Below are 922,746 nucleotides of genomic sequence, written 5' to 3' on the forward strand. Positions count from 1 at the left end.
GAAATCAGGAAAAATTATTGATGTAATTTCTGCCAAGGATCTTGAAGCTAGAAAAGGTCAAACGATTGCTCAAGTATTAAATCAAGTAGCGGGTTTAGAGGTTAACGGAAGTAATAGTGGTTATGGAAAAAATTTAGAATATTACATTAGAGGAGGAAGAAGTCGTCAGGTATTGATTATTATTGATGGTAATCCTGTAAATGATGCAACAAGTATTGCTTCTACTTATGATTTACGTTTGTTACCTGTTGAGCAAATTGAAAAAGTGGAAATTCTAAAAGGTTCTTCAAGTGTGTTGTATGGTTCTGGAGCAGCTACTGGTGTAATTAGTATTACGACTAAGAAATCTAAAAAAGATAAGTTGTCAGGAAATGCCTATTTTAATGTGGGTACACAAAATACAACTGAAAAAACTAATTTAAACGGTCAAGAGTTTAATCAAGGTTTTGGTGTTAATGGTAATATTGGGAAGTTTAATTTTAATACTACATTAAATAGTACAGAAGTAGATGGTATTAGTGAAGCTAAGGGTGAGAATTTTGAACGAGATCATTTTTCAAGAATTAATTTAAATCAACAATTAGGATATAAGTATTCTGAAAAATTAAATTTAGATGCTTTTGTAAACTATGATAAGTTTATTTCAGATAACGACCTAGGTGCTTTTCAAGATTCTGATGTTAATCAATATAGAGCAGAACAAGTAAGAGTTGGTTTTAGACCTAATTATAAATACAATAAAGGCGAAGTCTATTTGAATGTTGCTTTTGCTAATTTAGAGCGCGATTATGATTCCTATAATTCATGGGCAATGACAATAGATGAAACATATTATAAATCAAGAACTCTTAATGCAGATTTAGTGAATAAACTTGATTTATTCAAAGGTTTTCATTTGATTACAGGTATTCAGTCTCAATTTATGGATATGTTTCAAACAGGTGTGTGGGGAGAAGTAAGCAATAAAACAACAAAGTTTAGTGTTGTAGATCCATATGTTACTGCGGTATATAATAGCGATTTTGGATTAAACGTAAATGCAGGTGCACGTTTAAATATTCATAGTGAGTATGGTAATAATTTGGTTTATAATGTGAATCCTTCATTCTATTTAGAAAAGTTTAAGCTTAGAGTTTTGTCATCATTTAGTACGGCATATATTACCCCAACATTATACCAACTTTATTCTGTTTATGGAAATTTAGAATTAAAGCCAGAAGAAAACGCAACAGCAGAATTTGGTTTTGAAAAAAGTTTCTTGAATAATAAAATAGTTATTAACGCAGTGGGTTTTTATAGAGTTGAAAAAAATAAAATGAATTTTATTTCTTTATCTGCAGCTCCTTGGGGTCAATATCAAAATGTAGAGGATAATATTAATGCAAAAGGTATTGAAACCAACATCACTTATTCTCCAATTGAGAAAATTAAAGTAACTGCAAATTATACATTTACAGAAGTTGAAAATGATAATAAATTATTACAGTTAATACCAAAGCATAAAATCAATGCAGGTGTAGATGTGGCTATAACTAATGCATTGAATTGGTCAGCACAATATCAATATACAAATCAAAGGATAGATTTGTTTTATAATCCTGTTATTGGAGGAACAGATAGTGTTGATTTAAGTTCATTCCAAACAATTAATTCAAACCTTTCTTACAAATTGAATGCTAGAACTTCATTTTTTGTTAGTGTTGCCAATTTATTCGATACTGATTTTGTTGAAAAATTGGGTTATTCAACAAGAGGAAGAAACTTTAAAATTGGTATGAATCTTCAATTTTAATAAAGGCAATAAACATTACAAACAAATATTAAGCATTCGCTTTAAACAACAAATAAATGAACAAAGAAAACGCTCCTTTTTGGAGCGTTTTCAGTTTATAAATGTTTAGAGACTATTTGGGAATATTCTCCAAATACATTTCACTACCAAAAGGGTTTATTGATTTTACATCTTCAAAATGCCTGAAATTTTGTCCTGGTTGTTTAGCGGAAAAACGGCCATTAGAATCAACATAATTTAAGGCTGTATTAAGTAATGGGTCGCTGGTTTCACCTAAAACACCAAGATTGTTTAAGTCTTCTAATTGTGGGATATTTGGTTGTAACCCGTTAGTGTAGTCGCTAAAATTATTTTTATTAGCGATTTTTAATACAATGGGTTGCATGGCATAATTATGATTTGGGTTCACGTTTTGTTTTCTAAAATTAGGTGAATCATAAAGCGTAATAGAACCAACATTTTTTCCTGTTGTAGCATCACCAATTTGGGTGACGTTTATATAAGGAGTCAGCCCATTAATGACCAATTCACTTGCAGAAGCCGTTTTTTTAGAGGTTAATACATAGAGTTTGCTTAGGTTAAGGCTTTGAATATTAGCTCCATTTCCTAAAGTTGTTGTGAATCGGTTTAATAAATCTTCGGAATTGCTACCGTAGATAGATTCTATTTTGTAATTCCATTTTTGCTTTCCAAAAATTTGATTGTTAAATTGTCCTGTAATCATGCTTGCAAGACGAGTTGCAGTAGCTACAGAACCACCAGAATTATAACGTAAATCTAAAATTAAATGTGTAATGCCTTCAGATGCAAAATAAATGAAAGCATCGTTCAATTCAGATTCATATTGAGAATAAAATCCGTTATACATTAAATAACCAATTTTTTTGCTACCAATTGTGAAGGTTTTTTTTAAGTGAACAGGGTTTTCTGTAAAAGTGGTTTTTGTTAAAGAAACAGAATTACCGTTTGGCGTAATGTTTCCACCATCATAATCTGCTAAATTTAATGTGTAGTTTTCATTTGCTAAAAGTGATTTATAATTGCTTACTGTTAACGGGGTATTGTTTATGGCATAGAAAAAATCACCTCTATTGATGTTTTTCGAGGCAGCATCAGAACCTGGAAGAATATAACGAACCCAGCCGAAGAGTTCTGTAGTGCTTCCATTTTTATAGCGAAGCTCAAAATCCACACCATTATTTTTTTGAGTTCCAGATAATGCTTGTTCCAAGGCATTATAATCGGAATAAATAACACTAAATCGGTCAACTTGCCTATCTATTATTAAATGTTCAAATAAATCCTCTGGTGGAGAATAGGAATTTAAAAATATTTCGTAGTCATTGTTGTTATTGAATCTGTCGTCTGCTAAATCGGGAGAATCTTGAAGCCAATAATAGTATTGATTTAATCCTTTCCAAATGAAATCATTTACACTGGTTCGTTGCGGATTATCATCAAAATCATCACTACAGCCAATAGCGAAAAGCGTTAGCAGGAATAAACTTGATAAAACATAAATTTTCTTTTTCATAATTATAAGCGATCTTTTTTTAGTTGTTTTATATATTCAATGTTTGTTGGTATTCAGTTATTTAAGATGGTTTTTGAAAGCCAATAAGATAATGGTTGGAATATATAAAATAAAAATAGGCTTATTTTTTAATGTAACAAAATTAATTTACATTCGTCTAGATAATAAACCAACTAATTAAAATGAAACAACAGGAGTTTATAAGAATGATTTCTCCTTTTAAAGATAAAATTTTTAGAGTTGCAAAGCGATTATTGACAAGTGTTGAGGAAGCAGAAGATGCAACTCAAGAAGTTTTGGTCCGGTTGTGGAATAAAAATGATAATCTTTTAAGGTATAATAGTGTAGAGGCATTGGCAATGACAATAACGAAAAATTATTGTTTGGATCAATTGAAATCAAAAAGGGCATCAAATTTGCAATTAGTGCATAGTAATTATGGCGATAGTGCGGCAGGAGTAGATAAGCAAATAGAAGATAAAGACAGTTGGAATTGGGTAGAAAAAATAATAAATGATTTACCCGAACAACAAAAAATTATTGTTCAAATGCGAGAAGTAGAAGAATATGAATTTAGCGAAATTGCCGCAATATTAGATATGAATGAAACAGCAGTTAGAGTAGCGTTGTCAAGAGCAAGAAAAGTAATAAGAGAAAAATTGTTAGAAAAACACAGTTATGGAATTAAAGTCAATTGAAATATTAATCGATAAATACTTAGAAGGGAATTCTAGTATTGCCGAAGAAAAAAAGTTAAAAGCTTATTTTTCTTCAAATGAAGTAGCGGAACATTTGGTTCAGTACAAACCATTGTTTGGTTATTTTGAAAAACAAAAAGAGCAACAGTTTACAAAAGCCTTACCATTGCAACCTAGAAAACAAATAAATGTAAAATGGATAAGTGTTGCTGCTGCGGTTGTAGTTCTTTTTGGAACCATGTATTTTTATATAGATGCAAATCAGTCGGAAGATTTAGGGACCTATTCCGATCCTGAAGAAGCCTATGTGGAAACACAAAAAGCACTCGAAATGCTTTCTAAAGAAGTTAATCAAGGAGTAGAGAGTGTTGCGATTTTAAATGAGTATGAAAAAACAAAAAAAACAATTTTTAAATAATTAAGAAAATGAAAAAAATAATAGTAAGTATAGTATTTGTAATGATTGCCTCTTTAGGTTTCTCACAATCGGTTTTTGATAAATATGAAGACAGTGAAGTAGTGAAAACTATCATTGTTAATAAAAAGATGTTTGAGCTAATGGGTAAAATAGATGTTGACGCTAAGGGAAGCGAAAAACAATTTATTGATTTAGTTAAGAAATTAGATAATTTAAAAGTTTTTATTACAGATAATGTGAAAGTAGCAGGCGATATGAAAAATACCGTAAGTAGCTACTTAAAGTCAAATCCGTTAGAAGAGCTAATGCGTATTAACGATGGAGGAAAGAAAGTGACTATCTATGTTAAATCGGGAGCATCTGCAAATGTTGTAAAAGAGCTATTAATGTATATTGAGTCGCCATCTGATAAAGAAAATCAAGCTATTGTTTTGTCTTTAACAGGGAATTTTAATCTCGATGAAATATCGGCTTTAACAGAAAAAATGAGTTTGCCAGGAGGAAATGAATTGAAAAAAGCTTCAAAAAAATAAACATAATGAAAAAAATAGTAATTATAATTTTAGCCACTTTGGCTATAAGTTGCAATAATGAACCAAGTTTGCAAAAGTATTTTGTAGAAAATTCTGAATCATCAAATTTTATAACGTTAGATGTTACATCTTCTATCATTAATACTGAAAAAATGACGTTGACACAATCTGATAAAGACGCGTTGAAGGCATTCGAAAAAATGAATATATTAGCCTTTAAGAAAGACTCTTTAAATGATGAAGCTTATTCAATTGAGCAGAAAAAAGTAAAATCAATATTAAAAGAGAAAACTTATCAGGAATTAATGAGAATGGGGTCAGGTAATGAAGGTGGTGCCTTGTATTATGTAGGAGAAGATGATAATATTGATGAATTTGTACTGTTTGCTAATAAAAAAGAAAATGGTTTTGCTGTAGTGCGAATTTTAGGGGATAATATGAATCCTAGTCAAATAATGAAATTAATCAATCTAATTAGTAGATCCGATTTAAACTTGAAAGAATTAGAACCGTTAAGAAAAATGATTCAATAGCGTTTGAATTTATCTAATATTTCTAAAATGTAAATTTAGATTATGAAACAGAAAAGTCCCGGAATAAGGGACTTTTTTTGGATTATAGTGACCTGGCTGGGGCTCGAACCCAGGACCCCATCATTAAAAGTGATGTGCTCTACCAACTGAGCTACCAAGTCGTTTAATTTTATCAAGATGTTGTAGTGACCTGGCTGGGGCTCGAACCCAGGACCCCATCATTAAAAGTGATGTGCTCTACCAACTGAGCTACCAAGTCGTTTAATTTTATCAAGATGTTGTAGTGACCTGGCTGGGGCTCGAACCCAGGACCCCATCATTAAAAGTGATGTGCTCTACCAACTGAGCTACCAAGTCTGCTTTTTATATTTATTATTCTGTGACCAAAATGGGATTCGAACCCATACGTCTTGCGACACCACCCCCTCAAGATGGCGAGTCTACCAATTCCTCCACATGGCCTTAAATAAAAAAAGTTAAGCTGTGGCTTAACTTTTATAGTGACCTGGCTGGGGCTCGAACCCAGGACCCCATCATTAAAAGTGATGTGCTCTACCAACTGAGCTACCAAGTCAATGCTTGAAGGAAAAAAACTGTTTTTTTTGTGACCTGGCTGGGGCTCGAACCCAGGACCCCATCATTAAAAGTGATGTGCTCTACCAACTGAGCTACCAAGTCATTTATTTCCTTCAATGCGGGTGCAAATATACGGGGTAAAATTTAGAATCCAAGGGATTTTTTATATAAATTTACACTTTTTTAAAAAATATTTTTTAACTGCTTAGTTTTTAAGTAATTATTTTAAGTATGAAAATAGTTCTAGTTGGATACATGGGGTCGGGAAAATCGACTATAGGAAAGGAAGTTGCTAAAATTGTAGGAATTCCCTTTTATGATTTAGATAAAATAATAGAAGACACTGAAAAAAGTTCTATTAAAAATATATTTTCGTCAAAAGGAGAAATCTATTTTAGGAAGATTGAAAGTGAAATTTTTAAGACCTTTATGGAAAATAATGACGATTTTATATTGGCTTTAGGAGGAGGAACTCCTTGTTATGCAAATAACGAGCAAATTTTGAAATTAGAGGGTGTTTCTTCGTTTTACCTAAAAGGGTCTATTGACACGCTTTCTAATAGGTTAGAAAACGAAAAAAGCAATAGACCCTTATTAGCTGATCTTTCTAAAGAAGAATTAGATGATTATATTAGGAAACATTTATTTGATAGAGGGTATTATTATCTGCAATCAAAAAATACTATTTCCATAGATGATAAATCGGTAGAGGAAATTAGTAAAGAAATAGTGTCGTTTCTTTAACTTAAATAAACATAGCTGTTGTTATCTTCAAAAACGACTTGAATGTGTTCTTGTAAAGAGGTGGAAAGGGATAATCCTTTAAAATCTGCCTTTACAGGATATTTTTTGTGATTTCTATCTACTAATACTGCTGTTTTAAATTTTCTTAGAGGAACTTCTAAAAAATGTTTTACACCATATATTAAAGTAGTTCCAGAATTCAAGACATCATCAACAAGGATTAAGCCTTTGTTTGCATATGCTTCGCTAGGGATAGAAGTTGTGATTTTCTCTTGAGGATTTTGTTTGTTGATGTTTACTTCGCAAAGTGTAATATTCAGATCTGAAATTTTTTTTAATTCTTCACATATTTTTTCTGCCAAAATATAACCGCTTTTTGAAACACCTGCAATTATGATTTCTTTTTCATCAACAAAAGTTTCATAGATTTGAAAACTGATGCGTTTGATTTTGTGTTGAATTTCTTGATGGTTTAAAATAATATTTTGCATAGGGTTGTGTTATTTTTTTTCAAATATAAAGAACAGTTCTTTTTCTGAACGGGGTTTTATTGAATTATATGATTTTTCTAATGTTTTTATTTTAAAAAAGGGTGAAAATAAAGTTTTATATTCTGTTTTGTCTCCTCCAAATGGTGGACCATCTTTTGTTAAGGGAAAATTAAATAATAGTCCTGCTATTTTTCCTTTAGGGTGTAGTAAATGATGTGTTTTTTGTGCATATTTCTCTCTTAAAAACGGATCTAATGCACAGAAAAAAGTTTGCTCAAGAATAAGGTCAAAAGTCATTTCTAATTCAAAAAAATCACCTTCAATAAGTTGTTCTTTTAAATTAGGTTTTCTTTTTTTGATGTTCTCTATTGGATGTTTTGCTATGTCAATAACAAAAGTGTTTAAAAAACCTTTGCTTATTAAATAATCAAATTCATAGCAGTTGCCAGCTCCAGGTATTAGAATTTTAATTTCTTTGTCCTCAATTTGATCAATATATTCTTTTAATGGTGTTGTAATTGAGCCAACGTCCCAAGCAGTTTCATTGTTGTCATATCTTTTTTCCCAATACTCTTTATTCATTTTCATCTGAAAAATCTATATCTGTGGTGTATTCATCAATGTCTCTTCTGTCTTTTTTTGTAGGTCTTCCTTCTCCTTTAGCTCTGTAGTATTCTTTACTAAGTTTTAAGAGCTCTAAATGCGCAAATGCTTCATTTGGGGTAGTGTCTTTTCGATAAATATCAACAAGTTTTGCTCCAACACGACTTTGTGGAATGTCTAAAACCGTCATTTGATAGTTAATCTGGTCTTTTCTTAGTACAATTTTATCGGTTGCAAATACTTCTCTAGACGGTTTGGCTACTTGTCCATTTACAGTTACATGTCCTTTTTTTATTGATTCAGAGGCAATATTTCGAGTTTTGAAATATCGAACGCACCATAAAAATTTATCTACTCTCATTTTTAATCAAAAATCAATGTTAATTTTTATACAAAAATAAAGTAAAATTGTATCTTGCAGCACAAAATTTATGAAAATGAAGAATATTTTTAAGATTAGTTTTTTTTTAACGTTTATTATTTTAGTCACATCCTGCAACAAAGATAACAACAGTATTCCTCCAGTTGAATTGAGAGATAGACAGGTTGTTTATGATGAAAATATAATTGATATAAAGGCATATTTGCAGTCTAATTATCTTTCGTTAGATGCAGATTTGAATGCTACAATTCTTCCAATTGATGCTGGGCAAACATCTATCTGGGATCAATATAAAGATAATGATCCGAATGGGGAGTTTCAAGGAGAAGTTCCTTTTATGATTGTTAAAAACGATGCTAGAACTACAAATTTTGTTAATGGAAGATTTGCTGACGATGTAAATTATAAATTATATTATATCATTTTGAATGATGGTGGAGGAGAATATCCTAAGAGTGTAGATTCTACTTTTGTTGGTTATAAAGGATGGAATCTTCAAAATGAAAGTTTTGATCAAAATAATCAAGGAACTTGGTTTACATTTCCACAAGTAGGTCAGTTTGATCCAGTGGCTATTTCAGGATTTAGACAAGTTTTATCAAAAATAAAAACGAGTTCATCTGCTACTCCTACTGTAAATCCTGATGGGACATTGTCTTGGCCAGACCATGGGAATGTATTGGTATTTATTCCTTCTGGATTGGCTTATTTTAGTGTTCCGAGGACAAATATAGAGGCTTATAAGCCAATTGTTTTTCAATCAAGATTATATGCTTTGAAAAAAAATGATCACGATAAGGATAGAGTACCAACTCAATATGAGGATATAGATAATGATGGTGATTTCTTTAATGATGATACAGATGGAGATAATATACCAAATTTTCTAGATATTGATGATGATGGAGATGGTTTTACAACTAAAACAGAAATTAAGAAACCTGAAGGAGAGGCAGGTTTGTCTTTGTATTATCCTTTTAATCCAATTGTAGATAATCCTTTAACACCTGAAGATGAAACTGAATTAAAAGGAATTCCAAGAAAATTTACAGGGCCAAATAATTCGTCAAATTTGCCAACACCTTTACCTTCTGATTATACGGAAGTAGGTCGATTAAGAAGGCATTTAGATCCAACATGCAAACCACCTTATCAATAATAGAAAAGATAGCATAAAAAAAACCAGTTTTCAAAACTGGTTTTTTTTATGCTTAAAATATATTTGCTGTTATTTTCTTTTGATAACCTTTTCTGCGGCATTAATTATTGCGTCTGCATTTAGACCGTATTTTTCCATTAATTGAGCAGGTGTTCCACTTTCTCCAAAGCTATCATTAACAGCTACAAATTCCTGTGGTACTGGGTTATTTGTGACTAAGGTTCTAGAAACGCTTTCTCCTAACCCTCCTAAGATATTGTGTTCTTCTGCAGTAACAATGCAACCTGTTTTTGAAACCGATTTTAAAATAGCTTCTTCATCAAGGGGTTTTATAGTGTGGATGTTTATTACTTCAGCAGAAATTCCTTTTTCTTCAAGTTTTTCAGCAGCAATCAATGCTTCCCAAACTAAATGTCCTGTTGCAACAATCGTTACATCTGTTCCTTCGTTTAGCATTATTGCTTTACCAATAATAAATTCTCCATTTTCTGGAGTGAAATTAGCAACGCTCGGTCTTCCAAAACGTAAATAAACTGGGCCATGGTGTTCAGCAATTGCAATAGTAGCAGCTTTTGTCTGGTTGTAGTCGCAAGGGTTTATTACAACCATTCCTGGTAGCATTTTCATTAGACCAATATCTTCTAAAATTTGGTGTGTTGCTCCATCTTCTCCTAAAGTTAATCCAGCATGAGAAGCACAGATTTTTACATTTTTGTCTGAGTATGCAATAGATTGACGTATTTGGTCATAAACTCTACCAGTTGAGAAATTTGCAAATGTACCTGTAAATGGTATTTTTCCACCAATTGTCATACCAGCAGCAATCCCCATCATGTTAGCTTCAGCAATTCCTACTTGAAAAAAGCGCTCAGGATGATTCGCTTTGAAATCGTCCATTTTTAGCGAACCAATTAAATCTGCGCAAAGTGCAACAACATTTTCATTTTTTTGACCAAGTTCAGTAAGTCCAGCTCCAAATCCTGAACGAGTATCTTTATTTCCTGTATTTGTATATTTTTTCATTTTTAATTTCAGTTGAAGAATTAATAATCCCCTAAGGTTTCTGGGTTTTGAGCTAAAGCATTAGCTAATTGGTCATCATTTGGTGCTTTACCATGCCAAGCATGCGTGTGCATCATAAAATCTACACCATTTCCCATTTCTGTATAAAGTAAAACACAAACTGGTTTTCCTTTTCCGGTTTTTGCTTTAGCTTCTGTCATTCCAGAAATAATTGCATCAATAGAATTTCCTTCTTTAATTTCTAAAACATCCCAACCAAAAGCTTCAAATTTTGCTTTAAGGCTTCCCATTGCTAAAACTTCATCTGTAGTTCCATCAATTTGTTTTCCATTAACGTCAATAGTAGCAATTAAATTGTCAACTTTTTTAGCAGAAGCATACATGATTGCTTCCCAGTTTTGTCCTTCTTGAAGTTCTCCATCTCCATGAAGGGTATAAACTATATTAGTGTCATTATTAAGTTTTTTAACTTGTGCAGTACCTAAAGCAACACTTAGACCTTGCCCTAATGATCCAGAAGCCATTCTTACTCCAGGAAGTCCTTCGTGTGTTGTTGGGTGACCTTGTAATCTTGAATTTAGTAACCTGAAAGTTGCTAATTCATTTACAGGGAAATAACCACTTCTAGCAAGAACACTATAGAAAACAGGAGAAATATGTCCGTTAGATAAGAAGAAAACATCTTCATTAATTCCGTCCATATCAAAACCATCTTTTCTTGTCATTAAGTTTTGGTAAAGGGTTACTAAAAATTCAGTACAGCCTAGAGAGCCACCTGGATGACCTGAGTTTACAGCGTGCACCATTCGTAGAATGTCTCTTCTTACTTGAACAGTTAATTCTTGTAGTTGTTGTGTGTTTGATTTCATTTATGTAAAAAAATTTATACTGGTGCAAAGATAGTCAGTAGAATGGATTTTTAAAGAATATGAACTAAAAAAACAAGGAATTCTATCTGAGAATGAAGCCTTTTTTAAAAGAATAGTATTAAAGACACTAATTAAGTTGTCATTCTTATATGTTTTTATAAGTCTATTTTAAAGAGGATTTAATATTTTTTTTGATTTAGTAAATAATCAAAATAGACGACTTTTGGTCGTTAAAAAAGAAAAAATTCTCGAATAAAATTTTAAGTAAAAAATTGCCAGTGTGCTTTAAGTGAGTTAATTAAAAGTGAGTTGTTAAATGGATGTTTTGATTGTTTTTTGATGTTTTTTGATGTTTTTTTCTAGCGAAGATTATACCGATAGAACAATGTTTTTATTAAATCTGTTTTGCTTTGATAATAAGTTTTGTATTCAATAGAAAATAAAAAATAGATTAAAAAATCATAAAACAATTTTAAAATTTGATTAGTTGTTGTACTCAGGTTATCTAATTGATTTATATTTGCCAAGTAAATTTGTAATATGAAGTTTGATTTAATAAAAAAAGATCCAAAAAGCCAAGCAAGAGCAGGTAAGATAACTACAGATCATGGTGTAATTGAAACACCAATTTTTATGCCTGTAGGAACAGTAGCGTCCGTAAAAGGAGTGCATCAAAGAGAGTTGAAGAATGATATTAATCCAGATATTATTTTAGGAAATACTTATCATTTGTATTTAAGACCACAGACAGATATTTTAGAAAAAGCAGGTGGTTTACATAAATTCATGAACTGGGATAGGAATATTTTAACCGATTCGGGAGGGTATCAAGTATATTCTTTGTCTTCTAACAGAAAGATAAAAGAAGAAGGTGTGAAATTTAAGAGTCATATAGATGGGTCATATCATTTTTTCTCACCAGAAAGCGTAATGGAAATTCAAAGAACAATTGGTGCAGATATTATTATGGCATTTGATGAATGTACTCCATATCCATGTGATTATAGATATGCAAAACGATCAATGCACATGACGCATCGATGGTTAGATAGGTGTATTTCTCATTTAGACAAATTACCTTTTAAATATGGCTATGAGCAGACTTTTTTTCCAATTGTACAAGGAAGTACCTATAAAGATTTGCGTCAACAATCCGCAGAATATATAGCTAATGCTGGAGCACAAGGAAATGCAATTGGGGGATTATCTGTGGGAGAACCAGCAGAAGAAATGTATGCAATGACAGAAGTGGTAACTGCAATTTTACCAGAAGACAAACCAAGATACTTAATGGGGGTTGGTACTCCAATAAATATATTAGAAAATATTGCACTTGGAATAGACATGTTTGATTGTGTAATGCCAACGCGTAATGCAAGAAATGGTATGTTATTTACAGCTCATGGTTCTATAAATATTAAGAATAAAAAATGGGAAGACGATTTTTCTCCAATTGATGAAATGGGGCATACTTTTGTAGATTTAGAATATTCTAAGGCTTATTTAAGACATTTATTTGCGGCCAATGAATTTTTAGGAAAACAAATTGCAACTATTCATAATTTAGGTTTCTATATGTGGTTAGTTAGAGAGGCTAGAAAACAAATTATAGCTGGCACATTTAGAGAATGGAAAGACAAAATGGTTGTTCAAATGGCACAACGTTTATAGTTGTTTTTGTTAAGTTAGTATCAATAACTTGTTAGTTTAAGTAAATGAAAATTCACTGAACTCATTTAAAAATAATATTTTTTGTGAAGTAAATACCCTATGAAAAAAAAGCAATGCCATATGTTCCCGCCTAAAAATAAATTTTAAACATATGAAATTAATTGATAAATATATTTTAAAACGATATTTAGCTACATTCAGTGTAATGTTACTTTTGTTTATTCCAATTGGGATAGTAATTGACGTTTCTGAAAAAGTAAATAGAATGATTGAAAGGAAAGCTCCTTTTAATGAAATAGTTATTTATTATGGCGATTTTATTGTTTATTTTGCCAATTTATTATTTCCGATATTTTTGTTTCTTTCAGTTATTTGGTTCACCTCAAAACTGGCTAATAATACCGAGATTATTGCTATTTTAAGTTCAGGTATTTCTTTTAAACGTTTTTTGAGACCATTTCTTATTGGTGCAACAATTATTTGTGTTTTTGCATTAATGATGGGCTTTTTCTTGGTGCCAAAAGCTAGTAAAGGTTTCTTAGATTTTAGGAATGCCTATTTGAGTTCTAGTGGAAATAAAACAATGGAAACGACAGATATTTTTAGGCAAATTGGTGATGGAGAATATATTTACATTAGTAATTATAATTTGATGTCTAAAACAGGTTTTAATTTTACTTATGAAAAATTTGAAGAAAATGTTTTAGTTGAAAAAATAACATCGAATAGAATTAAATATAATGAAGAGACAAAAAAATATTCATTATATAATTATATAAAAAGGAGTGTTGGAAAAAATAACGACATTTTAGAAGCAGTCGATAAAAAAATGGTAGATTTTAGTTTTGATCCAGAAGAACTAACTCCAGTTTTTTATATTGCAGAAACAATGACAATTGGAGAACTTTTTACCTTCATTAATAAAGAAAAAAAGAAAGGAAACACAAGAATTAATGCATATTTGGTAATACTTTATAAAAAATTTAGTTTGCCAATTTCAGCATTTATCTTAACGATTATTGCTGTAGCAGTATCTTCAATGAAAAGAAGAGGAGGAATGGGAGTTAACTTAGCAATTGGAATTATTATTGCTTTTACATTTATCTTTTTTGATAAAGTGTTTGGGACAATTGCTGAAAATTCAAGTTTTTCTCCATTATTAGCTGTTTGGATACCAAATATCTTTTTTGGGATACTAGCTTTTTACTTACTAAGAAATGCAAAGCGATAATATATATATTAAGAATTACTTACACCTTCATTTAATTGTTTTTATTTGGGGTTTTACGGCTGTTTTAGGAAAACTGATTTCTCTTGATGCATTAGATTTGGTGTGGTATAGAATGTCTTTCGCATCTCTTTTTATTTTAGGTTTTCTTCTTCTAAAGAAAAAAAGTTTAAGGATAGATAAAAGAGGGTTTCTTCTTTTTGCTATAGCAGGGCTAATAATTGCAGCGCATTGGTACACTTTTTATGAGGCTATCAAGGTGTCTAATATTTCAGTAACTTTGACCTGTTTGTCAACAGGAGCATTTTTCACATCAATCTTAGAGCCAATTCTATATAAGCGAAAAATAATATGGTATGAAATGCTATTTGGATTAATTACTGTTTTTGGACTGGGTGTAATTTTTAAAGTTGAAACTCAATATCAAACAGGGATTTATTTAGCCATAACATCGGCCTTTTTATCAGCGTTATTTTCAGTTTTAAACGGGAAATTTGTAAAAGAATATGACTCAAACGTAATTTCCTTTTATGAACTTTTAATTGGGGTAATAGGAATCACTATATTTATGTTGTTTACAGATGGTTTTACTTCCTCATTTTTTCAAATTTCTCTAGAAGATTTATTTTGGATTTTAATATTATCATCAATCTGTACAGCCTATGCGTTTTCGGCTTCAGTAAAAGTAATGAAGATTTTGAGTCCATTTACAATAATGTTAACTATTAACTTAGAACCAATATATGGAATAGTCCTTGCATTATTAGTTTTCGGAAGTTCCGAACACATGAATTCATTATTCTATTTAGGTGCATTACTAATTTTAGCTACGGTTTTAGCTAACGGAATTGTAAAGAATTATAAAAAAAGAAAGCTAAAATTGATGTAATTTTATATTTAATTAATTGAAAATTTTATCTTTGCCATAACAAAACAAACCAAAATTTAGTCCCATGGAATATTTAGATTTTGAATTGCCTATAAAAGAGCTTGAAGATCAGTTAGATAAATGCGTAATTATAGGTCAAGAATCTGATGTAGATGTAACCAATACATGCAAACAGATAGAGAAAAAATTAGAAGAAACTAAGAAAAATATATATAAAAATTTAACTGCTTGGCAAAGAGTACAATTATCCCGTCATCCAAGCAGACCTTATACAATGGACTATATAAAAGCATTGTGCGGGGATACATTCTTAGAATTATTTGGAGATAGAGGTGTAAAAGATGATAAAGCCATGGTTGGTGGCTTGGGTAAAATTGATGGACAATCTTTTATGATTGTAGGTCAACAAAAAGGATATAATACCAAAACACGTCAATATAGAAATTTCGGAATGGCTAATCCAGAAGGATATAGAAAAGCGCTTCGATTGATGAAAATGGCTGAAAAATTTGGTATCCCTGTTATTACCCTTGTGGATACTCCTGGAGCATATCCTGGTTTAGAAGCTGAAGAAAGAGGACAAGGAGAAGCAATCGCAAGAAATATATTTGAAATGTTTCGTCTTAAAGTGCCAATTATAACAATAATAGTTGGAGAAGGAGCTTCTGGAGGTGCGTTAGGAATTGGTGTTGGAGACAGGGTTTTTATGTTAGAAAATACTTGGTATTCTGTAATATCACCAGAATCTTGTTCTTCTATTTTATGGAGAAGTTGGGAATATAAAGAACAAGCAGCAGAAGCTTTGAAATTAACTCCTACCGACATGAAAAAGCAAAAGTTGATAGATGATATAATAATGGAACCATTAGGTGGAGCGCATTATGATAGAGAAACGACTTTTAAGAATGTTCAAAAAGTAATTACTGAAACATTTAATGAACTGAAAAAATTATCAACAGAAGATTTGATAATGCAAAGAATGGATAAGTATAGTAAAATGGGTGAATTCAAAGAATAATTCATTTTTAATTTAATATGAAGTCCGAAACCTTATAGTTTCGGATTTTTTTTGTGTTGTTAACAAAATAAATTATGTTTTCAACAAGTTTTTAACACTGTTCTATTGATAAAAACCAATAGAATTCATTAAAATTTGGTTACCTTCGCACTATGGAAAATGTAAAAAATAATAGCTATAAAAAAGAAAATAATGGAGCTATTATTAATTTAGAAAAAGGAAAGTTGCCTCCTCAAGCTGTTGATTTAGAAGAAGCAGTTTTAGGGGCAATGATGATTGATAAAAAAGGAGTAGATGAAGTTATTGATATTCTTCAACCTGATGCATTTTATAAAGAATCACATAAAAATATTTTTGAAGCAATCGTTGAATTGTTTAATGATACACAACCAATAGATTTACTAACTGTTTCTGCTCAACTTAAAAAGAATGGTAAGTTAGAATCGGCTGGAGGTGATTTCTATTTAATTCAACTAACACAAAAAATTTCGTCTTCTGCACATATTGAATTTCATTCAAGAATTATACTACAGAAATTTATTCAAAGAAGTTTGATTAAAATATCTAACGAAATTATTGAAGAATCATACGATGAAACAGCAGATGTATTTGATTTATTAGATAAAGCAGAGTCTAAACTATATGAAGTTACTCAAGGTAATATAAAAAGAAGTTCTGAATCGGCTCAAAGTTTAGTAATTCAAGCGAAAAAGCGAATTGAAGAAATTGCAGGTAAAGAAGGATTGAGTGGTATTCCTACAGGATTTCACGATTTAGACAAACTAACTTCGGGTTGGCAACCATCCGATTTAATTATTGTTGCTGCTCGTCCTGGTATGGGTAAAACTGCATTTACGTTATCTATGGCTCGAAATATGGCTATAGATTTTGGAGCACCAGTAGCCTTTTTCTCCTTAGAGATGTCCTCGGTTCAGCTTATTACTCGTTTAATTTCCTCAGAAACAGGTCTTTCATCTGAAAAGTTAAGAACTGGAAAATTAGAGAAACATGAATGGGAACAATTATCTATTAAAGTGAAAAACCTTGAAAAAGCTCCTCTATATATTGATGATACACCTTCTCTTTCAATTTTTGACCTACGTGCTAAAGCAAGACGTTTAGCCTCTCAGTACGGAATCAAAATGATTGTAATTGATTATCTTCAGTTAATGACTGCTGGAGGAAATGGTAAAGGAGGAGGAAATCGTGAGCAAGAAATTTCTACTATTTCTAGAAACTTAAAGGCACTTGCAAAAGAGTTGAACGTACCAGTTATTGCACTTTCTCAGCTTTCTCGTGCTGTTGAAACTCGTGGTTCTAGTAAGAGACCTTTACTTTCCGATTTGAGGGAATCTGGAGCAATTGAGCAAGATGCCGATATTGTATCATTTATTTACAGACCTGAATATTATAAAATTGACGAGTGGGATGATGAGGAACGTTCTCCAACTCAGGGGCAAGCAGAATTCATTGTTGCAAAACATCGTAATGGTGGTCTAGAAAATATTCGTTTAAAGTTTCTAGGACATTTAGGTAAATTTGACAATTTAGATGATTTTAGCTCTCCTTTCGATGAGTTACCTTCAAAAATGAATTTAGATGAACAAAATCCTTTTATTACACAAAATCTTCCTTCTGCAAATGAAGCTTTTGGCAGTAATTTTAATAATGATGATGATGATGATTCAGATGTTCCATTTTAATAGCATAAAAAAAGAGGTCAAAATTTTTTGACCTCTTTTTTTATGCTATTAAAAGTTTAGTTTTTAACTAGGTGAAAATTGAATGTTGATAAGGTTGTGTTTCCCTTATTTATGTTCACAGGGCAATTTTCAACTCTGAAATTAGGGTTATAGTTCCATTCTTCACTATGAATATCACAACCTTTGGTAGATAAATAAATAGTGTTTTTGTATGTTTTATAACCGTCAGCTTTTATTTCGATATTAACCTTTTCATTCATTTTGTTTTTATTTGATGAAAAACCAGATTGAATTTGATAAGTACCATCATTAGAAATAACACTTTCATTTAAAGTAAAAAAACGATTCTTAGTTACTTTTGCAACCATCTTTACATTTTTAATAGGTTGTAAAGTTATTGCATCAATAAAGCTTCCTTTTAAAAGAAAAGAATCAGTTGAAGATGATGGAGTTAAGTTAATTGTTGCGTTTTGGATTTCATTTTGTGTTTCAGAAGCATACAAATTAGAACCAGATAAAGCAATTGTTCCTGTTGTAAAGACACTCAGTCTTTTTACAAAATTTCTTCTTTTCATAATATTTTGGTTAATAGGTGAGTAAAGAAAACTTAGTGTAAACACTAAGAAATAAAGGTTGCTGTAAATTTTACAGCAACCTTTATTGTTAATCAAGAGCTCTTATTTTTTAATTATTAATCTTTTAGAGCTTGTATTTAAGCCATTAGTACCTTTAATAAAATAGATACCATCAGCTAAATTTTCTACATTTATAATATTCGTAATTGTAGAACTAACATTAAAAATTTTAACTGTTTGTCCTAACTGATTTACAATTATAAATTGTCCATCTAAATCTGTGTTAATATTTAATAAACCATTTGTTGGATTTGGATAAATTACAAATTTAATATCATTATTAAACCCTTCGTTGTCTAATGTAGTTACTGTATAACAAGCTGATTCCACTACACATGTTCCAACTGTAATTTGTACTTTGTAATTTCCTAGAGCAGTTGGTTCAAAATTTTGATTGGTTTCACCTGTTAATAGCGTATTTGGACATTCGTACCATTGGTAAGTTGCACTTGCTTCATTAGCTGTCAAAATTCCTGTTGTTGATTCTGATATAGTATTGTCGATAGCAGTTGGTTCAGTAACAGTAATAGAAGCTGTATCAGTACATCCATTCGCATCTGTGATTGTTACATTGTATGTTCCAGCAGCAATACCAGTTATAGAAGCAGTTGTAGCTCCATTACTCCATGCATAAGTATAAGGAGCGGTTCCTCCAGTTATTGAAGCAGTTCCTGCACCATCAGTATCTCCATTACACGAAACATTGTTGTCTATAACAGCACTAGCTACTAAAGCAGTTGGTTCAGTAACAGTAATAGAAGCCGTGTCAGTACATCCATTTGCATCCGTGATTGTTACATTATAAGTTCCTGCGGTAACCCCAGTTATAGAAGCCGTTGTAGCTCCATTATTCCATACATAAGTATAAGGAGCAGTTCCTCCAGTTATAGATGCAGTTCCTGCACCATCAGTAGCTCCATTACATGAAACATTGTTGTCTATAACAGCACTAGCTACTAAAGCAGTTGGTTCAGTAATTGTAATAGAAGCGGTATCAGTACATCCATTCGCATCCGTGATTGTTACATTGTATGTCCCTGGAGCAATATCAGATATAACTGCGGTAGTAGCTCCATTATTCCATACATAAGTATAAGGAGCAGTTCCTCCAGTTGCAAAAGCTGTAGCGCTACCATCAGCAGCACCATTACATGAAATTTGTGAACCATTATAATTAGATGTAACTGCGGCATTTGCTACTAAAACAGTTGGTTGGGTAATTGTCATAGAAGTGTTGCTTGTGCAACCGTTAGCATCTGTAATTATTACATTATAAGTTCCAGCTGCAAGACCATTTATAGTAGCTGTTGTAGTTCCATCATTCCATATATAAGTATAAGGAGGGGTCCCACCAGTTACAGAAACTGTTCCTGAACCATTTGATTCTCCATTACATAAAACATTAGATTGCGCACTAATCGTAGCGGTAATTGCTGTAGGTTGCGTTATTGTTACCGATTGCGTTTTTGTACACCCATTTGCATCGGTAATTGTTACGTTATAAGTTCCAGCTGCAAGACCATTTATAGAAGCTGTTGTAGCTCCATTGCTCCATAGGTAAGTATAAGGAGTAGTTCCCCCAGATGCGCTTACAGTTGCAGCTCCATTAGTACCGCCATTACAAGAAACATTAGTTTGTGAACTAATTGAAGAAGTAATTGCAGTTGGTTGTGTTAGAGTTACAGATTGTGTTTTTGTACAACCATTTGCATCTGTAATAGTACAAGTGTAAGTTCCAGCTGATAAACCAGTCGCTGTAGCAGCAGTTCCTCCAGATGGAGCCCAAGAATAAGTATATCCAGGAGTTCCTCCAAATGCAACTACAGTTGCAGCACCAGTTGCAGCACCGTTACAAGCTATATTTGTTTGCGAGCTTACTGAAGAATTAAGTGTTGAAGGTTGAGTTATAGTGAAATTTTGAGTAGCCGTACAACCATTCATATCTGTAACTGTACAAGTGTAAGTTCCAGCAGATAATCCAGAAATAGATGCCGTTCCATCACCTGATGGATTTCCAGGTGTCCAGTCATATGAATAAGGAGCAGTTCCACCAGTAGGAGTATTTATCGATGCAGCACCATTAGCCCCTCCAAAGCAAGACACATTCGTTTGTGACGCTGGTGTTATTGTAATAGTATTTACATTCACAGTCAAAGTTCCGCAACTACCAGGAGTAACGCATCCTCCTTCACCACGCACATAGTAAGTTGTGCTAGGTCCAGTTGGTGTAACCATAAAAGAAGAAGACGTAGTAGTTCCAACAAGACTTCCTCCACAAGAACCTGTGTAGATAGCCCATTGTGTAGCATCATTTAAAGTACCAGCTATGTTTAATGTTGTTGAGCCACCTGAACAAACTGGGTTTGCAGTAGCTGTTACAGTAGGAACTGTTGGGTCTGTACAAGGAGCATCAATACCTTTTAATATAATATTATCAAAAGCAAATTCTTCATGAGAGTCAGGCATATTAATACGTACTCTTATCTCTATAGTGTTTCCAGTAACGGTAAAACCAGCAATTGTATTTAAATCTACACTAAAGTTAGTCATGGCACTAGTAACATCTGTAGTTTCACCAGCATCTTTTATTCCATTAAGATTGGTGTCTCTAAATAGTCCTATTCCTGAAGCATTTCCATAAAAGGCAAGTGCCTGTGTGTAAGCTCCTGCTCCATCAAGTCTGTATTCAACAATTAGAAACCTTGTTGGTTCATAACGATTAATAGTATTGTTAGGAAAAGCTACGTCAATATCAATTGTTAAATTTGTTTTCCCAGTTATGGTAATAGGATTTAGTCTTAGGTAAGAATGACCATCAAATACAGGGGCAGTAGTAAAATCAAGATCTTCTCCTGCAATCATATTGGTAGTATTACCAGTTACTGGTGTTCCAAAAGGAAAACTACTTGCAAGACCTCTTCTGAAAAAGTCGTTGTTATCACTCGATGTAGCAAATGCTTGATTAGCATAATCAGTATTTGTATTTCCATTCCCAATAGCGTATCCAATTAGATCAGCCCCTTCAAAATTTTCACTATGAATTATTGTTTGTGAAAAGGATATTTGGATAAAACATGTAAATAGAAATATAAATAAATGGGTATTTTTTTTCATAAAATTTGTGTTAAATATTTATATGGCATAAAAGTACAAATTCAGATAATTATATTGCTGAATTATCTGAATTTGTTTGTGAGAAATAACAATTATTTAATTTCGTGATGGGAAAACTCCCACTAGAGCGATAATATAATTAATTGCTAAATACGGTTGCATATTATTGTGAGCTTGATTTCCTCCTTGGTTTAACACTGTAGTAGCTGTTGAAACGGATTGAGGATTGAGCTCTGTATTTGGGGGAGTACTAGTATTGTAAATCTCTGCCCCACTTGCCAAACTAGCACCTGGAGCTACAATATTATCATCTCCATTTGTATTTAGTGCATGAAGTTTGGAAACTGAACTAGCTGCGTGGTTATGAGATGGCATTTCTAATACATTAAGAGTATGAACTTCTTGTCCTCCTCTTTGTCCTAACTGACGAGTAGTTAGTCCAGGTCCAGTTCCTGGAGCAATTGGAGCTCTTCCTCGTAAATCTGGTAAAGCAAATGTTGTTCTTCCGTCTCCTCCATAGGTTGTTCCTAAAATAGAGAATAACGCAGTGTATTGTGAAATGGCTAATAATTGCCCTTCACAGAACGCCCAACCTCTTGGAGGGAAATTTCCTGCAAAAATTGTGATTTGTCCTAATAATGGATCCATAAGCTTAATTTTTAATGGTTTATTATGAAGTTAATAATAAAAAAGGTTAATAATTGTTTTTTTTTGTTATTAATGTTGTTTGAAATGTACTTTTTTTGTAAATGTAATAGAAATTATTCTTTTTCCTAATATTTAATTTATTCCAAAGGCTAATATATAAATTTTGATTTGCCTACTACCCCGTAAAAATACCTGTTTTTTTGTTTTGATGGCAATGGAATGAATTTTAATGTTAAATTTGCTATAAAATAATTAACAAAATAAAACTAATAATTATGAAAAATGACAACGCAATTCCGTTAACAACAGCACAAGAATGGGCAACTAAGTGGGTAGAATCTCAACCAGCAGGGACAGTAAAAGCTCATTTAATTCCAATGGAAGATTTTACAGCTTTAAGTAAAGAAGACGGAGTAGTAAATATTCGCGCATATATTGGAATCGATGGCGACGGTGTAAATAAATTAATGCTTGTTGGTGTTGATGCAAATGGAAAAGATATGATAAGTGATACAGATTTGATTTATGATTTTACTAAACCTTGTCCAACAACTTGTGATACAGATAGTCCATTGTTTATTAAAAAAGGTTAATGAATGATATATTTGCAGATATAGGTTATTTGCTGCTATTTATTAATATGGTATCGTTTTATCTTAAAGGTTTTTCCAAAAATGGAAGAGCCTTTAAGAGTTTTGTTTACTATTTAATTGTTATTTTTATAATTCAAATTGTATCAAGTGTTTATCAATATTTTGGAGTTAATAATTTATTCTTATCCCATTTTTATTTTTTATTACAATTTTTATTTCTTAGTCTTTTTTATAATTATTTGATAAAAGTTAGAATACAAAAAAAAATACTCAAAGTTACTTTTGCTTTATGTGTCATTTCATTATTCGTTCAATATGCTGTAAATCCGTCTATCTTTTTTGAATTCAACTTATATGAAGTATTTATCACATCTTTTCTATTGATTATTTATTCTACTTTTCATTTATATAATCAATTGGATAGTGAAAAAAAGTACTATTTCATCAATTTAGGGATTTTGATTTACCTTTTTGGGAGCACTATTCTTTTTTTAGTTGGTAATTTAATGTTGAAGTTCGATTCTAAATACAATAAAATCCCTTGGATTTTAAATTCATTACTATACATAGTGTATCAATTGTTTATTTTATACGAATGGAAAGTTAGTTTTTCAAAAAATAAAAAGAAGTTATTATGAATTCAGAAGTAATACATCAGGAAGAAATAATAAGTGCTATTATCTACACCTTCACAGCTTTTCTTTTAATGGCATTGGTACTTGTTTTATTTTTCTATTTTTCAAGGAAGAAAATTGTACAAAAAGAAGTAGAAAAGAAAAATTTAGAATTGAGTCATCAAAGAAAATTATTGCACGCCATACTTGTTACACAAGAAGAGGAAAGAAAAAGAATTGCTCAAGACCTACATGATGATATAAGCTCTAAATTGAATATTGTTTCCATTAATAGCCATTTATTAAAAACACCTGGACTCACTTTTGAGGAGTCTTCTGAAATTTCTACAAATATTTTTAATCTTACCAAAAAAGCATTAGATAATTCTCGCAGAATTGCACATGATTTATTGCCACCTGTTTTAGAAAAATTTGGTCTTCATGCAGGGATTGAAGAGATGTGTGTTGAATTTAATAGCACTAAAAATATTAAAGCTAGTTTTAGTAGTTCGGCGGAATTGGATAAATTAAATTCAGATGTGCAGTTAAATGTGTTTCGAATTTTACAGGAGTTAATGAATAATTCATTAAAACACAGCAATGCTTCAAGGATAAATATTATCTTTGAAAGTGTAAATGGAAAAGTAATTTGTAAATATACAGATGATGGTTCTGGTTTCGATATGCAAAAAGAAGAGAATCAAAGAGGATTAGGAATGAAAAGTATTGAAAGTAGAATCAGTTTTTTAAATGGAAAAATTTCAGTGAATTCTAGTTTAGGAAACGGAATTGATGTGTTATTTAGTTTTTAAAATATGGAAAAAATAAAAATAATATTAGCAGACGATGAAGTACTTTTTCGTAAAGGAATAGCTTTTTTATTACAAAGAGAGCCAAATGTTGAAATTCTTTTCGAAGCTTCTGATGGCTCTGAGCTAATTGAATTCTTGAAAAATAGTACAAATCATCCGGATATTATTTTAATGGATTTGAAGATGCCTTTATTGAATGGAGTAGAAGCAACCAAAATAATTCATGAAGCCCATCCAGATATAAAAATTATTGCCCTAACAAGTTATAATACAAGATCATTTGTAGCCAATATGATTCATGTTGGTGCCGCTTCCTATTTGGTTAAAAGTGCTACACCTGCAGAAATGTTGTTAACAATAAACGAGGTTTATAATAAAGGATTTTATTATAATGATTGCGTGCTAGAAGTAATTAGAGAGGGAATTGCTATAAAGGATTATAGAATTAAGAGCCATTTTGATGATGATTATCTAACTACTAGGGAAAAAGAAATTTTAGAATTAATATGTCAGCAATTTAGTACCATAGAAATAGCTGAAAGGTTGTTTATTAGTCCAAGAACTGTAGATGGACATAGAAATAATTTATTACTCAAAACAGACTCTAAAAATATTGCGGGCTTGGTTGTCTATGCAATACAAAATAAAGTAATTCCTATAGAAGAAATTTTCAAAAGGATTTAAAAAAATGTTAGAATTTAAAAGAATGTTTTTTTTGAAGTCAATTCCTTATCTTTGAAAAAACTATCAATACTTTGAAAAAACACCTATATCTATTTTTTTTATTGACTACAATCACAAGTCAAGCATCTTTTATTTTGTTGCCCATGGAAGCAGAAGGACAACAGAATCATTTGAAGGCATACGGAATTACCTATTGGGCATTAGAAAAAAACTATAAAGTAAGTTGGCTTCTTAATTATAGAGGAGGTGCATTTTTGTTTCCAGATGATGAATCAATTAGAAGAGAATGTCAAATTAGAGGGGTTACGTTTGAAATTTTGTCTGATGCAGCTACCAATTCTATTTTAGAGGAGATTAGTAGCCCTTCACAAAATATGGAAACGGTTGTTTTAGAAAAAGCACCTAAAATTGCAGTATATACCCCAAAAGGGAAACAACCATGGGACGATGCGGTAACTATGGTATTAACTTATGCAGAGATTCCTTATACAGAAATTTACGATGAAGAGGTCTTAACAGATCAGTTAGTACTCTACGATTGGTTGCATTTGCATCATGAAGATTTTACAGGACAATATGGAAAGTTTTTTGGTACCTATAGAAATGCACCTTGGTATATTGAACAAAAAAAAGAGGCTGAGGATTTGGCTAAAAAACTGGGATATAACAAAGTATCTGAAGAGAAATTAGCTGTAGCATTAAAAATAAGAGATTATGTAATTGGTGGAGGTTTTATGTTTGCAATGTGTTCCGCAACAGATAGTTTTGATATTGCTTTAGCTGCAGAAGGGATTGATATTTGTGAGCCCATGTTCGATGGAGATAATAGTGAACCTAATTATCAATCTAAAATTAATTTTAATAATTCTTTTGCCTTTAAAGATTTTATATTAGAAAGAAAACCAGAAACTTATGAGTTTTCCGATATTGATACGACAGAAGATAGGCCTAAAAAAAGAGTTCCTTTTCAACAAGATTATTTTACTTTAATGGACTTTTCTGCAAAATGGGATCCTATACCTACAATGCTTTGTCAAAATCATACTCAATTAGTTAAAGGTTTTATGGGACAAACTACTGCTTTTTCTGGTAATAGAATTAAAAGTAATGTATTAAGATTAGGAGAAAATAAATTAAACGGCGAATCAAGATACATTCATGGAACAAAGGGAAAAGGTATGTTCACGTTCTATGGTGGGCATGATCCAGAAGATTATCAACACTTTGTAGGAGATCCACCAACAGTGTTAGATTTACATCCTAATTCTCCTGGGTATCGTTTAATTTTGAATAATGTTCTTTTTCCAGCTGCAAGAAAGAAAAAACTTAAAACATAGTTTTTAATAAAAAAAGATAGTATTGTTTAATGTTTAGAGTTATTTTGATGAATGTTAAAAAAAAGTTAACTAATGTCATTTTATGAGTAAAGTGTTGATTAATCTAAATTGTTTCGTTTGGCTGTAGAGTTAGATTTCCAGATAGTTTCAAAATAACTTATAAATTAAACTTAAAAACGGAGACGAATAAGACTTGACAGAACAGAAAATGATAAAAAAAAAATATACAAAAAAGCTTTGAATTTTTCAAAGCTTTTTTGTTATCCCCAATTGATAACTGCCCAATTTTCCCTTTGTTGTTCATTTAAAAATGACCACGCAATAACACGGCTGATTTTGTTTCCTTGTTCCATGGCTATTGTTTTTATATCAATGGCACCTACTTTTTTCAAGTGATTATAAAAAGGTTTTAAATTTTCTTTTTTAGAAACTAAAGCGGTAAACCACATTGATTGTTTCTTGAAATGAGCACTTTCATAGATCATATTGGTTATAAAAGCCAATTCACCACCTTCACACCATAGTTCATTGTTTTGCCCACTAAAGTTTAATATAGGTTTTCCTTCCTTAGCTTTTCCAATATTTCTAAGTTTACGTTGAGTTCCTTTAGTAGCTTCCTCTCTTGAAGTGTGAAATGGAGGATTGCAAATAACGAAATCAAATCGATCATTATCAATAATGCAATTTTTAAAAACATTACGTTTGTTTTGTTGAAGGCGTAAAATTACTGAGTTTTTTAATGCTTCATTATTCTCAACAATCTTTGCACAAGTTTTTAGTGAAGGTATGTCAATTTCTGTGCCAACAAACGTCCAGTTATATTCGCTATTTCCTATAATTGGGTAAATACAGTTTGCTCCGACACCAATATCTAAACCTTTTATGTAGTTTTCATTTGGAATTTTTTCATTATAAGATTCTGATAATAAGTCTGCTATATAATGAATGTAATCTGCTCTACCAGGAATTGGTGGGCACAAATTAGTTTTAGGAATATCCCAAAATGTAATGCCGTAAAAATGGAGTAGGAGTGTTTTGTTTAATGTTTTTACAGCTTCAGGGTTTGAAAAATCAATGGTTTTTGTATTGTATTTATTAATAAACACAAATTCTGCAAGAATTGGGTTCGTTTCAATTAGTTCATCAAAATTATAGCCACTTAAGTGCTTGTTTCTTGGATGAAGATTTTTTTTTGTTTTATTTTCCTGTTCTTTTTTCAAAATGATATTTTAAGATTTTAAAATTATGATTTTTAATTGCAATATACATAAATAAAAATTCCCAATCTTTCGACTGGGAATTTCTATATAAGTAAGATATAAATTGGTTTGACGTTTTATTTAATTTTGTTAACAATAGCAGCAAAAGCTTCTGGATGATTCATTGCTAAATCAGCAAGTACCTTACGGTTTAACTCAATGCTGTTTGCTTTAATTTTACCCATAAATTGAGAATAACTCATTCCGTGTAATCTTGCACCAGCGTTAATACGCATAATCCATAAAGCACGGAAGTTTCTCTTTTTTTGCTTTCTATCGCGGTATGCATAAGCCATTGCTTTTTCAACCGCATTTTTAGCTACTGTCCAAACGTTTTTACGTCTACCAAAGAAACCTTTGGCTTGTTTTAATATTCTTTTTCTTCTAGCTCTACTAGCTACTCTGTTTTTTGCTCTTGGCATAATTTTAAATGTTTTTTGTAGTAAGGCGGTCTTTCAACACTTTTGAATTTTCTAAATTGTATTTTTCAATTCGCCCACTCCAGGGTTATTAATTGATTTTAACCAAACAACAAATTAAATAATATTTAATTGTTGTTTAATGCTTTTCTCGTCTGTTTTGTGAACCAAACCAGAGTGAGTTAAAGCTAATTTACGCTTCTTAGATTTTTTAGTCAAAATATGACTCTTAAAAGCGTGTTTTCTTTTAATCTTTCCAGAACCAGTAACTTTGAAACGTTTCTTAGCGCTAGATTTTGTTTTCATTTTAGGCATTTTCTTCCTGTATTTAATTTAATCTTACTTATTATCTTACAAAAAGCCTTGTGTAAAGCTTTTTTATTTTGCTTTTTTCTTCGAAGCTAGATACATAATCATTCGCTTACCTTCTAAGACTGGTAATTGTTCTACTTTTCCATATTCTTCTAGCTCCTGAGCTAATCTTAATAAAAGAATTTGTCCTTGTTCTTTGTAGATTATCGAACGGCCTTTGAAGAACACAAAAGCTTTTAATTTCGCTCCATCTTGAAGGAATTTTATTGCGTTTTTCTTCTTGAACTCATAATCATGTTCGTCAGTTTGAGGTCCAAAACGAATTTCTTTAATAACTACTTGAGACGATTTTGCTTTAAGCATCTTTTCTCGTTTCTTTTGTTCATAAAGAAACTTACCATAATCCATTAATTTACAAACAGGTGGCTCTGCATTTGGAGATATTTCTACCAAGTCTACCTCTTGCTCTTCTGCAAGACGTAATGCCTCACCAATTTTATAAATACCTGGTTCAATGTTTTCACCTACTAAACGTACTTCAGGCACACGAATTAAGTTGTTAATCCTGTGAGCTGCTTTTTTTTCTTCGCGAGGCTTATAACCTCTGTTGTTTCTAATTGCTATGGCTTTAAAAATTTAAGTTAAACTTAGAATTGTTTCAATGTTTTGTTTATTTCTTCTTGTACTAAATCAGCAAAGGCTTCAATAGTCATTGTTTGGTTTGATTTTCCATCATCACCATGTTTCCTAACAGAAATTGTTCCATTTTTTTCCTCATCCTCACCTATGATTAACATAAATGGATATTTCTGAGTTTCTGCATCACGAATTTTTTTACCTATAGTTTCGTTTCTATTATCTATTTGGGCGCGAATTTCGTGATTTTCTAGCAAAGAAAAAACTTTTTGGGCATAATTTTCATATTTCTCACTCAAAGACAAGATAATAGCCTGTTCTGGCATTAACCAAATTGGGAAATTTCCTGCAGTGTGCTCCAGTAAGATGGCGATAAAACGTTCCATACTCCCAAATGGTGCTCTATGAATCATTACAGGTCGGTGTAATTCGTTGTCGCTACCTTTGTATGTTAATTCAAAACGTTCTGGTAAATTATAGTCAACTTGTATTGTTCCAAGTTGCCAACTTCTTCCAAGTGCATCTTTGACCATGAAATCCAATTTGGGGCCATAGAACGCTGCTTCACCTGATTCAACAATATAATTCAATCCTTTGTCTTTTGCAGCACTAATAATTGCGTTTTCAGCCTTTTCCCAGTTTTCAATGTTTCCAATGTATTTTTCTGGCTTTTCTAGGTCTCTAACAGAAACTTGTGCTGTAAAATTTTCAAATCCTAAAGAGCCAAAAACATATAATACTAAATCGATTACATTTTTGAATTCTTGATCTAATTGGTCAGGAGTACAGAAAATATGTGCGTCATCTTGAGTAAAACCACGAACTCGTGTTAAACCATGTAGTTCTCCGCTTTGTTCGTATCTATATACAGTCCCAAATTCAGCATACCTTTTGGGAAGGTCTTTATAAGACCAAGGTCTTGCATTGTATATTTCACAGTGATGCGGGCAATTCATTGGTTTTAATAAAAACTCTTCTCCGTCTGCTGGAGTGTTTATTGGTTGAAAACTATCTGCTCCATATTTTGCATAGTGTCCAGAAGTGACATATAGTTCTTTTTGTCCTATATGTGGTGTTACAACTTGTTCATAACCTGCTTTTTTTTGTGCTTTTTTTAGGAATTGTTCAAGTCTATCTCTTAATGCAGCTCCCTTAGGAAGCCAAAGTGGTAATCCTTGTCCTACTCTTTGTGAAAAATGAAATAGTTCTAGTTCTTTGCCTAGTTTTCTATGATCACGTTTTTTAGCTTCTTCTAATAAAAGTAAGTATTCAGTTAATTCTTTTTGCTTAGGAAAAGAAATTCCATAGACACGAGTTAATTGCTTGTTTTTTTCGTTTCCTCTCCAATAAGCACCTGCAACAGATAGGATTTTCATTGCTTTGATTATTCCGGTATTAGGAATATGTCCGCCGCGACATAAATCTGTAAAAGTAGAATGGTCGCAAAATGTTATTGTGCCATCTTCTAAGTTTTGTATTAGTTCTGTTTTAAACTCATTGTTTTTATATAGTTCAAGTGCTTCAGCTTTCGTAACAGATCGCATTTTGAACTCATGTTTTTCTCTGGAAATCTCTAAAACTCTGTCTTCAATTTTTTTAAAGTCTGCTTCTGTAATTTTTTCTTCTCCAAAATCAATATCATAATAGAATCCGTTGCTAATAGCAGGTCCAATAGTAAGTTTTGCATTCGGGTATGTTTCCTCAATTGCCTGAGCCATTACGTGAGAAGTAGAGTGCCAAAATGCTTTTTTACCTTCTTCGTTGTTCCACGTATATAATATTAGAGAACCGTCACAGGTTAGTGGGGTAGTGGTTTCAATTGTTGTACCATTAAAGGAAGCTGAAATCACATTCCTAGCTAAACCTTCACTAATGCTTAAAGCCACATCCATAGGAGAAATGCCTTTAGCAAATTCCTTAACTGAACCGTCAGGTAAAGTAATATTTATCATCTCTTAAATTTTATTAAGTTGCAAATATACTACAATAGCTAAATACATACAATATATATAAGGATTCATATTTAACATTTTTTTTCTTTTTTAATATTAATGCTTTTTGAGATTTATGTGGAATTAGTTTGTCTATATATTTATTGTAGAACAGGAAAAAGTAAATGTAAGGTATCTGTTGTGTTTTTTTTGAAGTTTTTTTATAAATAAAATGAGCTTTGTAGAAGGGTGTAAAAGCGTAAAGGGTATTATAGAGGGATATGGAATTAGGCAAGTAAAAAAGTTTTGATTATAAGTAATTGAAAATTAAAGTACTAAAAAATATATTTAAAAATAGTTTCAAAAACATTAGGAAACTAATAAAAAGTGACTACTTTTGCACCCGCATTACCGCAGAGGTTCTTTGGTAGATTAATGAAGATAAAACGAGAGTTTTGGGTTTTTAAGAAAAGAAAAAAAATATTTTCAAAAAAGCTTGTCGGAATTAAAAAACTAATTATCTTTGCACCCCGCAAAACAGGCGAAGTTCAGATACATATTGAGTGAGATTTAAGATAAAAAAATATCAAATAAATCTTGCGAGATTAAAAAGAAGGTTGTAGTTTTGCAGCCGCTAACACAGAGACGCAAGTTTTGGAGTTAGGGGTTTAAAATACGAAAGACACGTTCATAGACATATTGAATTGACAGCATAATTTAGAGTGATTTAAATTATAAAAATAAGAGAGTAGAGGCGAATTAAACACACTAGTTTTTATCGTACAATATAAAAAATATACGATGAAGAGTTTGATCCTGGCTCAGGATGAACGCTAGCGGCAGGCCTAACACATGCAAGTCGAGGGGTAGAGGAAGCTTGCTTCCTTGAGACCGGCGCACGGGTGCGTAACGCGTATGCAATCTACCTTGTACAGGGGGATAGCCCAGAGAAATTTGGATTAATACCTCATAGTATTATTGGAAGGCATCTTCTGATTATTAAAGTTCCAACGGTACAAGATGAGCATGCGTCCCATTAGTTAGTTGGTAAGGTAACGGCTTACCAAGACGATGATGGGTAGGGGTCCTGAGAGGGAGATCCCCCACACTGGTACTGAGACACGGACCAGACTCCTACGGGAGGCAGCAGTGAGGAATATTGGACAATGGGCGCAAGCCTGATCCAGCCATGCCGCGTGCAGGATGACTGCCCTATGGGTTGTAAACTGCTTTTATACAGGAAGAAACACCTCTACGAGTAGAGGCTTGACGGTACTGTAGGAATAAGGATCGGCTAACTCCGTGCCAGCAGCCGCGGTAATACGGAGGATCCAAGCGTTATCCGGAATCATTGGGTTTAAAGGGTCCGTAGGCGGCCTTATAAGTCAGTGGTGAAATCTCCTAGCTCAACTAGGAAACTGCCATTGATACTGTAGGGCTTGAATTTTTAGGAAGTAACTAGAATATGTAGTGTAGCGGTGAAATGCTTAGATATTACATGGAATACCAATTGCGAAGGCAGGTTACTACTAATGGATTGACGCTGATGGACGAAAGCGTGGGTAGCGAACAGGATTAGATACCCTGGTAGTCCACGCCGTAAACGATGGATACTAGCTGTTCGGATTTTATCTGAGTGGCTAAGCGAAAGTGATAAGTATCCCACCTGGGGAGTACGCACGCAAGTGTGAAACTCAAAGGAATTGACGGGGGCCCGCACAAGCGGTGGAGCATGTGGTTTAATTCGATGATACGCGAGGAACCTTACCAGGGCTTAAATGGGAGACGACGTTATTGGAAACAGTAATTTCTTCGGACGTCTTTCAAGGTGCTGCATGGTTGTCGTCAGCTCGTGCCGTGAGGTGTCAGGTTAAGTCCTATAACGAGCGCAACCCCTGTCGTTAGTTGCCAGCGAGTAAAGTCGGGAACTCTAACGAGACTGCCGGTGCAAACCGTGAGGAAGGTGGGGATGACGTCAAATCATCACGGCCCTTACGTCCTGGGCCACACACGTGCTACAATGGCCGGTACAGAGAGCAGCTACATGGTGACATGATGCGAATCTTCAAAACCGGTCTCAGTTCGGATCGGAGTCTGCAACTCGACTCCGTGAAGCTGGAATCGCTAGTAATCGGATATCAGCCATGATCCGGTGAATACGTTCCCGGGCCTTGTACACACCGCCCGTCAAGCCATGGAAGCTGGGGGTACCTGAAGTCGGTGACCGTAAGGAGCTGCCTAGGGTAAAACTAGTAACTGGGGCTAAGTCGTAACAAGGTAGCCGTACCGGAAGGTGCGGCTGGAACACCTCCTTTCTAGAGAAAGATATAGATTAGTGTTTTATATAGCATTTACTCTCGCTGTTGGTTCAAATAATACAATAAAACTTAAAGAAACAGAGTCTCGTAGCTCAGCTGGTTAGAGTACTACACTGATAATGTAGGGGTCGGCAGTTCGAGTCTGCCCGGGACTACTATTTTAAAGTTTTAAGAGGAAATTCTAGAGGTTTGCTAACCGTTTTAAGTAGTGTTAACTAAAAACTGTTAACTGATCACTAAAGAAACGGGGGATTAGCTCAGCTGGCTAGAGCGCCTGCCTTGCACGCAGGAGGTCATCGGTTCGACTCCGATATTCTCCACTATTCGAGTGAATAGTGAATAGTGAAAAGTATTAGTGAAAACTAGTTACTAATTACTAAGGACTAATTATTAGAAAACCGTTCATTGACATATTGAGAAAAGAAAAAATAAAAATATAATAGAAAGCACAAATTTCGGGTGTTGTATAGTATATAACACTTGATAAAACAAGTACAATAAGCAAAATAAGGGCGTATGGGGAATGCCTAGGCTCTCAGAGGCGAAGAAGGACGTGATAAGCTGCGAAAAGCTACGGGGATTGGCACACACGAATTGATCCGTAGATATCCGAATGGGGCAACCCACTATGTTGAAGACATAGTATCCGATAGGAGGCAAACCCGCTGAACTGAAACATCTAAGTAGGCGGAGGAGAAGAAAACAAAAGTGATTCCGTAAGTAGTGGCGAGCGAACGCGGATTAGCCCAAACCAGAGTTGTTACGGCAATTTTGGGGTTGTAGGACCACGAGATTTCTTTTGGATTGAATTAGAATAACCTGGAAAGGTTAACCAAAGAGGGTGATAGTCCCGTATAAGTAAGAGAAGATAAGGATAGTGGTATCCTGAGTAGCGCGGGGCACGTGAAACCCTGTGTGAAACTGGCGGGACCATCCGCTAAGGCTAAATACTCCTGAGAGACCGATAGTGAACCAGTACCGTGAGGGAAAGGTGAAAAGAACCGTGAATAACGGAGTGAAAAAGATCCTGAAACCATACGCTTACAAGCGGTCGGAGCCCTTTCGTGGGGTGACGGCGTGCCTTTTGCATAATGAGCCTACGAGTTACCGTTGCTGGCAAGGATAAGTACTTCAGGTATGGATCCGTAGCGAAAGCGAGTCTGAATAGGGCGCCTGAGTCAGTAATGGTAGACGCGAAACCGTGTGATCTACCCATGGGCAGGATGAAGCTTTGTTAACCCAAAGTGGAGGTCCGAACCCGTTGACGTTGAAAAGTCTTGGGATGACCTGTGGGTAGGGGTGAAAGGCCAATCAAACTCGGAAATAGCTCGTACTCCCCGAAATGCATTTAGGTGCAGCGCTAAATTAGTTATATAGAGGTAGAGCTACTGATTGGATGCGGGGGTTTCACCACCTACCAATTCCTGACAAACTCCGAATGCTATATAATGATTTTTAGCAGTGAGGGCATGGGTGCTAAGGTCCATGTCCGAGAGGGAAAGAACCCAGACCATCGGCTAAGGTCCCCAAATGTATACTAAGTTGAAAAAACGCGGTTTGTCTGCCCAGACAGCTAGGATGTTGGCTTGGAAGCAGCCATTCATTTAAAGAGTGCGTAACAGCTCACTAGTCGAGCGGACGAGCATGGATAATAATCGGGCATAAGTATACTACCGAAGCTATGGACTCTACGGAGTGGTAGGGGAGCATTCTAAATTGGGTTGAAGGTGATATGTGAGTATTGCTGGACTATTTAGAAAAGAAAATGTAGGCATAAGTAACGATAATGCGGGCGAGAAACCCGCACACCGAAAAACTAAGGTTTCCACAGCTATGCTAATCAGCTGTGGGTTAGTCGGGTCCTAAGGCGCATCCGAAAGGAGAAGTCGATGGCCAACGGGTTAATATTCCCGTACTACTTATAATTGTGATGGAATGACGGAGTGATGAAAGCACCGCGAACTGACGGAATAGTTCGTTGAAGTATTTAGCTATAAGATCTATAGGCAAATCCGTAGATTTTGGTGATATACGATAGTACTCGGCGTCTTCGGACAAAGGGATAGTGTGCCTAAGGGCTTCCAAGAAAAGTTTCTAAACTTAGATTATAAGTACCCGTACCGTAAACCGACACAGGTAGTTGAGGAGAGAATCCTAAGGTGCTCGAGAGATTCATGGCTAAGGAATTAGGCAAAATAGACCTGTAACTTCGGGAGAAAGGTCGCCAGCAGTAATGCTGGCCGCAGTGAAAAGGTCCAGGCGACTGTTTATCAAAAACACAGGGCTCTGCAAAATCGTAAGATGAAGTATAGGGCCTGACACCTGCCCGGTGCTGGAAGGTTAAGAGGAGATGTTATCTTCGGAGAAGCATTGAATTGAAGCCCCAGTAAACGGCGGCCGTAACTATAACGGTCCTAAGGTAGCGAAATTCCTTGTCGGGTAAGTTCCGACCTGCACGAATGGTGTAACGATCTGGACACTGTCTCAGCCATGAGCTCGGTGAAATTGTAGTATCGGTGAAGATGCCGATTACCCGCAGTGGGACGAAAAGACCCTGTGCACCTTTACTATAGCTTAATATTGACCTTGGACACGTGATGTGTAGGATAGGTGGGAGACTATGAAGTGGCGTCGCTAGGCGTTGTGGAGTCATTGTTGAAATACCACCCTTTGCTTGTCTGAGGCCTAACCCCGCAAAAGTGGGGGACATTGTTTGGTGGGTAGTTTGACTGGGGTGGTCGCCTCCAAAAGAGTAACGGAGGCTTCTAAAGGTTCCCTCAGCACGCTTGGTAACCGTGCGTAGAGTGCAATGGTATAAGGGAGCTTGACTGAGAGACATACAGGTCGATCAGGTACGAAAGTAGAGCATAGTGATCCGGTGGTTCCGTATGGAAGGGCCATCGCTCAAAGGATAAAAGGTACGCCGGGGATAACAGGCTGATCTCCCCCAAGAGCTCATATCGACGGGGGGGTTTGGCACCTCGATGTCGGCTCGTCACATCCTGGGGCTGGAGAAGGTCCCAAGGGTTGGGCTGTTCGCCCATTAAAGTGGCACGCGAGCTGGGTTCAGAACGTCGTGAGACAGTTCGGTCTCTATCTACTGTGGGCGTTAGAAATTTGAATGGATCTGATTCTAGTACGAGAGGACCGAATTGGACAAACCTCTGGTGTATCTGTTGTTCCGCCAGGAGCACTGCAGAGTAGCTACGTTTGGAAGGGATAAGCGCTGAAAGCATATAAGCGCGAAACCCACCATAAGATGAGATTTCTTTTAAGGGTCGTGGAAGATGACCACGTTGATAGGCTATAGATGTAAAGGCAGTAATGTCATAGTCGAGTAGTACTAATAACCCATAAGCTTATGTACGTATTCCTGCACCGCAAGGTGCAGGGAGTCACTTTCTAAAAAAAATAAATTTTCTTGTCTCAATATGTTAAGATATTGTTCTAATTATTCAATGTTGAAAAATATTTATTAATTAGAAATATTGCTCAAAGCAATGAAACCTCTTAAGGTGATTATTGCGTCGGGGCTCACCTCTTCCCATTCCGAACAGAGAAGTTAAGCCCGACAGCGCAGATGGTACTGCAATTTTGTGGGAGAGTATGTCGTCGCCTTTCTTTTGAAAACCCTAATCATAACTGATTAGGGTTTTTTGTTTTTATTAATTTGATGATTTTTTAGTATGAATTAAAAAAAGGGATCAAGTCCAAAACTTGTAGATTTGATAAATTACGCATATAAATTTCTAAGTCTAAAAAGAAAGTAATAATCTTTTGAATGTTAATTTCTATATTCACTAAAAAAGATTACTTTTGCACAAAATTAAAATAATTAAACGTTATGGCAACGAATAGAACTTTTACAATGATTAAACCAGATGCAGTTGAAAATGGGCATATTGGTGGGATTTTAAATATGATCACCGAGGGTGGTTTTAAAATTGTTTCAATGAAATTAACTCAATTAACTGTAGCTGATGCTCAAAAATTTTATGCTGTTCATGCAGAGAGACCTTTTTACGGTGAATTGGTTGAATTCATGTCTAGAGGGCCAATTGTAGCGGCAATTTTAGAAAAAGATAATGCTGTTGAAGATTTTAGAGCTTTAATAGGGGCAACTAATCCAGCTGAAGCGGCTGACGGTACAATTCGTAAAAAATATGCTACCTCAATTGGTGAAAATGCTGTCCATGGTTCTGATTCTGATGAGAATGCTGCTATTGAAAGTGCTTTTCATTTTGCAGGTAGAGAGCAATTCTAATTTGAATACAGAAAAAAATAGAAAAAATCCCGTATTTTAAAACGGGATTTTCCTTTTTTATAAATTATCAGGTAATATTTTACCTGGATTCATTATGTTATTTGGGTCAAAAAGTTTTTTTATTCCTTTCATTAATTTTATTTCAATTTCGTTAAATGCAATCGGCATATATTCTTTTTGAACATATCCTATGCCGTGTTCACCAGATAATGTTCCTTTCAAAGCTACTGTAAGTTTGAAGATTTCTGTTATACCTTTAGGTACTTGTGTTTTCCAATTTTCATCGGTCATGTTGTCTTTAACGATGTTGATGTGTAAGTTTCCATCACCAGCATGTCCATAACAAACTGTTTTAAAGCCGTATTTGTTTCCAATTTCTTTTATTCCTTTTAGTAGTTTGGGTAATTCGTATCTAGGAACGACTGTGTCTTCTTCTTTGTAAATAGAATTTGATTTAACGGCTTCTCCTACGGCTCTTCTTAATTTCCATAGACTATTTTTTTGTTCTTCAGTATCAGCAAATAATACATCGTCAATTTCAAATTTATCAAGAACTTTCATTATTTTCTCAGCTTCTTGAAATAATATTTCAGGGTAATTACCGTCAACTTCAATTAATAAATGTGCTTTTACATCTGGTTTTATGGATATGTTAATATTGTCAATATATTTCATTGTCCAGTCTATTGCATCTCGTTCCATAAATTCTAGAGCGCTTGGGATGATTCCTGCTCTAAAAATTGATGAGACAGCTTCACAAGCTTGTGAGGTTTTGTAAAAAGGTACTAACATTAATATGTTATGTGAATTTATAGGTAGTAATTTGAGAACAATTTTGGTTACAATTCCAAGGGTACCTTCACTGCCAACCATCAACTGTGTTAGGTTATAGCCTGTTGAGTTTTTTAAAGTGTTTGCTCCTGTCCAGATTATTTCTCCTGTTGGTAGTACAACTTCTAAATTTAGGACATAGTCTTTAGTTACCCCATATTTTACAGCTCTTGCACCACCTGAATTTTCAGCGATATTTCCTCCAATAAAGCAACTTCCCATACTACTTGGATCTACTGGATAAAATAATCCTTTTTCAGCTACTTTGTTTTTTAAATCTTGTGTTATTACTCCTGGTTCAGTTGTGATTTGAAGATTTTTTTCGTCTATGTTTATAATAGCGTTAAAACGCTCCATTGATAATCCAATTCCGCCATAAATGCTGAGTGCTCCACCACTAAGGCCGGTTTTTGCTCCAATCGGTGTTACGGGGATTTTGTGAAAATTAGCTAATTTTACAACTGCTGCTACTTCTTGTGTTGTTTTTGGTTTGATTACTATATTCGGTGGGAAATTATAATCTTCTGTTTCATCATGACCATAATTTTGTCTTGTTTCTAGGTCTGTGAAAACATTTTTTTGACCTACTATGTTTTGTAGTTCGATCAGTATTTCAGTGTTAATTTGCATTTTAATGAGGAATTATAATGTAAAAATAGAAAAAAAATGATGATTTTTATATAGTATTTTGATTTTACGTTGTTTAAAAAAAAAAAAAATAGAGACTTGTTTTTAATAGGGTTGTTGTGGTTTTATTTTGTTGGTTTTCAGTTGTTTATTATAATCAAAATAAAAAAATAAGTTTTGACAAATTGACAGTTCAAAAAAAAATGTATGTCAATATTGATTTTTTTTTCAACACTCATTGGTTCATATGTTTTTTTTATTAAATTTGGATAACCCAAAAAATAACCTATTATGTCAAGTACAATGATCAATCGTACAAAATTAGCTTTAGAAAAAGTTAGTTTTGATCCTGTTTTATTTAACAGAGAATTATTAAAAGCAATTAAGTTTTTATTAGTTAAAGAACTAGAAGAATTAGCAATTTGGTTTGTGAATTTTGTTAAAGGTAAACCTCAATTGCAAAACTTTAAATTTTCTGCTGGTGAATAATAAAATTACTATAAATACTTTTAATAAATAGAAAATAAAATAACAATTTAAAATTCTGAAAGCATAATAAGATTTTTTTCTTATTATGCTCTTTTATTTTATTAACCAATACCAGAAAGCTAAAGTTAAAAACGATATTGGAATTCCAATTCCAACCATCATGCTACTTAGCTTTGGTTTAAGGCCATAGCTAGAAGCAAGTATAGTGCCTGTAATCATAGGTGCCATAGCTGCTTCCATGATAGAGACATTAATCATTAAGTTAGATGTATTTAGTATTTTTTTGTAAAATAAATAGAAAAAAAGGGGAGTTAAAATTAATTTAAAAAAAAGGCCTAAAGCAAGAAAATTCCAGTGCTTGCTTTTTTTTTCAATTTTTAATTGTAAACCAACAGCGACAAGTGCAACAGGCGTTACAGTATTTCCAATTCTTTGAAATACGTTTTGAAATAATTGATTGAAATCGGATTCGAAAATATTTAGTAGTAGTGCAATAAAAAAGGCTACAAAAGGCGGAAAAAAAAATATTTTGAATAGCATTGCTTTCGGATTGAGTTCATCCCTAGAAAAAAATGTTGCCGTTATGATTCCTAATGTTGCCATTACTACAAATGACCCTGGTTGATCTACTATAATTGCAGTTTCTAATCCTTCGTTTCCATATAATGCTTCAATTACTGGAAAACCTACAAAAGAAGTGTTTCCTAATCCTGCGGTTATAATTAAACAACCAGTTAATTTCTTTGACCAACGCATGTACTTTCCAAGTAAATAGAAAAAAATGAAAGATAACCCAAAACCGATCCAAGCTATTCCGAGTGGGAAAAAAAGGTTAGTTGTAATTTTAATTTTTGGTATATAATAAAGTGCCAATGCAGGCAAAGAAACATAAATCACGAATTGATTTAGGGCAATGTACATATTTTTAGGAAGTGTTTTTATAAATTGAAGAAAAACACCAACCAAAAGGCATAGAAATAGAAGTATAATGTTGTCCATATAGAATAGGTTAGTTGCAAATTTAAAAAGCTTCCTTTGAATATTACTTGCCTTGTGGGTTTTTTTCAAAAAAATCGTACTTTTACGGTAAAGACTTAATGCATTTGGAATCTAAAGAAAATAAATCTGCTTTATCAGAAATCAATGGAATTAACCAACCTGATTCGGTTAGTCATGTAGTGGCTAAAAATATTCTACAATTTAGAAGGAAACAACCTTCAGCAATAGAATTAATAAATGCTATTATTCAAGGTGATACAATTGCATTAAGCAGAGCTATAACGTTGATTGAAAGTACCAATATTGAGCATTTAGAGAAGGCTAATGAAGTTATTCAAGGTTGTTTGTCAAAAGCTAATAAATCTATTCGAATTGGAATTACAGGAGTTCCCGGTGTGGGGAAAAGTACGTTTATAGAGTCTTTTGGTAAACATTTAACAGCTTTAGGGAAGAAAGTCGCTGTTTTAGCAGTTGACCCTAGTTCCTCGATAAGTCATGGTAGTATTTTAGGTGACAAAACAAGAATGGAAGAGTTAGTAAAAGATGAAAATGCTTTTATTCGTCCAAGTGCTTCTGGAGATAGTTTAGGAGGAGTTGCTAGAAAAACAAGAGAATCTATTATTCTTTGTGAGGCTTGTGGTTTTGATATTATAATTATTGAAACTGTTGGTGTAGGTCAAAGTGAAACTGCTGTTCATAGTATGGTAGATTTCTTTTTATTACTTAAAATTGCGGGAGCAGGTGATGAATTGCAAGGAATTAAACGTGGCATTATGGAAATGGCTGATACTATTGTTATTAACAAAGCAGATGGAGATAATATTGCTAAGGCAAAGTTAGCTAAAACAGAATTTAACAGAGCATTACATTTGTTTCCTGCTAAAAAAAGTGGTTGGACTCCTAAAGTAACTACGTGTAGTGCTATTTCTAAGGCGGGAATAGATGCAGTTTGGAAAATTATTTCTGACTATTTTGAATTGACTAAAACAAATAATTATTTTCAACAGAAGAGACAAGAGCAAAACCAGTTTTGGATGATGGAAACGATTAATGAACAATTAAAGTCTAATTTCTATAATCATTCAGATATTAGTAAACAGTTAGAAATTAATAAAAAAGCGGTGCAAAATAATGAGATTTCTCCTTTTGCTGCCGCTCAAGTATTATTGGAAATGTTTTTTAAAAAATAATTCTATTTAGTCATTTCTTTTAAAATCTTCAAGGTTTATTTCTTCTGCTATAAGTAGTCGAATGTCATTAATAGGGAGATTTGTTTTCAATTTAATTCCACCAGCTTTTAATTGATCGTTAGCAAAAATGAATTGCCATATTGTATTTACGAATGATTCAAATGGTTGATTATCGTCATATATAATCACATTCATTTCGCTAACAATTAGTAGTAATTGTCTAATTAATTCTCTGGATTCTTCTGTTTTAATCTCGTAAGGTTTTAAAACTTGTAGCGTAGTTTTTTGTAAATCATATAAAACTTCAGACGCAACTTTAAGGGTCATTTTTTTCTTAGAGACACCGTTGCATTCATTGAAACGTTCAGCAATTATTCTACTTCTCAAACCTGCTATTTCAGAAACTTCACTAATATTATGTGTAGCCATAATATCTTCTATTGTTTTCATCCATTGGAAAAGTTTAGAAAGAAATGATACCTCTTTCCTTTCTAGATTATTGACTAATTCTGGAAATTCTAATAATTGGCTTTGTAGCACTTTAATGAGGTGTAATACTGATTTTTTCATGGTTTATTTTTTTATTCAGGTATTAGCTTTGAGACTATTTCACCTTTACTATTCTCTGCATAATTCCATTCCATTCCGTCTTCCGAAATTTTCATTTTAATATAGATTAAACTTTCAGGGGCTAATTCTCTTAACTGATTCGCTTCAACAATAACATTTAAATTTTCCAAAACGCTTGCTTCATTATTGATGATTACTTTTGAAATAATGTTTTTTTCTATATTTTGGGCAAGAATTGTTGGTGTAATTTGAATTTTTACTGTTTTCTTAATGAGATTATGCTCTTTTGCAATGCCAAAACATATTTCTCCTAATGCTTTACTGTATTTTAGTATTAGTTCTTTATAATTTTGAGTTGTTATATTTTTGATTAAAGCATTACATTTTTCATTAATCTCGTTCTGAAAAAGACTTGCTACATTAGCTGTTAGCCTAGAAATTCTTAATGTGGCTAGAATGTCATTATAGATTGTACTAGTTAATTCGTTATAATCTATAGGTTCTATTGTTTGTGTTTCTTCGTTTTTAATTCGATTCATACCTATAGGGATTGTCATTTCAATATCATCAATACGCATTCTGGGTATTGAAAAATGCTTTAATAAATTATGATTAGCATATTGTTCTGCAATTTTTACAGTTTGTAAATCGGATAATACTCTAGCGTTACTAATACTAGACACAATACTTCCTAAATATTCGTTTAAGTTTGGCATGTTTACATTTTTTAATAGATAGGTTGAATGAACAACCTATCTATAAATTAATTAAATAGTTTATCCGTTAACACTAGCAATACTATCTTCAAGCATTGTTAATACTCTATCGAGTCCTGCTGGAATTTCATCATTCACCGCTTTTACATGTACTCCCATATTGTATGTTTTCTCTACAGTTGACCCACTGTTTGAAGTTCTTTTATAAGATGCCGAAGCTTTAAAATTGACAACTTTGTAATCGATACCTAATTCTGCTGAAGCTGCAAATTCACTCGAAAGACTTGATGTTTCTGTAGAAGTTAATTTGGCGTTAAAATCTATTGTGACTTCTTCAATTCGAAGCGCAGGAATGGATAAAGTTGTTAAAAAAGGAACAGCGATTGTTACTTCACTATCAATGAATTTTTGATTTGTTGGACTAACGGGGTCGTTTGAATCATAATCTGGATTGGGCACTGATTTTTTATAGTTAAAATCCACATATCGCAATTTTTTTGGTAATGGAGTGCTTGGCGTTGATGCAGGATTGTCTTCAAAACCTACAGATTGAATGAAATTAACTTGAGCCATAGAGGCTGCATTTTGTGCTTGAACAGCTGCTTGTAATGGACCTCCAATGTAAACACTAAAGTCTAGACTGTTTAATTCTGCTACTAAATTTGACATAATATTGTTTTTTATAGTTTACCTACTCTTTGCTACAGTTTTCGGTTTCCCTGTTTTGATGTTTACAAAATTGAGCAACAACTGATAATGAATTGATGTGTGTTTAACTTAAAGTAACAGAGGGAATGCAATGATATTTTTAGGGTTATTTAACCCTGTTAGAAAACGTTTTTCAACTTTTGATAAAAAAAGTAAAGAGTTGTTTCTTTGTAATAAATAAAAAAAGTAATTTCATAAACTAAAAAATAAATAATATGACAACTGGACTTTTAATTGCCGTAGTAATTGCCTTTGGAGCTTATATCTATAAGTTTCCTCCTAAAAAACCAACTTTAACACCAATACCTAATCCTAATAAAATATGTATGGATTATAGTGCTAATCCTATGAGTGAATTGGCTGTAGATTTAGTTCATACGATGGTAAAAGGATATCAAGAAAAACAATTAAGATGTATAAATACACATCCTAACACACTAACTAATAATGATGCTCATTCAATTTGGTTTGATTTAGAGACAGTAAAGAGGTTTGTTTACCACATTGAAAGAACGACGAAAAAAACAGCAGCACTTCATGGAAAAATAATTGATAGTAAAGATTTAGGTATACGAATTTATTACGCTACCTATCCTGAAGCTAAAACTTGGGAGAGTCAGTTTAATGATTTAGTTCTTTTTCTGAAAGATCCATTGCAAAAACAGTATGGGAATTTGCATACATTAGTAATGATTCCTACTATAAAAGTCGAAAATAGAATGGTTGATTTTAACCCATTAGATTATACAACTTATGCACATGGACTTTTTGATATGCCAGGATATGTTGTTACAAATACTATTTCTACAACACAACGAACGGCAGCATTAACTGGAAAGTCTGCGGATAGTGATCCAAATAATCCAAGTAATTTATCTGGAGCACAAAATCATGGTACACTTATCCCACCAGCAACAAATGGAAATCAAGAAGGTTTTGGTATTTAATTTATTATGTTAAAATTTCATCCAGAAATTATTGATTTGTTATTGTGGTGCGAATTTATTTGTGCCACAACAGCAATTTTTAAATTTAAAGAAATTAAAAATACATATTGGAAGTGGTTTACTATTTTTATTATTTACATTTTTATTATTGAGAAGTTTGGAGTTTATTTATTCGATTTATTTTTAATTAAGAAAGATGTTTTTTTTGCTTTTATAGGAATTCCGATACAGTATGTGTTTTTTTTCTGGCTCTATTCAATTAAGTCTTTGAAAAATAAAAAACTATTTTTCATTTTTACTTCCTTATATTTATTGTCATTTATTCCAATTGAGCTCTATTTTAAATCATTTGATATAGTTTACTCATTTAATATGACAACTGGTACATTTTTACTAATGATATTGGTTTTTTTAGAGTTTAAGAAACAAATTCAAAATGATGATATTTTGCAGTTTTGGACTAATAAAATGTTCTATATAAATATTGGGATAATGCTTTTTTATGTAGGAACTTTACCTTTCTTTGGCTTGTACAATTTATTATTAAAAGAACCGACTATTTGGAATGCTTATTATCTTTACTTTTTAATCTCTAATTGTTTAATGTATTTATTTTTTACTGCTTCTTTTATATGGGGAAAACCGAAATTATAGTTACGATTATTCTTTTTAACTTGTTTTTTATTTTATTTATTGTTGGTATCATAGCTTTTATCAAACAATATAAAGTAAAAAAGAAAGAACATGAAGTGAATCTAATAAATAAGGAAAGGGAACATCAAAGGGAATTGTTGGCTACGCAATTAGAGATTCAAACCCAAACTATGCAATATATTGGTAGAGAAATTCACGATAATATTGGTCAGAAGTTAACTTTAGCGAGTTTATATACGCAACAATTAGCCTATGAAAACAAAGCTCCTCAAGTGAATGAAAGTATTGAAAATATTAGCGCAATTATTAATGATTCGTTATCTGAATTAAGGCAACTGTCTAAGTCTTTAACAGATGATAGTATTGAAAAAAATAGCATTAGAGAGTTATTAGAAAAAGAATGTCAGAAAGTACAAGAACTCAAAAAATGTAATGTTTTTTTCATTTGTAATACTACAATCAATATTGCTTCATATCAATCTAAAAGTATATTATTACGTATTACACAGGAGTTCATACAAAATAGTATTAAACATGCTAAATGTGATACTATAACGGTTACATTAGAAAAAAATGAAAACGAATATGTATTAGTTTTACTAGATGATGGTAAAGGTTTTAATATACATGAAACAAAATCAAACGGTATTGGTTTACTTAATATGAAAAAAAGAGCAGAAATGATTGGAGGAAAATATTACTTGGAAAGTAACCCAACATCAGGAACAAAATTAACGATAGAAATACCTTTATAAAATGAAAAACTCCATTGTGATTGTAGATGATCATGTTTTAATAGCTAATGCTTTAAGTAGTATTATAAGTAATTTTGAACCATTTGAAGTTTTATATGTATGTGAAAATGGATTAGAACTGCAAAAGAAATTCAAACAAGGTGAAGGAATACCAGATATTGTTTTGCTTGATATTAGTATGCCTGTAATGGACGGATTTGAAACGGCAACTTGGTTAAAAAGTGATTATCCGAAGGTGTTGGTTATGGCTTTAAGTATGCAAGATGATGAACAAAGTTTAATCAAAATGATAAAAAACGGTGCAAAAGGTTATATGTTAAAGAATGTGCACCCAAAAGAACTTGAGAATGCCTTGCTCAAAATTGTAAAAAATGGGCAGTTTTTCCCAGAATGGGCAACCAGTAAAGTACTTTCTACATTGAATGATGATTATACTGGGCTTTCCAATGGAGTTAAAATTTCTGATAGAGAAAAAGAGTTTTTGAAATATACGGTTACTGAAATGAATTATAAAGAGATTAGTGAGAAAATGTTTTGTAGCCCGAGAACAGTAGAAAATTACAGAGATAGTTTGTTTGAAAAACTGGAATTAAAAACAAGAGTAGGACTTGCAGTTTATGCTATTAAAAACGGATATGATGTGTAAAAAATGGAGTAATACTATAAAAAAACACCGTTTAAAATAGTTCTAAACGGTGTTTTTTTTATTCTTCATAACGTTCCATTTCTCTGTCATAGAATTCGCCTGCAAGCGTGATTAAATGTTCCATTTCAGACTCTAATTCTTTTTCGTCTTCATCTTCAATGTCTTCTAAAAATTCAACTTCATCATCTTTTAAATTGATGATAAACTGAGGAAAATCTAAATGAATGATAAAAATATCATCAGGGAAATCGGAATTGTCAGCAATGACAAATTTTGGTAAAGTCATATCGTTGTTTTTTTATGTGTTTCTTTTGAACGCTGTAAAAATAATATTTTTTGACTGGTTTATTGGTTATTATTCGCAATTAACTTTTTTGTTAAATAATTAAAACGAAGGAAAAGTAAAATAGCAGCAGCAGACAAGCCTGCTAATAAACCAATCCAAATTCCTGTAGCAGCATAGGAAGTATATAGTCCTAGATATATAGAAATTGGAAAACCAATTACCCAATAGGAAACAAATGTCATATACATTGGAATTTTAACATCTTGTAAACCGCGCAATGCACCCAAAACAACCACTTGAATACCATCGGAAATTTGAAATACAGCAGCTACTAATAATAATTGTGCAGCAATTTTAACCACTTCAATATTTTCTAAAATTGGATTTCCTAAGTCATCAACAGTTTTAATAAAATGTAAAGGGAAATATTCATGGAAAACCACAAAAATTAAAGCGAAAAATATTTCTAAAAAAATAGCCAATAAGAAAATTGAAAAAGCAACTAAACGTAATTTTTTGAAATCGTTTAATCCTTTTTGATTTCCTACACGAATCATTGCTGCAACGCTTAATCCCATGGCAAACATGAAGGTAAAAGAGGCTAAACTTAAAGCAATTTGATTGGCAGCTTGACTCGTTGTTCCTAAACGCCCAGATAACCAAATTGCACCCGTAAACAAAGCAACTTCAAAAAACATTTGCATGGCAGAAGGAGTGCCTAATTTGATGATTTTTAAATTGACTTCACGTTTTATTTCTTTAAGAGAAAAGTCCTTGAAATAAGGATGGAATTTCTTTTTTAAATTCATCATATAGTGCATATAACCTAGCATTACAAATCGAGAAGCAATTGTTCCAATCGCGGCTCCAACAATACCCAACTCTGGAAATATCCAAATTCCATAAATTAATAGATAGTTTAAAACAACATTTACTACGTTTGCTAAAATAGTTGCCCACATAGAATATTTAGTTTCACTCATTCCGTCAGCAAACTGTTTGTAGGCCTGAAACATGATTAACGGAATTAATGAAAAAGCTACAATATCTAAATAGGGTTTTGCTAATTCTACTACATTTTCAGGTTGACCCATAAAGGCTATTAAAGGTTTAGAAAAGTAGATAATACCAAACAAAAGGATTCCAAAAATGGTACATAAATACAAACCATGATGGAAAGCACTTCTTCCTTCAGCAACATTGCTTTTTCCATCTGCTTCTGCTACTAAAGGAGTAATTGCAGTTGAAAACCCAATACCTAAAGACATGGCAATGAAAACAAAACTATTTCCTAAAGAAACAGCCGCTAATTCGGTAGAACCCAATCGGGCCACCATGATATTATCAACAATACCCACTATGGTATGACCTAGCATACCAAGTATTATGGGGTAAGCCAATTTTAAATTATACGTAAATTCCTTAGTATAGGTTGATAGTGTCATTTTTTCGTTAATTTGAGTACAAAGATAGAATATTGAAGTTAGAAAAAAGGAACTAAAAGTTCTAAGTCGAAAGTTTTGCAAAAATAACAATACAAAAGTTAGCTAGTTCTTATTAAAGCGAAATACCCTTTTACAGAGTTTAAAATTTTGTAAAAGGGTATTGTAGCGAAAAGCAGGAAAATGGATAGCAAGAAAACTAGAACCATTAGCTAAAATAAAATTATTGCTCAGAAGCTAATTTATCATAATACATTTTGATGTTGTCCTTCACTTCTTGTTCTAATTCAGGTTCTTTAATATCGGTATATTTTTGTAGTTCTTCTAAAATAGTTTTTGCAACCAGATAACGACATGTTTCTTTGTTATCTGCAGGAACAATATACCATGGAGCCTGTTCTTTAGATGTTTTGTTAATGGCTTCTTCATAGTATTTTTGATACTCGTCCCACAATTCTCGCTCTTTCAAATCACCAGGGGAAAATTTCCAATTGTGTTTCTCGGTTTCTAATCTTCGCAATAAGCGTTGTCTTTGTTCTTCTTTGCTTAAATGTAAATAGAATTTTAATACAATTATCCCATTTGAAGTAATGTGTTTTTCAAAAGCGTTGATACTTTCAAATCGGTTTTCCCAAAATGCTGGAGTTATATCTTCTACCGAATTGATACTTGGAATATTCTCATTTAGAATATAATTAGGGTGAACACGTGTAACCAACACGTTTTCGTAGTGTGTTCTATTAAAAACAGAAAATTTTCCTTTTTCGGGTAACGCTAAATAGTGTCTCCAAAGATAATCATGTTCCAATTCTGTTGAATTTGGAGTTTTAAAACTATGAACCACAACACCACGAGCATTGAACTCTTTAAATACTTCTCTTATTAAACTGTCCTTTCCAGCAGTATCCATTCCTTGCAGACATATTAAGACACCATATTTGTTATGTGCATACAATTTATCTTGTAATTTGCTAAGTTTTTCTCTCGTTTTTTGGAGCTCTTTTTCTTTCTTTTTTTCAGAAGTAGCAACATCAATAAGGGTTGGGATATTTTTTAATTGAATAGGCTTAGTAACTTTAAGAATGGAAGTATCTATATTTTTCATTTTTTTAATTTTATTCATAAAGATAAATGTATTTTTACAACCAAAAAAATTATCAAGCAAAATGGAAAGATTTTAGCTTCAATTGTTCCTTAATATTATGGGTATTGGTTCAGCATCGGGTTTATTATTTAACGAGAACTCTCTATTCTTAATTTCAGATAATAGTACCTAATTTGTATGAATTTCAAATAGAAAAAGTAATTTGAGAAAAAACATGCTTTGGTTGACAATTTGGCAGAAACATTCCTAAAAAACAAAATGATAATTTTTTAAACGAATAAAATTGAAAGGATTATGTTGTTTAAAGAATCCGAAAACAAAATTGATTTTCTACTTTGAGAAGATAATAAAACAGAAGAATTAAAAACTGAAATATATAAATTAACAATAAATAAATGAATTCGATTTTATCTAGAAACGTTTTCTTAGTAAAAGAAAAAGTAGGCATCTTCAAAGCAGCCAATAGTTATGATATTTTTAATCCAGAGAATGGCTCGTTAATGATGTCTTGTACAGAACCTAATTTAGGTTTTTTTACCAAACTTTTTCGTTTTACAGATTATAAACGTATGACACCTTTCCATGTTGTCGTTAGCGATACCCAAGGGAAACCAATAGTGAGTGTAAAAAGAGGTATTGCACTTTTTAAATCAGACGTTGAAGTTTTTGATGCAAACGATCGTTTGATTGGGATTTTCAAGCAAAAAGTATTCTCTTTTGGTGGAAAATTTGAAATTCATGATGCAAATGACCGTCATTTATGTACTTTGCAAGGGAAATGGACAGGTTGGGATTTTAAATTCCTACAACATAATAAAGAAATCGCAACCGTTTCTAAGAAATGGGCAGGAATTGGTAAAGAGTTTTTTACTAGCGCAGATAATTATGTTTTAAATATAGATAATTCGGTTGCTGCGGAAGATCCAATACGACAATTAATTCTAGCAGCAATCATGTGTATTGATATGGTTTTTAAAGAATAATAATAGAATAATGAAAATATAAAGGCATAAGTGATCAAAAACGTATGCCTTTTTTTATTTTTAAAGAAAAAATTTCAATGTTTTCCCAACCTTTTTCTAAGATTTATACTCTATATAAAAAGCAAACCAATTGTGATGGATGAAAAAATAATAAAAGCCTGTAAAAAACAAAACCGAGAAGCACAACGGAAGCTCTATGAATATATGGCTCCAAAGCTCTATAGTTTATGCAAGCGCTACTTGAAAAAAGAGGAAGAAATAGAAGAAGTTTTAGCAGATGGATTTTTTATCATCTTCACAAAACTGAATCAGTTAAAGGAGAATTATGCATTCGAAGCTTGGGCACGAAAAATTGTGGTAAATCAATGTTTACTACAGTTAAAGAAAAACATTAACTTCAATTTGTATTTAGAAGATGTAAATTATAAATCGCAACCTTTAGCCGACGAGGTTACCGATTTGGAAGAAGCCGATTTACTAAATTTGCTGAATTACATTCCAGAAGGTTGTAGTACTATCTTTAATTTGTTTGTTATTGAAGGGTTTTCGCATAAAGAAATTGCGACACAATTAGGTATCTCAGAAGGTACTTCAAAATCACAATTAAATGCTTCAAAAACAAAGTTAAAAGAGTTAGTGAATACATTTTACTATCAAAAAGCAAGATAAGGCAATGGAAATCGAAAATAAATTACATAAAAAAATTCAACAAGCTGCTAAAAACGCAGAGTCGAATGCATTTCCTGGAATGGAAAAAGTATGGTCGAGAGTTGAAGATAAGTTAGATACCAATGTTTTAAAGCAAGAAAAAAACAGTTGGAAAAAAATTAGCGTTGCAGCTTCAGTCGTTATTGTGGCAACAATCGCATATCATTTTTACACTAATACTACTCCTGCTCAAATAGAAGAGCATACCATTGTAGTTTCTGATACTATTAAAAAGAAAATGATACTTGTAGCACCTTTAGTAGAACTAAATAACGACACAACTTTATCGCTTGAAAAAAACGATAAAGAATTGATAAATAATCAACCTGAGATTATTTTTGATAAGATGTCAATTGTTCAAAAAGAAACAGTGCAATTAGAAGAAAAAAAAGAAGCGATTTTGCCTAGATCAGAAAATGTGTCTGGATTTTTTTCAATGTCAGATTCTATTGTAGCGAAACCTAAAAGTATTGTTCCAACAGACAATGCAATAGAATCTATTATAACATCAAAAAAAGAAATACCTCGAAATAGTTTCTTGCCCAATGGAAATGTTGCAACGCAAAAATCAAAAAATACTGTAAAACCAAATCCTTTGGTGGTTATTGATGGAGAAGTTGAAAGCATGCAAAAAATAGAAATGATGCTAGATAAGGAAGAAATTGATACTATGGTTGTTTTAAAAAATCCGTTGTATATTATTAATGGTGTTGAGTATTCCGAAGAATCTTTGTTTGGAAAAAATCCAACAAGCCCATATTATCCTTTAGATAAACAAAAAATTACATCAACAACCATTTATTATAAAGACGAAGCACAAAAAAGATATGGTGAAAAAGGAAAAGATGGCGTAGTTATTATTAGTACGAAAAATGGAAAGCCACTAAAAAAGAAATAATTTGAAAAATATGAAATCGCTACCAATAACTAGTTTGTTGCAAACAAACACCAATGAAGATAAGGCGATACCGTGTGACCTAATAAAACAATAAATAAATATCTACATATGAAAAGTAAATTAATCCTATCATTTGTTTTTTTTTCAATTGCTATTGTGTTTGCTCAAGATTCAATACAAAAGCAAAAAGGATGGAGTATTACTACAAAATCGAAAGTAAATATAGCTAATAAAGCTTTGTGCGTTGTTAATTCTAACTATGTATCAGAAGATATTTTAAAGGCTATAAAGCTTAATGATATTGATAAACATAATGTATTGAATAGTCAGACAGCAACTGCAATCTATGGAGAAAAAGCACAGAATGGAGCAATCGTAATCACAACCAAAAACATTCCTAAAAAAGAATTAGAAAAAATGTATAAACTATATGCTTATGAATATAGTGAAAACAAAGGAAAAGAATTTCTTCTGACAGGATTGATATTAGATTGTGAAGAGAATCCTCTTTCTGGTACCACTATTAAAAATCTGAATAATAAAGAGCAGTGCATTACTGATTTTGAAGGTAAATTTAAGATAAAAATAAGAAAAAATGACGTCTTGCAAATTGATAAAGCGAACTATGAATCGCAAAAAATAATAATTGGAAAACAAAAAACAATTACCATTTCTTTAAAAGCCCTTCTTGTTTCAAATGATAAACAAATTTTACTAAAAAAACCAGTAATTTATCTCTATCCAACAAAAGAAACAGAAATTACATTACAATTCGATTTTAAAGGAAAATTACTAACCACTTTTCCTAAATATGAAGAATATTGGAAAGTAATTGCTTCTCCAAACGGACAACTTTTTGACACCAAAACCCAACGTATTTATAGTTCTTTATTTTGGGATGGTGAAATAGATTTACCAAGTGAACATTATCAATACACAGATGGCTTTGTTGTAGCAAAAGAAGATTTGACCACTTTTTTAATTGAAAAAATGGAACATATTGGATTGAATAATCAAGAAACAAATGAGTTTGTACAGTTTTGGTTGCCAATTTTAGAACGAAATGAGTTCAACTTCATCCATTTTTTAGTGAATGAGAATTGCAATGAAATTTCAATTAATAATGTAAAACCCAAACCAGAAACAACCATAAGGGTATATATGGAATTTTATGGTTTAGACCAATTTGAAACCATTAAAGAACAACAACTACCAAAAACAAATCGTAAAGGTTTTACGCTAGTAGAATGGGGCGGAGCCGATATAACGAATAAAATGCAAAAAAATGAACTATAAAATTTTGACAATACTATTTTTCTTTTGTTTGCAAATACAAGCACAAGAAAAAGAAGAAGAAAAACAAGCAAGCGTAACAACTACAATAATTAAAGTAAAAGGTCAGGAAACTAAAATTGAAGTAAATTCAAAAACGCAAACTATTTACATCATTGGAGGTATTGCGTCAACAATTACCAAAGAAGATCTTGATTTTGCTAAAAAATACAACATTCAATACTATGATTTTGGTTGTTTGCCACCAGTGAACTTTAAAGAATATGAAGCCAAAAATGCAATAGTGTTTGAAATATTGAATAAAGAATACGGTAAACAATGGCAGAAAGAAATCAAAAGTTCCGCTATGGGTTTTGATAAATGGAGTAAAAAATAATATTTAGTTAATGATAATGGTATAATTATTGTAATTCATTTCTTAAAATATAATTATGAAAAAAGTGATTATTCTTTTATTTGTCTTATTAATTTCTTGTAAAAAAGAAGGAAAAGTTATTTCTAATCCAATTATTCCTGAAGTAAAGAAAGAGAAATCCCATGATGAAAAAAAAATAGAAAATCCTTACTTCTTTTTAAGTTTAAAAGATTCAATAGATGTTAAAACTTTAGAATTACCTTTTGAACTTAGACGAAATGACATTTGTATCACGGTTTCAATTAGTTATGGTTGGAATGCTTTTGATGATAGAATCCATTATGTATTTTCTGCTGACAGTACAATAAACGCATTTAAAGAAAAAATTCCGAAAAGTTATTTTAAAGGAGAAAAATATAAAAAGACCGTTGAAACAATTAAATTAAATGATAAAAAAAGAGAAGAATTATTTAACGCTTTGACATCTAAACAAACAATTAATTTTCAAAAATACAAACAAACAGATTTTAAAATTGATTCAAATAAAATTAGTGTGTGTACTGTAACAGATGATAATGGGTACAGCATCCGTTTTTTACAAAACAACACATATAATTCTTTTTTCTATTACGCTCCAATATTTGCTTTAAACAAATGTGATGATGAAATCATAAATAAATCTGTATTGAAAGAATTTATTGAACTTTTAAAAATTTGGAAAGTTGAATTATAAAAAAACTGAAAGCTCCATTTGGAGCTTTTTAATATCTGTAAAAATTGAAAAATCAATGTTTATTATTTCTCAATTTCCTTTAAAGAATCCATTTTCTTAATTTCTAAGAAACCTTTCAAATCTTCAAAATGTTCTTTCACTCTTTTGTTACCAAATTCAAATACTTTCGTAGCCAAACCATCTAAGAAATCACGGTCGTGAGAAACTAGAATTAAGGTCCCGTCAAAATCGCGCAAAGCATCTTTAATAATATCTTTAGTTTTCATATCTAAGTGATTTGAAGGCTCATCTAAGATTAGTAAATTAACAGGTTCTAATAATAATTTAATCATGGCCAAGCGTGTCTTTTCTCCTCCAGAAAGCACTTTAACTTTCTTTTGAATATCATCACCTTGAAACATAAAAGCACCTAAAATATTTTTAATCTGCGTACGAATGTCTCCTACAGCAATACGATCAATGGTTTCAAAAATAGTCGCTTCACCATCTAACAAAGCGGCTTGATTTTGAGCAAAATAACCAATTTGAGCATTATGACCAATTTCAACACTACCACTATCAATACCAATTTCTTTCATTATAGCTTTTATCATGGTCGATTTTCCTTCTCCATTTTTACCCACAAAAGCTACTTTTTGCCCTCTTTCAATAACAATATTAGCATCTTTAAAAATTACTTTATCACCATAACTTTTATGTAAATCTTTAACAATAACCGGATATTGACCCGAACGAACAGAAGGTGGAAATTTCAACTTTAAAGCCGAATTATCTACTTCATCTACTTCAATAGGAACTAATTTTTCTAACATCCTAACCCGAGATTGAACTGCATCTGTTTTAGAAAAAGTACCACGGAAACGATCAATAAATGCTTGGTTGTCTGCGATGAATTTTTGTTGTTCATCATAGGCTTTTTGTTGGTGTACTCTTCTGTCTTTTCTTAATTCTAAATAATGTGAATATTTAGCTTTGTAGTCATAAATACGCCCCATAGTAACTTCAATGGTACGATTCGTGATATTATCTACAAAGGCTCTATCGTGAGAAATTACCATTACTGCTTTGGCTTGGTTTACCAAAAAGTCTTCCAGCCATTGAATACTATCCATATCCAAATGATTTGTAGGCTCATCTAGTAAAATTAAATCAGGTTTTCTTAATAGAATTTTAGCCAATTCAATACGCATTCTCCAACCCCCAGAAAATTCACTTGTAGGACGGTCAAAGTCTTCTCTAGAAAAACCTAACCCTTTTAATACTTTTTCAACTTCGGCATCATAATTCACTTCTTCAATAGCATAAAACTTCTCAGAAAGTTCAGAAACTTTCTCGATTAATTTCATGTAAGCATCACTTTCATAATCGGTTCTAATTGTTAACTGCTCATTGATGTCATCAATCTCTGCTTTCATTTTAAAAATTTCAGCAAATGCTTTAGAGGTTTCTTCTCTAACCGTAGATTGATCATCTGTTAATAAATGCTGTGGTAAATAGGCAATAACTGTTTCCTTCGGAGCAGAAATAGCACCTCTAGTAGGCTTGTTTTCCCCAGCTACAATTTTTAATAAAGTAGATTTTCCCGCTCCATTTTTACCCATAAGGGCAATCTTATCGGTTTCATTAATAGCAAAAGTAACTTCGCTAAAAAGAGTGGTTCCTCCAAATTCTACGGCAATATCGTTTACTGTAATCATTATAAAAAAGTTAAGAGTCGAAAGTTAAAAGTCAAAAAGTTAAAAGTGACACATTGGTTGGTAATTAACTTCTTTTTTAAAGGTGCAAATATAGAGTAATTGTAGAATTATTTAATATTTGATTTTTTAATTATTTCAATAAGTTCATATTGTTTTTCAGAAAGCACATTGTAACCACAATAAATAGGCATTTTGCTTAGGTGTGAATTATATTTAGAATACAAATCTTTATAAAGTTGATATTTTATATAATTGATTACTATCGTTTGATCTAATGCATCTAATTTTTCCTTATCTAATTGTCTTATTTTGTATTCAGAATTTAAAAAGTTAATTTCTTCTATCTTTTGTTTTTGCAAAGCAATCATCTCTTTTTTATCTTTAGTTTTAATCACTTTATAGAGATTCTCTATTTTTCCTTTAATAAGGATTAAAGTGTCAAATTTTCCTGATTTTGTTCCATTATCATCATATTTAGATCTAATTGATTCTTCAATTTTATTACATTCACTTTGATAAAAATTAGATGATTCTATAAGAGTTTCTACTAAAAGGATTGAAACTTTATGTTCTTTTTTTTTACATGAATAAAAAGCAAAAATGATAAAAAGTAATACTATATTTTTCATATAAATTATTTTAAAAAGCACACTGATTATAAAAAGGCTAGAAAATTAGAACACTATAGTTGCTGAAACTTTGAAGGTGCAAATATAAATGAAATATGCTGTTTGAAAACACCTTAATTGTTATTTATTCATCAAGTAAATTATTATTTTCCTGTAAATGCTATTTACTGTAAGTATTCCAATTATGTTTTCATTATATTCAATTGTAATTTTATTTACTAGGAAATACCTTTGCAGAAAATAATTTTAAATAATTAATAAATTTACTAATCTTTAACGTTTGTATTTGGTTGGAGGTTTAAAATCTTAGTATCTTTGGTTGAACATAAAAAAAAACAAAAATGAAAAAAATAGCAGTATTTGCATTTGCTGTAGCTTTGTTTGCTACAAGCTGTAAAAAAGAAGAAAAACAAGAAACTCCAGTTGAAGAAGTGAAAACGGAAGATGTTAGTAGTTTAAAGATAATTACAGATTCTACAAAAGTAAATTGGATTGCATACAAAACTACAGATAAAGTAGCTGTAGGAGGTAGTTTTAAAGAAATAGAATTGAAAAATACACAGACAGGAGAAACACCAGAAGCGGTTTTAGAAGGGGCTACTTTTTCAATTCCTGTGAGTAGTTTGTTTACCAATAATGAAGATAGAGATACTAAATTAAAGACAATTTTTTTCGGTGCATTAAAAAATACTGAATTAATTGGAGGTGTTTTTAATTTTAGAGATGGAAAATGTTTTCTTACGTTAACATTGAACGATGTTACGAAACAATTAGAAGTGCCTTTTGCTTATGAAAATAAAAAATTCAGTATTGATAGCACTATTAATTTAGAAGATTTTGGAGCTCAAACTGCAATACAAGCTATTAATAAAGCTTGTTTTGAATTGCATAAAGGACCAGACGGAGTTAGTAAAACTTGGAGTGAAGTAGCAATTAATGGTTCTGTTCAATTTGAATAATGGTATTAAGACATAAAAAAAAACGTCTCAATTAGAGACGTTTTTTTTATATTTTAATACCTGGAGGAAGCATTTCTTGATACCTTCTGTTTTTTCTAAAAAACTTAATAAGTTTAATATGAGTTGGAACAACCTTCAATTTTCTTTCTTCTGCTAGAGCTAAAACATTTCTAATAAATTTGTCTTGTAACTCCTCATCTTCATTTTCATTTTCACAGAATTTTGTTAAAAAAAGCTTTCTTTCTTGTAAAGAATATTCAATTGATACTAGTCCAGAATCTGTAGTAATTTCAAATTGTCGAAGCAATTCATTATCTTTAATTTCCATTGGTTAATACTTTGAATTAAATTGTAATGTGAAGTTCTTAAAAACACAAACATCAACAAATATAATGTATTAAATTACAGTTTCAAAGAATTTTAACTTTTTGTTAATTTGTTTAAAAAAATGTAAAACTAAATTATTAAATAAAGTAATTGTAATATTTTTATGCAAAATTATTACTTTTAATATTAAAATAAAATGTCTAAAATACCAGTATATTTCATGCCAGGCTTGGCAGCAAGTCCAGTGATTTTTGAAAATATAAAATTACCTGAAGAATTTGAAATTCATTTCTTGGAATGGTTTATTCCAGAAAATAAAGAAACACTTAGTGAGTATGCTTTGCGAATGACAAAAAAAATTCAACATGAAAATCCTGTTTTAGTGGGGGTATCTTTCGGTGGAATATTAGTGCAAGAAATGGCAACACACATTTCTACTAGAAAAACAATTATTATATCGAGTGTGAAAACAAATAAGGAAATGCCAACCCGAATGAAAATTGCAAAAAAAACACTAGCCTATAAATTGATACCTACAAGTTTGTTAGCCAATGTTGAAACACTTGTTAAATATGCTTTTGGAGAAAATATAATTTCTAGTAGATTAAAACTTTATGAGAAATATTTATCTGTTAGAGATAAAAAATATTTGGATTGGGCAATAGAAAGCGTAATTTTATGGTCAAGAACACAACCATCCAAAGATGTGGTTCATATTCATGGAGATGCAGATGAGGTTTTTCCAATACAAAATATTAAAAATGCAATCCAAATTAAAGGAGGAACTCATATAATGATTATCAACAAGTATAAGTGGATTAATGAAAATTTACCTAAAATTATTTTAAATAACGAAAAGAACTAATATTATGAAGAACGGAATTTTAAAAAGAGTTGTTTTGGTAAGCTCTGTAGTAACAATAAGTGCATTTTTTATTCATGCAACTACAAAAACGAACGCAAACTCGGAAACAAAAGAAGATGCAATCCATGTTGACTATCCTCTTCAAATGAATTTTGCAAATGAAGAAGTGCCAACCTATATGGCAGATGTTGAAGAGCGATTAGATAGGGAAATGATTACCAATATGAACTATCATACGAACACAATATTAGTTATAAAAAGAGCCAATAAAGTTTTTCCTGTCATTGAGCCTATTTTAGCTAAAAACGGAATTCCAGACGATTTCAAATATTTGGCAGTTATAGAAAGTAGTTTAGTGAATGCGGTTTCGCCCGCTGGAGCAAGAGGTGTTTGGCAATTTATGCCTGCTACTGCGAAAGAAAAAGGAATGGAAGTGAACGAATATGTAGATGAGCGATATCATTTGGAAAAATCAACAGAGGCAGCTTGTGATTATTTAAAAAGTGCTTATGCAAAATTTGGAAACTGGACGTTAGCAGCTGCTTCCTATAACGGAGGTATGGCAGGTGTTTCTCGACAGCTAGAATCCCAAAAAGTGAATAGTTATTATGATGTGTTGTTAACAGAAGAAACAGCACGCTATGTTTATCGTATCTTGGCTTTAAAAGAGATTATGTTGAATCCAAAAAAGTATGGCTTTGATATTCCGCAAAATGCATTGTATAAAGAAGTACCAGTGAAAAAAATAGAAGTAGATACGACAATTAATGATTTGGCAGATTTTGCAATTTCGCAAGGAATTAATTATAAAATTTTAAAAATCCATAACCAATGGTTAAGAGATAGAAAATTACCCAATAAATCAGGAAAGAAATATGAAATTGAAATTCCAACAGCTGGATACTCGAAATAATGAAAAAAATGACAATACAAACAATTTTAGCGCTTATATTAATTGGTTTACTAGCTGGTTTGTTGAGTGGGTTAGTGGGTGTAGGAGGTGGAGTAGTAATGGTTCCTTTGTTAATCCTTTTTCTTGGATTAAATCAACATCAAGCACAAGGAACAAGTTTGGCAGTGTTAGCAGTTCCTGTTACATTGTTGGCGGCATATAATTATCATAAAGAAGGTTATTTAGATTGGAGATATGCTGGAATAATAGCTTTGTTTTTTGTTATTGGTGGAGTAGTTGGGAGTAAAATTGCTATTTCCTTAGATCAAAAAATGTTAAAAAAAGTTTTTGGAGTGATACTTTTAGTAATTGCAGGAAAAATGCTATTAAGTAAATAAGATTAAAATCTGAGGTAATGAAAAAGCCCCAATTTGAGAGAATTGGGGCTTTTTTACCTTTGCTTTTAAGAATTTGCCTACTTACAGGCAAAGGTGTATAGTTGAATAATTTTAAAGTTATATCAAATATATAAAAGTGAATAATCAATAAAAAAAATAGCCGATAACTAGCCTACAAATTCGTTAAAATTAAGAGTCATTACAAGTAATCTATGAAATTTTAACTTTAATCGATGTGTTAGATTTTCTTCATTTGATCCTTCATCATTTTGATTTGATCTTTAAGCATTCCGTGTTTATCTAATTTTTTAGCTTCAGTTAATAACTTGTTAGCTTCGATTTTTCTTCTTCTTGTCATCGCAATACCTGCCAGTTGTAGTTTAGCTAATGCTAAATCTTGATCCATAGACAATCCTAATTCAATGGCTCTTTTGAAAAATTTCTCTGCTTGAGTTAAATTGGTTTGAGATAACATAATACCATTTAAATAATTATAGTATCCTTGTTGTTTTCGAACCAAAGCTGTTTCTGGATTAGTAATTTTGTCTAACCATTTTTTGGCTCCATCCATATCTTGTTTTCTTAGCTTTAAAAAAGCTAATAAAATCATTTCATTTTTAAAATATAAGAAAATGAAAATAGTTGAAAATAACAATAAAAAAATACCATTCCCTATATTATTCTCTGTAAATTGGTATATTGCAAAAGCAACTATTAAACCTGTTAACCCTAACTTAATATTTTTGTTGAACATAATTATTTTTTTAAGTGATGCAAAGGTAATAAAATCAATTAAAAATATTTTTAAAAAAGTACTTGTAATTGAAAAAAGACTTTGTATATTTGCACTCGGTTTTCAAGAAGCGAAAATCAATTGAGATAAAAAAGAGATTTTAAATTATAGATTTTAAAAATACAAGTAATGAGCAAAAGAACGTTTCAACCATCGAAAAGAAAAAGAAGAAATAAGCACGGATTTATGGACAGAATGTCTTCTCCGAATGGAAGAAAAGTCCTTGCACGTAGAAGAGCTAAAGGAAGACATAAATTGACTGTTTCTAGCGAACCAAGACATAAAAAATAATGATTAGTTTTTAATCATAATAGAGCCGTTACTTTTATTAGTAGCGGCTTTTTTTTAAACTTGTTCACAAAATTTAATAAATAAGTAGTTCACAAAGTTTAAAAATTAAAACAAACGAACTACTTTTGAAGATACAACTACAACAATCACAACTACTTATATAAAATGCCAAAAGACAATTCAATTAAATCGGTTTTAATTATAGGTTCAGGTCCAATCGTAATTGGACAAGCCTGTGAATTTGATTATGCAGGATCTCAATCTGCACGCTCTCTTAGAGAAGAAGGAATAGAAGTTATTTTGATTAACTCTAATCCTGCTACTATCATGACAGATCCAACAATGGCAGATCATGTATATTTAAAACCGCTTACGACAAAATCACTAATTGAAATTTTAAAAGAACATCCTCAAATTGATGCGGTACTTCCAACTATGGGAGGACAAACTGCTTTGAATTTATGTTTAGAAGCAGATGAAAAAGGAATTTGGGAAGACTTTAATGTTAAAATGATTGGTGTCGATGTAAACGCAATCAATATTACAGAAGATAGAGAACAATTCAAACAACTTCTAGTAAAATTAGGAGTGGGTGCAGCACCTGCAAAAACTGCCAATTCTTTCTTGAAAGGGAAAGAAATTGCACAAGAATTTGGTTTTCCTTTAGTAATTCGTCCATCTTTCACACTTGGAGGAACTGGGGCTGCTTTTGTGCATACTGCAGAAGAGTTTGATGAAAAACTATCGTATGGTTTAGAAATGTCTCCAATTCACGAAGTACTAATTGATAAAGCGCTTTTGGGTTGGAAAGAATATGAATTAGAATTATTAAGAGATAAAAACGATAACGTAGTTATTATATGTACTATTGAAAATATGGATCCAATGGGAATTCATACAGGAGATAGTATTACTGTGGCTCCAGCCATGACACTTTCTGATACTACTTTTCAAAGAATGAGAGATATGGCGATCTTAATGATGCGTTCTATCGGAAACTTTGCAGGTGGTTGTAACGTGCAGTTTGCTGTGTCTCCAGATGAAAAAGAAGATATTGTTGCCATAGAAATTAACCCTCGTGTGTCTCGTTCTTCTGCACTAGCGTCTAAAGCTACAGGTTATCCAATTGCTAAGATTGCTAGTAAATTAGCATTAGGTTATACGCTTGATGAACTCCAAAATCAAATTACAAAATCTACTTCGGCTTTGTTTGAACCAACACTAGATTATGTAATCGTAAAAATACCACGTTGGAATTTTGATAAATTTGAAGGTGCTGATAGAACATTAGGACTTCAAATGAAATCCGTAGGGGAAGTAATGGGAATTGGTCGTTCGTTCCAGGAAGCATTGCATAAAGCAACACAGTCCTTAGAAATTAAGCGTAACGGTTTAGGAGCTGATGGAAAAGGGTTTAAAAATTATGATCAAATTATTGAAAAATTAACCAATGCAAGTTGGGACAGAGTTTTTGTAATTTATGATGCTATTGCCATGGGAATTCCATTGAGCCGTATTCATGAAATTACAAAAATTGACATGTGGTTCTTAAAACAATATGAAGAGCTATTTGCTTTAGAAAAGGAGATTTCAAATTATAAGGTTGACACATTACCTAGAGAATTGCTTCTTGAAGCCAAACAAAAAGGCTATGGTGACCGACAAATTGCTCACATGATGGGGTGTTTGGAAAGTCAAGTATATAAATTAAGAGAAGAACAAAATATTAACAGAGTTTATAAATTGGTAGATACTTGTGCGGCAGAATTTAAAGCACAAACACCTTATTATTACTCTACTTTTGAAGCTGAAATTGAAAAAACAGACGGAACAAGATATGTGCACAACGAAAGTATTGTTACCGATAGAAAGAAAATTATTGTTTTAGGTTCTGGACCTAATAGAATTGGACAAGGAATTGAATTCGATTATTCTTGTGTGCATGGTGTTTTAGCAGCCAAAGAATGTGGCTATGAAACAATCATGATTAACTGTAATCCTGAAACGGTTTCAACCGATTTTGATACGGCTGATAAGTTATATTTCGAACCTGTTTTTTGGGAACACATTTACGATATCATTCGTCATGAAAAACCAGAAGGAGTAATTGTACAATTGGGAGGACAAACGGCTTTAAAATTAGCGGAAAAATTATCGAAACATGGTGTGAAAATTATTGGAACTTCTTTTGAAGCTTTAGATTTAGCAGAAGATAGAGGACGTTTCTCTGATTTGTTGACCGAACTAGAAATTCCTTTCCCTAAGTTTGGAATTGCTGAAAGTGCAGAGGAAGCTTCAATTTTGGCAGACTCATTAGATTTTCCTTTATTAGTGCGTCCTTCTTATGTGTTAGGAGGTCAAGGAATGAAAATTGTAATTAATAAACAAGAGTTAGAAGAACATGTAATTGATTTATTAAAATCGATTCCTGGAAATAAATTATTATTAGATCATTATTTAGACGGTGCTATCGAAGCTGAAGCAGATGCCATTTGCGATGCCGATGGAAATGTTTATATTATAGGGATCATGGAGCATATTGAACCTTGTGGTGTGCACTCAGGAGATAGTAATGCAACATTACCACCATTTAATTTGGGTGAGTTTGTAATGCACCAAATCAAAGAGCATACACATAAAATTGCACGCGCTCTTAAAACCGTTGGATTAATCAATATCCAGTTTGCAATTAAAGACGATACAGTATATATCATTGAAGCCAACCCGAGAGCGTCTCGTACGGTTCCTTTTATTGCGAAAGCCTACGGAGAGCCTTATGTAAATTATGCTACGAAAGTAATGTTAGGACACAACAAAGTAACCGACTTTACTTTTAACCCACAATTAAAAGGATATGCAATTAAGCAACCAGTTTTCTCTTTTAGTAAGTTCAAAAACGTAAACAAAGCCTTAGGACCAGAAATGAAATCGACTGGAGAAAGCATCTTGTTTATAGACGATTTAAAAGACGATCAGTTTTACGAGTTGTATTCTAGAAGAAAAATGTATTTGAGTAAATAGAAATAGGAATCCCAATCGAAAGATTGGGATTTTTTAGTTAACAAAATTTTGATTATATTCTAAATTTAATCTATTTGTTTTATTAATTCCATTGTTTCTTCTAATGTAGATGCTTTAGTACTATTCTCAACTTCATCAATTATAAAATTTTTAGGTAAATTTTTAGAATATAAAATTTTTACTTTACTTCCTTTTTCAGGTAGTTGTATTAAGCCTAAATTTGAGTTGTGCTCTGAAATAATTTTTTCACCATTTACTATATATTCAACTTTAACTTTAGTGAATACATCCTTTTTAATTTTTAATTTTTGTTCTAATTGGTATTTATCTAAAATAATTCCATCAGTTTTTTTAGAGTTGTATTTTAGATCGTTTTCGACTCTATCTTTTTCATTCATTGTAAAATAAAAAGTGAATCCGATAATAGAAAAAGTAGTTATGAAAATTAATAAAACAACTCCCGCTATGTTTTCAGAGGAATTTATAATTTTTTTTATTCGACTTATACTATATATGTTTGTTAATGTACATATTGACAAAATTGAAATAATTATTGAAAAGAAAAAAGAAAGTATAATTGGAGATTTTTCATAAAACTTTAAGGGAATTAGATATTTAAAGATTATGAAAAATGCTATTGTTATAATTGAAGCAATTATTCTTTTTGTATTCATGATTTTTTTCACTAAGTTAAATAAATTAAAATTATTTGATTTTTAAGCCATATAAATATTTAGGATTACATAAAGAAGTTTTGTTTATTTTAATTGTATAGAATTTATTATTTCATACTCTAAAAACTTCTTTTTTGTTTTCAGTTATTTCGTTTTTATTTTAAAAGAGCAAAAATATTACCTTTTTTTTAAAAAAAAACAATTATGAATGATGAATTCTGCGTTTTCTTTAAAGTATTTTTCTTTGATGTAACTCCTTTTTGTTTTGAAAAAAGCTTCCTGTTTTCGTTCGTTTCTTCATTTATAAATAATTATATTCTATTAATTTTTTTTCACCATTAATGCATTAAGTTTTAGTAAGGGTTTTGCTTAATTACCTTAATCTCTCTAATGGTTTATTTTTATTATTAAAAATCTTGTCTGCCAATTATAGTAATAATTTCAATTGTATCGGCTTTGATGTTGTAGTAGATAGTGTCAACTCCGCAAACACAATAACGTTCTACATTTTTATAAGTTGTTACAATAGGAAAAAGAAAAGGATTAGATGCAATTTTGTTAAAACAGTCGAATAGCATCTCATAATATTTGTTTGCTTGTTGCAAGCCAAATCTTCCTAAACCATATTCAAAAATTCTGAGAATATCATCTTCTGCTTCAAAAGATAGTTTGTAATTAAACATTTAAACGACTTTTTATCTCGGCTAAAAGTTCTTCTTTTGTTTTTGTACTGAAACCACTTTTTAAACCTTTGTTAATTTTTGCTTGCACAAATTCGTGATACGCTTCTCGTTCACGTGCTTGTTTAATCAAATAATTTACGGCTTCACTTTTGCTTGTAAATTCTTCTTTAGCTACTTGTTCTTTTAACCATTCATCATTTTGATTGGCTAATGTGATACTTTGTCTTGACATAAGAAAATTATTTAGTGGTGCAAATTTACACCATATAAAATTAATGAAAAAATTTGCTTTTCTAATGCATTTAGAGCAAAATTTTTTCTTCAAAAATTAAATAGAACGCTCCGAAGTCAATAAAATTCTTAGCTTGAGAATTTATGTAGCTATTTTAATTAGCTGGTTTACCTTAAAGTTTATAAGTCTAAAAATCCTAAAACTCCATTCAATTCCATAATTTTGTAGTGCATTACGTAATTAAGCTTCCAAATCACATATTATGAGTAATACATTTTCTAAAAGCAGTCAAATTGGAATGGTATCGAGTTTCGAGGAACTGGTACAAACCAATTTTGTGGGTGAAATGAATGCTTTGTGTTGGCACAGAAACTTGGAAGGCGATTTTAAAGAAATTGTTGCTCAATTGCAATTAAAAGAAAATATAACAGTAGTTCATCCTAAAGATCTTTTAGCACTTCAACTATCAGAAAAAGGAAATATAGCGAGAAGCATTATTCTCAATGACTTTCAATTATTAGCAAATTATGGAGCTTCACCAACGCTTAATTTACTAAAATGCTATGAGCGTGATGATGAATTTGATTTCATAGCCACGGATGTGTATTCGTATCACGTGGATCGTTCTCCCATTGCTACAGATACTTTTTTGTGTACCTACTATGGAGCAACAAGTGATATTATTTCTAATGCAGAAGTGCGTCAAAAAATTCTAATTCCAGAAATTCGAGAAAAACTCAACCAATTATATGATGGCCCTGAGGAGGAATTTGACAATTTTTTAAGTGAAAATTATTTTGATTTGCATTATGAAGCGCAACCTAATGCATTGCCCATTCCTTTAGGGCTTGGACATCTTTGTCGTTTAGCTGTTGACCATCCAGAACAGCAAGTGCTACCTTGCGTTCACAGAGCACCCATGGAAAACGAGGGTGAATATCGGTTGTTATTGATTTGCTAAAAATAGCTTATGATTGGTAGTGAACGTTAATTTGGGTCTAATGTTTCGTTTATTTTAAAATTATAAACTCAAGCAAAACACGCGATTCCTTTCCCTATTTAGATTGCTTTATGGCAAGTTGTTAAATAACAAGGTGCTTTTTGTATATTTGAGATTGTAAAACAAATAACATGAAAATTAAATTCTTAGTGATACTTGTGTGCAATGTACTTATTGGTTACAGTCAGAGCAAAATTGCATCAATAATTCCAAAGCCGCTTCATCAAGAAATAACAAATGAATATTTCACTTTAAATAATAAAACCAACCTATATAGTACAGCCAAAACAACTTTTGAAAGCGATTTTTTGAAAGAATCATTACTAAAACAAACAGGGATTTCAGTAATTCCAAAATCAAAAAATAAAAACAACAATGCGATTATTTTGAATTTAATTGATTCAAACGATCAATTTGAAACAGAGGAAGCTTATTCCTTAGAAATTAATCAGAGTAAAATAGTCATAACAGCCATAAGTAATAAAGGGATTTTTTATGGAATACAAAGTTTGTTACAATTAATCCCATTTGAGTCAAGAAAAGAAATACAATTACAAGGAGTAAAAATAAAAGATACACCAAAGTTTCCTTGGAGAGGAATGCATTTAGATGTTTGCAGGCATTTTTTCTCAACTGATTTTGTGAAAAAATATATAGATTATTTGGCTTTCTTAAAGTTGAACACTTTTCATTGGCATTTAACAGAAGATCAAGGATGGCGAATTGAAATAAAAAAATATCCAAAATTAACAGAGATTGGTGCTTGGAGAAAAGGGACAATGATTGGAGCTTATAGTGAACAAAAATTTGATACTATACGATATGGAGGATTTTATACACAAGAAGAGATAAAAGAAGTAGTAGCTTATGCAAAGCAACGACATATTACTGTTATTCCAGAAATAGAAATGCCAGGTCATGCTTTGGCAGCATTAGCGGCTTATCCTGAATTATCGTGTACTAGTAGTCCTTTTGAAGTTGCACAAAAATGGGGTGTTTTTGATGATGTGTACTGTCCAAAAGAAGAAACATTTGTTTTCTTGCAAAACGTTTTGGATGAAGTACTAGAACTTTTTCCCTCTGAATACATTCATATTGGAGGAGATGAATGTCCAAAGACAAGATGGAAAACATGTAATCATTGTCAAAATCTAATGAAGAAAGAAGGACTAAAAGATGAAAATGAATTGCAACGCTATTTTATAACCCGAATTGAAAAATACTTAAATAGTAAAGGACGACAAATTATTGGTTGGGATGAAATTTTAGAAGGAGGATTAGCACCTAATGCAGCGGTTATGAGTTGGAGAGGCACAGAAGGAGGAATTGAAGCAGCAAAACAGAAACATAATGTTGTGATGTCTCCAGGTGGGTATTGTTATTTTGATCATTATCAAGGAAATCCCAAAAACGAACCTTTAGCAATTGGTGGGCATACCACATTAGAAAAAGTATATAGCTTTAATCCCATACCAGAAGAATTATCAAAAGGAGATGAAAAATATATTTTAGGAGCTCAAGCAAATGTGTGGACAGAATATATATTAAATGAAAAACATGTAGAATATATGGTTTTTCCCAGAATTTTAGCCTTATCAGAAGTAGTTTGGGGTACATCCGACAAGGGGAAATATGATCAATTTGCAGAGCGAGTGATTGCTTTTTTTCCAAGATTGGAAAAAATGGGAATAAACTATAGCAAAGCACTCTATGAAGTAATTGCTGAAACAAATATCCAAGAGCAAAAATTGTTTGTAACATTACAATCGAGCAAAATAGATAATATAAGATATACACTTGATGGTTCAGAACCTAATGCTTTTAGTGAATTGTATCAAAAACCGATAGAGATTAAAAAAAATTGTACAGTAAAAGCAGCTTATTTTGAAGAGGCGGAACAGAAAAGTGTAACGTTTGTACAAGATTTTTATGTTTCAAAAGCTACAGCAAAAACAATTAAACTATCAGAAGAACCTAGTACAAGCTATTATGAACAAGGAGCAAAGACATTAGTTAATGGTATCATTGGTGATCCATTGAAATATAAAAATGATTGGTTAGGGTTTTCAGGAAAAGACGTAAATGCCATTATTGATTTGAACAAACAAGAGAACATAGGAAAAGTTACAATTCAATTTTTTGAGAGCAGACCAAATTGGATTTATTACCCTGAGAGCGTTACTGTGTACTTATCGGATGATGGAGAAAATTTTAGAGAAAGTAGAAATTGTACTATAGATTATATTCGTCAAACTGAAGGTAAATTAGCGTTAGAATTTGAAACATCTAAAGCTAGATTTGTAAAAGTCATAGCTAAAAATTTTGGAAAAATACCTGTTGGTGAAGCCGGAGAAGGTAAAAATTCTTGGTTGTTTGTAGATGAAATAAGAATAGATTAATATTAAAAATGTAAATAAAAGTTCTGTTTATAAAGAGAGTGAAATATTAAAGTCTTATAAAATGGAATTTTAACTGTCATAATTTCAATTTTTGTACGGATGAAAAACAATAGAAGAAGTTTTTTAAAAAAATCTGCACTAGCTATGGCTGGGCTAAGCATGAGTTCTTTTCAACATAATGAAGAGAAAATGATGGTTACCAATAAGAATAAAAAAACTAAAAAACCAGTTGTCTTGTCCACTTGGCAATTTGGAATTCAAGCCAATGAAGCCGCTTGGCAAGTTCTAAGTAAAAAAGGAAATGCTTTAGACGCAGTAGAAGCAGGTGTTAAAATACCTGAAGGAGATCCTAGTGAAAGAAGTGTTGGTTATGGAGGAAGACCCGATAGAGATGGAAGAATAACGCTGGATGCTTGTATTATGGATGCATTCTCAAATATAGGTTCTGTTGCGTGTTTAGAGCATATAAAACATCCTATATCCGTTGCACGAGCTGTTATGGAAAAAACACCACATGTAATGTTAGTTGGTGAGGGAGCATTGCAGTTTGCCTTAAGCCAAGGTTTTGAAAAAGAAAATTTGATGGTTGAAGCTTCTGAAAATGAATGGAAAGAATGGCTAAAAAGTAGTAAATATCAACCAATAGTAAATATTGAAAATCACGATACCATAGGGATGATTGCCTTAGATGAACACGGAAATTTATCAGGAGCATGCACAACAAGTGGAATGGCTTATAAAATGCATGGACGAGTTGGAGATTCGCCCATTATTGGTGCAGGATTGTATGTAGATAATGAAATAGGAGCAGCTACAGCCACAGGTCATGGAGAAGAAGTCATTCGTATTGCAGGTTGTCATTTAGTTGTAGAATTAATGCGTCAAGGGCGTTCACCGCAAAAAGCGTGTGAAGAAGCAGTAATGCGAATAGTGAAATTGACTCAAAATAGAAATAAAAGTCTAAAAGACATTCAAGTAGGGTTTATTGCTTTAAATAAGAGAGGTGAACATGGCTCCTATTGTATCCAAGGAGGTTTTAATTATGCTATTCATGATCATTCTGGAAACCGATTGATTGATGCTGATTTTTATTTGAAGTAGAATATCATAAAATAAATGAAAAAAATAGAAATAGCTTGTTTCAACGAAGCATCTGCCCTAATTGCATCAAAAGCAGGAGCAGATAGAATTGAATTGTGTGAAGGATATAAAATTGGTGGAATTACACCTCAATTAGATCTTGTTAAAAGAGTAAGAGGAGTAATTAAAAACGAACTTAATGTAATGATTAGACCAACGCATGAAAGTTTCAATTACTCAAGTATAGATTTTTTATTGATGCAAGAATCTATAAAAGAGATGAAGAAAATTGGAGTAGACGGTTTTGTTTTTGGTGTTTTAACAAATGAAAACAAGATAGATGTTGAGCGAAACAAAATTTTAATTGAGTTAGCCAGTCCTTTACCGTGCACTTTTCATAGAGCTTTTGATAGTATTGAAAATAAAAGAGAAGCATTACAGATACTAAAAGAAATAGGTTTTGCAACGGTGCTTACTTCTGGTGAAACAACTAATGCAATAGAAGGAAAAGAAATATTGAAAGATCTAGTTCATTGGGCAACTAATGACATAATTGTTATGCCTGGTGGAGGTATTCGTTCCACTAATATTCAATTTTTAGACAACCAAATAAAAGCAAAATATTATCATAGTGCTGCATTAAAAGATGGAAAGGAAACAGTTGATTTTGATGAGGTTATTCGTCTTAAAGAATATTTGACATTAGCATAAGAGTTCAAAGTGAAAATTGAAATACTTATTGAAAATAAAAAATCGTACTATTTTAAATATAACGGTCTCGGCTATGAATAGTTGGGGATTAATCCTCAACCAGTTCTTAACTATATTTGAAAAAAGGGTTCAACTTTAATTAAAAAGTCAAACCCCATTATTATAACTTATACACTTTTTAGGATAGTATCCCAAAGGAAAGTGAAGTTTAAATATGTTTTTAATATTTTTAGTGTTTGATATGGTACCCGTCAAATTATCCCCAAAAAAAAAGTAAACCCCGTTTTCAAGGTTTTTTACTCAAAAAAAAGGGGTTAAATTCAGAAGTAAGGAAGCTTTAAGCTTTTATTTTATTGATAAATTTTATTCGTGAATGTGCCTCCTAACTCTTCAGTTTAATATTGAACTTTCTTTTATGTTAATAGTTTCGTTTTATTACTTTCGACCCCAATTGTATTTGGCTGTGGTGTTTTTTATTCCAATTTTTTTTGTTCACCTATGTAAGTAGAATCAGATTGCTTTTTAATTGATTTAAGCATATCCGTTTTGTTTAATATTTCTAATTGTTGTCTTGCTATTCTATGCATATTATTGAACCTAATTCTCTTTTCAATACCACTTTTAATTAATTCAGAGTTTATAGATTCAAGGTTTGATAATACTGCAAGTTCATTAATACTTGCAAAGTCTCTCATATTTTTTCCATCTAATGCGTGTTGTGGATTTACTTCTTTCCATTGTTTTGCAGTACAACCAAATAGAGCTACATTTAGTAAATCAGCTTCTTCGGCATATTCAAGCCATTGTTTGTCTGGTGAAAATTTTGATTTTGGAATAATATGATTTTTTACTGCATCTGTGTGGATATGGTAATTTACTTTGCTTAAAACTCTTTTTACATCCCACTCTAAATTATATTGATTTGACTCAATTTCTTTTAGCCTTTGGAATTCTCTGATTAAGAGTAACTTGAACATTGGGCTAATCCAAGCTCCAAATTCAAACGCTATATCTCTGTGAGCATAAGTTCCCCCATTTCTGCCACTTTTAGATATTATGCCTATTGCGTCGGTAGTTTCAACCCATTTTTTTGGTGTCAAATTAAATGAGTTTAATCCAGCCTCTTTTTTAAAGGTGTCGAATTCGACACCTTTAAAATTTGGATTGTTTAATTGTTCCCAAATTCCAAGAAATTCGACTGTATTTCTATTTCTCATCCAGTTTCTAATGTGGTCATTTCCTTCCTCTCCACGAACCATATCAGTCAAACATATATAATCATCGTCTTTATGTGAAGTTATAGAGATTATTTTTTCCTCGACTTCTATTTGTTTTATTTTCGCAGTCATATTTTAAATATCATTATCTTTGGTAAAGATACAAATTTTCGTGTTTCGCAATTTATAGCCAACTATTGAATACTAATGAAATTGACTCTTTTAAAAATAGGTTTCTTATGCTTCATACTACACTTTTCTTGGGCTCAAAATAAAATTAAGAATCTAGCCAATGAAAAATGGTATTTTAAGAATGTAAAGGAAAATAAAAAATATAAAGCAACAATACCAGGAACAATTCATACTGATTTATTAGCTAATAATTTAATTCCTGATCCGTTTTTAGAATCTAATGAGAAAAAAGTACAATGGGTTGAAGATGAAGATTGGATATATGATTCTGAATTCTATATTACAGAAGAAGAGATAGCACACGAAAACATAGAAATTGAATGTTTCGGACTAGACACTTATGCTACATTATATATTAATGGAGAAGCAATAAGTAAAACGAATAACCAATTTAGAAAATGGATTTTTCCAGTACAAAAATATTTGCAAATAGGTAAAAATACTATTGCAATTCGTTTTCATTCAGCAGTTAAAGAAGGGAAAAAAGAGGCTTCAAAAATAAAATACACATTGCCTGGTGACGAAAAAGTTTTTACCAGAAAAGCACAATATCAATACGGCTGGGATTGGGGACCAAGATTGGTAACCTGTGGTATAATTGATACCATCCAATTGCGATTTTGGAATAAAGCAAAAATTAAAAAGCTTCAATATGAACAAAAAAAATTAAATGATGAAATAGCTGAGATAGAATGGACAACGATTATTAATTGTACAGATCCAAACAACTATATTTTTAAATGGAACAGCAAAGTTTTCGAAAGATATTTGGTTCAAGGAGAAAATAAAATTACTTGGTCAGATACTATTTACAAGCCTAAAAAATGGTGGTGCAATGGTTTAGGAGCGGCAAATTTATATTCTTTTAGATTGTCGCTACTTCAAAATGAAACGATACTAGACAATAAAGACTTGAAAATAGGACTTCGCACTATAGAATTAATACAAGAAAAAGACAGTATTGGTACTTCTTTTCAATTTAAACTTAATGGCGTTCCTGTCTTTATAAAAGGCGCTAATTATATTCCGCCTGATAGTTTTGTGCCTAGAGCAACAGATAGTGTGTATAATAATGTTGTGTCTAATGCCAAAAAAGCAAACATGAATATGCTGCGTGTTTGGGGAGGTGGTGTTTATGCTTCAGACCATTTTTATGAAGCTTGCGATGAAAGTGGGATTTTGGTTTGGCAAGATTTTATGTTTGCTTGTGCCATGTATCCGGGAGATTCTGAATTTTTAACCAATGTAGCATACGAAGTAAAACATCAGGTAAATAGATTACAGCATCATCCTAGTATCGCATTATGGTGCGGTAATAATGAAATAGATGAAGGCTGGCACAATTGGGGTTGGCAAAAACAATTTAAATATTCCAAAGCAGAAGAGGAAATAATTTGGAAAGACTATAAAACGTTATTTCATGAAATAATTCCAAATGCTATTAAGGAAGTAACAAGTAATGAGCAAATTTTGTATTGGCCATCCTCACCTGCTATAGGGTGGGGAAAGAAAGAAAGTTTAACACAAGGAGATGCTCACTATTGGGGCGTTTGGTGGGGCAAAGAACCCTTTGAGGTATATGAAAAAAAAGTAGGACGATTTATGAGTGAATATGGATTTCAAGGAATGCCTTCCATGAGTACCATGAAACAGTTTACCAATAATCTTTCATGGGAAAACGAAGCTATAAAAACACATCAAAAACACCCAATTGGCTATGAAACTATTAGAGAATATATGCAACGTGACTATAATGTACCTAAAGATTTTGCAGTTTTTAATTATGTTTCGCAGGTATTACAAGCCAGAGGGATGCAAATTGCGATAGAAGCTCATAGAAGAGCAAAACCCTATTGTATGGGTACATTGTATTGGCAGTTAAACGATTGCTGGCCAGTAACCTCTTGGAGTTCTGTTGACTATTATGGTCATTGGAAAGCCTTTCATTATCAAGCGAAAAGAAGTTATGAAACCTTGCTTTTATCTGTACAGAAGAATGAAGATGAATATGCTATTTATGGAATAAACGATACACTTGAAAACAAAAAAGGGATGCTAAAAATAGAGATAATAGATTTTGAAGGAAAAAAGATATGGGATAAAATTAGCAACGTTACGTTAGAGGCAAATCATAGTAAAATAATAGATAAACTAGCAATCTCAGAAATCTCAAAATACAATCTCAATAAAATAATTTTGTCAGTTGTTTTTGAAACAGAAAACGAAAAAATAGTGACCAATTATTATTTTGTAAAACCAAAACAATTAAAACTAAAAAGACCTAAAATAAACATAAAAAAGATAAATGATAACACTATAGAAATAACTACAGACATACTTGCCAAAGACATTTATCTATACTCTGAAGGAGTTCATTTTGAAGAAAATTATTTTGATCTTTTACCCCATGAAAAAAGAATCATAAAATTATCGAAACCAGCTGAAAACATAGCTATAAAAACGCTTTTTGATGTTAAATAATTTATGAGAGAAACAAACTGTTGTGCGCTATGTTCCTATCGGGTTAAAAGAAATATTCTTAGTGAGAAGAATTTCTAAAAAAATATGTAATAAATGAAAAGAACCTATTTTAACGTGAGTTCGATGTAAATTAATCGGTTTTCTTCCGTCACATCGAGTGTTTTCAATGTAGCTTGCGAAATTGAAAATGTATCGAGCTGTTATAAATATCCTAATTAATTAGTTTTCGATACCTTTTTTACTCCATTATATTATGTAAAAACACTCAAACTGACGAAAAACCTTTGTTTATTTATACTTCTTTAAAATTTTTATATCGAACTCACATTAATTTAGATAAAATTCCACCTTTTGAGCTTGAAAATCCACCTTCCGAAGCTCAATTTTGAGGTTATTTGCTTCAAATTCCACCTTTTGAGCTTGAAAATCCACCTTCCGAAGCTCAATTTTGAGGTTATTTACATGAAATTTCACCTTCCGAGCTTGAAAATTCACCTTCCGAAGCTCAATTTTGTGGTTATTTACTTCAAATTTCACCTTCCGAGCTTGAAAATCCACCTTCCGAAGCTCAATTTTGAGGTTATTTACTTCAAATTCCACCTTTTGAGCTTGAAAATCCACCTTCTGAGGTTCAATTTTGAGGTTATTTGCTTCAAATTCCACCTTCCAAGCTTGAAAATTCACCTTCTGAGGCTCAATTTTGAGGTTATTTACTTGAAAATCCACCTTCTGAGACTCAATTTTGAGGGTAACATGCAATTACTATGAGATTGTTCAAAACGGTGTAAAGACATTGTAATGTACTCCGAAATTAAACCCAAATTAAGCATTTGAATTCTATTACAAAAAATAACTGCTTTATATTTGCTTTAGTACTCAGTTTTACGTCCTCAATGTAGCATTAACTACATTTGTGGGTCAAAACTTTCGTGCTTCGCAACTATTTTGCATCTATTTCCCTCATAACAAAGTCAAATGCGTAATTTGGGTTAAAATTGTGAATATCTATTTCTAAAAAAAGAACAAATTAGTTTCATTAAAAATTATCTTTGGCATCCTATAAAAAATGAAACAATTATGAGTACAACTTGGTATGAATGTAAAGTAAAATATAGAAAAATTGATGAAAATGGTGTGCAAAAAGTTACAACCGAACCTTATCTAGTTGATGCTTTGTCTTACACAGAAGCAGAAAAAAGAATCAATGAAGAAATGACTGCTTATGTGAGTGAAGAATTTAAAATAACCAATATAAAGGTAGCTAATTTCTCAGAAATTCATCCCTTTGAAAACGCAGACAGATGGTTTAGATCAAAAGTGGCTTTGGTAGCCTATGATGAAGAAAGCGGGAAAGAACGCAAAACCAATATCTATTTACTAGTACAAGCAAATGATGTAAAAGAAGCCTATGACAACACCATACATGCTATGAAAAACACAATGGGTGACTATACCATTCCAGCTATTTCGGAATCACCAATTGTAGATGTTTTTCCTTATTTTAGTGGAGAAGAAGGAGATGCAGAAGCCTTAGAAAGATTTAATGCGATTAAAGCTTCAAAACCAGCAATTGTGGTTATGGATGATCCTTTGGAATTAGAGGAAGCAGAAGAAGAGTTTGCTATTGAAGAAGATGTTGAGTAAGAGTATCACAATAAAAAAAGCCTGATTTTAATTTGATGAATCAGGCTTTTTTTGTGTTACTTAATTGTTTTTGTTAATTCTTTTAAATCTTTAGAATTAATATTATAAGAAACAGGAGAATATGAAGAGTAAATCATTTCACCAGTTTTAGAATTTATTACAGAAATATATTTATCAGTACTACTCTTTACGTAAATTAGATAATAGAAAGGCTCTGATGAATTAAGAATTTTATCATTTAATTCGTCTTTTGTAATAATTTCATATTTATAATTGTAATCTTTAAAAAGATCTTTCGCATCATGTTTCTCACTTTCATCTCCTGTAAATTTATTAAATTTAATTAGAGTATAATCAGGAATATATAAGGTTAAAGTTTTTAAGTGCTCTAATTCAGACCTTTTTGGCTCTAAATAAAACATTCCCTTTTTTTCTTTTTTTTCTAATGATTCCATTAGATATTGAATATAGTTTTTTAAAATTCCTTTTCCCCAATTTCTAATATGACCACCAGCATTATAATCTTTTTTAGATATAAGACTTGGTGACATTAAAGCATAGAAATCGGTAAAAAGTTCTATCCTTGAAATTACTTTTTTATCTTTAAGCTTTACAGTCTTTTCTTTCTTGTTTTTAAGAAATTTTTCAGTAAACGTCCATAATTCAAGATAAATATGAATATTTGACCCGCCAGTAGATCCTGTTAAATGTGTTTCATAACCACCAATAGAAAAGAAAAAATTATTAGGTTCTATGTAGTTTTTTATTTCAGATTTAGTTATGAATTCAATCTTTGAGAAAGTCCAATTTTCTTTGTATATCTGCATATAATCTTTAGAAACGTCAGATTCTAAATCATTCATTACTATGTAGGTAGTATAGTTTTTTATATTGTCTATTTCGTCAATATTATCAATAGAAAACTGACTGTAAGATTTTGATAAAAAAAAGAGCATTAAGGCACAAAATAGGGTAATTGGTTTATTCATTTTTTTATTTTTTAGTTTTGCAAAACTATTGTTTTTTTGTAAAACAATTCTGTTTTTTTAGATTAATTATATTCTGACAAAGTGTTTGTGAATATTTAAAATAGTCATCAATAAAGTAATGTTTTTATTTTACTTCATATTATCTTCAATTAAAAAATCAAGTTTGTTCATTTTGGTTTTAATTTCTTCTGCTTTTGAGCAAATTCCATCTGAAGTGAAATACAAACCTGAAAACAAAGTAGGATCTGGTTTTATATGAATTTTTGTCCAGTTAGTTTCACTTTCAAAAGTTTCTATATTTTTTAATTTTAATTCACCTTTTTCAAATCTGAAAAAACCTTTTTGGTTTTCAGAAACCGTAGTAAGTTCACAATACTCTGAAGCGAAATTGATAGTAGCTAATCCTAAATGGCAAAATGTTTCCCCAATTGATAAGTGCTTTTTTAAATTGGAACAAGCCATGATCTTGGTCATGATTAGTTCAGCATAGGAGATGTTTTCATATTTATTGTTTTTAAGTGACATTCCAGCATTATATTCAGTGGTAAAAGAGTCTCTACAAAAACTTAGTTTTATTTGAGAGCAACTACCATCTAAATATTCATCAAAAGCATGACAAAGTACTTCAAAAGCAATTGAGTTGAGCGATTCTTCAGCATAACATTTTTCAAAATACATTTTAGGTCTCATTCTTACATGAGTTCCCTCATCTAAAGATTTTATATCATCTGTTTTATATTTTTCTTTCATGCTTTTTAGTTTGCTTTGAAAATTTGATTATTTCTTTGAAATCGAAATATAAAAAATAAATGGCTATTAGAGCATAATTAATTTACTATAGTTTCATTTATAGCAGTGTTTTTAAATGAAATTTTGCTACATTTTTTTATTTATTTTTTTATTTATTTTTTTTATCAGGATTTTTTGAGGTATGAAAAACGGCAACGATAATTATTTTATTATCCATAATTTCATAAGCAATGACATAAGGGAATTTTTTTAAGGGCAATTCTCTAAAAGAGTCAAATTTTAGTTGAAATAAGTAAGGGTTTTTAGATAATAAAACTACACTTTTTAGAACATTGTCGTAAAAACGTTTAGGAAGCGAATCATTTATTTCACCATACCATTCTAATGCGTTTTCAATGTCTATTAATGCTTTTTTAGACCATAGAATATTAAAAACCATATTTTGCTTTTATGGTATTTTTAAATTCTTCTAAAGAAAGTAATTCTTCAGGATTTTTTAAATACGTTGCCCTACGTTCTCTAACAACGTTTTGTTGAGTATCAGTTAAAAGAGAATCTTCGTTAGTAAGTAATGCTTTGATTTGATCTAAAATAGCTTCATTTTGAAGTTCTTTAATTTTAGCAATTACTTTTTCTTTTTCTTCAATAAAACTCATAATATTTCTTTTAGGTAAATTTAATAAAAAAGAAAATAAAGTTATTTATTGCTAGTGTTATTTTTATGGACTATTCCTCCGTCACAATTTTCTTTCCATTTCTAGACCATTCACTCCATGAGCCCACATACAAGTTTGGAATTTTCAAACCAGTACTAGCAATGGCTAAAAGCGTATGACAAGCCGTAACTCCAGAACCGCAATGCACAATACAATTTTCGACAGGAATATTTTGAAAAACCGTTTCGTACTTTTCTTTCAATAGGGAAGGAGACAAAAATAACCCTTTTTCATCTAAATTTGTAGAAAAAGGCACATTCACAGCATTCGGAATATGACCTGCAATTAAATCCAAAGGTTCTATGTGACCTTTGTAACGAGCCGTTTCTCGAACATCAATAATGATGACATCGGGATTTGTAGTTGCTTTTTCAACTTCGTCTATTGTAACTTGTGGTAATTGCCAATTCATGACAGGATAAAGTGCTGCTTTTTTCGCTTTTTCAATGCCTTGTGCTAATGGAAAACCAACCGCTTCGGTAGTACTTTTTCCACCGTTTAAAACCTGTACTTTTTCATGACCAACTGCTTTCATCATCCACCAAAAACGAGCCGCTGCATTCGCTCCATTTTTATCATCATAAACCACCACATGACTTTCAGGAGTAATGCCTAAACTAGAAAGTACTTTTGAAAATTGTTCTAAAGTGGGCAAGGGATGACGACCACCTACAGCAACATTTTCTTTGATGTCTGCCAATTGTGTATTCAAATCGACAAACAAAGCCCCTTGTAAATGACTTTCTAAATAATTGTCATAAGCATTTTTACCGTTACTAGCATCTATTAAGATGATAGATGCCGTTTGGTGCAGAGTTAGAAGTTCGATTGCGGTTATGAGGGGTGAGAGTTGTTGGTTCATGTTGTGAAATTATAAAATGATTGGATTAGATTTTTGCTTAAAAGATTTTAATTAGATTAGAATATTAAAACTATTAGAGAGAATTTTAGATTTAATTAAGTTTAGCAATAACTGAAAAAGATTGTTATAAGAGTTTTTTCTTACTTACAACCCTCACTTTCAAATACTTTTTCTCCTTTTTCAACTTGTTCACTTACAAAATGGATATGCTTTATTTCTTCGGAATGTGATTTTGGTTCAATCACATGTAAAACTAAATCGAATGCGATATATTTTTCATCTAAAAGTGTTAGTATTGAATCATTTTCTTTTGAATTAAGGAGAACTGACAAATTAACATTTTTCACTGTTTTATTTAAATCGAAATCAATTTTAAAATTATTGTTTTTAATTTCTCTGATGTATCCTTCCATAGGCTCGTATTCGGTTAATCTTAAGGAAATAATACAATAATTATCTGAAAGTACTTTTATGCTTTTATTGATGTTATCAAACTCAATTTTTTCATGATATGAGCAATCTAAAAAACAACTTTGAAGTAATAAAGCTAATACACTAAAAATAAGTGTATAAAATTTTATATTATTTTCTTTTTTTCTCATGTTTTTTTTGACGACTTCCCAATGCTATTTTATGCATAATTAGTTTTCTTCTTTAAGGGATTTATAAAAATATAAATAAAATTTGCAAAGATTTTAGGATATAGATTTGGACTTGTGTTTTTTAGATATTAAGTGTGATTTTCATTAAAATCGATATAAATTTTTTCCTTCCAATTGTCCAAGAATTTATAAAAAGCATAAAAGCTTTGACCAAAATCAGTTTCAAAATCGTCTATTTTAAGAGTCATTCCTCCACTAATAAAAAAGCCAATTGTTTTTCCGCTATGATTAAATAAAATCTCTTGTCTTTGACAATCTTCCATAAAACTTTTATCAATTTTATTATATCCAAACTCTAACTTTTCAAGTTGATTAATTTTTTTAAGAAAATTAAATACTTCATTTGGAAGCTTAACAGTATGGTTTTCATATCTAAAATCTCCATAATTGTTCCCTTTTTTAAAAGATCTTAAATAAATTTCTACTTCATAAAATTTAGTTATGAAAATATCAACACCCAACAGTCTTTCGGTAAATCCGTCAGAATGCAAAAATACCATTAAATGATTATCATTTATTTTATAGAATCCTGAATCGTCAAACTTTGGGTGATGTTCTATACTCATATGTTTATTTAATAAAAACTAATATAGGAAATTTATTCTCACAAAACCACCACACTAAATTCCTGCTCCAAAGGTTGTAATTTTTCCAAAAGCTTTTTAATTAAAGTAGCTCCAAATTCAGCATAAAACACAGCAAAATTAATTTTACGTTCTTGCAAACTTTTTCCAGGAAACAATTCATTTTGTAAAACCGTTATTCGTTCCAATTGATCGGCTAAAATCCGTTTTTCAGCTTTTAGTAAGCGTTTTTCCAAATTTTCTAAGCCTTTCAATTGTTTTTTCTCTTGTGCTTCCACAGCTCCTATAAACGATTTGTCGGTTTGCTTTGCTATCTCTTTTAAAGCAATAAACTGTTGCTGTAAATGTTCTTTTTGTTCTGAAAAATCAATAGTAAATTGAGATAATGCTTTGGTTTTATTGGTCAATAAATCATTTTGAGTGCTAAATAAATCTGCCCAAGTTAATTGTAATTTATCTGCTTTTTGCGCTTGTTTTTCGGTAGCCAATAAAACCGAATTACGTAATAAAAGCATAGGGAAAGGAACTTTATTCACTTCAAAATTAGATTTTAATTCTAACCAATACGCCAATTCTCCACCACCACCAATATAACATAAATTAGGCAAAATCACTTCTTGATACAAAGGTCTTAAAATGACATTCGGACTGAATTTTTCGGGATGATTTTCTAATTCAGTCAAAATTTCTTCTTCTGAAAAATTTATTTTGGTATTCAATACACTGTATTGGTTCTTTTCGAAGATGATTCTTTCTCTCAAATCATCTTCAATATAAAACAAGTTAATTTCTCTTGGATTTACTTGGATTTTATAATCGGTTAAATGCACATTGGTTTTTAAAACTTCTTCACTCGAAGTTTGATGCAATAGCTCTTTTTTTACAAAAGGAATGAAGAGTTGTTTCAAATTTTTATCATCGCCATCTATAATCACCAAACCTTCTTCTTTAAATAATTCGTTTGCCAAAAAACGAGTGGCAGCCGCTAAATTGGAATGGTTTAAATACGCATTTTGGAATAACTCTTTTAAAAAAAATGCATTGTTGCCTAGACCAATTTCTTTAGAAAATTCTTCAAAAACGGTTTCTAAGCCTTCGGTTGATAATCGTCCAACAGGTCCAAAACTGTCTCTTTTCCATTGAATTTTGTTGTTTTTTAGATTGAAATAATTAATTTCTTCAAAATCATGATCTTCTGTCGCCATCCAATACATAGGAACAAAGTTGTTCTCGGGATAGTTTTTTTTCAATTCTTTACAAAGATTTATGGCAGAAATGATTTTATATAGAAAATACAATGGTCCTGTAAATAAATTCAATTGGTGACCAGTTGTAATTGTAAATGTTTTTGAATCGTTTAAAAGTTTAATATTGTTTAAAGTTGTTTCAGAAACTTCAAAATCTTCATATTGTTTTTCTAAAGCAGTAACCAAAATCTTTCTGTTTTCAACAGGGAAATTAGCTTCTTTTTCTAAAATTTGGGAAGGGAAATTTTCCAATTTTGGAAAGTGATTGTACAGCTGTTTTAGTGCTTCTTTTTCATTTAAATAATCAATCATTAGGTTAGAAAAATATCCTGAATTTTGATAGCTGATACAGTCGGTTGGCATAAAATATTTTTTTTTGTAAAAATAAAGAAATTAAAGTTAAGATTGTAAATGCTTTAACATTCACTTAATATACTTTATTATAGAAAAAAAACTTTTTTTAAAATAAATTTGGAATTGTCAAAAATAATTACAAAAATTTGCAACGTAATAATAACCAATAAAAACGAAGAAAAAATGACATTATTCAATTCATACTTCCAAAGCAATACATCAGTAGGTACTGGTCACGCTTTTCTTCGTGGTTTATTTCATTCGTAAATTCAGAATTAAAGATATGAAAAAGCCCGAAGCAATTTAGATTCGGGCTTTTTTAATTCTAGACCCTTCAAAAAATCCCGTTAGACGAACTTTTACATTATCAGTTTGATGATGCAGTGATTAGCCATTACGCTATAATTTTTTTAAATGAATTTTTTCAAATGGGAAATTTCACAGAGAATGACTATGCTTTTGCTAGTCGTTTTAAAAGTGTAAGACGTAAAAAAAGGTTAGTAAAAAAAGATTTTGAAAAACAATTGCACGCTGTTTATGCTCGGGAACGAGAATTGTTTAATGCTAGAAAAGAATTACCATTAGTTCCACTAGAAATGCCATACCAACAAGGTTGGGTGCGTTTTTTTGTATTGCGAGAAGATGTATTGCGATCACCACAAGCTGAATTTTTTCAGCACTTGTTAACGAAGATCAATACCTACAAGTATTCCAATGCAAAATCATTTTCAAAAAAAGTGAGAAAAAAAGGTAAACGGATTGTAGTTGAAGAACATCAAGAATTGTGTCGCGTTTATCCACAGCAATGGAATTGTGAAAAATTGGGTTTGACAGATAAAGAGAAGACCTATTTCACATATGTTGAAAAATGGTGTCAAAACTTCGATAGAATGCTACGCTATTATGAATTTAATGAATCATGGCGCTATGTTTTGCGAGTGAAACCACATTTTGTTACACATAGAAAAGCTATTGATGCAGAGATAGAAAGCGAGTTAGATTGTATTGAAAACCGAATTACGAACTATCATTTACGCAATAAAATAAATAAATTAAAAAGTGGTCGAGGAAAGTATAAGGGATATTATGATGAAGACGAAAAACCGAAATACATTGACCCCTATAAAAATAAAAGTTTACAAGAATTCTATGAAGATTATGTAAACGAAAGAATACAGGATTATGGGAAATAAACTATCAGGAAAAGAACTAGTAAAGCTAGGCTTTCCAAAAAATAATGCAATAAACGTAGCGCTAGGGCAGATTAATAGATATAGAAAAAGAGAGAAAAAAGAAAATATACTATTAGAAGCCCAAGAAGTTTTGTTGCATCCAGAAAATTTCAAAACACATGCCACATGGAGTAAAATAGTTGAAGGACTATTAGATCCAATTCAAATACAAAAGAAACTCAATCAATTGAGGACATCGAAAGTTCCTTTTTCCATATTTGGAGAAAATGAAATTGACGAGCAAGCCAAGTTTCAATTGTATGATGCTTTAAAGTTACCTGTGGCTGTTAGAGGAGCCTTAATGCCCGACGCACATTCAGGTTACGGATTACCAATAGGGGGTGTTTTGGCAACAGAAAATGCAGTCATTCCTTATGGAGTAGGAGTAGATATAGGTTGCAGAATGAGTTTATCGATTTTCGATTTACCTGCTTCTTTTTTAAAAGGAAAAGATCATCTGCTGCAAGCCATTTTGAAAGACAACACCAAATTTGGAATGACTGAAACGCACGATATAAAAGCAGACCATGACGTGTTTTATCGCGATGAGTTTAACGATATTCCTTTGTTGAAAAAACTAAAAGCGAAAGCTTACAAGCAGTTAGGATCATCTGGTGGAGGAAATCATTTTGTAGAATTTGGTATTGTAAAGTTAGATAATCCTTTGCCAGAATGGAAACTAGAGCCTAAAGAATATTTAGCTGTTCTTTCCCATAGTGGTTCAAGAGGCTTAGGAGCAAATATTGCTCAGCACTATACCGATTTGGCTATCAAAAATTGCTTCTTACCCAAGAATGTGCAACATTTGGCTTGGCTCGATCTAAACACGCAAGAAGGACAAGAATATTGGTTAGCTATGAACTTAGCAGGTGATTATGCAAAAGCTTGTCATGACGATATTCATAGAAGAATAGCCAAAGCATTAGGTAAAAAAGTAGTAGTAACTATAGAGAATCATCACAATTTTGCTTGGAAAGAAATAGTTGATGGCAAAGAATGCATTGTGCATAGAAAAGGAGCTACTCCAGCACAAAAAGGTGTTTTAGGAATTATTCCGGGTTCCATGACAGCACCTGGTTTTATTGTTATGGGTAAAGGAAATGATGCGAGTTTGCAATCAGCCTCTCATGGAGCAGGACGCTTGTTTTCAAGAGCCAAATGCAAAGCAAATTTTACACAGAGCCAGATTAAAAAAGAATTGGCAACACACGATGTGAAATTAATTGGAGGGAATATAGATGAAGCACCAATGGCTTACAAAGACATTAATACAATAATGGCTTTGCAAACGGAATTAGTGGATGTTTTGGGTACGTTCACTCCTAAAATAGTACGAATGGATCGATAATGAAAAAGAAAAATTGTTTTTCTAGGAGCGAATGGCTTGGGCATTTTCAGCCGTCCATTTTCCCGCTTTACGAAGTAGTCCCGATAAAAATCGGGAGCTACTTTCTACAATCGGGGCTAGCTAGGAAACAATTAAAATTTTTGTAATTAAAATTAAAGATAAATTAAGTCAAAACAAGCTCCAGAGGAGAGACATGTTTATAATGGAAAAAATAATACAAATAACCTCAGGAAGAGGACCAGCAGAATGTACTTGGGTTGTGGCTCAAGTACTAAAAAAAGTGTTAGAAGAAGCCAATGCGTTGCAATTGGAAGCAACCGTATTGCAAAGAGAAGCAGGTAGCGAAAACGGAACTGTTGAAACAGCTATTCTTCATATAGAAGGTAAAAAAGTGAATGAGTTTGTAACATCTTGGTTAGGCACGATTCAATGGATAGGAAAAAGTACGTTTCGAAAGTTTCACCAACGTAAAAATTGGTACATCGGAATTTTTGAGATAGAACAATCAAAAGAAACAAAATTTCATAAAAAAGATGTGCAATACCAAGCGATGCGGAGTTCGGGAGCTGGTGGTCAACACGTGAATAAAGTAAGTTCGGCTATTAGAGCCACTCATATACCAACAGGAATTGCAGTGGTTTCGATGGATTCGCGTTCACAACATCAAAACAAGAAATTAGCAACCGAACGCTTAAAGCAGAAAATTGAAGAAAATAATTGGAATCAGGTTAAAAATCAAGAACAGAATACTTGGACAAACCAAATGCAAATTGAAAGAGGGAATCCAGTTCGTGTTTTTGAAGGAACAGATTTTAAAAAACAAAAAGTGGATAAAAGTTATAAAAAAGAACGTTTAAAATTAAAGAAGCAGGATTATAATGAATAGCACTTTTTTGCGTGAAGGATTGTAACGGAAAGCCCACAGTGAGGAACGAACGAGGACTTGTAGTGAAAAGCCTGACCTGAAAGGGCACGCCCAAGAACTAGAGAAAAGAGAAAAGATTTAATACAGGTAGTGACTAATTACTATTCACTAACAACTAATTATTAAAAAATGAAATCAATAGATAAATACCTCTTTCAAGCCATGGATAGTTATCCGTATTGCTTGGAAGAAACCATAGAATCGTTAGAGTATGCCTTGTCTTATGACAGCAGAAATACTACAGCTTTGTGTTTGTATGCCAGAATTCAGGCAGAGCAATTGTTTAATTATGAAGAAGCAAAAAGATATTTTCAAGAAGCATTAAGCATTAATATTTATGCCATTGAAATATATCCTTTTTATATACAAACATTGTTGTGGAATGAAGATTTTGAAGAGGCTTCAAAATTAATAGACTTTGCATTGACTATTAAAGGAATAAATAAAGCAGAGATTTTAATGAAGAAAATTCAATTTTTAGAAATAAAAAGAGAATTTAAGAAACTAAAAAAAATCATAAAAAAATTGAAGCTAAATGTTGCAAGTAATGATTATCATTATGCTATAGCGGAAATCGAGAAAAGAATTAAAGACAAAACAGAAATTTTGAAGCCAAAGAAAGATAAGAAAGTGAAGGAAAAGAAGAAAACAAAGAAGAAAAAGGAGGTTAAATAGCTTCCTTTTTCTATTTTTGATGCACTAATATTAGTGAAATGAAATTGGATTTAATTGAGAATTTTTGGAATAGAATTAATGATTCAAATACTTTAATTGAATCTTCTTGGGATAATGAAGTAGCTTGCTTGAATGGATTAGGTATTGGAATGGAGGAAACCTTACATTATTTTTATAATGAGAAACCAGATAGTATTGCCTTTAAAAAATGGATTGCAGGGAAAACGAAAAAACAGGAAGAAGAAACAGGTTTAGTAGAAGATGTTTTAACGAATGAAGATTTGCTTTTTTGGGAAACGAATGGTTATTTGGTTTTAAAAAACGTTATTCCTATAGAAGATTGTTTGGCTACACAAGCGGCAATTTGGAATTTTTTAGATAAAAAGCCAGAAGATGTTGCTTCATGGTATACAATTCATGAAGCACAAAGAGGTATGATGGTTAATTTTTTTCACCATAGTACTTTAGAGAAAAACAGAGCGTCTTTAAAAATTAGAAAAGCGTATGAGCAGTTGTATAAAACGAGTGCTATTTGTAAAACGATTGATAAGGTTAGTTTTAATCCTCCAATAACCGATAATTACACTTTTTCTGGAAGTGGATTGCATTGGGATGTGAGTTTGAAACTTCCTATTCCTTTTTGTTTGCAAGGGTTATTATATTTATCGAATTGTAATGAAAAGGAAGGTGCTTTTCATTGTGTGCCAGGATTTCACTTGAAGATTGAAGATTGGCTGAAATCGATTGCTGTAAATGAAAACCCAAGAGAGGTGGCATTACAAACGTTAACACCTAAAGCAATAATTGGAGAAGTGGGTGATTTTGTTATTTGGAATCAAGCGCTACCTCATTGCGCTACACCTAATTATGGTCTGAAACCACGATTAGTACAATATTTAACATATTTTCCTGAAGATTATAAGGAGACTGATGAATGGATTTGATATAATATTGTTTTGGAGCATTTTGATTTCTAGACTTTGAAGTATAGTATTTTTGAATAGAGAGTAAGAAATAAAAAACAGCCCAAAAGTTTTTGAACTGTTTTTTATAATGAGACAAAAGCTAGAAAGTTTATCGTTTCAAGGTAAAATGACCTTTAAATTCTTTTCCGTTTTCTCTCGTTACTACAAACCAATAATCTGTAGAAGGTAATTGTTTCCCTAAATAGTTTCCGTCCCAACCTTGAGAACTAGAACCAAATTGTTTAATGAATTTCCCTTGTCTATCAAAAATAGAAATAAGCATGTTGGGTTCATTGTCAGAAAATTTAATTTGCCAAAAATCATTATAACCATCACCGTTTGGAGTGAAAAATTTTGGATACATTAATAAATAGATTTCTCCAGATACTTCACCACATTCATTTTTATCTCTAACATAGATAGTGAACTCTCCAGTTTCTAAATCATAAAAAGTATTACTGTCCTGATATACAATTCCGTCTAAAGAATATTCATAGTTTCCTAAGCCTGTAACATTAACCGAAATAATATTGTTTTCAACTGTCCAATCTTCTGTATTGAATGAAGTAATTGTAGCAGGATTAGACAGAACAACTTCAAGTGTTTTAGTAGAAGAACAAGTTAAAGCACCATGATCTTCTGTAACTGTTAAAGTATAACTTCCTGCTTGATCAACAATAATAGATGTTGTAGTTTCGCCTGTTGACCATAAATAACTATCAAAACCACTTTCTGCATTTATTGTAACCGTGCTATTTTCGCAAAGAATATAGCTGTCATTCATGGTGATGACGGGTGAGTCAATAAAAGTAAAAGAGAGTTTAATCACTGTTGAACAATTTTGTGAAGAGGTTACTCTAACATAGACAGTATTATTTGTATTACTTAAATTGTGTGCGTTTGAATTCGTAATTAAAGCACTACTAGTTTGATTAATTGCACCCAAATAAGTAGTATAATATGTAAAGTTAAAGTCTGTTGCATTAGTAATTAAATTGTCATTATAAATTGATAAATTTATATTTTCACTACCATCATTTAAATTATCACAAGTTGTAACATGATAATCATGAGCGTCTGGTAAAGGTAAATAAGTACTGTTAATATAAACCGATTTTGTATAAGTTACACAGCCGGAATTCATTTTTGCTTTAATATAATAGGTTTGACCGCCTAATAAATTTGTAATAGTATTATTGGTAGTCCAAGTATTTCCACCATCAAAACTATATAAATCAGCAGGAGTAGTTATGGTTATTGTAGCATAGGTATCGCAACCTGCGTTTGTAAAGGTGTGTTCTGGGTATATGGAATTGAAATCGAGCAAGTTTACATATGTGTAATAAGATTCACAAGTAGGAGAGTTTCTAACTTTTATAATATAATAACCAGGACTAAGATTAGTAGCTATAGGGTTTGTTGTCCAAGTAGTACCATTATCAAAGCTATATTCATTAGCAACTGTTGTGATTGTGATTGTTCCGTTTGCTCCACAGATTGAGTTAGAAACAGTATAAAGTGGTTCAGGAAGATTAAAATAATTTAGATTGACATAGTATGAATTTGAAATACAATTTAAATCATTTTTGATTATAATATTATAAGTTCCAGAATTTAAATTTGTAGCAACAGGGTTCGTAGTCCAAGTGTTTCCACCATCAAAACTATACTCAGCTGCTATTGTTGTAATTGTGATGCTTCCTTCCGTATCGCAATCTGGTTGAACTACCGTATATTCAGGATTTGGTAGGTAAAAATTTCTCAAAAACACATTAACGGGGTAAGAAGTACAATTAACATTGTTTCGAATTAATATTTCATAATATCCTGGAGATAAATTGCTTTCTGCATTTGAAGTAGTCCAAGTGTTTCCACCATCAAAACTATATTCTGTTGCAATATTATGTATTGTAATTGTACCACCCAAACCACAACTAGGATCGATTATCGTATAATCAATACTTTCGTTTAAATAGAAAGGCTGTAAGTTTACAAATTGAGAATAGGATTCGCAACCATTATTGTTTCTGATTTTAACATAATATGAACCAGCAGGTAGGTTTGATAATGTTGGACTATTTGACCATGTATTACCATCATCAAAACTATACTCATCAGCAGTAGTAGTAATTGTAATTTCACCACTATTATCGCAGCTAGGTTGAATAATAGTAACCGTAGGTTGTGATAAAAAAACTCTATTTATGGTTATAAATTGATTAGCAGATTGGCAACCATTCTGATCTTTTATTAACACAATATAATTTCCAGGTTGTAAATTATTTGCTACAGAATTTGTTGTCCAAGTTATTCCACCATCAAAGCTATATTCAGAAGCAATAGAAGAGTTAATTGTAATAGTTCCAGTTTCGTCACAACTAGAAGGTTGAGTAACTGATAAATTTGCAGATGAGATTAGTTGCGGTTGTTGAATGGTAACTCCAGTTCCAGAAGAAATACAGCCATTTGGAGTTTTTATCTTTATAAAATAATTTCCAACAGGAAGTGAATTTTTTATTGGTGAGCTTTGCCAAGTTATTCCATTGTCAAAACTATACTCTAACGCTGGAGTAGTTATGGTAATTGTTCCCGAAGGTATTAAACAGTTGGGTTGAACAACTTGATAATCTGGGGAAGATAAAATTCTATTTATAATTGCTTCGCTACTAATATAGCAAGTTGAGCCATCTGTAATTTTAACGGAGTAATGCCCTAAGTTACTTGTAAATGACGGAATATTGAATGTGTTAGATGTTGCTCCAACAATAGCAATTCCTTCATGATACCATTGGTAGGTTACAGCCGAACTAATATTAGCTGTTATATTTGCAGTTAAAATTAAATTGTTTTCACAAAAACTACCCGATTGACTAATATTAACTCCGAATTCAGAAGCTTCATTTAGTAAAAGATTGTCAAAAACAAAATAAGGAAATATTGATTGGTTTACGGTATAAGAATTGGGCAATACAGTTGGTGAACCAATCATTATAGCATTAATATCTATGGTAGGAGTAAAAGTCATTGTTACTTGTTCCCAATCGGTTAATGGAGAATAAGTAACATGTCCAATTATTTTCCAAGTTGGATCTGAAATATTTGGACTAAATACAGTATTTAAAGGTAAATTACTTCCATCAGTACATCCATATAAAGTTATATTAATAGGTTCGTAATTTGAAATTACACCAGGCAAATACCCTCCAGTTGGATTAATAGCTAAAGAAGCTATATTGAAAGTAAGTTGGTAATTAGTACCACTTAACATAGGAGAAAGTAGAGGAGTTCCTATGTATTCTTTCCAATCACTTAAAAAGCCAGCACCAACAATAGCGTTTCCATCTGGAAAAATATTTAATCCAGAACTAATTATACCAGGTAGGATATAACCACAAGTGTTAAAATAATCAGAAGTAGCAGAGGTAGCTTGAATCCAAGGAGTAGCTAAACTTAATTGATCATTACCTGGAATAGAAAAGTTCGTAGGACATGAGCTGTGTACCTCAAAAGAAGGATTTGGAATAATAGAATTAACAGCTGTTGTAGCACATTGGCACTCATCATCATTCAAATCAATCAATCCATCACCGTCATCATCAATCCCATTATCACAAATTTCTTGCGCTGAAAGTATCGAACTAATTAATATAAATAAGAAAAGTAATTTTGTCTTCATAAGATTTTGTAATATAATACTGTAAAAGTACTATTTATTTAAATAAGAAGCATTAGCAAAAATAAAAATGTATGTTAAATTATTTAACATAGAAATTCAAAGACTAGAAGATACTTTATGAATTATTTAAATCAACGCTTCAAAGTAAAATGTCCTTTAAATTTTTTTCCGTTTTCTCTTGTTACAACAAACCAATAATCAGATGAAGGGAGTGGTTTTCCTAAATAATTACCATCCCAACCTTGAGAATTAGAACCAAATTGTTGAATTAATTTTCCATAACGGTCATAAACGGTAACTATTAAGTGAGGTTCGTTTTCAGAGAATTTAATTTTCCAAAAATCATTATAACCATCACCGTTTGGAGTGAAAAATTTTGGATACATTAATAAATATATATCTTCTCTAGCTTCACCACAACCATTTTTATCATTTACATAAACAGTATATTCTCCATTTGGTAAACCATTAAAAACAGGATTATCTTGATAGGTAATACCGTCTAATGAATACTCGTAGTCACCATCACTTTCGGTGCTTAATAAAACACTAATTGTATTTTTATTTTCTGTCCAATCGGAAGAAATAATTTGAGAGATAGTGGCTATGTTAGAATTAATGACGGTAAAGTTTTTGGTATTAGAGCAAACTAATGAACCATGATTTTCAGAAACGGTTATGGAATATGCTCCAGATTGATTAATAGTAATAGATGAAGAAGTTTCTCCTGTGGACCAAAGATAAGCATCAAATCCATTCCCAGCCGAAATTATAATTGATTCATCTTTGCATAAAGGTACAATATTATCAATATTTATTGCTGGCTTTTTTTGTAAGCTCAACTCCAGTTTAACAATCGCAAAACATCCTGAAGAAGAATTAATTCTTACATAGATTGTATGATTACCTAAAGTTAAATTATATACATTATAATTTGTAATTCTGTCATTAAAATCTTGATTTTGTGCACCAATTAAAGTATTATAATAACTGAAACTATTTCCTAAATTAGCAGTCAAATATTGGTTGTAACTTTCTAAATTAATAATTTTACTGCCATTATCTAAATCGTCACACATTGTTTCTAAGTAATCATTTGAAGGTAATGTAGCGGTTAATGAAACTAATATTTCTAATCTATTAGGGCTCTCACAACCATTAACGGTTTGAGTTGCAAAATAAGAAGTGTTATTTGTTAATAGGGTTGAATTTGGGAGTGCAATTGTTGAAGTTTCATTGGCATACCAAGTAATATTCTGGCCATTTATAATAATATCATTAAGTGTAGCATTTTGAGAAGTGCAGAAAAACTGATGATGATTTCCTGAAGGAGGATTGTGATTTTCTGTAAAACTTATTAGACTTACAGGAAAAGGTATAGAGACACAGCCGTTATTATTTTTAATAAGAATAGTATAATTCCCAGGTGGAATATTAAAGAAAGAATTATTTGTGGACCATGTAGTACCATTATCTATACTATACTCATCAGATAAAGTAGTAATGATTATACTGCCAAGGTCATCACAAGAATTTGGTTGATTAATGATAAAATTAGGACGAGGTAAATTATTTTGAAAAGGTAAAATTACAATGGTCTTAGCTGGTGAAATACAGCCATAAACTTTTGTTTTTACGTTATAGAAACCATCCGATAATAAATCAAAAAAAGGATTGGTACTCCATGTAACACCATCATCAATACTATATTCATGTGCAGCGTCTAAAACTAAAATAGTACCTGTTGTTGTATCGCAAAAAGGGGAAGTGACATCAACATCAGGAATAGGTAACGATTGACTTACATAGGATAGTGGGGAAGTAAAACATTGATTGTCATCTGCAATTTTAACGGAGTAATAACCAATTTGAGTATTACTAAAGGATACACCATATGTTGAAGCAGTGGCATTAGGTATTGGATTTCCATTATAATACCATTGATATACTACATTACCAGTTGTAGTAGCTGAAATTGAAGCTGATAAGACCAAATCGAGTGAACAAAGATGCCCAGTTTGCGAGATATTAACTCCAAAATCGGAAGTTTTAAGAAGTTGAATATCGTCAAAGACGAAATAGGGTTTGGAAAAAAGAGAATGTTCATAAGTAGGAGGTAATATTGTTGGAGCACCAATCATAATTGCATTAATATCAGTAGATGGGCTAAATTCAAATAGTAATTCTTTCCAACTAGATTCAGGGTCATATGTAACATGACCTAATTCAATCCAAGTAGGATCAACAGTATCAGGACTTAAATAGGTGTTTACAGGTAAATTACTAGCATTGTTGCACCCGTAAATGGTTATGTTTAAAGAGTTTAAAGAGGCAGTAGGAATATTAGCATCATTAGACATAAAATCAGTAATTAAGGCACCAACTTTCATAGATATTGAATACTGAGTTCCGCTAAGTAGTGTAGTATTTAATCTTGTTGCTATATATTCTTTATAGTTATCATTTATAATGATGCCTGCTATTCCATCTCCCGATGGAAAATTTAACAAGTTAGGATAAGAATATAAAGCATTTAAAATAAAATTACAGTTATTCATATAATCAGAGGAACCATTACTTGTGCCTTTAACCCAATGTAGAGCCTCTTCAATTTGCGATACAGAAAAAGGGCAAATATTATATAATTCAAAATCGTGATTCGCAATTAAAGAGCTATTGGTTGTTGAGGAACAAGAACATTCATCATCAATCAAATCAATAAAACCATCATTATCATCATCTATTCCGTTATTGCATATTTCTTGTGAAAAACAAAAAGCTGTAAATAGGAATACAATATTTAAAAAGAAAGATCTCATTCTTTAGTATTGAAAATTTAATATAGTTTTTTTGCACTTTATAAAATGGCTCAAAACAAATATAATATTAATTAATGTTGTTGAAATCATCCTTTTTGGGTGAATTCAAACTGTCAATAAAGGTAAGGTAAAACATATGATTTTTTTAAAAAGATTTAAACCCAAATTAAATATTTTAATTCTATTAGTAAAATAGCACTTTATATTTGCTTCAGTACGCTGTTTTACATTCTCAATGTAGCTAATGCTACATTTTCGGGTCTAAACCTTCGTACTTTGTATTTTGCACTTGTGTTTCCCTCATAATAAAGTCTAATGGGTAATTGGGGTAAATGAAACTATTTGAAAAGATTATTATGTTATAACTAAAAAAGAACTGGAAGCAGAGTTTGTTTATAAAATAACTGTTATGCTAACAGATAAAATTCAACAAATTCATAATATTCTAAAAGAGATGGAGTAATTTTGTACTCATTTTAATTTTACTATGCAATGAGCCATATCAAATCTTGATGCCCACCGAGATGAAAATTGGCGAATTCTATCTGACTGATAAAAAAATAAAAATAAACGGATGAAAGACATTCTATTAATTACTCCTCCTTTTACTCAACTGAATACTCCTTATCCAGCTACAGCCTATATTAAAGGTTTTTTGAATACAAAAAGTGTTTCTGCTTTTCAAATGGATTTAGGTATTGAAGTAATTTTAGAACTATTTTCAAAAATAGGGCTACAAAATATTTTTGAAAAAGCAAGAATACAATTCGAAGCGAATAATGATATTTCTGAAAATTCTGAACGAATTTATGTTCTTAAGAGCGAATATATTAAAACCATAGATGCTGTTGTGGCTTTTCTTCAGGGGAAAAATCCTTCATTGGCAAGGCAAATATGTAGTGGTAACTTTTTGCCAGAAGCTTCACGTTTTAGTCAGTTAGACGATATGGAATGGGCCTTTGGAAACATGGGAATGCAAGACAAAGCGAAACATTTAGCGACATTGTATTTGGAGGATTTATCCGATTTTATTGTAGAGTGTATCGATGAAAATTTTGGATTTAGTCGGTATGCAGAACGTCTAGGTAGAAGTGCAAACTCATTTGATGAACTGTATAATGAACTGCAAAATGAGCCAACCTATATAGATTTGATTACTTTAGCTATTTTAAAGGATAGATTAACAAGTATTCAACCAAAATTGGTTCTAATTTCCATACCCTTTCCTGGTAATTTATACAGTGGTTTTCGTTGTGCTCAATTCCTAAAAAGCAATTTTCCCGAAATTAAGATTTCTATGGGGGGTGGTTTTCCAAACACAGAACTTCGTGAAATAAAAGATAAGCGTGTTTTTAAGTTTTTCGATTTTATCACTTTAGACGATGGAGAATTACCAGTTGAATTATTATGTAATTATGTCTTGAATTTCCCTACTTTGGAGGCGTCTTCGAAGGACGGGATGGTTATAGAAAATCAATTTAAACGCACATTTCTCCTTGAGAATAACGAAGTAATCTATAAAAACAATACGCTAAAACAGGACTACAAACAAAGTGAAGTAGGTACACCAGATTATTCCGATTTATGGTTGGATAAATACATTTCTGTAATAGAAATAGCGAATCCAATGCATAGTTTATGGTCAGATGGGCGTTGGAACAAGTTGACAATGGCTCATGGATGTTATTGGGGTAAATGCACTTTTTGTGATATTTCTTTAGATTATATTAAAATCTATGAACCTGTAGCTGCCAAATTACTGGTTGATAGAATGGAAACGTTAATGTTGCAAACTGGAGAAAATGGATTTCATTTTGTAGATGAAGCTGCACCGCCAGCATTAATGCGAGAAGTAGCACTAGAAATTCTTAGAAGAGACTTGGTTGTAACTTGGTGGACGAATATTCGGTTTGAGAAAAGCTTTACTTATGACTTGTGTTTGTTGTTGAAAAATTCAGGTTGTATTGCTGTTTCTGGTGGTCTAGAGGTGGCATCAGACAGGTTATTACAATTAATTAAGAAAGGAGTAACGGTAGAACAAGTAGCAAAAGTTACTCGTAATTTTACTGAAAGTGGTATAATGGTTCATGCCTATTTAATGTATGGTTATCCTACACAAACTATTCAGGAAACTATTGATAGTCTCGAAATGGTGCGACAATTATTTGAGTTAGGCGTTTTGCAGTCAGGGTTTTGGCATCAATTCGCTATGACAGCACATAGTCCAGTTGGATTAGATCCTGAGGCTTTTGGAGTTGTGCCAGAAAAAAAAGAAATTACATTTGCTAATAATGATGTTATTTTCAAAGATAAAACAGGAATTAATCATGATAAATTTAGTTTTGGACTAAAGAAATCATTATTCAACTATATGCATGGTATTTGTTTTGATTATGATTTGCAAGATTGGTTTGATTTTAAAATTCCAAAAACAAAAATAGCTCCTAATTATATTTCAGATTGTTTAGTACAAGAGCAAGACTATACTTTAAAGCCGAATGCTAAAGTGATTTGGATTGGTGTAGAACCTTTAGTTGAAAATTTTACAAAATCTAAAAAGGGAAACTCATGGCAAATAATGAAATTCTTTTTCCATGATAAAAGAAGTGCATTTGAAATAATATTAGAAAAAGACAAAGGGGATTGGCTAATAGAAAAATTGCCATTATTAAATGTAAAAAATCAAAAAGTTCAAACACTAGGAACATTAAAAAATGATTACGAAAAATATTTTGAAGATTTTGAATTGTTTTGGTATTCAAAACCCATAGAAATAATGAAAGAAAATGGCTTGTTATTAATTTAAAAGCATCGTTTTTGTTATAAAAATATTTTTTGTTATTAGTCTGTTTTTTTTAATTATTTTTATAAAATAAATTCAGACACTATGTCCTTTACATTGGCCAAAAAACATCTTCAAGTAACGACTTATCATAAAGTGGTTTTCTTATTATTGCTAGTGTCGGGTGGCTTTTTATTATTGTTGTCATCACTCTATTATTACAACCAAAAACAACAACAAGAATTTCAAGAAATAGCATCTCGTGATTTAGAAAGAGAAGTTAATGGGTTGTTAGATATAAATTCAGATTCCTATGTTTCACTAATAAATGAAATAACCTACTGGGACGATTTTGTAAAATTTGTTCAGGAAAAAAATATTGAATGGTTTGATAACTCTGTAGTTTATTTAATAGATACCTATAAAGCCGATTATATAGATGTCTATACCATGAAAGAAGAGTTTATTACAAAGGCTTCAACATTAAAAGTAAGATCGGAAAACTTCATTCCAAAATCGGTATTTCCAAAGTTAGAGAAAGAAAGAATTATAAAGTTCTACACAAAAATTCCAGAAGGCATAGTTGTGGTCTATGGAGCCACAATTCACTCTTCCACAGATCCTTTCAAAAACAAAACAGCACCCAAAGGCTATTTTTTTATCGCGAAACTTTTAGACGATACTTTTTTCATTAATATAAAAAAAACAAGCAACGCTTCGATAGATTATTACAAAGGAAAAGAAAGCATTAAAGAGGGTAATATTTATTATCTTAAAGATTTAAAAGATACTGATGGTAAAAAGATAGATACTTTATTGTTTCAAAGAAAATCGAAGGTTGATTTTTCAACAACTAGAAGAATTTTATACATAACGTTAATTGGTTTTTTGTTAGCAATAGGTATCTTTTTTTATTTTGCTAGAAGATGGGCAAAAAAACCAATGTCATTAATTAAAAAAGTTTTAGAGCAGGGAGATTTGAATGCAATAGAAGAATTAAAAGTAATTAAAGGAGAATTTAGACATATAGCAACATTATTTGAACAAAATCACCATCAAAAAATTAGACTGCAGCAAACAAAATTAAAAGCAGAAGAAAGCGATAAATTGAAATCGGCATTTTTGATGAATTTGTCACACGAAATTAGAACACCTATGAATGCAATAATGGGTTTTTCTGATTTATTGTCAAAAAAAGATTTAGGAGAAGATGAAAAAGAAAAATATATAGAAATTATTAAGAAAAGCGGCTCCAATCTAATCGCAATAATAGATGATTTAGTCGAAATGTCTAAAATTGACTCCGATTTAATAAAACCAAAATACAGCAGCTTCAATCTCAATACTATGCTTCAAGCCACTTTTGATGCCGTTAAAATAACAATGGATAAGAAAAAAAATATAACATTTAAATTTATAGCACCAAAAGACCTACTCACAAAAAATATTATTTCAGACGTAGTAAAATTAAATCAAATTGTTACCAACTTACTTTCTAATGCAATTAAATTTACAGACGAAGGCTTTATCATTTTAGATTATGAAATTAATTATGAAAACGAAACAATAGATTTTTTAGTAAAAGATTCAGGAATAGGTATTGCAGATGAGCAACAAGAGAAAATTTTCATAAGATTTAGTAAAATAGATTTCAATGAAAATGAAGATAATAATGGGCTAGGGCTAGGTTTGGCAATATCTAAAGCTTATGTGGAAATGTTAGGAGGAACAATAGCATTAAAATCGGAAATAGGAGTAGGATCTACCTTTTTGTTTTCAATACCCTTGAAGATAGACGAGAGAACCTGTATTACCAATGAAGGAAAATCAATAAATGACCTGCCACTAAATTTAGGAGATAAAGAACTAATTCTTGTTGCAGAAGACGACAATATAAACTTCATTTTAATTGAAAAATTACTAACCATATTGAATTTTAGTATTATTAGAGCAAAGAATGGAGAAGAAGCAGTTTTACTTTGTAAAGAAAATAAAGAAATTGACCTTGTTTTAATGGATATTAAAATGCCAATTTTAGATGGATATCAGGCATTTTTAAAAATAAGAGAATTTAATACGAAGTTGCCAATAATAGCGCAAACGTCCTATTCTTTTCCAGAAGAAATTGAAAAAATAAAAGAAATTGGATTCAATGATTATATAACAAAACCAATTGAAAAAGAAGAGTTCTTTATGTTAATCAAAAAATACATGAAAAAAAAAAATCTTAACTTCTGATAGTAAGGAACATAAAATAAAAGCCAAATAAGTTAATAGATTGGTGCAAGTAAGTATAAAAAAGAATAAAAAAAATCCAATAATATTTCAATTTTTACGTTGTGACAAATTATATTTGTAAAATTAACCTTAGACTATTCATCAAAATGACAAAATATAAAATAATCGTTTTCCTTTTGCTATTTGTAAATAGTATTGCTGTAGGGCAAAGTAACACCCATAGGGTTAAAAAAGGAGAAACTATATTTTCAATTGCAAAAAAATACAAACTCTCAGAAGCAGCACTTTATAAGCTGAATCCAAGTATTAAAGGTAAAACGTTACACATAAATACAATTTTAAAACTTCAAGAGGATAAAAAAGAAAGTACTGTTGAAATAGTTGCTAATGAAGGTTTTCACAAAGTAAAAAGAGGAGAGTCATTTTTTATCATTTCTAAACAATACAATATAACTGTAGAACAATTATCGGAACTTAATCCTAAAGTGAAGCCGAAAAAATTAAAAGCAGGAACACTTTTAAAAATTCTTCCTCTTCAAAGCGAAGAAGCAATTCAAGAAACAACACTTGCTTTAGAAACAGCACCAAACCAGAATGAAGGAAGTAAAAGGTTAGAACACATTATACAACCAAAAGAAACAAAATATGGTGTTTCAAAGATGTATGGCATTTCAATAGAAACCTTAGAGAGTTTAAATCCAGAGATAAAATCTAATTTTCCCGTTGGTCAAAAATTGATTATTCAAACTGGAGAAAATGCACCACAAAATCCTGCGATTGATCAAGAGGAAACAAAGTTAGCAACAATACCTGTTAATCTATTAGAAAAAGCAGATTTTCTAATTGAAAAAGCATCAGAACACATCGGTACACGATACAGAAGTGGTGGCACAACACCAAATGGTTTTGATTGCTCTGGTTTAATGTTTTCAACATTCCAAGCAATAGATTTAACCTTGCCAAGAACCTCTAGTGATCAGGCAAATTACGGATATATTATTGATAGAAATCAGGCACAAAAAGGAGACCTAATATTTTTTGCAACAGGAAGAAAAAAAAGCAGAATAAGTCATGTTGGAATGATAACCGAAGTTTCAGGAGATGAAATAAAGTTCATTCATTCGTCAACATCATCAGGTGTAATTGTATCATCTTTAAATGAGTCTTATTATGCAACTCGATTTAAACAAATTAATAGAGTGCTAAACTAAAAAGCAATACAAAACAGCATTTTTACATAAAAATGTACTTTTTTATAAACCATATTTTTCGGGGTTATTACTAACGAAAACGATTTCTTTTTTCTATTTTTACACCACATAAAAGTAAAAATATGAGTAATAATTATCGACTAAACGTAAACAATACTTTTCAATTTGATGTTGAAAGTGATATTGTTTCTCAATTAGATGCTGTTAGTGTTGAAAAGGACAAATTTCACATTCTAAAAAGCTACACACCCTACCAAGCAGAAATTATTGCAACCGATTTTATCAATAAAACCTATACTGTTAAAGTAAATAATTCAGTTTATACAGTAACTATTGCTAATGCATTAGACCAATTGATAAAAGAAATGGGCTTCGAAGTTGGAGCCTCTAAACAAGTGAACGCAATTAAAGCTCCAATGCCAGGATTGATTCTAGAAATTGCAGTAGAAGCAGGTCAAGAAGTAAAAGAGAACGATCCTTTATTGATATTAGAAGCCATGAAAATGGAAAATAGTATTTTATCACCTCGTGATGGAGTAATAAAATCGGTTGCTATGACAAAAGGAGCAGCGGTAGAAAAAGGAGCTTTATTAATTGAATTTGAGTAAAATGAAAAAGATTTTAGTAGCAAATCGTGGTGAAATTGCCATTAGAGTAATGCAAACAGCAAAGAAAATGGGAATTAAAACCGTTGCTGTTTATTCGGTTGCCGATAGAAACGCACCACACGTTAAATTTGCAGACGAAGCCGTTTGCATTGGAGAAGCACCATCAAGTCAATCTTATTTGAGGGGAGATAAAATAATTGAAGTTTGCAAACTGCTTAATGTTGATGGAATTCACCCTGGATACGGATTTTTAAGTGAGAATGCAGATTTTGCAGACTTAGTAGAAAAAAATAACATTACATTCATAGGACCAAAGTCTAAAGCCATGCACATGATGGGGAATAAATTAGCAGCGAAAGACGCTGTTAAAGATTATGATATTCCTATGGTTCCTGGTGTAGATGAAGCCATTACAGATATTCCAAAAGCTAAAGAAGTTGCGGTTAATATTGGTTTTCCAATTTTAATTAAAGCGGCTGCTGGTGGTGGTGGTAAAGGAATGCGTGTGGTGAATAATGAAGCCGAATTTGAATCGCAAATGAATCGTGCTGTTTCCGAAGCGGTTTCTGCTTTTGGAGATGGAGCCGTTTTTATCGAGAAATATGTTGGTTCACCTCGTCATATAGAAATTCAAGTCATGGCAGATGGTTTCGGAAATATCCTTTATCTCTTCGAAAGAGAATGTTCGGTACAGCGACGTCATCAAAAAGTAGTGGAAGAAGCACCATCTTCTGTGTTAACTCCAGAAATTCGTAAAGCCATGGGCGAAGCGGCTGTGAAAGTGGCTAAAGCGTGTGATTATATAGGTGCAGGAACTGTTGAATTTTTATTAGACGAAAATAAAAATTTCTATTTCTTAGAAATGAATACACGTTTGCAAGTAGAACATCCTGTTACAGAGTTAATCACGGGAATGGATTTGGTAGAAATGCAAATTCGTGTGGCTCGTGGTGAAGCATTAACTGTGAAACAAGAAGATTTAGAGATTAAAGGCCATGCAATGGAATTGCGTGTTTATGCAGAAGATCCTTTAAACGACTTTTTACCAAGTGTTGGAAATTTGGAAGTATATGAACTTCCAGTTGGTGAAGGAATTCGTGTAGATAACGGTTTCGAGCAAGGAATGGATGTGCCTATTTATTATGATCCAATGTTGGCAAAATTGATTACCTACGGAAAAACACGTGAAGAATCTATTGAGTTAATGATTGAAGCAATCGCAAAATACAAAATAGAAGGAATTAGTACAACATTGCCTTTTGGAACTTTTGTGATGGAACATGAAGCTTTCCGTTCGGGAGATTTTGATACGCATTTCGTGAAAAAATATTATGATGCAGCAGTATTGAAAGCACAAGCTGAAAAAGAAGCCGAAATTGCTGCCTTAGTAGCTTTGAAAAAATATTTGGAAGACCAAAAGATAGTTCGATTACCAAATTAGAAGAAATTTTAAGACGGATAGATAAAAGACAAATAGATGATTGACATTTTTATAATTAATTGTAAAATGTAAATTGAGTTCTTTTTTTAGTCTATAATCTATTTGTCTATCATCTTTTATCTCAAAAAACATGCAAGACAAAATAAAAACATTAGAAGATAAATTAGCCCAAGCCTATTTAGGTGGTGGTGAAAAAAGAATAGCCAAACAACACGAAAAGAAAAAATTAACAGCTCGTGAGCGTATTCATTATTTAATGGATGAAGGTTCGTTTGAAGAAATTGGTGCTTTAGTTACACACAGAACTACCGATTTTGGAATGCAAAACGAAATCTATTATGGAGATGGTGTGATTACAGGCTATGGAACTATTAACGGAAGACCAGTATATATCTTTGCACAAGATTTTACTGTTTTTGGTGGTGCGCTTTCGGAAACACATGCCGAAAAAATTTGTAAAGTAATGGACATGGCTCTTAAAGCAAATGTTCCTATGATTGGTCTTAATGATTCTGGTGGTGCTCGAATTCAAGAAGGAGTGCGCTCTTTAGGTGGTTATGCCGATATTTTTTATAAAAACGTACAAGCTTCTGGCGTAATTCCGCAAATTTCGGCAATTATGGGGCCATGTGCTGGAGGAGCAGTATATTCTCCTGCTATGACCGATTTTACCATGATGGTGGAAGGTAGCAGTTATATGTTTGTGACGGGGCCAAGTGTTGTGAAAACGGTAACAAACGAAGAGGTAACTTCTGAAGAATTGGGAGGAGCGAGTACGCATTCAACAAAATCTGGGGTAGCGCATATTACGTCTGCAAACGATATTGAATGTTTAGAAGATTTAAAACGATTATTGAGCTATCTGCCTCAAAGTAATAAAGAATTACCATCGAAATTACCCTATGAGTTAAACGATGAGGTGCGTGAGCAATTGGCAACTCTTATTCCTGATAATGCGAACAAACCATACGATATGCACGATGTTATTAAAGGTATTATAGATGAGGAATCGTTCTATGAGATTCATAAAAACTATGCCGAAAATATCATTGTTGGTTTTGCACGCATTGGTGGTAGAAGTGTTGGAGTTGTTGCAAACCAGCCTATGTTTTTGGCAGGATGTTTAGATGTGAATTCGTCTATAAAAGCAGCTCGTTTTACGCGTTTTTGCGATGCCTTTAATATTCCGTTATTAGTATTGGTAGATGTGCCTGGTTTCTTGCCTGGTACAGACCAAGAATGGAACGGTATTATTGTGCATGGAGCAAAATTATTATATGCATTGAGTGAAGCAACTGTGCCAAAAGTAACGGTTATTACACGTAAGGCCTATGGTGGTGCTTATGATGTGATGAACTCGAAACACATTGGTGCCGATTTTAACTTTGCTTGGCCAAGTGCAGAAATTGCAGTAATGGGAGCAAAAGGAGCATCGGAAATTATTTTTAAGAAAGAGATTGCTGAAGCAACAGACCATAACGCTAAGCTATTAGAGAAAGAAGCAGAATATGCAGAGAAATTTGCAAATCCTTATAGTGCAGCACAACGTGGTTTTATAGATGAGGTTATTTTGCCACAAGACACTCGTAGAAAATTACTTAAAGCATTTAGTATGCTAGAACACAAAGTAGTTGATACTCCAAAACGCAAACACGGAAATATTCCTTTATAATAATAAAAAACCACCGCAAGGTGGTTTTTTTATGCTTTTAAACTATTGAATTGGTACCCAAACTTCTTCTTCTGTTTCGGGGTTTTCATGTCCTAAATATTTATCGCCCATTACTGCAAAATGAGGACGATCATCTATAGTATATTCCGAATTGGGTAACCATTCGGCATAAATATAGTGCGTGGTTTTTGGGAAATCGGCACTAGTACCTTTATGAAGAAAAACAGCATATTTACCAGCAGGTAAATCAAATTGTTCAAACCCATCTGGAACAGAATCATAGTTTTTGACGGCTACCAAAGCAAATTTTGTAAACACTGTTGTTGGTGTAAATTCTTCAAAAGTTTCACCGTTGTAAATTTGTAATGAAAATAAATCGGCACTTACTGCATTTTTAATTTCTTTTAATCGAGGCATCAATTGTTGCCAAATTTTTACTGTTTGATCATTAGCCATAGTGGTTTTAATGGAAAAACCAATCATTTTCTTTGCGCTAATAGTTTCTGTTTTTAAGAACATAATTATTTATATATTACGATAGAACCCGATGCGAAATCATGTAGTGTTCTTTTGTTATTAGATGTGAAAAATGTAATGAAAGAAACCCAACCCAATACTATTTTAATGGCATATCGAAACAAAGCACTTATGAAATTGATTTTTTGAGACTCATTATTTGCTTTTCTAACTTTAATACCAGCATAGTTCTGACCAATTGTTGCTCCTTTTATAGTGACTAATAATGGTTCATATAAAATGAAATAGAGTACAAATAGGAAAGCTTTCATTATTTCGGGAGTGTTTTCAAACGAATTTAGAACATCTCCTGTAATAATAATTAAGGCAATAAGAATGATAGCATCAATAGTGAGACCTTTAATTCTGTCTAGTAGGTTCGGATACATGTTTTTTTTTAATGAATGTCTAGAAAAATAAACGGGTTAAATATTGGCAGAAAACTTTTCAAAGTCAAATATAAACAAATTATAGCATGATGGGCATGAGGCAATACTATAAAATGGTTTCAATAATAAAAAAGATAGGCTGCTTTATAAAGGTTATTTTTGGTTTAGTATTGTAGTTATTTAGCAAAATAAGGCATTTTAGAAAAAAGCAATAAAAAAGAAATTAGAAAGCAGATAATCTGAGTAGCTCAAGACACTGTCAGAGTAGGTAACTAGACCTCCAGAGTAAGAAAAACACCGACAGAGTAGGTAACAAGACCATCAGAGTAAGAAAAATGCCATCAGAGTAGGTGACTAGACTTCCAGAGTAGGTAACAAGACCTCCAGAGTAAGAAAAATGCCGTCAGAGTAAGTAACTAGACCATCAGAGTAAGAAGTTGTCTGTTGTCTGTTGTACGTTGTAGGTTGTATGTTGTAGGTTGTATGTTGTATGTTGTAGGTTATAGGTTATAGGTTGTCTGTTGTAGGTTGTAAGTAAACCGACAACAAAAAAATAGATAAACAAGAAACCTATGTTTCTATGTGGTTGAAAAAAATAAGTTCAAAGTTGTGAACCGAGAACTTACAACCTACAACCGACAACAAAAATATAGATAAACAAAAAACCTATGTTTCTATGTGGTTAAAAAAAAATAAGTTCAAAGTTGTAAACCGAGAACCTACAACGGACAACAAAAAAATCAACAACAAAAAACCTATGTTCCTATGTGGTTAAAAAAAATAAGTTCAAAGTTATAAACCAAGAACCTACAACCTACAACGGACAACAAAAAAACAACAAAAAAAACCTATGTTCCTATGTGGTTAAAAAAAATAAGTTCAAAGTTGTGAACCAAGAACCTAGTATAAAAAAACTATGTTCCTATGTGGTTAAAAAAAAAATAAGTTCAAAGTTGTGAACCAAGAACCTAGTATAAAAAAACTATGTTCCTATGTGGTTAAAAAAAAATAAGTTCAAAGTTGTGAACCCACAACCTACAACCTACAACCTACAACAAAAAAATCAACAACAAAAAACCTATGTTCCTATGTGGTTAAAAAAAAAATAAGTTCAAAGTTGTGAACCCACAACCTACAACCTACAACGGACAACAAAAAAATGATAACAAAAAAAACAAGAAACCCTTTGCATATAGCGACAAATAGTATAAATTTATCCCACTGCAAAAGCCAAAGCAAACAATAGCAAAAAGCAAACAACCAATGGATATTACACTAACCGATGAACAACGCATAAAAATCCTCAATTCTGACGATATTTATGGCATTATGCAGCAAATACTCTTGCGAGAAAACAAAATAGACCAAGACAAAGAACATTTTTGGGTAGTGGGGCTTGCGAATAATAATAGAGTATTGTTTATAGAGTTAGTGAGTTTGGGCACGGTAAACAGAACATTGGTGGAACCGATGGAAGTTTATAGTTTGGCATTGCAAAAAAGAGCTGTAAAAATTATACTTTGCCACAACCACCCTAGTGGCGAATTGAAACCTTCGGAAAACGACAAAGACGTTACCGACCGCTTGATACAAGTGGGTATTATTGTGGATGTGTTGGTGATTGACCATTTGATTATTTCTACTAGAAGCTACCTTAGCTTTAAAGACATTGGCCTACTCGACGAGCTGGAAAAAAGCACCAAATATGTGCCAAAATATGTTTTGGAAGAAAGAATGCGAAAAGAAGTAATGGCGATTGCAAAGCGTGATGAAAAAGTTGAAATTGCCAAACAACTCAAACGAAAAGGCGTTGCCAACGAAACTATAGTTGAAGCCACAGGATTGTCTTTGGAAGAAGTGGAGCAACTGAGAGTGAAAAGAGCAAGCAATATAGAATAGTATTCTTAAAAAAATATTTTTTTTACTCGTTTACGGATTACCGCACAAAACAGAAAAATTACTGCATTACTTTTGAAAAAGCAACCGAATTGTCTTTCGTACGTATTTCCACGTATAAAAAACACCCAAAATTACGTATTTATACGTATTGTGGGTTTAGAAAGAATGGTTTAGGTTTGTGAAAAGGAAATATGACGGTTGTTATACATATTTACCTCATTTTGGGTGTATGTGTATGAGAGAGTTATATATATAAAAGGGTTGTAGAAACTATATTCAAATATTATGCATAAATGAAGTTACATTTTTCATAGAAAAACTGTAATAAAATTATCTAACGTTTTTATATATTAGGACATTTTCAGATGCACATTTCATTAAACATGTTTTTATTGAAATTAAAATATTATTTGGCCAGTAATGGAGAGATTTGTATGTTACTCAAAGAAAAAAACATTCACAAATAAGTTAATAACTAAATTCATTAAACAAATGAACAAAATTAAATCACTATTATTTGGAGGAGTTTTAGCATCTGCTTTATTTTTCTCAACACCTTCTGAAGCAAAAATAATTGCTCAATGGGTTCACGTTTTCGAAAATGGTTGTATTGGTACACATACAATACATTCAACTCTTTTCGGTTTATATACTTGGGAAACATATGAAGTTGTAGCTTGTCCTTAATTAATAACAGACTGTCCATAAAGGACAGTCTACTTTTCAATAATAAACTTATGCGCATATTCCTTTTTTTAATATTAATAATTAATTGTAACATAGTTTTAAGCCAAAATTTAGAAGGTTTTATTAAAGATAGTATAACAGGTGAAAAGCTTCCTCTTTCAAATTTAGTTTTTTTGAATAAGAATCGAGGAACAAATTCTGATTTAGAAGGTTATTATAAACTTGAAATATCCGAATTTATAAACGACACATTAAAAATTTCATATATTGGATACAAACCATTATTAATTCCTTTAAAGAAATATAAAGGCAATAAAGATATAAATCATGATTTTTTGTTAGTTCAAAATGAGAACAAATTAGAAGAAGTAGTTATTTCTCAAAAACGATTTTCTTATTCAAAAAAAGTAAAAATAAATGAAAATAAAGAAGGTGATATTTCTATGTTTTCTTTAATAGGTCATGAAACTACATGTTTAATTGAAAACGCAAAGAATGAACTTGGTAGAATAGAATCATTAAAAATTTATATCAGAAAAAATAAGCAAGCTAATTTTATTGCAAAATTCAGAATAAAATTCTATTCATATGATAAAGATAAAAATTTACCTGGTGACTATTTATTAAATGAAGATATAATTATTGAGCCTAAAAACAAAACTTATAAACTAAATTTGAATTTAGAAAAATATAAAATTCCTTTTTTAGAAAATGGTGTTTGTATAGGTATTGAGATGGTAGATGAAAACAATAATACTAAAATTGGTGATAAAATTGGACCTGGTTTAAGATTTACTTATGGTGAAAAAAAGCAATTAACTTGGTATAATTATAGAGATAAAGGTTGGGGGAAAAATGATTTACACAATAGAAAAAATAATAATATTAGTAACTTAATGTTAGGTTTAACTGTTCTCTATAAAAAATAATCATGAAAAAAATATTGATTTATACTACTGTATTTATATTATTTTTATCCATCTTGGCAATATTAACTTATAAAGAAGAAAAAAAGTTTGATAAATATGCAGATATTAGAATTTTAAATAATCCTTGTAATATTGGAGAAATTACTCTTAAAGACACTGTTAATCACAAATTTTTATTGAAAAATATGTCTAATAATTTGTTTGTAATAAATAAAGTTTTTCCAAGTTGCACTTGTACAAATGTGAATTATTCAAAAAATAAAGCCAATTTTGATGAAACAATAGAAGTAAACGTGAAATACATCCCTAAAATTGAACAAATAGGCAATATAAAGGTAGTTGTCTTTTTAGAATGTAATGCTAATAAAGGAATTGTTAAATTAGAGCTAATAGGCAAATTAAAAAAATAAAATATGAAAAAAATAATTTTACTTACATTAATATCATTTAGTGCATTTTCACAAGAGAAAATAGATATTTCAAATTTATATAAAGAATGGGAACTTGTATCATTAGAGAAAAATGGAAAAACAAGAAATGCTGACGAATTTGATAAAAATGAAACAATTATTTTTTATAAAAATCAAAAATTTAAAATGAAAGATTCCGAGCAAACAATAAATGGAATTTGGAAGTTTAATACTTTGACCAATAATCTTGAATTAACTCTAGTTGAGTTTGGAAAAAAAATAATTGTTAATTTAATTAGTTTAAGCTATAATGAATTAAAATATATTTCTCCAGAAATAGACGAAAAAATGATATTTAACTTCAAGGCAAAGCTAAAACCATAATGGCTTTATACAACACTGTATATATTTAATAGCGGTTTTTGGTTGAAAAATCAAAGACTGCTAATGTTTTTAAATAAAATCTGAGGAATTTGTTTAGGTGAGTGAAAAGAGCAAGCAATATAGAATAGTATTCCTAAAAAATATTTTTTTTACTCGTTTACGGATTACCGCACAAAACAGAAAAATTACTGCATTACCTTTGAAAAAGTAACCGAATTGTCTTTCGTACGTATTTCTACGCATAAAAAACACCCAAAATTACGTATTTATACGTATTGTGGGTTTAGAAAGAATGGTTTAGGTTTGTGAAAAGGAAATATGACGGTTGTTATACATATAAAAGAGTTACCAGCAATAATAAAAAAAATAACAGCAGATTAAAAGTCCTTTTGATGATTTGTAATAGATAATTATTATTTTTGGATAAGAAAAAAGTCTGACTGTTTTCAGACCTATCTAACAAATGGTTGTTGTATAGGTCTGACGAAGTCAGACATATAAACAAGTTGTGTAGAATTTACAAAAACCCGATGAAAAGACTAATCATAATATTATTACTTATTTCAACAAATGTTGAGGCACAACAGAAACAAGACTCAACTCAAATTAAATTATTGACAAAAACTGTATTAGAGTTAAATTATTCTAATCACAAAATTGACTCACTTAACTCTGCATTCAATGAACTTAATTCCAAATATGAATATCAAACAAAACTAAATGAACAAACTCTAAATAGTATATCAAATCAAATAGGAGCTGCATCATATAATCTAACAATATTTGGGATTCTATTTGGAATAGCGGCATTAGGACTAGGAGTATACGTGACATATATAGAAAGAAAAATCGTGAATTTACGTGAAGAAAATGAATCTCTTTTATCACAAACTCTTGAAGTAAAAGATGAAGTTGTTTCTATAAATGAAAAAATCCAAAATGATATATATAGTCTTTTCTTAAAAATAAAAAGAGAAGAAACTGTCCATATTTTAAAAAGACTTGAGAAAATTCCAAAAGACATAACGAATTTATCAAATGAACTTTTATCTCGTGAATTACAAATAGAAGATTTTAATACGTTAAAAAGAGCATATCTAAAACTAGATGACAAAGGAGATTACAAAAGTCATTATGAGCTATTGTTTTTTCAACATTTCCTAGACCTATCATTAAAAGATGAAATTCTTTCAAAAAAACTAAAAGGTTCATTTTCTTTTGCAATAGAATGTGCATTTGAAAATGACATTATTAAATCGACAGAAGATTTTATGAAAGCTATTATAGATTTAGGTTATCAAAAAAAGAGTGAAGAGATTAATGAATTTATAAAAGGTTTATCCCAATCTGAACATAGCAGACTGAATAAAGTTTACGAAATTATGATTCGTTCATTGGTTAACAGAGACGACCAGTTTAAGTTTTTTATACTTATAAATGATGACGAACAAAATAGAGTTGGAAAATCCGAATATGGCAAGTTACTTCTAAAACAATATAATAACTCTGAATTGAGTGATTCCGAAAATCTAGTTAAAGTAAAAACAGAAGAAATAATACTTGAACTCGAAAAGTTGGAAAAAGCGAAAAAAGAAGCAGAAGAAAAACGAAAAGCACAAATTGAAGAGACAATTCGTAAAAAAGAAGAAGCGGAAGCAAAGAAAAATGAACAAACAAAATAAAAACTCTACACAACATTGGCTATAAGTAATTGCTTGTTCTCGCCTACTTCTGAAAATTCTCGCAGATTTTCAGCTTGGTGTGTACTTGTAAAGTTAAGTGCTAACCCACGCAACTACTCATAGCCGAGACCGTTAGGCTGCATTTGAGAAAAATATGATAAAATCAATAGAAATAGAATCTTGGAGGCAATTTGAAAAAGTCAAAATTGATTTCCATAATAAGCTTACCATTTTAACAGGTGCAAATGGAGCTGGAAAAACAACAATACTTGATATAATAAATCAGCATTTTGGATGGGAATCACAATTAGTTGCAACAGCTAAACGCGATAAAAAAACAGGAGGTTTGACTTATTTCAACGGATTATGGAAAAAAATAATTGATAAAGCTTTAACACCTAATCCGCATCAAAATCCACCTGAAAAAATAGGAAGTTTGATTTATTCAAATGGAACTCAAACTAATCTTATGATTCCTACTCAAACTGGTATTGCATACAACGTGCAAATCCAAAGAATGCAAGCCTTAAAAGGTTTTAATATTCCATCTCATCGACCAATTTATAAATACCAGTCAGTACCAACCATTGCTACTTCACCAATTACTAAAAATCAAGCTTTTAATAATTATAGAAACACGCAACGACAAAGATATTCTAATCAAAGGAGAGATAAGACAGAAACATATTTTATAAAAGAAACTCTTATTTCACTTGCAGCATTGGGTTATGGAAATCAAATCGTACACGCTAACGAAGGAGCAATAAGAATTTATGAAGGTTTCATTGAGATATTAAAAACTGTTTTGCCACCTAAATTAGGCTTTCAATCACTTTCAATAAGAATTCCAGAAGTTATTTTAGAGACAAACTCAGGAGAGTTTAGTATTGATGCCGTTTCAGGAGGAATAGCATCAATAATCGACTTAGCTTGGCAAATTTATATGTTTGACGAATCAAGTGTCCCTTTTGTGGTATGCTTTGATGAGCCAGAAAATCATCTGCATCCCGAAATGCAAAAGACTTTATTACCTAACTTTTTAAAAGCCTTTCCGAATGTTCAATTCATAGTAGCTTCTCATAATCCATTTATAATATCGTCAGTAAAAGACTCTAATGTCTATGCCCTTATTTATAATGACAATAATAAAGTTCAATCAGAGCTATTGGAGAACGTTGAAAAATCAGGAACTGCAAATGAAATATTACGCCAAGTTTTAGGTATTGAGACAACAACACCTGATTGGGTTGACGATAGAATAGAAGATTTATTGGAGAAATATTCTAAAACAGGTATTACAGCTGAGAATATCCAATCTTTTAAAAATGATTTAGCATCAATAGGCTTGGACAATTATATTAATCAAGCTGTAGTAGAACTAATTTCAAGAAAAAAATGATTGAGCTTACAAAAAAAGATAAGCCTCAATTATTAATTGATAATAGTGATAATTGGACGGCAGATTTAATGAAAGAGTTTTACCAAACTGGAGTAATTAATAAAACTAAACAGAATAGATACAGTCGAACTGAAATCAAAGATGTTTTAATTGATGAAACAAATGGAAAGTGTGCTTATTGCGAGAGTAAAGTAACACACATTTACCCTGGAGACATTGAACACATAATACCAAAATCTAAATTCCCAAGACTTACATTCACTTGGAATAATCTTACGTTTGGTTGCTATTGGTGTAATAATAAAAAAAGAAATTTTTTAGATAGAGCCAATATGATGTTGAATCCCTATAAAGACAAAACAAGTGAGCATATTAGAGCGTTTGGCCCTATTATTTGCCACATAAATTCAAGTCAAAGAGGAGAAATTACTTGGCGTGTATTAGAACTTAATAGACCTGAACTAAGAGACAAAAGACAGGAAAAAATTGAAGAGTTACAGGTACTAATCGACAAATATAATTTGACCGTTAACCAATCATTAAAAGACTTAATCGAGGTAGAGATTTTAGATTTTATTGAACGAACAGAATTTTCTTTTACACTCAAACAATATTTTCAGGATAATAAAAACGCAGCCTAACAACGTATATAAAAAATAGCGGTTTAATCGCTTAATCGAAAGAAAATGAATAAATTAAGAGTCAGTTGTAAACCGAAAAGTCAGTACATAAAATCCGCTACTTTTCATATACAAGACCGTTAGCAATAATTGTAAAAAAAACCGAACTTGAAAAGAAATTATATTTTAATAATTGCCTCTTTTTTGTTATTTATAACATTAGTTTCATGTTCGAAAAAAATAGTTGTTGGAAAATACAGAACTAACTTTAATAGTTACGGAATGTTTAGCAAAACTTTGACTTTAGAATGTAACGGAAATGCTGTTCTGAATTTTCAAGGTGATATGCAAAATAACAATTCGTTTGGTACTTGGAAAACCGAAAAAGACACTTTAATTATATTTTTTGATTCAATAAAAAATCAGCACAACAAATTTAAAGGAGAATTAAAATTTGTAATTAAAAGAAACAAACTTGAAAATATGCCTTTTCCAAAATCTGTTTATAACAAAATAGTAGAAAATGCAAAAAAGACCGAAAACGATACTTTGAAAATCCCATCTTACAGAAAATTAAATAGAATGACAAATCAAGGTTTGAAGAATTTCTATGGAAAAACTGGCAAGCAATACTTTAAAAAAATTGAAATTATAAATTGTGAATAAAACAACTATTGCTAACAGCTAAGGTTTCGTTGCGTGCGAAGCACGAACAATGAAACCGTGGTTGAACGGAACCTATTATATTCCACCACTATGGGGTTTTCGTTATGTTTTTAGAAGGAATTTCAAGAGGCATGTGAGCCTCTTTTTTTTGGAGTAAAATTAAGTTGGTTTTTCCGTGTTTTTCCATCACTTTTGAGTATAAACTCCCCCGATTACTATCGCGAGCATCTTGCTCGTGCCTACAAACAGAATCAAACAAAATCAGGCTAAAAAGGTTTCAATAGTTTTGTTATTTTTACAAAATGAGTAGAAAGTATAAATTTGGAGAGCAATCAGGAGCCTATTTTATTAGCTTTATTCACGGTTTGTTATTTTTATAAAGGAGTTCATGCATCTGCTTTGCTTAAGTGCAACAGTTAATTGGATAGACGTATTTACGAGAATAGCATATTTTGATTTAATTATAGCATCTTTAGACTATTGTAGAAAAAACAAAGGTATGGAGATTTATGGCTATTGTATCATGCCAAGTCACATCCATTTAATTTTTCGTTCATCACATGCTGACTCTTCTGGATTAATTTGAGATTTTAAAGGTTTTACTTCTAGAAAAATAATGAAAGCGATAGTTGAAAATGAACAAGAAAGCAGAAAAGAATGGATGCTTTGAATATTTGAAAGAGCAGGGAAAAAAGAGTAGTAATGTGAAACAAAGACCCTTTTGGCAACAAAACAATAAACCAATAGCGATTTGGTCTTTAAAAGTTTTCGAACAGCAATTAAATTATGTTCATTATAATCCTGTACAAACAGCGTTTGTAACAGATCCGATAGATTGGAAGTATAGTAGTGCTAGAAACTATGGCAACAACGATCAAACAGTTTTAGAGATTGATATAAATTGATTTTCTTTGTGGGCACGAGCAAGATGCTCGCGCTAGCGTGGAGAAACTGAGAGTGAAAAGAGCAAATAATTTAGAATAGTATTCCTAAAAAAAATACTCATTTACGGATTACCAGACGAAACAGAAAAATTACTGTATTGTCTTTGAAAAAGCAACCGAATTGTCTTTCGTACGTATTTCTACGTACAAAAAATATTTGAAATTACGTATAAATACGTATTGTGGGTTTAGAAAGAATGGTTTAGGTTTGTGGAAAGTAAAAATAAAAAGAAACCAGTTAATTTATTCAAGTTCATCTTGTAGTAGTTTTTTTAGTAAGCTTAAAAGATATTCTTCAAGAAATATTTTTAATAGATTAAACTCAAATGTAGAAAATCCTCATGAATTACGGGATGCATTAATAAATGCTTATCCTGCTCAAGAAACTCCAATAAGAAATTTATTCAATAGTTATGGTTACTAAATTATTAAAAATTACAGGATTATTTCTCCTATTGGCAACCCTTACGGGTTGTCCTGGAGGAAATGAAGATTGTTTTGATATGGGAAGTACAGCAAGAGTTGATGACTTAATAAAGATAGAGCCATTACAAACCATCTATAATCAGGGCGATATTATCACTTTCAAAACTGAAATACCAGCTCAAAACAATTATTTTGGAGAATCAATAAATTTGTTTGAAAAAACTAATGATTATGAGGCATTTCTTCTAACATCTTACAGTACTTTATTTACAGGTAATGAATTAACATTTATAAAAGGAAGTCAAGGAAGTGAAATTAACTGGTTTAAAGTACCTTACAATAATATTACAAATATGTATGAATTTGAAGTAAATATAAAACTAAATAGAATTGGCTCATATGTTTTATACACTAATGATTATTTAACATTTCAAGGTTCAACAAAGTGCAATAGATATAGACTTGACACCAATATTGAAGGTTGGAATAGCGAAGGTAAAATTGAGTTTACAGTGCAATAAAATATGACATTCAAAAAAATAATATTTTGTATAATCATGTTTTTTACTATAATTTTTTATAGTCAAGAACAATCTAATGATAAATTCAAATCGATTATAACTTTAAGTGTTTTGTCTCCTATAAGCAGTTATGCTCCAAGATGGAACGTAGGGTATATTAAAAAACTTAATGAAAGATATTGGTTTGGAATTGATTTTGGTTATGGCAATCAAAATATATCGGTAAATTTTTCAAAAGAAAGTGGTTTGATTAATAAAAGTTATACCCTTTATGAAATTCGCCCAGAAGTGTACTATGATTTTAGTCTCAAAAAGAAGTTTAAACATTTATTATCTGCCGAATTATTTTATATAAATCATTCAGACAAGTTCAAAAATAGTTGGTTTTACGATTTGGATGACAAAACATATTATAATTTTGATTTTGCAAATTATAAAAGAGTTAAATATGGTATTAATCTTAATTATAATTTAGTTTATAGGCTAACTAAAAAAATTGCCTTAATGCAAAAAGTAGGGTTTGGTTTTAGACAAAGAAATGTAGAATATTCTAATATTGGAAATAAAGTTAATAACGAATATTTTGAAGAACCTGAAGGTTTTGTTATACCTGTTAGTAATGGGTTTTTAAGGGATAATGGAATAAAAAATGGTTTTAATCTTAATTTAGATTTAAAGATAATCTATAAGTTTTAAAAAATAGTAAATCAAAAGCTGATTCATTAATTTATAATTAACCCCGATTAGCGAGGAAACTAAGAGTGAAAAAAGCAAACAATTTAGAATAGTATTCCTAAAAAAAAATACTCATTTACGGATTACCACACAAAACAGAAAAATTACTGCATTACCTTTGAAAAAGTAATCGAATTGTCTTTCGTACGTATTTCTACGTACAAAAAATATCTGAAATTACGTATAAATACGTATTGTGGATTTAGAAAGAAAGGTTTAGGTTTGTGGAAAGGAAATATGATGTTGGTTATATATATAAATGAGTTACCAGCAATAATAAAAGAAAATAACAGCAGATTAAAAGTCCTTTTGATGATTTGTAATAGATAATTATTATTTTTGGATAAGAAAAAAGTCTGACTGTTTTCAGACCTATCTAACAAATGGTTGTTGTATATGTCTGACGAAGTCAGACATATAAACAAGTTAGCCACAAGTTAAAAAAACAAAAAAATGGGAATATTTGATAACTTCTTTGGAAAAAAAGAAAATTGGAATGAAATAAGAAAAACAGATGAAGTCTATATTAAAGATTCAGCTATTTCAATACTAATGCTACAGACAGAAAGTGGCGAAAATGGTACAGGTTGGGTAGATAAAGGATATGAAAACTATAAATTTAAAAAATATTGCCCTTATAACTTCTTAATAATGGTGGACTTCACAGACGAAATAGCCGATAAAAATCCAGATTTGGACATGGGAACTGTAGAAGACTTTTTTGTCGAGGAATTAAGAAAAATTGGAATTGCACATATTGTAGCTCGTGTTGTGACAGACAAAGGTATGAACATTGAAATGTACATTGAGAAGATGGAAGATAGTATGAAAAGATTAAAAGAAATTAGTGAAGACAAAAATAGATTAGTATCATTCAGTTGTGAAGTAAATAAAGACCCTAAATGGGAAGCTGTTAGTGGTCTTATGAATTTATAACCAGTGGCTAACAGCGGTTACAAGTAATGGCTAGTTCTGTGTTATTCCGAAAATTCTCCGAATTTTCTAAAATAAGTTTATATTTGTTATGGCTTGGTAATGGTTTACGCCACTACTTGTAGCCGCAAAACGTTAGCAAACATATTACCCGAAACCGTAAAATATTAAAATCCTAACAATGAGCTTTAAAATAAATGACTTAATAGACTTGAACAAAGTTCCAATGAAAATAATAATTTTATTGGCAGTTGTAAGCGGAATATTTGTGTTTTCTTCAAACAGTTTTTTGAAAGTATTAAAAATGCAAGAGTTTCATAATGATTTTGGTAAGTTTTTTGGACCTGTTTTTATATTTACCATTGCATTTATAGCATTATCAATAATTTATTACTTCAAAGAAAAAATTGAAGAAAAACTAAATGTTAATAGTAGCAATAAATTTATTTTAGGCGTTTTAGAATCTTTAGATAGTTTTGAACAATCAGTATTGAGAGAGTTTAGTATTCAACAAAAAAATTCTGTAAATATGCCTATTGATAATTCTACAGTTGCAGGATTAATTAATAAAAGAATATTAAAAAGAGTTTCAAATATTGGAGATGGCTTATACTTTCCTCTTTCTCTAACTAAAATTGCTGAAGATAAATTGAAGGAAATTCATTTGGGAATTCAAAAAGGAATGACTGAGGACGAATTAAAAGAGTTAGTATATGACAGACCTAAATGGGCTACAGATTACTTTTACCAACAAGATAACAAATAAATACGTTTGCTAACAGCTAAGGTTTCGTTGCGTGCGAAGCACGAACAATGAAACCGTGGTTGAACGGAACCTATTATATTCCACCACTATGGGGTTTTCGTTATGTTTTTAGAAGGAATTTCAAGAGGCATGTGAGCCTCTTTTTTTTGGAGTAAAATTAAGTTGGTTTTTCCGTGTTTTTCCATCACTTTTGAGTATAAACTCCCCCGATTACTATCGCGAGCATCTTGCTCGTGCCTACAAACAGAATCAAACAAAATCAGGCTAAAAAGGTTTCAATAGTTTTGTTATTTTTACAAAATGAGTAGAAAGTATAAATTTGGAGAGCAATCAGGAGCCTATTTTATTAGCTTTATTCATAATTTGTTATTTTTATAAAGGAGTTCATGCATCTGCTTTGCTCAAGTGTAACAGTTAATTGGATAGACGTATTTACGAGAATAGCATATTTTAATTTAATTATAGCATCTTTAGACTATTGTAGAAAAACAAAGGGATGGAGATTTATGGCTATTGTATCATGCCAAGTCACATCCATTTAATTTTTCGTTCATCACATGCTGACTCTTCTGGATTAATTTGAGATTTTAAAGGTTTTACTTCTAGAAAAATAATGAAAGCGATAGTTGAAAATGAACAAGAAAGCAGAAAAGAATGGATGCTTTGGATGTTTGAAAGAGCAGGGAAAAAGAATAGTAATGTGAAACAAAGACCCTTTTGGCAACAAAACAAAAACCAATAGCGATTTGGTCTTTAAAAGTTTTTGAACAGCAATTAAATTATGTTCATTATAACCCTGTACAAACAGGATTTGTAACAGATCCAATAGATTGGAAGTATAGTAGTGCTAGAAACTATGGCAACAACGATCAAACGGTGTTAGAGATTGATATAAATTGATTTTCTTTGTGGGCACGAGCAAGATGCTCGCGCTAGCGTGAAGAAACTGAGAGTGAAAAAAGCAAACAATTTAGAATAGTATTCCTAAAAAAAATACTCGTTTACGGATTACCAGACAAAACAGAAAAATTACTGTATTGCCTTTGAAAAAGTAATCGAATTGTCTTTCGTACGTATTTCTACGTACAAAAAATACCTGAAATTACGTATAAATACGTATTGTGGATTTAGAAAGAATGGTTTAGGTTTGTGGAAAGGAAATATGACGTTTGTTATATATAATTTACCCCATTTTTGGTGGTATATGTATGAGAGAGTCATAGGTGTAAACGAGTTGTGTGTCAGATTAAACCAAAATATAACTAATAAAAACAAATAAATGAGACAAATTTTAACGATTATCTTTGTCATTGGTTTTATTCCAATAATTTATGGACAAACCATATCTTCTATTAATTCAGGAGCAGTTTCAAACAATAATTTTATTTATTCAGTTGGAGATGTCTATGTAATACCTACCAATCAAAATGAAACAAGTTCAGGATTAATTGGTGCAATCACAAAAATTGAATTTACAACATTAAGCATTGATGAAATCGAGTTAGTTCATGATTTAAAGTTTTACCCTAATCCAACATCAAATACTGTGTTTCTTGAAATTAATAATGAAGCAATTAATAGCATTTACATTTTTGATTTAGGTGGAAAATTAGTTGATACTAAATTAAATATCAATAATCAAATTGATTTATCTAATCTACAATCAGGAACTTATAGTATTAAAACAGATAATCAAAATATAAAATCTTTTAAAATCATTAAACGTTAAACTTATGAAGAAATCATTATTATTACTAACTTTTTTAGTTACATTTTTATGTTATTCTCAAGTTCCTCAAGGAATAAGTTATCAAGCAGTAGCATTTAACACAGGAGGAAATCCAGTTGTAAATGGAAATGTAGGAGTGAAAATTAGTATATTAGATAATTCTATTTCGGGAACAGTTGTTTATTCGGAAACACACACAAAAACAACTAATGCACAAGGATTGTTTAATCTAAATATTGGACAAGGTACAGCAACAGTTGGTACATTCTCATCAATAAATTGGGGAACAAACTCTAAATTTTTAAAAGTAGAAGTTGATCCAGCTGGTGGAACAAATTATACAAATATTGGAACAAATCAATTAATGAGCGTGCCTTATGCTCTGTTTGCAGGAAATCTTTCAAATGTATCTAATACAAATACGGTATCACTAAAAAACAATAGTGGAAATGGCTGTATTGTTATCTATTCAGATACAGAAGCTAAAGCATATTATTTAAATCCTAATGGAACTAATAGCGGTAGTTGGAACGGTTCTAATGTAACTTTTTCATCACCTATTAAAGGAACAATATCTTCAAACAATACAATTGTTGTCTATTCGGATACAGAAGCAAAAGGATATTACTTAAATCCAAATGGAACTAGTAGTGGAAGTTGGAGTGGTTCTAATGTGACTTTCTCATCACCTATTATTGGTGCAATTGCTTCCAATAATTGCATAGTGATATACTCTTCAACAGAAGCTAAAGCTTATTATTTAAATCCAAACTCAACAAATAGCGCTAGTTGGAATGGTTCTAATGTAACTTTCTCATCACCTATTAAAGGAGCAATATCTTCAAACAATACAATTGTTGTCTATTCAGATACAGAAGCAAAAGGATATTACTTAAATCCAAATGGAACTAATAGTGGAAGTTGGAGTGGTTCTAATGTGACTTTTTCTTTTCCAATTAGAGGAGGGTTCGCTTCTGGAGGCAGTATTGTAATTTATTCGGAAACAGAAGCAAAGGCATATTACTTAAATCCAAACACAACTAATAGCGCTAGTTGGAATGGTTCTAATGTAACTTTCTCTTCGCCTATTATAGGAGGTATTTCAACAGGTCAAAATTAAAAGCCGAACGCACAACATTATATTTATGAAATGACGGGTTTAGTGCTAAAAAGAAATTTATTGCATCAAAGAAAGTAAATTGATAAACAGAAGCATCGGTTTTCAAAATCTCCCGTTCTGCTCCGCATTCTATCATAAAAAAACATAATTTAGAAATGAAAAAATGTTTGACCATAATTTTTTTTAATTTAAGCGTTACTTTTTTTTGACAAAATTGTTCGATGTTGGAAAATGGGACATATGAAATGCAATATGATTCAGAAGATATGAATTCTAGTTCATTTGAAATATTTGGGAATAGATATTATACCTATGAAGATAATGGCAAAAAAGAATATGAAATTAAAATGTTGAGCAATTGTAGTTTTCAATTATTAAATAAAGAAATAGTTGACGAAACAAAACTCACGGAATTTCAGAAAATAATATCAGAGCAAAAAACCTATTTTGAAATAACTAAAATTGAAGGGAATATTTACTATTTTGTATGTAGAATAGATTTGCATGTTCAATGTGGAACTGGAAAATTTATCAGAAAAGAAATATAAAATCGCAGCTTTCAACAGCTTAGCTTATAAAAGTAAACGAAAGTTTTTAGAGAAACTAACTTTGGCAGTAACCTGTGGCAAAATTTCGCATAAAAATATGATAATTACAAATAAAGACTTAAAGTTAGTTATTCCCTTTATTCTTTTTGTTATAGCTGGCATATATGGGATTTATTCAGTTGATTTTATATCTGTAGATCAAACTATTGAAACGACTTTTAAATGGTGTATTTTACCAACTGTATTTTTTGCTTTGTATTATGCATATCGCTCAAGTTTTGGCTATAATAAAGCAATAGCAATTTGGAAAAATACCTTAACATTTATTATAATGACAATTATGATTGGAATGGTAATTTTTGTTTCATTTCGAGGCGTACTAATGCTAATTAATAGCAATATTGGAGAACAAAAAGACTACAATCTTCGTGGAAAAATTATAAAGTTAAATTATCCTGAAAAGAAAAAAACTGGAAATAAATATTCAATTTTTATTAAACGAGAATTAGAAAAAGACACTATTGAATTAAATGTTCCTAAAAATATATATATTGATAACCAGAATTTTGAAAAGAAAATGAAGATTGGTTCTTTAAAATTTATATATTCGAAAGAATAAAAGGTTACTGCTAACAGCTAAGGTTTATACATCAATCTTTATTTTTTTATCATAGTATGTGCAGATGTTCGAAAAGTTTTTTAGTATTGTTTAAAACAGTTATTTTTACTTTTAAATTTAATCTAATAATATAAAACAGTGGTTTTTAGAGGAACTAATGTTATGGGCTATGTGATTTAAAAACCGTGTGTTAAAAACAAACTAAACAAAGAATGGAAAAAATAATTGTAAAAACAACAATTTTAGCTGAGAAACAAAAAGTATGGGACTGCTACACGCTACCCAAACACATTACAAAATGGAATTTTGCAGACCCAAGTTGGCATTGTCCCACTGTAACAAACGATATAAAAGTTGGTGGACAGTATGTAGCAAGAATGGAAGCTAAAGACGGAAGTTATGGTTTTGACTTTGCTGCTGTTTATACTGAAATCAATTTTGGAAAAAGTTTTACTTACGAGTTTGGTGGACGATTGGCAACAGTAGAATTTAAGGAAACAAGCGGGCAAACCGAGGTATGTGTAACATTTGATCCTGAAACTGAAAATTCAATTGAGCTACAGAAAAATGGTTGGCAGGCAATTTTGGACAACTTCAAAAAATATACTGAAAGCAATTAAAAAATGCAGATAACACCCGAACACAACGAACGAATGGCAAAAATGACCTTTGCCTCTGTATATCCTCACTATGTTGCAAAAGTGGAGCGAAAAGGCAGAACAAAAGAAGAATTGCACCAAGTTATTACATGGTTGACTGGCTTTGACGATAGAGAGATACAAAAGCGCATAGATGAAAATGTAACCTTTGAAACGTTTTTTAATAAAGCAACTTTGAATTCAAACGCTCACTTAATAAAAGGAGTAATTTGTGGTTACAGAATTGAAGAAATTGAAAACCCTTTAACTCGACAGGTTCGGTATCTTGACAAATTGGTGGACGAATTAGCAAAAGGTAAAAAAATGGACAAAATTATAAGAACGGTATAGAATTCAATGAGAAACTACACGACAGAAAGTAAGACAGCCGAGCTAAGGTTTATTCATTAGTTTTTATTGTTTAATAAAGGTATTTATGATCTTAGAAGAACTGATGTTGGCGGTAATTTAATAGACCTCAAAACAACATAAGAATTTAGACATTTGGAACAAAAGACCCAACGCATAAAGCAATTGATTGATTATTTTTTGAAGAAATATGGTTCAACTGAAATTGTCGTGATAGATTATTGGGATGCAGATCATACTGCAATTGGACTTGCCGACAAAACAAAAAAATATACAGTTTATATTACCGATAATGGAAGAATTGATAATAAGTTTTTTGTTTCGCTAGAAAATCCTCCAACTACGGATGACTTTCTATATACCTCTGGAGGTGATTATGAGAATCTATCTATTAATGAAGTTGAAGAAATTCTCATTAAGCATTTAAAAATTACTACATGAAAATAGACAAAATGAAAGTGCTAATAAATAAAGAGTTAATGATTTAACTTGATGTTAAAAATGTATTTAGACTTGACTTGACAAAATGTTTAATGGTGCTGAGAATAGAAATATAAAAAGCACCAATGATTGGACAAACACATAAGACTTTTGGACTGTGCTAGAAGAAAATGAATACAAAAGCGGCAGCATGTTTAAAATAAAATAAAATATATGGGACATTCAATAACAGCAATTATTTTAAAAGGGAACTTCGATAATGAAAAAGCAAAGGCTTTCGATTTGTTTCCTACTATTTTAGACTTTGGCTTGTCTTTATTTCATATTGACTATTATTATTCTGCATGTTGGCAACATAAATTAAAAACTTTTGGACAACTCGATATTTCAAATATGGACTGTGTTATCTTTCCCAGTGAGATTGTCATTTCAGAAATCATTAAAAAAATATCAAACTCGAAAGACCCAGAATTCGCAATTATTTTGACCGATTATTTTGGTGGAGTAGGAAAGCAATATGCAAATGTGTTTAGAAATTCTAACAACGCAGACAAAAATATTACAACAATAAACCTAGCATTACGATATTTGGGTGTGCTTGCTAAAAACGGACTTGATGAGTTTGATACTATTGGATTAGACAAAATACGAAGCCAGCCAGACTATTTAGAAAAATATGTTGAACTAGCTGATGAATATGGAGTGTGAAAAAACAGCAGTGCTAACATTCTTTGGAAGCCTTAGATGCTGTATAATAGTTTTTGAACTTGAGCTATAATAAATATAGAACAATACTCATAGTGCGGTTAGTATATTATTGTAGCGTCTTGCTAGATTCGTGATTATTCTTTGAGCAGCTAAATGCTACGTGCTTTCACCTTCAAAAAAAATGAGAAATGGAAAAAACATTAAAATTTTTAATACTATTCTTCTTGGCAAGTAATGTTTATGGTCAAGATGTAGTTTTGGATTCGTTATTAGTAGATAAAATAACAACATTAAAAAGTTCAAAAATAGATACAATTGGAATTATTGAAAGAAAATGTGAGAGTATGATTTCATCGAAATGTGGAGATGTGACCTTCTATATTCTATGGAAAAATAAAGGACAAACCTTTATTCAAAAAATAAATAAATGCGAAACTGAAAATATTAAAATTGACTCCTCAAATTATTTTTTTTCATTCTATTATGAGAATAAACAGAAAATAGAATCAGAAGTAGTAAAAATGTTTGAAACAGAAAATGGTGGATTTTCAATGCGAAACCACTATTGTGAAAGTATAATTACTATTGTTGAAAATGAAAGAGAAATAAAAAAAACAATAAGCAGTTACCAATTAGAAATTGGAGAAGAGAATAGTAAGAATATAAACTTCGAGTTTAATAACAGTCTAAAAATTGTTGAACTTGATAAAAATACAAGAAAATTACTTAAGAGTTTATTCAATTGATTTGAGAAATGCTAGAGCAAAGATTTGTTTATTACTGAAGACCAATGAAAAGATAAATTAAATCCAGATTACCAATTCTACATTCATTACTACGAAGTTTACGAAAAGTTTTTTAGTGTAGCTTGAATAAGCTATTTTTACTTTGAAATTGTACAAACGGATGTTTTTTAGAAGAACTGATGTTGGTGGTAATTTGAAAAGAAAAATTAAAACGTTGTTAGATTAATATGTTTGACTTTTTTAATAAGAAAAAAAATATTCCTGTATTTGATTTTATTGAGTCGTACTCTGAAAGGGAAAAATATTTTGTGAGAACAAAGCAATGGACTTGGATAAACTCGGAACAAATTTCTCTAATAGAAAAAGATGGTGATGGAAAAATCAAAATGATTACTATGGATTATTGGTTGCAAGAAATGTTTTTAGATGCTGATGGACAAAAAACAATAGCAGAGTATCTGCATGTTTTAATCGATCAATTTCGAAAAAGTAAAATGAAAATTCCGTCTGATTTGGATCGTTTTATGGTGGAAACACTTTTGAGTTTAAAAACTGACCTAAATGCCATTGAATTTGTTGATGTACCAACTGAAATTCAGTTAGAATACAAAAAATCAATAACTGAATAGATAAGCTATTTAAAACATTAAATAAAATTAATTTTTTGGGTAAGTCTATTTACTAAAAGAGCAGTTTAAATTAGAGAATTAGAATCAAACATTTACATGTTAGGCAACGGGTTTTAATGAAATGCGTATTAAAATTGGGTATTTGTCCTTATTGTATGCTAGTAATTTATAATAAAAACGGTAAAGATGTTTCACTTTGAGAAGGACTTCGGATTATTTATGGGAAAACTATCCGATAATAAATTCCATAAGCATTATGCTATTCAGATAAGTATTGCACTACAACCCGAAATGCAACTTACTATTGCAAACGAAAAAGAGGTTATTGGTAATGCTTTTTTATTGCTACCTAAACAGCAACATAAATTAATAAGTCACACGAATCAAATAACCATACTCATAAACCCATTGAGCGCTATTGGGTATCGATTGCAAGTAGCGTTTGGAAGCTCCAAAAATGCAATTCTAGAAAATGAACTCAGCATAAGTTGTATTGCTGCACTAGAGCGTTTTGAAAAGAAAGCAATTAGCTTTGAAAAGCTATGTTGTTTAATTTCGAAAACCTTAACAAAATACAGAAGCACTCATGAACAAGAGAAACTACTAGAAGAAGATAGAATTAGTAATGCCATTGATTTTTTAGATGCTAATTTTGATAGAGTAGTGCCTTTAGAAGAAGTGGCAGCTTACTGTTTTTTATCTCCTTCACGATTTTTGCACCTTTTTAAGGAAAAAACAAGCCTAAATTTCAGACGATATCAGCTCTGGAATAGAGTGGTCAAATCATTACCCTATTTGCAAAAGAATTCCATTACAGCAACTGCTCATGCCTTTGGTTTTTCTGATAGTTCGCATTATACACGCACATTTATAGAAACATTTGGCGTTACACCTAAATTTTTTATACCTAAAGAATAGCCAGTTTATACAATTTTAAGAGCGTGCAACTTTGCAACTTTGTAGTATAATAGAATTTAAAAAAATATGCACAATTATTTAAAAGAAACAGCGCTACTAAATTATTCTGATGCTTCGATACAATCTTTAGTAGAAAGGAGAAAATGGGCAATGATGGAGATTGTTGAAAGAGTACAATCTATTTATAATTTTGTTAGAGATGAAATTAAGTTTGGATATAATAGTGCTGACGATATTACTGCCTCGCAAGTATTGCAAGAGGGTTATGGGCAATGCAATACTAAGGCAACTTTATTAATGGCTTTGTTGCGCGCAGCGGGTGTGCCTAACAGAATTCATGGTTTTACCATTGATAAAGCACTACAGAAAGGAGCTATTACGGGCATTTGGTATTGGCTTTCGCCCAAAAATATTTTGCATAGTTGGGTAGAAGTATATGTGAATAACCATTGGTATTTTCTAGAAGGGGTTATTTTAGATAGCGATTATTTAGCGCAATTGCAGGAAATGAATAAAGAATGCAAGACAACTTTTTGCGGTTATGGTGTGGCAACTAATACTTTTGAAAATCCACCCATAGACTGGAATGAAAATCATACTTATATTCAAGATAAAGGAATAAATCAGGATTTTGGGTTGTTTGATACTCCCGATGATTTCTATGCAAAACACCAACAAGAATTGGGAAGCTTGAAGCGGTTTGTTTATCGTACTGTTATTAGACATTCAATGAATAGGAATGTGGATCGCATTAGAAATAATAAAGTTTCGAAGTAAGTTTTCACTCTGCAATTGGTCTTCTATTAGTATTTTTATACTTCTGAGGGTTATGACTATTTTTTTGATGGTCTTTAGAAGATGATTTTTTTTACCAAGAAATAGTCATATTGAGTTAATCAGTTATATTGTATATTGCACAATTAATTTAGAAAGAAGAGTATATAATTAAGTTTGCAAAAATTATGAAAGCATTATCCAAATATTTTATTGTTATTTTAATAATATTGATTTCTTGTAAAGGAAATTCTGAAAAATCAGAATGGATAGATTATAAATCAGAAGATGGTTCGATTTCATTTAAATATCCAGAAAATTGGAGTATTGATGTTTCAAAAAGTTTAGGAGCACATATTTATCTATTTAGCGGAAATACAGAAAATATTAATTTAATAATTCAGGATATTGGAAATGATTATAATCTCGACTCATATACTCAATTGTCTGAAAATCAAATTAGGAGTATTGAAGGTTCTAAGCTTTATCAAAGTGAAAGAATAGAAATTAACGGAAATGAAGTTCATTTTGTTGAATATCAAGCTGATATAAGGAAAAGAAGAGAACTGAGATTTATGCAATATTATATTTTAAAACATCAAAAAGCCTATGTAATAACCTATACTTGTGAATTGGATAGGTTTGAAAAAACGAAACATTTGGCATTAAAGATTATGCAATCGTTTAATATTCAGTAAAGAGATACTCCATAAAGTTGTCAAAAAAAGCGTAGAGCCTTTTAAGAAGAGTATCTGTTCTTTTTTATTAAACTGAGCTATTTGTAAAACGATATGGCTTTATCAAATAGACAGCATATGTATATGAAGCGTATTTCAATTAGTGAAAACAATGTTGAGGTATTGAAAGTTTTTTTATATATTTGAGAAGCATCAAATTAGTGCTATTTGTTGCGAAGTTGTTAACCGTTTTCTAATTTAAGTTCAATTTTTAATGTGTTTTTTGCGTTGATAATTGATTAATAATAGTCATTAGCCTTATGAGTCAGAAGATTAGCCTTTCTATAGAAAAACCATGTTCTGAAAAATTCGATAATTTCCACCCCACAGAAAAAGGAGGTTTTTGTAATTCCTGTCGGAAAGAAGTTGTCAATTTTACTGAGATGACAGACAGTCAAATTATAGATTATTTTAAAAATAATACTAAAAAAACATGTGGTTATTTTCGTGAGGAGCAGTTAAAAAACTACCAAAGTCAAACTGCTATTTCGCAACCAAAAGGAAAGTTTTGGAACGCAAGTATCATGGGGTTTTCATTACTTTCATTATTATCTTTTACTAATGGATTTGCACAGGAAGACACTTCAAATAGGACTACACATCAAGTGCAAACGGATAAAAAGAAAGTTAAAGATGTGACTTCAAATAATCAAGACCTTCAAGGCCTTACTTCTGGAGTTGTTTATGATGAAAGAGGATTGCCACTTCCTGGAGCGAGTATCACTTTGAAAGGAACTAATATTGGAGTTGCTACAGATTTTAATGGTGAGTTTACTTTTCCAAAACCATTAGAAAAAGAAGCCATACTAATAATAAGTTATCTTGGTTATAAAACTAAAGAAGTGAAGATTTCAAATAGGGAAAAAAATGTATTCACAATGGATGCTCTTGAACTTCAGTTAATGGGTGAAGTTGCAGTAGCAAAAGTATATCAATCTAAACCAACATTTTTTCAGCGAATAGGCAACTTGTTTAAAAAATGATAAAGTTTTTTTATTTACTAATTCTTTTTTTTGGAAGTACTAGTTTACAAGCGCAATTATCAGATTTTAAGGGTGTCAATTTCACCAAAGCAGATGCAAAAGCACTTCAGTATAAGGGCGAAAGTTTAGAAAACATGCCTAAATTGGCATATGACTTAACAAATAGTTTGGCTACAGATGTTGAAAAATTTAGAGCGATTTTTGTTTGGGTAAGCACAAATATTAAGTATGATTATGGTTCCTACTTGAAAAATGCAAGAGCGCGAAAAAAGTTTAAAAACGATACTATACAACTAGCGGAATGGAACAAAGCGTTTAGTTTGAAAGTTTTTAAAAAGCTATTGAAAGAACAAAAAACAGTTTGCACGGGTTATGCCTATCTTATTAAAGAACTTTCCAACTTTGCCAATATTGAGTGTGAGATAATTGATGGTTATGGTCGGACAGCAAATAATGAAACATTACAACTTACAACACCAAATCATTCATGGAATGCTGTGCAACTTAATGATAAATGGTATTTGTGCGATGCAACTTGGTCAAGTGGTTATTATAATGCTAATGAATACAAGTTTGAACATGAATTTAATGATGGTTATTTTTTAACCGATCCCAATTGGTTTGTAAAAAATCATTTTCCTTTAGATTCGAAATGGTTGTTAACAGCTAGAGAAACACAGTTTTCAGCCTTCGAAAAAATGCCAATTATGTATAATGAAGCATTTAAATATAAGCTTTTTCCAATGCATTCTTTAGAATTTAGGAACGAAGTGGTTAAAAACAAAGAAGTAGTGTTTTTTATAAAAGCATTAAATTCATTAGAAAAAAAAACGATAAGAATAGAAATTGGTTCCGGTAAAAATAGTAGTCTTGTGCAACCGATTGTTAATGAAGTTAGTGATAATGTTTTCGAAATTAAACACACATTTACTACTAGAGGAGTTTATGATGTGCATTTAAAAATGAATGAGGATTATATTTTTACTTATATTGTTAGAGTGAAAAAATAATAAAAGTTGTTTCATAAGATTGATATAATTCTTAGACTAGAATTGGGTTGAATTGCAATAAACAAAGAAGAGAATTCTGTAGATGTGATTATCATAAATTATAAGGAGATTTGCAATAATTTAAAATTGCACTATTAGACACGCTCGGTCTAACAATTGCAGATAATTGTTTTGTGTTTTTTTGAGATAGTATAATTGATATAAGTAGGGTAGTGATGACTACCAACCACCGCCACCGCCTCCGCCACCGCCACCACCAGAACTACCACTTCCAGAGCTTCCGCTACTCCAGCTTCCAGAACTACCACTTCCCGATGAGGAGTTAGAGGAAGGATTTATAGCCGAACGGGTAACAGCGCTACTAAAACCAGAGACGAAATGAGAAGGTCTTCTATAGAAATCATCATTATTTGTACACCAATCGGGGTGATATTGAGCTAATTCTAATACTTTTTCAAAGTTTTTGCCCCATGCTACATCAACATCTAATGCAATAGCATAGGGTAATAATTCTTCAAATAACTCAGGAGTCAATTCGGGAGCGTTAAGTAGATTAATGCGTTCTTTTTCTGCGGTTTCTAAATATCGTTTAAAACCTTCAATTCTTTGGCGCACTTGAGCACCTTCTGTTGTGTATTTACCTAAATGGTAAGCATAAAAAGCATAGACTAGAAAAATGATTCCTAGAGCAATAAGTTGGATAGGCGTTAAAAAAACAAGTGTAAAGAAAAAAATAATAATGGCAGGAAATCCAGCAAAAAAGAAAAGTATAAACCTTAGAATAATGAGTCCTGTTTTTTCTATTTTTTTTGTGAACCAATAGGTGAAAATTGCCAATATGATTGTAAATACGATATAAGCAATACTATTTATTTGGGTTTTAGAACTAGAAAGTACAATATATGTTAAACCTGCAATAATAAAAATTAGAAAACCAATGAATTTTTTTCTAGTGTTGTCTATATAGTATTTTTTTAGATCAATTTGAGAAGTTATACTTTTTATCCATGCGCTATATGCTTTACTAAAAAGAGCATGGTTCTTGTTGTTTACTTTAATGTTTTTTTTGCTTGATAAACAATCGAAATAGGCTCTTTCTTCTTCGCTTAATGAGGTGGTAAATTTATTCTTTATCTCAATTTCATAGGCTGTAGTGTTAGTAAAAATACCGCTTTCAATTGCCGATGTTATTTTTATACCGCCTTTTATAGCTGTATTTATTATGGAAGCCATATATGATTTTGTACTTTCACTTCTTTGATGAACATAGCCTAAAATGGCAGGAGACCAATTAAAGGGTGGTCTGAATTCTGGAATAATTGACTTTTCAGCAGGATCTTTTCCGTGTTTTTTCCAGTCTAAAAAATAGAAAAAGAACATACCTAACCCAAAAAAGGTAGTCCAGATATACATTTTAATTTGGCTGTAAAAAGAAGAGGCTTTTTGAAGTGAGCTAGGAGGATTTATAGTTCCTTTTGGGAAAGAAGCAGCAATTGTAAAGCCTTCATAAGCATTAAGTTGTAAGGTAGTAAAAGTGATTGCTGTTCTATTTTGACTTAGTGTGCTAAGACAATTAGAAGCTGTTGAACCCGTAACACCAGTATAGCAACTCACATTTCCGAAAGTAGTATTTTCTGAAGGTAGAAATAATTGACATGTTGCTTTTGCTATAGGAATTGTCCAACCATTCCCAGTAACATTCCAATAGAGTTCGTCATATTCATCAAAATAACCAACTTGATATGGGGTGCTATAATTAATTTGATATTGATAGGTGTTATTTTCTAATTCAACATCTTTATCGCCAATGTATATTTTCCATTCGTCTCCACTTTCTTCTGTGAAATATTCTTCATTGATGCCATTCTTTTTAATGGAGTTAATGGTATATTCAACATTAATTGCAGTATTGTTTTTATCTTTTCGTTGTAACGGAAGTGTTCTAAGCAAACCATGTTTGAAAATGTTTCCTTCTGCTTTTATTGTTATGTTTTCAATAACTTGGATTGTTCCCGATTTTTCAATTTGGATACTAACATTAAAGTCGGTTATTTGTTCTTGACAATAAGAAAGACAGAAAGTAAATAGGAATATAATTGAAAGTCTTTTTTTTATTGGCATACCTTTTAGTATTAAAACTGAACTTTAGGCGTTTCTCTTTGTGCTATATTATCGAGTTCTAGGAAATTCTTTTTAGGAAATCCAAAAGCGGATGCTACTAGGTTGTTTGGGAACGATTGTATGCTAATATTATAATCTCTAACGGTTCCGTTATAGTATCTTTTTGAGCGTTCAATATCCGTTTCTAGCAGGCTTAATTCGTTTTGAAGACTTAAAAAATTGGTGTTAGATTTTAAATCGGGATAGTTTTCGGCCAATGCAAAAAGCTTCGTTACAGATTGGCTAATTGTGGCGTCGAGTTGCATTTTTTGATCGCTATCGTTTGTGTTTAACGCTTTATTGCGAAGATTTACAATTTCAGTAAGTGTTTCTCTTTCATGATTGGTATAGCCCTTGATGGTTTCTACAAGATTTGGAATGAGATCGTATCTTTTCTTTAAAATCACATCAATACCGCTAAATGCTTCTTCTACTAAAGTGCGTTTTGCAACAAAGTTATTGTAGCTAAATATTAGAAATAGAACAATCAATACAGGTATTGCTACATAAATTATAATTGAAATCATTGTTTGTTATTTATTTTGAACAAATATATTAGAAATAGTAGTAAAAATAATACCTAGTATGAGATATTAATTAACGAGTAACTTAAAAAAAAAGTGTTTTTTGTTAACCGAATTCAAGAACCTAGTTTTTTATGTAAAGAGTTTTTTATAGTTTTATTAATACACAAGCTTTGGATTTGTTCATATTGCAAAAGACATTTAGCTTTTATTTTTTGTACAGAAACCGTGTGCATTATTTGAAAATAAGTGCACACAGTTCCTGTTTTAAATTTTATTGACCTTGACCTAAAGAATAAGAAGGAATTCCATCAAATTCATATAGGTTTTCTGTTTTTATGATGTCAATTTTAGCATCTATAGCTTTTGATAGGAGTGTAATTATTTGATTTTTAAACATTAAATTACCATTAGTTGGTTTAAATCTGCATCGCCAGTGATCTGTACAGAATGTTTCCTCAAAACCGTTTGGCCAAACTTTAATTCCTCTATTTGTAATCATTGTTAAATGCTTGTTTTCTGTATTAATACTTTGCATAATTGTCGCTAATTCATTAGGGTCTGTTCCTTTCCAATCCACAAACAAATCTACACCGACAAGTATCTTGTTTTGAGGTGCTTTTCTGATGTATTTTGGTAGATTTAAAGTATTTTCTTTTAGATAATTAACTGCTTTAAGTATTGAAGGTTTTTTCCCTAGATTGGCAATGACTGCTTGTGCAAATTCTTTTGTGCCTACTTTTTTTGTGCTTATATTTTCTTTATAAATGTCATAGGTATGAATACCATCTTCTATGGTTTTTAACCAAGCGTTTTGAATTTTTTCAGCAATTTCAGTTTGACCAATGTGTGACAACATCATTACGGCCCCTTGAAGTAATCCAGACGGATTTGCTATGTTTTGTCCAGCTCTTCTTGGAGCAGAGCCATGAATAGCTTCAAACATTGCACATTCTTCGCCAATATTCGCAGAACCAGCTAATCCGACAGAACCAGCAATTTGAGCTGCTATATCTGAAAGAACATCGCCATATAGATTTAGCGTAACAATTACATCGAAAATTTCTGGTGTGTCGGCCATTTTTGCAGCACCTATGTCAATAATCCAGTGTTCGTTTTCAATTTCAGGATATTCTAGTGCTATTTCGTCAAATATTTTATGAAATAAACCATCAGTTTGTTTCATGATGTTGTCTTTTGTGAAGCATGTAACTTTTTTTCGCCCATATACCTTTGCATATTCAAATGCATATCGAATGATTTTTTCGCAACCTGGTCTACTTATTAATTTTAAGCATTGCACAACTTCATTTGTTTGTTGATGTTCTATTCCCGCATATAGGTCTTCTTCATTCTCTCTTACTATAACAATATCCATATTTGGATGTTTTGTTTCTACAAAAGGATGTAAGCTCACATTGGGTCTAATGTTAGCGTATAGACCTAAAAATTTTCGAGTGGTTACATTCAAACTTTTATAGCCACCTCCCTGTGGGGTTGTAATTGGAGCTTTTAATAGAATTTTATTTTTTCTAATTATATCCCAGGATTCGTTTGAAATTCCAGAATTATTTCCGCTTAAATATACTTTTTCGCCCACTTCAATTTCATCAATTTCTAATTGAGCACCAGCAGATTTTAGGATTTCTAATGTAGCGTCCATAATTTCCGGACCAATTCCGTCTCCTTTTGCAACTGTAATTCGTGTCATAATTGTTTTGTTTAAAATTAGTAGTGCAAACTTCTAAATAATTAATTATTAATTTTTATTTATGTTAATGATGATTATTATTAAAAATTTTTATAATTAATTCTGAAAGTTAACAATTATAAGCTTTTCATCTCTTTAAAAAGGAGTGTAATTGCAAGTGATTTATTATTTTGATTTTTTATGCTGTGTAAATAATTACATCATTAGTTGCTGTTTTGTAGGTCTTTTGGCTAATTATTAATTAAGAGAGAAATTTTACTTTTTATTGACTAAATTTCTTTTGTTGCCAATGAATTGATTAATTCCAAATTATGCATTAAAATTCTATTGCGTGAAATGGCAACTTTGTAGTTGTTTCAGTATTTTGTTCTACTTTCTTAATGCAGCATTAGCTACATTTGTGGGATATAACTTCTGTATTTTGCATTTATTTATTTTTTTTTTTTTTCATAACAAAGTTTAATGTGTAATCTTGGTTAAAATATAATAATTTAAAACTATTTGTGTTGTAAGGTTTTGATATTGTTTGTGAGTTGAATTGCTAATATGGTGCTTGTTTTTCCTTATTTTGAGAAGGAATTTTATGAATGGAGTTTGGTCTTAAATATGGTTTGTAGTTTAATTCAAAAAAAGTTGAAAGAAATCTAACTGAAAGTACCATTAATGGGAAAAGATAATAATGAAACTGTTGTTTGAATATTAGTTTAAAATGAATTGGTAGTCGTTTAAAAGTATATTTTTTTAAAAAAGGTATTCAATTTTTCTTTAAATGGATTTTCTGTTTTTATGATGTCAATTTTAAGTCGTAGAATATAAATTATTTATGGCTTCAGTGAGGAGTCTGTCTTTTTCTGTGACAATATTACCTTCATCATGAGTTGTTAATACAATTTCTACTTTATTATAAACGTTTTTCCATTCAGGATGATGATTCATTTTTTCGGCAATCATTGCTACTTTAGTCATAAATGAAAAAGCATCAATAAAATTTTTAAATTCAAAAGATCTTGTTAGTGAATTGTTTTCTTCTTTCCACATAGTAATGTTGTTTTTTTTCAAAGATAATAAAATGATTATTGGTAATATAATGGCATGAAAATTGAAAGCTTCTTACTATTTTTATTGAAACATAATATTATTTAAAAATGAAGCAAAATATTGTTATTATAATACTTTTCAATGTTTTATGTTCATTTAATAAAACAGAATTCGAAATCCCATCATTTTTGTTTCAAAATTGGGTTTATGATGGTTATCAAAATGGAGAACAAAAATTTATTAGTAAAAATAGGTTTCAAAAAGATAAACCAGGAATTAGATTTAATGAAAAGGGTACTATTGTAAAAAGGCAAAGTTCAGGCTGGTGTGGTACCCCACCAATACATTATGTAAACGTTAAAGGAACTTGGAAAGAAATTTCAACTTCATTATTAGCAATTCAATATGAGAGTTGGAATGGAATGAACATTGATACGTTACAGATAGTTGAAATTTCAAAAAAAAAATTGGTTTTAAAACGTGTTCATTTAGTTAACAATAAAAAATAATAGTTTCAAATACTTAATTATAGTCTCAAAAAAAATCCATTTCATATAATTTTGAAATGGATTTGGTTGTTTTATAAATAGACTCTTTAATTGTTCGATAAATAGGCGTAAATTTCATCTTTAATGCGAACTCTTTCAACTCTTAATGTGTTAAGGGTGTCATCAGATGCTGGTTCAGCGTCAGATTCAATTCTATAAATTTCATGGTCTAAAGTATCGTATTCGTCAAACAGTTTCTTAAAATGATTATCCGAAACTTTTAAATCATGAATTTTTGTTTCAAATTCAGGAAAATCAACAGTCAATTGGTGTTTTGTAATCATGCTTCTTGTTTTATAATTATCTATTTCAAAGGTAGTACAGTAGAGAAGATAATAACATGATATTTGTCATTCCTAAATAAAAAAGAATGTCGTAACTTTATTAGTAACGATTGTGTATTTTTTAATTTCCTTTCAATCGTTTTACTAATCGCTTGAAGAGTTTAGCAAAATCATCGGGTTCTTTTTTGTTAATTTTATAACTACCATCTTTATGAAATTCAAGTGGGAAAAAGAAATGCGCTTTTTGGTTTTCAATCATTATTGGACCAAATTTTGTTCCATAAATAACCATTTTATCGCCTTCTTTTCTAGCTAACTCATAGCCTTCAGTAAAGTTAAAAAAGGGCTCTAATTCTTTAATTTTCTTTTTTTCTTTAATGAACTCTAAATCATTTTCTTCATAATGAAAAACAGCAGTAGTGTTTGTGTCTAATAAACTATAATCAGAATAATAAAGTCCGTTTTTTGTTTTAACAATTGCTTGCCAAAGTATAGTATTAAAAGGAGTCGGTACAATTTTTATCTTTTCATAGTTTATATGTTGGCGTTCCAATTCTTTTTCGAAGTGATTGGTTACCAAATAATGAATGCATAATCCATAAATTAAATAAGCAGTAGAAAAGGTTAATGACCATTTAATTATACTTTGTCTTTTGGTATTGTTTTTCTTCATAAAAAGTAGAACAATACAACCTATTAATAACCAAATAGTATATAGCGGATCAACAACAAAAACATTGTCTAAGCTATAATAGGAATTGCTTAGTGGGTAGAATATTCGAGTACCATAGGTTGTGCATAAGTCTAATAAAGGATGTGTGAATAAGGCGAGAAAGCTAGCCCAAAACCATGATTTATAGGATGTTTTGTATATCCAACTGAACCAACTTGCAGCCAATAAACTTAAAAGTAGTGCGAAAAATATGGAATGAGAAAAAGCCCTATGAATGGCTAATTGTTCAATCGAATTAAAAAACGGATTAATTAACACATCTAAATCGGGTATTGTGCCAAGAATAGCCCCATAAAGCAATGCTTTTTTCCCAATTTCTTTGTCTTTTACTAAAGCAAAAGTAGCAGCACCAAGAACAATTTGTGATAATGAATCCATGTTTTTATTTTTTTATCGCAACCAAAAATGAAATTCTCTCTCAATTTCTTGTTTGAAATTTTTAACACTTGCTTTCAACTCAAAAAAAACTATAACAATCATGAAGCAAGCGTGAAAAAATAACATTGGTAATAAAAAAAACGGAAATGAGGAGTTGCTTAATGATGCAAAACTTATGATTAGAATAAATAATAGGTAAAAGCAAGTTATAACTCCAAAAAAGAATTTTATTTTTGGAGTTATTGCATTAATTTCAAGTTCTATTTTTATATTATTTATACCTTCAATTATTTTACCATTTGCAACAGCACTTTGTTTTTTATTATTAAAAAGCTGCTGCTTCTTTTGAATTTTAAAAGTTGAATTTTGAATGTTTCCTTTATATAATTTTGAACCGCTTGAAAAAACTTCAAAAAAACTAAAAGATAAATCAGATAATTCTACATTTTGATGAAATTTTTCAACAAATGTCGCCTTATCACAATTTAAGGTTAAGCTCAAAGACTCAATAAGTTTTTGTTTTTTAAAGAATGAGTTCATAAAAATATTATCTTTTACTGATCACTAATTAACAGGTTCAGCATACAAGTCAAATTCAGTAGCGTCTGTAATTCTTAGCATTACAAAATCTCCTGTTTTTAAGTAATATTTAGAAGCATCAATTAAAACTTCATTATCCACATCTGGACTGTCAAACTCTGTGCGTCCTACAAAATGTTCGCCTTCTTTTCTGTCAATTACACATTTGAATATTTTACCTATTTTTTCTTGGTTCAAATCCCATGAAATTTGCGCTTGAATGTCCATGATTTCCATAGCACGTTGTTGTTTCACTTCAGAAGGGACATCATCTTCAAGATTATAAGCATGAGTGTTTTCTTCATGAGAATAAGCAAAACATCCCAAACGCTCAAAACGCATTTCTTGAACCCAATTCTTTAAAATCTCAAAATCTTCTTCTGTTTCACCAGGATATCCCACAATTAGAGTGGTGCGAATAGCCATTTCTGGAACTGCTTTTCTAAAATCTTTTAGAAGATTAGTTGTTTTTTCATAGGTGGTTCCTCTTCGCATTGATTTCAGGATATTGTCTGAAATATGTTGCAGAGGAATATCAATATAATTACAAATTTTAGGCTCCTTTTTCATTAAATCCAAAACTTCCATTGGGAAACCTGTAGGGAAAGCATAATGCAAACGAATCCATTCAATACCTTCTACTTTTACTAAGTTTTCTAATAATTCGGCAAGATTTCTTTTTTTGTAAAGATCTAATCCGTAATAGGTTAAGTCCTGAGCAATTAAAATTAATTCTTTAACACCGCTTTTTGCTAATTTTTCGGCTTCGATAACTAAATTTTCTATAGGTGTAGAAACATGTTTTCCACGCATTAAAGGGATAGCACAAAAGCTACAGGGTCTATCACAACCTTCAGCAATTTTTAAATAAGCATAGTTTTTTGGAGTAGTCGTTAAACGTTCACCAATTAGTTCGTGTTTATAATCGGCACCTAAAGCTTTTAATAATAATGGTAATTCAGTAGTGCCAAAAAATTGGTCAACATTAGGTATTTCTTTTTCTAAATCAGGTCTGTAACGTTCCGATAAACAGCCTGTAACAAAAACTTTATCTACTAAACCTTGTTCTTTTTTATCCGCATATTCTAAAATTGTGTTTACCGATTCTTCCTTAGCATTGTCAATAAAACCACAAGTATTAATTACAATAATATTGCCTTCGTCCTTAGTCGCTTCGTGAGTTACTTCTTTTCCATTGGCTTTTAGTTGTCCCATCAAAACTTCACTATCGTAAACATTTTTAGAACATCCAAGCGTAATTACATTGATTTTATTTTTCTTTAACGATTTGGTTCTCATATACTTAAAATTGAGGTGCAAAATTACATAAAATAATTCATTAGAAGCGCTAGGGGTTGCGAGTTTTTTAAAAGTTTCTACCTGCTGTTCGTTTTAGCTTTTCTTTTTTTTCTCTTTGGGTATATTAGAAGTGGAAAAAGAAAAGGATGTCATTTCCATCAGGGCTAATAGCAAAAAAATGGAGCCAAAAAAAACCTTTCAAGACGAAAGGCTTTTATAAGTATTTATATTTTATTAATTAGAAATTAATAGTATAAGTCAGTGTAACATTATTTTGTATTGTTCGTATTCTTGCAGTATCGTTCATTCCAGAAGAAACGAAACGTTGGTTGTAATTTCTGTGGCTATTCGAATACGCCAAATCTAATCGACTAATGCCAAAATTATATCCAATACCGCCTGAATATCCTGTTAAGTCACCCATTGCATAGTCAATTTTGTAAGGGCTTTGTTCAAAACGATACCCTGCTCTAAGACTAACTTGTTTAATTTTATATTCTCCACCAATTCTAACTTCATAAGCCTCGGTTAAATCTTCGCTCATGGTTCTATTTATGCCTTGGTAATCTCGAATAGGTTTAAATTGTGTTTTTGAATAGTCTTTTCTTGAAACATCAGCACTAATTAACCCTGTTTTGTTAATAATATATGCACCGCTAACTGTCCATTTCCCTGGGGTTTTTAACTTGTAAGCTGGATATATATTTGTAACATTTGGATCAATTATGCTTTGGTAATCAGTTATTCCATCAGTTGTATTAGTGCTTAGGCTTTGTATTAGTTCATCATTTAGATTGTACCAGGTGGAAGATTCATGTGCTAAACCAATTCTAAGCTCTTTTGAAACTTGAAAAATTGCACCAATATCAAATGAAAATCCACCTCCGTAAGTATACAGTTCATTGTTGAATTGGATTCTTTCGACTGTTAAGCCAGAGTCATACAACGGATTACTATTTCTTTCTGTAACTCGACTTGTTCTAACATAATCAGTAAAATGAGCATTTAGATTAAGGCCTAAAAAAAGTTTATTTTTGTATGAGGTAGCAAAATTACCAGTAAATTTTCCGTTGTAACCATTTGATCTAATACTGTTTTCTTGATAAAAGTTACCCCCTGTTGGAATGTTTGTGTAATAACTTGTGTTGTTTAAATCATTTGGATCATCTGCCTCAAATAATAATCCAGAAGGATGCGATCCATTTAAAAACTGACTTCCATAACCTAATAACGCTTGTTGGGCTTCAAAACCTAAACCACTTGTTTCTCCTAAATAAGTATATAAATCTGTTATTGTTTCTCCATTTTGAAGTTGTAAATACTCTAGAGGGAGTCCTTGTGCAAAATCTAAAAAATAATATCCTATTGAATTGTTTGGATTTGTCCCTAAGGAAAAAATATTATTATCCAAATTTTTAGTATTTTCATAATTTAGAGCAATTGTGAATTTACTCCAATTATTATTAGAATTATTATCTGTAAATACAAATACCGCACCTAATTGATTTAGATTAAGACTACTTTGAGTTTTATTAGTTTTTGAATTAAAGTAATTCGATTTGTTTTTAGTGTTAAAATTACTACCAGAAACACTAAAGATATTATGATTAAAAATAGCAGACCCTGCAGGGTTAATATTGATAGCTGAAAGATCACCTCCAACTGCTCCAAAAGCTCCACTCATACTTCTAAAACGAGCTGTTCCTGTTATGTCGTCTATTGCATAGCGCAATGCGTCTTGTGTTGTTATTTCCTGACTCACCCCTGCAAAGAAGCATAAGAGTATAGAAAGTATATAAATTTTTTTCATAGCAATTATATTCGATATTCTAATTTTTTATTAATTATCCTGTTAACCTCTACCGCCTCTGCCACCACTAGAGCGACCACCACCTCCAGAAGATCTTCCTCCAGAAGAGCTACTTCTTGTAGATGAACTACTGCCTGATGAGCTTCTAGGAGTAGAATAGGTGTTTGATCTTGTTCCACTGTTTCTAGGAGATGAACTATTGCTTCTTGGAGTTGAGTAACTTTCGGATCTTGTTCCGCTATTTCTAGGAGTAGAGTAGGTGCTTCTAGGAGTAGAATAATTATTGGTTCTTGTTCCAGAAGTTCTAGTTCTGCTAATGGTGCCATTTCTTGTTCCAGTAGCATAGCTCGTTCTTCCGTGGGAGTATCTCGAACCATTTCTGTTGTTGTAATAGCTGTTGCCTCCTCTAGTTCCTGAGTTATAGGCTAAGTTTCTACCATTTCTTCCGTAGTAACCACCATAATAATAAGGATTGTTGTAATAACCACCCCAACCCCAAGTGTTACCATAGTAGATTCCCCAATTTGGACCATACCAGTTGTTCCATCCCCAGTTGTTCCATCCCCAGTTCGGACCATACCAGCTATTCCATCCCCAATTTGATCCATACCAGTTATTGCCCCAATCCATTCCCCAATATGGAGAATACCAATTGTTCCAGCCTGTGTTATAGTAGTTAATGCTCACATCGCTACTATTGCTACCCCAACTAGCATATCTTTCATTGTTGTCGGAATAATTATTTCTGTAAACCGTTACAACAGTGTCGTTTGTTTCTGAGGTATATTCTTCAACATCTGTAAAATAGGTGTAATCATCTTGCATATTTTTAAATTGTTGAGCATATCTGTTAGATTGTTCCATATTCTGTTCAGAATATTTGTTTTCGTTTGCTTGTTCATTTCTTTCTGAAGCACCATAAATGCCATCATTATCATAATATGAAGTATTTTGGTACGAACCACAAGAAACAATAAATGCACTTGCAATTCCAATGAAGGAAAATAAGTGAATTTTTCTTAAAATGGATAGATTAGTTTTCATAAAGCTTTTTTTTATTGTTGGACATTACAAAAATAGTTAGTTTTGTGGAACTATTAAGTTAAAATAAATATAAACAATTTTTGTGCCAAAACCTTAAAAATGAGCAAAAACTTAACAAAAAGAGAAGAAGATTACTCGAAATGGTATAATGAATTGGTTGTAAAAGCCGATTTAGCTGAGAATTCGGGAGTAAGAGGGTGCATGGTTATAAAACCATACGGTTATGCAATTTGGGAGAAAATGCAAGCTGAATTAGATAGAATGTTCAAAGAAACAGGGCATAGTAATGCTTATTTTCCGCTTTTTGTACCGAAAAGTATGTTTGAAGCAGAAGAAAAAAATGCGGAAGGCTTTGCAAAAGAATGTGCTATCGTAACTCATTATAGATTAACAAATGATCCTGATAATAAAGGGAAATTAATAGTTGATCCCAAAGCAAAACTTGAAGAAGAATTAATTGTGCGTCCAACAAGTGAAGCAATAATTTGGAGTACCTACAAAGGATGGGTTCAATCGTACAGGGATTTACCATTGTTGATTAATCAATGGGCGAATGTTGTGCGATGGGAAATGAGAACGCGTTTGTTTTTAAGGACTGCTGAGTTTTTATGGCAAGAAGGGCATACTGCTCATGCTACGAGAACCGAAGCAATTGAAGAATCTGAAAGAATGATGAATGTATATGCAGATTTTGTTCAAAATTTCATGGCTATCCCGGTTGTAAAAGGGTTAAAAACGGAATCGGAACGATTTGCAGGTGCAGAAGAAACTTATTGTATTGAGGCGTTAATGCAAGATGGTAAGGCATTACAAGCTGGGACGTCTCATTTTCTCGGTCAAAATTTTGCTAAAGCGTTTGATGTTAAGTTTGCAAATCAAGAAGGGAAGCAGGAGTACGTTTGGGGGACATCATGGGGTGTTTCTACTCGATTAATGGGGGCTTTGGTAATGACACATTCAGATGATAATGGTTTAGTATTGCCTCCAAATTTGGCACCTATACAGGTTGTTGTTGTTCCTATATATAAAACCGATGAGCAATTAGATGCAATTACAAATCAAGTGAATGAATTAATTGTGGGATTGCGAAAAATGGGAATTTCTGTTAAGTATGATGATAGAACTACACACAAACCAGGGTTTAAATTTGCAGAATGGGAATTAAAAGGAGTTCCTTTAAGAATTGCTGTTGGACCAAAAGATTTGGAAAATGGTACTTATGAAGTGGCAAGAAGAGATAATTTAACGAAGGAAGTAGTTTCGAAAGATGGAATTGAAAGTTTTATAAAAAATAAATTAGAACAAATTCAAGAAGAGCTTTTTACTAAAGCGGTAGATTATAGAACAGAGCATACAACTAAAGTAGATGACTTTGAGGAATTTAAGTTGATTTTGGAAGGGAAAGGAGGCTTTGTTTCAGCACATTGGGATGGAACAATTGAGACAGAAGAAAAGATAAAAGAACTTACAAAAGCGACTATTAGATGTATTCCTTTAGACAGAGAAGAAGAGTCGGGAAGCTGCGTTTTTACTGGAAAACCTTCAGTTGGGAGAGTGCTTTTTGCTAAGGCATATTAAAAAAAATAAAAAAAAGTTTGCCAAGCTATTGCAGGAATAATAAATAGATGTATCTTTGCACCGCATTAGAGAAATAACAAATGCAATTAGTGAAACAGACGGTCCGTTCGTCTAGGGGTTAGGACGCCAGGTTTTCATCCTGGTAACACGGGTTCGATTCCCGTACGGACTACAAAAGTAAGCTTAGGCCCGTTCGTCTATCGGTTAGGACGCCAGGTTTTCATCCTGGTAAGAGGGGTTCGATTCCCCTACGGGCTACTTTTTAAAATTATTTCTCAGGCCCGTTCGTCTATCGGTTAGGACGCCAGGTTTTCATCCTGGTAAGAGGGGTTCGATTCCCCTACGGGCTACGAAGTTTTATAAAATTAAAATTCAGTGTCTCGAATTTTAATTTTATTAGTTAAAACCAAAGTGATTGTATTGTGCAATTGTGGGAGGTTTTTCTTTTTTAACTAGTAGTTTATAATAATTATTAAAATTAAAAAGAAACAATAAAATGGCAAATCATAAGTCAGCATTAAAAAGAATTAGAAGTAACGAGAAAAAAAGAGTTTTAAATAGATATCAACACAAAACTACTCGTAACGCAATTAAAGCATTACGTTTAGCTACTGAGAAGTCTGTTGCAGTTGAAAAATTACCAATTGTAATCTCAATGATTGACAAATTAGCAAAGAAGAATGTAATTCATTCTAATAAAGCTTCTAACTTAAAATCTAAATTAACAAGATTTGTAGCTTCATTATAATAGCTATTCCTGAAATAAAATATCAAAAGCTCTCAATATGAGAGCTTTTTTTATGATATAAAAAACGTAAATAACGATTTAGTAAACTATTATATAGTGTTTTATCAAAAATAAAGTTTACTTTTGCACCTTGAAAAAAATATAGCATGACGCCAATTAGAAACATTGCAATTATTGCACACGTTGACCACGGAAAGACAACTTTGGTTGACAAAATTATGTATCACTGTCGGTTATTTCGTGAAAACGAAAACACAGGAGACTTGATATTGGATAATAATGATTTAGAACGTGAGAGAGGAATTACTATTACTTCTAAAAATGTATCGGTTACTTATAAAGGAACTAAGATTAACATTATTGACACTCCAGGTCACGCGGATTTCGGTGGTGAGGTAGAGAGAGTATTAAATATGGCCGATGGAGTGTGTTTACTTGTTGACGCTTTTGAAGGACCTATGCCTCAAACTCGTTTTGTACTTCAAAAAGCAATCGACTTAGGGTTGAAACCTTGTGTAGTTATCAATAAAGTTGATAAGGAAAATTGTACACCAGAAGAAGTTCATGAAAAAGTTTTTGACTTGATGTTTGAATTGGGTGCACAAGAATGGCAATTGGATTTCCCAACTGTTTATGGTTCTGCAAAAAACAATTGGATGTCGGATGATTGGAAAAATCAAACAGATAATATTGAGCCATTGTTGGATATGGTAATAGAAAACGTACCTGCTCCTAAGGTTTCTGAAGGAACTCCTCAAATGTTAATTACTTCTTTAGACTTCTCTAGTTTTACAGGACGTATTGCTATTGGACGTTTGGAAAGAGGTGTTTTAAGAGAGGGAATGCCAATTTCATTAGTGAAAAGAGATGGTAAGATAATAAAATCTAGAATAAAAGAATTGCACACTTTCGAAGGTTTAGGTCGTAGAAAAGTAGAAGAAGTTATTGCTGGAGATATTTGTGCTATTGTTGGTGTTGAAGGATTCGAAATTGGAGATACGATAGCTGATTTTGAAAATCCAGAAGCATTACAAACTATTGCTATTGATGAGCCAACGATGAGTATGTTATTTACAATTAATGATTCTCCTTTCTTTGGTAAAGAGGGTAAGTTTGTAACTTCAAGACATATTAAAGATAGGTTAACGAAAGAGTTAGAAAAAAACCTTGCTTTGAAAGTTGGTGAAACTGATTCGGCAGATAAGTTTATGGTATTTGGACGAGGAGTACTCCATTTATCGGTTCTTATTGAGACAATGAGAAGAGAAGGGTATGAGTTGCAAATTGGACAGCCTCAAGTTATTATTAAGGAGATTGATGGAGTTAAATGTGAACCAATTGAAGAGTTAACAATTGATTTACCAGAGAATTTATCAGGTAGAGCTGTAGAATTTGTTTCTATTCGTAAAGGTGAAATGCTTTCTATGGAAGGTAAAGGAGAACGTATGATTGTGAAATTTAATATTCCTTCTCGTGGAATTATTGGATTACGTAATCAATTATTAACCGCTACTGCTGGGGAAGCGATTATGGCTCACCGTTTTATTGGATATGAACCATACAAAGGAGAAATTCCAGGAAGAAATAACGGTTCATTAATTTCTATGGAAAACGGAAAAGCAATTCCTTATTCAATAGATAAATTACAAGATAGAGGTAAATTCTTTGTTGATCCTAACGAAGATATTTATGAAGGTCAGGTAATTGGAGAAAATACTCGTAGTGATGATATGACTGTGAATGTTACTAAGACTAAGAAATTATCTAACGTACGTTCTTCTGGAGCAGATGATAAAGCAAGAATTATTCCTGCTATAAAATTCTCATTAGAAGAAGCATTAGAATATATTCAAAAAGACGAGTATGTTGAAGTAACACCTAAATCTTTACGTTTACGTAAGATTTATTTAAATGAAAATGATAGAAAACGTTTTAAAATGTAATTTGTTTTTTTAACGGTCTATTATATATATAAATTAGGGCTATTTCTTTGTAGTGAAGAAATGGCCTTTTTTTAAAAAAATAAATTAAAATTGAGTATGAGAAAAATCGTATTGTTATTTATTTCGTTTTTATTTATTAACTTTTCTTTTGCACAAAAGATAAAAGTTAAAAAAACGGAAATTATATTTAATGAAACTACAATTGGTAAAGCAATTGTATTGAAAAAGATGGAAAAATATGACTTTCAAGATGTTGATGGAAATCATTTGTTTTTTGGAGATTACTATACTAAACAAATTAAGGGTTCTGATGATAAAGTTAATTATATTGAAATAAGGATTAATGAAAATGACGAGCCAACATCATTTAATGTAGAAAATGAATTAAGTTTATCAGCTATATCATTTGATAATTCTAAAACTATTGTTTTTCAATTATACAAAAAAGGATTTGTTAGTGAAGAGTCTGGATTTGATATGGAGAAAATTATAGAATTTACCCATTCAAAAGAAAAAGCAGATCTTGCAAAATCATCAGTTATAAAAAGATTGCCAACAGATATTGGAACAAACTCAAAAAGTGATGGAACTGGAACTAGTATTGAAATTCTAGAAAATTTAATCGAGGAACCAGCTGTCTTTACTATTGAAGGAGTGCAGTATAATGGATTAGCGACCATAATTTTCAGTAAATTAACAATGGATGATGAGCTGAAACTAGACAATGCTGATTATAGGATTAAAAATTATGTTAAAGATCTCAAAGAAGAGGAATATGGTGCTAGAGCTATCCTAAATTATTTCGAGACTGATAGAGATAATAAGAAAAACGAAAAATTGGTTAAAGTAAAATCAAGAGGTGGTTTTTCTATTAATGTAATGAAAAAAAGTGGAGTTAGATTGAATTTTGAAAGTTATGAGTTTGTTGATAATAACCTTATTAATGAAGGTGTGTATTTATTAGGTGCTCTTACTAAAGATAAGAATGATACTAATACTGCGTCTACTTTAGATACAAAAAGTAGAGATGAAATAGTGTTTTTTAATGTTGTTTCTGATTTTGATGGAATCAAGATTTTGCAAGATCCTGTTACAAATACTATAGCTGTTAAAATACCAAATAGTAAAGTGGTTATGTCTATAAATGATATGTTTGTTGGGTCATATTTACCTAAAAATCTTAAGAAATATTTAAAATGTAAAGTTTTAGATAATGATATTGAAAATTTAAAATCAATTTCAGACTTAGAAAGTTTACTGAAAAAATATCAACAAGAATGTAAATAAATGTCTCTTTTAATGATTTAAAAGCTTTAATTTATTAACTAGTTTGTCAATATTAATAAAAACCATCATACATTTGTGTGATGGTTTTTAATTTTAAATACTAAAAAAAAATGAAAATTAAATTAAAATTTGGAATTGGAGAATTGCTTTTTGGAATGAAGCAAAAAGATGTTGAAGCTATTTATGGAAAGCCTAGTAAACAATATACAGATGAAGAAGATAATATTGTATATGTTTATAATGACTATAAAATGAGATTGACTTTCTATGATGAAGAAGCTTTACAATTGGGTTATATTACCTCTATCAACGAAAATTTAGAATTATTTGGTGAAAAGATAATTGGTAAAGATTGGAATGAAATTAAGAAAATATTAGAAAATAATAAATTAAACCAATTTGAAAATGAAGTTGTAGATGGAACAGAGAATTATTTTTTTGAAGATAATTGGCTTTTTGTAAATGTAGATTATGATAAAGTTTTCAAGATCGAAATCGGGGCAGTTTTTAATAATAATGATGAATTCGACTGGAAATTTAAAAGTAAGTTTTAAAAAACGTCATGTCATATTAATAAAAAAAAAGCTCCAATTGGAGCTTTTTTAAAATTATTATTGTTTGTCTAGTAATTCTATTTCGAAAATTAGATTTGCATTAGGAGGAATAACTCCACCAGCACCAGCTTCTCCATATCCTAAAGATGAAGGGATAAATACAATTGCTTTATCTCCAATATTCATATTGTTGATTCCTTCTAGAAAACCGGCAATTAAACCACCTTTATTACCATATTTAAAAGGGAATGGTGAATATCCTTTTTGGTTAGCTCTGTTTTGGTCAAATTTTCCAAATTCTTTACTAACATCTTCATAGCTACTGTCAAATAATTTTCCGTCTTCAAAGAAACCTGCATAATGAATGAATACTTGTGCTCCTTCTGCGGGTTTAACTCCAGTACCTTTTTTGGTTATAATGTATTGCAAGCCAGAAGGTAGTTGTAATGATTGTGTTTTTTGATTGGCAAAATAAGTAGCCTTCTCTTTGTATGTAGTGGCTAATTTAGCTTCTAGCTCTTTTCTTTTTTGAGCTTCTATTTCGGCTTGTTTTTTTCTGTTTGCTTCTTGAATTTCGGCAATTTTCTTTTTGTTTTCAATATTTAAAGCAGTAATTCTTTTGTCTTCTGCTTCTTTGTTGTCCATATAACTTTTGAAAACTTTGTCTGCTTTAAATTTTTTTGCAGCTTTACCAATTCTAATAATAGTTACTTTTTCTATTTTGTCATTTTGTGCAATAGCATCAACTATATTTTGGCCTTCAACTACATGGCCGAAGACAGTGTGTTTTCCGTCTAACCAAGGGGTTTCTTTGTGTGTTATGAAGAATTGACTTCCGTTGGTTGCTTCGCCAGAATTTGCCATAGATAGAATTCCTGCTTTATCATGAATTAAATCGGATACTTCATCAATGAATTTATATCCAGGATCCCCTGAACCAGTTCCTAAAGGATCTCCACCTTGAATCATGAAGTCGGCGATTACTCTATGGAAAATTAAACCATCATAAAAAGGTTTGTCTTGTAATTCTTTTTTAACTGATTTGTTTTTTCCTTCTGCTAATGAAACAAAATTTGCAACTGTAATAGGCGCTTTTTCGAATTCTAATTGTAAAATAATCTTACCTTTTGAAGTTTGTAATTCTGCAAAAAGGCCATCGGTTTTTTGAGCAAAACCTGTAAAGACTGTTGTTAAAAGTAGAACGAATAAAAATCTCATTTTTTTAGTATTCATTTATAAAAGTATTATTTAATTGGATTTTCTAGTATTTCAATTTCAAAAATTAAATCGGTATTAGGTGGAATCATTTGAAAACCTTGTGTTCCATAGGCTAAATTCGAAGGGAGATAAGCTATTAATTTATCTCCATAATGCAGAAGATCTAAACATTCAATAAAACCTGTAATAAGACCTTGTTTTTGCCCATATGGAAAGGGAAATGGAGTGTAACCTTTTTGTTCTGCTCTCATTGGATCAAATTTCCCGAAAGTTAAAGAAATTTCTTCTCTATTGCTGTCAAATAATTCTCCGTTTTGAAGCCAACCTGCATAATTTACTAAAATTTGAGTTCCTTGTTTTGGTTTTTTACCATCTCCCTTGGTTATAATTTTATAGATTAAGCCCGATTTTGTTTTTGTTCCTTCACTTTTTAGTAAATTTATTTCTACAGCTTTTTCTGCTTTAATAACTTCTACTTTTTCTGCTAATTTTCGTTGGTTTTCTTCTTCAATTTTTTGTTCTTGTAGAGCAGAAGGGTAGTAGTTTTTGAAAATTTTGGCTGCATCAAATTTTTTTGCTTCTGTTCCTTTTTTAACAATGGTAACATTTTTGATTACATCTCCAATTGCAATTGAATCTACAATTTCTATACCAGTCACTACTTCTCCAAAAACACTGTGTTTGTCGTCTAACCAAGGTGTTTCTTTGTGTGTAATAAAAAATTGGCTTCCGTTTGTGTTTGGTCCAGAATTTGCCATAGATAGGATTCCCTTTTTATTATGTCTTAAATCAGGGTGAAATTCATCTTTAAATCTATAATCTGGTCCACCTGAGCCATCACCTGCAGGATCACCACCTTGAATCATGAATTGTGGAATTACTCTGTGAAAAGTTAATCCGTCATAGAAAGGCTTTCCTTTAAAACGTTCGTTTACATATGGGTTTTTCCCTTCGGCTAATGAAACAAAATTGGCAACCGTAATTGGAGTTTTTTTAAACTCTAATTTTACAATTATTGAACCTTTGTTCGTAGCGATGTCAGCATACATTCCATCTTCTAATTTTGAATAAGGATTGGAGCATGAGCTAAAAATGACTAATAAGCCTAAAATGAATTGTGTTAAGTGTTTCATGTAAGTATTAATTATTTATTTGTTTTTTCTTGTTGAATATCTGTTAAATTGACGGTGCAAATTAAGGGCTCGTTTGGATTTATTTCATTATCATCTCCATGATAACCAAAAGCCATATGAGAAGGAAAAAGAAAAGTAATTGTTTCTCCTTTTTTCATCAATTTAATTCCATCTCTTAATCCCATCATTATATTTTGTTTATCAACAATATACTTTTGCGGTTTTAACTCTTCTTTTGAATAAATAATTTTATTAGTGATGTCGTTTATTTGGTAATTAAAATAGGCAATATCTCCTTTTTTTGGGAAAGCTGATTCTTCCTCAATTTTAATTTCATATTTATACCAATATCCTTTGCTCGATGCAATATACTCTTTTAAGGTATCCTGTTTTATAATTGAATCGATGAGTTTTTCTTCGTCGGCAATCAACTCTTTATTTCTTTTAATAGATTCCTTTATGAAGCTTCCATTGGTTTGTGAAATTGGCTTTCTAGCTTTTTGCTGTGAACAGCTAGATAATAATATACAAGCGATTAATAATTGAAATAATATTTTCATTTGGATTAATTTTCTTCTGCTAAAATAGTAATAAATTGTTTTGCAGTTTCTTCTAGATTAGAAAAAGATTTTCCACCAGCAGCATTTATATGTCCTCCACCATTGAAATGATTTCGAGCAAATTCATTAACATCAAAATTGCCTTGTGAACGGAACGATATTTTTATGATTCCTTCTTCCTTATTTTCAATAAAAATTGCAGTAACAACTATTCCTTCTATACTTAGTCCATAATTTACAATGCCTTCTGTGTCTCCTTTTTTATAATTAAAAGAATCTAACTCTTCTTGGCTAAGTGTAATGTAGGATGCTTTTAATTCTGGAAAGACTTTTAAATTTTGTAATGCTTTTCCAAGTAATTGCAGTCGTGTATAGCTAGAATTATCAAATAGAGAACTATGAATTTGGCTATTGTTTGCTCCTTTGTCTATTAAATCTGCTACACAAATATGTGTTTTTGAGGTTGTTTTTGGAAAACGAAAACTTCCAGAATCGGTAACAATTCCAGTATATAAGCAAGTTGCTATTTCTTGATTAATTAGTTGGTTATATCCTAAAGTGTTTATGAAATCATAAATCATTTGACATGTTGAGCCATAGTTGACATCTGAAAAAGTATATTTTGCATAATCATCAGGTAATTGATGATGGTCTATCATTATCATTAGATTTGTAAGCGTTTCTAATGTTTTTTGCATAGCATCTCCAGTTCTGTGAAGTGCATTAAAATCTAATGTAAAAATGATATCGCTATTTTGTAATATTGGCAATGCTTTGTCATATTCTCTTTCAAAAATGATAACTTTATTAGCATTCGGCAACCAAGCTAAGAAATCTGGAAATTCATTTGGTGATATATATTCTACTTCGTGATTTAATTGTTTTAAAAAATGTAATAAACCTAATGATGATCCCATAGCATCTCCATCTGGATTTCGGTGTGAAATAATTGTGATTTTTTTTGGGACGCTTAATAATTCTTTTATTTCTGTAATTTCTTTTTCTAGTAACATTTTGTTTTAGTATTGCTTACCATTTTTTAGGTTTTGCCTCTTTCCAGCAAGGGATTATTCACTTTTTTCTTTATCGTTTTAATGAAAAATGATTTTTTATCGTTTTTCCATTAGATAATTCTAACACAAACCAATAGTCTCCTGAAGGTAAAGGTGTTTCATTAAAAGTTCCATTCCAGCCATTTCCATCTGGGCTCATTTGTTTTAAGAGTTTTCCATATCGATCAAAAATATATATATTACTATTTTGAAGACCTTTTTTTTCAAGATTTTTAATTTTCCAAGTGTCATTAATGCCATCTCCGTTTGGAGTGAAAAATTTAGGAAAATCTATGATATAGAAAAGTTCTGAGCTTATTCCACAACCGTTTTTATCTTTTACAAAAACAGTGTATTCTCCGGCAGTTAGATTTTCGAAAATATTTGATTCTTGATAATTAATTTCATCTAGTGAATACAAATAAGTACTAGGGCCTGTTGCGATAATTGTTGCAGTGTTATTTTCTGCGATATCCACAATTTCAATGTTGTCGATTGCAGCTACGTCAGATTGTAAAACGGTTATTGTTTTTGTTTTTAAGCAGCCATCTGTGTTTTTTAGAATTACTTCATAAGTATTTTCCGAATCTATCGTAATGGTTTGAGTGGTTTGAACAGGTGATGTGTTCCAAGTATAAGAAGCAAAACCTGCTCCTGCATCTAATACTTTTGTTGTACCTGCACAAAGATGTATTGTTTCATCCACTACAATTTCACTAAATATGTTTACCTTTAACGTAAGAGGGATATTACCAAAACAAGCAATGTTTGTAGTTCTAGCGTAGATAGTTTGCTCGAACGGAATTGTGTTTGTAAAATTTAAAGGTAAAGGAGTCGTTGAAGTTGTGCTATCAAAAAAATTAATTGTATATTCAGTTGGTAGGTTTGGGAATAGTTGTGGAATAATTGCAGCTAAATCAAAAGTACGAATTCCGTCTTGTTCTCCTTCTGTATCACATTCTGTAGACTCATCCAGTCCAATAGTTAATTCAGGAACAAATTCTAGGTCGATTTCAGTTCTAGGTGCACAAATTGCATTGTAAAATAGTTCTACAGCATATTTTCCATTTTCACTAATTGTATGAGGTGGGTTTAAGACTAAAGTAGCGTTAGTCTCTCCTGCAATTGGATTTCCTTCATAGAACCATTGGTAAGATGTCACTCCATCGGTTGTTGCATCAAGTGTAAGTGTTTCGTCTGGGCAAACTGGGTTTCCTGAGGCTATAGATCTAGGGTCTCCAAGATTCGGACCTAAATTAAAACTACCTCCTTTTAGGAAAATGGCAGAATCGTAGCTGGAATCATTTTCATCTGCAATTACAAGTTTAATATGATATTGAGTACCTGGAATAACAGTTGCTTGTGCGGTTAAAACAACAGTTTGACCGTCATATACTGTTGGGTGTTCTGTTCCGTTAAAAGCATCAAAATATTGTTCGTTTTGTGCGGGACAACCACCAGGAGCAGTAATGGTTGGATGGACAGTAGTTACTTTTACAGGAATATTCGTATTAGGGATTAATGCTAAGTTTTGATAATTGGTTGCACCAACTTCTTTCAATAAAAACGCAAATCCATCTGAAAATCGACAAGGATAATTATTGTTTTCATCATATTCTTCTGAGGAAAAGATATAATCAAAACTAATTCTGTCTCCTGTTGGTATAAAATCAAATTCTAGAACAGTAGCGTTACTAGAAGCTACAGATAAGGTTTGATCAAGGTCACTATCTCCATCCCAACTCATTCCGCTACCACTGTCGGCTAAAGGAGTTGTTGGTCCTGGTGCATCTGAGACCTTACCGGTGCTTAGGATAATTCCATTTTCAAAAGAAAAGGTTGTACCCACGCCACTAAAATAACCAAACGATCCTTCTCCAGAGCCAAAATTTGCTCCAGAAACCGTTACGTTAGAGACTTGAGCGCAAGGACTATTAATAAGTACTTCTTCAACTAAACGTTGAGGCGTATAGGTTTCATCTATTGTAATGTATTGTGCAAAGTTTTTTTGTAGTATAAAAAACGTAAAAAAAGTTAAAAAATATTTCATTTTGATAGTTATAATACCCGCAAAGATAATATAATCTACTTTTTAAATACTTAATTTAACTAATAAATACTTGTAATTTTATCTAAAGGGAATTAATCTATTTTTAGAATTAGCATTAACGTACTTTTCATTAAGAGTTGTAATTTACCTTTTAAGACTAAAATGATTTTTTATCGTTTTTCCATTAGATAATTCTAGAACAAACCAATAATCTTCTGAAGGGAGTTGTTTACTGTTGTATGTTCCGTTCCAACCTTCATCTTGTGTATTCATTTGTTTTAAAAGCTTTCCATAACGATCAAAGATGTATATTTTGCTATTTTCTAAGCCTCTTTTGTCTAAATTTTTAATTTGCCAATTGTCATTGAATCCATCACCGTTTGGTGTGAAAAATTTAGGGTAATCTAATATATAGAAAGATTCAGAAACTATTCCACATCCATTTTTATCTTTAATATAAACAGTATATTCGCCAGCAGAAAGATTATTGAAAATATTACTACTTTGATAATTTATTTCATCTAGTGAGAATTCATAAGTGCTATTTCCAGTATAGTAAACTGTTGCTGTATTATTTTCTTCAAAATCATTAATTCCAATAGAATTAATTGTGGCTATTTGTGAATCTATGACGGTAAAAGTTTTAACTTTTTCGCAATCTAAAGCATTAGTAATTGTCACAGAATAAATGCCAGGGGTATTTACTGTAATACTTTGAGTGTTTTGTACAGGTGTTGTGTCCCATGTGTAAGATGTAAAACCATTGTCTGCTGTTAAAACTATATTTGTGTTTTCGCAGATGCTTTTAGATTCATCTGAAATTGTGTTATTAAATGTATTTACTTTTAATGTAATTGGTGTGTTTATCGTGTTATAACAATTTAGAATATTTGTTATTCTGGCATATATTGTTTGTTGGTAAGGTGTTGTGTTTTGATAGGAGAGCGGTAAAGGAACTGTTGCTGTTGTACTTTCAAATAATTCTACCTGGTAGTTTGATGGTAAATTTAAATAGATTTCAGGTATAATTAGAGATAAATCAAAAGTATGTATTCCGTCTTGAACACTATCTCCGTCACACTCCACAAAAGGTGTAGTATTGGTGATTAAATCTGGGGCAAATTCAATAGTTATTGCATCGGTTGCATTCGGTGTACAACCAGGAATGGTTATTTCTACTGAATATTCACCATCTTGAGGAGAGGTTATTGTTAATGTTGAGTTTGTTTCGCCAATCAATTCATTACCATTTAAAAACCATTTATGAGTTCCATTTGCATTGGTGCTCAAAGTATATGGGAGTTCACCAGTGCAAACAGGATTATTACCAGCTAATGTTCTGTCGTTTCCTAAGGTTATATTGGTGTTAAAACTTCCACCTTTTAAGAATATTGCAGAATCGTATCGATAATTACCTTCGTCTGCAATGACAAGTTTTATATGGTATTGATTTCCAGGAATAACATCAGATTGCGCAGTTAAAACTTTTGTTTGTCCATTAAAATTGGTTGGATAATTAGTTCCATTAAAAGCATCAAAGTATTGTTCATTCGCTGCTGGGCAAATAGTCCCTGACCCACGTACTGTGTTTACTTTGATAGGAGTTGTTGTTCCAGGAACTAGCGCTAAATTTTGATAGTTGGTTGCTCCGACTTCTTTTAGAAGGAAAGCAAAACCGTCTGTAAAATTACATTGGTTACTACTTGGGTTTGTTAAATACTGTTCAGACGATAAAAGAAATTCGAAGCTTATTTTAGAGCCTAGTGGTACAAAATCAAATTCTAAAACGGTAGCATTATAGCTATTAGATAAATTTAAAGCTGCGTTTAAATCATTGTCCCCAGGCCAAGTAATATCACCACCATCATCTAATAAACTATTGTTTGGACCTGGAGCATTAATAACTTTTCCTGTGCTTAAAATGACTCCTTCATTCATTGGAAAAAAAGAACCGTTACTATTAAAATAACCATACGATTTCTCACCAGAAGTATAATTTCCTCCAGAGACCATTACATTAGTAACATTAGCACAACCGCTGTTTATTAAAATATCTTCAACGAGTTGTTGTGCTGTGTATGTTTGATCTACTATTATGTTTTGTGCAAAATCATTTTGGATTGAAAAAAATATAATAAAGATTAAAAAGTGTCTCATTTTCTTTGTTTAATAGCTTTGGCAAAGATACTATAAATCTCTTTTTTTAACGATCCATAATGATAAATAAATAAAGATCAATGTCCATGCTAAAACGATAATTATTTCTCCTGTATGCACACCAAAGTCTCTTACGATTTCTTCTCCAGAAATTGTTGTTTCAATATTTTTAATAGCAGATAGTCGAGTAAATGGTGCTTTAATAAGATTACTCATTGATTCTAATGGGAAAAATTGATTAATTAAAGAATAAGTATTCGAATTTGGAAAAATTTTCCATCTCAAAATTCCACTACTAATATTTTCAATAATGTACCAAACCAATAAAAAACCTAAAGCAAAAGCGCTTCGTTTGATTAAAATGCCTAAAAATAAGCAGAATGAGAAAAAAGCAGTAAGTTTAACAAAAAAAGCTAAGAGATAGTTTAGTTCTGAGAATACTATGGACAGTTCGGTATAAGAGGAGAATGAAAAACCTAGAATTAATGATAAAATAAAAATGAAAAGCGTCGATGCAAATGCGAAAACAATTACCATTAAAAATTTAGACATTACAAATTCTTTCTTACTTAACCCATCAATTAAATTTTGTTTCAAGGTTCCATAGCTATATTCGTTGGAAACCATCGAAACTATAACTATGGCTAAAAAGAATTTTAAGATAGAAGCGATATAAGTATTAAAATGCCAAATAAATGGGAAATTAAAAATGCCTTGTTCTGCTATATGAAGACGAAATGTTCCAAATTCAAATTTTATTGAAGCGATTAGGGCAATAAAAGAGAGTAAAATGAAATAGGATAATATTAAAAACTTACTAGCGTTGTTTTTATATAGTTTTTGAAATTCTATGGAGAGTAATCGTTTCATGGTTATTTGTTTTTTGTTAGTTCAAGGAATTGTTCTTCTAGGCTGTTTTTTCGTTTAACAAGATGTTGCAAAATGATTCCGTTTTTAAATAAGTATTCATTTAGATCTTTTGCGTCAAAATTCTCTTTTAAGTGTACAATCAATTTATCGTCTTCTTCAATTATGTTTCCTATAGCTTTGTTTTCTTGCAGTTTGTTCTTTAATAAGCTAAGGTTTTCAGCTTTTAACTCAAAAAAACCGTCATTTGAAAGCATTCCATCAACTGGACCTTGATAGAGCATTTCACCATGTCTTAAAACGACAACATGACTGCAAACTTTTTCTACTTCGTCTAATAGATGTGATGCTAACAATATTGTGGTTCCTTGTGAAGCAATTATTTTTATAAGGTCTCTAATTTGTCTAATTCCTTGTGGATCTAAACCGTTTGTTGGTTCGTCTAAAATTAGAATTTCTGGGTCATTTAGCAAGGCAGATGCTATGGCTAAACGTTGCTTCATTCCTAATGAAAAAGTTCTAAATTTGCTATCTTTTCTATCTAATAGGCCTACTAATTCTAGTTTTTCATTTACTTTGGAGTGTGGTATGTTTTTAATTTTACAAACCAATTTTAAATTTTCCTCAGCCGTCATATAAGGATAAAAATTTGGTCGCTCAATGATTGCACCAACTTTTTTTAGTGCTTCGTGAGTTTCTAGATTTCCATTAAACCATTGGTATTCACCAGATGTTTTATTCACAACATTCAGTACAATTCCTAAAGTTGTAGATTTTCCAGATCCGTTGGGTCCTAAAATTCCATATACATTTCCTTTGTGAATTTCGAAAGAGACATTCTTTACAGCGTGGACTTTTTTATTGTAAACTTTGTCTAAATTTTTAATTGTAAGTATAGTTTCCAAAATCGTTTGTTTTTATAATAACTAGACGAGGAAAGGAATTATTTGTTACAAAATTTAAATGTTTTATAGAATGTTTGTATTTTAAATGATAAAATTTGAAAGTGTCTTTTTTAAAATTTTTCAAAAACGCCCAATCCAAATAAAGCAAAATCATATTTTACAGGGTCATTTGCGTCTAGTAATCGTAAATTAGTATCTAATTCTAAAAGTGCTTTAGCATCATTTTGTTTGCGAGAAAGGAGTTCTAGTTTTCTTGCCATATTTCCAGAATGAACGTCTAAAGGGCAAGATAGAGCAGAAGTTGGGATAGATTTCCAAATACCAAAATCTACTCCTTTTTTGTCATTACGAACCATCCAACGAAGGTACATGTTGATGCGTTTGGCAGCAGAATTATTTAAGGGGTCAGAAACATGTTTTGTTGTCCTTTGTTGATGTGGTATTTCAAAAAATATTTTTTTAAATTCTGAAATGCTTTTCTGTGTTGATTTATTTTCTGTATTTTTTGCAAACACGTTTTCTAAACCATTATGTTTTTTGTAAATATTCTGTAATGATTTAATAAAAGTAACTGCATCAATACCATTGAAAGTTCTATGAACAAAATTTTTTAATTTTTCTAAATCGTTGTCTGAATGCGACATAACAAAATCATAAGGGGAATTTCCCATGATTTCCATTAATTTTTTCGCATTATTGATAATCATTTTTCTATTTCCCCAAGCAATTGTTGCAGCTAAAAAACCAGATATTTCAATGTCTTCTTTTACAGAATATTGATGTGGTATTTGAATAGGGTCTGAAGATATGAAATCAGGATTGTTGTATAGTGCAACCTTTTCGTCTAGAAAATCTTTTAGTTCTGTTTGATTCATTTCAATTATTCATTTCCTGAAACAATTTTTCCATCAATCATAACGAGTTTCCTGTCGGCCATGTTAGCCAAATCTTCATTATGAGTTACAATTACAAAGGTTTGCCCAAATTCATCTCTCAATTTAAAGAATAATTGATGTAGGTTTTCAGCAGTGGTTTTGTCTAAGTTTCCAGAGGGTTCGTCAGCAAAAATTACAGCAGGTTTGTTTATTAACGCTCTTGCTACAGCTACTCGTTGTTGTTCACCTCCAGAAAGTTCACCTGGTTTATGATGTTTTCTATGAGACAATCCTAAATATTCAAGTAGTCTTGTCGCTTCTTCTTCTAACTCTTTTTTGTTTCTTTTTGCAATTAAACCAGGAATACAAACATTTTCTAAAGCCGTGAATTCAGGTAATAATTGATGAAATTGAAAAATAAACCCTAAATGATTGTTTCTAAAGTTAGACAAACTTTTGTCATTCAGCTCAGTAACATTGATATTGTTAATTTCTAACGATGTGTTTTCTGTTTTAGATAATTTATCAAGTGTTCCTAAAATTTGTAAAAGAGTTGTTTTTCCAGCCCCCGAAGCACCAACAATAGAAACTATTTCTCCTTTTTTAATATGTAAATCTACACCTTTTAAAACGTGTAGCGCGTCGTAGTATTTGTGTAAATTAGTTGCTTTTATCATTAAAAATCATTTGTACAAAGAAACTATTTTTTTTCTATTTATTAATTCTAATCGTCTTTGAATTTTTGTTAATGAATAATAAACAAAAGTTAAAATCTATTTTTGTTTAATTAATTCACTATATTTGTTAAACAAAATAAAGGTAAGATTATTTTAGTTTAGGAAAAAGGGAATAGGTTTAAATATAAATTTAGGAATAGAGTATTATTATGAAAACAGCTATTGAAAAAGAAATATTTGATATTATAGGAGATAATCATCAGATGACTTCTGCAGAAACTCCGCTGAGAGAAGATGCTTTTGAAAAAACAGACGATGAAAAAATGGTTGTGATTGAAGAGCATTTTGAAATTATAATGAAAGCTTTGGGCTTAGATCTTACAGATGACAGTTTAAAAGGAACACCGCATAGAGTTGCGAAAATGTTTGTGAAAGAAATTTTCTCAGGTCTAAACCCTGCAAATAAGCCAAAAATATCTGTTTTTGATAATTCTTATCATTATGATAAAATGCTTGTTGAAGCAAATATTAGTTTTAATTCTACCTGTGAGCATCATTTTTTACCAATTGTGGGCAAGGCACACATCGGATATGTTTCTTCGGGTAAAGTTATAGGGCTTTCTAAACTAAATAGGATTGTAGATTATTATGCAAGAAGACCACAGGTTCAGGAACGCATGATTATGCAAATTTTTAATGAACTGAAAACAGTTTTAGAAACAGAAAACGTGATGATTGTTGTTGAAGCAACACATCTTTGTGTTTCGAGTAGGGGAATTAAAGACGAAACGAGCTATACATCTACTTTGCAATATGGAGGCGTTTTTAATCAAAAAGAATTTAGAGATGATTTTTATGAGTTAATTAAAAAAGATTAGTTATTTTGGTATGCATTTTGTTTAGATATAGGTAATTAACTTTTAAAGAAAACTAAAATGGCAGAAGAAGTAGAAATTATTCAACCACAAAAAAAATCGAGTAGAAAGTCAAAATTAATTTTGAGTGTTATTTTTGATCTAATTGGAATGTTGTCTTATATTGTTCCTGGTTATGCAGAATCTATAGATTTTATCTGGGCACCAATTTCTTTTCTGTTATTACGAAAAATGTACAAAGGAAAAATTGGAGAAGTTGCGAGTATTATAGGGTTTATAGAAGAAGCTTTTCCTTTTATAGATATTATACCAACTTTTACAATCACATGGTTTTATACATATATAATTAAGAAAGAAGAATAAAGAATAGAATCCCGAGAAAATCGGGATTTTTATTTTAATCTCTGATCAACATAATCTGCAATAAAGCCTAGTTTCATTCTGTAAAGCATTTTCTTTTCAAATTCCCAAAAGAATCTAAATTGTCCAAAAAGCGCTCCAATAATAACGAGCATTATTTGGTAAATAGGAAATAGTATTATAATTCTTAGTGGCCAATACAGTGACCAATGTAAATTTTCTTTTGTAATCCCTAATAATGAAGTTACTGGTTTAGATAGATAAGCAGCTGTTGAACCTGTAATGGCAAAAACTATAAAAATTAGGGTCAGTTGGAAATTACTTGTAATGTTCCAACGTTCTTTTAATTTATTCATTTGAGTATAAATTTTTGAGAAAAATCGATTTTTTCTCCTTTAAAAGGGTAAAGTACGCTATCTTTTTTTGAAAAATAAAATTTGTCATAAACAAAATCATTTTTTTTAATGTTTGTAGTTACAATTATTGAATCTAATATAGTATAATTGCCATAGTAATAATGACCTTCAACATCAGAGTAATCATAAATGATGCAAGTTCTGTCTTTTTTTAAATCAATTTTTGTACCATTAGCATTATTAATGCATTCGTAAGTTAATAAAGATTCTTTGTTTAAGTTGTGATCTAAATTTAGATAAAAAAGAGAAAGGGAACCCATTGAAAATAGCCCTAAAAACGTTGCAGAAAAGCATAATAGCTTTTTTGTTTTTTGAAATGCTTTAAAGTCTGTTATAAAGTTTGCAGTAAAAACAGTAAAAAAGAAAATATAAATGGAAGTAAGAATGATTAAGTTATATATTGGAAAATCTTCTAAATAACAAATGCGAAGGTTATATCCAAAATATAAGGCAAGTATGATAATGAGTAAATGTTTCAAAATTAATTATAATCTAGCAGAAAAAACACCTAATTTTTGATTGAATTTCTGTTGAAAATAGACGAGATAATTATAGAGCATATAGTTTACTTCATAACCATAATCAGTATAACTGTTGTAATCAATTTGCATTTCATAGAGATTATTATTATTATAATTCATTGGAGAGTTTGCTCTAACGTTCCATTCTAAAACCCAAACTCTGTTTCGTGCTTCTAAGTAGGTTTGAGAATAAAAATCTCTCGGTCTTGCATTGGTGTTGAACCAAGAAGCAAAGCCACCATCAATAATCGTTATTTCATATTCAATTTCATCATTTGCAATTGTTATGGTGTCGCTAGTAAGTTTAGGTTCTTCGTTTTTAGAAAAGTTTTTTGTTGAATTACAAGAGATTGTAATTCCGATGACGAATAATAGTATGGAAACATATTGCTTCATTTTAATTTCTTTTCTGATATAAAGATAAAAAAAAGCATCAACAAAGTTGATGCTTTTAACATATTATAACAATAGTCTAGTTATTTTTTTCCGAAAAGACCTCCCAAAAGACCTCCAAGTCCTCCTTTTTTCTTTCCACTTAATGCAGACATAGCATCACTAACATCTAGTTTTCCATCTCCATTTTGATCTAAAACAGAGGTTAAAATAGAGCTTCCGCCACTTCCACCAAGTAATCCACCAAGAAGTCCACCTAACCCAGCACTGTCAGAAACGCCATTACTTTTAGTTTGTTTTCCTAAATACCCCATTATAATTGGAGCAAGCATTGGTAAAATTTTTGAAATAATCCCTGAATCTACACCAGTATTTTGGCTTAGATTACTTACTACCGTATCTTGTTTGTTTCCTAGAACATGTCCTAAGATTTTAGATCCATCGGTGAAATCTCCGCCATTTAAAAAACCTCCTAGGTTGTCAAGTATACTACCATCGTGTTTTCCTCCTGTTAGTGCTCCCAAAAGACCTGCTGCACCGTCTGCAGAAACATTGTCTTTCATAGCCCCTAAAATTGCAGGAAGACCTGAAGAAACTACACTTGTTGCTTGTGAAGCGTCTATTCCTGTTTTTTCTGTAATACTTCCAATGAGTTGTTTACCCATATCACTGTTTAATAAATCTAAAATTCCAGACATGATTATAAAAATTAAAGTTTGATGTTTAAAGTTACTAATTTTTTTTAATTGTTTTTCAATAAACTTATAATCTGTTCTGCAAGTTCTGTGCCAATTCTATCTTGGGCTTCATTAGTTGCAGCTCCAATATGTGGTGTCAACGATACTTTAGGGTGCATTAATACTTTCATCGCAGGTGTTGGTTCATCTTCAAAAACATCTAAGCCGGCAAATAAAATTTTATCTTCATCTAGTGCTTCAATAAGCGCAACTTCATCTATAACGCCACCACGGGCTGCATTTACAATTCCTACATTGTCTTTCATTGATTTCAATTCATCACGACCAATAATATATCCTGTTTGTGAAGGAACATGTAGAGTGATAAAATCAGAATGTTTTAAAAGGTCTTCCATAGGTTCTGTTTTGATATCTACATTGATGAATTGTCCATTGTAGAAATCAACACGAATAACTGCTTCACCAACATATTTGTCTGATGCTATTACTTTCATTCCTAGTCCTAAAGCTATTTTCGCAACAGCTTGACCAATTCTTCCAAAACCAATAATACCTAATGTTTTTCCCTTTAATTCAATACCGTTTGCATAGGCTTTTTTTAAGCCATTAAAATTGGTATCTCCTTCAAGCGGCATCACACGATTAGAATCATAAAGGAATCTAACTCCAGAAAATAAATGTGCAAAAACAAGTTCTGCAACACTTTCGCTAGAAGCGGCTGGAGTGTTGATTACATGTATGCCCTGTTGGCGAGCATAATCAACATCTATATTGTCCATTCCAACACCACCACGTCCAATGATTTTTAATCCTGGACAAGCATCTATAATATCTTTTTTTACTTTTGTTGCGCTTCTTACTAAAATAACTTTCACATCGTTAGTATTAATGAAACTAGCAACTTGCTCTTGTGCAACTTTTGTTGTTATGACTTCAAAACCAGCTTTTTCTAGAGCTTTTATACCTTTTTTAGAAATACCGTCATTTGCTAATACTTTCATGTTTATTTTGTTGTGAGGAAAGAATAACTCTTTTCCTAATATTATTAATTATTTTAAATTTTGTTTTCTAAATTTCTCATAACATCTACTAAAACTTGAACACTCTCTAAAGGTAGTGCGTTATACATAGATGCTCTATATCCTCCCACAGAACGATGTCCGTTAATTCCTGAAATTCCTGCATCTTTCCACATTTTATCAAATATTTCTTGGTGTTCTGGGTTTACAAGAGTAAAAGTTGCATTCATACTACTTCTGTCTTCTTTTGCAGCAACACCTTTAAATAAAGGGTTTCTGTCAATTTCTGAATAAATTAATGCTGCTTTAGCTTCATTTACTTTTTCGATAGCTGAAATGCCACCAAGATTTTTTAACCATTGTAGTGTTAGTAAAGAAGTATAGACCGAAAATACAGGAGGAGTATTATACATACTTTCCTTTGCGATATGCTGCTCATAATTTAGTATATTAGGTATTGTTCTTCCTGTTTTTCCTAAAATTGCTTCTTTAATAACAACTAAAGTTGTTCCTGCTGGTCCCATATTCTTTTGTGCACCGGCATAAATAATGTCAAATTTAGAAAAATCTAATGATCTGGAAAAAATATCAGAACTCATATCGCACACTACAGGAATATTGGTTTTTGGAAAATCTTTAATTTGTGTTCCAAAAATAGTATTGTTAGAAGTACAGTGAAAATAACTAGCCTCTGATGGAATACTATATTCTTTAGGGATATGATTGTAGTTTTCCTCTTTTGAGGAAGCAACAACAATTGTTTCTCCAAATGCTTTTGCTTCTTTAATTGCTCCATTTGCCCAAGTTCCAGTGTCTAAATAGGCAGCTTTCCCATCTACCTTCATTAAGTTATAAGGAACTCTTAAAAACTCTAAACTTGCTCCTCCTTGCAAAAAGAGAGCCTGATAGCCTTTGCCTTCTAAACCTAATAGTTCAAGCACTAATGCTCTAGCTTCATCCATTACAGCAACAAAGTCTTTACTTCTGTGGGATATTTCTAGTATGGAAAGTCCTGAATCGTTAAAATTTAAGACAGCTTTAGCTGCTTTTTCAAAAACTTCCTGTGGTAAAATACAAGGGCCTGCACTGTAATTGTGTTTTTTCATTTTGATATATTATAGCGGTTGTTATGCTACAAATTTCGGAAATAGACTCTATACAAACTATTAAAATGTGTAAGAATTATTCAATGTTATTAACAATAACGTTGTAGTAAATGCTTATAAATTCATTAAAAACTGCAAAGTGTCTAAATTATCTGCATAGTCCCAAAGATTTGGTTTTTGTGTTTCTCCAAAAGAAACACTGTTTTGTATTTTATTTTTAGAAACGATACATTGAATGTTTTCTTTATCATTATCCAGTTTTTTTGTTAACGAATCAATCGAGGAGTAATATTCATAAAACACTGATGAGATAGGTGAGGAGTAACTTGTATCTTCTTTAAGGGTTAAAAAACCATTGTCTAATAATTTAAAATTACTCATTAAATATACGGCTTTATTATAGTCATAATTATTCGCATATTTTTCATATTTAATAATCTCTTGGTGTTCAAAAACAGCATTGAAAAAGGAGTCAAAATTATAACCTTCAGGAACAAAAATTTTAGAAACATTGCGACACCCAAGTCCGAAATATCTAAAAATATCATCTCCTAGTGCAATTAATTCTTCTTTAGTTTCTTCACCAGTAAGAACTGCAACAGAGTTTCTGTTTTTTCTAATGATATTAGGTTTGTTTTTAAAATAATATTCAAAATAACGAGCCGTATTATTACTTCCTGTCGCTATTACTGCATCAAAATTTTCTAACTTCCCTTCAACAAATGAAACTCTGTCACTGATTCTATGATCTAGTGCAATTAAATATTTTATCAAAAATTTAATGAGATACTGATCATTAGAGGAAGTTTTAATTAAAGCCTTGTTTCCTGAAATTAATACGGATAAAAAATCATGAAAACCAACGAGAGGAATATTTCCAGCAAGCACTAAGCCAATTGTTTTTGGCTTGCTTTTTTCAAAATTATAGTTTGATAGCCATTTGTTTAGGTTTTCTTCTCGAAGTGCTTTTGCCCAAGATTGAATGGCAAAATGGACATTGTCTGGAGTAAACCAACCATTGTGAGATTGTGATAGTTCAATTAATTTTTGAAATTCAATTTGAAATAAATCATTGTTTTTTACAACAGTATTTTCTTGAAAACCATCGAGATGAAATTGACTTAAAAATAGACCTAAATCGGCAAAACTTTTTTTTATTTCATTTTGTAACATTTGTTTTTTGTTTTTAAATGGTTTACGTTGTATTTTTGCACAAAAATAAGTAATAAGTTAGAAAAAATTGGAGAAATAGAAGTAATTCTTCAACCTAGCAAACATCAAAAGTTTAAACTTAAAGAGATGGCAATAAAGATAACTGACGAATGTATTAATTGTGGTGCATGTGAACCAGAGTGCCCAAATACAGCAATTTATGAAGGTGCAGATGATTGGAGATATAAAGATGGGACAAAATTACTGGGTAAAATAATTTTGCCAGATGGTACCGAGGTAGATTCGGAGGCAGCTCAAACACCTTTGTCTGATGATGTATATTATATTGTGCCTGGAAAGTGTACAGAATGTAAAGGTTTTCATGAAGAACCTCAGTGTGCTGCAGTTTGCCCTGTAGATTGCTGTGTGCCAGATGATGACTATGTAGAATCAGAAGAAACATTGCTTAATAGGCAATCTTTTCTACACAACGAATAAATTTATTCCCTTCTTCGTGAAGGGTTTTTTTTATATGAAAAAGAGAATTCCTATAAATATTCTTTTTGCATTTTTATTTTTAGCTTGTTTATTAATAAATTTTGGAAGTAAACTCTATACCTATATTGTTTCAGAAAAATATGTAGGTAAAATTATTGGATTTAGTACCAAACCTCCAATTTATCCCAAAATAGAATTTGTTAATAAAGATAATAGAGTTCAAATTCTAGAAAATGAAGAATGGTTTTATGCCTTTGCAGACGATCAAATTAAATCCTATGAAAGCGATTTGAATAAAGAAGTTATGCTATTATATGATGAATCTAGTAATTCTTATGAATATGTAACTTTTTATAATTATTGGCTATCTGTGGCTGCTATCTTAATTTCGTTTTGTATTCTTTTTTTTGGAGTTATTATTTTAGAACTTATTCAAAATGCTATTTTTAAAAGATAAAATAAACAAAAAAATAAAAAAGTAGTACTTTATATTGAATCTTTTTGACTTCGTAAGCTTACACTTTATCGGTAATATTTGGTTTTTTAGCTTAATATTTGTTAAATTCGTTAAAATTGTTAATTAAAATGAGAAAAATATTTTTCCTTTTTTTAGTTTTTTATTCATCACTTTGTTTTTCTCAAAATAAGGAAATTACAATCTTATTTTTAGATACAGACACGCAATTACCTGTAGAAGAGGTAACTGTTACTTCTTTAAGAACCAAAGAAAATTTTGTTTCGAATGCAGATGGAATTGTAAAAATAGTATTAGATAGATCTGTCTATTTAGAAGTAAATCATTCATCCTATAAAAAACTTCTTTTAAAGTCGATTACTCTAAAAGATGAGATAAATACCATATATTTAGAAGGAACAATAAACAAGTTACCTGAAATTATTTTAACTAAAAAACATCCTCAGGATATTTTGAAATCTATAGTAGATAATTCTAAGGAAAAACTAACAATTCCTGCTACTCTAAGGATTTATATTAGAGAATTTTTTAAGAAAAATGGTGCGAATCTTCTTTATAATGATGGATTAGTAAATTTTCAGATAGAAAAAAACAAAGCAACAGTTAAAACGGATATTTTAATAGAACAAAATAGAGTTTTAGGTATTCTTGATGAAAAATCGGATAACGATATTTATGGCTACAACTTAAATGATTTAATGGAAAACTATTATCAGTTTAAATATTTAGAAGAAATTTTAACTTCTAAAGTACAGGATAAATATAATTTTCAAATCAATTCATATCCAGAAAATGACAATTATTATAAATTAACCGTTAGTCCAAAAGAAGAAGAAAAAGGTTTTTTATTCAATTATTCAATTTTGTACGATCATAATAAGAGAATAATTATTGAAATAGATAATTTTATTTCACCCCAAAGAGCTGAAGAAAATAGCAATTATTCTGTTTCTAATAGAAAAAATATATATAAATCAGCATTTAAGACTACTTATAGAGTGAAAGGGAATGATTATTATTTGGTTTATGCTAAAGAGGAAATTGGTTACCTTTCTAAAAAGAAAGATGAAATTATTAGAACCGAAATTAGGAATTATTTTGTAACATCTAAATTTACTACACGTATGTTTACTTATGATACAAAAGATGTTTTCAAAAATAAAACGTTGTTAAATAGACAAAATACTATTCTAACCGATTTTTGGAATATTGATTCTGGACTAGTGCTAACACAAGAAGAACAAGATTTTATTGATAGTTTGACTCCATCACCAACTACTGTTGAAGTTGAAGAAAATCAAGAAGAAGAAAATCAAGAGGAATAAAATAAATTGATTACAGTTTAATTTGCAATGTTTTCTCGTAGTTATAATTGTTTTGGTCTTCTAAAATAATTTTAGAAATTGTTTTTGCTTTTTCTCGATCTTCTAATTTTAAATAGATTAAAAATTCATACCATAGACCTTTAGATTTCTCCTCAAAAGTATTTAACTTGCTTACTTGTTGAAAAACTTGTATTGCTTTTTGATTTTCATTCAATTGTTCATAACTAGCACCAATATATAATAAACTGTAGGGATAAAATTGATCATTTTTGTCTATTTTAATAAACTGAGTAATGGCTTCGTTGTATTTTTTTTCGTGAAATAAATTTTCGCCTAATGTAAATTGATTTATAGTTGCATTGTCGCTTTTTTCTGTAAATGAAGGCAAAGTGTTCCAGTTGTTATACTCTTCATAATAAGAGTATAGGTTGTTACTATTTTGAAAATAGAAAAGACTTGCGAAAATTATGGTTATAGAAGCCGCTACTAAATATCTTAAGAAATTATTTTGTTTCGGTTTCTTTTTTTGTTGTTCTTGTGAATATGAAACACCAATTTCTTTTATTTTTTTGGAAAGATTTTGCAATTCAGGAGAATTTATGTGTTGGTTTATTTTGTGCAATTCACCTTCATTAAACCCGAAATTACAATCAATATTTTTATTTCCAAATGTGGCAAACAAATGCTTTTGAATCATTACTTCTTCTCGTAATTTTTCATTAATAGCCATCTTTTCTTCGAAATCATTTTTTTCTTTTATCGATAATTTGTTGTTCAAATAATCATCAATTTGTTCAAATAACTCTAAATCATTTACATTCCCCATCTTTTTAAAATATCAAATTGTTTGTCGGTTTTTATAAGCTCAATGAGTTTTGTCCTGCATTTAAAAATTCGTTGTCTAACTGTGTTTACTGTTGCATAAGAATGTTCTTCTAAAATAGTTTCATAGCTATCTCCGTTAAAGTAACTTGTTAGTAATTCCTTGCAATTTGGAGACAAAAGATCAAATTTTTCTAAATAAAAATCAAAACACTTTTGTTCCAATACAAATTCATTCAAATTAGTATCATTTACAGTAAGTGTAGGTTCATCTATTTTTATTACCTTGTTTTTTAAAGTTTTTTTCCATAAATTTTTGCAAACCACAAATAAATAGGCTTCAAAAGACTGGATATTTGTCCTTTTTTCCTTTTGAGTAGTTATTATATACATTAATGCATCGTGAAAAACATCGAGAGCATCACTATCATTTCCTTTGTTAGAATGAATGAAGGAATTTACTTTAGGGTATATCTTGGAGTAGATTTCTTTAATAATAATATCGTCTCCATTAAGTAAGGCAATAATATACCTGTCTGAATTTTCCATTTTTTAGGAGTAAATATTTAAAAAAATATAACGTTGGTGAATGGATTTTCTTGTCTAATTGAAAGAAAAAACAAAGATAATAGAATAAAAATGAATAATATATACTTTTAATAATAAAAAAGTGGGTAATAAAATTAATAAATTAGCACTATGAAGTAAATCATTTTAATTTTTTACAATATGAAAAAACTAGTTAACCTTTTAATATTATTTCTTTTAATGTTAATGATGGGTTCTTGTTCTGAAGAAGAGTTAATAGAAAGTTCTACTCAGAAAAATATAGAAAATAGGTCAGCTCCCGTTTCAATGCCATTCAGAATGAACAGACCAATTTATTCAAACAATAAATTAATTGTTCAATATGCAGCAGGAACACAAGAAATTGTAAAAAGGCAATTAAGATTGCAATATCAAGTACAAAGTTTTGAAGTTTGCCAACAATGTAATGATCATTTGATAGAATTGTGGATTTTCGATCAAGGTATAGATATTGAACCTAAAAAAACAGCAATTGAACAAGGAGGTATTGGACCACCTAAATCTGCAACTGGAGCAGGAACGGTTATTGTTGCTGTAGATTATGAGTTCTCTTTTGGTTCAGATACTGCAAGTACAACAATTGGAACAAGTTTTGATACGTCCTACTTACCCTATATTAAAACAGTAAACAATGGAGTGACAATCGCTGTCTTCGATACCGGGATTGCACCCACAATTTCAAACGGAGTAGCTGCATTCACCGAACCTTTTCTATATAATGCTGCTTTTGATGGTGAGCCAAGTACTATTTCGGGATGGGATTTTGTAAATAATGATGCAAACTGTTTTGATGATGAATCTGGACGACATGGAACAATAGTTTCTTCTATAATTAATAGAACCTTAAAACAAAACAGCCCAGCTATTCCACATCAAATATTACCAATAAAAATAAGTAATAACTATGGGAAAGCGAGTTATTTTCATTTTTTGTGTGGTTCACTTTTTGCATTTAAAAGAGCAGATATTTTACAAATGAGCCTAGGATGGTATGATGATGGAGCGGGTAATTTCTTCGAATCTATTTTCTCAAACCTATTAGACATGTATCCTAATGTAATTGTCGTTGCATCTGCTGGGAATTGTAATAATAATAACGATAGTAATTCTCATTATCCTTCTGGATTTTCTAATGATAATATTGTGGCTGTTGCAGCGACTAATGGTTATGTTTATGACGCTACAATTGTTCCTAATTGGGCAGGGTTTTCAAATCATGGAAGTAACACAGTCGATTATTTTGCAACGGGTCAAAATATTCCTTTTCTAGGCTATTCTGTTCAAGGAACTTCATTTGCGGCTCCATTTGTAGCAGCAAAAATTGCAAAAATAAAATACCAAAATCCAACAATGACAAGGGATCAAATTTTGGATTATTTACAAAGCACGGCATTAACTTTGCCAACCACTTTTGAAAATATTAAGCAAGTGAAATATAACAAAGTTATTATGCCATAAATTATAAAAAGGATTAAAATGTATCTTTAAAAAGACTATATTTTAATCCTTTTTTCATAAATTTCACGGATAATTGTTGAATCCCGTGAAAAAAAATCTTTTATTTCTATTATTCTGTTTTACCATTTCATTTGCTCAAAATGGAGTATTGGTAAAAATAGGAGCTATTACAAAATTAGAGTTTGCAAGTGACAGTATAGGAAATGCCAAAAAACTTAGCATGTTATTAGACTTGTTGTCACAGCAGAATAGTTCCACTTCAACAATTGAATTAGGTAAACTCTATTCTAAAATTGGAATATATTACTACAAAACTAAAGATTATAAGAAGGCAGTAAATTATTTAAATAAAGGGATTAAAATATTAAATCAATTTAAAAACAACAAGAACTTAGAGTCTATAAATGAAGTTAGAAACTATTTGGCTTGGACTTATTTTTATTTAGATGATACCGAAAAACAATATGCTGTTTTTAAACAAATTATTGAAGACGATGGTGCAGATAAATATACTATGTCGGCTTATATTGATTATGCTAATTACGAAGCAAGAAAAGGTGATTTTCACCAAGCTATAAACAGATTAGAAACATATTTGTTAAAGAAAAGATCGATAGATGATGAAGTTAGAGTTCGAGCAGTAATAATTGGAATCTATGGAAGGATGTATGAAAATGTTTTCGATAAATCAATTTCTAAAGAGCTACAAATTGTAAAATACCAACAAGAAAGAATCGAAGCAAATTTCTCAAAGACAACATTAGATGAAAGCATTTTATATACTATGTATAATAATTTAGCGAATGTTTATGATGCTTTTGGAGAAACAAAACTGGCTCTAACCATGTATTTAAAAGTTAAAAAATATTATGAGAAAGAGGGAGATTTAGATAATTTAATGAGTGTTCAAAACAATATAGGTTATTTATATGCAAAGCAGCATAAATTTAATGAAGCGATTTCATGCTTTAAAAATGTAATAAAAGAAGCAAAAGATGTATCTCAAAAAGCTACAGCCTATGACAATATGGGTTATTATTTGCAAAGTGTATCTGCAAAGGAAAAGCTAAAATATTTTGAAAGCGCAATTCAGATTGTATTGCAAAAAAAGGATAAAAAATATACGTTACCTTTAATGGTAGAAATTAAAAATTCAGATTATCAGCAAGACATACTTGTATATCTAATGGATTTATCATATCATTATGTGTTAGCATATAAGGAAACCAAACAGGAAAAATATCTATTAGAAGCTAAAAAAGCCTTTTATCGTATTGATGAATTAGTTTCTTTAATTCGATATGAAAGCAATGAAGAAAAATCAAAATTATTTTGGATCGAAAAAGGAGTAGATACCTATATGTTGGCGGTAGAAACCTGTTATTATTTAAATAAACCAGAAGAAGCTTTTTATTTCATGGAAAAAAATAAAGCACTACTTCTACAGGAGAACATAAGAACTTTTAGAGCAAAATTAGAATCAGAAGTTCCTAAAAAACTTGTAGAAAGAGAAAATAGTTTGTTCTATGAGAAAAATATATGGGAAACCAAACTTTGGGAAAGTCCCAATAATGAGGTAGTAAAGAAAAAATATCAATCAAAGCTTGTCGTTTTTAATCGTTTTATGGATTCGCTTCAACAACACTATCCAAAATATGTTAAGATTAAAACGGAAGTTGAAATTATAAAATTAGAAGATGCAATAAAAGGACATGCCTCAAAGGAGCAATGTTTGGTGAGTTATATTGTTAATGAGGAAGAAGGATATGGTATTTTTTGTTTAGAAAAGAAAATATACTTCTTTAAAATTAATGATATTAAAACCTTAAATAAAGATGTTCAAAGACTCAAAAAAAGCATGATTAATCCGCTATTGAATAAAAAAGAAAGAAGTGAATATCAATATTTAGGGAGGCAAATTTTTAAGCAATTATTTCCTTTTGAAAATGCCGAAGAATTAGTCAAGAATAAAAAAATGACGGTTGTTGCAGATGATTTTTTAATAAACTTTCCTTTTGAGGCATTAACAACAACAATTGATAAAAATTTAATAGATAGTTATTTAATTAATAATTGCGAGATTTCATATTTACAATCTTTTTCACTTTTTGAACAGATAAAAAAGAAAAAAAATAAACCCATAAAGAAAATACTTGTCTTTGCACCAACTGAATTTAAAGAACAAAAATTAAATCCATTATTTCGTTCGGAACAGTCTTTAAGAATTTTTGATTCTTTTAATGAAACCACTGTTTTTACTAAAAAGGAAGCAACAAAAGAAAATTTTAAAAAGTTTTCAAAAGATTATGAAATTTTGCATTTTAATACACATGCTGGGATTGATAGTATTTCAAGTGTGCCATGGTTATCCTTTCAAAACGGGAAAATGGTTTTGGAAGAACTTTACGGGTTAGAAAATAATTCGGAGTTAGTAGTGTTAGATGCATGTAAGACAAATCAGGGGAAATTGGCTTCTGGTGAAGGTGTTTTAAATCTTTCAAGAGGTTTTTTTTATAACGGTACTCAAAGTGTGTTAGCTTCTTTGTGGAATGTAAATGAAAAATCGGGAAATGAAATAATTGCTAAATTTTATGAAGAATTAGCTAATGGTAACACTAAATCAAGAGCTTTGCAACTGGCAAAAATAGAATATATAAAAAAGCATCAATTATCTGAAACTACTCCATATTATTGGGCTTCATTTACACTAACAGGAAGTACAAAGACAATGGTGTTTTCTGAAAAAGAGAATAAGATATACGTTATTTTATGTGTAATATTTTTCACAGCATTAATCTGTTTGTTTATTTATAAACGAAGGAAACTACATAAGAAATAAAAGTTAGTTTCTCTCAGTTTTATTTGTAATTCGAATTTAACTGGTTAAAAAACAGCCAACAAGAGATTGTTGGTTTTTTTATTGATTTTTTTGGGTAATGAAAATAAAATATTGATACATAATCATAGATCGATCAAAATGGTGCAACCCGAAAAACCAATAGAACAGAGTAGGGAATAAAAAAGATAAACAAATGAATAAAAAATTATTAAGTATACTTTTTGTGATAATGGGAATTATTACAAATGTAAAGGCAGAGGAAAGTTCTATTATTTTGTCTACTAATTTAAGTTTAGATACTTCATTGGGAAGCAATGTAACTGCCTATCCAAATAGTGTAACTTATCCAGATTACTACGAAGTGAATTTAAGAGTTAGAGCATTAGTAAATACGGGTGAATATGGACGATTTAGTTTTAGCTGTGAAAGGCGAGTAAAAGGGACAATAACATGGGGGATGTTTACTCCAAATACTCCTTTCCCTTTTGCAGGACCTTTATCTACTCCAACATCAACCTATAACCAAAGAGCAATAGTATTGCAAGTAGAAGGAACAGAATATGAGTATAGGGTTAAAGTTACCTTTAATAGCCTAAGCAATGGTTCTAAAGTTGTCTATACTCCTATAAGGACTGCTAAAGTATTGGGAGTTCCAGAACCTTGTTTTACAATGTATAATGTTTTATCTACACAAAACGAGCCTTCTTTTTATGGACCAATGCCTGTTATGACGATTTGTCAAAATGCAGTTACAATAAACGGAAGTTGCAGTAAATTTGAACAAGGCTATCATATTCGTATTGCTGAGTTTAATTTAGCAACATGGTCTTTTGAATCTGATTATTATAATAATTGGGCAGGTACTGGAGAAGCTCCTGCATTTATTAGTTTAAACGCTCTTGCTGCTGGAAATAATAAATATTTTCAAACGGGAAAATTATACGCAGTAGGTTTTTCAATTGGTCCCGTTTGGAAATCAGCTCCAGTTCAGTTTTTTAGAGTTGTTGCTTGTAAAAATTCGGGAGAAGATCAAGAAGGAATTGGTGAAGTACAGTATAATGGTCATTTAACGACTTATCCTAATCCAGTAAATGATATTTTGACAGTTTCAGTTGATTCTTCTGAAAAAATAATTTCATTTGAGATTTATAATATTCTAGGGGCAATTATTAGAAAAGAAGAGCTAATTGCTAAAGATAGTGAATTGAAAATTGATTTTAGTGATTATGATAAAGGTCTTTATTTAGTAACTATTACTACAGATAAAAAGCAGTATCAAGAAAAAATTATTAAACAATAAAGTTAGATTTTTTTGTTAATAAATAAGCTGTCTAAAATATATTCTAAAATTTTTTTTGATTAATTAGAATATATTTTGGACAGCTTTATTGTTATAATCTATTCAACAACTAATTTGGCAGTAAATAGTTTTCTTGAATGTATTTTTATTATATAGATGCCTTTTGGTAAATCTTGTGTTAATAAGGAATATTTATTATTGTTTACATTTTTAGTTGCATATAATAATTGTCCTTCTGTGTTGAATAGTTCAATTTCATCAATAGGATAATCACATTGAATGAAAGTTTGTTTGTTGTTTTTAGAAGGATTAGGGTATAAACGAATACCATTATCGATTTCAAATTCTTTAGTTTTTAATGCTGGTAGAATTTCAAATGAAACTCTATTTGAAACCTCATTATATGAATCATTAGTAAACATTACAATATAGTAATTCCCAGGTTGATTTGGCATGTTTTGAGTTTCAATTTGTGTGTTTCCATTTGCTAAGCCTTGAAAATATTGATAACTGATTAACGGTTGAATATTTGGATTATCTCCTTCATGGTAAATACCTAGCCAATCTTTAACTATCCCTGGTGCATCTGTCCAAGATGCAGTTATTTGTTCTCCTAATTCGTAAACGGGTTTGTTAATCCAAAGATCTGTTACGATATCTCCTACTTTAAAAAATGTTTTATTCCCAATATTATTATAGCTATTTTGTAGAAAATATGAAGCATAATAATATCCTTTTGGTAAATTGCTAAATGTTAATGATCCGTTTGAATTTCTAACATATTGCCAAGCTGTAGATTGAGCATCACCTGCATTTACACCCATTTTATATATACCTATCCAATCATTCGTTAAATTTGGACCATTAGTAAAAGACACAATTACATCGTTACCTAATGAATATTCCGTTTGATCTGTGTTTAACAGTGGAATTGGACCTACATAAAAATAAATTCTATCAGCTACTTCCGTGTAGCCATTGTTTTTAAAAAGAGCTACAAAATATCTGCCACTATTGGTTAAACCAGAGGAAAAATTAATTGTTCCGCTTGAAGAACCGTTTGAATATTGCCATAGTTGAGAGGAAACTAACCCTGGAGTTTGTCCATCCTTATAAATACCAATCCATGTATTGTTTCCTATTGGAGCATTGATGTAATTAACCTTTATTGTTTGATTTGTTGCGTAAGTATTTGTAGAACTGTCTAAGGATAGAGAAGTCAAACCTGTATTACTATTAACTATATCAAACGTAATAACATCACTCCAATCTGACCATTCTAAGTTTCTATCTCTATAGCGTAATTTTGCATAGTACCTTCCGTTATCTAGCGTGTTGGAAAGAATTTCTATTTTTGTTATATCAACACCTAGATTGACATCTACTGTTGAATCTCTTTGCGTTGCATATTTACCAAATAAATTTTCATAATCTCTATAAACTTCCTTTTCAATGACATTGAAATCTTGAAATTTTGAGATAACAAATTGAGAAGTATTTAATAATTCTGATTCATTTGAAGAAAAAGAGCTTCCAGTTAGTGTAATTGGCAACTGAGTCGGAGCAGTAAATATATTCGTGATTGATGGCTTGTTAGGTTTTGTTTTGTTTTTATATCTATGAAATTCATCCATCAATTGATTGTTCTTCCATTTATAGATGCTTCCTATTGAATAGCTTTCTACATCCATTTTTCCGTTGATAACATCTATATCAATAATTTGATACATCCAGTTGCTAATTGTTTTTTGCACGTCTTCAAAATCTTTTTCCGTTGACATAGACCAGTATTGATCCCAAGCTGTACCTCCAGAAATAATATTGTATGTTGGAGTGTTTTTTAATTGACCTCTATGGTATAAATGATGATGGGCACCAATATGCATAATATATTTGTCGGTTGTTGTTAAAAGTGGTACAGCAGTTTCTCTTACCCAATTAGAAATATCACCTACATATTGTTCTGCTTGATAAGGACGATGACTAAGAGAAAATATCCAGTCTATTGTTGAATCATTTTTGGCTGTTGTTAAAACCTGTCGAAGCCAATTGTATTGAGCTGTTCCAGTATGTTCAGAACTAAGACTGATGAAAAGAACATTTCCTGCTTGTTGTGCATAATAGTTTTCAGAGTTAGAAACAATTCCTTGATATGATAATTCACTCATATAGAAATGACTATAGTATGAATTCATGCCTAAAGTGCCATAAGTTTCATGATTTCCTACAGTTGTCTGTATTGGTAAATAACCAGATAAGGCTCTGTTTTTTTTGAAATGCACATTTTCATAATGGTCTAATGTTCCTACATCTACTTGATCACCTACCATAAAAGTCATTGAAATATTATCGTCAGGAGATAAAGTTGAACCCCATTTTTCTTTAATTTTTCTTTTAGCTGCAGAAACTAAAGAATCATATCTTGGTTCATTTTTCAATTGATTATCTCCCATGATTAAAAAACGAATATGCCCATCTGCTGTTGCTGCTTCTCCAGGGTTTGGAAGTGTTTTAAATGAAAAAACATTTGAGACTTCACTACCTGTTTTTATGCGGTAATAATATTTAGTGTTTGGAGAAAGATTTGTGAGTTTAGCTGAATGGTAGTAATAGTTTCCAGGATATCCAACATCGGTTAAAATATTAGTGTTTCCTGTTACAGTAACGTTTAAATTAGTGTCAATACTTCCATATTCAACAATGGTTTCGCTGTTGCTACTCGTTTTCCAATTAATGTAGATTGAGTTTGGTGTGACATTTTGTAAATAAGGATGTAAAGTTTGTGAGATACCAAAATTTAGCAATAAAAAACAAACAAAAGATAGTAGTTTTTTCATTTTTAGATGTTTAATGTTTAGAAAGTCAAAATTACTTTATACATAAAATCTAAAATTGTTGTAAAAGTTATGAATGGATCACTGTTATTTAAATTAACGTTATTTAGTTTAAAAAAAGTTTAATTTTACGGAAATATATTAAGTATATATTAAAAAAAAGAGTGTCTAAAAAACAATAAAAATTTTTTAGACACTCTTTTTTATATGGATATATTAACTTTTTTAGAAGTTAAACCCAATTCTTGCATAATAATATGCACCACTAAAGCCCATTTGAACAGAGTCCCAATATCCACCAGCTTCTGTGTCTCCAATTTCATCTTGTTTATCAGGATATACATTCAATAAGTTATTACTTCCTAATGTCAATTTTAAGCTTTTTGTAAATTGATAACCAACAGTTAAATCAGTTACTGTTTTTGCGTCATAAACATCATCTTGATCAGAATAATCTACTAAAACTACTTTACTAAAACGAGTTAAAGCAAGTCCAGCATCAAACTTGTTTCTATTATAAGCAACGTTTAGCCCAAATTTATTAGCCGGTGCTGAGGCTAAAAGGAATGCTTTTTCTCTTTTACCAAAGAAAGTTTCTTCAGGAAGCAATGCACTACTTTTTACTTTGTCAATTTTCATATCGTTAATATTTCCTACTAAAGTTGCAGAATATGTTGCATTGCCTATATTTTTTTTCCAAGCTAAAACTAAATCTAGTCCTAATGTTTTGGTATCTACACCATTTGCAAAAAATTGTGCTTCAGAAACACCAATGTTTAAAGCAGAAGCGTTAAAATAACCTGTCAAAATAATACGGTCTTTAACATTGATAAGGTATCCATCAAGAGTAGTTGTAAAATCGCCAAAAGATGCTGTGAACCCTAAAGATGAATTTATCGCTTTTTCTTGATTTAATTTTTCTATTCCAAATGCTCTAGTAACAGGACTGTTATTAGGAGATAATAAAACTTCGGTTGCACCACCAGAGTTGAAATTTGTAAAGCGCAAATTATAATAAATTTGAGCCAATGAAGGAGCTCTAAATCCAGAACTTATAGAGCCTCTTAGGTTTATTTTATCGGTTATTTTAAATCGAGTTGCTAATTTACCATTAAGTGCAGATCCAAAATCGCTATAATTTTCAAAGCGAAGTGCTGTGCTTATTAAAAAAGATTCGGTAACATCTAATTCAGTATCAGCATACAAAGATAGGTTGCTTCTGTTTTTGGTAAGCTCGTTAGCTAAACTATAACCAGGAAAACCTTGTGACCCACCAGGTCTTGGGTTTCCAGAGATTGGGTCAGTTGGTATGGTTTGGTTTGCAGGATCGGTAACAACTTGTCCGTTAATGTCGTAAGTAGCATATGAGCCTTCTTCTCCAGCAAAAATACTAAACTGTTCTGTTCTAAACTCTGCACCCAAAGCCAAGTTAAAACCCTTTAAAAAGGTTTCGTAATTTTTGGAAAAGTCAAAATTTAAGGTATTTTGGCTTAAACTATGTCCACCAGCATCAAATTCCGTTGGTGAAGCAGCTTCTAGCGATGCATTGAGAGTACCTTTGATTGTATAATGAAATAAGTTTTTTCCAAAAGTATTACTAATATCAATATTCCATCCGTTTTCTGTTTTTGTGCGTATTCCAGCAGCTATAGAACTGTCAAATATTACTGATGTAATTCTCGGAGTATAACCACCTGGATAAATACTTTCAACCACTCTTTCTCCGTCATTTCTAGTAAAAGCATAGGCGTCAGTATTACGATAATTTCTTCCTCCAAATAAATAAAATTCTGTTTTATCTGAGATTTTAGTTTTTACATTTCCAAAGAAATTAAATCCGTTTATAGCTGCTTCTCCAAAACCTTTTCTAAAATCATAACCTGGGCGTAATGTTTTGTTTTTATCCAAATATTCAAGTGTGAAATTAGCAAATCCTTCTTTTCCTAATTTTACACCATAATTTGTTGCGATTTTTAAAGATCCACCATCAAAATTTTGATCTTTTCCAAAGGTGTTTCCATTTCCATTTTGATCTAAACGAAACCCTTTTGTATTTGGAGTACCTGGTAAAAAATCACCTTCTGCATTTGCATTATAGGCTCCATAAGTTATGTTCCCAGAAATCCCTTCATTATTATCATTTAGAACAATATTAATTACACCCGCTATAGCATCAGAACCATATTGGGCAGAAGCACCATCTCTTAAAATTTCGATTCTTTTAATTGAACTAGAAGGAATTGCATTTAAATCTGTTCCTGTATTTCCACGTCCTCTTGTTCCAAATAGATTAATTAATGAAGATTGATGTCTTCTTTTTCCGTTAATTAAAACTAAAGTTTGGTCTGGACCTAAACCTCTAAGCGAAGCTGGGTCAACGTGATCAGCACCATCAGATCCAGATTGTTTATTGGCATTGAAAGAAGGAGCAACATATTGAAGTAGTTGATTAATTTCAATTTTACCACTCTGAGTACTAATGTCTTTTACGTCAATAACATCTACAGCAACAGGAGATTCTGTAACAGTTCTTTTCGGACTTCTTGAACCAACCACTTGAATTTCATCTAGTTCTTGTCCTTCAATTAAAATTACATTTAATTCTTTTCCATTAACAATTTTTTCTACACTATTAAAGCCGATATAGCTAAAAATAAGTGTAGATCCTTGATTTACATTGATTTGAAACTTACCGTTAAAATCGGTTGTCACTCCGTTTTTAGTGTTTTTTTCAATGACATTTACCCCTACAAGTGGTTCTCCAAATTCATCAGAGACGGTTCCTGTGACTTGTTTCTGTGAGAAAATTAAGTTAAATGCGGAAAACAGTAGTAATAATGTTAGTTTTTTCATAAAAAAATATTTATTTGTTTGATATATCAAATATAAGTTAAAAAAAACATAATTTTATTTTTAAGTATAATTAATCAATAACTAAAGTTACTGGAGCTTTGAGACTTTGTAACTTTTAAAGTATATTTGCAAACTTTAAAATGAACTACTTGTAAAAAAAATATACTATGAAAGCAGGAATTGTAGGATTACCAAATGTTGGAAAATCAACACTATTTAATTGTTTGTCAAATGCAAAAGCACAAAGTGCCAATTTTCCATTCTGTACGATTGAACCCAATATTGGTGTGGTAAATGTACCAGATCCTAGAATAGTAAGACTTGAAGAACTTGTAAAGCCAGAGAGGGTACAAATGGCGACAGTAGATATTGTAGATATTGCAGGATTAGTAAAAGGAGCAAGTAAAGGAGAAGGTTTAGGAAATCAATTTTTAGGAAATATTAGAGAATGTAATGCTATTATTCATGTATTGCGTTGTTTTGATAACGACAATATTGTGCATGTTGATGGCAATGTTAATCCTATTCGTGATAAAGAAACAATCGATATAGAATTGCAATTAAAGGATTTGGAAACGGTTGAAAAACGTTTAGAAAAAACAAATCGTGCTGCTAAAACAGGAAATAAAGAAGCGCAAGCTGAAAAAGCGTTACTTGATAGAATTCGTGAAACATTATTGCAAGGAAAATCTGCACGTGTAGTGGTTCCGCAAAATCAAGATGAAGAAGAATTAATGGAAGAATTCCAATTGATTACTTTAAAACCTGTTTTATATGTATGTAATGTAGATGAAAGTTCTGCTGTTTCTGGGAATAAATATGTAGAACAAGTAAAAGAATTAGTTAAGGATGAAAATGCTGAGGTTATTATTCTTTCAGTAGGTGCAGAAGCGGATATAACTGAATTAGAAAGTTATGAAGAACGTCAGATGTTTTTGCAAGATATGGGATTAACAGAACCAGGTTCGGCAGTTTTAATTCGAGCAGCTTATAAGTTGTTAAATCTACAGACATATTTTACTGCTGGAGTTAAAGAAGTAAGAGCTTGGACAATTAAAATAGGAGATACTGCACCAAAAGCTGCTGGAGTTATTCATACTGATTTTGAAAAAGGCTTTATTAGAGCGGAAGTAATTTCTTTTGAGGATTATTCAAATTATGGTTCAGAAAGTAAAGTGAAAGAAGCTGGAAAATTGAGAGTAGAGGGTAAAGAATATATTGTTAAAGATGGTGATGTAATGCATTTTAGATTTAACGTATAATAAAAAAATAAAAATATTTTAAAGAGAAGACCGTAAAAGCTATTTTGCGGTTTTTTTTGATTTTTAAAAATGAATTGATAGTAAATGAAAAAAATAGCAGTTTTCTTTTTTATTGTATTGTTCACTTCTTGTAAAGAAGTAAGAGCCGTTCCAGAGGGAAACACTTTTTATTTTGAAACTCCACAGCCAATAAATGATTCAGAACTGAAATCATTTCCAAAGAAATTTCAAGGGTTGTATATGGATTTAGATTCTGTGTATTTAAAAATTAGCCATGATATTATTACAGATGAATATTTCCGCAGGTTTAAAATGGGGTTACAATCTTTTGATTCTCTAAAAAGAGATTTTATTATATCGGAAAATGATATTATTTCAAAAGAGTTTAAAGATTTAAAATATACCTATAGAAAATTAAAAGATTCGATTGAAATTACAGATTATAGAATTGATACTATTTTTCAGTTTTCAGATTTTCAAAAAGCAAAACGTATTAATGGAAATATTGTTATTAGTGAAAAAGATGGTGTTTATTGGAACGTGAAAATGTTAGTGTTTGAAAAAAATAAACTAACTCTGAAGCAATTATATTCTGATTCCGACTTGAATAATATGAATTCTATTACAGTAACAAAATCTAGAAAAATTGACTCTACGACATTTATTATTTCTCCAAAAAGAAGCGAATTTAAGCAGTTTTTTAAATTGAAAAACTTTGGATATGATTCGAATTATAAGAAAATTAAATAAAGGTAATACAATTCATCATTTGAATTTACTGGAATAAAACGTTCTTTTTTTCTCTCTATTTCAAGACATAAAATTATAAAAAAACACCTTCAATTTTTTTTGAAGGTGTTTTCATTTCTATTCGTCTATTTTTTTTGTCAATCTAGGGTTTATTAATATGCAATCAACACATTCGAGTGCATTTACATTAAAATCATCTCCAGGTTTGTCAGTACAATAAGTGGTAACGTTCCAATTTAAGAAATAATTGTAGGTGTTACTAAGTGTAGAGGTGTCATTATTATCAATTCCTCCATTTACAATTAGGGCGTTTCCGATACTGAATGGAAAATCTTCATAATTAACTGTATTTGGTGTCGCAATTGATGAAGGACTTAATAGTAATCCTGTCATTGGATTATCAGGATCAATACTTTCAATAACAAGATTGAAGTTACCAGAACCAATATACCAGTTTGTAAATGTAACGGTTAATGTGCCACCATTTGCTACTGTTAAAGTCCCTGTTTCATATAGTTTTGTTTGTGTTCCTGCATGATATAAGACTAATTTAAAGCCAGTTGTAGTTGATGCATCATTAGTGTCATCATAAAGTATTACACTATTTAATTTAGTATATTCTGTGGTTGTGAAATTCATTCCTGTTTGTTCCATTAATGATGTAGATTGATTATCTACATCCGCAGCAAGACTAGCATGTAAATAACCGCCAGTAGAAATGTTGTTTTTTAATAAACCAACAGTAGCATTCCATGTTCCAGTGGCAGCAATTGCATTTGGATTAACGGTAACGTTTCCAGATACTGAGCTTGTTGTACCAGCAGAATAATATGCTTTACCTATTGCATCTTGAATAAAATAATAACGTGTACCGACTGAAGCAATATTATCATTCGTAATAGGGATTGTAGAATTTTTTTGTACACAAATTCTCTGAGTAGTTATGTCAGAAGTAACTGTTGGGCAACCTATTGTTGTTAGATAAATATATGGACTTTCATACCCTGTAGCGGAACTTCCACTACAAGCAGGAACAATTCTAATGTATACATTACTTGTATGTGAACCAATAGTATAATCATATTCAGGATCTGAAATAGCAACAGAACTTAGTAAAGGAGAGAAAGTGTTACTAGCAGAGCTTTGGAAAATATAACCTTCTTGATGTTCATATTTCTCTCCAGTTGAGACATAATTAAAGAAACTCTTAATTTTTACAGTAGTGTTTGGACAAATAATTTTTGCAGTTGCATTATTTGTGTTAGCTGTAGTTCTTGTCTCATCTGTACTATTATAAGTATATTTATTTAGTTCATTAGGAGCCAAAATTTGGAAGTTATTAGAAGCTGTTAATGTAGCAGGGCTTCCTCCATCTAGTTCAGGTGTATGTAATGTATTAGAATTTCCTCCACTAGTATATAAATCCACATTGTTTATGCAATAGGGAAGAGTAGTACCAGTAACAACATAATATTGAGTGCTATTATAAGAGCCATCATCTGTAGCAATAATAAAGTATTCTATGGTTAAAGGAGGGGTTAATGTACCATTTAGCAAAGAGAAATCGAAGACAAAAGTATAGTCATCTCCGCTTATTGTTGAAGGATTCACCCATTTCCACCCATTAAAGCTACTGTTATTTTGTGTAGCATTTGGAACTTGATTAGTATTGGTTGAAAGTTTATAATATAATCGAGGTGCGTCAGAACCTGTGCCCACACTTACAGTACTAACATTCTTAATAATTGTAGCCGTTAATGAAACATTAGACATACAAATAGTATTTTTTACGTCATCAAATACAATTGATAATGTTTTTGAATATTGAGCATTTCCAGTCGTTTGGTAAGCTCCAGCAGTAGCATTTGTGGCAGGTCTAGATCCTACTGTAACATAATCGTCATTGATGGTAACAGCTCCAGTTGTTGCTTTTATGGGACTAAACACATAAGAAGTACTACCTGTTGTAATATATCGCTTACCAGGATTGCTTGTGCCCCCAACAAAAGGTTGCGGAATTGATTGGTTTAGTCCTGCGTTTAAATCAGATGTAGTTGTATATTCTGCTCCAGCCATATATTTTTCATATTCAGAACAGGGTAGGTTAAAATCTGTATTTACAATTAAATTTTGTGTTGTATTTGCTGTTGCAGCACTTATAGCAAAGCAATTTCTCAGTCCTCCAGTTGTGTTAGCTATGGTTCCTTGTCCGTATAAATAATTCCAGGTTCCAGGGTTGACATAATATGAGTTACCGTTTGTTTTTGAGGTCATATCACCTGGATATTTTTTTGCTGTTCCAACAAGTACTTGTCGCATAGCGATGGACGCTCCTGTTCCTTTATTTGTTGATTCAATAGCTATAATGTTATTCCTAAAGGTATATTTTTCATAAGCACTACTTTGATTTCTTGTTCCATTAGATATACTATACGGTGCATATAAAATTCCTGATGCTCCAAAAATCCCAGCACTAGTAACATTTGAAGTTACTGGTGTTGAAGTTACAGGATCTCCAAGAGTAACTGTATTATGATCCATGTAAAAATCACCATATTTATTAATAAATATCCCAGTAATGGCACTTGGAGCATTCATTGAAGGAGCGTAGAGATCATATATAAAATTATTATTTATGGCATAGATATTTTTCTGATATGTGGTTGATGTAGATCCAATCACTCCAATGCCTAGATTTCCATCTAGATAAGTTGAAGCTGTTGTTGAAGTGTTAATATAGCCAAGACTGGTAAGAGTTGAATTGTTATAAATTAGATTTTTTGTTACATCTGCTCTTTTAACAGCTTCAACGGTTATTCCTCGCATTGAAAAGATGTTGTAATCTACACCAGTGTGAGCATTTGCTACGGTTAAGGCGGTTTTTAATTTATCTCCTTTGATTCCTGTTATAGTATTGTTGTTAATGGTTGTGGTAATATTTGTGATTTTACCTTTTACTCTAATTCCAGATACAACAGCATAGGTTGATGGAGTTGCTCCTGATGCTAATAATAGTTCCAGACCATTAATGTGATTGTTTTCAATGAATTGGTTTTGAGCATTGGTTGTGTTAATTGCATAAATTCCATTTAGATAGGAATAACTTCCCCCTCTCATTCCTCTTCTAATATTGTTGTTTAGAACATTGTCTTTTATGTTTAAAGTACTTGTTCCAGAAGAAGGTAGAGCTTGCACCTCAATTATAGAAGAATGATTTGAAGGATTTTGGTATGAATTATCCTTAGCATACGTAAAATCATTATTCTCTATAGTATTGTTATTAATATCAGTCATAGTTCCGCCTTTAGTAATTTGTAGCATTCTACAAAGAATTTGAGTTGCTGTTCCTGTATTTGAACGTGCTATATTATTACTAATAATATTGGAATTGACACTAACCGAAGCTCTTGTGGCCGCAGAATTGTTTGTGTTAAAAACTATTCCTGATAGTTTACTGCCAGCTGCTGGATTTGCGGTTCCATCACCTAATCCTAAAGTTGTAATACTATTAGTATTGATTGATGTTGTACTATAATTAGCTCCCCAATATATTCCAACAACTCCTTCAACAGCACTAGTTGTAATTCCTGTTGAGTTTAAATTGGTAATTGTGTTTCCATCTATAGTAGCAGTCATACCATTTCCATCAATAACTGAAAAGTAGTTAACGGTGTCATAACCTGCATCATTATATACAGGTCCAGTAGTAATTCCATATGCTTTGCCTAATTTGGTATAGAGTCCATTAATGGTATTGTTGCTGATAGAAAGGTTATCTAGAGCTATTTGTTTTCTAGCCCATACTGTGCCAGGAGCATACATGATTCCTATTGCATCACTAGCATTTGTTGCTGGAGCAGCCGTGTTTCCATATAGATTAGTAATGTTGTTATTGTTAATCATTACTTTTCCAATATTTTTTAAGCCGTTGTTCCCTCTTTCAAAAGTTCCAAATTCAATTCCTATTACCCTGTAATGATTGGCATATCCGTTACTTATAGTGTTACCTTCAATCACAGCATCTTTTAATGCTCCAAAAAATATTCCTTTTGGAACTTTGATAGAATGGGTGGGCCATGTAACTGCTCCTCCGGTATAGGCAATGCCTAAATAAGCTCCGAAATTAGTGATTGTGTTTCCTTCGGAAACTTTTCCGAAAATATTGCCAGTACCAGCAATTGTAGTTCCTTTATAGCGATCATTTGCCCAGAATCCATAATAACATTCGTTTATTGTATTTGAATAAAATTCGTTATATGAATTTACATCGTTTGAAGAAATAATGCCAGTCGAGTTACAATCGGCATTGATGTTTTCTGTTGTATTTGCTCCGTTTAATAAAGCGTCCCAATAAACCATAGCTATACCTTTTGTGTAAAGTGGAAGTACTTGTATGTAGCCATTAGAGGATACGTTTATTGTTCCATTTTGCCTTCTATCTAAAGTTATACTACAATTTTTTACAATATTATGTTGCGAACCGTTTGCTCCTAGTGAAGTTGTTCCTTTTTGTTTTTTGAAAAAGACAATCCCGAGTTCTGTCCACTTATTGTTATTTGGAGTAGTTGCATTGTTTGGATTTTCAATGAGTGAAAGTCCTTCAAATGTAGTATAATCAGATCCTGCAATTCCTATGATATAATCATTTAATGAAACTCCAGTTGCCGCTGTAAAGACTGGTTTAGCACCACTATTGTTCCATTTAAACTTAATAGGGTCTGCACTTGTTCCTGAAGCAGTTAATAAGAAACCAGAATATTTTGCATATGTCGTTCCTGCTGGTACAGTAGGGTATCCCATTGGAGCTGTTTCAGTATAATTTCCTGGAATAGTAACGGTATAACCACCAGCATTGGGAGTCGAAGCCCAGTTAGCAGCTCCCATAGCATTATCCAATGTTTTAAAGTCAGTTAATATTGTTGCTGTTAAAGGTAAATCTGTAGGGGTAAAACTGTAAATACTCCCACTACCAGGCCATAGAGTTACAAAGTCATTAGGTGACATATTTGAATAAGTAGTGTTACTTAATGTAGCATTAGGAGTAACTGAATAAAATTCTTTTGTCTGTGCAGTTGTCCCTATTGCCATTCCTATAGATGCATTTGTCGTATTATTTATGCCTTGATCGTATAGATATTCTATTTTGTTAGTTCCTTCATGAAGTGCTATTTGGAACACTAAAGCAGTATTTCCTATTGCATTTGAAATGCTATTTCTCCATTCAACGATCAATTTTCGGTTAGGTGCACTACCTGTTATTGTCCTAGTAACTCCTCCGTTTGTAGCAGCATTTCCTGTGGCAATATAGTCCCAATAGGCAAATAATGTTGGAGTATTCGTTGGAGAAACAATATTGTTTACATATTCATTGGTTACAACTGTATTACCTAATCTTAATAGACCATTGGAATTTACAGAGTAAGTTGTATAATCTGTTCCTTTGAAATTAAATGTAAACCCAATATTTTCAATTGCAGATACAGTATTAGTAACCGCTGGATTAATTAGTTTTTTACTGGAATTTGTTCCCACACCAATTTTAAATTCAGAGACAATTAGTGCAATACTGTTTGATCGCACTCTAATATAACGTGCTGAGGTTGAACTAAAAGTAAAAGTATTTAATTGGCTGGCTACCATACCTGAAATAGAGGGTACTAATGTTGTCCAAGTTAAAAAATCATTACTAGATTCAATCACGGCTCCATTTAAATTGGCAATTGATGTAGTAGCAATTTCAATTTGAGAAAAAGTTTTAGAACTTCCCAAATTAAGACCAATATAAGCGGGATTTGATCCTGTAGCTGTTGCTGTTTGCGCTCCTATAACATTATAGATTCCGTCATAAAATTTTGTTGAGGAAGCATAATTAGTCCCTGATGATTGATACAAATCAGGTGAGATTTTAAATTCACTGACAGCAACTATTCCTGTTGCTGCTCTAAATACTCTTATAAATCGGGCTGTAGTATTTGAAAAGCTGAAAATATCTGGATATGTAGTGCTAGAACCTGTAATTGTAGCAGCTGTTGTTCCTGTTCGATTGTTTTTAACAGTTAATGTCGTCCAAGTTATTGCATCTGTGCTTACTTGCAAAGTAGCCCCATCTAAATTAGCTACTGCTCCACTTGTTGCTAATTGTACCATATTGATAGTTTGAGAAGTCCCTAAATCTATCATTACCCATTGGTTAGTTCCTGAACTGGTAACAGCAGCAGCAGCTGTTGAGTTATTGCTTAAATTAATTGGAGTTCCAAGTGATGTTCCTGAGGATTGAGATACTACAGATCCGACTCTAAATTCGCTTATGCCAATTGCTGAACCATCTAATTTGATGAGTCTTGCATATTGGGCTGTCTGCGCACTAAAAGTATAGGTACGTAGTGTGTTTAATACAGAACCTTCTACGGTTGAATTACTTATTTCCGTGGTTGTGTTGGTTAATGTAGGGACTGTTGTCCATGAATAACCATCATTACTAACTTGAAATGTACTACCATCTAAGTTGGTTGTTGCAGTAAGAGGTGCTAAGACTATGGTATTAAAAGTCTTTGGAGAACCGAAATTTATGCCAGCATATTGATTTACACCTACTACGGTAGTGCTTAATGCTCCTGTTGTATAAGTTCCTTCAGAAAATTGAGTAGCAATAGCATTGTTTGCTAGTGAAGTTGCACTAGATTGAAATATTGCTGGAGCAACTCTAAATTCACCTAAACTTACAATGCCTGAACCACTTCTAAATACTCTTATGTAGCGAGCATTCTGATTGCTAAATGTATAGGTAATGGGATAGACAATGCTAGAACCTGAAAAAGTTGTGCCAGTAACACCCGTTGCATCATTTGTAAAGGTCAAGTTTGTCCAGTTTATGGCATCTGTACTGATTTGTAATTCAGCCCCATCTAAATTTCCAACAGCTGTTCCTGCGGCTATTTGTACATGTGAGAAATTTTTATTGCTACCAAAATCAAGCATCACATATTGGTTTGTTCCCGTTCCTGTTGTGGTTGTTGCAGCAATAGCATTGTCATATAGATTCCCAAAGTTTGTAGCTACAGGTTTAGTCCCAGAGGATAAAGTTATTGCTGGAGAAACTATAAATTCACTGATTGCTAGTGTGCTGGCTGCTGTTCCTTTAAGAACTCTTACATATTGAGCTGTTACTGGAGTTGAAAAATAGTAAGGCACCAATTGAGTAGTACTAGATCCTGTTATAGAGGCAACTTGCGTGGTCCAAGTTATAGCGTCATTACTGGTTTGAATGGATGAACCATCAAGGTTTGCAACCGATGTGATTGTAGCTAGTTGCACATGTGAAAACGTTACAGGTTTTCCAAGGTTAATTACTGCCCATTGTGTTATTCCAGCCGTAGCAGCAGTGGTAATCCCTGTTGTAAAAGAACCGTCGTTTAATGTGGTTTTATTTCCTGATAAAGCTAGTGTTGTTGCTGAAGAGGTTCTCACTTCAGGTGCTACTTGAAACTCTGAAGTTTCTACTATAGATGCAGTTGATTTATAAACTCTTATATATCTTGCATTTTGAAGAGGAAAATTAAAAGTTATAGGATAAGTTGCGCTTATACCAGCAATTGTCGCCCCAGAAACGCCAGTTGCACTATTGGTGGTAGTAAGTGTTGTCCATGTAGATCCATTTGTACTTACTTGAAGTTCTGCTCCATTTAAATTAGCAACAGTAACGGCACAAAGTTTTACAGCTGAAAAATTTCGATTACACCCAAGATCTTGCATAATCCATTGTCCTGCTGATGTTGCAAGTGTTGTGGCAGCAGCAGAAACTACGTTGTCATAAAGATTAATTGGTGTTCCTAAAACAGTTCCAGAAGATTGACTAACGGAAGGGAGTAGTCTAAATTCGCTCAAATCTAACTTTGAATCATATTTGGTAAGTCTAACATAACGAGCGGTTACGCTGGCAAAACTAAATAATGTTAAGCTAGTATTTGTTGCTCCACTTATACTTGTAAGTGGTAATCCATTGGCGTTAGAAACAACGGTTGTCCATGTTGTACCATCTGGACTTGTTTGTAATGTAGCACCATTTAAATTAGCGGCAGTAATAGCGGCTAGTTGTATACCAGAAAAGGTGGTTGATTGTCCAAGGTCAATAGTTATAGTTTGTAACCCACCATTACCAGTTGTTCTAGCTCCAGTTGTATAATTTAAATCGTATAAATCTTCAAGAGTAGCTAAATAATTTGTTCCTCCATTAGTTTCATAAACATCAGTTGATGATTGAGATACTGCACTAGGTGAAAATGTGTTTAGAAAAATGCCTTGAGGACGAATTGAAATTGGTAATAATTGATTTTGCATATTTCCAGACAGTGATACTCCTTCTGGATAATAGTATGTTGAAACACCAGAATTAGAGTTATATATACTTCCTGTTGAGGTTTCGAATTTTAGGTATTTATTTTGAGACAAACCCAAAACAGAAAAAAGAACTCCAACACAAGTCATGATTAATTTAAATAGCTTTTTCATCTGTTTTTTTATTAATTGTTTATAATTAAGCGAGTAATAAATACTAAACACTTTTATCTCTGCTAAAAAGATAAAATGTGCTATTTAATTACAAAAACAACATTGATGAAAGAACAAGTAGTAGCAGTAGCAGAAATAACATCGTAAGTCATTAATCCATTTGCATCAATTGAAATATTATCAAATATATTGGTATCATAATCTGTTACATAATAATACAGGTCAGTAGCTAAATAAACAGGAATTGTTGTTGGTGCCCCAACACTTTTTACAGCAGGAGTTTGTAGATTGTTTAAATAATCAGCATATAAATCATGTGTAAACCCAGTTCCTGTTGCAGAAACAGAAAGAGAAACTGTCGGAGCGTAGAAAAATTTGCTTTCTGCTCTATCAAAGCGAATCCATTTTGTACCATCATTTACATAATATCCAGGAGTTACATCACCAGCAGTAGCTGTATTGTACACTGTCATACCAGCAATATGAGAAGATAAAGGAGAGGCATCTGAGGCAGTCATTAAATTTAATCTAGGCATTAGAAGTCCTTTGTTAGTTGCATTTACTTCCAAAATAGCATCAGAAGATGCGGTGTTTGTACCTATTCCTACATTACTATTATCTCCATTAACTACTAAGGTGTTCCCTCCAATATTTAAATCACTACCTGTACCTAAACTTACTGATCTAGAAGTAGCATCAGGGATTGTTCCGTCTGCAGTATATAAATTCTCGGTAACACCAGAATTGCTTGAGACTTTTTCCCATTTTGTAGTTCCACTATCAAAGTAATAAAAACCTGGGGTCACATCATCAGGAGTTGTTCCAGCAGTAGCAGTGTTATAAATTATCATCCCTGCTTGAGGGCTAGTAATTGTTGAAACATCATCTTTGCCAGTTAATGCAATTCTGTTTAAAAGTAGAGCTTTATTTGTAGATCCAAGGGTTAAATCGGAACCAGGATGTGGGGAGGTTGTTGCTATTCCTACTTGTGCATTGCTAAGTGGACTAAATAATAGTATTATTAATCCATAAAAAAAGTATTTTTTGTTCATAGTTTATTAAGTGTTAGTTGTTTGGAGACGTTATTTAGTGTTAAATTTACAAAAAAAAATGTTAAATTTAATATGTAAAATGTATTTTTTTTGTTAATTTAATGTTTTTTTTTATCAAATTTGATTGAGATTATTTTTTTAACAAAAACGGTGTAATTTTGGTGTGTTTTATATGATTGTCTAAAATAGGGTTATGGTAAAGGTTTTGAAAATTTTTTTAAGATTTGTTCTTGGGTTTTTTATTTTTTTGTTGGTTTACGGATTGGTTATATTCGTAACATCTATTATTGCTGTTAATAATAATGAGAAAGTTGAAAATAATATGATCTCTATATATATTCTCTCTAATGGAGTTCATACTGATATTGTGGTGCCTCTAAAAAACGATATAAAAGACTGGTCTAAAGAAATTTCATATTTGCAAACAAAAGCAAAAGATTCAACCCTGCAAAACTTAGCTTTTGGCTGGGGAGATAAAGGGTTTTATTTAGATACGCCTACTTGGGCAGATTTGAAAACTTCTACAGCATTAAAAGCAATTACAGGTTTTAGTTCATCTGCAATGCATGTTACTTTCTATGGTAATTTGAAAGAAAGTGAAACCTGTAAGAAAATTGAAATATCTCTATCACAATATGAAAAATTAACTACCTATTTCGAAAATAGTTTTCTATTAGACGACTACAATAGAATACAACAAATAGGAACGCATTCTTACGGTAAATATGATTTGTTTTATGAAGCAAAAGGAAGTTATAATTTGTTCTATACATGCAACACTTGGGCTAATCAAGCATTAAAAGCAGCTAATCAAAAAGCTGCTCTTTGGACTGTTTTAGATAAAGGTATTTTTTATCATTATGAATAAATATTAGTCTTTTCTGTATTCTAAAATATCAGCAGGCTGACAATCTAAAACTTCACAAATTAATTCTAATGTGCTAAAACGTATTGCTTTAGCTTTTCCAGTTTTTAAAATAGATAAATTTGCCAATGTTAATCCTACTTTTTCAGAGAGTTCATTGAGCGACATTTTTCGCTTTGCCATCATAACATCTAAGTTGACTATTATTGCCATAAATTACACTGTTAAATCGTTTTCTTCTTGAATTTCTGTTCCTCTTTGCATAATTACAGCAATAATATAAATTAATCCAGCAAAAAATAATATTTCATTGCCATTAAAATCAATTGGAATTTCTTGGATAGATTTGCTTACCCATTTAGCATTTGATTTAGCTACAATTGCAAAAATCCCAATAACCAGTGTCCAATAGCTAATATCGAATACAAATTTTGTAGTTTCTTTAGTAAATGGATGCTCTAATTTTAACAAAGTAAACAATTTTATGACTTTATAAGCAACATAAGATTTTAAACCACTCATAATTATATAGGATAACATAATAATATGATATTGATAAATGTCTCTATTGTAGAGTTCATTTAAATTGAGTGTCTTGTATAATTTGAAAGTTGCATTTTCATTTACAAATAGACTAAATAAATAATTAAATAATAGTGCTCCAGTTTCTATACATAAACCAATAAATACAATCCAAAATAGTACGTTCATGATTATTAAAACTGTTTTTGTTGTTGTTGATTTCATATCGAATAAGTTTTAAAATTTATTCAAAAAAATAAAATTTTTATTGAAAAACAATAAATTTTTATTTTTATTTTAAAAATTGAACTATTGGTTAAAACTAAAAGACACTTGCAAGTGCTTTTGCAAATGTCTTTGTTGTATTTTTAATTTGACGTATTACCGTTTTATGTTAAATTGTTTACGTTTAGCATTTATCTATTTCAAACGTTACGACACCTTTTTCTGCTTTAATGATAATAGGAATTTTTTCTAAAGTACATCGGGGTTCAATTGTGAATCGAATAAAGCCACTAACCACAAAGTCTTTTTTGGTAGTAATTTCAAGTTGCTGATTATAGGTTGTGTTTACTCTAACCCAATTTGTCAACCCATCAGTATTATTTGAGAGAGGTGTTTCAATAAGGTTGTTTTTTACGATAAATGAATTGTTTGTATCTAAATGAAAAGTAAATTTGCCTTTTAAATCTACTTTAGTATTTGGAGACGCATAATAGGCATTGTTGAATAATAACATCTGTATTTCTAAATCATAAATATTATTTTTTAATTGATGTATGTTGAGTTTTAGTTCATAAGGTTCAGTGGGTAAATTTGGACCATAAAGGAGTTGTTTATTCGTTGTTGAATTCGTGTTTGCAATTAAAGAATTATCTACAATAGGTTCACTTTTTGAAGGATCTATTTTGCAACCTAAGAAACATAATAGAGAAAAGAAAAGAAGTACATTTTTCATTTTATTGTTTTTTATAAATTACTATTCAGTGAAATTTGGTCGTATATGTTGTTATTATGTAATAACAGTGTAAAACTACTATTCGCTTTGTTTCAGCTTGTCAAAAAAATGTCAAAAAAGTGTCAACAGTTGTAAAATGTCATAAAATTGTATGTTATTTGCAGACAATTATGAATACCAATATCAAAAACTTCATTAGCACTTTAGCTATTTTCGGATTGTTTTGTTGTATGGTTTCTTGTTCGATGAAATCTAACGAAGATGCTTCAGCAATAGTAAAACTTGCATTACGTAATGTGGGACATGAATTGCTTTTAAGAAATCAAGATACAATATCAGTAGTTAAACCTGTAATCAATTTAGATGCTTTTCAATATCAATTGTCTTTTGAAGAACATCTAATAATACATCCAGATACTTTGGTCACTTTAATAAAAAATAATTTTCAAAAAGCTAGTTTGCCAAAAGATTATTTAGTTGAAGTACTTCAATGTAAAGATAGAGAAGTTGCCTACAGTTATCAGATGAAGCAAAATATAGAGAAAAGTATTATTCCATGTGGAGGAAGACAACTGAAAAAAGGGTGCTATCATATAAATGTTCGATTTACCAAAATGATGGAGACAAATAGTAGTTATTCATATACTTGGATTGTTGCAATTTTGTTATTGGTTGTTTTTGGTATTATAGTACTCATTTATTTTAAGAAAAAAAATAAAGCTTCTGTCAAAGAAAATTCTGAAAGTTTTATTTCTATTGGTACATATAGGTTCTATTCAGAACAAAATAAACTGGTGAAAGAAACTGTAGAGATTAGCCTTTCTAAAAAAGAATGTGAATTATTAACCATTTTTATTGCTCAACCCAACCAAATTATAAAGCGTGAAGAATTAACAAAAAAAGTTTGGGAAGACAAAGGTGTGTTTGTTGGAAGGAGTTTGGATACCTATGTTTCAAAACTTAGAAATAAATTAAAAGAGGATACTTCGGTTAGATTGATTAATATTCACGGAGTTGGATATAAGTTGGAGCTAGATTAAATAGACAAAGCCTTCATTTTAAATTTATCTTCTTTCAATTCATGCTTATAACATAGAACCTCATTACTCTTTTGTCAATAACTTATAAAGGCTGTTCTTTTATTTTTTAGGGAGAAATAGTATATTGCACAAAATCCGAAATCTGTTTATGTTAGAACAAAATCAATATACCGAAGACAATATACGTTCCCTCGATTGGAAAGAACATATCCGTATGCGTCCCGGAATGTACATTGGAAAACTAGGAGATGGTTCCTCTCCCGATGATGGTATCTATATACTTCTTAAAGAAGTTATGGATAACTGTATCGATGAATTTGTTATGGGAGCAGGGAAAACCATAGAAGTAACCATAAAAGATAAATTGGTAACCGTTCGCGATTACGGACGCGGAATTCCACTTGGAAAAGTGATAGATGTAGTTTCCAAGATGAATACAGGAGGAAAGTATGATTCTAAGGCCTTCAAAAAATCAGTAGGGTTAAATGGTGTTGGAACAAAAGCAGTAAATGCGTTGTCAAATTTCTTCAGGGTAGAATCTGTGCGAGATAGCCAGCAAAAAGCAGCTGAGTTCTCTGCTGGAAATCTAGTCAATGAAGAAGAAATCATAGAAACAACTAAGCGAAAAGGAACAAAAGTATCTTTTATCGCTGATGATACTATCTTTAAAAACTATAAGTATCGTAATGAGTATATCATTAAAATGCTTAAAAATTACTGTTACTTAAATCGTGGTTTAACCATCATTTATAACGGAGAAAAATATGTTTCGGAGCATGGTTTAAAAGATTTATTAGACGAAAATATTGCAGAGGAAGACATGGTTTATCCAATCATTCACCTTGAAGGTGATGATATTGAAGTTGCCATAACACATAGTAAAACCCAATATTCAGAAGAATATCATTCTTTTGTAAACGGACAAAATACAACGCAAGGAGGAACACATTTAAGTGCTTTCAGAGAAGCAATTGTAAAAGCAATTAAGGAATTCTATAATAAAAATTTTGAAGCATCCGATATTCGAAAATCAATAGTATCAGCAGTTGCAGTAAAAGTAGAAGAACCCGTTTTTGAGTCACAAACAAAGACAAAATTAGGCTCTACAGATGTTGGCCCAGATGGACCAACGGTTCGTACTTTTGTTAATGATTTTATTAAAACTAAGCTAGACAATTTTCTACATAAAAATCCTGAAATTGCAGATGCTTTGTTGCGTAAAATATTGCAAGCAGAACGTGAAAGAAAAGAACTTTCAGGAATTCGAAAACTAGCAAAAGACAGAGCTAAAAAAGCTAATTTACACAATAAAAAACTACGTGACTGTCGTGTGCATTTAGCCGATGTTAAAAATCCAAGAAGTTTAGAAAGTACGCTTTTTATTACCGAGGGAGATTCGGCTTCGGGGTCAATTACCAAATCACGCGATGTAAATACACAAGCCGTATTTAGTTTGCGTGGAAAGCCTCTGAATTCTTATGGAATGAGTAAGAAAATTGTCTATGAAAACGAAGAATTCAACTTATTGCAAGCGGCTTTAAATATAGAAGAAGATATGGGCGATTTGCGTTACAATAACATTGTAATTGCAACCGATGCCGATGTCGATGGAATGCACATCCGTTTGTTATTAATCACCTTCTTTTTGCAATTTTTTCCAGAATTAATAAAAGACGGACATCTTTATATTCTGCAAACACCTTTGTTCCGTGTGAGAAATAAAAAAGAAACGATATATTGCTATACAGAAGAAGAGAGAGTGAATGCCATCGAAAAATTAAAACCAAAACCAGAAATCACCCGATTCAAAGGATTAGGAGAGATTTCTCCCGATGAGTTCAAGTTTTTTATTGGAGAAGACATTCGATTAGATCCTGTAATGCTAGACAAGGGAACTACTATTGAAAAATTATTAGAATTCTACATGGGGAAAAACACTCCAGACAGGCAAGAGTTTATTATCAATAATTTGAAGGTAGAATTAGATGTGGTTGAGAAAGAGTAATGATAAGAACACTTCAAAATAAAGAGTTATTCCAACAAGTAGTTGATTTGTTACAAAATGCAAGACAACAAGTTTTGCGTACCGTAAATTCAACAATGGTGTATACTTATTTTGAAATAGGAAGAATCATTGTAGAAGAAGAACAAAATGGTAAAGAAAGAGCCGAATATGGTAAGCAACTTTTAAAAGGGCTTTCTGAAGAATTGAAGAAACAGTTTGGTAAAGGTTTTTCGGTAGATAATTTAGAAAACATGAGAAAGTTTTATTTGACTTACTCAATTTCCGAGTTTTTGACTCGGATTTTACAAATTCAAAATTCCGAGACACTGACTCGGATTTCTGAAAATGCAATTTCTCAGTCTGTTAACGGAGAATTAGAAAATCAAAAAACACAGACACTGATTTCGTTTTTCAAATTAACTTGGACGTATTATGTTTTCTTAATGAGAATTGATGATGAAAAAGAAAGAAACTTCTATGAAATCGAATCTATAAAAAACAATTGGAGCGTTAGAGAATTAAAAAGACAATATGATTCGGCATTGTATACTCGATTAAGTTTAAGTAGAGACAAAGAAGGTGTTTTAAAACTGTCAGAAGTAGTGGGATTTATTTTAATAGAAAACAACAAACAAATTTTTGCGAGTAAGTACAAAACAGTTTTACCAACTAAAGAAGAATTTAAACGATTGATAGGGAATTAACTCATGAAGAAAAGGAATCTGTTTTTGTCCATTTTAATTATACTAATAAGTTTGATTTTTAACGGATGTAATGAAGTAAAAAGACAAGAAGTTAAAGCGGAAGAAAGAATAATAAAAAAAGATTTTTCAAAATCAATTTCATTTAAATATGATGATATAAGCGAAGTTATGTTGTATTCTTTTCCTGATAAGGAATTTATAAAACAAATTGATGGTAATTTAAGAAAAGACATAAATTATAATTCAGATGTTCAATTGTCAAATGATTTTATAAAAGAAAGAATAGCTTTAAGTGAAATTCAAAAAAGAGAATTATTAAATCTAATATCTAAAGATTCATGCAATTCCAAACAGATAATAGCAGATTGTTATAATCCTAGACATCAAATAGTTTTTAAAGATATAAAGGATAATGTTATAGGAAATATTGAAATATGTTTTTCATGTGGTGAAATAAAAAGTTCAAAAAGTATTGGAGAGGCAAAATATTATTGTTTAGAAGACATGAGAATGTTCTTTTGGAAAGTTGGAATAAGATATTTTATTAACGACGATCATTCTGGAATACAAACAGAAGAAGAGCAAAAAGAAATTGAAAGAATATACAGGACATTACCCCAAAAGGTAAATAAATAAGTTTTTAAAAACATACTGAAATAAATTCAGCAATATGAACGAAGACGAAGAAAACATAAACCCAAACGAGGAAAACGATTCGTTAAACGAGTCTAATGAAACAGAAGGTTTTGATGATATAAAAACATCAGGACATAATTTTTATGAAAACAATGAAAATCCAGAAGATACTATTACGAAAGTAACAGGTATGTATAAGGATTGGTTTTTAGATTATGCTTCCTATGTAATTCTAGAACGTGCAGTTCCAGCGATTGAAGACGGTTTTAAACCTGTACAACGTAGGATTATGCATTCCATGAAAGAGCTAGACGACGGACGTTACAATAAAGTAGCAAATATCGTTGGTCACACCATGCAGTATCATCCACACGGGGACGCGAGTATTGGAGATGCAATGGTGCAAATTGGTCAAAAAGACTTGCTTATTGACATGCAAGGAAACTGGGGAAATATCTTAACAGGTGATTCTGCTGCAGCTTCTCGTTATATAGAAGCACGTATTTCTAAATTTGGTCATGATGTTTTATATTCGCCAAAAATTACCGAATGGGGTGTTTCCTATGACGGTCGTCGCGCAGAACCCATAAATCTTCCAGTTAAATTCCCTTTGTTATTAGCTCAAGGAGCAGAAGGAATTGCTGTAGGTTTATCAACTAAAGTTTTACCACACAATTTTAATGAACTTATTGATAGTTCTATTAAAATATTAAAAGGAAAACCTTTCACATTATATCCCGATTTTCCAACGGCAGGTATTGCAGATGTATCTAATTATAATGATGGATTAAGAGGTGGTCGTGTGCGAGTGCGTGCTAAAATTTCCCAATTAGATAAATCTACTTTAGTTATTACCCAAATTCCGTTCTCAACAAACACATCTACTTTAATTGATAGTATTTTGAAAGCCAATGAGAAAGGGAAAATTAAAGTTAAAAAAATTGAAGACAATACAGCTGCAGAAGTTGAGATTTTAATTCATCTTCCTTCAGGAGTGTCTCCAGATAAAACAATAGATGCTTTATATGCTTTTACTGCTTGTGAAACCTCTATTGCACCATTAGGCTGTGTAATTCAAAACAACAAACCTTTGTTTATTGGTGTTTCTGATATGTTGAAAATTTCAACAAACAGAACAGTTGATTTATTGAAGAGAGAATTAGAAATTCAATTAGATGAATTAGAAAATAAATGGCACTTCTCCACTTTAGAAAAAATATTTATTCGAGAAGAAATGTATATTGATTTTAAACTCTATGCAGATAGAGAGTCTTTGTATCAATATCTTTATAAAAAATTTGAACCTTTTAAATCATTATTAGTTCGAGATATTCACGATGATGACTTACAAAAGCTAACTCAAATTCCAATGATTCGTATTACGCGTTTCGATTCTGACAAGGCAGATGAAGCTATTGCAAAATTAGAATCTGAAATGGAGCGTATTAAATATGATTTGGCTCATATTATAGATTTCACAATTGCATTTTTTACTACATTGAAAGAGAAATATGGAAAAGGAAGAGAACGCCAAACAGAATTAAGAAATTTTGATACTATAGAAGCTACAAAAGTAGCCTTAAGAAACACAAAACTCTATGTGAATAGAGCGGAAGGATTTTTAGGAACTGGACTTAAAAAAGATGAATATGTAGCAGATTGTTCCGATATTGATGATGTAATTGTTTTCCTTCGTGATGGAAGAATGGTGGTAACCAAAGTAGATGATAAAAAGTTTATAGGTAAAGATATTATTCATATTGCTATTTTCGACAAAAACGATAAACGTACTATTTATAATGTAATTTATCGCGATGGAAAATCGGGAGCATCTTTTGTGAAACGTTTTAATGTATCTGCAATAACAAGGGACAAAGAGTACCACATTTCACAAGAAAAACCAGGATCGCAAGTGCTCTATTTTTCAGCGAATCCAAATGGAGAAGCAGAAGTTGTTACGATTTTATTGAGACAAGTAGGAAGTGTGAAAAAATTGAAATGGGATTTAGATTTTTCCGATATTTTAATCAAAGGAAGAAGTTCAAAAGGAAACACTGTTGCTAAATATCCTATTAAAAAAATTGAACTGAAAGAGAAAGGAATTTCAACACTTCGACCACGTAAAATTTGGTTTGATGACACTGTTCAACGATTAAATACAGATGCTCGTGGGGAACTTTTAGGTGAATTTAAACCTAATGATAGATTATTAATTATTAATCAATCAGGAAAATTAAAAACTATAATTCCAGAATTAACAACGCATTTTGATGAAGATATGATTATATTAGAGAAATGGAAACCTTCAAAACCAATTTCTGCAATATATTATGATGGAGAAAAAGAACGTTATTATGTGAAAAGATTCCTTGTTGAAAATGAAAGTAAAGAAGAAACGTTTATTACAGAACATGAAAAATCGCAACTAGAAATTGTTTCAACAGATTGGAGACCAATGGTAGAAGTAGTGTTCTCAAAAGTAAAAGGAGTTCAAAAGGAAACAATAGAAGTGAATTTGGAAGAATTTATTGCTGTAAAAGGGATAAAAGCTTTAGGTAATCAATTAACTACAGACAAAGTAAAGCAAGTTAATTTATTAGAACCTTTACCATTTGAAGAGCCTGTTGAACCAGAACCAGAAAAAATGGAAGTGAAAGGTGAAAATAACATTTCTGAAGCAATCAACACAGAACTAGATGAAGATGGACAAATTACATTGAGTTTAGAGTAGCTTTAATATAGTAAGAAAAAAATAGAGTAATAGAATGCGTTTCTTTTTTGAAGCGCATTTTTTGTATTTAATAAAGAAAATATTTTGTGACATTAGTATTACTAGTTATTTTTGCAAAAAAAAAGAGTTGAGAGTTTTCTTTTCAATATTTCTTTCCTTTATAATTTTACTAACAACATTTAGTAATGCTATTGTTTTTTTTGTTTTTAAAACCAATCAGGAACAAATAGCCAAAACAATGTGTGAATTAAAAGAGGTTAAAAATAATACCTGTAATGGTCATTGTGTACTAAAAAAAGAATTGAAAAAACTTGAAGATACAGAAAGAAAGATTGAAAATTCTATAAAAGAAAAAGCCGAACTTGTTTTTGTATTATTTCAATTGAATATTAATACTCTTTCTACATTTTTAAATATAAGAAAGAAAGAAAATTTTTTTCACAATGGGAAAACAAAAACTGTTGTGCTTCCTTTTTTTCATCCACCCACACTATAATCTTCTTTTTTAGTTTGTATTCAATATAAAACATAGTAATTATGGTATTTCAAAGTTATTTGAATGATATTTTTATAGGTTACTTATAAAAGTATAGGATAAATTTAAATAATCTCAGTTTATGTATTAGATTTTGTTGCAAGAGAAATGACAGCAAATATAAAGTAATCATTTTTCGTGATAGAATCCGAATTATGATTTTGGAGATTATCCTACCAGATAAATATTCACAAATTTTACCGTCAAAAAACTATAGTTAGAATTCAAATTATTCATTCGTTTGATGAAATGTCATAACGATTACGTCTGTTTATGCTTTAATGATACATATTGGGCTCTAATATAATTTAGGAGGACATGTATATTCTCATAAAAAGACACGAACAGACAACAATAACAATAGACTTTTATTAAAAAAAAATCCCAAAATGAGGATGCAAATTGGCATTGGTCAATACTATTACAATAATTACCTTAAAATGAGAAAAATAATATTCTTCCTATTAGTACTAGGAAATAGCTGTTTTGCACAAGAAAATACTGTTAATGACACTACAAAAATAGCACAACTACAAGAGATTATCGTAACTGCAAATAGAGGAGCAACACTAAAATCTGAAATACCCGTAGCAGTTAGTAAATTGTCAGAAAAAACAATAGAAGAAACCAAACCCACCAGTTTATTTGAAGTAGTGAACAAAGCACCTGGAGTTTTAATGGTTAATTTAGGAAACGAACAACATGCAATGGCTATTCGTCAACCAATTTCCTATACAGGATATTTTTTATATCTCGAAGATGGCTTGCCAATTCGCCCTTTGGGAGTTTTCAATCACAATGCTTTATTAGAGATTAATCAATTTTCTTTAAATTCGATAGAAGTGGTTAAAGGACCAGTTTCTTCAATATATGGTCCAGAAGCAGTAGGGGGAACGGTCAATTTTATAACAAAAAAACCTACTTATGATACAACTTTTAAAATAGGTCTTCAAGCCGATCAATTTGGCTATAAAAGAATGCAGGTTGGAGCAGGTTCAACAATTGGAAAAGTTGGATTTTATGTTTCTGGATTAACGAGTGAGCAAAATAATTCTTGGTTGGCATCCTCAGACTATAGAAAAGACAATATAAATGTGCGTTTAGATTATGCCATTTCAACCAATACAAAATTAATTACTACACTAATGAAAGGGGTTTATGACTCACAAACAAGTGGACGTGTCAACGAGGAAGCATTTAATTCTAGAGAATATTCTAGCACAACCAATTTTACTTATAGAAAGTCAGATGTTTTAAGAACAAGAATGACATTAGATCAGAAATGGAACTCAAACTCAAGCACATTTGTTACGCTTTTTCACAGAGATAATAAATTAGGACAAAATCCATCCTATGGTATTCGTTGGAATCCTACTCCAAGTCCATCAAATGATCCTAATAGAGCAAGAGGAGAGATTAACAGTAATAATTTTAAAAGTTATGGAATTATTGCACAGCATACTCAAAAATTAAATTTTTTGAAATCGAATGTTGTAGCTGGGTTATTATATGATTATTCACCAAACAATTATAATGCCTATCAAATAGATTTAATTGCCAATTTAAACCCAGACGGATTGTCGGTAAATAATTATCAAATCCTAACAGAAAGACCAGACATTCCATTGGCAAATTATGAAGCAAAAATAAAAAATAGTGCTGCCTACATACAATTCAGCCTTAACCCGATCGAAAAAATGAAAGTGACGATTGGCACTCGATTTGATCAAATGAATTTGAGTTATAAAAATAATATAGATGTTTCCAAAGGTGAAAAAATGTATAGTCAATTTACAAGCAAGATAGGAATAAACTATAATCCGTTTAGAAATATTGGATTCTATGCTAATTATGCACAAGGATTTTCTCCACCTGGTTTAACGTCTATTTTTAGAAAAAAAACTGGAACAGGAACAGCTTCAACACCAGCAGAATTTTATTATAATTTAGAACCAGCATTATTTAATAATTATGAAATAGGGGGATTTTTTAGTCTTTTAGATAATAGATTATTCATTGATTATTCATTCTATTATCTGCAAGGTAAAAATGAACTATTAAGTATTAGGCAACCAGATAATTCAAATGATTTTCAATCGGCTGGAGAAACACAACATAAAGGCATTGAATTTGGAATTAATTATAAACCATCAAAACAATGGAATTTTAGATTTGGAGGAACAATTGCTCAGCATAGATTTATTGATTTTAGAATTAGTGATAAACCAACAGATCCTATTCAAAAATTAGATGGATTTGATATGCCTTCTGCTCCAAAATGGATAACAAATTCTGAGGTTTCTTATTACCCGAAATGGTTGCCTAATTTTAGAACGGCAATTGAGTGGCAATTCATTTCGAGTTATTATCAAAATCAAATTAATACGGTGGACTATGAAGGATATAATCTTTTTAACGCAAGAATAGGATATACATATAAAGGAGTGGAGTTTTTTACAAATGTGATGAATGTGTCAAATAGTTTGTTTGCTTACAATGTTTCCAGAGGAAACAACACAACCGATACGTCTAGTTATACGCCCGCAGCTCCAAGAACATTTATGTTTGGAATTGAGTATAATATTAATTTTTCTAAATAATCTATTTGTAGTTCAAAAAAGTAGCATAATTAAATAGATTTAAGACTGAAAGATATGACACAAAGCACACAAAGCAGCAACAAGAGAAAGAAAGACTCTAAAGGAGTTAGGAAAATGAAACAAAACATGTATAAGTGGCATCGTATTCTTGGTATCATTACACTTATACCCATTATTTTTTGGACATTGTCGGGAATAATGCATCCTTTTATGGCTCATTTTTTTAAGCCAACTATAGCAAAAGAGCGTATTGAAAAAAAGGGAATAGATACATCGCAGATAAAATACTCCTTACAAGAAGTACTTGAAAAGGATAATATAAGTTCATTTAAAAATTTTAGAATTATTGACTTTGAAGGGATTACTTATTATCAGGTTAAAACGGTAGATAATAAATTGAATTATTATGATGCATCTTCAGCAAATTTATTAACAGAGGGTGATAAAAAATATGCAGTATATCTATCTCGGTATTTTCTTCAAGATCAAAAAAGTAAAATTAAAGATGTTACAGTTGTTACCCATTTTACGACACAATATAAATTTATTAATCGCTATTTGCCTGTCTATAAAGTTACTTTTGATAGAAGCGATGCAATGCAGGTCTATGTAGAAACAAGTTCGAGTAAGTTAGCGACATACAATCCAAGGTCAAGACAAGTTTTTTTATGGATATTTGATACGTTTCATAATTGGGCTTTTCTAAGCGCTATATCAAATAATTATTTGCGTATTATCTTAATGACTTTGTTTTTGTCTATTATAGTTCTCTCAACAGCAAGTGGATTGATTATTTATGGTTTTATGTGGAAAAATTTCAAAAAGAGTAAGCCTACAGAGGAAATAGATTTTCTAAAAAGACACCATAGAAAAATAGGGTTTTTAGTTTCTTTAGTAGCATTAACTTTTAGTTTTAGTGGAGCTTTTCATGCAATAAAAAAATGGAATGCTATTCCAATAGAAGAAATGGTTTATGAGCCAATCATAAACGTAAAGGACATAAAGGTTAATTGTATCACTTTCTTAGATAAGAATAGTATAAATGTTTCAGTGGTTAAATTTTATAATTCGGTATATTATCAATGTGATTATTTGAAAGGAAAAGATGTGGATAAAAAATTCATTAACGCTTTTTATGGTCATATTGATGATAATGTAGCATTAAACTACTCTTTATTTTTAGTTAATTTTTTTAATGAGAAATTAAAAATAAATGACCCAACAGCAACTTTTAAAACAAAGTCAACGTTAGAAAATTTTGATAGAAAGGAATATGGTTTTGTGAATAAAAGATTACCAGTAGTAAAAATGGAGTATAACTCTAAAGAAAATAGGAATTATTATTTAGACCTCTCTACGTCTCGTTTGGCAGCATTGGTGCGTAATGAAGATAGAGTAGAAGGATATTCGTTTGCCATTTTGCATAAGTTTTCATTATTGGAAAGGGCAGGCAAGAATATTCGAGATCTATTTACGGTTATTTCGGCATTAGGAGTTTTTGTTGTTAGTATAGCAGGTTTAATGCTGTTTTTTAAAAAATAAAGAATAGGACTTAATAATTATCTCAGTTGTTATTTTATTTCAATAATTCAGGATTATTAGTCATCATCAAAAGAGGTTTTTCATTTGAAAGACCTTTTTTTGATGGTATTTACATTAAACTAATAATAATTTAAGATAGTAACTTTTTGTTAAAATTCTAGTAGTATAAAGGTAATATGCTCTTTACTTTTTCATTACACAAGTAGTGTAGTTTTGGGCTATCAAAAAAACAACCAATTTACATACTATGAAGACAAATTTTAAGACTTTATTATTATTTAGCATGTCTGCAATGATTATTTCATGTAATCAAGATGATGACTCAAATACTACAATAGAAGAAAATGTTGCTTTAAAAAATCATTCACAAACACCTGCTTATTTATCTAAAAAATCAGGTTTTGAAAATTTAGAAATCTATTCCATATTAAGTTCAGCAGATCAATTACCAGAATCACCAAGTTTTGTATATGGTTCAATGGCAGACGGAATGGGTTTAATGAAAAATGAAAATGGTACTTTCTCTTTAATAAATAATATTGAAGCAGATTATTCCATTGCAAGAATCACTTTCGATAAAACATTCAAACCAGTAAAAGGAGAATATATTTTAAACGCTGCTGCAACAGCTTCGACTGCACAATGTTCAGGAACATTAATTACTCCACAAGAGCATGGTTTTGGTCCGTTGTACTTATCTGGAGGAGAGTGGGGAGGAGCTTCAAAAGGGGTTTTTGCTACAGATCCTTTTAAAAGTGCAGAAAATGCAGAATTAGCAACTATGTTGCCAGCTCTAGGGCAATGGTCAACTGAGAATGCTATAGTTTTAGGAAAAGATGCTTATCCTTCTAAGACAGTTGCCTTAATTGGTGATGACACAAGCGATAATACTACACCTTCAGGTCAATTAGCAATGTATGTGGCTAATAGAGGTGATTTGGCTGGAGGAAATCTTTACGGATTAAAAGTAACACAAGCTGGGATTAATTATGAAATGGACATGCAAGAAGGGGTTTCCTATCCAGCACAATTTGTAGAATATTCAGAAAAAACACTAGATGCTTTAGAGCAAGAATCAAGAAATAAAGGTATTATGGGGTTCTCTAGAGTAGAAGATATAGATTACAGAAAAGGTTCTGCTACAAAAAATAGAGAAATTTATTTTGCAGTTACAGGAAGAAAGAAAACCGCTTTAACAGGTAAAGGCTCATTTTACGGAAGAATATATAAAGTAGTCCTAGATGCTAACGATCCAACATTAGCAACAATAACATGCGTACTAGATGGGGATAAGCTATCAGGAGTTGCAAGACAGTTCCATAGTCCAGATAATATTGTTGTAACAAAAGATTATGCCTATATAATGGAAGATCCAAATGGGTACCCTGACACAGCAGATAAATCACATTTTGCATACTTGTATCAATACAATTTGAATACAGGTGCCTTAAAAGTAGTTTTAGAATGCGATCAAAATGCAGCACAAGCAGCAGGTATTGGGTTAGCTTCAGATTTGTGGGAATTAACAGGAATGATAGACGTATCAGATGTTATTGGAGTTGAAGGAAGTTTTTTAATAATCACTCAAAATCACGGTTGGGAAAATAATGCTTTTACAGATCCTAAAGCAAATGGAACACCAGCAAGTAATGAAGGAAGCCAATTGTACCTTATTAAAGGTTTAGAAAGATAATATGATTAAAGTGTTGAAATTCAGTAATTCAAAGGCTATATTTTTATATAGCCTTTTGGCTTTTTTTGCATTTAGTTGCAAAAAAGAATCCTCATATAAAGCACTTTCACCTTTAGAAACGCTTGAAAAAAGCTTTAAGGAAGATATAAATAAAGCTGCACTTGCTCTAGAAGCGTTAAATGAAGCATCTGCTCTCGAAGAGAAAAAAGAAAAATACTTAGAAGCAAGAATGTATTTTAAATCTATAGAACCGATTCTAGCTTTTGTAGATTCCGAAAATTTTGGTTATTTAAACCAACCTAATATTTTAAAAATAGAAGAGGAAGATTTTACAGATATAAAGATTAAAGAGCCCACAGGTTTTCAGGTGATTGAAGAACTGCTTTTTGATGAGGTTGTTGACACTTTAGCCTTAAAGCAAAATGTAACAACCACTGCAATACGTTTAAAATTTTTACATAAGAACCAAACCTTACAATATTTAAAGAAACACCATATTTTATGGATTTTAAGGGATGCTATTAATAGAGTGGCTTTAACGGGAATTACAGGTTTTGATTCACCTGTTTTGGAAAATTCATTAGAAGAAAGTAAAACAGTATATATCTCATTACAAAAAATACTCTCCATATACGAAAATGAGTTTAAAAATAAAGTGCTATTTACAAGTTGGATGCAGCAAATAGAAAATAGTATCGCATTTTTGGGTTCAGCCAATTTTGAAAATTTTGACAGGTTCATTTTCATAAAAGACTATACCCATAAAACACTAAGTTTATGGCAACAAACAGTAACCGATTGGTCAGTAGTATTTCCTTTTAAGCAAGCCATAAATTATGAAGCAAGCACTTTATTCTCAAATCAAACGTTTAATATTAATTATTTTACAGATCAAAAAGGAAATCCTGTAGAAGAAGATAAAGTAGCTTTAGGAAAATTATTGTTTGAAGATACTTCACTGTCAAAAGAAAAAACAATTAGCTGTGCTACTTGTCATAAAAAAGAATTGTATTTTACAGACGGAGTAGCAAAATCTCCTGGTACAACTCGAAATTCTCCTACATTGTTTTATGCTGCATTACAAAAAGGATTTTTTCATGATAGGCGAGCTGGTAGCTTAGAAGGACAAATAATAGATGTGGTAAACAATCCTAACGAATTTCATTTGTCATTAAATGATTTAGAAAAACGAGTTATAGAGAAGAAAGAATATCAAGAAGCTTTCAAGAAAGTATATGCAAAAGATATTGATAATCATGTAATAAGAAATGCAATTGCTTCCTATATTATGTCTTTAACACCTTTCAATTCCAAATTCGATTTGAACATGCAAGAGAAAGAAAAAACACTAACTGAAAAAGAGATTAATGGGTTCAATCTTTTCATGGGAAAAGCAAAGTGTGCTACTTGTCATTTTGCACCTTTGTTCAATGGATTAGTACCAACTGCTTTTAAAGAGTCTGAAATAGAATTAATTGGAGTGCCAAAAACGAAAGACACTATAAATGCCGAGGTAGATAATGATTTAGGACGCTATGGAGTATATCAGACAGAACAGCGTAAATTTTTCTTTAAAACACCAACCGTTCGTAATATAGAAAAAACAGCACCCTATATGCATAATGGTGTTTACACTACTTTAGAGGAAATTATAGATTTTTATAATAAAGGAGGAGCTTCTGGATTAGGAATTAGTTTAGAATATCAAACATTGCCTCCAGACAAGCTAAATCTATCAACCAAAGAAAAAGAAGATTTAGTCCTTTTTTTAAAGACACTTACAGACAAGTATTAAAAAAAATAACCGATCATTTCTATTTATGGTCGGTTATTTTTATAATATAAACAAGGTCTAGTTGTTTTTTTACGTTTTTCTTTGGGTAATTTACTCGTTACAATTAATATGAAAATTAGGTTGTCTATACCGAGGAGTATAATCTTTAAAAAAAAGAATACACGCACCTTTATTCATTAAAACTACCAAAGTTATAATGAGTTAACTAGTAATATGTTTTTAAGAATATGGCTTTTAAATAAAAGTTGTTATTTTTTTGTGACAAAACCACGTTGTTTTTTTGATTCACCAACATAAGAATATTCAAAAGTATAACCTTCGTCGTTAGTTGTTAGTATTTTAATATGTACCGATTTTTTTTCTGCCATGTTCTTCGGACGAATGTTTTTGCCAATATATTCACAATCATTAATCCAACGAATGGCAAGCGTGTCTGTTTGACCTCTAAAAGTTTCAATTTGTAAGGAATCGTTTCTTTCAAAAAAAGAGGTTTCGTTTTTCCCGTCTATTTCTTGAGTAAATTCAAAAGAACCTGTTTTAAAATCCTTGCAATTGCGTTCCTGATTATAGCATGAGGCTAAAACAAAAGGAAGAAGGAGTACTAATTTTTTACTCATATTTTTTTTTTTTTAAGGAGCTATTTCCAGCTATTCGCTCTATCTGTTTTTGCGAAGAACAAAACAATTTGAATGAGACGCTATTGTTTCTCGCAAAAACAGGATGCCGCTTCTATCTGGGCTATTATAATTTTTTCAATTCATCATCAGTAAAATGCTTCACACTTTTTTCTTTGGAAAATTTATCAGCATTATAAGCATTCGATTTGTTTTTAGGAATAGACAAACTATTCCAGTTACTTTGCTTTAGCATTTTGGCATAAAACACTATTTGTCCAATATGATAAGGATAGTGGGCTAGTTGTCTATTAATAGCATCTAAAGCCGTTTGTCCTTCATTTCTAATATAAATAATTTTTGATAAATCGTCTGCTTGTAGTGCATTTATAGCTTTAAAAAAACAATCCCACCCTTCATTCCAAAGGTGCAATAATTCTGTTTTAGAATGGTTTGTGTTTTCAAATTCAGCATCACGTTCTCTCCACTCTTTTTCTCCGTCTGTAGTAAGAAAATCAGTCCAACGAGAAAGCATATTGCCATGCATGTGCTTAATTATAGTCGCAATAGAATTTGTATCGTCATTTACAGTAGTAAATAATTGAATCTCTTCTAACTGTTCTATCGCTTTTTCGGCAATAGTTTTGTAATAAAGCATTTGCTTTTTTACACTGGCTAAGTAAATGTTATTTATTTCCATCGAATAAGCTTTTCATAATTGTATTTAAACCTTTAAAACCAAGAAAAATAGCAAAACCGCAAATGAGGATTCCTAAAATTAAAATATATAAAAATAAAGGACTCTCTTCATTTTTAAAGGAACTATTAATCACAATTGGACCAATAAATAATAAAGGTAAACATCCAGATAAGTATTTAATGCCTTTGGCTAAGATTTTCCGATTAGTTGCCATTTTTTAATTGTTTTTTGGTGGAGGTGGTGGAGGCAGTGGTTCAAAAATCCTATTTCCAACACCTAGATAAATACTTGATTTTTTTATTTTTATTTCTTCAGTTTCTTTTTTGTTTAGTTCACAAATCTGTTTGCTAAATTGTTGAAGAGCCATTTCTTCATAATACAATTGGTATCCTTTTTTGACGTTTAAAAACACGTTTTCAATAGTTTTTTTTTGACTGGGCTTGTCCCAATAAAACATGAAATTTACGTTGTCGCTTAAATCTTCATTTTTTAAACAATCATAAATATTTAATGACAATGAGTCTAAAGTGATTGGTCTATCTTCAAAGAGCAATTGATTGTCCTTGTTTAATAAAATACGATAATAAAAAAGATTATTAATACAAATTGCACAATTTTTGCATTTATTATGTAGTTTCACATTTATTGCTTCATTGTTTTCTAGTTGCAATAGAAACTCATTAGTTTGGCAGCAAGTTTCTTTTTTTAGCTTTATAGAAATTTCTTCCAATAACTCATTGCGAAACTGATTGTAATTAATTGAAATACTTGGTAGCGAATCATGAATGCCTAACAGATAATTTTCAGTATTACAATATTTAAATGCTTTGTTAGAAAATAAAAAATAAGAGCAAACTAAAAAAACTGTAATAAAAACAATTACTACAGTCGCGCTATTGTTACTATATTTTATTTTCTTTCTCAATGTTAGAAAGTCATATTGAAACCAATACCGTTTTGATTGGTGATTACCTTCAAGTCAAAGTTAAAACCTAATGAAGGACTATTTCCTTTAACACTTTCATTATAGGTATCAATACTTTTGTTTAAGATTTTTGTACGTCCAGAAAGAACAGGAATAGAAACTGCAATTAGTCCAGCACCCACATAAGTGAAACCCGATGGGTAATCAACATCAGAAACTAGGCCTTTAACCACGTCTCCAACAATAAACCCTGCACCAGCACCAAGAAGTAAGCCTCCAATAGATTCTTTGCGTTTCGATTTTTTATAGAGCTGAAGTGCTTCTGGGTTTGCAGCTAAGGTTTCAGTAATTTTGTGCTTATAAATGTGTTCCCCATCAATATAAAATTTCTTATCTCTTAGTTCAATTTGTTGCGAAAAAACCAAACTTGTAATCGATAAACTTAAAAGTAAAAGTATTGTTTTCATTGTATCTGTTTTTTATTTATAATTGTCAACAGCATTTCGAACACTGCCATATTTTTTTAATAATTCTCCAGCTTGTTTATAATCTACAGGAATTTCTTCCATAATCATTTTGGTACCTCTGTCCACTAATTTATCATTACTCAATTGCATATCTACCATTTTGTTTCCTTTCACTTTCCCTAATTGAATCATGGTTGTTGTAGAAATCATGTTGAGCACTAATTTTTGAGCTGTGCCGGCTTTCATCCTACTACTTCCTGTAACAAATTCAGGTCCAACGACCACTTCAATAGGAAACTGAGCTGTTTTTGCTAACGGGCTACCCGCATTACACGTAATACAACCAGTAATAATGTTGTTTTCGTTGCATTTTTCTAGACCACTAATAACATAGGGTGTTGTTCCAGAAGCTGCAATTCCAATAACCACATCTTTTGAAGTTATATTATGTGCTTCTAAATCTTTCCAAGCTTGTGTAGTATTGTCTTCTGCATTTTCAACGGCTCTACGGATGGCAGTATCTCCACCAGCAATAATTCCTAAAACCAAATCGAAAGGCACACCAAAAGTTGGCGGACATTCAGATGCGTCAACAATTCCTAATCGTCCAGAAGTTCCAGCTCCAATATAAAAAAGTCGTCCTCCTTCTTTCATTTTGGTCACAATTTCTGTAACTAAATGTTCAATTTGTGGTAATGCTTTTTCTACAGCAAGCGGAACGGTTTTGTCTTCATTATTAATGTTTTTTAATAAATCTGTAACCGACATTTGTTCTAAATGGTCATATTTGGATGCTTGTTCTGTTGTTTTAGTAAAACTCATTGTTTGCATGATAATTAGCTAATTTACAAAGATTTTTTTTGATTTGGAGTTTTAGCGTTAGAAATTCTTATTTACATAAAATAAGCCAAAATAATTCCCAATATAATAACCGATAATTTTGCTAAATTGAATTTATGTCCTTCACTACTTTCGAAAATTATGGTAGAGGATATATGAAATAGGATACCAATAACAATTCCAGATATTTGCGTATAATAATCGGCTAAGAAGTGGAGATTATCGGCTAAGAATGTTCCAAGTGGCGTCATGAAAGCAAATATTATCATAAAGAAAAAAATGGCTTTTTTATTTAACCGTGCATTAATAAAAAAAGTAGTCAGAATAATAGCAATAGGGAAGTGATGAATAGCAATTCCGTAGGCAAGATGATTATGATTACTAATAGGCATGCCTTCTAATAACGCATGCAAGCACAAGCTAAAAAAAAGTAACCAAGGAATTTGTTCCATGGTTTGATGTCCGTGCACATGACCGTGTTCTGCACCTTTTGAAAAATATTCCAAAATGATTTGAAATACAATTCCAATCATAATAAAAATTCCTATTGCATTACGATGGTCATGATGATGTCCTTCATGGTGATGTAGTCCTGCTTCATATACTTCGGGTAATAAATGCATGACTGTTAGCGATAATAGAAAAGCACCACTAAAGGCAAGTAGCAGTTTTAAATTTTTCTTACTTTTTGGTGTAAAATATAGCGCAATGAAGTAACCAAGTAAAACTGAAATTAAAGGGAATATATAGATACTGAATGCCATTATTTAAATATCATGATTAATCTTTCCGATTGGTTTTTGAAGAATTTTTGCAATTTATAATTACCAAAAACATCGAGTAAATAAATGCCTGCCTCTTCCATCATTTTTTCAAAATCTGCTAAACGAAGTGCTTGTACTTTCTCTGTGAATTGGAAATCTTCACCATCGGCATTAAATTTAATTTCTTTATAAATATGGTTGTCTTTTACATATCGTTTAATATGAAAATCGATGTTTTCTACGGTTTTAATTTCTTCTGGAACAAGATTATCAATTACATAGTTCACATTCATAAAGTCAATACAAGCAAAACCTGTTTCGTCTAAGCTGTTATGTATGGCTTTTAATGTTTTTAAATTATCTGCATCGTCATCAAAATAGCCAAAACTTGTGAATAAATTAAAAATTGCATCATATTTGTTTTCACAAACTTCTCGCATGTCGTGCACTTTGAATTTTAATGTTGCATTGGCATATTTTGATGCTTCATTTATACTGTTTTCTGATAAATCTGCACCTGTAACTTGATAGCCTAACGAATTTAAATAGATAGAATGTCTTCCTTTACCACACGCTAAGTCTAAAATTTTAGCTTCTTCGGGTAGATTTAAATAATCTGTTAGGTTGTCCATGAATTGTTGTGCTTCTGTATAGTCTCTATCCTTGTATAAAATGTGATAGTAGGGTGTATCAAACCAAGAAGCAAACCATTTATTTGACGTAGTTTCTGTATTTTCTATCATTATTCTTTTTCTCACTAATTAATCTTGCAAATTTAGTGTATTTTTGCACTTTAATTCTAATTTTTGGAAAGATAGATTTCTAATTGGAGTTTTTTTAAGGAATATACAAAGCAAATTTGTAGTTGATATTAAAAGTAAGTGATGGAAAATTATAAAATGGTAGCCAAAACCTTATTTGGTTTTGAAGAACTATTAGCAAAAGAGTTAACTCAATTAGGAGCTCAAAAAGTAGAACAAGGCACACGTGTGGTTAATTTTGTTGGAGATAAAGGGTTTATGTATAAAGCAAACTTAGCATTAAGAACAGCTTTAAAGATATTAAAACCTATAAAAACGTTTAAAGCCTATAATGATAAAAGTTTGTATGATGGCATTCAAAAAATAGACTGGTCTAACTATTTGAACGAGTATAAAACATTTGTTGTGGAAACAACCTTACATTCTGAGCACTTCAATCATAGTCAGTTTGTTGCTTTAAAAACAAAAGATGCCATTGTAGATCAGTTTAGAGACACTACGGGTAAAAGACCAAATATTGATAAAGATTTTCCAGATTTACGCATTCACGTGCATATAGATAGAGATTTAGTAACAGTTTCTTTGGACAGTTCAGGAGAATCATTGCATAGAAGAGGCTATAAAACTGCGACTAATATTGCACCCATTAATGAAGTTTTAGCAGCAGGAATGTTGTTGCTTTCGGGTTGGGATGGTACAAGTCATTTTATAGACCCTATGTGTGGTAGTGGAACGATTTTAGCAGAAGCAGCAATGATTGCATGTAATATTCCAGCAAATATTAACCGAAAGGAATTTGCTTTTGAAAAATGGCAAGATTGGGACAGCGAATTGTTTGACAAGGTGTTAGAATCGTTATTAAAGAAAACAAGAGAGTTTCATTATACAATTACAGGATATGATAAAGCTCCAAGTGCTGTTTCTAAAGCAAAAGATAATATTTATAATGCTAATTTGGATGAATATGTATCTATTCGTCAGGCGAATTTCTTTGAAACAGAAAAAATGACTGATGGGCCATTACATATGGTTTTTAATCCACCTTATGGTGAACGTTTGGATATTGAAATGGAACGTTTTTATAGAGAAATTGGAGATACTATGAAGCAAAAATATCCAAATACAAACGCATGGTTTATTACTGCTAATTTAGATGCATTAAAATTTGTTGGTTTAAGACCAAGTAGAAAAATTAAATTATTTAACGGGAAATTAGAAGCACGATTTGTTAAATATGAAATGTATGCGGGCAGTAAACGAACTAAATTTCAAACAGACAATAACGATTAAAAAAAAAGTACTATGAGTAAAAAAACGAAAGCATTTTTATATAATTTTTTAAGCTTTGTTGCTCTTTATATTCCTGCATTATTTTTAGTAAAATCTATTGCAAATTCAGAAAGTTTTATGGTTTCTATCTCTGCCTTTGTTATTTCGTTGGTTCTTGGGCCTAAGTTTCAATATGTGAAAACTAATGATGGAGAAAAAATATTTATGAAATGGATTTTTGTTAAAGGAATTAAAGAAGTGAAGTAATAAGTGAAAAACACAATTAGAAAGTCTTGACGTTGTTGTTGAGACTTTTTTTATGCTCTATGATTACTCATGGAATGAGATTATTACAAATGGTGATTTTTGGAATAGTATTGTTCTTTTTAGCAGCGAAAAGAAAATTATTTTAAAAGAATAGGATTATAAAGGCAATTTGAAAGAAGCTAAAGTTCCTTTGTTTGGCTTGCTTTTAAGGCTGAGTGTGCCATTGTTTTGTTTTATCATTCTATAGCAAAAGCTAAGTCCGTAACCTTGCCCTTTTTCGTTTAGAGTGCCAAAAGCAGGTGTTGTTTTTTCATTGGCAACTATTTTTTTAATTGTTTCTTTACTCATTCCCGTGCCAAAATCTTGAATTGATATATTTAGAGTATTATTCTTTATGGTATATGTGATAATTATTTTGGAATGATTATGAGAAAATTTGATACTGTTTGTTAAAAAGTTTCGTAAAACAGTTTCAATTAATGTTTCATTGTGATAAACTTTTGTTTTGTCATCATTTTTGTTTTCAATTATGATATTTTTTTTGGAAAGGTTTAATTTGTTTTGCAATATGACATTTTCAACTAGATGATACAAATTGAATTCTTTTTTAGAGTGGAGTTCATTATTTAGGTTTTGACTCCAATGTACTAATCCTTCTATTATAGTAATGCCATTAGTAGCTGCTTCTTTCATTAAAATATTGAATTGCTTTTTTTCTTCTTGATTTTTGGTTTTTTCCAGAAGGTCTGTAAGCATTATTAATTGCGAGAAAGGTGTTTTTATATCATGTCCAATAATTTTAATTAACTCATTTTTAGAATGAATTAGTTGCTCTAATTCCAAATTTTTATAATGTATGATCTCTTTTTTTTCTTCAATTTTCTTTTGAAGGTTAATAAAATAATTATGCACTTTATAACCTGCATAACTTGTTCCTAAAGTAAGAGAAGTATAAAAAAGATATTTTTCTATTGGGTAGCCTTCGTTATTTACAATATAGGAGCTAATAATGAAGATAAAATTGAGAGCAATACAAATGAGCATGTGTATTGGTTTAATGAGGGCACCTGTGGCAAATGTTATTATTAAAAAAATTAATTCTGTTTTTAGAAAATAGCTCTCAAAATGATGATGACTTTCAATTCTATAGGGTAGGGAAACTGTTATGCTTAGTAGTATAGAATAAAATGCTAATACTAGTAATGTGGTGTTTTTAATATAATTGAAATAGCATAGTGCTAATGAAAGTAGAATGAAAACTAAATTTATAATGTCTTTATAAAAGAAAAATGAATTGTGATTTGTTTTGTATTCATTAGCAGTATCAATTATTATTGTGATAATTATAACGGATAGAATAATTTTAAGAAGACTTTTATAAGTCTGGCTTTCATTATCAAAAAGTTCCTTCATGGAGATGTCTCTTTAGTACTTAAAGATATGAAAATATAATAAAATGGTGTTGAAATGTTATATTTTTATTTTTTTGGAAAGATTATTTTTTGTATAAAGGAATAAAATAACTTAATGTATAGTTAAATCCGGCTCCAAATTTACCGTCATAGGTTCTATTAAAACCAGGAATATAAAGGTTGTCAAAAGTTTCTGGTTTCTTTTGTGATAATAAATAATTTAAACGTAGCGAAAAGCCTAAATAAAAATTATTGAAAATTTTAGTTTTTACACCTCCCACGACTTCAATCCAACTAGCATTTAACCCGCTAAATTTTTCGTTGACTAGGACTGTGTTTTCGCCATAGAAATTAGTTGGATCATAAATTTTATATGCGTTTAGGTTTTGACTAAAAGTACTCATGCCGTAACGAAGTCCAATATTAATATTGTTTTCCATATCCAGCCAGTTTTCATAGGAATTATAGTCGAATCCTACTTTAAAATAGGAACCTTTGGTGGTGAAGTTTACTCTATCATCAATAACTGTTTTTTCTTCATTTCCAATTTCTGCTGCGATATAGTGCTTTTTGGTAAGACGATAATCACCAACAATTTCTAGTCCTTGGTAGTTTTTGTCATAAAAAGATTTTGTTAACCGATGCAGGTCGATGCCTACTCGCAAACCATAACGTTCAGGATATAATGGTTTTTTTGTGTTCAAACTATCCTGAGAAAACCCTTGCCATGAAAGCAAGAATAGTACAAGACTAAAAATATATTTTAATATGTGTTTCATCTTCGTTTTCAATTTTTACGTTTTCTACGGTTATGCTTTGAATCCAGTTTGTGGTATTAGTAATATTTGTTGGGTTTGTAATTTCAAATGTGGTTTTGTATCCACAAGCTCTTGAAATATAGGTGTCTTTTTTGGTATAGGTAAAAGTTAATTCTTCTGTTGCTTCACCAGTGCCACCGTTATTTAGTATAAAGTTAAATTTTGTTTCTGAAGCATTGGTTCGCAGTGGGACTAAAATGGTACTGGTGTTAAATAGATAACGATTTATATTATTTCTATCTGTTATAGAAGCATTAGCAATTAAAGTATCGTTACTAATTAACTCTTTAATCATTAAGTTTGTAACCGATTTAAGCTCTGTAGGAAGTGCATTATTATAGAATTTAAGTACAACACGTGGAGTAGTGGGTGTGGTTTCCGCACATAAATCATCTTTTTCGCAGTTCCAAAATGAAACTGCAAAAAGAACCATTAAAGTAATGATGCTGTATTTTTTCATACGATACTGTTTTTAAATCTGTACTTGTTGAAGAAGTTTTTTTGTTATTCTTTCTTCAACAAGTTTCTTTTTTTATCTTTTTTCTAAAAGTACTACATTTTCTACGTGATGTGTTTGTGGAAACATGTCCACAGGACGCACGCGTATTACTTTATACATTTCGTCTAGTAGTGCTAAATCTCTTGCTTGCGTTGCAGAGTTACAGCTTACATATACTACTCTTTTAGGTGCAATTTTTAAAATTTGGGCTACTACATCTTTATGCATTCCATCTCTTGGAGGGTCGGTAATGATTACATCTGGATGACCATGTGTCTTGATGAAATCGTCATTGAAAACATTTTTCATGTCGCCAACAAAGAACTCACAATTGGTAATATTATTGCGTTTTGCATTTTCTTTTGCATCGGCAATGGCTTCTGGAACAGCTTCCACACCAATTACTTTTTTGGCTTGTCTTGAGACAAATTGCGCAATAGTTCCTGTTCCTGTATATAAATCGTAAACTAATTCTTCTCCTGTTAATCCTGCAAACTCACGTGTGATTTTATACAATTCATAAGCTTGTTCCGAATTGGTTTGGTAGAACGATTTGGCATTGATACTAAAATGTAATCCTTCCATTTCTTCTAGAATGTAGTCTCTCCCTTTATATAATTTAATATCTTGGTCATAAATGGTGTCGTTTGGTTTGCCATTAATAACATATAATAAGGACGTAATTTCTGGGAAACGCGTTGCAAGAAAATCTAACATTAATTCTCTTTGTGCTTTGTCTTCTTTGAAAAACTGAATTAAAACCATGATTTCGCCAGTAGAAGCAGTACGAATCATTAGTGTTCGCAATAAACCTTCATGGGCACGAGGATTAAAGAATTCTAATCCGTTTGCAACAGCAAATTCTTTTACTTCATTGCGAATGGCATTGGAAGGGTCTTGTTGCAAATGGCATTTTTCAATGTCTAGAATTTTATCCCACATTCTAGGGATATGAAAACCTAATGCATTCTTATGTTCAAATTCTTTTCCACTTTTGATTTCTTCATCGGTCATCCAACGGGCATTGGAAAAACCAAATTCCATTTTATTGCGGTAGAAAAATTGTTTTTCAGAGCCTAAGATTGGTTCAAAATCGGGCATTTCGATTTTTCCAATTCTTTTTAGGTTGTTATACACTTCTTGGTTTTTATAAAACAATTGCTTGTCGTAGTGCATGTTTTGCCATTTGCAGCCACCGCAGGCTCCAAAATGATCGCACACTACTTCTACACGATCGGTTGAAAATTCATGAATAGTAGTAGCTTTTCCTTCATAGTAGGCCTTTCTTTTCTTCATGGTTTGCACATCTACCACATCTCCGGGTACTACATTTGGAATAAAAATCACCTTACCATCTGGTGCTTTTGCTACCGATACGCCTTTTGCTCCTGCATCAAGGACTTTTACGTTTTCGAATACGATTTTTTCTGTTCTCTTTCTTCCCATAGCGCAAAAATAAAGTATTGATTAGATTTATAGATATAGTTTAAGAAAAAAATATCGTTTTTATATTTTTTTCTTGAAAGTTGTATTGATTTGTGTCTGTTTTTATAGGATGTAATGACTGTGCTTATGATGTATTTCTATTTTCATTACTATGCTATTCAGAATACTCGTTGCAGTGACTCGAATCTTTGTTGCAGTCGATAATATCTTCGTTGCAGTAATAAATATCTTTGTTACAGTTGCAAATATCTTTGTTTCAGTCGATAAAATCTTTGTTGCAGTGGTAAGAATCTTCGTTGCAGTTGATAAAATCTTCGTTGCAGTCAGTAATATCTTCGTTGCAGTTGCAAATATCTTTATTGCAGTTAGTAATATTTTTGTTGCAGTCGATAAAATCTTTGTTGCAGTGACAAAATTTGACACTTTCCTAAAATTGTGATTTAAGCTCTTTTAATTTCTTTTTAATAGGTTTGTTATAATTTAATACCCAATAAAAAAGGTTCTGTTATTGGAACAGAACCTTTTTTTGGGTTTTATAAACAATGTTTATTCGCTTCTTCTGGAGCGTTTTGCTTTTTCAAAGAATTTTGGGCCATCGTTAGAACGTCTATCGTTTCTATCGCCACCTCTGTCATTTCTTCCTTCAAATCTTCTTTCTCCTCCGCTATTTCTACCGCCGCTACGTCTTTCTCCTCCGTTGCTGTTTCTTCTATCTCCACCACCGTTTCTTCCACTGCTGCGTCTTTCTCCTCCACGACCGTTATGGTCTCTTCTTCTGCTGCTGCTTCCGCCTTCGTTTTTAGAAATTTCTACATTAATTCTTCTTCCTTCTAGGTTGAAAGAGTTTAATACTTCCATTACTTTTGGTGCAAGAGCTGCATCGGTATTAAAGAAAGAGAATCCTTCTTTTACATCTACTTTGAAAACATCGTCACGACCTAGGTCTAAAGTGTCTTTTAGGAAGTCTTTTAAAGTCATCCAATCAAAATTATCTCTAGCTCCAATGTTGATAAAGAAACGAACTGCTCCGTCTGTAGGGATAGTTCCTGCTTCTCTTCTTGTTCCTCCGTCTGAAGCTAAGTCTCTCGACTTTTTATAGTAGTTGATGAATCTGTTGAATTCTACAGATACCATTTTCTTAATCAACTCTTCTTTTGGAAGGTCTTTTAATACTTCGTAGATGGCAGGTAAGTAGGTGTCTATTTCGTGATCTACTTCTACGTCTTTAATTTTATTTGCTAGGTGAAATAATTGAATTTCGCAGATTTCAATTCCAGAAGGGATTGGTTTTTCTTCGAATTTCATTTTTATGATGCGTTCAATTGATGAAATTTTACGCAATTCACTTTTGGTAATAATGACTAATGATGTTCCCGATTTTCCAGCACGTCCTGTTCTTCCTGAACGGTGTGTATATGTTTCTACTTCGTCTGGTAGTTGGTAGTTGATTACGTGAGTAATATCGTCAACGTCAATTCCACGAGCTGCAACATCTGTTGCAACAAGCATTTGAATTTGTCTTCCACGGAAAGATTTCATAACGCCATCACGTTGTGCTTGCGATAAATCTCCGTGTAATGCTGCTGCACTATAACCGTCTTCGATTAGTTTTTCTGCAACGGCTTGAGTGTCGCGTTTTGTTCTACAAAAAACTACTGAAAATATGTCTGGATTAGCATCTGCTAAACGTTTAAGTGCAGCATAGCGGTCGCGTGCACTTACTAAGTAGAACTCGTGCGATACGTTTTCGTTACCTGAGTTTTTGTGTCCAACTGTAATTTCAAGAGGTTTTCTCATGAATTCTTTTGCAATTCGTGCTACTTCTTGTGGCATTGTTGCAGAGAATAACCATGTGCTTTTTTCTTTAGGTGTGTCAGATAATATAGCAGTTATGTCTTCATAGAAACCCATGTTTAACATTTCATCTGCTTCATCTAGTACGCAATAGTTAAGGTTTTTAATGTTAACCATATTACGGTTAATCATGTCTTGCATTCTTCCTGGAGTAGCCACAATAATTTGCGCTCCTCTTCTAATGTGACTAGCTTGTTCTGTAATACTTGCTCCACCATAGATGGCAACAGTATTTAATCCTTTTATGTACTTAGAGTATAGTTTGATTTCATTTGTAATTTGAAGACATAACTCTCTTGTAGGCGATAAAATTAATGCTTGTGTTTCCTTGTTTTCGGCATCAATTTTTTGGATAAGTGGAAACCCAAACGCTGCAGTCTTACCCGTTCCGGTTTGAGCTAACGCTACAATGTCTGTGTCTTTTTCCAATAATAGGGGAATCGCTTTTTCCTGTACTTCCGATGGATTCTCAAATCCAAGGTCTTTAATCGCGAGCAGTAGCGATTCGTTTAGACCTAATTGTTCAAATTTATTCATGTATGTATTTAAAATTGGGTGCAAAAGTACTGTTTATTAATGAGATATGCTAATTTTTTTTAACTTGTTCACTTTCAATGTTTTGATTTGTAAAATAAATGTAAAGAAAGACTGTATTTTTATGTTTGTAAGCCTTATTTTTGCAAAAAATGGAGGATTATGTTTCAGCTTTTGGATTTTATTGGAACTTTTGTGTTTGCGGTTTCGGGTGTTTTGACGGGTTTGAATAAAAAGTTAGATCTGTTTGGTGTTTTTATTATTGCGTTTGTAACTGCTTTAGGTGGTGGAACGCTTCGAGATGTTTTGATTGGGAGAACACCTGTGGGATGGATGATGAATTTGCAGTATGTTTATTTGATTGTTCTAGGGTTTGTTGTTGCAGTTGTTTTTCGAAAAAAGCTTGATAGGTTACGCATTTCAATGTTTCTTTTTGATACTATTGGATTGGGTATTTTTACTTTGATTGGTCTTGAAAAAGGGATTGAAAAAGGTTTGCATCCTGTGGTGTGTGTGGCTTTGGGTACTATTACAGCTACTTTTGGTGGTGTGATTCGAGATATTTTGTGTAATGAGATACCTGTTATTTTTAGAAGAGAAATCTATGCTACCGTTTGTCTTTTGGGAGGGATTTTGTTTTTTGTTTTACAGAATTGTAATGTTACCGACGATTTTTTGTATTTATCAACGTCACTTTTTATGATTGTTTTGAGGCTTTTAGCGGTTAAGTATAAATGGTATTTGCCAACATTAAATTATAAGGTGTAATTTTTTATAAAGGATATAAGTTGTGCTGTGGCTTTACCTCGATGGCTTAAAAGGGCTTTTTCTTTTTGTTCTATTTCAGCAAATGTTTTATCGTGGTTCTCGGGGAGGAAAATAGGGTCGTATCCGAAGCCTTTATCGCCTTTTTTTTCTTCTGTTATGGTTCCGTTAGCAATACCTGTAAATAAATATTGTTCGTTATTTAGGTTTAGTGCAATAACAGTTTTGAAATTTGCCTTTCTGTTTTCTTTGTTTTTGAGAGCAATGAGCAATTTGTTCATGTTGTCATTATCGTTTTTTTGTTCGCCAGCATATCTAGCGGAATATACGCCAGGTGCTCCGTTTAGGGTTTCTACCTCTAATCCTGTGTCGTCTGCAAAACAGTTGTAACCATATTTTTGGCTCACATAGTTTGCTTTTATTATGGCATTTCCTTCTATTGTGGTTGCTGTTTCTGGAATATCGTCGAAACATCCAATATCTTCAAGGCTTAGTATTTCTATTTCTTTGGGAAGCATTTGTTGGATTTCGGCAATCTTGTTTTTGTTGTTTGAGGCAAATACTAGTTTCATGGTTTAATTTGTTTGGTTTTCTCTTTTGTGTTTCCATCTTTTGTGCGTCCATAAGTAGAACTCTGGTGCTTCATAAATTTGTTCTTCAACTTTCTTTATGAAAGCTTCAGAAATGTCGAAATTAGGAACAGTTTTTGCGTTTTCGGTCATTATTTCTAAAGTGGCTTCATAGTAGCCTCTTTTTATTTTTTTGGTTTTTAAAAATACTACGGATAGATCTAGTCTTTTGGCTAGTAATTCCGCTCCAACATGTATGGGGGTTTCAATGCCCATGAATGTTGCCCAATGTGATTTTGTTGATGATTTTGGCGATTGGTCGCTTGCAAAGCCGTAGATGCCTAAAATGCCTTCTCTTTGATTTTGTTCAATCGTTGAAATGGTGTCTTTTGTTGTGATTAAAGTGGCTTTGAATTTGGAACGAATGTGGTGTACAAGTTTGTCAAAGTATTTATTTGAAATCTTTTTGTAGATTCCGTATCCTTTGAATTTGATGTAGTAATTCATTGAGATTACCCATTCGTAGCTTGCATAATGTGCGCAGAGTAATGCAATGCTTTTTTGTTTTTTTTCTAAATCTTTATAGGTATCTAGGTTGGTGAATTTATAGCGTTTTTCTATTTCTTTTCTAGAAATTGTCATTGTTTTAATCATTTCTAAAAACATGTCGCACATGTGTGAATAGGATTTTTTTTCAATGTTCTTTCTTTCTTTGTTGCTTAGGTGTGGTAAAGCTATAGCTAGGTTTTCTTGAACAACTTTTTTACGGTATCCGATAATTCTGTAAACGATGAAGCATACAAAATCGGAAAATAGATAAAGTAATGGAAATGGTAATACTGAAATTAGAAAAATTATGGGGTATAGAAGGATATATACTATTAATTGCATTCTTGCTGTTTTTTTTTACAAATATACTTTTTTAAAATAATAAGGAAATGTATAAAGTATTATTAAATTTACAAAAAAAAAAGTTTGTATGGATTTACTTTTAATTGTAATTATAGCGGTAACTGTTTTGGTGAGTTATAAAGGGTTTAATGATTTTAATTTTTTTAGGAAATATGAGTTTCATATTGGTAGTATTCGAAGTGGTGAGCAAATCAGGATGATTACGTCTGGGTTTCTTCATGCAGATATGATGCATTTGGCTTTTAATATGATTACTTTTTATTTTTTTGCACCTTATGTTTTGAGTTATTTGGGGTCTATTTATTTTTTGTATGTGTATTTTGGGAGTATGATTGCGGGGAGTATGCTTACTTTGTATATGCACAAGAATGATTATTCTTATAGGGCAATTGGAGCATCAGGAGCAGTAACGGGTGTAATATATAGTTCGGTTCTATTGTATCCGGAAATGGATTTGTATTTGTTCTTTATTCCAATACCAATTCCTGGTTATGTTTTTGGTATAGGGTATTTGTTGTATTCTATCTATGGAATGAAGGCCAAGAGGGATAATATTGGTCATACTGCTCATTTTGGAGGTGCTATTGGAGGATATTTAATTACATTGATGAAAGAACCTTCTTTGTTGCAAACGAATACTCGAATGGTTGTTTTGTTGACTATTCCTATTATTATATTGTTTTATATGCATAAAACGAATAAGTTATAATTTGGCATGAGAATTGAATAATACTAACAAATAATTAAATATAAACAGATATGAAAAAAGTAATTTTAGTTTTAACATTTATTTCAACAATAATGCAAGCACAGGAAAGTAAGTTGGTTCCGCAGATTTCAGTTTCGGGAGAAGGGAAGGTAAAGGTGGTGCCAGATCAGGCAGTAATTACAGTAGGGGTAGAGAATAAAGGGAAAGATGCTACTGAGGTGAAAAAGAAAAACGATGAAACAGTCGATTTGGTAATTAAAACAATAAAAAAGTTAGGGATTCCTGCTTCAGATTTTCAAACGCAAAGAGTTTCGTTGTATAAAAATTTTGATTACGAAACGAAAAAAGAGTATTTTGTTGCAAATCAAACAATTAAAATTGAATTGAAAGATTTATCAAAATATGATGCTGTAATGATGGATTTGTTAGGAAGCGGTATTAATCAAATTCAAGGAGTGGAGTTTAAATCTTCTAAAATGGCTCAATATGAAAGTGAGGCTAGAAAGAAAGCAGTATTAGATGCTAAAAAGAAGGCTGAAGATTATGCTTCTGTATTGAACCAGAAGGTTGGTAAGGCAATTGTGATTTCGGATAACACACAAGCAGCTTTTCCGCAACCAATGTATAGAAATGTAATGGTGAAAGAAATGGCAATGGGTGGAGACAATGAAACCTTAGCTGTTGGAGAGATTGAGATAGATGCTAATGTGACTATTAGTTTTGTGTTGGATTAAGTTTTGATCATATTACTATAAAAAAAAACACTTAAGATTTCTTAAGTGTTTTTTTATTTAGTGGGGAGAGCAGGATTCGAACCTGCGAAGGTTTCCCAACGGATTTACAGTCCGTCCTCGTTGGCCGCTTGAGTATCTCCCCAACGCTATCTTTGTTTCAGTAAAGCGATGCAAATATAGGGCGGTTTTTGAAATAAACAAATGTTTTTTTGATTATTTTTTAAAGTATTTTGTAAGTAATTGTGAATGAAAAGTATAAAAAAAACTTCCATCGGAAGTTTTTTAAAAAATATTGTTTTTTAGGTGGATTTTTAGTCTAAAAGCTCTTTGACTTTTGCTTCTAATTCTTCTCCACGAAGGTCTTTTGCAATTATAATTCCTTTTTCATCTAGAATATAGGTGGCAGGAATTGATTTGATATTGTATAATTCTGCAATTGGGTCTTGCCAAAATTTTAAATTAGAAACGTGAGCCCAAGTTAAATTGTCTTTTTTTATAGCTTCTTTCCATTTTGTACCATCACGGTCTAAAGAAACACCAATCATGTTTAAGCCTTTTGAATGGTATTTGTTATACATTGCTACAACATTAGGGTTTTCGGCTCTACAAGGGCCACACCAAGAAGCCCAAAAATCGATTATTGTGATTTTTCCAAGAGACTCTTTTAAAGAAATCATTTTTCCGTCTGGTGATGGTGCAGAAAATTCTGGTGCTTTTTTGCCAATGCTAAGATTGTTCATTGATTTTAAAGTTTTTTCAATGTTTTTAGCATAGGATGTTTCTAAAGACTCTTTTCCAAGCGTATTGTAGAACTCCTCTGTTTCTTCTTTGGTAATTGATTTGTTTGCCATTAGGTTTTCAAGTAATAATACCGAAATAAAGGCTTTTGGATTGTTTTTGATGAAGTTTGTAGATACCGCTTTCATCTCATTTTGGATTACTGTATAGTCTTCCATTATTTTGTTAATAGTCGCAGTGTCTTTTGTTTGCTGAGCTGTTTGCATTTTGCTCATGTTTTCTTGTTGAAAACGTTGCATTTTTTTGTTTACAGCTCCAATTTTGTCGCTAAACTCTTGAAATTTTATATTGTTTTGTGTGCCTCCAACTTTAGATTTGTTTAGACTGTCTTTGTCGAATGTTATTGCAATTTTTCCTTTCTCTAAAATAAAGGGTAGCCCTTGTTTCTCTTTTTCGAGCTTTAAAAATGCAATGTCTAAAGTTTCTATAGAACCTTTAAATTCAAATGTTCCATTTTGAATAATTGTACTGTCTTTTAAGATTGGAGCATTGTTTTTTATTTCTTCAATAAAAATTTTAGAATTATTTAATGAAGTATTAATTGTGCCAGAAACAGTAAATTGTTTTTGTGCATTTGCATAGAAGACACAAAAAAATAAAAGTAGTGTAAAGTGTGTATTTTTCATTTTTTAAAAATATAAAAAAATCTCCGAAGTGGAGATTTTTTTGATAAGTATTGTATTGTTTTTTTGAGATTATTCTCCTAAAAGTTCTTTTACTTTTGCTTTTAATTCTTCGCCTCTTAAATCTCTTGCCACAATGTTTCCTTTTTCATCTAAAATAAATGTAGCAGGTATTGATTTAACGTTATATTGTTCTGCAATTGGATCTTGCCATCCTTTTAAGTTAGAAACATGATTCCAAGTTAGACCATCTTTTGTGATAGCTTCTTTCCATTTTTCACCGTCTTTGTCTAAAGAAACACCAATAATGTTTAATCCTTTTGCGTGATATTCGTTATATAGAGCCACTACAGCAGGGTTTTCCATTCTACATGGTTGGCACCAAGAAGCCCAAAAATCAATGATAGTAACTTTACCCATAGACTCTTTTAAACTAATTGTTTTTCCTTCTGGTGATGGAGTAGAAAAGTCTGGAGCAGTTTTGCCAACTTCTACACTTGTTGCAGCAGTAACAATTTTTAAAATATTTTTTCCGCTTTTGGTTTCGTTATATTTTCCTTTAGATTTATCTAAATGTGTTTTTGCTTCTTGTGGTGTTAGTATTTGATTTAATAAAAGATTTTCGATTAACAATATACTAATAAAAGAATCTGGATTGTCTTTTAAGAAGGCTAAAGGTACTGTTTTACTAATCTTTTCTTGTAGCGCTTCATATTCTTTTTGAATATTTTTTACAGTTACAGAGTCTTGATTTTGTTGTGCTGTTTGCATTTTAATCATATTTTCTGCCTGAAACTTTTGCATTTTTTTGCTTACAGCAAATGATTTTTGATTGAACTCATGAAATTTATCATTGTTAAGAGTTCCTCCAATTGTTGATTTGTTTAAACTGTCTTTGTCAAATGTTACTGTAATTTTTCCTTCTTCTAATACAAAAGGTAGCATTTTTTGATCGCCTTCAATTTTAAAGAAAGCGATGTCTAAGTCTTTAATTTCTCCAGCAGAACCTTTAAATTCGAACTTACCATCTTTAATAACCGCAGTATCTTTAGTTATTGGTTCTCCATCTGAACGTAATTCAATAAAAACTTTCTTTCCGTTTTCTACTACACCAACTATAGTTCCGTTGATATTGTATTGATTTTTTAACGCTTTTTCGCAAGAGATTAAAGCGAAAGTTGCAGCTAGTACTACTAAAAATTTTTTCATTTATTATTTATATCGTTTTGTTTGATGGCAAATGTATTTATTTTTCAAGCGAAAATTAAAAATTTTTGCCTAATTTTTTCATAAAAAAAAGAGAGTCAAGGAATTCCTTGACTCTTTGATTGTTTTATTTTAAAGTTGAAGGACAAACCTCTTGTGTTAAAGGAATCGACGTGTTTTTTATACCAGACATTCCTTTTTCTACATTAATCATATTGTGGTATCCTCTCGATTTCATGATTGAGGACCAAATTACGGAACGATAACCACCAGCACAATGAATATAGAATTGTTCTTCTTTGGGTATTTCTGCTAGATGATCGTTAAGAAAGTCTAGTGGAATGTTTTTTGCTTTGTTTATGCGTACAGAAGTATATTCCGCGGGTCTTCTACAATCTATAACTGGTTTGTTTTCGTAGTGTTTTTCAAACTCTTCTGGTGAGATAGATGTGATAGAATCAATTTCTTTGTTCTCCTTAATCCAAGCTGCCATGCCACCATTTAAATAGCCCAAAGTGTTGTCGAATCCTACTCTAGATAATCGCATTACGGTTTCTTCTTCTTTTCCTTCTGGTGTGATTAGTAGGATGGGTTGTTTTACATCTCTAATTAAAGCACCAACCCATGGTGCAAACTGTCCATGAAGTCCTATGAAAATAGAATTTGGAATATGTGCTTTAACAAAATCGGCTTCATTGCGAACGTCTAATATTACTGCTTCTGTTGTGTTTGCTATTGCTTCAAACTCATTTGGGGTTAAAGGGTTGTTTGCTTTTTCTTTAACAGTGTCTAGGCTTTCGTAACCTTGAATGTTCATTAGCACATTTTGAGGGAAATAGGCAGGAGGAGGTGTTAGACCATTGAGTAATTCTTTTTTAAATTCTTCAATTGTCATGTTGGCTCTTAATGCATAATTTGTCTTTTTTTGATTGCCTAATGTGTCTGTGGTTTCTTTACTCATGTTTTTTCCACAAGCACTTCCTGCACCATGATTTGGATATACGATTAAATCATCACTTAAAGGCATTATTTTGTTTCGAAGCGAATGAAATAAGTATTCTGCTAATTTTTCTTGGGTTAATTCTGCTATTAATTTTTGGGCTAAATCTGGTCTGCCAACATCTCCAATAAACAAAGTATCACCAGTAATTATACCGTGTTGTTTTCCGTTTTCATCAATCAATAAATAGCAAGTACTTTCTAAAGTATGTCCTGGGGTATGAATGGCTTTGATGGTATAGTTGCCAATTTTAAATTCTTGGTTGTCTTCTGCAATAATTGCTTCAAAGTTTGGGTTGGCTGTGGGACCGTATACAATATTAGCGTCTGTCTTATTTGCTAAATCTAAATGTCCAGAAACAAAATCGGCATGAAAGTGAGTTTCAAAAATGTATTTAATTTTAGCATTGTCTTTTGCTGCTCTGTTAATATAGGGTTCAACTTCTCTAAGAGGGTCGAATATAGCTGCTTCACCGTTATTTTCAATATAATAGGCAGCGTGTGCAATGCAACCTGTATAGATTTGTTCTATTTTCATTTGTGCTTTATTTATTAGTTTATATATATGAGCTACATTTATAAGAAGAGTAGCGTTATTACTGAATATCTGAGAACAAAGCTACGAATAAATAATTTTTAAAGAAGTAACAAAGGTTACTTTACAACAATTCTTTAACTAAAATTAGTGTTGCCATTACAAATACGAAGTAGGTAAAACCTTTTTTTAAGTATTTTTCATTTATAAACTTATTTAAATACATTCCAATGAATACACCTAAGATGGATAATGCTGTAAAAGAGAGTAGAAACAACCAGTCTATAGTATGGTTTTGCAAATCTCCAACGAAACCAATAGAGGAATTAATCGCAATAATAAATAATGAAGTGCCAATTGCTTTTTTCATGGGTAATTGAGCAAAAAGGACTAATGAAGGGATTATTAAGAAACCACCACCAGCTCCTATGAGTCCAATAATTATTCCGATGCAGAATGTTTGAATTATTAATACTTTAATGGATGTTTTTTTACCTTTATTTTGTTCTTCTCTTTTTTTAAGCATTGCAAAAGCTGAAAAATACATAATAATTGCAAAGAATAGCATTAAAAATGTTTCTTTGGTTAAAGTGTGATTTTCAAATGAAAAAAAAGTATCGGGCAGTCTTGGGATGATGAAGCGTCGGGTTAAATATACTGCAATAAATGAAGGAATAGCAAATAATATTCCCTTTTTGAAATCGACAAGTTTGTTTCTATAGTTTTGAAAAGCTCCAACCATGGATGTTGCACCAACAATAAATAATGAATATGCTGTGGCAATTATAGGGTTTATGGATAGCATATAGACTAAAATTGGAACAGTAAGCAAAGAGCCACCACCGCCAGTTAGGCCTAATATTATTCCAATGAATACTGCTCCTATATAGGCAATGATTTCCATTAAAACTCTAAGATTTCAATTTTATTTCGATGTAGTTTTATTTTTCCTTGTAATTCTAAACTTTTTAAAAGTCTAGAAACGACAACTCTTGAAGTGTGCATGTCGTAGGCTATTTGTTGGTGTGTGTTGAGAATTTCTGTTTTGCCTATTACTTTAGCCTTGTCTGTTAGATATTTATATAATCTTTCATCTAAATTCATAAAAGCTAAAGTGTCTATTGCTTCTAACATTTCGTTTAAACGAATATTATAGCTTTCAAAGACAAAATTTCTCCATGTTTTAAACTGGGTTAACCATTCTTCCATTTTTTCTATTGGAATCATAAGCATAGCACCGTTGTTTTCTGCAACTGCTCTAATTTTACTTTTTGATTTGCCCATACAACATGTTAAAGTCATTGCGCAAGTGTCGCCTCTTTCTAAAAAATAGAGTAATAATTCGTCTCCATTTTCATCTTCTCTTAGAATTTTTATTGCACCATGTAGTAATAATGGCATCGATTTTATGTAATCTCCAATTTCAATTAAATTATCATCGGCTTTAAATTCTTTATATATAGCTATGTTTTCAATTTCATTGAGTAATTCTTCTTCAAAAATATATCCGTAGGCTTCTTTTAGTATTTCGTTCATTATAGTTGTGGTTGTATAATTTTATAATCAAAGATACTCTATTCTTTATAATTCTTTCTGTTACTTTTGTTACACAAGCAAATATGTTGTTTCGAACGAATATATTTGCTTGTGAATTATATTCTATAGAGAGTTATCAATTTTGTATGCAATACTAATGTTTAGTACATATTGTATTCCAACTTCCGATTGTGCCATGTTGATTATTTTGTCAAAACTGTTGGTGTTTATTCCCTCATAATAATGGGTTGTGTTTTTTCTTGCTAGTTTTTTTATGAAATTTTGATTGCGGTTTCTATAATAGGTTTCAATTTCAGAGTTTTCAAAGGCTTCATATTTTTTATACTGAGTATTTGGAAAGATAGTCGAAAAATCTTCCGTAGCATTTGGCGTACCAATTATTCTTTTTTTAAACGCTTTAATGTAGGTTTCTTTTTTATGTTCTGCAATTTTTATAGCTTCTTCAAGTAGTTTATTGTGTATTGATAGTATATCATTATTGGAGTAATCTACTTTTATTACATCATAGATTTCATATTTTGATGCCAGTGTAATTATATTTTCAATTTCAGAGAGAGTATTACTTGAAATTATTATGTTTTTCTTTATTTCATATCCTTTTTGGAATTGTTCTGCGGTGTCATTTTCAACACTATAATCATATACTTTGGTTTGCGAAATGAAATCAACGTATATAGCATCTTTTTCGATACCATTTTTGAATAAATCTTTAATAAAACCATTTATTCGTTGGTTAATTTTTGAGTTGCATTGTGCTACAGTTTTGGCTTCTTCGTTTGTGCCTAAAATAATTGTGAAAAAGTCAGCTTTGTTATTAAGTAGTATTTTTACATTAATTGTTAGATGACTGTCGTTAATTGTTGTTGTGCTATTTTTTACAGGATTATTGTCATAACTAGTTCTACTATAAACTTGGTTGCCTCCAATTTGTGATTGGACATTGATGATAATGAATACAAAGAAAAGGGATAAATAATTTTTCATTTTTTAGTTTTTTAAAAGTTTAACATGGCAAACGTACTTTATAGGATGAAAATTAGTTTGGTAAGTATACAGTAAATACATTGTAATGAATTTTCAGTACTTTTACAGTGGTTTTACAGTGAAGGAAAAAAGGGTAACCGTATTTTTGAAAGTATTTTTTATATGACAGATTTAGCAGTGTTTTATGAATTGAAAAAAAGTGTTTTAGAACGCTACAAAACACGCTATTCTTATTTTGAGGAAAGTTGGAAGAAATTTAGTTCTCAGGATATTTTAAATTTGATAGATGATATTCAGGAAACTACAAAGAATTCGGTTAGTGAAAAATGGATTTATACGCATTTAAAGTCCGAAAATAATGAGAAATTACCTCGAAAAGACATGTTGGATATTTTGTCTGTGTATGTTGGAAAAACAAATTGGAATGATTTTAAAAATACATTTGTGGTAGTACAAAGTATTGAGCATAAGAAAGAAAAAGCGTTTTTGCAAACGAATATAAAAATACTAGTGTTTGCTTTCTTTTTAATATTATTGTTTGTGTTTTGGAAATTTGTTTTTTTAAGGAATGAGAGTCGCTCCATTGAGTTACATGAAAAATATAGTAATGATTCTATCTCTTCAAAAAAAGTTAAAGCTTTTACCGTTCAAGATTCCGTTCTAACCGAAATTGAAATTAAAAACTCTAGGATTGCAATTCAAAAAGATGAAAAAATAGTAGTAAAAAGCCCTTTTTATAAGGAAAAAACAATCGATTTACAAAAAACACCAAATGTAGAGAAGGTAGCATTAGAACCAGATGATTATGTGAATATTTTGCAAGGTTTTATTAAAAGTGATATTAAAGATTGGAAGACTAGGAAAGAACAGTTGAATAGAATTTTAGACGAGAATTTGGAAGTTATTGTTATGCTTCAGAATAATTTAGGAGCAGAATATTTTAATAAAGAAGAGTTTTCACAAAAAGTAATTATTCCAACACCTTCCTTAAAAAGTTTGCAGATTGTTGCAGTAGAAAAAAATAAAGAGAACAAAATTATATTTATTCGATTAATAAAAAAATAATGAAAAAAAGAGGCTACATAATTGTATTCATTTTGATGTCTTTATTTGGGTATTCTCAAAGTACTGCTAGGATTTCCGAAAATAAAAATAGCATTGTTTCTAATTTTTCGGAGGCTTCAATTTTGGCATATCAAGATTTGGCTGTAGATAAAATTAACGATTTTTATGGTTATTTAAATTTGTATAAGGAAGAAAATTCGGTTGCGTTACAACAAGAAATAGAGGAGAATATAAGAACTGTTTTTTTAAATGAAGATGTAAGCGTTTTAAATTTTATTGAAAATAAAAATGAAGTTGTTCCTTTGAGTGTTTTGTTAAATGAATGTGAGAAGAGAAGCGCTATTTATGAGGTTTCCAATTTTAAAAAAGAGATGGCTTCTAATGCTAATTTTTTCTTGATAGCTTATGATTTAGAAATTAAAAATGAAAGCATAAAAAAGTATAAATTGATTCAAAAAGTTTATTTTTTTCCGAGTGTTAAAAGTTTCGGATCAGAGAAAAAAAATGTTTGGCAACTTAAATTAGGAGAATTTAATGCAGTACAATAAATATAATTTTCATAAATATACCTTTTGTGTTTTTAATGAAGTAGAAAAAGAAGCTATTGATGGTTTAAAGTTAAGTTATCAAAGTAAATCGGGCAGCAGTTATTATTTTACAAATGAGGGTGTTTTTAGAGTTTCAAATCATTGGGGGAGAGCTGCAAATTGCAGATGGAGATTGCAGACTAATGCAAAAAACACAAATCAGGTTAGTAGAATTGGATATGCTAATTGGTCTGATTTTTATTCAAATAATGAGCAAGGGAAACTTTTTTATATTACAGTAAATAAAGAAAGTGGAGCGGTTGAATTTCAGCATAAAGATAATCCAGAATATACTTCAAATGAAATTCTTAGAAATGCAGTAGCAACTGCAAAAAGGATTCAAACAATTAGAGAGGTTCTTTTAGAAGAAAATTGGTCAAAATATCTTATTTTTGACGATTTAGAAATGCTTCGTAATGAGATTATTGATTTGTTACTTTATACGGATGAAACATTTATAAAAATAAAGCAAAGATTTAACTAAATATGGGAAGGAGAAATGAAAGTAATAGGTTGGCTCATAAAAAGAAAGTTGATGCTAAAAAGAATAGAGAAAATGCTGCAAAAATCAGTTTAAGAGAAAAGCGAAAAGCAATTCTTAATCAATTTAACCAAGATAAAAATGAATCAGGAAAAACTAACCTATCTGCATAACGAAATTCAAAAGATTATTGATGCAATGGCTGTCAAAGAGTTTCGAACAGCCAATAATAAATTAGTCGCTATAAGTGATGAGTTAGACGATTTGTTAGACATGACAGAAGACGATGATATTCTAGTAGAATTAAGTAAATATCAAGTTCTTTTAAATCATTTACAGATCAAATTGAATGCCGCAGAATAGATTATAATTCATAAACAACCAAACCACTTCTAAATTTTGGTTCAATATAAGTGCTTTTTGGAGGCATAATTAAATGGTTATCAGCAAGTGCTTTGATTTCTGAAATATCGGAAGGATATAACATGAAGCCAACTTTAAACCCGCCTTCATCTACTACTTCTTTGATTGTTGTTATTGATTTGTTTCCAGGAATATATTCAATTCTTTCATCGTTACGTAAATCTTCAATTCCTAAAATAGGATTTAAAATTTTATCATATAAGATTTGTGCGTCTAAATTATCTAAAATTGATTTGTTTTCACTTTCAGTATTTTCATGTTTATAATATAAAGCATAAAAATCTCCATCTAAATACATACCAAATTCAAATTTGTTTTGTGGCTTCCACAATTCTTGATCTTTAGATTTAATAATGAAATGAAGAGCAATTTTTTTCAAAAAATCTTCTTTTGAATGATTATTTAAATCACGAATTATTCTATTAAATTCATATATTTTCACATTGCTTTCTGCAATTAAAAAACTCATAAAATAATCCAAATTTGGATTGTTTAATTCTTTATCATCATCATAAAGCTTTTCAGCAGAAGCAGAACGATGATGTCCATCTGCTATATATAAATTAGGGATGTTGTCAAAATGTTCCTGAAGCCAATCAATATCACTTTGTGTGTCTATTTTCCATAAAGTGTGTTTTTCTTTATTGGTTGTAGAAAATTGATTTGTAGGCTGACCTTGCTTCTTTAATAATATCCAAGTGTTTAGTTCTACACTATCTGGATAGGTTATTAAAACAGGCTCCGTATTAAAACGAGTCTGATGCAAGTAATTTTTGAACATTTCAACTCGATACTCTAAAGTGTCTTCATGCTTTTTAATATGATTATTTTTGTAATCAAGAACAGAAGTTCCAGCAATAATTCCAGTGAAATTTTGCTTTTTTGTATTGATTTCGTAAAGGTAGAATACTGGTTTTTCTTCTTGAATGAAGATGTCTTCTGCTTTAAAATCTTTATATTTTAACGCAACTCCTTTAAAACGTTTTTTTAACCCAATGCTTTGCACATTGGCATAGGCAGGACTAATTACATGTAGAAAAGAATAAGGATTGAAATTTAGCCAAGCAGCAAGCTCGGCAGCACTATAATCTTCATAGTTTCTGCAAGAAACTAAACCTATTTTGTCTGGAGCAGGACGAACCGCTCGAAAAGGAACTATTTTTGCCATTATAGATGTTTGTAAAATAGTGATTAGTAATGAGTAATCTCAAATTACTAATCACTATTTGCAAGGAACTATTTACTAAATTGTTTTGCTACTTTTTCTGCTTTTTTACTTTCTGCATAATCATAGAAACCTTCACCCGATTTTGCACCAAGTTTTCCTGCCATTACCATGTTTACTAATAACGGACATGGAGCGTATTTTGGGTTTTTAAATCCGTCATACATTACATTTAAGATAGATAAGCAAACATCTAATCCAATAAAATCGGCTAATTGTAATGGTCCCATTGGGTGTGCCATTCCTAACTTCATTACGGTATCAATTTCTGCAACACCTGCTACTCCGTTATATAATGTTTCAATTGCTTCATTTATCATTGGCATTAAAATTCTGTTTGCAACAAAACCAGGGTAATCGTTAACTTCTGTAGGTGTTTTTCCTAGTTTAACAGATAAGTCCATGATAATTTTTGTTACTTCATTGGATGTTGAATATCCACGAATAATTTCTACTAATTTCATGATTGGCACAGGGTTCATGAAATGCATTCCAATGACTCTTTCAGGATGAACTACTTGTGCTGCTATTTGCGTAATGGAAATTGAAGAAGTGTTTGAAGCTAAAATTACATTATGGTTGCAAACATCACTTAGTTGTTTGAAAATTTTCATTTTTAGGTCAACATTCTCTGTGGCTGCCTCAACTACTAAATCGCACCCCACAACACCATCGTTAATGTCTGTATAGGTTATTATGTTTGCAATAGTCTTGTGTTTGTCATCTTCTGAAATAACACCTTTGGCAACCATACGATCAAGGTTGTTTGCAATAGTAGCCATTCCTTTTTCCAATGATTTTTCAGAAATGTCAATTAGTTTTACAGTGAATCCAGATTGAGCAAAAGTATGAGCAATTCCATTTCCCATAGTTCCAGCTCCAATTACAGCTATTTGTTTCATTTTGTAAGTTTTGGTTTTTTTGTATAAATTAAAAATAGAGTTATACTTAAAGTTAGTATAAATTCTAATGTTCTCTTTTCTTTTAAAGCATTTATTAGTATAATGATTAGAAATATTCCGCTAATTATTTCGGTAATATTTGAAATCTTTTCAAAAAACAGTTTTACTTTTTCTGGTATTTTTTGGGTTAAATAATTAACTACAAAATGTAGTATTGCAAGTAATATGAGAATAGCTATAGTAAAAATGACAAAAATAAATAAGCTTCTTTCATCACTTTTGTTGTCTATTATAACTTGAATTAAAAAATAAATGGAGTATAGCATAATACTTAGATATACTAATGGTTTAATTTTTTTATTTAAAGCAATAATTATGAATTCTTTTCTTGTCATTTATTAGTTCCTGCTATTTGATACGCTCTTTTGTGTTGATTGTCAATGTGTAATAGGATTTGGTAATGTGTTCAATTCAATTGCGAACACAGTGAATCCAGATTGAGCAAAAGTATGAGTAATTCCATTTCTCATAGTTCTCGCTCCAATTACAGTTGTTTGTTTCATTTTATCTAGATTAATTTTTAGTAAAAACAAAAAAGTGCTACTAATTATAGTTATAAAACCAACTAAAAACATGGCGTCAGGAACAATGTTATCGATTGATAAAAATGAAACTATAAGTATATAAATAATTACACTTATGATATTGTGAATAATTTTTCTTTTTGTTTTATCCATCTATTATCTCTCCATAGATTCTATAATCTGATAGGCAACACGCAATGCATCTGTGCCATCTTCTAAAGTTACAATTGGAGTTGTATTATTATTAATAGCATCTGCGAAAGTTTCTAGTTCGTCAAGAATTGCATTGTTTGCGTTTACTTGTGGATTGTTGAAATAAATTTGTTTTTTAACACCTTCTGCATTTTGAAGAATCATATCAAAATCTCCAGGTACTTCTGGAGCATCTTTCATTTTTACAACCTCACAAATTTTATCTAAATAATCAACAGAAATATAAGCGTCTTTTTGAAAGAAACGTGATTTTCTCATGTTTTTCATTGAAATTCGACTAGAAGTAATGTTTGCAACACAACCGTTTTCGAATTCTATTCTTGCATTTGCAATATCTGGAGAATCTGAAATTACAGCAACACCACTTGCGTTAACACTTTTAACTTTCGATTTTACAACGCTTAAAATGGCGTCAATATCATGAATCATTAAGTCTAAAACTACAGGAACATCTGTACCTCTAGGGTTAAATTCTGCCAAACGATGTGTTTCAATAAACATCGGGTTTTGAATTTGATCTTTTACAGCAATAAATGCAGGATTAAATCGTTCAACATGCCCCACTTGTCCTTTTACTTTGTGTTTTTTTGCTAGCGCAATAATTTCTTCGGCTTCTGCAACGGTATTAGAAATTGGCTTTTCTAAGAAAACATGTTTTCCAGCCCTTATTGCTTCTAGAGCACAATCATAATGAGAAAGAGTAGGGGTAACAATATCAACAACATCTACAGCATTAATTAATGCAGCGATGGAATCAAACTTTTTATATCCAAATTCATTAGCAATTTTTATCGCATTTTCTTCAAAAGGATCATAAAATCCAACTAATTCATATTTTGAAGATTGATTTAATAAACGTAAATGTATTTTTCCTAAATGTCCAGCACCTAGAACACCAACTTTTAGCATAATAGAGTATTTTCAACAAAAATAGCAATAAATTGAGAATTTATAATTGATATTTGAGAATTAGTTTTCTATTTTTACCGAAAACTAATCCCTACCACTTTGAAAGATACTCCCAAACATCAAGGACTTAGAAATCAATTAGCTAAACTATTAGAAGAAAAAGGAATAATTGATAAAAATGTGTTGGATGCAATTAAAAAAATCCCACGTCATTTGTTTTTGAATTCTAGTTTTGAAGATTTCGCATATCAAGATAAGGCTTTCCCTATAGCAGCAGGACAAACAATTTCGCAACCTTATACTGTTGCTTTTCAGAGTCAATTGTTAGAAGTGCAAAAGGAACATAAAATATTAGAAATAGGAACAGGCAGTGGTTATCAAACTGCTGTATTATGCTTGTTAGGAGCAAAAGTTTATACTGTGGAAAGGCAGAATGAACTTTTTAAAAAGACCTCTTTATTGTTGCCTAAATTAGGGATTCGACCTAAACATATCTCATTTGGTGATGGGTATAAAGGGTTGCCTCAATATGCTCCATTTGATAGTATCATTGTAACTGCTGGTGCACCATTTATTCCGCAACCGCTTATGGCTCAGTTAAAAATTGGTGGAAAGTTAGTAATTCCATTAGGAGAAGATAGTCAGGTAATGACAATGTTGATTCGTAAAAATGAATCGCAATTTGAAAAGCATGAGTTTGGAGAGTTCCGTTTTGTGCCTTTATTGGAAGATAAAAACTAAATAATATTGTTTAAAAAAACCTAGAAAGATTTTTTAATTCTATCTAGGTCTCTTTTCGTATCTTTTTCTTTTAAAGATTCTCGTTTGTCATAGTTTTTCTTTCCACGTGCAAGCGCAATGTCTAATTTTGCCAATCCTTTTTCATTAGTAAATAGACGTAAAGGAACAATCGTTAGTCCTTTATTGTCACTATCTTTAAACAACTTTTTTAGTTCTTTTTTGTTGAGTAATAGCTTTCTTTCGCTTTTTGCTCTATGGTTATAATGTGTACCATATAGGTATTCCTCTATTGTGGCATTAATAATAAAGAGTTCTTCATTATGAAACTCGCAAAAGCTTTCTGCAATAGAGGCTTTTCCTAAACGTATAGATTTTATCTCGGTACCTGTTAAAACAATTCCAGCAGTATATCTATCAATTAATTCATAATCGAATTTCGCTCTTTTATTTAATATGTTAATCGTTTTTTGCATAGGGATACAAAAGTAGTTAGAAAAATGAGATATTAAAATTTCTTGTTTGTTTTTTATTTCTTGATTTTTTTGGAATTATTATATTTTTATAATTGTATTTAAAAAAGTAAATAGTCTTTATAATTTGGTTTAAAATTTTTATATATTCGTAACAACAAACCATAAAACTATAATAATATGAAAAAAAATCTTTTAAAAATTTGCACTATTGCATTTTTAGGACTTATGATTTCTTGTTCAGAAGAAAATTATGAAAAGGAAAATCCAGTAGATGCTGAAAATTTTAATCAGGAATTGCTATCTACCAAGCAAATAAATGATGAAATTAAAAAGACATTACAACAAACGGGGAAATTTTATTGGAAAGATGCTTCTTTACAAATGTTGTGGAGCGCAACGCAACATGGTTCTAATTTGGTAACAATCGGATATGGTCAAAATCTGAATGATTTAGAAAAAACAGCAGGAAAAGCTTCTGCAGTTGAAACGGAAATTTTAAACATAATTAGAGCGAATGAAACAGATTCACCAGAAAAAGTAGTAATTTATAATGATCCAGTTCTAAATATTATGGATGTTATCATTAAGGATCAAAAAACATTATTTTTATTAAGAAAAAATAAAGGAGTTAGATATATTGAACCAGGAGATTATAAATTTTTCGCATTCGAAGCAGAAAATGGTACTAATAAAAGTTCTAGTTCAGGTTCTTCTGGATGCGGATATGACGCTGCAACTTTGAGTAGTTCAGATTACACAACTATAACTCCAAATGCAAAAGTGCCTTGGAATTTTTACAAACACAATATTCCTGATGCGTGGGCTAAAAGTACTGGATCAGGAATTACTGTTGGTGTAATCGATTCTGGTGTTTCTCCAAATCAGTCATTACTAGGAAGTAATTTTAATAATGGCGATTCTTCGGGAAGAACTGTTCAAAAATATGGAACCTACGTAGATTCGTTTTGGCCTTGGTCTTCTAGTACAGATGGTCCAAATGATCAATGTGGTCATGGAACAAGTATGACGGCTACTGCAACTGCTCCAAGAAATAATAAAGGGTTGCCTGTTGGGGTTGCTTATAATGCTAATTTAATTTCTTATAGAGCAGCTGCTAATGTTGTTCTAGATGGTTATCATGAACAAAAAGGAGTTCAAAATGCTTTTGTTGGATTAGGGAATAATTCTTCTGTTAAAATTATTTCAATGTCAATGGGGCATATTTTTTCAGTAGGGAGAATTGAAGATGGTGTAAGATATGCTTATAATAAAGGAAAATTGATTTTTTGTGCTGGAGGGACATCTACTAGCTTTACGAATTTTGTTGGTGTAATTTTTCCAGCTTGGATGAATGAAACGGTTGCGGTTACTGGTATTAAAGAAGGATCTGGTTATAATAAATGCTCTAACTGTCATTCAGGGGGTAAAATAGAGTTTACTGTTGTTATGGAAAGATCTGCATCTGGAAATACTGCACCAGTTTTAAGTTATTATGAAAACCAAACAGATTATGTTGGTGGTTCTTCTGTGGCTACAGCAACAACTGCTGGAATTGCTGCTTTAGTTTGGTCTAAGAATCCTTCATGGAATAAAGATCAAGTTTTAAACAAGTTAAGGCAATCTTCATCACTTTATCCTAACAGAAATTCAGAATATGGATATGGTAATATAAATGCAGCTTTGGCAGTTCAATAAAATATAATTAGTTATTAATTCGTAAAAAGCAGATTGATTTTTTATCAATCTGTTTTTTTTTAACTTAATTTTTGTGATTTGTTTTGATTTTTTAATTACTTTTATGTTAATTAACCTACTTACTTAACTACTATGACTTTAGATTATCAAACTATTAACAAAGAAGCGATAGCATCTTTGCATTTTCCTAATTCAGAAGTATTGACTGAAAAAGAAGCTGTTTCACAAAGAAAAATTGATTTGGACAGAGCATTAACCCTTGGGAATTTGGAACATTTGAAGATTAAAATTTATTTTGAAGACGATGCTTCAATGAAAATGACTGAAACAACCGTTTGGGGAGTAACCGATAATAGGGTCATTCTTAAACAAGGTGTTGTAATTCCGCTTAACCGTATTCATAAAGTAATTTAAAATACTAAAAACAAAGGGGCTGTCCGAAAAGGACAGCTTTTTTTATGTAGCTATTTTTAAGCTATTTTGTTTTGAAGAAAAAATAATAGCAAAATAACTTTGAGTTACTTTAACAAGGCAAATTTTAGTTTTAAAATAGGCTAGATAAGTGTGAATTTTGGTTTTGAAAACAAATTTTGGCAAGTCTGTCTTGAATGCATTCATTTTTCTAAAGTTGTGTCCAAGGGCCATTAGTAAAAACTCTAATGTTACTTTTTTTAAACCCTTCATTGTGAATCGATTGAATTTATTATTGCTTTTAAGTTGACCAAAAACTGCTTCTACCTCTATTGGACGTTTACTTCGATGTTTTAGTCCTTTTTCACTCATTAGTAGCTTTCTTGCTTTTTCTTTTAATTCATTTAATCGATGATTGACTGATAAAATTCTATTACCTTTTGCTTGATGACATTGACTTCGTAAAGGACATCCTTGGCATCTTTTGGCTTGATAATATGTAATTTGTGATTCATATCCAGTACTGGTTTCACGTTTTCCTACTCCTGTTTTTTGCATAATTTGCCCCATTGGACAAACATAAAAATCGTGTTCTTCGTTGTAGAATAAGTTTTGAACAAGAAAAGGATTGTTTTTTATCTTTCTTTTTTGTTCTTGATGAAAATAGTTGTATTTAACATAAGCATCAGCCTTTTTTTCTTCAAGCATTTGATAATTTTCTTCACTGCCATAACCTGCATCTGCAACGATTTCCTTGCTCTGTTTTTGATAGGCTTTTTCAAAACCTTCAAGATGAGAACTTAAGGTTGTAGTGTCATTTGTTGTTTGATGAATAGAAACATGTGTAATAAATTGGTTTTCAGTAGATATTTGTGGATTGTAAGCAGGTTTTAATTGACCGTTTTTCATATGATCTTCTTTCATTCTCATAAAGGTAGCTTCGGGATCTGTTTTACTATAGGAGTTCCTGTTTCCCATTGTAACCAAGTCTTTTTCATATTTTTCAAGCTTTGGAAGATGTTCCTCTTGAAGTTTTTGCAATTCTCTTGCCTGTTTTTTGGTAGGTTCTTTGAGTTTTTTATTAAGAATCGAAAGCTTTTCTTTTAAACTTTCTGAATCAATCGATTTTGGTAATTCTTCTATATTTAGTTCTTGATTATCAGATTGAATACTGTTTTCAATAGTTGATAGAATATGATTAATTTTAATTTCTAGTTTTTCTTTATATTTCTCAACGGAACCTCTCCATACAAAAGTATATTTATTAGCTTTGGATTCTATTTTTGTACCATCAATATACTGAATGTCTAAGCTAACATATCCCATTTTTACAAGCATTTTTACTACTTCTGCAAAAAGAGTTTGGATATGATTTTTTAAAACTTTACCCCTAAAATCGTTTATCGTTCTAAAATCAGGAGTCGAGTTGCCCGAAATATACATAAAATGAATGTTCTCCTGAAGTGCTTTTGCAATTTTTCTGCAAGAATATACATTAGATAAATAACTGTAAAACAAAACCTTAATCATCATTCTTGGATGGTAAGCTGAAGTACCACCTCCTTTATATTTTTTCAATATTTCACTTATATCTAACTGATTAACAACTTGTTCCACTAAGTGAACTGGATGGTTTTGCGGTATTCTATCGAAAATATTGATAGGAAATAACTCTGGAGAATTGCCTGTTTGATTTTTAAAAACTATCTTAGCCATTGTGTATTTTTGTCTCAACTCTAAGATACTAATTTTAGAGAAAAAATACAAATAAAAAAGGCTGTCCTTACTTTTTGGACAGCCTCTTTGTTTTTAATAAATATTTGTATTTATCAATGTCTTTATAATTAAACCCAATAGTATTTTTCTATAACTATTGGGTTTGTTGGTAAAAAGAGAGATAAAAAGCGATTAGAATATAATTTTACTAGACAGTATAACACCGTTTTGTGATATTACTTTAATGAGTAATAATTGATTGTTTTGTTGAATTGTGGTGATAGTTGTTGATTTTTGGTTTAAATCTTCTTCACGAGCTAGAAGTTTCCCGCTAATATCATAAATTTCAATACTTTTTATATTCTCTGGATAGGAAACAGTAAAACCGTCATTCTGTCTTGTTACTTTTAGCTCTGGATTAACACTTAATGTGTTTTTAGAAAGAGTGTTGTTGCAGGCATAAGTATAATTGACGATTAATTTAGCCGATTTAGTTGAACCTCCTTCAAAAGAATCTGCAACTCTTTTTGCAGATGTGCTTGTTAAGCTTACACCTGTTCCTTTTATTCTAAAGGCTACCGCATTTCCGTTTTGCCAAGTAGGTTTGTTAATTACACTTTGCAATTGAGTTACTAAAGAAGGAGTTTGTTGACTTGTGCCACTTTGATTGGTTGTTGACCATGTATTGGGTGACCAATTTACGAAACTTGAATTGTAATTCCTTGAGCTCACCCCGAACGGAAGTGCTTCTACATATTCTGCAGCATCATCGGTATTTTCAATTGCAATTTGTAACTGGCAACTCGCAGTGTTTGATTCATCTGAGGTAAATTGAATATAGGCACTGTTAATTGTAGCTCCATGAGGAATTTTGATATTACTAAAACGCAATCCAATGGTTTGATATTTTAAGTTATTATAACTATCATAAACCATCTCTAAATCTGAACTATCTGTATATAGTCTGCCATCTTGTGCTTCTTCAACATCATCATCGCCAGTTAAAATAGAAAAACTTTCTGTTTTTGTAAATTGTTCTACGAAAATATAACGTTCTGTAGATGCTGTTCTTCCATTAACATCGGTTGCTACAACATTTATGGTTTGAATACCAGATGGAAAATTATAATTAAAGGAAAAAGGAGCAGAAGAGTCTGTACTAATATATGTGCCATTAATGTATAATTTTGCGTTTTGAATTCCGCCTCCATTTTCTAAAATGTTTACAGCAATATTGATGTTGTTTCCATTATCAAAACATTGACCGTTTGTTATATTGGCTAATTGAATTTGTGGAGCAGCTTCTATAGTGTTTTTAAAAATTTCAACAACTGCACCATTGCTAGGTGTCCAGACATCTAAATTACTAGGAAGCGTAAACGGATTTGAATTAGAAACACTACCGACTGAGTCTGCATTGTCCACTTTTATTGTTCTTGCTTCAATTTTGTTTTGGTCAATGAAAATTAGTTTGAATTGATTGAATGAACCTGAATTCCTTGTCCAAGTTTTATCATCGTTATTGGCACGCAAGGGAGCACCCCAACAACCTTCACCTAAATATACTGTACCGTTAGTGTCATCTCTAATGAAACCTTCATCGTTTCCTGGTTGTGTAGAGGGTTTTAATGGCCAAGTAGATTTTACAGTGTGTGAATCACAATCTACCACCATTCTCACTTGGTTATTATAGAATGTTTCAGCCCAAGCATTATAAACATGAGTTCCTTCAGATTTTGCAGCATTATGTGGACGCATTGGTTTGTGGTATTGAGCTCCTTTCCAGATTACATTGGAATTAGCTTGCAAATCATTATTTAACCATGTATTTTGGTTCCCTGTTACCGAAATTTCAGAATTTAAGGAATACATTCTCACTAAATTTGCACCAAATGTAATAGCATAATAAGAATCTGAATTAGGAGTGTCAAATAAATTATATATCGTAGAAGCTCCTTCATGATTTCCTCTCACAGGAATAATTGGAAACATTCTTCCATCTGATGCAGTTGTTAATTGCCAATCATCAAACCATTCTTGCCATTGACTATCATTATCACTGTCTGTCATGTCTCCACCAAAAAAAACAGCATGTGGTTTTAATTTTGCTACCAATTTGTTTGCTTTTTGCCTAGGAATTCTATTGTTTCTAGAATCTCCACCTGCAATAAAGGACAAACGGCTCAAATCATTTGGTGCTGTTTTAAACCAAAAACGTTGGCTTGTACCTTGGCTATCTTTTATGACAAAATAATAGGCAGTATTAGCGATAAGACCGTTAATTCTTGCGAAATGGTTATTCATTCCTCTGTAAGCAGACGTTCTACTTACCGTTTTACTGTTTGGATAGGAACTCCAATTTGTTCCATGATCTGTTGTTCCGTAATAAACAGTTGGATTGCTTCCAGAAATTTGATTCCAAGCAATAGTAATTGTTGTGCTTGGATCGTCTAAAAGAATGATGCGAAATTTGTCGCTGTTACTAAATACTGATAGGTAAGTGAGTAACAAAATAAAGATTAAATTTTTTTTCATTTTGTTTATTTGTTTGTTTTGCGTCGTAAATTTATCAGTATTTTGTTTTAGTTGTTTGCTGTTTTTTAAGAATTAACAATTTAGGAATATTCATTGTAATTTTTTAACATTGAGGTAGTTGTGAATTAACATTTAGAAAATTGTAAAAATTGTAATATTGTATTTCAAAATGAAACAATATGAAATCTAAAAGTATTTTAATACTTAAAATAGCAGTTTTTACAATTTTTATTGCTAGAGCTTATCAACACATTTTTTGGGATGTACCCTACAGAGCAATCCTTTGGTATGAAAGGGTAATGAGTCCAATATTAAATGTTTTTAATATAAAATGGAGCGATTTTGTTAATGATAGTACAGTAGATTCAAAAATTCAGTATATTATTAAAGGAATAGGTGTTTTATATTTAATTGCTGCATTCTTAGTTTTGAATTTTAATGAAACGTCCAAAAAAGGGCAAAAATTCTTTATAAAGAGTATTGCTTTTTGGCAATTTTTTGTAGTTTTTCTTGTAACTAAAGAATCTTTCTTTCAAATTGGGCAGTATTTTGAGCATGCATTACAGTTAGGTTTGCCATTAATTTTACTATATGTATATTCTAAGTCATATATTAAAGAAAAAGCAATTGTAATTTTGAAACTTTTGATAGGAATAACTTTTTTTTCTCACGGATTGTATGCTTTTGGTTTTTATCCTGTTCCAGGGAATTTTATAGACATGACTATTTCAATTTTTGGAATTTCTGAAGCAGGAGCTCGTACCTTTTTATGGGTTGCAGGAATTATAGATATTTTAATTTTGCCTTTACTATTTGTGGATAGGGTAGTGAAAATAGTTGTTGTGTATTCTGTTTTTTGGGGTTTTTTAACAGCTTTTGCCCGAGTTTATGCAAATTTTTCTATAGATTTTCCTTTACAAGCTTTACATCAATATGGGTTTGAAACGATTGTTCGTTTGTGTCATGGTTTAGGACCTTTGTTGCTTCTAATTTTGCTTAGAGAAAAAGTCAAGTTTTTAAAATAAATTTAAATGAAACATTACATATCTATATCCTTGGTTTTAAAATTGTATTTTTGAAATCTATTTTAAATAAAGAATAAGTTATGAAAACCCATTTGGCACTTTTGAGAGGTATTAATGTTTCGGGACATAATATGATAAAAATGGATGCTTTGAAGAAAGCATTAGAAAATATAGGATTTAAAAATGTTCAAACTTATATTCAAACAGGAAATGTGTTTATTGTTTCCGAAGAAGAAAATGAAGCTGCCATTGGTTTTCAAATAAAGCAAGAAATCTTTAAAACATTTGGTCACGAAGTACCCGTAATTGTATTAAAAAAAACAGATTTAGAAGCATGTTTTACCAATAATTTATTTTTAAAATCGGAAGAATGTGATACTAAAAAATTATATGTTGCCTTTATTTCTAAAGAACTAGCTCCAACAGCAATTAATGATTTGAAAATGAGTCAAGTGAAACCAGATGAAGCACAGATAGATGGTAATAGAATATTCATTAAATATGCGGTAGGAGCGGGGAAAACAAAGTTTGATCAAAAATATATTGAAAAAAAATTGAACGTTACTGCAACTATTAGAAATTGGAATACAGTTACAAAATTACTAGAGATGTATTCTGAATAGGTAGCAACTTACTCATTATTTTATTGATGTTTTATAGTTAATATGGATTGAATGAATTTTTTCATGATATTCCTCTTTTTTAATGCTAATTTAAGTAAAGAAAAATGACTCTAGTAAAATACTAAAAATAGCTTTATAACAAGCTTATTCTTTTTTATTAGGAATAATGCAACGCTAGGTAAAATTGGAAAATATGCTATAAATGCATAAAATATTTAGTTTAAAGAATATTTATTATTAATTTTGAAGACTTGAGGATGATTTCTCTCCTATTTTAAGAAGGAATTGAAGATTTAATAATCTAATAAATTTATCATGTCAGTTTTAGAAAAAATGAGCTCGGCAGAAGCTATTGCACTAGAAGATAAATTCGGTGCGCACAATTACCATCCACTTCCAGTTGTTTTAAGTAAAGGAGACGGTGTCTTTGTTTGGGATGTTGAAGGGAAGAAATATTATGATTTTCTTTCTGCATATTCAGCAGTAAATCAAGGTCATTGTCATCCAAAAATTATTGGAGCTATGATGGAACAAGCAAAAACTTTAACATTAACATCTAGAGCATTTTATAATGACAAATTAGGTCCTTATGAAAAATATATAACTGAGTTTTTCGGTTTTGACAAAGTGCTTCCAATGAATACTGGTGCAGAAGCGGTAGAAACAGCTTTGAAAATTTGCAGAAAATGGGCCTATGAAAAGAAAGGAATAAATGAAAATGAAGCGCAAATAATTGTTTGTGAAAATAATTTTCACGGAAGAACTACCACAATTATTTCTTTTTCTAATGATGAAAACGCACGCAAGAATTTTGGACCTTATACAGCTGGATTTGTTAAAATTCCATATAATGATATAGATGCTTTGGAAAAAGCAATTACATCTTCTAAAAATATTGCTGGTTTTCTAGTTGAACCAATTCAAGGTGAAGCAGGGGTTTATGTTCCAAATGATGGCTATTTGTCAAAGGCAAAAGCACTTTGTGAAGCAAATAATGTTTTGTTTATTGCCGATGAGGTTCAGACCGGAGTAGCAAGAACGGGGCAATTATTAGCTGTTAATCATGAAAATGTACAACCTGATATTTTGATTTTAGGGAAAGCTTTATCTGGTGGGGTTTATCCTGTTTCTGCTGTTTTAGCTAATGATTCAATTATGGGGGTAATTAAGCCAGGTCAACACGGCTCAACCTTTGGTGGAAATCCTATTGCAGCTGCTGTTGCAGTGGCAGCTTTAGAAGTTGTTAGAGAAGAAAAATTAGCAGAAAACGCAGAAATTCTAGGGCAACTATTTCGATCAGAGTTAGATAAATATATTCAAAATAGCTCAATCTGTTCTTTAGTAAGAGGAAAAGGATTATTGAATGCTATAGTAATTAATGATAGTGAAGAAGGTGAAACTGCTTGGAATATTTGTATGGCTTTGCGTGACAACGGATTATTAGCTAAGCCAACCCATGGTAATATTATTCGATTTGCACCTCCTTTAGTAATGAATAAGGAACAATTATTAGATTGTGTTCGTATTATTACAGAAACATTGAAAGCTTTTGAAAAATAATTTATAATAAATGGAAGATAATAAATCAATGTTTGATTCTTTTGAATCTGGTTTAACAAGTATCGCAATAGAATATCTAAGAGAAAGTGCTAAATGGTCTAAGTTTTTATCAATATTAGGTTTTATAGGTGTTGGTTTTATGGTTATTGCATCTCTTTTTGTAGCTGCAATGGGAAGTTCTTTAGGGAATGGAGTTGCTTTTTCCCCTATATTAATTGCTTTGTTATATTTATTTATGGCTGGGCTATACGTAATGCCTGTTTATTATTTATATAAATATTCTGTTGATATAACCAATGGATTGAAGAATAGAAATCAAGAATTGTTGACTAAAGGTTTTGGTTTTTTAAAATCTCATCATAAGTTTTTAGGTATTTCAGCAATAATAGTTATTTCTATGTATTTCTTAATTTTTATTGTAGCTCTTTTTGCGGGCTTATCTTCTTCTTTTTAATAAAAGGTTTTTGAAATATTAAAGAGGCTGTCCAAAAAGTAAGGACAGCCTTTTTTATTTGTATTTTTTCTCTAAAATTAGTATCTTAGAGTTGAGACAAAAATACACAATGGCTAAGATAGTTTTTAAAAATCAAACAGGCAATTCTCCAGAGTTATTTCCTATCAATATTTTCGATAGAATACCGCAAAACCATCCAGTTCACTTAGTGGAACAAGTTGTTAATCAGTTAGATATAAGTGAAATATTGAAAAAATATAAAGGAGGTGGTACTTCAGCTTACCATCCAAGAATGATGATTAAGGTTTTGTTTTACAGTTATTTATCTAATGTATATTCTTGCAGAAAAATTGCAAAAGCACTTCAGGAGAACATTCATTTTATGTATATTTCGGGCAACTCGACTCCTGATTTTAGAACGATAAACGATTTTAGGGGTAAAGTTTTAAAAAATCATATCCAAACTCTTTTTGCAGAAGTAGTAAAAATGCTTGTAAAAATGGGATATGTTAGCTTAGACATTCAGTATATTGATGGTACAAAAATAGAATCCAAAGCTAATAAATATACTTTTGTATGGAGAGGTTCCGTTGAGAAATATAAAGAAAAACTAGAAATTAAAATTAATCATATTCTATCAACTATTGAAAACAGTATTCAATCTGATAATCAAGAACTAAATATAGAAGAATTACCAAAATCGATTGATTCAGAAAGTTTAAAAGAAAAGCTTTCGATTCTTAATAAAAAACTCAAAGAACCTACCAAAAAACAGGCAAGAGAATTGCAAAAACTTCAAGAGGAACATCTTCCAAAGCTTGAAAAATATGAAAAAGACTTGGTTACAATGGGAAACAGGAACTCCTATAGTAAAACAGATCCCGAAGCTACCTTTATGAGAATGAAAGAAGATCATATGAAAAACGGTCAATTAAAACCTGCTTACAATCCACAAATATCTACTGAAAACCAATTTATTACACATGTTTCTATTCATCAAACAACAAATGACACTACAACCTTAAGTTCTCATCTTGAAGGTTTTGAAAAAGCCTATCAAAAACAGAGCAAGGAAATCGTTGCAGATGCAGGTTATGGCAGTGAAGAAAATTATCAAATGCTTGAAGAAAAAAAGGCTGATGCTTATGTTAAATACAACTATTTTCATCAAGAACAAAAAAGAAAGATAAAAAACAATCCTTTTCTTGTTCAAAACTTATTCTACAACGAAGAACACGATTTTTATGTTTGTCCAATGGGGCAAATTATGCAAAAAACAGGAGTAGGAAAACGTGAAACCAGTACTGGATATGAATCACAAATTACATATTATCAAGCCAAAAGATGCCAAGGATGTCCTTTACGAAGTCAATGTCATCAAGCAAAAGGTAATAGAATTTTATCAGTCAATCATCGATTAAATGAATTAAAAGAAAAAGCAAGAAAGCTACTAATGAGTGAAAAAGGACTAAAACATCGAAGTAAACGTCCAATAGAGGTAGAAGCAGTTTTTGGTCAACTTAAAAGCAATAATAAATTCAATCGATTCACAATGAAGGGTTTAAAAAAAGTAACATTAGAGTTTTTACTAATGGCCCTTGGACACAACTTTAGAAAAATGAATGCATTCAAGACAGACTTGCCAAAATTTGTTTTCAAAACCAAAATTCACACTTATCTAGCCTATTTTAAAACTAAAATTTGCCTTGTTAAAGTAACTCAAAGTTATTTTGCTATTATTTTTTCTTCAAAACAAAATAGCTTAAAAATAGCTACATAAAAAAAGCTGTCCTTTTCGGACAGCCCCTTTTTGTCTAATATTGGTTCTCTTTTTGATTGATTTTGGGTTAAATATTTTTACTTACTTTTTAAAATAATTACCTTATTTAATATTGGAGCTAAAATTATAAAACCCGTAAAAAAAAGAATGTAAAAGAAAAAAATCCGCTATTGCGGATTTGAAGTGGTTGATAAATTATCATATTTTTTCGAAACTATAGACCAGTTTATTAATTCAAAAACTGCTTCAATATAAGACTTTCTACTATTTTTATACTTTAAATAATAAGCATGTTCCCATAAATCCATACACAAGATTGGTGTTCCTTTTATTAAAGCATCAGACATTAGTGGGTTGTTTTGGTTGTCTGTAGTAGTAATTTCTAATTTACCATTTTTAGTAACAATTAGCCAAGCCCAACCAGAGCCAATATGTTTGTTTGCCTCATTTATGAATTTATTTTTAAATATTGAAAATGAAACAAAATTTTCATCAATTGCTTTTGATAGTTTTTCAGTAGGTTTTTTAACTCCTTTTGGAGTTAAAATTTCAAAATATAAGGAATGGTTGTAATGCCCTCCAGCATTATTCTTTAGGTCAATTTCCTTTAGACTAACTTTTTCGAGTATTTCTAATATGGATTTACCTTCCCACTCTGTATTGTTTTCTACTAACCTGTTTAGTGTGTTTGAATAGTTTAAATAATGTTTTGCATAATGCAATTCCATCGTTTCTCCATCTATAACAGGTTCTAATGCATCATAAGGGTAGCTAATTTTGAATAAATTAAACTTTCCACCAATAGTTTTAACGCTATTAGGGTTTCCAAAAGTAGTAGAGGTTTGTATTTCTGGTTCAGGGAGCTGTACTTCAACTAAATTGTTTTCGTTTTTGCAAGAAAATAATAGGAAAATAAAGAATAGTAATATGTAATTCTTTTTCATAGACCTCTTTCTTTCATAAGTTGATTAATAATATCTATATATTGTTGCTTTGCTTCTTTAATTGAAAGGTTTTTAACTTGCATCCAGGCATTTAATTTGAAAGCATTTCTTATGTCTTGAGCGTTTTGAAAATATAGATTTGTGTTGTCGCTTGTAGCTTGCTTATATAATCCATATAATACAAGTTGCGTGTCTTGAGGAACTGAATCTTGTGGGATCTTATTGGCATTCTCAAAAGCCTCATCAAATAATATGTCTATACTTTTATTACTCATTTATTTTTTTGAAATGATTGTTTTTGCACCAATTGCTTTTTCTCCTAGTTTAACATTTACCTCTGTTCCAAGTGGTAAATAGATATCTACTCTCGAACCAAATTTGATGAAACCTGCATCTTTTCCTTGAACAACTCGCATTCCTTCTTCTGCATAGTTAACGATTCTTCGAGCTAAAGCTCCAGCAATTTGGCGATACATTATTTCGCCAAAGATTCTATTGTTGATAACAACTGTTGTGCGTTCGTTTTCTTCACTTGCTTTTGGATGCCAAGCTACTAAGTATTTTCCAGGATGATACTTACTATATTTCACAACTCCATTTACAGCATATCGAGTAACATGTACATTTATTGGAGACATAAAAATAGAGACCATTAATCTTTTTTCTTTAAAGTATTCAGGTTCATATACTTCTTCAATAACAACTACTTTGCCATCGACAGGAGCAAGTATGTGGTTGTCACTATTATCTGCTACTCTTTTAGGGTTCCTGAAAAATTGAAGTACTAAAATGAGTATTGCAATTGCTAAAATAATGATTGCGCTTTTTAACCAATCGATTGAAATAAAAGCATCACTAATAAAAATTAAACTTACAACTAACAGTAGCGTAATAAAAATGATTTTTGCACCTTCTTTATGAAACATAATATAAAATTAAATAAAACAAATTAATGAATGGAACTACAAATATAATGCTGTCTAATCGATCTAGAATACCACCATGACCTGGCATAATTTTTCCAGTATCTTTAACTCCAGCAACTCTTTTTAATTTAGACTCTATCAAATCGCCTAGAGTACTAAAAATACTAATTATTATTGCAATTATCGCCCAAATGTATAAATTTTTTGTACCAATGTAGTATTTTGAAAGTAATATACTAAAAAGGACCGTGAATACTATTCCTCCCGCAAAGCCTTCAATAGTTTTTTTTGGAGAAACACTTGGAAATAATTTATGCTTGCCTAAATTTTTACCAACTAAATAAGCAAAAGTATCGTTTGTCCATATTAAAATCAATATGGTTATTAAAATTTTTTCATTGTATTTGTTCCCTTTACCAATACATATATGATTGGTTAAAAGAAATGGAATTATGATATATCCAATTAGAATAATATATCTTGTGAAAGTTTTAAAATTAGTTTTTTTTGCATTGAAGAGATAAAACAATAATTTTAAGGATATTACGATAGAAAATATTGAGAGTAAAGTCCAAATTTTAATGCTTATTAAGTTTTTATCCCATAGGAAATAATACATTAAAGCAGCAGCAGGTAAAGAAAAATAGTAATTTAATGAAGCTAATTTGCAAAATTCATACACACCAATAAGTAAAAAAGCACCAAAAAGAATCGCAAAACTCTCTTTTGAATATAGGATACTGCCTAATAATAAAAATATATAAACAGCACCAGATAATGCTCTTTTTAAAGTTTCATTCATCTTAAAGATCTTCAAATAAAAGCAAATATAGGTTTTTATGACAACTTCCATACTGTAAAAAGTCCTCTTCTTTGGCTTTTTCAAAGTATTTAATGGTAGTAATGTTAGTTGGATACTCTTTGTCGTACTTCTTTTTTATCATTCTTAACCCATCTCCTTTGTTACCAACAAGCTGACTTGTGGTTGCTAATATGATCATATTGGTAGGTAAATCATTAGGTTTTAAATGTCTAAATTGTTTAGACGAAAAAAGAATTGAACCTTCGTCTGCAATGAGATTTTCACATGTAGAAAAATAGAAAACAGGATTTTTAGGATTGTTTTTATAATCTAATTTGTTTTCATTTAATATGTGAAATAATTGGGGTTCATGGCACAATGCTTCGCACTCAAACCAATCGTTTTCTTCTAAAATGTTTAAGAAATTCTCAGAAACTTCATTTAAGTTTTCACAATAGATAAACTTTCCACCATTCTTTTTGAAATTGAGCGTAAACATTTCATCGATTGGTTGGTGTACATCTGGAGCGTAAGGATTGTCAATATCCTTATTTTCTTTAGAAGAATTCCCTGTGTTTCCAAAAATTTTTTTGAAAAGATTCATTTAAAATTTGTAGGTATCATTGTTAATTGCGCGACTTCAAAGATAAAAAAAAACTTAGCTCTTTACTATAAAGAACTAAGTTTTTTTATTATTTGTATGGGAAGTTTTATTCCTGTGTTTCTTCCTTAGTTATTTCAATAACTTTTTCATGAGGTCTTTTTCCAAAAATGGCTTCTAAATCGTCTTTGAATATCACTTCTTTTTCTATTAGAATATCAGCAAGTTGAATTAATTTGTCTTTGTTTTTTTCTAATAATTCAATTGCTCTGTCATATTGATCTTCTATTAGTTTTGATATTTCAAAATCAATTATTCTTGCAGTATCTTCCGAGTATGGTTTTGAAAAATTATATTCACTTTGACCAGATGAATCATAATAAGTAATATTTCCAAGCTTATCATTTAATCCATAAATGGTTACCATTGCTCTAGCTTGTTTTGTTACTTTTTCTAAGTCACTTAAAGCTCCTGTCGAAATTTTATCAAAAATAACTTTTTCAGCTGCTCTTCCTCCCATGGTTGCACACATTTCATCTAGCATTTGTTCCGGACGAACAATTAGACGTTCTTCTGGTAAATACCAAGCAGCTCCTAAACTTTGTCCTCTAGGTACAATTGTTACTTTTACTAATGGTGCAGCATGTTCAAGCATCCAACTTACAGTCGCGTGTCCTGCTTCATGGATCGCAATTGCTCGTTTTTCATCTGGTGTAACTATTTTGTTTTTCTTTTCAAGGCCACCAACAATTCTATCAACAGCATCTAAGAAATCTTGTTTGTCAACTGCTTTTTTCTCTTTTCTTGCAGCTATTAAAGCAGCCTCGTTACAAACATTGGCAATGTCTGCTCCAGAAAAACCAGGAGTTTGTTTTGCTAAAAATTCGGTGTCTAGCTCTTCTGATTTTTTTATTGGTTTCAAATGTACTTCGAAAATTTCTTTTCGTTCTCTAATATCTGGAAGATCAACATATATTTGCCTGTCAAAACGTCCAGCTCTCATAAGGGCTTTGTCTAATACGTCTGCTCTGTTAGTTGCAGCTAAAACAATAACATTGGTATTGGTTCCAAAACCATCCATTTCTGTAAGTAGTTGATTGAGTGTATTTTCTCTTTCGTCATTTCCGCCAGACATATTGCTTTTCCCACGTGCACGACCAACCGCATCAATCTCGTCAATGAAGATAATTGCAGGTGATTTTTCTTTTGCTTGTTTAAAAAGGTCTCGAACTCTTGATGCTCCCACACCCACAAACATTTCAACAAAATCTGAACCCGATAAAGAAAAGAAAGGCACTTTTGCTTCTCCAGCTACCGCTTTTGCTAATAAGGTTTTACCTGTTCCAGGAGGCCCTACTAATAAGGCTCCTTTTGGTATTTTACCACCAATAGAAGTGTATTTTTCTGGATTTTTTAAGAACTCTACAATTTCTTCTATTTCTTCTTTTGCTCCTTCTAGTCCTGCAACGTTTTCAAAGGTTATTTTAACATCATTTTTTTCGTCAAAAAGTTTTGCTTTAGATTTTCCAATATTGAAGATTTGACCACCTCCACCAGAGCCACCAGACATTCTTTTCATCATGAAAAACCATAATGCTACAATAACTATTATTGGTAGGAATATTGAAAGCCATTCGCCTAAATTGCTTTCAGGTTCTTTAGCATAATCTTCGATTAGCTTTTTCTCCCTTGCTTCTTCTAATGTTTTTTGAAATAACTCTAAGTTACCAATTTCCACAAAGTAATGCGGTCCTTTTTCGTTGAGTTTCCCAAATACATTGTCTTTGGCATTTTTGTGTTCCTTGTTGCCTAAAGCTTCTTTTTTTAGAAAAATTTGTGCTTTTGTATTTGTAAAAAGCACCTTGTCAACCTGGTTTGAATCTAAAAATTCATGAAATTTAGATAAGGTTGTTGGTTTTGGATTACTTAAATCGATTCCATTACCAAAAACATTTATTAATAACAATACTCCAACAATTAGTCCATATATTACCCATGGACTTATTTTGAATTTTGGATTTTTATTTTCAGACATAATTTTTTTAATATTTACTTTCTATTGAAGTTATTTTAGCATCTCCCCAAAGATTTTCAATGTTGTAATACTCTCTAATGTGTGTTTGAAAAACATGCACAACAATGTTTACAAAGTCCATTAAAACCCATTCTGCATTTTCCATTCCTTCAACATGCCATGGTTTTTCTTTAAGTTCTTTAGATACTACTTTTTGAATTGAATTTGCGATTGCTACAACTTGGGTGTTCGAGTTTCCATTACAAACAATGAAATAATCGCATACAGTATTGTCTATTTCTCTAAGATCTAAAATGTTTATATCAGCACCTTTAACATCTTCAATCCCTTTAATGATATTTGCTAATAAATCGTCGTTATTATTATTTCCCATTTAAATTTTTTAAGTTTATGCAAAGTTATCACTTTTTGTCTTTATTTTTGAACCTTAACATAAGATTAAAAATAAAACTTTACAATTTTTGTAAATGAACATTATCAAACTCAATGCCATAGCTTCTACAAATGATTTTTTAAAAGAATTGTCAGCAAAGCAAATGGTGCAAAATTTAACAACTGTTGTTGCAGAAAATCAAGAAAAAGGAAAAGGTCAACGGGGTGCGGTTTGGATTTCTGAAAATGGTAAAAACCTAACATTCAGTGTTTATCTTAATTATAAACATGCAAAAACAACGTCACTTTTCTTGATTAATATTATAGTGCCTATTAGCATTCAAGAAGTCCTAAAAAAATATAATTTTAACAGTATTGCCATAAAATGGCCAAACGACATTTTGTCAGATAATAAAAAAATTGGCGGAATTTTGATTGAAAATGCTATAAAGTCAGACGGAAATGTTCAAACTATAATTGGAATAGGATTAAATGTAAATCAAATGTTTTTTGAAAATTTACCGCAAGCAGCTTCTTTAGCCATGATAAAAGGAAAAGAGTTTGATAAAGATGTTCTTTTGAAGGAAATAATAAATCGATTAGCAGAAAATCTTGAAAGAATTAACGAGGTGTCTTTTTTTTGGGAAAAATACAATAGTTTGCTTTTTAAAAAAGATGTTCCTATGGTGTTTTCTGATGCTACGGGTTTGAAGTTTATGGGAATTATAAAAGGAGTATCTGAAAACGGAAAGCTGTTGTTGCTTTTAGAAGATGACTCAATCAAAGAATATAATATTAAAGAAATAAAAATGCATTATTAATTTACAAATCTTAAAACTTAATAAAGACTTGTTAAACTTATCTAAAAAGTTTTTGTTTTTAAGTACTTTTGCAATCATTTAAATTTTACTTCGTCTAAAAATGGATAAAAAAATATTTTCGTTCTTATTTTCAACTCGATTAATGGCAGTCTTATTTATCATTATGATAATTTCAATGGCTGCTGGAACCTTTATTGAAGATGCTTATAATACTGATACTGCTCGTATTATTGTTTATAATGCTTGGTGGTTTGAGGTTATAATGGTCTTTTTTGTAATAAATTTTATTGGTAATATTAAACGTTACCAACTTTATAAAAGAGAAAAATGGGCAACGCTTTTAATTCACTTATCTTTTATATTTATCATTTTGGGTGCTTTTGTTACTAGATATATTAGTTTTGAAGGAATGATGTTGATTAGAGAAGGGGAGACAGAGAATCATATGTATTCTGATAAAACATATATTTCTGGTTTTGTTGACGGAGAATATAAAGGAGAAATGAAACGTCGTTCATTTGAGCTAACTAGGTATTTTGCACCAGAAATTGAAGATACATGGTTTTTAAAGCCTTTCTTTTCCAATGATTTTACTATTAAAGGAGAATTTAATTCAATTCCGTATGTTATTGAATATGATGATTTTTTAATGAATGTTTCCGAGACTATTGAAGCAGATGCTAACGGAGTGCAATATTTAAAGATGGTAGAATCTGGTGATGGTTCTAGACATGAACATTTTTTGAAAGAAGGAGAAGTGCAAAACATACATAATGTTTTATATGCTTTTAATAATTTCACCCAAGGAGCAATAAATATTTCAAATCAAAAAGGGGAACTTTCCATTCAAACGCCATTTGAAGGTAGCTATATGAGAATGGCAGATAAAGAACAAGGTCGTGTTGTGAAAGATTCAGTACAGCCTTTACAAATGCGTTCATTATATAATTTAGCAGGAACTCAATTTGTGTTTCCAGAAGCTCCAATTAAAGGTAAAAAGACCTATAAATCAAATAGAGATTATACTGACAAACAAACTGACGATGCGTTATCTGTAACAATCAAATGTCAGGGAAAAGAAGAAAAACTACTTTTAATAGGCTCTAAAGGGAAACAAGGAATTCCTCAAAATGTAAAAGTAGGAGATTTAGATTTTACATTGTTTTTTGGAAGCAAGGTTTATGAATTGCCATTCAAAATAAAGTTAGAAGATTTTATTGCAGATAAATATCCAGGAACAGAAAAAAGTTATTCTGCGTTTAAAAGTAAAATTGAGATTCAAGACGGTGAAATGAATAAAACATTTAGAGATAGTGTTTTTATGAATAATATTCTAGATTATAGAGGGTTTCGTTTTTTTCAAGCCGGATTTGATCCTGATGAAAAAGGGACGCATCTGTCTGTTAACCACGATCAATGGGGAACTTGGATTACTTATTTAGGATATTTCTTGTTGTATTTTGCATTAATGGCAATCTTGTTTGATAAGAATACTCGTTTTGGAGATTTAAAAAGAAAAATTGATAAAATTAATGAGAAGAAAAAAATGATGACAACCGTTTTATTGTTTTTCTTTTCTTTATTAGGAATCTCTCAAGAACATAAACATCAAGAGTCAGATTTAAAAAAAGTATTAGAACATATTCAGAAGTATAAAGTTTCTGAAGAACATGCAGTAGAATTTGGTAAGGTAGTAATTCAAGATCAGAGCGGTAGGATGAAACCTATTAATACTTTTTCTTCTGAGTTATTGAGAAAAGTTTCAAAAAAAGACTCCTATGAGGGATTGAGCTCTGATCAGGTGTTTATTTCTATGACACAATTTCCTCAATATTGGTATAATGTGCCAATTATTTATTTGAATACAAAGAATGATAGTATTCGAAAAATTGCGGGGATAGATTCGTCGGTAAAATATGCTCCATTAATAAGCTTCTTTGACGAGGAGGGTGGTTATAAATTGGCTCCCTATTTAGAGGGAGCATATTCGGCTGCTGTTCCAAATAGTTTTCAAAAAGATTTTATAGAAACAGATAAAAAAATCAACTTACTATATGATGCTTTAAGTGGTCAGATAATGAGGGTATATCCGATACCTAATGATAAGAATAATAAATGGGTGTCCTACTTAGAAATAAGTGAAACTACAGGAACTGCATTAGATTCTATAAAAACAGTGTTGCCTTTCTATTTAGATGCTGTTTCCAAAGCTTCTCAAACAAATGATTACAAATTAGCAAGTTCACTTTTGGTAGGACTAAAAAATTATCAAAAGAAGTACGGAGAGCAAGTAATGTTGTCTGATGAGAAAATTAATTCTGAAATTTTATATAATAAATATGATGTTTTTAAACGCTTGTATTATTTATATATGTTAGCAGGTGTTTTTATGCTCACATTTGTTCTTATTAAGATGTTTTCAGAAGCTAAATGGGTTAGATATACTGTTAATTTTTTTCATGGTTTAGTAATATTCTTTTTTGCTATTCATACTTTAGGATTAATCGCTAGATGGTATATTTCTGGACACGCACCTTGGAGTAATGCTTATGAAAGTATGATTTATGTGGCTTGGGCAACCATGTTTTTTGGTGTTGCGTTTGGAAGAAAATCTCAGCTTACATTAGCGGCAACAACATTTGTGGGGTCCATGATTTTAATGGTGGCTCACATGAACTGGATGGATCCTGAAATAGGTAATTTACAACCAGTTTTAAACTCTTATTGGTTAATGATTCATGTGGCTGTAATTGTAGCTAGTTATGGACCGTTTACTTTGGCGATGGTGCTAGGTTTGGTTGCTTTATTTTTAATGATTTTTACTAATAGTAATAATGTTAAAAAGATGAAGCTAGCTATTGATGAGCTGAGTTATATTAATGAAATGTCTGTAACAGTAGGTTTAGTGATGTTGACTATTGGAAATTTCTTAGGGGGTCAATGGGCAAATGAAAGTTGGGGACGTTATTGGGGTTGGGACCCAAAAGAAACATGGGCTTTAATTAGTATTTTTGTTTATGCGTTTGTGATTCATGCTAGGTTAGTTCCTGGTTTACGTAGTAAATGGGTGTATAATTTTATGAGTGTTTTAGCATTTGCTTCTGTTGTTATGACTTATGTTGGAGTGAACTTTCACTTGAGCGGATTACACTCTTATGCATCTGGTGAAAGACAAAATGTAGTATATTATCTTTATATCTTCTTGGGGGTAGTGGTAATTGGAATTTTGGCCTATTTGAAGTTTAAAAAATATTATAAAAAATAAGCAGTACTATTTTTACAAAATAGGAAAGGACTTTGCTAGATTTAGTAAAGTCCTTTTTTTTGCGTTGTGTTTTTGTGTACTTATTTTTTAACCCTAATTACAGCTATATTGAGGATGTAAACTGAGTACTAAAGCAAATATAAAGCAGCTATTTTTCGAAATAGAATTCAAATGTTTAATTGGGTTAAAGAATTGCTATCGAAAAATGACATTCAAAAAGTGCGTTTGGATTTATTTTTTGAATTCCTTTTTTATCTTCTAATTGTCCGTTTGTTGATGATTCATCAGCATGACCATACCAAGGTTCAATGCATAAAAACGGAGCATTTACTTTTGTCCAAATTCCTAAATCTGGGAAGCCTTTAAAGTTTACTTTTAGTATTGGATTGTCTTTGTGAGCAATTGTCAATTCTTCCGATTTTAAGTTTTTAAAAACTAAAGCATCTTTTTCAAATAGTGAATAATTAAGAGCTATTATTCCGTTTTTGGAAGGTATAGGAATCGTTTCACCTGAAAATAATTCATTGTCTAATAAATGACTTTCAAATGTTTCTGTTTCATTACTAAAAATTAAGCTATGATGGTTAAAATCTCCATGAATAGCAAATGCAGGATGTGCACCAATTGAAAAGGGCATAATCTCATCATTATTGTTTTGTACAGCATAATTAATTTTTAAGCCTGAAGTAGATAATGTATAATGAATTTGTAATTCGAAAGAAAACGGATAGATTTTTAGTGTATCATGGTTTTCTTTTAAAGAAAAAACAACTTCATTTTCAGTTTGATGACTAATTTCAAAATCATAATTCCTTGCAAAACCATGTCTAGGCAAAGTGTATTCTTTGTTTTGCAAGGTATAAGTATCGTTTTTTAATTTTCCAACAATAGGAAACAAAACGGGTGACGTTTTGTTCCAATAGTTCTCATCTATTGTCCAAATATAGTTGGTTTCCTCTTTTTTTAAAGTAACCAATTCAGCACCCATAGAAGTTATAGTTGCCGAAAGGGTATTGTTTTTTAGTGTAATTATCATATTTTTAGTTTTCTGGTAAACCTTTCCAAGTACGTATGGATCTTGAAAATAGGAATAATGCTATTATTGTATAAAATTTCGTTTTAATAAAGAGTAAATAACGCTGTCAATAAATTTACCATTATAATATTCATTTTCTACTAAATGCGCTTCTTTAACAAAACCATTCTTTAGTAGCACATGTTCTGAGGCTATGTTTCTTGGGTCTATAATAGCTTCAACAGAATGCATTTGCATGTCGTTGAAGGCATATTTAAGAATTGTTTTGATGGCTTCCGTTGCATATCCTTTTCCGTGATAACCAGGTAGAAAAGCATAACCAATTTCACAACGAAAATGTTCTGGTTTTATTCTATAGTGTCCTATTATTGCGATGAGTTTGTCATTTCCTTTTTCTGTAACGACCCAGTTAATGCCTTCATTTGTTTCAATTTTTTCTTGAATCATTTTGATATGAGCTAAAGCTTCTTCGGTTGTTGTTACTAAAGGTCTTGGAATATATTTCATGTTTTCAATGTTTCCTCTTAGTGCAATTACTTCATTTGTATCTTTTTCAGTAATTGCACGATATAGCAAACGATCGCTTTCTAAGGTTGGAAAAGGAGTAAAGGTAAAAGACATATTATGTGTGTTTTGAGTTGTAAATTATTAGAGCTTTATCTTGAGCTTTGTTAAAGAAAAGTAGCATACAAATGGCTCCAATTGTTGCTACAAGCATGTCGGATTGTGTGTCCCAAATATACCCTTGTGTTCCTAAAAAGGCATCTCCGCCTTCTCCTGTACTTATTGAAACCCACCATTCGATCCATTCGTAGGCAGCACTAATAGCTAAACAAATAGAAACAATTATAAAATTAAAATAACTTTTGTTTGCAATAACATTTTTTCTAAGGAATAATTCTCGAATAATCATTGCAGGAACAAAACCTTGTGCAAAATGGCCTACTTTATCATAATTGTTTCTTGAATGATGAAATGTTTCTTTTATCCAATCGAAAAAAGGGACTTCTGCATAGGTATAATGACCACCAAGAAACAGGATGTAACAGTGGATGAGTATAAAAAGGTAGGTGAAGTTGGTAAATTGAAAATTTTTATAGGTAAATACCAAAATAAATAACCCAATAATTGCTGGTAATACTTCTAAAAACCAAGTAAAATATTCTTTCGGTTGTATGCCTGAAAGAACGAATCCGATAAAGAAGAGCAATATAAAAATTTGTTTCGTTTTCATTTGTAAGAATGTTACTTCATTCAAAAATAGTCAAAACAAATTGTTTTTTTAGAAATTTGGTGTTTAATATGTTATGTAGGATAAAAAAAGAGCCTCTAAATTAAAAAATAATTAAGAGACTCTTTTTTTATAGTTAGAACTATTTACTATTTTTTATTGTTGTATTTTCTAGTAAACAATTTTAGATTTTCTGTGTTAACGTTTCCTTCAAAATCAACTACACCGTCAAGGAAAAATAGTTGAATTATTTTTTCAAAGTTTTTGTCAATTAATGTAGTTGAAAGAATCGTAGTTTCGTTTTGAGGAAAAACAATTCTAACATAATCATCATTTAAATAGGACAAAGTATTATTGTTGCTTACTTCGATATATATTAGTTCTGTTTTAGAATCTATTTTAAAGATAGAGATTTCGCTTCCTAAATTTCGTTTGTCATAATCAAAAACCTTTTGGTCATTGGCTATTACTTTGCCTTTTTTTAAATCTATTTTTTGAGCTTGTAAATTAAAACCTATTATAAAAAGCAATAATAATAAAGAGTACTTTTTTTTCATTAGTGTTGTTGTTGGTTAATAAGTAATTCGGGTTGCGAAATTAATACTTTTTTAATTAATAATAAACATAAATAGAGCTGATTTTTAGTCTAATAGATGTTTTTTTGTTGTAATTAATCAAGAACTATGCCAGAATTGTTTTTTGTGTAAAAAAAATAATTATCAAAAAGGTTTGTAGTGAAAAATATTTTTTTGTTTTTAATATGTTAAATAATTGCTTTGTTGTTAATTATGTTAACAAATTGTTGTGTAATTGTTATTTAAAATCATTATAGTTTATTCTTATTTCTCCATTTTTAAATTCAAAATATTTTTCTAAAAAAGAATCTCTTAAGCTATTAGCATAGACTTCTTCAACCCATTTTTTGTTTAAAAAGATGAAATTGATATAACAATCACTATTTTTTTGATCTATTATGGATAAAAAATCTCTTTCAATGGGGGTATAATCAAAATCAAAAAGTGTGGTTTTATTTATAATTTGTGCAATTGTTTTTAATGTTTGATCTTGACAATCTGAAGAAGACGGGAAAACGTGATAGCATATATCGCCAAGATCTATTTTAGACTGAAAATGTTCTAATTTCCAGGTATATATTTTTAAACCTTTATTTTTTCTAGAATTTTTATTTGGAATAATTTCTAGATTCTCTTTTGCTATTAAACGTAATGTGTTCATCATTTAACAACCTACACTTGTGTGTATGCCTACAGGTTTTATGATTTTATTTTCTGTTGAAGCAGGCTTAGATAAATATAATGTTGGGCTAGAAGTGTTATAATGATTAGAGTTATCTAGTATTAAATCTAACTTTTCATCTCCATCTATATCTCCAGCAAATAAAATTCTAATCATAGCATCATCAAATCGGGGACTTGCAACGAGCAGTTCTGTTACTTCAATACCATTTACTGTTGTGGTTAAATAGAGTTTATAATTCCAAACAATATACCAATCAGAACTTTCGGTTTCTTTTCTTTTTCCGCCAGTTGCAAACAGTTTGTAGTTTCTGTTCTGGTAACTAAATGAAATGGTATCTTGTGGGTAGATGTATTCTGGTAGATTATAGTTTTGAATTTTTCTTTCTGAAAGATAAGATTGTTCTTCTATTAAAAGAAGCGTTGTGTCTTTTGAAGCGGTTGTTATTTCCCAGCCTGTTTTATCATTTTCGCTTTCGTCTAAAATAGCATCATGAATTCGTTTGGCAATTAATTTTGTTTTGGTGAGCTGGTATTCCTTTTTGTTTTTTACAAGTGCAAACCATTTTTGGTTTAAATAGGATTCGTCTATTTCATCTTCGTGAAAAGTGCTTTCAAGAAGTATTTCGGTTGTTAATAATGTATCAATAGGATAGTAGTCTGTATTGTAGGTAATAGTGTCTATTTCTACAAAGACTTCTTCAATACTATTGGTTGTATCAATTGGAGTTATGTTGACTTCTTGTTTTTGTACAACTTTAGTGTCATTACAACTAAAAAAAGATATGAAGAGTAGGAGAAAAATGAAGTTATTAACTGCTTTTGTCATCTGTATTATTTTGAGAGTTCATCTAACCTTTTGCGCTCGTTTGAAGACAAACCGTTAATACCTTTTTTACTTATTTTTTCTAATAATTTATCAAGTTCTTTTTGTTTTCTTACTTTTTCAGCATTGTATTTATCATCTATAGTGTAGTATTTATTATCATTATCTAAAGATGATTTTGTTTTCGTTGAAGAAGAAAATAGGTTTGTTTTTTGAATTATCCAATAACCAAAAATGAGTGTAATTAGGATAATTAAAACGTAAGCATCAGAAAAGGCTAAATTGTGTAGTACAAGAGCAAAAGTATTCATTATTATTTTCTTCGATTTGAAGTTGTATTTTTTTTACGAAGATAAAAAAAAGTATTTTATTTTCTTTCTATTTCTTTTCTAGGAATAAATAGATGCATAAAGAAAAGGCTTCGAAATTTTTCGAAGCCTTTTTTCTATAAATTGAGAATATTATTCTTCAATAGTTTTTGTTTTCAATCTTCTGTTTTGTAGTCTAATTTTAAATAGGTTAACTAAATAAAACAAGACTGGAACAACAATTAAGGTTAAGAATGTTGCAAAGATTAATCCGAAGATTACTGTCCATGCTAATGGTCCCCAGAAGATAACGTTATCTCCACCCATATAGATATTTGGATTACCATTTGCAAACAAACTGAAGAAATCAATATTAAAACCAATTGCTAAAGGAATTAATCCTAAAACAGTAGTAATTGCAGTTAATAGTACAGGTCTTAAACGCGCTTTCCCTCCAATAACAATAGCATTGAAAATGTCTTCTTTACCTAATTGTGTCTTTGCAGGAAGATTTAACTCTTCTGTTCTACGAGCAATTAATAAATCGGTATAATCGAGGAGTACCACACCATTGTTTACTACAATTCCCGCTAGAGATATGATTCCCATCATGGTCATCATAATAACGAATGGCCAACCTGTCAACATTAAGCCTAAGAATACTCCAATGAAACTTAAGAATACAGCTACCATGATGATTCCAGGTCTTGAAACAGAGTTAAATTGGAAAATTAGGATTAAGAAAATCAAGAACAATCCTGTTGCTAATGCTCCCATTAAGAATTTCATTTGCTTTGCTTGTTCTTCTAATTGTCCAGTATATGATATTTTAACTGTTTTTGGTTGTTTGAAAGCCCCCATTTCTGCCTCAATTTGTTTCACAACAGCCCCAGCATCTGTAAAGCCAGGTGATAAAGCAGAATACAAAACAACAACTCGTTCGTATTGTTTGTGTTTAATGGCACTAAACGCAGAGGTGTTCTTTTGTGAAGCTACTGTTGAAACTGGAATTTCTTTAATTTGTCCAGTTGCCATGTCTCTAAAAGTGATGTTTTGATTAAAAATAGCACTTTTGTTATATCTGTTATCTTCATTAAAACGGACATAGATGTCATAATCTTCTCCGTCATTTTTATAGATACCTGCTTTTTCACCGAAAATAGAACGACGTAATTGGTTTCCTACTTGACCTGCAGAAACGCCCATTTCACCAGCTTTTGCACGATCAACAACTACTTTCATTGCTGGCTTTCCTTTGTTCACATCTACTTTTAGTTCGTCAACACCCGGGATGTTTTTAGACGATAAAAAGTCTTTCATGCTTTCCGCTGTATTAATCAGTTCTGTGTAATCATTACCTTTAATTTCAATATTAATAGGATAACCCGCTGGAGGCCCAACAGCATCTTTTTCTACAGAAATTGTTACACCAGGATAAATGTCTTTTACAGATTCTTGTACTTTTTTGCGAAGGTCTTCAGAATCTAAACCATTTCTAAATTTAAACTCTCTCATAGAGATAGTAATTTTTCCTTTGTGTGGCATTTCTGCACTAGAACCACCATCTGTCTGAGGATTACCAGCTCCTTCACCTACTTGTGAAACAGCGCTTTCTACTAAATAATTTGTTTTGTCTTTTGGATTGATGATTTCTTCATCACCAATTTTTTGGTTTAAGACAGCATAAACTCTTTTTTCAATAGCTGTAGTAATTTCGTTAGTTTTGGCAATGTCTGTTCCTTGAGGATATTCTACATAAACAATGATTTGGTTTGGGGTATTGTCTGGGAAAAACTCCACTTTTGTGCGACCACTTCCAACGCTCCATCCAAAATACAGTCCTAAGATTACAAAGAACATTAGTGTCATACCAATTACCGTAATATGAGGTTTCTTTCCAGATAAAAAGAATCTCAATCCGCTTTCATACCAATTTTCCCATTTTGTTAAAATTCTATTTTGAAAGGCAACTGTCCATCCTTTAATGACATATTTATATAGCCAGAACATAATGGCTGTAAAAATCATTACAGAACCTAACGCTCTCATGGCTCCACCAAATATTAAAATGAAAAGACCTAATCCTACCAATATAATAGATAATCTAATTAAGGATTTTTTACTTAATATCTTTTCATTAATGTCCATGAATTGGGATACCATTACCGAGTTGAAAAAGATAGCCACAAATAAAGAAGAACCTAATACAACCGATAATGTAATTGGGAAATAGATCATAAACTGTCCCATTACTCCAGGCCACATTCCCAGTGGAACGAAGGCTGCAACGGTTGTTGCTGTAGAAATAATGATTGGTAAAGCAATCTCACCTATACCTTTTTTGGCAGCTTCAACTCTATCCATACCTTCATCTTCCATGAGTCGATAGACGTTTTCAACCACCACAATTCCGTTATCTACAAGCATACCGAGTCCCATGATTAATCCGAATAAAATCATGGTGTTCATAGTATAGCCCATTGCATTTAGAATCATGAACGACATGAACATGGACATAGGAATTGCGAAACCAACAAATAGGGCATTTCTAAATCCTAAGAAAAACATTAACACGCCAACCACTAGGATAATACCAAAAATGATATTGTTTACTAAGTCATCTACTTGATTTAAAGTTCTTGAAGATTGGTCGTTTGATAATGTGATTTTTAAATCTTTAGGAAAAATATTTTCCTCCGCATCTTTAACAATGGTTCTTATTTTCTCTGTTGCTTCGATCATGTTTTTACCAGCACGTTTTTTAACGTCTAGCATTACCACGCTTTTTCCAAACTCTCTAGCATAGGTTGTTTTGTCAACATCTTTAAAAGTAACTTTTGCAATGTCTTTTAAATATACAGCACCTCCTTGGGTTTTTACAACGAAATTTTCTAACTCACTTGGTTTTTCTACTTCACCAAGAATTCGAATTGTTCTTCTTTGTCCGTTCGATATAAGATTACCTGCAGACATCGTTACGTTTCCGTTTCTAATGGCATTAATAACATCGTCAAAACTAACTCTTGAAGCCATCATTTTATAAATATCTACGGCAACTTCAACTTCTTTTTCTTGTGCCCCGCGAATATCTACTTGTTTAATCTCTTCTAAAGCTTCAATTTCATCTTCTAAATATTCTCCAAATACTTTTAATTTTTCAACAGGATAGTCTCCTTGAATATTGATGTTTAAGATAGGAACTTCTTCAGAAATGTTTAGATCAAATACATTAGGTTCTACTTTTGCTCCATTAAATGTTGGCCAATCTTCACCACCTGTTTTAGTGTCTATTTTGTCTTTTATTTTTTGTTTGGCAGCTTCAACGGTTATTTTCTCATCAAATTCTACTGTTATAATACCATAGTCTTCTTGCGAAGTAGATAATATTTTAACAACGTTACTCACGTTTCTAATTTCATCTTCTAATGGGTCAACAATTAAACGTTCAATGTCTTCTGCTGTATTCCCAGGATAAACAGTACTGATGTATATTTTAGTCTCTTTAATTTCTGGGAAATCTTCTCTTGGCATACTGTAGTATGCAGACAATCCTAGAATTAAAAACATTATCATCTTAACATAGATTGTCATCTTGTTTTCGATAGCCCACGATGATAATTTAAATTCTTTATCTGTTGTATTAGTACTCATTCTTTAACTTATTTAATTATGGATACTTTCTGACCATCTTTAACACTACGAGCACCTTCACTAATAATGTTGTCGCCATGTTTAATACCTTCTAAAATTTCTATATAATTGTTTTGTGATTGTCCTGTTTTAACAATTACTTTTTTCGCTACAGCTTCTCCTTTTTCAGAAACATTTTGAGCAATATAAAGGTATTGTTCTCCTTCTGCATTTTCAGAAATAATACTTACAGGTACAGTAACTACTTTAGGGTTAGTGTAATCGTTAATTAGAATTTTAGCAGAAAGATTTGGTTTAATTTTTCCATTTTTGTTTGGAACAGCTATTTGAATGTCGAACGAACGATTTTCTGGAGTAATGTAGTTGCTTGCTTGAGTAATTTTTGTATTCATCTTTTCGCCAAGTATTGGGAAGTCAACAATTACATCTGTTCCTTTTTTAACTGTAGAAATGTTTTTTTCAGGAACAGAAGCCTCTAGATACATGTTTCCAAGGCTAACAATTCTTAAGATTGGCGATCCAGGACCAACAACGCTACCTTTTTCAGAAATGATATCATCTATTGTTCCAGAAAAAGGTGCTTTAACTAATGTTTTTGCAACCTGACTTCTCATTTGTGCTACTGCTTTGGTTTGAGCTTCATATGAAGATTTAGCTTGTAAGAATTGAATTTCTGAGCCAATTTTTTGATCCCATAAATTCTTTTGTCTTTCAAAAGTTGTTTTTGCTAAGTTGGCTTGAATTTCTAATTGTGCTAATTGTTGCCCTAAACCGCCATCATCAATTTTAGCTAAGGTTTGTCCTTTAGAAACTTTTTGTCCTTCGGTAACATATACTTGTTGTAATGTTCCACCAAATTCTGAGTTTAAGACTATGTTTTCTTTTGTTTGCACAGTAGCTTGTAGTTCTAAATAGTGATTGAAAACAGTGTCTTTTGCAACTAGTGTAGTTATTAAAGCAAGTTTGTGGTCTTGGTCTTTAAGACCTATTGCTTCATCAATTAATGCTAATTCTTTTAATAGTGCATCAGATTGATTTACTAATTCAGTTCTTTTGGCTCTTAATTGCTCTAGAGTACCGTTTTCTATAACAGAAGCAGTTGAGTTTTTTTTATCACCTCCACAAGAGATTAATAGGATAGAGGATGCTATGATTAAATATATTTGTTTCATTTTTTTAATTATTGTTTTGTTGTTATTTTGTCTAAAGCTGTTTTCTTGTTAATCACGTCTATCATTGATTGTAATAAACTTTGTTGAGAACTGTATAATTGTCTTTGAGCTTCTGTATATTCAAAACTACTAGATAGTCCTTCTTTGAATTTTACTTGTTGCTTTTTCTCAATTCTTTCTGCTAATTTTAAGTTCGATTTTGATGTAGCATATTGTTCAATACTATAGTCATAATCACTTTGAGCTTGTTGAAATTGTAGTTTTAGTCGTTGTTCTGTATCTTTTAGCTCGTTTCTGGCTTGTTCAAGTGCAATCTTGGCTTGTTGTTTTCTAGAATGATCTCTAAAGCTACTAAAAATAGGCATGTTTATACTAACACCTAAATTAGAGTTACTATACCATTTTTGATCTTGGTTGAAGAAATCAAAACGATTAGCAAAGGAATTGTATCCAAAATTTAATTGTGCTCCAATGGTTGGTAAACCTCTATAGCGTTCTAATTTTAATAGCAATTGTTTCGATTTTTCGTTGTTTTCTCCCATCCTATAGTCGATAGAATTTTTAACTTCATATTCTTCTGTAGCAGAAGTTAAAATTACATTCTTAGCAGTAAGTTCATCAAGATTTTCTTTTAACTCTAAATTATTGTTGACGTCTATTCCTAATGCAATCTTTAGAAAATTTAAAGCTATTTCACTTCTTTTATTGGCATTGGAAAGTGAGCTATTAATTTGTGCTAAGGTTATTTGTAATTGCTCTACGTTTTCTTCTTCAATTAATCCATTTTTGAATATTTCTTGTGTTTCAAAAAGGGTTTTTTCTAAAGAAGTTTTATTATTTTCTAGGATGGAAATACTTTCTCTAGCCAAAAGCACATTCCCATAGGCATTAGTTACCATTTCTTTTATTTCTAAATCGGTTTTGATTTTAGCATTTTTAGAAATTTGAAGATATACTTTAGCCGATTGAAGTCCAACGATATAGGAACCGTCAAAAATTAATTGACTTAGAGTTGCTTTAGCATCCATACTGTGTTTTGTTCCGAATGTTATTGTGGTTACATCATTTGGATCACCACCAGGATTAAAAGCATTACCTGTAACTCCTTGCTCTGTAAAGTTTAGATTGTTTAAATAGACTAGATTGGCATTAATTTGGGGAAGTCCGCTTGCTGTTGTTTCCCATTTTTTTTGTTTTGCGGCTTCTATATCTTTACTAGCGTTTATCGCTGTATAATTGTTTTTAATAGCATATTCAATGGCTTCGTCAAGAGAGAAAGAATAATTTGTTTTTTCTTCTTGAGCATTGATTAAACTAGCAAAAAACAAAAAGATAATAATAAATCTATGTTTCATTTGTTGTTAATTAATTTAATTTAGATAATTGATATTCTAATTCTTTTAAACCTTCTGCTGTTGCAATAGATCTTGTGTGATATTTTAGAGCTCCTAATTCGTTTTTGTTGACTTCATTTTCAGATTCGAAATGCTCGTTTATTCCAAAAATGAGCAAATAATAGAACAATACGGTTTGGTTTATATTGATGTCTTCACGGTACAGTCCTTGTTTGATTCCCTTTTCTAAATTTTGATGAAAAAAACTTTTGCATTGGTGCGATTCCCTTTCTCTAATCTTATCATAAATAAAAGGGTAATGTTTTTTTAATTGAAACAAAGGAGCATCACCATCGGTTTTGAACATTTCGTCAAACATTTCTCTAACTATAAAGTTTTCTTCAATGGCATTTTTTCCTAGTTGTATAATATCTTCAAATCTTTGATGAATTACAATGTGAATGTAATCACATCCAGCTTCGATTAGTTCTTCCTTATTAGAGAAGTATTTATAAAGTGTCTTTTTAGATATTCCAAGTTTGGCAGAAATATCGTCCATAGTAACACTCTTAAAACCTAATTTAAAGAACATTTCCGTAGCTTTTATAATTATTTTCTCTTTCAAGTGTATTGGGATTGTTAAGTTTTTTCGGGTGCAAATGTATGAAGGAAACTTTTAATACAAAAATAGTTTCCAATGTTTTTACTAAAAATTAACATAGATTTAAGTTTAAGTTTTTTTTTATAATTTGGGATAGTTCATTTAAAAAGTTTTTAATTATTTTAAATCTCCCTTTTTTTAGCGTTTGATGTTAGTTTGTTACCTTATTTAAAGAATGATTTTTATAAAAAAAGAGGCTATTCTAAAAGTCAGTAATCTAGTCATTTCTATCAAAGGGAGGTATCTCATAGTGTAGATATTGTGATTTCTCCTGATGTTGAAATGGAAAACTAGTCGTTGAGCTCTGACTTTTTGGACAGCCTCTTAATTTGAGTTAAAGAAATTGCTTTTATTTCAATGCATTTATAATTTTTTTAAGACATCGGTTTCATCAATTTTTAATAAAAAATGAAATAAATCAAATCCTGGAGTTTCGGGTTGAAGACCAATCGTATAAGATGATAAGTTTACAGGAAGACCTGTGTTAAGAAGATTAATAAGATCGAATAATTCTTTGCTGTCTTCAATAATTATTTCATGTCCTCTTGCGAATACGGAAGATTGTTGTTTTTTTAAAGGGAGTAATTCAAGAGAAAAAGGTTTTTTTAATTGATACGTTCCTTGCAAATCTATTGAAGCATATTGTTTGATTGAAGGTTTCATGAAGCCACCATTACTCTTAAGTCGTAACATTAATCTTTTAACAGCTTGTTCGCTTTCATTTTGGAAATTTAGAGTTTGTAATAATTCTGAAGGAGAAATATGATTCAGTAAAGTATTGTTGTCTGGATTTACTTGTGATAGTTCGTTGATTAGTAGTTCTTTTACTTTTCCTTGTGATGCTCTCCTGTAATCGAGTACTAGGCTCACAGAAAACGCTTCGGTGTTTGCAACATGATACATGTCATCTGGAAAAGAAATGGCATCTCCAGGTTCTAGGACATAAGCAGTAGCTGCGTGAAGAATTTCTTCTACATTTTTATAGGAAGTAGCATGATTGGTTAGCCGATTATACTCCTCTGTTTCCCAAATATAAAATGTTTTAGTAGCTGGCCCAAGATGAAATAGAACGCCATCTTCACCAGCACTTCCACGGTGCACTCCAAAGGGAGTATAGCCATAATCACCCATAAAAAAAAGTAAGGACAAACCAGCAAATGGATACCCTAATGCATTAATTAATGGAGCTACTTTATCGCTCATTTTTTCTACAATTTCATTGTTGTAATTTTCAATAAAATTCATAATTAACCCAAAAGGCTCTCCTTGATAAGTGCGTTTTGCCCAATCTTTCAATGACTCATTTGCTAAAGGAGGTTGTGCAATGAATAATTCATTTTGTGCATTATCTTGTTCTCCTTTCAAGAAAATTTTTAACCCATTATAGGGCTTGTTTTCTTTTGCATATTGTTGCGTGCTTTTTGCAATTAAATCTAAAAATAATGCACATTCTTGAGGATTAAGAATTCCTTTTTGCATTGCTGGAGTAGTAAGTCTATTGGTGTTGCTTATTAATGCATTCCATTTTTCAAGGCTCATTGTATAATGTTGGTGTTAAGTTTTATTAGGTAATGATGATATGTGTAAAAAAATAAGTATATCCCAATCAAATATAGAATAAACTTTTAGCTTTTAAAAATGAGAAGAAGTTAAATAATGATAGTTTAATCTTATTAGATTAGAGAGGATTGTTTAATAAACAAGCAATTAGCACTGCTCATTACCAGTAAATTACTATTCTCCTTGGTGTTTGTAAATGTACTTAAGTGTAAAGAATAAGGTAGTTATTGCAATTAGTATCCAAATAATTCCTATGAGTTGACTTGAAAAGCCTGTTATTTCTGCAATTTGATCTGCATCACTACCAATATTTGTTCTATCAATTAAATCATCTTTAATATCTAATATAACATAAAAACAAGAAGTTATACCTATAAACTTTAACCACAAATCATGAAAAACGGGGCTAAAATATTTATAGGCAACCAACATGAAAATTCCTAATCCAGCAGTCATTGCTGTACCGAAAAATTCACCCGATTTCAATACAAAATATGACAGCCATAACAATACAAAACCAATAATTAATGAAATATAATGATCTTTCTTGGTTTTTACTGCTAAAACTAGAATTAATGTTCCCCAAAGCAAACTTCCTAAATAGCCCGCACTAGCAGTCATGATGCTACTCCAAAAACTGGGTTCTAAACGATATTGGCAATAGCCACCAATTCGTGGATCTATCTGTATTTGTAGAATTGTTCCACCAAATAGCATTGCCATTAAACCGTGACTCATTTCATGCAGCATGACCACAAATAATTTAATTGGATAAATGAAGATAGTATTCCAAAAAAGGCCAGCTATAGCAATCATAATTGCTAAGTATAAAATTTGGAATTTTCCATTCGTTACGTTCATGGTTGGGTTTCATTATAGATGCAAAACAAATATAAATAAACTTTGAATATCCTAACTCATTTTTGGAAGTAAAGCAAAACAAGTTGTGATACTTTTTTTAGGTTTAAAAAAAATATCACGTTTTTGTGATAATTATTTTTTAAATTATTTTTTTATCACAAAAACGTGATTAAAAAACATAATTCAAAAAAATAATCACAGCTTTTTGATTTGTTTTTGGTCTAGATTTAGCAATTGTAAATTATGTTAATAAGAGGTTACTTATTGAAGTTATTGCAAAAAAATGAAATATATTAGATAGTATAAAAATAAATTAATCGAGTATAATTAAAATAGGTTCAAAAAAAGAGTTGTAAAGGTAGGGTTTTAAAAAAGGAAACTTTGTTAATCTAGTATTGGTTACAAATAAAAAACTTATTTTTGCATAAAGCTATTACTAGTAAGAAATGCATGCAATAAGTCAATACCAAGAAATAATTAAAACTCATTTTGAAGAGTTACATACAATAAAAGAACCTAAAAATTTATACGAACCTATTCAATATATTCTGTCACTTGGAGGAAAAAGAATGCGTCCTGTATTAACATTAATGACAAGTGAGATTTTTGATGTTTCCTATGAAAAAGCGCTTCATGCGGCTACAGCAATAGAGGTTTTTCATAATTTTTCATTAATTCACGATGATATTATGGACGATGCTCCACTGCGAAGAGGAAATCAAACAGTCCATGAAAAATGGGATTTGAATACTGGAATCCTTTCTGGTGATGCGATGCTTATTTTGGCATATCAGTTTTTTGAAAACTATGAGCCTGCTATTTTTCAAAAACTAGCAAAATTGTTTAGTAAAACAGCATTAGAAGTTTGTGAAGGACAGCAATATGATGTTGATTTTGAAACGAGAGACGACGTTACTATTCCTGAGTATTTAAAAATGATAGAATATAAAACAGCTGTATTGGTTGGAGCAGCAATGAAAATGGGAGCAATAGTAGCAGAAACTTCTGAGGAAAACGCTAATTTAATCTATGATTTTGGTTTGAATTTGGGAATTGCATTTCAATTGCAAGACGATTATTTAGATGCTTTTGGAGATCCTAAAACGTTTGGAAAGCAAGTAGGAGGAGATATTATTGAAAACAAAAAAACGTACCTTTATTTAAAAGCACTGGCTTTTAGCAATCAAGATGAGAAAGTACAATTGCAGCATTTGTTTTCAATACAACCCAATGATAATACAGATAAAATTGCATCGGTAAAAGCAATTTTCAATTCCTCTGGTGCCTCTAAAGCAACACAAGACGCAATAAAAGAATATACTATGAAAGCATTTGAAACATTGGAGATAATGAATATTTCAGATGATAAAAAGATGATATTAAGAATGTTTGGTGAAAAATTGATGAATAGAAATGTGTAATTTTGATAGCATTGCTATAAAATTGAATTGAAAATGTATGAATCTCCAGTAAGTATAGAGGATTTAATAAATCAAGCAGAAGAAAATCATTTGTATTTTAAGTTAATTGAGCAAACCAATAAAGATTTTGCCTTAGCCAATGAAGCAATAGATATTCCTTTGTCAATTTTTCCGTTTCAGTTCAAAGAGCTTGTGCATGAAAAAATAATCAAACTTATTAATTATAAGTTTGCAGAATACCTTAACTTACTCTATATTATAGATGTTTCAGAAGAACAAATAAAAAAACTAGACGGTTCCGATATTGTTCAATTAGCCGAACAAGTAACTTTTCTCATTTTAAAAAGAGAATGGCAAAAAGTGTGGTTTAGAAACAAATACTAAATAGAAAATGATATTCTATAAATTGCTTCGTTATTTTATAAACGACCGTTTTTGAGATTAATGGATGGCATCTAACAAATCAAAAATTACTGCATCAATTTCCATGTCGAATTTTCTAGCAAAGATTTTGTTACTAGGAAGGTTTGTTATTAATTGAACATCATTTTGGGTAAATGTTACAGGCAAAGGAACATTTTTGCGTGACCAATCCACGAAAGTAAGGCTGTTTTGAATAGTAATCTCAGGGTTAGATTTTTTGAGATGCACTAATAGCGTTTGGAAGAATAGTTCATCTGGTGAGAATGAATATTCATAATAGGCAATATACTCTGGGTTCTCATAACAATAATCTAAAATTATTTTAGAAGTTTTAGCCGTAAATGACCACCATTGACTTCCTGCAAATGGTTCTAAGCTGGTATTGCGTTGGGTTATTAAATTTTTCCTAAATTCTTTTTTTAGGAAAAGTGAAGGTTTTCTAATGCCTATTTTTGCTAGATATTTTAAGGTTCTTAATGTGTAAAACGCTTTAACATTAATTGGTGGAATTAGGACATAGTTGCCTCTTTTGTTTGATAAATTATATTTGTAATGATATAATCGGTTTTTCCATTCTGTTGGGAAAACAGTTTTAATTGGAGCTATATCGATAAAATCAATGTGTGAATTTTGTGAAAAGAATTGATTAGTATAGGCATTGGTTTTTATAGGATAATCTTGACCACTTAATAGAACCATTCTTCCTTCGGGATTAATTTTTAATGCTTTCTCCATTAAAGAAAGAGTTGCTTTTACTATAGCTAAGTCTCCCCAAGCACAATCAAATTGGTCTTCACAAAAATAGACATTCAAATTTTTGAAAGAAGAACTAAAAGAAGCAATATCCTTTTTTTTGTCTAAATGAATATAAAAAAATGCCCCATCATGATGCAATCGATTTATCAATCGGTTTAATTGTTCAGGGTTTTTGTGAGCTAGAATTAAGAAGTTAATTTTTTTTGTCATTATATTTTTTTACTCTCATTTTAACAAAATACAGAGGAATATTGAATACTATTCTATAGTAATTACTGTAATAGTCTCAATATTAGATGAGTAGTTGTTTTAGCTAGCTCAGTAACAGGAGCTTTCATTTTGTTTTTTTATAGAATAATTATATTTTTTTGGAGCTAATTACAAAATACCTCTTGCTTTAATTTCTAGATATTTATTAATGGTATCTAATGTTAAATTCTCAGGTTGTGTAAGTACCGAATAAATTCCGTATTTACGTAGTTCGTTTACAATCAATCGTTTTTCGAAAGCAAATTTTTCGGCAATTACTTTGTCGTATATTTCTTGTACGGTTTCTGCTTTTTTATTAATCAAATCGTTCAATTCTGTGTTGTTGAAGAAAACAATGACTAACAAATGATTTTTTGCAATTCCTTTTAAATAGGGTAGTTGTCTGTGCAAACCGTCTAGTGTTTCAAAATTGGTATAGAGCATGATTAAGCTTCTATGATTAACGTGTTTCTTGATATCAACATACAATCGGCTAAAATCACTTTCAAAATAATCGGTTTTAATGTTGTATAAACCCTCCATGATTTGTTGCATCTGACTTTGTCTTTTTTCTGCAACAACACGATTTTCTACTTTCTTTGAAAAGGTAAACATGCCTGCTTTGTCTTGTTTTTTAATAATTACATTAGACAAAACTAGGGTAGCATTTATGGCATAGTCTAGTAAACTTAATCCGTTAAATGGCATTTTCATAACACGACCTTTGTCTATTGCCATATAAACGTTTTGCGATTTTTCGTCTTGAAATTGGTTCACCATTAATTGGTTGCGCTTAGCAGTGGCTTTCCAGTTAATGGTGCGAATATCATCGCCTTGCACATATTCTTTAATTTGTTCAAACTCCATGGTGTGTCCAATTCTTCTTATCTTCTTTAATCCATATTGAAATAGGTTATTTGAAAAAGCCATTAAATCATACTTACGTAATTGTATATAAGAAGGATAGGTGGGCACCATTTGGTCTTTATTGAACGTATATCTTTTTGCAATTAAACGTAAAGGAGAAACCGCATAAAAATTGAGGTTGCCAAAAAAATATTCTCCACGTTCTGTTGGGCGAAGAAAGTATTGATATTCGTCGTTTGATGAGGCTTTTACTTTTCTTTTTACTTCAAAATTGCGTTCTTGAAATTGAAATGGAATTTCATCTATAATTTTGGCAAGAATTGGAAAGGTATATTTGTTTTTTATTTTAATTATAATCGGATTTTCATCTCCATTAGATAGCTTTTCGGGCGTTATTCTAATTGCTTCTATTTTGTTGCCAAATCCAAAGAGTAAAAAAATATCGATAGCTGTGAAAACTAGTAAAACATACAACAAATACCAAGTTGCATTATAAAAAACAGGGAAAAAATAAGCAACTAAAAATAGAAAAATGATTCCCATTAGGCAATAAAAAAAGAAATTATTAAGGAAGAGTTGTTTTATAAATTGCTTCATTCTTATATTTTTAACTAGCGATATTTAGTGTCTTTTTAAGGAGTTGATTTTTTATCTTGGAATTTCTACAGAATCAATAATTTGTTTGATGATTTCTGTGCTCGTAATACCTTCCATTTCGCGCTCTGGAGTAACAACAACTCTGTGTTGAAGTACAGGAATAGCCGCTTCTTTAATATCTTCTGGAGTTACAAAATCACGATTTTTTAGTGCCGCAAATCCTTTTGCAGCATTTAAAATAGCAATAGAAGCCCTTGGAGATGCTCCAAGATATAAAAATTGATTTTCACGTGTGTTTAATACAATTTTAGCAATATATTCTACCAAATGAGGTTCAATTAGAATTTGTTTTACTAATGATTGAAATTCGAGGATATTACTCTTAGCCACTACTTGTGCAATGGTTGCCAATTTATCATTGTTTTGTAACTCATTTTCTTTTTGGAGTATAGCAATTTCCTCTGATAAATTAGGATAATCGATGTTTATTTTGAATAAGAAACGGTCTAATTGTGCTTCTGGAAGACGATAGGTTCCTTCTTGTTCTATTGGGTTCTGTGTTGCAATTACTAAGAAAGGTAAATCTAATTTATAAGTATGTCCGTCAGCAGTAATTTGACGTTCTTCCATTACTTCAAACAAAGCGGCTTGTGTTTTTGCTGGAGCACGGTTAATTTCGTCAATTAATACAAAATTAGAAAATATTGGTCCTTTTTTAAATTCAAAACTCGATTTTGATAAATCAAATACAGAAGTTCCTATAATATCCGATGGCATTAAATCGGGAGTGAATTGAATGCGATTGAAATCTAAACTTAAAGTTTTTGACAATAATTTTGCGGTTATTGTTTTTGCTACTCCAGGAACACCTTCTAGAAGCACGTGTCCATTTGAAAGTATAGCTACTAATAATTGATCGACCATTCGAGATTGTCCCACGATTACTTTTGCAATTTCTTTTCTAATATTACTTACACTTTCTTGAAGCGGTGTTAAATTTATTCTGGATTGAAAATTTACATTTTCGTTTGTGTTTTCAAACGTGTTTGTATTTAGTTCTTCGTTGTTTTCGAAATTATTTTCCATATGTTTCTATTTCTGATGCTTTTATTTTTTAACTAACAAGCAATTTATTCTTTTATATATTTAATTTTTCAATTGCAGTATTAAATTCGACTAAATCTTTTTCTGTGCTATTGGTTTGGTTGCGGTATTTTTTTATTAGTCGAACAATATTTTCGATGTCGGTTTTATTTTTTCCGGTTTTTTGTTGTAGTCTATTAATGAAACTTTCATTTAAATCGAAAGTGTCTATTAAATATTCGTTTCTAATTCTTTCAAGGAGAAATTTAATCTTTTTATCAATAAGATCTTGATGGTTTCCTTCTTGGTAATAGAGGTTTCCAATGGTTTTAGTAAAATCGACAGTAGTATTTTTTAAGGGTTCAATTATCGGGATTACACGTTGTTTTCTTTTGGCATTGAAAAACATGAATACAAAGAGACTAATTAGGGCTATTTTCCATGCCCAATTTAATGCGGGTTGGCTAAAAATATAGCCCATTGGGTGATCTATTTTATTGTGTGTTTCTGCCAGGTACCAATAGGTTACAGCTGTGTTAATATGCGACAATACTTGTTCTGCATATTTGTAGTTTCCTTTATTGAGCAAATAATAATTAGTGAATATTGCTGGTTGCGTATGAAAATAAAACATTCCATTTTTATATGGAATTCGCACAAAGTTAGGATAAGAATCGTTATTGGTGTTTTTTTGATGTCCTAGAATAGTTGTTTTTGTGCTATCGAAATCTTTAATATAAACATCATTAATTCCTTTTAGATAATTATAACTTTCTTTGTTTTTTATGGAAAACTGAAGAGTATCTGAAAAATTACTAGTATAACCGTAATCAAAGTTCAAAGAGTCTCTTAGTGTTTGAGGGAAACTGCTTGCGCAAATAAAAACTGAATTCCCATGAGCAGCAAAATATAAAAGTTCTTGTGTAGATTCTTCATCGATGGTATAATTTTCATTAATAAACAGTACAGAGCCCTTAATGCTGTAACTACTATCGCTGTATGAATATTTATAATCTAGAAACTCATAGGGGGTTTTACCAAATTTTTCTACTTTTTTATTCTTAAAGAAACCGTTTATTTCTTGGTCTAAAACATAGAGTCCATATGGGATTTTATCTTTAATACTATAGGTTGGTTTCCAATCTATAGGTTTGGGTCTGTTAGCATCTATAGTGACTATTCCAACGAGAATAAGCACTAATATGAAGATGTATATTTTGATACTTTTTGACATTCTATTTTTCTTGTATTGCTTTTAAAAAGGCAGCTTCTGCTTTTGAGAAATCTGTTTCATTAATATCAAATTCACCATACCAACTATAGTCATAAATATAAGAAAGGTATTGAAAGTGCTCTTTTAATTGAGCAGATTTTATTTCATAGAGATAGTCGGAATTGGTTTTTTCAATATCCCATTCAATGATTTCTTTATCCGTGAGCGATTTTAATAGCCATAAATAGTAATAACGAATGGTTAATCGATAATCTTTTTCTTGTTTTGATTTTTTGATAATCTCTTTAAAGTCTATGGAATGAATGTTTTCTTCAACCATTTCAGAAACGGTAATTTTCTTTTTGTTTTTACCAAAAATCCATTGTCCTTCTTTTTTGATAATTAATCTAACAATCAGATATATAACAAAACCAATAATTCCATAGGCTATAATTCTCATTAGAATTTGTAATCCAGTCATTGAGCCATGAGCATTTCCAAAATCAAAAATTCTAGAAAAAAAATCGCGCACAGCTTTCCAAAATCGTTCCCAAGAAGACATTTTTTTGGTATCTATAACCGTTTCATAGACAAAATCATCGCTTTTATATTTTTCTTGAAAATTAGGTTCAAAAAATTTTGGTTCTACAGTCACGTTCGGCTTACTATAGGAAACAGTGTCAACTATATCTTGGCTTTCTACTACTGTTTCAGTTGCATTGAATAGTGAATCTGATTGTGAAAAAACAATAGATGCAATGAGTAGAAAAAGTAGTGCTAGTTTATTCTTCATTTTGTCCAATTAAATCAATGTCACTTTTAATACTATAATTCTCTTCTTCATCTTTAACACTGTAGTAGATAATTCCTTGATTTACAAAAATTAGATTTTGAAGCGTAAAACTAGAAATAGTGTAAACAATCATAAGAATGGTCATTGCGATAGCAAGTCCAGAATAAGGATCAGTATTTTGAGATTCTGTGTCAATAGAAATCATAAAACCAGCAAAAGTAAGAATATAGGGCACGAATGAAAAAATACCAACAATCATTTGTACTATAATATACATTATTACTGTGGAACCAATTATTGGCCAAAATTTTCTTTTTAATAGTTCAAAACCATTGCCTAAGGATTGAAAATAACCATTTTCGGTTGTGATATAGTCATAATAGCTTAAAGTCATCCAACTCATTAAAGCTGGGGCAACAATGAAAACTAAAGGAATACCAATTACAATCATCATTAATAGCATCATGATTCCCATTATGATGAATGCAAGGGGAATCATTATGATTAATGATGCTAAAAAAAATACAATTGTTCTTCCTACTTTCTTTTTTATTATGCCAATAATACTTTCGGTAGTGATTGTTTTTTTTTCGGCTACTAGTTTTAAGTAGGCAATAGGATAGGTATAGTTTATTAAACTAGCAAACATGATGATTATAAAAAGAAAAATTCCAAGCCCTATAAAAACTCCTAAATTATCATTCAGAAACAATGCCATCCCACTCGAATTATTTCTGTTTGCATTAGAAAACATTCCTTCGAAAAAAATGCTCGTAAAGAAATATAAAGTGGCAACAAGAAGTAACAGAACAATTCCATTGATAATGAAATAATTCTTAAAATAGCTTTTACCTTCAACCTTTAAAAAATCAAAAGTGTCTCCAACAAATTCGCTAAAACCTCTTTTTTTATATAATTGAAACATTTTTTGCTTTTATTTTTTTATTGACAATGAATGGATATATTAGGTAATAAAAACTAATGATTCCGAGAGTTGTTAGAATAATTCCAATACTTAATACCTTAGGCATGTCTATAGAATATCGGGTAATGAACCCTTCAAGAAAACCTGCTGCGAAAGTGAAAGGCATTGTGCTTAAGAATATTTTAAAAGTATTTTTAAAGCCAATTTTAAAAGAGTTAAATCGTGAAAATGTTTTTGGGAATAATATACTTGCTCCCAAAGCGAAACCAGCCCCAGCTTCAATTACCATGGCAAAAATTTCCATAGAACCATGAATCCAAATACCTCGAACACTTTCCCAAAACACTCCTTGTTGATGGAAGAACGTTTGAAAAGACCCCAGCATAATACAGTTTTGAAGAAAAACCCAAAAAGTTCCTATTCCAAGAAAAATCCCTAAAAAATAGGACAGGGCTCCCACTCTTAAATTATTGAGTGTTATGCCAATGAAACTTCCCCAATTGCTTCCGCTCTTGTAAACCGCTACAGGATTCCCATCTTTAATGTTTTCTAAGGTCATGTTTACATAATGATCTCCTAATATTAATCGAACAAAAGAATCATCATTCTTTGCAGAAACAACACCAATAGAAGTTAGTAAAGCAAAGATTATGAAAGCATATAGAATGTATCGTCTGTATTCATAAACAAGAAGCGGTACTTCGGTTTTAAAGAAATAAACCAAACGATTCGTATCTTGTCTTTTTGTTTTGTAAATTTTTTGATAGGTCTGCGAAGCTAAATGATTTAGGTATACAACTGTCTTACTTTTAGCGTAATAGGTTTGTGCATAGGCTAGATCATTTACCAAAAGAATATATAAATTGGCTAATTCATCAGGATTTTTCTTAGATTTACCGAAAATTGCTTGCTCAAATTCAAGCCATTTTTCTTTATTTTGCTTTATAAATGCTACTTCTCTCATGAGGTGCTAAAATAGAAAATTATGTCAGAATTAACTATAACTACAACACAAAATGTTTCAATAAATTTTACAGCTGCGTCTGTAGGTGAAAGAATGTTAGCCCAAATAATTGATTTATTGGTTATTATTGCCTATAGTTTAGTGGCTAATTATATTGTTGATGCCTCTGGATTAGGGAGCTATATTTCTTCTTTAGATTATTGGTCTATCTTGGCCATATATAGTATTATTTATCTGCCTGTTATGTTTTACAGTATTGTTCAGGAAAGTATTTTTGAAGGGCAAACAATTGGAAAGCGAATCATGAAGACTAAAGTGATCAAAATTGATGGTTATCAGGCGGGTTTTGGCGACTTTTTGGTGCGATGGTTATTTCGATTAGTAGAAATAGTACCTCCATTAACTATTGTGGGGTTGTTTTCTGTAATTTTTAGTGGTAAAAATCAAAGATTGGGAGATTTGGTTTCTGGAACAGCAATAATTTCTTTAAAAGACAAGATAAATATTAATCATACTATTTTGGAAGAAGTCAATGATGATTATGTGCCCACATATCCTTTGGTGATTAAATTATCTGATAATGATGTGCGTATTATTAAAGAAGCTTTCGAAACAGCAGTTAAAAATAGAGATTATGCTACTTTGATTAAACTGAGAGAAAAAATAATTTCGGTTACTGGAATAAAAAACCAGTCGGGCAATGATCAGGATTTTATTAGAACATTACTGAAAGATTATAATTTTTACACACAGCACATGTAGTTTACCTTGTTAAATATAAATACCCATTTAAAGGTTCTGGAAAGCTAGGATCGTTTAAGTATAGAATATAAAAATATGTACCGTCTGGTGCTTGTTTAGAGCCAATGCCTTCTTCTACCCATCCATTCCAATCTGGTTTGCTATTATCGCCTGTCCAAATTAGTTTTCCCCAACGATTATAGATTTCAAGTTTAAAATCAATAAAAATATCTCTTAAACCTTCAATAAAAAAAGAATCATTCAAGCCATCATTATTATCAGAAACAGCATTGTAAATAATTGGAGGACAATTTTCAGTTAACAAAGTGAATGAGGTAATAGCAAAACAATTGTTATCTTCAATTCGTATGAAAATTTCTTTCGGAGTAGTTAAGGCTTCATAATTTGAAGTATTAAAAATGGGGTTAATTGCATTTAATGCATCGTCCTGACTTTCATAAAAAGTAGCCGAATGAGAAACATCTGTTTTTACTTCATTTTCATAGGCTGAAAAATCAAATATACCTCTAGTTAAACCTAAATTACAACTTAATAAAGGATTTAAAACATTAAAATCGGGTGCAACTATTAGTTCAATGCTTATTGTATTGGTATTGTTGTTTTCTGCTAATTCAGTTACAATTCCAGTTCCATTTCCGATGTCGTCAACTACAGCTAAAACAGTGAAATTAAGAGGAGTTGTTGAAGGAACGGTAATCACTGCACTTCCAGTTTCGTTCCCACCAATCGGAATTATATTTTGTGTTTGACTATTGCCCACCAAAACACCATCAACATAGAAAGCAATTGGAGTATTGGCTTGTAAATCGTTAGTACTATTTAGGTTTGATACGGTATAAGCAATGGTAACTTCTCTAGAATCGCAAGTCACATTATAATCATTAAGCACAATAGTAGCATCGGGCAATTGACTATTTAGTTTTGTAACTATGGCATTAATCATTATAAAATCTTGATTGGAAGAAAGCGTAATTGTAGCATTTGTATTTCCGATTTGGATATAATCTTCGATTTCATAAATGTCCAAATCCATATTATAAAGATTAGTAGCACCAGTTACTGAATTGGTACTATTAAAAACATTATTTGCAGGATTTAATGTATTACTTAAAACAGAACCATTTACACTAAATGTTTCTGTAGGTAATGAAACATCCCCTTCCCAAGCGATAAAACCTGCAGTTGCACCACTATTATCTATTACAAATAAGTTTGTTAAATTGATTGTTAAATTGCTAGGGACACCTTGTAAACCATCATAAATATTTAGTTGATTTAATGGTAAAGTACTATTTTCATAAACGATTAAAATTGCCCAACCAGCAAAATTTGTAGAAACTTGTTTATGATGCAATTCAAAAGGTGAGATGTCTAAATCAGATAAAGTATAATCTCCATTTCCATTAGTTTGAATATAAGTAGTAATGTCTTTAAAAGCACTAAAATAAGTAAATGTTTGTTGTTGTGGAAATCCTGAAAGTCTAGAATGACTAAAAGTTCTATCTGGCGTCATTATAGTTCCATTTAAATCTACACTGAAGTCACCATCACCACTTCCAGCCCAATACAAATATGCTCTAATAACTGTATCTCCAGGATTTAAATTTAAGTTTGCTGTTGAAGAAGTTTGAGTAACTAAACCAGGACTTGGATTATTCTCTGCGGTATTCATAGTATTTCCAACAAAAGTAAAATCATATCTTCCATTAATTTGTGTGTATAATGAAATATCTTGACCTATAGCAAGTAAAGGAAAAAAAAATAAAAATAAGTAACCCCAGAAAGTACTTTTTTGCTTCATTATAAAGAAGTTGGAATCGAATTTGAGTACCAATATAATAATTTATTTAATAATAATTAAGAGATAAGCAGTTGAAGAATTAAAAAATTAGTAATTTTCGGCAATAATTCAACTACTTTTGAAAACATATCACGTAAAAAAATATACAAAAGAATATTATAGCTTATGGAATGACTTTGTTGCCCATGCAAAAAACGCAACATTTTTGTTTCATAGAGATTTTATGGAATATCATAGTGATCGTTTTGAAGATTATTCTTTGTTGGTTTTTGATGAAAAAGAAAATTTAAAAGCAATTTTGCCAGCAAATAGAGTAGGAGAAACCGTATATTCTCATCAAGGGTTAACCTATGGAGGATTGGTTCTTTCATCGGAGACTTTTTTATCGGAAGTGATATTTATAGTCAGAGCATTATTGTTGTTTGTAAATGAGAATGGAATTAATAAAATAGATTTAAAAATTTTACCTTCTATTTATTCAATTATTCCATCAGATGAAATGGAATACGTTCTATTTTTACTAGGTGCTAATTTGTATAGAAGGGATAGTATTGCAGTGTTGGATTTGGAAAATAAATTAAAAATATCGAGAGTTAGAAAACGAGGAATTAATAAAGGAATTGCAAATGAAATTGTGGTTAAAGAAACCAATTCTTTTGAATCTTTTTGGAATGAGATATTAATTCCTAATTTAAAATCAAGATACAATGTTCTTCCTGTTCATACTTTGGAAGAAATAACTTATTTAAAATCGAAATTTCCTTCAAAAATTAGACAGTTTAATGCTTATTATAAAGATCAAATAGTCGCTGGTGTTACTGTTTTTGAAAAAGGAAGGGTTGCACATCCTCAATATATTTCTGGAAATAAAGAAATTAATAATACTTTAGGTAGTTTAGACTATTTGTATCATTTTTTGATTGAACATATTTATGCAGAAAAAAAATATTTTGATTTTGGTATTTCTAATGAAAATGGAGGAATGAATTTAAATGAGAAATTGCATTATTGGAAAGAATCTTTTGGAGCAAGGACAATTGTTCAGAATTTTTATGAAGTTGAAACTAAGAATTTTGTTAAATTAAATGATGTGCTACTATGATAAAGTTTTTTGATCTACATAAATTAAATAAATCTTTTGAAGCTGATTTTCAGTTGAGAATGAAACAGTTTCTTGATAAAGGGTGGTATATACTTGGGGAAGAAGTAAAAGCATTCGAAAATAATTTTGCTGCATATTGTGGAACAAAGTATTGTATTGGTGTTGGTAATGGTCTAGATGCTTTAGTTCTTATTTTTAAAGCCTATATTCAGTTAGGAAAGCTAAAAAAAGGTGATGAAGTTATTGTGCCAGCCAATACCTATATTGCGAGTATTTTGGCCATTCTTCAAGCCGATTTAGTCCCTGTTTTAGTTGAACCAAAACTAGAAACCTATAATTTAGACACAAATTTAATAGAAGGCAATATATCGAGTAAAACAAAAGCAATTTTAGCAGTGCATCTTTATGGACAATTAGCAGACATGAATGCTATAAATAGAATTGCAAAAGCACATAATTTATTAGTAATTGAAGATGCGGCACAGGCTCATGGAGCTACTGTATCAGCTATAAATGATGAATTTGTTGGTAAAAAAGCAGGAAATCTAGCAAATGCTGCAGGATTTAGTTTTTATCCAGGGAAAAATTTAGGAGCATTGGGCGATGCTGGAGCAATTACTACGAACGATGAGGAGCTAGCCGAAGTCCTTTTTTCAATGCGAAACTATGGTTCTAAAGTAAAATACCATAATGAAATGGTAGGTGTAAATTCTCGTTTAGATGAATTACAAGCTTCTTTTTTGAATGTGAAATTACCTTATTTAGATGAAGAAAACACAGCAAGAAGGACCATTGCGAAACGTTATTTAACTGAAATTGAAAATGATAAAATAATATTACCCACAGAGTCATTGCGAGGAACGGAGCAATCTCAAAATCATGTTTTTCACCTGTTTGTTATTCGAACAGAAAACAGAAAACAGCTAGCGAACTATTTAAAAGAAAACGGAATTGAAACGATGATTCATTATCCAATAGCACCACATCATCAAGAAGCTTTAAAAGACATGAAATCGATGTATTTTCCAATCACTGAAAAAATTCATGATGAGGTGTTAAGTATTCCTTTGAATTCTAGTTTAACCAATGGAGAGGTGAATAAAATAATAAAAGTAATAAATGAATATTAAATGTACATTATAAATAAAATAATTAAACGAATATTTATAAAGTTAAAGATTTATAAATATAAAATGTTGTCTTCTTGTATTAATGTTAAAGGTAGTCCATTAACGCATCAGGCTATATTGTACAATGGAGAAGGAAAGATTTTTTTTGGTAATAATGTGAATATAGGTTTTGAAAAATCAAAAAATTTTTACTCTCATTACGCTTATTTTGAAGCACGCGGGAGTAATAGCGAAATTAGTATAGGGAGCAATGTTTATATAAATAATGCATTCTCAGTTGAGAGTGTTTCAAAAATAATAATTGAAGATAATGTTTTGATTGGTGTTAATTGTTCAATTTTTGATAGTGATGGACACCATTTAGATGTTGACAAAAGACATGTAGGTATCCCAAACTCTAAGCCAATTAAGATTTGTAAAAATGTATTTATTGGAGACGATGTTACAATCTTAAAAGGAGTAACAATTGGAGAAAATTCAATTATTGGATGTAAATCATTAGTGAGTAAGAGTATACCTAAGAACTGTGTTTATGCAGGAAACCCAGTTAAATTCATAAGAGAAATAAATTAATGGATATTTTAATTAAATCGTTTAATAGACCATACTACTTGGATAGATGTTTATTTAGTATTCAAAAATTTGGCATTAATTTTACAGGTAGTATATATGTATTAGATGATGGAACACCGCAGAAATTTTTGGATAAAATAGTTTTAAAATATCCATATATAAAAATTGTTAAAACTGAGTTTTATGATAAAAAATCAAAATTAATTCAATCAAACTCAATAAAGGAAATTTTAGAGATACCTATTAAAACTTGGATTACTTGTGCAGGAAACACATCAGAATATTTTTTATTGATTGAAGATGATTTTTGGTTCATTAGATACTTCAATTTTGGATTTTTTAATGGAATAGTAAAAGATAATGATTTAGCAATTTTAAAATTAATTTGGTTAGGAAATAAAAGGGTTATTTCAGGAATTACTCAGAGAGAGGAAAAAAAATATTTAATATACAAACCTAATTTAGATAGTTTTAACCCTTTTTATTTTAAACTTTTCTTTTGTACAAATAGATTTAAAATTAGAAAAATATTTAAACAATTAAATGTGTTTTCTGATAAGAAATGTTTAAATTATTATTCGATTTATTCAGTTGCTGGTGCCGTCTTTAATAAAGAATACTTTCTTAATTTATGGAAAAATAATAATGGGAAAGTTGATGAAAGGCTACAAATTTATAACGCATTAAAATTTTTAGGAAAAAAAAATCATTTTAAATTTGCAAGAACAAATGTAGAATATTTCAAAACTGGATTTATTTCTTCTGCTACAAATAAAAAAGATAACAATATTCAGATTGACATGTTTCAGTTTAATAATGTTTTAAACGAATCTTGGTTAAAGGGAGAGTTTCTAACTACACAAGATTTGAAAAATGATATTTGTGAGGAAAAGATAATGAGAGTTTTAGAAAATCATAAAGAAGAAAATCATATAAAAGGAGAATTGTGGAAGAGTTGGGTTTTAAGTTTTAAAAATCAATTTAGAGCTATTGGTTGTAAAATTGATTAAAATGGATGATAAAGAAGAAGGTTTTCATAAGTCAATTGTAAGGGCTACAGGAATATTTGGCTTTGTACAAGTCATTAAATTATTTGTAAAAGTAATTGTTGGGAAATTTACAGCTATTTTTTTAGGACCAGAAGGTGTTGGTCTTGTTGGTTTACTTACTAATTCGTTAGACTTAATAGGTTCTTTTACTGGGTTAGGTTTTAATATTACAGGTTCTAGAGCAATTGCAATAGCTGATTCTGACTCTGATGATGTAAAAGTTTCAGAAACTATTGTAGTCTTGAATAAATGGGCATTAATAATAGGAGTTTCTGGAGCAATTCTTTCTTCTGTTTTTTCTAAATGGTTAAGTGTTTTAACATTTGGAACAAGTGATTATTATTATTGGTTTATTTTTTTATCATTATATTTTGTTTTTTCAAGTTTTACAGCAGCATATGGTGCAATTCTGCAAGGGAAAAGATTATTGAAATATATTGCTTTATCTTCAATTATTAGTACTTTCATAATTGCATTAACAACTTTTTTACTGTATTATTTTTTTAGAAAAGAAGGAATAGTTATTGTCATAATTGTTACCTCTCTAATTACTGCAATAGTAAATTTTTATTTTGTAAATAAAATTAAAACTGCCAATGTTATTATTTCTTTTAAGGAAATAATAAAAAAAGGAATACCAATTATTAAGACTGGTTTTTTACTATCGATTAATGTTATTTTTGGAAGGATTTGTTTTTACATTATTAGGTTATTTCTTAATCAAGGTGGTGCGAGTGCAGAAATATTAGGTTTCTATGAAGTAAGTCTTGTAATTTTTGTTTCCTATTTAGGTATTGTTTTTACTGCAATGAGCACGGATTATTTTCCTCAATTAACCTCTTTTAAAGATGATAAGTTAAAGTTTTTAAAATTAGTAAATCATCAAATAGAGATTAGTGTGTTAATAATTACACCATCGATATTATTTATTTATTTAACGGGACCCTATCTTTTAGAGTTTTTATATACTAAAGACTTTAAAGCGGTATATTTAATATTAAAATTAGGATTGTTAGCAATGCTTTTTAAAGCAATTATTTGGCCATTAGGTTTTATGATTTTAGCAAAAGGTGATAACAGACAGTATTTTAAACAAGAAATTGTTTCAGATTTTATGAATATAAGTTTTACAATATTTTTTTATAATTATTTTGGATTACTCGGAATTGGGATTGCGATGTTAATGAATTATGTACTATATGGTATATATATATATTATTATTTGAATAAAAAATATGATTTTGTTTTTTTTAAAGAGGCAAAAATCATGGTATCGGTCTCTTTTATTCTGTTGTTTATAGCGTCATTATTAGTGTTGTTTTTTGATTTTTGTAATATTATTTTCTATTTAATTTTGATTCTTTTAATATCAGTTATTTACTCATTATCAATTTTAAATAGAAAAATTGATTTAATGAAAATATATAAAAAAACAAAAAATAATTTTAATAGATAATTTATTACATTTTCAAGATATAACTTTTATAATAGTAAAAAGATGAAAAGTAAAATATTATTCTTAGGAGGTCTGTTATTCTCAATTATTGCCAGCCGATGTAAACACAACTGATAATAAGTATCGCGAAGGAGGTTTATCTTTGGTTTATAGTTCATTACCTTCTTTTGCAAATAGTTATAAGTTTAATGTTCTTGTTGGATCTATTTTTGATGGAAGAATTAATATTGTGAATAGTGATAATGATACAAATAAAAATAGTTTAATAATTTTGGGGTCTAATAATCAAAATGCACAGACTCAACTATCAATCGCTGTTGCACCATGTGATGGTTGCTATTCACAAATCTCAAGAAAGGGAGATGCTATTTTAAGAAGTATTACTCCAGGAAGTTTGATTGTAAGTAATGATAATAATGGAGATATTAAATTTGTTACAAGAGAGACAACTACTGATCAAGTAAGAATGTTAATTGATAAATACGGGAAAGTTGGTATAGGGACTAATACTCCTTTAGCTAATTTAGAAGTTGCTGGTTTACCTAATGGGACTTATAATTTTGTAGATTGGGATGATATATGGAAAAAAACATTACAACTTAATATAGGATCATTAGTAAACGCAAAGTCTACATCAAGTGAAGGGAATAGATTGTTAACATTTGCAGATTATCCTGCTTCGAACTTAAATTCAAAAGCAGTATCATGGTTCAGTATTGAAGATAGAAATGATAATAAAAGACTTGGGCATCGTTCAGAAACAGACGGAACCAGTTCCTATAATATTAATGATAAAACACAGTCAAGCGTTTTTTCTATTTATGAAGATGGAACAAATGCTTTTATCGATTTAGCAAAACCAGGTTCCTATCTTACAGTTGGTGGTAAAGCTGTGTGGCCTGTTGAACATAATTTTTGGGTTAAAACGGGTTCTTCAAAATTTGAAGGAGATGTTATAGCAGCTACAAATATTGGTATAGGAACCTCTACATTTGTTGACGGTACAGATGCTTATAGATTATCGGTAAAAGGAAAAGTGAGAGCTGAAGAAGTAAAAGTTTATGTGGGATGGGCAGATTATGTTTTTGCAAAAGACTACGAATTGCCTTCACTAGAAGAAGTAGAAAAAGATATCAAAGAAAAAGGATATTTAATCAACATGCTCTCTGGTAAAGAAATTGAAGACAACGGACTTTTTGTTGGAGAAATCACAAAAATTCAACAAGAAAAAATAGAAGAGTTAACCTTGTATTTAATTGAGCAAAAGAAAGAAATTGAAGCGTTAAAAGCGCAAATGAAATTATTATTAGAGAAAAATAAATAATTAGATTTTAGGTAATTCAAAAGAAACCTAGGGTAGATTGTTCTTTATTACTAATGAATGATTCAATTGAAACCTGTTTTTTTATACAGATGGAGAAAAGGTTATGATAAAAGGTTATGATAAAACGTTTGTCAAGATGCTAAGTAAATATTTAGCTTATTGAGTTAACTATTTGTAAATTTAATTTCCAATAATCAAATAAAACTTTTAGATTTATAAAGTCAAATTAAGTTTAAATTGAATTACAATAAAGGTCTAAAATTAATTGTTTTAGACCTTTATGCTATTATTAATTGTGTTAGATTTTGTATTCGTTTTTTTAAATAATAAATTTGTTCAATGAATAAAACAAAAATTATACAACTACCCAAAATAGAAGATAGACGTGGTAATTTATCTGTTATAGAAAATGATGTTATCCCTTTTCCTATAAAAAGAGTATATTATTTATATGATGTTCCAGCTGGTGCAGAAAGAGGAGGACATTCTCATAAAGAACAGCAAGAGTTTTTAGTGGCGCTTTCCGGTAGCTTTGAAGTTATTTTAGATAATGGAACAGACAAAAAGTGTATAAAGCTCAATAGACCCTATGAAGGCTTATTGATAGGTAGTGGTGTTTGGAGAGAACTGAAAGACTTTTCATCTGGGGCTGTATGTTTAGTTATTGCATCTGATGTTTTTGATGAAGAAGATTATATTAGAGATTATAATGAATTTTTGAAAAATAGCTAGGCTAATTAATCAAGCGAATTTTATATTCTGTTTTTATTTTTAAAAGGAATAGTTTAACAACTAAAGAAAAATTTTTAAGTTTTAGATTATGAATAATTTCATAATGTAATCGTTTTAAAAGGGCTTTAAATTCATTTTTAGATGTGTTCATATAATAAGCTTTAGTTAAAATGATATAGGTGCTTTTATTCATTTTTTTTGAAAACTCATTTTTTTTATAAAAGGATGCTAACAAGGAGTTGCTTAGAAATCTTTTTTGTACTAAGGGTTCATCAATATAAATGAATGGATATTTCTTTGAAAGACGTAACCAATAATCTAAGTCTTCATAGACAAGGTTTTCGTCATAGCCGTTTAATTCAAGGAAAGGAGCTCTTTTATACATACCACTCACAGAACACATACATTTTCCTCCTTTAAGGATGCTTTCATAATTTGTTTTAAGAATGGTTGTATCTAAAACCTTTAAATTGCTGTCAACAGGAAAATGATAATATAAAAAAGTGTCATTCTCGTCTATAATTTCAGCATTGCCAAAAACTAAAGCAGCATTTGGGTTGTTTAAAAAACAATTAATTTGAGTTTGTATTGTATGTTTTAGTAGTACATCATCAGCTGCCAAATCAATGAGGTAGTCACCTTTAGAGACATTTATTGCAGCATTAAAAGATTTATTATTACCAATATTTTCTTTATTTTGAATAAAAGTAACGTTTGGGTAGTTTGTTATCCATTCTTTAATCACTGCTACAGAATTATCTATACTACCATTGTCAACAACTATTAATTCAATATTTTTGTAATCTTGGTTAATAACAGAGTTTAAACTTCTTTCAATATACGGTTCGTGATTGTAACTTGTGCAAACTACAGTTACTAAAGGAATGTTGGGCATAATTTTTATCCAAAAGTAAATATAAGAAATGAAATTACAAAATAAGTATAAAATCGCTTTAGTGGGATATCGTTTATCTGGAGGGGGCGCTCCGAAGGTTATGGCAAATTTGTCGTGTTTTTTATATGATATTGGGGTTGATGTCCATATTATAACTGTGATAGATGAATATGGTTATCCTTATAAAGGTAAGGTTATTGCGACTGAAAAATTGAAAGTGGGTAGCGGAGTTTTTAATAGAGTTTCCAGATTTATTGCTTTGAAAAGACTATTTCAAAAAGAAAAATATGACTATATTATTGATTTTAGATTTAAAAACAAGAAAGTTCAAGAGTACTTTATTGCGAATTTTTTGTACAATAGTCCAACTATTTTCACAGTACATAGCTCGGCATTAGAACAATATATTCCTAAAAGTAAATTTTGGGCTAAAATAATTCATGAAAAAAGTTTTGCAATTGTTTCGGTTTCAAATTATATAGTTAAAAGTATAAAAGAACAATATAATTTTAAAAATGTGTTAACAATTTATAATACAATCGACATAGAAAAGATTAATGATTTAAAAAATGAAATAACCGACAATAATTTTCCTGACGGATATGTTTTAGGGGTTGGTCAGATAGAAACCAATGTTAAACAATTTGATCATTTGATAAAGGCTTACAGTAAAAGTAAATTAGATATTCCATTGTTAATTTGTGGAGAAGGAGTTTTACAAGAACAATTAGTAAAACTTTCAGAAGAATTAGGTGTTTCGGAAAAAGTATTCTTTTTAGGATTTCAAGAAAATCCTTTTAAATTCATGAAAAATGCTAAATTTTTAGTAGTAAGTAGTGCTTTTGAAGGGTTTTCGAATGTTTTGATAGAAGCATTATCTTGCGATACTCCCGTAATTTCTTATGATTGTGTTTGTGGTCCAAATGAAATTATAAACCATGAGTATAATGGTCTTTTGGTTAAAAACCAAGATATAGATGCGCTGTCAGAAGCGATGATTCGTTTTTCTAATGAAAATGAATTATATACTATTTGTAAGTCTAATGCTAGAAAATCTGTTGAGAAGTTCTTTTTAAGTGAAATTGGAAGACAGTGGATTAAATTGATGAAATTGGAATGAATTGTTAAAATAAAGTATTATTTTGTAAAAAAAATAACACACAAAACAATGAACAAAACAATGAACAAAACAATGAACAAAACAATGAACAAAACAATTTTATCTTTAGTAGCAATTTTTATTGTAAATCTATCTTTTTCACAACTTTTACCTGTAGGAACAAATACAGATGATAATAAATACCGCGTTGGTGGAGTAGCATTTGGTTATTCTTCAGCCCCTAGTTTTGGAACTAATAAATTTATGGTAAATGGAAATTCTTCATTTAATGGAGTTTCTAATTATGTTGGATCAATGTTTTTAACAGCAACACCAGGAGTTTTAGATTCTGGTAATTTTGAGATAAGAGGTGCAGGAACTTACAGCAGGCTTCAAATGGCAGTAGCAACGTGTAATGGTTGTTATTCCCGTAATGCTATAAAGGGAGATATAGTTATTCGTTCTAATGCGAGATCTAATGCTTTAATGATTGTAAGTGAAGGGACTGGTGGAATTAAAATTGAAACACAAGAACTCCCAATTCCAGACCCTAATGGAATTACTAAGGTTCAAATGACAATTGATAAATATGGAAAAGTAGGAATTGGTACAGAAATTGTTCCAGCAGATTATAAACTAGCCGTTGCTGGAAAGATAATTGCAGAAGAACTCAAAGTACAATTACAAACAGCATGGCCAGATTATGTTTTTGCGGATGACTACAAATTACCTTCTTTACAAGAAGTTGAGCAACACATAAAAGAAAAAGGACATTTAGAAAACATACCTTCTGCTTGTGAAGTGAAAGATAATGGTTTTGAAGTAGGGCAAATGAATGCATTATTATTAGAGAAAGTAGAAGAACTTACACTTTATACTATTGACCAACAAAAACAATTAGATAAGCAATCTGAGTTATTAAATAAACAAACTCAAGAAATTGAAGAACTAAAAACTCTAGTAAATACATTGATTCAAAAAAATAAGTAATCATTTAATTTTAAAAGAATAAATATAATGAGAAGCTTATATATTTTTCTGCTCCTTATAATGGGAGTAGGTGTTTTTGGGCAGAAAACAAAGTCTCTTACACCTTTTACACCACCCTGTGCCACTGATGAGGCATACCAAGAATTAGTCAAAAAAGATCCTAGTCTATCTAGAAGGATGGATGAAATGAATGAACAAATTAGGAATTTTGCCAATGAATTTAAAAAATCTTCAAACAGTAAAACTACACAAACTAACTTCACAATTCCAGTTATTGTATATGTTGTTCATAGTAATCAATCACTAGGGACTGGTTCAAATATTTCTGATTCACAAGTACAAACACAAATCGATGCTTTAAATGATTATTTTAGCGGAACAGGATTCAATTTTTGTCTCGCTACTAAAGCTGGGAATCAAACGCTTTTACAAGCAGCAGGAAGTCTATCTACTGCAAGTTCAACAACTCCAGGTATTATTCATGTTAGCGATGCTACTATAGCAAATCATCAAATCACTTCTAATTCTCAGCAAGCTCTAGTTGCAGGAACAAGTGGAAATTATATTTTAAATCAAAATAGATTTTTGAGGATTTGGGTGGTAGAGAGTATTAATGATAGTACTACTTCAGGCATTCAAGGTTATTCTCATTTTCCAAATACCTCTACAATCTTAGATGGTATTGTAATGAGTTATACAGTTTTTGGAGACATTAGTAATACTTCTTGTAATTGTAATTTAACTATAAATTATCAACAAGGTAAAGTTTTAGCTCATGAAGTAGGGCATTACCTAGGATTAAGACACACTTTTCAAGGAGGTTGCCATGATACATCGGGTACAAATAGTCATTTTTTAGGAGATTTAGTAGTCGATACACCACCAGTTAACGCAGCTAATTTTGGCTGCCCCTCAAATGTAGATAGTTGTACTAACGATACAGAAGGCGATGATATAAGTAATTATATGGATTATACCTATGATGCTTGTAAAAATCATTTTACAACTGGACAAAATGAAAGAATGCTATTTCAATTAATGAATTATAGAAGTAATTTGTATGATACAGATAATTTAATTTTCACAGGTGTTTGTGGTTCTAATAATTTAGTTTCTTCTAGTTTTACAGGTAGCTTAAGTAATACTGGAAACAGTTATATCTATAATATATGTGCTGGTAGTACACTGTATTTTAGACCAAATACTCAAAGCTCAAATTATCCAATAGGAACAGTAAATTATTTATGGGATTTTGGGAATGGTATTACTTCTACCTTAGAAAATCCTTCAACAATTTACAATTTAAGTTCAAATACTTTTTATATAGTAACACTTACAGTTAATTATAACGGAAATACTTCTACTTCTTCTAAAAATATTTACGTAAACAATTGTTCACCAATTGTAAATGATGAATCTACATGGTATTGTTACCAAAAAAATATACTTAAATTTAATACTGGTATACCTAGAATTAATGGTACAATTTCTTTTCCAGGAATAGGTGATGCAATTGGAATTGACAGTGGTGACAATATTTTCAAAGGCATAAATATCCAGAACGACAATAGTGGTAATGTTTTATTTTTTACAGATGGAAAAGATATTTATAATGGAGCTAATCCGGCTACTAGAATTAATAATATTAGATTAATAGGAAATGGTTCTAATGGTCAAGAAACCCTAATATTAAAATCTCCTGTAAATAATAATGACTATTATATTATTCATAATTTATCAAAAGGTTCAGGAGGGAATAATTTTTTTAACGTGTTAACACATGTTGGAATTCGATATTCTATTATAAATATAAATGGAGGAATACCAACAATGTCTAATTCAGTAAATATTCCAATATTACCAACGTCTAATCAGACAGGTTTTAGAACTTCTTCTCATGATGGTGCATTTTTTGGTACAAACTCTATTCAAGCAATTGAAAAAAACAATGGGGGTTATTGGATTTTTGCAGTAATATATAGAATAGATGGTACAGCATGTATTGGAGTATTTGATTTTGCGATAGATGGATCTATTGTTTTGAAAAACACTTATACATTGCCTTCATATATTACACCTGTTTTTTATAATACTATGGGTACTATTGATTCAAGAGAAAGTACTCTTTTAAGTATTTCACCAAATGGAGATAAAATAATTTACAATACTTATTCCTTAAAGCCTTTAATATTTGATTTTGATAAGTTTGAAGGTGTAATATCACAAACAACAGAGTTTGATAACATTTTTTTTAACGGTTATTGTTATGCGTTTAGTCCAAATTCAAAATTAATTTATTCAAGTCAAGGACAAATTGATATAGACACCCCACTTATAGTTAATAACCCTACTAGTGAAATGATAAATTATATGAGCAATTATGCTTATGGTCCTGATGATAAAATTTATTATTTAGCAGGTGGAAATGCTAATGGTAAAATAGGTGTTATTCACAACCCAAATATTAAAGTTACAAATTTTAATCCTAATGCTTTTCTTAGTCAACAAGACATATTAAAAACTGAATTTGTGAATTATGGGAATAAATTTCTGCCCAATTTTCTTCACTCGAAAAAATCTACTGCTTATGACGTAAACCAAATAAGTGCCTATAAAGCGGGTTGTAATGCTTATAAATTTTTTCCAGATGTAAATATCAACACTGCTACACCAAGTTTTGTATGGGATTTTGGAGACCCTAATTCTGGCCCTAATAATACTTCTACATTAAATACGCCCACACATGAGTTTACTGCAAGTGGTACATATACTGTTAGTTTAACCTATAATGTTTCCACCACAATTACAACTCAAGTAACCATAACTACATTTACACCACCTGCTATTCAAGGAACAAGTGAGGTGTGTTTTTCAAATGGAATAGCTACTACATTTAATTCTGTAGTGTTACAAAATGGACAAACAGTAGTTTGGTCAATCTTAAGTGGAACAGGTACGATACTTCAAAATAATCAAACAGAGGTTCAAATCACTTGGACACAATTAGGAACTATCAGTGCATTAATAACAGATCCTACTGGTTGTAGTGGAACAGTTACTAAAACAATAACAATATTACCAAATATTACTCCAACTTTTAGTGGTATAAACACTAGTATTTGTAGTGGTAGCACAGCTCCTGTACTTCCAAGTACTTCAAACAATGGAATTACTGGCTCTTGGTCACCTTCAACAGTAAGTAATACAAATTCCAGTAACTATGTGTTTACTCCAAATTCAAATTATTGCGCATCTTCTGTTACTTTACCAATCGAAGTTTTACCTGCAAATGACCCAAACTGCAACGGTAATCCTTGTCCTACTGATTTAACCTTATCTACGCCAGAAAGTAATCCTACAATAGTTTATAAAACTCAAAATTGGATAGAAGCTAATGCAAACTATGTTGTGGACGTTAATAAAAATGTAACCATGAAAGCAGGAGATTTTATTGTTTTTAATACAGATTCTCATTTGAAAGCAGATTCCGAAGTGACTGTAAAAATAGAAATTTGTACTCCAACAAGTAAAATGAGTACTACTAAAGTTTTAGAAAAGACTGTTTTTGACGAAAAAAATCAAAATGAGTCAATACTGCTGTTTCCAAATCCAGCAAACGATAGGTTAATCATTGCTTCAGATAATGCAGCTATGAATAGCGTGATTATTACAGCTATGGATGGAAAAATTATTTATAGTAATCAAAAAGTAAAAGCATCTAAACTAGAATTAGATACTTCTAGTTATCAAGGCGGTATTTATATGGTTAATATAACTACTACAAATGGTGTTAGTTTTATAAAGAAACTAGTTAAGAATTAAAATAGAAAAGCCATCTTTAGTAAATTAACTAAGACGGCTTTTTTATTAACTTTAAATAGATATCAATTTGTTTGTTAAAATGATTTTTAAAATTTCTTTTTTCTGCAAAATCTAAACCATTATTCGCAAGTTCTCTTCTTAAGTTAATATCAATAAGTAATAATTCTATCGATTCTGTTAGTTTTTCGATGTTTCTGAAGGGAAAAACTAAACCACTATTATTTTCTATAACATCTTTGGTAATACCTAATAAATTGCTCACAATAACGGTTTTTTTGAATGCAAAAGATTCTAAAACTACATTACAATAAGATTCTAAGAATTCACTAGGAATAATTACAAATTTAGAGTTTTGATATATAGAAGTTAACTCTTTGCGCTTTTTTTTACCAATAAAGGTTACATTGTGTAAATTATTATTGTTTTTGAATGCTAATAATTCTTCCATTTGGTTTCCTTCTCCAACAATCAAGAGTTTTTCATTTGGAAATTTTGACAAAATATTTTTATATGCTTTTAATAATGTCATAACTCCCTTTTCTATGTCTAATCTACCAACATATAATAAATACTCACCATCAAGCAATTCATTATCCAAAACTTCTAGCATTGTAGGGTTGGGTAAAGTTTCTCCAGATAAATTGAAATGATTTTTTATTGATTTGGTTAGATCGTTAGAAGGAGTCAAGAAATAATTGACATATTTTTTTATAAATTTTTTGTGATAACTTTGTTTAAAGTGTAGTAAAGTATCATATAAAAAATTTCTTTTGGGGTGATGATTCATTATGCATGACAACCCATTTTTATGTTTCGAAATAATGTCACCTTTAGTGGTCAACATGTAATTTTTCGGACATATATAATAATAGTCTCTAAATGAGTAGAGAATTGGAATGTTTTTTGTTTTAGCATGTTTCATAAAATGAGGTGTCACAGGAGCTCCAATGCTAAAGCAATGTATTAAATCGGGATTGAATTTATCAATTAGTTGATTTATTTCTTTTGTTGATTTATAATTGTAAAATTTTTGAATCCAGTTTGTTTTTTTTTGGGAAGAGCCATACCATTCATATGTGATTTTAGATTCGTTATTTTCTGAATATTTTTTTAATTCTAATAGGTAATTTTCTACACCACCAATAATTAGTTTGTTATTAAAATTATTTATTATTAGAACTTTCATTGTATTTAATTTTTAGTGTACAAAAGTAACCTAACCTAAAAACATTGAAAATAAACAATTTTGGATTATTTCCTATTAAGTTATTTTTGATTGGTTTTTCAAAAAAAATATAAAAAAATACTATTGGAATAATCAGATAGTATTTTTTTAATTTTTCAACCAATTTTATCATTTTACTATGACTTGATTCTATCATTTTGTTAGAAGATAAAAAATATAAATTTTCTAATGAACATTTTGTTTTGTTATAAAATATTAAATTAGAATCAATATCATCATGTTGAACGGGGTTTTCTATGTGTTTTATTTTTGCATTAATTTTTTGTAATTCGAATGAAAAAAGTGTGTCATCATGTCCGTATTTTTTGAAACTACTATCAAATTTGATTTTATTAAAGACGCTTTTTTTTATAAATGTATTATTAAATAAAAAAGAACTATATGGATGTTTTTCCCGTTCAGTAATTGTTTTGTCTTCCATGAATTTTCCATATTTCCATCTTAACATTTTATTATTTGATGGATAAGTGCTAGAATGAACCCTCCCTCCATATGCACCATCATAATAATTTAATACAGTTAAGTAATTTTTAATGAAATCTTTTTTTATTATTAAACAATCTCCATCTAAAATTATTAAGTTTTCAAATTTAGATTTTTGAACTAAAATATTTTTATTCTCCCTATAACCAACATTTTTATCTAATATGAAAAATTGACAGTTTGAAAGTGAATCAATTTTTCTGTTTTCAATGTTATGTATAGATTGAGAAGCGTCATCTTGTGTCAAAATTTCAAACTCAATGTTACAATCTATACATTGCTTATGTAATTCTTGAACTAATGGAAACAGGTTGTAATTATAAATAGTTATTAAAATAGATAACATAAAAAGTTTGTAAAATGATTAATTTTGAAAAAAATAAAAAGAGAATAGAAATCAGTTAGCAGATTTAATTTTTTCAAAAATAGAAAAAAATAAAGATATTTTAATTAAACAATTTCAAGATTCTAAATCAAAAATTGGTTTTTTCTATTTAGACAATTTATTACCCGATGAAATTGCATTAAACATATTTAACTTGTTTCCCAAGCCAGAGAATATGGTTTTAAAGAAAAGCTTGAGAGAAAATAAGTATGTTGCGGCTCAAATGAATCAATATGATTCTTTGTTAGAGGAAATTATTTATGCTTTTCAAGACACTCGGATAGTTGTACTAATTGCTGAAATTTGCGATATAAAAGATTGTTTTCCAGATGAAAAATTATATGCAGGTGGTATTTCATTAATGGAGGAAAAACAATTTTTAAATCCTCATTTAGATAATTCTCATGATAAGGAAAGAGAACGTTGGAGGGTTTTGAATTTATTGTATTATGTAACACCAAATTGGAAATTAGAATATGGTGGCAACTTAGAATTATGGCCAAATGGTTTAAAAAATAAACAAATCACTATTGAAAGCAAGTTCAACCGTTTAGCAGTTATGGCTACGCATAACAAATCACTGCACTCGGTATCCCCAGTTGAGGTTAATAATAAAAGATGTTGTGTGTCTAATTATTATTTTTCGAATTCACCATTACATACTACAGATTCTTTTCATGTAACATCATTTAGAGGCAGACCAGAAAATAAAATAACAGATATTATATTACAAACCGATACATGGTTGCGAAATGGCATTCGAAAAATTTTCAAAAAAGGGATAAAAGAAAATCCCCATTATTATAATAAAGAAGAATAATTACACTGTTCTTTGCACCACTTCAAACACTTTTCCTCCATCAAATTTTAGTGTTTTTGCTGGATATTTTAAAAGTAAAGCATAGTCATGAGTAGCCATTAGAATAGTCTTTCCTGTACTATTAATCTTTTTCAAAAGCTCCATGACTTCTACACTTGTTTGTGGGTCAAGGTTACCAGTTGGTTCATCCGCTAAAATCAGTTCAGGGTCGTTTAATAAAGCTCTTGCTATAGCAATTCTTTGTTGTTCTCCTCCAGAAAGTTGATGTGGCATTTTGGAAATGTAGTTTTTCATTCCCACTTTGTCTAAAACTTCTTCAATCTTAGTATTCATTGCTTCTTCTTCTGTCCAGCCGGTTGCTTTCAAAACAAATAGTAGATTTTGTTTCACGTTTCTATCGGGAAGCAATTTAAAATCTTGAAAAACAATTCCTAATTTTCTTCTCAAATAGGGAATGTCTTTTTCTTTTAAATCTCTTAAATCATATCCAACAACAGTACCTTCTCCTTCAGTTAAAAATAAATCGGCATATAGTGTTTTTAAAAAACTACTTTTTCCAGCACCAGTTTTTCCAATTAAATAAATAAAATCACCATTGTTTACATCTAAACTTACATTAGTTAAAATTGGATTTTTCTCTTGAAATACGGTAATATCATTTAATGAAAGAATTGTTTCAGACATGTTTTTAAAAAGTTTAATGATGTAAAAGTAATAACTTACAGCACTCTTTCAAAATTTTAGATCAAAATCATTAAAAATATTATTACACCCCAAAAAACTTGTTATAATTTGTTACAATAATTTATTAAGAATCTTCGTTTATAGTGGTAATAAACTTTATATTTGAAGTCAATAAAATATATGCGAAAAATGATAAAAATACTGAAATTAGCCTTACTTATACTATTTATTAGTCCACTAATGGTTTCAGCACAACAATCATCTATTTATACTCATCAATTAAAAGAGTATGATAAAGCAGTTGCGTTGTATAAGGACAAGCAATACCAATCTGCTCAAATTTTATTTGAAAAGGTTAAAAATGAAAATACTAATCTAGAAATTCAATCAGATTGTTCCTATTATATTGCTAATTGTGCTATTCGTTTAAACCAAATTGGTGCCGATGATTTAATTGAAAGGTTTGTAGAGGATTATCCAACGAGCACAAAACAAAATCAAGCCTATATTGAAGTTGCTCATTATTATTTTGATCAAGGTAGTTACGCAAAATCTTTAGAATGGTTCGATAAAGCAAATGAAAGTGCAATGTCTTATGAAGATAAAGAAAAGTTTAATTTTCAAAAAGGATATGCCTATTTTACGGTTAAAAAAGTAAATGAAGCCACAAAGCACTTTAACAAGGTGATGAATTCTAAAGTCTATGGTAGTCAGGCAAAATACTATTTAGGATATATGTCCTATGAAACAGACGATTATACTAGTGCAAATGAGTATTTTGACCAAGTTCAAGATAAAGACAAGTATAAAGAAAAAATGGGTTACTTTCAAGCCGATATGAATTTTAAATTAGGAAATTTTCAAAAAGCAATTGATTTAGGCTTGGAACAAATGGATAAATCCAATGCTATTGAAAAAAGTGAACTGTCTAAAATTATTGGAGAAAGTTATTTTAATTTAAAACAATACGATAAAGCACTTCCTTATTTGATTGAATATAAAGGAAAAAAAGGAAAATGGAATAACACAGATTTTTATCAATTAGGCTATGCTTATTATCAACAAAAAGATTATGAAAACGCAATAGCACAATTCAATAAAATTATTAATGGTAAAGATCATGTAGCTCAAAATGCCTATTATCATTTAGCAGAAAGTTATTTAGAAACAGATAAAAAACAAGAAGCATTAAATGCATTTAAGACAGCTTCTGAAATGGAATTTGAACCAAAAATTCAAGAAGATGCATCTTTGAATTATGCAAAACTGAGTTATGAAATTGGTAATCCTTATCAATCTGTTCCTGAAATTTTGAATGCATATTTGGAGAAATATCCTAATAATCCAAATAAAGCAGAAATCAATAATCTACTAATAAGCTCTTATATTACTTCTAAAAATTATACTGAAGCATTAGTTCTTTTAGAAAAAAATAAATCTCCGGAAAACAGATTAGCCTATCAAAAAGTGACTTTCTATAGAGGCTTAGAACTTTATACAGACAGTAATTATCAAGAAGCCTATAATTTGTTTAAAAAATCAATTTCAGAAAATAAGGATGCTAAGTTTACTGCTCGTGCAACATTCTGGAAAGCTGAAACAGAGTATAATTTGGATCAATATAAAGAAGCATTGTTAAGTTTTAAACAATTTGTTAATTATAAAGAGGCCGCTTCAACACCAGAAATCAAAAATGTGAATTATAATTTGGCATATTCATATTTTAAACTAAAAGAATATGAAAATGCAATAAAACATTTTACAGATTTCTCAAATGAAGTAATGAATGATAATATTAGAAAAACTGATGCCTTTCTTCGTTTAGGAGACTGTAATTTTATTTCTGCAAAATATTGGCCTGCAATGGACGCTTATAATAAAGCTATTGAAATGAAAAGTGTGAATGCAGATTATGCTGCTTTTCAAAAAGGAATTAGCTACGGATTTGTAAATAAAAATGAAATAAAAATTGAAGATTTAGAAAAATTTGTAAAAACCTATCCGAATTCGCAATATACAGATGATGCTTATTATGAGTTGGGAAATACCTATGTAAATGAAAATAATGAAACTAAAGCAGTAGCAACCTATGACAAATTGATTGCCAATCATAATACAAGTTCCTATGTGGCAAAAGCAATATTAAAACAAGGGTTAATTTATTATAACAATAACAAAACAGAGTCTGCATTAGTAAAGTTTAAAAAAGTAGCAGCAGAATTCCCAGGGAGTTCAGAATCTCTAGAAGCTGTTGCAACGGCTCGTTTAATTTATGTAGATAATGGAAAAGTAGAAGAATATTCGGATTGGGTAAAAACCTTAAGCTTTATAGAAGTTTCTAATGCAGATTTAGATAACACAACCTATGAGTCTGCTGAAAAGCAATATTTAATGAATAATGCAAAACAAGCAATATCTGGATTTAGTGGCTATGTTGCTAAATTTCCAAACGGACTTCATGCGTTAAAAGCAAATTTTTATCTGGCTCAATTGTATTTTGCAGATAAATTAGAATCGAATTCAGTGAAACATTATGATTATGTTGTTAATCAATCACGAAATGAGTTTACAGAACAGGCACTGGCTAGGTTATGTCAAGTTCATTTGAAAGCGAATGATTACGATAAAGCAATTCCTGTTTTAAAACGATTAGAAAATGAAGCCGATTTTCCTCAAAACAAAACCTATGCACAATCTAATTTGATGAAGTCTTATTATGAAAAATCAAATTATTCTAGCGCAGTTATCTATGCAGAAAAAGTATTAGCAAATGACAAAATTGATGATAGAATTAAAAGTGATGCTCAAATAATTATAGCGCGTTCCGCAATTAAAACAAATGATGAAACTAAAGCTAAAAATGCCTATGCAGATTTATTGAAAATTGCAAAAGGAGAATTAGCCGCAGAAGCTTTATATTATGACGCTTATTTCAAAAATAAAGAAGGAAAATTTGATGCTTCTAATAAAATTGTACAAAAAATAGCTAAAGATTATTCTGGGTATAAATATTATGGAGCAAAAGGATTGGTAATCATGGCCAAGAATTTTTATGGATTAAAAGATAGCTTTCAAGCTACTTATATTTTAGAAAGTGTTATTAAGAATTTTAAAGATTTTCAAGATGTAATTGAAGAAGCAAAAGCAGAATTAGATATGATTAAATCTGAAGAAGCAAAAACCAATTCATCAATTACAAATTAAGTTTCTGTGTAACTTAAAGTTTTTTTATAAAAACCTTCGCAACAATTAAAAATATGAGAAAAATAAAAAATATAACATTCCTAATTATAGTATTGTCCATTCAGTTCACTATCTCACAAGTAAAAGATGAAAATATAGGCTCTGAGGTAGTAAATATTGTAAAACCATATACACCAACAATTTCAGATGCTTTTAAAGTAAAAGAAACACCAGTTATGGAAGATGATGATAACACAAAAAAAGAAACAATTCAATATAATATTTTTTCATTTCCTGTAGCCTCAACTTTCACACCAGCAAAAGGAAAAGCAGCAGGAGTTGACAAAACGGAAAGAGAAAAAATATACCGAAATTATGCTACTTTAGGGTTTGGTAACTATCCAACTGTAAATGCAGAATTATTCATCACAGAAAATTTCGGAAGGAATAGTTATGTGGGCGGAATGCTACGTCATTTATCATCTCAAGGAGGAATTAAAGAAGTGGTTTTAGATGATAAATATTATAATACAAGTTTAGATGTAACCTACGGAAGTAGAGAAAGAGATTTAAGTTGGAATGTGGACTTAGGAGTTAAAAATCAAATTTATAATTGGTATGGCTTGCCAATAAAAAATATCTTTTTTGATGAAACAATAATAAAAGCAATCGACCCAAAACAGTCTTATAATACGATTGCACTTGGAGGAAAGCTAAATTTAGAAAAAAGCTTCTTTAATGAAGCAAGTTTATTATTTAAACGTTTTTCAGACGGATTTGGTTCAGGAGAAAATCGTTTCTATTTAAAACCGAATTTCAATTTTGACGTAATGGATCAAAAAGTAAAAGCGAACTTTATAATAGATTATGTTGGTGGAAAATTTGAAAAAAACTATGCAACATTAGAAGAAATAAAATACAGTCATGTAATTTTTGGTACAAAACCAAGTATATTGTATCAACAAGATGATCTTTCAGTGCAGTTAGGAGCTGGAATATTCTATACAACAGGAAAAATAAACGACTTTAGTGATAGTAAGTTGTTTGTATATCCAAATATAAAAGCTTCATACAGAATAGTAGGTGATATTTTAGTAGGATATGCCGGAGCAGAAGGTGGATTAAACCAAAATTCCTATGCAGACTTTGTAGAGCAAAATCCTTTTGTATCTCCAACATTAATAGTTGCACCAACAGATAATAAATATGATATTTACGTAGGTTTAAAGGGGAAATTAGCAAATGCAGTAGCCTTTAATGTGCGAGGATCTTATAATAATGACGACAATAAAGCATTATTTGTAAGTAATCAATACTTGTTAGGAAACCAAAATACCGAAAGCTATACTAATGGTAACTCCTTTAATGTTGTTTATGATAATGTGAAGACAGCAAGTTTCTTTGGAGAAATAAAAGCAGATTTTTCAAAAAATGTAGCATTAGGAATCAATGCAACCTATAATAACTTTACCACTACAACGCAAGCAGAAGCTTGGAATTTACCACAGCTTAATGTTGGAACGACTCTAGATTTTGATATCAATGATAAGTGGTATGCAGGAACAAATATTTTCTTTGTAGGAGAGCGAAAGGATATTATTACTGTTCAAGATGATTTAACAATTAATCCAGGTTCTTTTACACAAAAAGAAGTTAGTTTAGATAGTTATTTTGATTTGAATGCTCATGTTGGTTTTAAGTATAACGACAGATTAACTGCGTTTTTGAGAGGTAATAATTTAGCAAACCAACAATATAATAGATGGTCAAATTTTCCTGTGCAAGGAATTCAAGTGCTATTAGGAGCAAATTATAAATTTGATTTTTAAAAATAAAATCGCATTATACTTAAAAGTTCATTGAGACTATTTTCTTGATGAACTTTTCTCATCTCATATAAATTAAGTTAATGACCTTAAAGAAAAAAATATACCATTATTATTATAATCTTCTCGAAGATAAGATAAAAGGACTTCGTAATAAAATAGAAGAGCTAACTCAAGATGCTCAAAATGATGCTAAAGGTTCAGCAGGAGATAAACATGAAACTGCCTTGGCAATGATGCATTTAGAACAAGAAAAATTAAGTACACAATTAAAAGAAACAATTGCTCAAAAAAACATTTTAGAAAGTATCGATGTTACCGTAACGAATAGTAAAGTTGCTTTAGGAAGTCTCGTTTATACAGATAAATTCATTTTCTTTATAAGTTTAGCATTGCATAAAACAGTAATAGAGAATAACGAAATTATAGCACTTTCCCTTCATTCTCCCTTGGGAAATGAAATGAAAGGTAAAAATTGCAATGATGAATTCTCTTTTAATAAAATAGAATATAAAATTTTAAACATAGAATAATTATAACCACTCTTCTTTTGAGTGGTTTTTTCTTTGTGCAACTATTTGTTTTTTGGTGTTTTTTCTCCTTTTTTTTTATAATGATGAATAATCTGCGTTTTTTTGAATTTAAAGTAGGTTTTTTCTTATTTTGAAACCTGTGGTTTTTGTAGCTAATTTTTTTAAAAATATAATAATTAATATGATTAATATTTTGCTTATTGTTGTATATGTTTAATGGTTGTTGGAGATTTGTTTGATAATTAACTTTTTGACTTAAAAATAAATATTTGTTAAAAAAAATCAATTGCTGTTATATTTTTTCTGTATTTCTTGTTAAAAGTTATGAATTTTTAAAAAACTATTTTTTTGGTTTTTAGTTAATTACTGAAATTGAAATAGCTTGAAATTCGAAGTCATAAAAAAGCTGTTTTATTCTTGAAAAATTGAAAGTAGCTTTGAGTAATAACTTTTAAAATTTTAGAAATATGAAAAAAATCTTTACTCTAATTATGGCTGTCTTTTTAATCATGTCTTGTCAAGATGAAAATAATTCATCTGATTTTATTGATAGAAACAATAAGTATTTAATTACGCAATTACAGGCCGAAAGCATTGCAAAAAAAATCATTCAAGGAGAAACAAATAGTTCAGAAACAATATTGAATCTGAATACTATTTATGGTCAAAATCAAGCGCCAGCTATTTATGTTTTCAATGCTAAAAAACAGAATAAAGACTATTTTGTTTTAATATCAGGAGACAAACGTACAGAAGATGTTGTTTTAGGATTTGGAAAAGATAAAATTGATTTGGAAGAAGCTCCTGAACAATTAAAATTTTGGTTGTCTAAATATGAAAAATTAATTAATCATTTTCGTAAAACTTCAATAGAAGATGTTAAAAAGCTAAATACATTTGAAAAAAAGGTTGCTCAAATTGTTTCAAAATATAACTTATTAGAGAATACAACAGAATTTAAGAAACACCAAAAATCCTCTTATGTTTATACAATGCCATTTGTAACAACAAGATGGAATCAAGGTTGTGTATATAACACCTATTCACCAGAACAAAATTCTTCACCATCATTGTCAAACTGTGAAAAAACACTTCCATGTGGTAAAGCATATACAGGTTGTGTTAGTACATGTTTGTCTCAAGTAGTCAATTATTATGAATCAATGTCAGGTTATAATTATTCATTATTGTATGATACTTACGATGATAGTTACTTAGGTACGCCAGCAGGAAATGAAGTAGGTAAATTGATGAAAAGGGTGGCAGATATTATGAGAATGAACTATACATGCACGGGTTCGGGAGCCTATGCTAGTTATTATTTACCAAGATTTTCCACTTCAAGTGCTTTAGGTTTTAAGGAAATCTTAAAAAGGTACTATTTCAATGGTACAAATAACCAACTTTTCTCAGCAATAAAAAATGAAATTGAAACTAACAATATAGTAGTTTTCTCAGGGCAAGATACTGTTGCAAGAGCAGGGCATTTGTGGTTAGCAGATGGAGGTTATTTTACAGATTCATTAACTGGAGGAACATCCTATCTACACTTCAATTGGGGATGGGGAGGTAAAGCAGATGGTTGGTTTGCTTATGCTGACTTTAATAGCGGTAAATATAATTTTAACAGCGGAACAACAGCTTTCTATAATTTTAGAAAATAAAATTTTAAAGTAAACAATTTCGATTTTTGTTTTTTAGTTTTTGCTCCGACCCCTAAAAGTAGTTTCTAATTTTAGGGGTCTTTTTGGCTTAATATCTTTTGTGTTATGAATTCGAACCTGTAAAATACATTTTCAACATTGTTTAAGTTAAATATACAATTTAAATCTGCTTTAATCTAGATTTTGATTGAGGTTTATTTACTAAATATAACTAAAATGTTACTTTCTATATTGTTTTAGTTACATATTTGTTGTTTTTTATTGTTTTTTATTTATGTTTTAAATTAAAAACAAAATTAAGGTTTATATTGTAAATCTAAATGCTCAATTTTGCTTTATCAATGAAACAAAAAATGATATTAAAATTTAAATTATAAAGTTATGTGTGGAATTTTAGCCATTATAGGAAAGGGAAAAGAAGAAGCTTTGGTGCAACAATTATCTAAAAGAATGAGTCATAGAGGTCCAGATGAAAGTGATATTCATGTTACAGAATGTGGACATATTTTATCACATGAAAGATTGTCAATTGTAGATTTGCACACAGGTAAGCAACCAATTCAAGGAACATCATCTGCTTGGATGGTTCATAATGGCGAAATCTATAACCATGAAACTCTTCGAGAGACTGTTTTAAAGCATCATACTTTTAGAACTACCTCTGATTCGGAAGTAATTGTACATTTATATGAAGAATTTGGATATGATTTTTGTGATTATTTAGACGGAATGTTTGCTTTTGTTGTTGTAGATGGTGATGATTTTATAGCAGGAAGAGATCCTTTAGGTATAAAACCATTATATTATGGAATAGATGAAAGAGGAAGATATTATTTTGCAAGTGAAATGAAATCAATTGCAGACCAATGTAAAACATTTTCAACTTTTCCACCAGGACATTATTATACATCCAAAACAGGATTTGTAAAATATTATAAACCAGAGTGGGAGAATGAAAAAAAAGCAATTGAAGAATTAGACTATGTTGCTATAAGAGAAACACTTACAGAAGCAGTACGTAAGAGGTTAATGTCTGATGTTCCATTCGGAGTGTTATTATCTGGAGGATTAGATTCTTCTCTAACATCTTCAATTGCAAAACGTTTATTAGGAGATTCTCAAACGTTGCATTCATTCTCAATTGGTTTGGATGAAAATGCACCAGATTTAATCGCTGCACGAAAAGTAGCAGAAGTCTTAGGAACTGAGCATCATGAAGTATATTTTACGGTTGAAGAAGGAATTAAAAATATTGAAAAGTTAATTTGGCACTTAGAAACCTATGATGTAACATCAATTAGAGCAAGTACTCCAATGTTTTTTATGTCTAAAAAGATAACAGATTTAGGAATTAAGATGGTTTTATCAGGAGAAGGTGCCGATGAAATTTTTGGAGGATATTTGTATTTTAGAAACGCTCCATCTGTAGATGATTTTCAAAAGGAAACCATTGAAAGAGTTCAAAAGTTATTCACAGCCGATTTATTAAGAGCTGATAAATCTACAATGGCTCATGGGCTTGAAGCAAGAGTTCCTTTTTTAGATAAAGAATTTTTAGAATTAGCAATAAAAATTAAACCAGAAGAGAAGCAACCTAAAACATATAAAGGTATAGAGAAATATATCCTTAGAAAAGCTTTTGATACCCCAGAACAACCTTATTTACCAGATGAAGTGTTGTGGAGACAAAAAGAACAATTTTCAGATGGAGTTGGATATAACTGGATAGATCAACTTATAGAATATTGTGCATCTCAAGTAACTGATGAAGAATTTGCTAAGGCAAAAGAACTATTCCCATATAATACACCAACAAGTAAAGAAGCTTTTTATTATAGAACAATTTTTTATAAACATTTCCCTCAAGATAGTGCAGCACAAACAGTTAGAAAATGGATTCCAAAATGGCAAGAAAATGAGGATCCAAGTGGAAGAGCCAATGCAGCACACATTAAGGCTGATGTTTCTATCGCAAAAGAAAAAGAAACGGTATAAATTTTGTTTTTGATTTGTTTTTAAAACGTTAACTATGTTTGTTGACGTTTTTTTGTTTTTAATGGCTTAAAAGTAGTTTAAAATGAAAATTTTCAACATTTGTTGATAACTTATCACTAAAAACAATTCTTAAAGAACCAATTTTTTAACAGAATAGTTATATTTGTCTGTTAAATAATAATGTGGCTATTATAAGAATTAAAATATGAGTGAAGAAGTAAAGAAAAACAATTATTCAGCAGACAGTATTCAAGCCTTAGAAGGAATGGAGCATGTGAGAATGCGTCCTTCGATGTATATTGGTGATACTGGTGTTAGAGGTTTGCATCATTTAGTGTATGAAGTTGTTGATAATTCAATTGATGAGGCTTTAGCTGGACATTGTGATACTATATCTGTATTTATTAATGAGGACAATTCAATTTCTGTTGAAGATAATGGACGAGGTATTCCTGTAGATATTCACAAAAAAGAAGGAATTTCTGCACTAGAGGTTGTAATGACTAAAATTGGTGCTGGTGGAAAATTTGATAAAGATTCATACAAAGTTTCTGGTGGACTTCATGGTGTAGGGGTGTCTTGTGTGAATGCATTGTCAGATCATTTAAAAGCAACAGTTTTTAGAGATGGTAAAATTTGGGAACAGGAGTATGAAAGAGGTAAGTCTCTCTATCCTGTTAAACAAGTTGGTTCAACAGATAAAAGAGGAACTAGCGTTACATTCAAACCAGATGGAACCATTTTTACTCAAACATTAGAGTATTCCTATGATACTTTAGCAGCTCGTATGCGAGAGTTATCCTTTTTAAATAAAGGGATAACCATTACCCTTACAGATAAAAGAAATGTTGATAAAGATGGGAATCATATTTCTGAAGTATTTCATTCTAAAGAAGGGTTAAAAGAATTTGTTAAGTTCCTAGATGGTAATCGTGTGCCAATTATTGGTCATGTTATCAGTATGGAAAATGACAAAGGTGAAATTCCTGTAGAGGTAGCCTTGATCTATAATGAGAGTTATAATGAAAATATTTTTTCCTATGTAAATAATATTAACACACATGAAGGAGGAACACATCTGCAAGGATTCCGTATGGGGTTAACCCGTACTTTAAAAAAGTATGCAGATGCTTCTGGGTTACTCGATAAATTAAAATTTGAAATTTCAGGTGATGATTTTCGTGAAGGTTTAACAGCAATTATATCTGTTAAGGTTGCTGAACCTCAATTTGAAGGTCAAACAAAAACAAAATTAGGAAATAGGGAGGTTGTTTCTCCAGTTTCTCAAGCAGTTGCTGAGATGTTAGAGAATTATTTGGAAGAAAATCCAAATGATGCCAAAATTATTGTTCAAAAAGTTATTTTAGCTGCGCAAGCAAGACACGCTGCAAAAAAAGCTAGAGAAATGGTACAACGCAAGACCGTTATGGGCGGTGGTGGTTTGCCAGGTAAACTATCAGATTGTTCTGAACAAGATCCAGCAAAATGCGAAATTTTTCTTGTCGAGGGAGATTCTGCAGGCGGAACTGCAAAACAAGGAAGAGATAGGATGTTTCAAGCTATTTTGCCATTAAGAGGTAAAATTTTGAACGTTGAGAAGGCAATGCAACACAAGGTCTTTGAAAATGAAGAAATCCGTAATATATTTACCGCTTTAGGAGTTACTGTAGGAACAGAAGACGATAGTAAAGCTTTAAATCTTTCGAAATTACGTTATCACAAGGTAGTGATTATGTGTGATGCCGATGTTGATGGTTCTCACATTTCCACTCTTATTTTAACATTCTTCTTTAGATTTATGAAAGAACTAATTGAAGGCGGACATGTTTATATTGCAGCTCCTCCTCTATATTTAGTTAAGAAAGGAAATAAAAAAGAATATGCATGGAATGATGATCAACGCGATAAAATTGCGATGCAAATGGGAGGAAGTGTAAATATTCAACGCTATAAAGGTCTTGGAGAAATGAATGCAGAACAATTATGGGATACAACATTAAATCCAGACTATAGAACATTACGTCAAGTAACAATTGATAGTTTGTCAGAAGCGGATAGAGTTTTCTCAATGTTAATGGGAGATGAGGTGCCACCTCGTAGAGAGTTTATTGAAAAGAACGCAGCTTACGCTAAAATCGACGTATAAATGAAGAAAATCATAACGTGTTTTGTTTTTTTGTTAGCTGTTTTGAAAGCTAATGCACAAGCACCAAATGATTTTGATAAAATAGGGTATCTGCTATCAGATGCCCTTTTGTATTCTGAACAGTATATAATCCCTATCACAGATGCAGCTGTTTATCAATCTTCATCAGGATGGGTGTTGTCTCCAAAGAAGAAAAAACTTTGGGATATTTCTATTGGTTTGCATACAAATATCTTTTTTGTTCCTAAAAAAGATAGAAAATTTACAATTAATAATACTGATTTTCAGTTTTTTGAAATTGAAGGGAATACCACTGCAACGGTGCCTAGCGCTTTAGGAGATGATAATCAAGTTTATTTAGTTGGTGAAATAGGAGGCGAGCAAGTTCGTTTTAAAACACCAGAGGGGGTTAATCAAGAAACAATAGTGTATCCTTATTTGCAAGCAAGTTTAGAATTACCATTGGGATTTGAGTTTACAGGAAGATATGCAACAAAAACAAAGTTAAAAAAAGGATATTATCAGGTATTCGGAGGAGGATTAAAGTATAACATAAGCCAACATTTTTCAAGATTGGAAAATAAAAAAATAAATGTAGCTGTTGCAACAATCTTTACTAAAGAAGATATTGGGTTTGATTTTTTAGATATTGATACACCCTATGGTAATTTAGGAATAAATCAAATAAATGGTAAAGTGGATACTTGGCATTTTAACCTTGTTGCATCAAAAGAATTTAAAAATTTTGAGTTAATAGGAAATTTTATCGTAAATAATAGTAAATTTGAATACTTAGTAAGCGGCCCCAAAGGAACGATAGAGGGTTTTATACCTGTTCAAGATATTATTAATGATTTGTTAACAAGAATAGAAAAGGATAAAGTTAACTATATATGTGAAATTTCAGGTATTTATCATATTAATAGATTGGCTTTGCAAAGTTCGTTTGCTTTTGGTAAATTTGCTAATCTCAATATTGGAGTACAATATAAATTTTAAAAAAAATAAATAAATATAATAAAATGAAAGTAACTATAGTAGGTGCTGGAAACGTAGGAGCAACATGTGCGGATGTAATTTCATATAGAGGAATTGCAAGTGAAGTTGTATTGTTAGATATTAAAGAAGGTTTTGCAGAAGGTAAGGCCATGGATATTATGCAATGTGCAACAACTACGGTTTTTAACACGAAAGTATCAGGAAGTACAAATGATTATTCAAAAACAGCAGGAAGTGATGTTGTTGTTATAACTTCGGGGATTCCAAGGAAACCAGGAATGACACGTGAGGAATTAATTGGAATTAATGCTGGAATTGTGAAATCTGTTGCAGATAATGTATTAACGCATTCTCCTAATGCAATTATAGTTGTAGTTTCTAATCCAATGGATACAATGACTTATTTAACATTGAAAGCTACTGGATTACCTAAAAATAGAGTTATTGGAATGGGTGGAGCTTTAGATAGTTCTCGTTTTAAATATTTCTTGTCTCAAGCATTGCAAAAACCAGGAAATGATATCCAAGGTATGGTAATAGGAGGTCATGGAGATACAACGATGATTCCATTAACAAGATTGGCGTCTTATAATGGTTCACCTGTATCTAATTTCCTTTCTCAAGAAGAATTAGATAAAGTTGCAGCTTCAACTATGGTAGGTGGTGCAACTTTAACAGGTTTGTTAGGTACTTCTGCTTGGTATGCTCCAGGAGCTTCTGTGGCTTATTTAGTAGATAGTATTTTGAACGATCAAAAAAGAATGATACCTTGCTCGGTAATGTTGGAAGGAGAATATGGACAAAATGATATTTGTATCGGTGTGCCATGTATAATTGGTAAAAACGGTATCGAAGAGATTGTAGATGTACAATTGAATGATGCAGAAAAAGCATTATTTGCTAAAAGTGCAGAAGCAGTTCGTAATATGAATGCTGATTTGAAATCAGTTTTGTAATACAATAAGGAGAAAGCACAAAAAACTGTCATAATGTTTGACAGTTTTTTTTATATGGTCTATAATAAGAGATAATTGTAAAAAACCAATTTTATTAAGAAATAAAATTGGTTAATCTTATTGTAAATTATATATTTGTCCGTTTTTATAAAATAGAATAAATTAATTTATAGTAATAATGCAGAATAAAGGACTAATTAAATTTTTCGCAATTCTTTTCGCGGTAGTTTGTATTTACCAACTTTCTTTCACTTTTGTAGCCAATAGTATTGCAAAAGATGCTAAAGCACATGCTAAAGGTGATTTCACAAAAGAATTAAGTTATTTAGATTCAATTGGGAAAAAAGAAGTTTTCTTAGGGAAGACTTACAATGAAGTTAGAGATAATCAATTACAGAAAGGTCTTGACCTTGAAGGTGGATTAAACGTAATCCTTCAAATTTCGGTTAAAGATATTTTGAGTGGTTTGGCTAATGAATCTAAAAATGCTGGTTTTCTTAAAGCGTTGCAAGATGCAAAAGATAATCAAGAAGGAAATGAAGATTATATAGATGCTTTCTTTAAAGCGGCTAACGCTGCAAAATTAAATTTAGCAAGTGTTGATATTTTCGGAAATAGAAGTTTAGATAATGATATTAAATTTGATATGACAAATGATCAAGTTGAACCAATCATTAAAAAGAAAGTAAACGAATCTGTAGAAAGTGCTTTTGGAGTACTTAGAAAACGTATTGACCAATTTGGTGTAACACAACCAAATATTCAAATGTTAGGTAGCTCAGGAAGAATTTTAGTTGAGTTACCTGGAGCAAAAGATGTTGATCGTATTAAAACTTTATTGCAAGGTACAGCAAAATTAGAATTTTGGGAAACCTATAAGATTGATGAAGTAGCTAATTATTTAGTTGCTGCAAACGAAGCTTTAAAAGCTACTGAAAAACAAACTACAAAAGTAGAAACTAAAAAAACAGAAAAAGATTCAACTTCAAAAGATTTATCTGAATTATTAACAGATAATGCAGATACAACCAAAGTAGTTTTTAACCCACTATTTGAAAAATTACAAATTACTCAACAACAAGGTTTTTCTGTATTAGGATATGCGAGAGTTGCAGATACAGCTATAATTGGTGGATATTTAAGAAGAAATGACATCAAAGCTAACCTATCAAACAATATTGCAAATATTAAATTTGTATGGGGTAAAATTGATGCTAAAAACCCTGAAATTGTTGAACTATATGGATTAAAAAGAGATAGAGATGGTAAAGCACCTATTAGTGGTGGGGTTATTGATGATGCAAGAGATACTTTTGATCAACAAGGAAGGCCAGCTGTTTCAATGCAAATGAATGGTGCAGGTGCTCAACAATGGGAAAAGTTAACAGGAAAAGTTTCTCAACAAGGTAATGCCATTGCAATTGTTTTAGATAATATTGTCTATTCTGCTCCTGGAGTTAGTAGAGGTGCTATTTCTGGTGGACAATCAGAAATTTCAGGTAACTTTACTGTAAATGAAACAAAAGATTTAGCAAACGTTCTAAGAGCAGGTAAATTACCAGCAGAAGCAAAAATTGTTCAATCAGAAGTTGTTGGACCATCATTAGGTAAAGAATCAATTAGAAGTGGTATGTTATCATTTATTATTGGTTTCTCTTTAGTATTATTATGGATGGTTGTTTATTATGGAAAAGCAGGTTTCTATGCAAACTTAGCGTTGTTAGTAAATATTTTATTCATATTTGGAGCATTAGCTAGTTTTGGTGCAGTATTAACATTGCCAGGTATTGCAGGTATTGTTTTAACTATTGGTATGGCAGTAGATGCTAACGTAATTATTTATGAAAGAGCGAAAGAAGAATTAGATTCTGGAAAAACTGTAGAAGAAGCTGTAAACTATGCCTATACTTGGAAAGGAGCAATGTCTTCTATCGTTGATGCAAACGTAACTACCTTTATTACAGCCTTAATATTATTTGTATTAGGAACAGGACCAATCAAAGGGTTTGCTACTACTTTGTTAATCGGTATTTTAACGTCATTAGTAACTGCAATTTTTATTACAAGAATTTTCCTTGACTGGAGTTTGAGTAGAAATGAGAAAATCGAATTTTCAACATCAATCACTAAAAATTGGTTTAAAAACTTAAATTTTGATTTCTTAGGAAAACGTAAAATTGCTTACATGATTTCTGGAATATTAATCGTATTGAGTTTAATTTCATTATTCACTAAAGGATTAAACCAAGGTGTTGATTTTGTTGGAGGTAGAACATATCAAGTACGTTTTGATAAAGTTGTTTCAGCTCCAGAAGTTACTAAAGATTTAGTTGCTGTTTTTGGAAGTGCAGAAGCGAAAATTTTTGGTAATGACAAGCAATTGAAAATTACTACAAAATATAAAGTAGATGAAGAAGGAACTGGTGTTGATGCTGAAGTGAATAAAATGTTATTTGAAGCGCTTAAGAAAAACTTACCAGCAGATATGACTGCTGATAAATTTGTAAATTCTTACGAAGGTAAAAATACAGGTATTATGCAATCTTCAAAAGTGTCTGGGACAATCTCTAAAGATATCAAAACGAACTCTATTTGGGCAGTTTTAGGTTCTTTATTTGTTGTTTTCCTTTACCTAATGATGTCGTTTAGAAAATGGCAGTTTGGACTTGGTGCAGTAGTTGCAGTAGCCCATGATGTTATTATTGTATTGGGGATTTTCTCTTTCTTTTATACTATTTTACCATTCAACATGGAAATAGATCAAGCGTTTATTGCTGCAATTTTAACGGTAATTGGATATTCGTTAAATGATACTGTAATTGTGTTTGACCGTGTGAGAGAATATTTAGATTATAATTCTTCGCCAGATTTCAAAGGTTTAGTAAACAAAGCATTAAATACTACATTGAGTAGAACAATAAATACTTCTGCAACTACTTTGGTTGTATTATTAGCAATTTTCTTCTTTGGAGGAGATTCTGTAAAAGGATTTGTATTTGCTATCTTAGTGGGTATCTTAGTTGGAACTTATTCATCGTTATTTGTTGCAACTCCAGTAATGAATGATACAATGAGTGATAAAGAAGCTAAAAAAATGGCAGAATTTAAAAAGGAGGAATAATAATCTTCAAAGAAAAATATATAAAAGACCTGATTTTGTCAGGTCTTTTTTTTATATTTATGTTTCAAAATAAAATTTAAATGAATATTTTTCGTTGTTTAATACTTATAATTGTTTTTTTGGGCTTATCATGTAATCAGAAAAACGTTTTTAGTGAGTTTGATAAAGATTTCAAGAATAACAGATGGTCCACTTCAGAAGGTAAATCTTTCAATATAACTCTAGATAAGGATATAGATAACGCAAATCTTCAATTGCATTTTAGCCATGTCTATGATTTTCAATTTCAGTACGTACCTTTTGAAATCGATATCTTTTACCCAGATAAGACTAAAGAAGTTATTCCAGTTAATGCCAAAATAAAAGATGATAACGGAAAGGATATAGCAGATTGTACAGGAGACTTATGTGATTTATATATTACTATTAAAGAAAATGCCAATTTTAAAAATGGAGACTATAAATTTGTAATAAAAAATAAATTTAATGGTTCCTATTTGCCAAATGTTTTGGGTGTTGGTATTAATTTGAGCCAGAATTAGTTTTTTTACTAATGTTTTAGATTTTGTGATAAATTAATAATACCCCTGTAATTAGGGGGTACTATGCTCTGATTATTAATTAGTTTTGATTGTTTAACATACGTTAATCAGATAATTAATTAAATAACAGTTTATAATGAAAACAAAATTTACCTTATTTCTATGCTTTCTGTCTTTTTATACCTTTAGTCAATACACTTTTCCTCCATGCTTTTCTAATCATGTAGTTGGTGGCGTTTATGTACAAGGAAATAAAGTTTCTAAAGACAATAATAATTATGAAGCTAAGTATTGGACAAATACAACACCTCCTAGTGGCGATTGGAATTTTTTAGGCAAATGTGGAGCTGTAGATGATGTATTAGGAAATGCATATTCTTCCCAGAAAAGGATTATTGGCTATATGCCAACTTGGAATACTACTTATAATTTTAATGATTATGATCCAACTAAAGTAACTAATGTTATTGTTTCTTTTTTAGAATTTAAAACAAATAATAACGACTTTTCGTCAAATAATTTTGCATCTGTAGAGTTTACAGCTCAAAGTAATACAGATGTAGATAATGTTTTGTTCACACAGAATTTGTTAGCGACTTCACATAATAATAATGTTCAAGTTTCTGTTGCAATTGGAGGTGCTATTGATTATGGTTTTTTATGGTTGATGAATAAATATCATGATGACGATGTTAAACTGCAAGAAATAGCTCAATATATTGTTGACTATGCTGTTGCGAAAGGAATTGATGGAGTTGATTTGGATATGGAATGTTGGTGGGCAGATCCAGCAATTTCTGGAACTTCAGATCAGGGAGGCAGAGTTAGAGGGGATAAATGGGGTGGTCCTGATAACGGACCGCATGTGGCAGGAATTGGTTTGAGAAAATTAGCTGAAAAAATCAAAATTCTGAACCCGAACTTGTTGTTGTCTGCTGCTGTTTTTGGAACTTCTTGGTATGGGAATAATTATGATGATACAATGGCTAGTTCTTTAGATTGGATTGGATTAATGACCTATGATTTTACAGGCTCTTGGTCTGCTACTCCTTATGGTCCTCATACAGCTTTGTTTAAAGTGCCTTTAGATAGTTATACTAATCAATCAAATGATAATCCAATTTATTCTGCTCAAGATGCTTTAGAGTATTGGCAGGGACTTGCACTACCTGCTTGGAATCACGATGGAGGTTTCAATGTGCCTAGAGCTAAACTGTGTATTGGTGCCCCTTTTTACGGATATGATTTCTCTACTCCAAAACCGAATGGAGGCAACGGATTTATTACACTAGCATATAAAGATATAGTGAACCAATACCCTAATGCTCCTACGAGTTATGATCCTGTTGATAGTCAGAACTATAGTGGTTTTATAAATACCAACGGAAAATCAATTTATTATGAAACACCTCAAAGCATTAAAAACAAATTTGATTATATAGATAATTATGGTCATCAAGGGATTATAATTTGGGAATTGACTAATGATTTACATCCTTCTGATCCAAATTCTTTATTGAATGCATTAAATTCTCAGGCAACACTTCAGTCTGATAATTTTGCTGAACTTGTGAAAGATGATGTTTATGTTTTCGAAAATCAACTTTTTTATAATTTTGAAGAAATGACGTCACCTGCTAAGGAAATTAGTGTTTATAATGTATTGTCGCAACGTGTTTTCAATAAAACAATAGAAAATAATAAAGGAAATTTTAATTTGAATCTATCTAGCGGAATTTATATTGTAAAATATGGTAATTTTTCAAAGAAAATTTACTTAAATACGAAATAAAAAACATTAATTTTAAAGTTGTTAAAACAGGTGATTGTGTATTTTACAATCACTTGTTTTTTTATTCTATGTTGACAATTTTATTTTTAATAGCATATAGTACTAAACCAATTCTTGTTCTAATTTCTAATTTTGCAAAAAGATTTTCTCTATAACCATCAATTGTTTTAGGACTCAGACACATTTCATCTGCGATTTCTTTATAGGTTTTCTCTGTGCAAGCATGTTTAATGAAGATTATTTCTTTCTCTTTAAGCTCTAATTTTATATTTTTATCTTGATCCAATCTATTAATTAAAAGACCAGAAACTAACTCTGTGAAGAAAAAACCCTTGTCTGAAACTGTTTTTAATGCTTCTTCAAAAATTTGTGGAGAAGTATCTTTTAGTAAGTATCCTTTCGCACCATTTTTCATCATTTTAATGATTGTTTCTTCATCGTCATTTACAGAAAGCGCAATTACTTTTAATTCTTCTTTGTTATTTTTTACCCATTCCATTGTTTTTAAACCATCAAGAATAGGCATATTTACATCAAGTAAAACAATGTCAATTTTGTCTAAGTCAATTTTATTGGCTACCACAGAATCAATAAAATCTTTACCGTTCTCAAAACTATCAACCACATTAAAATCATCGAAACTATTAATCAAAAATTTTAGCGATTGTGAAAACAATAAATGATCATCTATAATTATTACTTTGTTTTTAGCTTTCATTTTTTTTGTTTAAGAGTATATTCTAAAATTATAGCAGTTCCATTTTCATTAGAATCTATTATAGTTTTTGCCCCAATAAGTTTAGCCCTAAAGCGAATGTTGTTTAGACCTAATCCTTTGCTTCCTTTGTTAACATCAAAACCAACACCATAATCTTTTAATTTTATGATAAGCTTTTTACTCTCACAAATCACATCCATTTCTAACTTTTTACTTAACGAATGTTTTAAACTATTATGTATTGCTTCTTGAAAAATACGATATAATATTAATTCATGTTCTACATTAATTTTTGGAAAACTATCGTCGTGATTAAAAATACACTCAATATTCTTCAACTTTTGAATTCGATCAAAATCATTTTTAATAGATTCTATAAAATTAGTATTAATTAAATTGTCTTTGTTAATTAATCTCGATAAAATTCTAATTTCATCTAAAGATTTCGCTAAGACTTCTTTATGTTCATTCAAGTCTTCAATAGTTATTTTTTCTTTGTCCTTTAAATATAAATTAACCTGCATTATGGCTACTGAAATAATTTGTCCAATATTATCGTGTAATTCTTTACTTATTTCTGATAGTGTTTGGTCTTTAATTTCAACTCTTGTTTTAATGAGTTCTGACTGAAAATGAATTTCGGATTCCATTTTATCAATAAGAAACTGAGTTTTTTTCTTCTGAAAATAGAAAAATAATGCAAATAATAATATTAATAATGTAAAGAATACAATACTAAGGGAAATGACTAATAATTGTATCTCTTCTCTGTCCATATGAATCCGATTATGAAGCAACTATGCATTAGTAAATTTAAAATAAATAAGACGAAACTATATATAGATTCTACTCTTTCAATCAAAAACCAGTCAATAGCTAACATAAATGGTAAAAACGGAAGGTGAAATAATAATACTCCAAGAATAAACCAAAAATAAATGGAACGTTTAAAATTTAATATTTTTTCCGAATTTGAGATTTCAATTAAATAAAGACAAGATAAAATCAATACAAAAAACACACCTAAAGTAAAACTATTTGTAAATGTTTTGTCGAAGTTATGTTGAATTAGAAAGAAATTTATAATGTAAAAGATAACAAATAAAATTAAAAAAATAGTAGCAATTATCTTATTGTTTATTCTATTTAGTAACAGTTTTAGTAGGTATATATAATAGAAAAAGCTTATTAAAATGTAAAAATTAAAAATGAAATAGTTAATTTTACCTGTCCATTTACTAAAATTTATTCCTAAAAATTCAATAAGAACAGATAACCATATCATGATTAAAATTGATTTAGCTTTGTTATTTGGTAGCTTATGATAAAAAAATAAGCCTACAATTCCAGATAACAAAGCTAAATAAATAGTATAAAATCTTATATTTTCTAACATTTTTTAATTTGATGGATAAACCATTTTTGGAGGATTTCCCATTGAACCATAGTTCAGTGGACTAATTTCTGTAATATCATCACTTTGACTTGAAGCATCTTTTGTAACAAAATTTATTGTTTTATTATTTTCTGCTCCTGATTTCTGCCCTGTTGGACTTAAAAATATTGTTGTCATCCCAGCTTTTTCTCCATGTTTTTCACTATTAGGATAGGTTCCAAAATAGAATCGAATGCCATCTACTTCATATCCTTTATTATTTCCTTCTTTTTTAATAAAATTGATATAATTTTCTAATTCTTCCAAAGAATACCATACTGCATTTGCGTCATTGTCATTCATTTTTTTAGCACTATGATTAGAACAAAGCTGTTTTGCAAATTCATGTGTAATCAACTGTTTCGGTTCACAGGTGTTATTATCTAAATCATTTAATTGAAGATCTATAGTTTGAAGATCATCTGCCATTAATTTTTTCATAATTGTATTGATTTTAAATTGATATGATACAAAAGTATCTTTAACTGAAGCGCTAAACAAGGGGGAAAACACCCTTTTTTTTAAAGTGATTTCTGCCTTTTTTAAGTTAAATACATATAATTTATTCCTTGTTATTATCCTGAAATAAACCTCGAAAATCCTTGGTAAAAAAGGGGTAAAGTGCTCTTTTTTAAGCTTCTATGTTTTTGCAATTTTACAAAATCAAAATTGAGCTCAAAAAATGATAGGTGAATCTGAAAAACCTTAAAAGAGTAGGGAAAATTAATTAAAACTAAATATTATGAGTTTATATCATGAAGTTTTTGAAGGAGAATCTTTCAGTGAACAAGATTATTTCGAAGCAGTAAGATATGTTTTAGGTCCAGAATATTCGGATTTAAGTGAAAGTGAATTAGAAAATGAATTACTTTCTAGAGTAGATTTAATGTCAGAAAGTGAAGAAGAAGGCTTTTGGTCTAGTCTAGGTAATGTTGCTAAAAATATCGGATCAGGTGTTTTAAGAGGAGTTTCGGCTATTGCTCCTATAGCAGGAACAGCAGTGGGAACCTATTTTGGTGCCCCTCAAATTGGAGGAGCTGTAGGTGGCTTAGTTGGAAATTTAGCGGGATCAGCAAGTACAGCACTTTCAAATGTAAATATTCCAAATAGAGGACCAAGAAGGCAGCCAAGAAGGAATCCATCTCCAAGACGTCCACAGCCGCAAAGACCAAATCATGGGAGTCAACAACTTGGGCAAACATGGCGAGACACAACAAGATACCTTGCAAATGCAGGTAGAGCAGTTCTTCCAGCAGTAAAGCAGTATGTACAAGATAATCCAGTACAATTAAACCCGAGAACAGCAAGAGATATAGGAAGAGTGCAAGGGCTTTATAATCAATTAGGTGGGATTATCAATAACCCGCAATTTCAAGCAGGACAAGTGCAACAAAATTTAGGAACAGCTAGTCCAAATGCACCCATTGAAAGCCATTCATTTGCAGAGTTAGTAGAGTCGATTAATTATTTAACTGAGAATATTTTGTATGAATATTATAATGACGGACTAATTCCAACGGAAGATTATTATGTAGATGATTATGGGCAATTCATTGGGACATATTCTCCAAATAGAATAGATAGAATTGAAAATGCAATAGCATCTCTTTAATACTTTAAAAATGATATAGTTATGGAAGCTTATATTAAATTATTAAAAGAACAAAACCCAGAAATGGCAAAGTATTTCGAGTTGATGCAGCCCATGATGGAACAAAAGGAAATTGAGGTTGAAGCCATCGTAGAAAACTCAAAAGTTGATCCAGAACTTGAAAATCAAATAAATAAACTCAAAAAAATTAACCGAAAATTATTCACAATAGTTGAAGGTTTGAAAGCTCAATTGGAACTAGAATTAAATCAGAATGACGATTTAGCAAAAGCAATTGGAGCTTGTGTGGAGTGTTTTGGAGAAAATACTAATTGTACAGAATGCTTTGGTTCAGGCAAACCAGGAACAAATGTTCCAGATTTCATTTTATTTAATAAATATATTAATCCAGCTATAGAAAAATATAACAAACACTATTTCAACAAAAATTAACAATTAAAAATTAAAATTATGTACGAATTTGAAGATTATTTAGACGAAGATTTATTGAGTGAAGACTTATTAAACGAAGATTTATTAGAAAGTTTTGATGAAGATTTTGATGAAGCCAAGAGAAGGGGAAGAAGACGATTTGGTAGAATTAGACCAACAGTAAGGCCACGTGTTAATCAACAATCAAATTTTGGAAAATCATTAAGTGGAAGTGCAAGAGATTTTGCCACAAAAAGTGATTTGAAAAAAGCTTTAGACACAATTTCAGGCGATGTAAATGAGTTGAAAAAAACATCCATCTCAACCAATAAAGCACTTTCTGCTTTAGACTCTAAACACACAGAATTAGCAAAATTAGACGCTAGAAAAAATGAAAATCAAACCAAAGTACTTCGTAATATGCAAATGATGAGTATGATGGGATCATTATTGAATCAACCGAAATTAAAAACGGAAAATTTAGAAATTGTTCAAACAAAAAATAGCGAAGGACAAGTCATTTCTGAAAAAATCCAAGAAGTTAATGGTAAAAAAGCCATTGAAGTAGATCAAACTATGTCGTTAATATTACCAATGATGACCACAATGGGTGATTCATCAACTGGAAAATCAGACAATAACATGATGTTGCCATTGGTGTTATTAATGAGTCAAAACAAAGAGAATAGTAGTGATAATAACATGACTTTACCTTTAATTGTTATGATGATGATGCAAAATCAAAAATAATAAATAAAAGTACTTATGCTAATAGTAAATAGTAAAGAAACACTTTTGAAACTACTTGAAAAGAAGTATAAAAAGGTTTCAATTAAATTGAGTTCATTTTCAAGTCTAGAAAATGAAGAGTTAGAAGAACAAATCAACTTTCTAATCAATGATTGTGGTTGTAATAGTGGAAGATCACTTCTCTTAATATTATTACCTGTTTCATTAGTCATAAGTACTTTATTTTATGTTTTTGTGCAACAATTAAGTTCTTTAATTATTTTCTTTTTTATTATTCATTTAATAATAGGAATAATAGGAAAATTGTCTCAAAAAAGAAAAAATAATAAAAAACTAAAGCAAATTGTTACTAAAGCGTTTAATAAACTAAAAAATATAGAAAAATGCCAGTAAGAACAATAGTAGAAGAAAGATATTGGTGCCCAGGAGGGTGGCCATGGGAATGGTTTAGAACTTGTGTGAGAACAGTTGAAAAATGGTGTTATGACTTTAATTGGGTAAAAGAGTATAGGTTTTTATTTTTTTGCTATTTAGAAGGATGTGAAAATGGAGTAAAATCGACTTGGTTTGCAGGTTGTTTTAATCTGTTAGGGTCTGAAACATTTTTTGGAGTTCGAAAATGTTTTACAAATAGACTAAACGAGAATGGACAATGTGGTTAAATAAACAGTAATAATTTGAGCCAATGACTTTAGTATTACTGGAAGTTATTGGCTTTTAAAAAAAATAATTATGAATTCAATAAATATGATATTGAACTATCTAATTGCAGAGAGTAGGGCAAAATACTATAATGTAACAGATAAACAAAAAGTTCAAACAACAGCACTATTAATGGGAGCTATTTCTCAAAACACTATGGTTGATTATTTGGTTATTGAAAACCAAGCAAAGAATCTTCAACCAAAATATGATGTTAAATCTGTTGAAATAATAGATACTTCAAGTGAAATTGGGAACTCAAATACAAATAATTCAGCGGAGAATGCAATAAAAATTAAGGTATTAACAGAAAAAGTTGAAAAAATTGCACTAATGCTAGAGCAGAACGCAAAGGAAATGACTTTAATAAACACTTATTTAGAAAAGATTAAAAGTGAATTACTGAACTTGTTGGAAAAAAACAGGGTTAACGAAAATAAAATAGAAGAAATATTAGTAAAAATTTCTAAGAGCGATTATCCTGAAGAAACTGCATTACCAGAAGAAAAAGCGAAACAAAAAAGAAAATAATATGCAAACAGAAAACATAAACCTTGAAGATATTACGAAGCAAAATGATAAAATCTTAAAAAAATTAAATGAAGTATATCCAGTGCTCAAATTGTCAGCCAAAGCAAAAAAAGAAAGGATAAAATTTTTTGATTACTTCTTCTCAAAGTATATAGATATTCAAAAAATCAAAGAAGACATAAAGTTCATTTTAGATTATAAAAATAAAGAAGACTATTTAACAAAAGAAGAAATTAAGGAGGTTGAATATATAGCAGCTTTCTTTGAAAGTGATTTTTATGCAGAGCTCACAAGAAAATCAGTAAACTTTTTTATGCACAAAGAATTCATGTTGATTCCAATTATTACAGGGAATTTAGCGAATATAAAATATAAATTAAAAGTTTAAATAATGGATCCAAGACTCAAAATAATACTTTACGGAAATCCAGAAGAAGAATTGTCGTTATTAATGAGGTTGGAAAATAAGCAGTTTAGGCCTCAAAATTGTAGGATAGTTACTCAATTTGGAGATATTGTTAGTTGTAGAATTAAAAGAAAGCATTTAGATGAAGTATATAATTGTAAAGAAGTAAAAAGTTTAAAAGCACCAAATGTTGTTCCTGCCGATGATTATTGTAATCATAATCAGATGAATTATCGCTATTGTGCAGTTACTACAAGAAAAAAAAAGAAGTCTAATGTTGTTTTTGGAGTAATAGATTTTGGATTCGATTTTACACATGAAGATTTTATAGATGATGGAAAAACTCGTATAGAAAAAATTTGGGTACAAACAGGCAAATACTCAGAACCCAATAAGTATGGATATGGCAAATACCTTCATTCCAATCAATTAAATGATGCTTTAAAAGAAGCCAAACCCTTTCAAAAAGTTGACTATCATCCAGGAGGAACAGATTTATTTGGAACAGGAACACACGGAACACATGTTTTGGGAATTGCTTGTAGTAATGGAAAAGTAGCAAAAAAAGGATTTGCATCTAATTCTCCAATAATCGCCGTAGATATGGGAACAAACCTAGTTAATGGTTCCAATTTGTCTTTAGGAGATTCTGTAAAATTAGTAGAAGGATTAGACTTTATATTGACAGAAGCGGGGAATAGACCTGTCGTTATAAATATGAGCCTCGGTGGTCATGGTGATGCTCATACAGGAAAAACATTGGTTGAGCAAGCAATAGACACTATTCTTCTTAAAAGAAATGGAACTGCAATTGTGCAAAGTACAGGAAATTATCATCAAGCAAGAGCACATACTTTTGGAGATATTAAGCAAAATGAAATCATAAAGATTCCTTGGCTGTTTAAAAAAAGAGACCAAACACCCAATGAGTTAGAAATTTGGTATGAAGGTAAGGATATAATGGCTGTGAATATTATAGACGATAGAGGAGAAGTACTTCTAGAATCTGTTCCTTTTGAAGACGAAATTATTGTAAGTAATAATGATGAAGTAGGCATATGTTTGCATCGAGAAAACGAACCCAATACGGGTAAAAACCATATTAATATTTTAATTAATGGCAAACAAAAATCAAAATTTTGGACAATTGAATTAGTAGGTAAAAAAATAATTAATGGAAGATATCATTGCTACATTGAAAGAGACGATAAAGGTCAATCTATTTTTTTACCAAATATTGCACAACGAACCCATACAACCAATTCCATTTGTAATTCAAAATATAGTATAGTTGTTGGAGCCTATAATCAGTTAGAAAAAGAAAGACCTATATTGCCTTTTAGTAGTTCTGGCCCAACTGTAGATGGAAGAATGAAACCCGAAGTTATTGCTCCAGGGTATAAAATTAAATCCTCTTGTTCTGCTTCTTCAAGAGATTCAAGAGCAAATAATAAATTAACATCTAAAAGTGGAAGTAGTATGGCAGCACCTTATGTTGCTTCACTGATCGTTAAAATTTTAGAAAAAGAACCACACTTAAATATTCTACAAATTAGAAAAAAAATAGTTCATTCTTGCGATCCTTTTCAATTAAGTGAAAATCAATTAGAAATATATAGAGCAGGAAATGGATATATTAACCCTAATAAAATAATATAATAAACAAATTCAAACATGGAAAATTATATAACCCAACCAGCCGAACAAAGAAGAAATACTATTTCTAGACCAAGAACAACTACAATTGCAAATAGTGTTGGAATTAATGCCGTTAATAATCCAAATGATGTAGCAATTATTCAAAGACTATTAATAGGTAAAGGTTATCCTATTAGAGAAAATGGGATTATTCAACCCATACATTCAGATGATACAGTGGTTTCAATTTTAAATTTTCAATCGATTAATAGTCTAAAAATTACAGGTAATATTTATCCAGATGATGACACTTTTAGACGGCTAAAAGAAATAATTGAGTCTAGAAATAGTACAGAAAGTGATGATGAGTCGGTACACCAACCATTTGTGACAAACGCTTTTTTCTTCAGAAGAAAAGCAAACGATGCGAATACTTTGAATGTCATTTTTGAAGGCGATTCGTGGTTAGATTATCCAGTGCCAAGAGTATTAGATTTATATGATACTATAAGTGATAGGAACCAACAGTTAAATTTAAACGCACTTCATTTAGCTAAATTTGGAGAAACCACGTCCGACATGTACAGAGACCGGGCCAATTTTATTCAATACATTTCTAATTATAGAATTGATAGAATTTATTTTAGTGGTGGTGGTAATGATGTTTTTCCAAAATTAGATCGAATTGTTAAAAGTACGCATACTATTTTTCAAGATAATTTTTTTACAGATGCATCTAAATTAGCAGAATTAAGAACCCTTTCTGGTGATGCTCTGAAAAGAAAATGCATAGCATATAGAAGGTATTTAAATACAACAGCTTTTGATAATGCAATTTTTAATAAAGCAAACTTAAATTCAATTTTTGGAAGTGTGTACCAAAATTATATGTCTTTTGGAGCAATTGTTAACTCCCATACAAGTGAAAGATCACGTTTTTACATGCACACTTATGATTATCCAATGTTTAAGCTAGGAGTAAAGCCTTCTCTAGCTGGTGTTAGTCTTCCATTAGGACCTTGGGTACAACCTGTTTTTGATCAATATCGAATTACAGATGATATTTTAAAAGCTTATATTATTATTCGATTGTTAGATAAATTCTATTATTTATTACGATATATTAAAAATAAATTTAATGAAAGGTATCGTTTTCAGACAGAAATTATAGATTTTAGAGGGGTTTTAAATGATTCCCGTTATTGGAGAGATGAAATTCATCCAAATTCTGATGGAGCTAGGAGGTTAGCAACACGTGTTAATTTTTAAAACAATTTAGAAATACCAATTAGTACTTTTATTAATTGGTGTTTTTTATTGTGATGAATTTTAGTAACTGAATTCGTATTAATAATTTAATTTCATGTTTTTTTCAATTATATTTGTTCTTAGTAAAAAAATAAATAAAATATGGAGAATAAGATTAATGAAAAAATTGATAAAGGGTATAGTTTAGACTTAGGAAAAGTGATAGATGATAGTTTTGAAATATTTAAAAAAACGTTTCTGATTTCTGGATTAGGTTATTTGCTTGTTGGGATAGTAATGGCTGTTTTATATTTTTTTCTATTCATTGTTGTTTTTGGTGTTGCAGACATGGCGAATTTTGCAGTTGAGTTAGAAGGAATGAAGACTACTTCTGTCTATATTATAGGAATGCTTGCTTTTACAGTTGTTTACACAGCATTAATTGCACCATTAAATGCAGGTTTTCTTAAGTTATGTTATTTAGCAAAAAAGAATAAATCATTAGAAATAGGTACAATTTTCGAATATTATAAAGGAAAATATGTTAAAGATATAATTGCAGGTTCAATAATAATATCAATTGCATCGGTCGGTTTATCTACTTTGTTAGATTTAGTTAGTTTGTCTTTTTTAGGATTTATTATTCAAATAATTTTAACTTGGTTTACAATATTATTTCTACCTCTAGTAATTTTTGGAAATCAAAATTTTGGTGAAGCTATTGAAAAAAGTGTTAAATTAGTAGCGAAACAACCCATCTATATTTTTGCTGCATTAGTAATTGCGGTTATTGGTGTTCTATTGGGACTTATAGCATTATGTATTGGGATTTTGTTTACCATTCCGTATTGGCCAGCAATGACTTTTGCTTTATATGACAATATAATTGGTATTAAAGAGGAAAGTATTATTGACGAAATTGGAACCTCAGAATTTAAACTTTAAAAAAGATATAATTTATGAAATGGCAAGGAAGAAGACAAAGTGATAATGTAGAAGACAGAAGAGGAATGTCTTCAAAAGGTAAAATAGTTGCAGGTGGTGGAATTATTGGGATTATTGTACTTTTATTGCAAGTTTTTGGAGGCGATACAGGAAAAATGGTTGCTCCTATGTTAGAACAAATGAATCAAGGACAAGCAACAGAACAGACTACTGAACAACGAGCACTAACTCCAGAAGAAATTGCTTTGGGAGATTTTGCTAAAACTGTTTTAGCGGATACAGAAGATATTTGGACAAAAATTTTTAGAGATAATCAAATAGGCACCTATGAAAAACCAAAAATGGTATTGTTTACAGATGCTGTTCAAACCGCTTGTGGTAGCGCAACAGCTGCTTCAGGACCTTTTTACTGTCCAGCTGATAAAAAAGTGTATATGGATTTACGCTTTTTTGAAGAATTACGCACACGTTTTGGAGCAAAAGGAGGTGATTTTGCCATTGCCTATGTTATTGCGCATGAAGTAGGGCATCACGTTCAAACATTATTAGGAACGTCTCAAAAAGTAAGACAGCAGCAGCAGAACCTAAGTAAAGTTGATGGAAATAGATTGTCAGTATGTTTAGAATTACAAGCCGATTTTTATGCTGGTCTTTGGGCACATTTTAATAGAAAATACTTAGAAGAAGGAGATATTGAAGAAGCATTAAGTGCAGCACATGCAGTGGGAGATGATGCCATTCAAAGTAAAATGCAAGGACATGTTGTTCCCGATTCTTTTACTCATGGAACTTCTGAACAACGTATGAAATGGTTTATGAAAGGGTATAACTCAGGAGACATTAATTTACACGATACTTTCAAAGAAGAATTATAAAATATAAAGAATTATATAAAATACCCCAAAAAGTGAAATACTGTTTTGGGGTATTTTTTTGGTAAAAATATAAAAGACTAAAATAATATTTTTACCATATATTAAATGTAGTTTCAATATTAGTAGCTTTTATAAAGCTAAATATGATTATTTCTTTTTATTAAAAAACCTTTTCAACTCACTAGTAATAAGGTTCGCTTTTATTTTCTTTCCTTTGTAAGTTCCTTTAGAGATATTAATAGGCTCGTAGTTTTGATACTTTATACCAAAATTTTCATTCCAATAGCCATATTTTAAAGTCTCTTCAGAATCAATTTTTGGAAATTTGAAAGATGAATTTGTAATTGCGTTTATCGCTTCCTCATGAGATTTAGGTATGTAAAAGCAGTTTAAATTCTCGTAAGCAGCTCTTCCTAATAGAATGACATTTTTGCCAGCAAAAGCAGCTTCTGCCCCAACTGTAGAGCCAAATACAACAATGATATCACTTTTATTGATTAGGGCATAAGTATCGACACTATCCTCCGCTCCAATAATTTCAATACTATCAATTGTTTTTAATTCTTCATCTATAAATTTATTTTGAGCGTTATTTAATCCTTTCAAATTAGGATGTATTCTTAAATATAATTTTATATTTTCATGTGATGAAAGCGCTTGGGCAATCTGTTTGATTCCTAAATTGTCGTTTTTATAAAAATAAGGTCCAAACCCTTCCAAACCTTCATATTCATCTAAAGAAGAATTGAATATAGTGATGACTTTTTTTTCCTCATTATGTTTAAAACTTTCTGGTAATCTTCCTTCTTGTTGCTCTTTTGTGAAAGAATACCAAGCGTCTTCAACACGTTGAATTCTATTTGTATAAAAGCGTTTTCCTACTTCATTTTTATCATCTTTGGCATTTTTCCATAAAGATTCCATTTCCTGACTCACTGTTTCAATAGAATGTGGTATAGAGTTGACTCTAAATAAAAAGGTGTCTAATTTACCACCTCTTTCATGAGTCGCATATTTTATATTGTTTTGTTGGCATGTTCGCAATAACGGACGATTTTCAACAAAACGTCCATTAAAAAAGATTACTAAATCTGGATTAATATTTTTTGTTATTGTATTAAAAACTTCAAACAAATAAGCTCCTGTTTTAATTCCATCAACAATAAATTTTTGATGATTATCTAATTGAGGCTCATGATCTCTAGTAAAAGAAACCAAAGAAGAGGCAGTTGCCATACCTAAATCATAACCATTATAAGAATATTTCTTTAACTCTTGAATAGAATTAAAATCAAATTTTAAATTTTGTTTAGCTATATATTCTTCAAATTTTAAATAATTCGAATAATCTATAACTACTAATTTTTCTGGATTTTTAGTATTTTTTTTTACTTCTTGAATTCCTTTTTTTACTCTAGAAATGCACACATTACAAATCCATTTATCATGTGTAGGATTGTTGAAACAGACTTTGAAATCTTTTTTGCAAACTAGCCAATAAATGGTGTTATTTTGTTCTAATAAACGTTCTACTATTTCCATTTCCGTTTCTAAATGCGGAATAGGATGATAGGAGCTTTGTATTAGTATGGTTTGATTGTGTATCGTATCAAGTGAATTCATTTACGAGATATTAGTGTATGTTCTAGTGTACTCTTGTGTTATTTTTTTATATTCTGGAAGAATAAGGCTTTCATTTATTGCAGGATAAGTTTGACCAAACAAGCTATTGGTATACTGTATTTGAAATAGAAGTCTTTTTCCTTCAATGAGTTCTTTCCCTTTATGGAAGCCACGAGTGTCAACAGCAATTATACTTCCCTTTTTTCCATTTATTTCTATTAAATTCTCTTTTCCATAAATTTTTTCTATTTCAAAATCTTCAAATCTTCCATCTCGGTTAATTTGCTTAGGTAACTTGCCATGCGATCCTTTAACATAGCAATGCGGTCCTGTGTTTGTATTTACATCGGTGATATAAAAGAAAAATTTCATAAATTTTATTCTATCTAGATCAAAATGATACATTTGTGCTGCAGCATTTTTAGCTTTACCTCCAAAAGGTGCACTCCACCAAAATGCGACTAGATCTAAAATTGGCTTGCAACCTAAATATTCTTGAGCAAAATTTAGAAAAGATGAATCAAATATTAATTTTTGTAAAGCATTACATTTTAATATTTCGTTTTGAGTAAATTCATACCTTGGAGATATTGGATTAGTAGAATCAAAAAGTATTTTTTCTGAAGAGTATTCTTGATTATCATTGCTAGTATTCATATAGGATACTGGAGTGGTTGCTGCATACTGATAAATTTCATTTAAAGTCTCAGTATCCAATTCTATATCAAAAATATGATAACCATTTTGTCTCATTTCATCAATGGCATTTTTTATTTGTTCACTTGTGTAGTTTTCAAGTATTCCTTTTTTATCAATAGTTTTATATTTTCCAATAGAATTGTTAATTTCATTCGAAAGTGAATCATTAGATTTCCCATGTGTAAAAACAAATAGTTTTCTAAAAGCAATATATCCTTTTTGAGAATTACTTTTTCCTTGTAAATAATCGTTATATTCTTTTTTAAAAATTTTTGAATATTTTCTGTATTTAAATAAATTTGAAATAGTTTTTAACATATAGATTCTATTTTAGAAATTGGAAACAAATAATTTTCATTACTATTTGATGTATATAAAATTTGTGCAAAGATACTGTTTTAGGATCTCGGGTATTATGATTTTGAGTGTGTTTTTTTATGCCTAATCTTACTGTCTTTTAAAAAATCTTAGAATTTTTTATATAATATTTATTCTTATTGTATAAAGTCTAAAGACATTGGTGTTCCTTTTTCTAACTTTTGATTGGCCTTTTTCCCTATAATTTCATTAAAATACTTAGGGTGCAAACCAAAACCAGGTCTTACAGAGCGTAAATTACTTTCTGTAAATACTTCTCCTTCAGTAATATTTTCTGCAATATATAAAGAACGGCTAAAGTCTTTTCCTTTAGCTTGTTTTTCAGTTAAAGTATAATCAACATTTCCTATAGCTTTTTCTGCTTCTCTAACTGCTTTAACCATTGCAGTAAATTCTTCTTCATTCATTGAGAAAGAAGCATCTGGTCCACCAATACTTCTATCCAGAATAAAATGTTTTTCAATAATTTTGGCACCTAAAGCAGTTGCCACAATTGGAACAGTTGCTCCCATAGTATGATCAGACAGTCCAGAAATAACGTTAAATCTTTCTGCTAAATCCTTTACCATACACATATTGGCTTCTTCAATAGGTGCTGGATAACTTGATGTGCATTTCAATAAAGCAATATTGTGGTTTCCAACACGTTTACATGCCTCAACCGCTAATTCAATATCAATTAATTCGGCTATTCCTGTCGAAATAATAATAGGTTTCATTTTTGAAGCTACATATTCAATCAAAGGAATATCAGTTATCTCGAAAGATGCAATTTTATAAGCTGGAGTATTTAAGTTTTCTAAATAGTCAACGGCTGTTTTATCAAATGGAGATGAAAAACAAATTAGACCTTCTGCTTCAGCTGCTTTATAAATTTGCTCGTGCCATTCCCAAGGGGTATAGGCTTCTTTATATAAATCATGTAATTTTCTTCCATCCCAAATGGTTCCTTTTATCACAAAATCTGGTTTTTCAGAATCCAATGTGATGGTATCTGCTGTGTAGGTTTGTAATTTAATACAGTTGGCACCTGCTCTTTTTGCTGCTTTTACAGTTTCCAAAGCAGTTTCTAAACTTCCGTTATGATTGGCTGATAATTCTGCAATAATGAATACTGGAGAATTTTTATGTATTTCGAAATTTGCTATTTTCATTTTTTAAATATATAATGGTAACTAGTATGATTTTGGTATTCCAAAACAACATCTAATTGATAACCTGCTTTTTGAAAGGCTTTTTCAGACGCTCTATTTTCTACTTTAATATAAGCGCTAATGGTATAACTTGGATTTTCTGCTATAAATTGTTTTGAAGCGATTGCTAACATTTCACTCGCATATCCTTTTCCACGATGATCTTTATCGTTTGAAATTCCAATTATAGCAATTTCATCGTTTTGTTTTTGAATACGAACTTGACCAATTGGTTGTTTCAAATGATTTTCAAATACATACATAGCACAAGAATCGTCTTTTATTTTAGCTAAAAACCAATTGCTATGATTTTCTAATGAAATAGCTTCTGATTGATAAGAATTTTCTCTAACAGAAGCATCGTTTGTCCAATTAAAATACAACATTAAATCATCTGTATTCGCTTTTCGAAAGCTAATATTACGATTCATTTTAGCATGATACACAACATCTAAATGTTTTCCATTAAAAAAACAATGTTCCTTTAATCGCGCTTCTTCTGTAAATCCGCAACTTTCTAAAGCTTCATATAAATGAGGTCGTAAATCAAATGCATACGTAAAAATTTTATGGAAATTTAAAGCTTCAAACGCTACTTTTTCAAGTAAATTAAGGAAATTCGACCAATATTTAGCAAAATGATCTCTCTCCAATTCGGTTTTCATTACAAATGAAATTTCTGCATTTTTATCAATCCAATTCATATGTACTAAACCTCCATAGCCTATAAATTCATTGTTTTCAAAAAATGAGAACAATAATTGATTTGGTTTTTCAACTTCAAATAAAGCTGAAATAACAGTAGAAAAATAAAACTCTTGTTTCTCTTTGGTTAAAGGTTCAGATTGTCTTAAATGATATAATTGACTATTACGAATGTCTAAAATAGCATATTTATCTTCATCACGAATGGGTTCGATATGAAAATCATCCGATTTAAAAATATTATTTGTTAGACATTTATAATTTCTCATTTTACAATAACTTTCTGAAAACAGCTTTTGCTGGACTTCCTTTTAATAAACCTTCGTATCCTTCTTTTAAAGCTTGTTGATATACTTTAATACTTTCGCTAAATGCTTTTGCAAAATAATAAATATCTTCTTCTGTATGAGAAAAACAAGGTACAAAAACACCTTGGAATAATATACCACGACGAATCATTTCTTGTAAGAACAATGTTCTAAAACCTTGGCAAGCTTGTTTGTTTTGATCTTTGAATACGAAAACAGGCATCCATACAGAAGGCATAATATTGATATAATCTGTAAGGTTATTTTCCTGAATTAATTGGCTACATAAATCAATTAATTTTTTACCTAAAGCGTGATTGTGTTCGATTACATTATTGTTTTTAAACACATCAATTGTAGCAATTGCAGCAGAGAGTCCGTGCGTTTCTCCACCATGAGTAGTTGAGATTAAAAATACTTTTTCTTCACCTTCACGTGTAATTCCACCTAATTCCATGATTTCTTTTTTACCCGTTAAGGCACAAAATGAAAATCCGTTGGCAATTCCTTTTCCCCATGTTGCCATATCTGGTGTAATACCATATTTTGTTATTGTTCCAGGAAATTCAGTTTTGAATCCTGTTACCATTTCATCAGCAATAAATAAAGCTCCATTGGCATGACACAGTTCAATAGCTTGTTTTAAGAACTCTTCATTAGTATTCTCACAAGTACAATTCGCACATTGATTCTTTTCTGGTTCAGTAATTACACAAGCAATTTGGTCTGGATATTTTTCAAATAGCTCTTTTAATGATTGAATACTACAACCTTTAAAAGTTACTGATAATTCTGAAATTTCATCTGGAACTCCTTTATTACAAGCCGTTTTACCAATAAACCAATCGTCATAGCTATAAAAAGGATGATCTCCTGGAAAAGCGACTAGTTTTTTTCCTGTATATGCTCTTGCTAATTTAACCGCAGCAGTTGTTACGATAGACCCGTTTTTAGAAAACTTAATCATATCGTGACCAGGAACTAAATCTAAGAATTTTTCTGCAATTTCTTTTTCTAAATGAGAAGGTCTTTGAAAATTGACACCATTATCTAATTCACTTTTTACAGCTTCTACAACAGGATCATATGCGTGACCTAAACTCACACTTGTTAATCCCATAGAACAATCTAAAAACTGATTACCATCTACATCCCAAACGTAAGCTCCTTTTCCTTTTACGATAGCGGCTGGAGAAAGAATTGGGAATTGATCATCCCCTTTTGAGTAGGTATGACAACCACCAGGAATTAATTGGTGAATTGAATTTCTATATTCGTCTGAAGCAACAAAATTGGTGATGTTGCGTAATTTAATTTCTTCAAATTTACTTTTCATATAACCTTGATTTCTAATTATAGAACCGTTTATTTCTTTTATTTTTGGATTGTCTAAAATATAATCTGCATATATTTTCCATGATTGATTTGTCCCTAAAGTATCTATTAAATGCTCAATCACATTGAAATCTAAAACTTCATCAACTGTAATTCTAATTTTTGAATATTTTGCATCAATGGAATCGTTTGCATACTGTGATAAATCTATTTTTCTTCTTATGTATGGTGTAACATGCTCTCTATCTGCTTTTAAAACTGCATTTTCCCAAGCTTCTTCAAGCATTTTATAAGAGAAAACTTCTACATCTAATCCGTCTGGATATTTGTCTTCAAAAACATTAGAAAAATAATCTAATTTATTGGAAATACAAAACTGAACCGTTTCATCAATTAATTCAGCATCGATCAAAGGACAATCGGAAGTTACTCGTACTACATAATCTGCGTTTTCATCTTTTACAGCTTTATAAAAACGATCTAAAACATCGTTTAGATTTCCTTTATAAGATTTTAAATTAAGATGTGTTGCAATATCACAAATAGCATCAGATTCTGCTTCATTTGTTGTAGCAACTATCCAGTCATTAACAATTTTAGATTGCTTAATACGCTCTAAATGATACTCTAGAAGTGTTTTGTCTTTAATTTTAAGTAACACTTTTTTAGGTAATCTTGATGAACCTATTCTTGCTTGTGTTATGCCAACTATTTTTACCAATTTGCAGGATTTAATAATTCTTTATGTGTAACCTTAATAGTATTTATTGCTTCAAAAATGGAATTATCTAGATTCCAATGATTAACAGCATTAATATTGTCTGTTAATTGTTTTTCATTTTCAACACCTATTACTACTTTGTCTATATTTTTATTCAAACAGGCAAAGTTCAACGCTAAATCGGCTATACTTATTTTATACTGATTTGCAATTTCTTTTAACTGATTTAATTCTGTTTTTAAAGGTATTAATTTTTCGGGTAACGATTCTGTATTTAAAAAATATAATCCTTGCAAAAAGACAGAACGACAATGTATTTCTACATTTTTATTTTTTAACTCCTCAAAATATGGAGTAAACTTTTGATCTAATAGACTAAAAGGAATTTGAATAATATCTGGAGTTAAATCCAATTGCAATAATTTTTCCAATTGCTCTGGAGTATATAAAGAATAACCTATTTTCTGGATTTTACTCTTTGTTTTTAAATCTACTAAAACATCCCATAATTTCGGATTTTCAATTAGGAAATCACCATTATGCGCCATAAAACCATATAAACGATCTTGTTTTAATCTTATGATGGAACGTTCTATATTTTCTTTTAATTCTGAATTTGAACTATATTTTGGGAATTTAGAAATAATTTGAGCTTCATTAGGTAAAAAACTACCAATTCGTTCTTCTGCATTACCATAAGCAATTGCAGTATCGAAAGTGTATATATCGTTTTTTAAAGCGGTTTCAAATATTTGAGCCAAATCTAAATTTGAAGGAATTCCTTTTGTATTAGAAATTCCATATTGTAAGCCAAATTGTACGGTTCCTAAGGCAAGTTTCAAATTATTTATAAAAATTAAGAATGGTTGCTATTACAAAATCTTGTTCTGCTTCTGTTAAAGTTGGATACATTGGTAAACTAATACAATTTTTATAATAGTTTTCCGCAATGGGTTGATCTCCTTCTTTATTACCTTGTGCTTTATAAAAAGGCATTAAATGACATGGAATATAATGAATTTGGGCGAAAATTTTGTTTTCACGTAAATGATTATACAATCCTAATCTATTTTCCACTTCAATAATATAAAGATGATAAGCATGTCCTTCAATTACACCAGACTGTCCTTTAATAAAGGATGAATTTTGAAAGGAGTCATTATATTTTTTAGCAATACTTCTTCTTTTTTCAATGCCAATTTCCGCCTTATCTAATTGACTGATTCCTAAAGCTGCTTGAAAATCGGTAAAACGATAATTATATCCTAAAGTTTGCATTTCCATGTACCAACCAGGATAATTTTTATTGTGATTAGCAGTTCCATTAGCTAGTTCTAAAGAATTCTCGAATACATTAGGTTCTCTTGTAATACCATGCGTACGAAGCATTAATAACTTTTTATATAACTCTTCATTGTTTGTCGTTATCATTCCTCCTTCTCCTGTAGCAATGTGCTTTACAGGATGAAAAGAAAAAATAGCTAAATCGGCAAAATTACCATTTCCACAATTTTGCTGAACACCTTTACTATCGATAAAATAACCTCCTGGAGAATGACAAGAGTCTTCAATAATCCAAAGATTATATTCATCGGCGATTTTTCTAAGCTCTTCAAGGTTTACCGCTCTTCCTGTAAAATCGACAGGAACAATTCCGGAAAATGTACCTTTTGGTTGACTTTCCAATAATTGTTTAATTTTTGGAATATCAATCAAATAGGTTTCTTTATCTATATCTGAAAAAACAACTTCACCACCACAATATTTAATACAATTTGCAGAAGCTGCAAATGTAATGGGGGTTGTAATTACTTTTGAATTTTCATTTACATCTAGTGCTAAAGCGCACAAATGCAAAGCAGCAGTACCGTTTGCAACAGCTACACTATATTTACAACCAATATATTTAGAAAATTTTTGTTCAAACTCTAAAATTGTTGGTCCTTGAGTAAGAAAATCACCTTTAAGGGCGTTTGTTACCGCTAAAATATCGTCTTCTGTTATATTTTGTTTTCCGTATGGTATCATTTAATTAAGCTTCAAAATCAGGGTACAAATGTTCTTTTATTAAACTTCTCAAAGTATCAACAGTTTCCCATTCTTCATTATCTCCAGAATTGTAACTGAATCCTACAGGTACTTTTTTGGCATTAAAAGCTTTAATGTATTCTTCTATATTCCAGTTGGTTACTTGTGGTAGAATTACATAATATTTACCCAAATCATAAGTGGTAAAAGAATCTGATGAGGTAATCATTTCTTCATGAATTTTTTCACCTGGACGAATTCCCACAATTTCTTGCTTACAGTTTGGACCAATTGCTTCTGCTACATCTGTAATTTTATAGGATGGTATTTTTGGTACATATAATTCACCTCCCCAAGCCTCGTCTAAAGCATGTAATACCATATCTACTCCACCTTTAAGTGAAATGTTAAAACGTGTCATATTTGGATCTGTTATTGGTAACACTCCATCAGACTTTTTATTCATAAAAAAAGGAATTACCGAACCATTAGACCCCATTACATTTCCATAACGAACTACTGAAAACTTAATATCTTGTTTCCCTCTAATATTATTTGCAGCAATAAACAATTTATCTGATGTTAATTTTGTAGCACCATATAAATTAATAGGTGCACATGCCTTATCTGTAGAAAGTGCTACAACTCTAGATACATTTGAAGATAAACAAGCTTTTATTACATTTTCTGCACCACCAATATTGGTTTTCACACATTCATCTGGGTTATATTCTGCAATATGAACATGTTTCATAGCTGCTGCATGAATAACATAGTCAATATCTGTGAAGGCTCTTTTTAATCTTTCTAAATCTCTAACATCACCAATAAAATAACGGATTGCAGGATATTTGGATTCGGGAAATTCTTGAGCCATTTGAAATTGCTTTTGTTCATCTCTTGAATAGATGACTAATCTTTTCACATTTGGCCATTTTTCTAAAATAATTTTAGTTAATTCTTTTCCTAAAGAACCAGTTCCCCCTGTAATTAAAATTGATTTATTGTTCAGCATGTCTTATTTTTTCTAACTGCAAATATATGAAGTCTAATTTTATTTTCTTTTTATTATTATAATATCTTTGTCAAATAATTTAGAAATGATGGATGTAAACAAAGAAATTCATAATGCTTTTGAAGTTATAGCGAATGGAGGTATCATTCTTTATCCTACCGATACCGTTTGGGGTATTGGTTGTGATGCTACGAATGAAGAAGCGATTAAGAAGATTTATGCTTTAAAACAAAGAGAAGAAAGTAAAAGTATGATTGTTTTGGTTAACGGAGAAAGAATGATGCATCAGGTATTTAATGAAATTCCTGAAGTAGCTTGGCAAATTCTTGATTTTGCCGAAAAACCCACTACCTTAATTTTAGATAAACCAAAAAATGTTGCTAAAAATATCATTGCAGAAGACAACTCTTTGGCGGTTAGGATAGTGAATGAACCATTTTGTTATAAATTAATGGAGCGCATGAAAAAACCTTTAGTTTCTACTTCTGCCAATATTTCTGGAATGTTTACTCCTAAAACTTTTAAAGAAATAAGTCCAGAAATTTTAAAAGGTGTTGACTATGTAGTAAATTTACATCGTGAAAAAATTTGTAAAAACCCTTCTAGTATTATAAAATTAGGATTAGATAGTCAGGTTAAGATAATTAGAAAGTAAAATTGTTCCTAAGTTTATTGTTTATGGTTATTGTTTTTTTTAAAAACTTTAAGCTTAAAACTTTAAACCTTAAACAAAAAATATGAATTATAAAATACATTTAGAACATAAAATATTTGAAATTGTTTCTCAAGCAGCCAAAGAATTAAACTTAGAATGTTATGTTATTGGTGGTTTTGTTAGAGATATATTATTAGATAGAAATCATAAAAAAGATATTGATATTGTTGCTGTAGGTAGTGGTATCGAGTTGGCAGAAAAAGTTGCTAGATTAATTCCAAATCAGCCAAAAGTGCAAGTTTTTAAAAACTATGGCACAGCGATGTTGCGCTATAACGACATGGATATTGAGTTTGTTGGTGCAAGAAAAGAGTCCTACACAAGAGATAGTCGTAATCCAATTGTTGAAAATGGGACATTGAAAGACGATCAAGATCGTCGTGACTTTACAATTAACGCATTAGCATTTTCTTTGAATGAATTTAATTTTGGAGACTTAGTAGATCCTTTTAATGGGGTTGAAGATTTGAAAAACAAGATAATTCGTACGCCTTTAGATTCAGATATTACCTATTCTGATGATCCATTGCGAATGCTAAGAGCAATTCGTTTTGCGAGTCAATTGCATTTTGAAATTGAAATAAAATCACTTCAAGCTATAGTTAGAAATAAAGATCGAATTAAAATAATTTCAGGTGAACGTATTGTTGATGAATTAAATAAAATTCTTTTGTCTGAAAAACCTTCTATTGGTTTTTTGTTGCTATATGAAACTGGACTTTTAGATATTATTTTACCAGAGTTAACAGCATTAAATCAAGTAGAAGAAATTGAAGGACATACACATAAAAATAATTTTTATCATTCATTAGAAGTTGTTGATAATATTTGTCCAAATACAGATGACGTTTGGTTGCGTTGGGCTGCACTTTTGCATGATATTGGAAAAGCACCAACAAAAAAATTCAATAAAAAACAAGGCTGGACTTTCCACGGACATGAATTTCTAGGAGGAAAAATGGTAAAAAAAATATTCGAACGTTTGCACATGCCATTAAACCAAAAAATGAAATTTGTTCAAAAAATGGTTGCCATGAGTTCACGACCAATTGTTTTGGCTCAAGATATTGTTACAGATTCTGCAGTTCGTCGTCTTGTATTTGATGCTGGAGAAGATGTAGAAAATTTAATGACGCTTTGTGAAGCAGATATTACTACCAAAAATCCTAAAAAATTCAATAAATATCATCATAATTTTAAAATAGTTCGTCAAAAAATTGTAGAAGTTGAAGAGCGTGATCATGTCCGTAATTTTCAGCCACCAATTTCAGGAGAAGAGATTATGGAGTTATTTGGATTAAAACCTTGTAGAGAGATTGGAACACTTAAGGAAGCTGTTAAAGAAGCAATCTTAGAAGGTGAAATTCCAAACGAATATGAAGCAGCATTAAAGTTTGTTTTAAACAGAGCTGAAAAAATGGGATTACAAAAAGTTTAACTATTGTTATTGATCATTCCGTTTTACAAAACTTATTTTTGCAATTTGAAAAAGAAATCAAAATGAAGAACAACAAATCAGTAGTATATTGGCTTTTATCGGGCTGTGTTTTACTTTTCGTTATGGTTATGGTTGGTGGTATTACTCGTCTAACAAATTCTGGATTATCAATGACCGATTGGCATTTGGTTACAGATACTTTTCCGCCTTTAAGTGAAGAAAAATGGGTAGATGCATTTGAGGAATATAAGAAGTTTCCAGAATATCAAAAAATTAATATTCATAACGATTTTACTCTTTCAGATTATAAATTTATTTATTTTTGGGAATGGTTTCACCGTTTTATAGGAAGAATAATTGGAATCGTTTTCATTATTCCTTTTGTTTATTTTTTAATAAAAAAGAAATTAAGTAGTAATACTATAAAAAAATGTTGTGTTTTACTTTTAATGGGTGGTTTTCAGGGCTTTTTGGGTTGGTATATGGTTAAAAGTGGATTGATAGATAATCCAGATGTGAGCCATTTTCGTTTAGCATTGCATTTAACTTTTGCTTTTATCACTTTTGCATATACACTTTGGGTCGCTTTAGATATTATTTATCCAGAAAGAAAACCAGCAGTAAAATCTTTACAGCGAATAGCTCAATTTGCTCTTATAGTATTGATTATTCAAATTATTTATGGTGGTTTTGTTGCGGGACTAAATGCTGGATTAGTACATAATCATTGGCCATTAATGAGCGATGGTCAGTTTTTTCATGAAAGTATAACCATTGAACAGTCAACACTTTTAAAATCGTTTACAGAAGGTAAAAGTGGTGTTCAGTTTATTCACAGAACTTTTGCTTATGTAGTTGTTTTTATGATGGTTTTGTTGTACTTTAAGAGTAAAAAGCACACTTTAAATAGCCTTCAAACAAAAGGGATTAAAAGTTTGATTTTAATTGTTTTTGTTCAATTTGTGTTAGGTGTTTTTACAATTTTATTTCATGTCCCTTTGTGGCTTGGATTGGCACATCAATTAGTAGCTTTTGTGTTGTTAACAGCAATGGTGTTTACATTACACAGACTTTCGAAATAAAGTTTATACAGTTGGTAGAGAATATAAGGATTATAATATCTTTTCTAATTGAAATTTTACTTCTATCACAGTATTGTTTCTTTCAACACTCATTTTGATAATTTTTCCTTCTTCCGATTGAAATAAATTTGTTATTTTCTGTATGGTATAATTATATGCTTTTTTGCCGTTAATTGAAAGAATCATATCACCCTTTTTTAATCCAGCTAGTTGTGCAGGAGAGTTTTCTCTTACAGCATATATTTCAAAAACGGGTTTCAGAGAAAATTTATAATTAAAATCGTGTTCCTTGTCATAAACAAACGTCTTTGAATTTGTATTAGTAAATGTATTAAAAGTTAATTTTTCGGTTACTAATGTTGTACCAGCATGTTGTACTTCAATTCCTGACATGTTGTAATGAAAAGGTTCATCATAAAGTTTGTTTTTTTTAAAATAAAAGTTTTGTTTTTTATAATCCAAAATCCAATTAAAACGCTTGATTATTTCGCCTCCTAATGAACCATTTCTTCCTTCAACAAGATCTAATTGGTTAAATGATATAGTGTCAGGATAAGAAACTAAAGCCTCTTCAAGGATGAAGTTGTTTAATTCTAATTTTTTTACCCTAGATTTTTTTCCTCTAATATCACCACCTAAACCTTTACCTAAAAGATCTCTAAAAAAATGTTGACTACATTTAATGCTATCATTTTCAAAAAGCCACAAACCATCTCCCAAACCGGTATCCATTAAAAGCTTTATATTCATTTTTTTTGAATCATTAATATCTGTAACCATTTTTAGATAGGGTTTGCTATCAATAATCTCAACTTTTTTTTCAGTGTGTTTTTTTATTTTTTTTGCAATAGATTTATTATAATCTTTATGTAGAATTACTTTTTTCCTTTGATAGTTTATTTCAACTATATAGTCTTTAAAAAATGATGCTCCAATTATTCCATTAATAGGAACACCTAGTTTGTTTATTAAACTAATTTCTCGATCTGTTATTAAAAGAACTTCAAAATTTTCATCAAAATAATCTTTAACTTTTAATTTGTTATTGCTTGAAATAATAGCTTCTAAAGATTCACCATTTCCAAGACCGTTTACTTTTATTTTTCTAGTATTATAAAATAAAATACTATCATTTTCAGGAAAACTAAAGAGTAGATTTTTGTCAGATCCAGTATCTAGGAGCATGCTTATTTCTACATTATTTACTTCGGCTTCAATAATAATAAGATTATGTGTTAGTTCAAAAGGAATAACAATTTTGTCCTTTTTAGATAGCCACGTAACTTGACTAAAAATTGAGGTACACACAAATAAAAAAGAAAGGATAGCAGGTATTTTTCTATTCATCGAGGTAGTATTTACCTTAAAAATAAGAAAATTATTTGATATCTGTAACAAACTTTACCATTTTAGAAAGAAAACTGTATAAAAATTTCAGAAAAAATGTGCAATTTTGCAATTCAAAAACAAACAACAATGCCAAGAATATCTCAAAAAGGCTTACAAATGCCTGAATCACCAATTAGAAAATTAGTTCCTTATGCAGAAATTGCAAAAAAGAAAGGACATAATGTTTACCATTTAAATATTGGTCAACCGGATATAAAAACACCTCAAGTAGCTTTAGATGCAGTAAAAAATGCAAATATTGAAGTGCTAGAATACAGTCACTCGGCTGGGTTTGATAGTTATAGAGAAAAATTGTCTGGTTATTATAAAAATCAAAACCTTCCAATTGATAAACAAGATATTATTATTACTACAGGTGGTTCTGAAGCATTACTTTTTGCTTTAGGTAGTGTAATGGATTCAGATGATGAGGTAATTATTCCAGAACCTTTTTATGCTAACTATAATGGTTTTGCAGTTGCTTCTGGTGTTAAAGTAGTGCCTGTGATTTCAAGTATTGAAACAGGGTTTGCTTTGCCTCCAATTGAAGATTTTGAAAAACTGATTACTTCAAAAACTAAAGCGATTTTGATTTGTAATCCTGGAAACCCAACTGGATATTTGTATTCTGAGGAGGAAATTAATCAATTAGCTCAAATAGTTAAAAAGCATGATCTGTTTTTAATTGCAGATGAAGTGTATAGAGAGTTTACCTATGATGGGTACAAACATAACTCAATAATGACAGTTTCTGGTTTAGAAAATCATGCTATTATGATTGATTCTGTGTCTAAACGTTTTAGTATGTGTGGAGCAAGAATTGGTTGTATTGTTTCTAAAAACAAGGAAGTGATGGCAGCTGCAATGAAATTTGCACAAGCAAGATTAAGCCCACCAACATATGCTCAAATCGCTAGTGAAGCAGCCTTAGACACACCACAAAGTTATTTTGATGAAGTAATTACAGAATATAAAGAAAGAAGAGATATTCTTATAGCTGAATTGAATAAGATTGAAGGAGTTCAAGTAGCTACACCAAAAGGAGCTTTTTATTGTATTGCAAAATTGCCAATTAAAGACGCTAATGATTTTGCTCAATGGCTTTTAGAAACCTATGATTTGAATGGGGAAACTGTTATGGTGGCACCGGCAGCAGGATTTTATTCTTCACCAAACGTAGGTTTAGATGAGGTAAGAATTGCTTATGTATTGAAGAAAGAAGCATTAGTTCGTTCTGTAGAAATTCTAAAAGAAGCTCTAAATACTTATAATAAATTATAAAATTCTACATAGTAAATGAAAAGGTTGTCTATATTTGGCAACCTTTTTTTATGCTTTAATTTGGAGATCATTTAGAATTGACTTTTAAAATAAAGTACAATTTTGTCAAGAAAACCAATCTTATTATAGTAACCTGAATCATTTTTTATATATTTATAAAAAGTACGATTGTATTCTTCAGCGTTACGTATTGTTCTAATGATCATTTTGTCAATATGGTTGCAGAAAATATTTTGATTGTACACTTTTAATGTTTCGTTTTTTTGTTTTAAAACCTTAGAAGATTCAATGGTTTTGATGATATCCTCAGCACTTTGTTTTCTCTTTAAGGATACAGCATTAACATAAAAAATACTATTTTCATCTTTAGAATCTATTTCTAAACGTTCTAATTGTCTTTTTTTAATTAGAATAGCAGCAATTTTAAGATTTTCAACTTTTGTCTGGCTAATATTATTAGGATGCCAACGATAGCGAACTAATGACTCAGGGATATTATAAAAATCACATTTATTAATTAATTCACTCCATAATCCATAATCTTCAGCGGGTACATATTGATGTTCAAAACGTAAATCACCAATTATAGACTTTCTAAACATAACAGTGGAATTGCCTACACCACAGCTATGTAAAAATTGCACTTTTAAATCATTATGTTTTTCAGAATGAGTAATGATTTTTTCTTTTTTGTCTCCAAAAATTGTAAATCCTGTACCACATAGTCCAATATTCGGGTTTGCATCTAGAATTTTAATTTGTTTTTCAAAGCGAGTAGGCATGGCAATGTCATCTGCATCTAGGAGGGCAACATATTCTGTTTTTGCCATTTCAATTCCTTCATTTCTCAAGTTTGCAGGGCCTTCGTTCTTTGTTTTATTAATTAAAATAATTCGGTTATCTTTTGCTTTTATTTTTTCTATAATTGAAACAGTAGCATCAGAAGAATTGTCATTCAAAATGATTAAATCAAAATCAGTAAAAGTTTGATTAAGTAAACTATTTATAGCCTCTTCAATATATAGTTCACCATTGTAAACGGGCATTATTACAGATAATTTCCTCATTTTAATTGTCTTTTTTTATTTAAAGAAGCAAATATAGGACTTTATTTAAACTGAATTTAATTCTATATTTGTAAAAAAAAGACATGAGTAAGATTCAGGTAGGTTTTTTAGTATCCTATGACTATGAATTAATGAAAAATGCGTTGCCCTGTGTTTACAGTGAATCTGATACTATTTTTTTGGCAATAGATAAACAACGAAAAACTTGGAATGGTTCAGATTTTGTAATTGATTCTTCATTTTTTGATTGGATTTCAGAAGTAGATGTCGATAATAAAATAGAAATTTATTATGATGATTTTTACGTTCCAAATTTGACCACTATGGAATGTGAAGTAAGAGAAAGAAAAATGCTTTCTGAAAAGATGGGAATTGGGAATTGGTTAATTCAATTAGATGCAGACGAATACTTTTTAGATTTTAAAAGTTTTGTATCTTGTTTGAGACAACATGAAAGTTATTTAATAAACCCAAGTAAAAATCAAATACAAATAGCGGCATATTTAGTAAATATATATAAGTTTGTTGAGGATGGTTTTTTATATGTAGATGAACCAACACGTTGTTTGACCGCTACAAATTTTCCTGATTATAAAGTAGGACGAAATTCTAGACGCAGAATTAAATATACCAATAATTTAATTTTGCATGAAACCTTGTCTAGATCTGAAAAAGAACTAGAAATTAAGTTCAAGAATTGGGGACACAAAAATGAATTGAACCCTCATTTTATGCAGAAATGGAGAGATGCTAACAAATCTAATTATAAAGAAATTCAAAATGTTTTTTACATTGAACCAGAGAAATGGAAGAAATTAGAATTTGTTTCGGGTAAGACAATTGCAGAAGTTTCAGATAATATGAAAACGAAGGCATTTTTACCATCAAATTTTTATATTTGGAAAAAGAATTTTGGTCAATGGTTTAAGTTTCTATTCAAATAGATATATTAAAGAGGGGGTTTAAGTAATTGGGCATCCTCTTCAAAATCATAAACTATATAATTTTAAATATTCTTTAGCTGCCTTTTCCCAAGAAAAGAAATCGGCACGTTCTTTAATTTTTGTAACGTAAAAAGTTTTATTTTTATCAAAATCTTCAAGTTTAGATAAAACAAAATCTTTCATATATTTCGGTTCAAAATTATCCCAATAAAAAGCTGCATCACCGCCAATTTCTGGAAGAGACGTTAAATTTGAAAGAAATACTGGTTTTTCAAATTTCATCGCTTCAATTGGAGGTAGGCCAAAGCCTTCTCTAATGGAAGGAAATAAAAATGCAGTACAGTTTTTTAAATAATATTGTTTGGCTTCATCACTCACTTTTCCTGTCAAAAATACACGGTCTTGTAAGTTATTCTCTGTAATATATTTTTTAATTTCATGACCATATTCCTTGTTGTCATTCCCTGAAATAATAAGGATATAATCTTCTATATTTTCCATCATTTTTACAATGGAAAGGAAATTTTTTCTAGGAATAAAATCACCAATAGAGTAGAAGAAGGGCTTTTTTAATTTGAAAGGAGGTTGAAAAGTATTATTTTCTATTTTCTTCTCAGATGGATTACCATTATATATAATATATTCAGGAACATTAGGAACATTAAAATAGCGATGCGTTTGTTCTTTAGCAAATTTAGATATGTAGGTAATAATATCTGCCCGATTTAATTTTTCAATGAATTTTGTATTCACTCTATGCTCCATGTTAGATGAAATTTCTTCAACAAAATTGACATCGTGAATAGTTAAAATATATTTTTTAGGTTTGAAAAAAGGTTCAACTTTAGTATTTTGATTTAAACTATGCCAAACATCATATTTCTTCTTTTTTCGAAATAAAAAATGACGCTCTAAGCTAGTATATTTTGAATATTTAAAAATAGTTCCAAATTCATTTTCTAATTTTTCAGGATGTTTGGCATTTAAAGTAATTGCCTTATTTGGTGTTTTTAACTTAGAAAGCGCTTTAATGAGTTGATAATTAAAGGTTCCAAGTCCTCCTGCTTTATTGTTAATATTATGAGATTCTAGAAAAATATTCATGAAATAAATTTTAGTAAAAATAAGATATGTTTCTAAATAATTAAACGGATATCCTTATTTTTGAAAAAAAAAGATGTTAAGCATTTTTCCTACTTATACGAACATTAAAACCATAATAGCTTCAAGTATAGAAAATTTTCATTCTACAGGAGAACTTTTTGTGGCAGGTAGAAGAAACACGATAAAATTATTTAAAGTAGATGAGTCATTAACTTTAAACATTAAATCGTTTAGAAAACCAATATTGATTAATAGAATTATATATAAATATTTCAGAAAATCTAAAGCAAGAAGGTCCTATGAATATGCTAGTGTTTTATTAAAAAACGATATTGGAACACCCAAACCAATTGCTTTTAAAGAAAACTCAAATTTCGTTGGTTTGCAAGATAGTTATTATGTTTGTGAGCATATTTTTTGCGATTTAACCTATAGAGAATTAGTAGAAACAGATTATCCAGATGGCGAAAATATACTGCGTCAGTTTGTCCATTTTACTTATAAAATGCATAAGAATGGTATTGAATTTAAAGATCATTCTCCAGGGAACACTTTAATTAGTAATAATAATGACGGAACTTATTCTTTTTATTTAGTCGATTTGAATAGGATGAATTTTCATTTAACGATGCCTTTTGAAACTAGAATGAAAAATCTCTCTAAAATTACACCTAAAAAGGAAATGGTAGCAATTATGAGCAATGAGTATGCAAAAATATCCGGAGAAGACGAAACACTTGTATTTAATACAATGTGGCAGTTTACGCAAGACTTTCAATTTAGATTTCACAGAAAAAAAAGACTTAAAAAGAAATTAAAGTTTTGGAAAAAGTAGTAAATTCATTTGTTTATACTATTTTTGTCAGAATTGCTATTAGATGCTTGTAACTAAACTATCAAATGTCTATGGATATAGTAGCAAAAAGACATTTTACCCTTTTATTTTTGAATGAAATTATCTGTAATAATTACTACTTACAATTCTGAAGAATGGCTTAAAAAAGTTCTCGTAGGTTATAAAAACCAAACAGAGGATGATTTCCAAGTCGTTATTGCCGATGATGGTTCTAGTAATGCTACTAAAGAATTGATTGAGAAATTTACGGATAAGTTCAAGTATCCAATTGTGCATGTCTGGCAAAAAGATAATGGTTTTCAAAAATGTAAAATCTTAAATAAAGCCATACTGCAATCTAGCTCAGATTACATTTTATTTACAGATGGAGATTGCATACCTAGGGAAGATTTTGTTGCCGCTCATTTGAAATATAAAGAAAAAGGATATTTCCTTTCAGGAGGTTATTTTAAGCTACCTTTAAAAACATCACTATCAATTTCTGAATCCGATATCTTATCAAAAGATTGTTTTAATCCTATTTGGCTATCAAAAAATAGAGTGAAAAAGAATTTTAAATTGGCAAAATTAATAAGATTTAAACCTTTTACGTTATTCATGAATTGGTTTACACCTACAAAAAAATCTTTTAATGGACATAATACATCTTGTTTTAAAGAGGATCTAATAGCTGTAAATGGTTTCAATGAAGATATGCAATATGGTGGTTTAGATAGAGAAATTGGGGAAAGAATGTTTAATAATGGTGTTTTATCTAAACAAATACGTTATTCAGCAATCTGTTTGCATTTAGATCATGAAAGAGGTTATTTCGATCAAGAAGAATGGGATAAAAATTTAAAAATTAGAGCTTATAATATTAAGAACAGGATAATTAGAACAAAGAATGGAATTGTTAAACTTTAGTGTCTAAAAATAATTTGAGGTTGTTTAGTAATAAATTTGGTTCAAATAATTGATAATATTCTAAGGCTTTTTCCTTCAATTCTTTTTCGGTTTTTCTTTCAAATAATTCAGGTTTAAAATCTTTTAAGTGTACAGAAGTATGGTTTATCCCGTCTTCAAAAGTTGCCCAAATTTTCTTTTCAATCCAAGGAGAAAAAATAATAAAAGACGATTTGCCTAGAGCTTTTGCCATGTTTATTGCTCCACCATCATTACCAACAATTAACTCGCAATTATTCATTATACCCATATAATCTCTCAAACTATCTCCAAAAAGCTCAAAGTATATTTTAGATTGTGTTGTTGCTGAGCAATTGTTATAGACCTCTTTGGCTTGTTCTAATTGTTTTGGAAAATAATTGAATAGTATATTAACATTATAGTTAGCTCCAATAAAATCAACAATTTGTGACATGAATTTTAATGGGTATGTTTTTATTTCTTCACTTCCCAAAAGGCTAATCATAATTGATTTTCTGGTAGGATCTATTTTATGTTTAGTAAAATCATTATTTGCTTTTTCAATTTCATCAGACGAAAGATATAATTTAGGAGCTACTTCTTTCTCAACGGTTAAATGTAGAGGATTAAGAAGTGACAAACGTCTTTCAATGGCCAACCCTAAATTAGTTTCAGGAAATTCTGCAAAAGGTACAGTATCTGTATAAATAAATTCTCTTCCTTTTTTTCTATAGGATATTTTTTGTTTGGCTCCACACAAAAAAGAAACTACCCAGCTTTGTAGTTTTGAATAGGCATCAATTACTAAATCATAATTGTTTTTTCTAATTTTTAATGCAAATTTTAGAAGTGCCCATCCACTTTTTTGTTTGTCAGCGTCAAAGGCAATGATGTTGTTTATTGATGGATTTCCTTTTAAAATAGCTACTGTATTTGTGTTAACTAAATAGTCAATTTGCGCATTAGGATAATTTTTTCTAAGGTTATCACAAATGATACTGCTTATTAAAACATCACCAATCATTTTATGTTGAATAACTAAAATTTTCATACTATAAAACTAACTTATTATTAATTACGCGTGTGTTAAAGGATTGGATATAGGCTTTAATAAAACGTTCCATTCTGTTTGATATTTCTTTTTCAGATTGTAAAAGATTATTTTTTAACAATTCATCCTTTTTGAAATGATATAATCCAATAGCTTTTTTCCCATCGAATGCCATGTAATAATCGCCATCAATATAATGATAAATATTATCTAAATAATAAACAACAAAATCTTTTTCAGATTTATATGGCTTTCCAAAAGTAACCATTTTTGTTTTTATATTTAACAAATCGATGATTGAAGGTGTAATGTCAATTTGTTGCATATTCCTGAAGCTAATTCCCCCAAAAGTTTTGTCGCCTGGATTGAAAAACAAAATAGGAATTCTAAATTTACCCACATTGGTTTTGAATTTGTCTTCAATTTGTTCAGAAGAAGTATGGTCTGCTGTTAAGACAAATAGAGTGTTGTTGTACCATTCTTCTTTTTTTGCGCTTTCAAAAAAATGCTTTAAGGCATAGTCAGCATAGGCAATACTTTCATCAATTTTAGTGCGTCCTTTTGGAAATTTGCCTTTATATTTTTTTGGAATAGTATAGGGATTATGAGAAGAAATACTAAAAATGGTTGAAAAAAAAGGTTTTTTGAATGTTCCCATTTTTTTGCAGAAAAATTGAAAAAAATCTTCATCAAACACGCCCCAAGTTCCATCGAAAGATTCTGGACCGTCATATTCATTTTTTCCAAAATAGTTATCAAATCCAGCTACCTTACAATATTGGTCAAAATTCTGACTACCATTAAAAGCACCATGAAAAAAAGATGTAGAATAGCCATTATCTTTTAAAATTTTGGGTAATCCATATACATCATTAATTGAATAACTGGATGTAATTAATGAATGGTTCATTAAACTAGGAATACTAGAAAGAGTTGATGGTACTGCATCAATAGATAATTTTCCATTAGCAAAACCATTTTCAAAAAAAAGAGATTTTGTTATTAAGGAGTCTAAAAATGGAGTTTGTCCGCGTTGAATATTTTCTCTTCCGAAACTTTCAAGAATAATAATAACTACATTTTTTTTAATTACTTCTTTGTTTGGTTTGTTTTCAAAAACAGGATTGAAGTGATTGTTTAATTCATCTTCTGTATAAAAATTTGGATTTTCTAATGTTTCTTTTTTTCCAATAGTTTTTAAGATGCAAAATGGAGTATTTAAGACAAAGGCAGATTGATTTATTGAACCGTAATTTACAGCATCTACAATTTTTATTGGTTTTTTTTGAAAGCCACCTCTTCCGCAAAGAAAAATTACCGCCATTAAAAGGAGGAAAACTCCAGATTGTTTTACTATCTGGAGTTTGGTATTACTTTGTTTTGTTGTATTTTTTAAATCGGGTATAACTTTCCAAAATAAAAAAGCTAATAAAATGGCTATCAAGGGTAAGTGCCAAAATTCAGCTAGAAAAGAAAAAATTAAACCACCAATTTCATTTTCCATTCCGCTAGCAGTAATCATTCCGAAGGTACTTCTTCTGCCTGTAAATTTGTAGTATTCAAAATCTACAAAATTTGTAAGTATGAAAATTAGGTTAATAATAAAAAAACTAATTTTTAATACTTTTTGATACCTTGGTTTGCTTTTAAAATTACCAGGAATAAAATGAAAAAGGGCAAATAACAGATTAATATAAGCAATGGCAGATAAATCAAAATGTATGCCTCCTAAAATACTTTTCAGACTAATATGATTAAAATTATTTCGATTAAAGAAGAGAAAAAGGCCTCTACAAATTTGATAAATAACTAAAAGAATAAGGAAACGTTTAAAAAAAAGTTTTACACTTTGTAAGTAATTATGCATGCTTTTGCTCAGGGATTAATATTTTTTAAACAGCTACGTTATATTCGCGTAATGCGTCGTTTAATGATGTTTTTAAATCTGTTGAAGGTTTTCTTTTTCCAATGATTAATGCACATGGAACTTGGTAGTCTCCTGCAGGGAATTTTTTAGTATAACTTCCAGGAATAACAACAGAACGTGCTGGAACAATGCCTTTATATTCAATAGGTTCATCTCCTGTAACATCAATAATTTTCGTAGAACCTGTTAATACAACATTTGCCCCTAAAACAGCTTCTTGTTCTACACGAACACCTTCCACAACAATACAACGTGAACCAACAAAAGCACCATCTTCAATAATAACTGGAGCAGCCTGTAATGGTTCCAATACACCACCAATTCCAACACCACCAGATAAATGAACGTTTTTGCCAATTTGCGCACAGCTACCAACAGTTGCCCAAGTGTCAACCATTGTACCTTCATCTACATAAGCGCCTATGTTAACATAACTTGGCATCAAAATTACTCCCTTAGATATGTAAGCGCCATGACGAGCAACGGCATTAGGAACTACACGTATCCCTTTTTCCGCATAACCTCTTTTCAAAGGCATTTTATCGTGATATTCAAAAATACCAGCCTCTAATGTTTCCATTTTTTGAATTGGAAAATACATTACCACAGCTTTTTTTACCCATTCGTTAACTTGCCAACCACCTTCAATTGGTTCTGCTACTCTTAATTTTCCAGAATCTATAAGTTCAATAACTTCTCTTATTGAGTTTTGTGTTGTTTCTTCTTGTAACAAAGCCCTGTTTTCCCAAGCTTCTTCTATTGTAGATTGTAAATGTGTCATTATAAAAAAATTTGATGCAAAGATAATTCGATTTTTTTTAAATAGACTTTGTTTTTAGTTACATATTTATTGTTTCAAATAATTAATGTTTGTTTTTTTGACTCAAAAATGTGTTAAAGTTTTATAGTTTAAATGTAAAGTTTTTCTTCATATAACAAATATTTGCTTTATTAAAACTGATTTTTATCAGGTTTTTAAAATCAATGTTTATATAGTTTTGCGGCAAGATTAAAGCTGTTAGCAACCAGAATTAATTAGTAATAAAATAGTAAAAAAACAAATGAATTTAGACAATCAAACTTCAAACAGACCTGTGTTAATCGATAAAGAAGTTTCTTGGGATAAGACTCAAATAATTATGAGTAAAACTAATCCGAGGGGTATAATAGAATATGCAAATGAAGTTTTTGTAGATGTTTGCGGATATGAAGATTATGAATTAATGGGGCAACCTCACAACATAATTCGTCATCCAGATATGCCAAAAGTTATTTTTAAAGTACTTTGGGAGAAACTTAAAAAAGGGGAGAATTTTCATGCGATTGTTAAAAATTTAGCGAAGTCAGGAAGATATTACTGGGTAATTACTGATTTTGAAATTGCTAAAGATGAAAATGGAGAGATAGTAAATTATTTTGCACGAAGAAGAGCTATTCCGCAAGAGGTAATTACTAATCATATTGAACCTTTATATAAAAAACTGTTACAAATTGAAGCTGCTAGTGGTATAGAATATAGCGAAAAGTATCTAAATGGTTTTTTAGAAGAAAAAAATAAAACCTATGTTCAATATATTATGGAGTTAATATATGAACAAGAAAAAATAAACAATAAATCGACCAAAGTTGAAGAGGAAAAAGGATTTTTCAGTAGATTCTTTGGGAAATAATAATTGTTTTTGTTTTTATAGTTATGGTTGGAAGCACACTTGTTTTTAAATAAAAGGTGTGCTTTATTTTTTTGTAATTTTTCCATAATTATTGGTCTAACTAGTTTTTTCTTTAATTAATGTTTTGTTTTTGGATAGATTATTATAAAGTATACATTTTCAAAAATAAATTGCTGTTAATTGTGTAACAAAATAGTCTCTATTTAAAGCTTTTTTGCTCTTTCAAAATTTCTAATGAGTCAATGTTATAGCTATCTTTGTACCACAAACTAGGTATAGAGTTTAGTGAATTAAAAGAAGTTTTGAAATGGAAGAACCAGATGTTATTTTAATTGGAGCAGGTATAATGAGTGCTACATTAGGAATTTTAATGAAAGAATTAGATCCAAATTGTAAAATTGAAATTTATGAACGAATGTCTGAAGCAGCATCAGAGAGTAGCGATGCATGGAATAATGCAGGAACAGGACATGCTGCGTTTTGTGAGTTAAATTATACACCTGAAAAAGAAGATGGAACAATTGATATAAGTAAAGCTTTAAAAATATCTGAAGCCTACGAAGTTTCAAGACAGTTTTGGAGTTATTTGGTGAAAAAAGAAATCATTAAAAACCCTGAAGATTTTATTCATTCAATACCACATGTAAGTTTTGTTTGGGGAGAAGAAAATGTTAATTTTTTAAAGAAAAGACACCAAGCATTAACAACAAAAAGTTTGTTCAAAAGAATGCTCTTCAGTACCGATAAAGATGTTTTGAATAACTGGATTCCTTTAGTGGTTAAAGATAGAGATCCAAACACACCTGTTGCGGCTACCTATATGCCAATTGGCACCGATGTGAATTTTGGTTCGCTCACACGTTTACTTTTCGAATATTTAAAAAATCAAGACGGAGTTTCATTATATTTTCAAACTGAAGTTGAAAAACTAAAAAAGCAAAACGACGGGAAATGGAAGGTAAAAGTTAGAGATTTAGTTACAAAAAAATCTAGAAAGACCAATACGCCCTTTGTTTTCATTGGAGCAGGAGGAGGCTCTTTGCGATTATTAGAAAAAGCAAATATTGAAGCAGGAGAAGGATATGGAGGATTTCCAATTAGCGGACAATGGTTGCGCTGTATGAATCCAGAAGTGATTAAACAACATAATGCAAAAGTATATGGCAAAGCCTCAGTTGGTTCACCACCAATGTCTGTTCCTCATATCGATACGAGAATGATAGATGGAAAACAAGAATTACTTTTCGGACCCTATGCTGGTTTTACCACAAAGTTCCTAAAAAATGGTTCTTACCTTGATCTGATAAAATCCATTCAGACCGATAATATTCGTCCGATGCTTTCTGCTGGAGTTCACAATATTCCTTTAACAAAATATTTGATAGAACAAGTAATGCAATCGCAAGAAGATAGAATGGAAGCTTTAAAAAATTACTTTCCTAATGCGAAAAGTGAAGATTGGGTGCTAGAAACAGCTGGAAAAAGAGTACAGGTTATTAAGAAAGATAAAAACGGGAAAGGTGTTTTAGAATTCGGAACAGAAGTAGTAAATGATTCTGACGGCTCTTTAGCGGTTCTATTAGGAGCTTCACCAGGTGCATCTACATCGGTTTCAATTATGATTGAAGTGATTAGCAGATGCTTTTCTAATAAATACAATTCAGAACAGTGGCAAGCAAAATTGAAAGAAATGATTCCAGCATTTGGTGAAACATTAAATGATAATGAGGAATTGTGTACTCAAATTAGAGCCATGACAAGCAAGACTTTGAAGTTAGTAAATTAAAAATGTAGCACTAATTTTACGAATTTTGACCAATCAATTAGTGTTAATTCATGAAATTAGTGTTTTCTTCTAAAGTTCAATTCAAGTTTACTTTCCTTATCTTTGCTTCATAAAACAAAATTATGTCTAGAATACTTTCTATTGATTATGGTTTAAAACGAACAGGAATTGCAGTAACTGATGAAATGCAAATTATTGCTTCTGGTTTAACTACAATTCCATCTGAAACTCTAATTCCTTTTTTAAAAGAATACTTTTCTAAAGAAAAAGTTGGAAAGGTAATTATTGGTGAGCCCAAGCAAATGGACGGAACACCTTCTGAAAGTGCTGCAATAATTGAAAAATTTATCAAAATATTTCAAAAAGAGTTTCCAGAAATGACCTTGGATAGAGTTGATGAACGATTTACTTCTAAAATGGCTTTTCAAACTATGATTGACAGTGGTTTGAAGAAAAACCAACGTAAAAATAAGGCATTAATTGATGAAATTGCTGCTACAATCATGCTTCAAGATTATTTGCAATATAAAAAATAATACAAAAAATGAAAGACCAATTAGACACTAAAGATCAATTAATATTAGAAATTTTACAAAATGATTCCACTATTTCTGTGAAAGATATTGGTGAAAAAATCGGACTTTCGTTTACACCTACTTATGAGCGTATCAAGAATTTAGAACGGAACGGTGTTATAAAAAAATACGTTGCTTTGGTTGACCGATTTAAAATTGGTGTTGAAATTGTAGTGTATTGTAATATAACCTTAAAAGAACAATCTAAAGAAGCCTTAGATGAATTTGAGCAAATGATAATTGCTATTCCACAAGTTTTAGACGTTATTAGCTTGTCTGGAAATTATGATTATATGCTAAAAATTGTAGCACAAGATATTAGAAGTTATAATGAATTTGTAGTGAATGTCATTTCAAATATTCCAAATATTGGACAATATCATAGTAGTATTGTAATGAATGAATGTAAAAAAGAAACAGCTTATCCGTTAGGAGTTGTAAAAGAATAATGAAATAGCTTTTCATTGCCTTAATAATGAAAACTTAGTTTTTTTATTAGAATTTATTTATCACAGTCCTAAATTTTTCATCAATCATTATTACAAATACTTTGTAGTTAATACAGTTCCAAATATTTGTAATATAATAGAGTATAGATAGGGTCGAGTTTGAAAAATTAATAGTCTATCTTTTAGGTTGAAAGGAATAAAATAACGGTTTTTAATTTTATTAATGCTGAAAACTATTGTTTTTTATTGAATAGACGAATAATTTCTTTAAAATTTTCTTTAATAAAACATTTAGAGGGTTTTTATGTCACCCATTTTGGGTGATTTTTCGTGTTTTTATAATACTTAGTTTTGTTTAAACAATTTTGTATAACTAAAATAAACAAAAAATGAAAAACAATTTATTATTTAAGAAATTTATTCTTTCTAAAGAAAAACAAAAAAATGTTCTTGCAGGTTTAAAAGAAGTGATTGATCCTAATTCTACTAGATTTAAATGTGTTGTAGCAGGTAGAGTTTTATGTGATCAAACACTTGTTAGTTTTGGTTATACTGAAAGGAAATGTAAAAGTGAATGTGATGATAGAAATGGTACTTGGTACACTAGTTAATATCTAATAAGTATTAACATTTACCTGTTTTTTAACCTTTGTCAAAATTCAAAACTTTGACAAAGGTTTTAACTATCTTATTTAAACCTACTCATCACTTCCTTAAAATTTTCCACAATCAAATCATTTCTTAGATTGCCAATGCTTCCTTCATGAGAATGTGCTACTTTGTAATTAGGTTCAAAAGTATTGTTTTCAATAGCTAAACCGATGTTTTTATACGCATCTCTAAACGCAATTCCTTCTAACACTTGTTGGTTCACGTTTTCCACACTAAACATGTATTTGTATTTCCTATCTTCCACAATATTGGGTTTTATTTGAATATGAGCCAACATAAAGTCTAACATTTCCAAACATTCTTTCATGGAAGAGATAGCTGGAAACAAAATTTCTTTCGTTACTTGAACATCTCTATGATAACCTGAAGGTAAATTATTGGTAACCAATATCAATTCGTTTGGAACCGCTTGAATCCTGTTGCATTTGGCTCTCATAATTTCAAAAACATCTGGATTTTTTTTGTGTGGCATAATACTACTTCCTGTGGTTAAGGAATCTGGAAAGGAAATGAATCCAAAATTTTGATTTAAATACAAACACATATCAAAAGCAAATTTACTCAAGGTTCCTGCCATGGTTGCCAAAGCCATTCCAAACACTTTTTCCGATTTTCCTCTAGTCATTTGAGCATAAACGGAATTCACATTTAAGGTTTTAAAACCTAATAATTGAGTAGTTAATGTTCTATTTAAAGGAAATGAAGTACCATAACCAGCTCCTGAACCTAATGGGTTTTTGTTTACTACATGATAAGCTGCTAGAAACACTTCTAAGTCATCTATTAAACTTTCTGCATAAGCTCCAAACCAAAGTCCGAAAGAAGAAGGCATCGCAATTTGTAAATGGGTGTAACCTGGTAAAAGAATATCTTTATGTTGGTTACTTAATTGAATTAATGTGCCGAAAAGCTTTTCTGTTAGGGAAACAATTTCGTTAATTTCTGCTTTGAAATATAATTTTAAATCGGTTAACACTTGATCGTTTCTAGAACGTCCACTGTGGATTTTTTTACCAATGTCACCAATGCGTTGAATCAACAAATGTTCTACTTGCGAATGTACATCTTCAATTCCTGCTTCAATTTCGAAATTTCCGTTTTCAATTTCAACAGCAATATTTTTTAATTCTTTTTCAATAGCATTCCATTCATCATTGGTCAACAAACCTATAGAATTTAGCATTTCACAATGCGCTAACGAACCTAATACATCATATTTTGCTAATTTATAATCAAAAAGCACATCATTACCAACAGTAAATTTTTCTACTATTGAAGCATGTTCTTGATTGGAATTTTCTTTCTTTTGCCAAATTTTAGTTGCCATTTTATAGTATTTGGGTTAAAATTGAAATATGAATTTGGATAGCTTCCTTAATTTCATCTAAATAAATATATTCGTCACTACTATGCGAACGAGTAGATAAACCTGGGCCTATTTTTAAAGACGGACAAGGAATGACAGCTTGATCTGATGAGGTTGGTGATCCATAATAGGTTCTACCCAGTTTTAAACCTGCTTTTACATAAGGATGATCCATTGGAATAGAAGAGGAGTTCAATCGTAATGAACGAGCGGTTACTTTCGATTTTACATTTTCTTGAACCAAATTGTACACTTCTTCATTGGAATACAGTTCATTCGTACGCACATCAACTGTAAACGAACACGAATTTGGAACTACATTATGTTGGGAACCGCTGTTAATAATCGTTGGTGTCATTTTAACTTCTCCTAGAATAGGTGAAATTTTATCAAATTTATATTGGGTAAACCAATGAATATCTTGAATGGCATTTAAAATAGCATTATCATCATTTGGATGAGCTGCATGAGAAGAGGTTCCAGAAGCTTCGCAATCTAAAACTAATAATCCTTTTTCAGCTATAGCCAAATTCATTTCTGTAGGTTCGCCCACAATGGCAAAATCAATATCACCTAATTCTTTATATATCGATTCTACACCGTTTACACCAGAAATTTCTTCTTCTGCTGTAGCAGTTATAATAATATTATAGTTCAAATTTTCTTTTTCGTAGAAATATAAAAACGTACTTATTAAACTTACCAAAGGTCCACCCGCATCGTTACTGCCTAAACCAAAAAGTTTTCCGTCTTTTTCTATTGGTGTGAAAGGATCTAAAGTATAACCTGAATTTGGTTTAACCGTATCATGATGTGAATTTAAAAGGATTGTAGGTTTTGATGCATCATAATATTTATTGTAAGCCCAAACATTATTCATACTTCTATGGGTTGGGATATCGTGAGATTTGAAAAAATCTTCAATAATTGCTGCTGTTTTATCTTCGCTTTTACTGAAAGAAGGTGTGGCTATTAATTTTTTCAGCAGTGAAAGTGCTGTTTCATATAATGATGTAACTGTATTATTGGATAATTCTTGTGTATTCATGATTTGTGTTGTTTAAAAAGCCTAAAATATTAGTGGCTTTTAAGATTCCTATTGCTGAAACTCCGTTTTGTAAGGCATTGAAACAATTATCTAATTTGGGTAGCATTCCTTTTGAAATTATACCATCGTTTTTCAATTGTTTGTATTGTTGATGATTCAAAAATTTAATTACTGAATCATCATTACTGGGTTCAGATAATACACCCTTTTTTTCAAAACAGTACAATAAAGACACATCATATTTTGAAGCTAAACTAGTTGCTAAAGTACTTGCAATGGAATCCGCATTTGTGTTTAATAATTGCCCATTTCCATCGTGTGTGATGGCATTTACAACAGGTGTTAAGCCGAAATTGATTAGGTTTTCAATAAAAGCAGTATTTACACTATTTTCATTCAAATCACCTACAAATCCGTAATCTATGGTTAGATGGATTCTTTTTGTGGTTTTAATCAAATTAGCATCTGCACCCGATAATCCAATGCTATTTTTATTGTTTTTTTGTAATGATGCGACAATATTTTTATTAATGTAGCCCGCATAAACCATCGTTGCAATTTTAATAGTCTCTGTATCTGTTATTCGTCGTCCATCGATTAATTGTTGTGGTATGTTTAGTTTTTCGGCTAAATCGGTTGCTAATTTTCCACCACCATGAACGAGAATAAAAGGTGTATTGATGGTGGCAATAGTCTCTAGAAATTGTGCTAATTCAAACTTATTGTCGATACTATTACCACCTATTTTAATAATTAATAACTTTTGGTTATTCATTGTTTTCTAATATTTTTTGAAGAATTATTTGAGCTGCAAAAGTCCTATTGTTAGCTTGTTTGTAAACTAACGAATTTTCACTATCTAATACTTCGTCACTTATTTCAACATTTCTTCTCACTGGCAAACAATGCATTATTTTAGCATTATTACTTCCTTTTAACTTGTCATTGGTTAGCAACCAATCTTCCTCAACAGGAATTACTTTTCCATATTCTTTGAATGAAGACCAATTTTTCACATACACAAAATCGGCATTTTCTAATGCTTTTTCCTGATTGTATTCTAGGGTTGCATTTTTTGTAAATTCAGTATCTAATTCGTACCCTTTGGGATGTGTAATTACAAACTCATAATCACTCGCATTCATCCATTGTGCAAATGAATTTCCTACTGCATGTGGAATAGGTTTAATATGTGGTGCCCAAGTTAAGACCACTTTTGGTTTTTTATTTTTTGGTAAATGTTCTTCAATTGTAATGCAATCGGCTAAACTTTGAAGAGGGTGCAAAGTGGCAGATTCTAAGGAAACTACAGGAACTTTTGCATGTTTTTCAAACAATTTATACACTTTTTCGGAGACATCTTCTTCTTTATTGGTCAAACCAGCAAAACAACGAATACCAATAATATCGCAATATTGACTCAAAACATTGGCTGCATCTTTTACATGTTCGACTGTGTTGCCATTCATAACAGCTCCATCTTCAAATTCCCAAGTCCAAGCTTCTTGATTTGCGTTTAATATAATGGTATGTAACCCCAAATTTTGAGCTGCTTTTTGAGTACTTAATCTTGTTCGTAAACTCGAATTTAAAAATACCAATCCTATTGTTTTTCCTTTTCCAAGGTGATTGTTTTGTTGTGGTGCTTTTTTTAAAGCAATAGCCTCTTTAATTGTTGTTTGTAAATCTGTTATATCGTTAACAGAGAAGAATCTTTTCATCTCTTTTTTGTCTTGTTTATTATATTAATTTTGCACTAATCACTAATTATGTTAGCACCGCTTTTTTACTTTGGTTTATTTCTTCTTTTTTATAATGTAACCTTGAAAGAGTTTTAAAAGCGCTAATAAAAACATCTAATTCTTTTTTAGAGATGTTTAAAGCAGGTAAAATTCGTAAAGTGTTAGGGCAAGAAGCATTTCCAGTTAAAATTCTAAAATCTTGTAACAATTGATTTCTAAAAGGAGCACAAGCTGTTTTTAATTCAATTCCAAACATTAAACCTTTGTATCTTATTTCTTTAACTATTGGATTATCTTTAAGTTGTTGGTTTAAATAATCCCCCATTTCTGTTGCATTTTGCATCAATTTTTCAGACTGGATAACTTCTAAAACCGCTTTTGAAGCTGCACAAGCTAAATAATTGCCACCAAAAGTAGTTCCTAATAAGCCGTGTTTTGCTTCGATTTCGGGTGAAATAAGCACACCACCAACGGGGAATCCATTACCCATTCCTTTGGCAACGGTTATAATATCTGCTTGAACATTGGCATGTTGATGTGCAAAGAATTTACCTGTTCTTCCATAACCTGATTGAATTTCGTCAGCAATAAATAAGGCTTCATAACGGTCGCATAACACTCTTATTTTTTGTAAAAAAGCAGTGGTTGGAATTTGAACACCACCTACACCTTGAATACCTTCAATTATAACAGCAGCAATTTCATTTGTTTTAAAGGCTTCGTCTAATGCTTCAATATCGTTAAACGATAAGAAAATAAAATTATCGGTTTCATTTATTGGAGCAATTATTTTTTTATTATCGGTAGCAGCAACGGCAGCAGCAGTTCTTCCGTGAAATGCTTTACTAAAACAAATTACTTTTTTCTTATTGGTATGAAATGAAGCTAATTTTAACGCATTTTCATTGGCTTCCGCTCCAGAATTACACATAAAGAATTCATAATTATCATAACCACTGGCTTTTCCTAATAATTTAGCCACTTCTTCTTGAATAGGAATTCGAACGGAATTAGAATAAAAACCTATATTGTGTAATTGTCTTGTTAACATTTTTACATAAGTAGGATGACTATGACCTATAGAAATAACGGCATGACCACCATATAAATCTAAATACTTTTCATTTCTATCATTCCATAAATAAGAGCCTTCTGCTTCAACGAAGTTTAAATCGAATAACGGATATACATCAAATAATTTCATATGTTTAAAATTTATTTTTTAGTGGTAACATATGGTATCACCTTTTTAATCATTGGTGTTTATCTCACAATTATTATATTTTTCATCGGTATTCGATGATTTTTCAATTGTTTGCAACAAACTTGTTGTTAGTGGTGATTTCATATATGTAAGTTTTAAAATGCGGATGCTTTTAATTTCAAGCCTAATGTAGGTTCCCAACCTAGCATTAAATTCATATTTTGAATCGCTTGACCCGAAGCTCCTTTTACTAAATTGTCTATTACAGAATGAACTACAACTTGTTCATTTTGTTTTTCTATGTGAATCAAACACTTGTTGGTGTTGACTACTTGTTTTAAATCGATAGTATTTCTAGAAACAAAAACAAAAGGGTTGCCTTTGTAAAATGTTTCATATATTTTGTATAATTCTTCCAATGGTAAATTGCTTTCCAAAGTTGAACTTGTAAAAATTCCTCTGGTAAAATCACCTCTCCATGGTACAAATTCTAATTGGACTTTTTCTTTATTTAAGTGTTCCAATGTTTGGCAAATTTCAGGCACGTGCTGATGATTCAATGTTTTATAAGCCGAAATATTATTGGTTCTCCAACTAAAATGAGACGTTGGTTGCAATTGTTGTCCAGCTCCTGTTGCTCCAGTGATTCCTGTAGTATATACTTTATTTAATAATTTTTCTTTTGCCAATGGAAGCAAAGCCAATTGAATAGCTGTTGCAAAACAACCTGGATTTGCAACATAATTTGCTTTCTTAATCGCTTCTTCATTGGTTTCTGATAAACCATAAATGAATTCACCTTGACTGAAATTTCCGTTTAATCTGAAATCATTTCCTAAATCAATAATTTTTATTTGGTTGGCAACCGAATTATTTTCGATCCAACCTTTACTTTCTTTGTGAGGCAAACACAAGAATAAAACGTCTATTGTATTTGTATATTCATTGGTAAACGTTAAATTCGTTTCTCCAAACAAATCGGTATGAATCTCATAAACTGGTTTATTGGCATTACTTCTGCTTAAAGCAAAAACAATTTCAACATTAGGATGATTCAATAACAAACGAATTAATTCACCACCAGTATAACCTGCAGCACCAATAATTCCTACTTTAATTTTAGTTTGCATCTACTTCTGTTTGATTAGCATTTACTTTGTGATAAATCGAAAGTGAATTACTAATAATTTTTGAATATCCTTTTACGTCATTACCAGACCAACCCAAATTCATTTCTCCATAGCTACCAAATTTAGCATTCATCAAATCATTCTCAGATTCAATTCCGTTTAAAATATAACGATAAGGAAGCAGTGTAATAAAAACTTTTCCATTTACTTTATCTTGTGTGCTTTCAAAAAAAGCTTCAATATCTCTCATGGCTGGATCTAAAAACAAACCTTCGTGTAACCAACTGCCATACCAATCAGCAAGTTGAGATTTCAGGTTTAATTGGAATTTTGAAAGCGTGTGTTTTTCCAACAAATGATGTGCTTTTAAAATTAAAATGGCAGCTGCCGCTTCAAACCCAACTCTTCCTTTAATCCCAACAATAGTGTCACCCACATGAATGTCTCTCCCAATTGCAAATTGAGAAGCTATGCTTTCTAGGTATTGAATGGCTTCAATAGGTTGTGAAAAAGTATCATTATTAATACCAACGAATTCTCCTTTTGAGAAATGAAGCGTTATAGATAATTTATCTGCTTCAGTTTTGTTTAATTGTGAAGGAAATGCTGTTTCGGGTAAGTAACCATGAGAAGTCAAGGTTTCCTTACCACCTACAGAAGTTCCCCAAAGTCCTTTATTAATAGAATATAACGCTTTTTCAAAGTTAATTTCGAAACCGTTTTCAGCTAAAAAAGAGATTTCAGCTTCTCTAGATAATTTTAAATCTCTAATAGGTGTAATGATTTCTACATTTGGACATAAAATATTAAAAATAACATCAAAACGAACTTGATCATTACCAGCACCAGTACTGCCATGCGCTACCGCTTTGGCTTGAATTTGAAGAGCATAATCGGCAATGGTTTTTGCTTGAATGGTTCTTTCTGCACTTACTGAAAGGGGATAAGTATTGTTTTTTAAAACATTCCCATAGATTAAGTATTTTAAGCAAGAAGTGTAATAAGCTTCTGTTGCATCGATACATGTGTAAGAGTAAACACCCAATTCATAAGCTCGTTTTTCTATTGCTATTATTTCATCATTGGAAAATCCACCTGTATTAACAGTAACTGCATGCACCTCATAATTTAATTTTTTAGAGAGATAAACAGCACAAAATGAGGTGTCTAATCCGCCACTGTATGCTAAAACTATTTTCTTTTTCATTTTTTAATTGTTTTTAAAAAAGTTTTACTTTTTCTTTTGAGTTTTAACGATATGATTTTAAGTAAGGAATGTTTCTTTTTCATCCGATTTAATCGTTCTTTAATTAGGATTTTTTCTTCTTTTTGCCTTTTTTGTAACACATCGTTATTCTTGTCATACATCATTGCTGTACACAAACAATTTTTTCTATTTTTAGAGATTAAAATGTCATAGTTAACACAACTTTTACATCCTTCCCAAAATTTCTCATCTTGTGTAATTTCTGAGTAAGGTATAGGTTCGTAACCCAATTCACTGTTTATTTTCATCACAGCCAAACCTGTTGTTAACCCAAAAATTTTTGCTTCTGGAAATTTTCTTCGTGATAATTTGAAAATTTCTTTTTTTATTTTCCTTGCTAGTCCTAACTCTCTGAATTGTGGAGCCACAATTAATCCAGAGTTGACAACAAATTTTTCCTCGCTCCAAGTTTCAATATAGCAGAAACCAGCCCATTCATTTTGCTCAGTAAGTGCAATAATAGCGTTGCCTTCTGTTATTTTTTTATTTAGATATTCTATGGAACGCTTAGCAATTCCAGTACCTCTCACTTTAGCAGAGCTTTCCATTTCTGTAATAATTGCTTCACAAAAAATAGAATGCTCAATGCTAGTTTGTTCAATTTTGATCGTCATTACACCAAATTTTTTGCAAATGTAAATTAAATATTTATTTAAAAACAAATAAAAAGATAAAATAACTTAAAAATAAATAATAATAGATAAAATATCTTTTGATGTTTTGTTTATTAACCTTGATATTTTATATTGTTTTGTTTTTAAGTTATTTTTAAGAAATATTTTGCTTAATTTTGCGTTCTAAATTTTTGAAAATGATTTTACCTATATACGGCTATGGTGAGCCGGTTTTGAGAAAAGTAAGTGAAGAAATTACAAAAGAGTACCCTAATCTAAAAGAAACCATTGCAGATATGTTTGAAACAATGTATCAGGCTTATGGACTTGGTTTAGCCGCTCCTCAAGTAGGATTGCCAATTCGCTTATTTGTAATAGATACAGAGCCTTTAGCAGATAGTGATGAAGTTTCAAAAGAAGAAGCAGAAGAGTTAAAAACATTTAAAAAAGTGTTTATTAATGCTAAGATATTGAAGGAAGAAGGTGATGTTTGGGGATTTAATGAAGGTTGTTTAAGCATTCCAGATGTGAGAGAAGATGTTTTTCGTCATGAAACTATCACAATAGAATATTATGATGAAGATTTTAATAAAAAAACAGAAGTTATTTCTGGTTTGAGAGCTCGTGTAATTCAACATGAGTATGATCATATTGAAGGTATATTGTTTACAGATCATTTATCTATGTTAAAGAAAAAAATTATAGGTAAAAAACTAATGAACATTATGGAAGGTAAAGCAAAACCTGATTATAGAATGAAATTTGCTAATAAAAAAGGAAGATAAGTAAAGTATTTATTAAAGAGTTGTTAATGAAAAGTAACGCGTGGTACTTTGAACTTTCAATTTTTTAATTTTTTAACTTTAAACTAAAATTATATATTTGCCAACCTTAAAATAAAAAAGAAAAATGAGCATTCAAAAAATATTAGCTATAGCTGGGAAACCAGGTTTATATGAATTAAAGATTCAAACACGTACTGGTTTTGTTGCGGAAGCATTGTTAGACGGTAAAAGAATTACTGTAGGAATGAGAAGTAACGTAAGTTTACTATCTGAAATCGCTGTATATACTTATTCAGAAGAAATTCGCTTAGCAGAAGTTTTTAAAGCGATTGCAACAAAAGAGAATGATGGAGCAGCAATTTCTCACAAAGAAGACGACGCAAAATTGAAAGCATATTTTAGAGAAGTGTTACCAGAATTCGATGAAGATAGAGTATATACTTCAGATATTAAGAAGATTTTAAATTGGTATAATATCTTACAACCAAAAGGATTTGTATCAGTTGAAGCTTTATCAAAAGAAGAAAAAGAAGAAACTGCAGAATAATTGTAGCATGTAAAACAAAAAAGTCCTCAAATTTGAGGACTTTTTTGTTTTTGAAAATGTTGTTTGAATTCAAAAATGTATCATTCTCCAAATGTATTTCAATACCAAGGCACATTCACAATTAAATAAATACTTGCTTATCAGTTATTTAATTTGTATTTTAGAAGAAACAAACCCCGAGAATGCTCAAAAAGAGTCAAAAACGGGGTTTTCTTTTAAATATGTATGTCAAAAATAATACGAATAAGTGAATTTCAGCACAAATTGCCTTTAAATATTATCAATGAAGATTTTAATGTTTTTTATGAGCAATTTCTAAAGTCTGATTTAGGTAAAATTCATCTAGCTACACCTTTTTCAGAACTTTCTCAAAGTTTTAAATTGAAAGCGTGCAAAAAAGGTCCAGATTGCATTTTTAGTACTAAAGGTAAGATTGCCTTGATGATGCTAAAAAACTATTATGGTTGTTCTGATGCTAAACTAATCGAGTTGTTAAACGGAAATGTTTACATGCAATACTTTTGTGATATTGTATTACCTCTAGATTCCCCGCTTACAAATTTTAAAATAGTTAGCCAAATAAGAATGGAATTAGCCAAAAAATTAGATGTTCGAAAAGTTCAAGAAACATTAGCTAAAAGCTGGCTACCTTATATGAATGATTTAGACAAAGTCTTGATAGATGCCACTTGTTATGAGAGTGAGTTGCGTTTTCCTACCAATGAGAAACTACTTTGGGAATGTATTGTGTGGAATTACAATCAAATGAAATCATTATGTGGAATTTTAAAAATAAAACTTCCAAGAACCAAATATATTGATTGGTGTAAACGCTACAATGAGTATTCTAGAAAAAGAAAAAAAACAGCAAAGCAACGAACAAAAATGACTCGTGGTCTTCTGAAATTATTATATAAACTTAATGGAGAATTGAGTAAAATTGAAAATCAATATTCCTTTGAGCCAACCACAAAATACAGCAAACAACGCAGAATAATCCGTCTTATTTACCAACAACAATCAAAAATTTTTGCAACAGGAAAAAGCGTTCCCGATAGAATTGTTAGCATAAATAAAAGTTATATTCGCCCAATTGTGCGTGGTAAAGAAGTAAAACAAGTAGAATTTGGAGCAAAAGTAAATAAAATTCAAATTGATGGAATCAATTTTATAGAACATATAGAATACCGTGCCTTTAACGAAGGAACTCGATTTCAAAACAGTATATTTTGCGCACAAAATCTAACTAAAACTAAAGTAAGAATTACTGGAGCTGATGCTATTTATGCCACAAATAAAAACAGAACTTTTTCGTCCACAAATAACATACAAACAGACTTTGTTAGAAAAGGAAAAGCTGGAAAACACGAAGAGCATAGAAAGAAGCTAGCCTCAGAAATTAAAAAAGAAAGAGCTACTCGATTAGAAGGTAGTTTTGGCAAAGAAAAAGAGCACTATAATTTACGAAAGATAAAAGCTAGAACCAAGAAAAGTGAAATGCTTTGGATTTTTTTCGGAATACATACAGCTAATGCTAAAGAAATAGGAAGAAGAATTTACAAAAATCAAACACAACTAGCAGCGTAAAGTATTCAAAAAAATACTTTATAGGAAAAGTGCGTCTTGTTGAGAAATATCAAATTTAAAAATCATAAAAACATATAATTTTTACTACAAAATAAAAAACCTCAATTATATTAATATGAATTGAGGTTTTTATTTAAAGTATTTTTCAAAAAATCTTGTTACTTCTGAATTTGCCTACCAAAATGTACATTTTTTTCTATAGTTATCTTTTGTAATAAAAAATTAATTAAATGCTGTTGGATGGTTTCGAATATAAGTTACAATTAGAGTTACGATATCTTCTTCTTGTTCATCGTTAAAAAATAACTCATCTAAATCTTCCCAACCAGAAATGGCTTTATCGTCTAATTTTTTAATAGTATTTTGTCTTTTGATAGTATCTTCTGAATAGTTATTTACGCCGAAAAGTCCAATTGCTTTGGCTATAATGTTAGCCGTTTTGGGTGCTCCAATATTTTTATAGGCTTCCAGTATTTCTTTTGCAAAGCTTCCAGTTTCTCCATTGAAAAAATAGTAAAATCCTCCTTCATTCATTGCTCCTTCAAAAATATCGATAAGCACAAATGTAGTTTCTTGAGCAGTAAGGTTGTCTGTTTCCTGTTTTTTGTTCCAAACGTTTGTACCAATAGCTTCAATGATTGCAATTTCGTCTGTCAGTTCTAGTATTTCAGTGATGTTTTTCATTAGTTTTCTTATTTATATCTTTTCTTGTAAAGCTTTGATTTCGTCTCTCAATTTGGCAGCTTGCATAAAATCTAGTTCTTTGGCAGCTTTTTCCATGGCTTTACGTTTTTCACGTATTTTCTTTTCAATCTCTGGTTTGGATAAGTATTCACTTTCGGGTTCTGCTGCTTTATATTCTAGATTGTCATAATATTGTGTGGAAACCGAATTACCGCTAAGTGCATTTCCTAAACTTTTGTTTAATGCCTTTGGTTCAAGTCCGTGTTTGATGTTGTATGCCATTTGTTTCTCTCTTCTGTAAGTAGTCTCATCTATGGTTTTTTGCATACTTTTGGTAATCTTATCCGCATACATTATGGCTTTCCCGTTTACATTTCTAGCTGCACGCCCTACAGTTTGTGTTAAGGAACGATGACTTCTCAAAAATCCTTCTTTATCAGCATCTAAAATGGCAACGAGTGAAACTTCGGGTAAATCCAAACCTTCACGAAGCAGGTTAACGCCAATTAATACATCAAAAAGCCCTTTTCTAAGATCTTGCATAATTTCTACACGCTCTAAGGTATCCACATCAGAATGTACATAGCGACAACGAATCGCTACTTTGGTTAGGTATTTAGTGAGTTCTTCTGCCATTCTTTTAGTAAGCGTGGTAATTAATACTCGCTCATCGGCTTCGCAACGCAACTGAATTTCTTCGATTAAATCGTCTATTTGATTTTCGCTTGGACGTATTTCTATAATAGGGTCTAGTAATCCTGTTGGTCGAATTATTTGTTCTACATAAATTCCTTCCGATTTTTCAAGTTCATAATCGGCAGGAGTTGCAGAAACATAAACAACCTGATTTTGCAAAGCTTCAAATTCTTCAAATTTTAAAGGTCTATTATCCATTGCAGCTGGTAGTCGAAATCCATATTCAACAAGGTTTTCTTTTCTACTTCTATCTCCTCCATACATGGCGTGTACTTGTGAAATGGTTACGTGACTTTCATCAACAACCATTAAGAAATCATCTGGGAAGTAATCGAGCAAACAGAAAGGTCTTGTGCCTGCTTCTCGACCATCAAGATAGCGAGAATAATTTTCGATACCTGAACAATACCCAAGCTCACGTATCATTTCTAAATCAAAATTGGTTCGCTCTTCTAAGCGTTTTGCTTCTAAATGTTTGCCTATTTCTTTAAAATAGTCAACTTGTTTCACCATATCTTGTTGAATTTCCCAAATAGCTTTTTGCAATACGTCTGGAGAAGTTACAAACATGTTGGCAGGATAAATGTTTAATTTTTCATATTTTTCAATCACCTGAGCTGTTCTTGGATCGAATGCTTCTATTTCTTCAATCTCATCTCCAAAAAAATGTATTCTAAACGGATCGTCTGCATAGCTTGGAAAAACTTCTACAGTATCTCCTTTTATTCTAAAAGTTCCTGGAGTAAATTCTGCTTCAGTTCTTGCGTAGAGACTTTGGACTAATTTATGAAGTAATTTGGTTCTAGAGATGACTTGGTCTCGTTCAATGGAAATTACATTTTTCTGAAATTCAACAGGATTTCCTATACCATAAAGACACGACACAGAGGAAATAACGACTATGTCTCTTCGTCCTGAAAGTAGAGCAGAAGTAGTACTTAATCGTAATTTTTCGAGTTCATCGTTTATGGAAAGGTCTTTTTCTATATAGGTTCCTGTTACAGGAATGAAGGCTTCTGGTTGATAATAATCATAATAGGAAACAAAATATTGAACAGAGTTGTTGGGGAAAAATTGCTTGAACTCAGAATATAATTGTGCAGCTAATGTTTTATTATGTGCGAGTATTAAAGTAGGCTTTTGTACTTCTTGAATCATGTTTGCAACGGTAAAGGTTTTCCCAGAACCCGTTACTCCTAATAATGTTTGGTATTTTTCTCCATTGATTATTCCTTTAGATAATTTTTCAATGGCTTGTGGTTGATCTCCTGTTGGAACGTATTCCGAAACTACTTGGAACTTCATTTAGTATGGTTACTTTTTTTATATCTGTAAAGTTACAAAGTTAATTTAAGATTTTTTCATTGCAGAATAAATTATATATTTGTTATTACTGTTTTAGCCCTAACACTTTACAAATCAAATTACAAATGAAAAACAAATTACACTTAACTACGCTATTGCTATTATTTATAAACGGTTTGTTTGGACAAACTTTTATTCAGGCTTACGCAGATATTGCAAATCAGGTTTCTCAATCAAATGTTACTAATAACTTAACAGAATTTGAAGCTTTAGGAGTAAAAAGAAGAGGAACACAACCATTGGAAGATACCTATGTTTGGTTGCGCAACAAATATCTTGGGTTTGGCTATACAAACGCTCAATTGCAAGAAGACACTTTTTTGAATGGTGGCTATACCTGTAAAAATTTAATTGTAACAAAGGTGGGAACAACATATCCCAATACTTTTGTAATTATCTGCGGACATTATGATTCTTTAAACGGAACAGGTACCAATGACAATGGAAGTGGAGTAAATACAATTCTTGAAGTCGCAAGATTATTGCAAAATGTTCCTACAGAATATTCTATTAAATTTATTAATTTTAGTGGTGAAGAAGATGGATTAATAGGGAGTCAACACTACGTCACAAATGTAGTAAACGGAACAGTACCTAAAATGGATATTAAATTAGTTTTTAATATTGACCAAGTAGGTGGTGTTGCAGGAATGACAAATAATACTATTACTTGCGAACGCGATACAGGAACACCAACAACCAATAATGCAGCATCAAACACTATAACAAATGAATTAATCACCTGTGTGGGACTTTATTCTCCATTAAACACTAATCTTTCCTATGCGTATTCTTCAGATTATATGCCTTTTGAAGACAATAATGAAGTGATTACTGGTTTTTATGAAACGAATGAAACCACACACGGTCATTCGGCTTCCGATTTATTAGTGAATATGGATCCAGTATATAATTATAATGTAGCCAAAGCAGCTACAGGAGCCATGTTGCATTTTGCAGTTGCGGCAACTAATTTAAATGATGCTAATTTTACTAATTCAAATGAAATTGGTTTTTATCCTAATCCTGTTAAAGATTATTTAACGATTAATTTAGGGACAAACCCTGAGTCTAATTATTTATTGAAATTAAGCGATATTCAAGGAAAAGAAGTTTTTTCAAATACTTTTTCTGGAACACAACAGTTAGTATCTCTAAATTTAGATACTTTATCCAAAGGAATGTATGTTGCTACTTTAAGTTCGGATAAAACTATTGTGAGAAAGAAAATTATTGTGGAGTAAATATGATATAATATATTATAAAACACCTCTTTTAAACTGTTTTAAAAGAGGTGTTTTTTTAATTACTTTGAAAAGTGATTACAAAAAGTGTTATTCAACAGCTATTTGATGACTTTCTATTTGATCATTAATATAGATTTTAAGTATATAGATCCCTTTATTAAGATTTCTAACCGAAAAGGCAAATTCAGAAGTAACAAGATTTTTTGAAAAATACTTTAAATAAAAACCTCAATTCATATTAATATAATTGAGGTTTTTTATTTTGTAGTAAAAATTATATGTTTTTATGATTTTTAAATTTGATATTTCTCAACAAGACGCACTTTTCCTATAAAGTATTTTTTTGAATACTTTACGCTGCTAGTTGTGTTTGATTTTTGTAAATTCTTCTTCCTATTTCTTTAGCATTAGCTGTATGTATTCCGAAAAAAATCCAAAGCATTTCACTTTTCTTGGTTCTAGCTTTTATCTTTCGTAAATTATAGTGCTCTTTTTCTTTGCCAAAACTACCTTCTAATCGAGTAGCTCTTTCTTTTTTAATTTCTGAGGCTAGCTTCTTTCTATGCTCTTCGTGTTTTCCAGCTTTTCCTTTTCTAACAAAGTCTGTTTGTATGTTATTTGTGGACGAAAAAGTTCTGTTTTTATTTGTGGCATAAATAGCATCAGCTCCAGTAATTCTTACTTTAGTTTTAGTTAGATTTTGTGCGCAAAATATACTGTTTTGAAATCGAGTTCCTTCGTTAAAGGCACGGTATTCTATATGTTCTATAAAATTGATTCCATCAATTTGAATTTTATTTACTTTTGCTCCAAATTCTACTTGTTTTACTTCTTTACCACGCACAATTGGGCGAATATAACTTTTATTTATGCTAACAATTCTATCGGGAACGCTTTTTCCTGTTGCAAAAATTTTTGATTGTTGTTGGTAAATAAGACGGATTATTCTGCGTTGTTTGCTGTATTTTGTGGTTGGCTCAAAGGAATATTGATTTTCAATTTTACTCAATTCTCCATTAAGTTTATATAATAATTTCAGAAGACCACGAGTCATTTTTGTTCGTTGCTTTGCTGTTTTTTTTCTTTTTCTAGAATACTCATTGTAGCGTTTACACCAATCAATATATTTGGTTCTTGGAAGTTTTATTTTTAAAATGCCACATAATGATTTCATTTGATTGTAATTCCACACAATACATTCCCAAAGTAGTTTCTCATTGGTAGGAAAACGCAACTCACTCTCATAACAAGTGGCATCTATCAAGACTTTGTCTAAATCATTCATATAAGGTAGCCAGCTTTTAGCTAATGTTTCTTGAACTTTTCGAACATCTAATTTTTTGGCTAATTCCATTCTTATTTGGCTAACTATTTTAAAATTTGTAAGCGGGGAATCTAGAGGTAATACAATATCACAAAAGTATTGCATGTAAACATTTCCGTTTAACAACTCGATTAGTTTAGCATCAGAACAACCATAATAGTTTTTTAGCATCATCAAGGCAATCTTACCTTTAGTACTAAAAATGCAATCTGGACCTTTTTTGCACGCTTTCAATTTAAAACTTTGAGAAAGTTCTGAAAAAGGTGTAGCTAGATGAATTTTACCTAAATCAGACTTTAGAAATTGCTCATAAAAAACATTAAAATCTTCATTGATAATATTTAAAGGCAATTTGTGCTGAAATTCACTTATTCGTATTATTTTTGACATACATATTTAAAAGAAAACCCCGTTTTTGACTCTTTTTGAGCATTCTCGGGGTTTATTTCTTCTAAAATACAAATTAAATAACTGATAAGCAAGTATTTATTTAATTGTGAATGTGCCTAAAAAATTCACAAATACAACTCCAACGGAATTTAGAAAAAAAAATAGTATAGAAAAACCGTCCTAATTTATCCAAAATTGTCCTAAATCATTCATTATAGAGAATTTAGGACATTTATTTTTTTATGATTTATACTTTTGAAGAGTCAATTTTTTTAATTACAGAAAATCATGAAAAAATTTATTCTAATAACATTGGGATTAGCGAATTATTTAACCCTAAACGCTCAAGAAAATAAAATACAGCTCCATACTGTTGAGATTGGATTTGGAGGGTTTTATAGTAAACAAAATCCTTTTGGTGATGAAATTGGGGGAGCTACTTTTGTTGCTGATATAACAACATCTATTGGCAAAAATCTAATTTCTACTTCATTTTTAACAGGTGCAGAAATTGGCATCGTTGGAAATTCCACCTATAATTTCAATGAATTTAGGATACAATATGGAAGAGAATTAAAAGTTAAAAAATGGCTTCGATTTGAATTATTTACAGGTATAGGTCATTACAAAGTAAGTAGTTTAAATATTGAAAATAACACTATTTCATTTCCGTTAAAGTTTAATACTAAATTTTATTTTAACGAGAAGTTTGGTTTAGGAATAAATACAAATTACAGTATAAATAGTATTAGTAATAATTTTTCCACAAATTTAATTTTCCAATATAAATTTAATTAATTCACTAACAAATAAATTTTACAAAAATGAAAACCAAAATTTTAAGCTTAATAACTTGCGTTTTTTTTGTAAGTTGCTCAAATGACGACAAGATAAACAGTTCTTGCCAAGATTTACTCCCACAAGCAACCACAGTTGGTGCCAATAAATTTGGCTGTTGCATAAATGGCAACCTACTTATCCCTAGAGATGGAACAGGTACTGTTGGAGGTAGTGATAGTGCTTACAGTTATTTAGGAGGCTACCCCAATGTTACAGATTATTACGAATTAGACGTTAGGGATTTTAAAAGTGAAAGAACGGCTAAAATTCTTATTCACATGCACCAAGTACATTTATATGGCATTGGGGAATATATAATTAATGAATCCAATGGCTATAATGCTATTGATGGATTAAATCATACCTATTTACATTGTAGAGTCTTTAATGAAAGTACCAATACTTACCAATATTACCGTTCTTTTGAAAATTCTGGTCTTTTAAAAATTACAAGATATGATTATTTAAATGGAATTATATCAGGAACATTTACCTGCAAAGTTAAAAGCTCAACTAATACTACTGATATTATAGAAATAAAAGATGGGAGATTTGATATAAATGGTTATACCCTTCCAAATGTATCATTTCCATAAAAAAACAAAGTAAGTCTTCAATAATTACATCATAAAAATCATACATTTTTTCTACTTTTGATAAACATTAAAACAAACTATGAAAGCTATGATTATTTCATCCGTTCGCTTTACAAGCTCGGGGAACAAACACCAAAGAAAGAATATACTAAATAGATGTAAAAAAATAGTTTTATTACTACTTGCAACTTTCACTTTAAGTTGTTGCAACAAAGACGACAACCCTTTTTCTGGAAACGACCAATTACCTCCTGAAACCCAAACAGGGGCTAACACAGTGGGCTGTTTGGTTAATGGTAAAGTTTATTTACCTTCTCAAAGAGGGTTAAATTCACCTGTAAATTGTTTCTATCAATTAGAAAATGGAGAATTTTTCTTTTCAATAGCATTTGCTGACGATAAGAATCAAGGTCCAGATGTAAGTGTAGGAACTAGTAAAATTAATTTAATGGATGGACAAACTTATATTTTAAATAAAAACCCAATAGATAATGGTGATTATACTGGAGGTGGAGGAGCTTATAGATTAAGCTCATTAAATAAATATTACACAAATACAATAAAAACAGGCGAGCTCAAAATCACTAGATTAGATTTATCAAATTCTATTATCTCAGGAACATTTTGGTTTGATGCAGTAAATGCCGCAGGTGAAACTGTAGAAATTAGAAGTGGGCGTTTCGATTGGGACTATTAGAAAAAAGAATTTATGAAATAGACAGACGTAACAAAAAGAAGGACTTCTATCAGATAGAAATCCTTCGCAGCTAAATTAAAAAAATCTTCGAAAATCTTATTAATTTAAAAAACACACAATAAAACAGATGAAAAACCTATTTTCAATACTATTCGTAACATTTGCTTTAAATAGCTGTTGCAAAAATGACGATGCTCCACAACCAATTGCTGAAATAGACAAACTACCACCAGCCACACAAACCGGAGCTAATACTTTTGGTTGTTTGCTAGATGGTAAAGCTTTTTTGCCGGATAATTTTCCAAATGCTACTAATTGTTTTTACCAATTGGTAAATGGAGAGTATTATTTTTACTTAAGTTTTGGTAATCATGTTGAAAATGAAATTCTTGTATCAATTGATTTAGGAACAAACGCATTAGAAATTTCAGAAGGCAATACATACGCATTAAATGGCAATATACCATTTAATGCATACGCTACATATGCATTAAATGGTATATTTACGACAACAGACGGTAGTTCATATACAGGAGAATTACACATAACTAAATTAGACTCTGTTAATCATATAGTTTCAGGAACGTTTTGGTTTGATATTTTAGACTTTCAAGGCAATGTTCATCAAATTCGAGAAGGTCGATTTGATATGCAATACACAAATTAAAAAAAATTAAACAACAATAAACTATGAGAACAATTTTTAAAATAATATTACTTTTTACTGTAATGTTTACAGTTACTAGTTGCTGTAAAGAAGATGTTAAAACTAAAGCAGTTGCAGAAATAGATAAACTACCACCAGCCACACAAACCGGAGCTAATACTTTTGGTTGTTTGTTAAATGGTAAAGCTTTTTTGCCAGGGAATTATAATAATGCAACAAACTGTTTTTATCAGTATGTTAATGGGGAATATTATTTTTCAGTAAATGTAAATAATATAAATCAAGATGATTATTTAATAAGTGTAGGTGTTGGTACATATGATAAAGAAATTGCTCAAAATAATACATACGTATTAGAAGAAATGATTCCTTCTAATGCATATGGAACATATGCATTAGAAGGAATACCTACTAGAACCAATAACACCTACACAGGTGAATTAAAAATTACAAAATTAGATTCTGTTAACCATATTGTTTCAGGAACGTTTTGGTTTGATATTTTAGACTTTCAAGGCAATGTTCATCAAATTCGAGAAGGTCGTTTCGATATGCAATACACAAATTAGTAACTATTAAACACAATTATATTATGAACAAATTACTCTTTCTAGGCAAAGGGTTGCTACTGCTTTGTCTTTTTGCAACTCTTTTTGCACAGTCTCAAACCGTTAATACAACCTACAAAACACAAATTAACGCCAAGTTTGCAGGTCTTGATAAAAACAAAATTCCTACCAAGTTACTTATTAACCAAGCAATGGAGTTTGCAGAACTTACAGATTATGCGGGAGCATTGTCTTCTACTAATCACACTACAAAAGGAAAATTTACTAATATATACAACACCCTCTTAATGGCAAGGGTGCAACAAGGTGTGTCTGGATTACTAAGCCCTACTACCTTTAAAACAAATTGGGACAATTTACGAGCACCTAATAAAATTATACTAAGTGGGTTGTTTTTCAAATACAACAAGTTTAAGGCTGATGCTTATCCTAATTTTTTGGTCAACAACAATGATGTAATTACAGATAAATATGTTAATGGTGTTTGGCAAAACCCCTATACAGAACAAAATGTATTTGCCATTGCTTCGCCTATACTACTCTATAAAAGTTTATCGTTTCAGGTAAGCCTTCCTGCTTCTTTGTGGTACACTAACAATGCAACAGCTGTTCAAAACATTGCAATAGACTTTAATGAAGGTTCGGGCTATCAAACCATGGCTTTAGGGCAAGTTCGTTCTATTAATTACACAACAGCGGGTACCTATGAATGGAAGTATAAACTAACTCTTACAAACGGACAGGTTTTATACAGCCATAGTAAAATAGTAATTGATGCCGAAGTTCCACCTACAAACAATACAACATTAAAAAGAACAATAAACCAACCTTGTAGTCAAGATGCGTTTGGTATAGACAAAGTAGAATTTAACGGTACAAAGCCCTATCTAGGGGCTACCAACCAAGCCATTCTAGAGATTGATTATGCTTTTGATGATTGTATTATTCGCAAACCGTTGTTTGTAGTAGAAGGTTTTGATAGTGGGCTATTAGGAATAGAAAATGAGTTGGGTGAAGTTCAATATAGAAATTTTAGAAATAGTACTTCTATAGAACCTAGCAATCTACCTTCACAACTTTCTACCTACGACATCATCTATATCAATTTTAAAAATGGGAAAGACTATTTGCAGCGCAATGCCTATTTGGTGGAAGATGTTATTAAATGGGTAAACAGTGTAAAACAAGGTACACAACCCAATGTAGTTTTAGGACAAAGTATGGGAGGTGTTATTGCACGCTATGCCTTGCGTGATATGGAAGTTAACAACGAAAATCATCAAACCAATTTATACATCAGTCATGATGCTCCACATCAAGGAGCCAATATTCCTGTGGGTGTTCAATATTTTGCACGTCATTTAGCCGATCAATTCATAGATACACCAGCTGGTGATTATCAAATAAGTTTAGAAGGAGATAATAGTGTGAGTATTGCAGATATTCAAAATCTTTTTAATGCCGTTGGAACCAAACAATTGTTGGCAAATTATATTAACTCAGGTTTTGTTTTAGACAATTCAGCATTCAATGATTTTCAAACAGAATTACGCAGTTTAGGATATCCACAACAAACAAGAAACATTGCTTTAAGCAATGGTAATCATTGTGCAAATCCTCAATCGTTTAATCCAAGTGCAAACTTATTTAGCTTAAATGGTGGAGCCAGTACAACGGCACTAACAGCATTACTAACTGTTTTGATTGAGCCAATAATGGGTATCAGTGTACCTGCTATAGCTTTTGAATTCAACGAACCAGGATTGCTATTAGGATTGCTCCCTGGTAGTAGTAGTTTTGATATGAATTTTAGTGCAAATGCACTTCCTGTTGCCGGAACAAGCAATCAAGTTTATCATGGAAGTATTTCATATACTAAAAAAATATTTAGTCTTTTTGGTTGGTCTCCTAAAATAACAGCCAGCCTGACAGATCGAAGCTACAATAATCCAGTAACTTTATCATATGACTATTATCCTGGAGGTAACTATCAATTACCATTTAATTTTTCTACCTCAACAATTAATAATCATTTTATTAACCTTGGAATTTCAGCCTATTTAGCACCTTCCTTTAACTTTATTCCTACTCCAAGCGCTTTAGATGTTGGGAATGGAAATGCAATACTAAATAACTCCGATTATTTCTTTAAATATAATGCAGCTACTCCACCAACAGGCTCAAGAACAATACCATTTAATAACTTTACAACTTCACACAATACTTCATCCGTAAACGAAGAACACATATCGTTCAATACACGTAATGGAAATTGGTTAGCTCTAGAATTAGACAATATTGCAAATAATGAAGATATTTTTAACTGTGCCTATATATGTTCTTCTGATAAGATTGAAGGTAACAATATAATATGCACAACTGCAAACTATTCAGCTCCAAACGGAGTTCCGTTTTATAACTGGACAATAACACAAGGTTCAAATCTAGTAACTTTAACTGGGAACGAAACTCCAAATATTACTTTAACTGCAATACCCAACCAATCTGGGCAAGTATTACTTTCTTTATCTATGGGAGACGGCGGAGCTAAATGTGGTAACAAAACCCTTACCAAATCTATTTGGGTTGGCAAACCAATTTTATCTTATGAAACAGATTGTTTTAATGCTGAAATTGGAGATTCAAATTGTTTCTCTATGTGTAGAACTAATTACTTTGAAACACAAAACTACAGAAAAGTTATTGCGAATGGTTTAAATTTAACCACTAATAATTCGGATTGGGAATGGCAAAAAATAACAACTAATTTTGCTTGGAATACTAACAATAATACAGCATATTTGCAACCGCATCAAACTGGTTATATTGCTTTTAAAGTTAGGGTTAAAAATATTTGTGGATGGTCTGATTGGTTACCATATCAAATAAATGTCACTAATTGTTCGAACAATGGTGGTACTTTTGAAGCATTCAAACAAGCAGATAACACATTTATAGTCTATCCAAATCCTTCAAAAGATAATGTGAATATTGAATTAAGAGATCGAAATAATTTACCTGAAAAAAACGCAAAAGTATCAGGAGAACTTTTTGATTTATTAGGCTTCTCAAAAACAAAAGTTGAGATTCAAAATAATAAAGCTATTTTTTCGGGCACATTCACAATTAAATAAATACTTGCTTATCAGTTATTTAATTTGTATTTTAGAAGAAATAAACCCCGAGAATGCTCAAAAAGAGTCAAAAACGGGGTTTTCTTTTAAATATGTATGTCAAAAATAATACGAATAAGTGAATTTCAGCACAAATTGCCTTTAAATATTATCAATGAAGATTTTAATGTTTTTTATGAGCAATTTCTAAAGTCTGATTTAGGTAAAATTCATCTAGCTACACCTTTTTCAGAACTTTCTCAAAGTTTTAAATTGAAAGCGTGCAAAAAAGGTCCAGATTGCATTTTTAGTACTAAAGGTAAGATTGCCTTGATGATGCTAAAAAACTATTATGGTTGTTCTGATGCTAAACTAATCGAGTTGTTAAACGGAAATGTTTACATGCAATACTTTTGTGATATTGTATTACCTCTAGATTCCCCGCTTACAAATTTTAAAATAGTTAGCCAAATAAGAATGGAATTAGCCAAAAAATTAGATGTTCGAAAAGTTCAAGAAACATTAGCTAAAAGCTGGCTACCTTATATGAATGATTTAGACAAAGTCTTGATAGATGCCACTTGTTATGAGAGTGAGTTGCGTTTTCCTACCAATGAGAAACTACTTTGGGAATGTATTGTGTGGAATTACAATCAAATGAAATCATTATGTGGAATTTTAAAAATAAAACTTCCAAGAACCAAATATATTGATTGGTGTAAACGCTACAATGAGTATTCTAGAAAAAGAAAAAAAACAGCAAAGCAACGAACAAAAATGACTCGTGGTCTTCTGAAATTATTATATAAACTTAATGGAGAATTGAGTAAAATTGAAAATCAATATTCCTTTGAGCCAACCACAAAATACAGCAAACAACGCAGAATAATCCGTCTTATTTACCAACAACAATCAAAAATTTTTGCAACAGGAAAAAGCGTTCCCGATAGAATTGTTAGCATAAATAAAAGTTATATTCGCCCAATTGTGCGTGGTAAAGAAGTAAAACAAGTAGAATTTGGAGCAAAAGTAAATAAAATTCAAATTGATGGAATCAATTTTATAGAACATATAGAATACCGTGCCTTTAACGAAGGAACTCGATTTCAAAACAGTATATTTTGCGCACAAAATCTAACTAAAACTAAAGTAAGAATTACTGGAGCTGATGCTATTTATGCCACAAATAAAAACAGAACTTTTTCGTCCACAAATAACATACAAACAGACTTTGTTAGAAAAGGAAAAGCTGGAAAACACGAAGAGCATAGAAAGAAGCTAGCCTCAGAAATTAAAAAAGAAAGAGCTACTCGATTAGAAGGTAGTTTTGGCAAAGAAAAAGAGCACTATAATTTACGAAAGATAAAAGCTAGAACCAAGAAAAGTGAAATGCTTTGGATTTTTTTCGGAATACATACAGCTAATGCTAAAGAAATAGGAAGAAGAATTTACAAAAATCAAACACAACTAGCAGCGTAAAGTATTCAAAAAAATACTTTATAGGAAAAGTGCGTCTTGTTGAGAAATATCAAATTTAAAAATCATAAAAACATATAATTTTTACTACAAAATAAAAAACCTCAATTATATTAATATGAATTGAGGTTTTTATTTAAAGTATTTTTCAAAAAATCTTGTTACTTCTGAATTTGCCTTTTTAAATGCTAAATAAAATGTTGATTTTGATTTGAATCCGCATTCTAGACCTATAGAAATAATTGTATAATGATTAAATTCTGGAGATGCTAATAATTCTTTTGCTTTTTTTATACGTAATCTATTTATGTAATCTGAAAAATTATTTTCATTTTCTGAATTTATTATTTGTGACAATAAGCTAATACTCATTTTTAATTCTGAGGATAATTTTTCTAGACTATAATTGGGATTAAGATAACTTAGATTGTTATTAATATGATTGTCAATTTTTTGAAATTTTTCACTTTTTGGTTTTTCACTATTTTGTATTACCCTCGTTTTATTAGAATTGTCTTTTACAATTTCTTCTCTTAATTTGATTCTTTCTGTTAAAATGGAATAATTTGATAGTCCATAATAGCCTAACCAAAAAACCAAAATGGAACAAGAAAAACGTAATGGATAAAAAATAGAAACTTCGGGGTTAATTACTTTGCTAAGATTAAATAACACCGCTAAAAGCCAAGAAGCCATAATGAATGTACTAATTAGCATGAATTTTTTAAGCCATTTTAAATTATCAAATGTTAAAATGTATTGATATATTTTTTGTCTTTTAAACAATATGACAAATGCTTTAACAAATAAGAATAATGAAAATAAGATATTAATAATTTCTTCTATTTGTCTGTATTTTGCAACGACATAACACTCATTTTCATGATAATGATTCTGAAATAGAATAATTCGAATAATTATTTCAATTGAAAAAAGGGATAATGAAATAAAAACATACGATTTTATTTTTGTTTCAATTCCTAAATAATAAGTTACAAATGTATAATAAGCGGGTAGAATTAAAGCATAAAATGGAATCCTTAACATTTTTATGAAATAATTAGCCTGTGTAAAAACATTATCTAATAAAACTATTTGCAGATAATTGAGTACCAAAAATAAGATAATTAAATTCAAATATAGCATAGATTTGTCTTTGCCCTTTTTTGAAAATAATGATGCAAGAATAAATATAAAACCAACAAGAATACTTGTCATTAAAAAGTAATTCATGATGTTCGTAATCATGCAAAAATTGATTTAAGTTTTTTAATATTAATTTCAGTAACAAGCCAATATATAAATGATTAGCTTAGAATTCATCATGCTTACTTTGTTCTTTTATTCTGTTTTTTGCTACTCGAATTGTTTATTTTGCTGCTTTAACCCAAATTAAGTATTTGAATTCTATTACGAAAAATAGCTGCTTTATATTTGCTTCAGTACTCCGTTTTACGTCCTCAATGTGGCTAATGCTGCATTTGTGGGGCAAAACTTCCGTGCTTCGCAACTATTTTGCATCTATTTCTCTCATAACAAAGTCTAATGCTTAATTTGGGGTTAATTTTGTTTTTACACACTAGACAATAGTAATTTATTACCTATTCAGTTTTTTTATTGAAAAATTGAAATCTATAAAAAGCAAAAGGTCATTTTACAAAAGTAAAACGACCTTTTTTACATAACAGGCTTAACAATCTTAATGATTTTTTAAAGTAGTCATCAGCTACTCATAACAGTAAAATGAATAATAACATTTCTGGTACAAACTTATGCTTTGTATTCTTGATGAGTTGATAGTTTATTACCCAAAACTTGTATTTTATTAGCCTGTTTTATTTTATTAATAAAAATAGTACTAGTCCCAACATTCCATAAGTAGTAAATCTCCAGATTCATGTGTTATAGTTACTATACCATCTTGTGTAACGTGGTTACTATTTCCTGTTCGGTAACCAATTGTTAAAGTATCATTTGCTAAGGAATAGTATAAATTCTTGGAATGAATTCCAGAAACTTCTCCAATTGGAATTAAGGATAGAGGGGTTGCTTTTGGATACCATTTTTCAAATCTCTTGGGTAATAGAAATATCTTTGAATGATCATCAAACAACACAATCTTAAGTTGCTCTCTATAGCGCACAATATTTGTGATGTTACTAATGGTATGGTCTGCTCTTTTTCCTGTTGCCCATATTACATTTGCAGCAGGAATATTTCTTTCTATTAAATAGTCAAATGCCTTTTCTAAATCGGTTTTGTCTTGATTTGGTGTGTGAACAATTTCAATTGGGTATTGACTGTTTCTATAATATTCGGCATCAAAACCATGATCAAAATCACCAAGTAATACATCTACTTTTATGCCTAATTTTAAAACGCGTTCAATAGCAGCATCCAATACAAGAACCAAAGGAGACCATTCTAATAGTTGTCCTAATAGTTCTTCATTACAAGCTAATCCGTTGGCAATAATTAAAGCTGGTTCTTGGTCGTCTCGAACAATGTGGTGTGAAGACATAGTTATTAATCGAATTAATTTTTTGTAGCACGAATGTATTGTTTTTAAATAGAAATAGCAATTTCAAAGTTGAAATTGCTATTTCTATTTTAGTATATCTGTTGTTTATTGCACGATATAATTCTCTGTATCAATTTCTCCCAAGCTAAAATATCCAAAAGGGAAATTATCTGTATTCGTTTGGTTTGTAATATTACCTCTTAAAGTTGCAGGTGGAGACGAGAATGGATTGCCACCATCATTGCCTGCAATATTTAATAACTTTTCCATATAGTTAAAGTAGCGTACAGAAATTCCTTGAACAGAAAGTTCTAAAACATCATTGACTTCTAATTCATCATCTATATAAAGACCAAACATTTGGTTTCCTTGAAAGAATTCATCGTCTGATGCACCAAATTCAGGAAAGGCATTATTACTGTTTTTAACTCCTAACAAGTAATAGTTGTCTTCCAATCCGTTATCTTGAAAAAAATATTTAATTTCAATAGCTTCTTGATTGCCCAGACCAGAAATTACAGATTGTGTGACAGTTTCTATTTCGGGCGTAGGGTATAATGTATCTGTTGCAGTATATACTTCTCCTTTATAGATAACAGTTAGTGTATATGTTCCATTGATAACAGGGTTAAAATTAGTACAAATATAATTTCCAGTCCCAACATCTTCAATAAAATCATAGGTAGTTGTTCCATCAAATACAGTAACTGTTGCTCCAGTAGCATTGGGTATTGTACTGTCATAAAAATTAGTAGTGGTGGTTAGCCTAATAATTTGCTCGTTTCCACTTGTCCCTTTTTGCCATTTAATAGACGCATCTATTACTAATTTAGGATTTGCAGTATCTAAATCGATATCTACAACATCTTCGCATGAAGATAGCGTTATTAATGTAAAAATAGCTATTGTTATTCTAATTATAATTTTCATCATTGCTTTTAAAATTTAAAATTATAGGTTACACTTGGAACTATTCCAAAAATTGATAATCGAACCGCTTCGTTGTTACCAGAGTCGGCATTTTGTCTAAAACTTATTGACGCTGCGTTTTTACGACTATATACATTATAAATACCAAAAACCCATTCTCCTTTAATTCTCTTGTCTTTGCTATTTCTAGGTGTTAGTGTAGCTGAAATATCCAAACGATGATATGCGGGTAAATTGTTTGCATTTCTTTCTCCATAACTAGGAACAGAAAGTCCTTGATATACATATTGACCGTTAGGATAGGTCACTGGTTGTCCTGTTTGTAATGAGAAAATACTACCAAAACTCCATTTGTCATTCAATTCATAAATACCAGTAACTGATAAATTATGTGTCTTGTCCCAACCTGTTTTGTACCAATTTCCGTTATTAATTCCAATTTCGGTAGCTGTTCTTCCAGCGGTTTGTTGTTCCGATCGCGATAAAGTATAAGAAATCCAACCGTTCAATTTCCCATCGTTTTTTCTAGCTAAAATCTCAAGTCCATAGGCTCTCGATTTTCCTGCTAAAACAACTTGTTCTATTGCATTATTAGCAATTAAATCGGCTCCATCTATATAATCCAAACGGTTTTGTACATCTTTGTAAAACGATTCTATTTCGAATGAGTATTTCCCATTTTTGCTGTTTTTTTGGTATCCAATTGCGTATTGATCCAATATTTGCGGTTTCAAGAAATGATCACTTGGTGCCCAAACATCTAAAGGAGTAGGGGATTGTGTGTTTGAAATAAGGTGTAAATATTGCGACATTCTATTATAACTTGCTTTTACCGATTGCTTTTCATCAATAATATAAGCAATAGAAAAACGAGGTTCTAAGTTATCAAAACTAGCAATGGTTTCGTTTTTACCATATTTACGTGTGCCAATTGGAGTAGCTTTTTCATAAATTTTTAAATCTTCATCATAGGTAACCGCTTGGTCGTTTTCATACACATTAATTTCTTGTGCCCCTAAACGATAAAACATACTGTAACGCAAACCGTAGTTGATAGAGATTTTGTCTGATAGTTTTTGTTCAGCATCAATATATATGGCTGGTTCAAAAGCATATTTTTTATCTAATTGTTTTGGATTAATTTGAGAATCTGGACCGTTAGGTTTAATTTTCCCAGGATTAAAATCGTAATAAACCGTATTTATACCATAGGTAAGTTTTGTTTTTTCAGACAAATAGTGTTTGAAATCATATTTAAGGTTGTAATTTTTTATGCCACTATCCCAATTGAAACCTATGAAATCGAGTTCTAAACCATAATAATAATCACTATATATTAAAGATAAGTTAGAGAAGAGTTTGTCATTAAATAAATGATTCCATCTCAAGTTCAGGACAGAATTTCCATAGGTATTAATAAAAAGTTTATTTAAACTAAAAACATCTCTACCAAAATAACCTGAAATATAAAGATTATTATTATCATTCAATTTATAACTTAATTTGGTGTTTAAATCATAGAAATATGCAGCGTTTTCATTATTTGAAAGTTTTAAGAAAAGATGAGCATAGGAGCTTCTTCCGGCAACTAAAAACGAACCTCTGTCTTTAACAATAGGTCCTTCGGCTAATAATCGACTAGAAATTAGCCCAATTCCTCCATTCATGTGAAATTTATTACTATTTCCATCTTTTTGATAAATATCCAAAACAGAGGCTACTCTTCCTCCAAAACGAGCAGGGACACCACCTTTATAGAGTTTTAAATCTTTAATGGCATCGGCATTAAAAACAGAAAAAAAACCAAATAGGTGAGAAGAGTTATAAATTGTGGCTTCATCTAAAAGAATCAAATTTTGATCGGCAGCACCTCCACGCACATTAAAACCAGATTGTCCTTCACCTGCATTGGTAACACCTGGTAATGTTAATATGGATTTTAGAATATCTGCTTCTCCTAGAACAACAGGCATTTTTTTAATGGTATTCACCGATATTTTGTTAACACTCATTTCTGGTTTTTGAATGTTGGGTTTGTATTGATTTTCAGTAACGATTATTTCATTCAATTGAACGTTACTTTCTTTTAGACTTATATTTTTTCGACTATTTTCTTGAAGATTAATTTTTTCAATAATGTCTTCAAAACCGATATAAGTATATCTAACAGTATAAATGCCTTTAGGTAAGGTAATAGAATAATAACCATATTCATTGGTTGTTGTTCCTGTTTTTAATTCTTCAATAATTATTGTTACACCTATTAATGTTTCATTAGTGTTTTCGTCTGAAATAGTTCCACTGAGCGAAAATTTTTCTTGAGAAAAACTAGCAAATGAAAATACTAACGATAGTAAGAGTAAAATTTTCTTTTTGACGTACATAGTTTTTAATTGATTTTAATTATATTTTTTATGCTTATTTCCTACAAAAGTCTATTAAATTGATGTGTTTTTTGTTCAAATTTATAAATCGGAACTCATTTTTTTATATTCTGAGGGTGTTTTATGTGTTAATTTTTTAAAAGTTGTGTTAAATGTAGTTTTTGAGTTAAAACCAACAGCAAAACCAATTCCTAATAAACTTAAATCGGTAGCGTTTTTAATAAGTTTTTTAGCTTCTTCAATACGATACCTATTTATGAATTGATAAAAGTTTTCATTAAAACCAGTATTAATTATGTATGATAGTATATGTGTTGAGGTATTCATTTCTAATGCCAATTTTTCTAAATTTAATTCACCATCTAAAAAAGGTTTTTTATCATTCATAATTTGTAATAACTTTTCTTTGAAATCTTGTAGATCATTATCTTCAATAAGTTTTTTCTTTTTTTCTTCAGAAGCATTAAGTTCATTAATTATTTCATCTATATTAATTGTAGTGTTAAATGGATAAATTTCTGTTTGTTTTAACCAATTATGTGTAATGAAAAAAATACCAGATAAATAAATGGTTTCATTGATATATGGAATTATTTGAATTTTTATACTAACAGCATCTAAAATAATCTCTATAATCCAAAAGAAAATCATTATTACTATAGATATTGATAGGTATTGTAACCATTTAAGATCAATTTTTTCAGTGTTAGATGAAAAAAAGTGAATGTTTTTTTTATGCTTTACTAGTTTAATATACGAAAGTATAGGATATAACAACAACTGAATAATTAAAATAGTAATTAATGTGATTTCTATGCTTTTGGCAAGGAATAAATTCATATCGTTATCTTCTGAACTGTTTAGAAATGTAGTAAAAACAGTTATTAGTACAGGGATAAGGAAATGAAAATAATTTTTGTTATTCCATGAAGCATTGGGATTTGTAAAATATGAAATACTAAAATAAAACAAAGGACCAATTGAAAAGCAAGTTAATATTGATATTATTGCTAATAAAAAATGATCTTCTGCTCTATTCCAATCGTCTAATACCGTTAGAAATGCGATTAAAAAAACAGAAAAGATGAACCCTGAAAACCATTTATTTGCTTTTATATTAATTTTTTGAGTATTCGTAAAAATTAAAAAAGCAAGTAAGAGAGAAGTTCCAGCAAAAAGAGCATGTAACATTTCAATCATTTTCTATTTGATATTAAATAGGGTAAACACATGATTTTGATTTTTTTTTGTTTTAATAGACTAATTTGTGTTCTAATTTTAATAATTATAAAATTACTAGTTTATAAACTCAAATATTGAGAACAAATTGTATAATTTTGTTAATGGTATAATTATTGCATTACAAAAATGACAATTTTTTTTACAATTTCAGCGCTAAAACTGTTAATGTATGGTTAATTGTTGTGGTTATTTATATACTTAATTTTAGGTTTGTTGATATGATACATATGAAAAAAAATAGGTTAATAATTGTTTTGTTTTTCTTTAGTTTCAGTTTGTTAGCACAAGTTGAAACGAAGAAGAAAAAGTTTACAACACAAATAACTAATCCTTTTGAAAAAGAAAATATTTCAACAACACCAGAATCTTCAACTTCTTTACCTTCTTTAGAATATAAAAGTGTTTTAAATGAAGATAAAAGTTACTTAAAGAAATATTCTACTTTAAACAAAAAAGAACAATCAAAAAGCATACTTGAAGAAAATAAAAAGTTTGTGAATCGTGGCGATGAGATTAGAGATAATTTGAATAAAAAACTACATGATAAACCCATTGAAGAAAGCTTCAAGAGCAATCAATTCTTAGGACAGTTTAGCACAAAATCTAAATATATTAAAATTGTTTGTAGGGATCATGAGTATCCTGACGGAGATAGGGTGCGTATTTTAGTTAACGATGGTGTATTGGTTCCAGATATTGTTTTAGAATCGGCATCAAAAGAATTTTATTTGGACTTAGCTAGTGGTTTCAATAAAATTGAATTTCTAGCATTAAATCAAGGTACATCAGGTCCAAACACAGCCGCTTTTTCTGTTTACGACGATAAAGGGAATTTAATTACTAAAAATGAATGGAATTTGACCACTGGTGTAATGGCTAAAATTGTAGTCCTTCAAGATAAAGAAGATGGAACTGTAACAAAAACAGTGGAAGAGAAAAAAGAATAATTCTTTCGGAGAGATGTATTAAAAGAGGCTGTCCAAAAAGTAAGGACAGCCTTTTTTATTTGTATTTTTTCTCTAAAATTAGTATCTTAGAGTTGAGACAAAAATACACAATGGCTAAGATAGTTTTTAAAAATCAAACAGGCAATTCTCCAGAGTTATTTCCTATCAATATTTTCGATAGAATACCGCAAAACCATCCAGTTCACTTAGTGGAACAAGTTGTTAATCAGTTAGATATAAGTGAAATATTGAAAAAATATAAAGGAGGTGGTACTTCAGCTTACCATCCAAGAATGATGATTAAGGTTTTGTTTTACAGTTATTTATCTAATGTATATTCTTGCAGAAAAATTGCAAAAGCACTTCAGGAGAACATTCATTTTATGTATATTTCGGGCAACTCGACTCCTGATTTTAGAACGATAAACGATTTTAGGGGTAAAGTTTTAAAAAATCATATCCAAACTCTTTTTGCAGAAGTAGTAAAAATGCTTGTAAAAATGGGATATGTTAGCTTAGACATTCAGTATATTGATGGTACAAAAATAGAATCCAAAGCTAATAAATATACTTTTGTATGGAGAGGCTCCATTGAGAAATATAAAGAAAAACTAGAAATTAAAATTAGTCATATTTTATCAACTATTGAAAACAGTATTCAATCTGATAATCAAGAACTAAATATAGAAGAATTACCAAAATCGATTGATTCAGAAAGTTTAAAAGAAAAGCTTTCGATTCTTAATAAAAAACTCAAAGAACCTACCAAAAAACAGGCAAGAGAATTGCAAAAACTTCAAGAGGAACATCTTCCAAAGCTTGAAAAATATGAAAAAGACTTGGTTACAATGGGAAACAGGAACTCCTATAGTAAAACAGATCCCGAAGCTACCTTTATGAGAATGAAAGAAGATCATATGAAAAACGGTCAATTAAAACCTGCTTACAATCCACAAATATCTACTGAAAACCAATTTATTACACATGTTTCTATTCATCAAACAACAAATGACACTACAACCTTAAGTTCTCATCTTGAAGGTTTTGAAAAAGCCTATCAAAAACAGAGCAAAGAAATCGTTACTGATGCAGGTTATGGAAGTGAAGAAAACTATGAAATGCTGGAAGAAAAACAAGCTGATGCTTATGTGAAATATAACTATTTTCATCAAGAACAAAAAAGAAAGATAAAAAACAATCCTTTTCTTGTTCAAAATTTATTTTACAACAAAGAACACGATTTTTATGTTTGTCCAATGGGTCAAATCATGCAAAAAACAGGAGTAGGAAAACGTGAAACGAGTACTGGTTATGAATCGCAAATTACTTATTATCAATCTAAAAGATGCAAAGGATGTCCTCTGAGAAGTCAATGCCATCAAGCAAAAGAGAACAGAATAATATCCGCGAATCATCGATTAAATGAATTAAAAGAAAAAGCAAGAAACCTACTAACGAGCGAAAAAGGATTAGAACATAGAAGTAAACGTCCTATAGAAGTAGAAGCCGTTTTTGGTCAACTTAAAAGCAATAATAAGTTTAATCGATTCACAATGAAGGGTTTAAAAAAAGTAACATTAGAGTTTTTACTAATGGCACTTGGACACAACTTTAGAAAAATGAATGCATTCAAGACAGACTTGCCAAAATTTGTTTTCAAAACCAAAATTCACACTTATCTAGCCTATTTTAAAACTAAAATTTGCCTTGTTAAAGTAACTCAAAGTTATTTTGCTATTATTTTTTCTTCAAAACAAAATAGCTTAAAAATAGCTACATAAAAAAAGCTGTCCTTTTCGGACAGCCCCTTTTATTGAATTCTATTGTTTTAATTTTAGTTCAATTTATCTAAAATAGTATTTAAAGTTACACTTGGACGCATTGCTTTGTCTGTAGCTTTAAAATTTGGATGATAATAGCCACCAATAGCTTGTGGTTTTCCTTGCGCAGCAATTAATTCTTCATTAATTTTTGCTTCGTTTGCATTTAATTCTGTAGCAATTGGTGTAAATTTAGCTTTCAATTCTGCATCTTTATTTTGGTTTGCCAATGCATTTGCCCAATATAAAGCCAAATAAAAATGAGAACCTCTATTATCTAAACCTCCTAATTTCCTTGCAGGAGATTTGTCTGTTTCTAGGAATTTTTCAGTAGCTTCATCTAAAGTTTCAGATAAAACCAATGCTTTAGGATTATTGAAAACATTTCCTAAGTGCTCATAAGATACACCTAATGCTAAAAATTCACCTAGAGAATCCCAACGTAGATAACCTTCTTCAATGAACTGTTCAATATGTTTTGGAGCAGAACCACCAGCACCAGTTTCAAATAATCCACCACCATTCATTAATGGAACGATAGATAACATTTTTGCAGATGTGCCCACTTCTAAAATAGGGAATAAATCAGTTAAGTAGTCACGTAACACGTTTCCTGTTACAGAAACAGTATCCAAACCTTTAACAATTCTTTCTAGAGAGAATTTAGTAGCATCTACTGGATTCATAATACGGATGTCTAAACCATCAGTATCATGATCTTTTAAATATAAGTTTACTTTTTCAATAATTTGTCTGTCGTGCGCTCTTTTTTCATCTAACCAAAAAACAGTTGCTACACCAGTAGCTCTTGCTCTGTTTACTGCTAGTTTTACCCAATCTTGGATTGGAGCATCTTTAACCTGACACATTCTAAAAATGTCTCCAGATTCAACCGCTTGTTCCATTAAAACATTCCCATTAGCGTCTTTAACAGTAACAGCACCATTGGCAGTCATTTGGAAAGTTTTGTCATGAGAACCATATTCTTCTGCTTTTTGTGCCATTAAACCAACATTAGGTACGCTTCCCATTGTTTTTGGGTCTAAAGCTCCATTTTCTTTACAGAAATCTATTGTTGCTTGGTATATACCAGCATAACACCTGTCTGGAATAATTGCTTTAGTATCTTGTGATTTTCCTTCCGCATTCCACATTTGTCCAGAATTACGAATCATAGCAGGCATAGAAGCATCAATAATAACATCAGAAGGAACGTGAAGGTTGGTTATTCCTTTGTCAGAATTAACCATTGCCAAAGCAGGTCCGTTTTCTATAGCTGTAGCTAAAGCAGCTTCAACCTCTGCTTGTTGAGCATGACCTTGAATTTTTGCATAGACATCTCCTAAACCATTACGAGTGTCAACTCCAATTTCTTCAAATAAAGTAGCATATTTTTCAAAAACATCTTTAAAATAAACTTCCACAAAAGCACCAAAAAGAAGAGGGTCAGAAATTTTCATCATTGTTGCTTTTAAGTGTACTGAAAATAATACACCTTTAGCTTTTGCATCGGCAAATTGTTCCGCTATGAAAGCTTTAAGTTTTGCCATGTTCATTACAGAACTGTCAATAATTTCACCTGCTTTTAAAGGTGCATTTTCTTTTAATACTTTCACATTTCCATTAGTATCTGTGAAAATGATAGAAAATGTTCCAGCGTCTTTAATAGTAACCGATTTCTCTGTGCCGTAAAAATCGCCATCATTCATGTGTGATACATGCGATTTTGATTCTGCTGACCAAGCTCCCATTGAATGTGGGTGTGCTTTAGCATAATTTTTAACAGCTTTAGGTGCTCTTCTGTCGGAATTTCCTTCACGGAGCACTGGGTTTACAGCAGAACCTAACACTTTAGCATATTTTGCTTTGATTGTTTTTTCTTCTTCTGTTTGTGCTTCTTCTGGAAAACTAGGAATTGCATAACCTTGTGATTGTAATTCTGCAATAGCTTCTTTTAATTGTGGAACTGAAGCCGAAATATTTGGTAATTTTATAATATTAGCCTCTGGAGTAGTCGCTAATTGACCAAGTTCTGTTAATGCATCTCCAATTTTTTGATCATCTTTTAAAAATTCTGGAAAGTTTGCCAAAATTCTACCTGCTAAGGAAATATCTCTAGTTTCAATTGCAATGTTTGCAGGTTTTGAGAAAGCTTTTACTATTGGTAAAAACGAATGTGTCGCTAACATTGGAGCTTCATCCGTAATAGTATAAATAATCTTTGGTTGATTTGACATGTATGATATGTATTATAGTTTATTAAAAATTTTTAAGCCTCGCAAAGATAGTAAATTATACTCTTTTTTAATCAGTTTTACATCCTAATCCGATTGTTTTTCTAATTTAATAATATAATTTGTTTATTTTTTGAATTTCATAATTTGTATAGTTATTTGATAAAAAAAATCATTTTCGATTGTTTAATGAATATGGAAATTGGTTAAAATTGAGTTTTAATACGTCTTGAAAAGAAATGCTTTGTTTTTTTAATTTGATTACCTTGCATACCATTTTACGATAGACTAATTTTGTGATTTTACGAACTACCCTTGAGAACATCTATACACAAACATATTGAAAACGTTAGCGAGTTTAAAAATAAACTTTTGCATTGGTCTAACCAATTTGATGAAGTTGTTTTTTTAGATTCTAATAATTATAAACAGGCCTATTCTAATTTTGATTGCGTAGTTGCAATAGCTGCTTTTACAGCGGTGAAAACAGATTATTATAATGCATTTGAAGATTTATACCAATATCAATCACGTAGTAAAGATTGGCTTTTTGGTTATCTTTCTTATGACCTAAAGAACGATACAGAAACGCTTCAATCAACAAATAGCGATAATTTAGAGTTTCCAGATTTATACTTTTTTCAACCTAAAAAGATATTTTTTTTAAAGAATAATAGTTTGGAAATTAAATATTTAAATATGTGTGATGATGAAGTAGAAGAAGATTTTCAAGCTATTAACGCTGTATCAATAACAAAAACACATTCACAACCTAAAATTACTATTGAGCAAAGAATTGATAAAGAAAATTATTTGATTAAAGTAGAAAAAATGCTAGATTATATTCATAGAGGCGATATTTATGAAGCTAATTTTTGTATGGAATTTTTTTCGAAAGGTGCAACGATTGAACCTGTAAATACCTACAGAAAGTTAAATCAAATTTCAGAACCGCCTTTTGCTGTTTTTTTAAAAAATAAAGAGAATTATTTAATTTCAGCATCTCCAGAAAGATATTTGAAAAAGGAAGGAGAAAAAGTAATTTCTCAACCCATAAAAGGAACTGCAAGAAGAAGCTTTGATATTGAACAAGATGAATATTTAAAAAATGAACTAGCCATTAATGAAAAAGAGCGTTCAGAAAATATTATGATTGTCGATTTGGTTCGTAACGATTTGTCACATACTGCAAAAAAAGGGACAGTAAAAGTAGAAGAGTTATGCAAGGTTTATACGTTTAAACAAGTACATCAAATGATTTCTACAGTAGTTTCCGAAGTAGAAAGTGGAACTTCTCCAATAGAAATTATAAAATCGACATTTCCAATGGGTAGCATGACAGGAGCTCCTAAAATTTCGGCAATGAAAATTATTGAAGAACTTGAAGAAACGAAACGCGGACTATACAGTGGAGCAGTTGGCTATTTCTCCCCAACAGGAGATTTCGATTTCAATGTTGTTATTCGTAGCATATTGTTTAATGCAAAAAATAAATATCTTTCTTTTTCTGTGGGAAGTGCCATAACATCTCAATCTATTGCTGAAAAAGAATATGAAGAATGTTTGTTAAAAGCAAAAGCAATTTTTGAGGTTTTAGAAGACAAATAATTCCTTATTTTTGAAAATGCTTAAAAAATTTAAACAACATTTAGTAACTCATTTCCCATTCTTAAAAGGAAAGTCAATTTTCTTAGCAGTGAGCGGTGGCTTGGATAGTATGGTAATGCTCCATTTGTTTCAACAATTAGAATATGATATTGCAGTTTTGCATTGCAATTTTCAGTTGAGAGGTAAAGAAAGTGATGGAGATACAGATTTTGTAGTCGATTATGCAGAACAGTTTAATATCCCTTGGTCTGTAGGGCATTTTAATACAAAAGCCTTTGCGAAAGATAACAAACTATCTACTCAAGTTGCAGCAAGAGAATTACGATATGATTGGTTTTTAGAACAATTGCAGGAAAAAGAATTCGATTTTGTTGCAACCGCACACCATGCAGATGATGATTTAGAAACGTTTCTAATCAATTTAAGTCGTGGAACAGGTATAGAAGGCTTAGTTGGAATTCCAGAAACGAATGAAGCTATAATTCGTCCACTTTTACCATTTTCTAGACTTGAAATTGAAGACTATGCTAAACAAAATAATATTAAATGGCGAGAAGATTCTAGTAATGCTTCAGATCATTATTTAAGAAATAAAATCAGGCATCATGTAGTCCCACAACTCAAAGAACTAAGTCCCACATTCTTGCAAAGTTTTATAAAAACACAAGACTATTTAAGTCAAGCCAATTCCATGATGGAAGATGCAGCAATGATTGTTTATCAAGATGTTGCAACTCATGTTGGTAAAGATATTTATTTCGATATTGAGATAATGAAAAATATACCAAGACTAGAAGGTTATTTGCATTTTTGGTTCAAAAATTATGGCTTCACAGCTTGGAAAGATATTTTAGCACTTTTAAAATCGCAAACCGGCAAACAAATTTTTTCTGAGACACATGTTTTATTAAAAAACAGAAACACATTGGTTTTGTCAAAAATTAATGTGAATGCCCAAAAAACACAAATTTTTCAAGTTAATAAAGATCAGGCAAGTCTTAAAATTCCCTTAAATATTTCCTTTTGTAACATAAGTTACATTTCTAAATCAGATAACAATATTATATTTGTTGATACTGAAAAATTAAAATATCCATTAGAGATAAGAAAAAAGAAGGAAGGCGATGTTTTTCAACCTTCTGGAATGAAAGGGAAAAAGAAATTAAGTAAGTATTTTAAAGACGAAAAATATTCGCTTTTAGAAAAAGAAGAACAATGGTTACTCACTTCAAACAATGAAATTGTTTGGGTAATAGGAAAAAGAGCCGATCAGCGTTTTTTAGCAAATGAAAAAACTATAAATATTTTAAAAATAGAACTTAAACAATGAGAAAATTTCTAACCTTTTTTATCCTCTTAGTTTCCTTTATTGGGAATACGCAGATTTTAGATCCAGTAAAATGGACTACGAAAGTTGTGCAACTATCAAATGATGAATTTGAATTGGTAATGAATGCCAAAATAGATAATGAATGGCACATGTATTCGCAATTCACTCCAGATGGAGGAGCATTACCAGCTGTATTTGAATATAAAAATGCAAAAGGTAACTATAGTTTGGTAGGAAAAACTAAAGAGAGTCCATATAAAAAGGTTTTTAATGATATTTTTGAAGTAGATGAATATTATTTTGCAAATACTGCACAATTTAAGCAAAAAATAAAAGTTACAAATACTAAGCTAAAAGAAGTAAAAGTATATTTAGAATATCAAGCATGTAAAGAACAATGCATTCAACAAGATAAAACTTTTATCTTTAAACTACCCGAAATAAAAGAGGTAATACAAGAAGTAAAAACAACTGAATCTCCAGAGATTAAAGAAGAAAAAAAAACTGAAGAAGTTGCTGCTGTTACAGAAGCAGACGTAAAAAAAGACACTTCAGAAACTAAAGTCAATAAAAACAACGAAGGGGTTAAACAAGCTGATAAAGCAACTAGCGAGGTTAGTACCAAAAAAGAAAATCCTGAGGAAGAAAAAAAAGGACTTTTAACAATTTTTTTATTAGCTTTTTTTAGTGGTTTTGCAGCGCTATTAACACCATGTGTGTTTCCAATGATACCAATGACGGTTAGTTTTTTTACAAAGCAAAGTAAAACAAAAGCAGAAGGAAAGAAAAATGCTATTTTATATGGAATTTCAATTATTGTAATCTATGTAATTTTAGGCTCTTTAGTAACAGCTATTTTTGGTTCAGATGCATTAAATGCATTATCAACCAATGTTTGGTTTAATATTGTATTCTTTGCCTTGTTAGTGTTTTTTGCAGCTTCATTTTTAGGTGCATTTGAAATTGTTTTACCTAATTCTTGGGCAAATAAAATTGACAGACAAGCAGATAGAGGAGGTATTATTGGTATTTTATTCATGGCGTTGGCATTAGCAATAGTTTCTTTTTCTTGTACTGGACCAATAGTGGGAACATTACTTGTTGAAGCTGCATCAAAAGGTGGTTTTGCTCCTGTTATTGGAATGTTAGGATTTTCTTTAGCATTAGCACTACCGTTCATGTTGTTTGCAATGTTTCCAGGTTGGATGAACACACTTCCAAAATCGGGGGGGTGGTTAAATACAGTAAAGGTTTCTTTAGGATTTTTAGAATTAGCTTTAGCGTTTAAATTTCTTTCGAAAGCAGATTTAGTAACACAATCTCATTTATTACCTAGGGAAGTATTTCTTGCTGTTTGGATTGCAGTTTTTGGAGCTTGGGCTTTGTATCTTTTTGGAAAAATCACTTTGCCACATGATAGCGTTGTTTCTCATATTTCTGTTGGGAGATTATTTTTAGCTTTATTAGTAACGTCATTTACATTTTATTTGATACCTGGTCTTTGGGGTGCACCTTTAAAGATAATTTCTGGGTTTCCACCTCCATTATATTATAGTGAAAGTCCAAATGGAGTGGGTGGTTCTAATAGCGGAGCTACACTTAATATTGGTGAGGATATTGAAGGAACAAAAGTTATTTCTCATGGATTAAGAACTTTTCTTGACTATGAAAAAGGTATGAAATATGCTAAAGAGCAAAACAAACCAGTTTTATTAGATTTTACGGGGCATGGATGTGAAAATTGTAGAAAAATGGAAGATTTTGTATGGTCAGATCCTGAAGTTTTGAAACTGCTTAAAGACGACTTAGTTTTAATATCGTTATATGTAGATGAAAAAACAGAATTGCCCGAAAATGAAAAATTTGTTTCTAAAACTGGAAAAGAAATAAATACTATCGGTAATAAATGGAGTGATTTTCAGATTCAAAAATACCAGACTAACACACAGCCTCAATATATTATATTAAATCATGAAGGAGTAACAATTTCAAATGGCTCTACAAGTTATGATCCAGATATTAAAAAATACAAAGTTTGGCTTGAAGAAGGAATAGCTAATTTTAAAAAATAAGTAAAAAAATCCCATTCGTAAGAATGGGATTTTTTGTTATTGCACTATTTTTTCAATATAATCAGAATTTAAGAGATATAATGCACCCATATATTGTAGTTTAAAAGAAATCACATCTCCTACTTTATAAGGTTGCTCAGAATTAGTAATATCAATTACCATCATGTCAGAACTAGCATCAACAATCGTAATGTTTGGATTGTCAGGTTCTAAATATTGCGGTTGCATATCCAATAACCCAACATCTAAAATAGCACGTAATGAAGTAGCACCTAAATCGGTTTCATTGGTTATTTCATAGGTGTTTCCTGCTACATTTTCACCCAATTCTCCAATAGGGTTATCTGGTTTTTCGGTAATTTCAATAATCTCAGCATATAATTTAAAAACATCGTTGTGCATTCCTTCTATAGTTTCTCCAGTAAATAGATCTTTTGCAAAAAACAAGGCTTCACCAATTCTAAAGTGATTCACAGCCATGGGTCTCGCATTTTTAAGCATTAATGGAATAGCTACAGAAGTTCCTCCAGAAACCCAAGGTATTTTTACATTGAATTTAGCTTCTATCAATTGTTTGTATAAGCTTAACTGTATTAATTTATCTTGTGTGGGCATCACACCACTTAAACAATTCAAATTTGTTCCAATTCCTCTAATCTCTATATTGGGAAAACTAAATACTTGTTCATAGAAGTGTAATAATTCTTCTCCCAAAACACCTTCACGTAAATCGCCCATTTCTATCATAATGATGATTTTATGGACTTTATTTTGACGTTTGGCTTCCTCTGAAAGCATTTGAATTGTATAAATTTCTGTGTTGAAACTTACATCGGCATAGTGTACTATTTTTTCAATATTTCTTTTAGATGGTGGTTTTATATATACCGTTTGAATGTTTGCATCTAGTTTTTTAATTTTCCTTAAATTACTAATCCTAGAATCGTGTAGTTCTCTTGCTCCTAAACTAATGACTTCTTTAATGAAAATGGTATTACCACAAAGTAATTTGGTTACAACACCCCATTCAATACCTCTTTCTCTGAATATTGTATTTAAAAAAGTATAATTTTCTCGTAATTTTTGTCGGTATAATTTTATGAATGCCATTATATAATTTGTCTTGGAATTGTTTTTGATATTCTTGTTAATAATTCATAATTCAATTGATTACTCAAATCACTGAATGAAGCCACACTCAAAGATAGTGCATCTTGTTTGCCAATTAATACTACTTCATCACCTTTTTTCACATGTTCAATTTCTGTTACATCTATTGTTAGCATATTCATGTTTACAGTACCTATAACCATACAACGTTGCCCATTAATGAGCACACGACCTTGATTACTCAAGGATCGGCTGTAACCATGGGAATATCCTAACGGAATCGTTGCAATTTTCATGTTTTCTCTTGCCATAAAACTTGTTCCATAGCCTATAAATTCACCCGATTTGACTCTCTTAACGCTCATTACTTCCGATTTCCATGAAATAACACGCTCCAATGGGTCAATTTTTTTCTTTTTAGTGTTCAAATAGCTCACTAATACTTCTGGACTTGGCCATAGACCATATTGTAAAATGCCCACGCGTACTAAATCCATTCTTGTTTCTGGAAACATCATCGATGCTGCGGAACAAGCAGAATGTCTAATTTCTGGTGCTATTCCGTGTGATTTAATAATTTGGTCAGCTTTGTTGAAAATTTCTATTTGTTTGGAAACTCTATAATAATTAGCAATACTTTCTGCACCCGCATAATGTGTACAAAGTCCTTTGAAATAGATGTTTTCCTGTTCTTTAATAATATATTGGGCAACTTTAGAAATGTTTTTTAAACTAAAACCAGTTCTATTCATACCTGTTTCAACTTCAATATGAATGATTGCTTTTTGTTTTAATTTTTTGGCTGTTTTTGTGGCTTTCGCTAATCGGTAACGTTCAAAAACAAAGAATTCAATGTTATTTTGTATCACCCATTTTAAATCATCATCTGCCACAAAACCCATAATTAGAATGGTTACTTTTTTTCCTAAAGTATCAAATACAATTTTAGCTTCTTCTACATCGAAAACAGAAAAATGTGCAACGCCATTACTATGTGCCATTTTAGAAAATTCTGCTAAACCGTGACCGTACGCATTTCCTTTAACAACAGATGAAAGTATTACTTTGTTACCAAATGTTTTTTTGATGAAATCGATATTCTTTTTATGTGCTTCTTTGTTTATTGTAATTGTTGAATTTTTATGCATCTAAAATCTCTTTGGTAATTTGATGAAATAATGCTACGCCAGTTGCTATAATTTCATCTGGAAAATCATAATCGGGATTGTGAAGTGATGGAGTGTTTTCTCCAGAACCTATGCCTAGCATGCCTCCTTTGAAATGTTGGGTAAACAAACCGAAATCTTCCCCAAACGTAAAAGGAAGTTCTTTTTCTAAAATAGCATACTCTTTTTTTTGCGCAGCTTTTTTAATAAAAGCAACAGCCTCGACATTGTTTTCATTGGCTTGAAAACGCTGTGTCCAAGCTATTTTTACTTTTAAATGGAATTTAGATGCAATTTCTTTTGCGTTTTCTTCTAAATTAGACTCAATTATTCTCATTTGTGCATTGCTATTGCTTCTCACTGTAAAATGAACTTCTCCATAACCCGCAGAAACACCATATGCTTTTTCTCCCATAGTAATATGAATAGGAGTAATCAAACAATATTGATTAGATGCAACGTCGTTATTAATTTTAGCATTAAATACTTGCGTAATTTCGGCGATAGCCAATGCAGGGTTTGTTCCATTTTCGGGTTCACCAGCATGTGCAGTTTTTCCTTCTAGTTGAATAATCATACTGTTAACAGCACAAGTAAAAGTGGCTTCTTTGATGATTATTTGATGTTTTTTATAGCCAGGAAGGTTGTGCAATGCAAATGCAAAATCGGGTTTAATCGTATTGAATTTTGCATCATTTAAAACGCGCTTGGCTCCATTTCCGTCTTCTTCGGCAGGTTGAAACAAAAGCATGACGGTACCTTTTTCTAATGGATTTTCATGTAACGTTTTTGCCATTCCGCATAAAATAGCCATATGACCGTCGTGTCCGCATTTGTGTGAAACGCCATCGAATTTAGATTTATAATCAAACGTATTGATTTCTTGAATGGGTAAAGCATCTAATTCACATCGAAATAAAACAGATTTTCCGTCTTGCTTTCCGTTATAAATGGCTAAAATACCTTCACCACCAAGATTTGTAATCATTTTATTAGGAGGATAATTGGATAGCAATGCTAAAACACGTTTTGCTGTCTCTTTTTCTTCTCCAGAAACTTCTGGATATTGGTGTAATTCTTGTCGGAATTGTATCAGTTCTCTCAAAACTTTTTGTTTTACTAGTATTTACCTAATAGTGAATAATAATTGAATGGTTATCCTGAATATGCTCTAGGATTCCATCAATAGGCTTTTAAAACTGAAATAAATTCAGTAAAAAGTGAGCATTTTCTATTTCGTTAAACGCATTTCTAAATACTTGTTTGTAAAGCCTAGTTTTTCATACAAACCTTTTGCAGGATTATCTGGCTCAACATGTAATGCGATATTTCCTTCTGCGGTGTCAATTGCTTTTTGCATTAATTTTTTACCAAAACCTTTCCCACGTTGACTATTATCTACAGCAATATATACCAGAATATTTTCAGGAATAAAACCTTTCATTCCTGTATTGTTAAGAATAACAACACCAACAATTTTCTCATCTTCTAAACCAACAATAATATTTCCTCCTTTTACAGGATTCATAGCATAGTCGATGCACTTAAGAATGTCTTCAATTTGATCACCATATTGTTCTAGATGCGTATATAAAAATTGCGCTATGATTTGATGTGTATAAGTCTTGTTTTCTCCAGTTTCTGGATTAATTATTTTGAATTCCATTTGTTGTTTTTTTATAATAATAATTTGAGATTGATATAAATAGTATTAAAGAGACACTTATCCCGAAGATATTAGCATCTAAATTTTTAGGCAAGCTTATATTAAATGGTAATTTATTTTCAGAAAGAATGAGGTAGATTGTTGTTCCTCCACCAAACAGCATACTCCAAAAAGCAGCAGTTGGGTTGCTCTTTTTCCAAAACAAAGCTCCTAAAACGGGAACAAAAAGCCCAGAAACCATAAAAGCGTAGGAGTAGAGCATTAACTCTAATACGTTTTGCATTTGCGAGGCTAACAGAATTGCAAATACACCTACAGAAAGAGTAACAATTTGAGAAAGTTGTAGCATTTTCTTTTCAGACCATTCTTTTTTGGAGAATTTAGAGATAATATCGGTTACAATATTTCCAGAAGCAGCCATTAAACAACTGTCGGCAGTGGAAAGAATAGCAGAAAAATAGGAAGACAACATTAATCCCATTAGACCAACAGGGAGAATGGTACTTAATAAAATGGGTAATCCCATTTCGCTATCCATGGAAGCTGCATCGGTAATGCCTTCAAACATACCTTGAGTAGCAGCAACCTTAGCTAACATTCCAAGGATAACACCCATAAATGCCATTATTGGCCATTCGAAGAAACCAGCAATAAACCATGCTTTTTTAGCTTCTTTTTCGTCTTTACAAGCATAAATTCTTTGGTATAATGTCATTCCAATAAACCATATAGGAATAATGGTAACCGACCAATTTAAAAGTTGGTGCCATGATACATTGGTTAACGATAAATATTCAGGAGCAGGTGTTACTTTAATAACATCATAACCACCAACAGCATTGTAAGCAATTGGAATTCCGATGAAAACCAATCCTGCAATTAAAATGATCCATTGAATAGTATCGGTATAAATAACGGCTTTTAATCCTCCGATAGCCGTATAAACCACAGCAATTATTCCCATAATAATTAATGCTGTTTGAAGGCTCAATCCGTCAATGGTTGCAGAAGCTAATTTGGCACCTGCTAAAACTTGTGAGCTTGTAAAACCAATATAACCAATGGCGGAAATAATACCTGCTAACAAGGCTACTCTTGCATTATAATAATGATTAAAAATTTGTGGAAATGTAAAGAATTTATGCATGTGTCCCAATTTACTCACTTTAGGAATTAAAAATACAGCACTCAACCAAGCACCAATTAAGCCTGTAAAAAGCATCCAAGATCCTGAAATTCCCATAGTAAAGCCAAGACCACCAAGACCAATTGAAAAACCACCACCAACATCGGTAGCCACTACTGAAAGACCAATATGCCAACTGTTCATGTTTCTTCCACTAACGTAAAAATCTTCTGAAGAGGTATTTTTCTTGTAAAAATAAAAGCCTACACCAAGCATTGCTAGCATGTAAACCACAAAGATTATATAATCTACTGTGTGCATTTTTTTTCTTTAAAATTATGTTTTGCCCGATATGGAATTTTTCCAAAGGCAAGATGTAGCGAACTACAAATCGGATGATTAAAATGAAAGATTTTAAAATGTAAAATCTTATATACAATAGTTAGATTAACTATTTATGAAACCAAATATCGAGCACAAAGATAATAAAAAGGAATGGAAATGCCTAATTGGGGGTTTTTGTTGACTGTTTTCTGTTGTCTGTTTTCTGAAGTAGGTTGTAGGTTGTAGGTTGTAGGTTGTAGGTTGTCTGTTCTCGGTTTACGACTTTGAACTTAGTTTTTTTAACCACATAGGAACATAGGTTTTTCGTTGTGTGTTTTTTTTTGTTGTCGGTTCTGGGTTTTCGGTTGTTTGTTATCTGTTGTAGGTTGTATGTTTGTAGGTTTGTGGGTTTGAACTTAGTTTTTAAACCACATAGGAACATAGGTTTTTCGTTGTGTTTTTTTTTTTTTTTGTTGTCGGTTCTAGGTTGTCGGTTCTCGGTTTACAACTTTGAACTTAGTTTTTTAACCACATAGGAACATAGGCTTTTGTTGTGTGTTTTTTTTTGTTGTCGGTTCTAGGTTGTCGGTTCTCGGTTTACAACTTTGAACATACAACCTACAACTTACAACCTACTTCAGAGAACAGACAACAGACAACAGTTTAAAGCTTAATATTTCTCTTTTTGAAAGCCCCAGTCTCTTAATTCTTGTTTGTAGGTATCTGGATAATTGGCTTTTATCGTATAAATAATGGCATTTAACCCTTTGTTTAGATTTTTCTTTAGGATGTTTTTATCTCCCACTTTAACCGAAACTTGTCCATCTGTTGTTGAGGCTTCTTTTACTAAAACACTATATTCTTGTTGTAAGGAAGTCCAGAAAGCCAATCCGAATTCTTTGTCTTCAAACCCGTGGGCTGTTAGTGCGCTAAGCATTAATTTCAACGCTTCCACTCTTTTGTTTTTATCTGTTGGTAACAGGTAGCGATTGCCTTTGTGTTCAATACCAAAAGCTGCAAAATAGCTGGTACTGTTTTCTTTTTTATATTTATCTGTAATGTAACCTTTTACATAAGATAAATGCGCATCCATTGTTTTTTCTAAGGTATCTAAGGTTTGTGTAATTTGTGGTCGCGTAGCACCTTTAGATAACCTAGTAGATAGCGTGTCGTTATAATTTGTTACATCTGCCTGAAATTCCGCAACGGTTAACCATTTTAATGTTAGCCAACTCGATGCTGCCCATTTTTCGCTTACTGTTTTAATGACATTACCGAAGTTAATATCGGCTACTGGAACATTTCTAGTCTTAGTAGATTTTTCATTCTTTGAATTGTTTGCATTTGTTTCCATAAGTAGTGTTTTTAATTTTAAATTAACGTAATACTGAGTTATAATTTGAAATATTAACAATAATAATGCCAAAAAAACATATAAAATACCGAAAAATTTTAGAGTAGGACAGAAGGAAATAGTTACGCTACTTGTTTATATAAAATTCAAAAAAAGCAGGTGTAGTAGCTCCTAAAACAGAGCGTTTAGTGCAGGTAGCAGGTGTAGTTGCTCCTAAAACATTGTGTTTGGTAGCGGTAACAGCTGTAGTTTGTACTAAAACACTGTGTTTTGCATTGGTAGCAGGTGTAGTGGGTAGTAAAACACTGCGTTTGGAGTAGGTTGCAGGTGTGCACTGTGTTGTTAGATTTTGTTTAGGCTTTGGTAGCTTATTATATTGTTTAAAGTGAGGATAATTTGTAGGTTAGTGTAAGAAAAGAGAATGGAAATGCTTGATTGGTGTAATTAGTATTCTTAGTTTAAAATTTATAACTAGCTGTAAAAATGCAAAATCTAGGTAAAAGAAAAATATTTTTATTGCTTATAATGTATGAGGAAAAAGTATTTTGATTTTTAATTTTATTATCAAAAATGTTACTGAAAGTTAATTCAAATAAAAAGGGGAAGTTTTTTTTCTGATATCTAACTGATGTATTTGCAATATCAAAATAATTTGCATGACCAAAAGGATTTGTGTTTTTAATGTTTTCGTAATCAATCTTAAAAATATAGTTTTTCAGAAAAGTAATTTCTAAATCACAATTGAAAATATCCGATTTAAAATGATTTGTATTATCATTTTTAAATTGACTGAATTTTTTAGTATATCCAACATTTATAACAGGCCAATATTTAGAAATTGTTTTTATAGAAAAACTTAAATCTTGAGAATTGATATTGTTTTTGGTTAAAATAGTGTTAGTTTTTTGATAAAAATTATACCAATCTAAATTAGTATTAAAGTAAATATTGAAACGATATATTTTTTTAGTAATTGTTCCGTGAAAATTAATATTTGTTTCAGGGTTATTAGTTAAAATAGGAGTGTTAAATTGCTCAATTCCATTTAAGATAGTTTCGTTCTGTATATTCTTATTTTTTTTACTTAAACTTAAACTTGAGTTCATAGTTATTCGTCTCAGTAAATTATTTTTTGAATAAAAGAAGTCAATGTAATGATATCTTTCATTTTCTAATATTGCATTTCCTTTAAAAATTACATTATAGTTTTCTAACGTGAAAAAATTCACATATTTATGGACATTTGGGAAAACATTACTTAATTTGTAATTAAAAGTAAGCGATTCAGAGTTACTAAAATTATATTTGCTTTCCCACTTAGGTTCAAACTGAATTTTTGTGATATTATTTTCTGATAAATTCTGATTTATGTCTAATTGATATAAATGTATATACAATTCAGGTTTATTAATCCATTTTCCTAAACTGAGTTTATATTCTATACCTAAAAACAAATCATTCAAGGAGTAATTTATATTGTTACCAAAACCATTATTAGAAAAATCATTAATTATACCATTTGATAAAATTTGTTTTTCACTAGTTATGAGGTTAGATTTGGTATAACTATACCCAATATTTGTATATAATATTTTTTTGTTATTTATAGACCAGTAGTGAATAAACTGCATGTCAATTGCATTGTTTTCTGTTTTTTTTACTTGTTCTATGGTGTAAAAATTATCTGTTTGAAGAGGTAGATAATTTTCAAGAAATTGTTCATTAGTAATCCACATATTTTGTGGTTTGCTTAAATCATAAACTTGATTTAATACAAAAGTTGAAGTGTTCTTACTATTTATTTTTTTATGCCATTCAAAATATTGCTTAATAGATATATTGTCAAATTTATTTTTAGATTGAAAAATGTTTACATCAGAATTTGTTATTGATGTTAAATAGTTATTAGTTTTATTATTATTAATTTGAAATTGATTATTATAATATATTTTTTCATTGTTTCTAGGTGAATAATCTAATTTTAAATTTACTATTCCTAGAATATTTTTATCACTTCTTGTTGAGTTTTTATTTTCTTGCTCTCCTATTGAATTTTGTAAATAAATAGTTTGAACTTCACTTTTGTTAATTGTTAATGATTTTGAAAAAATTGTATACCCAGATATATTTAGCTTTGGAGAAACATCTAAGTTAAAATTCAAAGCAGAAAATTGCGATTTACTACTGAATACATCTTTATTTGAATTTGCAAATTGAAATAAGTTTGTTAGAGTTTTTCTGTTTGAAACGTAATTACTAACTCCTCCATTAAATCTAAAATAATCTTCAATAGAAAAAGTACTTTTTCCTATATTGTTTGAATCTCCAATAAAACTAAAATTTCTTCCTTTTGTAAAATAAAATAAATTGGAATGACCTAAAAAAGTTTTTTTACTTCCAAGACCCAATTGAAAATCTCCAAAAGCAAACTTCTTTTTGTCTTCTTTTAATTTTACATTCATTGCTAAGTCTCTGTTATCAGAAACATGTTTCATAAAAGTAATATCGTTATAATTATCTATAACTTCAATTTTATCTAAAGCATTCGCTGGAATATTTTCTACCGCCAATTTTGTACCACCTTCAAAGAAGAGTTTTCCTTCTACTAACATTTTTGTTACTTTCTTTCCATTAACAGTAACATTACCATAATTATCAACTTCAACACCTGGTAGTTTTTCTAAAACTTCTTTCATTTTTTGCTCGTTTCCATTAACGAAGCTTTTAATATCGTATGTAAGCGTATCTTTTTTAATATCAATGGGTTTGTATTCATAGTCTAATATGATTTCTGAAAGGTTTATATTTGAACTTTTCAAAATGAAATCATAATTTGTATCATCTTTTAACTCTATTGAGATAATTTCATCTAAAAAACCAATATATGAAGCTGTAATTTCATATTTTATACTTTTTTCGAGCTCTAATATAAATTTTCCTTTTGTATCTGATATAGAAAATTTTAATTGTTTTTTTTTGTCTTGTGGAGTAGCTATAATATTTGCATCCTCAAGCGGTATGCCCAAAGAGTCTTTAACAATTCCTGAAAATGTGACAGTTTGTGAATAAGATTTGCTAGAAAATATAAACAAAATAGTGAATATTGTGTTTATTGTATAGTTTTTAAAATTCAAAGTAGAACTTTTATAATTTGTTATTTCAATAAAATTAGCCTTTCATCATTTCCTCATAATAATCATCGATTAATTTTTTATATTGTAAAGGTGTAATTATATTTCCTTTAAAAGGAGGAGTAAAATCTAGTTTCTCTTTTGGATTTAAATTTAAATTTGAAATTTTAATTGTAGTTCCTCTCTCTGTTACTTCGAAAATTAATCCAGGTAACCCGCTATATCTTTTTGGGCCAAGTTTTATAGGTACTTTTGGACAATACCAAACTATAATTTCGGAGTTAGGTGAATTAACATAGTTATAATCAGTAATGATACAAGTTGCTTTAAAACATTTATAACCATCAATTATTTTTGATTCGTTTTCTAATTTCCAATCAAGCTTAGCTTCATATTGAATAACCATATTTCCAAAATCACTGTCGCTTTTATACCAGTTATAAAGTGTATCATTTTTTTTCTTACTATAAAAGCCTTTAATATCAGATGAAGTTAAGGCACTATAAAAATTTTCATCTGAGCAGTTTGTCGGTTTTATAGCTGTAAAACTACACTCTTTATCATCGAATTTTAATTCTAAAGTCATTTCATTTACAACTTTTTTAATATCATCAGGATAAAGAAAACTTGTTTTTTCATCTTCAAATAAACTATTATTGACTATTTTATACTGTATTATACCTGTTTTAATTTGGGTAAAACTTATTAATGGTAATAAAAAAGTAAAGGCAACTAGTATTTTTGCTTTCATCTTTGTTGTTTTTTTGTTATTGAAAATTCATCTCTAAAATTATTTTTAGAGATGAATTTAAATAAAAATTATTCAGCAGTAAGTTTTGGTTTTTGTTGTTCTTGAGTACAAGCTTTTGTAACTGCAATTCTTGCTTCTTTTGCTTTATCATGACTTCCTGTTGAGTTCACAACATAAATATAAGCAGCTCTTCCAGCGGCAAGACATTCAGGAGAATCTTCAACTATTAATTTTGATACTTTAATTTCTTTACCATCATTTATTTCATTATTAGCAAAGCTAAATGTAGAAAAGGCAATTAATAAAATTGCTGAAAACATTAATTTTTTCATTTGTTATTTTTTAAGTTAATAAATCAATAACACAAAAGTATATATATTTATTGTATAACTATTCTTATTTTTTTATTTTTATATGAAATTATATTATATATGTAATTATATAAGTTAATTAAAAGTACAAGCTATGTTAGTTAAAGTATTTGGAAGTGCCGTTTTTGGGGTCGAAGCGATGACCTTTACCTTTAAACTGATAAAAATTTTGTTGTTGCCTCAATAATTAACATATTTATGTTTATAAGTCTTTGATATTTACGAGTTTTTATATTATTCATATTGATATTTAAGTTTTAAATTTGTGTATACTTAATTAAATATGAAAGATATTACTGGTTTAGATGGAATGTTTAGAAATTTGGAATATATAAATGAAATGCAAAGAGTAAATAGTTTGGCATTTAATATAACAAATCTAGCAAACACAAATTTTCTTAAAAATACAATTCCTAATTTTAGCTATGATAAGTCATTTTTGAATGCATTTGATATAATTAAAAGTATTAGTTATAATTCAGTTGCTAATAATAAAAATCCATTACTGAATTCAATAACGAATATTTCAACTAGTATTGATAAATTAATGTTAGGTAAGGAAAAATTTTATTTTGATAATTCAATTTTAAATAATTCTATTGAGATATTCAAAAATAAACTAATTGATACTAAATTTTTTGATAATCTCCAAGAAACAAATAAAATAATTGAAACACTTACAAAATCAATAAATTATAACTTGTTAGAAAATATTGAAAGTGAAGATGAAATATTGTTAGTTTTGGAAGAAGCTAATGTGTATTTTGATATATTAAATATTAATTCAAATTTAATTATTTCCTATTTTAATAAACTTTATATTTATTTATTAAATAGCAAAAACTTAGTTGGAATTAAATTTATTATTGGGACAATAATACTGAATTTAATTAGCAGTCAAATTTCTATAAGTCTAAATCAATCTGATGATAAAAAAGTCATAGAAAATAAAGTCATTAATAATTATACAGTTACAAATAATTTCTTTGGAAAAGCCTTGAACATTGATGAAATAAAAATTGGAGAGAATTATATAAGTAGTATAGTAAAGGAATTGAAAAATAATAAAGATAAAAGGTTAAAAACTATTGTATCTATTCCAGTTGGTGTTGAATTTACCATACTTAAAAAAGATAAAAAATGGATTTATGTTTCTGTTTTATTAAATAAAAAATTAGAAACTGGTTTTATACAAGCTAATGAATTGTATTCTCTAAATTAACTTATTTCAAATAAACAATTATTTCTCCTAAAAGCACATCTAAATCTTGACTGAAATTCACTTGGGTTGCATTTGGTAAGCTTTCATTTTTTCTAATGTGTGAATGAAGAATACCATCACTAATACTTCTCATAGAATTGTTTAGATGAGTTAAGTTTTTTTTGACGCTTTTAGAGCCAAGATTGTTTGCTACTTCATTAAATGAAGTTGATCCAAATATAGGGGGTATATGGTCAATTATAGCTCTACCAATCATTGCAACGCTAAAATAATTTTGATTTTGAAAATTAGAATTTAATTCTTTACATAGAACTATAAGCTTACTTAAATCGAAATTAGACTTTAATTTTTCTAATTCTTTAATTCTCTCTGGGTCTATATAAAATGATTCGACCCTTTGAACTTCTTTGTTTTGCTCTTTTTCAGAGCCAAATGCTGAATTTTTCAAGAATTTATGGGTAACATTATTTCCGAATTTTTCTAGCATTTCAATGGCAACATATTCACCATATCCATTTTCCTTATAAGAATTATATTTTTTTGCTATTAAAATAATTTTATCTTTTGAAAATTTTTCATTGTTTTCAAAAATTTGAAAATTATTTACTCTATTTAAATGATATTTTTTTCCAGAAATAGTAAATTCTCCAACCCCTTTCTTATAACTATCAATTATGTAATTCAAAGTGTCTAAGTCTATATCTAGTATTGAATTTATAGAAAGTAGTCCGGTATAATAAATATTATAATTCATGTTTTTATTAATAATAAACGTTTTTTAATTTGTAGATATCAATGGATATTTTTAGTAAAAATATGAAAATTATATATGAAAACATTTATATTTTCCTTTATTGATTATTTCACATTCAAAATATTTTTTATCATTGTCTTTAATTTCATCAACATAAGAAGTATAAAGTGATCTAGAAATATTTATAATTTGTTATGGCTTGGTATTCTTTTGCTTCAAATTAAAATATTTTAATACATTTGTATTCATATAAGCCAAAATTTAAAAGTACAAGCCATGTTAGTAAAAGTATTCGGAAGTGCCGTTTTCGGTGTGGAAGCTACGACCATTACCGTAGAAGTCAATATAGATAAAGGAATAGGCTACCACTTGGTAGGATTACCAGATTCCGCGATTAAAGAAAGCAGTTATCGCATAGCTGCAGCACTCAAAAACAACAACTATTCGTTACCTGGAAAAAAGATTACCATAAATATGGCACCTGCCGATTTGCGTAAGGAAGGTTCTGCCTACGATTTAACGCTTGCAGTGGGTATTCTTGCGGCGTCTTCACAAATTAAAACCGATAAAGTAACGGAGTATATCATCATGGGTGAATTGTCGCTCGATGGTGGTTTGCAACCTATAAAAGGAGCGTTGTCTATTGCCATAAAAGCCAAAGAAGAAGGTTTTAAAGGGGTCATTTTACCCATTCAGAACGTAAAAGAAGCCGCTGTTGTTGATGGAATTGATGTGTATGGTGCTGAAAATGTTTTGCAAGTAATCGATTTTTTTGATGGCAAAGATGGTTTAGTCCCTACAGTTATTGATTGTCAAGAAGAATTTAATAAAACCTTAGATTTTCCAGAATTCGATTTTTCCGATGTGAAAGGACAAGAAAGCATCAAGCGTTGTATGGAGATTGCCGCTGCGGGTGGTCATAATATTATCTTAATTGGTCCACCTGGATCGGGAAAAACGATGTTAGCCAAACGTTTGCCGAGTATTTTGCCACCGATGACAATGCAAGAGGCTTTAGAAACGACAAAAATACATTCGGTAGCTGGGAAAGTAAAAGAAACGGGTTTGTTAACACAACGCCCATTTCGTAGCCCACACCATTCTGCTAGTTCAGTCTCACTGGTAGGAGGAGGGAGTTATCCGCAACCTGGTGAAATTTCTTTGGCTCATAATGGGGTGTTGTTTTTGGATGAATTACCAGAATTTAAAAGGGAAGTTTTGGAAGTAATGCGTCAACCTTTAGAAGATCGAGAAGTGACTATTTCTAGAGCCAAATTTACCATTACCTATCCTTCTTCATTTATGTTGGTTGCCAGTATGAATCCTAGTCCTGGGGGCTATTTTAATGATCCAAACGCACCAGTCTCTAGCTCACCAATGGAGATGCAACGGTATTTGAGTAAAATTTCTGGACCATTATTGGATCGAATTGATATTCATATTGAGGTGACACCCGTTCCTTTTGAAAAATTATCCGATACTCGAAAAGCAGAAAGTAGTGCAGCAATAAGAAAAAGAGTTACGCATGCAAGAGAAATTCAGTCTGTTCGTTTTCAAAATTTTAAAAATATTCATTATAACGCACAATTGAGTAGTAAATTGATTCGTGAATATTGTGTTTTAGATGATGAATCGTTACAGTTGTTAAAGACAGCTATGGAACGATTAAATTTATCGGCGAGAGCCTATGATAGAATTTTAAAAGTAGCGAGAACGATTGCCGATTTGGAGGGGTCTAGCGCTATTCAGTCCTTTCATATCGCAGAAGCAATACAGTATAGAAGTTTAGACAGAGAAGGTTGGTTGAAATAGCTTCATTTTTTGAACAAGAAATTGTTCTACCGCTTCATTTTTTATATTGGTGTAAAATAAGGAAGTTATTGGTTACTAGTACCTTTTTACAGCTTGTTAGAGGAACTGTAGGACTAGATTAAAGCACTTTGTTTACAATCCAGATTTTAGGCTAATTGACGTTTGTGTCTTTTAATGTAAAAATTCATTACGGTTGTATTAGCATCTTTTAGCTCTGGAGTTAAGATACTTTTTACTCCTTTATGATTGTTTGTAAGCTCAAGATTGCAGCAGGTACATTTATATTCCTTGATGTGCTTTGTAATATCTTTTGTAATGACTAATTTATGACCAAAGAAGAAGCATAATATTTTTTTGAGTAGTGTTATTTTCATAAATTTTTGTTTTATATAAGGATAAATATAAACAAAAAAACCGATAAATGACATTTAAAACCGATAAAAAGTTGTTTTAAACTGTAAAAAAGGCATTTTTTTATGAAATTTTTATCTTTTTATTCAAATTGAATAATTGTTTTCTTACATTGTTTTTGTTTTTGAGAAAGTTTTTGTTTTTGTAATCAACCAACCTGATAATCAAAGCAATAAAGATTTTAGGTTGGTTGAAGACATTTTATGTTTTTTTTTAATGAAAATTACTATCTGATAAATCTGTTTTTTTGATTGATTTCGATTATATTTTCGGGTTGAACATACCATTCTGCAAACTTGTTATAGGTCGATTCGTTATTGTTTTTCCATTCATCAAATTCTGAAGGAGAGCCAACTTGGAATAGATAGAAATTATAGGCTTCTAATAGTTTATTATTCAGTAATTTGTTATGGTATTCAAAAAGTAGGTTTGGATGTTTTTCGTAATCTTTTTTGAAATAACTGTTTATGAAAAATAATCGCATTTCAGATAAGGACTTGAGATTAACTTCTTTTTGCTCTATTGTTGCAAGTATAAAATTACTACCAAATATAGCACAAAAAGGCATTTCTAATTTTCCATTTTTTATGTCTTTTGGGTCAATTGTAATCTCACAAAAATGAATTGAAGTATTGTCACCATCAATTTTTATTATTTCAGTGTAGGTGTCATATAAGAGTTTGCTCATTTCTGTTGTTCGTTTTGTTGTTCTTTCTATATTCATAAAAAGTTCGCCATAAATTAAACCTGAAAGTTTGTCCTTCGATGCCAAGAATAATTTTGCTAATCTATAATAGTTTGATGGGTACATTGGATCTACTTTTATACCATCTTCATAACATTGAATTGCTTCATTGTATTTTTCTTGAAACAAATAAATATTTCCTTTTTCTAGATAAAGATTTCCCGAATTAGGAAATTTTTTCATGCCTTCTTCATACTCTTTAATTGCTTTTTCTGGTTCACCCGAATAGCTGTAACAATTTCCAAGTAATTGATAGACTTGATTGGTTATGCTATTATATTTTTTTGTCTTTTTAAGAATTTTTATAGCCGTTTTATAATCCTTTTTGAGAATGTACGCATAAGCCATCTCATAGGGATATGTATAGTCTTTATTGTCTATTTTTTCGCATTCCTTGAGTATATCGATACTTTCATCAATTTTGCCTTCATCCATTAATTTTATGGCTTCTTTGGCTTTATTCCAAGCTTCTTCATTACGTTCTTGAGCCAGAGAATGAATTGAAGTAAAGATGAGTAATAGTAAAATTAAGTTTTTCATATTTGTAAGTTTATTTAATAGATCCATTTAATGAAGTTAATCTCCCTAAAATATCGAAATTAGCTGTTATTGTGCTTTCATTTTTCATGCCTTCAACAGTGTTTGGAGTAATTGCAATTTGAAATTCTTTATCTATAAGATAGTTAATGAAAGCATTTTTATGATTTACATCGATACTACTAATAACTTGTGGGAAATGGGTTAGTACTTTTTCGGCTTTATTGATGTCAATTTCAGGAATTAAGTCACTATCAATGGTAACAACTAATGTTCCTTGACCGTAATTGGCACAATAATAACATTTAGAATTGAACAAACCACACGCAATCATTCCAATTTTATGTTCAAAACCTTCAGTAACTTGGAAATGTGCATCTGTTAACTCAGCTATGTTTTTATCGGTTCCAATATTTTTTAGTTGATTGGATTGTATTAGTAGATTTTCTGGAATACCACTTTGCGTATTTGCCCAACCCCACATCCAAGAATTATTATTAAATGATAAAGAACCAATTATTTGTATTGGAAACGTAAGCTCTTCAAATGAAATAGTGCCAAGAGACATGTCTAGTTGCCAAGGTTTAGATTCAATAATGTCTCCAAAAAGAAATTGTTTTTCTAATGATGATGCTGCGTTTTGATCGAGTAATTCTAAAAAAGTATTAAAATCTGGTTTCGTTTCATTTTGAAAGCTCATAGTTTATGATTAAATTAATGTAGTAACAAATGTAATTAATTGAAGTAAAATCTTATGTTTTTTAATTTAAAAGTATAAAAAAAACTCCGAGTAATTCCTCGGAGTTTGGTATAAAGATTAAGAATGCATGCATTATTCTTCGTTTTCAGATTCTTGCATGGTATGATATACATTCATCACATCATCATCTTCTTCTATTTTTTCTAGTAGTTTTTCAACATCTGCTACTTGTTCTGGAGTAAGCTCTTTTGTTACTTGAGGAATTCTTTCAAATCCAGAAGATAAAATTTCGATTCCTCTATTCTCTAATTCTTTTTGAATGGCTCCAAAACTTTCAAAAGGAGCATACATTAAAATTCCGTCTTCGTCTGCGAAAATTTCTTCCACACCAAAATCGATCATTTCTAATTCTAGTTCTTCAACATCTTGTCCTTCAGCTGGAATTCTAAAATTACAAGTATGATCAAACATAAATTCAACAGAACCTTGTGTTCCTAAAGTTCCATTACATTTGTTGAAATAACTTCTAATATTAGCAACGGTTCTATTATTGTTATCTGTTGCTGTTTCTATAAGTATTGCAATTCCATGAGGAGCATAACCTTCGAAAAGCACTTCTTTAAAATCGGCAGTATCTTTATCAGAAGCTTTTTTAATTGCACGCTCTACATTGTCTTTTGGCATGTTTGCCGACTTTGCATTTTGTATAACAGCTCTTAAACGAGAATTGGTTTCTGGATTTGGTCCGCCTTCTTTAACAGCCATAACAATATCTTTACCAATTCTTGTAAACGTTTTAGCCATTGCTGACCAACGTTTCATTTTACGTGCTTTTCTAAACTCGAATGCTCTTCCCATTTCTTATTTTTTAATCTGTGCAAATTTAATGATTTCAAGTTCAATTTCAAAAAATCAAAATTAAAAACAAGAACAAATTTGAAAATTGATCTTGAAATTAACTTTGGAGATTACTATTCGGTACTCGAAATCTTAATTATTAGTTTTGTTTTATTTAAAATGCGTACCCAACAGATACTCCTGCTCTAAACTTTAAGCCTTTTACATTATCATCATTTAAATTTGGAGTAGCATTACTAAAATAATTAGATAAACCCAGGTTTAAATCTAAAATAAATCCATTTGTTTTATTTCCTTGAAAAATCCATTGTCGTCCTAATAAAAATCCAATTCCTGCAATAGTAACTTTTTCCTTTTCATTGGTGTCTATTCTGGTTCTTTTTGCAGAACCATAACTTCCATTGGGTGCAAGGTATAAACCTTCAAATGAAGTTCTATCTTTTTTAAAGAAAAACTTATATCTCGCTTCAACAATACTTGATTTTAAATCACCTTTATTATCTTCCATATCGAAAGGAATATAACCATAAATAAGTTCAAAACTATTGTTTTTACCTGCCTTGTTTTCATAACTTAATTCAAAACCTTTAAAAGCAAAAGCTATTGGATTGACTTTAAAAGCATGGTTTTGAGCGCTCATTTTAAAACAGAAAGTAATTAAAAAGAGGTAAATTATATTTTTCATTAACAATGATTATTTAATTTGATTTCAATTTTAAAACTTGATTAGACTTGCCCTTGAATTTAAAACTTGTTCTTGATCTTGGTTTAGTTTTATCCTTCCTATTTTTTATAAAAAGGTAATTTCACCACTTTTGCAGCTACATCTTTATTTCTAATTCTAATGAATATTTCAGAATCTACTTTTGATAATTCTGTTGGAACATATCCTAATCCAATGGCAATTCCTAATGATGGCGATTGCGTTCCTGAAGTTACAATTCCAACAACATTGCCATTTGCATCTGCAATTTCATAGTCATGACGAGGAATTCCTCTTTCAACCATTTCAAAAGCTATTAATTTGCGTGTTACACCTTCTTCTTTTTGCTTTTTAAGATTTTCAGAATTAGTGAATTCTTTTGTGAATTTAGTAATCCAGCCTAATCCAGCTTCAAGTGGTGAAGTAGTATCGTTAATATCGTTTCCATATAGACAGAAGCCCATTTCTAAACGCAATGTATCTCTTGCTGCTAAACCGATTGGTTTGATGCCAAAACTTGCACCAGCTTCAAAAACTTTGTTCCAGATTTGTTCTACGTCTGCATTTTTACAATAAATTTCGAACCCACCAGAACCAGTATAACCAGTAGCAGAAACGATAACGTCATCGATTCCTGCAAAATTAGCAATCTCGAAGTGATAGTATTTAATTTCAGCTAAATTTATAGTTGTTAAAGATTGCATTGCTTCAACCGCTTTTGGTCCTTGGATCGCTAAAAGTGAATAATCTTCAGAAAGATCTTTCATATCTACTCCTAAATCATTGTGTTTAGAAATCCAATTCCAATCTTTTTCAATATTTGAAGCATTCACAACTAATAAATATTGATCTTCTTTAAGTTTATATATGATTAAATCATCAACAATTCCTCCATCATTATTTGGCAAGCAAGAATATTGAGCACGACCAATTTCCAAAACAGAAGCGTCATTTGAAGTTACTTTTTGTATTAAAGCTAATGCGTTTTCTCCTGTTAAAAGAAATTCTCCCATGTGAGAAACATCAAAAACTCCAACACCATTTCTAACGGTTTCGTGTTCTACATTTACACCTTCATATTGAACAGGCATATTGTAACCTGCAAAAGGAACCATTTTTGCACCTAAAGTTTCATGAACATGTGATAAAGCTGTATTTTTCATTGTTTGTAGTTATAAAATTTTAAAGCGGCTAATTTATTCAAAAAATGTTAATCTATAAGGGATAAAGCGTATAAATATCACTATGTTTTTAACAAATTTGATTTATTTTGTAAGGATTATATTTTTCAATTCATTATAGCTTGAAATCTTAATGCTCGATTTTTCTTTATTTAAAATTGCTTTAATTTGAATAGGCACCGTTAGTGATGTATTTAAAGTTGGCTCAACAATATCTAGAAATTTAATGGGATGAGCTGTTTCTAGGAAAAAACCAATACTTTCAGGGTAATTGCTCAACTCTTTTTTTAATCCTAAATAGCCTACTGCTCCATGCGGATCTGCAATATATTTTGATTGTTCATATATGGTTTTCATTGCCTTTTTTGTTTCTTCATCTGTATAGGAATAGGATGAAAAATCTTTTTTAAACTCAATTAAATCATTATTATACATTTCTTGGATTCGTATAAAATTACTTGGATTGCCAACATCCATAGCATTTGAAATAGTTGCAACCGATGCTTTTGGTGCATATTTCCCATTTTCTAAAAATCGTGGGACAGTGTCGTTTGCATTAGTAGTTGCTACAAAATGTTGAAGTGGTAAACCTAGTTTTTTTGCTAAAATTCCTGCGCAAATATTTCCAAAATTGCCACTTGGGCACGATACTACTAAAGGTTTATTGTGTTTTTTTAGTTCTTTGTAGGCAAAGAAAAAGTAGAACATTTGTGGTAACCAGCGTGCAACGTTAATGGAGTTGGCAGAAGTGAGGTTTTTCATTTGTAGTTCTTCATCTAAAAATGCTTTTTTTACCATATCCTGACAATCATCGAAAACGCCATTTACTTCTAAAGCAGTTATATTTTTTCCTAGCGTGGTTAGTTGTTTTTCTTGAATATCGCTAACTTTTCCAGAAGGATAGAGTATAATTACTTCCACATCTTTAACATCTAGAAAACCACTTGCGACGGCTCCGCCTGTATCTCCTGAAGTGGCAACTAGAACAATGTTTTTTTGGTTTTTATCTTTGTTGAAATATCCCAGACAGCGCGACATGAAACGTGCTCCCACATCTTTAAAAGCCATGGTTGGTCCGTGAAATAATTCTAATGAAAAAACATTGTCTTCAACTTGTACTAGTGGGAAATTGAAAGACAAAGTTTCTACTAGTATTTTCTTTAATGCATCTTTTGGAATTTCGTTCCCTATAAATTGCTCAATGACTTGAAAGGCAATTTCTTCATTGGGTAGTGACTCTATTCTATCAAAAAAAGCGCTGGATAAAGGTTGGAGTTCTTTTGGAAAATACAACCCTTTGTCAGGAGCAAGTCCGTTTATAACAGCTTCTTGAAAAGAAACTTCATGTTGTTTATTGTTTAAGCTATAGTATTTCATTTTGATGTTGTTTTGTTAGATAGTTTTTACACCTTGAGGGTTTACTTTTGATACGTGAATATCGAATGGTATTTTTGTTTCCAAATAGGCTTTTTGCATGGCATCGGCTACATTTTTAGCTACATTTTCTCCTTTGCAAAGCGCAAAAATGGAAGGGCCTGCACCCGATATTCCTGCTCCTAAGGCTCCTGTATTTAAAGCTACATTTTTTACATTGTCAAAGTTTGGAATTAAGCTTTTTCGGAGTGGTTCAACTACTACGTCATTGAGTGAGCGACCAATTAATTCGTAATCTTTAGTGTATAGTCCTGCAATTAGACCTCCAACATTTCCCCACTGTGTTATAGCCGATTTTAGTGGTATCATTGGTTCTAATACCGCTCTTGCGTCTGAAGTTTTTATTTCTATGTCTGGATGTAAAACGACTGCATAAAGCTCGGATGGACTTTCGATTTGGATTATATCTAACGGATTGTAGCCACGCACTAAAGTGAAGCCTCCAAGCATGCAAGGTGCTACATTGTCTGCATGTTCTGAACCACTTGCAATTGCTTCTCCTTTCATAGCAAATTGAACTAATTCTTTCCTGGTATAGGGCTTACCGAGTAATTCATTGATACCATATACTGCTCCAGCAGCACTTGCTGCTGAACTACCAATGCCACTTCCTGCTTTTATTTTTTTATGTATTTCCATTTCGAAACCATGTTCCAAATTTAAGCTTTCGATAATAGCTAATGCTGCAACTCCTGCAACGTTTTTATTGGTTTCATATGGGATATCTGCACCTGTTATTTTTGTGATTTTGATTCCTTTTTGTGGTGATTTTCTAAAGATCATTTCATCACCTATATTGTCTATGCAAAGTCCCAGCACATCAAACCCGCAATTGAGATTTGCTATTGTTGCTGGGCAAAATATTTTTATTTCGTTCATAATTATTGTGAAGTTATCCTTCTTTTTTATCTATTCAAATTTTAAAATGGTTAATTTAATAACCCTGATTGCAGTGGAAATCCTATTATTGAAAGCGATATTCTATATTGTTTTTTACTGTTTTTTTGTTGCTTTCAATGATAGATTGGAACGAAAAGCAGGAATTGCATTTACAGATAAAACCTAAGCTTTTCGTTACTGATTTTTATACATTTCCAATTCTAACAACATCTGCGAAAATACCTGAAGCTGTTACGGCTGCTCCTGCACCAGCTCCTTTAATGAGTAGTGGTTGTTCTACATATCTATCGGTATAAAATTGAACGATGTTGTCTTTACCTTCTAAGTTGTAAAAAGGACTGTCTTGTGGAATAAATTCAAGACCGACACTTGCTTTTCCTTTCTCGAAAGTTGCAACATATTTAAGTTTGCAGTTTTTTGATTTTGCTTCTTTGAGAAGTTTTTCAAAATGAGGAGCATGTTTAATGAGTGAAGCAAAAAAAGCTTCATTATTTGTTGTTTGCATGCATTCTACAGGTAAAAAGGACTTGTTTTCGATATTCTCAATTTCCATTTTATAACCACTTTCTCTAATAAGGATTAGTATTTTTCGAGCCACATCGATTCCGCTTAAATCTATTTTTGGATCGGGTTCTGTGAAACCTTGTATACCGGCTTCTTTTACTACATCATGGAAAGAGTTGTTTTCATCGAAATTATTGAAAATGAAATTTAAACTTCCTGATAATACGGCTTGAATTTTGTTCACTTTGTCGCCCGAAGCAATAAGATGTTTCAGAGTGTCAATTATTGGTAAGCCCGCTCCAACATTGGTTTCAAAAAGAAAAGGAGCGTTGTATTTTCGGGATAAGTTCTTGAGGTTTTGATAATTTTCAAACTTTGAAGAACAAGCTATTTTATTGCAAGTAACTACTGCAATACTTTGTGCTAAAAATTGGTTGTAAATGTTTGCAATATCACTATTGGCGGTGATGTCAACAAAGATACTGTTGCGTAAATTGAGTTTTTGTACTTCTGATATGAATTTTTTTGTATTTGCTTCTTCGGAGTCATTCAATTGTGATTTCCAGTTGACAAGATCTAATCCTTCTTCGTTGAAGATCATTTTTCGAGAATTAGACAATGCAATAACACGTACATTCATTTTGAGATTTTCTTTTAGGAATTTTTTTTGCTGGTGAATTTGATCTATGAATTTTTCTCCAACATTGCCTACACCCATAACAAACAGGTTGAGTTGTTTGGTGTTGTCTTCGAAAAAGCGTTCGTGCAATGCATTCAATGCTTTTTTAATGTCGTTTTTGTTAATTACTGCCGAGATGTTTCTTTCTGATGCTCCTTGTGCTATGGCTCTAATATTAACATTGTTTTTTCCTAATGTGCTAAACATTTTACCACTTAATCCTTGGTGATTTTTCATGTTCTCACCAACCAAAGCAATAATGCAAAGATCTTTTTCTAGACTACAAGCGTCTATTTTTTTTTGAGAAATTTCTATTTCGAATGTAGTATCTATTGCTGCTTTTGCTTTTTCAGCATCACTATTTGATATACCGATACATATTGAATGTTCTGATGATGCTTGTGTTATAAAAATTACATTTATATTATGTTGTGATAATGTTTCAAATAAGCGTTTTGATGATCCAGTAATACCGATCATTCCAGATCCTTCCAATGTTAATAATGTAATTGCTTCAATATGAGATATTCCTTTTACTGGATTTCCATTTGAAGTGCTTTGATCGGAAATATAGGTGCCTTCTTCGTTTGGTTCAAACGTGTTTTTAATTAAAATTGGAATTTTAACGTTTAACACAGGTTGAATAGTTGGAGGATAAAGTACTTTTGCACCAAAATGAGACAGTTCCATGGCTTCTTGATACGATAAATTATCAATTGGTTTCGCTTGTTTTACTAATTTTGGATTAGCAGTAAACATTCCGTTTACATCGGTCCAAATTTCTAAAGCGCTTGCATTGCTGCAATAGGCTAGGATAGAGGCTGTATAATCTGAGCCACCACGTCCCAGTGTTGTTGTTTCGTCATTATTTGTTGAAGCAACAAAACCTGGAAATAATAGGATAGTTTCTTTTTGTTTTTCTAAAACAGATGTAAATAGTTCTTTCGTTTTATTAAAGTTGACAACAGCTTTTCCAAAATTATCATTTGTTTTGATTATTTCCCTACTGTCAATATAACAACAATTATTTCCCTTGTTTTTTAATGCATAACTAATGATTTGTGAAGATAATAATTCTCCAAAGCTTAAAATTCGGTCTAAGGTTTTTGGTGTTAATTCATTTAGTAAATAGCAACCATCTAATAATGTTTTGAGTTGTTGGATTTCGTTATTTACAATTTTTTTTAATTCTTCTTGATTTTTTGAAACTATTAATTCTTCTATTACTTCATGATGTTTTGAAGCAATTTTTGTGATTAATTGCGTATATTCTGCTTGTTTATTTGCTGCTGTACTAGCTGTTAGTTGTAGCAAATCTGTTATACCACTAAGTGCAGAGACTACAACTATAAGGTTATTTTCTTGAGATTTGTTTGCAACAATGTTTATTACTTTTGAAATATTTTGGGCGTTGGCTACAGATGTGCCACCAAATTTTAATACAATCATTTTATTTGTTTGTTTTTTGAAAAAAAAATATGCTAAGAAATATACTTTTCGAAAGAAAAATATATAATACTGGATTATATGTAATGAATATACCCCTTATGGGGTAATAGTAATGATTGTAGATGTTGTGGTTATAACAAAAGACACAACCAAAGTTTTGGTTGTATTTATAGAAGAATATGTTCTTTTGTTATTAAACATAGGGCAAATATAGAACAAAATTATTAATATAAAAGCGTATATGTTAGTAATTGAATAAAAAATTGTGATTTTGTTTAATTATTTTTTTTGTTGGTTGGTTTTCTATTATTATTTAACTCAAATTAAGCATTTGAATTCTATTAGGAAAAATAGCTACTTTATATTTGCTTCAGTACTTCGTTTTACGTCCTCTATGTAGCTAATGCAACATTTGTGGGTGAAAACTTCTGTACCTCGCAACTATTTTGCATCTATTTCTCTCATAACATAGTCTAATGCGTAATTTGGGTTTAACTAAAAATAGTAGTTAAAAATGTTGTTTCTTAACAATTGTTTACGGAATTTTGGCATTAAATTTTTTTAAGAAATGGAAACAGTACATTATATAAGTTCAGATTTAGTATCAATAGAAAAGATTAATGAAATTATTTCTAAAGGTCTAAAGTTAGAACTATCAGAGGAAGCAAGAGCAAATATTGTTAAATGTAGAACCTATTTAGATGAGAAATTACAATCTAATGAAAGACCAATTTATGGAATAAATACTGGTTTTGGTTCGCTTTGTAATGTTAAGATTTCTAATGAGAATTTATCAAAGCTGCAAGATAATTTAGTGAAATCTCATGCTTGTGGTACTGGAGAAGAAGTGCCTTTAGAAATTGTTAAAATAATGCTTTTACTAAAGATACAATCTTTAAGTTATGGTCACTCTGGAGTTCAATTAGAAACTGTAGAAAGGCTGATTGCATTTTACAATAATGATATATTACCAGTTATTTATACTCAAGGTTCTTTAGGAGCAAGTGGAGATTTAGCTCCTTTAGCGCATTTAGCACTACCTTTAATTGGTGAAGGAGAAGTGTATAAAGATGGATTTAGACAACCTGCTTCTAAAATGTTAGAAGCTATGGGGTGGAATACAATTTCATTGCAATCTAAAGAAGGTTTGGCTTTGTTAAACGGAACTCAATTTATGAGTGCCTATGGAGTTTATGTATTAATTAAATCGAATAAGTTGTCCTATTTAGCAGATGTTATTGGAGCAATTTCTTTAGAAGGTTTTGATGGAAGATTAGAACCATTCACAGATTTGATTCATTTAATTCGCCCACATAAAGGTCAAGTAGAAACGGCACAGAGAATGAATGAAATCTTGGATGGTAGTGAAATTATTGAACAAGAGAAAAAACATGTTCAAGATCCCTATTCGTTCAGATGTATACCACAGGTACATGGTGCAAGTAAAGATACAATTGGATATGTGAAAAAAGTCTTTAAGACAGAAATTAATTCGGTTACTGATAATCCTAATATTTTTGTAGGGGAAGATAAGATCATTTCAGGAGGTAATTTTCATGGACAGCCACTTGCCCTTGCATTAGATTTCTTAGGTATTGCTTTAGCAGAATTAGGAAGTATTTCAGAAAGAAGAACGTATCAATTAATTTCTGGATTGAGAGAGTTGCCAGCTTTCCTAGTAAGTGATCCAGGTCTGAATTCTGGGTTTATGATTCCGCAATATACAGCAGCAAGTATTGTGAGTCAAAACAAACAATTAGCTACTCCTTCAAGTATAGACAGTATAGTGTCAAGTAATGGTCAAGAAGATCATGTGAGTATGGGAGCAAATGCAGCAACAAAAACATTGAGAATTGTAGATAATTTGGAACGAATTTTAGCAATAGAATTGTTAAACGCTTCCCAGGCTTTAGAGTTTAGAAGACCTTTGAAATCAAGTGACTTTATAGAAATGTTTATAAAATCGTATCGCGATGAAGTGTCATTTGTTAGTGAAGATAGAATTTTACACTATGATATTGAAAAATCTATTGATTTTTTAAGGAGCTTCCAAATTGATGAGGAAGTTTTTGGGTAATACTATGAGGATTTAATAAAAAAGACAAAAGTGGTTTTACCTGCTTTTGTCTTTTTTGTGTCTAATTAGGCACATTCACAATTAAATAAATACTTGCTTATCAGTTATTTAATTTGTATTTTAGAAGAAATAAACCCCGAGAATGCTCAAAAAGAGTCAAAAACGGGGTTTTCTTTTAAATATGTATGTCAAAAATAATACGAATAAGTGAATTTCAGCACAAATTGCCTTTAAATATTATCAATGAAGATTTTAATGTTTTTTATGAGCAATTTCTAAAGTCTGATTTAGGTAAAATTCATCTAGCTACACCTTTTTCAGAACTTTCTCAAAGTTTTAAATTGAAAGCGTGCAAAAAAGGTCCAGATTGCATTTTTAGTACTAAAGGTAAGATTGCCTTGATGATGCTAAAAAACTATTATGGTTGTTCTGATGCTAAACTAATCGAGTTGTTAAACGGAAATGTTTACATGCAATACTTTTGTGATATTGTATTACCTCTAGATTCCCCGCTTACAAATTTTAAAATAGTTAGCCAAATAAGAATGGAATTAGCCAAAAAATTAGATGTTCGAAAAGTTCAAGAAACATTAGCTAAAAGCTGGCTACCTTATATGAATGATTTAGACAAAGTCTTGATAGATGCCACTTGTTATGAGAGTGAGTTGCGTTTTCCTACCAATGAGAAACTACTTTGGGAATGTATTGTGTGGAATTATAATCAAATGAAATCATTATGTGGCATTTTAAAAATAAAACTTCCAAGAACCAAATATATTGATTGGTGTAAACGCTACAATGAGTATTCTAGAAAAAGAAAAAAAACAGCAAAGCAACGAACAAAAATGACTCGTGGTCTTCTGAAATTATTATATAAACTTAATGGAGAATTGAGTAAAATTGAAAATCAATATTCCTTTGAGCCAACCACAAAATACAGCAAACAACGCAGAATAATCCGTCTTATTTACCAACAACAATCAAAAATTTTTGCAACAGGAAAAAGCGTTCCCGATAGAATTGTTAGCATAAATAAAAGTTATATTCGCCCAATTGTGCGTGGTAAAGAAGTAAAACAAGTAGAATTTGGAGCAAAAGTAAATAAAATTCAAATTGATGGAATCAATTTTATAGAACATATAGAATACCGTGCCTTTAACGAAGGAACTCGATTTCAAAACAGTATATTTTGCGCACAAAATCTAACTAAAACTAAAGTAAGAATTACTGGAGCTGATGCTATTTATGCCACAAATAAAAACAGAACTTTTTCGTCCACAAATAACATACAAACAGACTTTGTTAGAAAAGGAAAAGCTGGAAAACACGAAGAGCATAGAAAGAAGCTAGCCTCAGAAATTAAAAAAGAAAGAGCTACTCGATTAGAAGGTAGTTTTGGCAAAGAAAAAGAGCACTATAATTTACGAAAGATAAAAGCTAGAACCAAGAAAAGTGAAATGCTTTGGATTTTTTTCGGAATACATACAGCTAATGCTAAAGAAATAGGAAGAAGAATTTACAAAAATCAAACACAACTAGCAGCGTAAAGTATTCAAAAAAATACTTTATAGGAAAAGTGCGTCTTGTTGAGAAATATCAAATTTAAAAATCATAAAAACATATAATTTTTACTACAAAATAAAAAACCTCAATTATATTAATATGAATTGAGGTTTTTATTTAAAGTATTTTTCAAAAAATCTTGTTACTTCTGAATTTGCCTAATTATTTTTGATTTTGAAGCGCATTTCATTTGTGTTTTTTTTCAAGAAGCAGTTATTCTTAAAAGTAATAGCAAACCTATAAACGCAGGTAAACCTTGAATGAAAAATATTTTTTTAGAAACAGTTAATGCACCATATATTCCAGCTATTAAAACACAACTTAGAAAGAAAACTGCTATTTTATGACTCCAAGCAGGGTTTCTAATGGTTAACGACCAGAGTAAGCCAGCTGCTAAAAAACCATTATATAGCCCTTGATTGGCAGCCATTGTTTTAGTTTTAGGGAAAAGTTCTTTTGGAAAATTTTTAAAAACTTTAGGGGCTTTTGTGGTCCAAGCAAACATTTCTAACCAAAGAAAATAAAGATGTAGTATTGCTACAAAAATGATAATGGTTTGTGTAAAAATTGGAAGTGTCATAATTCAAGTTGTTTAATCAATTTGTTCAACAATAGTTGTTAATTTGGTGGATGGATCATTTTTCATATGCATTTCTAATTCTAAAAAAACTCCATTAATTTTTTTAATCTCTACTACTAATTCATAATCTATTTTTAAAAACTTAGCAGTTCTTTTTGTTGTTTTTAATTTATAAGTGCATTCGTCAATCCATTTTACCTCAAAATCAAGAGTAAAATTTTCTCCTATTTTTCTTTCTGTTTGAATATTTCCTTTTCTTTCAATTATGTAAGTGACACCTAGTTGATTGTCCTGAAGTTTAAATTTACCATTTCTGAAATCTTTACAGTGTTGAGATAGGCTAATATTGATAAAACTGAAGAAGAAAATAATTATGGTTATAATTTTGTTCACATTTATTTCCATTTAAAGTTTTTTTCAATCGCTTTAATCATTTCTCCCGCAATGTCCTTTTGAGTTGCTCCTTCAATACCTTCAAGACCAGGTGAGGAGTTGACTTCTAATAATAATGGTCCTTTACTTGAGCGAATAATATCTACTCCTGCTACTTTTAAGTCCATGGCTTTTGCAGCTCTAATGGCAATTTTTTTCTCTTCTGGTGTTACTTTTACAACTGAAGCAGAACCGCCCATATGTATGTTTGCTCTAAACTCTCCAGGAGCAGCTTCTCTTTGCATAGCTGCAACTACTTTTCCATCAACAACAAAAAGACGTAAATCTTTTCCATTTGCTTCTTTGATGAATTCTTGTACTAATATGTTTGCATTTAGGCTTTTGAAAGCATTAATTACTGATTCTGCTGCTTTCTTAGTTTCTGCTAATACAACTCCTTTTCCTTGTGTTCCTTCTAATAGTTTCACAATTAATGGTGAACCACCAACCATTTTAATTAGGTCGTCTGTGTCTAAAGGTGAATTTGCAAATCCTGTAGTAGGAATATCTACACCATTATTTAATAATAATTGAAGTGAAAACAGTTTATCTCTGGATTGTGTAATAGCAGAAGCATTGTTTAAAGCGAATACTTTTAGAGCTTCAAATTGTCGTGTTAATGCACAACCATAATAAGTCATACTTGGTCGTATCCTTGGAATTACTGCATCAAAATCATTTAAAATTTTACCACCACGATAATGTATTTCAGGAGTATCAGCATCAAGCTTCATGTAGCAATATTTTAAATTTAAAAAATGCATTTCATGGCCTCTTAATTCTCCTGCTTCAATAATTCTTTTATTGCTATACAAATCTGGATTGCTTGCGAGAAGTCCTATTCTTAATCCTTTTTTTACATTAGAATTGTCATAATAAAATTCCTTTAACTTTTCATTACTTGGTTGTCCTAGTAAGAATTTTTTTTCTGGATCAACTAATACTCTTCCAGACATTGCTTCCCTACCTAAAAGCATTCGAAACCCCATAGAGTCTCTATTAGTAAGTGTTAATTCTACGTCCCATTTTTTGCCTCCAATTTCAAGGTGTGTTTTAATAACAAATCTTTTTTCTCGAAAACCACTAGAACTTTTTACAATTCTTTGATCTACTAATTTTGCTTCACAATGAATAACAGTTTTAGCATTATTCTGAATGGGGTTTATATCGAACTTCACCCAGTCATCACCATCTTTTTGAAACGGTTTTATATTTGTTGCATGTAAAGCAGATGTTTTAGCTCCTGAGTCAACACGTGCTTTAATTGTTGGAATCCCTAGTGTAGGGAAAGAACACCATTCTTCACTACCAACTATTACTTTGTCTTGCATCTTTTTATATTTTATATTTTTTGAATGTGCTTTAAAGAAAAGAAAACCTACTAATTAGTAGGTTTTTCAGATTTTATTATTTCTATTGTTAATTCGTTGGAGGCTTCATTAAGATCCATAAAAATTTGATCTCCCTCTTGTATTTTTGAAGTAATTATTTCTTCAGCAAGAGCGTCTTCTACATATTTTTGAATGGCCCTTTTTAGTGGTCTAGCACCAAACTGTTTATCGAACCCTTTGTCAGCAATATAATCTTTTGCTTTTTCAGAAAGCTTCAAATTATAGCCTAAATCTTTAACACGAAGGTATAATTTATCCATTTCAATATCAATGATTAAATCAATATCTTCTTTCTCAAGAGTGTTGAACACGATAACGTCATCAATTCTGTTTAGAAATTCAGGAGCGAATGCTTTTTTTAGTGCGTTTTCAATCACACCTTTAGAGTGTTCGTCTACTTGGTTTGCTCTTGCAGTAGTTCCAAAACCTACTCCTTGACCAAAATCTTTCAATTGTCTTGCTCCAACATTAGATGTCATTATGATAATAGTGTTTCTAAAATCAATTTTTCTCCCTAAGCTATCCGTTAGGTGTCCATCATCTAAAACTTGAAGCATCATGTTGAAAACATCTGGATGTGCTTTTTCAATTTCATCTAGTAAAACTACACAATATGGTTTTCTTCTTACTTTTTCAGTTAATTGTCCACCTTCTTCATACCCAACATATCCAGGAGGTGCACCAACTAGTCTTGAAATAGCGAATTTTTCCATATATTCACTCATGTCAATACGTACTAAAGCATCTTCTGAGTCAAAAAGTTCTCTTGCCAATACTTTTGCTAATTGTGTTTTACCAACTCCCGTTTGACCTAAAAAGATAAATGAACCAATTGGTTTGTTTGGGTCTTTTAAGCCAGCTCTATTCCTTTGAATTGCTTTTGCAATTTTTTCAACAGCAGTATTTTGACCAATTACTTTTCCTTTAATGAGTTCTGGTAATTTTGCTAATTTATTACTTTCAGTTTGTGCAATCCTATTTACGGGAATTCCTGTCATCATTGAAACAACATCTGCCACATTGTCTTCTGTTACAGTAACACGATTATTTTTAGCATCTTCTTCCCATTGTTCTTGAGCTATAGCTAAGTCTTTTTCAATGCGTTTTTCATCGTCCCTTAGTTTAGCGGCTTCTTCATATTTCTGTTTTTTTACTACAGTATTTTTGTTTTCACGTACTTCTTCTAATTGACGTTCAAGTTCTAATATTTGTTTTGGAACATCAATATTTGTTATATGTACTCTAGATCCTGCTTCGTCTAAAGCATCAATAGCTTTGTCTGGAAGGAATCTTTCAGTCATATATCTATTGGTAAGCTTTACACAGGCTTCTATTGCTTCATCTGTATAGGTAACATTATGATGATCTTCATATTTACCTTTAATGTTGTTTAATATTGTAATTGTTTCATCTACAGATGTTGGTTCAATTATTACTTTTTGAAAACGTCTTTCCAAGGCTCCATCTTTCTCAATATATTGACGATATTCATCTAAAGTTGTCGCACCAACACATTGAATTTCTCCTCTTGCTAATGCAGGTTTAAACATGTTCGATGCGTCTAAGGAACCTGTAGCTCCACCAGCACCGACTATAGTGTGAATTTCGTCTATAAAAAGAATAATATCGTCATTCTTTTCAAGTTCGTTCATCACTGCTTTCATTCTTTCTTCAAATTGTCCACGGTATTTAGTTCCAGCAACCAAGCTTGCTAAATCTAAGGTAACAACGCGTTTATTGAATAAAATTCGAGATACCTTTTTCTTTACTATTCGCAGAGCTAGTCCTTCAGCAATAGCAGATTTTCCAACACCAGGTTCTCCAATTAATAATGGATTATTTTTCTTTCTCCTACTTAAAATTTGAGAAACTCTTTCAATTTCTTTTTCGCGACCTACAACGGGGTCTAATTTACCTTCTTCGGCCATTTCAGTTAAGTCACGACCAAAATTGTCTAAAACAGGTGTTTTAGACTTTTTATTTGTTTTGTTTCCAGGAGGAGGAGTACTAAAACCACCATCTCTAGCACTTTCTTCATGACTAGCATCATCATTAAATTCTGCTTTTGGAAGATTTTCTATATAATCGTTTTCGTTTGTAATCATAGCTGTATATTGATCTTTTACAGATTCATAATCTATTTTTAGTTTGTTTAATAATTTTGTTGTAGGGTCATTTTCATTTCTTAAAATACATAATAATAAATGAGCCGTACTGATAGAAGAACTATTGTATAATTTTGCTTCTAGGAATGTAGTCTTTAAGGCTCTTTCTGCCTGACGAGTTAAGTGTAAGTTCTTTTTTTCGTTATTTTGAGTTCCTACAGGGCTAGCAGGGCTTAAAATTTCTACTTTTCTTCTTAAATGGTCGAAATCAATGGTTAAATTATTAAGTATAGCCATAGCTCTGCCTTGACCTTCTCTAAGAAGCCCCAACATTAAGTGCTCTGTACCTATATAGTCATGTCCTAATCGTAAAGCTTCTTCTTTGCTGTAAGAAATAACATCTTTTACTCTTGGTGAAAAATTATCGTCCATTTTATTCTAAATTGTAGGTGTAAATATACTAAGATATGAGAGAATAAGCAAAAAATATGCCCTTTTCAGATTCTATATGCTAATTGACAAAAAAAAAATGAAAAAAAAAAATCTAGGGAGAAAAGTTTATAATGATTTTTTTAATATTAAATTGTTAATAAATCTTTCAAATTTATCTATAAAAGTTAAAATCAAAACTATAAAAAACCGTATCTTGGCACGTTTAATAAAAAGAATATAATTTTAATTTAAATACTTATGTCTGAAGGAGAAAAATTAATTCCTATTAACATTGAAGATGAAATGAAATCTGCCTACATTGATTATTCAATGTCGGTAATTGTATCAAGGGCGCTTCCAGATGTTAGAGACGGATTAAAACCAGTACATCGAAGAGTATTATTTGGAATGCATGAGTTAGGTATTAAATCTAATAGTGCTTATAAGAAGTCTGCAAGGATTGTTGGAGAAGTATTGGGAAAATACCATCCGCATGGAGACACATCAGTATATGACGCAATGGTGCGTATGGCTCAAGAATGGAGTTTGCGTTACTTAATGGTTGACGGACAAGGTAACTTTGGATCTGTAGATGGAGATAGTCCTGCTGCAATGCGTTATACAGAGGCAAGAATGCGTAAGATATCAGAAGATATGTTAGCAGATATAGAAAAAGAAACAGTTGATTTTCAATTGAATTTCGATGACTCTCTTGAAGAACCTAAGGTATTACCAACTAAAGTGCCAACATTATTAATAAATGGGGCTTCTGGTATTGCAGTAGGTATGGCAACTAATATGCCTCCTCATAATATTTCTGAAGTTATTGATGGAACTTTAGCATATATCGATAATAATGAAATTGAGATCGATGAATTGATGCAATATGTGAAAGCTCCTGATTTTCCTACTGGTGGTATTATATATGGATATGATGGGGTTAGAGAAGCTTTTAAAACAGGAAGAGGACGTATCGTTATGCGTGCAAAAGCTGGTTTCGAAGAGTCTAATGGAAGGGAAGCTATTATTGTAACTGAAATCCCTTATCAGGTTAACAAAGCCGATATGATTAAGAAAACGGCTGATTTAGTTAATGATAAGAAAATAGAAGGTATTGCTACTATTCGTGATGAATCGGATAGAAATGGTATGCGTATCGTTTATGAATTAAAAAGAGATGCTGTTCCTAATGTAGTTTTGAATACCTTATATAAATATACTCAATTACAATCTTCATTTAGTGTAAATAATATTGCCTTAGTGAAAGGTAGACCTGAAATGTTAAATTTAAAAGATTTAATTTATCATTTTGTGGAACACCGTCACGAAGTAGTTATTAGAAGAGCGCAATATGAATTAAGAAAAGCAGAAGAAAGAGCTCATATTTTAGAAGGATTAATTATTGCATCAGATAATATTGATGAAGTAATTGCGTTAATCCGTTCTTCTAAAGATGGTGAAGAAGCTAGAGCGAAGTTGATTGAAAGATTTGAATTATCTGAAATTCAGGCTAGAGCTATCGTTGAAATGCGTTTACGTCAACTAACAGGTCTTGAACAGGATAAATTAAGAGCAGAGTATGATGAAATAATGAAAATAATTCAAGGATTAAAAGATTTATTAGCAAGCAAAGAATTGCGAATGGAGCTTATAAAAACTGAATTATCTGAAATTAAAGAAAAATACGGAGACGAAAGACGTTCTAAAATAGAATATGCAGGAGGAGATGTTAGTATTGAAGATTTAATTGCCGATGAACAAGTTGTAGTAACGATATCTCACGCAGGTTATATTAAGCGTACTTCATTAACGGAATACAAAACTCAAAATAGAGGAGGAGTAGGACAGAAAAGCGCTGCAACTAGAGATCAAGATTTCTTAGAACATTTATTTGTAGCTACAAATCATCAATATTTAATGTATTTTACTCAAAAAGGAAAATGCTATTGGATGAGGGTTTTTGAAATTCCGGAAGGAACAAAAGCTAGTAAAGGAAGAGCGATACAGAATTTGATTAATATTGAGTCTGATGATAAGGTTAAAGCTTTTATTTGTACGCAAGATTTGAAGAATGAGGAATATATTAATAATCATTATGTGATTATGGCTACTAAAAAAGGTCAAGTTAAGAAGACTCCTTTAGAGCAATATTCTCGACCACGTCAAAATGGAATTAATGCAATTACAATTAAAGAAGATGACGAATTATTAGAAGCTAAACTAACAAATGGTAATAGTCAAGTATTAATTGCTGTTAAATCTGGTAAATTAGTCCGTTTCGAAGAAAGTAAAACTCGACCAATGGGTAGAACAGCCTCTGGTGTTCGAGGTATTACACTTGCAAATGAAAATGACGAAGTTATTGGTATGGTTTCAATTGATGAAAAACATGTTAATGAATCTCAAATTCTTGTTGTTACTGAAAATGGTTATGGAAAACGAACTAAGTTAGTAGATGATGATGGAGAAGATGTGTATCGTGTTACAAACCGTGGTGGAAAAGGAGTTAAAACTTTAAATATTACTGAAAAAACAGGTCAATTAATCTCAGTCAATGCTGTCACTGACGAAGATGATTTAATGATTATAAACAAATCTGGATTAACGATACGAATGGAAATTTCAGACTTGAGGGTTATGGGAAGAGCAACTCAAGGTGTTCGTTTGATTAATCTAAAAGGTAAAGATTCAATTGCTGCTGTAGCAAAGGTGTTAAGAGAGGAGGAATCTGATGTTGATGATGAAAGAGAAATCAATGGCACGGAATTTGATTCCACTGATACTGTAGGAACTAATGAATAAATTAAATAAAGCCCAAAATTAGTTTTGGGCTTTATTTTGAAACAACAAATAAAAATAATTTAACAAAATGAGATCAATTTTTTTAGGAGTAGCATTGCTATTAACATTAGCTACTTTTGCACAAAAAGACGAATTAAAAACACTGAAGAAAATTTATTCTAAAGATAAAATTTCAGAGAGAGATTTAGAGAAGTATAATGTAGCGATGATATCATTAGAATATTTAGCTAAAGAAAAATCAGATAAAATATATTCAGATTTTTATAAAACTGCATATCCATTTGTAGAATTTGTGTCTAAAGGAGAAGCAGCTACAATGAATGATAAAATAAAATTATTTTCACCAGAATATATTGAAAAGTATGGAAGTTTATTAGACGAGATAATTGTACTTGAACAAAAATCTGAAGATAAAGATTTTCATGAGTTGTTAACTATTCAAAAGAGAATTGCGGCAAGTAATATTACGGATATTGCCTATAAATATAATGAGCAAAATGATTATAAGAAAGCAAGCGAAATGTTTTATACTTTATACCGTTTTGATAAAGTAAATAAGGGAAGAGCTTTAGAAAATGCAGCAATTACTGCTTTTCAATCTGAAGATTATAAATTAGCTGAGAAAAGGTATAAAGAATTTTTGGACAGTGATTACTTGAATAAAGGAGTTGAGTATTATGCTAAAAGTGTAGGAAATGATCAAGAATATTTTTTTGAGACTAATGAGGAGAGATTGAAGTCTTTAGGAACAAAGCTTTATGATAGACCTAGAGATGTAAAGATGTCTTCCAAAAAACCTTCGGTTTATAAAACATATGCGGCTTTAGTTCAAGAAAATGGTGATGTTGAAAAAACTAAAAAAGTATATGCAGAGGCAAGAAATTTGTTTCCAGATGATGCAGATTTAAAAAATGATGAGGTTAAATTTTATTTTAATTTAGGGTATAAAGCTTTAGCAGATGATAAGGCAATTGTAGATGAAATCAATGCTAACTTAGATGATAAAAATAAATATGATTTGTTAATGTTGAAAAGAAAAGGAATATTTAAAAATGCTTTACCATTTTTTGAAAAAGCATATCAAATTTTACCGACAGATGTAGATTCTAAAAAATTAATGAATATGTGTTATGATGTTTTAGGTATGAAAGAAAAAATTGTTAAATAATTTTAAGACATTGAATATAGGCAAATTCAGAAGTAACAAGATTTTTTGAAAAATACTTTAAATAAAAACCTCAATTCATATTAATATAATTGAGGTTTTTTATTTTGTAGTAAAAATTATATGTTTTTATGATTTTTAAATTTGATATTTCTCAACAAGACGCACTTTTCCTATAAAGTATTTTTTTGAATACTTTACGCTGCTAGTTGTGTTTGATTTTTGTAAATTCTTCTTCCTATTTCTTTAGCATTAGCTGTATGTATTCCGAAAAAAATCCAAAGCATTTCACTTTTCTTGGTTCTAGCTTTTATCTTTCGTAAATTATAGTGCTCTTTTTCTTTGCCAAAACTACCTTCTAATCGAGTAGCTCTTTCTTTTTTAATTTCTGAGGCTAGCTTCTTTCTATGCTCTTCGTGTTTTCCAGCTTTTCCTTTTCTAACAAAGTCTGTTTGTATGTTATTTGTGGACGAAAAAGTTCTGTTTTTATTTGTGGCATAAATAGCATCAGCTCCAGTAATTCTTACTTTAGTTTTAGTTAGATTTTGTGCGCAAAATATACTGTTTTGAAATCGAGTTCCTTCGTTAAAGGCACGGTATTCTATATGTTCTATAAAATTGATTCCATCAATTTGAATTTTATTTACTTTTGCTCCAAATTCTACTTGTTTTACTTCTTTACCACGCACAATTGGGCGAATATAACTTTTATTTATGCTAACAATTCTATCGGGAACGCTTTTTCCTGTTGCAAAAATTTTTGATTGTTGTTGGTAAATAAGACGGATTATTCTGCGTTGTTTGCTGTATTTTGTGGTTGGCTCAAAGGAATATTGATTTTCAATTTTACTCAATTCTCCATTAAGTTTATATAATAATTTCAGAAGACCACGAGTCATTTTTGTTCGTTGCTTTGCTGTTTTTTTTCTTTTTCTAGAATACTCATTGTAGCGTTTACACCAATCAATATATTTGGTTCTTGGAAGTTTTATTTTTAAAATTCCACATAATGATTTCATTTGATTGTAATTCCACACAATACATTCCCAAAGTAGTTTCTCATTGGTAGGAAAACGCAACTCACTCTCATAACAAGTGGCATCTATCAAGACTTTGTCTAAATCATTCATATAAGGTAGCCAGCTTTTAGCTAATGTTTCTTGAACTTTTCGAACATCTAATTTTTTGGCTAATTCCATTCTTATTTGGCTAACTATTTTAAAATTTGTAAGCGGGGAATCTAGAGGTAATACAATATCACAAAAGTATTGCATGTAAACATTTCCGTTTAACAACTCGATTAGTTTAGCATCAGAACAACCATAATAGTTTTTTAGCATCATCAAGGCAATCTTACCTTTAGTACTAAAAATGCAATCTGGACCTTTTTTGCACGCTTTCAATTTAAAACTTTGAGAAAGTTCTGAAAAAGGTGTAGCTAGATGAATTTTACCTAAATCAGACTTTAGAAATTGCTCATAAAAAACATTAAAATCTTCATTGATAATATTTAAAGGCAATTTGTGCTGAAATTCACTTATTCGTATTATTTTTGACATACATATTTAAAAGAAAACCCCGTTTTTGACTCTTTTTGAGCATTCTCGGGGTTTGTTTCTTCTAAAATACAAATTAAATAACTGATAAGCAAGTATTTATTTAATTGTGAATGTGCCAATATAAAAAAAAGCTCCAATTGGAGCTTTTTTTTATATGATTTTTTTAATAACTCTTAACTTATGAGTATGACGATTTGTCTCTGCATTAAAAATACCTAAATGATCTAGCCGGTCTATTCTTACTTTTCCAGAGGCATGAATAATATAATTATTTTCCATCATGATGCCTACATGGATAATGTTTCCTTCATCATTATCAAAAAAAGCTAAATCACCAGGTTCACTCTCTTCAATAAAGCTTAATGCTTCTCCTTGAGAGGATTGCTGTGAAGCATCTCTCAAGATTTTATAGCCATTAAGTTTGTAAACCATTTGTGTAAAACCTGAGCAGTCAATTCCGAATGGAGTTTTTCCACCCCATAAATAAGGTGTGTTAAGATACATTAACGCTGTGATGATAATATTTGATTTGTTTTTTTTGCCGGATAATTTTAATCCGTCAAAAACACCAATTTTATCTACTATTTTGTTTTCAATAAAAGTAACACAGCTTCCTAGTGGTATGGGGATTAATTGATTGTTTGTAGTTGTTACATATTCAATTAAGTCACCATTAAGAATAGTTTCATCTTTTTCTAAAGTAAGAAATTGTTCTTCATTTATGTTAATATATTGTTTGTTGTTAATCCATCCTTCGTAATTGTCAAACGCTGTTTCAATCTTGGTCCATTTATTATCCAATTGTTCTAAAATTTTAAAATGGTCACCAAATAGTAATTGCGACACTTGTTCACTTCTATCTGATGGCTCAAGACGAATTGGTACAATTGCTAAGTTAGAAATTCCAAACATTTAATAGTAGTTGCGTTAATAATAGATTTATTTATGCTTTTTCAATGACTATAGCAGAAGCACCACCACCGCCATTGCAAATTGCAGCCGCACCAAGCTTGGCGTTGTTTTGTGAAAGAACATTTAATAGAGTAACAATGATTCTAGCTCCTGAACAACCTAATGGATGTCCTAATGAAACTGCACCTCCATTAATGTTTATTTTATTGGTGTCTATATTTAATATTTTAGCATTTGCTAAGCCTACAACAGAAAAAGCTTCATTAAATTCGAAATAATCTATATCTGAAATTGAAAGATTTGCTTTAGCTAATGCTATAGGTAAAGCCTTTGCGGGTGCTGTAGTAAACCATTTTGGTTCATGAGCAGCATCTGCATAAGATTTTATATAAGCTAAAGGTTTTAAACCTAATGCATTTGCTTTTTCTTCACTCATTAAAATTAATGCGGCAGCACCATCATTAATTGTAGAAGCATTAGCAGCCGTTACAGTTCCTTCTTTGGTGAAAACGGCAGATAATGTTGGTATTTTTTCTAGTTTTACGTTAGTATATTCTTCGTCTTTTGAAACTATAATAGCATCTCCACGTCTTTGTGGAACTTCAACAGGAACTATTTCAGCATCGAATTTGCCGGCATCCCATGCTGATGCTGATCTTTTGTATGATTGAATAGCAAAGTTGTCTTGTTCTTCTCTTGTTATTTTGTGTTCTGAAGCACACAAATCGGCACAAGTTCCCATAGCTTGATTGTCATATGCGTCAACTAAACCGTCTTTTTGCATGCCATCTACTAAGGAAGTTGGTCCAAATTTAACACCATTTCTCATGTGTACATAATGCGGTATTAAACTCATGTTTTCCATTCCACCCGCTACAACAACATCGGCATCTCCGCACATAATGGCTTGTGCACCTTGCATAACTGCTTTCATACCACTTGCACAAACTTTATTGATTGTTGTACATGCTACAGTGTCTGGAATACCTGCGTAGATAGCAGCTTGTCTTGCAGGAGCCTGTCCGTTTCCAGCTTGAACAACATTACCCATTAGTACTTCGTTTACTTCCTTAGGATCTAGATTAATTTTATCTAGGGCTCCTTTTATTGCAGTTGCTCCTAATTTAGTAGCTGGTACAGTCGATAACGCTCCCATGAAACTTCCAATTGGTGTTCTTACAGCAGAAACTATTACAACTTTTTTATTCATTACATTATGTTTTTAAGATTGAATTGCGAATTTACTATTTTTATTGGTAATTATGAACGAATTTTAATTTTAGGATTAAAAATATACAATATCACTATGTACTTTGTTATTTTATAAAAAAAAAGTTTTTATGTATGTAGTTGATTAGTAGAAATATATAAAAAATAGAAGAAAATTATTAAATAAATGTTGTGTAAAGTAATAAAATGTTATACATTTGCAATCGCAAAAAAGGATAAGTTCTTTGCTGATTATTGGAGAGGTGCCGGAGTGGTAACGGAGCAGATTGCTAATCTGTCGACGGGTAACCGTCGCCAGGGTTCGAGTCCCTGTCTCTCCGCTTAATCTTCGGGGTGTAGCGTAGCCCGGTTATCGCGCCTGCTTTGGGAGCAGGAGGTCGCAGGTTCGAATCCTGCCACCCCGACATAATGAATTATGGTTGCGTAGCTCAGCTGGATAGAGCAACTCACTTCTAATGAGTAGGTCCCAGGTTCGAATCCTGGCGCGATCACAAAAAAACCTTGTTATTGCAAGGTTTTTCTGTTTTATATAGATTTTTTATCTTATATATTTGCATTGTTTAGTTGTAAAAAGTAATAAAATGTTATACATTTGCAATCGCAAAAAAGGATAAGTTCTTTGCTGATTATTGGAGAGGTGCCGGAGTGGTAACGGAGCAGATTGCTAATCTGTCGACGGGTAACCGTCGCCAGGGTTCGAGTCCCTGTCTCTCCGCTTAATCTTCGGGGTGTAGCGTAGCCCGGTTATCGCGCCTGCTTTGGGAGCAGGAGGTCGCAGGTTCGAATCCTGCCACCCCGACATAATGAATTATGGTTGCGTAGCTCAGCTGGATAGAGCAACTCACTTCTAATGAGTAGGTCCCAGGTTCGAATCCTGGCGCGATCACTAAAAAAAGCCTTGTATTTGCAAGGCTTTTTTAGTTTTATGAATGTATTTTTATAAAAATTTTGATTTCAATTCAGGTGTTGGAATCATGCAAGCTTCTTTCTTTCCATACCATTTATACCTGTTTTTTGCTATATAATCGTAGATGGTGTTTTTGAATCCTTTAGGTAAGAAATTTAAATAACCTATTATTTGATATATTCCTTTTAAGTTGCGTGCAATTATTAAGGCTGCTTCTGCTTTAACATAATAGGCAATTCCAGGTTCATATAATATAATAGAATCTATTAGTTTAATGTCTAAATTTATGTGTTTAATGATTGCTTGACCTATTTCAGACTGAATCGCTGCAAATCGAAATGTGTCTTTAGAGTCATTTTTTATAATGAATTGCACGGAAGAATCGCAAAGATTGCAAACACCATCAAATAGTATTATCTTTTTATTTTTTGGTAAATTATCTAAACTCATATTTTTTATATTGGTTGAATATATTCTAATTGATCTAAACTTACTTTAGAGGTAAAAATACCATAATTAACAAAGGCTTTGTTTTTTTCAATTTTTTCGATTGATCCAATTGCTTTTCCATCACTCATTCTGACGCGATCGCCAACTTTTAAATTGACTTTTGGTTTGTTTTCTTCAGATTTTTGTGCTTTTATTTTCTTTTCTTTTTTCTCAATTCTGATTTCCTCTACTTTTTCATGTACTTCTGCAATAATTTTCTTTTCAACTTTTTCTTTTTCTTTTTTCTCTTTGACTGTGATTTTTTTTCTTTTTGAGTTTTCAATTTCAACCATTTTTAGAAAATCACCAATTAAAGTTTTTTTGTCTTTGTTGTTGAAATACCTTTCCGAAATATCATCTAAACGCTGTCCTAAATGAATTAAGCGTTGATTGGAATCATATAGTTCTTGATAGCGTTCTAATTTATCCTGAATTTTGGCGTTAATGTTTTCCATTTTTTTGCCTTCTTCACGCGCTCTAATTTCTTCTTCTTTTAAGGTTTGAGATGTTTTTTCTAGCTTTGAACGTTCTTTTTGAAGTGTGGCAATTGTTTTGTCAAAGCGCACTTTGCTACGTTCAATTTTCTTTTTAGCACGATTAATTAAACCAAACGGAATTCCGTTTTTTTGAGCAACTTCAAATGTAAATGAGCTACCTGCCTGACCTAGATGCAATTTATACATGGGTTCTAGTGTTTTTTCATCAAAAAGCATGTTAGCGTTAATAGCATAAGGAAGTTCGTTGGCTAATATTTTTAAATTTGTATAGTGTGTTGTTATTATTCCAAATGCTTCACGAGCATAAAACTCTTCTAAGAATGTTTCTGCTAATGCTCCTCCTAATTCTGGATCTGAACCTGTTCCAAATTCATCAATTAAAAATAAAGTTTTCGCATTACATTTTTTTAAGAAATAATTCATGTTTTTTAATCGATAGCTATATGTACTTAAATGGTTTTCAATAGATTGATTATCTCCAATGTCAGTTAGTATTCTGTCGAATAAAAAAGTTTCACTTCTTTCGTGTACAGGGATTAATATTCCTGATTGAAGCATTAATTGGAGTAATCCTATTGTTTTTAATGAAATTGTCTTACCTCCAGCATTTGGACCAGATATTACAATAATTCTACTTTCGTTATCTAACTCAATTGTTTGTGGGTGAACAATTTCATTTTTGGCTTTATTGTTTAGGTATAAAATTGGGTGATATGCTTCTCTAAAATAGAGGTGTTTTTCATTTGTTATAGTAGGTAAGATTCCATTTATGGTATTTGCATATTTGGCTTTTGCAGCAATTACATCAATATCACTTAGAAAATCTTGGTATTTTGCTAAAAGTGTTTTAAATGGCCTAATTGTATTTGTTAATTGTTTTAATATGCGAATGATTTCTTCTCTTTCATCTTGCTCAAGATTGCTCAATTCTCTCGAATATCTTAGAGTTGCTTCAGGTTCTATATAAGCAATACTGCCTGTTTTAGAGGTGCCAAGTACAGAACCTTTTACTTTTTTTCTGTTCATGGCTAAAACAGCTAAAACTCTTCTGTTTTCTACTACGGTTTCTTTAATGTCATCTAAATAACCAGATGAATTATATTGTGATAGTGCAAAACCAAAACTTTGATTTATTTTTCCTCGTACTAATTGCATACTTCTTCGGATATTTACTAAATCTGGAGAGGCACTGTCTTTAATTTCTCCGTATTTGTCGAAAACAAAATCGATTGCTTTATTGATTTCTTTTGTGCATTCAATTTCTAATCCTTTTTTGTTTAAGTTAGGATAATAATCGTTGAACTTTCTTAAAAAATGTAATAAAGTATTTGCTGTTTCTGCAACATGAGCAATTTTTTTGAAGCTATTAGCATCAAGAAAACTATCTTCAATCCCTAGAAATTTTATTTCTTTAGTTATTGTTTCAAAACTATGATTAGGTAATGCATTATTATTTGAAAACGAAGCAGTATATTCTGATGTTTGATACAAAGCTTCTTTTAAGCTTTTTTCATCTTTAAATGGCTGTATTTGATTGGCTTTTTCTTGACCAATTTCTGTATTGCATTTACTTGAAATAGTTTCTAATATAGTATAGAATTCTAAATCTTGTAATGTTTTATTTGTTACTGAAATCATTCGTTATTATATCAATTTTACTTGCAAATTTACGTTCTATTGTGCTATAAATGTATAATTTTGGTAAAATTTTATAGTATGTTGATAAAGTTAGAAAGTTCTTGGCAGAATATTTTGAAAAAAGAAATAGAAAGTGACTATTTTAATGTTTTATTAAAAAATTTAGAAGAAGAATATTTGCATAATACCTGTTTTCCTTCTAAGGATTTGATTTTTAATGCTTTTAATCAATGTTCTTTTGAAAACATTAAAGTTGTTATTATAGGTCAAGACCCTTATCATGGAGTTGGAGAAGCTAACGGATTAGCGTTTTCGGTAAATGATGATGTTAAGATACCTCCTTCTTTACGTAATATTTATAGAGAAATAAATTCAGATTTTGATATGATTTTTGAGCCTACTTCTGGTAATTTAGAACGTTGGGCAAAGCAAGGTGTTTTGTTGTTGAATGCTACTTTATCGGTTAGAAAAGATACTCCTAATAGTCATAAGCATTTAAAATGGCAACAATTTACAGACGCTGTTATTCAAAAGTTATCCAGTGAAAAAGAGTATTTAGTTTTTTTACTTTGGGGTGCTTTTGCGCAAAAAAAAGCTCAATTTATTGATGAAAATAAACATTTAATTCTAATATCTGGACATCCATCTCCAATGAGTGCAAACCAAGGAAAATGGTTTGGGAATAAACATTTTAGTAAAACAAATCAGTATTTAGAAGATAATGGTAGACAAAAGATAGTATGGTAGTTTTTTACTCTTAAGGATTAAAAGGTTGTGGATTAATTAAAAGTCAATTCACCTAAAATTTCTTCTTTCATAAAAGGACCACCAGGATATTTTGCAGTATAATCTAAATTCATCCAAATTTGACCTCTCTCGTCAATATGATAATGAATTTGTTGGTTTTTACTTTCGTCTTTAAATAATACTTCCTTAATTAAATATACGGCAGATTCTAAATTGTTTTTGTCTCCAATCAGCATTTCAGGATATAAATGCCCACCTGTATGAATAATTCTTGGCGTACCACCAATAGCTTTTATTGAAGCTGACATTAAAATGGCATGATCATCACAATCTCCAGAAAAATGTTGAAGACTTTCAGAGGCATAAGCTATATATTCTCTGCCTTTGGGGTCGCTAACATAGTTCCAATTGTTTTTGATTTCTTTGAAAATAGCAAAACATTGAATTAATGTTCTGTTTTTGTTGGTTTTTTTAATTTCTTTAAAATGTTTTGTTGTGGCATATAGAGCAAAATTTCTAACTTTTGGATTGCTAAAATCTACTGCATCTATTGTTTTTGATTTATTAGGGAATGGAAGAAGTTTTGATATGATTAAATCTTGTGGTTTCGGATTATCACTCATTGCATATATCATATAACGATAATCTTCATATACCCTTTGAAAACCATAACTGCCAAAAAGGGTACCATATATTAATGAAACTAAGTAAACAAAAATGCATAATATAATGATTGTCTTTAATAATTGAAGAATAATTTGAATTATTGCTAAAATTAAAATAAAAAGCAATACTCTATCTAGGTTATAAACCCAATGCAACTCTATAAAATTTTGATGAGCTATCAGAAAAACGGGAATTGCAATCAAAATATTTAGTAAAAAAATGATAACAATATCCCAAGGCTTTGGTAGTGAAAGCTTTTCTTTAAGTTCATTAAAAGATAGAGTAGGGATTGTCATTTCTATTTTAAAGCGATAAATTTAAATATTTATTTAATGATCATTTCAAATGGTAGAATATTTTCAATTATTTTTAACGTATATAATTGATTTTGTATTTTTTCTAACGTTTGTTTATCTATTTGTTTTTGAGACCAATTAGTCATTGAAAGCCATTCTTGTATGTCTGTTAACTTCTGATTATATTTTGATGCGAGTGTTCTATCTATACTCGGGATTTGTTTAAATTCTTCTGTAGTAGTGTTTATTATGTTGAGTATTTGTTCTATAATATAAGGATCATTTTCTAAAATTTCGTTTCGTACAGCTATAACAAAACAAGGCCACGGTGTTGGGCAATCATCTATTTTTCTAAAGGTGCCATTATCTACTAATGGTTTTGTCATGAAGCGTTCCCACATAAAGTAATCTGCATCTCCTTTCTTTAATGCTTCTACAGCTCCATCAATTGTGTTTACAATTTCAAACTGTAACTTCTCTGTGTCCCAACGATTGTTTTGTGCATTAACATAGCTCATTAAATGAGATCCAGAGCCAAAACGAGATATAGCAGCTTTGGTATTTTCTAAATCATTTATGCTAATATATTTTGAATTGGATGCTACATGAATTCCCCAAATTAAAGGTGATTTAACATATACTTGAACAATTTTACTGGGGTTTCCTGCCGTAATATCTTTAATAATCCCTTCGGTAAGGATAACAGCAACGTCTGTTTCACCATCGCGAAGCATTTGACACATTTTTCCAGTTCCTTCAGGAACGTCTGTCCACTGAAGATCAATTCCTGCTTCTTCAAATTCACCATCATCAATACACAAATGCCAAGGTAGATTGAAATGTTCTGGAACTCCTGCAATTTTTATAGTTTTCATAGTTAAGTAGCTGCTATTTATATTGCATAATTAAGTTTATGCTTTTGATATTAAAAATTATGAATAATTGAGTATTTATTTTTTAGAATATTTTCCAAAAATAAAACATATTTCATTTTTTTTAGCTCATTTTTAGTATAATTTTCTTAAAAAAAATATGAAGAATGAGTAATGCATTTTTATTTTAAAAACTTTTAATCGATAAAAAAATCATCTTGTCGAAATTTTCTTCAAAAAAAATAAAAACTGATTTACTTAAGAATAATTATTTTTAGTTTTGATTGTATTAAAAATCTTTTTTTAGAAAAAAAACGCTATATAGACTGCTTAACCATGATTATAAAAAAAAATAAAACTTTAGCATTTGCTATTGCCTTTTCTGTTGTTTCTATTTTTATGACTGTATTTTTACTATCTGAATCTTCAGATAATAGTAGTTATTTCAGTTTTTTTAGCAAGAAAACAGAATTAGAAACTTCCTATGAGAAAATTGATAAACTAATTCAAGAAAATGATTCACTAATGCAACAATTAAAGTTAGAATTAGAACATACTGAGGAATTAGAATATGAGAATAATTTGATGTTGAATGAATTGGATTTTAAAAATAAGCAAATCGATTCTTTGGAGAGAAATGTTCGTAGTTTAGAAAATTTAAAAAATGAACTTAAACTTGCAATTCGAAAACAAAAGGGAATTATTAGCTCGTTCAACTCTTCTACTATAGCTGAAAATGGAGATCAATTGAAGAGTAATATCAAATCTGCTGATAAAGAGTTATTAAAAAAGGATACTTTGAAAAATAATAAAAGTATTAAGAAAACATCTCAAATTGAAAGCTCTCCAATACAAGAAATTGTTAGGGATGAATATGATGAAGTTAGATTGTTAAATTTAGATATTAAAACATTGTTTACTAAGGGTAATAATATCAAAAAGGAAACTACTAATGCTAATAAAGTAAATACCATCGAAGTGAATTATACTTTATACAGAGATAAAGATAGTAATGAATCTACAAATAAATTTTACATTCAAATTTTTGATACAAATAATAGAAACCTTGTAAATACATATATTGCAAATATAAATGGAAAAGAACTTGTTTATAGCTATATCTCCGAAGTAGAATCTGATAAATTAGTCAATACTGTTAAAGGGGAATATTCGCTTCAGGGATTAAATTTGCATGAAGGAATTTATTTTTTCAATATTTTTAATAGTGATGGTAGATTACTTTCTTCAAGAAGTTTTAGATTGGATTAATTTTTTATTAGAGCTTGTCTTTTAAAATCTATTTCGAAAAATTATTTCTTTAGATTAATTTCAGTAATTATTTTTTGGATAAAAATCTTAAGCTTGACTTGAATTATATATAAGTAAAATTTCATTCGTCGATATATAATTGTTTTTTAACGTTATTTATAGATTAACTATCGAATTAATATTTTTTTCAAAAGAATTGAAGCTACTTTTACAGTGTTGATTTGAGGTTCTATTAATTTCTAGTTTGTAACTTTACACTTTTAAAATTTGTAAAATATGAAAGATTTAGGAAGTTATAGAAAATCATATGAGAAAAGTGAACTATTAGAAACGAATATACCAGAAGATCCTATAAACCTTTTTAACAGATGGTTTCATGAAGTAGAAGATTTTGGTGGAGTTGATGAAGTAAACGCAATGACGGTGTCAACTATTGGTTTAGATGGTTTTCCTAAGAGTAGAGTAGTTTTACTTAAAAAGTTTAATGAAGAAGGATTTATATTCTTTACGAATTATAATTCTGAGAAAGGAAAAGCCATTTTAAACAATTCTAATATTTGTCTATCTTTTTTTTGGCATTCCATGGAAAGACAGATAATTATTAAAGGAATAGCAGAAAAAACGTCAGAAAATGTTTCAGACAACTATTTTGCTTCACGTCCTGTTGGCAGCCAATTGGGAGCAATTGTTTCTAATCAAAGTGAAGTTATTCCAGATAGACGTTATTTGGAAGATAAATTGAAAAAATTGGAAAATGATTTTGAAGGGGAAAATGAAATTCCGAGACCCAATTTTTGGGGCGGTTTTTTAGTGAGACCAATTGAAGTTGAATTTTGGCAAGGTCGTCCAAATCGATTACACGATCGAATAAGATATAAATTGTCAGAAAATACTTGTTGGAATGTTGATAGATTATCCCCGTAAACTCTTAAAATGCTAAAAAATGTTAAAATTTGATGTATTTTATCGATTTTCCTTGCTAGTAAACGATTTTTGTGTACATTTGTAGTGTTAAAACATTGATTTAATTTCATTTGATTTTTGCTATTTAGATGTACATCTAAAAAGAATAATTGAAAGATATAGATTTTCATGTTTGTTTATTTGTTTGTAAATAGGCATTACTTATCCCAAGGTAATGCCTTTTTTATTGAAGTAAATCGAAGGCTAAGTTTTTTATAAACAATACTATATTATTCTATTTTAGTAATTATAAATTCACTTCTTCTATTTTTTTGATGCGCTTCTTCTGAACAGTAAACACCATCTGCACATTCATTTACTAATTCATTTTCACCAAATCCTTGCGCAGTCAATCTTTCTTTTTCTATTCCATTAAGCACCATAAACTGTAATGTAGATTTTGCACGTCGGTCTGAAAGTAATTCATTATAAGCATGTGTTTGTCTGCTATCTGTGTGAGAACGAATACTAATCCGCATTTTAGGATACTCTTTCATGACTTCAATAACCTTTTGAATATCTTTTGCAGCATCTGGACGAATATTCCATTTGTCTAAATCAAAAAAGATAATGCTAATGTCAAAAACTTTTGCTAGATCTGTTCCCTCAGTAATTGGAAAAATAGTCCTATTGAGTTTAAGATCCAAAACAATTTTACTATTATCTTTTGGGGTTATAATAGTTTCAATAGTTTCATAATTTTCTTTTTTAACTCTAATGTAATATTTTTCTTTACAGTTTAACTCAAGAGTATAATTTCCATTTTCATCTGTAGTCGTTTCTGTAATTATATTTTCATTTTTATCTAAAAGGAGAATAGTACTATTGGGAAGAATCTCTTTTGTAGCAAAATCTGTAATTTGGCCACTTGTTTTTGCATAGCAACTTTTTAATCTGTATATGTCATCCAAACCTTTTCCTCCTTTTCTGTTTGACGTAAAATACCCTTCCCTTTTTTGATTGATAATAAAACCAAAATCATCAAAGGAGCTATTTATGGGTTTTCCAATATTCTTAGGCTCTTGAAATTCATTGTTCGCAATTTCGGATTCAAAAATATCTAAGCCTCCAAGTCCTAAATGGCCATCTGAAGCAAAATAAAGGGTATTGTTTGAACCAATGAAAGGAAAAGACTCTCTACCTTTAGTATTAATTTTAGTACCTAAATTTATTGGTTCACCATATTGATCTCCATTAATAGTTACTCTAAAGATATCTGCTCCTCCAATTGTTCCTGGCATATCTGATGAAAAATATAATGTTTTTTCATCAGGACTCAATGCAGGATGAGCTGTGCTATACAAATCGCTGTTAAAGGGTAATTCCTTAATATTTGTCCATTCCTCATTAATTAATTCTGCTCTGTAAATCTTTATGAGTGTGGTTCTTTCATTATCCATTCCCTTGTCTTTTCCTTTTTTACCAATTAAATAATTGTTTCGAGTAAAATACATGGTTTTGCCATCTTTGGTAAAAACAGGTGAAGCTTCGTTAAATTTTGAATTTATCGTGTTAGAAAAGTTTTCGGGTGCAGAAAGTATAGTATCATTATTGATTTTAGATATGTATAAATCAGTAAAATTTTGGTTAGTCCATTTGTGTTTTTTTTTCACAACAGCAATATCAGGCCTTGAAGAGGTAAAAACAATATTTTCATTATAGAAAGCAGTTCCAAAATCGTAATATTCAGTGTTTATGTTTGTAGTGTCTATTAAAAAACGATCCGAATTTTGATTGATGATGGTTAAGTAGTCTTGCTTTTTATCAAAAAAATTAGAATCACTACTGTTTGTTTTTTCGTAGTAGATTGCTAAGAGTTTATTAGCTTCTTCATAATTTTGAATCGTTTTTAAAGCTTGTGCATATCGAAAATAATATTCAGGTTCAATATCTTCTTCTAATTCAAATAATTTCTGATACCATTCAGTTGTTTTTGCGAGTTCTCCATTATAATAGTAACTATTTGCTAATTTTTTAAAGAGTTCTGAGGACTGATAACCTTTATTTGCTACTTTTTCATATATTTTTATAGCATCAACATAGAAAAATTTGTCATATTTTTTATTAGCTATTGCTAGTTTGGCTTCTTGTGCATATCCTGAGAAATAAAGTATAATGAGTGAGATCTGTATAATTTTTTTCATAATAATTTTGCTTTAGAAGAATCTAGGTGAAGTAATTCTGTTAGTTGTAGCAATTTCAAAACGTAGGAATAATTCATGAGAACCAGAATTATAATTAGATAATTTTGTTGTTTCGGCATCATAGCCATAGCCAATAAACCATGATTTTGAAATTTGAAAACCTACCAAAGCACTAAGCGCAGAATCCCATCGGTAAGCTGTTCCTAAAGTAAGTTTATCATGGATTAAAAAATTTGCTGTTATATCTGCTTGCAATGGAGCACCTTCAACAATCTTAGTGAGTAAAGCGGGTTTAAATTTTATATTTTGGTTAATAGTAAAAACATGTCCAGCAATAAAATAGTAATGCATTTTTTCTTTTTGAACTTTAATTTCGTTATCATTATAATTAGAAGTTTCAAAGAAATTAGGAACAGATAGTCCAAAATAGGTGTTTTCAGAATAAAAATAAATGCCCGTTCCAAAATTAGGAGTAAAACTTCCATTAGTGTTTTGAAAATGTGGGTCATTTTGATTATAAATGTTCAGTTTGTTTACATCTAGATTAAAAAAATTACCAGAAGTTTTTAGACCAAATGCTAAAGTATATAAATTAGACAGCGGAAACGAATAGGAAGCATCTATTGATATTATGTTTTCAACAGTTGGACCAATTCTATCATTAACAAATGATAACCCTATTCCAAAATTTGATTCGCTTATTGGTGAATGAATAGAAAAATTATTAGTTATGGGTGCACCGTCTAGACCCACCCATTGATTACGGTGTAAAATAAAGGTGCTAAGAATATTTCTACTGCCAGCATAAGCTGGATTAATATTGATGGTGTTATACATGTATTGTGTATATTGAGAATCTTGCTGTGCAAAAAATGCAAAGGAGGTTAAAAAAAGTAGAATAATTTTTATTTTCATGTGCTCAATATTAGATAGAAACCAGATTCTAAATTTACACTATTTCAATCAAAATTAGAAATTTTCTCTAATTGGATGAAAAATTATGTTTTTTTTTATAGTTTTTTTAGAAAAAATATAGTTACTTTATATAGATAAAATTTACTATTATGAAGAACTTAATTCTTATCAGACATTCAAAATCAAGTTGGCAAACACCATTAAATGATATTGACAGACCATTATCTAAACGAGGAATTAATGATGCACATTTAATCTCTTCAAATATAGCTGAATTTTTGCCCAAGACTTATATCGTTTGGAGTAGTCCATCAAAAAGAACTAAAGAATCTGCAATGATATTTTCTGAACATTTAATGTTTTCATTTGATAATATAATTTTTAAAGAAGAATTATACACTTTTGATGGACAGAAGTTAGAAGAAATCATAAAAAAATGTGAAAATAGATATGATAACCTAATTCTTTTTGGACATAATGAAGCTATTACAAATTTTGTTAATAAATTTGGGAACCTTTTAATAGAAAACGTACCCACATCTGGTGTTGTTTCGATGCAATTTAATATAGATGATTGGCAAAGTTTAAAAAAAGGACAAACGATTAATACCCTTTTTCCAAGTCATTATAAAGATGAACAATACAATAAACAAAAAATACATAGATAGAGAAAAGAGTTGGTTAACATTTAACGCTAGAGTATTACAAGAAGCCGCAGACGAATCAGTACCTTTATTAGATAGATTACGTTTCTTAGGAATTTTTTCAAACAATTTGGATGAATTCTTTAGGGTGCGCTATGCTGCTATACGTAGAATGCGATTTGAAAATATAGATGATGAAAAAGTTTTAGGAGGCATTTCTGCCGACAAGCTTCTTAAAGAGATAACAGAGATTGTTATTGAACACCAATCAGAAAGTCTTAGGATTTTAAGCGAAATAGAACAAAAACTTGAGAAAGAAAATATTTTTATTGTTAATGAAAAACAAATCTCCAGTGAACAAGAAAAGTTTATAAAAGATTTTTTTATACGAACAGTAAGTCCAGCTGTTGTAACTATCATGTTGAATGATTTAGATAGTTTTCCAATATTAAAAGATACTTCGGGCTATTTGGCAGTTAAATTAGTAATGAATAATGGAGAAGATAATGATAAATCAAAAGGAAAAACAACTCGATATGCCATAGTAGAAATTCCCAACACTATAAATAGATTTGTAGTATTACCTTCTAATTCGGAAAAACAATATATTATCATGTTAGACGATGTAATTCGTTTAAATCTGAATTATATTTTTAATATATTCGATTATAAAAGCATGTCTGCTCACATGATTAAAATTACTAGAGATGCTCAGTTAGAATTTGATAGTGATTTAAGTAAAAGTTTCATTGAAAAAATATCAGATAGTGTTAAAGAAAGAAGGGTAGGAGAACCAGTTCGCTTTGTATATGATCAAGCAATTGAAAAAGATACTTTAGCATTCTTTCTAGATAGAATGGAAATTGACAGTTCCGATAGTATAATTCCTGGAGGAAGATATCATAATAGAAGAGATTATATGAGTTTTCCAAATCTTGGTCGATATGATTTATTGTATAAGCAAAATCCACCTTTATCTATACCAGGGTTAGATATTGAAGGAAGTATTTTAGAAAAAATTAGACAAAAAGATTATTTGTTAAATGCTCCCTATCAATCATTTTCATATATCATTAAATTTTTGCGTGAAGCCGCATTAGACCCGAAAGTTGTATCTATAAAGATCACGTTATATCGTTTAGCTAAAAATTCTCAAATTGTTAGTTCATTAATAAATGCGGCAAAAAACGGTAAAAAAGTAATTGTTCAAATAGAATTGCAAGCACGTTTTGATGAAGCAAGTAATATTTTCTATGCAGAGCAAATGCAAACCGAAGGAATTGAGCTTATTTTTGGAATGAAAGGATTAAAAGTGCATAGTAAAATATGTATCATTGAACGATTAGAGGATAAAAAGGTGAAACGCTATGGGTTTATTTCTACAGGTAATTTTAATGAAAACTCTGCAAAAGTATATACAGATATAACTCTTTTTACAGCGAATACTCCAATTTTAAAAGATGTATCAAAAGTATTTGATTTCTTTGAGATTAATTATAAAATACATCGCTACAAGCATTTATTTGTTTCTCCACATTATACTCGTTCAAAGTTTACAAAATTAATAGACAAAGAAATTTTAAATGCTCAATTAGGGAAAGAAGCCTATATAAAATTAAAAATGAACAGTCTTTCAGATTTTAAAATGATAGACAAGTTATATGAAGCTAGTAATGCGGGAGTTAAAATTCAATTAATAATTAGAGGTATTTGTTGTTTAATACCAGGAGTTAAAGGAATGAGCGAAAATATAGAAGCAATTAGCATTGTAGATAATTATTTAGAACACTCCCGACTTTATATTTTTTGTAACCAAAATAAACCCGAAGTTTATATTTCTTCAGCAGATTTTATGACTAGAAATATAGAGGCAAGGGTAGAGGTTACTTGCCCAATATATGACGAAGATATTAAAAATGAATTAATTGAAACATTTGAGATTGGTTGGAATGCCAATGTAAAAGCAAGAATTCATTCTGAAAATTTAAAAAATGAATATCGAAGAAAAGGAGATGAAAAACCATTTAGAGCACAATTAGAAATGTATAATTATTATAAAAAGAAGTTAGAAAACGCTCAATAATAAAGGTTTACTTATAAAATTATATCATGATTACAATAAAAAAATATGCAGCAATAGACATAGGTTCCAATGCAATGCGATTATTAATAACCAATATTGTAGAGCAAAAAGGTAAACCTACACAATTTAATAAAAGTTCATTAGTTCGTGTTCCAATTCGTTTAGGGCAAGATGCTTTTACTGTTGGAGAAATATCAGAAGAAAATATTCTAAGAATGATAGATGCAATGAAAGCATTTAGTTTACTAATGAAAGTACATAAAGTAGAAAAATATAAAGCCTGTGCCACTTCGGCCATGAGGGAAGCCTATAACGGTAATGAAATCTCAGCGCTAATAAAGAAAAAAACAGATATAAAAATTGAATTAATAGATGGCAAAAAAGAAGCATCTATTATTGCAGGTTCAGATTTAAAACAGTTTATTAACACAGAGAAGACATTCTTATATGTCGATGTAGGCGGTGGTAGTACTGAGTTTTCAATTTTTTCAGAAGGGAAAATGGTAAATTCAAAATCATTTAAAAATGGGACAGTTCGTTTATTAAACAATATGGTAAATGAAATAGTTTGGGTGGAGATTGAAAAATGGATTAAAACCAATACAGCTGCTTTTGATGAAATTATATTGATTGGTTCTGGAGGGAATATAAACAAGTTGTTTAAAATGTCTGAAAAACACCAAGAAAAACCACTTTCCTATGTGTATTTAAGCTCTCAATATCAAAAATTAAATGCAATGACCTATGAGGAGCGCATTGCAGAACTTGGATTAAACCCAGATAGAGCAGATGTAATTATTCCTGCAACAAGAATTTATTTGAATGCTATGAAATGGAGTGGTGCAAGACAAATTTATGTGCCAAAAATTGGTTTGTCTGATGGAATTGTAAAAGCGATGTATTATGGTAAAATTTAGTATTTGTTCTAACATTTTGTTGTTTTTCAATCTTATAATCTTTTTCTTTTCTTGCACAAAGGAAAGAAAAAATGAAGATTCTTTAAATTTTAACAAAGTGGAACATTATCATAAAGAAATTTCAGAAGAAGAAGTTTTTCAATTATATGATAGTCAAAATAAAAATGATTCTCTATATTTTCAATTGATAACGGGCAATAATCCAGATAAATTGAATGGTAACTACAAACAACAGCTAAAACAATTTGGATATAAAAAGAAAAATTTATCTCAAACAAATTTGGATAGTATAAATATTGTGCTTAACCAAACAAAATGTAAAGGTAAAATTGCTCACGGTTGTTTACCAATTTACAGAGATGTTTTATTTTTATATAATAATGAAGAATTGGTTGGAATATCAAAAATAGCACTAGAGTGTCACCAAACATATATTGTATCCACTGATATTAGAAATGATAATCTAGGGTTATGTACAAAAGATTATGATTTTTTGAATAGGGTATTACGATAAATTATCAAATAAGTAGTTAGCTTAAATCGCATTCAAAATAAAAAAAATACGAATTATTTTTTTGTAAGTAAAATTTTGGTTAAATATTTTAAAATTTTGACTTCGTATTCGTAATTTTTTTATTTTTATTTCTAATTATGTAATAATATTATTATTATTGTAGCTATAAAAAATTTAAACTATGGCAATTAATTTACAAAAAGGACAAAAAATTGATATTGGTTTATCAAAAATTACTGTTGGATTAGGATGGGATCCAAATGAAGGAACTGGGCACGATTTCGATTTGGATGCCTCAGCAATTATGATCGATGAAAACAGAAAACTATTAGGTGAAGAGTATTTTGTTTTTTATAACAATTTAAAATCACCTGATGGATCTTTAGAGCATACAGGCGATGACCCAACAGGAGGGAATAGCGATGGGGACGATGATGAAGCAATTAAGATAGATTTAAAGTTAGTAAACGAAAAAGTAAATGAGATTTTGTTTGTAGTTACTATCGAAGATTTTGAAAGAAGAAAACAAAATTTTGGTCAGGTTAGAAATTCATATATTCGTATTGTTGATGAATTAAACAATGAAGAAATTGCAAAATATGAATTAGATGAAGATTTTTCGATTGAAACAGGTGTAGAGTTTGGAAGATTATATAAAAGAAATGGAGAATGGAAATTTGAAGCTTCTGGAATTGGTTATAAAGCAGATTTAGGTTTTTTCTTAGAAAAGTATTATTCAGGTCAAATTATTAAATAAATGGCTATAAACTTGCAAAAAGGTCAAACTATAGATCTTAGAAAAAATGATAAAGGCGAATCTTTTGATTTATCATTAGTTACCATTGGTTTAGGCTGGGATGTTAGAAAAAAAGAGTCAGGTTTTTTTGGTAAATTATTTGGAGGAAATGATGAACCAGAGTACGATTTAGATGCAATAGCTTTTCTGTTAGACAATAATGGAAAAGTCGCAAATTTAGGTAGGACAGTAAAAAATACAAATGGAGGAGAAGTAGGTCTTTATGAAAGTGATATAGTTTTTTTTAACTCTATGAAACACCCTTCTGGGAATATTTGGTTAACTGGAGATAATAGAACAGGTGCAGGAGATGGAGACGATGAACAAATTATTGTAAAACTAGATGCTTTAGATAAAAAGTATGAAAAAATAGTGTTTTTAGTAACTATTTATCAAGGAAAAAGAAGAGAACAGCATTTTGGACTACTTGAAAACGCCTATATTAGAGCAGTAGATGCTAAAGGGAAAGAAATTGCAAAATTTAACCTTTCGGGAAATAATAGTTTAAATGGAACAAGAGCCATGATTTTTTCAGAAGCTTATAGAGAAGGTAACGAGTGGAAATTTAAAGCAATTGGAGAACCAAGAAGTACGGATAACTTTGTTGATATTTTAAAAGAATTTACTTGAATTTAAATTATAAAAACGTTGATCATATTTCTTTTGATTTGTGGCTAACATTAATAAAATCCAATCCAGAATTTAAAAAACAAAGAAATCAATTATTTAAAGATTTTTTTAGAATTGAAAATTCAATTGAAGAAGTATCTCAAAAAATTAGATACTTTGATGTGTTATGTAATAAAATTAATGAAAACACAGGTTTAAATATAGATACTTTTGAAATTTATTACTTAATTCTAAGTTCTTTAGAGGTAGATATAACTAAGATAAATACAGCTGTTTTAGAGGATTTTTATTTAAAAACAGAAGAATTATTTTTAGAATACAAACCACAATTATTATTTGAAAACATAAAAGATATTTTCAAAGAAATTAAAAATAATGGAAAAACAATGAATATTTTAAGTAATACAGCCTTCATTAAAGGAAAAACTTTACGAAAAATAGTAAAACATTATGAAATAGAAGATTATTTTTTATTCCAAATTTATTCTGATGAATGTGAATATTCGAAACCAAATGAGAAAATTTTTAATTTAGTCTATCAAGAAGTTAATAAATATAAAAAGATAGAAAAATTTAAAATATTGCATGTTGGCGATAACAGAATAGCCGATTTTGACGGAGCAAAAAAATTTGGGTTTGATGCATACTTAATACAATAAAAAATTGAATAATAGTTACAGTTTACATAAGATTCTTGAAGAAAAAGAATATCCATTCCAACCAGAAGAATATAGTTGGTTTAAATTTGGAGATAAATATTACGCAAAAAAATTTGCAGAAGAATTGTCTTCAAGTTTCATTAGAGAATATGGTGAAACCTTATTAAAACAAGAAGAAATAGTAATTCTTCCAAGCCCTTATTTATCAATACCTACTGCTTCCAATTTTTTATGTCAATATTTTAAAGAAAAAATTAATGTTTTTCTTTTTAATAATGATAAAAAATCTTGTTTAGAATCGAAAATTTATCGAAATCAAACCTATGTAACAGATTATGGTAATTTAGATTTTGAAGAACGTGTAAAATTAATATCTAATGATACTTATTATATTGATAGAGAATTTATTAGAAATAAATTTTGCATTTTTGTAGACGACATTAAAATTACAGGGAGTCATGAGCATACTGTTAATAAAATTTTAAAACAATATGACGTTTCTGGAGAATTTATATTTGTATATTTTGCAGAGCTAATTAACAAAGATATTCATCCAAGTATAGAAAATTTTTATAACTATTTCGCTGTAAAAGGAATTAATGAAATAATTGAAGTTGTAAATAGAGATACATTTCAATTTAATACAAGAATTGTGAAATTTATTTTAAATTTGAGTTTTTCAGAATTTAATCATTTCATTAAAAAAATCTCAAAGCAAAGAAGTGACGAACTTTTTAACTTGGCCATAAGCAATAACTATCATCAAATACTAGAATATAAAGGAAATTTAAAAAGCATTAATATAAACTAATTATGGCAATTAATTTACAAAAAGGACAACGCGAGAATATAAACGCTCCAAAGTTCACAATAGGTTTAGGGTGGGATACTAATCAATCATCAACAGGATCAGGCTTTGATTTAGATGCTTCAGTATTTGTTTTAGGAGAAAATAAAAAAATACTATCAGATAGTCATTTTATTTTCTATAATAATCTAAAAACACCAGATGGCTCTGTAGAACATACTGGCGATAATTTAACAGGTGATGGAGATGGAGATGATGAGCAAATTTTAGTTGATTTATCAAAAATTGCAGATAATGTAGCAGAAATTTGTGTTGTAGTTACTATTCATGATGCAGAAGCTAGAAAGCAAAATTTTGGGCAAGTTAGAAATTCATTCATTAGAATTTTCGATTCTAACTCAAATGAAGAAATTTTAAAGTATGAACTAGATGAAGATTTTTCAATAGAAACTGCTGTAGAATTTGGTCGTATCTATAAACGCAATAACGAATGGAAATTTGAAGCAATTGGTATGGGAATGAAAGGTGGATTGGAAGATTATTTGAATAAGTATAATTAAAAATAAACTATAAAAAATGGCAATTAATTTAACAAAAGGACAAAAAATCGATTTAAGAAAGTCTTCAGGAGAGACTTTAACAAATTTTTGTGTAGGAGTAAACTGGGGAGCAATTGAAAAGAAAACATTATTTGGGCTTTCAAAATCTGTTACAGATATAGATTTAGACTTAAGTTGTATACTTGTAGATGACCAAGGTAATGTTTGTGATCACTTATATTCACCATTATATAGAGTTGAGGTTTTGCAACAATTTGGTTTACCAAAAGGGAAACTATTAACAAGTGATGGAGCTATGAAACATACTGGTGATGATTTAGAAGGAGATAAAGGAGGAGATGACGGATTAGATAATGAAATTATTACAGTAGATTTATCTAAAATAAATTCAAATGTTTCACAAATTTTCTTTTTCTTGAACAACGCAGGAAATGAAGATTTTGCTCAAATTCCTTATGCAAAAATTAGAATGTATGAAGGAACATCAACAAGAGTACAGTCTGTTTTTGCAGATTATAATGTTTCTGCTGAAGCTCAGTATGCTGGAAAAAAATCTATAATAATGGGTAAATTGTATAAGAGAAATGGTGAGTGGAAATTTAGCGCAATTGGAGATCCTACAGAAGATGTATTTTTAGGACAGACTATTCATAGAATTATTAAATCTTACCTATAATAGATGCAAATTAAAAATATAGAAGGCTTAAAGGTTTCTCAAATAAAACAATTAGTTGGTCAAGGGGGTAGGTTTGTTATTTTTCCTTATACAATTTCAATACTAGTAATGACTTTTCAAAGAAATTCTAGTATTTATTTTATTTTACCTGGAGAAAATTCAATCAAATATTCCTACGGGCATGTAGGGCTAAATCTTTTAATGGGATGGTGGGGAATTCCATGGGGACCTATTTATACACTTGGAGCACTGTTCAAACATATTGGAGGAGGAAAAGATGTTACACAATTAGTTTTGAGTAATTTAATTCAAAATGATCCAGAAGCAGATACAACCACTTATGGTATAAATAATATGAATACTCAAAACAACTCAGATAATCAAACCTATAATATCCCAAGATAAAATTATGAGAAGACTTCCAGTATATTTACTTTTAGATACATCTGGCTCAATGAGTGGAGAACCTATTGAGGCTGTAAAAAATGGTGTTCAAGTAATGATTAGCTCGTTAAGACAAAATCCTCAAGCTATAGAAACTGCATTTCTGAGTGTAATAACGTTCGATACAACCGCTCAGCAAATAATACCATTAACAGATTTGGCTTCTTTTCAGATGGTAGATATTAAAGCAACAGGTGTTACAGCTTTAGGAGATGCTTTAAAACTAGTTTCAAATAGAATTGACAACGAAGTAGCAAAAACTACAACAGAGCAAAAAGGCGATTGGAAGCCGTTAGTTTTTATAATGACAGACGGAATCCCTACAGATAATTGGCAAGCTGGACTTAATGAGTTTAAACAAAGAAAAACAGCTTTTACAGTTGCTTGTGCAGCAGGAAGTGGAGCTGATACTAATATATTAAAACAAATTACAGAAAATGTAGTGAGTCTTGATACAGCAGATAGTGCTAGTATTAGTAAGTTTTTCTTATGGGTAACTGCTTCTATTGGAGTTTCTTCTACAAGGGTGGAAGATAGTGGTAAAGAAGTAACAGGCTTAAACGAATTACCTCCACCTCCAGATGAATTAAATATAGTAGTTTAATTAATGATTTTTCTCTTCATTTTAATATTTCATAGATTAAATGAAGAGAAATTTAATCTTTATTTTTTAATAAAAACGCATTAAAATTAATGTTTTAATATAGTTTTAGTAATTAAATAGTTATGAGAAGATTACCCGTTTATTTTTTATTAGACACATCAGGATCAATGTATGGAGAACCTATTCAAGCCTTAAATAATGCCCTAAGTGGTATGATTAATACGCTTCGTCAAGATGCTCAAGCACTGGATTCTTTATGGATAAGTATAATAACTTTTGATAGAGAAGTTAGAGAAATTTGTCCGTTAACAGAACTAGCAATGTTTCAATTGCCCGAAATTACTTGTCCTCAAAGTGGTCCAACACATACAGGTAAGGCATTAGAAATGTTATATCATAAAGTACAATCAGATATTATTAAAAGTACTGAAACACAAAAAGGTGATTGGAAACCGTTATTGTTTTTATTTACGGATGGTAAACCATCAGATATTCAATTATATAATGAGATAGCACCAAAAGTTAAAACTTTAAACTTTGGGACTATTGTAGCGTGTGCAGCAGGAAATTTAGCAGATGACTCTAAATTAAAAATATTAACTGACGATGTTGTTCATTTAGATAATGCAGACAGTGCTACATTAAAGCAGTTCTTTAAATGGGTTTCTGAAACTATCGAACAAGGAAATAAAAGCCAAGGAACAGGTGAGAACATTGCATTGCCACCACCACCAAGCGAAATAACATTAGTAATCTAATTTTTGAATATGTTTCATCTTATAAAAATTTTTATATACATTTTAATTGTTGGCTTATTTTTATACTCAAAATTATTACCGTATAAAGACAAATTAGATTCGCGTTACAGTAGGGTTTTTAATTTTTTTAATTCAATTTTCACACCAATTCTTGACTTTTTTAAGACATTTATGCAACCTTTTAGAGTTGGACAAGGATTATCGGTAGATATGACACAAATACTCTTATTGCTACTATTACTATTAATTTCAAATTCATTATAAAACTATGCGAAGGCTTCCTATATATTTTTTAATAGATGTTTCAGAATCAATGGTTGGAGATCAAATTCAACTAGTTGAAGAGGGAATGGCAACAATAATAAAAGCAATTAAGCAAGATCCCTATGCAATTGAAACAGTTTGGGTGTCAATTATAGTCTTTGCGGGTCAAGCAAAAACGTTAGTGCCTCTTCAAGAAATTGTTAGTTTTTATCCTCCAAAATTTCCAATAGGAGGAGGAACTTCATTAAGCAATGGTTTAGGTCACTTAATGCATGAGTTAAGAAAAAATATAGTAAAAACTACTTATGAACAAAAAGGAGATTGGAAACCTATAGTTTTTTTATTTACAGACGGTGTTCCAACAGATGATACAAGCAGTGCCATTACAGAATGGAAACAAAATTGGTCTAGAACAGCAAATATGGTGGCTATTTCTTTTGGTGATGAAACCGATACTTCTATTTTGACTAATTTAACCGATAATGTACTTCATTTTAAAAATTCAACAGAGGAAGATTATAAAAAATTCTTTAAATGGATTACAGATTCTATAAAAACAAGTAGTATTAGTGTCGAGAATAATTCATCTGGCATTGAATTGGCTTCAATAGATGGTGAAACAATTACAAAAATTGATAATACCAAAATACCACCTCCAAATTTATACGTCGATCCAAATTATGTGGTTTTGGCAGCCAAATGTCAAAATACAAAACGACCATATTTAATGAAATATCGTAAGTTTATTCAACCCTCTGGATTTGCTGGTTTGCAAACAAAAGCTTATCGCTTGATTGGAGGTTTTCAAGTAGATAACACTTATTATGAACTATCCGATGAAAAACAACTAAACAATAAGATTAATAGCGACGAATTAATTGGAGCACCAGCTTGCCCATCTTGTGGAAATCAATTTGGTTTAGCAATGTGTATGTGTGGTAAAATTCATTGTATTGGTGAAGAGGAAATTAGTACTTGTCCACATTGTGGTAATCAAGGTCGTTACGGTTCTGGTGATGGTGGTTTTGATATAAATAGAACATTAGGATAATATGCCAAATGTAAAAACTTATTTTGAAAAATTATTTTCAGCACATGGAATAGAAATTCCTTCTAAAAGGGAAGAAATGTTCAGAAATTTCATTGAAAATAGTGAGAACAGAAAAAAAATAGAAACCATACTTGCATATCAAAATAGTATTATGAAGAACTGGAAATTGGATACAAGAATAAGAGATATTATTGAACAACAGATACAAATTCCTAATGGTACAGTTGGAAAAAAATATGAAGCAAAATTAGACTTTATAAAACTTGGGTTAGACGATATTGTTTTTTCTGATTTTGTGGGATTAGAAGAGTATGGGTTAAAATATGATAACGAAAGTGAAGTGATTACAGGTACTCCTATAAAAAATGGAGATTTTAAAGTAACATTAAATTTTAGAATTAGAGAAGAAGAAAAAGATTCCGTTTTAAATGAGAAAACATTTAATTTGATAATTAATGCTGACCCAAAATCATTATGGAAAGATATAGAAAGTAATAGAGAAGATCTTTTTTGGAAAAAGGATAATGTAGCAGAGTTTCAATCAATAGGAGATAAAAATATAGTTGTTGCTTCAAGAAGAGGGCGTTCACATGCTAATGTTGGTTCTTTTCGAGATGATGATTATGCTTTTAAACATTTTGAGGAAACAGGTTGGAGTGTTGTGAGCGTTTCAGATGGAGCAGGAAGTGCGAAATTATCTAGAAAAGGTTCTGAAATTGCTTGTAGAGAAGTAATTCATTATTTTGAAACTAAATTAACAAAAGAACTTTCATTACAATTTGATGCTCTAGTTACAGATTTAAATCTTGAAAAAAGTGGTTTTGTGGAAGAAAATGAAGTTACAGACAATAAAAAAGATTCGAATGAAGCTTCAACCGAAATTAAATCAGAAACAACAAAAAGTAAAATAGGCAAATTTATCTATAACAATCTTGGAGGTTGTGCTAAATGGGTACATAATAAGTTGGAAGAATTTGCTAATTTAAATGAAACCTATATAAAAGATTTTCATAGTACTTTGATTTTTACACTGTTTAAAAAGTATGATTTTGGTTATGTAATATTAACTTTTGGAGTTGGAGATTGTCCAATTGGTGTTTTAAATGAAGATCTTACAGATTTTAAACTAATGAATTGGCTAGATGTTGGAGAATTTGGAGGAGGAACACGATTCATTACAATGCCTGAAATTTTTACTAGCGATAAATTTGCAACCCGTTTTGGGTTTAAAATTATTGAAGATTTTTCATATTTGATATTAATGACAGATGGTATATATGATGCTAAGTTTGTTGTTGAAGCCAATTTAGAAAAATTAGAAAAATGGAAAGACTTTATAGCCGATTTGAAAGGAGATAATGAAGATAATATAGCTGTAGAATTTGATGCTAAAAATGAAAATATTGCAAATCAATTGGCTACATGGATGGATTTCTGGAGTCCAGGAAATCATGATGACAGAACTTTAGCAATTGTATTTTAATAAAAGCCAACTATGCCAATAATAACAGTAAAATCAATCATTAGTGGAGCTACCTATCAATATATTGATGATGGCGAACCAAAAAGCGGTACAGCTAAAAATGTTTATTTTAGTCCAGATAAAAAATATGTAGTCGCAATTTTTAAAGAAAAACAAGATTTTAATCAAAAAGAGCGTTTAAAGAAAATAACATCCGATTATTTACAGCGAATAAAAAATAATGAAGGTGGAGATTATTATCTAGATGAAATTTATAGATGGCCAACAGATATTATAGAGTTGAATGGAAAAACAGGTATAATTATTCCAATATATAATTCTAAATTCTTCTTTTCTAAAGGATATGCAACTCAAGATTTAATAAAAGGAGAGGAGAAAAATGGGAAATGGTTTGCTGGAGCAAAATTTAGAAATAAACAATTTCCATTGAGTTTAGATCCATCAGAATTAGGAAAATGGCTAAACTATTTTCAAATTGGCGTCAATCTTTCAAGAGGTGTAAAAAAGATGCATCAAATGGGGCTGTCTCATTCTGATTTGTCCTATAATAATGTATTGGTTGATCCACAAACTGGTTCGGCTTGTATGATTGATCTAGACGGCTTAGTAGTTCCTGGACTATATCCTGCAGAAGTAATTGGTACTGCCGATTTTATCGCTCCAGAAGTTTTAGCAACCAAACATTTAAGTAAAACAGATCCAAATAGGAAGTTTCCAAATAGATTAACAGATTTACACGCTTTAGCATGTCTAATTTATATGTATTTATTGCATAGACATCCTTTAAAAGGTGGAAAAGTACACGATTTAGACACTGAAAAAGATGATTTATTGTCTATGGGGGAAAAAGCACTTTTTATTGAACATCCAATAGACAAAACCAATAGACCCAAATTGAATCAGGTATCTAAATGGGATCAATATTGGTCAAATATTGATACACTGCCTTATACAATAACAGGTCCATACTTAAAGCCTTTGTTCGATAGAGCTTTTATTGATGGTTTGCATAACCCAATGCAAAGACCTACAGCGGAAGAGTGGGAAATAGCATTGTTAAAAACAACAGATTTAATTCAAACCTGTTCTAACATAAATTGTGATCAAAAGTGGTATGTTTTCGATAATACAAATACACCAAAATGTCCTTTTTGCGGTACTTCACATAAAGGAACATTACCTGTTTTAGATTTATATTATCAATTTAAAGAATCTGTTTGGAAACCTGAAAATCATAGGTTAATGGTCTATAATAATCAATACCTCTTTCAATGGCATGTGAATAGAAACGTCGTTAGAAATGAACGACTAACAGCAGAACAAAAAGTTCCAGTTGGTTATTTTACATTTCATAATGATAAATGGGTATTTGTAAATCAAAAACTAACTTCTTTAGTAGATAAAACAGAAGAAAAAGATATACCAATTGGCCAAATGGTAGAATTAACAGATGGAAAAAAACTATTACTATCTAAAGAAGAAGGTGGTAGAGTAGTAGTTATAACCATGGCAAACAAATAATAAAAAAATAATTTAATAATTAATTAATGAACAATCACCCTATTTTTTCTGAACACCCTTGGCTAATTTTTACATTTGCTATAGCCATTATTATTATGTTGATGCTAGATCTTGGTATCTTTAATAAAAAAAGTCACGAAGTTTCTAATAAAGAAGCTATAACGTGGTCATTAGTCTGGATTTCTCTTTCTATGGTTTTTAGTGGATTAGTCTATTATTATGCTGGAGCAACAAAATTCTATGAATTTCAATCTGCATATTGGATTGAAAAAGCTTTATCTGTAGATAACTTATTTGTTTTCATATTAGTCTTTAAATTTTTCGATGTTGCCAATCAAAACAAGCATAAAGTATTATTTTGGGGAATCATAGGAGCATTAGTGCTTCGAGCAATTTTTATATTTTCTGGTGCGTTCCTAATAGAATTGACCTATCTAAATAAAATTTTAAGTTATTTTGGTGTTGAAGGATTAAAATATGATATCAACATAATAATGACGCTTTTTGGTTTATTCCTTGTTTATGCAGGTATAAAATCTTGGTCTGCAGGTGATGAAGATGAAGACGAAGATTATAACGATACAAGAGGAGCTAAATTAATTAGAAAATTCTTTAATGTGAGTGATAAATATGACGGAGATAAATTCTTTACATTCGAGAACGGGAAAAAATTAGCAACACCTTTATTGGTAGTCGTGGCTGTAATAGAATTTACAGATTTACTATTTGCTGTAGATTCAATACCTGCAATTTTTGCAATTTCAAATGATCCATTTATTTTATATACTTCAAATATTTTCGCCATCTTAGGTTTGAGAGCTTTGTTCTTTTTGTTAGATAATTTTATACACTTATTTAATAAATTACCATATGGTCTAGCGGTTATTTTATCATTTATAGGTGTAAAGATGATTATTGCTCCTTTTTACCATATAGAGTCTGTAATTTCTCTAATTATTATTGGTGGAGTTTTATTAATTTCAGTAATCTTATCGATCATTTTTCCTGCAAAAGAGGAAGAAAATAGTTAACTTCAGAATAAAACTTTTATAATTATATATACAAAAAGAGGCTGTCCAAAAAGTAAGGACAGCCTTTTTTTGTTGTATTTTTCTCTAAAATTAGTATCTTAGAATTGAGACAAAAATACACAATGGCTAAGATAGTTTTTAAAAATCAAACAGGCAATTCTCCAGAGTTATTTCCTATCAATATTTTCGATAGAATACCGCAAAACCATCCAGTTCGCTTAGTGGAACAAGTTGTTAATCAGTTAGATATAAGTGAAATATTGAAAAAATATAAAGGAGGTGGTACTTCAGCTTACCATCCAAGAATGATGATTAAGGTTTTGTTTTACAGTTATTTATCTAATGTATATTCTTGCAGAAAAATTGCAAAAGCACTTCAGGAGAACATTCATTTTATGTATATTTCGGGCAACTCGACTCCTGATTTTAGAACGATAAACGATTTTAGGGGTAAAGTTCTAAAAAATCACATTCAAACTCTTTTTGCAGAAGTGGTAAAAATGTTGGTTGAAATGAAATATGTAAGCCTAGATGTTCAGTATATTGATGGTACAAAGATAGAATCTAAAGCTAATAAATATACTTTTGTATGGAGAGGCTCCATTGAGAAATATAAAGAAAAACTAGAAATTAAAATTAGTCATATTTTATCGACTATTGAAAACAGTATTCAATCTGATAATCAAGAACTAAATATAGAAGAATTACCAAAATCAATAGATTCGGAAAGATTAAAAGAAAAGCTTTCGATTCTTAATAAAAAGCTCAAAATGCCTACCAAAAAGCAGGAAAAAGAGTTACAAAAACTTCAAGAGGAGCATCTTCCAAAGCTTGAAAAATATGAAAAAGACTTAGCTACAATGGAAAATAGGAACTCTTATAGTAAAACGGATCCCGAAGCTACCTTTATGAGAATGAAAGAAGATCATATGAAAAACGGTCAATTAAAACCCGCTTACAATCCGCAAATATCTACAGAAAATCAATTCATTACACATGTATCTGTTCATCAAACAACAAATGACACTACAACCTTAAGTTCTCATCTTGAAGGTTTTGAAAAAGCTTATCAAAAACAGAGCAAGGAAATCGTTGCAGATGCAGGTTATGGCAGTGAAGAAAATTATCAAATGCTTGAAGAAAAAAAGGCTGATGCTTATGTTAAATACAACTATTTTCATCAAGAACAAAAAAGAAAGATAAAAAACAATCCTTTTCTTGTTCAAAACTTATTCTACAACGAAGAACACGATTTTTATGTTTGTCCAATGGGGCAAATTATGCAAAAAACAGGAGTAGGAAAACGTGAAACCAGTACTGGATATGAATCACAAATTACATATTATCAAGCCAAAAGATGCCAAGGATGTCCTTTACGAAGTCAATGTCATCAAGCAAAAGGTAATAGAATTTTATCAGTCAATCATCGATTAAATGAATTAAAAGAAAAAGCAAGAAAGCTACTAATGAGTGAAAAAGGACTAAAACATCGAAGTAAACGTCCAATAGAGGTAGAAGCAGTTTTTGGTCAACTTAAAAGCAATAATAAATTCAATCGATTCACAATGAAGGGATTAGAAAAAGTAACATTAGAGTTTTTACTAATGGCCCTTGGACACAACTTTAGAAAAATGAATGCATTCAAGACAGACTTGCCAAAATTTGTTTTCAAAACCAAAATTCACACTTATCTAGCCTATTTTAAAACTAAAATTTGCCTTGTTAAAGTAACTCAAAGTTATTTTGCTATTATTTTTTCTTCAAAACAAAATAGCTTAAAAATAGCTACATAAAAAAAGCTGTCCTTTTCGGACAGCCCCTTTTTGTAATCATATCAATCATTTTTAGAAAGCATTTACTATGGCTAAGAAATCATCTGCCTGTAATGAAGCACCACCAATTAAGCCTCCGTCAACGTCTGGTTTAGAGAAAATTTCTTGTGCGTTATCGGGTTTAACACTTCCACCATATAAAATACTTACACTTTCTGCAATTTCAGAACCATATACTTTAGCAATTAGGGTTCTAATAAAAAGATGCATTTCTTGCGCTTGTTCTGGTGTAGCGGTTTCTCCAGTACCAATTGCCCATACAGGCTCATAAGCTAAGACAATATTTGCCCAATCTTTTTTCTCTAAATGAAACAAAGCATCTCTCAGTTGGTATTCAACAATATTAAAATGATTATTTTTCTGACGGTCTTTTAATTCTTCACCAAAGCAAAAAATAATTCTCATTTCGTGTTTTAAAGCTGTGTTCACCTTGTCGGCTAATTGCCCATCTGTTTCATGAAAATAGGCTCTTCTTTCACTATGACCTAGAATTACTGTTTTTATTGCAATGTCTGTCAACATATTGGCTGCAATTTCACCTGTAAAAGCTCCACCTTCGGCTTGGTGCATGTTTTGAGCAGCAACAGTAATTCCTTTTCCATTTACTGCATCGTTTGCCGCTTTTAAATTTACAAAAGTGGGTGCAACAATTATTTCGGTGTTAGACTCTTTTTTCTTTGCTACAATTTCATCAAGTAAAATTAATGTTTCACGATGTGTTTTATGCATTTTCCAGTTTCCTGCAACAATATGTTTTCTCATTATTTTAAAGATTTTAATGTTTCAATTAGTTTGTTATCATCGGCTTCAATGACTTTAAATAAAGCAATTTTCCCTGTTTTATCTACCACCATATATCTTGGAATCCAATCCAAGTCAATCGAATTTCCGAAAACTCCTTTCATTCCATCCAATGTTAGATAATGTTCTCCTTCAACATTATATTTTGCAATTCCTTTTGTCCAAGCGTCATAGTTTTTGTCCATAGAGATAAATAAATAGGTAGCATCTGGAAATTGCTTTTGTAAATTTTTTACTTTCGGCATACCTTTAATGCAATCAGAACACCAAGAAGCCCAAACATCTATAACAATATTTTGTCCTTCATATTTTTTTAGAATCTCTTGAAATGTGATTGACTCATTTTCTGTGGTTTTCATCACATTATTTAGTGCTTCTTGCTTGAATGCAGTTTGTTGGGCATTCGTGCAAGAAATCATTACTATAAAAATACTTAATAAACTTATTATTTTTTTCATTTTAGTTGTTTTATACAAACAAAGTTACACCTTCTAATTTTTAAAAATCTTAATTAAATGTAAAAATGAGACTTATGTTGTTTATCTAATTGTGTTCTAATATATCTTTATTGTGTAGGATCCATTAACAGTACTTCCACATAAATGGTCATCATTTTCATTGTCAGAATCTCCAATATATTCTACTATTACTTTAACATTGAAATTATAAGTCCCAATTGTTGTTGGAACACCACTAAAATAAACTCTCATACCATTATAATAGGCATCAACCCCGATAGGGAGATCACCAGTAACTTCTAAAGTATTTATGCTGTACTCACTGTTTGGGGCATTTAGCATGTTAACATCAATAAATTCCTCATAGTTTTGCGATACAATGCCATCATTGAAACCATCTTCTTCTAAAGTGGGTTCAATTTTAATTAAACAATTTACAACATCGTTACAACCTAGAGTTATAAAAAATAGCGCAAATAGCGAACATTTTATCCAATTCATTATTTTAAGTTAATTTTATCTATATCGTTAAAGTGTACTTTTTGAGTAATTATTCCTTTTTCTAGAACAACAATACTTGGATTAGCTCTTTCAATAGTTTTCAAAGTTGTTGGGTCACAAAAATAATAATCGAACGTGAGACCATATTCTTTTTTGAATTTTTCTATTGTTTCTGTATCCGAACCTGTCATTCCAATAACTAAATAGCCTTTTTCAAGCGCTTTTTTATGAAGATACTCTAATTTTTTCATCCCTTTCTCTTTAGATTTATTCAAATCATAGGTAGTGAAAATAATAACTTTAGCTTCGTCTAAAACAGAGTCGGTATAATCATTTCCGTCTTTTTCGATTGCAAAATCATGAATTGGAGGTACATATCCTTGTGTGATTAATTTGTCTTTTCTGTCTACAAATTCTGCACCCTCTGGAACCTTATTTGCCATTACATCATCATAAGGAATTTCGGTATCCACACCATTAACCTTGTAAATAAATACCATTTCATAGACACTTTTCTGCGCTCCTTCAGGTATTTCCATACCTTTTCTAATATCAGTTCCTACTTTATAGGCTCTAAAATCTATTAAAGGTAAATGTTGTAACACATAATAAGCCATAAACAAACAAAGTGAATATACTGCGAAAACAGTAAAATTCATTGGTGTTTTTCCAAATAAAGGATTAATTAGTTTTTGGTTGAAGAAAAGAACTATTATAAAAAATAATAAAACAATATCTTTAGTGAAAGACTCCCAAGGAGTTAGTTTTAAGGCATCACCAAAACACCCACAATCAGTTACTTTATTAAAATAGGCAGAATAGAAAGTTAAAAAAGTAAAGAAAACAATCATAGCTAATAAACTCCAAACAGTAAACTTAGGTTTGAAACCAATAAGTAACATTACGCCTAATACTACTTCAAAAATGACTACAAAACAGGCAATAATTAGCGCATATGGAATTAAAAATTCTAAATTTAAAACATTGGCATTGAAGTACTCTTCTAATTTGTAAGAAAATCCCATAGGATCATTCAGTTTAATTAATCCTGAAATGATAAATAATAGACCAACGAAACCACGTGAAAATTGTGTAATTATATTTTTCATAAATTTTATTCTAATTCCTCAAAAATACTTTTTTATAAAGTTTGCATTTGTAAATGATTTGTTAAGCTCTTGTTAAAGCTTATTTATTCCGATTTTCCCAGATGGATTAATGCAAAAATGGAATAGTTTATCATGTCTTGATAATTAGCATCTATTCCTTCAGAAACTAATGTTTTACCTTTGTTATCTTCAATTTGTTTAACTCGTAATAACTTTTGTAATATTAAATCGGTTAAACTGCTCACTCTCATGTCTCTCCATGCTTCACCATAATCATGGTTTTTGTCTTCCATTAACTTTTTAGTTAATTGAACTTTTTCATCATATAATTTTACGGCTTCATCAAAATTTAAATCAGGTTGTGTTGCAATTCCTTTATCAATTTGAATCAGTGCCATAATGCAGTAATTAATGATGCCAATAAATTCAGAAGATTCATCTTCGTCAATTTTTCGAATTTCATTTTCTTGTAAACTACGAATGCGTTGCGCTTTAATAAATACCTGATCGGTTAAAGAAGGCAAACGTAAAATTCTCCATGCTGTGCCATAATCATTTGTTTTTTTGGTAAACAAATCGCGACAAATTTTTATTATCGAATCGTATTGTTGTGACGTATTATTCATTATTTAGGTATCTTTGTAGTAAATTTTTTCAAAAATAAAGAATATAGTATAAAGTTTAAAGTATTGGCGATAAAGATTTGCATAAATGAGCGAAATAGTGTCATTATACTATATTATATAATTAAAAAAGAACTTGGAAATGGTACTAAACTGTAAAGGTAATTTAATTGATTTGACAACTCCTAAAGTAATGGGAATTTTAAATTGTACACCTAATTCCTTTTATGATGGTGGAAAATTCAGCAACGATAAGGAAATGCTTAATCAAGTTGAGAAAATGCTTTTAGAAGGGGCAACTTTTATAGATATTGGTGCTTATTCTTCTAAACCAGGTGCTGAATTTGTTTCTGAAGAAGAAGAACTCTCACGTTTGTTGCCTGTTTTAGAATTAATTTTAAAGCAATTTCCAGATATTTATCTGTCTATAGATACTTTTCGTAGTGCAGTTGCTAGAAAAGCAGTGGAGAATGGTGCAGCATTAATTAATGATATTTCAGCAGGATTATTAGATGATAAAATGATTGAAACTGTTGCTCAACTGCAAGTACCCTATATTATGATGCACATGAAAGGAACTCCCCAAACGATGCAATCCTTAGCTAATTATGAAGATATTGTTAAAGAAATGGTGTTTTACTTTTCAGAGAGAATAAGCCTAGCAAGAAGTTTTGGATTAAATGATATTATTATTGATCCAGGATTTGGATTTGCAAAGACTTTGGAACAAAATTATGAAGTAATGCGAAAATTGGATTATTTTTCTATTTTAGAGTTACCTCTTTTAGTAGGCATTTCAAGAAAATCGATGATATATAAACTATTTGAAAGTTCTCCTAGTGATGCCTTGAATGGAACTTCAATATTGAATACAGTTGCATTGCAAAGAGGCGCTTCGATTTTGAGAGTTCATGATGTTAAAGAAGCTATAGAATGCGTGAAAATAAATCAAAAACTTAATGCTATTAACTAAGATATTTTGCTTAAATTTAAGTAAGATTGTACCTAACCAATATTTACTATGAAAAAACTATTACTATTATTTTGTATTGTTCTTTTTGCTTCATGCAAGAAAGAAGATGTGTTGTTGCCACAGTCAAATGCTTCTGTAACAACAGAACTAACAGACCATTCTGCGATTTATATGTTCTTTAAAGAGGAAAACAAGGATACAATTGTAGATATAAATACAAAAAACTCAATAAGCACAACAAATTGGGTTTTTAATATTGATAAAAGACTGCCTCTTCGTTTAATTATTCCAGAAATTAAACAACTACAGGCAAAGAAAAAACAAGCTGCACACTCAAAAGAAGGGGCTATTAATGTGTATTCTTATGCGGATAGTATTAAGAAAAATTTAGCTTTTTTACCCTTTACAGACGTGCAATATAAATATGATAATCAATTTTCAAAATTCTTTATTAAAGAACATTCAGATTTGTATGGAACTTATAATAACTTGACGATCAATTTTAACAAAAACAATGCTATTACCGTTGATGGTAATGATGTTTCAAGAGATGAATTAGTAGATTTTATTAAAGATTTTGCTGATTTTATGAGTGATGGGAAAATAACCATTATTCATTTAAATTTTGATAAACGTTTAAGTTATGGTGAATATATACAAGACAAAATTTTAGCATGGCAACTAACATCAGATCTTATTCAACTGTCTTCTTATGAATTTATTTATGATACGGAAAGAATACCAGATTGTAATTGTAAATTATAGATATAACAAAAAAGCTTGATTCAAACGAATCAAGCTTTTTTATTTTAAATAGATTTTAGGCCTGTCTAATAACTATTTTTGAAAAAGTTTAGTAATTTGATCTAAAGTAAAAGATTTAGAAACACCTGTTATTTCGTTTGTTTTGTTTTTACACATGAACTGAACGTAAACACGGTCTAAATTTTTAGAAAAATGTAACCATACAAATTCATTAGGTAATTCTAATTTAATGTCTTGTAATGGTTGAGATAAGAAACCTTCAAATATAATATCATATAAGTTGTTGAAATCATTATTCAAATCTTTGAAACTAAATGAACGCGTAGTTATTTCTTCCTCTTTTTCAATGTTTTTATAAGTAAAAGTATATTTGTCGCCTTCATGTTGAACAAACATATCGTTTTGATTTATTGCACCTAATCTAACAATTGGTGTAGTTTCGATCACTTTTATTTGTGAAAAAGATACGCATGAAGCGAACAATGATAATACGAAGATAAATTTTTTCATAAAATTTTAAATTTAGTAAGTAGTTTTAGAGTGTTAATTTTTGTTAAAAATATACCAAAAAAAATGAATAACAAAAAAAAAGTCAATTTAATCAATATTTATTTGTTTTTTATTGATGGTGATAAGGTTCATTTCTTAATATAGTGAAGCCTCTATAGATTTGTTCAATAATGAATAAACGTACCATTTGGTGAGAAAAAGTCATTTCTGAAAGTGAAACTTTACCAACAGATTGTTTGTAAACAGTCTCACTAAATCCGTAAGGACCTCCAATTACAAAAACTAGAGTTTTAATACCAGCATTCATTTTTTTTTGCAAAAAATCTGAAAAAGCAATGCTATTAAACGTTTTTCCGTTTTCATCTAATAGAATTAAATGATCGTTTGAAGTTATTTTAGATAAAATTAATTCACCTTCTTTTTCTTTTTGCTGTGTTTCACTCAAATTTTTTACGTTTTTTACATCTGGAATAATTTCCATTTCGAACTTAACGTAAAAGTTCAAGCGCTTTGTGTATTCATCAATTAGTAATTGTAGGTTCTTATTATCTGTTTTACCTATAGTTAATAATTTAATATTCATCTTTGGTATATCAATCAAGTATCGATTGCAAAAATAGTTTTTTGATTTAATAATTACAGCAAAAAAAATAACAACTTTAAAATAAAATTTAAAGTTGTTATTCAAAAAATCGGCTAAGATGTTATTCCTTATTGTTGTTTGCTAATGTGATATTTTTTTTATTTTTTAATACAGTGGTGTCAGTTTGCGAGAGTAATGTACTATCTATAATTGGGTTTGTACATTCTGGGAATAAATTTCCTAATTGGTCAATTATAGGAATAGCGTGAATGAAATTTTTGGTTTCAGTTTTTGTACAATCCAAATACTCAGCGGTAACAGTTGCTCTAACAATTCTATTGTTGGAAGTTGCAGTAACTTTTATAGATTTGTCTAAAACAGATGCATAATCATCATAGGTTCCATCTTGTTTAAATATTGTCCAAGTATAATTTGTCCCTGCAGGATAGTTACTCTCAATAGTTAGTAATACAGTATCTTCATTTTCAGCATTGGCAACATCTTTATATTGTTCTGAAACAGAAAAAGCATAGTCACAAGACTCATTAGAGTAAATCACATTGCCAGTAAAACTTTGTTTGTGATATCCATCTTCATCAATATAGCTCAAGTCTAATTGAAATTGTCCGACAGAAATGGCTTCAATCTCAATGGTTTTTCCCATATCGGAACCATTAATTTTAATCGAAGCTATAGCGTTAGAAGCATTTGAAACTTCTTCATTAATATCCCAATCATAACAATTTCCACATTGCGCATTTGCACTAGCGGTATATATTGCTTTTTGACCTAAGGAGAGATTAAAATAACCAGTAATAGTTCCAGAATTTTTTTGCGAATATCCCATAATAGAACTCGCTATTATTAGGATTGTAGGTAATAATTTTTTCATTTTAGTTGGTTTTTTTGCTCCATTTGGGGTCTTGAGCGTTAAAACGACCTTAAAAAAAGATACTAATTTTCATCTTGAAATCTTTTAAAATTTATAATAGTGTTAAATTACAAAATTTTTGTAATATATGGGCTATTATTGTTGATTCTTTTTGGTTAATGTTAATTATATTGTAAATTTAACTATTTAATTGTTAAATAGATAGTGATTTTATTGCCTTTTTTGTTAAACTTTTGCGCGGAAAATATATAAATATTGAAATCGTATTCGCTTGTAGTTTTATATCTTTGTTTTCTAGAGTTTTTATATGAAAAAAATATATTTAGATAATGCAGCAACTACACCATTAAGAGAAGAAGTTGTTACCGAAATGACTACTATTTTGAGAGATAATTATGGAAACCCATCATCTTCTCATAGTTTTGGTAGAAGTGCAAAAACCGTTTTAGAATCGGCTAGAAAAAATATTGCAAAACAAGTTAATGCTTTTGCTTCCGAAATAATCTTCACATCAAGTGCTACCGAAGCTACCAATTGGGTTTTGAGAAGTGCTGTTAAAGATTTAGGTATAAAAAGAATAATTACATCAAAAATTGAACATCATGCCACTTTGCATACAGTAATGGTTCTTGAAAGAGAATATAATATCAGTGTTGATTATATTTCAATCCTCTCCGATGGTACTCTTGATATTCAGAAATTAGAACAATTATTAGAACAAGATATGCCAACCCTCGTTTCTTTAATGCATGTTAATAATGAAACAGGTGAAATTTTAGATATAAATAGGGTAGTGAGGCTTTGTAAAGAAAAAAATGCACTCATTCATTGCGATATGGTGCAGTCAACGGGGAAAATGATTTTCGATTTGCAAGAATTGAAGGTTGATTTCATGGTAGCAAGTGCACATAAATTTCATGGACCAAAAGGAGTGGGATTTGTTTTTATTAGAAAAAATACAATTTTGCAACCCATTATTCATGGAGGAGAGCAAGAAAAAGGTTTTAGAGCTGGAACAGAGGCTGTGCATCAAATTGTAGGAATGGCTAAAGCATTAGAACTTTCTTATCTGCATTTGGAGGAAGAAGAAAAGTATATTAGAGATTTAAAAGAATATTGTATTTCACAATTAAAAATGGTTTTTCCAGAAGTGAAAATAATAGGAAATACAACGCTCTATAATATTATGAATGTTATTTTGCCTATGGAAAGTAGCAAAATTGGAATGCTATTGTTTTCTTTAGATATTAAAGGAATTGCAGTTTCTAGAGGAAGTGCTTGCCAAAGTGGAAGTAGTAAACCTTCACATGTTTTAGGTGAGTTTTTAACGGTTGAAGACCAACAGAAGCCAAACGTTAGAATTTCGTTTAGTCATTTTAATACCAAAGAAGATATTGATGGTTTGGTTCAAGCTTTGAAAGAACTGTAAAAAAATAACCACATAGTAATTTGAACGTTTACTATGTGGCTATGTATTTAATTTCGTCTGTAATAGGTAACTAAAGACGCTTTTTCGATAGTATTTTGCCATAAATAAAAACCAACTATTGCAGGATTAGTGTTCGCATCCAGTGGTAGTTTATCTGTTTTTAGGGCATAAATAGTAATTATATATTGGTGAATTCCATGACCTTTTGGTGGACAAGGACCTCCAAAACCTTTCATTCCATAGTCGGTTATACTTTGAATGGCTTCCTTTGGCATTAAGCTTAAACTTGTATTTCCAGCATTTGTCACCAACTCATTAATATGACTTGGAATATTAAAGACAACCCAATGCCAAAACCCGCTTCCTGTTGGAGCATCAGGATCATACATAGTAATAGCAAAACTTTTAGTGTCTTTTGGAGCATTAGCCCAACTTAATTGAGGTGATGCATTTTCTCCTTCACATCCAAAACCGTTAAACTCTTGTTTTTTTGTGGATTGACCCCCTAAATCAGTACTTTTAAGAGTAAATGTTTGACTGTAAAAAGTTTGAAAACTTAGGAGTAATACTGTTGCTAAAAAAAGATTTTTTTTCATATACTTTCATTTTTAAATTCATTACAAATTTATAATTTATGCTATAGATTTGATGTTGAATAAAGTTCAGAAAGTGTTGCTAAAAGTTCAATTTATTGGATTTTATATTTCTTTGGAGTAATGCCAAATTTCTTCTTGAAAGATTGTGTGAAACTCGATAAACTTTTGAACCCATATTCAAAATATATTTCGCTTGGGTTTTTGTTTTCAAACTTAAGCGAATAGGCAGATTTTTCAAGTTTCTGTTCTTGAATCCATTTATTTGGCGTGGTGTTATAGGTTTTAAAGAAATTCCTTTTGAAAGTAGAAAGACTCATATTGCACAGAAAGGCAAATTCTTCCAGTTTTAATTCGGAAAAGAGATTATTCTCTATGATATTTTTAAACTGATTATTCTTTTGAATAGTAAATAATTGTGATAGCTTTAGTTTTTTGTTATTTAACAAGTAGAGAAGTAGTTCTTCTGTTTTAAAGTTAATAATTTCGTTAGAAGCGTCTTTTCTTGAAATAATTTCTTGAAAAGACTCAAGATAATAATTTATAAAATCATCAAACGGTAAGGTAATAAAGGCGTTGTCATATTTGTATTCTTTAGAAAAAAAAGAATTTGACTGATGTTTTGAAATAAAACTTTCTAAAAAAGAATTGCTAATGAAAATTAGAAAACTACTGTATTTTTCATTGGTTGAGCAACGTTCTGTCATTAAACAGTTACCAGATTTTGCTAAAATATAGTGCTTTTCGGGAACAGATTGAGAAGTGTTGTAATGCATCAACTCCTTTTTCCCTTCAATTACAAAGCTAATTAAATGATGCGTTAAAGAGATTTTCTCTTTTGTTGCGTTTGTTTTGCTTTCATATTTTTTAATATAAACATCAGGTAAATGTTCGGTATGATCTATAAAATAACGAGGTAATTCCAAAGCTTTAATTTATTTATCATGTAAAATTAACGATAAAAAATGTTTTTAAAAGTTCAAAATATTAATTTGAATTATTAAAACTAATTTTTCGTGGTGATTTTTGCAGAGAGTAGAAGCTCCTTATTTCTGGTTTAAAATATCAAATTTTAAGTGTTTATTTGTTTTGAGTATTCTCTTTTACAATACTATTTCGTTAAAAGGAAAGGTTATCCCTGTTCTTAACGAGTAGGATAGTACTACGTTGGTAAAAGGATTTTTACTCTTCAAGGTTAGGTAAAATATATTCTTTAAAAATCTCCTCTGGTTGCTGTGTTTTCCCATTTCTATAATTTCCAGATGTAATAACCACAACTATTTTCTTACTAGGGATAACAAAAATATATTGTCCACCAGCACCTCTGGCTTCAATTGATTCTATTTGTTTTCCGTTTATTTGATATTTGTGGTGCCACCATAAATAGCCATAACCGTTTTTGTCGGGCACATTATCTAAATTGCGATAATTTTTAAATGAATTTTCAACCCATTTTTTAGATAAAATACGTTTGGATTTCCAATTTCCTTTATTGAGATACATTTCCCCAAATTTCAACATATCCTTTGGTGTGAGGTACATTCCTCCTCCAAAATAGGGTTTTCCTTTTAAGTCTGTTTGTAGGATATAATGCGAGATTTCAAGTTTTTGAAAAAGGTATTTGTCCATAAACAATTCCAAGGGTTCAGAAACCACAGAATCCATTGCAATGCCAAGTAAAAAGGGATTTGCCGAACCATAATTTGCGAATGTATTGGGTTCGTTTATCATTTTCGCTTTCAGAATCGTTTCTGTCCAATCTTTAGTTGGTTGGTAATTATTTTCAGCCGCCAACGATTTGCGCGCTCTGGTGTAATCATCTGCATCTAGTCCAGAACTCATTGTTAAAAGACTCTGAATGTCTATTTTTGATTTTAAAGTGTCTTTTAGGATTTGATATTCATTCGGTAAAAAGTCGAAAATAGATTGCTCAACATTTGCAAATAATGATTTATCTCTTGCAATTCCAACGATTGCAGATGAAATACTTTTTGATGCTGATCGCATATCGTGTGGGATATTTGCGTTGTAACCATCAAAATAATTTTCGTAAACTATTTTTCCTTTTTTTGAAATTAGAACAGAATGTGTGTTTGGTAATGAATCTTTTGAAATCAAAGATTCCATTTTAGTAAGTTGTAAAACAGACACTTTATTCTCGTTTTGGAAACCACCAATTTCCCAGTCGGTTATTGATTTTTTGAGTGTTACTTCTGTAATTAATTCTTTTCCAAGAAAGATTCCTAGCAGAATACTATTGGGTAGTAATTTCCCTTTAAATTGTAATCCAGTTTTAAAATCGGTAAACGAAATGGAATCATTTTCTTTTTGAAAATCGTCGCACCAAGTCCCTGTAAATCTATTGTCACCAAAAATGGGATATGCTTGATAATTGTTATCTGCTCCATTTTCAATACTTAAATAAAAATTGAGCGATTTTAACTCATCAATCATTAATAGATTCCAAGTTCCTATAAAAGTGTTTTTGTAGGCTTGAGTTAACTTTAAATGATAAAGAAGCATTCCAGATTTTATAAATCCATTAATAGTTTTACCATTTTCGGATAATTGCCCTTTAAAAGAGTGATTTTTAGCAAAAGGTATTGCTACTATTGAAGTGCTTTTTGATTCAAAAGGATAATCGATTATATTTTGATTGTTAGAAATTTTGAATTTGGCATTTTCAAGTCCTAAATTTTCTATTTCTACCTGTAAGCTGAAGGTCTTAGTGTTTTCTATTTTTCCTTCCCAACCCTTTGTATATTCTGCCATATTTTGGGCATAGGTTGAAAATGAATAAAAAAGAAAGAGTAGTACTAAGACGTTTTTAATTCTCATTTTTGATTAATTTGTGATATGTTACAAAGATGAGATTAAAAAACGGCATAAAATTGTATAGAATTAACGTTGCGAAATATTCTTCAAAAGTTTAGATGGTGTTGTTTTGTAGATTCGCTTAAAGTTTGTAATGAAATGACTTTGGTCGTAAAAACCACATTGATAACAAATTTCTGTGAGTGAATATTTATTAGACGTAAGCAAACAAAGCGCTTTGTTCAATTTGATCAATCGAATATAATTGCCTAGACTAGTTCCAAAATACCGATTAAATTCTCTAGATAGATGAACGGGGTGAATTTCTAGTTTTGAACTTAAATTTTTTAAGGAATGATCTGTTTGTTCTTCAATCAACAATTCTTTTAGTTGGTTTACCCAAGTAGGCTTTCTTGAATTATGATTGTTTTTTTTAGTTAGCGAATTAAATATTTGAATCAAATTACTCTCAATGCTTACATTTGAATATATGTCATTAATTTTAGTTTCAATAAATATCTGATTCATTACGTTTTTTATTATCGGATTCTTTAGATTCATACTCCCTTCAAAAGCTGTCATTTGAATATCAAATGTCGAAAACCAATTTTCATTTAGTTCAATATGGAAACCTCTTGTAAATTCTGGCGGTTTTATATTGTAGTGTGCGTCTTGCCAATTATGAAACAGTAAACTTCCAGGCTCTAAATAATAGGATTCCTTTTTGTTAGATTCAAAGAGTTTCCCTTGAAGTAGATAGGTGAAATAGGGATTTTCGTGATAATGCCAATCAACTTTACTATGAGTATATTCTGTATCGGTAATTATTATATTTTCAAAAGTGGATTTTTGGTAATGCTTTCCGTAAAATTCGCCTGTTTTTAGTTTCTTCATTCTTATTTTTAGCCTGTTGCTAACGTCAGTTTGTCTAAAAAACTCCTTTTTATTAATTTAGATTCTATTGTAAAGTAAAAATAGCAGTTTTAAGCTACACTAAAAAACTTTTCGATGGCTTTTCTAAAGGTAGATATGGAATGGGTAAGCCTGTCCTGGGCTCAACCACATTTTACTTCACTTTTAGTTTTTGTGTTTTTGTGTTTTTGTGTTCAATGATTATAATTCATTGTTCGTGCTTCGTACGTAACGCAATCTTAGCTGTTAACGGCAACTTTTTATGCTTCAAAATTATAAATATCCCCGAATTCATTGTTGCATTTACGGTAAAAATTTTTCGGTATGCCATTTCTAAGATCTACTTTAGTTGTTTCTTTTTTGTCGCAATCACTATCAGTATTTTCAAATATTAAGAAACCATTATCAAGTTTTGTTGGCAAATCACTTGAACTTGTTACATAATAGTTGCCTAAATATTGATTTTTGTCATTAAAAATTAATATTCTACTAGTTGCTCTTCCAGAAATACCCCAATACCACACGGAATTCATTATTTTGTAAACTTTACCATTCTTGGTTGTAACAATTCCTAAGTATTTTAAGCTAGTTTCGGTTTCTCCTTTTTCGTTCCATTTTCCAAACGTAAATTCTTTTCCAATTATGTTTTTTCTCAAAACTTCAAGTCTAATATTAGAGTCATCTATTTGTCCAAATGAAATATTTGACAAAAAGAATAGGAAGAATGTGACTTTTAGTTTCATATTAAGTTTTGTTTGAGTAAAGTTGCCTAACGGTCTTCTATAACCGTCAGTTACGGGTTAAATATACCAAAAATTTCGGTTTGACACTGATCTTAGCAATTTCGAGTGAATTCGGACGTAGTCGAATCTGCCGTAATTGCGGTTATAGATTGTGCTTGTTGCACAACTATCATTTTAGAAAAAACATAAAATTATTCAATATTACCAATTTGTAAATCATTGATTATTAATACCTTTTAAAGAGCTTACTTTTTTAAAAGTAATGAATTTCCTGAGATTATTAGTTGTGCGACAGCCACCCTTGTTAATGCCAGTACGTCTGGTCTATATTGGTTTGTGAAATTCTTTGGTCTCGGGTTTGTTTTTACTTAGATATGTCATTAGTTCGTTTAAGTCAGAGTCATTTAAGAGTTTTTTGTCTATTAAAACTGCGGAAGAAAAAGTAGAATCCTTAAGTAAAAGAATGAAGTTATCGATAACCATATAACTTGTGATAATAGTCCATTTATATTCATATTTAACAACCTCGCTGTCTAGCCGAATAAACTCATCGGTGATAGTCATTATTTGTTTGTTGGAAATGCTAAAATGTCTCTTTGCAGTTGCGTGTAGGTCGGAGATAAATTTATATTTGTCCGTTTTCAGTTGTCTTAGATTTGCGAGTATTCCAAGTAAATACGCTATTCCAATACCAAGTCCTAAATGAAAATTAAAATATGTTACGTTAGGTTCAACCCCAGATTTCCAGCTCCAGTCATTAAACGTTACGATGTCATAAGTTATTAAGCTAATTGCAATAGCGCAATGAATCAATGCTGTCCGTATTGCTTTTTTGTGATGTGCAGTCAAGATTAAATTGTTTGACTGAATATATTTTAGGGACGAATTGTCGTCCGAAATTGTAATGTTCATTTTTGTTTATTTGTTCGTCTGTATTGCCACTAACGTCAGTTTGTCTTAAAACATTCGTTTTATTAATTTAGATTCTATTGTAAAGTAAAAATAGCAGTTTTAAGCTACACAAAAAATTTTTCGATGGCTTTTCTAAGGTGGATATGGAATAGTTGAGCTTGTCCAGAGCTTGTAGAAAGGCTCGGTGGTGTTTAAAATGAAGAGCTAATTTTTTATTTGTATTTCATGATAACACTTCGCTAAATTGAGAGGATCTCTCTGCTATTTTCTAATGGTAAAGTCTGCTCGATTGGTAATAATTCTATTTTTTATTTTTTTTCCATTCAGTATGAGATAAAATCTCAGTTAATGTATAGGTTATTTGGCTTTCCTTAAATACTCTTGTGTATTTGTAAAGCCCAATTCCTTTCGCATAATAGCTAGTTTGTGTAAAATCAAAATCATCTCTTTGATTATTCAGCTTTTTTACATAAGAAATTTTAAACTTATCATTAAATTTAATTGCTGGGATTTTTCTTTTTTCAAATTCTATTGTTAAACTCTCACCACTAAATTTTCTTCTTCTTGTTGTTTCAATATCATACCCAGGATAAGTTTTATTTTCGTTTTTAAATTTCCAAATAATCTCTTCTCCTTTCCTTAAATTCCAAAGAAAAACACATTCACTTTCCATAACGGCTGGTGAATTAAATTTATTACCGTTTTTAGCATGTTGAATTTCAATATATTCTTTAACAAATGCTCCTTCGTTGTTTATTTCTTCTTTGATAACTTCAATATGATTTAAGTTACCTAAAGAATCCTTTGCATATGAATCGGTTAATAGATAAGTTTTATTATTATCTTTTATTAAACTTAAAACCCAAAACAATTCATCTTTTTTCTTATTATCGGGTAAAAAATGGTAAACTTTTGAAGTCTTAAGATTTTCAAATGGATAGTAATATGATTTGATTTTTTTATGTTTAGTATTAAAAGTTTCTTCGTTAACTCCTAAATATATTGAAAGTAATGATGGAATAATTATTAAAAAAAATAAGAAAATTCGTTTTTGAGTCATTTTTGATTAAATTCTTCTATAACGTCAGTTTGTTTAAAAACCGTCGTTTCATTAATTTAGATTCTATTGTAAAGTAAAAATAGCAGTTTTAAATACACTAAAAAATTTTTCGATGTCTTTTCTAAAGGTAGATATGGAATGGGTGAGCCTGTCCTGAGTTTGTAGAAAAGCTCGGTGGTGTATGAAATGAAGTGCTAATTTTTCATTGGTATTTCATGATGACGCTTCGCTAAATTGAGAGACTCACCCTGTTAATTTCTAGCAGGACAGTCTACGCGATTGCGATTGTTAGCCGATCTTATATCGGCAAATTCAGAAGTAAGCCAATAAAACCTCTACACTTCAATAAATCAAAATTTCAAGTATAAGTTTTCAAATATTCAAAGGAAAGTGAAGTTAAATATGTTATTAACATTTTAATGTTTGATATGGTACCCATCAAATCATTCCAAAAAAATAGTAAACCCCGTTTTCAAGGCTTTTTGCTCAAAAAACGGGGTTAAATTCAGAAGTAAGGAAGCTTCAAACCTTTATTTTATTGATAAATTTTATTCGTGAATGTGCCTATATCTTCCGTCATTGTCAAATCGTTGTATTTCTGTGTTTTAACTGACATTTTTTTAGTTTCATTTTTCTGTTTGTCTGGCTTGTGTGTTGGCTGTTTTAAAAATTTTAGAGGGAAGGGATTTTAAAAAATAATTTTTTCTTCGAGGGCAAAGGTGGAAGTTTTTTTGCAATTTTGGGTTTGAGCGAATTGCAAATGTGCTTACACCTGTGGGCTGACTTAGATTAATTCTTCTATTGCTGATTTCCATATTATAAAACCTTTTTTGTTGTCTGAATAATCGTGTATAATTCTTGTAAAGTTGTTAGGATTATTTTCTAAAAATGTCTGTCTTCCTTTTTCTCTAATAATGTTAAGTTGGTTGTCAATTTGTTTTACTTCTTCAATTAGAGACGCTTTGTTTTTTTGAGTATGCCAAATATATGTTGCTTCTTCTGTGTCCAAGGTTTCCAAAACAACAAAATAATTTTGTTCTCCTGAAAGCAGAAATACGAATGAAAATGGGTTCAAAACAAAACGAATTTTCATTACTTGACTTTCGTGTCTGTCTGCTAAATATTGAATTTGCTGTGAATGTTTGTATTGCTTGTTTTTGAGAATTTCATTCATCAACTCCTCTGCATTAGAATAAATTTTTCCCTGCTCTTGTAATTCATCAGATGTCAGGATGTTTTGTTTTTTTGATGCGATTTGCCTTAACAAACTTTTATTTAAGAATTGAAATTTCACACCCTCAACGACTTCTTTATTTATATGGTCAATATCAGTTGATAGTGCTAATTGAGAAACCAATTTTCCGTTTTCAAACTCGGCGAATAGTTCTATAGTAATCTTCTTCGATTTTAATGTTTTGATGAAATAGTGTTTTAATACCTCAAACTCAGGTCTTATTTCAATGTTTTCAATTTGGAATGCAAGTGTGGTGTTCATTTCATCTATAGTATATTCAAATGTGACACTTCCATAATGAAACTCCAATTCTTCAATTGGAACTTTGATTGTTTTTTCAATATTTACAATTTTATTTGAAGAAATGATTTCTTCCTTTGGTTCATCAAATAAAGTTGCTTGCTTGTTAATTTTTCGATAATAAGTATTGCGTTTCAGGAAAAGCTTATTGAGATATTCAACTCTATAATCTCTGTAGTCATAAATAGTAGGGTTTATTTCCGAGCGTTGCACTCTGCCTATATATTGAATTAGTTTGCCTTCAAAAGAAAATGGATAGACCAAAAATAAACAGTTTATATTTTGTAAATCTGTTCCTTCACCAAAATATTGTCCTGTGGTAATTAAAACCTGAAAATTACCTTCTTCTAATGTTTTCCATTTAGATTTTTTAGAATTTTCTGAATCTTCCCCGCTGAGAGTAATGGTTTCATACGATTGTTTTAAAAACAAATATAGGGTATTAATATGCTCTTTTCGTTCGGTAATGATAACTATCTTTTTTCCTTGATTTAGTTCTTTTTTTACATCTTCTAAAATAACTTTGTTTCGGATGGTGTCGTGAACCAAAATTTTTGATAATGTTTCAAAACTGTCTGTCTTGGAGTTATATGGAACATCTAATTCTGTGTTTCGGATAATGATTTTAGCCTGCTTATAATTCTCAATTTCCGTTGGTTTAATATTGGTAATGATTTCTCCTAAATGGGTGAAAATCATTTTTCCATCACTGTATTTGCGGAAAGGAGTAGCAGTCAATCCATACAAATAATATGCTTGTAATTTTTCAATTGAATTTCTGAATGTTTCGGCAGGAACGTGATGACATTCATCCACAATGATAGTTCCGAATTGATTTTGAACAGATTCTATTTGTTTTAGCAAACTTTGAATTGTTGCTACTGTGATTTGTTTTCCGATTTTTGATTTTCCTTGTCCAATAACCCCAATATCTCTTTTTGGAATACCCAAAAAAGCTTCAATCCGTTCTGCCCATTGCTCTAGCAATTGTTTTCGATGTACAAGAATAAGCGCAGGTTGTCTTTTATTCGCAATTATTTTTAGGCCAATAACTGTTTTTCCTGAACCAGGTGGGGCAACTATTACTCCGAAATCTTTTTTAGAAACAGTTTCAATTACATCTAGTTGATGATTTCGCAAAGCTGCATTGAACGCAAAAGGAATAGATACTTTTAGTTTTCTTTCATCAACAAACTCAAATTCGATTTGTGATTCCTTGCAAAAGCGTAAAAGCTTTCCGATAAAACCTCTTGGAATGAAAATTTCACTTTCCGTTTCCTCAACTAATTTAAAATATCGTGCTGTTTCAAATGTATTTCTACCTGATTTCTTTTTGACAAAAAACTCAGAGTTAGCAAAATTCAATTCTTCTTTCAGAAAATTGATCAATGTGGGTGTTAATCCAATTCGGGTTAGTCTTATATTATTGTTTAAAGAAATGCTGAGTTTGCCGTTTTTTATTACCGAAATATTAGGTTCAATACCTGATTTCAATGTTTGTACTGATGGTTTTAAAGCATCATATAGTTCGTCTAAATGATTTGTGGAAACTCTTTTGATATTTTTCAGGAAGTCCCATTGGTCAGTGATAGGTTTAAATGATTCAGGATTGATAAAACAGTTATTCCCTTTTTCAAAAGTTGGTTTAAAAAGTGGCAATGCAATCAGATTCCCGAAACCTTTTCCTGAAAGAAAATCTTGATTTGGAAACAATCTGTCAAAACTTGAACTTTTGTCAAACATTGAAAAAACACCCGATTGTTCTAAAATCGAAATGAATATTTTTCGACTTCTTATGGCAGGATAAGGTTTGTCAAAAAATATCCAAACGTGTCCGCCATTTCCTGAACGGGAACGCTCCAAGTAGGCAGGAATTGCCTTTTCTTTACAAGCGTTTAGAAAAGTAATAGCTTCATTTTGCCAATTGGTTTTGTCAAAATCAGCTGCTAAAAACCAAGTGGTATTGTCTTGCAGTAAGGGATAAATTCCAATATGATGAAAACCTTCCAAATGCTTTTGGATTTGTTCATTTGTAAGTTTCAAATAAGACTTTTCAGTAAAATTCTGAAATGTTCCACCATTCATTTTATGTGCCCGAAAACGATATGGGTCATAAAAATAGGCTGGTATATAACCCGATTTGTTTTCTTTTTCCCAACGAACAGCAAACACATCTTCTCGTCCTTTGAAGAGGGAGCGGAAAAGAGTTATATTATTGAAATTATTTTCAATCATTACTTTACAAATCAGACTTAAATTCTAACGATCTTACTTTCTAAAACTTCTCCTAATTCAGGAACTGTCATTTCAGATGTTATTAATATTTTCTGTTTGTTTTTGTTATTCTCATTTTGCAAATAATCTTTGATTATATCTGGTTTAGCATTAAAAACAGATTGAACAACTATAAGGAATGGAGAAAGATTTCTTGTTAATGTACCTCTTCCTTGTTGTTTTTCAAGTACTAATATTTCGTTCAAATCAGGTAAACTCAAACCAATAGCTTCAATAAACCCAATAATATTTTGAGCCAATCTTCTTCTGTCAGATGGTAAATCTTCTGGCTTCCAATGATTAAGAATCATTGAAATTAATTGGTTTACCTTTTTTACTTCTTTGTTTACCTTTTTTAATTCTGAAATTTTACTAAGTTCTTCAACACCACTAATTGTAACTTCTGCATGTTCTAAAGCGGCCTTTACTTGATAAGCAATTCGTTCTTTTGCCCAATTAATTTTGTCAGATTTGTAAATTAAATCGTGGGTAGCTATTGACCATGCGTGTTGCAGGAATGTCTTTATCTGAATTTCAAAAACTATTTCATACAAATTGGGAGCAAGATCACCCGTATCAAAATCTTTAAGGGACACGTAAAGCCTTAAATCATCAAAAGGAAAAGAAGAAGAATCTTTATGAGTGAAATTTCCTGACTGTGGTCTCTTAAATCGGATATTAAATTGTTTGGAAATAAAATTTTCTGCTAAAGAAATTTCACTCAAGTTTTTCACGACTATTGTTGATGCAAATAAGTCTTCGAAAACTTCTGTTATATCGAACCTCCCCATTTCGACTTTCATTGCAAAACTTTCAACCTGTTTAATTCTGCTTTCGTAGTGCCAACGTTCATTTTTATTAGACTTTACAATTTCATCAACCTTACTCTTTACAATCTTGAAGTACGGTAGGTTAGTATTATAAAGTTCTTGAATCGATTGAACTATTTTCATAATCAAATAGAATTACTCAAGGCTAACAATCTTTCTCTTCTTTGTGGCAAATCCGTTACTGCACCTTTTGAATTGTTAGAATAATTTAAAACATCATCTTCAATAACTTCCCCAGCATCCTGCATTTCTTTTACTTTAGAAACTTTTTCCATAAACGTATCATAAGCGTTAGCAAAGTCGATAGGGTTTTGATGATTATTTAGATGAATATAAGCCCACAAAGTGTAATAGTTATTATTAGAACCTGAAGCATATTTTGTAATTGCTCCGTTATGATTATCCGCAGTTAAAATGAATTGCTTTATTTCGTTAAGTCTATTAGTGAAATCTTCAAGGTTAAAATCTCCTGATTCTTGAAGTTCTTCTATTTCGTCATATTTTGCATAAACTTCATCAATATAGCCTTGGTCAAAACCGACAATTTTATTCTCAATTATAATCATTATTAGCTCAGAGATAAATTGAACATTTTTCATTCTTTTGTCTCTTCCTCTTGTACTTATTTTATAATCCCACCAGAACTCTCTGTCTGATTCTTCTTCGATAAAATTTATAAACCAACCGTTATACCTAGCGTGTCTTAGTTCTTGAGGTAGCAGGTTTCTTGCATTTCTATTTACCCTGTCAAATACTTCTTCTATATTATTTCCATCAATGGAATCAATGAAATCAACGACTAATGTGTAATCCCAAAACCTTCTTTTATATTCAGGTGTTAAGTCTTTAAATTTTTTTCCATTTAGATTTACATCGCCAAAGTCAGCAGAGATTGAAATTTTGTTTTCAAAGAATGAAAGTATAGTTTCTAATCTTTGTTTTCCATCAACAACGTGATATTTGGTATATCCTTGGTCGTTTACCGATCTATGAATAAAAATTGGTGGGGCTGGGTAATTTCGGAAAATTGTATCTAAAAAGAATTTTCTATCTTTTGGACTCCAAACACTTTTTCTTTGATAAGGAGGTTCTAAATCAAGTTGGTTATTACGATACAAATCTAAAAACCAAGTAATCTGCTGTGTTGTTGGTTGTCTTTTCATTTTTAAGTTCTATTTATTTCTATTTAATCTCCTAGCCGAAAGTTTCTTCCAAATGCTATCCGCCAATTTTATTTCTTTGTCAGTGAAGCCATAACCGTCTTTCAGGATTTGCTTATTGGTGATTTTTAAAACTTCATCAATGCTTTTTTTCTCTCGCATCATTTTGTCAATGACGGTAAGTAAATCAGTATTGTAGGTTTGGTAGGGGAGCAGTATTTTTTCTGCTTCGCTTGGCATCAATTCCAATACACCACCTCCATAACTACGTCCAACAATTTCAGAAAAAGCCAAAGACAAGGAATTGTAAAAACTGGCAATGAAAGCATATTTGTCCGTGTCTTTTTTCATAAATACACGGTGCATTGTGTCGGTTGTATAGGCGTTTGCTTCGTTTAAGATTAAACGAGGATAAAGGTTGTTTCTACGGATAAATAACGCATCAGAAAGTTTGATGGAAGGAATCACAAACCAATCATCACGAATACCTGTTTTGTAGCCTTTGTTTACGCCCATTGATTCTCCTAAACGAATGTATGAGTTAGCTCCTTTGTGTCCGTTGATTTTCTCTTTGGCTGGAAATACCAATAAATGTGCTTTGGCTTTGGTTTGCCTGTTTAGTTTCCAATCCTTTTCCGTAAAAATTACGCTATTGACCTGAACACTTCTGCCAACCATTGGTTTTGCGTATGCTTTCAGGTCGTAAGCTTCTACAACTGGTAAAGGAACGGTGAAGTAATTATTTGCACCTGTGGTAATTCCAACTTCTACATTTGCATAATTTCCTATTGTAGGAACTTTTCGTTTATTGGCAATTTGCTCTAAAAAATCAATTTCTTCTTGTTCTAAAAAGTAATAAGTCCATTTATTTGATTTAAAATCTATCTTTTTGGTTGGACTTTTTAGGATGTTCACATCAAGCTTTTCAAGGTCTGAAGCATCTCTTAATTCAAGATGTTCAATTAAGTGTGAATCGCTTTCGTTTTTCTCACACAACAACAAAACGACTTCTTGCTGAATATCAGGAAAAACTAACTTCTCAAAAGAAATGATATTGATTTTATTGTAGAAATGAGCCAAAAACTCACGGAGTTGTTGAGCATATGATACTTGCAATAATTCCGCAGGAATTACAAAACCTATCTTTCCTTTTTCTTTGAGCAACAAACTTGAACCAACCACAAAGGACACCCAAGCATTGGTAAGTTTAGAGTATTTTAGTTTAGCTCGATTGAAAACCTTGATAGCTTCATTTTGCTGTTCTTCCTGAAAATATTGATAGCGGATGTAAGGCGGATTACCCACTGCTAAATCAAATTTCTTTGTGGTTTCATTGCAATACAAATGAAAATCTGTATTGATTACATTCTTGTTATTGAGCTTGATTTTATCGGCTTTATCCGCTTCCACTTCATCAAACTCAATGGCTGTTACCGATTTGAATTTATGGTTGTTTTCTTTCAATTGTTCAAGAAAAACCCCATCGCCACAACTCGGCTCTAAAATTTCATAATCAGAACTTCCATTAATGCCCCATTTCAAAATGAATGCAGCAATTGGCTCGGGTGTGTAAAACCCACCTCTCAATTTCTCGGCTGTTGCGTTTTTAATTAGCTTCATACAATTCTTTTATTAATGGGATTAATGAATCTTCACTACCTAAATCGTATAGTTTAGCCAATAACTTTTCTAGGTTGGTTTTCTCTCTTGCAAATTGTCCTTGCAGTGGAGTTAAAGCTCTTTTATTTCCTAAGTTTACATCTATTTGGCCATAAATGCTGATTAACTCTTTTTGACTTTCTACGATTTTGTCGTGAAGTGCTTTTTGTTGTGCATCTGAAAAATCAATCTTTCTGATGGGTAGATTTTTCAAAACCTTTGTTCCTCTTGCTATGTAACCACCTCTGAAAACTTCACCGTACAACGCACTAAACCATTCCAAATATTTAGAGTTGAGAATAGCTTGAATGTAATAAATGGAATAATCGGAAGTTGTTGGAATTGCAACTACACAATAACCTGCTGTTCCACCAGATGAAATCAAAGTTCCGTGAACATCAATTGCGTATTTATCGCCAACAGAAAGAACACCAGCAATAATTTTTGAAGGGAGTCCACAACTATCCAAGCTTTGATGTCTGCCGTATCTGTGCCATTCATTTTTTGTTTTTGGCTCAGGTCTTATGTCACGTTTCGGATTATTTAAAATGGTTTTATGCTTTTGCAAATAGTCATAAGCTAAAGGAAATTTCTTTTGAATTGTTGTTAGCGAAATTATATTTACGCCTGTTTTTGTAGGTTCGTAAGGATAAATCACCCTTGCATTCGGCTTGAATGTCCGGTAAGTGTATAAATTATCTTCGCCCGTAGAAGTTTGAAAGTAGGGTTTTGTTATTTCCTTTTCAATCTTGTAATCAACACCTTTTTTCGTGAAATAGAAATACTTCTTGTCTTCTTTAGTTAGGTTAAAAATGTAAACATCATTTGCACTTGTCTGGATACCATTGAATATATTATCGCTTCCAATCAAATCGTTAAGTTTTACACTTTGAGAAATTATTTTATTGTAGGCGTTAGTCAATTCTGGTGGAACTAACACCCAAACATCACTATTTAATTCATCTGTTTTCTTTGTGCCATATTTTGCAGACTCTGGTTCTCTTACTTTCCAATTTTTTAGGCTTCTTACTTCCGCATATTGGAAAGTCTTTTGTGGTTTCTTATTCAGAATTAACAAACAAGTGTAGGTTGTTTTATCTGCAAAAACCTGATTTGCTCCAAATGAAACGATTGAATGTAAATACTCTTTGTCTGCTAGTAATTCACGAAGTTTTTTACCTGCTCCAACTTTTGTAAATTTGCTCGGAATGATATAACCTAAAATTCCATCATCAGTCAATAAGTTGATTCCTTGCTCAAGAAAAAGGAAGTATTTGTCAAACTGTTTGTATGAGGTTTTATAGTTTTCAGATTTCTTATATAGTGGTAATTCTAAGGGAGTAAACCTCTTCATGTCCTCTGATTTCATATAAGGAGGATTACCTACGATAACATCAAAATGAAGTTTTGAAAAATCAAATGGATTAATAATTATCTGGTCTTTTTTATTGGTGACTTGTTCTGGATTCAGTAAACTATTTCCGAAGAATATGTTTCCAGAAAGGTCGGGTAGAACAGGTTTTGTTTTGTTGGTTGAGTTTACATCTTCGCCCTCAAGCAATTTGAGAAGCAAACCAAATTTCGCTGCTTCAACCGCATTATAATCTTTGTCAACTCCGTAAATACAATTCAATAAAAGTTGTCGCTTAATTTCAAATGGTAGTTTGTAGGTATTGATATTGGTTTGAATGAGTTTTGATTTGTCATTTTTAAGATAGTAGTCAATCAAAATATCATTGAGCAACTGAAATAATTCCAATAAAAATGCACCTGAACCGCAAGAAATATCAGCAAATTTGAGTTTGAGAATTTCTTTATCTGTTTTTCCTTCGCATTTTTTCAAAACGGTATTTCTTAAAATATCGCTTATAATGAAAGTCGGTGTTGTGATAATATCACGGTCAACATTTTCAGGTTTCTTTACTAAAACAACTGCACCGCTTTGAATGTTTAGTTTCTCAGAAAGGAAAATTTCATAAATGCTTCCTAATACATCAGAAGAAAAAACACTGAAAGAATAAGGGCTTTCGGGATAATACAATTGTTTGATAATCGTCCAAAAAACAGAACTGATATTTTCAATAATCTTGTCTTTTAGAAGCTGGTCAAAAAGTCCTGAATTATATCGTTTGTCGGCTTCTTCAAATTTCTTTATGAGTGCTTTGAAGTCATTTGTGTTGGCAAACTTCAAAAGTGTTTGATAATCTTCTAAATTTCTGTCCTCACAAACACGCAGAAACAAAACCCTGTTTAAATAGCTTTGAACAATGTCATTCAGTTGTTGCTCATCAATTTTCGGGTCGTGTTTGTATATTTCAGTACCGAGGACTTTTCTCCATTCATTGATTTGATTTAGGAATAAATTGTCAATCGAGTATTGATTGATTTTACTTTCAATTTCTTTCCATTCCGTTTCAAATGCTCCTGAATAGACTGATTCCTTTCCAAGAAGTTGTTTGATTTCTTCAAATTTACTTTCGTATTCTGTGTAATGATATTTTTTTACGAGTGCCTTTGTGTGATTATCGTCTTTCTCAACTTTTACAGAAGTGTCATAAATGATTAAATATTCAAAGTTTGAAAGAACTGAAATTTTCAACTTCGCTGTAAATCCATATCGTCTGACTTGCTTTGCAGTGTCATTATTTGATTCAATGGAAACACACGGTTTCTTAGCTTCCAAAAAGAATTTTCTTTCAGAAAAAAGTCGGAAAGTGTAATCAGGTTTTTTGGAATGTTCGGAAGCGTTTGCTTTTAGTGCTTCTTCCAAAATTACTTCTCTTTCGTTGGTTGGTTTACCTGCGTTGTTTTTAATGTCCCAACCAAGCAACTCGAAAAACGGGTCTAAGAAATCACTGCGAAGCAGTGTTTCATTATATTTGCTTGTCAAGTAGTAATCCCTGTCGGCTCTATATTTTTCTATGAGTTGCTTTATTGTCATTTCTTCTTATTCGCTTTAATATATTTGGCTCTTTCCTCCGCTACTTTCAACGCTTCTATTCCTAAATCTTCGTCCTGGATTTCATATAAAATCTTGTCACTTAGGAATGTAACCAAAAGGGCGTTCGCGTTATATTCGTATATGTTGGCAAGTTTCAGAACTACTTCTTTTGTAATTCTGCGTTCTCCACGCTCCATTTTGCTCAAAATAGCAACGTCAATGTCGAGTAATGCAGCAACTTTCCGCAATGGAAGCTCCTTTTCTTCTCGAATGTGTCTTAGCTTTTCGCCTATTGTTTTTGTTGACATACCTCTTGTTGACATAATGTGTCAAAAATAGAAAAAGGTTTTTGATTTGTCTTCACTTATTTCAAATTATTTTCAACATTCCTGTCGAGCGTTGGGAAATTGGCTCTTTTGCAAAACTTGGGACGTGTGTCGGCTTGTGCGGTTTTGCAAATGTGCCAATGTGTGGCTGGCTAAAATTATTTTTTAAATGTGCGGTGGGAAAAAATAAAACATTCAGGTTAGTCAGAGTGTTGCCAGAATCAGTCCGTAAGTTTTTTCAAAATACCAAAGTTCGTTTTTCAAAAATATCATTTTTCACCTTACAAATCATCAAATTTTCTTATGTATGTTTAACTTACTTTAGGCATTGATATGGAAAAGCCTTGGTTTTTCTTGTTGCGGTTAAAAAATGACATTTTTATTGCAAGTGCATTAACGTAATTACTATAGGAGGGTGCCCTGTTGCACTGTGCATCATAGCAGGTTACTATAGGAGGGTGCCCTGTTGCACTGTGCTTCATAGCAGGTTACTATAGGAGGGTGCCCTAATGCACAGTGCATCATAGCAGGTTGCTATAGGAGGGTGCCCTAATGCACAGTGCATCATAGCAGGTTACTATAGGAGGGGGCTCTAATGCACAGTGCATCATAGTAGGTTACTATAGTTGCTGGTATATTAGGAATTGTTTAAATCCAAATGCTTAATTTGGGTTTAAAGTTCAAAAACAAAAGAGAGACTCATCAATAAGTCTCTCTTGGTTTAATTGGCATTGATATATTAAAAAATTAATATAAACTTGGAAATTTTATCGGATTCGCTTCATGCATTATTGCATATACTTTTTCATAAATATCTTCTGCACTTGGTTTAGAGAAGTAATCTCCATCTGTACCATAAGCGGGTCTGTGGGCTTGCGATGCTAATGTTTGTGGCTCGCTGTCTAAGTGGTTGTAGGCTTTTTGATTTTCGATGATTTCTTGAAGAATATAGGCACTTGCTCCACCTGGAACGTCTTCATCAATGACTAATAATCGGTTTGTTTTTGCCACACTTTTAACAATGTCATGGTTTATATCAAATGGTAATAATGATTGCACATCTATTATTTCGGCATCGATTCCTATTTCTAAAAGTTCTTTGGCTGCTTGTTCCACTAAACGTAGTGTTGAACCGTAAGAAACTAATGTGATGTCTTTTCCTTCTTTTATTGTTTCAACCACACCAATTGGTGTTTTGAATTCACCAAGGTTGGTTGGCATTTTTTCTTTCAATCGGTATCCGTTTAAGCATTCAATAACCAATGCAGGTTCGTCTGTTTCTAATAAAGTATTATAGAAACCAGCGGCTTTAGTCATGTTTCTTGGCACTAAAACGTGAATACCTCTAATGGCATTAATAATCATTCCCATTGGGGAACCAGAATGCCAAACACCTTCTAAACGGTGACCTCTAGTTCTAATGATTAAAGGTGCTTTTTGTCTTCCGTGTGTTCTGTATTGAAGTGTTGCTAAATCGTCACTCATAATTTGAATGGCATATAGCAAATAATCTAAATATTGAATTTCTGCAATTGGTCGCAAACCTCTCATTGCCATTCCAATTCCTTGTCCAAGAATTGTTGCTTCTCTAATTCCTGCATCTGCAACACGAAATGCTCCATACTTTTCTTGCATTCCTTCTAATCCTTGGTTCACATCTCCAATATTACCAGAGTCTTCTCCGAAAATTAATGTTTCTGGGTGTTTCGCAAAAATGGCATCGAAATTATCTCGCAGCACTAAACGTGCATCTACATCGTCTGCATTTTCATCATAGATTGGCTTCACTTCCTTAACAGAATATACATTGTTTTCTGATTGTGAGTATAAGTGCGAGCTAAATTTGGGTTGTATTTTTTCTTTATAATTTGTTATCCAATTTGCTAATTGCGATTTTGATTCATCATTTACTACGAGTCGTAATGCTTTTCTCGCTGTAATTAGAACGTCTTTGCGAATTGGTTCTTTTAGGCTTGCTAATTCGTTGCTGTATTTTTCAATAAAAACTTTATTGCTACTTGAAGCGGCAATTGTTTTTAGGATGTTGATTAGTTCCTCTTGTTCTGCTTTTATTGGTGCAGTAAAAGCTGCCCAAGCGGCTTTTTTACCAGCTAAAACGGCTTTTTTTGTTGCAGAATCTATTTCTTCAATTTCTTCTTCTGTTGCAATATTATTTGCAATCATCCAAAGTCTCATTTGTGCAATACAATCAAATTCAGATTCCCACTCTAAACGTTCTTTGCTTTTGTAGCGCTCATGACTTCCAGAAGTAGAATGTCCTTGAGGTTGTGTTAACTCGTTAACGTGAATTAAAACTGGGATATGTTCTGTACGGGCAATTTTTGAAGCTTTTTGATAGGTTTCTACCAAAGTTGGGTAATCCCAACCTTTCACTCTTAAAATTTCATAGCCATTATTGTCTTCGTCTCTCTGGAATCCTTTTAAAATTTCAGAAATATTTTCTTTTGTAGTTTGGTGTTTTGCATGCACAGAGATACCATATTCATCATCCCAAACACTCATTACCATTGGTACTTGCAACACACCTGCTGCGTTTATTGTTTCGAAAAATAAACCTTCCGAAGTAGAAGCATTACCAATTGTTCCCCAAGCCACTTCATTTCCTTCATTGGAAAAGTGAGTTAGGTTTTCTAAACCAGAAACGTTTCTAAATATTTTAGACGCTTGTGCTAAACCAAGTAATCTTGGCATTTGCCCTGCAGTTGGAGAAATGTCTGAACTCGAATTCTTTTGCGCGGTTAGATTGTTCCAATTTCCATTTTCGTCTAAACTGTGTGTGGCAAAATGACCACCCATTTGGCGACCAGCACTCATAGGGTCATAATTAAGGTCTGTGTGGCCATATAAACCTGCGAAAAATTGTTCAATATTTAGCGCGCCTATTGCCATCATAAAGGTTTGGTCGCGGTAATATCCAGAACGGAAATCTCCATTCTCAAATGCTTTAGCCAAGGCTAATTGTGGCACTTCTTTTCCGTCTCCAAAAATACCAAACTTTGCTTTACCAGTAAGAACTTCCCTGCGTCCTAAAAGACTACATTCTCTACTAGTTATTGCTATTCTATAATCATTAATAACTTCAGTTTTGAAATCTTGAAATGAAAGTGTTTCTTTAGCCACAGAATTACTCATAGATATAAATATTGATGTTGCCACAAATGTAATTAAATAGCAATGAAAATGCAATAGCTAAATGTTTATTTTTTTTATAATTAGTATTAATATTGTATTTTTTATAAAAATATATTATTAAATTGGGTTCTGTAGTCTGTTTTGTTGAAGATAATTCAATGAAAACAAAAAACTTTAATTAAAACCATTTTCGAGTAAATAATGAAATTAGTGTTTTTGGACTCACTGTAATTATGAAACGAATTTTTTGTCCATAATTATCATCATTTAACTCAAAACCATTTTTAGAATAGACGGGTAAAAACAATTCAAAATAATCGGGAACTAAATTTAAATGTATGCCAGAATCATAGACAAATTCTGTAGGGGTAAATTTATTTTTTAAAAGTCCAACATCGCCATATACTTGTACCCAATTCCAAATATTGAAAGAGGCATTTATAGTGGTCATCCATTGGTTGGCATATCTTGTTTTTAATTTGGATTTAAATCCTCCTTCTTGACTCACAAATTGTTGGCTAAACAATCCTGTAGATTCGCTTCTTCCAATTAGGTTTGTCTGGAAAGTATAATCGGTTGGTCTATCGAGTCCAAAGCTAAAGAAATTTGAACCTGCACTTCTATAAATAAAGTTTCCTGCAAATAGTCGCAAACTCAATTGTCTGTTATTTTCGAATAGTTTTCTATAATTAATTTCGCTGGTTATGTTTCCGAATGAATTTGAAATTTGCACTTGATTGATGATGCTGTAATGTTTGGTGCTTTCAGATTGAATGTTTCCATAGGAAGCACTAAAGACAGAATATTTTGTGTCTGTTGTGTTGGTGTTTACTGTTTGACTTGCTTCTCTATTAATAAACAATTGCTTTATTTGTATGTATTCTTTTTTGTTGGCTCTGAGGTTGCTATCTCTAAAAAGAAATTGAATAGAAGGGATGAAGCGAGTATATTTTGCATTTGGTGCATAATGAGACTGAATACCGCTCATAGAATAAATAATGCGGTATAATTTGCCTTCATCTCTAATATAATCGTCTATTTTTACTGAAAAATTACCAATTATTTTTCCTGTATTTGTAGAGTAGTAGGGAGCTATACTAAAGTTAAAAGGTTTGTTTAATAAGGAAATATTGTTTAATCTTGGCCCCACTGCAATACCGTCATATAGATTAAACTCAAATTCTGGTACATAGAATAATTGGTTGTAGTAGGGTTCTTCTAAATCGGTATAAAAATTAAGCTTTAAAGGTCTATTGTTAAATAAAAAACCTTTTAACGATTTCCAATTGTTTCTTAAGTTGTATTCAGGAACTTCATTTTTATAATTCAAGACTAATTTATCAATGTTTTTTCGACTGAATACTAGGGTAGTGTCTGTTTTTATATTTTCTATCCAAACTTTAGACACAACAGAATCGTTTCTAAGTTGGTATAATGATATGGGGACGTTTGTCTTGGTTTTGTTTTTGATTGTTATTGTTACGTCCTCTTCTGTTTTGGCTATTTTTCCAAATTTAAAATCGATTAGATCTCTACTTTCAATTAAAGTTCTAAAAAACCAGTCAATGTCTTTTTCTGTATTGTTTTTTAGAATAGTTTCAAAGTCTATTGCATTGGTTTGATAGGTTTTATTCATTGCTATAAACTCCTGAATGGAGGATAGAACGATATTCTTTTCTAGGTAACTATCCAAATAGTTAAAACTTAAGCCAGCTCTATATTTGTTTGCTATTTGCTCATTGAATTTAATGAGCCTACTTTTAGGTTCGCTTAAAGGTTGATCTAGGTTTTTTCGAGCCATTAGCATATATAAATAATTATATTGCTGGTTGAAATCTAGATTGATGAAGTGGTATGATTTTAATATTTTAAATTCCGATAAACTTCCTGTCATTTTCATTTCTGGGTGAAATTCATCAATATATTGCATCATAAGAAAGACCTGAATACCGTCATAAATCCATTGGTCTTTTCTTGGAGTTAGCTGTAAAGAAGATTTTAAATAATTGTTCAAATAGGTTTTTAGAAATTGCAATTCGAACATAAAATCATTGGTGAATGGACTTAAAAATGAGGGTAACTGATTTAATCCATAAAATGGCTGGCGACTATAATCTTCTTGAGAGACGATGAGTTTATTTCTTGGACTTTTTCCAATTTTTTCTGCAACAAAATGGGTTATTTTATCAATAATTATTGCTTTTTCTATGTCTTTAATTTTAGAGCTAAAATTGGAAGAGATTTCTATAATATCATTCTTATAGGTAACGAATTCTTGTTTGGTTGAAAATATGGCTGTTACATCAAATTTGTTTTCTCCTTGAAATTTATAACTTTCTTTGGTTGTTTCTTTAGCGTCATTAATAGAATTTAGATCACAACTAACAAAATAGTTTTTGGGTATTTCAAATTCAATCTCATAGTTTGATGGGGCATTGGCTATATCATCTAAATTTTCATTGCTTTGAACGACAAATCTTTTATTTTCAAATCGGGCAGGAGATAGGAACCAGTTTTTTAAATACATTCTCCCTTCATCATTGAAACCATATTTAGTGAATCGATCGTTTGGAATTTTTACACTATAGGAAAGTGTTATTTTTTGACTCGAATTGGGTTGAATTGGTGTGGCTAATTGTAAGTAAAGAATATCAACTGTATTCTCGTTTCTGTACCAATTTAATTGTTGGAAATTTTCATCAATAGCATTGTTAATTTTAGTATAGCCTCTATCTTCATCTTTTGCTAAGTGGAAAGCTCTTATAAATTCATCGGAAAAACGACGTGCTAATCTTGAGGTTTTAGAGGAAAAAGCATTATTCCAATCGTTTAAAACTAGTTCAGTAATAATTTCCGATGAATTATTCACATAGGTTAGTTCTTGTTTAATTAGTAATGTTTTTTCACTGGGATTCACTCTAACCTGCAAAACAGAGTTGTGTTGTGCAAAGCCAAAGGAGCATAGTAATATAAAAATTAAACTTTTGATTTTCAAAATACTGTTTTATTTAAGATTGCAATTTTAATAAAAAGTTGCGTTAGTTTTATTTTTAAAAGTAGTATAATTTATTAAAATTGTCAAAATACTTTTACAGTTTTGTTTTTTTTGAGGATTTGTTAATAAAAATAGTGTTTTGAAGGGGTTTTTTGGTAAATAAATAAACTAATTTTGAATTTAAAGATAATTATTATGCCCCCAAAAATACTATCACTAGCAATTTTTTTGCTATTTCATGTGTCGTTTTCGCAAATTGTGATCAATGAAATAGATGTTGACACCGACGGTACAGATCAACTAGAATTTATAGAATTAAAATCGGCTACAGCCAATTTTTCTTTAGATGGCTATGTTCTAGTTTTGTTTAATGCAGGTGGTTCTGCTCCTTATTCTAATACTGTAAGTTATTTTGCCTATGATTTAGATGGATATACTACAGATGTGAATGGTATTGCTCATTTTGGAAATGTACTGGTTGTTCCTTCTCCAATGGGGAATTTTCTTAACCAAACCATTCAAAATGGACCCGATGTGATAGCACTCTATCAGGGTAATGCTTCCGATTTTCCTTTGAATACGAATGCCACAACAACAAATTTAATAGATGCTATTGCTTATTCAACCAATTCATTTCAGCCTTCTAATATGATGTCTATTTTAGGAATAAGCACATGCACTAATGAAAATCTTAATGGGCTTAAAGATTCGCAATCTATCCAGAGAAAGAATGATGGAACCTATGAAGTGAAAAATCCAACTCCAGGTGCCAATAATGACGGTACTGGTGTTGTTATTAATTATATAACGGTGACTACAGATCAACCTTTTTATTCGGAAGGAGACGATTTTACGATTACTTTCACAACAGATACTCCTGTAACGAATACTAACCTTATTATTAATTTTACTTTGGTGAATGGTAATTTTATGGTTAACGATTATGTTAGTATTGGTGGGTTGACAGTTAGTATTCCTATTGGACAAACAGTGGCAAGCACTACATTGACGCTTTTTGAAGATACTGTTGATGAAGGAGATGAAGAAATGCTAATAGATGTTCAAAGTCTTCCTTTTGGATATGGGCTAAATAATGATAATATTATTATTCGAGTATATGATAATGATTATATTGTTGAACCCTACGGAACGCCTTTAAACCCTACCTATGGTTTGGTTACACCAGAAATTCCTATAGGCTATTATGATTCATTAGAAGGTTTGTCTGGAACAGCTTTAAAACAAGCAATACAAGATATTATTGCAGATCCTTCTGTTGTGCATGCGCATAATTATGGTGATATTTATGATATTTTAAAGATAGCAGACAAAAATCCAGAAAACTCAAATCAGGTTTGGGAAATGTATGTTGAAAGACCAACTGCAATTTTAGACCAACAATTCGGATCTAGTAATATTGGGGTGTGGAACAGAGAGCACATTTATCCGCAGTCGAGAGGTGGATTTTCTGGAGGAACAGATTCCAATCCAGATGGGATTAATGTATGGTTGCCAACAAATGCTAACGATATTTTAGCAGGTCATGCAGATGCCCATCATATTAGAGCAGAAGATGGAGCTGAAAACTCGGCAAGAAGTAATAAAGATTATGGTTTAGACTATAATGGACCAGTTGGAAGTCAAGGAAGTTGGCATGGCGATGTGGCACGAGCTCTTTTTTATATGGCAGTTCGTTACAATGGGTTAAGTTTAGTGAATGGTGACCCATCAGATACTACTGCTGGAGAATTAGGCGATTTAGCGTCATTATTGCAATGGAACACTGCAGATCCGGCTGATGATTTTGAAATGCATAGAAATAATTATATTTATACTTGGCAAGTAAACCGTAATCCTTTTATTGATTTTCCATTGTTAGCAAATTATGTGTTTGGAGAGAATTTTGGCGATACGTGGTCGTTTGCATTATCGAATCAGAATTTCTCTTCTACAAATATTAAAGTATATCCAAATCCAACAACAGATTATTTAATGGTTTCTGGATTAGATGGAATTGGAACGGTTGAAATGTACACATTAACAGGGCAATTAGTGGTAAAACAATCTTTTGAGAACACCACCCGATTGGTTATTGATTTAGTTTCTGGGGTTTATTTAGTGAAAGTTTTGAGCGGTAACGAAAATATCATTAGGAAAATAGTTGTTCAATAGAGTTCTTTTAAATTTATTAAAGAAAGTTAAAAGGTATAATTCTTAACAGTCATAAATGTCAATTTTAATTTTAAAAAAGTACATTAACAAATAAAATTAAGGCTTAAAGTTTTCTTACTTCTGAATTAAACCCCGTTTTTGAGCAAAAAACTTGAAAACAGGGTTTACTATTTTTTGAGACAATTTGATGGGGGCTATATTAAATATGAAAAAAAAATAAACTTCACTTCCCATTGGATATTTAAAAACGTATACTTGAAATTCTCTTTCATTGAAATATAGGTTTCATTGGCTTACTTCTGAATTTGCCTAAAAATGTACTCTAAAAACAAAATTTGGTGTAATTTCTAATCCAACAACAGTTTGTTGAATTAGTTCTGAATTATCTAAACCTTCTTCAATTTGGAAGAGCTTATCTATAATATTTCTTTGATTGTATAGATTGATGATTGAAGCGCCAATTTTTGCGTTTACATTTTTAGAAAGCGAAAAATCATAGATAATACTGGCGTCTAATTTATGATAATTAGGAAGGCGTTTATTATTTTGAGATTGGAAATTTATATCGTAATTCATGTCACCATTACTATCTATAGTGCTTTCTAAAGTAGGTTCAGAATAAGGTTTTCCAGTAGCAAAATGCCATCCTAAAGAAAATTGAAAGTTATTGTATTTATAAGTATTTGAAAACGTTAGAACATGTCTTTGGTCGAAATTACCAGCAAAAGAATTGTTTTGAATTTCATTGAAAGTAAAACTTGTTCTACTTAGCGAGTAACTAAGCCAAGTTCTAAAATTTTTAATCCGTTTCTTAATTAAAAAGTCTATTCCAAAAGCATCACTAAATCCCGAAGCATAGTCATCTCTTACAGTAGAATTAAAACCTTTAGTTAACGTGGTAAGCCCTTCTGTTCTTTTATAATAAGCTTCAATATCAATTTTCCAACCTTTTTTATTAAACAAAATACCGGTAGTTAATTGTTTGTTGTTTAAAACTGGGATATCATCATTATTAGTTAAAACCCAAATAGCATCGTCTAAACCTAAATAGTTGAATTCAAATGAAACCAATTGACTTATGGCTTGATTTTTAATTTCTCCTGATGCTTTAATTTTTAATAATGAATTGACCTCAAAATCTATATATATTCTAGGCTCTAAATAGATTTTACTATTGTTTGAAAAATAACTATTTCTTATACCTGTTCTTGTGTACCATTTTTTGTTCTTGTACTGATGTTCAAAATAGAAAGAATGTGTGTTTAATTTTTCCATTTGATTTTCTTCTGTTGCTTCATCATCAAAATAAGAAAGATTAAAAGCGACATCATATTTTGTAAAATCATAGCCAAAAGTTACAGTGTTATTTGTATCAATTGTATAATTATTATGAAGCAGCAATCCAAAATCGTCAATAATATTTGCCTTATTATAATAATAATTATTGTCCGATATATCTAGATATTCTTCTTTGTTATTATAAAATGATTTGTATTTAGAATAATGTAGGTCAGATTCTATTTGCCATTTATAATTAATTACACTTTTCCAGTTTAAACTGAATCCGTTATTTTCTAAGTTTAAAATATCTTGAGTACGTGTGTTTTCAGAATCACTATTAATATAATCTAATTTATTTTTTACAAAAAGAGAGCTAAAGGTTATTTTATTTTTATTCGAAATGTTCCAAATCGCTTTAGAATTAAAGTCGGTAAAATAAAACTTATTTTTAATAATTGTTAACTCTTCTTCTTCTTCAATGTTTTGGTTGTTATTTACTATTTTAGTGTTTTGAAAAACTTTATTACTAACCTTATTAAACGTTTCTGTATTGAATAGATCAGAAAAAGAACGTCTAGCAGAAATAATTAAACCGAATTTATCTTTTTCTAGTGGTGTTTTTATGAAAAAATCAGTGTGCAATAAGTTTGTACCGAAACCCATAGTTGTTTTAGAAGGTACAGTTTCGTCTGTATGAAGGTCAATTACACCTGAAATTCGTTCACCATATTTAGAGCTTGTTCCACTTCTATAAAGGTTTACTTTATCTGTTATATAAGGATTAAAAGCAGAAATCATTCCAAAAAAATGCCCTTGATGATACATTTTTATTCCGTCCCAAAGTATTAAATTTTGATCTGGAGTTCCTCCTCTAAAATGAAGATTTGTTGCTGACTCGGTTGGACTAGAAATACCAGGTAATAATTGCAGACTTTGCATTACATCTGGTTCGATTAAACCGGGTAATATTTCTAGTTTACTGGGTTGTAACGTTATTGAACCATCTTGTTGATTTTGATCGAAACCTGGTGTTAAATATTCAGAGATTATATTTATATTTTCAAGATTAATGATTGTGTATTTAGGTTCTTCTTCAGCTGTTTTTTTAATTATAATGTTTTTATCATCAATAAATACAAAATCTAAATTTGTTTGTTCTTTTATTTGATTTAATATATCTTGGAATGGCGTGTTTTCATGTATTGAAACAGTTTTTTCATGAAGAATATCATTATTAAATGAAAAACGAATTTCAAATTTATTTTCGAGTTGTTTTACTATTTCTTCAAGTTTTATTTTTTTTAAAGTTGATTTTTTTTCTTGAGCATTATTCAAAAATGAGATTAATAAAACAAATGAAACAAGAATATTTTTCATTAATATTTCTGAATTATTACGTTTCCTTTTGTGTCTAGCTGGTATGGGATTTCCATTGCTACAAAAACAGTTTTTAATGCTAAATTTAAATCTTTATGTAAAAATCTTCCTGTAAAAGAAGCCTTTTTTAAATGTTCTTTTCCATTAATTTCAATATTGAACTGTCTTTCTAACTCTGCTATTACTTCGATAATTGAAGTGTTATTAAAAGAACTTTCGTTTAGTAATGAATCTATATTATTACTATCGATTGAATAAATTTCAATTTTATTATTTTGTAAAGTTAATGCATCTCCTTTTTCGAGTATAATTGCCTGTTTGTTTTTAATTTCTACGCTCACTTTTCCTTCATAACAAATAACATTGTAGAAATTCTTTCTCGATTTAACTGTGAATTTTGTTCCTAGAACAACAACGTTACTTTCTTTTGTTTTCACAAGAAAGGTTTTCCCTTTTTCTACACTAAAAAATGCTTCACCAGATAATTTGATTTCTCTTTTATTTTGCCAATTTAATTTTGAATAACTTATTTTAGAACCTGCATTTAAATTTACGGTTGAATTATCGGGTAGAAGAATTGAAGTTTTTTCTGCATAATTAGTTTGATGATTTACTTCTTGAAAGAAAAAGAAATAACTAGCGAAAAGTAATAAACATGCAGCAGCAGCATATATCCATAAAGAAATTTTTCTACTAGTTGTTTTCTTTTTTAGTTTCTCAACCTTTTTAATTGTTTCAGTAAAATTTTGAGCTGTGTTATATTCTGGGAATTCGGCAGCATCTATTGTGTCAATAATTTTACAATATTGGTTGTAATATTCTGAAGCTTTAAATTCTTGTAATTCATTTTCAGACAATTCATTAGAAAGCCAACGTGCTAAAAAAGTATCATCGTATTGTTGTTCCATAATATTTATCTCATTATCTTGCTTTATAACCGTTCAAAGTAAGAAAACCCTATTTATAATTTATAATTTTTGATATTTTTTCTTAAATTAAGTAATGCAGAATGCATCCTTTTTTCTACTGTTTTTATTGAAATATCAAGTATTTCAGCGATTTCTTTGTATTTCTTTTTTTCAATTCTATTTAATAAAAATACAACACGTTCTTTTTCTGTTAAATTATTTATCGCATTAGACAATTCTTCATGAAACTCTTTTTCGTTAAGGATAAATTCAGGATCTTCTCTATTAACTGCATTCCCAATTGAGTTTTTATATTTTAAAACAACTTTTTGATGTGTAATTTCATTAAGAAATGCATTTTTTATTGTTGTAAAAAGAAAATATTTTGCTTTGTCTGTTGGTATTTTAGCACAATTTTGCCAAAGCTTTACAAATGCGTCTTGAGTTAGATCTTCCGCTTGGTCGATGTTTCCGCATTTTAGATATATAAAGTTACGTATCATTTTTGAATAGTCTTTAAAAACTTTTTCAAATATAGGTTTTTCACATACCGAATTTAACTGACGATTCATTGAGTTTAATTGTAAAATAGAAGAATGATATTCATTAACAAACTTACTTATTTTTAAATAAAAGCAACATTTTTCTTTTTTCTTTTTAGGCTTTTTGAATATTTTTTTTAAAAAATAAAATATTAAGTATTGATTATCAGGTTTTTATTTTTTTTGTTTTAGATTGATGCAAATTAATGTTTAAAAAAAATGAAGATATCATAGGGTTTTTCTTTTGCTTCTTGTCTTAGTAATTAAACAAATAATATGAAAATGGCAAAAAAGAAGTTTATAACAAAAAAGGGAGGTATCTATGCTTAGTTTGTATATCATTATAATAATAACAATTTCTCTTATATTATATGGAGTAGTTGAATATCAAATTCATCAAAAGAACCTAAAATCAATTCCAATTCGAATTCACATTAATGGCACAAGAGGAAAGTCGAGCGTAACTCGTTTAATTGGTGCTGGATTGAGAGCAGGAGGCTTGAAAACAATTACAAAAGTAACAGGTACTTTTCCTCGAATAATTCTACCTGATGGAAGCGAAGCTACTATACATAGAAAAGAAAGTGCTAATATTTTAGAACAGTTAGCCATTATAAAGTTCTGTTCTAAACAACAAGTTGATGTGCTTATTATTGAATGTATGGCATTGCAGCCTATTTATCAAAAAATTACTGAGCAACAAATGATTAAGGCAACATTAGGTGTAATAACAAATGTTCGTTTAGATCATTTAGATGTAATGGGACCACGATTAGATAATGTTGCAGAAGCAATTAGCGGAACAATTCCGTTAAAATCTAAGCTTTTCACTTGCGAAGATCGCTATTTGAATTTTATGGAAAAAATTGCAACCAAAAGAGAGACAAAACTATTTAAAAGTGAAGCAAGTTCGGTTACTAATGATGATATTAAAGGGTTTACTTATATAGAACATAAAGAAAATGTTGCGTTAGCATTAGATGTTTGTGCACAATTTGGAATTGAAAAGTCGGTTGCTCTGCCAGAAATGAAAAGATCAATTCCAGATGAAGGTGTTTTGAGGAGATTTACAATTCTTACTGAAAATAAAAGAATACATTTTTATAATGCTTTGGCAGCCAATGATCCAGAATCTACGATTATGATTTGGGATGCAATAAAAGATCAATCGGAAACGGGTGAACATTTTATGTTTCTATTAAATACTCGGCAAGATCGTCAAGACCGAGCAATTCGTTTAGTAGATATGATGAGTAAATTAGACTATTCGAGTATTGGGCTTATTGGAGAATCTTTAGATATGGTTGTAAATATGTGTTTAAAACAACATATAGATAAGAATAAAATTCATGCAATTGGAGCAAAAAAAACACAAGAGCAATACAATGATTTGATAGCTGCATCAGAAGCAAAAACGACAATCATAGCCATTGGTAATATGGGAGCAGGTGGCTCAGAATTATCAGAATACTTTGAAGAAAGACATCAAATTGAACACAATTATAACTATTAAGAATGAATCATGATTGAATTATCTGTAACCTTAGGAATTATTATAAGTTTATTTTTTATCGAAAAATTTGGCATAGCCGCTGGAGGAATTATTATTCCGGGCTATATCGCTCTCCAATTAACTACTATAGACAGGTTAATTGGGTTAGTCATTATATCTTTTGCAACATTTTTAATAATTAAGCTTATTTCAAAATTTACATTTTTGTTTGGGCGAAGACAAATGGTTGTTGCATTATTAATTGGTACCATTCTTTCCATCATTTCGCATCATTTTTTTATAATTAATACAACTACCACAACAGTTGAATTAAGTGCAATCGGATGGGTAATTCCTGGGCTAATTGCCCATTCTGCGGCCAAACAAGGTTATGTCAAAACCATAGCAATGATTTCGATTACCTCAGTTATAGTTCGATTGTTCGTAATCATCATTTTTTTAGGAGAATCATTACCAGAATTATACTAGTACAAAAGGAAAATACTTTTTAATAAAAATTATACATGAAAAATATCTCAATTAGATCAACACTAGTACTAAGCATTCTTGGAGTGTTGGCAATTTGCATTATAACTCTTGTTGAAAACACGAAAAAAATTCAACAACAAGAATATTATTATGAAAAAATTGAAGCAGCAACATTAGCAAAACAATGTCAACTACATATTAAAAATAAGTTCTATGAAGATGAGATATCATTAGACAATATAAATGATCCCAATAATTCGGGCATTATTGGGCAACAATTTTCAGAGATTACGTCTGGGAGAGGTTCATTGCCAATTAAACTCAGCACACTTAATCCAAACTTTGCTGCAATGATAGTTGAGCAAATTAAAGAAGCAGGTTTAAAAAAAGGAGATAAAGTTGCTCTTTGTTTTACAGGATCATTTCCAGCGTTAAATATTGCTACATGTGCAGCAATAGAAAGCCTACAACTGAAACCTATATTGATTACATCGGTTACATCATCATCTTGGGGCGCTAACAATCCAAATCTTACTTGGTTAGATATGCAAAAGAGTCTTTACGAAGCAAAGTTAATATCTTTTTTACCAATTGCTTCTTCCATTGGAGGCAATCAAGATATCGGGCAAACATTAAGTAGAGAAGGGCGTGAATTGGTTATTTCAGCCATTAAAAAAGCAAACATTGAATATCTTAATAAAGGTAGCTTAAAAGCTAATATTGAAAAAAGAATGGAACTCTTTAATATTCATAAAGACATTAAGTTATTTATTAATGTTGGTGGAGGAATTGCAAGTTTAGGAAGTAGTGCTAATGCTGATGCTTTTCCATCAGGATTAAAAAAAGATATGAAACTAAAAAATATTCCAGAACACAGAGGAGTTGTTTTTGAAATGGTTAAAAAGGATATACCCATTATTAATCTTTTAAATATTGAAAAACTATTAAAGGAATATAAACTTCCAATGGATCCTATGCCTTTGCCAGAAGTTGGTGAAGGAAATATGTTTCAAGCAAATAAATATGATTTAAAGATTGTAATTTCTTTAACGAGCTTTTATATAGTGCTCATAATTTTCATTATGTATTATGATAAAAAACAGAACGAATTGGGAACACAAATAATAAAAAAATATGAATAATAAAAATTATCAAAAAAGAATTGTAGTGCTTATACTTTTTTTTGTAGCTACTATTTCTAATGCACAGAAAGAAATTAAACCATTAAAATTTTTAACAACAGTACAATTAACAGGACCAAGTGATTTTATTTATTATGCTTTGTCAGAAAAAGTAAAAACAGCGTTAGTAGTTGAAGGGCCAGGGGAATTAACACTTTACAATAGAGTTCGATTGAATACTAATGAGAAAGAATCAAAACCATATTTTTTAAAATACACGTTAAATAATAAAATGATAATTTCTAAGAAAATAGGACCACAAACAGCTTCTCAGAAAATAAAATATAAAAGTACTAAAGTTGATGGTGTTCCAAGTGTTGTAGATAAAGTAATAATAAAAATTCCACCAGGGAAACATAAACTTAATTTTTATAAATGCAAAACAGATCAAAAAGTACATGTTAGGTTTATGTATAAGCAAGAAATCAAGACAAATTGGAAGGAAATAAAAACGAAAAATGATTTAAAACAAGTTGTTATATTAAATTTAAAATCGAAGAAAACGCAAAATTACTCGCGAATTGATAATTTTCAAAGATTTAAATTTTCTACAAATGAAGATAATTCCAAAATTAGGGTTTTTTTAAGAGCCGATTTTAATTATAAAATGCATTCACAAAATGTGTGTAGAGTTATATTAAAAGAAAATGGAAAAAATATTGCAACTTATAAAATAACCTGTCATAAATCGAAAGTTGTTGAAAATAAAACAGACAAAAAATTAATACCAGGAAGTTTAGAAAAATTATATATAGACATTCCAGTAAACGGAAAGCATAATTTTGAGCTTCTTTTAAAAGAACCAAATCAATCTGCATTAGTAAGAGTTTTTATAGATGAAAGTGAAGTGTCTAAAAAATAAAAGTATACTAAAAAATGCAAAAAGTATATATTGTTATTCAGTATGTTTTAGTAATCTTTCTTTTAACATGTCAAAAGTCATTCTCTCAAATAAAAGTTTCGACTGCAACATTAACAGGTTATGAAGCAAATATAAATAGACTTCCAAATACTTTTTTTAATTCGGTATTACTTAATGAAAAAGATTTGCATACTAATAGTTTTTATCAAGATGTAATTACAAAATTTAGTTATTCAAAGTCATGGAAAAAAAATAGTATACGCATTTTTGCACAACCAGAAGCACGATTTTATTTTTCAAAAATAGAAGGTTCATCGATGAATCAACTCATTTTGAATACGTACTTAAATTATCGTTATAGTTTTAAAAAATATTTAAAATGGGACACTAATCTTCAATATAAAATTAAGGATAGAAAAGGTCTTGATTTGGATGAAAATGAATTTAGTACTCCATTGGGATATAATTTGATTGATTTTTCAACCAAATTAAACTTTAAATTACATAGAAAAAATAGTACATTCGTTCGACTTAATTATGGCTTAAAGCATTTTAATGATACAGATTTGAGAAGTACATCCTATCTAGAAAAAGGAGTTAACTTTGAGTATAAGAATTCAAATAGAAAGAAAAAAATACACAACTCTTATGGTGTTATAGGAAGTTATTCAAAAAGAGATTATTTAATCGAAAAATTAGATACAAAGGAAGAGATTGAAAGAAGTTGGGAATACCTAAATGTTGGTATATTTTATAAACTACCTGTAACTAGACGAATGAGTGTTACATCAAAATTTGAATTTGAAGAAAGAATTGATGGTTTTCAAAATCAATTTGGATATGAAGAGCTTTCACCTTCTTTACAAATAGAATATAGAAAAAAGAAATTAGATGTTGATTTATCGGTTAGTTACGCTAATCGGAAATTTAAAAAATTGAATGCAAGAAACATAAATGGAACAAAAATTGGTACTTTAGAATTTGATTCTTTTCGAACAACAATGAATATTTCTTATAAATTAAACAAAAAAACGTATATTCTTTCTGAAGGATATTTTCTAAAAAGAGAATCAAATAATACTAATCAGAATACCACATTTTTCAGATCGTATATCAATTATTATGTCGGAATTGGTTTCCAGTATAAGTTTTAGACAATAGTTTATCATTTTAATGAAAATAATAAACTATTGTCTAATTTTTACATAAGAAAAAGAAATGCATACACCTAAAACATGATTTTATAACTTAGATTTGGAATAATAATAACCTCTTTGTATAGCTCTATGTTTTGATTGATGTAATTAAAACGATGTCCAAAGTTTTCTTTATAACCGTTGGCATTAATTATTTTTAAAGATAATTTTTGCGAATTTCTTTTTTTGTTCCATTGGTAATTCACTGTAAAATGAGAAACAAAACTAGCATGGTTTTGACGACTAAAAGGATTGTTTTCGTCATAAATAACTTCTTGTTGATTAATTGAAGCAGTATTGTTTATTGGTGAATAACGATCACCACCTTGATAACTAACTCTAAAATTAATACTAAATAAATTTTGATTTTCTTTTCCTGTTTTGAATTCTTTTCCTGCCAAACAATTTACAAGAAAGTTTCTGTTGAATTTAGTGTTATACCATTCATTATTATTTGAGGATTTAAATTCCGAATTGAATATTGAAGCAGAAATTAGATAATAAAATCCATTTGTTATATATTTTTCAAGCATGAGATCAATACCATAATTGCGTGCTATTCCATCATTAATAAAAGTATCGGTAATAAACCAATTATCTGTATTGTTAATTAGAGATTCGTTTGTGTTTTGTATAATTGGTATATTAAATAAATATTGATAATAGGGTTCAATTCGTAGATGTCTATTGTTAGTACACTTCCAATTATAGCCTAAAACAAAATGATGAGCCTTAGTAAAATCTAAATTCTTATTCGTTTGTTCATTTGTGTTTAACGGTTTAGAGAAATAGATGTTCAAATTTTCTAAACGACTGTGAAGTCCATACCCAAAATTAATTTCTTTGTTCTCTTTTATTTGATACGCAATCCCTAGTCTTGGTTCTAGGGTTTTATTGTTATTTAGTGTAAATAATTGTGCGTTCAAACCGAGACTTAGTGTGAATTTTTGATGTGATATTATGCTATTGTAAAATCCTGATAATAATGCACTTGATCCTTTTTCGGAAAGTAATGTTTCATAGCTGTCATTAATTGTTTCTACTAAAGACAAATCATAATTCATACTAACTGCACTTATACCTGTTTTATAAGAATGTTGTGCATTTATTTTTTTATTGAATATCGATTGGAAAGTGAGGTTATAATTTGTGTTTTCAATTTTGTTTTTGGGTACTAAATCCAAATTGGAATTTAATTGTTGTGTTATAAAATTTAAACCGTTACTCGATAGTGCTAGTGTAGTGTTTAGAGACGCTCCGTTTTTAAAAAAATAACGATTATTTAACCCAGTTGCAGCCATATATTGTTTTGCATTTTCATTTTCTTTATCTTCTATATATTTCCATACTGTGCTATCGTTTTTAATTTTTTTGCCCGATGCATCAATTAGTCCAATTCCCCAAAAAGAGAAAGTTCCCCATTTTTCTGTTGGTAGTTTTATTTTATAGGCTAAATCCTGATATTTAATTCCCTGTGCATCTTCGGGAAGTAGTGAAGAAATTAAACTTAAAGTAGAATATCTATAGTTTACTAAATAGGAAGAATTATTGTTTTTACTTAACGGCCCCTCTGAAGCAAAATCGATTCCTATTAGTCCAATTTCTGCTGAGTGTTCTTGGTTTGTATTGTTTCCACTTCTCATTTGCATATCAAAAACACCTGATAAAGCATTATTGTATTCTGATGGGAAAGCCCCTGTAAAAAAATCGGAATTGGTTAATAAATTGCTACTCAATGCTGTAAGACCACCACCGCCAAAGGTACCTAAATCGGCAAAGTGATTCGGGTTTGGTATTTCTATTCCCTCCATTTTCCATTGTGTAAATTTCGGTGCATTTCCTCTAATTGAAATAGCATTGTTAGCAACATTACTGGCTACACCTGCAAATGAAGACGCTAAACGTGCGGGGTCGTCAAAACCACCTGCATATCTGCTGGCCTCTTCAACGCTTAACATTTTTGCACTCACTAAGGCATGTTTGTTAATTGCTTTTTCTTTTTGATTAGTGGCTTTAACAACAATTTCATCTAGGGTAGCTATATTTTCTGTGAGACGAATAGTTATTTGTGCTTCTTTTGATGAAGTGAGCTGTATATCCTTGATAATGCTAGTTTCATACCCTAAAAAAGATGTCTGAATGGTATAGCGACCTGGGGTTAGGTTTTCTAAAATAAAATTTCCGTTTTCATCTGTTGCAGTTCCGTTTATTGATGTTGTATTTAAAATAACTACATTTACAAAAGCTAGGGGTACTAATGATGCGTCATCTATTACTTGGCCTTTAATATTTTGTTTGATTTCTTGTGCAACCAATAGATTTATTCCAAAACAGTATGTAACGATAATCCAAATTCTTAAAAACATATTTCTTATTTTTTTGTTGAATGAGGAGCAAAGTTATTAATCGAATAACTAGGTATCAATACTGATTTATCAGTATAAAATTAAGCTAGATTATGCTTCATTGCATATTCTATGGCTTCTATAGAATTGTTTGCACTTAGTTTTTTTAGAATATTTTGTCTGTGTGTATTTACAGTGTGAATGCTTATAGATAGATTGTCTGAAATCTCTTTACTTAAATATCCTTTTTTAACAAAAGTTAGAATCTCTTCTTCTCGTTTTGAAAGGATAGCTTTATTATTTAGCTCATTTTTTATAATTTCAGTTTGTCCTGTTGTTACATTTACTAATTGACTAATCACACCATTAGAATAGGTCTGGTTTGGTGAAACATCTACAACGCTCAAAGCTAACCATAAATTACCTTTCGAATCTAATTCTAAAATTTGATGTTGTTCAATAATTCTAACATATTCATCATTTCCATTTAGAATTCTATAATCGTTTTGTAGCTTATAATGCTTTTTTTCTTTCTTAGGAAGGGAATAGTAATAGTTAAGCAATGTTGTTCCGTTTTGTAGTAGCGTTAGCATGTCGTCTGGATGAATTCTTGAATTGAAATAATCTGTTCCTTCGTTTTTAATTTTGTTTAAATCGTATCCGAAGAGATCTTGAAAGTTATAGGAGGTGTAGATGTGTTCTTTTTTATGAAAATCGAAAACCGATATACCACTATTTTTTACTAATGCCATTTGATTTAGAAAAGGAATTTGATTTTCAAATACTGAGTAATCTAGAAGGGATTCGTCAAATAGTTGCTTTTGAATCGCTTTGTTATATTTGTTTAATACTTCATCCATTTTATGAAAGTTTGTAAAATAAAAATAATGTTTCTTTTTAGAAGTTTATGTCATTAATGCTATAAATACAAAAATAAACAAGTTCACAACACTTCTAAAAGAGCTAAAGCTGCATATTGAACCCAACTATTATATATTCTTTTTTGTGTATTAGTTTTTTTTGAGGAATAAAAATTGGAATGAGTTATCACTAATTATAACTTATTCAGTTGATTCGTTTTCTTTTCCTTTAGTAAATTTTATTACTCTTGCAATGGATTGTTTTGTATCTAAATAAATCTCTAACTCGATGGTTGCATTTCCTTCCTGATATTCTCTTTTTATTAATAAAGATAAGATATTGTCTTTATAGCCAATACTTTTAATTTCATCATACCAACCATCATGAGAATCTAGCGTTAAGTATTTGTCTGTATAAATTTTTTGATTGTCATTAATTTTGATGTATTGGTATTTTTTATCTCTTCCATTGTAGAACAAAATAGGGCTTTGATTGTTTTTGCAAAAAGAAAGTTCTTCCATTTCTTCATCATAAACACCAACATTAAAATTCTTGGTTGGTATGAACTTAAATTCTAATGATCCAACAATATAATTAATATTTCTGTTTCTGTTTTCTTTTTCAAATATATAATCTCCAAAAACCCACCCAGAGAATTTATTACTTTTTACCCAAACGAAATTATGTAAATCACATCTTTCTTTGGTGTCTTGAAGATTAAATTTTTTTTCTGAAATGCTATCTATAGTTACAACTTCACCATATATATTGGTTATTTGGTTTATTATTTTTTTAGTAGTGTCATAGATTTGAATAGTATCGGTTAGAATAATGGCTTCATTTTTATAATTAACTCTCTTGAAATTTAAAATTTCAGATGTTTTTGTGTCAGAGGTTGTTGTAGTAGGTGTTGTTGTTTTAGATTTCTCATTACAACTTACTAAGGAAATAAGTAAAAATAATAGGGCAAATTTTCTCATCTTAACTTAATTATTTAAATATTTAACTCATTAGTATTAATATCCTTTTCTACTAATTTGTTGTTGCTATTTTAAAACTAAAACAACTAAACGATAAAGTTAATTTTCTAATTATCAACAAGAAAATAGATGAACACACTATAATTAAGCATTGTTTTACCTTGTTTTTGTTAAAAATTATAATCTTCTATAGAAATAGTATTATCTAAAATTTAAAACAGAAAAAAGTAAACATTTTCATCATCATTAGTTTAATAGCATCGCAAATATAGTAAAATCTACTCTTTTTTGTAAAATTTATCGCACCGAAAATTTTAATTCTTTTTCGTAGGTTTTATATGGTAAATGCCAAAGTAAAAAAGTTAAGTGTGTTGATTTTTGTAATCAAATATATAAAAATATATTGATAAATTAATGATTTATTACAAAAAGAGTTAATGTGAAATAATATTCTTAATGTAAATGCTTGTTTTTTGATTTTTATTTATTACGAGTTTCTTGTTATATTCAAAGCATCTAATTTTTTTTAATGCGATGATTTTATTAATTGTAGCTTCATTTTATTAGCGTTAAAAATAAAAATGATGTGTTTGTTTCATGATATTCATTTGCATTAAAATTATTTTGCTCTTATTATCATCTTTAGTATTTATAATGCCATCTTTGCCTTTAGAATACAAAGCATATTTTAGTCCTTTATTTGAGGTTTTGTAATAATATTCGTTTCCCCAAAGATCAATGTTGTTGTTTTTTCTAAGTGGATTGTTTCTAATGATTTCGTTTAAACTCCCAGGGTAAACTTCATTTTTTTGCTTGTTTTTTTCTAAAAGTAATTCAATTTGAGAAATTGTGTTTAAACAATCTTTTTTATTGGAATACTTTTGTCTGTAGAACCAATGCATATCGTAAACTTTTGAAAATGGATATATATAAAATTGATACCATTATATCATTTTTTGATTGTAGATGGAATGAAGCATGTTGCTATTTTTGTATTTTTGAAGCATTGAATAAATAAGATATGAAATCGCTATTAGCAATGAGTTTGTTGCTAACGAATAAAATTTAGGGAACACAAATTGAAATATATTTAGTGAAGTAAGTACCAATAAACAGAAGCGATTCCATATATGACCTATGACAAAAAAAGCACACCTATATGAAAATTGTTATTTCTCCTGCGAAATCGTTAGATTTTGAATCAAAATTACCAACCACTCGTTTTACACAATCTGATTTTTTATCACAATCGGAAACAATACATAAAACACTAAAAAAACAGCAACCAAAAGATTTAATGACCTTGATGTCTATTTCTGAAAAATTAGCCAATTTAAATTGGCAACGCAATCAAGATTGGTCAACTCCATTCACAACAGAAAATGCACGTCCTGCTGTTTATGCTTTTAACGGTGATGTCTATACGGGTTTAGATATTTATACGCTTCCTGTTGAAAAATTAGATGTTATACAAGATAGATTAAGAATACTTTCGGGCTTATATGGTTTGTTGAAACCTTTAGATTTAATGCAACCCTATCGTTTAGAAATGGGTACATCTTTAGCAATTGGAACAAAGAAAAACTTATATGAATTTTGGAAAAAGACAATCACAGAAGCTATCAATAAAGAATTAACCGAAGGGGAATTGTTTGTGAATTTAGCGAGTAACGAATATTTTAGTGCTGTTGATGCTAAAGCATTGAAAGTGCCTGTAATTACACCAGAATTTAAAGACTATAAAGACGGAAAATTAAAAATGATTAGTTTTTTTGCGAAAAAAGCAAGAGGTATGATGGTGCGCTATATTATAGATTCTAACGCAGAAACTATTGATGATTTAAAACAGTTTAACTATGATGGTTATGCTTTAGATGCGTCACTTTCAAAAGGTAACACGTTAGTTTTTACAAGATAGTTTTGAATTATAAAAAACTAATTATGGTAGCTGCGTTAATTTGGTTATCATAATTAGTTTTTTTATGCTTTGTGTTTCATGTAGGTATGATAGAATAATAGAAAGCAAATTATTCCAATTACTATAGGAATTAATGTATGTAGTGTTTTTTTAAAAGACTTACTTTAGAAGTCCAAATAATATTAATGCCTAGTATTACCGGACCTATAGTAATTATCCAAAACCAAGGATTCATAGAAACTATTGCCCCAATAGTTAAAACAATAGTTCCTATTCTTAATTTGGAATTCATCTTATAACTTTTCTAATAAATATTTTCCAGTTACAGAGTTTTCGTTTCTAGCGACCTCTTCTGGTGTTCCGAAAGCCATTAGTTTTCCTCCATGTTCACCACCTTCTGGACCAATATCGATAATGTAATCGGCACACTTTATTAAATCTAAATTGTGTTCAATAACAATTATTGAATGTCCTTTTTCAATTAGAGCATCAAATGATTTTAAAAGTTTTTTTATATCGTGAAAGTGCAATCCTGTTGTTGGTTCATCAAAAACGAATAAAGCCTTGTCTTTTATGGTTCCTTTAACAAGGAAAGAAGCTAATTTGATACGTTGTGCTTCTCCACCAGAAAGTGTAGAAGAAGATTGTCCTAGTTGCACATAGCCTAAACCAACATCTTGAAGAGGTTGTAGTTTTTGTGTAATTTTATTTTGTTTGTGTTGCGAAAAGAAAGCTAAAGCATCATCTATGGTTAGTTTTAGAATATCATCAATATTTTTGCCTTCATAGGTAACTTCTAGAACTTCTTTTTTGAAGCGTTTTCCTGAACAAGTTTCACACTCAAGGTGAACATCTGCCATGAATTGCATTTCTATAGTTACTTCTCCGTCTCCTTTACAGGTTTCACAACGACCACCATCTACATTAAAAGAGAAGTGTTTCGCTTGGTAATTTCTTAGTTTTGATATGTTTTGCTTTGAAAACAAGTCGCGAATATCATCATAGGCTTTAATATAGGTCACAGGGTTGGAACGAGAACTTCTACCAATAGGGTTTTGATCTACATATTCAATATGTTTGATGTTCTCAAAATTACCTGCTAATTCTGTAAACTGACCAGGTTTTTCTCCAACACCGTCTAATTTTTTTTGAATGGCTGGAAATAATATTTTTTTAACTAACGTACTTTTTCCACTTCCAGAAACTCCAGTAATAACTGTTAAGCAATCTAAAGGAAATGTGAAATTTTGGTTTTTAAGATTGTTTTCTCTTGCTCCAATTATATCAATATGATGTTTGAATTTTCTTCTTTTCTTAGGAACTTCAATTGTTTCTTTACCGTTTAAGTATTTTGCTGTTAAAGAATCGGCTTTTATTATTTCTTCATAGGTGCCTTGCGCTACTAAATAACCTCCATTTGTTCCGGCTTCTGGGCCAATGTCAATAATCATATCGGCAGCTTTCATAATGTCTTCATCATGCTCAACAACGATAACAGTATTACCCAAATTGCGAAGTTCTTTTAAGACATCAATCAATCGTTCGGTGTCTTTAGGGTGCAGACCAATACTTGGTTCATCTAATATATACATGGAACCTACTAAACTACTTCCTAATGAAGTGGCTAAATTAATTCGTTGCGATTCTCCACCTGAAAGTGTTGCTGAGTTTCTGTTTAGTGTTAAATAACTTAATCCAACATTAAACAAGAAACCTAAACGGTTATTTATTTCTATTAAAAGACGTTTGGCAACTTTTGCATCATATTCGTTTAATTCTAATTCTTTAAAGAAATCTATTAAATTAACAATTGGCAAATCGACTAATTCTGTAATGGTTTTGTTGGCAATTTTTATGAAATTAGCCTCAGGACGAAGCCTTTTCCCTCTACAGCTAGTACATTTAGTTTTTCCTCTATAACGAGAAAGTAATACTCGATTCTGAATTTTATAATTTTTCTCTTCTAGCTCTGTAAAAAAATCATTCAAACCAGTAAAGTATTCGTTTCCGTCCCAAATTAGTTGTTTTTGTTCTTCAGTAAGTTCAAAAATGGGTTTGTGAATTGGGAAATCAAATTTGTATGCATGGTTTACTAATTGGTCTCTATACCAACTCATAGATTCTCCTCTCCAAGGAAAAATACCATTTTCAAAAACAGAAAGTGCTGTATTTGGAATCACTAATTCTTCATCAATTCCAATAATATTACCATAGCCTTCGCATTTTGGGCAAGCACCATAAGGATTGTTAAAGCTAAACAAATGTACGTTTGGTTCTAAAAAAGTGAGTCCATCAAGTTCAAAATTAGAACTAAAATGCTCTCTTTCTTTGGTGTTTATGTCCTGTAGATAACAATTTCCTTTTCCTTCAAAGAAAGCAGTTTCCACAGCATCTGCCAATCGGTTATAGAACTCTTCTTCATCTTTAACAATAATTCGATCAATAATTAGTAATATTTCTTTATTGTCTAAAGAAGCTACATCAACTTCATCTAAACGAACCATTTCATTGTCAACTAAAATACGTGCAAAACCTTGTTGCAGTAATACCTTTAATTTGTCTTCCATTGGTCTTCCTTCTTCTAAATGAATAGGAGAGAGAAGTAACCATTTTGAGTTTATTTCAAGAGTTTTAATTTGAGAAATAACATCTGAAACGGTGTCTTTTTTTACTTCTTTTCCAGAAATTGGTGAGTAGGTTTTTCCAATTCTTGCAAATAATAATTTTAGGTAATCGTAAATCTCAGTAGAAGTTCCCACTGTTGAACGCGCATTGGTAGTGTTTACCTTTTGTTCAATTGCAATGGCGGGAGCAATCCCTTTGATATATTCAACTTTTGGTTTGTCTAATCTACCTAAAAATTGTCTTGCATAGGAAGATAGACTTTCTACATAGCGTCGTTGTCCTTCTGCATATAAAGTATCAAATGCTAAACTCGATTTTCCCGAACCCGATAATCCTGTAACTACAACAAGTTTGTTTCTAGGTATTGCGACATCAATATTTTTAAGGTTGTGTAATTGAGCACCTTTAATTAAGATGTTTTTTTTGGGTTCTAGTGTTGAAAAATCTACTTTATTCAAGGTATTTGTCATTTTTACATTAATAAAAAAATCGTTTAAAAATTAAACGATTTTTGAAGTGTAAAGGTAACTATTTTTTTTATTTTTTTCCTCTTTGTTTTTTAACCATTTCAGCAGTAACCTTGGTTTTGTTGTTGCCCCAATTTGCATACACATAGGTAAGCACATCTGCAACATCTTGGTCTGAAAAATCTTTATGAGGAATCATGAAGTTTTCATATTTCTTTCCATTCACTACTATTGGTTCTTGAATTCCATAGATTACGATACGAATAGCTCTGTCTGGATCTGCATTTAAGTAATCAGATTTTGCTAATGGGGGAAAATTACTACCATAACCTTCTCCGCTAGCTTTGTGACACATGATACAGGATTTTTCATATAATTTTTTACCATTATTTAAATCTTGCAATTTTGTTGCATTTGTATAGGTTTCATTTTCTTTGTGGGAAAAAGATGAAAATGAAAAATAACAAAGTAAAATAAATAGAAATGAGGCAATAACTTTTTTCATTGTTGTTTGTTTTTTTATTATCACACAAAAATATTATTATGAAAATAAGTTATTAATGATAAATATCATATTATAGTTTGTTTTAATTTATTTTAATATGCAGCATTCATCTTAAGGTTTCGATTTTGAATGTATAATTTGGGTTTAAGCAACATTTTGAAATATTTAAGTATAGTTTTTTAAGTGATAATTCTCCTAATTCTATTGTTGTTGAAAATTTTTTTTAATTTTTTTCATGTTTTATCTGCGATTTTATTATCTGTTGTGATTTTAATTATTAAAATTTATTTTATAAAAACTAAACATTACCTATACAATAACAGTTGTTTTCATAATTACTAAACGGAGGTTTTTATTAAATCTCTTCAATTTCATAGGGGAAATTTTAAAAAGAGATAAAATTGTATAGTTTGTATATATTTTACATTTAGGAAGTTGTAAGTAATTTTTTTAAATTTATATAAATCAATTTGTTAACTTTTAAATTGTATGATTATGAAAAAAATTACTTCCTTTTTATTGGTGCTTATAAGTTTTGTACTATCCTATGCACAGCCTACTAATAATGCTACATCGCCCACTAACAATGCTGTTGATGTAATCTCTATATATAGTGATGTTTATAATGATGTTGCAACAAACTATAATCCAGGTTGGGGACAGTCTGGAAGTGTTAATGATGCTTATGATCCTGGTACAGGAGATTTAGTTATGGCTTATACAAATTTTAATTATCAAGGAACAGATTTGGCTACTCAAAATGCTGCAGCAATGGAATATTTGCATATAGATGTTTGGACAAATGCGAACCCAATGAATACTGTTTTACAAGTTAGCCCGATTAATAATGGTACTGGAGCAAATGAGTTTTTGGTAACCATTAATTATACATCAGGCTCTTGGTATAGTGTAGATATTCCTAAAAGTGCTTTTACTGGGATGACTTGGGATGCTGTTTTTCAGTTAAAATTTGCTGCAAATGGACCAGGAAGTACTGTTCCTGTAGATATTTATTTAGATAATATTTATTTCTGGAAAACGCCAATAGCGGCTGGTTCAGATGCTACATTGAGTGATTTAAAGGTAGATGGTACAACGGTTGGAGGGTTTAGTCCATCTACAATAAATTATACCTATCCACTACCAAATGGAACAACGGTAATCCCGCAAATAACAACAGCAATAGCATCAGATGAAAACGTTACGAGTGTAACCGTTACTCAAGCAACTGCTTTGCCTGGTAGTGCTACAGTAGTGGTTGTTTCTCAAAATGGAAATGTAACGAAAACTTATACTGTATCCTATGTTTTACAAGGTCCAAATGTTGCCGCACCAACACCACCAGCAAGAGATCCTTCAGATGTAATTTCGTTATTTAGTAATGCTTATTCTAATGTTACAATCGACACTTGGAACGCTGCATGGGATGTGGCTACTTCTTCAGATGTTATGATAGCTGGAAACGATACTAAAAAAATAACTGGATTAGGTTATTTAGGTGTAGAATTTTTAGCAAATAGAATTGATGCTTCTACATTTACTAATTTCCATATGGATTTTTGGACTGACGATGCTGATTTAGTAGGTAAAGTTTTTAATTCAAAGTTTTCTCAATGGGGCGGAACATCTTCAGAAGTTTCTGCAATTGAACTCAATTTGAACGATGGTTCAACACCAGCTGTAACTAATGGAGTTTGGGTTTCTGTAGATGTACCAATAACTAACTTTACAAATAGTCCGCAAGTTAGAGACGATTTAGCTCAATTTGTAATTACTTCAAATTTGACAGGTCCTGTTTTTGTAGATAATATTTATTTCTATAAAGGTACTCCTCTAAATAGCTCTCAGTTTGATGTGACAAATTTTAAAGTATATCCAAATCCTGCACAAAATGTTTGGAACATTGTTGGAAGTAAAAATATAGTTTCAATCGAAATATTTGATTTATTAGGAAAAAGAGTTAAGGTTATTAGTCCTAATGCAACAGAAGTTATTATAAATGCTTCTGAGTTATCTAATGGTGTTTATTTAGCTAATGTGAGCACAGATAACGAAACAGAAATTGTAAAATTGGTAAAAAGATAAACTTTTTTACAGTTCTTGGTAAAGACTACTTCTATGAAGTAGTCTTTTTTATTTAGTTAATTAATAGTTGTTTAAATGAAAATATTGCCTTTTTTCATTTCAATTATTAATTTAAAATAGCTATTTTTAGGTAAACAAAATTATACAAACAATGAATTTTTATAAAAGCCCATTTACAATATTAATTATATTTCTCTGTCCTATCTTTTTAGCTTTTACACAAGAGCTTCCACCCATTGTAAAGTATCCGCAAAATACCTATCAGGCAGGGAATCAAAATTGGATGATTAGTCAAGATAAAAAGCAGATTCTCTTTTTTGCTAATAATGATGGATTATTAGAATTTAATGGTGCAAACTGGATACTTTATCCGTCTCCAAACGAAACAATTATTCGTTCTGTTAGGGTTATAAACGATAGGATTTATACAGGGGCATATATGGAGTTTGGATACTGGAAGAGAACAGCAACTAATGAATTAAAATACCATTCTATAAGTTCGAAAATTAAAAATGAAATTTTAGATGATGAACAATTTTGGAATATTTTACAATATGATCAATGGGTTATTTTTCAATCTTTAAATAGAATTTATGTTTACGATTCTAAAGCTGAAACGATAGCTATAGCAGCAGAAGCAAATGGTATTGTTAAATCTTTTGTTGTTGATAAAGCCATATATTTTCAAGTTTTAAATCAAGGACTTTTTGAAATTGAAAAGGGAACAGGGAGATTAATTTCAGATAATGATTTATTTAAAAAAGAAAAAATTGTAACTATTTTTTCAATTAAAGAAGAATTAATAATTCATACGCAAACAAAAGGTTTTTATAAGTTTTTAAATAATATTGTAACACCATTTGCAACCAAAGTCGATGCTGAGTTAGCCTCGTTAAATGTGTATAGTAGTTTGCTTTTGTCTAATGGAAATTTTGCAATGGGAACTGTTTCTAATGGGGTGTACATATTAGATTCTCTAGGAGAAATTAAATATCATATTACACAGAATAATGGGCTAAGTAATAATACAGCCTTGTCATTGTTTGAAGATGTAGATAAAAATCTATGGGTTGGTTTAGACAATGGGATTAATTGCATTAACGTTTTGTCTCCTGTTAAAAGTTATGCAGATAATACAGGAAAACTTGGAACTGTCTATGCTTCTATGGTTTTTGAAGATTATTTATATATAGGCACCAATCAAGGATTATTCTATAAAAAAAATAAAAACGAAGATACGTTTCAACTTATTTCTGGAACAAAAGGACAAGTATGGTCTTTATATGTATTTGATGATACTTTATTTTGCGGACATGACTCTGGGACTTATATTGTGAATAAAGACAGTGCAAATTTAATATTTTCTCAATCAGGCACTTGGAATTTTGAAAAAATACCTAATTACTCGAATTTACTTATGCAAGGAAATTATTATGGAGTTTCAATATTAAAAAAGACAGATGGGAAATGGGTTTTTAGTCATAAGATTAAAGGGTTTGATTATTCTTCAAAGCATTTTGCAGTAACCAATAATTCAGAGGTATATATTAGTCATGAATATAAAGGAATTTTTAGCTTCAAAATTGATGATCAATTGAAAGAGGTTACAACTTTTTTTAGATATAAGTATCCAGATAAAGGGAAAAATTCTTGTTTAGTGCAATTTAATAACACTATTTATTATGCCTATAAAGAAGGTGTTTTTAGATTAGATAAATCATCGAAATCGTTTGTTAAAGATACAATTTTAAGTAAGGTCTTTCAAAATGATAAATATACTTCGGGGAAATTAATCTCAGACAATTCAAATAAATTATGGTTATTTTCAAAGAACTATATTCATTATTTCACTATAAATAAATTGAATAACAAATTAAAAGAGTTTGCTATTCCAATTCCGGCCTCTTTAACGAATTCGATGTTGGGTTATGAAAATATTTCACAATTGTCAAATTCAAATTATTTAATAGGAACTACAGATGGATATTATACTATAAATTTAAAAGATTTATCTATTAAAAATAATAGTTTAAGTATTACCAATATTACAATGAACAAGTTAGATGATAAACAAATTTTTTGTTCCATTGTAGATGATGGAGTCTTTAAACACGATGAAAATAATCTTGTTTTTAGTTATTGTATTCCAGAATATAATAAATACATAAGTGCTGAATATCAATATTTATTAGAAGGGTTTCAAAATCAATGGAGCGAATGGTCTTCAAGAACATCAACTAATTTCAAAAATTTACCCCCTGGCGATTATGTTTTTAAAGTTAGAGCAAAAAATTCAAATGCAGAAAATGTAGCAATCTATCGATTTAAAGTTTTGAAGCCTTGGTATGCAACAAATCTAGCGTTGTTAATTTACTTTATACTACTATCTGTAATTATTTTCTATATTCATAAGGCTTATAAAAGGTATTACAATCGTAAAGAACAAAAACTTATAGAAGAGAATAATTTATTATTAGAAATAAAAGAATTAGAAAACACGAAAGAACTCATGAAAATGAAAAATGAGCAGTTAGTGCAAGATGTTGATACTAAGAATAAGGAACTAGCAATGTCAACCATGAGCTTAATGAAAAAAGACGAATTACTTGCTATTATTAAAGAAGACTTGAAAAACACACCCGATAATTCTAATAGTAATGTTAAGTCTGTAATTTCAACTATAACCAAAAACATTAATAAACAAGATTCATGGAGTGTTTTTAAAGATGCATTCGATAAAGCAGATAATGATTTTCTAAAGAAAGTAAAACAACAGCATCCAACATTAACTCCAAATGATTTGAGACTTTGTGCCTATTTAAGATTGAACTTATCCTCTAAAGAAATTGCACCATTATTGAATATTTCTGTAAGAAGTGTAGAGATAAAAAGATACCGATTGCGAAAAAAAATGAGTTTAGAACATGAACAAGGTTTAGTGGAATATATTTTAGGGATCTAACCTTAACAATAAAAATAATTTTACCTATACAAAACCACAACATTTATTTTTTGTTATGTTTTTTACTATATAAAATTTCGAATATATTTTTTTGCTAAATCTAGTGATAATACCGTTTTTTATTATCAATATGTTGAAAAATAAGTCTTAAAATTATAATGTATGTTTTTTGTAGGGGTTCTTTTTGAGTATTTATTAATTTTTATATACTAATTTTAAAAATATGAAAATGCTTCTTTGAATTTCATGTTCTTCTAATACCAAAACAGAATAAAACAGAATACTAAAACTTTTTTTGCTTTCAATCATTTAAAGAAAATTATATGAAAAAAATTATTTTATTACTAATCTTTTGGTCTTATTCATTAATTAATCATGCGCAAATAGATAAAATTGTAGTGGTTAATGATTCAGATGGAATGAAATTAGTTGTTAATGGAGAAAATTTCATGATTAATGGGATGAATTGGGACTATGTGCCAATAGGAAATAATTATTCCTATAGTTTATGGAATCAATCCGATGAAACAATTAAAGCAGCTTTAGATGATGAGATGAGCTTATTAAAAAATATGGGAGTCAACACCATACGTCAATATACAGGAATTCAACCAAAATGGATAACTTATATTTATAAAAAGTATGGAATCTATACAATGTTGAATCATTCGTTTGGAAGATACGGACTAACCATCAATGGTGTTTGGAAAGCAAATACAGAATATTCGTCACCAGAGGTTCAAAAGTTATTACTTAAAGAAACCAAAGCTCTTGTTGAAGAATATAAAGATACTGAAGGTTTATTGTTATTTCTTTTAGGTAATGAAAATAATTATGGACTCTTTTGGGATGGTGCAGAAACAGAAGATATACCTTTAGAAGATAGAAAATCTACAAGTAGAGCTAGAGCAATGTATAAGCTTTTTAATGAAGCAGTACTTGAAATGAAAAAAATAGACAGTAAGCACCCAATTGCAATATGTAATGGGGATTTGTTGTTTCTTGAAATTATAGCCGAAGAGTGTAAAGATATTGATATACTTGGTACAAATATGTATAGAGGAGTATCTTTTGGTAATGCTTTTCAAAGGGTTAAAGATGAGTTGAAGAAACCAATTTTGTTTACAGAGTTTGGTGCTGATGCTTTTAATGCAAAAGACAATCAAGAAGATCAAAAATCACAAGCCTATTATATGGTGAACAATTGGAAAGAAATTTATGAAAATGCAGCAGGAATGGGGAAATCGAATAACTCATTAGGAGGTTTTACCTTTCAATTTAGTGACGGTTGGTGGAAATATGGACAAACTAAAAATTTAGATATTCATGACGATAACGCATCTTGGTCAAATGGAGGCTATCTGTCAGATTATCAAGAAGGAGAGAATAATATGAATGAGGAGTGGTTTGGAATTTGTGCAAAAGGACCAACAAATGCTAGAGGTTTATATACTTTATATCCTCGTGCTGCCTATTATGCTTTGAAAGAAGTGCACAGTATGAATCCTTATAATAAAGAATATTCCTTGAAAAGTATTGATGATTTTTTCAGTACAATTCAATTAACAGATGCTGTTTTAAGAGCTCGTGGAGATAAAGCAGCTTTGGGAGGAAATGATTCGAACCTTTTAAAAATTAGTAATCTGAGAGCAGAATTCACAACTTTTAATACAGGTGGAAGTTTGTTAACAACACCAACCGATGCAGATCCAACTTCAAATGCATATCCCAACAAACTAGGGTTTGATCATATGCAATCCTATTATATTGGCGTAGAAGGGAATCCTGCACCCAATATGAAAGCAAATGTTAATGTAAATATCTTGGGACATGTAGCTACAAACCCTATCAATGAAATATTCTATGAAAATAGAGGTAGAAGCTTAACTGTCAATTCTGAAACAGGAAATGTTCAACTCAATGATAACAATAGAGTGCAAGTATATAATGCTTCATATACTTGGAACGCTAAAGACTTTGAGTTGAGAGGGTTTTATCGTACAGGACATTATCATTGGGGATATGAAGGCGATTTTTTCGGGTTATATCCAGAAGCAAACTATGGTCCAAATTTAGATATATATAATGGTGAAACTTTAGGTTTTGAAATTGATGGTAAAAAAAGTCTAAAAGGATTGAAAGCAGCTTTTGGACCACAATTGTGGTGGGGTGCAAATCCAGCAGTATTATTGAAATATAATAGAAAAATTGGAATTTTTGATGCTACAGCAATTTATCATGAAGATTTAGACAAAGCATCTGCAGCGCTCACCTCTATTGCAATACCACTACCAAAAACAAGAAGAGCAACGGTCTATTTTAAAACTAAAGTTAATGCTGTAGGCTTAGAGTTTGGAGGAATTTGGGGCGGGCAACCCTTAAATGGAAGAACTTTTCAATATGCTTTGGGCTCTTCTGGAAATTATATAATATATGATGATAAAATTTCTTCAAAAGATAATTGGGGAGGAAAAGCGAAGATTACTTTTGAAAAAGGGCCATTTAAAATATATTCACAAGGGGCAATAATGGGACTTGTTGCAAATGGAGGTGCAGATAATACTAAAACATTTACTGGTTGGACTCTTAAAGATAGCGGAAGTGGAAATCAAGCTAATTTTTTGGCAGGGTTTACTTATAATTTCGGAAATTTTCAAATAGCCCCCAACTTTTTATGGCAAAAACCATTAGTAGATGCTATGCCAAATGACGCTCAAGCTCCTGCTAGATTGAGAAACATTCAAGCCGATCCATTTGTTGTTCGAGCAAATAGAGAAACGGTAGCTGGTGAACTACTCTTTACTTATGACCCAACACCTGGCACTTGGATGTATGAATGGGATAATGACAGAGCTGAAGATGCTAAATTCGCAATAAGTACAGATTTTGTTTTCCGTCATTTGCCAACTACTCAAGACGCTGCAATTGGATTTTTTAGCGATCGATCTTCTTTTGCTTTTGCAAAATCTGCTCCAGCTCATGACCTTTGGGAAAATAATACTCGCATTGTGTCAAAACTAAATCCAGATTTGGGGTTTATTGCAAATATTTATTTTGGTAATGCACAAGCTAATGGAAGTGATACACGATTGGTTGAAAGATTTGGAGGTGATTTAAGATTGATTTATAAAAAAATAAAATTAGTAACAGGATTAAAAATTAACGATTGGGGACCATATGATTATCATAGAGATTTCAACTTAACATATCCGATTCAATCATCATTAGATATATCTACATCTGTAGGGAAGCCTAATTGGTTTATTTTGCCCGATACAAAAATAGGAATTATGGGTATTTGGCGTTCACTAGATCAATATTCTCCACGTTATCTTCCAAACCAAACGAGCTCTCCTTTTGCTACAGCACCAACAATAAGTTCAGTCGGATTTAGTAATGGTACAGAATGGGAAATTAGAACATACATACATATTAACATTGGTAAATAATAAAAAATTGAAAAATGAAAAATAAGAGAATAAAATATTTAAAAAATGCATTCTTATTAGGATTAATTTTAATTACTAATGTGAATTGTGAAAGGGATTTATCAGAAGATGCAGTACTTTCTACTTTTTCTAAAAATCCAGAAGTATTTATCGATAGCTTTAGTGCAGGACTTGGATACGGTGCTTTTGGAGGTTCAAAGTACAGCGCTTTTAGTGTAGATGCCGAAGTGAAATATAAAGGAACAGCATCTATGCGTTTTGATGTTCCCAATGAAGGCGATCCTGAAGGTGCCTATGCGGGAGGTGTTTTTATTGACGATTCTGGAAGAAATTTAACAGATTATGATGCCTTAACTTTTTGGGTGAAGGGTTCGAAAGCAGCAATTTTAAACGAAGTAGGTTTCGGAGTAGATTTTGGTGAAGACAAATATAAAGTTACTATGCAGAATGTTAGTATTGGAACGAATTGGCAAAAAGTAATAATTCCAATACCAGATGCTTCAAAATTAGTGCAAGAAAAAGGGATGTTTTGGTATGCAGAAGGACCAGAAAATGGATTAGGCTATACATTTTGGATAGATAATTTACAATATGAAAAATTAGGCACAATTGCACATCCAAGACCAAAAATTTTAAATGGTGTTGCCACAGCAGAGCAAACATTCATTGGTTCAACTTCCACATTAACGGGATTAACTCAAACTTTTAATTTAGGAAATGGGATAGATCAAACAGTACTAGTGGCACCGCGCTATTTTACATTTAGTTCTTCAAATTCAAATGTAGCAAACGTGAGCGATCTAGGTGTTGTTTCTGTAACGAATAGTGGAACAACAACAATAACCGCATCTTTGGGTAATGAAAGTGCAACAGGTTCATTAGCATTAAATTCATTAGGTGTTTTTACAGCGGCACCAACACCAACACAAAGTGCAAGTAATGTAATTTCTATTTTTTCTAATCAATATACCAACGTTCCTGTAGAATATTATAATGGTTATTGGGCACCGTATCAAACAACGCAAGGGCAAGCAGATATTCATATTAACGGAGATGATATTATTAAATATTCGCAATTCAATTTTGTAGGAATTCAATTTTCTCAACCAACAATTAATGCAAGTCAAATGACGCATTTTCATATTGATATTAAAGTGCAAAATGCTACAGGTACAGGAAACTCTATTAAAATTGCTTTAAACGATTTTGGTGCTGATAATAGTTATGGAGGGGGTAATGATAGTGGACATCAAGTAACGGTAAATAATTCAAATTTATCGAGTGGTTCTTGGGTAAGTATAGATTTGCCACTTTCAAGTTTTACAGGTTTAACTAGTAGAGCTAATTTAGCACAAATTGTTTTAGAATCTAATTCTGGAATTACAGATTTATTAGTAGATAATGTTTTCTTCTATAAAGTGCCCACACAGCCTTCTGTCGCAGCACCAACACCAACTGTCTCTGCAGCAAATGTAATTTCAGTTTTTAGTGATGCCTATACCAATATCGCAGCAAATTTAAATCCAGGATGGGGGCAAGCCACAGTAGCTTCACAAGTGCAAATTGCTGGTAATACAACTTTGAAATATGCAGGACTAAACTATCAAGGAATAGAATTTGGAACCAATCAAAATCTTTCAACAATGACACATTTGCATATCGATTATTATTCTGCAAATTCTTCACAGTTGAAAGCTTATTTAATTAGCCCTGGGCCTGTAGAAACTGCAAAAACACTTTCGGTACCTACCATATCGGGCTGGAATAGTATTGAAATTCCTTTGACAGATTTTACACCTGTTAATTTAGCAAATGTTTTTCAAATGAAATTTGACGGTAATGGTGATATTTATCTAGATAATATTTATTTCCATAATTAATAAATGGCCATAGCTTTTAATTTTAAAGAAAATGAACATGAATGTACAAAATAAAATACTTATAATAGGTCTCTTTTTTGCAATTGTAGGTTGTTCTACCGATGAAAAACAAACGGTGGTTACAAAACATAATTTAGTAATGCAAGATGAGTTCAATATTGCTGGGACTCCTAATGCAGCATTTTGGAGCAATGATATTGGTACTGGCAACAATGGTTGGGGTAATAATGAATTACAGTATTATACAGATAGACCAGAAAATATAAGAGTAGAAGATGGGATGTTAAAAATTATTGCTAACCAAGAATCTTTTATGGGATCTGGATTTACTTCAGCAAGAATTTTGACAAAAGGTAAATTTGAAAAAAAATATGGAAGGTTTGAAGCTCGAATAAAATTACCTTGGGGAAAAGGTTTATGGCCTGCCTTTTGGTTGTTAGGTGCAAATTCTGATACTGTTATTTGGCCACAATGTGGTGAAATTGATATTATGGAATATTTAGGAAATAATCCTACTACCGTTTTTGGGTCTGTTCACGGTCCTGGTTATTCTGGAGGGAATGCTATTTCTAAAAATTATTCGTTAACGAATGATAGATTTGATACAGACTTTCATATTTTCGGAATTGAATGGGGAGAAAATTACATAAATTATTATGTTGATGATGTGCTATATAATCAAATCACTCCTTCAGATGTTTCAGGTGATTGGGTGTTTAATCAACCTTTTTATATCATTTTAAATGTTGCCGTTGGTGGAAATTTTCCAGGGTCACCAAATAATGAAACTGTTTTTCCTCAGACAATGCTTGTTGACTATGTAAGGGTATATGAATAGCGATTAAAGATATTATCCTAAACTAAAATTACTATAGAAACAGTATAAGACACTTCTCTAAAAAAGTTGTCTTGGGATTTTTTTGCTTGTTTTTTAAATAAAATATTGAATTTTTATGAATGATAATCAAACCATATTTGTTAAAAAAAATAGTGAAACAGAAAGTGTAGCACTAAATTGTGTTGTATTGGATGGAGAACACTACTTCAAAATTACAAATAGCGATGCATTACGTCCTTTTTTCATGAGCATCGTTAGTGATTCTAATCATTGGATGTTTATTGCGAGTAATGGTGGACTAACTGCTGGGAGAAAAAATGCAGAGTTTGCTTTGTTTCCCTATTATACAGATGATAAAATTATAGAATCATATGATATTACAGGAAGTAAATCAATTTTTCAAATTCATTTAGAAAACCAAATTTTTGTTTGGGAACCTTTTTCAGAAAGATTTTTAGAAAAGTATAAAATATCAAGAAATCTTTATAAAAACACTTGCGGAAATAAGATTATTTTTGAAGAAATCAATCATGATTTTCAATTGATTTTTAGATACCAATGGTGTACCAGTAACCAATATGGATTTGTTAAAAAATCGGAATTAATTAATAAATCAAAGAATAGTTATACAATTTCAATACTAGATGGTTTGCAAAATATAATGCCATACGGTATAAGTAGTGATTTACAAGCAACAACGAGTAATTTAGTTGATGCCTACAAACGAAGCGAATTGCACGAAAAAACAGGATTAGGAATTTTTGCACTAAGTGCTATTATTGTAGATAAAGCAGAACCAAGTGAAGCCTTGAAAGCGAATATTGCTTGGTCAATTGGAATGGATAATCCAAAATACCTACTTTCATCCTCGCAACTTTCAAAGTTTAGAAAAAGCAATAATCTACAGCTTGAAAGTGATGTGAAAGGAGAAAAAGGAGCTTATTTTTTAAATACTGAGATAATATTAAATGAGAACAATGCAAAAGAATGGATGATTATTGCAAATGTTAATCAAAATCATTCAGATATTGTTAGAATAATTGAAGCTATTAAAAATGAAAAGGAGATTAAGAAAAAAATAAATGATGATATTGATGATGGCACAAAAAAACTAGTGCTACTAAACGCTTCTTCTGATGGTTTACAATTAACAGCAGATAAGTTAAGAGATTCTCGTCATTTTGCCAATACATTATTTAACATTATGCGTGGTGGAATTTTTGATTTCAACTACCAAATAGAAAAGCAAGATTTTTTAAAATACATACACAAAGCAAATATTATTGTTTTTAAAAGCATAGAAAAAGAATTAAATGAACTTCCAGAGACGTTTTCTTTAGTTTTTTTAAACGAATTTAGTGCTAAAGTAGATGATTTAGATTTTAAGCGATTGAGTTTGGAATACCTACCTTTAAAATTTAGTCGCAGGCATGGAGACCCTAGTAGACCTTGGAACAAATTTTCGATTAATACACAAAGTGAAATTGACGGTTCGAAAATATTGGACTATGAAGGAAATTGGAGAGATATTTTTCAAAACTGGGAGGCATTAGCACATTCATATCCAGAATTTATTGAAAATATGATTCATAAATTTTTGAATGCCACAACATTTGATGGATATAACCCTTATCGAGTTACTAAAGATGGTTTTGATTGGGAAACAATAGAAGAAGATAACCCTTGGTCTTATATTGGATATTGGGGAGATCATCAAATTATATATTTATTAAAGTTTCTAGAATTTATTGAAAATCATCAGCCAAGTAGGTTAGAAAAATATTTTAATGCAGAAATTTTTGTATATGCTAATGTTCCTTATGTTATAAAAGCATATGATGAGATTATAAAAAATCCCAAAGACACAATTACTTTCGAATATAAATTAGATGAAAAAATCCGTTCAGAGAAAAATAAAATTGGAGCAGATGCAGCTTTGTTGAAAGATACAAATGGAGTTATTTATAAAGTTAACTTTATTGAAAAGATACTAGCAACAGTACTAGCAAAAATGTCAAATTTTATTCCAGAAGCTGGTATTTGGTTAAACACTCAGCGACCAGAATGGAACGATGCTAATAATGCTTTAGTAGGTAATGGAGTTTCAATGGTTACATTATACTATTTGAGAAGATTTCTAAGCTTTTTCCAAAATATATTAAATAAATCAAAATTAGAAAATATTAAAATTTCTAATGAAATGGTTGAGTTTTATCATAATATACGAGAAGAGTTGATAAAACATGAGCCGCTCTTAGGTAGCAAATTTAGCGATGCACAACGAAAAGCAATATTAGACACACTTGGGAACGCTGCTTCAGAATACCGCAATCATGTCTATCAAAAAGGATTTTGGGGGAAGAAAAGAACAGTATCCATGCAAGGCTTAAAACAATTCATTAGCGTAAGTTTAAAATTCATAGATCATACAATTATTGCTAATAAAAGAGAAGACAACCTCTATCATGCTTATAATTTAATGACGGTTGAAAATAATAAAGAAGTTTCAATAGACTATCTAAGCGAGATGCTTGAAGGTCAGGTGGCGGTTTTAAGTTCTGGTTTTTTATCTTCAATAGAAGCATTAAAAGTGTTAGATGCATTAAAGAGTAGTAAATTATTTAGAGAAGATCAATACAGTTATCTTTTGTATCCAAACAAAGAATTACCGGGTTTTCTGCAAAAAAATACAATTCCTAAACAGGCAGTTCTAAAATCTATTTTATTGCAAAACTTACTTCAAAAAAATAATACTCAAATTGTAGAACAAGATTGCATTGGGAACTATCATTTTAACGGAAATTTAAAAAATGCAACCGATTTAAAAATTGCTATAGAAGAAGTGCTTTCTTCCACAAATCTAAATACTAACGAAAATGAAAAAGAAGCTGTTTTACAGATTTTTGAAGAAGTTTTTAATCATAAAGCATTCACAGGACGTTCTGGAACATTTTACGGTTATGAAGGTCTAGGGTCAATTTATTGGCACATGGTTTCAAAATTGCAACTAGCTGTTCAAGAATGTTGTATAAAAGCAATTGAAGAAAAAGAAACCGATGAGGTTATTGGAAGATTACTAGAACACTATTATGAAATAAATGAAGGAATTGGTGTTCATAAATCACCTTCTTTATATGGAGCGTTTTCAACAGATCCATACTCACACACTCCAGCAGGAAAAGGGGCACAACAACCAGGAATGACAGGACAAGTAAAAGAAGATATTTTGAGTCGTTTTGGAGAATTGGGTGTTTTTGTTAAAAACGGGTGTCTTAATTTTAATCCTTGCCTATTACGAAAAGAAGAATTTTTATCCACTGCAAATGAGTTTGAGTATGTAAATGTGAGTGGCAATCAAAAAACAGTAAAACTTACGAATAACTCACTGTGTTTTACCTATTGCCAAATTCCAATTATATACCAAATCTCAAAAAATAAATCAATACAAATCGTTTATAAAGATGGTTCAAAGATTCTTATCAATGGATTAAATATCAATGAAAAAGAAAGTAAAAAAATTTTTAAAAGAACTGGAGAAATTACACATATAACAGTGAACGTTATAGAAAAAGAATTAAAATAATGAAAATCAACAGAAAATCAAATAGCAAATTAATTGTCTATCTCATTGTATTGATAGCCTGGTTTTCTATTGTTTTTTCATGTAAAAATAAAAACGAAAATTGTAGTAAAACCCCAAATTTTAATAAAGTGACTGCAAAAGAAATATTAGGAAATCCAAACTATTTAGCTATTTGTTATGGAGGTTATCGAGAAAAAACAAGAAATAGCCAACCAACTATAAATCAACTAAAAGAAGATTTGAAAATTTTAGCGGCTCTTAATATAAAAATTATTAGAACCTATAATGTTCATTTAGTTCATGCTTCAAATGTTTTAAAAGCAATTGAAGAACTAAAAAAAGAGGATGACAATTTTGAGATGTATGTAATGCTTGGAGCTTGGATAGATTGCAAAAATGCTTGGACCAATTTAGAGCCAAATCATAATGAAGAAAGTGAAAGAAATGAAGAAGAAATCAATAAAGCTGTTCAATTAGCAAATCGTTATCCAGATATAGTAAAAATTATTGCTGTTGGTAATGAAGCAATGGTAAAATGGGCAACGAGCTATTATGTGCAACCCAAAATAATTTTAAAATGGGTAAACTATTTGCAAGAGTTAAAAAAGAAGAATAAACTATCAAAAGACCTATGGATAACATGTTCCGATGATTTTGCTTCTTGGGGCGGATTAGACGATAGTTACAAAACAAAAGAATTAGAAGCGATAATAAATGCAGTAGATTATGTTTCTATGCACACTTATCCCTATCATAATACACATTATAATCCCTCTTTTTGGAAAGTTGAGAGCGAGGAAAAAGAGTTTTCAGTTGAAGAAAAAGTAAAAAAAGCAATGAACCGTTCTTTAGATTTTGCAAAAGCACAATATCATAGTGTTCAAAAATATGTTAAAAGTGTTAATCCTACAAAGCCAATACATATCGGGGAAACAGGTTGGGCTTCAAGTGCTGACGGATTCTATGGAGCAGAAGGATCAAGAGCATCAGATGAATATAAACAAGCTCTTTATTATAAAAAAATGAGAGAATGGACAGCAAAAGAAAGGATTACTTGCTTTTTCTTCGAAGCCTTTGATGAACCTTGGAAAGATAGTAATAACCCTTTTGGTTCTGAAAATTATTTTGGACTTTTTACGGTAGATGGAAAAGCAAAATTTGCACTTTGGGAAGATATAAATGCAAATGTTTTTAAAGATTTAGGAAGAAACAAAAATAAAATATTGAAAACCTATTCTGGAAATAAAGAAATGGTAATGGAGAGTGTTTTACCACCACCCAATTAAAGATTATCAGGTAGGGAATCTAAATTTTATAGTAAAAGAAACTTGTGTTTGCTGGTAAGTAAATTAAAATTTAAAAGATGAAAGTAGTTAAACAAATAGGGTTCCTCATATTGCTATTCATAATGATAAAATGTAAAGACGATAAACCAATTTTAAAAGTAGAAATATTTGAAACTTCTGCTTCGGGAAATGCTATGAAAAAAGTAACTCAATTTTCAAAATCTAAAAATAAGATTAAGATACTACTAAATCCAAAAGAAAAATTTCAAACTATTACAGGCTTTGGTGGAGCTTTTACATCATCTTCTGCTTATTTGTTAGGCAAAATGAGCCCAAAAAAAAGAAAGAAAATTTTAGAAGCATATTTTGGCGAAGAGGGAGCAAATTATTCTTTAACTCGCACTCATATTAACTCTTGCGATTTTTCACTATATCAATATGCCTATGCTATGATTGAAAATGATAAAGAATTAAATTTTTTTTCAATTGAAGAAGATAAAGATAATAACCTTATTAATACCATTTTAGAAGCTAAGAGTATATCTAAAGAAGGTTTTAAAATCATTGCATCTCCTTGGACAGCTCCACCTTGGATGAAAGATAATAAAGAGTGGGTAGGTGGAAAATTATTGCCTGAGTATAATGAAACATGGGCACTATATTTTTCTAAATATATTGATGCCTACAAGAATGAAGGAATTGATATTTGGGGTATAACAGTAGAAAATGAACCTCACGGGAATGGAAATAACTGGGAAAGCATGTTGTTTACACCAAAAGAAATGACAGATTTTGTGCAAAATTTTTTAGGACCAAGATTAGAGAAAGACGGTAAAGGATATATTAAAATTTTAGGTTATGATCAAAATAGAGCAGGATTAGAAGAATGGGTAGATGAAATGTATCGAGATGAAAATACTTCAAAATATTATGCAGGAACAGCTATACATTGGTATGAAAGCACCTATGATTATTTCCCTAATGCCCTGCAATATGCACATAAAAAAGCACCCAATAAATATTTAATACAAACAGAAGCATGTGTAGATTCTGAAATACCACATTGGAAAGACGATGCTTGGTATTGGAAAGAGGAAGCTACCGATTGGGGCTGGGATTGGGCAAGCGATGAAGACAAACACCTACACCCTAAATATGCACCAGTAAATCGTTATGCAACAGATATTATTGGTTGTTTGAATAATTGGGTAGATGGTTGGATAGATTGGAATATGGTATTAGACAAACAAGGAGGCCCTAATTGGTTTAAGAACTGGTGTGTAGCCCCTGTTATTGTTGACCCTGAAAAAGATGAAGTCTATTTTACTCCGTTATATTACACAATGATGCATTTTAGCAAATTTATACGACCAAATGCAATAAAAATTGGATGTAAAATAGACAATAATGATTTATTGGCAACAGCAGTTAAAAACTCAGATGATTCAATTGTAATTATACTTTTTAACCCAACTGAAAAAGAATATACTACTGAAATTATTCTAAACAATGAAAAGAATACATTTTCAATTCATGCAAAAGCCTTGCAAACATTAATAATAAAACCTTAAAAAAAGTATTATGGCACATTTTCCAATAGATTCAAGAAATAGAGTTCCATTTGTTCAAAAAGCTGCATTTGGAGCTGGTCATCTAGTTAACAACCTTTTCCCTGGGGCTTTAGGAGTTTTCTCGTTTTTTTTATTGACTGCTTTTGGAATGGATCCTTTTTTAGCAGGGTTGTTAGGAGGATTGCCCAGAATTTATGATGCCATTACCGACCCAATTATGGGATATATATCAGACAATACAAGCTCTAGATGGGGGAGAAGAAGACCTTATATTTTTGGAGGAGCAATAATGAGTGGGTTCTTTTTTTCCATTTTATGGCAATTAGACCCTAATGCTACACAAAATTATAATTTCTGGTATTTTTTATTGTTTTCATTGGTTTTTTTAACAGGTAACACTATTTTTTCAACACCATTAATAGGTTTAGGATATGAAATGACGTCTGACTATAAAGAACGTACTCGTTTAATGGGATTCTCTCAAACTATTGGGCAAATTGCTTGGATGGTAGTCCCTTGGTTTTGGGTAATTATTGCAGATCCAAATATTTTTGCTAGTCAAGCAGAAGGTGTGCATAAATTATCTATAATAGTAGGGTTTGCTTGCATGATTTTAGGTGTTTTGCCTGCCTTATTTTGTAAGGAAATAGATAGTACTAATCTATCTAATAGAGAACCAATTTCTTTTAAAAATCTATTTAAAAATTTAATAGGTCTATTTCGAGGTATAAAACAGGTTTCTAAAAATAAACCTTTCATGAAATTATGTGCAGCAACTTTCTTAGTATTTAACGGTTTTCAAATGGTAGCTTCATTTAGTTACTTTATAATTGTGTTTTATATGTTTAAAGGAGATTATGGATTGTCTGGAACTTGGCCTGCATGGTTTTCAACACTAAGTGCTATAGTTACAGCTTTTTTTGCAATTCCAATTGTTACTTTCTTTTCAAATAAATATGGGAAAAAGAATGCTTTTATTATTTCAACAATTATTTCAATTGTAGGTTATGGGTTGAAGTGGTGGGGTTTCAATCCAGAATTACCTTGGTTAATGTTTGTTCCATTACCATTTATTGCATTTGGACTAGGAGGATTGTTTACTTTAATGATGAGTATGACTGCGGATGTTTGCGATTTAGATGAATTAAACAATGGAATGCCAAGAAAAGAAGGCACATTTGGGGCCATCTATTGGTGGATGGTAAAATTGGGTCAAGGTGTTGCTTTGGTTTTAGGTGGTTGGGTACTAAAAATTATTGGTTTTGATCAAAACATTTCTATACAAACTGTTGAAACTATTACCTATTTAAGGTTAGCAGATATTTTAATTCCAAGTACTACTGCTGCTCTTGCAATTTGGGTAATGTGGAAATATAGTTTATCTGAAAAAAGGGCAGAGGAAATAAAAAACGAATTAGTAGAAAGAAGAGGAGAATTATAAAATCTAAATAAATAAATTTAATGTCAACTAATAAAGAAAGAATATTATCTCTAACTGGAATTGATTATTCTAATATATCTAACAAAGAAATAGAAATATTAGTCTCAGATGTTCTAAAGGAAGGAATGCATGGTCTATGTTTTAGTGTGTATGAAGAGAATCAAAAACCTGTCGACACAATTTCAGAAGAACAAGTCAGAAGAAGAATGCGTATTATAGCTCCATACACAAAATGGATTCGTTCTTTCTCATGTACAGAAGGAAATGAGTTAATACCTAAAATAGCACACGAATTTGGAATAAAAACCTTAGTTGGGGCTTGGGTTGGTACAGATGAAAAAAAAAACAATAAAGAGATAAACGCACTTATTGCTTTAGCAAATCAAGGGTATGTAGATATAGCTGCAGTAGGAAATGAAGTAATGTATAGAAAAGATTTATCAGAGGAGCAACTTTTAGAACATATTTATAAAGTAAAAAATGAAATTCCAAAAGATATACCTGTAGGATATGTGGATGCCTATTATGAATTTTCAATAAAACCAAAAATAACAGAAGCTTGTGATATCATTTTAGCCAATTGTTATCCTTATTGGGAAGGGTGTAGTTTGGAATATTCATTAGTATATATGAAGCAAATGTATTTTCAAGCCTTGCAGGCAGCTCAAGGAAAAAAAGTAATCATTACCGAAACAGGTTGGCCAAGTAAAGGAGAAAACTGTAAAGATGCATTTCCATCAATCAACGCTGCAATGAAATATTTTATAAACACACAACAATGGTCTAAACAAGATAATATAGCTGTTTTTTATTTTTCTTCTTTCGATGAGTCATGGAAAGTGGGTGCCGAGGGAGAAGTGGGGGCTTATTGGGGAATATGGGATAAAAATGAAAAGATTAAATACTAATTCAAATAAATATAATTTCTATATAGACAATCTAGGTCAAAAATTAACAAGAAAGTTTCAATTTATAAATAGATTTTAATTTTATATCCTAAATAGTATCAATAATTAGACTATTTTATAAAGATTTTTTAAATTTATTTTGTTTTTTAATAAAAAAAAATGTTAAATTTGGCACAGTTATAAACCTATTTAAACAAGACGCTTATTCAATAAAAATACTTTTTTAGAAAAACCAACGAAATTTAACTAAAAGGTATTACTATGGATAATCGTACACTTTCAGACGCTATTCTGATAAAAAAATATATAGAAGGAGATGAGTCCACTTTAGCTGTTTTAATTGAGCGTCACCAATCCAAAATTTACGGTTTCATTTATACAAAAATTCAAGATAGAGATATTTGTGATGATATTTTTCAAGATACTTTCATAAAAGTAATCAAAACATTAAAGACAAAATCTTATAATGAAGAAGGTAAATTTTTACCATGGGTAATGAGAATTGCGCATAACTTAGTCATTGATTATTTTAGAAAATCTAAGAAAATGCCAATGCAAAGAGATACTAACGACTATTCTATTTTTTCATATTTATCAGATTCTAGCTTAGATGTTGAAAAAAAAATAATAAACTCACAAATAGAAGAAGACTTAAATCGATTATTAGAAGAGCTTCCTGAAGATCAAAAAGAAGTAATTGTAATGAGGATTTATCAGGATTTAAGTTTTAAAGAAATTGCAGATTCAACAGGAGTAAGTATTAATACTGCATTAGGAAGAATGAGATATGCAATACTAAACTTGAGAAAAATTATTGAAAAAAATCAAATAATTTTAAGTGTATAAACAATATTTGTTTTTCTAGTGCGTTATAGAATTAAATATAAAAATTCTATGGCAAAACTATACTCAAAAAAACAATCGACATCTCAAAAAATGTTACCCAAAAAAGAAACTATTTCTTTTCTACTTAATTATTCTAAATCATTAAGTATGATTAAAATTAAAAATATTTCTTTCGAGATTATTGCGAATTAGTCCTAATTGAAAATGCTTCATAAAATTTTAATTATGAAGCATTTTTTTTATGATATTCATCTAAAACCGATTTTCGACCAATAGCTTTAGTAATAATATCTTTTTCTAAATTCCAACCTCTTGCCGGCGAATATTCTCTACCATACCAAATAATTTGAAGATGTAAATCATTCCATAATTCTTTTGGAAAGATTCTCTTAGCATCTTTTTCAGTTTGTTGCACACTTTTTCCATTAGATAAGTTCCAGCGATACATTAAACGATGAATGTGGGTGTCAACTGGGAATGCAGGAACACCAAAAGCCTGACTCATAACGACACTTGCTGTCTTGTGTCCTACAGCTGGAAAAGTCTCTAAGGCTTCAAAGCTTTGAGGCACTTCTCCATTATATTTTTCAACTAATATTTTAGAAAGACCATATATTCCCTTAGACTTCATTGGAGATAAACCGCAAGGCTTAATAATTTCTTTAATTTCTTCTATACTCATTTTTACCATGTCGTAAGGATTGTCGGCCTTAGCAAATAAAATGGGTGTAATTTGGTTCACTCTAACATCGGTACATTGCGCAGAAAGCAAAACAGCAACTAATAAGGTATAAGGATCTTTATGATCTAATGGAACAGGTATTTCAGGATATAACTCGTTTAACGTATTTATAACAAATGTTATTTTTTCTGCTTTAGTCATTTTTGTACTTTTATAGTCTGTAATTAGCTTGCACAAAGTTAACACTTTAAACACTTTAAAAAAATATAGAATGACAACATTAAAAAAAGGGGATAAAGCACCTAATTTTTCGGGTTTAGATCAAGATGGAAACACTCATACATTAGAAAATTATAAGGGAAAGAAATTAGTCGTTTTCTTTTATCCAAAAGCAAGTACACCAGGTTGTACTGCAGAGGCTTGTGATTTGAGAGATAATTACCATCGTTTTCAAGCTAATAATTATGCGGTTCTAGGAGTTAGTGCTGATAGTGCTAAAAGACAAGCAAATTTTATTGCGAAAAATGAATTACCATTTCCTTTATTAGCCGATGAAGATAAATCTGTGATTGAAGCTTTTGGTGTCTGGGGGCCTAAGAAATTTATGGGAAAAGAATTTGATGGTATCCATAGAACTACTTTTGTAATAGACGAAAACGGAGTAATTGAAGAAGTGATTGAAAAAGTAAAAACCAAAGAACATACAGCACAAATTTTAAAATAAAAAAAGAAGAGTCAATTTGTTTTGACTCTTCTTAATCTATTTTCTAGTTATTATTATAACCAAACAGTTGATGTTCTTTAATTAATTCTGAAATACCATCTGGAAGCATTTTTTCCCAACCTGTATCTCCATTTCCAATCATTTTAAGAATTTCTCTAGAGAATATTTCTAAATTCTTCTCATTAAAATCGGTAATATCTACAACTTTTCCATTGAATTTGAAAAACTTATATAATTCTTTCATTCTTGGATGTACTTTTAAATTGTCTGATGTTATAAGTGTTCCATCTTCTTCTTTCATTGGGTATAAATACACTTTTAAGTCACGATAAAATAATTTACCAAAAGCTTCTAATATACCACCTGATAAATGACGATAATATTTTTCATCAAAAATATCTACTAAATTACTTACCCCCATGGCTAATCCCATTCTAGCTTTTGTATAATTTGAGAAATATTCTACGACTTTATAATATTCTTGAAAGTTAGAAATCATAACGGTTTGTCCTAATGAACAAAGTAATTCTGCTCTGTCTAAGAAATCACGTTCATCAATTTCTCCTTCTGCTTTTAAATTTGAAAGTGTAATTTCAAAAACCACAAAAGTATTTTCAGGATCCACTTTTTTCTCTTCGATAAACATGTTATATGATTTCATATACATATTCATATTAACCTTAGTAACAGGTCTAAAACTTCCTCTTAGAGCAAGAATATTCTTCTTGTATAAAACAGCAGCAGGTAGAATATTATTCCCATCGGGTCCAAACATTACCGCATCTGTCATTCCATTTTTAACCAATTGAAGACTCATCAATCTATTATCTACATCGGCAAAGCGAGGACCAGAAAAATTAATAGTATCAATCTCTAATTGGTCTTTATCTAAATGGTCATATAAATAACGTAATAATTTCTTTGGGTCATTGTATTTATAGAAAGCCCCATATATTAAATTAACTCCAAGAATACCCAATGTTTCTTGTTGCAATTTAGCATCAGTTTCTTTAAAACGAATGTGAAGCGTAATTTCATTATAATCTTCATCGGGTTCCACCTGATATTTGATACCAACCCATCCGTGTCCTTTGTATTGTTTTGCAAAATCAATTGTAGCAACCGTATTAGCATAACTAAAGAAAATCTTGTTTGGATGCTTATCTCTTTTTAAACGCTCTTCAATTAGTTGTGTTTCATGAGCCAGCATCTTTTTTAATCTACTTTCAGTAACATATCTTCCGTCTTCTTCTACACCATAAATAGCATCACTAAAATCCTTGTCATAGGCAGACATTGCTTTTGCAATTGTTCCAGAAGATGCACCCGCTCTAAAAAAATGACGTACCGTTTCTTGTCCAGCTCCAATTTCAGCGAAAGTACCATAGATACTTTCGTTCAAATTAATACGTAATGCCTTATCTTTAATTGAAGGAATTTGTTCAATAACTTTGTCTCCTCTCACTCTGATGTCTGTAATTATACTTTTCATTAAAGTTTTTTTTATTGGTACTAACAGTAATTAATTCTTTAGTTTATGCAAAGTTAGTTAAAATGATAAAATCTACTACAAATATTATTATTTTTGTGAAATATGAGTGATATAAAAGTTTATTTTTTAGGTACAGGTACTTCTCAAGGTGTTCCAGTAATAGGAAGTAACCATCCTGTCTGCTTAAGTAAGGATCAAAAAGACAAAAGATTAAGAGTGGCTGTTTGGGTTTATTCCGATGAGTTTTCTGTAGTTATTGACTGTGGCCCCGATTTTAGACAACAAATGCTACAATCTAAATGTGAAAAGATAGATGCATTACTGATTACGCATGAACATGCAGACCATACTGCCGGATTAGATGATATTAGACCTTTCTATTTTAAACAAGGCGATATTCCTGTTTATGCTCATGAAAGGGTACTAAAGAATTTAGAAAAAAGGTTTGATTATATTTTTGCTTTGGAAAACAGATATCCTGGAGCTCCTGCAATTGTAGCTCATCAGGTTAAAGAGAACGAAAATTTTATAATTAATAATTGCCTTATAGAACCTATAAATGCTTGTCATGGGAATCTACAAGTTTTTGGGTATAAAATTCAGAGTTTTGTATATCTAACTGATATTAAAACAATAGAAAAAGACCAAATAGATAAAATTAAAAACTGTAAAGTATTAGTAGTTAATTGTTTAAGAGAAGAGTCGCACAACACGCATTTTAATTTAGAAGAAGCGTTGGATTTTATATCTTTGGTGCAACCAGAAAAAGCATATTTAACGCATATTAGTCACCTTTTGGGTTTTCATGAAGAAGTTTCAAAAAGACTACCTGAAAACGTTTTTTTGGCCTATGATAATTTAGAAATTTCAATTTAATATTATGAAGAATACATTTTTATATTTATTTATTTTCTCCGTTTTAGTTAATATTTTTCAATATGTGAACTCTAATAAAATATTAGATGCAAAAGAGAAAGAAGTTGCAATAGTTAGGACAGTATTAGCTTCTACAGAAAAAAAGATGGATTCCATTCAGTTTGCAGATTATTTTGACATTCAAAAAGATGCAGATGCACAAGAATATTATTATTCTAAAAACTTAGATTACTTAAAAGTAATGAACAAAGTTAATGAGGACTTGGTAGAATTAAATACTAAAGAAAAAGGGAATCCTTTAATTCCTTATGAACCAATTGGTGGAAAAGTTTTTATTGTGAATAGAGCAAAAGTACTGAATCATAGATGGATTGTTGCCGAATTTTCGAACGGTGAACTTTGGGGGCAAATCTTAGTAAAGTATTTTTATAATGATGACAAACCAACCGATTTTGAAACGGTAGAAACTGTTCTTTATGAAAAGCAAAGAAAAGAATAAATAAAAAAGCTCCATGTTGGAGCTTTTTTATTACATAGTAATCTTTATTTTTGCACAACACAACTCATTAATTATGTATAAACTATTTATCAGACCAATTCTTTTTCTCTTTGATCCAGAAAAAGTACATCATTTTACATTTTCATTAATTCGTTTTTTTAGCGCAATTGGGTTTTCTTCACTTTTTAAAAGTATTTATGAAGTGAAAGATTCTAGATTAGAAAGAGAAGTATTTGGATTAAAGTTTAAAAATCCAGTTGGCTTAGCTGCTGGTTTTGATAAAGATGCAAAACTATATAAAGAACTATCTAATTTTGGATTCGGATTTGTAGAGATAGGAACATTAACCCCAAAAGGTCAAGAAGGAAACCCTAAAAAGAGATTGTTTCGTTTGAAAGAAGACAATGCAATTATTAACCGAATGGGATTTAATAATGGTGGAGTTTTAGAGGCTGTAGAACGATTAAAAACGAATAACGGTGTTTTAATTGGAGGTAATATTGGTAAAAACAAAATTACTTCAAATGAAGAAGCGGTAAATGACTACAAAATATGTTTTGATGCCTTGTTTCCTTATGTAGATTATTTTGTAGTAAATGTAAGTTCTCCAAACACACCAAACCTTAGAGAATTGCAGGATAAAAAACCACTGACAGCGCTTTTGCAAACATTGCAAGATAAAAACGAGGCAATGCCTATTACTTCAAAAGGTGCTCAAAAACCGAAGCCAATTTTATTAAAAATTGCACCCGATTTAACAAATGAACAATTATTAGATATTATTGATATTGTTAATGAAACTAAAATTGCGGGTGTAATTGCTACTAATACAACAATTTCTAGAGAAGGATTAAAAGCTGAAAATAAAAAAGAGGTTGGAGGATTGTCAGGAAAACCATTAACGAATCGTTCAACAGAAGTAATTCGCTTTCTATCGGAAAAAAGTAATCAATCTTTTCCAATAATTGGTGTAGGTGGAATTCATTCTGCAAAAGACGCCCTTGAAAAGTTAGAAGCAGGTGCAAGTTTAGTTCAATTATATACAGGTTTCATTTATGAAGGCCCAAAGTTGATTAAAGAAATTAATAAAGCGATATTAAGTGCCAAAACGATTTCGTAAAACACAATTCTTTTTTATCTTTGGTAGCAAATGAAAAAAGTAAAAATTATAGAATGTCCAAGAGATGCCATGCAAGGGATTAAGGACTTTATACCGACAGAAAAAAAAATACAATACATACAATCCCTTTTGAGAGTGGGTTTTGATACACTAGATTTTGGTAGCTTTGTTTCTCCAAAAGCTATTCCGCAAATGCAAGATACTGTAGATGTTCTTGCACAACTAGATTTGTCTGAAACAAACAGTAAATTATTGGCAATTGTAGCCAATACAAAGGGAGCACAATTAGCATCTGTACATTCCGAAATAAAATATTTAGGATATCCTTTTTCTATTTCGGAAAACTTTCAAATGCGAAACACACATAAAACCATAGCAGAATCTATCATTACATTACAAGAAATTTTAGAAATAGCAGATGTTAATAATAAAGAAGTAGTAACTTATATTTCGATGGGTTTTGGAAATCCATATGGAGATCCTTGGAATGTTGATATAGTAGGAGAGTGGACAGAAAAATTGGCAAAAATGGGAGTGAAAATTTTATCACTATCAGACACAGTTGGAAGTTCTACACCAGAAGTTATTGATTATTTGTTTTCAAATTTAATTCCTAAATATTCTAATATAGAATTTGGAGCGCATTTGCATACCACGCCCGATTCTTGGTTTGAAAAAATAGATGCTGCCTATAAAGCAGGTTGCGAAAGATTTGATGGTGCAATTAAAGGTTTTGGAGGTTGCCCAATGGCAAAAGACGATTTAACTGGTAACATGCCAACAGAGAAAGTATTATCTTATTTTACAGCAAATAAAATTGAAACTGGTTGTCATGCCATTAGCTTTGAAAGTGCTTATAATGAGGCCTTGAAAATTTTCGATAATTACCATTAATTCAGTTATAATATTTTTTCTAGATCGATGTTATATTTTAAAAATTAGTAGATGAGTAATTTAAAATTAGAAACGTATTTAAAATATCTAGGTTGGTATGAAGTTTTTATACCTGCTTTTCTATTTATTTTCCTAACGTTATTTTTCATAATTAAATATTGCAAAGTAAAAGGTCCGAATGCAAAGTTTGCAACATTTTGTTTTTATATTCCAATGATAGGTGCTGCAATTTTAGGGGTGTTACTTTTCTTTTCACCATATTTTTGGTCAACTTTTGCAATTTATACAATAGTTTTCTTTTTGCTCAATATGTGTTCATTTAATGCTCTAGGGCAATCTTTAGATGATAAAACAGGAATGGGAGTTACTATGTTTTCGGGGTTAATAAGTATGTCTATTTTCTTTTTTTTAGGAATAGTTCGATGTATCGATTTTTCTTTTTTTAGCTAATCTTAAAAGCTAAATATTTTAAAAATTTCTCTTGTATTTTTTGGTATAGGCTTTCTGTTGCATTTGTTTACAACACTTAAATAAATGAAAAAAATGAAGCTTAAAAAAAGTATAACAATTTGTTTTCCAATAATATTACCTATCAATATATCAGAATAATTTGCATCTGAGTAAAAAATAAAAGTATAAAAAATAACAGAATCGAAAAGACTAGTAATTGTGGTAGTAAGTAATAGTTTTAGATAGATATATTTTTTAGGAAATTTATAATTGAAAAACTCATAAATTACTATTAATAAAATTAAATCAATATAGAAAAGACTAGTACCTGTAACAAAAATATCCAATTCAAAGTCTAAAATATTTTTTAAATAATTAAGATTAACAGATTGATTATCCATGTAAATCTGCTCTAAGGAAATATAGGACAATAATGAAATAGCAATATTTGAAAAAATTAAACCATAAATTAAGCTTCTTGTTTTCTTCATACTTTCAGTATGAAAAACTAATAAAACACAAAATAGAGTAGAAGTAAAGAGGACCGATGATCCTGGTGAAAACACATAAGAATTAAAATAAAGGTTATAAACGCTCCCTATTAAAATTGTTTGGAAAAACTGTAAAGAACCTAAAAAAATGAATAACGGTCCTATTCCATATTTTTTTATAGAAGAATGCATTATGATAATCATGAATGCAACAACAAGTGTCTCTATGAATAATAGGATTAAGGCTTCCAATTTCTTTGTAAATGTTTCAAAACAAATATATTGCATTGATTAGTATTATCAAATTATTATTTCTATTTTAATTTATTCTAAATAAAGTTTGTATTCTTCATTTTAGTTATTATTTTTGCAACATAAAATTATTTTAAATAAATCTAAATAAATAACAAAATGCGATTAACTAAATACTTTTTAGGTTCACTTTCAATTGCTCTTTTCACATTAACATCATGTTCAGATGACGATGATGCAGTACAAGAAAATAGTTTATCTGTTCCAGAAACTTACACATTTGAAAGAAACAGTGCTACAACTGTTGATTTTAGCGGACAAACAAGTAGAATATTAATGTTGCAAGAATTAGGGAATTATATCAAAGGACATGCAGTAGCAGGAACAGTAGTAGATGTTACTACTTTACAAAACATGTATTCTAATACAAACAACCCTTTTACAGCAGCAGAGTTAAATTCATCAAACAAACAATTAAAAGATAAAACAGCTGCTTCAAAAGACTATTTCGTGAATTTTGGAGGTGGAGGTTCTTCTATAGAGATAAATGAAGTAAGAGCTATATTTGAAAGTCAGTTTCCAGATGCAAATGCTGCAAGTCAAGGTAATGTAGCGGCTGCTGGTGTAGCAGGTTCTTATATCGATGGATCATCAACACGTCTTTTTGCTGCAAATGGATTAGAACCACAACAAATCTTACTTAAAGGACTAATGGGGGCTTGCTTTATGGATCAAATATTGAATAATTATTTAAGTACAGCCGTTTTAGATGAATCAACAAACAAAGCCGATAATACAAACAAAGTTTTAGTAAGTGGTAAGAACTACACTATGATGGAGCATAAATGGGATGAAGCTTATGGTTATATTTATGGAGCTGGTGGAGGTAAATTCTGGGATAGCTATATTAATCAAGTAGATGCAGATGCAGATTTTAACACTATTAAAGAAGATATTGAATTAGCTTTTAGAAAAGGTAGAGCTGCAATTGTAGCAAATGATTATCCTGTAAGAGATGCACAAATTAAAATAATAAAAGAACAATTTGCAAAAGTACCTGCAGTTAGAGCTGTTTATTATTTAAAAGATGGAAAAGCAAAATTAGTTACAGATAACGGTGCAAAAGCTTTTCATGCGCTTTCAGAAGCTTACGGTTTCATTATGTCTTTACGTTACACAAATAACCCAAGTACAAATGCTCCTTATTTGTCTAAAACAGAAGTGAATACTATCCTAGATGAATTAAAAGGAGGAACAAATGGTTTTTGGGATGTAGATCATTTGAATTCCAAAATTGATGCCATTGCAACTACAATTGCAACTCGTTTCGGATTTACAGTAGCACAAGCCGAGACAGTTAACTAAAAATTAGTAATTGCTTAATTGGTGGTGCAACAATTTTAGATTAATTTTGCAAAAAAAATGAAAAATGAATAAATTATTTTTTATACTCCTAACAGTATTAACATTGGCATCGTGTTCAAGTGACAATGAAAATACAACTAGTGGAGACGATTATAATAGAACAGATTTGCTAACAAATTGGGCAGATAATTTAATTATACCTAGATTAACCAATTATCAGTCAAAAGTAGTAGCACTTCAAGCGAGTACAGCTACTTTTACGGCAACCCCAAACCAAGGGAATCTTGAGACGTTAAGAGTAAATTGGTTAGAAGCATACAAAGCTTATCAGTATGTTGGAGCATTCAATATTGGAAAAGCAGAAGAAATCAATTTGAATGTAGCCACTAATACCTATCCAACTAATACAGCAGGAATAACAACTAATATTACTGCTGGAGGTTATAATTTTGCCTTATTATCTCAATATGATAAACAAGGTTTTCCTGCATTAGATTATATGTTAAATGGTCTCGCTTCGACAGACGCAGAAATTATTGACTTCTATGTGTCTAATGTCAATGCGGCAGCTTATAAACAGTATCTTACAGATTTGACTAATACCTTAAAATCGAATATTGATTTAGTAGTTACAGACTGGAATACTTCATACAGAGCAGCATATATTGCTAGTAATGGGAATGCTATTAGTAGTTCGGTTAATAAAACAATAAATAGTTTTGTAAAATACTATGAAAAAGACATTAGAGCTGGAAAGGTGGGTATAGCAGCAGGTAAATTTTCAACAGGAACAATATTTTCAGAAAAAGTGGAAGCCTATTATAAAAACGATGTTTCTAAAGTGCTTTTAAACGAATCTATTATTGCTACAAAAGATTTCTTTAACGGAAAACATTTTAATAGTACTACAACAGGAGTAAGTTTAAAATCATATTTAGATTATTTGAATGTTGTTAGAGACAATCAAAAATTGAGTGATATAATCAATAACCAGTTTGGAGTAATCAATGCTAAAAATGCACTTTTAAGTGATAGTTTTTCTAATCAAGTAATCACAAATAATAATGCGATGCTTGCAAGTTATGATGAGTTACAAAAATTAGTAACATATTTTAAACTAGACATGATGCAAGCATTTAATATTACTGTTGATTACGTAGATGCTGATGGCGATTAATCTATTAAATAATTAAAGTTTGATACAAAATTATTTAAATCAAAAAACACAATCCATAACGCTAGCTTTTTTTAGGCTAGCGTTTGGTTTAATGATGCTATTTAGTATTATTCGGTTTGTGAGTTATGGATGGGTAGATAAGTTCTATATTCAACCAAAATTTCACTTCACTTTCTATGGTTTTGATTGGGTTAGACCTTTAGGGAATTTCACCTATTTACTATTCCTACTTTGTGGTCTTTCTGCTTTTTTTGTTGCAATTGGCTACAAATATAGAATAGCAATTATTACTTTCTTTTTGAGTTTTACCTATATTGAACTCATGGACAAAACCACCTATTTAAATCATTATTATTTTATCTCTTTGGTGAGTTTTATTCTCATTTTTCTTCCTGCAAATGTTACTCACTCTGTAGATGCTTATAGAAACAAACATTTAAGGTTTCAAGAAATTCCAAGATGGACAATAGATATACTAAAAATAATGTTAGGTATTGTCTATTTCTATGCAGGATTAGCAAAATTGAATTCAGATTGGTTAATAGAAGCAATGCCTTTAAAAATTTGGTTACCCAATCAATCTAATATTCCAATTTTTGGAGGTTTTCTGCATGAAACTTGGGTGCAATATGCTTTTAGTTGGACAGGTGCAATTTATGATTTAGTTATTCCATTTCTATTATTTAACAAACGTACACGAAATTTTGGTTTCTTTTTTGTAGTTGTTTTTCATATTGTTACAAAAATTTTGTTTCCAATTGGTGTTTTTCCCTATGTGATGATTATTAGTACATTAATCTTTTTTGATGCTTCTTTTCATAAAAGAATAATGAATTTTGTTTTCAATATTTTTAGAATAGATTTCTCTGTTTTCGAAAATGGAAGAGCGCTGGTTTCTAACGTAATACGACCAATAAATAAAGTTAGAGTAAGTTTTATGGCCTTTTTTATTTTCTTTCAAATAATCTTCCCCTTTCGATATTTGTTATATCCTGGAGAGTTGTTTTGGACAGAAGAGGGCTTTCGATTTTCTTGGAGAGTAATGCTAATGGAAAAAGCAGGTTATACACAATTTTATGTGACAGACTCTAAGACAAAACAAACCAAATATATAGACAATAGACGTTTTTTAACTGCTTTTCAAGAAAAACAAATGTCATTTCAACCCGATTTTATATTGCAATATGCACATTATTTGCATGATTATTATGAAAAAACAGGAATGAATGATCCTATTGTTACTGTAGATAGCTATGTTGCGCTTAACGGAAGATTGAGTAAACGCTACATAGACCCAAATATTGATTTAGCAAAAGAATATGAATCATTCCAACACAAAACTTGGATATTACCATTTAACGATGAAATTAAAGGCTTATAATATTTTACTTTTACTACTAACCACTACATTATTTGCACAAAATAGTGTGAAAGGAAAAGTAACCAATAAAGAAGGAAAAGGGTTAGGATTTGTTGAAATTTATAATAAAGTAACCTATGAATTCTTCAGTACAGATGACAACGGAACTTTTGAAATTAAAAATTTATCTAAAGGAAAAAACATTCTTGTTTTTTTTCAAGCAAATTATAAGATTAAAGAAATCACTATTGAAGCAGGTGTAAAAGAATTGAAAGTTGTTTTAGACGATTTGGAAACCAACCTTTCTGAAGTTGTACTTATCAAGCAAAATGAAAAAATATTTGCTATAAATAAATTGAAAGATATTGAAGAAACCGCTATTTATGCAGGAAAGAAAACAGAAGTTATTACAATAGATAAAATTACTGCAAATAAAGCAACTAACAATTCAAGACAAATTTTTGCCCAAGTAGTTGGGTTAACTATTAATGAAAGTAATGACGGTGGCTTGCAATTGTCTTTAGGAGGTAGGGGACTAGATCCAAATAGAACAGCTAATTTTAATACACGTCAGAATGATTATGATATTAGTGCCGATGTTTTAGGTTATCCCGAAAGTTATTATGCCACACCTACAGAAGCACTTGAAAGTATCCAAATTGTTCGTGGTGCAGCATCTTTGCAATATGGAACTCAATTTGGTGGAATGATTAATTTTAAGATAAAGAAACCTGTTGATAAACCAATAGAATTAGTAACAAGAACCACACTAGGGGCTTATAATTTGTTTACCAATTTTACTAGCTTGAGTGGTACAAAAGGGAAATGGAGTTATTATACCTACTATAATTATAAGCAAGGAGATGGTTTTAGACCTAATTCTAAATTCGATTCGAAATCATTTTTTGCTAATTTAAATTATCAATTCACAAAAAAAACTTCACTGCATTTAGATTATACGCATTTTAACTATTTAGCACAACAAGCAGGAGGTTTGACCGATTTTATGTTTGCTCAAAATCCTAAGCAAAGTAATAGATCAAGAAACTGGTTCAAAGTAAATTGGAATCTTTTTGCTTTACGTTTCAAACACCATTTTGAACACGATGCCGATTTTTCATTGCAATTATTTGGTCTCAATGCATCAAGAAAAGCATTAGGCTATCGTTCTAATAGGGTTTCTAATCCAGATACAGAAGGAACAGAAAGAGATTTAATTCTAGGTGATTTTGTTAATTGGGGAGCAGAAACTCGTTATTTAAAAAAATATAAATTCTTCGGGAATGATAATGCTTTTTTATTAGGAGCAAAATATTATCAAGCAAAAAACTCAGGTGTCCAAGGACCAGGAAGCTCAGGAAGCGATGCTAATTTTAATTTAGCAACTGCTGAATTTCCAAACTATAGAACACAATCAGATTATGCTTATCCCAATTTAAATTTTTCAATTTTTGGAGAAAATATATTCAAGATTACACCTAAATTTTCAATAACACCAGGCTTTCGATATGAGAATATAAAAACACAAGCCAAAGGATTTTATAGAAAAATAAATACGGATTTGGCAGGAAACATATTGTTAGACGAAACGGTCTATGAGGATATTATAAAAGAAAGAGATTTTTTCCTTTTTGGTTTAGGTTTAAGCTATAAAATGAATATTGGATTAGAGCTATATGCTAATGCTTCTCAAAATTACCGTTCAGTAACCTTTAACGATATTCGTATGGCAAACCCTAGCTTAGAAATTAATCCAAATTTAACGGATGAGAAAGGCTATACTTCCGATATCGGTTTGCGAGGAAAAATAAGGGATGTGGTTTCTTTTGATGCAAGTGTCTATGCATTGTATTACAATGATAAAATAGGTGAAGATAATAGAAGAAGTTCAATAGGTGCTGCTGTACCAGTTCGTTATAGAGATAATATTGGAACGGCTTTAACGTATGGTTTTGAATCTTTGGTGGATTGGAATATAGCCAAAACCTTTTTTAGAGAAAACGAAAACTTGATTTGGAAAGTTTTTTCAAACGTGGCACTTACAGATTCTGAATATTTAGAGTCAGAAACAACTAATATTAAAGGAAATAAAGTAGAATTTGTTCCTAACTATAATTTAAAATTAGGAACAGGAGTGGGTTATAAAAACTTTTTAACAAGTTTACAGTTCACCTATGTTTCATCTCAGTTCACCAATGCCGAAAACAATCCAATAGATGTGAATGATAATATCTATGGAATCTTTGGAGAAATTCCAGCCTATAATGTATTGGATTTTTCATCTTCTTATAAATGGAGAAATTTCAAATTAGAAGCAGGAATTAATAATGTGCTCAACAATTGGTATTTCACAAGGAGAGCAACAGGCTACCCAGGACCTGGAATTATTCCATCGGAACCGAGAATTTTTTATGCTACCTTAGAATTAGTTTTTTAGACATTTACCTAAATATTTTTTATATAAGCGATATGTTTAGAAATTATTAAAGAATAAAGCGGGCTTTAGCCCGCTTTAATTAATCAAAAAAAATCTAAAATATTAAAAATTAGCATTAATAAAGTTTCTTAAATTAGGATCTTGTTGGCTCAAGTAATTTCTATCATAAGGAGGACGGCTTGTCCCTGAAAAATAAGCTTCAACACTAGTTCCTAAATATTCCACTCTATTCGATAAAACATAAGCAGAAGAAGGATAGATACGATTTGCTCTTGCATTATTGTAAAGATTATTTACAGTAGAATTCCCAAAACCGCCAGGTAAATGTCTGTCATGGTAGTAATGAGCCAATTCATGAGTAACCACACTAACAGTTGCTCTTTTAACATTTCTATAGGCTGTATAGTCATTAATAACCACACGACCATTGCTATAATACATACCTCTACTCGCTGTTGGAGCTAAGTATATTGCAGAAACATCATCCATTTTTGCAATGGTTGCACTTCTCATGCCTGATGCATACATTTGGTCAATTTCCTGTTTTGCAAAACCTATAATATCTGAAGGCGTGTTTCCATCTACTATAAGTCTGAAATTTCTGTAAACAGTTGTTGATGCTTTAGACGTAGCAATCTTTTCATCAATTTCTGCATCAATTTTTGCAATTAAATTGGGGTCATGTGTTTCCCAAGTGTTTTCTGGGTTTGTTACTTGGCTCTCTAACGGAGTTTCTGAATCTTTTTCACAACTTGTAAAATACAGTGCTGCAACCAATGCTAGCGAAAGTAACCTTAGATTTTTGTTCATTTGATAGTTATTTAATTGTTTGAATGGCAAATGTATATAATCAAATTAATTGTGAAAATTTTATAGTATAAATTAACAATTTTACTAAAAAATAGAAATAATACTAACAGTTTGTGTTTTTTAACTTTAATTATGTTTTTATTGTAGTTTATAAGTTTTGTAGCCTTTCTAAATGCAAATAGTTTATAGGTTCAAATAAAGTTTAAAACTGAGTGTGTTCAACAAGTAGTGAACTTTTTCAATCTTAACAGCAGGAGAAGTCACATTAGTAATACTAAATCATTTTTCACTTTTATAGAAATGATAAGAATATCGATTTTTAGGACAGCCTCTAGTTTAGTTTATTTATTTTAATCTAATAACACAAAATACAAACTTGTTTGTTTCTTTGTAATTTTATACAAACTTGTTGTTTTTGATACAAATTTTAATGTTTTGGCGTTTTTTTTGACAAATTAGATAACATAGTAGGAAAAATGGTTAATTTAGTATCATTATGTAAGTTTTATAGGTTATATTATTGCTTTCAAATTACAACAACAAATAAAAGTTTAACATGAAGAAAAAAGAAATTTATAGAGCATTTAATTTCTCCGATGCTGTATTAGTAACAAAAGGAAAAGAAAAAATAGCATTTATGAGGAGAGATATCGAAAAATTTGTGACTTATGGGATTTTCGCATCAGACATTGATGCATTAGAACAGAAGATACTGCAATTTTCAAATACTGTTACAGATCTTGAAATTTTAAGTGACCAAAGTAATAGCGCAGCATTAAAGAATATTTTGGGAGATGAGTTGAGAGCTGCTGTTGAAGAACTAATGGTTCGGGTGCGATTGGTATTTAACCCCCATACTTCTAATTATAAAAAATTTGGTACAGAAATGCTATTCAGTCAATCCGATATAGATTTGTTGTTTACAAGTAGAAGAGTAGTACGTGTGGGCTATTTTTTCTTATCAGAATTGGAAAGCAAAGGAATAACAGAAACAACATTAGCAGAAATTGTTACTTTAGGGAATAACTTTGAGACTGCTATGATAGATTTAAGAATAGAAATTAAAGACCGAGATATAATGCAAGAAGATAACGTAGCGGTTGCCAATGAAATCTATGAAACTTTAGTGTGTTATACTAATACAGGACAAAGTATGTGGTCCGATATAAACATTGCAAAATATAACGATTATATTATTTATAATACTCCAACAGGAGAACCTTTTTTTGATAGTAATTTAGTGTTTTAAAAGAGTTTAACAGTTGTTATTGGCAATCTTGTTAACCTTTCTGTAATAGAAAAAAAGCAACTACTAAATCAATTTTTTCAACTGGATGTTTAAAAAGTGATATGTCAACATTTAGTTTGACACTTCGACGACAGGAGAAATCACATTAATACCATAATGTGAATTCTCCTATTGGTCGAAAATGACAAGATTATTAATTTTTCAGATAACTTCCTTTTTTTTATAGTTCAGAAATAAAGCGATACTGTTTTTTTCATGTGGTAGGAGTGTTCACTCTCAATTTTTCAATTTCTAATGCATGCAATTGTGCTGCTAATTCGTTTTTAATAGCATCATAGGCTGGGTCATAGGCAAGATTGGTATATTCAGAGGGATCATTAATTAAATCATATAATTCAAACTGCTTAAAATAGGCACCAAAAGCATCAAAATAATAGACAAACTTCCATTTTTCAGTTCTAATACAACGAATGCGATTAGCAGCTTTAACAATATTCCAATTGCTATTTGAACCTGCTTTAATATCATCATAGGTAAACAAAATACTATCCTGTACAGCTTTCCCTTCTTCAATAATGGGTAGCAAACTTGTTCCTGCAAGTCCAGTTGGAGGTGAAGCTACATTGGCTATTTCCATGAAAGTAGGCATAATGTCTGCAAGAGTTGCTAATTTCATTGAATTTTGTTGCCTGTCATTATGGAATAATACTGGATTTGAAATCACTAATGGCACACGTAATGCTTCTTCATAGGCAACAAATGTTTTTTGACGCAAACCACCATGAGCTAAGCCCATTTCTCCATGATCGGAAGTGAATGTCACTATAGCTTTGTCTGCCAAACGTTCTCCATTTGCATCTTCTTTGTATAATTCATCAATGAAATAACCAATTTGTTTATCTACTTGTTTTAAAAGAGAAGCATAAAAGTTAACATAATTCAGTTTTTCTTCTGTAGAATTGATTTCACCAAGACTAACTGCCATATTCAATAGTATTTGTTCTTGAACCATTGGTTTTTTATTGCGAATTAATTGCTCATTAACCGTATCAGGAAGACCAACCTCTCTACTAGACCAACTGCTAGGATAGTAACCAGAAGTGCCTGCCGACTTTGGATAGGCTAATACATCATGAGGATTAACAAGTGAGAGTACTAATAAATAGGGCCGATGGTGTCCTTTGCTACGTTTTTCTTTCACTTCTTTTAAATATTGAATGGCTTCGGCAGTATATTTCGCATCATGATTTGCAAAACCACCACCAAAATTGAGTGGGTTAACATCCTCACCAGCATCGGGAGCTACCCAACCCATTGCACCATATAATGCAATATCGGCAGCAGTGAGGTCTTCATAATTTGTTTTTGTGCCATTGGGAGCCACTCCTTTGCTCATGTGCCATTTGCCTCGATACTGCACGTCATAACCTTCTGCCCAAAGGGTGTTCATAATATTAGGCAAAGAAACGTCTAGTGTGGGTTCTTGAGGCGACAGTAAACCACCTTCAGTTAATGTTTGCGATACTCCATGTTTTGCAGGATAAATACCTGTAAATAATGTAGTGCGACTTGGAGAGCACATGCAGGTGTTGCAGAATGCTCTGTCAAAACTAAAACCATTTTGTTTGAGAAAAGTGAGTGTTTTGAGGTTTTTTTGTTCCCATTCTGGAGGAAAATGTTGCGTTGCACGTTGCTCATCAGTAATAATTAGAATCAAATCGGGTTGTTGTCCCAATTCTTTCAGTTTTTGTTTGAATGCCATATTTGTTTGTTATTTGTTTGTTTTGAAAAAATGATTTAGATTTTTTTGTTGGTATATCTCAATGAAAATAAAGCTTACCCCTATTGCCACTTTGAATTTCAAATTTCGAACAATTAGTATTCAAAAAATACCGTATAAATACCTGTTTTTAAGTTTGTTGTGAGTTTTTCAGGTTGCTTTGCTACAATTCATAATTGTAGGAAAAGCAATAAAAGTTTGTATTAGTATATGTTTTTTTTATAAATGACTATTTCTACGTAGTTTTATTGCCTAATTAACGAGTAGTTATGCATGATTAAAAATGTATTTACTATTAACAAAGAGGAATTATAATGGATTTTGAGAAAAACTATCAGTCTTTTACAGACGATAAAATTTTATCATTAATACAACAAGCAGAAACATTAAAACCAGAAGCGCTATTGGCTTTAAAGAAGGAAATTAATAATAGGGCATCTCTTTCTAATGCCTTAATAGATAGGATCCATTATCAAACAAAGGGAAAGTATGAGGAAATGGCTCAAAATCATAAATCCTATTTTATTAAATCGATAAGTGTTTTTTTAACCCTTTTTCTTTCTAGTTTCGTTTTGGTTTTAGTCCTCAATTCTTTTCTTTTTCATTTGCCTTTTAGTTTAAAAATAGTCTATGTAATTATTGCGACTATTCTTTTGATGTTTATTTTTAGAAAAAGTAAACCAATGGCAACAGTCAAATCGGAAACATTAGAATTTGAAAGCTATAAAAAGTTTTTGCTTGCCAATACAGTACATGAAATTAATTTATTGGAAATCATATTTTATGTTTTATCTATTGTATTCAGGTTTTCTAAAACAAAGGAGATTCAATATTCAGATATTATTTGCTTGGACGAAAAGACTAATGAACTTGAATTTTATGATACTGAGATGACAATAGAACAGATTTTTGAAGATTTTGAAGATCTATTTGGGAAAATGCCCAATGCATCACATCTCAATAAAAAAGAGCGACCAAAAAAGATAAATAAAGTAATTTTACCTTTGCGCTATATGGAAAATAAAAAAGAATTTTTAAAAGTTTTAAGAATTAAAAATTGTAACATCAAATGAAAAAAAATGGTGTAATAATATTGTTTATTATGTGTTTTTTGGGAGCATGTGATTTAATAAAGGATAATCAAAAGAAGCAAGAAATACACAAAGAAAAAGCTATAAATGAAATAGATTATAGCATAAAGTTAGATACATTAACACTAATTGATACGTTAAGAAAACGAAAAATTCCTATAGCAATATACCAACCAGAAAGCCAAGAAGCCATAGAAAAACAAGAACTAGTTATAGTTAATCATGGATATTTTTTTAATGAAAGTGATAGTTATTTAAAGTATTCCTTTATTACAAAAAAGTTAGCTTCTAAAGGCTATTTTGTAGTTAGTGTGCAACATGAAATTAAAACCGATGCCTTAATTCCTAAAGAAGGAAACCCACAAATAGTTAGACGTCCTTTTTGGGAAAAAGGAGTCAATACTATTAATTATGTAATTGCTACACTAAAAAATACTCATAAACATTTAAATTTTGATAAAACAACCTTAATTGGGCATTCAAATGGAGGAGATATAATTGCATTATTTGCTGAGATGCACCCGAATAGTAGCTATAAAATTATAACATTAGATAATAGGAGAATGGCTTTGCCTAGAAAAGAAAATTTAAAAGTTTTTTCGTTACGTTCTAGTGATCAAATTGCCGATGAAGGAGTTTTGCCAACCATTGAAGAACAAAAAAAGTTTCCTATGACAATTGTAAAGCTACCCAATACCATTCATAATGATATGAATGACGTTGCAACAGATAATCAAAAAAAGGAGATGTTAAATTATATTTTATCGTTTTTAAAAAAATAAACAACATGACAAATAATTTTCCAACGTTAGAATCTAACCGATTATTATTAAGACAATTTAAAGACAATGATATTGAGAATGTTTTTAAAGGACTTTCACATCCAGATGTGATTAAGTACTATGGCATAAGTTTTAACAGTTTAGAAGCAACCCAAGAACAAATGGATTGGTTTGCGAATCTAGAAGCCACACAAACAGGAATATGGTGGGCAATTTGTTCAAAAGAAGAGGGTACTTTTTTGGGAGCAGGAGGGTTTAACGACAGGAACGAACACAAAGCAGAGATTGGTTTTTGGTTGTATCCTGAGCATTGGGGAAAAGGCTATATGACAGAAGCGGTGCCTTTACTTTGCGATTATGCCTTTGAGGTTTTAGGTTTGCATTGGATTGAAGGCTTTGTGGAAACTGAAAATAGGAATTGTAAAAATGCTTTAGCCAAACTGCAATTTAATCTTGAAGAAACACAAGTGGATTGTGAAGTTAAAAATGGAAAGTTGATTAGTATTGATGTCTATCGGAAAAGAAAGCTAGTATAGCATGAGAAAAATTTATTTTTTAGTGGTACTATTAACCGTTTTGGGATGCAGGCCTTTCATAAAAGAGTATCAGGCAAAACAATTTGTGAAAACTCAAATGAAAGCACATTATGATAATGCATTTGAAACAAGATTTTTAGGTACATGGCACGAATTTGGCAAAATTTATGGCTTTCAATTTCTTATAGTTGAAAATAAAGAAAAACCAATTGCAATAGATTTCTATTTACCTAAAGAAAAACCTTTTTACTTTAATAAAGAAGCTTTTGAAAGCGAATACCAAAGAATAAAAGAGGTTATTAAAGATTCTGAAACACTAGAAAAAAAGTTACAGGATTATTATCCCAATGTTAAAGTATTGTTCAAAAAGATTAAAAATGAAGATAACTCCTATCGATATGTTATTAATATTTATACCGCAGAACCATTAACACATAAAGATGAAACGATTAAGAAACTAGATTCCTTGTCTATGTTGGTTGTTGGTGGTCATGCAGAAAAAGAGGTGTTTTATAATTTTTATTTTCCAGAAGCATTTGATAATTCATCATTTAAAGGAGATAGATTTGAATTTTTTAGTTTCGAGCATTTTAGTGAAAAATATATTTTTCATTATCGAGTAGATTTTGAAAAGCAAGATGAAAACTTTGCAATTGTAGCTCGAAATTTGCATGATCATTTTAATGATGCTCAAAAGAATAGGCTAAAAAAAGCAATAGAAAGTTGGAAAATGGAGCATATAGATTTTAAAGATTGGAAACTTTCTTTATTATATGATAGCAGTATTGATAGGGATTTACAGCAGAAAAAGTTTATGTTAGAAAATGAAGTGGGAACAAAAAAAGTGGGCTATATTGCTATAGAAACCCTTCAAATCATCATGGAGAACTAATTTTATTATTAAAAACTTCTAATTTGTTATTATAGCCTTCAAAAATTTTCCCTATATTTGCATGCAATTTAACTACAAATTGCAAAATGATAGCACACACTACTAAAATTATTGGAGAAGGTCTAACCTATGACGACGTTCTTCTTATCCCAAATTATTCTCAAATACTCCCAAGAGAAGTTAGTATTCAGTCAAAATTTTCAAGAAATATAACATTAAATGTTCCTATCGTGTCTGCGGCTATGGATACAGTTACCGAAAGTGCAATGGCAATTGCTATGGCTCAAGAAGGAGGAATTGGTGTTTTACATAAAAACATGACGATAGAGCAGCAAGCAGCTAAAGTTAGAAAAGTGAAACGTGCAGAATCGGGAATGATTTTAGATCCTGTTACCTTGCAATTATCGGCAACAGTTGGCGATGCAAAAAGAGCCATGAAAGAACATGGTATTGGAGGAATTCCTGTGGTAGATGAGACAATGACTTTGAAAGGAATTGTAACCAATAGAGATCTTCGTTTTGAAAAAGTAAACGAAAGACCTATTACAGAGGTAATGACTTCGGAGAATTTAGTTACTGCCAAAGTAGGAACTACTTTGCAACAAGCAGAAGAAATACTTCAAAATCATAAAATTGAAAAACTATTAGTAGTTTCAGAAGGCAACAAATTAGCTGGTTTAATTACTTTTAGAGATATAACAAAATTAACTCAAAAACCAATTGCCAATAAAGATACATTTGGTCGTTTGAGAGTGGCAGCCGCTTTGGGTGTAACGGCAGATGCTGTAGAAAGAGCTAGTGCACTGGTTCATGCAGGAGTAGATGCTGTTATTATAGATACTGCTCACGGACACACAAAAGGAGTAGTAGATGTTTTAAAGGCTGTGAAAGCAGCTTTCCCAAATTTAGATGTGGTGGTTGGAAATATTGCAACACCAGAAGCAGCAAAATATTTAGTAGAAAATGGAGCAGATGGAGTGAAAGTAGGGATAGGACCAGGTTCAATTTGTACCACTCGTGTGGTGGCAGGTGTTGGTTTCCCTCAATTTTCTGCAGTGTTAGAAGTAGCAGCTGCAATTAAAGGAAGTGGTGTTCCAGTGATTGCCGATGGAGGAATTCGTTACACTGGAGATATTCCTAAAGCCATAGCAGCAGGAGCAGATTGTGTCATGCTAGGATCATTATTAGCAGGAACAAAAGAATCTCCTGGAGAAACCATTATTTTTGAAGGTAGAAAATTCAAATCCTATAGAGGAATGGGGTCTGTAGAAGCCATGAAAGAAGGTTCTAAAGACCGTTATTTTCAAGATGTTGAGGACGATGTGAAAAAGTTAGTTCCTGAAGGAATCGTGGGAAGAGTACCATATAAAGGAGAATTAGCCGAAAGTATGCTGCAATTTATTGGAGGACTTCGTGCTGGTATGGGGTATTGCGGTGCAAAAGACATTCCAACGCTTCAAGAAACGGGTCGTTTTATTCGAATTACCTCAAGTGGTATTGGTGAAAGCCACCCACATAATGTAACAATTACTAAAGAAGCACCTAACTATTCGAGATAGTTTCTTTTTAATTTATTTTAATTTTAAACAGCTTGGGATAATGTTCTAGGCTGTTTTTTTGTTGTCTGTTGTGGGTTGTAGGTTGTGGGTTGTGGGTTGTAAGTTGTGGGTTGTAAGTTGTGGGTTGTAAGTTGTGGGTTGTAGGTTGTGGGTTGTAGGTTGTGGGTTGTAGGTTGTGGGTTGTGGGTTGTGGGTTGTGGGTTGTGGGTTGTGGGTTGTAGGTTGTGGGTTGTAGGTTGTGGGTTGTAGGTTGTGGGTTGTGGGTTGTAGGTTGTGGGTTGTAGGTTGTAGGTTGTGGGTTGTAAGTTGTGGGTTGTAAGTTGTGGGTTGTAGGTTGTGGGTTGTGGGTTGTGGGTTGTAAGTTGTGGGTTGTAAGTTGTGGGTTGTAAGTTGTGGGTTGTAAGTTGTGGGTTGTAAGTTGTGGGTTGTAAGTTGTGGGTTGTGGGTTTGTGGTCTCATAATTTTGGTTTATGTAAAGTTTACTTTTTCAACTTTTTTGTTGATACCCCATTTTTAATAATTTACTTTTTTACAATTTGACAAAGAAGTTTGTGTTTGTAAAGTTGTTTGTGCTGATAGGGGCGTGATTATTATGGTTTTGTTTGGGTATAATCGTTTTTTACTTCAAATGCCACGTTCTGAGGCTGAAAATCCACGTTCTGAACTTCAATTTTGAGGTTAATTACTTCAAATGCCACGTTCTAAGGCTGAAAATCCACGTTCCGAACTTTAATTTTGAGGTTAATTACTTCAAATGCCACGTTCTAAGGCTGAAAATCCACGTTCTGAACTTCAATTTTGAGGTTTTTTATTTCAAATGCCACTTTCTAAGGCTGAAAATCCACGTTCTGAACTTCAATTTTGAGGTTATTTACTTCAAATGCCATCTTCTAAGGCTGAAAATCCACGTTCTGAACTTCTATTTTGAGGTTAATTATCTCAAATGGAATTTTTTTATTTTTTTGATAGGATAGTGAACCACATAAAAAAAGCCTCTATATTGAGGCTCTTTTCGTTGTTTCTTTTTTTTAGTCTTTCGGATTTTCTTTTTTTCCAGACTTTCTAGCAAAACGTTCTTTCAAATCGTCATAAATTGGTTTTGCAGTAGTAGCTCCTTTGCTGTTGGCTTCTTTTACTGTTCCATAGTAGAAAAGCGCTTGTTTCAATGCTTCACTTCCAGCCAGCATCATGGTGTCGGTTACGTCGGCTGAAATTTGCTTTGCCAAATTAGATATAGGGTCTAATTGTGTGGCTACTGCTTCATCTTTCAAAAACTCCACTTTGTCCATATAGGCAGGGATAAACTCTGGATTGGTTTCTACATAGCGTTTTGTTTTTTGTACTGTTGCTATGGTTTTGTCACCCATTTTAAAAATCTCTTTTCGCTCTTTTGCTGTCAGTCCTTGCAAATAAGGAGCTAAAGCTGTTTTACATTCTTGCAATTTTTCTGTTACCTCGTCGATGATGTTTTGAGGGATAACAATACTAATTTGATTTGGTGTACTCATAATTTGTGCTATTTATTTGTATTTAACGAAATCAACTGTAACAAATTACGTGCCAAAAAAGTAGTTTTAGACTTACTTTTTGTATTTTATTAGTGAAAAATCTTATTTTTTATTTGTGTTCTAAAAAAATATTTTTAAGGTTTTTAGTAATTTAATTTTCAAAATAAATAGACAGTTCTGTAAGCATTCAAACTCTCTGGACATTACATTTTTGTGTGAAAATTACAAAGTAGGAGCAGGGGAAGTAAAACATTACTCCTCTCCAGGAAGTGCTATTCCATCACCTTCTCGTTTGGCTTCTTTCCATTGTTTTTCGAAATCAGGAATGTTATAATAGTTTTTGGTATGTCTTGTGTTTGGGCTACTTTTAAAGCTCCTTGTTCGTAGTTGATGAATTTTTTCTCTGAATGATTTATTTCATAAATTGTTATTACCCTCCATTTTCATCTACAAGTGCATCTTGATATTCTTCTGACTTTTTATATAGATTTTGATAATTAGGTAAGTTGTAATAGTTATTTTTAATTATTTCTTTTTGAATGGAACCGTCTAAATCTCTCATCCAGATGCGTTGCATAAAATAACTTTTGTCATTAAAATTAGTATCATAACGGTATTGTTCTCCAAAATATACAAGATGTGCTAAAAGTTTTGCTCTGTCTTGAAGCGAAAGTTCGTTTCTTTTTTCTTCATCTAGTAAATACATTACATATATTTTTAAGGCTTCAAAATAATTCCTATCATTAGGTTCAATAATTTCTTTTAAAATTGGAAAAACTTCTAAGTTTATTTTCACAGTTCCACTGCATCTTTTATTCCAAAATAGTTCGTCTAAAGCTTTTGGCTTATCATCATCAAATTTCACATTACCTTCAATAACCCAATTTAATAATTTCACATCGTCATAATACCCAAATTTAGTAACTAAACTTTCTAGAAAATAAGCATCATTCAAAATAAGCCATTTGAAATGGGCTTTACTATCATTGAATAAATACATATTGCGAGCTACTAAAATTTCGATGTTGCGTTTACGTTGTTGGTCTAAGTCAGGAACGTCTTTCCAATGGGGTATTATAATTTGATTGCCTAAATCTGGTTCATTTCGATATATTACCTCATCTTCTATTTTTTTTAAATCAGGATACTTTTTTTGGTAATCTATTAATTCTGGAATAGCATATAATTTTGTGATAAAACATTTTTCTTTAATTATAAATATATTGTCAAAGATTTCTAATCTTGAATAAATAGGATTCCTATTGCATTTGTCAAAAAAATCTACAGAAAGGAACTTAGTTTGTGTGCTATTATCAATTATTCGTCCAAAAATTTTCTTTATTTTTTCATTAAATTCTGTATTGGTAATTGTCTTATAGCCATTATTCTCAAGTTCTTTAGTAATTATATTAAAAGTAGCATAAACATCTTTTTCCGAAAATTTATAAGATTCAAACTCATCTCCTCCATTATATTTACCTGCTTGTAATTGTTGTATTAGAATTTCTTTTTCGTTTATTTTATTTTCTTGTGAAAAACCAAGTAAACAGAAAATAAGAGTACAGATGTGTAAAATAAAAATATAAAACTTCATTTTATTATTGATTGCTTCTACTTTTACTTAAATAATCTTCATAATCAGGCTCTCCCATTAAGCTGTCATCATCTTGGAAGATGTTTTTTTCTTTTAAAGCAAGTTCATACCATTTTTTTAAATTGGGTAAATCGTAGTAATTATTTTTTTTAAATTCTGTAATAAATTCTTTTTTGTAATCTAAATAATAAATAAAACGACCTAAAAATAGCTGATTATAATCATATTCTTTATTGTATTTGTACTGCTCTCCAAATTCTAGTAAATGTGCTAATATTTTTGCTCTATCTTTAAAAGGAATTTCAGAAAAAGAGGAGACTGTGTTTGTCATATAAACTAACTCTTGTGCTATTTGGAATACATTAATTATTCTATCATTCTGTTCAGGTGTACTTAGTTCTTTAATAATAGTTAGTAAATTGATATTAATGCTATAACTATTGTCACATTTTTTATTCCAAAATATTTTACTTAACTCATCAAATTTACTTTTACTATCACCATATTTGAATACTGGAGTGTTTTCCAAAACCCATTTGAGTAGTTCTTTATCCTCATAATATCCAAAAACTGTTACCAATCTTCTCATGAAATAAGCATCATTCAAAATAAGCCATTTGAAATGGGCTTTACTGTCATTGAACAAATACATATTGCGGGCTACAAGAGTTTGGATATTTTTTTTACGCTGTTGGTCTAGATCTGAAATGTCTTTCCAATGAGGTATTATAATTTGATTGCCTAAATCTGGTTCATTTCGATATATTACCTCATCTTCTATTTTTTTTAAATCAGGATATTTTTTTTGGTAATCTATTAATTCTGGAATAGCATATAATTTTGTGATAAAACATTTTTCTTTAATTATAAATATATTGTCAAAAATTTCTAATCTTGAATAAATAGGATTCCTATTGCATTTGTCAAAAAAATCTACCGAAAGGAACTTAGTTTGTGTACTATTATCAATTATTCGCCCAAAAATTTTCTTTATTTTGTCATTAAATTCTGTATTGGTAATTGTCTTATAACCACTATTCTCAAGTTCTTTAGTAATTATATTAAAAGTAGCATAAACATCTTTTTCCGAAAATTTATAAGATTCAAACTCATCTCCTCCATTATATTTACCTGCTTGTAATTGTTGTATTAGAATTTCTTTTTCGCTTAATTTATTTTCTTGTGAAAAGCCAAGTAAACAGAAAATAAGAGTACATATTTGTAAAATAAAAATATAAAACTTCATTTTATTATTGATTACTTCTACTTTTACTTAGATAATCTTCATAATCAGGCTCTCCCATTAAACTATCATCATCTTGGAAAATGTTTTTTTCTTTTAAAGCAAGTTCATACCATTTTTTTAAATTGGGTAAATCGTAGTAATTATTTTTTTTAAATTCTGTAATAAATTCTTTTTTGTAATCTAAATAGTAAATAAAACGTCCTAAAAATAATTGATTATAATCATATTTTTTATTGTATTTGTACTGCTCTCCAAATTCTAGTAAATGTGCTAATATTTTTGCTCTATCTTTAAAAGGAATTTCAGAAAAAGAGGAGACTGTGTTTGTCATATAAACAAGCTCTTGTGCTATTTGGAATACATTAATTATTCTATCATTCTTTTCTGGTGTGCTTAGTTCTTTTATAATAGTTAGTAAATTGATATTAATGCTATAACTATTGTCACATTTTTTATTCCAAAATATTTTACTTAACTCATCAAATTTACTTTTACTATCACCGTCTTTGAATACTGGAGTGTTTTCCAAAACCCACTTTAGTAATTCTTTATCGTCATAATAGCCAAAAGTAGTTACTAAGCTACGCATAAAGTATTCATCGTTTAAAATAAGCCATTTGAAATAGGCTTTACTATCATTGAACAAATACATATTGCGAGCAACTAAGGTTTCAATGTTTTTTTTACGTTGTTGGTCTAGGTCTGGAATGTCTTTCCAAGGGGTTGTTTTACCATTGTATTTATTAGAAACAATTAAACCACTTTCTATTTTTGCAATATCTTTAAAATCTGTTTTATAATTTAGAATCTCAGGGGTTAATAACAAAGGGAATATTAGTTTGTCCTGAAAACTAATAAAAATATAATATTCTTTAAAATCATAAACTTCAATATCAAATCTATCAATAAAATATGTTTTATTTTCACATATTTTATTTAGTAGATTAAAGTAAATAATTTTTTGTATTGAATTATCTCCGAAAACATTATAAATTCTTTTATTAAAATTTTCTGTATCAGGAACTTCGTATTGGTTTTCATTCAAAATGGTTAATATGATTGAACTTGTAGTTTTTAAATCATCTTTTGTCATAATGTAACCTGTTGGTACATCAGTTACTTCGTTTTCCGCATATGCTCCAAAACTCAATTGTTTTTTTAGTAAATCAATAATCATTTTAGAATTTTCTATTTTATTTTTATTGATTACAATATCTTCTTTGATATTGGATTTATCATCTTTAGTTTCATTATTTTTTTGACATGAAATACTTAATAGATTGATTAATAGTATACAAAATATGATTTTAATGAGCTTTTGCATAATCTGTTATTTCTTTTCGTTAAATTTTAATTATAATAAAGATGTTTTTTTATTATTTGAAGTTTAATTGTTTTGGTTTTATAAATTCAAATTATATTTTATACACTTTTTAGTATAGTATCTATACTTTTTTCCCTTTCTATTGAACTTAAAATCAATGGTAAATTAATAAGCCTTTAATTTACTTTTATGAATGTAACCTTTATTTTTTCCTCTATAAGTTTTTACAAACCACCAATCACCTGATTTATCTAATACACCAACATATTCACCTGTTTTTATTTTTTCTAATATTTTTGAGGATGTATTCTTCTCTTCTCTTAAATTAGTATATCCATCAGTATCGTTGACAATATAATCTACGAGAACGTCATCGTGTTCTGTTGTAAAGATTACTGTCGCATAATATTTTAACTTTTCTAAGCCATAATAGTTATTTTCTTTTAATCTCTCTAAATATTCTGGGTGTTCTCTGAAATAATCATCTACTGGACCATTCACTCCAAACTCACCAATATATACATCTTCATCATCATATTTACAATTTATTAATGAATTATAAATATAAGCACGAGCTTTATCATCAGCTTCTTTTATTAAATTATATTTTGAAAAACTTGAAACCCTAAAATTACTCATCAGTCCTGGTTTTAATTTTTCTATTTTTTCTAACATATCAAACCTAAATGGGCCTTTTGGTATGACATTACCTTGTAGAGTATAACCTAAAAGAAGTTCTTCTAAGCCTTTTGATTTTTCTTCAAGAGAATAATTTTGAAAATAACCCAGTACTTTCATTAAAAATTTATCATTTCCAGTATAACCAGTCCCAGCTATATAAGAATATATATTACACCCTTGATCGAAATTTTCTAATAACATTACAGCGGTCATTTGTTCATAAATTACCATGTTGTTATAATTTATTATATGGTCAATATACTGGTCATCAACTTTTGCATAGTTCTCAATATCAACGGGCAATAAAATATTCAAATCTCGGATTACTTTTGCTAATGTTTGGTATTTACCAAAATCTGGATCATCATATTCTTCTTTTGTTATATCAACTCCTGAAACATCTAAGATTTTTTTTCTAAAAAAATCAGTAGATGGTATTTTGTAACCTTTACTTTTTAATCCTTTAATAATATCTGTTCTCATTTTGTATAAATCTTTATATCTATAATTTGGTGTAATACTATCTGTCTTTGTAATATTTTCTGATGTATAATTAATAACTTCAGTATTGTTTTTTAATTCTTCTTTGTTTTCTTGTTTTTTACAAGAAAGATTAATTATTAATAGAAATAAAATTATTTTTTTCATTATTGAGTTTTTTGTTTATTTTTTTCTTTTATTTTGGGTTCTTTCGGGTCACGTTCTATATCGTAAAATTCATAGACTTTATTAATGTCGTCTACTTCTTCTACATACACTTTAATTTCTTTTGTTTCTTTATAGTGTGAATATTTTTTTACTAAAGTTTCTATATCTGCATTATAAACCCTCAAACAGCCAAAAGTAACCATTAAATGACCTTTATCATTAATAAAATCGCCATATCCGACTGTATGTCCTGCATGAATGGCAATTCCAGCTCTACCTTTATTAGTAGCTGTTAATGCATCTCCTTCTATTCCAGTCATGTGAATAAGTCCATGATTACCATAACTTGTTTCACCAATATGGGTTTTTGTATACCAAGTGCTCCATAATCCATTTGGTGTTGCCCCATTGCCTTCCGCTTTTAACTTATCTGAGCCTGTTCCGTAGGCTAAAACATAACTGCTAAATAAAGTACCAGTATTGTCAAAAAAGACTAATAGCCCTTGATACTTTCTATCTTTTGGTACAATTACATTTATAAAAGCTGTTTTAGAATCTGCTTTATGTTTTTTATCGTATGTTTGTGTAATATTTGTTGCTAAATTTAAACCTGGTTTGCAATCGTTTACTTTTAAAATGTTTATTGCTTTTTTAAAATAACGTTGTCTTTCTTTAAGTCCTTCTTTTTTAGAATTTATTATGCGAGTTACATTTTCGACATTATCGTCAGTACTTCCATTAGTAACAGCATTTATGTTTTTCATACCCCAAAATGCCAATGCAGAAGTAATAGCATCTTTTGGATTTTCTTTTAACTTGTATGGATTATCGTTATCTAACCAAATTACGTCTGGTTCGTTATCAATTTTCATGTTTTTATTGAAATAATTTTGAATCTTTCTATAATTATCTTTCCATGTAATTTGTTTGAATCCTTTTCCACTATACCTCCAACCATCATTAGCTTCCGTATGCTCTTTTCCATATATATGAGTGCTTCCATATATTGCATTAGCTACTTCTTGTGCATTTGAACTATCTAATGATAAATCGGATAATCTTTTAGCTTCTGCTTGCTGTTCTGCTAATGTACCAAAAGTTGAAAAATAAGAATTAAAAATTCCTCGCATCCTTTCAGAATCTCTATATATGAAACCTTCTTGTAACATATAAAACTTAGTTTCTTGTGAAATTTGAGCTAAAAAATGTGCTTTTCTTACACAAGTATTTATGCCTATTTTTTTTCGATACTTATTTAAGTATGGTAGTGCACTAGTAATCATATCTGTATTTTCTATCAAACATTTATCATTGCTATCTACACAAATACTCTTTATTTCTTCTAATGTTATATCTTTATCACAGTTTGGGCATAATTTCTTTTTCTCTTGTTCTTCTATCTCAGCCGATTCTATTTCCACAAAAACATTATCATTTTGAACGGCTTCTGGTGTGGCTTGTGTTTGGGCTACTTTTAAAGCTCCTTGTTCGTAGTTGATGAATTTTTTACGCAAGGTTAGCATTTCTTCTGGCGAAAAAGGGGTGCCATCGGCTTTTTTTGCTTTAATTCCCATTTTTTCCATTTCTGTATCATGGGCTAAACTGGCTGGCAAGGAATCGTTCACAATTACTTGGCTTTTGAGTAGTTGGTAGGATTCTTTGCTTGGGTCGGCTGCGTCTTTTACTTTTTTAGAAACTTGTGCTATATAATAATCATAGGTTTGTCCTTCTATTTTGCAATCTTCGTTTAATGTGAAGCTTACTTCTAGCAGACCGTCTGTGCCTACTTTTTCTGCGTTGTAGGTCTCTATAGCTTCATGGGTGACAATGACTCCTGTTGTTTCTTCTTTTAGATTTTCTTTTGGAATTTCTCTCAAAACGTCTATTTTGAGTTCTTCATCAATCATGTTAACTGTATGCGCCCATATTTTGTGTGTTTTCCCATAATAGGTTAGGGTTTGCTGCACATTTTTGCCGTCTTCTGTGGCAAAAACAATCGATTTTACTTTTTGTTCGTTGTGGACTTGTAATACTTCATTGGACTCTAAAACAGTGTACATTTTTGTGCCTACAATTAAATTGGCATGTGTTATTTCTAGATCTTCTGCCAAAGTAGTAGCACCTGAGCTATTTTCGGGTAGTTCAATGGTGAAAATTAGACTATAAGTAGGAGTAGGGTTTTCGGTTGTGGCAGGAATTGCTGCTTCCATTTTTTTCTTATACTCGTCGTTTGTGGTTATTTTAAAATAGCCTTTTCCTTGGTCGTTTAATGCAAGTGTTTTTTCTTCTAGCATATATTTTTCGGGTTCTGCCAAGTAGGTATCATAGTCTCCTTTGAGCCATATTTTGGCTTTCAGTGACACATTGGTTAATCCTTCTATTTCCACAAAACCATAGGATTCTTCTTTGAAACCTGTTTCGGTGCGTTTGTATCCTGTTTTATAGGACCATAAAGCTCTTTTTAATAGGGGCGTGGTCACTTTTACGGTGGTGCTTACTTTTGTAGCTGTTGTATAGGCTCCTTCAAGTGCGGCTTCAATTTTAAACTCACCATTTTTTGTGAATGTTAGCGAACCATCGTTATTATTGGTAACTCCTTCTGGCAATTGAAGCGTTAATTGCTCGTTGTTACTAAGAGGCATTATTCGAGCGTTAGCTTCGTATTTTACTTTAGAGCCTTTGGGCACATGTAATGGCAAACTGATTTTATCTGCAGCGTTTTTAATTACTTCAAATGAAAAGGCATCTGCTCCTTTAAAACTTGGGCTTTTACCTGCTTCTAAGGCTTTTCCGTAGGCCTCTATCACATATTTACCAAAATAATTACTACCTGCTTTGGCATCTATATTGACTATTTCATCTATTCTTTTATTGATGTTAGGGTTTGTTGCAATAGCGGCAGTTTCAAATTGCTGCAATCGCACTCCGTCTTTTTGCAGATACCATTGTACTTTGGCATTGGTTGGAAGTAGTTCAACAGAATATTTTGCTACACTCACGTTTAGCATATCATTATAGCGCAGGAGCCCGCTGCCTTTGTGAGAAATGGAGTTAACACCATAGGAGTCTTTCACTTCTATAGAAACAGTGTGACGGTTTGTCCCTTGCACATCGGTATAGGCTTCTATAGTATATTTACCAGCATTTTTAAAAGTCATTATTGCCACAGCGGTAGTTCTAACACTTTCGTTTGCTATTCTTACATTTAATAAGCTTGTGTCTTTTGCGCTAGTACTATTGTATAGCACTGCACCTTCTTTTAGCACTCGCCAACTCACAACAGGAGAAGTATCTACTAACTTGTTGCTGTTCAAAATTTTTGAAAAATTACTAAATGAATCTGCTTTGAAGGAAATATTGATGGGAACAGCTATGTTTTTAACTGTAGATTTACCTGCTACTGTTATCCCTTTGATATGATCTTTGACATATTCTAAGATAATGGCACATTTCTCATCACCAGGTTTTCTTCCATAGGCTTCTATACGGTATTTTCCTTCTTCTAGGTCTTTGAAGAGTAACGATAAATTGAACTTTATGTGCGCTCCAATACCTATGAAGGTTTTTACTTTATCTTTTATATCGGTTCCTTTGAATAGTACCCAAGAAATTTTTGAAGCCTCTCCAGAGAAATTTGCTTTTAATTCAAGAAAGGAGTCTTCTGGTCCTAAACTTTTCCAAAACACTTGCAATGGTTCGGGTTCTTTTATAAAATAGTAGGTGCCTTTAGGTTTTTCTGCAATGGGTTTTATGATTTCAATATTGTTAACAGCTGCTTTTGTTGTTGTGGACGCTGTTTCCCATAATGCAGAAGTATTGGCAATTGCAAAAGCATCGGTTTCATTAACATCTATTTGTGAGACACTTCCTTTTTGTCCGCTATCGGCAAATTGAATGGTTCCTGGAACACCATAACCAGGACAAGTGCCTGTAGAAACATCTAAAAGTACTTTCATACTTTTATTGAAATCTACATTTTCATAATAATCTTTATACTTTATATTGCATTTTGCTTTGCATGGTGAATATCCAGTAGAATTATTTTTTGGATCTTGACACATCACAAAACCTTGACCGTTATTAAAGTTTTCGGCTTTGTCATCTAGATAAGTAGCAATGGGTTTGTCTTGTGCAAAATATTTGTTTTTCCCCAATTTATTCTTCTGACTAGTGACTTTTATTGGTACGGCAGTTCCTTTGTTTTTAATTACTTGTGCACTAGAACAAAATGCTTTAGCTCCTTCTATTATTATTTTCCCTTTTGCCATACTTATTGCTTTAACGTTATGGTAATTTCTTCTTTATAGGTAAATTCGTTTTTTATTGCGACATGAAAATTTGCCTTCTTTTTTTTTATTTTTTTTTCAATGGTGTCAAAATAGGATTCGGTTACTAGTTTTATGTTTACTTTTTCCTGTTTTGCTTCTTTTTTAGTTGTTTTTCCTCTTATTTTTTCGAGTAGCGATTTTTCTATTTCACTATTTGATTCAAAAGAAATTATTATTTCTTTTGAAGCTGGATTGATTACTTTGGTTCTTCCTGTACAGGTTTGTATGCCAATAGTTTTTATATTCCATTGAAGTGTGGTGCCCAAATCGGGTTTGTTTTTATCGTCTATGGGAGGGTTAAAAAAAAACAAATTCCAATAGGCTTCTTTGAATTTACTTTTTGTGAAAGCCGCTTCCTCTTTTATGATGTCATAATATTGATTTCTAATGTTTTTCACGTTTTCTGAATCTTCAAATTTGTTTATTATTTGTTCTGTGTTTTTTAGCCATTCCTGCAACCAATTGTCAAAATCAAAGAAATTTTTAAAATTTCCATTACTATCAGTTTCAATTTTTAAAGGATAGGTGAGTGCTTCTAATGTTGCCAATACCTCTAAAAAAACATTCTCTTTTATATTTTCTTTTTTTTCTATTGTCTTATTTACCCGATATACTTTGCCTTGTTCTGTGTTTTGTTGTATTGAAAAATCAATGTTAAATTTCTTTTCTATCTTTTGTACTAAATTGTTAATGGTACAGTCTATTCTTTCTACTATTTCAAAAATCATATAAATAATTTTCCTTAAAAAGAATTATTGTTCAAATTCAAAATTAGTTTCTTGGTTTTTTATTAAATCAAAAACAACATTTTATTCTTCTAGAATATAAAAAGTATCTAGTTGGTTATTATCATTATTTCTAAATTCGTAATGATAGAGGCTTAAAGGTTCTATTTTGATATTTTGCATTTTTTTATTGGTGTTACAAGAAAACAATAGTAAAGCAAATATTAATAGTATATATGTGTATGTTTTTGTTCTCATTGGTATTCGATTTAAAAATAAATTACTTATACTCATTAAAAAATAAATCTTTTAATTCTGTTTTTAATTTGTCTTCAAAAATATTTTCTGTTTTAAAATACTCGTCTAACGGAATTAAAATAGTTTTAAATCCTTGTCCTTTTTTTAAATCGGCTTCCCTACCTACAAACATAACTGTTATTGCATCTTCTTTTTTTTGAATATAAAAATGATTTATTTGATCACTTGCACCATAAAAGATATTTTCCATTTTTAAGGTACTTACTAAAGTATCATTGTAGGAAAAATACATTTTATAAACTGCATCTAAATCGGTTTTTACATTATTAGTTTTTCCATTAAAAAGAAGTGTTTCTGTTTTTTGTTTATTACTACTGTATATTTTAGAAATATTTATTTTACAATTTTTTAATAGATTTTCATCCCCAAAAACAATGAAATTTTCATTTTCCATATTACTACAACTTAAATTAGTTATCAAGATTAGAACAATTAAAATTTTACTTACGGTGATCATTAAAGACCCCTTGATGTGTTGATTTAATGAGTACCCCATTTTTATATACGTTTAAAAGGTTAACAGGTATTGGAGATAGTAAAGCTTTAGATCCTTCTCCACTATTTCCTGCAACTTGATAAGTTTCTGCAACATCCCATCCTATGCCATTTTCTCCCATACTCCTTGCTAATGTTGTGTATCGTTTATCAGGATAGAATGATGGAAAAGAATATGAGGATTGCCCCCATATTTCTATATCTTTAAAATTCATAAGATTAGATATATTTTGTCCGAAATTTTTATAAGCACCACCATTATTTGCTGTATTACAACCATAAAATACACATTTTGCATCAATTGCCCAATTGGTCTCTATTTTTTCCCAGCCACATAAGTCCATTTGATGTGGCCATGCTTTATCAACTGGGCACTCTACAATATCTTTATTATAAGAAATTGGTCCATCACCTCCAGCATGAGAAAAAACACCTATTTCTTTTATGAAGGCAAACTGAACACCACCGTGCTTTTGGATAATTAAGGATACTTGACTAATTATTTCATCTATGCTTTGAATAGGTATGCAAAAAGCTTTGTTTTTATAATCGTCATACCATTTTTCTTTTTTTATATTTTGTAATCTTGTTTGTGCAGATTCTGAAATCATATACTTTCCTTTATGTTCTTCACTAACATAAAACAATAAATATAAGTTAACTTTATCTTTTATTGTAACTTCTAGTTTTGCTTCATTCGCTTGTCCAAAATATGCATAGATAGTAAGCTTTTTTAATTTAGCTTCTTCCGGAATCCTAAAATTGACACTTTCAACACCAATTATATTCGTTATTGTTATTGCACCATCATCATACTGATAGGACCATTTTAAACTTTTTAGTTCTTCGGGCTTTACTGCTCGATTATATTTTAAATTTTTGAAGTTGAATCTATTTTCTTTAGTAATTACGCTTACTAAATTTCCATCTTCATCAAAAGGACCTTCAAAACTTGTTACAATTAGGGGTTCATCATTTATAGGATCATAATCACCAAATTTTTTACCTCCTTGTTTACCATTAAAACGCACCTCGTCTGGAGATGTAAATTCTAAGTTCTCTTTTGTCGCTCTTATTGTTATTGTTTCTGCTTCTTTGTGCGATGTTCCGAAAATGGTTCGAACAATGTTTCCTCCTTCATTCATAGCTATTTCATATTAACTTTTTTGCCACTATTCACATTGACTTCTTTTGCACTTTCCACATGAATGGCTTCTTTACTGCTAACAGATGCCAAAGTCAACCAGTCAACTTCGGGCAATCTAGGGTGGTTTTTATCTTTATAGGGATTTACTGAATACATTTCAACAGCATTTTCATGGGGTTTTATAGTGTACTTGTTATATTTATATTCTCCAGTTCTAAAAAGTTCTTTTGCCAACTTTTTATAATCATTCGTCTTTTTTCCATAGTAAATAAATTGAATATACATATTATATCTCCTATTAAGCATTAAAGTTCAATTTCTTTTCCTGTTTTTCTATTACCATCTAATTTATAAGATAATAAACAAGGATTGCTACTTCCATTAGTTGTTTCAACTTCTAAAAATTCAATATCAGAAATGATATGAGTTTTTTTGTTGATTTCTAAAAATAAACTATCAATTCTAGTTACATTAAATGTTTTTTTAAAATTAATAATTATATTTTCACTCCCTTCATTTATCCTTCTGGTAATTACTTCGCCTATAATGATTTCACTATCTTTTTTTAGATAAACTTTATATTCATTGGATTGTGAATGAATTCTTGTTGTCAAATAAAATAAATTATTAATATCAATTGTTTGTTTTTCACAATTGTGTGAATTTTTACAACTAATTAAAATATAAAAAAATGATAAATAATAAAATTTAATATACCTCGATATAACCATAATAGTTGGATTTAAAAGATTTAACTGAAATTCTGTTATTACCCAAAAGAAAAACACTATTCTTATCCCACATTGGTTTCCCTTTTTCATTTTTGTAATCCACAGGGTTATATCCCCACGTAAAAATTCTAAAAGTTAACGACTCGACATCATCTAATACTGACGTTACTTTGCCATTTTTATCATAAAACTGTAAGCCTCCTTCATAAACCACCCAGTGTGAATCATTTCCAATATCTAATAGAGAGTTATAACTCGATTTGTTATCAATCATATCGGCATCAATCATCATCAAGTTTGTATGTCCCAATTTATGATTTTTATCAATCTCTATTAATTCTTCTAAATCACTATTTGAAAAATAATCGTAAACTCTTGCAGAAATGAGCCTTTTTTTATTGTTAATAGCATTAAAACCTAAACTATGCGAAATAGCTTTACTATAACCTATAACTTCTTTACACATTCTAATTAACATTTCTGGACAATTTATAGTTTTTGTTAAACTTTTTTCTAATTAATATCATTTTTTAAGATTACATCCTAATAATCTTTTTAGAATTATTTGTACTCCACCTGAACCTAATTTACTAATGCTGTCATTTACTTTATAGCTTTTTATTAAACACATATTTTCTTCTCTCGCACCTATCATTACTGTTTTAGTTAAAATTTTTATATTAGAAATGTCATATTTTAAGGAATCTAATAAAATAAGTCTATAGTTGCCTTTTGATAATGTTTCCTTATCTAAAACGATACTCATACTACCGTAATATTCTTTTATTGTCTCTTTATCATTGTAGTTTGAAAATTTAACTACTTTAAAAGAATCTATTTTTTTTAAAAATAATGAGTCATATTTATATAATTTGATGTCTTCTTTCTTTATTTTTTTTTCTCCCCAATCTTTTATAATTATTTCATTATTTAATTCTGCATTATCACATTCTCTTTTTTCACTTTTGCAAGAATTAATTAGTGCCATTAAAAAAAACATTTTTATTATACTTTTATATTTCATTACTTTAATTTTAGATAACCATAATAATTACTGCTGAATTTATTTATCAAATATGATTCTACCATAAGCACCATATTTAGATTGTTTCTTACCATTAACTTCAAAAGAAACTAGTGAACAAAAATTCATTTTGGTTACTGCTGAATATTTTTCTTCGGTAATTACATTAAAATTATTTATATAGTAAACATCTTTATTGTTAAGTATTAATTTATAATTATGTTTTGTGTTTAACTCTTTTTCAAAAATTATATTTGTTTCACTAGGGTTTGGATTTTCAATATCAAGATGGCTTAATATAAATTTAGTCTCAATGCTATCTTGTTTATAACTATCGTCATCTTTATAAAAATATAGTTTGGCTTTCGTAATTGGTAAGTCTGATTTTTTCCAACCTTCAATGGTGATATAATTATGTAGTTTATAATCATCCCTAGAGCACTTTTTAGAATTATTACAGGATGTTAAAATGATTAACAGTGGTATTATATAATACATTTTCATTTTATTTCAATTTTAAGCATTCATAATAATTATTTTAGAATTTACTCATCAAATAGGATTTTAAGATAACGATAGTATCTAGTCTGTTTCTTACATATTCTCAGAAGTTTTGCTTCACTTTCCACTTGTATCAACAACTATATGCAATCTTGGACTATGATATGTATGTTTTGTTTCTATTTTGTTAATTTCGTAAGATTCTAAAAAACAAATACTATCTTCTCTAGAACCAATCATTACCGCTTCGGGGTATACCTTGAAATTACCTATATTATATTTTAAAGAATCTTTAATAATTAATTTGTAATATTTATTTGAAAGAATATGTTCTTCAGATAAAATATTAAGATTTTTAAAGTTTGATAATGTACTATCATCGTATACAATTACATTATCTATTTTTATTTTATTTATTTGTTGATTAAATAATGAATCATATTCATATAATTTAATATCTGACATTTTGATTCTAGATATTCCCCAATTGACAATTGTAATTTGATTTCCTAAATCAGAAGTATTACATTCTTTTTTCTTTTCACAAGATAATAATGTGAAAATTATCATATATATATATCTAATCATCACTTTAATTTTAAATAACCATAATAATTACTGATATATTGACTTTTTATTAATTGAATTTTTGGCATAATTTTTCCTGTTTTATTATTAATAGTATTATTTCTTAATTCCCCCCAAGTAAATACATTGAAGTTTATATTTGTTACATTGTCATAATCTGTTTCTCTTGTTCCATTATTAAGAATTTCGAGTCCTCCCTCATAAACTACCCAATGATATTCACCAAAATCGTCCAAAGAATAATTCTTTCCAGGTATTTCATCTACCATAGTTCCGTCAATAAGTAAGCATATTTGGTATCCATTTTTGAAATCTACATCAATATCTTTTTCAAGGATTCTTAATTTTTCATCAGAACCAAAAAAGTCTCTTAAATACGATTTATTAACTTTATAATAATCCATTTCAACATCTGTATAACCCAAAAGGTCTTTCCCTAATGGCTTCATTAATGTGGGCCAATTTATTGCCTCTGCATCTTGTCCTTTTTTGCCTTTATATAATAATTTACCAAAAAATGAACTTTCTTTACTTCTAACAGATGCCAAAGTCAACCAGTCAACTTCGGGCAATCTAGGGTGGTTTTTATCTTTATAGGGATTTACTGAATACATTTCAACAGCATCTTCATGGGGTTTTATAGTGTACTTGTTATATTTATATTCTCCCGTTCTAAAAAGTTCTTTTGCCAACTTAATATACCCTTTACCATCTTTTTTTGCTAATAGATAGAATAAACTAGCCATTCCACACAATGATGTTCCACCTTGATCAATTCTCCACGGTTCTTTTGCTCTTGCTTCTGCTTGTTCATGTACAACCATTCTATCAAACCATCTAAAACGATTGTGTTTCCAGACTTTTAGTTCCCCTTTCAGTTTTTGGATCGTTTATATAGGCTCTCACATATATATAACGACCACACATTTCCTTTTCATTGACAAAAAGTTTCATTATTTCCCCTTTGGCTTTAAGGTTTATCTCCTCCCACTTGTTTTTGGATAAATTATGATATTTAAACATCCAGTTTATCACTGACTTATTTTGCGGTTCCTTATCCACATAAGATTTTACCTTGAACTCATATGTTTTTCCGAAAACCATTCCTTTTTGTGTACCGCCAGATTTGTCATTTAAAGATCCGTCATCTAGAGCTGTAATTAATTCAATTTCTTTTACTTTAAATGTTTCGTTTGCTTTATCTTCATCATTCTTCGCTACAAAATCGCCAAACTTTTTACCACCTTCTTTACCATTAAAACGCACCTCGTCTGGAGATGTAAATTCTAAGTTCTCTTTTGTCGCTCTTATTGTTATTGTTTCGGCTTCTTTGTGCGATGTTCCGAAAATGGTTCGAACAATGTTTCCTCCTTCATTCATGGCTATTTCATATTAACTTTTTTGCCACTATTTACATTGACTTCTTTTGCACTTTCCACATGAATGGCTTCTTTACTGCTAACAACTGTTCCTTTTTCCATATTTTCTGTAATGGATTTAGCTTTGGAACTTCGTCCCATTTGGGCGGTTTCAAATATATTGCTAGCGGTTAAGCTATAGTCTTCATTGGCTAATTCGGTTATGCTTTCTCCTGCAATGGTATTGACATTTTTTTGAGCACTAGAAAACGATATTTCCTCCAGCATTATAGATGATGTTCTCTCCAGCATTTACAGTAAAGTTTTTTGGTGCATTAAAGTTGATGTTTCCGTTACCGTCCATAAGTACGGTATTGCCGCTTGGATCTTCTAAAAAGATGGAACTAGCAGCATCATCTATGATGATTTTACAACCACTTCTGGTTTGTATTACTTTTTATCATTACCTGAAGTTGCATAGGCACTTGATGCGTTACCATTATACATGGCTCCAAGCACAAAAGGTTTTTCGGCATTGCCTGCTTCAAAACCTACTAATACTTCTTCACCAATTTCGGGAATGAAATACATTCCTTTTCCGCCTCCTGCATGTGGGTTCACCATGCGAATCCAAGGGGTGTTCCCGTCTTGCCAAGCAAATGTTACTTGCACTCGGCCTAAGCCCGCAGGGTCATTATTGTCTGTAACAACAGCAGGTTGGGTGTCGGCGGTTGGGTGATTGTGTACATTACCATAGGGTGGTGCCAAAACACTCTCGGGAACTGCTTGAAAACTATTATGATAGGAACCCGATTCTTCACAAACATGTGTAATATCGGTAATTATATAGTTTCCAAAATTTTGTTCTTGCAGGCCATCTAATAGATTTCCTGTCATTGAAAAAGCAGGTTCTTGAATGGAAACAACATCTCCTATTCGCAAGCCTGTTTCATCACTATCGCCTTTTGCCGTGACTAAGTCTGCTGCACGCGATTGCAATTGTGTGGTTACTCTATCTATTAAATGTGTTCGTGCACTTCCCTCTTCAATAGGGTGTGTATAAAGCATTGTGGCATGGTCTGGAAAAAGCTTTTTCGATCTTTCATACATCACTTTTGCATAGCCCTCGGGTTGGTAATTTATTTCGGTTGCATTGGCTTTTTGTGTTTCTGCATTACTAGCATCATAACCCACATATTCAAAACCAAGTGGTTTGGTGCGCATTTCGATATTGAAACTGTGCAAGGAGCGACCATATTCTAAGGTGAAATTTTTAGATTTGGGTTGCCCAAAAACCAATTCTTCACCATTGTGATAAAACCATTGTCCTTTTTTTTGTGCCAATCTTGCCAAGAAACCAAAATCGCTTTCTCTATATTGCACTATATAGGGTAGGGTTGTATCGTTTTTATAGTAACTGCGGGTTGTATTTCTCTTTGCGGATAATTGCCTGTTACTTTTTTTATAATATCTGACAGTGAATTGTCTGAAAAAGATTGTGTTTTGGGTGTACCTTCCATGGCAATGGTTGGGCTATAACCATTAATGATAATACCTCCAGCCGCACCCGAAGTTCGTATCATTTGTGCTTCTGTAATGATTCCGTGAAACAGTAGCGGTGAAGTGGTTCTTAGACTGGAAGGTGCTATTTCTATTTTTATGTTTTGACCAATGTAGCTTTGTGATTTATCTAGCGCTTGACTCACAAATTCTTTTGGTAAGGGTTGTAGGATTGAAAAAGTGTGATGTGTGTGTACTTTTTGATGCAGTACTAACTTAGAAAATCGCGTAAGCAATTCGCCTCCTATATGGATGCGTATAGTGGTACTTATGGCCATGATGTTGTTTATTTGTTTTGTTGTGCTCAAATATACAAAAGTGTTTTTATTTATTGGTGTTTTTATTTATACTTTTTTGTAAAAAAAAACGTAGTTTTTATCGATTTGGTTTAAATGTCTTTCGATAGGTTATAAACTTGAAATGTCTTTAATGTTTTTGATTTATAGATGCTTTTTGAGTTAACTTGAATGAATTGGTATTAATGAAGTGTTTTTTATTCTCTTTTCTTTTAGGAAAAGGAAAATGCAAACATGTTTGTTTTTTTGTTGGTTTTATGATAATGTATTGCTTTTTTGGAAATAATTCAATAATGTACAGAAGTTTCTGTTTTTTTATACAGACTATGAATTAAAAAACTATTTGTTATTTATATTCTTACTTTGATTAAACTTCTATGTTTTGAACAATTTTGTATTATTTCAATCTATACAGATTTTTAGTTGTATTTTTTTTGAATGTGAGTAAGTTTTCATTTCTAAAAGTAAGTATGAACCTTATTTATTGTAATCCATGTCCGTACTAGCAATTGATTTTATAGATTTAAATTGCTCAAAAAAAAAAGTGGTAAGTTGTTTAATAATAGAAGACGATATAAATACTGTTAAATTGATTAAAACAGTGGGTAGCGAATTTTTTGAAATCTCTTTTTTCAATGTAAAAGAGAATCAAGAAGATGCTTTAGATTTAATATTAAGAGAGACTCCAGAGCTTATTATTTTAAATTTTGACTCTCAAAGGATAAATTTTGCCGAATTTTTGCTAAAACTTCATCAGATAGTTACAAATTATCCCTATATCATTGCTTTATCATTTGATCAAGGAAAAGCTTTTGAGGCATATAATTATGGATTTTCAGATTTTTTGAATAGCCCTTTAACAGAATTTTCAATTAGGATTTGTCTTTCTCGATATAAAAAAAAACACCCAATCAAACCGATTGAGACTATCTGCTTAAAAACGTATAAGGAATATCAGTATTTAAACATTGATGATATTCTTTATTTGAAGGCCGATAATAATACTACAGATTTTTATATGCTGAATGGTAGCGTCATTGGTGCCTATAAAACGTTAAAAGTTTTTGAGGATTTTTTACCTCAAACTTTTTTAAGAATTCATAAAAGTTTTATAATTAATAAGAAGTATATTTCTAGAATTCATTACGGAAAATCTATTTGTATTATTAGGAACGAGTTTAAAATTCCTTTTACTAAGACTTATATTGCTAATATAGATCTGGTTAATCAGTCGCTTTCGAAAAATACGATGCTAACATTAAATTAATTTCCCTATTAAAAACGTCTATTTCCCTAACAGACTAATAGGTTTCACTAAAACAAAGTGTTTTTTATTGTTTGTAATTAAATAGCAATGTATTTTAGCTAAAGAATATTCGTTGTGTTTTAAAAAACACATTTTAATTGTGCACAATTTTAAATTGCCATAGTCGTAAAAATTACGACATGGAAGATTATTGTTAAACATTAAAATTAAACATTATGAAAATCTTAAAAATCTTTTTTGCACTTTTTGTCCTATCAATTATTATAACTTCTTGCACAGCGGAAGCAGTAGAAGATAATCAAACTACTTCTGCAGACCAAGTCCAAGCTACAGGAGAGGAAGATGACTATATTAGTAACGGTAGTAAAGGCAATAATTAGTTGAATAGTTATAGTTACTAAAATATATTTTAGCCTCTAATGATTTCATTAGGGGCTTTTTCTTAAATTTGTTTAAAACATGAATTATTTGAAGTTTCAACGTATATATATTAAAATATTTATAGTATTGATTATAAGTGCTTTTATGCAAGCTTGTTTTGAAAAAGATAGAGCAAGTGTTAAGACAACCAATAGTATAAATGACAGCATTACAAATTGGATAAAAGCATCCAGAAATCAATCCTATACTGCAAAAGAAAGAAGAGATTATTTAGCAAAAGCCTATGAGTCTAATTTATCTTTAAAATTAGATTCTTTACACGTTAGGAATTTAAGTGCAATTTCTTATCAATGTTTAGCGCTTAACGATACATTATTATTTAAAAAGTATAATGAAGCAACGTTATCTATCGCAAAAAAAGTAAAAGATACATTTACAATGGGAGATGCACATTGGAATTTTGCGAGCTATTATAATGATAAACAAGTATATGATAGCGCATATTTTCATTTTAATAAGGCTTATAGTTTTTTCAATAAAATTGGTTACGTTAGTGAGTCTTCAAATACACTTTTTGGAATGGCATTTATAAAAGGGCGTTTTAAAGATTATGCAGGAAGTGAAGCTTTAACGTTTAAAGCTATTCAGAAGTTTAAAAAAAATGAAGATTATAAGTTCCTTTTCACATGTTATAATCATTTAGGACAGTTGCAAAAAGATATAAATGAATTTGATAGAGCCCTGTTTTATTATGAAAAGGCTTCGAGTTATATTAAAATGATTGAAGATGAAGATGCATTAAATGAAGTTATTCTCAATAATACTGCTAATATTTATATCAAGAAAAAGGAATATAGTAAGGCCTTAAAGTATTATAATAAAATACTAATTAGTAATGATTTTAAAAAACAGAGTATAATTCGTTATGCTAAAATTATTGACAACATTGCCTATTGTAGATTTTTAATGAGAGATACTCTAGATGTTGAAGCACAATTAAGAGAAGCTCTCAATATTAGAGATAGTTTAAATAATAAAGAAGGAATAGTTTTAAGTAAAATACGTTTAGCTCGTTATTATGCTTTTAAAAAAGATACTATAAGTGCTTTTCGTTTTGCAAATGAAGCCAATAGTTTAGCAAAAGATATTAAAAATAGTAGGGACTACATGGAGAGTTTATATTTATTATCTACTCTAAACAAAAAACAGTCATCAGAATATTTAAAAAAACATATTCATTTTAATGATAGTTTACAAATTGTAGAGCGTAAAACACAAAATAAGTTTGCTAGAATAGATTTTGAAACCGATGAATTCATAGAGGAAACTAAGCGTTTGTCTCAGCAAAAGATTTTTATTCTAGTAATGGGATCTGCATTAATTTTAATTATTGGGTTATTATATTTTTTGAGCATACAAAAATCTAGAACTGAAAAGTTACGATTAGAAAATGAACAGCAAAGAGTACAAGAACAAGTTTATTTATTAACTTTGAAAGAACAAGAAAAATTAGAAAGAGAAAAAATAAACGAACGGAATAGAATTGCAGAAGAGTTGCACGATGGGATTTTAGGTAAATTATTTGGAATTAGAGTTGGGCTTGGTTTTTTAGATATTGTTGCAAATGAAAACATAAAGGAAAAACACCAGTTCTATTTAGAAGAGTTACAGACCATTGAAAAAGAAATACGAGAAGTATCTCATAAATTAAGTGATAATTTTGATAATCCTCAAGTTGGTTTTCTAGACATTATTAGTCAGCTATTAGAATTTAAAAGTAAAATTGGAAAATTTGATTATTCACTAGAAGTAGATGAAAATATTAATTGGTGGAGTATAAGCGAAAAAATAAAAGAAAATTTAAATAGAGTGTTACGAGAGGCTTTGCAAAATATTATAAAACATGCTTTTGCAAAAAAGGTTGAAATTAATTTTTTTCTCAAAGAAGAAAGTTTGGTAATGATTATAAAAGATGATGGTGTTGGTTTTAAAATGAACAAAAAGAAAACAGGTATTGGGATAAAAAATATGGAGTCTAGGATTAAAAAATTAAATGGAGATTTTAATATTTACTCTGAACAAAATAAAGGTACAACTATAAAAATTCAAATTTCAATTTAAAAAATGGAAAAAAATATTTATTCGGTTCTTATTATAGATGATCATCCATTAATTGTTAGTGCCTATGAAACTGCGTTCAATTATTATAGAGAACAAAACGAGTCTGTTTTGTTCAACATTCAAACTGCTCAGGATTGTGATAGTGGTTTAGAGTTGATTAATGAGTTTTATAAAAATGGTAAACATTTAGATATTGTTTTTTTAGATATTAGGTTACCAACATCTAAGGATGGTAAAATGCTATCTGGTGAAGATTTAGGACTAAAAATAAAAAAGTTATTACCAGAGACAAAAATTATAGTTTCTACCACGTTTAATAATAACTATCGTATTCATAGTATTTTTAAAAGTTTAAACCCTGATGGGTTTTTAATAAAAAATGATATTACTCCGAAAGAGCTTATTGAATCTATTCACACAGTACTAAACGATCCACCTTATTACAGTAAAACAGTCGTGAAACTTTTGCGCAAACAAGTTGCAAACGAATTTTTATTAGACAACATTGATAGGAAGATTTTGTACGAATTATCAATTGGAACAAGAATGAAAGACCTTCCAGACATTCTGCCACTTTCAATTGCGGGAATTGAAAAAAGAAAAAGGCAACTTAAACACCTTTTTAATATAAAAAGTTCTGATGACAAGGAGTTAATACATGTGGCTAAAGACCAAGGTTTTATATAGTAGAACTAGTCTTTATTCTAAAAAAGGACACTATCTTAAAAAGTGTGTAAGTTATAAATAAAGGGTTTGACTTTTTAAGTAAAGTTAAACCTTTTTAGATTTCTATTATGAAAAGCTACCTTATTTTTGGTTTTTTTATTTTGTTTCATAATGTATTATTTACAACACTAGATCTACGTTTTTTCATAAAATTTTCCTGTATCTCAAATCCTAATTCCAAATGCAATGTGTTGTTTTTGATAAAGTGTTGTTAATTAGTGATTTAAGTAAATATTAAATTATACTTAGTTAAAAGAAAGGATTGTCCTTACTTTCTGTATGTTATAGGTTTTATAATTTTAAAAATAACATACTACTTTTAAACCACTTAAAACAGACTTTTATAGAGAATACTTCATGTGAGTGAGGGAAGCGAAGCTGTATTTTTAATTTAAATCAATTTACTACTATGAATTTTAACAATGCTTGGTATGTCTTATATGTCAAATCGCGTTGGGAGAAAAAAGTTTATGAATCGTTAAAAGACATTTCAATAGAAGCTTTTCTTCCACAAGTTAAAGCAATTCATCAGTGGAGTGATAGAAAAAAAACAATTCTTAAGCCGCTTTTCCCCTCATATGTTTTTTTAACCGTTAATTCCTCTTTAGAATTTCATAAAGCATTATCTGTAAATGGGGTATGTGCCTATGTTCGTTTTGGAAAAGATTATGCACGAGTAACAGAAAAAGAAATTAATCAAATAAAGTTGCTAATTGAGGATAAAAATGTAACAGATATTGAAATTAATGTGGAGCTTCCTAAAATTGGAGAAGTAAAAAAAATTAATTACGGACCTCTTAATGGTTTGGATTGTGAAGTTATTGAAGCAAAAAATCACAATAAAATTATTGTTAGAATTGATTCTTTACAACAGAATATTATTGCAACAATTCCTTTTCACGTTTTATCGGAGTCACCAATCGTGTAAATAATAAATTTATAAATCAAATCTATTAAACAAATAATAGTAAAAGCATGTAAATCTATTTACTAGTTATCTATGAAAATAGAAGAACTATAGCAACATCTGTAATAGCTTAGAACAAAAGTAATTAAGAGTTTCTATATCTTAAGCAATGAAATACTCTTAATTGGAGAGTATAAAATTGTGAAGGATATTGAAGTTATAACAGATGGATTCTTTTGCCCCTCCTTATGAAAAATATACTTCTTCTCTATTCGAGAATACAAGAAAAACAACAGGCTTCTTTGCTTCAAAACTGTTTGGGTTTATTTTCTGATGAAATTCAGGAAAAAATTCTACAATTTAGAAGATGGCAAGATATTCAACTAACACTTTTAGGAAAGTTATTGTTATTGGAAGGAATGTCGAGATTAAATGAATTGAAACTTGGATCATTGTGTTATACAGAATGTAATAAACCGTATTTTCAAGATAGTAATGTTGAATTTAATATTTCTCATTCTGGGAATATAGTAGTTTGTGTTATTACAAAAAAACATAATACTATTGGGGTTGATATTGAAAGAATTCAACCAATAAAAATAGAAGATTATAAAAGTCATTTAACAGAATATGAGGATGATATTATATCTAGTTCTGAAATGCCATCAAAAGCTTTTTTTAAATATTGGACTCAAAAAGAAGCCGTTTTAAAGGCTCATGGTTCTGGTTTGATAATTCCATTACAGTCTTTCGAAATTAGAAATGATAGCGCTCAGATAGATGACAAAATTTTTTATGTTATTGAAATACTTTTAAATAATGATTACAGTTGCCATGTTGCTTCAACACACAAATTAAGTTCAAATGATATTGAAGTAGATTATGTGGATATTAATAGATTGATTAATTATAATAATGAATCTCTATTAGATAGTAAATTATAATTTTTTCGGGTAAGAATTTAATAAAGAAAATCCCTGTTTAGTTTAAGAACCCATTATATCATTTATTTTCAATTTTTAGCTTTAAAGGAATAAAAGGATAGTAGTTTCATTATTCTTCATTGAACGCTATATCTTTTTTATCCTCAAAATAAGAAACTTATTGAGACAAAGCATTAAATAACAATTCAAATTCATTAATCAATCCCTTTAAATAAATTAGCTATGATAAATAATATCTTAGAGAAAATTGGCAATACGCCATTAATTGCACTTAGAAACAATGATGAACCAAATTTAAATGTTTTTGCAAAACTAGAATTTTATAATCCCACAGGAAGTGTTAAAGATCGAGCGGCTTCATACATTATTAATAGTTTGTTAAATCAGGGAGTTATAAATTCAGAAACAACAATCATAGAGTCTTCTTCTGGCAATTTTGGAATTTCATTATCTGCTTATGCCAAACAAAAAGGGTTAAAATTTATTTGTGTAATAGATAATACTACCTTACCCGTCAATGAAATGATGATTAGATTGCAAGGAGCAGAGGTAATAAAAATATCAGAACCAGATGAACGTGGAGGTTATTTATTGAATAGAATTAGAAAAGTTAAAGAAATTGTCGAAAATACCGATAATATATACTGGGTAAATCAATATGAAAATCCATTAAATGCGCAAGCCTATTATAACTCACTTGGGAATGAAATTTGTCTAGAAATACCAAGACAAAAATTAGATTATTTATTTATGGGAGTAAGTTCTGGAGGAACAATAACAGGAGTCTCTCAAAAAGTAAAGAAACAATATCCAAACGCAAAAATTATTGCAGTAGATGTGGAAGGATCTGTAATTTTCGGAGGACAATCTAGAAAACGATTTATACCCGGTATAGGTTCAAGTTTAAGACCCAAAATATTAGATTCCGCACAAATAGATGATGTGATAACTGTTGATGAAAGAGAAACGGTGAGTGCTTGTATTGAATTATTAGAAAAATATAATATATACGCTGGAGGCTCTTCTGGATCTGTTTATGCTGCTGTGAATAAATATTTCCAAATGCATAAAGTTGATAAACCAGTTAACATAATGTGTGTTTTTGCAGATAAAGGAGAAAGATATATAACGACGATATATAATCCTGAATGGCGTGAGATGATTGAGTCTTATAATTTGACACTTGCCTAAATCATCAATTATAAGTCTTCTAGGAAAGATTGTTACTATAAATTTTTTCAATACTCATTTTTGCATCCCATTCTAGTTTTTGCAGGTAAATAAACCTGCATTTGACTACTATTTTGCTACAATTGTTCCTAAAATAAACTAATCTGGATAATAAATAATAAACTCTTTAAAAAATAAATTAATACAAGATGATATACTTAAATGATAAAAACGTTCGAGAATTAAACTTAGATTGGAATAATAATATTAAGGTAATTGCAGATGCAATTAATTGTCTAAGTTTAAATGATTCAGCACAACCAATTAAACCCTATTTGCGTTATGGGAATGCTAAAAATAGAATAATAGCTATGCCAGCATTTGTTGGGGGTAATATCAATAAGGCTGGTATTAAATGGATTGCAAGTTTCCCAGATAACATTAATAAAGGAATCGCAAGAGCACATAGTGTTATAACCTTGAACGAAGCGGAAACAGGTATTCCTGTTGGTGTTATAAATAGTGGAGCTATTTCAGCAATTAGAACAGCATCTGTAAGTGGCTATATTATGAAATTATTCATAGAACAACGAAAGTCACAAAATTTAAAAATAGGTATTATTGGTTTTGGTCCAATTGGACAAATGCATTTGGCAATGTGTAATGCCATACTTGGTGAAAATATTGAAAGCATAATGCTTTATGATTTAAAAGGTGTAGATAGAGATTTAATCGATGTAAATTTAAATAAAAAAGTTACTGTTGTTTCTAGCTGGGAAGAAGCCTATGCCGATGCTGACATATTTATTACATGTACAGTATCTAATGATCGATATATTGATAAACAACCCAAAGCTGGTTCTTTGCATTTAAATGTTTCTTTGAGAGATTATAAGTCGGAAGTATTCCCTTGGTTTTCAAAGGCTATAATTGTTGATGATTGGGATGAAGTGTGCAGAGAAAATACAGATATCGAAATGTTTCATAAAACTAATGCGTTACAAAAAGAAGCTGTGATAGAAATTAAAAATCTTTTAACGGAAGAGTATTTTTCCTCGTTAGATAACGAACAAGCTTTTATGTTTAATCCTATGGGAATGGCAATTTTTGATATTGCTATAGCAAATAATTTTTTAAAATTGGCAGACCAGCGAAAAATTGGTGTCTTGCTTGAAGATTAATTTTTTGAAAAACACATTTGATTTGTTTTCTCGAAAATCAGATAACATTTCTTATTCTAATTTGTTGATCAGGATGGATATTTATAATTAAAAAATCAAAATAATATTAACAACTCTAAAGAAAAACTTGATGGAAAAAACAGTTTTCACAATTAAAATATTAATTACAGTACTTGCTTTAATTGGTGTTGTATACTCAACAATAGCAATTATTCAAATGAAAAATAAAAAGCGGAAAAAAGACATATCTCTTGCGAAAGCGACAGATTATTTTTTAGGTTTTGTAGCCATTTTGCCTTTGTTTTTATTCTTATACATTTTGCCAATTGCAATGTTTGATGAAAATTTTTGGAACATTCAGTCTGAAACATATCTTGCCTTAGGTAATGCTATTAAATTATTAGGAATTGTAGTGTCAGCATTTTATTTTTTAACCAGAGTCACTTTATTTTTTCCACACAAGAATGAATACCAAAACGTTCTTTCATCATTACTTCTCATGTCATTAATTCCTGGAATTGCAAATGCATTGATTGTGATGATTATTGGAGAATTTGTGGGAGGAAATACAGAAACTAAATATTTATTAATGTTTTTCACATTAGCCACATATTTTTATATAGTAACAATTAGACTTAGTAAAAGAAAAACGGCTTATTTAGGTTCTTTAGTTGCAAAAAGTTTCAATTCAATGATTCTTAAGAATGTGTTTAAAATTCCATTTCAGAAATATGAAAAAATTGAAAGTGGAAAAATTTATACTATTTTGGATAGAGACATTGGTGACATATTTTATTTCTCGCAAGTTGCTATTCATATCTTCTCTCACATGCTAACAGCAATCATCATATTTATATACCTCTTCACTTTAGACATTTTAAATGCTTCTGTTCTAGTTGGTTCAATGGCTTTTGTTTTTGTTCTTTATAGTTTTTTAGGAGCTCCTTTAAATAATGCTATTTTAGATGCTAGAGATAAAAGAGAAAGTTTTACAAATTTAGTTACTGGGTTGGTTAATGGTTTTAAAGAGTTAGTATTGCATAATATTAAACGTGTTGAGTATCATAAAGATATGGAAGAAAGAAATGCTACTCTTTATCAATATCAGCTTAAAGCAGCTTATATCGAAATAAATAAGACGCTTCTTTCAGAACTCTCTTTTACGGTTGCTGTTGGGGCTACCTGTTTAGTTTCGCCAATGATTTTTGAATTTGATAAAAGACTGATTACAACTTTTGTTGTGGGAACACTGTATTTGTGGGGACCTTTTAATAATATGTTAGCAGGAATACCAGGAATTATTAACGCAAAAATTGCTTGGCAAAGAATTAGAGAATTTCTTAAAGACACAGACACAAAAGATATGCTACTTTCTGAAGACGAAGTTGCTTTTAATGTTTCGTCTGTTGAAAAATTGGAAGTGAAAGATGTGTATTTCAATTATGAGAAAACCGATCAACGAGAAGAAAATACCTATGGAATTGGACCTATTAATTTTGAAGTTTCCCAAGGTGATATAGTTTTTATAATTGGAGGGAATGGTAGTGGAAAAACAACTTTTTTAAAGACATTAACTGGACTTTATCCTGCTGAATCTGGCCAAATTTTAGTTAATGATAAACCAGTAGATCCAAAAATGCTTGGAGAACATTTTTCAGTAATTTATAGTGATTTTTATCTATTCAAAAAAATATATGGTATTAAGACAGAGCGTTTAGATCAAGTATATGAATGGTTGGAAATGTTTGGACTTTTGGATAAAGTAACAATTAAAGATGGAGCATATAGTACTATTGATCTTTCTAAAGGACAGCGTAAACGATTGGCAATTTTAAAATCTTATTTAGAAGATCGCCCTATCTATTTCTTCGACGAATGTGCAGCTGATCTTGATCCGGATTTTAAAGATTTCTTCTATAATGAATTGCTTGTGAAAATGAGAAATGAAGGTAAATTATTAATAGTAATTACCCATGATGACAAATATTTTTATGTAGCAAACAAAGTCTATAAAATGGAAATGGGAACAATTTTAGAACTTGAAAGTAACCTGATATAGTTATTTCTCAATTTCGTTTCACGTTTTAAAAAAACAAGCAAATAATTATTAAAATATATAACAATTTGAAAAATAATTTTTAGCATAGATTATATATCAGAAATTTAAAAATAAAACTACCAAAATGGTTTTATATTATATGATTTTCTATCTGTAACTTTTTGGAACCTCCTTTTATATTGTCTTTCAAGACATCTATAATTGATTGTTTATTTTTTTACAATCTATTTAGAGAGTATAATTTTCAATATTTCTGATTAAAATTGTATCTTCTTACTCATGATTTAAAAAAAATCTTAATTGAATTTTCAATATGTGAATTAAATCTAATTGAGGAATTAAAAGTTGCTAAGAAAAATTATTATTTCATTTTTGTTTAGTATTCCATCTTCATTTTTTAATATTCCAATTGTGATTAAAGATTATTCTATATTATTCAGCAATTTAAATTAGAAAATATAGTTGGTAAAGACTTAAATAATGATTGCTTTATTATTTGTAATTTTTATGTTAAAAACTACTATTTCTATACTTTGAAATAGACTAAGTACCCTAATCTCACTTTTTAAATAAATTACAAAAGCGTAAAACCTACTAATTGTTTTACAGTGAATATTGTGCATGCTTAAAAATGTAAGGATTGTTTTTCAATGCATGATAATGAAATTTTGCTATAAAAAATATTACTAAGGTTAAAATATTAGTATGTGGGCTATAGCATAATCTATTCATTTGAACATTTGCTTCATTTAGGAATTTCATATTCCATTACAAAAATAAAATAGCATTGTTCCAAGTGGTTTTAAATTAAAAAAAGTATTAAAAAAAAATAATTATTTAAATTATGAATACTAAAAATCAACCAATAGCAATTGTAGGTATAGGGTGTAAATTCCCTGGATCAAGTTCATCTGCGGAGAAGTTTTGGGAAATGATGATGAATGAAACAGATGCTATTATAGACGTTCCTCATGACAGATGGGATAGTAAAAAATATTACAGTAAAAATGATGCAAAACCTGGAAAAATAAGAGCACATCAAGGGGGATTCCTTACAGAAAATACCTTTGAGTTTGATTCTTTGTTTTTTGATATGTCACCAAGAGAGTCAGAATCTTTAGATCCTCAGCAACGAATGCTTATGGAAGTTGCTTATGAAGCTTTAGAAAATGCTGGAATGACATTAGAAAGTGTTAAAGGTAGCAATACGGGTGTATTTGTTGGAGGGTTTATGCTCGATAACTTATTGATACAAACATCATCAAAGAATAGGTATCATATTAATTCACATACCATTAGCGGTGTTGCAATGACTATGTTATCTAATAGATTATCTTATGTTTTTGATTTAAAAGGGCCATCCTTAACGATTGATACAGCATGTTCGTCTTCATTAATAGCTGCTCACTATGCCTGTCAAAGTATTTGGAATGGAGAATCATCAATGGCAATGGTTGGTGGTGTAAATTATATGCTTTCACCCGATAGTTCTGTTCTAATGAGTAAGGGGAAATTTCTTTCAAAACACAGTCGTTGTAAAGCTTTTGATAAAGATGCAGCAGGTTATGTTAGAGGGGAAGGAGCTGGTATTGTAATATTAAAACCACTTAAAGATGCTATAAAAGATAATGATAGAATTTATGCTACAATTGTTGGAACTGGAGCAAATCAAGATGGTAGAACTAACGGAATTACTGTCCCTAATCCAGATTCTCAATTGGAATTAATTCGTAAAATATATAAGGAAAATAGTATAGACAGAAATAAAATACATTACGTAGAAGCGCATGGAACTGGAACTGCGGTAGGAGATCCAATAGAGTTTAAAACTTTAAATAAAGCCCTTTCTGAGCATGGTAATAGAGATTCTAAATGTTTATTAGGTTCTGTAAAAACAAATATTGGTCATTTAGAAGCCGCTTCAGGTATTGCAGGACTTATAAAAACTGCATTATGTCTTAATAATAATAAAGTTCCGCCGAACTTACATTTCAAGAATCCAAACCCTGCGTTAAACTATGAAGAAAGTAATCTAAAGATCCCGACAAGTATCACATCCTTACCAGAGGGTGAAGATTCATATGCTTCTATTAATTCTTTTGGTTTTGGAGGAGCAAATGCACATCTGGTATTAAAACAATATAATACTAGTGTTGCAGAAATTAATGAAAACAAAATAAAAAAGGATCAATTCCTATTTCCAATTGGTGCTAAAAGTATACCAGCGCTTAAAGAACTTGCTTCAAAATATAAAGAGTATATTTTAAACAACGAAGATAAGTTTGAACAAGTACTCAGTAACGTTATTTATAGAAGAAGTAACCATCAGGAACGGTTAACTATTTTTGCAACTTCCAGAGAAGATCTTATTGAAAAATTAGAGGCATATGAAGAAGACATTTTATTAAAAGGTGTGCATCAAGGAAGTTCCTTAGATAAAAAGCCAAAAATAGTTTTTGTATATACTGGTATGGGACCTCAATGGTGGAGAATGGGAAGAGAACTCATGGAAACTGAACCTGTTTTTAAGAATGCAATAAAAGAGTGTGACGCTGAGTTTTTTGCTATTTCAGGTTGGTCTATTTATGAAGAACTATTAAAACCAGAGGAAAGTTCAATTATTAAAGAAACAAATGTTGCTCAACCAGCAAACTTTGTTATTCAAGCAGCACTCACGCAATTACTTGCCCATTATGGTGTTACTCCAGATGCGGTTGTGGGACACAGTGTTGGTGAAGTTGCGTCTGTATATGCATCTGGTGCTTTATCATTAAAAGAGGCACTGATTGTGAGCTATTATAGAAGTAAATTGCAACATTTGTTAACGCAAGGAAAAGGAACTATGTTGGCTGTTGGGCTTTCAGAATCTGTTGTACTAGATAGTATTAGCTCTTATGAAGATGTGTCAATCGCAGCTATTAACGGTCCAACTTCTATAACCATATCGGGTAATGCGGATTCACTGAATGAATTGCATGCAAAGTATAATGAAATGGGGGTATTTAATCAATTATTAGATGTAAGTGTTCCTTATCATAGCCCAATAATGAAATTAGTTAAAGAACAATTATTAGATTCTTTAAAAACTATTAGAGGAAACAAATCAAACATTGCTCTATATTCTACCGTAACAGGACATTTAATCGAAGGAGAACAAATAGATAATAATTATTGGTATGACAATGTGCGTGAACCAGTCTTGTTTTCAAAGTCAATAGAAACAATTCTAAAAGATGAGTATAAAGTTTTTGTAGAGGTAGGACCTCATCCTGTACTGAAAAACTCAATACTTGAATGTCTTAATAACAGAAAAGATTGCCATATATTACAAACATTAAACAAAAGAGAAGGGGAACAAATTAACTTTTTTGAAAATCTTTCAAAACTTTATACACTAGGTTATCCAATTGCTTGGAATAACTGGATTGATAAGTTACCGTTTATGCCTCTACCTACTTATCCTTGGCAAAAAAAACATTTATGGAGAGCGTCTATGACACTTTCTCAAGATAAATTTAATGGTAGTTTATCTTTCAGGGAAAAAGTTAATAGTCCTTTAAATGCCTATGTCTATGAATTAAATGAGTATCTTTTTCCTTTTTTAAATGATCACATTGTTCATGGAAAAGTTGTTTTTCCTGGTGCAGGATATATTGGTGTTGCAATAGATATGTTTCAACATGATATAAGCCAAAAAGTGCCTTTCATGTTAGAAAACATACAATTTCTTCAGGTACTAGTCATAGATGAAGATGAAATTCAAAAATTACATATCTCTATGCATCCTCAAAACGGTAAATATAGTCTTCAAAGTAAAAATGGAGATGAAGAGGCCTATTGGACAGAAGTTTCTTCTGGGAAGTTTGCTATAGGAAATTTTGAAGAGAAGACTCCTGTTATTGCTATAAAAGACATAATGGAACGTTTAGATACTATTATAAGCGAAACAGATGTTTATGATAGATTGAGTGAATCAAAACTTGATTATGGACCTCATTTTAGATGTATTAAAGAAATAAAACAAGGAAAAGAAGAATTGATTGCTACAATCAAAATTCATGAAGACATGGTTGAATCTTCTCAGGATTATTTCATTCATCCCACATTACTCGATGCTTGCTTCCAAACAACAATTGCTCTTGTAAGTAAGGACGTTGTGCCAGTATCAATCAATAAAGTTCAATGCTATGCAAAACCTAAACATGAAATATTTTGTCATTCTGTATTAAAATTTGCTGATGACAACTGTATTATTGCAGATTTAACTATCTGTAATGAATTGGGAGATGTTTTAATGTTCTTAGAAGGATTTAAATGTAAACAACTTGTTAAAAATGAATCCCAGACAGATGAAGTGTTAACAAAAAACTTATTCGAAACTAAGTGGATACAGGAAGAAAGAATTTTAGACTATAATGAAGTTCCAAAAGATAGTCTAACCTATATTTTTACTAACGATTATGTAACTAATTTGCCTTTTCAAGAATTATTGAAAGGAAATAAAATCACACTAGAATTAGGAAGTGAATATAAAGAACTAGGTGAAAATCATCATGTAATAAATTTAGAAGATAAAAATGCACTTAGTTCTATATGGAATGATGATTATAAAGAAGTTAACATTGTTTTGATGCCATCTGTTGGTTTTCATCCCATTGAAAATCAATTGCAGATGAGTGAAAAGTGTTTACATCAAATAATGCCACTTTTTAATATTGTTAAGTTTTTGTCTCAAAAAAATGATATTAAAATTAAATTATCCATTCTTACTAAAGCAAGTCAAATGGCTATCGAAGGTGATATAGTATCATCCTTAGAGGATAGTGCACTTCATGGAATGGGAAGATTAATTGTAAATGAGTTTTCTAATTGTCAAGTTCAAATGATAGATATTGAAGATAGTCTATCTCGCGAGGCTACAGAAAATATGTGGGAAACAGTTGCAAACATTATCAATAATAGTCATGCTCCTTTTGAAGAAATAGCTATTAGAAATGGTGATATTTATCATAAGAAAATGGTGAATTTAGAGATTGATGAGAAAAACAAGTTAAAAACAATCAACTTTGATTCAAAATCACTCAAATTAAAAAATCCTACGACACCTGGATTTGAAAATTTACTCTTTGAAAATCTACAACGTCGAGAGCCGAGACCAAATGAAATTGAAATCTTAGTTAAAAATACTGTATTTAGTGATTTTGATTGTCAAAAACTGGATAACAAAATTACAGATGAGCTTATTGAAGGTACATTTGCTGGAAAAAACTTAGGTTGTGAATGTTCAGGAACAATTGTAAGAGTAGGCTCTGAAGTTACTAATTTTAAAGTAGGAGATAACGTATTAGCATTAGCTTCAGGCACTTTTCAATCGTTCGCTGTAACTTCGGAACATCTAGCAATAAAATGTTCTTCTAACTTAGATATTGCAGAATCGGGTCTGCTTTTGAGTTACTTGACTGCTATTTATTGCTTGAGAGATAAGGCTGGTTTAGGAAAAGATGATACTATACTTATTCAAAATGCTACTGACGCCATCGGTTTAGCTGCAATTAATTATGCCAAACATGTTGGAGCAGAAATTTTTGCCACAACGAACTCTACTGATAAAAATTCATTATTACAATCATTAGGAGTGAGTCATATTTATAATTCTGATAATTTAGATTTTCCAGCTCAAATAAAATCTGTTACAAATGGTAAGGGAGTTAATGTAGTTTTAAGTTCTCAATCTGGAGAAATAGCTTTTCAGAATTTTTCATGCTTGGCACCTTGCGGAATTTATGTAGATATCAGTAAAAAAGATATTATTGGTAATACTTCTATAGATATGAAGTTTTTTAATCATAATCTATCTTATATCGCAGTTGATATTGATAAAATGCTGATTGAGAAAAAGGAAAAAATAGCTAATCTCATGAAGGATTTATTAAATTATTTAGAAACAGGTGTATTGTCGTCTTTACCTGTGACTGTTTTCTCAGTTAATAATATTTATGAAGCATTTAATCAAATTAAATATAATAAACCACTTGGGAATGTTGTAATTGATTTTTCGGATCAACCAGTTCAAGTTATTAATACTAATGAAAGTAGTATAAAAGCTAATGGAACTTATTTAATTACTGGAGGAACTAGAGGTCTTGGATTAGTGATAAGTAAATGGCTTGTTGAAAAAGGAGCTAAAAATCTTGCACTACTTAGTAGAAGCGGATTAAAAACTGAAAACGCTATAGTTGAGGTTGAAAAAATGAAGAAGAAAGGAGTTAATGTTAAAGTATATACTGCTGATATTGCTAAGTTGGATGAAGTGCAACAGGTATTTAATAGTATAAAAGAGGACTTACCAACTCTCACTGGAATTTTTCATGGTGCTATGGTCTTAGATGATGGCTATCTTTTAGATATGGATGAAGATAGATTTAGGAAAGTGCTACAACCAAAAGTAGATGGAGCGATGCATCTTCATCATTTAAGTCAGGGAATGAATCTCGATAATTTTGTAGTATTTTCTTCAATATCTTCATTAATTGGAAACATTGGTCAAGCAAACTATGTAGCTGCTAATGCTTTTTTAGATGCCTTTGCTCATTGGAGAAAATCTATGAATTTGGCAGTAACTACAGTAAATCTTGGAGTGTTAAAAGAATCTGGTGTTGTTTCTAGAAATGAAAATATAGAAAAAATCCTAGAAGGTACAGGAATTCATGGTTTTACTGATAAACAAGTAATGCAAGGAATTGATTTTATAATTAAAGAAAAGCCAACACAACTTGGGTTTTTCGATCTAAATTGGAGTGTAATCTCAAAAAGTTTTGGAAAAAGTGGGATAGCACTTTTTAGTGAAATTGATAAACTGCACACAAATGAAGAGGTAACCCTAACTGAAATTCAGGCAACTAATAGGGAAAAAATTGCAAACTTAGATCCAACTGCTCAACACGAATTTATACAAACACTATTAAAAGAACAATTAGGAAAAATTCTGAGAATTCCAATTGCAAGTATAAAATCGGATAAAGGAATAAATTTATTAGGAGTGGATTCAATTTTAACCATAGAATTCATGAGAATGATTAAAGAGAGCCTTGCCGTAGAAATTGCACCAATAGAATTTCTTACAGGACCATCCGTGAGACAATTATCTAGTAAAATAATCGAAAATTCCTTTCAAATAGTAAGTGAGGAATTGGTTTAATCTACATGTATATAAAAAATGGTAAAACAGTTAACGATACAAGAAATCTTTGAAAAGAATATTAAATTAGGTGATCAAGCAGGGATTACCTTTTTAGAGAGTGAAAACAACATGGAATACATATCGTATAAAAAACTCTTCATGGAGGCGAGATGTATGCTACATGTTTTACAAGAAAAGGGAATTCGACCTGGTGATGAATTAATTTTTCAGTTCATATCGAACAAAAACTTCTTAGTTACTTTTTGGGCATGTATTTTTGGAAAAATTATTCCAGTTCCAATTGTTTTTGGAGTGACGGTTGATATTATGAAAAAAATAGGTAAAGTTTGGGATAAATTAGAAAACCCATACCTAATTACAGATTTAGAAACGTTAAAAGATAGCTGGAAAGAATATATTGAAAGTCAGTCAGAAACCTCTATTGATGTTGATAAGAAATTCATTTCTTTTAATGAGATAACCTATTCAAAGCTAGCTAAAGTTTTGCAAGGAACTATTGATGACATTGTGTTTATTCAATTTTCTTCTGGTTCAACAGGTAATCCAAAAGGAATTGTTAACAAGCAAGATAGTATTCTTTACAATGTAGAGACAATGACTAATTTAATTCAGTTAACAGAAACAGACTCATTTCTTGGATGGATGCCATTAACACACGATTTAGGATTAGTATTTTTTCACATATTACCATTATTAAGAAATGTGCCTCAGTTTTTGATGCCACCAATGGAATTTTTTGCATATCCTAATTTATGGTTAAAAAGTTTAGCCAAAAACAATATTACCATTTCTGGTTCTCCAAACTTTGGGTTTAAACACACTATTGATAATGTAGTTACCAAAGATTTGGATGGTTTATCTTTTGAAAGTTTGAGATTAATCATTAATGGAGCAGAACCTGTGTCTATTGCGATTTGTGATGAATTTGAACGTATGCTTGCTCCTTATGATTTAGCAAAGGAGACTATAGGTCCTGCCTATGGCTTGGCTGAATCTGTTCTTGGTGTATCTTTTACATTGAAGAACAGACAGCAAACTAGAGAATATATTTTAAATCGACACAAATTAAAAGTTGGAGATGAAATAGAAGAAGTAGAAGTAGATTCTGTAAATGCTGTTTCATTTGCCAATTTAGGACCTTATACTGGTACAGACATAAAGATAACGGATAGAAATTTGCAAACGCTATCAGAAAGAAAACTAGGGATAGTACATTTAAAAAGTAAAGCAGTCACATCTGAATTTTATAATGATCCAGAAAAAACAGCAGCAACAATATCAGAAGATGGTTGGTTAAATACCGGAGATTTAGGTTTTATAGATGATAATCATTTGATTTTGACAGGTAGGGAAAAAGAAATGATTTTAATAAATGGACAAAATTATTTTCCAAATGATCTTGATGATTTAATTGATGAGTTACCAGAAATACAGTTTCAGCAAGCTGTTACTTGCAGTTTGTTTAATGAAGAAAAATTTCAAGATGATATATATGTATTTGTAGTCTATAGTGGTCTAGTTTCAGATTTTTTGTCACTTGAAAAATCTATAAAAGAACATTTAGGTCAAAGAACAGGATTAACAGTCGAAAAAGTAATTGCAGTGGATAAAATCCCTAGAACAACAAGTGGGAAAATTCAACGCTTTGTTTTGCTTAATGATTATTTAGAGGGTAAAAATGACAATTTTTTAAAAGAACTAGAGACTGAAAAAATCAAGCTAAAGAGCGCTTCAAAAGTAAATAATGATGAGGATGTAGCATTAGATTTTCAAATTACTTCAGATTCAGATATTGAGCAAAAATTAGTTAACATTTGGAAAGAAGTATTAGGTGTTACTTCTATAGGTTTGCAAGATGATTTTTTTCAATTAGGCGGAAACTCTCTAAATTTAATTAGACTAATATCTAGAATTCATCAATCTTTTGGGATTGAACTGAATATTGGTGATGCTTTTAAAAACCGAACTATTAATAATCAATTATTACTTATTACAAATGCTCCAAAAGTAAATTTTGATCCTATACCTTCCGCAGAAATCAATGACTATTATCCACAGTCTGATACTCAAAAAAGAATGTTCATTATGGATCAAATGAATCCTGAAATGGTGGCATATAATGTCCCAATAGTCTTTAAAATAGTGGGTGATATTGATATTGATTTATTAGAAAAAGCATTTAGACGTATCATAGATAGACATGAAGCTCTAAGAACGTCATTTGAATTAATAAACGGAGAAGCATGTCAGAGAATTCTTGATGTTGTTAGCTTTACTATAGAAAGCATACCAAATACGAGAAGTTTAGATGAGTCAATGAATGCATTCATCAGAAGTTTTGATTTGAGTGCACCTCCTTTACTTAGAGTTGGAATCAAAAGAGAAGGAAGCGATGTTGCATATTTATTAATAGACATGCACCATATTGTATCTGATGGAGTCTCTTATGTTAATATGATGCAAGAGTTGATGGATATTCTCAATGATCAGCCATTAAAACCATTAATAATTCAATACAAAGATTATGCAGTTTGGCAACAAAATGAAGAAATAGGACATCTACTAGAGAAACCGAAAGAGTTTTGGATTAATCAGTTTAAAAGTTTACCAGTAGGACTCCATTTGCCAACTGATTTTGTTAGGCCTCCAATTAACAGCTTTAAAGGAGCTACCGCAACTTTCACATTAAATGAACAAGAAATGCAGGTGTTAGCAGATGTTTGTTCAAACCAGAAAGTTACCATGTATAATTTACTATTAGCGTCTTTTATAGTTTTATTATCCAAATTATCTGGTCAAGAAGATGTCGTTATCGGTACATCAACAGCTGCTCGTCAACATATAGATTTGGAAAAATTGATAGGAGTTTTTATTAATACATTAGCCATAAGAAACTTTCCCAAAGGCAATTTAAATTTTTCAGATTTCCTTGAGAAAGTAAAAGAGAATATTATTAGCTGTTTTGCAAACCAAGAATATTCATATGAAAAGTTAATTGCTCAATTAGGATTAAAAACGGATTTAAGTCACAATCCTTTATTTGATATAATGTTTGAATATTACAATTTTGATTTGTCAGAATTTAAATCTGATAATCTACATTTATCACATGTAGATTATAATAATATAAGCTCTAAACTCGATTTATCATTTCGAATTTTCGAAAAAGAAAACAGTCATACATTTTACATAGATTATAGAACAGACCTTTTCAAAAAAGAAACAATAGAGCGCTTTGTTTCATACTACAAAAATATTTTAAAAGCAATTGTAAAAAATATAGATATTAAATTATCAGATATTAATATGTTACCAAATGAAGAGTATAAACTATTAATTGAAGATTATAATGCAACAAAGTTGAACTATGCATCAACAACCAATTTGGTATCTTTATTTGAAGAAGAGGTGCATAGACATCCAAACCGACTTGCAGTATGTTTTGGAGAGGAAAAATTAACCTATGAGGAGTTGAATGAGCAGTCTAATAAAGTTGCCAATTATTTAATTTCTCAAGGTATTGTTCATGGAAATACTATTGGTCTTATGTTTGAACGCTCTGTAAATATGATAGTTTCTATTTTTGGAGTATTAAAAACAGGAGCAGCTTATTTGCCAATAGATCCAGGATTACCAGAACAACGTATTGGTTACATGTTAAATCAAAGTAGAGCTAATTATTTATTAACACAGAATAATTTTATAGATCGATTCACAGCCTATCTACCAGTTCAAGCAATAGATTCGTCAAAAATAAAGTCACAAAGTTCAAAAAATCCTTCAGTAGAAATTCATTCTACCGATATGGCCTATTGTATATTCACTTCCGGCTCTAGTGGAAAACCAAAAGGAGTAATGATGAATCATCAAAGTGTAGTTAATCTAGTGAAAGGTTTGGAGGAGAGAGTCTATGATTCTTATGAAGACAAGATTCTGAATGTCGCTTTAGTCGCTTCTTTTTCTTTTGATGCATCTGTGCAACAAATTTACGGTTGTTTGTTACAGGGACATAGTTTATATGTTGTAGATGATGAAAGTCGTAGAGATGGGTTTAAGTTAAAATCATATTATAGAGTTAATAGCATCGATGTATCAGATGGTACTCCAACACATCTCCGTTTGCTTCTTGATACTTTAGAAAAAGGAGAAACATTAGGGAATCTTTCTTCATGGATTTTAGCAGGTGAGGCGTTACCTAAAGAATTAGTAAAAAAATTCTATGATATAGTAACCGACAATATTATACTTTATAATTTCTATGGTCCAACAGAAACCTGTGTAGATTCTACAAGTTATAAAGTAGAAAGAGAGAGATTAGATGATTATTCCTTCATTCCAATAGGGAAACCACTACCAAATGAACGTATTTATATTGTTGATGCATATGGTAATTTAGTTCCTAAAGGTGTTATTGGGGAACTTTGTATTGCTGGAGATGGTTTAGCACAATACTATGTTGGTGATATTGATAAAAGTTCAGAAAAATTCAGAAACGATTGGATTACTGCAGAAGAACGGGTATATCTTACGGGCGATATGGCTCGATGGTTGCCAGATGGAAATTTGGAATATTGTGGTCGTATAGATGATCAGATTAAATTAAGAGGCTATAGAATTGAACTATCTGAAATAGAGCATCAACTCAATACATTTAAAGAGATCATGCATTCTGTGGTAGTATTAAAAGAATCGGAAGATGATAAATACTTAGTTGCTTACTATGAATCTTCAACAACATATCGAGTAGGCGAACTTCGAAATCATTTGTCGGAATATTTGCCAGATTACATGGTACCGCTGTATTATGTTCAACTCGAAAAATTACCATTAAATTCTAATGGTAAAGTAGATCGTAATTCCTTGCCAGACTACAAAGTAGAAATTGAAGATAATTATGTAGCTCCTGAAACAGAAACAGAAGCAAAGTTAGTAGCAATATGGGCAGAAGTTTTAAAACTTGATAGTGAAGTAATTGGAACCAAAAGCAACTTCTTCGATTTGGGAGGACAATCTTTAAAGCTAGTGTTTTTAGCAAATCGCATTAAGGAAGCATTTAAAGTCTCTCTTAGTTTATCAAAATTAATTACTATTAAAAACATTCAAGAATTAGCTAAAAACATTGAGGCAAGTTTGCAGGAAGAATATTTAAAAATTCCACAAGCACCAAAAATGGATTTTTATCCGTTGACTACTACTCAAAAAAAGTTTTATTTTCTAAATCTGCTCAATAAAAAATCAACGGTATATAATCAACCGTTAGCTTTCATGGTAACAGGGGCTATTAATAAAGAAAAATTAACTAAAGCTTTTCAAGAAGTTATTAAACATCATGAAATTTTTAGAGTTAGTTTCACTTTATTAGATGATTCACCAGTACAGTTTTTCACAGAAAATGTATTTTTCGAAATAGAGTTTTTTAGAGCTACATTGGAAGAAAGCACAAAAATAGTTTCAGAATTTATTCGTCCATTCGATTTAAGTAGAGCTCCACTTTTAAGAGTAGGATTAATTCAGATAACAGAGGATAAACATCTTTTAATTACAGATAGACATCATATTATTTCAGATGGGGTGAGTCTAGAAATTTTTATCCGTGATGTAATGCGTTCTTATGAAGGAAAAGAATTATTGCCAATTCAATTAAATTATAAAGACTATGCAGTTTGGCAACAAAGTAAAGTTTTCAAGGAGAATTTAGAGCGTCAAAAACAATATTGGAAAACAATATTTGAAACACCACCAACAATACTGAAACTACAAACAGATTTTGAACGTCCATCAGTAATTAGTTATAACGGTGCTGGATTTAATTTTGAAATTGGACTTGAACAAACCAAAGACTTATATGATTTAGCAAAAGCATTGAATACTACTCTATTTTCAGTAATTCTTGGAGCATTTAAAGTAATGCTATACAAACTTACTAATCAAAAAGATATTATTGTTGGTACTCCAGTTGCTGGACGTAGGCATGCAGATTTAGAAGGAATGATGGGTGTTTTTATTAATGTATTGGCATTACGCAACCACATTGATGATAATGATACTTTGCACACATTCTTAAAAAGAATACATCAAACTTCCATTAATAGTCTAGAATTTCAGGATTATCCTTATGAAAAATTGGTAGAAGATTTAAATGCTACTAGAGACACAAGTCGTAATCCCTTATTTGATGTAATGTTCGTCTATAAAGATGCGATGCCGATAGCGATGAAGACTTCTAATTTAGAACTTAAAGAACATACACTCGAAGCAGATACTTCTCAAATGGACTTAATTTTCCATGTGAATACTACCGAAACCAATATTCAACTAAGTTTTCAATATGCCACTGATTTATTTGAAGAATCAACGATTAAAAAGTTTGCAAAATATTTCAAAAAAATAATTAGTCAAATTCGTTCAAACATGTCTTTAGGAGATGTAAGCATACTTGATGAAAAAGAAATATCACTCATCAGAGAATTTAGTAAATCTGAAATTTCTGTTGAGGTAAAAGATACAATTGTTGCAGCATTTGAAAAACAAGTGCAATGTTTCCCAAACAAAATGGCATTGGTGTATAACAATTCTAGTTTAACCTATAAAGAACTCAATGAACGTAGTAATCAATTAGCTGATTATTTAAGGAAACAAGGTGTAAGAAAAGGAGATTTAATTGGTTTAATATTAAATAGATCCGAAGAAATCATTATTGGTATCTTAGGGATACTTAAAAGTGGTGGTGCTTATTTACCAATTGATTCTAAATTACCCGAAAATAGAATAACCTACATGTTAGAGTCCAGTAATGCTAAATTATTGCTTGGACATGCAGAATATTTAGATACATACAAAAATATTATTCCTACTCATGATATTCTAAACGAAAAGATTAAAGAATATTCTATAGCGAATATGGTTAGTGATCGATCTATTTCAGATTTAGCGTATTGTATTTTTACTTCGGGTTCAACTGGAATGCCTAAAGGTGTTTTAATGGAAGACAATGCAGTAATTAATCTCGTAGAAGGACTTTCACAAACGGTTTACAAAAATTTAGAAACAGGACTTCGTGTTGGTCTTATTGCTTCCTATTATTTTGACGCCTCATGCCAACAAATCTTTGCTGCCCTTTTAAAAGGACATTGTTTATATGTCTCGAACGAAAAAGAGCGAATGGATGGAGAAGAACTCTACAATTTTTACAAAAGGAACAAGATTGAGTTGAGTGATGGTACCCCAACGCATTTAGGAATGTTGCTAAGAAGTAAACAAGGAGCAATAGACTTACCAGAATTTAAAGTATGGTTATTGGCAGGAGAGGCATTACCAAAAGGTTTGGTTAGAGATTTTTATGAACGTTTAGAGTTATCAGATACTATTATATATAATCTATATGGTCCAACAGAAACTTGTGTAGATTCTACTTTTTATAAAGTAACACCAGAAAACCTAGATAAATATGACACAATACCTATTGGGATTCCATTACCAAATGAGCGAATTTATATTGTAGATAGCTTTGGAAATATAGTACCTCAAGGAGTTGTTGGTGAACTTTGTATTGCTGGTTCAGGTCTTGCACGTGGTTATCTTGGTAATGGAATTGAAAACCAAAGATTTATCACAGATTGGATTGTTGACGAAACAAGGGTATATCGAACTGGGGATTTTGCATGTTGGTTATCAGACGGAAATATAGCTTACAAAGGCAGAATAGATAATCAAATAAAATTAAGAGGTTATCGCGTCGAGATTGAGGAAATTGAACACATTTTATCTGCTCATAGAGCAGTAGTTTCAAGCGCTGTTACTTTACAAAATATTGATGGAGAAATGTATTTATCTGCTTTCTATGTCTCTAATCAAGAACTAGATGATGAAACATTAAGAGCCTATCTTACTAATAGTTTGCCAGATTATATGATTCCTTCTTTTTTTACTAAATTGGACAAGATGCCTTTAACTTCAAATGGTAAATTAAATAAAGCTGAATTACCAATTCCTAGCAGAATAATAAGAGATCTACACGTAGAGGCATCTACTGAAATTCAAAAAAAACTTGTTGAAATTTGGGCAGAAGTTTTAGGTCTAGAGACACAATCTATAAGTGTTAATCAAAGTTTTATTCAACTAGGAGGACATTCATTAATGGCTGTTCAAATTGCTAATAAAATTAAAAGAATATTCAATCTAGAAATTAAACTTGTGGAGCTTTTCCATAATGTAACGATTATAAAACAAGCAAATTTTATAGAGGCAAACTTATGGATTAAAGAAGACCTAGTAGAAGAAGGAAAAACTGAAATCAGTATCTAAAACTTGTAACACATTACAAGATTGTAGATGTTAAATTACCTACATACATCTAATTAAAAGGTATTTTGAATATTTCACAAAATTAACATTAGTCAAACATATTTAGGTATATTTTTCATTATACCTAAATTCTTTCTCTAAAGGTGTTATCACTTTAAACGTGAACCTAAGGTAAACAAATGTTGTTTTGTTTTTCCTCACAAAAGTACAAAGTTAAACTGTCCCAACTTTTTTAAACAGTTAACCTACAATAAACCAATATTAACACAACATTAGACGCATAAGTCAAACAAACATTATAATATTTTCGAATATGGAAGAGTTACTATTAAAATTAAAAGAGTTAGAAATTAAACTTAAAGTTGTTGATAAAAATTTAAAAATTGTTGTTCCAAAAAATTTTGACAATCCTAATATAATTAAAGAGCTAAAGGAAAATAAAAGTAATTTAATTAATTATTTAGCCAACAGAGAAGGTCTCAATAATACTACTACTGAAATACCAAATGCAGCTATAAAAGAAGCTTACCCACTAACACCAGCTCAATTTAGATTATTTCTAGTAAACCAATTCAATGAATCATCTTTGGCATATAATCAATCAGGGGTTTTAAAGGTTACTGGAGAGTTGAGCACCGAAAAGCTCGAAAATGTTTTTGAATCTTTAATAAAACGACACGAATGTTTTCGAATGAGTTTCAGTTTAGATGCTAATAATTCACCTGTACAAAAAGTTTTAGAGCAAGTTAATTTTGAAATTGAATATATTAAAGGACATGAAACTAATATAGACACTATCATTCATGAATTTATTAGACCTTTTGATTTAAGTAATCCACCGCTAATTAGAGTGGCAGTTATGGAAGTTTCAAAAGATGCTCATTATATTTTGATAGATATGCATCATATTGCTTCTGATGGTGTTTCTGTTCAAATTCTTATGAAGGAATTTACTCAACTCTATGAAGGTGAGGATTTAGTACCTCTGCAAATACAATATAAAGATTATTCGGAGTGGTTTTTAAGTGATCAACATCAAAAATCAGTACAAAACCAAAAGAGTTTTTGGGTCAATCAGTTTAATAGAGAATATAACATATTAGAATTACCCTATGATTTTCCGAGACCAAAAGAAAAATCATTCAAAGGGAATGTAGCAAAATTTAATGTTTCTCTTGAGGAAAAAGATAAACTTAATCAGATTATTAAAAATAGCGAGATTACTCTGTTTACAATGTTAATTGGAGTATATGGTATATTACTCTCTAAACTAAGCAGAAATAATAATGTGGTTATTGGTACACTTGTTGCGGGAAGAAAGCATCATCAATTAGAAGATATCATAGGGATGTTTGCTAATACATTAGCATTGCCAATATCCTTAGATGATACCTTGAGTTTTAAAATGTATGCTCAATTGCTTCATAGTAAAATACTTAATTATCTAGACAATGATGAATATCCTTATGAAGATTTGATTAATGATTTAAGGATAGAAAGAGACCCAGGAAGGAATCCTTTGTTTGATTGTGTATTTGTTTTACAAAATAATAAACAAGAAGCTTTTAAGATTAAATCTGCCACTATTGAAGAATACAAATTCGAATCTAAAACTTCTAAATTTGACCTTACATTAGGAGCAAAAGAAGAATCCTCAGGATTAAGTTTTGAATTAGAGTATGCAACAGATCTTTTTACCGAAAATACTATTGAAAGGTTTATTGGTTACTACAAAAAAATATTGGAACAGATTATTCAATATCCAGAAATTACTTTGTCAGAACTAACGTTGCTTTCAGAAAATGAAATACAACAAACATTAGAATTAAACAACCTTATTAATGTTTCATATCCCGAAAAAGCTACCATTATAGATTTGTTTGAAGCCCAAGTAGCAGAAAGACCAAATGCAGTTGCAGTTGTTTGTGAAGGCGAATCGTTGACTTATGAGGAGTTGAACAATCTTTCCAATCTGTTAGCTTATGAATTGCGTTCGCAAGGCATTGGTCGCAATGATATTGTTGGTTTATTGGTAGATAAAGACCTATACACAGTAGTAGGAATGTTAGGTATTCTAAAATCGGGTGGTTGCTATATGCCATTAGATCCAAATTATCCTCAAGGCCGCTTAAACTATATGCTAGAAGATAGTAGAGCAGAAGTTCTTGTTACCAATAGCGAAAATGAAGAGCTTATAGCAGGAACAAATGTTAAAAGAATATTATTAGAAAATGTGATTGATAAAAATCAGCAAGTATCTAATATTGAGCAGATGAATCGCCCTGAAGATTTATGTTATATCATTTATACTTCTGGTACTACAGGAAACCCTAAAGGAGTTATGGTAGAACATCGCAATGTGGTTCGTTTGTTTTTTAATGATGCATTTCAATTCAATTTTGGAGCAAATGATGTTTGGACCATGTTCCATAGTCATTGTTTTGATTTTAGTGTTTGGGAAATGTATGGTGCATTATTTTTTGGAGGTAAAGTTATTATAGTTCCATCATTCATAGCAAGAGATCCTTCACGATATATTCAACTATTAAAGAGACATAAAGTAACGGTATTGAACCAAACACCAACAGCCTTTAACAATTTAATGGAAGAGTGCGAGAGAAAAGCTATCGGATTGAATGATTTGCGCTATGTCATTTTTGGAGGAGAAGCATTAGTTCCCTACAAATTAAAATCATGGAAAGCACAATATCCAAATGTGAAGTTGGTAAATATGTATGGAATTACAGAAGTAACAGTCCATGCTACCTACAAAGAAATAGGGCAAAGAGAAATAGAAGAAAACATAAGTAACCTAGGAAAACCAATTCCAACGACTTCCATATATATATTAGATGAAAATAAAGCGCTAGTACCTCAGGGAGTAATTGGAGAAATCTACGTTGGAGGATCAGGAGTAGTAAGAGGATATTTGAACAAGGAAGAATTAACCAATTCTAGATTCATATCAAATCCCTATCGCAAAGGAGAATTATTTTATCGTTCAGGTGATTTAGGCAGACTATTAGAAAATGGAGATTTAGAATACTTGGGACGCATAGATAATCAAGTACAATTAAAAGGATTTAGAATAGAATTAAAGGAAATAGAACATCATTTACTACAGCATTCAACTATCAATGATGCTGTAGTCATTAAACGTGATTCAGAAGAGGGGCATCCTTATTTATGTGCCTATTATATAGGTACAGAAACCTTAGAAGTGTCTGCAATTCGTTCTCATTTAGGAGAACATTTACCAAATTATATGATTCCGTCCTATTTTGTTAAACTGGACGAATTCCCAATGACATCGAATAATAAAATTGCCATTTCAAAATTACCATCACCAAGTAAAGATTCATTGGGAGAATCATACACAGCTCCAAGAACAAAGGAAGAAGTACAAATGGTATCCATTTGGGAAGAAGTATTGCAAATATCGAAAGTTGGGGTTAATGATAATTACTTTAGTTTGGGAGGAGACTCTTTAAAGGCTATTGGTTTAATTTCTAACATCAATAATAAATTGAATGCGTCTTTAACTATTGCAGATATTTATTCGTACCAAACTATTGCAGAATTGGCAGTAAAAGTAGCTGCTTCTATGCAAAATAATGATAGCAAACGAACTTTAGAAGAAATAGAAGAAGAACTACGTGCATTTGCAGAAGCATACCGTGAAGAAGAGAAATTTTTAGACAGCTATGAGGCTGTTTATCCAATGAATGGTGTTGAAAAAGGGATGGTTTTTCACTCACTTAAAAGTAAACCAAAAAGTGTTCATGAAATTGTCTATCATGAACAAAACATCTATAATTATCCAGTAAAAGATTTTGATTTTGAATTGTTTAAGTATGCTGTAGGTCTAATGACTGAAAAACATGATACTTTACGTAAGATTTACGACTTAGAAAAGCTTGTTCACATTATTATGAAAAAAGTTTCTCCAGAAGTTAGTCTTGTAGATATCTGCCATTTAGAAACTAAAGAACAAGAAGCTTTTATAAACAAGAAATTACTGGAAGAAAAGCAAAGACAAACAGACTTATCGTTTTCATTATTGTGGCGTATCAATATTATCAAAGTAAGAGACGACTACCAATACATGTTACTAGATTTTCATCATTCTTTGTTTGATGGATGGAGTCTTTCCTCATTCGTTACCGAATTATCTTCTACATATTCATTTTTAGCAAATGATCGAAACTATATTCCTGAACCCTTGCAAAGTACATATAGAGATCAAATAATTGGAGAATTAGTTTCTGTAAAAGAACAATCTTCAATTGAATATTGGCAACAGGAATTGAAAGATTATACTCGATTTAAATTACCTACCACAGGAAAAGAGCATCAGTTTAATTGTGAGTGGTTTAATTATGGTAGAGAATACAGAATTCAATTAGAAAAAATAGCATTAGAATACAATACGAGTTTCAAGCACCTTTGTTTTGCTGCATATATCTATGCCATGAATATGTTGAGTTTTGAAGACGATATTACATTAGGTGTAGTAACAAATAATAGACCTTTAACGCCCGATGGTGAGCAACTTTTAGGTTGTTTTCTTAATACTATTCCTTTTAGAGCAAAAATTCCAAATAATATTACTTGGGGAGAATACATTAACTTTATAGAAGACAAATTAAGAACGTTAAAATATCATGAAAGAGTTCCTTTCTATAAAATATTAGAAATTATAAAAGAACCTGCTACAGAAAATAATCCAATTTTTGATGTGTCTTTTAATTATATAGATTTTAGACGTTATACAGAAATTCAAAATGAAGATAGTATTGTAAGGCCTAATGATTTTAAAGAATCTAATTTCTTTATGAATAACAACACAAGCATTGATTTTCATATTTATGCACGTGACAATGATTTTAGACTAGCCCTAACACATTCAACAGCAACTTTTAGTAAGGAAGATGTAGTTAAATTATCAAGTTATTTTAAATCGACTTTAGATCAATTTCTAGACGCTGTAACAACACCTTTAAAGAAGGAAACAATACTATTTAATCCAGACAAGGTAAAAATTCAAAAATTAAACAACCTTATTAATGTTTCATATCCCGAAAAAGCTACCATTATAGATTTGTTTGAAGCCCAAGTAGCAGAAAGACCAAATGCAGTTGCAGTTGTTTGTGAAGGCGAATCGTTGACTTATGAGGAGTTGAACAATCTTTCCAATCTGTTAGCTTATGAATTGCGTTCGCAAGGCATTGGTCGCAATGATATTGTTGGTTTATTGGTAGATAAAGACCTATACACAGTAGTAGGAATGTTAGGTATTCTAAAATCGGGTGGTTGCTATATGCCATTAGATCCAAATTATCCTCAAGGCCGCTTAAACTATATGCTAGAAGATAGTAGAGCAGAAGTTCTTGTTACCAATAGCGAAAATGAAGAGCTTATAGCAGGAACAAATGTTAAAAGAATATTATTAGAAAATGTGATTGATAAAAATCAGCAAGTATCTAATATTGAGCAGATGAATCGCCCTGAAGATTTATGTTATATCATTTATACTTCTGGTACTACAGGAAACCCTAAAGGAGTTATGGTAGAACACCGCAATGTGGTTCGTTTGTTTTTTAATGATGCATTTCAATTCAATTTTGGAGCAAATGATGTTTGGACCATGTTCCATAGTCATTGTTTTGATTTTAGTGTTTGGGAAATGTATGGTGCATTATTTTTTGGAGGAAAAGTTATTATAGTTCCATCATTCATAGCAAGAGATCCTTCACGATATATTCAACTATTAAAGAGACATAAAGTAACGGTATTGAACCAAACACCAACAGCCTTTAACAATTTAATGGAAGAGTGCGAGAGAAAAGCTATCGCATTGAATGATTTGCGCTATGTTATTTTTGGAGGAGAAGCATTAGTTCCCTACAAATTAAAATCATGGAAAGCACAATATCCAAATGTGAAGTTGGTAAATATGTATGGAATTACAGAAGTAACAGTCCATGCTACCTACAAAGAAATAGGGCAAAGAGAAATAGAAGAAAACATAAGTAACCTAGGAAAACCAATTCCAACGACTTCCATATATATATTAGATGAAAATAAAGCGCTAGTACCTCAGGGAGTAATTGGAGAAATCTACGTTGGAGGATCAGGAGTAGTAAGAGGATATTTGAACAAGGAAGAATTAACCAATTCTAGATTCATATCAAATCCCTATCGCAAAGGAGAATTATTTTATCGTTCAGGTGATTTAGGCAGACTATTAGAAAATGGAGATTTAGAATACTTGGGACGCATAGATAATCAAGTACAATTAAAAGGATTTAGAATAGAATTAAAGGAAATAGAACATCATTTACTACAGCATTCAACTATCAATGATGCTGTAGTCATTAAACGTGATTCAGAAGAGGGGCATCCTTATTTATGTGCCTATTATATAGGTACAGAAACCTTAGAAGTGTCTGCAATTCGTTCTCATTTAGGAGAACATTTACCAAATTATATGATTCCGTCCTATTTTGTTAAACTGGACGAATTCCCAATGACATCGAATAATAAAATTGCCATTTCAAAATTACCATCACCAAGTAAAGATTCATTGGGAGAATCATACACAGCTCCAAGAACAAAGGAAGAAGTACAAATGGTATCTATTTGGGAAGAAGTATTGCAAATATCGAAAGTTGGGGTTAATGATAATTACTTTAGTTTGGGAGGAGACTCTTTAAAGGCTATTGGTTTAATTTCTAACATCAATAATAAATTGAATGCGTCTTTAACTATTGCAGATTTATACTCATATCAAACCATTGCAGAATTAGCAGATAAAATGGTAGATTTTCAAAAAGATGATGAGAGTAAAAGAACCTTACAAGAAGTTAAAGAGGAACTACGTGCATTTGCTGAAGCATACCGTGAAGAAGGGAAATTTTTAGACAGCTATGAGGCTGTTTATCCAATGAATGGTGTTGAAAAGGGGATGGTTTTTGAGTTTTTAAAAAGTAAATCAGATGATATTCATGAAATCATTTATCATGAGCAAAATATGTATGATTATCCTGTTAAAAATTTTGATTTTGAATTATTTAAGCATGCATTAAATTTGATGATTGATAAGCATACTACACTTCGTAAGGTATATGATTTGGAGTATTTTGCACATATCATTATGAAAAAAATAACTCCAGAAGTTAATTTTATAGACATTCGTCATTTAGATAAAGAGGGACAAAAATCTTTTGTAAAAAATAAATTATTAGAAGAAAAAAGGAGAAAGTCAGACTTATCATTTTCATTAACTTGGCGTATCAATATTATCAAAGTAAGAGACGATTATCAATATTTGTTACTAGATTTTCATCATTCTTTATTTGATGGATGGAGTCTTTCTTCTTTCTTAACAGAATTACTGAACATGTATACCATTTTGACAAGAAATGCAGATTATGTTCCAGTGCGCTTACAAAGTACATACGAAGATCAAATTATCGGAGAATTGTCTGCAGGAAAAAACCAAGCCTCTTTAGAGTATTGGCAAGAAGAGTTAGACGGTTATTCTCGATTTGAATTACCATCTACAGAAGATGAACACATATTTATAAGTGATGTGTTTGAGTTTCCAATTGAATTTAGGGAAGATTTAGAGAAACTAGCTTTACGATACAACACTAGCTTTAAACACCTTTGTTTTGCTTCTTATATTTATACAATGAATATGTTGAATTATGAAAATGATTTAACACTTGGAATTGTTACTAATAACAGACCATTAACACCAGATGGAGGCAAACTTTTAGGCTGTTTTCTAAATACTATTCCTTTTAGAGCAAAAATTCAAAAAAATATCACATGGGGTGAATATATCAATTATATTGAGGACAAATTAAGAACGTTAAAGTATCATGAGCGAGTTCCTTTCTATAAAATATTAGAATTTACTAATGAACCAGCAGGTCACCATAACCCAATTTTTGATGTTGCGTTTAATTATTTAGACTTCCAAATTTTTAAAGAATGGGAAGCATATGATTCTTCAATCGATTTGGAAGGAGAAGATTCTTTGTCAGAATTTTATTTAAATGAACATTTTCCTTTCGGTTTCCATATCGAAGCACATGATCTTAGACAGGAACACGGAGGAGTTTACAACAAAAGCTTCCGATTATTATTACGATATTCAACAGCGGTTTTCAGTAGAGATCAAGTAAAAAAATTAGCAGCATATTTTAAGCTGACACTAGATCAGTTTTTATATAGTGAAAATGCTTTAATAGATAAAGAAATCATACTTTCAGAAGCTGAAAAAGAAGATCGTAAGTTATTAAAAGAGTTTAATAATACTACTATAGATTATGCTAGAGATCAAACCGTATTAGATTTATTCAATACACAAGTACAATCTAATCCAGGAAAAGATGCAGTTCATTTTAAAGATAAAAAATTAACCTATAAAGAACTTGATGTCGTTTCAAATCAATTAGCCAATGTGTTGGTTAATAAAGGGGTAACAACAGATACTTTAGTACCTATTTGTGTAGATAGATCGTTAGAAATGATAATAGGGATATTAGGTATTTTAAAAGCAGGTGGGGCCTACGTGCCAATAGATCCAAGATATCCACAAAATCGCATTGACTATATTCTAGATGATGTAAAACCAACTATCATATTGACAGAAAGTAGTTATAAACCATTTTTTAATAACATAGAATCTCTTAATCTTGACGATGTGGCTATATATAAAAATGCACTAACATCTTCTCCAAATATTAAGATACCTGAAAATTCTTTAGCATATGTTATTTATACTTCTGGGACTACGGGTAATCCTAAAGGTGTAATGAATCAGCATGATGGAATTTATAATCGATTAGTTTGGATGCGCGACTATATAAATGTAACTGAAGCAGATGTTATTTTACAAAAAACAACTTTTTGTTTTGATGTTTCGGTATGGGAGTTATTATTACCGATAATGACCGGAGCAAAATTAATATTTGCCATTCCAGACGGAGAAAAAGATCCTTTGTATTTACAACAACTCATAGAAAAAGAACGAATAAATATCATGCATTTTGTTCCTACAATGTTAGATGTTTTTATTAGTGAATTAGATGAGAGTTTAAATTTTGTGAATTTGCAACAAAAAGTAATTTGTAGTGGAGAAGCATTATCCAATTCAACTTTACAAAAATTTCAGAAAAAGTGTCCAAATGCACAAATTTTCAATCTGTATGGCCCTACAGAAGCAGCAATTGATGTGACTGCAATTGAATTGACAGATTATAAAGGAGATACAATTCCAATTGGAAAGCCTGTAGCAAATACACAAATTTATATAGTAGATCAAGATAATATTCAACAACCTATTGGCGTAGTTGGTGAACTAGTTATTGGGGGAATTCAAGTGTCACGTGGTTATCTCAATAAACCAGAATTAACTTCAGAAAAATTTATAACAAATATTTTTGAGGATAATAGTTCACATAAATTATATAAAACTGGAGATCTTGCTAAATGGACTCCTGAAGGAAATATTGAATTTCTTGGAAGAAATGATCATCAAGTAAAACTTAGAGGTTATAGAATTGAATTGGGGGAAATAGAGCATGTCCTTTCAAGTCATCCACAAATCAAAAATGCAATTGTAGATTTTAGATATTTAGATCAAGAACCTCTAATAGTGGCTTACTATATAGATAATGGAACTGAAATATCAATTCAAGAAATACAAGATTATCTAAAAAAACGATTGCCAGAATATATGGTACCTTCATTATTTATGAATGTAGTAGAGTTTCCTTTTACCGCTAATGGTAAATTAAATAAAAAAGAATTGCCTTTGCCAAGCATCGCACTAAATAAGCAATTTATAGCACCTTCAAACGAGGTGGAAGCTCAATTAATCACAATTTTGTCTGAACTTTTAAAAATAGAAGTTTCTACTCTAAGTACGAATGAAAATTTTTTCAACATTGGAGGAAATTCGTTAAAAGCCATGGCATTTATTAATCGAATAAACAAAGTGTTTTCTGTTGAAATCTCTTTAAAGGAGTTATTCTTAATGCATGACATTAAAGGAATTGCAGATTATATTCTTACTGTGAAACAATTAGCTGATGAATCAGACATCAATCTTGAGAATGCAAAATTAATCATATGAGAATCGCTGAATTTATTACGAATCTAAGAAATAACAATATCATTGTTACTGTTCGTGAGGAGCAATTAATTGTTAACGATCCTAATGAAATGTTAACACAACAAGTAATTGAAGAATTAAAAAAGAATAAACAAGAAATTATTGCTTTTTTCAATTCAATGAAGCGTAAAGAATCTTCAAAGACTATTGCTAAAGCTCCTAAAAAAGAATATTACACTCTATCTTCTGTTCAAAAGCGCATGTACTTCTTATATGAGTTTGATAAAAAAGGGGTTAGTTATAATATGCCTTTGTTTTATAGGCTTGGAAGATCATTAGATAGGATTAAATTTGATAAAGCTGTTAAACAACTTGTAGCACGTCATCAAAGCTTACATACTATATTTAGTATTCAAAATGATATTCCAGTTCAAAGTTTGCTAGATATATCTGAATTTGAGATAGTTTACAAACAAATTCAAGCTAATGATATTGATAAATTAGTTTCAGAATTTATACGTCCATTCAATTTATCTCAAGAATTCCCTTTTCGAGTAACTTTAGTAGATGTTATTGATGAAGACTATTTGTTAATGACAGATACTCATCATATTATTAATGATGGAGTTTCGAATGAAATTTTGACACATGATCTTTGGGCATTGTATGCTGAAAATAACTTACCGGAGTTAAATATTGAATATACTGATTATGTGGAATGGCAGCAAAGTGAATCATATCAAGAATCAGTATCTGAGCATAGAGAATATTGGTTAGAGATTTATAATGAAGATGTTAATGCTTTAGAATTACCCTTAGACAATCCAAGACCATTAATTCCAAGCGATGAAGGAGGAACTTGTATGGTAAAGTTGTCTAAAATACAGAGTGATCAACTTCGCACTTTAGCTAGTTTACAAGGAGTAACCATGTATGCGTTGTTTTTATCGTTATACAACGTACTATTGAGTAAATTATCCAATCAGACAGACATCATTGTTGGTACACCAACTGCAGGTCGCAATCACGCAGATCTAGAAGGAATTGTGGGTATGTTTGTTAATACGTTAGCACTTCGTAACAAAGTAGATTCGAAGATGAAATTCGATGAATTGCTTGTTGCAGTTCAAGAAACTACCTTAGCAGCTTTTGATCATCAAATGTTTCAATATGATGAATTAGTAGATGCTCTAGAGATTTCAAGAGAAGCTAACAGTAATCCATTGTTTGACGTTTTCTTTTCCTACAGCCAAGCAATTGAAGCTTCTAATTACCAAGATTTACCGATAACAATTACAGACCACAAAGTTGCTTCAAATATTGCGAAATTTGATCTTAGTTTGGATGTAGTAGAATCCGAAGAAATTAATTTGTGTTTTGAATACAGAAAAGATTTATTTACAGCGTCAAGCATTTCTAGATTTTTAGATTATTTAGTTCGAATGATTGATGAAATTATAAAGGATAAATCGCAAAGGATAAAGGATATTGATATTCTTTCAAAAGAAGAGAAGAGCAAATTACTTTTCGATTTCAATAACACTAAAACGGCCTATGATTTAGACCAAACGGTATTGGATTTGTTTAAAAATCGAGTAGAAAAAACACCAAATTCCGACGCATTAATCATGGATGATGTTGTGCTAAGTTATAAGGAGTTAGACGATCGTTCAGCATTGTGGGCACATCATCTAGTTGATTATGTTGAAAAAGGAGAAATTGTTGGTTTAATGATGACTCGCTCTGTAGAAATGATAGTTGCAATTATTGCAATTATGAAGTCAGGAGGAGCATATTTACCTCTTAATCCAGAGCAGCCAATGTCACGAACTATAGCGATGTTGGAAGAATGTGAAGTATCAATGATATTGAGTAATTTAGAAAATGTAAATGCTAATTTCATAGAAGGTTATACTTACATTACTCCAAAAGACTTAGACGAAAAAAGACAAAGTAATAATCAACCTCTACGTAGGCTTGGTGCTGATGATGTGGCATATATTATCTATACTTCAGGTTCTACAGGAAAACCTAAAGGTGTAATGGTTAATCATCGAGGGGTGTCTAATTTAATTCAGCATCAAGTAGAACTTTATGATGTTAATCAAGAAGAAAATATATTATTGTTTTCACCATATTATTTTGATGCATCTGTATCACAAATTTGGTTAGCATTAGCAAGTGGAGAAAGATTAGTTGTTTTTAAAGAAGAGGATATTTTAGATGTCAATAGGTTTAATTCGAGTTTAAAAAAATACAATATTACACACCTAGATTGTACACCTTCTTTTTTAGAAGCAATAGATCTAGAAGAAGGATTAAATTTAAAAAGAATCATTGTAGGTGGTGAAGCTTGTAAGTTAGGATTGGCAGATAAGCTTTTAAAAAAGTATGATTTATATAATGAATACGGACCTACAGAAACTACAGTAACATCCACTTTTAAAAAAATTGAACAGACAGATATTGAGATGGGTAAAATATCCATAGGTCGTCCAATTGCCAATACACAGGTTTATATTTTAGATAAGGATATGAACTTATTACCAGAGGGAGTTGCAGGAGAGTTGTATATAGGAGGATTAGGGATTACTAATGGTTACATCAATAATGATGTGTTTACAAAAGAGCGTTTTCTAGCAAATCCATTTGATGAAGGATTTCTTTATAAGACAGGAGATTTAGTGAGATGGCTTCCAGAGGGTATGTTAGAATATTTGGGTAGAAATGACAATCAAGTAAAAATAAGAGGTCATCGAATAGAGCTTGGAGAAATAGAGGCAGAGCTGGAATTAATTTCGGAAGTGAATCAGGCATTAGTGATGGTTTACGGCGAAAAATCAAACAAGCAACTAGTGGCTTATTTGTGTTTAAATGAGGAAAAAGATACGGAAGAAATTAATAGTTTTTTATCAGACAAGTTGCCATTGTATATGTTGCCTTCTCATTATGTTAAATTAGATCGTTTTCCAGTAAATGCAAATGGCAAAATAGATAGGAAATTATTACCTAGTCCAGATTTTACAATTGTAGAGGAATATATAGCAGCCGAGAATGATACTCAGAGAAAATTAGTTACAATTTGGTCAGAAGTTTTGGATATAGAAGAAGAGAAAATCAGCATTACATCCGATTTTTTCAAACTAGGAGGACATTCTTTGTTGGCTATTACATTGATTAATAAAATTAGGAAAATATATAATGTAGATATTGCAATACGTGATTTTTTTGCACATCGCACTATAGCAGCGTTATCCCTGCATATTTCAAAGATGGATCAGGTTACTTTTTTAAAGATTCCTAAGGCAGAATTAGCTGCTTATTATCCGTTATCTTCAGCGCAACGCAGAATGTATTTTCTTTATGAATTTGATAGAGAGCGTACAGTATATAACATGCCTACATTTTTTAAGCTTACAGGAGTTATAGATAAGGATCGTTTAGCATCTGCGCTTAAAAATTTGGTAATGCGTCATCAAAGTCTTCGCACTACATTTAATATTGTTAATGATGTTCCTGTTCAACACATTTTAGATGCTTCAAATTTTCATACAGATTTTCAAAAAGGGAATATTTCCTTGATTGATTCATTTATAGTTGATTTTATTCGTCCATTTAATTTATCGGAGGATTTTCCTTTTCGAGCATCATTACTAGAGATTTCAGCAGAAGCATATCTATTAATGATAGACATGCACCATATTATTAGTGATGGAGTATCATTTGAAATAATAATGCGAGAATTATGGATGTTATATCAAGGAGATGCATTAAGCGCTTTAACGCTTGAATATGTGGATTATGCGGTGTGGCAACAAAGCGAGTCACAAGAAGAATTAGCATTGAAGCATAAGAGTTATTGGATGAATGTGTTTTCGGAGGAAATTACCCCACTGGAACTTCCTAAAAACCGTTCAAACAGAGCAAAGCACCCCAATGAAGGAGAAAACCATACAGTTCGTTTAGATACAATTATCAGCAATAAATTAAAAGCAATTGCACAAGAAGAAGGAGTAACCATGTATGCGTTGTTTTTATCGTTATACAACGTATTATTGAGTAAATTATCCAACCAAACAGACATTATTGTAGGGACAGTTACAGCAGGTCGCAATCATGCAGATCTAGAAGGAATTGTGGGTATGTTTGTTAATACGTTAGCACTTCGTAACAAAGTAGATTCGAAGATGAAATTCGATGAATTGCTTGTTGCAGTTCAAGAAACTACCTTAGCAGCTTTTGATCATCAAATGTTTCAATATGATGAATTAGTAGATGCATTAGAGATTTCAAGAGAAGCCAGCAGTAATGCTTTGTTTGACGTTTTCTTTTCCTACGGTCAAATTGAGGATAATTCTAGTTTTCCAGATTTACCTTTAACAATTACAGATTACAAAATATCCTATAATACTGCGAAATTTGATCTTAGTTTGGATGTAGTAGAATCTGAAGAGATTAATTTATCTTTTACTTATCGAACAGAATTGTTCGACGCATTGCTTATAGAACGTTTTATGAGCTATTTAGTTCGAATGATTGATGAAATTATAAAGGACAAATCGCAAAGGATAAAGGATATTGATATTCTTTCAAAAGAAGAGAAGAGCAAATTACTTTTCGATTTCAATAACACCAAAACGGCCTATGATTTAGACCAAACGGTATTGGATTTGTTTAAAAATCGAGTAGAAAAAACACCAAATTCCGACGCATTAATCATGGATGATGTTGTGCTAAGTTATAAGGAGTTAGACGATCGTTCAGCATTGTGGGCACATCATCTAGTTGATTATATTGAAAAAGGAGAAATTGTTGGTTTAATGATGACTCGCTCTGTAGAAATGATAGTTGCAATTATTGCAATTATGAAGTCAGGAGGAGCGTATTTACCTCTTAATCCAGAGCAGCCAATGTCACGAACAGCATATATGCTACAGGATTGTAATGTGAATATTATTATAAGCAATGTTTCACCAGAATTAGAAGAAGCAACTGGTTATACTTTGATGGACATTAGTATTTTAGATAATACTCAAAGCAAACATAAAGAGTTACCTTATGTAAACGCATTAGATATTGCTTATGTAATCTATACTTCGGGTTCTACAGGACTTCCTAAAGGTGTATTAATACAACATGAATCTGTGTCAAATTTAATTCAGTGTCAAAAAGAATATTTTAATATTGATAAAGATGAACGCATTGTTCAGTTTTCACCGTACTATTTTGACGCATCAGTAGAACAAATCTGGTTAGCCTTATCAAGCGGTTCTGCCTTGGTAGTTCTTGATGGGGAAACGCTTTTAGAAATGGATTCCTTCCACTCATGTTTAAGAGAAAATAAAGTGACCCATTTGCATAGCACACCTTCTTTTTTAGAAGAAGTAGATTTTAATAATTTGCCGAGTCTAAGAAGAGTAATCTCAGGAGGAGAAATATGTAAGCCAGGATTGGCAAAAAAAATAGCATCACAATATTTATTTTACAATGAATATGGACCTACAGAAACTACGGTAACCAGTACAACATATCAAGTAAATAATACTATCGAGGGATCAAAAGACAAAGTATCTATTGGTCGTCCTATAGCCAATACATCCTTATACATACTGTCAGATAACTTGGAATTGTTACCAGAGGGTGTTGCAGGAGAACTGTATATAGGCGGAAAAGGATTGGCTCAAGGTTATTTAAATCGAGAAGACTTAACAGCTAAAAGTTTCATTTCTAATCCGTTTGGAGAAGGAAGGATTTATAAAACGGGAGATCAAGCAAGATGGTTACCCGACGGTACAATTGAATATTTAGGACGTAACGATGACCAAGTAAAGCTTCGAGGTTATCGTATAGAATTAGGAGAAATAGAATTTTATTTAGAAGAAAGTGCTTTTATTAATCGAGCAGTGGTATTAGTTTCAGGAATTGGAATTCATAAAAAACTGATAGCTTATGTTTGTGGAGATGAACCAATAGCGGCTACCAAAATAAAAACGTATTTATCCTCTAAAGTGCCAGATTATATGATTCCTTCAGCTTTTATTTGGATGGACAATTTTGTGTTGAATGCAAATGGCAAAATAGATAGGAAATTATTACCTAGTCCAGATTTTACAATTGTAGAGGAATATATAGCAGCCGAGAATGATACTCAGAGAAAATTAGTTACAATTTGGTCAGAAGTTTTGGATATAGAAGAAGAGAAAATCAGCATTACATCCGATTTTTTCAAACTAGGAGGACATTCTTTGTTGGCTATTACATTGATTAATAAAATTAGGAAAATATATAATGTAGATATTGCAATACGTGATTTTTTTGCACATCGCACTATAGCAGCGTTATCCCTGCATATTTCAAAGATGGATCAGGTTACTTTTTTAACGATTCCTAAGGCAGAATTAGCTGCTTATTATCCGTTATCTTCAGCGCAACGCAGAATGTATTTTCTTTATGAATTTGATAGAGAGCGTACAGTATATAACATGCCTACATTTTTTAAGCTTACAGGAGTTATAGATAAGGATCGTTTAGCATCTGCGCTTAAAAATTTGGTAATGCGTCATCAAAGTCTTCGCACTACATTTAATATTGTTAATGATGTTCCTGTTCAACACATTTTAGATGCTTCAAATTTTCATACAGATTTTCAAAAAGGGAATATTTCCTTGATTGATTCATTTATAGTTGATTTTATTCGTCCATTTAATTTATCGGAGGATTTTCCTTTTCGAGCATCATTACTAGAGATTTCAGCAGAAGCATATCTATTAATGATAGACATGCACCATATTATTAGTGATGGAGTATCATTTGAAATAATAATGCGAGAATTATGGATGTTATATCAAGGAGATGCATTAAGCGCTTTAACGCTTGAATATGTGGATTATGCGGTGTGGCAACAAAGCGAGTCACAAGAAGAATTAGCATTGAAGCATAAGAGTTATTGGATGAATGTGTTTTCGGAGGAAATTACCCCACTGGAACTTCCTAAAAACCGTTCAAACAGAGCAAAGCACCCCAATGAAGGAGAAAACCATACAGTTCGTTTAGATACAATTATCAGCAATAAATTAAAAGCAATTGCACAAGAAGAAGGAGTAACCATGTATGCGTTGTTTTTATCGTTATATAACGTATTATTGAGTAAATTATCCAACCAAACAGACATTATTGTAGGGACAGTTACAGCAGGTCGCAATCATGCAGATCTAGAAGGAATTGTGGGTATGTTTGTTAATACGTTAGCACTTCGTAACAAAGTAGATTCGAAGATGAAATTCGATGAATTGCTTGTTGCAGTTCAAGAAACTACCTTAGCAGCTTTTGATCATCAAATGTTTCAATATGATGAATTAGTAGATGCATTAGAGATTTCAAGAGAAGCCAGCAGTAATGCTTTGTTTGACGTTTTCTTTTCCTACGGTCAAATTGAGGATAATTCTAGTTTTCCAGATTTACCTTTAACAATTACAGATTACAAAATATCCTATAATACTGCGAAATTTGATCTTAGTTTGGATGTAGTAGAATCTGAAGAGATTAATTTATCTTTTACTTATCGAACAGAATTGTTCGACGCATTGCTTATAGAACGTTTTATGAGCTATTTAGTTCGAATGATTGATGAAATTATAAAGGACAAATCGCAAAGGATAAAGGATATTGATATTCTTTCAAAAGAAGAGAAGAGCAAATTACTTTTCGATTTCAATAACACCAAAACGGCCTATGATTTAGACCAAACGGTATTGGATTTGTTTAAAAATCGAGTAGAAGAAACACCAAATTCCGACGCATTAATCATGGATGATGTTGTGCTAAGTTATAAGGAGTTAGACGATCGTTCAGCATTGTGGGCACATCATCTAGTTGATTATGTTGAAAAAGGAGAAATTGTTGGTTTAATGATGACTCGCTCTGTAGAAATGATAGTTGCAATTATTGCAATTATGAAGTCAGGAGGAGCATATTTACCTCTTAATCCAGAGCAGCCAATGTCACGAACTATAGCGATGTTGGAAGAATGTGAAGTATCAATGATATTGAGTAATTTAGAAAATGTAAATGCTAATTTCATAGAAGGTTATACTTATATTACTCCAAAAGACTTAGACGAAAAAAGACAAAGTAATAATCAACCTCTACGTAGGCTTGGTGCTGATGATGTGGCATATATTATCTATACGTCAGGTTCTACAGGAAAACCTAAAGGTGTAATGGTTAATCATCGAGGGGTGTCTAATTTGATTCAGCATCAAGTAGAACTTTATGATGTTAACCAACAAGAAAATATATTATTGTTTTTTCCATATTATTTTGATGGATCTGTAGAACAAATTTGGTTAGCATTGGTAAGCGGAGTAACTTTATTTATTGTAAACAAGGAAGATATATTAGATGTTAACAGGTTTAATTCGAGTTTAAAAAAATACAATATTACTCATTTAGGATGCACACCTTCTTTTTTAGAAACGATTGAGTTAGAGGAAGGATTAAATTTAAAAAGAATTATGGTGGGCGGAGAAGCTTGTAAGTTAGGATTGGCAGATAAGCTTTTAAAAAAGTATGATTTATATAATGCGTATGGACCTACAGAAACTACAGTAATTTCTACTTTTAAAAAAATTGAACAGACAGATATTGAGATGGGTAAAATATCCATAGGTCGTCCAATTGCCAATACACAGGTTTATATTTTAGATAAGGATATGAACTTATTACCAGAGGGAGTTGCAGGAGAGTTGTATATAGGAGGATTAGGGATTACTAATGGTTACATCAATAATGATGTGTTTACAAAAGAGCGTTTTCTAGCAAATCCATTTGATGAAGGATTTCTTTATAAGACAGGAGATTTAGTGAGATGGCTTCCAGAGGGTATGTTAGAATATTTGGGTAGAAATGACAATCAAGTAAAAATAAGAGGTCATCGAATAGAGCTTGGAGAAATAGAGGCAGAGCTGGAATTAATTTCGGAAGTGAATCAGGCATTAGTGATGGTTTACGGCGAAAAATCAAACAAGCAACTAGTGGCTTATTTGTGTTTAAATGAGGAAAAAGATACGGAAGAAATTAATAGTTTTTTATCAGACAAGTTGCCATTGTATATGTTGCCTTCTCATTATGTTAAATTAGATCGTTTTCCAGTAAATGCAAATGGCAAAATAGATAGGAAATTATTACCTAGTCCAGATTTTACAATTGTAGAGGAATATATAGCAGCCGAGAATGATACTCAGAGAAAATTAGTTACAATTTGGTCAGAAGTTTTGGATATAGAAGAAGAGAAAATCAGCATTACATCCGATTTTTTCAAACTAGGAGGACATTCTTTGTTGGCTATTACATTGATTAATAAAATTAGGAAAATATATAATGTAGATATTGCAATACGTGATTTTTTTGCACATCGCACTATAGCAGCGTTATCCCTGCATATTTCAAAGATGGATCAGGTTACTTTTTTAAAGATTCCTAAGGCAGAATTAGCTGCTTATTATCCGTTATCTTCAGCGCAACGCAGAATGTATTTTCTTTATGAATTTGATAGAGAGCGTACAGTATATAACATGCCTACATTTTTTAAGCTTACAGGAGTTATAGATAAGGATCGTTTAGCATCTGCGCTTAAAAATTTGGTAATGCGTCATCAAAGTCTTCGCACTACATTTAATATTGTTAATGATGTTCCTGTTCAACACATTTTAGATGCTTCAAATTTTCATATAGATTTTCAAAAAGGGAATATTTCCTTGATTGATTCATTTATAGTTGATTTTATTCGTCCATTTAATTTATCGGAGGATTTTCCTTTTCGAGCATCATTACTAGAGATTTCAGCAGAAGCATATCTATTAATGATAGACATGCACCATATTATTAGTGATGGAGTATCATTTGAAATAATAATGCGAGAATTATGGATGTTATATCAAGGAGATGCATTAAGCGCTTTAACGCTTGAATATGTGGATTATGCGGTGTGGCAACAAAGCGAGTCACAAGAAGAATTAGCATTGAAGCATAAGAGTTATTGGATGAATGTGTTTTCGGAGGAAATTACCCCACTGGAACTTCCTAAAAACCGTTCAAACAGAGCAAAGCACCCCAATGAAGGAGAAAACCATACAGTTCGTTTAGATACAATTATCAGCAATAAATTAAAAGCAATTGCACAAGAAGAAGGAGTAACCATGTATGCGTTGTTTTTATCATTATATAACGTATTATTGAGTAAATTATCCAACCAAACAGACATTATTGTAGGGACAGTTACAGCAGGTCGCAATCATGCAGATCTAGAAGGAATTGTGGGTATGTTTGTTAATACGTTAGCACTTCGTAACAAAGTAGATTCGAAGATGAAATTCGATGAATTGCTTGTTGCAGTTCAAGAAACTACCTTAGCAGCTTTTGATCATCAAATGTTTCAATATGATGAATTAGTAGATGCATTAGAGATTTCAAGAGAAGCCAGCAGTAATGCTTTGTTTGACGTTTTCTTTTCCTACGGTCAAATTGAGGATAATTCTAGTTTTTCAGATTTACCTTTAACAATTACAGATTACAAAATATCCTATAATACTGCGAAATTTGATCTTAGTTTGGATGTAGTAGAATCTGAAGAGATTAATTTATCTTTTACTTATCGAACAGAATTGTTCGACGCATTGCTTATAGAACGTTTTATGAGCTATTTAGTTCGAATGATTGATGAAATTATAAAGGACAAATCGCAAAGGATAAAGGATATTGATATTCTTTCAAAAGAAGAGAAGAGCAAATTACTTTTCGATTTCAATAACACTAAAACGGCCTATGATTTAGACCAAACGGTATTGGATTTGTTTAAAAATCGAGTAGAAGAAACACCAAATTCCGACGCATTAATCATGGATGATGTTGTGCTAAGTTATAAGGAGTTAGACGATCGTTCAGCATTGTGGGCACATCATCTAGTTGATTATATTGAAAAAGGAGAAATTGTTGGTTTAATGATGACTCGCTCTGTAGAAATGATAGTTGCAATTATTGCAATTATGAAGTCAGGAGGAGCATATTTACCTCTTAATCCAGAGCAGCCAATGGCTCGAACAGCATATATGCTACAGGATTGTAATGTGAATATTATTATAAGCAATGTTTCACCAGAATTAGAAGAAGCAACTGGTTATACTTTGATGGACATTAGTATTTTAGATAATACTCAAAGCAAACATAGAGAGTTACCTTATGTAAACGCATTTGATATTGCTTATGTAATCTATACTTCGGGTTCTACAGGATTTCCTAAAGGTGTATTAATACAACATGAATCTGTGTCAAATTTAATTCAGTGTCAAAAAGAATATTTTAATATTGATAAAGATGAACGCATTGTTCAGTTTTCACCGTACTATTTTGACGCATCAGTAGAACAAATTTGGTTAGCCTTATCAAGCGGTTCTGCCTTGGTAGTTCTTGATGGGGAAACGCTTTTAGAAATGGATTCCTTCCACTCATGTTTAAGAGAAAATAAAGTGACCCATTTGCATAGCACACCTTCTTTTTTAGAAGAAGTAGATTTTAATAATTTGCCGAGTTTAAGAAGAGTAATCTCAGGAGGAGAAATATGTAAGCCAGGATTGGCAAAAAAAATAGCATCACAATATTTATTTTACAATGAATATGGACCTACAGAAACTACGGTAACCAGTACAACATATCAAGTAAATAATGCTATCGAGGGATCAAAAGACAAAGTATCTATTGGTCGTCCTATAGCCAATACATCATTATACATACTGTCAGATAACTTGGAATTGTTACCAGAGGGTGTTGCAGGAGAACTGTATATAGGCGGAAAAGGATTGGCTCAAGGTTATTTAAATCGAGAAGACTTAACGGCTAAAAGTTTCATTTCTAATCCGTTTGGAGAAGGAAGGATTTATAAAACGGGAGATCAAGCAAGATGGTTACCCGACGGTACAATTGAGTATTTAGGGCGTAATGATGACCAAGTAAAGCTTCGAGGTTATCGTATAGAATTAGGAGAAATAGAATTTTATTTAGAAGAAAGTGCTTTTATTAATCGAGCAGTGGTATTAGTTTCAGGAATTGGAATTCATAAAAAACTGATAGCTTATGTTTGTGGAGATGAACCAATAGCGGCTACCAAAATAAAAACGTATTTATCCTCTAAAGTGCCAGATTATATGGTTCCTTCAGCTTTTATTTGGATGGACAATTTTGTGTTGAATGCAAATGGCAAAATAGATAGGAAATTATTACCTAGTCCAGATTTTACAATTGTAGAGGAATATATAGCAGCCGAGAATGATACTCAGAGAAAATTAGTTACAATTTGGTCAGAAGTTTTGGATATAGAAGAAGAGAAAATCAGCATTACATCCGATTTTTTCAAACTAGGAGGACATTCTTTGTTGGCTATTACATTAAGACATCTTATCAAAAAAGTCTTTGAAATAGAGTTGCCAATTTCTGAAATTTTTCTAACCCCTAATATTAGTTCTTTGGCTGAAAAAATCAGTAAATTAGAAAACAAAGCGCTGGTAGATGAAATGGTAATACCAATTAATACTGTTAAAGGGAAAGAAAAATTATTCATGATACATGATGGAAGTGGAGAAATTAATGGTTATTTGGAACTTTCCAGAAAAATTAAAGCATATTCTTGCTATGGAATTAGGTATGGATTATTAAATAATGTGAAGGAAGCTCCAAGTATTTCTTCAATAGCTTCAGAATTTATTAAAGAAATGAAGAAGATACAAGAAGTGGGACCGTACCGTATATTAGGTTGGAGTTTAGGAGGCGAAATCGCTGTAGAAATGGCAACTCAGTTAGAAAGCCAGAATGAATATGTAGATCAGCTTATTATTATAGATTCTTCTTTGAAATTTGAAAGAAATTTAGAGACTTCACCTTTTGATATTGAATCGGAAGCAATTTTTTTAGAATTCAACTTCAATTATCAAGAGATTAATCTAAAAAACATACATTCTTTATCTGAATTATGGTCAACCTTTTTTAATTCTGAAACATTTAAAACGATATCAATTAATACATTAAGAGATTTATTATCTGATGAAATTAAACAGTTAATTCCAGATTTTTTGCATTTGAACAAAAGAGAGCTTTTTGAAGCAGTAAACAAAATAAGACTTCTGTTGAATGCATCAAACAAACACTACATTCAAGATTCAATTCAGGCTAAAACATTATATGTCTGGCCGAATGAATCAAGGGCTATTTACAATAAAGAAAGATTAAGTGAATTTTTTATAAATTTTGATATACAAGAAGTTTCTGGGAATCATTTCTCAGTAATGAAAAGTAATAATGTTATATCACTTTCACAAATTGTAAATAATCTATTAGATAGTAAAATGGTTAATATATAATGTTACAATATAAAATATAATTTAATGAAACAAGTTGAAAAAAAAATTAAATTATTTTGTTTGCCATATGCAGGAGGAGCGTCAAGTATATATAATGACTGGGAAACAAAATTAGCCAAAAACATAGAATTATGTCCAATTAGTTTGGCAGGACGAGGAAATCGTTTTACAGAGAAACCTTATTCAAATTTAGAAGAAGCTGTAAATGATATATTTAATATAGTAAAAAATGATTTTTTTGAATCAGATTATGCTATTTTTGGGCACAGTATGGGCGCTCTATTGGCTTATGAATTGATTCAAAAAATTCAAACGCAAGGCAAAAAACTTCCCTTGCATGTATTCTTTTCTGGAAGAAAACCCGTACACATTCCAAAAACAGAAAAATTTTATAGAGATATGACTGCATTAGAATTTCAAGAAGCGGTTTTGTCTTTAGGGGTAACACCACCAGAAATTTTTAAAAATCCTGAATTAAAAGCTATTTTCAGTCCTTTACTATTAAGCGATTTTACAATCGCAGAAACTTTTGTTGACAGGCCTACTATTGTTCCTTTACCCTGTAACATAACTGCACTCATTGGACAAGATGAAGAAATAACTAGAGAAGAAGCTGAGCAATGGAAATTTCATACTACAAAGGAATGTGATGTTCACTACATTAAAGGGGGACATTTCTTTTTGTTAGATCAACAACAAGCTGTTATAGAAATTATTAACGATAGTTTAGGTGTTGAAAAGCACGTCATAAAATATTAATAAATATAAAAATGCTAGATTAAATGAATTTTAGTTAGTAAAATAATTTTTATAATAAAACACATCACTTATTTACTAATACTTTAATTATACACTAAAAAGTTTAAGGGTTAGAAACTCTCTTTAAAAAAATAAACATGAAAACACCAAAAAAATTAGTCTTATCAAATATATTATTATGTCTTCTAATTCTTCTAACTAATGAAGTAGTAGGACAAACTACACCAGGTATTAAGTTGGTAGGAAAAGTAACGACTATTAATAATGAAACCTTACCCTATGCAAATGTGATCTTATTTAACTCTTCAGATGCAAGTATTGCAAAAGGATCCATAACTAATGAAGAAGGCGTGTTTGCTTTAGAAAATTTATCCTCTGGGAATTATTATTTATCTATAAGTATTATTGGATTCAAAACGTATCAATCAGAGGTTTTTGTGCTTGAACAAAATCAACAAAAAGATTTTGGTTCTATCAAGTTAGAAGAAGAAAGTATTATGTTAAATGCTATTTCATTAACAGGAAAGAAAGCATTAATTCAGAACAAAGCAGATAAAATTGTTTTAAATATTGAAAATAGCATATTAGCTACAGGAAATACAGCATTAGATATCTTAAATAAAGCACCAGGAGTGAGTAACAGAAATGGAACGCTTAGTTTGGTGGGGAAAACGAATGTGTTAATTTTAATTAATGGCAAGCAAACTTATCTTTCACCAGAACAATTGACTACTCTTTTAGAATCTACACAGTCAAGTAATATCAATTCCATCGAAATTATGACAAATCCTCCTGCTAAATATGACGCAGCAGGAAATGCAGGAATTATTAATATTATTATGAAAAAAAATAAAGATGAAGGAACTAATGTTAATGTCAATTTGGGTTATGGTCAAGGGGTGTACAGGAAGACAAATGGGGGAATAGCTATGAATCATAGAAACAAATCAGTCAATCTTTTTGGAAGCTACGATTACTCAGACAATGTAAACTTTGGAACTATAGATATTGATAGATTTACCCAATTATCAGGAGAATCACTTTTCTTTACTTCATCGTCATTTGAAAGATATCGATTTAAAATACATAATTTTAAAGTAGGAACCGATATCAATGTAACTCCAAAAAGTACTTTAGGCTTCATGGCAAGTGGCAATTTAGTCACAGGAAACTCTAGAATTAGAGCTAGAAACGATATAGGTTCACAAATGCAACAATTGGATTCAACTGTTGTAGGGTCAACAGTTGGAAGATATCCAAACAAATATTTAACGTTTAATTTAAATTACGAATTAAAACTTGATACAATTGGTTCAAATCTAAACATGAGTTACGATTATACACTTTCCAATAAAGATGAAAGTTTTGAATTTGGAAACCGTTTTTTAGACGCTAATGGAACAGAGTTTCGTGATCCAAATAATTTCAGAAACTTAACACCACAAGACGCAACTATTCATGTTGGAAAAGCAGATTTGTCTCTTCCTTTGAATGAAAAATCAAAATTAGAATCTGGATTAAAATTTAGTTCAGTAGAAACGGATAATGTACTTCAGTTTGATACTTTAGAAATGGACGGAAGTTATGTAAATGATGAAAGCCGAAGTAATCAATTCATATACAGAGAAGAAATTACAGCTGGATATGTAAACTATAATTCACAATTTGGCTCCTACTCAATGCAGGTGGGATTGCGTGCAGAAAGAACACAATCGAAAGGTAACTCTGTTACCAATAACAATATAGTGAGTAAAACCTATACTAATCTTTTTCCTACTCTTTCTTTGCAAAAAAAGATTGATGAAAGCAATACAATAAATGTAAGTTATGGAAGAAGAATTGACCGACCTAATTATGCTTCTTTAAATCCTTTTGTGTATTATATTGACGAATATACTTTCCGTTTTGGAAATCCGTTTTTGAATCCACAATATACAGATTCTTATACTTTAAGTTATATGTTAAAAAATAAATATAAATTGGATCTAAATTATAGTAATACAGAAGATGTTATTGCAAATATAATTTTAACTGATCCAGTAACAAATTCAATCTCACAAACAGATGCAAATCTTAACGGATTCAAATCTTATAGTTTAAATATAAATGCTCCTATAAAAATTGCCAATTGGTGGGAAACTTATAATAATTTTTCAATGTTTTATAACCAATATAACTCTAATAATATTGAAGGTGCTCCAGTGCAATTAGAAAAAATGGCTTGGCAAGCAAGTAGTAATCATTCTTTTACGATAGATGATCGATCATCGGCAGAATTTAGAGCAAATTATATATCACCAAATGTATATGGAGTGTTAAATCTAGATGCTTTTTATGGGATCGATTTAGGAGTTAATAGGAAATTTTTAGATAACAATATGAACGTACAACTATCTGTTAGTGATATACTGAATACATGGGGCGGTAGAGGCGTTAATAGTAGCCAATCTGGAAGTAACTTCAACGTATTTAGGACCTATGATAGCCGTGTGATCCGATTAAGTTTGACTTATAAGTTTGGAAATGTCAAACTAGAATCTGCAAAAAAGAGAGATACTGCAAGGGAAGAGAAAAACAGATTGAATTAATGGTTTATATTAATTGTTGAAAAGTGAAAATTTCTTGAAAAATAAGTAAACCTATTTGCCTATTTAGAACTTTTTGCAAAGTGTAACTTCATATTAATCTGTTTTCAATCCTAAACATTCAATATGACTAATACAATAGTTGTGAAGTGAAATTTTTATGTTTCTCTGTTGTTTTCGGATTAATTTTATTAATACTAAACCAAATCAGTAATCTAAAATTTAAAATAACTCCATTATATATAACAAAATATTTTTTTAACAAAAGAATATATTAATATTTAATCTTAAACTTACATTTCTATTTGAAAATACTTATTGATACCATCACAAAAAGGGTGGTTCATAAATACTAATTAAATACTAAAAAACAATGAATTCACTAGCAATAAAAAAAAGAAAGCATGTTATTTCTTTAACAGATTTATCTCCACAAGAAACACTCGATATTATAAATAGAGGTATCGAATATTCAGATGGACATATACCTTTAGGGGAACAATTAAAAGGAAAAGTAATAGGAATCTATTTTAAAAAGACTTCTACAAGGACAAGAACTGCCTTCACGACTGCTGCGTTACGATTAGGAGCTCAAGTCATTGCTTATGGACCTAATGATTTACAATTGAATACAGGGGAAACTATGGATGATACTTTGAATGTTCTTTCTAGAATGTTAGATGGTTTGGTGTTGCGAACTGCAGAAAGTCCAGATGTATTGAGAGCCTTTGCAAATCAAGAAAGTATGTCTATTTTGAATGCAATGACAGCTGATGAACATCCTACTCAAGCATTAGCTGATTTAACAACTATGAAACAACATTTTGGCACATTGTCTGGACTAGAAATTTTATATTTTGGTGAAGGTAACAATACTACTACAGCATTAGCATTAGCAATAGCTAAATTTCCAAATATGAAAATTCGTTTTTTTACGCCTCCGAATTATAATATAGATCCATTACTTTTAAAATATGCTAAAGAAGAAGGTGCCAAAAGAAATACAATTATTGAAGAATTTCATGACCTTAAATTATTGCCTAATTATGCAGATATTATATATACAACCCGTTGGCAAACAACAGGAACTGTTAAGTCGGATCCTAATTGGAGAAAAATATTTGAACCATTTGCTGTAACAAATCAATTAATGTTAAAATATCCTAACGCTATTTTTATGCACGATCTTCCTGCTCATAGAGGCGATGAAGTTGAAGCCTCTGTAATTGATGGTGATAAAAGTATTGTGTTTAAACAAGCAGAAAATAAATTGCATAGTGCAAAAGCTGTACTTGAATGGTGTATTTAATTGTTTTTGGAGTCTTAAGCAGTAAATAAAAACTTTTGTTTGAATTTTTTATGACAAAGTCTAACGTATATTTGGGCACATTCACAATTAAATAAATACTTGCTTATCAGTTATTTAATTTGTATTTTAGAAGAAACAAACCCCGAGAATGCTCAAAAAGAGTCAAAAACGGGGTTTTCTTTTAAATATGTATGTCAAAAATAATACGAATAAGTGAATTTCAGCACAAATTGCCTTTAAATATTATCAATGAAGATTTTAATGTTTTTTATGAGCAATTTCTAAAGTCTGATTTAGGTAAAATTCATCTAGCTACACCTTTTTCAGAACTTTCTCAAAGTTTTAAATTGAAAGCGTGCAAAAAAGGTCCAGATTGCATTTTTAGTACTAAAGGTAAGATTGCCTTGATGATGCTAAAAAACTATTATGGTTGTTCTGATGCTAAACTAATCGAGTTGTTAAACGGAAATGTTTACATGCAATACTTTTGTGATATTGTATTACCTCTAGATTCCCCGCTTACAAATTTTAAAATAGTTAGCCAAATAAGAATGGAATTAGCCAAAAAATTAGATGTTCGAAAAGTTCAAGAAACATTAGCTAAAAGCTGGCTACCTTATATGAATGATTTAGACAAAGTCTTGATAGATGCCACTTGTTATGAGAGTGAGTTGCGTTTTCCTACCAATGAGAAACTACTTTGGGAATGTATTGTGTGGAATTACAATCAAATGAAATCATTATGTGGAATTTTAAAAATAAAACTTCCAAGAACCAAATATATTGATTGGTGTAAACGCTACAATGAGTATTCTAGAAAAAGAAAAAAAACAGCAAAGCAACGAACAAAAATGACTCGTGGTCTTCTGAAATTATTATATAAACTTAATGGAGAATTGAGTAAAATTGAAAATCAATATTCCTTTGAGCCAACCACAAAATACAGCAAACAACGCAGAATAATCCGTCTTATTTACCAACAACAATCAAAAATTTTTGCAACAGGAAAAAGCGTTCCCGATAGAATTGTTAGCATAAATAAAAGTTATATTCGCCCAATTGTGCGTGGTAAAGAAGTAAAACAAGTAGAATTTGGAGCAAAAGTAAATAAAATTCAAATTGATGGAATCAATTTTATAGAACATATAGAATACCGTGCCTTTAACGAAGGAACTCGATTTCAAAACAGTATATTTTGCGCACAAAATCTAACTAAAACTAAAGTAAGAATTACTGGAGCTGATGCTATTTATGCCACAAATAAAAACAGAACTTTTTCGTCCACAAATAACATACAAACAGACTTTGTTAGAAAAGGAAAAGCTGGAAAACACGAAGAGCATAGAAAGAAGCTAGCCTCAGAAATTAAAAAAGAAAGAGCTACTCGATTAGAAGGTAGTTTTGGCAAAGAAAAAGAGCACTATAATTTACGAAAGATAAAAGCTAGAACCAAGAAAAGTGAAATGCTTTGGATTTTTTTCGGAATACATACAGCTAATGCTAAAGAAATAGGAAGAAGAATTTACAAAAATCAAACACAACTAGCAGCGTAAAGTATTCAAAAAAATACTTTATAGGAAAAGTGCGTCTTGTTGAGAAATATCAAATTTAAAAATCATAAAAACATATAATTTTTACTACAAAATAAAAAACCTCAATTATATTAATATGAATTGAGGTTTTTATTTAAAGTATTTTTCAAAAAATCTTGTTACTTCTGAATTTGCCTATTTGTTTTGAAAAACAAAAAAAGCCTTTAAATCATAAGATTTAAAGGCTTTTAGTTTAAAATGAATTTTAAAATGTGGAGTCGGAGAGAACATGTCTACTCTAATTTATCCATATTTTATAAGGATTTACAACGGTTAGTATTTTAGGGTAACCGATTTTACCACCTCATTATAGTATTCAAATTGACTTAAATCATATGATATAAATTTACGAATTATATTTTAGAATTGAAAGTAAATAGTTTAATTTTTAAACTAGTATTTAGATAATATGAGGTTCGACATGTTCTACTTTTAGACCAGTATACTCACAGAATTCTATAACGCTAACAAGGCTGTTTTATGGGCTTATTAAAGTCTTTTCTTAGATTGCCTAGTAATCTATGCTTTGTCGGTAACTCTTCCCTGTAATGCGTTGTATATCCTTTGGATAGATGCATATTCTTTTTACTTCCATTTTCATACTCTATCTGTACTTTTTACTTGGCTTTGCCTTATATTATTTATATAACTAAAAATAAGTATTTTTCAATTGGTTTTCTGTTGTTATGGATGCGTTTATTTATCATTGTTAGGTCTTTTAGTGACGTTTATTCTATTGGGTGACATATAAGGTGCTTGATTTTTATCTCATTTTTGCTTTATAATCAATCGGAAATTTTGCAATATGGATTATGATTAAGGGATTTACTTATTAAATTTTTCGATGTTATAACTAGACAAAAAGGCATAATTAAATTGAAAGGTACTATCGAGGATATTATTTTTTACAAAACCCAAGATGGTCATTTGGCTAGTGAGAAAGGAGGTATTGATACTAGTAGAATTGTTATTTACTCCTTTTATTGCTTCTATTTAACATATTTTTCTTATTTGAGACATTAGATATGATAAATATCATTTTTTATTTTAAGAAGGAAAATAATATTTGTATTGACAAAAAAATGTTTAGTAATGCAAATAGATTTAGATTTACTATTTACATGGGGAGCAGTTTCCAAAAAATATCAAAAAGATGAAGTTATCTTTTATGAGGAAGATTTAGCATTATTTTATTACCAAATCATTGAAGGTACGGTAAAGATGTTTAATACAAATGAAGATGGTAAAGAGTTTACTCAAGGTCTTTTCTATAAAGGAAATAGTTTTGGTGAACCACCACTTTTAATAAATGAAGTATATCCTTGCACAGCAATTGCTATCGAAGATTGTGTTGTTATTAAAATTTCAAAAGACAAATTTCTAACGATTATTCATGAATATCCAGCAATTAATCAGAAAATATTAGAGCTTTTAGCATTTAAAGCCTACAGAAAAGCAGTTACGAGTAGACAGATTATTAATCAAAAGCCTGAATTTAGAATAAATGCATTTTTAGACAATTATAAAAAAAGCTGTACAACTCCAACTGTTAAAGTGCAAATTCCTTTTACTCGACAAGAGATTGCAGATTTTACAGGCTTAAGAGTAGAAACAGTAATCCGAACATTAACAAAGATGAAGAAAGATAAAAAAGTAGAGATAACTAATCATAAATTATTTTATTGATATGAATTTTCGAATTTCAAATTGGATTAAATTTTCATTATTAAATTTATTGTTAGTTGCAATTTTAGGACTCTTAATGCGATATAAAATAGTTTTTGAATTACCTTTTATACATCAAAAAAATACACAACATTCTCATTCTCATTTTGCTTTTTCAGGTTGGGTTACTCAAACATTGTTTGTATTGATGGTTCATTTTCTATCAAGAATTAGTATCGATTTTGATAGTAATAAATACAAGAAAGTTTTGATAGCTAATTTGGTATGTGCTTATATTATGCTTTTTAGTTTTATCTTTAATGGATATAACTTTATTTCAATTGCATTTTCTACACTATCTCTTTTCGTTTCTTTTTGGTTTGCCTATTTATTTTTAAAAGATTTGAAATTAATAAAGAAACCAACATTAAGTAAAGATTGGTTTAAGGCTTCGTTATTTTTTAATATTATCTCTTCTTTTGGAACTTTTGCATTGGCCTTTATGATGGCTACTAAAAATATTCAGCAAGATTATTATTTGTCTTCCATATATTTTTATTTACATTTTCAATACAATGGATGGTTTTGGTTTGCCTGTATAGGTCTTTTTGTGGGGCAATTGGTTCCAGATCTTCAACTTGAAAAAGCTAATAGAACAATATTTAATTGGTTTTTCATTAGTTGTATTCCAGCTTTTCTACTCTCTATTCTTTGGATGAAATTTCCTTTTTGGGTTTATTTGATTGCAATATTTGCTGCTATATTACAAATTGTAGCATTTATAAAATTTTATAAAATAATTGTTAATTCATTTAATTCGAAGTTTTCACACTCTTCTCTTTTTAAATATATATATGTTAGCATTTTGCTATGTGTGTTTATCAAACTGTTTCTTCAATTGGGCTCAACTGTCCCATTAGTAGGAAAGTTAGCATTCGGATTTAGACCAATAGTTATTGCCTATTTACATTTAGTTTTATTAGCAATTATCTCATCATTTTTATTAGTCTATATATATACAAACCAATTAGTAGTTCTAAATCGTTTCACAAGAAATGGGTTAGCAATTTTTATAATTGGAATTTTTTTGAACGAATTTGTTTTAGCAATTCAAGGTATAGCCTCATTTAATTATATAATACTTCCCTATGTAAATGAAGTATTATTATGTATTGCATTTTTATTGTTTATAGGTATTTTGGCAATAGTTAGCTTTAATCGTAAAGAAAAATAAAATTATTATTTTCTTATGATTTGACTCATAAAATTTGCAGTCTTTATGTTGGTACTTTGTATAGTAAAATTTAAAGTACAACCATTATGAAAAAAACATTTTCCTTTTTAGCACTTGCATTAATATTTCTTACTTCTAGTTGTAAAGAAAATATTGAAACTCCACAAGAAACTCCATCTTCAGATAACACAGTCGATCTAAGTATTGGTCAAGAAGGAGTGCAAGATGATGTTTCTAATCCAAATATTGTTCAAGTTGCTTCAGGAAGTAAGGATCATTCAACATTGGTTGCGGCCGTAAAAGCTGCGGGTTTGGTAACTTCATTAAGTAACGCTGGTCCATTTACAGTTTTTGCACCAACTAATGCAGCATTTGAAAAATTGCCTGCAGGAACAGTTGAAGGACTTTTAAAACCAGAGAAAAAAGGTGATTTGGAAAACATTCTAGGTTATCATACTTATGTAGGGAATCTAAAAACTGAATACATGCAAGACGGTCAAGAGTATGATATGGTCTATGGAGGAAAAGTAAAAATCACAAAACAAGGAGAGAAAACATTCGTAAATGGTTCAGAAGTTGTAGCAACAATTGAAACTTCAAACGGTTTAATCCATGTAATTGGAGATGTTCTATTACCTAAATAAAAAAGTTAATTATTAATTCATACAATTCTTCTTTTTTAGTTGAAAAGCATAGATTGTCGTAGTCTATGCTTTTTTTCATTTTAGCTTCACGACCATAAAAATAAATTTCATAAAATCAACTTTTGTACCTGTTTTTTCTGTTACTATGATTCTAATCATATTTTTTAATGAATAAAATGAGGAAATTTGATTATATAAAAGACAGATTAGTCCTTTATATAAAATACTAACTAAAACTATAAATCTATGCTTTCAAAATCTCAAGCAAGAGCGTTTTTTTTAGGCGGAACAGTAGTTACTTTTCTAATATTTATTGGATTGACTATTTATTCTTTTATGCCTAGAAATGACCAAACCAACTACAAAGACATTGATAAAAATGTTGTTAAGGGGAAAGAAATATGGGAATCCAATAACTGTATGGGTTGTCATAGTATAATGGGAGAAGGTGGCTATTATGCTCCTGAATTAACTAAAGTAATTGAACGGAGGGGAGAAGGTTACATAAAAGCAGTCCTAATGTCTCCAATACCTTGGGCTCCAAAAGGAAGAAAAATGGTCGCTTACAAAATGAGCGCTGAAGATGCAGATGCAATGGTCGCTTATTTTAAATGGATAGGCAATATTGATTTAAATGGATTCGACAGAATTGTTTCTCCATTAGCAAAAGATAAAATGAAAGATCAACATAAAATAAAATAAGAATATGAAATATAAATCACAAAAAGTAGCCTATTGGTTTTTTGCATTATGCATGCTCTTGTTTTCGTTGCAAATTATTTATGGCTTTATAATGGGCTTTGATCGAATAGGATTACAAGGCTTACACGATATAATTCCATTCAATACAGCAAGAGCTGTTCATACAAATTTGCTTGTAGTATGGCTTTTAACTGGATTTATGGGTGCAGCATATTATATAATTCCAGAAGAAGCGCAACGCGAATTAATAAGTATAAAATGGGCATATATTCAATTGATTTCTCTTGCAGTTGTAGGTGTAATTGCAATAGCAGGATTTCATTTTAATCATTGGGAAGGAAGGAAATTTTTAGAAATTCCAAGAGAACTAGATTTCTTAGTAGTGGTTAACGTATTAGTTTTCTTAGGATTAATTTTAGGAACTCTATTTAAAGGAAAACGAAAAACAACTACTGCTTTAGTATTAACAATGGGATTAGTATTTGCAGCTTTACTTTACATTCCAGGAATGATTTGGTTTGATAGTCAAGTAATGGATTCGTTCTTTAGATGGTGGGTTGTTCATTTATGGGTTGAAGGTGTATGGGAATTAATTATGGGAGGTATTTTATCTTACTTATTAATTAAACTTACTGGTGTAGATAGAGAGGTTATTGAAAAATGGCTATATGTAATTATTGGATTAACGTTCTTATCTGGTGTATTAGGTACAGGTCACCACTATTATTACATTGGTGTAAACAAAATTTGGTTAATTGTTGGCGGTATATTTTCTGCATTAGAACCTTTAGCTTTCTTAGCCATGGCATTATTTGCAGTAAATATGTATCGTAAAGGAGAAAAAAGTCATCCAAATAAATTAGCATTATTCTGGACAATAGGTGCAGCAATTGTATCTTTTATAGGTGCAGGTTTATTAGGTTTTGCACATACTTTACCACAAACTAACTTATACACACACGGTACTTTAGTTACTGCAATGCATGGGCATTATGCTTTTTGGGGTGCGTATGCAATGATTGTTTTAGCCATCATTAGCTATGCTTTACCAAACTTAACTGGTCGTAAACGTTACAATAATACAACTGGAAATATGGCATTTTGGATTTCTAATATTGGTATACTTGGAATGACTGTAGCTTTTGGTGTAGCTGGAGTTGCTCAAGTATATATGGAAAGAAAATTAAAAATGGATTTCATGGATGTTCAAAATGAAATTGCAATTCACTTTGTAGTTTTATTAATCTGTGCAACAATGTTTACTGTAGGTATAGGAATGTATATCTACGAATTTATAAAATACGGCTTACCAACAGACGAAGCTTTAGAAACTAATTAAAATTTATATATGAAAAGCATGAAATTAATACTTGCTATTACAGTAATCACCTTATTAGCAAGTTGTAAATCAAATGAGAAGAACGAAGTAGTCATTGATCCTTCAAGTATAAAAACAGAAGGAGCACCAATTATTGCAGAATTAACTTCTCCGCCATTTGTTCCAAAACCTGTAGGGGACAGACCAGCAAAAAAACTTATTGTTAATTTAGAAATTTTAGAACAAGAAGGTGAAATGGCCGATGGTGTTAAGTATATGTATTGGACATTTGGAGGTACTGTTCCAGGAAGTTTTATTAGAACTAGAGTTGGTGATGAAGTTGAATTTCATTTAAAAAATCACCCAGACAATAAATTACCTCATAATATTGATTTACATGCAGTAACAGGACCAGGTGGTGGTGCAGCATCTTCATTTGTTGCTCCTGGGCACGAAGTTACTTTTTCTTTTAAAGTTTTAAATGAAGGTCTATTTGTGTACCATTGTGCTACTGCTCCAGTAGGAATGCATATTGCTAATGGTATGTATGGTTTAATTTTGGTTGAACCAGCAGGTGGACTTCCAAAAGTAGACAAAGAGTACTACGTTATGCAAGGAGATTTCTATACAAAAGGTGCTTATGGCGAAAAAGGATTACAACCTTTCGATATGGCAAAAGCAATTAAAGAAGAACCCGATTATGTAGTTTTCAACGGAAAAACAGGATCACTAACAGGAGATAATGAAATAACTGCAAAAGTTGGAGAAACTGTACGTTTGTATGTAGGTAATGGAGGTCCAAACTTAGTGTCTTCATTCCATGTTATTGGTGAAATTTTCGACAATGTACATATAGAAGGAGGATCCATGATTAATAAAAATGTGCAAACTACTTTAGTTCCTGCAGGAGGGGCAGTAATTGTAGACTTTAAAGTAGACGTACCTGGATCATTAGTAATTGTAGATCATTCTATTTTTAGAACATTTAACAAAGGTAGTTTAGGAATTTTAAAAGTAACTGGAGATGAAAATAAAACCATTTATTCTGGAACACAATCAGATAATGTGTATTTACCAGAAGGAGGAACAATTCAAACAATGCCAGGAAATAAATCTGCTTCTCCTACAATAGCTGTAACTTTACCTGAAAGAATTGCAGAAGGGAAATCAATTTACTCAACAACTTGTTTTGCATGTCATCAACCAAACGGAGAAGGTTTACCAAATGCTTTTCCACCTCTTGCTAAATCAGATTATTTAAATGCAGATGTAAATCGAGCAATTGAAATAGTGCTTAGAGGTAAAACGGGAGAAATGACAGTTAATGGTAAAAAATACAATAGTGTTATGACGGCACAAACATTAACAGATGAGGAAATTGCAAACGTTTTAACGTATGTATATAGTACTTGGGATAATAGTAAAAAAGAAGTTACTAAAGAAATGGTAGCTAAAATAAGACAAGAGAATAAATAGTTAGTACTATTATTAACCATGATAGTACTTGATTGTGACTATCATGGTTATTTTTTAATAATGAAAAAACATAAATTAATGTATAGAATGGTATTCATATTAATCTTCACACTTATCGTTTCTTGTCAAAAAAGTGAAGAACAAACAACTATTGAAATTAATCCTATTTCAAATGTAATTATAGAACAAGAACAATATAGCTCTTTTAAAGTTACAACTGAAATGGTTTTAGTAAAAGGTGGAAGTTATGTTCCTTTATATGGGAAAAATCAAGAGCAAGTAATTGTAAATGATTTATTTATGGATATATATCCTGTTACAAATGAAGAATTTCTTGATTTTGTAAAGAAAAATAAAAAATGGCAAAAATCAAAAGTTAAAAAAATATTTGCAGATGGAAATTATCTTGTAAAATGGAAAAATGATACTTTGTTAAGTACAAATTCAAAACCAAACAGTCCTGTTACAAACGTATCTTGGTATGCAGCAAATGCCTATTGCGATTGCCAAGGTAAACGATTAGCAACAGTAGATGAATGGGAATATGTAGCAATGGCAAACGAAACAAAGGCAGATGCAAGAGAAATTGAATCCTATAACCAAAATATTTTAGATTGGTACGAAAAACCAAAAACCTACCAAAATGAAGTTGGTCATACCTTCAAAAATTATTATGGCATTTATGATTTGCATGGTTTGGTTTGGGAATGGACTTCCGATTTCAACTCTATTTTAATTACTGGAGAATCTAGAAGTGATTCGGCAGAAAACAACAGTTTGTTTTGTGGAAGTGGTTCTTTAAATGCTACCGATTTAATGAACTATGCCGCTTTTATGCGTTATGCTTTTAGAGGGAGTATTAAGGCAAATTATTCGGTACAAAATTTAGGTTTTAGATGCGTTAAAAATATTGAAAAATGAAAAAAAATATTATAGTCATCGTAATTTTCAGTTTCCTTATTTTAAGTTGTAAACAAGAAACTGTTGAACAAAAGAATACTCCAATATCGGAAGAATCTATTTTTAATTTGACTAGTAAATGGAAAAATCAAGACAATAAAACGCTTGAAATTAAAGATTTTAGAGGTAAAGTTTCGGTAATGGTAATGATTTATACAAGTTGTAAAGCTGCTTGCCCGAGATTAGTAGCTGATATGCGCGATATAGAATCTAAAATTCCAAAAGAAGATTTAAAAGATTTAAACTTCATTTTAGTAAGTATTGATCCTGAAACTGATACTCCAGAACGACTAAAAGTATTTGCAAAAGACAATTTTATGGAGGCATCGCATTGGAATTTTCTTCAAGGAACCCCTACTACCGTGCAAGAATTTGCAAATGTTTTAGCTGTAAAGTATAAAAAAATAACGCCTATAGATTTTTCACATTCCAATATTATAAGCGTTTTTAATAGAGAAGGTGAATTGATTCATCAACAAGAAGGTTTAGGTGTAAATAATAAAGAAACAATAGATAAAATTTTAGAAACAGTTAAAAAGTAATCCAATCCATTTTATCCAAAAAATGAACAAAATGAGCGTAAATATTCCATTTTATCATCCAATTGACAAAGAAATTGAAGTTTTTGAAAGTGTATACCAAAATAAAATTCCATTTTTACTAAAAGGTCCAACAGGAACTGGAAAGTCGAGATTTGTGGAATACATGGCATATAAATTAGATAAAAAATTAATCACAATTAGTTGCCACGAAGAAACATCTTCTACAGATTTAATTGGAAGGTTTATCATAAAAGGTGCCGAAACCATTTGGATGGACGGACCATTAACTAAAGCGGTAAAAGAAGGCGCAATATTGTATTTAGATGAAATAGCAGAAGCCCGTCCAGATGTTATCGTTGCCATTCACTCATTAACCGATCATCGTAGAGAGGTTTTTATAGATAAATTAGGAGAAACAGTAAAAGCACATGAAGATTTTATGTTGGTTGCTTCTTTTAACCCTGGTTACCAAAGAGGTTTTAAAGAATTGAAACCTTCTACAAAGCAACGATTTACGGCTTTATCTTTTGCTTATCCAGAAGCTTCTCAAGAAATTGAAATCCTTATTCAGGAAACAAATATTGACCCAGATATTGCTAAAAAACTAGTGAAAATTGGTAATAAAATTAGAAATCTAACCGAATTAGGTTTGGCAGAAACCGTTTCAACACGTTTATTGGTTGATGCTGCAAAATTAATTCATACTAATTTACCTAAAAGATTAGCAGTAAAAGTAGCAATTGTAGAACCTTTAACAGACGATTTAGAAATAGCAGAAGCCTTAACCGATTTATGTAATTTAATGATTTAATGGAACTTGACGAAATAATATATAGCAAGGTTTTAAAATTCTTCAAAAAGAACAAAAAGGTTGATGTTGATTTGGTCAATCGAACGGTTCATTTAGAAGATATAAAATCGCGGTTAACCATTTTAGCAAGAGCCATTACTGCAGATGTAATTGAAATATTTCCTGCAGAACGAGAAGGCGGTTATAAAGACAACAACTTTTTTTTCCCCATTTCTTTCGGAGATTTTCCTACCTATGAAGCAAATCTTTCTTTTTACTTTTTCAGACTTTTATACTTAACGGAACAAAGGAAACTAGATTTTAATTGGAAAGAAAATAAAGAAGAAACTTTAGAAAATTCGCAACGTAAAGCTTTAGAATGTTCGGAAGTTGTTTTAAAAAGTTTATCAGAAGAATTTCCAATCACAATCTCTTTACATAAAGATTTTCATGCATTTTACTCTACAAAAGAAGTGATAGATTATAGCTGGTTGTATGGAAAATGGATGCAAAATAGTACAGAAGTTGAAGTAGATAAAACATTAAATAATTTTTCTGATCTAACAAAAAAGGCAACGGGTGAAAAAGAACCAACCGTTTTAAAAGCAAATCCGGTTGAAGAAATAAAAAGTCTTACAATTGATAAAAAACAACAAGAAGATTACGTATTGCTACATAGTTTCGAAAAAGTAGAAACAGCAGAAGAATTTAATGGTAATTGGAGAGATTTTGATGGTTCAGATGAATTAGAAAAACACCAAGAAGCTTTAGAAGAACTAAATATGAAATTTACAGTTCGTGTAGATGATACTACACATTCTGTTTATCAAGCTGATTTCATTGAAAATACAACCATTTCTGAAAGTGCGGAAAGAGATGAGAAAGGCTATCATATAAAATACAATGAATGGGATTATTCTTCAAAAGCATATAAAGACTCCTTTTGTAAAGTATATCCAATTTCACAAGTAAAAACGGATGTTAACTATTATAAAAAAACAATCACAGAGAAGGCTTCTGTTTTAAATGGTTTGCGTAAAATGTTGACCAATGTTAATAATAAAATGCAACAACATCATAGGCAATCACAAGGTGATGTATTTGATATTGATGCAACTACTGATATGATTATCGATGTGTTATCAAAAAGAACACCTTCTGAAAACATCTATTTATCTAACCGAAAAAAAGAAAAAGACATTTCTATTTTATTGCTTTTAGACATTAGTCTTTCAAGTGATTCTTATGCTGCTGGAAATAAAATTATTGATGTAGAAAAACAGGTTTCTATTTTATTTGGAGAAATCTTAAATGAGTTTAACATTGATTTTTCTATCAATTGTTTTTACTCTAAAACAAGGAATTATGCTTCTTATTTAACCTTAAAAGATTTTGATGAAGATTGGCAAAAAGCCAAATATAAAATTGGTGCTGCTGAACCACAGGGTTATACAAGAATTGGTGCTGCGCTTCGTCACTCTGGTGCTTTGTTAGAGAAAAGAGATTCTAAAAATAAATGGATTATTTTTCTTTCAGATGGTAAACCAAACGATTATGATAAATACGAAGGAAAGTATGGTATTCACGATGTAAAACAAGCGCTAAAAGAATTAAAACAAAAGCAAATAAACACGTATGCTTTAGCTATAGAAGCACAAGCAAAATATTATTTGCCTTTAATGTTTGGACAAAATCATTATCAAATATTAACACATCCAGAAGATTTATTAAAATCATTAGTAAAGCTTTACGAAAAAATTAAACATTAAATAATGAATAAAACAGCAATTGATTATAAAAATATTTATTATCCTCCTGGTGGAATTTTAATGTGGATAATCATCTTTTTAGAACTGATTACTTTTGGAATGGCTTTAGTGGCTTTTGTTTATTATGGAGCAGAAGAACCTGAAGTTTTTCATCAATCAAAATTACAACTTAACTCAACTATTGGAGCAATTAACACCTTATTTTTACTTACTAGCGGTCTGTTTATTGCAAATGCTGTAAGTTTTTATAAAGATGGGAATACTAAGAAAACGAATTTGTTTTTTAAACTTGCTATGTTAGGAGGCGTATTGTTTTTATTACTTAAAAGCTTTGAATACTATACAAAAATTGAAAACGGAATTACTTTAGAAACAAATACTTTTTTCTTTTTTTATTGGTTGCTAACAGGTTTTCATATTATTCATGTTTTAATAGGACTTATAATTCTTTTTATAACAGGGAAAAGTATTCGTAAAAACAATGCAAAACTTGAAGATGTGGAAGCTTCAGCTACATTTTGGCATATGTGCGATATCATTTGGTTATTGCTTTTTCCTATCCTTTATTTAATCTTTTAGTAATGAAATAAGCATGTACGTTTTTGGTCATAAACACAAAAGAAGACTTGTAAATTGCATATGACCAATAAAAAACAATAAATATCTACATATGAAAAAACAATTAACAAAAGTATATATAGTACTTATCATTCTTACAGTACTTACTGCTTTTTTATCCAATAATAATACCTCTAAAATTATAACAATTGCAATTTTACTAATTTCAAGTATCAAGTTTTTAGTTGTAACTTTTCAGTTTATGGAATTAAAAAAGGCAAACTCAGCTTGGAAAGTAAGTTTAAGTCTGTTTTTATTCGTTTTGATTGGAATTATAACATTAATAATTTAATATTTTGTGATTTAAATCATAATCAAAAAAAATACTAATTCGTTCATTTGTGTTATTCAAAAATTAACACATATAAAATGGAAAAGCATAGCTATAATGTAAATTTAAAATGGAATTCAGATAGAAAAGGAACTTTATCATCAAACGAATTACCAACTATAATAGAAGTCGCAACTCCACCAGAATTTGACAAAGGAATTCCAAATATTTGGTCACCAGAGCATTTATACACAGCGTCCATTTTAAGTTGTTTTATGACTACTTTTTTGGCTATTGCCGAATTTTCAAAATTTGACTTTATAGATTTTGAATGTAGTTCAGATGGTATTTTAGAAAAAGTAGAAGGCAAATATTTAATGACACAAGTTATTATTAAACCAGTACTTACAATTAGCGATCCAAACGATACTGAAAAAGCAGAACGCATATTGCAAAAATCTGAAAAAGCTTGTTTGATTTCAAACTCTATTAAAACAGAAGTTTTAGTACATCCTACCTTTAAATTTGAATAGAAATCTAGAAAATAATATAAGTTATTCTCTTTTGCGCAGTAAGTATGATAATTATCATTCTTTACTCCAATGATTTTTACAACTTTCGTAGCTTCAAAATTGAACAATTATATGAAAATACAAAACAATCATACTTTCCATATTCCAGTAATGGGCTTGGCGTATACAATAGACAGTCCAATTAGAATTGCACATTTCGGTATCTCTTCTGTTGTCTCTATAACTGACGATGATTTAATAGAAAAAATGCGTGCCTTTTATAGCAAAAAATTCAGCCTTCCTTATCAAGAAATTACGCAAAAATTTCATGATTATCGTGCTGAAAGAATTACCCATTATCTAAATTTAATGGATACTATTGTAAATGATAAATTTGAAAAATTTAAAACCGAATTAACAGAAAGTAAATCAGCTTTAGAAAACTACATTGCTTTGCTTCCTAATAAATCAGACGTAAAAAGAACGTTGCAAAAATTTATAGATGAAGGCATCTGTTTTAAAGATGCCTTAAGGAAGTTTTTAGAAAAAAATAGTTCATTAGGTGAAATAGATGTCAATATCATGACAAAAGTAGATAAGGAAAATTATAATGGAAAGGAAAAATTATCTACAGAATTTAATGATGCACATGCTGCTCTACGTGGTTTTGCTAACAGTAATTTAAGATCTTCAGTTGTACTTTCAGCTGGAATGAATCCTAGATTATATAGTTATTTTGAAAACTTCCCAGATTTCTTTCCAAATGAAAATGCATTTCTTAAAAAGAAAATAATTTTAAAAGTAAGTGATTATCGTTCGGCATTAATTCAAGGAAGTTTTTTAGCTAAAAAAGGACTTTGGGTTTCTGAATATCGAATTGAATCTGGTTTAAATTGTGGTGGACATGCATTTGCTACGGATGGCTTATTATTAGGACCAATTTTAGAAGAGTTTAAAACAAAAATAACCGAATTAATTAATGCTACTTACGATTTATTTGTAAAAGCATTAGAAATAAAACAAATGCCAATTCCAAAAGAACCTTTGCCTTTAAAAATTACTGCTCAAGGCGGAGTTGGAACGGCTGAAGAACACGAGTTTTTATTAGAAAATTACAATTTAGAATCGGTGGGTTGGGGTTCTCCTTTTCTTTTAGTTCCTGAAGCTACTTCAGTAGACACAGAAACTCGAAAATTGTTAGCAAATGCAAAAGTAGATGATTTTTATTTGAGTAATATTTCTCCGCTTGGTGTTCCATTTAATTCTATTAAAGGCGTTTCTAATGATTTTTGGAAAGAAAAAAGAATTAGCGATAATAAAGCAGGAAGCTCTTGTCCGAAGAAGTTCTTAGCCCTAAACAAACAATATGATGACGTTGGACTTTGTACTGCTTCCAAAAAATACCAAGACATTAAGTTAAAAGAACTAGAAGAAAACAAAAAGAAATTATCATTGAATGAGTTTATAAATCAAAAATCGTTGATTACTGATAAAGCTTGTCTTTGTGTTGGCTTAGCCAATGCTTCCTATTTGGAAAATGGTATGGATATAAAAGGGCAACAACAAGGAGTAGTTATCTGTCCAGGACCAAATTTGGCCTATTTTAACAAAGAAGTTTCACTAAAAGAGATGGTGCAACATATTTATGGTAATACAAATATTTTGAAAGATGCAAATCGTCCAAATATATTTATAAATGAACTTAAAATGTATGTAGATTACTTTATAAAAGAGGTAAATATCTATACTACTGAAATTACAAATGCTCAACTAAAAAAAGTAAATAGTTTTAAAAATAATATACTAGAAGGAATAGAATATTATAAAAATATATTTTCTAAAACAGATTTTTTTAAAATGGAAAATGAAACCGTTTTAAATGAACTTGAAAATTATAAAGAGCAACTATTAAAAAATATAATTGCAACTGATAAATGTCATCAAATAGTATAATTCTTAGCTTTAATTTTGTCTTAGAAATTAAAATAATAAATAATAACATATGAAAACAAGTTATATAAAAAAGGTTTCATTATCGATATTTGCCTTAATGGGTATAACATCATTTGCGCAAGAAATTGATGCAAATTTACAAATTAGACCACGTTACGAATATAGAAATGGTTTTAAAGGATTAATGTTAGATAGCGAATTGCCAACTTCATTTATTTCACAAAGAACAAGATTAAACTTTAATTTTAAAGAAGAAAAAATAACTGCAAAACTTACATTACAAAACGTTAGAACTTGGGGAGATGTTAAAACAACGGCAACTAATGACAAAAATGGTGTAATGCTATTTGAAGCTTGGGGACAATATAGCTTCAATGATTCTTGGAATGCTCGTTTAGGTAGACAAGTTATATCCTACGATAATCAAAGAATTTTCGGAGAAATTGATTGGATTCAGCAAGGACAAAGTCATGATGCGTTAGTTGTGTCTTATAAAAAAGATAAAAATCAATTAGACTTAGGAGCTGCTTTAAATGCAGATACAGAAGGTTTGTACCGCGATTTATATGTTACCAATTATAAAAACATGCAATATGCTTGGTACCATACAAATTTTAATGAATTGCAAATGAGTTTATTGGCTTTAAATACTGGTTTTCAATATGAAGAGCCTATCACTACTGATTTGAAAGTAGATTATATGCAAACTTTTGGAACGTTTTTAAAATACAAAAAAAATAAATTAGATGCCGATTTAGGTATTTATGCACAAACAGGTAAAAGCAGATTAGCTACAAATAATACTTCTGTAAGTGCTTATAATATTGGGTTAAACGTAAATTATGCCTTCACAGAAAAGGTAAAAGCAGGTCTTGGTTACGAATTATTATCGGGTAAAGATCAAACGGATACTGATAATAAAATTAAATCATTCAATCCTATTTTTGGAACAAACCACGCTTTCAATGGTTTAATGGATTACTTCTATGTTGGAAATCATAAAAATACGGTTGGTTTACAAGATTTTTTCTTAAAATTTAATTATGCTTCAGATAAATGGAAATTTAGTGTAACACCTCATATGTTTATGACCGCTGCAGATGTTATTGATCCAACAGATGTTACAAAAACAATGGATAGTTATTTAGGTACTGAAATTGATTTACTTGCTTCTTATGAATTACATAAAAACATTGGGATTTCAGCTGGATATTCACAAATGTTTGGTTCGGATACATTAGAAGTTTTAAAAGCTGGAAATAAAGGATTAGATAATAATTGGGCTTTTGTTATGATTAATATCAACCCAAGAATATTTACATCGTCAAAATAGTTAATTGGTTGTTAGAGTTAAAAGACTATGTCATTCATTAGGCATAGTCTTTTTTCGATTTATAACTTTTTAAATTTTGTCCTAATTTTATCTTAAATTTGAAATTCAAAACCACTATTATGATTTCCGTACAACAAGCTAAGACTATACTAAATAATACTATTCCGAATTCTAAAGAAGTGGAACTTCCTTTGCTAAAAGCTTTGAATTATTGTTTGGCAAACGATGTTTATTCGTCTATAAATATGCCGCCATTCAGACAATCTGCAATGGATGGATATGCTTTAAATATACAGGATTCGTTATCGTATAGTTTAATTGGCGAAATTAAAGCTGGTGATGCGCATAAAATGGTTTTAAAACCAGGTGAAGCTATTAAGATATTTACCGGTGCTGCAGTTCCAGATTCTGCAAATGCAGTGATCCAAATTGAAAAAACTACTTGTAAAAATAATGTTCTACTTTTAAAGGAAAGTGTTGGTGTAAATACGAATATTCGACCAATTGGAGAACAGATAAAAGAAAACGAAATTGCACTTAGAAAAGGCACTCTTTTAAATCCTGCAGCAATTGGCTTTTTAGCAGGATTAGGGATTACAACAGTTACGGTATTTAAAAAGCCAAACATTGGAATTCTTGTAACAGGAAATGAATTAATTAAACCAGGGAATGCCTTAGAACATGGTAAAGTTTTTGAAAGTAATTCTATAATGTTACAAGCTGCTTTATTGAATGCTAATTTTGATGTAATTACAACTTACGAAGTAAATGATGATTTTTCGAATACCAAAAACAGTATTGAAAAAGCACTTCAAGAAAATGACATTTTATTAATTTCTGGCGGAATTTCTGTTGGAGATTATGATTTTGTTAAAAGTGCTTTGGAAGAATTAAAAGTAGAAACGTTATTTTATAAAGTTAATCAAAAGCCAGGAAAACCTCTATTAGCTGGTAGAGTAGAGGATAAGTTGGTTTTTGCTTTACCAGGAAATCCGGCTGCAAGTTTAACGTGTTATTATATATATGTCGAACCCATTTTACATAGCATCACTGGAAAGTCAAATCCTAAAAACAATCTTGTTCAAAAAGAAATGACGCATGATTTAGCGGTGAATAATACGCGAAGTCAATTTTTAAAAGCTACTTTTTCAGACAATAATGTTTCGGTTTTATCGCACCAACAATCCTCTATGCTAAACACTTTCGCGCTTTCCAATTGTCTAATTCATCTTCCAGAAGGAAACTACGAATTAAAAAAAGCTTCAAAAGTTGACATTTATCATATTTAATAACATTCTCATTTCGTTATCTTTGTAAAAGTATAACGAAAGAAATTTATTTTGAAAATCAAAAGTAAAATTTGGATAGAATCTAATAACGGAATTCTTTTAAGTGAAGGCCGCGTGCAATTACTTAAAATGATTGACGAAACAGGTTCGCTTAATAAAGCGTCTAAAGCGTTAAAAATTTCATACCAAAAAGCTTGGCGTTTAATTGATGAAGTAAGTAAAACTACAAAGCAACCTATTATCGAAACCAAAATTGGCGGTGCAAAAGGTGGCGGAACTTCATTGACTCCTTATGGAAAATCGTTAGTACTTATTTTCGAAACGATAAATAAAGATTGTTGGAACTTTTTAGATGAACAATTAAAAAAGCATTCTTTATGTTAGTAAATGAAGTTTTAAGTTCACCTTTATTACTTTTACTATTACCTATAGTTGCCTTTCTATATGCAAGTGTTGGACACGGTGGTGCAAGTGGTTATTTGGCTTTAATGAGCTTGTTTGCATTGCCAATAACATTCATGAAACCAACGGCTTTAATTTTGAATATTTTAGTTTCGGGAATTTCATTTTACTTTTATTATAGAGAGAAAAACTTTAAATGGAACTTATTTTATCCGTTTGCAGTTACCTCTATTCCTTTCTCATTTTTAGGTGGATTTCTAACTGTAGATTCTAAAATTTATAAAATCATATTAGGAACATTATTATTATTTGCTGTATTTCGATTATTAGGTTTCTTCGGGAAAGAAAAGGCTGAATTAAAAGAAATAAACATAAAATACGCATTATTAATTGGAGCAATAATCGGATTCTTATCTGGTTTAATAGGAATTGGTGGCGGAATAGTTTTAAGTCCAGTTTTACTATTATTAGGTTGGGCTAACATGAAACAAACTGCTGCAGTTTCAGCTTTATTTATATTTGTAAATTCAATTTCAGGTATTTTCGGATTTCTTTCAAAAGGAGGCGAAATACCAACTTCCTCTACTCTACTTATCGGAATAGTTTTTATTGGTGGATTATTTGGAGCGTATTATGGAAGTAAAAAATTCAACAATATTGTATTACGAAATGTCTTGGCTTTTGTTTTAGGAATAGCAATTATTAAACTTTACACTATTTAATGAAAAACATTTCAGCATACATAATAGCAGGTGGAAAAAGTTCCAGAATGGGTTCTGATAAAGGGATGTTGCTTTTAAACGAAACGGTTTTTATTGCACATATTGTAAAAGCTTTACAAGAAGCTGCTATTCAAAATATAACGATTGTTTCAGCCAATTCAGATTATGATTTTTTGAACTGTAATCGAATTGAAGATATATATCCAGATAAAGGTCCTGTTGGTGGAGTTTTTACAGCTTTGTCACATTCTAAAACAGAACAAAACATTGTATTAAGTGTGGATGTTCCTTTAATTTCATCTGAAATAATTACTTGGTTGATTGCTAATATTGATGATGAAAAACTAATTACACAAGTTAAAGTTGCAGATAAAACAAGTCCGCTAATTGCGGTTTATAATAGAAAAGCAGTACATGTTTTTGATGAACATTTAAAAAAAGAGCAACTAAGATTAAAAATGGTTGTTGAAGCAATTCCACATCAAACAATTAAAGTTCCTGAAAAATGGCATTCTTTATTGCAAAACATCAACACAAAAGAAGACTATCAAAATTTAATAAAATGACGATAACAATAAAATATTTTGGCTTAATAGCCGATATTACTAATGCAAGTGAAGAATTGTTTAATCTTGAAAAATCAGATTTTACAACAACCGATTTGATGCAACAATTACATGAAAAATATACAGGTTTACAAAATGTTTCTTTTGCAATTGCTGTGAATAAATCTATTACAGCATCAGAAATGAATTTAAAAAATAACGATACAATAGCATTATTACCTCCTTTTGCAGGCGGATAAAAAACAAAAATGGAACATTCAAAACAATATGCACGACAAATGGCACTTCCAGAAATTGGAAGTCTTGGTCAGCAAAAATTACAAAACGCAAAAGTGTTGGTAATTGGTGCTGGTGGCTTGGGTTGTCCTGTTTTACAAATATTGGCAGCTTCAGGTGTTGGTACACTTGGAATTGTGGATGGTGATGTTGTAGATATAACAAATTTACACCGTCAATTACTTTATACGACTGATGATTGCGGTACTAAAAAAGTGGATGCTGCAGCCAATGCAATTCATAAAATCAATTCAGATATTAATGTAAATGTGTATTCTGAATTTATTTCGGAAAGTAACATTGCAAATATTGTTAAAGACTATGATATATTGGTAGATTGCACGGATACTATTGCAACGCGATACCTTATTAACGACATAAGTGTTCATTTGGATAAACCAATGATTTACGCTTCTATCCATAAATTTGAAGGGCAAATTAGTGTTTTTAATTACCAAAATGGACCAACATATCGTTGTTTATTTCCTGAGAAAAATGCAAAAGAAGCTCCAAATTGTGTAACAACAGGTGTTTTAGGTGTTTTGCCTAATACTTTAGGAATGTTACAAGCAACTGAAGTCTTGAAAATGATTTTAGGCATTGGTTCAACCTTATCTGGAAGATTACTAATTTACAATGCCTTAGAATTTTCGTTTAACGAATTAGAATTTGTTAGAAATGAAGAGCAAATTAGTATTGGAACTAAAAACGGAAAGCAATTAGAAAGTTCAAAAATGCAAAATCATGAAGTCAATAAAGAGGCTTTTTTAGATTTTTGTTCGAATGAAAACTATACCATTATCGATTTACGCGAAGTACATGAAATACCAAAATTAAAGTCTAAAAACATCATCAATATTTCGTTTTTAGAAATAGAAAATCATCTTTGTAATTTTAATAAAGACCAACCTATAGTTCTTTTTTGCCAAAGTGGAATTCGTAGTAAAAAAGCAGTAGATATTTTTTTAGAGAACGGATTTACAAACATAGTACATTTACAAAAAGGTATTCAAAACATACAATTAGAAGTTATTTAAAATATTAGAAAAATGGAAACATCAAAACCTATAAAAAAATCATTTGTTCAAGGGCCAATTTCAGCAGAATTTATTGGAAACTCCATTGCCAAACACCAAACTAAAACTTCTATTGGCGCACATAATATCTTTTTAGGTCAAGTTCGTGCCGATGAAATTGATGGAAAAACAGTTGCAGCAATCGACTATTCAGCTTATGAAGAAATGGCGGAACAAAGTTTTCATGAAATTAGAGAAGCTGCTTTTGAAAAGTATGATTTAACGTGTTTGCACATTTACCATAGTTTAGGAAATGTAAAAGCAGGTGAAATTTGTCTGTTTGTATTTGTTTCAGCTCCAAGAAGAAAAGTAGTATATGAAGCATTGAACTATTTGGTAGAAGAAATTAAAGAGAAAGTTGCCATTTTTGGTAAAGAAATATTGGAAGACGAAACCTATACTTGGAAAAAAAATAACTAATCATGGTCAATATTACGCATAAAATCATCACGCAAAGAACAGCAACTGCTCAAGCAATTGTAAAAGTTGGAAGTGCTGAAACTATAGAAGCAATCAAAAATAAAACTGTTCCAAAAGGAGATGTTTTAGAAGTGGCAAGAACTGCTGGATTATTTGCTGTGAAAAATACTTCAAACGCTATTCCAGATTGTCATCCTTTGCCTATTGAATACACAGCAATTGCTTATGATATTCAAGAAATGGAAATTCATATTGAAATTACAGTCAAAACTATTTATAAAACAGGAGTTGAAGTGGAAGCAATGCATGGAGCAAGCATTGTTGCTTTAACAATGTACGACATGTTGAAACCTATTGATAAAAATGTTGAAATTTCAACGGTTAAATTATTACATAAAAAAGGTGGAAAATCTGATTTTAATGATGCTAAAAGTTTAAATCTAGATGTAGCAGTAATAGTCTGTTCGGATAGTGTTTCAAAAGGAACTAAACAAGATAGTGCAGGGAAAGCAATTACAACTAAATTGAATACATTAGGTTTAGATGTTTCCAATTATAGTATCATTCCTGATGAAATTACAGATATTCAAAAAACAGTTAATACATTAAAAGAAGGTAAAACTGACTTAGTTATTTTAACTGGTGGAACAGGTTTGTCAAATAGAGATGTTACTCCTGAAGCAATAATTCCGTTGTTAGACAGAAGAATTCCGGGTATTGAAGAAGCCATTCGTTCGTACGGACAAGATAGAACTCCTTATGCCATGTTATCTCGGAGTGTAGTTGGTTTTATTGGATCTACTTTAGTAATTGCTTTACCAGGTTCTACAAATGGAGCAAGCGAATCGATGGACGCTATTTTCCCATCTGTTTTACATTTATTTAAAATAATTAATGGTTTTAACCACGGAAAGTAAGATGTTGAAAATAGAAGATTTATATGGTCGTGTGCACGATTATTTACGAATTTCAATTACTGAAAATTGTAATCTTCGCTGTACTTATTGTATGCCTGCCGAAGGAATAAATTTGACTCCAAAAGCGCATATAATGACGGCTGATGAAATTGAAACTATTGCCAAAACTTTTGTATCACTTGGCGTAAATAAAATCCGTTTAACAGGAGGAGAACCATTAGTTAGAAAAGATGCTCGCGACATTATTGAGCGTCTAGGAAAATTAAACATTGATTTAAATATTACCACAAACGGACTTTTAGTTCATGAATATATTGATACTTTTAAGGCAGCAGGGATTTCGTCGTTAAACATAAGTTTGGATACTTTACAAAAAGACAAATACAAACAAATTACCAGACGTGATTATTATGATGCACTTTGGGAAAACATCAAATTACTTTTAGAAAATAACTTTATTGTAAAACTAAATGTTGTTTTAATAAAAGGCTTTAATGATTCCGAAATTATTGATTTTATTAATCTTACCAAAACCTTAAACATTCAAATTCGATTTATAGAATTTATGCCTTTTAACGGAAATCAATGGGATAAATCAAAATTAGTAACTTATGCAGAAATTCTAGAAAAAGTAAATACTAATTTTGTAGATAATACTATTCTTCGAATGGAAGATAAATTAAACGATACTGCTCGTAATCATAAAATAAAATCTTTTAAAGGGAGTTTTTCGGTAATTAGCTCAGTTACCAATCCATTTTGTGGTACTTGTAATAGAATTCGTTTAACTGCCGATGGAAAATTAAAAAACTGTCTATTTTCTAATACAGAGAATTCATTATTAGAAACTTTGCGAAATGGAGAAAGCATACTTCCTATAATTGAAGAAAATATTAAATCTAAATTTCCTGTAAGAGGCGGAATGGAAAATGATGCTGAATTCCAAAACCCTAAACTATTTTCTAAAAATAGAAGCATGATAAAAATAGGAGGATAAAACATTCCTCTTATATTATCTTTATAAACACGCTATTCTACTCGTTTTGATAAGTATTTTTTTGATAGCATGATTTTTATCATATTTTTTATTTAAACATCTTAATACTTTTGGGGTATTATAAATTAAACAATATGAGTAAGCCAGAACTTTTAGATTTTTCACAAGGAAGAATAAAACTATTGCATTATACATGGATAGCATTCTTTATTACATTTTATATTTGGTTTAACATGGCACCTATTGCGAGTACAATGTTAGACAAATTAGATTGGTTAACAGCCGATCATATGAAAGCTTTAGCAATTGCCAATGTAGCATTAACAATTCCAGCTCGTATAATTATTGGGTCGCTTATTGATAGATTTGGACCAAGAAAAGTATTTAGTAGTTTGTTAATTGTTATGGCGTTTCCTGTTTTCTTTTTTGCATTTGGAAATTCTTTTACTCAATTATTAGTAGCTCGTTTATTATTAAGTTCAATTGGAGCAGGATTTGTAATTGGAATTAGACTTGTTGCCGACTGGTTTCCGCCAAGTATGGTTGGACGTGCAGAAGGGTTTTATGCAGGTTGGGGAAATTTTGGTTCGGCTGCTGCTGCAATGACACTGCCTTGGTTTGCCTTAAAATTATTTGGTAGTTATGAAGATGGTTGGCGTTATGCATTAGCATTAAATGGTGTCGTTTCGCTTGTATATGGATTCATTTTTTACTTTGTTGTTCGTGATGCTCCTGAAGGAAAAACATTTAAAGGAGTTAAAAAAACACAACCTTTAACAGCTACTTCTTGGGGTGATTTAGTGCAATTAGTTCTTTGGTCTTTTCCTCTTGTTGGAGCACTAGGATTACTAGCTTGGCGTTTAAGCAATGTATCTATTGGAGGTGAAAATTCTGAAAAATTTATCTCTCATGATATGCTATACATCATTTGGGGTGTTTTATTGATTATCTTTATAGTGCACGTTGTAAAAACATTAAAGATTAATATACCAATGTTAAAAAAAGGAGTTGATAAAAAAGATAGATATTCATTTAGCAGTGTTGCGGCATTAAACACAACATATTTTGCAAATTTTGGAGCTGAGTTAGCAGTTGTTTCTATGTTACCTTTGTTTTTTGAAAATACTTTTAAAATTTCACCAACATTAGCTGGTATGGTTGCAGCTTCATTTGCATTTGTAAATTTATTTGCAAGACCATTAGGAGGTTTATTATCTGATAAACTTGGAAACAGAAAACTAACGATGCTAATTTATATGGTTGGAATTACTTCTGGTTTTTTTGCAATGTCTTTCATTAATGCATCGTGGCCTTTATGGGTTGCTGTATTGGTTACTATTATTTGTTCTCTTTTTGTTCAAGGAGCAGAAGGTGCAACTTTTGCAGTAATTCCATTTATCAAAAAGAATATGACTGGGCAAATTTCTGGAATGGCAGGAGCTTACGGAAATGTAGGAGCTGTTGTATATTTAGTAATATATTCTTTAGTAGATTCACAAACATTCTTTTATATAATAGCTTCGGGTGCTGCTTTTAGTTTTTTATACTGCCTTGTCTTTCTAAAAGAACCTAAAAACTCATTTCACGACGAAATCGAATAAACAAAAACAATAAATTAAACTTAATTAGTTATAAATTTAATAATAATTTTATGTCAGTAAATATTAAAGATTGGAACGTAGACGACGAAGGCTTTTGGAAGTCTTCAGGGAAAAAGATAGCAGATAAGAATTTATGGACTTCTATTCCTGCATTATTATTAGCATTTTCAGTATGGATAATGTGGGGAGTACTTATAAAGTACATGAAAGAATTTGGTTTTAATTTCGGAATGACCGAAGGTTTAGTTGCTGGATCGGTTGAATATATTGCAGCTTTAAAAGAAGTAAACAACCTATATTATACGCTACCGGCAATTGCGGGTTTAGCAGGTGCAACTTTACGTTTGCCTAACTCTTTTTTAATATCCTTAGGTGGAGGAAGAAATGTAATTTTTATAACTACAGCATTATTACTTATTCCTGCAATTGGAACAGGAATAGCCTTGTCTAATGCAAATTCGCCATATTTATTTTTTGCAGCAATGGCTTTATTGTCTGGACTTGGTGGAGGTAATTTCTCTTCTTCAATGAGTAATATTTCGTTCTTCTTTCCTAAAAAAGCACAAGGTTATGCTTTAGGAATGAATGCAGGGCTCGGTAATTTAGGTGTTGCAATTATGCAAAAAACAATTCCATTTGTAGTTACATTCTCTTTATTTGGAGGTACTGCAGGTGCGATTGCTACGGCTAAAGGTGCTCCTTTTGAAGGAATGCAAAATGCAGCATGGGTTTGGGTTCCACTTATAGTGTTAACTTCTTTAGCTGCATTTTTCGGAATGAATAATGTATCTACAGGTACTCCAAGTATGCCAGATACTGCAAAAGGAATTTCAAAAACACTATTTATGATAGTGTTAGGTTTGATATCTGCTGGAATTGGTGCTTTTTTATTGGTTGGTATTCCTTGGGAATCTTTTGGAATGAAAGATTCGGCTATGTGGATTGTACTTCCTACAGTAATTGTTCTTACCGTTTTATTAATGAAATATGGAACACCTGCTGATATAAAAGAGAATCTTAATAAACAATTTTCTATACTTGGAGATAAGCATAATTGGATTATGACAATTATCTATACCATGACTTTTGGTTCATTCATTGGTTTTTCAATGGTGTTCCCAAAATTAGCGCAAGATATATTTGTATACACTAACCCGTTAGATCCAGAATGGGTAAATCCTAATGCTCCAAACATCATGCTTTGGGCTTTCTTAGGGCCAATGTTTGGTGCTTTAGTTAGACCAATTGGAGGAATTCTTTCTGATAAAGTGAATAGTGGTGCAAAAGTTACAATGTGGAGTACTATTTTTCAAATTATAGCAGCATTAACTGTTGCATATTATGTAGTACAAGCAAGAGGTACAGAAACTCCAGAAGCTTATTGGTGGCCATTTTTCGGTGCATTTATGGTTTTATTTTTAACAACTGGTATTGGAAACGGATCTACTTTTAGAAGTATTCCTTATATTTTTAGTAAAGAAAAAGCTGGTCCTGTATTAGGTTGGACTGCTGCAATTGCTGCTTATGGAGCGTTTATTATACCTAATGTATTTGGACAACAAGTTACAGCTGGAACACCTGAGTATGCTTTATATGGTTTTGCAGTTTACTATTTAATTTGCTTAATTCTTAACTGGTGGTATTACCAAGGCCCTAAAAGAGAAGTAGACAACCCATAAATAACTTACAGAAAGTTATGTTAAAATAATTTTTATTATATTTAAGTGATGATAAAATTTGTCTTTGGACAAGACAAATTTTATCTCGTTACAACTAATTACAGTTAACAGATGAAAAACAAAACATTTAATACAAAAGCATTACTCATAGCTACAGTTTTATCTGTTGCTATGATTTCTTTGGTGTTTTTCGGATCTAGAAATCTGCAAAATTTCGATGCCGCATTAATTACCTATTTATTTGGGACAATTTTTGCTTTTTTTGGTATTGTATATCGCTATTCTGTTTGGTTACAAAGACCGCCAACATGGATTTATTTTAAAAGAGGTATTAGTTACCTAGTAACAGGAAAGGTGTTTTCTCATCTTTGGTTTGTTTCAAAAGAATCAATTGAAAATATTGCTTTTCAAAAATTTATTTATCCAAGAGGAAAATACCGTTGGGTTGCGCATTTTATGATTGCAATTGGTTGTACTTCTGCATTTTTGATAACAATTCCTTTAACTTTTGGATGGATTCATTTTACGTTGGCTCCAGGTGGAATTGATGTTTATGAAGCACATTTTTTTGGTTTCCACATGATGTCATTCAAATTAGGCTCTGTTATTGCATTTTTAACTTTCCATGCATTAAACTGGTCTTCTTGGTTGGTAATTTTAGGGTCTCTTTATTATTTAAGAAGACGTCTTACAAATCCAGGTTTAATTGCAACACAAACTTTTGAAGGCGATTTATTACCATTAATTTTATTAATTGCAATTTCTGTAACCGGTTTAGGATTAACATATTCCTATCAGTTCATGAAAGGTTTCGCTTTCGATTTTCTTGCGGTTACGCATGCAGTTACCGTAATTATGTTTTTAATTTGGATTCCATTTGGGAAATTTTTTCATATTATTCAAAGACCAGCTCAAATTGGTGCTCACATTTATAAAAAAGAAGGAATGAAGCAAGGAATGGCAATTTGTGAACATACAGGTAAAGAATATACAACCAATCTTCATGTTAACGACTTAAAGATTGTTACAAAAGAATTAGGTTTTAATTTCGATAGAGAAGATGGAAGTTCTCATTTAGATTTAAGTCCGGAAGGAAAGAGATCGCGAATTGCTCAAGCGCATTTGAAAGCTAGACAAGAAGGTGGAAAATTATTTGGATAGTTTATAAGTAATCAGTGTTCAGTTTTTAATGTTCAGACACAGTTTGTGAATATAGTTTACAGTTGAGATTTAATCAGAACACTTAAAAAAACAAGAACAGAAAATATAAAGACATGGCAAAATTACCTGTTTCAGCAGAAAAAATTATAGAAGAATTTGGACCTCATTTAAATTATTCACCAAAAGATGGATATGAAGGAAGGGACGAACCAGATAAAGTGGTTGAAACGCATTGTTGCTTTTGTGGTATGCAATGCGGAATAAAATTATTAGTAAAAACTAATAAAGTAGTAGGTTTTGAACCATGGATGGAATTTCCTTTTAACGAAGGAAGATTGTGTCCAAAAGGTGTGCAACGCTACTTACAAAATAATCATCCAGACAGACTTTTAAGTCCTATAAAACGAGTAGAAGGTAAAGGTTTTGAACCAATTTCTTGGAATGAAGCTATGGATAAAACGGTTTCAGAAATTAAACGTATTCAAGAAAAATACGGAAATGATGCTTTTTCTATGTTATCTGGAGTTTCTTTAACTAATGAAAAAAGTTATTTGGTTGGTAAATTTGCTCGTATAGCACTTAAAACAAAAAATCTAGATTATAACGGTCGTTTGTGTATGGTAAGTGCTGGTGCTGGAAACAAAAAAGCTTTTGGTTTAGACCGAGCTTCTAATACGTATGCAGATTTAGAATATGCTGAAGTTATTATTGTAGCTGGAGCGAATATTAGTGAAACTTTCCCAACATTAACACATTGGATATGGAAAGCACGTGATAGAGGTGCAAAACTTATTGTTGTTGATCCTCGTGTTATTCCGTTAGCAAGAACTGCTGATGTGCATTTAAATGTAAAACCTGGAACAGATTCTGCATTATATGGGGCAATGTTAAAATATTTGGTTGATAACGATATGTTAGACCATGATTTTATAGATAATTACACTTCAGGATTTGATATGACTATCGATGCTGTAAAAGATTATACATTAGAATGGGCAGAAGAAGTTACAGGAATTAAAAAAGAAAAAATTAAAGAAGCAGCTGAACTTTGGGGCAAAGCCAAAACGAGTTTCTTACTTCACGCTAGAGGAATTGAACACCATTCTAAAGGTGTTGATAACGTTTTAGGTTGCATCAATTTAGTACTAGCAACAGGTAGAATTGGAAAACCATATTGTGGTTACGGAACTATTACAGGACAAGGAAATGGACAAGGTGGTAGAGAACACGGACATAAATGTGACCAATTACCTGGAAATAGAGATATTGAAAATCCAGAACATAGAAAATATATTTCGGAAGTTTGGGGTATAGATGAAAAAGATTTACCAGGAAAAGGTTTATCTGCTTATGAGATTATTGAAGCCATTCATAGAGGAGAAATAAAAGGTTTAATTTCTTTATGTTTTAATCCTTTGGTTTCTTTACCAAATAGTAATTATGTTCGTGAAGCTTTAGAAAAACTAGAATATTATGTGTGTATTGACTTTTTCTTAAATGAAACTGCACGTCATGCAGATATTGTTTTAGCTGGCTCTTTACAGGAAGAAGAAGAAGGAACAACAACTTCTGCTGAAGGTAGAGTAATAAGAATTCGTCAAGCAGTTACTCCACCAGGAGATGCTAGAACAGATACTTCGATTCTATTAGAATTAGCAGAAAGATTAGGTGTAAAAGATAAATTCACCTATGAAAATAGTGAGGCAGTTTTTAATGAATTAAGAGTTGCTTCTAAAGGTGGTACTGCCGATTATAACGGAATTACCTATAAAAGAATAGAAGATAATATGGGAATGTTTTGGCCATGTCCTACGGAAGATCATCCAGGAACACCAAGACTTTGGGAAGATAAAAAGTTCAAAACTCCAGACGGAAAAGCACACTTTAACCCTGCTCCATATAAATTACCAGGTGAAGTTACCGATGAAAATTATCCAATAACGTTAACAACAGGTCGTGTTGTTTCACAATATTTAAGTGGAACACAAACACGTAGAATTGGAAAATTAGTAGATCAATTTCCAGAACCATTATTGGAAATTCACCCTGAAATGGCAGCAAAATACGGTATTCAACAAAATGAATTAATAAAAGTTAGTACCCGTAGAGGAGAAGGAATATTTCCAGCGAATATTGTTGAAACAATCCGTAAAGACACTGTTTTTATTCCATACCATTGGCCTGGGCTAAAATCTGCTAATTTATTAACACCTGGAACTTTAGATCCTATTTCAAAAATTCCAGAATTTAAAGTGTCTGCTTGTAAGTTAGAACCTTTAAAAGAGCAAGCAAAACCATCAAGTGAAACTAAAGCATACGCAAGTAAATAATCTATAAAAAAATTAAAATATGAATTATACCAATTTTAATAAAAATGAAGAGTTTTTTGTAGATATGCAACGTTGCATTGGTTGTAAAGCCTGCGAAATGGCTTGTGCAGAATGTGAAACAAATGGACAAGATTCTATGATTCATGTTAATTATGTAGAGCGTTCTGAAACAATTCAAACAACAGTACAAGTTTGTATGCATTGTGACGATCCTGTTTGTGCAAGTGTGTGTCCTGCAGATGCTATTTCTAAAGACGAATTTGGAATTGTACATACAGCAAATACGGAAAGATGTATTGGTTGTTCCAATTGTGTAATTGCATGTCCTTTTGGAGTGCCAAAAAAAGTAGAAGAATACGATTTAATGATGAAGTGTACTATGTGTTACGACCGTACAAGTGTTGGTAAAAAACCAATGTGTGCAACCGTTTGTCCAAGTGGCGCTTTATTTTATGGTACTAAAGAAGAAATTCAAGAAATGCGACCAAATAGTTCACCAGTAAACACATTTGTTTTTGGAAAAGAAGTTGTAAATACAAAAGTAAATATCATGATGCCGAAAGGTAGTAATGAATTAATAATATATTAAACCGAAGTTATGCCTGATAAAAATAATAATGAAAATTGGAAAAAAGATTTTCCTATTCATAAACAAGATGCAACACAAGTTAGCCGTCGTGATTTTGCTAAATTTTTAACATTAGTATCTGGTGGTTTAATGGTTGGGAGTGGTTTAGTAGCTGCTAAAGCATATTTATCTCCAAAAGAAAAAGTAGAAGGAGAACATTTTATTTGTAACAAAGATGAAGTTCCTGTTGGAGGAACTAGAGGTTTTGTTTTAGAAGGAAGTACCATTCCTTATATTCTTATTCATTTAGAAAATGGCGAATTTAGAGCTTACGAACAAAAATGTACACATTTATCTTGTTCCGTGTTTTATGCTCCAGGTTCAGGAAAAATTGAATGTCCGTGTCATAAAGGTTTTTTTGATGCTATGACAGGTGAAGTTTTAGAAGGACCTCCACCAAGAGCTTTACCAAAATTAGAAGTATTCTTTAAAGATTCTGGTGTATTTGTAAAATCATTCCAAGAAGCAGTAAGCTAATTTAAAAAGCAAAACTATGAGTAATTTTAGAACAAGTCAGAACAAAGCAAATCCAAATAAGTTAAATAACATTTTATCTACATTAATTTTTATATTAATACTAAATGTTACTTTACAAATTTGGCTGCTTTATACAGCGTTAAACAATGCTTTAGATGATAATAGAGAAATATTAATTCCTGCTTTTATAGCTTCTGTTGTATTGTTTTTAATAGGGTTTAGTTGGTTGTATTATTTACCAAAAGGGAATAGAAGTGCATAAAAAAAGACCGAAACAGGAGTTTCGGTCTTTTTTTATCTAATTATAATTTTTGAATTATTAAATGAATCTAAATCATCCTTTTTTAAGGTGACTGATCTTGGCAAAGGAGTTAAAGTTTCACTTCCATTAATATAATTTTGCACATAAAAACGGTTATCATATCCTTTTTCTTCCAGATAAACAGACATTTGTTTTAAGTCTTCTTTTGAACACAACTCAGAATGATAGGTGGTTCTTATTTCATATTTTATTTTAGAAGACTTCAAAAGTTCAAAAGACGCTTCAAAATCGGCAAATAAATTAGACTTAGTAACGGCTACAAATTTTTCTGGAAGTGCTTTAAAGTCTAGTGCCACATAATCAATTAAATTAAGTTCTAATAATTTCTTTAAAACCTTTGGACTACTTCCATTTGTGTCTATTTTAACAAGAAAGCCCATTTTTTTGACTATTTCAATATCTTCTAGTATGTTTTTATGAATAAGACATTCTCCACCACTAAAAACTACTGCATTAAGCAATCCTATTCTTGTTTTTAAAAATGAAATTACTTCCGTAAAAGAAATAGTTCCTTTACCCAAAACAATTTCAGGATTATAACAATAAAGACATCTCATATTACAACCTGCATACCATAAAATACATGCAGATTTATCTGGATAATCTAAAAGCGTAAAAGGTGTTATATTTGAAATAGATTTTGCTAACACTCATTTTCTTTAAAATGAACACGTTGTTTGTGTTCTCCTTTTTTTCCAATATTGAAACTCTCTACAGGTCTGTGATAACCCATTACTCTCGTGTAAACCAAACATTTTGTTCTTAAATGCTGATTTTGTTCTAGTACTTCGTTAGTTTTTGTGTTCATAAGCTGTGTTATTAAGGTTTTCAATTAAAGTTTCATCGCATTTCGGACAATATTCGTGTTCTCCATTTAAATAGCCATGTATAGGGCAAACACTAAATACTGGTGTAACTGTGATATAAGGTAATTTGAAATTTGTTATAACTGTTTTTACAAAGTTTTTACAAGCTTCTGAAGAGCTAATTCGTTCATTCATGTATAAATGCAATACCGTTCCTCCTGTGTATTTACATTGTAATTCATCTTGCATCAATAAAGCCTCAAATGGGTCTTGTGTAAAATCTACAGGTATTTGAGAACTATTGGTATAATAAATATTATCCTCCATTCCGGCTTGCAATATTTCTGGAAAACGTTTTTTATCTTCTTTAGCAAAACGATAAGTGGTTCCTTCAGCAGGTGTTGCTTCCAAATTATATAAATTCCCCGTTTCTTCTTGGTATTCTTTCATTTTATTTCGGATATAATCCAATACTTCCAAACAAAAATCATTCCCATAAACCGAGGTTAAATCATGCATTCCATCAGTGAAATTAAGCACCATTTCGTTCATTCCATTTACGCCAATAGTAGAAAAATGGTTTCTAAAATGAGGCAAATAACGTTTGGTATATGGGAACAAACCTCTTTCATACATATCTTGAATGAAGACACGTTTTTTCTCTAAAGTAGACTTAGAAATTTCTAGTAATTTATCTAATTGTTCATACAAACCATCTTCATTATTTTTGTACAAATAACCAAGTCTAGCCATATTAATAGTAACTACACCAATACTTCCTGTCATTTCTGCACTTCCAAAAAGTCCGTTTCCACGCTTTAATAATTCGCGTAAATCGAGTTGTAAACGGCAACACATGCTTCGTACTGCATTAGGTTTATAAGCACTTTCGTTTTCTATTTTTTCTCCATTTTCATCTAAAGTATATTGACTTCCTATGAAATTTTGAAAATAAGACGACCCAATTTTGGCTGTATTTTCGAAAAGAATTTCTGTGTTTTCTCCATCCCAATCAAATTCTTCTGTAATATTTACTGTTGGAATAGGAAAAGTAAACGGTTGCCCATTTGCATCCCCTTCGGTCATAACCGTATAATAAGCCTTGTTGATTAGGTTCATTTCTTTTTGAAAATGAGTATATTGCATTTCTTCTAATGCGGAAACACCTCTTTCTTTTGCTTTTTCTAATAAAACTGGTTTGTCAATTCCTCTAAATAAATGAATGTCGTTTTTTGTTGGAACCTGGTCTTTCAAATCAGATGGAACTACCCAGTCCAGAGTAATATTTGTAAAAGGGGATTGACCCCAACGAGCCGGGACGTTTAAATTATAAACAAAACTACGAACCGCTTTTAAAACTTCATCGAAAGATAAATTGTCTTTAAAAACATAAGGAGCTAAATACGTATCAAATGAACTAAAAGCTTGTGCTCCTGCCCATTCGCTTTGCAAAATACCTAGAAAATTAGCCATTTGCCCAAGTGCTTCTCTAAAGTGCGATGGTGCTTTACTTTCTACACGTCCTCGAACACCGTTAAAGCCTTCATTTAACAAAACGCGTAAACTCCAACCTGCACAATACCCAGTTAAGCAATCTAAATCGTGAATATGAAGGTCTCCGTTTCTATGCGAATAGCCTTCTTCTTTAGTATAAACTTTGTCTAACCAATAATTGGCAATAATTTTACCTGCTGTATTGTTTACTAAACCCGCATTTGAATAAGAAGTATTGGCATTTGCATTTATTCGCCAATCGGTTTGTGAAATGTATTCTTCAATAGTTTGCGAACTATCTACATAAGTAGTATCGTCATTTAACCCTACTACATGTTCTCTTTGTAGTTTGCGAGTATGGCGAAATAACATAAAAGAGCGCATTACATTAAAATAACCTTTTTCAAAAAGAGCTTTTTCAATATTATCTTGAATGTCTTCAACTGCCCAAACTTCCTTTTGTTCAATTTGCTTTATTACCGTTTTGTAAATACTTTCATCATATGGAATAGATACGCTATTAAAGCTTTTCTCGATTGCATCTTTTATTTTATAACTTTCGTAAAGTTTATAATCGCCGTTTCTTTTGATAACATATATTTCCATAAATAAATGAGTTTAGATTTATTAGTACATTTTTAATTTAAATTTAGAATTCTAAGAAATTGAAAACTTTTCTTCCATTTCAATTGCTTTAATAAATAGAATATTGTTTTCTAAATGAATGTGTTTGTGTAAGTCTTGTTCAAATTCTTGTAACATTGAAAAAGTAACTTTATATGTATTACAAGCATCTGCTGGTGGCGTGTAATTATTAGTTAAATCAGCAATTTTTACAAAACGGTCTCCTTCATTTTCATGCTCATGTTTCATCATTGCAATAGGATTTCCAACAGTTCCAAAATGTGGTTGCTCTAAACCTTGGTTTGTTCGAATAGCATTTGCCATTTGTTTAATAAAAGGAAATAAAATCAATTCTTCTTTTTTCATATGTTGAGCTAACTCACCTGCACAACCTATAAATAACTCATTTATTAAAAACAATTCGGGATGCGCATTTCCATGTACTTTACATAGTTTATCTAAAAAGGCTAGTAAAACTGGTGTTTTCTCTTCTACATAACGGTGGTGTGTTTTTTCAATATAATCTACTAGTAAATCTACAGGCCAAGATTGAAAATCAATGGTTCCTTCTGATTTCATTTCTAATAATTGATTTACTTCTTTTTCAATTAATTCAAAATCCATTCCTTTTTTACTACAAGCTTCTTCGATAGTTCTGTTACCTTTGCAGCAAAAATCGATACCATATTTAGAAAATACAGAAGCTGTTCTAAAATCCTTAGCTACATATTCTCCAATAGTTTGTTTTTCTAATATATTCATAATTTTTATGTTTTATTCGTTTTTGCAACTTGATTTTTAAATTATAATCTGTAACAATATTACAATCAAAAACATATTCGTTTTTATGATTAAAGTCATAGCCAGAACTAAATATTCACTTTTATTTTGCAGAAGAAAAATGATGCATTATAAAAGATAGATAAATGGAAGAAAAAATAATTCCTACTTTAGAAAAAGGACACCCAGTTAGTATTTATTTTCAAGAGAATGATTTAATAAATAAGTTAATAAATGAACTAGTAGAATCTGATCCTGAAGATGATTTTCAAAAGTTTTTTAATGTTTTTAACCAATTAGAAACCATTGAAAAACGCTTTGTTCGAAAAGAAAATCAATTATTTCCTTTTTTAGAGAAATACAATTGGGATGGTCCTTCAAAAAATATGTGGTCTTTTCATGATACTTTAAGAGAACAATTTCGATTATTAAGAGGTTATGTAGCAACAAAAAACTTTGAAAAGCTAAAGACAAATCTCGAATATCTTTTAAATGGTATTTATCGATTAATGGAAGTAGAAGAAACCGTATTGTTTCCAAATGCTTTAAATTTATTGAAAGAAGAAGATTGGATTACAATGCGAAAAGGGGAAGAGGAAATTGGTTGGATGCTTAAAGAAACTCCTCCAAATTATCCAGAAAACCAATATGTACATCCTTCGGAAGATTTTACAGAAAGGAATTTAGATTTTACTTCAAAAGAGGCCTCTCATTATGATGAAGGGTACATGACAGTGGAGCAAGTTAATTTGCTTTTTAGAACTATGCCTTTAGATATTACTTATGTAGATGAAAATGATAAAGTGATTTTCTATAATCGTGGAGAAGAAAGAGTATTTCCAAGAAGTGCAGGAATTATTGGTAGAGAAGTGAAATTTTGTCACCCTCCAAAAAGTGTAGATACTGTTTTAAAAATTTTAGAAGAGTTTAAAAAAGGAAATAAAAACGAAGCTTCGTTTTGGATAAACTATAAAGAACGATTGATTTACATACGCTATTTTGCGGTTAGAGATAATGACAAAACGTATAGAGGTGTAATCGAAATGTCACAAGATATTACAGATATTAAAAAAATAGAAGGAGAACAACGATTATTAGATTGGAATTAAATTTTTAATACAAGAAGAAAAATGAGTACGAACTTATTAAAAGAAAAGATTCTTCAATTAAAAAAGGAGAAAAATGCGGTAATTTTAGCCCATTATTACCAGGAAAAAGACATACAAGAAATTGCAGATTATGTTGGTGATAGCTTAGGTTTGTCTCAAGAAGCTGTAAATGTTGATGCTGCTATTATTTTGTTTGCAGGAGTTCATTTTATGGCGGAAACTGCTAAAATTTTGAATCCAAGTAAAAAAGTAATTCTTCCTGATTTAAAAGCGGGTTGTTCTTTAGCCGATTCTTGTCCGCCTGATTTATTCAAAGCGTTTAAAGAACAACATCCAGATCATATTGTGATTACTTATGTGAATTGTTCTGCCGAAATTAAAGCGCTTTCCGATATTGTTTGTACGTCTTCCAATGCGTTAAAAATTGTGAATTCTGTTCCTAAAGAAACACCAATAATATTTGCACCCGATAAAAATTTAGGCAAGTATATTATTGAACAAACAGGAAGAGAAATGGTGTTGTGGGATGGTTCTTGCATTGTACATGAAGCTTTCTCAATTGAAAAACTGTTAGAATTATACAAACAACATCCAGATGCAGAAATTATTGCACATCCAGAATCGGAAACACATATTTTAAGAACTGCAAAATACATTGGTTCAACTGCTGGAATGATAAATTATGTAAAAGAATCATCATCTAATAAGTTTATTGTTGCCACCGAAGCCGGAATTTTATACAAAATGCAACAGCAAGTACCGCATAAAACATTGATTTCTGCTCCTTCACACGAAGATAATACTTGTGCTTGCAGTGAATGTGCTTTTATGAAGATGAATACTTTACAGAAGGTTTATGACTGTTTGTTGAATGAATCTCCTGAAATTATAGTTCCTGCTCATATTCAAGAAAAAGCATTACTTCCTATTAATCGAATGCTTGAATTATCATAAACATGAGAAAAACCAATTATTTAGTTTTAGGATCTGGCGTTGCTGGGTTAACTTTTGCAATTAAAATTGCGGAACACTTCCCAAATAAGAAGGTTACAATAGTTACGAAAGCTAATGAAGAAGAATCGAATACAAAATATGCTCAAGGTGGTATTGCTGTGGTGATGAATAATATTGAGGATAATTTTCAAAAACATATTGAAGATACTTTAATTTGTGGGGATGGTTTATGTAATGAAGGTGTTGTAAAAATGGTTATTACTGAAGGACCAAAACGTGTACAAGAATTAATAGATTGGGGAACGCAATTTGATAAAAACAGAGAAGGAACTTTTGATTTGGGAAGAGAAGGAGGGCATACAAGTAATCGTGTAATGCATCATAAAGACCAAACGGGTTATGAAATTGAACGTGCTATTTTAGCTAAAGCACATCTGTTAAAAAACATAGAAATTTTAGATTATCACTTTGCTACTGATTTAATTACTAAAAACAATATTTGTTTTGGAGCAACTGTTTTAGATGAAAAAACAAATGAAATTACCTTTTTTCAGGCCGATTTCACTTTACTTGCAACTGGAGGAATTGGTCAGGTTTACGGACATACAACTAACCCAGAAATTGCAACTGGAGACGGAATTGCCATGGCAAAAAGAGCAAATGCCATTATAAAAGATATGGAATTTATTCAATTTCATCCAACAGCTTTATTTAGTAACGATTTAAGTGCTACTTTTTTAATTTCGGAGGCAGTTAGAGGTTTTGGAGCTTATTTGCGTAATAAAGAAGGGCATCGATTTATGTTGGATTGTGATAATCGTGGCGAATTAGCTTCGAGAGATATAGTATCGCAATGCATTGAAAAAGAGTTGAAAAAATCGGGTAATGAATGTGTGTATTTAGATTGTACGCATTTAGATATAATAGAATTTAAAAAGCATTTTCCAATGATTTATGATCGTTGTAAAGCCATTGGAATTGTAATTGAAAACGATTGGATTCCTGTTATTCCTGCGCAACATTATGTTTGTGGTGGAGTAGAGGTTGACACAAACGGTAAAACTTCTGTTGAGAATTTATTTGCTTGTGGTGAATGTTCGCAAACGGGTTTGCATGGTGCGAATAGATTAGCATCTAATTCATTACTCGAAGCAATTGTGTATTCGGATAGAATTTTTAATTATTTAAAAGAAAACACCATTATAAATTCAATTGAAATTAATTCAATAAAGAAAGATACGAAAAATCAATATTTTGATGAAAATTGTATTGTTTCTACAAGGGAAAAATTGCAAATAATTATGCGAAAAAATGTGGGTATTGTTAGAAATAATTTAGATTTAGAACGAACTAAGAATCAATTAATTTTATGGAAAGAATCAATTTATAGTTTAAAACTAAACTATAAAGTTACTAAGGAAATGTATGAGTTAGAAAACATGATAGATGTTTCCTTTTTAATAGTTTCTCATTCTTTAAAACGAACAGAAAACAAAGGTGGATTTATAAAAAATTAATCCACCGCTTTTTGCATCATCATTTGCGAAATGTTCATTGCCCGATTTTTAATTTCATCTGCTTTTTCTCCTTTAAAAAGTGCATCAACCGTAGCATTAAATAATTTATTCCAATGATTGAAATGATCTTCACTTAATTTACTTTTTTGATTTAATTCCTTGTGTTTTATCATTGGATTTCCTTCAAAATTACCTGTACTGAATAATATATTTTCCCAAAAATCATACATCTTAGGTAGGTGTAAACTCCAATTTACTTTAGCTACATCGGTAAACAAATAACCAATAACATCATCAGTAATTACAGTATCATAAAAAGCATCTACAAGCTTAATTATATCTTCTCTATTTTGAATATCGTTCTTCATAAGCTACAATTTATAAGTCTTTATTTTTAAATTTCCATAGAGATATAAAATAAGGAATTATACCCCACAAGCAAAGTAACAAAAATGATAAAAACAATCCGAATGCAGTGCCAAAGAAATCTTTAAAAATTGCTCCTGTATAACCCATCATTGCAGAAACATCTAATTGCAACAGTATTTGAATTCGAGCCAAATCTATAGGGCTAAATGCCGTAATACCTACCATTGCATTTTCAATTGGATACTCTGAAAATTGGAATAATAAGAATAAAACAATTCCATCAAAAAGCAAAGCAAAGTAAAGCCAAGTCATAATTGCAATTCCAATTCCTTTTGCTTTATCACGCGTTATAATGGAATTTAAAAAAGCTAATGCTACAAATACTACAGTTATTAAACTTCCCACCAAAACCATCATTAAACCTAAGGTATTTGGTGCAAATACAAGTAAAGGAACCCCTGCTCCTACGAAGAATGAAATTACCATAGAAGAGGAAAGTCCAATAAATAAACTCAACCAAATTTTTACTCTTTTTATAGGTTGGCTCAATAATAACTCAATAAATTCGGAACTATTATATAAATAAATGGTTGCAAATAGAATAGAAACCAATGGAACCGTAAATAATATTACATTCAAAATGGTTAAAATTCCCTTGGACGAATTATCTTCTAAACTAAAGGATCCCCAAGATAATATGGCTAAAATTAAAGTGTAAGCCAATACAATTTTGTTTTTTAGAATATCGGAAAGTATAATTTTTATAATTCTGTTCATTTTTTATTTTGCTTTAAAATTTGTGCAATGGCTTTAGAGATTTTAGTTTCATTAGTCTCTTCTAAAAGTGAAGCAATCTTTTTATGGAAATATACTTCTCCATCTTGCATAAATATTATTTCGGTAATTAAATCGTCTAATTCGCTTAATAAGTGTGAAGTAATTACTATTAATTTTCCTTTTTCCTTTTCCTTAATTATTTTCTCTTTTAAAATTTCTGAAGCTAAAGGATCTAAACCCGCTGTTGGTTCGTCTAAAATAAGTACATCTGGATTAAACAGAAAAGCCAAAGTTGCACTTACTTTTTGAGTAGTTCCACCAGAAAGCGTTCGCATTTGCTTATCGAACATTTTTTCCAATTCAAAAGTCTGGATTAATTCTTCATCTAATACATTATTTGAGTTTCTAATGGTTTTAATCATTTCGATAATTTGACCAATTGTCATAGTATCTGGATAACGACCTATTTGTGGCATATAGCCAATTTTATCTCTGTATTGAAATTCTTTTTTTATGGATTTTTCGTTAAACTCTATAGCTCCATTATCTGGCAAAACCATACCGAGAATAGATTTTATTAAGGTTGTTTTTCCGCATCCATTTGGACCTATAAGTGCAATACATTCTCCTTGTTTAAAAGAAAGGTTTATATTTTTTAGTACTTCTAGTTTACCAAATTTCTTATTTATATTTTTTATTTCTATCATTATTCCAGTTTCGAGTTAAAGGTTTCGAGTTACGGGTTTGATTGAACTTTGTGATTTTCAATTCATAACTTGCAACTTTCAATTTATAACTTTTATTTTTTATCAAATTTACTTCCGTTATTGTTAGACTTTACTAAATAAGACATAAATGCTCCTATCTTTTTACTTTCTGTAATCGTTTTGTTTTTTAAAAACTCAAACTCATCTTTACTAATATGTTCTCTATCAAATGCTCTGTACAATTGAGATCTTAATTCACCACAAGAACCTTTTGAATAACTTAAAAAATTGATAAATTCTCTTCTACCATTTCTTTCAAATCCTTCAGCAATGTTATCCATAATTGAACCTGAAGATCGATTCATTTGATTCTTTAACTCAAAATCTTTTCCAAGTGTTGTTTTCTCAAATAGATCCCAAGTATCTTGACAAATTTCCCTACTTAGTTGCCAAATATCTAATTCTTCAAAAGTGTTTATTGTTGCCATTTTTTTTAGTTTTATTAATTGCGGGATTCGTGTTATTGAACGTGAAAATACAACAAAACGGCATTTTTTTAACCCATTAATTAACAACTTTCAACTCGAAACCTTTAACTAGGAACCATTTTCATCAGAGGCTTATTATCTATAAAATTATCTGGCGTTATACTTGGCAAAACCTTTTCTGATTTGTCTAAAAGAGTTATCATAAAACTTCTATACAGTAACATGGTTGAAGGTGTATTTTCTGAAAGAACCGCAAATAAACTCAATGGATGATAAGGTACATCTCCAATTCCGTTTTTATCTAAATCATAACCCTCGTATTTATCCCAATAATTTTGATTAAAAGAATTAAGTACAAGACTACCATTAGTACCCATATCAAATGTGTTTCCTATAAAATTATTCCTTGTAATTTCATTATCATCACAACTTGCCTGTACTTTCATTGCCCAACCGTTTTCTTGAAATAAGTTTTTTTCAAATTTAATTCGGTTAGAGCCTTCCATGTATATAGCAACTGTGTTTTTAGTAAATTTATTTCCTAAAATATAACTGTCATTTATTTCTTTTAATAACAAAGCATAAGCCGATTGTCCCCAATTTTGATCGAATAAATTGTTCATCATTTTAACTTCTTTGCTATACATTACTGCAACTCCTGCACCGTTATTTCTAAATGTATTGGTTATATAGGAATCGTTATGCGAAAACATAAAGTGCAAACCATAACGAATGTTATTCTGACTGATATTTCTCCAAATTACAGAATCAAATACAAATTCAAAATAAATACCATCTCTATGTCCTTGAATATTATTTGCAATTATTTGAATATCATTGCTTTTCCAACAATGTATTCCGTTTCCTAATTTTTGTTCTTCTTTACCGTAAGCTCTAATTCGGTTGTTTTTTATAAGGCAATTTGCTCCGTTTTGAATATAAATTCCGAAAAAGTTATCATCTAAAATATTATTCTCAATAGTTATAAAATTACTACTATAAACTTTTAAAGCTGCAGGATCCTCAATCGAAGCATAAGAAGAACGAATTAGTTTTAATCCTTTAACAATAACACTATCTGCTTTTACAGATAGAATTTCATTTTTTTTTTGTCCGTCTAAAACCGGATAATCTTTACCTAAAAGGACAATTTTTTTATCAATTATTATATTTCCTTCTCGATAAATTCCTTTATGAATTAAAATAGTATCACCGTGTTTGGCTAATTTAATTGCTTTTTTAATGCTTTTTATTTCTTTATTCGCTCCAACTTCAATAATTTGAGAATGTATAGAAATTGAAAGTAAGAGAATAAAAAGTAAATATATTTTATTTTTCATTGAAAAATATTTTACGGATTTAGAACATCATTCCAAGTTATAGATTTTGAATCTAGTTTATTCATATAATCGGTTGCTATTTTTTCTGAAGTAAAAGCAGCTGTGTTTCCTCTCATTGGGCTTGAAATTTGTGTACCATTAATATAATAGGCTGTTTCTGCTGGAATTAATGTGTTTTCTGTAGCATAATCATGTACGTAAAATTTTTCTGCATCAACAGTATTTTCATGTACATAATTAGACAAACAAGCAACATCATCAAATTTATAGACTCTACCTTTTTTAGTTATAATTTCAGCACCAAATCGACCATCTGAGATACTCATTTTACAAAAACTACATTGGTCTACATTTAATTTAATTGATTCTGGTTCAGTGCTTCCACAAGAAGATATAAATCCCATACTTAGTAGTACTAGAGCAATTTTATTTTTTTTAAACCTTTTCAATAAGTTAAACTCTTTCACTAAAATAATGCCTAATAATAATCCAGCTGTTATTAACATCCATCCTCCAATATCTGGAATAGAGTAGGCTCCAAAATTCAATAATTGTTTGTATCCAATAAGTGGTGGTTGATAAGCCATTCCTGGAACTATAATTGCTGCACTAGGATCTAAATTGTGTCCATATTCATAATTCCATCTATAGAAATCGACTCCTGCTAAAATTCCGAAAAGAATAAATGTAGCAAACAATAGTAGGACACCTTTTCTCTTTGCCACAAATACCATTAGTAAAGACATAAAGCCAAAAAACAGCATGATATATGGAAGTATCTTAAACTCAATAAAGTCTTCTGTGTGCAATGTTTTCATCCCTATATAATGGTTTAATCCATTTATAATTTCAACATCACCTCCAATTTTGTCTGCATGTAATTTTAAAATTAGGCCTTCAGGATATTGTGGAGCTTCTAATTCTATTTGCCACATTGGAAAAGAAAGAGAGAAAATGAATAATCCGCTTATTAGTACAAGGAATATTCTTGAGAAGACTGTTATTTTAGAGGTATTCATAATTACTATATTTAAAAAGAGAACAATGAACACACTGTTCCCTTTATTTTTAAATTTATTTTATTTAGTTGCTGGAAGGTTTGTACCAACACTATAAGTAATTGGAGTTGTACTTCCTTTAGGAGAAACTCTAACATAACCTTGCATTTCTTGGTGTAGCGCACTACAAAAATCGGTACAATAGAATGGTACTGTTCCAACTTGTTCTGGAATCCATTTTAAAGTGCTTGTTTCACCTGGCATGATTAACAATTCAGCTGTTTTAGCTCCTTTTATAGAGAATCCATGAGGTACATCCCAATCTTGTTCTAAATTAGTAACATGAAAATAGACTTCATCACCAATTTTTATACCTTCAATATTATCTGGAGCAAAGTGAGATCGTGAGCTTGTCATGTAAACATGAACCGTATTACCATCACGAACTACTTTTGATTCCTTTTCACCTTTTGTAGCATAGGGATGGTTGTTTCCTTCTATTTTATAGAATTTGTATTGTCCATTATTACGAATTAAATCTGCGGGTGCTGCTTGTGCATAATGAGGTTCTCCAATGGTTGGAAAATCTAATATTAGCTGCATTTTATCTCCAGTAATATCATATAACTGTGCAGATTGTGTTAGTTCTGGCCCTGTAGGTAAATATCTATCTTTCGTAATTTTATTATAAGCTACCATATATTTACCAAAAGGTTTTTTACTATCACCACCTGGAATCATTAAGTGACCAACAGAGTAATAAGTAGGTACTCTATCTAATACTTTTAGTGTTTCAATATCCCATTTCACAATTTCAGAAGAAACAAACATTGTTGAATATGCATTTCCTTTTCCATCAAATTCTGTATGTAAAGGCCCTAAACCTGGTTTTTGAACTTCACCATGTAGCACCGCATCATATTTAAGAACAGGAATACCATTGTAATCTCCTTCGTATGTTTTCTTGTCAATAGCAGCTAACATTTTTGTATAACTAAATACTGGTATTAAAGCCGCTAGTTTTCCAGAACCTACAATGTATTCTCCAGAAGGATCAACATCACAACCATGAGGCGATTTTGGACAAGGAATCATGTAACAAATGTCTTTTAATGCCATTGCATCCAACACTAATACATCTTCTTTTATTTCAGAAACTGCAGAATGTGTTTTTTCATCCCAATAGTTATGAGCATATCTTGCTTTTTCTCTTTTTCCTTTTCCAGCTTTAATATATTCTTCTGCTTTCTTCCAGTTTACTGCCATGATAAAATCTTTATCTTTTTGCGAAGCATTAACTTCTAGAAGTGTGTTAGCTTGTTCTGAATTATAACAAGAGAAGAAGAACCAACCATGTGATTTACCTTTACCAGCATGACTTAAATCAAAATTTACAGCAGGTAAACGTAATTGAAAAGCAATATCCATTTCACCTTCTTTTCCCACTTTTACAAAACTGATATGTGCTTTGTAGTTTTCTTTATAAGTGTTAATAGGCACATCTCCATCTTCGTAATCTCCTGGTACTCCAAAACGTGTTCCAGCAACCACATATTCTGTGTTTTCTGTAATGAAAGGAGAGGAGTGATTCCCTGCACTATTGGGTAACTCAATAATTTCAGCGGTCTTAAAACGTTTTAAATCTATACGGGCAATACGCGGTGTATTGTTTCCGTTAATGAATACCCAACGACCGTCTACTTCACCATTGGTTTGAGACATTTCTGGATGATGGGCATCATCCCAAGGAATAAAACCATGTGAAGTGTTTAACATTGGTTTTGTTTCTTCACTAAATCCCCATCCACTTTCTGGATCAACAGAAAATACAGGTATTACTTTTAACATTCTACCACTTGGCAATCCATAAACACTCATTTGTCCACTAAAACCACCCGAAACAAAGTTGTAAAACTCGTCAAATTTACCAGGGGCAACATAGGCTTTTTGCGCGGCATCTCCACTTACAGCATCGTTTGTGTTTTTTGGCTTACATGAACCAAAATAAGAAGCAATAAGAACAGCAATAAAACTTGTTTTTAAAAATCTATTTTTCATATACTTTCAATTTAAAATTAGTTTTAATTTACGCCATCATTTTTACGCATATACTCTAGAATCTGTCTTGCTTCGTCATCGTTTATGGATTGATTTGGCATACGTACTAAACACAATTCTAATTGCGCTTGTAGTTCTGGATCTTTATCAATCATAGGATCTGGATTAGTAATGAAGTTTAAAATCCATTCTGGTGTTCTACGTTCTGTTACACCTTTCCATCCTGGTCCTACTAAACGTTCGTCTGTCATTTTGTGACATGAAGTACATTTAACTCCTGCAACATTTTCACCCGCTGTAGCTAGTTCCTTATCTAAGGAAGCACCTAAATCTACATTTTCATATTTTCCTTCCCCTCTTTTAGGGTCGTAAGAAGATGCATCTGTTGTTTGTTCTGTTGTTGAAGAGGGCGTGAAATCTTCACTCTCTTCTTTTTTGCTTTTTCCACATGAAATTGTCAAAGCAAAAACTGCTAATAATAAAGTTAGTTTAGTCATAAATTCATTTTTTAATTTATACTACAAATTTCAGGATGATTTACTTTTTTATTTATGATTGTAATCATATTAAAAGTCATTTTTCACTATTAATTTTGTGGTATTAAATTTTATAAGTTGAAAAAAATCGCATACATATTAATGGTTATAATATTGTTTAAACCTGGTTTCCCAGTTTTAGATTATATTATTAATTATGATTTTATAGCAACTGAATTATGTAAAAATACGGGTAGTCCAGAATTAGAATGTAATGGTAAATGTCACCTTAAAAGTGAATTGGCTAATGAAGCTAAAAAAGATACGACTGATTCCAATAAAAAAAAGTATAACACCATATCATTAGATATATTGTTTTGTCAAAATAGCATTCAAAATAGTTTGAGAACTATAAAACAGCTTAATGAAAAGGTGTTAAATCAATATAATTGCATATACTTTCGAATACATATTACTTCAATATTTCATCCTCCAATTTTTAAATAGACTATAAAAAACAACATTGATATTTTTATCAATCAATTGGTTATTTTATAACTGATACTAACGTCTAATGTCTATAAATAAATTAAAATTAAAGATGAAAAATTTAAAATATGCATTCCTTTTTGTACTTGTAACTATGATTTCTTGCTCGTCTGATGATGACAATACTACAGCGGCAACTGTAACAGAATTAAGTGGTCTAAATAAAATTCAAGAAATAACAAATGATACACATGTTATTGAGTTATATAATGCCAATGGTGCATTAGAACAAGGCTATAATGCAATTTCACTTCGTATAAAAAATAAAACTACTGGAGCATATGAAAAAAATGCAACCCTTAGTTGGAGTCCAATAATACATATGACATCGATGATGCATTCGTGTCCGAAATCAGGAATTGTTAAAACAGCTTCCAAAGAAACCCTATATAATGGATATATTGTTTTTCAAATGGCTCAAAATAGTGCTGAATATTGGGATCTAAAAATCGATTATTCGATAGATGGAAATAATTACACTGTAACTGCATTAATTGACGTACCGGCTTCTACTAAACAAAGAGTAACTTCTTTTATGGGTGCAGATGGGACACGTTATATTATTGCAATGATTGATCCAAAACAACCTAAAGTTGCTATTAACGATGCTACTTTTGGATTATTTAAAATGGAAAGCATGATGAGTTTTCCAGTTGTAGATGATTATACAATAAAAATAGACCCAAGAATGCCTAGTATGGGAAATCATGGTTCACCCAATAATGTCGATCTAACTCAAGGAACTGACGCATTGTATCATGGAAAATTATCGTTAACCATGACTGGTTATTGGAAAATAAATCTTCAACTTTTAAACTCTACCAATGAAGTATTAAAAGGAGAAAGTGTTACTGAAACTACAACTTCAAGCAGTATTTATTTAGAACTAGAATTCTAAAAAAACTTTTTAATTAACAAAGGTTAGGAATTACCTCTTAACCTTTTTAATTCTTTAATTTTTTTCTTTTTTATTGTCAAAAACAGTAAAACAGAAACTCTTATTCTCAAAAGATGAAAAAATTATATTATTTAGTTTTACTATTATTTTGGCTAACTAACTTATTTGCCCAAGAAAGGGACACTCTTTCTTCTGTGCAATTAAAAGAGATACTCCTTATTGGGAAAAAAGCAGCATTAGAACAAAAACAATTTAAAGCATTGGCTACACTCGATGAATATTTGCAACAAAGTGGTGCTGTAGAAATGATAAAAAGAGGCGGCTATGCGTGGGAGCCCAATATTAATAACATGAGTTCAGAACGTACTGTGATAACTATAGACGGTATGCGAATATTTGGAGCATGTACCGATAAAATGGATCCAATTACCTCCTACGTTGAGATTTCCAACCTCTCTGAAGCTACAATTTCTTCGGGGCAGAGTGGAAGCTGTCACGGTCCAACTATTGGAGGTTCAATTGATCTAAAAAGAAGTAAAAGTGAGTTTGGAGAAAATGGAATAAACGGTTATGTTCATTCTGGTTATGAATTTAATAACCAACAAAAGATACTTGGAGCAGCATTGAATTATGCAGATAGTTTGTTTTTTATAGACAACAATGTTATGTTTAGAACAGCAGAAAACTATATAGCGGGTAACAATAAAGAGGTACTGTTTTCACAATTTAGAAAACTAAATATTTCAAATACAATTAGCTATCAATTTAATAAAAATAAATACTTTGAAACGGCTGTTATTTATGATAAAGCTACAGATGTAGGTTATCCTGCGCTACCTATGGATGTGTCTTTGGCAGAAGCTTTAATTACATCATTAAAATTTGAATATCGTTCGTTAGATACAATTATAAACAAACTAGAAACAAAAGTCTACTACAATACTATTACACATACAATGGACGATACTAAGCGTCCTAATGTGCCTATTCATATGGATATGCCGGGTTGGAGTGATACGTATGGCATGTATTTAAATTTGAAAGGAAAAGTGAAAAAAAACACCTTTTCTGTCACTTTTAATTCGTTTTACAATCGTTCTAAAGCGGAAATGACAATGTACCCAAGTGATCCAAATGAAAACATAATGTTTATGCTTACTTGGCCCGATGTTGTTACTTTTTATAATGGAATTTATTTGGATAATACCTACGAACTCAACTGTCATTCATCTCTAAAAATTTCAGGAAGTTTAGGCAATCATTTAAATGAAATTAAAAGCACATTTGGATTAGAAAGTTTGCAAATTTTTTATCCAAACATGAATGCTGCTAAAAACAGAATCTTAAAAAGCTTTGCTTCAAATTACAATTGGAAAAAAGAGAGGCTTGCATTTAATTTCGGATTAGCTTATGGAGAAAGAGCTCCATCAGTTTCAGAAGGTTATGGCTTCTATTTGTTTAACAGTTTTGACCAATTTGATTATGTAGGAAATCCAGATTTAAAAAACGAACAATCTGTTGAAGGCTCGTTTGTTATTCGTTATAAGTCATCAAAATTTAAATCATCATTATCAACTTCATATTTTCATATTTCAAATTACATTATAGGAACAACAGCTGCCACAATTTTGCCTATGACAATTGGAGCAAGTGGTGTGAAAATGTATAATGCTCTAGATTATGCCACTTTAATAAAATCGGTTTTTGATTATGAAATGTATCTTACAAATGATTTAAAATGGATAAATCAAATTGTATATAGTTATGGAAAAGGGAGCGATAATGAAAATCTACCATTTATAAGTCCTTTAGCCTATACGAGTAAAATGCAATTTAAGAAAAGAAAATTTGGTTTAGAGTTAGGTGTTCAAGGGAACCTGATGCATACCCAGTATGCACCAAATTATGGAGAAATTAAAAAGCCTGATTATGCCATTTTGAGTTTCGGCTCTCATTATACTTTTGCTTTTAATAGTTATACATTCAATTTAAAAATGGGAATTGAAAATATATTAGATAGTGAGTATACTACTTTTGCAGATTGGAATACTATACCAAGAGTGGGAAGAAATGTATTTGCAAATATCCTTTTCTCTTTTTGATGCTATTTTTCTATAATCGCTTTATGATGTATTTTTTGTTGCCCTTCTCCGTAACCCAAATTTATCTATTACACCTTTACCTTTATGCTTTTCTTTATGTAGTTTAATTCTATTAATTTAAAATCAAATTTACTAAAATCATTTTTAAACTCAATTTCTTCTGTATGATAAACTGTAATTACAGAATCTTCTTTATAAATAAAAATTATAGGTTCATGTAAATCTAAACCTTCAGTAAAATTATTTTTTTTAAAATTTAATATAGAAGTTTTCCCTGTTCCATTTTGACCATTAATAGAAGTGATATTTAAAATTTCAGATCTGTTTTCTTTTATTGAACTATAATGATTCTTAATAAAAAATGCATTTTTTTAATATGTAATTCTATATTAAAAATAGATCATTAACATAATGTATTAACGGCAAGTAAAATGGCAACTTAAAAAATAAAACCCTGTAAATCAAAAAAAATACAGGGTTGTTTTGTTGAGTTGGAGAGAACATGTCTACTCTGATTTGTCCATATTTTATAAGGCTTGGCAACGGTTAGCATTTTAGGGTAACCGATTTTACCACCTCAATATAGTATTCAAATTGACTTAAATCATATGAGATAAATTTACGAATTATATGTCAGAATTGAAAGTAAATAGTTTAATTTTTGAACTAGTTATTTATATAATATGCGGTTCTACATGTTCGATTTTTAGACCCGTATATTCGCAGAATTCTATAACGCTGATAAGGCTATTTTTAGGCTTATTATAGTCTTTTCTTAGATTACTTAATAATCTAATACTTTGTCGGTAACTCTTTCCTGTAATGCGTTGTATATCCTTTGGATATATGCATATTCTTTTTACTTCCATTTTCATACTCTATCTATACTTTTGACTTGGCTTAGCTATACATCATTTATATAGCTAAAAATACTGTTTTTTTCAATTGGTTTTCTGTGGTTATGGATACGTTTACTTATTATTCTTAGGACTTCTAGTGACATTTATTCCATTGGGTGACATCTAGTACAGGTGCTTAATTTTTGCTTTAAATTTTATCTCAATTTTGCTTTATAATCAATCGGGAATGTTGCAACATGGATTATGATTGAGGAGTTTATTCACGTATTTATTAATTAATTTTTTTAATGTTATGGCTAGACAGAAAGGCATAATTAAATTGAAAGGTACTATCGGTGATATTACTTTTTACAAAACCCAAGATGGTCATTTGGCTCGTGAGAAGGGTGGTATTGACGCTAGTAGAATTGCTAGTGATCCTGCGTTTCAAAGAACGCGTGAGAATGGTTCGGAATTTGGTAGGGCTGGAAAAGCAGGAAAGCTTTTGCGCACTGCTTTTAGACCTTTATTATTGAATTCTGCGGATGGGAGGATGGTAAGTCGTTTGACGCAAGCGATGGTTAAAGTTATTCAAGCGGATTTGACTAGTGATAGAGGTTTGCGTAACGTTATTGACGGTGAAACGGAATTGTTATTTGGTTTTGAGTTTAATATAAGAGGTAAGCTTGGTACTACTTTATTTGCTCCTTTTGTTGCTTCTATTGACCGAGTTGCAGGAGAGATAAAAGTGGATTTAGCTTCTTTCATTCCTGCTAATATGATTGCTGCACCTAGCGGAACAACTCATTTTAAGATTATTTCTGGTGGTGCAGAGGTAGATTTTGAAGCTGAAACATATACAGTGGCAACATCTGAGACTGGAATTTTACCATGGAACAGTACTGCAACTGCTGTTATTAGTCAAACGAATGCGGTTACTGCTAATTCTACTAAACCGCTTTTTTTAACGCTCGGTATTGAATTTTTTCAACAAATTAATGGTCAAATGTATCCATTGAAAAATGGTGCTTATAATCCATTATCTATTGCTAAAGTGAGTGGTGTGTAATGGTTTTGTTTTTGACAAGAACTTATTTCCCTGATGGAACTAATGGTAAACTTGAATGTGCGGGTAAATTAATTGCTTATACGATTGAATTACCATGGAAACAAAATGAAAAGAGGGTTTCTTGTATTCCTGAAGGGAAATATTTTATTAAAAAGCGATTTAGCAACAAGTTTAAGTGGCATTTGGAGGTCATGGATGTGTGTAATAGGAGTTATATTTTGTTTCATCCTGCCAATAACGCCTTATTTGAATTAAACGGCTGTATTGCCCCTGTTACTAAACTTTCTGGTCCTGGTTTAGGTTTATCATCTAGAAGTGCTTTTGAGCGTTTAAAAAGTCTAGTTTATAAAGCCTTAGATCAACATGAAAGTGTCGAATTAATTATTCAATAATTTCCCAATTTGATGGGATTTAAAATGTATAGATTATGAAAAAGATAATAAGAAGAGCTACAGCTCCAACACCTAAATTTTTTAAAGTGCTTCGAAATATTGGTTTGGCTTTTGCTGCTGTAGGAGGTACTATTTTAGCAGCTCCTATTGGGTTACCTGCAATTGTTGTAACTGTTGGTGGTTACTTAGCTGTTGCAGGAGGTGTTTTGACTGCTAGTAGTCAGCTAACGGTAACCGATGACAACGAATAACCCCACTTTAATGGGAACTGCTGGGGGTACGTTTTTAAGTATTTTACCAAATCTTGCTTCTGAGGATATTGTAAAAACAGTTATCTTAGCGGCTGTTGGAGCTGTTGTCAGTTTTTCGATTTCGTTGTTACTTAAATGTTTTAATAAGAAGGACAAAAAATAAGTTTAGCCCTAGTTGTGGTGACCTTTGGGTTAAACAAAATGAAAGCCTAGTCGTAAGACCAGGCTTTTTTTATTTGTTGCAATATCTGTGTAAAATTACTTTTCTAATGTCATTAATTAGGTTTAGGTTTTTAATGAAATTTTTCTCCGATTGTTCTAAAATTTTTAAGTTTTTCACGATTTTTAGATGTTCTTCGTGGTCTTTTATTTCTTGGTTTACTTTTTGTGTAAATTCTTTTTTTACTTCGTTTAAACGTAAAAATGGGATTACTGAACCGCATAAAAAGGGATGCCAAAATTTTGTTTTCCAGAGGGCATATGCGGTAAATTTGATATTGTCTAGGTCTTTAGGGTTTTCAAAAATAATTACAAAGCTATTTGTAAATGGTTCTTGTGATGGTTTTCCGCTATTTAATCCTTTATTTAAAATAAAGATGTGTGGATTTTTGTAAGTTGCGCCTTTTTTGTGCGTTTTAATAGTAAACTTTAGCATATTATCGGGTTTTAATAAATTCAAACATGTTTCTGTTTTTCCTATTTTTTACAACTTGTTTGTGTTTTGCAATGTTTTTTTACAAAATTTTTTTCAAAAGAAAAAAGGAAAAAAAAGAAAGCCGATATTTCTAGTGGAAGGTTTAAAAAAAGCACGTTTTTTGGATAAAATACTACCCAAATGGTTGTTTTTGAAAGGTGTTTTTGTATTATGGGGGATTGTGAGTGGTTTTGTATGGGTGGAGATTTTAGCCAAAACCGTAGGCTTGAACGTGCTTTTTTTAATACCTGGAACAAAGCTTTGTTTTCTTTTTTTTCCTTGTTTTTTTTGAATTTCTATTTTTTTTTGTTTTGAATGATGGTGGTGTTTAAAGGGTGTTTAGAAGGAAAACAAGATGAACTTCTTTTTTAAAGATTTTGGTGCTTTTGTCTTGTTTTCCTTTTAAACACGCTTTACTGGTTGTTGCTTTTTGATGATGCTTTGCAGTGTGCATTTTGGAGGTGTTTTGTTTGGTGGTGTGTTGGCTATTGGGGCATCTTCAAAAAGCAATGTTTACTTTCGTAGTGCGATGGTGCAGTAGCGCAGGAAAGGGTATTCTTTTTTATTTGTTTTTTTAGTGGTTGTGGTGTAGTGGGGCTTTGTGACAAAGAAAAATGAATACTCTTTTTGGCTTTTTTTTGGTTTTTGATGATGCTTTGTAGTGTCCTTTTTTGAGGTGTCTCTTTTGGTGGTGTGGTGGTTATTGGGGCATCTTCAAAAAGCAATGTTTACTTTCGTAGTGCGATGGTGCAGTAGCGCAGGAAAGGGTATTCTTTTTTATTTGTTTTTTTAGTGGTTGTGGTGTAGTGGGGCTTTGTGACAAAGAAAAATGAATACTCTTTTTGGCTTTTTTTTGGTTTTTGATGATGCTTTGTAGTGTCCTTTTTTGAGGTGTCTCTTTTGGTGGTGTGGTGGTTATTGGGGCATCTTCAAAAAGCAATGTTTACTTTCGTAGTGCGATGGTGCAGTAGCGCAGGAAAGGGTATTCTTTTTTATTTGTTTTTTTAGTGGTTGTGGTGTAGTGGGGTTTTGTGACAAAGAAAAATGAATACTCTTTTTGGCTTTTTTGGTTTTTGATGATGCTTTGTAGTGTGCTTTTTTAAGGTGTTTTGTTTGGGGTTGTTTTTGTTATTGGTGCATCTTCAAAAAGCAATGTTTTACTTTCGTGGTGCGATGGTGCAGTAGCGCAAGGAGGTGTATTCTTTTTTATTTGCTTCTTGTTTTTGTGATTGCTTTTATGAATAGCTGATGCCTAAAGAGGGGTGTTTAATTGCTTGTGCTTGGCGATTGGTTTTTTGAAATACTAATTTATCAGCTATTGTAAAAGCAATTATTTTGTTTTTTCTGCTAAAATAAAAAGGAATACTCCTACTGGCTTTTTTGATTTTGTGTGTGCTTTAGGGTTATTTTGAATGGATTATTATTTGTAAAGGTTGTTATGCTATTGAGGCACGCACAAAAGCAATATAAGGATTTCCTATGTATGCGGCTTGTTATTGAAAACCATTGATTGTCTTGCGATGTGTTTTTTTGCAATTTTGCACTGGTTTTCTGCGGTATGCTGATAGTGGTTTGTGAAGGACGGTTTTTTCAATAGCTGGGTGATGCGATGGAAGCTATTGAAAAAGTTGTCCTGGAACAAACGACAAGCGCGTGGGGTGAGCGGCTTTTTTACATAATGTTATTATAATGGGCTTGACCCCTTGCCCGAAGGGATTATAATGCCACATTATGTATAAAAAGCTTGGGAAAAAAAATTACTGGCATGAGTTGCGGAGCGTACGTGTTTTTGTATTGTGTGATGGACAAGCTCTTTGACTGTTGGCTTTTTGGGTCTTCTATTTTAGTGCTTGTTGTTGCCAACGGGAAAAGTGCTTGTTGTGCGGTGGGACAAAAACCATGACAGTAATTTTTTTGGAAGGTAGGGAAGGTAGGGCAATTTCTTTTTTTGTTATCATATAGATACTGCATAGAAGCCTATAGTTGCTCTACTAGCCCCGATGGGAACGGCACCTTGTAGAGTGGACAGCGGGAAAATGGATTGCCAAAAAGCCTGTAGGTTCGCTTCTAATTACAATTATTGTTTTATAATTTTTACGGTTTTTGTGTGGTTGTTTGTTTGTAGGGTTAGGAAGTATATTCCTGCTGCTTGTTTTGAAATATCTATTTGGGTTGTGGTTGTGCTTGATGCTAGTTGTTGGCCGTATGCATTTGTTAGGTAATAGTGATATGTTTCGTTTGTATTGTTTGTTATATATACTAGGTCGCTTGTTACTGTTGGGTATATGATTACCTCAGCAATATTGTATGTTGTTGAGTTTAATACTCCCCATGTGTCTGTTGTTTGAGGGCCATTCCAGATTTTTGTTGCTAGGTATGGATTGTCTATAAATGGGTTTCGATTTCCTTGTGCGTTGTAGATTGCATTATTTCGGTTGATTTCGTGTGTTGAAGGTGGGTCTATTGCATTCCAGTCAAGGAAAACATTTGGCATATCTGTATTTGGTGCGTATGTATTTGCACCTACTCCGATATTGTTTGGTAGGCATTGGGAGGGATAGCGTACATACATATACATTATTATTCTTGCGACATCTCCACGCCATTCATCACCTGGATACCAATTGCCATTACTAGTAATGTAGGATGCTATATTTGAAGCTGCATTTTCGAATACTCTATTGCTTCTTGAGCCGTTTCTTGTGTAGTCTATTGCATGGAGATTGTGTACATCTGACCCAGCGTATTCAAATCCGAGGTTTGGTGTTCCAAGTGATCTTGCGAATACATGTTCACGAACCCATAGCCCTGAACATGATGAAGTGTGACAGGAGAGGTCTTTGTCTCGACTTCTATCATTATCTGCTATAGCATCTGTATTATTCCAACCGTAAAACAATAGAACATTTTGTGTATTAAGTGGGTCTAGGTCTCCTATTTTTATGACATCCCATGTGTCTGTTGCGCTTGATGTATAGGGGATTTCGTTCGTATGTGTGTTGGTTATTAGTGTTGGTTATTAGTGTTGTTAGTTGGTTTTTTAGATTATCTCCTGATTGTGTAAAATCTATACCGGAATAGTATGTTGGTATTTGTCCAAAAGCTATTGAAACAAATAGAATGGATAAAAGCGTGATTTTTTTCATGCTAATAGTGCTTAATGTTGTTTATTTGTTTTTCAAATGTATGTAATTACTTTAAAAATGTTATACTAATTTGTGTAGATTTTGATTTTTGTTATTGTATTCTATTGCAAGTGCCTGATTGAAAGGACTTGGAAGAGGGGTTAAAGCGTAAGATTTGTTTTTTTGACGGTACTTTCTGATGTTTATTTGTTCTTTTTCTGTAAGACGTTTAATGCGGTAATGCGGTTAAAATAGTGCTATTTGATTGTCATTTCTATTTGAAATTTGTTTTGCTACTAAATTTGTTGTGTATGGGAATGCAAATTCGTTATGGTTCTCTTGTTGGAGCCATCGTTGCTCGTCTTCTTTTTTTAAGATTATGGGCATTCTTTTTTTGATGTTATGGATTTCTGCCATTAAGGGATTGGCTTCGGTTGTGACCATTGAAAATGTATTAAGGATAGTGCCAAATTTTTACTAGATATTTATATTTCAAACCCACCTTCAATAATAAATTTTTCTAGAAGGTTATGAATTCTAATATTTACCTTGAATGCGGGTATTGGACTCCCTTCTAATTTTTCGAAATAGGTTTTTGCCTTTGTTTTATCAACTGTGTTTTTTAACTCATCGAAACGACCGTAATCGTTAATGTTTGTTTTATTGATACCAATATCCATTAGATTACGCAATTTCGTTTCATCTAAACCTAGAATCGTTGCTAATTTTTTAATTTGGTCGTTTTTAGCATTGAATAAGTATTCGGTGATATATTCTCTGAATGGCTTACCGTTTTCTAATTTGGCAATACCACTTTGTACATCGTGAATAAAAATATTGGCAAACTTTTGTTCTTCTTGTGTAAGTGACGCAAATGTTTTGTGTAATTCGTCTAAGGTGTTTTGTAATTCTTTTGGATCTACGTTTTTATCTTTTAGATTTTTAAGATACTTTTCGAATCGTGAATTCATGTAATCTGCATCGATTTTTTCGGTATCAATTTCGGTTAGATAGCCTTCAATTTCAAATGGGATTTCTGATGAAGTACCACCACCGCTAGTTGCACTAAATAGCTCTTTATAACGTAAGGCTAATACTAAATAAATATTCTCGTCTAAATTAACTTCGATTTCTATTTTATCTCTTCCAGTACCAAATTGATATTTAAGTTGCTTCCAATTGAAACCTTGTATTTTGGCCGCTTCTAAGTATAAATTGAATTCTTTAAACAATTTTGCAAATCTTCCTCTTTCCTCAACATCATCAGGTAAGCGTTCAAAATTTTCTACTTGTGCTGTAGTAAAAAGTTGGTCGATTTCGTTAAATACATGATTCATTGCATTTAAATTGGAATCTAAATGCTGTACAAATAAATCGACAGGTCTATCTCCTGAATATAATCGTATGGCATTGTTTATATTACTTTCCATGGTATGTGGAAATCTGTAATAACGAATGGTACCGAAAGGTTTTTCAGGTCCAAACAAACGATTGGTACGTGAAAAGGCTTGGATAATATTCTCATATTTTAAAACCTTGTCCATGTACAAGGTGTTTATCCATTTGGAATCGAAACCAGTAAGCATTTGGTCCACCACAATCAAAATGTCAATTTGCTCTTCTGGTTTGTTTTCTATACGGATATAGGGTGCTTTGTGTGCTAAACGAGCTGCAATGTCTTTCTTGAATTTAGCATGTTTGGCTAGGTTGAAATCTTGATTATAACGTTCGTTATAATCTTCGATAATTTCTACTAAACCATCTTCTTTGTATTCACTATTTCCATTATTGTCAATATTTGGGTCGAATAGTGCTGTAATTTTTAAATCGGGTTTTGTGGCTTTTAGTAATCGATAATAGTCTATAGCATCTGCAATACTTGAAGTTGCAAAAATGGCGTGGAATTTACCATTTTGACTTAGTCTCAACCAGTTTTCTAAAATATCGCTTACTACCATTTCAAAATGTTCTTCGCGGTCGTATTGCGAGCTTGGAATATAGTCTTCAATTCCTTTTATGTATTTTCCAGAAGTATTTACATGACCTGCCATTCTAACCTCATTCATGAACTTGAGGTAAATTTCTTTTTTCTTAGTATCGGCAAGTGCTTCTGCTTCATCTACTGCTTTTGCTTTTAGTAGTGCTACGGCTCTGCGTAAATCTCTGTCTTTATACGTTAGCACTTTATAAGGGTCGAAACCTAAAACATTTTTATCTCGAATACCATCAGCAATACTGTAGCGGTGTAATTCATCACCAAAAACAGTTGAAGTGGTATTTAATTTCTTTTGGTTTTCGTTTTGAATAGGCGTTCCTGTAAAACCAAAAAATATGGCTGAAGTAAATGTATTTTTAATGGTAATTAACATATCGCCAAAAGTGGAACGATGCGCTTCGTCGACAATAAAAACGATTCTTTTTTTATTTATGAGTTCAATATCATGTGCTTTTAAACCTTCTTCTTCATCTTTGATGTTACTCATTTTTTGAATAGAGGTCACAATCAACGTATTGGCAGGGTCATTACTTTTTAATTTGGTTACCAAAACACTGGTGTTCTCGGTTGCTTGCACGTCTTCACCTTCTTCTGAAAAACCACGGTATTCTTTAAGGGATTGTGTACCTAATTCGATACGATCCATTAAAAAGATTACTTTGTCTGCATCTTTAGAATTAGCAATTAATTGAGCCGATTTAAAACTGGTCATGGTTTTACCTGAACCTGTAGTGTGCCAAATATAACCGCCTAACGCATATTTATTTTTCCAATCGGTTTTGGCTACTTTGTCTGAAATAGCATTTGCTGCAAAATACTGATAACTACGCATTACTTTTAACACACCATCCGTATCATCGGGCACGGTATAGAAACCGATGAGTTGGTGTGCCATAGGAATAGAAAGTAAAGAAGAGGCAATATCACTCCAATGGTTTATGGGTTCGTTATTGAAATCTGCCCAATGGAAAAAGAAATCTTTATTGAATTTACCATCAGGACCTGGATTGGCAAAATAAAGTGTTTCCTCTGGTTCCATCGCTACAAAGATTTGGACTAAAGAAAACAAATCACTGAAAATGCCATTACGAGCGTATTTTTCTATTTGATGGTGTGCTTGGCTTACTGAAACCCCACTCTTTTTTAACTCGATATGGATTAAAGGCATGCCGTTGATGAGCAATAACAAATCGCCACGACGGTCGTTTAAAATTTTTGATTTAGATTTAAAAATAGGTTGTTGTGCTATTTGGTAGCGACTTTGCCCTGCTGCAATTTCATGGCGGTCGTATATTTTTAGACTCACTTCTTTACCAAAATGCAAAGTATCGTTTGGATTATCTCGTGTAATGGAAACCGTTTTGCCATTAATGAAACCATTTAGCTTTAATGGTGAACGCAAGGTGTTGATTTGCTCCACAATTTGTTGCATTTCGCCTTCTGTTAAAGGATGGTCTCCCAAGCGGTCTATGTCTCTGTTGTTTTCATAGAGGATGCTTGCCCAATTGTTTAACAGGTCTTTCTCAGTAGGGTGTTTTAACACTTCATTTTCCCAACCTTTTTTAGATAGGGCTTGTATTAAGGCTTCTTCAAATGCGGCTTCTGATGTAAACGACATAGTGTATTTATTAAATAAACATTTTAGCTAAAAAGGCTTTTTTGATGTTTTGTAATTTGGTTATTTGAGTTTCTAGATTATCAATCAGACTATCAATATTAAAGAAATAATCTGCTATTTTTTTCTGTTCATTTAAATCTCTTGTAATCCAAACATCGATTTTCATCATAGTATCAGCATTTAATTTTGCACGACCACCTCCGACTAGAAAAGGCTCTATATGGGTTTGAGAAATTGCATATTTAAGATAAAGATTACTTGCTATATTTTCTTTTGCTTGAAGTACATGAGCATGATTATTTACCCAAATTTTACCATTAGTGTATTGTATAGGATAATTTTTCAAATCATTGGCACCATCCTCTGCTATAAGAATAAATTCACCGTCGTGAGTAAAACCTTCAACATAATCTTGAACACCATTTGCTCCATAATAAGGAGTGAAACCTTTTACTCTTTTATCAGCTTTCACTGGAACCCTAAGATTATCATATCTATCTGCAAAATGCTCAATTTTTGTTTCTTCCCAATCTCCAGTAAATCCTTTAAAACGAATTTCTGGAACGGTTTGCCCTTGTTGAGGGAACATTTTAGACAACATGGCTTCTTTTAGGGTTTTGAGTTTGTTGTGTTTTTGTTGGTGTTCTGTTATTAGTTTGTCGAGGTTTTGTATTAGTACACCAATCTTTTTCTGTTCGTCTTTTGAAGTAGAAATATTTACTTTTAAAGACAATAAGTTTTCAGGTTTAACCGATTGACGTTTTACTACAGTCCCTTCTTCGTATTGTAATGCTCTTAATTTAAATTTTTCGCTTTTTACAATTAATTCTATAAATGAAGCTTCTTCCTCTGTTGTAAGCGTAACGTAAATAGGAGAGATAACGCCACGACCATGTTTGTTTCGGTCTATTGCACCATATTTAAGATTAGAAGGATTGTAAACAATATCGTTTAATTCTGTTAATTTATAAATCTTGTTTTCTTGGTCATGTGTTAAATGATCTCGATTATTAGATTTTCGTTCACTACGGTCAATAACCCCTTGACCAGAAGCAAATGCTAATATTGGTGCATCTTCCGTTATTTTTTGCAAGACTTTACGTTCAGTCAAGACTTCACCAAGCTCTTGCTCTTTCCAATTCTCCGTAAACCCTTTAAAACGAACTTGTGGCTTATTCTTTTCCATGTAATAAGGTTTTAAATTCGTTTAGTCCTTGCAGGTCAAAGTCGTTGCCATGTAAATCGTCTATTAAAGTTGCTAGTGTTTTTTCGGCTTGGTTAATTTCATGGGCAACATCTGAGTAGGTGGTTTCGTATTTGCTAGCTAAGGTTTGTACTTTGTTTGCTAGTTGGTCAATAATGGTTTTAGGCAAACTGTTTATTGAATTAACCAAAGGTGTAATCCATTTAAGTTCTAAAAGTTCCTTAATTTGCTCTTCGCTTAAATTTTCAATAGTTGCCTTTGTTTTGTTGTGTAAGGCAATTGTTTCAGTTTTTACTTGCGATTTTAGTATTTTTTCTTCTGCAATTAAATCGTTTACTTTTAGTATGATGGCTTCAAAAGAATCCTCAGTAAAAACTGTATTTTTTTTGTTTTCGGCTTTTATGCGTTTGGCTTCTTTTACTACCTCAGCATTTATAAAGCCGTCTTGTGCTTCGTTTATAGCATCGGTTTCTTTGTCGTCTTCTGCTAGTTTGTCTAATAGTTCTTCGTACTCTGAGGTTATTTCTACTAGTCGGTTTTCTTTCGTTTGTATGTTTTTTAGTTCGTTAGACAAATAGGTTTCTTGTACTAATTCAAATGGCATAATGCGTCCTTTCCAACCTTGTTGTTCTTCCACGTCTTTGCCGTTTTTCTTTTTCATTACCATATTAGGTTCTACTACTTTTGTAGCTTCAAAACCTTCGGTTTGTATGATTTCTAAATCTACTTTTATCACATCCCATTTATCTGATAGTAATTGGTAGGCTTCGTATTTATCTATTAACGGTAACTTTTCTAAACGGTTAAAAATAGCATTGCTTAATACTGTTTTTTCTCTAGAGATTTTAACCGTTTCACAATTAGTAAGTAATTCTTGTTTTAAATAACTATCAAAATCTTGGAATGCTTGGGTAAACTGATTACTAAAATTTACTACTGATTTGTGTTCAGTAATTGTAGCAGTAACATTGTTTACTTTTATTTTCGCATTTACCTCATTATTATTTTCAAATATGGCTTTACGTAATCCTGGAAAAGCTTCCCAATAGTTTTGCAACTCTTCTATTTCGTTTACAGGAATACCGCCAAACATAGAAGCATATATATCCCAGTTCTCAGGATTGTCTGATGAATCTACATAACGTGGAATGTTGAGGTTGTATTCGTTTATACGAATCGTATCTCTTTCTACTTTTTGAGAATACTTTGGTAAGGAAACTCTATCGCGAATGGTATCCGCAATTTTCTTAATATCAGAAGCTCGAAGCTTGTTGTTTTTACCCTCTTTTACAAAACCTTTTGAGGCATCGATAATTAAAACATCCGTATTTGGTCGTTTTTGTTTTAAAATTAAGATGATGGTTGGAATACCAGTACCAAAGAAAATACTTGGTGGTAAGCCTATGATTGCATCAATATGGTTTGCTTCGATTAATTTTTTACGAATGGTATTTTCTTCACCGCCTCTAAACAAAACCCCGTGCGGTAATACTATTGCCATAATACCATCAGGTTTGATATGAAAAAGGTCGTGTAGTAAAAAAGCATAATCTGCTTTAGCTTTAGGAGCCAAACCAAAACGGGCATAACGTGGGTCTGCTTCTTTGTGAGATGGGTCCCATTTTTGCGAATACGGAGGATTGGAAACTACTGCATCTACATACAAAGGATTATATGAATGTACCGGGTCGTTTTCATCAAAATATGGCCAATCGTCTTCTAGTGTATCTCCGTTACGGGTAACTATGTTGTTTGGTAAAATACCTCGCATTACCAAATTCATTCGGGTAAGGTTATAGGTATTTTGTTTTAACTCTTGAGCGTAATATTTGATGTTGTTTTTATCGTCTATGTGTTTTGCAACACTAGCCCCAATATTGATAAGTAAAGATCCCGAGCCACTCGTTGAATCGTAAATTTCAATTATCTTACGGTCTTTTAAATGGTCGGCAATGATTTCAGAAATTAATACCGAAACTTCGTGAGGTGTATAGAATTCTCCCGCTTTTTTACCTGCATTTGCTGCAAATTTTTCGATAAGGTATTCGTAGATAAAACCTAGCACATCGTAATCTTGCTTCGCATCCATTGGGATTACTTTGATTAAATGCAATAAATCGCTAATGGCTTTAGTTTGTGAAGCAGCGCTATCTCCTAATTTACTTAACCCTGTTTGCAAGGTATCGAAAATACCATCAAATAGTTTTTTATGAGCAGGACTTATTAATCGGTTAAAAGCTGATAAGGCATCTCTTAAGTTTGCAATATCAAAATCTTTTCCTTTATTAATCCAAGTAGAAAACAGATTATCATAAGCTATAAAATAACCAATGTTTTTCTTGATATAATCAACAGTATCGGCATCTTCTTCTTTCAATGCTTTTATATCGGCATCGGTGAAATCTTCTTTTTTTAAGAATTGTAATTCGGTTTCTGAAAGGTATTTGTAAAAAATTAAACCTAGAATGTAATCCTTGTATTCGTTTGGCTCAATCTTGGAACGCATTTGGTTTGCTGATTCCCAGATTTTTGCAGCTAATTGTTGTTTGTTCATTTTTATTTCTTGCTTGGAGTATTTTTTTTAAACTTTAATTGCTTCATACTATTTCTGAATAGTGCGTTTTGACGTCGTCAAAAATGTAATTTTAATAAGAGATGTAAACATACAAAAAATAAAAATATGGAGCATAAAATTATAAATCTTACGGTTTTCCGTAATGATGAAAAAAAATTAAACTTTTAAAGACGTTTTGTCCTTAAAAGTTTAATGAAAATTTACTTATAATTAGGTTCTATTGTATGCCATTGGCGAATACAGATTATTAATGAATTCATTGAGTTCTATGAGTTGTAATAAATAGTTTGAGTTCGCTGGGATTGGTGTAAACTCTATTTTTTTTTTAGATGATTTTTAAATACTATTTTTAATCTAAAAATTACTGTGTTTAAATGTTGATTTTTCCCATCCTTGAATCCAATTGTTAGCCACTAGATGGAAGAGGTCGTCGTTGGTTTTGGTTTTTAGAATTTCTAAGCCTTCTGCTACTTCTTGTAAGTGCCACCCTTTGCTATTTAGTGTTAGCCATGCTTCTTTTAATTGGTTATTGGCTATGTAATTTTCAAATAGTTCTTTTTTATTGTTTTCTTTGAGTAGCCATTTTGGAGTGGTGGGTTGTGCTTTTATTTTTTCGTAAACAGTTGGTGATAGTTCAAAAGAACAAGTATTGTTAATTTGGGATTGATTAAAATTGTCGTATGAGCATGGGAAGTCACCTTTGTATTGGGTTATGTCATTGATAATATCTAAAGGTAAATTATTTTTAAAATGTACCATTTCATTGAAAAACTCTGTGTTATCGCCGTAAGTAATTGAAAATTCATCTATTTCCTTACATTCTTTAAAATCTATTTGGTTGGCAAAAGTAATAATCTCATCTGTTATGCCTTCCTCTGACATAATCATGGGTAATATTAAATATACTGATAGTTGCTTAAAATTGAATGCTTTTTCAATAATTGAACCGTATTCTAGATTAAGTTCTACCAATGTGTTGTTTCTATCTACGAAAAAATGATGTATTATACCTTTGTATGATGCACCATATCCTAGAAAGAATGGAATTAGACATGGTGGGTGAGGATACCAATGCTTATCAACTTGATTGTAATCATCGAGGTATGGAATATTTACTTCGTTGAAAATTAGTTTTTTAAGATTAGAGTCGATGTTTAATTCCTTGAGAATCCTTGTTAAATTATCATTAATCACTTTTACTTTATATTTTATATATAATGTTTATTGTACTGTCTTTTGAGTCTCCTTTTTTCTTGCACTAGTTGATGATTACGTAAATATTCGACCGTTTCTTCTCTAAAAATGTGGTCAATTTGAATTAATGTACTATTATTTACAGTAGATTCAGTAAAAGATTTTGCCCTTTTTTATTTGTTACTGGAACAACTAATACTTCTAGAATTATCTAAATTATTTAGTACTTCAAGCTATTTTTATTTAGTCATTTTCTAATTCTTCCCATTCTTTGTCCCATTCTTCTGTTAATTTTTTATCTTCCAAATTATCAATATGCGGATCTCTTGAACCGTGCTCATTAAATGTATATTCTACTTTGCCTGTACTATCTGATATAACATAAAAAAATTCTTTAATTTCTCCAAACAATTCATAAGTAGCAATTACAATCCATGCTTTTTGACCTTCAACATCAAATTTTTCATTATAATGAGCTTTCTTAATTTCATTTTTTAAACTTGGATGCTTTTTTTTGTATTCTGCTGCTATTTCTATAGCTTGTTTTTCAGTATGTTTCATTTTATTTTATTTTAGAATGTATAGTCCTGTTTCTGGGTTTTTTGGAGGCCAATATCCTTTCTCGACATATTCAATATATGCATTAGCATGATTAATTTGTCTATCCGTTAAAACATCTTTATTTTTCATTAATTCATCGCGAACATATATTTCTTTTTCAAGTCTAGTCTGATTGTTATAAGCTTCATCACCAAGTTTATAATTTTGTTTAGCGTGATGACCTTCATGAGTAGCTTCATAAGTTGATGGCGGTCTTTTTAAATAAATTGTTTTAATTAAAAATACCAAAATCTATTCAACAAGATTGATTAGGAAAGTTTTACTAAATTCAATTGTTTCTTCGTTCAGTAATTCACAAATTTGTATTTTGGCATTTTTGATTGAAAAACCTTCCTTACACAGGTAGTAATCACCCATCACCTTAAAGTCATAATCATAATAAATATCATCGTTTTCATCATAATATTTTTTAATTTTATTGAACAATATCTCATAATCTATTTCTTCATTATTTTCTATTATACCGGAACAAGTCATATTTATTGTTCCATCTCGTTCTATATTATGGATATGCATATAAAAATCTACATTCCAAATGCAATCTTCTAAAAAATTTGAACTAATTTTAAGTTTGTGAGTTTGTAATGATTCTTCATTAGATAATCCCGACCTAAAATAACCAGGAAAACAGAATAATAAAAGTAAACTATTTTTAATGTCTTTTTTTAAACTAGATTTATCTATCTTAACAAGGATTTCATTCAAAGTAGATTGCTCCTCATTAGATAGATTTTTGTAAAATTCATCATTGTGAACATCTTCAATTTGTTCTTTTTTAAAATCTTCTTCCACAAAAAGTATATCAGTAACTTGGCCTTCTTTGTTAAGTTGTAAAATATACTTCTTTTTTAAATTCATGATTTTATTAAAAAAAGAAGAAAGCTTTTGAGGAAGACTATCAAACTCTATTTTTGAGAATTCAATTGCTATAAACATGTTACCTGTATCATCTTTACGCAACACTTTATTTTGCATAAATACGGTAGTCTTTCTCGTTTCTAATTCAAACTCTTCAAGATAAGCTTCGTCCAAAACCTCAATTTTATATATCCATTTTTTACCTATTGGAAAACTTTTATTTTTGAGGATGTCATATTTAATTATCATATTTTCATCAAATTATTTATTAGAAGTATTTATTAAATCATAGAACTTAGGCTATTTAAATGATTATTATACAAGAAGATTTTAAATTAAAATCCATTAGCTTTTATTTTTTTTAATATTAAATTGTTATAAATTATAAACGGCAATGGACATAGAAAAATATTTAATAAATAAAAATATTTATATAAATAAAAATCTTCTAAATAAAACTGATTTACTTTTAAAAATTTTGAAACGACATTAAATATTAAAATTATAAGTACTAGAAGAATTAAAAATGAAATTGCCCCATATTTTTTTGTTAAATTGTTAAAATTTTCAATCCAACTTTTTATTTTATTTTTATTATTTTTCTCATCAAAATAAATTTTCTTTAAGGACATAAAATCGGTAAGAAAAATTATATTTAACAAGAACAGAATTAATGAAACAAGCATTGACAGCCATCTGTAATCATAAATAACAAAATATAACATACTAAGTTTGCTTTTGTTTTTAGTATTCTCAATACCAATTACAGCATTTTTATTGATAAAATCTACTTTGATTGAATCCCCAGTTTTTATATCTAAATAAGTATTTTGGTTAAAAAAATCATTATCAAAACTATACTTTACTTTTTCTCCATTTGACAAAAAAATAACAGTATTTATATTTCTTCTTTTTTTTTCCAACTTAATATCAATTACTTTCTCATAATATGTTTCCTTACTTTTTACTACATTTAAGAATGTAAATAAAACAGGAAAAACATATAATGCAAATAATATTAAATTAAACTTGTTTACATATCTTATATCTAATAATTTATTCATATGACGTTATTAAAAGTTTTGAGCTTGAACATTAACTAAAGCTTTCGCTTTTTCTTCTTCGTTCAGATTATTATCAGCATGCCGTTGTAATGATGCAGAAACTACATCTGCTACCCAAGTAATTCCTGTTAAAATAGCAAAATCTCTAACACCATGCATCACTTTTGTGGATGCATATTTGTTATAGTACCCTCTACCTCTTGCGGTCGCTAAGTTTTTTTGTCTGTTAGCTGGATTTCTCCTAGTATCATGATTAAGCGATTTAGGTTTATCTATAGGTCTTGCTAAAGTTCCGTTTTTATCTCTAACTAAAGGTGATTTCTTATTATATTCTCTCCTAACTTCTGCTCTAGTAGGTCTATATTCAGCGTCTCCAATTCCTTGTTTTTGATTACTGTATTCAATTATTGGGTCTGTGATTAAACTTGGAGGGTCATCAAGATAAAAAGTTGATTCTTCAAAAGTAGTATTATCCTCATTTTTTTTAGTAGCCATTTCAGATTCGGAAACTCTGTCGTTGTATGGAACTAATTGTTGTGCTAGTGAATCTCTGGCATTATCTAAATGTTTGTCTACAAACTCTGCTGTCTTATAATTTAGAACACCTCCCATAAGAAACACCCCCATTTGCCAAGATTTTAGTCCTGCTGTGTATGCAATTGAGATGCCCGAACCCACAAAAGCTCCCATTCCAGCTGCTCCAATGATTTCTACTAAGTTTCTTGTAGCAAATGCATTTCTTTGCCTATTAGCTGCTGCTTCACTATAAAATATAAAAACCTTTCCTCCAAAACCAATACTACATGTTAAGGTAGAGGTTGATAATAACATTTTTTGTCCACCAAGTTTTACATTTTGATGGTGTAGCTCCCATTTTGCATTCATTGTTGCTAAATAACACCATGGAATACCAGACATACCCATTCCTGTAGCAGCAGCTGCACCAATAGCTGCACCAATTGCAATAGCTGCTAATCCACCAGTTGCTGCTGTTGCAACTAATATTAATGCAGTAAGTGCCCCAACAATAATACCCAACCATTTGCAACCAAAGCTTCTAGGTTTATCTTCTATAGTTGCCCATAAATTTCCATTTACTATTTTTGCTTCTCTGTTAGCAACGATTAAATCGCTCTTAGTCATTCCGTTTGAACAAACTAAATGCACATTTTGTGGAACATATTTACTCATTTGTTGCTAAGTTTAATTTATGTTGAATAATTACTTCAAAAACATCATTAATGTTTTCTTGGACTACAATCTCTGAATTTACAATTGCATTTGTTTTTTTATGAAGTAAGTAATTATGCGAAATGCTATTTTTGTAACTTTTGATGCTGTTTGGAAAGTTTGGGAAATTCTTTTTTAGTTCAGCTTCCAATTCATTTAAGTCTGTAGTTTGGTCAAACTTGCTACTTACTCTAACCTCAATAAAATCATCATCAATAGCATAATAAGTTACTTCATTATCAAATGCAATTTTAACACTTTGTATTATGGATGAAAATCTTTTAGATCTAAACTTTTGAGTGTTTTGGTCTTCCGAAAAATGTAAGCCATAAAAAGGATATATTAAATTATAGAAAACAATAGAATTTTTTATTCCGTTATGATAAGGATAATTTAAATCATACTCTAAATCTCCTTGATCGATAATGTTTTTTTGACTTTCTTTCGGCATTTTAATAAAAACCGCATCATATTGTAAATCATTTTTAAATGCTTTCCATTTTTCATTTAGCTCAGACTGATTTACAACTTTCAGAACTTCACCATTGTTGTCTATATATAAAATCAAACGATGCGAAATTTTTTCAATTTTTCCAGCAAAATCTATAATGTCTTGAATTTGCTCTAAACCACCTTCACTTTTTAAATTAGCAATATTAAATTCGACTACAACAGCATTCTCTTTTCTTTCTACTTTTTTTTGTTTTACAATTAAGTTTGTTATAGAATCGGACAATACAACTCCATTTATTTTAAAATGTGTTTTTTGAGTTGAATTGTAACTATTTTCCTTGTCAACTTGAAATTTATAAATTAGTTTATCCATTATTTAATAATCATTGGTAATTTAAAAAAGGCCTTTAAATTTTTTAGTTAATATTAACGTCTTTCCCTTTTATAGTAACATTTCCATCGATAACAATGCCTGGCGTGCCATCTTTTTTACCTAGTGCTGTCTTTGTTTTTCCTACAACATTTATGGTATCAGATTCAATATTTATTCCAGTTTCAGTTATTTCTATAAAACTAGAACCCACTTTAAGTTTTATATTTGTTTTTCCATCTAATATGATATTTCCATCACTATCCATTTTTAAAACACTTTCCCCATTTTTTCCAACATTTATTTGGTTTGTAGCAGCACTACTTGTCGAAGCATTACCCTCACCATCAAATAGCATATTAACAGTACCTTGATCAGTAATACAGAAACTACCTGAAGCATCGTCCATGATTATTTTATTACCGCTTCTCGTTTGTATTACTTTTTTATCGTTGCCCGAAGTTGCGTAATTACTACCAGCCTTTCCATTGTACATGGCTCCTAAAACAAATGGCTTTTCTGCATTACCCGCTTCAAAACCTACGAGTACTTCTTCACCAATTTCAGGAATAAAATACATTCCTTTTCCACCTCCTGCGTGCGGGTTTATCATTCTGATCCAAGGAGTACTATCTTCCTGCCAAGGAAATTTTACTTTTATTCGACCAAGAGCTTTCGGGTCATTATTATCTGTAACTATAGCTGCTTGAGTATCTGCTACTGGATGATTGTGTACGTTTCCATAGGGAGGAGCTAGAACACTATCTGGAACAGCTTGAAACGTGTTATGATAACTACCCGTTTCATCGCATACATGAACTAAGTCGGTAATAATGTAGCTACCAAAATTTTGTTCTTTAAGACCATCTGCTAAGTTACCTGTTATAGAAAAAGCAGGTTCCTGTATTGAGACAATGTCTCCAATTCGTAGTCCTGTTTCATCACTGTCTCCCTTAGCTGTCACTAAATCGGCTGAACGAGCATAAAGTTGTGTTTTAACTCTATCTATTAAGTGCGTTCTAGCACTACCTTCTTCAATAGGGTGGGTATAGAGCATTGTAGCAGTCTGGGGAAATAATTTTTTTGAAGTCTCAAACATTATTTTTGCGTAGCCTTCTGGTTGGTAGTTAATCTCTATTGCATCGGCTCTTTGAGTTTCTGCATTGCTTGGATCGTATCCTAAATACTCAACACTTAATGGTTTAGTCCTCATTTCAATATTAAAACTGTGTAATGATTTACCGTATTCTAGCGTAAAGTTTTTTGCTTTTAATGCTCCAAAAACTAATTCTTCTCCATTAAAAAAGAACCATTTTCCTTTTTTTTGTGCTAATCTTGCTAAGAACCCAAAATCGCTTTCTCTATATTGTACTGTATATGTTAATGAGGTGTCGTTTTTAATATTTATATGTGGTCTTAACGGGAATCGTTCATAATCACTTAAAATTCTTTTAATAATGTCTGTTAAAGATTCGTCTGAAAACGATTTGGTTTTTGGTATTCCTTCTAATGCTATCGTTGGGCTATATCCGTTTATAATTATGCCACCAGATGCTCCAGATGTTCTTATCATTTGCGCCTCTGAAATGATACCATAGAAAATAAATGGAGCTTCTGTTTTTAGATTATTGGGCTGAATTTCAATTTTTATTGGTTTACCAATGTAACTTTGAGATTTATCTATTGCTTGATTAACAAATTCCCGAGGAATTGGTTGTAATATAGAAAAAGTATGATGAGTATGTACTTTTTGATTGATGACTAATTTTGAGAATCTAGATATAGGTTCACCATCTATGTGAATGCTGATTTTTGTACTAATTGCCATGTTTCTTTTTTATATTTGTTGTTGTTTAAATGTTCTTTGAATAAAAAAATGTATTTTAACATTTTAATTATCTTCATAACGTTACTCATTATAAAAAATTATCATAGTTTGGTAGGTTTTTTGTTCTTTAAAAACAATATCATAAAACATTTAAGCGTATTACAAATATTTCATGTAATTTTTTACACTATACTCTTTTCTTAAAAGAGCTCTTTTATGCTTGCCATAGAACTTTTTAATAAAACTTATCAAAATGATATAAACTTGGGGCAGTACTAAATATATTTTGTATCAAAAATAGTAAAGTGTTGTATATTATATGTAAAAAACAAAACTTTAACATAAATTACAGAAAAACTATCAAATAAAATCTTTGAATTTGACCCGTACAGGTTTTTACATAATTAAACTATTTCTACAATAAAAAAAAATTAGGCTATTTGTTTAAAGAGAAAAACAAAAAATTACTTTTTGTGTCATTTATATACTTATTTTTTTGTAATCCATACAAGCGTATAAACAAGCTATCTCTTTTTCAAGTTCTATAAGTTGTATTAAATTATTTGATTTTTTTGGTATTGGTTTGATTTCAATTTTTTTTAGATGCTTTTTAAATGCCACTTCACCAATTGTAAAAACAATCATTGTTTCTATTGCTTCGTGTATCCCTTTTCTTTCTTTGTATGGATGAAAAACAGTAATGTTTATTTTTTTTGAAGTAGTGTTAAAGTCTTCTAATTTTATATAAATGTCGCTTATTTTTACTTTATATTCTGAGAAAATATAATAGTCGTCTTGCTTCTTTTTGTATGGTTCTTTGTTGATTATTGGTTTTATAAATACTATAGCTTTTAGTTGATTAAGCATAGGCATTGTTTCTTCTAATGCTATTAATTTTGTAAATAGTTTTTTATATCCAAAGGCTGTTAGGTATAATTTCAATCCCGCTTTTTCATTTACAATTATGTAGCCAATTCTTTTGGAAACGTAGTTGAGGTTTCTTTCTAGGTGTTGTATAACTTCTTCTGTCTTTATACCTAAGACCATTGCATTATAGATGTTTGCTTCGTTATCTTTTATCCAGTTCCAGAAATTTTGGATGGTTTTTATTTGTCTATTGTTTAATATCTTGTTCATGATTTTACTAGTTATGATTTAAAAGCTTATGATTTTGTTTTGTTTTTTTATCCTAATTCATTTCCTTTTGTCTAAACTTTCACCTTGGAAACTAATTAGATTGAACATGTTTCTCATTCTAGAACGCAAACGGTTTCCGTAATGTTTTTCAATTTCTGAAGCGGAAAGGTTTGTGGTAAGATGGGTAATTGAATTGTTTTCTATGAAGTTTTCATAGCGACTTATTAGAATTTCTGCCATTACATTACAATCGTTGCCAAAGTGTTTGATTTGTTGTTCCGCTCCTAAATCGTCGAAACAAAAGCCTGATAATCTGATTTGATTTATGGCTTTGATGGTGTATGGTTGTAATGCTTCATAGCCTTGTTTTGCAAACTCATAGGATATTTCTCTACATGTTTTTATTTTGTATTCGTATTTTTGATACATGAAGGGTTTTATCAAATGCATTATTGAAGTTTTACCGCAACCAATAGGTCCTGAAAGCAAAATGCCTTTATTGACATCTAGTCCTAGTTTTAAAGCATTGTTTTTGTCTCTAATAGCATAGATTAGAAGTTTTAAGATTACTGGTTTATCTTCTTCTTGGATTTTGAACGTTTGACCATAGGTTTTTTTTCCATAGTATTCTAAATAATTATAACATTGTTGTACATCATATATTTTACAGTTTTTGATAATTGTAAATGTATTTTCTATTTTAAAGTGGCTCTCCATAATTTTTGTAAGTTGAAGTTTGTAAATGTTGTGGTTGCGGTTTATTTGTTTTTGAGCTATTTTGTGTTGCTTGTTTACTGAATGTTTGACTATTTAAAATCCAATTTCGTATGGCTGCTTTCCAATCTTTCATTTTTGTTTTGCCACCTACTAGCCAGCCATTACTTTCAAAATGGTTATAAAATTTTTCTGCTTCGATTTCTGGAGTATTTTTTTCTTTGAAATATGCAATGACTTCATTTTTTTTTGGAGGAATTGTTTGCTCTATATTTTTATTCTGTTCTGTATCTTCTTTATTTTTTATTTCTTTTCTTTTATTTTTTTGTTTTTTTTGAAATTGCTCGTTTGTAATGTTTATACTGTTTGTATTGTTTATATAAGGTAGATGTTTAGCACTTGTTTGATGCTTGTTTACTGCTTGTTCATTAACTTGTTCGTTAACTAGATTAAATTCTAATTGGGTTATTGATTTATTTTTGATTTTTTTTAAATCTTTTTTTGGAATTGGCTTAGTGTAAAAATCAAGACTTAGTACATTGAGTGTTGAACCTTTAAACGGGTTGAAGGAAGGATTATATTCAATGTATTTTCTTTCTTCTAATTCTTTAATGCATTTGTGATAGGTTGCTGTTGATGCAATTTTGCTTATTCTCATTAATTCATCTCTTGAAATAGAAATTGGATTTTGGAAGCGGTTTTGATTCCATAACTGAAAAATGGCCATGTATAGACTTATGTGTGTTGGGTTGAGGTCGAAATCTGTACTTACTTTTTCAAAAAATCCTGTTAGGTGTTTGATGTAATTCATTTTGTGAATGATTTGTTATTCTTATTTTAGTTTCTCGATGCTATTTTTATAAATAATATATTGGTTTTTGACTTTTAAAAATCACTCGAAATGGTGGTTTAATTGTGTTTTTCTTTGCTGTTATTGGTTTAGCATTTTTTCAATGTCTTCGTGTTTGTAGTAAATAAGCCCCCCAATGCGTTTGTAGTTTAGTGTACCGTTTATTCGCAAGTTTTGTAAAGTACCTGGGGAAATTTTTAACAGTTTTCTTACCTCAACAGATTTAAGCCACTGTGTTGGTTTTTCTACTTGGTTAGTGTTGTTTCTAATTTCATTTAGTAGTGCGTTCCCGAAATTTAACAAATCCTTTTTTGTTACTACTTGATGGTTTAATAGTTCGATGTTTTCGATTTCTGGAAAGAGTTTTTTAGCCTGCAAATTCATTTTTCAGTAGTTTATGATTAGTACTTAGTAAATAATCAAAAGGAGTAACAAATAGTATTGTTTTGAATTTTACACTCTTTTGATTTGTTTTATTATGATACAAATCAACTTCATTTAATGCATTTTTATTCCCAAGTAGTATCCAAGTTGGGAACGATTTTTATGTAGGTTGTAAAGAAGTGCAGGATTATAATGAATTACAGAGTAATTCATAAAAAAGTAGTAACGTATAAATAATTATTGGGGGCAAAAAAAAGTTATAAATGAACAATTTCCAACTTGGGCAAGAGTTGGGAATTACTTTTCTTCTTCATTTATTTTATGATTCAGCGTGTCTGATAGCTGCTTTAGAAATTTTGTTCTGTTTATTTTCCTTGATTTAATATCTAGATAACTACGATATATTGTGTCTTCAATTTCAACATTAAACATTTTACTGAAGTATGCAGCTATTTCTTTAATATCGGAGTTGCCATTGTTAAATGACTTTGAATGATGCAATGAATATACCAATTCTACTAAGTCAACTTTTGAACCAGACCATCTTAAAACAGAATAATTGTTAACATGATTTATGGGGCAGATTTTTTCTAATTCTTCAATTCTGTCTTCTAGATATGTTGTTAGCGTATCATATGCAATCATTGTTGCGATTAAGTGATCATGACTGGTTGACAGTTTTGAATCATAGTTAATATAACTACAATCATCATGCAAAATATTTTTGTTTTTAGATCTTACAAAGTAATGCTGGTCTTTGTGCGAAGCTCTAGCTCTATAATATTCAAAAAAACGTTTGTTGTTTTTTGAATGTTTGTGAATCTTATTTAAAGATTTCTCATAGTGCTTGATTTTATTCTTTCTTGAAGCTGGTAAGCTACTTTCTATACTTAAAATCTCTTTGTAGTAAATTAATTTAGAAACGATACTAGGTTTCAATATTTTAAAAAAATGTATTTCTTCTTCTTGAGTATTAAACTTATGTTTTCTTAACCATGAAAATAATTTTTGTAATTTTTCTTCAATGAAGATTATTAACGCATGGCATTTTTTTATAATATTAGTGTTTTTAGATTTAACAATCTCGAATTCTTTATCGAAGACTGAAAAAAAAATATTTGAATAGTTATCCATAATAACAGACTTAAAATGAAACATAAAAACTTAAAATGTACTAAACGACTTCAAATAAAACTAAAACTAACAGATTTTATTGTTAAAATCTTTTTAATATTTTATTAAATTTTACATGAATATTTCGTGTTTTTGTTTGATTTGTTACTGTTTTTCTATTTTTTCTATTATTAGGTTGTGTTTTTTTCTATTTAGTTACTGTTTGCATATTTATTATACTATAGTTGATTTTTTTAGTTTTTTATAGAAGTTTGCTGTTACAATATCATTTCTTAATTGATTCTAATTACATTTTTGGGATTTCTTTTAATGAAAGATGTAATTGTTTTCATCAGGTATGTACTGCTTTGATAACGAGTAACAAGTTCTTTCCATTGGAGGGTTTCTTTCACTTCTATATCTAACCCAATGTAACCCATGCCATAAAAGTGACCTTTTTCTACCCAGACACAACTTATTTCGTCATTAGTTCTCCCTTTGTCTAGAATAGCATATGTATCTTTATTCTGTTCTAAATAGTCTATAGCTTTCTCTATTTTTTGATTGTGTTCCTCTACTTTAGGTTGTTTTTTTTCAATTTTTATTTCAAATTCATGTGGGATTATTTTTTGTCCGAAGTTGCAGAATCTTGTGTCTATTTCAAATTTTCTGCAAAGCTCATTTAGTACATTTACTCCTTCATGAAACGTTCCAAAGGTTTCAATTGTTGCTTGTCCTTTGTTTAGTTTTGCAATAGCTAGGTATTTGTAGCCATTTCTTGCTTCATAGTCGAATAGTCCAAATTTCGGTTCATATTTTTTTATGGCTCTGTTGTATAATGGCCATAATTTTTTTATTTCTATCCCTTCTAGTAATAGTGCCATGAATTCAGTTGCACAGACTTCGAATGAAATACCATAAATGTCTCGTAAAAAATTTTGCCTTTGTGGTGTTATCTTGTTTCCAGTGAAATGAGCAGCTACTCTTTTTTTTAGGTTAATTGCTTTACCTACATAGATTACTTCTTTTACTTGATTGTAAAAATAATAGACTCCGGGTTTGTTTGGTAAATCATCAAAATCTTTCTTAGGAAGATTTGGAGGTAATCTTTGGTCTTGTGCTGTGTGCTTGACCATTTTTTCTATTTCCTTCTCTTGATCCCATTCTATTAATTTAGAAAATAGTATAGCTGTAGCATTTGCATCGCCGCCAGCTCGGTGTTGGTTTACTAATTCAATGTCTAAAGACTTACACAATTTACCTAAACTGTAAGATTGCATTCCTGGTCTAATTTTTCTTGCTGCCCGAACCGTGCACAATTTTGTTGCTTTCCATTTGAAACCTGACTCTTCTAACTGGTGTTTTACGAAAGAATAATCAAAATTGACATTGTGTGCTACAAAAATACGGTCGTTGAGTAATTTGAATACAATCTCAGCAATTTCCTCAAATATAGGTGCGTTACTTACCATTTCATTATTGATGCCTGTTAGTGCAATAATAGAAAGTGGTATTTCTTTCTCGGGATTAACAAGTGATTCCCATCTATTAAGTATTTCATAACCATTATGAATGATTATTGCAATTTCAGTGATACGACTGTGCGTTGCATTACCACCTGTTGTTTCAATGTCGACTATTGCGTATTCTTGTTTTTTCATTGTTCTGTTTTCATTTTTTGTCTTGGTAAATTTATTTCATGTTCTTGAGGATATGGAGCTCTGTGGGTAACACTAACATCTTCTTTTAAAAGCTTTTGGGTTTGGTATTGTCTATCAGCATTGTTTGCATATCGGGGGTCTGGAATGAATGGCAATTTTGCCATTTTTGTAATTGTTATAGTAGGGAAGTGGAAATCAACCTCTACAGTGCCTAGTAATAAATAACAACCACCACCAAGAAAGGGATAATTGACTACATTTTTTGGAAAATGAGTTGTATCAAAATACTCTCCATTAGAATCTATCCAAGTACCAAAATACATTAAGCCTACCTTAGTGGGTACTTGTTTTGTAGATACTAGATAAGCTATTAATTTCACTTCTTTCTTTACCCAATGTACCAAATCTTTAGCACCTATTTTATTTTTGTAGGTGGTTTGTAATAAGTCAAAAGGAGAACAAGAAACAGGAAAACCGATGATTTCAATTTCATCAAAGGCATCTTCAAATAGCGACCTGTCTATTACAGGTAACGTGTATTCTTTAGCTGGTTCTTCTACTAACAAGAGGTCATTTCTTTCTGAATTGTAATTTACTAAAATCATTCTTGCTTGCACTATTAATTGACTTTTGGTTTGGTTCGTAAATCGGAATGCTCCAATAAATAGAAGTGTTTGTAAACTTTCTAAGCCTATAGGAATTCTTTTTATAAAGTCTTCTAAAGATTTGTATTTTCCTCTGTTTTCTCTTTCCTCAACAATTTTTATAATTAAATCTCCATTTAAACTTTTCAATAGTGATAAACCTAAGTATACTTCTTTTCCGAAAACTACTGTTTCATATCTACTTTTGTTGATGCAAGGATTGTGAATTTTAGCTCCTGACATTTTAGCTTCGTGTATATAAATTTCGGTACGGTAAAAACCACCTCCATTATTGATAGCTGCTACCATAAATTCTATTCCAAAATACACTTTTAAATACAAACTTTGATAACTCTCTACAGCATAAGAAGCCGAATGCGCTTTGCAAAATGAATAGCCTGCGAAAGATTCGATTTGTCTATATACCTCTTCACTGAGTTGGGGAGGATGCCCTTTCTTTTGACAAGAGATAAAGAACTGCTCTTTTACGGCTAATAACTCTTTTAACGACCTACTTTTTCCGCTTATGGCTCTTCGAAGAATATCACCATAAGACGCTTCTAAACCTGCATAATGTAGCGCAATCTTAATTACGTCTTCTTGGTATACCATTACTCCATAGGTTTCTCCTAATTGTTCTTTAAACACTTCGTGAAAATATTCAAACTTATCAGGATAATTGTGTCGGAAGATGTATTCACGCATCATGCCACTTTGAGCTACACCTGGGCGAATAATACTTGAAGCTGCAACGAGTATTTTGTAATTATTACATTTTAATCTTCTTAATAATCCTCGCATAGCAGGACTTTCAATGTAAAAGCAACCTAGGGTTGTACCTAGACTTAAAAACTCATTGCATTTCTCATCCTTTTTAAAGAGATTTACATTCGTAATATCTACTTTTATTCCTCTATTTCTTTCTATTATCTTAACAGCTTCATCAATTGTGCCTAAACCTCTTTGACTTAAAATATCAAACTTTTCAAAACCGATGTCTTCCGCTACATGCATATCAAATTGTACGATAGGAAATCCCTTTGGAGGCAATTCAAGTGCAGTATAATTAGTTATAGGTTCTTCCGAAATAATAATTCCGCAAGAATGCATACTTCTTTGATTGGGATATTTTTCTAGCATTTTTCCATACATTTCAACATACTTGACGATTGAATTGTTTTCGATAGGTTTTCCTTTAGATTTTGCTAATACATCTAATTCTTCTTTTGCTAATCCAAAAACCTTTCCTACTTCTCGATATATAGAACGGTATTTGAATTCTACATTTGTTCCACAAAATGCTACATGATTAGGGTCAAATCTTTTGAAGATGTAGTCTAAAATAGCATCTCTTTCTCTCCAAGACCAATCAATATCAAAATCTGGAGGACTTTTCCTGTTTTCATTTAAGAAACGTTCAAAATATAGGTCTAATTCAATAGGACATATGTCGGTAATACCTAGACAATAACTAACGATACTGTTTGCACCGCTACCACGACCTACGTGCATAAATCCTTTGCTTTTACTGTATTGAATAATATCCCATGTAATTAGAAAATACCCGCTAAAATTTAAATCATTAATTACTTTAAGTTCTTTTTGTATTCTTCCTTGCGCTTCTTTATTGTCTTTACCGTATCTCTTTATAAGTCCATCTTTTGCTAAATTTTCTAATAGTAGTCGATCTCCTTCTTTACTTTTTGTATAATATTTTTTATTTCTGGGTGTATTAAATTCAAATTCATAATTACACTGATTAATAATGTTTTGGGTATTTTCTATTATTTGCGGATAATCTTTGAAATTTGACAAAAGTTCCTCTTCACCAGTCAATATTTCAGAAGTGCTACAATACTCGTTTTCATTTAGTTTAGATAAAATTATATTTTGGTCAATTGCTCTAAGAATTTTGTGAAGATTGAATTCTTTTTTTGTACGAAACGTTACAGGTTGCAGTATCACTGATTTTGTAATTTTAGCTTTCCATTCTTCTTTGAATAGTTTTATTATTTCTTCTTTTCTTATACCTAAATACTCAAACTCTCTAAACGTTTTTGGATAGTTGTGTATTGGATAAATCACTTTCACATTCTTAAATTCAGGAGCAAAAAGAGGTAACTCTAATTTGTTTAGATTGTGATGGGTTAAAAATCGACACAACTCACCGATACCTTCTTTGTTGGTTGCTAATCCTATGAAGCGTAATTTATTTTTTTCACTACATTCCATTCCTACAATAGGTTTGATACCTTCTTTTTTGCAGCCTTTCACAAAATCATAGATTCCAGTAACGGTATTAATATCCGTTAAAGCAATCGTTTTAAGATTGTATCTTTTTGCTTCGCTGATTAAATCCGCTAATGGAATAGTTCCATATCTTAAACTGTGATATGAGTGGCAATTTAAAAACATTATGACTTTCTTTTTATGATTGTAGTTGAAGCCTTTGAAACTGCATGAAAGCCATATCTGTTTTTTATTTTATCCAAAGCTTCATAGAGCGATAACATTTCTGAAGTATCTTCAAACATATTTATCTGGTAAGTTCCACGAACTAAATTGGTGAATCGTATTCCAATCAATCTAAGACGCATTCGTCTTGTGTATAATTTTTCGAAAAGTTCAACAGCTACTTTTTTTAAGATATGATCAAAAGAAGTATAGGCTACTTTCATCTGCTTAGTTTCTGTGTCAAAATTGTTATATCTTATTTTGACTACAACTGTTGCTGTTAAAAAACATTCACAACGTAATTGAAACGCTAATTTTTCCACCATACTCGCTATTAATGCTTTGATATGACAAATGTCAATGGTATCTATTTCAAAAGTGTGTTCGGTTGAAATGGATTTGCGTTCGGTGTAAGGTTCTACAGGATTGTTGTCAATACCATTTGCCTTCTTCCAAATTTCAATTCCATTTTTCCCAATCATCCTTTGCAAGACTTCTACTGGCATTTCAGAAAGTGTTTGGATATTACGAACTCCTATTCTTGATAATAGTTGAAAAGTAACCTCACCTAGCATTGGTATTTTTTGAATGGGAAGTGGATTTAAAAAAGGTTTTACATTAGTATCTATTATTTCCAATTTCCCTAAAGGTTTCGCTTCGCCAGTACCAATTTTAGAAACTGTTTTATTTACGGATAAAGCAAAACTAATAGGTAAGCCACATTCTTTTATTACTTTATTAGCAAGCTCAGAAGTCCATTTGTAACAACCAAAAAACTTATCCATCCCAGTTAGATCCATATAAAATTCATCTATACTTGCTTTTTCGATTACAGGTGCTACTTCTTCTAACATAGAAGTTACTTCGTGTGATTTCTTGGAGTATAATTCCATATCGCCTTTAATCACTGAAGCTTGGGGGCATAGTCGTAACGCATGTCTGATAGGCATAGCTGAACGAACTCCAAACTTTCTAGCTTCATAGGAGCATGAAGCTACCACACCTCTGTCTGAACTTCCTCCAATTATTAATGGTAGTCCTTTTAATTTTGGATTCACTAGTCGTTCACAAGAAACAAAGAAAGTATCCAAATCCATATGCACAATAGCTCTTTTCATGTTTTAGATAGGTTAATAAATTATTGTACAAAACTAGGATAATAAATCCCTTAAATTATTATATTTGTAGTGACTTAAAATCACTTTAACATATGTTATATATTTCTGACAATTTAAAATGGTTACGTGCTAGGCAAAATTTATCACAGCAGAAAGCCGCTGAAGGGATGAAATTTGGTTTGGATCAATATAAGAAGTATGAGTACGGGAAGAATACACCACCAGCTGAATCTTTATTGATTATTTCGAGATTTTACCATATCAGTATAGATTTATTATTAACTGTAGATTTAAGTAAGATTGATATTGATAGTTTATTGCAACTGGAAGATAATAGAATACTTTTTCCTATAAAAGTAGATGCCCAAGGAGAAAACCTTGTTGAAATTGTTACCCATAAAGCCAAAGCAGGTTATGCTTCTGGAGGATATGCGGATTATAATTTCATTTCTGAATTGGAACACATTCATTTACCCTGGCTTAATGCAAATGAAAAATATCGAACATTTCCAATTGAAGGAGACTCTATGCCACCTCATAACAGCAAATCTTATGTTATTGGTAAATATGTTGAGAAATTGGGAGACGTAATCGATGGTAAAACTTACGTTATTATTACGACTAATAAGGAAATGGTTTATAAACGTTTGAATAAGAATGGTAAGAATAGTTTTTCTCTACATTCTGATAATACTTTTTATGAACCTTATCCTGTAAAATTCTCTGAGATTGCAGAAATATGGGAATATGTAGGTAGTTTAGAAAGAGAGCAATTTAAACCTGATACTTATAATGTTATGGAACTAAGTTCTGTTATTAGGAAGCTACAGGAAGACGTAAGTGATTTAAAAGAAAAATTGTCTTGATAGTGCTTTTTAATAAAAGTTAGTGAAACTCTTGAAGTATTTCTGTATTTTGAACTCAAGAGTTTCAACTAAGTTATTTAGCAATGATGAATTTTTTATCCTCCTGATTTACTTTTACAGAAGTGAATTTGTTTTTTAAAACTAACATGTCTTCACTAACTTTTTTATCTAAAACTTTTGCATAATGTTGGGTTGTTTTTATATTTTTATGCCCTAACATTTTACTTACACTTTCAATAGGAACTCCATTTGTGAGTGTTACAGTTGTAGCAAAAGTATGACGAGCAATGTGAAACGTCAATTCTTTTGGAATTTCACATACGTCCGCAAGTTCTTTTAAATAGGCATTCATTTTTTGGTTGGATAGGATAGGGAGTAAGCGATTTTCATTTAAGCATTGCGGGTATTTTTCATATTTCTCAATAATTGATTGAGTAACAGGTAGTATTGGGATTTTAGAAGCTGTTTCTGTTTTTTGGCGATGTGTTGAAATCCATTTTTCACCATCGATACCTATGATTATATGTGATTTAGTTAAGTTTAATACGTCAATATAAGCTAGTCCAGTAAAGCAACTAAACAAAAACATATCTCTTACTAAATCCAATCTTTTTATTTTGAATTCTTTGTTTAGCAAAGTTTCTATTTCTTCCTGGTCTAAATATACTCTTTCAACTTCTCTAACTTTTCCTTTGTAATTTAGGAATGGGTCTTTTTCAATCCAGCCATTAAAATAGCATTGTTTGATTATCTTCCCAAAGTTCCTAATGTATTTTATAGTTGAATTGTTGTTGCAGTTCTTGGTGTTTCTCAGATAGAAATCAAAGTCATTTATAAAGGCAATATCAACTTGCTTTATGGATATATCATTAATTGAATAGTAGTTCTTTAAAAATTCTTTGGTATGACTTAATGTCGTTTCATATTTTTTATAGGTATTAATTGAAAATTCTTTACCGACTAATTCGTTCATTTTTTTGTTGTGGTCTTCAAAAATTACAATTAGTTTTCTTGTTTTTTCTTCAATGCCTAAAAGTTTGTTTTTAAAAGTTTGTGCATTGATTTCTAGATTATTATTAATCATCCATTTTTCTGTTTCATAAGCTTTATTTCTTAGAATATCTAGATGACTATTTATTAATCGGGTTTCTTCAGAATTACCTTTCATTTTACCAGCTCCTGTATTCCATTTTGCTTTTTCTACGAATCTTGAAATACTTAGTTCTATTCTTGTTCCATTTATGGTTATTCTTTGGTAAATGGGTAATAAGCCGTTTTTGGCTGCTTTAGAACTTTTCACGTAGAAAAGGATTGACATTTTGTGTTTCATTTTGTGGTGACTTATAATAGTTATCAAATTAGTTTTTTATTCTTCTATAGTCAAGATGTTTATCTTTTGAACAGCTTGCTATCATTGGGCTAGCTTAAAATTCGGTTACCCAAGATTTGAATTTTTTAGGGTAACCGATTATAGCACCAGTCTTTTGAGATTTTATGAATAATTTGAATACTATGAAAAACAAAAAAGCCTTTAAATCATATGATTTAAAGGCTTTTAGCTTAAAATGAATTTTAAAATGTGGAGTCGGAGAGAATCGAACTCTCGTCCAAACAAGCAATCGAAGAGCTTTCTACACGCTTAGTTTTTGCTTAAATTTTCGACAAAAAGCAAGGCCAAAAACAGCCACTCTTTGCTTAGCTTTACAATTGTCAGAAAGGATTTAAAGCTTTACCTTTCCTAGGTTTACTTTTACGGTTCACCTTAATCAAACTCCATAAACCAAGGATTTCGAGGTGAATCTAGCTTTCCAACCTGGTTGGAACTAGGCAAATCGTACTAAACTTCGGATTAAGCAGCTAAAGCGTAATTATTTTCGCCGTTTAAAGTTCGTATAGCAGATATTTACGAGCCTACCATACTTGGCTCGACGTGCTTACTAATCAATTCCACTCGCTGTCAAAACCAGTCGACCCCATTAAGAGTGTGTAATAATTAGGTTTTAGGTACTAAAATACAAAATTTGTAACAAATTCATTACATCAGCTTCTAAAACTGTGCCAAAAATACATCCTTTTTTTCGATAAAAAAAATCTTGTTTTTAGAAATCTATAAAGTTATATTTGTAACAATATCAACCTAAACCAAATATAAAACTAACAAATGAAATTCGGAATTATTAAAGAACGCAAAAATCCACCCGATAGAAGGGTTGTTTTTTCACCTAATGAATTGTTAAATTTTAAACATAAATATGCTGATGCTGAGATAGTTGTTGAATCTTCTGATATTAGAATTTTTAATGACGAACAGTACAGAGAAAAGGGGTTTGTAGTAACTGAAAATATGGAAGATTGTGATGTCTTGTTTGGTGTAAAAGAAGTTCCTATTGATGCTTTGATTCCAAATAAAAAATATTTTTTCTTTTCTCATACCATAAAAAAACAGCCCTATAATAGAAAGTTATTAAAAGCAGTTCTAGAAAAAAACATTGAATTGTTTGATCATGAAACCATTGTTGATGAAAATAATGCAAGATTAATTGGGTTTGGTCGCTATGCAGGTATTGTTGGAGCATATAATGGTATTAGAGCATTTGGGCTAAAATATGAACTTTTTAATTTAGCTAAAGCAGAAACTTTACCAGATCAAAAAGCATTAATTGAACGATTAAAAAGAAATCAATTACCTAATATTAAAATTGTTTTAACAGGTAGTGGAAAAGTGGCACACGGTGCTAAAGAAATGCTAGATGCGATGAAAATTAAGCAAGTAACTCCAGAAAATTACTTGTCTAAAACCTATACAGAACCTGTCTATACTTTAATTGATGTTCTAGATTATAATAAAAGAAAAGATGGACAAACTTTAGGAAAGTATGATTTTTATAATAATCCTGCTGATTATGAATCAGATTTTGAAAGGTTTGCAAACGAATCTGATTTGTTTATTGCTGGTCACTTTTATGGAAATGGTGCTCCTATTATTTTATCTAAAGAAATGTTGCGTTCATCCAAATGTAAATTAAAAGTAGTGGCAGATGTGTCTTGTGATATTGATGGACCAATTGCGTGCACACTAAAAGCGAGTACAATAGCAGATCCTATTTTTGCCTATTTGCCAAGTGAACATAAAGAAGTTGCACTAACACATCCTGCTGCAATTTGGGTTATGTCTGTGGATAATTTACCTTGCGAATTGCCAAAAGACGCTAGTGAAGGTTTTGGAGATATGTTTTTAAAGCATGTGATTCCTGCTTTTTTTAACGATGATACAGAAGGAGTTCTGAAAAGAGCCAAAATAACTGAAAATGGTAAATTAACCCCTCGTTTTGCCTATTTACAAGATTATGTAGATGGGAAAGAATAACACATATAAATAAAAGAATACATGAAAAGAGGTTATCTAGAATTAGATAGCCTCTTTTTTTGTTTTCAAAATGTAAATGTGACCAAATTGTGATTTTTTTGTGAACACTCTGTGATATGATAGTATTTGTTTTACAACATCAAACAAACAAATAAACTTTTATGGAAAGTTGCTGCAGCTATTTCTATAAATAATGTGTAATCTAAATTTATCATTATGGAAACAGAATCGAGTATTCATGGTCTTTACCAAAACAATCAATTTTTTCCTTCCTTACCAAACTATCAATTTCAGAAAAAAGAACTTGAAAACCTTTCTTTAAAAGATCAATTGTTATTTCAACAATTTGGAAGTGAAACTAGGCTAAAAACACCTTTTGAGAGCACTTTAAAAGCATTTGAATATTGGGTTAAAATAATGCCAAATGCAACATCAGCAGAACATCTAAACGAAAAAATAAGTTATAAACAATTAGATGAAAAAGCAACAGTTTTGGCTTTACTTTTAAAACAAAAAGGAGTAAAATCTGGAGATCTAATAGGCTTATATATTAGTCGTTCCATTCCAATGCTTATTGGAATTATTGCTACATTAAAATTGGGTGCAATTTATGTTCCTCAAGATGTGAGAATTGTTCCAGAAAGCATGTTGCAAAAAATTAGTGAAATATGTAACTTAAAAGTCATTTTATCTCTCTCTGAATATAGTGAAAAAGTGAATTGTATAAAAACGGATGAATCCTGCATTTATATAGACAAGGAGCTTGAAAATCCTATTTATATTAACTTATATGGAAGTATAAAAATGATTCAACCCAAAGAGGATATGGACAGTAAAGTATGCTTTATTCTCTTCACTTCTGGAACAACAGGAGTACCTAACGGAGTTGCGGTTACTCACAAAAATCTTTGTAATATATTGTATAATCCTTCGGGAAATTTAGGCATTCATCCAGGCATAAAGGTAGCTCAAATTTTAAATATTTCTTTTGATATGGCTGCTTGGGAAATTTTAGGTTGCCTTGGAAATGGAGGAACACTTTTAATTCGAGGGAAAGATATTAATGAGACGGTAGAAAAAGCTAATGTTATTATTGCAACACCAACAATTTTGACCACTATTAATATTGAAAAATGCAAAGAAATAAAAACGGTAGCAGTTGCAGGTGAACCTTGTCCTTTAATTTTAGCCAATACTTGGTCTAAAAAATGTGATTTCTATAATTGTTGTGGTCCTACAGAGACAACTATTGTAAACACAATGCAAAAATGCTTACCAAATAGTAAAGAATTGGCTATTGGAAAACCAACACCTAATAATACTGTTTACATTTTAGATGAAAATATGAATCCTTGTCCAATTGGTGCAATTGGGATTATGTGGGCTGGTGGGGATTGTGTCACAAAAGGCTATATTAATAATGAAGAATTAAACAACAAAAGATATGCTTATGATCCATTTATTAATGATGGAAGAAAAATGTTCAATACAGGAGATTTAGGAAAATGGAATGAACAAGGAGAACTAGTACATTATGGTAGAGTAGATGATCAAGTAAAAATTAAAGGATTTAGAGTAGAATTAGATGCTGTATCAAAAGTAATAGAGAATCATCCAGAAATTAAAAGAGCTGCCACACTGAAACATAAATCTAACCTAGTTTCCTTTTTTGAAACTAATTCACAATCTTTTGTAGATATTGAAATACTAAAAAAGGCAATAGTAGATAATTTGCCTTACTACTATTTGCCAAATGATTTTATACTTCTTGATGAACTTCCTAAAACCGCTAGAGGTAAGATTGATAAAAGAAAATTAATTGAATTTATAGGAGAATAGCATGGAGAATATCGTTTTAGAACCACAAAAGAATTGGCTATATCGATTGGGAAAACATCAAAGATTAAAACCCTATAATCGTTTGTTTATTTTGATTCTGTGTATTAATTTATTTGTTTTCTTTAAAGCTTTTTCAAGCTGGAATTGGTTCACAAATCAAGGATTTGAATTGACAAAATTGTCGAATGTTATCTTAAGCAATTTTGCATTAGCTATTTTAATTAGACAACAATATATTATTAATATTCTGTTTAAAATGGCAACAAGTATTCCTAAAAATTGGCCATTAAGTATTCGAAGGGTTTGTGCCAAAGTATATCATTTTGGAGGATTGCATAGCTCAGGAGCAACTATGGGTACATTTTGGTATTCTATTTTCGTTGGAGGATTAATTTATCATTATGCTAATGATTTAGAAGGAACAAATCTCTTTCTAATGGTTCTTACTTCTATAATTTTAATTCTTTTAGTAGTTATAATTTTAATGGCATTGCCCATAGTTCGTGCAAAATATCATAATAGTTTTGAAGTGACTCATAGAATTGGAGGTTGGTCTGTATTGATTTTGTTTTGGATTCAAATGCTAACATTTATTAGGCTACAAAATCAGTTGAATGAATTGTTTTTATCGTTTAATTTTTGGTTGTTAGTTCTTGTCACTTTTAGTGTGGTTCTACCTTGGCTTCGATTGAAAAAAGTAGCCATTGAAATAGTAACACCTTCTAATCATGTTGCATTAACTTCCTTTAATTATGGGGTAACTCCTTTTGCGGGTTCTTCTACAGCATTGAGCAGAAATCCTTTGTTAGAATGGCATTCTTTTGCTAATGTTCCTTCTCCTGGCAAAGATGGTTTTAGGTTAACCATTTCAAGAGCAGGAGATTGGACAGGTAAATTTATTACTGAAAAACCAGACAAAATTTGGGTTAAAGGTATTCCTACAGCTGGTGTGGGAAATGTTGACAAACTTTTTAGAAAAGTAATTTGGGTTGCAACAGGAAGTGGAATTGGTCCTTGTATTCCTCATTTACTTCTCAATGAAACACCTTCGCTTTTAATTTGGGCAACAAAAACTCCCGAAAAGACATATGGAACAGAGCTATTAAACGAAATTAACAAAGTGCAACCCAATGCTCTCATTTGGAATACCGATGAACATGGTAAGCCAGATTTGGTAAAATTAGCCTATAAGGCCTATAAAGATTTTGGTGCAGAAGCAGTAATCTGCATTTCTAATCAGAGTTTAACTAAAAGGGTGGTCTATGAAATGGAAAGCCGAGGAATTCCAGCTTATGGAGCCATTTGGGATTCTTAAATTATCTAAACAAATATCAAAATGAATATACAATTTAAAAAAGAGGGTAGGGTTTTGATTGCTCAACTCAACCGACCAAAAATAAATGCCCTGAATTCTGAGACAATGTATGAACTCATTCATGGTTTACAAAAATATGATGACGATGATGCTATTGGCTGTTTTATAATTAGGGGTAATGACAATCTTTTTTGTGCGGGAGCCGACATTGTTGAAATGGCATCAAAAAGTTATGACGATATGGTGCAAGAAGATTATTTCTCCTATTGGGAATTATTTCCAAAATTAAAAACACCCAAGATTGCTGCTGTTTCTGGTTTTGCTTTAGGTGGTGGTTGTGAGTTGGCAATGATGTGCGATATTATATATGCTTCAAATACAGCAGTTTTTGGACAACCAGAAATAAAATTAGGAGTAATTCCTGGGATTGGAGGCACACAAAGGCTAACTAGATTAGTGGGTAAGTCCAAAGCCATGGAAATAATACTAACAGGTAGAAATATCACTGCATTTGAAGCCGAAAAAATAGGATTAGTTTCGGCTGTTTTTGATGAAAAAGATTTTTGGCATTTGGCTTTAGAAAATGCTAAGACTATTGCTAATTATTCAAAACAGGCTTTAGTTCTTGCTAGAGAATCAGTAAATCAAGCTTGGGAAATGAATTTGCATGATGGTGTTATTTATGAAAGAAAGGCTTTCCACAAATTATTTAAAACAAAAGATCAAAAAGAAGGAATGCATGCTTTTTTAGAAAAAAGAAACCCACAATTTAATTAAACCCACAAATAAACAAATAAATAAATATGAAAAACGTAGTAATAATAGTATCAATGTTAATTTCTTCATTATTATTTTCTCAGGAAGAAATGAAAAAAGAAAACAAAAAAATGTCTTTTGTTATCATGCCTATACATAACAGTGTTGCAGGGTATAATAATGTTTTTTTAGGCTCAATGGAACTTAAGGAGAATTTGAATTTAACTTTTTATAGTATTTTTTGGAACAACCCTAATTTCGGAAATCTAGAAACAGGAAGCGATCTTTTCTTAGAAACGGGTATTGGCTTAGGCTTTACAGCAGCAAAAGGAAAATGGTATATTAATCCGACTTTAGGTTTTGGACATGGTAAATTTTTGTCTGGTGGAACAGAGACAAGATTGGCAGAAGGGGTAATTCCTAGTGTGTTTACTGTTTTTAATTCGGGGAAGTTTGAACTGGAAGCATATATTGCTTATTATAAAAACATTAGAGACGAAGGGAATTCTAGAGATTTGTTGTTAAATTGGGTGATTCCTGGATTTAAAATAACTAAAAACTTTTCTATGGGTGCTTTTTATGAACAATTTACACAGCTTAGAACTGAGGATAATTTGAATGAAAAAGCAATTTATCAATTTACTGGTGGCTATGTTAAAGTGAGCTTAAACAATGGTGTTTGGTTCCGTTTAGCGGCAGGCCCGAATTTAGCAACAAGTTTAGGAACAGGTAGCGAATTCTATAAGGTGCAAGCTTTTATTCCTTTATAGTAGTAAAGTTGTTAAACAATAATTTTTTAAAGCCAATGCATTGCATTGGTTTTTTATTTTATAAAAATGAACAATTTACTATGAGTTTGTGATTTAAAGAGTTTGAATTGAAATTATTTCATTAATGAGACGTTTTCATTACTCTTGATGAAAAAATATTAGATTATGATTTAAAAAGTGCATTAATTACAGTTTTAAGTAATTTTGAGTTATATATTAAACCCAAATTACGCATTAGACTTTGTTATGAGAGAAATAGATGCAAAATAGTTGCGAAGTACGGAAGTTTTGACCCACAAATATAGCATTAGCTACATAGAGGACGTAAAATTGAGTAGTGAAGCAAATAGAAAGCAGCTATTTTTCGTAATAGAATTCAAATGCTTAATTTGGGTTAAAGCAATACGGTAAAACATGAAAAAAATTTTAATGATAGAAGACGATGCGACGATTGTTGAACTCGCTGAAATACATTTGAAAGACAATCATTTCTTAGTTACAAAAGCACATAAGGGGTATAAAGGCTTAGCATTTTTAGAACAAAATGAATATGACTTAATTATACTAGACGTAATGTTGCCCGATATTAATGGAATTGAAATTTGCAAGAAAATTAGAGCGGATAGAAACTACACACCAATTTTAATGTTAACAGCTTTAAGTGAAGAAATAGATAAAATTATTGGTCTAGAAATTGGTGCCGATGACTATTTAACCAAACCTTTTAGTGTTAGAGAATTTGTGGCTCGCGTTAAAGCACTCATTAGAAGAAGTGAAATGAACATTGGCAAACAAGAAGTATTATATGAAATATTGCAATGTCAAGGCTTGTATCTTGATTCTCAAAGCAGGAAGGTGATATTGGATAATAAAACAATAGAGTTGACTCCAAAAGAGTTTGATTTGTTGTATTTGTTTATGAGTAATCCAGGAAGAACTTATTCTAGAGAAAATTTGTTGAACATGGTTTGGGGATATGATTTTTCGGGATATGAACACACAGTAAATTCACATATTAATCGATTGAGAACAAAAATTGAAAAAGATTTAGCAAATCCAAAATATATCTTAACCACTTGGGGAGTTGGTTATCGATTTACAGACGAAAAAAATAGTTATGTTTAAAAAAAATAACAGCTTATTTTGGAAGACTTCTACGCTTTTTTTTATTCTTCTAACTATCGTTGGATGCATTTATATTTATATAAGCTTTGATTATTCGAATAAATATTTAGATGAAGTGAACCAAAGACTCAATCACGATACAGCAAAAAATATCGTTGAGAATTCGACACCTTTCTATGATGGGAAAGTAATTAAGCCCGCATTGGAAGAAATGTTCCATCACGTTAGGGCAATAAATCCTAGTTTGGAGGTCTATTTAATTAACCCTAAAGGAAAGATAATAGCTTGGTATCCTCCAGAAAGAGAAATTTCATTAAAGTATATTGATATTAAACCTATAATTGAATTTATAAATGATAAAGAAAATAAGTGTATAAAAGGAGACGATCCATTACAGCCAAATGCTAAAAAAGTATTTTCAGCGTCTCCGTTATATATGAACAATATGCTATATGCTTACATATATGTTGTGCTAACTGGCGAAAAATATAAAGTAGCATCAGACTCTCTTTTTACTAGCTATATGTTTAAAATTAGTGCAAGGACAATGATTATTACGCTTCTGACTACTTTTCTAATTGGGCTAATAATAATTAGGGTGATAACTAAAAATTACACTAAAATATTGTCTGTAATGCAAAAATTTCGACAAGGTGATTTGCAAGCCAGAGTGGAGTTTACTTCTAGAGGCGAGGAAAAACAATTAGGAGAAATGTTTAATGAAATGGCAGATATTCTAACTACAAATATAGATAAACTTAGAGAAGTAGAAACATTAAGAAAAGAACTTGTAGCCAATGTGTCTCACGATTTGCGAACACCAATTGCAATTATAAAAGGCTATATTGAAACACTGCAAATTAAAGAAGAAACATTAACTATTAATGAAAGAAGATGCTATATTAATACTGTGAAAGAGAGTATTGAAAAATTAGAAAAATTAATCTCGGAATTGTTCGAACTGTCCAAGTTAGAAGCCAATCAGGTGAAAGCTAAAAAAGAACCTTTCATTGTTAGCGAATTGATTAGTGATATTATTAGTAAATATAGACTTCTCGCCAAGAATAGAAACATTAACATAGCTGTAGAATTATCTAAAGATTTGCCAGCTGTTTATGCAGATATAGCTTTAATTGAAAGGGTAATGCAAAATTTAATAGATAACGCAATGAAGTTTACTCCAAATGGAGGTGAAATAATAATTAAAACTTTGAAAAATAATGAATACAATGCAAAAATTATTGTTGCCGATACAGGTATTGGTATTGCAGAAACAGATAAAGAGAAAATTTTTAAAAGATATTATAAAACTAATAATGAAAAGGACTTTAAAGAAGGTACTGGTTTAGGATTGGCCATAGTGAAAAAAATTCTCGATTTGCACAATTCTTCATTAGAATTGTGCAGTGCAGAAAATCAAGGATGTGTTTTTGAATTTAAATTGTGCTTCTATGACTTTAATAAAAGAAATTGATGTTTTAAAAAAATGAGTTATATTGGTCACAATTAATAATAAACTAAAGAAATGAAAGAAAGTTTAAAATATTTTGCAAAACTATCTTCTACAGCTGCTTTTAGTTGGTTGAAGATAAATGTTCTAGGGGCAATTTCAACAATTGTTGTTTTTATTTTAGCTTTAATTTTTATAGGCAAAGACATAGATGCAGGTCATTCTGGACATGTAAGTGCTATTCCTTTTGTTGGGTTAATGTTTGTAGCGAAACCTTTATCAAGTATTTTGTTAGTATTAATTATAATATCATCTGGGTTTATTTTTGTACTCGGAAATAAATATATTATTGGAAAGTTGATTCATAAAATTTTAAAAGATAAATCTGAAGGTCATATTGAACCATTTATTGACAAAATTCTTTCTAAATTACAAGAAAAGCAACCCGATTTAATTCGAAAAGGAGCAGATGCAGCTATGATTAAATTAAAATTGATGAATCAGGTGAAAACGGAATCGGATAATAAATGGATGAAACGTATTATTACTTTCGGATTACAAAAAATCAGCCTTGATGATATTGATTTTTCTAGTGATACTATTTCTTTTTCAGAAATTATAAAAGAGAAATTAGTTACTGCTTTATATGATATTTCCGAACCTAGTAGAAATTCTATTTTAATTGTTATTGGTTTGCAATGGTTCTTTTTATTGGTAATATTTTTTTCTCCGATTTAATATTTTATAAACCTGACAGGTTTATAAAGGGTTAAGTGTTGGCGCATCTAATATCAGTTATGTTTTGATTTTATAGTTGTTGAAAAACGATTCTTAGATATAAAAGTGTAATTGGGATATTGAGTAATAAAATGAAAACGCATTTTAGTTGAAACCCATACATTGTTTTATAGACAATTAGATTGAAAACTAAATTGATGAATACAATACTATTGAAAAACAAGGCAGTTATAACGTAATAGAACCCAATAATGATTAGTGTTTCGCTTTTTGTAATACAAAACAACACAAAAAGTAAAGTCCCAATACTAAAGGAAAGAAACGCTAAAAGTTTTGCTAAGTTTCCGTCGGATAATATTTTCTCTTTGTAATCTTCCATAATTAATGATTATTAATAACAATATGCGCATATAAAAATGCAATGGGAATGTTAGATAAGAGAAGTAATATTCTAATAATAAGATCTTCCTTGTTCGTTTGTTTTGATACTTGATATAGCAAATGACAAAAAGTAATCGAATTTATTAAAATTATTATTTTCATGTAGATATAACCAAAAATTACTATTGGAAAATAATTTGGAATTATAAAATGCGCTAGAAATAAGAGTGTGTTTATTCCCATAGTGAAAATTGTCAACTTTGTAGAAAAGGGTAAATGTTTGAATTGATAATTAGTGTCCATGAAAATGATTTTTAATTTGATAGGTAAGATAAATGAGACTTCCATATAAAGCAGAAAAGAGCATTGCCTCAAATGAAAGAAGTGTTAGAAAAGCATCTATAAATAGTTGAAACGGATTGGTAATGATATTCCAACTATTGAAACGAAGAAAACGCCCTAAATAGATTCCGAAACCACTTAAAAGGCAGATTATAGGAATGGAATAGGTAATAATTGTTTTAGAATAGAAAAGTGAGAAACAATTTTTGAATTCTTTTAAGGAAAGTAATCCAAATAAAAAACCAAGACTAGCAAATGAAAAAAGCAAAACCAAATCGAACCAAAAGAGTTCAGGATTTCCTTTTTTTAGATGTACAAAATCGGTTAAAATATAAAACGAATTAGGTAGAAATAATAACCAAACAATAAAGAGTAGTGCTCTCGATTTTATGTTTTCTAAAAGTTGAATTTTTTGTTTAGCAAACATGAACATCAAATAGGGAATAGCAGCTAAAAATAAATTCCAAACAAGAAAGAAATAGAATGTTGACTGTGTTATTTTTGCTCTAAAAAGTAATAATAATCCACAATAGATAGACAAAAATAGTAGTAAACCGTTTGTTTTCTTATTCGATAAATATGCATTAAGGATAATTTTCATAAATGTAAAAAATTAATTGTGAGCGGTCATATAATGTATCGCTTTTATTTATAAGTGTTTTTAATTTGTTCGAAGTAAACTTGAAGTTAAGAGCAATTTTATAGTTATAGTATATTAAAAGTTTGTTTAATTTCAGATACTGGCAAGCTTAGCATTTTTTGAAAGTCTAAATCATAAAAACGATGTGCTTTTTGCCCTCTTTTATATTGTTTGTAAAAGTTCTTGTACTCCGATTGGTAAAAAAATATACCTGTTGTGATTACCAATAATAAGAAGAGGCTTTTTTTTCCATTGCCTAAAAGATAGAACTGCAAATAGATTTCGTCTTTAACCGTTGTGCCAATATTAGTAAGCACATGCATAACATCATGTTCTTCAAGGCTTTCTTGAATTTCAAATTGATTAATATTAAAGAAATATCCTAATTGATAGCCAAGCGTGTGTGTCGGGTTTTCTAATAATGATGGGATTGTTATTTCCCAAGGTTTATTATTTTTAAAAAAATATTGATAAGGAATTTTTGCTACTGTATATAAGTAGGCTATTATTCGTTCTTTAATTGTTGTTTTCATAGTACTTTGTTTTTCAAAGTTTATAGGTAAAAAAAGGGTTTTCCCTTTTTAATGTGCTTTTTTATAGTAAAAGAATAGTAAAACAAGCGCTAATAATAGTAGTAGAGAAGGTTCTGACATTTGCGGTGTTTCTTCATCTAAATCCAAAGCTTTGTTTCCAGATAATACCTTTTGTTGTTTACTTAATAATGCTGCTTTTTGAGCTTCATTTTCAACCACTATAAAAGAAGTGTAAGGGTTCATAATATGAGACGCAAAGCTTGCTCTAATTAGTTCAATCCATTCTTTTTGATATTCTTTCGGGTGAAAAATAGAATGAAGGTATTGTGCTTGCATTTTTATTCCGTTTTCCCAGTTTTTGTTTGATGCATTATCGAAATCTATAGTTGCATTGGGAAGAATACTTAATTGATTATCGTCTTTTAGTAAATAGGTTTGTCCGTTTTGTACATATTTTAAACAGGTAATGGAGTTTTTTGAAGGAATTGAATTTACTTTATTTACTGTTTCTAATGGATTGCTGATCAAGGAATGCGAGGTGATTTCATAATCTGTATTTATAACATAGAAAAATTCAGATTCATAATAGTTACTGGTGTAATTTGAAAAGTTATTTTCAATTATGGCTTTGTTTAAATTATTAGAAAGTACAACGATAATTGGATAGGTTTCTATATTTTGGTTTTTATAGGTTTCAAACAGAATAGTTTTTATTCCTCTATCCAAATAAAAACCATCTTTGAAAGTATTTTTCATATAATTTTCTTTCCAATTTGAACTATAATCGAAAGTTTCTGTAAAACTGTTTACCAGACTAATTTTACTTTGGTGTTCTAAAGGTTGTTTCTCGATTATATTTTCAATAATGTCAGTATAAATTGTAGCTTTATTGCTAATATCTATTGAAGCATCAACAATAAAATGATAATAAGGCTTACGAATTACTTTTTGTAGGTTTTTCTTAGCAGTTACAGTTACATAAAAAGCATTTTTTATTTCTAAATTGTTATTGTGTTGTAAGGAGTCACCAAGAGTAAAATTTTCATTGTCTATTGTTAAAGAAATAGGTTCTTTATGTAGTATTTCAATGCCTGTTTTTCTAGTTTCGTTTATTGCAAATGGAAACACCTTAAAAGCAATCGTATTTTTGTTTAAATAATAGAGTAACCCTGGATCTTTATTTTCATTTCTAATATTGTTAAAAACCCAAAGTGCCGATTTTTTCTCTGTTAATAATCCGTATTCTTTTTTATCACCTACATAAAGATAATAATCACTAATATAGCAACCTTCAGGAAGATTTATTTTTGTAGCATATTCGGATAATTCACGATCATAATTGGTAATTTCTAAATCGATTGTACTTTTCCAAGCGTGTTGTTTTTCATCATAGACACTATTAGAATTTGCTTTTGTAATGGCTACATTATCTTTAGTAGTTGAACTATTAAAAAAATCTCTAGGCTTATTAGTTTCTCCAAAGAAAATGCTTTCTAGATAATTCAATTTAGTATCAGATAAAGTAAGGTTATCTAAAACCAGCCAATTGAAGTACGTATTCAAATAGGGTAAGTTCTCGCCAAAAACGAATGCGTCTTTACTCTTTTTACTAGCTTTAATAGCAAACAATGTGTTTTCTAGCGAATGGATGTCTATTTTATACTCTTTTTCAAAATCAGGATTATAAACATATTCTAATGTTTCTTTAATTACAGATTTGTCTTGTATATAACTGAAAGTGATTGTTGCAGGAAGTACGCTAAAGGCTACAACTGCTATGATTGCAAGTGTTTTTTTAGAAAATAGGTTAGCCAAATCGTTAAAATCATGATACAATTGAATGGATTGTATCACAAAAATCATGATTGGTGTTAACATTAAGAAACCTGTTCCTAATGCAATTATGGCTAGAAGCGAAAAAGGCAAATAGGGAAGAAATACAAAAAAGAAATATAGTATATAAGTGAATAATATTGTTTTAAGGGTAAATAATAGTAGTTTTAATTGATGATTTTTAAATTTAGGTAAGCATAATAAAACACCATTAACTAAGGCAAAAAGATAGAACCAAGGCGATGAAAAGTTACCAAAGATTCCATTAGCATTTTCAAATAACTCTGAGAAAGAAGAAACACCATTATTGATGAGTAACCCAAGTATTGGAAATAGGATACAAACTGGAATTTTCCATGCTAATTGATATTTTTTCCATGCGTTTCCTTTCTTTAAAATTAGAATATAGAATAAACGTATTAAGAAGAAAAGGAATAGAAATGTGATTAATATAAACGTAATTATAATAAAATGTATAGAAAAATTAGTTTCTATTTGATGCAAAATTGGCAATCCAATTTGACTTAACAAATATACAGCAATAGGAATGGTAATTAAAGCTAAAAAATTCTTTAAAGCACTTGCTTTATCAATATCTTTTGTGAAAATTAATGTGAAAATTAAAATGGAATGAATTAACGTAGGCATTATGAAAGTACCCATGTGAAGGAATAAATTTCCAGAAATCATCCAATCAGGTATTGTTGAAGGGATTATTTCATCTATATATTGGAAATAACAATACAAATAAACAAGATAAAAAATACTAGAATAAATTGCATAACTATAATTGAGTTCTGTTTTTTTAATAGAATGATAAATTGCAAAAGCAAGGTTTCCAATAAAGAGTAATAATAAAGCAACGCTGAATTGAAACCAAAGATTATGTGTGTCTTCGTCGAGCAATGATTTTATGATGCTATAATCATTATATAAGATAAATGCTAAGATTAACAAAGGAATACTGTTTAACAAAAGTATCCATTTAGGGTTTAGTAGATTTTTCATTTTGAAATTTTGTTTTTTAATAAATAATCAAATAATAGATATGAAAATAGAAGAAAGAATAAATAGACAACCGTTCCTTGAATTTGATGTAATAAGTTAATATTCAAACTAAAGAAAGTAGGAGCAGTAATGCTACAAAGAATTCTAGATGCATTTGCTAATAGTGTAGCTATTAAAGCTAATAGACTCGAAATAATTAGATTTTTTGTTAAAGATGGTTTGTTTTTTTCTAATGAGTAACGATAGGATATGCTTACTAAAAAGATGAGGAAAAAATTAATTCCTGAGCATGATTTATTAATTACAAAATTTAAACTTTCATTAAAATAACCTTTGGAAACTATGTAAACAGAATCGGTATTAGTAATAGTATCAATTATTTTAGATATTGGGTATATAAAATATCGAATTTCATCTACTGTTGCTATCGCAAATAGAAATTTTGTAAATACAAATAGGAATAGGAGCAGAATGATGTGAGTCTTGTTGTTATTTTTTTTCATAGTGCTTTGTTTTTCAAAGTTAATAGATAAAAAAATAGTTTTATGTATTTGATATTAATTTTTCAAGTGCTTCAATGTGTTCTTGAAACGCTTTTTTTCCTTCTTTTGTTGCAATATATTTTGTGTTGGGTTTTCTTCCAATGAATTGTTTCTCAACAGTAATATAGTTTTCATTTTCTAATGCTTTAGCATGACTCGCTAGGTTTCCATCGGTTACACCTAATAGCTCCTTTAAGGTTGAAAAGTCCGCATTTTCATTCACCATTAAAATAGACATGATACCCAAACGAATTCGGTGATCAAAGGCTTTGTTAATATTTTGAATGATGTTTTTCACAAACTAGATTGTTTTATTATTTTAAAATTATAGTGTCAATTTATACTATTTCGATTTTTGGTCCAAGAAACTTAGGTTTCACCTTAAAAAAGATGTCTATAAAAACTTTTGTTCTGGCAAAATATTCTCTAATTTTTACTTTTATTCCGTAGCTATTAGAAACATCTTTCGCATTATAGGCAACTGCATTGATTCCGTTTTTTGTAGCTAAATATAATGCTCTTTCATTATGAAATTCTTGCGAAATTAAGGTAAAACTATCTAATCCAAAAACTAACTTTGCTCTAACGACAGAATCTAAAGTTCTGAAACCTGCATAATCTAAAAATATTCGATCTTCTGGAACTCCTTTACAAATTAATTCTTCTTTAAAATCGGTTGGTTCATCATAACCTTCACTACTATTGTCTCCACTAATTAGAATGTACTCTATTTTATTGTTATTAAAAAGTTCAAGCGTTGCATTTATTCTATATTTAAAATACAGATTTACACTGCCATTTTTTAAATATTTAGAGGTGCCAAGTACTAAGCCTACTCTGTTCTTCTGTATCAAATTGGCATCTGAAAACACCTTGTTTTTTGCATTTTTCTGAATGGTATAATTAGCTAATACGATGATTATTGCTGTTAAAACGATAACCAACAAAGTATATTTACTTATTTTTTTTAACGTGTTGTTAATTGCCATTTTTAATAATTGTCAAATATTGTTTTTACCAATTCAGAATCATATAATTGAGATGGAGCGACAACATTTTCATCATAAGGAATTGCTGTTCCATAGCGTTGTTTCATGATTTGTTGTACTGTTGGATGATTCAAGTTAAATTCCTTTAATTTTTTAGTAGCACATAATTCAATATTTGCTCCTTCTTTATATATTTTCCAAACTAATTCCGAACAATATATTTTTTCATCAGACCATTCAAAATACAAATCATAATCTTTTTTATCCATCGTTTTACCAACTAATTTCATTTTTTGTAAAACTTCTTTAGTCAGCTGTTTGTCTGCATTTTTTAAACGTTTTACAGCATATTTATGGTCTTTACCATGCTGAATCCATTCGCTTAATAAAGTCATTTTTACAGGTTGAACAGCTTCATACACATAGGTTTTATCATTTTCGATAAAAATAATCCCACAATGTGAAAATTTTGAATTAGTTGCTATTCGTACTGCTTCACATTGAGCCGATTCTGAAGTTTGAAAGATAATGTCACCGTCTTTAAAACTAGTTTGAGTACTTTCTTTAATAAACTTGAAAGAAGTAGCTACTTGGTTTGACATATATAAAAATGAGATTGCCAAAAGAGCAGTAATAATAATTAATACATATATTTTTCTTGCTTTCATTTTCTATTTCTTAAAAGTTTTAAATCAAACGAGTTATTTTCAAACTACAGTTTTTTAATGGTTAATTTTTCCTGTCATATTTGTAATACATTATACCACCATACAGAATATGACACAAACCAAAGCCTATTACCCAAAAATACAAACCATATCCAGAGAACTCTACAGAGATTAAACCTAGGACAATTTGTGTAATACCTAAATAACGTACATCTCTCAAGGTGTATTTACTTGCATTCAAACAGGCTAAACCATAAAACAATAAAGTCACTGGAGCAATAAGACCATAATATCTATTTTTTAATAGTAAAACAGCAAATATTCCACCAGTAAACAAAGGAATAATAAAATTTACTAAAACCCTTTTAGAAGTTGGATTCCACATTTTTTCACCCATTTTTTTTGCTTTTTTTGCTGTTAAATAATAGGCTGTACTTAATGACAAGGCCAAAACAATGAATGCAGTGAGTAAAATTAATTTAAAGGTTTTACTTTCTAGAGTAATATAACGGCTATAATGGTTGTTTATTAATGTATTTACATAGGCTGCTCCAATTAGTGCATATATCCCTGCTAATATTCCCGATAACCCACTTAAAGAAATAAATTGAGTCGATTTGCTCATCATTTCTTTAATATCTTGTATGTCTTTTAAATATTTACCTGCCTCCATTTTTAAAGTACTTTGAATTACAAAGTAAAATATAATTTTTTAATTAACCAAATATTTTTTGAGTTTGTTAAAAAGAAAATTTTAATTCTTTGATATATTTTTAATGTGGAAAATTTGTAATATTTTTAACCCTAACATATTTGGAATATCACATAAATTATAAATAATGAAAAAAATTATAGCTTTATTTTTACTGAGTAGTTTAATCGTTTATAGTCAAACTGAAGATGAAAAAATGCTGAAAAACATTTATGAAACTGCTTTAACAAAATCAAAATGCTATGAATGGTTAGATTATTTATCAAATACAATTGGATCAAGATTGTCAGGGTCAAAATCAGCTGCTTTAGCAGTAGATTATACAAAAGGAGAATTAGAAAAGTTGGGGTTTGATCGCGTTTTTCTTCAAGAAGTTATGGTTCCAAAATGGGTTAGAGGAGAAAAGGAACAAGCTTATATTGAAATAAAAGGAAAGAAAATAAATGTGCCTATTTGTGCCTTAGGAAGTTCTGTAGCTACTTCTAAAAAAGGGTTAAAATCGAATATTATTGAAGTACAAGGAATTGAAGAAATGATGGAGTTGGGAGAAAATAAAGTGAAAGGTAAGATTGTTTTTTTTAATAGACCCATGACGCCAATTCATATTCAAACATTTAGAGCCTATGGTGGTTGTGTGGATCAGCGTTCTTCTGGGGCAAGGGAAGCTGCAAAATTGGGTGCTGTTGGTGTAATTGTGAGATCGATGAATTTACGTTTGGATGATTTTCCTCATACTGGAAACACAAATTATGGAGATTTACCTAAAGAAATGTATATTCCAGCAGCTGCAATTAGTACTAATGGGGCTAACTTATTGAGCGATTCATTAAAGGAAAACCCCAATTTAGAATTTTATTTTAAACAATCTTGCGAAACGCATGCAGATGTGTTGTCTTATAATGTTGTTGGTGAAATTAAAGGAACTGAAAACCCTGATAAAATTATGGTTGTTGGTGGTCATTTAGATTCTTGGGATTTGGGTGATGGATCTCATGATGATGGTGCAGGAGTGGTGCAAAGTATGGAAATAGTTTCTATTTTTAAGAACTTAGGATACAAACCTAAGAATACAATTCGAATAGTTTTGTTCATGAATGAAGAGAATGGAAATAGAGGCGGTGAAAAATATGCTGAATTGGCAAAAGAAACCAATGAAAATCATATTTTCGCTTTAGAAAGTGACGCTGGAGGTTTTTCGCCTAGAGGCTTTTCAATTGAAGCTGATGCAACTAATTTTGCAAAAATTAATACATGGAAAAGTTTATTTGAACCCTATTTGATTCACTATTTTGCATTAGGTCATACCGGTGTTGATATTGGACCATTAAAGTCTAATCATATTGTTAAAGCAGGTTTACAACCCGATTCTCAACGTTATTTTGATTACCATCATGCAGCTAATGATACTTTTGATGCAGTAAATAAGCGCGAATTAGAATTGGGTGCGGCAACAATGGCTTCGTTACTTTATTTGATTGATCAGTACGGGATTGATTAATATTTGCTCATAGGTGTGTAAAAAAGAAAGGCTATCCAAACTTAGTAGGATAGCCATTTGTTTTATTTATAATATTTTTTAATTCATAATCATCACATCAAAATTGAATTGTCCACCCCAACAAGTTGTTGTAGTGCCATTTCCAAGAGTATCATTTCTTGTAATGTTAACAGTTATTGAACTTTGTGATTTTGCAGCATAGTTTAATGTAAAAGTATCTGGGAAACCACTATTATTTTGTGCATTGAAAATCATTCCTTTAGGGTTAAAAGGTAATTGAGGTGAAAAATTATACCGCACTTGTAATCTCTCAGCTTTGATAGGGAAACTTGCATTCGAAGTTTGTTTAGATAGTACTGTCCATGAAACAGTAGTATTTACACCGTTTATTGGGATTACAAAAGAACCTGTAGAGTTTGTGGAAACGTTTGCACAGATTGGGATTATCATTCCTTGGAAGGCAGAAATCATAGGCAGATTGTTGTCTTGCCAAGTAGCATTACCACTAGCGTCTGATGTTAGTATTTTGCCGTTACCCTGTGTTCCGTCAACAATTCTTAAAGCAGGAGAAGTTGTATTCCTAATATGTAAGGTAGTAGTAGGAGCGTTAGTTCCAATTCCTACGTTACCATTGTTTAAAATTCTTACCTGTTCTGTGTAACTATTGCTAATTGCGTTTCCAGATGCGAAATCGTTTGTTCTAATTGCAATTCCGTTTTCAACTCCAGATGCATTTATATAAGCTACAGAACCATCATGAGCTAATGTTAAAGCATCCCAATCTGCATTTCCTCTTACAGATATTCCATTTTTATTGGTGGCACCTCCATTTACTTGAAGTTCAGTGATTGGTGAATTTGTTCCAATTCCAACATTTCCTGTAGCTGTAATTCTCATTCTTTCTGCATTATCTGTTTTTGTTACAAGGTCTGTTGCATCTAAAGTTCCAATAAAGTTTGTTCCAGCTGTTGTTCCAGTGTTTCCTGTTAGAGACCAATCTGTATTGCTTGTAGTAGCTTGAGATGTAACTCTTAACCATTTAGAACCATCCCAAAAGTAAAATCCAGGAATAACGTTGTTTGGACTTGTTCCAGCTGTTGCAGTGTTATAAACCATTGTACCACTTAAAAGCTGACTACCATTTGGATTAATAACAGGTTGTGATACATTTGAAGCAATTAGACTTACCCTTGGTATGATTAGTCCTTGATTCGTTGAGCTAATTTCTAAAGCACCGTTTGGGGTTGTAGTGCCTATTCCTACTTGACCCAATATGATGTTGGTGATAAGTAGAAAGATGAATCTAAAAAAATAGGTTAAAGCAGTTTTTTTCATCTTTATAATAATTTAGTTGAATAAAATTATGTTTATTGCAGTTATAAATTATTATCGCTTTGTTTTTAATTTTAAATAATCGATTAAATTATTTATTAAGTCGTTGAAGTGTAAAAAAAATATAGAAAAACTGTAATTTATGTTTAATAGATAGTTGGAATATTAGTCTGATAATCAGTGTTTTTTTTATTTTATGTTAAGTTTTAACTTCATAAAAATAGTTGCACTTTTTGTAGGGTAGTAATATTTTTAAAAATAGAATCCTATTATATAATTTGGCACATTCACAATTAAATAAATACTTGCTTATCAGTTATTTAATTTGTATTTTAGAAGAAACAAACCCCGAGAATGCTCAAAAAGAGTCAAAAACGGGGTTTTCTTTTAAATATGTATGTCAAAAATAATACGAATAAGTGAATTTCAGCACAAATTGCCTTTAAATATTATCAATGAAGATTTTAATGTTTTTTATGAGCAATTTCTAAAGTCTGATTTAGGTAAAATTCATCTAGCTACACCTTTTTCAGAACTTTCTCAAAGTTTTAAATTGAAAGCGTGCAAAAAAGGTCCAGATTGCATTTTTAGTACTAAAGGTAAGATTGCCTTGATGATGCTAAAAAACTATTATGGTTGTTCTGATGCTAAACTAATCGAGTTGTTAAACGGAAATGTTTACATGCAATACTTTTGTGATATTGTATTACCTCTAGATTCCCCGCTTACAAATTTTAAAATAGTTAGCCAAATAAGAATGGAATTAGCCAAAAAATTAGATGTTCGAAAAGTTCAAGAAACATTAGCTAAAAGCTGGCTACCTTATATGAATGATTTAGACAAAGTCTTGATAGATGCCACTTGTTATGAGAGTGAGTTGCGTTTTCCTACCAATGAGAAACTACTTTGGGAATGTATTGTGTGGAATTACAATCAAATGAAATCATTATGTGGAATTTTAAAAATAAAACTTCCAAGAACCAAATATATTGATTGGTGTAAACGCTACAATGAGTATTCTAGAAAAAGAAAAAAAACAGCAAAGCAACGAACAAAAATGACTCGTGGTCTTCTGAAATTATTATATAAACTTAATGGAGAATTGAGTAAAATTGAAAATCAATATTCCTTTGAGCCAACCACAAAATACAGCAAACAACGCAGAATAATCCGTCTTATTTACCAACAACAATCAAAAATTTTTGCAACAGGAAAAAGCGTTCCCGATAGAATTGTTAGCATAAATAAAAGTTATATTCGCCCAATTGTGCGTGGTAAAGAAGTAAAACAAGTAGAATTTGGAGCAAAAGTAAATAAAATTCAAATTGATGGAATCAATTTTATAGAACATATAGAATACCGTGCCTTTAACGAAGGAACTCGATTTCAAAACAGTATATTTTGCGCACAAAATCTAACTAAAACTAAAGTAAGAATTACTGGAGCTGATGCTATTTATGCCACAAATAAAAACAGAACTTTTTCGTCCACAAATAACATACAAACAGACTTTGTTAGAAAAGGAAAAGCTGGAAAACACGAAGAGCATAGAAAGAAGCTAGCCTCAGAAATTAAAAAAGAAAGAGCTACTCGATTAGAAGGTAGTTTTGGCAAAGAAAAAGAGCACTATAATTTACGAAAGATAAAAGCTAGAACCAAGAAAAGTGAAATGCTTTGGATTTTTTTCGGAATACATACAGCTAATGCTAAAGAAATAGGAAGAAGAATTTACAAAAATCAAACACAACTAGCAGCGTAAAGTATTCAAAAAAATACTTTATAGGAAAAGTGCGTCTTGTTGAGAAATATCAAATTTAAAAATCATAAAAACATATAATTTTTACTACAAAATAAAAAACCTCAATTATATTAATATGAATTGAGGTTTTTATTTAAAGTATTTTTCAAAAAAATCTTGTTACTTCTGAATTTGCCTAATTTGAGATAATATCAAAAAACAATAAAAGTCTGTTGTTTAGACAGACTTTTTATTGTTGTAGGTGATTTATTTATATCCTAAAAATACCACCAACTGTGAATATGCTTTGTAAAAACCAAAAGTCTTGTGAAGCACTATCTGCGGTGTATTTTGTTGTTCTAATATCACTCATATTAATATAGCCACCTTTTACTTCGGTTTGAATAAAAAAGTATTTAAAGAAGGTGAAATTTAAACCTACTTTGGCTGATAATCCATAACCAGAAAGATGAAATTGGTCATAGCGTTCTTTACCAAGTAAAGTCGTATTCGTTTTAGGATATATAAAGCCAGCACCTAAACCTTCAGTAGCATTAATTTGTACTTTATCAGTATTGGGTAGATTAAACCAACTTGAAATATCATCTACACGTGAAAATTCTGTATTGATATAATTTAAACCATCTGTATGTTCAAATAGTAAAAAATCTTCTGTTAATGTTAATTCGTTATCTATTGGGTTTTCAAGATAATTTCCTTCATTAGGATAGTAACCTGAATATTTTACTCTTTTATCGTTGAACATTACATATTTCATGTGATCTAGACCAATCGAAATATTATAATGATCTGAAATAAAATATCCAATTCTAAAATTTGTTTGCGGAATAGTCATTCTAGAAGGATTAACATAATCAACATGCCAACCTTTTGGTTTATCATGTGCTTCTACATCATATAATGTGAAGTCATAATCATCTCCTTTAAATCGAATATCAGATTTTGAATAGGTTTCTCTATTTCCACCCCAATAGATATAAAATTTACCTTTGTTGTGAGCGGTGTATTTTTCAGGGGTTTCAACTGTTTCTTGCGAAAATATGTACTGTGAAAAAACACAAAAAGATAGTACAACCATTAAAAATGATTGTTTTTTCATTATGTAAATGTGTAAAAAAATTAAAATTGATTAATTGTTTTTCTAATCGCAACTAATTTTGTCATTAAATTTTCAAAATAGTCCAAGTGAAGCATATTAGCACCGTCACTTTTTGCATTAGCAGGGTCGAAATGAGTTTCAATGAAAATTCCATCTACACCTACAGCAATTCCTGCTTTTGCTACTGTTTCAATCATGTCTGGACGACCACCTGTAACACCTACAGTTTGATTAGGTTGTTGTAGTGAGTGTGTTACATCTAAAACTGTAGTTGCATATTGTTGCATAGTAGGAATACCTCTATAGTCAACAATCATATCTTGATAACCAAACATAGTTCCTCTATCGGTTACCATCACGTTTTCATTTTTACAATCAATCACTTTTTGAACAGCATGCTTCATGCTTTCAGGACTCATGAATTGCCCTTTCTTAAGGTTTACTGTTTTTCCAGTATTTGCAGCTGCCATTACTAAATCGGTTTGACGAACTAAAAATGCAGGAATTTGAAGTATGTTAACATATTCTGCGGCCATTGCTGCATCTTCATTAGTATGAATATCAGTAACAGTTGGAACACCAAATTCTTTCGAAACTTTTGCTAATATTTTCAATGCTTTCTCGTCTCCAATTCCTGTAAAACTATCAATTCTAGATCGATTAGCCTTTTTGAAGGAACCTTTAAAAACATATGGAATTTCTAATTTATCTGTAATGGTAACAATTTTTTCTGCAATGCGCATTGCCATTTCTTCACCTTCTATAGCACAAGGTCCAGACAGAAGAAAAAAATTGCCGCTTTTTGTATGTTTAATTTGAGGAATATTCTCTAAATTCATTGTTTTTTAATTTTGAATGCAAAGATAAAAATAAAAACCTTTTAAAGTGTAGTTTAAAAGGTTACTTATGTTACATTTAAGAATAATTTAATTTTTTTATTTGCTTCGTTTTTTAATTGCAAATCCTTTTGGACAAACAATCTTTCCTTTTTCGTAGGTATTAAAATAAAGAGTCGCTTTTTTATCACTATTTGAAAAACGCACTTCATAAATGACCAATGTTCCTGCTCCCATTGAATTGGTTTGTGTTGGAAATGGACAACAAGTGTCAGTTTTACTATAGGTAATAATTTCTCCTTTTTCTCCTTCAAGACTATTGAAAAAACATTTTATATTAATTTCTTCAAGTTGCTCAGAAATTGGACCAATATTAATTGGATAATCTGCATCGTATCCATATTTTAAATCATTGGCATATTCAGTAATTTCAAAAGCCTCATTTATTATTTTAGGTCGTATTGCTGTATTGTCTATGTTTTTAATAGTAGATTTAGTACTTGTGCAAGAAACTAAAGCTATGTAAAATAGTAAAAATGTTAGTTTTTTCATAAATTAATTTTTCTTAGTTTTAACAAAATAACTAATTATAGCGGCAATTACTACTCCAAAAGATAATTTTTCAAAAACGCTATTTGAAATGGCATTGTTAATATTATAGTGAGCTTTAGCTTCATTCAAAGTCATATTCTTACCAACAGCAGCTTGAATTGCATTTTCGAAAAATTCTGGCGAGATATAATTGTGAGTTATATAGAGTACTGCTGGGTTTAATACGGTTATTAATACAGAAAGTACTATTCCAGAAACGACTCCTTGTTTCCAATCTAAATCGCCTTTATAATGGTTCCTTTTTTTGTCGACTAAACACAAAATGAAAATGAAAACACTAATTGGAGTAAAAAGTAAATTATAAATAGGTTCAAATCGTACATTTTCATCGTGCCATCCCATTTGTTTTTCAAAATACATCCATAAAATATAGGTAAAACTATAGATTATTGCCCATTTCATTTCAATTTTAAAAGACTTTATCATTTTGGAATATTTTGATTCAAAATTAAGATAAATTATTATAATTGGAATTAAATCATGTGATTTTTTATCTTTGCAAAAAAAATTGATGGAATTACTTTACGGAACTTGGCATTGGTCGATTTCAGGTTTTATTATTGGTGTTATAATGTTATCGCTCATTTATTTGGGGAAATCTTTTGGAATGTCGTCTAATTTAAGAACCATGTGTTCTATTATGGGTGCTGGAAAATATAATTCTTTTTTTGATTTCGATTGGAAAGCTCATAGATGGAATTTGACGGTGGTATTAGGTGCTATTATTGGTGGGTTTATTGCAATTAATTTTTTAGATAATGGTTCGGGAGTTAATCTTAGTGAAGAAACTATTTCAGATTTAGCAGCATTACAGATAGGTGCTCCAGATGGAAAATTAGTGCCTAAAGAATTATTTAGTTTGGATGCTATGCTAAGTTTAAAAGGCTTTCTCATTCTACTTTTCGGAGGTATTTTAGTTGGTTTTGGTACACGATATGCTGGAGGCTGTACTTCTGGGCATGCTATTTCAGGATTAAGTAATTTGCAGTTCCCTTCTTTAGTTGCTGTAATTGGTTTTTTTATTGGTGGATTAATAATGGTTCACATTTTACTTCCTTTTGTAATTTAAATATATGAAATTTTTTCGTTTTTTATTGTTAGGTATTGTTTTTGGGATAGTTTTGACCAAAACAGAAGCGGTTTCATGGTATAGGATCTATGAAATGTTCAAATTTCAATCTTTTCATATGTATGGAATAATCATGGTGGCAATTGGTACGGGCTTAATAGGTATTCAATTGATTAAAAGAATGAATATTAAAAGTTTTTCTGGAGACGAAATTGAAATTGTTGCAAAGGAAAAAGGTTTTCTTAGATATATTATTGGAGGTACTTTTTTTGGGTTAGGTTGGGGATTGGTTGGTTCTTGTCCTGGACCAATTTTTATTCTTTTAGGTACTGGAGCTTTTGGGGTAGTTATTGTGTTAATAGGTGCTTTATTAGGAACTTATATTTATGGTGTTTTAAAAGATAAATTACCTCATTAAGTAATAAATGTTACTTTCGTTTTGTATTGCTTTCTGTAAATTTGAATAAATAATTCATGAGTTTGTAATATGGATACAACTATAAAAATACAAAATTTAAAATGCGGTGGATGTGCAAATACAATAGTATCAAAACTGTCTTCAATAGTAAATATTAGCAAAATTAGTGTCAACACAGAAGAAAGTACAGTGTCTTTTAATTTTCAAGAAGAAAATGATCTCTTTTTGGTTAAGAAAGCATTGAAAAAAATTGGATATCCTGAAGAAGGAATGATTAATTCTTTAGGTTCAAAAGCAACTTCTTATGTGAGTTGTGCAATTGGAAAAATTAAAAAATAAATTAGTTGTAGTAGTATAAAAAATCCCTTTTTTTATAGAAAGGGATTTTTTTTATGCTTTTAAAGAATTTCAGCACTTAATCCCGCATCTAGAAGTGCAGAACAAAGTGGTTTTAATTCATCATATTTTCCAGTTTTTACTGCACATTGTCCTTTATAATGCACTAATAAAGCACATTGTTCTGCTTGTAGTGCTTCATGATTACATACTTTTATTAATGTTTCAATTACATGATCAAAAGTATTTACATCATCATTATATAGGATAATTTCATTATTTAGTCCTACTAACTCTTCAACCAAAAGTTCTTCTTGTACTTTTTCTATTGTGCTCATTTTTAATTAATTAAAATTTATTCAAAAATAATTATTGTTTTACATATTTCAAAGCAACCCAGTTGTTTCTTTCGAATTTTTTAACAAATAATAACCCGTTTTCACTACAAGATGCATCAATAACTGGAATGTCTTCTGTATAAAAACCACTAAGGAATAGTGTTCCATTATCATTTAAACATGAAACATATTGCTGCATATCATTTAAAAGAATGTTTCTATTAATGTTTGCAATAATAATGTCGTATTTTTTATCTTCGGTTAATAAACTCGCATCTCCTTCATATACAGTAATGTGCTTACAGTTGTTGCGTTCTGCATTTTCAATAGAATTAAGATAGCACCAATTATCAATATCTATCGCATCTATTGGTTGAGCACCTTTCATTTCAGCTAAAATTGCTAGAATTGCTGTTCCACAACCCATATCTAATGTTTTTTTATTAGTAACATCGGTTTCTAATAAATGTTGAATCATCATATGTGTTGTTTCGTGATGACCAGTACCAAAACTCATTTTAGGCTCAATAACAATGTCAAACGCTGCGTTTGTTTTTGCATGAAATGGTGCACGAACATAGCATTTATTGTCAACTTCTATAGGCTCAAAGTTTTTTTCCCATTCTTCATTCCAATTTACTTGATCAATTTCTTCAAATGTATAACTAATAGCAAATTCTTCATTTTTTAAAATATAAATGTCATCTAATATATTTTCATTCCAAAATTCCTTTTGAATATAAGCAGAAAGACCATTTTCATTTTCTACAAAACTTTCAAAAGCAGTTTCTCCTAATTCTGCTAATAATATTTCTGAACCTAATGCTGCGGGTTCAATTATAAAATGATAACCAATATAGCTATTTGACATAATTTTATTTTTTTGCAAAGATAAATAAAGTTAATTCTTCTAAATAATTTATTTTTGCCGTTTTTAACACAACACACAACATGAAGTATTATTTTACTTTGATTTTTTTAGTCTTATCATTCATTGGTTTTTCACAAAAAAATGATAAAATTTCAAACAGCAACGACATTAAGCTGGCTGCTCTACCGTATTATAGTTATGGTAAAGGTTTAGGAATTACCTCGCCAGATAGTTTATTTCAATTGAATATTCGCTTCAGGATGCAAAATAGAGTTACATATTTTGACGAAGAGAACGTAAAGAATAGGTATGAAGCTCATATTAGAAGATTACGTTTGCGTTTCGATGGTTATGTGGGAAATCCTAAATGTTTATATGTCATTCAATTGTCTTTTGCTCCAGGTGATGTTGGAGCATTAGAAGAAGGAGAGAATATTAATATTATTAGAGACGCAGCTTTTATTTATAGACCTAACAAAAAGTGGAGTTTTATTTTTGGACAAACAAAGTTACCTGGAAATAGACAACGTGTAAATTCATCTGGGGCGCTTCAATTGACAGACAGAAGTATTAATAATGCTAGATTTAATATTGATAGAGATTTTGGAGCTCAGGCCTATTATATTAATGAAAAATCTGATGCATTTTCGTATAATATTAAAACAGCTGTTTCAACAGGTGAGGGAAGAAATTGGACAAAAACTTCTGATGACGGAGTGGCATTAACAGGGAAAATAGAATTATTTCCTTTTGGTTCATTTAAAAAAAATGGATATTATTTTGAAGGTGATGTAATGAGGGAAGAAAAAACAAAATTATTATTATCGGCAGCATTTCAACAAAATAACAATGCTATTCGTGCTCAAGGACAACTTGGTAATGAATTGTATGCCCCTCAAACTATCAAATCACTTTTTTTTGATGCATTAGCAAAATATAACGGTTGGAGTTTTATGGCTGCTTATATGAAAAGAGATGCGAAAGAATTAATTACTTATAATCCATTAGATGCTACTAAGTTTAATTATATTTATGCTGGTGAAGGAATGGATTATCAATTGAGTTATGTTTTTCCTAAAAATTATGAAATCATAGGACGATTTTCTACTCAAAATGTAGAAAGAGAGATTAAATCCTATACACCAAATACTCAACAATATAGTTTAGGATTAACAAGATATATTTGGGAACACACTTTTAAGCTTCAAGCAGAAGTTACTTATAGTCAATTAGATTATTTTAATAATCAAACAAGAAATAATTGGTATGGTCGTTTACAAGTAGAAATAGGGATTTAATTATTAAAACCAATTGATTACCTTTGTACTCAATTTATATAATATTATGTTAGCAATAGGTCAATACAACACATTAAGAATATTAAGAAGTACGAAAGTTGGACTTTTTTTAGGAGATGGAAAAAATGAAGAATACGATGTATTATTACCTAATAAATATGTCCCAAGAGAATATCAAATAGGAGATGATATTACTGTTTTTGTCTATCTTGACCATGAAGAAAGACCTGTTGCAACAACATTGAAGCCTTATGTAAAATTGAATGAATTTGCACATTTAAAAGTGAATTATATTAACAAATTTGGAGCTTTTTTAAACTGGGGTTTAGAAAAAGATTTGTTTGTGCCTTTTAAAGAGCAAGCTAGGCCTATGGAAGAAGGAAAACGTTATTTGATCTATTGTTTTATGGATGAAAAAACGAATAGAATGATGGCTTCTAGCAAAACACAACAATTTTTAAATAATGACGATGTTTTACTTGAAAAAGGAGAAGAAGTCGATTTAATAGTATCTCATATTACAGAAGCAGGAATAAATGTAATCATTAATGAACAGTACAGAGGATTGGCTTATAAAAATGAAGTTTATGAAGATGTAAAACCAGGCGTTCGAATGAAAGGGTATATAAAAAATGTTCGTCCTGATGGTAAGATTGACGTTTCATTAAGGAAATTGGGAGTAGAAGCAATTGAGCCTACTTCTCAAATTATTTTAGATGAGTTAAAATCGAATAGAGGTTTTTTAGGGTTGAATGACAATTCTCATCCAGAGGATATTAAAACGGTTTTAAAGATGAGTAAAAAAGCATTTAAAAAAGCAGTAGGAAATTTGTATCGTCAAAAATTGATTGAAATTAAAGAAGATGGTATTCATTTATTATAGTATTTATGATTCTAAAAGATAAAATAAGTTTAATAATGAGCGCATTCACTTTTGTTTATGCGCTCATTTGTTTTTTTATTGGTTGTGAATTATTTCCAATTACTTTCGAAAGTTTTCAAATAGTTTGGCTATTTATTTTAATCTTGCCTTTTTTGAATATTTATGCCATTATCATTAATCCAGATTCGGATAATAAGTATTATTGGGTGGCTCTAATTTTTAATATGCTGACAATTGTTTTTATAATGAAAATGTATCATATAGATTTACTTTAGAAATATTAATATTGAGTATTCGCAATACTGTTTTCTTTGGTATTAATTATTTTCGATTCTAATTCAAGTAGTTTTTTTTCAAATAGATTTTGTTGTTTTTTTAATAATTCAATTTCGATTACTAATTTTTTATTTTTTTCAATTTCCTCATCAATAATATTTTGTTGTTCTTGTATAGCTTTTGTGAGAACTGGAATAATTTGAGAATAATTAATGCCCATTGGGTTTTTATCATTGGGATTTCCAATAACAGCATTTGGGATTAAAAGTTTTAATTCTTGTGCAAGAAAACCAATTTCTTCAATAGAAATACCTGTTTTTTCAAAGTTTAAATACTTGTCATAAATTACGGGATTCATTTTTTTTACTGTTTCTAGTCCAAGAGGAATATTTTTAATGTTTGATTTAACTCTAGCGTCTGAGGTGTTAATTGTTCCATTAGAAGAATAAATATATCTCCATCTCGAAAAAGATGAGCCATTGTCATAGGTTCCATCTGCCCATGGCCCTATGTGATCTCCAAAAACAAAGTGACCAGTTCCTCCTAAATTCATTACAAGAACCTTTGTGTATCCATTTGAAGGATAATCAGCAGCAGAACTACCATAGTTAGTGTTGTTAAAATTGTTTGCAACAAAAAAATCATACACACCAGCATTATTTCCAATAGATAAAACATTAGAACTTGAACTTGAGTTGTCAAAAATAGTTAGTCGAGACCAAGGAGAGGCTGTTCCAATTCCAACCTTACCGTTTCCGTTTATTCTCATTAACTCATCAGAAGTATTTGAACTTGTTCCTGCAAAAAAAGCATGTGAAGATCCTACAGCATCAACTTGATATCGAAGTGTTGCTGCATTAATCCCTAGCCCAAAAAATTCATGACTATTGTTGTTGGTTTCATATAATGAAATTTTTCTATTTGCAACAGTATTAGTAAACTGCAATGGTGCATTAGGAACACTTGTGCCGATACCAATATTTCCATTCGCTGTTATTCTGATACGTTCATTTGCATTGGTTTTTACAATTAAGTCATTGGCATCCATTGTTCCAATAAAGTTATTGGTTGCATTTGTGTTATAGTTTCCGTTTATAGACCAGTTTGGGTTTTCTGGACTTGATTGTGTGGTTATTTTGTTCCATGATGCTCCATTCCAGAAATAAAATCCAGGAACCACATCATTAGGACTAACTCCGTTTGTGGCAGTATTATATACAATCGTACCTTCAACTATTGAACCCCCATTTGGGTTAATGATTGGACTTGTTGCATTGCATGCTGTAAGTGCAACTCTAGGAACAATTAATCCTTGAGTACTTGAATTGATGTCTAGTGCACCATTAGGGGTTGTAGTACCAATTCCAATTTGAGCAAAAATTGCTGATGAAATTGTAACTAAATTGAACCATAAGAAATATTTAATTCTTTTCATAGTAGGTTAAGTTTTAATTAATACTATTTCTTTCTAAAATTGGGTTTGATAGTTAGGTGTTCAATTTAGAGCTGTTTTTATCGATATAATTGTTTTTTAAGTTATTATTCAAATATAGTGTTATGTATTTATAAATATACTACATTTTTATTGTGTATTTTGTTAAATTTTTATATTTTTTTTTACATTTATTAAGTGTTGTTTTTAAATAAATAAGCACGGCTACAAAACCGTGCTTATTTATTTTGATGTTATTAATTTTAAAAGATTCTATATCCAATTGAAAAAGTAGTCAAATTGTAGTTAGATTTCCAATCATTACTATTCGATATTCTTTTACTTGGGAAAAACCTGATCTCTGTGGAAATTTTATTTTTGAAAAGATATCCAATTCCAATTCCAAAGCTTAATGAATTATTTATTTTAATCTCATCTTTTAAAATAGGATTATCAAAATTAAATTCTTGTGGAGCAACAAAACTACCTTCTTCATAAAGAAATTTAGAATCATTGCTAACTAAATCGTAATTAATTATACCATTAAGGAATAAACTAGAATTATTTCCTAAGTGAAAATAATATCTTATTCCAACGGGTAGTTGCCAACATTTGTAGTTAACACTCATTCTTAGTCTGCCAGTATGATTAAAGCTTTCTCCCTTAAATTCATTTTGATATGTAGGTTCAAAAATAAAAGACCACTTATTTTTGTTAAAGGGCAAAATTAACTCCGCTTCTAACCCTATTTTTAGAAGAGTTTTGTTTTCATAACTATATGTGTAGTTGAGTGATGAAGTATTCACAAGACTTAATGAAGAAAAAGAAACTCCAGGTCTAATGCTTAAATTAAAGATATCTCTTTTAATTTTAGGTTCTTCATAAGTAATGTTTTCTGAGTTACTACAGGTATTATATTTTTTAAATACTTTAACTAAATCTTTCTTGTTGTAATCAACGCTTAAAAGATTTGAGGTTGAAATAGCGTCACATTTCAGGTTATTAAATAACTGTTGTTTATATTCATTGTTTTCTGCAGCTTTATTGTTATCATCCTTATATATTTTATAAATAAGTTGTGTTAAATCTGATTGATTAACACTAAAGAAATAACGATTTAAACTTTTATCTGTATATTGTAATAATTTTGCATTTCCTTCAATTAACACTTTTAAGAATAGTGTTTCAAGTACAAATTTTGGATTTTTTTCTTGGCTAATATTATTTAAAAACTCACTTGAGCGATCCATGTTTATGGAATGTCTTTCATATTTATTGAAGTTATAAACACCAAACTCTTTAGCAGATTCAATTTTAATAGTTTGATTTTCTGCTAATTCTGATGTTTTGAATTCAAAATATGTTGGATTGTTTTGCCAATCAATGTTTTTAATTAATCCTTCTATTTTATTACCTTGATTATTAATATAGTAACCTTTTTCATAATTTATTTGAGAAAAAATGGAAAGACTACAAAGAGTAATTAGAATTAGGGAAAAATGTTTTTTCATAATTATATTTAATTTTTGCGAAAATACAATTTCTATCTATTTCTGATTGTTTTTTTATAAAAAAAAAAAAACTTACTCCACAGTGTTTTTTTGTTAGAAAGGTAGTGTAATAAAATTTTAAATGTTGTTTGCTAATGTAAAAATAAAAAGTGTCCCGTTTGCTTTCGAATCGATGAGTGTGTTTAATCCGGTGTTATTTCCAGTCGTAACACCTTGTGATTTTATAATAAAACATCAATCTAATGGTAGTAATTTTATTGTTTGTTTTGTAGATAGGTTCAATTATCAATCCTATTAGAATGAAAATATTAATTTTTATTATCAGTTACTTGTTTTGAGAATTGATAAAATTTTATAATAAAAGAGTATGTTCAAAAACTCATAATACAATATTTAGTTTGTTACTTCAACTAAAAGGAGAAGTCACTTTATTAGTATAATGTGATTTCTCCTTTAGCAAATATAAGATGATAAGGTTCTGATTTTTAGGGCAACCTCTTTTTAATTATTTTCTTTTAGAATAAAGTATATCCAATAATAAAAGAAGATATATTATAATTTGTATCCCAAGGATTTGAACTACTTGGAATTTCTAATATCCTTCTTCTTGTGTGAAAACGATATTCTATAGAGTATTTGTTTTTAAACTTATACCCAACTCCAAATCCGTAATTTATTGAAGTTCTAATAGGAATTTCTTGTAATGTTCTAGGATTGTCAAATGTATAGTTGGAGCCGTTAACACTACCTTGTTCAAATAATATGTTAGATTTGCCACTATTGTTAATAAAAAAAGATCCATTTACAAAAATCTTAGATTTGTCATTTAAAAACATATAATATCTAATGCCAATTGGTAATTCTAAAGCCTTATAGTTTACAGTTACACGTTGAGCTCCATTAAGAATAAAACCTTCATTTTTATAATTATGGTAGGTTGGCTCAACGATTACTGACCATTTGTTTTTGTTAAAAGGCAATACAAATTCAGCTTCAATTCCAATTCTAATATCAATTTGATTCTTGTATTTTAAGTCATATCTATCAACGTATACATTATCTAATTCTAAAGATGAATAATTAATACCAGGTCTAAGGTTTAAATTAAAGATATCTCTTTTAACTTTAGGTTCTTCATAGGTTATGTTTTCAGAGTTATTACAAGTATTGTATTTCTTGAATATTTTCACTAAATCTTTTTTGTTATAACCAACGTTTAAAAGATTTGATGTTGAAATAGCATCACATTTCAGATTATTAAATAACTGTTGTTTATATTCATTGTTTTCTGCAGCTTTATTGTTATCATCCTTATATATTTTATAAATAAGTTGTGTTAAATCTGATTGATTAACACTAAAAAAATATCGATTTAAACTTTTATCTGTATATTGTAGTAATTTTGCATTTCCTTCAATTAACACTTTTAAGAATAGTGTTTCAAGTACAAATTTTGGATTTTTTTCTTGGCTAATATTGTTCATAAACTCACTAGAACGATCCATGTTTATGGAATGTCTTTCATATTTGTTGAAGTTATAAACTCCAAACTCTTTAGCAGATTCAATTTTAATAGTTTGATTTTCTGCTAATTCTGATGTTTTGAATTCAAAATATGTTGGATTGTTTTGCCAATCAATATTTTTAATTAGTCCTTCTATTTTATTTCCTTGATTATTGATGTAATAACCTTTTTCAAAGTTTATTTGAGAAAAAATAGAAAGACTACAAAGAGTAATCAGAATTAGGGAAAAATGTTTTTTCATAATTATATTTAATTTTTGCGAAAATACAACATTTCTCTAATTCTGATTGCTTTTTTATAAAAAAAAACTTACTCAAAAAAAATTGTGTTAAAAAGGTAGTGCAATAAAATTTGAAATATTACCTGTTAATGCAAAATTAAAAAGTGTTCCGTTTGCAGTTGCTTTCGAATCGGTGAGTGTGGTTATTCCTGTGTTATTTCCATTCGCAACACCTTGATTCATTTTATAATAATACATCAAACCTGTACTTCCTAAGGGTATATTAAAATCGTTCATATTGGCAACAATCTCTGCTTGCGTTCTTGCGGTATTCCAAATTCGTAGTTCTGTCATTGTCATGTCGCACAAACCAATTCCTGTACTTCCAGCTGTCATTGCTGCAGTAGAGTTATATTCTGAGCCAATAGAAAAAATGGCGTTACTGGTTGGTGTTGTTGCTGGAATTACTCCTGTATTTGTTACAGGTTGTCTCACACCATCAAAATATATTTTTAGTCGGTCTGTAGTGGTTGCGAGAGTTCCGTCATATACAACAGCAATATGTGTCCATACATTAGGACTAATATTTGTGGTTGTTGTAATATAGTTATTACTAATAAAAGCATATATTTCTCCTGTAGGCGATCCAAATTGAATATGTACTACACGTTCAGTGTCATTCAATCTTTTACTAATCATTGTTGTCCAAGTAGTAAAATTGGCAAATCTTCCCCAATATTCAACAGTGTATTGTGAAACATTATTTAGCGAAGTAATATTGCCTAAAGATACTGCATCGTTTATACCATCGAAATCTAAACCAATTTTATTTGCTGAAATTTTTGGTACAATATATGGGGTTCCTACTACTTGCGATTGTAATGTGAAACTTGATAGTAGGAATAATAATACTATTTTGATTTTATAGGTCATAATGTATGTTTTTTTTATATAAAAAATTCATCTAAGTAAAAAAATAAGAGGTTTCAGTTAAAAACCTGTTACCATGTAGAAATATACGGTTGTGCCCATAACCAAAAATGTATATACGGTTTCTTTACCAGAAGTTGTAGCTCCATTATTTACAGATTTAAAGGTAAAACCTGCCGCACTAAATGAGGCCGTACCAGAAGTTGTTCCTCTCACTGCAAGTGTATAGGTACCTCCATCTTTAATGTTACTTAATGTGAAAGCTGAAGGGTTTGCTGTAGTATAAGCAAGGTTACTTCTAGAGAAATCTATTGTTGTTCCAGCAGCAGCATTGAACGCTGTTGCATTTGTTGCAGCACCATCAACCATAAGTTTGGAAGTTGGTTCTATTGTTCCTATTCCAACTAAGCCATCATGTGTGAGTGCCATTACTGTTGCAACAGATGCACTAGCATTATCTGAAACTGCTTGAAAATTTAAGATTCCTTTATTGGCAGCATTACTGGTATAATTCATTTTCATTAACCTATTGGTAGCAGTATTGGTTAAATTCTCAAAATAAAAACCAGGTCCAGAAAGTCCTCCTGCAGCACCAGCACCTGTAGCTGTTATTATTTGACCTTTTACATAACTAGTCGATATGCCACTGACTTGTCCTGGTTCTGTGATGTGAATATAGTTTAATGGCGTTGAAGTTCCAAAGCCTACATTTCCGTTATTCAGTATACGCATTTGTTCAGTATATGCGTTTGTTATCGCATTACCCGAAGCTAAGATATTTGTTCTAAAAGCAATACCTGTTTCTACACCTGAGGCGTTTATAAATGCAGTAGAGCCGTCATGTGCAAGAGTAAATGCATCCCAATCTGCACCCGCTCTCACAGAAATTCCGTTTACAGCAGATGCTCCGTTTGTAACTTGAAACTTTGTTATTGGTGTTGTTGTGCCAATACCAACTTCTCCTGTAGATTTTATTCTTGTTCTTTCTGTATTATTTGTTCTTGTAACAAAATCTACTGCATCTGTAGTTCCAACAAAATTTGTTGATGCCGATGTTCCTGTATTTCCTGTTTTTGCCCAATTAGAACTCGATGTTGTGGCTTGAGTGCTTACTAGGAGCCATTGTGAACCGTTCCAAAAGTAATAGCCAGGAACAACATCATTTGGACTTGTTCCAGCTGTTGCAGTATTATAAACAAAAGTACCTGTAGCAATAGCTCCTCCTTGTGGATTAACAACAGGAGCTTGAACATTAGAAGCTGTTAATGCAACTTGTGGTGGTAAAAAACCAGTCGTAGTCGAATTGATTTCCATTGCTCCTCGTGGAGTTGTGGTTCCTACACCAACTTGTGAGTGTGCCAATACAGTTAGAAACAGGGTAGCAGTAATTAGTAGTCTTTTTTTCATAATTTTAAAATTTTATTGTAGTAAATCTAAGAAAAAAAAAGACATGTAATGTATTTATTTTTAAGGTGTTAACGTTTTTTACAGTTTTTCTGTATTCAACTTTTTATTCAATTTCATTAATCTCGAAAGGGTAGTATCCAAAAAGGGAAGATAATTTTTTAATTTGATAGGGTTTTCGAGTGTATTTGTTTGCTAAAGATATTAATGTTACAGTGTCTTTTTTGAGTGTAACATAGGCAGAAGTATTTCCGTGCCACCAACCATTATGATATAGTAATGAAGTTCCATCTTCCCACTCATTAATACGAATACCTAATCCATAATTTTTAATTCCTCTACGTTCATAGCTATAGCCTTTATAGGCAAGATCTTTCATTTTTTTACTAATAAAAGTATCTGAATAGGTTGCTAAATCAAATAGTAAAAGATCTTTTGCAGTTGCATATATATTTTTATCTCCATAAATAGCATCTAGATAGTCGAAGGGTATTTCGTTCCAAGTACTTTTGTATGATTTACTCACTAGGTCTTTTTGTTTTTCTAATTCAAAGACAAATGTATTTTTCATGTTTAAAGGATCAAAAAGCAAGCTTTTCATAGCTTTAGGATATGGAAGCTTTGTAATTTTTTCAATGACAAGTGCTAGGAGCGCATAATTGGTATTGCAATAACTAAATTTCGAGTTTGGAGTAAATTCTAATTGTGTGACTTTTGTTGATAAAATTTCTAAAATATCATCGTTTTTGAGTGTTTTGTTTTTATTCCAAACGGAATCATTTTCACAGAAATAAGCATAATTTGGTAGACCACTTCTATGGTTAAGTAATAGTTCTATTGAAATTTCTTTATGCGGAAATTTAGGGAATAAAGAGTGCAAACTAGTTGCTAAACTCAACTTTTTTTCATCTACTAATTTAAGAATTAAAGTAGCTGTTAATACTTTGCTAACAGAAGCTACATGTAATGGAGTAGTGGCAGATATTTTTTCTTTCGTATCAAAATTTGCATAACCTTGATAGTCTTCAAATACTATCTGACCGTTTTTAGCTACTAAAAAAGAGCCACTAAAATCATCGATGTTGATTGCTGAATTATAGAATTTTTTTGTTTCTTTTCTTTTTTCATTAATGTATTCTGCTGTTAACTTATTAAAAATAGGTATTTTAATAACTAGGCTATTTTTTATCGGAAGGGTTTTAGGTGTTGTTTTGTTTTCTTTTTGGCAAGCAATTAATAGGCAAAAAATAAGGAGATAAAAAAGGGCTTTAAAATTCATTCTTTAGGTTAATAATTTGAATATTTGGGTTAATAGTTAAAAGTGATTCCAGAAATTTTTTGTTCTGTTTAGGAGAAATATAAATAGTATCAAATTTATTATATGTAATTATAATTCCTTTTGTGTCTAAAGCTAATTTCCATGAAACAGGAACTATTATCCCGTCGTGAAACTCTATTTTCTTAACGGTTTCAATATGTATTGTTTTTTTAAATGGCCCAGATTGACATTTTAATTCTTTATTGTTAATGGTATATTTTGTGTCTAGAAGTAGCCAAAAAAGTAAACAAATACACAAACCATTAATCAGTAGAGAGACAATCATTCCAATTTTATCATGACAATATAAGGAAGGTACAATAACTCCAATAAGCAAAATAATAATGCCATAGAGAATAACTTTATTAAAAATGCTTATTGAAGATTTATATAGCAAAATATTTTATTGTGTTAATTTCTTGTTTGGTTTTGCACTCATATAGAAAATAAGCTCACTTCCGTTTTCTATATCATTATGATTAAGAGTTAGGTTTGAGAGAATTTTTCCATTTAATTTAATTTTGGAAAGATAAACATTTTTTGAATTCTGATTCACTGTTTTTATTGTGAATTTTTTGCCGTTCTCTAATGAGATTATTGCAGACTGAATTGTTGGACTTCCAATAGCATACTCAGTAGAACCTGGATTTACTGGATAGAATCCTAATGCACTAAAAATGTACCATGCACTCATTTGTCCAGCATCATCATTACCACACAATCCATCTTCTTTATTACTATACATGGTATCAATAATCATTCGAACTCTAGCTTGCGTCTTCCAAGGTTCATTTGTGAAATTGTATAGATAAGGAATATGATGACCTGGTTCGTTTCCGTGTACATAATTTCCAATGATACCATCACGAGTAATATCTTCGTTGTGTTCAATATATTTGTCTTCAATTGGAGTGGCGAAAATTTTGTCTAAATGTTTTGAAAAAGCATCTTTTCCTCCCATCATTGTTATCATTTTATCAACTTGATGTGGAACATATAGCCCATAGTTCCATGCATTTCCTTCAATAAAACCTTGTCCATGTGTGTCTAGAGGATCAAATTCTTTTCTCCAATTTCCATCTAGTAATTTTGGTCGCATGTAACCGATTGATTTATCGTATACGTTTAGATAATTTTCTGAACGTTTTAAAAAATCATTATAAACATTTGTATTGTTTGCTTTTTGTGCAATTTGAGCAATGCACCAATCATTATAAGCATATTCTAAGGTCTTTGACACAGATGATGAACTTTTGTCTTCTGGTACATAACCAAGTTTCATATAATAGCCAAGCCCGTCAAAGTAAGGAACTGTTGCTGTATTTTTAGAGGCTTTTAGAGCGTAGTTTAAATCTACATCGGTTGTGTTTTTTGCTATAGCATCTGCAATGACAGAAACAGCATGATAACCTACCATACACCAATTTTCATTGGCATAATGACTCCAAATAGGCAGCATTTTGTGAACACTTTGATCGTGGTGAGCCAACATGGATTTTATCATATCATTGTTTCTTTTTGGTTGAAGAATGTTATACAAAGGGTGTAAGGCTCTGTATGTGTCCCAAAGTGAAAAAACAGTATGATTAACGAAACCATCAGAAGTGTGAATGTTTTGATCTAAGCCTCTATATTTTCCATCTACATCTTCATAGATAATAGGACTTAGCATGCTATGATACATTGCTGTATAAAAAGTCTCTTTCTGTTCTAAAGTTTCAGTTTCTACATCAATTTTAGAAAGCTCCTTATTCCATTTTTCCTTGGTTTCTGCTTTCACTCTTTCAAAGTCCCAATGTGGTAATTCAGTATTTAGGTTTAATAATGCCCCTTCGGTACTAACCGATGATAAAGCAAACTTGATTTTTATCTTTTCATTTTCAGAAGTACTAAAATTAAAATAGGCTCTTAAGTTTTTTCCTGCCATTTCAGGGAAGTTATGCTCTTCATCAAATTTTCTGTAGAAACCGTTATATTTTGTTTTGTCATATTTTTTATGTCCATAACTAGTAAATGGTTTTGAAAATTGCATTGCAAAATAAACAAATTTAGTTCGTGCCCATCCGTTGGTTTGTTTATAGCCAGTAATCAAGGAATCGTTTTCAACTCTAATGAATGACCAAGTATTTTTATCATCATGTAGATAAATATTAGCAATCAAATCTAAGATAATATGTGAATCATTAGATTTTGGAAAGGTATATTGATGAAAACCAACTCTTTCTGTTGCAGTTAGTTCGGCTTTAATGTTATAATCATCAAGAAGTACACTATAATAGCCTGGAGTAGCTTTTTCATTTTTATGAGAAAATTGAGAATGATAACCGCTTTTTGGTTGTTTGGCTTTACCAGGTTCTAAATTCAATGCACCAGTTGTTGGCATGATTAAAAAGTCTCCTAAATCAGAATGTCCAGTACCACTAAGATGTGTATGACTGAAACCAAAAATGGTAGTATCATCATATTGATATCCTGCACAGTATTTATAAGTTTCTGGATTATACTTACCCTCTTCAGTAAACATTACTTGTAGGTTTGTTTCAGGACTTAACTGCACCATTCCAAATGGAGTAGTGGCTCCAGGAAATGTATGCCCCATGTTTTTTGTTCCAACCAAGGGGTTAACAAACTGTGTAAAATCTTTTGTTTGACTAAATGTAGAAAAAGTGATAAGTAGGATTAAGAAATTATAGTTTGTTTTTGTTAAATGCATTTTATTTTGTGTTATAAATTCAACGCTTTTTTTGTTTTTTTCTCTAATCCATCTTTATGTACTAAAACAGAAATGGCTTTTAATTTTAAATAAGGAACACTCATATATATATAGCCTCCATTTGCGACCCTTTTTTCATCTGTTCCCCAAGAATTTTTTACTTTATAATAGGTATTCCCATTTTGATCTTTCATTTTTCCAACAATATGCATCAAATGATCGTCTGTGGTATTAAAATTATCAAATTCAGCCATGCGATATTCAGGTGTAACATTCATTTCGGTAATAATTTCAGTTAATCCTTTTTTTTCATCTTCATCAATTTGAGGAACAAAAGCAACTCCATGTTTTGCAGAAAAAGTAGCTTCAGAAACATCACTATCTAGAGCTAAAGTAAAACCTTTTGCTAGGGCATTATCAATATTTGAAACAAATTCATCTAATGGTAAATTATACATACTGCCATTTGAAAAGTTATCTGGAATGTTTAAAATAAAAGGTTTGTAGTTTTCCTGATTATTGAAAGATGTTATGGTCACATAGTCGTTCGGATTTATCTTCATTTTTTCCATAAAACTTTTTGGAGTAAATTTTTCACCTTCAAATTCAAACGCTGTAGGGTTTTCACCTAAATAAGTATCTAAAACGGCATTCACAGCTTGTTTCCATTTTGGTGATAATTTTTTACCTGGATTGGCAACATAAGTTTTTACCATCGCTTCTAAAACTGCTACCATTTCGGCATGATTATGTGATTTTTCTTCTTCTGATAATCCAGTATAGACAGTAACAGGGACTATTCCATAATTTGCTATACTATTAAGTACATCATGAGACAACCCGCCTTCACTAAATTGGGCTTTACCTTGACGCATTACAAAATTTTCTGCTTTTTTAGGATAGGTATTTCTAACTTGATACATCTCTGATAAATCTACTTTTTTACCAGTTAAACGCATAATTTCAGACTCTAAGAAAGAAGAAGTAGAGTAGCTCCAACAAGTGCCAGTATTTCCTTGCGAAATAACAGGTGTAGATTCTAGCTCTATAACTGATTGAAATTCATATTCTTGAGCATTAATTGATAAAATTGAAGAAGTTAAAAGTAAACCTAAATATATTTTTTTCATGTCAGTAAATTATTTAAACATGCAATATAATGCAAAAAATGAATTAATTTTACTCAAAATTTGTATTTACTTCTGCAATAACAAAATTCAGTTTTATTGTTAAACTTTATTTTTTTGTAGTTTTAAAGCCTATAACAAACGAGAACAATTTTTAATATTTTGAAAAATAAAAACTAAAAAATTATATGAGTACAATAAATTGGAAAACGGTAAAAGAATTCGAAGATATCACCTATAAAAAATGTGATGGAGTTGCAAGAATTGCTTTCAATCGACCAGATGTTCGCAATGCTTTCCGTCCTCACACAACAAAAGAATTGATTGAAGCTTTTTATGATGCACAGGAAGATACTTCAATAGGAGTGGTGTTGCTTTCTGCGGAAGGACCCTCAACTAAAGACGGAATTTGGTCTTTTTGTAGTGGTGGCGATCAAAGAGCAAGAGGTCATCAAGGTTATGTTGGAGAAGACGGTTATCATCGTTTAAACATTTTAGAAGTGCAACGTATGATTCGTTTTATGCCGAAAGCTGTAATTTGCGTTGTTCCAGGTTGGGCAGTTGGTGGTGGTCATTCACTTCATGTGGTTTGCGATTTAACATTAGCGAGTAAAGAACATGCCATTTTTAAACAAACAGATGCAGATGTAACTAGTTTTGATGGTGGTTACGGTTCAGCTTATTTAGCAAAAATGGTAGGACAAAAGAAAGCACGTGAAATTTTCTTTTTAGGCAGAAATTACTCTGCACAAGAGGCATTCGAAATGGGAATGGTCAATGCAGTTATTCCTCATGCAGAGCTTGAAGACACAGCTTTTGAATGGGCACAAGAAATATTGGCCAAATCACCAACGTCTATAAAAATGTTAAAATTTGCAATGAATTTAACCGATGATGGTATGGTTGGTCAGCAAGTTTTTGCGGGTGAAGCAACACGTTTGGCCTATATGACAGATGAAGCTAAAGAAGGTAGAGATGCTTTCTTAGAAAAACGCAAGCCTAATTTTGAAAAGAAATATTTACCATAATTGTGAGAGCAGTGCTATAATTGTATAGTACTGCTTTTTTAAAATAATTTAAATGCGTTTTTCAAAAGTAATAGAATACGTTTTACTTAGTTATTCACTTTTTAAACTCTTAAGCTTTGCACATGAAAATTTGCAATTAATGTTAGGTAAATGGATAAAGCTAGGTAGAATTTCTTATCGCTTTGGAATAGTACAAGTATTCTTTATAATTTTACTATTTGGTTTACTATCTTTCTACTATTATTGCTTTGTAAAAGGAAAACTTAATTTTGAATTATATGATTATGTGTTTCTTTATTTTATTTTCTTGTTTTTTATACATCAAAAAACATATAATTTTATATTAAAAAATAAAAGAATAGATATAGTTAGTGACAATACTATTTTGAATTATAAGTGTAAAGAGATAAAATATATTGCATTGAAAACAGATTATTTATCTATTGCTTTAAAAGATGAGAAGGTTTTTACATTTTCTCTTGATACATTTACAAAAGAAGAATTATTACAATTAAATAGTTTTTTTACGATTGAAAACTTCAACCAATATTATAATTGATTATGAATAATTTTACAAACGAAACAATAGATATTGCCTCATTACCAAAATATGAAGAAGTAAAATTACAAGCTTTACACCCAAAATACTTCAAGATTATTTTAATTAATAGTTGTATTGTTTTTGGAATACTATTTTTAGGCTTTTTTACTTTATCATACCTTTATGAAGAAGTTTTTTCTAATAGAATTTGGTTGATGTTAGGAATAGGTTTAACCTTCTTTTTCTTTTTCGTTATTGTTTTTAATCATTTAAGTTTCAGAAAAAGAGGTTTTGCATTTAGAGAATATGATGTAATCTATAAATCGGGATTAATAAATGAAAATACAGTAGTAATTCCAAACAATAGAGTGCAACACGTAGCATTGCATCAAGGTCTTTTTTCTAGAATGTTTGGTTTGGCGGCAATAGAACTTTTTACAGCTGGCGGAAGTAGTAGCGATTTAGAAATTCCTGGATTATTGTTAGAGGAGGCTCAAAAAATTAAAAACAATATCTCTCAAAAAATTAACGAGAGTGTTATTGATATTGAAAATGTAGAGAAGGAAAATCATATTAAAGAAAATGATATGGAGTCACAAAGTAATGCTATAGTTGAAGGAAATAATGGAAACTAAGTTCGATTTTACTATTGCACAAAGACAATCACTAATAGGAGTTATTGTTCTTTTTGTAAATACCTTACAAAAATCCATTAGATCATTTTGGCCAATGTTGGTTGTTTTGCTTTTTAAGAAACAAAGATACGATGCCAATTATGTTTATTTAGGGATTGTTGCTTTTGTAATTTTAATTGCCATTATAGCATTTTTAAAATATTGGTATTTTAAATTTTACATAGATGCTCAATTAAATGAGTTTGTTATTGAAAGCGGAATTTTGAATAAAACCAAAACAACTATTCAATTACATAAAATTCAGAAAGTAACTATTAATCAAAGTCTAATCCAGCGAATTTTTAGCGTACATAAATTAGAGATAGATACAGCAGGTAGTGATAAAAAAGAGGCTTCTATAAATGCGATTTCTCAAGAAATGGCTTTAGACTTAAAAGAAAGACTTGTTGAAAATGCTAAAAATTCTACAGAAAAAATTAACTTAGAAAATACAGAAAAGCAAACAAATATTTTTATTAAAATTGGATTATCAAGCTTAATAAAAATTGGGTTCACTGCCAATTACATTACTAGTTTTGCCTATTTATTTCTTGTTTATTCAACCATTTCTGAGAATTTAAGGCAAATAGGTCAAGAGAACTTGATAAATGAAAATGTAGATAAACTAGAAAAGTTGCCAATAGCAACTGTTTTTTTAGTAGCGCTTACTTTGATAATTATCTTAGTTCTGGTAATAAACTTAATAACCACAGTTGTTAAATATTTCAATTTCACATTAAGAAGAGATAATAATACATTCGTACTTTCTTATGGTTTAATCAATCTTAAAAACACAATTATAAACCCCAATAAGGTACAAATTATAAAGTGGACGCAGAATTATTTTCAGAAGAAACTCGATGTGAACACGATAGAAATTAAACAAGCTTCAAGTAATGCTTTAGATGCAAAAAAGAATGATAAAACAAAAATTCCTGGATGTACAGATTTAGAAAAAACTAAAATTCTAGAACTTTTACTCGATGAATTGCCAAAGCATGAGCAAGTAATGCTACCAAATATTAGAAAATTAATCCTAAATATTTTCTTTTATCTTGCTCTACCTGTAGTACTATTTATTGTTTTTAATCTGTTTGTAAATCGATTTGACACTTTTCAGATGACCTTTTTTAGTTCAATTTACATTCTATTTGTTGGTTGTTTAATTTGGTTTTCCTATAGAAATTATAGATTATATTTTTCCAATAGTTTTATTGTAAAAAAGAGTGGTGCTTGGGATGTAAATCATGAAATCATTGAGCCCTACAAAATTCAAGCTGTAAAAATTTCTCAGTTTTTTTGGCAAAAAAGAACCAATATTGGTTCTGTCGTTTTGTACACAGCTGGTGGTAGTATCAGTTTTAACACAACAAATTATTCTAAAATGAACGAATTGGTTAATTATTGGCTATACCAAGTTGAAGTTTCGAAAAAAAATTGGATGTAAAATAGTATCATGATAGCAAATTTAATCCTAATGCTTTTCGGAATTTTTTTGATTTTTTCTGGTTTTGTCATGTTTTTTAAGCCCGAAAAAGCAAGAGAAATAATAGGTAAAGCTGGAAGTACTTATTTAATAAATTATACAGAACTAGGGATTAGACTAATAATTGGAATTTCATTTCTAATGGCTTCATTATATTCTAATTATGAAATTGAATTTAAGATAATTGGTTATTTTTTAATTTTTTCAGCCCTAATTTTAATGTGTGTACCAATTAAAAAACACCATCAGTTTTCAATAAAAGCAGCAAAAAAATTGAAACCAATCTATTTAAAAATTTGTGCACCCTTTTCAATATTTTTAGGTATTGTATTATTAATTATAATTAACAAAAATTTAGATGTAATAAACTTCTAGAATTAATATAAAAAACTATGAAAAAATGGATTCAAGCGGCACGATTACGAACGTTGCCATTATCTATATCAGGAATAATCGTAGGGAGTGCCTATGCCTATTATCAAGGCTATGCTAACTGGAAAATCGTTGTTTTGGCATTGATAACAACCTTAGGATTGCAAGTATTATCCAATTTTGCTAATGATTATGGTGATGGAGTTAAAGGAACAGACGATAACAGAATAGGAGAGAAGCGTTTGGTAGGTTCAGGTGTCATATCTGCACAACAAATGAAGAAGGCGGTTATTATTACTTCAATTATTACCTTCATAATTGCATTATTACTCATATATGCAGCCTTTGGGAAAGAAAATTTTGTTTTTTCTGTGTTGTTTATTCTTTTAGGACTGCTAGCTATTGTTGCAGCAATTAAATATACAGTAGGAAATAATGCTTATGGATATAGTGGTTTTGGAGATCTATTTGTGTTTATTTTTTTTGGGTTGGTTGCCGTTATCGGTACGCACTTTCTTTTTGTAAAATCGTTTAGTTGGGAATTAATTTTGCCTGCAATAACAATTGGTGTGTTAAGCATGGCAGTTTTAAACCTAAATAACATGCGTGACATTGAAAACGATAAAAAATCGGGTAAGAATACCTTAGTGGTAAAATTAGGGCTTAAAAACGCTAAAAAATACCATTATACACTTTTTTTTATTGGTTTAGTGGCAATGATTGTTTTTTCAATATTAACAAAAACATCGCTTTTACCAATTTTGATTGTGAGTATATTATTCATAAAACATATAGCTATCGTTCATAAAGCAACAAATTACAAAGATTTTGACACAGAACTAAAAAAAGTTGCTTTAGGCACATTTGCGTTGAGTTTGCTTTTTTGGCTAACTTTAATTTTTCTGAACTAATTACTAATAATTAACAACTAAATCATAAAAAATATGAAAATAACATTCTACGGACATGCTTGTTTAGGAATTAAAATTAACGATATAGATATTCTAGTTGATCCTTTTATAACAGGAAATCCAAAAGCAGCGCATATTGATATAAATGCCCTAAAAGTAGATTTTATATTCTTAACACATGCGCATCAAGATCATATTCTAGATGTGGAAGCAATTGCAAGACGAACAGATGCTGTAATCGTTTCTAATTATGAAATTGCATCGCACTATGGTAATAAAGGTTTTCAATATCACCCTATGAATCATGGTGGCAGTTGGGACTTTGAATTTGGATTAGTGAAATATGTAAATGCAATGCATAGTTCTTCTTTTCCAGATGGAAGTTATGGAGGACAACCCGGAGGATTTATTATTGAAAGTGAAAGAAAGAATATCTACATAGCGGGAGATACAGCATTAACAATGGATATGAAGTTAATTCCATTGCGAACTAAATTGGACTTAGCGGTTTTGCCAATTGGAAGTAACTTTACAATGGACGTGGAAGATGCTATCATTGCATCAGATTTTATACAATGTGATAAAGTATTGGGTTGTCACTATGATACATTTGGCTATATCGAAATTAACCATGAAGAAGCAAAACGTAAATTTTTCAATAAAGATAAAGATTTAATGTTGTTAGAAATTGGCGAATCTATTGAATTGTAGAGAAAGAAAATCGTTGTGTTTAATTAAAACAAATGTGAATGTACATACCTGATAATTATAAAAACGAAAACATAGCACAAGTTAAAGGCTTTTTGAATGAAAATAGTTTTGGAATTCTAATTAGTCAAGTAGATGGGAAAATAGCAGGCACCCATATCCCAATGCAATTGGATACAGATGAAAATGGAGAAAATGTCTTGGTAGGGCATATTTCAAAAGCTAATCCACAGTCAAAATATTTGAAAAGTGAGCAAGAAATTTTAGCCATTTTTAACGGCCCTCATAGTTATATTTCATCATCTTGGTATCAAAAAGAAGATGCTCCCACTTGGAATTATATTGCAGTTCATGTCTATGGAAAAGTAAAAATAATTGAAGGAGATGAACTAGTCGAATCGCTAAAGAAATTGGTTGGAAAATATGAGCAGAATTCTGAAAATCCAATGTCGATTGAAAAAATGTCAAGCACAACATTAAAGCAAATAAATGGAATTGTTGGTTTTTCAATTAAAATTCAAGAGATACAAGCTGCCTATAAACTTTCTCAAAATAGAGAAGTAGATCACCATAATATAATAAATGAATTAAAAAAGAAAGGCGATTCTAACTCAATGGGAATTGTTGAGGAAATGATGAAACAAGAAAAATAAAATTTGTCCCTTTTAATGTAGTAAAAATTAAAATTAAAAGCGACACAAATTTTTTCTACAAAAATATATATTAAACATAGGATCACATTAACAATTGGTTTGAAGCAAACTAACTCAAACTAATAAGAATGATAATATAGGGTGAGCTATGACAAATATAATGCGATTCTTATGAAAGCTACTTATAAAAAATACATACTCAATTTTAAACGACCAAGCGGAACTTCAAGAGGGGTTTTGACCGAGAAAGAAACGTGGTTTTTAATTCTCGAAAAAGAGGGTAAAATTGGGATAGGTGAGTGCGGAATTTTGAGAACACTTTCTGTGGATGACAGACCCGATTATGAAGAAAAATTACAATGGGTTTGTGATAATATTCACCTCGGGAAAGAAGCTCTTTGGAACGCACTTTTAGAGTTTCCATCATTACAGTTTGGAGTTGAAATGGCGTTCCTTTCATTAAACTCAAAAACACCATTTGAGTTGTTTCCTTCAGCGTTTACTTTAGGTGAAAAAACAATGGAAATTAACGGACTGGTTTGGATGGGAGAAGAACAGTTTATGAAGGAACAAATCGAAGAAAAATTAGCACAAGGATTTCGTTGTATAAAATTAAAAATTGGGGCTATAGATTTTGAAAAAGAACTAGGTTTATTGCACTTTATTCGTCAAAATTTTGATGCTAAAACTATAGAAATTCGTGTAGATGCTAATGGTGCTTTTGGTTTAAATGAAGCTTTAGGTAAGCTTGTTCAATTGTCTGGTTATGAATTACATAGTATTGAACAACCTATTCAAAAAAACAATACTGACACGATGTCAGTTCTGTGTAAGTCTACTCCTTTTCCTATTGCATTAGATGAAGAACTGATTGGAGTGTTTAGAAAAGAAAATAAAGAGCAATTATTACAAAAAATTAGACCACAATATATCATTTTAAAACCAAGTTTAATAGGTGGATTCAAAGGAACTTTAGAGTGGATTTCTATTGCTGAAAAATTGAATATTAAATGGTGGATTACGTCGGCTTTGGAGAGTAATATCGGACTCAATGCAATCGCTCAATTTACCTTTACATTGAATAATGATTTGCCTCAAGGATTAGGCACAGGTGGGTTATATACGAACAATTTTGATTGCCCGTTAGAGGTAAAAAACGGACATATTTTCTACAATAAAAATATAGATTGGAAGGTGTCAATTTTAGGATAATAAACTTTAAAAGTTTAGCTTTGCGTTCGCTATTGCGTATTAAATACAATTATTATATAATAACATGTTTCGATTAAAATTACCTACAGACCCTCGCTGGGCAAATATTGCTGAAGGAAACTTAGAAGAGATTCTTACCGATCATGCTTGGTGCGAACAAAAAGCAGCTTCTAATGCTATTATGTTAATTACTATGTTGCCAGAATTTACTGAAATTACAACCGAACTTATAAAAATAGCTAAAGAAGAATTAGATCATTTTGAGCAAGTGCATGAAATAATCAAATCTAGAGGTTGGATTTTAGGTCGTGAGCGAAAAGACAGTTATGTAAACGATTTGTTTAAATTCATGAAACCAGGCAATAGAAAGCATATCATCGTAGAGCGTATGTTGTTTGCTGCAATGATAGAAGCAAGAAGTTGTGAGCGATTTAAAGTGCTTTCCGATAATATAAAAGATCAAGAATTGGCTGCTTTTTATAGAGAATTAATGATAAGTGAGGCCAATCATTATACTGCTTTTTTGCAATTTGCACATGACTTAGCAGAAAAAGGCTATGATGTTAAAAAACGTTGGGAAGAGTGGTTAGAACACGAAGCAAAAGTGATTGCAAGCTACGGAACAGGGGAAGCAATACATGGATAGTTTTAGTGTTCAGTTAATTTATGTGTATACAAATTATGTTGTTAAAAAGTTAAATGGTAAAAAAATATAATATTTGGAAAAGTTCAGAGAAGCATTTAAATGTTTTAAAAGAAATTAAAATTTTAAAATACAATTTAAGAAATGTACTTGACTTAGATATAGATGATAAATTTTATGATTTTCCTAGAAAATTTGTAAATGAAAATGTTTTTCCTGTAATTTTTGATAGTATTGGAGAGTTGATAATTTCTGATGAGACTATCCAATTTTGTACTAATCAACTTGAAAATTCTGAATATCAAGGAATTAATAAGATTAATAATATATCCATTTCATACGATCAAATAATAAACATAGAATTGATTCGCTATAAAATCGCATTTATTAGATATTTTGATAATTTTTGGATTAAAATCTCATATCTTGATAATGGAATACACAATAGCATATTGTTTTCTAATAGTGGAAAAGGTTTTGTAATGAAAGAAATCAAACGAAAAAATATTGAATTAATAGCTATGGTTGAGAGTAAAATAAATAAAGTTGCTTTATAGTAGTTGTTCCATTTTTAACAGAAAAACGTATAACTTACAACGTGCAACGTGCTATTTACTAACCACTAATCCCTATTCTTCAACTCAATCCATTTGCTCATGAATTTAGTACTTTGCAATGTTTTATATTGGAATATCTGACCTAAAAAATTGTTGTTTCTGTGATTGATTGTGTTTTCAAGTATTTTATTAACCTTATCTATAAAACCCTTTTCAAATAAAGAGATATTAAAACGATTGTTAATCAGTTGAACACCATTTTCTTGAGAGTACTTCCAAACAGCTTCGTTTTGATACAAATCAATTGCCTTTTCAATAAAATCTTCTTCATTTAATGAAATATAGCCATTCCAATCTAAATTTCCAAACATTGCTTCAGCTCCCATTGCTGTAGTTACATTTGGTAAGCCATAAAGCATACTGTCTAATAGCTTCCCCTTCAAACCAGCACCATAAGGAATAGGAGCAAGCAATACTCTTGCAGTTGAGAAAACTTCTTCTACGCTTTTTGCTCTTCCTTTAACTAGAAAACCTTCTTTTTCATTGTGTAATTGTTTTGCCTTTTCGGTAACGTATGCCCCGTAAATATGTAATTCAGCGTCAGGAAGGGCTTTTTTAATCGATTTCCAAGACTTTTTTAGTTGAAGTACCGTTTGCCAGTTTGGCTCGTGTAAAAAGTTGCCTATGCTCATAAAATGACTTCGTTCTGAAAATTTCGGATAATTATTTGTGATTTCAGAAGTAAGAGGCATGGTTAAAAATGGAAGATAATGCAAAATAGAAGCATCTACTTTGAATGTTGTCGTTAATAGTTCCATCTCATATTCGGAGATGATTAGGCTAATATCACATCGGTAGATGGAAGCCATTTCTCTTTTAAAAATATCAGAAATATAGTCGTTGTATTGCAACGCTCTATTTTGTCTATAAGCGGTTTCTCTTGCTTTTCTTAAAAAATGTAAATCTTCAGTATCTAAAATTTGTATCGCATTAGGGCAGTTTTCTCTTACTCTCCAACCATATTGTTCTTCAATCATGAAGCGATCATACAAAACAATTGTTGGGTTTAATTCTGAAAGTAATGAATCAAAAGAGTTGCAGTTTAACTTTATGTTGAGTTCTTTAATGTTTTTATTTTCAAGGCTGTATGAGAAATTAGATTTGCTTGAGGAGCATAAAAAAGTAATAGTATAACCTCTATTTTGAAATAATTCAATAAGTTGAAGCATCCTGCTTCCTGCTGCTGTTGAATTTGGTTCAGGCCAAACTGTGCCAATAATTACTAAATGGTTTTGCATGAAGCAAATTTAGAATTTAGTACTTAGAATTTAGAATGAAATAGGGATTAATTTTTTGGTTTTTATAAAATAGTCTGCTCTTTTGAAATAACAATTACTTGAGTTTTAAGTTTTCTTAGCATAAGACTTTTTAGAAAATGTTTATATTTACTAAAAATTGTTCTAATGAAACCATTCTTCTCCTATTGTCCTAATTGTAAGTCTTCTCATTTTACATTCGAAAATAATTTTCGTTTTCATTGTTCAACTTGTAACTTTACCTATTTTCATAATATAGCAGCAGCGGTAGCCATTGTTTTTACCTATGAAGATAAGATATTGTTTGCTGTACGCAATGTGGAACCAGACAAAGGAAAACTAGATTTACCAGGTGGTTTTATAGATCCAAATGAAAATGCAGAAGCAGCAGCTTGTAGAGAAATCAAAGAAGAATTAGGATTAGATTTACAGCCAAAAGATTTGAAATATAAAACAACTTCACCTAATAATTATCTGTATAAAAATGTTCCCTACAGAACAATGGATATTTTTTATGAATGTAATTTACAATCAGAACTAATTTCTGTGGTTGCTAAAGATGAAATCAAAGAGTTAATCTGGATAAAACGTTCAGAAATTGATGTAGAAAATATTGGCTTTGTTTCTATTCGCAATGTTATTAGTCAATTGTATTGTAAATGATTATTTAGATGTTAAAAATTGCTTATACTACTATATGTTTGTTATTTGTTATTTTCTCAAGCTTTTCTATTGAAAATATTATACCCCTACAAGTTTCCTACTTAGAGGATGCAAAGCATGGTTTAACTATTGAAGAAGTAATCCATTTAAAATTTACTACTGTAGATGATAAAAGTAAATTGAATTTTGGGTTTACTAAGTCTAATTATTGGATTAAATTAGATTTAAAAGGGATAACTCCGAAAGCTAGGTATAAGATTTTAATCAATACAATAATAAATGACTCAATTGAAGTATATGAAAAGGAGGTAAATACGTTTAAAAAAACATACTTAGGAGAAGCTTTTCAATCAAAAAGTAGATATCCAACCTATTTTTTTTTTCCTGAGAGTGAAAATTACACTATATATTTCAAAATAATTGGAAGAGATCACCCTTTATTGTTCCCAATAGAAATTTCTAAATTAGAAGATACTCAAGAATCAGATTTGAGTGAATTAATAGTTTTGAGTATTATTTATGGTGTAGTTTTTCTAATCCTGCTATTAAATTTAATCTTATATATAAATACTTTAGAACGTATTTACATATATAGTATGTTTTTTAATCTGTTTTCTTTAGGAGTACTTTTATATTTTGATGGCATAATTAAGCTCTATTTTTTTCCTAATTCATTGTACTGGAATAATCAATTTATTGCTATTGCATTTTGTGGGAGTTTTATTTTTACAAACTATTATATTGCAGAATTTCTAAACTTAAGGCTACATAAAAAGAGATTAAGCACATATTTTCTTATGGTAAATAGTGCTTTCTTGCTCATTTTAGGAGTGTCTTTTTGGCATCCAACTGGATTTAATTGGTATTTAAAGGGTAATTTAGTACTCACTACAATAGAGGTTCTTGTGTTTTCTTATAGTATTCTTTACATTCGAAGAAAAGAAAAAGATTATTTTTTGATACAACTTCTTAGTGTGATTTGTCTTAATGTTTTTGGAACTATTTCTCAATGCACTTTTTCTGGCTTGTTACCAATTAATTTTGTAACAAATTATTCTGTACATTTTGTGATTTTACCACAAATATTAATCCAAACCTTTGCATTAGGGAAACGATTTTCTATATTAATTAAGCAACAATCATTAATGAGCAAGTCGCTTCAAGAAGCTGCACAAATTTATTCTCGATCCTTGATTAATACTATTGAAGAGGAGAGAAGAAGGCTTTCAAAAGATTTTCATGATAGTATTGGTCAAAATTTATTAGTAATTAGAAATGGTATGCTAAGAATGAGAAAAGACAGCATAGAAGATAAACATCGTGAAAAATTAAATGAATTAATGCATATTACTTCTGAAACGTTAGATGAAATTAGAATGATTTCTCAAAATTTAAGACCAACAATGCTAGATTCAATTGGTTTAACAGCATCTATTGAAAGTATGATTCGAAAATTAAATGAAGTGGTTTCGATTACTTTTGTTTATGAATGTGAGCACTCAATTGATAAGTGCGTTGCAGATGACTTAGAAATTAATATCTATCGAATTCTTCAAGAGCTCACAAATAATATTATAAAACATGCTAGAGCAACAAAGGCATTGATTACAATAAAAAAGGAAGATAATATTCTTATTATAACTGTAAAAGATGACGGAGTTGGTTTCGATGTTAATTTTAAAGATTATTTAAATCCTAAAAATGGGCTTTCTGCTATTAAAGAAAGAACTAATATTTTAAATGGAAAATTAAACATAGACACGCAAAAAAATAAAGGAACAACAACTATGATTATAATACCCATTGTAAATTGAACTAAAAATATAAAAAATGAACACTAAATTAAATGTCTTGCTTGTAGATGATCACCCTATTTTTTTGAAAGGATTAGTAGAAGTAATTCAAGATGAGTTCCAGGAGTTTGTTATACATGCTTTTTCAGATTCCGAAAAAGCATTATGTAGCGCAAATGAAATAAATTATGATTTAGTTATTACAGATTTGGATATGCCAAAAATGAATGGAATTGCATTAATAAACGAATTAAAGTTACAAAACCCTAAAGTTATAGTGCTACTTTTAACCATGCATAAAGAACAAGATATCATGCGTTCTGCATTAGTAAATGGAATTGATGGCTATGTATTAAAAGATGATGTTGTAGATGAACTAGTTATAGCTATTGAAGAAGTATTAAAAGGGAACAAGTATATTTCAGAATTAGAGGCTATAAGCAAACATGACGAACAAAATGAAGAATTAAAATCATTAACTAAGACAGAATTGTTGGTTTTAAAAGGTATTTCAGAAAATAAAACCAGTAAAGAAATAGCTAATAATCTTTTTGTAAGTATCAAGACAATTCAAAATCATCGCAATAACATTTCTCGAAAATTACGATTGAAAGGAAGTAACAATCTTTTAAAATTTGCTATAAATAATAAGCATCTACTTTAAAGTTTTTTTGTTAATATGAGTAGGACTACCTATTTTTTGTGCTTAAGGTTTATTTTAGTTTTGTTCTAAATTATGTAAGTATTTACAAAGGTTTTACTTGACATATAATAGAACAAAATAAATTTAAATCATGAAAAAAAATTACAAAATCCTTATTCTATTAGTTTTTCTTTTTAATTTTTCAATAAAAAACTATGCGCAGATAGCAGCAACCTATAATTCTAATACTTCTGGAACGTTATCAGGTGTACCATTTGCAGTGACAAATATAAACGCAATTGGAAATTATACTGCAAATATGTCTTGGAGTGCTTATGCAGCAGCTCCATTACCTAATTCACCTACTCTGCAATACCTTTCAACAGATAATATTACTGTAACTTTCAATACTGCTATACCCAATTTGAGGTTGTATTTTGTCTATTGGAGAGCTGGTGAATATTCATTTGATCAACCATTTACAATTTTATCAGGAAATGACATACAGAATACTTCGGGAAATACTATAGTAGTTTCTTCTGCTGGTTCAGGAATAATTGAATTTACTAATCCCATTACGACTTTAAATGTGTCTGTTATTTCTGCAGCTACAGGATATATGGGTACAACGTTTGGCTTAAGTGAAACCTTATCAATAGATTCAAATGAAACTTTATTCAATGACATTAAATTATTTCCAAATCCTTCAACTGATTTTATTCAGATAAAGGGCTTTTCTGAAAATGAAAGATATAGTATATATAATATGCTTGGAGTAGAGGTAATGAAAGGCATTTGTATAGAAAATAAAATGATTAATATTCAAGAATTAGCAAAGGGAATGTATTTTTTAAAAGTAAATAATAATCAAAATATTAAATTTTTTAAAGAATAAAAGAATAAAAGAATAAAAAAAGCAAGAATCTTTTATAATCAAAATTTAAAAAACATAAAAGGATATGACTAAATGATTTAGGCATATTCTTTTATACGTTTATAGAATTAACAAAAATGGAATTCATTCAAATAGTTGCAATAAGATGGTTTTAGATTGTAATTATTAAAAATTAAATCGATCATAATGTTAAAACTCTTAAAAAAATATTTATGTATGAAGAATGAAATGAATATTTTATTAGTTGATAATCATTCCGCTTTTTTAAAAGGACTTATGGAAGTGATTCATGAGGAATTTGTATCTTTTAATTTATTTTGTTTTTCCTCATCTAAAGCAGCCTTGAATAGTGCAGAAGAAAACAAATATGACTTAGCCATTTTTGATCTAGAAATGGCTGAAATTAATGGTATTTCATTTCATAAAGAATTAAAGTTACTAAATCCAGAAATACTATCGATACTTTTAACCTTACACAAAGAACAAGATATTATGCAATCAGTTTATGAAAAACGAATAGAAGGTTTTGTTCTTAAAGATAACATTCTTGAAGAATTAATAATTGCAATAAAAGAAGTACTCAAAGGGAATAGGTATTTTTCAAAATTAGATCTTTTGAATTAGTAATGCAAAAAAGCAATAGCAAGCATGGTTTACTAGAATGTTTTAGGTTTTACTATAGATTTTAAAAGAAGAAGTGGTATTCTTCAAAATGAAAAAGTACAATTATAGGCTATAGTTGTACTTTTTTTAGTTAAAAAAGTCATGTAAAATCAAAAGAATGAGTAGGAATACCTATTTTAATTTATCCATACATTCTTTTACTTTGCCTTGTAAGTCTATTAACCAGTATTAGTAACCAATTGTAATGAAATAGCGTTATAAAAGGATGCGAAATAGAAGATTTACAAAGTGTACCATACATTAATAGTATTTGTTTATTTTTTTTCCATTCCTCAATAATGTAATTGTTTCAAAATAATTATTAAACAAATTTAAGAATGAAAAACAAAGATGAAAATCCAATTTTACTTCAACAAGAAGAAAATTTAAACGAACAAAAAAAAAGTTATTGGACACCTAGCGGTATTACATTCGAAGATGTACAATTATCTGACAATGGAATAGGACCTGATCAAAGAAAAAGAGCCTTAGATCAACTCTCAAAATATGTTAAACATTCTCAAGAAAATTTTTTAGGCTATCAAGCAACGCAAAGGATGGATTTCTCAGAATTTTCTAAATACCTAGATGTGTCAATAAATAATATAGGCGATTCCTTTTCAAGTCCTAAATGGAATAGTAGTGAAGTGCCTCCTGATGGTTATTTTAGAATGAATGATAAATGGATTGAGAGAGCAGTATTAGACTATTATGCAAAATTATGGAACGCAAAATGCCCCAGACTTGTAGAAGAAGATAAAGAAGAAGGTTGGCTTGAAACTTATTGGGGATATGTTTTGACAATGGGAAGCACAGAAGGTAATCTTCTTGCCATGAGAAATGGAAGAGATTATCTCAATGGTACTTTATTGCAATATGATCCTAAAAATAAAACAAATACCAATAATACTTTTATCAATAAATCACTTGAAGAAGTAGGCTACGTTCAAGCAGTTCAAGATGAAATAAATCCAAACGCACTCACTCCAGTACTTTTTTATTCAGAAGCCACTCATTACTCTATAAAAAAGTTAGCCCAAGTATTACAAATAAAGACCTTTGCACAAATTGCTATAGAAAGAGGATTTCGAAACCCATTCACAGAAGATGGAAAATGGCCTAATACCATTCCAATAGATAAAACGGGAGCTATTAAGGTTGATGAATTGGTTAAATATGCTGCTTTTTTTATACAAAAAGGTTTTCCAATTCTAGTGAACTTTAATTATGGAACAACTTGGACAGGAGCTTATGATAATGTAGGAGAAGCTGTAGAAAAATTAGAGCCAGTTTTAAGGAGATTTAATATGTTTGATAGAAAAATTATTATTGGAAGAAAAGAATATGAAAGAAATGGCTTTTGGTATCATGTTGATGGTGCTCTTGGTGCAGCATTTGTTCCTTTTGTGAAAAATAATGCTGAGGTCAGTGATGAAATCTCAAAAAAGTTTCCAGATTTTGATTTTAAACTGCATATTCACTCTATCTCTACAAGTGGTCACAAGTGGTTAGGAATGCCATGGCCATGTGGTATCTATATGACAAAAAATAAATATTTAATTTCAAATAATGTACCAGATTATGTGGGTTCACTGGATTCTACACTTGCAGGATCACGTAATGGATTTTCTGCTTTATTAATGTGGGATTATTTATCTAAAAGGTCTAAAGATGATTTGAAAGTAGAGGTGCTAAATGCATTATATATTGCAGAATATGCTAAAAAGGAATTAGAAAAAATACATAAAGAAGGTGTTTCATATGTACCAGGTTCACTAGCTGTTATTTTTCCAAAACCAAACGACATTAACATCATAAAGAAGTATGCACTTGCCTCTTCGGGTAATTTTTCTCATATCTTCATTATGAGACATGTAACTAAAGTGATGATTGATAATTTGATAGAAGAATTAAAGAAGAATCTATTAAAAGAAGGACATTTATTAGCCAGTAAAACAGCAAATGATTCTGTTGATTATAGTTATGGCTGGTAATAAATTTTAAGTGAAATAGTATAGATAAAAAAGTACAATTATAAGGTTTAGTTGTATTTTTTTTACTAAAAAAAGTTACGTAAAATCTAAAGAATGAGTAATATAATTGAGACAATCATTTTATAAAGGTTAATACCGAATGGAATTGTTTATTCAGTTAAAAACAGAATAATACGCTATAAATGGTTATAAATAAAAATGACTATCTGATAAACTTAATAGACTATAAGTTAAATATTTAAGTTTATAAATAATTTAAAAAAAAGGCTGTCCAAAAAGTCGGTAATCTTGTCATTTCGACCAAAGGGAGAAATCACATAAGGCTGATTATGAAACATGTCCTTGCGTCGGAGTGACAAATAGCTGTCGATTGTTTATTTTTTGGACAACCATTTTTTTAACTAGGGAGTTTGACTTTTTGGATTCACTACTGTTGTATTTTCAGTGCAAACAATATCAGACCAACCATTTGTTAGTGAAACATAAGAAACCGCACTAGAACTTGTACTTAAATGATCTCCAGAAATTCGTATAGATCTTGGAGAACCTAATGCAGTTTTTCCTGTACATGTCCAGCTATTACCAGCTGTAACCATCGCTTTTTCTCTAGCAGATAGTTCAAATTTTTTCATTTTGTTAATCATTATATTTTTGTTTAAATGTTATATTCAAAATTATATTATTTTTTATTTTAAAAAAAAATAATTTCACTAATACATTATCTAACTACTTCTCTTATTATTAAATCCAAATTATGCATTAAACTTTAATTATGAGAGAAATGGATGTAAAATTGTTGCGAAGTACGGAAGTTTTGCCACAAAAACGTACTGTTTAGCTACATTGAGAACGTAAAAATATCTACTAAAGTAAATATAAAGTAGCTTTTTCGTAATAGAATTCTAATGCGTAATTTAGGTTTAAATTTGAAAGTATTTAACTCAAGTTTCAAGTATTTAAAGTCGTTATCAATTTTAATTTCGAGATTTTTGATATGTTATGAAATTATTTTGCTAACCGAGAGAAATACTTACCTTATAATTTAATTGAAGAGCCGACAAAATAAACCTGAATTTGGAGTCAAGCAAAACTATTTAAAAGTGATAGCTTAATTTTAACCATTTTCAGCGGTTGTTTCTGCCTTTATCTCATTTTCTAAAATAGATAAGATGTTTCTAAGCAATTGAAGTATTGTATCACACTCCTCAATCACGATGGTGTTGACACCTTCAAACCCAATCAAATTGTTTTTGTATTCTACATTAGACATTAATGTGTTGAATGCTAATTCCAGTTTTGCATCATTCCAGTCGTTCCAATTATGACTTGGAATTGGGATTGATTTAGAATAACATTCAATATATTTTAGTCCAGAATTCCAAAGGATTTGTTCGTTTTCATACAAGTTTTCTATTTGGTTTTTCCAATCAGCAATAAAATATTTTAGTGATTTATTTGAAATTAATCCTATTTCACCTGAAGAAATCAAAGCATCAATTACACCATTAGATGGATTAGTCATTCCAAACATGAATTGATTTACATGAAACGCTTCAAAAGATTGATAGTTCGCTTTTCCGGTGCTGATCTGTCTGATATATTTTGTCAATTTTGGTGCAATTGAAACTCTTAAAGACTGTTTGTTGCTTATTCTTTCTTCATTTAATTTAAATTCTTTGTATAAATCAACTAATGCATTTTTTTCTTTCTTTTTTTCAATCCTGTTCTGATTCCAATTGCTTACTTGCAGTGCTAAAAGTATTCCTATCATAACAAGAAAAATTTCCCCAACAGCATAGGCAATATATCTTTTTAAATCGCTCTTATTCAATAGTTTTTTTCTTATTGTTTGAAGTAATTTCATTATTCTTTTAATGTTAATTTTCTGAATATTAAAGAACGGTTTTTCATTTAAAAACCTTTGCTAATGTTATTTTAGATTCAAATTAAAAGTAAAAATAGCGGATTTATGCAAGACTATAAAATATTTTGAATGTAATGTTTTATTTAGATCTTTAGCTACAAAACATTCGAAGCTAGTTTTTAAGAACGTTTCTTTTTATTAATTACTTCTGCAAATAAAGTTCCTTTAAATGACTTTAAAAGTAGTTGGGTTTTTATGTTTTTTGATTATATTTTTAAAAAATAGTAGTTTTGATATAATTATTTTTCTGATATCCAATCAATTAATATGTGAAGCGGTTCTTTGTCCATATTATATAAAGAAGAGCCTACAATTCCATTTCTATCCGTTAAATAATGGTTCAATCCATCAAATATTTCAATTTCAATGTTTGCATTTTTGAACGATTTAATTTGTTCAATTTCATCTTTATGATTAATGATTTTGTCTTTAGTACCCGTAAGATATAATGATTTAATAGAAATAGTTTTGACTGTTTCTTCAAGGTTTGTTGTTATAGCTTCTATTAAAAATTTGTCATTTAATAAGGCAATAAATCTTTTATTGAAGCCTTTTTCTTTTATATAATTTTTAATTTCTTTTTTTAATGAATTTGCATCGCTGTCAATTATAAGTTCAAAGTAACCCTCTAAAAAAGTTATTATTTCTTCTTTAGTTTTATCCTTGCGCATAATTTCTGGAATACTGTTTTCATAGTTCTCTTTCAATTGATTCATTACAAAAGCACCATTTTTAATAATTGGTGTTTCTATTAAAACTATAAAATCTGGACTACAACTATCTTCAATAACTTTTAGGGTTGCAATACCTCCATTGCTATGTCCAATAATCCCGATTTTCTTATCACTATTTAATTTTTGCAAAGTTTTAAATGCAAAGTTTAAATCATTTGATAAATCTTTAGCCAATTCAGAATAATTACCTTCTGATTTTCCAATGCCTCGTTCATCAAATCGGTAGACAGCAATATTCTTTTTTAGGAGTTGTTCCGCTACTATATAATGAGAATTCCTTGTGTCTTTCCCGCTACCAGGAACAATTATAACAATTTTATCAAAGTGATTTTTGGGCTTTATTAGTGTTCCGGAAAGTTTGATGTTTTCGTCTTGGTTTTGAAACTCAATTTCGTTAAAATCATAATTTTCAGAATTACTTATTTCTTTTTCATATTCAAAAATATTTTGTGCATTTGAAATGAAAAATAAAAACAAAAAAAATATTGATATAGTTTTTTTCATAATTATCGTTAGCAATCTTAGCTAAGAGTAGTTGCTTGGTTTAGTATTTGCTTTGAAGTACATTTGATATTGAAAAATCCACTTGGATTTCCACAACAAGCAGGAAGCAAGTAATATTATTATGCATTGTTAAGCACATTTTTTAAAATTCTACTATAATTATAATTTCATAATTTTTTAATAAACAAAATTCTGAAATTTGATATAATTTTTTTAATTCGTTTAGTGTTTCATTATGAAACTCAGTAAGGTTATTTTCGTTTAAATAGTCTATTAGTCTTTTTGTGATTAAACACAGATTTTCTGGTTTGATATGTTCCCAATCGGAACTAGGTCTGTCTTGAATAGCTAAACGATATAATTTTTCACCAGCATAGTCATAATATGAAAGAGATTTTATTTCTTCTTCAGAGAGAAACTTATCATAAGATATTGTACCGTTATCTGAATAAGAATCATTATTTTGATTTTCAAAACTAAATTGGTTGCTAATTAAATTATAAGTTGGATAAAAATGTATTGAACAACCATATGCTTGTTGTTCATTTTGCCAATCTATTTTCGTTAAAAAATCATGTAATTTTTTAAAATTATTATCATTTTCATAATCAATTGGATTACCATCAATTATAACTTTAAACATTTCATATCTATTCATCTTAAAAGCTTTTATAATTAATTATCAAATCTTCTTTAGAGATTAACGGAATTAAATTTTCATGATATAGAACCTGCTCACTATTTGTAAAAGTTTCTTCAGTATTTAATCCATCTAGTCTAGGCATTAAATCAATATTAAATGGAAATAATTTTATTCTTATAATTTTCCCTTTTTTCAAATCATCAAGAATTCTATTTTGTTTTATACCCAAATCTATTAAAGAATTTTGAATTAAATAAATATTTTGTTTATCTACCTTAACCAATAAATCCAAATCTAATGTAGATTTTGTTTCATTTCTTATCAATTTTGCACATCCTCCAGTTACCAAATATTCAACATTATTTTGATTAAATTTTTCTGTTACTCTATTGATAAATTCTGTTGTCATTTGTTAATAGTGGTCAACTTCAGTTCGTCTAAAATTTATTAATAATTTATATTTTGAAGTAAAAATTGCGATTTATGTTACCTAAAAAAAGGGAATATGCTTGTATTGTAAAAAAATAAAACATGAGTTAACATTTCATTTATGTAAATTTTATAACTGTAAAACATTCTATTACTAATACAATGTTAACGAATTCATAGTTCATTTATACTCGTAATTATAGTTTGACTTTATTATTTGTGTTTACAAGTTATTCCGGTACTAGAATATATTGGATTTTCAAGATAATTATCTAAATTATTGTTTTCTGTTAGTTCAATTTCAAAAACAATATATGGAATACCACAGTTGTCTGATTTGTATGGGTTGAAATTAACTATTAAACCTTTTTGCCAATTATCATTAATATCATGTTCTACTATTTTTACAGAAGTAAAAATGTCATCTACTATTGAGAATAAAATATCGCTACCATATTCTGTTATTTCGGTAAACTTAGTTAATGGTTTTGCTTCACCATATTCTTCTTCTATTTTAGGAATAAGTTTATTATAAACTTTTTCAAAAAATGAAGAAGGTTCTTTATTTAGCTGCTTATTTTCTTCTATTATTAATAAGGTTCTAAAAAGGAGGTTTGCTTTAATATCCTTCTCACATTGTAAATTATACCACTCAAGCGATGGAGCATCAGGATGTATATTTTCAATCTTCAACCTAAATTTTGTCTTTTCAAATTTAGTGATAGTTATTTTGCTTAATGATGACATATTAAATTGTTATAGGTAATCTATTATCATAATTGATTAATTCGATTCCTGACAGTTAATTTTTGTGCATTGATTTCGGTAGAGTTACACTAATTTCAAACCATTACAAATATAACAAACCATTTTGTTTAATTGTAGACTATTTCATTGTAAAATTTGGAAGTTTGTATTTTGTCAAACAATTGTTCTTGTTGCACAACTCAATTTTGAATCAATTAATCGTATTTGTTCATCGTTTTTTGGTAAATTAGAAGATTTTAGCTAAACAAAAAAAGCATTAATTGTTTTAGTTTCCAAAATTAGAGTGACTAAAAAATGCTTTTTATGGTTCAAAAGTAGGTAAAGTACTTTTAAATCAATATTTTCAGCAAAATCGGAAGGGTAATAAGCTAATCTTTTTGTTTTGATATAAACAAATTTTAAGGCAAAAGTAGCAATATTGCTATTTAATCAATATTTCTATATTCAGTCGGGCTGAATCCGGTCTTGTTTTTAAACACTTTGGCAAAATGTTGAGGATATTCAAATCCTAAATCATATGCAATCTCGCTGATTGATTTTGTTGAGTTTAGCAAGATAGTTTTTGCCTTGTCAATGATATAAAAATGGATATGCTCTTTTGTGTTTCTTCCTGTTTCTTTTTTGAGTAGGTCACTTAAATAATATGGTGAAATGCCTAATTCTTCTCCAAGGTATTTTACAGAAGGTAGACCAATTTCTGACGGAAGACTAGAATCAAAATACTTTTTCAATACTGTATTGAATTTACATATAATATCTTTATTCAGATTGGTACGAGTGAGAAATTGCCGATCGTAATAGCGAATACAATAGTCAAGCACCATTTTTATATTAGAAATAATTAATTCTTGACTATGTCTGTCAATATTTTGAGAGTATTCTCTTTCTATATTAGCTATAATTTGATTTAAAAATTGTTTTTCATCTTCTGACACATGCAAAGCCTCATTAACTTCATAGTTAAAGAAAGAGTAATCATTTATTTTCATTCCTAACTCAGACTTTCTAATCAAATCTGGATGAAACAGCAGAATCCAACTTTTGGTTAGGTCAGGAGGTTGGGCATTGGAATCTACCTTAACAGTTTGACCTGGTGCCATAAATACCATTGTTCCTTCCTGATAATCATAATTGTTTCTACCATACATGCAGGTAACATTCATGCCTGCTTTAAGGTTAATAATAAAAAGATTAAAGGAAAACTTTATATCGGAAGAACTAAGTGTAGCCAAGCGGTCATTATTCCGCAATACGGTTACTAAGGGGTGCTTGGGTTTCTCAATACCAAGCATCTGATGTATCTGACTGATGGATGTTATTTCAACGATTTTATCATTCATAAGCTAAATTTTAAAAAAATCGCATAATCATTTTTTCGAAAAGTCTATCACTCAATAGCCAACGCATGAATAGGATGGTTGATGACATATAGCCCACTGCATAGCGTGTTTTGGGATTAGCCGAATTTATAATCTTCATCACAACATCACTAATTACTGAAGGTGGAGATAATCGTTTAGGGTCGGCATAGTTTTTTGCATATGATTCAGCTACTTTTCTTGAAAATGCTTCATAAGCACCATTTCTAGAGCGTTCTAACAAAGGTTTATTCATAACATCTCCAAATTCTGTTTTAATGCCACCTGGTTCAATAATAGCCACATTTATATTGAATGGTTTTAACTCAATACGTAAACTATCGCTCCATCCTTCCAAGGCATGTTTAGTAGCATGGTACCAAGCCCCAAGTGGTGTAAACACTTTACCCCCAACAGATGATGTGTTTATAATCGTACCAGACATTTGTTTTCTCATAAAAGGGAGTACTCTTTTAGTAACTTCTGCCAAACCAAATAGATTAACCTCAAACTGCCTTTTAGCATCTTCATATGAAACATCTTCTACTGCTCCAGCTACAGAATACCCTGCATTGTTCCATAGTACATCTATTCTGCCTTGTTCGGATATAATTTTGTTTACTGATTTTTTGATAGATTCATTATCTGTCACATCTAATTCTAAGACGTGTCCGCCAGCCTCAATAATATCTTGCATTCTGTTGATTCTTCTTGCTCCACCGTAAACGATATGTCCTTCTTTAATGAGTCTTAATGCTCCATCTTTTCCCATTCCAGATGAAGCTCCTGTGATAAGAATTACTTTCTTGTCTTTCATGATATACTTTCTTAAATTTATTTATCACAAAGGTCAATAATAGCTAGGTCTTCATTGAATACATTTTTAGAAGAGATGAATACATTTTGCAGAATTGTTGCTTTTGCTTGTTGTCAACATCAGTTTATCTAAAAAAAACTTTCGTTTGTGTTATTATTGATTATAATTTTAAAGTAAAAATAGCGGATTTATGCTAGACTAAAAAACTTTTCGAAAACACTGTAAAGGAATCTTAATGAAGAGTATGTTTTGATTCTGTATAAAGGTTCAACATCGGTTTGCTTTAATAAGTGTTTGTTGATAACAGTTCATTACTTCGTCTGTTCGCTTTGCAGGAGTGTTTATTCTTCGTGTCTAACAACAGAAAGGGTGGAATAATTACCATAAATTATACTTCATTAATATAGCCTCAATAACTAATTATTACTACAAAATGGCATGGTTTTTTCTACTTTCCTTATGGTTTCAAAAGGTTTTTGTTCGGTAGAGCTTCGGAAAGGGGTACCACAACCCCGAACAAAACACGAACCAAACCCGAACGAAACCATACAAAAAATGCACGAATAGTTTTTATGATTTTGAATATATTTTTCAAAAAAGTAGGCTCTTTTTTTAGAATGTGATAAACAATCAAAGCAAAATATCGTTGTGTTTTTATTTTATAATTGAATTAGCAAGCAAGAAAAACAATATGTTACAGTAAATTTTAGTGAAAGAGGGTATAACGTTTTAAATTATTAACTATGGCAATTTTAAAAACAGCTGGAAATTATCCTAAAAGGATTGGGAATTTTGTTATCTATACGTCTCGTGGACAAACGATTTTAAGAACTTGTAGCGGTTTTACAACAGCGGCATTAAAAAAGGAAAAAAAGTATAAGAAATGCAGACAAAATGCCAACGAGTTTGGAAATGTTTCTTCTTTATGCAAAGAGATTAGATTGGTATTAAAAGACTTGCTACCCAAAAAAAACAATCTTGAAGTGGTGAACACTTTTACAAAGACAATGCATGCTGTAATGAGGTGTGACACAATTTCTTCAAAAGGGAAACGCAATTTGGCAACTGCTATGGAAACAACTGAAGCTAAAACAATGCTAAAAAATTATCATTTTAACCCTAATGCAGCAGTTTCTTTGGAGTATAGTTTAACAGAGGCTATAAATGTTGCTTCAGTGAACCTAAAACCACTTAAAGGAGCACACTATCTTGGTGCAAAAGTTCATTATTTCACTTTTGATTTTACAACCAAAATGGCGCAATTAAATAGTAGTGCTATCGTTTTTTATAAAATAAGGCAATTGCCAGAGCAATTACAGTTGGCTTTACCAGAGCGACCTCAAAATTGTACGGGTTTTTTATTTACAATTCTAGAGTTGGAATATTACACTTGCAAAAACAATTTTTTTAGTCCATTAGTAAATGATACAAGCAAAGTTGTTATGATTTTAGATGTTATTGACTGTTAATAAAAGTTTGTTAATTAGTTATAGATTGAACTCTAAACTTTGTTTTGAGCATTTAGGATGCAAAATAGACTCAAAAACAGGAAACCTTTGCCCCACAAATGCAGTTTAGTAAAACCAGCAAATTATCCTTATTAATTAGTAGGACAAATTAGGTTTTATAAGCACTGATATGCTTTGAGTGATTTATTTGTAATGCTTTGAATTGTAGTTTTTTACATTTTTTCTGTAACTATAGTTAAACTTTTAAATTCATGTTATTCATTTACTTTTTTTGCTAAATTTGGTTGGTTAAAATTAGATAGTTGTTTAAAAAAAAATAGTGTGTTTTTTATCTAAAAATTTAATTTGGAGATGCAAAAATTAACGTTCTGTAATTTAACAAATGTCTTTTTTACAAATAAACAATAATAAATCTAAAAATTTAAAACAATGAAAAAAATCAAATTAGAGGGTAAACTAAATCTTAATAAAGAGACAGTTACTCAATTGAATGATGCTCAAATGAAAAATTTAAATGGTGGAGCATGGTTTACGCTTTACCACTGTAACAGAACAAGAAATTGTGCTACAGCAACTTGCCCAACAGCAACTTGTCCAACAGGGTCTTGCCCAGACGTTTGTGTACCTCATACAGAAGGTGGTTCTATCTGTCAATCAGGATGTGGAGATATGCAATGTCCATAATGTAACAGTAACGCTATACAAAAAGGCTTTCCATAACTATGGAAAGTTTTTTTTTGGGGTTATTCTAAATTGAAATTAAACACAAACTTTGAACTATAGTAAGTAAATAAGTTTTGTTATAGTTTTTCTGTAATAATAGTTAAACTTTTGCTAGGTTGATTTTCATGTCCTTTTTTTGTTAAATTTGGTTAGTATGTTGTTTTTTCTCAAATTTATAAAGCAACTTAAAGATAGGTTTTGGAATTTAAGATAGTCATAACAAACAAATAGTAAACATGAAAAAAATTAGATTAGAAGGAAAATTAAATTTAAACAAAGAAACTGTTACAAGATTAAACGAAGCACAATTGAAAGGTGTTAATGGAGGTACATTTTTTACCCTTAAAGGATGTAATGGAAACAATACTAAGCTATGTGTAACAGATGCTTGTCAAACCCTAAATTTTCCTTGCACAATACAAAATACAGTCATTTGTCCAACTCAAGGAGTAACTGTTTGTCAATCCAGATGTGGGGATCTACAATGTATATAAATAGCTAAAAGAGTAGTATTAAGGAACTAAAAAGATGTTAACCTGTCTAAAATTATAGATTGCTTCGTAGGCTTTAACTGCTTAGCATACTAAATGCTAGTACCTAATAAAATATTAAATTTACTTTATAGGGTAGATTTATCGCATTTTGATAAGTTTTCTTATAAGCTATCGCTTTTAAATGAAATTGTAAAGCATGAAAGAAATTCTAGAAAAAAAGACCAAACAAATTGTAGATACAATTATCAGTCATAATTATAATAGCATGAGTTTGTTGTCTGGAAATACGGGTTCATTATTTTTATTGAGTTATTATGCAGAATATACTAAAGAAGAGAAATATTTAGAACTTGTTGAAGAAATTATTGTAAACATATATAACAATATTAATAATGGCCATTATTACATTGACTTTAGTTATTCTAATGGTGTTACAGGATTTCTTTGGGCTTTGAACAACTTGTTAGAATCAGGACATATTGATATTGATTTTGACGAATATTTTTCAGAAGCAATTCCTAACATAGCAAATTATATGATGGAAAAAGCGGAAGAAGAAAATTTCGATTTCCTGCATGGTGCTATTGGACCTGCTAATTTTCTATTAGATATTGCGCATAAATTTCCAAGTTGTTTTTCGTTTTTAAATGAGTTTAATGCAAAACTTATAGCTAAAGGAAACTATAATGCAGAAGAGGAGACTTTGCATTATATTTCATCTATCATAAAGACGGGAAATGAAACAGAAGAGGTTATAAATTTAAGTTTGTCTCACGGAATGGCAGCTATTATGCACTACCTCGTGCGCTGCTTAAAACATAAAGCGTTACATTCTGAAACATTGGTAGTTGCCTTGAGAAGAATAATTACGGTCTATAAAAAATATCAAAACCCAATAGCAACTAATGGAAGTTATTTTCCATCATGGATTAAATTAGAAAACCATCAGCCATTTACAAGTCGTTTGGCTTGGTGTTATGGCGATTTGGGTATTGGTACAGAATTATATAGAGCAGGAGATTTTTTGAAAGATAATGAACTGAAAGACTATGCATTAAAAATATTAAAACACACTGCAACAAGAAGAGAAGTTGTTAAAGAAAATGTAGCCGACGGCAATTTTTGTCATGGGAGTTGTGGTTTGGTAGCGGTCTATAGAACACTCTATGCGCTAACTAATGAAGAGTTGTTTTTGGAAACTGCTAATTATTGGTTACAAATGACTCTAAATCATGCAGTGCATGAAGACGGAATAGCGGGCTATAAAACATATTTAGGTGGAAAAAAAATATTTGAATACAACCCTAGTCTTTTAGAAGGAGCTACTGGTGTTGGGATGGTATTTTTAGAAACATTGATGGAGAAAGAATTACCTTGGAAAAAAGCGTTAATGCTTTAAGATAGGCTATAAAATAAAAAAATAAAATAGAATTATGCAATATGGAATTTTAGATTTCGGAACAATTCGAAGTAATTCTAATGCCATTTCAACTATTCATGAAACTATCGAGATGGTACAACTAGCAGAAGAAAATGGTTTTTCAAGATATTGGTTGAGTGAGCACCACGAAGATAATTTGGCATGGAAAAATCCAGATTTAATTTTGCCTTTGTTGGCAGGCTATACAGAAAATATAAGAATTGGTGCTGCTGGTGTGCTAGTTGGTTTGCATGCACCCATGACCACAGCCTATCACTACAAACTACTCGCTAATCTCTATCCTTCTCGCATTGATTTGGGTTTGGCAAAAGGAAAAACTGAACTGCATAAAATTCTAGAACTTGTTGATGGTGGTGACTGGAAAAAAAACATGGAGGATTTTTTTAATAGAGTTAAAAAAATTAAAAGCTTTATTAATGATGAGGTTCATGACATTATCTTGCCTCCTAAACAAGGTGAATCTCCAGAAATATGGATTTTAGGGACAAGCAATTCAAGTAAAGAGTTTGTAATTCAAGAGCAAACAAATTTTTCTCTGTCTTTGTTTCATACTATTACCGAATTGCCTTCTCCTCAAATTATTAATGAGTTAAAAGAAGCCTATTTTGAAAAGCACAAGAAAGAAGTTGTTGTCAATATAACACTAAGTGCATTTTGTAGTCAAGATGAAAAAAGAGTGCTAGAGATTCAAGAAAGAACCAATAACATTAGTATTAATTTTTCTGGTAAACCCGAAGATTTAAAACCTTATTTAGAGGAACAAGCCAATAAATATAAGGTTAACGAAATCATTATCCTTAATTTAGGAGAAACATTAGAAGAAAAACAACTATTAATGAAAGTTTTGAAAAACACTGTAACCGCATAGAACTCAATTTTAAACAAATTGCAAATGAAATACCTTTCGAAATTTATTTTTAGAACCCCATTATATCCTTTTTTGAAAAGTACAACAGATGCTTTATTTTCGGAAGCAATCTATATTACTTCACCTTCATTAAGAAGAGAATATGAAAAGTATTTGGAAGGAAAAATAACGAGTCAAAAAGAAATTAAAAAATTAGAAATTGCCTATTATAAGTATCTTAGTAGAGCAAGTTCTAGATGTACTCCCTTTGGCTTATTTGCAGGACTTGGTACTGGTGAATTTGCGAATGTTAATGAGATCATAGTTAATGAGAACCTGGATAATAAAATTAAAAGAAGAACGCGGCCAGATATGAATGTAATTTGCATGCTGGCAAAAGAACTTGAAAGCAAAGATTTTATTCAACCTTATGTAAAGTATTATCCAAATAATAGTATCTACCAAATAGATTCATTTTATCGTTATGTTGAGTATTATTATAGTGCAGGAAGAAGAGTGCACAAAATTAGTAAAGTAGATTTCTCAGAATATTTAGAGAGTATCCTTGAAAATGCAATAGAAGGGAAGACAGCAACCGATTTGGTAAATGGTTTAGTAAATTTAGGAATAGAAGAGGAAGACGCACAGCCTTTTATAAAACAATTAATTTCATACCAACTTTTGGTAAGTGATTTTGAACCTAGTGTTACAGGTAAAGAGTTTTATGATGTGATACTTGATAAATTAAGCGAAATACAAACCCAACACCCTTCAAAAGAATTAGAAAGTACAATTCAGTTACTTCTAGAAATTAAAGAAGATTTAAACAAGATCGATGATAATGTTATTAACAAAGAGCAAGCCTATGAAGCTTTGCACCATAAAATAAAAACGTTTCTAAAAGACATTCCAGAAACCAATCTTTTTCAAACCGATTTATATTATAGAACAGAAACAGCAAAGTTAAGCACTACCATTCAAGAAACGATTACAGAGGTTATTGGTTTTTTAAATAAAATTACACCAAACTATAGCAATGCCAATCTAGAAAATTTCAAGAAAAATTATTTAGAACGCTATGAAGATGCAGAAATGCCATTATTGCAAGTATTAGATGTTGAAAATGGATTGGGTTATCCGAATAAAGATACCGTTGGAGTGAACTATTTGATTGATGAAATGGTTATTGGCAATAACCAACAAGATTATGAAATTAAATGGACATTATTACAAAAGAGGTTATTTGAGCTTCTTATTAATTCTTATAAAGATGAAGCAAAGTGCATTACAATATCTGAAGATGATTTCAAAGATGTTGATTATACCAATACAAATTTGCCACATTCATTTGCAATCAAATTTAATGTGTTAAACGCTGAAACAGAAAAAATACAATTAGATGCCATTGCGGGAGCTACTGCCAATTTACTTATTGGGCGTTTTGGACATGGTAATGCAGCTATTGCCGAAATAATAAATACTATTACAGAACATGAAGAATTGCAAGCTAATGATAGTATATTAGCAGAAATTGTGCACTTGCCTGAAAGTAGGATAGGTAATATTCTTTCTCGACCAGAAATGAGAAACTATGAAATGGCTTATTTAGCTAAATCAAACAAAGAGAATCAATTTCAAATTAAAATATCCGATTTGTATGTTTCTGTTAGAAACGGGAATATTATACTTCGCAGTAAAACACTGAACAAACAGATTATTCCAAGATTAGGTAATGCGCATAATTTTAGCTTCAATTCGCTACCTGTTTATCATTTTCTGTGTGATTTGCAATTGCAATTTTATAAAAAACCTTCTCTATATTTTAGTTGGGGGGCTTTAGCGTCTCATTTTAATTTTTTACCCCGTGTAGAATATAAAAATGTAGTTTTAAAAGCGGCAACTTGGCAATTGAATAAAACCGATTTTGAAGGCTTATTAAAAGACAATAATAAGGAGAAAACAATAAAAGCGTTTCATGATTTTAAAGATAAATTTGAATTGCCCAACTTATTTTTATTAGTGGACGGAGATAATGAATTATTAATTAATTCGGAAGAAGAAATAGCTGTTTTGTCTTTTATAGATACAATTAAAAAAAGAAATTCTATTCATTTAGAAGAATTCCTATTCGATGTTAAACAGCCATTAATTAAGGATTCAGCGGGTAATGGTTTCACAAATGAATGTGTTGCTATCTTGTTGAACGACTCGACGAAGTTTCCGAAAATTAATTTTGATAACGAAAATGATATACTAATTTCTCGACAATTTTTACCGGGTAGTGAATGGCTCTATTTTAAGATTTATTGTGGTGTAAAGACATCAGATTATATTTTAACAGAAATTATATTACCTGTTATTGAGAACTTCATAGAAAAAGGTACAATTAAGAAATGGTTCTATTTGCGCTATGTGGATACGGATTATCATTTGAGGTTTAGATTGCATTTAACCAATGCTAATGAGTTTGATGGTGTAATGAATGAAATTAACACAGCTTTGTCTTCCTTGCATGATAACGGATTAATAGCAAAGGTTCAGTTAGATACCTATAATAGAGAAATTGAACGTTATGGTGCCGATAAAATAGAAGCTACAGAAGAGTTGTTTTTTATTGATAGTATGTTTTGTGCTAATTTTATCAATTATTTGGATCCAGAAATAGGCATTACAATAAAATGGCAAATTGCTTTGAGAGGTACAGATCAATATTTAGATGACTTTGGATTAGATTTAGAACAAAAAGCTGCTTTTACAGAAAAAGTAGCAGAAAATTTTTTCTTTGAAAACAAAGGAGACACATTTCTTCGAAAACAATTGAATGATAAGTACAGAAAGATGAGAAGTGAAGTTGAAGATTTAATGTTACTAGAAAAAGATGCAGAAAGAGAAATTGCTCCTTTATTAGCATTATTATCTGAAAGGAGTAGTGCAAATAAAACGATAATTGCAACTTTAAATGTTCAATATGAAGATAAAGAATTTCATAATTTAGTATTCAGTTATATTCACATGATGCACAATAGAATTTTTAATGCGAGGCAAAGACATAATGAATTTATAATCTATGAATTACTTTCTAGACATTATAAATCATTCATTGCTCGAAAAAAATATGAAAAAATTCCTGTATAGCTTATAAAAGACTAATTGTAAAAATTAAATTAGACAGAATGGATTTCTAAAAAGTTATAAATTAACGTTTATTTGGTTACTTTTGTAAAGGTGAACATTGTCAACACTATTTGATTTTTCCCTTTGGTCGAAAATGAGATGATTGTTGGTTTTTACAACAGTTTCGTTTTTAAATGGCAGTCAAAACTGTATTTTTTTGACACGAATTGTTCAGATTGAATTATGATAATTCGGCACATTCACAATTAAATAAATACTTGCTTATCAGTTATTTAATTTGTATTTTAGAAGAAATAAACCCCGAGAATGCTCAAAAAGAGTCAAAAACGGGGTTTTCTTTTAAATATGTATGTCAAAAATAATACGAATAAGTGAATTTCAGCACAAATTGCCTTTAAATATTATCAATGAAGATTTTAATGTTTTTTATGAGCAATTTCTAAAGTCTGATTTAGGTAAAATTCATCTAGCTACACCTTTTTCAGAACTTTCTCAAAGTTTTAAATTGAAAGCGTGCAAAAAAGGTCCAGATTGCATTTTTAGTACTAAAGGTAAGATTGCCTTGATGATGCTAAAAAACTATTATGGTTGTTCTGATGCTAAACTAATCGAGTTGTTAAACGGAAATGTTTACATGCAATACTTTTGTGATATTGTATTACCTCTAGATTCCCCGCTTACAAATTTTAAAATAGTTAGCCAAATAAGAATGGAATTAGCCAAAAAATTAGATGTTCGAAAAGTTCAAGAAACATTAGCTAAAAGCTGGCTACCTTATATGAATGATTTAGACAAAGTCTTGATAGATGCCACTTGTTATGAGAGTGAGTTGCGTTTTCCTACCAATGAGAAACTACTTTGGGAATGTATTGTGTGGAATTATAATCAAATGAAATCATTATGTGGCATTTTAAAAATAAAACTTCCAAGAACCAAATATATTGATTGGTGTAAACGCTACAATGAGTATTCTAGAAAAAGAAAAAAAACAGCAAAGCAACGAACAAAAATGACTCGTGGTCTTCTGAAATTATTATATAAACTTAATGGAGAATTGAGTAAAATTGAAAATCAATATTCCTTTGAGCCAACCACAAAATACAGCAAACAACGCAGAATAATCCGTCTTATTTACCAACAACAATCAAAAATTTTTGCAACAGGAAAAAGCGTTCCCGATAGAATTGTTAGCATAAATAAAAGTTATATTCGCCCAATTGTGCGTGGTAAAGAAGTAAAACAAGTAGAATTTGGAGCAAAAGTAAATAAAATTCAAATTGATGGAATCAATTTTATAGAACATATAGAATACCGTGCCTTTAACGAAGGAACTCGATTTCAAAACAGTATATTTTGCGCACAAAATCTAACTAAAACTAAAGTAAGAATTACTGGAGCTGATGCTATTTATGCCACAAATAAAAACAGAACTTTTTCGTCCACAAATAACATACAAACAGACTTTGTTAGAAAAGGAAAAGCTGGAAAACACGAAGAGCATAGAAAGAAGCTAGCCTCAGAAATTAAAAAAGAAAGAGCTACTCGATTAGAAGGTAGTTTTGGCAAAGAAAAAGAGCACTATAATTTACGAAAGATAAAAGCTAGAACCAAGAAAAGTGAAATGCTTTGGATTTTTTTCGGAATACATACAGCTAATGCTAAAGAAATAGGAAGAAGAATTTACAAAAATCAAACACAACTAGCAGCGTAAAGTATTCAAAAAAATACTTTATAGGAAAAGTGCGTCTTGTTGAGAAATATCAAATTTAAAAATCATAAAAACATATAATTTTTACTACAAAATAAAAAACCTCAATTATATTAATATGAATTGAGGTTTTTATTTAAAGTATTTTTCAAAAAATCTTGTTACTTCTGAATTTGCCTAATTCGAGTAATTCGTGTCAAAGTTTTAGATGCTGTAAGGGTTATCACTATAAGGAGATAGTTTTAAACTAAATTTGAAAACCAATAAATTTATCAATTAGTAATTGTGTCGCTCGTTGGAGGAGTTGCAACAGGTTTTCTAATGATAGGCTTCACAACTTTTTTCTTAATAGGAATAAGAACTTCTGTAACAAATTGAGAAGGTTTGATTTTATTATTTGTAACTCTACTAGTTTTATAGGATTCAATCAATACTTTTGTTTCATCTTTATCAAACTCGGCTTTTTCTTCATTTTCAAAATAATCAAGTGCTTTTTTCCAAGCGTGTTTTCTGTTTTTATAATCGCCCTTCAATGTGGCTTTAACAGCTTGAAATTCTTCCATTAATCCACCTGTAATATCACTAAGAGGTGTTGTTAAAATTTCTTCATCTATAGGCACGCAAACAGCGTACACAACATAGCCTTTTGTTTCGTTCCAATTAGTAAATGATATGAACGAATCTCCATTTCTTTGAATTCCGTTGTCTTCAACGAAAGTATTTATATTTTTTAATAAACCTTCCGATTTTTGTTGAAACACGGCAATAGCACAAGAATCTTTTTGTTGAATAAAGAATGTTTCTTTTTTAGTAACCAATCCATCAAGAGAAACACTAAAGTTGTTAACTTCGTTCACCAAAAAGTCATCTATATTTTTTAATCCTTTTTTTAAATATTCAGAAATAGTCGAATTGTTTTTTCCTTTCAAAAGAGCCATGACTTTTTCTTTAAAACTCAGATTACCTTTAATTCCCCATGTAATTGTGGTTCCGTTTTTCTCTTCTTTAAATGTCCAAATTGTTTTGTATTCTTCCCCATCTATATTTTCAATTTGAGAAATGGAGTCTTGGTTATAGACTTTCGTTATTGCTATGTTATTTTTTTTCCATTTTATAAAAGCTCCTTCTCCAATAGTAGTCTCAGAATAGCTATATTTTTCGTTATCTTGATTGCTTAAATTAGGATGCCAATCTACTAGATTTTTAGTATCATTGATAAAATCAAATAATTTTGATTTAGGATATTGAATGGTCTTTTCTTGAACGATACTAAACTCGCTTGGTTGCGTGGCAATGAAGACAGTAAAAGCTATGGATAGTAATAATATTAGAAGTAAAATATATTTAGCAATTCTCATTTTTTGAGGGGTAAGATGTTTATCAAATATAAAAAATTATTCTTTTAAATAGATTTTTATTACAAATAATAATCCGATAAACAGCAAAAAACCAAATAAAATCCAGTAGATACCTTTATATTGAAGTTTTAGCTCTTTTAAATCTTTTTTATATACATAGATCATTATAAAAACAAATGCAATTACAAAGAAAATTGCAAAATACCATTGGCCTGTTGAAAACATGATTATTTTTTTTACAAAAGTATGAAATGTAGCACTCAATTAGATATATTTACTGTTATAAAATGAATTAAAATTTAATTTTTTTGAGTTAAAAGTAATTTTAAAAGAATAAAAATGAAAAAACAGTTAGAAGCAGTCGCATTATTCCACAATACTTATGGTTTAGGAGTTAGTAAAGAATTGAAAGCAGATTTAGGAGAACAGAAAAATGCTTTGCGTTTTGAATTAATGAAAGAGGAAAATGAAGAATATTTAGAAGCTCTTCAAAAGAATGATATTGTTGAAATTGCAGATGCTTTAGGCGATATGTTGTATATTTTATGTGGAACAATTTTAGAACACGGACTTCAAGATAAAATTGAAGCTGTTTTCGATGAGATTCAAAGAAGTAATATGAGTAAATTGGGAGAAGATGGCCAACCTATTTATAGAGAAGATGGAAAGGTAATGAAGGGTCCTAATTATTTTAAACCAAATTTTGAAGCTATACTAAAGTAATTTATAAATAGGCTATCCGAAAAGTTTCGAATAGCCTATTTTTAGTGCAATTTATTTTGCGATATAATTACCAGGAATAAACCTTAGTGTTTTAACAATTCTATTCCATGAATTTATTTGCGCAACAACAAGTATCAAGTTGCAAATTGCTTCTTCATCATAGAAAAAGGTTAAAGATTTATACATAGCAGCTGTAATTTCACTTTGGTTGATAGTTGTTAATGATTCAGCAAATAGAAGTGTTACTTTTTCTTTTTCAGTAAAAAAGGGAGTTTCTTGCCAAACACTCAAAGTTGATAATCGTAACTCAGTTTCACCAGAATGTTTCAATTCTTTATAGTGCATATCGATACAATAAGCACATTTATTAATTTGTGAAACACGCAATCGAATAAGCTCTAAAAGGTTGAATTCTAGAGATGTTTCTTTAATGTAATTTTCGGTTTTCATTAAGCTTTCTACCATTCCTTTTGGTATTCTTTCAAATGCAATTCGTTCCATAATTTGTGTTTTTTAAAATTATAGTACAAATCTAGGCTCGCGTTTTTTCTTAGAAATTAAGATATCTTAAGAAATAAAAAAAACTACTTCTTTCTAATTTCACTAAGGTATTCGGGAGTAATTTCTAAATAGGATGCAATCATAAATAAAGGAACTCTTTGCGCGAAATCTGGATAATTCTCGACTAAATTTGAGTAACGTTCTTTACTTTTTAGTTTAGAATGAAAATCATTTTTTTTCTGAATTGCAATAATCATATTTTGATTAATTATACGGAATAATCGTTCTAGTTTTGGAATTGCAATATATAGTTCTTCAAGATTTTCGTTATTTATCATTAGTATTTTAGAGTCTTCTATACATTGAATAAATAAATCTGAGGGTGTTTCTTTTATGAAGCTTTCCATATTCGTGAACCACCAATTTTCAATAGCAAATTGAGTAATTTTTTCATTTCCCTTTTTATCAATATAAAAGGAGCGAACAAGACCTTCAAGAATGAAATATTGATGCTTACAAATGTTACCTTCTTGAAGTATAAAATCTTTCTTTTGGTAAGTTTTGTATTCGCATTTGGATAAAAAAGTTTGGATTTCTTTATCTTCAAATGAAACATATCTATTGAAATATTCTTTTAGATGTTGTTCCATTTGAAGTAAAGTTTTAAACCTTAATTTAGGTTGTTATTATATTTTTACTGTCCAACCAAAAGTGTCTTCAGCATTTTTGTATTGAATAGCTGTTAATTTCTTTTTCAAATCTAAAGCAATTGAGTTCTCTATTTTTGGTAATTCAAAATATTCTTCTTTATAAGAAAAGCCAATAATTGGGTTAATTACCGCTGCTGTTCCTGCCCCAAAAATTTCCTTTAAACTTCCGTTTTTAGCAGCTTCAACTAATTCTTCTACTAAAACAGGACGAATAGCTACATCAATGTTTTCTCTTTTAGCCAAATCAATAATACTTTTTCTAGTGATTCCATCAAGGATTCTTTCACTAGTAGGCGCAGTGTGTAACGTATCATTAATTCTAAAGAAAACATTCATTGTTCCAGCTTCTTCTAATTTTGTATGCGTTGCATCGTCTGTCCAAATAATTTGTTGGAAGCCTTGCTCATTGGCTAGTTTTGTTGGGTAAAACTGTGCAGAATAATTTCCAGCTGCTTTTGCAGCACCAATTCCACCGTTTGCAGCTCTACTAAAATGTTCTGCAATTATTACTTTCACCTCACCAGAATAGTAGGATTTTGCCGGAGATAAAATAATCATAAATCTATAGAATACAGCAGGAGCGGCAACAACACCTTTTCCTGTTGCAATCATAAATGGTCTAATATATAGTGCGTTTCCTTCTCCTTTTTTAACCCAATCTTTTTCAATTTCTAGTAAACGTTTAAGTCCACCCATGAAAACCTCTTCTGGCACTTCTGGCATAGCCATTCGAGTTGCACTTTTATTAAAGCGTTCAAAATTTTGCTCTGGTCTAAATAACCAAACATCATCTTGATTGTCTTTGTATGCTTTCATACCTTCAAAAATAGCTTGTCCATAGTGAAAAACTTTTGCGGAAGGGTCTATCATAAAAGGGGCATAAGGCTCAATAGAAGGTTTTTTCCAAACACCATTTTCATAATCACAAACTAACATATGATCGGTAAAAGTGTTTCCAAAAGAAAGGTTATCGAAATCTACTTCATTAATTTTTGAAGTTGGAGACAAAGTAATGTCAACGTTTTCTAAGTTTTTAATTTCCATTTTTAGTTGTGTAATGTGAATATTAACCTAAGAAGAGTAACTCTTATTAAATTCAGTGCAAATTTAGTAAAAAAGGAATCTTTTTCAAGAAGGATTTGGAAAAATTAAATCTATATTGTTAACAATTTTGTAGCATTTTTAAACAAAATATTTATTTTTGTGAATAATCAGTTTAAAATGATAAAAAACATGAAAAAAATAATTTGTTTTGGTGCTTTTGCTTTATTAACAATGAGCTGCCAAGAAAAAAAAGAAGCCTCTGTAGTAGAAGAAGTTGCAGAAAATAAGGTTGAGTATGCTACTTTCGGAAATTCTATAACCGCTGATGGAGCAATTTCTAAAGAAGAATTACTCGACAAATATAAAACGATGAAAGAAGGAGATACAATTCAGGTAAAATTTACTTCAAATATTGAAGATGTTTGTCAAAAGAAAGGCTGTTGGATGAAAATAGATTTAGCAAATGAAGAAAAAGCATTTGTAAAATTTAAAGATTATGCTTTTTTCGTTCCTATGAACGCTAAAGATAAAGAAGCAGTTGTTAATGGTAAAGCATTTGTTAGTATTGAATCTGTAGAGGATTTGAAGCATTATGCAAAAGATGCAGGAAAATCGCAAGAAGCAATTGATAGCATTGTTGCACCAAAAGTGACTTATTCTTTTATGGCAGATGGTGTTTTAATCGCTAAATAATGAAAAAAGGTATAATATTATTGGTTTTATTCGGGTTAAGCGCTTGTAACTCTATAACAAGTGACCAAAAAGAATGTACATCTGAAACGAAAGATAAGAAAGAAGGTTTTGAAATGTATGAAATGTCCGAAATGGCAGCATTAATGGAACAAATGTATGTTGATAACCAAAGATTGAAAGATCGAATTATTAATGGAGATACTATTGGAGCATTTCCTCAACATTTTACAAGAATACACAGTGCTGTTTTAACAGATGAAACAGATAAGGATGCTTTCTTTGAGGAGCAAGCAAAGAAATTTATAGAAGCTCAAGAATTGATTTATAAAGATCCTGAAAATGCAAAAGCACATTTTAATAATGGTATTGACGCTTGCATTCAATGCCATCAAGTAAAGTGTGGTGGACCGATACCGAAAATTAAAAAATTATATATAAAGTAGATTAAAAAGTTTAAGATTTGTTCTTAAACTTTTTTCTTTGTATCAAATAATAAAAGTAGTGAAAAGAGAGATAATCATAACAAAAGACGGTTCAACAACAATTCATCTTCCAGATTGGAATGAAACATACCATTCAAAATTTGGTGCCATCCAAGAAGCGAAGCATGTTTTCATTAAATGCGGTTTAGATCTTGTTCAAACGGATTCTATTTCAATTTTAGAAGTAGGATTTGGAACAGGTTTGAATGCTTTTATTACTTTGTTAGAGGCAGAAAAGAGAAAGCAATATATTAATTATGTTGGAATAGAAGCATATCCTATTGAGAATAATGAAATAGGAAATTTAAATTATGCAACTTCTCTAAATGTTGAAGACAAGCAAGATTTCTTTGTATTGCTACATGAAGTGTCTTGGGAGCAAAAAAATAAAGTCACTGACTATTTTTTATTAGAAAAGAGAAAGCAATTTTTTAATGACATTAAAGACGTTAACGCTTATCATCTAATTTATTTTGATGCTTTTGGTTTTGATGTTCAACCAGAATTATGGGGAACAGAAATTTTTAAGATTATGTATGATGCTCTGCTAGAAGGTGGGATTTTGGTAACTTATGCTTGTAGAAGTGTGATTAAGAAAGCAATGATGGAAGTTGGTTTTACTGTTGAAAAGCTACCTGGTGCTCCTGGAAAACGAGAAATGTTGAGAGCGATTAAAAAATAGATTTACTTTTTATTAATACTAGATTCATCTGTACTTAATGCTATGTATTTAGTTTTGCTAACGAAAAAAAAGAAAGTTAGGAACTTAATTTTAGCATTTTTTTCACATTTTGAACTAGAGAGGTTTAAAATAAAGTGCTATATTTACAATAAGTTCTTACCCTAGTCTAATCAAAAATTTAATAAATTGTATGTCTAGATCTATGTATTCCTATTCAAAATCTATACTTGAAAGAGTGAGTTTTGATCCATTACTTTTCTGTAAGGAATTAGAAAAAGCAATCAAAGTGTTGTTACCTTATGAAATTGACCAACTTATGACTTGGTTATTAAAATATACAGAAGAAAAACCAGAATTAAAACAATGTTTAATCCATATTAACCAATAAAAAAATAGAGGAGCTTTTGCTCCTCTATTTTTTTAGTTTAGGACTAATAATTTCTACATCATGAAAAGCTATTGCTCCTCTAACAATGCTTGATATAGAGTCTCTTAATGCATTGATAATATGTATTTTTAATTCATTTTTTGGAAAAATTAGACTTACTTCTCTTGCTGGTTTTGGATTAACAAATGGTCGTAGTTTTGTTTTGTTTTTTTCATTCAAATCAAGTGTGTGCAAATATGGAAGTAGTGTAGTTCCTAGACCTTCATCGGCTAATTTAATAAGTGTTTCAAAACTCCCACTTTCCAATTGAAAATGATTTTCGGTTAAGTATTTATTATTCTTACACAAATTTAAAATACCATTTCTAAAACAATGGCCATCTTGTAATAATAAGATATTATCTAAATCTAAATCATTAATTTCAATCTCTTTTTTCTCAAAACTAGAATGATTTTCTGGAACATAGGCAACAAAAGGTTCGTAATAAAGAACGATTTCCTTAATTGTTTCTTCTTCTAAGGGAGTAGCGGCAATGGCACAGTCTAGGTGTCCATTTTTTAGTTTATTAATTATTTCTTCCGTTGTGTTTTCTTCAATAACAAGGTTAACTTTTGGATATTTTGAAATAAAATTATTTAGAAACATAGGAAGCAAAGTAGGCATAATTGTAGGTATTATTCCTACTTTAAATTCTCCTCCAATATATCCTTTTTGTTGATCTACAATATCTTTAATACGTCCTGCCTCATTAACGATGTTTTTTGCCTGATTTACAATTTTTTCTCCAATTTCTGTTAATAAAATTGGTTTTTTACTTCTGTCAAAAATTAAAATATCAAGTTCATCTTCTAATTTTTGAATTTGCATACTCAATGTGGGCTGAGTTACAAAACATTTTTCTGCTGCTAATGTGAAGTTTTTATGCTCTGCAACTGCTAAAACATAATATAGTTGGGTTATAGTCATTCTATCAATATTTTTGATAAAAATATAAAAACTATCAATTTGATTTATATAGTTTGTCGTTTTTTTTTCTTTAAATTTGAAATTAATAAAAACAATAAGAAAAAAAATATGAAAATCAATGCTTTAGGATTACCAGAAGAAGAATCGAAAGTTTTAGTAAATGAATTAAATGTATTGTTGTCTAATTTTCAAGTGTACTACCAAAATTTAAGAGGTTTACATTGGAATATTAAGGGAAAGCGATTTTTTGATTTGCATGTTAAATTTGAAGAATTTTATAATGATTCTCAAATAAAAATCGATTTGATTGCAGAAAGAGTTTTGACATTAGGAGGAACACCTTTGCATACTTTCGAGGATTATATAAAAAATAGCAAGTTAGAAATTGGAAAAAATATTTCAAAGGATGTTGTTGCTGTTGAGTTGATTATAACATCTTTAGGGCATCTTTTACAAATTGAAAGGACAATTTTAAGCTTATCGAGTAAAATTGATGATGAAGGAACAAATGCTATGATGAGCGATTTTATCTCTGAGCAAGAAAAAACAATTTGGATGTTGAATGCTTGGATGGGAGAGGAAAATTAATTTTAGTTAAAATAGTTATAAATCAGTGTTTTGATTCGAAAAGCCATGCATTGCATGGTTTTTTTTGTTAATAATAGCAGTACACTTATAAAATAATTTTATATTTGTGATATGAAGATTTTATGTAAAACAGTTTTACTTCTCTTTTTCTTTTTTCTGTCTGCACCAACAATTATTTCTTTATATGATGATAGTGCAGATGTCTCTTCTTTTTTTAACTTATCTGAAGAAGAGGAAGAAGAAAATATAGCTGGTTTTAATGAAATAAAAGTGCTTCCTATTTTTCAAAGTTGTGTATTGTTTGATTTTGAAATGATTTTTAGAAAAAAACATTTTATAATTGATGATCAATATGTTGAAAGTCAAACTTTGATTATTTTTTCACCACCACCAGAATTAATTTAAAAAAGTATAAAATCATTTTTTTAAATTAAATCAAGTTTATTATGTTCAAATTTTTAAAGAACGATATTCCTGCGAGTATTGTTGTCTTTTTCGTGGCATTACCTTTATGTTTAGGTATTGCTCTAGCAAGTGATGCTCCACCCTTATCAGGGTTAATTGCAGGTATTATTGGAGGTATAGTAGTAGGATTTATTAGTAAATCTAAAATAGGAGTGAGTGGTCCAGCTGCTGGTTTGGCTGCTATTGTAGCAAGTGCTATAGGTACGCTAGGGAGTTTTGAATTATTTTTATCTGCTGTTGTTTTGGCAGGTGTTATTCAAATACTTTTTGGTATTGTACGGTTAGGTGTGATTGGTTATTTCTTTCCGAACAGTGTTATTAAAGGGATGTTAACTGGAATTGGAATTATTATTATTTTAAAACAAATACCACATCTTTTTGGGTACGATTTAGAAGAAGAAGGTGCAGATACTTTTTTCTGGGGTATTTCAGGAGAAAATACTTTTTCAGCTATCGCACATGTTTTAGACAATTTAACATTGGGGTCTATAATAATTGGTGTTATTGGTTTAGTAATTATTCTTTTTTGGGATAATATTTTAACTAAAAAGCATCAGTTCTTTAAGATAGTGCAAGGATCTTTGGTAGCTGTATTTATTGGTACAATTTTGCAGGTTCTTTTTAGTAATAATGAAGCCTTATCTATAGAAGGGAAGCATTTAGTTCAAGTTCCAGCACCAGATACCCTTTCTGGTTTTTTAGATCATTTAAAGTTTCCCGATTTTAGTCAGGTTTTTTCAACAGATGTTATTCTTATTGCATTTACATTAGCTCTGGTGGCTAGTTTAGAAACATTATTGAGTGTTGAAGCTACCGATAAGTTAGATCCTGAAAAAAATATTACGCCAACAAATAGAGAATTGTTTGCTCAAGGAATAGGAAACATTTTTTCTGGATTGATTGGAGGTTTACCTATTACACAAGTTATTGTTAGAAGTTCTGCAAATGTTCAGTCGAATGCTAAAACAAAATTTTCAGCGATTCTGCATGGGTTTTTATTGCTTATTTCAGTTTTAGCTATTCCTGTCCTTCTAAATCATATTCCAAAATCGGTCTTAGCATCTATTTTAATTGTGGTTGGTTTTAAGCTCGCTAAGCCATCACTTTTTAAGAAAATGTTCGATTTAGGTTGGACGCAATTTGTGCCGTTTATTATAACGGTTATCTTTATTGTTTTTAAAGATCTTTTATGGGGTATCTTTATTGGATTGTTTATTGGGGTTATTGTTGTTTTGGTAAAGAGTTATCAGAACTCATTCTTTTTGCATAAAAATGAAAGTAAAGACTCTGAAGTGACAAGAATGACTTTTGCAGAAGAAATTACTTTTTTGAATAAAGCAACTATTCAGAGAGAGTTATTTTCACTTCCAGAGAATTCTCGTTTGGAGTTAGATATTCGTAAAACGACCTACTTGGATAACGATGTTATAGAGATATTAGAAGATTTTGTAGTGCAAGCAAAGAATAAAAACATTTTTGTTCATTTAAAGTCGGAAAGAGGAGATGTAGATAATCCTGAAAGTTATATAGAATTTTTTAAATTAAGAAAACAATCAAAATAAGCAAATAAATTATGAGTGATTTTTATAAGAAAATTATTGAGAATAATAAATTATGGGTAGAAGAGAAATTAAAAATTAGCCCAGATTATTTTAACAATTTAGCAGAAGGTCAACAACCACCGTTGTTATGGATTGGTTGTTCAGATAGTCGTGTTCCAGCGAATGAAATTATTGGTGCAGAACCAGGTGAGGTATTTGTGCATAGAAATATTGCGAATATGGTGGTTCATTCAGATATGAACATGTTAAGTGTATTAGATTATGCTGTAAATGCCTTAAAGGTAAAACATGTAATTGTTTGTGGACATTATGGTTGTGGAGGTGTTAAAGCAGCAATGGGTAATGATTCTATTGGAGTAATAGACAATTGGATTCGTCATATTAAAGACGTATATCGTTTTCATCAAGCCGAGTTGGATGGAATTGAAAATGAAAAAGATCGTTTTAATAGATTTGTAGAATTAAACGTAAAAGAACAAGTTTTTGATTTAGCAAAAACGTCTATTGTTCAAGCTGCATGGAAAAAAGGTCAAGAATTAAGTATTCACGGTTGGGTTTATGGTTTAAACTCAGGCTATGTTACAGATTTAGGAGTAAATTTTAGTTCGGATAAAGACTTGTCTGATGTGTATCAATTGAAGTTTTAGGGTAATAAAAAAAGAAAAGGAAATCTCAACGATTTCCTTTTCTTTTTTTATTTAGAATCTATACCTAGCACTAATAGCAATATCTGAACCGTAATCATCTTTAACTCTGTCAGAAAAATAAATTTCAGGTCTAAAATCTAAAGATAATTGTAAAGGAAAATCAAAAAGATATTCAATTCCAATATCTCCTGCAATAAAAGCATAAGTATAATTGTCTGAATATCTATCGCCGTTAATTTTATAGTTATAACTTCCATTTGCAAGTCCTCCACCGGCACCAGCATACCAATTAAATCCGCCTTCAATATTCCAAACCCATTGGTATAATCCTGTTAATTTCACAAAACGAGCATTGTTGTAGTAAGCATTATTTCTATTTCTCCACCCTAAGTCAAACTCAAGACGGTTTTTCTCAGAAAGTCCTCTTTGATACGATATTTCAGCTCCAAAACCATCACTGTCCCCAAGTCTTAGACCTAAGGCATTTTTAGATATATCTTGTGCTTGAGCATTAAATGCTAATCCTGTTAGGATAAAAATTGATAAAATTAATTTTTTCATTCTTCTTTTAAGTTTTAAGTGTTTATGCAAAATTAAATCATTAAACGATAGAATTATATATTTATTATAAATTGTTTTAAAAATAGATCTAATTAATTTATGAGATAGACATCTAAAAATTCATTTTGAGTTTGAGATTGGTTGTTCGGTATTGGAATTTGAGAAAGTATTTGCGCTGGTAAACTTGGGTTTAAGGTATAATGACTAAGTGTATTGGTATGAACTACACCAATGTTTTTTGCTACAAACTGTTCAGAAATTATTACATCTTGTTCTTGTAATATACTAACAGGAAACCCGTTTATATTTGAATCAATCTTAGCAGTTAAAATTATTTTGTTCGATTTTACATTACTGTAAGTATCGTTATTTGGAGATGTGTAGTTTGGAATTGAATTTCCAGCAATAGATTTTAGGGTGTAATAAATTGTTAATGGGTATCCATTTATTGTTTCTTGTATTGTACCTGTTTTTGTTGAAAGTGTTTGACCATTATTTGCGTCAGCATTAAAAATGATAAAATCATTCAGTTCTAAATCTAAATTAAAAGGAAGTGTTTGACCCGCATTTAAAGATAAATTCCCAGTTAGTAGTAAAGAATTCCCAATTACTCTAATTGCGTTGTTATTTAATGAACTAGAATAAAAACCAGTAGCAACATTGTTTTTTACTTTCATTTTTTTATAATTAAAAGTATTTATTAAAACATCATTGGCTACATATAATGAATCTCTAGAAGTTGTTCCACCTGTTTGAATATCATAGGTCCAATAATTTCCATTTGTTAATGGAATCTCGAAAACTGGAAATCCAGAATCTTCAGTAGTGTCATCATTAGAGCAAGAAAATAAGAATAAAATAAAACTCAGTAATAGGATATTTTTCATAATTTAAAATAGATTTTACGACCAATATAATAATAAATGTGTTAATATGGTATTTATATATTTAAAATAGTTCATTTTTTCACGTGTTTTAGAAGAATTGTTAAGTAATATTCTACAAAAGTTTATTATTATTGATTAAATTTGTTCCCAATTTTAGAGAATGTTTCATTATTCTCATTTAAGAACGAAACTTTTGAATTTTAATATTATTTTCAGGAGTATATAAAACTAAAATTTGAAATAAAGCGCTATGGCAGGAAATACATTTGGGACATTATTTAAACTTTCTACTTTTGGAGAATCTCATGGAGAAGCATTAGGAGGAATTATAGATGGTTGTCCAGCTGGAATTGAGTTAGATATTGAAGCTATTATTCAGGAAATGCAAAGAAGAAAACCTGGACAGTCATCAATAGTAACACAACGTAAAGAAGAAGATGAAGTTCAGTTTTTATCAGGAATTTTTGAAGGTAAAACTACAGGAACACCTATTGGATTTATAATTCCTAATACAAATCAAAAGTCTGATGATTATTCACATATAAAAGACACATATCGCCCAAGTCATGCAGATTATGTTTATGAAAAAAAATATGGGATTAGAGATTATAGAGGAGGAGGAAGAAGTTCTGCACGCGAAACAGCTAGTAGGGTAGTAGCAGGAGCTATTGCAAAACAGGTTATCCCAGATATTAAAATTAATGCCTATGTTTCTGCTGTTGGTGAAATTGCACTAGACAAAACATACCAGGAATTAGATTTTTCAAACATTGAAAAGAATGCTGTTCGCTGTCCTGATGAAGCAATGGCAGCTAGAATGGAAACACATATTAAAGAAATAAAAAAACAAGGTGATACAATTGGAGGTGTTGTTAGTTGTGTGATTCAAAATGTCCCAATTGGTTTGGGTGAACCCGTTTTTGATAAATTGCATGCTGAACTTGGTAAAGCAATGTTATCTATTAATGCGGTAAAAGGGTTTGAATATGGCAGTGGTTTTGAGGGTGCAAAAATGAAAGGGAGTGATCATAATGATTCTTTTAATAATGACGGAACAACAATGACTAATCTTTCAGGTGGGATTCAAGGAGGAATTAGTAATGGAATGGATATCTACTTTAAAGTTGCTTTTAAGCCAGTTGCAACACTTTTGCAAAAACAAGTAGTCCTTGATAATGAAGGTAAATTAATTGAGCAACATGGAAAAGGAAGGCATGATCCATGTGTTGTTCCAAGAGCTGTTCCTATAGTTGAAGCTATGGCAGCATTAGTCTTAGCGGATTTTTATTTGTTTTCGAAATTAAATTCTTAATAAAAAATGTTTTTTTACTGTTAAAAAAAATAATTTTATTTATAGTTTTTTCTAAAAAAATGTTTTATAACGATTTAAAATGTAAAAAAGAGAGGTGTAAACCTCTCTTTTTTGATTTATAAATAAATCTTTTTAATCCATTAATTTTTAATGATTTCGCAATGTTTTTTACTATAGATTTGTTTCAACTAAAAACAAAAAAAATGAAAAAATTTCTACTATTAGTACTAACTTTTGTTAGTTTATTTTGTTTCTCACAAGAGACTCAATATTACAATGCGCTTCCAAACAATGGCTCTACCTCGGGAAATTCTAGAGCTCCTCAAGGATTTCAACGTTACTCAAGAACGGTTTATTTGATTACTGCTGCTGAAGTTACAGCATCTGGATTAGTTAATGGAGATGTTATCAATTCAATAGGGTTTAACTATTCTTCCGCGCAAAACGTTGCAACTACTGGAAACTTTACGGTGTATTTACAAAACACAACAGATGTTACAAACTTAAAATCAAACACTTGGGCTACTGCTATTACAGGGATGACAACCGTAAGTAATAGTACGTTAACGATTCCAGCAGTAGTGGGACAATTAAACCATGGTTTTACAGGTGGTTCTGCATTTACTTACACAGGTGGAGGAATTTATGTTGCATTCGATTATCAAAATGCTTCTGGTGCGGTTGCAACAACTGCAAATGTTGCTTTGTGCTCAACAACGTTAACTGCGGGATTAAAAAGTGCGCAAAGTACAACAGCTATTCCAACCGCTTTGACAGATTCTAATTGGAGACCACAAACATTTTTAGGGAAAAATGTTGTTTGTGCTTCACCTGCAAATGTAATGACATCTGGTATTACTGAGACAAGTGCTAATATATCTTGGATTGGTAGTGGATCAAATTATTCTATACAATATGGAGTTTCTGGTTTTACTTTAGGGTCTGGAACAATAGTTAGCTCTGCTTCAACTCCTTATAATTTAACTGGTTTAAATTCTGGGACAGTATATAGTTACTATATTAAAAAAATGTGTACAGCACCTAATGAAAGTATTTGGGCAGGTCCATATAATTTCACAACAGTTTTTTCAGCGGCAATTCCTCCTTATTCATATGGTTTTGAATCTAATCAAGATTGGAGTATTTTGAATGCAGGTACAGGAAACAATTGGGCATTTTATAATCAAGCAGCTCCAATTCCTCTTGCTGCTGAAGGCACAGCCTATGCCGGATATAATTATCATGCTACTAACGCAGCTAATGCTTGGTTGTTTTCTAGACGTTTGTATTTAACTTCTGGAGTAACATATTCTATTAAATTTAAATATAAGACAGCTGAGGGTTCTACTGCTTATCCTGAAAATTTTAAAGTGACTATTGGTACTGATAAAACTGTTGCAACACAAACGAATACATTGCAAACTTATGATGGAATTACACTTCAAACTTGGACACAAGCCGACTTGAGTTTTACACCTTCTACAACTGGTGATTATTATTTAGCTTTTAATTGTTTTTCTACAGCAAACCAATATAGATTAGCAGTTGATGATGTCCAAATTACAAGCACACTATCTTCCTCTAATTTTGAAAAAATAGCTTTTAATTTATTCCCAAACCCTGCAAATTCAATTTTAAATATCAATTGCGAAAATGCAATTGACAGTGCAAATATTATTGATATTAATGGAAGAATAATTAAGGTATTTACTTCGTTTAATAAAAATAATACGGAATTAAATATTTCTGAACTTAATGCAGGAATCTATTTTATAGAGATTCAAACGAATGAAGGAAAGTCGGTTAAGAAATTTATTAAAAACTAAATCTATTTATTATACACCATTAACATTTACTTTGTTTATGGTGTATATTAAAGAAAAGTTAAAATAAACATATTTGTGTTATTTTTTTTATGTTTTTTTATTTTTTGAGTATATTTACTGCATACTAACAAAAAATAATATTAAAAAATGAAAAAATTATTACTTTTTACTTTGTTGTCAATAGGGATTAATTCTTTTGCACAAGGAGGTACTAGTTGTGCAGCATCAACTGTTATTTCTAGTAATGGAACATATTCAATAGGGGATTTGACTATGGGGAATTATCCTACTGGAACTGTTTGTTTTAATGGAAATCAAAGCCCAACACCACATGCTAGATGGTTTAGGTACACACCTTCTGTTGCGGGAATATTAACAATAACATCTGATATAGCTGCAAATGTAGCAGGTGCAGATACAAGATTAAGTCTTTTATCAGGATCTTGTTCAGGACCTTGGACTTGTGTTGCTTCAAATGATGATGTTTCAGGATCGAATTATAGATCAGCAATAACCAATGTTGCTGTGACTGCAGGTACTACATATTATATTTTATGGGATAATAATTGGGAAGATGATAACCATTCTTTCGATTTTACATTTACTGCAGCTACTTGTTTTGCACCTTCTACTTTTTATTTACCTGAGTATATTTCAACGACAGAGGCAAATTTGTATTGGGATCAATCTAGTCCACAACCAGCTAATTATGATGTAGATTGGAGTAATGATTTCTCTACTCCAGTAGGTTCTGGAACTATGATTACAGCTTCTTCGGGTGCTTTAGCTTATTCTTCTGCAAATATTGCTTCTATTCCTGCATCAACTAATTTTAGATATTATGTAAGAGGTAACTGTGGTGGTGGAGATGAAAGTACTTGGGCAGGGCCATTTTACGGGTATCTTCCTGTTACTTTACCTTATTCAAACGATTTTGAATCTGCTGCAAATAATTATACAGATGGTTTTGTAGGACAATTTTCAGGTCCATTCGCTACATCTGGTACTTCAACTCCTGCTAATTACGCTGACGGTGGTGCTGGTGTTGCAATGTATACTTTTAATAGTACAACTGCTCAATCTGATAGAAGAGCTTATTTTAGAGGAACTCAGTTAGCTTCTGGAGAGGTAGTAACAATATCTTTTAAAACAAGATTGTATTCTGAAACGACTGTTTCTGAAATGGCTTTTGATTTAACTGTTGGTAACTCTCAATCTGTTGCGGGACAAACTACCGTGATACAGTCTTTTACAAATAATAGTGATGCAAGTTATATTACACATACTGCCACTTATACTGCCCCAGCTGCTGGAATTTATTATTTTGGTATCCATAATAACTCTGCTATTGGAGCAAATGAAACTTTTTTGTTTTTAGATAGTATTACATTAGATACAAATTTATCATCTAATAATTTTAATTCTTCTTCTGCAAATATTTCAATTTACCCAAATCCTGTAAATGATATATTAAATGTTTTATCACCAGATTTTGAATTAGAATCAGTTACTATTACAGATATTAACGGTAGAATTGTTAAAAATGTAAATGCAAATAATACTAGAAAAGAAATCAATGTTTCAGATTTGAATTCTGGTGTTTATTTTGTTAATGTGAATACAGTTGACGGTAGTGTAGTTAAGAAGTTTATTAAAAACTAATTCAAGTTTTATATCTTTTAAAAAAGAGTTGTGATTTTAAATTGCAGCTCTTTTTTTGTAATATTTCATTTTAATTACTGTTCAATTGAGTTGCTTAAATAGATTATAATTTACTGTTTTGAATTTTTTATATTAATATTACTTGGTTTTGAGTTGTAGTGTTAACTATATCATTACAGGATACAAAATCTAATTTTTAGGTAGTTTTGTCAAATTTTTACGTTAATGAGGGTAAAATTTTAGGTGCTTGACCTAAAACTTTACGTCTAGTAGGGTAAAACTTTTGGTTGTTGACCTAAAATTTTACGTCTGATGGGGTAAAATTTTACGTTATTTGCCCTAAAAATTTAGGTTAAGAACCTAAACGTTTGGGTTGAGGACCTAAAACTTTAGGTTATTTGACTAAAAAAGAAAGAAGAACGTTATATTGTCATTGAAAACAACTGTGTTTTTGGTGCTTTTCGTTTCAAACGCAAGTCAAAGGCCATACAAATATTACGAACATAGGGCTTTCCTTTTTCGGTTACAAGGATAGATTGATCTCCAAATTCTAACAAACCATCTTTTTCCATCTCTGTAAGATTAGATAAAATAGATGAAATTTCAGGAAAATAGGTAGCATTATCACTCCAAGAAGTTGTAAATTGACACATTAAATTTAAGATATGTTTTCTAATTATTAAGTCTTCTTCGTTAAGAATATGACCTCTAAAGATAGGCAATTCGTCTTTTTCTAATGCGGCATAATAATCTTCTAATTTCTTTTCATTTTGTGCAAAAGCATTCCAAGAATCACTAATTGAAGAAACTCCTAAACCAATCATTACTTCTGTTTTTGAAGAGGTATAGCCCATAAAATTACGATGTAAGCATCCTGTTTTGAAAGATTGTGTCATTTTGTCGGTTTCCAATGCAAAATGATCCATACCAATTTCTATATAATTGCGTGCCAACAACTCATTTTTCCCTTTTTCATATAATTCTCGTTTCACCTCATCTTTTGGTAAATCGTCATCATTAAAACCACGTTGACCATTTCCTTTTATCCATGGCACATGTGCATAACTGTAAAATGCAATTCGATCAGGTTGTAATGAATTTGTTTTTGCGATTGTATCTAAAACATCGTCTAATGTTTGAAAAGGTAATCCGAAAATTAAATCATGTCCGACAGAAGTATAACCAATTTCTCTTGCCCAAAACGTCACTTTTGCCACATTATGAAAAGATTGATTTCTGTTGATAGCCTTTTGTACTTTTTCTGCATAATCTTGCACACCAAAACTTACTCTTCTAAAACCCAAATCATAGAGTGTCTGTAAATGTTCGTAACTAGTATTGTTAGGATGGCCTTCAAAACTAAATTCATGTTCTTTCGCTTTGTTTGCGTTTTTAAAAAGACCATTGATTAATGTTGTTAAATTTGCAGAAGAGAAAAAAGTTGGTGTTCCTCCTCCTAAATGAATTTCTTTAATTAGAGGTCGCTCAGGGAGTAATTCACAATATAAATCCCATTCTTTCAAAACAGCTTTTATATATGGATTTTCTACATCGTGTCGCTTGGTAATTCGTTTGTTACAACCACAGAAAGTGCATAAACTTTCGCAAAAAGGTAAATGTATATATAAACTGATACCTTCTGTAGAATTAGAGGCAACAAAAGATTCTAGTAATGTTTTTTTCCATTGATTTACAGTAAACAAGTTTTCTTCCCAATAGGGAACGGTTGGATAACTTGTGTATCTTGGTCCAGGAACATTATATTTTTGAACTAACGACATGATTTAAAATGTTTCATCAAAAATAAGTATAGCGAATTAACAGAAAAATGATAATTATCATATCTGTCTTTTTTATAATTTAAGTCGTAAATTCGTGCATTAAATGAAAGATATGAAAAATATAGTGTTTCTTTTTTGTGTTTCAATATTGTTTTTAGCTTGTGGAGAGGAAAAACAAATGGCATTTACAAGCGTTAAAGCTACAGCAATTCATCATGATTCTATCAGTATTCGAGCAATTGTATTAGATAGTAATGAGCTATGGTTTGCAGGTAGTAATGGAAAATATGGAGCCATAGAATTGTTAACTACTAAAAAATTTAGAGGAAGAATTAATAAGGATTCATTACATCCCGAATTTAGAAGTATTGCCAAAACAAAAGATGCCGTGTTTTTATTGAGTGTAGCTAATCCTGGGTTGTTGTATAAGATTTCCAATGATAGAAAAGTGGTAGAATTGGTTTATGAAGAGAATAATGAAAAAGTTTTCTATGATAGTATGCAGTTTTTAGACAATCAGTTTGGAGTTGCTATGGGAGATCCTGTTGGTAATTGTTTGAATATTATTGTGACCAAAGATGGAGGTAATTCTTGGCAAAAAATACCATGTACTTCATTACCCAAAGTAGAAGAAGGTGAAGCTGCTTTTGCTGCAAGTAATAGTAATGTAGTGTTGCATAACAATAAAATTTTTATCGTTTCTGGAGGTAAAAAATCCCGCTGTTTTGTAAGTGAAGATAGTGGCTTTACTTGGAATGTATATGAAACACCAATTGTGCAGGGAAAGACAATGACAGGAATTTTTACAGCCGATTTCTATGATGAAAATATTGGATTTATTGCTGGTGGAGATTATGAAAATCAAGAAAACAATTCAGATAATAAAGCCATTACTAAAGATGGTGGAAAAACATGGAAACTTGTAGGTCAAAATACAGGGTTTGGTTATGCATCTTGTGTTCAGTTTGTACCCAATAGTAAAGGAAAGGCATTAGTTTGCGTTGGAGGAACAGGACTTCATTATTCTAGCGATAGCGGAAAAACATGGCTAAAAATGTTAGACGATAAGGATTTATATACGCTTCGTTTTAAAAATGACTCTGTGGCTTATGCTGCAGGAAAAAATAGAGTAGTGGAGTTGAAGTTTGGGAGGTAATTCTCTTGTTACCCTTTTTTAGGGTGCACTATATACAAAAAAAGCACTTTACAGTGCTTTCTATTATTCTCTTTTTCCTCTAAATTGTTTCAGTAATTTTCGATTAAACTCTTCTTCCACTTTTTTAAGTTTAATAACTTTTTTCGCAGGCAAAACTTTTAGCATATCCTTGATGAATTTCTTTTTAAGATTGTGCATTTCTTCTTCATAATCTTCAATTTGACTAATTAGTTCTTGCGCTTCTTTTTCGCTTACATTATCAATTTCTTCATTTTCGAATTGATTGATAATTTTTCTCATTTTATTATGTCTAATTTCGAACTGTTTGTCATCAAAAGTATTATAAATTGGCCAAAATTTCTGTGCCTCATCAGTGGTTAATTTCAATTGTTCTGTAATATAAGCCACTTTTATTGCTTTAATTTTCTCTTTTTTTTCTTTAAAGCCTTGAGAAAAGGTTAAAGTGAAAAGAAATAATACTACTATGGTTAATTTTGTTTTCATTGTTATTGATTTAAATAGTAATCTAAGTTTTGAGTATCTAATAAATAGGCTTCAATAGCGTCATCATTAATAGACAAATCATTTTCTAAAGCAGTTATATCTTCGTTAGATAATTTATCAACGATTTCATAAGTAGAATATTCTGTACTTAAATAGGTCTCCAAGGTGGCTGTTTCTAATGTGGTTGTTTTCTTCATATTAAAATAAACTGGAGTTGCTATCATTACTAATAAAACTGCAGCAATACTCGAAATCCAAAGTTGTTTTCTATGAAATAGAGCTACTACTTTTGTTTCTTTTTTAGGCAATTGTTGCATCATTTTTGCTTCAAATTGCTCAAAATAGTTTTCTGGAATTTCAAATCCTGGGTTTATTTTATTTTTTTGATCTAATTTCAAATCTTTCATTTCTAGATTCTTTAAATTATAATAGTTTATTTCTCTATTGTTTTTGAACCTTATTTATATTGGACAAAATTAATTATAAAAGGTTTAATTCTTTTTTAAATGTTCTTCAATTTTTTTTACTGCCAAATGATAACTAGCTTTTAATGCTCCAACAGAGGTATTTACAATTTCCGATATTTCCTCATATTTCAATTCTTGAAAATATTTCATTTTAAAGACTAATTGTTGTTTTTCGGGCAAAAGTGCTATGGCTTTTTGAAGTTTTAACTGAATTTCATCTCCATCAAAATAGACATCGCTTTCTAGTTTTTTTAGCGCATTTTGTTGTGCTTCTTCATTTGTTATGCCGCTTTTTCTAGCTTTTTGTTGTAGAAAGTTTAAAGATTCGTTAGTAGCAATTCTATAAATCCAAGAAAATAATTTACTCTCGCCTTTAAATTTTGATATATTTTGAAAAATTTTTATAAATGTATTTTGCAGAACATCATCAGTGTCGTCATGGTTTAAAACAATGTTTCTTATATGATGATACAAAGGTTTTTGATACAATTGCAATAATTCCCGAAACGCATCTTGTTGTGTTTTCGGGTTAAGTAATCGCTGAATAAATACTTTCTCGTCTTGCAATTTCACATTGTTTTAATCATTAGACTAAAGGTAATTAAAAAGGTTTAATCATTCGGAAAGAAAAAAATAAATGGTATTTTTGCGCAAACAAAATAAAATCATGGTTAAAACAGTAATTTTTGATATGGATGGTGTAATTGTAGATACAGAACCAGTACACCATTATGCTTATCACCAACATTTTAAAGAATTAAATATAGAAGTAACAGATGCTATTTATGAAACTTTTACAGGCAATTCTACACGAAATGTTTTTCAAAAATTAAAAGATTTATTTGATTTAAAAGAAGATGTTGAAGATTTGATACTTAGGAAGCGTCATATTTTTAATGATGCTTTCGATACAAAACCCGATTTGTTCTTGATTGATGGAGTGGAAAACTTAATTAAAGATTTGCATGCTAATGGAATTCAGTTAATTGTGGCATCTTCTGCTTCAAAAGGAACTATTAATAGAGTATTTACTCGTTTTAATTTGCATCAATACTTTTCTCATATTGTTTCTGGAGAAGATTTTCCAAAATCGAAACCACACCCTGCTATTTTTGAGCATGCTGCAAGTTTATCTGTAAACCCAAAAGAAAACTGTATGATTATTGAAGATAGTACTAATGGGGTGGTTGCAGCAAAAGGGGCAGGTATTTATTGTTTAGGCTATAAGAGTTTGCATACTAAAGGTCAAGATTTATCTTTAGCAGATAAAATTATCGCTGATTTTAGTGAGGTTAATGCCGAAATGATTAGTGTTTTGTTCTAAAAGAATAAAGAACAGTATTTAAGAATGCATTTTAGTCAGGAAGTAGATGTTTGGCTAAAATGCGTTTGTTTTCTTTTTTAACATTTTCTCTTTTTTTTAAATTCCATAAAATATCACTCGAAAACTTACGTGTTTTTTCTACATTAACGATAGCATTTGGATAATTTTCTCCTAATCTAAAATTGTATAATTCTTGTTCTATTGGCGTTAATTTCCAAGGTTCATGAAGAAAAGGTAGTGATAACGCATTAAGTTCTGGAACCCATTTTTTAATAAATTCTCCTTCAGGGTCATGTTCTAGTGAGTTTTTAATGGGATTATAAATTCGTAATGTATTAACCCCCGTTACACCTGCTTGCATTTGAATTTGTGGATAATGAATGCCAGGTTCAAAATCTAGAAAATTTTGTGCCAAATGCGGTGAACAATTTTGCCATGGTTGCCAAAGGTTGTGAGTATAAAAAGAAACCACAAGAGCACGCATTCTAAAGTTTAAATAGCCAGTAGCAGTAAGACATCTCATGCAAGCATCTACAATTGGAACACCCGTTTTGCCTTTAATCCAAGCTTCGTGGTAGTGTTTTTTTATAGGTTGATTCAAATCTCTATATCCTTCATTCACAGCTACAAATTCCATACTACATTCCATTTCAAATTTTTGTATGAAATGAGATTGCCATCTTAGTCGAGACATAAAATTTAATAGTGCTTTTTTTCGATCATTATTGACTAAGTAACGTGTTGCTTCTTGAAAAACTTCACGAACAGATAAATTTCCCCAAGCAATATAAGGTGATAATCGGCTACAACTTTTTCTTGATTTTTCGGGTTTTGAAATGTTTTTTGAATAATCAATGACTCTTTCTTTAAAAAAGGAATTCATATATCTTTTTGCCATTAAAAAACCACCTTTCTGGAATAGTGAATCTGGATTTGTTTCTAAGGACACAAGTGTAAAATGATTTTCAATGTTTTCAATGTCTTTATATTTTAGAAATGTTCGCGCATTAGGTTGAAACGGAAAGCAATTCTTATTCATATAATCATACCAATCTTCTTTCCAGTTTTTTCTATTTTGTATGCCTCTAATTATTCCATTATTTATGGTTTCAAACCACCTAATATTGTTGACATTGAAATATTGAGATAACTGTATGTCTCTTTCATAAGTTCGTTTTATTCCGGTTTCTTGGTGCGAATATATTGCATGAATATTAATCAAGTTATTTAGTTTTTCAAATACATTAATCGCTTCATCTTCTACAATTAATAGTTGTGTATGAAACGGTAGCAATGCTTTTTGTAGTGCTTTTAATGATTGTTTAATAAAATCGAAGTGACGATTGCTATAGTGCATGTCGTTTTGCAGTGAAGGCTCAAAAATGTAAAGTAGAAGTGTTTTTCTACCCGATGAAATGGCATTATATAGTGCTTCATTATCAGTTAATCGTAAATCTCTTTTAAACCAAACTATATTCATACTATTGTTTTTATATCTCTATTTTAGTGCTTCTTGATAGACCCGTAAACATCTTTCTCTAGCTACTTTATGATCTACTATTGGTTTTGGATAGTCTAAAGAATCTAATTCTGTTACCCATTTTTTAATGTATTTCAAATCCTTATCAAATTTTTTTACTTGTTCTGTAGGATTAAAGATTCTAAAATAAGGAGCAGCATCAACACCAGAGCCAGCAGCCCATTGCCAATTACCAACATTACTTGCTTGATCATAGTCAAGTAGTTTTTGTGCAAAATAGGTTTCTCCCCATCTCCAATCTATTAATAAATGTTTACAAAGAAAACTAGCTACAATCATTCTCACTCTATTGTGCATGTGTCCAGTTGTATTGAGTTCTCTCATTCCAGCATCAACAAAAGGATAACCTGTTTTACCATCGCACCATTTTTGAAATAATTCTTCATTGTTTTCCCAAAGTATAGCGTCATATTTTGGACGGAAACTTTGGTTAATTGTGTGTGGAAAATGCCATAGTATTTGCATAAAAAATTCTCTCCAAATGAGTTCGTTTAAGAAAGTTTCATTTTCAGATTTGAGAGCAAGAATTACCATTTCACGAATTGAAACTGTCCCAAATCGTAAATGAACACTTAGAAGCGATGTGCCGTTAACAGCTGGAAAATTTCTAGTATCTTCATAATTATTGATTAGTTGCTCTGAAATGGTGTATGGTGAAACCGTAATCTTTGATTGTTGAAAACCTATGACATCTAAGTTTAGGAAGGGATAGGAATGCGTTGCTATTTTATTTATTTTTTCTTCTGATTTTATAGGTTTTATGCTCGTTAATTTTAATTTTTCTTTCCATTTTTTTGAGAAAGGAGTGAAGATTACATATGGTGTTCCATCATCTTTAACAATTTCATTTTTCTCGAAAATAACTTGATCTTTAGATGTCTTAAACGTTATATCATTTTCTTTAAATAACTGATAAATTTCTTTATCTCTTTTTCTTGCATAAGGTTCATAATCATGATTTGCATAGACGTTCTCAATACTATTTTCTTGTATCAACTTTTTAAAAACAGTTACTGGTTTTCCATGAAAAACTGCTAAAGATTTGTTATACTCTTTTAATTTCTCATTAATAATTGTTAATTGTTGGTAAATGAATGTTACTCTAGCGTCATTTTTTTCAAGCTGCTCAAGTATGGTACTGTCAAAAATAAATATAGGTAGAACCGCATCATTTTCACTTAGAGCATGAAACAAAGCAATGTTGTCATTTAATCGTAAATCTCTTCTAAACCAGAATATTGTCATTTTTTATTTCTATTAAGTTTTTTTATTAAGAACTATCCGTTTACTGACAAGGTTGACATTCCACCATCGACATGGAAAACTTGCCCCGTTATCCATTGACTTTTTTTAGATAATAAAAATGCAGCCATTTCTGCCATATCATTCGCACTACCTATCTTTTTTAAAGGGTGTCTTTCGGCGGCTTTTTCTTTTTTTATTTCGTTATTTAGAAATTTATTTGCCAATGGAGTATCTGTTAAAGAGGGAGCAATTATATTCAATCTAATTTTTGGAGCATATTCGGCAGCAAATGCTTTACCAAAACCTTCGATAGCTCCTTTTGCAGCAGCAATACTTGTATGAAAAGGCATCCCTTTTCCAACTGCGACACTACTAAACAATACTATGCTAGGGTTTTCAGAAGCAAGAAGGTTAGGTAAAATGCTTTGAAGAACTTTAACCATATTAATAAAGTTAATTTGTAAATCTTCTTGAAAAGTTTCAATTTTTATTCCTTTAAAAGGTTTTAGATTAATACTTCCAGGAAGAAAGACAAAACCATCTATTTTTTCGGGTAAGGCACTCGTATTTAATACTTGTTTTGTAATATCAAAAGGGATATAATTTATTCCAGTGTCTAAATTTCCTCTGGTTCTGGAGGCTACATAGACATTGGTTTCCTCTTTTATAATTTCTGTTAAAGCGAATCCAATTCCATAGGAACCGCCAATTAATAGTATATTTTTTTTCATTTTTTCATTTTTAAGAGTGATGATGTAATCGCATTTTCAATTAATTAAGAAGATGTAAATTAATTTTAAAACTCACCAAAAAGTTCGATTAGTTTTGCTCTTCTAAATTTAAATATTTCGTCTAATTTTGGTTTTACTATTATTGGGTGTGCCAATTGTCCTATAATTCCAAATGGCAATTTATAGTCTATAATATCTTCCATTTCAACTCCTCCAGGTATTTCTTTTAAAAAATGTTTATGATGCCAAAGTGAGTATGGACCAAAACGTTGTTCATCTACAAAGTATTTATTTTCTACTACATGTGTAATTTCGGTTACCCATTTTGTTGGTATTCCCATTACAGGTGTTACAATATATTGAATGATTTGTCCTGGAAACATTGGTTTTTCTGCTCCTGATAAAATGTTGAACCCCATGTAATCTGGAGTTATTTTTTTTAAATTTTTTGGATCAGATAAAAACCGCCAAGCCTCTTCAATTGTTATTGGTATTTTTTGTACTGTTTTTAGTGTATATATTTTCATTGGTATCTTTTTTTTGTTTAACAAATATACAAAATAATTAAACAAAATATTTTTAATTTTAGGAATAGCTTAACATTTTCATTCTACATTTTTAGTAATTTCGTAGAAAACCAAATTGTCAACTTCATATAAATAAAAAACAAAATGAAAAAGGTATTTATTATGGCATTGTTAGCGTTTTCATCGTTAACAATTAATGCTCAAGTAGAAACACCGCAAGCAAGTCCGTCTTCAAAAGTGGAACAAATTGTGGGTTTAACGCATGTAACAATTGATTATTCTAGACCAGGAGCAAAAGGAAGAACGGTGTATGGTGATTTAGTTCCTTATGGAAAAAATTGGAGAACAGGTGCAAATGCTAACACTATTATTACGTTTGATCAGAATATAAAGATTAACGGTCAAGAATTGAAAAAAGGAAAATATGCTCTATTTACCACACCAAAAGCAGACTCTTGGGATATTATTTTTTATACTACTACAGATAATTGGGGATTACCAGAAAATTGGGAAGACAGTAAAGTAGCTTTAAAAACTACTGTTAAGCCAGAAACTTTAAGTAAACCAGTTGAATCTTTTACTATTGCTATTAATAATTTAACCAATGATAGTGCTACTTTAGATTTGGCTTGGGAAAGAACTCAGGTTTCTGTTCCTTTCACTGTTCCTACTAATGAAGTTGCTATGGCTAGTATTGAAAAAGCTTTATCGGGGCCAGCAGCTAGAGATTATTTTTCAGCTGCCCAATATTATTACCAATCTAATAATGATTTAAACAAAGCGCTAGCTTGGATAAATAATGCTGTTAGTTTAACTCCAGAAGGTAAAGACACTCCTTTTTGGTATTTACGTTTAAAATCATTAATTCAAGCAAAACTAGGAGATAAAAAAGGAGCAATCGCAACTGCAAAATCTTCTTTAGAAGGAGCGAAGAAAGCAGGAAACGGTGATTATGAAAAAATGAATAAAGATAGTATTGCAGAATGGTCTAAATAAGATTATTGTGAAGTAAATATAGAATGTCGTTTGACTTTTTTGTCAAACGGCATTTTTTATGTTAAATAAATTGGATGCTGATTAGATGTCATTTTTCATTCGAATTTACTGGATTTAGATATAGAAGTTGAAATTTAAAAATAATAAGATAAATATTTAAAAAAATGTCTTTTTTGATAAGTACAAATAAAATAGTTTTTAATACTTCCGAGTTTAACGATTCTCAGCAAACAAAAATTATACACAAGTTAGTCATTGCTTTTGAAAAGGCTAAAATTAGTAATAATGAAATTCATTTTGAGCGTTTTAAGAGATTTCGATTAATTGATAAAGGAAGTATAATAATAGAATTTACTAAAAGAAAGATTGAAGTAAATACAGAGTTACATTTTCACTATTCATTTTATTTAATATAAGGTGTTCTGATTTTTAATGGTATTATAAATTTTGATAATTTAAGCATTGTTTTACTGTTTTTTGTAATTGGTATTTTCATATTTATTTTATCAAGATTTTTTTCAAATTGGTTATTGAATAGAATTGTTGAAAATGCAATTAAAAAATGTGTTTTAGTAAGACAAGTATATTATAAATAACTAGAATATTTATTGTTTAAAAAAAAACTCCCGATGATGATATCGAGAGTTTAAAATTGAGACTTAATTTAAATTATCTTATTTAACAATTATTATTTCTTTTTTTCTATTATTTAAAAGTGCCTGAAATAGTAATGAAATTATAAAAGTCAAAACAACACCAATAAAATTTAGCCATAAATAGCTAAGTTTTTCATTATCATTTGGTTGAATGTGTATTGTGAAATAATAAATTATAAAAATTATTGTCTGACTTAAGCAGGCTCCAATGAATATAGCTTGTCCTTTTATATATTTAATATAGAAACCTACTAAGAAAATGCCTAATACTGTTCCATAGAACACAGAACCAATTATGTTAACCAATTGAATAAGATTTTCAAACAGCGAACTAATACAAGCAAAACCAATAGCAACAATTCCCCAAAAAAGTGTAAAATATTGTGTTGCTGTAACATAATGTTTATCTGATTTTCCTTCAATATTCCGTTTGTAAATATCTATAGCTGTTGTTGCGGCTAACGAATTTAATCCTGAAGCACTAGAAGACATTGCAGCACTAAAAATAACTGCTAAAAGTAGTCCTAATAATCCTTTTGGTAAATAGTGCAATATGAAATAGAGAAACACATAATCTTTATCATTTGTTTCTGAGTCAACATCTACTTTTTTAATAATTTCTTTTGCATCTTCTCTTAATTCTTTTTCTTTTAATGAAAGAGCTACCATTTGTTTTCGAAGCGTTGGATTATCGAAATCATTATGTTGCAATTGTTCTATATATATCTTATTTACAACTTGTTTTTCTTCATTGATATAGGCTAACTTATTTTCTAAATTCTCATAATTTTCTTTGTAGGTAGATTGTTTTACCTTAGTAACATTATTTGGGTTAAAATGCAATGGAGTGTCATTAAATTGAAAAAAAACAAATACTAAAACCCCAGTTAAAAGGATAAAAAATTGCATCGGTACTTTTAAAATACCATTCATTATTAATCCCATTTGACTTTCTTTTACTGATTTTCCAGACAAATATCTTCCCACTTGTGATTGATCTGTACCAAAATAGGATAGCATTAGGAAAAAACCACCTGTAATACCACTCCAAAAAGTATATCTTGTTTCTGGATTATAGGAGAAATCTAAAATATCCATTTTGCCATTGGCACCAGCAATATGCAAAACATTAGAAAAATCTAAATCTTCTGGTAAATATTCTAGGATTAAAAAAAAGGTAATGAACATTCCAGAAAGAATGATGAACATTTGCTGTTTTTGGGTAACGTTTACTGCTTTTGTTCCACCAGTAACGGTATATATTATTACCAGTGTTCCAATGATAATATTTAGCATTGTCAAATTCCACCCCAACAACGCAGACAAAATAATGGAAGGAGCATAAATTGTAATTCCAGTTCCTAAACCTCTTTGAATGAGAAATAATATTGCTGCTAATGTCCTTGTTTTAACGTCAAATCGTTGTTCTAAATATTCATAGGCAGTATATACTTTTAATTTGTGATATATTGGAATAAAAGTATAGGCAATTACAATCATTGCTAAAGGTAATCCAAAATAGAACTGTACAAAACCCATTCCATCGTGGTATGCTTGTCCAGGAGTTGATAAAAAGGTTATAGCACTAGCTTGTGTTGCCATTACTGATAAACCAACAGTAAACCAAGGTGTTTCGTTATTATCTAACAAATAATCTTTAACGTTTTCACTTCCTTTTGTTTTTAATGCACCATAAATTACTATAAAAAGTAGGGTACAAGAGAGTACGATCCAATCTAAATATTCCATATTATGAGTAAACTTCCATTAAAATGAAAAAAATTAATATATAAAGTGCATTTAAAATTAGTACATAATTATAACTTCTTTTCCATTGGTATTTTTCTTCCATATTTTGTTTATTATTTATCTAATGAAATTAAATTAGCAAGCAATCTATATGCTCCTGAAACTCCTTCGGGTAATTCTCTAAAGAAACTTAATCCTGTATAAATATAATTTCCTTTTCCGTATTTTGCAATTAATAATGCTCCTTCTTTTTGTTTTTCTCCAGAATCTGCAGAAGATAGAATAGGAGTGAAGGCTTTGTTCCATTTATTAGGATAATACAAACCTTGTTCTTGTACCCAATTCTCAAAATCTTTGCTTGTTATTTTGTTTGGAACATTTAGAACAGGGTGTTTTGGATTTACAAAAGATACTTTAGCATTTTCATTGGTAACTCTATCTCTAGATATTTTTAAATCATAAGGAGCCACTTCCTCAGTTATCAAACCACTTGTAGTATTGTATTGCACAATTAGATTCCCTCCGTTTTCAACATATTGAAACAAGTCTTTATTTTTAAACTTCAATTCTTCAATAGTATTAAAAGCTCTAATTCCAAGAATAATAGCGTCAAAATTACTCAAGTTTTCTTTGGAAATTTCAGTTGGATTAATATAAGTAATTGTATAGCCAATATTTTCTAAATACTTCCCTACTTCATCTCCTGCACCAATAATATAGCCAATATTTTTCCCTTTTGTTTGAATATCTAGTCTTACTAATTTTCCTTCAGAAGGTTGTAAAATAGTCTGTTTTGGAATATGGTCATATTTAATTGTAACACATTCTAATTGGTGCTTTTCTGTTTTAGTTTGAATTTCAACAGAGAAATCGGTATTACTTTCGTTATCAGGAGGGAAGACCTTAAATGTTACGGTTTTTTCTTCATTTTCTCTTTCAATAGAAAAAGGAATTTCGTTAGGTTCAATTTTCCAATTAGAATCTACAATTAACTTAGCAATTCCTGAGCTATTGGTTTTATTGGATTTTAGTTTTACTTGAATTTCTTTTGGATTGTTTGTATTAAAAATGGATACTTTGTTTACAATTTCAGAAGTTACTTCTGGTAAAACTGAAAATGGGATATAGATTTCTCCTTTTTCTGGATCATTTTTTTTGAAAACTAAATTCTTTATGAAGTCAATTTTATGTCCTTCTATTTCTACAGAAAAAACGACAGGAAATTGTAATTTCTCTTCAGGATAAATACGAATAGCTTTATTAGAAACTTGATACATTCCAACTGTTGGTTTTTCTTTTAACCAAAAAAGGTTAGAATATTCTATCGTGTTTGGAATAATAAATTTTTTTTCATCAAATTTAATACTTTCATTATTTGAAAGTATTTCAACTTTGTCCTGTAGGTTTTCGTTTAGTATGTTATAGCCAAGTAGTTTAACATTACTATTACTTCTGTTAATTACTTCAAAATGAATTGCAATCGTTTCATTTTTTGTGGCATTTTCTGTAGAAGTTATAGCTTCAAGATATAAACCACTACATGCCTCTATAATTTTTAAAATTTGATTGCTTTTACTTTTTTTCCAATGACTGTTATCTAAGTTTTGGATAAGTTTATATGCTTCAATTAATTTAGGGATATGACTTGACGGATTTGTAAAATTGAAGTTTTTTTCAATTTCGTTTAATATCTTACCAATGGCTTCTCCATCTTTAATTCGATTCCAAGAAGTATCAATTCCTTCAAATAAATTAGTATTGTTGGGTAAGTTACCTTTTAAAATTTCTAAATATTCTGTTTCACTTCCTCTTGTACCTGTCGATCCAAATCCTTGACATTTATGTTGACTACGGCTTAAGGCTGCTATTTCGTGATTACTTTTTCCTTTTAAAGGGTAAAAAACATTGGCATTAAAAGATAATAAATTAGATTTATCTGCTTTTTCAAAGGCTTCTTCGCTTCCATAAAACCACCATGATGTGTTGAAAAATACTCTACTGGGTTTATTATTCAGTTTTTCATAGGCTTCTAGACTTAACATTGCAGAAGCCGTATGGTGACCGTGGGTTGTGCCTGGAGTTCTATGATTAAAACGATTGATTACTATATCGGGTTGAAAAGTTTCCATTACTTGAATAACATCTTCTAATACTTGTTCTTTATTCCAGATTGAAAATGTTTCATTGGGTTCTTTAGAGTAACCAAAATCGTTTGCACGAGTAAAAAACTGATTGCCTCCATCAATATTTCTAGCAGCTAATAGCTCTTGTGTTCTTATTGCTCCTAGCTTTTCTCTCAATTCTGGGCCAATTAAATTTTGTCCTCCATCTCCACGAGTTAAAGATAAATAGGCTGTTTCTGCATGATAATAATTCGAAAAATAGGTTATTAATCGTGTGTTTTCATCATCTGGATGTGCTGCAACATAAAGCACTTTGCCAAGGAAATTTAATTTTTGAACAGCTTCATAAATTTCAGTTACATTTGGTTTTTTAGGAGCTTGCGCAAATGCGATAGAAGAGAATAATAATAGGAATAGCAACTTTTTTTTGATCATTTTTTGTGTCGTTTTTTTGCAAGATTTTAAAATTTGTCCTAAAAATAAAAAAGGAAGTTTTAATTCCTTCCTTTTTAACAATTATTTAAACTTTGAGATATCATATAGTGCGTTTTCAATTTCTTGATTGACTTCTAAAATATTTCGATCCAATTTTTCATCGTCTAATTTAACTCTTTTATATATAAGCTCTGTTTGTTTTATTCTAAGCTTTGTATATTTTTTTACAATTTGATTATAATCGAGCATGTTTTTAGGTAAGCTGTATTTTTCTATTTCTTTAACAATTTTTAAATTTTCTTTCCAGTACCACATCGTTCTGTCATTTGCGAAATTTAAAAAATCTTCTTTATCATCGGATCGATGACTAAACAATTCCAATGCTAGGGTTTCATTAGTAGCATAATCTTTAATTTTTTTTTCATACAATTTAAAATAATCTAACTTTTCTTTAGATTCTGATTTATAGTTTTTTAAAGGGTTTGGAATTTCTCTTAAGACCAAAAAAGAAACGGATAAACCAAGAAACACAATTGCACCGTTGATCCAATAATTTGTAGATTTAGATTCTTTAACAATTATTGTATAGGAAATTATGTAACCAATTATTATACCTGAAACAAGTCCGCCAATATGAGCAGCAGCATCAACACCTGAATTTAATCCATTTAAAAGATTTATCCCAATATAGATTCCCATATATATGAGTAAAGGCTTTCTAAATGATTTTTCAATAAAGTTTGTAGTTAAGAGTGCAATAAAAACACCAAATAAACCAAAAATGGCTCCAGATGCTCCAGCACTAACAGAAAAAGTGTGCCACCATATACTAGCAGTACTCGCCAATAAACCACAAACAAAGTAGGCAATTATAAATTTTGTTTTTCCAATAAATGGTTCTAATAAACTCCCCACATAAAGTAACGCATATAAATTCATTATTAGATGAATAATACCAATATGAATGAAAATTGAAGACAATAACCTCCAAGCTTCTCCATTAAGAGTTAATGCTCTTTCATTTGCTCCCCATTCAATTATTTTTTCTACGCTTGGATTTATAATGTTAGCCCCATCAATTGCCATAATTATAAAAATAATTATGTTAACTATAATTATTATTGGTGTGATAAAATATCCCTTTTGTATTTTAAAAATTTCTAAAAAAGAAAAAAAACCATTTTTTTTATTAAATTGTAGTAAATTAGGTTTAATTTTTTGTTCGTTCTTTTCAGAAACAACAGTTTTTTCGCTGGAGTCAATTACTATTGTTTTATTTTGTATTTCCTCAATAAATGATAAAACGTTTTCTTTGTTTTTGCCAGAATCTAAAATCTGATTACCAATGCAGTTACTTCTAATATATAGATAATTATCTATAATCGTAATTTGTATTTTTTCTCCCCAAGAAGTTAATGAAATAGGAGCATTGCCTTCTATTTTGTTCTCAGAAACTTGGGTGATTTCCCAATTTAATTCTTTAAAAGATTCTATAATTTTAAAGTTAATTCCTTCAACGTCTTCAATTTGAATTGAAGCTTGATAGTATGGTGATAATTTATTATTCATTAATCCGTAAATTCTTTTTCTTCAAAATCTGATTTTATTATTAGTATTCCTTTTTGCATCAATAAATTATTTGGATAGGTAATTTGTTCGTTATCCCTTGTTTTTAAAATAATGTAAAAAGCTTTAATATCGTCAATCTCTCCTTCAAGTGGGTAATCTTTATCTAAAATTTTTATCTTATCTCCAATTTTAAATGGATAGGAGAAAAAAAGTATAATTCCTGCCATGATATTACTCAGAATAGACCATTGTGCAAAAGAGGCAACACCAACAACGGCAAAAACAGAAGATATAAATAAGAAGATTTGTTCTCTTTTTACACCCCAAATAATAATGATAGAAAAAATAGCTAATAATCCTAAAAGAATATTGACATATTTTTTGACTAGGTTGGTTCTATGATCTAAAGAATCATTAAGTTTTGCAGATTTTTTTATTATCTCAGCCGCAAAAAATTTAAGTAGAAAAAATAAACACAAAACAATGACTGTTAGTATTTCTTCATGCAAGTAGGGATTCGCAATATATTTAAGCATAACTAAGAAGTTTAGAATATACCTTCTCTACTGGAAGACCAACAACATTAGTATAGGAACCCTCAATTTTGCTTATTCCAATTAAACCAATCCATTCTTGAATGCCATAGGATCCTGCTTTGTCGAATGGCTTGTAATTGTCTAAATAATAGTTAATTTCTTCTGCGGATAAGTCTTTGAAAGTTACTTTGGTTACTTCGTGTATTGTTTCTGTTTTTTCAATTGTTTTAAAAGTAACCGATGTTATTACTTGATGTGTTTTTCCTGAGAGTGACGTTAACATTTTAATGGCATCATCATAGTCTTTAGGCTTTCCTAAAGCCTTTTCTTCATGCCAAACAATGGTGTCGCTCGTGATTAAAAGTTCATTTTTCTCAAGCTTTTCGAAAGCACTAGCTTTCAATTCTGATAAATAATTGGTAATTGCTTCTGCTTTTAAAGTATTTGGAAAAACTTCATCTATTTCTTTCAATTGAATAGTAAAATTTACATCCATTTCTTTAAAAAATTGTTGCCTTCTTGGCGAACCCGAAGCCAAGATAATAGTATATCGATTTAGTTTATCCTTGAGCATTTTTAATAGAATAAGTTATTATAGCAATTGAAAGTATTCCAAAGAAAAGTACAATTTTTAAAATCAGACTCAAATGTTTGAAATCTTGTTTCGATTTTGCACTCCATAATTTAATCATAAAGTAGAGTAGTGGGCCAATTATAAAAAGGAGCGCATAATATAAAACATAATCATTCGCTAATAGATTGTTGTTTATGTAACGAAGCAACAAAAAAATAGGCAGCAGTGTTAAAATGCTAATTAATTTAGCGGTTCTTTCTTTTCCTAAAAGTATAGGTAGTGTTTGAATTCCTGATGCATAATCACCATCGGTATCTTCAATATCTTTAACAATTTCTCTTAATAAGTTAATAATAAAAGCAAAAACAGCATAATTATATAATATTGCAAATGCTTGTTTCATTTGATGTGTGTTGCCTTCATAGGTAGCAGGAAACAAATCAAAAACTCCTAAAATAATAATACTGAAAGATAATATAAATGCAACTGTGATGTTACTAATAATAACAATTCTTTTTAAATAGGTAGAATACACATATAATAATGCAGCTATAAAAATAAAGATAGTAAAAAGTCCTTTTTTTCCAACAACATTAGAAAGGTAAAAACCAATTCCGACACCTATTAAGTTTAATGCTACATAAATATTATAGCCCATACTTTCCGAAACCGATTTGCCTATAATTCTATCTTTTGGCTTAGCAATTTCATCGTTATCTTGATCCATGATATTATTAATAACATAACCTGCTGCAGCTATGCAAACTGTAGAAATTACTAACAATATAAATTGAAAGTTTGATAGTGATAGAAAATTGCCTGTTGGTGTTAAATTGGTAAGTGTTACCGTTTTTAAATAGGTATAACGAAAAAGAACTTGCATTAAAGCAAGCATTAATAGGTTTTGATATCGTATTAGTTTGAGGTATTTCATGTTTTTTTAGTTATTAATTATGAGGAAATAATGATAAGTCGAAAAATGCCAACTCAAAACTAATCATATTTAGCATCAAAATGTTCCATCCATTTTCCTTGTACTTTCATTACTTGTTCAATAACATCGCGAACGCAACCATTTCCTCCGTTAATATGGGAAATATATTTGCTTAAATTTTTAATTTCTGGAGCCGCATTTTGTGGACAAGTTGGTAAACCTACCAATTTCATTACATGATAATCCGGAATATCGTCACCCATATATAACACCTGTTCTGGTTTAATATTGTAGATGTCAATAAATTCTTTGAAAGTTTCTACTTTGTCTGAAACGCCTAAATGGATGTCAGTAATTCCTAAATTACGCAAACGAACACGAACCCCTTCATTACTTCCACCAGAAATAATACATACAGTGTAACCGTTTTCTACAGCTGCTTTCATGGCATAACCATCGCGAATGTTCATATTTCGAAGCATTTCACCTGTTTGTGTAACCTGAATAGTTCCGTCGGTTAGTACACCATCAACATCGAGGATGAAAGTGGTAATATCGTTCATTAATTCTTTATAGCTTTTAGACATTTTGTATCGATTGAGTTAATAATTTATAAAGTTCTTTATAGTTTGAATCCTTTAGAAAATCCATGTGCTTTTCTATGGTTTTAGTATCGTTTCTCAAAGCAGGACCAGTTTGTGCTTCTTTTGGTGAAAGTTGTGTTATTTTGTTGGCTGTCTCTATAATTAAAGGTTGCAAGATTCTAAAAGGCACTTTGTTTTGATTACAAATTTCATTGCCGATTTGGTACAAATGATTCACAAAGTTATTTACAAAAACAGCTGCAACATGCAGACTTTTTCGTTGTTCAGACGAAATGGAATAAACCTTTTTAGAAATTATACTAGCCAATGATTCCAAAATGGTATAATCATTTTCCTTTTCTGTTTCCAAACAAATTGGAATAGTTGAAAAATCTACAACTTTAGATTTACTAAACGTTTGCAAGGGATAAAAAACACCTTTTCTATTTTTATCATCTAAAACCGAAAGTTCAGAAGTACCAGATGTATGCACCACTAAACGGTTTTTAAAAGGTAAATTACATGTAACTTCTGCAATTGCATTATCAGAAACCGAAATGATATAGACATCTGCTTCTTTAATCTCGTTATAGGTTGAAGTAATTTGGTTTTCCGCAATTAAATGAGAAATGCTTTCTTTAGAACGAGCAAAAACCTGAACGATAGTTACTTCGTCTGTATTAAGCATTACTTTTAGTAGATGTTGGGCAACATTACCGCTACCAATAATTACAACTTTAATCATGAGGCTAAAATACTATTTTTTTAGAAAAGTAAATAGTTGCAGGAATGCAATATTTTTTTTGTGTTAATTATAGGATTTATAAGTGCTTATTCGTTCTATTTGTAGTAATTTCGCACTTTTAAATTTATACTATGAAAAAAATATATTTTTTATTGCTTGTTTTGTTCGGATTGCATGTACATGGGCAGATTGTTAATATTCCTGATGCGAATTTTAAAGCGAAGTTGTTGAGTGCTAATTCAAGCAACCAAATTGCATCTACAGAAATTCCAGATCAATATGGATATGTAACAAATTATAATTCTATTGATACAAATAATAATGGTGAAATAGAAGAAAGTGAAGCTGAATTGATTACTGTTTTAAATATTTATGAATCAAATATTTATGATTTAACTGGAATTGAATATTTTAGCAATTTAATTACTTTAAGATGTAAGAATATCCAAATAACAAATTTAGATTTAACTCAATTAGCTAATCTTTATTTTTTAGATTGTGGTGATAATCAATTAAGCACATTAAATATTACTCAAAATTCCAATTTAAAATATTTATATTGTTATAACAGTCAGCTATCAGATTTAAATATTAGTCAAAATCTAAACTTAGTTTTGTTGCAATGTAGTGGTAACCAGTTATCTAGTTTGAATTTAAGTCAGAATATTAATTTAACTTCTTTAGGTTGTTCAAATAATCTACTCACAACTTTAGATGTTTCTATGTTAAATAATCTTAACTTTTTAAGTTGTAGAGGGAATCAATTAAGTAATTTAGATGTTACTCAAAATTTAGTTTTGGGATTTATAGAATGTCAGAATAATGAATTAATTAATTTAGATGTTACTCAAAATTTGAATTTAATTGATTTAAATTGTAAAAATAATCAATTAACTAATTTGGATATTTCTCAAAATATCAATTTGAGACATTTATTATGTTCTAATAATTTATTAACAACTTTAGATGCTTCCTTTAACTCTGTTATGAATGAGTTAATTTGTAACAATAATCAATTAAATAGTTTATTTATTAAAAACAATAATGAAAGTTGGTTGTATTATTATGGTTCTTCATTAGATTTTTCTAATAATCCTGATTTACAATACATTTGTGCAGATGATGAAGACATCACAATGATACAACAAAAAATAATGGATTACAATCTAGTAAATTGTCATGTAAATTCCTATTGTTCTTTTGTTCCAGGAGGTGATTATTTTTCAATTGAAGGACAAACAATATATGATTTTAATAACAACGGTTGTGATTTAAATGATTTAAATTATTCCAACTTAAGATTTTCTATTACAGATGGAACTATTTCAGGTGATTTAATTTCAAATATGACAGGAAATTATGCGATTCCTGTTCAATCAGGTTCATATACAATTACGCCAATATTAGAAAATTCCGATTATTTCAATATTTCTCCAACAAGTCTTACAGTAGATTTCCCAACACAAATGAGTCCTTTTGTTCAAGATTTTTGTGTTACTGCAAATGGTAATCATTCAGATCTTGAAGTAGTTATTTTGCCAACAACACCTGCAAGACCAGGTTTTGATGCATATTATAAAATTATTTATAGAAATAAAGGGAATAAAGTTGAAAGTGGAGCGATTACTTTTACTTATAATGATGCAGTTTTAGATTATGTATCAGCCAACCCAGTTTATGATAGTCAAGCTACAGATACATTCACTTGGAATTATGCTAATTTAGAACCTTTTGAAACTAGAGAAATTGAAGTCGTTTTCAATGTCAATTCGCCTATGGAAACTCCAGCTGTAAATATTGATGACGTTTTAAATTATACTGCTGTTATTTCAACTTCAAATACAGATGAAACTCCTGATGACAATGAATTTACTTTAAATCAAACCGTTGTTGGTTCATATGATCCTAATGATAAAACTTGTTTAGAAGGTGAAATTGTTGGTCCAGATATGATAGGTGAGTACGTTCATTATTTAATTCGTTTTGAAAATACAGGAACGTATCCTGCTGAAAATGTTGTGGTAAAAGACATGATTGATATGGCTAAATTTGATATTACTACTTTAATTCCATTAAGAGGAAGTCATGATTTTTATACTAGGATTAAGGATAACAAAGTAGAGTTTATTTTTGAAAATATCAATTTAGACTTCAATGATGCAACAAATGACGGCTTTGTGGCTTTCAAAATTAAAACAAAACCGACTTTAGCTCTTGGTAATACTTTTTCTAATAATGCAAATATCTATTTTGATTATAATTTTCCAATTACAACAAATACCTATACTACTACGTTTCAGGCTTTAAGCACGCAAGACTTCAATTTTAATTCAAAATTTACGTTATATCCAAATCCAGTGCAAGATGTTTTGCATTTCAATTCAAAAGAGAATTTAGAAATTCAATCGGTTGAAATTTATAATATGTTAGGACAAATTGTAATTTCTGTTCCTAATAATACCACTTCAATCGATGTTTCTAGCTTAAAATCAGGTAATTATTTCTTAAAAGTGAATACAGAACAAGGTATTTCAAATACAAAATTCATAAAGGAGTAAATCTTTTCCTATAAAAAATGTTAAATTTTATTTAAATCCCAGTTTTTCAACGAATTGGGATTTTTGCTTTAAAAAACTCTTTTTTTTTTAGTGTTAATAGAAAAGTTTTCTGCTAATTAGTTTAAAGAATTTTTTATAGTTAATTAAATGATTTTTTCGCAATGAAAAATTGTATTTTGTGGTTTTTCTTTAACAAAAGTAAAGAATAGAGGTGTTTTTTTATGTATAATTTAATTTACATTTGCACTTCCAAATCTTTACATATGAGAAAATTATACTTTTTATGCGTTGTTTTATTTTCAGGAATGGTTTTGCAAGCGCAAGACATAAATTTTTCTGATACAAATTTTAAAACGAGATTACTACTTGCAGATCAGAACACTACGGTAGCAAAAGACTTATCGGGTCATTGGTTCAAGATTGATTCTAATAGTGATGGTAAGATTCAAGTTAATGAAGCAAAAGAAGTTAGCTATTTAAATGTTTCTAATGCCGATATTTCAGATTTATCTGGAATTGAAAATTTCACAAACATTAAGGAATTAAACTGTTTGAGAAATCAAATAACAAGTTTAGAAGTAAGTACTTTAACCCATTTAATTTCTTTGGACTGTAGGTATAATCCAATTGCTTCTTTAGATTTTTCAAATTTAATCTATTTAGCAAGTGTAAATTGTTCTCAAACACAATTAACCTATTTAAATTTGAAAAACAACAACCCAAGTTGGATTGAATTACAATTAGAGAATACTCCAAATCTTCAATACATTTGTGCAAACGAAGAAGATATTGTTTGGATACAAGACAGATTGAATCAATTTGGATATACAAATTGTAATGTGAATAGTTATTGTAATTTCACTCCAGGAGGTCAATATTATGAAGTAACAGGAACTGTTAAATATGATGCAAACGCAAATGGTTGTGATGTTTCTGATGTTAATTATACGAATTTAAATTTTTCAATTACTAACGGAAATGAATCGGGCAGTTTTATAGCTAATCAATCGGGTAATTATGCTGTTACTGTAGATGCAGGTTCATATACGATTACACCAAACTTACAAAATCCTAGTTATTTTACAATTACACCAAGTGAAATTGTTGTTGATTTTCCAACAATATCAAGTCCTGTAATTAAAGATTTTTGTGTAACAGCAAATGGTGTTCACTCAGATGTTGAAGTATATATTTTACCTTTAGACGCTGCAAGACCAGGTTTTAAAGCTGGTTATAAAGTAGTATATAGAAATAATGGTACTGAAGTTGAAAATGGTGAAGTTAGTTTTTCTCATGACAGCTCAATTACTACATTTGATTCTTCTTTCCCAATTTTTAATAATCAATCAGCAAATAATTACTCTTGGAACTTTAGTAATTTGCAACCTTTCGAAACCAGAGCTATCGAAATTGTTTTAAAAGTAAATTCTCCAGTAGCTACTCCGTCTGTTAATAATGGTGACGAATTGAATTTTACTGCAGCAATTGCTACAAATAATACAGATGAAAACATAAGTGATAATACCTTTATATTCTATCAAACAGTTGTGGGTTCTTATGATCCAAATGATATAACATGTTTAGAAGGTGAAATTGTTTCTCCAGAAGTGGTTGGAAAATATGTTCATTATATGATTCGTTTTGAAAATGTAGGAACATTTGCAGCAGAAAATATTGTTGTGAAAGACTTAATAGATTCTGAAAAATTTGACATTGCGACTTTAGTTCCTTTAGAATCAAGTCATGATTATTATACTTCAATAGAAAATAATGTTGTTGAGTTTATTTTTGAGAATATTAATTTAGATTTTAATGACAATGCAAATGATGGTTATATTTCATTTAAAATTAAAACAAGGTCGAATTTAGGTGTTGGTGAAACATTTTCTAATGAAGCTGAAATTTATTTTGACTACAACTTTCCAGTAAATACTAATAAATATACTACTACTATTGAAGCTTTAAAATCAGAAACTTTTGAATTTAGTAATTATTTTACTTTGTATCCAAATCCTGCAAGCAATACTATAAATTTAAATGCTAAAGTAGATATAGAAGTTAATTCTATTGAAATTTATAACATAGTTGGTCAATTAGTAATTGCTGTTTCTAATGATACAAATACTATAGATGTATCTAGATTGACGAAAGGTAACTACTTTGTTAAAATACAAACTGAAAGCGGAACTACGAATACTAAATTTATTAAAGAATAATTTGTTCGTATTCACTGTTACAACGCTTACTTAAAACAAATATCCCGTTTGGAAATTTCCAAACGGGATATTTGTTTTAGGTGAAAATGGATATAGATTTTCTCCAATATAACTATCAAGTAAAATAGTAACGATTCGAATTTATTATAAACAAAAACGACCTGTTTAGAAATTTCTAAACAGGTCGTTTTACTTGTTAGGAAACGAACTAAATATTATCTAAGCGTTGCTCCTAATTGTTTTTCGAAATTGGTTAACAATTTACTCATTATTTTTTCAATTTCTTTATCGTTTAAAGTTTTGTTTTCATCTTGAATAGTGAAACTAACCGCATAGGATTTTTTACCTTCGGGTAAATTTTTTCCTTCATAAACATCAAACAAATTAATGTTTTTCAACAGTTTTTTCTCTGTTTGTTTTGCAATTTTGAAAATTTCTTCAAATGAAATGCTTTCATCTAATAAAAGAGCTAAATCCCTTCTTACTTCTGGGTATTTAGGAATATCTGTAAATTTCATTTTATTAGAAACATATTTTTGAATTCTTGCCCAGTCAATATCTGCATATAAAACATCTTGTTTAATATCGAAATGTTTTAAAATAGATTTTTTAACGGTTCCAAATTCAACAATAACTTCTTTTCCAATAGCTAAACCAATTCCTTCTGCAAACACATCATTTTCAATTGGTAAACTAGAAACTTTGGTGTCTAAACCAATTCGTGAAAGTATAGTGTTAATATAGCCTTTGAATAGGAAAAAATCAGATTTTTGTTGTGTTTGAGCCCAATTTTCTTCTGCTCTGTTACCCGTTGCAAAAAGCGTTAAATGTTTGTTCTCTTCATAGCCAGAAGGTAAATTATGATAAGTTTTTCCAAACTCATATAATTTTAAATCACTACGTTTTCTGTTAATATTAAATGAAATGGCTTCTAAGCCAGAAAACAACATCGATTGACGCATGGTTGACAAATCATTACTTAACGGATTCAACATGACAACGTTAAAATCTTTCTTTAATTTTTCAGATAATTTAACATAATCTGGAGTTGTTAAAGAATTTGCCATCATTTCATTGAAACCTAAAGCACATAACTGATTAGCAATTATGTTTTGCACTTTGTATTCTTCTGTTCTTGAAGAATTAGAAATTGTAGCGTTTAATTTTTCTGTGAATTGAATGTTATTATAACCGTAAACTCTTAAAATTTCTTCTATAACATCAATTTCTCTTTGCACATCAACTCTATAGGAAGGAATCATTAACCCTAAACCAGATTCGGTAACGTTGGTTACTTTAATGTCTAAAGAAACTAAAATTTTCTTTATTGTCTCTTTAGGAAGTTTTTCACCAATTACTTTGGCTACTTTTTCAAAGTTTATGAAAACTTGAAAATCTTCAATTTTTTTAGGATAGATATCTACTACATCAGATGTTATTTCACCACCAGCTACTTCTTGAATTAATAAAGCAGCTCTTTTTAAAGCATAAGCAGTAATGGAAGGATCAATTCCTCTTTCAAATCTAAAAGAAGCATCTGTGTTTAAAGCATGTCTTTTGGCTGTTTTTCTAACTGAAACAGGATTAAAATAGGCACTTTCTAAGAAAATTGATGTTGTGTTTTCTGAAACACCAGAATCTTTTCCTCCAAATACACCAGCAATGCACATTGGTCCATCTGCATGACATATCATTAAATCATCTGCATCCAATGTTCTTTCAACATCATCTAAAGTGGTAAACTTTGTGCCTGCTGCTACAGTTTTAACAATAACTTTGTTTCCTTTTATTTTGTTAGCATCAAAAGCATGCAAGGGTTGTCCTAATTCATGTAGTACATAATTAGTAACATCTACAATATTATTTTTAGGAGATAACCCAATAGCTTTAAGTCGGTTTTGTAACCAAGCTGGAGATGGTTTTACAGTCAAATCTGAAATAGTTACACCACAATAACGTGGAGCTAATTTTTCATCTTCAACAGTAACATCAATTTTAAGGGTTCTTTTATCTACTTTAAAATTACTTACAGAAGGAGTAATTAATTCTAAGGTTTTATCTTTTATAACTAATCCCGCTTTTAAATCTCTTGCAACACCAAAATGGCTCATTGCATCGGCACGGTTAGGAGTTAGCCCAATTTCGAATACTTCATCTGTTTCAATATTGAAAACATCTTTGCCTAATGTCCCAGGTTTTAGGTTTGCGTCTAGAATCATGATTCCGTCATGACTTTCTCCAATTCCTAATTCATCTTCGGCACAAATCATTCCATGACTTTCTTGTCCTCTAATTTTTCCCTTTTTTATTTCAAAAGCGTTTCCTTCTTTATCATATAATTTGGTTCCAATTGTAGCAACAGGAACTTTTTGTCCGGCAGCAACATTTGGTGCACCACAGACAATTTGTACAGGTTCTTGACCATTGCCCAAATCTACTGTTGTTACTTTTAATTTATCGGCATCAGGATGTTTCTCACAAGTAAGAACATGACCCACGACTATGCCTTCTAGACCTCCTTTTAAACTTTCATATTTATCTACACCTTCAACTTCTAATCCTAAGTCGGTAAGTAATGAAGCAGTATCTTCTGAATTCCAATCTATTTTAATAAACTGCTTTAACCAATTGTATGAAATACGCATTTTGTATCGAATTTTTGAGGAGCAAAGATAAAATTAATTAGTAAATGAGACAATGTGAATAGTATTAAATTCACCTTTTTGTTTCACTATAAAATCTCTTCTACATGTTTTTTAATGTTTTGTGCTAATTTTTCTGTTGGCAAATCGTTGGCATCATTACCAAAAGGGTCTTCTATTTCTTCTGCAATGAGTTCTAAACTAGCCAAAACATAAAATGTAAATACCACAATTGGCACCACAAAATACCCAAGGTCAAAAGCATAGCCAAAAGGCAAAGTCATGATATAGAAAAAAATAAATTTTTTAATAAAAGCACTGTAAGAGTAGGGAATGGGTGTGTTTTTTATTCTTTCACATGCTCCACAAATATCTGTAAAAGATTGTATTTCACTATTAATTATGATTAATTGATCTCCTGATATTTTCCCTAAAAGATGCAAGTCATGAATCTTTTGGAATAACATTTTTGCAATTTGATTGGGTCTGTGTTTATGGTGTTCCATAGTTACCTCTAAATCATCAAATAATGCTTTTGCTGTTTCTTCATCTCTAAGATGTTTCTGAAGGATAGAAGCATATGCGGGAATCATTCTCCTAAAATAACTTCTATCTTGTTCCTCTTTTAGAATGACAGATAATTTTATAGCTAAATTTCTACTATTATTGACTAAAGCCCCCCAATGTTTTCTTCCTTCCCACCAACGATCATAGGCTGTATTGGTTCTGAAAACTAGTAATAATGAAATTACAAAGCCAAGCATGCCATGCATAATGGTAATGTTTTTTACATGACTGGTTTTTGCTAATTTCCAATATTCAATTTCTAAATAGGCTATTCCATAGGAGAAGAAACCAATAGTTATCATCATTGGAATTAATTGACGAAAAGTGTCCGATTTGTGGAATCTAAAAATAAAAGTAATCCAATCTTTTGGGTTGTATTGCACCATTTTTTGTTTGTAAATTTTGAATTTGCGTAAAAATAATAAATTTAAATCGAATTTCTAATCGGATAATTTTTAGTTTGGTTTTCTTCTTAATAGCAAATAGAGCTACTAGAAATTTATCTTTAATAAGTTATATACTTATTGGTTAAAAGTTAGAAAATGACCTAAAGATTCCTAGAATGATAATGAACACTTATAAAAAACAATATAGACTGATTGGAAATCCTTAGTTTATTCTAGGTTGATTATTTTTCGATTAAAGATTTCCATAAACCGCAATGTAATCTGCATAAATCAATTTGTCATTAAGCCATTCTATAAATTCTTTTTTGAATTTAATGATTTTCAATTCATCGGTTTTTTTCGCCATTATTTTTTCAACTATGGTTTTACAAGTTTCATTGTCAAAATAATTATATCCACATACGTCAAAATATTCCTCTATATCATTATTCCAAGGATTTTCCAGAGGAAAGACAGACTTAAATTCATCTATTACAAAGTCAAAGTCATCCTTAGGAATAAAAGCGTCATTTCTTTTTTTTGTTTTGTAGTTTTCTCCGTCCTTATTTTCTGGCCATAAAATAAATCCAATTTCATTTCTTGATATTGAATTTTCTCTAGTTGAGATAATTACTTCTTTAGAGTAGATTTTTTCAATCGCTTTTGCCATGTCATATTTGCAAAATTCATAACTTTTTCTTGCGGTTTCATAATCACATTCTGCTAGAATGCTAATCTCTTTTATGTTGTCGTTATGATATCGTTTTTCACATGCGTCAATATCACCATTATTTTCTTTCAAAAGTTTAATAGCAATGTCTAATGGAATTGCGATTTTATTTCGTAGTATTTTTATTTTTTCACTATTCATCTGCATTGTTTATAATGACGTTATTAGTTAAGGTTTTATATCTATAAAGCTAACAACCACATTCTCCATAAAAAGTCTTTATAATTGTTTTACCTTTTTTGTCTGACAGTTTTATTGTTCCAATTTTCAACCACGTCTCATCACCATTCTGAATTCCGTTTTTCAATTCAATTGTCATTTGGTAATTATCGCTTTTGTATTTTGCTTTCACATTTAATGAATCGATTTCTTTGAAGTCTGTTTGTGTGAACTTTGTTAAAACGCCATTGATTTTCAGAAATGAAGTCTGTGCATAGTCATTCATATAAATGTATTGTCCGTCTTTAAATTCTGTCGAATCGTTGGAAAAATAGCAAGAACAACCGTCAATTTCAGGAGGAAAAGTCGAAAAGGGATCAATAGTTAATGCTTGGTCGTCAAGTTTTATATTATCCGTCATCGGTTCACTTTCACATGAGTTACTTTGTCCGCAGGCAAACAAAAATGTTAGCGTAACAGCTGTCAAAAAACTAGATAAAAATTTGTTTTTAAAAGTCATTGTCGTTTTGTTGTGTCCGTTCGTTCAACCACGGTTTACTTCTTTTTTATTATTTGTTTTTTGTGTTCAGTGATTATAATTCATTACTTCGTCTTTTGCTTTGCTCATTGAACTACGGATTGATAATGAACACTTATAAAAAACAATATAGACTGAGAAAAAAACTTTAGCTGTTGGCATATCGTTTTTTAAATTTTAAATTCACACAAAATTGGCATATGGTCACTTAATTCCAACCATTTATTTGCAGATCCAACTTTAACAGATATTAGTTTTTCAGAGAATTTTTGTACACCAAAAATATAATCAATATGATATTTTTTTTCTTTATTTCGTTGAAAGTAAAGAGTCGGTTTACTTTCTTTTCCTTGTAATTCTCCTGTAAACTTATGATAAAAACTTTCTATTCCTAATTCCTCCAATTCATTAATTACATCTGAATGATTCCACCACTTGTCATAATGATGCCAAATCGCACTACTGTTAAAGTCGCCTGCTAAAATTATTTCCTTGAAGTTTTCCTTATTTACTTGTAAATATTTCCAAAACTGACCGATGTAGTCAAAATACTGAGAATTGTTTTTATGAGTCCAAACAGCAAGGATATCGAATGATTTATTTATCCTACAAGGTAAAAAATGTTTTACTGAATGGTCTCTAAATTGATTAGTCCAATCCAATTTTTCCAATCCAATTTCTTGTTTAACAAATATCGCAAGACCTTTATTTTTGGTGTCTCCAATCCAAAGATGGTTTTCAGCCCATTCCTGATATTTTGGGTGCCGACATTCGGCTGGATTTTCACATTCTTGGATAATGTAAATGTCGGCATTGAAGTCTGAAATATGTTCAAACTTCTTTCTAAATGCTCCATTACAATTCCAAGTTACTATCTTCAATATGCGCTTTTTTAAATGTATGTTAGTTTGTTTATATGTATGATAAATGTCTTGTTTTATTTTCTCAAAAATATTATTTTTTTCCTTACAAATCATTTAAATAACTAGTAAGCTGTTTACTATTTAATGAGTATCTTTCTAGACATCCATTAAACCAAATCCTTCGGGTACTTTTTTAGAATTTACCCTGTTATACGGCCAAATATAAATTGTTTTAACAATTTTAAAATCAGTATCTAATAAATTGTATTCATCTATTGGTGCGCTAACAATATTATTTTGCATTGAACCAGTCCTTGTCCATGTATATTGAGATGATCCTGGTTTAATATATATTAATCTTTCTAAATATTTCCTTGATTCTGAAACACTTGTTAAAAGTATTGGATTGTCTTTAGAGAATCCGAATTCACCTTTATGATTGGGTAATTCGTCTTGGTCTGTACCTTCTTCTTCTTTAATTTTTTTTACCATGGCTTCCATTTTTGCCATAAAATCGTCTTCTGATGTTTCATTTTTCTTTTTTCTAAATAAATTAAATAGTCCCATTATATTTTCTTTTTTGGTTATGAAATGGATTACAACTTGTTAATAGCTATGACAAAAGCACACAAAGCTATCGTTTTTTAGGTAGCTATTTTTGATATATGCCACATTCGTTTTCAAATATATAAATATTCATTTACAAATTGTCTAAAGAATTTTTGTTTCAGACGCAATGCGTTTAGCGTGAAAAGTATGTTTTTTGTCTCAGACGCAGTGCGTTTAGCATCAAAAAAATATTTTTTACCTCGAATACTGAGTATCCAGCTTCAAAAAAATGTTTTTCATCTCAGATACTGAGTATTTAACGTCAAATGAGTACTTTTTACTTCAGATACTGAGTATCTAGTGTCAAAAGAATATTTTTCACCTCAGATACTGAGTATTTAGCGTCAAATGAGTACTTTTTACCTCGGATACTGAGTATTTAGCGTCAAATGAGTACTTTTTACCTCGGATACTGAGTATCCAGCATCAAATGAGTACTTTTTACCTCAGATACTGAGTTTCTAACCTCAAAAAAAATGATTTTCTGTAAATAGTTGTAAGTAGGTATAAACCGACGTGCTTTTTTTGAAAATGTGTTTGAAAATATAGAAGTGGTTGGGTAGCCCCGATAGTAGCGGCAGCCTGTTATTGCGAGGGACGATGCAATGAACAGCTATAGCGAATAGCGGGAGGAGTGTGCTGTGTGGCACTTTGGTGGTGCTCCTAAAAAAGAAATAATTAATTTGTTGGATGCTTATGCAATGTTTGAAAGTTTGTGATTATCCTGCATGCCAAATTAAATAGAGTTTATATCCTTTTTCTGTTTTATGAAAATTAAAGAAACGGCTACTTTCAAATTCATCATTTTGTGTGTTTAAATGTGCAACATATCTAAATTCTATTGCTGGTTGTTTTGAATGGCTTATAAAAGATAAAGAATCTATTGAAGAGTTAATTATTTGGTCTTTAATTTTTTTAGTGAATATTTTTTCATATCCGTTTTCAAAATCTTTTTTTGTTAATTGGTTACCTTCTTTTTTTAACCCAATTGCAAAACCCCATTCACCTTCGAGTGGAAATTGGATACATTGTATTACTTTTTCTTTTTGATTTGTTTGTATGCAGTTCTTAAAATTGTTCCAAAATTGATTGATTTCTTTTTGTTCTTCTTTAGTTAGGGTTTTCCAAGTTATGAATTCTGAAGTAGTATTTTGTACATTAGTTTCTTTTGCAGTTTTTTTACAATTATAAAGTGATATGAGCAGGAGTATTGCGATTATTTTTTTCATGGGTTTAGTCGTTTCAATTATAAATAGGTATTGGCTTTTCGTTTACATAAAATACTCGAAAAAGGAAAGAATGTAAGACGCGTCTTTTTCGGGAGGATTATTGCTAATTGTGTAGTTTAGTTTGTTTTTAAGCATGGGTTTGTTTAAAAAGGAATGCATTGTTTTAAATTCTCTAATACCTATTGAAAGTTGTATGCTTTGTTTGTTTTCGAAAATTTCTAATGTTCCTCGATGTACTATTTTTGTGGTATAGGATCCGAATTTTTTGACTCTAATTTCAACTTTATATGCAGTTAGTTGTAGTGCTGTTATTTCGTCTATTTTTATTCCAAAACAGTATGTTTCCTGATTTAAATTGGCTCTTAGTAACAAACCGTTTTTTAAAACTTCTAAATTAATGAATATCGGATAGTTCCCTTTTGCAAGTATTGAATTATCGAGTTCCGAAATGCCACTTTTATAGATAAGTTTTGGTGAACCAACACCTTGCAATTGTAGTTTTTCTTTATAACTAAACGATCCTCCATAATGGTTTAGGTCTTTAGAAAATAAGTCGTTACTGTTGTTAAGTGTAAGCTTTTGCATAGTATGAAATAATAGCGTCGATTAGAATCTGAATCGGTTTTCAGTTTAACTATGTCCCAAATATAAAACAAACTTTTAACTGAGTAAACAGCGGCAAGACAAATTGTAAAAAAAGGAAGGCAGCACTTCTAAAAATAAATCCATAATTTTACAGCATCAATTTCAATAGATTTAAAACGCAGTACTACATCATGAACAATCGCAAAAATCAACTCGAAGCCTTCAATAGACTATTAGACATCATGGACGACCTACGTGAAAAATGTCCGTGGGATAAAAAACAAACCTTGGAAAGTTTACGTCATCTAACCATTGAAGAAACCTATGAATTGGGCGATGCCATATTGGATAATGACTTGCAAGAAATTAAAAAAGAGCTAGGTGATTTATTATTGCACATTGTTTTCTATGCCAAAATTGGTAGCGAAACCAATGATTTTGACATGGCAGATGTTGCCAATAGTATTTGCGATAAATTAATTGACCGTCATCCGCATATTTATGGCGATGTGGTTGTGGAAGATGAAGAAGAAGTGAAACGCAATTGGGAAAAACTGAAATTAAAAGAAGGAAAAAAGTCGGTTTTAGAAGGTGTTCCAAAAAGTTTGCCGGCATTAGTGAAAGCCAGTCGCATTCAAGACAAAGTGAAAGGAGTAGGGTTTGATTGGGAAGAGTCGCACCAAGTGTGGGACAAAGTACAAGAAGAGTTAGATGAATTACAAGTTGAAGTAAAAGCAGGCGATCAAGACAAAATAGAAGCCGAGTTTGGAGATGTTTTATTTTCGATGATTAATTATGCACGTTTTTTGAAAGTGAATCCAGAAGATGCTTTGGAACGCACGAATAAGAAATTCATGAAACGTTTCATGTATTTAGAAAGCAAAGCTGCACAAATTGGCAAATCGTTATCTGACATGTCTTTAGATGAAATGGATGTTTTTTGGGAAGAAGCGAAGCGCTTACCAAAATAAAGGAATTGGAAAATCTCTGATTTTCAAATCACACTACTTTTGGGAAGAAGCGAAGAAATTGTAGAAGTTGTTAAATTATAAACAGTTGAGTGTAATAAGTTTTAGAATAGGCACTGTTGTACCTTCGTTGTTTTCCTACTTCCGTTTATCAAATTTAAGTTATTTTTCGTAAGTTTGGTAAAAAATTAAAACATGAAGTTTTATACACAAGATGAGTTTAATTCGATAAACAATACGGCTAAAGATTTTTTTAAAAAAGAAAGTGATAAAAAGTTAAAATTTTTTTCGCAATTTCTAAAAAAACTTGAAGCAGATACAATAGAACCTTCGGAAAAAGTAAAAAACGCTTTTTTAGAAAAAGAAAAAATCGAGTATGAATTAGAAAAATTTATCTATGTAAATTATCCAAAAACAGAAGAGATTTTTATAAACGGTCTTGTTCAATATACAGCTGAAACTGCAATTTTCTATAATCTTATGGTTGTTTTTTTTGGTAAAACTTGTAAAGAACTTGAATGTCTGTATCAAGACTTTTTTGAGAAAAATTTTCCGCAAGGATAAGTTCAATAAGTTTTGCTTCTTTAAGCGTAGTTTCTAAAAAAAAATATACTTCCGAGTGGTTTATTTACTTTATTTTTTACTTATGTATATAGCTGTTATATAGTTCCAATTCATTAAATCTGATTGTTCTTTATCTGTCGTTTTTATAGAGATATTCATAAAGTGACGTACAACTATTGAATCAGCGTACTTTTTTTATTTTCACGCATTTTCACTGATGAAATTAATTTATCTATTCGCTCCTGATAGCTATCAGGACGTATCGATAATTTTTGTTCCTTTTTACAGCACAAAAAACACTCCAACTGAGGGTTTTAATAATTGCACACTACGGGTAAAAAATAAAAAACCACATAGCAATTTTTACATTTTGCTATGTGGTTTTTTTAAAACTCTTACATTGAATTAGCGCAAAATCCTATTATTTGAATTTTCTCTTAAAGTTATAAATAGTTTCACTCACTGTAAACCAACAGAAATAGAAAATACCCACAGAGAAAATAATATCACCAATCATGCGTAACCATTTTAAGGTTTGCACGGTTGGAGAATATAACAATTCTGAATCTCTTGCAAAAGAATAGCCTTTTGTAATAGAAGTATAGGCTTGAATAATTCCAATAGGTAACAAACTGAAAACGACCATGGCTACAAGTCCAATGTTTAAACACCAAAAAGCTCTTTTTAGTTTTGCACTTCCCCAAGCACGATCAGAATAGAAACGCAAGCAAATGAGAATGAATCCCATACCCAACATTCCATAAACCCCAAACAAAGCGGTGTGCGCATGAACAGCAGTTGTGTTTAATCCTTGAATGTAATACAACGCAATTGGTGGATTAATTAAGAAACCAAAAACACCAGCTCCTACAAAATTCCAAAACGCAACAGCGATAAAGAAAAAGATAGGCCATTTGTATTTTTGCATCCAAGTTTTACTTTTTAATAAATTCCAATTTTCCCTAATTTCAAACCCCATTAAGGTGAGTGGTACTACTTCTAAAGCACTATACGTAGCTCCTAATGCAATAGCTTGAACAGGTGTTCCAGAAAAGTATAAATGATGCAGTGTCCCGATAATGCCACCAGCTAAAAAGATAGTAGCTGAAGCAATAGATACTCTTCCCGCAGTTTTAGCAGCGATAATTTTCATTCGAGAGAAAATAAAAGCAATTACTACAGTAGCAAATACTTCGAAGAAACCTTCTACCCATAAATGCACTAACCACCATCTCCAGTAATTAATAACGGGTAAACTACTGTTTTCGCCATACATTAAACCAGAAAAGAAGAACATACCAATTGCCATTACCGAAACGAGTAATATGATTAAAAGGTGTTTTGATTCGTCATTTTTACGAATAGCAAAAAGAATATGACGACTCACCATGAGTACCCAAAGTACTAAACCAACAGCTAAGAATAGTTGCCAAAAACGACCTAAATCCATATATTCATAGCCTTGGTGACCAAAGAAGAAATTGGTGGTTAAATCTAAAAATTGGTGCACGCCCAACCATTCTCCTAGCATAGAGCCTAAAACAATAATCAAAAGCGCAACGAAAAGGAAATTGATTCCAAAAACTTGGTATTTCATTTCTTTACCCGAAATCATAGGCGCTAAGAATAAACCAGTTGCTAACCAAGTAGCAGCAATCCAGAATACTGCTAATTGTGTGTGCCATGTTCGAGAAACAGAGTAAGGAAGGAAGTTGGCTAAATCAAAGCCAAAGAACGCCTGACCTTCTACAGTATAATGTACTGTGATGATTCCTAATATGACTTGCAAACCAATTAGTAATGAAATTATAATGAAGTATTTCAAAATGGCTTTTTGAGAGGGGAACAACTTTATATTTGTTAACGGATCACTTTCTGGTTTATCGATTAATTCTCCTTTTTCATGATTTAATAAATAATAATAAGTAAGTATTCCGATGAAAAGTAATAATAAAACGATTGATAAACCCGACCATATTATCGAATCATCTGTAATATTATTATCAATTAAAGGTTCATGAGGCCAATTGGAAGTATAAGTATAGTCATGATTAGGTCTATTCGTGCTTGCTGCCCAAGAAGTCCAAAACAAGAAAGCATTTAGCTGTGCTAATTTTTCTTTGTCCACTAAAGCTCCTTTCGGAATTGCATATTCTGCTTTACCTTCTGAGAATATTTTGGTGTAATGTTTTATATTACTCTGAATGGCATTATAACGTTCTTGTGAAATTGTTATAGTATTAGAAGAAGCGTTAAAAGTATTTGTTTTAATATCTTGAATTAAACGTGCTTTTAAAGCCGCTTTCTTTTCAACATCTAAGGCATCAAAGGACAAGTTATAGTCTTTCTTTGCCCATGCTTCTAGCATGAACACCGCTTCTTTGTGAATCCAATCGGCTGTCCAATCGGGAGCCACATAACTACCGTGTCCCCAAATAGAACCTACTTCCATTCCTCCAATAGATTCCCATACATTCTGACCTATTTGAATAGCTTCTTTAGTATAGACTGTTTCATTAGTGTTTTTTACGATTATCTTTTCAGGAATAGGAGGTTGGGTTTGATAGATTTCTGTACCCACCCAAATTAGTGCAACGAAGGATAGTACCACAACACTAATAAATGCAAACCATATTTTTTTCATTTTCTTCTTTTTTTAGTTTTTAAAGTACGTTGTTAACACGCTCTACAGTGTCTTTTTTGTGCAATGTTAATCGGATAATTGAATCTTCAATACCTGTTACATCATGAACCACATTTGCTTCAAGCGAGATAAGATCTCCTTTTTTCAATTGGTGTTTTGTTTTGTCTATACCAAATTGGATAGCACCTTCAAATAGCTCAATAACTATAGGAAATGGAGCTTTATGTGCTTTCATTATTTGATCTTTTTGAAGCAAAATCCGAATTTCTTTTGAAGTTTCGGTCTCTAATAGTACCGATATTACAGGCTTTGTTGCGTTATAGACACAGTTATCTGTAAGTGACGTTTTTTTCATTATTCTAATTGTTTTAATTGATTTTTACCAAAAAGAAAAAGACTTATTACTTTGATGATTTCTAGCGCTACGAAAACAAAGTGAAGCGGGCTTTTTGGTAGGGTGTTTCCTTGTATAATTTTAATAGCTCTTTCATTCAATGCGGGTAATAACCAAAAAGTTTGTAACAGGAGAATGATAAAAGCAATAATAAAATATATTGAGATGTTTTTAGATTTCTTAATTTCTGATAGAATTAAAACAATGATACTAGAACCAAGAAAGAGTTCTACTTTGTTGAGAGCACTAAACACGAGTTGACCAATTCCTAAACCAAGTGCAGTTGTAATATTAGGTGCTTGAAACTTTAACCAAGCTTCCATAAAGCTAATTGCACAGACAAAACCTATCCAAATAAAGCTAATTGCAACGGTTATTTTTAGAGTTGTTTTCATATGTAGTATAAAAAGACCTTTTTATCCTTTATTTAAGGTTTAAAAAATAATTAACGTTTTAAATATAAGTTTTGCGTGTTCATATCCGTAACAAGCATTTCTAGAGAAGTGTTTTCTAGCATTTCTCTCAGTTGTTCTCTAATAGCTATAAATTTAAAATGGAGTGGGCAAGGTGTGGCTTCATTGCATTGACTTAAACCAAGTCCGCAGCCTGTGTATATAGAATCTCCATCTAAAATTTTTACTACTTGACTTAGTGTAACCGTTTTCATTTTTTCCGTTTCTATAACAAAACCACCATAAGGTCCTTTTATTGATGTAACCACATTGTTTTTGGTAAGTTGTTGTAAAATTTTAGCAGTGAAAGGTTGAGGAGAATCTATCGCTTCAGATATAGTTGTTAAACTCACCTTATTGTTTTGTTCTGTTTGTTGAGCAATATATAGTATAGCTCTCAATCCATATTCACACGATTTTGAAAACATTGCTTCTTCATTTTATAGTGCAAAGATATAATATTTTTATAAAGGATAAAAACATCCTTTATATTTTTTTTTGAATAATTTTAAGATATACTGCGTTAGTATTTTATTTCAGTAAAATCAAGTAATAAAAAGCATTGCAGAAATTTAGGAGATGATGAGAGAGGAATAAAAAAAGAATATGCTAAAAATGAAGCGGGAAAAACAACTTTTTAGCACATTCAAAACAATCAAAACTTAATTTTTCTATGTATTGGTTTTTGTGAATTTCTTTATCAAATAATAGTAGCTATATTTTATGTGTTAACAACTCTTTAAAAAAGATAATTTTAACAGGTGTAAATATAGGATTATAAATTTGTTTTTTCATAGGTAAAAATACCTGTTTTTTATATATCTAGCTAAGCAACTTTTGTCCTTTAACGAAATATTAATAAACGTTATTTTAATTGCTATACAAGAAAGAGTACCTTTATGCTAATGAAATTGCTATAAAAAATAAAATTATATAGTGAAGTAATACCAATTATTATAAAGCGATACCCTATGTTAACGCTGAAAAATAATTTTTAAACCTATGAAAAAGAACGACTATAAAACAGGGTTTCAGTTTACCAAATACGAAGCTCCTTTTCAAACACCCTTCGAAAAATTATTTCCCATTTTTAAGGAATTAATCACACATACATCGGGCGATTTTGATGAAGCCATTGATTGGTTACGTCAGTTAGATGTAGAGTACCAATTAACCACACCAGATTATACCATTGATGATTTTGTGGAAGATTTGAAGAAAAAAGGTTACATCAAAGATGAGGTTAAGTCAGACGGTTCTGGAGGAATGGCAATTACGGCAAAAACAGAACGAGCCATTCGTCAGCACGCCTTAGAACAAATATTTGGCAATTTAAACAAAGCAGGTTCAGGAAATCATAAAACCAAACAATCAGGAAAAGGAGACGAGCAAACGGGCGAATTGAGAGCTTTTCAGTTCGGAGATACTGTAGAACAAATTTCGTTAACCGAAAGTCTAAAAAATGCTCAAATTAATAATGGAGTAGGTGAGTTTATCCTTACTGAGAATGATTTAGTAGTAGAAGACAATCATCACAAATCACAAATGAGTACCGTACTGATGATTGATATTTCGCACAGTATGATTTTGTATGGTGAAGACCGAATTACTCCAGCCAAAAAAGTAGCCATGGCATTAGCCGAACTCATCACCACGCGCTATCCAAAAGATACTCTAGATATTTTAGTGTTTGGTAACGATGCTTGGACTATTAAAATTAAAGATTTACCCTATCTACAAGTCGGACCTTATCATACAAACACTGTTGCAGGATTGCAATTGGCAATGGATATTCTACGAAGAAAAAGAAATACCAACAAGCAAATCTTTATGATAACCGACGGAAAACCAAGTTGCGTGCGCGAGAAAAATGGAGAATATTACATGAACAGTAACGGTTTAGACCAATATATTGTAGATAAATGCTATAACCAAGCAGCACAAGCTAGAAAATTGCACATTCCAATTACGACTTTTATGATTGCAAAAGATCCTTATTTGCAACAATTTGTCAATTATTTTACCGAAGCCAATCAAGGGAAAGCATTTTACACTGGTTTAAAAGGTCTTGGAGAAATGATTTTTGAAGATTATGAGAGTAATAGGAAGAAGAAGATTAGATAGTTTTCAGTTTCCAGTTTGTCTCGAAAATTCGGGAGAGTCAAAAACCTTTTTTTTAATTCAATATTTATTAGATATTAAATGAAGCAAATAATCCTAGTTTTTACAATTTTAATTTCCAATTGGACTTTTAGTCAAAATGATTCTATTTCATTAGCATTAAAGGTTTATAATAGACGTTTTGAACTATCGGAACTAGTGCTTCCAGATTACCCAATGTTTAAAGGATTAGAATTAAATGCTATTTGCGAATGTTTAATTACATTAGAAATTATGCATCATGTGAAAGAAGATATCGATTTTACAGCCGTAAGAACTCAAATATTTGATAGATTGAAACAAATGGCAACGATATTAGCCAACGATGGCACTTTTTTTTATTTGTCTAGTGGCTATGATTGTTACAATTCGTCTACAGAAAAAAATAAAAACTATTTGATAACGAAAGAATTATATCAATGTGTTGGAGATTGTATAACATCATTAGGATATAGTGAAGGAAAAGATATTGTGAATAAAACCACGAGAGAAATCCAAAATAAATTAGCATATCAAAGAACAAAAAAAGAAAAATAATACAATATATAACTACATATGAAAAATATAAAAACATTAGGTGAATTAAAAAAATCAGGATACCAACCTAAAAACATAAAAGACGAATTACGAACAAATCTACGCAACAAAATAAAAGCAGGAGAAACTACTTTTGATGGTGTTCATGGTTTTGAAAACACCGTAATTCCAGAATTAGAAAGAGCCATTTTATCACGTCATAATATTAATTTATTAGGACTTCGAGGTCAAGCTAAAACCAGATTAGCGCGTAAAATGATTGAATTATTAGACGAATACATTCCAGTTGTAGAGGGTTCAGAAATAAATGATGATCCTTTAGAGCCTATTTCTCGTTTTGCAAAAGAATTAATTGCAGAAAAAGGAGACGAAACTCCAATAACTTGGTTACACCGTAGTGAACGTTTCTATGAAAAATTAGCGACTCCAGATGTAACTGTTGCCGACTTAATTGGTGATGTAGATCCTATTAAAGCAGCCAATTTAAAACTAAATTATGCAGACGAAAGGGTGATTCACTTTGGAATGATTCCGCGTGCAAATCGATGTATTTTTGTCATTAATGAATTACCCGATTTACAAGCACGTATTCAGGTAGCTTTGTTTAATATTCTACAAGAAGGAGATATTCAAATTAGAGGTTTCAAATTGCGTTTACCCATAGATGTTCAATTTATTTTTACAGCAAATCCTGAAGATTATACCAATAGAGGAAGTATCGTTACACCTTTAAAAGATAGAATTGGTTCCCAAATATTAACCCATTACCCAGAAACCATTCAAATTGCAAGAACCATTACAGAACAAGAAGCTAAGTTTGACAAAGACCAACAAGAAACAGTTTATGTGCCTAGTCTAGCGAAAGATCTATTAGAGCAAATTGTTTTTGAAGCTAGAGAAAGCGAATATGTTGATGTGAAAAGTGGTGTTTCTGCTCGTTTGAGTATTACTGCTTATGAAAACTTAATTTCAGCAGCAGAAAGAAGAGCTTTATTGGCAGGAGAAGACAAAACAACAGTAAGATTATCCGATTTTATGGGTATTATTCCAGCCATTACTGGAAAAGTAGAATTAGTTTATGAAGGCGAACAAGAAGGTGCAGCAACGGTGGCACAATATTTAATAGGAGATGCAATTAAGACATTATTTTCAAACTACTTCCCAAAGATTGAAAAATTAGAACGTGAAAATGAAAAAACAGCTTATACAGAACTGTTAGAATGGTTTTTCGCAGAAAGTGGATTTGAATTAACCGATGATGCAACAAACGAAACGTATCAGAAAATATTAGATGAGGTGCTACCTTTAGAAAGTATCTTACAAAAATTTCAACCTGAATTTGCAAAAGAAGATAAAAACTTCTTAAAAGAATTCCTGTTATGGGGATTAGTAGAACATGAAAAATTATCTAAAAACCGATTCAAAAAAGGCTATCAATACAAAGATCTATACAGCAATTTTTTGAGTAAATTATAGTTTTTATTACCATAATTATAGCATAAAGGGTAGCAATAACACTACCCTTTATTATTTTAATTTGTACTATTAATTTAATCGATAGGCAGCAACTCTAATTTCGTGTGCATATTTTTCAACGATATTAACCGTATACTTTTGACTTCCATTTTGAAAATCCCAAAAATAAGAAGAAGCTGGTATAGCCCAAAAATAATGACCATTTACTCTTTTGCCATAATCTGCACCAACATAACCTCTAAACTTTACAGGCACTGTCCATAAACTATTAATAGGTCTCCATCTTTCTTCTAAAACAAAGCGTACTCTTTTACCTGGCTCAACATCAATATGGGGTGTTCTATAATTTTCTGTAAACGTTGTACTCTTTGAACCACCACCACCAGCAGTTGCAGACAAACTTACTTCTACATTTCCTTCAGTTACAAAAGGAATACCAATTTTCCCACCAATTTTTAATCCAGTTGTAACAGATACATTCCAATTCGAAGTATTAGTGGTTGCTCTATTGTATAAAACAAACCCACCAAGGTCTTTCGTTGTATTAGAATAATTTTCTTCAACCCTTGCAGAATAACCACTTACAGGTCTCCAGCTTACATATGGTCCAGCAGCAGTTGAAGAACCAGTACCTTCAAACCTGCGCTCTGTAACCCAATTTTGTCCAGAATTAGGATTGGTACCACTTCCTAATTTTACATCGTTTACACTAACGTTTCTAGGAACATCATTAATGCTAATACGATCGTTAAACCTTGTTTTAGCAAAGTTTTCATTAAGAAATTGACCTAAATTTCCTAAATCGGTTCGAGTGACTTTTGTCCAACCAGTTTCTGCGCTTTTAGAAGCAGTCGCAGTTGTTGTAGGCCTTTTCGAAACATAAGTTTCACTTGTTGCAGAAGGAATAGTTTGTGCATTTTCTAAATCCTCATTTTTTTCACACCCTATCATAACGATAGTAGTAACTCCTAAGAGTAATAATTTAATTTTTTTCATAATTAATTTGTTTGTAATTATTTGTTTTTAAAAACTTTAAATTAATAATAAAAGGAGATTAAATAGTTGGTTGTTGATATTGAATGAAAAAAGTATAGTTTTACTGTAATTAACTTAAAATCAGGTTTGAAATTTAGTACACTTCGGTTAAAAATGACTATCAATACAGTAATTTTTTAAATAAATTATAATAGATTCATTTTCTGAATATTTTTAATTACTACAACCTATGTCAAAGTTCCTTACAGTCTTGGTTCCAAACTTTGATAGAGGTAAATAGTTAATTGTAAAGTTCCAAACTTTAACAGAGGTTAATCATTACTTTCTCTAACTTGAAAAGTTATAAATATCACAATAAATTTTAAAAAGTTTTAAACTCTATATTTAAAGCTTGCTGTAGTAAAAAAAACTATGATTTTAATAATTGAGTTTTTTTTTAATGTATTTTAGCTTCCTATTTTAGATTTATAACAAGGGTTAGCTTAGAGAATTGTATTATTGCTTAAATTTGATTACCAACAAACAACAACATGACTGAAAAAAAAGAATACCGCCAAAGAATATTTCAACATCTCGACGGAATTGTAACAGCACCTTCTGCATATATGCTATATAAAAAAGGGATAACTGCTTATATTTTAGAAAAAGAAGAAATTACGCTGTCAGAATTAACAGAAAAGTTTAAAGCCAACGAAGGATATTTAAATGTTTCTCTGCGAACACTAGCTTCTCAAGGTTTTTTAGAATATGATATTAACACAACAACAGATACCATTACAGTAAAAATAAATGAAAAGAGTAATTATGCTTTTTCACTATTTTCTTTATATGAAGATGTGGTTGTTTTATTAAATGAAACAGAGCTATTTACTTCTGTTCGCATTGCTTCTGATTCGATAACATTATTAGATGTAATTTTCAATAAATACAGAAATAATTTTGGTGTTATTTTATCAGATGATCTAGATAAAAAAGCTATTGAAGAACAAGTTTTGCTTCATATTGAAGGTTTTTTAATAGCTCCAATTATTGTAAGTCTTGGAATGTCGGGTATGTTCCATAAATACTTTATGGAAACTTCTTTCCGTCCAGAAGAGTTTCACAAACAACCCGAAGTTTTTAAGTCAATCTTGAACTTCTTCACCTATTTAGGCTGGTTCAATGAAAAAAACGGAAATTATCAATTCACAGAAATAGGTTTGTTTTTTGCAAAAAGAGCTACAGCCTATGGTGTAACAGTGTCCTATTTGCCAATGTTTAAAAAACTAGAAATCTTATTGTTTGGTAACCCTAGTTTGTTAAGAGAAATTGCCCATAATGAAGACGAAATACACGTGAATAGAGAAATGAACGTTTGGGGAAGTGGTGGTGCACATGCTACCTATTTTAAAGTCATTGATGAAATTATTATAGAAGTATTTAACAAACCAATTCACGAGCAACCCAAAGGTATTTTAGACATGGGCTGTGGAAACGGAGCTTTTTTGCAACACATTTTTGAAGTAATTGAACGACAAACATTGCGTGGAAAAATGTTAGAAGAGCATCCGTTATTCTTAGTTGGAGTAGATTATAATCAAGCTGCTTTGAAAGTAACAAGAGCTAATTTAATTAAAGCCGATATTTGGGCTAAAGTTATTTGGGGTGATATTGGTAGACCCGATTTATTAGCAAAAGATTTATTAGATAATTATGCGATTGATTTGAAAGATTTATTAAACGTTAGAACTTTTTTAGATCATAATCGTATTTGGGAAGAACCATTGGTGAAAAAACATGACAGAGTGAGCAGTTCAACTGGAGCTTTTGCGCACAGAGGAAAACGAATTTCTAATAATGATGTAGAAGATAATTTATTGCAACACTTGAAAAAATGGTCGCCTTATGTTCAGAAATTCGGATTGTTAATCATTGAATTGCACACAGTTTCTTCTAAATTAACTGCTCAAAATATAGGTAAAACAGCTGCTACTGCCTATGATGCTACACATGGATTTTCTGATCAGTTTATTGTTGAAATAGAGGTGCTACACAATATCGCTGCAGAAGCAGGATTGTTTCCTGATCCAATGTATTTTAAAAAGTTTCCAAATACAGACTATGCAACAGTAAGTATTAATTTACTAAAAGGATAATTGAAATTATTCTTGCGTAATTTAGATTAAAAAATATATTGCGAACACTAATTTCATAAATAGAATTGTAAAATTTATGGAATTAGTGTTCTTTTTATAATGATTTAAATATTTTTGCCCAAATTTTTAAAAAATGAAATGCTATTGTAAATCAGAGTTAGAATTTGAAAACTGCTGTGAACCCTATATTTATACCTTAAAAAATCCAACAACACCAGAACAGTTAATGCGCTCTCGATATACAGCCTATGCATTGCAAGAAGCCGATTACCTAATACAAACTACTCATGTTTCTCAACGACGACATTATAAAAAGAAAGACATTTTAGAATGGTCAAAAACAAATACTTGGTTGAATTTAGAAATTGTTCAAGCTGAAGGTGCTATCGTTGAATTCAAAGCCTATTATATAGATGAAACGTTACAAGCACAGGTGCATCATGAAAAATCTACTTTCAAACAAGAAAAAGGAATTTGGTATTATGTAGATGGTAAATTTTATTAATAAATCTTGTTTGGTTTGTTAGAACAAAACACCTTGTACAGGCTTCAAATGGGTATTGTTTTCAAAAGGAAAATAATCAATGGCTTCAAACTGTTTTTTTGTAGTGTCTAGCTTTCGTAAAACCAATCCTTTAGCAATAAACGTCAAATGTATAGTTGTAAAAAGTTGATTAGCTGTTTGTAGTTGTTCTTCCGATAATTTTCGACCAATAGAAAGGTGAGGAGCATTACTTTTATAGCTATTTTTCAAACCCAATTCGGTAGTCACTTCCTTCATAATAGTTTTCAACGATAGCGTAGAAGTAGTATCTGGAGCAATAAAAAACGCACCATTAGGATACGTATTAAAATTATTCATTACTACATTAACAGCATCAATTGTAGCACAAATTCGTGTTAGTTTTCTCTTAATAATAACCAATGCTTCTTCAGAAGTTTCAAATTCACAAATTGTAATATGTCCTAAAGAATTTTTACTGTGATACCAACCAATTTTTTCGGCTAATACTGCCTTCATTGCCTTTATTTCATTAAGTACTAATTCTGGTGGTTGAAACACAATAGAGTAGCGGTCCATTCTGTTATTTTTTGTAGAAAGGAATCATTTTTTGTGCAGTTGCATACCAATCATCTTCAGTATTCAAATACATCACTTCTAAGGGAAAATCCAAAGTGTGTCCTTGCATTCCTTCATTAATAGCATTTATTACTGCTTTTCGACTATTTTCGGTTGGGTTTTTAATAACAAAAGCTAAAGTTAAAACCCTTTCATTATTCTTTGTCATACCAAAATGAAATACTTCATCTATAGCAGAAATCTTTTTGAAAGCAGTTTGCAATTGCAGTTTGTTTGCTCCATCAATAGGCGTTTTTGGGTGCCAAACCAATACTTCTGTAGCTTCTTCAATAACTTCCGTTTTTACATTAGGAGTTGCTTTTTCTAAAACAAACATAGTATCTTGGTTACTGTCAATTACTATGCGTCCGAAACCTTGTTCTTGTGCGATTTCCAGTACTGCTTTTGCAGGAATCATTTTATAAGGTTTCATGTCGTTGGCCCAAGCCATTAACTTCTCTGGAGAAGTAAACACTCCAAAAACTTTCAACCCATCCATGTCGAAAACTGTAGAAAAAGTAATAGTGTCTCCTTTTTTAAGGGTTGACCAACTATTGGATTTTACTTTATCGTCTATAGTTGTTGGCACAACCAAAAAAGTTTCCTCTTTTTGTAGTGCATTAAAAACAGCCATAAAATGTTCGTTGTCTTTATTATTATGAAAAGCTTTTATTGATTTAATTAGCTCTGAATTGTCTGGTGAAAGCATGTTTTATAAAATCTGTATTTTTTTACAAAGATAATGAAGTCCAGTGGAAGAAAGTTGTTATTATAAAACATATCATGTGCAATTTCTTAATCTTCTAAATTTTCATTGAAGGCAGAGGGTAATAATTGCGGAATATATTTTACCAAAAGAGGCAATAGAATGCCTCCACCTGGAAGTAGGAAAATCGTTAATGAAGGTATTGTTTTGCAAATATCTAAAAGTTGTTTTTTTACTTTCTTTTTTTCAATATCGTCTAGGTCTTTTGTTGTTGATTTAGCTAAAAGAATCATTAATTCCTTACTTTCTAAAATCTCTTTTGTTAGTCTTTTTTTATTTCTATTTATTAGCTTAATGACAGCAGCATTTGTTTGATTATAGAAATGTTTTACAGGATTGGAATGATTAAAATAGGATATGTTTTGTCTATTAGCTCGGACAAATTCTCTAATGTTTACAATGCTTTCTGTTACTATAGATTCGGAAATGTGCAATTTACTAGAAATATGATTTAAAAATTGATATTCTTCTTCGTCTAGTTTTTTATCACTTAATAATGCCATTTGCACTAAATCGAAAAAATAATATTTTTCTAGCTCATTTGTTAAAAAAAGATAATTGAATTCTTCTAGTGTAATTTTTTCCACAGTATTACTTTTAGAATAGCGCAATGAATTTTCAAATAACTTTAGAAGGAGTTCATCTGCTTGTGTTTTTTCTTTTTTAACATCAAGTGCCATGCAAATAATCTGATATATTCTTTTTTCAAAGGTTTCAAAATATTTTTTTGAAAAATCTAGATTATCTATAAAGTGGTAAAATGCTAAAACATCTAAAAAAAGTAATGCATTTGTGACAATGTGGGAAAAATTCTTTGCGATAACATTTTGATTGGTCTGAATCCTATCGTCGATTATAGATTCTAATTGTAAGCTATCTGAAGTTCCAGGTAATAATTTTTTTAAAAATAAATAATTATTCTTTTGAATTGCTTTATAAAAAGAATTCACTGTTTTTAAAAACTCAGTTTTTGATATAGAATTAGTTTTTAGGCAAAACACCCCAAATAGCGCATCTAAGAATACAATTTTAGTGATTTCATCAAATGACAATTCATTAATTTCTTTTTCATCTACATTTGTATAGCTAAGGGTATGACCATAAATTAAACCTGTTTTTCTAATAGCTGTATAGTATTCAGTAATATTAAATTTTTTTTGTTGTTTTTCCATATTCACAACAGTAAAAAATTTATCTATCCAGCCGTTAATTGAAGGGTTAATCATAATGTTCTAATTATGGCACGAAGTTAAAAAAATATTTTTTGTCTTCTCATAAAGTAAGTTTATATCTTAGTTAATTATTTTTTTAATTGTTAAAGTATATTTATATCTTGCTTAAAAATTATTTATATGAACTATGTTATCATAGCTATAGTATGTGTTTTATTATTATTGGCTTATATTTTTACAATTTCTGCTTCTAAAACGAAAATACCTTCGGTTATTTTACTTTTAATCTTAGGTTGGGCAGTAAGACAATTAACTGATATTTTTCATTTGGTTTTACCAGATCTGAATCCATTATTACCCTTACTGGGTACAATCGGTTTAATTTTAATTGTATTAGAAGGTTCATTAGATTTAAAATTAAATAAAGATAAACTGCCTTTTATTTGGAAAACATTCATTACAGCTATTGTTCCATTAATTTTAACAGCAATCATTTTAGCTTATTGTTTTTATTATTTCATTGACGTTAGTTTTAAAGACGGACTAATTAATGCGATACCATTGTGTATTATTAGTAGTGCAATTGCAATTTCAAGTGTTGGACATTTGAATGTGTTTAATAAGGAATTTGCAATTTATGAAAGTAGTTTGTCAGATATTATTGGAGTTCTATTTTTTAATTTTATTACATTAAACGCAGTCATTAACCTAGAATCTGTGGGGCATTTTGGACTACAAATTTTGTTAATGATTGTCATTTCTTTTATTGCCACAGCATTTTTAGCTTTTTTATTAAGTAAAATTGATCATCATGTAAAATTTGCACCTATTGCTTTATTGATAATTTTAATATTTGCTGTTTCAGAAATTTATCATCTACCTGCATTATTATTTATAATGTTTTTTGGTTTAATAATGGAAAATTTTGATGAGTTAGATCGATTTAAATGGATTGAAAAATTAAAGCCAAAAGCATTAGATAAAGAAGTGCAAAAATTTAAAGAATTGATTATTGAATCTGCCTTTTTAGTTCGTTCTGTGTTTTTTTTACTTTTTGGTTTTTTGATGAAAACAGAGGATATATTAAACCCAGATACTTTTGTTATAGCTTTAATAATTGTTACTATTATTTATTTGATTAGAGCTATACAGTTGAAATTTTTTAAAGTTAAATTAATGCCCTTGCTATTCATTGCTCCTCGCGGATTAATTACGATTCTTTTATTTTTAAAAATAGAAGAGGTGAATAGAATTCCATATGTAAATAAAGCATTAATAATTCAAGTAATTGTACTTTCAGCTTTATTCATGATGATTGGGTTAGTTTTTAATAAAACAGATAAATCAGAACTTAAGAGTAATAAGTATAAAGATTCTAACCTATCTATTGATATGGAAGTACCTATATAAAATAATATTATGAATCATTTTTTCTTTCTTTAGTATTCTTTTCTTTGAAAGAGTGCATTTTTTCTGAAAGAAGGTGCTTGTAAGATGATTTACACATTAAACCCAAATTAAGCATTTGAATTTTATTACGAAAATAAACTGATTTATATCCTCAATGTAGCGATTGCTACATTTGTGGGATCTAAACTTCCTTACTATACAACTATTTTACACTATTTCTCTCATAACAAAGTCTAATATCTAGTTTGGTTTTAAATTTTAAGGCATAAAAAAAATCCACTCTTTACGAGTGGATTCTTCAACAAACTAAACCAAAAGTTTGTGCAACCAATTAAAAGCAATATTTATTTTCGCTAATTAATTTTGCTGCAATTTTTTCTCTTAAACCAATTACGTTAGGCATATTGGTATATTTAGTAAAACGCTTAAGTCCCATTAACATCATGCGTTGCTCATCTCCTTCAGCAAATGAAACGATACCTTCTTTACCTTTTTGGTTCACAGTATCAACGGCATGGTATAAGTATAATTGAGCCATAGCAATTTGTTCTTGAACTTTATCAGCACCTTCTTTCTTAGCTAATTTCTCAGTTCTAAGAATTGTACTTTCTGCCATATAAATTTCGATTAAAATGTCTGAAGCAGCCATTAATAATTGTTGGTGAGATTCTAATTCAGGTCCAAATTTTTGAACAGCAGCACCAGCAACCATTAAGAATACTTTTTTCAATTTAGCGATCATTTCTTTTTCTTCAGCAAATAATTCTGAATAATCAGGTACATCAAAAGATGGAATACCCATTAATTCTTCAGCTACAGCCATAGCAGGACCTAATAAATCAACATGACCTTTCATAGCTTTTTTCACTAACATACCTACAGAAAGCATTCTGTTGATTTCGTTAGTACCTTCGTAAATTCTTGCAATACGAGCATCTCTCCATGCACTTTCCATTGGGGCATCTTCAGAGAATCCCATTCCTCCAAAAATTTGGATACCTTCATCTGTACAGCTTTGTACGTCTTCTGAAACGGCTACTTTTAAGATAGAACACTCAATTGCAAACTCTTCCACACCTTTTAATTCTGCTTCTTGGTGCGAATTTCCTTCGTTTACTCTAATATCAATTCTTTTTTCAATGTCATTAGCTGCTCTATAAGTAGCACTTTCCCCAGCATAAGCATTTGTTGCCATTTCAGCCAATTTAGATTGGATAGCACCAAAGTTTGCAATAGGTGTTTTAAACTGTACTCTTTCATTTGCATAATTAACAGCACCAGAAATGGTTCTTCTTTGTGCTTCTAAACAAGCTGCCGCTAATTTGATACGTCCCACGTTTAATGCATTCATGGCGATTTTAAATCCTTCACCGCGACCTGCTAACATATTTTCTACAGGAACTTTCGTTTCGTTAAAGAAAACCTGACGCGTAGAAGAGGAGCGAATCCCTAATTTATGCTCTTCATCTCCTAATGAAATTCCATTTGAAGGATCATTTTCAACGATAAAACCAGTAATATTTTTATCATCTTCAATACGTGCAAAAACGATGAAAACCGAACAGAAACCTGCATTTGAAATCCACATTTTTCCACCTGTGATTTTATAATGAGTACCGTCTTCCGATAAAACCGCTTTTGTTTTACCCGAATTAGCATCAGAACCGGCTCCTGGTTCTGTTAAACAGTATGCACCAAACCATTCTCCAGAAGCTAATTTAGGAACATATTTTTGTTTTTGCTCTTCCGTTCCATATAAAGTAATTGGCATCGTTCCAATTCCTGTATGTGCTCCAAAAGCTGTTGAAAAAGAACCAGTTGCTCCAGAGATGTAGTCACAAACTAAAACGGTATTGGTAAAACCCATTTCCATTCCTCCATATGCTTCAGGAACTGCAACGCTTAAATAACCTAATTCTCCTGCTTTACGCATTACTTCTTCTGTAAGTGCATAATCTTTTTTCTCAAAACGCTCTTTATTTGGCCATAATTCTTTATCCACAAATTCGATAACAGAATCACGCATCATGATTTGCTCTTCTGAGAAATCTTCTGGTGTGAAAATATCTTCACATTTTGTTTCTTTTACTAGGAATTGACCTCCTCTGATAATATCTGACATATTTTTATTTTTTTTTAGAGAAAAGAAGAAAGAAACAAGAAAAAAGATTATTCCAATTTACTGATAAAACCAGTTGTCATTTTTTGGAATTCAATAATCTTATTTTCTATTTCAGTCGTTTTTTCTTGAGTTATATAATTGTTTTGTAATGCTATTAATAATTGGGTTTGTAATTCGAAGGAAGAGCCAAGGCTAATATTTAAGAAATGTTTGAAATGAGTGTTTTGTCTGTTAGAACCTTCGGCAATATTAGAAGGCATTGAAACAGCAGCTCTATTCATTTGACTAATTAAACCATAAACTTCATTTTTAGGAAACTCTAAACATAGATTATGAATATCTGAAGTAATCTCCATAGCTAAAATCCAAATTTTAAGGTTTTTAAAGTTATGCTTCATAAGTCTTTTTTATCTTTCTTCTTGCCTCTTTTTTCTATGTTTTATTTTAAAAACTCATAAATTCCTGCTGTTCCTTGACCAGTTCCTACGCACATGGTCACCATACCGTATTTAGCATTACCACGTTTACGCATTTCATCAAACAATTGAACCGATAATTTCGCACCTGTACAACCTAGAGGATGTCCTAAGGAAATGGCACCACCATTAACATTGATAATCTCAGGGTTAAGATTTAACTCACGAATTACAGCTAATGATTGTGAAGCAAAAGCCTCATTCAATTCAATTAAATCAATGTCCGCTTGTTTTAAACCTGCTTGTTTTAATGCTTTTGGAATTGCTTTTACTGGGCCGATACCCATGATTCTTGGTTCTACACCAGCTGAAGCGAAATTTACCAAACGTGCAATAGGTTCTAAGTTTAATTCTTTTACCATTTCTTCACTCATTACTAAAACAAAAGCGGCTCCATCACTCATTTGAGATGAGTTACCTGCTGTAACACTTCCGTCTGCAGCAAATACAGGTCTTAATTTAGCTAATGCTTCAACAGAAGTTCCAGCTCTAGGTCCTTCATCTTTATTCACTACATATGAACGTGTTTCTTTTTTTCCGTTTTCGTTAACGAATGTTTCTTCAACTGTAATTGGTACGATTTGATCATCAAATTTTCCTTCTGCTTGCGCTTTTAGGGCTTTCATATGAGAATGATAAGCAAATTCATCTTGATCTTCACGAGAAATTTTAAATTGATTTGCAACAGCTTCTGCAGTTAATCCCATTCCCCAGTAGTAATCTTCATGACCGGCAGCAGAAACTTTATAATCTGGAGTTGGTTTATAACCTCCCATTGGGATATAACTCATGCTTTCAGCTCCACCTGCGATAATACAGTCTGCCATTCCAGCTTGAATTTTGGCAGTAGCCATACCTATAGTTTCAATTCCGGAAGCACAATATCTGTTTACAGTTACACCAGGAACATCTTCTACTTTTAATCCCATTAATGAAATTAAACGACCTACATTTAATCCTTGTTCTGCTTCTGGCATTGCATTACCTACCATTACATCATCGATACGTGTTTTATCGAAATTAGGTAATTCTTTCATCATGTGTTCGATAGTTTCTGCAGCCAATTCATCTGGTCTTTTGAAACGAAAAACACCTTTAGGTGCTTTACCTACTGCAGTTCTATATGCTTTTACTATATATGCTGTTTTCATTTTATTTGTATTAAGATTGGAATATTAAGTATTAAGACTTCCAATCGTTATTTTATATTTTCTTTTAATGTTTTTTGAAAGGAAAAATTCATATTTGAGACTTCTACTAATTGATTTATTATCGGTTGAATAATTTCTTCATCAACAAGTTTTAATCTTTTAGCAAGTATTAATTGTGTTATTAATTCAAAAGTAGATCCATTCGCTATTCCTAAAAATTGAATAAATTCTTTATTATGATTTCTACCAGAACCTTCTGCTATATTTGACGGTATTGAAACTGCACATTTTTTAATTTGATGAATTAAATTAAATTTTTCATCGCTAGGTAAAAGCAAAGAAATCTCATAAACTTCAACAGCTATGTCCATTGCTTTTTGCCATATTTTAAGTTTTTCAAAATTATGCATCCTCTTTCTGTCTTAATACTTCAGTCTTAATACTTCAGTCTTAATACTTATTATTAATTTCTAAGAGGTTTCCCTTTCGTTAACATGTATTGAATTCTCTCTAATGATTTTCTTTCACCAGTTAAGGATAAGAAAGCTTCTCTTTCAAGATCTAATAAATATTGTTCCGTTACTAATGTTGGTTCAGATAAATCACCACCAGCCATTACATAAGCTAATTTGTTTGCAATTTTCTTATCGTGTTCAGAGATATATTTACCAGCTTCCATACTGTCTGTTCCTACTAAGAACATTCCTAAAGCTTGCTTTCCTAATACTTTAATGTCTTTTCTTCTAGGTGCTTGCGTATAGCCTTGTTCTGCCATTTGCAAAGCCACTTGTTTTGCAGTAGCAATTTGGCGGTCTTTATTAACAACAACTAAGTCTCTACCTTTTTGTAAAACTCCCAAATCGAATGCTTCATGAGCAGAAGTAGCTACTTTAGCCATACCTACTGTTAAAAAGTATTCTTGAAGTACGTTTAATTCTACATCATTTTTACGGAATAAGTCAGAAGCTCTTAAAGCCATTTCTTTAGAACCACCACCACCAGGAATTACACCAACTCCAAATTCTACTAAACCAATATAGGTTTCAGCAGCAGCAACAGCTCTATCGGCATGCATTGTTAATTCACAACCACCACCAAGAGTCATTCCGTGAGGAGCGGCAATTACTGGTATTGCAGAATAACGACAACGCATCATGGTGTCTTGGAACATTTTAATAGCCATGTTCAATTCGTCATATTCTTGCTCTACAGCCATCATGAAAATCATTCCTAAATTTGCACCAACAGAGAAGTTAGCTCCTTGGTTACCAATAACCAAACCGTTGTATTCTTTTTCAGCTATATCAATTGCTTTATTAATACCTTGAAGGACACCAGCACCAATAGAATTCATTTTTGAAGTAAATTCTAAGTTGATGATACCATCTCCTAAATCTGTAATGATAGAATCGCTATTATTCCATATTTTTTTGCTTTCGCGAATGTTATTTAGAATAATAAATGCATCTTGACCAGGGATTTTTTCTACTTTTTTATTTGTAATAGAGTAGAAGTGGGTAGCTCCATCTTTAACAGAATAAAAAGAAGTGTTTCCTGAAGCAATCATCTCGGTAACCCAAGCAGCTGGTTCGTATCCTTCCGCTTTCATCAATTCGATTCCTTTTTCAACACCAATAGCATCCCAAATTTCAAATGGACCATTTTCCCAACCGAAACCAGCTTTCATTGCATCGTCGATTTTGTAGAAATCCTCCGTAATTTCAGGAACACGGTTAGAACAATATTGGAACATTGCTGAAAAATTCTTTCTGTAAAATTCTCCTGCTTTGTCTTTTCCTTTTACTAAAACTTTGAATCTATCAATTGGTTTGTCAATTGTCTTCGTTAATTCTAAGGTAGCAAAAGAAGCTTTTTTATTCTGTCTATATTCTAAGGTGTCTAAATCTAAAGTAAGAATATCTTTTCCTTCTTTTTTATAGAAACCTTGTCCTGTTTTACTTCCCAACCAATTGTTGTCCATCATGGTTTGAACGAAAGCAGGTAGTTTGAATAATTCGTGAGATTCATCATTTGGGCAGTTCTCATAAATACCGTTAGCTACATGTACTAAAGTATCTAAACCAACCACATCTACTGTTCTGAAAGTAGCAGATTTTGGTCTTCCAATCACTGGACCTGTTAATTTATCTACTTCTTCAACAGTTAATCCCATTTCTTTTACTTGGTGGAACAAACTTTGAATTCCAAAAATTCCTATTCTGTTACCAATAAAAGCAGGAGTGTCTTTTGCAACAACTGAAGTTTTTCCTAAGAATTTTTCACCATAACCGTTTAAGAAATCTAATACTTCTTGTGATGTTTTTGGTCCAGGAATAATTTCGAATAATTTTAAGTAACGCGCAGGGTTAAAGAAGTGTGTGCCACAGAAATGTTTTTGGAAATCTTCACTTCTACCTTCACTCATAAAATGTATAGGAATGCCAGAAGTATTTGACGTAATTAGCGTACCAGGCTTTCTATATTTTTCAACTTGTTCAAAAACGAGCTTTTTTATATCTAATCGTTCAACTACAACTTCAATAATCCAATCTACATCAGCAATTTTTTTCATATCATCGGTAGTATTGCCTGTAGTAATTCTATTAGCAAAACTTTGATGATAGATTGGAGAAGGTTTCGATTTTAAAGCATTAGTTAAATGATCATTTACTAAACGATTTCTTACAGCCTTACTATCTAAAGTAAGTCCTTTTTTCTGTTCAACTTCTGTTAATTCTTTGGGAATTATGTCTAAAAGCAAAACTTCAACACCAATATTGGCAAAGTGACAAGCGATTCCGCTTCCCATAATTCCTGAACCAATAACAGCTACTTTTTTAATATTTCGTTTCATTTTGGTTATAATTTATTTTGTTTTTTTTTCTGTATATATTTGTTTTTCAGCTATCAATTCATTGATGATTTCCGCAACTTCCATAAAGTGTTGTAATTTTTCGTCTGAGACATGTTCTTTTATTGTTTCATTAAATTTTAACACCGTACTCTTCGATAATTCTCTTTTTTCTTTACCTTCTTCGGTGAGATGAATCAGTACACCTCTACCATCTGCTGGGTTTTTTTGTCTTTTAATAAGCCCTTTTTCTTCCATAGATTTTAAAGTTCTGGTTAAACTCGTAGCTTCCATTCCCATTTTTGGTCCCAAAGTGGTAGATGGTGTCCCTTTTTCTCTATCAATGCTTAATAAAGCAAACCCAGTGGCCATCGTAGCACCATATTTTGATGCTTCTTCGTTATACATTCTTGAGACCGCTTGCCACGTTGCTCTAAGTACATAATCTATTGTTTTGTCTTTCATAGATGGAATATAATTTCAAAGATAATAAAAAAATACTATGCATGCATAGTATTTTTGGATTTTTTTACATTAATTTTTTCTTAAAATAAAAAAGCTCACGAAAAACGTGAGCTCCTAAAATATTAACCATATATTTTAGAATATAAATCTTTATATTTTTCAAGTATAATTTTTCTTTTTAATTTCATTGTTGGCGTTAAATGTCCGCCTTCAATAGACCACACATCAGAAGTAAGTTCAAAACGTTTAACTTTTTCCCAATTGCCAAATTTTTCATTAGCTTCATCAATTTCTTCTTGAATTCTAGAAATTACTTCTTGGTTTTGAGCAATATCGTTATTAGTTGAACCAATATTAATCTTTTTGCGATTAGCCCAGTCTTTTATAAAATCAAAATTTGGTTGAATGATAGCCGCGGGCATTTTTTGTCCTTCACCAATTACCATAATTTGCTCTATAAATCTTGATTGTTTGAATGCGTTTTCTAAAATTTGAGGCGCAACATATTTACCACCAGAAGTTTTAAACATTTCTTTCTTGCGATCTGTAATTTTTAAGAATCCATCGGCATCTACTTCTCCAATGTCTCCTGTATGGAAATAGCCATTCTTTAATACTTCATCTGTTTTTTCTTTATCTTTATAATAACCTAACATTACATTAGGACCTTTATAAAGTATTTCTCCGTCATCTGCAATTTTTACTTCTCCGTCATTGATAAGTTTTCCTACTGTTCCAATTCTGAAACCATTTTCTCTCATATCATTTACAGAAATAACAGGAGAAGTTTCAGTTAAACCATATCCTTCCATTACATTCATACCCGCAGCATTGAATACCCTTGCTAATCTTGGTTGTAATGCAGCACTTCCACAAGCAATGACTTTAATATTTCCTCCAAGTGCTTCTGCCCATTTAGAAAAAATTAATTTTTTGGCTAACTTCAATTGTTGTTCATACCACCAACCATTTTGTCCGTAAGGCTCATATTTTAGACCAAGTTCAACAGCCCAAAAGAATAGTTTCTTTTTTATCCCTGTTAAATCTGTTCCTTTTGCAATAATTTTATCATAAACTTTTTCTAAAACCCTAGGAACAGCGGTCATTACCTGAGGTTTTACTTCTTTTAAATTATCGCTTAATGATTCTATTGATTCTGCAAAATAGATACTAACACCTGTATATTGGTATAAATATAAAAGCATTCTTTCATAAATATGGCAAACAGGTAAAAAGCTTAAAGCTCTGGTGTCTTTTGGTACAACTGGAAACCTTGGTGTACAATTAATTGCATTGCTCGCAATATTTTGGTGTGATAACATTACGCCTTTCGGTCTTCCTGTTGTCCCAGAGGTATATATAATAGTTGCTAAATCTGTTGCAGCAACACTATCTTTCCTTTTTTCAACTTCTTCTTGATTTGAATTGTCTTCTCCTAGTTGTAATAGTTCTTTCCAACTTTTACAACCTTTAATATCGTTATAAGAATATACTTCTTTTAATTTTGGAATATTATTTCTAACCGATTGTAATTTATTATATACTTCTTCATCAGAAACAAAGCAGTAAGTAGATTCAGAATGATTTAATACATATTCATAATCCTCAGCAGTTATTGTGGGATAGATTGGTACTGTTTGTGCACCAGTTTGTAAAATTCCAATATCGCAAATATTCCATTCTGTTCTGTTATTTGTAGAGATAAGTGCAATTTTGTCATTTTTTTGAACATCTAGTTTCAATAATGCTCGGGAAATAGCATTTGCTTTATCTAAATACTCTTTAGTAGAAGTTTTAACCCAAACACCGTCATACTTAGTTACTAAGGCATCGGATAAATTATATTTTTCCAATTGGTAATAGGGGAAATCAAATAGACGTGAAATTGTTGGCATAGTTTACTTTTTTAATAGAATGCAAATTATAAAATTATTATTAATTAACCAATTATTTATGAATATGTTAATTATTGTTATTAATTATTTGATAGTTAATATATTATGCATGCATAATATATTTTTTTTACGAAATTATAACTTTATAATTTACTTATTTTATTTAAAAAAATAGTTTTATATCCTTATTCACAAGTAAAAAAAGCATTTATATATTAATTTGATACCTTAAAATTTATAATTGTTTTTCATAAATTTACAAAAAAGAAAACACTAAATTACATGTTAAAAATTATTCTAAAGTGATATTATTGTTATTTTTGTAGCGAATTTTTAGCACATTTTAATGAAATCATTTTTTAGATTAGAAGAATATAAAGTTTTAGGGTATAGATTATTATTAGCTTATCTTTTTTATTTTATTGCAAGGGTAATATTTTACATCTATAACTATCATATTGTTGAAGTTGATTCTTTTTCAGATTTTTTAAATATTTCCTATCATGGATTGGCTTTTGATACTACAGCAATTTTGTATAGTAATGGACTATTTATTCTTTTATCTATAATGCCTTTTTTTATTAACGCAGGCGAGAAATATCAAAAAGGATTATTTTGGTTGTATTTTATTTCAAATTTAAGTGTCTATGCCTTAAATTTTATAGACCTTATATATTATAAGTATAATTTTTCAAGATTAACCATTGCCGCTTGGGATATTATTAAGCATGAGGAATCCAAAGGAGGCATGTTTTTTCGTTTTTTATTTACCTACTGGGATGTCTTTCTTTTGTTTTTTGTTGTTTGCGCATTATGGATTTTTTTATACAATAGAGTAAAGGTTAAAAATAATCAAGTAGTTACAAAAAAATGGGCTTATATAGCAAAATCAACAATAGGTTTGTTGGTTATTGCCACCTTGTGCGTTGGAGGTATTAGAGGAGATTTTAAGAAAAGTACCAGACCTATTAATTTAGTAGATGCTAATAGACATGTTAATAAAGTGCAACAAGCAGATTTAGTACTTAATTCGACATTTACTTTTTTAAGAACATTAGGGGTAAAGACATTTAAGAAAACAGATTTTAATATTCCTGATAATGTAATTCAAGAAAATTTTAAGCCAATTAAGTATTATCATTCAAACAATCCATCTAAGCCTAATATTGTTTTGATTATTACTGAGAGTTTGGGGAGAGAATATTGCGGTGCTTTTAATAAAAAAGCTAATATTAAAGACTATGTGAGTTATACTCCTTTTTTAGATTCTTTAGCAAATCATAGTATGATTTTTACTAATGCATACGCCAACGGATATAAATCCATTCATGGCATGTCTTCAATTATATCGGGAATACCTTCTTTTAAAGACGCATTTACTTCTTCTCCTTTTGCTAATCAAAAAATAGAATCTTTAGTTTCTTGTCTAAAAGGTAAAGGCTATGACAGTTCTTTTTTTCATGGTGCTCCAAATGGCTCTATGGGGTTTTTAGGATATGGAAATATATTAGGTTTTGATCATTACTATGGAATGACCGAATATGGTAATGATGCCGATTTTGACGGTTCTTGGGGTATTTGGGATGAGCCTTTTATGCAATTCATGAATACTACTCTAAATAAAAAACAACAACCCTTTTTTAGTACAATATTTACAGTAAGTTCTCATGAACCCTATGTTGTTCCTGAAAAATATAAAGGGAAGTTTCCCAAAGGAAATATTAAAATGCACGAATGTGTTGGCTATACCGATTTTGCATTTAAAAAGTTTTTTGAAGCCGCTAAAAAAGAGCCTTGGTATAATAACACCATATTTATAATAACAGCCGATCATTGTAATTTGGTTCATTATATGGAAGATTTTTACCATAACGTTATGAATAGATTAGCTGTTCCTATCTTAATTTATAAACCTAATAGTGATTTGATTGGAGAAAGAGATGAAATTGCACAACATATAGACATTTACCCAACAATACTAGACATGATTGGTTATGATAAACCTTTTAGAAGTTGGGGTAGGAGTCTTTTAACAAATGAAGAAGACATTTCACCCTATTTGATTAATTATAATTCAGGAAACTATTATTTTATGAAAGATGGGTATATTTGTGTGTTTGATGGAAATAAGGCAATAGGATTTTATGAGGAAAAGGATAAAAAATTAACCAACAATTTACTTTCAAAACGTAATAAAAACATGGATAAATTAGAAATAGCTTGTAAAGGTTTTATTCAAGATTATTTCAATACAATTATAGATAAAAAATTAGCAAAAAATTAATGAGATGAAGAAGAAAATAATTTATTTAATCCTTTTATTAGGAGTTGTTTATGGTGGTAAATATGTATATGACATGCATATTAACCATAATTTTGAAACAATTACAGAAGGTAAAGTATATAAAAGTGGAGTAATACCTCCAGATGAAATTGAAGATTATGTTAAAAAGTATGGAATTAAAAGTATTATAGATTTACGTTTCCCAGGAACGGGAGACGATGTAAACAATCCCGAAATTCCTTCAGAATTAATAGCAGAAAAAGAAGCTGTAGCAAAAATTAAAGGAGTAAATTATTTTAATAATGGTTCAGACCAAGTACCGCAACAACATAATTTAGATATGTTTTTTAAAATAATGGATAACCAAGATAATTATCCAGTCTTAATTCACTGCTATCATGGTGTTGGAAGAGCAGAAATGTATTCAGCAATTTATAGAATAGAATATGAAGGCTGGGATCCAAATGAAGCTAGAAAAAGTACTCGTTTTCTAACTAAATTCAGTTCATTTGATATTGGTAAACCGAAAGGAGATTATTTAAATAATTACAAGAGCAGAAAAGATAGTTTGAAATAATTGTTTATACATATAAAAAACGCCACCAATATCAATATTGTATTTGGTGGCGTTTTTATTAATAATTATCAATATCAAGTTTTTTCAGAATAATATTTTTCAAAAAGAAGAATAATGCTAAAGCCAATGCTGTAGCAAACTAAATCTAACCAAGAAAAGGAAGTGCCAATAAGTACCTTGGCGGTTTTTGAATGATCAAGACCTAACTTTTGAACAATATTTATATATTGTAGTATTTCAATCAAATAGGAAAAACAGAGCACAAAAAGCGCTATTGAAAAAACTGAAAATTTTAGAAATGTTTTAAAAAAACAAAACAATAAAAGAACGACTAATACGTCTCCAACATAAGGTCGGATAAAATTATCTTTTACATACAAAGCAATGAGTACTTCAATGATGAAAATTAGAATAGTTAAAATGAAAAATTTTTTATTGAAGCATAGCATATTTGTATTATAAATTTTTAGTTACTTCATCATGAATTTTTTCAATATCAATATCGATATTTTGTTGTTTTAAATGTTCTAACATTACTTTTAAGGTCATAGCATTTATGATTCTATTTTGACGGGTCAATTTTAACATTTGTAACATCCAGAAAAAACATACTACTGGAGTAGCAAATGAAAATAGCATGAGAAGAAAAGTGCTTCCGAAATTTAAATACATTTTTATATGGTTATAAGTTTTAATATTATTAAAAAATCGTGTTTTTTACTTTGCTTTGGAGTTCGTACTTAACAAATAGTTAAAACAAATTAAAAAAACACGATTTCTATATTATTCTACCTCAAAAAAGAGATGAAATTTTTAATTTTTTCTACAGAATTATCTTTTAAAAATTTAATAAACGCACTACCTATTATAGCTCCTTTTTGATATTCAGTTGCTTCTGCAAATGTTTGTTTGTCTTTAATTCCAAAGCCAACAATCTGTGGGTTTTTAAGGTTCATATTTGCAATTCTTTTAAAATAGTCAATTTGTTCTGGGCCAAAACCAGATTGACTACCAGTTACAGCAGCAGTACTAACCATATAGATAAAACTATCAGAATGATTGTCAATTTTTCGAATGCGCTCTTCAGAAGTTTGAGGAGATATTAAAAAAATATTTTTTAGACCATAACTTTGAAAAATATATTTATAGTGCCTTTCATATTCATCAATAGGTAAATCGGGTATAATAAAGCCATCAATACCAATTTCAGCACATTTCTGGCAAAATTTTTCAATTCCAAATTGCATCATCGGATTAAAATAGCCCATAATGATAAGTGGAATTTTTACAGTTTCTCTAATTCCTTTCAATTGTTCAAATAAAAGAGCTGTAGTCATTCCATTTTCGATTGCAATGGTGGAGCTTTCCTGAATTGTTGGACCATCTGCTAAAGGATCTGAAAAAGGCAATCCAATTTCAATCATATCGACACCGTTTTTTTCTAATTCATGAATAATTGGTACAGTATCATTTAATTTAGGGTATCCAGCTGTAAAATAGATGGAAAGTAATTTTTTATCTTCTTGAAGTTTAGTGTTAATTCTTTTCATTAGTTCATTTATTGTTTCAATGTATGTTTAAGAAATATAGGTTAAAACTTAAAATAATCAATATAGGTATTCAAATCTTTATCTCCACGACCAGAAAGATTAATAACAACAATATCTTCTGGCTTGAATTGTTTTTTATCCAATACAGCAAAAGCATGTGCTGTTTCAATTGCAGGAATAATTCCTTCTGTTTTAGAAATTTCTAAACCAGATTGCATGGCTTCATTGTCTGTTATCGAAATAAACTCCGCTCTATTCGTATCGTGCAAATGCGCATGAAGTGGACCAACACCAGGATAGTCTAATCCAGCAGAAATAGAGTAGGGCTCTGTAATTTGTCCATCTTCTGTTTGCATTAATAAAGTTTTACTACCATGAATTATGCCAATTTTTCCTAAAACAGAGGTTGCAGCACTTTCTCCTGAGTCAATTCCATGTCCAGCAGCTTCCACAGCTATAAGTTTAACCTCTTCATTTTCTAAAAATTCATAAAAAGCACCTGCAGCATTACTACCTCCTCCCACGCAAGCAATAACATAGTCTGGATTTTCTTTGCCTTCTAAGGTTTTAAGTTGTGTTTTTATTTCTTTAGAAATGACACTCTGGAATCGTGCTACCATGTCTGGATATGGATGCGGACCAACGACTGAACCAATAATGTAGAAAGTATCTATTGGGTTGTTAATCCAATCTCTAATAGCTTCATTTGTAGCGTCTTTTAATGTTTTTGAACCCGATGTAGCAGCGCGCACTTCGGCTCCAAGCATTTTCATGCGAGCCACATTTGGTGCTTGTCTTTTAATATCCACTTCTCCCATATAAACAATACACTCAAGCCCCATTAGTGCGCAAACAGTAGCAGTAGCCACACCATGTTGTCCTGCACCAGTTTCTGCAATAATACGGGTTTTGCCTAGTCTTTTTGCCATTAATATTTGACCAATCGTATTATTTACTTTGTGTGCTCCTGTATGACAAAGATCTTCTCTTTTTAAATATATTTTAGTTTTATATTTTTCAGATAAACGTTTCGCAAAATATAAAGGTGTTGGTCTCCCTACATATTGTTGTAGCAAATCATTAAACTCTTTTTGGAAAGAAGGTTCTGCAATGATTTTTAGATAATTTTCTTTCAATTCTTCTACATTTGGAAATAACATTTCGGGAATGAAAGCACCTCCAAATTTGCCATAGAACCCATCTTGGTCGACTGAATATTTAGTCTTCATATAATAATTTTTTTAATCGTCTTAGTTTAGAATAATTTTTGTAACCTGTTTTTTTCTCAAATCGGCTATTCACGTCTATGCCGTAACAATATCTTGCCTTGTGCGAATTTAAAAATGTTTTTATTGCATCTACACTTGTGAGTCCAATGCCACCACTCAAGAAAAAGGGTTTAGTTAATTGGTATTGGTCTAATAATCCCCAATCGAAAGTAATGCCATTACCTCCTGGTTGTTTTCCTTTTGTATCAAAAAGGAAAATATCAACTGCCTTTTCATAGTCTTGTAATATATCAAAATTAAATGTTTCATCAATAGAAAAGGCTTTAATAACTTCAATATTTAATGCTTTTACTTCATGACAAAATTCTGGACTTTCTTTTCCATGCAATTGAATGACTTCTAAATTGAACTGGTCAATTCTTTTTTTAATTTCTTCAATAGTTTCATTAACAAATACACCTACTTTTTTAATATCTTTTGGAATATCAATCATAGTTTCATCACTGTATTTTCGTTGTGAATTGTTCCAAAAAATAAAGCCCAAATAGTTTGGTTTAAGTGTGCAAATTTCCTCAATATTTTCAGGAAATTTCATGCCACATACTTTAAGTTTTACGTCCATTATACTATAGTTTTATTAATAAATTCTTTTGCTGTCTCACCAGGGTTTTCAGTCCTCATAAAGTGTTCTCCCATTAAGAAACCTTGGTATCCATATTCTTGTAATTCTTTAACAGCGGTAATTGTGTCTATTCCACTTTCTGAAACTTTTACAAAATCATCTGGAATATGTTTCGCCAATTCTTTACTGTACTCTAAACTTACATCAAATGTTTTTAAATTCCTATTATTCACACCAATCATGTCTAAACTTGGCATTATCGATTTTTCTAATTCCTCTAAGTTATGTACTTCAAGAAGTACTTCGAGTGCTAAACTTTGTGCAAATTCAGAAAGTTGTTTTATTTCTTCTCTTGTTAAAACCGCAGCAATTAGCAAAATAGTATCTGCACCATGTGCTTTTGCTTCTAAAATTTGATATTCATTAACTATAAATTCTTTTCTTAATAATGGAATATTTACAGTCGCCTTTGCAATTAGTAAATCATCTAAAGAACCTCCAAAATATTTTCCATCTGTTAAAACAGAAATACCACAAGCTCCAGCATTTTGATATCCTAAAACTACATCTTCGACAGAATGACTATTATTAATAGTTGGTTTGGATGGAGAACGTCTTTTATGTTCTGTTATTATTCCAGACAAACTATTTTTTAATAATTTACTCATAGAAGTTGTACGATTATTGAATAAAACTGAGGCTTCAAGCTGAGAAATTGGAATTATCGATTTTTTTAGTTCAACTTCTCTTCTTTTGTCTATGATGATTTTATCTAGGATGTTCATTTTTTTTATTTATTGAATGATTTAAAAATAGTTGTTTTACAATTTTTAACTTGTTTTTAAAATCTTAATTTTGATTGCTTATTTGAATTAATTTATTTAATTTTTCAAAAGCCTTGCCACTGGCTAAACTTTCTTGTGCCTTAGCTAGTGCTTCCTCATAGCTAATCTTTTCTACTGTTTGTATTGCAATAGCAGCATTTACACAAACTACGTTATTTTGTTCGATGCTTCCTTCTCCAGAAATTACGGTATGAAAAATTTTTGCCGATTCCTCCACTGTATTTCCTCCTTTTATTTTTTCTAAATTTACTTGTGGTAGTTTGAAATCGTTTGGACTTAATATGCTTTCAGATATATTGGAAATAATTTTAACATCGTCTGTTAAGGAAACTTCATCAAAACCACTAAGCCCATGAAGAATACTATAGTTAGTGTTTGTTGTTTGATATAGATAGGCATACATTCGAGCCAATTCTAAACTAAAAACACCCACCATTTGATTTTTTGGAAAAGAAGGGTTCACCATTGGACCAAGCATATTGAAAAATGTTTTTACGCCAAGTTCTTTACGAATGGGAGCAACATTTTTCATTGCAGGATGAAATAGAGGAGCGTGTAATATTGCAATATTTGTTTCTTCTATAGAACGAGTAAGAAAGTCGGTATCATTGGTAAATTTAACGCCCATTTTTTCCATCACGTTGCTAGAACCCGATATGGAAGAAACACCATAGTTTCCATGTTTTGCTACTTGAATGCCTGCACCTGCAACAATAAAAGAAGCTAAAGTAGAAATATTAAAAGTATTTTTGCCATCACCTCCAGTACCGCAAAGATCGATAGTATTATAGGCAGAAAAATCTACAGGTATGCAAAGTTCTAGTAATGCTTCTCTAAAACCCGATAGTTCTTCAATAGTAATGCTTCTCATCATATAGACCGTTAGAAAAGCAGCAATTTGATTTTGATTATAATTACCTGCAGAGATATTAACTAATACTTCTTTAGCTTCGTTTTTAGATAGAATTTCGTGATTTATTAATCTATTTAATATTGTTTTCATTTTGCAAAGTGATTTGTTTTAAAAATAATTTATAGCTAGAATAAATTAAGAAGTAAGCCAATTTTGTAAAATTTGTTTTCCATGAGGGGTCAATACGCTCTCAGGGTGATATTGCACACCTTTAATGTCATACCCCCTGTGTCTTAGCGACATAATTTGTCCGTTTTCATCTATCGAAGTAATTTCTAGCACGTCATGCGGGAAACCTTCTGTATCAACGACCCAAGAATGGTATCTGCCTACTTCGATACTATCAGGCAAACTTGTAAAAAGTGTATCATCTACTACTTTTGTTACTTTTGTGGCAACACCATGATAGACTTTTTCAAGATTGGTTAAACGTCCACCAAAAACTTCTCCAATAGCTTGCTGGCCAAGACAAACACCGAGAATACTTTTTGTTGGAGCATATTTTTTTATAACTTCTTTAAGCAAACCTGCTTCATCTGGAATGCCTGGTCCTGGAGAAAGTACTATTTTGTCGAATTTTTCTAATGCTTCTAATTCAAATTCATCATTTCGAAAAACGGTTACTTCTGCGTTAAGATCTTCCAAATAATGCACTAAATTATAGGTAAAACTATCGTAATTATCTATGACTACTATTTTCATTTTTATTCAATTTCAAGGTTAATATCCAAATGCTATCAACGCGTTTTTTAATTTATTTAAATTGTTTCTGCTAAATCCAAAGCTTTTTGTAATGCTCCTAATTTATTATAGACTTCTTGTGTTTCACTTTCTTCTGAAGAACTTTCTACAATTCCTGCACCTGCTTGAAAATGAAGTGTATGGTTTTTGCTCAAGAAACTACGAATCATAATTGCATGATTGAAGTTCCCTTCAAAATCCATGAAACCAATTGCACCACCATAAAGTCCTCTATTGGTAGTTTCAATACTTTCAATGAGTTCCATTGCTTTATATTTTGGTGCGCCACTAAGCGTTCCTGCTGGGAATGTGCGAGCTACTAAATTCATGAAGTTTTCACTATCTTTTAGTTTCCCAGTAACTTTAGAAACCAAATGAATTACGTGCGAAAAGAATTGTACTTCTTTATAGTTATCAACCTGAACATTAGTACAACTTCTACTCAAATCATTTCTAGCCAAATCAACCAGCATTACATGTTCACTGTTTTCTTTTGCATCTTCTCCTAATTTTTTAGCCAATTCAGCATCTTTTTCATCATTACCTGTGCGTTTAAAAGTTCCTGCAATAGGATGAATCTCTGCGTTTTTGTCTTTAATTACCAATTGTGCTTCTGGGGAAGAACCGAAGATTTTAAAGTTTCCATAATCAAAATAAAATAGGTAAGGAGAAGGATTAATGCTTCTTAATGCTCTATAAACGTTAAATTCGTCTCCTTTAAAAGGTTGTGAAAACCGACGAGACAATACCAATTGAAAAACGTCTCCACGATGGCAGTGTTTTTTTGCTAAACTTACATATTCTTTAAATTGATTATCGGTTAAATTAGAATAGCCTTCTCCAGATTTTGAAAAAGTGAAAGAAGCAAAGTTTTTAGATTGAAGTAATTGATGAATTTCATCGGTATTGTCTGAGTTATCAATACTATGACAAAAAATATAGGCTTCATTCTTAAAATGATTAATTGCTATAATGTTTTGGTAAATAGCATAATAAATTTCGGGTATTTTATTGTCTTGTGACTTATTCGCTATAGTAATACTCTCAAAATGTTGAATGGCATCATATGAAATATAACCAAACAAACCATTATTAATAAATTTAAACTCAGACTCATCGGCAATAAATTGTTTAGAAAAGTTACCTAATTCATTCACAATATTGACCGATTTATCAATGGGAATAATCTCAGAATAATTATTAGGGAATGTAGTTTCTATTTTATGATTCTCTACTTTGAAAGAAGCAATAGGGTTGAAACAGATGTATGAAAAAGTATTGTCATTCGCATGATAGTCACTACTTTCCAATAATATACTATTTGGAAATCTGTCCCTAATTTTTAAATAAATACTAACAGGGGTAATAGTATCTGCTAATATTTGTTTGTGTGATGTGTGTAGTTTATAGGTTTTCATTTTATTTGTTTTCTTATTATTAAGAATTAATTTTTGTCATAAAAAAAAAGGCTTGTCGTGAATGACAAGCCTTTTATATGTATTTATTTTTAATTTATACTATAGCAGGATTTGATCACGACGTCAGACGTAAGTTGCTCCACCACCAAGTATTGTTTAAAAATAGTTTCATTTCTTTCTTTGTAATTGATATGCAAATATAGCAAAAGTTTATTTTTATACACAAGTATAAATAAAAAAAAGTCCAAAAATATTTTTGGACTTTTTTTTATAGCAATTATTGTTTTGATTATTAGAAATTTAAAGTAACATCTAATTCAAATTCATCATAAATAGTTTTGTCTCCTAAATTATCGAAGAAAGAGCCAGAACCATATTTAATATCATATTTTGCTCTATCCACAATTACTTTAGTAGTAGCTGTATTTCCATTTACAGTAATATCAAAAGTAACAGGATTAGTTTTTCCTTTAATTGTTAAATCTGCCGTTACAGTAGTAACATTATTTCCTTTGTCTGCCACTGTTTTAAAAACCAATTTAGCAGTTGGAAATTTTGCAACACCAAAGAAATCATCCGATTTTAAGTGTCCATCTAATTTTCCTTTATAGTCTCCCGACAAATCTGTAGTGTTAATAGTCGTCATATCTACAGTGAAATTTCCACCAACCAATTTACTACCATTAAAAACTAAAGCACCTTCTTTTAGTTTAATGTCTCCATTATGTTGCCCTGTTACTTTTTTTCCTAACCATTCAATCTTACTTTTTGTAGCATCAACTTTCTTTGTCGTTTGAGCGTTAATTGTAAAAGTAACGAATGCAATTAATCCGAATGCAGCTGTTTTAAAATTTTTCATTTTGTTTTTTTTAAGTGTTTATTAATTAAATTGTTTTGAATAATTCTTCGTTTGGTTTTCTAACTTTAGGATAATGTTGTGTGGCATCTTCTTCATGACGATATCCAACTGTTGCCACTAATGAAGCATTCAATCCTAATTCGTTTAATCCTAAGATAGTATTATATTTTTGAGGTTCAAAACCTTCCATTGGAGTTACGTCTATCTTTAAATCTGCAGCAGCGTTCATCAAATTGGCTAATGCTAAATAGGTTTGTTTAGAAGTCCAAATTGCTTTGGTTTCAACAGGTAGCGGCACAATATTAGTTTTCATCATATCGCTAAAACCTTTCAAATCTTCTAATTTCAAATTTCTTGTTTTTGCCATATTGTTTAAATAATCATCAATATGTTTTTCTTGAATATCAACAATGTTAGCAAACACAAATAGGTGAGAAGCGTCCACAATTTGCGTTTGTCCCCAAGAAACAGGTTGCAATTGTGCTCTCACTTCAGGATTTTCAATGATAAAAACCTGATAGGGTTGCAATCCATAGGAAGACGTACTCAAGCGAATCGCTTCTTTTAATTGCTCTAAATCTTCCGCTGATATTTTTTTGGTGCTATCAAACTTTTTTGTAGCATATCGCCAATTTTGGCTTTCTAAAAATGTACTCATATTTAAATTTCTCTAAGTTTCTCTAATAAATCGTTTAATTTTTCTAATTCTTCGTTGGTTAAATTTTTGGTAAACAAGGCATCATGTTCATCTATTAAAGGGTCTAATTCCGCTAGTACTTTTAAACCTTTTTCTGTAATTTTAACTTCTATTTTGCGTCTATTATCTGGACAAACATTTCTTTCAACCATTTTTTTTAGGAGCAATTTATCTATCAACCGTGTGGTATTACTATTTTTAGTCACCATACGTTCCAAAATATCTTGCATATTTAGTGGCTTTCCTTTTTGCCCTCTTAATATTCTTAATACATTATACTGTTCACTAGATATTTCAAAAGGCTTCAATAATTCATTAAATTTATCACCAATGAAATTTCTTGTAAAACTTAAATTGAGCATCACTTTTTTGGTTATGCTTAGTTTTACGGTACTTTTTATTTGTTGTTCAATGTTCATTTGTAGCTACTTTATTTGTATGTACAAATGTAATACATTTTGTCATTTGTATATACAACTATATGATAATTTTTTGTTAATTTTTTATGTATGTAGTATTCATAGCCTTTTGAAATACAATTTAGGATAGGGCTAATACCTTAAAGTTATACCTAACTATTAGAAAAAAATGTTTCAGATTATAGTATTTAAACTGATTCTAAAAATTGTATAACCTATTGGATGTTCAAATAAAGCATAGTATTTTTGAAAAAAATATAACTATGAATTTAGATCAACAAAACTGGTGGAGCAAATTTCTAACCGATGAAAAAGGGGTGTTATTAGATGTTCGCACAGAAGACGAAGTAAATAGAGGAAAAATTCCAGGTTCAATTAATATTGATATTTTTAAAGGACAGGGGTTTATCTATGAAATAGATGCACTAGATAAAAATAAAAACTATTATGTGTATTGTGCAGCAGGAGCAAGGAGCGCAAATGCATGCAACATTATGAGAGAGCTTGGTTTTGAAAATGCCTTTAATTTAATTGGTGGTTTTTCTGAATGGACAGGCCCAACAGAATAAAAAAACATCTGTGTTTCTAATTTTCAATTAAAACAGATAGAAAAAGAACAAATTTTCAATTTTATAGAGAAAAAGCTTTCTATTTTCTTTTAAAAAATGAAAGACTCTTTAAAATATTAGAAAGAGGATGCCTAAAAAGTTAGTAGTCGTTCCATTTGTAAAAGTGGCAAACTAGACGTTGACTTATAACTCTTTGGACACCCTCTTTTTTTGCTAAAGAATAGGATAGTATGGCTTACTCTTTCATTATTTTTTTCATTTTCTTAGTAGGTTTACAATTATTACTAGCAACCTTGCAATAATCAATCAATAAAATGGTAACCTCAGCATGTAATGCTTCATCTGTAAATTTTTTATCAGGGTTTTCAATAACAAGTTTCGACATTCCAGCTAAATACATTGCAAATAAACTATCATTACCATCAGTCAGCTCAACAGCAGAAGAATCAATATTGAAAGTATAGTCTGTACCTTCCATCCATTTAAGAATAAATTGCGCAGCAGTCAACCTGTTGAGATCGTCTTTTTTTACTGGATTTAAAAATAAATAATTTGCACATTCAATTACTTTCTTTTCGGCATTTATAAAATCTTGTTTAGAAGAAAGCGGATATTGGTCCAAATCGGTTAGATTCTGTCCGATAGTAGTAAGCGAAAAAACACTAAAAAAAATAAAGAATACAAATGGTTTCATGTAGGTGAATATTTAAAAATAAAAACGAATATATAAAAAAAGTAAGAAGCTTATGTTAAAAGAACAACTAAAGTTTTTTGTCATTAGAAATTAAACATCATATTTAATTTATCATTAACCATCAACAAGTAACCATCAATAATTACTAATATTGCAGAAAGATTAAAAATGTATCCAGAAAAATATATTTACTGCCTTGAAGGAGTTGCCGACATCGACAAAGCAAATAAAAGTCAAATACTTCCTTCATTAGAAAACCTAGCACTACATTTTGGAATAACCAACGTCTATAAAACCTGCGATACGATTGAAGGTCTAGAAGAAAGTTTGAGTACGCTGCTCTATGAAGATAAAAACTTTAAAGACTATGCCATTCTCTATTTAGCCTTTGAAGGAGAAGGAAATAATATAGAATTAGACAATTATTATTATACATTAGAAGAAATAGCTGAGTTTTTTGAAGGCAAACTAACCGATAAAATCATTCATTTTACCAATACCATGCGTTTGGATCTAGACGAAGAAAGCGCACAATATTTTCTAGACGTTACAGGAGCAAGAGCCATCTCTGGATATAACAAACCGGTGCCCATATTAAGCACCGTCCTAGACAATCCCTATTTTGCACTCTGTCAAGAATATGACGATGTTGTCGCGCTTGTAGAAGAACTCTATGATAGACACTATGCCTTGTGTAGCACACTAGGTTTTGTGTTGTATTATTGAGTGTAAAGTTAAAAGTTGAAAGTCAAAAGTTGAAAATGTTTAGATTACGGAATATGACAATGATAACTTGTTTTTGTTTTAAAAATGCAGCCCTAGCATTTGCTAGGGCTGTAAATGTTTTATTAACTTATTTTTAGGTGAGTAGGTTTATAGTTTATTCTATCACATAAACTACTTAATATGCCCAATAACAATTATCTACTTTATAATCTTCACCTGAAGTCTTTAAAGTAGCATGAAAATCACCTGAAAAATAAATATTAAAAGGATTTGAAGGCAATATATTAAAAGTACCGTGAACAACAAGATCGTTAGCTCCGTAATTTGATATAAATCCAGAGTTAAATGAATGTATTACATTCTGTCTACTTCTTGCAACTATTGATAAATTTTTTATTTCTTTAAGTGTACTATCACCTGAACGTTTCCAAAATTTGCCATGTAGCCATTCGTATTTTATTCTAACGCCATAATCTACTCTTAAATATCCTATATAATAGGTGTTTACATAGGCTTCGAATACGAACTTTACTGGTGCTTGATTGTGATCATTAAATCTTTTTTGATACTTAGCATCTACCCAAGCTCTTTGGCTTTTTTCTTCACCTTGATTTAAAAATTTTCTCTCTACCTTAACATTGTATATTTCTACATTGTCATAATTTGATGTTCTATTTTCTTTGGCGTTTTCTTTGACTTTACGAAGTAATTCTTCTTCTCCATTTTTAATAACGTATTGTTTCCAATCCATTATAAAAATTAATTCAGAGCCAATTTTCACTTCTCTATCTTCATTGTAGAAATTTAAAACGAAATCTGCATATTCCATTTCGTATTCTTTGGCTGTTTCTTTTAAAGAATGAAATCCTTTTTCTTTTAAATTAGTTTCTAATTCTTTCATTAAAAATTCGTCTTGTAAGTACTTATTAAACTGATCTTTGTCTTTAAAAACTAATCTACCGTTTTCAATTTGTGGTACATTACTTTTTTGTTCCAAAGCTGTTAAGTTTACATCTTCTTCATTTGAACAAGAAAAAAATGCAGATAAGAACATCATAACCATAATACTAGGTAATCTCTTTAACTTTTTCATAATTTTGTTTACTGTTAATAATTAATCTAATTTTGTTATACAAATTTAATTGTTAAATCAATAAGAATAATCACCCGAAAAAGGTGATTATTAAATGGTTAAGTTCGGAAAACTAAACTATCTTTAAAACATTTATCTATCCAGACAAATATATTTTCTGCCTATATAGTGTAGCGGATCTAACTTAAAACAATAAAAGCCAAATACATCCTTCGTTAGAAAACCTAGTACTACATTTCAGAATTCAATTGCAACAACTTGTTTTTGTAACATATCTGTATTTATGGATTGTCTTATAAATAGAGTATTAAACCAAAAAATATCCGTAATTCAAAAGTTGAAAGCTATTTGGTTGTGAAATACAAAAATAAAAACTTGTTTGTGTTTTTAAAATTATATTCTATTTGTGCAATTATCCTATGAATAGTATATAGATTCAAAATATAAATACCCGTAGCCTAATGGTTAAAAAGTTAAAAATGGTTTGACTAGGTAAGTGGTAATGATAACTTGTTTTTATTTTTAATACATGTTTGTATATTGTTTTATATAACCAAAAAATGATTATTTACATAACAAACAAATTTTAAACTCTCACAATCTTCATCCGCAAACATTTACTACCCAAAACTAAATCCAGAAAACAAATTGCATATTGATATTTAACTGCTTATCTTTACTTTAAAATAAGCAAAAATGAGTTCTACAGAATTTTTAATTTCTTTTAGTACAATAATGATGATGTTGAGCCTCATCTCAGAAAGAGCCTCAAATTTTGCAAAACTTTATTTTCAAGGAAAAAAATTATACATACCATTTCTATATCGATACAAGAAGAAATGGATAACCCACTTAGAAGTAAAACTAGACATATTATCCTATAGACAACCCACCTTAGCAGGAGAAAAAGAACGCGAATACCGATTATTGGTTATTAATATATTGATAGGAATTATTGTAGCAACAGTAGCCAATGCCAATTTATTCGAAATTATAAGATCCATTAAAAATGTCAATAAGGAACTTCCAATTAGTGGTTATGACATCACAGCATTCAACGAAAAACACCTCATTGGGTTCTTATATATGTTTTTTTTCATTTGGTCAGTAAGTCTCATTCTATTTACTAGACTGCCTGAATATCACATCAAAATTAAACAAAAAGTATATAAATATCCTTTTCTATTTTGGGTATTCACAACCATAGTTTTCGTTTTATATGGTGCAATCTATAAAGAAAAGGAATACCTTTCTATTGTGACACATACGCTAGGCTTTGTTTTAGTGGGACTTTTCATTAGTCTAGGTTCCAAGTTTTGGCACGATATACTAGACATTCTTTTCAAATTAAAAAACACCCAACGTCTTTTAGCAGATGCTAAAACCTATACCAATTATGACAGTGCCGAAGAGTTGCTTGCACTAGCCAACACCTCACAATATGATGTAGCAGAACAGCTTTTTGAATTATACAAAGAAGAACTTGCAGCCATTGATGGAGTAGTGTCTTACGGATTGAATACCGTTCTCGATGAAAATACAAAACTCTACAAAAAAATAATAGAAGTAGAATTCATTAATGAGGAAGCACAAGGAAAACTGCAAAACATTACAATAAGTGGTTCCATAACAGTAAACTACAACACCTTCTATTTAAAAGATTACCTAGTATATCGTTATACCACCCAATTAATTGCCATTTCTGCAATAGAATCTCAGCCAGTTTGCTATGCCTACAATGCCAACTCATTAAACACCAACCCTTCGAAAGGTTCTTTTTCGGTTTATAAAGAAGGCGATAATTATTATGCCATTGGCAACCTGCATGTTTTTGCAGACGATGAAGAGTTTAAAGCATTTGAAAACAACCCCAACCATGAACTAGTGCATCGAACAGTTCAATTTGTTGTTAATGACAATGCCACTCAAACAGGAACCATTATAGATTATACTTTTGGAAACATAGAAGGCTATAGTCTTGACCGTTGCGTTTGCGAAATTAAAAAAGAACTCTATGAACTATTTTTAGCACAAATTGATATTAATAAGCTAATAGACATTGATGAAAATGGCATGCGCATGTTTGGTGCCTATACCAAATATACTCGTTTTCATCCCTATAGAAAACCAACTACGTGCTATGTAGCCTATAATGGCTTTAGAAACAGAAAAGAAATGTATTTATTTAAAATAGGAACCTCAACACCTGGAATTCAAAACGTGAGCAAAGGAGACAGCGGAGCCACCATCTATTACAAAATAAAAAGCAAAGACAACACCGAACTTTTGGCAACAGGGATTTTAGTTGCCAAGAGCGATAATTATGCATATATTTTTAGAGGAGAATTATTTACAAACACCAATACACTCGAATTATGGAAAAATGGATCACAAGTTTAGCCTTTTTGCTTGCATTCCACTGCGTGCAAGCTCAAATAGAAGTAGCAGTAAAAAAAGAACAATTAACTATTAATGATACTGCTACAAACAAAAGCAGTATTGTCATAGTAAGCACAGAAGGAGGAGAAAATTATGAAATTAAAATTTCAGATTATCCCAATCTAGAACAAGATAAAGAGCTTAAATATAAAGGAATAAACTATAAAATAATTTCGGAGAAGCAGAAAATAGTCTTTTGGAAAGAAGGAGAAAATGAAAAAGACCACGGACAAGATATTTATTTTTGCCCAAGTAAAACACAATTCAGCAAAGAGCTTTCAAAATGCGGAGCAACCAACACATTGCAAGCACCAAACTATGCAATGGTGCATCAAATTCCGTTTCCTTCTTTTCAGGAACCAGATGATACGAAGTTACTAGCCAATAAATCCAATAGATACTTAATTATTGATGCTAGTGCCAATCATAACAAAAAAATAAACAATAGCCTTTTTAAAGCAAAAGATGTAGCTTCTTTTGGAGAAACAGTAGAAACCACTAAGGTAACTGCAAAATCAGATGCATTGCCAATTAATGAAAAAACAGAGGAGTTTGATAAGAATTTCACTAAAGCCGATGCATTACCTGTGAATGCTAGCGTTACCATTTTCATTAGAAATTATAATTTTCACGATTTAGAAAAAATAAGCGTAGCCATGACAGGAGCAGACTTTTCCTATAGCTATAGCATTAAAGACATACTAGCGCAACTAAAAGACAAAGTAGCAGAGACAGAAGAAAAAGGAACAGAAGCTACATCAAATGAAGGTAAGGAAAAATTAAACAACGATTTAAGCAATATATTGGCCAAATTTAAAAGCTATACCTATTTAAATCTAAACGATTTATACAAAATTGAAGAATACAAAAGACAATTGTATCAATACTATGAAAAAAACTATGCCACTTTCGGAGAAGAGGAAGTAGCCATTTTTAGCGAAATACTACATTGGTATCCAACCTATTTATCCATTACACCCATTGCCATTACGGTTCCAGAAAATGATGAAGTAGCCATAAATGTTACCCTAAAAAACAAAAACGATGACACACCCTACCAAAACAAAGTGGGACAGTTTAAAACCACAGGAGGCATTGGTTTCAACCTAGGAGGCATGTTCTATATTACCAATTTAAAAAACAACTCGGTCTATACTAAAGCTTCCGAAACAACAGGAAAGGTGAGAGCCTTTATGAACGGAGACAACCAAAGTTCTGTAGGTATAGGCCTAAATTCTGAAATCTATTTTAGAACAGGCTATTTAGTGCGTCCTACTTTAAACATGGGCTTTTTTCTTCCCTTCGATGAGGACTTAACACCCTTTGGAGCTATTGGTCCTGGAATAAGCATAGCCTCTAAAAAAGTGAAATTTAGTCTTTCTTGGGGATTAGCAGTAGGGAAAATAAACGCCATTAAAGAACAATATAAAGATGTAGAAATTGACCCAACCGATCTAACCAACGACCAATTAGGTGAGAAGGTATGGCGTTTTGGTAACTATTTTGGGTTTGGGCTCACATATAATTTATAAACCATAGCATAGCGCATCATAAAGAAACCTGTAGAACAATTTGTTTTGCGGGTTTTTTCTGTTGTCTGTTCTCTGTTGTTTGTTTGTTGTCTGTGTGGACAACAGCGAACTGAAAACCCCAATCTTGTCATCCTGTAAGGATCCCATAAGAAGCTCAAAAAAAACTAATTAAAGCTAAGCGCTTTTCTATGTTCCTATGTGGTTTAAAACCAAGCACACAAACCAAATCCACCATCTTGTCATGCTGAAAGCATCCCATAAGAAGCTCAAAAAAAACTAATTAAAGCGAAGCGTTTTCCTATGTTCCCATGTGGTTTAAAACCAAGCACACAAACCAAATCTACCATCTTGTCATGCTGTAAGCATCCCATAAGAAGCTCAAAAAAAACTAATTAAAGCGAAGCGTTTTCCTATGTTCCCATGTGGTTTAAAACCAAGCACACAAACCAAATCCACCATCTTGTCATGCTGAAAGCATCCCATTTGTAGCTCAAAAAAAAACTAATTAATGCGAAGCGTTTTCCTATGTTCCTATGTGGTTTAAAACAAATCACATAACACTTCATTTCCCCACCATCTTGTCATGCTGAAAGCATCTCATGAGCAACTCCACAAACTAATAAAACCAAACTAATGAGACCTTTACAAGGTGATATTTTTGGGTATAAGTTGTCCGTTGTCGATAACCGAAAACAGATAACAGACAACAGCGAACAGAAAACCGCAATCTTGTGCTGTAAGCATCCCATAAATTGCTCTGTAAATTATCTTCTCATTTCTCTAATAATCTTATTTGTCCTTCTATCGGCATACATTCTATTTAAAGCAGTAACTGCCCATATGAATGCTGGTATCCAACCAATAATTGTGATTTGTAGTAGTAAACAAATAATACCTGATAGAATTTTCCCTTGCAATAGTAAACTCAACCAAGGTAGAAAGAACGCTAAAACGTAACGCATATCTTTAATTTAGGTTTTACAAAATTTTTAAATTTTATTTTAAATATTAACCCCAACCATTCGTTTCATTGTATCAATAAAAGCCTGATGAAAAGCATCATCTTTTGCATAGAGTTTATACAAATTCAATTCGTTTTTTCTTTGTTGCGACATGATTTCATCTAAAATCTTTTTAAAGGCTAAATCTCTATTCGCAACATCTTTATTTTGAGCTACCTTAGTTAAATAATCAGGATGAGCCTGTATTTGTTTGGTTAGCGTAACAAATTTTACTCTCTGGTCTTCTGGTGTTACGTCCCAACCTTGAAACCATTTCTCATTGAAGCTATTAATAATTAAATCTAAAGGATCTAATTCTTCCTCTGTTCCATGTGCTCCTCTAGGATTTGGGTTTTGTGGGTCTAGTTCTGTTTCCGAATCATCTAAGCTAATACTTTCGTTTAATTTAACACGTTCTAATCCATAAGTAGATAAATCAACTGATTCTAATAATTCATCAATAGGGTCTGTAGTGTCATTGATAATTAATTTCGGAATTAGAAACTTTAAAAACCAAAATAATTTTTCCCAATTCAATACTTCATAAGGCAGTATTGCAGCCATTTGACCGTAAATCTTAACAAATTGTTTCGCTTTAATTTTAAAATCGGCTTTATCGGCATCTTCTAATTCTAATTCAGTAGTAAAACGATTAGCGGCAATATCAATAATCGGACTTAACAATTGTGCATCTACGTTATTAAAATACTTGGTAACAAAATCTTCTACTTCATGCCACTCATAAACACCCACTTCATCTAAAACTCCTTTAATCTCATGCAATACATTTACATCTGTTGCACCACTTAAAGTGGTAGCGGTATAAAAAGGATCAAAAGCGTCTTTAATGTCTTCAATGGTATTAAAGAAATCCAATACAAACAAATCTTCTGTTTTCTTACCTAATTTATCAGCAGCTCTGTTTAATCGAGATAAAGCTTGTACTGCTAAAACCCCTTGTAGTTTTTTATCTACATACATCGATGACAATTTAGGTTGGTCAAAACCTGTTAGGTATTTATTCGCAACTACTAAAATGCGATAGTTGTCCTCATTAAATTTGTCTTTAGTGTCTTTTTCTGAAAAGTTATTTAAATTTTCTTCGCTATGCTCAATACCGTCAACTGTTTTTTTACCCGAAAAAGCAATTACTACTTCAAAAGGATTGCCTTTGTCTTTTAGTATATTTTTAATGGCAAAATAATAACGAATTGCCGATTCAATACTTTGGGTTACCACCATCCCTTTGGCTTTTCCTTTCAGTTTTTTAGTATTGACTACTTTATGAATAAAATGGTCCATCATTATTTCGGCTTTGGAAGCAATGGTTTCTTTGTGACGTTCTACATAAGCGCGTAACTTTTTCTGTGCTTTTGTAGTATCAAATAATGGATTATCTTCAATTGATTTTTCTATTTCATAATAACTTTTAAACGTGGTATAGTTTGCCAACACATCTAAGATAAAGCCTTCTTCAATAGCCTGTTTCATGGAATACAAATGAAACGGTTTAAATGTACCATCTTCCTGTTTTACGCCAAATTTTTCTAAAGTAATACTTTTAGGTGTTGCTGTAAAAGCCAAATAAGAAGCATTACCTCTCATTTTGCGAGAATGCATGGCTTGAACAATCATATCTTGTGCATCGGTTTCTTCATCTTCCGTGTTAATTTTTCCCATGGCTCTGTTCATATTATCTGCTGCTGAGCCACTTTGACTACTATGGGCTTCATCAATAATAACAGCAAAGCGTTTGTCACTCAAATCTGCAATGCCGTCTATAATGAATGGGAATTTTTGAATGGTAGTGATGATGATGCGTTTACCACTTTCTAAACTTTCTTTTAGCTCTTTAGAAGAGTAGGCTGGAGCCACTATATTTTTTACTTCTGAAAATTCTTTGATATTTTCTCGCAATTGTTTGTCCAGTAAACGTCTATCCGTAACTACAATAACCGAATCAAATAAAGGATTGGAAGTACCTTTACTTCCTGGCAAAGTATCACGCTCTGGATAGGTTTCTATCAATTGATAAGCTGCCCAAGTGATGGAATTTGATTTTCCTGAACCTGCCGAATGTTGAATTAAATAATTTTGACCTACTCCTTTTTTACTCGCATCTGCTATTATTCTGCGTACTACATTTAATTGATGATACCGTGGAAAAAACAACGTGCGTTTGTTGAGATTGTCTTTTTCCGATCCATCAAAACGTACAAAATGTTGAATGATATTGGCAACACTTTCTCTGGTTAATACTTCATCCCATAAATAGGATGTTTTATGACCAAACGGATTAGGAGGATTGCCTTTGCCGTGATTGTTTCCTAAATTGAAAGGCAAAAAGAAAGTACCAGCACCATCTAATTTGGTGGTCATATACACTTCATCGGTATCCACAGCAAAATGCACCACACAACGACCAAAGTGTAATAAAGGTTGTGTGATATCTCTTTTGAATTTATATTGATTTTGTCCATGCACTTTAGCATTTTGCCCAGTCCAATGATTTTTGAGTTCCATGGTAGAGAAGGGCAGACCATTAATAAACAAAACCATGTCGATTTCTTCTCTAGGATTGGTTACCGAATAACGCACTTGCCTCGTAACACTAAATTCATTGGATTCAAAATTGTCTTTTACGGTTTGACTACTACTCGCCAAAGGCAATACATAAAACAAAGTAAAGTGCGCATCATCTACTTCTAAGCCTTTACGAAGCAACTTTAAAACACCATATTTTTTTATCAAACGATCCAAACGCTCTAGAATCTTTAATTTCCAATCACTTTGTTTTTGAATTTTAGCTAATTCTTCGGCTTGGGTGGTTTCAAGAAAATGCCAAAAACGAACTTCATCAATAGCATATTTTGCATTAAAATCGCTGGCATGACCTATATAATAGCCATTGCCTGAACGGTACAATGCTGTTGGTTCATTTACATTGCCTGCTTGTTTGTTTTCTTCTAAACAAGAACCGGTTAGTTTTTTTTCTATGGCTTGCTCTAAGGCTTGTTCGTTAGTTTGGCTTGGCATGGGTTTATTTATTATTTTTTGTAATGAGATTTAATTAATTTTAAGATTTCTTTTCTATGTTTAATTATTAAATCTTTATTCCAATTATTTGAATAACTTTTAAATATATAATACGATTTTAATGAATCAAATGTAGGCTTGTTTAAAAAAGCTTCACGTTTTTCATTAACTGATTTTCTACTGTACTCTGAATTTTGGCTGACACTCAATAAAACCAAATTACCAAAATTATCTAAAAATTCTTTCTCTAATTTTTCTTGAAATTCAGGTTGTTGAGGATATATGTGTTCTACAGAATTTTTAGATGTAATTCTAAAATTCTTAAATTTTTGTTCTAAACCATTTTCCCAATCACTTTTCTTTTTTAATTCTTTCCATAAAAGATATTCAACTTTTTGAAACCAATAATGTTTAAATGAAGTTCCTTTGAATTCCTTTAAATAGGATACAAAATCAAAACAATCTTCTACTCTAAAAATATAATTCATCCATAAAAAACTTGTTTCTTTATCTGTAATTTTAGAAATCGATAAGTCGTTATCTAATTGTTCTAAATAATCCAAGTCAAAATTTTGCTTTTCTATCAAATGATATAAATAAGGCGTTAACCAAAATTGACGTAGATAATCACCTGTAAAATAAAGAACAGATTGTAGCATTAATTCATCAGATTTTTCAATAACGTTTCTACCAAAATAGGAATAGTCAGCCCGTTGGTCATGTCTATTTACGCTAGTTAATTCTAAATGTTCTTCTTTAGAGTCTAAATCAGTTATCCACTTTATGATATGGAAATCAAAAACGGCTCTAACTTTCCATAAAAGTAAAATAAAATCTTTTACTTCTTGTTCTTTTGCCTTTTCAAAATATTTAAATATAGCTATTAAACGATTAACATGGAAAGTTCCTTCAAAATCATTTTTTTTATTTTTAAATAAATAAATTCTAAAGGTGTGTAAAAGTAATTGTCCAAAACTAATAATAGACCTGCAATTTATTTCATTTGATTTCTCATTTTCATATGAATTGGCTATTTCTATAAATTTTTCAACTTCTTTTTTTGCTATTTGTGAAATTGTATATCCTTTTGAAAGCGAACTATTTTCGGATTTGTTCTCAAATATAAATTTAGTTTCATCAAAATCATAAAAATCTTCTTTTTTAAGTTTTCGCCAATTTGAGTTGTTGAAGGATTTTCGAACATTTCGCTCAAAATAATCATCCATATTTTCACAAGCTTCCCAAATTTTGCTGAATAAAACTTTTTGAGTCGTTATTTTTTTTAAAAGATTTGCTTTTACGATGTCAGTTTGTTCTAATTGAATTCCAGAATTATTTATAGTAGCAAAGAGTTTGTTTAAATCAATATTTTTTGGTGTGCTATTGTTTACTAGTAAAACATTATTGTAAATGTAATCTCCAAAATGAGTTAAATCTATTTCCTTGTCAATTTGCTTCAAAATTCCTTTAATTATTGTTATTGCTTCAACAATATTTTTCAAATAGGGTTTGCTTGTAATCTCTTTTTCTGAATATTTATTTAAAGCCTCGTTAGGATGTTTTAGTAATAATTCGAAATACTCTTTTATCTCCGTACGTATTTCAAAATCCAAACGTAATTTATTTTCAATTTTCAAGAAATTATTTAAATCACTTTCTATACCCAGATAATTAAAACTAAAAGCCAATAACCACAATGTTGTAAAGCGTTGTTGACCATCGATTAGCTCGGAGTAATTATTTTTATTATTATCGGTTAGAATCGTTCCTAAATAATATGGTTTTTCAGGGTTTGTTTTAAATGAATTCAAACAATCTGAAAGGAATTTACTTATTTGCTCTTCTCCCCAAACATAAGGTCTTTGATAGGTTGGGATACAAAAAAGAATATCACTCACATGAGATAAACTGATAGTATCTGTTGAAAAAATGTTAGAGTTTATCATCGATAGCTTTTCTTAATTTAATATCAAAATTTGTAGTAACAATTCCATTTGAAAATGATGGAAAATAATTCCCCAAACTCATAATGTAACTTCCTTTTACTTTATTGGGTTCGCAATTTTCATCATTAAAAGTATAATTGTATTTTTTTAATTGGCTAACAACCTCTTGATGAGTGTAACTATTTAATATCTTGTCTAATAAAAATTCTTCTCTAACTAGTTTTTCTATGCTATCTTCTCTAACAGTTCTTCTATTGATAACTCTTGTTGCATAGACACTTCTATAAGCCCATAATGAAAATTCAAATAGGTTTTCTAAACCGAATTTACTTATATAGACGATTACTACGAGTTGGAATAATTCTTTTAAAAATACAGTTCCATTATGTCCGGTTATTAGTTTGTCTCTAAATTCATAAAAGCGTTCGTCTATTCTGTAATTATTTTTTGTTAAGAACAAATCTTCATAAATAACTACATATTCAGATATATAATCTATAAAATGAGAACCATTGTATAAAGGTTGTCTTATTGCTTTTAAAGAGCTACTCTTTTTAGTTGTTTTTTGAAAATTAGTTTCTTTTACTTCTATTTGGTAAAATGAAATAGGATTATTGGTGCTGATCGTTTTTTCTGTAAAATCTTCAACAATAACATTTTTAATTGCAGTTGTATGTCTAAATGATGGATAACTTTTCCAATGTAGGAAATTCCAGTACCTAGCCTTACTAAGCAGACCTATAACTTCATCTATAGATTTTATGTTTTTGCTTTCCCATTGAATTGCGTTACTTGCAATTGCTCCATTCCCTTTGATAGCTCTTAAATGATGCGCTTTAACAATGTCTGAACCAGAGAGTCTTTTGCCTCCAGTATTTTGTGTTTCAAAAAAAGTGTAGGCATCATCTTCACTAGTTGTTATAACTAACGTTACATTCAACAAATCTAAATTCAGTTCATTTATTACAATTTCATCATTTTTTAATAATTGATAATTTTCATCAATTTGATTAATGCTCTTTGGTGAATTATATTCTATGTTGTGTTCTATAGCATTGATGTAGTAATCAAACAACGCCAAAGTAGTGATGCGTTGCTGACCATCAATGATGTTTAAAGTACTTTTATTTTTGTGAATTATTATGCTACCAAGATAATATAATGGTAATTCTTCATTATAGTCTTTGTAAAAAATATTCAAATCTGCGACCAGTTTTTTTAGTTGCTTTTTTTTCCAAACATATGGTCGTTGATATTCAGGAATTTTTAACTGTCCGTTAAGTTCAGTTTGTTCAAAATTACCCAAAAGCAATTGTTTTGCAGTGCAACTGATAACGGTTACTCCAGTTTCGGTAATAGTATGAACAATAGTTTTTTCCATACTAACAAACCCTCACTTTACCCGTTACCACTCCATCTATCAAACTCATTTTATACTCCTTCAACTTTTCAATCTCTTGCTCTTTTAGAGCAATCAAATTATTATACTTTGCGTTTTGTATCTCAATGTATTCTGATAATAAATATTGTTCCATAATTGGTGGTATGATAATTAGAGAAGAACTTAAAGTATTTCCATAAATAACATCAATTGTTGTAGCGTTGCTATTTAGTTTTAATGATTCTTGAAAAGTTATAGACCATTCAATATATTGTTTCAAGTAAATGTTGCTTACTATTTCATTATTCAATCTCAATCTGATGATACACGGGTGAATAATTCCTTCTTCAAAGTTAAGAGGTACTATTGAACATTTTCCTATAGTACCTCGACTTGTAATTAATATATCTCCAGTTTTCACACTGAAGTTTTTAAGGTTTCTAAATTTTCCTTCATTAATACATTCTTTAGAAATTCCAAAGTCTGAATCTAAAACAGCTCTTTGATTATAAACTTTATAACCAGTTTCTATAAAATCTCCACCTTTTAAATCACTCCCAAAAGGTCCTGGTTTTAATGCTCCATTTTCATTTCTCAATATCATTTTCAACCTTTTCACCTCCCAATGCTCCGGAATCTCACCAATCCATTCCACACCGCTGTTTTTAAATTTTACGTTATCATTTAAACCTCTTGTAACCGCTTTATGAATGAGTATTTGCCTGCGTTCTTTGAGCAGTTCTATTTGTTGTTGCTTGATGGCAATGGCTTGGTCTATTTTCGTGGTTTTGTTGTCTAGAAAATTCGCTATTGCGGTTTGTTCTTCAATTTTTGGTACAGGCAGAAAGGAATATGATAATTCAGGATAACTAATATTCTTTCCTTCTCTAATTCCAACAACACTAGTTTGCAATTCAGATATAAAAGAGAATGATTTGAATAAATATTTATAATATTGTTCTGCTATTTTTCTTTTTGTTTTAAGTACTGTATAGGCTGGGCTAATGATTCCATCATGGTAACAATATTCTAAACCACCTTCGAACGATCTCAAACTAATTGCAAAATCTCCTTTTTGAATAAACTTAAAAGATTCTAATGCACCAGAGGGCATTACCATTCTATTTTCTACCCAACTTCTTGGAACAACTCCTTGATTCTGCGTTACAGATAATAATTCTTCTTCAGGTTTATTTTTTTCAGAATGGTCTTTAAATAAATGCTTCATTCTAATAAACTCCCAATGCTCAGGAATTTCACCCAACCATTCTACACCGCTGTTTTTGTAATGATCGTATTTTTTCATGGCGTTTAGGGTTTTAGTTTTTTAATGTCGGCTTCAATTTCTTTTAGGCTTTGTTCTCTTTCTATTGCTGCTTGCACTTGTTTGTATTTCATAAACTCTTGTTCCGATTTTTCTACTGCCATTTGATGTGAAATGGTTCCTGCATGGGTTAGAATTTCTCTTCCGTTGAGCTGCAACAAACTATCTAATCTTTCAATCCAATCTTTCATGTACATGGGTGTTTTTTGTTGTGCCATTGTCTCAGCAAAAGCCAAATATTGTTCTACTAAAAGACCTAACAACTTCATTTCGTCTTCGTTTAAATAGTTTTTTGCAATACTTATTTCTTGTTTTTGAATGTTTTGAGTTACTTTTTTATCATAAGACAACATACCCATTAAAGGCAAACTAGCATCAACTCTTCTGTACACCAATTCAGCAGCTGTATTTTGAGATATTGCCCAAAGTAATTTGTTTTGTACTTTTTTGAAAAAAGAGATTGTTTTTTCGTCCTTTGGGTCATAATCAATACTGGTGGCATAAATATCTTTTATTTTTTGGTAAAAAAACTTTTCTGATAAGCGTATTTCACGAATGCGGTTTTGCAATTCGTTAAAATAGTTCATGGAAGTTCCTTGCTTAAAGCGTTCATCGTTTAAAGTAAAACCTTTGATGAGGTATTCTTTTAATCGATGGGTTGCCCAAATGCGAAATTGTGTGCCTTGTTGCGATTTTACTCTGTAACCTACAGAAATAATGACATCTAAGTTGTAATGTTCAACCTCTCTTTCTACCTCACGATTCCCTTCCAATCGAACTAGTCGGAAATTCCGACGAGTTGAAATTTCATCTAATTCACCTTCTTTAAAAATATTGCCAATATGCTCGGTTATCGTGCTTCTTCCTTTGCCAAATAATTGTGCCATTTGGTCTTGTGTGAGCCAAACCGTTTCTTCTTGCAAACGCACATCAACTTTAATGTTGCCTTCTTGGTTTTGATAAATTAAAAATTCAGATGCCATGTTAAAAGTTTAAAATTTCAGCAATCAACCCGTCGCTTTCTTTTTCCAAGTTTAAAATATCAGCCGTTACATCCTCTAACGAGCGTAGCGGTTTGTGTTGGTAAAAGTATTTGTTAAAGCTTATTTCATAACCAATTTTTGTAGCATCAAGGTTTATCCATGCTTCAGCAACATGGGGTTGTACTTCTCTCAAAAAGTAACGGTGTATGTTTTCTTTTAACGGTATGTTTTCGGTATCGCGTAAATCGCTTTCGGTTTCGTAAGTAAGGTATTCTCCTTTTTTAAGAGACTTCTCGACTCCGCTCGAAGTGACATCTATTGATTCTTTAGAATAATACCCATAATCTGCCAACTCTGTTTCTTGGCAATCCAGATGGGCTAGAAGTGTAGCCAGTTTGTCTCCACTTAGTTTAACTATACTTTTAACTACTTTTTCTGCATCGGCATCGTACCAACTCACAGCATTTAGTATGGCATTTTTTTCAGAGGCACTTAGTTTTAGTTTCTGGTCTTTAATTACTGCATCTACCTTTTGTTTAAAAACGTTAAAGTCAGTAAAGATTTCCTCACCCATAATGTTAGCCAAAATGGTAGCTTGTTCCAGTAAAAAAGCTTGTTTGTCCCAAGTTGCTTTGGCAACTAGTTTCTTTTGATTGGCAGCCGTAAGATTTAATTCATTCTTCTCGCACCAGTCTAAAATATCTTTTTTGTATTTTTCAAGATCTTTATAAATGGCTTCTCCATAGGTTTCATACGCATGTACCATCGCTTCTTTTAAACCTTTATCATAGCGCAACTCAGCAATACGCTCGGTAGTAAATTGGGCTTTTAATCGTTTTGGTCGTTCAATGGTTACTTTGTGATAGCCAAAATCACTATTGTCAAAAACTTTAGCAGCAATTCCTTCATCAGTAGTGCGCTCAATCGCTTTTAAATCGGTATAGGTTTGTACAATTTCCTTGATATGCTCAGGAGCAAACTCACAGTTTTTGTTGCCTAAATTCTTGCGTAGTTTTCGATACATTTGCCCTGCATCAATTAACTGTACTTTGCCTTTACGGTTAGGTGTTTTGTTGTTGCTTAAAACCCAAATGTAAGTCGTAATTCCTGTGTTGTAGAACAAGTTATTGGGTAGTTGTACAATGGCTTCTAACCAATCATTTTCAATGATATACCTGCGAATGTTACTTTCTCCACCTCCTGCATCACCCGTAAACAAACTACTTCCATTATGCACAGAAGCAATACGTGTGCCTAATGGACTTTGAGACAATGGCTTCATTTTACTTACCATTTCCATCAAAAACAACAATTGTCCGTCAGAAGAACGAGGAATAGCATCGGCTTCTTCTGCCATGCCCCAATAGTTGTTTAATTGAATTTGAAAACGAGGATCAATGATGTCTTTTCCATCTTTAATGTATTTTTGCTCACTTGACCAAGATTTCCCATAAGGAGGATTGGATAACATAAAATTGAAAGTAGTGCCTGCAAATTCATCCGTAGAAAGGGTAGAACCCACACGAATATTTTCAGGGTTATTCCCTTTAATCATCATGTCACTTTTACAAATGGCATAGGTTTCGTCATTAATTTCCTTTCCATACAAAAACACATCGGAATTGGTGGCTCTAATTTCTCCTTCTGGATCTACAATAAAGTTTTGCGATTCGGTTAGCATACCTCCACTACCACAAGCTGGGTCATAAATGGTCATAACCGATGGAATGTTGTTTTTTATAGGATCAAAAATAATGTGCGTCATCAGGTCAATTACTTCGCGAGGGGTAAAGTGTTCTCCCGCTTCTTCATTATTTTCTTCGTTAAATTTTCGAATCAATTCTTCAAAAACATACCCCATTCCAAGATTTGAAAGTGCCAGTAATTTTCTTCCATTACTATCTAACTTTTCAAAAGGCGTAAGGTTTATATCAGGAGAGGTAAATTTTTCTAAAACATCTAGCAACACATCTTTAGCAGCCATGTGTCTAATTTGGCTTTTCAGTTTAAACTTTTCAATAATCTCTTTTACGTTGCTACTAAAACCATTTAGGTAATCTTCAAAATTAGCTTGTAGCAATTGTTGGCTATTAGTTGCTGTATTGTGTAAACGTTGGAGCGTCCATTCACTAGTATTATAAAATACATACCCTGTAACTCCTTCGAGTGCTTTGTCATCCCATTCGGTAAAACCAGCTTCTTCTTTTTGAAAAATCAATTCTTCCATCACAGCCTCTTTTGTAGGTTCTAATAAAGCATCTAATCGTCGCAACACTACCATGGGTAAAATAACATCACGGTATTTTCCACGAACGTAAACATCACGTAAACAGTCGTCTGCAATAGACCATATAAAAGAAACCAATTTATTATGTACAGCTTGATTCATTATTTATTTTTTCTTAAAAATCATTTCCTCAAACCTACCAAAAATAAACCATTTCGGCAAGAAGAGCGTAGGTATTTTTACCTGTTTTTACAAAGATAATAACCACAAAACAATTTGTTTTACGGGTTTTCGCATTTGGGATATTTTTTTACCAAACATTTTTGGAATCGTGCCTCATTTTTGTTTTTATAGCATCGCTCTTATTGTCCTAAAAAATAGTCGAACATTTTTAATAGGCAAACAGGATAGTTGTTTGATTTTAAGCGTAAATCTTACGTTTTTTGTTTTTTACACACTTTTTTTTGGGGTTTGGTAGCAGTTTGGTAGCAGTTTCGTTCTGACGTTGTTGCGAAAAAGTGCCTGTTTTCCGCTACTTGATCGCAACGCTTCCGAACAATCTCCGAACAAAGCCCCTATTAAACTGCTTCAAATACGTCATCTTACGTCAAAAGCGGTCAAAATCGGTCAAAACCAGTCATTTCGATTTTTTTAGTGTTTTTGGCAAAGTTGTTGGGATTTGTTGTCTGTTGTCTGTTGTCCGTTGTCTGTTGTCTGTTGTCTGTTGTCTGTTGTCTGTTGTCTGTTGTAGGTTGTAGGTTGTCTGTTGTAGGTTGTTTGTTGTGGGTTGTGGGTTGTAGGTTGTAGGTTGTTTGTTCTTTGTTTTCTGTTGTGGGTTTTCTGTTGTTTGTTGTGGGTTTTCTGTTGTTTGTTGTGGGTTTTCTGTTGTTTGTTGTGGGTTGTAGGTTGTAGGTTGTCCGTTGTGGGTCTTGAACCTAAAATTTTACGTCACCCTACCTAGAAAAAACATATTTAGTGTAAAAAAACAATTTTGTTTGTAGTATAGTAACAAGTTTGGAAAGTAACCATTTGTTGAGATTCGATTGAATAGGAAGAACAAAACATTGTTGCATGGCTAGATAGTAGGATAACTTTTCTTTTTTCCTTTTTTTGCATATACCTGTGTTTTAGCTCAAATTATGTATTGGATCGCAGTTTCTGGAGTATAATTTCGTGGAGTTATACCATTTGTGATTTGAATTTACTGTAAAAGAAAATGATGATTTTTTTCTAGATATGAAATAGAAAATCAAAGCATAGCATCGCTACGTTTTTATTTTATATTGAAATAGCGAGGAAAAAAGGGCGTTTTATTCCAGTAAATTCAAGTGATAAATGGTATTAGTCTATAAAATCACTAATTTAGCGCTTCAAAAAGCAAGCACAACAATCTCATGGATTCTTTTACACAAATTGTTCTTGGTATTGCTACTGCAGAGGTAGTAGCAGGCAAAAAACTGCAAAACAAAACATTTTTGTATGGAGCGGTTTTGGGCACTATTCCCGATTTGGATATTCTTGTGGGTAAATTCATGAGCGATGTGGAGGGTGTTGCCATTCATAGAGGTCTAAGCCATTCGTTGCTCTTTTTTTTAGTGCTGGCACCGCTCATAGGCTTTTTAATTACAAAAATAGAAAAAGGAAAAATTGGCTTTAAAACCGCATTTTGGATGTCTTTTTGGTGTTTTACAACGCATGTTTTTTTGGATCTTTTCACTTCTTGGGGCACTCAAATTTTGTGGCCTTTAGACGTTCGGTTTGCTTTAAAAACAATATTTGTAATCGACCCGCTATATACCATTCCGTTATTGGTTTTCCTCATTTTAGTATGGAAAAATAAAGCACACACGCAACGAAAAAAATATGTCTGCAAAGGTTTGGCCATTAGTTCGGGGTATTTATTGCTAACGTGTTTTTTAAAGTTAGTTGCCTTGCATCGGTTTGAAAAGGCATTGGAGGAGCAACATATAAGCTACCAAGAACTCATAGTAAAACCCACTGCTTTTAATACGATGCTTTGGAATGCTAATATAGCGACGAAAGAAGGCTATTTTTTAGGCGATTATTCTTTCTTTGATACACAGCCCATTTCTTTTACTTTCTATGCTAGGAATCGTGTTTTAGAAGAAAAATTGAAAAATAGTGATGACTTTCAAAAATTACAACAAATTAGTGAAGGTTGGTATTTGGTTTCCGAAAAGAACGATAGTTTGTATTGTAATGATTTGCGCTTTGGTTTATTGAACAACAACCCCAGTCACCCTCAATTTGCGTTTAGCTATGTATTTGTACGGGACAACAACGGAAAATGCATAGCAAAAGAAGTGCCTAAAGCAAAACGAGATGGTAAGGCATTATTAAAGAAGATTTTCACACGCATTAAAGGCAATTGATTCTTGATTTTATTTGCAAAATGAGTTGTACTGTCAAAAACGAAGCTATCCTAAAAAGTCTATAATTTGGTCATTTCGACCAAAGGGAGAAATTACATAATGCTGATTATGAGAGTTATCCTTGCGTGGGAGTGACAAATAGGTGTCGGTTTTTTACTTTTAGAGCAATCTCAATACCATTTTCTTTAGAAGGGGAGAAGGTTGTTTTATATGTTATACCTATTTGATTTTTAGATTTATCCGAATATATTTATATTTTTGTTTTTTATACTATAGATGATGCTTTTAAGAATACTATTTATCCTCTTTGTCTTATCTGTTCATAGTCAAAATAAAGAATTGCAGCATGGTTATTTAACTAATGTTAAAGATAATTTAAAAGAACAAAAAAATTTGAAGTCTTTAGATAGTGCTTTAGTTTTTTGGAATTCTGGTTCAAAAATTGAAACGTTAACCCCGATACAAAAATTTAAATTAACCCGTAAAATTGCTTCCTCATATCAGGCGTTAGGTTTTTCATTTAAAGCGCTAGATTTTTATCAGAAATCAGCGTATTTTATAGAAAAAGTAGTGGAGCTAAAAGAATATGAAAAGGCCAATTTTTACAATGAACTAAGTTCGTTTTATTATGCGATTTCTAATAATAAGGAATTCAAGAAGAATTTAATCAAAGTGATTGAAATATATGAAAAGAAACCTAAAAAATATGCTCATGATTTATTAGAAGTTTATGAAAAAATAATAACTAATTATTTAGAATATGGTGCTATTGATAGCGCAAAGTTATATCTTCAAAAATTAAAGAATCTTTCAAAATTCATTAATGAAACCCCATCAATTGTTTTTCAAAAATTTGTTCTAGCAGACTATTTGTATAGTTTGCGTATTGCATTAATTGAAAACGATTTTGAAACAGCTAACCATAATTATAATGCATTAGATAACTATTTTGGTGCTATTCGAAATAGGAAAGAAGTATTAAGTTATTATGCAGATGCTACTAATTTTTATGCTGAGGCAATTTTTAAAACTGGAAAACACCAAAAAGCGCTAACGCTTTTACAAAAATCGATTCAAATTCATAAAAAGATAGATGCTAAGAATTCCTTAATTACTGTTTATTCTTATTATAGTTATTTGTCTAGAGAAATAAATAATTATGACCTTGCAGAGCAAGCCATTGAAGAAGCTATTTTTATTATTGAGCCAGATAATTTCACAGACTTATCGGGTTTATATATTAATAAAGGGATTATTTATTTTTTAGAAAAAAAATATGCAAAATCAGAACTTTATTTTGATAAGGCTCACGAACTCATCAAAAGAATTGCCAATACCGATTTTTATTTACTGTCTTATAATATTGAAATTTCAAAAAAATATTTTGAAATTTATGAGAAAACAGGAAACAAAAAGCTGCTTCAAAAGTCTTTTGAATCGTATAAATATTCTGTAAAACAGTTTCAAGATTTTTATGAGAATGATTTGTTTAATCCGTTATTAGCCGAATTTAAAAACAATATCACAGAAGGCTTATTAAATTTGGCATTGCAATCTGAAATGGATTTGATAGAAGCAATAGAGCTTATTGAAAATATTCAATCTAAATATTTATTAAAAAACTTCCTTTTAAATAAGCGAATTGAAAACCAAGAGTTGATTAGTGATCTTTCAAAAATTAAAACGTTAAAGCTAAAGTTAGCGTCGTCATTTGCATTAAATGACAATTTGAATAGTGCCAACATAAAAAATAAAATTGAAAACTTAGAGAAAAAAATTGTAGAGAAATATCCCAATTTTAATTCCATTTTTAATCCAACCTTTAATTTTAAAACGTTTATTGAAAAAAATACAAATCAAATAATAAGGTATTATGTAACGAATACGACTTTGTATGCCATTCATATAGAAAATATAAATAGCATACAGGTTAAAAAAATTGGAAAAATTTCGGATATTAAAAAAGATATTTCAGCTTTAACTTTGGCCATTAAAAATAAGGATGATGTTGCTAAATTATCTCAAAAGGTTTTTAAATATTTAGTGCAGCCCTTTAAGATACAATCCTCAGAAATTACAATTATTTCAAACTCATTTTTAAACGAATTGCCTTTTGAAATATTGCGTGATGATACTGGAGCGTATATGGTAGCGCAGTTTAAAATTAATTATGCCAATTCGTTACCACTCTATACCATTCAAAAAGATCATAAAAATAGCGAGCAATTTAAATTGGCAATATATCAACCCAATTATGCTACTAAAGATTTAGCTGTTCTCCCTTTTGCAGAGAAAGAAGCTCTATACTTGCAAGATTTTTATGCCGCAACCCTTTTTTCTAATGAGAACGCTTCGAAAAAAAGTTTCATTAAAAATGCTTCCAATTTTAATGTCTATCATCTATCGATGCATGCCATAATAGATCAGGAGAATGAAGAAGCTTCTAGGTTGATTTTTAATGATGGGAATTATTATTTTTCTGATTTTTATTCGCAAAATTTACCTTTAGATTTAGTAGTATTGAGTGCTTGTGAAACTGGTGTTGGGAAATATATTGAAGGTGAAGGCCTAATGAGTATTTCTCGTGCTTTTACCTATAGCGGTGTGGCTTCAACTTTGCACAGTCTATGGGCAATTCCAGACAAACAGGCCTATGAGGTTATGCAATTGTTTTATGCCAATTTAAACAAAGGATTGTCTAAAAGTGAGGCATTGCAACAGGCAAAAATGGAATATTTAAAAAACTGTAAAGCCGATGAACTAAAGCATCCTTATTATTGGTCTGGATTTGTATTGAATGGAAATTCGCAAGCGTTAATTGCTACTAAAAATTATAGGTTCGAAATTTTAGGAATTGCACTAATTGTATGTATTGCTTTTTTGGTATATTATTTAAAATCAAATTAAGCATTTCAATTCTATTTTTCTCATAATAAAGTTTAAGTTAAAGTTTAGAAAGTAATTGCTTTGCTTCTTTGTTTTTGAATGACAAATTTGTAACTAATTCATTTAGTAGTTTTTTAGCGTCTTCCTTTTTATTTAATTTTATGAAAATTAAAGCTTTAAACCAAAGTGCTTTTTCATAATATTTGGAATTAGTTGCTTTAATGGTGTTTAATTCTTCTAGTGCAAAATCAAAATTTTCTAATTGCATTAAGCACATTCCATTATAAAAATGCAAGTAATCTTTGGAATTGTTTTCTAATAGCTTAGTAAACAGTGTTTGTGCTAATTTATAATCTTCTAGGTCATAAACAGTAAAAGCTTGGTTTTCTAATGTTTTTTTGGTGTTTGCTCTCAAATTTGACACTTCAATATTGGGATAGGGTTCAAAATAGGAAGCATATAATTGATTACTTTCATTTTTTTGGTTTAAAATAAAAAAGAGTCCAATAGAAATAACAACTAAGAAAACGGCTGCATATGGCATTAATTTTCTTAAATTGAATACTTTAATGGTATCTTTTTCATTTGATTCAAATTTTTGAATCTGCGCTTTAATCTTTTGTCGTTCAGCTACTGTCACAGCGTTTTTTAATGCTGCATGAAATTCAAATTCGGCTTCAAATTCGGCATCTTGTTGTAACTTTTCTTCAAACAATAATTGTTCTTGCGGAGTTAAGCTATTTTCAAAATATTTTGCTATTAATTCGTTCATTTTTTTGGAT

794 protein-coding genes, 18 tRNA genes, 3 rRNA genes, 1 other RNA gene and 2 pseudogenes (2 of these 818 cut by a window edge) are annotated in these 922,746 nt (G+C 30.5%); 408 read left to right on the forward strand and 410 right to left on the reverse strand.

Features of this window, described 5'->3' with window-relative positions; all coding sequences use genetic code 11:
- Positions 1–1,792: the 3' portion of a TonB-dependent receptor plug domain-containing protein gene (locus ACZ49Z_RS12285; RefSeq protein WP_464304612.1), read on the forward strand. 140 nt of this gene lie to the left of the window's left edge; only the last 1,792 of its 1,932 coding nucleotides appear in the window; its start codon lies beyond the left edge, outside the window; it ends in the stop codon at positions 1,790–1,792.
- 112 nt (positions 1,793–1,904) lie between these two features.
- Here ACZ49Z_RS12285 and ACZ49Z_RS12290 read toward each other — a convergent pair whose 3' ends face one another.
- On the reverse strand, positions 1,905–3,326 hold the full coding sequence (locus ACZ49Z_RS12290; protein WP_464304613.1) for a S41 family peptidase: 1,422 nt from the start codon (positions 3,324–3,326) through the stop codon (positions 1,905–1,907).
- 182 nt (positions 3,327–3,508) lie between these two features.
- Between ACZ49Z_RS12290 and ACZ49Z_RS12295 the strand changes: the two genes are divergently transcribed.
- From ACZ49Z_RS12295 to ACZ49Z_RS12310, 4 genes are read left to right on the forward strand one after another with little or no spacing between them, the layout of a single operon-like run.
- The gene (locus ACZ49Z_RS12295; RefSeq protein ID WP_464304614.1) at positions 3,509–4,024 is read left to right on the forward strand and encodes an RNA polymerase sigma factor; all 516 of its coding nucleotides are present in this window, start codon (positions 3,509–3,511) and stop codon (positions 4,022–4,024) included.
- The gene (locus ACZ49Z_RS12300) at positions 4,005–4,442 is read left to right on the forward strand and encodes a hypothetical protein (protein ID WP_464304615.1); all 438 of its coding nucleotides are present in this window, start codon (positions 4,005–4,007) and stop codon (positions 4,440–4,442) included. The genes ACZ49Z_RS12295 and ACZ49Z_RS12300 overlap by 20 nt, the downstream gene beginning before the upstream one ends.
- 8 nt (positions 4,443–4,450) lie before the next feature.
- A complete protein-coding gene (locus ACZ49Z_RS12305) occupies positions 4,451–4,975 on the forward strand; it encodes a DUF4252 domain-containing protein (protein WP_464304616.1) in 525 nt (174 codons plus the stop codon).
- A gap of 5 nt (positions 4,976–4,980) precedes the next feature.
- The gene (locus ACZ49Z_RS12310; RefSeq protein WP_464304617.1) at positions 4,981–5,508 is read left to right on the forward strand and encodes a DUF4252 domain-containing protein; all 528 of its coding nucleotides are present in this window, start codon (positions 4,981–4,983) and stop codon (positions 5,506–5,508) included.
- 88 nt (positions 5,509–5,596) lie between these two features.
- On the opposite strand, the gene ACZ49Z_RS12315 is transcribed toward ACZ49Z_RS12310, so the two are convergent.
- From ACZ49Z_RS12315 to ACZ49Z_RS12340, 6 genes are all read right to left on the reverse strand, one after another.
- A tRNA-Lys gene (locus tag ACZ49Z_RS12315) sits at positions 5,597–5,669 on the reverse strand.
- A gap of 25 nt (positions 5,670–5,694) precedes the next feature.
- Positions 5,695–5,767, reverse strand: a tRNA-Lys gene (locus ACZ49Z_RS12320).
- A gap of 25 nt (positions 5,768–5,792) precedes the next feature.
- Positions 5,793–5,865, reverse strand: a tRNA-Lys gene (locus ACZ49Z_RS12325).
- A gap of 23 nt (positions 5,866–5,888) precedes the next feature.
- Positions 5,889–5,970 (reverse strand) — tRNA-Leu (locus tag ACZ49Z_RS12330).
- A 39-nt stretch (positions 5,971–6,009) separates the two neighbouring features.
- A tRNA-Lys gene (locus ACZ49Z_RS12335) sits at positions 6,010–6,082 on the reverse strand.
- 31 nt (positions 6,083–6,113) lie between these two features.
- Positions 6,114–6,186 (reverse strand) — tRNA-Lys (locus ACZ49Z_RS12340).
- A gap of 129 nt (positions 6,187–6,315) precedes the next feature.
- On the opposite strand from ACZ49Z_RS12340, the gene ACZ49Z_RS12345 reads away from it, so the two are divergent.
- Positions 6,316–6,828 carry a shikimate kinase gene (locus ACZ49Z_RS12345; protein WP_464304618.1) on the forward strand — a complete coding sequence of 171 codons (513 nt, stop codon included), beginning with the start codon at positions 6,316–6,318 and terminating at the stop codon, positions 6,826–6,828.
- Here the strand turns inward: ACZ49Z_RS12345 and ACZ49Z_RS12350 are convergent.
- Genes ACZ49Z_RS12350 through ACZ49Z_RS12360 form a run of 3 tightly spaced genes read right to left on the reverse strand, consistent with a single transcriptional unit; the run spans position 6,825 to position 8,283 of the window.
- Complete coding sequence (locus tag ACZ49Z_RS12350; RefSeq protein ID WP_464304619.1) at positions 6,825–7,319, reverse strand: phosphoribosyltransferase family protein; 495 nt, start codon at positions 7,317–7,319, stop codon at positions 6,825–6,827. The genes ACZ49Z_RS12345 and ACZ49Z_RS12350 overlap by 4 nt on opposite strands.
- Positions 7,320–7,328: 9 nt before the next feature.
- A complete protein-coding gene (locus ACZ49Z_RS12355) occupies positions 7,329–7,907 on the reverse strand; it encodes a class I SAM-dependent methyltransferase (protein ID WP_464304620.1) in 579 nt (192 codons plus the stop codon).
- Complete coding sequence (locus ACZ49Z_RS12360) at positions 7,894–8,283, reverse strand: RNA-binding S4 domain-containing protein (RefSeq protein WP_464304621.1); 390 nt, start codon at positions 8,281–8,283, stop codon at positions 7,894–7,896. The genes ACZ49Z_RS12355 and ACZ49Z_RS12360 overlap by 14 nt, the downstream gene beginning before the upstream one ends.
- Positions 8,284–8,359: 76 nt before the next feature.
- On the opposite strand from ACZ49Z_RS12360, the gene ACZ49Z_RS12365 reads away from it, so the two are divergent.
- Entirely contained in the window at positions 8,360–9,463 is a 1,104-nt protein-coding gene (locus tag ACZ49Z_RS12365; RefSeq protein ID WP_464304622.1) for an FKBP-type peptidyl-prolyl cis-trans isomerase, read from the forward strand.
- A gap of 69 nt (positions 9,464–9,532) precedes the next feature.
- On the opposite strand, the gene ACZ49Z_RS12370 is transcribed toward ACZ49Z_RS12365, so the two are convergent.
- Together ACZ49Z_RS12370 and ACZ49Z_RS12375 are read right to left on the reverse strand one after the other, a co-directional pair.
- On the reverse strand, positions 9,533–10,486 hold the full coding sequence (locus tag ACZ49Z_RS12370) for a transketolase family protein (protein ID WP_464304623.1): 954 nt from the start codon (positions 10,484–10,486) through the stop codon (positions 9,533–9,535).
- A 20-nt stretch (positions 10,487–10,506) separates the two neighbouring features.
- Positions 10,507–11,355: a transketolase gene (locus ACZ49Z_RS12375; RefSeq protein WP_464304624.1), complete on the reverse strand. Its 849-nt coding sequence runs from the start codon at positions 11,353–11,355 to the stop codon at positions 10,507–10,509.
- 540 nt (positions 11,356–11,895) lie between these two features.
- Here ACZ49Z_RS12375 and tgt point away from each other — a divergent pair.
- The 5 genes from tgt to dnaB all read left to right on the forward strand — a co-directional run bounded on the left by tgt (position 11,896) and on the right by dnaB (position 17,864).
- Positions 11,896–13,026: a tRNA guanosine(34) transglycosylase Tgt gene (tgt, locus tag ACZ49Z_RS12380; RefSeq protein WP_464304625.1), complete on the forward strand. Its 1,131-nt coding sequence runs from the start codon at positions 11,896–11,898 to the stop codon at positions 13,024–13,026.
- A gap of 151 nt (positions 13,027–13,177) precedes the next feature.
- Positions 13,178–14,257 (forward strand): LptF/LptG family permease, encoded by a 1,080-nt coding sequence (locus ACZ49Z_RS12385; RefSeq protein ID WP_464304626.1) that lies wholly within the window; start codon positions 13,178–13,180, stop codon positions 14,255–14,257.
- Complete coding sequence (locus ACZ49Z_RS12390; protein ID WP_464304627.1) at positions 14,244–15,143, forward strand: DMT family transporter; 900 nt, start codon at positions 14,244–14,246, stop codon at positions 15,141–15,143. The genes ACZ49Z_RS12385 and ACZ49Z_RS12390 overlap by 14 nt, the downstream gene beginning before the upstream one ends.
- A 64-nt stretch (positions 15,144–15,207) precedes the next feature.
- Positions 15,208–16,161, forward strand: a complete 954-nt coding sequence (locus tag ACZ49Z_RS12395) for an acetyl-CoA carboxylase carboxyltransferase subunit alpha (protein WP_464304628.1) — start codon at positions 15,208–15,210, stop codon at positions 16,159–16,161.
- 152 nt (positions 16,162–16,313) lie between these two features.
- Positions 16,314–17,864: a replicative DNA helicase gene (dnaB, locus tag ACZ49Z_RS12400; RefSeq protein ID WP_464304629.1), complete on the forward strand. Its 1,551-nt coding sequence runs from the start codon at positions 16,314–16,316 to the stop codon at positions 17,862–17,864.
- A gap of 56 nt (positions 17,865–17,920) precedes the next feature.
- Here dnaB and ACZ49Z_RS12405 read toward each other — a convergent pair whose 3' ends face one another.
- The 3 genes from ACZ49Z_RS12405 to ACZ49Z_RS12415 all read right to left on the reverse strand — a co-directional run bounded on the left by ACZ49Z_RS12405 (position 17,921) and on the right by ACZ49Z_RS12415 (position 22,261).
- Positions 17,921–18,439 carry a hypothetical protein gene (locus tag ACZ49Z_RS12405; protein WP_464304630.1) on the reverse strand — a complete coding sequence of 173 codons (519 nt, stop codon included), beginning with the start codon at positions 18,437–18,439 and terminating at the stop codon, positions 17,921–17,923.
- A 102-nt stretch (positions 18,440–18,541) separates the two neighbouring features.
- Entirely contained in the window at positions 18,542–21,613 is a 3,072-nt protein-coding gene (locus tag ACZ49Z_RS12410) for a beta strand repeat-containing protein (RefSeq protein ID WP_464304631.1), read from the reverse strand.
- Between the two features lie 96 nt (positions 21,614–21,709).
- Entirely contained in the window at positions 21,710–22,261 is a 552-nt protein-coding gene (locus ACZ49Z_RS12415) for a phage tail protein (RefSeq protein WP_464304632.1), read from the reverse strand.
- Positions 22,262–22,536: 275 nt separating this feature from the next.
- Here ACZ49Z_RS12415 and ACZ49Z_RS12420 point away from each other — a divergent pair, with 275 nt between their 5' ends.
- From ACZ49Z_RS12420 to ACZ49Z_RS12435, 4 genes are all read left to right on the forward strand, one after another.
- The gene (locus ACZ49Z_RS12420) at positions 22,537–22,854 is read left to right on the forward strand and encodes a hypothetical protein (RefSeq protein ID WP_464304633.1); all 318 of its coding nucleotides are present in this window, start codon (positions 22,537–22,539) and stop codon (positions 22,852–22,854) included.
- 634 nt (positions 22,855–23,488) lie between these two features.
- Positions 23,489–24,280, forward strand: a complete 792-nt coding sequence (locus ACZ49Z_RS12425) for a sensor histidine kinase (RefSeq protein ID WP_464304634.1) — start codon at positions 23,489–23,491, stop codon at positions 24,278–24,280.
- Between the two features lie 3 nt (positions 24,281–24,283).
- Complete coding sequence (locus ACZ49Z_RS12430; RefSeq protein WP_464304635.1) at positions 24,284–24,964, forward strand: response regulator transcription factor; 681 nt, start codon at positions 24,284–24,286, stop codon at positions 24,962–24,964.
- 71 nt (positions 24,965–25,035) lie between these two features.
- The gene (locus ACZ49Z_RS12435; protein ID WP_464304636.1) at positions 25,036–26,301 is read left to right on the forward strand and encodes an asparagine synthetase B; all 1,266 of its coding nucleotides are present in this window, start codon (positions 25,036–25,038) and stop codon (positions 26,299–26,301) included.
- Between the two features lie 260 nt (positions 26,302–26,561).
- Here ACZ49Z_RS12435 and rlmF read toward each other — a convergent pair whose 3' ends face one another.
- The 5 genes from rlmF to thrS all read right to left on the reverse strand — a co-directional run bounded on the left by rlmF (position 26,562) and on the right by thrS (position 30,879).
- Entirely contained in the window at positions 26,562–27,524 is a 963-nt protein-coding gene (rlmF, locus tag ACZ49Z_RS12440) for a 23S rRNA (adenine(1618)-N(6))-methyltransferase RlmF (RefSeq protein WP_464308068.1), read from the reverse strand.
- A 113-nt stretch (positions 27,525–27,637) separates the two neighbouring features.
- Positions 27,638–27,982, reverse strand: coding sequence for a 50S ribosomal protein L20 (gene rplT / locus ACZ49Z_RS12445; RefSeq protein ID WP_464304637.1), 345 nt, complete (start codon positions 27,980–27,982; stop codon positions 27,638–27,640).
- A 114-nt stretch (positions 27,983–28,096) separates the two neighbouring features.
- On the reverse strand, positions 28,097–28,294 hold the full coding sequence (gene rpmI / locus ACZ49Z_RS12450) for a 50S ribosomal protein L35 (protein WP_140964640.1): 198 nt from the start codon (positions 28,292–28,294) through the stop codon (positions 28,097–28,099).
- 63 nt (positions 28,295–28,357) lie between these two features.
- Entirely contained in the window at positions 28,358–28,909 is a 552-nt protein-coding gene (gene infC / locus ACZ49Z_RS12455) for a translation initiation factor IF-3 (RefSeq protein ID WP_464308069.1), read from the reverse strand.
- A 29-nt stretch (positions 28,910–28,938) separates the two neighbouring features.
- Complete coding sequence (thrS, locus tag ACZ49Z_RS12460) at positions 28,939–30,879, reverse strand: threonine--tRNA ligase (protein ID WP_464304638.1); 1,941 nt, start codon at positions 30,877–30,879, stop codon at positions 28,939–28,941.
- Between the two features lie 777 nt (positions 30,880–31,656).
- Between thrS and ACZ49Z_RS12465 the strand changes: the two genes are divergently transcribed.
- The 6 genes from ACZ49Z_RS12465 to ACZ49Z_RS12490 all read left to right on the forward strand — a co-directional run bounded on the left by ACZ49Z_RS12465 (position 31,657) and on the right by ACZ49Z_RS12490 (position 37,440).
- A 16S ribosomal RNA gene (locus ACZ49Z_RS12465) occupies positions 31,657–33,173 on the forward strand.
- 84 nt (positions 33,174–33,257) lie between these two features.
- A tRNA-Ile gene (locus tag ACZ49Z_RS12470) sits at positions 33,258–33,331 on the forward strand.
- 91 nt (positions 33,332–33,422) lie between these two features.
- Positions 33,423–33,496 (forward strand) — tRNA-Ala (locus ACZ49Z_RS12475).
- 175 nt (positions 33,497–33,671) lie between these two features.
- Positions 33,672–36,543, forward strand: a 23S ribosomal RNA gene (locus tag ACZ49Z_RS12480).
- 144 nt (positions 36,544–36,687) lie between these two features.
- A 5S ribosomal RNA gene (rrf, locus tag ACZ49Z_RS12485) occupies positions 36,688–36,797 on the forward strand.
- Together the 16S, 23S and 5S rRNA genes with 2 tRNA genes alongside form the textbook arrangement of a ribosomal RNA operon.
- A 223-nt stretch (positions 36,798–37,020) precedes the next feature.
- Positions 37,021–37,440 carry a nucleoside-diphosphate kinase gene (locus ACZ49Z_RS12490; protein WP_464304639.1) on the forward strand — a complete coding sequence of 140 codons (420 nt, stop codon included), beginning with the start codon at positions 37,021–37,023 and terminating at the stop codon, positions 37,438–37,440.
- A 57-nt stretch (positions 37,441–37,497) separates the two neighbouring features.
- Here the strand turns inward: ACZ49Z_RS12490 and ACZ49Z_RS12495 are convergent, their stop codons facing one another.
- Positions 37,498–38,901: an FAD-binding oxidoreductase gene (locus tag ACZ49Z_RS12495; RefSeq protein ID WP_464304640.1), complete on the reverse strand. Its 1,404-nt coding sequence runs from the start codon at positions 38,899–38,901 to the stop codon at positions 37,498–37,500.
- 288 nt (positions 38,902–39,189) lie between these two features.
- Between ACZ49Z_RS12495 and ACZ49Z_RS12500 the strand changes: the two genes are divergently transcribed.
- Complete coding sequence (locus tag ACZ49Z_RS12500) at positions 39,190–39,387, forward strand: hypothetical protein (RefSeq protein WP_464304641.1); 198 nt, start codon at positions 39,190–39,192, stop codon at positions 39,385–39,387.
- Between the two features lie 93 nt (positions 39,388–39,480).
- On the opposite strand, the gene ACZ49Z_RS12505 is transcribed toward ACZ49Z_RS12500, so the two are convergent.
- Positions 39,481–40,386 (reverse strand): AEC family transporter, encoded by a 906-nt coding sequence (locus ACZ49Z_RS12505; RefSeq protein ID WP_464304642.1) that lies wholly within the window; start codon positions 40,384–40,386, stop codon positions 39,481–39,483.
- A gap of 98 nt (positions 40,387–40,484) precedes the next feature.
- Here ACZ49Z_RS12505 and meaB point away from each other — a divergent pair, with 98 nt between their 5' ends.
- Entirely contained in the window at positions 40,485–41,576 is a 1,092-nt protein-coding gene (gene meaB / locus ACZ49Z_RS12510; protein WP_464304643.1) for a methylmalonyl Co-A mutase-associated GTPase MeaB, read from the forward strand.
- Between the two features lie 6 nt (positions 41,577–41,582).
- On the opposite strand, the gene ACZ49Z_RS12515 is transcribed toward meaB, so the two are convergent.
- From ACZ49Z_RS12515 to ACZ49Z_RS12525, 3 genes are read right to left on the reverse strand one after another with little or no spacing between them, the layout of a single operon-like run.
- The gene (locus tag ACZ49Z_RS12515; protein ID WP_464304644.1) at positions 41,583–42,146 is read right to left on the reverse strand and encodes a hypothetical protein; all 564 of its coding nucleotides are present in this window, start codon (positions 42,144–42,146) and stop codon (positions 41,583–41,585) included.
- 11 nt (positions 42,147–42,157) lie between these two features.
- On the reverse strand, positions 42,158–42,862 hold the full coding sequence (locus ACZ49Z_RS12520) for a hypothetical protein (RefSeq protein WP_464304645.1): 705 nt from the start codon (positions 42,860–42,862) through the stop codon (positions 42,158–42,160).
- A gap of 60 nt (positions 42,863–42,922) precedes the next feature.
- A complete protein-coding gene (locus ACZ49Z_RS12525; protein WP_464304646.1) occupies positions 42,923–43,531 on the reverse strand; it encodes a DUF2589 domain-containing protein in 609 nt (202 codons plus the stop codon).
- Positions 43,532–43,785: 254 nt separating this feature from the next.
- On the opposite strand from ACZ49Z_RS12525, the gene ACZ49Z_RS12530 reads away from it, so the two are divergent.
- From ACZ49Z_RS12530 to ACZ49Z_RS12545, 4 genes are read left to right on the forward strand one after another with little or no spacing between them, the layout of a single operon-like run.
- Positions 43,786–44,517, forward strand: a complete 732-nt coding sequence (locus tag ACZ49Z_RS12530) for a hypothetical protein (protein ID WP_464304647.1) — start codon at positions 43,786–43,788, stop codon at positions 44,515–44,517.
- Between the two features lie 6 nt (positions 44,518–44,523).
- Positions 44,524–45,171: a hypothetical protein gene (locus tag ACZ49Z_RS12535; protein WP_464304648.1), complete on the forward strand. Its 648-nt coding sequence runs from the start codon at positions 44,524–44,526 to the stop codon at positions 45,169–45,171.
- The gene (locus ACZ49Z_RS12540; protein ID WP_464304649.1) at positions 45,150–45,926 is read left to right on the forward strand and encodes a sensor histidine kinase; all 777 of its coding nucleotides are present in this window, start codon (positions 45,150–45,152) and stop codon (positions 45,924–45,926) included. The genes ACZ49Z_RS12535 and ACZ49Z_RS12540 overlap by 22 nt, the downstream gene beginning before the upstream one ends.
- Position 45,927: 1 nt before the next feature.
- A complete protein-coding gene (locus ACZ49Z_RS12545; protein WP_464304650.1) occupies positions 45,928–46,572 on the forward strand; it encodes a response regulator transcription factor in 645 nt (214 codons plus the stop codon).
- 58 nt (positions 46,573–46,630) lie between these two features.
- Here the strand turns inward: ACZ49Z_RS12545 and ACZ49Z_RS12550 are convergent, their stop codons facing one another.
- From ACZ49Z_RS12550 to ACZ49Z_RS12560, 3 genes are all read right to left on the reverse strand, one after another.
- Complete coding sequence (locus ACZ49Z_RS12550; RefSeq protein ID WP_464304651.1) at positions 46,631–46,858, reverse strand: hypothetical protein; 228 nt, start codon at positions 46,856–46,858, stop codon at positions 46,631–46,633.
- 59 nt (positions 46,859–46,917) lie between these two features.
- Positions 46,918–48,303 (reverse strand): MATE family efflux transporter, encoded by a 1,386-nt coding sequence (locus tag ACZ49Z_RS12555; protein WP_464304652.1) that lies wholly within the window; start codon positions 48,301–48,303, stop codon positions 46,918–46,920.
- Positions 48,304–48,523: 220 nt separating this feature from the next.
- A complete protein-coding gene (locus ACZ49Z_RS12560; RefSeq protein WP_464304653.1) occupies positions 48,524–49,405 on the reverse strand; it encodes a PPK2 family polyphosphate kinase in 882 nt (293 codons plus the stop codon).
- A gap of 395 nt (positions 49,406–49,800) precedes the next feature.
- Between ACZ49Z_RS12560 and ACZ49Z_RS12565 the strand changes: the two genes are divergently transcribed.
- The 6 genes from ACZ49Z_RS12565 (at position 49,801) to ACZ49Z_RS12590 (ending at position 54,375) form a co-directional block, all read left to right on the forward strand.
- Entirely contained in the window at positions 49,801–50,388 is a 588-nt protein-coding gene (locus ACZ49Z_RS12565) for an LURP-one-related/scramblase family protein (protein ID WP_464304654.1), read from the forward strand.
- Between the two features lie 135 nt (positions 50,389–50,523).
- Positions 50,524–51,057: an RNA polymerase sigma factor gene (locus ACZ49Z_RS12570; RefSeq protein ID WP_464304655.1), complete on the forward strand. Its 534-nt coding sequence runs from the start codon at positions 50,524–50,526 to the stop codon at positions 51,055–51,057.
- A 4-nt stretch (positions 51,058–51,061) separates the two neighbouring features.
- On the forward strand, positions 51,062–51,994 hold the full coding sequence (locus ACZ49Z_RS12575) for a hypothetical protein (protein ID WP_464304656.1): 933 nt from the start codon (positions 51,062–51,064) through the stop codon (positions 51,992–51,994).
- 108 nt (positions 51,995–52,102) lie between these two features.
- Complete coding sequence (locus tag ACZ49Z_RS12580; protein WP_464304657.1) at positions 52,103–53,290, forward strand: hypothetical protein; 1,188 nt, start codon at positions 52,103–52,105, stop codon at positions 53,288–53,290.
- Complete coding sequence (locus ACZ49Z_RS12585; protein ID WP_464304658.1) at positions 53,280–53,663, forward strand: FEKKY domain-containing protein; 384 nt, start codon at positions 53,280–53,282, stop codon at positions 53,661–53,663. Before ACZ49Z_RS12580 ends, ACZ49Z_RS12585 begins: the two co-directional genes overlap by 11 nt.
- A 55-nt stretch (positions 53,664–53,718) precedes the next feature.
- Positions 53,719–54,375 (forward strand): hypothetical protein, encoded by a 657-nt coding sequence (locus ACZ49Z_RS12590; RefSeq protein ID WP_464304659.1) that lies wholly within the window; start codon positions 53,719–53,721, stop codon positions 54,373–54,375.
- A 62-nt stretch (positions 54,376–54,437) separates the two neighbouring features.
- On the opposite strand, the gene ACZ49Z_RS12595 is transcribed toward ACZ49Z_RS12590, so the two are convergent.
- Together ACZ49Z_RS12595 and ACZ49Z_RS12600 are read right to left on the reverse strand one after the other, a co-directional pair.
- Positions 54,438–56,072: an ABC-F family ATP-binding cassette domain-containing protein gene (locus tag ACZ49Z_RS12595; protein WP_464304660.1), complete on the reverse strand. Its 1,635-nt coding sequence runs from the start codon at positions 56,070–56,072 to the stop codon at positions 54,438–54,440.
- A gap of 107 nt (positions 56,073–56,179) precedes the next feature.
- Complete coding sequence (locus ACZ49Z_RS12600; RefSeq protein ID WP_464304661.1) at positions 56,180–56,701, reverse strand: hypothetical protein; 522 nt, start codon at positions 56,699–56,701, stop codon at positions 56,180–56,182.
- Between the two features lie 341 nt (positions 56,702–57,042).
- Between ACZ49Z_RS12600 and ACZ49Z_RS12605 the strand changes: the two genes are divergently transcribed.
- Positions 57,043–57,660, forward strand: a complete 618-nt coding sequence (locus ACZ49Z_RS12605) for a YceI family protein (protein ID WP_464304662.1) — start codon at positions 57,043–57,045, stop codon at positions 57,658–57,660.
- 46 nt (positions 57,661–57,706) lie between these two features.
- On the opposite strand, the gene ACZ49Z_RS12610 is transcribed toward ACZ49Z_RS12605, so the two are convergent.
- Positions 57,707–57,988, reverse strand: coding sequence for a GNAT family N-acetyltransferase (locus tag ACZ49Z_RS12610; RefSeq protein ID WP_464304663.1), 282 nt, complete (start codon positions 57,986–57,988; stop codon positions 57,707–57,709).
- Between the two features lie 195 nt (positions 57,989–58,183).
- On the opposite strand from ACZ49Z_RS12610, the gene ACZ49Z_RS12615 reads away from it, so the two are divergent.
- Genes ACZ49Z_RS12615 through ACZ49Z_RS12625 form a run of 3 tightly spaced genes read left to right on the forward strand, consistent with a single transcriptional unit; the run spans position 58,184 to position 60,142 of the window.
- Positions 58,184–58,852 carry an alpha/beta hydrolase gene (locus ACZ49Z_RS12615; protein ID WP_464304664.1) on the forward strand — a complete coding sequence of 223 codons (669 nt, stop codon included), beginning with the start codon at positions 58,184–58,186 and terminating at the stop codon, positions 58,850–58,852.
- 4 nt (positions 58,853–58,856) lie between these two features.
- The gene (locus ACZ49Z_RS12620) at positions 58,857–59,765 is read left to right on the forward strand and encodes a lytic transglycosylase domain-containing protein (protein WP_464304665.1); all 909 of its coding nucleotides are present in this window, start codon (positions 58,857–58,859) and stop codon (positions 59,763–59,765) included.
- Between the two features lie 8 nt (positions 59,766–59,773).
- The gene (locus ACZ49Z_RS12625) at positions 59,774–60,142 is read left to right on the forward strand and encodes a sulfite exporter TauE/SafE family protein (RefSeq protein WP_464304666.1); all 369 of its coding nucleotides are present in this window, start codon (positions 59,774–59,776) and stop codon (positions 60,140–60,142) included.
- Positions 60,143–60,380: 238 nt separating this feature from the next.
- On the opposite strand, the gene ACZ49Z_RS12630 is transcribed toward ACZ49Z_RS12625, so the two are convergent.
- On the reverse strand, positions 60,381–60,896 hold the full coding sequence (locus ACZ49Z_RS12630; protein WP_464304667.1) for a DUF2892 domain-containing protein: 516 nt from the start codon (positions 60,894–60,896) through the stop codon (positions 60,381–60,383).
- A gap of 168 nt (positions 60,897–61,064) precedes the next feature.
- Between ACZ49Z_RS12630 and rpmH the strand changes: the two genes are divergently transcribed.
- Both rpmH and carB read left to right on the forward strand, forming a co-directional pair.
- The gene (gene rpmH / locus ACZ49Z_RS12635) at positions 61,065–61,226 is read left to right on the forward strand and encodes a 50S ribosomal protein L34 (protein ID WP_057669770.1); all 162 of its coding nucleotides are present in this window, start codon (positions 61,065–61,067) and stop codon (positions 61,224–61,226) included.
- A gap of 165 nt (positions 61,227–61,391) precedes the next feature.
- Complete coding sequence (gene carB / locus ACZ49Z_RS12640) at positions 61,392–64,247, forward strand: carbamoyl-phosphate synthase large subunit (protein ID WP_464304668.1); 2,856 nt, start codon at positions 61,392–61,394, stop codon at positions 64,245–64,247.
- 65 nt (positions 64,248–64,312) lie between these two features.
- Here the strand turns inward: carB and ACZ49Z_RS12645 are convergent, their stop codons facing one another.
- The 3 genes from ACZ49Z_RS12645 to ACZ49Z_RS12655 form a co-directional block, all read right to left on the reverse strand.
- Complete coding sequence (locus tag ACZ49Z_RS12645; protein ID WP_464304669.1) at positions 64,313–64,921, reverse strand: hypothetical protein; 609 nt, start codon at positions 64,919–64,921, stop codon at positions 64,313–64,315.
- Between the two features lie 407 nt (positions 64,922–65,328).
- Positions 65,329–65,604: a type II toxin-antitoxin system RelE/ParE family toxin gene (locus ACZ49Z_RS12650; protein WP_464304670.1), complete on the reverse strand. Its 276-nt coding sequence runs from the start codon at positions 65,602–65,604 to the stop codon at positions 65,329–65,331.
- Entirely contained in the window at positions 65,597–65,836 is a 240-nt protein-coding gene (locus ACZ49Z_RS12655; RefSeq protein ID WP_464304671.1) for a ribbon-helix-helix domain-containing protein, read from the reverse strand. The genes ACZ49Z_RS12650 and ACZ49Z_RS12655 overlap by 8 nt, the downstream gene beginning before the upstream one ends.
- A gap of 262 nt (positions 65,837–66,098) precedes the next feature.
- Here ACZ49Z_RS12655 and ACZ49Z_RS12660 point away from each other — a divergent pair, with 262 nt between their 5' ends.
- The 4 genes from ACZ49Z_RS12660 (at position 66,099) to ACZ49Z_RS12675 (ending at position 71,026) form a co-directional block, all read left to right on the forward strand.
- On the forward strand, positions 66,099–66,797 hold the full coding sequence (locus ACZ49Z_RS12660; protein WP_464304672.1) for a DUF1826 domain-containing protein: 699 nt from the start codon (positions 66,099–66,101) through the stop codon (positions 66,795–66,797).
- Between the two features lie 170 nt (positions 66,798–66,967).
- Positions 66,968–69,235: a glycoside hydrolase family 20 protein gene (locus tag ACZ49Z_RS12665; RefSeq protein ID WP_464304673.1), complete on the forward strand. Its 2,268-nt coding sequence runs from the start codon at positions 66,968–66,970 to the stop codon at positions 69,233–69,235.
- Between the two features lie 99 nt (positions 69,236–69,334).
- The gene (locus ACZ49Z_RS12670) at positions 69,335–70,336 is read left to right on the forward strand and encodes an isoaspartyl peptidase/L-asparaginase family protein (RefSeq protein WP_464304674.1); all 1,002 of its coding nucleotides are present in this window, start codon (positions 69,335–69,337) and stop codon (positions 70,334–70,336) included.
- A 15-nt stretch (positions 70,337–70,351) separates the two neighbouring features.
- Entirely contained in the window at positions 70,352–71,026 is a 675-nt protein-coding gene (locus tag ACZ49Z_RS12675; RefSeq protein WP_464304675.1) for a copper homeostasis protein CutC, read from the forward strand.
- Positions 71,027–71,499: 473 nt separating this feature from the next.
- Here the strand turns inward: ACZ49Z_RS12675 and ACZ49Z_RS12680 are convergent, their stop codons facing one another.
- Positions 71,500–72,375: a KilA-N domain-containing protein gene (locus ACZ49Z_RS12680; RefSeq protein WP_464304676.1), complete on the reverse strand. Its 876-nt coding sequence runs from the start codon at positions 72,373–72,375 to the stop codon at positions 71,500–71,502.
- Between the two features lie 75 nt (positions 72,376–72,450).
- On the opposite strand from ACZ49Z_RS12680, the gene ACZ49Z_RS12685 reads away from it, so the two are divergent.
- A complete protein-coding gene (locus ACZ49Z_RS12685; RefSeq protein WP_464304677.1) occupies positions 72,451–74,916 on the forward strand; it encodes a beta-mannosidase in 2,466 nt (821 codons plus the stop codon).
- Between the two features lie 327 nt (positions 74,917–75,243).
- Here the strand turns inward: ACZ49Z_RS12685 and ACZ49Z_RS12690 are convergent, their stop codons facing one another.
- Positions 75,244–75,642: a hypothetical protein gene (locus tag ACZ49Z_RS12690; RefSeq protein ID WP_464304678.1), complete on the reverse strand. Its 399-nt coding sequence runs from the start codon at positions 75,640–75,642 to the stop codon at positions 75,244–75,246.
- 351 nt (positions 75,643–75,993) lie between these two features.
- Here ACZ49Z_RS12690 and ACZ49Z_RS12695 point away from each other — a divergent pair, with 351 nt between their 5' ends.
- The gene (locus ACZ49Z_RS12695; RefSeq protein WP_464304679.1) at positions 75,994–76,560 is read left to right on the forward strand and encodes a DUF4494 domain-containing protein; all 567 of its coding nucleotides are present in this window, start codon (positions 75,994–75,996) and stop codon (positions 76,558–76,560) included.
- Between the two features lie 56 nt (positions 76,561–76,616).
- Here the strand turns inward: ACZ49Z_RS12695 and ACZ49Z_RS12700 are convergent, their stop codons facing one another.
- From ACZ49Z_RS12700 to bshC, 8 genes are all read right to left on the reverse strand, one after another.
- Entirely contained in the window at positions 76,617–77,549 is a 933-nt protein-coding gene (locus ACZ49Z_RS12700) for a hypothetical protein (RefSeq protein ID WP_464304680.1), read from the reverse strand.
- 129 nt (positions 77,550–77,678) lie between these two features.
- Positions 77,679–78,299, reverse strand: coding sequence for a hypothetical protein (locus ACZ49Z_RS12705; RefSeq protein ID WP_464304681.1), 621 nt, complete (start codon positions 78,297–78,299; stop codon positions 77,679–77,681).
- Between the two features lie 148 nt (positions 78,300–78,447).
- The gene (locus ACZ49Z_RS12710) at positions 78,448–78,738 is read right to left on the reverse strand and encodes a type II toxin-antitoxin system RelE/ParE family toxin (protein ID WP_464304682.1); all 291 of its coding nucleotides are present in this window, start codon (positions 78,736–78,738) and stop codon (positions 78,448–78,450) included.
- Positions 78,728–78,955, reverse strand: a complete 228-nt coding sequence (locus tag ACZ49Z_RS12715; protein WP_464304683.1) for a hypothetical protein — start codon at positions 78,953–78,955, stop codon at positions 78,728–78,730. The genes ACZ49Z_RS12710 and ACZ49Z_RS12715 overlap by 11 nt, the downstream gene beginning before the upstream one ends.
- 70 nt (positions 78,956–79,025) lie before the next feature.
- Positions 79,026–79,877, reverse strand: a complete 852-nt coding sequence (locus tag ACZ49Z_RS12720) for a sulfurtransferase (RefSeq protein WP_464304684.1) — start codon at positions 79,875–79,877, stop codon at positions 79,026–79,028.
- Between the two features lie 140 nt (positions 79,878–80,017).
- Positions 80,018–80,479, reverse strand: coding sequence for a hypothetical protein (locus ACZ49Z_RS12725; RefSeq protein ID WP_464304685.1), 462 nt, complete (start codon positions 80,477–80,479; stop codon positions 80,018–80,020).
- Positions 80,480–80,607: 128 nt separating this feature from the next.
- Entirely contained in the window at positions 80,608–81,105 is a 498-nt protein-coding gene (locus ACZ49Z_RS12730; RefSeq protein ID WP_045972004.1) for a hypothetical protein, read from the reverse strand.
- 38 nt (positions 81,106–81,143) lie between these two features.
- The gene (gene bshC / locus ACZ49Z_RS12735) at positions 81,144–82,733 is read right to left on the reverse strand and encodes a bacillithiol biosynthesis cysteine-adding enzyme BshC (protein WP_464304686.1); all 1,590 of its coding nucleotides are present in this window, start codon (positions 82,731–82,733) and stop codon (positions 81,144–81,146) included.
- A 419-nt stretch (positions 82,734–83,152) separates the two neighbouring features.
- Here bshC and ACZ49Z_RS12740 point away from each other — a divergent pair, with 419 nt between their 5' ends.
- The 5 genes from ACZ49Z_RS12740 (at position 83,153) to ACZ49Z_RS12760 (ending at position 87,848) form a co-directional block, all read left to right on the forward strand.
- Positions 83,153–83,917 carry a hypothetical protein gene (locus ACZ49Z_RS12740; RefSeq protein WP_464304687.1) on the forward strand — a complete coding sequence of 255 codons (765 nt, stop codon included), beginning with the start codon at positions 83,153–83,155 and terminating at the stop codon, positions 83,915–83,917.
- Positions 83,907–85,304 (forward strand): RtcB family protein, encoded by a 1,398-nt coding sequence (locus ACZ49Z_RS12745; RefSeq protein WP_464304688.1) that lies wholly within the window; start codon positions 83,907–83,909, stop codon positions 85,302–85,304. The genes ACZ49Z_RS12740 and ACZ49Z_RS12745 overlap by 11 nt, the downstream gene beginning before the upstream one ends.
- Positions 85,305–85,506: 202 nt before the next feature.
- A complete protein-coding gene (gene prfH, locus ACZ49Z_RS12750; protein WP_464304689.1) occupies positions 85,507–86,190 on the forward strand; it encodes a peptide chain release factor H in 684 nt (227 codons plus the stop codon).
- Positions 86,191–86,358: 168 nt separating this feature from the next.
- Positions 86,359–86,904, forward strand: a complete 546-nt coding sequence (locus ACZ49Z_RS12755; RefSeq protein WP_464304690.1) for a tetratricopeptide repeat protein — start codon at positions 86,359–86,361, stop codon at positions 86,902–86,904.
- A 38-nt stretch (positions 86,905–86,942) separates the two neighbouring features.
- Positions 86,943–87,848 (forward strand): phytanoyl-CoA dioxygenase family protein, encoded by a 906-nt coding sequence (locus ACZ49Z_RS12760; protein WP_464304691.1) that lies wholly within the window; start codon positions 86,943–86,945, stop codon positions 87,846–87,848.
- Between the two features lie 130 nt (positions 87,849–87,978).
- Here the strand turns inward: ACZ49Z_RS12760 and ACZ49Z_RS12765 are convergent, their stop codons facing one another.
- Together ACZ49Z_RS12765 and ACZ49Z_RS12770 are read right to left on the reverse strand one after the other, a co-directional pair.
- Positions 87,979–91,545, reverse strand: coding sequence for a T9SS type B sorting domain-containing protein (locus tag ACZ49Z_RS12765; protein ID WP_464304692.1), 3,567 nt, complete (start codon positions 91,543–91,545; stop codon positions 87,979–87,981).
- A gap of 131 nt (positions 91,546–91,676) precedes the next feature.
- Positions 91,677–94,364: a T9SS type B sorting domain-containing protein gene (locus ACZ49Z_RS12770; RefSeq protein WP_464304693.1), complete on the reverse strand. Its 2,688-nt coding sequence runs from the start codon at positions 94,362–94,364 to the stop codon at positions 91,677–91,679.
- 574 nt (positions 94,365–94,938) lie between these two features.
- Between ACZ49Z_RS12770 and ACZ49Z_RS12775 the strand changes: the two genes are divergently transcribed.
- The 6 genes from ACZ49Z_RS12775 (at position 94,939) to ACZ49Z_RS12800 (ending at position 104,316) form a co-directional block, all read left to right on the forward strand.
- Entirely contained in the window at positions 94,939–97,170 is a 2,232-nt protein-coding gene (locus ACZ49Z_RS12775) for a B12-binding domain-containing radical SAM protein (protein ID WP_464304694.1), read from the forward strand.
- 81 nt (positions 97,171–97,251) lie between these two features.
- Entirely contained in the window at positions 97,252–99,384 is a 2,133-nt protein-coding gene (locus ACZ49Z_RS12780) for an ATP-binding protein (protein ID WP_464304695.1), read from the forward strand.
- A gap of 146 nt (positions 99,385–99,530) precedes the next feature.
- Positions 99,531–100,595 carry a C40 family peptidase gene (locus ACZ49Z_RS12785; protein ID WP_464304696.1) on the forward strand — a complete coding sequence of 355 codons (1,065 nt, stop codon included), beginning with the start codon at positions 99,531–99,533 and terminating at the stop codon, positions 100,593–100,595.
- 122 nt (positions 100,596–100,717) lie between these two features.
- A complete protein-coding gene (locus ACZ49Z_RS12790) occupies positions 100,718–101,203 on the forward strand; it encodes an acyl-CoA carboxylase biotin carboxyl carrier protein subunit (RefSeq protein ID WP_464304697.1) in 486 nt (161 codons plus the stop codon).
- A 1-nt stretch (position 101,204) separates the two neighbouring features.
- A complete protein-coding gene (gene accC / locus ACZ49Z_RS12795) occupies positions 101,205–102,644 on the forward strand; it encodes an acetyl-CoA carboxylase biotin carboxylase subunit (RefSeq protein ID WP_464304698.1) in 1,440 nt (479 codons plus the stop codon).
- A 130-nt stretch (positions 102,645–102,774) separates the two neighbouring features.
- Complete coding sequence (locus ACZ49Z_RS12800; protein ID WP_464304699.1) at positions 102,775–104,316, forward strand: acyl-CoA carboxylase subunit beta; 1,542 nt, start codon at positions 102,775–102,777, stop codon at positions 104,314–104,316.
- A 42-nt stretch (positions 104,317–104,358) separates the two neighbouring features.
- Here the strand turns inward: ACZ49Z_RS12800 and ACZ49Z_RS12805 are convergent, their stop codons facing one another.
- Together ACZ49Z_RS12805 and ACZ49Z_RS12810 are read right to left on the reverse strand one after the other, a co-directional pair.
- Positions 104,359–104,835 carry a GyrI-like domain-containing protein gene (locus ACZ49Z_RS12805; RefSeq protein ID WP_464304700.1) on the reverse strand — a complete coding sequence of 159 codons (477 nt, stop codon included), beginning with the start codon at positions 104,833–104,835 and terminating at the stop codon, positions 104,359–104,361.
- A 2-nt stretch (positions 104,836–104,837) separates the two neighbouring features.
- The gene (locus ACZ49Z_RS12810; RefSeq protein ID WP_464304701.1) at positions 104,838–105,221 is read right to left on the reverse strand and encodes an RDD family protein; all 384 of its coding nucleotides are present in this window, start codon (positions 105,219–105,221) and stop codon (positions 104,838–104,840) included.
- A 1,263-nt stretch (positions 105,222–106,484) separates the two neighbouring features.
- Here ACZ49Z_RS12810 and ACZ49Z_RS12815 point away from each other — a divergent pair.
- The 31 genes and pseudogenes from ACZ49Z_RS12815 to ACZ49Z_RS12965 all read left to right on the forward strand — a co-directional run bounded on the left by ACZ49Z_RS12815 (position 106,485) and on the right by ACZ49Z_RS12965 (position 130,191).
- The gene (locus ACZ49Z_RS12815) at positions 106,485–107,120 is read left to right on the forward strand and encodes a JAB domain-containing protein (RefSeq protein ID WP_464304702.1); all 636 of its coding nucleotides are present in this window, start codon (positions 106,485–106,487) and stop codon (positions 107,118–107,120) included.
- A 492-nt stretch (positions 107,121–107,612) separates the two neighbouring features.
- Complete coding sequence (locus tag ACZ49Z_RS12820; protein ID WP_464304703.1) at positions 107,613–107,807, forward strand: hypothetical protein; 195 nt, start codon at positions 107,613–107,615, stop codon at positions 107,805–107,807.
- A gap of 50 nt (positions 107,808–107,857) precedes the next feature.
- On the forward strand, positions 107,858–108,736 hold the full coding sequence (locus ACZ49Z_RS12825) for a carboxypeptidase-like regulatory domain-containing protein (protein WP_464304704.1): 879 nt from the start codon (positions 107,858–107,860) through the stop codon (positions 108,734–108,736).
- 2 nt (positions 108,737–108,738) lie between these two features.
- Positions 108,739–109,146, forward strand: a complete 408-nt coding sequence (locus tag ACZ49Z_RS12830; RefSeq protein WP_464304705.1) for a DUF1573 domain-containing protein — start codon at positions 108,739–108,741, stop codon at positions 109,144–109,146.
- A gap of 3 nt (positions 109,147–109,149) precedes the next feature.
- Entirely contained in the window at positions 109,150–109,530 is a 381-nt protein-coding gene (locus ACZ49Z_RS12835; RefSeq protein WP_464304706.1) for a hypothetical protein, read from the forward strand.
- 530 nt (positions 109,531–110,060) lie between these two features.
- Entirely contained in the window at positions 110,061–111,212 is a 1,152-nt protein-coding gene (locus ACZ49Z_RS12840) for a hypothetical protein (protein ID WP_464304707.1), read from the forward strand.
- A 154-nt stretch (positions 111,213–111,366) separates the two neighbouring features.
- Positions 111,367–112,611, forward strand: coding sequence for an AAA family ATPase (locus tag ACZ49Z_RS12845; protein ID WP_464304708.1), 1,245 nt, complete (start codon positions 111,367–111,369; stop codon positions 112,609–112,611).
- Positions 112,608–113,252, forward strand: a complete 645-nt coding sequence (locus ACZ49Z_RS12850; protein WP_464304709.1) for an HNH endonuclease — start codon at positions 112,608–112,610, stop codon at positions 113,250–113,252. The genes ACZ49Z_RS12845 and ACZ49Z_RS12850 overlap by 4 nt, the downstream gene beginning before the upstream one ends.
- Positions 113,253–113,399: 147 nt before the next feature.
- Positions 113,400–113,897 carry a hypothetical protein gene (locus tag ACZ49Z_RS12855; RefSeq protein ID WP_464304710.1) on the forward strand — a complete coding sequence of 166 codons (498 nt, stop codon included), beginning with the start codon at positions 113,400–113,402 and terminating at the stop codon, positions 113,895–113,897.
- Between the two features lie 635 nt (positions 113,898–114,532).
- Complete coding sequence (locus ACZ49Z_RS12860) at positions 114,533–114,802, forward strand: hypothetical protein (RefSeq protein ID WP_464304711.1); 270 nt, start codon at positions 114,533–114,535, stop codon at positions 114,800–114,802.
- Positions 114,803–114,998: 196 nt separating this feature from the next.
- Positions 114,999–115,265, forward strand: a complete 267-nt coding sequence (locus ACZ49Z_RS12865) for a hypothetical protein (RefSeq protein WP_464304712.1) — start codon at positions 114,999–115,001, stop codon at positions 115,263–115,265.
- Positions 115,255–115,788: a hypothetical protein gene (locus ACZ49Z_RS12870; protein ID WP_464304713.1), complete on the forward strand. Its 534-nt coding sequence runs from the start codon at positions 115,255–115,257 to the stop codon at positions 115,786–115,788. Before ACZ49Z_RS12865 ends, ACZ49Z_RS12870 begins: the two co-directional genes overlap by 11 nt.
- A 36-nt stretch (positions 115,789–115,824) precedes the next feature.
- A complete protein-coding gene (locus tag ACZ49Z_RS12875) occupies positions 115,825–116,484 on the forward strand; it encodes a hypothetical protein (protein ID WP_464304714.1) in 660 nt (219 codons plus the stop codon).
- A gap of 492 nt (positions 116,485–116,976) precedes the next feature.
- Complete coding sequence (locus ACZ49Z_RS12880; protein WP_464304715.1) at positions 116,977–117,459, forward strand: DUF695 domain-containing protein; 483 nt, start codon at positions 116,977–116,979, stop codon at positions 117,457–117,459.
- Positions 117,460–117,637: 178 nt separating this feature from the next.
- Positions 117,638–118,222: a super-infection exclusion protein B gene (locus tag ACZ49Z_RS12885; protein ID WP_464304716.1), complete on the forward strand. Its 585-nt coding sequence runs from the start codon at positions 117,638–117,640 to the stop codon at positions 118,220–118,222.
- Positions 118,223–118,522: 300 nt separating this feature from the next.
- A pseudogene (locus ACZ49Z_RS12890) lies at positions 118,523–119,122 on the forward strand (REP-associated tyrosine transposase).
- Between the two features lie 379 nt (positions 119,123–119,501).
- Positions 119,502–119,951 carry a T9SS type A sorting domain-containing protein gene (locus ACZ49Z_RS12895; protein WP_464304717.1) on the forward strand — a complete coding sequence of 150 codons (450 nt, stop codon included), beginning with the start codon at positions 119,502–119,504 and terminating at the stop codon, positions 119,949–119,951.
- A gap of 4 nt (positions 119,952–119,955) precedes the next feature.
- A complete protein-coding gene (locus ACZ49Z_RS12900; RefSeq protein ID WP_464304718.1) occupies positions 119,956–121,071 on the forward strand; it encodes a hypothetical protein in 1,116 nt (371 codons plus the stop codon).
- A gap of 221 nt (positions 121,072–121,292) precedes the next feature.
- A complete protein-coding gene (locus ACZ49Z_RS12905) occupies positions 121,293–121,619 on the forward strand; it encodes a hypothetical protein (RefSeq protein WP_464304719.1) in 327 nt (108 codons plus the stop codon).
- 97 nt (positions 121,620–121,716) lie between these two features.
- On the forward strand, positions 121,717–122,238 hold the full coding sequence (locus ACZ49Z_RS12910) for a hypothetical protein (RefSeq protein ID WP_464304720.1): 522 nt from the start codon (positions 121,717–121,719) through the stop codon (positions 122,236–122,238).
- Between the two features lie 212 nt (positions 122,239–122,450).
- Positions 122,451–122,858, forward strand: a complete 408-nt coding sequence (locus tag ACZ49Z_RS12915; RefSeq protein ID WP_464304721.1) for an SRPBCC domain-containing protein — start codon at positions 122,451–122,453, stop codon at positions 122,856–122,858.
- A 3-nt stretch (positions 122,859–122,861) separates the two neighbouring features.
- Positions 122,862–123,227, forward strand: a complete 366-nt coding sequence (locus ACZ49Z_RS12920) for a DUF2200 domain-containing protein (RefSeq protein WP_464304722.1) — start codon at positions 122,862–122,864, stop codon at positions 123,225–123,227.
- A 153-nt stretch (positions 123,228–123,380) separates the two neighbouring features.
- Complete coding sequence (locus ACZ49Z_RS12925) at positions 123,381–123,686, forward strand: hypothetical protein (RefSeq protein ID WP_464304723.1); 306 nt, start codon at positions 123,381–123,383, stop codon at positions 123,684–123,686.
- Between the two features lie 213 nt (positions 123,687–123,899).
- The gene (locus ACZ49Z_RS12930; protein WP_464304724.1) at positions 123,900–124,394 is read left to right on the forward strand and encodes a hypothetical protein; all 495 of its coding nucleotides are present in this window, start codon (positions 123,900–123,902) and stop codon (positions 124,392–124,394) included.
- A 188-nt stretch (positions 124,395–124,582) separates the two neighbouring features.
- Entirely contained in the window at positions 124,583–125,140 is a 558-nt protein-coding gene (locus ACZ49Z_RS12935; protein WP_464304725.1) for a hypothetical protein, read from the forward strand.
- A 227-nt stretch (positions 125,141–125,367) separates the two neighbouring features.
- On the forward strand, positions 125,368–125,769 hold the full coding sequence (locus ACZ49Z_RS12940; RefSeq protein WP_464304726.1) for a hypothetical protein: 402 nt from the start codon (positions 125,368–125,370) through the stop codon (positions 125,767–125,769).
- A 186-nt stretch (positions 125,770–125,955) separates the two neighbouring features.
- Positions 125,956–126,687, forward strand: a complete 732-nt coding sequence (locus ACZ49Z_RS12945) for a helix-turn-helix transcriptional regulator (RefSeq protein ID WP_464304727.1) — start codon at positions 125,956–125,958, stop codon at positions 126,685–126,687.
- A gap of 66 nt (positions 126,688–126,753) precedes the next feature.
- Positions 126,754–127,464 (forward strand): transglutaminase-like domain-containing protein, encoded by a 711-nt coding sequence (locus ACZ49Z_RS12950; RefSeq protein WP_464304728.1) that lies wholly within the window; start codon positions 126,754–126,756, stop codon positions 127,462–127,464.
- Positions 127,465–127,649: 185 nt separating this feature from the next.
- Positions 127,650–128,159, forward strand: coding sequence for a PsbP-related protein (locus ACZ49Z_RS12955; RefSeq protein WP_464304729.1), 510 nt, complete (start codon positions 127,650–127,652; stop codon positions 128,157–128,159).
- A 299-nt stretch (positions 128,160–128,458) separates the two neighbouring features.
- Entirely contained in the window at positions 128,459–129,181 is a 723-nt protein-coding gene (locus tag ACZ49Z_RS12960) for a carboxypeptidase-like regulatory domain-containing protein (protein ID WP_464304730.1), read from the forward strand.
- Entirely contained in the window at positions 129,178–130,191 is a 1,014-nt protein-coding gene (locus tag ACZ49Z_RS12965) for a transglutaminase domain-containing protein (RefSeq protein WP_464304731.1), read from the forward strand. Before ACZ49Z_RS12960 ends, ACZ49Z_RS12965 begins: the two co-directional genes overlap by 4 nt.
- A gap of 219 nt (positions 130,192–130,410) precedes the next feature.
- On the opposite strand, the gene ACZ49Z_RS12970 is transcribed toward ACZ49Z_RS12965, so the two are convergent.
- The 4 genes from ACZ49Z_RS12970 to ACZ49Z_RS12985 form a co-directional block, all read right to left on the reverse strand.
- Positions 130,411–132,312, reverse strand: coding sequence for a DUF2207 domain-containing protein (locus ACZ49Z_RS12970; protein ID WP_464304732.1), 1,902 nt, complete (start codon positions 132,310–132,312; stop codon positions 130,411–130,413).
- Positions 132,313–132,323: 11 nt separating this feature from the next.
- Positions 132,324–132,878, reverse strand: a complete 555-nt coding sequence (locus tag ACZ49Z_RS12975; protein ID WP_464304733.1) for a LemA family protein — start codon at positions 132,876–132,878, stop codon at positions 132,324–132,326.
- 271 nt (positions 132,879–133,149) lie between these two features.
- Complete coding sequence (locus ACZ49Z_RS12980; protein WP_464304734.1) at positions 133,150–134,586, reverse strand: NADP-dependent isocitrate dehydrogenase; 1,437 nt, start codon at positions 134,584–134,586, stop codon at positions 133,150–133,152.
- A gap of 798 nt (positions 134,587–135,384) precedes the next feature.
- Complete coding sequence (locus ACZ49Z_RS12985; RefSeq protein WP_464304735.1) at positions 135,385–135,624, reverse strand: 4a-hydroxytetrahydrobiopterin dehydratase; 240 nt, start codon at positions 135,622–135,624, stop codon at positions 135,385–135,387.
- Between the two features lie 107 nt (positions 135,625–135,731).
- Here ACZ49Z_RS12985 and ACZ49Z_RS12990 point away from each other — a divergent pair, with 107 nt between their 5' ends.
- Positions 135,732–136,133: a hypothetical protein gene (locus ACZ49Z_RS12990; protein ID WP_464304736.1), complete on the forward strand. Its 402-nt coding sequence runs from the start codon at positions 135,732–135,734 to the stop codon at positions 136,131–136,133.
- 86 nt (positions 136,134–136,219) lie between these two features.
- Here ACZ49Z_RS12990 and ACZ49Z_RS12995 read toward each other — a convergent pair whose 3' ends face one another.
- The 6 genes from ACZ49Z_RS12995 to ACZ49Z_RS13020 all read right to left on the reverse strand — a co-directional run bounded on the left by ACZ49Z_RS12995 (position 136,220) and on the right by ACZ49Z_RS13020 (position 142,299).
- On the reverse strand, positions 136,220–136,456 hold the full coding sequence (locus ACZ49Z_RS12995; RefSeq protein WP_464304737.1) for a YdcH family protein: 237 nt from the start codon (positions 136,454–136,456) through the stop codon (positions 136,220–136,222).
- Between the two features lie 121 nt (positions 136,457–136,577).
- The gene (locus ACZ49Z_RS13000) at positions 136,578–137,567 is read right to left on the reverse strand and encodes a metal-dependent hydrolase (protein ID WP_464304738.1); all 990 of its coding nucleotides are present in this window, start codon (positions 137,565–137,567) and stop codon (positions 136,578–136,580) included.
- A 12-nt stretch (positions 137,568–137,579) separates the two neighbouring features.
- Entirely contained in the window at positions 137,580–138,107 is a 528-nt protein-coding gene (locus ACZ49Z_RS13005; RefSeq protein WP_464304739.1) for a hypothetical protein, read from the reverse strand.
- Positions 138,108–138,131: 24 nt separating this feature from the next.
- Complete coding sequence (gene rimO, locus ACZ49Z_RS13010) at positions 138,132–139,445, reverse strand: 30S ribosomal protein S12 methylthiotransferase RimO (RefSeq protein WP_464304740.1); 1,314 nt, start codon at positions 139,443–139,445, stop codon at positions 138,132–138,134.
- 238 nt (positions 139,446–139,683) lie between these two features.
- Positions 139,684–141,255: an OmpP1/FadL family transporter gene (locus ACZ49Z_RS13015; protein WP_464304741.1), complete on the reverse strand. Its 1,572-nt coding sequence runs from the start codon at positions 141,253–141,255 to the stop codon at positions 139,684–139,686.
- 42 nt (positions 141,256–141,297) lie between these two features.
- Positions 141,298–142,299: a hypothetical protein gene (locus ACZ49Z_RS13020; RefSeq protein WP_464304742.1), complete on the reverse strand. Its 1,002-nt coding sequence runs from the start codon at positions 142,297–142,299 to the stop codon at positions 141,298–141,300.
- Positions 142,300–142,398: 99 nt separating this feature from the next.
- Here ACZ49Z_RS13020 and proS point away from each other — a divergent pair, with 99 nt between their 5' ends.
- The 8 genes from proS (at position 142,399) to ACZ49Z_RS13060 (ending at position 148,409) form a co-directional block, all read left to right on the forward strand.
- A complete protein-coding gene (gene proS / locus ACZ49Z_RS13025) occupies positions 142,399–143,877 on the forward strand; it encodes a proline--tRNA ligase (RefSeq protein WP_464304743.1) in 1,479 nt (492 codons plus the stop codon).
- A 100-nt stretch (positions 143,878–143,977) separates the two neighbouring features.
- A tRNA-Glu gene (locus ACZ49Z_RS13030) sits at positions 143,978–144,049 on the forward strand.
- 14 nt (positions 144,050–144,063) lie between these two features.
- Positions 144,064–144,135, forward strand: a tRNA-Glu gene (locus ACZ49Z_RS13035).
- 20 nt (positions 144,136–144,155) lie between these two features.
- Positions 144,156–144,227 (forward strand) — tRNA-Glu (locus ACZ49Z_RS13040).
- Positions 144,228–144,373: 146 nt separating this feature from the next.
- Positions 144,374–144,625, forward strand: a complete 252-nt coding sequence (gene rpsT / locus ACZ49Z_RS13045) for a 30S ribosomal protein S20 (RefSeq protein WP_464304744.1) — start codon at positions 144,374–144,376, stop codon at positions 144,623–144,625.
- A gap of 146 nt (positions 144,626–144,771) precedes the next feature.
- Complete coding sequence (gene typA, locus ACZ49Z_RS13050; protein ID WP_464304745.1) at positions 144,772–146,568, forward strand: translational GTPase TypA; 1,797 nt, start codon at positions 144,772–144,774, stop codon at positions 146,566–146,568.
- A gap of 96 nt (positions 146,569–146,664) precedes the next feature.
- Positions 146,665–147,855, forward strand: coding sequence for a hypothetical protein (locus ACZ49Z_RS13055; RefSeq protein ID WP_464304746.1), 1,191 nt, complete (start codon positions 146,665–146,667; stop codon positions 147,853–147,855).
- A gap of 110 nt (positions 147,856–147,965) precedes the next feature.
- Complete coding sequence (locus ACZ49Z_RS13060) at positions 147,966–148,409, forward strand: hypothetical protein (protein WP_464304747.1); 444 nt, start codon at positions 147,966–147,968, stop codon at positions 148,407–148,409.
- A gap of 57 nt (positions 148,410–148,466) precedes the next feature.
- Here ACZ49Z_RS13060 and ACZ49Z_RS13065 read toward each other — a convergent pair whose 3' ends face one another.
- From ACZ49Z_RS13065 to ACZ49Z_RS13110, 10 genes are all read right to left on the reverse strand, one after another.
- Complete coding sequence (locus ACZ49Z_RS13065) at positions 148,467–149,627, reverse strand: peptidylprolyl isomerase (protein ID WP_464304748.1); 1,161 nt, start codon at positions 149,625–149,627, stop codon at positions 148,467–148,469.
- Between the two features lie 26 nt (positions 149,628–149,653).
- Positions 149,654–150,760, reverse strand: a complete 1,107-nt coding sequence (locus ACZ49Z_RS13070) for a peptidylprolyl isomerase (RefSeq protein ID WP_464304749.1) — start codon at positions 150,758–150,760, stop codon at positions 149,654–149,656.
- A gap of 11 nt (positions 150,761–150,771) precedes the next feature.
- Entirely contained in the window at positions 150,772–151,320 is a 549-nt protein-coding gene (gene gldI, locus ACZ49Z_RS13075; RefSeq protein WP_464304750.1) for a gliding motility-associated peptidyl-prolyl isomerase GldI, read from the reverse strand.
- Positions 151,321–151,325: 5 nt separating this feature from the next.
- Positions 151,326–152,333: a DHH family phosphoesterase gene (locus tag ACZ49Z_RS13080; RefSeq protein ID WP_464304751.1), complete on the reverse strand. Its 1,008-nt coding sequence runs from the start codon at positions 152,331–152,333 to the stop codon at positions 151,326–151,328.
- Positions 152,334–152,403: 70 nt separating this feature from the next.
- The gene (locus tag ACZ49Z_RS13085; RefSeq protein ID WP_464304752.1) at positions 152,404–154,422 is read right to left on the reverse strand and encodes a choice-of-anchor L domain-containing protein; all 2,019 of its coding nucleotides are present in this window, start codon (positions 154,420–154,422) and stop codon (positions 152,404–152,406) included.
- Positions 154,423–154,566: 144 nt separating this feature from the next.
- Positions 154,567–156,579 (reverse strand): choice-of-anchor L domain-containing protein, encoded by a 2,013-nt coding sequence (locus tag ACZ49Z_RS13090; RefSeq protein ID WP_464304753.1) that lies wholly within the window; start codon positions 156,577–156,579, stop codon positions 154,567–154,569.
- A 30-nt stretch (positions 156,580–156,609) separates the two neighbouring features.
- A complete protein-coding gene (locus ACZ49Z_RS13095) occupies positions 156,610–157,449 on the reverse strand; it encodes an ABC transporter permease (RefSeq protein ID WP_464304754.1) in 840 nt (279 codons plus the stop codon).
- Between the two features lie 2 nt (positions 157,450–157,451).
- A complete protein-coding gene (locus ACZ49Z_RS13100) occupies positions 157,452–158,351 on the reverse strand; it encodes an ABC transporter ATP-binding protein (protein WP_464304755.1) in 900 nt (299 codons plus the stop codon).
- A 110-nt stretch (positions 158,352–158,461) separates the two neighbouring features.
- Entirely contained in the window at positions 158,462–159,226 is a 765-nt protein-coding gene (locus tag ACZ49Z_RS13105; protein WP_464304756.1) for a TIGR02757 family protein, read from the reverse strand.
- A gap of 5 nt (positions 159,227–159,231) precedes the next feature.
- Positions 159,232–159,903 carry an ABC transporter ATP-binding protein gene (locus ACZ49Z_RS13110; protein ID WP_464304757.1) on the reverse strand — a complete coding sequence of 224 codons (672 nt, stop codon included), beginning with the start codon at positions 159,901–159,903 and terminating at the stop codon, positions 159,232–159,234.
- A gap of 209 nt (positions 159,904–160,112) precedes the next feature.
- Between ACZ49Z_RS13110 and folE the strand changes: the two genes are divergently transcribed.
- Both folE and ACZ49Z_RS13120 read left to right on the forward strand, forming a co-directional pair.
- The gene (folE, locus tag ACZ49Z_RS13115) at positions 160,113–160,781 is read left to right on the forward strand and encodes a GTP cyclohydrolase I FolE (protein ID WP_464304758.1); all 669 of its coding nucleotides are present in this window, start codon (positions 160,113–160,115) and stop codon (positions 160,779–160,781) included.
- A 57-nt stretch (positions 160,782–160,838) separates the two neighbouring features.
- On the forward strand, positions 160,839–161,141 hold the full coding sequence (locus ACZ49Z_RS13120) for a hypothetical protein (RefSeq protein WP_464304759.1): 303 nt from the start codon (positions 160,839–160,841) through the stop codon (positions 161,139–161,141).
- Between the two features lie 29 nt (positions 161,142–161,170).
- On the opposite strand, the gene ACZ49Z_RS13125 is transcribed toward ACZ49Z_RS13120, so the two are convergent.
- From ACZ49Z_RS13125 to ACZ49Z_RS13155, 7 genes are all read right to left on the reverse strand, one after another.
- Positions 161,171–161,494, reverse strand: a complete 324-nt coding sequence (locus ACZ49Z_RS13125; protein ID WP_464304760.1) for a DUF6787 family protein — start codon at positions 161,492–161,494, stop codon at positions 161,171–161,173.
- The gene (locus ACZ49Z_RS13130; protein ID WP_464304761.1) at positions 161,491–162,033 is read right to left on the reverse strand and encodes a hypothetical protein; all 543 of its coding nucleotides are present in this window, start codon (positions 162,031–162,033) and stop codon (positions 161,491–161,493) included. The genes ACZ49Z_RS13125 and ACZ49Z_RS13130 overlap by 4 nt, the downstream gene beginning before the upstream one ends.
- 6 nt (positions 162,034–162,039) lie before the next feature.
- Complete coding sequence (locus ACZ49Z_RS13135; protein ID WP_464304762.1) at positions 162,040–162,471, reverse strand: DUF6146 family protein; 432 nt, start codon at positions 162,469–162,471, stop codon at positions 162,040–162,042.
- An 80-nt stretch (positions 162,472–162,551) separates the two neighbouring features.
- Positions 162,552–163,166, reverse strand: coding sequence for a DUF937 domain-containing protein (locus ACZ49Z_RS13140; protein WP_464304763.1), 615 nt, complete (start codon positions 163,164–163,166; stop codon positions 162,552–162,554).
- 44 nt (positions 163,167–163,210) lie between these two features.
- A complete protein-coding gene (locus tag ACZ49Z_RS13145; RefSeq protein ID WP_464304764.1) occupies positions 163,211–164,167 on the reverse strand; it encodes a D-2-hydroxyacid dehydrogenase in 957 nt (318 codons plus the stop codon).
- A gap of 53 nt (positions 164,168–164,220) precedes the next feature.
- Positions 164,221–165,291: a 3-phosphoserine/phosphohydroxythreonine transaminase gene (serC, locus tag ACZ49Z_RS13150; RefSeq protein ID WP_464304765.1), complete on the reverse strand. Its 1,071-nt coding sequence runs from the start codon at positions 165,289–165,291 to the stop codon at positions 164,221–164,223.
- 114 nt (positions 165,292–165,405) lie between these two features.
- Complete coding sequence (locus ACZ49Z_RS13155) at positions 165,406–166,464, reverse strand: acyl-CoA reductase (RefSeq protein WP_464304766.1); 1,059 nt, start codon at positions 166,462–166,464, stop codon at positions 165,406–165,408.
- Positions 166,465–166,590: 126 nt separating this feature from the next.
- Here ACZ49Z_RS13155 and ACZ49Z_RS13160 point away from each other — a divergent pair, with 126 nt between their 5' ends.
- The 3 genes from ACZ49Z_RS13160 to ACZ49Z_RS13170 all read left to right on the forward strand — a co-directional run bounded on the left by ACZ49Z_RS13160 (position 166,591) and on the right by ACZ49Z_RS13170 (position 168,741).
- Entirely contained in the window at positions 166,591–166,941 is a 351-nt protein-coding gene (locus tag ACZ49Z_RS13160; RefSeq protein ID WP_464304767.1) for a 4Fe-4S dicluster domain-containing protein, read from the forward strand.
- A 34-nt stretch (positions 166,942–166,975) separates the two neighbouring features.
- A complete protein-coding gene (locus tag ACZ49Z_RS13165) occupies positions 166,976–167,398 on the forward strand; it encodes a hypothetical protein (protein WP_464304768.1) in 423 nt (140 codons plus the stop codon).
- A gap of 128 nt (positions 167,399–167,526) precedes the next feature.
- Entirely contained in the window at positions 167,527–168,741 is a 1,215-nt protein-coding gene (locus ACZ49Z_RS13170) for a hypothetical protein (RefSeq protein WP_464304769.1), read from the forward strand.
- 10 nt (positions 168,742–168,751) lie between these two features.
- On the opposite strand, the gene ACZ49Z_RS13175 is transcribed toward ACZ49Z_RS13170, so the two are convergent.
- Together ACZ49Z_RS13175 and ACZ49Z_RS13180 are read right to left on the reverse strand one after the other, a co-directional pair.
- Positions 168,752–169,567, reverse strand: a complete 816-nt coding sequence (locus tag ACZ49Z_RS13175) for a tetratricopeptide repeat protein (RefSeq protein ID WP_464304770.1) — start codon at positions 169,565–169,567, stop codon at positions 168,752–168,754.
- A complete protein-coding gene (locus tag ACZ49Z_RS13180) occupies positions 169,555–170,112 on the reverse strand; it encodes an RNA polymerase sigma factor (RefSeq protein ID WP_464304771.1) in 558 nt (185 codons plus the stop codon). The genes ACZ49Z_RS13175 and ACZ49Z_RS13180 overlap by 13 nt, the downstream gene beginning before the upstream one ends.
- A 180-nt stretch (positions 170,113–170,292) precedes the next feature.
- On the opposite strand from ACZ49Z_RS13180, the gene ACZ49Z_RS13185 reads away from it, so the two are divergent.
- The 3 genes from ACZ49Z_RS13185 to ACZ49Z_RS13195 all read left to right on the forward strand — a co-directional run bounded on the left by ACZ49Z_RS13185 (position 170,293) and on the right by ACZ49Z_RS13195 (position 175,748).
- Positions 170,293–171,609, forward strand: coding sequence for a S8 family peptidase (locus ACZ49Z_RS13185; protein WP_464304772.1), 1,317 nt, complete (start codon positions 170,293–170,295; stop codon positions 171,607–171,609).
- 85 nt (positions 171,610–171,694) lie between these two features.
- Complete coding sequence (locus tag ACZ49Z_RS13190) at positions 171,695–174,448, forward strand: CHAT domain-containing protein (RefSeq protein WP_464304773.1); 2,754 nt, start codon at positions 171,695–171,697, stop codon at positions 174,446–174,448.
- A 193-nt stretch (positions 174,449–174,641) separates the two neighbouring features.
- Positions 174,642–175,748 (forward strand): T9SS type A sorting domain-containing protein, encoded by a 1,107-nt coding sequence (locus tag ACZ49Z_RS13195; RefSeq protein ID WP_464304774.1) that lies wholly within the window; start codon positions 174,642–174,644, stop codon positions 175,746–175,748.
- A 98-nt stretch (positions 175,749–175,846) separates the two neighbouring features.
- Here the strand turns inward: ACZ49Z_RS13195 and ACZ49Z_RS13200 are convergent, their stop codons facing one another.
- Both ACZ49Z_RS13200 and ACZ49Z_RS13205 read right to left on the reverse strand, forming a co-directional pair.
- Positions 175,847–178,585, reverse strand: a complete 2,739-nt coding sequence (locus ACZ49Z_RS13200; RefSeq protein ID WP_464304775.1) for a fibronectin type III domain-containing protein — start codon at positions 178,583–178,585, stop codon at positions 175,847–175,849.
- Between the two features lie 222 nt (positions 178,586–178,807).
- Entirely contained in the window at positions 178,808–181,435 is a 2,628-nt protein-coding gene (locus tag ACZ49Z_RS13205) for a TonB-dependent receptor (protein WP_464304776.1), read from the reverse strand.
- A 167-nt stretch (positions 181,436–181,602) separates the two neighbouring features.
- On the opposite strand from ACZ49Z_RS13205, the gene ychF reads away from it, so the two are divergent.
- The gene (ychF, locus tag ACZ49Z_RS13210; RefSeq protein WP_464304777.1) at positions 181,603–182,697 is read left to right on the forward strand and encodes a redox-regulated ATPase YchF; all 1,095 of its coding nucleotides are present in this window, start codon (positions 181,603–181,605) and stop codon (positions 182,695–182,697) included.
- Between the two features lie 84 nt (positions 182,698–182,781).
- Positions 182,782–183,447, forward strand: a complete 666-nt coding sequence (locus ACZ49Z_RS13215; RefSeq protein ID WP_464304778.1) for a hypothetical protein — start codon at positions 182,782–182,784, stop codon at positions 183,445–183,447.
- A gap of 117 nt (positions 183,448–183,564) precedes the next feature.
- Here the strand turns inward: ACZ49Z_RS13215 and ACZ49Z_RS13220 are convergent, their stop codons facing one another.
- Together ACZ49Z_RS13220 and ACZ49Z_RS13225 are read right to left on the reverse strand one after the other, a co-directional pair.
- Entirely contained in the window at positions 183,565–191,955 is an 8,391-nt protein-coding gene (locus tag ACZ49Z_RS13220; RefSeq protein ID WP_464304779.1) for a beta strand repeat-containing protein, read from the reverse strand.
- An 80-nt stretch (positions 191,956–192,035) separates the two neighbouring features.
- Positions 192,036–193,007 carry a hypothetical protein gene (locus tag ACZ49Z_RS13225; RefSeq protein WP_464304780.1) on the reverse strand — a complete coding sequence of 324 codons (972 nt, stop codon included), beginning with the start codon at positions 193,005–193,007 and terminating at the stop codon, positions 192,036–192,038.
- A 193-nt stretch (positions 193,008–193,200) separates the two neighbouring features.
- Here ACZ49Z_RS13225 and ACZ49Z_RS13230 point away from each other — a divergent pair, with 193 nt between their 5' ends.
- Positions 193,201–193,875 carry a TIGR02117 family protein gene (locus tag ACZ49Z_RS13230; RefSeq protein WP_464304781.1) on the forward strand — a complete coding sequence of 225 codons (675 nt, stop codon included), beginning with the start codon at positions 193,201–193,203 and terminating at the stop codon, positions 193,873–193,875.
- A gap of 3 nt (positions 193,876–193,878) precedes the next feature.
- Here ACZ49Z_RS13230 and ACZ49Z_RS13235 read toward each other — a convergent pair whose 3' ends face one another.
- From ACZ49Z_RS13235 to ACZ49Z_RS13245, 3 genes are all read right to left on the reverse strand, one after another.
- Positions 193,879–194,085, reverse strand: coding sequence for a helix-turn-helix domain-containing protein (locus ACZ49Z_RS13235; RefSeq protein WP_464304782.1), 207 nt, complete (start codon positions 194,083–194,085; stop codon positions 193,879–193,881).
- A 3-nt stretch (positions 194,086–194,088) separates the two neighbouring features.
- On the reverse strand, positions 194,089–194,619 hold the full coding sequence (locus ACZ49Z_RS13240; protein WP_464304783.1) for a DUF2975 domain-containing protein: 531 nt from the start codon (positions 194,617–194,619) through the stop codon (positions 194,089–194,091).
- Between the two features lie 184 nt (positions 194,620–194,803).
- Positions 194,804–195,352 carry a hypothetical protein gene (locus tag ACZ49Z_RS13245; protein ID WP_464304784.1) on the reverse strand — a complete coding sequence of 183 codons (549 nt, stop codon included), beginning with the start codon at positions 195,350–195,352 and terminating at the stop codon, positions 194,804–194,806.
- 170 nt (positions 195,353–195,522) lie between these two features.
- Here ACZ49Z_RS13245 and ACZ49Z_RS13250 point away from each other — a divergent pair, with 170 nt between their 5' ends.
- The 10 genes from ACZ49Z_RS13250 (at position 195,523) to ACZ49Z_RS13295 (ending at position 210,633) form a co-directional block, all read left to right on the forward strand.
- A complete protein-coding gene (locus tag ACZ49Z_RS13250) occupies positions 195,523–196,392 on the forward strand; it encodes a helix-turn-helix domain-containing protein (RefSeq protein ID WP_464304785.1) in 870 nt (289 codons plus the stop codon).
- Between the two features lie 148 nt (positions 196,393–196,540).
- On the forward strand, positions 196,541–198,397 hold the full coding sequence (locus tag ACZ49Z_RS13255) for a DNA topoisomerase IV subunit B (protein WP_464304786.1): 1,857 nt from the start codon (positions 196,541–196,543) through the stop codon (positions 198,395–198,397).
- On the forward strand, positions 198,397–199,101 hold the full coding sequence (locus ACZ49Z_RS13260; protein ID WP_464304787.1) for a DUF1016 N-terminal domain-containing protein: 705 nt from the start codon (positions 198,397–198,399) through the stop codon (positions 199,099–199,101). Before ACZ49Z_RS13255 ends, ACZ49Z_RS13260 begins: the two co-directional genes overlap by 1 nt.
- A gap of 3 nt (positions 199,102–199,104) precedes the next feature.
- Positions 199,105–199,737: a hypothetical protein gene (locus ACZ49Z_RS13265; RefSeq protein ID WP_464304788.1), complete on the forward strand. Its 633-nt coding sequence runs from the start codon at positions 199,105–199,107 to the stop codon at positions 199,735–199,737.
- Between the two features lie 34 nt (positions 199,738–199,771).
- Positions 199,772–202,468: a DNA gyrase/topoisomerase IV subunit A gene (locus ACZ49Z_RS13270; protein ID WP_464304789.1), complete on the forward strand. Its 2,697-nt coding sequence runs from the start codon at positions 199,772–199,774 to the stop codon at positions 202,466–202,468.
- Positions 202,469–202,595: 127 nt separating this feature from the next.
- Positions 202,596–202,964 carry a hypothetical protein gene (locus ACZ49Z_RS13275; RefSeq protein ID WP_464304790.1) on the forward strand — a complete coding sequence of 123 codons (369 nt, stop codon included), beginning with the start codon at positions 202,596–202,598 and terminating at the stop codon, positions 202,962–202,964.
- Between the two features lie 479 nt (positions 202,965–203,443).
- On the forward strand, positions 203,444–205,603 hold the full coding sequence (locus ACZ49Z_RS13280) for a TonB-dependent receptor (protein WP_464304791.1): 2,160 nt from the start codon (positions 203,444–203,446) through the stop codon (positions 205,601–205,603).
- A gap of 54 nt (positions 205,604–205,657) precedes the next feature.
- Positions 205,658–207,145, forward strand: a complete 1,488-nt coding sequence (locus ACZ49Z_RS13285; RefSeq protein WP_464304792.1) for a PepSY domain-containing protein — start codon at positions 205,658–205,660, stop codon at positions 207,143–207,145.
- Between the two features lie 247 nt (positions 207,146–207,392).
- Positions 207,393–208,838: an alkaline phosphatase PhoX gene (locus ACZ49Z_RS13290; RefSeq protein ID WP_464304793.1), complete on the forward strand. Its 1,446-nt coding sequence runs from the start codon at positions 207,393–207,395 to the stop codon at positions 208,836–208,838.
- Position 208,839: 1 nt separating this feature from the next.
- On the forward strand, positions 208,840–210,633 hold the full coding sequence (locus ACZ49Z_RS13295; RefSeq protein WP_464304794.1) for a cytochrome c peroxidase: 1,794 nt from the start codon (positions 208,840–208,842) through the stop codon (positions 210,631–210,633).
- 248 nt (positions 210,634–210,881) lie between these two features.
- On the opposite strand, the gene ACZ49Z_RS13300 is transcribed toward ACZ49Z_RS13295, so the two are convergent.
- The 8 genes from ACZ49Z_RS13300 to ACZ49Z_RS13335 form a co-directional block, all read right to left on the reverse strand.
- Entirely contained in the window at positions 210,882–211,250 is a 369-nt protein-coding gene (locus ACZ49Z_RS13300) for a DNA topoisomerase IV (protein ID WP_464304795.1), read from the reverse strand.
- A 124-nt stretch (positions 211,251–211,374) separates the two neighbouring features.
- Positions 211,375–211,947: a DUF1572 family protein gene (locus ACZ49Z_RS13305; RefSeq protein ID WP_464304796.1), complete on the reverse strand. Its 573-nt coding sequence runs from the start codon at positions 211,945–211,947 to the stop codon at positions 211,375–211,377.
- Positions 211,934–212,161, reverse strand: a complete 228-nt coding sequence (locus tag ACZ49Z_RS13310; protein ID WP_464304797.1) for a DUF6095 family protein — start codon at positions 212,159–212,161, stop codon at positions 211,934–211,936. The genes ACZ49Z_RS13305 and ACZ49Z_RS13310 overlap by 14 nt, the downstream gene beginning before the upstream one ends.
- A gap of 3 nt (positions 212,162–212,164) precedes the next feature.
- On the reverse strand, positions 212,165–212,872 hold the full coding sequence (locus ACZ49Z_RS13315) for a hypothetical protein (RefSeq protein WP_464304798.1): 708 nt from the start codon (positions 212,870–212,872) through the stop codon (positions 212,165–212,167).
- Between the two features lie 2 nt (positions 212,873–212,874).
- Positions 212,875–213,339: a hypothetical protein gene (locus ACZ49Z_RS13320; protein WP_464304799.1), complete on the reverse strand. Its 465-nt coding sequence runs from the start codon at positions 213,337–213,339 to the stop codon at positions 212,875–212,877.
- A gap of 12 nt (positions 213,340–213,351) precedes the next feature.
- Positions 213,352–214,161 (reverse strand): N-acetylmuramic acid 6-phosphate etherase, encoded by an 810-nt coding sequence (gene murQ, locus ACZ49Z_RS13325; RefSeq protein WP_464304800.1) that lies wholly within the window; start codon positions 214,159–214,161, stop codon positions 213,352–213,354.
- Between the two features lie 71 nt (positions 214,162–214,232).
- On the reverse strand, positions 214,233–214,943 hold the full coding sequence (locus ACZ49Z_RS13330; protein ID WP_464304801.1) for a ZIP family metal transporter: 711 nt from the start codon (positions 214,941–214,943) through the stop codon (positions 214,233–214,235).
- Positions 214,943–215,686 (reverse strand): class I SAM-dependent DNA methyltransferase, encoded by a 744-nt coding sequence (locus tag ACZ49Z_RS13335; RefSeq protein ID WP_464304802.1) that lies wholly within the window; start codon positions 215,684–215,686, stop codon positions 214,943–214,945. Before ACZ49Z_RS13335 ends, ACZ49Z_RS13330 begins: the two co-directional genes overlap by 1 nt.
- Before the next feature lie 141 nt (positions 215,687–215,827).
- Between ACZ49Z_RS13335 and ACZ49Z_RS13340 the strand changes: the two genes are divergently transcribed.
- Both ACZ49Z_RS13340 and ACZ49Z_RS13345 read left to right on the forward strand, forming a co-directional pair.
- A complete protein-coding gene (locus ACZ49Z_RS13340) occupies positions 215,828–216,994 on the forward strand; it encodes a THUMP domain-containing class I SAM-dependent RNA methyltransferase (RefSeq protein ID WP_464304803.1) in 1,167 nt (388 codons plus the stop codon).
- A 12-nt stretch (positions 216,995–217,006) separates the two neighbouring features.
- The gene (locus ACZ49Z_RS13345; protein ID WP_464304804.1) at positions 217,007–217,240 is read left to right on the forward strand and encodes a hypothetical protein; all 234 of its coding nucleotides are present in this window, start codon (positions 217,007–217,009) and stop codon (positions 217,238–217,240) included.
- A 156-nt stretch (positions 217,241–217,396) separates the two neighbouring features.
- Here the strand turns inward: ACZ49Z_RS13345 and ACZ49Z_RS13350 are convergent, their stop codons facing one another.
- The 4 genes from ACZ49Z_RS13350 to rlmD all read right to left on the reverse strand — a co-directional run bounded on the left by ACZ49Z_RS13350 (position 217,397) and on the right by rlmD (position 221,415).
- Entirely contained in the window at positions 217,397–218,653 is a 1,257-nt protein-coding gene (locus tag ACZ49Z_RS13350; protein ID WP_464304805.1) for a sensor histidine kinase, read from the reverse strand.
- An 82-nt stretch (positions 218,654–218,735) separates the two neighbouring features.
- Positions 218,736–219,431, reverse strand: coding sequence for a DUF6048 family protein (locus ACZ49Z_RS13355; RefSeq protein ID WP_464304806.1), 696 nt, complete (start codon positions 219,429–219,431; stop codon positions 218,736–218,738).
- Positions 219,403–219,930 (reverse strand): DUF6452 family protein, encoded by a 528-nt coding sequence (locus ACZ49Z_RS13360; protein ID WP_464304807.1) that lies wholly within the window; start codon positions 219,928–219,930, stop codon positions 219,403–219,405. The genes ACZ49Z_RS13355 and ACZ49Z_RS13360 overlap by 29 nt, the downstream gene beginning before the upstream one ends.
- Before the next feature lie 72 nt (positions 219,931–220,002).
- On the reverse strand, positions 220,003–221,415 hold the full coding sequence (gene rlmD / locus ACZ49Z_RS13365; RefSeq protein ID WP_464304808.1) for a 23S rRNA (uracil(1939)-C(5))-methyltransferase RlmD: 1,413 nt from the start codon (positions 221,413–221,415) through the stop codon (positions 220,003–220,005).
- Positions 221,416–221,566: 151 nt separating this feature from the next.
- Between rlmD and ACZ49Z_RS13370 the strand changes: the two genes are divergently transcribed.
- Positions 221,567–221,854, forward strand: coding sequence for a hypothetical protein (locus tag ACZ49Z_RS13370; RefSeq protein ID WP_464304809.1), 288 nt, complete (start codon positions 221,567–221,569; stop codon positions 221,852–221,854).
- A gap of 107 nt (positions 221,855–221,961) precedes the next feature.
- On the opposite strand, the gene ACZ49Z_RS13375 is transcribed toward ACZ49Z_RS13370, so the two are convergent.
- Positions 221,962–223,806, reverse strand: a complete 1,845-nt coding sequence (locus tag ACZ49Z_RS13375) for a DEAD/DEAH box helicase (protein WP_464304810.1) — start codon at positions 223,804–223,806, stop codon at positions 221,962–221,964.
- A gap of 159 nt (positions 223,807–223,965) precedes the next feature.
- On the opposite strand from ACZ49Z_RS13375, the gene ACZ49Z_RS13380 reads away from it, so the two are divergent.
- The gene (locus tag ACZ49Z_RS13380) at positions 223,966–224,571 is read left to right on the forward strand and encodes a trimeric intracellular cation channel family protein (protein ID WP_464304811.1); all 606 of its coding nucleotides are present in this window, start codon (positions 223,966–223,968) and stop codon (positions 224,569–224,571) included.
- Here the strand turns inward: ACZ49Z_RS13380 and ACZ49Z_RS13385 are convergent.
- A complete protein-coding gene (locus tag ACZ49Z_RS13385; RefSeq protein ID WP_464304812.1) occupies positions 224,559–225,140 on the reverse strand; it encodes a non-canonical purine NTP diphosphatase in 582 nt (193 codons plus the stop codon). The two genes, ACZ49Z_RS13380 and ACZ49Z_RS13385, sit on opposite strands and share 13 nt — an antisense overlap.
- Positions 225,141–225,143: 3 nt before the next feature.
- The gene (locus ACZ49Z_RS13390) at positions 225,144–226,028 is read right to left on the reverse strand and encodes a lysophospholipid acyltransferase family protein (protein ID WP_464304813.1); all 885 of its coding nucleotides are present in this window, start codon (positions 226,026–226,028) and stop codon (positions 225,144–225,146) included.
- 88 nt (positions 226,029–226,116) lie between these two features.
- On the opposite strand from ACZ49Z_RS13390, the gene ACZ49Z_RS13395 reads away from it, so the two are divergent.
- Together ACZ49Z_RS13395 and ACZ49Z_RS13400 are read left to right on the forward strand one after the other, a co-directional pair.
- A complete protein-coding gene (locus tag ACZ49Z_RS13395) occupies positions 226,117–226,758 on the forward strand; it encodes a rhomboid family intramembrane serine protease (RefSeq protein ID WP_464304814.1) in 642 nt (213 codons plus the stop codon).
- A 50-nt stretch (positions 226,759–226,808) separates the two neighbouring features.
- Positions 226,809–227,492 carry an SIMPL domain-containing protein gene (locus tag ACZ49Z_RS13400; RefSeq protein ID WP_464304815.1) on the forward strand — a complete coding sequence of 228 codons (684 nt, stop codon included), beginning with the start codon at positions 226,809–226,811 and terminating at the stop codon, positions 227,490–227,492.
- 61 nt (positions 227,493–227,553) lie between these two features.
- Here the strand turns inward: ACZ49Z_RS13400 and ACZ49Z_RS13405 are convergent.
- The 7 genes from ACZ49Z_RS13405 to ACZ49Z_RS13435 all read right to left on the reverse strand — a co-directional run bounded on the left by ACZ49Z_RS13405 (position 227,554) and on the right by ACZ49Z_RS13435 (position 234,194).
- Positions 227,554–227,634: transfer RNA gene (locus ACZ49Z_RS13405), tRNA-Tyr, on the reverse strand.
- A gap of 169 nt (positions 227,635–227,803) precedes the next feature.
- Positions 227,804–228,916, reverse strand: a complete 1,113-nt coding sequence (locus tag ACZ49Z_RS13410; protein ID WP_464304816.1) for a redoxin domain-containing protein — start codon at positions 228,914–228,916, stop codon at positions 227,804–227,806.
- A gap of 69 nt (positions 228,917–228,985) precedes the next feature.
- Positions 228,986–230,122 (reverse strand): redoxin domain-containing protein, encoded by a 1,137-nt coding sequence (locus ACZ49Z_RS13415; protein ID WP_464304817.1) that lies wholly within the window; start codon positions 230,120–230,122, stop codon positions 228,986–228,988.
- A 124-nt stretch (positions 230,123–230,246) separates the two neighbouring features.
- The gene (locus ACZ49Z_RS13420; protein ID WP_464304818.1) at positions 230,247–231,656 is read right to left on the reverse strand and encodes an MBL fold metallo-hydrolase; all 1,410 of its coding nucleotides are present in this window, start codon (positions 231,654–231,656) and stop codon (positions 230,247–230,249) included.
- A gap of 121 nt (positions 231,657–231,777) precedes the next feature.
- Complete coding sequence (locus ACZ49Z_RS13425; protein ID WP_464304819.1) at positions 231,778–232,557, reverse strand: sulfite exporter TauE/SafE family protein; 780 nt, start codon at positions 232,555–232,557, stop codon at positions 231,778–231,780.
- Positions 232,557–233,189 carry a Crp/Fnr family transcriptional regulator gene (locus tag ACZ49Z_RS13430; protein WP_464304820.1) on the reverse strand — a complete coding sequence of 211 codons (633 nt, stop codon included), beginning with the start codon at positions 233,187–233,189 and terminating at the stop codon, positions 232,557–232,559. The genes ACZ49Z_RS13425 and ACZ49Z_RS13430 overlap by 1 nt, the downstream gene beginning before the upstream one ends.
- Before the next feature lie 123 nt (positions 233,190–233,312).
- Positions 233,313–234,194, reverse strand: coding sequence for an SIMPL domain-containing protein (locus ACZ49Z_RS13435; RefSeq protein ID WP_464304821.1), 882 nt, complete (start codon positions 234,192–234,194; stop codon positions 233,313–233,315).
- Positions 234,195–234,356: 162 nt separating this feature from the next.
- Here ACZ49Z_RS13435 and ACZ49Z_RS13440 point away from each other — a divergent pair, with 162 nt between their 5' ends.
- From ACZ49Z_RS13440 to ACZ49Z_RS13460, 5 genes are read left to right on the forward strand one after another with little or no spacing between them, the layout of a single operon-like run.
- The gene (locus tag ACZ49Z_RS13440; protein WP_464304822.1) at positions 234,357–235,259 is read left to right on the forward strand and encodes a hypothetical protein; all 903 of its coding nucleotides are present in this window, start codon (positions 234,357–234,359) and stop codon (positions 235,257–235,259) included.
- On the forward strand, positions 235,259–235,807 hold the full coding sequence (locus tag ACZ49Z_RS13445) for a hypothetical protein (RefSeq protein WP_464304823.1): 549 nt from the start codon (positions 235,259–235,261) through the stop codon (positions 235,805–235,807). The genes ACZ49Z_RS13440 and ACZ49Z_RS13445 overlap by 1 nt, the downstream gene beginning before the upstream one ends.
- Complete coding sequence (locus ACZ49Z_RS13450; RefSeq protein WP_464304824.1) at positions 235,794–236,330, forward strand: hypothetical protein; 537 nt, start codon at positions 235,794–235,796, stop codon at positions 236,328–236,330. The genes ACZ49Z_RS13445 and ACZ49Z_RS13450 overlap by 14 nt, the downstream gene beginning before the upstream one ends.
- A gap of 2 nt (positions 236,331–236,332) precedes the next feature.
- Positions 236,333–236,500 carry a hypothetical protein gene (locus tag ACZ49Z_RS13455; RefSeq protein WP_464304825.1) on the forward strand — a complete coding sequence of 56 codons (168 nt, stop codon included), beginning with the start codon at positions 236,333–236,335 and terminating at the stop codon, positions 236,498–236,500.
- Positions 236,469–236,690 (forward strand): hypothetical protein, encoded by a 222-nt coding sequence (locus ACZ49Z_RS13460; RefSeq protein ID WP_464304826.1) that lies wholly within the window; start codon positions 236,469–236,471, stop codon positions 236,688–236,690. The genes ACZ49Z_RS13455 and ACZ49Z_RS13460 overlap by 32 nt, the downstream gene beginning before the upstream one ends.
- Before the next feature lies 1 nt (position 236,691).
- On the opposite strand, the gene ACZ49Z_RS13465 is transcribed toward ACZ49Z_RS13460, so the two are convergent.
- From ACZ49Z_RS13465 to ACZ49Z_RS13480, 4 genes are all read right to left on the reverse strand, one after another.
- Positions 236,692–237,918, reverse strand: coding sequence for a DUF1015 domain-containing protein (locus ACZ49Z_RS13465; RefSeq protein ID WP_464304827.1), 1,227 nt, complete (start codon positions 237,916–237,918; stop codon positions 236,692–236,694).
- 68 nt (positions 237,919–237,986) lie between these two features.
- Positions 237,987–238,877, reverse strand: a complete 891-nt coding sequence (locus ACZ49Z_RS13470) for a 3-hydroxyacyl-CoA dehydrogenase family protein (RefSeq protein WP_464304828.1) — start codon at positions 238,875–238,877, stop codon at positions 237,987–237,989.
- A 437-nt stretch (positions 238,878–239,314) separates the two neighbouring features.
- The gene (locus ACZ49Z_RS13475) at positions 239,315–239,614 is read right to left on the reverse strand and encodes a hypothetical protein (RefSeq protein WP_464304829.1); all 300 of its coding nucleotides are present in this window, start codon (positions 239,612–239,614) and stop codon (positions 239,315–239,317) included.
- 3 nt (positions 239,615–239,617) lie between these two features.
- Positions 239,618–240,583, reverse strand: a complete 966-nt coding sequence (locus tag ACZ49Z_RS13480; RefSeq protein ID WP_464304830.1) for a Gfo/Idh/MocA family protein — start codon at positions 240,581–240,583, stop codon at positions 239,618–239,620.
- A gap of 99 nt (positions 240,584–240,682) precedes the next feature.
- On the opposite strand from ACZ49Z_RS13480, the gene ACZ49Z_RS13485 reads away from it, so the two are divergent.
- Positions 240,683–241,324 (forward strand): protein-L-isoaspartate(D-aspartate) O-methyltransferase, encoded by a 642-nt coding sequence (locus tag ACZ49Z_RS13485; RefSeq protein ID WP_464304831.1) that lies wholly within the window; start codon positions 240,683–240,685, stop codon positions 241,322–241,324.
- A gap of 20 nt (positions 241,325–241,344) precedes the next feature.
- On the opposite strand, the gene smpB is transcribed toward ACZ49Z_RS13485, so the two are convergent.
- Positions 241,345–241,797, reverse strand: coding sequence for an SsrA-binding protein SmpB (gene smpB / locus ACZ49Z_RS13490; protein WP_464304832.1), 453 nt, complete (start codon positions 241,795–241,797; stop codon positions 241,345–241,347).
- 177 nt (positions 241,798–241,974) lie between these two features.
- Between smpB and ACZ49Z_RS13495 the strand changes: the two genes are divergently transcribed.
- On the forward strand, positions 241,975–243,492 hold the full coding sequence (locus ACZ49Z_RS13495; RefSeq protein ID WP_464304833.1) for a S8 family peptidase: 1,518 nt from the start codon (positions 241,975–241,977) through the stop codon (positions 243,490–243,492).
- 132 nt (positions 243,493–243,624) lie between these two features.
- A complete protein-coding gene (locus ACZ49Z_RS13500; protein ID WP_464304834.1) occupies positions 243,625–243,906 on the forward strand; it encodes a hypothetical protein in 282 nt (93 codons plus the stop codon).
- A 42-nt stretch (positions 243,907–243,948) separates the two neighbouring features.
- On the opposite strand, the gene ACZ49Z_RS13505 is transcribed toward ACZ49Z_RS13500, so the two are convergent.
- A complete protein-coding gene (locus ACZ49Z_RS13505) occupies positions 243,949–245,619 on the reverse strand; it encodes an IS1182 family transposase (RefSeq protein ID WP_464304835.1) in 1,671 nt (556 codons plus the stop codon).
- Between the two features lie 192 nt (positions 245,620–245,811).
- Positions 245,812–248,154 carry a fibronectin type III domain-containing protein gene (locus ACZ49Z_RS13510; RefSeq protein ID WP_464304836.1) on the reverse strand — a complete coding sequence of 781 codons (2,343 nt, stop codon included), beginning with the start codon at positions 248,152–248,154 and terminating at the stop codon, positions 245,812–245,814.
- A gap of 179 nt (positions 248,155–248,333) precedes the next feature.
- On the opposite strand from ACZ49Z_RS13510, the gene ACZ49Z_RS13515 reads away from it, so the two are divergent.
- From ACZ49Z_RS13515 to ACZ49Z_RS13535, 5 genes are all read left to right on the forward strand, one after another.
- On the forward strand, positions 248,334–249,179 hold the full coding sequence (locus ACZ49Z_RS13515; protein WP_464304837.1) for a hypothetical protein: 846 nt from the start codon (positions 248,334–248,336) through the stop codon (positions 249,177–249,179).
- Between the two features lie 80 nt (positions 249,180–249,259).
- Entirely contained in the window at positions 249,260–249,802 is a 543-nt protein-coding gene (locus tag ACZ49Z_RS13520) for a DUF1697 domain-containing protein (RefSeq protein ID WP_464304838.1), read from the forward strand.
- A 315-nt stretch (positions 249,803–250,117) separates the two neighbouring features.
- Positions 250,118–251,362: an ornithine--oxo-acid transaminase gene (rocD, locus tag ACZ49Z_RS13525; RefSeq protein ID WP_464304839.1), complete on the forward strand. Its 1,245-nt coding sequence runs from the start codon at positions 250,118–250,120 to the stop codon at positions 251,360–251,362.
- 10 nt (positions 251,363–251,372) lie between these two features.
- Entirely contained in the window at positions 251,373–251,816 is a 444-nt protein-coding gene (locus ACZ49Z_RS13530; protein WP_464304840.1) for a hypothetical protein, read from the forward strand.
- A gap of 109 nt (positions 251,817–251,925) precedes the next feature.
- On the forward strand, positions 251,926–253,596 hold the full coding sequence (locus ACZ49Z_RS13535) for an IS1182 family transposase (RefSeq protein WP_464304835.1): 1,671 nt from the start codon (positions 251,926–251,928) through the stop codon (positions 253,594–253,596).
- Positions 253,597–253,763: 167 nt separating this feature from the next.
- Here ACZ49Z_RS13535 and ACZ49Z_RS13540 read toward each other — a convergent pair whose 3' ends face one another.
- From ACZ49Z_RS13540 to rsfS, 7 genes are all read right to left on the reverse strand, one after another.
- Positions 253,764–254,540, reverse strand: coding sequence for a superoxide dismutase (locus tag ACZ49Z_RS13540; RefSeq protein WP_464304841.1), 777 nt, complete (start codon positions 254,538–254,540; stop codon positions 253,764–253,766).
- On the reverse strand, positions 254,537–254,815 hold the full coding sequence (locus ACZ49Z_RS13545) for an acyl-CoA-binding protein (protein ID WP_464304842.1): 279 nt from the start codon (positions 254,813–254,815) through the stop codon (positions 254,537–254,539). Before ACZ49Z_RS13545 ends, ACZ49Z_RS13540 begins: the two co-directional genes overlap by 4 nt.
- Positions 254,816–255,466 carry a phosphatidylserine decarboxylase family protein gene (locus tag ACZ49Z_RS13550; RefSeq protein ID WP_464304843.1) on the reverse strand — a complete coding sequence of 217 codons (651 nt, stop codon included), beginning with the start codon at positions 255,464–255,466 and terminating at the stop codon, positions 254,816–254,818.
- A complete protein-coding gene (locus tag ACZ49Z_RS13555) occupies positions 255,456–256,268 on the reverse strand; it encodes a phosphatidate cytidylyltransferase (RefSeq protein WP_464304844.1) in 813 nt (270 codons plus the stop codon). Before ACZ49Z_RS13555 ends, ACZ49Z_RS13550 begins: the two co-directional genes overlap by 11 nt.
- Position 256,269: 1 nt before the next feature.
- Positions 256,270–256,872, reverse strand: a complete 603-nt coding sequence (locus ACZ49Z_RS13560) for a lactate utilization protein B/C (RefSeq protein ID WP_464304845.1) — start codon at positions 256,870–256,872, stop codon at positions 256,270–256,272.
- Positions 256,873–256,978: 106 nt separating this feature from the next.
- A complete protein-coding gene (gene ftsH, locus ACZ49Z_RS13565) occupies positions 256,979–258,904 on the reverse strand; it encodes an ATP-dependent zinc metalloprotease FtsH (protein ID WP_464304846.1) in 1,926 nt (641 codons plus the stop codon).
- A 7-nt stretch (positions 258,905–258,911) separates the two neighbouring features.
- Complete coding sequence (gene rsfS / locus ACZ49Z_RS13570) at positions 258,912–259,277, reverse strand: ribosome silencing factor (RefSeq protein WP_236454569.1); 366 nt, start codon at positions 259,275–259,277, stop codon at positions 258,912–258,914.
- Positions 259,278–259,371: 94 nt separating this feature from the next.
- Between rsfS and ACZ49Z_RS13575 the strand changes: the two genes are divergently transcribed.
- Positions 259,372–260,097 (forward strand): biotin--[acetyl-CoA-carboxylase] ligase, encoded by a 726-nt coding sequence (locus tag ACZ49Z_RS13575; RefSeq protein WP_464304847.1) that lies wholly within the window; start codon positions 259,372–259,374, stop codon positions 260,095–260,097.
- 100 nt (positions 260,098–260,197) lie between these two features.
- A complete protein-coding gene (locus ACZ49Z_RS13580) occupies positions 260,198–263,362 on the forward strand; it encodes a cytochrome c biogenesis protein (RefSeq protein ID WP_464304848.1) in 3,165 nt (1,054 codons plus the stop codon).
- Between the two features lie 184 nt (positions 263,363–263,546).
- Here the strand turns inward: ACZ49Z_RS13580 and ACZ49Z_RS13585 are convergent, their stop codons facing one another.
- From ACZ49Z_RS13585 to ACZ49Z_RS13645, 13 genes are all read right to left on the reverse strand, one after another.
- Complete coding sequence (locus ACZ49Z_RS13585; RefSeq protein WP_464304849.1) at positions 263,547–264,398, reverse strand: aldose 1-epimerase family protein; 852 nt, start codon at positions 264,396–264,398, stop codon at positions 263,547–263,549.
- 63 nt (positions 264,399–264,461) lie between these two features.
- On the reverse strand, positions 264,462–265,019 hold the full coding sequence (locus ACZ49Z_RS13590; RefSeq protein ID WP_464304850.1) for a GNAT family N-acetyltransferase: 558 nt from the start codon (positions 265,017–265,019) through the stop codon (positions 264,462–264,464).
- A 1-nt stretch (position 265,020) separates the two neighbouring features.
- Positions 265,021–265,632 (reverse strand): DUF2238 domain-containing protein, encoded by a 612-nt coding sequence (locus tag ACZ49Z_RS13595; RefSeq protein WP_464304851.1) that lies wholly within the window; start codon positions 265,630–265,632, stop codon positions 265,021–265,023.
- A 146-nt stretch (positions 265,633–265,778) separates the two neighbouring features.
- Positions 265,779–266,186, reverse strand: a complete 408-nt coding sequence (locus tag ACZ49Z_RS13600) for a hypothetical protein (RefSeq protein WP_464304852.1) — start codon at positions 266,184–266,186, stop codon at positions 265,779–265,781.
- 256 nt (positions 266,187–266,442) lie between these two features.
- Positions 266,443–266,865, reverse strand: coding sequence for a hypothetical protein (locus ACZ49Z_RS13605; RefSeq protein WP_464304853.1), 423 nt, complete (start codon positions 266,863–266,865; stop codon positions 266,443–266,445).
- 3 nt (positions 266,866–266,868) lie between these two features.
- Positions 266,869–267,714 carry a hypothetical protein gene (locus tag ACZ49Z_RS13610; protein WP_464304854.1) on the reverse strand — a complete coding sequence of 282 codons (846 nt, stop codon included), beginning with the start codon at positions 267,712–267,714 and terminating at the stop codon, positions 266,869–266,871.
- Positions 267,715–267,719: 5 nt separating this feature from the next.
- Complete coding sequence (locus ACZ49Z_RS13615; RefSeq protein WP_464304855.1) at positions 267,720–268,022, reverse strand: DUF6576 domain-containing protein; 303 nt, start codon at positions 268,020–268,022, stop codon at positions 267,720–267,722.
- A 150-nt stretch (positions 268,023–268,172) separates the two neighbouring features.
- Positions 268,173–271,670, reverse strand: a complete 3,498-nt coding sequence (locus ACZ49Z_RS13620) for an efflux RND transporter permease subunit (RefSeq protein ID WP_464304856.1) — start codon at positions 271,668–271,670, stop codon at positions 268,173–268,175.
- An 8-nt stretch (positions 271,671–271,678) separates the two neighbouring features.
- On the reverse strand, positions 271,679–272,842 hold the full coding sequence (locus ACZ49Z_RS13625; RefSeq protein WP_464304857.1) for an efflux RND transporter periplasmic adaptor subunit: 1,164 nt from the start codon (positions 272,840–272,842) through the stop codon (positions 271,679–271,681).
- An 8-nt stretch (positions 272,843–272,850) separates the two neighbouring features.
- Positions 272,851–274,197 (reverse strand): TolC family protein, encoded by a 1,347-nt coding sequence (locus ACZ49Z_RS13630; protein ID WP_464304858.1) that lies wholly within the window; start codon positions 274,195–274,197, stop codon positions 272,851–272,853.
- A gap of 10 nt (positions 274,198–274,207) precedes the next feature.
- Entirely contained in the window at positions 274,208–274,801 is a 594-nt protein-coding gene (locus tag ACZ49Z_RS13635) for a TetR/AcrR family transcriptional regulator (RefSeq protein ID WP_464304859.1), read from the reverse strand.
- Between the two features lie 399 nt (positions 274,802–275,200).
- Positions 275,201–276,376 carry a hypothetical protein gene (locus tag ACZ49Z_RS13640; RefSeq protein WP_464304860.1) on the reverse strand — a complete coding sequence of 392 codons (1,176 nt, stop codon included), beginning with the start codon at positions 276,374–276,376 and terminating at the stop codon, positions 275,201–275,203.
- Positions 276,377–276,571: 195 nt separating this feature from the next.
- Positions 276,572–277,258 (reverse strand): M50 family metallopeptidase, encoded by a 687-nt coding sequence (locus ACZ49Z_RS13645; protein ID WP_464304861.1) that lies wholly within the window; start codon positions 277,256–277,258, stop codon positions 276,572–276,574.
- A 446-nt stretch (positions 277,259–277,704) separates the two neighbouring features.
- Here ACZ49Z_RS13645 and ACZ49Z_RS13650 point away from each other — a divergent pair, with 446 nt between their 5' ends.
- Both ACZ49Z_RS13650 and ACZ49Z_RS13655 read left to right on the forward strand, forming a co-directional pair.
- Positions 277,705–278,679 (forward strand): polyprenyl synthetase family protein, encoded by a 975-nt coding sequence (locus ACZ49Z_RS13650; protein WP_464304862.1) that lies wholly within the window; start codon positions 277,705–277,707, stop codon positions 278,677–278,679.
- Positions 278,680–278,712: 33 nt separating this feature from the next.
- The gene (locus ACZ49Z_RS13655; RefSeq protein ID WP_464304863.1) at positions 278,713–279,063 is read left to right on the forward strand and encodes a hypothetical protein; all 351 of its coding nucleotides are present in this window, start codon (positions 278,713–278,715) and stop codon (positions 279,061–279,063) included.
- Between the two features lie 57 nt (positions 279,064–279,120).
- On the opposite strand, the gene ACZ49Z_RS13660 is transcribed toward ACZ49Z_RS13655, so the two are convergent.
- The 7 genes from ACZ49Z_RS13660 to ACZ49Z_RS13690 form a co-directional block, all read right to left on the reverse strand.
- Positions 279,121–280,068 (reverse strand): beta-1,6-N-acetylglucosaminyltransferase, encoded by a 948-nt coding sequence (locus ACZ49Z_RS13660; RefSeq protein ID WP_464304864.1) that lies wholly within the window; start codon positions 280,066–280,068, stop codon positions 279,121–279,123.
- 168 nt (positions 280,069–280,236) lie between these two features.
- Positions 280,237–281,571, reverse strand: a complete 1,335-nt coding sequence (locus ACZ49Z_RS13665; protein WP_464304865.1) for a DUF58 domain-containing protein — start codon at positions 281,569–281,571, stop codon at positions 280,237–280,239.
- A 51-nt stretch (positions 281,572–281,622) separates the two neighbouring features.
- Positions 281,623–282,657: an AAA family ATPase gene (locus ACZ49Z_RS13670; protein ID WP_464304866.1), complete on the reverse strand. Its 1,035-nt coding sequence runs from the start codon at positions 282,655–282,657 to the stop codon at positions 281,623–281,625.
- Between the two features lie 52 nt (positions 282,658–282,709).
- On the reverse strand, positions 282,710–283,888 hold the full coding sequence (locus ACZ49Z_RS13675) for a DUF4350 domain-containing protein (RefSeq protein ID WP_464304867.1): 1,179 nt from the start codon (positions 283,886–283,888) through the stop codon (positions 282,710–282,712).
- A 1-nt stretch (position 283,889) separates the two neighbouring features.
- Positions 283,890–284,660 carry a DUF4129 domain-containing protein gene (locus ACZ49Z_RS13680; protein WP_464304868.1) on the reverse strand — a complete coding sequence of 257 codons (771 nt, stop codon included), beginning with the start codon at positions 284,658–284,660 and terminating at the stop codon, positions 283,890–283,892.
- On the reverse strand, positions 284,650–285,585 hold the full coding sequence (locus tag ACZ49Z_RS13685; RefSeq protein ID WP_464304869.1) for a hypothetical protein: 936 nt from the start codon (positions 285,583–285,585) through the stop codon (positions 284,650–284,652). The genes ACZ49Z_RS13680 and ACZ49Z_RS13685 overlap by 11 nt, the downstream gene beginning before the upstream one ends.
- Positions 285,569–286,549, reverse strand: coding sequence for a stage II sporulation protein M (locus tag ACZ49Z_RS13690; RefSeq protein WP_464304870.1), 981 nt, complete (start codon positions 286,547–286,549; stop codon positions 285,569–285,571). The genes ACZ49Z_RS13685 and ACZ49Z_RS13690 overlap by 17 nt, the downstream gene beginning before the upstream one ends.
- 21 nt (positions 286,550–286,570) lie before the next feature.
- Here ACZ49Z_RS13690 and ACZ49Z_RS13695 point away from each other — a divergent pair, with 21 nt between their 5' ends.
- Positions 286,571–287,311 carry an RDD family protein gene (locus tag ACZ49Z_RS13695; protein WP_464304871.1) on the forward strand — a complete coding sequence of 247 codons (741 nt, stop codon included), beginning with the start codon at positions 286,571–286,573 and terminating at the stop codon, positions 287,309–287,311.
- Between the two features lies 1 nt (position 287,312).
- Here the strand turns inward: ACZ49Z_RS13695 and ACZ49Z_RS13700 are convergent, their stop codons facing one another.
- Positions 287,313–289,112: a T9SS type B sorting domain-containing protein gene (locus ACZ49Z_RS13700; protein ID WP_464304872.1), complete on the reverse strand. Its 1,800-nt coding sequence runs from the start codon at positions 289,110–289,112 to the stop codon at positions 287,313–287,315.
- 118 nt (positions 289,113–289,230) lie between these two features.
- Here ACZ49Z_RS13700 and ACZ49Z_RS13705 point away from each other — a divergent pair, with 118 nt between their 5' ends.
- From ACZ49Z_RS13705 to ACZ49Z_RS13735, 7 genes are all read left to right on the forward strand, one after another.
- A complete protein-coding gene (locus ACZ49Z_RS13705; protein WP_464304873.1) occupies positions 289,231–290,214 on the forward strand; it encodes a GNAT family N-acetyltransferase in 984 nt (327 codons plus the stop codon).
- On the forward strand, positions 290,211–291,344 hold the full coding sequence (locus ACZ49Z_RS13710) for a DegT/DnrJ/EryC1/StrS family aminotransferase (RefSeq protein WP_464304874.1): 1,134 nt from the start codon (positions 290,211–290,213) through the stop codon (positions 291,342–291,344). Before ACZ49Z_RS13705 ends, ACZ49Z_RS13710 begins: the two co-directional genes overlap by 4 nt.
- A complete protein-coding gene (locus ACZ49Z_RS13715) occupies positions 291,345–291,917 on the forward strand; it encodes an acyltransferase (RefSeq protein WP_464304875.1) in 573 nt (190 codons plus the stop codon).
- Entirely contained in the window at positions 291,917–292,927 is a 1,011-nt protein-coding gene (locus ACZ49Z_RS13720) for a hypothetical protein (RefSeq protein WP_464304876.1), read from the forward strand. The genes ACZ49Z_RS13715 and ACZ49Z_RS13720 overlap by 1 nt, the downstream gene beginning before the upstream one ends.
- A gap of 1 nt (position 292,928) precedes the next feature.
- The gene (locus tag ACZ49Z_RS13725; RefSeq protein WP_464304877.1) at positions 292,929–294,422 is read left to right on the forward strand and encodes an oligosaccharide flippase family protein; all 1,494 of its coding nucleotides are present in this window, start codon (positions 292,929–292,931) and stop codon (positions 294,420–294,422) included.
- An 88-nt stretch (positions 294,423–294,510) separates the two neighbouring features.
- Positions 294,511–295,746, forward strand: coding sequence for a hypothetical protein (locus ACZ49Z_RS13730; protein ID WP_464304878.1), 1,236 nt, complete (start codon positions 294,511–294,513; stop codon positions 295,744–295,746).
- A gap of 339 nt (positions 295,747–296,085) precedes the next feature.
- Complete coding sequence (locus ACZ49Z_RS13735; protein WP_464304879.1) at positions 296,086–296,478, forward strand: sugar 3,4-ketoisomerase; 393 nt, start codon at positions 296,086–296,088, stop codon at positions 296,476–296,478.
- Between the two features lies 1 nt (position 296,479).
- On the opposite strand, the gene ACZ49Z_RS13740 is transcribed toward ACZ49Z_RS13735, so the two are convergent.
- Positions 296,480–297,373, reverse strand: a complete 894-nt coding sequence (locus ACZ49Z_RS13740; RefSeq protein ID WP_464304880.1) for a glycosyltransferase family 2 protein — start codon at positions 297,371–297,373, stop codon at positions 296,480–296,482.
- A gap of 28 nt (positions 297,374–297,401) precedes the next feature.
- Between ACZ49Z_RS13740 and ACZ49Z_RS13745 the strand changes: the two genes are divergently transcribed.
- From ACZ49Z_RS13745 to ACZ49Z_RS13755, 3 genes are read left to right on the forward strand one after another with little or no spacing between them, the layout of a single operon-like run.
- Positions 297,402–298,493 (forward strand): glycosyltransferase, encoded by a 1,092-nt coding sequence (locus ACZ49Z_RS13745; RefSeq protein ID WP_464304881.1) that lies wholly within the window; start codon positions 297,402–297,404, stop codon positions 298,491–298,493.
- Between the two features lie 48 nt (positions 298,494–298,541).
- Positions 298,542–299,462 carry a hypothetical protein gene (locus ACZ49Z_RS13750; protein WP_464304882.1) on the forward strand — a complete coding sequence of 307 codons (921 nt, stop codon included), beginning with the start codon at positions 298,542–298,544 and terminating at the stop codon, positions 299,460–299,462.
- Between the two features lie 27 nt (positions 299,463–299,489).
- On the forward strand, positions 299,490–303,284 hold the full coding sequence (locus ACZ49Z_RS13755) for a M43 family zinc metalloprotease (RefSeq protein WP_464304883.1): 3,795 nt from the start codon (positions 299,490–299,492) through the stop codon (positions 303,282–303,284).
- A 28-nt stretch (positions 303,285–303,312) separates the two neighbouring features.
- On the opposite strand, the gene ACZ49Z_RS13760 is transcribed toward ACZ49Z_RS13755, so the two are convergent.
- Together ACZ49Z_RS13760 and ACZ49Z_RS13765 are read right to left on the reverse strand one after the other, a co-directional pair.
- Positions 303,313–304,470, reverse strand: a complete 1,158-nt coding sequence (locus tag ACZ49Z_RS13760) for a glycosyltransferase family 4 protein (RefSeq protein WP_464304884.1) — start codon at positions 304,468–304,470, stop codon at positions 303,313–303,315.
- Positions 304,448–305,359, reverse strand: a complete 912-nt coding sequence (locus ACZ49Z_RS13765; protein WP_464304885.1) for a glycosyltransferase — start codon at positions 305,357–305,359, stop codon at positions 304,448–304,450. The genes ACZ49Z_RS13760 and ACZ49Z_RS13765 overlap by 23 nt, the downstream gene beginning before the upstream one ends.
- A gap of 232 nt (positions 305,360–305,591) precedes the next feature.
- Between ACZ49Z_RS13765 and ACZ49Z_RS13770 the strand changes: the two genes are divergently transcribed.
- Positions 305,592–306,218 (forward strand): 2OG-Fe(II) oxygenase, encoded by a 627-nt coding sequence (locus ACZ49Z_RS13770; RefSeq protein ID WP_464304886.1) that lies wholly within the window; start codon positions 305,592–305,594, stop codon positions 306,216–306,218.
- Here the strand turns inward: ACZ49Z_RS13770 and ACZ49Z_RS13775 are convergent, their stop codons facing one another.
- On the reverse strand, positions 306,219–306,902 hold the full coding sequence (locus ACZ49Z_RS13775; protein ID WP_464304887.1) for a cell division ATP-binding protein FtsE: 684 nt from the start codon (positions 306,900–306,902) through the stop codon (positions 306,219–306,221).
- Positions 306,903–307,091: 189 nt separating this feature from the next.
- Here ACZ49Z_RS13775 and ACZ49Z_RS13780 point away from each other — a divergent pair, with 189 nt between their 5' ends.
- The 11 genes from ACZ49Z_RS13780 (at position 307,092) to ACZ49Z_RS13830 (ending at position 325,659) form a co-directional block, all read left to right on the forward strand.
- The gene (locus ACZ49Z_RS13780; protein WP_464304888.1) at positions 307,092–310,106 is read left to right on the forward strand and encodes a tetratricopeptide repeat protein; all 3,015 of its coding nucleotides are present in this window, start codon (positions 307,092–307,094) and stop codon (positions 310,104–310,106) included.
- Positions 310,107–310,159: 53 nt separating this feature from the next.
- Positions 310,160–311,914 (forward strand): TonB-dependent receptor, encoded by a 1,755-nt coding sequence (locus ACZ49Z_RS13785; RefSeq protein ID WP_464304889.1) that lies wholly within the window; start codon positions 310,160–310,162, stop codon positions 311,912–311,914.
- A gap of 80 nt (positions 311,915–311,994) precedes the next feature.
- Positions 311,995–312,444 carry a hypothetical protein gene (locus tag ACZ49Z_RS13790; protein WP_464304890.1) on the forward strand — a complete coding sequence of 150 codons (450 nt, stop codon included), beginning with the start codon at positions 311,995–311,997 and terminating at the stop codon, positions 312,442–312,444.
- A 467-nt stretch (positions 312,445–312,911) separates the two neighbouring features.
- A complete protein-coding gene (locus tag ACZ49Z_RS13795; RefSeq protein ID WP_464304891.1) occupies positions 312,912–314,108 on the forward strand; it encodes a C10 family peptidase in 1,197 nt (398 codons plus the stop codon).
- Positions 314,109–314,489: 381 nt separating this feature from the next.
- The gene (asnB, locus tag ACZ49Z_RS13800; RefSeq protein WP_464304892.1) at positions 314,490–316,103 is read left to right on the forward strand and encodes an asparagine synthase B; all 1,614 of its coding nucleotides are present in this window, start codon (positions 314,490–314,492) and stop codon (positions 316,101–316,103) included.
- A gap of 205 nt (positions 316,104–316,308) precedes the next feature.
- Positions 316,309–318,249 carry a DNA topoisomerase (ATP-hydrolyzing) subunit B gene (gene gyrB / locus ACZ49Z_RS13805; protein WP_464304893.1) on the forward strand — a complete coding sequence of 647 codons (1,941 nt, stop codon included), beginning with the start codon at positions 316,309–316,311 and terminating at the stop codon, positions 318,247–318,249.
- Positions 318,250–319,248, forward strand: a complete 999-nt coding sequence (locus ACZ49Z_RS13810; protein ID WP_464304894.1) for a DUF6588 family protein — start codon at positions 318,250–318,252, stop codon at positions 319,246–319,248.
- A 23-nt stretch (positions 319,249–319,271) separates the two neighbouring features.
- Positions 319,272–320,204 (forward strand): malate dehydrogenase, encoded by a 933-nt coding sequence (mdh, locus tag ACZ49Z_RS13815; protein ID WP_464304895.1) that lies wholly within the window; start codon positions 319,272–319,274, stop codon positions 320,202–320,204.
- Positions 320,205–320,382: 178 nt separating this feature from the next.
- Positions 320,383–323,325 (forward strand): protein translocase subunit SecDF, encoded by a 2,943-nt coding sequence (gene secDF, locus ACZ49Z_RS13820; RefSeq protein WP_464304896.1) that lies wholly within the window; start codon positions 320,383–320,385, stop codon positions 323,323–323,325.
- 80 nt (positions 323,326–323,405) lie between these two features.
- Complete coding sequence (locus tag ACZ49Z_RS13825; RefSeq protein WP_464304897.1) at positions 323,406–323,867, forward strand: gliding motility lipoprotein GldH family protein; 462 nt, start codon at positions 323,406–323,408, stop codon at positions 323,865–323,867.
- 136 nt (positions 323,868–324,003) lie between these two features.
- A complete protein-coding gene (locus ACZ49Z_RS13830; protein WP_464304898.1) occupies positions 324,004–325,659 on the forward strand; it encodes a glycosyl hydrolase family 18 protein in 1,656 nt (551 codons plus the stop codon).
- 61 nt (positions 325,660–325,720) lie between these two features.
- Here ACZ49Z_RS13830 and ACZ49Z_RS13835 read toward each other — a convergent pair whose 3' ends face one another.
- From ACZ49Z_RS13835 to ACZ49Z_RS13845, 3 genes are all read right to left on the reverse strand, one after another.
- Positions 325,721–326,377, reverse strand: coding sequence for a response regulator transcription factor (locus ACZ49Z_RS13835; protein WP_464304899.1), 657 nt, complete (start codon positions 326,375–326,377; stop codon positions 325,721–325,723).
- A complete protein-coding gene (locus ACZ49Z_RS13840; protein ID WP_464304900.1) occupies positions 326,374–327,153 on the reverse strand; it encodes a sensor histidine kinase in 780 nt (259 codons plus the stop codon). Before ACZ49Z_RS13840 ends, ACZ49Z_RS13835 begins: the two co-directional genes overlap by 4 nt.
- Positions 327,154–327,776: 623 nt before the next feature.
- Positions 327,777–328,253 (reverse strand): hypothetical protein, encoded by a 477-nt coding sequence (locus ACZ49Z_RS13845; protein ID WP_464304901.1) that lies wholly within the window; start codon positions 328,251–328,253, stop codon positions 327,777–327,779.
- Positions 328,254–328,554: 301 nt separating this feature from the next.
- Here ACZ49Z_RS13845 and ACZ49Z_RS13850 point away from each other — a divergent pair, with 301 nt between their 5' ends.
- From ACZ49Z_RS13850 to ypfJ, 11 genes are all read left to right on the forward strand, one after another.
- Positions 328,555–329,424 (forward strand): hypothetical protein, encoded by an 870-nt coding sequence (locus tag ACZ49Z_RS13850; protein ID WP_464304902.1) that lies wholly within the window; start codon positions 328,555–328,557, stop codon positions 329,422–329,424.
- Positions 329,425–329,445: 21 nt separating this feature from the next.
- Positions 329,446–329,856: a hypothetical protein gene (locus ACZ49Z_RS13855; RefSeq protein ID WP_464304903.1), complete on the forward strand. Its 411-nt coding sequence runs from the start codon at positions 329,446–329,448 to the stop codon at positions 329,854–329,856.
- 18 nt (positions 329,857–329,874) lie between these two features.
- Positions 329,875–330,585 (forward strand): hypothetical protein, encoded by a 711-nt coding sequence (locus ACZ49Z_RS13860; protein ID WP_464304904.1) that lies wholly within the window; start codon positions 329,875–329,877, stop codon positions 330,583–330,585.
- A gap of 15 nt (positions 330,586–330,600) precedes the next feature.
- Positions 330,601–330,978: a hypothetical protein gene (locus ACZ49Z_RS13865; RefSeq protein ID WP_464304905.1), complete on the forward strand. Its 378-nt coding sequence runs from the start codon at positions 330,601–330,603 to the stop codon at positions 330,976–330,978.
- Entirely contained in the window at positions 330,969–331,247 is a 279-nt protein-coding gene (locus ACZ49Z_RS13870; protein ID WP_464304906.1) for a hypothetical protein, read from the forward strand. The genes ACZ49Z_RS13865 and ACZ49Z_RS13870 overlap by 10 nt, the downstream gene beginning before the upstream one ends.
- A 70-nt stretch (positions 331,248–331,317) precedes the next feature.
- Entirely contained in the window at positions 331,318–331,818 is a 501-nt protein-coding gene (locus ACZ49Z_RS13875; protein ID WP_464304907.1) for a hypothetical protein, read from the forward strand.
- Position 331,819: 1 nt separating this feature from the next.
- The gene (locus ACZ49Z_RS13880) at positions 331,820–332,206 is read left to right on the forward strand and encodes a hypothetical protein (RefSeq protein ID WP_464304908.1); all 387 of its coding nucleotides are present in this window, start codon (positions 331,820–331,822) and stop codon (positions 332,204–332,206) included.
- A gap of 3 nt (positions 332,207–332,209) precedes the next feature.
- On the forward strand, positions 332,210–333,883 hold the full coding sequence (locus ACZ49Z_RS13885) for a S8 family serine peptidase (protein WP_464304909.1): 1,674 nt from the start codon (positions 332,210–332,212) through the stop codon (positions 333,881–333,883).
- Between the two features lie 15 nt (positions 333,884–333,898).
- Entirely contained in the window at positions 333,899–335,131 is a 1,233-nt protein-coding gene (locus ACZ49Z_RS13890; RefSeq protein WP_464304910.1) for a peptidoglycan-binding domain-containing protein, read from the forward strand.
- 141 nt (positions 335,132–335,272) lie between these two features.
- Positions 335,273–336,055, forward strand: coding sequence for a hypothetical protein (locus ACZ49Z_RS13895; RefSeq protein ID WP_464304911.1), 783 nt, complete (start codon positions 335,273–335,275; stop codon positions 336,053–336,055).
- Positions 336,056–336,069: 14 nt separating this feature from the next.
- Positions 336,070–336,930: a KPN_02809 family neutral zinc metallopeptidase gene (ypfJ, locus tag ACZ49Z_RS13900; protein ID WP_464304912.1), complete on the forward strand. Its 861-nt coding sequence runs from the start codon at positions 336,070–336,072 to the stop codon at positions 336,928–336,930.
- 147 nt (positions 336,931–337,077) lie between these two features.
- On the opposite strand, the gene ACZ49Z_RS13905 is transcribed toward ypfJ, so the two are convergent.
- The 8 genes from ACZ49Z_RS13905 to pseB all read right to left on the reverse strand — a co-directional run bounded on the left by ACZ49Z_RS13905 (position 337,078) and on the right by pseB (position 346,935).
- On the reverse strand, positions 337,078–338,553 hold the full coding sequence (locus ACZ49Z_RS13905) for a capsular polysaccharide export protein, LipB/KpsS family (protein WP_464304913.1): 1,476 nt from the start codon (positions 338,551–338,553) through the stop codon (positions 337,078–337,080).
- Positions 338,554–339,570 (reverse strand): phytanoyl-CoA dioxygenase family protein, encoded by a 1,017-nt coding sequence (locus ACZ49Z_RS13910; protein ID WP_464304914.1) that lies wholly within the window; start codon positions 339,568–339,570, stop codon positions 338,554–338,556.
- A gap of 176 nt (positions 339,571–339,746) precedes the next feature.
- Positions 339,747–340,784 (reverse strand): pseudaminic acid synthase, encoded by a 1,038-nt coding sequence (gene pseI, locus ACZ49Z_RS13915; RefSeq protein ID WP_462678943.1) that lies wholly within the window; start codon positions 340,782–340,784, stop codon positions 339,747–339,749.
- A complete protein-coding gene (locus tag ACZ49Z_RS13920) occupies positions 340,781–341,797 on the reverse strand; it encodes a GNAT family N-acetyltransferase (RefSeq protein WP_464304915.1) in 1,017 nt (338 codons plus the stop codon). The genes pseI and ACZ49Z_RS13920 overlap by 4 nt, the downstream gene beginning before the upstream one ends.
- A gap of 1 nt (position 341,798) precedes the next feature.
- Entirely contained in the window at positions 341,799–343,892 is a 2,094-nt protein-coding gene (locus tag ACZ49Z_RS13925; RefSeq protein ID WP_464304916.1) for a glutamate-1-semialdehyde 2,1-aminomutase, read from the reverse strand.
- A complete protein-coding gene (locus ACZ49Z_RS13930) occupies positions 343,886–344,734 on the reverse strand; it encodes an aldo/keto reductase (protein ID WP_464304917.1) in 849 nt (282 codons plus the stop codon). Before ACZ49Z_RS13930 ends, ACZ49Z_RS13925 begins: the two co-directional genes overlap by 7 nt.
- Position 344,735: 1 nt before the next feature.
- Positions 344,736–345,920 (reverse strand): UDP-4-amino-4,6-dideoxy-N-acetyl-beta-L-altrosamine transaminase, encoded by a 1,185-nt coding sequence (gene pseC / locus ACZ49Z_RS13935; RefSeq protein WP_464304918.1) that lies wholly within the window; start codon positions 345,918–345,920, stop codon positions 344,736–344,738.
- A 4-nt stretch (positions 345,921–345,924) separates the two neighbouring features.
- Positions 345,925–346,935, reverse strand: a complete 1,011-nt coding sequence (gene pseB / locus ACZ49Z_RS13940; RefSeq protein WP_464304919.1) for a UDP-N-acetylglucosamine 4,6-dehydratase (inverting) — start codon at positions 346,933–346,935, stop codon at positions 345,925–345,927.
- Positions 346,936–347,023: 88 nt separating this feature from the next.
- Between pseB and ACZ49Z_RS13945 the strand changes: the two genes are divergently transcribed.
- From ACZ49Z_RS13945 to ACZ49Z_RS13955, 3 genes are all read left to right on the forward strand, one after another.
- Positions 347,024–347,590, forward strand: coding sequence for an L-threonylcarbamoyladenylate synthase (locus ACZ49Z_RS13945; protein WP_464308070.1), 567 nt, complete (start codon positions 347,024–347,026; stop codon positions 347,588–347,590).
- 82 nt (positions 347,591–347,672) lie between these two features.
- Positions 347,673–349,088, forward strand: coding sequence for a CCA tRNA nucleotidyltransferase (locus ACZ49Z_RS13950; RefSeq protein WP_464304920.1), 1,416 nt, complete (start codon positions 347,673–347,675; stop codon positions 349,086–349,088).
- Positions 349,089–349,150: 62 nt separating this feature from the next.
- A complete protein-coding gene (locus ACZ49Z_RS13955; RefSeq protein ID WP_464304921.1) occupies positions 349,151–350,170 on the forward strand; it encodes a COX15/CtaA family protein in 1,020 nt (339 codons plus the stop codon).
- Positions 350,171–350,200: 30 nt separating this feature from the next.
- Here ACZ49Z_RS13955 and ACZ49Z_RS13960 read toward each other — a convergent pair whose 3' ends face one another.
- Positions 350,201–351,517 (reverse strand): PDZ domain-containing protein, encoded by a 1,317-nt coding sequence (locus tag ACZ49Z_RS13960; RefSeq protein ID WP_464304922.1) that lies wholly within the window; start codon positions 351,515–351,517, stop codon positions 350,201–350,203.
- Between the two features lie 129 nt (positions 351,518–351,646).
- Here ACZ49Z_RS13960 and ACZ49Z_RS13965 point away from each other — a divergent pair, with 129 nt between their 5' ends.
- On the forward strand, positions 351,647–352,840 hold the full coding sequence (locus ACZ49Z_RS13965) for a pyridoxal phosphate-dependent aminotransferase (protein WP_464304923.1): 1,194 nt from the start codon (positions 351,647–351,649) through the stop codon (positions 352,838–352,840).
- Positions 352,841–352,911: 71 nt separating this feature from the next.
- Here ACZ49Z_RS13965 and ACZ49Z_RS13970 read toward each other — a convergent pair whose 3' ends face one another.
- Entirely contained in the window at positions 352,912–353,907 is a 996-nt protein-coding gene (locus tag ACZ49Z_RS13970; RefSeq protein ID WP_464304924.1) for a glycosyltransferase family 2 protein, read from the reverse strand.
- 83 nt (positions 353,908–353,990) lie between these two features.
- On the opposite strand from ACZ49Z_RS13970, the gene ACZ49Z_RS13975 reads away from it, so the two are divergent.
- Positions 353,991–354,851: a hypothetical protein gene (locus ACZ49Z_RS13975; protein ID WP_464304925.1), complete on the forward strand. Its 861-nt coding sequence runs from the start codon at positions 353,991–353,993 to the stop codon at positions 354,849–354,851.
- A 45-nt stretch (positions 354,852–354,896) separates the two neighbouring features.
- On the opposite strand, the gene ACZ49Z_RS13980 is transcribed toward ACZ49Z_RS13975, so the two are convergent.
- Complete coding sequence (locus ACZ49Z_RS13980; RefSeq protein WP_464304926.1) at positions 354,897–355,955, reverse strand: glycosyltransferase family 4 protein; 1,059 nt, start codon at positions 355,953–355,955, stop codon at positions 354,897–354,899.
- A gap of 73 nt (positions 355,956–356,028) precedes the next feature.
- Here ACZ49Z_RS13980 and ACZ49Z_RS13985 point away from each other — a divergent pair, with 73 nt between their 5' ends.
- Both ACZ49Z_RS13985 and ACZ49Z_RS13990 read left to right on the forward strand, forming a co-directional pair.
- Entirely contained in the window at positions 356,029–356,790 is a 762-nt protein-coding gene (locus tag ACZ49Z_RS13985) for a lipopolysaccharide kinase InaA family protein (protein WP_464304927.1), read from the forward strand.
- A gap of 114 nt (positions 356,791–356,904) precedes the next feature.
- Positions 356,905–357,717, forward strand: coding sequence for a glycosyltransferase family 2 protein (locus tag ACZ49Z_RS13990; protein ID WP_464304928.1), 813 nt, complete (start codon positions 356,905–356,907; stop codon positions 357,715–357,717).
- On the opposite strand, the gene ACZ49Z_RS13995 is transcribed toward ACZ49Z_RS13990, so the two are convergent.
- From ACZ49Z_RS13995 to ACZ49Z_RS14005, 3 genes are read right to left on the reverse strand one after another with little or no spacing between them, the layout of a single operon-like run.
- The gene (locus ACZ49Z_RS13995) at positions 357,707–358,768 is read right to left on the reverse strand and encodes a glycosyltransferase family 9 protein (protein ID WP_464304929.1); all 1,062 of its coding nucleotides are present in this window, start codon (positions 358,766–358,768) and stop codon (positions 357,707–357,709) included. The two genes, ACZ49Z_RS13990 and ACZ49Z_RS13995, sit on opposite strands and share 11 nt — an antisense overlap.
- A 1-nt stretch (position 358,769) precedes the next feature.
- Positions 358,770–360,635 carry an LTA synthase family protein gene (locus tag ACZ49Z_RS14000; RefSeq protein ID WP_464304930.1) on the reverse strand — a complete coding sequence of 622 codons (1,866 nt, stop codon included), beginning with the start codon at positions 360,633–360,635 and terminating at the stop codon, positions 358,770–358,772.
- Between the two features lie 25 nt (positions 360,636–360,660).
- Positions 360,661–361,476 (reverse strand): 2,3,4,5-tetrahydropyridine-2,6-dicarboxylate N-succinyltransferase, encoded by an 816-nt coding sequence (locus ACZ49Z_RS14005; protein WP_464304931.1) that lies wholly within the window; start codon positions 361,474–361,476, stop codon positions 360,661–360,663.
- A 280-nt stretch (positions 361,477–361,756) separates the two neighbouring features.
- On the opposite strand from ACZ49Z_RS14005, the gene ACZ49Z_RS14010 reads away from it, so the two are divergent.
- The 5 genes from ACZ49Z_RS14010 (at position 361,757) to ACZ49Z_RS14030 (ending at position 365,786) form a co-directional block, all read left to right on the forward strand.
- On the forward strand, positions 361,757–362,365 hold the full coding sequence (locus ACZ49Z_RS14010; RefSeq protein ID WP_464304932.1) for a PAS domain-containing protein: 609 nt from the start codon (positions 361,757–361,759) through the stop codon (positions 362,363–362,365).
- Positions 362,366–362,672: 307 nt separating this feature from the next.
- Positions 362,673–364,151: a malate:quinone oxidoreductase gene (locus ACZ49Z_RS14015; RefSeq protein WP_464304933.1), complete on the forward strand. Its 1,479-nt coding sequence runs from the start codon at positions 362,673–362,675 to the stop codon at positions 364,149–364,151.
- Between the two features lie 122 nt (positions 364,152–364,273).
- Entirely contained in the window at positions 364,274–364,687 is a 414-nt protein-coding gene (gene ruvX / locus ACZ49Z_RS14020) for a Holliday junction resolvase RuvX (protein ID WP_464304934.1), read from the forward strand.
- 8 nt (positions 364,688–364,695) lie between these two features.
- Complete coding sequence (locus ACZ49Z_RS14025) at positions 364,696–365,175, forward strand: Lrp/AsnC family transcriptional regulator (RefSeq protein ID WP_464304935.1); 480 nt, start codon at positions 364,696–364,698, stop codon at positions 365,173–365,175.
- Between the two features lie 389 nt (positions 365,176–365,564).
- Positions 365,565–365,786: a hypothetical protein gene (locus ACZ49Z_RS14030; RefSeq protein WP_464304936.1), complete on the forward strand. Its 222-nt coding sequence runs from the start codon at positions 365,565–365,567 to the stop codon at positions 365,784–365,786.
- Between the two features lie 77 nt (positions 365,787–365,863).
- Here the strand turns inward: ACZ49Z_RS14030 and argH are convergent, their stop codons facing one another.
- The 8 genes from argH to ACZ49Z_RS14070 form a co-directional block, all read right to left on the reverse strand.
- Positions 365,864–367,174, reverse strand: a complete 1,311-nt coding sequence (gene argH / locus ACZ49Z_RS14035; RefSeq protein ID WP_464304937.1) for an argininosuccinate lyase — start codon at positions 367,172–367,174, stop codon at positions 365,864–365,866.
- A 1-nt stretch (position 367,175) separates the two neighbouring features.
- A complete protein-coding gene (locus ACZ49Z_RS14040; protein WP_464304938.1) occupies positions 367,176–368,261 on the reverse strand; it encodes a M20 family metallo-hydrolase in 1,086 nt (361 codons plus the stop codon).
- Complete coding sequence (gene argB / locus ACZ49Z_RS14045) at positions 368,236–369,036, reverse strand: acetylglutamate kinase (RefSeq protein ID WP_464304939.1); 801 nt, start codon at positions 369,034–369,036, stop codon at positions 368,236–368,238. Before argB ends, ACZ49Z_RS14040 begins: the two co-directional genes overlap by 26 nt.
- Positions 369,029–369,982, reverse strand: coding sequence for a Rossmann-fold NAD(P)-binding domain-containing protein (locus ACZ49Z_RS14050; protein ID WP_464304940.1), 954 nt, complete (start codon positions 369,980–369,982; stop codon positions 369,029–369,031). Before ACZ49Z_RS14050 ends, argB begins: the two co-directional genes overlap by 8 nt.
- Before the next feature lie 46 nt (positions 369,983–370,028).
- Positions 370,029–371,207 (reverse strand): aspartate aminotransferase family protein, encoded by a 1,179-nt coding sequence (locus tag ACZ49Z_RS14055; protein WP_464304941.1) that lies wholly within the window; start codon positions 371,205–371,207, stop codon positions 370,029–370,031.
- Between the two features lie 155 nt (positions 371,208–371,362).
- Positions 371,363–372,337 (reverse strand): N-acetyl-gamma-glutamyl-phosphate reductase, encoded by a 975-nt coding sequence (gene argC / locus ACZ49Z_RS14060; RefSeq protein WP_464304942.1) that lies wholly within the window; start codon positions 372,335–372,337, stop codon positions 371,363–371,365.
- Positions 372,327–373,544 carry an argininosuccinate synthase gene (locus ACZ49Z_RS14065; RefSeq protein WP_464304943.1) on the reverse strand — a complete coding sequence of 406 codons (1,218 nt, stop codon included), beginning with the start codon at positions 373,542–373,544 and terminating at the stop codon, positions 372,327–372,329. The genes argC and ACZ49Z_RS14065 overlap by 11 nt, the downstream gene beginning before the upstream one ends.
- Positions 373,541–374,218: an N-acetyltransferase gene (locus ACZ49Z_RS14070; RefSeq protein ID WP_464304944.1), complete on the reverse strand. Its 678-nt coding sequence runs from the start codon at positions 374,216–374,218 to the stop codon at positions 373,541–373,543. The genes ACZ49Z_RS14065 and ACZ49Z_RS14070 overlap by 4 nt, the downstream gene beginning before the upstream one ends.
- A 197-nt stretch (positions 374,219–374,415) precedes the next feature.
- On the opposite strand from ACZ49Z_RS14070, the gene def reads away from it, so the two are divergent.
- The 3 genes from def to ACZ49Z_RS14085 all read left to right on the forward strand — a co-directional run bounded on the left by def (position 374,416) and on the right by ACZ49Z_RS14085 (position 377,137).
- A complete protein-coding gene (gene def / locus ACZ49Z_RS14075; protein WP_464304945.1) occupies positions 374,416–375,003 on the forward strand; it encodes a peptide deformylase in 588 nt (195 codons plus the stop codon).
- Positions 375,004–375,127: 124 nt separating this feature from the next.
- Complete coding sequence (locus tag ACZ49Z_RS14080; protein ID WP_464304946.1) at positions 375,128–375,550, forward strand: DUF5606 family protein; 423 nt, start codon at positions 375,128–375,130, stop codon at positions 375,548–375,550.
- A gap of 225 nt (positions 375,551–375,775) precedes the next feature.
- Complete coding sequence (locus ACZ49Z_RS14085; RefSeq protein ID WP_464304430.1) at positions 375,776–377,137, forward strand: transposase family protein; 1,362 nt, start codon at positions 375,776–375,778, stop codon at positions 377,135–377,137.
- Positions 377,138–377,359: 222 nt separating this feature from the next.
- On the opposite strand, the gene ACZ49Z_RS14090 is transcribed toward ACZ49Z_RS14085, so the two are convergent.
- Both ACZ49Z_RS14090 and uvrB read right to left on the reverse strand, forming a co-directional pair.
- Positions 377,360–377,821 carry a DMP19 family protein gene (locus ACZ49Z_RS14090; RefSeq protein ID WP_464304947.1) on the reverse strand — a complete coding sequence of 154 codons (462 nt, stop codon included), beginning with the start codon at positions 377,819–377,821 and terminating at the stop codon, positions 377,360–377,362.
- Positions 377,822–377,833: 12 nt separating this feature from the next.
- Positions 377,834–379,822, reverse strand: coding sequence for an excinuclease ABC subunit UvrB (gene uvrB, locus ACZ49Z_RS14095; RefSeq protein ID WP_464304948.1), 1,989 nt, complete (start codon positions 379,820–379,822; stop codon positions 377,834–377,836).
- 125 nt (positions 379,823–379,947) lie between these two features.
- Here uvrB and ACZ49Z_RS14100 point away from each other — a divergent pair, with 125 nt between their 5' ends.
- Positions 379,948–381,126: a M28 family peptidase gene (locus ACZ49Z_RS14100; protein WP_464304949.1), complete on the forward strand. Its 1,179-nt coding sequence runs from the start codon at positions 379,948–379,950 to the stop codon at positions 381,124–381,126.
- A 355-nt stretch (positions 381,127–381,481) separates the two neighbouring features.
- Here ACZ49Z_RS14100 and ACZ49Z_RS14105 read toward each other — a convergent pair whose 3' ends face one another.
- Positions 381,482–382,843 (reverse strand): transposase family protein, encoded by a 1,362-nt coding sequence (locus ACZ49Z_RS14105; protein WP_464304430.1) that lies wholly within the window; start codon positions 382,841–382,843, stop codon positions 381,482–381,484.
- A gap of 288 nt (positions 382,844–383,131) precedes the next feature.
- Here ACZ49Z_RS14105 and ACZ49Z_RS14110 point away from each other — a divergent pair, with 288 nt between their 5' ends.
- From ACZ49Z_RS14110 to ACZ49Z_RS14140, 7 genes are all read left to right on the forward strand, one after another.
- Positions 383,132–383,641, forward strand: a complete 510-nt coding sequence (locus tag ACZ49Z_RS14110; protein ID WP_445721697.1) for a hypothetical protein — start codon at positions 383,132–383,134, stop codon at positions 383,639–383,641.
- Between the two features lie 26 nt (positions 383,642–383,667).
- Positions 383,668–384,279, forward strand: coding sequence for a Riean_0653 family protein (locus ACZ49Z_RS14115; protein WP_464304950.1), 612 nt, complete (start codon positions 383,668–383,670; stop codon positions 384,277–384,279).
- Between the two features lie 79 nt (positions 384,280–384,358).
- On the forward strand, positions 384,359–384,976 hold the full coding sequence (locus ACZ49Z_RS14120; RefSeq protein ID WP_464304951.1) for a Riean_0653 family protein: 618 nt from the start codon (positions 384,359–384,361) through the stop codon (positions 384,974–384,976).
- Positions 384,977–385,103: 127 nt separating this feature from the next.
- A complete protein-coding gene (locus ACZ49Z_RS14125; protein WP_464304952.1) occupies positions 385,104–385,643 on the forward strand; it encodes a Riean_0653 family protein in 540 nt (179 codons plus the stop codon).
- Between the two features lie 23 nt (positions 385,644–385,666).
- Complete coding sequence (locus tag ACZ49Z_RS14130) at positions 385,667–386,212, forward strand: Riean_0653 family protein (protein WP_464304953.1); 546 nt, start codon at positions 385,667–385,669, stop codon at positions 386,210–386,212.
- Between the two features lie 23 nt (positions 386,213–386,235).
- Complete coding sequence (locus ACZ49Z_RS14135) at positions 386,236–389,346, forward strand: alpha/beta hydrolase family protein (RefSeq protein WP_464304954.1); 3,111 nt, start codon at positions 386,236–386,238, stop codon at positions 389,344–389,346.
- A 96-nt stretch (positions 389,347–389,442) separates the two neighbouring features.
- Positions 389,443–390,804, forward strand: coding sequence for a transposase family protein (locus tag ACZ49Z_RS14140; RefSeq protein ID WP_464304430.1), 1,362 nt, complete (start codon positions 389,443–389,445; stop codon positions 390,802–390,804).
- A gap of 129 nt (positions 390,805–390,933) precedes the next feature.
- Here the strand turns inward: ACZ49Z_RS14140 and ACZ49Z_RS14145 are convergent, their stop codons facing one another.
- The 5 genes from ACZ49Z_RS14145 to ACZ49Z_RS14165 all read right to left on the reverse strand — a co-directional run bounded on the left by ACZ49Z_RS14145 (position 390,934) and on the right by ACZ49Z_RS14165 (position 397,836).
- Positions 390,934–392,049 carry a helix-turn-helix domain-containing protein gene (locus ACZ49Z_RS14145; protein ID WP_464304955.1) on the reverse strand — a complete coding sequence of 372 codons (1,116 nt, stop codon included), beginning with the start codon at positions 392,047–392,049 and terminating at the stop codon, positions 390,934–390,936.
- A 610-nt stretch (positions 392,050–392,659) separates the two neighbouring features.
- On the reverse strand, positions 392,660–393,322 hold the full coding sequence (locus tag ACZ49Z_RS14150) for a thiamine diphosphokinase (protein ID WP_464304956.1): 663 nt from the start codon (positions 393,320–393,322) through the stop codon (positions 392,660–392,662).
- 105 nt (positions 393,323–393,427) lie between these two features.
- Entirely contained in the window at positions 393,428–394,255 is an 828-nt protein-coding gene (locus ACZ49Z_RS14155; RefSeq protein ID WP_464304957.1) for a DUF4249 domain-containing protein, read from the reverse strand.
- Positions 394,256–394,260: 5 nt separating this feature from the next.
- Positions 394,261–396,636, reverse strand: a complete 2,376-nt coding sequence (locus ACZ49Z_RS14160; protein ID WP_464304958.1) for a TonB-dependent receptor — start codon at positions 396,634–396,636, stop codon at positions 394,261–394,263.
- An 81-nt stretch (positions 396,637–396,717) separates the two neighbouring features.
- Positions 396,718–397,836 carry a helix-turn-helix domain-containing protein gene (locus tag ACZ49Z_RS14165; RefSeq protein ID WP_464304959.1) on the reverse strand — a complete coding sequence of 373 codons (1,119 nt, stop codon included), beginning with the start codon at positions 397,834–397,836 and terminating at the stop codon, positions 396,718–396,720.
- Positions 397,837–398,105: 269 nt separating this feature from the next.
- Here ACZ49Z_RS14165 and ACZ49Z_RS14170 point away from each other — a divergent pair, with 269 nt between their 5' ends.
- Together ACZ49Z_RS14170 and ACZ49Z_RS14175 are read left to right on the forward strand one after the other, a co-directional pair.
- Positions 398,106–398,825: a hypothetical protein gene (locus ACZ49Z_RS14170; protein ID WP_464304960.1), complete on the forward strand. Its 720-nt coding sequence runs from the start codon at positions 398,106–398,108 to the stop codon at positions 398,823–398,825.
- A 110-nt stretch (positions 398,826–398,935) separates the two neighbouring features.
- The gene (locus ACZ49Z_RS14175; RefSeq protein ID WP_464304961.1) at positions 398,936–400,606 is read left to right on the forward strand and encodes an IS1182 family transposase; all 1,671 of its coding nucleotides are present in this window, start codon (positions 398,936–398,938) and stop codon (positions 400,604–400,606) included.
- Positions 400,607–400,659: 53 nt separating this feature from the next.
- On the opposite strand, the gene ACZ49Z_RS14180 is transcribed toward ACZ49Z_RS14175, so the two are convergent.
- The gene (locus ACZ49Z_RS14180) at positions 400,660–402,882 is read right to left on the reverse strand and encodes an NADP-dependent isocitrate dehydrogenase (RefSeq protein WP_464304962.1); all 2,223 of its coding nucleotides are present in this window, start codon (positions 402,880–402,882) and stop codon (positions 400,660–400,662) included.
- Positions 402,883–403,194: 312 nt separating this feature from the next.
- On the opposite strand from ACZ49Z_RS14180, the gene ACZ49Z_RS14185 reads away from it, so the two are divergent.
- The 3 genes from ACZ49Z_RS14185 to ACZ49Z_RS14195 are packed head-to-tail and all read left to right on the forward strand — an operon-like array spanning position 403,195 to position 407,889.
- Positions 403,195–404,487 carry an anthranilate synthase component I family protein gene (locus tag ACZ49Z_RS14185; protein ID WP_464304963.1) on the forward strand — a complete coding sequence of 431 codons (1,293 nt, stop codon included), beginning with the start codon at positions 403,195–403,197 and terminating at the stop codon, positions 404,485–404,487.
- 16 nt (positions 404,488–404,503) lie between these two features.
- Positions 404,504–405,817 (forward strand): tRNA lysidine(34) synthetase TilS, encoded by a 1,314-nt coding sequence (gene tilS, locus ACZ49Z_RS14190; RefSeq protein ID WP_464304964.1) that lies wholly within the window; start codon positions 404,504–404,506, stop codon positions 405,815–405,817.
- Entirely contained in the window at positions 405,814–407,889 is a 2,076-nt protein-coding gene (locus ACZ49Z_RS14195; protein ID WP_464304965.1) for a protein-disulfide reductase DsbD family protein, read from the forward strand. Before tilS ends, ACZ49Z_RS14195 begins: the two co-directional genes overlap by 4 nt.
- A 36-nt stretch (positions 407,890–407,925) precedes the next feature.
- On the opposite strand, the gene ACZ49Z_RS14200 is transcribed toward ACZ49Z_RS14195, so the two are convergent.
- From ACZ49Z_RS14200 to ACZ49Z_RS14240, 9 genes are all read right to left on the reverse strand, one after another.
- Complete coding sequence (locus ACZ49Z_RS14200; protein ID WP_464304966.1) at positions 407,926–408,999, reverse strand: alanine/ornithine racemase family PLP-dependent enzyme; 1,074 nt, start codon at positions 408,997–408,999, stop codon at positions 407,926–407,928.
- Positions 408,999–410,147, reverse strand: a complete 1,149-nt coding sequence (gene alr / locus ACZ49Z_RS14205; RefSeq protein WP_464304967.1) for an alanine racemase — start codon at positions 410,145–410,147, stop codon at positions 408,999–409,001. The genes ACZ49Z_RS14200 and alr overlap by 1 nt, the downstream gene beginning before the upstream one ends.
- Positions 410,140–411,270: an amidohydrolase gene (locus ACZ49Z_RS14210; protein WP_464304968.1), complete on the reverse strand. Its 1,131-nt coding sequence runs from the start codon at positions 411,268–411,270 to the stop codon at positions 410,140–410,142. The genes alr and ACZ49Z_RS14210 overlap by 8 nt, the downstream gene beginning before the upstream one ends.
- Positions 411,271–411,396: 126 nt before the next feature.
- Positions 411,397–411,831: a GNAT family N-acetyltransferase gene (locus tag ACZ49Z_RS14215; protein WP_464304969.1), complete on the reverse strand. Its 435-nt coding sequence runs from the start codon at positions 411,829–411,831 to the stop codon at positions 411,397–411,399.
- Positions 411,812–413,278, reverse strand: a complete 1,467-nt coding sequence (locus ACZ49Z_RS14220; RefSeq protein WP_464304970.1) for a sodium:solute symporter family protein — start codon at positions 413,276–413,278, stop codon at positions 411,812–411,814. Before ACZ49Z_RS14220 ends, ACZ49Z_RS14215 begins: the two co-directional genes overlap by 20 nt.
- A 673-nt stretch (positions 413,279–413,951) precedes the next feature.
- The gene (locus ACZ49Z_RS14225; protein ID WP_464304971.1) at positions 413,952–414,635 is read right to left on the reverse strand and encodes a hypothetical protein; all 684 of its coding nucleotides are present in this window, start codon (positions 414,633–414,635) and stop codon (positions 413,952–413,954) included.
- Positions 414,636–415,093: 458 nt separating this feature from the next.
- Complete coding sequence (locus tag ACZ49Z_RS14230) at positions 415,094–417,769, reverse strand: carboxypeptidase-like regulatory domain-containing protein (protein ID WP_464304972.1); 2,676 nt, start codon at positions 417,767–417,769, stop codon at positions 415,094–415,096.
- Positions 417,770–417,803: 34 nt separating this feature from the next.
- Positions 417,804–418,517, reverse strand: a complete 714-nt coding sequence (locus tag ACZ49Z_RS14235) for a GLPGLI family protein (RefSeq protein ID WP_464304973.1) — start codon at positions 418,515–418,517, stop codon at positions 417,804–417,806.
- 68 nt (positions 418,518–418,585) lie between these two features.
- Positions 418,586–418,849 carry a hypothetical protein gene (locus ACZ49Z_RS14240; protein ID WP_464304974.1) on the reverse strand — a complete coding sequence of 88 codons (264 nt, stop codon included), beginning with the start codon at positions 418,847–418,849 and terminating at the stop codon, positions 418,586–418,588.
- A gap of 322 nt (positions 418,850–419,171) precedes the next feature.
- Here ACZ49Z_RS14240 and ACZ49Z_RS14245 point away from each other — a divergent pair, with 322 nt between their 5' ends.
- Positions 419,172–420,110 carry a hypothetical protein gene (locus ACZ49Z_RS14245; RefSeq protein WP_464304975.1) on the forward strand — a complete coding sequence of 313 codons (939 nt, stop codon included), beginning with the start codon at positions 419,172–419,174 and terminating at the stop codon, positions 420,108–420,110.
- A 1-nt stretch (position 420,111) separates the two neighbouring features.
- Here the strand turns inward: ACZ49Z_RS14245 and ACZ49Z_RS14250 are convergent, their stop codons facing one another.
- A complete protein-coding gene (locus tag ACZ49Z_RS14250; protein WP_464304976.1) occupies positions 420,112–420,864 on the reverse strand; it encodes a hypothetical protein in 753 nt (250 codons plus the stop codon).
- Between the two features lie 276 nt (positions 420,865–421,140).
- On the opposite strand from ACZ49Z_RS14250, the gene ACZ49Z_RS14255 reads away from it, so the two are divergent.
- Positions 421,141–422,676, forward strand: a complete 1,536-nt coding sequence (locus ACZ49Z_RS14255) for a YifB family Mg chelatase-like AAA ATPase (RefSeq protein ID WP_464304977.1) — start codon at positions 421,141–421,143, stop codon at positions 422,674–422,676.
- A gap of 146 nt (positions 422,677–422,822) precedes the next feature.
- On the opposite strand, the gene ACZ49Z_RS14260 is transcribed toward ACZ49Z_RS14255, so the two are convergent.
- From ACZ49Z_RS14260 to ACZ49Z_RS14295, 8 genes are all read right to left on the reverse strand, one after another.
- The gene (locus ACZ49Z_RS14260) at positions 422,823–423,050 is read right to left on the reverse strand and encodes a hypothetical protein (RefSeq protein ID WP_464304978.1); all 228 of its coding nucleotides are present in this window, start codon (positions 423,048–423,050) and stop codon (positions 422,823–422,825) included.
- 263 nt (positions 423,051–423,313) lie between these two features.
- Positions 423,314–424,372 (reverse strand): tetratricopeptide repeat protein, encoded by a 1,059-nt coding sequence (locus tag ACZ49Z_RS14265; RefSeq protein ID WP_464304979.1) that lies wholly within the window; start codon positions 424,370–424,372, stop codon positions 423,314–423,316.
- A gap of 10 nt (positions 424,373–424,382) precedes the next feature.
- Positions 424,383–425,069 carry a DUF6882 domain-containing protein gene (locus ACZ49Z_RS14270; protein ID WP_464304980.1) on the reverse strand — a complete coding sequence of 229 codons (687 nt, stop codon included), beginning with the start codon at positions 425,067–425,069 and terminating at the stop codon, positions 424,383–424,385.
- Between the two features lie 132 nt (positions 425,070–425,201).
- Positions 425,202–425,927 carry a YebC/PmpR family DNA-binding transcriptional regulator gene (locus tag ACZ49Z_RS14275; RefSeq protein ID WP_464304981.1) on the reverse strand — a complete coding sequence of 242 codons (726 nt, stop codon included), beginning with the start codon at positions 425,925–425,927 and terminating at the stop codon, positions 425,202–425,204.
- 154 nt (positions 425,928–426,081) lie between these two features.
- On the reverse strand, positions 426,082–426,612 hold the full coding sequence (locus ACZ49Z_RS14280) for a DUF3575 domain-containing protein (RefSeq protein WP_464304982.1): 531 nt from the start codon (positions 426,610–426,612) through the stop codon (positions 426,082–426,084).
- Positions 426,613–426,710: 98 nt separating this feature from the next.
- Complete coding sequence (gcvT, locus tag ACZ49Z_RS14285; RefSeq protein ID WP_464304983.1) at positions 426,711–427,793, reverse strand: glycine cleavage system aminomethyltransferase GcvT; 1,083 nt, start codon at positions 427,791–427,793, stop codon at positions 426,711–426,713.
- A gap of 102 nt (positions 427,794–427,895) precedes the next feature.
- Positions 427,896–429,188, reverse strand: coding sequence for a threonine synthase (gene thrC / locus ACZ49Z_RS14290; RefSeq protein ID WP_464304984.1), 1,293 nt, complete (start codon positions 429,186–429,188; stop codon positions 427,896–427,898).
- Between the two features lie 15 nt (positions 429,189–429,203).
- Positions 429,204–430,124 carry a homoserine kinase gene (locus ACZ49Z_RS14295; protein WP_464304985.1) on the reverse strand — a complete coding sequence of 307 codons (921 nt, stop codon included), beginning with the start codon at positions 430,122–430,124 and terminating at the stop codon, positions 429,204–429,206.
- Between the two features lie 46 nt (positions 430,125–430,170).
- Here ACZ49Z_RS14295 and ACZ49Z_RS14300 point away from each other — a divergent pair, with 46 nt between their 5' ends.
- Entirely contained in the window at positions 430,171–430,311 is a 141-nt protein-coding gene (locus ACZ49Z_RS14300) for a hypothetical protein (protein WP_464304986.1), read from the forward strand.
- Between the two features lie 18 nt (positions 430,312–430,329).
- Here ACZ49Z_RS14300 and thrA read toward each other — a convergent pair whose 3' ends face one another.
- Positions 430,330–432,777, reverse strand: a complete 2,448-nt coding sequence (gene thrA / locus ACZ49Z_RS14305) for a bifunctional aspartate kinase/homoserine dehydrogenase I (protein ID WP_464304987.1) — start codon at positions 432,775–432,777, stop codon at positions 430,330–430,332.
- A 568-nt stretch (positions 432,778–433,345) separates the two neighbouring features.
- Here thrA and hutH point away from each other — a divergent pair.
- Both hutH and ACZ49Z_RS14315 read left to right on the forward strand, forming a co-directional pair.
- Complete coding sequence (gene hutH / locus ACZ49Z_RS14310) at positions 433,346–434,854, forward strand: histidine ammonia-lyase (protein ID WP_464304988.1); 1,509 nt, start codon at positions 433,346–433,348, stop codon at positions 434,852–434,854.
- Between the two features lie 185 nt (positions 434,855–435,039).
- Positions 435,040–436,401 carry a transposase family protein gene (locus ACZ49Z_RS14315; RefSeq protein WP_464304430.1) on the forward strand — a complete coding sequence of 454 codons (1,362 nt, stop codon included), beginning with the start codon at positions 435,040–435,042 and terminating at the stop codon, positions 436,399–436,401.
- A gap of 218 nt (positions 436,402–436,619) precedes the next feature.
- Here the strand turns inward: ACZ49Z_RS14315 and ACZ49Z_RS14320 are convergent, their stop codons facing one another.
- From ACZ49Z_RS14320 to ACZ49Z_RS14335, 4 genes are read right to left on the reverse strand one after another with little or no spacing between them, the layout of a single operon-like run.
- On the reverse strand, positions 436,620–436,997 hold the full coding sequence (locus ACZ49Z_RS14320; protein WP_464304989.1) for a DUF1304 domain-containing protein: 378 nt from the start codon (positions 436,995–436,997) through the stop codon (positions 436,620–436,622).
- 12 nt (positions 436,998–437,009) lie between these two features.
- Positions 437,010–437,402, reverse strand: coding sequence for a hypothetical protein (locus ACZ49Z_RS14325; protein WP_464304990.1), 393 nt, complete (start codon positions 437,400–437,402; stop codon positions 437,010–437,012).
- Entirely contained in the window at positions 437,393–438,760 is a 1,368-nt protein-coding gene (rimK, locus tag ACZ49Z_RS14330) for a 30S ribosomal protein S6--L-glutamate ligase (RefSeq protein WP_464304991.1), read from the reverse strand. Before rimK ends, ACZ49Z_RS14325 begins: the two co-directional genes overlap by 10 nt.
- A 50-nt stretch (positions 438,761–438,810) precedes the next feature.
- The gene (locus tag ACZ49Z_RS14335; RefSeq protein ID WP_464304992.1) at positions 438,811–441,357 is read right to left on the reverse strand and encodes an ATP-dependent Clp protease ATP-binding subunit; all 2,547 of its coding nucleotides are present in this window, start codon (positions 441,355–441,357) and stop codon (positions 438,811–438,813) included.
- Positions 441,358–441,615: 258 nt separating this feature from the next.
- Here ACZ49Z_RS14335 and gyrA point away from each other — a divergent pair, with 258 nt between their 5' ends.
- Both gyrA and ACZ49Z_RS14345 read left to right on the forward strand, forming a co-directional pair.
- A complete protein-coding gene (gene gyrA, locus ACZ49Z_RS14340) occupies positions 441,616–444,159 on the forward strand; it encodes a DNA gyrase subunit A (protein ID WP_464304993.1) in 2,544 nt (847 codons plus the stop codon).
- 67 nt (positions 444,160–444,226) lie between these two features.
- Positions 444,227–445,327: a hypothetical protein gene (locus ACZ49Z_RS14345; RefSeq protein ID WP_464304994.1), complete on the forward strand. Its 1,101-nt coding sequence runs from the start codon at positions 444,227–444,229 to the stop codon at positions 445,325–445,327.
- 194 nt (positions 445,328–445,521) lie between these two features.
- Here ACZ49Z_RS14345 and ACZ49Z_RS14350 read toward each other — a convergent pair whose 3' ends face one another.
- The 3 genes from ACZ49Z_RS14350 to ACZ49Z_RS14360 all read right to left on the reverse strand — a co-directional run bounded on the left by ACZ49Z_RS14350 (position 445,522) and on the right by ACZ49Z_RS14360 (position 449,005).
- Positions 445,522–446,883, reverse strand: a complete 1,362-nt coding sequence (locus ACZ49Z_RS14350) for a transposase family protein (RefSeq protein WP_464304430.1) — start codon at positions 446,881–446,883, stop codon at positions 445,522–445,524.
- A gap of 150 nt (positions 446,884–447,033) precedes the next feature.
- Positions 447,034–447,795 (reverse strand): C40 family peptidase, encoded by a 762-nt coding sequence (locus tag ACZ49Z_RS14355; protein ID WP_464304995.1) that lies wholly within the window; start codon positions 447,793–447,795, stop codon positions 447,034–447,036.
- Positions 447,796–447,826: 31 nt separating this feature from the next.
- Positions 447,827–449,005, reverse strand: a complete 1,179-nt coding sequence (locus ACZ49Z_RS14360) for an acetyl-CoA C-acyltransferase (RefSeq protein ID WP_464304996.1) — start codon at positions 449,003–449,005, stop codon at positions 447,827–447,829.
- Between the two features lie 256 nt (positions 449,006–449,261).
- On the opposite strand from ACZ49Z_RS14360, the gene ACZ49Z_RS14365 reads away from it, so the two are divergent.
- The 6 genes from ACZ49Z_RS14365 to ACZ49Z_RS14390 all read left to right on the forward strand — a co-directional run bounded on the left by ACZ49Z_RS14365 (position 449,262) and on the right by ACZ49Z_RS14390 (position 449,911).
- A tRNA-Ser gene (locus ACZ49Z_RS14365) sits at positions 449,262–449,345 on the forward strand.
- A 9-nt stretch (positions 449,346–449,354) separates the two neighbouring features.
- Positions 449,355–449,429 (forward strand) — tRNA-Pro (locus ACZ49Z_RS14370).
- 13 nt (positions 449,430–449,442) lie between these two features.
- Positions 449,443–449,516: transfer RNA gene (locus tag ACZ49Z_RS14375), tRNA-Arg, on the forward strand.
- 140 nt (positions 449,517–449,656) lie between these two features.
- Positions 449,657–449,740: transfer RNA gene (locus ACZ49Z_RS14380), tRNA-Ser, on the forward strand.
- A gap of 9 nt (positions 449,741–449,749) precedes the next feature.
- Positions 449,750–449,824, forward strand: a tRNA-Pro gene (locus tag ACZ49Z_RS14385).
- Between the two features lie 13 nt (positions 449,825–449,837).
- Positions 449,838–449,911 (forward strand) — tRNA-Arg (locus tag ACZ49Z_RS14390).
- Positions 449,912–449,962: 51 nt separating this feature from the next.
- Here ACZ49Z_RS14390 and ACZ49Z_RS14395 read toward each other — a convergent pair.
- Positions 449,963–450,382: a thiol-disulfide oxidoreductase DCC family protein gene (locus ACZ49Z_RS14395; protein ID WP_464304997.1), complete on the reverse strand. Its 420-nt coding sequence runs from the start codon at positions 450,380–450,382 to the stop codon at positions 449,963–449,965.
- Positions 450,383–450,387: 5 nt separating this feature from the next.
- Positions 450,388–452,556 carry an endonuclease MutS2 gene (locus ACZ49Z_RS14400; protein ID WP_464304998.1) on the reverse strand — a complete coding sequence of 723 codons (2,169 nt, stop codon included), beginning with the start codon at positions 452,554–452,556 and terminating at the stop codon, positions 450,388–450,390.
- Between the two features lie 78 nt (positions 452,557–452,634).
- Here ACZ49Z_RS14400 and ung point away from each other — a divergent pair, with 78 nt between their 5' ends.
- On the forward strand, positions 452,635–453,303 hold the full coding sequence (gene ung, locus ACZ49Z_RS14405) for a uracil-DNA glycosylase (protein ID WP_464304999.1): 669 nt from the start codon (positions 452,635–452,637) through the stop codon (positions 453,301–453,303).
- A 32-nt stretch (positions 453,304–453,335) separates the two neighbouring features.
- Here the strand turns inward: ung and ACZ49Z_RS14410 are convergent, their stop codons facing one another.
- Positions 453,336–454,265, reverse strand: coding sequence for a transglutaminase (locus tag ACZ49Z_RS14410; protein ID WP_464305000.1), 930 nt, complete (start codon positions 454,263–454,265; stop codon positions 453,336–453,338).
- A 29-nt stretch (positions 454,266–454,294) separates the two neighbouring features.
- Positions 454,295–455,140: a substrate-binding domain-containing protein gene (locus ACZ49Z_RS14415; protein ID WP_464305001.1), complete on the reverse strand. Its 846-nt coding sequence runs from the start codon at positions 455,138–455,140 to the stop codon at positions 454,295–454,297.
- 333 nt (positions 455,141–455,473) lie between these two features.
- Between ACZ49Z_RS14415 and ACZ49Z_RS14420 the strand changes: the two genes are divergently transcribed.
- Positions 455,474–456,406: a hypothetical protein gene (locus ACZ49Z_RS14420; protein ID WP_464305002.1), complete on the forward strand. Its 933-nt coding sequence runs from the start codon at positions 455,474–455,476 to the stop codon at positions 456,404–456,406.
- 276 nt (positions 456,407–456,682) lie between these two features.
- A complete protein-coding gene (gene pdxH / locus ACZ49Z_RS14425; protein WP_464305003.1) occupies positions 456,683–457,330 on the forward strand; it encodes a pyridoxamine 5'-phosphate oxidase in 648 nt (215 codons plus the stop codon).
- A gap of 269 nt (positions 457,331–457,599) precedes the next feature.
- Here pdxH and ACZ49Z_RS14430 read toward each other — a convergent pair whose 3' ends face one another.
- Positions 457,600–459,513 carry an OmpA family protein gene (locus tag ACZ49Z_RS14430; RefSeq protein WP_464305004.1) on the reverse strand — a complete coding sequence of 638 codons (1,914 nt, stop codon included), beginning with the start codon at positions 459,511–459,513 and terminating at the stop codon, positions 457,600–457,602.
- 12 nt (positions 459,514–459,525) lie between these two features.
- Positions 459,526–460,428, reverse strand: a complete 903-nt coding sequence (locus ACZ49Z_RS14435; protein WP_464305005.1) for a PorP/SprF family type IX secretion system membrane protein — start codon at positions 460,426–460,428, stop codon at positions 459,526–459,528.
- 149 nt (positions 460,429–460,577) lie between these two features.
- Between ACZ49Z_RS14435 and ACZ49Z_RS14440 the strand changes: the two genes are divergently transcribed.
- The 18 genes and pseudogenes from ACZ49Z_RS14440 to ACZ49Z_RS14525 all read left to right on the forward strand — a co-directional run.
- Complete coding sequence (locus ACZ49Z_RS14440) at positions 460,578–461,096, forward strand: SixA phosphatase family protein (protein ID WP_464305006.1); 519 nt, start codon at positions 460,578–460,580, stop codon at positions 461,094–461,096.
- Positions 461,062–463,155: a polyphosphate kinase 1 gene (ppk1, locus tag ACZ49Z_RS14445; protein ID WP_464305007.1), complete on the forward strand. Its 2,094-nt coding sequence runs from the start codon at positions 461,062–461,064 to the stop codon at positions 463,153–463,155. The genes ACZ49Z_RS14440 and ppk1 overlap by 35 nt, the downstream gene beginning before the upstream one ends.
- A gap of 26 nt (positions 463,156–463,181) precedes the next feature.
- Positions 463,182–464,072, forward strand: a complete 891-nt coding sequence (locus tag ACZ49Z_RS14450) for a Ppx/GppA phosphatase family protein (protein ID WP_464305008.1) — start codon at positions 463,182–463,184, stop codon at positions 464,070–464,072.
- Positions 464,059–464,586 carry a hypothetical protein gene (locus tag ACZ49Z_RS14455; protein ID WP_464305009.1) on the forward strand — a complete coding sequence of 176 codons (528 nt, stop codon included), beginning with the start codon at positions 464,059–464,061 and terminating at the stop codon, positions 464,584–464,586. The genes ACZ49Z_RS14450 and ACZ49Z_RS14455 overlap by 14 nt, the downstream gene beginning before the upstream one ends.
- 181 nt (positions 464,587–464,767) lie before the next feature.
- Complete coding sequence (locus ACZ49Z_RS14460; protein WP_464305010.1) at positions 464,768–465,343, forward strand: TerD family protein; 576 nt, start codon at positions 464,768–464,770, stop codon at positions 465,341–465,343.
- Positions 465,344–466,012: a TerD family protein gene (locus ACZ49Z_RS14465; RefSeq protein WP_464305011.1), complete on the forward strand. Its 669-nt coding sequence runs from the start codon at positions 465,344–465,346 to the stop codon at positions 466,010–466,012.
- Positions 466,009–466,671 carry an HAD family hydrolase gene (locus ACZ49Z_RS14470; RefSeq protein ID WP_464305012.1) on the forward strand — a complete coding sequence of 221 codons (663 nt, stop codon included), beginning with the start codon at positions 466,009–466,011 and terminating at the stop codon, positions 466,669–466,671. Before ACZ49Z_RS14465 ends, ACZ49Z_RS14470 begins: the two co-directional genes overlap by 4 nt.
- 4 nt (positions 466,672–466,675) lie before the next feature.
- Positions 466,676–467,482: a phosphoribosyltransferase family protein gene (locus tag ACZ49Z_RS14475; protein ID WP_464305013.1), complete on the forward strand. Its 807-nt coding sequence runs from the start codon at positions 466,676–466,678 to the stop codon at positions 467,480–467,482.
- Between the two features lie 2 nt (positions 467,483–467,484).
- On the forward strand, positions 467,485–468,039 hold the full coding sequence (locus tag ACZ49Z_RS14480) for a TerD family protein (protein WP_464305014.1): 555 nt from the start codon (positions 467,485–467,487) through the stop codon (positions 468,037–468,039).
- 16 nt (positions 468,040–468,055) lie between these two features.
- The gene (locus tag ACZ49Z_RS14485) at positions 468,056–468,715 is read left to right on the forward strand and encodes a TerD family protein (protein WP_464305015.1); all 660 of its coding nucleotides are present in this window, start codon (positions 468,056–468,058) and stop codon (positions 468,713–468,715) included.
- A gap of 3 nt (positions 468,716–468,718) precedes the next feature.
- A complete protein-coding gene (locus tag ACZ49Z_RS14490) occupies positions 468,719–469,120 on the forward strand; it encodes a hypothetical protein (protein ID WP_464305016.1) in 402 nt (133 codons plus the stop codon).
- 4 nt (positions 469,121–469,124) lie between these two features.
- Positions 469,125–469,763: a vWA domain-containing protein gene (locus tag ACZ49Z_RS14495; protein ID WP_464305017.1), complete on the forward strand. Its 639-nt coding sequence runs from the start codon at positions 469,125–469,127 to the stop codon at positions 469,761–469,763.
- Positions 469,764–469,885: 122 nt separating this feature from the next.
- Positions 469,886–470,521 (forward strand): vWA domain-containing protein, encoded by a 636-nt coding sequence (locus ACZ49Z_RS14500; RefSeq protein ID WP_464305018.1) that lies wholly within the window; start codon positions 469,886–469,888, stop codon positions 470,519–470,521.
- Between the two features lie 268 nt (positions 470,522–470,789).
- Entirely contained in the window at positions 470,790–471,836 is a 1,047-nt protein-coding gene (locus ACZ49Z_RS14505; RefSeq protein WP_464305019.1) for a TerY-C metal binding domain-containing protein, read from the forward strand.
- Position 471,837: 1 nt separating this feature from the next.
- Positions 471,838–473,319, forward strand: coding sequence for a PP2C family serine/threonine-protein phosphatase (locus tag ACZ49Z_RS14510; RefSeq protein ID WP_464305020.1), 1,482 nt, complete (start codon positions 471,838–471,840; stop codon positions 473,317–473,319).
- Between the two features lie 12 nt (positions 473,320–473,331).
- Positions 473,332–474,840 (forward strand): protein kinase domain-containing protein, encoded by a 1,509-nt coding sequence (locus ACZ49Z_RS14515; protein WP_464305021.1) that lies wholly within the window; start codon positions 473,332–473,334, stop codon positions 474,838–474,840.
- Between the two features lie 26 nt (positions 474,841–474,866).
- Positions 474,867–475,871 (forward strand): TerC/Alx family metal homeostasis membrane protein, encoded by a 1,005-nt coding sequence (locus ACZ49Z_RS14520; RefSeq protein ID WP_464305022.1) that lies wholly within the window; start codon positions 474,867–474,869, stop codon positions 475,869–475,871.
- Between the two features lie 122 nt (positions 475,872–475,993).
- Positions 475,994–477,505 (forward strand): annotated as a pseudogene (locus tag ACZ49Z_RS14525) (IS1182 family transposase); the annotation flags it as partial.
- A 210-nt stretch (positions 477,506–477,715) separates the two neighbouring features.
- On the opposite strand, the gene tpiA reads toward ACZ49Z_RS14525, so the two are convergent.
- From tpiA to ACZ49Z_RS14550, 5 genes are all read right to left on the reverse strand, one after another.
- The gene (tpiA, locus tag ACZ49Z_RS14530) at positions 477,716–478,465 is read right to left on the reverse strand and encodes a triose-phosphate isomerase (RefSeq protein ID WP_464305023.1); all 750 of its coding nucleotides are present in this window, start codon (positions 478,463–478,465) and stop codon (positions 477,716–477,718) included.
- A complete protein-coding gene (locus ACZ49Z_RS14535) occupies positions 478,465–478,962 on the reverse strand; it encodes a TlpA family protein disulfide reductase (RefSeq protein ID WP_464305024.1) in 498 nt (165 codons plus the stop codon). Before ACZ49Z_RS14535 ends, tpiA begins: the two co-directional genes overlap by 1 nt.
- Positions 478,963–479,058: 96 nt before the next feature.
- Positions 479,059–479,463 carry a hypothetical protein gene (locus ACZ49Z_RS14540; protein ID WP_464305025.1) on the reverse strand — a complete coding sequence of 135 codons (405 nt, stop codon included), beginning with the start codon at positions 479,461–479,463 and terminating at the stop codon, positions 479,059–479,061.
- Positions 479,463–480,572 carry a BT_3928 family protein gene (locus ACZ49Z_RS14545; protein ID WP_464305026.1) on the reverse strand — a complete coding sequence of 370 codons (1,110 nt, stop codon included), beginning with the start codon at positions 480,570–480,572 and terminating at the stop codon, positions 479,463–479,465. Before ACZ49Z_RS14545 ends, ACZ49Z_RS14540 begins: the two co-directional genes overlap by 1 nt.
- Before the next feature lie 83 nt (positions 480,573–480,655).
- A complete protein-coding gene (locus tag ACZ49Z_RS14550) occupies positions 480,656–481,198 on the reverse strand; it encodes a DUF1599 domain-containing protein (protein ID WP_464305027.1) in 543 nt (180 codons plus the stop codon).
- A 139-nt stretch (positions 481,199–481,337) separates the two neighbouring features.
- Between ACZ49Z_RS14550 and folP the strand changes: the two genes are divergently transcribed.
- Both folP and ACZ49Z_RS14560 read left to right on the forward strand, forming a co-directional pair.
- Positions 481,338–482,168: a dihydropteroate synthase gene (gene folP / locus ACZ49Z_RS14555; RefSeq protein WP_464305028.1), complete on the forward strand. Its 831-nt coding sequence runs from the start codon at positions 481,338–481,340 to the stop codon at positions 482,166–482,168.
- A gap of 48 nt (positions 482,169–482,216) precedes the next feature.
- Positions 482,217–482,933 (forward strand): ExbD/TolR family protein, encoded by a 717-nt coding sequence (locus ACZ49Z_RS14560; RefSeq protein WP_464305029.1) that lies wholly within the window; start codon positions 482,217–482,219, stop codon positions 482,931–482,933.
- A 72-nt stretch (positions 482,934–483,005) separates the two neighbouring features.
- Here ACZ49Z_RS14560 and ACZ49Z_RS14565 read toward each other — a convergent pair whose 3' ends face one another.
- The 3 genes from ACZ49Z_RS14565 to ACZ49Z_RS14575 form a co-directional block, all read right to left on the reverse strand.
- Positions 483,006–483,443, reverse strand: coding sequence for a hypothetical protein (locus ACZ49Z_RS14565; protein WP_464305030.1), 438 nt, complete (start codon positions 483,441–483,443; stop codon positions 483,006–483,008).
- Positions 483,444–483,552: 109 nt separating this feature from the next.
- Positions 483,553–484,026 carry a 23S rRNA (pseudouridine(1915)-N(3))-methyltransferase RlmH gene (gene rlmH / locus ACZ49Z_RS14570; RefSeq protein ID WP_464305031.1) on the reverse strand — a complete coding sequence of 158 codons (474 nt, stop codon included), beginning with the start codon at positions 484,024–484,026 and terminating at the stop codon, positions 483,553–483,555.
- A 121-nt stretch (positions 484,027–484,147) separates the two neighbouring features.
- Complete coding sequence (locus ACZ49Z_RS14575) at positions 484,148–484,918, reverse strand: hypothetical protein (RefSeq protein WP_464305032.1); 771 nt, start codon at positions 484,916–484,918, stop codon at positions 484,148–484,150.
- 307 nt (positions 484,919–485,225) lie between these two features.
- Here ACZ49Z_RS14575 and ACZ49Z_RS14580 point away from each other — a divergent pair, with 307 nt between their 5' ends.
- Entirely contained in the window at positions 485,226–486,347 is a 1,122-nt protein-coding gene (locus ACZ49Z_RS14580; protein WP_464305033.1) for a cysteine desulfurase family protein, read from the forward strand.
- Positions 486,348–486,394: 47 nt separating this feature from the next.
- Here ACZ49Z_RS14580 and ACZ49Z_RS14585 read toward each other — a convergent pair whose 3' ends face one another.
- The 15 genes from ACZ49Z_RS14585 to ACZ49Z_RS14655 form a co-directional block, all read right to left on the reverse strand.
- Positions 486,395–486,943, reverse strand: a complete 549-nt coding sequence (locus ACZ49Z_RS14585) for a YbhB/YbcL family Raf kinase inhibitor-like protein (RefSeq protein ID WP_464305034.1) — start codon at positions 486,941–486,943, stop codon at positions 486,395–486,397.
- A gap of 92 nt (positions 486,944–487,035) precedes the next feature.
- A complete protein-coding gene (locus tag ACZ49Z_RS14590; RefSeq protein ID WP_464305035.1) occupies positions 487,036–487,866 on the reverse strand; it encodes a helix-turn-helix domain-containing protein in 831 nt (276 codons plus the stop codon).
- Positions 487,867–488,122: 256 nt separating this feature from the next.
- Positions 488,123–489,778 carry a serine hydrolase domain-containing protein gene (locus ACZ49Z_RS14595; RefSeq protein ID WP_464305036.1) on the reverse strand — a complete coding sequence of 552 codons (1,656 nt, stop codon included), beginning with the start codon at positions 489,776–489,778 and terminating at the stop codon, positions 488,123–488,125.
- A 63-nt stretch (positions 489,779–489,841) separates the two neighbouring features.
- Entirely contained in the window at positions 489,842–490,648 is an 807-nt protein-coding gene (locus ACZ49Z_RS14600; protein ID WP_464305037.1) for a helix-turn-helix domain-containing protein, read from the reverse strand.
- A 278-nt stretch (positions 490,649–490,926) separates the two neighbouring features.
- Positions 490,927–491,409 carry a hypothetical protein gene (locus tag ACZ49Z_RS14605; RefSeq protein WP_464305038.1) on the reverse strand — a complete coding sequence of 161 codons (483 nt, stop codon included), beginning with the start codon at positions 491,407–491,409 and terminating at the stop codon, positions 490,927–490,929.
- 324 nt (positions 491,410–491,733) lie between these two features.
- The gene (locus tag ACZ49Z_RS14610; protein ID WP_464305039.1) at positions 491,734–492,321 is read right to left on the reverse strand and encodes a hypothetical protein; all 588 of its coding nucleotides are present in this window, start codon (positions 492,319–492,321) and stop codon (positions 491,734–491,736) included.
- Positions 492,322–492,622: 301 nt separating this feature from the next.
- Positions 492,623–493,381, reverse strand: coding sequence for a hypothetical protein (locus tag ACZ49Z_RS14615; protein WP_464305040.1), 759 nt, complete (start codon positions 493,379–493,381; stop codon positions 492,623–492,625).
- Positions 493,382–494,165: 784 nt separating this feature from the next.
- Positions 494,166–497,150 carry a TOTE conflict system archaeo-eukaryotic primase domain-containing protein gene (locus tag ACZ49Z_RS14620; RefSeq protein WP_464305041.1) on the reverse strand — a complete coding sequence of 995 codons (2,985 nt, stop codon included), beginning with the start codon at positions 497,148–497,150 and terminating at the stop codon, positions 494,166–494,168.
- Between the two features lie 17 nt (positions 497,151–497,167).
- Positions 497,168–498,142, reverse strand: coding sequence for a hypothetical protein (locus ACZ49Z_RS14625; protein WP_464305042.1), 975 nt, complete (start codon positions 498,140–498,142; stop codon positions 497,168–497,170).
- A 2-nt stretch (positions 498,143–498,144) separates the two neighbouring features.
- On the reverse strand, positions 498,145–499,182 hold the full coding sequence (locus tag ACZ49Z_RS14630; RefSeq protein ID WP_464305043.1) for a DUF262 domain-containing protein: 1,038 nt from the start codon (positions 499,180–499,182) through the stop codon (positions 498,145–498,147).
- 9 nt (positions 499,183–499,191) lie between these two features.
- Positions 499,192–500,799 (reverse strand): Eco57I restriction-modification methylase domain-containing protein, encoded by a 1,608-nt coding sequence (locus tag ACZ49Z_RS14635; RefSeq protein WP_464305044.1) that lies wholly within the window; start codon positions 500,797–500,799, stop codon positions 499,192–499,194.
- Positions 500,786–503,779: an Eco57I restriction-modification methylase domain-containing protein gene (locus tag ACZ49Z_RS14640; protein WP_464305045.1), complete on the reverse strand. Its 2,994-nt coding sequence runs from the start codon at positions 503,777–503,779 to the stop codon at positions 500,786–500,788. Before ACZ49Z_RS14640 ends, ACZ49Z_RS14635 begins: the two co-directional genes overlap by 14 nt.
- A complete protein-coding gene (locus ACZ49Z_RS14645) occupies positions 503,776–504,102 on the reverse strand; it encodes a helix-turn-helix domain-containing protein (RefSeq protein ID WP_464305046.1) in 327 nt (108 codons plus the stop codon). Before ACZ49Z_RS14645 ends, ACZ49Z_RS14640 begins: the two co-directional genes overlap by 4 nt.
- A 750-nt stretch (positions 504,103–504,852) precedes the next feature.
- The gene (locus ACZ49Z_RS14650; RefSeq protein ID WP_464305047.1) at positions 504,853–507,258 is read right to left on the reverse strand and encodes an alpha-ketoacid dehydrogenase subunit alpha/beta; all 2,406 of its coding nucleotides are present in this window, start codon (positions 507,256–507,258) and stop codon (positions 504,853–504,855) included.
- A 178-nt stretch (positions 507,259–507,436) separates the two neighbouring features.
- The gene (locus tag ACZ49Z_RS14655; protein WP_464305048.1) at positions 507,437–510,253 is read right to left on the reverse strand and encodes a gluzincin family metallopeptidase; all 2,817 of its coding nucleotides are present in this window, start codon (positions 510,251–510,253) and stop codon (positions 507,437–507,439) included.
- A 195-nt stretch (positions 510,254–510,448) separates the two neighbouring features.
- Here ACZ49Z_RS14655 and ACZ49Z_RS14660 point away from each other — a divergent pair, with 195 nt between their 5' ends.
- Positions 510,449–512,425 (forward strand): endonuclease, encoded by a 1,977-nt coding sequence (locus tag ACZ49Z_RS14660; RefSeq protein WP_464305049.1) that lies wholly within the window; start codon positions 510,449–510,451, stop codon positions 512,423–512,425.
- Between the two features lie 309 nt (positions 512,426–512,734).
- Here ACZ49Z_RS14660 and ACZ49Z_RS14665 read toward each other — a convergent pair whose 3' ends face one another.
- Genes ACZ49Z_RS14665 through ACZ49Z_RS14675 form a run of 3 tightly spaced genes read right to left on the reverse strand, consistent with a single transcriptional unit; the run spans position 512,735 to position 516,563 of the window.
- Complete coding sequence (locus tag ACZ49Z_RS14665; RefSeq protein ID WP_464305050.1) at positions 512,735–515,083, reverse strand: TonB-dependent receptor plug domain-containing protein; 2,349 nt, start codon at positions 515,081–515,083, stop codon at positions 512,735–512,737.
- On the reverse strand, positions 515,083–515,991 hold the full coding sequence (locus tag ACZ49Z_RS14670; RefSeq protein ID WP_464305051.1) for a FecR family protein: 909 nt from the start codon (positions 515,989–515,991) through the stop codon (positions 515,083–515,085). Before ACZ49Z_RS14670 ends, ACZ49Z_RS14665 begins: the two co-directional genes overlap by 1 nt.
- 53 nt (positions 515,992–516,044) lie before the next feature.
- Positions 516,045–516,563: an RNA polymerase sigma factor gene (locus ACZ49Z_RS14675; protein ID WP_464305052.1), complete on the reverse strand. Its 519-nt coding sequence runs from the start codon at positions 516,561–516,563 to the stop codon at positions 516,045–516,047.
- Between the two features lie 292 nt (positions 516,564–516,855).
- Between ACZ49Z_RS14675 and pgsB the strand changes: the two genes are divergently transcribed.
- Genes pgsB through ACZ49Z_RS14700 form a run of 5 tightly spaced genes read left to right on the forward strand, consistent with a single transcriptional unit; the run spans position 516,856 to position 521,711 of the window.
- On the forward strand, positions 516,856–518,046 hold the full coding sequence (pgsB, locus tag ACZ49Z_RS14680; RefSeq protein WP_464305053.1) for a poly-gamma-glutamate synthase PgsB: 1,191 nt from the start codon (positions 516,856–516,858) through the stop codon (positions 518,044–518,046).
- 9 nt (positions 518,047–518,055) lie between these two features.
- Positions 518,056–518,514 carry a poly-gamma-glutamate biosynthesis protein PgsC gene (pgsC, locus tag ACZ49Z_RS14685; protein WP_464305054.1) on the forward strand — a complete coding sequence of 153 codons (459 nt, stop codon included), beginning with the start codon at positions 518,056–518,058 and terminating at the stop codon, positions 518,512–518,514.
- A 35-nt stretch (positions 518,515–518,549) separates the two neighbouring features.
- Positions 518,550–519,656 (forward strand): poly-gamma-glutamate system protein, encoded by a 1,107-nt coding sequence (pgsW, locus tag ACZ49Z_RS14690; protein ID WP_464305055.1) that lies wholly within the window; start codon positions 518,550–518,552, stop codon positions 519,654–519,656.
- Positions 519,649–520,557: a hypothetical protein gene (locus ACZ49Z_RS14695; RefSeq protein ID WP_464305056.1), complete on the forward strand. Its 909-nt coding sequence runs from the start codon at positions 519,649–519,651 to the stop codon at positions 520,555–520,557. Before pgsW ends, ACZ49Z_RS14695 begins: the two co-directional genes overlap by 8 nt.
- A gap of 14 nt (positions 520,558–520,571) precedes the next feature.
- Positions 520,572–521,711: a hypothetical protein gene (locus ACZ49Z_RS14700; protein ID WP_464305057.1), complete on the forward strand. Its 1,140-nt coding sequence runs from the start codon at positions 520,572–520,574 to the stop codon at positions 521,709–521,711.
- Between the two features lie 74 nt (positions 521,712–521,785).
- Here ACZ49Z_RS14700 and ACZ49Z_RS14705 read toward each other — a convergent pair whose 3' ends face one another.
- The 4 genes from ACZ49Z_RS14705 to ACZ49Z_RS14720 form a co-directional block, all read right to left on the reverse strand.
- Entirely contained in the window at positions 521,786–524,119 is a 2,334-nt protein-coding gene (locus ACZ49Z_RS14705) for a TonB-dependent receptor (protein WP_464305058.1), read from the reverse strand.
- Between the two features lie 80 nt (positions 524,120–524,199).
- Positions 524,200–524,958, reverse strand: a complete 759-nt coding sequence (locus ACZ49Z_RS14710) for a LuxR C-terminal-related transcriptional regulator (RefSeq protein WP_464305059.1) — start codon at positions 524,956–524,958, stop codon at positions 524,200–524,202.
- A 201-nt stretch (positions 524,959–525,159) separates the two neighbouring features.
- A complete protein-coding gene (locus ACZ49Z_RS14715) occupies positions 525,160–525,939 on the reverse strand; it encodes a hypothetical protein (RefSeq protein WP_464305060.1) in 780 nt (259 codons plus the stop codon).
- A gap of 569 nt (positions 525,940–526,508) precedes the next feature.
- On the reverse strand, positions 526,509–526,841 hold the full coding sequence (locus ACZ49Z_RS14720; protein ID WP_464305061.1) for a type II secretion system protein GspG: 333 nt from the start codon (positions 526,839–526,841) through the stop codon (positions 526,509–526,511).
- Between the two features lie 257 nt (positions 526,842–527,098).
- On the opposite strand from ACZ49Z_RS14720, the gene yaaA reads away from it, so the two are divergent.
- On the forward strand, positions 527,099–527,857 hold the full coding sequence (gene yaaA, locus ACZ49Z_RS14725) for a peroxide stress protein YaaA (RefSeq protein ID WP_464305062.1): 759 nt from the start codon (positions 527,099–527,101) through the stop codon (positions 527,855–527,857).
- A gap of 130 nt (positions 527,858–527,987) precedes the next feature.
- Here the strand turns inward: yaaA and ACZ49Z_RS14730 are convergent, their stop codons facing one another.
- The 3 genes from ACZ49Z_RS14730 to ACZ49Z_RS14740 form a co-directional block, all read right to left on the reverse strand.
- Positions 527,988–528,149, reverse strand: a complete 162-nt coding sequence (locus ACZ49Z_RS14730; protein ID WP_464305063.1) for a hypothetical protein — start codon at positions 528,147–528,149, stop codon at positions 527,988–527,990.
- Position 528,150: 1 nt separating this feature from the next.
- Entirely contained in the window at positions 528,151–530,952 is a 2,802-nt protein-coding gene (gene uvrA / locus ACZ49Z_RS14735) for an excinuclease ABC subunit UvrA (RefSeq protein WP_464305064.1), read from the reverse strand.
- A gap of 67 nt (positions 530,953–531,019) precedes the next feature.
- Entirely contained in the window at positions 531,020–531,454 is a 435-nt protein-coding gene (locus ACZ49Z_RS14740) for a c-type cytochrome (RefSeq protein WP_464305065.1), read from the reverse strand.
- Positions 531,455–531,949: 495 nt separating this feature from the next.
- Between ACZ49Z_RS14740 and ACZ49Z_RS14745 the strand changes: the two genes are divergently transcribed.
- The 11 genes from ACZ49Z_RS14745 to ACZ49Z_RS14795 all read left to right on the forward strand — a co-directional run bounded on the left by ACZ49Z_RS14745 (position 531,950) and on the right by ACZ49Z_RS14795 (position 552,303).
- Positions 531,950–533,539, forward strand: a complete 1,590-nt coding sequence (locus ACZ49Z_RS14745) for a T9SS type A sorting domain-containing protein (RefSeq protein ID WP_464305066.1) — start codon at positions 531,950–531,952, stop codon at positions 533,537–533,539.
- A 151-nt stretch (positions 533,540–533,690) separates the two neighbouring features.
- Positions 533,691–536,501 (forward strand): triple tyrosine motif-containing protein, encoded by a 2,811-nt coding sequence (locus ACZ49Z_RS14750; protein ID WP_464305067.1) that lies wholly within the window; start codon positions 533,691–533,693, stop codon positions 536,499–536,501.
- 323 nt (positions 536,502–536,824) lie between these two features.
- Positions 536,825–539,950 carry a glycoside hydrolase 5 family protein gene (locus tag ACZ49Z_RS14755; protein WP_464305068.1) on the forward strand — a complete coding sequence of 1,042 codons (3,126 nt, stop codon included), beginning with the start codon at positions 536,825–536,827 and terminating at the stop codon, positions 539,948–539,950.
- 14 nt (positions 539,951–539,964) lie between these two features.
- The gene (locus ACZ49Z_RS14760; RefSeq protein WP_464305069.1) at positions 539,965–541,830 is read left to right on the forward strand and encodes an Ig-like domain-containing protein; all 1,866 of its coding nucleotides are present in this window, start codon (positions 539,965–539,967) and stop codon (positions 541,828–541,830) included.
- Positions 541,831–541,867: 37 nt separating this feature from the next.
- Positions 541,868–542,668, forward strand: coding sequence for a glycoside hydrolase family 16 protein (locus tag ACZ49Z_RS14765; RefSeq protein ID WP_464305070.1), 801 nt, complete (start codon positions 541,868–541,870; stop codon positions 542,666–542,668).
- A gap of 115 nt (positions 542,669–542,783) precedes the next feature.
- The gene (locus ACZ49Z_RS14770) at positions 542,784–546,251 is read left to right on the forward strand and encodes a hypothetical protein (RefSeq protein ID WP_464305071.1); all 3,468 of its coding nucleotides are present in this window, start codon (positions 542,784–542,786) and stop codon (positions 546,249–546,251) included.
- Positions 546,251–547,537 (forward strand): glycoside hydrolase family 17 protein, encoded by a 1,287-nt coding sequence (locus ACZ49Z_RS14775; protein WP_464305072.1) that lies wholly within the window; start codon positions 546,251–546,253, stop codon positions 547,535–547,537. Before ACZ49Z_RS14770 ends, ACZ49Z_RS14775 begins: the two co-directional genes overlap by 1 nt.
- Positions 547,538–547,614: 77 nt before the next feature.
- Positions 547,615–549,108 (forward strand): glycoside hydrolase family 30 protein, encoded by a 1,494-nt coding sequence (locus ACZ49Z_RS14780; protein ID WP_464305073.1) that lies wholly within the window; start codon positions 547,615–547,617, stop codon positions 549,106–549,108.
- A 10-nt stretch (positions 549,109–549,118) separates the two neighbouring features.
- A complete protein-coding gene (locus ACZ49Z_RS14785; protein WP_464305074.1) occupies positions 549,119–550,549 on the forward strand; it encodes an MFS transporter in 1,431 nt (476 codons plus the stop codon).
- 20 nt (positions 550,550–550,569) lie between these two features.
- Complete coding sequence (locus ACZ49Z_RS14790; RefSeq protein ID WP_464305075.1) at positions 550,570–551,457, forward strand: glycoside hydrolase family 17 protein; 888 nt, start codon at positions 550,570–550,572, stop codon at positions 551,455–551,457.
- Between the two features lie 261 nt (positions 551,458–551,718).
- Entirely contained in the window at positions 551,719–552,303 is a 585-nt protein-coding gene (locus ACZ49Z_RS14795) for an RNA polymerase sigma factor (RefSeq protein WP_464305076.1), read from the forward strand.
- 223 nt (positions 552,304–552,526) lie between these two features.
- Here ACZ49Z_RS14795 and ACZ49Z_RS14800 read toward each other — a convergent pair whose 3' ends face one another.
- Positions 552,527–553,186: an endonuclease III domain-containing protein gene (locus ACZ49Z_RS14800; RefSeq protein WP_464305077.1), complete on the reverse strand. Its 660-nt coding sequence runs from the start codon at positions 553,184–553,186 to the stop codon at positions 552,527–552,529.
- Positions 553,187–553,256: 70 nt separating this feature from the next.
- Between ACZ49Z_RS14800 and bcp the strand changes: the two genes are divergently transcribed.
- Complete coding sequence (gene bcp / locus ACZ49Z_RS14805) at positions 553,257–553,709, forward strand: thioredoxin-dependent thiol peroxidase (protein ID WP_464305078.1); 453 nt, start codon at positions 553,257–553,259, stop codon at positions 553,707–553,709.
- Between the two features lie 43 nt (positions 553,710–553,752).
- On the opposite strand, the gene ACZ49Z_RS14810 is transcribed toward bcp, so the two are convergent.
- Positions 553,753–555,201: a TonB-dependent receptor gene (locus tag ACZ49Z_RS14810; RefSeq protein ID WP_464305079.1), complete on the reverse strand. Its 1,449-nt coding sequence runs from the start codon at positions 555,199–555,201 to the stop codon at positions 553,753–553,755.
- Positions 555,202–555,312: 111 nt separating this feature from the next.
- Between ACZ49Z_RS14810 and ACZ49Z_RS14815 the strand changes: the two genes are divergently transcribed.
- The 5 genes from ACZ49Z_RS14815 to ACZ49Z_RS14835 all read left to right on the forward strand — a co-directional run bounded on the left by ACZ49Z_RS14815 (position 555,313) and on the right by ACZ49Z_RS14835 (position 559,040).
- Positions 555,313–556,077: an MBL fold metallo-hydrolase gene (locus tag ACZ49Z_RS14815; protein ID WP_464308071.1), complete on the forward strand. Its 765-nt coding sequence runs from the start codon at positions 555,313–555,315 to the stop codon at positions 556,075–556,077.
- Positions 556,078–556,081: 4 nt separating this feature from the next.
- Positions 556,082–556,576: a hydrolase gene (locus ACZ49Z_RS14820; protein WP_464305080.1), complete on the forward strand. Its 495-nt coding sequence runs from the start codon at positions 556,082–556,084 to the stop codon at positions 556,574–556,576.
- A gap of 73 nt (positions 556,577–556,649) precedes the next feature.
- Positions 556,650–557,696 (forward strand): quinone-dependent dihydroorotate dehydrogenase, encoded by a 1,047-nt coding sequence (locus ACZ49Z_RS14825; protein ID WP_464305081.1) that lies wholly within the window; start codon positions 556,650–556,652, stop codon positions 557,694–557,696.
- A 30-nt stretch (positions 557,697–557,726) separates the two neighbouring features.
- Positions 557,727–558,590, forward strand: a complete 864-nt coding sequence (locus ACZ49Z_RS14830; RefSeq protein ID WP_464305082.1) for a hydroxymethylglutaryl-CoA lyase — start codon at positions 557,727–557,729, stop codon at positions 558,588–558,590.
- A 51-nt stretch (positions 558,591–558,641) separates the two neighbouring features.
- A complete protein-coding gene (locus tag ACZ49Z_RS14835; protein WP_464305083.1) occupies positions 558,642–559,040 on the forward strand; it encodes a hypothetical protein in 399 nt (132 codons plus the stop codon).
- Positions 559,041–559,042: 2 nt separating this feature from the next.
- On the opposite strand, the gene ACZ49Z_RS14840 is transcribed toward ACZ49Z_RS14835, so the two are convergent.
- The gene (locus ACZ49Z_RS14840; protein WP_464308072.1) at positions 559,043–559,735 is read right to left on the reverse strand and encodes a hypothetical protein; all 693 of its coding nucleotides are present in this window, start codon (positions 559,733–559,735) and stop codon (positions 559,043–559,045) included.
- On the opposite strand from ACZ49Z_RS14840, the gene ACZ49Z_RS14845 reads away from it, so the two are divergent.
- The 5 genes from ACZ49Z_RS14845 to ACZ49Z_RS14865 all read left to right on the forward strand — a co-directional run bounded on the left by ACZ49Z_RS14845 (position 559,680) and on the right by ACZ49Z_RS14865 (position 566,122).
- Complete coding sequence (locus ACZ49Z_RS14845) at positions 559,680–559,826, forward strand: hypothetical protein (protein WP_464308089.1); 147 nt, start codon at positions 559,680–559,682, stop codon at positions 559,824–559,826. The genes ACZ49Z_RS14840 and ACZ49Z_RS14845 overlap by 56 nt on opposite strands.
- A 116-nt stretch (positions 559,827–559,942) precedes the next feature.
- Positions 559,943–561,148 (forward strand): DUF4856 domain-containing protein, encoded by a 1,206-nt coding sequence (locus ACZ49Z_RS14850; RefSeq protein WP_464305084.1) that lies wholly within the window; start codon positions 559,943–559,945, stop codon positions 561,146–561,148.
- 64 nt (positions 561,149–561,212) lie between these two features.
- Positions 561,213–562,325: an imelysin family protein gene (locus tag ACZ49Z_RS14855; protein WP_464305085.1), complete on the forward strand. Its 1,113-nt coding sequence runs from the start codon at positions 561,213–561,215 to the stop codon at positions 562,323–562,325.
- A 19-nt stretch (positions 562,326–562,344) separates the two neighbouring features.
- Positions 562,345–563,706, forward strand: coding sequence for an HTTM domain-containing protein (locus ACZ49Z_RS14860; protein ID WP_464305086.1), 1,362 nt, complete (start codon positions 562,345–562,347; stop codon positions 563,704–563,706).
- A complete protein-coding gene (locus ACZ49Z_RS14865; RefSeq protein WP_464305087.1) occupies positions 563,645–566,122 on the forward strand; it encodes a TonB-dependent receptor domain-containing protein in 2,478 nt (825 codons plus the stop codon). The genes ACZ49Z_RS14860 and ACZ49Z_RS14865 overlap by 62 nt, the downstream gene beginning before the upstream one ends.
- Positions 566,123–566,224: 102 nt before the next feature.
- Here the strand turns inward: ACZ49Z_RS14865 and ACZ49Z_RS14870 are convergent, their stop codons facing one another.
- Complete coding sequence (locus ACZ49Z_RS14870; RefSeq protein WP_464305088.1) at positions 566,225–566,932, reverse strand: hypothetical protein; 708 nt, start codon at positions 566,930–566,932, stop codon at positions 566,225–566,227.
- Between the two features lie 556 nt (positions 566,933–567,488).
- Between ACZ49Z_RS14870 and ACZ49Z_RS14875 the strand changes: the two genes are divergently transcribed.
- Entirely contained in the window at positions 567,489–568,181 is a 693-nt protein-coding gene (locus tag ACZ49Z_RS14875; RefSeq protein ID WP_464305089.1) for a hypothetical protein, read from the forward strand.
- A gap of 253 nt (positions 568,182–568,434) precedes the next feature.
- On the opposite strand, the gene ACZ49Z_RS14880 is transcribed toward ACZ49Z_RS14875, so the two are convergent.
- Positions 568,435–569,943: a sulfatase-like hydrolase/transferase gene (locus ACZ49Z_RS14880; RefSeq protein ID WP_464305090.1), complete on the reverse strand. Its 1,509-nt coding sequence runs from the start codon at positions 569,941–569,943 to the stop codon at positions 568,435–568,437.
- A gap of 332 nt (positions 569,944–570,275) precedes the next feature.
- Between ACZ49Z_RS14880 and ACZ49Z_RS14885 the strand changes: the two genes are divergently transcribed.
- The 5 genes from ACZ49Z_RS14885 to guaB all read left to right on the forward strand — a co-directional run bounded on the left by ACZ49Z_RS14885 (position 570,276) and on the right by guaB (position 574,821).
- Complete coding sequence (locus tag ACZ49Z_RS14885; protein ID WP_464305091.1) at positions 570,276–571,034, forward strand: hypothetical protein; 759 nt, start codon at positions 570,276–570,278, stop codon at positions 571,032–571,034.
- Positions 571,031–571,834 (forward strand): alpha/beta hydrolase, encoded by an 804-nt coding sequence (locus ACZ49Z_RS14890; protein WP_464305092.1) that lies wholly within the window; start codon positions 571,031–571,033, stop codon positions 571,832–571,834. Before ACZ49Z_RS14885 ends, ACZ49Z_RS14890 begins: the two co-directional genes overlap by 4 nt.
- A 5-nt stretch (positions 571,835–571,839) precedes the next feature.
- Positions 571,840–572,370 (forward strand): GNAT family N-acetyltransferase, encoded by a 531-nt coding sequence (locus ACZ49Z_RS14895; protein ID WP_464305093.1) that lies wholly within the window; start codon positions 571,840–571,842, stop codon positions 572,368–572,370.
- Between the two features lies 1 nt (position 572,371).
- Positions 572,372–573,262 (forward strand): hypothetical protein, encoded by an 891-nt coding sequence (locus tag ACZ49Z_RS14900; protein WP_464305094.1) that lies wholly within the window; start codon positions 572,372–572,374, stop codon positions 573,260–573,262.
- An 86-nt stretch (positions 573,263–573,348) separates the two neighbouring features.
- Positions 573,349–574,821 carry an IMP dehydrogenase gene (gene guaB, locus ACZ49Z_RS14905; RefSeq protein WP_464305095.1) on the forward strand — a complete coding sequence of 491 codons (1,473 nt, stop codon included), beginning with the start codon at positions 573,349–573,351 and terminating at the stop codon, positions 574,819–574,821.
- A gap of 45 nt (positions 574,822–574,866) precedes the next feature.
- On the opposite strand, the gene ACZ49Z_RS14910 is transcribed toward guaB, so the two are convergent.
- The 21 genes from ACZ49Z_RS14910 to ACZ49Z_RS15010 form a co-directional block, all read right to left on the reverse strand.
- Complete coding sequence (locus ACZ49Z_RS14910; RefSeq protein WP_464305096.1) at positions 574,867–575,280, reverse strand: hypothetical protein; 414 nt, start codon at positions 575,278–575,280, stop codon at positions 574,867–574,869.
- A 569-nt stretch (positions 575,281–575,849) separates the two neighbouring features.
- Positions 575,850–576,329, reverse strand: coding sequence for a hypothetical protein (locus ACZ49Z_RS14915; RefSeq protein ID WP_464305097.1), 480 nt, complete (start codon positions 576,327–576,329; stop codon positions 575,850–575,852).
- Positions 576,330–576,759: 430 nt separating this feature from the next.
- A complete protein-coding gene (locus ACZ49Z_RS14920) occupies positions 576,760–577,923 on the reverse strand; it encodes a hypothetical protein (protein WP_464305098.1) in 1,164 nt (387 codons plus the stop codon).
- A gap of 4 nt (positions 577,924–577,927) precedes the next feature.
- Entirely contained in the window at positions 577,928–579,169 is a 1,242-nt protein-coding gene (locus tag ACZ49Z_RS14925) for a hypothetical protein (protein ID WP_464305099.1), read from the reverse strand.
- Between the two features lie 4 nt (positions 579,170–579,173).
- Complete coding sequence (locus ACZ49Z_RS14930; RefSeq protein WP_464305100.1) at positions 579,174–580,493, reverse strand: hypothetical protein; 1,320 nt, start codon at positions 580,491–580,493, stop codon at positions 579,174–579,176.
- A gap of 165 nt (positions 580,494–580,658) precedes the next feature.
- The gene (locus ACZ49Z_RS14935) at positions 580,659–581,822 is read right to left on the reverse strand and encodes an SH3 domain-containing protein (protein WP_464305101.1); all 1,164 of its coding nucleotides are present in this window, start codon (positions 581,820–581,822) and stop codon (positions 580,659–580,661) included.
- Positions 581,822–586,090 carry a PAAR-like protein gene (locus tag ACZ49Z_RS14940; protein ID WP_464305102.1) on the reverse strand — a complete coding sequence of 1,423 codons (4,269 nt, stop codon included), beginning with the start codon at positions 586,088–586,090 and terminating at the stop codon, positions 581,822–581,824. Before ACZ49Z_RS14940 ends, ACZ49Z_RS14935 begins: the two co-directional genes overlap by 1 nt.
- A 2-nt stretch (positions 586,091–586,092) precedes the next feature.
- Positions 586,093–586,878: a hypothetical protein gene (locus ACZ49Z_RS14945; RefSeq protein ID WP_464305103.1), complete on the reverse strand. Its 786-nt coding sequence runs from the start codon at positions 586,876–586,878 to the stop codon at positions 586,093–586,095.
- A gap of 277 nt (positions 586,879–587,155) precedes the next feature.
- Positions 587,156–587,587, reverse strand: coding sequence for a hypothetical protein (locus ACZ49Z_RS14950; protein ID WP_464305104.1), 432 nt, complete (start codon positions 587,585–587,587; stop codon positions 587,156–587,158).
- A 46-nt stretch (positions 587,588–587,633) separates the two neighbouring features.
- Entirely contained in the window at positions 587,634–588,833 is a 1,200-nt protein-coding gene (locus ACZ49Z_RS14955; RefSeq protein ID WP_464305105.1) for a hypothetical protein, read from the reverse strand.
- A gap of 2 nt (positions 588,834–588,835) precedes the next feature.
- Positions 588,836–589,141 (reverse strand): hypothetical protein, encoded by a 306-nt coding sequence (locus tag ACZ49Z_RS14960; RefSeq protein ID WP_464305106.1) that lies wholly within the window; start codon positions 589,139–589,141, stop codon positions 588,836–588,838.
- Positions 589,141–589,449: a hypothetical protein gene (locus ACZ49Z_RS14965; protein ID WP_464305107.1), complete on the reverse strand. Its 309-nt coding sequence runs from the start codon at positions 589,447–589,449 to the stop codon at positions 589,141–589,143. Before ACZ49Z_RS14965 ends, ACZ49Z_RS14960 begins: the two co-directional genes overlap by 1 nt.
- Positions 589,450–589,543: 94 nt before the next feature.
- Positions 589,544–590,044, reverse strand: coding sequence for a hypothetical protein (locus ACZ49Z_RS14970; protein ID WP_464305108.1), 501 nt, complete (start codon positions 590,042–590,044; stop codon positions 589,544–589,546).
- Between the two features lie 45 nt (positions 590,045–590,089).
- The gene (locus ACZ49Z_RS14975; protein ID WP_464305109.1) at positions 590,090–590,590 is read right to left on the reverse strand and encodes a hypothetical protein; all 501 of its coding nucleotides are present in this window, start codon (positions 590,588–590,590) and stop codon (positions 590,090–590,092) included.
- A gap of 39 nt (positions 590,591–590,629) precedes the next feature.
- Positions 590,630–591,094, reverse strand: coding sequence for a hypothetical protein (locus ACZ49Z_RS14980; protein ID WP_464305110.1), 465 nt, complete (start codon positions 591,092–591,094; stop codon positions 590,630–590,632).
- 114 nt (positions 591,095–591,208) lie between these two features.
- A complete protein-coding gene (locus ACZ49Z_RS14985; protein ID WP_464305111.1) occupies positions 591,209–591,679 on the reverse strand; it encodes a hypothetical protein in 471 nt (156 codons plus the stop codon).
- Positions 591,679–592,503 carry a hypothetical protein gene (locus tag ACZ49Z_RS14990; RefSeq protein WP_464305112.1) on the reverse strand — a complete coding sequence of 275 codons (825 nt, stop codon included), beginning with the start codon at positions 592,501–592,503 and terminating at the stop codon, positions 591,679–591,681. The genes ACZ49Z_RS14985 and ACZ49Z_RS14990 overlap by 1 nt, the downstream gene beginning before the upstream one ends.
- Before the next feature lie 13 nt (positions 592,504–592,516).
- Positions 592,517–593,059 carry a hypothetical protein gene (locus ACZ49Z_RS14995; protein WP_464305113.1) on the reverse strand — a complete coding sequence of 181 codons (543 nt, stop codon included), beginning with the start codon at positions 593,057–593,059 and terminating at the stop codon, positions 592,517–592,519.
- 2 nt (positions 593,060–593,061) lie between these two features.
- A complete protein-coding gene (locus ACZ49Z_RS15000; RefSeq protein ID WP_464305114.1) occupies positions 593,062–593,349 on the reverse strand; it encodes a hypothetical protein in 288 nt (95 codons plus the stop codon).
- A gap of 138 nt (positions 593,350–593,487) precedes the next feature.
- On the reverse strand, positions 593,488–594,420 hold the full coding sequence (locus ACZ49Z_RS15005; protein WP_464305115.1) for a phage baseplate assembly protein V: 933 nt from the start codon (positions 594,418–594,420) through the stop codon (positions 593,488–593,490).
- Positions 594,420–594,875 (reverse strand): hypothetical protein, encoded by a 456-nt coding sequence (locus ACZ49Z_RS15010; RefSeq protein WP_464305116.1) that lies wholly within the window; start codon positions 594,873–594,875, stop codon positions 594,420–594,422. Before ACZ49Z_RS15010 ends, ACZ49Z_RS15005 begins: the two co-directional genes overlap by 1 nt.
- A gap of 511 nt (positions 594,876–595,386) precedes the next feature.
- On the opposite strand from ACZ49Z_RS15010, the gene ACZ49Z_RS15015 reads away from it, so the two are divergent.
- The 48 genes from ACZ49Z_RS15015 to ACZ49Z_RS15250 all read left to right on the forward strand — a co-directional run bounded on the left by ACZ49Z_RS15015 (position 595,387) and on the right by ACZ49Z_RS15250 (position 681,524).
- Positions 595,387–596,160, forward strand: a complete 774-nt coding sequence (locus tag ACZ49Z_RS15015; protein WP_464305117.1) for a LytR/AlgR family response regulator transcription factor — start codon at positions 595,387–595,389, stop codon at positions 596,158–596,160.
- 215 nt (positions 596,161–596,375) lie between these two features.
- Complete coding sequence (locus ACZ49Z_RS15020) at positions 596,376–596,540, forward strand: hypothetical protein (RefSeq protein WP_464305118.1); 165 nt, start codon at positions 596,376–596,378, stop codon at positions 596,538–596,540.
- Between the two features lie 79 nt (positions 596,541–596,619).
- Positions 596,620–598,662, forward strand: a complete 2,043-nt coding sequence (locus ACZ49Z_RS15025) for a tetratricopeptide repeat-containing sensor histidine kinase (RefSeq protein WP_464305119.1) — start codon at positions 596,620–596,622, stop codon at positions 598,660–598,662.
- A 3-nt stretch (positions 598,663–598,665) separates the two neighbouring features.
- Positions 598,666–599,349, forward strand: a complete 684-nt coding sequence (locus ACZ49Z_RS15030; RefSeq protein WP_464305120.1) for a response regulator — start codon at positions 598,666–598,668, stop codon at positions 599,347–599,349.
- A gap of 448 nt (positions 599,350–599,797) precedes the next feature.
- Entirely contained in the window at positions 599,798–600,316 is a 519-nt protein-coding gene (locus ACZ49Z_RS15035; protein WP_464305121.1) for a UpxY family transcription antiterminator, read from the forward strand.
- A gap of 227 nt (positions 600,317–600,543) precedes the next feature.
- Complete coding sequence (locus tag ACZ49Z_RS15040; RefSeq protein ID WP_464305122.1) at positions 600,544–601,239, forward strand: 4'-phosphopantetheinyl transferase family protein; 696 nt, start codon at positions 600,544–600,546, stop codon at positions 601,237–601,239.
- Positions 601,240–601,461: 222 nt separating this feature from the next.
- A complete protein-coding gene (gene sbnA, locus ACZ49Z_RS15045; RefSeq protein WP_464305123.1) occupies positions 601,462–602,430 on the forward strand; it encodes a 2,3-diaminopropionate biosynthesis protein SbnA in 969 nt (322 codons plus the stop codon).
- 188 nt (positions 602,431–602,618) lie between these two features.
- Positions 602,619–603,590: a 2,3-diaminopropionate biosynthesis protein SbnB gene (locus ACZ49Z_RS15050; protein ID WP_464305124.1), complete on the forward strand. Its 972-nt coding sequence runs from the start codon at positions 602,619–602,621 to the stop codon at positions 603,588–603,590.
- A 130-nt stretch (positions 603,591–603,720) separates the two neighbouring features.
- Positions 603,721–605,649 (forward strand): cyclic peptide export ABC transporter, encoded by a 1,929-nt coding sequence (locus ACZ49Z_RS15055; RefSeq protein WP_464305125.1) that lies wholly within the window; start codon positions 603,721–603,723, stop codon positions 605,647–605,649.
- 844 nt (positions 605,650–606,493) lie between these two features.
- Positions 606,494–612,847 carry a type I polyketide synthase gene (locus ACZ49Z_RS15060; RefSeq protein WP_464305126.1) on the forward strand — a complete coding sequence of 2,118 codons (6,354 nt, stop codon included), beginning with the start codon at positions 606,494–606,496 and terminating at the stop codon, positions 612,845–612,847.
- An 18-nt stretch (positions 612,848–612,865) separates the two neighbouring features.
- The gene (locus ACZ49Z_RS15065; protein ID WP_464305127.1) at positions 612,866–621,154 is read left to right on the forward strand and encodes a non-ribosomal peptide synthetase; all 8,289 of its coding nucleotides are present in this window, start codon (positions 612,866–612,868) and stop codon (positions 621,152–621,154) included.
- A gap of 313 nt (positions 621,155–621,467) precedes the next feature.
- Entirely contained in the window at positions 621,468–631,304 is a 9,837-nt protein-coding gene (locus ACZ49Z_RS15070) for a non-ribosomal peptide synthetase (RefSeq protein WP_464305128.1), read from the forward strand.
- Positions 631,301–644,689: an amino acid adenylation domain-containing protein gene (locus ACZ49Z_RS15075; RefSeq protein ID WP_464305129.1), complete on the forward strand. Its 13,389-nt coding sequence runs from the start codon at positions 631,301–631,303 to the stop codon at positions 644,687–644,689. Before ACZ49Z_RS15070 ends, ACZ49Z_RS15075 begins: the two co-directional genes overlap by 4 nt.
- A gap of 24 nt (positions 644,690–644,713) precedes the next feature.
- On the forward strand, positions 644,714–645,448 hold the full coding sequence (locus ACZ49Z_RS15080) for a thioesterase II family protein (protein WP_464305130.1): 735 nt from the start codon (positions 644,714–644,716) through the stop codon (positions 645,446–645,448).
- A gap of 137 nt (positions 645,449–645,585) precedes the next feature.
- Positions 645,586–648,036, forward strand: coding sequence for a TonB-dependent receptor (locus ACZ49Z_RS15085; protein WP_464305131.1), 2,451 nt, complete (start codon positions 645,586–645,588; stop codon positions 648,034–648,036).
- Positions 648,037–648,406: 370 nt separating this feature from the next.
- Positions 648,407–649,342, forward strand: coding sequence for an ornithine carbamoyltransferase (locus ACZ49Z_RS15090; protein ID WP_464305132.1), 936 nt, complete (start codon positions 648,407–648,409; stop codon positions 649,340–649,342).
- Between the two features lie 191 nt (positions 649,343–649,533).
- Positions 649,534–650,895, forward strand: coding sequence for a transposase family protein (locus tag ACZ49Z_RS15095; protein ID WP_464304430.1), 1,362 nt, complete (start codon positions 649,534–649,536; stop codon positions 650,893–650,895).
- A gap of 1,131 nt (positions 650,896–652,026) precedes the next feature.
- Positions 652,027–652,620 carry a Crp/Fnr family transcriptional regulator gene (locus ACZ49Z_RS15100; protein ID WP_464305133.1) on the forward strand — a complete coding sequence of 198 codons (594 nt, stop codon included), beginning with the start codon at positions 652,027–652,029 and terminating at the stop codon, positions 652,618–652,620.
- Position 652,621: 1 nt separating this feature from the next.
- The gene (locus tag ACZ49Z_RS15105) at positions 652,622–653,833 is read left to right on the forward strand and encodes a hypothetical protein (RefSeq protein ID WP_464305134.1); all 1,212 of its coding nucleotides are present in this window, start codon (positions 652,622–652,624) and stop codon (positions 653,831–653,833) included.
- A gap of 86 nt (positions 653,834–653,919) precedes the next feature.
- Positions 653,920–654,477 carry a fasciclin domain-containing protein gene (locus ACZ49Z_RS15110; RefSeq protein WP_464305135.1) on the forward strand — a complete coding sequence of 186 codons (558 nt, stop codon included), beginning with the start codon at positions 653,920–653,922 and terminating at the stop codon, positions 654,475–654,477.
- Between the two features lie 246 nt (positions 654,478–654,723).
- On the forward strand, positions 654,724–655,179 hold the full coding sequence (locus tag ACZ49Z_RS15115) for a c-type cytochrome (protein WP_045971645.1): 456 nt from the start codon (positions 654,724–654,726) through the stop codon (positions 655,177–655,179).
- 4 nt (positions 655,180–655,183) lie between these two features.
- A complete protein-coding gene (locus ACZ49Z_RS15120) occupies positions 655,184–656,518 on the forward strand; it encodes a cbb3-type cytochrome c oxidase subunit I (protein WP_464305136.1) in 1,335 nt (444 codons plus the stop codon).
- A 9-nt stretch (positions 656,519–656,527) separates the two neighbouring features.
- Positions 656,528–657,973, forward strand: coding sequence for a copper-containing nitrite reductase (gene nirK / locus ACZ49Z_RS15125; protein ID WP_045971641.1), 1,446 nt, complete (start codon positions 656,528–656,530; stop codon positions 657,971–657,973).
- Between the two features lie 60 nt (positions 657,974–658,033).
- On the forward strand, positions 658,034–658,894 hold the full coding sequence (locus ACZ49Z_RS15130; RefSeq protein ID WP_464305137.1) for a formylglycine-generating enzyme family protein: 861 nt from the start codon (positions 658,034–658,036) through the stop codon (positions 658,892–658,894).
- The gene (locus tag ACZ49Z_RS15135) at positions 658,891–659,475 is read left to right on the forward strand and encodes an SCO family protein (RefSeq protein ID WP_464305138.1); all 585 of its coding nucleotides are present in this window, start codon (positions 658,891–658,893) and stop codon (positions 659,473–659,475) included. Before ACZ49Z_RS15130 ends, ACZ49Z_RS15135 begins: the two co-directional genes overlap by 4 nt.
- 31 nt (positions 659,476–659,506) lie before the next feature.
- On the forward strand, positions 659,507–660,286 hold the full coding sequence (locus ACZ49Z_RS15140; protein WP_464305139.1) for an AAA family ATPase: 780 nt from the start codon (positions 659,507–659,509) through the stop codon (positions 660,284–660,286).
- Entirely contained in the window at positions 660,286–662,034 is a 1,749-nt protein-coding gene (locus ACZ49Z_RS15145; RefSeq protein WP_464305140.1) for a nitric oxide reductase activation protein NorD, read from the forward strand. Before ACZ49Z_RS15140 ends, ACZ49Z_RS15145 begins: the two co-directional genes overlap by 1 nt.
- Positions 662,035–662,037: 3 nt before the next feature.
- Positions 662,038–662,613 carry a cytochrome c oxidase subunit 3 gene (locus tag ACZ49Z_RS15150; RefSeq protein WP_464305141.1) on the forward strand — a complete coding sequence of 192 codons (576 nt, stop codon included), beginning with the start codon at positions 662,038–662,040 and terminating at the stop codon, positions 662,611–662,613.
- A gap of 91 nt (positions 662,614–662,704) precedes the next feature.
- Entirely contained in the window at positions 662,705–662,944 is a 240-nt protein-coding gene (locus ACZ49Z_RS15155; protein ID WP_045971631.1) for a cytochrome C oxidase subunit IV family protein, read from the forward strand.
- Positions 662,945–663,021: 77 nt separating this feature from the next.
- On the forward strand, positions 663,022–663,456 hold the full coding sequence (locus tag ACZ49Z_RS15160; protein ID WP_045971630.1) for an OsmC family protein: 435 nt from the start codon (positions 663,022–663,024) through the stop codon (positions 663,454–663,456).
- A 111-nt stretch (positions 663,457–663,567) separates the two neighbouring features.
- On the forward strand, positions 663,568–665,388 hold the full coding sequence (locus ACZ49Z_RS15165) for a hypothetical protein (protein ID WP_464305142.1): 1,821 nt from the start codon (positions 663,568–663,570) through the stop codon (positions 665,386–665,388).
- Positions 665,389–665,437: 49 nt separating this feature from the next.
- Positions 665,438–666,721 (forward strand): alginate export family protein, encoded by a 1,284-nt coding sequence (locus tag ACZ49Z_RS15170; protein WP_464305143.1) that lies wholly within the window; start codon positions 665,438–665,440, stop codon positions 666,719–666,721.
- Between the two features lie 119 nt (positions 666,722–666,840).
- Complete coding sequence (locus ACZ49Z_RS15175) at positions 666,841–668,010, forward strand: molybdopterin molybdotransferase MoeA (RefSeq protein WP_464305144.1); 1,170 nt, start codon at positions 666,841–666,843, stop codon at positions 668,008–668,010.
- Positions 668,011–668,061: 51 nt separating this feature from the next.
- A complete protein-coding gene (locus tag ACZ49Z_RS15180; protein WP_464305145.1) occupies positions 668,062–668,394 on the forward strand; it encodes a winged helix-turn-helix domain-containing protein in 333 nt (110 codons plus the stop codon).
- Complete coding sequence (locus ACZ49Z_RS15185; RefSeq protein WP_464305146.1) at positions 668,388–669,134, forward strand: sulfite exporter TauE/SafE family protein; 747 nt, start codon at positions 668,388–668,390, stop codon at positions 669,132–669,134. The genes ACZ49Z_RS15180 and ACZ49Z_RS15185 overlap by 7 nt, the downstream gene beginning before the upstream one ends.
- Positions 669,134–669,700 (forward strand): molybdenum cofactor guanylyltransferase, encoded by a 567-nt coding sequence (locus tag ACZ49Z_RS15190; protein ID WP_464305147.1) that lies wholly within the window; start codon positions 669,134–669,136, stop codon positions 669,698–669,700. The genes ACZ49Z_RS15185 and ACZ49Z_RS15190 overlap by 1 nt, the downstream gene beginning before the upstream one ends.
- A complete protein-coding gene (locus ACZ49Z_RS15195) occupies positions 669,697–669,939 on the forward strand; it encodes a MoaD/ThiS family protein (RefSeq protein WP_464305148.1) in 243 nt (80 codons plus the stop codon). Before ACZ49Z_RS15190 ends, ACZ49Z_RS15195 begins: the two co-directional genes overlap by 4 nt.
- Positions 669,940–669,948: 9 nt before the next feature.
- Positions 669,949–671,013: a ThiF family adenylyltransferase gene (locus tag ACZ49Z_RS15200; RefSeq protein ID WP_464305149.1), complete on the forward strand. Its 1,065-nt coding sequence runs from the start codon at positions 669,949–669,951 to the stop codon at positions 671,011–671,013.
- 12 nt (positions 671,014–671,025) lie between these two features.
- Positions 671,026–671,472, forward strand: a complete 447-nt coding sequence (locus ACZ49Z_RS15205; RefSeq protein WP_464305150.1) for a molybdenum cofactor biosynthesis protein MoaE — start codon at positions 671,026–671,028, stop codon at positions 671,470–671,472.
- 2 nt (positions 671,473–671,474) lie between these two features.
- The gene (gene moaCB / locus ACZ49Z_RS15210) at positions 671,475–672,389 is read left to right on the forward strand and encodes a bifunctional molybdenum cofactor biosynthesis protein MoaC/MoaB (RefSeq protein ID WP_464305151.1); all 915 of its coding nucleotides are present in this window, start codon (positions 671,475–671,477) and stop codon (positions 672,387–672,389) included.
- Positions 672,367–673,386, forward strand: coding sequence for a GTP 3',8-cyclase MoaA (moaA, locus tag ACZ49Z_RS15215; RefSeq protein ID WP_464305152.1), 1,020 nt, complete (start codon positions 672,367–672,369; stop codon positions 673,384–673,386). The genes moaCB and moaA overlap by 23 nt, the downstream gene beginning before the upstream one ends.
- A gap of 134 nt (positions 673,387–673,520) precedes the next feature.
- Positions 673,521–674,987 (forward strand): MFS transporter, encoded by a 1,467-nt coding sequence (locus ACZ49Z_RS15220; protein WP_464305153.1) that lies wholly within the window; start codon positions 673,521–673,523, stop codon positions 674,985–674,987.
- A 50-nt stretch (positions 674,988–675,037) separates the two neighbouring features.
- A complete protein-coding gene (locus tag ACZ49Z_RS15225; RefSeq protein WP_464305154.1) occupies positions 675,038–676,666 on the forward strand; it encodes an MFS transporter in 1,629 nt (542 codons plus the stop codon).
- Positions 676,667–676,777: 111 nt separating this feature from the next.
- Positions 676,778–677,827: an MFS transporter gene (locus ACZ49Z_RS15230; RefSeq protein ID WP_464305155.1), complete on the forward strand. Its 1,050-nt coding sequence runs from the start codon at positions 676,778–676,780 to the stop codon at positions 677,825–677,827.
- A gap of 113 nt (positions 677,828–677,940) precedes the next feature.
- Positions 677,941–680,157, forward strand: coding sequence for a molybdopterin oxidoreductase family protein (locus ACZ49Z_RS15235; RefSeq protein ID WP_464305156.1), 2,217 nt, complete (start codon positions 677,941–677,943; stop codon positions 680,155–680,157).
- 19 nt (positions 680,158–680,176) lie between these two features.
- Entirely contained in the window at positions 680,177–680,746 is a 570-nt protein-coding gene (locus ACZ49Z_RS15240; protein ID WP_464305157.1) for a 4Fe-4S dicluster domain-containing protein, read from the forward strand.
- A 9-nt stretch (positions 680,747–680,755) separates the two neighbouring features.
- Complete coding sequence (locus ACZ49Z_RS15245; protein WP_464305158.1) at positions 680,756–681,262, forward strand: Rieske (2Fe-2S) protein; 507 nt, start codon at positions 680,756–680,758, stop codon at positions 681,260–681,262.
- Between the two features lie 16 nt (positions 681,263–681,278).
- Positions 681,279–681,524 (forward strand): DUF6755 family protein, encoded by a 246-nt coding sequence (locus ACZ49Z_RS15250; RefSeq protein ID WP_464305159.1) that lies wholly within the window; start codon positions 681,279–681,281, stop codon positions 681,522–681,524.
- 32 nt (positions 681,525–681,556) lie between these two features.
- Here ACZ49Z_RS15250 and ACZ49Z_RS15255 read toward each other — a convergent pair whose 3' ends face one another.
- From ACZ49Z_RS15255 to ric, 4 genes are read right to left on the reverse strand one after another with little or no spacing between them, the layout of a single operon-like run.
- Complete coding sequence (locus ACZ49Z_RS15255; protein ID WP_464305160.1) at positions 681,557–682,234, reverse strand: anaerobic ribonucleoside-triphosphate reductase activating protein; 678 nt, start codon at positions 682,232–682,234, stop codon at positions 681,557–681,559.
- The gene (nrdD, locus tag ACZ49Z_RS15260; protein ID WP_464305161.1) at positions 682,228–682,392 is read right to left on the reverse strand and encodes an anaerobic ribonucleoside-triphosphate reductase; all 165 of its coding nucleotides are present in this window, start codon (positions 682,390–682,392) and stop codon (positions 682,228–682,230) included. The genes ACZ49Z_RS15255 and nrdD overlap by 7 nt, the downstream gene beginning before the upstream one ends.
- The gene (locus tag ACZ49Z_RS15265) at positions 682,376–684,490 is read right to left on the reverse strand and encodes a ribonucleoside triphosphate reductase (protein ID WP_464305162.1); all 2,115 of its coding nucleotides are present in this window, start codon (positions 684,488–684,490) and stop codon (positions 682,376–682,378) included. The genes nrdD and ACZ49Z_RS15265 overlap by 17 nt, the downstream gene beginning before the upstream one ends.
- 51 nt (positions 684,491–684,541) lie before the next feature.
- Positions 684,542–685,270 (reverse strand): iron-sulfur cluster repair di-iron protein, encoded by a 729-nt coding sequence (ric, locus tag ACZ49Z_RS15270; protein WP_464305163.1) that lies wholly within the window; start codon positions 685,268–685,270, stop codon positions 684,542–684,544.
- Between the two features lie 176 nt (positions 685,271–685,446).
- Between ric and ACZ49Z_RS15275 the strand changes: the two genes are divergently transcribed.
- Genes ACZ49Z_RS15275 through nadB form a run of 3 tightly spaced genes read left to right on the forward strand, consistent with a single transcriptional unit; the run spans position 685,447 to position 688,868 of the window.
- The gene (locus ACZ49Z_RS15275; RefSeq protein WP_464308073.1) at positions 685,447–686,397 is read left to right on the forward strand and encodes a DUF438 domain-containing protein; all 951 of its coding nucleotides are present in this window, start codon (positions 685,447–685,449) and stop codon (positions 686,395–686,397) included.
- A 21-nt stretch (positions 686,398–686,418) separates the two neighbouring features.
- Positions 686,419–687,351, forward strand: coding sequence for a quinolinate synthase NadA (gene nadA / locus ACZ49Z_RS15280; protein WP_464305164.1), 933 nt, complete (start codon positions 686,419–686,421; stop codon positions 687,349–687,351).
- A 2-nt stretch (positions 687,352–687,353) separates the two neighbouring features.
- On the forward strand, positions 687,354–688,868 hold the full coding sequence (nadB, locus tag ACZ49Z_RS15285; RefSeq protein WP_464305165.1) for an L-aspartate oxidase: 1,515 nt from the start codon (positions 687,354–687,356) through the stop codon (positions 688,866–688,868).
- Here the strand turns inward: nadB and ACZ49Z_RS15290 are convergent.
- From ACZ49Z_RS15290 to ACZ49Z_RS15325, 8 genes are all read right to left on the reverse strand, one after another.
- Positions 688,865–689,236, reverse strand: coding sequence for a group III truncated hemoglobin (locus ACZ49Z_RS15290; protein WP_464305166.1), 372 nt, complete (start codon positions 689,234–689,236; stop codon positions 688,865–688,867). The two genes, nadB and ACZ49Z_RS15290, sit on opposite strands and share 4 nt — an antisense overlap.
- A gap of 10 nt (positions 689,237–689,246) precedes the next feature.
- Entirely contained in the window at positions 689,247–690,014 is a 768-nt protein-coding gene (locus ACZ49Z_RS15295; protein WP_464305167.1) for an ABC transporter permease, read from the reverse strand.
- The gene (locus tag ACZ49Z_RS15300; protein WP_464305168.1) at positions 690,011–690,721 is read right to left on the reverse strand and encodes an ABC transporter ATP-binding protein; all 711 of its coding nucleotides are present in this window, start codon (positions 690,719–690,721) and stop codon (positions 690,011–690,013) included. The genes ACZ49Z_RS15295 and ACZ49Z_RS15300 overlap by 4 nt, the downstream gene beginning before the upstream one ends.
- Positions 690,722–690,813: 92 nt before the next feature.
- On the reverse strand, positions 690,814–691,209 hold the full coding sequence (locus tag ACZ49Z_RS15305) for a four helix bundle protein (RefSeq protein ID WP_464305169.1): 396 nt from the start codon (positions 691,207–691,209) through the stop codon (positions 690,814–690,816).
- Between the two features lie 104 nt (positions 691,210–691,313).
- Positions 691,314–692,549, reverse strand: coding sequence for a nitrous oxide reductase family maturation protein NosD (locus ACZ49Z_RS15310; RefSeq protein WP_464305170.1), 1,236 nt, complete (start codon positions 692,547–692,549; stop codon positions 691,314–691,316).
- Between the two features lie 11 nt (positions 692,550–692,560).
- Positions 692,561–693,568, reverse strand: coding sequence for a nitrous oxide reductase accessory protein NosL (locus tag ACZ49Z_RS15315; RefSeq protein ID WP_464305171.1), 1,008 nt, complete (start codon positions 693,566–693,568; stop codon positions 692,561–692,563).
- Between the two features lie 60 nt (positions 693,569–693,628).
- Positions 693,629–695,605 (reverse strand): Sec-dependent nitrous-oxide reductase, encoded by a 1,977-nt coding sequence (gene nosZ, locus ACZ49Z_RS15320; RefSeq protein WP_464305172.1) that lies wholly within the window; start codon positions 695,603–695,605, stop codon positions 693,629–693,631.
- Positions 695,606–695,628: 23 nt separating this feature from the next.
- Complete coding sequence (locus tag ACZ49Z_RS15325) at positions 695,629–696,102, reverse strand: c-type cytochrome (protein WP_464305173.1); 474 nt, start codon at positions 696,100–696,102, stop codon at positions 695,629–695,631.
- A gap of 141 nt (positions 696,103–696,243) precedes the next feature.
- Here ACZ49Z_RS15325 and ACZ49Z_RS15330 point away from each other — a divergent pair, with 141 nt between their 5' ends.
- The 7 genes from ACZ49Z_RS15330 to ACZ49Z_RS15360 all read left to right on the forward strand — a co-directional run bounded on the left by ACZ49Z_RS15330 (position 696,244) and on the right by ACZ49Z_RS15360 (position 702,344).
- On the forward strand, positions 696,244–696,588 hold the full coding sequence (locus ACZ49Z_RS15330; RefSeq protein ID WP_464305174.1) for a hypothetical protein: 345 nt from the start codon (positions 696,244–696,246) through the stop codon (positions 696,586–696,588).
- Between the two features lie 94 nt (positions 696,589–696,682).
- Positions 696,683–697,528, forward strand: a complete 846-nt coding sequence (locus ACZ49Z_RS15335) for a hypothetical protein (RefSeq protein ID WP_464305175.1) — start codon at positions 696,683–696,685, stop codon at positions 697,526–697,528.
- Between the two features lie 113 nt (positions 697,529–697,641).
- Positions 697,642–699,630: a TonB-dependent receptor domain-containing protein gene (locus ACZ49Z_RS15340; RefSeq protein WP_464305176.1), complete on the forward strand. Its 1,989-nt coding sequence runs from the start codon at positions 697,642–697,644 to the stop codon at positions 699,628–699,630.
- Positions 699,631–700,782: 1,152 nt separating this feature from the next.
- Positions 700,783–701,538 carry a hypothetical protein gene (locus tag ACZ49Z_RS15345; protein ID WP_464305177.1) on the forward strand — a complete coding sequence of 252 codons (756 nt, stop codon included), beginning with the start codon at positions 700,783–700,785 and terminating at the stop codon, positions 701,536–701,538.
- Entirely contained in the window at positions 701,538–701,930 is a 393-nt protein-coding gene (locus tag ACZ49Z_RS15350) for a DUF5675 family protein (RefSeq protein WP_464305178.1), read from the forward strand. The genes ACZ49Z_RS15345 and ACZ49Z_RS15350 overlap by 1 nt, the downstream gene beginning before the upstream one ends.
- A gap of 35 nt (positions 701,931–701,965) precedes the next feature.
- A complete protein-coding gene (locus tag ACZ49Z_RS15355; protein WP_464305179.1) occupies positions 701,966–702,181 on the forward strand; it encodes a hypothetical protein in 216 nt (71 codons plus the stop codon).
- Positions 702,168–702,344 carry a hypothetical protein gene (locus ACZ49Z_RS15360; protein WP_464305180.1) on the forward strand — a complete coding sequence of 59 codons (177 nt, stop codon included), beginning with the start codon at positions 702,168–702,170 and terminating at the stop codon, positions 702,342–702,344. Before ACZ49Z_RS15355 ends, ACZ49Z_RS15360 begins: the two co-directional genes overlap by 14 nt.
- Positions 702,345–702,413: 69 nt before the next feature.
- Here ACZ49Z_RS15360 and ACZ49Z_RS15365 read toward each other — a convergent pair whose 3' ends face one another.
- From ACZ49Z_RS15365 to dinB, 23 genes are all read right to left on the reverse strand, one after another.
- Positions 702,414–702,836 (reverse strand): DUF6943 family protein, encoded by a 423-nt coding sequence (locus tag ACZ49Z_RS15365; protein WP_464305181.1) that lies wholly within the window; start codon positions 702,834–702,836, stop codon positions 702,414–702,416.
- A gap of 2,116 nt (positions 702,837–704,952) precedes the next feature.
- Positions 704,953–705,882, reverse strand: coding sequence for an endonuclease (locus ACZ49Z_RS15370; protein WP_464308074.1), 930 nt, complete (start codon positions 705,880–705,882; stop codon positions 704,953–704,955).
- The gene (locus tag ACZ49Z_RS15375; protein WP_464305182.1) at positions 705,791–706,021 is read right to left on the reverse strand and encodes a hypothetical protein; all 231 of its coding nucleotides are present in this window, start codon (positions 706,019–706,021) and stop codon (positions 705,791–705,793) included. Before ACZ49Z_RS15375 ends, ACZ49Z_RS15370 begins: the two co-directional genes overlap by 92 nt.
- Before the next feature lie 225 nt (positions 706,022–706,246).
- Positions 706,247–706,462, reverse strand: a complete 216-nt coding sequence (locus tag ACZ49Z_RS15380; protein WP_464308075.1) for an SOS response-associated peptidase family protein — start codon at positions 706,460–706,462, stop codon at positions 706,247–706,249.
- 23 nt (positions 706,463–706,485) lie between these two features.
- Complete coding sequence (locus tag ACZ49Z_RS15385; protein ID WP_464305183.1) at positions 706,486–709,614, reverse strand: type I restriction endonuclease subunit R; 3,129 nt, start codon at positions 709,612–709,614, stop codon at positions 706,486–706,488.
- A 10-nt stretch (positions 709,615–709,624) separates the two neighbouring features.
- Complete coding sequence (locus ACZ49Z_RS15390) at positions 709,625–710,800, reverse strand: restriction endonuclease subunit S (protein ID WP_464305184.1); 1,176 nt, start codon at positions 710,798–710,800, stop codon at positions 709,625–709,627.
- Positions 710,787–713,372 (reverse strand): type I restriction-modification system subunit M, encoded by a 2,586-nt coding sequence (locus ACZ49Z_RS15395; protein WP_464305185.1) that lies wholly within the window; start codon positions 713,370–713,372, stop codon positions 710,787–710,789. The genes ACZ49Z_RS15390 and ACZ49Z_RS15395 overlap by 14 nt, the downstream gene beginning before the upstream one ends.
- Before the next feature lie 375 nt (positions 713,373–713,747).
- Positions 713,748–714,587 carry a hypothetical protein gene (locus ACZ49Z_RS15400; RefSeq protein ID WP_464305186.1) on the reverse strand — a complete coding sequence of 280 codons (840 nt, stop codon included), beginning with the start codon at positions 714,585–714,587 and terminating at the stop codon, positions 713,748–713,750.
- Between the two features lie 243 nt (positions 714,588–714,830).
- The gene (locus ACZ49Z_RS15405) at positions 714,831–715,148 is read right to left on the reverse strand and encodes a hypothetical protein (RefSeq protein WP_464305187.1); all 318 of its coding nucleotides are present in this window, start codon (positions 715,146–715,148) and stop codon (positions 714,831–714,833) included.
- A 6-nt stretch (positions 715,149–715,154) separates the two neighbouring features.
- Complete coding sequence (locus ACZ49Z_RS15410) at positions 715,155–715,436, reverse strand: zincin-like metallopeptidase toxin domain-containing protein (protein WP_464305188.1); 282 nt, start codon at positions 715,434–715,436, stop codon at positions 715,155–715,157.
- Positions 715,437–715,439: 3 nt separating this feature from the next.
- Positions 715,440–716,315: a hypothetical protein gene (locus tag ACZ49Z_RS15415; RefSeq protein ID WP_464305189.1), complete on the reverse strand. Its 876-nt coding sequence runs from the start codon at positions 716,313–716,315 to the stop codon at positions 715,440–715,442.
- A gap of 86 nt (positions 716,316–716,401) precedes the next feature.
- Entirely contained in the window at positions 716,402–717,130 is a 729-nt protein-coding gene (locus ACZ49Z_RS15420) for a hypothetical protein (RefSeq protein ID WP_464305190.1), read from the reverse strand.
- Positions 717,131–717,139: 9 nt separating this feature from the next.
- Entirely contained in the window at positions 717,140–718,321 is a 1,182-nt protein-coding gene (locus tag ACZ49Z_RS15425) for a PAAR-like protein (RefSeq protein WP_464305191.1), read from the reverse strand.
- Entirely contained in the window at positions 718,314–719,186 is an 873-nt protein-coding gene (locus tag ACZ49Z_RS15430; protein ID WP_464305192.1) for a hypothetical protein, read from the reverse strand. The genes ACZ49Z_RS15425 and ACZ49Z_RS15430 overlap by 8 nt, the downstream gene beginning before the upstream one ends.
- 43 nt (positions 719,187–719,229) lie before the next feature.
- Entirely contained in the window at positions 719,230–721,011 is a 1,782-nt protein-coding gene (locus ACZ49Z_RS15435) for a type VI secretion system Vgr family protein (RefSeq protein ID WP_464305193.1), read from the reverse strand.
- Positions 721,012–721,491: 480 nt separating this feature from the next.
- On the reverse strand, positions 721,492–722,148 hold the full coding sequence (locus tag ACZ49Z_RS15440; RefSeq protein WP_464305194.1) for a hypothetical protein: 657 nt from the start codon (positions 722,146–722,148) through the stop codon (positions 721,492–721,494).
- Positions 722,149–722,205: 57 nt separating this feature from the next.
- On the reverse strand, positions 722,206–722,865 hold the full coding sequence (locus ACZ49Z_RS15445; RefSeq protein ID WP_464305195.1) for an ATPase: 660 nt from the start codon (positions 722,863–722,865) through the stop codon (positions 722,206–722,208).
- Complete coding sequence (locus tag ACZ49Z_RS15450) at positions 722,849–723,673, reverse strand: transcriptional regulator (RefSeq protein WP_464305196.1); 825 nt, start codon at positions 723,671–723,673, stop codon at positions 722,849–722,851. The genes ACZ49Z_RS15445 and ACZ49Z_RS15450 overlap by 17 nt, the downstream gene beginning before the upstream one ends.
- A 120-nt stretch (positions 723,674–723,793) precedes the next feature.
- Complete coding sequence (locus tag ACZ49Z_RS15455) at positions 723,794–724,096, reverse strand: helix-turn-helix domain-containing protein (protein ID WP_464305197.1); 303 nt, start codon at positions 724,094–724,096, stop codon at positions 723,794–723,796.
- A gap of 297 nt (positions 724,097–724,393) precedes the next feature.
- Positions 724,394–725,230: an RteC domain-containing protein gene (locus tag ACZ49Z_RS15460; RefSeq protein ID WP_464305198.1), complete on the reverse strand. Its 837-nt coding sequence runs from the start codon at positions 725,228–725,230 to the stop codon at positions 724,394–724,396.
- A gap of 272 nt (positions 725,231–725,502) precedes the next feature.
- The gene (locus ACZ49Z_RS15465) at positions 725,503–726,870 is read right to left on the reverse strand and encodes an exonuclease domain-containing protein (protein WP_464305199.1); all 1,368 of its coding nucleotides are present in this window, start codon (positions 726,868–726,870) and stop codon (positions 725,503–725,505) included.
- Positions 726,867–729,929, reverse strand: a complete 3,063-nt coding sequence (locus ACZ49Z_RS15470; protein ID WP_464305200.1) for a DNA polymerase III subunit alpha — start codon at positions 729,927–729,929, stop codon at positions 726,867–726,869. The genes ACZ49Z_RS15465 and ACZ49Z_RS15470 overlap by 4 nt, the downstream gene beginning before the upstream one ends.
- A complete protein-coding gene (gene dinB, locus ACZ49Z_RS15475; protein WP_464305201.1) occupies positions 729,929–731,086 on the reverse strand; it encodes a DNA polymerase IV in 1,158 nt (385 codons plus the stop codon). The genes ACZ49Z_RS15470 and dinB overlap by 1 nt, the downstream gene beginning before the upstream one ends.
- A gap of 92 nt (positions 731,087–731,178) precedes the next feature.
- On the opposite strand from dinB, the gene ACZ49Z_RS15480 reads away from it, so the two are divergent.
- The gene (locus tag ACZ49Z_RS15480) at positions 731,179–731,952 is read left to right on the forward strand and encodes an XRE family transcriptional regulator (RefSeq protein ID WP_464305202.1); all 774 of its coding nucleotides are present in this window, start codon (positions 731,179–731,181) and stop codon (positions 731,950–731,952) included.
- Between the two features lie 73 nt (positions 731,953–732,025).
- Here ACZ49Z_RS15480 and ACZ49Z_RS15485 read toward each other — a convergent pair whose 3' ends face one another.
- Both ACZ49Z_RS15485 and ssrA read right to left on the reverse strand, forming a co-directional pair.
- Complete coding sequence (locus ACZ49Z_RS15485; protein WP_464305203.1) at positions 732,026–733,282, reverse strand: site-specific integrase; 1,257 nt, start codon at positions 733,280–733,282, stop codon at positions 732,026–732,028.
- A gap of 247 nt (positions 733,283–733,529) precedes the next feature.
- Positions 733,530–733,927, reverse strand: a transfer-messenger RNA (tmRNA) gene (gene ssrA, locus ACZ49Z_RS15490).
- A gap of 186 nt (positions 733,928–734,113) precedes the next feature.
- Between ssrA and ACZ49Z_RS15495 the strand changes: the two genes are divergently transcribed.
- The 8 genes from ACZ49Z_RS15495 (at position 734,114) to ACZ49Z_RS15530 (ending at position 743,312) form a co-directional block, all read left to right on the forward strand.
- Positions 734,114–735,319 carry an NAD(P)-dependent oxidoreductase gene (locus tag ACZ49Z_RS15495; protein ID WP_464305204.1) on the forward strand — a complete coding sequence of 402 codons (1,206 nt, stop codon included), beginning with the start codon at positions 734,114–734,116 and terminating at the stop codon, positions 735,317–735,319.
- Between the two features lie 216 nt (positions 735,320–735,535).
- Positions 735,536–737,158, forward strand: coding sequence for an AMP-binding protein (locus ACZ49Z_RS15500; protein ID WP_464305205.1), 1,623 nt, complete (start codon positions 735,536–735,538; stop codon positions 737,156–737,158).
- Between the two features lies 1 nt (position 737,159).
- Positions 737,160–738,473 (forward strand): ferredoxin reductase domain-containing protein, encoded by a 1,314-nt coding sequence (locus ACZ49Z_RS15505; protein ID WP_464305206.1) that lies wholly within the window; start codon positions 737,160–737,162, stop codon positions 738,471–738,473.
- Between the two features lie 21 nt (positions 738,474–738,494).
- A complete protein-coding gene (locus tag ACZ49Z_RS15510; RefSeq protein WP_464305207.1) occupies positions 738,495–739,250 on the forward strand; it encodes an enoyl-CoA hydratase-related protein in 756 nt (251 codons plus the stop codon).
- Positions 739,251–739,276: 26 nt separating this feature from the next.
- Positions 739,277–739,999: a DUF6733 family protein gene (locus ACZ49Z_RS15515; RefSeq protein WP_464305208.1), complete on the forward strand. Its 723-nt coding sequence runs from the start codon at positions 739,277–739,279 to the stop codon at positions 739,997–739,999.
- Positions 740,000–740,413: 414 nt separating this feature from the next.
- Positions 740,414–741,124, forward strand: coding sequence for a response regulator transcription factor (locus ACZ49Z_RS15520; RefSeq protein ID WP_464305209.1), 711 nt, complete (start codon positions 740,414–740,416; stop codon positions 741,122–741,124).
- A complete protein-coding gene (locus tag ACZ49Z_RS15525; RefSeq protein ID WP_464305210.1) occupies positions 741,117–742,598 on the forward strand; it encodes a sensor histidine kinase in 1,482 nt (493 codons plus the stop codon). The genes ACZ49Z_RS15520 and ACZ49Z_RS15525 overlap by 8 nt, the downstream gene beginning before the upstream one ends.
- 51 nt (positions 742,599–742,649) lie before the next feature.
- Positions 742,650–743,312, forward strand: a complete 663-nt coding sequence (locus tag ACZ49Z_RS15530) for a hypothetical protein (protein ID WP_464305211.1) — start codon at positions 742,650–742,652, stop codon at positions 743,310–743,312.
- 673 nt (positions 743,313–743,985) lie between these two features.
- On the opposite strand, the gene ACZ49Z_RS15535 is transcribed toward ACZ49Z_RS15530, so the two are convergent.
- From ACZ49Z_RS15535 to ACZ49Z_RS15570, 8 genes are all read right to left on the reverse strand, one after another.
- Complete coding sequence (locus ACZ49Z_RS15535; protein WP_464305212.1) at positions 743,986–744,636, reverse strand: DUF1361 domain-containing protein; 651 nt, start codon at positions 744,634–744,636, stop codon at positions 743,986–743,988.
- Between the two features lie 104 nt (positions 744,637–744,740).
- A complete protein-coding gene (locus ACZ49Z_RS15540) occupies positions 744,741–745,208 on the reverse strand; it encodes a Coq4 family protein (RefSeq protein ID WP_464305213.1) in 468 nt (155 codons plus the stop codon).
- 48 nt (positions 745,209–745,256) lie between these two features.
- A complete protein-coding gene (locus ACZ49Z_RS15545) occupies positions 745,257–748,049 on the reverse strand; it encodes an MSEP-CTERM sorting domain-containing protein (RefSeq protein WP_464305214.1) in 2,793 nt (930 codons plus the stop codon).
- Positions 748,046–748,552, reverse strand: coding sequence for an exosortase K (xrtK, locus tag ACZ49Z_RS15550; RefSeq protein ID WP_464305215.1), 507 nt, complete (start codon positions 748,550–748,552; stop codon positions 748,046–748,048). Before xrtK ends, ACZ49Z_RS15545 begins: the two co-directional genes overlap by 4 nt.
- A gap of 40 nt (positions 748,553–748,592) precedes the next feature.
- Entirely contained in the window at positions 748,593–748,889 is a 297-nt protein-coding gene (locus ACZ49Z_RS15555; RefSeq protein ID WP_464305216.1) for a winged helix-turn-helix domain-containing protein, read from the reverse strand.
- A 40-nt stretch (positions 748,890–748,929) separates the two neighbouring features.
- Positions 748,930–749,580 (reverse strand): SanA/YdcF family protein, encoded by a 651-nt coding sequence (locus ACZ49Z_RS15560; protein WP_464305217.1) that lies wholly within the window; start codon positions 749,578–749,580, stop codon positions 748,930–748,932.
- A gap of 2 nt (positions 749,581–749,582) precedes the next feature.
- Positions 749,583–750,248: a YiiX family permuted papain-like enzyme gene (locus tag ACZ49Z_RS15565; protein WP_464305218.1), complete on the reverse strand. Its 666-nt coding sequence runs from the start codon at positions 750,246–750,248 to the stop codon at positions 749,583–749,585.
- A 61-nt stretch (positions 750,249–750,309) separates the two neighbouring features.
- Positions 750,310–750,921 (reverse strand): hypothetical protein, encoded by a 612-nt coding sequence (locus tag ACZ49Z_RS15570; protein WP_464305219.1) that lies wholly within the window; start codon positions 750,919–750,921, stop codon positions 750,310–750,312.
- 166 nt (positions 750,922–751,087) lie between these two features.
- On the opposite strand from ACZ49Z_RS15570, the gene ACZ49Z_RS15575 reads away from it, so the two are divergent.
- Entirely contained in the window at positions 751,088–752,458 is a 1,371-nt protein-coding gene (locus ACZ49Z_RS15575) for a M20/M25/M40 family metallo-hydrolase (protein ID WP_464305220.1), read from the forward strand.
- A gap of 78 nt (positions 752,459–752,536) precedes the next feature.
- Here the strand turns inward: ACZ49Z_RS15575 and ACZ49Z_RS15580 are convergent, their stop codons facing one another.
- On the reverse strand, positions 752,537–753,793 hold the full coding sequence (locus ACZ49Z_RS15580) for a hypothetical protein (RefSeq protein WP_464305221.1): 1,257 nt from the start codon (positions 753,791–753,793) through the stop codon (positions 752,537–752,539).
- Positions 753,794–754,187: 394 nt separating this feature from the next.
- Between ACZ49Z_RS15580 and ACZ49Z_RS15585 the strand changes: the two genes are divergently transcribed.
- Complete coding sequence (locus ACZ49Z_RS15585; RefSeq protein WP_464304430.1) at positions 754,188–755,549, forward strand: transposase family protein; 1,362 nt, start codon at positions 754,188–754,190, stop codon at positions 755,547–755,549.
- A 250-nt stretch (positions 755,550–755,799) separates the two neighbouring features.
- On the opposite strand, the gene ACZ49Z_RS15590 is transcribed toward ACZ49Z_RS15585, so the two are convergent.
- The 4 genes from ACZ49Z_RS15590 to ACZ49Z_RS15605 all read right to left on the reverse strand — a co-directional run bounded on the left by ACZ49Z_RS15590 (position 755,800) and on the right by ACZ49Z_RS15605 (position 758,522).
- Positions 755,800–756,648 (reverse strand): hypothetical protein, encoded by an 849-nt coding sequence (locus ACZ49Z_RS15590; RefSeq protein WP_464305222.1) that lies wholly within the window; start codon positions 756,646–756,648, stop codon positions 755,800–755,802.
- A 20-nt stretch (positions 756,649–756,668) separates the two neighbouring features.
- A complete protein-coding gene (gene kdsA, locus ACZ49Z_RS15595; RefSeq protein ID WP_464305223.1) occupies positions 756,669–757,487 on the reverse strand; it encodes a 3-deoxy-8-phosphooctulonate synthase in 819 nt (272 codons plus the stop codon).
- A gap of 96 nt (positions 757,488–757,583) precedes the next feature.
- Positions 757,584–758,036, reverse strand: coding sequence for a 2-dehydro-3-deoxyphosphooctonate aldolase (locus ACZ49Z_RS15600; RefSeq protein WP_464305224.1), 453 nt, complete (start codon positions 758,034–758,036; stop codon positions 757,584–757,586).
- Positions 758,037–758,039: 3 nt separating this feature from the next.
- Positions 758,040–758,522 carry a DUF4199 domain-containing protein gene (locus tag ACZ49Z_RS15605; RefSeq protein ID WP_464305225.1) on the reverse strand — a complete coding sequence of 161 codons (483 nt, stop codon included), beginning with the start codon at positions 758,520–758,522 and terminating at the stop codon, positions 758,040–758,042.
- Between the two features lie 85 nt (positions 758,523–758,607).
- Here ACZ49Z_RS15605 and ACZ49Z_RS15610 point away from each other — a divergent pair, with 85 nt between their 5' ends.
- From ACZ49Z_RS15610 to ACZ49Z_RS15620, 3 genes are all read left to right on the forward strand, one after another.
- Entirely contained in the window at positions 758,608–759,165 is a 558-nt protein-coding gene (locus ACZ49Z_RS15610; protein WP_464305226.1) for a YeeE/YedE family protein, read from the forward strand.
- 4 nt (positions 759,166–759,169) lie between these two features.
- Positions 759,170–759,583 carry a DUF6691 family protein gene (locus ACZ49Z_RS15615; RefSeq protein ID WP_464305227.1) on the forward strand — a complete coding sequence of 138 codons (414 nt, stop codon included), beginning with the start codon at positions 759,170–759,172 and terminating at the stop codon, positions 759,581–759,583.
- Positions 759,584–759,652: 69 nt separating this feature from the next.
- Positions 759,653–759,922: a heavy-metal-associated domain-containing protein gene (locus ACZ49Z_RS15620; protein ID WP_464305228.1), complete on the forward strand. Its 270-nt coding sequence runs from the start codon at positions 759,653–759,655 to the stop codon at positions 759,920–759,922.
- A 59-nt stretch (positions 759,923–759,981) separates the two neighbouring features.
- Here ACZ49Z_RS15620 and ACZ49Z_RS15625 read toward each other — a convergent pair whose 3' ends face one another.
- Positions 759,982–760,257, reverse strand: a complete 276-nt coding sequence (locus ACZ49Z_RS15625) for an ATP-dependent Clp protease adaptor ClpS (RefSeq protein ID WP_464305229.1) — start codon at positions 760,255–760,257, stop codon at positions 759,982–759,984.
- Positions 760,258–760,288: 31 nt separating this feature from the next.
- Positions 760,289–761,128: a 50S ribosomal protein L11 methyltransferase gene (gene prmA, locus ACZ49Z_RS15630; protein ID WP_464305230.1), complete on the reverse strand. Its 840-nt coding sequence runs from the start codon at positions 761,126–761,128 to the stop codon at positions 760,289–760,291.
- A gap of 80 nt (positions 761,129–761,208) precedes the next feature.
- Between prmA and ACZ49Z_RS15635 the strand changes: the two genes are divergently transcribed.
- The 3 genes from ACZ49Z_RS15635 to ACZ49Z_RS15645 are packed head-to-tail and all read left to right on the forward strand — an operon-like array spanning position 761,209 to position 763,584.
- Positions 761,209–762,426: a porin gene (locus ACZ49Z_RS15635; RefSeq protein ID WP_464305231.1), complete on the forward strand. Its 1,218-nt coding sequence runs from the start codon at positions 761,209–761,211 to the stop codon at positions 762,424–762,426.
- 46 nt (positions 762,427–762,472) lie between these two features.
- Positions 762,473–763,309 (forward strand): CvfB family protein, encoded by an 837-nt coding sequence (locus ACZ49Z_RS15640; RefSeq protein ID WP_464305232.1) that lies wholly within the window; start codon positions 762,473–762,475, stop codon positions 763,307–763,309.
- A 35-nt stretch (positions 763,310–763,344) separates the two neighbouring features.
- Positions 763,345–763,584 (forward strand): hypothetical protein, encoded by a 240-nt coding sequence (locus ACZ49Z_RS15645; protein ID WP_464305233.1) that lies wholly within the window; start codon positions 763,345–763,347, stop codon positions 763,582–763,584.
- 5 nt (positions 763,585–763,589) lie between these two features.
- On the opposite strand, the gene ACZ49Z_RS15650 is transcribed toward ACZ49Z_RS15645, so the two are convergent.
- From ACZ49Z_RS15650 to ACZ49Z_RS15690, 9 genes are all read right to left on the reverse strand, one after another.
- The gene (locus ACZ49Z_RS15650; protein WP_464305234.1) at positions 763,590–765,020 is read right to left on the reverse strand and encodes a tail fiber domain-containing protein; all 1,431 of its coding nucleotides are present in this window, start codon (positions 765,018–765,020) and stop codon (positions 763,590–763,592) included.
- 260 nt (positions 765,021–765,280) lie between these two features.
- Positions 765,281–766,528 (reverse strand): tRNA modification GTPase, encoded by a 1,248-nt coding sequence (locus ACZ49Z_RS15655; protein WP_464305235.1) that lies wholly within the window; start codon positions 766,526–766,528, stop codon positions 765,281–765,283.
- 515 nt (positions 766,529–767,043) lie between these two features.
- On the reverse strand, positions 767,044–768,294 hold the full coding sequence (locus ACZ49Z_RS15660) for a porin family protein (RefSeq protein ID WP_464305236.1): 1,251 nt from the start codon (positions 768,292–768,294) through the stop codon (positions 767,044–767,046).
- Positions 768,295–768,381: 87 nt separating this feature from the next.
- On the reverse strand, positions 768,382–769,206 hold the full coding sequence (locus tag ACZ49Z_RS15665; RefSeq protein ID WP_464305237.1) for a LamG domain-containing protein: 825 nt from the start codon (positions 769,204–769,206) through the stop codon (positions 768,382–768,384).
- 57 nt (positions 769,207–769,263) lie between these two features.
- Positions 769,264–770,610, reverse strand: a complete 1,347-nt coding sequence (locus tag ACZ49Z_RS15670) for a hypothetical protein (protein ID WP_464305238.1) — start codon at positions 770,608–770,610, stop codon at positions 769,264–769,266.
- A 103-nt stretch (positions 770,611–770,713) separates the two neighbouring features.
- Positions 770,714–771,886 carry a serine hydrolase domain-containing protein gene (locus ACZ49Z_RS15675; protein WP_464305239.1) on the reverse strand — a complete coding sequence of 391 codons (1,173 nt, stop codon included), beginning with the start codon at positions 771,884–771,886 and terminating at the stop codon, positions 770,714–770,716.
- Positions 771,876–772,322 (reverse strand): PH domain-containing protein, encoded by a 447-nt coding sequence (locus ACZ49Z_RS15680; RefSeq protein ID WP_464305240.1) that lies wholly within the window; start codon positions 772,320–772,322, stop codon positions 771,876–771,878. The genes ACZ49Z_RS15675 and ACZ49Z_RS15680 overlap by 11 nt, the downstream gene beginning before the upstream one ends.
- A 6-nt stretch (positions 772,323–772,328) precedes the next feature.
- Positions 772,329–774,638 (reverse strand): GH92 family glycosyl hydrolase, encoded by a 2,310-nt coding sequence (locus ACZ49Z_RS15685; protein WP_464305241.1) that lies wholly within the window; start codon positions 774,636–774,638, stop codon positions 772,329–772,331.
- Between the two features lie 11 nt (positions 774,639–774,649).
- On the reverse strand, positions 774,650–775,768 hold the full coding sequence (locus ACZ49Z_RS15690) for a C1 family peptidase (RefSeq protein WP_464305242.1): 1,119 nt from the start codon (positions 775,766–775,768) through the stop codon (positions 774,650–774,652).
- Between the two features lie 185 nt (positions 775,769–775,953).
- Between ACZ49Z_RS15690 and ACZ49Z_RS15695 the strand changes: the two genes are divergently transcribed.
- The 11 genes from ACZ49Z_RS15695 (at position 775,954) to ACZ49Z_RS15745 (ending at position 784,550) form a co-directional block, all read left to right on the forward strand.
- The gene (locus tag ACZ49Z_RS15695) at positions 775,954–776,793 is read left to right on the forward strand and encodes a 1,4-dihydroxy-2-naphthoyl-CoA synthase (RefSeq protein WP_464305243.1); all 840 of its coding nucleotides are present in this window, start codon (positions 775,954–775,956) and stop codon (positions 776,791–776,793) included.
- A 52-nt stretch (positions 776,794–776,845) separates the two neighbouring features.
- Positions 776,846–777,352: a hypothetical protein gene (locus tag ACZ49Z_RS15700; RefSeq protein ID WP_464305244.1), complete on the forward strand. Its 507-nt coding sequence runs from the start codon at positions 776,846–776,848 to the stop codon at positions 777,350–777,352.
- Positions 777,353–777,354: 2 nt separating this feature from the next.
- Positions 777,355–777,969, forward strand: a complete 615-nt coding sequence (locus ACZ49Z_RS15705) for a PH domain-containing protein (protein WP_464305245.1) — start codon at positions 777,355–777,357, stop codon at positions 777,967–777,969.
- Positions 777,959–779,455: a PH domain-containing protein gene (locus tag ACZ49Z_RS15710; protein ID WP_464305246.1), complete on the forward strand. Its 1,497-nt coding sequence runs from the start codon at positions 777,959–777,961 to the stop codon at positions 779,453–779,455. The genes ACZ49Z_RS15705 and ACZ49Z_RS15710 overlap by 11 nt, the downstream gene beginning before the upstream one ends.
- 9 nt (positions 779,456–779,464) lie before the next feature.
- Positions 779,465–779,869: a hypothetical protein gene (locus tag ACZ49Z_RS15715; protein WP_464305247.1), complete on the forward strand. Its 405-nt coding sequence runs from the start codon at positions 779,465–779,467 to the stop codon at positions 779,867–779,869.
- A gap of 17 nt (positions 779,870–779,886) precedes the next feature.
- Positions 779,887–780,777 carry a 1,4-dihydroxy-2-naphthoate octaprenyltransferase gene (menA, locus tag ACZ49Z_RS15720; protein WP_464305248.1) on the forward strand — a complete coding sequence of 297 codons (891 nt, stop codon included), beginning with the start codon at positions 779,887–779,889 and terminating at the stop codon, positions 780,775–780,777.
- A gap of 33 nt (positions 780,778–780,810) precedes the next feature.
- The gene (locus tag ACZ49Z_RS15725; protein ID WP_464305249.1) at positions 780,811–781,488 is read left to right on the forward strand and encodes a metal-dependent hydrolase; all 678 of its coding nucleotides are present in this window, start codon (positions 780,811–780,813) and stop codon (positions 781,486–781,488) included.
- Between the two features lie 38 nt (positions 781,489–781,526).
- Positions 781,527–782,138, forward strand: a complete 612-nt coding sequence (locus tag ACZ49Z_RS15730) for an FMN-binding negative transcriptional regulator (RefSeq protein WP_464305250.1) — start codon at positions 781,527–781,529, stop codon at positions 782,136–782,138.
- Between the two features lie 171 nt (positions 782,139–782,309).
- The gene (locus ACZ49Z_RS15735) at positions 782,310–783,350 is read left to right on the forward strand and encodes an o-succinylbenzoate synthase (RefSeq protein WP_464305251.1); all 1,041 of its coding nucleotides are present in this window, start codon (positions 782,310–782,312) and stop codon (positions 783,348–783,350) included.
- A gap of 64 nt (positions 783,351–783,414) precedes the next feature.
- Positions 783,415–783,996, forward strand: a complete 582-nt coding sequence (locus tag ACZ49Z_RS15740; RefSeq protein WP_464305252.1) for a MiaE family protein — start codon at positions 783,415–783,417, stop codon at positions 783,994–783,996.
- Between the two features lie 53 nt (positions 783,997–784,049).
- Positions 784,050–784,550, forward strand: coding sequence for a hypothetical protein (locus ACZ49Z_RS15745; RefSeq protein WP_464305253.1), 501 nt, complete (start codon positions 784,050–784,052; stop codon positions 784,548–784,550).
- Between the two features lie 65 nt (positions 784,551–784,615).
- On the opposite strand, the gene ACZ49Z_RS15750 is transcribed toward ACZ49Z_RS15745, so the two are convergent.
- Complete coding sequence (locus ACZ49Z_RS15750) at positions 784,616–785,848, reverse strand: glycosyltransferase (protein WP_464305254.1); 1,233 nt, start codon at positions 785,846–785,848, stop codon at positions 784,616–784,618.
- A gap of 165 nt (positions 785,849–786,013) precedes the next feature.
- Between ACZ49Z_RS15750 and ACZ49Z_RS15755 the strand changes: the two genes are divergently transcribed.
- The 6 genes from ACZ49Z_RS15755 (at position 786,014) to ACZ49Z_RS15780 (ending at position 792,517) form a co-directional block, all read left to right on the forward strand.
- Positions 786,014–786,529 carry an NUDIX hydrolase gene (locus ACZ49Z_RS15755; RefSeq protein ID WP_464305255.1) on the forward strand — a complete coding sequence of 172 codons (516 nt, stop codon included), beginning with the start codon at positions 786,014–786,016 and terminating at the stop codon, positions 786,527–786,529.
- Between the two features lie 8 nt (positions 786,530–786,537).
- The gene (locus ACZ49Z_RS15760; RefSeq protein ID WP_464305256.1) at positions 786,538–788,343 is read left to right on the forward strand and encodes a sensor histidine kinase; all 1,806 of its coding nucleotides are present in this window, start codon (positions 786,538–786,540) and stop codon (positions 788,341–788,343) included.
- Positions 788,344–788,359: 16 nt separating this feature from the next.
- Positions 788,360–788,986, forward strand: a complete 627-nt coding sequence (locus tag ACZ49Z_RS15765; protein ID WP_464305257.1) for a response regulator — start codon at positions 788,360–788,362, stop codon at positions 788,984–788,986.
- Positions 788,987–789,116: 130 nt separating this feature from the next.
- The gene (locus ACZ49Z_RS15770) at positions 789,117–789,860 is read left to right on the forward strand and encodes a T9SS type A sorting domain-containing protein (RefSeq protein WP_464305258.1); all 744 of its coding nucleotides are present in this window, start codon (positions 789,117–789,119) and stop codon (positions 789,858–789,860) included.
- Between the two features lie 216 nt (positions 789,861–790,076).
- Positions 790,077–790,484: a response regulator gene (locus ACZ49Z_RS15775; RefSeq protein WP_464305259.1), complete on the forward strand. Its 408-nt coding sequence runs from the start codon at positions 790,077–790,079 to the stop codon at positions 790,482–790,484.
- Positions 790,485–790,861: 377 nt separating this feature from the next.
- Entirely contained in the window at positions 790,862–792,517 is a 1,656-nt protein-coding gene (locus ACZ49Z_RS15780; protein WP_464305260.1) for a pyridoxal-dependent decarboxylase, read from the forward strand.
- A gap of 401 nt (positions 792,518–792,918) precedes the next feature.
- On the opposite strand, the gene ACZ49Z_RS15785 is transcribed toward ACZ49Z_RS15780, so the two are convergent.
- From ACZ49Z_RS15785 to ACZ49Z_RS15820, 8 genes are all read right to left on the reverse strand, one after another.
- On the reverse strand, positions 792,919–793,149 hold the full coding sequence (locus ACZ49Z_RS15785) for a hypothetical protein (protein WP_464305261.1): 231 nt from the start codon (positions 793,147–793,149) through the stop codon (positions 792,919–792,921).
- A 482-nt stretch (positions 793,150–793,631) separates the two neighbouring features.
- Positions 793,632–794,381, reverse strand: a complete 750-nt coding sequence (locus ACZ49Z_RS15790) for a hypothetical protein (RefSeq protein WP_464305262.1) — start codon at positions 794,379–794,381, stop codon at positions 793,632–793,634.
- Positions 794,382–794,680: 299 nt separating this feature from the next.
- Entirely contained in the window at positions 794,681–795,679 is a 999-nt protein-coding gene (locus ACZ49Z_RS15795; protein WP_464305263.1) for an alpha/beta fold hydrolase, read from the reverse strand.
- A 142-nt stretch (positions 795,680–795,821) separates the two neighbouring features.
- Positions 795,822–796,337, reverse strand: a complete 516-nt coding sequence (locus ACZ49Z_RS15800; RefSeq protein WP_464305264.1) for a hypothetical protein — start codon at positions 796,335–796,337, stop codon at positions 795,822–795,824.
- A 1-nt stretch (position 796,338) separates the two neighbouring features.
- Positions 796,339–796,731, reverse strand: coding sequence for a hypothetical protein (locus ACZ49Z_RS15805; protein ID WP_464305265.1), 393 nt, complete (start codon positions 796,729–796,731; stop codon positions 796,339–796,341).
- 233 nt (positions 796,732–796,964) lie between these two features.
- Positions 796,965–797,498: a hypothetical protein gene (locus ACZ49Z_RS15810; protein ID WP_464305266.1), complete on the reverse strand. Its 534-nt coding sequence runs from the start codon at positions 797,496–797,498 to the stop codon at positions 796,965–796,967.
- A 446-nt stretch (positions 797,499–797,944) separates the two neighbouring features.
- A complete protein-coding gene (locus ACZ49Z_RS15815; protein WP_464305267.1) occupies positions 797,945–798,859 on the reverse strand; it encodes a helix-turn-helix domain-containing protein in 915 nt (304 codons plus the stop codon).
- 10 nt (positions 798,860–798,869) lie between these two features.
- The gene (locus ACZ49Z_RS15820) at positions 798,870–799,694 is read right to left on the reverse strand and encodes an oxidoreductase (protein ID WP_464305268.1); all 825 of its coding nucleotides are present in this window, start codon (positions 799,692–799,694) and stop codon (positions 798,870–798,872) included.
- A 743-nt stretch (positions 799,695–800,437) separates the two neighbouring features.
- Between ACZ49Z_RS15820 and ACZ49Z_RS15825 the strand changes: the two genes are divergently transcribed.
- From ACZ49Z_RS15825 to ACZ49Z_RS15855, 7 genes are all read left to right on the forward strand, one after another.
- Complete coding sequence (locus tag ACZ49Z_RS15825) at positions 800,438–801,163, forward strand: hypothetical protein (RefSeq protein WP_464305269.1); 726 nt, start codon at positions 800,438–800,440, stop codon at positions 801,161–801,163.
- A 429-nt stretch (positions 801,164–801,592) separates the two neighbouring features.
- Entirely contained in the window at positions 801,593–801,847 is a 255-nt protein-coding gene (locus ACZ49Z_RS15830; RefSeq protein WP_464305270.1) for a class I lanthipeptide, read from the forward strand.
- A gap of 275 nt (positions 801,848–802,122) precedes the next feature.
- Positions 802,123–802,380: a class I lanthipeptide gene (locus ACZ49Z_RS15835; protein ID WP_464305271.1), complete on the forward strand. Its 258-nt coding sequence runs from the start codon at positions 802,123–802,125 to the stop codon at positions 802,378–802,380.
- Between the two features lie 196 nt (positions 802,381–802,576).
- Positions 802,577–803,779, forward strand: coding sequence for a lanthionine synthetase C family protein (locus tag ACZ49Z_RS15840; protein ID WP_464305272.1), 1,203 nt, complete (start codon positions 802,577–802,579; stop codon positions 803,777–803,779).
- Positions 803,780–803,813: 34 nt separating this feature from the next.
- Positions 803,814–804,689: an LLM class flavin-dependent oxidoreductase gene (locus ACZ49Z_RS15845; RefSeq protein ID WP_464305273.1), complete on the forward strand. Its 876-nt coding sequence runs from the start codon at positions 803,814–803,816 to the stop codon at positions 804,687–804,689.
- Between the two features lie 24 nt (positions 804,690–804,713).
- The gene (locus ACZ49Z_RS15850; protein ID WP_464305274.1) at positions 804,714–807,803 is read left to right on the forward strand and encodes a lantibiotic dehydratase; all 3,090 of its coding nucleotides are present in this window, start codon (positions 804,714–804,716) and stop codon (positions 807,801–807,803) included.
- Between the two features lie 349 nt (positions 807,804–808,152).
- On the forward strand, positions 808,153–809,514 hold the full coding sequence (locus ACZ49Z_RS15855) for a transposase family protein (protein WP_464304430.1): 1,362 nt from the start codon (positions 808,153–808,155) through the stop codon (positions 809,512–809,514).
- A 269-nt stretch (positions 809,515–809,783) separates the two neighbouring features.
- On the opposite strand, the gene ACZ49Z_RS15860 is transcribed toward ACZ49Z_RS15855, so the two are convergent.
- The gene (locus ACZ49Z_RS15860; RefSeq protein WP_464305275.1) at positions 809,784–810,869 is read right to left on the reverse strand and encodes an SRPBCC family protein; all 1,086 of its coding nucleotides are present in this window, start codon (positions 810,867–810,869) and stop codon (positions 809,784–809,786) included.
- 339 nt (positions 810,870–811,208) lie between these two features.
- On the opposite strand from ACZ49Z_RS15860, the gene ACZ49Z_RS15865 reads away from it, so the two are divergent.
- Complete coding sequence (locus ACZ49Z_RS15865; RefSeq protein ID WP_464305276.1) at positions 811,209–811,592, forward strand: pyrophosphohydrolase domain-containing protein; 384 nt, start codon at positions 811,209–811,211, stop codon at positions 811,590–811,592.
- A 51-nt stretch (positions 811,593–811,643) separates the two neighbouring features.
- Here ACZ49Z_RS15865 and ACZ49Z_RS15870 read toward each other — a convergent pair whose 3' ends face one another.
- The 3 genes from ACZ49Z_RS15870 to ACZ49Z_RS15880 all read right to left on the reverse strand — a co-directional run bounded on the left by ACZ49Z_RS15870 (position 811,644) and on the right by ACZ49Z_RS15880 (position 813,847).
- A complete protein-coding gene (locus ACZ49Z_RS15870) occupies positions 811,644–812,093 on the reverse strand; it encodes a carboxymuconolactone decarboxylase family protein (RefSeq protein ID WP_464305277.1) in 450 nt (149 codons plus the stop codon).
- 83 nt (positions 812,094–812,176) lie between these two features.
- Entirely contained in the window at positions 812,177–812,743 is a 567-nt protein-coding gene (locus ACZ49Z_RS15875) for a Crp/Fnr family transcriptional regulator (protein WP_464305278.1), read from the reverse strand.
- 36 nt (positions 812,744–812,779) lie between these two features.
- Positions 812,780–813,847 (reverse strand): branched-chain amino acid aminotransferase, encoded by a 1,068-nt coding sequence (locus ACZ49Z_RS15880; RefSeq protein ID WP_464305279.1) that lies wholly within the window; start codon positions 813,845–813,847, stop codon positions 812,780–812,782.
- A gap of 189 nt (positions 813,848–814,036) precedes the next feature.
- On the opposite strand from ACZ49Z_RS15880, the gene ACZ49Z_RS15885 reads away from it, so the two are divergent.
- The 4 genes from ACZ49Z_RS15885 (at position 814,037) to ACZ49Z_RS15900 (ending at position 816,092) form a co-directional block, all read left to right on the forward strand.
- Entirely contained in the window at positions 814,037–814,540 is a 504-nt protein-coding gene (locus ACZ49Z_RS15885) for a DUF4920 domain-containing protein (protein WP_464305280.1), read from the forward strand.
- Positions 814,540–814,983: a hypothetical protein gene (locus tag ACZ49Z_RS15890; RefSeq protein WP_464305281.1), complete on the forward strand. Its 444-nt coding sequence runs from the start codon at positions 814,540–814,542 to the stop codon at positions 814,981–814,983. The genes ACZ49Z_RS15885 and ACZ49Z_RS15890 overlap by 1 nt, the downstream gene beginning before the upstream one ends.
- Positions 814,984–815,041: 58 nt before the next feature.
- A complete protein-coding gene (mnmC2, locus tag ACZ49Z_RS15895; protein ID WP_464308076.1) occupies positions 815,042–815,704 on the forward strand; it encodes a tRNA (5-methylaminomethyl-2-thiouridine)(34)-methyltransferase MnmC2 in 663 nt (220 codons plus the stop codon).
- Between the two features lie 190 nt (positions 815,705–815,894).
- On the forward strand, positions 815,895–816,092 hold the full coding sequence (locus tag ACZ49Z_RS15900) for a hypothetical protein (protein ID WP_464305282.1): 198 nt from the start codon (positions 815,895–815,897) through the stop codon (positions 816,090–816,092).
- Between the two features lie 24 nt (positions 816,093–816,116).
- Here the strand turns inward: ACZ49Z_RS15900 and ACZ49Z_RS15905 are convergent, their stop codons facing one another.
- Positions 816,117–817,058, reverse strand: a complete 942-nt coding sequence (locus ACZ49Z_RS15905; protein WP_464305283.1) for a LysR substrate-binding domain-containing protein — start codon at positions 817,056–817,058, stop codon at positions 816,117–816,119.
- A 108-nt stretch (positions 817,059–817,166) separates the two neighbouring features.
- Here ACZ49Z_RS15905 and ACZ49Z_RS15910 point away from each other — a divergent pair, with 108 nt between their 5' ends.
- The 4 genes from ACZ49Z_RS15910 (at position 817,167) to can (ending at position 820,320) form a co-directional block, all read left to right on the forward strand.
- Complete coding sequence (locus ACZ49Z_RS15910; RefSeq protein WP_464305284.1) at positions 817,167–817,646, forward strand: Dps family protein; 480 nt, start codon at positions 817,167–817,169, stop codon at positions 817,644–817,646.
- Positions 817,647–817,757: 111 nt separating this feature from the next.
- Positions 817,758–818,051, forward strand: coding sequence for a hypothetical protein (locus ACZ49Z_RS15915; protein ID WP_464305285.1), 294 nt, complete (start codon positions 817,758–817,760; stop codon positions 818,049–818,051).
- A 41-nt stretch (positions 818,052–818,092) separates the two neighbouring features.
- Positions 818,093–819,673 carry a SulP family inorganic anion transporter gene (locus tag ACZ49Z_RS15920; RefSeq protein ID WP_464305286.1) on the forward strand — a complete coding sequence of 527 codons (1,581 nt, stop codon included), beginning with the start codon at positions 818,093–818,095 and terminating at the stop codon, positions 819,671–819,673.
- Between the two features lie 11 nt (positions 819,674–819,684).
- A complete protein-coding gene (can, locus tag ACZ49Z_RS15925) occupies positions 819,685–820,320 on the forward strand; it encodes a carbonate dehydratase (RefSeq protein WP_464305287.1) in 636 nt (211 codons plus the stop codon).
- Between the two features lie 51 nt (positions 820,321–820,371).
- On the opposite strand, the gene ACZ49Z_RS15930 is transcribed toward can, so the two are convergent.
- On the reverse strand, positions 820,372–820,881 hold the full coding sequence (locus ACZ49Z_RS15930; protein WP_464305288.1) for a hypothetical protein: 510 nt from the start codon (positions 820,879–820,881) through the stop codon (positions 820,372–820,374).
- A gap of 92 nt (positions 820,882–820,973) precedes the next feature.
- Positions 820,974–821,768 (reverse strand): hypothetical protein, encoded by a 795-nt coding sequence (locus tag ACZ49Z_RS15935; protein WP_464305289.1) that lies wholly within the window; start codon positions 821,766–821,768, stop codon positions 820,974–820,976.
- Positions 821,769–822,018: 250 nt separating this feature from the next.
- On the opposite strand from ACZ49Z_RS15935, the gene aroC reads away from it, so the two are divergent.
- From aroC to ACZ49Z_RS15950, 3 genes are all read left to right on the forward strand, one after another.
- Positions 822,019–823,080, forward strand: a complete 1,062-nt coding sequence (gene aroC / locus ACZ49Z_RS15940) for a chorismate synthase (protein WP_464305290.1) — start codon at positions 822,019–822,021, stop codon at positions 823,078–823,080.
- Positions 823,081–823,283: 203 nt separating this feature from the next.
- On the forward strand, positions 823,284–824,906 hold the full coding sequence (locus ACZ49Z_RS15945) for a T9SS type A sorting domain-containing protein (protein WP_464305291.1): 1,623 nt from the start codon (positions 823,284–823,286) through the stop codon (positions 824,904–824,906).
- Between the two features lie 147 nt (positions 824,907–825,053).
- Complete coding sequence (locus ACZ49Z_RS15950; RefSeq protein WP_464305292.1) at positions 825,054–826,568, forward strand: T9SS type A sorting domain-containing protein; 1,515 nt, start codon at positions 825,054–825,056, stop codon at positions 826,566–826,568.
- Between the two features lie 422 nt (positions 826,569–826,990).
- Here the strand turns inward: ACZ49Z_RS15950 and hemN are convergent, their stop codons facing one another.
- Positions 826,991–828,349, reverse strand: a complete 1,359-nt coding sequence (gene hemN / locus ACZ49Z_RS15955) for an oxygen-independent coproporphyrinogen III oxidase (RefSeq protein WP_464305293.1) — start codon at positions 828,347–828,349, stop codon at positions 826,991–826,993.
- Positions 828,350–828,461: 112 nt separating this feature from the next.
- Between hemN and ACZ49Z_RS15960 the strand changes: the two genes are divergently transcribed.
- Positions 828,462–829,505: a sialidase family protein gene (locus ACZ49Z_RS15960; protein ID WP_464305294.1), complete on the forward strand. Its 1,044-nt coding sequence runs from the start codon at positions 828,462–828,464 to the stop codon at positions 829,503–829,505.
- Positions 829,506–829,568: 63 nt separating this feature from the next.
- Here ACZ49Z_RS15960 and ACZ49Z_RS15965 read toward each other — a convergent pair whose 3' ends face one another.
- From ACZ49Z_RS15965 to ACZ49Z_RS15975, 3 genes are all read right to left on the reverse strand, one after another.
- Positions 829,569–830,009 carry a sensor of ECF-type sigma factor gene (locus ACZ49Z_RS15965; RefSeq protein WP_464305295.1) on the reverse strand — a complete coding sequence of 147 codons (441 nt, stop codon included), beginning with the start codon at positions 830,007–830,009 and terminating at the stop codon, positions 829,569–829,571.
- Positions 830,010–830,011: 2 nt separating this feature from the next.
- Entirely contained in the window at positions 830,012–830,416 is a 405-nt protein-coding gene (locus ACZ49Z_RS15970) for a hypothetical protein (RefSeq protein ID WP_464305296.1), read from the reverse strand.
- Positions 830,417–830,500: 84 nt separating this feature from the next.
- Positions 830,501–831,043 carry an RNA polymerase sigma factor gene (locus ACZ49Z_RS15975; RefSeq protein WP_464305297.1) on the reverse strand — a complete coding sequence of 181 codons (543 nt, stop codon included), beginning with the start codon at positions 831,041–831,043 and terminating at the stop codon, positions 830,501–830,503.
- Positions 831,044–831,143: 100 nt separating this feature from the next.
- Between ACZ49Z_RS15975 and ACZ49Z_RS15980 the strand changes: the two genes are divergently transcribed.
- Positions 831,144–831,800, forward strand: a complete 657-nt coding sequence (locus ACZ49Z_RS15980) for an HAD family hydrolase (protein ID WP_464305298.1) — start codon at positions 831,144–831,146, stop codon at positions 831,798–831,800.
- A 31-nt stretch (positions 831,801–831,831) separates the two neighbouring features.
- Here the strand turns inward: ACZ49Z_RS15980 and ACZ49Z_RS15985 are convergent, their stop codons facing one another.
- From ACZ49Z_RS15985 to ACZ49Z_RS16000, 4 genes are all read right to left on the reverse strand, one after another.
- Positions 831,832–833,280 (reverse strand): cryptochrome/deoxyribodipyrimidine photo-lyase family protein, encoded by a 1,449-nt coding sequence (locus ACZ49Z_RS15985; RefSeq protein WP_464305299.1) that lies wholly within the window; start codon positions 833,278–833,280, stop codon positions 831,832–831,834.
- Positions 833,281–833,298: 18 nt separating this feature from the next.
- The gene (locus tag ACZ49Z_RS15990) at positions 833,299–834,585 is read right to left on the reverse strand and encodes a cryptochrome/photolyase family protein (RefSeq protein ID WP_464305300.1); all 1,287 of its coding nucleotides are present in this window, start codon (positions 834,583–834,585) and stop codon (positions 833,299–833,301) included.
- 32 nt (positions 834,586–834,617) lie between these two features.
- Positions 834,618–835,316 carry an SDR family NAD(P)-dependent oxidoreductase gene (locus ACZ49Z_RS15995; RefSeq protein ID WP_464305301.1) on the reverse strand — a complete coding sequence of 233 codons (699 nt, stop codon included), beginning with the start codon at positions 835,314–835,316 and terminating at the stop codon, positions 834,618–834,620.
- A 65-nt stretch (positions 835,317–835,381) separates the two neighbouring features.
- Positions 835,382–835,843 (reverse strand): SRPBCC family protein, encoded by a 462-nt coding sequence (locus ACZ49Z_RS16000; RefSeq protein WP_464305302.1) that lies wholly within the window; start codon positions 835,841–835,843, stop codon positions 835,382–835,384.
- Positions 835,844–835,987: 144 nt separating this feature from the next.
- Between ACZ49Z_RS16000 and ACZ49Z_RS16005 the strand changes: the two genes are divergently transcribed.
- A complete protein-coding gene (locus tag ACZ49Z_RS16005) occupies positions 835,988–836,839 on the forward strand; it encodes a DUF2911 domain-containing protein (protein ID WP_464305303.1) in 852 nt (283 codons plus the stop codon).
- A gap of 164 nt (positions 836,840–837,003) precedes the next feature.
- The gene (locus tag ACZ49Z_RS16010) at positions 837,004–837,255 is read left to right on the forward strand and encodes a hypothetical protein (RefSeq protein WP_464305304.1); all 252 of its coding nucleotides are present in this window, start codon (positions 837,004–837,006) and stop codon (positions 837,253–837,255) included.
- Positions 837,256–837,513: 258 nt separating this feature from the next.
- Here ACZ49Z_RS16010 and ACZ49Z_RS16015 read toward each other — a convergent pair whose 3' ends face one another.
- The 8 genes from ACZ49Z_RS16015 to ACZ49Z_RS16050 form a co-directional block, all read right to left on the reverse strand.
- A complete protein-coding gene (locus ACZ49Z_RS16015) occupies positions 837,514–839,244 on the reverse strand; it encodes a sodium:solute symporter family protein (RefSeq protein WP_464305305.1) in 1,731 nt (576 codons plus the stop codon).
- A 113-nt stretch (positions 839,245–839,357) separates the two neighbouring features.
- Positions 839,358–841,802 carry a PIG-L family deacetylase gene (locus tag ACZ49Z_RS16020; RefSeq protein WP_464305306.1) on the reverse strand — a complete coding sequence of 815 codons (2,445 nt, stop codon included), beginning with the start codon at positions 841,800–841,802 and terminating at the stop codon, positions 839,358–839,360.
- Positions 841,803–841,883: 81 nt separating this feature from the next.
- Entirely contained in the window at positions 841,884–843,371 is a 1,488-nt protein-coding gene (locus ACZ49Z_RS16025) for a rhomboid family intramembrane serine protease (RefSeq protein ID WP_464305307.1), read from the reverse strand.
- Positions 843,371–843,907 carry a mechanosensitive ion channel domain-containing protein gene (locus ACZ49Z_RS16030; RefSeq protein ID WP_464305308.1) on the reverse strand — a complete coding sequence of 179 codons (537 nt, stop codon included), beginning with the start codon at positions 843,905–843,907 and terminating at the stop codon, positions 843,371–843,373. Before ACZ49Z_RS16030 ends, ACZ49Z_RS16025 begins: the two co-directional genes overlap by 1 nt.
- Positions 843,900–844,481 carry a Maf family nucleotide pyrophosphatase gene (locus tag ACZ49Z_RS16035; protein WP_464305309.1) on the reverse strand — a complete coding sequence of 194 codons (582 nt, stop codon included), beginning with the start codon at positions 844,479–844,481 and terminating at the stop codon, positions 843,900–843,902. Before ACZ49Z_RS16035 ends, ACZ49Z_RS16030 begins: the two co-directional genes overlap by 8 nt.
- Entirely contained in the window at positions 844,468–845,415 is a 948-nt protein-coding gene (locus ACZ49Z_RS16040) for a geranylgeranylglycerol-phosphate geranylgeranyltransferase (RefSeq protein WP_464305310.1), read from the reverse strand. The genes ACZ49Z_RS16035 and ACZ49Z_RS16040 overlap by 14 nt, the downstream gene beginning before the upstream one ends.
- Before the next feature lie 59 nt (positions 845,416–845,474).
- On the reverse strand, positions 845,475–846,002 hold the full coding sequence (locus tag ACZ49Z_RS16045) for a KdsC family phosphatase (RefSeq protein WP_464305311.1): 528 nt from the start codon (positions 846,000–846,002) through the stop codon (positions 845,475–845,477).
- Complete coding sequence (locus ACZ49Z_RS16050; RefSeq protein WP_464305312.1) at positions 845,995–846,744, reverse strand: Rossmann-like and DUF2520 domain-containing protein; 750 nt, start codon at positions 846,742–846,744, stop codon at positions 845,995–845,997. Before ACZ49Z_RS16050 ends, ACZ49Z_RS16045 begins: the two co-directional genes overlap by 8 nt.
- Positions 846,745–846,875: 131 nt before the next feature.
- Here ACZ49Z_RS16050 and ACZ49Z_RS16055 point away from each other — a divergent pair, with 131 nt between their 5' ends.
- Positions 846,876–849,302 carry a DUF7619 domain-containing protein gene (locus ACZ49Z_RS16055; RefSeq protein ID WP_464305313.1) on the forward strand — a complete coding sequence of 809 codons (2,427 nt, stop codon included), beginning with the start codon at positions 846,876–846,878 and terminating at the stop codon, positions 849,300–849,302.
- A 263-nt stretch (positions 849,303–849,565) separates the two neighbouring features.
- Positions 849,566–851,518, forward strand: a complete 1,953-nt coding sequence (locus tag ACZ49Z_RS16060) for a T9SS type A sorting domain-containing protein (RefSeq protein ID WP_464305314.1) — start codon at positions 849,566–849,568, stop codon at positions 851,516–851,518.
- Positions 851,519–851,733: 215 nt separating this feature from the next.
- Here the strand turns inward: ACZ49Z_RS16060 and pheT are convergent, their stop codons facing one another.
- From pheT to ACZ49Z_RS16100, 8 genes are all read right to left on the reverse strand, one after another.
- The gene (gene pheT, locus ACZ49Z_RS16065) at positions 851,734–854,163 is read right to left on the reverse strand and encodes a phenylalanine--tRNA ligase subunit beta (RefSeq protein WP_464305315.1); all 2,430 of its coding nucleotides are present in this window, start codon (positions 854,161–854,163) and stop codon (positions 851,734–851,736) included.
- A gap of 86 nt (positions 854,164–854,249) precedes the next feature.
- Positions 854,250–855,113, reverse strand: a complete 864-nt coding sequence (locus ACZ49Z_RS16070) for a bestrophin family protein (protein WP_464305316.1) — start codon at positions 855,111–855,113, stop codon at positions 854,250–854,252.
- Between the two features lie 253 nt (positions 855,114–855,366).
- Complete coding sequence (locus ACZ49Z_RS16075) at positions 855,367–855,990, reverse strand: hypothetical protein (protein WP_464305317.1); 624 nt, start codon at positions 855,988–855,990, stop codon at positions 855,367–855,369.
- Positions 855,991–856,033: 43 nt separating this feature from the next.
- Positions 856,034–856,522 carry a hypothetical protein gene (locus ACZ49Z_RS16080; protein ID WP_464305318.1) on the reverse strand — a complete coding sequence of 163 codons (489 nt, stop codon included), beginning with the start codon at positions 856,520–856,522 and terminating at the stop codon, positions 856,034–856,036.
- A gap of 188 nt (positions 856,523–856,710) precedes the next feature.
- Complete coding sequence (locus tag ACZ49Z_RS16085; protein ID WP_464305319.1) at positions 856,711–857,421, reverse strand: endonuclease/exonuclease/phosphatase family protein; 711 nt, start codon at positions 857,419–857,421, stop codon at positions 856,711–856,713.
- 138 nt (positions 857,422–857,559) lie between these two features.
- The gene (locus ACZ49Z_RS16090) at positions 857,560–857,970 is read right to left on the reverse strand and encodes a hypothetical protein (protein ID WP_464305320.1); all 411 of its coding nucleotides are present in this window, start codon (positions 857,968–857,970) and stop codon (positions 857,560–857,562) included.
- 761 nt (positions 857,971–858,731) lie between these two features.
- The gene (locus tag ACZ49Z_RS16095; protein ID WP_464305321.1) at positions 858,732–859,241 is read right to left on the reverse strand and encodes a hypothetical protein; all 510 of its coding nucleotides are present in this window, start codon (positions 859,239–859,241) and stop codon (positions 858,732–858,734) included.
- Between the two features lie 42 nt (positions 859,242–859,283).
- Positions 859,284–859,826, reverse strand: coding sequence for a hypothetical protein (locus ACZ49Z_RS16100; protein WP_464305322.1), 543 nt, complete (start codon positions 859,824–859,826; stop codon positions 859,284–859,286).
- A gap of 191 nt (positions 859,827–860,017) precedes the next feature.
- Between ACZ49Z_RS16100 and mazG the strand changes: the two genes are divergently transcribed.
- Positions 860,018–860,797 (forward strand): nucleoside triphosphate pyrophosphohydrolase, encoded by a 780-nt coding sequence (gene mazG / locus ACZ49Z_RS16105; RefSeq protein WP_464305323.1) that lies wholly within the window; start codon positions 860,018–860,020, stop codon positions 860,795–860,797.
- Between the two features lie 192 nt (positions 860,798–860,989).
- Positions 860,990–861,358, forward strand: coding sequence for a hypothetical protein (locus tag ACZ49Z_RS16110; protein WP_464305324.1), 369 nt, complete (start codon positions 860,990–860,992; stop codon positions 861,356–861,358).
- A gap of 421 nt (positions 861,359–861,779) precedes the next feature.
- On the opposite strand, the gene ACZ49Z_RS16115 is transcribed toward ACZ49Z_RS16110, so the two are convergent.
- From ACZ49Z_RS16115 to ACZ49Z_RS16130, 4 genes are read right to left on the reverse strand one after another with little or no spacing between them, the layout of a single operon-like run.
- A complete protein-coding gene (locus ACZ49Z_RS16115; RefSeq protein WP_464305325.1) occupies positions 861,780–864,002 on the reverse strand; it encodes a nitric-oxide reductase large subunit in 2,223 nt (740 codons plus the stop codon).
- A gap of 19 nt (positions 864,003–864,021) precedes the next feature.
- Complete coding sequence (locus ACZ49Z_RS16120) at positions 864,022–864,357, reverse strand: cupin domain-containing protein (protein WP_464305326.1); 336 nt, start codon at positions 864,355–864,357, stop codon at positions 864,022–864,024.
- A complete protein-coding gene (locus ACZ49Z_RS16125; protein ID WP_464305327.1) occupies positions 864,357–864,791 on the reverse strand; it encodes a hypothetical protein in 435 nt (144 codons plus the stop codon). The genes ACZ49Z_RS16120 and ACZ49Z_RS16125 overlap by 1 nt, the downstream gene beginning before the upstream one ends.
- 50 nt (positions 864,792–864,841) lie before the next feature.
- Entirely contained in the window at positions 864,842–865,276 is a 435-nt protein-coding gene (locus ACZ49Z_RS16130) for an RrF2 family transcriptional regulator (protein ID WP_464305328.1), read from the reverse strand.
- Positions 865,277–865,850: 574 nt separating this feature from the next.
- Between ACZ49Z_RS16130 and ACZ49Z_RS16135 the strand changes: the two genes are divergently transcribed.
- From ACZ49Z_RS16135 to ACZ49Z_RS16145, 3 genes are all read left to right on the forward strand, one after another.
- Positions 865,851–866,972: a vWA domain-containing protein gene (locus ACZ49Z_RS16135; RefSeq protein WP_464305329.1), complete on the forward strand. Its 1,122-nt coding sequence runs from the start codon at positions 865,851–865,853 to the stop codon at positions 866,970–866,972.
- Between the two features lie 78 nt (positions 866,973–867,050).
- Positions 867,051–867,545 (forward strand): hypothetical protein, encoded by a 495-nt coding sequence (locus ACZ49Z_RS16140; protein ID WP_464305330.1) that lies wholly within the window; start codon positions 867,051–867,053, stop codon positions 867,543–867,545.
- A gap of 18 nt (positions 867,546–867,563) precedes the next feature.
- The gene (locus tag ACZ49Z_RS16145; RefSeq protein ID WP_464305331.1) at positions 867,564–869,021 is read left to right on the forward strand and encodes a sigma 54-interacting transcriptional regulator; all 1,458 of its coding nucleotides are present in this window, start codon (positions 867,564–867,566) and stop codon (positions 869,019–869,021) included.
- A 69-nt stretch (positions 869,022–869,090) separates the two neighbouring features.
- Here ACZ49Z_RS16145 and ACZ49Z_RS16150 read toward each other — a convergent pair whose 3' ends face one another.
- Entirely contained in the window at positions 869,091–870,017 is a 927-nt protein-coding gene (locus ACZ49Z_RS16150) for a hypothetical protein (RefSeq protein ID WP_464305332.1), read from the reverse strand.
- Positions 870,018–870,547: 530 nt separating this feature from the next.
- Here ACZ49Z_RS16150 and ACZ49Z_RS16155 point away from each other — a divergent pair.
- Together ACZ49Z_RS16155 and ACZ49Z_RS16160 are read left to right on the forward strand one after the other, a co-directional pair.
- Positions 870,548–872,152, forward strand: a complete 1,605-nt coding sequence (locus ACZ49Z_RS16155) for a class I SAM-dependent methyltransferase (RefSeq protein WP_464305333.1) — start codon at positions 870,548–870,550, stop codon at positions 872,150–872,152.
- Positions 872,153–872,285: 133 nt separating this feature from the next.
- A complete protein-coding gene (locus tag ACZ49Z_RS16160; protein ID WP_464305334.1) occupies positions 872,286–872,657 on the forward strand; it encodes a YchJ family protein in 372 nt (123 codons plus the stop codon).
- Positions 872,658–872,675: 18 nt separating this feature from the next.
- On the opposite strand, the gene ACZ49Z_RS16165 is transcribed toward ACZ49Z_RS16160, so the two are convergent.
- The 3 genes from ACZ49Z_RS16165 to ACZ49Z_RS16175 all read right to left on the reverse strand — a co-directional run bounded on the left by ACZ49Z_RS16165 (position 872,676) and on the right by ACZ49Z_RS16175 (position 875,264).
- Positions 872,676–873,233 carry a 2'-5' RNA ligase family protein gene (locus tag ACZ49Z_RS16165; RefSeq protein WP_464305335.1) on the reverse strand — a complete coding sequence of 186 codons (558 nt, stop codon included), beginning with the start codon at positions 873,231–873,233 and terminating at the stop codon, positions 872,676–872,678.
- Between the two features lie 4 nt (positions 873,234–873,237).
- Entirely contained in the window at positions 873,238–873,981 is a 744-nt protein-coding gene (locus tag ACZ49Z_RS16170) for an SseB family protein (RefSeq protein WP_464305336.1), read from the reverse strand.
- An 86-nt stretch (positions 873,982–874,067) separates the two neighbouring features.
- Positions 874,068–875,264 (reverse strand): LETM1-related biofilm-associated protein, encoded by a 1,197-nt coding sequence (locus ACZ49Z_RS16175; protein WP_464305337.1) that lies wholly within the window; start codon positions 875,262–875,264, stop codon positions 874,068–874,070.
- A gap of 126 nt (positions 875,265–875,390) precedes the next feature.
- On the opposite strand from ACZ49Z_RS16175, the gene ACZ49Z_RS16180 reads away from it, so the two are divergent.
- On the forward strand, positions 875,391–876,620 hold the full coding sequence (locus tag ACZ49Z_RS16180) for a cation:proton antiporter (RefSeq protein WP_464305338.1): 1,230 nt from the start codon (positions 875,391–875,393) through the stop codon (positions 876,618–876,620).
- 331 nt (positions 876,621–876,951) lie between these two features.
- Here ACZ49Z_RS16180 and ACZ49Z_RS16185 read toward each other — a convergent pair whose 3' ends face one another.
- The 7 genes from ACZ49Z_RS16185 to ACZ49Z_RS16215 form a co-directional block, all read right to left on the reverse strand.
- The gene (locus ACZ49Z_RS16185) at positions 876,952–878,742 is read right to left on the reverse strand and encodes an acyl-CoA dehydrogenase family protein (RefSeq protein WP_464305339.1); all 1,791 of its coding nucleotides are present in this window, start codon (positions 878,740–878,742) and stop codon (positions 876,952–876,954) included.
- Positions 878,743–878,789: 47 nt separating this feature from the next.
- The gene (locus ACZ49Z_RS16190) at positions 878,790–879,140 is read right to left on the reverse strand and encodes a four helix bundle protein (protein WP_464305340.1); all 351 of its coding nucleotides are present in this window, start codon (positions 879,138–879,140) and stop codon (positions 878,790–878,792) included.
- Between the two features lie 41 nt (positions 879,141–879,181).
- The gene (locus ACZ49Z_RS16195; RefSeq protein ID WP_464305341.1) at positions 879,182–880,369 is read right to left on the reverse strand and encodes an acetyl-CoA C-acyltransferase; all 1,188 of its coding nucleotides are present in this window, start codon (positions 880,367–880,369) and stop codon (positions 879,182–879,184) included.
- 47 nt (positions 880,370–880,416) lie between these two features.
- Positions 880,417–880,779 carry a four helix bundle protein gene (locus tag ACZ49Z_RS16200; RefSeq protein WP_464305342.1) on the reverse strand — a complete coding sequence of 121 codons (363 nt, stop codon included), beginning with the start codon at positions 880,777–880,779 and terminating at the stop codon, positions 880,417–880,419.
- 53 nt (positions 880,780–880,832) lie between these two features.
- Positions 880,833–883,223 carry a 3-hydroxyacyl-CoA dehydrogenase/enoyl-CoA hydratase family protein gene (locus ACZ49Z_RS16205; RefSeq protein WP_464305343.1) on the reverse strand — a complete coding sequence of 797 codons (2,391 nt, stop codon included), beginning with the start codon at positions 883,221–883,223 and terminating at the stop codon, positions 880,833–880,835.
- Positions 883,224–883,235: 12 nt separating this feature from the next.
- The gene (locus ACZ49Z_RS16210; RefSeq protein WP_464305344.1) at positions 883,236–883,685 is read right to left on the reverse strand and encodes a MarR family winged helix-turn-helix transcriptional regulator; all 450 of its coding nucleotides are present in this window, start codon (positions 883,683–883,685) and stop codon (positions 883,236–883,238) included.
- Positions 883,686–883,807: 122 nt separating this feature from the next.
- A complete protein-coding gene (locus tag ACZ49Z_RS16215) occupies positions 883,808–885,580 on the reverse strand; it encodes an AMP-dependent synthetase/ligase (protein ID WP_464305345.1) in 1,773 nt (590 codons plus the stop codon).
- 346 nt (positions 885,581–885,926) lie between these two features.
- Between ACZ49Z_RS16215 and ACZ49Z_RS16220 the strand changes: the two genes are divergently transcribed.
- Positions 885,927–887,864 (forward strand): LTA synthase family protein, encoded by a 1,938-nt coding sequence (locus ACZ49Z_RS16220; RefSeq protein WP_464305346.1) that lies wholly within the window; start codon positions 885,927–885,929, stop codon positions 887,862–887,864.
- Positions 887,865–887,868: 4 nt separating this feature from the next.
- Positions 887,869–888,441, forward strand: a complete 573-nt coding sequence (locus ACZ49Z_RS16225) for a dual specificity protein phosphatase family protein (protein WP_464305347.1) — start codon at positions 887,869–887,871, stop codon at positions 888,439–888,441.
- A gap of 74 nt (positions 888,442–888,515) precedes the next feature.
- On the opposite strand, the gene ACZ49Z_RS16230 is transcribed toward ACZ49Z_RS16225, so the two are convergent.
- The 12 genes from ACZ49Z_RS16230 to ACZ49Z_RS16285 all read right to left on the reverse strand — a co-directional run bounded on the left by ACZ49Z_RS16230 (position 888,516) and on the right by ACZ49Z_RS16285 (position 897,734).
- Complete coding sequence (locus ACZ49Z_RS16230) at positions 888,516–888,890, reverse strand: ribosomal maturation YjgA family protein (RefSeq protein ID WP_464305348.1); 375 nt, start codon at positions 888,888–888,890, stop codon at positions 888,516–888,518.
- 7 nt (positions 888,891–888,897) lie between these two features.
- Positions 888,898–889,113, reverse strand: coding sequence for a hypothetical protein (locus tag ACZ49Z_RS16235; protein ID WP_464305349.1), 216 nt, complete (start codon positions 889,111–889,113; stop codon positions 888,898–888,900).
- Between the two features lie 116 nt (positions 889,114–889,229).
- Positions 889,230–889,991, reverse strand: a complete 762-nt coding sequence (trpA, locus tag ACZ49Z_RS16240) for a tryptophan synthase subunit alpha (protein ID WP_464305350.1) — start codon at positions 889,989–889,991, stop codon at positions 889,230–889,232.
- Between the two features lie 41 nt (positions 889,992–890,032).
- A complete protein-coding gene (gene trpB, locus ACZ49Z_RS16245) occupies positions 890,033–891,220 on the reverse strand; it encodes a tryptophan synthase subunit beta (RefSeq protein WP_464305351.1) in 1,188 nt (395 codons plus the stop codon).
- Positions 891,210–891,842, reverse strand: coding sequence for a phosphoribosylanthranilate isomerase (locus ACZ49Z_RS16250; RefSeq protein ID WP_464305352.1), 633 nt, complete (start codon positions 891,840–891,842; stop codon positions 891,210–891,212). Before ACZ49Z_RS16250 ends, trpB begins: the two co-directional genes overlap by 11 nt.
- Positions 891,842–892,627, reverse strand: coding sequence for an indole-3-glycerol phosphate synthase TrpC (trpC, locus tag ACZ49Z_RS16255; RefSeq protein ID WP_464305353.1), 786 nt, complete (start codon positions 892,625–892,627; stop codon positions 891,842–891,844). The genes ACZ49Z_RS16250 and trpC overlap by 1 nt, the downstream gene beginning before the upstream one ends.
- Positions 892,628–892,691: 64 nt before the next feature.
- Positions 892,692–893,690 (reverse strand): anthranilate phosphoribosyltransferase, encoded by a 999-nt coding sequence (gene trpD / locus ACZ49Z_RS16260; RefSeq protein WP_464305354.1) that lies wholly within the window; start codon positions 893,688–893,690, stop codon positions 892,692–892,694.
- Positions 893,691–893,735: 45 nt separating this feature from the next.
- Positions 893,736–894,302, reverse strand: coding sequence for an anthranilate synthase component II (locus tag ACZ49Z_RS16265; protein WP_464305355.1), 567 nt, complete (start codon positions 894,300–894,302; stop codon positions 893,736–893,738).
- Between the two features lie 56 nt (positions 894,303–894,358).
- Positions 894,359–895,759: an anthranilate synthase component I family protein gene (locus ACZ49Z_RS16270; RefSeq protein WP_464305356.1), complete on the reverse strand. Its 1,401-nt coding sequence runs from the start codon at positions 895,757–895,759 to the stop codon at positions 894,359–894,361.
- Between the two features lie 292 nt (positions 895,760–896,051).
- Positions 896,052–896,618, reverse strand: a complete 567-nt coding sequence (locus tag ACZ49Z_RS16275; protein ID WP_464305357.1) for a YceI family protein — start codon at positions 896,616–896,618, stop codon at positions 896,052–896,054.
- 25 nt (positions 896,619–896,643) lie between these two features.
- Positions 896,644–897,276: an NAD(P)H-dependent oxidoreductase gene (locus ACZ49Z_RS16280; RefSeq protein WP_464305358.1), complete on the reverse strand. Its 633-nt coding sequence runs from the start codon at positions 897,274–897,276 to the stop codon at positions 896,644–896,646.
- Positions 897,277–897,278: 2 nt separating this feature from the next.
- Positions 897,279–897,734 (reverse strand): MarR family winged helix-turn-helix transcriptional regulator, encoded by a 456-nt coding sequence (locus ACZ49Z_RS16285; RefSeq protein WP_464305359.1) that lies wholly within the window; start codon positions 897,732–897,734, stop codon positions 897,279–897,281.
- A gap of 263 nt (positions 897,735–897,997) precedes the next feature.
- Between ACZ49Z_RS16285 and ACZ49Z_RS16290 the strand changes: the two genes are divergently transcribed.
- On the forward strand, positions 897,998–898,303 hold the full coding sequence (locus tag ACZ49Z_RS16290) for a rhodanese-like domain-containing protein (protein WP_464305360.1): 306 nt from the start codon (positions 897,998–898,000) through the stop codon (positions 898,301–898,303).
- Positions 898,304–898,538: 235 nt separating this feature from the next.
- Here the strand turns inward: ACZ49Z_RS16290 and ACZ49Z_RS16295 are convergent, their stop codons facing one another.
- Positions 898,539–898,997, reverse strand: coding sequence for a hypothetical protein (locus tag ACZ49Z_RS16295; RefSeq protein WP_464305361.1), 459 nt, complete (start codon positions 898,995–898,997; stop codon positions 898,539–898,541).
- Between the two features lie 168 nt (positions 898,998–899,165).
- Here ACZ49Z_RS16295 and ACZ49Z_RS16300 point away from each other — a divergent pair, with 168 nt between their 5' ends.
- Positions 899,166–899,723: a DUF6642 family protein gene (locus tag ACZ49Z_RS16300; protein WP_464305362.1), complete on the forward strand. Its 558-nt coding sequence runs from the start codon at positions 899,166–899,168 to the stop codon at positions 899,721–899,723.
- 175 nt (positions 899,724–899,898) lie between these two features.
- Here the strand turns inward: ACZ49Z_RS16300 and ACZ49Z_RS16305 are convergent, their stop codons facing one another.
- Positions 899,899–900,816 carry a hypothetical protein gene (locus tag ACZ49Z_RS16305; RefSeq protein WP_464305363.1) on the reverse strand — a complete coding sequence of 306 codons (918 nt, stop codon included), beginning with the start codon at positions 900,814–900,816 and terminating at the stop codon, positions 899,899–899,901.
- Positions 900,817–901,512: 696 nt separating this feature from the next.
- On the opposite strand from ACZ49Z_RS16305, the gene ACZ49Z_RS16310 reads away from it, so the two are divergent.
- Both ACZ49Z_RS16310 and ACZ49Z_RS16315 read left to right on the forward strand, forming a co-directional pair.
- A complete protein-coding gene (locus ACZ49Z_RS16310; RefSeq protein WP_464305364.1) occupies positions 901,513–903,216 on the forward strand; it encodes a hypothetical protein in 1,704 nt (567 codons plus the stop codon).
- Complete coding sequence (locus ACZ49Z_RS16315; RefSeq protein WP_464305365.1) at positions 903,192–904,787, forward strand: hypothetical protein; 1,596 nt, start codon at positions 903,192–903,194, stop codon at positions 904,785–904,787. Before ACZ49Z_RS16310 ends, ACZ49Z_RS16315 begins: the two co-directional genes overlap by 25 nt.
- Before the next feature lie 764 nt (positions 904,788–905,551).
- On the opposite strand, the gene ACZ49Z_RS16320 is transcribed toward ACZ49Z_RS16315, so the two are convergent.
- The 7 genes from ACZ49Z_RS16320 to ACZ49Z_RS16350 are packed head-to-tail and all read right to left on the reverse strand — an operon-like array spanning position 905,552 to position 916,847.
- Positions 905,552–905,749 carry a YqaE/Pmp3 family membrane protein gene (locus tag ACZ49Z_RS16320; protein ID WP_464305366.1) on the reverse strand — a complete coding sequence of 66 codons (198 nt, stop codon included), beginning with the start codon at positions 905,747–905,749 and terminating at the stop codon, positions 905,552–905,554.
- Between the two features lie 39 nt (positions 905,750–905,788).
- Positions 905,789–908,824, reverse strand: a complete 3,036-nt coding sequence (locus tag ACZ49Z_RS16325; protein ID WP_464305367.1) for a type I restriction endonuclease subunit R — start codon at positions 908,822–908,824, stop codon at positions 905,789–905,791.
- A gap of 11 nt (positions 908,825–908,835) precedes the next feature.
- The gene (locus tag ACZ49Z_RS16330) at positions 908,836–910,770 is read right to left on the reverse strand and encodes a DUF262 domain-containing protein (protein ID WP_464305368.1); all 1,935 of its coding nucleotides are present in this window, start codon (positions 910,768–910,770) and stop codon (positions 908,836–908,838) included.
- Entirely contained in the window at positions 910,757–912,151 is a 1,395-nt protein-coding gene (locus tag ACZ49Z_RS16335; RefSeq protein WP_464305369.1) for a DUF262 domain-containing protein, read from the reverse strand. The genes ACZ49Z_RS16330 and ACZ49Z_RS16335 overlap by 14 nt, the downstream gene beginning before the upstream one ends.
- 1 nt (position 912,152) lies before the next feature.
- Positions 912,153–913,457, reverse strand: coding sequence for a restriction endonuclease subunit S (locus ACZ49Z_RS16340; protein WP_464305370.1), 1,305 nt, complete (start codon positions 913,455–913,457; stop codon positions 912,153–912,155).
- 5 nt (positions 913,458–913,462) lie between these two features.
- A complete protein-coding gene (locus ACZ49Z_RS16345) occupies positions 913,463–914,458 on the reverse strand; it encodes a virulence RhuM family protein (RefSeq protein WP_464305371.1) in 996 nt (331 codons plus the stop codon).
- A 1-nt stretch (position 914,459) separates the two neighbouring features.
- The gene (locus ACZ49Z_RS16350) at positions 914,460–916,847 is read right to left on the reverse strand and encodes a type I restriction-modification system subunit M (protein ID WP_464305372.1); all 2,388 of its coding nucleotides are present in this window, start codon (positions 916,845–916,847) and stop codon (positions 914,460–914,462) included.
- A gap of 1,232 nt (positions 916,848–918,079) precedes the next feature.
- On the opposite strand from ACZ49Z_RS16350, the gene ACZ49Z_RS16355 reads away from it, so the two are divergent.
- Positions 918,080–919,078 (forward strand): metal-dependent hydrolase, encoded by a 999-nt coding sequence (locus ACZ49Z_RS16355; RefSeq protein WP_464305373.1) that lies wholly within the window; start codon positions 918,080–918,082, stop codon positions 919,076–919,078.
- Positions 919,079–919,354: 276 nt separating this feature from the next.
- Positions 919,355–921,985: a CHAT domain-containing protein gene (locus tag ACZ49Z_RS16360; RefSeq protein WP_464305374.1), complete on the forward strand. Its 2,631-nt coding sequence runs from the start codon at positions 919,355–919,357 to the stop codon at positions 921,983–921,985.
- Between the two features lie 37 nt (positions 921,986–922,022).
- Here ACZ49Z_RS16360 and ACZ49Z_RS16365 read toward each other — a convergent pair whose 3' ends face one another.
- Together ACZ49Z_RS16365 and ACZ49Z_RS16370 are read right to left on the reverse strand one after the other, a co-directional pair.
- Positions 922,023–922,736, reverse strand: coding sequence for a tetratricopeptide repeat protein (locus ACZ49Z_RS16365; protein WP_464305375.1), 714 nt, complete (start codon positions 922,734–922,736; stop codon positions 922,023–922,025).
- Positions 922,733–922,746, reverse strand: partial view of an RNA polymerase sigma factor gene (locus tag ACZ49Z_RS16370; protein ID WP_464305376.1) — the final stretch only. The gene runs 532 nt beyond the window's last position; the window shows 14 of its 546 coding nt (coding positions 533–546); the start codon falls outside the window, past its right edge; the stop codon is at positions 922,733–922,735. Before ACZ49Z_RS16370 ends, ACZ49Z_RS16365 begins: the two co-directional genes overlap by 4 nt.

This window comes from Flavobacterium sp. KY-23415 (assembly GCF_055384985.1).

Excerpts from the sequence above, each read along its gene's own strand:
- ACZ49Z_RS12290 (WP_464304613.1), bottom strand. The coding sequence starts at position 3,326 with ATGAAAAAGAAAATTTATGTTTTATCAAGTTTATTCCTGCTAACGCTT.
- ACZ49Z_RS12295 (WP_464304614.1), top strand. The coding sequence starts at position 3,509 with ATGAAACAACAGGAGTTTATAAGAATGATTTCTCCTTTTAAAGATAAA.
- ACZ49Z_RS12300 (WP_464304615.1), top strand. The coding sequence starts at position 4,005 with ATGGAATTAAAGTCAATTGAAATATTAATCGATAAATACTTAGAAGGG.
- ACZ49Z_RS12305 (WP_464304616.1), top strand. The coding sequence starts at position 4,451 with ATGAAAAAAATAATAGTAAGTATAGTATTTGTAATGATTGCCTCTTTA.
- ACZ49Z_RS12310 (WP_464304617.1), top strand. The coding sequence starts at position 4,981 with ATGAAAAAAATAGTAATTATAATTTTAGCCACTTTGGCTATAAGTTGC.
- ACZ49Z_RS12345 (WP_464304618.1), top strand. The coding sequence starts at position 6,316 with ATGAAAATAGTTCTAGTTGGATACATGGGGTCGGGAAAATCGACTATA.
- ACZ49Z_RS12350 (WP_464304619.1), bottom strand. The coding sequence starts at position 7,319 with ATGCAAAATATTATTTTAAACCATCAAGAAATTCAACACAAAATCAAA.
- ACZ49Z_RS12355 (WP_464304620.1), bottom strand. The coding sequence starts at position 7,907 with ATGAAAATGAATAAAGAGTATTGGGAAAAAAGATATGACAACAATGAA.
- ACZ49Z_RS12360 (WP_464304621.1), bottom strand. The coding sequence starts at position 8,283 with ATGAGAGTAGATAAATTTTTATGGTGCGTTCGATATTTCAAAACTCGA.
- ACZ49Z_RS12365 (WP_464304622.1), top strand. The coding sequence starts at position 8,360 with ATGAAGAATATTTTTAAGATTAGTTTTTTTTTAACGTTTATTATTTTA.
- ACZ49Z_RS12370 (WP_464304623.1), bottom strand. The coding sequence starts at position 10,486 with ATGAAAAAATATACAAATACAGGAAATAAAGATACTCGTTCAGGATTT.
- ACZ49Z_RS12375 (WP_464304624.1), bottom strand. The coding sequence starts at position 11,355 with ATGAAATCAAACACACAACAACTACAAGAATTAACTGTTCAAGTAAGA.
- tgt (WP_464304625.1), top strand. The coding sequence starts at position 11,896 with ATGAAGTTTGATTTAATAAAAAAAGATCCAAAAAGCCAAGCAAGAGCA.
- ACZ49Z_RS12385 (WP_464304626.1), top strand. The coding sequence starts at position 13,178 with ATGAAATTAATTGATAAATATATTTTAAAACGATATTTAGCTACATTC.
- ACZ49Z_RS12390 (WP_464304627.1), top strand. The coding sequence starts at position 14,244 with ATGCAAAGCGATAATATATATATTAAGAATTACTTACACCTTCATTTA.
- ACZ49Z_RS12395 (WP_464304628.1), top strand. The coding sequence starts at position 15,208 with ATGGAATATTTAGATTTTGAATTGCCTATAAAAGAGCTTGAAGATCAG.
- dnaB (WP_464304629.1), top strand. The coding sequence starts at position 16,314 with ATGGAAAATGTAAAAAATAATAGCTATAAAAAAGAAAATAATGGAGCT.
- ACZ49Z_RS12405 (WP_464304630.1), bottom strand. The coding sequence starts at position 18,439 with ATGAAAAGAAGAAATTTTGTAAAAAGACTGAGTGTCTTTACAACAGGA.
- ACZ49Z_RS12410 (WP_464304631.1), bottom strand. The coding sequence starts at position 21,613 with ATGAAAAAAAATACCCATTTATTTATATTTCTATTTACATGTTTTATC.
- ACZ49Z_RS12415 (WP_464304632.1), bottom strand. The coding sequence starts at position 22,261 with ATGGATCCATTATTAGGACAAATCACAATTTTTGCAGGAAATTTCCCT.
- ACZ49Z_RS12420 (WP_464304633.1), top strand. The coding sequence starts at position 22,537 with ATGAAAAATGACAACGCAATTCCGTTAACAACAGCACAAGAATGGGCA.
- ACZ49Z_RS12425 (WP_464304634.1), top strand. The coding sequence starts at position 23,489 with ATGAATTCAGAAGTAATACATCAGGAAGAAATAATAAGTGCTATTATC.
- ACZ49Z_RS12430 (WP_464304635.1), top strand. The coding sequence starts at position 24,284 with ATGGAAAAAATAAAAATAATATTAGCAGACGATGAAGTACTTTTTCGT.
- rplT (WP_464304637.1), bottom strand. The coding sequence starts at position 27,982 with ATGCCAAGAGCAAAAAACAGAGTAGCTAGTAGAGCTAGAAGAAAAAGA.
- rpmI (WP_140964640.1), bottom strand. The coding sequence starts at position 28,294 with ATGCCTAAAATGAAAACAAAATCTAGCGCTAAGAAACGTTTCAAAGTT.
- thrS (WP_464304638.1), bottom strand. The coding sequence starts at position 30,879 with ATGATAAATATTACTTTACCTGACGGTTCAGTTAAGGAATTTGCTAAA.
- ACZ49Z_RS12490 (WP_464304639.1), top strand. The coding sequence starts at position 37,021 with ATGGCAACGAATAGAACTTTTACAATGATTAAACCAGATGCAGTTGAA.
- ACZ49Z_RS12495 (WP_464304640.1), bottom strand. The coding sequence starts at position 38,901 with ATGCAAATTAACACTGAAATACTGATCGAACTACAAAACATAGTAGGT.
- ACZ49Z_RS12500 (WP_464304641.1), top strand. The coding sequence starts at position 39,190 with ATGTCAAGTACAATGATCAATCGTACAAAATTAGCTTTAGAAAAAGTT.
- ACZ49Z_RS12505 (WP_464304642.1), bottom strand. The coding sequence starts at position 40,386 with ATGGACAACATTATACTTCTATTTCTATGCCTTTTGGTTGGTGTTTTT.
- meaB (WP_464304643.1), top strand. The coding sequence starts at position 40,485 with ATGCATTTGGAATCTAAAGAAAATAAATCTGCTTTATCAGAAATCAAT.
- ACZ49Z_RS12515 (WP_464304644.1), bottom strand. The coding sequence starts at position 42,146 with ATGAAAAAATCAGTATTACACCTCATTAAAGTGCTACAAAGCCAATTA.
- ACZ49Z_RS12520 (WP_464304645.1), bottom strand. The coding sequence starts at position 42,862 with ATGCCAAACTTAAACGAATATTTAGGAAGTATTGTGTCTAGTATTAGT.
- ACZ49Z_RS12525 (WP_464304646.1), bottom strand. The coding sequence starts at position 43,531 with ATGTCAAATTTAGTAGCAGAATTAAACAGTCTAGACTTTAGTGTTTAC.
- ACZ49Z_RS12530 (WP_464304647.1), top strand. The coding sequence starts at position 43,786 with ATGACAACTGGACTTTTAATTGCCGTAGTAATTGCCTTTGGAGCTTAT.
- ACZ49Z_RS12535 (WP_464304648.1), top strand. The coding sequence starts at position 44,524 with ATGTTAAAATTTCATCCAGAAATTATTGATTTGTTATTGTGGTGCGAA.
- ACZ49Z_RS12540 (WP_464304649.1), top strand. The coding sequence starts at position 45,150 with ATGGGGAAAACCGAAATTATAGTTACGATTATTCTTTTTAACTTGTTT.
- ACZ49Z_RS12545 (WP_464304650.1), top strand. The coding sequence starts at position 45,928 with ATGAAAAACTCCATTGTGATTGTAGATGATCATGTTTTAATAGCTAAT.
- ACZ49Z_RS12550 (WP_464304651.1), bottom strand. The coding sequence starts at position 46,858 with ATGACTTTACCAAAATTTGTCATTGCTGACAATTCCGATTTCCCTGAT.
- ACZ49Z_RS12555 (WP_464304652.1), bottom strand. The coding sequence starts at position 48,303 with ATGACACTATCAACCTATACTAAGGAATTTACGTATAATTTAAAATTG.
- ACZ49Z_RS12560 (WP_464304653.1), bottom strand. The coding sequence starts at position 49,405 with ATGAAAAATATAGATACTTCCATTCTTAAAGTTACTAAGCCTATTCAA.
- ACZ49Z_RS12565 (WP_464304654.1), top strand. The coding sequence starts at position 49,801 with ATGAATTCGATTTTATCTAGAAACGTTTTCTTAGTAAAAGAAAAAGTA.
- ACZ49Z_RS12570 (WP_464304655.1), top strand. The coding sequence starts at position 50,524 with ATGGATGAAAAAATAATAAAAGCCTGTAAAAAACAAAACCGAGAAGCA.
- ACZ49Z_RS12575 (WP_464304656.1), top strand. The coding sequence starts at position 51,062 with ATGGAAATCGAAAATAAATTACATAAAAAAATTCAACAAGCTGCTAAA.
- ACZ49Z_RS12580 (WP_464304657.1), top strand. The coding sequence starts at position 52,103 with ATGAAAAGTAAATTAATCCTATCATTTGTTTTTTTTTCAATTGCTATT.
- ACZ49Z_RS12585 (WP_464304658.1), top strand. The coding sequence starts at position 53,280 with ATGAACTATAAAATTTTGACAATACTATTTTTCTTTTGTTTGCAAATA.
- ACZ49Z_RS12590 (WP_464304659.1), top strand. The coding sequence starts at position 53,719 with ATGAAAAAAGTGATTATTCTTTTATTTGTCTTATTAATTTCTTGTAAA.
- ACZ49Z_RS12595 (WP_464304660.1), bottom strand. The coding sequence starts at position 56,072 with ATGATTACAGTAAACGATATTGCCGTAGAATTTGGAGGAACCACTCTT.
- ACZ49Z_RS12600 (WP_464304661.1), bottom strand. The coding sequence starts at position 56,701 with ATGAAAAATATAGTATTACTTTTTATCATTTTTGCTTTTTATTCATGT.
- ACZ49Z_RS12605 (WP_464304662.1), top strand. The coding sequence starts at position 57,043 with ATGAAAAAAATAGCAGTATTTGCATTTGCTGTAGCTTTGTTTGCTACA.
- ACZ49Z_RS12610 (WP_464304663.1), bottom strand. The coding sequence starts at position 57,988 with ATGGAAATTAAAGATAATGAATTGCTTCGACAATTTGAAATTACTACA.
- ACZ49Z_RS12615 (WP_464304664.1), top strand. The coding sequence starts at position 58,184 with ATGTCTAAAATACCAGTATATTTCATGCCAGGCTTGGCAGCAAGTCCA.
- ACZ49Z_RS12620 (WP_464304665.1), top strand. The coding sequence starts at position 58,857 with ATGAAGAACGGAATTTTAAAAAGAGTTGTTTTGGTAAGCTCTGTAGTA.
- ACZ49Z_RS12625 (WP_464304666.1), top strand. The coding sequence starts at position 59,774 with ATGACAATACAAACAATTTTAGCGCTTATATTAATTGGTTTACTAGCT.
- ACZ49Z_RS12630 (WP_464304667.1), bottom strand. The coding sequence starts at position 60,896 with ATGTTCAACAAAAATATTAAGTTAGGGTTAACAGGTTTAATAGTTGCT.
- rpmH (WP_057669770.1), top strand. The coding sequence starts at position 61,065 with ATGAGCAAAAGAACGTTTCAACCATCGAAAAGAAAAAGAAGAAATAAG.
- carB (WP_464304668.1), top strand. The coding sequence starts at position 61,392 with ATGCCAAAAGACAATTCAATTAAATCGGTTTTAATTATAGGTTCAGGT.
- ACZ49Z_RS12645 (WP_464304669.1), bottom strand. The coding sequence starts at position 64,921 with ATGAATACAAAAAGAATAATTGCTTCAATTATAACAATAGCATTTTTC.
- ACZ49Z_RS12650 (WP_464304670.1), bottom strand. The coding sequence starts at position 65,604 with ATGTTTAATTACAAACTATCTTTTGAAGCAGAAGATGATATTCTCAGA.
- ACZ49Z_RS12655 (WP_464304671.1), bottom strand. The coding sequence starts at position 65,836 with ATGTCAAGACAAAGTATCACATTAGCCAATCAAAATGATGAATGGTTA.
- ACZ49Z_RS12660 (WP_464304672.1), top strand. The coding sequence starts at position 66,099 with ATGAGTAATACATTTTCTAAAAGCAGTCAAATTGGAATGGTATCGAGT.
- ACZ49Z_RS12665 (WP_464304673.1), top strand. The coding sequence starts at position 66,968 with ATGAAAATTAAATTCTTAGTGATACTTGTGTGCAATGTACTTATTGGT.
- ACZ49Z_RS12670 (WP_464304674.1), top strand. The coding sequence starts at position 69,335 with ATGAAAAACAATAGAAGAAGTTTTTTAAAAAAATCTGCACTAGCTATG.
- ACZ49Z_RS12675 (WP_464304675.1), top strand. The coding sequence starts at position 70,352 with ATGAAAAAAATAGAAATAGCTTGTTTCAACGAAGCATCTGCCCTAATT.
- ACZ49Z_RS12680 (WP_464304676.1), bottom strand. The coding sequence starts at position 72,375 with ATGACTGCGAAAATAAAACAAATAGAAGTCGAGGAAAAAATAATCTCT.
- ACZ49Z_RS12685 (WP_464304677.1), top strand. The coding sequence starts at position 72,451 with ATGAAATTGACTCTTTTAAAAATAGGTTTCTTATGCTTCATACTACAC.
- ACZ49Z_RS12695 (WP_464304679.1), top strand. The coding sequence starts at position 75,994 with ATGAGTACAACTTGGTATGAATGTAAAGTAAAATATAGAAAAATTGAT.
- ACZ49Z_RS12700 (WP_464304680.1), bottom strand. The coding sequence starts at position 77,549 with ATGAATAAACCAATTACCCTATTTTGTGCCTTAATGCTCTTTTTTTTA.
- ACZ49Z_RS12705 (WP_464304681.1), bottom strand. The coding sequence starts at position 78,299 with ATGAAAGAAAAATATAAAACAGATGATATAAAATCTTTAGATGAGGGA.
- ACZ49Z_RS12710 (WP_464304682.1), bottom strand. The coding sequence starts at position 78,738 with ATGGTTTTTAATATTCTATGGTCTAAAAAAGCATTAATAGACATTGAA.
- ACZ49Z_RS12715 (WP_464304683.1), bottom strand. The coding sequence starts at position 78,955 with ATGAGTTTTATTGAAGAAAAAGAAAAAGTAATTGCTAAAATTAAAGAA.
- ACZ49Z_RS12720 (WP_464304684.1), bottom strand. The coding sequence starts at position 79,877 with ATGAACCAACAACTCTCACCCCTCATAACCGCAATCGAACTTCTAACT.
- ACZ49Z_RS12725 (WP_464304685.1), bottom strand. The coding sequence starts at position 80,479 with ATGAGAAAAAAAGAAAATAATATAAAATTTTATACACTTATTTTTAGT.
- ACZ49Z_RS12730 (WP_045972004.1), bottom strand. The coding sequence starts at position 81,105 with ATGAGTATAGAACATCACCCAAAGTTTGACGATTCAGGATTCTATAAA.
- bshC (WP_464304686.1), bottom strand. The coding sequence starts at position 82,733 with ATGCCAACCGACTGTATCAGCTATCAAAATTCAGGATATTTTTCTAAC.
- ACZ49Z_RS12740 (WP_464304687.1), top strand. The coding sequence starts at position 83,153 with ATGGGAAATTTCACAGAGAATGACTATGCTTTTGCTAGTCGTTTTAAA.
- ACZ49Z_RS12745 (WP_464304688.1), top strand. The coding sequence starts at position 83,907 with ATGGGAAATAAACTATCAGGAAAAGAACTAGTAAAGCTAGGCTTTCCA.
- prfH (WP_464304689.1), top strand. The coding sequence starts at position 85,507 with ATGGAAAAAATAATACAAATAACCTCAGGAAGAGGACCAGCAGAATGT.
- ACZ49Z_RS12755 (WP_464304690.1), top strand. The coding sequence starts at position 86,359 with ATGAAATCAATAGATAAATACCTCTTTCAAGCCATGGATAGTTATCCG.
- ACZ49Z_RS12760 (WP_464304691.1), top strand. The coding sequence starts at position 86,943 with ATGAAATTGGATTTAATTGAGAATTTTTGGAATAGAATTAATGATTCA.
- ACZ49Z_RS12765 (WP_464304692.1), bottom strand. The coding sequence starts at position 91,545 with ATGAAGACAAAATTACTTTTCTTATTTATATTAATTAGTTCGATACTT.
- ACZ49Z_RS12770 (WP_464304693.1), bottom strand. The coding sequence starts at position 94,364 with ATGAGATCTTTCTTTTTAAATATTGTATTCCTATTTACAGCTTTTTGT.
- ACZ49Z_RS12775 (WP_464304694.1), top strand. The coding sequence starts at position 94,939 with ATGAAAGACATTCTATTAATTACTCCTCCTTTTACTCAACTGAATACT.
- ACZ49Z_RS12780 (WP_464304695.1), top strand. The coding sequence starts at position 97,252 with ATGTCCTTTACATTGGCCAAAAAACATCTTCAAGTAACGACTTATCAT.
- ACZ49Z_RS12785 (WP_464304696.1), top strand. The coding sequence starts at position 99,531 with ATGACAAAATATAAAATAATCGTTTTCCTTTTGCTATTTGTAAATAGT.
- ACZ49Z_RS12790 (WP_464304697.1), top strand. The coding sequence starts at position 100,718 with ATGAGTAATAATTATCGACTAAACGTAAACAATACTTTTCAATTTGAT.
- accC (WP_464304698.1), top strand. The coding sequence starts at position 101,205 with ATGAAAAAGATTTTAGTAGCAAATCGTGGTGAAATTGCCATTAGAGTA.
- ACZ49Z_RS12800 (WP_464304699.1), top strand. The coding sequence starts at position 102,775 with ATGCAAGACAAAATAAAAACATTAGAAGATAAATTAGCCCAAGCCTAT.
- ACZ49Z_RS12805 (WP_464304700.1), bottom strand. The coding sequence starts at position 104,835 with ATGTTCTTAAAAACAGAAACTATTAGCGCAAAGAAAATGATTGGTTTT.
- ACZ49Z_RS12810 (WP_464304701.1), bottom strand. The coding sequence starts at position 105,221 with ATGTATCCGAACCTACTAGACAGAATTAAAGGTCTCACTATTGATGCT.
- ACZ49Z_RS12815 (WP_464304702.1), top strand. The coding sequence starts at position 106,485 with ATGGATATTACACTAACCGATGAACAACGCATAAAAATCCTCAATTCT.
- ACZ49Z_RS12820 (WP_464304703.1), top strand. The coding sequence starts at position 107,613 with ATGAACAAAATTAAATCACTATTATTTGGAGGAGTTTTAGCATCTGCT.
- ACZ49Z_RS12825 (WP_464304704.1), top strand. The coding sequence starts at position 107,858 with ATGCGCATATTCCTTTTTTTAATATTAATAATTAATTGTAACATAGTT.
- ACZ49Z_RS12830 (WP_464304705.1), top strand. The coding sequence starts at position 108,739 with ATGAAAAAAATATTGATTTATACTACTGTATTTATATTATTTTTATCC.
- ACZ49Z_RS12835 (WP_464304706.1), top strand. The coding sequence starts at position 109,150 with ATGAAAAAAATAATTTTACTTACATTAATATCATTTAGTGCATTTTCA.
- ACZ49Z_RS12840 (WP_464304707.1), top strand. The coding sequence starts at position 110,061 with ATGAAAAGACTAATCATAATATTATTACTTATTTCAACAAATGTTGAG.
- ACZ49Z_RS12845 (WP_464304708.1), top strand. The coding sequence starts at position 111,367 with ATGATAAAATCAATAGAAATAGAATCTTGGAGGCAATTTGAAAAAGTC.
- ACZ49Z_RS12850 (WP_464304709.1), top strand. The coding sequence starts at position 112,608 with ATGATTGAGCTTACAAAAAAAGATAAGCCTCAATTATTAATTGATAAT.
- ACZ49Z_RS12860 (WP_464304711.1), top strand. The coding sequence starts at position 114,533 with ATGAACAAGAAAGCAGAAAAGAATGGATGCTTTGAATATTTGAAAGAG.
- ACZ49Z_RS12870 (WP_464304713.1), top strand. The coding sequence starts at position 115,255 with ATGGTTACTAAATTATTAAAAATTACAGGATTATTTCTCCTATTGGCA.
- ACZ49Z_RS12875 (WP_464304714.1), top strand. The coding sequence starts at position 115,825 with ATGTTTTTTACTATAATTTTTTATAGTCAAGAACAATCTAATGATAAA.
- ACZ49Z_RS12880 (WP_464304715.1), top strand. The coding sequence starts at position 116,977 with ATGGGAATATTTGATAACTTCTTTGGAAAAAAAGAAAATTGGAATGAA.
- ACZ49Z_RS12885 (WP_464304716.1), top strand. The coding sequence starts at position 117,638 with ATGAGCTTTAAAATAAATGACTTAATAGACTTGAACAAAGTTCCAATG.
- ACZ49Z_RS12895 (WP_464304717.1), top strand. The coding sequence starts at position 119,502 with ATGAGACAAATTTTAACGATTATCTTTGTCATTGGTTTTATTCCAATA.
- ACZ49Z_RS12900 (WP_464304718.1), top strand. The coding sequence starts at position 119,956 with ATGAAGAAATCATTATTATTACTAACTTTTTTAGTTACATTTTTATGT.
- ACZ49Z_RS12905 (WP_464304719.1), top strand. The coding sequence starts at position 121,293 with ATGTTGGAAAATGGGACATATGAAATGCAATATGATTCAGAAGATATG.
- ACZ49Z_RS12910 (WP_464304720.1), top strand. The coding sequence starts at position 121,717 with ATGATAATTACAAATAAAGACTTAAAGTTAGTTATTCCCTTTATTCTT.
- ACZ49Z_RS12915 (WP_464304721.1), top strand. The coding sequence starts at position 122,451 with ATGGAAAAAATAATTGTAAAAACAACAATTTTAGCTGAGAAACAAAAA.
- ACZ49Z_RS12920 (WP_464304722.1), top strand. The coding sequence starts at position 122,862 with ATGCAGATAACACCCGAACACAACGAACGAATGGCAAAAATGACCTTT.
- ACZ49Z_RS12930 (WP_464304724.1), top strand. The coding sequence starts at position 123,900 with ATGGGACATTCAATAACAGCAATTATTTTAAAAGGGAACTTCGATAAT.
- ACZ49Z_RS12935 (WP_464304725.1), top strand. The coding sequence starts at position 124,583 with ATGGAAAAAACATTAAAATTTTTAATACTATTCTTCTTGGCAAGTAAT.
- ACZ49Z_RS12940 (WP_464304726.1), top strand. The coding sequence starts at position 125,368 with ATGTTTGACTTTTTTAATAAGAAAAAAAATATTCCTGTATTTGATTTT.
- ACZ49Z_RS12945 (WP_464304727.1), top strand. The coding sequence starts at position 125,956 with ATGTTTCACTTTGAGAAGGACTTCGGATTATTTATGGGAAAACTATCC.
- ACZ49Z_RS12950 (WP_464304728.1), top strand. The coding sequence starts at position 126,754 with ATGCACAATTATTTAAAAGAAACAGCGCTACTAAATTATTCTGATGCT.
- ACZ49Z_RS12955 (WP_464304729.1), top strand. The coding sequence starts at position 127,650 with ATGAAAGCATTATCCAAATATTTTATTGTTATTTTAATAATATTGATT.
- ACZ49Z_RS12960 (WP_464304730.1), top strand. The coding sequence starts at position 128,459 with ATGAGTCAGAAGATTAGCCTTTCTATAGAAAAACCATGTTCTGAAAAA.
- ACZ49Z_RS12965 (WP_464304731.1), top strand. The coding sequence starts at position 129,178 with ATGATAAAGTTTTTTTATTTACTAATTCTTTTTTTTGGAAGTACTAGT.
- ACZ49Z_RS12970 (WP_464304732.1), bottom strand. The coding sequence starts at position 132,312 with ATGCCAATAAAAAAAAGACTTTCAATTATATTCCTATTTACTTTCTGT.
- ACZ49Z_RS12975 (WP_464304733.1), bottom strand. The coding sequence starts at position 132,878 with ATGATTTCAATTATAATTTATGTAGCAATACCTGTATTGATTGTTCTA.
- ACZ49Z_RS12980 (WP_464304734.1), bottom strand. The coding sequence starts at position 134,586 with ATGACACGAATTACAGTTGCAAAAGGAGACGGAATTGGTCCGGAAATT.
- ACZ49Z_RS12985 (WP_464304735.1), bottom strand. The coding sequence starts at position 135,624 with ATGTGGAAAGAAGAAAACAATTCACTAACAAGATCTTTTGAATTTAAA.
- ACZ49Z_RS12990 (WP_464304736.1), top strand. The coding sequence starts at position 135,732 with ATGAAGCAAAATATTGTTATTATAATACTTTTCAATGTTTTATGTTCA.
- ACZ49Z_RS12995 (WP_464304737.1), bottom strand. The coding sequence starts at position 136,456 with ATGATTACAAAACACCAATTGACTGTTGATTTTCCTGAATTTGAAACA.
- ACZ49Z_RS13000 (WP_464304738.1), bottom strand. The coding sequence starts at position 137,567 with ATGGATTCATTATCACAAATTGTTCTTGGTGCTGCTACTTTTGCTTTA.
- ACZ49Z_RS13005 (WP_464304739.1), bottom strand. The coding sequence starts at position 138,107 with ATGAACTCATTCTTTAAAAAACAAAAACTTATTGAGTCTTTGAGCTTA.
- rimO (WP_464304740.1), bottom strand. The coding sequence starts at position 139,445 with ATGAGAACCAAATCGTTAAAGAAAAATAAAATCAATGTAATTACGCTT.
- ACZ49Z_RS13015 (WP_464304741.1), bottom strand. The coding sequence starts at position 141,255 with ATGAAAAAAATTTATATACTTTCTATACTCTTATGCTTCTTTGCAGGG.
- ACZ49Z_RS13020 (WP_464304742.1), bottom strand. The coding sequence starts at position 142,299 with ATGAAAACTAATCTATCCATTTTAAGAAAAATTCACTTATTTTCCTTC.
- proS (WP_464304743.1), top strand. The coding sequence starts at position 142,399 with ATGAGCAAAAACTTAACAAAAAGAGAAGAAGATTACTCGAAATGGTAT.
- rpsT (WP_464304744.1), top strand. The coding sequence starts at position 144,374 with ATGGCAAATCATAAGTCAGCATTAAAAAGAATTAGAAGTAACGAGAAA.
- typA (WP_464304745.1), top strand. The coding sequence starts at position 144,772 with ATGACGCCAATTAGAAACATTGCAATTATTGCACACGTTGACCACGGA.
- ACZ49Z_RS13055 (WP_464304746.1), top strand. The coding sequence starts at position 146,665 with ATGAGAAAAATCGTATTGTTATTTATTTCGTTTTTATTTATTAACTTT.
- ACZ49Z_RS13060 (WP_464304747.1), top strand. The coding sequence starts at position 147,966 with ATGAAAATTAAATTAAAATTTGGAATTGGAGAATTGCTTTTTGGAATG.
- ACZ49Z_RS13065 (WP_464304748.1), bottom strand. The coding sequence starts at position 149,627 with ATGAGATTTTTATTCGTTCTACTTTTAACAACAGTCTTTACAGGTTTT.
- ACZ49Z_RS13070 (WP_464304749.1), bottom strand. The coding sequence starts at position 150,760 with ATGAAACACTTAACACAATTCATTTTAGGCTTATTAGTCATTTTTAGC.
- gldI (WP_464304750.1), bottom strand. The coding sequence starts at position 151,320 with ATGAAAATATTATTTCAATTATTAATCGCTTGTATATTATTATCTAGC.
- ACZ49Z_RS13080 (WP_464304751.1), bottom strand. The coding sequence starts at position 152,333 with ATGTTACTAGAAAAAGAAATTACAGAAATAAAAGAATTATTAAGCGTC.
- ACZ49Z_RS13085 (WP_464304752.1), bottom strand. The coding sequence starts at position 154,422 with ATGAAATATTTTTTAACTTTTTTTACGTTTTTTATACTACAAAAAAAC.
- ACZ49Z_RS13090 (WP_464304753.1), bottom strand. The coding sequence starts at position 156,579 with ATGAGACACTTTTTAATCTTTATTATATTTTTTTCAATCCAAAATGAT.
- ACZ49Z_RS13095 (WP_464304754.1), bottom strand. The coding sequence starts at position 157,449 with ATGAAACGATTACTCTCCATAGAATTTCAAAAACTATATAAAAACAAC.
- ACZ49Z_RS13105 (WP_464304756.1), bottom strand. The coding sequence starts at position 159,226 with ATGAATCAAACAGAACTAAAAGATTTTCTAGACGAAAAGGTTGCACTA.
- ACZ49Z_RS13110 (WP_464304757.1), bottom strand. The coding sequence starts at position 159,903 with ATGATAAAAGCAACTAATTTACACAAATACTACGACGCGCTACACGTT.
- folE (WP_464304758.1), top strand. The coding sequence starts at position 160,113 with ATGAAAACAGCTATTGAAAAAGAAATATTTGATATTATAGGAGATAAT.
- ACZ49Z_RS13120 (WP_464304759.1), top strand. The coding sequence starts at position 160,839 with ATGGCAGAAGAAGTAGAAATTATTCAACCACAAAAAAAATCGAGTAGA.
- ACZ49Z_RS13125 (WP_464304760.1), bottom strand. The coding sequence starts at position 161,494 with ATGAATAAATTAAAAGAACGTTGGAACATTACAAGTAATTTCCAACTG.
- ACZ49Z_RS13135 (WP_464304762.1), bottom strand. The coding sequence starts at position 162,471 with ATGAAGCAATATGTTTCCATACTATTATTCGTCATCGGAATTACAATC.
- ACZ49Z_RS13140 (WP_464304763.1), bottom strand. The coding sequence starts at position 163,166 with ATGTCTGGAATTTTAGATTTATTAAACAGTGATATGGGTAAACAACTC.
- ACZ49Z_RS13145 (WP_464304764.1), bottom strand. The coding sequence starts at position 164,167 with ATGAAAGTATTAGCAAATGACGGTATTTCTAAAAAAGGTATAAAAGCT.
- serC (WP_464304765.1), bottom strand. The coding sequence starts at position 165,291 with ATGAAAAAACACAATTACAGTGCAGGCCCTTGTATTTTACCACAGGAA.
- ACZ49Z_RS13155 (WP_464304766.1), bottom strand. The coding sequence starts at position 166,464 with ATGTTACAAAATGAAATAAAAAAAAGTTTTGCCGATTTAGGTCTATTT.
- ACZ49Z_RS13160 (WP_464304767.1), top strand. The coding sequence starts at position 166,591 with ATGGCAATAAAGATAACTGACGAATGTATTAATTGTGGTGCATGTGAA.
- ACZ49Z_RS13165 (WP_464304768.1), top strand. The coding sequence starts at position 166,976 with ATGAAAAAGAGAATTCCTATAAATATTCTTTTTGCATTTTTATTTTTA.
- ACZ49Z_RS13170 (WP_464304769.1), top strand. The coding sequence starts at position 167,527 with ATGAGAAAAATATTTTTCCTTTTTTTAGTTTTTTATTCATCACTTTGT.
- ACZ49Z_RS13175 (WP_464304770.1), bottom strand. The coding sequence starts at position 169,567 with ATGGGGAATGTAAATGATTTAGAGTTATTTGAACAAATTGATGATTAT.
- ACZ49Z_RS13180 (WP_464304771.1), bottom strand. The coding sequence starts at position 170,112 with ATGGAAAATTCAGACAGGTATATTATTGCCTTACTTAATGGAGACGAT.
- ACZ49Z_RS13185 (WP_464304772.1), top strand. The coding sequence starts at position 170,293 with ATGAAAAAACTAGTTAACCTTTTAATATTATTTCTTTTAATGTTAATG.
- ACZ49Z_RS13195 (WP_464304774.1), top strand. The coding sequence starts at position 174,642 with ATGAATAAAAAATTATTAAGTATACTTTTTGTGATAATGGGAATTATT.
- ACZ49Z_RS13200 (WP_464304775.1), bottom strand. The coding sequence starts at position 178,585 with ATGAAAAAACTACTATCTTTTGTTTGTTTTTTATTGCTAAATTTTGGT.
- ACZ49Z_RS13205 (WP_464304776.1), bottom strand. The coding sequence starts at position 181,435 with ATGAAAAAACTAACATTATTACTACTGTTTTCCGCATTTAACTTAATT.
- ychF (WP_464304777.1), top strand. The coding sequence starts at position 181,603 with ATGAAAGCAGGAATTGTAGGATTACCAAATGTTGGAAAATCAACACTA.
- ACZ49Z_RS13215 (WP_464304778.1), top strand. The coding sequence starts at position 182,782 with ATGAAAAAAATAGCAGTTTTCTTTTTTATTGTATTGTTCACTTCTTGT.
- ACZ49Z_RS13220 (WP_464304779.1), bottom strand. The coding sequence starts at position 191,955 with ATGAAAAAGCTATTTAAATTAATCATGACTTGTGTTGGAGTTCTTTTT.
- ACZ49Z_RS13225 (WP_464304780.1), bottom strand. The coding sequence starts at position 193,007 with ATGAACAAAAAATACTTTTTTTATGGATTAATAATACTATTATTTAGT.
- ACZ49Z_RS13230 (WP_464304781.1), top strand. The coding sequence starts at position 193,201 with ATGGTAAAGGTTTTGAAAATTTTTTTAAGATTTGTTCTTGGGTTTTTT.
- ACZ49Z_RS13235 (WP_464304782.1), bottom strand. The coding sequence starts at position 194,085 with ATGGCAATAATAGTCAACTTAGATGTTATGATGGCAAAGCGAAAAATG.
- ACZ49Z_RS13240 (WP_464304783.1), bottom strand. The coding sequence starts at position 194,619 with ATGAAATCAACAACAACAAAAACAGTTTTAATAATCATGAACGTACTA.
- ACZ49Z_RS13245 (WP_464304784.1), bottom strand. The coding sequence starts at position 195,352 with ATGAAAAATGTACTTCTTTTCTTTTCTCTATTATGTTTCTTAGGTTGC.
- ACZ49Z_RS13250 (WP_464304785.1), top strand. The coding sequence starts at position 195,523 with ATGAATACCAATATCAAAAACTTCATTAGCACTTTAGCTATTTTCGGA.
- ACZ49Z_RS13255 (WP_464304786.1), top strand. The coding sequence starts at position 196,541 with ATGTTAGAACAAAATCAATATACCGAAGACAATATACGTTCCCTCGAT.
- ACZ49Z_RS13260 (WP_464304787.1), top strand. The coding sequence starts at position 198,397 with ATGATAAGAACACTTCAAAATAAAGAGTTATTCCAACAAGTAGTTGAT.
- ACZ49Z_RS13265 (WP_464304788.1), top strand. The coding sequence starts at position 199,105 with ATGAAGAAAAGGAATCTGTTTTTGTCCATTTTAATTATACTAATAAGT.
- ACZ49Z_RS13270 (WP_464304789.1), top strand. The coding sequence starts at position 199,772 with ATGAACGAAGACGAAGAAAACATAAACCCAAACGAGGAAAACGATTCG.
- ACZ49Z_RS13280 (WP_464304791.1), top strand. The coding sequence starts at position 203,444 with ATGAGAAAAATAATATTCTTCCTATTAGTACTAGGAAATAGCTGTTTT.
- ACZ49Z_RS13285 (WP_464304792.1), top strand. The coding sequence starts at position 205,658 with ATGACACAAAGCACACAAAGCAGCAACAAGAGAAAGAAAGACTCTAAA.
- ACZ49Z_RS13290 (WP_464304793.1), top strand. The coding sequence starts at position 207,393 with ATGAAGACAAATTTTAAGACTTTATTATTATTTAGCATGTCTGCAATG.
- ACZ49Z_RS13295 (WP_464304794.1), top strand. The coding sequence starts at position 208,840 with ATGATTAAAGTGTTGAAATTCAGTAATTCAAAGGCTATATTTTTATAT.
- ACZ49Z_RS13300 (WP_464304795.1), bottom strand. The coding sequence starts at position 211,250 with ATGAGTAAAAAATTAGTACTCCTTCTTCCTTTTGTTTTAGCCTCATGC.
- ACZ49Z_RS13305 (WP_464304796.1), bottom strand. The coding sequence starts at position 211,947 with ATGGAAATAAATAACATTTACTTAGCCAGTGTAAAAAAGCAAATGCTT.
- ACZ49Z_RS13310 (WP_464304797.1), bottom strand. The coding sequence starts at position 212,161 with ATGGCAACTAATCGGAAAATCTTAGCCAAAGGCATTAAATACTTATCT.
- ACZ49Z_RS13320 (WP_464304799.1), bottom strand. The coding sequence starts at position 213,339 with ATGAAAACAATACTTTTACTTTTAAGTTTATCGATTACAAGTTTGGTT.
- murQ (WP_464304800.1), bottom strand. The coding sequence starts at position 214,161 with ATGAGTTTTACTAAAACAACAGAACAAGCATCCAAATATGACCATTTA.
- ACZ49Z_RS13330 (WP_464304801.1), bottom strand. The coding sequence starts at position 214,943 with ATGGCATTCAGTATCTATATATTCCCTTTAATTTCAGTTTTACTTGGT.
- ACZ49Z_RS13335 (WP_464304802.1), bottom strand. The coding sequence starts at position 215,686 with ATGATAGAAAATACAGAAACTACGTCAAATAAATGGTTTGCTTCTTGG.
- ACZ49Z_RS13340 (WP_464304803.1), top strand. The coding sequence starts at position 215,828 with ATGGAAAATTATAAAATGGTAGCCAAAACCTTATTTGGTTTTGAAGAA.
- ACZ49Z_RS13345 (WP_464304804.1), top strand. The coding sequence starts at position 217,007 with ATGAGTAAAAAAACGAAAGCATTTTTATATAATTTTTTAAGCTTTGTT.
- ACZ49Z_RS13350 (WP_464304805.1), bottom strand. The coding sequence starts at position 218,653 with ATGAAGGAACTTTTTGATAATGAAAGCCAGACTTATAAAAGTCTTCTT.
- ACZ49Z_RS13355 (WP_464304806.1), bottom strand. The coding sequence starts at position 219,431 with ATGAAACACATATTAAAATATATTTTTAGTCTTGTACTATTCTTGCTT.
- ACZ49Z_RS13360 (WP_464304807.1), bottom strand. The coding sequence starts at position 219,930 with ATGAAAAAATACAGCATCATTACTTTAATGGTTCTTTTTGCAGTTTCA.
- rlmD (WP_464304808.1), bottom strand. The coding sequence starts at position 221,415 with ATGGGAAGAAAGAGAACAGAAAAAATCGTATTCGAAAACGTAAAAGTC.
- ACZ49Z_RS13370 (WP_464304809.1), top strand. The coding sequence starts at position 221,567 with ATGCTATTCAGAATACTCGTTGCAGTGACTCGAATCTTTGTTGCAGTC.
- ACZ49Z_RS13375 (WP_464304810.1), bottom strand. The coding sequence starts at position 223,806 with ATGAATAAATTTGAACAATTAGGTCTAAACGAATCGCTACTGCTCGCG.
- ACZ49Z_RS13380 (WP_464304811.1), top strand. The coding sequence starts at position 223,966 with ATGTTTCAGCTTTTGGATTTTATTGGAACTTTTGTGTTTGCGGTTTCG.
- ACZ49Z_RS13385 (WP_464304812.1), bottom strand. The coding sequence starts at position 225,140 with ATGAAACTAGTATTTGCCTCAAACAACAAAAACAAGATTGCCGAAATC.
- ACZ49Z_RS13390 (WP_464304813.1), bottom strand. The coding sequence starts at position 226,028 with ATGCAATTAATAGTATATATCCTTCTATACCCCATAATTTTTCTAATT.
- ACZ49Z_RS13395 (WP_464304814.1), top strand. The coding sequence starts at position 226,117 with ATGGATTTACTTTTAATTGTAATTATAGCGGTAACTGTTTTGGTGAGT.
- ACZ49Z_RS13400 (WP_464304815.1), top strand. The coding sequence starts at position 226,809 with ATGAAAAAAGTAATTTTAGTTTTAACATTTATTTCAACAATAATGCAA.
- ACZ49Z_RS13410 (WP_464304816.1), bottom strand. The coding sequence starts at position 228,916 with ATGAAAAATACACACTTTACACTACTTTTATTTTTTTGTGTCTTCTAT.
- ACZ49Z_RS13415 (WP_464304817.1), bottom strand. The coding sequence starts at position 230,122 with ATGAAAAAATTTTTAGTAGTACTAGCTGCAACTTTCGCTTTAATCTCT.
- ACZ49Z_RS13420 (WP_464304818.1), bottom strand. The coding sequence starts at position 231,656 with ATGAAAATAGAACAAATCTATACAGGTTGCATTGCACACGCTGCCTAT.
- ACZ49Z_RS13425 (WP_464304819.1), bottom strand. The coding sequence starts at position 232,557 with ATGGAAATCATTGCCTATATAGGAGCAGTATTCATTGGAATAATATTA.
- ACZ49Z_RS13430 (WP_464304820.1), bottom strand. The coding sequence starts at position 233,189 with ATGAACGAAATACTAAAAGAAGCCTACGGATATATTTTTGAAGAAGAA.
- ACZ49Z_RS13435 (WP_464304821.1), bottom strand. The coding sequence starts at position 234,194 with ATGAAAAATTATTTATCCCTTTTCTTTGTATTCATTATCATCAATGTC.
- ACZ49Z_RS13440 (WP_464304822.1), top strand. The coding sequence starts at position 234,357 with ATGACAGATTTAGCAGTGTTTTATGAATTGAAAAAAAGTGTTTTAGAA.
- ACZ49Z_RS13445 (WP_464304823.1), top strand. The coding sequence starts at position 235,259 with ATGAAAAAAAGAGGCTACATAATTGTATTCATTTTGATGTCTTTATTT.
- ACZ49Z_RS13450 (WP_464304824.1), top strand. The coding sequence starts at position 235,794 with ATGCAGTACAATAAATATAATTTTCATAAATATACCTTTTGTGTTTTT.
- ACZ49Z_RS13455 (WP_464304825.1), top strand. The coding sequence starts at position 236,333 with ATGGGAAGGAGAAATGAAAGTAATAGGTTGGCTCATAAAAAGAAAGTT.
- ACZ49Z_RS13460 (WP_464304826.1), top strand. The coding sequence starts at position 236,469 with ATGAATCAGGAAAAACTAACCTATCTGCATAACGAAATTCAAAAGATT.
- ACZ49Z_RS13465 (WP_464304827.1), bottom strand. The coding sequence starts at position 237,918 with ATGGCAAAAATAGTTCCTTTTCGAGCGGTTCGTCCTGCTCCAGACAAA.
- ACZ49Z_RS13470 (WP_464304828.1), bottom strand. The coding sequence starts at position 238,877 with ATGAAACAAATAGCTGTAATTGGAGCTGGAACTATGGGAAATGGAATT.
- ACZ49Z_RS13475 (WP_464304829.1), bottom strand. The coding sequence starts at position 239,614 with ATGGATAAAACAAAAAGAAAAATTATTCACAATATCATAAGTGTAATT.
- ACZ49Z_RS13480 (WP_464304830.1), bottom strand. The coding sequence starts at position 240,583 with ATGCTAAAAGTTGGTGTTCTAGGTGCTGGACATTTAGGAAAAATACAT.
- smpB (WP_464304832.1), bottom strand. The coding sequence starts at position 241,797 with ATGCAAAAAACGATTAACATATTAAATAAAAGAGCGAAATTCGATTAT.
- ACZ49Z_RS13495 (WP_464304833.1), top strand. The coding sequence starts at position 241,975 with ATGAAAAAAAATCTTTTAAAAATTTGCACTATTGCATTTTTAGGACTT.
- ACZ49Z_RS13500 (WP_464304834.1), top strand. The coding sequence starts at position 243,625 with ATGACTTTAGATTATCAAACTATTAACAAAGAAGCGATAGCATCTTTG.
- ACZ49Z_RS13505 (WP_464304835.1), bottom strand. The coding sequence starts at position 245,619 with ATGGCTAAGATAGTTTTTAAAAATCAAACAGGCAATTCTCCAGAGTTA.
- ACZ49Z_RS13510 (WP_464304836.1), bottom strand. The coding sequence starts at position 248,154 with ATGAAAAAAAATTTAATCTTTATTTTGTTACTCACTTACCTATCAGTA.
- ACZ49Z_RS13515 (WP_464304837.1), top strand. The coding sequence starts at position 248,334 with ATGAAATCTAAAAGTATTTTAATACTTAAAATAGCAGTTTTTACAATT.
- ACZ49Z_RS13520 (WP_464304838.1), top strand. The coding sequence starts at position 249,260 with ATGAAAACCCATTTGGCACTTTTGAGAGGTATTAATGTTTCGGGACAT.
- rocD (WP_464304839.1), top strand. The coding sequence starts at position 250,118 with ATGTCAGTTTTAGAAAAAATGAGCTCGGCAGAAGCTATTGCACTAGAA.
- ACZ49Z_RS13530 (WP_464304840.1), top strand. The coding sequence starts at position 251,373 with ATGGAAGATAATAAATCAATGTTTGATTCTTTTGAATCTGGTTTAACA.
- ACZ49Z_RS13535 (WP_464304835.1), top strand. The coding sequence starts at position 251,926 with ATGGCTAAGATAGTTTTTAAAAATCAAACAGGCAATTCTCCAGAGTTA.
- ACZ49Z_RS13540 (WP_464304841.1), bottom strand. The coding sequence starts at position 254,540 with ATGAAAAAGAATTACATATTACTATTCTTTATTTTCCTATTATTTTCT.
- ACZ49Z_RS13545 (WP_464304842.1), bottom strand. The coding sequence starts at position 254,815 with ATGAGTAATAAAAGTATAGACATATTATTTGATGAGGCTTTTGAGAAT.
- ACZ49Z_RS13550 (WP_464304843.1), bottom strand. The coding sequence starts at position 255,466 with ATGTTTCATAAAGAAGGTGCAAAAATCATTTTTATTACGCTACTGTTA.
- ACZ49Z_RS13555 (WP_464304844.1), bottom strand. The coding sequence starts at position 256,268 with ATGAATGAAACTTTAAAAAGAGCATTATCTGGTGCTGTTTATATATTT.
- ACZ49Z_RS13560 (WP_464304845.1), bottom strand. The coding sequence starts at position 256,872 with ATGAATCTTTTCAAAAAAATTTTTGGAAACACAGGGAATTCTTCTAAA.
- ftsH (WP_464304846.1), bottom strand. The coding sequence starts at position 258,904 with ATGTCTGAAAATAAAAATCCAAAATTCAAAATAAGTCCATGGGTAATA.
- rsfS (WP_236454569.1), bottom strand. The coding sequence starts at position 259,277 with ATGGGAAATAATAATAACGACGATTTATTAGCAAATATCATTAAAGGG.
- ACZ49Z_RS13575 (WP_464304847.1), top strand. The coding sequence starts at position 259,372 with ATGAACATTATCAAACTCAATGCCATAGCTTCTACAAATGATTTTTTA.
- ACZ49Z_RS13580 (WP_464304848.1), top strand. The coding sequence starts at position 260,198 with ATGGATAAAAAAATATTTTCGTTCTTATTTTCAACTCGATTAATGGCA.
- ACZ49Z_RS13585 (WP_464304849.1), bottom strand. The coding sequence starts at position 264,398 with ATGATAATTACACTAAAAAACAATACCCTTTCGGCAACTATAACTTCT.
- ACZ49Z_RS13590 (WP_464304850.1), bottom strand. The coding sequence starts at position 265,019 with ATGTCTTTTACCTTTACTCCTTTTCCAACCTTAGAAAGCGATCGTTTG.
- ACZ49Z_RS13595 (WP_464304851.1), bottom strand. The coding sequence starts at position 265,632 with ATGAAAACGAAACAAATTTTTATATTGCTCTTCTTTATCGGATTCGTT.
- ACZ49Z_RS13600 (WP_464304852.1), bottom strand. The coding sequence starts at position 266,186 with ATGAAAAAAAAGTACTCTTTATTATTATTGCTTTTTATAATAGGTTTT.
- ACZ49Z_RS13605 (WP_464304853.1), bottom strand. The coding sequence starts at position 266,865 with ATGAACACATTACGTTTAATAGCAAAAGAGAATCTAGAAATTATTCCA.
- ACZ49Z_RS13610 (WP_464304854.1), bottom strand. The coding sequence starts at position 267,714 with ATGACAAAAGCAGTTAATAACTTCATTTTTCTCCTACTCTTCATATCT.
- ACZ49Z_RS13615 (WP_464304855.1), bottom strand. The coding sequence starts at position 268,022 with ATGAATACTTTTGCTCTTGTACTACACAATTTAGCCTTTTCTGATGCT.
- ACZ49Z_RS13620 (WP_464304856.1), bottom strand. The coding sequence starts at position 271,670 with ATGAGTACTAATACAACAGATAAAGAATTTAAATTATCATCGTGGGCT.
- ACZ49Z_RS13625 (WP_464304857.1), bottom strand. The coding sequence starts at position 272,842 with ATGAAACAAATATATTTAATCATAGCATCCTCTATCCTATTAATCTCT.
- ACZ49Z_RS13630 (WP_464304858.1), bottom strand. The coding sequence starts at position 274,197 with ATGAAACATAGATTTATTATTATCTTTTTGTTTTTTGCTAGTTTAATC.
- ACZ49Z_RS13640 (WP_464304860.1), bottom strand. The coding sequence starts at position 276,376 with ATGAGCCTTGAAAAATGGAATGCATTAATAAGCAACACCAATAGACTT.
- ACZ49Z_RS13645 (WP_464304861.1), bottom strand. The coding sequence starts at position 277,258 with ATGAACGTAACGAATGGAAAATTCCAAATTTTATACTTAGCAATTATG.
- ACZ49Z_RS13650 (WP_464304862.1), top strand. The coding sequence starts at position 277,705 with ATGCATGCAATAAGTCAATACCAAGAAATAATTAAAACTCATTTTGAA.
- ACZ49Z_RS13655 (WP_464304863.1), top strand. The coding sequence starts at position 278,713 with ATGTATGAATCTCCAGTAAGTATAGAGGATTTAATAAATCAAGCAGAA.
- ACZ49Z_RS13660 (WP_464304864.1), bottom strand. The coding sequence starts at position 280,068 with ATGACAAAAAAAATTAACTTCTTAATTCTAGCTCACAAAAACCCTGAA.
- ACZ49Z_RS13665 (WP_464304865.1), bottom strand. The coding sequence starts at position 281,571 with ATGAAGCAATTTATAAAACAACTCTTCCTTAATAATTTCTTTTTTTAT.
- ACZ49Z_RS13670 (WP_464304866.1), bottom strand. The coding sequence starts at position 282,657 with ATGGAAAATAATTTCGAAAACAACGAAGAACTAAATACAAACACGTTT.
- ACZ49Z_RS13675 (WP_464304867.1), bottom strand. The coding sequence starts at position 283,888 with ATGTCAAAAAGTATCAAAATATACATCTTCATATTAGTGCTTATTCTC.
- ACZ49Z_RS13680 (WP_464304868.1), bottom strand. The coding sequence starts at position 284,660 with ATGAAGAATAAACTAGCACTACTTTTTCTACTCATTGCATCTATTGTT.
- ACZ49Z_RS13685 (WP_464304869.1), bottom strand. The coding sequence starts at position 285,585 with ATGTTTCAATTATATAAAAAAAGAGGTTTTAGCGAATTTGTTGGAGAC.
- ACZ49Z_RS13690 (WP_464304870.1), bottom strand. The coding sequence starts at position 286,549 with ATGAGAGAAGTAGCATTTATAAAGCAAAATAAAGAAAAATGGCTTGAA.
- ACZ49Z_RS13695 (WP_464304871.1), top strand. The coding sequence starts at position 286,571 with ATGTCAGAATTAACTATAACTACAACACAAAATGTTTCAATAAATTTT.
- ACZ49Z_RS13700 (WP_464304872.1), bottom strand. The coding sequence starts at position 289,112 with ATGAAGCAAAAAAGTACTTTCTGGGGTTACTTATTTTTATTTTTTTTT.
- ACZ49Z_RS13710 (WP_464304874.1), top strand. The coding sequence starts at position 290,211 with ATGATAAAGTTTTTTGATCTACATAAATTAAATAAATCTTTTGAAGCT.
- ACZ49Z_RS13715 (WP_464304875.1), top strand. The coding sequence starts at position 291,345 with ATGTACATTATAAATAAAATAATTAAACGAATATTTATAAAGTTAAAG.
- ACZ49Z_RS13720 (WP_464304876.1), top strand. The coding sequence starts at position 291,917 with ATGGATATTTTAATTAAATCGTTTAATAGACCATACTACTTGGATAGA.
- ACZ49Z_RS13725 (WP_464304877.1), top strand. The coding sequence starts at position 292,929 with ATGGATGATAAAGAAGAAGGTTTTCATAAGTCAATTGTAAGGGCTACA.
- ACZ49Z_RS13735 (WP_464304879.1), top strand. The coding sequence starts at position 296,086 with ATGAATAAAACAAAAATTATACAACTACCCAAAATAGAAGATAGACGT.
- ACZ49Z_RS13740 (WP_464304880.1), bottom strand. The coding sequence starts at position 297,373 with ATGCCCAACATTCCTTTAGTAACTGTAGTTTGCACAAGTTACAATCAC.
- ACZ49Z_RS13745 (WP_464304881.1), top strand. The coding sequence starts at position 297,402 with ATGAAATTACAAAATAAGTATAAAATCGCTTTAGTGGGATATCGTTTA.
- ACZ49Z_RS13750 (WP_464304882.1), top strand. The coding sequence starts at position 298,542 with ATGAACAAAACAATGAACAAAACAATGAACAAAACAATGAACAAAACA.
- ACZ49Z_RS13755 (WP_464304883.1), top strand. The coding sequence starts at position 299,490 with ATGAGAAGCTTATATATTTTTCTGCTCCTTATAATGGGAGTAGGTGTT.
- ACZ49Z_RS13760 (WP_464304884.1), bottom strand. The coding sequence starts at position 304,470 with ATGAAAGTTCTAATAATAAATAATTTTAATAACAAACTAATTATTGGT.
- ACZ49Z_RS13765 (WP_464304885.1), bottom strand. The coding sequence starts at position 305,359 with ATGTTATCTATTTTAATAACTATTTATAATTACAACCTGTTTCCATTA.
- ACZ49Z_RS13775 (WP_464304887.1), bottom strand. The coding sequence starts at position 306,902 with ATGTCTGAAACAATTCTTTCATTAAATGATATTACCGTATTTCAAGAG.
- ACZ49Z_RS13780 (WP_464304888.1), top strand. The coding sequence starts at position 307,092 with ATGATAAAAATACTGAAATTAGCCTTACTTATACTATTTATTAGTCCA.
- ACZ49Z_RS13785 (WP_464304889.1), top strand. The coding sequence starts at position 310,160 with ATGAGAAAAATAAAAAATATAACATTCCTAATTATAGTATTGTCCATT.
- ACZ49Z_RS13790 (WP_464304890.1), top strand. The coding sequence starts at position 311,995 with ATGACCTTAAAGAAAAAAATATACCATTATTATTATAATCTTCTCGAA.
- ACZ49Z_RS13795 (WP_464304891.1), top strand. The coding sequence starts at position 312,912 with ATGAAAAAAATCTTTACTCTAATTATGGCTGTCTTTTTAATCATGTCT.
- asnB (WP_464304892.1), top strand. The coding sequence starts at position 314,490 with ATGTGTGGAATTTTAGCCATTATAGGAAAGGGAAAAGAAGAAGCTTTG.
- gyrB (WP_464304893.1), top strand. The coding sequence starts at position 316,309 with ATGAGTGAAGAAGTAAAGAAAAACAATTATTCAGCAGACAGTATTCAA.
- ACZ49Z_RS13810 (WP_464304894.1), top strand. The coding sequence starts at position 318,250 with ATGAAGAAAATCATAACGTGTTTTGTTTTTTTGTTAGCTGTTTTGAAA.
- mdh (WP_464304895.1), top strand. The coding sequence starts at position 319,272 with ATGAAAGTAACTATAGTAGGTGCTGGAAACGTAGGAGCAACATGTGCG.
- secDF (WP_464304896.1), top strand. The coding sequence starts at position 320,383 with ATGCAGAATAAAGGACTAATTAAATTTTTCGCAATTCTTTTCGCGGTA.
- ACZ49Z_RS13825 (WP_464304897.1), top strand. The coding sequence starts at position 323,406 with ATGAATATTTTTCGTTGTTTAATACTTATAATTGTTTTTTTGGGCTTA.
- ACZ49Z_RS13830 (WP_464304898.1), top strand. The coding sequence starts at position 324,004 with ATGAAAACAAAATTTACCTTATTTCTATGCTTTCTGTCTTTTTATACC.
- ACZ49Z_RS13835 (WP_464304899.1), bottom strand. The coding sequence starts at position 326,377 with ATGAAAGCTAAAAACAAAGTAATAATTATAGATGATCATTTATTGTTT.
- ACZ49Z_RS13840 (WP_464304900.1), bottom strand. The coding sequence starts at position 327,153 with ATGGACAGAGAAGAGATACAATTATTAGTCATTTCCCTTAGTATTGTA.
- ACZ49Z_RS13845 (WP_464304901.1), bottom strand. The coding sequence starts at position 328,253 with ATGAAAAAATTAATGGCAGATGATCTTCAAACTATAGATCTTCAATTA.
- ACZ49Z_RS13850 (WP_464304902.1), top strand. The coding sequence starts at position 328,555 with ATGAGTTTATATCATGAAGTTTTTGAAGGAGAATCTTTCAGTGAACAA.
- ACZ49Z_RS13855 (WP_464304903.1), top strand. The coding sequence starts at position 329,446 with ATGGAAGCTTATATTAAATTATTAAAAGAACAAAACCCAGAAATGGCA.
- ACZ49Z_RS13860 (WP_464304904.1), top strand. The coding sequence starts at position 329,875 with ATGTACGAATTTGAAGATTATTTAGACGAAGATTTATTGAGTGAAGAC.
- ACZ49Z_RS13865 (WP_464304905.1), top strand. The coding sequence starts at position 330,601 with ATGCTAATAGTAAATAGTAAAGAAACACTTTTGAAACTACTTGAAAAG.
- ACZ49Z_RS13870 (WP_464304906.1), top strand. The coding sequence starts at position 330,969 with ATGCCAGTAAGAACAATAGTAGAAGAAAGATATTGGTGCCCAGGAGGG.
- ACZ49Z_RS13875 (WP_464304907.1), top strand. The coding sequence starts at position 331,318 with ATGAATTCAATAAATATGATATTGAACTATCTAATTGCAGAGAGTAGG.
- ACZ49Z_RS13880 (WP_464304908.1), top strand. The coding sequence starts at position 331,820 with ATGCAAACAGAAAACATAAACCTTGAAGATATTACGAAGCAAAATGAT.
- ACZ49Z_RS13885 (WP_464304909.1), top strand. The coding sequence starts at position 332,210 with ATGGATCCAAGACTCAAAATAATACTTTACGGAAATCCAGAAGAAGAA.
- ACZ49Z_RS13890 (WP_464304910.1), top strand. The coding sequence starts at position 333,899 with ATGGAAAATTATATAACCCAACCAGCCGAACAAAGAAGAAATACTATT.
- ACZ49Z_RS13895 (WP_464304911.1), top strand. The coding sequence starts at position 335,273 with ATGGAGAATAAGATTAATGAAAAAATTGATAAAGGGTATAGTTTAGAC.
- ypfJ (WP_464304912.1), top strand. The coding sequence starts at position 336,070 with ATGAAATGGCAAGGAAGAAGACAAAGTGATAATGTAGAAGACAGAAGA.
- ACZ49Z_RS13905 (WP_464304913.1), bottom strand. The coding sequence starts at position 338,553 with ATGAATTCACTTGATACGATACACAATCAAACCATACTAATACAAAGC.
- ACZ49Z_RS13910 (WP_464304914.1), bottom strand. The coding sequence starts at position 339,570 with ATGTTAAAAACTATTTCAAATTTATTTAAATACAGAAAATATTCAAAA.
- pseI (WP_462678943.1), bottom strand. The coding sequence starts at position 340,784 with ATGAAAATAGCAAATTTCGAAATACATAAAAATTCTCCAGTATTCATT.
- ACZ49Z_RS13920 (WP_464304915.1), bottom strand. The coding sequence starts at position 341,797 with ATGAGAAATTATAAATGTCTAACAAATAATATTTTTAAATCGGATGAT.
- pseC (WP_464304918.1), bottom strand. The coding sequence starts at position 345,920 with ATGATACCATACGGAAAACAAAATATAACAGAAGACGATATTTTAGCG.
- pseB (WP_464304919.1), bottom strand. The coding sequence starts at position 346,935 with ATGCTGAACAATAAATCAATTTTAATTACAGGGGGAACTGGTTCTTTA.
- ACZ49Z_RS13945 (WP_464308070.1), top strand. The coding sequence starts at position 347,024 with ATGGATGTAAACAAAGAAATTCATAATGCTTTTGAAGTTATAGCGAAT.
- ACZ49Z_RS13950 (WP_464304920.1), top strand. The coding sequence starts at position 347,673 with ATGAATTATAAAATACATTTAGAACATAAAATATTTGAAATTGTTTCT.
- ACZ49Z_RS13955 (WP_464304921.1), top strand. The coding sequence starts at position 349,151 with ATGAAGAACAACAAATCAGTAGTATATTGGCTTTTATCGGGCTGTGTT.
- ACZ49Z_RS13960 (WP_464304922.1), bottom strand. The coding sequence starts at position 351,517 with ATGAATAGAAAAATACCTGCTATCCTTTCTTTTTTATTTGTGTGTACC.
- ACZ49Z_RS13965 (WP_464304923.1), top strand. The coding sequence starts at position 351,647 with ATGCCAAGAATATCTCAAAAAGGCTTACAAATGCCTGAATCACCAATT.
- ACZ49Z_RS13970 (WP_464304924.1), bottom strand. The coding sequence starts at position 353,907 with ATGAGGAAATTATCTGTAATAATGCCCGTTTACAATGGTGAACTATAT.
- ACZ49Z_RS13975 (WP_464304925.1), top strand. The coding sequence starts at position 353,991 with ATGAGTAAGATTCAGGTAGGTTTTTTAGTATCCTATGACTATGAATTA.
- ACZ49Z_RS13980 (WP_464304926.1), bottom strand. The coding sequence starts at position 355,955 with ATGAATATTTTTCTAGAATCTCATAATATTAACAATAAAGCAGGAGGA.
- ACZ49Z_RS13985 (WP_464304927.1), top strand. The coding sequence starts at position 356,029 with ATGTTAAGCATTTTTCCTACTTATACGAACATTAAAACCATAATAGCT.
- ACZ49Z_RS13990 (WP_464304928.1), top strand. The coding sequence starts at position 356,905 with ATGAAATTATCTGTAATAATTACTACTTACAATTCTGAAGAATGGCTT.
- ACZ49Z_RS13995 (WP_464304929.1), bottom strand. The coding sequence starts at position 358,768 with ATGAAAATTTTAGTTATTCAACATAAAATGATTGGTGATGTTTTAATA.
- ACZ49Z_RS14000 (WP_464304930.1), bottom strand. The coding sequence starts at position 360,635 with ATGCATAATTACTTACAAAGTGTAAAACTTTTTTTTAAACGTTTCCTT.
- ACZ49Z_RS14005 (WP_464304931.1), bottom strand. The coding sequence starts at position 361,476 with ATGACACATTTACAATCTACAATAGAAGAAGCTTGGGAAAACAGGGCT.
- ACZ49Z_RS14010 (WP_464304932.1), top strand. The coding sequence starts at position 361,757 with ATGAATTTAGACAATCAAACTTCAAACAGACCTGTGTTAATCGATAAA.
- ACZ49Z_RS14015 (WP_464304933.1), top strand. The coding sequence starts at position 362,673 with ATGGAAGAACCAGATGTTATTTTAATTGGAGCAGGTATAATGAGTGCT.
- ruvX (WP_464304934.1), top strand. The coding sequence starts at position 364,274 with ATGTCTAGAATACTTTCTATTGATTATGGTTTAAAACGAACAGGAATT.
- ACZ49Z_RS14025 (WP_464304935.1), top strand. The coding sequence starts at position 364,696 with ATGAAAGACCAATTAGACACTAAAGATCAATTAATATTAGAAATTTTA.
- ACZ49Z_RS14030 (WP_464304936.1), top strand. The coding sequence starts at position 365,565 with ATGAAAAACAATTTATTATTTAAGAAATTTATTCTTTCTAAAGAAAAA.
- argH (WP_464304937.1), bottom strand. The coding sequence starts at position 367,174 with ATGGCAACTAAAATTTGGCAAAAGAAAGAAAATTCCAATCAAGAACAT.
- ACZ49Z_RS14040 (WP_464304938.1), bottom strand. The coding sequence starts at position 368,261 with ATGAATACACAAGAATTATCCAATAATACAGTTACATCATTATATGAA.
- argB (WP_464304939.1), bottom strand. The coding sequence starts at position 369,036 with ATGAATAACCAAAAGTTATTAATTATTAAAATAGGTGGTAATAGTATC.
- ACZ49Z_RS14050 (WP_464304940.1), bottom strand. The coding sequence starts at position 369,982 with ATGAAAAGATTCTTCTCTGTTAACGATATAACAGATTTACAAACAACA.
- ACZ49Z_RS14055 (WP_464304941.1), bottom strand. The coding sequence starts at position 371,207 with ATGAAATTATTTGATGTATATCCGTTATTCGATTTAAACTTCGTTGAA.
- argC (WP_464304942.1), bottom strand. The coding sequence starts at position 372,337 with ATGCAAACTAAAATTAAAGTAGGAATTATTGGTGCTGCAGGTTATACT.
- ACZ49Z_RS14065 (WP_464304943.1), bottom strand. The coding sequence starts at position 373,544 with ATGAAAAAGAAAATAGTTTTAGCATACAGTGGCGGATTAGACACCTCA.
- ACZ49Z_RS14070 (WP_464304944.1), bottom strand. The coding sequence starts at position 374,218 with ATGACGATCAAAATTGAACAAACTAGCATTGAGCATTCTATTTTTTGT.
- def (WP_464304945.1), top strand. The coding sequence starts at position 374,416 with ATGATTTTACCTATATACGGCTATGGTGAGCCGGTTTTGAGAAAAGTA.
- ACZ49Z_RS14080 (WP_464304946.1), top strand. The coding sequence starts at position 375,128 with ATGAGCATTCAAAAAATATTAGCTATAGCTGGGAAACCAGGTTTATAT.
- ACZ49Z_RS14085 (WP_464304430.1), top strand. The coding sequence starts at position 375,776 with ATGTCAAAAATAATACGAATAAGTGAATTTCAGCACAAATTGCCTTTA.
- ACZ49Z_RS14090 (WP_464304947.1), bottom strand. The coding sequence starts at position 377,821 with ATGAAAAACATCACTGAAATACTAGAACTGACAGACGAAATTGCAATC.
- uvrB (WP_464304948.1), bottom strand. The coding sequence starts at position 379,822 with ATGAAGTTCCAAGTAGTTTCGGAATACGTTCCAACAGGAGATCAACCA.
- ACZ49Z_RS14100 (WP_464304949.1), top strand. The coding sequence starts at position 379,948 with ATGAAAAACAAATTACACTTAACTACGCTATTGCTATTATTTATAAAC.
- ACZ49Z_RS14105 (WP_464304430.1), bottom strand. The coding sequence starts at position 382,843 with ATGTCAAAAATAATACGAATAAGTGAATTTCAGCACAAATTGCCTTTA.
- ACZ49Z_RS14110 (WP_445721697.1), top strand. The coding sequence starts at position 383,132 with ATGAAAAAATTTATTCTAATAACATTGGGATTAGCGAATTATTTAACC.
- ACZ49Z_RS14115 (WP_464304950.1), top strand. The coding sequence starts at position 383,668 with ATGAAAACCAAAATTTTAAGCTTAATAACTTGCGTTTTTTTTGTAAGT.
- ACZ49Z_RS14120 (WP_464304951.1), top strand. The coding sequence starts at position 384,359 with ATGAAAGCTATGATTATTTCATCCGTTCGCTTTACAAGCTCGGGGAAC.
- ACZ49Z_RS14125 (WP_464304952.1), top strand. The coding sequence starts at position 385,104 with ATGAAAAACCTATTTTCAATACTATTCGTAACATTTGCTTTAAATAGC.
- ACZ49Z_RS14130 (WP_464304953.1), top strand. The coding sequence starts at position 385,667 with ATGAGAACAATTTTTAAAATAATATTACTTTTTACTGTAATGTTTACA.
- ACZ49Z_RS14135 (WP_464304954.1), top strand. The coding sequence starts at position 386,236 with ATGAACAAATTACTCTTTCTAGGCAAAGGGTTGCTACTGCTTTGTCTT.
- ACZ49Z_RS14140 (WP_464304430.1), top strand. The coding sequence starts at position 389,443 with ATGTCAAAAATAATACGAATAAGTGAATTTCAGCACAAATTGCCTTTA.
- ACZ49Z_RS14145 (WP_464304955.1), bottom strand. The coding sequence starts at position 392,049 with ATGATTACGAACATCATGAATTACTTTTTAATGACAAGTATTCTTGTT.
- ACZ49Z_RS14150 (WP_464304956.1), bottom strand. The coding sequence starts at position 393,322 with ATGTCTTCACACCACATTGTTCGAGACGACCAAGAACCAGCTTTAATT.
- ACZ49Z_RS14155 (WP_464304957.1), bottom strand. The coding sequence starts at position 394,255 with ATGATGAAAATTATAATTAGAATAACAATAGCTATTTTTACATTAATA.
- ACZ49Z_RS14160 (WP_464304958.1), bottom strand. The coding sequence starts at position 396,636 with ATGTACGTCAAAAAGAAAATTTTACTCTTACTATCGTTAGTATTTTCA.
- ACZ49Z_RS14165 (WP_464304959.1), bottom strand. The coding sequence starts at position 397,836 with ATGATTGAAATGTTACATGCTCTTTTTGCTGGAACTTCTCTCTTACTT.
- ACZ49Z_RS14170 (WP_464304960.1), top strand. The coding sequence starts at position 398,106 with ATGAAAAAAAATAGGTTAATAATTGTTTTGTTTTTCTTTAGTTTCAGT.
- ACZ49Z_RS14175 (WP_464304961.1), top strand. The coding sequence starts at position 398,936 with ATGGCTAAGATAGTTTTTAAAAATCAAACAGGCAATTCTCCAGAGTTA.
- ACZ49Z_RS14180 (WP_464304962.1), bottom strand. The coding sequence starts at position 402,882 with ATGTCAAATCAACCAAAGATTATTTATACTATTACGGATGAAGCTCCA.
- tilS (WP_464304964.1), top strand. The coding sequence starts at position 404,504 with ATGCTTAAAAAATTTAAACAACATTTAGTAACTCATTTCCCATTCTTA.
- ACZ49Z_RS14195 (WP_464304965.1), top strand. The coding sequence starts at position 405,814 with ATGAGAAAATTTCTAACCTTTTTTATCCTCTTAGTTTCCTTTATTGGG.
- ACZ49Z_RS14200 (WP_464304966.1), bottom strand. The coding sequence starts at position 408,999 with ATGGCATTCATAAAATTATACCGACAAAAATTACGAGAAAATTATACT.
- alr (WP_464304967.1), bottom strand. The coding sequence starts at position 410,147 with ATGCATAAAAATTCAACAATTACAATAAACAAAGAAGCACATAAAAAG.
- ACZ49Z_RS14215 (WP_464304969.1), bottom strand. The coding sequence starts at position 411,831 with ATGGAATTCAAAATAATTAATCCAGAAACTGGAGAAAACAAGACTTAT.
- ACZ49Z_RS14220 (WP_464304970.1), bottom strand. The coding sequence starts at position 413,278 with ATGCACACAGTAGATTATATAATCTTTGTGGTTTACATGCTAGCAATG.
- ACZ49Z_RS14225 (WP_464304971.1), bottom strand. The coding sequence starts at position 414,635 with ATGGAAACAAATGCAAACAATTCAAAGAATGAAAAATCTACTAAGACT.
- ACZ49Z_RS14235 (WP_464304973.1), bottom strand. The coding sequence starts at position 418,517 with ATGAAAGCAAAAATACTAGTTGCCTTTACTTTTTTATTACCATTAATA.
- ACZ49Z_RS14240 (WP_464304974.1), bottom strand. The coding sequence starts at position 418,849 with ATGAAAAAATTAATGTTTTCAGCAATTTTATTAATTGCCTTTTCTACA.
- ACZ49Z_RS14245 (WP_464304975.1), top strand. The coding sequence starts at position 419,172 with ATGAAAGATATTACTGGTTTAGATGGAATGTTTAGAAATTTGGAATAT.
- ACZ49Z_RS14250 (WP_464304976.1), bottom strand. The coding sequence starts at position 420,864 with ATGAATTATAATATTTATTATACCGGACTACTTTCTATAAATTCAATA.
- ACZ49Z_RS14255 (WP_464304977.1), top strand. The coding sequence starts at position 421,141 with ATGTTAGTAAAAGTATTCGGAAGTGCCGTTTTCGGTGTGGAAGCTACG.
- ACZ49Z_RS14260 (WP_464304978.1), bottom strand. The coding sequence starts at position 423,050 with ATGAAAATAACACTACTCAAAAAAATATTATGCTTCTTCTTTGGTCAT.
- ACZ49Z_RS14265 (WP_464304979.1), bottom strand. The coding sequence starts at position 424,372 with ATGAAAAACTTAATTTTACTATTACTCATCTTTACTTCAATTCATTCT.
- ACZ49Z_RS14270 (WP_464304980.1), bottom strand. The coding sequence starts at position 425,069 with ATGAGCTTTCAAAATGAAACGAAACCAGATTTTAATACTTTTTTAGAA.
- ACZ49Z_RS14275 (WP_464304981.1), bottom strand. The coding sequence starts at position 425,927 with ATGGGAAGAGCATTCGAGTTTAGAAAAGCACGTAAAATGAAACGTTGG.
- ACZ49Z_RS14280 (WP_464304982.1), bottom strand. The coding sequence starts at position 426,612 with ATGAAAAATATAATTTACCTCTTTTTAATTACTTTCTGTTTTAAAATG.
- gcvT (WP_464304983.1), bottom strand. The coding sequence starts at position 427,793 with ATGAAAAATACAGCTTTATCACATGTTCATGAAACTTTAGGTGCAAAA.
- thrC (WP_464304984.1), bottom strand. The coding sequence starts at position 429,188 with ATGAAATACTATAGCTTAAACAATAAACAACATGAAGTTTCTTTTCAA.
- ACZ49Z_RS14295 (WP_464304985.1), bottom strand. The coding sequence starts at position 430,124 with ATGAACGAAATAAAAATATTTTGCCCAGCAACAATAGCAAATCTCAAT.
- ACZ49Z_RS14300 (WP_464304986.1), top strand. The coding sequence starts at position 430,171 with ATGGTTAATTTAATAACCCTGATTGCAGTGGAAATCCTATTATTGAAA.
- thrA (WP_464304987.1), bottom strand. The coding sequence starts at position 432,777 with ATGATTGTATTAAAATTTGGTGGCACATCTGTAGCCAACGCCCAAAAT.
- hutH (WP_464304988.1), top strand. The coding sequence starts at position 433,346 with ATGGAAACAGTACATTATATAAGTTCAGATTTAGTATCAATAGAAAAG.
- ACZ49Z_RS14315 (WP_464304430.1), top strand. The coding sequence starts at position 435,040 with ATGTCAAAAATAATACGAATAAGTGAATTTCAGCACAAATTGCCTTTA.
- ACZ49Z_RS14320 (WP_464304989.1), bottom strand. The coding sequence starts at position 436,997 with ATGACACTTCCAATTTTTACACAAACCATTATCATTTTTGTAGCAATA.
- ACZ49Z_RS14325 (WP_464304990.1), bottom strand. The coding sequence starts at position 437,402 with ATGGAAATAAATGTGAACAAAATTATAACCATAATTATTTTCTTCTTC.
- rimK (WP_464304991.1), bottom strand. The coding sequence starts at position 438,760 with ATGCAAGACAAAGTAATAGTTGGTAGTGAAGAATGGTGTTCTTTCCCT.
- ACZ49Z_RS14335 (WP_464304992.1), bottom strand. The coding sequence starts at position 441,357 with ATGGACGATAATTTTTCACCAAGAGTAAAAGATGTTATTTCTTACAGC.
- gyrA (WP_464304993.1), top strand. The coding sequence starts at position 441,616 with ATGTCTGAAGGAGAAAAATTAATTCCTATTAACATTGAAGATGAAATG.
- ACZ49Z_RS14345 (WP_464304994.1), top strand. The coding sequence starts at position 444,227 with ATGAGATCAATTTTTTTAGGAGTAGCATTGCTATTAACATTAGCTACT.
- ACZ49Z_RS14350 (WP_464304430.1), bottom strand. The coding sequence starts at position 446,883 with ATGTCAAAAATAATACGAATAAGTGAATTTCAGCACAAATTGCCTTTA.
- ACZ49Z_RS14355 (WP_464304995.1), bottom strand. The coding sequence starts at position 447,795 with ATGTTTGGAATTTCTAACTTAGCAATTGTACCAATTCGTCTTGAGCCA.
- ACZ49Z_RS14360 (WP_464304996.1), bottom strand. The coding sequence starts at position 449,005 with ATGAATAAAAAAGTTGTAATAGTTTCTGCTGTAAGAACACCAATTGGA.
- ACZ49Z_RS14395 (WP_464304997.1), bottom strand. The coding sequence starts at position 450,382 with ATGAGTTTAGATAATTTACCAAAAAATAAAAAGATAATACTATTTGAT.
- ACZ49Z_RS14400 (WP_464304998.1), bottom strand. The coding sequence starts at position 452,556 with ATGATTTCAGTAACAAATAAAACATTACAAGATTTAGAATTCTATACT.
- ung (WP_464304999.1), top strand. The coding sequence starts at position 452,635 with ATGTTGATAAAGTTAGAAAGTTCTTGGCAGAATATTTTGAAAAAAGAA.
- ACZ49Z_RS14410 (WP_464305000.1), bottom strand. The coding sequence starts at position 454,265 with ATGACAATCCCTACTCTATCTTTTAATGAACTTAAAGAAAAGCTTTCA.
- ACZ49Z_RS14415 (WP_464305001.1), bottom strand. The coding sequence starts at position 455,140 with ATGAAAACTATAAAAATTGCAGGAGTTCCAGAACATTTCAATCTACCT.
- ACZ49Z_RS14420 (WP_464305002.1), top strand. The coding sequence starts at position 455,474 with ATGATTATAAAAAAAAATAAAACTTTAGCATTTGCTATTGCCTTTTCT.
- pdxH (WP_464305003.1), top strand. The coding sequence starts at position 456,683 with ATGAAAGATTTAGGAAGTTATAGAAAATCATATGAGAAAAGTGAACTA.
- ACZ49Z_RS14430 (WP_464305004.1), bottom strand. The coding sequence starts at position 459,513 with ATGAAAAAAATTATACAGATCTCACTCATTATACTTTATTTCTCAGGA.
- ACZ49Z_RS14435 (WP_464305005.1), bottom strand. The coding sequence starts at position 460,428 with ATGAAAATAAAAATTATTCTACTTTTTTTAACCTCCTTTGCATTTTTT.
- ACZ49Z_RS14440 (WP_464305006.1), top strand. The coding sequence starts at position 460,578 with ATGAAGAACTTAATTCTTATCAGACATTCAAAATCAAGTTGGCAAACA.
- ppk1 (WP_464305007.1), top strand. The coding sequence starts at position 461,062 with ATGAACAATACAATAAACAAAAAATACATAGATAGAGAAAAGAGTTGG.
- ACZ49Z_RS14450 (WP_464305008.1), top strand. The coding sequence starts at position 463,182 with ATGATTACAATAAAAAAATATGCAGCAATAGACATAGGTTCCAATGCA.
- ACZ49Z_RS14455 (WP_464305009.1), top strand. The coding sequence starts at position 464,059 with ATGGTAAAATTTAGTATTTGTTCTAACATTTTGTTGTTTTTCAATCTT.
- ACZ49Z_RS14460 (WP_464305010.1), top strand. The coding sequence starts at position 464,768 with ATGGCAATTAATTTACAAAAAGGACAAAAAATTGATATTGGTTTATCA.
- ACZ49Z_RS14465 (WP_464305011.1), top strand. The coding sequence starts at position 465,344 with ATGGCTATAAACTTGCAAAAAGGTCAAACTATAGATCTTAGAAAAAAT.
- ACZ49Z_RS14480 (WP_464305014.1), top strand. The coding sequence starts at position 467,485 with ATGGCAATTAATTTACAAAAAGGACAACGCGAGAATATAAACGCTCCA.
- ACZ49Z_RS14485 (WP_464305015.1), top strand. The coding sequence starts at position 468,056 with ATGGCAATTAATTTAACAAAAGGACAAAAAATCGATTTAAGAAAGTCT.
- ACZ49Z_RS14490 (WP_464305016.1), top strand. The coding sequence starts at position 468,719 with ATGCAAATTAAAAATATAGAAGGCTTAAAGGTTTCTCAAATAAAACAA.
- ACZ49Z_RS14495 (WP_464305017.1), top strand. The coding sequence starts at position 469,125 with ATGAGAAGACTTCCAGTATATTTACTTTTAGATACATCTGGCTCAATG.
- ACZ49Z_RS14500 (WP_464305018.1), top strand. The coding sequence starts at position 469,886 with ATGAGAAGATTACCCGTTTATTTTTTATTAGACACATCAGGATCAATG.
- ACZ49Z_RS14505 (WP_464305019.1), top strand. The coding sequence starts at position 470,790 with ATGCGAAGGCTTCCTATATATTTTTTAATAGATGTTTCAGAATCAATG.
- ACZ49Z_RS14510 (WP_464305020.1), top strand. The coding sequence starts at position 471,838 with ATGCCAAATGTAAAAACTTATTTTGAAAAATTATTTTCAGCACATGGA.
- ACZ49Z_RS14515 (WP_464305021.1), top strand. The coding sequence starts at position 473,332 with ATGCCAATAATAACAGTAAAATCAATCATTAGTGGAGCTACCTATCAA.
- ACZ49Z_RS14520 (WP_464305022.1), top strand. The coding sequence starts at position 474,867 with ATGAACAATCACCCTATTTTTTCTGAACACCCTTGGCTAATTTTTACA.
- tpiA (WP_464305023.1), bottom strand. The coding sequence starts at position 478,465 with ATGAGAAAACATATTGTTGCAGGAAACTGGAAAATGCATAAAACACAT.
- ACZ49Z_RS14535 (WP_464305024.1), bottom strand. The coding sequence starts at position 478,962 with ATGAAAAAAATAATAAGTTTATTAAGTATTTTTATAGTAATGATTTCT.
- ACZ49Z_RS14540 (WP_464305025.1), bottom strand. The coding sequence starts at position 479,463 with ATGAATTGGATAAAATGTTCGCTATTTGCGCTATTTTTTATAACTCTA.
- ACZ49Z_RS14545 (WP_464305026.1), bottom strand. The coding sequence starts at position 480,572 with ATGAAAAATATAATTACACAATTTTCACGTGGTTTCGTTGGTCTATTA.
- ACZ49Z_RS14550 (WP_464305027.1), bottom strand. The coding sequence starts at position 481,198 with ATGAATAATACGTCACAACAATACGATTCGATAATAAAAATTTGTCGC.
- folP (WP_464305028.1), top strand. The coding sequence starts at position 481,338 with ATGGTACTAAACTGTAAAGGTAATTTAATTGATTTGACAACTCCTAAA.
- ACZ49Z_RS14560 (WP_464305029.1), top strand. The coding sequence starts at position 482,217 with ATGAAAAAACTATTACTATTATTTTGTATTGTTCTTTTTGCTTCATGC.
- ACZ49Z_RS14565 (WP_464305030.1), bottom strand. The coding sequence starts at position 483,443 with ATGAAAAAATTTATCTTCGTATTATCATTGTTCGCTTCATGCGTATCT.
- rlmH (WP_464305031.1), bottom strand. The coding sequence starts at position 484,026 with ATGAATATTAAATTATTAACTATAGGTAAAACAGATAATAAGAACCTA.
- ACZ49Z_RS14575 (WP_464305032.1), bottom strand. The coding sequence starts at position 484,918 with ATGAAAAAATTATTACCTACAATCCTAATAATAGCGAGTTCTATTATG.
- ACZ49Z_RS14580 (WP_464305033.1), top strand. The coding sequence starts at position 485,226 with ATGAAAAAAATATATTTAGATAATGCAGCAACTACACCATTAAGAGAA.
- ACZ49Z_RS14585 (WP_464305034.1), bottom strand. The coding sequence starts at position 486,943 with ATGAAAAAAAATCTTTTTTTAGCAACAGTATTACTCCTAAGTTTTCAA.
- ACZ49Z_RS14595 (WP_464305036.1), bottom strand. The coding sequence starts at position 489,778 with ATGAGAATTAAAAACGTCTTAGTACTACTCTTTCTTTTTTATTCATTT.
- ACZ49Z_RS14600 (WP_464305037.1), bottom strand. The coding sequence starts at position 490,648 with ATGAAGAAACTAAAAACAGGCGAATTTTACGGAAAGCATTACCAAAAA.
- ACZ49Z_RS14605 (WP_464305038.1), bottom strand. The coding sequence starts at position 491,409 with ATGAAACTAAAAGTCACATTCTTCCTATTCTTTTTGTCAAATATTTCA.
- ACZ49Z_RS14610 (WP_464305039.1), bottom strand. The coding sequence starts at position 492,321 with ATGAACATTACAATTTCGGACGACAATTCGTCCCTAAAATATATTCAG.
- ACZ49Z_RS14615 (WP_464305040.1), bottom strand. The coding sequence starts at position 493,381 with ATGACTCAAAAACGAATTTTCTTATTTTTTTTAATAATTATTCCATCA.
- ACZ49Z_RS14620 (WP_464305041.1), bottom strand. The coding sequence starts at position 497,150 with ATGATTGAAAATAATTTCAATAATATAACTCTTTTCCGCTCCCTCTTC.
- ACZ49Z_RS14625 (WP_464305042.1), bottom strand. The coding sequence starts at position 498,142 with ATGAAAATAGTTCAATCGATTCAAGAACTTTATAATACTAACCTACCG.
- ACZ49Z_RS14630 (WP_464305043.1), bottom strand. The coding sequence starts at position 499,182 with ATGAAAAGACAACCAACAACACAGCAGATTACTTGGTTTTTAGATTTG.
- ACZ49Z_RS14635 (WP_464305044.1), bottom strand. The coding sequence starts at position 500,799 with ATGAAGCTAATTAAAAACGCAACAGCCGAGAAATTGAGAGGTGGGTTT.
- ACZ49Z_RS14640 (WP_464305045.1), bottom strand. The coding sequence starts at position 503,779 with ATGACAATAAAGCAACTCATAGAAAAATATAGAGCCGACAGGGATTAC.
- ACZ49Z_RS14645 (WP_464305046.1), bottom strand. The coding sequence starts at position 504,102 with ATGTCAACAAGAGGTATGTCAACAAAAACAATAGGCGAAAAGCTAAGA.
- ACZ49Z_RS14650 (WP_464305047.1), bottom strand. The coding sequence starts at position 507,258 with ATGAGTAATTCTGTGGCTAAAGAAACACTTTCATTTCAAGATTTCAAA.
- ACZ49Z_RS14660 (WP_464305049.1), top strand. The coding sequence starts at position 510,449 with ATGCCCCCAAAAATACTATCACTAGCAATTTTTTTGCTATTTCATGTG.
- ACZ49Z_RS14665 (WP_464305050.1), bottom strand. The coding sequence starts at position 515,083 with ATGAAAAATATTCTTGTTTCATTTGTTTTATTAATCTCATTTTTGAAT.
- ACZ49Z_RS14670 (WP_464305051.1), bottom strand. The coding sequence starts at position 515,991 with ATGGAACAACAATACGATGATACTTTTTTAGCACGTTGGCTTTCTAAT.
- ACZ49Z_RS14675 (WP_464305052.1), bottom strand. The coding sequence starts at position 516,563 with ATGAATCGTCAGTTAAATTCGGTATGTGAAAAACCTATATTTGAAAAA.
- pgsB (WP_464305053.1), top strand. The coding sequence starts at position 516,856 with ATGCTTAGTTTGTATATCATTATAATAATAACAATTTCTCTTATATTA.
- pgsC (WP_464305054.1), top strand. The coding sequence starts at position 518,056 with ATGATTGAATTATCTGTAACCTTAGGAATTATTATAAGTTTATTTTTT.
- pgsW (WP_464305055.1), top strand. The coding sequence starts at position 518,550 with ATGAAAAATATCTCAATTAGATCAACACTAGTACTAAGCATTCTTGGA.
- ACZ49Z_RS14695 (WP_464305056.1), top strand. The coding sequence starts at position 519,649 with ATGAATAATAAAAATTATCAAAAAAGAATTGTAGTGCTTATACTTTTT.
- ACZ49Z_RS14700 (WP_464305057.1), top strand. The coding sequence starts at position 520,572 with ATGCAAAAAGTATATATTGTTATTCAGTATGTTTTAGTAATCTTTCTT.
- ACZ49Z_RS14705 (WP_464305058.1), bottom strand. The coding sequence starts at position 524,119 with ATGTTTTTAAGAATTTGGATTATCGTTACATACTGTTTTGGAATAAAT.
- ACZ49Z_RS14710 (WP_464305059.1), bottom strand. The coding sequence starts at position 524,958 with ATGGATGAAGTATTAAACAAATATAACAAAGCGATTCAAAAGCAACTA.
- ACZ49Z_RS14715 (WP_464305060.1), bottom strand. The coding sequence starts at position 525,939 with ATGAGAAAATTTGCCCTATTATTTTTACTTATTTCCTTAGTAAGTTGT.
- ACZ49Z_RS14720 (WP_464305061.1), bottom strand. The coding sequence starts at position 526,841 with ATGCATTGGTTCTACAGACAAAAGTATTCCAATAAAAAAGATTGTTTA.
- yaaA (WP_464305062.1), top strand. The coding sequence starts at position 527,099 with ATGAAAATTGTTATTTCTCCTGCGAAATCGTTAGATTTTGAATCAAAA.
- ACZ49Z_RS14730 (WP_464305063.1), bottom strand. The coding sequence starts at position 528,149 with ATGAATTCCAAATTAAGAATAGGAACTATTGTTTTAACTATTGGGGCA.
- uvrA (WP_464305064.1), bottom strand. The coding sequence starts at position 530,952 with ATGACAAATACCTTGAATAAAGTAGATTTTTCAACACTAGAACCCAAA.
- ACZ49Z_RS14740 (WP_464305065.1), bottom strand. The coding sequence starts at position 531,454 with ATGAAAAAAGTTATTGCCTCATTTCTATTTATTTTACTTTGTTATTTT.
- ACZ49Z_RS14745 (WP_464305066.1), top strand. The coding sequence starts at position 531,950 with ATGAAAAAAATTACTTCCTTTTTATTGGTGCTTATAAGTTTTGTACTA.
- ACZ49Z_RS14750 (WP_464305067.1), top strand. The coding sequence starts at position 533,691 with ATGAATTTTTATAAAAGCCCATTTACAATATTAATTATATTTCTCTGT.
- ACZ49Z_RS14755 (WP_464305068.1), top strand. The coding sequence starts at position 536,825 with ATGAAAAAAATTATTTTATTACTAATCTTTTGGTCTTATTCATTAATT.
- ACZ49Z_RS14760 (WP_464305069.1), top strand. The coding sequence starts at position 539,965 with ATGAAAAATAAGAGAATAAAATATTTAAAAAATGCATTCTTATTAGGA.
- ACZ49Z_RS14765 (WP_464305070.1), top strand. The coding sequence starts at position 541,868 with ATGAATGTACAAAATAAAATACTTATAATAGGTCTCTTTTTTGCAATT.
- ACZ49Z_RS14770 (WP_464305071.1), top strand. The coding sequence starts at position 542,784 with ATGAATGATAATCAAACCATATTTGTTAAAAAAAATAGTGAAACAGAA.
- ACZ49Z_RS14775 (WP_464305072.1), top strand. The coding sequence starts at position 546,251 with ATGAAAATCAACAGAAAATCAAATAGCAAATTAATTGTCTATCTCATT.
- ACZ49Z_RS14780 (WP_464305073.1), top strand. The coding sequence starts at position 547,615 with ATGAAAGTAGTTAAACAAATAGGGTTCCTCATATTGCTATTCATAATG.
- ACZ49Z_RS14785 (WP_464305074.1), top strand. The coding sequence starts at position 549,119 with ATGGCACATTTTCCAATAGATTCAAGAAATAGAGTTCCATTTGTTCAA.
- ACZ49Z_RS14790 (WP_464305075.1), top strand. The coding sequence starts at position 550,570 with ATGTCAACTAATAAAGAAAGAATATTATCTCTAACTGGAATTGATTAT.
- ACZ49Z_RS14795 (WP_464305076.1), top strand. The coding sequence starts at position 551,719 with ATGGATAATCGTACACTTTCAGACGCTATTCTGATAAAAAAATATATA.
- ACZ49Z_RS14800 (WP_464305077.1), bottom strand. The coding sequence starts at position 553,186 with ATGACTAAAGCAGAAAAAATAACATTTGTTATAAATACGTTAAACGAG.
- bcp (WP_464305078.1), top strand. The coding sequence starts at position 553,257 with ATGACAACATTAAAAAAAGGGGATAAAGCACCTAATTTTTCGGGTTTA.
- ACZ49Z_RS14810 (WP_464305079.1), bottom strand. The coding sequence starts at position 555,201 with ATGAAAAGTATAATTACAGACATCAGAGTGAGAGGAGACAAAGTTATT.
- ACZ49Z_RS14820 (WP_464305080.1), top strand. The coding sequence starts at position 556,082 with ATGAAGAATACATTTTTATATTTATTTATTTTCTCCGTTTTAGTTAAT.
- ACZ49Z_RS14825 (WP_464305081.1), top strand. The coding sequence starts at position 556,650 with ATGTATAAACTATTTATCAGACCAATTCTTTTTCTCTTTGATCCAGAA.
- ACZ49Z_RS14830 (WP_464305082.1), top strand. The coding sequence starts at position 557,727 with ATGAAAAAAGTAAAAATTATAGAATGTCCAAGAGATGCCATGCAAGGG.
- ACZ49Z_RS14835 (WP_464305083.1), top strand. The coding sequence starts at position 558,642 with ATGAGTAATTTAAAATTAGAAACGTATTTAAAATATCTAGGTTGGTAT.
- ACZ49Z_RS14845 (WP_464308089.1), top strand. The coding sequence starts at position 559,680 with ATGAATAACGGTCCTATTCCATATTTTTTTATAGAAGAATGCATTATG.
- ACZ49Z_RS14840 (WP_464308072.1), bottom strand. The coding sequence starts at position 559,735 with ATGATTATCATAATGCATTCTTCTATAAAAAAATATGGAATAGGACCG.
- ACZ49Z_RS14850 (WP_464305084.1), top strand. The coding sequence starts at position 559,943 with ATGCGATTAACTAAATACTTTTTAGGTTCACTTTCAATTGCTCTTTTC.
- ACZ49Z_RS14855 (WP_464305085.1), top strand. The coding sequence starts at position 561,213 with ATGAATAAATTATTTTTTATACTCCTAACAGTATTAACATTGGCATCG.
- ACZ49Z_RS14865 (WP_464305087.1), top strand. The coding sequence starts at position 563,645 with ATGAATCATTCCAACACAAAACTTGGATATTACCATTTAACGATGAAA.
- ACZ49Z_RS14870 (WP_464305088.1), bottom strand. The coding sequence starts at position 566,932 with ATGAACAAAAATCTAAGGTTACTTTCGCTAGCATTGGTTGCAGCACTG.
- ACZ49Z_RS14875 (WP_464305089.1), top strand. The coding sequence starts at position 567,489 with ATGAAGAAAAAAGAAATTTATAGAGCATTTAATTTCTCCGATGCTGTA.
- ACZ49Z_RS14880 (WP_464305090.1), bottom strand. The coding sequence starts at position 569,943 with ATGGCATTCAAACAAAAACTGAAAGAATTGGGACAACAACCCGATTTG.
- ACZ49Z_RS14885 (WP_464305091.1), top strand. The coding sequence starts at position 570,276 with ATGGATTTTGAGAAAAACTATCAGTCTTTTACAGACGATAAAATTTTA.
- ACZ49Z_RS14890 (WP_464305092.1), top strand. The coding sequence starts at position 571,031 with ATGAAAAAAAATGGTGTAATAATATTGTTTATTATGTGTTTTTTGGGA.
- ACZ49Z_RS14895 (WP_464305093.1), top strand. The coding sequence starts at position 571,840 with ATGACAAATAATTTTCCAACGTTAGAATCTAACCGATTATTATTAAGA.
- ACZ49Z_RS14900 (WP_464305094.1), top strand. The coding sequence starts at position 572,372 with ATGAGAAAAATTTATTTTTTAGTGGTACTATTAACCGTTTTGGGATGC.
- guaB (WP_464305095.1), top strand. The coding sequence starts at position 573,349 with ATGATAGCACACACTACTAAAATTATTGGAGAAGGTCTAACCTATGAC.
- ACZ49Z_RS14910 (WP_464305096.1), bottom strand. The coding sequence starts at position 575,280 with ATGAGACCACAAACCCACAACCCACAACTTACAACCCACAACTTACAA.
- ACZ49Z_RS14915 (WP_464305097.1), bottom strand. The coding sequence starts at position 576,329 with ATGAGTACACCAAATCAAATTAGTATTGTTATCCCTCAAAACATCATC.
- ACZ49Z_RS14920 (WP_464305098.1), bottom strand. The coding sequence starts at position 577,923 with ATGAAGTTTTATATTTTTATTTTACACATCTGTACTCTTATTTTCTGT.
- ACZ49Z_RS14925 (WP_464305099.1), bottom strand. The coding sequence starts at position 579,169 with ATGAAGTTTTATATTTTTATTTTACAAATATGTACTCTTATTTTCTGT.
- ACZ49Z_RS14930 (WP_464305100.1), bottom strand. The coding sequence starts at position 580,493 with ATGCAAAAGCTCATTAAAATCATATTTTGTATACTATTAATCAATCTA.
- ACZ49Z_RS14935 (WP_464305101.1), bottom strand. The coding sequence starts at position 581,822 with ATGAAAAAAATAATTTTATTTCTATTAATAATTAATCTTTCTTGTAAA.
- ACZ49Z_RS14940 (WP_464305102.1), bottom strand. The coding sequence starts at position 586,090 with ATGGCAAAAGGGAAAATAATAATAGAAGGAGCTAAAGCATTTTGTTCT.
- ACZ49Z_RS14945 (WP_464305103.1), bottom strand. The coding sequence starts at position 586,878 with ATGATTTTTGAAATAGTAGAAAGAATAGACTGTACCATTAACAATTTA.
- ACZ49Z_RS14950 (WP_464305104.1), bottom strand. The coding sequence starts at position 587,587 with ATGGAAAATGAAAATTTCATTGTTTTTGGGGATGAAAATCTATTAAAA.
- ACZ49Z_RS14955 (WP_464305105.1), bottom strand. The coding sequence starts at position 588,833 with ATGAATGAAGGAGGAAACATTGTTCGAACCATTTTCGGAACATCGCAC.
- ACZ49Z_RS14960 (WP_464305106.1), bottom strand. The coding sequence starts at position 589,141 with ATGCTTAATAGGAGATATAATATGTATATTCAATTTATTTACTATGGA.
- ACZ49Z_RS14970 (WP_464305108.1), bottom strand. The coding sequence starts at position 590,044 with ATGTTAATTAGAATGTGTAAAGAAGTTATAGGTTATAGTAAAGCTATT.
- ACZ49Z_RS14975 (WP_464305109.1), bottom strand. The coding sequence starts at position 590,590 with ATGAAATATAAAAGTATAATAAAAATGTTTTTTTTAATGGCACTAATT.
- ACZ49Z_RS14980 (WP_464305110.1), bottom strand. The coding sequence starts at position 591,094 with ATGAAAATGTATTATATAATACCACTGTTAATCATTTTAACATCCTGT.
- ACZ49Z_RS14985 (WP_464305111.1), bottom strand. The coding sequence starts at position 591,679 with ATGATTAGATATATATATATGATAATTTTCACATTATTATCTTGTGAA.
- ACZ49Z_RS14990 (WP_464305112.1), bottom strand. The coding sequence starts at position 592,503 with ATGGTTGTACATGAACAAGCAGAAGCAAGAGCAAAAGAACCGTGGAGA.
- ACZ49Z_RS14995 (WP_464305113.1), bottom strand. The coding sequence starts at position 593,059 with ATGAATGAAGGAGGAAACATTGTTCGAACCATTTTCGGAACATCGCAC.
- ACZ49Z_RS15000 (WP_464305114.1), bottom strand. The coding sequence starts at position 593,349 with ATGCTGGAGAGAACATCATCTATAATGCTGGAGGAAATATCGTTTTCT.
- ACZ49Z_RS15010 (WP_464305116.1), bottom strand. The coding sequence starts at position 594,875 with ATGGCCATAAGTACCACTATACGCATCCATATAGGAGGCGAATTGCTT.
- ACZ49Z_RS15015 (WP_464305117.1), top strand. The coding sequence starts at position 595,387 with ATGTCCGTACTAGCAATTGATTTTATAGATTTAAATTGCTCAAAAAAA.
- ACZ49Z_RS15020 (WP_464305118.1), top strand. The coding sequence starts at position 596,376 with ATGAAAATCTTAAAAATCTTTTTTGCACTTTTTGTCCTATCAATTATT.
- ACZ49Z_RS15025 (WP_464305119.1), top strand. The coding sequence starts at position 596,620 with ATGAATTATTTGAAGTTTCAACGTATATATATTAAAATATTTATAGTA.
- ACZ49Z_RS15030 (WP_464305120.1), top strand. The coding sequence starts at position 598,666 with ATGGAAAAAAATATTTATTCGGTTCTTATTATAGATGATCATCCATTA.
- ACZ49Z_RS15035 (WP_464305121.1), top strand. The coding sequence starts at position 599,798 with ATGAATTTTAACAATGCTTGGTATGTCTTATATGTCAAATCGCGTTGG.
- ACZ49Z_RS15040 (WP_464305122.1), top strand. The coding sequence starts at position 600,544 with ATGAAAAATATACTTCTTCTCTATTCGAGAATACAAGAAAAACAACAG.
- sbnA (WP_464305123.1), top strand. The coding sequence starts at position 601,462 with ATGATAAATAATATCTTAGAGAAAATTGGCAATACGCCATTAATTGCA.
- ACZ49Z_RS15050 (WP_464305124.1), top strand. The coding sequence starts at position 602,619 with ATGATATACTTAAATGATAAAAACGTTCGAGAATTAAACTTAGATTGG.
- ACZ49Z_RS15055 (WP_464305125.1), top strand. The coding sequence starts at position 603,721 with ATGGAAAAAACAGTTTTCACAATTAAAATATTAATTACAGTACTTGCT.
- ACZ49Z_RS15060 (WP_464305126.1), top strand. The coding sequence starts at position 606,494 with ATGAATACTAAAAATCAACCAATAGCAATTGTAGGTATAGGGTGTAAA.
- ACZ49Z_RS15065 (WP_464305127.1), top strand. The coding sequence starts at position 612,866 with ATGGTAAAACAGTTAACGATACAAGAAATCTTTGAAAAGAATATTAAA.
- ACZ49Z_RS15070 (WP_464305128.1), top strand. The coding sequence starts at position 621,468 with ATGGAAGAGTTACTATTAAAATTAAAAGAGTTAGAAATTAAACTTAAA.
- ACZ49Z_RS15075 (WP_464305129.1), top strand. The coding sequence starts at position 631,301 with ATGAGAATCGCTGAATTTATTACGAATCTAAGAAATAACAATATCATT.
- ACZ49Z_RS15080 (WP_464305130.1), top strand. The coding sequence starts at position 644,714 with ATGAAACAAGTTGAAAAAAAAATTAAATTATTTTGTTTGCCATATGCA.
- ACZ49Z_RS15085 (WP_464305131.1), top strand. The coding sequence starts at position 645,586 with ATGAAAACACCAAAAAAATTAGTCTTATCAAATATATTATTATGTCTT.
- ACZ49Z_RS15090 (WP_464305132.1), top strand. The coding sequence starts at position 648,407 with ATGAATTCACTAGCAATAAAAAAAAGAAAGCATGTTATTTCTTTAACA.
- ACZ49Z_RS15095 (WP_464304430.1), top strand. The coding sequence starts at position 649,534 with ATGTCAAAAATAATACGAATAAGTGAATTTCAGCACAAATTGCCTTTA.
- ACZ49Z_RS15100 (WP_464305133.1), top strand. The coding sequence starts at position 652,027 with ATGCAAATAGATTTAGATTTACTATTTACATGGGGAGCAGTTTCCAAA.
- ACZ49Z_RS15105 (WP_464305134.1), top strand. The coding sequence starts at position 652,622 with ATGAATTTTCGAATTTCAAATTGGATTAAATTTTCATTATTAAATTTA.
- ACZ49Z_RS15110 (WP_464305135.1), top strand. The coding sequence starts at position 653,920 with ATGAAAAAAACATTTTCCTTTTTAGCACTTGCATTAATATTTCTTACT.
- ACZ49Z_RS15115 (WP_045971645.1), top strand. The coding sequence starts at position 654,724 with ATGCTTTCAAAATCTCAAGCAAGAGCGTTTTTTTTAGGCGGAACAGTA.
- ACZ49Z_RS15120 (WP_464305136.1), top strand. The coding sequence starts at position 655,184 with ATGAAATATAAATCACAAAAAGTAGCCTATTGGTTTTTTGCATTATGC.
- nirK (WP_045971641.1), top strand. The coding sequence starts at position 656,528 with ATGAAAAGCATGAAATTAATACTTGCTATTACAGTAATCACCTTATTA.
- ACZ49Z_RS15130 (WP_464305137.1), top strand. The coding sequence starts at position 658,034 with ATGAAAAAACATAAATTAATGTATAGAATGGTATTCATATTAATCTTC.
- ACZ49Z_RS15135 (WP_464305138.1), top strand. The coding sequence starts at position 658,891 with ATGAAAAAAAATATTATAGTCATCGTAATTTTCAGTTTCCTTATTTTA.
- ACZ49Z_RS15140 (WP_464305139.1), top strand. The coding sequence starts at position 659,507 with ATGAGCGTAAATATTCCATTTTATCATCCAATTGACAAAGAAATTGAA.
- ACZ49Z_RS15145 (WP_464305140.1), top strand. The coding sequence starts at position 660,286 with ATGGAACTTGACGAAATAATATATAGCAAGGTTTTAAAATTCTTCAAA.
- ACZ49Z_RS15150 (WP_464305141.1), top strand. The coding sequence starts at position 662,038 with ATGAATAAAACAGCAATTGATTATAAAAATATTTATTATCCTCCTGGT.
- ACZ49Z_RS15155 (WP_045971631.1), top strand. The coding sequence starts at position 662,705 with ATGAAAAAACAATTAACAAAAGTATATATAGTACTTATCATTCTTACA.
- ACZ49Z_RS15160 (WP_045971630.1), top strand. The coding sequence starts at position 663,022 with ATGGAAAAGCATAGCTATAATGTAAATTTAAAATGGAATTCAGATAGA.
- ACZ49Z_RS15165 (WP_464305142.1), top strand. The coding sequence starts at position 663,568 with ATGAAAATACAAAACAATCATACTTTCCATATTCCAGTAATGGGCTTG.
- ACZ49Z_RS15170 (WP_464305143.1), top strand. The coding sequence starts at position 665,438 with ATGAAAACAAGTTATATAAAAAAGGTTTCATTATCGATATTTGCCTTA.
- ACZ49Z_RS15175 (WP_464305144.1), top strand. The coding sequence starts at position 666,841 with ATGATTTCCGTACAACAAGCTAAGACTATACTAAATAATACTATTCCG.
- ACZ49Z_RS15185 (WP_464305146.1), top strand. The coding sequence starts at position 668,388 with ATGTTAGTAAATGAAGTTTTAAGTTCACCTTTATTACTTTTACTATTA.
- ACZ49Z_RS15190 (WP_464305147.1), top strand. The coding sequence starts at position 669,134 with ATGAAAAACATTTCAGCATACATAATAGCAGGTGGAAAAAGTTCCAGA.
- ACZ49Z_RS15195 (WP_464305148.1), top strand. The coding sequence starts at position 669,697 with ATGACGATAACAATAAAATATTTTGGCTTAATAGCCGATATTACTAAT.
- ACZ49Z_RS15200 (WP_464305149.1), top strand. The coding sequence starts at position 669,949 with ATGGAACATTCAAAACAATATGCACGACAAATGGCACTTCCAGAAATT.
- ACZ49Z_RS15205 (WP_464305150.1), top strand. The coding sequence starts at position 671,026 with ATGGAAACATCAAAACCTATAAAAAAATCATTTGTTCAAGGGCCAATT.
- moaCB (WP_464305151.1), top strand. The coding sequence starts at position 671,475 with ATGGTCAATATTACGCATAAAATCATCACGCAAAGAACAGCAACTGCT.
- moaA (WP_464305152.1), top strand. The coding sequence starts at position 672,367 with ATGGTTTTAACCACGGAAAGTAAGATGTTGAAAATAGAAGATTTATAT.
- ACZ49Z_RS15220 (WP_464305153.1), top strand. The coding sequence starts at position 673,521 with ATGAGTAAGCCAGAACTTTTAGATTTTTCACAAGGAAGAATAAAACTA.
- ACZ49Z_RS15225 (WP_464305154.1), top strand. The coding sequence starts at position 675,038 with ATGTCAGTAAATATTAAAGATTGGAACGTAGACGACGAAGGCTTTTGG.
- ACZ49Z_RS15230 (WP_464305155.1), top strand. The coding sequence starts at position 676,778 with ATGAAAAACAAAACATTTAATACAAAAGCATTACTCATAGCTACAGTT.
- ACZ49Z_RS15235 (WP_464305156.1), top strand. The coding sequence starts at position 677,941 with ATGGCAAAATTACCTGTTTCAGCAGAAAAAATTATAGAAGAATTTGGA.
- ACZ49Z_RS15240 (WP_464305157.1), top strand. The coding sequence starts at position 680,177 with ATGAATTATACCAATTTTAATAAAAATGAAGAGTTTTTTGTAGATATG.
- ACZ49Z_RS15245 (WP_464305158.1), top strand. The coding sequence starts at position 680,756 with ATGCCTGATAAAAATAATAATGAAAATTGGAAAAAAGATTTTCCTATT.
- ACZ49Z_RS15250 (WP_464305159.1), top strand. The coding sequence starts at position 681,279 with ATGAGTAATTTTAGAACAAGTCAGAACAAAGCAAATCCAAATAAGTTA.
- nrdD (WP_464305161.1), bottom strand. The coding sequence starts at position 682,392 with ATGAACACAAAAACTAACGAAGTACTAGAACAAAATCAGCATTTAAGA.
- ACZ49Z_RS15265 (WP_464305162.1), bottom strand. The coding sequence starts at position 684,490 with ATGGAAATATATGTTATCAAAAGAAACGGCGATTATAAACTTTACGAA.
- ric (WP_464305163.1), bottom strand. The coding sequence starts at position 685,270 with ATGAATATATTAGAAAAACAAACTATTGGAGAATATGTAGCTAAGGAT.
- nadA (WP_464305164.1), top strand. The coding sequence starts at position 686,419 with ATGAGTACGAACTTATTAAAAGAAAAGATTCTTCAATTAAAAAAGGAG.
- nadB (WP_464305165.1), top strand. The coding sequence starts at position 687,354 with ATGAGAAAAACCAATTATTTAGTTTTAGGATCTGGCGTTGCTGGGTTA.
- ACZ49Z_RS15290 (WP_464305166.1), bottom strand. The coding sequence starts at position 689,236 with ATGAAGAACGATATTCAAAATAGAGAAGATATAATTAAGCTTGTAGAT.
- ACZ49Z_RS15295 (WP_464305167.1), bottom strand. The coding sequence starts at position 690,014 with ATGAACAGAATTATAAAAATTATACTTTCCGATATTCTAAAAAACAAA.
- ACZ49Z_RS15300 (WP_464305168.1), bottom strand. The coding sequence starts at position 690,721 with ATGATAGAAATAAAAAATATAAATAAGAAATTTGGTAAACTAGAAGTA.
- ACZ49Z_RS15305 (WP_464305169.1), bottom strand. The coding sequence starts at position 691,209 with ATGGCAACAATAAACACTTTTGAAGAATTAGATATTTGGCAACTAAGT.
- ACZ49Z_RS15310 (WP_464305170.1), bottom strand. The coding sequence starts at position 692,549 with ATGAAAAATAAAATATATTTACTTTTTATTCTCTTACTTTCAATTTCT.
- ACZ49Z_RS15315 (WP_464305171.1), bottom strand. The coding sequence starts at position 693,568 with ATGAATACCTCTAAAATAACAGTCTTCTCAAGAATATTCCTTGTACTA.
- nosZ (WP_464305172.1), bottom strand. The coding sequence starts at position 695,605 with ATGAAAAATAGATTTTTAAAAACAAGTTTTATTGCTGTTCTTATTGCT.
- ACZ49Z_RS15325 (WP_464305173.1), bottom strand. The coding sequence starts at position 696,102 with ATGACTAAACTAACTTTATTATTAGCAGTTTTTGCTTTGACAATTTCA.
- ACZ49Z_RS15330 (WP_464305174.1), top strand. The coding sequence starts at position 696,244 with ATGGTTATAATATTGTTTAAACCTGGTTTCCCAGTTTTAGATTATATT.
- ACZ49Z_RS15335 (WP_464305175.1), top strand. The coding sequence starts at position 696,683 with ATGAAAAATTTAAAATATGCATTCCTTTTTGTACTTGTAACTATGATT.
- ACZ49Z_RS15340 (WP_464305176.1), top strand. The coding sequence starts at position 697,642 with ATGAAAAAATTATATTATTTAGTTTTACTATTATTTTGGCTAACTAAC.
- ACZ49Z_RS15345 (WP_464305177.1), top strand. The coding sequence starts at position 700,783 with ATGGCTAGACAGAAAGGCATAATTAAATTGAAAGGTACTATCGGTGAT.
- ACZ49Z_RS15350 (WP_464305178.1), top strand. The coding sequence starts at position 701,538 with ATGGTTTTGTTTTTGACAAGAACTTATTTCCCTGATGGAACTAATGGT.
- ACZ49Z_RS15355 (WP_464305179.1), top strand. The coding sequence starts at position 701,966 with ATGAAAAAGATAATAAGAAGAGCTACAGCTCCAACACCTAAATTTTTT.
- ACZ49Z_RS15360 (WP_464305180.1), top strand. The coding sequence starts at position 702,168 with ATGACAACGAATAACCCCACTTTAATGGGAACTGCTGGGGGTACGTTT.
- ACZ49Z_RS15365 (WP_464305181.1), bottom strand. The coding sequence starts at position 702,836 with ATGCTAAAGTTTACTATTAAAACGCACAAAAAAGGCGCAACTTACAAA.
- ACZ49Z_RS15375 (WP_464305182.1), bottom strand. The coding sequence starts at position 706,021 with ATGAAAAAAATCACGCTTTTATCCATTCTATTTGTTTCAATAGCTTTT.
- ACZ49Z_RS15385 (WP_464305183.1), bottom strand. The coding sequence starts at position 709,614 with ATGTCGTTTACATCAGAAGCCGCATTTGAAGAAGCCTTAATACAAGCC.
- ACZ49Z_RS15390 (WP_464305184.1), bottom strand. The coding sequence starts at position 710,800 with ATGGAAAAGAATAAGCCACAAGTTCGTTTTAAAGGGTTTACGGAGAAT.
- ACZ49Z_RS15395 (WP_464305185.1), bottom strand. The coding sequence starts at position 713,372 with ATGAACAAACAACAATTAGCTGCAAAAATCTGGGAATCAGCAAACCAA.
- ACZ49Z_RS15405 (WP_464305187.1), bottom strand. The coding sequence starts at position 715,148 with ATGAAACATACTGAAAAACAAGCTATAGAAATAGCAGCAGAATACAAA.
- ACZ49Z_RS15415 (WP_464305189.1), bottom strand. The coding sequence starts at position 716,315 with ATGATAATTAAATATGACATCCTCAAAAATAAAAGTTTTCCAATAGGT.
- ACZ49Z_RS15420 (WP_464305190.1), bottom strand. The coding sequence starts at position 717,130 with ATGAATAAATTATTAGATATAAGATATGTAAACAAGTTTAATTTAATA.
- ACZ49Z_RS15425 (WP_464305191.1), bottom strand. The coding sequence starts at position 718,321 with ATGAGTAAATATGTTCCACAAAATGTGCATTTAGTTTGTTCAAACGGA.
- ACZ49Z_RS15430 (WP_464305192.1), bottom strand. The coding sequence starts at position 719,186 with ATGGATAAACTAATTTATAAATTTCAAGTTGACAAGGAAAATAGTTAC.
- ACZ49Z_RS15435 (WP_464305193.1), bottom strand. The coding sequence starts at position 721,011 with ATGGCAATTAGTACAAAAATCAGCATTCACATAGATGGTGAACCTATA.
- ACZ49Z_RS15440 (WP_464305194.1), bottom strand. The coding sequence starts at position 722,148 with ATGAACAAGATATTAAACAATAGACAAATAAAAACCATCCAAAATTTC.
- ACZ49Z_RS15445 (WP_464305195.1), bottom strand. The coding sequence starts at position 722,865 with ATGGAGAGCCACTTTAAAATAGAAAATACATTTACAATTATCAAAAAC.
- ACZ49Z_RS15450 (WP_464305196.1), bottom strand. The coding sequence starts at position 723,673 with ATGAATTACATCAAACACCTAACAGGATTTTTTGAAAAAGTAAGTACA.
- ACZ49Z_RS15455 (WP_464305197.1), bottom strand. The coding sequence starts at position 724,096 with ATGAATTTGCAGGCTAAAAAACTCTTTCCAGAAATCGAAAACATCGAA.
- ACZ49Z_RS15460 (WP_464305198.1), bottom strand. The coding sequence starts at position 725,230 with ATGGATAACTATTCAAATATTTTTTTTTCAGTCTTCGATAAAGAATTC.
- ACZ49Z_RS15465 (WP_464305199.1), bottom strand. The coding sequence starts at position 726,870 with ATGAAAAAACAAGAATACGCAATAGTCGACATTGAAACAACAGGTGGT.
- ACZ49Z_RS15470 (WP_464305200.1), bottom strand. The coding sequence starts at position 729,929 with ATGTTTTTAAATTGCCACTCATATCACAGTTTAAGATATGGAACTATT.
- dinB (WP_464305201.1), bottom strand. The coding sequence starts at position 731,086 with ATGAAAAGAGCTATTGTGCATATGGATTTGGATACTTTCTTTGTTTCT.
- ACZ49Z_RS15480 (WP_464305202.1), top strand. The coding sequence starts at position 731,179 with ATGTTATATATTTCTGACAATTTAAAATGGTTACGTGCTAGGCAAAAT.
- ACZ49Z_RS15485 (WP_464305203.1), bottom strand. The coding sequence starts at position 733,282 with ATGAAACACAAAATGTCAATCCTTTTCTACGTGAAAAGTTCTAAAGCA.
- ACZ49Z_RS15495 (WP_464305204.1), top strand. The coding sequence starts at position 734,114 with ATGAAATTCGGAATTATTAAAGAACGCAAAAATCCACCCGATAGAAGG.
- ACZ49Z_RS15500 (WP_464305205.1), top strand. The coding sequence starts at position 735,536 with ATGGAAACAGAATCGAGTATTCATGGTCTTTACCAAAACAATCAATTT.
- ACZ49Z_RS15505 (WP_464305206.1), top strand. The coding sequence starts at position 737,160 with ATGGAGAATATCGTTTTAGAACCACAAAAGAATTGGCTATATCGATTG.
- ACZ49Z_RS15510 (WP_464305207.1), top strand. The coding sequence starts at position 738,495 with ATGAATATACAATTTAAAAAAGAGGGTAGGGTTTTGATTGCTCAACTC.
- ACZ49Z_RS15515 (WP_464305208.1), top strand. The coding sequence starts at position 739,277 with ATGAAAAACGTAGTAATAATAGTATCAATGTTAATTTCTTCATTATTA.
- ACZ49Z_RS15520 (WP_464305209.1), top strand. The coding sequence starts at position 740,414 with ATGAAAAAAATTTTAATGATAGAAGACGATGCGACGATTGTTGAACTC.
- ACZ49Z_RS15525 (WP_464305210.1), top strand. The coding sequence starts at position 741,117 with ATGTTTAAAAAAAATAACAGCTTATTTTGGAAGACTTCTACGCTTTTT.
- ACZ49Z_RS15530 (WP_464305211.1), top strand. The coding sequence starts at position 742,650 with ATGAAAGAAAGTTTAAAATATTTTGCAAAACTATCTTCTACAGCTGCT.
- ACZ49Z_RS15535 (WP_464305212.1), bottom strand. The coding sequence starts at position 744,636 with ATGAAAATTATCCTTAATGCATATTTATCGAATAAGAAAACAAACGGT.
- ACZ49Z_RS15540 (WP_464305213.1), bottom strand. The coding sequence starts at position 745,208 with ATGAAAACAACAATTAAAGAACGAATAATAGCCTACTTATATACAGTA.
- ACZ49Z_RS15545 (WP_464305214.1), bottom strand. The coding sequence starts at position 748,049 with ATGAAAAATCTACTAAACCCTAAATGGATACTTTTGTTAAACAGTATT.
- xrtK (WP_464305215.1), bottom strand. The coding sequence starts at position 748,552 with ATGAAAAAAAATAACAACAAGACTCACATCATTCTGCTCCTATTCCTA.
- ACZ49Z_RS15560 (WP_464305217.1), bottom strand. The coding sequence starts at position 749,580 with ATGGCAATTAACAACACGTTAAAAAAAATAAGTAAATATACTTTGTTG.
- ACZ49Z_RS15565 (WP_464305218.1), bottom strand. The coding sequence starts at position 750,248 with ATGAAAGCAAGAAAAATATATGTATTAATTATTATTACTGCTCTTTTG.
- ACZ49Z_RS15570 (WP_464305219.1), bottom strand. The coding sequence starts at position 750,921 with ATGGAGGCAGGTAAATATTTAAAAGACATACAAGATATTAAAGAAATG.
- ACZ49Z_RS15575 (WP_464305220.1), top strand. The coding sequence starts at position 751,088 with ATGAAAAAAATTATAGCTTTATTTTTACTGAGTAGTTTAATCGTTTAT.
- ACZ49Z_RS15580 (WP_464305221.1), bottom strand. The coding sequence starts at position 753,793 with ATGAAAAAAACTGCTTTAACCTATTTTTTTAGATTCATCTTTCTACTT.
- ACZ49Z_RS15585 (WP_464304430.1), top strand. The coding sequence starts at position 754,188 with ATGTCAAAAATAATACGAATAAGTGAATTTCAGCACAAATTGCCTTTA.
- ACZ49Z_RS15590 (WP_464305222.1), bottom strand. The coding sequence starts at position 756,648 with ATGAAAAAACAATCATTTTTAATGGTTGTACTATCTTTTTGTGTTTTT.
- kdsA (WP_464305223.1), bottom strand. The coding sequence starts at position 757,487 with ATGAATTTAGAGAATATTCCTCAAATTAAACATACAAAAAGCGGCAAT.
- ACZ49Z_RS15600 (WP_464305224.1), bottom strand. The coding sequence starts at position 758,036 with ATGAAAAAACTAACATTTTTACTATTTTACATAGCTTTAGTTTCTTGC.
- ACZ49Z_RS15605 (WP_464305225.1), bottom strand. The coding sequence starts at position 758,522 with ATGATAAAGTCTTTTAAAATTGAAATGAAATGGGCAATAATCTATAGT.
- ACZ49Z_RS15610 (WP_464305226.1), top strand. The coding sequence starts at position 758,608 with ATGGAATTACTTTACGGAACTTGGCATTGGTCGATTTCAGGTTTTATT.
- ACZ49Z_RS15615 (WP_464305227.1), top strand. The coding sequence starts at position 759,170 with ATGAAATTTTTTCGTTTTTTATTGTTAGGTATTGTTTTTGGGATAGTT.
- ACZ49Z_RS15620 (WP_464305228.1), top strand. The coding sequence starts at position 759,653 with ATGGATACAACTATAAAAATACAAAATTTAAAATGCGGTGGATGTGCA.
- ACZ49Z_RS15625 (WP_464305229.1), bottom strand. The coding sequence starts at position 760,257 with ATGAGCACAATAGAAAAAGTACAAGAAGAACTTTTGGTTGAAGAGTTA.
- prmA (WP_464305230.1), bottom strand. The coding sequence starts at position 761,128 with ATGTCAAATAGCTATATTGGTTATCATTTTATAATTGAACCCGCAGCA.
- ACZ49Z_RS15635 (WP_464305231.1), top strand. The coding sequence starts at position 761,209 with ATGAAGTATTATTTTACTTTGATTTTTTTAGTCTTATCATTCATTGGT.
- ACZ49Z_RS15640 (WP_464305232.1), top strand. The coding sequence starts at position 762,473 with ATGTTAGCAATAGGTCAATACAACACATTAAGAATATTAAGAAGTACG.
- ACZ49Z_RS15645 (WP_464305233.1), top strand. The coding sequence starts at position 763,345 with ATGAGCGCATTCACTTTTGTTTATGCGCTCATTTGTTTTTTTATTGGT.
- ACZ49Z_RS15650 (WP_464305234.1), bottom strand. The coding sequence starts at position 765,020 with ATGAAAAGAATTAAATATTTCTTATGGTTCAATTTAGTTACAATTTCA.
- ACZ49Z_RS15655 (WP_464305235.1), bottom strand. The coding sequence starts at position 766,528 with ATGAAAAAACATTTTTCCCTAATTCTAATTACTCTTTGTAGTCTTTCC.
- ACZ49Z_RS15660 (WP_464305236.1), bottom strand. The coding sequence starts at position 768,294 with ATGAAAAAACATTTTTCCCTAATTCTGATTACTCTTTGTAGTCTTTCT.
- ACZ49Z_RS15665 (WP_464305237.1), bottom strand. The coding sequence starts at position 769,206 with ATGACCTATAAAATCAAAATAGTATTATTATTCCTACTATCAAGTTTC.
- ACZ49Z_RS15670 (WP_464305238.1), bottom strand. The coding sequence starts at position 770,610 with ATGAAAAAAAGACTACTAATTACTGCTACCCTGTTTCTAACTGTATTG.
- ACZ49Z_RS15675 (WP_464305239.1), bottom strand. The coding sequence starts at position 771,886 with ATGAATTTTAAAGCCCTTTTTTATCTCCTTATTTTTTGCCTATTAATT.
- ACZ49Z_RS15685 (WP_464305241.1), bottom strand. The coding sequence starts at position 774,638 with ATGCATTTAACAAAAACAAACTATAATTTCTTAATCCTACTTATCACT.
- ACZ49Z_RS15690 (WP_464305242.1), bottom strand. The coding sequence starts at position 775,768 with ATGAAAAAAATATATTTAGGTTTACTTTTAACTTCTTCAATTTTATCA.
- ACZ49Z_RS15695 (WP_464305243.1), top strand. The coding sequence starts at position 775,954 with ATGAGTACAATAAATTGGAAAACGGTAAAAGAATTCGAAGATATCACC.
- ACZ49Z_RS15700 (WP_464305244.1), top strand. The coding sequence starts at position 776,846 with ATGCGTTTTTCAAAAGTAATAGAATACGTTTTACTTAGTTATTCACTT.
- ACZ49Z_RS15705 (WP_464305245.1), top strand. The coding sequence starts at position 777,355 with ATGAATAATTTTACAAACGAAACAATAGATATTGCCTCATTACCAAAA.
- ACZ49Z_RS15710 (WP_464305246.1), top strand. The coding sequence starts at position 777,959 with ATGGAAACTAAGTTCGATTTTACTATTGCACAAAGACAATCACTAATA.
- ACZ49Z_RS15715 (WP_464305247.1), top strand. The coding sequence starts at position 779,465 with ATGATAGCAAATTTAATCCTAATGCTTTTCGGAATTTTTTTGATTTTT.
- menA (WP_464305248.1), top strand. The coding sequence starts at position 779,887 with ATGAAAAAATGGATTCAAGCGGCACGATTACGAACGTTGCCATTATCT.
- ACZ49Z_RS15725 (WP_464305249.1), top strand. The coding sequence starts at position 780,811 with ATGAAAATAACATTCTACGGACATGCTTGTTTAGGAATTAAAATTAAC.
- ACZ49Z_RS15730 (WP_464305250.1), top strand. The coding sequence starts at position 781,527 with ATGTACATACCTGATAATTATAAAAACGAAAACATAGCACAAGTTAAA.
- ACZ49Z_RS15735 (WP_464305251.1), top strand. The coding sequence starts at position 782,310 with ATGAAAGCTACTTATAAAAAATACATACTCAATTTTAAACGACCAAGC.
- ACZ49Z_RS15740 (WP_464305252.1), top strand. The coding sequence starts at position 783,415 with ATGTTTCGATTAAAATTACCTACAGACCCTCGCTGGGCAAATATTGCT.
- ACZ49Z_RS15745 (WP_464305253.1), top strand. The coding sequence starts at position 784,050 with ATGGTAAAAAAATATAATATTTGGAAAAGTTCAGAGAAGCATTTAAAT.
- ACZ49Z_RS15750 (WP_464305254.1), bottom strand. The coding sequence starts at position 785,848 with ATGCAAAACCATTTAGTAATTATTGGCACAGTTTGGCCTGAACCAAAT.
- ACZ49Z_RS15755 (WP_464305255.1), top strand. The coding sequence starts at position 786,014 with ATGAAACCATTCTTCTCCTATTGTCCTAATTGTAAGTCTTCTCATTTT.
- ACZ49Z_RS15760 (WP_464305256.1), top strand. The coding sequence starts at position 786,538 with ATGTTAAAAATTGCTTATACTACTATATGTTTGTTATTTGTTATTTTC.
- ACZ49Z_RS15765 (WP_464305257.1), top strand. The coding sequence starts at position 788,360 with ATGAACACTAAATTAAATGTCTTGCTTGTAGATGATCACCCTATTTTT.
- ACZ49Z_RS15770 (WP_464305258.1), top strand. The coding sequence starts at position 789,117 with ATGAAAAAAAATTACAAAATCCTTATTCTATTAGTTTTTCTTTTTAAT.
- ACZ49Z_RS15775 (WP_464305259.1), top strand. The coding sequence starts at position 790,077 with ATGAAGAATGAAATGAATATTTTATTAGTTGATAATCATTCCGCTTTT.
- ACZ49Z_RS15780 (WP_464305260.1), top strand. The coding sequence starts at position 790,862 with ATGAAAAACAAAGATGAAAATCCAATTTTACTTCAACAAGAAGAAAAT.
- ACZ49Z_RS15785 (WP_464305261.1), bottom strand. The coding sequence starts at position 793,149 with ATGAAAAAATTTGAACTATCTGCTAGAGAAAAAGCGATGGTTACAGCT.
- ACZ49Z_RS15790 (WP_464305262.1), bottom strand. The coding sequence starts at position 794,381 with ATGAAATTACTTCAAACAATAAGAAAAAAACTATTGAATAAGAGCGAT.
- ACZ49Z_RS15795 (WP_464305263.1), bottom strand. The coding sequence starts at position 795,679 with ATGAAAAAAACTATATCAATATTTTTTTTGTTTTTATTTTTCATTTCA.
- ACZ49Z_RS15800 (WP_464305264.1), bottom strand. The coding sequence starts at position 796,337 with ATGAATAGATATGAAATGTTTAAAGTTATAATTGATGGTAATCCAATT.
- ACZ49Z_RS15805 (WP_464305265.1), bottom strand. The coding sequence starts at position 796,731 with ATGACAACAGAATTTATCAATAGAGTAACAGAAAAATTTAATCAAAAT.
- ACZ49Z_RS15810 (WP_464305266.1), bottom strand. The coding sequence starts at position 797,498 with ATGTCATCATTAAGCAAAATAACTATCACTAAATTTGAAAAGACAAAA.
- ACZ49Z_RS15815 (WP_464305267.1), bottom strand. The coding sequence starts at position 798,859 with ATGAATGATAAAATCGTTGAAATAACATCCATCAGTCAGATACATCAG.
- ACZ49Z_RS15820 (WP_464305268.1), bottom strand. The coding sequence starts at position 799,694 with ATGAAAGACAAGAAAGTAATTCTTATCACAGGAGCTTCATCTGGAATG.
- ACZ49Z_RS15825 (WP_464305269.1), top strand. The coding sequence starts at position 800,438 with ATGGCAATTTTAAAAACAGCTGGAAATTATCCTAAAAGGATTGGGAAT.
- ACZ49Z_RS15830 (WP_464305270.1), top strand. The coding sequence starts at position 801,593 with ATGAAAAAAATCAAATTAGAGGGTAAACTAAATCTTAATAAAGAGACA.
- ACZ49Z_RS15835 (WP_464305271.1), top strand. The coding sequence starts at position 802,123 with ATGAAAAAAATTAGATTAGAAGGAAAATTAAATTTAAACAAAGAAACT.
- ACZ49Z_RS15840 (WP_464305272.1), top strand. The coding sequence starts at position 802,577 with ATGAAAGAAATTCTAGAAAAAAAGACCAAACAAATTGTAGATACAATT.
- ACZ49Z_RS15845 (WP_464305273.1), top strand. The coding sequence starts at position 803,814 with ATGCAATATGGAATTTTAGATTTCGGAACAATTCGAAGTAATTCTAAT.
- ACZ49Z_RS15850 (WP_464305274.1), top strand. The coding sequence starts at position 804,714 with ATGAAATACCTTTCGAAATTTATTTTTAGAACCCCATTATATCCTTTT.
- ACZ49Z_RS15855 (WP_464304430.1), top strand. The coding sequence starts at position 808,153 with ATGTCAAAAATAATACGAATAAGTGAATTTCAGCACAAATTGCCTTTA.
- ACZ49Z_RS15860 (WP_464305275.1), bottom strand. The coding sequence starts at position 810,869 with ATGAGAATTGCTAAATATATTTTACTTCTAATATTATTACTATCCATA.
- ACZ49Z_RS15865 (WP_464305276.1), top strand. The coding sequence starts at position 811,209 with ATGAAAAAACAGTTAGAAGCAGTCGCATTATTCCACAATACTTATGGT.
- ACZ49Z_RS15870 (WP_464305277.1), bottom strand. The coding sequence starts at position 812,093 with ATGGAACGAATTGCATTTGAAAGAATACCAAAAGGAATGGTAGAAAGC.
- ACZ49Z_RS15875 (WP_464305278.1), bottom strand. The coding sequence starts at position 812,743 with ATGGAACAACATCTAAAAGAATATTTCAATAGATATGTTTCATTTGAA.
- ACZ49Z_RS15880 (WP_464305279.1), bottom strand. The coding sequence starts at position 813,847 with ATGGAAATTAAAAACTTAGAAAACGTTGACATTACTTTGTCTCCAACT.
- ACZ49Z_RS15885 (WP_464305280.1), top strand. The coding sequence starts at position 814,037 with ATGAAAAAAATAATTTGTTTTGGTGCTTTTGCTTTATTAACAATGAGC.
- ACZ49Z_RS15890 (WP_464305281.1), top strand. The coding sequence starts at position 814,540 with ATGAAAAAAGGTATAATATTATTGGTTTTATTCGGGTTAAGCGCTTGT.
- ACZ49Z_RS15900 (WP_464305282.1), top strand. The coding sequence starts at position 815,895 with ATGTCTAGATCTATGTATTCCTATTCAAAATCTATACTTGAAAGAGTG.
- ACZ49Z_RS15905 (WP_464305283.1), bottom strand. The coding sequence starts at position 817,058 with ATGACTATAACCCAACTATATTATGTTTTAGCAGTTGCAGAGCATAAA.
- ACZ49Z_RS15910 (WP_464305284.1), top strand. The coding sequence starts at position 817,167 with ATGAAAATCAATGCTTTAGGATTACCAGAAGAAGAATCGAAAGTTTTA.
- ACZ49Z_RS15915 (WP_464305285.1), top strand. The coding sequence starts at position 817,758 with ATGAAGATTTTATGTAAAACAGTTTTACTTCTCTTTTTCTTTTTTCTG.
- ACZ49Z_RS15920 (WP_464305286.1), top strand. The coding sequence starts at position 818,093 with ATGTTCAAATTTTTAAAGAACGATATTCCTGCGAGTATTGTTGTCTTT.
- can (WP_464305287.1), top strand. The coding sequence starts at position 819,685 with ATGAGTGATTTTTATAAGAAAATTATTGAGAATAATAAATTATGGGTA.
- ACZ49Z_RS15930 (WP_464305288.1), bottom strand. The coding sequence starts at position 820,881 with ATGAAAAAATTAATTTTATCAATTTTTATCCTAACAGGATTAGCATTT.
- ACZ49Z_RS15935 (WP_464305289.1), bottom strand. The coding sequence starts at position 821,768 with ATGAAAAATATCCTATTACTGAGTTTTATTTTATTCTTATTTTCTTGC.
- aroC (WP_464305290.1), top strand. The coding sequence starts at position 822,019 with ATGGCAGGAAATACATTTGGGACATTATTTAAACTTTCTACTTTTGGA.
- ACZ49Z_RS15945 (WP_464305291.1), top strand. The coding sequence starts at position 823,284 with ATGAAAAAATTTCTACTATTAGTACTAACTTTTGTTAGTTTATTTTGT.
- ACZ49Z_RS15950 (WP_464305292.1), top strand. The coding sequence starts at position 825,054 with ATGAAAAAATTATTACTTTTTACTTTGTTGTCAATAGGGATTAATTCT.
- hemN (WP_464305293.1), bottom strand. The coding sequence starts at position 828,349 with ATGTCGTTAGTTCAAAAATATAATGTTCCTGGACCAAGATACACAAGT.
- ACZ49Z_RS15960 (WP_464305294.1), top strand. The coding sequence starts at position 828,462 with ATGAAAAATATAGTGTTTCTTTTTTGTGTTTCAATATTGTTTTTAGCT.
- ACZ49Z_RS15965 (WP_464305295.1), bottom strand. The coding sequence starts at position 830,009 with ATGAAAACAAAATTAACCATAGTAGTATTATTTCTTTTCACTTTAACC.
- ACZ49Z_RS15970 (WP_464305296.1), bottom strand. The coding sequence starts at position 830,416 with ATGAAAGATTTGAAATTAGATCAAAAAAATAAAATAAACCCAGGATTT.
- ACZ49Z_RS15980 (WP_464305298.1), top strand. The coding sequence starts at position 831,144 with ATGGTTAAAACAGTAATTTTTGATATGGATGGTGTAATTGTAGATACA.
- ACZ49Z_RS15985 (WP_464305299.1), bottom strand. The coding sequence starts at position 833,280 with ATGAATATAGTTTGGTTTAAAAGAGATTTACGATTAACTGATAATGAA.
- ACZ49Z_RS15990 (WP_464305300.1), bottom strand. The coding sequence starts at position 834,585 with ATGACAATATTCTGGTTTAGAAGAGATTTACGATTAAATGACAACATT.
- ACZ49Z_RS15995 (WP_464305301.1), bottom strand. The coding sequence starts at position 835,316 with ATGAAAAAAAATATACTATTAATTGGCGGTTCCTATGGAATTGGATTC.
- ACZ49Z_RS16000 (WP_464305302.1), bottom strand. The coding sequence starts at position 835,843 with ATGAAAATATATACACTAAAAACAGTACAAAAAATACCAATAACAATT.
- ACZ49Z_RS16005 (WP_464305303.1), top strand. The coding sequence starts at position 835,988 with ATGAAAAAGGTATTTATTATGGCATTGTTAGCGTTTTCATCGTTAACA.
- ACZ49Z_RS16010 (WP_464305304.1), top strand. The coding sequence starts at position 837,004 with ATGTCTTTTTTGATAAGTACAAATAAAATAGTTTTTAATACTTCCGAG.
- ACZ49Z_RS16015 (WP_464305305.1), bottom strand. The coding sequence starts at position 839,244 with ATGGAATATTTAGATTGGATCGTACTCTCTTGTACCCTACTTTTTATA.
- ACZ49Z_RS16020 (WP_464305306.1), bottom strand. The coding sequence starts at position 841,802 with ATGATCAAAAAAAAGTTGCTATTCCTATTATTATTCTCTTCTATCGCA.
- ACZ49Z_RS16025 (WP_464305307.1), bottom strand. The coding sequence starts at position 843,371 with ATGAATAATAAATTATCACCATACTATCAAGCTTCAATTCAAATTGAA.
- ACZ49Z_RS16030 (WP_464305308.1), bottom strand. The coding sequence starts at position 843,907 with ATGCTTAAATATATTGCGAATCCCTACTTGCATGAAGAAATACTAACA.
- ACZ49Z_RS16035 (WP_464305309.1), bottom strand. The coding sequence starts at position 844,481 with ATGCTCAAGGATAAACTAAATCGATATACTATTATCTTGGCTTCGGGT.
- ACZ49Z_RS16040 (WP_464305310.1), bottom strand. The coding sequence starts at position 845,415 with ATGAAATACCTCAAACTAATACGATATCAAAACCTATTAATGCTTGCT.
- ACZ49Z_RS16045 (WP_464305311.1), bottom strand. The coding sequence starts at position 846,002 with ATGTCTAAAAGCTATAAAGAATTAATGAACGATATTACCACTTTCATC.
- ACZ49Z_RS16050 (WP_464305312.1), bottom strand. The coding sequence starts at position 846,744 with ATGATTAAAGTTGTAATTATTGGTAGCGGTAATGTTGCCCAACATCTA.
- ACZ49Z_RS16055 (WP_464305313.1), top strand. The coding sequence starts at position 846,876 with ATGAAAAAAATATATTTTTTATTGCTTGTTTTGTTCGGATTGCATGTA.
- ACZ49Z_RS16060 (WP_464305314.1), top strand. The coding sequence starts at position 849,566 with ATGAGAAAATTATACTTTTTATGCGTTGTTTTATTTTCAGGAATGGTT.
- pheT (WP_464305315.1), bottom strand. The coding sequence starts at position 854,163 with ATGCGTATTTCATACAATTGGTTAAAGCAGTTTATTAAAATAGATTGG.
- ACZ49Z_RS16070 (WP_464305316.1), bottom strand. The coding sequence starts at position 855,113 with ATGGTGCAATACAACCCAAAAGATTGGATTACTTTTATTTTTAGATTC.
- ACZ49Z_RS16075 (WP_464305317.1), bottom strand. The coding sequence starts at position 855,990 with ATGCAGATGAATAGTGAAAAAATAAAAATACTACGAAATAAAATCGCA.
- ACZ49Z_RS16080 (WP_464305318.1), bottom strand. The coding sequence starts at position 856,522 with ATGACTTTTAAAAACAAATTTTTATCTAGTTTTTTGACAGCTGTTACG.
- ACZ49Z_RS16090 (WP_464305320.1), bottom strand. The coding sequence starts at position 857,970 with ATGGGACTATTTAATTTATTTAGAAAAAAGAAAAATGAAACATCAGAA.
- ACZ49Z_RS16095 (WP_464305321.1), bottom strand. The coding sequence starts at position 859,241 with ATGAAAAAAATAATCGCAATACTCCTGCTCATATCACTTTATAATTGT.
- ACZ49Z_RS16100 (WP_464305322.1), bottom strand. The coding sequence starts at position 859,826 with ATGCAAAAGCTTACACTTAACAACAGTAACGACTTATTTTCTAAAGAC.
- mazG (WP_464305323.1), top strand. The coding sequence starts at position 860,018 with ATGAACAATCGCAAAAATCAACTCGAAGCCTTCAATAGACTATTAGAC.
- ACZ49Z_RS16110 (WP_464305324.1), top strand. The coding sequence starts at position 860,990 with ATGAAGTTTTATACACAAGATGAGTTTAATTCGATAAACAATACGGCT.
- ACZ49Z_RS16115 (WP_464305325.1), bottom strand. The coding sequence starts at position 864,002 with ATGAAAAAAATATGGTTTGCATTTATTAGTGTTGTGGTACTATCCTTC.
- ACZ49Z_RS16120 (WP_464305326.1), bottom strand. The coding sequence starts at position 864,357 with ATGAAAAAAACGTCACTTACAGATAACTGTGTCTATAACGCAACAAAG.
- ACZ49Z_RS16125 (WP_464305327.1), bottom strand. The coding sequence starts at position 864,791 with ATGAAAACAACTCTAAAAATAACCGTTGCAATTAGCTTTATTTGGATA.
- ACZ49Z_RS16130 (WP_464305328.1), bottom strand. The coding sequence starts at position 865,276 with ATGTTTTCAAAATCGTGTGAATATGGATTGAGAGCTATACTATATATT.
- ACZ49Z_RS16135 (WP_464305329.1), top strand. The coding sequence starts at position 865,851 with ATGAAAAAGAACGACTATAAAACAGGGTTTCAGTTTACCAAATACGAA.
- ACZ49Z_RS16140 (WP_464305330.1), top strand. The coding sequence starts at position 867,051 with ATGAAGCAAATAATCCTAGTTTTTACAATTTTAATTTCCAATTGGACT.
- ACZ49Z_RS16145 (WP_464305331.1), top strand. The coding sequence starts at position 867,564 with ATGAAAAATATAAAAACATTAGGTGAATTAAAAAAATCAGGATACCAA.
- ACZ49Z_RS16150 (WP_464305332.1), bottom strand. The coding sequence starts at position 870,017 with ATGAAAAAAATTAAATTATTACTCTTAGGAGTTACTACTATCGTTATG.
- ACZ49Z_RS16155 (WP_464305333.1), top strand. The coding sequence starts at position 870,548 with ATGACTGAAAAAAAAGAATACCGCCAAAGAATATTTCAACATCTCGAC.
- ACZ49Z_RS16160 (WP_464305334.1), top strand. The coding sequence starts at position 872,286 with ATGAAATGCTATTGTAAATCAGAGTTAGAATTTGAAAACTGCTGTGAA.
- ACZ49Z_RS16165 (WP_464305335.1), bottom strand. The coding sequence starts at position 873,233 with ATGGACCGCTACTCTATTGTGTTTCAACCACCAGAATTAGTACTTAAT.
- ACZ49Z_RS16170 (WP_464305336.1), bottom strand. The coding sequence starts at position 873,981 with ATGCTTTCACCAGACAATTCAGAGCTAATTAAATCAATAAAAGCTTTT.
- ACZ49Z_RS16175 (WP_464305337.1), bottom strand. The coding sequence starts at position 875,264 with ATGATTAACCCTTCAATTAACGGCTGGATAGATAAATTTTTTACTGTT.
- ACZ49Z_RS16180 (WP_464305338.1), top strand. The coding sequence starts at position 875,391 with ATGAACTATGTTATCATAGCTATAGTATGTGTTTTATTATTATTGGCT.
- ACZ49Z_RS16185 (WP_464305339.1), bottom strand. The coding sequence starts at position 878,742 with ATGTCAGATATTATCAGAGGAGGTCAATTCCTAGTAAAAGAAACAAAA.
- ACZ49Z_RS16190 (WP_464305340.1), bottom strand. The coding sequence starts at position 879,140 with ATGAAGCATAACTTTAAAAACCTTAAAATTTGGATTTTAGCTATGGAG.
- ACZ49Z_RS16195 (WP_464305341.1), bottom strand. The coding sequence starts at position 880,369 with ATGAAAACAGCATATATAGTAAAAGCATATAGAACTGCAGTAGGTAAA.
- ACZ49Z_RS16200 (WP_464305342.1), bottom strand. The coding sequence starts at position 880,779 with ATGCATAATTTTGAAAAACTTAAAATATGGCAAAAAGCAATGGACATA.
- ACZ49Z_RS16205 (WP_464305343.1), bottom strand. The coding sequence starts at position 883,223 with ATGAAACGAAATATTAAAAAAGTAGCTGTTATTGGTTCAGGAATTATG.
- ACZ49Z_RS16210 (WP_464305344.1), bottom strand. The coding sequence starts at position 883,685 with ATGAAAGACAAAACAATAGATTATGTACTTAGAGCAACGTGGCAAGCG.
- ACZ49Z_RS16215 (WP_464305345.1), bottom strand. The coding sequence starts at position 885,580 with ATGCCAACAATTTCACGTCTATTTGATTTCCCCTATTACCAATTGGAA.
- ACZ49Z_RS16220 (WP_464305346.1), top strand. The coding sequence starts at position 885,927 with ATGAAATCATTTTTTAGATTAGAAGAATATAAAGTTTTAGGGTATAGA.
- ACZ49Z_RS16225 (WP_464305347.1), top strand. The coding sequence starts at position 887,869 with ATGAAGAAGAAAATAATTTATTTAATCCTTTTATTAGGAGTTGTTTAT.
- ACZ49Z_RS16230 (WP_464305348.1), bottom strand. The coding sequence starts at position 888,890 with ATGCTATGCTTCAATAAAAAATTTTTCATTTTAACTATTCTAATTTTC.
- ACZ49Z_RS16235 (WP_464305349.1), bottom strand. The coding sequence starts at position 889,113 with ATGTATTTAAATTTCGGAAGCACTTTTCTTCTCATGCTATTTTCATTT.
- trpA (WP_464305350.1), bottom strand. The coding sequence starts at position 889,991 with ATGAAAAGAATTAACACTAAACTTCAAGAAGATAAAAAATTACTTTCC.
- trpB (WP_464305351.1), bottom strand. The coding sequence starts at position 891,220 with ATGAAGACTAAATATTCAGTCGACCAAGATGGGTTCTATGGCAAATTT.
- ACZ49Z_RS16250 (WP_464305352.1), bottom strand. The coding sequence starts at position 891,842 with ATGGACGTAAAACTTAAAGTATGTGGCATGAAATTTCCTGAAAATATT.
- trpC (WP_464305353.1), bottom strand. The coding sequence starts at position 892,627 with ATGAACATCCTAGATAAAATCATCATAGACAAAAGAAGAGAAGTTGAA.
- trpD (WP_464305354.1), bottom strand. The coding sequence starts at position 893,690 with ATGAAAACAATATTAAATAGATTAATAAATCACGAAATTCTATCTAAA.
- ACZ49Z_RS16265 (WP_464305355.1), bottom strand. The coding sequence starts at position 894,302 with ATGAAAATAGTAGTCATAGATAATTACGATAGTTTTACCTATAATTTA.
- ACZ49Z_RS16270 (WP_464305356.1), bottom strand. The coding sequence starts at position 895,759 with ATGAAAACCTATAAACTACACACATCACACAAACAAATATTAGCAGAT.
- ACZ49Z_RS16275 (WP_464305357.1), bottom strand. The coding sequence starts at position 896,618 with ATGAAAAATTTTAAAACAGCTGCATTCGGATTAATTGCATTCGTTACT.
- ACZ49Z_RS16280 (WP_464305358.1), bottom strand. The coding sequence starts at position 897,276 with ATGAGTACATTTTTAGAAAGCCAAAATTGGCGATATGCTACAAAAAAG.
- ACZ49Z_RS16285 (WP_464305359.1), bottom strand. The coding sequence starts at position 897,734 with ATGAACATTGAACAACAAATAAAAAGTACCGTAAAACTAAGCATAACC.
- ACZ49Z_RS16290 (WP_464305360.1), top strand. The coding sequence starts at position 897,998 with ATGAATTTAGATCAACAAAACTGGTGGAGCAAATTTCTAACCGATGAA.
- ACZ49Z_RS16295 (WP_464305361.1), bottom strand. The coding sequence starts at position 898,997 with ATGAAACCATTTGTATTCTTTATTTTTTTTAGTGTTTTTTCGCTTACT.
- ACZ49Z_RS16300 (WP_464305362.1), top strand. The coding sequence starts at position 899,166 with ATGTATCCAGAAAAATATATTTACTGCCTTGAAGGAGTTGCCGACATC.
- ACZ49Z_RS16305 (WP_464305363.1), bottom strand. The coding sequence starts at position 900,816 with ATGAAAAAGTTAAAGAGATTACCTAGTATTATGGTTATGATGTTCTTA.
- ACZ49Z_RS16310 (WP_464305364.1), top strand. The coding sequence starts at position 901,513 with ATGAGTTCTACAGAATTTTTAATTTCTTTTAGTACAATAATGATGATG.
- ACZ49Z_RS16315 (WP_464305365.1), top strand. The coding sequence starts at position 903,192 with ATGGAAAAATGGATCACAAGTTTAGCCTTTTTGCTTGCATTCCACTGC.
- ACZ49Z_RS16320 (WP_464305366.1), bottom strand. The coding sequence starts at position 905,749 with ATGCGTTACGTTTTAGCGTTCTTTCTACCTTGGTTGAGTTTACTATTG.
- ACZ49Z_RS16325 (WP_464305367.1), bottom strand. The coding sequence starts at position 908,824 with ATGCCAAGCCAAACTAACGAACAAGCCTTAGAGCAAGCCATAGAAAAA.
- ACZ49Z_RS16330 (WP_464305368.1), bottom strand. The coding sequence starts at position 910,770 with ATGATAAACTCTAACATTTTTTCAACAGATACTATCAGTTTATCTCAT.
- ACZ49Z_RS16335 (WP_464305369.1), bottom strand. The coding sequence starts at position 912,151 with ATGGAAAAAACTATTGTTCATACTATTACCGAAACTGGAGTAACCGTT.
- ACZ49Z_RS16340 (WP_464305370.1), bottom strand. The coding sequence starts at position 913,457 with ATGAAAAAATACGATCATTACAAAAACAGCGGTGTAGAATGGTTGGGT.
- ACZ49Z_RS16345 (WP_464305371.1), bottom strand. The coding sequence starts at position 914,458 with ATGGCATCTGAATTTTTAATTTATCAAAACCAAGAAGGCAACATTAAA.
- ACZ49Z_RS16350 (WP_464305372.1), bottom strand. The coding sequence starts at position 916,847 with ATGAATCAAGCTGTACATAATAAATTGGTTTCTTTTATATGGTCTATT.
- ACZ49Z_RS16355 (WP_464305373.1), top strand. The coding sequence starts at position 918,080 with ATGGATTCTTTTACACAAATTGTTCTTGGTATTGCTACTGCAGAGGTA.
- ACZ49Z_RS16360 (WP_464305374.1), top strand. The coding sequence starts at position 919,355 with ATGATGCTTTTAAGAATACTATTTATCCTCTTTGTCTTATCTGTTCAT.
- ACZ49Z_RS16365 (WP_464305375.1), bottom strand. The coding sequence starts at position 922,736 with ATGAACGAATTAATAGCAAAATATTTTGAAAATAGCTTAACTCCGCAA.